The sequence below is a fragment of the Paenibacillus sp. FSL P2-0089 genome (assembly GCF_038595095.1).
In the GTDB taxonomy this organism is placed as follows: Bacteria; Bacillota; Bacilli; order Paenibacillales; family Paenibacillaceae; genus Paenibacillus_AQ; species Paenibacillus_AQ silagei.
In genome coordinates, this window is record NZ_CP152006.1 from 4496452 (window position 1) to 5419197 (window position 922746).

The window sequence follows — 922746 nt, forward strand, 5'->3', positions numbered from 1 at the left end:
ATTGATTTTATCGCCGGCATGGCTCTTCATATAACGCACAGCGCTAATCAGGCAGAGCATCACCTCTTGGCTCAGGCCCAGCTCAATCATCCGGCGCTGGACATACCCCGTGAACTGATGCAGCCAGACTTGCCAGTGCCGCCAGTGCCGGTTGCACTCTGCCGCCAGCGCGAGCTGCTGTGCTTCCTCCGCCGTAAGCAGCAGCCGGCTCCAGCCCCGCAGCAGCTCCAGGCCAAAGTCCACCACTGCCGCAGGGTCCGGCTGCTGCATCGCAACCCCGCTGAGGAACAGATCCCACTCTCTCCGCTCCAGCGTCCAGCGTAGATTCTGCGCCTGTACCAGCGCGGAAGGGACGCCCGTCTCCGGCCGTTGCCGCGCGGCCAGCGCCTGCAGTTCACTATAGTGCAGCCTCGGGAGCGCCTGGCCACCCGCCGCATAGAACAGCGCCTGCCGGGCTGACTGTTCCAGCACCGCAGCGATTCTCTTCAGCGGCTGACCGCGCACCCCCTCCAGCAGCGCCGCTGTCCAGCTTGTCCCAAGCACCGCTCCCAGCTCTCCTCCGATCCGCGCTGCATCCATAGGATACGGCAGCGGAGACAGCCACATCCCCGGCACAGCATGCAGCGTGGAATTCCTCACCAGAGACAGCGCATACAGCTGCTCTTCCTTCAGTTCCGGCGTAAGCGGCACATATAGCAGTGCTTTGTCCTCAGCGATTACTTTTTGCTCTGCCTTTGAAGGGGTGCTCTTGTTTCCGTCCTCCCACCTGATCCGCTCCACCAGTCTGCGGATAATTTCATCGGCATTCTCCGGCTCCAGCAGCGTTTTGACAATGTAATCCACCGCTCCCAGCCGCAGCGCCTCCTGCACATCATCGAATTCATGATGGCAGGTCAGCACCACGCAGCGTACCGCGGGATACCGCAGCCTCACCTCCCGGATCAGCTCGAACCCGGTCATCCCCGGCAGCGACAGATCCACGAACAACAGATCCGTCTCCTGCTCGCGCAGCAGCTCCAGTGCGGCATGCCCGTCTCTGGCCTCTCCGGTAATCACCACCCCGAAGGACGGCCAATCCAGCAGTGAGATGAAACCCTTGCGCACCAGACGCTCATCGTCTACGACAACAGCCTTAATCATCGAAGTCCTCCTTGCTTTTGATAGGAATAATGATGGATACCGGGTTCCGTCTTTCTCACCGCTCTTCGTGAAAGCGTTTCAATATATAGATACAATACCATATTTTGTTTATTCTGAAAATAAAAAGGCATGCACTTCAAGGCTTGAACTCGATGCTTGGTCGTCGCTGTGGTGAACCTCTGACTTCCGGCCGCTGTTGTCCACAGATTTCATGATTCTATACAACATAAAAAGAGCTGCTCACAGGCAGAATATCCGCCTTATAAACAACTCCGCTTGTATTTCTACTTCGCTATTTTAATCCTTCAGGCCTCATCATGCCCAACCACAATTTAAAGACTGATGCTCTACTAGGGCAAGCGACCCGCCCGCCTACCTTCACCTAAAAAGCCGCCCGATTAGCCTCCCGGCCCCTCACTCCCGGCTTGAACCGGAACAATCCGCCCGCCTGCGGCCAGCGTTCCTGCTCTTCTGCACTCATGTATCCGCGTGCCGTAGTGATGTATAGTTCGTCCAAATTCCCGCCGCCGAAGGTACAGGAGGTTACATAATGCGCCGGAACCTCAATTTTCTCCAGCTGCTCGCCTGTATGGGGATTCCACCGTGAGATACAGCCCCCGCGCCAGTGGGCGACCCAGAGCATGCCTTCACTGTCGATCGTCATGCCATCCGGCCAGCCTTCGCCTTCCGCCAACCGGATGACTGTCCGGCGCCCGCTTACCGAGCCGTCTGCCAGCGAATAATCCATTACATCGATCCCCTTGGTCAACGTGTCAATATAATACATGACCCCCAAGCTGTCGTTCCAGGCCAAGCCGTTGGAGATGCCGATCCCAGTCAATACCTGCCGGACCTCACCGGCGGATTCCATTACATACAGGCTGCCCTCTCTTCCCGTAAACCTTCTGTTCATCGAGCCGAACCACAAGCGTCCACGGCTGTCGCATTTGGCATCATTCAGCCGGTTACCGGGAATTCCGGTCTCCACCGCTGCCAACAGCTCCACAGGCTGATGCTCCATATATCTGTAGATCCCGTCCTCCATCGTCAGAATCCAGCCGCCGCGCTCCGCCGGTACGGCTGCACTTACCTTTCGCTCAAAGGAATGAATATCATCCGTCCCCTTGCCAGGGTCATAGAGATGTAATTCATTGCTGTCAACATCCATCCAATACAATCTGCCCTTCCTGTGATCCCAATGGGGACCTTCTCCGAGTGCCGCCTTCGCAGCAACCACGCATTCCATCGTTCCGCTCAACAAAAATCCTCCTCTACTAAATACTCTTTCTATGTACTACTGCTCTTCAGCCTCCAGCCGCCAACCTGACATACACCTGTCCGGTTCGCATGCTATGCTGAATGCAGCACAATCCTATGAACTGAGGTGACCTATATGAAATTCGAATGGAGAAAACAAGACAAAGCCCTATACCTCCCCCCTGCCGAACCGGGGCTGATTCAGGTACCCGCCTTCCCGTATTTCACCCTGCAGGGTGAAGGTAATCCCAACGGCAGCGCATTCGCAGAAGCAGTCGCTGTGCTGTATTCCTTATCCTACACAGTCAAAATGCTGCCGAAAAAAGGCCCCGCACCCGAAGGCTACTACGACTACACCGTCTTCCCGCTGGAAGGAGTATGGGATCTCAGCGAAGCCGGACGCCGCTTAGCCGCTCTTGATAAGAACGAGCTGGTATACACCATAATGATCCGGCAGCCGGATTTCCTGACCCCTCTGCTTGCTGCAGAAGTGCTGGAGCAGGTCAAGCGCAGCAAGCCGCACCCGCTGCTGGACAAGGCCGTCTTCGCCCGCATCGAAGACGGCCTGAGTGTACAAATGCTGCATATCGGCCCCTATGATGATGAACCGCACAGCTTCGCCAGAATGGAGCAATTCTGCTCTGCTCAGGGCCTGCTGCGGGAGTCTCACCTGCACCGCGAAATCTATATCTCGGATGCCCGGCGTGCCCGCCCGGAGAAGCTGCGAACCGTGCTGCGCTTCAAGGCCGCCCGGCAGGATTAACGCTACATTTTCACCGCATTCCTTACCGTTGAGCTCTTGTGCACCTCCAGCAACTCCCGGTACTCCACCGTCTCAATCTCGCAGCCGGGCCCGATCACAACGCTTCCGCCCCGGACGGTCTGCGCCTGCGTATGCTGAAGCTCGATCCGATCTCCTTCGATCAGCCGGGCCGCGAAGCTCATCTTCTTCCCGGGTCTAAGCAACGCGCCGGAACGGCTGCGCTTGATGGAGATGCTGCCGCCGCCGACCGTATCCGCCCTACAGGGGCCGAATAACGTCAGGTCGAGCCTCTCCGCATTTAATAGTCCGCTGACCTCCAGGACTCCGGTAATCTGCACCTGCTCTGCTTCACAATCGCCCGTAACTATGATCCCGCCGGTCAGCTTGATATCCTCAATCCGCAGCCCGCCGCCTGCCGTAAGCTCTCCTTGTCCGCGCAGGCTGGCTGCGTCTACCCGGCCCTTCACCTTGCACTCCCCGGTGATTTTGATATCCTGTACCCGAAGATTTCCTTCAACCGCTACCTCTCCGGTCTGCGCAAGCTTATGGCAGTCCACATCCCCGCTAAAGGTACATTCTCCCGTCACCTTTACATCCTTAAAAACTCCGCCGACAGAGCTTGACGTTCCGAGTATCTTCAGATCATGGCGTTCTACCGCTTCATTCACCGGTCTTCTCCTCCTTTCCCACCTGGGCACCGGGATGTACAGTCAGTCCCGTTCTATACTCCACCCGGCCAATCGAGCAGCCCTGTCCGATAATGACCGTACCGCCCCTCACTACATCTGCACTCGTGTATTCCAGATCTAGCGTATCTCCCTCGATGAGCTTGGCCCGCAGCCCGATTTTGAGCTTGGGGATCATTCCGCCGAGCAGTCTGCCCCAGGCCGCGTTACCTTTTTTGCGGATCACCAGGCTCTCCACGCCAATCTCCCCTGCCTCAGACTGACCCTGTAGCCCGAACTCCATCCGGCCCGCACTCAGCAGGCCCCCCACCGTGAATACCCCTTCACCGGTCAGCTCCTCCAGCTCACAATCGCCCTTCAGCTTCAGCATGCCGTCCATTACACAGCGCTCTCCCCGCAGACTGCCTTCTCCGTTCACTACTCCATTCAGCTTCATTTCACCAACCTGCAGATTGCCCTTCAGATTGAGAGTTCCGTTCATCTCCAGCTCATCGGCCGTGAGGTCACCCTTCTGCTTCATCACGCCGTCACAGCTATAGGTATGTGCGTGGAGCGCTCCGTTCATCTTACTGACACCGTTGATATTAACTTTGTTATATCTGCCTCCGGCAGCTGTGTTGACCCCATCCATCACCAGATCCGGCAGTTCATTCTTCTCCATGGTCCAGCCTCCTGTGGTTTACTGTTCCTTACTCTATAAGCCGTCTTCAGTCAAACGTCTATTCAGTAGTTCCGCCAGATCGGCAGAGCGAAGCCTGCTCACCAGCCGTACCCCCTCTTCGAAGGCCAGCCCCGCTCCCGGCAGTGCCATAATGAAGAAGCTAACCCCCATCTTCCGCAAAAAAAACAGCTCCCACCCCTTCTCCCCGTACCCCGGCGCATGACTCTCCAGCGTCTGATAGAGCCGGTCTGCTTCCTCCCAGCTGAGCTCCCCCTTACTGAGCAGCCAATCTGCCGCAAATACATTAAGAATCTGCTCGAAGCTCAGCGGTAAGCCCTCGGCCTCCGGTCTCCCGAACCGCTCCAGACTACCCGCCGAAACAATGTTACGTTCCTTTAGCTGGGATACAGTTAAGCTGATTCTGTACGAGGATGCCGGCTCTGACAGCTTATCCGCCAATTCATCCAGGGAGAGATCATCCTTCTTCTGTAAAATATGCTGTACCCGCCCCAAAATCCGCGCCCGCGGAAAAAAGGTCTCTTGTCCCGTAAAGGTAGATTTGCGGATGAACCATTCCTCAGGAATCAACTGCTTCCGCTTCCAGCGGTACAACTGCCCGTAAGAGATTCCTGTCTCATCGAGCAGCTCCTTTTTGGAGATTAAATCCTCTTCCATATCACCACTCCTTGCGCTCATCGTAACATAACACTGTTACGTTATAAACTGACAAGCTGCCTAAATCGCTCCCCTCCAGTGCAACAGCGCCTCCTCCTATCCACTCCTTCATAAAAAACAGAGCAGACCCTAGCCCTTACCGGCTTCGGATCTGCCCGCTATACTTCATTCTATGAACGCACAACGCCCTTCTGCCGGGCTTCACGCAGCCATTTCGGGTACTCGTTGAACAGCCGGTCATACAGGTCCTCATCGCTGACCTCGTCCAGATCATCCAGCGCGAAGAAATCGGCATTATCCACATAACGGCCCCGCAGATCGTCAAGCTCACGGAGTACGCCATAATCCGCATTGCCCAGTCCCACAAACTGCCAGAAGATATTATGCTTCGAGCTCTGGATCAGCAGCTTCGATATTTTGGGCGTCTCATAGATGCCCCCGTCGCTGAAGAAGACCACATATACCGGCAGGTCGCCCGGCTCCTCCTTCGTATATTTCTTGATCAGATCCGCCATAACCACCGGCTCATTGTTCCCGATGCCCAGTCCCCCGAACATCTTCGGTCCCGGATAGGTCCGCTTCACATAATCCTCATATCCGTGTTCATTCACGCTTGGCATTCTCTTACTCTTAGTGGCGAAGAACCAGACATCCAGCATTCCGTCATCATCCATCTTGGCAGCCACAGCCAGCACCCGTTCAAAAGCCCGCTGCACGACTCCCTTCGCATATAATTGCGCCATGGAGCCAGATGCATCGAACACCACGGCCACCCTTGCCTTCTCCTGGTCAAGATTCTTCTTGCGCAGTGAAATTCCGACCTGCTGCTTCAGAAGATCAATCTTCGTCAAATTCAGGGCAGGCCGGGGAGCCTCCTCCTGGACTGCTTCCTTAGGAGGTCCGCTGTATGCAGCCGCTGCTTCCGTATGGCCTGACACCGGTTGAGCCTCTGCTCCGCTGCCGTTCTCCGGCGCTTCGTCTTCCACCTCGACCCCGTGCGCTTCCGCCAGCGGCTTAAGTCCGCCATGAAAGCCCCGTCCAACCGCGCGCAGCTTGAAGCCCCCGCCATGGCGGTACAGCTCTGCCAGCACTAGCGAGGTCTCGGCGTTACCGTCCATAATTTCATATACCAGCTCCGTACCCTTCCCCGCCGCGCTGATTCTGCAGCCTCTGACATCGGCGAAGGTTCCGGGACCGTCCAGCGTAGCCGCGAAGACGCATTTATCAATGCCCGAGGCGCTAAGCGCACGCAGATCAATGGCGAATTCCCCGCTGTATTTATCGATAGGATTGAATACGACCGTGTGCTTAGGATCAGCTGGCTGATTATAAAAGATAAAGAAATCATCGGACGGAACCTTCCCGTTCCCGCCCACCATGAAGCAGCTGATATCCAGAATCGCCGGAGAACTGCTGCAGGATATCTTCACGGTTGCCTGGGTGGAAGCCTCGTCCAGCTTCGCATTGGAGCCGCTTACCAGCTTGATTATATTAGGATTCATGAATGCACTCTCCTACTCTCATATGTAATACCAGGATGTACCAGATTCCGCTTCCGCAAAAAGGAGCAGACCATTCCCTGCTAAGGATATGTCTGCTCCTGGTTGATCAAAGATTATGACTCTCCATATACAGCCGTTATCTCAGGCTGTCTGCGGAGTTCTCTGCATATAGAGATGCGATGGCTACAGCCAGAAAAGTCTTATTCTTCAGACTTCTCAGCTTCGGCTGCTTCCTCAGCTGGTGCGGCAGCAGCTTCATCAGCCGGCTCCTCCATCACGAGCGGAGGCGAGATCCGCACGATCAGCGTATCTTCAGGGGTAAGGATCTCCCAGCCTTCATGCTTCGGCAGATCGGACACCAGCAATTGATCACCGATATCGAGGCCGCTGATATCTACTTCGAGGTTTGCTTCCAGCTTGTCCGGCAAGGTCCGGATATCCAGCTCATACAGCTCCACCTGCTGCACGCCGCCGCTCTTGACGCCGATAGGATCACCTGTGAAGTGGAAGGCTACCTTGGTATCCAGATCAGCCTTCATGTCAATCTGCTGCAAGTCTACATGAAGCAGCGTACGGGATAACGGCTGGCGCTGCACTTCCTGAATAACCGCATTCTTCGAGCCGGAGCCCGGGAATTCCACCTTCAGGATGGCACGCGGATTTTTGCCGAGAATATCATTAAGTGTTTTGGCATCTGCTGAGAAGGACTGGGTATCTGAACCTGCACCGTAAACTACAACCGGTACAAAACCTTTGCTGCGCTGGGATGAATTCGATCCGGATCTTTCAGTCAAGCGTACTGTGGTATTCATGATATTTCCTCCTAATAGTTTTTTGAGCGCTACGCCCTTCGTTAAGAAAGCCGGGCAAGTTGCCGGGGGCGGCGTACGCCAAGTAGTGTCAGCATAGCTGCATTAAAAAACAAGACCAATTAGCTCTTATGTCTAATCAGTCTCTTATTAACCATATTTGCCCGCTATGGAATCAGTATAGCACCGGGAAAAGAACAAGTCAAAATAGGGTAAAATTCAAATCCAATCCATATTTATAAATGATTACGCTAAAATCACCTGCTGTAAATGACCTATGGTACCTCTCTTCCCCTTTCTCGCTTTTTGCCGCACAGGGTAGTAAAATAAAACCACTATACCCGAATGGAGTGAAGATACATGGAACAGATTGCTAAGGGAGAAGAACGTTTCTATATCGCTGGTGACGGGAAGGACCTGGCTGAGATTACATACAGAACTGAAGAGAACACAGGGAATCTGGTGATTGACCATACCTTTGTCTCCGAAGATCTGCGCGGCCAGGGGGCTGGAGAGAAGCTCGTGCGGGCGGTCGTTGACCTGGCCCGTGAGCAGAGTGTCAAGATTGTACCGGTGTGCCCGTATGCGGCCCATCAATTCGAGAAGCACGAGGAATACAAGGATGTGCTCAAATAGGAGGAAGAACGTTTGACGAATACAGATACACTGAAACAGATTGAAGAGCTGCAGCAGCGCTGCGAGCAATATGAGGGCATTGCCTTGAAGCTGAACTGGGACATGCTCCGGCATCCAGGAGAAGCAGGCGGTGCGAAATACCTGGTGACCTATGAAAAGGATGTGCTGACCGGATACATCGGCCTGTACGGCATCAGCGGTGATCTGGAAGTATGCGGCATGGTTCGGCCGGGCTACCGCCGCCGGGGGATCTTCAGCGCCCTCTGGAAGCAGGCAGAGACCATCATCCGGCAGGAAAAAGTGAAGACGCTGCTGCTGAACACACCTGCGGCTTCGGCTTCAGGCAATGCCTATCTGAAGACCTTGCCGCTTGCCTTCAGCCATTCGGAGTTTCAGATGAAATGGGATGGTAAGGGCAGCAAGGTTAGAGCCTCAGAGGCCAGCTCGGCCTCAGGCAATGTCATGCTCCGGCCTGCACGTCCGGAGGAGACCCCGCTGCTCATCGCCTTCGACTGCGACGGGTTCCAGATGACCGAAGAGGATGCCGCAGAAATGTATGTGCAGCACGAACAGGAAGGCTCCCAGGAGCATATCATCATTGAGCTCAGCGGCCAGCCCGCCGGCAAAATGCGCCTGTGGTCCGAGGACAACGAAACCTGGATCTACGGATTTGTGGTAGACAAGAAGCTGCGCGGTCTCGGCATCGGCCGGAGTGCCCTGCAGCAGACCATTGAGCGGGAGCAGCGGAATTATAACGGGGTGAACCTGGAGGTTGCGCTGGATAACCCGAATGCGCTGCGGCTCTATGAGAGCTGCGGATTTGTCGTTCAGAGCCAGCAGGATTATTACACCTATCCTTTGAACAGCTAGCATTTGAATAAACAATCCAAAAAGCATCCCCTCACGGTCAAATGACCCTGAAGGAGATGCTTTTTGTATCGTCTCCAATTCCAATTCATCGTCTGCTTCTACATCAGTCCGTAGCCCCGCACCTGGGCTTCATCCCGGTCGCTGCGGCGGTTGCTGCATTTCACGCAGCCTGCTGCCTGTTCCTCCCGTTCCAGGAAGACAGACAGCAGGCGCACATAATCCAGCGATTCCTGCAGGGGCATTCCTGCCCCGTCATATAGCTGCCTGCGGCCATCCAGCAGCGAGTAGATGGCGATCGTCTCCGCCGGCTTCCCGTAAGCCTTATGGCAGAATACATTCGCCATATGCAGAAATCCGGTAATCACCTGCGGGTCAGCATGTACCATGAATTTCTGGATATTCAGACTGCGTCCCGTAAGCTTCGAATTCCAGGCCAGCTGAAAAATCACCGCCAGCTCAATCTCAAGCTCCCGGACAGGAACATGCCACTGTTCGAACCGCATCACCGGAATCTCTCCGGTGTAACTGCCTGCGACAATCCGCATCAGCTCATCAGCCACCGCCTGCTTGACATCCCAGTAATGCATCAGGGAAGGAAAAGCATTGCCCTTCGGCGGCCAGCGGCGCTCCAGCAGAAACTGGACAGGCGTCTCCCGGCGCACCTCGGGCCGCAGACTGTAGTAGTCATTAAGCGTATGTCCGACTGCAAATTGAACCTGTTGTCTCCAGCGGGGAAGTCCGGTAGCGGGAGCTCCGCTGCCGGCCGCCTCGGCCCCGCCCAGCATGATGTGCTCCATGCGGTAATCGTTCAGACGTCTGTACCGGCCAGCTTCAGCATCCGGCTTCGTTCCTGTGAAGTCTCCTGCCGCCGCGCCCATCCTTAAGAGACCGCCGCACAGATCTCGATGAACTGGCGCCCGTAAGTGCGGCAAGCCTCTTTTTCCGCTGCATTCGGACCGTATTCAATCTTCAGGCTGGGCTGCACAATCTCGGCCCCGCGCTCCTTCAGCTTCTCTTCAATCTGATCCACTGCTCCGCAGTAGATCGCATACCCGGTGTCTCCGCTTCCGAAGGCCGCCGCCTTACAGGCGCTGAGATCCAGCTCATCCAGCTCTTCATAGAAATCCAGGAATTCATCCGGCAGCTCGCCGTCTCCCCATGTGTACGCACCCAGCATTACAGCCTCATACGCTTTTATCTCATCCGCATTGCAGTCCATGACCGATTTCAGTACGGCCTCTCCGCCTGCCGCGCGTATTCCTTCCACGATCAATTCAGCGATTTCCTCCGTATTGCCAGTCAAGCTGGCATATGCCACTAGCACTTTAGCCATGACTTTTATCCTCCCAGGGTCCAAATGAAATGTATTCTCTATAATCCGGTCCCTTAAGCAGACCGCATCTTACTTACCTTAATACTGTGTTAATCTCATTCTATTTGATAATGATTATCATTGTCAATATTAAAAAAGCGATCCTTCTCTTATCCTGGCCACCCTTGCCGCATAATACAAGCAGCGCCAGTCCAGGACATAACTGCTGCCCGGAGCTGACGCTGCTTAGTATTACTATTATCATATGATGTGTGGAACGATTAATATCCGCCTTCCAGCAAGGTAATTGCGTTGCCGTCGGGATCACGGAAATTCATCTCTTTACCGCCGTACTCCATGGTTGCAGGAGGCTGGCAATCCAGTCCTTTCGCCTTCAGCTGCTCATACGTTTCGTCCAGACTGCCGCAGGAGAATACCAGATTAACGGTGCCGGTGGTAAGGTTCTCCCACTTGTCTGCGTTCCATATAATGATGCCGGGCTGGCTGGCGTCTATCGCAATTTTGGCCCCGCCAGCTTCTCCATAGCCCTCGAATGGAACCGGAATGCCCAGTACCTCCGAATAGAATGCTACCAGAGCTACGGGGTCTTTACTGTACAGGTTGATGCCGTCAAAAGCTGTAATCATAATGATATCCTTCCCTTCATTGCTTGTATTGTGATCGGGCTGGTGTCAGCCGTTCTATCCTCATTGTACTTCTGCCTGAATAGCTTGTATTGCAAAAAAACGACATCAGCGCCGGGCATGACTCAGCGCATCCAGCGGAGTTCTGCCTGCGAACTTCTTGAAATTGTTGATCAAATGCGACTGGTGGCTGTACCCGTAGGTGAACACCATATCCTGCATTACGCCCTTGGTCTGGGAGGAACGGTACAGGTCACGCCAGACATTCTGGAAACGGATAAGATCGGCCACCTTTTTGGGCGGAAGGCCGATATGCTCCCGGAACAGCCGTTCAAGCTGGCGGCTGCTTAAGCCCGAGCTGCTCTCCAGCGCCCCTGCCGTCATGATCCCACGTGCTGTAAGCAGCCTGTGGACCGCGTTCATCATCCCGTCACTGCTGCGGTTTCCCCGCTCCAATCTCCGCAAAAGGAATGCTTCAGCAGCAGCGATGCGCTCAGTCATTGTGCGGATATGCTGGAGCCTGTCTCCCAGCTCCTTACGGAAGGTTCTGAAATAATACTCTACCGGAACATGAACATTCAATACCTCCGTCAGCGGCTCGTCTGCGAACAAATGAACGGACCAGAAATGAAACCGGATGGCGAAACGCTCTGTCGTAACAGGTTGTGCTGCTTGTCCTGCCTCAAACGGAGTGTCGTTAATCCCGCAAAAAATCCCGCCGGACTCCCCTGTCCGCTCATCCCATTCCCATATGATGTCCATGCAGCTATCAGGTATGATAGTCTCCGTCTGCTGCGGCAGCCGGGGCTGTGCTCCTGATCCCCAGTAGCAGCGGATATACGGCTGAAGCAGCCTGCCCGGCAGATACTCGCCGCCCCCGGCCGGATTGGCCGTTATCGGATGATACAGCGCCGAAAGATTATACATCCCAGTGCAGCCTCCTTCCTTTGCTGTAACCTTGTATTCAGATCATACACAATCCCTGTACGAAGTGCCAGAACACCTGCTTTTCGATTGGCCAAGCCCCCTGCTTACTGAATGATTATGTTGCAAAATGATCTGCCCTGCTTTTCCTGGTAATATTATACGCCTCTTGCTTGTTGGCTACACTGGGAATAGTCGCTGCTTTGCAACCATTTTGTTTGTAGCTGCAGGCTTAAATGTTGTACAATAAAGGCTAAATGACTTTTTGAAGGATGGATTAATAATGTATCTAGCCAGTGATTGGAAAGACTATGAAGTGATCGATACCGGGGGCGGGGAGAAGCTCGAACGCTGGGGCGATATTATCCTGCGCCGGCCGGACCCGCAGATCATCTGGCCGCTGGCCAGCGAGAGCGCCAAATGGCGGGATGTACACGGACATTATCACCGCAGCTCCGCCGGTGGCGGGCAGTGGGAGATGAAGAAGACGATACCGGAGGACTGGAAAATCAGCTACGGCAAGCTGAAGTTCCACCTCCGTCCAACGAACTTCAAGCACACCGGGCTGTTCCCGGAGCAGGCGGCCAACTGGCGCTGGATGATGGACAAGATCGCAGCGGCTAACCGGCCGATCTCCGTCCTCAACCTGTTCGCTTATACCGGCGGAGCCACTGTTGCGGCAGCAAGTGCCGGAGCCTCCGTCGTGCATGTCGATGCAGCCAAGGGGATGGTTCAATGGGCCAAGGAGAATGTAGCCCTGTCCGGTCTTGCCGACAAGCCGCTCCGCTTCATTACCGATGATGTATTCAAGTTCGTCCAGCGCGAACAGCGCCGCGGCAGCAAATATGATGCTATTATTATGGACCCGCCGTCCTACGGAAGAGGGCCGGGCGGAGAAATGTGGAAGCTCGAATCCAGTCTTTATCCGTTCTTGGAGAGCTGCATGGAGATTATGAGCGACCGTCCGTTATTCATGCTGATTAACTCCTACACGACCGGCATCTCGCCAACCGTACTGCGCAACATGCTGTCAATGACGATGGGCAAGCGCTATGGCGGCAAGCTGAATTCCGGTGAGATCGGCTTGCCGATTACAGCCTCCGGCATGAATCTGCCTTGCGGGATTCTGGGCCGCTGGGAGGCGTAAGCCATGACCGGAACGAATAACGGCGCAGCAGGAGAATCCGGCAGCAGCCCCTCCCGGTTCGAGATTCTATATGAGGACAACCATCTGCTCGGCATTGTGAAGCCTGTGAACATTCCCGTTCAAGAGGATGCTACAGGCGACCCGGATCTGCTGACCCTGCTGAAGGAAGATGTGAAGGAACGCTACGCGAAGCCGGGCAACGTCTTCATGGGCCTGGTTCACCGGCTGGACCGGCCTGTAGGCGGTGCGATGATCTTTGCCAAGACCTCGAAGGCAGCCTCCCGGCTATCCGAGAGTGTGCGCACCCACGCCTTCCAGAAGGTCTATCTGACAGTGGTGCATGGTCAGCTTCCGGGCGCAGAGGCCCGGCTGGAGCATACGCTGCTGAAGGACCCTAAGAGCAATACCGTCCAGGCCGTCCGGGAGGGAACGCCAGGCGGCAAGCAAGCCATCCTTGATTATACCGTGATTGGTACGGCAGAAGGCTATTCGCTGGTGAGGATTGACCTGCTGACCGGCCGCTCCCACCAGATCCGCGTTCAGCTCAGCGATGTTGGATGTCCGCTATATGGAGATCAGAAGTACGGCGCGGCCGTGAACAGACCGGGACAGCAGATTGCCTTATGGTCTGCACTCACCCGGTTCCCGCATCCGGTGACCAAGGAAGAAGTCGAGCTGCTCTCCCTGCCTCCCCGTTCCTATCCCTGGAATCTTTGGACTCCGCAAATGCAAAAGCAGGCTATCCTTTAACGGACAGCCTGCTTTTTTGCATGATCATATAGGTTCTCAGTAGGTGCTTATACGGACTGTACCGAAGCTGCGTCATCCACGGCCGGGGCAACCGCCATCTTGCCCATGAGGTAGAGCAGCAGCTGCTGATTATGGGAGGAAATGGGGTCCAGCGCTTCTGCAAAAAAATCACTGCGGACCTTCAGTCCGCGCAGCGTCTCCCGCTGGCCTGTCTCGGTGATGCTCACCCAGACAATTCTGCGGTCTGAGGCATCGCGTTCACGGACAATCAGATTATGCTTCTCCATCCGGTCAAGCAGCATCGTTACGGCCGCCGGGCTGGTGGCCAGATGAGGGGCCAAATCAGAAGGCTTCATCGCATCACGCTCCTGCAGTAATTCCAGTACGGTAAGCTGGGCATCAGTCAGTGTAGGGGCAAGCTTGCTGTCCATATGTAGCTTATAGTCCTTTAATATCTTATGCCAGATTTTACTGAATTCAGTGGAGTGCACACTTATTCCTTCCTTTCCTGCGGATCTCTATAAGGTATATTTACTTTTTCGCCAGAAAAATTCCAAATCCTTCAAGGCCAAAAAATAAAATCATATCTGCAACTATTCCCCCCAAATTAAAAGCGCGGGCAGCCTGTTACTCCTGAGCTGCCCGCGCCGTTCCATGCGGTATTATATTTTACTTGACTGCCTGAAAAAGAATGGCGATCTCGTCCTTCTTCTCGACAGCAACCAGCTGCTTGCCTGTAGAACGGCGTTCAGCAATCGGTGCCGATTCGGAAGAGAAGGAATGTACCGCGCCGCTCTGGGTGATGGCGGTCACCTCCAGCGGCTCCTTGCAATAGAATGCGCCTGCCAGCCTGCTGCCGTTCGGGCGGACACGCTTGCCTTCCTTGAACTCGAAGGTTGGCATCCCTTTGCCTCCGCGGCTCTGTGAAGGATAATCCACCATCAGGGAGCGCTTGGCATAACCGATGTCAGATATCGCCAGGATCTCACCTTCATCCTCGCTGACCCAGAAGCAGGAGACCACCTCATCTCCTTCACGGAGCTGAATTCCCCTAACTCCTGTGGCCACCCGGCCCATAGGATTCACTTCATTCTCACGGAAACGGATGCTCATGCCCTCACGGGTAATCAGCACGATGTCCTTGTCACCCCTGCTGTGCGCCACTGTAATGATCTCATCGCCTTCGGCCACCTTACAGGCGGCAACGGCTCCGGAACGGCTTGTAGAGTACTCCTTGAGCTCGGTACGCTTCACCTGCCCCTTGCGGGTGATGAAGACCAGACTGGCCAGCGGGTCCTCCAGGTTGCCGACCGGCAGTACACTGACGACACTGTCTCCCTTATTCAGTCCGATCACGTTGACGATGGCCGTCCCCGAATCTTTCCATTTGAATTCTGGAATCTGGTGCACGGGAAGCAGGAAGTATTGACCCTTGCGGGTGAATACGAGCAGGCTCTCCCGGGTATTCAGATCCAGCAGCTTGACGATATGATCGCCATCCTTGACGCCTGAAGAGTGGCGCTCCCCGCCCGAACGGGTGAAGGACAGCATGCCGGTCCGCTTGATATAGCCGTCCGCAGAGAGCGCAACCAGCACATCCTCCGCATTGACCAGAACCTCCATGTTAACCTTAAGCTCCTCTACCTCTCCCTGAATCAGGGAACGGCGGTCGATTCCGTATTTGTCACGGATCTCCAGCAGCTCCTTGCGGATAACGGTAATCAGCTTCTTGTCGCTGTCCAGAATCCCCTGGAGCACAGCAATCCGGGCCAGCATCTCATCCAGCTCCTTCTGCAGCGAATGAATCTCCAGATTGGTGAGACGGTAGAGCTGCAAGGTGAGGATAGAATCAGCCTGTCTTTCGCTGAAGCCGAACATCCATACCAGATTATTCTGGGCATCCTGGCGGTTCTTCGATGCCTTGATGGCAGCGATCACTTCGTCCAGAATATTCAGCGCCTTGACCAGTCCCTCTAAGACATGGGCACGGTCCTCCGCCCGTTCCAGATCGAACCGGGTACGGTGAGTGACCACTTCGCGCTGATGGGCAATGTAAGCTTCAAGGATCGCTTTGAGCCCCAGCTGCTGCGGAGCCTTGTTAACGATGGCTACCATGTTGAAGTTGTAGGTGACTTGGAGATCGGTTTTTTTGAGCAGATAGGCTAAGACGCCTTGTGCATCTGCCTCCTTCTTCAGCTCCACCACGATGCGCAGGCCCTCACGGCCGCTCTCATCGCGGACCTCGGCGATCCCTTCAATTTTTTTCTCCAGACGGATGTTCTCCATGGAGGTCACCAGGCGTGACTTCACGATCTGGAAAGGCACCTCGGTGATCACGATCTGCTGCTTCCCGCCGCGCAGATTCTCAATCTCCGTCTTGGAACGTAGATAGATACGGCCTTTGCCGCTGCGGTAAGCATCCATAATGCCGTCTCCGCCCATAATGGTTCCGCCTGTCGGGAAGTCCGGCCCCTTGATGAAGGTCATGATATCCTCAAGCGCAATGTCCGGCTTCTGCATGACCGCGATGCAGGCGTCGATGACTTCCCGCAGGTTATGCGGTGGAATCTCCGTGGCGAATCCGGCCGAAATCCCGCTCGTCCCGTTCACCAGCAGATTCGGATAACGGGAGGGAACAACCACCGGCTCCTTGGCCGTATTATCGAAGTTGTCCTTGAACAGTACGGTGCGCTTCTCAATATCGCGCATCATCTCCATGGCAATCGGAGACAGACGCGCTTCTGTGTAACGCATCGCCGCTGCCGGGTCATCATCCATGGAACCCCAGTTGCCGTGTCCGTCTACCAGCACATGCCCCATCTTCCACGGCTGTGCCATCCGCACCATCCCGTCGTAGATCGAGGAGTCCCCGTGGGGATGGTAGTTACCCATGACATCACCGACGGTTTTGGCTGACTTGCGGTATGGCTTATCCGGCGTATTGCCGGAATCGTACATGGCATACAGAATCCGGCGCTGCACGGGCTTCAGCCCGTCGCGCACATCGGGGATCGCCCGGTCCTGAATGATATATTTGGAATACCGGCCAAACCGGTCACCCACGACCTCTTCCAGAAAAGCCGGCAAAAATTGCTCTGATAAACTGCTCATATCCTCTTCACCTTCTGTTCCTCATTCTGTCCGCGTTTTTAAAGCTTGATGATCTGACCGCTGCGCTCTTGCGTTATTGAATTCAAAAACCAAACAATATTTTGATAACAGGTAAGATCGTAACTGCGGTGATTTTGGACTTCCGGCCGCTGTTGTATTTAGATTTCTGATTCATAGGCCTAGCGGATGAAATCTAAATACAAAGGCGGACGCTGACGCTCCTACAGTTCCAAAATCCCCTCCGTTACTTTCCCTTGTATCAGTTTATCAAAACATAGTTCACAATCCATTGAATTCAAGAACCAGCCGCTATCGCTTAAACCGATCATCAAAAAATTAAAAACAGCGGAAGGTATCGTCACTTCCCACTACTACTTACGATCTTTGTTACTCCACGATCTCCGTGAAGTCGACGTTCTCGACAATCCAGCGCTTACGCGGGTCGACCTTATCGCCCATCAGCGTGGAGACGCGGCGCTCCGCCTTGGCGGCATCCTCGATCTGCACCTGAAGCAGCGTACGCGAATCGGGATTCATCGTAGTCTCCCACAGCTGGTCCGGGTTCATCTCACCCAGTCCCTTGTACCGCTGCAGCTCGAAATTCTTCCCGAATTCCTTCAGATAATTCTGCAATTCCTCATCGCTCCAGGCATAGCGGACCGTCTCCAGCTTGCCCGATTTACGTGTCAGCTTATACAGCGGCGGCTGGGCGATATAGACCTTGCCGGCATCGATCAGAGGCTTCATGTAGCGGTAGAAGAAGGTCAGCAGCAGCACCTGGATATGTGCGCCGTCCGTATCGGCATCGGTCATAATGATGATTTTGGAATAATTGCTGTCCTCCACGGCAAAATCAGGCCCGATTCCCGCACCGATTGCTGAAATGATCGCCTTGTATTCGTCATTCTTCAGGATATCAAGCAGCTTGGCCTTCTCGGGGTTCATCGGCTTGCCCTTCAGCGGCAGGATCGCCTGAATCTTGGAATCCCGGCCTTGCTTCGCGGAGCCACCGGCTGAATCGCCCTCGACGATGAAGATCTCGGTACGTGTAACGTCCTTGGACTGTGCAGGTGACAGCTTGCCGCCCAGGTTCGAGCTCTCACTGCGCTTCTTGCCGCTGCGGATCTCATCACGGGCCTTGCGGGCCGCTTCACGGGCCTTGGAGGCCTGGATCGATTTTTTCAGCAGACTCTGTGCAACTTGGGGATTCTCTTCCAGGAACCGCGCCATCCGCTCGGAGACGATGAAGTCCACGGCACTGCGGGCAGATGCGCTTCCGAGCTGATCCTTCGTCTGTCCGACAAACTCCACATCCGACATCTTGATACTGATGACCGCCATCATGCCTTCGCGCAGATCATTGCCCTCCAGATTCTTATCCTTCTCCTTGAGCAGCTGCGTGCGGCGGGCGTAATCATTCAGTACACGGGTATAGGCTGTCTTGAAGCCTGTCTCGTGTGTTCCCCCGCTGCGGGTAGGAATGGAGTTGACAAAAGAAGCGATCGTCTCCGTATACCCCGCATTATACTGCAGCGCGATTTCCACCTCAATCTCGTCCTTCTCGGAGCTGAAATGGATTACATCGTGCAGTACATCCTTGCCTTCGTTCAGGAATTGCACGAACTGGCTGGCGCCGCCTTCGTAGAAGAATTCATCCTGACGCCCGCTGCGCTCGTCGCTCAGATTGATTCTAAGCCCGGAATTCAGGAAGGCGATCTCCTGTACCCGTTCTGCAAGCGTATCATAGTTGAATGAAATGCCCGCAGCGAAGACGCGAACATCCGGCTTGAAGGTAATCTTCGAACCGGTCTTATTCGTATTCCCCAGTATCTCAAGACCGGTCACTGGCTCACCGACATGTTCTTTTCCGCTTTTGTCGACCCAGTATTCAAAGCGCTGACGGTGAATCTTGCCCTCGCGGTAAATCTCCACTTCCAGCCACTCGGACAACGCATTGGTTACTGAAGCCCCGACCCCGTGCAGGCCGCCCGACTTCTTGTAGCCGGAGCCGCCGAATTTGCCGCCTGCATGCAGTATAGTGAATACCACCTGCGGCGTTGGGACTCCTGTCTTGTGCATTCCGGTCGGTATTCCGCGTCCGTTGTCAATAACGGTCACCGATCCGTCTTTACGCAGTGTAATATCAATCTTCGAGCAAAACTTGGCCAAATGCTCATCTACGGCATTATCTACTATTTCCCATACTAAATGGTGCAGACCCGAGGAACTCGTACTGCCAATATACATGCCGGGCCGTTTGCGGACCGCAACCAGACCTTCGAGCACCTGAATGTCGTCAGCATCGTATCCAGTCCGGCCTGCTTCGCCGTTCTTAGAGACTTTTGCAAACATATCGATCTGTTCGAGCATTCATGCTCCTCCTTCACTTGTCTTCCTGTCTCTCTAAAAATGCAAACAAACGTTTTCGTTCACTTTGTACATTCTAATTCAAAATATCCCGTTTCGTAAAGACGGCGAATGAAATGATTACGGCCGCAAGTCCCCAAATGCCCAGAACCGCCATCGAAAAGCCTAGTGTCATGCCCTCTATCGGCGCGGGAGTGCCCGCTAAATAAGTCGTCAGCTCCATATTGACCATAAATAAATATTTGGCCGCCGTCCAGGCGGAGGCCATATTCGTCAGGATCGTTCCGGCAATCAGCGCTGCCATCATCACTACAATGCTCGCAGCCGTACTGCGGACCAGCACCGACACCATGAAGGCCAGCAGGGCCACCACGATGCTGACATACCAGATCAACCCGCCCTGCATCAGCAGATACTTCCACTGCTCCACGGCATGAACCTTCGTCATATCCACAGTATCACCGTTTAGCTGGAAGCCTGTAAAGACTGGAACATTGAACCCCTTATAGCCAAAAGCCAGCCCAGATATCAGATAGCTGATTACGAATACGGACAGGACAATCAGCGAGACGAACATCAGCAGCGCTACCATTTTGCTGAACAGTACCTTCCAGCGTCTGACCGGGCGGGTCAGCAGCATTTTGATCGTGCCTGTCGTCCGCTCCCCGGAGACCAGGTCGGAGGCAACCGCCATGATCAGCAGCGGAATGAACAGGGAGACGGAATTATTGACAAACTCCCGGGTGAACGTTACTCCGCTCGGCTCGTTCGGATTCACATCATGGTCCAGATAATACTGCAATTGCTGGAGAAAAATCCGCCGGTACGACTTCCATTCCTCCGGAATCCGGTCGCTGCCGAGCGAATTCTGGTTATCGGTAATCTGCTGCTGGATCTCCAGCCTCCAGTCAGAGTTAAATTTGTCACGGCTGCGCTCGGCTATGCGCATTTGCGCATAGGTAAACATTGGCACCAGCACAAGCAGGATGAGCAGGATGACATAGAAACGTTTCTTTTTAATAATCTTCAGGCACTCATTTCGGATGAGCGGCAGCAGGTTAGTCAATGGCTTCACCTTCCGTTAGCTTCAAGAATAGCTGTTCCAGTGTAGGGTTGATTTTATGCACAGCCCGGACTTCCACCTCTTGTGCAACCAGCACGGCAACAATCTCCGGGATCAGCTCCTCGTCCATCGCCGTAACGAGGGAATTCACGCCCATGCCTGCGATGACCGAGTCATCCAGGGTAACCTCGTCCAGATGAAGCAGCGCGATATCCGGCCGCCCGGCCATGATGTCTCTTGCCCGCTGAAGCGGCTCCAGCTCCCACAGGACATAAGGCGAGTTACGGGCAACCAGCTCGTCTACAGCGCCAACAGCGAGTACACGGCCTTTGCTGATAATGGCTACCCTGTCGCACAGCAGCTGAATTTCGCTCAGCAGATGACTGGACACAAAGACCGCCAGCCCTTCGTCTGCCAGCTTACGGATGAATTCGCGCAGCTCCTTGATCCCCTTGGGGTCCAGGCCGTTGGTCGGCTCATCGAGAATCAGCAGCCGGGGACGGCCGAGCAGAGCTTGGGCAATACCGAGCCGCTGGCGCATCCCCAGCGAATACGTGCTGACTTTATCCTGGATGCGCTGATCGAGCCGCACAATTTCAACGACCTCGGCAATCCGCTGCGCGTCTACTCCGGGCTGCATGCGGGCGAAATGCTGCAGGTTCTCCCAGCCCGTCAGATATGTGTAGACCTCGGGATTCTCGACAATAGAGCCGACGTATTGCAGCGCTTTTTCCGGATTCCGGTTCATATTATAGCCGCAGACGGTAATCGTCCCTTCGCTCGGGCGGATCAGGTCCACCAGCATGCGGATGGTTGTGGTTTTGCCTGCTCCGTTCGGACCGAGAAAGCCAAAGATTTCGCCTTTTTTCACATCAAACGTGACATCATTTATAATCCATTTGCGGCCGATTTTTTTACGGACTCCCCGGGCGGACAGAACGACTTCTTCCCCCGGTGCCTCATGAATGGTTCTCGCCATCTTATACAGCTCCTTGCCACAGTCATTTCTGTTCAAAAAAAATCATCCGATTCAACGAACCGCTTGTACAATGCGCTCGCTCATCCGCTGATAACCGTCCCCGTTCGGGTGAAAATGATCATTTGACAGATATTTCGCCAAATGACGGTCAAACAGGTCAAAGGTCGGGACCAGTGTCATGTTCTGATGCCTGTTGATCATATCCATCGCCGCATTATTCCACGCTGTTACCGCCTGATTGCCGGGAATTAGCAGCCCCTCGATATCTCCAAAGGGATTATACAGTCCGATGTAATAGACTTGGGCCTGCGGATTCACTTCTGCAACTGTATCCAGTATGCTGCCCAGCCGTTTGGCGGCCCCAGGCAGAGCGGAGAGAAGCGATTCCGGGGTCAGATCACCTGCAGACGCGGTTGGAACCGGAGTAGTGCCTTCTACCTTGTTATTGGCAGGGGCTTCTGTGCTCTGAGGTACCGCTTGCTCCGAAGGCTTCGCAGAGGCGGCTGCTTGTCCGCTGCTCCCGCCTGTGCCCAGAATATCCGAGCCCCGGAACAGGTCGTTCCCGCCGATGGAGATCAGGATGACATTCGCCTGACGCAGCGCGTACTGTACCCCTTCCTCCTGAAGCTTGCTCTGTAAAGCAGCTGTGGTCAAGCCGTTAATGCCCATATTGCCCAGCAGCTCTGCCTTTCCTCCATTGGCCGACAAGGCATCCACGGTCCGTTTAACGAACCCTTGCCCGGAGTTGTCACCGGTCCCTTTGGCCAAAGAATCGCCAAGCGCCAGGATCTTGTATTCGTCATCTGCCGCAGCTGTCGGTGCAGCCGTCTCCTGCGGAAGGGAGGAGAGGAACTGCTCCCCCTTCGGGTTCAGGATATCGCCCACTGCATACACAAATCCTGTAATCAAAAGTAAAGTTGCCAGGATGGACACCAGGCTTACTGTCCTCCAGGTCCATTTGGAATCCTTCAAAGCTATCCCTCCATCTGCCGTACTCTTCTGCCTCTTCCATCATTCACAACATTATTAACTATGTAGATAAACATAATTCTTCTTTGCACAATTTGCAAACCGTAGGGGGGTTTAGGTGGGGGCGCGGCTGCGGGGATTTTGGACTTACGGCCGCTGTTGTCTCCAAATTTATTGAATGAACCGTTATACGGTTAAAATTCGGAGACAAAGGCGGACGCATTCGCTCCTACAGTTCCAAAATCCCCTCCGCCGCTTCACACCTAAACGGTGGAAGCAGTAAGGGCGGCACGATGGCGCTGCGCTGATCGTGCAAGACCGCGGACTGCGGCACGATAGCGCTGCGCTAATCGTATCAAGACCAATATTACTTTAATATCCTAAAAACATAAAAACGCCCCCGGCAATGCCGGAGGGCGGAGTTAACGTAACTTTATTTACCGATGAATTCCTGGACCCAGTAATTATTATCGAAGCCAACACCGATATAGTTGAAATTCGCGCTCAGGATGTTAGCCTTGTGACCCGGGCTGTTCATCCAAGCCGTCATAACTTCCTGAGGGGTCTTCTGGCCCATAGCGATATTCTCACCAGCCGCCTTATACGTAATGCCGAACGCCGACATCATATCGAAAGGTGATCCGTAGGTCGGAGAAGTGTGTGAGAAATAGTTGTTCGAGCGCATGTCCGCAGCCTTCGCCGCAGCCACTTTGTTCAGGCTGTCCAGTGCGGAGACAGGGGCTAGTCCAGCTGCAGCGCGCTCTTTGTTCACCAGTGCGACTACTTGCTGTGTGTAGCTGGAGGCATTATTGCCAACTGCAGGAACCGCAGATGGGGCAGGGGTTACCACAGGTTTTGCAGTGGCAACGGGGGCCGGGGTTGGCTTAGCAGTTGCTGCCGGGGCCGCTGTAGCCACTGGTGCTGCTGTTGCAACCGGCTTAGCCGGAGCTACCGGCTGTGCTGCCGGGGCAGCTGCAGCTGGCGTTGTGTATACAAAGGTTTTAGTGACAGTGTACGTATTGCCACCCAGTACAAAGGTCTTCGAATTGTTCTGTGTGAAATAGTCCATGAGCTGTGCGAAATTCATATCTGATCCGGCTGCCGCAGGGGCACCGGCTGCTGCTGCGTTTGCTTGTAATGGAAGAGAAATGCCAAGCGCCATAACAGCGGCTACGCTTCCACCTATCATTCTTCTCAAAGTCTTGCTTTTCATTCTGCCATCTCCTTAATCTTCGTTGTGGTGTATCATGGGGACAAGGGTGTCTGTCTACATATGTTACAAAGTTGTAATCTGTTCCTAGGTCATTGTAACACAAAACTATCAGCTGTGCGCTTCTAAATTCTGTCATTTTATAGATAGAAAAGGCTTGTACCCTCCAGCAGCGGCAAAAGAAAACAGCATTGCCGTCCTTTTCAGGACGGCTGTGTCTATCCTATATATCGGCGATTCTATCGCTTAATTTAATGAAAGGACTGCCAGAACTCCCCTTCGGTCGAGATCAGGCCCATAATCTCAGCATACGGAATGCGGAAGGTTGGAAATCCTGCGGCGTACGGAGCAATCTCATAAGGTGCAAAATACAGGTACAGCGCCTCCGCATCCACATAAAAGGGCTGATCGGCTGTAATGCCTTTATACGTGTCAGGGAAAACATAGGAATACTGCGGATCATTCGCAATCTGCTTGCCGACAATATCACTGAGCTTCTGCACGTATTTGCTGCCGGGCTTGAACAGATCGCTGAGCGTGTAGAACTTGCCGGTGCGCAGGTTGATATGCTCATAGATCCGCGTAGGCATGCCGTGCGCAGCGCCGAACGGAAAATGATAACCGCTAAGCTCCAGCACCAGCAGATTCTTGCGGAAGAAGGATACGGCGAAATCTCCCGTATAGCTGAAATCCTGCGTGCCTCCCCCCGTCCCCGCCCCGTATGGGAGCGACAGGCCCCGCAGCTTGTCATTCACTGCCTTCGAGACCTCAGCAACCGCGATCCCTTCCACGACCGGATAATAGACCAGATAATCCCGGTTAGGCTTGTATTTCTTCTCCAGCACAGAGTATGGCGGTCTGAGCGGAATGACCCCGTTTTGCCGCCAGACCTGCTTGCCTTTACGGTCATAATAGGAGGTGCGCAGATCAATATCCGCGCGGATCAGGCTGCCGCTGAAGGACAGTGATCCTGAGCCTGCGATGACCGGGGGCTGGGCGGCTTTTTTCCCGCTGGTGTCAATAAAATACGTATCCTTCGCATCATACACCGACGCGAGTCCCTGCTGATAATTGTTCACGCCCAGCAGCGGGTGGGTGCTGAGAATTCTTCCAGTCAGCGCATCGGCGATGACATATCTGGAGCCTCTGTAAGGCTGATCCGCATACAGCGGGGTCCCAAGCGCCACACGGTTCTCTCCCAGCTGCTGCACCTCATAATAGACGGCGGGAATGATCATTTTCCCCTGCTTGTCGATCAGACCGTAGGCGTTGCCATAATCAGCGGCTGTGTTAATCACCGCCCGGCCCTCCGAAAACGGCAGAGCTGCCGTATACTGCGGCTGGATAGCAATCGTGCCGTCCGTGTGCAGATAACCGTATTTTCCATTCTCCGTCGCCTGAAAGGCCAGCAGCCCATCCCCCGGATACCCGACAAAAGGATGTTTGTACGTATGCAGCACCACGCCATGGAGATCAATCAGTGCATATTCCCCTTCGGTTATTTTGACCAGTGCAGTCCCGTTTGAGAAATCCCCGGCGTCCAGATAGACGGCTGGCAACACCTCTTTGCCCTGGGCATCCAGGTAGCCATACAGCGAGTTCCCCCCGGTAGTATTCTGCTTGGAGAACAGCGCACGGCCTTCGTGCAGCGAATTCAGATAGTCATAGCGCGCGGACGTCACCTCTTTGCCTTTTTCATCAATAAAAGTGTAGCCCTTCGCATCCGACACCACGGCCCGCCCCTCGGAAAAAGGACTAATAAAATTATAGACCGGTTTGACCCGCTCCCGCCCGGAGCTGTCAATCAGACCACTGACATTCCCCCGCTGCACCACCGCCAGGCCATTCTCCTGAAACTCCTCCGCATAATCATATCTCGGCTCAATCACAATCCGGCCGTCGTTGTTGATATACCCCCACAGCGTCCCGTCCTTAAGTTTAAAAGGAGCCGGATGCAGCAGCGCTGCCCGCAGGCCTCCCCCGTCATCCGGGAGCACAATGAGCGCCTCCAGGGGCTTTTTGGAGTAGTCTACACGGTATAAGCCCGCCTCTGCCGGGATAGTCACGAACAGCTCCTCTTCCGCCCGGATGAAATCCTCCTCCTGCTGCGGAATACACTCATTCCAGCCGATACCGTCCCACCGCCATACCTCTGTCTGAATCAAACCGTTGTCGTTCCCTTTTCCCAGCTCGTTCAGCTTAATCCTCAGCATGTTGTCGTTCTCCTTTACAAAGGCTTTTGCCTATAGACTATGAGAGTGAGGGGGAAAGGGTGTGTCTGTGTCTAGGAACGGCGGCTGGAGTTGAGGACTGAGGGATTTTAGGGATTAAAAATTACAAAGGCGATGCCGTAACTGCGGTGAGTTTTGGACTTCCGGCCGCTGTTGTCTCCCGATTTCCTGATTTAAACCGCTAATCGCGGTAGAAATCGGGAGACAAAGGCGGACGCTGCCGCTCCTCCAGTTCCAAAATCACCTCCGTTACTTCTGCCTTTCTGTTGGTTTAAACACAAACACACCCTTTTGGAGGGTGTGTGCCGGGTGAACAAGGGCTGCTGTGCCTGCCCTTGTAAGATGAGAATAATCCTTCTGCCGGGCGGGCAAAAGTTTAATAAAACTTTGTAAAGGATAGAGACATAAAACACTATTCATAAAATTGGTTAAATAAGTAAATTCGCATACGTATCACACCTAACCGCTGGCCTGACTGCTAACCTCTTGCCACTCGCTGTCCGCTGGCTGATTGTTAACTCCTTCCCCCTACTGTCTGCTATCTGACTGCTAACTACTTGCCTCCCGCTGCCTGCTGTTTGATTGCTAACTGCTTGTCTCCCACTGCCTGCTACCTGATTGCTAACTACTTGCCACTTGCCACCTCTCGCTCCTGCCGCCCACTCCCTGCTATCTGCGCCTCTGGAACAGAATAAAACTATTAATTAGTCACTATTAGCAGCGAAATCCTGCCCAAAATGTAACATTCGGCTACGTATATCGACTTTAAACTAACATTGTTGTATGAAAGGCAGCATTTGTCCGCCCGCAAGCCAATTAGAAGAGGAAATGTTGTAATTCGTGCAGCAACTATCCCCAGTTCCCCTGTTTCAGCCAGCCGGAATTGCAATTATTGCAACATTTCACGATCATGTGATATCAGGAGCGGAAGGGAATTGGGAAACGAAGGAGGGGTAGCATCCGGAAGCCCCAAATCCGGCAGGCACGTGTAATCAGGTGATTTGGAGCAACGCTGCGACAAATCCGGGCAAGCCAAAAAGCGTTTGCGATATACCGCAAACGCTCTTTGCCTGCCTTCCCCACCCTTGGTGAGGTGATAGGAGTACCGGAGGGGATGTGAGATTGGAGGTGCGTAAGCACCCGATGAGTTCTTGAATTCAATCGTAATGGAATTTGAACTATGAACTGATCCCCGGGTAGAAGGAAAGTGGCGGAGGGGATTTTGGAACTGGAGGAGCGGTAGCGTCCGCCTTTGTCTGCGGATTTCAACCGCTAATAAGCGGTATGAATCAAGAAATCTGCAGACAACAGCGGCTGGAAGTCCAAAACTCACCGCAGTCACGATCATACCTTCCACCCAAGATGCTCAGTTCAGTTCAAATTAAATGAACACTTGAATTCAATAACTTAGGAGCGACAGCGGCCGGAAGTCCAAACTCCCCGCAGATACGACTAATCACCGAACCCAAGCCTATTTTTTCGATGAATATTTCCGCATATCAAACGATACCGCAGCGATGATGATCAGGCCTTTGATGATCAGCTGGTAGTAAGGGCTGATGCCGATGAAGGTCAGGCCGTAGTTGATCAGGGTGAAGATGATAACGCCGACCAGGACGCCTGGAACGGTACCAATCCCGCCGGTAGTGGATACGCCGCCGACGACGCAAGCTGCGATAGCGTCAAGCTCGTACATGTTACCGTAGTTGTTGGTAGCGCCGCCTGTTCTTGCAGCTTCAAGCACACCGGCAAGACCGTACAGGGCACCAGCGATGGCGTAGATGTAAATCAGGTTCTTGGAGACATTGATCCCGGATACCTTGGCTGCCTGCATGTTGCCGCCGATGGCGTACATGTTCTTACCCAGCTTGGTTTTGTTGAACAGCACCCAGACTATGGCTGCAACTCCGAGGGCTATAAGTACGATGTACGGGATGGAATATTGGCCGCTGCCGATGAAGCCGGAGCCGATGTTGGTGAAGTCAGGACGCAGACCGCCGATCGGCTGGGACTGGTTAGGGTCCATATCGAAGTACAGGGAGTTCAGACCGTATACGATCAGCATCGTGCCCAGAGTGGCGATAAACGGCGGAACGTTCAGCTTGGAGACGATAATCCCGTTGACGAGCCCGCAGAGCAGACCGGCCACAATGGCGATCAGAATCGGCAGCCAGACCTGCACCTGTGGCAGATCGGGGAAGAAGCGGCGGGAGTAGTCGGGAATCTGCAGCATGGAAGCTGAGATGACAGCAGTGAAGCCGACCACCCGGCCTGCCGACAAGTCGGTCCCGGCGGTGATCAGGATAAAGGCCACCCCGAGCGCAATAATAACGCGTGTGGAGGACTGGATCAGTACATCCCGCAAGGTGTTGATCGACATGAAGCTTGGCTCGTATATGATGATCCCCATAATCAGCAGGATCAGTACGATGTAGATTGCGTTTTGAGTCACGAAGGACTGCGCTCTTTTAATAGTCATAATTGTGTTCCTCCTTAATTGTTACGCGAAGTTTAAGCATTCGCCGTCCTGTGAGTGCAGCTCCTGATTAATGCTGAGCAGCGAGTCGCATTACTTCGGTTTCTGTAGCCTGCGCACCTTCTAATATCCCAGTAAGCCGTCCTTCGGACATCACCATGACACGGTCAGACATCCCCAGCAGCTCAGGCATTTCCGAGGAGATCATGATGATACTCTTCCCCTGCTTCGCCAGGTCGGCAATGATTGTATAGATCTCGAACTTCGCACCGACGTCAATTCCGCGTGTCGGCTCATCGAGCAGCAGCACCTCAGGCTCAGTGAGCAGCCATCTGGCCAGCAGCACCTTTTGCTGATTCCCGCCGGATAGATTCATAATCTGCGTCTTGGTCGTTGGCGTTTTGGTGCGCAGCTTTTCAATCATTTTATCGACTTCAACCTTCTTCTTGCGGCCGTTCAGCAGCAGATAAGGCGTCTTGTAGCGGTCAAGGTTGGCAATGGCGCCGTTCTCATGCACAGACAGCACCGGGAAAATCCCCGTAACGCGTCGCTCCTCGGTCAGCAGGGCCAGGCCGTGTTTTTTGGCATCCTGCGGAGAGTTAATCTTCACCTTCTTGCCGTCAATCGAGATGGAGCCGGATTTTACTGCACGCAGTCCAAACAGCGCTTCTATAACCTCGGTTCGCTGTGCGCCGACCAGACCGCCGATACCCAGAATCTCCCCGCGTCTCAATTCGAAAGACACATCCTTGAAGGATCTGGGCTCGGGTGAGGTCAGACCTTCTACCTTCATGAACACCTTGCCTGGAACATTAGTACGCTCCGGGAAACGGTTCGTCAGATCACGCCCGACCATCTTGGAGATAATCAGGTCCGTGGTCAGTTCGGCCGAGGGCCAGGTGCCGATCTTTTTACCATCACGCATAATCGTCACTTCATCGGAAATCTCCAGGATTTCTTCCATTTTGTGAGATATATAGATAATAGCTACGCCTCTTTTTTGCAGGTCCCGGATGATCCGGAACAGATGCTCCACTTCCACGCTGGTTAAGGACGAGGTTGGCTCATCCATGACAATCACGCGGGAGTGAAAAGAGACCGCCTTCGCAATTTCGATGGATTGGATTTTGGATACAGACAGCTTGCCCACCAGTGTTTCGGGATTCAGGTCGATATCCAGATCTTTGAATAAGTTTTCAGTGTCGGTGAACATTTTTTTGTGGTCAATGAACTGCAGCGGCCCAATGCCTTTGGTCGGAAAACGTCCCAGCCAGATGTTCTCCATCACGCTGCGGAAAGGTACAGGGTGCAGCTCCTGATGGATCATCGAGATGCCGTGCTTCAATGCTTCGCTCGAACTCGTGATGGAGGCCTTCTGGCCATCCAGGAAGATCTCACCGGCATCCGGTGAATAGATTCCAAAGAGACATTTCATCAGTGTGGACTTGCCTGCCCCGTTCTCGCCCATAAGTGCATGAACCGAGCCCGGACGAACCTTAATGCTGACTCCATCCAGCGCCTTCACGCCGGGAAATTCTTTGGTAATGCCGTTCATTTCCAGCAAAAACTCCGTATTTGCCATGTTGTTACGCCCCCTACGCTTTTTGTCTTTTTCCATGAGAGGCGCAGCGGTTCCATCCTGCTCCCTACCCGTAAGGAATTCCGGAGAGCGCATTGCAGCGCCCTCCGGGACTGGTATCTATGGTACGTATCTGTATCTGTAGCCTTGCACCTGTTAACGGATTACTTGGCGTCTGCTACGTTGTCTTTGGTAATCTTTTTGTAGGAGATCCATACAAACTGGTTGTCTGTGATGTCGAAGCCTACGTTCTCTTTGGTTGGCGTTTCGCCTTTGGCCAGCAGAGCGGCCAGGGTGATCGCTGCTTTACCTTGGTTGTTGGCATCGTTCAGTACGGTACCGAGCATCGTTCCATCCTGCAAAGCTTGAACCGCAGGAGCTGTTGCATCCACGCCTACAACCGGCATGTATTTGTCGCCGCTGAAGTAGCCTTGAGCCTTCAGGGCTTCGATCGCGCCGAGTGCCATATCATCGTTGTTGGCCAGTACGGCTTCAATCTTGTCGCCATGGGAGCCGAGGAAGGCGGCCATTTTCTCCTGGCCTTTTACACGATCCCACATGGCGGTATCTTCAGCCAGCTTCTCCACCTTGATGCCTGCATCTTCAATTGCCTGGATGGAATATGTGGTGCGAAGTTCTGCATCCTGATGTCCCGGTTCGCCCTTCAGCATGACATATTGCAGCACGCCGTCGCCGTTCTTGTCCGCTTCAGGGTGTGCCTTCCAGTAGTCCACGATCAGCTGGCCGGACATGGTGCCGGACTCTTCAGCTTTCGCACCTACATAGTAGACTTTATCCCATTTCTTCATATCTTCCGGCAGCGGCTCGCGGTTCAGGAAGACCACCGGAATGTTCGCTGTCTTGGCTTTGTCAATGATGACGCCCGCAGCGGTGCGGTCTACCGGGTTGATCAGCATGCCGTTATATTTCTTGGTGATGAACAGATCCACCTTATCGTTCTGTGTAGGCTGGGAATTCTGGCTGTCTACGATATCAACAGTGGCAATGCCCTTGGCAGCAGCATCGATGGCGTTGCGGACACCCGTCATGAACGTGTCGTCGAATTTGTAGATCGCTACGCCGACCTTCGGAGTCTCAGCCGAGCCCGAATTCGCCGTGTTAGGCGCAGTTCCTGTGTTAGCAGGGTCAGCCGCCTTGTTATTGTTGCCGCCACAGCCTGCGAGAGCAGCACCCAGCAATGCACTTGCAAGTAGAACGGAAGTGATTTTTTTCATGTCTAATTGACCTCCTGAGGATATTTCTTTATTTGGGATGATCCCGGTGTGTCCCGGGTACATCCTTATTATGCCCTACGTGAAAACGGTTGCGAATATAAAATCCTACTCATTTCCATGAAAATTCTACTATCAATATCCATTGAACTAATGGTTTTTGGGATTAACCGTGACTCCAGAGAAGTTTTGGACTTCCGGCCGCTGTTGTCTCCAGATTTCTTGATTTATCCCGTTTTTAACGGTTGAAATCCGCAGACAAAGGCGGTCGCTACCGCTCCTCCAGTTCCAAAATTCCCCTCCGCCACTTTTCCTTTAACTTAAGTTTTTGTTCAATCTATATAGATCTTAAATTTCTGCTACCGGACAAACGGGAACAGCAGCTTCTGATTCTCAGGCCACAGCATATTTTCCAGATCGATGAGCTTGGTGCCGGTGTCCACACGTTCGGGAATATCCATGCCTTCGAGCGCCTCCACGGCATATTTTACCGCCAGATACCCGTTGCTGAACGGATTCTGAATGACGGTCGCCTGCACCGTGCCATCCTGAAGCGACTCCATCATGGAGGGCGAGCTGTCAAAAGCAATCATTTTCACACTATCCCTCTTAAGACCCTGAATCACCCTGGCCGCGCCTTGTGAAGCAATTTCATTCAGGGTGGCAATACCGCGCAGATTGGGATACTTGTTCAGCATCTCCCGGGTCAGATTTTCGGCGTCGGAGGTGCTGGAGGAGGTGTAGGCGATCTGTACGACCTTAACGTTAGGAAAGCGGGCGGCATAATTCAAAAAACCCTTTTCCCGCTCATCTGCATCCCGCGCACCATAGTCGATGCTGCCAGTCTTGCCGGAGTCCGGGGTAAGCGACGAATTGGTGAAGTTAATAATCCCGATCTCGCCATAGCCCTGGAGCAGTTGAATCAGCCGCTCGGCGGACTTCTGTCCGGCTTCGTAGCCGTTCGACCCCACGTAAGTCCGAACCTTGGCCGAGCCAACCTCCGCATCGACGGAGATCACCGGAATTCTGGAATACGCCGCCTGGTCCACGACCTGCGCCAGTCCCATATAGCTGCTGGCCGCGAGTATAATCACATCCGCCTTCTCCTGGATGGAATCCTCTACCATGACGACCTGCTCCTCAATATCACTCTCCGAATCCGGCGCCTTGAACGTCAGATTGACATTGAATTCCTTCGCCGCAGCCTCTGCTCCGAGCTTCAGGGTGTTCCAGTAATCCCCTTTGTTCATCTTGACAATCAGGTGGATATTCCGCGTCTTGCTGGTGCTGATATAGGCTGGCGAGGCATTGAAACAAGAGGACACAGAGATCCACAGCACTCCGCACAGCAGCACGGTGAGCCATACACGCAGGCTTTTCACAGGTTCGTCTCCTCCTTCTGCTCATCCATAGCCTCTCCCGCCGGGCGGGCCGGGAACACAATCGTAACAACCGTCCCCTCTTCCAGCTCACTCTGAAAAGCAAGCCCGTACTCCCGCCCGTAATACAGGCCGATCCGTTCGTGCACATTCCGGACACCGACCCCTGATCCGCTGGTGCTTTTGACGCTTCCGCTTAGAATGCCATTCACCGTCTCCTTGGACATCCCGAGGCCGTTGTCGCTGACCCTGATGATGATTAGCCCGTCCTGAAGCCCGGCGGTGATCGAGATCAGCCCCTCGTCCGGCATCATTTCGATCCCGTGATAGAGCGCGTTCTCCACGATAGGCTGCAGAATCAGCTTAATCGTCTGGCACTCTAGGACCTCTTCCTGCGCCGTGATCTCATAACGGAATTTATTCCTGAAGCGGAAGCTCTGAATCACCAGGTAATGGCGGATATGGTCCAGCTCTTCCTGGATGGTGATAATATTCTTGCCTTTGCTGAGGCTGATGCGGAAGAATCTGGAGAGCGACTGGATCATGGTGACGACTTCATCCGTTTTGCCGCGTTCTGCCAGCCGGATGACCGAATTCAGCGTATTGTACAGAAAATGCGGGTTGATCTGCGATTGCAGCACCTCAAGCTCACCCTTGCGCTTCGTCTCCTGCTCATAAATGATCTGCTCCATCAGCTGTCGGATACGCTGGAGCATCATGTTAAAGCGCCTCGACAGCTGCTCTACCTCATAGGCTCCGCTAACGTTAATCGGCGTATTCAGATCCCCCTCCGCCACCTGCTTCACGGTACGCTCCAGCTTGCGGATCGGGCTGGCAATCAGCCAGGACAGGAAGACCGACACCGCAATGACGCAGACCAGAACAACACCAAGAAACCACGCCAGGAACTGGTTCAGATCCCGCTTGGTGGTGACAATCTCATCGTAATAGGCGACCCCTACAATCTTCCAGCCGGTCTGCGCCAGCGTGCGTACGGTAATAAAGCGCTTCTCCCCGGTCGATTCGTCCAGATAGCTGCGGTAGGCGTATTCCAGCACCGGCTCCACATTCTCATACTTCAGCCCGGCGTAGATGAGCTGCTGCTGCGGATGATAGACGATATTGCCGAGCGGGTCGAGGATGTAGGCATAGCCTCTTTTGCCCAGCTTGACCTGCTTACTAAGTTCGTCAATCGTTCTGAAGTTGAAGTCCAGCAGCAGCACACCGGTTCTCAGCTCCCCGTTCTCCCTGTATTGAATCAGCTTGGAGATGGAGACCACCCACGTATACCTGCCCTTGAACAAATTCTGGATATGCGGTGCGGAATAGGAGATCTCCGAGGTACGCTTGGCTGTGGTGAACCAGCTCTGGCTCTCAAGCCCTGTGTTCATGCGCATCGTCTGCCCCGGCGTCCCTACGACATACTGCCCCTGCGGTGTAAAAACAGCCACAGACACCAGATCCTCGCGGCTGCTCATCAGTGTATCCATCCGTTCATAGAGCAGCGGGGAATCGATGGAGGGCGTAGAGGTAATCTGCTTCTCGGCGGTCGCAAAAATACTGCCCATCCCCTTCACATACAGCTCCAGGTTATAGTTCACCTGCTCGATGATCTGCTGCATGTTGAGATTGGCATTCTCCTCCGCCGTGTTGGCGAACTTGCCGTACAGCATCACACTGACGATCACGGCCACCGCCGCAGTCACCGCCATGAACGTCAGCGTGATAATCAGCTGAATACTCCGCAGCTTCGAGGACAGGCGCAGCCTGCCGCTCTTGCGGGACCCCGGCCGCAGCGGGAAAAAATAACCCCTCGGCTTGTTCATGGCTATTCTCCCCGCGCGCTGTTCTTATACTCTTTGGGGGATTGTCCGTATTTCTTGCGGAAGCAGAAGCTGAAATAGTTCGGGTCGGCAAAACCGATCCGCTCGGCGATTTCGAATGCCTTCAGCTCGGTGGAACGCAACAACTCCTTCGCGGCCTCCAGCCGGATCTGCAGCAGATAGCTGACGAAGGTCATCTTCATTTCTTTTTTGAAAATGCTGCTGAAATAGCCTGTGCTGATATGCAGATGCTGGCACACCCTGCCGATGGATATATCGGATTCTTCATAGTGGCTGCGGATATATTCCTTAGCCTGGTCAATGAGCTGCTTGTAGCTCGACTGGCGCTCCGAAGCGATGGAATCCATCAGCCGGCTGCATACGGTAATAATCCACTGCCGGGCTTCTTCCAGGTTGTTGAATTTATTCATATCGCTAAGCGAGGTCAGGCCGGGTCCGATAAAATCATTCGTTCCGCTCCCAGATTCCTTCGCCACCCGCAGAATGGAGGTAATGATCTCCAGCAGGAAAATCTGATAATCCTGCGCCGAGACCTGCTCCGTATCCAGTCCCCGGAACAGCTCGTCCACTACTTCCCGTAGCTCCTGAATGGTGCCCAGCTTGATCGTACGGATCAGCGACTGCTGGGTCAGCTCATCATAGTCCAGCATCCGGCTGGACCGCGATTCCACATCCTCAATCCAGATGACCCGGTTGTTGCCGAGGATCAGCCGGTAATCAAGCGCTTGCAGCGCATCCCCGAAGGAATGGAACAGCATGGACGGTGCCTTGCAGACGGTTCCGGCCCCGGCGGTTACGGTAAACTTCAGGAAGCGCTGCACATTCTGGCAGATCTCTTCGAGAATGGCGAAGGTTCTGGCGGTAATGTCGCTCTCCTCCGGGCTCTGGCTGACCGAGAGCAGCACAACATCATCCCGGTGGATGAATACCTTGCCGAAGCCATGCTTCTGGCAGATCTCCTCCGCGATGTTCAGCACAGCATAGAGCTGGAGATTACGGTCGCCGGTATCCCGCAGGGACACGGGCCGCTGAGCTTGAACGGCGGTAGAATGGTCCGGGCGGATATAATCGATGCTGATCACGGAGGACTGGAAGCATTCACCGGTGAGGGGGATGCCGTACTCTGTGCTTTTCTCAGCGATCTCTGCGGAACGCAGGCGGCGGGACACCAGGGTAGAGAGGAACTGCTCGCGCAGAACGGGCAGGCTCTTGCGGTAATGCTCGCTCAGCACGAACACATTCTCCTTCTCGGCGATCTCGGTCTCGATCGTGGCGCGAACCTTCAGCAGAACATCAATCAGCTCCTGGGACGAGAAGGGCTTCAGGATATATTCATCAATCTGCAGCTTAATCGCCTTCTGGGCGTATTCGAATTCATCATAGCCGGTCAGAATGATAATCTTCGTATTCGGATGGCGGCTGCGTATCCATTCTGCAAGCTGCAGGCCATTCATAAAGGGCATCTGAATATCAGTAACGACCACATCCGGCAGCAGCCGGTCGATCGCATCCGCCGCCTCCCGCCCGTTCTCAGCCTGCTCAACGACCTCGAAGCCGTACTGCTCCCAGTCAATCTGGGCGATAATGCCTTCTCTTACATCTTCCTCGTCTTCGGCGAGTATTAATTTGTACATGCTTCATCCCTCTTCGGCATAGAATATGGAGGTTCACAGAACTATAATAGCTGATTCAAATGGCCCGATCTATGTTTAAAATAGAGAAGGCTGCGGGTCTTGGGAGACACTTTAGTGGATGATAGAGTGACAACTGTAGTGAATAGGAGCAATTTACTATATAGCGTTGCCTGATATAACGCAAGCGGAAATTATGTACATAGGTTAGAGGCATTTAAGATTAGGGACACTCAAGATTAGAACTCAAAGCTTGGTCGTCGCTGCGGTGAACATTTGGCCCTCCCGCCGCTGCCCGGTTTGGATTTCTTGATTTTAACCGCTACTCGCGGTAGAAATCCAAACGCAGCTTTTCTTACGATGCGAGCTTTCCTTCGTAAAGCTTTCAGGCGGACGCTATCGCTCCTCCAGTTCCTAATTTCCCCTCCGCTTCTTTAAGTGCTAATTTATATAAACAACAAGTGGATTTTGTATACTTAATTTGATTATTTTAACCAATTAGGCTATTTTAAGTGGATAAATTACATTTATTTCTGCGTATTTACTCATAATGCGGGGATTATGGACGATTAGATGTACTTTTTCCAACTGCTAGTTTGGACACGGGAATTTCGGGCGAAATAGATGCTCTTTTTCCACTAAATTCCGGGGGTAGCCTCGGGGAGAAGGCGGAGCGGGGAGCATTCCCGACAAGCTGCGGCGGGGTTGGCGCGCTATCTCCAAAAAAAACCATCCCGATTACGCCGGGATGGGGATGTTCGGTTACACGTATAGGATTATAGCAGGGTTTTATTGAAGCGGTAGCCTGTTGTCTTTTCAAAGCCGATATGGCGGTAAAACGCATGTGCAGGTGCACGTTCAACGCGATTGCCGCTCCGCAGGAACAGCTGGCAGCAGCCCTGATGGCGTGCCCATTCTTCCGCTGCAGCTACGAGTCTTTTGCCAAGGCCTTGTCCTCTAAGCTCCTCTGCTACGATCAGCGCGGTAATCTCCGTAATACAATCGGCATGCTTGTAGTAGGACTTCACCTGCCGTAAACCGATCATTCCCACAACTTCGTTATTGAGCTCTGCGACGAGTGTGCAGTGGAACGGATCATGCTCCATGCCTTCCATTCTCTCTTTCATCACGCTAAGCGTTGTCGGATAGCCGAATTCACGCAAAAGGGCTGTCACTCTCTCCAGATCATTCATGCCGCATTTGCGAATTTGCAGTACCTGCTCCTGAGTACTACTGTTCATCCTTGTATACCTCCACTTGTAGCTTAGACGCAGCCTGCTTGGCCGTCATCCGCGCGATTTCAATATCTTCCGCTGAACTGAGTGTTACTGCCATCCGCCGTCCCGGGCGGATCTCCGGCTTGCCGAATATCCGGACCTGCGTGCGGGGAAGGGCCAGCGCTTCTTTAATCCCGGTCACCGCAAAAGCTTGTCCGGCTCCATCAGTCTTCAGGGTGGCCGAAGCTCCCGGTGACAACAAACGTACCGCTTCCAGCGGAAATCCAAGAATGGCTCTGACATGCAGAGCAAATTCCGACAAATCCTGCGTAATCATTGTAACCATACCTGTGTCATGCGGCCGGGGGGACACTTCACTGAACAGAACCCCATCCGCGGTGAGGAATAATTCTACTCCAAAAATTCCATAACCGCCAAGCTGATCGGTAACCTTCCGGGCGATGGCCTCAGCCTCTTCCAGCTGCGCCCCGCTCATCTGATGCGGTTGCCAGGACTCTACATAATCGCCATCCTGCTGAATGTGGCCGATCGGCGGACAGAATACGGTTCCGCTAACCGAGCGGACGGTAAGCAGTGTGATCTCGCTCTCAAACGTAACAAAAGCCTCTACGATGACGCGTGTTCCCTTCGCACGAGCGCCTTCGAGCGCCGTATTCCAGCAGCCTTCCGCATCCTCAGGTGTTCTGCACACGCTCTGGCCTTTGCCGGAAGAGCTCATGATCGGCTTAATGACACAGGGCGTTCCCAGCTCCGACACTGCCTGGCGTAGTTCGTCCAGACTGTCAGCGAATCGGTAGGCTGCTGTAGGTAGGCCCAGCTCTTCTGCCGCCAGACGGCGGATGCCTTCGCGGTCCATGGTCAGCCGTGCAGCACGGGCAGTAGGAACAACCAGGAATCCTTCTTCCTCCAGCTCCACCAGCGCTCCGGTAGCAATGGCTTCAATCTCCGGTACAATCAAATCGGGCTTCTCTGCACGGATAAGCTGTTTCAGTGCCTCTGCATCCAGCATGTCCAGTACATAAGAGCGGTGGGCGACGCCCATCGCGGGTGCCGCTTCATAACGATCCACAGCTACGGTCTCTACGCCAAGGCGCTGAGCTTCGATAATGACTTCCTTACCCAGTTCACCGCTGCCGAGCAGCAGCAGCTTTTTACTCCGGGCTGATAAAGGAGCTCCCCACATTGTCGACTCCAACCTCTTTTCGCAAATTTGTCTGCTGACTTCTCTGTTTCTGTAAAATGTCGCAGTTTGATTGTAAATTTTCAGTCTTCTTTATTTTCATCCATCATCCACCAGATTGCAAGCATTCTTCGACATTTTCCTACAAACTTCACAGATGGCTGTTCAACAGACTTGTGAAAACGGTTTTACTGTCCCTTTTAGGGGGCAGCACCATTTCATTGAGAAATACAAGGATATGTTATCAAGTGCATGGAACAAATTCATCCTAACGGATGAATGGGATTACCTGCGCTCCGGCACAATGTATGCTGTTTTTCACATACATTTGAGCCACGCGCCTGCTTAAGAGCACAATGTATGCTGTTTTTCACATACATTTGAGCCATGCGCCTGCTTAAGAGCACAATGTATGCTGTTTTTCACATACATTTGGGCCACGCGCCTGCTTGAGAGCACAATGTATGCTGTTTTTCACATACATTCCGCCTTTAGGTGAAGTCAGATACACTGCTGCTCCTCACGGCGAGTCTTCAGCCACATTCAGCCACAAAGTCACTCTACGCATCATTCAAAAACTCCTAACCACAAATTTACGCACACCTTGGCCACAACAGGAGGAAACTATAGTTCTTATACAACGACGAAAGCCTGCTCCTGAAGCCTCAATGCTTCTGCGATCTGGCCCCAATGCTGCGCACCATCACCCCCTTTCAGCAGCGCCGACATGGCTGCCTCCTGTTCGGACAGGCCTTCACGCAGCTGATCTGCAGCCTGGGATAAGGCGGCTGCTGCTGCATCGGTATAGAATGTCAACAGAGAGTCCTCCTGTCCTTGCGCCGCCGCAGCCACCGCTTCTTTGAACCACGGCTCGGCAGCCGCGCGGATCTCTGCCCGGCCCGGCCCCTCAAAGAAGTGGCGCGGAGATTTGAAGCGGCCCCACAGTCCGGCCCAGTCCAGCGGAGCCAGTACGCAGTCCAGCTTCGCCGGTGCCGGCCAGCGCTCATCCGGATTCTCCAGCAGCTTCAGCTCCTGATCCGGTATTGACAACTCGGCTGCCGCCGCTGTAGCCGCCTGGGTCACAAATCTGCGCCCTGCCGACTCCAGCCGCAGGGTCGTTGCCCACAGCTCCTGCTCCAGTTCACGCAGAATACTGCGCTCCAGCTCCCGCCCGCAGGCGATGAAGATGTCCTTCAGGTTCCCTCCGTCTTCCCGGAGAATGGAGGGATGGAAGGACTCCTGGAAGGAACGCCCGAAGGAAAAGGCAATCCGCTGCCGGACATGATAGAGCAGCTCCGCACCTTCTCGGCGCAGGTCCCGGAGCGGGCGGTCTTCCTTAGCAAGTGCGGCCAGCCGCAGATTCGCCGCTTCCCGGCGCTGGCGGAACTGCTTCATTCCTTCCTCCTGCTGGTCTGCCTCCATCAGCGCAAGGCGTTGCCATTCTTCCGCGCGCCCACGCACCGAGCTTAGGCTGTCCCTGGCTGCTGCCAGAGACAGTCCCGGCAGTTCATCACCAGCGAACGCGGAGAGTGCGGCTTCAAAGCTGCCGAATCCCGAGGCCTCGTAGGCTTCCGCCGCTCCGCTTGACTTACCCTCCAGCGCAAGCAGGCTGGACACGCTGTAGATCCGCGGCGAGGTCAAGCCTCCGGCCCGCAGATTTTGCGCCACATGCTGCTTCACCTCTTCAAGCTCCGCCTCGTCCGCTGCGAGGTCTGCGGCGTTGATGATGAAGAACATTTTGTCAAGCGCGAAGCTGTCTTTGATTCTACCCAGCTGGGCAAGCAGGCTGCGGTCAGCCTTGGAAAAGGCGTGGTTATAATAAGTCACGAAGCAGATGGCATCGGCGTTCTTCATGTAGCCGAAAGTTACACCAGTGTGCCGGGCATGTAAGGAATCCGCACCCGGCGTGTCCACTAGTACAATACCGCTCCGTGTCAGCGGACTGTCATAATACAGATCTGTGCTCTGCACGAAGCAGGCGCGCTTCTCGTCTGCGACCAGGCTGCGGTATTCCGCCAGACTGACCGTCCGCTCTGTTCCGAGCAGCGGACGGGACTCCTCCCATCCGGCGGCAGCTGCCCGCAGGAAGCCGGCATGCGGCAGCGCGGACGGATGGAGCCCGCCGGTCTGCAGCCGGGCCACGGCTGCGGTCCACGAGTCGTGCTGCGGCGTCGGCAGTTGCAGCACGCTGAAGGAATGGAGGATGTCCTCCCAGACCTCCTCCGCCCGCTTCATGGTGATGGCCGCCGTCCCGTGGGCGAAGCCGCCCTCCGGCGCCAGAATCCGCCCGACGGCAGCCGTTGCCGGATGCGGTGACACGGGCAGCACCTCTTCGCCCAGCAGGGCGTTGGCGAAGGAGGATTTGCCGGCGCTGAACGCTCCGAACAGCGCCATCGTGAAGCGGCCGCCGGCGAGATCCTCCGCCCGCGCCGCCAGGCTGCGCGCAGCCGAGGCCATGGCCGGCTCGCTCCGCAGCACCCCGGCCGCCGCGTGCAGCGCCGCAGCGGCCTGCGTCAGCCGGCGGCGCCCGCCCGCCGGCGTTGCCGTTCCCGCCGCCCAGGCCGGGGCGGCGCCGGGAATTTCCGCCGCTGCCACGCGCGGCGGCGTTTCCGGGCTGGCGGCGCTGAGCGCGCCAGCCGCCAAGGGCGGCACCCCCGGCAGCGCGCCGGGGGTGAGGGTGCGGCGCGGCGGCAGCAGCGCCGCAAGGGCGTCCGCGCGGGCGGCAGCCGCGCGGTCCAGGGCGGCCAGCGCGGCGTGGGCCGCAGCCTGCCGCCGCAGGGCAGCTTCGCGGCGCGCAAGCTCCGCGCGCCGCTCCTCCACAAGCGGCGGCAGCGCATCCAGCAGCGGCTCGCCGAAGGCCAGGACCGCGCGGCGGAACTGCGCCTTAATCTCTGCCGCAAGCGTGCGGCAGAAATTAAGCAGCGCCTCGCCCGAAGCCCCGGTCCCCGGCTTCACCTGATCCGCCAGCCACTGCTGGCTCACCGCCGGGAAAGCCTGCTTCAGCAGAGGCTCCGCCTCCTCCTGCCACAGCTCCAGGCCTTCCGCCCATTCGCGCACGAGCTGGAGAGTGTGCCACTCCAGCTGGGCAGTGATCTCTCTCTGCTGAAGGCTGTGCCAGTGCAGCAGCCGCGCTCCCTGCTCCTTCTCCCGCTTCGCAGCGGTGAAGAACAGGCCGCGCCGGAAGCCCGGCTGGAGGCTCTCGATGTATGCGCCCGCCGCGTCCCGCAGGTCGGCCGGCATCAGATTCGTATTGCCGAGCAAGGCATCCAGCCTGCTGCGCAGCTCAAGCCGCGCCTCTTCAGGCAGCTCCTCCAGCGATGCTTCCTCGTGCATCGTTGCCCGGATCTCTGCTTCCACAGCTTCCGCTGCTGAACCGCCTGCTTCTTCCAGCAGCACAGCCCGCTCCTCCTCCTGCTGCTCACGATAATCCGCCAGGACAGCATCCGCCGTATGATGCATGGAGCGGGACAAGCTGTACTCCAGCAGCCCCTGCCGCTGCTCCAGCAGACCGGAGATCACCGCCAACAGATCCTTCCACTGATTCAGCGGATGCTCCTCCACCTTAAGCGAAGTGAATAACAGTCCCGCGGAATGAATCCCCCATTCCCGGAAAGCGCTTTCCACTTGCTGCCGGTATTCCTCCAGCGGAATTTCCTGCTCCCTGTGCTTATCGATCTGATTGATGATCAGGTACAGCGGCTTGCCCCAGTCGCTAAGGCTTTTGGCAAACGCCAGATTATTCTCCGACTGTACATGATTGTAATCCATCACATAGAACACCGCATCCGCCAGATGCAGCGCCGAGCGGGTCGCCGCCTGATGGCCCTCGTCTGTCGAATCTACGCCGGGAGTATCCATCAGCACCCCGTGATTACCCAACACCGGGACATCCTCCCACACCTCTATCGCTGAATATTCAGTTCCCTGGCGGCAGTAATCCTGAAGCCGGTCAGGCGTAGTCTTGATCACGCCGGTATTCCCTCCGGTGCTTCCGTCCACCGGATGAAGCAGCACCTGCGGTGCTCCGCTGCGGATCGATACAATATTGGCGCTGGTTGGAACCGGACCCGAAGGCAGCACGGCCTTACCGCAGAGCTTGTTAATCATGCTCGACTTCCCCGCCGAGAAATGTCCGCAGAATGCGAGTGTCAGCTCATCTGCCTGCTCCTTGACCTTTAGATCCGCTACGATCTGCGCACTCTTCTGTTCTCCCCATTGCCTCAGCCGCTCCTCAAGCAGCCTAAGCGCTGACGACCCCGCTGTAACCTGCTTCACTCTTTCCCGTTCTGCTCCCACAACATCCCCGCCTCCGCTGCGATCTATAGCTTCTTTCATTATTATTACATTTGTATGATTTATCTCACTGCAAGAATAGAACAATTATATTTTATCATCAGATCGTCACAAATCAAATGTCCACATTTACAAAATCAGCTATAAACCTTCACGAAAAACAAGATTTCGCAGATGGCATTCAATCTCGCCCGTAACTCCTGCTTTTATGGGTTCGCAAAATAACCCCACAAAGTGGGGCTTTAGCGTAGGTGATGACTCAGGTACTTTGCGGGGACCCCAAAACATATACATTCTCATCTGTCAAAAAAAGAGGCTGCCCCGTCAGCCACTTGATGGCTATGGGACAACCTCTCTAATCAACTTCAACCAAATTAAGCTGTTTCCAGCACGGGAAGCAGGATTTCAAAGACTTTGCCGTGCTGCAGAATGGTCAGGCCACGGGATTTGTCTTTCATTACGACAACCTCTGGCTTCGCGGACATACGCTCCAGGTAGAACTCAGGCACATCGCCGGAATGGCTGATTGTGATGCCTTCCACTTCCTGCTCTTCGTTCTCTTCCATCGGGCTGTCCACAACGCGGTCAAAAATATCAGAGAACGCTTCAAAATTATCAGTATATACAGAAATGCACTTCATCTCTATCCCATCCTCTTCTTCTCTAATTCTTGGTTAGCTTTCGTATGATCCTTAGCTTTCCTGATTACAGCAGTTTTCATACGTTTTTTGCCCTCCCGGCATACATCCAGCAGCGGGCAGATCTGGCACCCGGGATTCTGAGCCTTACAGTGGTATCGCCCGAAAAAGATCAGCCGGTGGTGCGTCAGCGTCCATTCGTCACGCGGCACCGCCTTCATCAGCTTCTTCTCCACTTCCAGCACGGAATCTTTCCAGCCCGCAAGTGCGAGCCGTTTGGCTACCCGTTCCACATGAGTATCCACGGCAATCGCCGGAACGCCAAACGCATTGGAGACGACCACATTGGCAGTCTTGCGTCCGACACCAGGCAGGGTTACCAGCAAATCATGGGCCTGCGGCACTTCACCCCCGTACTGCTCAATCAGGATTGCGCAGAGGTTCTGAATATGCTTGGCCTTGTTGCGGAATAGACCAATCCGCCGGATATCCAGCTCCAGCTCTTCCAGCGGCACTGAGATATAGTCGATCGGAGCCTTGTACTTCTGAAACAGGTCCTCGGTCACCTTGTTCACTGTTGCATCCGTACATTGAGCTGAGAGCAGCACGGCTATAGTAAGCTCAAAAGCGTTGCTGTGATTCAGCTCACAATGTGCATCAGGGAACATGCCTCCGATAGTGTCCAGGATGTGGCGGACCTCTGCAGCTTTCATAGCGTCCCCTCCACGGAGCAGGTATGACTGCAAGTTCTCTTACAGCATATCTTCTCAAATCTGAAGAAATATAAGCAAAGATACATTATATCGTATACTTTCATAGCGTTCAAGCGAACACCCTGCTGCCCTTATATTTCAAAAAAAACGCCTTGATCCAAGGCAAAACCAAGGATCAAGACGGTGTTTCACACGGAAAATCACCAAAACGATTATTGTTTCACAATTTCTACAACCTTGCCGTTGTTGAAATACATTATAATATTATCATTTTCTTTGAGAGATTGCACGGATAAAGTCGTGTCACCTTGATGAATATATACATTTGGGGCAAGACCAAACGTATAATTCTCAGTCAGCGTGGCGCGTTTGGTCAATATTTCATTCGTTGCGCTCTCATAACGGGCGAACGTCCGGTTCAACTGACTGAACACGGAGATGATCACTACACCGCTGGCATCCTTACGCACCAATACCCGGTCTGCTGTGGTAAGTCCGCTTAGAGCGTTCGTTGCAACACCGTCCCGGAGGATTCTCACCCCGCTGCCCGCAGTGAAAGGCTGGGAGGCTCCCGTATAATCCTTCACGGTGAACGTACCTGCTGCGGCATCCACTGCCGTTACCTGTCCGGCAACCTGTTTAACCGTCTGCAGGGACAGCGGTGTGGAACCGTCGAAGCTGAGATTCACGAAATCTCCGGCCTTCAGCTCAGTCAGCGCGATCTTCTGGCCTGCTTCGTTGGTAAGCGGCACATTCGCCAGGTTCAGCTCGCTGCTGTTGCTGCCATCCTCAAGCTTCACGGTCATTTTATTAGTGCCCGCATTGATGGTAGCAATCTCGAACTGGGACGACCCGTTCACACGCAGCACAGAGATGAGCTCCTGATTGCTGGCAAGCACTGCCGTTACCGGCACATTGAGCGGAACATCGGTGATGACTGCCCCGCTTTTGCCAAACATTTCAATGGCCTGCGGATAAGACATCGTCAGCAATTGTCCGTTGCCCAGCTTGAACACAATCGTTCTGGCCGAAGTATTGATAGCCGTCAGGGTGCCGGAATATTTGGTCGTCAAATCAACAGACATTGCACGCTCATTAATGGAGGTCACATCAATCTTGCGGTTCTCCACCAGTCTGGACCCCATCGTGGTCAGCGAAGTGGTAAGCAGTCCGCCGTACGACATCTTTGTTTTCTCATCCATTTTGACCACATGAGCCTTGCCGTTATTGTCCGTGAAGGTCAGGTACTGGGTCTTAGTGTTATAATCCACAACGGTAGCAGCCGTGTACTGTTCAATCTGACGGCTCAGCACCTCAATCTTGGTCACCTGATCATTGCTGTTCAGCGTAAGCTGCACATTGTCTCCGCCTGTTTTGTCAGCAATCAGGTCAGCCATCACCGGACTTACGGCGTTCGGAATCACAATGGCCGGATTAGTAGCAAGAAGATTAACCTCACGGGTGCCATCGCTCTTCTGATAGACAATCGTTGAATCTGTCAGCTCATAGATGAAGCCCTTCACTATGCGTTCCACTCCCGAGGTTACTTCCACGGAACGGATCGCATTATCCTTGATGGTATACGAGACAGCAGCACCGGCTTTCAGCTCTGCGGGCTGAATAATAGAGCTCTGGGAGCTGAACAGCGTAGTCCCTTCTTCCCATTTGAAGGTTTCAACTGTGCCGTCGGCATTCTTGAATGTAATGCTCTTGGCAGCAGTGTCAACGCTTTGAACCGTGCCTTTAGCCGTCTTGTTCACAATACCTGAAGTGACCTGCACCTTCACAACCTTGCGGGAACCGGTGAAGGTTTCACGCAGCAGCGTAAGCTTGCTGCCGGCGGTAATCGAAGCAGGCTGAATAACGGCTCCATTCACATCCAGGAAAGCCGTGCCTGAATCGTAGGGATACTGATCATATCCGTTCGCGGAATCGACCCAGATGATACCCGGCGTATGCTTGGTGAATACACCTTCCGCCTGCTCAACCTGAACTGCCGGGTCTGTCAGCTCTACATATGCTGCGCTATAAGTAGCTCCAATTACAGTTACTTTCGTATAGGGCTGGATCTCGTTCAATGTGATGCGATTCTCGGAGGTACTGGTGTAGTAGGCGGTATTGGCATTCAGAGTGAATTCCAGCGTATTGCCGTTAGTGTACAATCCCAGCTTGCCGTCTTTGAGAGCACTTATTGTTCCTTTGAACGTATTGTCGTATTCCAGGCTATTATGCGCTTCAGCACGGCTGAAGAAGGTAGCCAGCTGTGCACGGGTCACAGCGCCTTGCGGATCGAAGCGGTTGCCGGTTAGCCCGTTAGCCAGTCCCAGCTCCACCGCTGTGTTAATATAGCCGCGTTTGTTCGCGGACACTTTGGCATCATCAGCAAAGCCTGTCGGCCGGCCCGCAGCCGCAGAAGCGGATGCACTCTGGCCAAGCGCACGGATCAGCAGCTCAGCGACCCATTCACGGCTGGCCTTTCGCTCGCCCCACGAGCTTTTTAGATTATCTGCAGCCATCTCCGTGGTCTTATCCAGCAGTCCTTGCTGGAAGGCCAGGATTACATATGGCTTATAATAGTTCGTAACAAGGAAATCATTAGGCAGCGCAACTTCGGTACTGGTGTTCACATTTCCCTGCAGCTTCATGAAGCGTAGCGCCATCAGCACCGCTTCCTGCTGGGTCACAGAATCGCCAGGACGGAACAGGCCGTTATTGCCGACCACAATTCCCTGGGTTGCCAGCTTATAGATATGCTTTTCGGCCCAGAAGCCCGTCTTGACATCACTGAAGATCCCTGAACCAGTTGCAGCCGTCTGCGAAGTCGCTGCAGCAACGGTTGCTCCGGTTGAAGCGTTGTCGGCAAAGGCAGCGCCTGCCCCGCCAAGCACCATCGCACCGGCCAGAACGGCAGATACCGCTTTTACAGAATAAGATTGAACCGTACGCTTTAATCGTTTTGGACCGGACAATTCGATATTCCCCTCTCTATGGCTTATCTGGATTTCTATGTTGTTAATTTCGTTAGCCATCCGGCTTATTCCTGCCAAATAGCCTACAATCCGTTGTTCTCGCGGGTGATGGGATGCACAAGATCCACATGCCCCATCAGACTCTCCACCTGTTCTCCGTCTACTAGCACATCGATATTCTTCACTTCATCGAACTGGAAGAACATCTTGGACAATGCGTCGATCGCCAGAGCCTCGCCGCCTGCGCCAAGCTGTGCCTCATCCGGCTTATGAATATCCATCACAATCTGTCCATTGGAGAACTCAAGTGATTTCAGTTCAATCTTGTTCCACAGCGGAATCTGGTCAGCATTATCGCTCTTCTGGAGTGTTTTGAAGGCTTCCTTATATTTCTCCTCCGCATTCTTGAAGGTGATGGAGACATCAACAGGAACCAAGTCGTTCTGTTGCAGGTCTGTATAATACGTCTTGATCTTAAGGCTCTGCTTCTCAGGCACTGACGGTGCCTCCGTAGCCGCCGGAGTGACCGTTGCTGCAGGCTCAGGCGTGCTTGTAGCTGCCGGTGTGGCAGCGGGACTAGCGGTACTGTCATTCCCGGCATTGTTTCCTTCAGCGCCGCTGGATACCGAGGTTGAATCCTGACCGGACGCATCGGCCGGTGCAGCAGTAGGTTTGTCGCCGCAGCCCGAAATTACGAGAAGCAGCAGCGCAGCGATCCCTGCATATGTCAATTTCTTGTTCATTTGATTAACCCCCTCAGATGAATATGGGCAGGAGGGACCGCAAAGTCCTTTTGACCGCAATATAGGGTCTTTATCCGACTCTGCGGCCCCTGCTGCCGCCTGTTGTTATTGAATCCCGAGATACTCTTTAATTCCGCTGACCATCGATGCGGCTACATTGTTCTGCAATGCTTCAGTGAACAGCAGAGCCTCGTCTTTCTTATTGCTGAGATAGCCCACCTCAAGCAGTACCGCAGGCATCTTCGTCTCGCGTATCACATGGAAGTTGCCGTAACGCACTCCCCTGTTGCTAAGCCCGGTCGCCTGCACAAGATACTTGTGCATCACATTGGCCAGAGCCTTGCTCGCGTCCCGCTGATAGTAGGTCTCCGTTCCGCTCGCAGCCGCTGATCCGCTGCTGTTGGCATGAACGGATATGAACAAATCTGCACCGAGGTTATTGGCGATTGCCGCCCTTTCCTTCAGTTCCAGGAAGGTATCATCGCTGCGCGTCAGCACCACGTCAATCTTGTTCTCCTGCCTTAGCAGCGCAGCCGCCTTCAGAATCACAGCCAGGTTGAAATTCTTCTCATATTTGCCGGTAACGCCTACAGCCCCTGAATCCTTCGCGCCATGTCCGGCATCGAGCACAACCAGCTTACGCCCGCTGTTGCCGGGCTGCGTTGAAGTGTCGCCTGGAGCCTGTGCGTTCAAATCAATGACAATGAGCTTGGAGGAATCTCCCGATACCTCTACGCTATAATTTTTGGGGGTATTAAGATCAATTACAAATCGGACAGTATAAGGATTAGTGCTATACAGCGAATAGCGGATACCGGAGACATCCGGATAATCCGTAACTGTCAGGTTCCCGTTCAGGTCAGGATCAAGTATTTGTCCTGTTCCGAATATATCCGAGAACGTGGCATTCGGCAGATCGACGATGATTCGGTCCGGTCCGCTGATCTTAGAGACCTTAGGCTCGGCATTGCCGTCTATGGCAATCGTGAACCGGTTCTCATTGAAGCTGATGCCGTTGATCATGCTCAGGCTGCTTGAGGGTTCTCCCGGCGGCACTACAACCGTCCCTCCGTCCCCATTACTTTGTTCCGGGTCAATGTTAGGCTCGGAAACCGGCGGGGTAATAAGATCTACAACCTTCTTCGTGTTATCCCATTTGACCGTAAGTCCGAACTGCTCACCAATGAACCGGATCGGTACGAGCGTCGTGCCGTTCCGCAGGAGAGGGGCCGTTGACATAATTACCGTCTTGCCATCGACGGATGCCGCAGTCTGATCCACGATCAGCTGAATGGCCTTTCCCTGCTGTTCAATCTTGATGGTCTTGCTTGTCTGATTCCAATCCACCTTGTATCCAAGGTTCTCAGCGATCATTCTTAGCGGCACCATGATGGAGTTATTTACATTTTCCACCGGAACGTCTTGTCCTGCATTCAGTTCCTGGCCATCCAGGAAGATCTTGTTCTGGCCAGCAGCGGCTTGTCCATGCCCTGGCAGCACCACAACAAAGAGCAGCAGCAACAGCATAAAAGCAAATTTCTTCATTCTTCACCTCTAAGACTCTAGTATTCCGCCCCCAATCGAGCGTTCTTGATGGCATGCCAACTGACAACCTTCGACATAGTGTAGACGCCTTTAGAACTTAAAAGTTGCGAATAAATCCCAACCAAAGTGGAAATGTCTGTGTATTCCCTATAGTTAAAAGGTATGTAGTGCGGTTTCAGACAACTCCGCTTATGCAGTGTTACAAACCAAGATATTCCTTAATTCCAGCTACGATTTCGCGGGCCAGATTATTCTGCAGTTGTTCACTATACAGGCCTGCTTCATCCCCAGCATTGGTCAGATACCCCGCCTCCAGCAGAATCGCAGGCATCCGGGTCTCCCGGGTGACATGCAGACTCTTCGAGCGGACGCCGTTGTCTTTGAAGCCGGTTCCCGCTACCAGATGCTTTTGCATAATCTCGGCAAGCGGCAGGCTCTCACTGCGGCTATAGTACGTCTCACTTCCGTTAACTTTGCTCCGGTTAGGATAGGATACATCCAGTGAATTCGCATGAAGGGATACGAACAACGTAGCATTCGCCGCTTGGGCAATCTTCACACGATCCTGAAGACCCAATGTAATATCCGATGTACGGGTGTAGACGACATCAGCCCAGCCTTCCTGCGTCAGAATAGCTCCGGCTTTCAGGATGACCGCGAGATTGAAGGTCTTTTCCAGCTTGCCTGTAAGGCTAACCGCACCCGATTGCTTTCCCCCGTGTCCGGCATCAAGCGCAATAACCGGTCTTCCGGTGAATCCCGGATTCACGGGTGCCCCCGTTTCGCTGCCCGTTACATTCAGATCGATTGTGACTAGTCCTGTACTCTCATCTGTACTTACCTGATAATTCTGGTAGCCCGTAGTCTGGATTACGAACCTGACCGTCGGGGGATTCGTACTGAATAATGCATAACGTATTTCAGTTACAAGCGGGTAGCCGCTCACATCCAGCTTGCCCTGCGGACTTCCTCCAGTAGATACGCCCGGGAAGCTCCCGCTGAAATCAGGGGCAAATGCCGCTCCGGCAAAATCCACTACGATCCGGTCGGGTCCGGTAACTCTCGTAACCGTAGCCTTGGCTCCTCCGGCAGCGGCTACAATCAGCCGGTTCTCGCTAAATACCGCCCCTTTCACTACAGGGGATGTAGCTGGCGGAGTCGGAGCAACTATAACACTTCCGTCCAATTCCTCCAGAGTCTCTGTGCCGCTCTGAGGCGGAGTGGTTGGTGACGGGGACTGAACTGCCCCTGGAGCCGCTTCGGTTGTTTCTGATGGAGCTGGGGTGGCTGACGGCAGCGGATCTGAAGCGACTGGCGCTGTCTCCGTTATTCCTCCGCTCAAGTACACCGTCTTATCCGTATTGTCCCACCCGACGCTAAGACCGAATTGCTCACTGACAAAGCGGATAGGCACCAGTACCGTCCCGCCGTTCTGCTTAGGCGCAGCATTGAGCGTTAGGTTCACTCCATCGGCTTGTGCGGTGGTACTGCCGACTGCAAGCTGTACGGATTTGCCGTCCTGCTGGACAGTTACCTTGCGGCTGCTCTGTTCCCACAGCACTTCGAAGCCCAGATTCTCCACCACTACACGGATCGGAATCATAACGCTTCCATTCACGTTCTCGAGGATTACCCCCTTAGGCAGTGCAAGCTCCTTGCTGTCCATCACGATCTTACCGGGGGTTGTTCCGGCTGCCGCAGCTTTGTGGCCGGCGAATGACAGGAGGAGCAGTGGCAGCAGCAGTAGAAGCAACACCCGTTGTCCGGCTTTCTTCATCCTTTCCTCTCCTTTGGTCCATTGATAGATTTGCAGATAAGATTAAGACGACAATAATCCCCAAAAGTTGCCTTCGCAGGCAATAATATCTCGATTATAGCAAAAAAACTTCTATTTCCGACACCCGGAAATAGAAGTTTTGTGTAAATACTAAGAATAAATATGCTTCAGCCGTTAACTTAACTTAGCTCTTAGGCAAAAAGCTTGGCTGCATGACGCTCTTCATAAGCAGCAATCTCATCGGCATGCTGAAGTGTCAGGCCGATATCATCCAGCCCCTGCAGCAGGAACTGGCGGCGGTGCTCATCCAGCTCAAAGGTGATGGCCAGACCATAATCATCACTCAGCTTGTTGTTCTCCAGATCCACTGTAAGCGTGTAGCCCTCATGCTCTGCCGTGCGGCTGAAGAGATCGTCTACTTGGGCCTCTGAGAGCTTGATCGGCAGAATGCCGTTCTTGAAGCAGTTGTTATAGAAAATGTCGGCATAGGATGGCGCTATGACCACTCTGAACCCGTAATCCATGATGGCCCAAGGCGCATGCTCCCGGGAGGAGCCGCAGCCGAAATTCGCGCGGGAAATCAGCACAGAGGCTCCCTCATAACGCGGTTTGTTCATCTCAAATGCCGGATTGTCATTCCCTGCTTCATCAAAACGCCATTCGTAGAATAGGAATTGGCCAAAGCCTGTGCGCTCGATCCGTTTCAGGAACTGCTTGGGGATAATCGCGTCCGTATCTACATTAACCCGGTCTACCGGGGCTACAATTCCTGTTAACTTCTTGAATTCTTCCATTGCTGAATCCTCCTGCTCTCTCAATTATTCTATGAGTTGACGGCTTCCGTCTTGTAGTTCCAGTCACGCACATCCGTGAAGCGTCCTTTGATGGCTGCCGCAGCCGCCATGGCAGGAGAGACCAGATGCGTGCGTCCTCCGCGTCCCTGTCGTCCTTCGAAGTTACGGTTAGAAGTAGAAGCGCAGCGCTGGCCCGGCTGCAGAACATCCGGATTCATCGCCAGGCACATACTGCAGCCGGCTTCACGCCATTCAAATCCAGCTTCGGTGAACACTTTGTCCAGACCCTCCTTCTCGGCCTGCATCTTCACGCGCCCGGAGCCTGGCACAACAATAGCTGTAACTTTGTCAGATACCTTATAGCCTTTGGCTACTTCAGCCGCAGCCCGCAGATCCTCAATCCGGCCGTTGGTGCAGGAGCCGATGAAGACATAATCAATTCCGATCTCGGAGATCGGTGTACCGGGAGCCAGATCCATATATTCAAGCGCCTTCTCGGCTGCTTTGCGTTCATTCTCGGTAGTGAAATCAGCAGGGTTCGGTACGGTGGAGTTGATATCCGTTCCCATACCAGGGCTAGTTCCCCAGGTAACCTGCGGGATAAGTGTTTCTACATCGAATTCGACCACAGTATCATACTGGGCGCCTTCGTCACTAACAAGGCCCTTCCAGGTCTCAACGGCGGCATCGTACGCTTCACCCTGCGGCACATATTGACGTCCGCGCAGATAGTTGAAGGTTGTCTCATCCGGTGCGATCAGGCCCGCTCTTGCTCCGCCTTCAATCGACATGTTACAGACGGTCATGCGCTCTTCCATCGACAGCTCACGGATAGCTTCGCCGGTATATTCGATAACATAGCCAGTTGCAAAGTCCGTTCCGTATTTGGCAATTACGCCGAGAATCATGTCTTTGGCAGTCACACCCGGATTACGTTTGCCGGTGAAGCGCACTTCCATGGTCTTGGCCTTGGATTGCTGCAGACACTGGGTGGCAAGCACATGCTCCACTTCGCTGGTGCCGATCCCGAACGCCAGTGCACCGAAGGCTCCGTGTGTGGAGGTATGGCTGTCCCCGCAGACAATCGTCTTGCCGGGATGGGTCAGGCCAATCTCAGGTCCCATGACGTGAACGACACCTTGGTCAATATCATTCAGGTCAAACAATCTTACGCCGAAATCACGGCAGTTCTGCGAGAGCGTATCAATCTGCTGCTTGGAGATCGGATCGGTAATATTGTAACGGTCCTTGGTAGGCACGTTATGATCCATTGTCGCAAAGGTAAGTCCCGGACGGCGGACTTTACGGCCGCTCAGACGCAGCCCTTCAAACGCCTGCGGAGAAGTAACCTCATGAACGAGATGCAAATCGATATAAATAATGCTCGGCTTGCCTTCTTCCTGATGAATAACGTGATTATCCCAAATCTTCTCAAACATTGTCTTGTTGCCCATGAATTTCACCTCATAATAGTAGAATCGTTCCTATGAAGAGAGCGTGGAGTCTCTCTTGAATGTTCTAAATATAACATCACCACGTTTATAATTCCAAGATATGATTTCTATAGCGCTGATAGGCTGTACCTATGAGACACAAGATTTTAACAAAAGGCTCTTGCAGGATTTCACTTCCTAATATTCATACCCTCACTAACCTTCTGAAGGAACTTGTCCAGCACCAGAGACCTTTTCCGCCTGCTTAAGGGAAGCAAGGTTCCATCATCAAGACGAATTTCAATATCATCAACCGAAAAAATATATTGAATATTTACTATACAAGTTCTATGTATATCAACAAAACCCTGCTCGCTATATTGCGCTATTAAATCTATAAATTTAAATCCGTGCAATAAGTAGGTTCTCCTTTTGGTATGTAAATAGCTTTTCCTGTTTACACTTCCAAAAAACATTATATCATTTAAGGGAACTTTGATTAACGCTCTTTTATCGCCTGTGATGGTAACTTTAAAAACTTGAAGTTGCGGGTTATCATCTTTTATAGCAGTTACCACACGATCTATTATTAAAAATAATCTTTCGTTCATGAGTCTTTTAGGTAAAAAACCGCTTATATCATACTGGAAGGTATTTAAAACCTCTTGTTCGGAAGAAGTAACAAATACCAGCTTGAATTTTTTATCGAAAAGGCGCAGTTTTCTCGCCACTTCTTTCCCATCCATTACCGGCAAGTCTAACTCCAAAAAAATGATATCGTAATACGAATGATATTGCTCAAAATCATCAATTAGTTTTTTACCATTTGTATAAGTGTAGATGGTTGTATTGACTTTTAGCCTTTTGAATATTCTTTTTGCTTCAGATACAATGCTATTCAAAAATTTAACATCATCATCACAAAATGCAACATTTAGCATTCAACCACTACCCTTCATTATTTTTGTGGCATTAAATTTGGTTCGAGTCGAATCTATTATTCTTCATCCATCTGCCATTCTTACCATATTTTCCTTATAATAATAGCATAAAATCAGAATCAACATTGGTCAAGATACTAGTCATAATTAAAGATTCTTAAGGAGGTTTTTTAGATTGAAGAGTAAAATTTTGCTCATTGATGATGAAAAAGGAATTATCTCTATTCTGAAGAATTACTTTGAGTCATCAGGTTATCAGGTATATTCAGCTCTTAGCGGAAATGAAGCACTTGAAAGAGTCCATTGTCAGCCCGATATTATCCTGCTTGATATCAATATGCCAGACATCGATGGTATTACAGTTTGTCAGCGAATTCGCAAGTATATTTCCTGTCCAATCCTTTTTCTAACGGCTAGAGTTGAAAGTAACGATAAAATTATCGGTTTTCGCGCAGGAGCAGATGACTATATCCTCAAGCCCTTTGATATTGATGAATTGGGGGCAAGAGTAGAAGCCCATTTACGTCGCGAAAATCGTATGCATAAGCAATCTATAATCCGTTTTTTTGGAGATCTTACCGTAAATTATTCTAACAGGGAAGTTTCTGTCTCCAGTTTTGTTGTACCACTGTCAAAGAGAGAATTTGAAATTGTAGAACTGCTTTCTATGAATGCCGGGCAAGTTTTTGACCGCGACCACATTTATGAAGCCATTTGGGGAACTGACGGAGAAGGAAGCAGCGATACGATTATGGAACATATTCGTAAAGTTCGTGCGAAACTCGCGGTATTTACTCAGAAAAGCTACATTGATACGGTATGGGGGGTAGGCTATAAATGGAACGGATAAACCATATGAGTTTAAAAAAAGCATTCTTTTTTCTATCGGCCATATTTTTACTTATCGCTTTGCTCCTGAGCGTCATATCAATTTGGGGGATCAGCGAAATTTCCAGGCATTATGGGCCGTCTATTGAATTAAAGATGGATGGCAATGATGTCAGAGCCACACCAGTGCCCCCAGAACCTGCTTACCCGGCATGGTATCACATTTTTAGCATCCTGCAATTTGCGCTTCCCACTCTATATGTACTAACAGGATTATTTTTAGCTGATTGGCTTTTTTATAGGATTAAGCTTAAAATGCCCCTGGCCGCTCTGCAAAATGGAGCCCGGCAAATTATGCACAACAACCTGGACTTCTCGATTGTATCTTCTGCAAGTGATGAGCTTGGACAGCTCTGTGACGCATTTGAAACGATGCGATGTGAGCTTCTGAAAAACAACAGGGAACTGTGGCGGCAAACTGAGGAGCGAAAGAGGTTAAATGCTGCTTTTTCTCATGACTTGCGGAATCCCGTAACCGTAATCAAAGGCTCGGTAAAGCTGCTTAAAATGGGAATAACAAGTGGAAAACAAACAAAAGAAGAGATCGGTGATACACTTTCATTACTTGAAGAGTATTCCGGCAGGATTGAAGCTTTTATAGAAACGATGAGCAGTGCCCAGAGATTAGAGGAAATGCAATGCAATTTAAAACAGGTTCAGTGGTCGGCTCTAATCCAAGAGCTTTCGGTAAGTCTGACGATATTACGTAAAGACAAGAAGCTTAATCTGCATGATAATAACGCCAACAAAAACGAGTGGATTTGGGTTGATCGGTCCATTGTTTATAATGTGGCAGAAAATCTCGTTTCGAATGCCGTCCGGTACGCCCGTAAGCAAATTAGTGTTGCTGTCACCTGCGATGATTCCAGTATGCTTCTTACTGTTCAGGATGATAGTGAAGGCTATTCTCAAAATATGTTATCCCGCGGTACAGAACCGTTTTTACGCGGAGATCATCCTTCTGGGGATTCAGGGCATTTTGGGATGGGACTGTACATTTGCCGGCTGCTCTGTGAAAAACACGGAGGCACCCTAGCCTTACAAAATACAGAAAATGGTGCAATGGCAACGGCTTCATTTAATATTTTGAAATCTTGAGCATTTTTTGAGATTTATATTCTACACTCTCCTTATCAATTGAAAAGGAGAGTTGTGTATGTATATTGAGGCAAAAGACCTTTCAAAACTTTATGGCAACGGCGAAAACAGTGTCATTGCCCTTAATCATGTTAATTTAGAAATTGCGCCTGGAGATTTCATTTCCTTTATGGGGCCTTCGGGTAGCGGGAAGAGCACATTGCTTCATCTGTTAAGCGGTCTGGACAAACCTTCATCCGGCAGTGTTATCTACGATGAGAAAGATATCTACCTCACCAGTGACAAGGAGCTTTCCGCTTTTCGTCGCCAGAAAATCGGATTTATTTTTCAACAATTCAACCTCTTACCTGTCCTGACCGCAAGGGAAAATATTATCATGCCTCTGCTGTTGGACAAACGCCAGGTGGATGAGGCTTATCTTAAAGACCTAACAGATATGCTTGGAATCAAAAGTCGAATGACCCACTTGCCCAGCGAACTCTCTGGTGGCCAGCAGCAACGTGTCGCCATTGCCCGAGCACTAATTGCAAAACCTGACATTGTCTTTGCTGACGAACCCACGGGAAACTTAGATAGTAAAAGCGGCAACGAGGTTATGAGTTTACTCTATGATATTTGGCGTACGATGCGCAAAACCCTTGTGGTTATTACCCATGACAACCAGATCGCACGCATGGCGGAACGACAATTTGTTATTGTAGACGGCCTCCTTTCGGAGGTGGCGGCGAAATGAAATCCTATCGTTCTCTTGTATGGAAAGAGTTGAATAACCAAAAGATCACTTCCGTCTTAATTTTAATTGCAATTATTCTATCTACAATTATGACTACGGTTATCGGCCAATCCCTTGGTATATTAAGTGCTTTGCGTCAACAGCAGGCTGCAGCACTTAATGGCAACCGTTATGTTACTTTTCATCAACTTACACAAGAGCAAAAAGAGAAGCTTAACTTCGATAATAGATTGTCGTTCTCAGGTAGCTTTATGAATATCGGCACCTCAGTAATACCGAATACTAAACTTTCTATTTGGCTTCGTGAATATGAAGATGATACACTTTCAGTCTACCCATCCATAACACAACTTTCATCCGGACGCTTACCTCAGTCACCCCATGAAGTTGCCTTACCACAAGATGCATTAAATCTATTGAATTTTTCCGGCAAACTTGGAGACCACATTACATTGCCGATCCGTATCTCGCTTATACGGGACGATCAGGCTCCCTTTGAATATAAGACTACCTTCACTTTAACCGGCATTTTAAAAAGTAATTACTTAGGGTATGTATCCGGCGGTGTTAACGGTATTGCCGGTCAAGGAACAGCGGAACAGCTGCTGCCGAAAAAATACCAACTGTACTCCACAGATGTTCGTATGATAAACAAAAATCACTTCCAGAACACGGTTGATGATATCGCCGCTCAATTTGCTCTGCCTGAATATTGCATTCAGTACAACGACATCCTTCTAGCAGCAGTGGGTATTGATTACACCCATAAGAGCGATGACTCAGACAATGGTTCCGGTTTTCCCTTTATGGCCGTTGCAAGCGTTCTCGTTGGTACTCTTGTTCTTTTAGCCTCCGGTCTTGTTATTTATAACATTTTGAAAATCTCTGTAACGAAACGCATCCGCGAATACGGTACATTACGCGCTCTTGGTGCGGAACGCAGTAAACTATATATATTAGTATCGCTACAGCTTGCCCTACTCTGTGGAATAGGTGTTCCTGCAGGGATCACTTTTGGCATATTGTTTGCCAAAGGAATTACCATCTCCGCAACCAGCCTCTTGTCTCCGGACCTGTTTCTAACAAGTTCATCGGAAGAATTAGCCCTGTTGATAGCCAAAAATAGTTCCGGGAAAATACTTCCTCTGCTCATCAGTACAGTAATTACATTATTGTTTGCATATCTTGCAGCATTCCCTGCCGCAAGATATGCGGCAAAGGTTTCTCCGACGCTCGCAATGTCAGGTCCGTCAATACGGGTTGGACGAAAAAATCGAAAGGCTCGGCGTATACGTTCCTTCGAAGCCTTCTACGCAAGAATGAATATGAAGCGAAATAAAGGCAGAACGACAATTACTATCTTATCATTATTTATGAGTATAACGGTATTTATAGCATTACAGAGTTTTTCCACATTATTGGATACGAGCACTGCCGTACAAAAAATGCATATTGGTGATTACTCCATTACCAATAAGACAACTGGTTTTTCTCCAGAAGTGGTGAAGGAACTCAAATCCTTAGCAGATATAACTTCCGTTTCCACCTTGAAATATAGCCTGTATACACAGGATAGCAAGGGGCAGATGCCAATTTCCACATCTTTTTCACTACAGCCAGGCGAGGCGCTGCATATTATTGGTGTTGATGAAGATCGGTTAAAAATGATCGCACCAGCACTTACCCAACCGGAACTCCAGGATTTAAAAGCAGGAAAAGCCTGTATTATCAAAAATCCCATCGCCATAAATTATGGAGATACCCGATTAAGCAGTACCTTAATTTCCGTAGGCGATAATATATCTGTCAATAACTTGACGTTACAAGTTCTGCATGAAAGCAGTAATTCAATCACACTGGATAATGACGGATTTGTAAACGGGGTTCAAATCATTGTATATGATACGATCTACGATCAGATTACAGAAACAATCAATTATTCGGAGTTGTATCCTGTCTTGTCACCCAACGCTGATAAGGAAAATGTTGAGAAAGTTATTACTCAAATAAGTGAACAAGCTGGAGGGGGCCAATGGCTTTCTTATCAAGATACAGATACACAGCTTGCAGAAAGCTATCAGCAGATCAAATGGTTAGCATGGGGATTGATTCTGTTTATCGGGCTTATAGGAATTCTAAATATAATTAATACCGTGTACACAAATATTCATACCCGTATTACTGAAATCGGGGTTCAGCGAGCGATAGGCATGAGCATTTCAAGCTTATACAAGACCTTCCTTTGGGAAGGCGCCTATTACGGAATTATCGCAGCTATCGCCGGTTCTATAGCAGGGTATTCATGTTCAATCTTTGTAAGTGCTGCTAAAACAGACACCATAGAGCTTATCCCCGTTCCATTTCTCCCCATTATGGGAGCTGCATTTATTTCTATTGTGGTTTGCTTAACCGCAACATGTATTCCACTCCGCAAAATCGCAGACATGAGTATTGTGGATTCCATAGAGACCGTTCAATAGCGGATGAACAACTTCAAAAATACATCAGCAGAAATACTCCTGATGTATTTTTTTATTCGTCATTCATTTCTTTAGTATGTTCAATAAATTTGGTTAATGTGCTTATTGAACTAAAAACTCTATAATCAACACCATTATAATTAATGCTGACACCTGTAATCGCTTCTATTTCTTTTAAAATCTCAAAAAAATCATTTGGATACAATAAATCAATTAATTTAGTGCTCGCTAGTTGCTCTGCGGTAATATCTCTATCTCTTTTCTTAAAATATGAGAACAATATTTCTTTTATTTCGTTATTTAGTTTGCTTTGGCCTAGAACTTCAACCGAATCGAAATTTAGTGTATTAGCACCAATAACATCGTTTGTTTTCCATAGTTTTCTTTCGGCAAATGTTTGCAATAATACTTCCAGTTCCTCGTATTTCAAATCAGGTTTCTTGATTAATATATTCAATACTATACCTGTAACAGTTGCGGTAGCCTTACTCGTTCCGCCAAACATTTTATATGAATCACTTATACTCTTTACTAAATTAGGCGTTTTATTAGCGATACATTGGATCACCTTGCTTTTATTGTACCAATAATCACTGTTCCCCTGAAGTATAGCACCATTTATACCGATTGCTCCATCGCATGCAGCTGGATAACCCAAATAACCTTGATTAGGTGCTGAAGATATTATGATCTTACCCTCACTCTTGAGTTTATGTATAATTGGTTGTAGCCTTGATCTGCTTTTTTTCTTAATTGTAGTTAAGCTAAGATTAATTGTCCGAATATTAAGTTTACGCGTATACTCCAAGGCTTCTATTAAGGTATCAAGTGAACTCTCCATATTTTGATTTAATGCTTTAATCGCAAAAATATTGGGCTGCGCTTCACACATTTGCGCTATTATATTCGCACATTGAGTACCATGACCATTATCGTCTTCGAAATCGCTATCTTCATCAGTCAAACCCATACCACCGATAACATTTCCAATGGAGTTCTCTTGAACTATTCCCGTATCAATAATGATTACATCAGGATTCATTTTTGATCTCCCTATAGTTGCATATAATAAGTATGGGTAGTGATTTTAATCACTACCCATTATATAAAAATAGACTAGGAATGCTGAAATGGTTTTTTTAAGTAAATTTACCTACTTGTTCACATTAAAATGCGCAAGTAATTTTACAGCTGAATGTAACAGAGCAACCTGCTGGGTTAGAGGCACTTTTTCCAGACCAATCGGCACAATCATCTTTACAACCTTGCCCTTTTACTTCTAATGCATTAATTTTGTCCGCAATTTTTTTAATCTTTAAACTCATAATAAGTCCTCCTTCTTCGCATTCCTAGCTACTTCTATCTCTAAACTGATTTTAAAAAACTATAATTGGCATTTTCAAAAGCACATATTGTTGCTGAAGGACACAATCCGTCATCAGTTAATAATTCATTGAGGTATCGGCATCTTACAGTAAGACAACTGCTATAATTATTGCACCCTTCACATTCCATCATGTTGCAGTCATTAATTCTTGAGATATCTGCTAAGTAATCATTATTAATTCCTCCTAGATGTACTGAACCGATTTTATATTTAGTATCTCCTACAACATAGGAACACGGATAAATCTCTCCGGTTGGGTCAATGTGAATACTGCTATAACCGCCAGAACACTTATTTTTCTTGAAAATATTATTTTCTAAGATTGGAATTTCCACATTTTTTTCATCTAACCTATTCCTTAAATAATATTCTTTCAACAAACCAAGCTGATCTAAATAAGCATCTATATGTTTCTCATCCCAACTCTTATCGAAATAGTCAGGGATACAGACAATCACTAAGAATCCCAATTCTATCAAATGTTTAATACTTTCAAATAAATGAGAAACTGTTTGAGCACCAAATGTAACTCTAGCCCTAATATTCTTCCTTTTTTCCAATGTCATATTAACCTTATTTATAATTGCATCATAAGAACCTGTACCATTTGAGAATAGCCTTGTTTGATCGTGAACCTTTTTATCGCCATCAATACTTATTGAAAAATCGTAATTCATATTTTCCGCCAAGAATTCAATCTTCTTTTTGTCAAGTAACACTGCATTTGTTGTAATACCAAACATAACTATTTTTTTATATGTGGCGAATAATAATTTCAGTCGTTCAGTAATGTATGTTATTAGGTCATAATTTAATAATGGCTCCCCTCCATGGAATTGTATAATTAATGGATCCTCTGACCAATTATCATTAGTACTATAGTTCTCTTGGATAAAATTAATTATTTGATCCGCAGTATTGCGATCCATATCTATTTCCTTTTTGTCGTTTCCTTCATAACAATAGCTGCATCTCAGGTTGCATGCTTTAGTTACCCAAATTCCTATTAACATTGCTCAATCCTCCCATACAATCCTTTGGAAGTTACGTTTCAGTTCTGGACAAACACTTTCATAAAAACCATCATTGCTCTCTATAAGATCTAAGTAATGCAAGCAATTCCAGCAAAATAAATTAACATCACAATCTTTACACTTTTCATGTTTATCAGGCTGTAAATACTCCCAATTTTGATATCCATCATATTTTTTAAATTCACCACTCCCCAGAAAACTGCTTAAATCTTCTATCTCCAATATATTGCCTACATAATATTTATCTCTCTCCAATAAACCGCAAGGATATATCTGTCCTTTACTATTTATATAAATCTCTTTAAATAACCCCCCACAGAGACAAATATGAACATCATCAATGTCAAGATTCATCATTCTTATTTCTTCAATTTGAACTTCTTTTTCTTTAGGCTGCAATGAATCTTTATTATCTTTTCCTCTTCCAATTGGGCTAAAAGCCCTTGCAATGCCACGGGTTCCTAATTCTTTATTTAATTCCTCAAATTGATTGCGTAATACATAGTTCTCCTTAGTCAAGACCATTGATAATGAAATTTTATCGAAATGGTGATTTTTTAATAATTCAACCGAATGCAAGACCTTGTTAAAAACTCCTTTTCCACGTATTGTTGAACATGTGTCTTCATTAACACCATCAATACTAAAATCTATTGCTGATACATGCGCCACTAGTTGTTTCACATTTTCACTATTAATTAATGTCCCATTCGTCATTACTCTGATTTCACCATCGTAAATATCATTCAGGTGAGATAGAATCTCAAAAAAATCCTTCCTAATTAAAGGTTCTCCACCCGTTAAGCAAATACTCTTGGGTTTTGATTTAACCACTTTATTCAAAACCGTTTTTAGAACATCCGTGTCCAACGGATCGCTCAAATTTGTTAAGTCAGAATCCACGCAGCAATGTTTGCATCTGAGATTACATCTGTTGGTAATTGCTATATCAACACTGAAATTTTTATCGAACAGTAACATCTCTTCCGTATCGGCCAGCAAATTTTCTTTGTACAAAAGTTGCAACAGCTCGAAGAAGTATTCCTTATCTTCCTGGTCTTCAAACGCTTCAATCAGTTCATTAGTCGTTGCGCTTTCCTGCATGGCAAGTTTAAGTATTTCATAACATTCCTGACTCATTTTCATCCATTTTCCATTCCTTCGATTCCCTAAAATCACTTTGTTTCCATGAGTCAAAACTTTAGTAAACTGACCTAACATAATATTCCTGTTCATTTTCTTGTTCCTCCGCTAGCATTATTTTTCTATCACATATATTTAAGATTTGCTCTCTATGTGTAATAATTAATGCTGTTTTTCCTTCTAGTTTTCTTCTAATCACATTGCAGATTACCTTTTCTGCTTCAATGTCCATAGCTGAAGTGGGTTCATCTAACAAGTATATAGATTTATTCTGAAGGAAGAGGCGTATTAACGCTATCTTTTGTACTTGTCCACCCGAAAGATTTAATGAATTTTCTTTAATCATTGTATCGAGCCCATCAGGAAAATCCTTTATTGCTAAGCAAAATTCCTTCATCGTCTCAATAATCTCATGATCACTATAGCGATTTTTAGTATCCAGAACATCCCTTAAAGAACCGCTTAATATAAATTCACTTTGTAATAAGCAACCGACTTGATGATGCAGATAATCCGTTTGGTAATCTCCAATAATCACTTCATCTATTAGAATTTCCCCTTTTTGAGGTACACAGAGCTTCGTAAAGAGTTTCATTAAGGTTGTCTTCCCGCATCCATTTTTGCCTACGATTCCTACTACTTCACCCGGTTGGACCTCCAATGATAACCCTTTCAATATTTGATTGGATTCTTCATAGCTAAAATCAATTCTATTCACACTAATCTTGCCTGATAGATCGAGGTCAGGGGTGTAATTTCCTTCTTGAATAACCTCTTTATTATCCAAAACTTCAAATATCCGTCTAAAAATAGGAATGTTTTTTTTGAAAGATATATACTCACTACCAATCGAATTTATTGGGCCAAACATTCTTTGTACATAAATGATTAAACTGAATAAAACACCTACTGTCATCGTCCCTGATAATACTCTTTGCGCCCCCATGAGCAGCACTACAAAAATAATGATTACGCTATAACTTGAAACAATACTAAACAACACAGTAATCATTCTTAATTGTTTTATTGCTTTTTCTACTACAGACCGGTTCTTCTTGCAGTAACCACAATAAGCACGTTTTACTTCACCTGCCATTTCAATATGATTCACATTATTTAGTATTTCATTTGTATAGGATGAGAAATCTGCAATTTCTTCTCTTAATGGCACCACATATGCTTCAATTTTTTTACCGTATTTTTTTTGAATTAAAGCAAATGAAAAAGTAAGCAATATTAAAATGATTCCAATAGTTTTATCTATGTAGATTAAATATGCGGAAATGCCTACTGCAATTAATGTATTGGATAAAATTCCGCTTATTGATTTTGTGAAAAGGCTTTCTATTGATGAGATGTCTTCTTCTAAAACTGTAAACATGTCTCCAACCTTATGCTTGCTCCAAAAAGCTACATTGGTATTCATTAATTTTTCAAAAACCATTTCTTTTATTTCAGAAACAAAGCGTTGTGAAAATTTATAGAAGCTAACTTGATATAAATATTGGAAAGCAACCATCGTACATCCTACAATCAGCATAGTAATAGTGTAATTGGCAATATCTCCAATGTTCCTATTGCTTATTCCTAAGTCAACTATTTTACTTATGTAACTTGGAAATATAATTGACGAAACACTATAAATTAAAACAAATATTATGCATTTTATTTGTTGAAGTGTAAAATCCAAATATCTGAGTCGACTAGAACCGTTTAAGTACTGTAAGCACTTTATCCAGTAATACATTTAGTTTTATCCCTTCGATTTGTGTATTATTTTACTTTTTTAACATTATTATTATCTATAAGACAATCATTTTCTTTCAATACACTCATAATAAACATAAATGTAGAAATATGCCATATTCCTCGACCGAATGGTGCTTTTCTCTCACCCAATGGTTGGTTATGCCAAATTTAAATCATTTCCCCAATATGACAGCTACTGCAACCCTTGTAAAAACCGATGTAATCAGACCGATTTATAGGATATACTTATAAGAAAGCGGATTACTATTGATGGTACCTAACCTGTAAGGAGGTTTGAAATGGAACTGCGTCAACTGCAATATGTCCTGCAAATTGCGGCTGAGCGTAATTTTTCCCGGGCAGCAGACAAGCTGCATATCGCTCAGCCTTCACTCAGCCAGCAACTCTCCAAACTGGAAAAAGAACTGGGTGTCCTTCTTTTCCAGCGCAATACCAGTTCAGTTGAGCTGACTCATGCCGGTAAGAAATTCGTCGAGCAGGCTCAGACCATCATTGATGCCGTAGAACTGCTGCGCCAGGAGATGTCGGATATATCCCAGCTGCGCACCGGACGGGTTGTGGTTGGCAGCATGCCGATCACCGGTGCGCATCTGCTGCCGCATGTGCTGCCTGCCTTCAAACGCAAATACCCCGAGATTGAAATCACGCTGCTGGAGGACTCCTCCATGAATCTTGAGAAGCTGACAGCCAGCGGCCAGACAGATCTCAGCCTGCTATCCCTACCACTGGAGATTCCGACTCTAGCTCATGAGGTTCTTGGAGAGGAACGGATCGACCTGGCAGTCCCGCCTGAGCATCCGCTGGCGGCGCGGATGCTGCTGGGTACACGAACTTCGCTGACCGAGCTTAAGGATGAACCGTTCATCGTGCTCAAAGAAGGACAGGGCTTCCGCAAAATGACGGTGGAGCTATGCCGTGGAGCCGGATTTGAGCCGCGGATTGTCTTCGAGAGCAACAATATGGAGACCGTCCAATCGCTTGTAGCCACCGGAATGGGCGTAACGCTCGTGCCACATTTCATTGCACGGGCACCGCGGAGTGAATTCGTGCCTGTCTACCTGCCTTTGGCTGAACCGGTACCCAGCCGTACTCTGGTTGTCGCTTACCGGCGCGGACGCTATTTGTCCCGTGCTGCGGAAGCTTTCATTGAAACCTTCCAGACAACGGTCGCCGGACTGGCAGGCGAATAAGCCGGCGGAAACAAATGCCCATCCAGCTCTTATCATGAGGCCGGATGGGCATTTGCTATATTTTGGCAGAAGCAATTATTTATTTGCGCAAATTATACTGCGTGATCATACGGTTCTGGTCATCGGGCATACGGGTAGTACTCTCGTCAACCGGTCCTTCTGTGCGGGAATCTCCGGCTTTTTCCTCGACAAATTCTCGGATCGCTTTGTTTTGAAATTCGGCGGCTTCTTTGGAATTCTGATTCTGTTCCTGTCGGACATTAGTCTTCTTACTCAATTCAATCCACCTCCTGGTAACTGATTATAAATACTTTACCCGTTCCCCTGAAGGACAACCAGGAAATCCGCTCCCTGCCCCAGCAGAAAAATATTCGTCCGGAGCTCTTTGCAAACCCTGCTTCCGCATGGTATTCTAAATGACAAATAGTGAAACGTGCTGACGGGACCAGTAAGAATGGACGTATATTCGTGTGCAGAGAGTAAATTCCTGAAGGCTGGGAGAATTTACCGCGAAGGTCATTCTGAATCCTACCCCTGAGCGGCCTGCCCTGCAGGACGGATACTCCCGTTATGAGAATGAAGTCGGATGAACCCTCATCAATGAAGGTGGTACCGCGGAAGTTAATCAAGCTTTCGTCCTTTGCTAAGTCTAAGGATGGGGGCTTTTTGTCATTTCCGGGTGTTACAGGCATTTCAATTCGAGAGGAAAGTGAAAGACAATGACGTCAAGAATTGTGGTCAAAATCGGCAGCAGCTCACTCACAGGTCCCGAAGGCGGCCTTAATCGTGAGGCGGTCGCCTTCTTCGCCGCCGAGATTGCAGCGCTCCGCAAGGACGGCTGTGAAGTGCTGCTGGTCACCTCCGGGGCGGTCGCAGCCGGCTTCCGGGGCATCGGCTATGCTTCCCGCCCAAGGCTGCTGCATGAGAAGCAGGCGGCGGCGGCGGTAGGACAGGTTATGCTGATGCAGGCTTATCAGGAGGCCTTCGCAGGCCACGGTATACCCACTGCTCAGATTCTCCTGACCCGTACGGACTTCTGCAGCCGCCGGGCCATGAACAACGCCATGATGACGGTTGAAGAATTGCTCCGCCAAGGCGCCGTGCCCGTGTTCAACGAGAACGATACTGTATCGGTGGATGAGCTGAAGTTCGGTGACAACGATACCTTATCGGCGCTGGTTGCCAATCTGCTGAAGGCCTCACACCTGCTGGTGCTGACCGATATGGACGGCGTCTACAGCGGCGATCCCCGCAAGCACCCGGATGCTGTGCGGTATGAGCATATAGAAGAGATTACGCCTGAGATCTATGCCATTGCAGGCGGTGCGGGCTCAAGCGTGGGCACCGGCGGCATGCGCTCCAAGATCGACGCGGCCAAGATCGCCACGCGGGGCGGCGTTCCGGTCTTCGTGGGCCAGGTTAAGGAGCCAGGGGATTTATCACAGGCCGCAGCCGGGACGGGCAAGGGCACTTATTTTGCCACCACACTCTCCTCTCTGCCGGTCAAAAAACAGTGGCTGGGCTTCATGTCTACCCCGCTCGGATCACTGTATGTCGATGACGGTGCTGTTGAAGCGCTGCTCCACGGGGGCCATAGCCTGCTGCCGGTCGGGGTTAGACGGATTGAGGGAAGCTTCCATTCAGGGGATGTCGTCGAAGTGCTAGGCCCGGATGCGAAGCTGCTTGGGCGGGGCATCGTCAATTATGATGATAGCCAGCTCCGCAGCATTCAGGGGCTTCCGAGCCGCGAGATTGTGCCCAAGCTCGGTGAAGTGCACCGGCTGGAGGTGATCCACCGGGACGAATGGATCACACTGCGTTAATCTTGCAAATCCTATTGTATATCCATATGCCAACATAATTTTTTTGAGGAGGAATTGCCATGAGTGAAGTGGTTAACAAGACAACGCTAGCCAAAGCAACCACAGGGGTACTCGCAAGCCTGACTACCGCCCAGAAGAATGAAGCCCTGCTGGTGATGGCTGCCGCCCTGCGTGCCGAAGCTGATTACATTATTGCCGCTAACGCCGAAGACCTGGAGCGCGGCCGGTTGAACGGGACACCGGAGTCGATGCTCGACCGGCTGGCCTTGGATGCGGGACGGATTGACAGCATAGCCGAAGGCTTGCAGCAGATTGCCGTTCTGCCTGATCCGGTTGGAGACAATCTGGAGACGATCGAACGGCCAAACGGCCTGCACATTGAGAAGGTACGGGTTCCGCTTGGAGTCATCGGCATTATCTATGAAGCACGCCCCAACGTCACCGTTGACGCTGCTGGACTGTGCCTTAAGACCGGCAATGCCGTGGTGCTGCGCGGCGGCTCCTCCGCCCTCTCCTCCAACCGTGCCATCGCCGAGGTGCTGCACCGCGCACTTGCAGGTACCGCCCTTCCGCCGGATGCCTTGCAGCTGATCGAAGATCCTAACCGTTCCTCCGTGGATGAAATGCTGAAGCTGAACGGACTGCTGGATGTCATCATCCCGCGCGGAGGAAGCTCTCTGATTCAGAATGTGGTTCTGAACGCCACCGTACCGGTTATTGAAACAGGAGCAGGCATATGTCATACTTATCTGGATGCAAGTGCCAATCCGGAAATGGCCCGGCGTATTAGCGTGAATGCGAAGGCCCAGCGGCCTTCGGTCTGCAATTCAATGGAGACACTGCTGGTTCACCGTGCTTACGCCGAAGAACACCTCGCCGCACTTGCCGAAGCCTTCCGCGAGGCCCGTGTGGAGCTGCGCGGCTGCCAGGATACCGTTGCTCTTATCCCTTGGGCTGTGCCTGCCACACCAGAGGACTTCGCTACAGAATACAACGATTATATTCTAAATATTCGTATCGTTGACACGCTGGAAGAGGCTCTCGGACATATCGCGGAATTCGGCACCAAGCATTCCGAATGTATTGTAACTGAAGACGCGGCGAATGCTGCACGCTTCCTGCAGGAGATTGACGCTGCAGCGGTATATCACAATGCATCTACCCGGTTCACGGACGGCTTTGAGTTCGGCTTCGGTGCCGAGATCGGCATCAGCACCCAGAAGCTCCATGCCCGCGGGCCAATGGGACTGCCTGCATTGACTTCAAGCAAATATATGATTCACGGCTCCGGCCAAATCAGGGGTTAACTCACTCAACTTATAGGGGGACTGCCAGCCATGTGCCAGCAACCAGCAATTCCGCTCATCAATCATAATATCGTTTTTTACGGCGCAGGCTCGATGGCTGAGGCCATTGTGCGGGGATTGATCGCCCGTAATGTAGTGGAATCGGGCCGAATTATTATGCTGAACCGCAGCAGCAGCGAGCGCCTGGCTGAGCTCCGCAGCCGTTACGGCGTGCTTGGCTATAATGCTCCCGAGTCCAAGCTCGAGGCTCTGCGCTCTGCGCCGGTCATCGTTCTAGCCATGAAGCCCAAAGACGCTGCGGAAGCGCTCCGTTCACTGGGACCGCTGCTGTCGCCGGATCAGCTCGTCATCTCCGTCATTGCCGGGCTGACCATCCGTACGATGCAAGGCTTACTGGGTAATCCGCAGCCTGTGGTCCGCACCATGCCGAACACCTCTAGCTCCATCGGCCTTGGTGCTACCGGGATTGCCTTCTCCAAGGAGGTTGGCGAAGACAGCCGCCGTACAGCGCTTAACATCTTCGAAGCGATCGGCCTGACGGCGGTCATTGACGAAGAACGGATGGAGACCTTAACAGGGATCTCCGGCAGCGGACCGGCTTACATCTATTACATGATGGAAGCGATGATCGCTGCCGGTATCCGCGGAGGGCTGCCGCTTGCGCAGAGCCGTGAGCTGACCGTCCAGACCGTGCTTGGCGCAGCCCGGATGGTGCAGCAGACCGGTGAAGAGCCTGCCGCCCTGCGCAAAAAGGTCACCTCGCCGAATGGATCTACCCAGGCGGCCATTGAAGTACTGGAGCGCGGCGATTTCTTCGAGACCGTCATTTCCGCCGTCAACCGCTGTGCGGAACGTTCCCGCGAGATGGGCTCGGCTCTGGAGCAGGAGCTGCACTAATTTTTCGGCCTAGTTATTGATATTCTTCCTACAACATAACAGCCCGCAGTTCCTTCCATGTGAAGGAATTGCGGGCTGTTCGCGGGTTGTGAGGCATAATCCCGCCAGCTTCAAGTGCATTTATGCCCTTCATTTTGCTCAATAATCCACTTTTGCTCAAATCAAGTGCATTTATGCCCCTCACCCCCGCTCCCCGCCCACTCTCGGCCAACTCATTAGCAACAAAAGTAAAAAAAGTGCCCCTTAAGCCACATACATGACTTAAGGGACACCTTAACCGGCCGGGACTTGCCCAGGACCGGCGTATATCACTAACTCGCTCCGCTCATCTGCCTCCGCCCCGGAATTTCTGGGAATAGGCTTTGACATCCTGGGCATTCTTCACCCGGTTGCGGGCCCATTCCAGCAGAATGCGGTCAATGTAACGGAAATGAACCTTTCCTGCAAAGACCGACTCCTTCAGCGCGAGCAGAATCAGCTCCTCGGGATAGCGGTCTTCATCCACCCAACCGGAAATAGATTCACATTCCATGGGGGACAGCGGACGTCCGAATTCCTTCTCGAAAATGCTGAACAGACTCCGTCCGTCTTCTGACTCCTTGTCAACCGGCACAGCCGGGCGGCCATAGCCGCCGTCCGGTGCGGTAGCCCCGGAGTGATGAGCCACTGCCCGGGCCCCCGGCTCCCGCCCGCTCTGGCCGGGCTTCTCCTGGGCATTCTCCCGCGAGAGTTCTGCCAGATAAGCTCCCAGCTTCGCGTACAGGCCGGAGAAGTTATAGCGCTCATAATGGATGTCCCTCAGCTCGTCGTTTTCTCCGTCGATGCTGATGAACCCCTCCTTCATGAGCTTCTGCAGCTCTCCGGCAATCACCGGAATACTGCGCCCGGTTACTGCCTGCAGCTCCTCCAGGGAAGGGAAATCAATCCCCTCTACCTGTCTGAAGGAGAGCAGGTGAATCAGCAGCATGGATTCACTGCCGGTCAGATTCAGCTTCCGGTAATATTTCAGGAGTGCATAAGGAATGACGGCCATTCCGTTCTCCAGGCCGAAGGCTACGCCCTCGCCCCAGGTATTCCAACCTTTTCCGTCCATACTTAAGCCCCCTTTCCCTATTCTTTAAGGGTAAAGACGGTACAGTGTACGAGGGAAGGCAATCGTCTCACGAACATGGTCCAGACCGCAGATCCAGGCTACTGTACGCTCCAGCCCCAGACCGAAGCCGGAGTGTGGAACCGTGCCGTAGGTGCGCAGATCCATGTACCATTTGTAGGTGTCCATCGACAGGTTATGTTCCTTGAAGCGGGCTTCCAGCAGCGCCGGATCATCAATACGCTGTGATCCGCCGATGATCTCGCCGTAGCCTTCAGGAGCGATCATATCCGCACACAGCACCACTTCCGGACGATCAGGATGCGGCTTCATATAGAAAGCCTTGAAGGAAGCCGGATAGTGGGTAATGAAGACCGGTCTGTCGCTCATCTCGGCAATCGCCGTTTCATGAGGAGCCCCGAAATCATCGCCCCAGGCAATTTCGTAGCCTTTTTCGTTCAGGAACTTAATCGCATCGTCATAGCTGATACGCGGGAATGGTGCTTTGATGTTCTCAAGCTTCGAGACATCGCGGCCCACTGCTTCCAGCTCGGCGCGGCAATTCGTAAGCACGGACTGCACGACAAAGCTGATGAAATCCTCCTGCACGCATAAGCTCTCTTCATGATCGGTGAAGGCCATTTCCGGCTCAATCATCCAGAACTCGATCAGGTGGCGGCGGGTCTTGGATTTCTCTGCACGGAAGGTAGGGCCGAACGAATAGACGCGTCCCAGCGCCATGGCTGCGGCTTCCATATACAGCTGCCCGCTTTGGGTCAGATAGGCGTCTTCATCAAAATACTTGGTGTGGAACAGGTTGGTCGTGCCTTCTGCTGACGTTGGGGTCAGAATCGGCGGGTCCACCTTCGTGAAGCCGCGCTCATTGAAGAACTGCTGAACCGCGCGGATAATCTCCGCACGAATGACCATGACCGCCCGCTGCTTGGAGGAACGCAGCCAGAGATGACGGTGATCCATCAGGAAATCGACGCCATGCTCCTTGGGTGTAATCGGGTAATTCTCGGTAATATGCAAGACTTCGATTCCTGTAACCGTCATTTCAAAGCCTGACTGGCTGCGGGGCTCCTCGCGGATAATTCCGGTCACGTACAGCGAGCTTTCCTGGGTGAGGCTCTTGGCATCATCCCAGACCTGCTCAGGGACTTCCGATTTCACCACAACCCCCTGGATATAACCGGTACCGTCGCGAAGCTGCAGGAACTGAATTTTACCGCTGGAGCGCTTATTGTTGACCCAACATCCGATGACAACACTCTCTCCAACATGCTCATTCACGTTCTTGATTACACTCTTGTTAGCCATGCCTGTAATCTCTCCTCTAATTTAGCTGTTAATTCCTTGCACAATACGATAGGTATCACGTGCAATCACCAGCTCTTCGTTCGTTGGAACCACAAGTACCTGTACCTTGGAGCTTGCAGTAGAGATACGGCGCGGATCGCCCGAACGAGCCTTGTTGGCTTCAGCGTCCAGCTCAATACCCAGATAGGACAGGTTGCGCAGGACCTTCTCGCGAAGCAACGACGCATTCTCCCCTACACCGGCAGTGAAGACGATAACGTCTGCACCGTTAAGTGCTGCGGTGTAAGCCCCGATGTATTTGCGGAGACGGTATTCGTACATTTCGAAGGCCAGCGAAGCATTCGGCTCGCCCTTCTCGTATCCTTCGATAATTTCCCGCATGTCACTGCTGATCCCGGAGATCGCCAGCATACCGCTGTGCTTATTAAGCATAGAGTTGACTTCACCATGAGTCAATTCTTCCTTGTTCATGACGTAAGGAACAATAGCAGGGTCGATGTCACCGCTGCGTGTACCCATCATCAGACCTTCAAGCGGAGTCATCCCCATCGAAGTATCTACAGAGATACCGCCATCTATAGCCGTGAGGCTGGCACCGTTACCGATGTGGCAGGTAATGATCTTCAGCTCTTCCAGCGGACGTCCGACAAACTCAGCCGCAGCCTTGCTTACATAATCATGGGAAGTCCCATGGAAGCCGTAACGGCGGATCTTGTATTTGCTGTACAGTACTCTTGGAATAGCGTACAAATATGCTTTCTCAGGCATTGTGGAATGGAAGGCCGTGTCGAAAATAACGGTCTGCGGCACACCCGGCATATTGCTCTCAGCAGCCAGAATACCAAGCAGCGCGGCAGGGTTATGCAGCGGAGCCAGGTCGAACAGACGGCGGATTTCGGACTTGGCTTCCGTAGTAACAAGTGCGGATTCCTTAAAGCTCTCTCCTCCGTGTACTACGCGGTGGCCTACAGCATTAATCTCGTTAATGGATGCAATGACTCCGTGTTCCTTGTCAGTCAGATTCGCCAGAACCTTGCGGATCGCTGTAGTGTGCTCCAGAATTTCGCTAACCTCGGTAACTTCCTGTTTGCCGGTTGGTTTGTGGGTCAGAATGGAGGAATCCATACCGATACGCTCAACCAGACCTTTGGCAAGTACGGATTCATCCGTCATGTCATAGAGCTGATATTTCAAAGAAGAACTGCCTGCGTTAATTACTAATACTTTCATATCCGGTCACCATCCTTGTCATACTTGAAGAAGCCTTCGCCCGATTTCGCACCCAGTTGTCCTGCACGCACCATCTTCTTGAGAATGGTCGAAGGACGGTACTTGAGCTCGCCGTATTCACGGAACATGTTCTCCAGTGCGGCAAGAACGGAATCCAGACCGAAGCGGTCTGCCATTTCAAGCGGCCCGTTCTGGAACTGGTAGCCGATGCGCATAGCGTCATCAATATCTTCAGGAGAGGCAACCCCTTCCTGGAGCACATGCATAGCCTCGTTAATGAACAGGCAAATGAGGCGTGAAGATACAAATCCGGGGGATTCGTAGATCATAACGCCTTTTTTCTCAACAATCTCATCGACAAAGGCTTTGGTATCTTCAAATGTGCTGTCCGAGGTTTTCAGACCGCGCACGATTTCAACCAGATCCACTTTACCTACAGGGTGTATGAAGTGCATGCCGATAACGCGTTCCGGATACATTGTAGAGCTTGCAAGCTCAGTCAAGCTAAGCGTTGACGTATTGCTGGCAAGAATAATGTGGCTCGGACACACCTGATCGAGCTGATTGAATACCTTTTGCTTAGCTTCCAGATCTTCAACGATGGTCTCAATGACCATATCGCAGGAGCTCAGTTCAGCGAAGTGTGTAACCTTCTGGATACGGGCCAGGATGAGCTTCTTCTCCGCCTGGGTAATCGCCCATTTCTCCAGCTGCTTGTCGAGACTGGTCTCGATCATTTCGTAGGAGTAGTTCAGCCGTTCTGCAGTTTTTTCCACCAGCATGACATCCAGGCCTTTGGCTGCCAGCATTTCAGCAATCCCTTGTCCCATTGTGCCTCCGCCGATGACACCGATCTTCTTAAAATTCATGTAAAAGTCTCCATCCTTTCAGGTATCTATACTTCTGTATTGTACCTTGTCTGTCGAAAAAAATAAGTAGCCCGACATATAATGATATCTTAGCATGTCTGAAAAGTAAAAAAAAATAACCGGCATAAAGAATTATGCCGGTAAAAGGACACTGTCACGAAATTGACAACGAAATTGCTCTCCGGAGAGGACTTCTTCCTTCATTAAAATGTCAAGGGAGTAATCAAATATATTTCTCTGCTTGTCCAGCAGGTCATTTGTGCGGATCATAAGATCATCCAGTATTTTACTGTTTTCCTTCATTAATTCTTCGGTGGTAACCATTTGCAGATTCGCAATACCCAGCGAAGTGAGCCCTGACTTCATCATGGTCTCCACGATATTCAGTGCCTGATCGAAGTCTCCACGGGAACCGGTACTGCGTCCGCCGTAATACATCTCTTCGGCAGCCGCTCCTCCAAGAGCAATCATGATCTGGTTCTCCAGGTAATCCTTCGTGTACAGATACTGCTCGGTCTGCGGATTATGCCGGACATACCCTAGAGCCTGACCGCGCGGGGTCAGTGTGACCTGGCTAACGCTTCCGGGACGCAGCAGTTCAGCCATAATAGCATGTCCAAGCTCATGGATCGCTACCCGCTTCTTCTCTTCATGGTTGGTCTCACGGTCGGTCTTCTCACCCATCATGACCTTGTCGATCGCCATCGACAGATGACGCTGCTCTACCAGGGTCAGATTCTCGCGCATCATGTAGATCGCGGCTTCGTTCATCACGCTCTCCAGCTGAGCACCCGAGAAGCCGTAAGCTTCTTCGGCGATTTTATCCAGATCCACGGTATCATGCAGCGGCTTGTTCTTGGCATGCAGGTCGAGAATCGACTTGCGGCCCTTCTTGTCAGGCATATCCACCTGAATATGGCGGTCAAAACGCCCCGGGCGCAGCAGCGCAGAATCAAGCATCTCCTTGCGGTTCGTTGCGGCTACCAGCAGGATGCGCGGGGTATCGTTGTTATAAATTCCGTCCATCTCCGTCAGCAGCTGATTGAGGGTCTGATCATATTCGCGCTGTTGTCCGCCTTCGCGCTTCCCGCCGATGACGTCGATTTCATCAATGAAAATAATGGCGCTTTGCTTATTCTCCTTGAGTGCGCGTGTGCGGGCATCCTTGAACAAATCGCGTACGCGTCCCGCACCCACACCGACATACATCTCAACGAATTCACTACCCGAGGCAGCTACAAACACGGAGCCCGTATAATGCGCCGCAGCCTTGGCCATCAGCGTCTTTCCTGTTCCAGGAGGACCTGTAAGCAGAATCCCCTTGAGCGGGCGAATCCCGAACTTGCTGATTTCTTCATGCCGGATCAGGAAGTCCAGCGCTTCACGCAGCTCCTGCTTGGCATTGTCCTGTCCGCCGATCTCTTCAAAGGTCAGCTTGGAGGGGCCGTTCTTCTTACGCTTCTTATCTGCACCTGCATTGACGGTCAGACCGCCGCGGGCATGGGCAATGAACAGGAGCGCGGCCACCATACCCATCGCTATGATTACAGGGAAGATATTAATCCCCACAAAAGCCATAAAAATCAGCATGACCGGAATGAATCCAGCTACAACCTCTTTCCAGTACTTAGGCATTGTTCCACACTCCCATCTTGGCTGCTGCACGCGGCAGAATGATAAATTTGCTCTCTGTGCCGTTGCTCAGGCTTACATATACATTATTGTCGTCAATCTCTGTGGTAGCTGTAACCCCGCTGTACTTGCTCTCCTGCTCCTTCAATCCGTCCAGCTTGGCTGGTATCAATGTATACTTCCGGCTCTCCATCGCTTCTGCTACAGAGAACATCGCTTTATCCCAATACTCATCCAGCAGTTCACTCGGCTTCTGTTCCACATCCAGCTTCAGGGTCCGTCCGTCAATAGCAGTGCTGCCTTCTCTTGATACATACTGCACCAGTTCACGTAATTTCGTGCCCGGCTGCAAATCCAGTTTCAAAGTGACCTCATTGCGTTTAATAGTAATATGGGAATCCTTCACTCCCTCGTAGGATGATACCAGCTTCTGCAGCGGCTCCTGCACCGCGAATGTACGGTAAGAATACCAGCCACCAAACAATAATGCAGCAGACAGCAGAGACGTTAGCAGTACAGGCACAAGACGAAGTTTCAAGAAACGTCCTCCTCTCAATAATGACCGAGCATAACTCTATAATAAAGACCAGCCAGCGTGTCTAGCGCCCATCCGAGACTGACATGCTCTTAAGCATGTCTTAGTACAAGTAGTAGTATATCATAGGTGTATATACGATTTTACATAAAGTTGTGAATATATTTAAAATTTTTGATACTAATTTCTGGATGTTTCAATAGATAATCATTTTAGACCGGCCAACTGTTACTCCAGATTACGCTTGATTTCAGCCATCATATATTCTGCAAAATCAGTTAATTCGCGCGGTTCATAGCCTTCGGCGACTGCCGCACCGCAATATTCCTTCAGACACTGTCTAAGCAAGCCGTGATAGACTTCCGGCAACTGCTGCAGCCCCCACTCCCTGGTGATTTCTTAATATGCAAAATCCGCCGCCAGATCAGCATCCTCAAAGCCGCCGCACACATAATTCTCATCAGTTCTGTACCGCTCTAAATGCGCTTCCGAATGACGATCAGCAGATCAATTTCGCTTTAATCATCCAAATGTGCTAAAATTTCCTATTTCATCTTCCTCGACATATATGTAGGTTAGCGCTAGCAGACGAGGTATACACTCCGTATATCAATTGATGTATCTCAAACTTTTCAACATGATGGATAAAAAAACGGAGGAACAGATAATCTGTCCCCCCGTTTTTATTCTGCCGCTCACCGCTTAGCTTAACGGTTCGGCAGGCTGTACCCCTCACCGATGGCGCTGCCATCCTTGAAGCGGTAGAAGTTGTAATAGAATCGCCCGTCTTTTTTGTAAAATAGCTGCCAGGCATATTCCCCGTTGTATACACCGGGCAGCAGCCGTTCGATCGTAATATCCGGCAGCTGGGCGGCTATGATTCCGCGCATTTTCTCTTCTGAGGTGCCATTGCTCAGTTCCTCAGCATACAGGTCGTTGTCGCCTCCGGCAGGCTTGCCCTCCAAGGTGAAACGGACCCACACCATCAGCTCGGTCCCTGCTTCATTTTTACCGGTCAGCACCCAATAGATCTCATTCTCATTCCAGACAGATTTCTGAGCCTTGGTTACCTCTGTTAGTCCGGCACGCGCCCGGGCCAGCTCCTTGGCCTCACTCCGCTCGTTCCACTGGTCCTTCATAATGTAGGCATAGAACTGGCTTAGTCCGAACAGAAGGAGCAGCACCACGGTAATCCCCAGCCAGATCCATTTTCTCCTCTTCTTCTTCACCACGCTGCTTCCTTTCCCGTTCCCCTGAATTACCGTTTAAGCAGGCTCTCGAACGTCTCCTGTGCTTTGCGGCGGATGGCTTCTTCATCAAGTGTCAGGCATTGTCCATGCTTCACAACCTGCTGGCCGTTCACCCATACATGCTCCACATCCTTGGCACTTGCCGAATATACGGCATGGGAGAGCAGATCGGTATGCGGCAGCAGATGAGGCTGGTCAATATCAAGTGCGATGAAGTCGGCCTTCATTCCTGCTGCAAGCCGGCCTACCCCGCTTAGGAAAATAGACTGAGCCCCATACTCCGTAGCCATCAGAAGCGCCTCAGGAGCCGGTACCGCTGTAGGATCACCGCTTACACCCTTGTGGATCAGAGCCGCCAGCCTCATCTCTTCGAACATATCCAGATTATTGTTACTTGCCGCTCCGTCTGTACCCAGGGAAACCTTAACCCCGGCTCGCAGCAGCTCAGGAACACGCGCAACACCACTCGCCAGCTTAAGGTTACTGCCGGGGTTATGCGACACGCCAACGTTATAGCGGGCCAGAATCCCAATCTCTTCATCATTCAGATGAACCCCGTGGGCAATGAGCGAAGGACGGGTGAACATCCCGAGCTTCTCCAGATGCGCGACCGGACGCAGGCCGTAGTCGGCCACGTTCTGTTCCACTTCATGGCGCGTCTCGGACATATGGGTGTGCATTGGCAGGTCCAGATCATGGGCAGCCTGCACAAACTTCATGAAAAACTCTGGAGGACAGGTGTACGGGGCGTGCGGTGAGAGCATGGACGTAATTCTGCCGTCAGCCTTGCCGTGCCAGTTACGGGCAAAAGCAATCGCCTCAGCGAGCTTCGCTTGCTGTACCTCTTCCGGGCACAGCCCAATTACGCCGCGCATTAACACCGCACGAATACCGGACTGCTCGGTCACTTCCGCTACCCGGTCCATATGATCATACATATCGAGGAAGGTGGTTGTGCCGCCCTTCAGCATCTCCAGCACGGACAACGAGGTTCCCCAATATACATCATCACCAGTGAATTTCTCTTCCATCGGCCACATCTTCTCCTGCAGCCAAGTCTGAAGCACCATATCGTCGCCGTACCCGCGCAGCAGTGACATTGCAGTATGACCATGGGTATTGACCAGACCAGGCATGAACAGCAGACGGCTGCCGTCTACGACCTGTGCGCCATCCTCCACTACCGGCTCAGCTTCACCTATGTAAGTAATCAAATCATTCTCCAGGGTCATGTACCCGCTCAGTACCGGCTTGTCACTGCCCGGAACCAGGAAGTGCCCATTCTTGATTATCGTGATCTTACTGCTCATCTTCAGCCTCATCCTTTCCATCATGCAGATAATAGGCCAAGCTCTGCAGATCTGTGGTGAAATCTGCGGCATGAATCCGGATATTGGCAGGCGTCTTGAGAATAACCGGTGCGAAGTTCAGAATCGCCTCGATACCGGAATCGACAAGAATATCAGCTACGTTCTGGGCTTCGCTGTCGGGCACGGTAATAATCCCGATCCGGATGCCCTGCGAGCGGATTGTACTGCTTAGCTCCTCCATCGGCTGCACAACCAGCGAGTTGATCTGCTGGCCCACCTTCGGCGGGTAGGCATCGAAGATGGCAGTAATCTTCATCGTATCCTTCAAGTAAGCGTTGTAGTTAGACAAGGCATGACCGAGATTACCGGCTCCAACCAGTGCAACATTAATTTGCTGGTCAAGCTTCAGGATATGGCGGATCTTCTCAATCAGATAAGATACATCATAGCCGATGCCTTTTCTGCCAAAATCACCGAAATAAGCCAAATCCTTGCGGATCTGGGCGGGATTCAGATCAAGCTTCTGGCCCAGCTCCTGAGAAGAGACTGTGGAGATTTCACGTTTTTGGAGATCGTTCAGGAAACGCAGGTACACTGGGAGCCTGCGCACGACGGCCTCCGATATTTTATCCGATTTCATGTATTCTCCTCCTTAAAAGTTTTGTTAGCCTACACTTCATTCCGTACAATTATAGCAACCGTGCCCCGCCGCCTGCCGGAGTGGCAGGACAGGCGGGAACGGATCTTCAGGATAATCATGACTTATTAATAATAGCAATAGCAGATGAATTAGGAAACCCCGCCGTCATCCAGCCATTCGGCAATTCTCGGGACCATCTGCTCGGTGAGCATATGCTCCATCTTGGGACCGGGGAGCGAGTACAGGAAGTACTTTCCGTAATGCGATTCAATGACTCTGGTATCGTACACAATTACGATGCCCCGGTCCTGCGCCGTGCGGACCAGCCGCCCGAAGCCCTGCTTGAAGCGGATGACAGCCTGCGGCACGGACAGCTTCATGAACGGATTCTTCTTCTGTGCCTGAAGCAGCTCTGACTTCGCTTCTGCCAGCGGGTGATTCGGCGGCTGGAACGGCAGTCTGACAATCGCCAGGCAGGTCAATGCTTCTCCCGGGATATCCACCCCTTCCCAGAAGCTGCTGGTACCCAGCAAGACCGAAGCCGGGCTGTCCTGGAAGCGGCGGATCAGCTTGCTCCGGCTGCCGCCTTCCACACCTTGTCCGAGCACCGCGATATCCTGTGAGGCAAGTGCCTCCTTCAGCGGTTCATACACCTGACGCAGCATCTTGTAGGAGGTGAACAGCACCAGCATCCGTCCCCGTGTAGTTACAGCTGTCTCGGCAAGGGAGTGCACGAGGGTGTCCACAAAGCGGGCATCCCCAATACTCCCCTTGACGCTCGGGAAGTCCCGGGGGATGACCAGGAGAGCCTGCTCACGATACTTGAATGGCGACGGAAGCAGTGCAGTCATCAGACGCCGCTGCTCTGCAGCCTCGCCAAGCCCCAGGTTATCAATCATGAACTGGAAGGATTTATCCACGGATAAGGTGGCCGAGGTCAGGATAATGCTCTTCTTCTTATCGAAGAACAGCTCCCTGAGCTGGGTGCTGACATCTACAGGAACAGCATACATTTGCAGCGACTTGCCCTTATAATTACCGCTTCCCTCCAGCCAATACACGATATTCTCATCGTTCAGACTCATGAAGAAGCGGATCTGCTCTCTAATGGATGCCAGATCCTTGAATAACCCGCCGATATCGGTCACAAGACTGTCTGAGGAGGATTGGCTGTCCGTGTCTCGCATCTCACTGAGCATTTTGTCGCCCTTGCGGATGATATCGCTCAGACTGAGGTTCAGTGTATTCTCAAGGGCAGCCAGCTCCTCCCAATCCTTCGGCTTCTTGCCCGGCTGCAGGCGTGCCACCAGCTGGCCTGCTTCACCGGCCCCGGCATCGCTGCGCTCAGGCAGCAGGCTGAAGAGCCGGTCGCTGAGCGCATCCCAGGACTCCTTCACCGTCAGCAGATCGGGATAGATCCGGTCGATCACGCCGCTCCATTCGGAAGCCTGCTCACTGCCCGAAGACTGCAGACTCTGGCGGAGGGCAGGCAGCTGCCCGCTCCGGCTATCCTTATAGAGTCGGGTGAGGGTATGGGCGAATGTGAAATATTTCATCTGCATGCCAAGATGCTTGCCGGCAATATCCTCCAGATGATGGGCTTCATCAATTACAAGATGGTCGTAAGCCGGAAGAAGCTGATGCCCGGCTTTGACATCTGCGAACAGCTTGGAGTGATTGGTGACTACCACATCGGAGATCCCGGCTTCATGCTTGGCCCGGTGGTAATAGCATTTGCGGAACCAGGGACAGGCGCGTCCCAGGCAGGAGTCAGTATCACTGGCTACAGTCTCCCAGAAATCGCCGCCCCGTCCGCTTAAGTTAAGCTCCTCATCATCGCCGGTCGTCGTCTGAGTCAGCCAAACGAGCATTTGCGCAGCGGTGAGCGCTTCTTCCCTTGGACTCGTAAAGTCCTTTTTGTTCATTCGATGTTCGAACTTGCGCAGACACAAATAGTGCCCTCTTCCCTTAAAGATGGAGGCCTTGAACGGGAACGGCACAACGCTGGTTAAGAGCGGAATATCCCGCTCCCGCAGCTGGTCCTGAAGGTTAATGGTATGCGTGCTGACCATCACCTTCTGATCACTTTTCACACTATGGTAGATGGCCGGAAGCAGATAACCCAGCGATTTACCGGTGCCTGTTCCCGCTTCAATCAGCAGATGCTTGTCCTGCTCAAGCGCTGTAATGACCTCATGGATCATCAGCTCCTGGGCTTCTCGGCTCTCATACTGGGGAAGAACAGCCTTCAGCCGCTTGGTTACCTCATCCATATATTCTTCAAAGGTAATATTATCCAGAGGATTGACGCTTCCTTCTTCCCGTGGCGTAGCCAGCTCTGCCCAGTCCCCCACAGCCAGCGCTAGCTGGCGGTAGAAGCTCAGCTCACCTTCCGGCTGAAAGGTCTCCATCTCCCGCTCCCGCAGCAGCCCGTCGAAATACCAGGCCAGATCACTGTCTTCGTCCGCGAACAGCTCATTCAGCCGCTGAATCGTCAGCAGCGGCAGACTCTGCAGCTCTTCCAGACATTTGAGCAGCACAATAGCCGTGGCAAGCGCATCACTGTCCGCCTGATGGGGACGTTCATGCGTAATGCCGAAGTGGCTGCTTACCGCGCCAAGCTGATAGGTGCTCAGCGAAGGAAAGCATATTTTGAGAAAATCGATCGTATCCAGAATCCGCCCCTGAAACGGCAGGTAGCCGCAGCGGTCCAGCGCATTCTGCAAAAAATGAAAATCAAACGCGACATTGTGTCCGACGAGGACTACATCATCCAGCAGCGGTACCAGCTCCATCATCATCTCATCGAGCTCCGGCGCATCCTGTACATCGCTGTCTGTAATTCCGGTCAGGCCCGTAATAAAAGGAGGAATTGGCGCTCCGGGCTTGACATAGGAACCATACACCCGGGAGATCGTCCCGTCTTCTTCTATAATGGCAAGGCCAACCTGGATGATCTCTCCCACAGATTGGGTTCCCGTAGTTTCAAAATCAAGCACGGCAAATTTCATTATAAGTTCTATTCCCTTTCACTTGAGACTCTTTATCAGCATAACAGAAGTTACGAAAAAAGGCGATGCACACCCCGGGAAGTGGGGCGCATCGCCTAAAGAAACCGAGGATAAATTATAAAAGCGAAACCAGCTGATGGCCAAACTCCAGCTTCCCGCCCCGTCTGCGGCACACCTCCAGATTCACGTTCGGCTCCGGCAGATCAGGATCATGCAGCAGCGACAGGCTGAACAGCTCACTGGCTTCATTGAAGCGTTCCTGGGAAGCCCGGATACAGCCCAGCGCATTATAGATCATCGCCTTCAGCTTCACCTCACGGATCAGGCCCAGCATGTGATTCAGATGTCCCCAGGCGGTATCTCCTTCTCCCTCCTGCAGATAAGCCATGGCCAGATACAGGCGGGCAGCGAGGCTGTCCGGGTACTGTGCCGTAACCTCCCTGAACTGTTCAATGCACTTGCGGTACATCAGCAGCTTATAATAGCCCTGGCCCCTGACAAAAGCATCCATCCCAAGCTCAGGGGCCTCCTCTTCCGGCAGCTCCTCCGGCTGAACCTGAAAATCCGCCTGTTCCCGGAACTCGCTTAGCTTCTCGGCGAAGACCAGCCATTCGTCCATTACATTATCACTGATGCGGTGGAGCATATTATACTTGGATAAAAGATCGCTTCGGCGGGCACCCTCCGCAGTAGGATAGTCGGCTTTGATCTCCTGGAGCATCTTGTTCATCTCAGCAAATAAATGTTGAAACACCGGACATCCCACCCTTACTGATAATGAAGTCAGCTTAAGCTTGCCTTACTTCATTATCAGCAAGTACAGGGGTCTTCATCCCTGCCATTGATTACATGGCTCAAAGCTCAGAATTCAGGCAATCGTCGCGTGAATCTCATGATCCGCCAGCTTCACCGGCTTGTTTCCCGCATCAACGAACACTACAGTCGGCTTGTGCGCCGCCAGCTCCTCGGAGGACATGACAGCGTAGGATATAATAATCACTGTATCGCCAGGCTGTACCAGACGCGCCGCTGCCCCGTTCAGACAAATGACGCCGCTGCCGCGCGGACCTGGAATGACATAAGTCTCCAGACGGGAACCGTTATTATTGTCCACGATCTGCACCTTCTCGTTCTCCAGCAGGTCTGCGGCTTCCATCAGATCTTCATCAATGGTAATGCTGCCCACATAATTGAGATTGGCTTCAGTGACCGTTGCCCGGTGGATTTTGGATTTCATCATATGTCTAAACAAGAGCGTGTGCCTCCTTAGGAATAAATACATTATTATCAATCAGACGGGTTCTGCCGAACTTCACAGCCAGAGCCATTATAACCTCTCCGCCCGCATCCGTCAGCCTGCTGCCGCCTTCCAGCTCTTCCAGATCAGGGAAGGTTAGAATCTCCGCATAATCAATGACCGCAAGCGGCGATTCAGAAATGACCGAGACCAGCAGAGCCCGTGCTTCATCTACGGTACGAATGCTGCCCTCTTCCATAGCCTGGCGCACCTCGCGCAGGGAACGAGACAATACCAGCGCCTGTCTGCGCTCCTCGCTGCTCAGATAGACATTGCGGGAGCTAAGCGCCAGCCCGTCTTCCTCGCGCACAATAGGACAGGCGATAATGTCCACGTTCATGTTAAGGTCAGACACCATCCGGCGGAGAACCGCTACCTGTTGGGCATCCTTCAGTCCGAAGAAGGCGTAATCCGGCTGCACGATATGAAACAGCTTGCTGACCACAGTAGTTACTCCGTCAAAATGTCCCGGACGCGAAGCGCCGCAGAGCTGCGACGTAAGCGAGGAGACCGATACGCCTGTACGGATCGGCTGCGGATACATCTCTTCTACACTTGGTATGAACACCAGGTCCGCACCTTCACGTTCAGCCAGCGCCAGATCACGCTGCTCATCCCGCGGATAGGAAGCAAAATCCTCATTCGGGCCAAATTGCAGCGGATTGACAAAAATACTCATCACCACCGTGCCGCTCTTCTCCCCTGCCTTACGCAGCAGACTGGCATGTCCTTCATGCAAATATCCCATGGTAGGCACAAAACCAACAGGGCCATGGCCCCCTTGACGCATATATTCGAGCGCTTCGCGAAGTTCAGCAATCGTTCGGATCACTCTCATTTTATTTCACTCCTTTGCCGGCATTGCCGTATAAAGATTCCAAAACGGTCTCATCCGCGCGAAACACATGCTCTTCCGCAGGGAACGAGCGGTCCTTCACTTCCTGTACGTAGCTGGTGATGCCTTCACGGATCAGGGAGCCTACATCGGCGTAGGTTTTGACGAACTTTTTCTCCCGGTAAGGTGAGGCATACCGCAGGACATCATGGAAAACCAGAACCTGTCCGTCACAGTAACGCCCGGCACCGATGCCGATGGTCGGTATGCTGACAGCCTTGGAGATGGCTTCTGCCACTTCCTCCGTGACCAGCTCCAGTACAATACCGAATGCCCCGGCTGCTTCCAGTGCCTTCGCTTCGTCCATCAGCCGCTGCGCATCCTTGGCATCCTTCCCCTGAATTCGGTAGCCGCCGATCATATTGACCGACTGCGGAGTCAGGCCGATATGGCCGAGCACCGGAACTCCGGCTGCTACTACAGCCGACACTGCGGAGCAGATCTCAAGACCGCCTTCCATTTTGACCGCATGGGCCTGGCCTTCCTGCATCAGTCTTCGCACACCGCGCAAGGTCTCATCCACGCTTCCGTGGTAGGTCATGAACGGCATATCAGCCACTATAAAAGTATTAGGCGCCCCGCGCTTCACCGACCGGGTATGGTAGACCATATCCTCTATGGTAACCGGCAGCGTGGTGTCATAACCAAGCACGACATTTCCCAGGGAATCACCGACCAGAATCAGGTCGATTCCGGCTTCTTCCGCCAGCAAGGCTGAAGGGTAGTCATACGCGGTCAGCATGCTCAGGGGCACCCCGTCCGTTTTCATTTTTTTCATTTTGATAATATTCAGTGCGTGTTTGTCTGCCATGTCGCTCTCATTCCCCTTTTCCATAAAATACGCGGTATCCGCGCAAACAAAAAAACCCTTTAGCATGGTCCGCTAAAAAGGTCCGAAGGGCAAAAAAGAGTCACTCGCGATCGTCCCTTCTGTCTCGGTCCTTACGGCTCAGAGCAGAATCCAACGTAACCGTTACATCCAGTTATGAAGGTACATCCGGTAAATAGGTGTCCTATTAAAGATACAATTGCGTGAGTACAGCTCGCCATGCGATGCCGCCTCATGAGGACAGTATACCAAAAAAACACAAAAATAAACACCTTAAAATATGACATGGCCGCTCCCGTGGTCGTGAGGAGCGGCCTTGTTGACAATTTTCGAACTATATAAATTGCAAAATAATTTCAGAATGTGATGGTTGTGACTCCAGAGAAGTTTTGGGCTTCCGGCCGCTGTTGTCCCCAGATTCCCTGATTTAAACCGCTGTTCGCGGTAGAAATCCGGTGACTAGCTTATGCTTACGATGCGAGCTTTCCTACGGAAAGCTTTCAGGCGGACGCTACCGCTCCTACAGCTCCAAAATTCCCCTCCGCCACTTTTCCCTATCTGTTTAAACATTCTAAAATCCTCTAAAATGCGGCAGTTCCAGCCACCTAGTAGTTCATCAGATCTATACGTATGAGAAATACTTTAACTAATGGCTTGCTGAGGGTTTACCTCACCCTGATTAAGGTGCACGGAGTAGTCTTAGTTGTAATTTGTACAACTAAATCGCCGGATGTGCTGCCGAATCTCTGTTTAGTTGTATTTCCTGCAATTAAAATGCCTCTATTTCTGGATTTTCGCCAATCCGAGCAAATTTAGTTGTACAGACTACAATTAGAAGAGGAAGTCTACCCGTTCCACTGTTTTTAGTTGTACAGAATACACTTATCCCTATTTTTTCGCTACGAACGTAGCTTCATCCCTTTATGGAATGAAATCACTTGTTCAATTCTGATGGTCTACTAGATCATTTCAATTTCTCCGGACAGTACGCTCACTACCTCACCCGATTCGTTACGCAGCAGCAGCCCGCCGTTATCGCTCAGTCCGACAGCAGTGGCTTCGGTGCGGCCTTGGGGAGTATTCACGTATACCTGACGCCCCAGTGTCACCGACATGGACTCCCACAGCTCCTTCACGGGCTGGAAGCCTTGCTCCATATATACATGATACAAATATTCGAGTTCCTCCAGCACGGCTTCCGCAAGCCTCTTGCGGTCTACAGGAATGCCCCCGCCTTCGATCAGCAGCGATGTACCAATTCCCCGTAGCTCCTCCGGGTAGTCTTCCTCCGTCAGATTGGCAGCAATGCCGATACCGGCGATGCAATAATGCAGTCCGCCTTCGCGAAGCGAGGATTCCAGCAGGATTCCGCAGATTTTGCGGCCGCCGGCCAGCAGGTCATTCGGCCACTTGATGCCGGCCGGCACTCCGGTAACCTCACGGATGGCTGTGCATACAGCCACTCCGGCCAGCAGCGTCAGCTGCGGAGTCAAGGCCAGCGGCAGAGCTGGACGAAGCACCAGGCTCATCCAGATTCCTTTGCCGTGGGGGGAGTGCCATTTACGGCCCATCCGCCCGCGCCCGCCGGTCTGCGCTTCGGCCATGACCGTTGTTCCCTCCGGGGCGCCGTCCTCGGCGAGTAGTTTGGCTTCCTCCTGTGTGGAACCGACAGTATCCAGCCGCTGAATGCCTTTGGCCCAGCCGGGAACGAACGCCTCCCGCTTCAACACACCGGAATGCTGCGCATGACCGCTATTCATCTCTATCCATCCTTTGCGCTGCTTGCAGCAGTAATTGGTTGTCATTGGCAAGGTCACCTGCCGCGACAGCCAGAAGAAGCTGGTTCAGCAATACGCCCAGCCACGGGCCGGGACGCTTCTCCAGCGCCGCTGTCACCTCATGGCCGCTCACCGCCAGCTCAGCGAGCGTACGGATCGGCATCTCTGCGGTCCAGGACCGCAGGAGTCTGGTGGTTACAGGGGGGATTGAGCTTGCCATTGTAGGCGCGTCAGGGACGCCTGCCGATCTGGCGGGTGCGCCAGCATCTCTGGCAGGGGCGTCCTCCGCCGTGGCGGGTGCGCCAGCATCTGCGGCAGGGACGTCCTCCGTCGTGGCGGGTGCGACCGCGGCAGTGGCAGAGACGCCTGCGGCCGGGCCGCGCGCACCTGCGCCAACAGCGGACGCGGCGTCAGGCCCCGCCGCCTCAAGCAGCGTCAGCCACCCTTCGGCGGCTGACTGGCCATGGCCCAGCACGGCGGCGATCCACCGCCGCCGCAGCCGCTCCCCGGCGCCGGAAGCCTCCGGCCGCGCCGAGGACAATGCCGCGTCCCATGCTTCGCGGACGCGGAGCACGGCGACGATGCCAGTGCGCGTCGCCCCCGGGAACGTCCATGCCCGCAGGAGCTCATCGGCGCACTGCGCCGACGATCCCAGGGCATGCAGCAGGAGCGCCCAGCGCAGGCGGGCGCTCTCCAGGTTCCCGAGACCGGCGAGGCGGGCGGCGGCAGCCGCCAGGTCCCGGCCGGTCCAGGGGAACGGCGCTTTGCCGCGCGGCAGCAGGCCGCTGCGCAGCAGGAGCCCCAACCCGCGCTGCGGGTGCGGGCCTTCCAGGATGCGCTCCACCTCGGCGCGCACCCGCTCCACAGCAATATGCGCCAGCTTGTCACGCTGGCGCAGCAGACCGCGCCAGGTATTCTTCGCAATCGCGAAATCCAGCACGGAAGCAAAACGTACGCAGCGCAGCATCCGCAGCGCATCCTCCTCGAAGCGTTCCTCCGCTTCGCCTACACAGCGGATCACGCGGAGCTTGAGATCCCGCTCCCCCCCGAAAGGGTCAATCCGCCCGCCGTCAAGGCCGCAGCAGATGGCGTTGATCGTGAAGTCACGGCGGCGGAGATCCTCCCGCACATCCCTGACGAATACGACATGCTCCGGACGCCGGTGATCGGCATAGCCGCTCTCCGTCCGGTAGGTCGTAACTTCCAGGCTGTAGCCCTCCTGCAGCACAGTGATCGTGCCATGCGCCAGTCCGGTAGGGACGCAGCGCGGAAACAGGGACATCACCTCCTCCGGCAGTGCGGAGGTAGTGATGTCTATATCATGCACCGGACGGCCCAGCAGCTCATCGCGCAGGCAGCCGCCGACGAAATAAGCTTCATGGCCGCCTGCCACTAGGCCTGCAACAACTGTCCCGGCGGCTTCAGCCATACCGGGTGGTGCCATTCTCCATTCCATATCGTACTCCTTACCCCAGAATCGGGTCTAATCCGGATACCTTGCGCCCGAGCACACGGTAATAAATATCTTCATATTGATTGGTGATCATATCTCTGCTGAAATCATTGCAGGACCGCTCCAGGCATGCGCGCCGGAAGCTCTCAGCCATCGCCTCATCCGAGAGCAGCCGGACGGCATATTCTGCCATCGATTCCGTATCGCCGACTGGCGCAAGGAATCCGGTCTTGCCATGCTGAATCAGCTCCGGAATCCCACCGGCCTGCGAGCCAATGGTCGGAACGCCGCAGGCCATCGCTTCCAGGGCGACCAGCCCGAAGCTCTCCTTCTCAGAAGGCAGCAGCAGCAGGTCCGCCAGCGAGATCACCTGGGCAATCTCGTCCTGCTTACCCAGGAAACGGACATGATCGTCGAGGCCCATCTCGCTGATCTTGGCTTGAATCTTAGGCAGGTCAGGGCCTTCGCCGACCAGCAGCAGCTTGGAAGGCACCTGCCGGTTCACCTTGGCGAACACATCCACCACATCACTCACCCGCTTGACCGGGCGGAAATTGCTGATATGCATCAGAATCTTCTCATCCGGGGCCGCGAAGTCGCCGCGCAGATCCGTTACATCCCGGGGATAATAGACACGCTTATCTACGAAATTATAAGTCAGATCAATTTCACGCGTAATATCAAGCGCCTTGCGGGTCTCCTTGATCAGATCACGGGAGACTGCGGTCACCGCATCACTCTCGTTAATGCCCAGCCGGATCAGATCCTTCAGGGATTCATCCTGGCCCAACACTGTAATATCCGTACCATGCAGCGTGGTAACCACTTTGATATCATTACCAAGGATCTGCTTGGCCAGAAAAGCACATACCGCATGCGGAACTGCATAATGCACATGGAACAGGTCCAGATTTTGCATTTTGGCTACCTGCGCCATCTTGGTCGCCAGCGCCAGATCATATGGCGGATAGCGGAATACATAATAATCGTTAACCTCTACCTCATGGTAAAAGATATTTTTCTGAAACGTTCCCAGCCGAAACGGGATGCTGTGTGTGATAAAGTGAACCTCATGGCCTTTTTCAGCCAATAGTTTGCCCAGTTCAGTTGCCACCACGCCCGAGCCGCCTAGAGAAGGATAACAAGTGATGCCTATCTTTAGCCGCTCCATAGCTCCGCCCCTTCAATTTTAACTTAAGTCTATTACTTCAAGTAACGATATGAATTAATTATAGTTGTTTTCCGGGCGTTGTCGAGTGGCAACCTCTATTTGCGGGCAGCATCGAACAAATCTACGGTATACGGAACCTTGCCGACGAACCCTTCGGCATAAGGAATGAGCCTCCGCTGACCGAGCAGCATGTCTCTGGAACGGACGCGTTCGATATACCCTTCCGTCAATGGCGTTGCAACGGCATCTTCACCCGGAGCGAGTCCAAATTGGGAACGGTAGCAGGACAATGCCTGCTCCTTCAGCGGATACTGCGCAGTCACATCTACGATTAGATCCGTCCGTCCAAGATCATTAATAAAGTAGAAATATAATTCAGGCTCGGGGATAGCGGGCTTGTCCGGCATATATTTGCGCAGCTTGGCATTAAATACCGCTTCCTCCACCAGCTTACTGCAGGCAATATGATCAGGATGGCGGTCTTCCCAGTAAGGGGCAAAAACCATAGACGGGGCATAGCGGCGGATTTCCGCTGTTACTGCCGCCAAATGGCCCTCTGTCATAGACAGGCCACGGTCAGGCAGCCCCAGATTCGTCCGCACCGCAGCGCCCAGCACTGCGGCAGCCTGCTGTGCTTCCTGTTCCCGCAGCTCCACCGTGCCGTTCGAGGACATCTCTGCCCGGGTCAGATCGCACATTCCTACCTTGAAGCCGGCAGCAGTATGCTTGGCAATTGTCCCTGCCATGCCGATCTCGGCATCATCTGCATGCGCGCCGAATACCAGAATGTCAAGCTTCATGACTCGTCCACACCCGGCTTGTATTTATGTACCAGCTCACGCCAGCCGAAATCTCCCCGGTCAATAGCCTTCACCAGAATTTCTGCTGTAGCAATATTCGTAGCCACCGGAATCCCGTACACATCGCACAGACGTAGCAGCGCTGTAATATCCGGTTCATGCGGCTGGGCCATCAGCGGGTCACGCAGGAAAATAATTAAATCTAGCTCATCCGTAGCCACCATCGAGCCGATCTGCTGGTCGCCGCCAAGCGGCCCCGACATGTAACGGTGAATGGAGAGCTTGGTCACTTCCATGATACGCTGGCCCGTGGTTCCGGTGGAGAATAATTTATGCCCTTCAAAAACATGCTCATAAGCAGTTACGAAATTAACCATTTCATCTTTTTTGCGGTCATGTGCGATAAAAGCAATTTTCAACATTCTGTTTCTCTCCCCGTCTATTCTATAAAATGCTCAAAGCCGTAAATCAAGCCGGTATAGCCCATCACCTTTTGAATCCCGAGCTTGACTCCAGGCATATAACCCGCGCGCTCATAAGAGTCATGACGGATCTTGAGCGACTGTCCGAACCCGCCGAATACAACCTCCTCCTGGGCAAAAACACCCGGAAGACGCACGCTGTGAATACGGAAGCCGTTATAATACCCGCCGCGTGAGCCTTCAATAATCTCTTCTTCCTCCGGATGTCCCTGGCGGAGCTCCTGCCGCGCCTCAGAGATCATCTCTGCCGTCTTAATCGCTGTTCCTGACGGAGCATCCAGCTTCTGGTCTCCATGATATTCGATAATTTCGAGATGAGGGAAATACTTTGCGGCCTGGGCAGCAAATTTCATCAGCAGAATCGCACCGATGGAGAAGTTAGGCGCAATCAGTCCGCCGATTCCCTGCTCCTGGCATTGCTTGTCCAGCCCGGCGATCTGCTCCGGCGTGAAGCCGGTGGTACCGATAACCGGACGGACGCCGTATTTGACCGCCAGCGCAGTATTGCTATATGCAGAGTGTGGAAGCGTAAAATCAACCATTACATCCGCCTCTGTATCTGCAAGCGCAGTCTCTAGATCCGGAGTCACAAGTACACCGCAATCCTCAAGGCCAACCAGCCGTCCGGCATCTCTGCCATGTGCAGAGCGGTCAACCGCTGCTGCCAGCTCGAGTTCATCATCCTGCAATACCAGCTTCACAACCTCTTTGCCCATTCTGCCTCCGGCTCCGGAAACAATAATCCTGATCTTGTCACTCAAATGAATTCTCCCCGCTTTCCCTGGCTCTGTTATTATTGTATATAGTGTTGCAGCGATTTCTGCAGATCCTTCATCAGCAGACGCAGTCCGCTGTCATCCGGGTGCAGCGACATAACTTCTTTCAATACCGCAATCGCCTGCAGATGTTCATTCATCCGGCTGTGCGCAATTGCCAGCCATACATAAGCATCCCCGTAGAGAGGGTCAAGCGATACAGCTTCCTTAAGCAGCGTAATCGGATGGTACGGATTCACACTGTCCGCTGCGTCATCCTCCAGCAGCCGCTTTGCTTCCTGCACAAGCTTAAGAGCCTGCAGATGCTGAAGATGCAGCTGATACTCCGGTTTGGTTCCATCCAGTCTGCGTGCGGCTACAGCATGTTCAAGCGCTTTGTCCAGCATGCCGCTGCGGGCATAGGTAATAGCGCAGCGGTATCTGACTTCCGCATCATCGGGACTTGCGGCAATGGCCGCCTCGAACAAGGTGATGGCCTCAGCAAAGTCACTGCGGAGTATTGAGCGGTAGGCCGCTTTTACATAATCATTATGGTCCATATCCTCACCATCCTTACGGCTAAATCCCGTTCGTTTGGTACAGCATATGTAGCATAGGCCTAATCGGTGTTTTTGGGCGTCCAGCGCCCGGCATCACGTGTATTGAATTTGTGCATAACCTTATTATGAGCCTCAGTTAAGTCGATACCGAGTGAATTGGCGAAACAAACGGTAATGAAGAGAATGTCGCCCAGCTCCAGCTCAATCGAATTATCAGCTTCATCCGCTTTTTTCGGCTTCTCGCCGAATTGATGGTTGACTTCGCGCGCCAGCTCCCCGACTTCCTCGGACATCCGGGCCAGCATCGACAGCGGACTGAAGTAGCCTTCTTTAAACTGTGAGATATAGGCATCTACCTCACGCTGAATGTCACCAAGACTTTTATCCATAAATTGCCCTTTCACCCCCGTGTGTTCTTGCCTTCTGTTTGCCCCTATGTTATCGTAAAGACGTTTTGAAGACAAATCTTTTTTGCAATGCCGCCTGGAGCTTGTGTGCTCTCCGGGGGGATCATTACATATAAATTGCCCATTTAGAGGCGTAGGCGAGGGATGTTATGAGTTCAACCATTAAAATCAGCACAGTCAGCAAAACAGTGGCCCCCATCATGCTGGGCACGGCCATCTACGCATTCGGACTCCTGTATTTCATTATTCCCAACCAGCTGATGGAGGGCGGAGTTACCGGGATTACCATCCTGCTCAATTACGCCTTTAACATCCCTATCTTCTTAACCACACTGCTGCTGAACCTTCCGCTCTTTCTGCTCGGCTGGAAGGTGCTCGGGGCGAATCAGATCGTCTATACCGGACTCGGCATCGGCTCCCTGTCTTTTTTCCTCTGGTTATTTGAACGGATGATTAAGGCAGGCTGGATTGTAACGTTCAGTACAGAGCATGATTTTATTCTTGCTTCATTATATGCAGGGGTAACCCTTGGTCTGGGCTTGGGGATTGTCTTCCGCTTCGGGGGCACCACCGGGGGTGTAGATATTGTGGCACGGATACTCGGACGCAAGTTCGGCTGGAGCATGGGACAGATTATTCTGGCCGTGGATATCATCATTATCGGGGCTTCCCTGCTCTACATTCCCCGCGAAAAAATACTGTATACGCTCGTGGCAGTCTTCATCGCCTCACGCGTCATTGATTTCATCCAGGAAGGAGCCTACGCCGCCAAAGCCTTCACCATCATCAGCGACGAGGCTCCGCAGATTGCCGAGCTGATCACCGTAGAAATGGATCGCGGCGTTACCTTAATCCCGGCGATCGGCGCTTATTCCAAGCAGGCGAAGCATATGGTCTATTGCGTGGTCTCCAGACAGGAGATCCGCCGGCTAAGCCTGCTGGTGAAGTCGGTGGATCCTAAAGCCTTCGTCATTATCAGTGAGGTTCACGACGTTCACGGGGAAGGCTTCCGGGAGACCTGAACTATACACACATAAGGGCGGACCCCACAAGCCGGCAATGGCTGCTTGTGGGGTCCGCCCTCTTTGTATCCTCTGTTGCCGCCGCTCAAGCCTACACGGGTTTTAGATTCTGCTTCTGGCCGCGGTACTTACGGTAAGCCGTATACACGAGCACCGTAAGGATGAACGCGCCTGCCAGCAGGGCCCAGCCCCCGTATTGCTGCGGAGCCAGCGGCAGAGACAGGACCGGCTCGCTGCGGTCCTTGCCGAACATCACTCTTGCTGCATCCTGCCCATAGGATACAATCTCCAGCAGGCGGGCCCGTTCCACGGGCTGCTCCGAGCCTGCCACCCCTCCTGCGTAAGACATCCAGGAATCAAAGGTGCTCACCGCCTCAGCAGGCCGGGAGATGATCACCGCAGGCCGGATATTCGCATACCGGCTCTGAAGTCTTGCCAGGGCCGCTGTCCAGCTCTTCAGATCATTCGCGGCAGCGCTTTGCTCCATATCGTTCAGATCCTCACGGACCAGCTTATAGTACTGCAGCCACATGGGCTGGCGGGGGTGATTCAGGCTGTTAGCGGCAAGCCGCAGCTTCGCCGCTGCCGCTTCCCATCTCTCCGGGGACGGCTGGGCCGCAGCCAGTGCCGACTTCATGTCCAGGATCACAGAGGATAGTGCATTGACCCCCTCCACTGAGGTCATCCCTTCAAAGGACGAAGAGATGAAGATCTGCGAGACCTCCTCTGCCTCCTGGCGGGCCTTCAGCACATCGCCTTCAAGCACATAGCCGTATAGAGCTTCTGCAGCCTGCTCCAGCCGCTGTGCTCCGCTTCTGGCCGTGAGAGCAGCGGGATCACTGGGTACACTTCCGGCTGCTTCTATGTAAGCCGTACTTCCCTGGTCTGCAGCAGCATCCCCTGCTTCAGCCTGAACGCGGCCTCCGCTGATACCGGCCAGCAGCCAGCACAGCAGAATTCCTGACAGTATGAATACTTTTCTGCGCGGCATAAGACATCCCTCCCACCTTAATGTATGGCGGAAGGACAAGAGTTAGAACAGAGGCTCAGTGCTTCATGGCAGTGCTGTCCGGTAGTGCCGGACGCCTTGTCCGGCCGCAGAACAGCCAGGCAGCAGCCGTACTGAACAGTGTAAGCCCCATGGTGAGGTACTGAACAGCGATAAGATCATCATCAAGCACAGAAGGCAGCCATGGATACACGCCTTGTGAATAATCCACTATATCATTAGCGAATGTCCACGCAAGCGCCACAGGCAGCATTCTCCGGAAGGTGAAGAACCGGGCATAGATCAGAGCTTCCACAGCCATTCCGGTATGGGAGATCATCAGCATCCAGTCCTTCCAGGTGATGGAATCTCCCTGATAACCGCCGGCCACAATGATGCTGACCGCCCATATTCCGTACTTCACAGAGGTTAGGACTGCCAGCGCTTCAATCAGCTCACGTATCAGCGTCCCTGCAAGCCCTCTTGGCGGATACAGCAGCAGCAGTAATGCAGCCGTGAAAAACAGACTGGCCGTAGGGCTGTCAGGAACGAACGGCAGTAGCCAGAGCGGTTCAGTCTGCGCCGTGAACGTGAGCTGGTTGCCATACCACATATATCCGTAGACCGTTCCGAGCAGATTCACGATAAACAGCAGCCATATTATTCTCCGGTCCCTAAATAATTTCTCAAACCAATGACCCGGCATACAAACTACTTCCCCCCGACTGTAGCAGCTTCATTTCAATACAACACTGATTTCATTACAACTCTTATGACATAACAAAGACCTGAGCGCATACACGATCAGGTCCTGCGTTACTGTTATTTTACTGTCCGCTTTTTTGTTTGGCAAGCCAGCCGGCCAGCTCATCGATATCCTGCTCGGTCAGCCCTGCTCCCATAGCCGTCTCCACCATTGGCGGCATCTGACCCTTACCTTCTTTTATAATAGTAAGAATCGCCGCCTTATCATGCTTATCGCCTACACCCCGAAGCGAAGGAAAACTGCCGGAGCCCTTCATATCTACCGCATGGCAGGTTATACAGGTTGCTTGCTTATAGAGTGCCATCGCCGGATCATCCTTGTCCACAATGGCAATATCCTTCGGCTTGACGGCACTTGTGGTTGGCAAGCCCGCCGCCCTGTTCTCGGCCGCTTTCTCCTCGCGCTGTACATCCTCTGGAATCTGGCCGGTTTCAGCCATCTCATGCTTGTATTCTGTCCAGGCTGTGTTGGTCAAATAGACGATTGCTGCGAGGGACAGGAACATCAGCGAGGACGCAATCGGTCTGCGGTAGAACCGCCGCTCGGGGCCGGTATCTAGGAAAGGCGCCAGCAGCAGCGCCCCGAAGGCCACCCCAGTCACACCAAGCGTTCCCAGCACGATATAGTCACCTGATGCATAAGGAAGCTTCAAATACTGATAGAGGAAGAGAAAATACCAGTCGGGAATCGGAATTACCGTTGCTGCCGGATTGGCAGGGAACCCTAGCGGAGCCGGCTCTGAGATGGTCAGAACCAGAATTCCCACCAACACCACTACACCAACCATCCATTCCTTGAGCAGAAAGTTAGGGATAAAGGCTTCCGATTTGCCCGGATACGCCGTATAATCCGGCGGGGTAATGAATCCGTTTCCTCTGCGGACCCGGGAATCCCCGACGAATATCACCTTCTCTTTGGAGTCGTCTCCGTGTGCCATGACCGTGCCTCCTATACGTTATTTTACAGCGGACCGGATATGCCTTGTCTGCGGATCATAATGAAGTGCCCGACAAGCAGTATAAGCAGAACCGCCGGGAGGAAGAATACATGTAAGGCGAAGAACCGGGTCAGCGTCTCGGCGCCGGCAATACTGCCGCCCTGCATCAGCTCCTTGAGCACCGGTCCCATGAACGGAACCGAATTGGCGATCTCGAGCGTAACCTTGGTGGCGAAGTACGCCTTATTGTCCCATGGAAGCAGGTAACCGGTAAGTCCCAGTCCCAGCATGACAAAGAAAATCAGCATCCCCACTACCCAGTTCATCTCGCGCGGAGCCTTATACGAACCGGTGAAGAACACACGCATCGTATGAAGGAACATCATGACAATGACGAGACTCGCGCCCCAGTGGTGCATGCCGCGGACGATTTTACCGAAGGCGACCTTGGTCTGCAGATATTCTACGCTGGCGTAGGCATTAATGATATCCGGGACATAATACATGGTCAGAAACATTCCTGAGAGTATCTGGATTACAGTGATGAAGAAGGTTAGTCCGCCGAAGCAGTACACAAAGGCTGAAAAGTGGTGTGCGGGATTGACATGCTCGGGGACCTCGTGGTCGGCAACATCTCTCCAGATCGGTGTAATATCCAGACGTTCGTCAATCCAGTTATATACGTTTTTGAACACGCCGTTCACGCCTCCTTCGCCGAAACAGTATTAGGGACGATTTCACCGAGATATACCCAGCCTCCGTCAATCTTGGTGGTGTACTGGTCCAGGGGCTTGGCAGCCACGGCCAGTTGCCGGCCCTGCTTCGTATAGCGGGCGCCATGGCAAGGGCAATGATATTCATCAGGATGCGCCTTGTTATTATTCCAGCCTACGGTGCAGCCCAGATGCTTGCAGATCGGTGAAAGCGCATAAATATCTCCGTTCGCGTCTTTACGAATCCACGCCGTAAGCATCGCTGTACTGGCATACCATCCGTCCTGCTGCGGAAGCTCGAAGGTGAACTCCTGGGGCTCTTCGGTAATTTTGGACGCTTCCGCTACCTTGATGAATTCTCCCTCGCCTTTTTTCTGCAGAATCGGATCTACAGCAAACCGGACCATCGGCAGGATAACTCCGGCACCCATAAAGGCGGTAGCCCCTCCTAGTGTGTAGGTCAAAAACTGTCTGCGTGACATCTCGTTTCGGCTGGGCGGTTCTTGCGGAAGTGATTCTTCTTCTTCATTAAGGCTGCTCATACTGTATGTAACCCCCTTTTCAAAATGTGAGAAGGCACCTGCAGAGTTGTTGCATAGGTTTTTTAGGTAAAAATTCCGTTTTCAATGAAAAATATCACAGTTCATATAAGTTCATCCTAATCATAGCTTAGGGTCTAAAACCCGTCAAGAATATTGTCTAAATTGTGACAGGCGTTTAAGGTGCTTTTTTGATAAATTGTTGATTTTCCGTCACATTTAACTCATTTTCCATTCTCCCATAGGGCCTGGATTTCACTCAGCACATACACGCTTACCGAGGCTCTGGAATCGGCCGCTATCTCAGGCAGGCAAAGGAGTAAATCGCTTTCAAATATCTCCTCCCTGCGCAGCCCCTCATTGGCAGACATCACGATGGCGTACTGGAAGCCGCTGGATTTGACTTTTCGGCAAAGCTCATTCATCAGTGCTGTCATTCCAGGCCCTGCATACTGTACCGCCGGATAAGTCACGACCCGCCCTTTGTACGGTTGCTCGGCCAATTCCAGGAAATCACGCTGCCGTTCAAGTAACTTAACTGTCTCAGGCGGAGTCTCCGTGCCTTGAAGTCCGCTGTACGGAATGATGCAGGTATCATAGTATTGTCCATCGGTCTCCCAGGCTCTACTGTCAAAATCACTGAATTTCATAGATTCGCCCCCTCTAGCCGCATCCCGCAGCATGCATTTAACTTTAAAAGCATCATAAACAAGTGTATACGGCTTGGCAATCCTTAATTTTGAGAAAAAAAAGAAATGCGCCAGGCGCATTTCCTATGCCAAACTTTTCAGTTCTTCAGTCAGATTCCGGAAAGCCGCCTCATCACCAGCAGCCAGCGCCGTGTCGATCTTCCGGTACAACATGTCGGTACGACGCTTTCTTAACGCTTCATCCCACACCATTTCCGCAGCCAGCCCCAGCATCACTTCATAAGTAGCCTTCATTTTGTCCATTCGATACACCTCCGCTGTTTAAGAAATTCCGTATTCCAATGCTTTTTTCACATAGCTTTCACTTGTGCGTGCCATCCTCAGCAGATCCTGCTCAGTCAATTCACGGACCACTTTGGCCGGTATGCCCAAGGAGAGCGTATACGGAGGAATGATGGTATTCTCGGTTACAAGGGAGCCGGCTCCTACTAAAGCATATTCACCAATCTCTGCTCCGTTCAGTACAATTGCACCCATTCCGATTAATGTGCCCTTGCCTATCCGGCAGCCATGGATGATTGCTGAATGCCCGACCGAGATGTCATCCTCCAGCATCAGCGGCAATCCGTCCGCCACATGGCCGACCACACCGTCCTGAATATTGCAGCGCTCCCCGATGATCACCGGCGCCAGGTCACCGCGAAGTACGGCGTTGAACCAGACACTGGATTGTTTGCTTATTCTTACATCGCCAACGAGCTTAGCGCCTTCCGCCACATAGACTGTCTCGTCAAGCTGCGGTATGTAACTCCCATAGGCAATCCGCATCTCTCTCCTCCTTACCTGAGCAGATGCTTCGGCACAGCCGCCTCACATCCCCAGGGTGTCATCATGACCACTGTTCCTGCGGGTTCCTCACCAAGCTTAAGCATGCCCAGATGCAGCATCATCCGCAAGATTCGCTGTTCGAGAATGGAAGCGGCATCATCGTAATAAAAGGGCTTGATCAGCCAGCCGATTCCTTCTGACAGCGAGGCTGTGGTCACCCATCTGCCGGCACTTAGACTAATCCAGTAGACCAGCGAAGGCAAATTGGGAATAGCCCCTTTATACAGTCTTAACCAAAAGGAGAATAACTGCATCAGCTTTTCCGATTTCCCCTCCGCCAGAAAATGCCCGCCTGCCGCTGTAAGCTGCAGCCTGTAGCCCTCCTCGGAGATCCAGCGGCGGTGGCGGGCATAATCGTACAGCAGGGCAAATCTCGGCGGATAATGCTCACAAGCCCTGCCGTAGCCGAACCTCCAGCCGCCCTTGCCGAGTAAAGGCTCTGCAATCTGCAGCGCATTCATCACTCCCTGCTGATTGCGCTTATAGAGCGCGCCTTCCTGGTTCAGCTCAGGCTCATTCTCCTTCACATACCGCAGGAACAGCAGCAGATCTCCGGCCAGCAAATCCCCCTCCCCCCTGTACACCGCCGGCTCCGGGCCCGGAACAATCCGCTCCTGCAAATGCTGGCCCATCTGCTCACGGAAGCGCTTCTTCAGATCCAGCGGCACCTGGAACAAATACCGGCTCTGCTGGGAAGCTCCGCTGAACAGCCAGCCGCTATTCTTAAGCCGGCTGACCAGCTCGCGGTAGTCACCGCTTTTGCCGGGCGGGGCATCGAAGGAAGCCTGCCTGGCTGCAGCCAGCAGATCCTCCAGGCTGAAGTGGCTGCGTTCATCGAAGAGCAGGCTGTTCAGCAAACGCAGCTCCCCCGGAGAACTCCCCTTAATATGGGACTCCATGAACTCCCGGCTGCCCAAGGTGATCAATATACTCTGAATCAAATCATGTTTGGAATTCCGTTTGCATTCACACTGATAGCGTCCCGCAATGGCGGTCAGCTGACCAATGTCTGCATAAGTGAGCATATCCGCCAGATTCATCTCTCATCGCCTCACTGTTTTACTACCATTATGGGAAATACAGCCCTTTTTATTCCTTTCGCCGCAAAAAAAAATAACCCGAAGGGTCGGGTTAATGCTGTTTTTGTAAAATATGACGGGTACAGTTGTACAATAAAGGATTCCATTCCTGCTCGTTCTTCTCCAGAATCGTGAGCGAGAGATTGCCGAGCCGTTCCGAATATTTGTCTTTGTAGAGTGCGGTGTAGAGCTGTGCAAGGAATCCTCCATGGGAGATGACCAGGACATTCTTACCCGGGAACCGGGCCGTAATATCCTCCAGGAACGCAAGCCCCCGGACCTGAAGTGCCTCATCACTCTCCTGTCCCAGAGACAGCAGCTTCCAATCCTTGCCCCACTTGGCTTCACGGGCTTCGGCTGTCATGCCCTCCACCTGGCCGTAGGCACGCTCACGGATACGGTCATCCGGCTCAAGTAAAGGAATGCCCAGCTTGGCCGCTACGATCTTGCCGGTCTCTGCTGCACGGGACAGACTGCTGGTAATACAATAGTCCCAGTGATAAGGCTCCTGCAGCAGCCGGTCACCCAGCATCTCAGCCTGCCGCCTGCCTTCATCATTCAGCGGAATATCACTTTGTCCCTGAATTTTACCTACTGCATTCCAATCCGTCAGCCCATGGCGTATTAAGCCGATCAGCATCGCCTATCACCGTTCCCTTCCCTATTTATGTTTGCTTAATAATGTAACACGAATGAAAACAAATGTCTTCTTTTTTAGAACAAGTAGAAAACACATACATTCTTGTATTCAAATCAAAAACCCTCTTCTCCATGCTCGGGAAGGGGGTTCTCATTGTCTGCGGTACCGGTTCAGACGGACCAGCAGGAATATGGATAATCCGACGCCCAGCGTCGACAATACCATCCAGTACTGCGGATGTGCAGGGCCCATATTGGCCACCAGCGGCTCAATAATCCCGCCCTCAGACTCCACCGGATATGAAGATGACCAGTCCAGGGTTAAGCCTGCCACACCTGTCTCGACGATCCCGCTCTGTGCCGCCGTCGTATTCGAGGGGGTCTTGAACACGGTGAAATATAAGAAGCTTGAGATAAACACGGCTAAAAAACAGGCAATCCAGAGGCTTAAGCGATGCCGGAATACTGCAGAACTCCCCGCAGACTTCCCGTCACCGGGCATAAGCCAGGGGCTCTCCAGATAGATCCGCTCCATAACCTTACTGTTAATCGCTTCTGCCCGCTCATCGCTGACATCGAATCTTGTATCCTGCATAAGCTCACTGGTCTCCTGCCACAGCGCCCATTCGGCACTGCAGTAGGAGCAGGTTGCGATATGTCTCTCAAGGCTAATCCGCCTGGGATCTGTGGGGGGAGCGTCCCACAAGTGTGGAATGGAATCCTGCGCTTCCCTGCAATTCATAGGCCTTACACCCTCTCAGCCTGCTCTTCAAATTCAGGCTCATAGAAATAGGATTCGAGCTGGAGCTTCACACTGCTCCTTGCCCGGAACAGCAGTGACTTCACTGAGCTGACGCTCTGATCCAGAATCACGGCAATTTCCTGATAATCCATCTGATCATATTCACGCAGAATCAGCGCGGAGCGCTGCTTCTCCGGGAGATTGTTAATCGCTTCGCGAACGAGCTCCATCCGTTCCTTGCGCAGTGCTGCCTGTTCCGGGGCAACATCAAGCGGTGCCACAGGTGTATAGCCGCTCTCTTCAAGCGACACATTCCCGGCACGGTTCTTGCGAAGCTCACTGAGCACTGTATTGCGGGCAATGGTGTACAGCCATGTGGAGAAAGAAGCATCCACTTCCCGGAAGGAATGAAGACTCCGGAAGGCTTTGTAGAAGGTCTCTGAACAGAGGTCTTCGGCAATCAGCTCCATATGGGAGTTCTTCAGCATGTGGTACACAAAAGCCAATATTTTGCGTTGATATCGTCGCATGAGTTCCGAATATAATTCTGTATCGCCTTGCTTGATTAGCTGGATCAACTGGGAATCCGTCATGGTGAGTCGGCCCTCCTCGCCCTTGCACGTGTAATCCCGTCCGGTCCGTATCTACTTATACCGGGCAGGTAACAAAAAGTTGCGGCATACCTTCATTTTTTGCAGCACAAAAATCCAATCTTCCTATGTATATTCAACTTACCGTTATTTAAGGCTTCCAACCTTCAATTCCTTTTGTAAGACAGAAGAATGGCAGCATTCTCCTTACAGGACAACACAGCCCGTCTCCACTTGTTCAGCAAGCGGTTACCTATACTTGGAAGGAATCTATAAACATACTTAACCCAGTATAGCATAGTTTCTAACGGGAGGAAATTAATAGACTTTGAGAGACGGGCAGACAGTCCGATGAAAGCGGTCTTATTTTCTTTAAATAAAGTGTTGACAAAATGTAAACGGATACATATAATAAAAGTACAGTATGGTTTCTCTCCACTCCTATCCAAACACTACACGGTTCCAAGAAATTGTGAACTGTAACCGCTTATTATGTAAGCGGTCTTTTTTTTGTCCATTTTTACGAACATTTGGGTATTTACTGGCCGCTTGTTTACTGCCGCAGCCGGAGCGCCACCTGATAGCAGTAATTGGATTTCCTACAGTTATTTAGGATATGTTATTCTTTTTCGGCACAATAGTTGGACAAACAACACTTATTTCCTCGCCTCTCCCACAGCATGGCGGAAACTAGCAATATTAGTTGCTGTTTTTCCACTTGCTTCCTGATATCCGGCAACTATTGCTGAATTAAGTTACGTTTCTCCACTTACTTCCTGGAGGAAGCTGTTAATTTCAAAAAATAAGAGCCGGGGCATCCGTCCCCGGCTCTTATTTTGCTTTCTACATATATTTTACATATATACGGTATAATCATTCTCCTGCAGCAGAATTCTGGCCCGCTCCATATCGTTCTCCTGGCGGAAGGACAAGCGCATGATCCCGGGAACATCCTCGCGGCTCTCAATAATCTGCACGTTGCTAAGGTTGATGCCCTGGTCGCCCAGCTCCGTAGCAATCCGGCCGATAATGCCGGGGTGATCGGGAACATCAATATGCAGATCGAACAGCGGAGTGATCATGCCCTTGCGCCGCTCAGGAAGCTGGCTGCGGAATTGATTCGCCTCCTGGAAGGCCGACTCGATCCCTGCGCCATCCCCGCTCTCCAGCAGATGGATGAACGAGGACACCTCATCGTTCCAATCCTTCAGCAGCCGCAGCATCACAGAGCGGTTATTCAGCAGAATATCGCGCCAGATGATCGGATCGCTCGAAGCAATGCGGGTAATATCACGGAAGCCCCCCGCAGCCAGCGTGCTGTACAACGAGTCCGAATGATCGTATGCATGAATCTGATTGACCAGGGCTACCGCAATAATATGCGGCAGATGGCTGATCGCTCCAACAATCTCATCGTGGCGCTCCGGATCAAGCCGGACTATCTGCGCTCTCGTATGCAGCAGGAGCGACTCCAGAGCCTGGTAGGCAGCTTCCGGCACGCCAGGCGGAGGTGTAAGCACGTAATACGCATTCTCAAACAGTAAAGAGGAGGCTGCCTCTACGCCTGAACGCTCCGATCCGGCCATAGGATGGCCTCCGATGAAATGTACACCGGGAATATCCAGTGTAAGGGCACACGCGGCAATGCTGGCCTTGGTGCTGCCAACATCCGTAATAATGCAGCCCGGCTTCAGCGGCAGCTTGCTTAACCGCTGAAGATAGTCCTCAAGCATGCCTACCGGCACACACAGAAAAATATAATCCGCATCCAGTGCAGCTTCCTCAAGTGATAATGTAGCCTGATCAACCACACCTCTGCTCACATATTTAGCAGCAGATTCAGGGCGGTGGGCATGGCCTACAACGGTCAGACCCTCCTTGCCTTTGAAGCAAAGGGCCAGTGAGCCGCCGATCAGGCCGACACCGAAAATTGCTATTTTTGTCGTCATGTTCTTAGTACTACCTGCCTTCTGTGGTATCGTCAATCCAGCTGCTGAGCCCTCACGGTTATGCGCGAACTTCCTGCTCCTTCAGCGCCTGCTCCAGGGCAGCTACGAAGGCTGTGTTCTGCTCGGCGGAGCCGATGGTCACCCGCAGGTAGGTCGGATACCGGTGGAAGCCTGTTCTGACGATGATTCCCTGACGCAGCAGCGTATCGAAGACTTCAGCAGCCGGCTTGCGTACATCCACCATAATGAAGTTCCCGTGAGCCGGGAACGACGTAAGCCCGAGACGCGCGAATTCCGCCTCAAGCTGCACAATCCCTGCACTGTTAAGCGCACGGCACTGCTGCACATATTCCTGATCGGAGAGTGCTGCCACCGCCGCCACCTGAGCCAGGCGGGTCGTATTGAACGGCTCGCGCACCTGATTAATCAGGGAGATTACCTGGCTGCTGGCCACACCATAGCCGATACGGAGCGCCGCAAGACCATAGATCTTGGAGAAGGTACGAAGGACTACCAGATTAGGGTATTTGTCGATCAGCTTAATGCCGTCGGTGTAGCTGAGATCCGTTACATATTCGTAATAGGCTTCATCCAGGACTACCATCACGCTGGCAGGTACTGCATCCAGGAACGAAATCAAGGCGTCCTCGGGCACAATGGTACCGGTTGGATTGTTGGGATTACAGATCCAGATGATCTTGGTCCGGTCTGTAATCTTCGCCAGCATTGCATCCAGATCATGCGTTCCGTCTTTAAGCGGGACTTCTATAGTTATAGCCCCTTCGATATCCGCATTGCTCTTATATACGGAGAAGGTCTGATCGGCCATAATCGTCTCGTCACCGGGCAGGAAGAAGGCACGGGCAATCAGAGCAATAATCTCATCAGATCCGCATCCGAAAATAATACGCTCACCCGCCACGCCCAGATGCTTAGCCAGCGTCGCTGTCAGCTCAGCGGCAGAGCCGTCCGGGTATAAAAAGAGATTATCCAGCTCCGCTACAATAGCGGCCTTCGCACTTGGTGCAGCCCCGTAAGGGTTCTCGTTGGATGCCAGCTTAATGACTTCGCTTAAGCCCAGCTCCTTCTTGACTTCTTCAATCGGCTTCCCCGGCTTGTAGACAGGAAGGTCAACGATATTCGGTTTTGGATTCATGGGTGATCCTCGCTCTCCAATTATTAATTAGGTCTTAATTGTGCCACAAATTCACGAATTTGCAACAGTCCGGCGCTTCTCGTCTGCGGCTGGGACAGCAGGGGAATAACCTCCTCCACCTTGCGGACAATGGCGCTTCCGACTACTACACCATCACAGATCTTCGCAAAACGGGATACCTGTTCTCCAGTGGAGATCCCGAATCCTACAGCAACAGGCAGGTCCGTAGACCGGCGGACGGACGCAATGAACTCATCTACTCCGTTGTGGAAGCTTGAGCGCTCCCCGGTTACCCCGAGCGAGGATACGCAATAGACGAAGCCGCTCGCGCCGGATACGATCCGGGCAATCCGTTCGCTGGAGGTCGGAGCCACGAGCGGAATAAGATTCACTCCGGCGGCACGGCTGCGTGCACGCAGGTCCTCCGATTCCTCCACCGGCACGTCAGGGATGATCAGCCCGCTGATCTCATGGGCATTCAGCTCCGCAAAAAACGTATCCAGCCCCAGCTGCATCACCGGATTGTAATACGTGAACAGGATGAACGGCAGTTCACTGCCTGCCTGCCGGGCCTTTAGCGCCGTCTCCATGCAGGTGCGCAGATGAACCTTGCTGCGCAGCGCTCTTGCAGACGCCCGCTGGATGACCGGACCGTCGGCCAGCGGATCGGAGTAAGGAACGCCCAGCTCCAGAATATCCGCTCCCGCTGCCTCCAGCTCGGCAATAATATCCAGCGTCGTCTCAAGATCAGGATCGCCTACGGTTAAGAACGGAATAAGGGCAGTACGGCCTTCCGCCTTCAGCCGGTTAAACGTCAGGTCCATCCGGTTCGTCGTTTCGGTTGTCATTGCTGCTCCGCCCCTTCCGTATAAGCCATAATGGATTCCACATCTTTGTCGCCGCGTCCTGACAGGCAGATCACCACAATATCATCCTTGGTCAGCGTCTTGCCAAGCTTCACCACATGGGCAATGGCATGAGCCGATTCCAGGGCAGGAATAATTCCTTCCGTCACGCAGAGCAACTTCAGCGCATCCAGTGCTTCCGCATCCGTCACCGGCACATACTGGGCACGGTGAATGTCCTTGAGATAGGAATGCTCAGGCCCCACGCCCGGATAATCGAGTCCGGCCGATATGGAATGGGCCTCGATGACCTGTCCATGCTCATCCTGCAGCAGATAGCTCAGCGAGCCCTGGAATACGCCATGGCTTCCCTTGCTCATGGTTGCTGCATGGAACGGAGTGTCTACGCCTTTACCGGCGGCTTCAACACCAATCATCGCCACCTGCTCATCCTCCATGAACGGGTAGAACATGCCGATAGCATTGCTGCCTCCGCCTACTGCGGCAACCAGCAAATCCGGCAGACGCCCTTCCGCCTCCAGAATCTGGCGGCGGGTCTCATCCCCGATAATCCGCTGGAAGTTGCGGACCATCATCGGATACGGATGGGGACCAACCGCAGAGCCAAGCACATAGAACGTATCTTCCACATTGCTCACCCAGTAGCGGAGCGCCTCATTCCCGGCATCCTTCAGCGTTCTGGAGCCGGAGGTCACCGGAATAACCTCTGCCCCGAGCAGCTTCATGCGGAAGACATTCAGCGCCTGGCGGCGGGTATCCTCTTCACCCATGAACACCTTGCATTCCATACCGAGCAAGGCGGCTACCGTAGCTGTCGCTACTCCATGCTGGCCTGCGCCGGTTTCGGCAATCACCTTGGTTTTACCCATCATTTTGGCCAGGATGCCTTGTCCGATAGCGTTGTTGATCTTGTGGGCGCCTGTATGATTGAGGTCCTCCCGCTTCAGATAGATCTTGGCCTCGCCAAGCTCCTTGCTTAGCCGCTCTGCATAATATAGCGGGGTCTCGCGGCCCGAATACTGCTTGAGCAGATAATCTATTTCCTCCTGAAAGGCCGGGTCTGCCGAGAATTTATTGTAAGCCTCTTCCAGCTCGATCAGTGCAGTCATCAAGGTCTCAGGAACGAAGCGGCCTCCAAAAGAACCAAAACGTCCATTTTTGTCCGGTACTTGTATCATGATTGCTTCACCCTTTCTACGAAAGCTGTCATTTTGGCAATGTCCTTACTGCCGTTACTCTCAACTCCGCTGGAGACATCCACGCCATAAGGAGTGTAGCCGTCCAGCAGCTCGTTCACATTGTCCGGATGCAAGCCTCCGGCTATAAATAAAGGCAGCGCATGCTTCGCCGCCGCTTGCTGGTATAAGGGAATCTGCTCCCAATCAAATGTACGGCCCGTACCGCCGCGCTCCTGCGGATCATAGGTGTCCAGCAGCAGAGCATCAATGGTGCCCGCATAGCTGTCCAGCAGAGGCTGAACCTCATCCCCTGCTTCAGGATTACGTCCGGCTACCGAAAGGGCCTTCCAGACCTTAACCTGGGGAAAAGCCGCCTTGACCTCCGCACAGAACTGTGGACTCTCTTGTCCATGAAGCTGCACAACATCCAGCGGTACAGTTCTCAGCAGCTCTGCCAGCTCGGAAAGGCCGGGGTTAACGAATACGCCCACCGGTCGGGGCGCAGGCTCAGACTTCCAGTTGCCCAGCTCTGCAATCAGCTCCGTAGCCGTTTGCGTTGTAACCCTCCGGCGGCTGGGCGCAAACACCAGACCCACATAATCGAGCGGCAAACTATTCATAGATTTTAGCACTTCAACGCCCTGAAGTCCACAGATTTTTACGAGGGGTTCAGTCACGATGCACACGATCCTTCCCGGCAGGAAGCGGACCGAGCAGCTGATTGACCGCCTGCTCTACATCCGGCTGGCGCATCAGGTATTCTCCGACCAGCACACCGGTTGCCCGTGTCTTGCGGAGATACGCAATATCCTCCGGCCCTGTAATCCCGCTCTCGCTGATTACCGGAAGACCGGCGGGCAGCAAGGCTGCCAGCTCCTCCGTAGCGGAGAGTGAGGTTTCGAACGTCTTGAGATTCCGGTTATTGATGCCCAGCAGAACCCCGGGATGTTCAGCCTTACCAGTAGACAATACCGTCTCCAGTTCAGTGCGGTCATGGACCTCAATCAGGATATCGAGTCCAAGCGCGGCAGCGGAGTCGGTGAACCCTGCGAGCTGCTGCGGGGTCAGAATGGCCGCAATCAGCAGAATCGCATCCGCGCCAAGCAGGCGGGCCTCGTAGATCTGCTTCTCATCGATAATGAAGTCCTTGCGCAGCAGCGGAAGCTTCACCGCCTCTCTTACCTGCTGCAGATACACGCCGCTGCCCTGAAAATAATCCTTGTCCGTCAGCACGGACAGGCAATCGGCTCCTGCCGCTTCATAGCCCCGGGCAATCGTCACCGGATCAAAATCGGCCCGGATCAGCCCCTTGGACGGCGAGGCCTTCTTCACCTCGGCGATCAGCCCCATCTCCCGGTTCCGGCGTTCAGTCAGAGCGCTGCGGAAGCCTCTGGTAGCAGGCAATGCGGCAATGGAGCGCTCCGCCGCGGCGAGCGAGAATTGCTGGCTTAACGCTTCTACCTCTTTCACTTTCGTGGCAACAATCCGGTCAAGATACATAATCAAGCTCCTTTGTCATCGCTTTTAACTGTTCCAGCTTGCGCAGGGCCGCCCCTGAATCCACAACCTCTCTGGCACGGTCCACGCCTTCCTTAAGTGTATCCGCCAGACCGGCGACATAGATGCAGGCCCCGGCATTCGCCAGTACGATATCACGGTACGGATTGATATTACCCTCCAGTACTGTAGTGATAATCGCCGCATTCTCAGCAGCATCGCCGCCCATGACGTCCTCCAGCGGATGCTGGCTGAGGCCAAGCTCCTGCGGTGTAATTTCGTAAGTGGTGACTATGCCCTGCTTCAGCTCGGAGACCTGCGTCGGTGCCGAGATGCTGATCTCATCCAGGCCGTCCAGGCTGCTCACAATCATCGCCCGCTTGGAGCCGAGCTCACCCAGGACCATGGCAACCGTCTCTGTCTTATTGCGGTCATAAATGCCCATCAGCTGCCGGTCTGCTCCGGCCGGATTGGTCAGCGGGCCCAGCATATTGAAGACCGTCCGCACACCCAGCTCACGGCGGGGAGCAGCGGCATGCTTCATGGACGGATGATAGATTTGAGCGAACAGGAAGCAGATGCCGATACTGTCCAGACATTGCCGCGCCTGCTCTGCATTCAGATGAATATTGACGCCGAGCGCTTCCAGCACATCTGCACTGCCCGCTCTCCCGGACGCCGAACGGTTGCCATGCTTCGCCACTCTTACAGAAGCAGCGGAAGAGATGATCGCCGAAGCTGTGGAGATATTGAATTTATGAATACCGGAGCCGCCCGTGCCGCAGGTGTCCAGCAGCTGGCTCCGCTCGGTAAGCACCTGTGTGCCGAAACCGCGCATCGCCTCTGCGAAGCCGGTGATTTCTTCGACGGTCTCGCCTTTGATCCGCAGCGCGGTCAACAGCGATCCGATTTGTGCGGGTGAAGCTGCACCTTCCATAATCGTGCCCATAATCTCGCGGGCCTGTGTACGGGTAAGATCCTTTCCCTCGATTAAACCGGCAATTCCTGATTGTAGTAACTGGCTTGCGTCCATAGTTCATGTCCTCCTAAAATTTTTAAGTTTTATGGAGCATTCTCTGCTCTTCTGATCTCGTCTCTGCTAATTCCCGGTTCACGGGGTATATTCATACATATAATCCTGGTTAATGACCTGCTTCTCCTTCATTTCAGCGGGGAACATCGCTTCCGCCATTCGGATTGCTTTCAGCATTCCCTTGGCCTTGTTCACTGTCTCCTCATATTCCTTCTCCGGCACAGAATCCCAGACGATTCCTGCTCCGGCCTGCACATAAGCGCGGCCTTTGCGGAAGATAATCGTACGGATCGTGATGCAGGAATCCATATTCCCGGAGAAGCCGAGATATCCGATCGCTCCGGCATAAGCCCCGCGGGCTTCCCGCTCCAGCTCGGCAATAATCTCCATCGCCCGCAGCTTCGGCGCTCCTGATACCGTACCTGCCGGAAGGCAGGAGAGGAAGGCATCGAAGAAATCCTTATCCTCTGCCAGCGTTCCGGTCACATTCGAGACCAGATGCATGACATGCGAGTATTTCTCAATCTCCATGAATGTATTGCATTTCACGCTGCCGAATTTCGAGACCCGGCCCAGATCATTGCGGCCCAGGTCTACAAGCATCAGATGCTCAGCACGTTCCTTCTCGTCCTCCATCAGCTCTGCGGCGAGCTGATGATCCTCTGCCGCGCTCGCTCCGCGCGGCCGGGTTCCGGCAATCGGCCGGGTCTCCACCCGTCCGCCGTCCACCTTGACCAGCGCTTCCGGCGAGGTGCCGACGATGATCTCCTCATCCATTTTGAGATAATACATATAAGGGGATGGGTTCAGAATGCGCAGCATCCGGTACACATGCAGCGGAGAGACCTCGGTCTCGATATGCATCCGCTGTGACAGCACCACCTGGAAGATATCTCCGGCACGGATGTATTCTTTGGCCTGCTCTACGTTACTTATATACTGTTCCTTGGTGAGATTCGAGTGAATCTCACCCAGCTCGATATCCTGCGGAATGCTGCGGCGGTTGACGTTCTCCTTCGGGCCTTCCTTTTGCAGCTCCTCTGCCAGACTCACTAAGCGATTGCTCAGTTCCTCGTAGCCCGCCCGGATATCCGAATCCGTATCTCCATCCTTGATATGAAGATTACCCACCAGCAGGATCTGCTGCTTCACATGATCGAAGACGATAATGCGGTCACAGAACATAAAGCGGATGTCATCCATATTCAGGTCATCTACCGCATGAGCGGACAGCTTCTCATAATACTGCAGCAGATCATAGCCGAAGAATCCGATGGCTCCGCCCGTAAACGGCGGCATACCGTCCAGCTTGGGACTACGGTAGGAACGGAGCAGCGCTTTGAGCTCCTCGACAGGTTTGCCGGACAGCTGTTTTTTCTCGCCGCCGACCTCCACCTGGATCTTCCCCTTTTTGCCGGAGATCATCAGGAACGGATCACTGCCGATAAAAGAATAACGCGCCCATTGAATGCCGCCCTCTACACTCTCCAGCAAAAATGCGCGATCCTGCTCTGCAAACCGCTGGAACAGCCGGATCGGCGTTTCCATATCAGCCAGCAATCTTGTTACAACCGGGATCAGATTGTATTCGCGCGACAGCGACACCACTTCTTCAATGCTCGGATTCGTCACTTGGGTAACCTCCTAGGGGATAACGGATATTGTCCGAAATACAGAAAAACCTCTACCGGAGTAGAGGTTTGTTGATAGTCAGTATGTGAATTAGCGCCTCGGACCGGCATGAACCCAATCGAATGCTAGAGATTCCTCCATGGATACAGGAATAGCGCAGATGCAACTCATCCTAAGTTACGGCTATACAGGTATACCAAAAAAGAACACTGACAATCAAGGGTCTGCTCTGCAATAGGTCCTACACTCAGCTCAACTATACTCTACTCAACTCATTCTAAACTCTGCTTTACTCGGCTAACTTCACTATACATGATGACGGTAGTCATTGACAACCCCGCGGGCTATAATTTATTACTTGCTCTGTGAGAGATCCGGGCGAAGCCGCTGGGCTTCATTCAGATACACATGACGGATATCGCGCTGGGATTTGTCGGTGTTCACCTGCACCATCAGGCGGATGCAATTCGGCAGGCTGCCCTTCACAGGGATCTCCACGGAACACATCAGCGGAACCATCTCCCAGCCTTCAATCTCACGGATCGCCCGTGCCGGGAAGGTTGCATCCAGATCAGCAGTCATCGTAATCCACACACTGCAGATATCCTCTGCGATCACATCATTGCGCTCCACAATTTCCCTCAGCAGGATCACCGTTTCACGTAAAATTTCCGTCTCTTCATTCTGGGTTACGGTCGTTGCACCGCGTATGCCCCGGTTCACCATGGGCTCCCCTCCTTCTTAAGCTGGGCTATGACTTCTGAGACATCGCTTGCCTGCACATCACTGATGATACTTACTTCACCAATGGCCTCCGGCACGATAAAAGTCATTCGGCCTTCCTTGAATTTCTTGTCATGCATCATCGCTTCCATCAGTTCTTCCCCGCTGTATTGCGAAGGAAGCCGGGTAGGCAGCGACAAGGCGGTGAGCATGGACACTGTGTCCTCGTAGATCTGTCTGTCCCGGCCCAGCTTCGCTGCGAGCAGAGCAGATCCGGCCATCCCGATCGCAATCGCCTCTCCATGCAGGAAGGTACCATAGCCGCCGACAGCTTCAATGGCATGTCCGATGGTATGCCCCAGATTCAGAATCGCACGCTGTCCGTGCTCGCGTTCATCACCGCCGATGACCTCCGCCTTGATGGCACAGCCGCGTTCCAGCGCATATCCCAGCGCCTCGGGGTCCAGTGCCAGCAGCTTGTCTGCATGCCCTTGGCACCAGTAAGCGAACTCACGGTCCAGAATCAGCCCGTGCTTGACCACCTCAGCCAGGCCTGAAGCGACCTGCCGGGGTGGAAGCGTAGCTAAGGTGTCCAGATCATATAACACCATAGATGGCTGATAAAAGGCGCCCAGCATATTCTTGGCCAGCGGATGGTTAACGGCCACCTTGCCGCCTACACTGCTGTCATGGGCGAGTATGGTCGTTGGAATCTGCATGAACCCGATTCCCCGCATATAAGATGCAGCAACGAAGCCGGCCAGATCGCCAACGACTCCCCCGCCAAGCGCCAGCACGGCTGAGCTGCGGTCCAGACCTCCTTGAATCGCTGTGGTAATGACTTCTTCATAGACGGCTAGTGACTTCGAAGCTTCACCCGCCTGAATGACATGGCTGACCACCGTATATCCGCTGCTGCGGAGGGAAGTCTCCACCTGCTCCAGATAACGCGGCGCTACTTCGGTATCACTGACCACCAGCAGCGGGCTGCGCTGCGCGAATCCGGCTTCGGTGCAGCGTTCGCCGATACTCTGCAGCAGACCGCTGCCGATATAAATCGGATAAGAACGTTCCCCTAAGTCAACAGTAATGCTGCGCATCTTAGTAGCTCTCCAGCTGAGCCAGGTAATTATTGTAGTTCGCGCGGATCTCTTCCAGAGAGTCACCGCCGAATTTATCCAGGAACGCCTTGGCAATCTCCCAGGCTACTACACTCTCCAGTACGACACAAGCTGCCGGAACGGCACAGGCGTCTGAGCGCTCCACCTGGGCTGTGAACGGCTCCTTTGTGTCGATATCCACACTCTGCAGCGGTTTGTACAACGTCGGGATCGGCTTCATTACCCCTCTGACGACCACCGGCATTCCATTGGTCATTCCGCCTTCGAACCCGCCCAGCCGGTTGCTCGCCCGGAAGTAACCCTGTGAGGCTTCATACATAATCTCATCATGGACCTTTGAGCCGCGCAGCTTCCCGGCTTCGAAGCCGATCCCGATCTCCACGCCCTTGAAGGCATTGATCGACATCACGGCTCCGGCGATGGCACCATCCAGCTTGCGGTCGGACTGTACATAACTGCCAAGGCCAATAGGCAGACCTTCGACAATACATTCCACAATCCCGCCAATGGAGTCGCCTTCTTCCTTGATCTTGTCTATGTAAGCCTCCATCTTCTGCTCCGTCTCCTTGTCCACTACCCGCACAGAGGATTCTTCAGTCCGGGCAATCAGCTCATCGATAGGCAGATCGTTAGCCGGTGCTTCAATCTCTCCGATCCGGACGACTTGTCCGGCAATCTTCACTCCGAAGGCTGCAAGCAGCTGACGGGCTACTCCGCCTACGGCTACTCTTGCTGCCGTCTCACGGGCGCTGGAGCGCTCGAGCACGTTACGCAGATCGGTATGATTATACTTAAGTCCGCCGTTCAGGTCCGCATGACCGGGACGCGGACGGTTCACCCGGCGCTTCTCTTCATCACTGCCCGGAATTGGCTCAATGTTCATAATGTTCTTCCAGTGTGTCCAGTCCTTGTTCTCCACAATGAGCGCTACAGGAGCTCCGGTAGTATAGCCGTGGCGTACACCGCCGGCAATCTGGGCAGTATCCTTCTCAATCTGCATCCGGCGTCCGCGGCCGTAGCCCTTCTGTCTCCGGTGCAGCTGGAAATTAAGCTCTTCAAAGTCAAGTGTCAAATTACTGGGCAATCCCTCAATAATGGCTGTAAGCTGGGGGCCGTGCGTCTCCCCCGCTGTTAAATAGCGTAAACTCATGCTGCGTTCCCCCTTCACACTTTTGGACTGTAAACCGCTAAAATGTTAAATGTCTTTGCTTATTATAGTATAGGCTCTCCGCTTTGACAAGAAAGCAATAGCCCGGCCCGCTGCTTATATTTGAACAAAACAAGCGCCGCTCCTGCTCTTTCGAGTAGAAGCGGCGCTGCTGTGCTCCCCCGTTCAGGAGCCTGTCTCCAGACTCTCGCTGCCTGGTACCGGAAGGCGGCCGCCGGTTCTGCCCTCTTCCGCAGTAAGCAGGCTCTGGAGCTGCAGCTCCTCGATGCCGAGAATCTGCCCGCATTCGCGGACGGTGAGGAATCCCCGCCGGTAGGCGGTGATGACCTTGCTTTTGTCCATCTGGGTTAACGACCTTTCACTTGGCGTTAGGTTTCTTCCTACTTCCCAGTATCACTGAAAAGCGCCTAAAGTATACCCTGCACCAAGGGAGACTCCACCAGACTACGACTATTTCTTGCGGTAAAAGAAGGTTTCGGTCGACTCGAAGCCATACTGCGCCGGTGTGAAGATCTGCTCCGTGCTGCCCACGAACAGATAGCCCCCGGGCCGCAGACTGGCCGAGAATTTGTGATACAGCTTATTCTTGGCTTCTTCGGTGAAGTAGATCATGACATTGCGGCAGATAATCAGATCGAAGCCTTCGTCGAATTTATCCAGCAGCAGATTCTGCTTGCGGAAATCGATATTCTTCTTCAGTCCTTCACTGACCTTGAAGACCGGGCCTTCCGGTGTAAAATACCGGTCTGCCACATCTTTAGGCACATCCTTCAAGGAGCGCTCCAGATAGATCCCCTGCTTCGCTTTGGCCAGCGCCCCGTCATCAATATCTGTAGCCAGAATGCCGGTCTGGGCCAGAATATTCTTGTCCGAGAGAATCATCGCCAGCGTATAAGGCTCTTCTCCCGTTGAACAGGCGGCACTCCATAGCTTCAGTCTGCGGCCGGAGCGCTGAAGATCCGGCAGAATCACATCCCTCAGCACTTCCCAGCGGTTCGGATTCCGCCAGAATTCGGAGACATTGATGGTCATGCGGTCCAGGAACTCATAGAACAGAGCCTTGTCCTTCATCATTGCCGCATAGAACTCGTTAAAGGTATTGTAGCCGTTCTTCATACGGAGCGTCGTCAGACGCCGCTTCATCTGTGCTTCCTTATACTGCGCAAGGTCAATGCCTGTGCTTTGTTTGATATTATGAATAAATCCGGTGTAATCAGGGTCCGGGGTTAATGAGGATTCTTCACGTTCAGCCATAATAATCTCCTGTCTCCTGCCCGGATGCTTACATCCAGGCCGCGATGTCTTTATGATACTGTGCCAGCTCATCCGGAGCGAAGAAATTGGCGATCTCACGTGCTGCACTGTCCGGTGAGTCCGATCCGTGGATCAGATTAAGCGGAGTATGGCTGGCATAATCCCCGCGGATGGTGCCCGGCAGGGCCTCACCGACTTTGGTTTTGCCGATCAGGAGACGGGATAATGCGATGACATCATCGCCTTCCCACACCATGGCGAACACAGGGCCGGAGGTAATGAAGCTTACCAGCTCCGGGAAAAAATCCTTGCCGTCATGCTCCGCATAATGCTTCTTGGCCTGCTCCTCAGTAACGGTAATCAGCTTGGCAGCGACCAGCTTGAATCCCTTGTCTTCCAGGCGGGCGACGATGCGTCCGATTAGTCCGCGCTGTACACCATCCGGTTTGATCATCAGATACGTTTGTTCCATAGAGTCACTCTCCAATTTCCCTTATTCTAAATGAATGGGCTGTTTATGGTCTGATATTATCAGAAACCCCGGCATCTGTGAACGTAAATTTGCAGATAATTTCTTATATTTTCAATAAGCCCGGCCTGTTACGAAAAAGGCGATATCGCGCAAATTGCGCTTGGTCCGGTTGCTTGGCAGCTGCTCCAGCGCATCCAGCGCCTTGGCGATATAGCGGGAAGCCAGCTCCTCCGCACGGGAAATCCCGTCGCCGGAGAGAATCAGATCAATAGCGCGTCCGACCCCTCTGTTCCCTTCACGAATCGCTTCAAGCTCTTCCAGCAGGCGGCCGCGGAGCCGCTCATCCTGCAGACTGTAGATGACAGGCAGAGTGATATTCCCCTGCCGCATATCGCTTCCGGGCGGCTTGCCAATTTGCTTCTCCGTTCCGGAGAGATCGAGCAGATCATCACGGATTTGAAACGCCATCCCAACGTTATATCCGTAATTGTAGAGGAGCCTGGCAGTACCCGGCTCCGCATCTGCAGCCAGAGCGCCAAGCTGACAGCTGACGGCAATCAGCAGCGCTGTCTTACGGCGGATTCTCCGCAGATAATGGCGCACGCTCTGTCCGCTGTTGAAGAAGTCGCGGATCTGCTCCATCTCTCCGATGGACATCTCTACCATGGCTTTGGAGAGAATCTGATGAATCAGGGGATTTTTCAGCCCTGAAGTCATCACGAGTGCCTTGGCATAAATATAGTCGCCGGTGTACATGGCGATCTTGTCGCCCCATTTCGCCTTGACGGTAGGCTCTCCCCGCCGGAGCTCCGCATCGTCAATGACATCATCGTGGACCAGTGAGGCGCTGTGAATCAGCTCCAGCGGAATCGCGACGCGCTTCAGCTTATCGAGATCATAGGTCCCGAATTTGCCGCCCATCAGAACGAATACCGGCCGGAGCCGCTTGCCCCCAGCTCTCAGCAGATGCAGCGAGGTCTCGCTCAGCAGGTCATCATCCCCCTGGACACTGCGGTACAGCTCTTTCTCAATCTGATCCATATCTTTGTTCAGCAAGCCGAATATTTGCAGTCGCTTCATTCTTTCACCCGTGTCAGCAGATTGTGGCTCCAAAGCTCCATCTTCACTTCCTGCGGCAGCAGGCCCATTTCATAGGCATAGCGGAAATAGAGGTTCAGACCTTCCTGCTGCCTTTCCCCAAAGTCATAACATAAATTACGGAAGTAATCTCTCCAATAGGAGGCCGTGCCCCCGATCGTGCAGCAGGCTTCGTGAATTACCGGTCCCAGCTCATTCAGGCCGCGTCTCTTGCTCCGCTCGAAGGCTTCAGCAATCTCGGCAATGGCCTCAGGATTCAGGGCTGCAGCCCTGCGGTTGACCGCCCACACAGCAAAGGTCATACTGTGGCCCGTCCATTCCTTCCACAACTCGCCCAGATCCGTTACTTCATAGCCCTGATCCTGCCAGGAGGCGCGGATGGCATGGTCTCCGATCAGGAGCCCGGCATCCGCCTGCTGCATCATAGTGTTCAGATCGGGATCGCTGCTAATGTACTCCGGACTAGTGCCTAAGGCCTTGTGCATCAGGATCTTCAGCAGATTGACCGAGGTAGCCGAAGTATTCGTCACGGCTATCGTTCCGCTGCCAAGCTGCTGTAACGGCTTTTTGGAGAAAAGAAATATTGACCTCACCGGACCGTCCGCGCTGACGGACAGACCGGGCAGCAGCAGCAGCCGGTCGCTGGCCGCTGCATAAGCAAAGGAGGATAAAGCCCCAACATGAATATCTCCTGCTGCCATGCCCCGGTTAAGCACAGCAGGCACCTCACTCACCATTTCAGCAGGAAAGCTTAAAGAAGAGGGATCGAAATAATGATAGACCGGCCATGAATTGGTATAGCTGATTTTGCCGATGACGGTGTGTTCCAGGTCTGTCACCCTTCATCCCCCCATCTGCGAAATAAAGTATGCTCAATCCCGAAGCTGTCGAGCACCTTGCCCACCATGAAATTGACCAGATCATCCATGGTGGCAGGACCGTAATAGAACGCCGGCATTGCCGGAATCAGCTTGACGCCCATCCGCGACAGCTTCAGCATATTCTCCAGGTGAATCGCATGCAGCGGTGTCTCCCGGGGCACCAGAACGAGCGGACGGCCCTCCTTCAGCATGACATCCGCTGCCCGTGTCATCAGATTGTCCGAGCTGCCATGTGCTACAGCAGACAGTGTTCCCATCGAGCAGGGCATAATAATCATCCCCTCTGTCCGGTAGGAGCCACTGGCAATCGAAGCGCCTATATCCTGTACCGGGTGATACAGAAGAGAACCGGGATAGCTGCCGAACTGCTCATACAGCAGTCCTTCCCGGTCAGTTACGGCATAACCCAGCTCCTCCTTGAAGACACGCCAGCCTGCATTACTGACAACCAGATGTACTGTATAACCGAGGGACAGCAGGGTCTCTGTCAGCCGGATGCCGTAGATCGCCCCGCTCGCACCGGTAATGCCAACCACGAAGTTCTTAGGCTTAAGTTCGGTCATTTGTAGAACTGCACCACCAGGTCAATCAGAGTAAAGGAAAAGACCACAATGCTAAGTACACCGTTCATGGTGAAGAAGGCGGTCTGCAGCTTGCTTAGATCACCCGGAGACACAATGTAGTGCTCATAGAACAGAATAATATAAGCAATCACCATGCCGGCCACATACCACCAGCTCAGTTCCGTGATGAACAAGAGAGAGATGAAGCCCAGGGCTGTCAGCAGATGAAAGACCTTGGCAATCCCCAGCGCACGGGCCACCCCGAAGCGCACCGGAATCGAATACAGTCCTTCCTTGCGGTCGAAGTCCACATCCTGGCAGGAGTAGATGATATCAAAGCCTGCTGTCCAGAATACGATCGTGAAATAGAAGATCATAGCAGTCAAGTCCACTGTTCCTGTAACCGCAACCCAGCCGCCGAGAGGCGCAAGGGCAATGGTGAGCCCGAGAATCAGGTGACAGGCCCAGGTGAAGCGTTTGGTGAAGGAATAGAGGACCAGCAGAAAAACAGCAATCGGCAGCAGCTTCGCTGACAGCGGATTGAGCTTGAAGGCTGCCCAGAACAGCAAAAAGAACGAGAACGCGATGAACAGCGTTACCTCTCCAACCTTCAGTAATCCTGCCGGAATGGCTCTGCCCGCTGTCCGCGGATTCTTCGCATCACTGATCCGGTCGATCAGCCGGTTAAGCCCCATAGCCGCGCTGCGTGCGCCGAACATAGCAACAACCACCCATCCGATCTGGCTCCAGGAGGGCAGTTCCCCAAACATAACTACTGAACCCAGCAAGGCCCCCATAAAGGCAAAAGGTAAAGCAAAAACCGTGTGTTCGAATTTAATCATTTGTAGAAAAATACCGATTTTCTTAAACATTACAGTTCTCCTTGAGTCCAAGATGTAACGCCGCGATGCCACCGTTCAAGGGGAACGATTCCACTTTTGTAAGACCGGTATCCCGGAAGATCTCCTCTAATTGCTTCCTGTCCGGGAAGAGTGCCAGTGATTCAGGAAGCCATTTATATTGCTCATACCGCTTGGCGAACAGCCTGCCGAGCAGAGGAAGCACACGCTGGAAATAAAAATAATAAATACCTTTGAACGGCTGCTTCATCGGCTTCGACAGCTCCAGGCAGACCACCATACCGCCGGGCTTCACCACGCGCTTCATCTCATTCAGCACCTGTACGGGATCAGGCACATTACGAAGTCCAAAGCCAATCGTGGCGTAATCGAAGGAATTATCACCGAACGGCAGCTCCATCGCATTCCCTTGAATCAGGGAGATGCGGTCCTGCAATCCGCGCGCTTCCACCTTACGCCGTCCCACCTCCAGCATGCCTGCGCTGAAGTCCAGTCCCATGACATTTCCGGTCTCGCTCGCATCCGCGAGGGCAATGCTCCAATCACAGGTACCGCAGCACAGGTCTACTGCCGAGTCCCCGCGCTTCATGCCCATCTTGCGCATGGTGAACTTCCGCCAGGCCTTATGACGCCGGAAGCTCAGAATATCATTCATCAGATCATACTTGCCGGCAATGCTCTCAAATACCGAATGGACAAACTGCTCCTTCGGCTTGTCGCCCTGCCCACCTGTTACGGTAACTTTATCTACTGTCATTCTCTAACCCTCCACGGCAGCTTGTCCGGAAATTTTCATTTGCAGAAGCAGGCGGTCCAGTGCAGCTCTAAGCTGACCCGCCAGATCCTCGTCCCTGATCCCCTGCAATAACGACTGAATGGACGCGAGCGAGCTATGCAGCTTGTCCGTCAGCAGCGTATCGCATTTGCATCTCAGCTTCAGCTTCTGCCAATCCTTGGGGTCCAGAGTCTGCCCCTTAAGCTGCTGACGCTCCTCTTCGGTCGCCGACTCCATCACCTTCCAGTAAGCATAGCCCTCCAGCGCACTTGCCGGAGCTGTCCCCCGGCGCAATTCCAGGGCTGCTGTCTCACACTGGCTGAATTCGGCGAGCAGCTTCTGCCAGATATCTCTAAGGGACTCTTCAATCATCGGTGTAAAAGAAAGAAACAGCCGCATATTGAGCTGTACCGTGTGCTTCAAGTATTGTTCGGCCGGGACAAGCGTTCCGCTCATCTTGCCGTAAAGATTGGCCTTCATCACATTGAAATCAGCGATAGCTGCGCTGAGTGTGCCAACCATTTCAACCTGACCGTGTCTCGCGAGCAGATGGTAGAACCAGCTGCTGAAATAATCACCGGCCAGAACCTTCAGCTGGCGGGTGCGCATCATATCGCCGCCGGGCTCTTCATGATTCCGGTCAATGCTCTCATGGGTATCCAGTCCAAGCTGGACGAGTCCGGTCACCAGGGTGAACAGCTCTGCCTGCTGGAATTCTGCCCCCCGGCCCCTGCTGAGAAAAATATATAACAAATGACCCCGCCCGTCTGAGAACGGCGGCAGTTCCGTATGCCGCTGAATCATATCGTAGTCGGTGTAGGGTTTAGCCAGTTGCGGTATGCGGTACGGTTTCATTTTAGCCTCCGAAGCCATTGACGTTTGTCAAACTCATTGTTCACAATCTTGTCTATTATATCACATGTTTTTTTGTCACGCACGGGTGAAGCCTTCTAGTTTCAATTACCCGGTTCAGGGATAAATGAACTGCTTTTTCCACAGCTCGCTTTCGCTAATGCGGAAGCCGTTCTTCAGCGAATCGGGAAGAGGCGAATTGCCTGCGTTCTCCAGCGCCTCCTGCAGCAGGGGGCTCCACTCGCTGCGGCGGATATCACCGGCAAGGAGCAGGCGGCGGGTATCCAGCCACCTATCCTCTGCCACCACACGCAGCAGCAGCTGGTCTACGTTCGAAGTCTCCTGAATCGCGAACCCGATAGCCAGAGCCATGTTGCGGTACAGCTCCTGCGGTTCGTGGGCATCACCGTTCACCTTGAGATCCATAGACAATACCCCGTTCTCCCAGCCTGCCTTGTCAATCATCAGACTGAAGGGGATCTCACTGAGCGCATCTACCAGATTGTCATTCTCCAGTACCAGGCCATCCGGGCCTATCGTCTGTACTGCGCTATAGTTACTCTGGGCAGTTATAACGTTGCCGGCCAGTTGCGGCAGCAGCATGGTAGTAGCTGCACTAAGCAGCAACGCCGTTCCGATCAGCCAGCTCCGGTTCATAACATGCCTCCCTACTCATAGTTTCCGCTGCTATGCAGGATTATACGGCACCGCAGAGCGGCCCATATCTAGTTATATTTTGAAAAAAAGCAGGCTATGCCTGCTTTTCAGCTTTCACTCTCTAATTGTCCGTGTTTGCTCCAGATTTCAGCCTTGCCGCGGATTTTCATTGCTGAGGTGTGATCGGTGAATTGGGCAATGAGCACCTCGCCTTTGTCCAGCTTCTCCGTATGGTGAAACCGTGTGTCCAGCCCTCTGGTCAGCCCGATGACCTGAACACCGTTCTCCTTGGCCTTGACTACGATATAGTCGCTGCCGGACGGTGCAGGATTCACTTCATTCTTCTTCTCAGTCATTGTAATCCTCCTCAAAGTTTATGAGCCTCTCTCAAAAACAAATGCCGCCCTGGAAGGCGGCATCGTTGGTATTCAAGGACTATGGGGCAGATATGTAGAAATCTTTATTTGATTCCGTCTTTCAGCGCTTTACCGGGTTTGAAAGCCGGTACTTTGCTTGAAGGAATTTCGATTTCTTCACCAGTCTGCGGGTTGCGGCCTTTACGTGCGGAACGTTCGCGCACTTCAAAGTTTCCGAAGCCAACCAGTTGAACCTTATCGCCGCTTTGCAGTGCACCTGTGATAGCTTCAAAAACAGCATCTACCGCTTTCGTAGCGTCTTTTTTGGGAAGTTCAGTTGCTTCTGTAACTACGTTGATCAAATCTGATTTATTCATGTCTTCTCACCTCCCTGGTTAAAAGTTCCGGTATCATACACTCTTTCCGTTTCAACGTAAAATATACGTGATAATCCCGTTTAATGCTAGAAACTGGCACCTCTCTTCTAGAAGCGCAACAAACTTATAGTAATACAGCCCAACCATAATATCAAGGCGTTCCTCAAAAAAGGAGCAGAAAGTAGCAGGTTTCCCTTCATTCCGCTGCAATTGCGCAGTCTATTACTACCAGTTATGCCGTAAAAGCGGAAGCTTTCCAGGGAGAATTCCCCTTTTTCACTCTAGCAGCGAAAGGGCCCGGAAAGAGCAAAAGAGCGGGAAAAGCTCCCGCTCCAAAGGACAAGCCTATTTCATTTAGAGGATGATGGCGATCAGGCCGCCTGAACCTTCGTTGATAATCCGGCCCAGCGTTTCCTGCAGCTTGTAGCGGGCATTGTCCGGCATCATCGCGATCTTGCCCTGAATGCCCTCACGGACTATGGAATGCAGGGACCGGCCGAAGATATCGGATTCCCAGATTTTGATCGGGTCATTCTCAAAGTCCTGCATCAGGTAGCGCACCAGCTCTTCACTCTGCTTCTCTGTACCGATAATCGGCGAGAACTCCGACTCGACATCCACCCGGATCATATGGATCGACGGCGCCGTAGCCTTCAGCCGGACTCCGAAGCGGGAGCCTTGGCGGATCAGCTCAGGCTCATCCAGCGCCATCTCGGCCAGAGAAGGTGCGGCGATGCCATACCCCGTGGTCTTAACCATTTCCAGCGCTTCCGAGAAGCGGTCATATTCGCGCTTGGCGTGGGAGAAGTCCTGCATCAGCTGGAGCAGGTGATCCTTGCCGCGAATCTCGACCCCGACTACCTCCATCAGCACCTGATCATACAACTCTTCGGGAGCGTAGAGGTCAATCTCGGCTACCCCCTGGCCCATGTTCATGCCGCTGAGGCCTGCCCGGTCGATGAAATCATATTCGGTAAACTGGGAGACCAGGCGGTCCACATCGCGCAGACGACGGATATCCTTCACGGTATCACGGACAGAATTCTCATAGCTGCTGCGCAGCCAGTGATTCTCGCCCAGCACCATCACCCAGCTCGGTAGGTTAACATTAACTTCATGTACAGGGAATTCATACAGTACTTCGCGCAGGACACCAGTCACATCGTCCTCGGTCATATTCGCAGCGCTGAGCGTCATCACCGGAATATCATATTTGAGGGCAAGCTCACTGCGGAGCTGCTGGACTTCCTCACTGCGCGGCCGGGTGGAGTTGATGACCAGCACGAACGGCTTGCCGACCTCCTTCAGCTCTGCGATCACGCGCTCTTCGGAATCGACATACGAGCTCCGTGGAATCTCGGCAATCGTACCGTCGGTAGTCACTACCACACCCAGAGTCGAGTGCTCCTGAATGACCTTGCGTGTCCCGATTTCAGCCGCTTCCTGGAAAGGAATCGGTTCCTCGAACCATGGGGTCGAGATCATCCGCGGACCATTCTCATCCTCATACCCTTTTGCGCCTTCCACTGCATAGCCTACACAATCGACCAGCCGGACGTTAACCTCCAGGCCTTCGGCCACCTTAATCTGCACCGCATTGTTGGGTACGAATTTAGGCTCGGTAGTCATAATAGTTTTGCCTGCCGCACTTTGCGGCAGCTCATCGACCGCTCTTACCCGGTCTGCTTCACTCGTGATGTTCGGCAGAACAATCGTTTCCATGAAGCGCTTGATGAATGTCGATTTCCCCGTGCGAACCGCGCCGACGACGCCAAGATAAATGTCTCCGCCGGTACGCTCGGCAATGTCCTTGAAAATATCCACTTTTTCCAAAAGAGATCCCCTCCTCATATTACTCCGAAGAAAAAATGCCTGAAGAGCATCGACTTCGCGTTCCGCCGGCAAACTGACCCTTGCAGGACAACCACCGGACTAAGCTTTGCCCGCCCGAAGCCTAGCTTACTTGCCTGAGGCGAAGCAAGGTTGCCCCGCGCTAAACTCCGAATGCTCGGACATGCATTTGGACTAGTATCATCATATGTATCCGTAACGGATTTATGACCAGCGTCCGCGCATTTTTGCATCTGAAATTTCGTATACCCGCTCTAGCTCGCCACTGCGTCAAGACACCCGGAAGTCTTCTCATCAAGTCTATGAGGGCGGCTTGCGGCCTAGAACTACTATCCATTCTGAGACTCCTCATACAAAAAAGCAGCAACCCCCGCTCTCGGAGAACTGCTGCCTTAATTTAAAATAGTATATTGCTATTCCTGCGGAGCCTGCGGGACGGGACGGCCATCCACCCACAGATAAGGGAGAGACTTGACGGGGACATAATAGGAGGCCTGCGTAAGCTCCAGACGCAGGTCACGGTCTGCCGCCGGACTGCTGCCATTCTTATCAATGGCAGAGAAGATATCCGCACCGTAATCAACATAGACTGCCCCGCTGCGATCCATCAGGAGCCCGAGCGGCTGGCCCGAATATACGCTGCTTAGCTTGATTGTCCCTGTCCCTGCCCGTTTGGCATCGATAGATACAAGGCCCGGATACAGCTCCTCCCCTGCCGGAAGCTTCCCGCCGTGCGCAGACTTATAGAGGTTCACCTTGCGCTGGATATCGTTAACTTTCTGCACGGTCACCAGGTCCATTAATTTGACCTGTGGGTCCGTCTCCTCATCCAGCACCAGAAAATGGGCGCTCCCGCCCTTCTCGAACGCTGCTGCCGGGATCTCGTCCAGGTACCCTTCCTGCTGCAGCTTATTCAGGTCAATCACGAATTTCTCGTATCTGGGCGTGTCCTGATCGCTGGTCAAGATCGGCAGCAGCCCCTTCTGCTCCTGATAATCATCGACCGCCGCCTGCACCCGCTTCACACTCTCGCGGTAACTGCTGCCGGGCTGCTGCTGCTCCCGGGGATACATGCAGCCGGTTAGAGACAAGATCAGCAGGACAAGCAGCGGCAGCAGCATCGCAGACCTGTGCCGGCTCTGCCGGAGCTTCACCAGATGCATGGACTCCACTCGTAGGGCTCCTCTCTGTTCGTTTAGGGTTGCATTTGCGCCGGGAGTAACCATCACCATAAGTCCTCCGATTCGCCACGTCGCGCCGCTTCCAGTCTGCGGCGTACAGCCGCCTTCAGCGGGTCCTCGGGAATATGCACTTGGACGTCGCCCCATACAGCGGCCTGACAGGCCAGGCGGACGCCTTCATCCAGCAGGCTGCCAAGCTTGCGCTTCTCCGCCTCCGCAGGAGGTCTGAGTCCCACGGCATCCGTACGCTCTACGGACACTTTGCACATCATGCATCCCGCCTTGCCCCCGCAGCGGGTAGGCAGGACGATTCCGGCTTTGCGCACAGCCTCCAGCAGCGTAACACCATGCTTGACAGAAGCTGTGCGTTGTTCCGGAAGGAAAGTGACCGTTATTTGCGATTTCGCATTCATCTTACAGCCTCCTTCCTTGGAATCAGGTTATATACGTATAGATTCGGATATCCCCAGCAGCTCGTCCAGCCTAGACTGCAGGCCGTCGGCTTCCAGATGATTCTCCTCAATGAGCTGCTCCAGAAGCGGCAGATGACCGACTACATCCTGTTTCATCAGCTCCGCAATCGCCCGGCAGCGTTCTTCCCTGCCGCGCAGCAGATTGAAGATCAGCTCATGGACAAGCGGCATCAGGGCCAGGCGGCCGCTCCCTTCGAATGTACATTCCGGGGCATAGGACTGCAGCTTGCTGATATCCACTGCATATTGCCCGGAGCCGCTGCCGATCCTGAATCCGCCCACCAGCTCAACCTTCACCTCCCCGATGAAGTAGAGCCCGCGCAGAGAGTAACAGCCTCCGCTATAATCCTCCTCCGGTGCGCAGACAGTGTATCTCAGCAGTGCCCGATGAAGCTGCGCGGTATCCTCCAAATCACAATAGAGGTCAATATCGCGCGGAGCAGCACTCAGCTGAACCCCGTGCAGCAGCAGACCGCAGCTTCCCCCCAGCAGCCACACCGGCGGCTTACCCGGCCCGATCACATCCAGCTCCCGCGCTATGCTGCCCAGTGCCGTCTCCAGCACATAAGGAATTCCTGAACCGGCCATCAAACTACACACGCCCCATTCCTGTAAAATCAACTAACGATTCTGTCAGAAACACGTCTGCCTGAGTATAATGTAAATGCTTACATAATTGAAGCGGCCCCGCCCAGAACTCCGATCAGCAGGATGACAAAAGCAATGACCGATAAAACAGCTCTTAGCAGTCCCTTCGTCTTGCTGCGTGCAAAAGTAATCAAAAAAACGGATAAGCCCATAATCAGTACCGCAATCAGAGACAGCCACATTTTTGTCATCGGGTCCATAGGTCATGCGCCTCCATTTCACTTTTCCCGGATTGCGACTATTATAGCGTGAAATCCGTCATTTTTTAAGTATTAATTTACAGATTAGCCCCTGCCGATGGAAAAAAGGGCATCAACCACGGAATCAGCTTACCTTCCGGAGTTATGCCCAGTCTGAAAAAGAGCCATCCCGGCAGGAATGGCTTACTTCACGGATATGCTATTTTTTCAGCATCATTTTCATTAAAGACTCCATCGTACCGGAACCGGCGCCGCCTTTTTTAACAGCATTGACGATCTCCTGCACTGTAGCCTCGCTGACCGGCACTTTAGCCATAGCTGATACCTGTTTAATTAACTGGCGGAGCTGGGCTTCATTCTGTGTGGTGCCCGGCTTAACCGTACCGGCCAGCTTTTTGATGGCACCTTCCGAAATGTTTTTGCCCGTCTTCTTGTTGATGGCGTTCAAAGCATCCTTGGAAAAATCTCTGCTCACTGTTCATCCCTCCTCCGTCAATCCCCATTAACAACATATGAGATATTCCGGCAAAAGGTGAACGTGATCAGGAATGCCACTGCTCCCAGGTCTCCTGGGAGATGGCCTCCATCTCCGTCTTACGGTCACGGCCCATCAGGGCTTCCACCGCATTACGCGGTGTTCTGCCCTTGAACAGCACATGATAAATCTGGTCGGTGATGGGCATCTGTACGCCCAGCTTCAGCGAGATCGCATAAGCCACCTCCGTCGTCCGGATGCCTTCGACAACCATCCCCATCGAGTCCAGCACCTCATTCAGCGGCTGGCCCTGGCCCAGCATGGAGCCGGCGCGCCAGTTGCGGCTGTGCTGGCTTGTTGCCGTTACGACCAGGTCACCAAGTCCGGCAAGGCCGGAGAAGGTTAAGGGATTCGCACCCATCTCTACCCCGACCCGGGAGATCTCGGCCAGGCCGCGGGTAAGCAGTGCCGCCTTCGCATTATCCCCGAACCCCAGCCCGTCGGACAGCCCCGCACCCAGCGCGATAATATTCTTCAGTGCACCAGCCAGCTCTACCCCTAGCTGATCCCTGTTGGTATACACACGGAAGTCGTTGTTAATGAACAGCCCCTGCGCCGCCTTGGCACGGCTCTCATCCGGCGAAGCCACGACGACCGTGGTCGGACAGAGCCGTACCACTTCTTCAGCATGGCTCGGCCCGGAGAGCACCACAATATCGCCTTCGCTGCAGCCCAGCTCTTCCGAGATCACTGTGGACATCCGCTTCATGGTCTCGGTCTCGAAGCCCTTGGTGGCGTGAATGCAGAGCATATCTTCCTTCCAGAACGGCTTAAGGCTATGCGCCACCTGGCGCATTCCGGAAGAAGGCGCCACAATGACTACCGCCTTCGAACCGGAGACGGCAGTCTCCATGTCCGTGGTGGCAATAATATTTCCAGGGAGCTCAATCCCCGGCAGGAAATGATGATTCGTATGTGCTTCGTTAATCTCGGCAGCCTGCTCAGGCTTTCGCGTCCACAGATAAACCTCCGAGTGGTTAGCCGCCAGCACAGTAGCCAGCGCAGTTCCCCAACTGCCCGCGACCAGCACGGTTACTTTATCAGACAACGCGATTCCCCTCCTTGGCTTTGGAGCCGATTTTGTTCTCACGGCCCTGTGAGATCTTCACGATGTTGCTGCGGTGACGCCAGAAGGCGAACACTACGATGACCAGGCTTCCCCATAGCTCCGGGGTCGTATGCTCCGTGAACAGCAGACACACTGGAGTCAGAGCCACAAAGATCAGCGAGCCCAGCGAGACATACCGTGTAAGTATAATAGCGAGAATGGCAATCGCCCCGGCAATCAGTGCAGGCCAGAATACCAGTGTAGCCATCACTCCAATCGTCGTTGCAATCCCTTTTCCCCCGCGAAAGTGAAAATAGACCGGCCAGTTATGCCCGATGATGGCAGCCAGTCCGCAGACCACTGCGACCCAGCTTCCCCATCCCCCGGCCCATGTGCCAAGCCAGACTGCGGCAATTCCCTTCAGTACGTCCAGAAACAGCACCAGTATGGCCGGTCCCTTCCCCATCACACGCAGTGTATTGGTCGCTCCCGCATTGCCGCTTCCATATTGGCGGATATCAATCCCCTTAAGCAGCCGGGCGAGCAGTACACTGAAGCTGATGGAGCCAAGCAGATAGCTTATAACGATAACCAGAAGTTCAAACGCCACTACTCTTCTCCCCTAACCTTCGTTCTCGGATTTGCGCCGTGTAAAGAGGCGGATCGGTGTACCCTCGAAATTGAACGCTGCACGCAGCTTGTTCTCCAGGTAACGTTCGTAGGAGAAGTGCATCAGCGAAGGATCATTGACGAATACCACGATGGTCGGCGGCTTCGTTGCCACCTGGGTGACATAGTTAATGCGCAGACGGCGGCCTTTGTCCGTAGGCGGAGGATTAATCGCCACGGCATCCGATACCACATCATTCACCAGATGGGTGGTAATCCGCAGGGCGTGCTGTTGGGCGACATGCTGCACGACAGGCAGCAGCTTCTGCAGACGCTGTTTCGTAAGCGCAGACAGAAATACCACCGGCGCATAGCTCATGAACAGGAAGTGATCGCGGATGTTGCGTTCGAAGTTCTGCATCGTCTTGTCGTCTTTCTCAATGGCATCCCATTTGTTGACAACAAAGACCGAAGCCTTGCCCGCATCATGGGCATACCCGGCAATATGCTTGTCCTGGTCGATGATGCCTTCTTCCCCGTTGATTACAACGAGTACAACATCAGCACGCTCAATCGCCTTCATGGCTCTCATTACACTGTATTTTTCCGTGTTCTCATAGACCTTGCCGCGTTTGCGCATGCCCGCTGTATCGATCAGCACATAACGCTGGCCATCCCGTTCGAACGGCGTATCAATCGCATCGCGTGTAGTCCCCGCAATATCACTGACAATAACGCGTTCTTCGCCCAGAATTGCATTAACCAGTGAGGATTTACCCACATTCGGACGTCCGATCAAGGCTACACGGATGACATCTTCATCATATTCCTCATCCACTTTATCCGGAAGACGTTCAACAACCGCGTCCAGCAGATCGCCGATTCCGGTTCCGTGACTTCCTGAAATGCCGATCGGATCACCGATTCCAAGGGTGTAAAATTCATAAATATCTTCGGTGCGCTTCATGTTATCCACTTTGTTGATAGCCAGAACGATCGGCTTGCCGGAACGGAACAGAATCTGCGCCACTTCCTCATCCGAACTCGTGAGTCCGCTCTTCGCCTCGCACATGAAGACGATCACATCCGCTTCCTCAATCGCCAGCTCCGCCTGAACGCGGATGGATTTCAGAATAGCGTCTTCTCCGTCAATCTCAATCCCGCCAGTATCAATGACACTGAAGGATTTGCCGTTCCAGTCGGAGACTCCATATATCCGGTCACGTGTAATCCCCGGTTTATCTTCTACGATGGCCAGTCTATCGCCAATCAGCCGGTTAAAGATCGTCGACTTTCCGACGTTAGGCCTGCCGACAATGGCCACTACGGGTCTTGCCATATTCATTCCTCCTGTCTTCCTTACGTTACTCATCATAGCAAAAAACATTCCAATTGGCTAACCGTCTTACCCATGTATTGCCGCTATCCTGTATGCCCTGGAACAGACAATCGGCGAACCCTCTGATCGAGGGCTCGCCGATTACTTTACCCGTTATGATGAGATAACAAAGGGATTAGTTGTTACCCTTGAATTTGTCCAACTTGTCGCCGAAACGTTCAGCCAGTGTGAAGCTGAGGCCTTCGTTGCTGAGCGATACGTTAGGATTGTTCAGCACTTCCTTAGGCGCTCTGTCTCTGCTGTTGCTGCGTTCTGGTCTGGCCGAAGGAGCCGGAGCTTCTTCAGTTTCCTTGATGCTCAGGCTGACGCGCTTCTCGGATGGGTTGAAGTCAAGCACTTTCACTTGTACTTCCTGTCCTTCCTTGAGCACTTCATGCGGAGTGCCAATGTGCTTGTGGGAGATCTGGGAGATATGCACAAGGCCTTCAACGCCTGGCAGCAGTTCAACGAATGCGCCGAAGTTCACAAGGCGCTTAACTTCGCCTGTAACTACATCGCCGATGTTGATCTTGCCTGCTGCGGAATCCCAAGGACCCGGAGCTGCTGCTTTGATGCTGAGGCTGATTTTGCCCTTTTCAGGATCAACCTTAAGTACTTTCACGCGAACCTTGTCGCCTTCGGATACAACATCGGATGGCTTCTCTACGTGGTTCCAAGCAATCTCGGATACGTGAACCAGTCCGTCTACACCGCCAACATCAACGAATGCGCCGAATTGAGTCAGGCGTTGAACCGTACCTTCGATGATTTGGCCTTCAGACAGCTCAGCCATAATCTTCTGCTTGTTAGCTTCGAATTCTTCCTCCAGAACTTCTTTGGCGGAGAGAATTACCTTGCTGTTCTCACGGTCAAGCTCTTTCACTTTGACACGCAGTGTGCGGCCCTTGTAGTCGCTGAAATCTTCAACGAAGTGACGCTCAACCATGGAAGCCGGGATGAAGCCGCGTGCGCCAACGTCAGCCACAAGGCCGCCTTTGACAACATCAGCTACAGTAACTTCGAAGGATTCCTGGGAAGCGAAATACTTCTCCAGATCTTCCCATGATTTCTCGCTGTCGATGGCACGCTTGGAAAGCACCAGGCTCTCCTTGTTGTCGTTGATGCTGACAACCTTGCATTCCACTTCCTGGCCGACTTCTACCGCTGCTGCGGCATTGTCCAGCTGAACGGAAGACAATTCGCGAATAGGAATAACGCCGTCGTATTTATATCCAATGCTTACATAAGCTTGGTTATCTTCAATTTTGACGATTGTTCCTTTCACGGTATCGCCTTTTTTCAGAGAAATGATTTCCAGACCTTCCTGGCTTGTCACTTCTTCTTCATTGCTGGCAACAACTTCTGCAGATTCGGTAACAGCGGATTCTACAGTTTCTGCCTTATCTACGGTCTCGTTATTCTCAACGTTATCCGCAGCTTCTTGATTCTTGATTTCTTCAGACATGTGATTACCCTCCTCGATTCAAAACCCCATTTATTTAAACCCGCGTAGAGCAGGGTTCAAAACAATCATTGCTTCGTTAAACCATTTCATTTTGTTGATTAGTATGTTCCAAAAAATAGCGGTTATGCTGTAATTTATAAGCTATTCACAGAAACAGAAGATTGACTCCCGGACTTACCGCGAACTGGGCTTGCCGGTACTGATCATTTCATGGATGCGTCCCATAATAACATCGGTTACAGCGTCCAGAGAATCACTTCCCGCACCTTCAAATGCGCTGAGGTCTATGGGCGCCCCATATACAACAGTCATCCGGCGGAACGGCTTGTAGGACCCGATAATGGCTGCCGGTACAACGGCTGCGCCGCTGCGGAGCGCGAAGCTTGCCGCACCCTTCTTGGCTGAACCTGAATCGGAGTTCCGCGTTCCTTCCGGGAAGATGCCCATCACATGTCCGCTGCGAAGCGTATTGAGGGACGTCTTAATGGATTCTTTGCTTACGCCGCCACGCTTGACAGGAAATGCGCCCAAATGCTTAATGAGCCAGCCCAGCACCGGAACATTGAACAATTCCGCCTTGGCCATATATCTTACCTGTCGCTTCAGCTTAATGCCGATCGTCATGGGATCAAGCAGGCTGATGTGATTCGCGCAGAGCAGGACTCCACCTTCCTTCGGCACATTCTCTCTTCCCACAATCTTGAGCGGGAACAGTATGGCATAAATCATACGAAGCAAGGCCACGCAAAATGCATAAATCATAGATGATTTCTCTCCCCGTTAACATAGGTTCTGCAGTGGGAGACGATGGCTTCCACGGCCTGAAGGATATCCATATGCGTCGTATCCAGAAGAATAGCATCCTCTGCACGGCACAGCGGTGAAATCTCCCGGCCTTCATCAAGCCGGTCCCGCGCTGCAATATCATGTTCAAGCTGCTGGAGAGTCACTGTTTCCGTATCCTTCAGTTCCTTGTAACGACGGAGAGCACGCTCCTCCACACTTGCCGTCATGAAAATCTTCACTTCGGCATCCGGCAGTACGGTTGTACCGATATCCCGGCCATCCATCACGACTCCCTTGCGGAGCGCCATCTGACGCTGCAAGTGACTCAGTCTGGATCTAACACCCTCAATCTTCGAATACTGCGACACCTGGCCGCTGACCTGAAGACTGCGGATATGCGGGGTCATGTCTTCCCCATTAATCAGCACTTTCTGCACATCTTTCTCAGGCAGAAGCTCAATCGCCATATTCTGGACCTTCCGGTCCACCAGCTCATGATTCTCTGCAGCTATGCCTTCACGAAGCATATACCAGGTGATTGCCCGGTACATGGCACCCGTGTCTACATAAATGTAAGACAGCTCCCGTGCTACCAATCGGGCTACAGTGCTCTTGCCTGCCCCGGCAGGTCCGTCGATGGCGACGTTAATTCGGTCGTTAGTATGTGTATCCTGCCTGTCCAACGGGGCATTCCTCCTCAAACACTCTTCCGCAGAAATACGCATATCGACATATCTCTCTTGGAACTTGCTGATATTCTCAAGAAAAAAGCAGGCATTGCCTGCGACTTATAAAATTATACCACAGTTTGAACCCCAGTGCAAAATGACATTGAGGTTTTTTAGGGAGAAAAAAGCTGATTCAGGGCCCTCTTGAAGATTCCTGCACAAGGAATCAGCGGTTGCGGAAATCGAATTGGCGTTCAAAGCAGTACCGGATAATTTTTTGCCGCTCCGAATCGGAAATGGCCGAGAATTTAACCATGACCAGATTCCGTCCGGTCTCCAGCGGTTTGATCCGTACAATCTCGCCTTCGAAATTAACATGCTCCGTGCTTCCGTTGCGGTAGGAGACGAGCAGCCAGCAGGCCAGCTTGTCGGCCACCTCTAATGTAATTTTGGCATCGCTTAAGAATGATGTCCCGCCGCCGCCGATATCCTCGGTGCGCACCAGAAACCGGCTGCCCAGGGCATCCTTCACGGCCAGCTCCAGCTCGGCATTGACGCGGAAGAAGCTGCGGCGCTGAATTTTGAAGATGGACTCCGCCGCAGGCTTGCGCAGCCGGACCATCCGGATGACATCTTCCTTGAAGCCGAGTACATGAGTATTGAAGTAATTTTTGATGCCGCCCTCTGTGAGAAAATAGACCGACAGCTCGTCACCGATAAACAGCTTCTTAAGCCGGCCGTTACTCTCCTGCATGGGGATTTCTATCAGGATGCTCTCGTCCTCCATATCAGCAATCCTTGCCCGGTACTGGATCTCAGACTCTGCCGCATCGCTGGATGCGACCTGGAGGTATAGATATTCATTGATTTTGGGATACAAACCTGTCACCGCCGCTTGAGTTAGTAATAAATGCTAAACCGATTATAGCATGCCCTCTTGAGGCAGGTCAGAAATATTATTAGGCGTTGAACACCAACAGCCGCAACCGGCGTGCAACCTATATTTTCAGCATCAAAAAAAAGACGCCCTCCGTTTCCGGAAATGCGCCTTCTTTATAGAGCCGGTTTTAGCTGTCCCCATGGAAAGTCCGGCTATTTATCCTGTGCCCCCGAAGAGGTGCGCACCTGCTCCACCGCTTCCTCATTGCCGTCATCGGCGTTCAGATAAATCCTGAACTGTGAGCCGTTGATTTTGCCGCCGAATTCATACGTCAGCAGCTCCACCGCATCTTCATTCTCGATCCAGGCCAGCCGGTTATAGAGCTCCTTGAACTCCGGGTTAAGCATCGCTCTGGCTTCCGCCAGGGACAGCTTCGGCTTCGGCAGCACACGCTTCTCCTTATGCTCATTCACATAGTCGCTTGCCTGAAACCCTATGGCTTCCCCCGTATCCAGCCCGACACGAACCGTCATTTTCTCGGGATAGATAAGAACGCCGTCCTGGCTGCTGACAAAGGTCAGATTGCCCAGATTATCGTACCGGTCCGCACTGACTGCGGTCATGCCGGGATAGCCCTTCTTCTCCAGGAACTTACCCGCCTTCTCCACAGCCTGCTTAATGGATACTTTGGCCGGCCCTACCTCGCGGTTGTCGTTGTAAGAGATCAGCAGTCCGCCTTCCGCCGTGAAGTCCATCGAGACCGGCTCCTTATGGTCACTGGAAGTCACAGTGGCAGTATAAGAAGCCCACTCCGTTCCCTTCCCATTCTCCTGAATCTTCACCTGTGCCTTCCCGCCCAGCTCGGCGAACTTCATCGCCTTGCCCTTGATCTGGTCAGCGGTAACCGGCTTGCCGCCCAGCTTTTTCACCGACCGCTTATCATAGATACTTGCAACCGAAGGGCCGTAGTCCAGCTCCGGGTATGCCGCCACGCGTTTATCCACGGTTTTGAATCCGTCGATGATCGTGTTGTCTTCGGCCTTCTGCTCTGTAGCCAGTGCAGTCTCTACATCCATCCAGCGCAGCTTTTTGCCGATGACCTTGTCCTGAACCTTCTGCAGGTCCTTGGAGATTTCAGCCGAATTCTGGTAGAGCGTCTTCAGATTCGCCATTTCCCCCTCTGTCAGCGGCTTCTTCGTGAAGTCACGCACCGCAGCCTTGTAGGAGAAATTAGAGATCTTAGAGAGGAACTCCTCCGTCTCACTGAACGGCAGCAGCGTCAGCGGCAGCTGATTGATCTCGTTCTGCGCCTCGCTGGTAATCCGCCATACATTGACCAATCCCTTGCGGTGCATTCCATTAGAGGTAGTGTTCACCGCAAGCGTATTGCCCAGCTCGCCGTGAAGCCGCTCCACATGGAAGGAGAGATCATGGAACGCGCGCTGATACTGGTTCTCCGCTTTGATCAGAATCGAATTCTTCTCCTGATTCTCCTGATACCCCCAGACGAGCGCTCCAAGCAGCAAGAGTGCAGTAAGCGGGAACATTATGGCACTTAATCTTTTGTACATAGGTCCGCATAGCTCCTTTCAGTAGCTTATTGCCGTTAGTTTGACAATAACTGAGAAGTCTTATGCACTTTTTCAAGAATCCGGTCTTCAGGCCCGTTCCTCAATCTCAAAGCCGCTTACACAGCTGCACAGACATTGCTTGAAGCCGGTCTGGACAACACCCTGCTCCTTGTTCCCTCTTAATATGTAGGTTTCGCCGCACTGCTTGCAGACAATCCGAACTTTTACTCGCAAAAAAAGACACCTCTCTCTCCTTTCTGGAATTCCTCGCCTTAAGGAACTGCCCTGTAGGATTAAGTGTGTCCATCTCGATTATAGGTTAACCTCTTCCTCACGCTTCAAAAAGCGAAACGGGGAACGGCTGTTGGCCCGCGCTACCTTCCCCATGCCTCTGTACCATAAAACTGCCATCAGGGGCACGATAAACCAGATCCAGTAGTTAGCTGTCGTCGCGAGCAGAAAATCATAGATTCCATGCCACAGCCAGGGCAGAAGCAATGAAATCAGCAGAATCTTACGGGTCTTGACCCCGCCGGAGAACTTGGCTCTGCCCATATGGTAGCCCATAATCACTCCGAACATGGCATGTCCGGAGACTGGAAGCAGCGCCCTTAGAATCATGGTGCCGATTGAAGCATTGCTGTACCACGCATACATTACATTCTCTATTGTTGCGAAGCCGAGCGAAATCGCTACGGCATATAGTATTCCATCATAGGGCTCGTCAAATTCGGTATGATTGTAAATCATATGGTACAGCACAAACCACTTCAGGGCCTCTTCCACCCCGGCTGAGATCAGAAAGGAATCCACATAAGGACCGCCGTCCAGCCCCAGCACAAGTCCCCTCTGGATAATCATCACCGGCAGCACGATCATCAGGCCAAGCAGGAACACCTTAAGCACCATATGGAGCGGTTCCTGATCATACTTGTCTTTCAGATAGAAAAAAGTCAGCAGCGCAAGTCCCGGTGCAACTGCTGACGAAATGACCGATAACAAAAGCACCGAATAGCCTCCCTTGCGCTAATACCTAATCTCTGCTGAAGCCGTTATGGCCGGACTGGTACCTTCCCACTATCTCTTATTCCTGGCGTTTGAAATGATTGCACAGCGTCTGAATCGCATTCTCCGCCATAACCGTCTTGCCGTATTCGGCCAGAACAGCCTGAGTTACCGGAGAGGAATCTCCGAATTCAGCGAGCACGCCTACCAGCCCTGACAGTGCAGCCTCTTCAAATTCCTTCGGATCGAAGTAGAGGTACCATTTATCATTATAAGAATACAGTTGTCCTTGAGAAGTAATATTGCCGATGAGCACATGAGCCGCTTCCACCAGAACCTCGAAATCGCGGAATGCATATACAATGGAGTCGCTTTGTTCAAGAGTAACTTCCATTTCATAAATCTCTTCAGGCAATTCATCTTCCCCGGCCCCACCGTACTGATGGTGATCATATTTCCCCCGGGTCACAATAACGACCATGCCTTGCGCGGGCAATGCGAACACTTCCACGGCAAGCGGACCCGTAGCGTCAAAACCAAGCTCGCTGTACGCCTGATCCATCATTTCCGTAAAGAGGTCGTGCACCTTGGGAACCTCCTGCCACATGTCTTCCTTCTGGATGCCCCGCTCGCTCAGGTCGTCAAAAGTGAGGAAAATCCGTATCTTATCTTGACTTAATCGCTCTATTCTCATGACAGGATCCTCCTTTTGCAAGCTCATTTAATATTAATGTATGATGAGTCCCGAGTAATGAGCCAAAAATGGTTACTATGTATGTATGTTATCATTTTGAAGCTACAAATGCACGTAAATAAATATAGATTCAGCCCAATTTGCTGCCCATTATATGTAAAGCCATATTAAAAAAGAATCACTTCAGCGATGCCGGCATCGCCAAAATGATTCTGCAGCGGTTAAATCCGGTTACAAACCCGGTATGGCGGTATGAGTATCTTTGAGAATCTGCTCGACTTCATGCTTCACATCAGGGTTGCTGCGGATGAAATCCTTCAGCATGTTCAGATTTGATTCTTTGGACTTTAACGGGGAATCCTCTTTATGATCGCCACCGCCGGATACATGTGAGCCGGAGTGTTCATGGCTGCTGCCCGCTGCCGTGCTGCCGAAGCCGGTCATGGCCATTCCCATAATTTTGTCCTTGGCCTTGTCACCCGCATTATAGGAAGAACCATTCGAGTGAAGTAAGGCAGACATCATGGCACTACGTTTTTTGGACATAATCATACTGGCGGCTGCACCAATCAGCACCCCGCACAGAAATGACGAAGTATTCATATCTCCAACCTCCTTGTATGGTAAAATCATGCTTAGTGTTCGCGGAAAGGTAGCCGCTCATACAGCCAAACAACAAGAAAGCGAGATGAAAAAAGTGGGTAAAGCAACAATAACGCTGCTTTTGGCGGCTTGTCTGCTGTCAGCTTGCAGCAACAGTGGAAATACAGGCAGCCAGGCGGCGGAGAAGACGCCACAGCCTGCGGCAGCAACAGAGGCGGCAGAGACAGCCGCATCTCCTGCACCTGAGGTAACAGCATCAGCTGCACCTGAGGCAACTGCATCACCGGAGGCCACGCCTGCGGCAGCCAGCGATGCGCAGGTGCCGCTGCTGTATCATATGAACAAGAATTATGACATTGTCCCGAACGATCCGGCCACGAATAAGAAGGTAGTCCTGCTGACCTTCGACGACGGGCCGAAGGAAGCGGAATTAATCAATCCGCTGATGGATACACTGGACAAGCACAAGGCCAAAGCGATCTTCTTCGTCAACGGGTACCGGGTGAAGGAGCATCCCGAGCTGCTGGAGCTGATCCACAAGCGGGGCGGCGTACTCGGCAACCATAGCTGGGATCACATCGTGCTGAAGGATAAGCCGGAAGCCGAAGTGAAGAAGCAGATTGAGGATGTTCAAAGAATCGTCAAGGAAATCACCGGTGAGACCCCTCACTTCTTCCGTCCGCCGCACGGTGCCGGCGGTGATGTAGGCAAAAAAATCGCCGCTGCAAACGGCATGCTCTATATGACCTGGTCCAATGGCTCCCTTGACTGGGAGATGAAGGCCAAGGATGCAGGAAAAACGGAGAAGCTGATCAAGAATGTAACCGATCAGCTGCATTCCGGCAGCAATATCCTGATGCATGAGCTGCCTTGGACGGTAGAGGCACTTGACACTCTGCTGACTACGCTTGAGGGCAAGGGCTACAGCTTTGTAGATCCGCGCAGCATTGAGCTGAAGATGCGTTAAGATCTGAATGAACAAGCAAAACCGGCTGCCCCGTTAGGAGGGCAGCCGGTTTTTTGTCATGCTTATGGGTTCATGACATTGAATCTCTGCGATCCGGAATGCTGCTGTCCGCAGCGCAGGGTCAGCACATGCATCTCGGCCGGACTGCGCCAGCGCAGCGGCAGATGCGCCGTACCGAACCCCCGGCTGATCAGCATCTTCAGCGGCGGGAGACCCGCATTATAGCTCCGGGGGATCTCATACATCCCCGCATTATATTGGCGGTAGAACTCATCGGTATGCCGGTTCCCGATCAGGGGCAGTACAACCTGGCCTCCATGGGTATGCCCGGCCAGAATCAGGTCAGCCGGAATCTCCTGCTGCCGGGACAGCCAGAGCGGATCATGCACGAGGATGATCCGGAAGGCTTCCGCATCCGCCACAGCTGGCAGAGGCCCGTAGGCCTTCTTGCCGCCTTGCCGCGGGAAATCCACCCCGGTCAGAATAAACTGTGCGCCGTCCCGCTCAATGACGCAGTTCTCATCCACCAGCAGCCTGGCTCCGCTTCCCCGGATGATGTTATCCACCAGATTGATGTTCGCCCTGTAATCATGATTCCCATGTACGGCATATACAGGCGCAACCGAAGCGGCCAGAGTCATATTGTTCAACAGGCGTTCTATGGGAGCGCCCTTCTCCGTCATATCACCGCCCAGGAAGACAGCGTCCACCTTCCCCCGCAGCGGGGTCAGCATCTCCTCCGGCAGACGGCGGCGGTGAATATCCGTAATGAGCAGTATCCGGAAGCCGTCGAACGCGGCAGGAAGCCGCTCCAGTACAATATCCTGATGATTCAACCGTTTTTTGAAGGCAGCAGCAACCATAAGGAGACCCATCCCCCCTGCTACCCCAAGACTCACACCTAATAGAATCAGGAGCACCGCAGTCAACTCCATAGGCTGCCCAGATCCGGCGCCCCGTTAATTCCCCACCACAGGAGGAAGCCCAGCAGCATCAGAAATACAACAATCAGCGAATTGATGAACATTTTGCTGAACCGGATTCTCTCTGACGGATAGCTCTCCGCACGCGAAGGAGTCTGCTCCCCTTCCTGCTGTGCCGCCTCACGCTCCGGCCTCCCGGAGGCCCTGCGCCCGGATAAGCGCTCCTTTCTGGACAGGGTCCCTGCCACCGGTACCGGACTTCCCGCACGCTCTTCTGCTGCCCCGGAAGCCGGCTGACGCTTGCCCGCTCTGGCCGGAGGATGTTGTTCTCTCTTCTGCTGTTTCTGGCGGGACCTTACCCGGCTTAATTGTTCTGTCATGATACCCTCCTGTAACGAATAACCATACCGGAGAACAAATCTATTAGGAAATGGCACAATATAGGTGCCCACAGACTGCCCGAATGGATGTAGATAAGTCCAAGACCATAGCTGCTGAGGAAGACCCAGCCCGTTGGAATCCAGTGCCGCAGATAACGGACATGAATAACGGCAAACAGTATACTCGTCCAGTACGGCCCGAGAGAATGCTGGATCGCTCCGCGGAAGAGCAGCTCCTCACACACCGCAACCACCGCCGAAATGACCACAATATGCCACAGCGGCCTTTTGCCGAACAGCAGTTCATTAATCCCCCCGTCATCCATGCTGTCTTCAGGAACAATATGGGTCAGCAGGAAGTCAACAGCAAGCATAATAACTGCAAGGCCAAGGCCCCAGTACACGAAATGTACACTATCCGGAAAATTTAATATGTGAATAGGATTTCTTTTCTGTAATAATATCCATATCAAACCGATAAATAAGGTAAGGCCCTGAGTAATGTACAGATTAATGAGTAACAGCTTGTCTGTTAACTGCTGTGGATCGGCCTTTTTAATTTTGATGTCACCCAATTTGAATTTTTTCATTATAACCTGCCTGTTCTATAAATGTTTTTACATAAGTTAATTTACCTATACGAAGGAGCACTTAATCATGAACAGCCGTACCTCCCGCACTCAAATGATGTACACACTAGGGTTTTTGTTTTTTCTAATATCCGCATTCGCTTCATTTTTCACGGGAGTCAAGGTTGGAGCTGACAAGACAGAGGCCAAGTATTCACAGCTGAAGGACCACCCGAGCGCCCAGGAATTCTCCGGCTCCTACCAGCAGCAGGATCTTGTCACCTTTTATCATAACGTATTTTTGCCTTACCGGGAATTCAAGCGCAATTGGAACGAACAGGTGGGCGTTCTTGCCCGCAGCACGGATGCACGCCAGAATGCGGCAACACTGAAGAATCTGAGTATTCTCGCGGACAAGCAGTATGATAAGGTAACCCAGGATTCGCTCTTCACCAATTCGCCGATGCTCTATGAATCCCAGCTCAATATTCTTAAGAGTCTCACACTCTTCTCCCAAGCCTCCAGTAAGGTGACTGCGGGAGCTTCCGGCGCCGAAGCCGCAAAAGTGCTGAGAAGCGACAACTTCACAACCAGTGCCGTGAGATTCGGGCTGCTCGCCCAGAAGAACTTCTATGATTCCATGCTGAAATGGGGGTCGAAGACCCACCCGTCCATTCCGCAGCAGTCCAGTGAGCTGAAGACACTCTCTTTCATTCAGTGGAAAAAAATGCCGCTCTTGCTCAAGAATGCTTCCATCGCCAATATCATGCTCAACCGCGGCATCTACGCCGGATATGATCCGCAGGATATCACTGCCAAGATTGATGACATGATCTATTCCGGGACCGCCAGCTCGCTGAAGCTGAATGATATCCAGTCCTCCGTCACCCTGCTCATCTCCACCGGTGCGGTGCAGGAGCAGGACTTCATCAAGTGGCGGGAACAATATTACGGTAAAGAGATCATGCCGCAGCTCCCTTTCTTCTACGAGTAGGACCAGTTATTGCATCATAACGAAATTTACGGTCCACTTCAAGGCGGACTCGCGCAGAAGAATCCTATTGACACACTTGGCATCACCATGTTACATTATGACAAATTAATCAAGAAAAACCGATGATGGAACAAAGATTACTTGCAGTCTTCAGAGAGCCGGTGGGTGGTGAGAACCGGTGGCGGACATTAATCTTTAGCGCTCCTGAGATATTGTATTGAACACAAGAGTAGATACAATCGGATCACTCCGTTACCAGTGTGGCCTTTGCAGGCCAATGAGGCTGCTTCTTAACCGTCGCAGTGAATTAGGGTGGTACCACGAGAACTCTCGTCCCTTACTACGGCAGTAGTATGGGGGTTGGGAGTTTTTTTATTGCCATCTACCCGTGAATCCGGTACTTCTGCATGCTGTTTCTTTTGTGCGACAGCGCGTTACCCCGTTGTCAAGCTGCTTATTACGCTCTTGTAAGTTCTGGTACTGCGGATTGCCTTACCCGGTGATCCTTGGCATATACAATAGCTTTCCCATTTGAAGGAGGACAAGAGACCATGTTTAAAGTATTAGTATCGGATCCGATCAGCGATTTGGGCATTCAGCAATTGATGGACGCAAGCGATGTGACTGTAGACAAGAAAACAGGACTAAGTGAAGATGAGCTAGTTGCAATCATTGGCGAATATGACGGCTTACTCGTTCGCAGCCAGACTACCGTGACGGACAAAATTATCGCCGCCGGTACTAATCTCAAGGTTATCGGCCGGGCCGGAGTCGGCGTGGACAACATCAAGCTGGAGTCCGCCACGCAGCGCGGTGTAGTCGTTATCAATGCTCCGGACGGCAATACCATTACGACCTGTGAACATGCTTTTGCCATGATGATGGCCTTGGCCCGTCATATTCCTCAAGCCTACGCGAAGACGATTTCCGGCGTATGGGACAGAAAAACCTTCCTCGGCGTAGAGCTGCGCGGCAAGACACTGGGCGTACTCGGCATGGGCCGGATCGGCAGCGAGGTGGCCAAGCGCGCCAAAGCCTTCGGCATGAGCATCCTGGCCTATGACCCGTTCCTGACAGCTGACCGTGCAGAGAAAATGGAAGTGAAGCTGGCTTCGGTAGACGACATTGTGCGCGGTGCAGACTTCATCACCGTTCACACACCGCTCACCCCGGAGACCCGCCACATGATCTCCCGTCCGCAATTCGAAGTGATGAAAAAAGGCATGCGCATCATCAACTGTGCCCGCGGCGGTGTCATCGATGAAATGGCGCTGGTAGAAGCGATTGACAGCGGTATTGTAGCCGGTGCTGCGTTCGACGTCTTCGAGAAGGAGCCGCCTGAAGCAGACCACCCGTTCCTTACACATCCGAAGATTATCGTGACTCCGCATCTGGGCGCTTCGACGATTGAAGCCCAGGAGAACGTAGCCATCGATGTATCCGAGCAGGTCCTTCATATCCTGCGCAACGAACCGTTCATCAACGCGGTGAACATTCCGCCGGTTGCACCTAGCGTGATGAACAAGCTGCAGCCGTACTTCACCCTCGGCGAGAAGCTGGGCAGCTTCGCTACGCAGATTACGGACGGAGCGATCCGCGAGATCCATGTGGAATATGCCGGTGATCTCTCGGATGTGGATACCCAGCCGCTTACCCGCTATGTCGTCAAAGGTGTGCTCACCCGCCACTTTGCCGGAGATGTGAACATCGTCAACTCGATGCATCTGGCGAAGACCCGTGATGTGAATGTAGTGGTGACCAAGGCTTCCAAAACCAAAGGCTTCACCAACCTCATCACGGTAACACTCAAGGCTGAGCATGATGAAGAGCGTCTGGTCGCCGGTACCCTGCTGCAGGGCTATGGCGAACGGATTGTTAAGGTCAACAAGTTCCCGGTCGATATTGCTCCGGAAGGCCATCAGGTTGTGATCTCGCATAATGACAAGCCGGGTATTATCGGACTCGTCGGCACCCTGCTTGGCGAGAACGGCGTCAATATCGCATCCATGCAGGTTGGCCGTACGATCATCGGCGGAGCTGCCATTATGCTACTGACCGTTGATAAGGGTGTGCCGAAGGAGGTCCTGGTGAAGCTGGCCGGACTGCCGGAGATCAACACCGCTGAGGAGATCATTCTGCTCTAATTCTTATTTCTTCACAATAAAACACTCTTCGGGAGTGCAGGCCCCAGGCCGCGCACTTCCAAAGAGTGTTTTTGCGTTATACTATGAAATCCGGTAGGCTGGCACCTGCCGGCCATCGGTGTCCGTAAAGCCATATTTCCGTGCCAGGTCCCCTACCTTCTGGGGAGTGCCAGTCATGGATATCACTTCAGGATCAGCAGCAAGCGCTGCAACTGCCCGTCCGATATAAGCGGTTGATTCAGTGGTCTGAAGCCCCTCCTCCTCCTGCCAGTGCTCCTCATCTGTGCCGAAGCTGTCCAGGACCAGCTCGGTCCGCATCCAGCCGGGAGAGACGGGAATCACCGCGATGCCATCCGCAGCCACCTCTAGGGATAATCCGTAGGCCATGCGCACCAGTGCATTTTTGGACAGATCATAATAGAAGTTCCCCGTGTACTTGTACTCGTCCCAGAAGGTTGTATGGACGATTAATTTACCCGCCCCCGCTCCTTCCCTGCGCATCAGGGGTACAGCATAATAATTAGTCATTAGCTGCGCCCTCACACCCGCAGTGAACATATGATCCCAATGCTGCACCGGCTGCTCCCAGAACGGTTCATTCTCGATAGGGAGAGTATTGCCGCCCCAGACGTTATTGACCAGAATATCCAGTCTGCCCTGCTCAGCGCTAATCTGCCGGATTACGGCCTCTGTCTCGCTGTCATTGGTATGATCACAGCGGATCACGGCTCCGTCCCCGCCTAAGCGGCGGATCTCAGCCAGCACCCCTTCAAGCGTTCTTGCCTGTCCCTCCTGCGGCATACCGGCATTCCTGCCCGTAATGTATACATAGACACCAGCCTTCGCCAGCTCCAGTGCAATGCCTCTGCCCGCTCCCCTGCTCCCGCCTGTTACCAATGCCACTTTCCCTTGCAGATTTGTCATTTGATCCGCTCCCTTTCATCTATCATGCCCGGATTAGATGATCATTTGCGCTAATCCGTACTCTTGTCTAATATATACCTTATACATGACAACCATTGACATATATAAATAATACATTCAAGGGAGGTTGCAGAATGAGAGCGGATCGCCTGATCACTATCGTTCAACTCTTACAGAGCCGCGGGAAAATCAGCTCCAAAGAGCTGGCGCAAACGCTGGAGGTATCCGAACGTACAATCTTCCGGGATATGGAGGCACTAAGCTTCTCCGGCATCCCCGTGCTGGCGGAGCGCGGCCGGGAAGGCGGCTGGAAGCTGGCTGAAGGCTACCGGAATTCCCTGACCGGAATGAACACCAAGGAGATTGCCGCGCTGCTGGTGCCCGCTGATCCGGCGATTCTGCACGCTCTGGGCATTCAGGAGGAGTTCTCCTCGGCCGCCCGCAAGCTGCAGGCCGTCGCTACCCGGCAGCCAGTCACCCCCTTCAGCTTCCTCAGCCAGCGGATTCACATCGACGGAGCCGGGTGGCATCCCTCCGGGGAGACCTATCCCTGCCTATCCGCTTTGCAGGGAGCCTTATGGGAGAACCGCAAGGTGAGCATCACCTATCTGCGCGGGGAGGACGCCGCCGAGCGGCTGGTTGCACCGCTGGGGCTGGTAGTCAAGCGCGGCGTCTGGTACTTGGTCGCGGGGCATGACAGCGAGCTGCGGACCTACAGGGTCTCCAGAATCACTGAGGCCAAAGTCACAGATGAGTCTTTTGAGCAGCCGGAGGATTTCCACCTGTCTGAGTACTGGGAGACCTCCACCGCCGCATTCAAGTCTGCCTTGCCCAGGTACCCCTCCAGCCTTCTTGTAAGAGAGCAAACGATGAAGGAGCTGCAGAAGGAGCGATACGTCGCCCTGTTGCACCAGGAGCCTGCTGAGGCCCCGGGCTGGATCAGGGCCGAGGCCGAGTTCAACACGCCGGAGTCTGCGTGCCGGATCATCCTGTCCCTGGGTCAGGGTATCAAGGTGACGGCACCGCCTGAGCTTGCGGATACGGTTGCTGCGGCTCTGCGTGAAGCGGCAGCATTATACGATTTTTAATAATAGACCAAATGCACTAGTATCCCCTATAATATTACAATACACATTATTATTTATAGGGGGACTTTACATTATGGACTGGATGAACAAGCTGCCGTTGAAACAAAAAATCGTCACCGGATGTTACCTGGTTGCCGCTTTATTCGCTGTCCCTGTCTTAATCACGCTAATCCTCATGGACAGGCTGTTCATCGGCATTATTCTTGTCGCCGTCCTGGCAGCGCTGACTTACCCGCTTGCGCGCTTCATTGAGAGAACGCTTACATCTTCATTTGAGGATATCTCCAATGTGACGCACACGATTGCCAAAGGCGACTTCACCAGCCGTGCCGATGAGAATGGCTCCATGGGCGACATCAGCCGCTCCTTCAACACCATGATTGACAAGCTCAAAAAAATCCTCACCGATGCCTCACAGATTACCCGTCAGGTTATGGACGCCAGCCGCGGGATTGAAGACAAGAATCAGAACCTGAAGTTTGTCATGGCGCAGGTGGCCTCCTCCTCCAATGAACTGGCCCTCGGTGCTAACGAAATCTCGGTGGATATCGCTGATATGACCGAATCGATCAAGGATATCGAAATCAAAGTCTCCAATTATACGAATTCCACCAAGGAAATGAATAAAAGGTCTGTACATACGCTGGAATTGGTAGAACAGGGACGGCAATCGGTGGATACCCAAGCCGAAGGCATGCGCAAGAACATCCAGGCTACCCAGAAGGTGGCGGATACTATCGAAGCCCTATCGCATAACGCACGAGGCATTACGATGATTACCAAGACGATTACCGAAATTGCTGAACAGACCAATCTGCTGTCGCTCAATGCTTCTATTGAAGCCGCCCGTGCAGGCGAGCATGGCCGCGGGTTCGCCGTTGTTGCCCAGGAGGTCCGCAAGCTGGCCGAGGAATCCACCGCTTCAACCAAAGAGGTGTTCGGTCTGGTACGCAGCATCGAAGCGGATATCAAGCAGGCTATCGATAACATCGCCATCAATGAAGAGGTAGTCCAGGTGCAGAATGAGATGATTACGGAGACAGCCAACATTTTTGCTCAAATTGTGCATAGTGTCCAATACATAACCGAGCAGATTGCCTCCTTTTCCGCAGAGAGTGACCTTATGCTGGAGAGCGCGCTCAAGATCTCCGGGGCGATCGAGAATATCTCAGCCATCACCCAGGAGACCGCCGCAGGGACGGAAGAGGTATCCGCAGCGATGAACGAACAGATTCATGCTCTTCAATCCGTAGCTGAGGAGACAGAGAAGATGACCTCCGCGGTCTTCAACCTGCAAAAAACAATTCATATTTTCAAATTTTAACCTCAGCACAAAGAGACACGCCTGCGGAATTTTCTGCGGGAGGTGTCTCTTTTTTTGGGCAAAACAAAGATTGTTATGTAATATTCACAAATTGTTGAAATTGTGCATAAGGGTAAAAAACGTGCTTTGCACTTCTTTACTATAGTCGTTCTATTGTCATGGCTTGTCTATAAGCTAATATCTCACATCACTATTACTTAAGTCCTATCACCGAAATATGTAATGCTGTATATCTAGTGAATTCTTAATGTTTTGCAGTAAATCAGGAATGTAATGAGGCTTTGTGCTCACTTCCCACATTAATCAACCTAAACGGCCATTTGCATTTTAAGACTTTAGTCTTCCAGGGACAACCATTTTCAAAAGTTTGAAAATCCAAATATTTAGCCATTTCCACTCCTGAATATTCGTCAAATTCCGAGTTTCTTCTCACAGGGGTTATTGACAAAAGCGGAGCAAGGAATATATTGTAAAGGAAAATTCTCCACAAATTCATTTATAACCGCATACCGGCAAAATTCACCGAAAGGGAATGACGCAAAGCCATGGATCTACAGTCTCATTTCTGAAGTGGGATCATGACAGCCAGGTTGCTGAAAAACTGTGAACGCCTTAGGTTTCGCGTTTGATTATGGTGATTCGTGCAACAGACCTGTGCTCCAATGGTGAGTACAGGTTTTCTATTGCTGACGTATACAAATAACAACTTGCGGGGTGGATGTTCTGAAGACAGTTGCAGATTATATGGCGGAAGCATTACACGATCTGGGAGTCACTCATTCTTTTGGAATCATAGGCAAGTCTATTTGCCCCATCGCTTTGAAAATGGTTGACTACGGTATAGAGTTCATCCCCGGCCGGCACGAATCCAGCTCCGGCTTCGCCGCCGGCGGTTATGCTCTGAAGACCGGCAGTCTCGGGGTAGCCTTCGGCACCTCCGGTCCGGGGGGAACGAATCTGCTCACCGCAGCAGCGCATGCCAAGGCCAATAATCTTCCCGTCCTCTTCATCACCGGACATCAGTCCATCAAGGAGCTGGGCATTCCCCAATGTCAGGATTCCACTTCCTACCTGGCTGATTTGGCGGATATGTTCCGGCCGGCCACCCTCTTCAGCAAGCTCGTTGAACGCGGCGATCACTTCAGCACGATTTTCAACCATGCCCTATCCATCGCCCTCGGTGACCAAAAAGGTCCGGTCCATCTCTGCATTCCGTTTGATGTGCAGACAGAGCGGCTCGCGGAATGCCGGATTGTTCTGCCGGAACGCGAGGGACTAGTCAGTTATCAGAACTATGACCGGGTCATCTCGGCGATTAATCAATCCGCTAGGCCGCTGATCATTGCCGGTAAAGGCGTCAACCGCTCAGGTGCCCATCAGGAACTGGTTCAGCTGGCCGAAACCTTCAACATTCCTGTAGTCACCTCTCCAGGCGGCAAAGGTGCAATAGCTCATGATCACCCGCTCTACCACGGTCCTGTCGGCGTTGGCGGCTCCTCGCACGGCGATGAATTGCTGAACAACAGCGACCTGTTCATTGTTCTGGGCTCCCGCCTGAGCGACATGACCATCTGCAACCTGAAGCCGGAGAATCATCCGCCGCAGCTGATCCAGTTCGATGTAGATCCAACCTTTGTCGGCAAAATACTGTCCTCATCCACCATCGCTGTCGGCGGGGACTTAAGGGACAACCTGGCACTGTATCTTCAGAAGCTGGACCCCTCTACGGTCACCAAGCATGAAATCACAATCTCCAATGCTTACAATGACGAGTTGCCCGTGCTGGCGGGGCTCTCTCTGGCTTCGGTAATGAGCACGATGAGCGACTTGATTCCTTACAACAGCAGCGTGTTTGTAGATGACGGCAGCCACGGGTTCAATGCTGTGAAATGGTTCAATGTCCGCAGGCCCGGCAGCTTCATATTCGATGCCTACTTTGCTTGCATGGGCAATTCAATTGGCATGGCGATCGGCGCCAAGACGGCTTCTCCCGGAGAGACTGTCTTCTGCATTACCGGTGACGGCTGTTTTATGATGCTCGGAACTGAAATAAACACAGCCGTTTGCAAGGACATTCCGGTGATTTTCATTGTGGTGAACAATAAGCAGCTGGATATGGCGCTTAAGGGTATGGAGAAAACGACTGGCCGGATTGACGGTACGATCTTCGAGGTTCCGATGGATGCCGTGAAATTCGCCGAATCGCTGGGTGCAGCCGGCTTCCGCTGCGAGACGCAGGAGGAGTTCGCTGCCGCAATCCAAGAAACTGTGGCACTTAACAAGGCAGCTGTAATTGAGCTGCTGACTGACCGTGATGAAATGCCTCCTACGGCCCACCGCACGCTGGATCTTACGTAAGGAAGCCGTATCCGCACACCTTTTCTAACCTACTATCAGGAGGACATATCGTGAACAAGAACATGAACAGCGGACTCGATCATTTCACTGATCTCTCAGGAGATTATGGGGCCAAGGCCCTGGCTCCGATCAAAGAGCATTTTCCGGAATTAGCCGAATATATCATGGGCAATGCCTATGGCGATATTTTTCAGCGGACCACGATTGGCTCTGACTGGAAGGAGATCGCGGTGATCTCGTCGCTGATTACGATGGGACAATATGAACAGCTGGGGGTTCATTATGTAATGGCGCTCCGCGTTGGCATGACCGTCGAGCAGATCAAGGGCGTGCTGCTGCATCTGACCCCTTGCGTCGGTGCCCCCCGGGTGATTTCGGCCTTTAATGTGCTGCTGGATACTCTGGAGGAAATCAAAGAAAAATCTTCATAAATCTACAAATTTCGACTTTTGATTGCACGTTTCAGTATGATCTGGTTATAATGAAGGCAAAATATCCCAAATCGAATTGCGGTTTTGTCGAATATAGTCGCAGGAATAACGTTTTGGAGGTATTGGAAATTACACTTAGGGAGAGATCAACATGGGACAATTTATTTTGAAGACAGATACTGCGAAGAAAGTAATCAATATTGAGCTGGAGGGAACCTTCTCTAACGAGGACGGGCTCAAATCTATACAGGCTTACCAGCAGACTATTAACCCGATCAGCCCTGCTGAATATGCACTAGAGATCGACTGCCGCAAGCTGAATGTAACCGCTCCTGATGTTGTACCGCTGCTTGAAGGCTGCTTCATCATGTTCAAGGCTGATGGCTTCCAGAAAGTGAGTCTTACCCTGGAAAATAACCCGATCCTCAAAATGCAGCTGGCACGCCTGGGCCGCAAAGCAGGACTTGAGAATCTGGAGATCACTTCAACCGTACAAGCTTAATAAATACAATTTAAACCTAAATCAGCCGCTTGAAACGCACAGGTTCATTCATTAAACCGGCTGCTAATGCTGGAAGAGAGTTTTGTAAGAAGCAGATTCGTGAGAAGTATAGCTAACAAAACTTTAGGAGGTCTGTACTATGGCGGGGATTCGCATTAAGGACATTGATATCTACCATCCAGACAAAAGAATCGGCAATGACTTTTTCATTCAGCATTTTGATGACAAAGGTATTGATATCCGTGGACTGCTGGCTACTCTGGGCCGTGAAAACCGCTACAGCATCGACAGCCCGGATGAGAATTCCCTGACAATGGCTTTTGAAGCCGCAAGTAATGTTCTGGAGAAGACCGGTCTTACCGGCCCTGACATTGACCTGATCGCTTATGCAAGCCAAACCCCTGAATATATATTTCCTACGAACTCATTGATGATTCACCGCCTGATTAACGGAGCTTCGCATACCATCTGTATTGACAGCAATGCCAACTGTGCCGGAATGACCGCCTCGGTTGAGCAGGTCAGCCGCCAGATGATGGCGAACCCGAGAATCCGCCGCGCCCTGGTCATCGGCTCCGATTACGTGGCACCGCATGCGGACAAGAATGATCCGGTATATTACGCGAACTTCGGTGATGCCGCTGCCGCTGTTATTCTGGAGCGCGATGAGCATTCGGTCGGCTTCATTGACTCTATCTACCAGACAGACACCTGTGTGTACGGCAACTCTCTGTTCCCGGCAGAAGGCCTGGCTAAGCTCGGACGCACCGGTGTTGCCGCAGGAGAGTTCAATGTGAAGTTCATTCCATTCGATGATTCCATCTGTGTGGATGCCGCTTCCGAATCAATCAACACTCTGCTGAGCAACAACGGGATTGCCCCTGAATCGGTCAAGGCTGCCTGCTTCTCACAGCTGTCTCTTCCGAACATCCAGGCCGTCTCCGGCAAAACCGGTATTAACCCTGAGGCCGCAGTCTACATAGGCGATGAGTTCGGCTATACCTCGACCAGCAGCCCGTTCATTGCCCTTCACAGAGCCGTCACTACCGGGCAGCTTGAACGCGGAGACAAGGTCCTGTTCTGGACCGTGGGCGCCGGATGGCAGAATGTCGCATTTGTAATGGAGTACTAATCTTACTGTTCATTCTGTTCCAGAGTAAAAAACGGCCCGCAGCAGAGTTTCTGCCTGCGGGCCGTTTCTGTTCTTAATGCCTCTACTCCGCTCTAAAGTCTGCCTTCGTGCTTGCCCTCATGCTTCTCCCAGCCCATCGTGCGCGACACAGCATCCTGCCAGGCACCGTATCTGCGTTCCCGCTCCTCCGGCTCCATCTGCGGCGAGAAGACCTTCTCGGCCGTATTGAAGCTCTCTAGCTGCTCACGGGTCCATACCCCGGAGGTAAGTCCGGCTAGCAGCGCAGCGCCAAGTGCTGTAGTCTCCGCGTAGGTTGTACGTGTCACTTCGCTGCCCAGAATATCGGCCTGGAACTGCATCAGCAGATTGTTGCGCACCGCACCGCCGTCTACCCTCAGGCCGGTGAGCGGCATGCCGGCATCCTTCTGCATTGCGTCGATGACATCGCGGGACTGGAAGGCCAGTGATTCCAGCGTCGCCCGTACCAGATGTGCGGAGGTGGTGCCACGCGTCAAGCCGAATATGGCGCCCCGCGCATACATATCCCAGTAAGGCGCACCCAGGCCGGTAAAGGCTGGCACTACCACAACCCCCTCACTCTCGTCCACCTCGCTGGCCTTCTCTTCCGAGTCGGCGGGCGCGACAATTAGCCCCAGCCCCTCCTGCAGCCACTGCACAGCCGCTCCAGCCACGAAGACACTGCCTTCCAGTGCATAATAGAGCTCATCCCCCATGCCCCAGGCTACCGTAGTCAATAGGCCATGACTGGATGCCACAGCTTCAGTGCCTGTATTCATGAGAATGAAGCAGCCTGTCCCATAGGTGTTCTTAGCACTGCCTGCCTCCAGGCAGGTATGACCAAACAGCGCTGCCTGCTGATCCCCCAGCACCGACCGGATAGGAATCTCCAGACCGAACCACTGCTGGTCACAGACACCGAAATCTCCGCCCGACATCCTCACCTCCGGCAGAATGGACGGCGGAATACGCAGCGTGTCTATCAGCTCTTCATCCCACTGGCGCTCATGCAGGTTATACATCATCGTTCTTGAAGCATTAGTAACGTCTGTAGCGTGTACCGCACCCCCGGTCAGCTTCCAGATCAGCCAGGTGTCTATCGTTCCCGCCAGGAGCTCTCCCTTGCCCGTACGCTCTCTTGCTCCCGGTACATGATCCAGAATCCATGCCAGCTTGGTCGCCGAGAAATACGCGTCGATGACAAGCCCCGTCTTGTCCGCAATGACTCCGGCCATCCCCTGCGATTTCAGCTCCTCACATTGGTCTGCTGTCCGCCGGTCCTGCCAGACAATTGCCGGATAGATCGGTTCGCCTGTAATTTTATCCCAGATAAGTGCAGTCTCCCGCTGGTTGGTAATCCCGATTGCCGTGATGTGATTAGCCGGTACAGAGCTTGCTGCAATGGCATCTCTGGCTGCGGCAAGCTGGCTCTCCCAGATCTGCTCCGGGTCATGCTCCACCCAGCCTGGGCGGGGAAAGGATTGCTTGATCTCATATTGCCCCTGCGAAATCACTTCCGCCTCTGTATCAAAGAGAATTGCCCGTGAGCTGGTAGTACCTTGGTCCAAGGATAAGATCATAATGCCCAGCCTCCTGCAAGCCTTAGCTTGAATATATGTTTCACGATGAACAATATTAATGTGGTGATTTCAACAAAAAGCACCTCTGCTCTCAGAGGCGCTGTCATGCATGGTCTTGGTTTACTGTTTTTCGACAGGAAGCCGCAGGGTAAATGTGGTGCCTTCTCCCAGCTTGCTGGAGGCATAAATGCTGCCGTGATGCGATTCGACGATATTCTTCACAATAGCAAGACCAAGCCCGGTACCGCCCGTCTCCCCGCGCAGGCGGGCTTTATCCGCTTTGTAGAAGCGTTCGAAGATAAACGGCAGATCCTCGGGGTTAATGCCGGCCCCCTGGTCTCTGATCGCGATCTCCACCAGACTCCTGCCCTCCAGTACTACTGTGCCTGCCAGAATAGAGATTCTCCGGTCCGCCGGAGTGTGCCGGAAGGCATTATCCAGCAGATTGGTCAGCACCTGCTCCAGCTTGTCTTCATCGGCTGCCCCCAGCAGCAGTTCCTGTTCAGGCTTCTTAAGCTCCAGCATGATATCCCGCTCCTTGGCTCTGACGGAGAACTTGCGGTATACCCGCTCCAGCAATTCTCCCACATCCACCCTGGCCTTCAGCATATCCGTATGTCCTGCTTCCATGCGTGCCAGGTCCAGCAGATCCTTCACCAGACGGCCCATACGCAAGGATTCATCATGAATGACCTGAACCAGCTCACTGCTCTCCTCCGGAGAGGAAGCCATTCCGTCTAGTAGTGCTTCACTGTAGCCCTGCATCATGGATAGCGGGGTGCGGATCTCATGGGATACATTGGCCACGAAATCACGCCGCATCTTCTCCAGACGTACCTCTTCGGTCACATCCCGCAGAACGGCAACAGCTCCGCGCAGATGATCTTCGGAATAGAGCGGTGCCATGTGCACCGACCATACCCCCTGCCGGACATGGACATTGGAGCGTTGATCGCCCCCGCCCTCAAGGGTGCTGAAGAACAGCGGGCGAAGCGGCGGCGGCACCTCACTGGAAGCGGCGGCCTTCGGAAGTAAGCCGTTATCCTCTTCTTCCTCCCAGGCAAGATCACTCCAGGTTTCGAGGAGGGTCTGGCCATGCGGATTGGTGAGGATGATCCGGCCTTCGATATCGAAAGTGATTACCGCATCGCTCATGCTGCGCAGAACACTGGATAAATGCCCTTTTTCATTATTCAGACTGCGTATATTCTCTTCCAGCTCTTCCGCCATGTGGTTAAACGATGTGGCGAGCTGGCCGATCTCATCGCTTGTGACCAGGGTCAGTCTTGTTCCATACTCGCCGCGGCGGATGTCATTCGCTGCCTCAATAACCTGCTGCATCGGCTGGGTGATCTTCGTGAACAGGAACAGTGCAAAGAAGGTGGTCAGAGAGAACCCTATCATGCATGTATACATGAACAAGCGCTTGATTGCACCGGAATTGGTGAAATTACTGTCGATGTAAGGCAGCAGGAACAGCCCGAGTGTAATGAGCACGACAGCAACCAGAAAGATGATCGTGATCCACAGCTTACCGACAAGGCTTCTCCAGAAGTTCACTTATTTAGGCACCTCTAGCTTATAGCCTACTCCCCATACCGTTGTAATCATCGCTGCCGATTCCGGGGATACCTTATTCAGTTTTTCACGCAGACGCTTGACATGGGTATCCACGGTGCGCAGATCTCCGAAGAACTCATAATTCCATACATCCTTCAGCAGCTCCTCACGTGAGAACACCTTGTCCGGTGAGATGGCCAGATAATGCAGCAGCTCGTATTCCTTGGGCGTCAGACTTACCTCTTGGCCCCCTGCGCTTACGCGGTGTGCATCATGCTCAATAATCAGGAACGGGAACACGATATTGTTGCTTGAATTACTCTCTTTGGACAAAAATGCCGTTGCGGAAGAACGGCGCATGATCGCCTTGACCCGGTAGATCACCTCGCGCGGACTGAACGGCTTGACGACATAATCGTCTGCCCCCATCTCAAAGCCCTGCACCCGGTTAATCTCCTCACCCTTAGCGGTAAGCATCAGGACCGGTGTGGACTTCACCCCTCTTAGCCGGGTCAGCACTTCAATCCCGTCAATACCCGGCAGCATCACATCCAGCAGAATCAGACCGTAGTCATTGGCGGTTGCTTTGCGCAGGGCGATTTCCCCGTCCTCCGCCTCATCAATCTCGTAGCCTTCTTTTTCAAGATACATTTTGAGCAGGCGGCGGATACGTTCTTCGTCATCCACCACCAGAATTCTATTCAAGTGCTCAGCCATTTACACAACAACCCCTTCATCAATTACAGTAGAACGTCACCCTGGATCATACGCATGCCCGAAAGAAGCCTGAGCTTATCAGTCCGTTCCCGCATATGAATGAAGTCCGGCGATAACCAGGTTAACGCCGACCAGGGTAAACATTACGATTAGAAAGCCGAGTACAGCGAGCCAAGCGGATTTGCGTCCCTGCCAGCCGCGGGCCAGCCGCAAATGGAGATACGCACTGTAGAACAGCCAGGTGACGAGAGCCCAGACTTCCTTGGGGTCCCACCCCCAAAATCTGCCCCAAGCCACCTCGGCCCATATCATTGCAAAAATCAAAGCCCCCAGTGTGAAAATCGGAAACCCGATGGCGATCGCCCTGTAGGTAATCTCATCCAGGTCATTCTCGTCAATTCCATCAAGTACCGGATGAAGAGCCTTCCCTAGCGGCTTACGCACGGCCAGCCGAAGAAGCCCGTACAGGAGCAGTCCGGACAGCAGTGACCAGATCACAGTGTTGAACTTGCGCCCTGCATTGACGCCATTCATCCAGGATGGTGCTTGAAACAAAGGCTTCTGAAGCCCAAGAAACGGCTGGAAGCTCTCAATTTCGCTATGGTACGGTGCCACAATCGGCGGCATTTTATAACTCACTTTCTCTATTGTACTATCTTCCTGCCCGGGGCTGTCAATCGTAACGTTCGAACGGACAAAAACAGATTCATAGCCCGCGCCGCGGAAGGCAAATACAGATCCAAGAAACCCAATTATAACAATGATCGAGAACAGAGTAAATTCGACCAGCCGCTGCTGCTTGCGGTCACTGCGTTCCTTGCTGTCAAATTTCACTGTCCGCAGCAGATACATCAGCCCGGCGGCAAAGCCAACCGCGAAGAAGGATTCCCCGAGGGCAGCAAGCGTGACATGAATATTCAGATAGATCGATTTGAGCGAAGGAATGAGCGGCTGCACTTCCTGCGGAAATACTGCTGCATAGGCCATCACAACAATGGAGATTGGAACCGCGAATACCCCAAGAATCATCTTGCGGTAAATGGCGAAGATCACCGTAAAAGCCACCATCACCATCATCGATAGGAAAGTCATGAACTCATACATGTTACTTACCGGAATATGACCGGCCCCCATCCAGCGGGTAATGAAGTACGCCAGATGGCAGAGCAGCCCGAGTGAGGAGGTGATAAAAGCAATCCGGCCCCACCGTGCAGTATGCTCCTCCGGCTTCCTGCCCGACCATTTGCGGCCCATAATAGCAATGGTGAACAACATGAAGGCACCGCTGTATAAGAAAAATGCGGCTATAAAGACGTCACTGCTGAAATCGAGCAAGTTCATGCCATGCCTCCTCCGTTGTCCAATGATTTGTCATCGACTGTCATGTCTATCTGCTCCAGAATAGAAACGAGCTCACGGCGGAAGCCGAACCAGTTCTTGTTCGTGTGGCCTCCAAGCACCAGCTGTCCATCCTCAACGATCAGCCAGATGCGTCTGTGCTGCCAGTAGAAGCCGAGAATCAGCCCCAGCATGACAATACCCGCACCAATCCAGACGAACGGCATGGCCCGGTCCACACGTATATTGAGATAGGTGGTGGATTCCGAGAAATCCACATCCGTCATACTGCCCACCTCAAGCTCCAGAAACCGTGTGCCGCCTCCAAGCTTGTCGTTGATGGCCTCCTGCTGGAAGCGCTCCTTGTCCACCTGCTTCGGGAAATAGAAATATTGCTGCCCCTCTGCCGGCAGATCCGGACCACGGATCAGGAAGAGAAACGCCGGAGCGTTCGGATAAGGGGAGGTGGAGACCGGACGGCCTTCCTCATTCAATCCGAAATCCATATACTTCTCCTTCAGTTCAAGCGTGTACGGTCCGGCCTTGAAGCTGCGCTGCGGATTCTTCATATCCAGTCTGAACTTGCCGTAGCTCTCGCCGGTTGAAGCATTGACCAGATCAGGCTGCACGGAACGCAGCACAGGCGTAAGGTCATAGTCAAACTGATACGCTTTCATTCCTTGGTAGCTTAGAGGAGAATTCACCTGAATGTCGTGTCTGGCCACTTCCGCAAGCTGAGGCTCCTTGGAGGGATCGCTGCAGTCTGCCGTACATTCATATAGAACCGCCTTCGTCTCATAGAGCTTAGGGAGAACCTTCTTGCCCCGGAATTCCTCGGGCATCTCTTCTTCACTATAGAATTCTACCGTGAATTTCTCGTTCTTCAGGTACATGCTGGTGTCCGGTATCTTTACTGTCTCTCCCTGCGGGAAGGCAAGATGCTGATCCATATTCAGACCCGGCAGTCCCCTGGCAAGCACAGCAAGCAAAAATATAATCAGGCCGATATGTATTACATAAGGTCCCCAGCGGCTGAAACGGTGTTTCTCGGCCAGTAAAGCGCCGCCCTCCGTCCGCACGCGGTATCCTTTCTTCTTAAGCGGCTGAACGATCCGTGCCACCCATTCCTCCGGCTCCCCCTCCACCTCTGTATTCAGCGTAAGCTTTTGACGGGTAAGGAACTGGCGGTGCTTGCGGATCTTCTGCCGGGTTAGTGCCTTGTAGAGCGGAAGCACGCGGTCCAGGCTGCAGATGACCAGAGAAGCTCCAATCATGACCAGCAAGGTCACGAACCACCAGGATTCATAGGTATGCGAAAGGCCGAGTCTATAATATATATTCCCGGCTGTTCCATACGTTTGTTCATAATAGGTTGAAGCGTCAATATTTAAGAAGGTGCTTTCTTGCGGAAATATCGTACCGAGCATCGCACCCAGCAGCGTCAGCACAATCAGGTAGATGGCTATTTTGACGGAGGAAAAAAAGTTCCAGACCTTGTCGATCACTCCCGGGCTTACCCGCTGTGAACGGCGGGCCACCCCATCGTAGCGCATCTCCAGGTTCCCCGAAGCGTTCTCTTCCTTCTCATCCAGCGGCTTGCCGCAGGCTTCACAGAGAACCGTTCCTACAGGATTCTGGTGACCGCATTCGCATTTGGTGTTGCTGATCAGCGGCTCATGCTTACTCATGGTCCCACCAGCTTCCCGATTTGCTCGTCAAGCGAGTTCAGATCCAACTGGCCGATATGAATGCTGTCCACCCTGCCCTTCGTATTAATGAAGAAGGTAGTGGGCAGCGGGGAGACCCCGTAGCTGCGGACCGCGTCGCGTCCCTTATCCATCACAACCGGAAAATCAATATCCACGAGCTTCACGAAATTGTCCACCGTCATCTGATCCTCGCCCACATTCACGCCCAAGACCACGACACCCTGGTCCTTCCATTTCTCCCACTGTGCCTGGAGGGCAGGCATTTCCTTCACGCATGGTGCGCACCAGGATCCCCAGAAGTTCAGTACAACCGACTTCCCTCTGAATTCCTCCAGCGTATGGGTCGCACCGTCCAGCCCAAGCAATTCAAAATTTGGCGCTTTCCCGCCTTCTTGAGGCTTGCCGTCTCCCCCGAACACAGAGGAGCTGATGGCATAACCCCCAAGCAGAACAATTAGAAATAGTATCACGATTTGGATTGGCTTCCTGGCTTTGCCCATACAGGGGTACCCCCTTCTGTGACGCAACTCATTACTTTAGTTGTAAGGTGTGAACATCCTATGAACATTATAACGAATATTGTCACAGTTTTAGGAGGGGAAATTGTGAACTTTATGTGTCTTTGCGTGTCTGATTATCCCGAAGCATTCCCGCTTTGGCAATTTGCTGCAGATGATTGATCTCATCCTTGGTCAAATGGCGGTAAGAGCCGCGCTTGAGATTCTGGAGCAGGATATCCCCGAAGGAAATCCGCTTCAGACGGATAACCGGATGCGACACCGCCTCGAACATCCGCCGGACCTGGCGGTTCCGGCCTTCATGGATGGTGATGCTGATTACCGCTTCTTTATTGGCTTCATCAATATCCTTGTATTCGACTTCCGCTGGAGCGGTCATGCCGTCTTCCAGCTTAATGCCTGCTTTCAGCTTGTCCAGCGCTGTACCATGCGGCACACCCTTGACCGTAGCCAGATACGTCTTCGGCACATGATGCTTCGGATGCGTGAGCAGGTTGGCAAACTCACCGTCATTCGTCAGCAGCAGCAGCCCTTCCGTATCGTAGTCCAAGCGGCCTACAGGGTATACGCGCTCTGTGATTCCTTTCAGGTAATCCGTTACTACCTTGCGGCCCTTGTCATCCGAGGCGCTTGTAATTACACCTTTGGGCTTGTTGAACATAATATAGATTTTATTCTCGCCCCGGATCAGTCTGCCCGAGACTTTAATAATATCGGTTGCGGGGTCCGCCTTTGTGCCAAGCGTAGTTACGAGTTCCCCGTTGACTTCCACTTTACCGGCCAAAATCATTTCTTCACACTTGCGTCTGGACGCAACACCTGCTTGCGCCAATATTTTCTGTAATCTTTCCATTTTCGACTACTCACCTCAGGTTAATGATAACCATCAGAGGCATAAATCACAAGATCATTCCACGGAAAAAATGCGCCGGGGCAAGTTTCACTATGCGGCTCCACCGTAAGCGGCGACATTTCATAGCGCCCGGACAGCTCCAGTATCAGCTTCCCCGCCGCAAACAGCTGCTGCTGGCACTCCGGAAGCTGTGGCAGCTGCTCCGCTTCCCCATAGTTGCCCTCGAGGCAAATATGAATATGCTCCGGGTCTGTCAGCAGCGGCGCCGCATAGACCGAGCCGTTCAGTCCGACCCAGAAGTCGAATCCTTTGCCGTTAATAGACGGACAGCGGGAATGATGCAGAATAAAGCCTTTGTAGTCCACCCTTTGTCGTCCTCCCTCCGTATTGCTGAAATAGCATATGAAGTGGGGGGGCGGGCGGTGAGGACTGTTTGTTAAAATGTTTGGGGAGCGGGGCCGAAGAGAATAAAAGCGTTGACTAATCGTAACTCCGGGGAATGTTTGGACTTCCGGCCGCTGTTAAAGTTGGATTTCCTTGATCTGACTGCCCTGCGGCAGTAGAAATCCAACTTTAAAGGCGGACGCTAGCGCTCCTACAGTTCCAAAATTCCTCTCCGTTACTCCATCAACGCAGGGGCAAACCTAATAAAAAACAGTCCTCACCTCCCGCGAGGGGGTGAGGACTGTAGGGAAGCGGCAAGCGGCTGCGGGGCAGCGCTTGGGGACCACCACACCACCACCACCGGCTGCGGGGCAGTGCGTGGGAATAAGTACTACCTTCTGAGCCCGCCTTGGTTTCTGGCGGCCTGTCCGGATAATCAGGTGCAGTTATACCCTTCTTTTGCTCTTTCCTGAAAGCAAACAATTGGATAAACGTATCTTAATTTATGCGATTTGGGGAAATTAGCTGAAGCAAGTGGAATTAGGGCATTTAATTTGTTTAATTTCACTACTTTGGCGAGAATACGTTTAATTAAGCAGCATTTTTCCAACTGTTGTCTCCATGATGCTTATTCGTCTAGCAGCAGGCGGAGGAAATCCACCTATCCACCTACCCACCCACCCATCCATCCACTTATCCATCTACCTTCTGCTCCTGCCCCGCTACCCGAACACCAGCAGACAAACGGCAATGGCAGCAATGAAGCCGACGACGTCCGAGAACAGGCCCACCTTCAAGGCATAGCGGCCGTTACGGATGCCTACAGCGCCGAAATAGACAGTCAGCACATACAGAGTGGTGTCTGTGCTGCCCTGTATAGTAGAAGCGATCATACCGATGAGAGAGTCCGGGCCGTGGACGCGGATCAGGTCTGTAGTATAGGCGAGTGATCCAGTGCCCGTCAGCGGGCGCAGGAGACCGAGTGGAAGCACCTCTGACGGAATACCCAGTCCCTCCATCAGAGGGCTTACAAAGCCCATCAGGAAGTCCAGCGCACCGGACGCGCGGAACACACTGATCGCCACCAGCATGCCGACCAGATGGGGGATAATGGCAATGGCGGTACCGAAGCCGTCCTTCGCCCCCTCCACGAAAGATTCATAGACTGGAACCTTGCGCGTGAAGGCATACAGCGGAATAAAGGTAACCATGACCGGAATCGCCCAGGCAGAGATCAGACTGATCAGTTGTAACACGGACGGTCACCCTTTCACCGAAGAATGTGGGAGCGCCCCGCTCCCGTTTGCCGGGCCGGTACCGGCGTTCAGGACCGGCGGCGGTCCGGGCGGCCTGCGGAGCAGGGTGAGGCGGCGGAACAGCCTGTCCGCAGCAATCGCCGCCAGGGTAGCCACTGCCGTCGCCGCCAGGGTGGTCCCGACGATGGCCGCCGGGTCCGCCGATCCGTAATTCAGCCGGATCGCGATCAGAGTCGCCGGAATTAGAGTGATGCTGGCAGTGTTCAGCGCAAGCAGCGTACACATGGCCGGCGTTGCGGTCTCCTTATCCGGGTTCAGCGTCTGCAGCTCCTGCATCGCCTTGATGCCCATCGGAGTGGCCGCATTCCCAAGACCCAGCAGGTTGGCGCTCATATTGGAGAGAATGTAGCCGATCGCGGGATGCCCTTTGGGCACATCCGGGAACAGAAAGGAGACTACGGGACCCAGCACTTTGGAGATTTTTTTCAGCAGGTCGGCATCCTCCGCAATCCGCATAATGCCCAGCCAGAACACCAGCACACTGATCAGCCCGAAGCTGACGGTCACCCCGCTCTTCGCGCCATCGAATACGGCGGCCGTGAACTCGTTCATCCGTCCGTTAACTGCCGCAAAGCCAAATCCGATCAGGATCATTCCGAGCCAGATTCCATTTAACATACCTACCCCTCCCCCGGTTCATTCTGAATACTGTTTGTCTATCTACCCGTTATTCCCCCGTGCGGAACAACGCCCGCAGCGCACTGCCGAAGGCCTGCAGCCAGTTGCCCGCCGGATAGGCGGAGGCACTCGCAGCGTTATATTTTTTCTCATACGGTGAGGTCTCCGGCGGGAGCTGGCCAGGCGTGTACACCGGTACCCGCCCGATCTCCTTATCTCCCAGCTGCAAAATAATCACACCCCTGAGCCCGAAGTTAACATCGCCCTCACTCCCGTTGGCATTCGCGCTTGCCCTGCCCGCACCTGCACTTACACTGGAGCCTGCAGCTGTACTCCCCGTTCCCGCAGCATTGCCACCCGCAGAGGCCTGCGGAGCTGCACTAAGCACCAGCTTGTTGACGAGCCTTGCTTCCTCCCCCTGACCAAGCGGATATGCGAAGGCCTTGCCGGTCACCAGACTGTAGCCTTTGACGGCCTCGCCCCGCCCGACCAGCGTCTTCAGAGGATAATGGTTGAAGCCGAAGTCCAGCAGTGAGGCATGGTCGTTCCAGTCATTGCCGTCGTTCAGCGTAACCGCCACGAGTTGCTGCCCGTCCCTTGTAGCGGAGCTAACCAGGCAGCGCAGCGCTTTTTTGGTATACCCCGTCTTCACCCCGTCCGCTCCTTCGTAGAGGCGCAGCATCTTATTTTTGTTGCTCCATTTATAGTCCCATTTCTCATAGGGATTGTCCGCCGTCTTCTCTTTGGTAGCTACGATCTCCTTGAATACCGGGTTATGCATCGCATATGCGGTCAATACGGCCAGATCATTCGCGCTGGAAAAGTGGCCTTCTGCATCTAATCCATGCGGATTGGCAAAATGCGTATTTTTCAAATTCAGCTCTTGTGCCTTGGCGTTCATCAGGTAGACGAACCCCTGCTCCGAACCGCCGACATGCTCGGCAATTGCAGTTGCCGCATCGTTGCCGGAGCGCAGCATCAGCCCGTACAGCATATCCTTCAGCGTCATCTCCTCGCCCAGCTTCAGGTACAGGGAGGAGCCCTCCTTGGCAAAAGCATTTTTGCCGACCTTGACCTTCGACGTTATGTCGCCGTTCTCTATCGCCACAAGGGCGGTCATAATTTTGGTCAGACTGGCAATCAGCATCGGCTCATCTCCGCGGCTGCTGTACAGAATTCTTCCGGATGTCACATCAATCAGCGCCGCCGCCCTCGCATGCGTGGAGATCGAAAGGTTCTCCGCCCGGACAGCGGACAGCGGCACCAGCGCAAGCAGCAGCACACACAAAAGTAAGGACAGCATAGATTTTCGGGTTAGTGTCTTCATGTTCATCCTCCGGCTTCTTATCCGTTCCTTACGCAACGGTTCATCAGTCTTGCCTGGTTGTACAAGTGTATGCGGGGCATGAGGCAGGTATGTCCTATCCTCCAGCATCCGGCAAAAAAGGGATACCACCCGCTAAGGTGATATCCCTGCTAATTTGTCATTTCCCTGTATCCTAATGTGTTGACGAATGGTCAGACGAGCCGGTCCCGGTCTCCACAACGGTTTTGGTTACCTTGGAGCCGGGAATATCTGAAGCTTCGGGAACCATACCGGGCTGGAACATATTCTGAATTTTGTCGAGTAGATTAGGCGTGGCATCAATAATTTTCTCGAACAGATGGGTCTGATTATCCAGCGGCACAATATGTACCCCTTCTCTGCCAACGACCAGAAAAGCGATTGGACGAATAGACACGCCGCCCCCGCTGCCGCCCCCGAAGGGTAGCATTTTGACACCGGACCCGCTGCTGTTCACACCCGGACCATCATCCTCCACCCTGAAATCACTGCCGCCGGCTGCGAAGCCGAACGTCACCTTGCTGATCGGCAGAATGACGGTGCCATCGGGCGTTTCAACCGGATCTCCTACAATTGTATTTACATCAACCATGCCTTTAATATTTTCCATTGCGGTCTGCATGAGACCTTGAATCGGATGATCTGACATTGTTTGTCTCCTCCTCGTGTGTATATAAATGTACCTGCAGTATTTATCTTGCCCACTATAGATTGGAGTATGTAGATTATTTAGGAACGTTCACGGCTGAGCAATCTCTTCCACCGGCCCAGACCGCCTTCCACCTTCGACACACGCCGCAGCAGGAGAAGCCCCGCATAGAGCGCATATCCGGCGGACAGCTTGCCGCTACAGACGGCTTCCGTTGCAAAAGACGGCTGATCCCGGAAGACAGGTGCAACGAATATTCCCGGCTTATGCACCAGTCTGACCATACGGGAGAGCACGCCGATCATCGTCCACTTCAGTCCCCATAAGGCCCCCACCGCCGTGGCGGTCGTCGCAGCCTCTCCCAGTGAGAAGTCCGTGGACCAGTCCAGCTTGGTGATCTGAATATGGGACAGGGTGTCTTTAATCCATTTTTTCAGACCGCGGGTGGCATGTAACGCAGTGCGTATATCCTTTAGCCATTGCGTCACAGATTCTTTATCGACCTGCCCTTCCTGCTCGCTATCCAGCTTCACTGGTGCGATTCCGCTTTTCTCCACCTTGAGCTTAATACCTTGTTCAAGGCTCTGGAAGACCAGCGCAGGCACCTCATAATGAAATTTAACGAGGCCATATACAGCTTTGATGTCGAATTCGATGCGGTCATCCTTACCGAGCCTGCGGACACGCAAGTGAAAATGAATCGATGACGCCAAAACCAGCAGGAACAGCAGAACTACGAGCAGCAGCAGGATTAAGGGTATTGCCAGCCATAACGTCACACGGTTAACCTCCAAGCAGACTTTAGAATAATAAACATGGAGCCTCTGGATTAGTATGGCAATTACGGCTGGATAACATTCGGTGATTTCGCAAACTTCTCCATTTTTCACAAGTGGAAACGGATTTGCCGTCCTTTTAAAGGACGGTACCGTTTCAGCGAGAAATAGAAGGATACTTTATCGTGTGCAACATATAAAGTCTTATATTTTGAAAAAATGCCGCTGCCCCCGAAGGGACAACGGCATTTCAAGAACAGCGGCAATCCGCTGCGGTTATTCTACCTCATCGAAGGTCATCTGGCTGTCCAGCTTGCTGAACAGCAGCTGGGTCTCCTCTTCCAGGCCCTCCGAGGTATCGAAGCTCGACGGCTCCGGCAGCTCCTTCAGGCTGGCCAGCCCGAAGCTGTCCAGGAAGGACTTGGTCGTTCCATACAGAATCGGACGCCCGACAGCCTCCGCCCGGCCCACCTCGTGGATCAGATCCTTGTTGCCCAGCGTGTGGATGGCCCGTTCGGATTTGACACCCCGGATCTCCTCAATCTCCACTCTCGTGATCGGCTGGCGGTAAGCCACAATGGCAAGTGTCTCCAGCGCCGCCTGGGACAGGGACGACCTGGAGGGCGAATACGCCAGACGTTCAAAATACTGAGCATGCTCCGGGAGTGTCGCCAGCCGGTAATTCCCGGCAATCTGGACCACCTGAAGGCCACGGCTCTGCGAGTGGTAATCCTCTCTTAAGTCATCCAGCGCTCTTGTAGCCAGATCAGGCCGCTGCTCGGTAATCTCGGCAATCTGCCGGACCGACAGACCTTCATCCCCTGAGAGAAACAGCAGGCCTTCAATAATCGATTTCAGCGTGTTGTAGTCCACTGACATCCTCTCCTCCTCTCCACTCCATAACAATATCCTCAAATAATTTCTCCTGATAGCAGTAAATGGCCTTCATCTTCATCAGCTCCAGGATGGCCAGGAAGGTGGTCACAATCTCATGCCGGTCCATCTCCTCATGCAGCAGGGCAGAGAAGCGCAATCTGCCGCCGATCCCCTTGCGCTGGAGCGCTTCGGATACATCACGGATGCGGTCTTTTACCGAAATCTCATCTCTGGTGATCCGCTGGTACGAGGTGCGCCGGGCAGCCTTGCTTAGCGCCTTGCGGAACGCTGCGATCAGATCGGCGGTATGCAGGCCCTTCAGTGTATTATCCGTCTGCGCAGGGACGAAGGGGCCCAGATCCTCAGGCTCTTTCGTAAAAATCAGGCTGCGCTCGCTCTCCATATCCAGCAGCTGCACCGCGATGCTCTTGAACTTACGGTATTCAATCAGGCGCTGCACCAGCTCCGCGCGCGGATCATAGCCGTCATCCTCATAATAATCGAAATCCTCGATTTCAATGACGGGCGGCTTCGGCAGCAGCATTTTGCTCTTAATCGACAGTAGAGTGGCCGCCATCACCAGAAATTCACTGGTGATATCCAGCTCCAGCTCCTTCATTCCCTGTAGGAATTCCATATACTGCTCGGTGATCTCGCTGACCGGAATGTCCTGGATGTCGATTTCCGCCTTGTCAATCAGATGCAAGAGCAGATCGAGCGGACCTTCGAACGTCTCCAGCTTGTACAATACAGTCACGCGGTTTCCTCCAGCCCAAAAAAAGTAAAGTGCAGCGCCGCAAGGACGCTACACAAGTAGAAAGATCTATTTTCATGCTTTCTTCTCATACCTATAAATAAGCACGATTTACGCTCTTTCGTCAAGAGGTGTATTATTTGAACATCTTATTCAGGTTAGCCATTTCGATCGCGGCAGTCGCTGCATCCCAGCCTTTATTGCCGGCCTTGGTTCCTGAGCGCTCAATAGCCTGTTCAATATTCTCCGTCGTAACCACACCAAAAATAGTCGGAACACCCGTCTTAAGATTAATCGCCGCCACACCTTTGGCCACCTCGTTGCACACATAATCATAGTGTGTTGTAGATCCGCGAATGACTGTACCCAGCGTGATAACGGCGTCATATTTGCCGCTTTCGGCCATTTTTTGGGCAATCAGCGGAATTTCGAATACGCCCGGTACCCAGGCGACATCCACTTCATCATCGGCAACCCCATGGCGCTTGAAGGCATCGAGTGCCCCGGAGAGCAGCTTGCTGGTAATGAACTCATTGAAACGTCCTACGACAACCCCATATTTCAAGCCCTCAGATACTAAATGTCCTTCAAAATAATTCGGCATACTACTCATCAACCCTTCGTGTATAGGATAGGTAATCTATGATTAAATTTTGGTATTCTCATTCTGTTCAATCTTGTCAAAATTCAGCAGATGCCCAAGCTTCGCCTGCTTCGTATGAAGATAATTGGTATTGTCCTTGTTCTCCGGCATCTGGATCGCTACGCGCTCCACCACCTCAAGGCCATAGCCTTCCAGCCCCTTGATCTTGCGCGGGTTGTTGGTCAGCAGCCGGATCTGGCGGATGCCGAGATCCTTAAGAATCTGTGCCCCGATGCCATAATCCCGCAGATCCGCCGCGAAGCCCAGCTTCAGGTTGGCATCCACAGTATCCAGCCCTTCTTCCTGCAGCTTGTAGGCGCGCAGCTTGTTGATCAGGCCAATGCCCCGGCCCTCCTGGCGCATATAGAGGAGTACACCTCTGCCGGCTTCTTCAATCTGGCGCAGCGCCGCTTCGAACTGCGGACCGCAGTCGCAGCGGTGCGAATGGAACACATCGCCGGTCAGGCACTCGGAATGCACACGTACGAGTACCGGCTCATCCCCGGAGATATCGCCTTTAACCAGGGCAACGTGCTCCTTGTCGTCCACCTCATTCGTATAGGCAATGGTCTGGAAATCACCGAAATCCGTCGGCAGATTCACTGCTACCTCACGGGTAACCAGATGCTCCTTCTCGTTACGGTAGTGAATGAGGTCCTTGATGCTGATCAGCTTAAGGTCATGCTTCTTAGCGATCTCAATCAGGTCAGGCAGGCGGGCCATCGTACCGTCCACCTTCACCACTTCACAGATGACACCTGCCGGATAAGCCCCGCACATGCGGGCCAGATCAACAGCAGCCTCCGTGTGCCCGGAACGCCGCAGGACTCCGCCTTTTTTGGCGATCAGCGGGAACATATGCCCCGGTCTGCGGAAGTCGGCCGGCTTCGCCTTCGGGTCTAGCATGGCCTTAATCGTCTGGGAGCGTTCACCGGCCGAGATGCCGGTCGTCGTATCCGCGTAGTCAATAGATACCGTGAACGCCGTACCATGATTATCGGTATTCTGGGACACCATCGGATGCAGGTCCAGCTCCTCTGCACGCTCTGCCGTAATCGGTACGCAGACCAGGCCGCGTCCTTCAGTAATCATGAAGTTAATCACTTCCGGGGTAGCCCGTTCCGCCAGAGCGACGAAGTCTCCTTCATTCTCACGGTCTTCATCATCTACAACGATAACGACCTTACCGCGCATTAAGTCGTAGATCGCATCTTCAATCGGGTCTAGAACACTGTCCTTATCAGCTTGCTGGCTCATATTACCGTCCTCCTAATGGCTATACGCTTGCCTGACGGCTTGCCGTATGCCTGATCTATAGATTATACGAACCCGTTGGCCGCCAAAAAATCATGGCTGATCTTCGAGCTTCCCCCATCATCTTCATTGCCCGCACGCGAACCGTAATGGAGCAGATGGTCCACGTATTTACCGAGCACATCACATTCGATATTCACCCGGTCTCCCGCCCGCTTGTGGGCCAGCACCGTCTCTCCCAGCGTGTGCGGGATAATCGATACGGTGAAGGTATCGGCTTCCGTCCTCACAACCGTAAGGCTGATGCCGTCTATCGTAATGGAGCCTTTGGGAATGATGAATTTGAACAGGGATTTGCGGTCCGGGGCAATCTCGAACACCACTGCATTCTGATCGCGCCTGACGCTGCGGATCTCAGCGGTTCCATCCACATGCCCCTGGACAATATGCCCTCCGAAGCGTCCGCCGGCAGCCATGGCGCGTTCCAGATTCATTTTGGACCCGGTGCGCAGCTCCTTGAGCGTACTGTTGCGGTAAGTCTCAGGCATGACGTCAACGGTGAAATGATGGTCGCCGAGTGAGGTTGCCGTGAGACAGACTCCATTGACCGCCACACTGTCGCCAATCTTCAGATCTCCCATAATGAGCGAGGCGCCGATATTCAGCACCATCATCTCCCCGCCGCTGGTGACGCTGCGCAGAACTCCCACCTCTTCAATTAAGCCGGTAAACATACCATCCCTCCTTCCTGAATATTCGGTTACTGCTGAGGAACCGGGGTGCCGCTGATACACACATTATCCCCGAGCAATTCCACTTCCAATCCTTCAAGCTGGATGGCATCACGCATCAGCTCCACACCCCCGAAGTCGAAGGTACCCGCTGCTTGCGCGCCGCCGCCGACAATCTTCGGAGCGAAGAAGAGAACCACCCGGTCAACCAGTCCCTCTGCAAGCATCGCCCCATTCAGCGTTCCGCCGCCTTCCAGCAGAATGGACCCAATCTCCATTGCACCGAGCGCAGCCATAGCCGCCTGCAGATCCACACGCGGACCGCTGCCCGCAGCAATCACCTCTAACCCTGCAGCCAGCAGCGCTGCTCTGCGGTCAGGATCGGCTGCCTCTGTCGTCACAACCACCGTAGGCGCGAGTCCGTCCTTGACCACAGCGCTGTCCAGCGGAAGGCGCAGCGAGGAGTCAATGATAATCCGCACCGGATTCCGCCCGGGTACATTCAGTCTAGTCGTCAGCGAAGGGTTATCGGCAATCACCGTATTCACCCCGACCATAATCCCCTGATGGCGATGACGCAGGGTATGTACGATCTCCCGTGCCTCAGCATTCGAGATCCACTTGCTGTCTCCGGTCCGGGTGGCGATTTTGCCGTCCAGTGTGCTGGCGCTCTTCAAGGTTACGAACGGCTGCTTCGTCAAAATATACTTGATGAACTTCTCGTTCAGCCGCAGCGCCCGGCCCCGCAGCAGACCTACTTCAACATCAATCCCTTGCTCGCGCAGCATCGCAATTCCCCGGCCTGCCACCTGAGGGTTGGGATCCTCACAGGCGACAACCACCCTGGCCACGCCTTCATCGATCAGACGCTGGCTGCAAGGAGGCGTAATGCCGTAATGACTGCAAGGCTCCAACGTAACATAGGCTGTACTCCCTTGCGCTTTACCGGCTGCCATATTGAGCGCATGCACCTCGGCGTGTCCGGTTCCGCGCTGCAGATGGGTTCCAATCCCGATCATGGCGCCGTCCTTCACAACTACGCAGCCGACCACAGGATTAATTCCCGTCTGGCCCTGTGCCCGCTCCGCCATATCCAGCGCAAGGGACATGTAAAACTCATCGTTCATCTTATCCATGTCTTGCCTCCTATCCCAAGGCTGTAGTCTTTATGTGTACCAAACTATAAACAGAAAAACCCGTCTCAATCTCCAGGAGGAGTTCAAGACGGGATATACGAGAGGTGATCGCAGCAAAGAAAATATGCGTAAATAAACGCCGGACCTCCGGCATTGTGAAAGTTCGCACATAAGTTCCGAAAACACTGCTGCTCGGCCGCCTGTTGCAAGCGCGGCGCGTGAATCTCTCCTTCTTCCATCCAGACTATACTGTCGGTCCCGGAATTACACCGGGTCCACCGTCCGTATCTATATCATACGAAGCGGGTAGCGGACTAAGCACCGGAACCAGCTATATTCAGCCAGATCCGTCAACATCACCGCCGGTAGGGAATCACACCCTGCCCTGAAGGATTGATCTATTCAGTTCAATACCAAGTTACGCCTACAACAAAATTATCACTTCACTGCGGGAAATGCAAGTGTGCTTCGGAAATTTACTATATTTATGTAACTTAATTCCCTTATACACCCGTCTCACGCTGCTTGTCCGCTCTCAGCAGATCGCGGATTTCCGTCAGCAGGACCACATCCGGTGCCGGAGCAGGTGTCTCCACAACCTCAACTTTGACGGTCTCCTTACGTCTGAACCGGGTACTCAGCTTCACCACCATGAAGATGGAGAAGGAAATAATGAAGAAGTCGACCACGGTCTGCAGAAACATACCGTATTTCACCTCAGCGTCTCCCGTTCCGAAGCTAAGCTCCTTCAGATCAATCCCTCCGCTAATCAGACCGATAAGCGGCATAATGATGTCTCCCACCAGCGAGGTAACAATTTTGCCGAATGCCGCTCCAATGATTACGGCAACCGCCAGATCAAGTACATTCCCTTTCATGGCGAAGCTTTTGAATTCCTTCCACATGACGAACCATCCCTCCGAAACTTTGAATTTGAAATTATTATAGCATTTATAGCAACCTGCAGGCAGAAAAATGTATAAACGGTATATAGTTTGCGATACAGCCGCTATATATTCCAAAAAGGTACGGGAACGCTGAGCGTCCCCGTACCTGCTGTACCCTTATTCTGCTGCTCTAATTCTGCCTAGTCCTGCTTGCGTGTTCTGCGGAATACCCGGCTGAGGATGAAGCCGCCCAGAATCAGGGCTGCACCCGTCAGGTAGATCGGCAGCGGGCTGCTCTCGCCGGTCTGCGGCAGTCTGCCGCTGCCGTCGTTTGTACCCGAGACCGTCCCTTGCGGAACCGGATCGTCTTCAACATCTACTTCCGGATTGCCCAGCGGGATATTATCGTCGATTGGCGTCACCACTTCAGGTGCTGCCGGTCCCGGAGTCACAGTTGCTGCCGGAGCCGAGGGCTGCGGAGTTCCCGGCAAGCCTGGTCCTGCAGGAATCTGCGGATCATCGATAATGACTCCCGGTTCGAATGTACCGGCAGGTGTGGGAACCGGAGTAAATACCGGACCTCCAGTAGGTGATGTCGGAACAGGTGTAGCCTCTGGCCCCGTAGAATCTGTAGGCACTGGCGATGGAACTGTAGTCGGAACTGTAGTCTCTACAGGTCTCTCAGTCGGCACAGGAGTTACAGTCGGTGTCGGTGTTACTGTCGGCGTTGGCTGCTCCGCCAGCTTATTATACAAGGTAAGATTCAGCACGGCCGATGAGCCGATTGTCACCGGATGCTCGGTGGAATCAAGCACATAGCCCTGCGGTGCTATTGTTTCAATCAGTACATAACTGCCCAGCCACAGGTTGTTGAACGCCGCGATGCCTGCTGCATCAGTGGTGCGGGTATTCACTAGCACCCGGTCATTTCCGTTCAGACGGTATAGCTCATAGGTAGCTCCCGCCAGCGGTTTTGCAACATTGCCTGCTTCCAGCTTGAAGACATTAAGCGTCCCTCTGACGCCGCTGCCTGTTCCCGAACCGCTGGACACTCCTACGATAATCTCCTTGGTCGTCTCCTTGGTGATAAGCTTGACGTTATTGCCGCTGAAGCTCACAGAGTTAACCAGCTTATCGCCAGTGTTCGCAACGATCAGCGACTGATATTCCAGCACATAAGCGGAATGGATGTCACCAGGGAAGCTTAAGACGAAGGATTGTCTGCCCTGTGCATCGGCGCTGATAGTTAAGGTGTAATCGGTATCCTTCACCAGCGGAGGGCCGCTCTTCGTGACCTCTCCGTTCACGGCCGTAACCGTACGGTAGAGCTGGAAGCTGTCCGGCAGCAGGATCTGATTCGTGCTTGGCACATCGGTGATCACGGCATCTTTTACATGGGACTGGGTCCGGTTGATCGCAATGGTCCAGTTCAGCTTATCTCCGTTCTGCGCGCCGTCCTTGAACACATATTCATCCCCGTGCGGGATATCTACGCTGGCCTTCAGATCCTTCGATACCTTCTTCGTGCCATCCAGCAGGTTCGCTGTATTGGCTACCTTGGTTCCAATTAGCTGTCCGGCCAGACTGGTCTTGAACACGATATAATAAGGCGAATTAATGGCTTTGTCAAAATCAACTCTCAGCTCATTGCCGCTTCCCACGCTATAGCTGAACTCAGTACCGTCCACCTCAGCGCCAGGACTATGCGTTCCATCCTTGGCAATATTCATCTTGTATACCTTAAGTGAGCCAGGTACAAGGGACTGACCATCACCCAGTATATCCGTTACTACAGGATCAGCAATGGATTTGCTGTTGTAATTAACACCTACGGTCCAGGTCAGCTCTTTGGCAGAAGCATCATACGTTCCTGACTTGAACCCGTTGTTCTTCACCTCGGAATTAGGAATGAACTTCCCGCTGGCTTCAGTCCACTGTGGCTTGTTCTGGCTGTCCTTCCAGTCAATCCGGGCCACGTTGATGAAATCATTCGTATTGCCGGTAAGCCAGTCATTGCTGAATTCCGTCTGATAACTAATGGTATAAGTGCCTGTAACCGGTGCGTTGAACTCCACCTGGAAGCCTTTATTAGGCTGTGCCGGTGAATTCACAATCAGGGTATAAGCCGATGGAGGGATCACTGTGCCGGAAAGAGTACGGACCACCAGTGAACCTGAGATGTACTTCTGTCCTCCCTGCGGGAAGCTGTCGGTAACCACTACTTCGTTCATTGGATAATTGTCACCGTTGAACGTGATTTTCCAGTCTGTCGTGTGTTTGTTGTAATCCACCCCGGACAGATTCTTATAGATAATAATAGGCCGGATCAGTTGAGTAGCGTTGCTGCTATAGGTACTGTCAGAGACAGTGTTGGTAATCTTCGTATCGCCAAACACACGGTCTGCGGCTTTGGTCGTATATTCGATCAGATAAGCTGATTTCACTGTATTCTTGAACTCCAGTCTGAATCCGTTGCCGGATTCGCCGCTAACAGGCGTTACTGTGTAATTACTGCCTGCATTCAGTGCCGTGCCCTTAGCAGCTTCTCCGGCTGCATTCAGCGTAACCGGATAGATCCGCACCGAGTTCTCCAGGAGCACCTGGGAGCTGTTGAACACATCCGTCAACACCGCGTTCTCCGGGGAGATCGTCCGGTTATTGTAGTTGTATTCGATAGCCCAGTTAATGGTCTGAGTGCCCCAGTCATAACGGACGACTTTTTTGTTAAGGCTGCCGCCTCGTTCAATGACTACTGTATCCGATGCGCTTACCGGATCACGGCCGTCCCCTGTGAAGGTTGCCTGGTTGGTGAAGCTGGACAAGTTATCACTCACTACCTGCGTGGTATAAGCGATACGGTATGCCCCTGTAATCACAGAGTCCGTGAACTGAAGCTTCAGCGTCCCGCCGGAGACACCGGCAGTATATTTGCTGCTGTCTACCAGCTGGCCTTGCGTAACTGTGCCGTCAAGCTGAACATTCAGCTGGTAGACGGCAAGTGTAACCGTGCTGTCCAGTGCCAGCCCGGCAGGAATCGGGTCGGTCACAGCAGCGCCGCTTACCGGCTCCAGTCTTTTGTTCACATCGACGGTCCAGTCAATATGATCCGCGTTGAAGCCGCTGGAGATTCCCTTCTTGGTAATCGTCGAGCCTACAGTGGGCTTGAACGATACCGTAACCGTTTGGACTCCGCCGTTCACCGGGAACAGAATCTGCTGGACGGTGCTGCCGCTGATCACTTTTTTATCAAATTGGGTATTAATACGTAAGGTCCCCTGCACATTGGCATGACTCTCGATGTAATCATTGAAGGTCATCACCACCTGATGGGTAGCCTGGCTGACCGTGAATGTGCCTACCGTCCCATCGTCCGATTCCAGTCCGCCCTGAATGTCATTGAAGAGCTGGAACTGCTCGGGAAGCTGGAAAGCAAAAGTGTCTCCCTGGCTATAGCCGTGGCCGTTAGGAAGCGACCAGGTATAGTCCAGCCTCACGGTGGAATCCACATCATACACACTGCCTGTCACCGTCTGTCCATCCGGACCATATACCGCCATGGATACGCTCGTAATAATGTCCCGGTCCTGTTCAATGGCCGCCGCTGTAGCCTGCCGGGTGAAGCCCAGCCCTGAGACCAATTGCACAAATAACATGACCAGGACTACTGCCAGGCTTGTTCTTTTTTTCACCATTTCCCATAAGCCCCCGTTCTTTCGATTGAATGATTTGAAGCATACCTGCAAACAAAGATGGCTGCTGAACGCACCGGTAAGGACACACTCCACCTGAAGTTTCGTTATGTATACGGGCTAAGAGTCCATCTTATGTAAATAAACTAGTAAACCTGACTTTTCTGCCCACTACAGACGATATATACTTATATCACCTAAGAGTAGAACTTTAGAATCAGAAATGGTTAAAATTAAAGAAATTATTAGGCAACCCTTACTTCAGGATTCAAGGAGAGATTTCAAGTGAACCGAACTTTATTCTGGGAGCGTGCCCGTGACAGCGATTTCGTCATGCTATCCGCCTCTCATCTCGTTGCCCTGTCTGTCATTGCGCTATGCTGCCTGGCGCTCTTTGGGGCCCGCTTCGCCCTGCGCATCCGGTCCGGCCTGCGGTTAGGCGTACGCCTGCTGCTGATCCTGCTGCTGGCTGCTTCTGAGGGAGGCCTGCATGTCTGGTATCTGTCCCATGACAGCTGGAGCCGAAGCTCCTCCCTGCCGCTGGAACTATGCGGAATTACCCTGCTCCTGTCGGTCGTGATGCTGCTCACGCGCAGCAGACTGCTGTACAGCTTTCTATATTTTGCCGGAATCGGCGGTGCATTCATTGCCCTGCTTACCCCTAATCTGGTCTATCCGTTTCCGCATTTCCGCTTCCTGCTGTTCTTCATCGCCCACGGGTCGATCATACTTGCATCCCTGTACATGACCTGGGTCGAAGGGTATAAGCCCAATTGGCGCTCGCTGTTTTTCACCATGCTCTGCCTGAACCTTGTCGCCGCGTGCGTCTACGCCGCCAATGTCCTGCTGGACTCCAACTATATGTTCCTGATGCACAAGCCCAGCACGTTCTCGGTACTGGACTATTTCGGCCCTTATCCTTACTATCTGCTGGTTGAAGAAGCCTTCGCCTTCGTCATCTTCCTCCTGATGTTCCTGATTTTCTTCAAGCTGCCGGAGCTGTACACCGCCCGCCGTGCCGCAGCCCGCGGGAAACTTGGCAGGTAAACGGAGGGGATGGATTCAGGGGCACTTGTGCTCCTCATTCCGGCTAAGCGCCGACTTTCTGCGGATTCAGGGGCACATTAGTTGGAATAACGTATCTTGTTTCGGATGATTTGGAGCTTTCGAGGAAATTAATTGGATAAACGTCATTTAATTTCGTGTATTCACTCCACTCTGTTCGATTTGCAGCATTTTAAGTGCTGTTTTTCCAACTGTTTCCTGACAAGTTTTCCTCAGCTCCTGAGCAAGTGGAGGAAATCCAACTGCTATTCGTACAATTCTCCGTACGGCAAAAAGCACCCGGCTGGATACCCAGCCGGGTGCTTCGGCGATGCCTTAGGAAGAGGAGAACCTCCCCCTATAGCGTCAATGGAGTACTTGTATTAAGCTTCTACAATTTCAACGGTGGTCATCTTGTCGCGGCCTTTGAAAGCGTCAACCAGATCCATGCCTTCAACCACTTTACCGAATACTGTGTGTACTCCGTCAAGGTGCGGCTGTGGAGCGTAAGCGATATAGAACTGGCTTCCGCCTGTGTTCTTGCCGGCATGGGCCATAGCCAGGGAGCCGCGCTCGTGCTTGTTCGGGTTGATCTCGCAGTTGATGGTGTAGCCAGGACCGCCGGTGCCTGTTCCGTTCGGGCAGCCGCCTTGTGCTACGAAGCCTGGAATCACGCGGTGGAACAACAATCCGTTGTAGAAGCCGTCTTTTGCCAGCTTCTCAAAGTTTGCTACTGTATTAGGCGCATCCTGATCGAACAAGTCGATCAGCACAACGCCGCCGTTTTCGAGTGTAATTTTCGCTTGCTTAGCCATATGTAAATGACCCCTTTCGAAATGACAAATGTAGAACACGTTTATTAGTTTACTATGAAACGGAGCACAAAGCAAAGCAAGCGGGATGTCTTCCCGCCTGCCGCTATAGCACAACCCTATAGTCTTCTTATTTCGTAACGGCTTGTTTGGCAATCCGTGCAGGCACAATATCATTGGCAACAATGTCCTGATGGGACTCGCGGCGTACAACCAGATCGCTCTGCCCGTTCTGCACGAACACCACCGCCGGACGGCGGATACGGTTGTAGTTGCTGGCCATGGAGTAATTGTAGGCGCCTGTGCAGGCCACAGCCAGAAGATCGCCGCTCTCCACCTTAGGCAGCTCAACGTCCCAGATCAGCATATCGCCGCTCTCACAGCATTTGCCGGCGATGGATACCTTCTCCACGTTAGGCTCAGTCGCACGGCTTGCCAACAGCGCTTCGTACTTGGATTCATACAGGGCCGGACGCGGATTATCGGTCATGCCGCCGTCAACAGCTACATATTTGCGCACTCCCGGAATTTCCTTGCTGGTTCCAACCGTGTACAGAGTCGTTCCGGCATCCCCTACGATACTGCGGCCCGGCTCTACCCAGATCTGCGGCAGCGAATCGTTAATGCCAGCGAAGTGGGTCTTCACTGCATCTGTGATGGCTGCGACATATTCGGACACCTGCAGCGGCGTATCGCCGTCCACATAACGGATTCCAAAGCCTCCACCCAGGTTGACTACAGGGAAGGAGATTCCCAGCTCTTCCTTGACGGTACGGGTGAACTCGGCAATACGTTCAACGGCAAGCTGGAAGCCCTCGGTCTCAAAAATCTGCGACCCGATATGCGAATGCACGCCGAGCAGGTTCAGATTAGCCAGGCTGTCAGCCAGACTGACCGCTTCACGGGCCGAGCCGTTGCCGATATCAAAGCCGAATTTGGAGTCGGTCTGTCCTGTCGATGCGTAGGCATGATGGGCATGGGCTTCCACTCCAGGCGTAACGCGCAGCAGAATATTAACAGTCACTTCTCTGCGGGCGGCAATGGACTGAAGCAGACGGAGCTCCACCAGATTATCGGCGACAAAGCAGCCAATCCCTGCATCGATCGCCATCTCAATCTCATCCGGTGTCTTATTATTGCCGTGGAAATGAATGCGTTCCGCCGGGAAACCGGCTTGCAGCGCAGTATACAGCTCTCCATCGGAGACCACGTCCAGCGACAGGCCTTCCTCATCCGCAAGCCGGCACATCGCCATTGTCGAGAACGCCTTGCTGGCATAAGCCACCTGGAACCCGAGACCGGAAGCTGTGAACGCCTCCATATACTCGCGGCAGCGGCGGCGGACCAATTGCTCGTCCACTATATATAGCGGTGTCCCATACTCCGCCTTCAATTCGGTTACATCACATCCGCCGATCTCCAAATGCCCTGCATCATTGATTCGGCTCGTCCCGTGTAAAAACATTGCGCAGTCCTCCAATTTCTGTGGAATCATCCGTTCCACCCTGTCTAGTATATGATTTGGGGCCCCGATGCGTTCCTGAAACAGATGCTCAGAATACAGATCCGGCTTATTGCGGGGCTGTTCAGTATATTCAGTATAACAGACAGAGGGAACACCATTGAATGGACTTTTTTGCAGTTGATTTGTATTTTCCTACGACTTGCGCGGGGCATCCTTATGCTCAGGCATCCGGGTGCTATCTCTTGTTTTGTTGAAGGATGGCCTTGTTTTGGAGCTGAGCACCGGCTGACGCAGGAGGATCTCCGCCATGGCTTTTGCATTAAATGGTATAAACGGCCACATGTAAGGAGAGTTATACGAACGGTGCGTGGTCAGCAGCACCACCAGCAGCGTCGTCCCGATCATGAAGCCGGGGATGCCGTAAGCAGCCACCGCCAGCAGCAGCGCAAGCCGGACAATCCGGTTGGCCAGCCCCAGCTCGTAGCTCGGCGTTGCAAACATCCCTATAGAGGCCACCGCCATATAGAGCACCACTTCATTGACAAACAGCCCGGTCTGTACGGCGATATCACCCACCAGAATGGCAGCGATCAGCCCCATCGCGGAGCCGAGCGGCGTCGGTGTATGCACTGCAGCCATCCGCAGCAGGTCTACCCCCAGCTCAACGATCAGGAACTGGGCAATGAGCGGGAGATTGGCTGATTTTTGCGGACCGATGAAATCAAGCATGCCGGGCTTCAGCTCCGGATGGAGAACCATCAGCATCCATAGCGGAAGCAGGAACATCGATGCAAAGATCCCGATGAAGCGGACCCAGCGGAGATAGGTTCCCATAAAAGGCGTCTGGCGGTTCTCTTCCGCATGCTGGCACAGATCAAAAAACGTCGTCGGCAGCACCATGACACTCGGAGAAGTATCGACAAACACAACCACCCGGCCCTCCAGCAGATGGGAAGCGACAATATCCGGCCGTTCCGAATAACGGACCAGCGGATAGGGGTTCCAGCCGCCGCCGACAATCGCTTCCTCCAGCTGCTTGTCCGCCAGGGGAATGCCGTCGAGATTGACGCTTTTCAGCTTGTCCGTAACGGCCTGCACCTGGGTCTTATCCACGATATCATCGATGTAAGCTAAGCAGACATCTGTCCGGGTCCGCCGTCCAATCTGATGCATCTCCAGCTTCAGCCCAGGGTCGCGGATACGTCTTCTAACCAGAGCCACGTTGCTTAGCAGCGTCTCTGTGAAGCCGTCCCGCGATCCGCGGACCACCCGCTCAATCGACGGCTCATCCGGGCTGCGGGAAGGATACGAACGGGTATCCATGATGATAACCTGCGATTCCCCTTCAATGAAGAACGCGCTCATGCCGGCTAACACTTTGTTGATGCTCTCGCTGAACAGCTCGCCTTTTTCCACCTGGACATGGGGAATATATTCACTCATGAAGCTGGCGAGTACATCTGTCGATACATTTTCGGGGGTCAGATACGTCAGGCGCTTCAGAATTTCATCGATAATCGTATCCTTGGCGAAGCCGCTGATGCAGAGCAGCGCCGCACTTTTCCCGCCGAAGGACATTTCCCTGAACACAATATCGAAGGAGGAGCCCAGCCCAAGTACCTCGGTCAGTGTATTCTTCGCATCAGCCAGGGATTGCGGGATCTTGTCGTTGCCTTGCCAATAAGTAATCGACTGCTCCAGGGAGTCAGAGCGTTCATTGTCACGTTTTTGCTGCAGAGGGTCATTGGACTTGCTTGCAGAATCCGCTCCCTGACCGGCTTTGGCCTTCTTAGGGGCGGACTTCTTAAGGGCAGACTGCTTGGGGGCAGACTGCTCCGGCTGCTGGGGCTGACCAGCTTCCTGACCGTCCTCCTGATCCTCAGGCTCTTCATCATCTCCAAATAATCTGGCAAAAAAGCCTTTATGGCTCTTATCCTGCGTCTGAGCCCCCAACTCGTCCGAGGTTTCCATATCCTGAGACTGGCCTCTGCCGTCTTCATGGGCTCCCTGTCCCGCTCCGGAATCCGCAGCTGAATGATCCGTTCCTGAATGATCTGTCCCTGCCTGTGCAGCTCCGGTCTGCCCGGGTGCACCCGCACCTTCGGAATCTGCTGATTCCGGGCCTGCAAAACCGGCGGAGGCAGAATCTTCTGCACCTTGTATTCCCTGCTGCGAATCGTCTGCTGCCTGGTCTCCCGTACCGGATTCCGCAGATGCTTCCTCCGGCCCGGCATCGTCGCCGAACAGACTGCTGAAGAACCCTTTGATTCCTCCGCCGGACGATTCCTGACCGTCTCCGTTCTCGGAGGCGGGATCATCGCCGGGACTGGCCTCATTATCTGTAGCCGCAGCATCTTTCCCGCCGACAGCCCCGCCATCTCCAGATGCAGCGTTCTTACCGCTGCTATCCTCACCTTCTCCAGTTGCTGCGTTCTTACCGCCGCTATCCTCACCTTCTCCAGTTACTGCGTTCTTGCCGCCACCAGTATCCCCGCCACTATTTGACGGAGCAGCATCCAGGCCCGACGGGCTCTCCTGCCCGCCCTCAATCGGGCGCGTCACCGCGCCCAGCTCCGCTGATGCCTCCAGCTCCTTTCCTATGTCGCTCTGGGATGCAGCCGGTTGCTCTTTTTGCTCCGGCGGCTTCTGCCCCGTCACCGCGCCCAGCTCCGCTGACGCCTCCAGCTCCTGTCCTATGCCGCTCTGGGACGCAGCCGGTTGCTCTTCCTGCTCCGGCGCCTTTTTCTCCGGCGATTTCTGCTGCGCAGAACGGTCCTTCTTTTGATCCGTCTCTATCTGATCACCGCTGTGAATATACCTCACTCCCCAGCCCCCTTTACTGTTGATATACAAAAAAGTCGAACAACGACCCCGCTACCTTGCCGCATACCATCGCCATTAAGAGACCAAGCAGCAGATGGGTCATATGCAGACGTTTAGCCAGGATTGGCAGGACATTCAGCACCTCCGTCAGAGCCGCCGCCAGCATGCCGATAAATATGCCGTTGAACAGGCCGACCCCCAGCTCAATCAGCGGGCCGGCCGCCATTTTCCAGTTCCAGAAATCGCTCACCGTCCCCAGCAGGGAACCGCCGACCATCGCTCCCTCATACCAGTGAACCTTGTCATAGGAGGAGGTAAGCTGCGCCAGCCGGGGGATGAGGTCCAGCACTACGAATAGCGCAATCACCCCGCCGCCCACTGCGATTCCCCCGGCAATCCCAAGCAGCAGATGAAGTCCGAGTGACATTGGTGCGGTCATGTGCTCCCCTCCCGGCTGCCGGGCGCCTCGTCCCTGCGGCGTTTCATTTTGCGGTACTCCTCGTTGATTACATATTGATCGATATTCTTCTGATACAGAAACATTTCCACCTCAAGAGGGGTAGGCTCCTCGTTCCATTTCTTTTTGAACAAATGATTGAAAAAAATCACCATCCCAAACCCGATGCCCAGCGAATAGGCGATCTGAAACAGATAAGGATGCTCGTCCTTGTGGCCGGTCAGCATCTCCACAATCCGGATCTGTACCTCCAGCATGCTGACATCGGCATGGAAATTCATAATCGTCAGCGCCGAGCCGAAGAACAGCAGCAGCCAGACCAGCACGAACAGGGCTATAGAAGGTTTAGCAGCCGTAGACGGACCTTCAATCTGGACAATGGTGCGGCCTTCGCCAATCGGCTGAATCTCCGCATCGGGGTACACATCCTGAATCCGGGGAATGACGGTCAGCAGATCAATCAGGATCAGATTGCCGTCACTCTCCTTCGGCTGAAGCACAAGCAGTGTATAGAGCGGCTCCCGCCACTGCGGATCAGTGATCAGATAAGCGACATCGCGCAGCAGCACCCCCTTGCCCTTGGGCACCGTCACCCGGTTCTTAAGCTGGATATATATGCATGTAGCCGGGGAATCAGTGTTCATCTGCGGGCCTCCTTAAGCTCAGGTGTGATGCGGTCCTACGGCAAGAATAAGGGTAGTATGGGAAAAAAGGCTTATTTTTACTCTTCTCCTCCGCAATTCATCGTGACTTACGCAGGACCACCGAAACTTTTCCTGCCTCAGGGCCGTCTATAGTTACAGTTATTTACACAGAAGGGATGGAAGTTCATATGAGACAAGCATTGCACCACTCCTTACGGATGGTTCTCTCTGCATCGATGCTTCTGGCATTCGCTGCGCCGCTCACAGCACATGCAGCCGAGAAGATCGAGGTATACGATTCCTATACCAGCAAGAGCAGCAACGTCCAGCTGTATTCGGTGAGTCAATTGGACGGGAACCAGTTCATCAATGCTGTCATTGCCCGGCAGCCGGATGGGACATATAGTAAATGGCCGGAGGCTTTTCCACATTTCCGGAAGAGTGACAGCGGGAACTTGCAATTGACGGGGATGGATGATCCGGAGCAAGCCTATGTCTATGATACGCAGAGCCAGTCCATTATGCGCAAAAGCGAATACGCCCTCTCTCCTGATGGCCGCTGGGGTGTTCTGGAGCGTTCCCGTTATGAACGGCAGCCGGACGGCTATATCGCGAAATTCGGTGATCAGTATTTGAAAAATACGGCGACTGGCAAAGTATCTGTCTATTATGCTACTCAGCGGTACTACAATGCCCGGTGGATTAACCAGCATACGCTGCTTGAGAGCGGATATAATGAGGCTGCCAGGCAGAATGTGATCAGTACGTACGATCCGTCCACCGGGAAGCGGCAGGAGCTGCTGAGGGGGACCTTGAACAACTGGAACTTGTCGAAGGGACTGCTGCAATATGTCAAAAACGAGCCCAAACGCCTCCCATGGATCTATAATCTGAAGGACGGATCGTCACGGCTGGTCAAGGATGCCCGCGAGCTTGAAGCCTTGTTCCCTGCTGCTCCATCTTCAAGACCGGAAGTCACATTCCCTAAGGGGATGCTGCTGAAAGAGCTGCCTGTCACGGAGATGCCGATCACCTTAGCCTATGAACACAACCTGAATCTGGACGGAAAAAGTGTGGATGTATCCACCATATTCACTAAGGGCGGACAAGAGTGGATACCGGTGAAGCCGCTTGCAGCGGCCCTCGGCTGGAAGATCGAAGTCATGAACATTAGCGCAACAGGCGACCCTTCCGCTGCTTACATCTTTAAAATTACAAACGGTAGCAATCACGCGGTCCTCACCCCTGTGAACAGCTTCAATTCGGCAAGCAGACTGTATATCGCACCAGCGCAGCTTAAGGAGCTTGGGTACAAAAGCATTAAGGTCACTCCATATGTGAAATAAAATCACTCCAGCGGCGGCCCCCCTGCCCCGAGTCTGCCTATACAACAAAGAGGATGTTCCCGGACGGCGCGGCCGTGTAGGAACATCCTCTCTGTATGTTACGCCAGGTCCTGGGGTATGTCCCCTCAGACTGTAGCGCTATGAAGTTAATTCTATTTGGCCGGCTGCAGCTGATCCCTCTGCTGACTGGAGATGAAGAACAGCGCCGTCCAGATCAGCGCGAAGCCGACAATCTGCGGCAAGGTTACAAGCTGCTGATAGACCACCCAGTTAATCAGAATACCGGTCATCGGGAAGCTGAGTTCGGCCAGGGTTGCTACCGAAGCTTTGGTCGTATTCAGTCCCTTGTAGTAGAGCAGCATGCTGAGCAGTCCGGGCAGCAGCGCCTGCAGCAGCAGGTTAATGGCAACTGCCGCCGAGCCGCTGACTCCGCCGCTCATCTGCCACGGGGCGCCTTCCATACTTGTAATTACGAACAGCAACGGGAGCGCCAGAATGAAGCGCAGTGAGGTTACTGTCTCATATTTCATTGAGCCCAGCAGATAACGGCCCATGACTGTAGAGCCGCCCCACAAAGCAGCAGCGCCCAGCGCCATCAGGCTTCCTATGCCCATGAAGCTGTTCACATGGCCGAAGGGAATCGTCCAGCCGAAGGTCAGCAGGTACGTCCCGGCCAGCGCAACAATAAGCAGCGGTGCGAAATTGCGCGGCAGGCGTTCTTTTAGAATAACAGCGGCAAGACCAATGGCGAACAAGGGCTGAAGCTTCTGGAGCAGCAGCACGGCATTGAAGTCTCCGTTGGATAAGGCCTTGGTGAACAAAATGGTCGCTACGGCTGAGCCGCCCCACGATACCACGAGCAGCGCTGCGGCCTGGCGCAGACGGACACCCTTCAGCTCTGCGCGATTGCGCCACATTACCGGAGCGGCAACCAGGAAGAGCACAACATGCTCAAGCAGTACAATCTGGGACGAAGTCAGGGATTTCAGCAGGATAATGCGGAACAGCGGGTCAACTCCCCATAAGGCCGCCCCCAGAACCACCAGCCAGAATCCGCTGCGCACCGGTGCGGTACGCACGCCTTGGGATGAAGCAGATACATTACTCATCTTTCATTCTCCTTGTCGATACAAACCCTCGATAGAGACCAAAAACCCCCGTGAGTCCTGAGAACAGGACAAACATCGGGGGCGTTATCAATAAAGACATACGGAATAGACCCGCCTGCCTTTATCTTATGATCCTCTCCCATCCGGACTTTACCGTCGGCTCTGGATTGTCACCAGATCAGTCGCTTCCTCTTGTGATAGAGTAACGAGTCGCGGGCTTAGTTCTCACGAACATCACCGCCGGTCAGGAATTTCACCTTACCCCGAGAATCTTGTATTCTGTTATTATTTTCACAATCCCAGAATACCTCTGATTATTCATTTCGTCCAGCTTTTTATGAAAATAATCATTATATTTCATTAAATAATCATTAAAACAATCATTCTGCCAAGCAAATCTGCGTACCGTATCCAGGTTCTGGTTCGTTTGGCAGAAACGGCGGCTTGCGATACACTATAGTATGAGCATTAATCATACCCATTATAGAGATTTTATTTGGAGGTCATCATGAAAAGAAGCTTTCCGACCAATCTGCTGTATTCCATCCTAGCTCTGGCCGGCCTTGCCATCCTCGGCTTTATGGCTTATGTTGTCGCCGCTTTTACAGGAGGGATGCTCTTCTATGGTCCGCTGGCCCTCGTCGTCGCTTCAGGGCTGGCTGTACTCTCCGTGTTCAGCATCTTTGGCCTGTTCAGCAGGAAGGTACGGCGGATGATCCTGGCCGCTTTTGCCGGAATCTGTGTGCTGACAGCCGCAGGCCATGAGATCAGACAAGCGTATGTGAACAGCCTTGCGGAAGTGAGGGAGCCGGAGGTCGAGCTGTTTGACTATGCCCCCTTTGAGGCGAATACCAAAGCTGCTTCCCTCGATCACAAGGCGTCCTATCAGCTTACGGAGCAATTGCCTCGTCTGGATGGTGCAACTGCGCTGTATCCGCTGTATTCCGCTTTTGCCCAGGCCGTGTATCCGCAAGGTAACTATACTCCCTACATTGAGAAGGACGGGACAGATTTCGTTGTGTGTACCAGCACCTCCGAGGCCTACAAGCGGCTCATTACGGGACAGGCCGATATCATCTTTGCTGCAGCCCCTTCGGCCGCCCAGACTAAGGAGGCGAAGCTGGCAGGCCGGGAGCTGAAGCTCACTCCGATCGGGCGCGAAGCGTTCGTCTTCTTCGTCAACAAGCGCAATCCGGTGGACAGCTTAACGGTAGAGCAGATTAAGGATATCTATTCCGGCACCGTCACGAACTGGAAGGAGGTTGGCGGCAAGAAGGCGTCTATCCGTGCTTTTCAGCGGGAAGAGAACAGCGGCAGCCAGACCAAGCTGCAAAAAATCATGGAGGACCGCCAGCTGATGGCTCCCCCGAAGGAGAATGTCGCGGATGTGATGAGCGGGATTATCAGCCTGACCGCCAGCTACCGCAACTTCAATAACGCGATCGGCTTCAGCTTTCTGTTCTACGCCTCACAGATGAATGCCAGCGATGAGATCAAGCTGCTGGCTATCGATCAGGTGCCACCCTCCAAGGAGACCATCCGCAGCGGCGAATACCCGCTCGCCGTGGAATTCTATGCCGTAACGGCCGGCAGCACCAACCCGAACATTGAGCCCTTCCTGGACTGGATTCTGTCCGCCGAGGGCCAGGAACTGGTGGAGAAGACTGGGTATACTCCGGTAAAATAAGCAGAACACCAGCATCCTTACGGTGTAAGGGGATGCTGGTGCCTGGGCCTCATCGCTATCTGATGGCATACATTCACCCGCACACCCCCGCGCTTGCCCATTGTATTCGGTTTTCCGCATACATTGGGCCCGCACGCGCTCAGCCATCACATTCTGTTCGGTTTTTCGCCTACATCCGGCCCTCACACAGGCAGCAGCCCTCCCGGAGGTCTTCCTCCGGCGAGGGCTGCATTTGTAAACTTATCCCGTATAATACTCGAAAATCCGTCTGCGCTTCTCCCCGTCCGGGTCGTTCACCACGCCCGAGGATTGGTCAAATATCATGGTTGCCCGCGTCTGCGGTGTGTACTGCGGCCAATCCAGTCCCGGCGCTGCCGGATCTCCACCATGGGCGAAGGCTGTCCAGGCGGTCTGCATTGCCTCCGCCACTGCCTCCATGTCTGGCGTCACGTTCAGGCCATACTGCTTCAGCAGCGGGAGATTGTTGAAGACATATAGAATCTCCGCTCCGTGAATGGCCTTCTCCAGCAGCGGATGCCCGGGCACCGTCCAGTCGAATCGGTACATCCAGACGGGGGCATGTCCCTGCTGCTTCTCCGCGAACGAAATCGAGCTGGCCCAAAAGAACAGGTCGGTCAGCACCTCCGCCTGTCCTTCCCAGGTATGGCTGTAATCCGAGGTCAGCTCGGAGAGGTCGTCTACTCCCATCAGCTGCTCCAGCGCTTTGAGCGATTGCTCGAAATTATCGGCCTTCTGCCCCTCGCGGAAGAACAGATTGCCTTCGTGCAGATTCGTTCCGATCAGCACGGGAATGCCGCTGGCGGCTCCAGCCGCAATGGCCTGTACCGGCTCAACCGGCAGGGTTCCCGGCTCAACGACCGGCTGGAAGAACATATTCATCGAGTCTCCGGACAGCTTGTACGCCATCCGGCCTGCGGCTTCCATAATCTCTCCGGCCGGGAGCTTATGCAACAGCTGTGTGTCGCTGCCGGGCTGAAGACCCAGCTCGGCCAGCAATGCGGCGGCAATCTGCCCGCCCTGCTCCCCATTCAGCGTCTGCGCCGCCCCGCTCTCCATAATAGCCCGGGCGAACAGTCCCTTCGCCGCAGGCATCGCCAGCAGCGCGGCAATGCTCATGCTTCCTGCCGATTCACCGAAGACCGTGACGCGCGCCGGATCACCGCCGAATGCAGCGATATTCTGCTGCACCCATTCCAGGGCAGCAATCTGATCCAGGAGCCCCAGGTTACTGCCCAGCCCTCCGCCCAGCGGAGACAGATGCAGGAACCCGAGCGGACCCAGCCGGTAATTCACGGTAACCACCACGACGTTCCCGGAGACAGCCAGTTTGCTGCCCTCGAACATCGGCTGGCTGCCTGCGCCGGTAACGAAGGTGCCGCCGTGAATCCACATCATTACCGGCAGCGCCCCGGTCTCCTCCGCTACCGCCGGGGACCAGACATTCAGATATAGACAATCTTCATCGTAGACCGGGGTGGTCCCACCGAACCGCGTCCCGCTGGTGCTGACCGGCTGCAGGCTGACCGGTCCGAACTTGATGGCCTCCCGTACGCCGCTCCAGGACTCCGGCGGCTGCGGTGCCCGGAAGCGCAGCTCTCCGAGCGGCGGGGCAGCGAACGGGATGCCGCGCCACACGTTCACGCCGTTCCCCGCTTCTCCCTTCAGTTGCCCATAAGCTGTATTCACCAGTTGTCCTGACATTGCACTCATTCCTTTTCGCTTTATTCCTCAGTCTTTTCTTCAATGACTCTGTAGAGCCCGGAGCGGAAGCGGAACCACTGGAAGATATGGGTCATTACCACTTTAAGCACGGCGTAGCCCGGAACCGCCAGTATGATACCGAGTACACCGAACATTTTTCCGGCAAAAATAATCACAAAAATAATCGTAATCGGGTGAATCCTCAGCGATTTCCCCATAATCTGCGGCGAGATGAACTTCCCTTCGATCAGTTGAACCGCGGTCCAGACAATGACCATCTTCAGCAGCATAAACGGTGAGGTAACCATCGCCACGATCAGCGCAGGGGTAATCGCAATGGCCGGCCCCAGATAAGGAACTACAGCCGTACAAGCGGCAACGATCGCCAGAACCAGCGAATACTCCAGCCCGATAATCAGGTACCCGATATAGAGCAGTGCTCCGATGCAACAGCTGACAATAATCTGGCCGCGGATATACGATGCGATCTGGTTATTCATCTCCTGCATAACCATCCGGGACTGCGGCCGCAGTGCGGTAGGGATGAGTCTCATGAGATAGTCGGGCAATCTTTTGCCGTCGCGCAGGAGATAAAAGAGAATGAATGGCGTAGTCACTACAGCCAGCACAATTTCGGTCAGTGTTCCAACGAAGCTGCCTACGCCGCTGACGGCATTATTCAGGAAGGTTGTGGCCCAGGTCGTCACCTTGCTAGTGATATCACTAAGGTCCGTGCCTACGCTCGACTGAATCTTATTGAACAGTTCACTGCCGGTAAGCTGGAGGAATTCCTCCTGGATCTGCTCACTGTAGACGGGGAAGTTATCAATCAGGCCCATAAGCTGGGTGCGGATGATCGGGATGACCATAAGCAGAACCAGGGTAATGATCCCCATGATGATCAGATACAGAATGACAATGCCATACGCCCGCTTCACCCGGCTTCTCTTCTCCAGACGGTCCACCAGCGGATTCAACAGATAATAGGCGATCCCTGAGAGCAGCAGCGGCGTTGCCACCGTATGCAGAAGCACAGACAGCGGCTTGAACACAAACGGAATCTTTGAGAATACGAGTATCGTTAAGCCCACCAGCAGCGCAATCAGCAGACCCACCACAAACTTGTTGTTCAGAAAAAACTTCTTGAATTTATCCGGCCATACCTGCCGTCTATCCATATCCTGCCGCCCCCTAGCTGCAACTCTTACCTGTTAAGTGTGATTATTTGCACTATGTATAAGCATAGTAACCCTGTGGCTGCAAGTCAAATCAGGGACAATCAACGCAAATAGCAGCCATTGTTAATATCAAAGGTGGCTCCTGTATAAGCTCTGGCTCTGCTGCTCAGCATAAAAATCACCGTATCGGCAACATCCTCCGCCAGCAGCGGCTCAGGATTTAACTGGTGTTCCCGGTATTCCTGCTGCCTCCAAGCGGGGATATGTCCCATCATCGGGGTGTCCGCCATGGTCGGAGCCACTGCATTCACGCGGATCAAAGGGGCAAAATTCATTGCGCAGCTCTTGGTCAAGCCAAGAATAGCAGCCTTCGTTAGACCGTATACTGCATCGGAGCTGCCTTCCTGGCCGGAGACTGATGACATGTTGACGATGACGCCCTTTTGCTTCTGCTCCAGCAGCATGCGTCCGAAGGCCTGGGAGAAGTAGACATACCCTTTGATATTGATATCCATCACCCGGTTGATCTCCTCCGGTGTATAATCCAGCAGGCTGCGGCCCAGATAGATCCCTGCATTGTTGACCAGCCCGCTCACATCGGCATGCTCTTGCTGAAGGGCTGAGAAGAAGTGCTCCACCCCGCTGTAATCGGCGACATCCAGCCGGTAAGTGTAGAGCTTATCCGAAGCGGTTTCGTGCTTCAACTCCTCCAGACGGGGACCATCCAGGTCACAACCAATGACCTCAGCTCCCGCCTCCAGACTATGTCTGACAATGGCCTTACCAATACCTGAAGCAGCACCGGTCACTATTATTTTCATTCCTTGCAGCATCCTTTGACATTCCTCCTTGTAATAGACTTAATAATTACAACCTTACTGAAAGCGCAAATCAACAATGCTTCCGGTCCGCTTGAAGCCCACCGACTGATAGACCTTATTGGAATCGGGATTCGCCGCATCGGCGTAGAGCATGGGCGTCACGCCCTTACTGAGCAGTTCGGCACACAGGGCAGCTACAGCCGCACTCGCATACCCGTGCTTGCGGAACTCACGCGGAGTGAACACTTCATTAATCCGCGCTTGCCTGGCAGACTGATGGGCCAGATTAACCATGGACACCGGCTGTTCCCGGTCAATCCATAGACGGAGCTTGCCCGACTCCGTAACCGCTGCGGCATAGTCCAGATGATCCTCTGCTGCACTCTCCGTACCGAAGCAATCCTGCACGAATCCGGCTAAATACCCCGCGATGAGCGGGATATCACCTGGCCCCGCCTGCTGCAGCCTGCCGCTGACACCATGCGGCAGCTGCACCTCCGGGCAGTGATAGGCCTCCATCATCATCCGGACCTGATAAGACTTGCCGGTAAGCTTGCCGTACGCATCGGCGAACAGCCTCCCCGTCTCCAGCGTTCCGTTAACCCCCGGCAATTCGCGGTCCTCCAGCATTTCCGCCAGCTCCCGGACAAGGGAACGGCGCCTCTCTTCAGCCAGCTCCGGTGATAACCACAACCACGAGTTACGCCCGGCGGCATGGGCGAAGATGAGATCATTCTCCTCTGTCCTGAGCCGCAGGGCTTCCTCGTTCTCGACAATCAAATGGATGAGATTATATTCCACCTCTTCCTGCATGAACTGCCCTGTGTGCAGCACATCATCCCCCGGCCCGAAGCCTACGAACATCCCGCTTCCCCCTCTTAGACTTTTCTATCTATTGTAATGCTCCCCTTGGAAAAAATAAACAGCCCTTAGCCGGAGAATTCCAGCGGCGGACTGCACTAATCGCTATACTATCATTTCTTCTTCTTACCTTTGGCACCCTTGGGGGTAGCGGCCTTGAAGCCTTCTTCATACGTATAGAGCAGATTCTCTTCGAGCTGTTCTCCCTTCAGCACCTTGCGCACCAGGCTTTTAGCAGATTTAGGGGTGACATCCCTGTACCATACGCCTTCCGGGTAAGAGATCACGACACAGGCATCCGAGCATCTTCCGTTGCAGCGGGTTACTGTTGTATGTATCAGCGCATCTGCCCCTTGCTTCGTAATCTCATCCTCAATCGCTTCCGCTACCTCTTCACCCTTATGCTTCTTGCAGTCACTTCCGTTACAGATCAGCAAATGGCTGACCGTTCCTTGCAGATTCCAGGTTGTCATGGCCTTCTTCGCCCCCTCTAATACAACTATACCCTGCTTGTCTCTGACCCTAAACTTTACCTTCCTATTCGAGGATCGTCAATAGCAGGAAAGACTGTTATACTATTACTGAGAATGATTATCATCCAAGAAAAGAGTGACTTGTAACATGCAGACGCGAAATGCCGGCAGTTCATTGCCTACTCCTCATAGCTTTTATATTCCGGTACATGTAACGGCACTGGATCAAGCCTCCTTTAACCGGGAAAATCCCATTCCCCCCTTCACCTCATTCCTGGTAGTAGTCACCGGCGGAAGCGGAGTCATCGGGCTAAATGGAGAACGTATCCGTCTATCCGGCGGTCATATTGTGTGCAGCGACAGTCCGGTGGATATCAGGCTGCCCCGCAGCCATAAGCTGCAGGGTGTGTGGATCGAATACGCGGTGATCTCCGGCAACAGGCGGCCCTTCAGCCCGCTGAACCATGATCTGCCGGTCCGAAGCTGCCCTCCCCATGTAAGCACGCTTGCTGTGCAGCTTCTTAGCAGCTGGAACCAGCCGGAGCAGCGCACGCCATTTGCCTTACAAGCTCTGTTCACAGAGCTGCTCACTGAGCTGCACAATAGTGCTGCTGAGTACAAAGAACCGCAGGCTCAGTGGATTGACCGTGTACTACATCATATAGAGTCTAATTATAATGAAGATTTGACGAGAGAACAGGCTGCCGGACTTGCCGGAGTCACCCCGGAGCATTTCTCCCGTGCCTTCCGCAGATTCACCGGGCAGACCTTCAATCAATATATAACGCTGCTGCGCATTCGTAAGGCCCAGCAGCGTATCCTTACAGGAGCCCCGAATCTGAGTACGCTGGCGCTTGAGGTTGGTTATAGCGAAGGAACCTATTTGAGCCGCAAATTCAAGCAGGTTGTAGGAATTTCGCCTTCAGCCTATCACCGTAAGAGCAAATCCGTAGTCTCGCTGAACTTCAATCATACGGCCAGCCTCCATGCGCTCGAAGTCGTTCCCCGGCTGGGAGTCTATTCGTCCTGGATGGAGAGCATGCAGCCCGTTCCCTCCAGGAAGCTGCTGGATGAAGGAATCGGCTCCGCAGGTCTATACGAACGTCTGTCGTCAGCCCGGCCGGATGTCATTATCAGCTACTCCCTGCCTGACAAGAGCAAGCAGCTCCTGTCCGTCGCACCGGTAATTGAGATTCCCTTCATGCAAATGGACTGGCGGGAGCAATTCCGGCTGATTGCCGAGGTGACTGGGCGTCAGCCTCAGGCTGAGGCCTGGCTAAGCCTCTATGACTGGCATTGTTACCAGGCTAATCAGCTGCTGGACCGGCGGATCGGTGACCGTGGAACCGCCATAGTCCTGGAGCTTGGCGCAGAGACGTCCTACTGCTTCAGCAGCAGCTACGGGCGCGGGACGCAGATTCTGTATCATGATCTTGGCTTCCGCCCGCCGCTTGGCCTCGTTGCCGAGGGACTGCTGGATAAGGGCTATCTGGAGATTGCCTTCCATAACATCGCCCGCTACCCCGCTGACCATATCTTCATTACCTCAAGCAGGGAGGCTGCTGAAGCACTGGAGCCGCTGCAGAGCTTTCTTCACCCAGTACAGCAACATTATATCGGTGACTCTTCAGGCGGAAGAATCTATTACCTGAATCAGCCTGGCATGTTCTACGGGTTCGACCCGCTCTCCTCCGAGGCTCAGCTGAAGGTCCTGGTGCAGGCGCTGACATCATAAATTTACATAGCCGGACATCACATTCAGCCATAGTCTAATCATAGCAAACTCTGTAAAGTGTTATTGAGAATGATAATCGTTCTACATTAAGGAGGCTGCATCTTGAAAATCCCGTATTTACGTTCTCGCCGCATTCACCCGAAGGCTTGGATGGTCCTGTCTCTGCTTCTGGCATTGACTCTTATCGCCTCGGCTTGTGGAAACAACACTTCTAATAGCAGCAATGGTGCTGCTTCAGCTAAGGCTACCGGAACACCCGCTTCCTCCACTCAGCCGGAGAAGGCTGCTGCAACCGCAGCTCCCGCCTTCCATACTGTGACAACTGTGAATGGAGATATTGAGGTGCCGGCAGCACCGCAGCGGATTGTTGCCGAGGAATATCTGGGCAGCTTGATTGCCCTGGATACGATTCCGGTCGGTGCGCCTGGGCTTACACTGGAGAATATGTACTTCAAAGAATTCCTCACAGGAGTCGCCGACACCGGCACATACGGTAAAATGTCACCGGAGAATATCATCGCGCTGAATCCCGACTTGATTATCTCCGGCAATGCAGACAGCTATGCGGCGCTCAGCCAGATTGCCCCAACGGTCATTGTGCCATATGGCGATTTGAAGAATGCGCATGAAGAGCTGACCTATTTCGGCAAGCTGCTGGGCAAGGAGCAGGAAGCAGCAGCCTGGCTGGCTGATTACGATAAGCGTATTGCTGACGCCAAGGCCCGTGTGGATGCAGCCATTCCTGCCGGGGCCACCTTCAGTATTCTGGAGCATGCAGACAAGTCCACCTGGGTCTATGGGGATAACTTCGGACGCGGAGGACAGCCCATCTATCAGGCGTTGGGGCGCAAGCCGTCCACTGGAGTGGCTGCTGAAATTATGGAGAAACAGTGGGCTGAATTATCCGCTGAGACCCTGGGCAAGTATGCGGGTGATTATCTCGTCATTACCGACAATACCTGGACTGCTCAAGACTTCCAGGCAGACCCGATCTGGGGCAGCCTGCCGGCAGTCAAGAACGGGAAGATCTACGTATGGAAAGAAGATCGCTCCTGGTACTATGATCCGATTGCCGTTCTGGCCCAGACGGAGGAGCTGGCCGATTGGCTGACCGGAGTACAACAATAATGGAGTCATGAATAAGCTGCCTGGAGCCTTGAATGGCTTCCGGCAGCTTTTGGCGTTTACCCTATCCATTACTCGGAGATAATATCTGTAGCCCGCCGCCACCGGAACCGGTGAATTATTCTTGCGGTGCACAAGGAGACCTCCATGAAGATTATCAGTATCTATGTCCTGTTAGCTGTTCTTACGCTTACGTTAATAGTCATCATTGATGTGATGTCCGGCATCAGCCTGCGTGCATCCATTCATTCGCTCTCGACCATCTTTGCTACAACCACACTACAGGAAGCCATATGTATCACAATCTTCCTGCTTCTCCCGTTCGTTCAGGTAGCCGTCCATGTCTCTAAGAAGCGTCAATCCCGCCGGAAACCGTCTTAATTCTTCTAACGGTACAATCCGAACTTGCGCCGGACAAGATGAATCAGCAGCAGCAGGATTGGAATCACCGCACAGAATACCGGCAGAATCGTCTGCAGAAAAGTCTTCCCGTCATTCATATGCTCCGAATAATTCTGCGCGCTGACAAAAGAGCTGAACAGCATAATCACGCCTGCCGGAATAACCAGCCTGCTTGTATCATTTACCTTGAAAAGATCGTTGGCAATCGCAACAGCAGCATAACAGTAAACGGTCAGCTTAAAGAACGCCCCGATAATCAGTGTAAGCATAACAAGGGCATCCAGCCGTTGAATGAAATTGGCCATGTTCACAAGGGTAATGGTTGTAAACATGGGAAAGGCGGTACGGCTGTACAGGTTCTCGCCAAGCACAGACATTTCGATTGCATGCGTGAAGCTGAGCAGACAGGCGCTGACAATGATTGCTGCGATTCCGGTCTTCTTAATTTTCAGGGATTTATTGAAGTGGGGCAGAATGGTAGTGAAGCACATCAGTTCGCCGAACGGAAAGATCAGGATGTTGGGATAGGCTGATTTCAAGGCTTGCTTGTAATCATTCATATGAAGCGGAAACAGATTCTTATACTCCACCAGCCCGGCTGAGATTACAGCAATAATACAAATGCACCCCATAATGATCACGATCCACAGGACAATCTCGGCAGTCCTCGCGAACACTTCTATCCCTTTGCTCAGGATATACATCACTGCAATAATCATGATTGAATTAATGATCAGAATCGGGGTTTTGTCATAGGAGGCCGAGATCAGCAGATCACCCGCTTCCCGCAGATTTCTGGAGCCGTTATAGAGAAGCACCGGCAGGAACAGCAGACTTACCGGCCAGCCCAGCCATGGCCCGAGAATAGAACGCGTATACCCGCTTATGATCTGGTTCGGGAATTGGAGATAGAGATGTGCGAACACCAGATACAGCACAATGCCCCCGGGAAGGGCAATCAGAATGGCGAGCCAGACTGCATGTCCGCTCTCCAGGCCAATAGGTACAAGCACGGCGGTTCCCAGCTCAAACAGAATGATCAAGGCAAGCAGTTGATTGGGGCCGATCATTTCTTTTTTCATAAACATCAATCACCTGATTTCTGCGGTTAAGCCAATTATTTACCTTCGGGGATATAAGGTTTCAGACTCATGCCTGTACTGCGGATGTAAGCCTTGATCTTGAGGTCCAGCTTCCCCTCCGCGAAGATCCGGCCCCAGTCCCCGTCCAGCGCCGCCCATTCCTGCGGATTCGTCCGCTTCAGCTCATTGCCGAAATTGAAAATATCGCTCTCCAGCTGTTGTCCCTTATGAAAAGCCTGCATCACTTCAGTCCTCGTTTTCTTCTCCAGCTCTTGTTCAAGCTTCATGATCTCTTCCCGCTTGCTGAGATCCACGAAGCTGTCCGTTTCATTGACGCTCCCCTCCTCTGCAATCGTCACATGAAAGACCGGAAGACCATCCTCAATCGCGGTCTTTACCTCCGTTCTGGAGTAGATGATATTGACGGCAACGGATTCTTTTTTATCATCTGCATCAATATCCAGCACTGTTTCTTCTATCTGGTTAAGCAGCCACTCGGTTCCCCTTGCTTCGGAGTCCTTCATCCAATAGAGCAGCTTACCCTGCCTGAAGACCCCAAGCCCGCTCATCACCGTCTCGGTCAGGGTCTCAGACCCCTCCAGATTGCTTTTCTTCTTCCCTTCCTCAGCATCTCCATTGATCTTCACCGCATTGATCGTCAGATCGCCTTCTCCTGTAATGCCGTGAATGACATCGAAGACACTGATCGGCCGGTTCTCCCCCCAGACACTGGAGGTATTCTGCGCTTTTTTGACCAGCCCCAGAGCCGGCAGACTTTCTACAGGAGTCAGCAGCTTCAAGACAGAGGCGGCATCGCTGCCACGGGCAACCAGTATTTCTGAATTGAGCCGCAGCTCATGGGACCGCTCGAAGATGTCGAAGATATCGTTAATCCCATCCCGCGCCAAGGGCTCTCCAAGCACAATAAGCTGGGTATGGGCAAAAAAAAGCTGGCGGGTCACATGCTTTGACGCCCGCCGCAACGCGCCGAACATCGTTTTGTCTGTGGCTGACACCACCACTACAGCAGGCTTGCCGCTCCCGGGAGAGGTACTCGTCGATGTGGAAGACGGATTGACCAATTGAAAGGTGACCCGGTATTCATCGGTCTCCGGAACAAGATCCATCCCTATACCGCTGACAACGGCCAGCTCGTTCAATTCCCGGCTGTTCCAGCAGCCGCCAAGCGGCAGGACCAGCACCGCTATAGCGATCAGACGCAGCAGTCCCTTACCGTTCATCGGCTTTCCTCCCGGCGGCCCTTTTCCCTGCGGGAGAGGCTGAAGAGCGGTTGCTGTTGTTGACGAGCCGCTTTCTAAGCCTCGTGAAGCTCTGGGGAGAGCGGATGAAGGTATCCTTCAGATTTCCCGGAACAAAGGGACCGATGGGCGTCATGTAAGGAACACCGAGTGAGCGCAGACTGCACAGATGGGCAATCAGCATAATAGTAAATATAGCGATGCCATACAGCCCCATAAATGCGGCAATCGCCATGATGATGAACCGCAGCATGCGGATGGAGAGCGCCATGTTGAAGGCAGGTGTAGCAAAGCTGGAGATTCCTGTGAGCGAGACCACGATTACCATCGCCGGCGAGACGATCCCTGCCTGAACCGCCGCTGTCCCAAGCACCAGACCGCCGATGATGGATACGGTCTGGCCGATCGGCGAAGGCATGCGGACCCCTGCTTCCCGGATAATCTCGAAGGTAACCTCCATCAGAACCGCTTCTACAAAGGCAGGGAACGGCACCCCCTCCCGCTGTGACGCCAGATTGATCAGCAGCGGGGTCGGAATCATCTCCTGATGGAAGTTCAGCGCCGCGACGAAGATCGCCGGACCATACATTGAAATGACCAGGCACACAAAGCGGAGCATCCGGATCAGCGAGGAGATATCATACCGCTGATAATAATCCTCGACCGTATGAAAGAACATGAAGAAGGTAGTCGGGGCAATCAGCACAAACGGAGTACCGTCTACGAAGATGGCAATCCGTCCATCAAGCAGATTGCCCGCGACACTATCCGGGCGCTCTGTATTGAACATCGTGGGGAACGGGGAATATTTATTGTCCTCCACGATCTGCTCAATATATCCCGACTCCAGAATCATATCGACCTTAATCTCCTGAAGCTTATCCTTGAATGCCTGAATCGTCTCTTCGTCGGCAATGCCGCGGATATACATAATCGTGATATCGGTGTGGGTCACATCGCCCAGCTTCATGGTTTCGGTCCAGAGGTCCGGGTTCTTGATGATTTTGCGGACCAGGGCAATATTCGTGCTGATGGTCTCCGTGAAGCTTTCTTTGGAGCCGCGGATGGCGACCTGGGTGCCCGCCTCAGTAACCGCGCGGGACTCCCCGCCGCAGGTGCTTCCACTGATGCCTCCCCCCACTCCGTTCACCAGAATAACCGTATCGCCCGAGAGCAACGCCTCCAGCAGTCCGTTAATATCTGTAACCAGCTTCTCCTTGCCGATACTAAGGGCATTCTCTTTAATATAGCTGTAGACTTCCTCCGGGGTTACCGCAAGCCGCGCACGGTCATTCAGAGCTTGAAAGGACATCACATGCGAGATGTAGTCATCGACCATCACTCTGTCGGTAATGCCGGCGATATATATTGCAGCCACACGGGCTGTTCTATTAATTAATTCATAGATGCGTATAACCAGATCGGGACTGTTCCCGAGCCTTGCTTGAATGGTACTGATGTTGTCTTCCAGCTTAGGGGAGACCGGCGAATTTATATTCTCCATATCCGCACCTCCTGGCTCTTACTATTCGCCCGCTATCCTTTTTTTATACAGCATATGGAATATGTAAAAGCAGAACAAGCTGCCCCCGGTACGGAATAATCCGTGTAAGGGACAGCATGTGCAGATACAGCTTATGGTATAGCGCCGGTACACCGGCTGATATCTCTGAAGGAGGAATGCTAGTGGTTATCTACTACGCCAAGCGCCTTGTTCTTCTCCTTGAACCGGTCATTATGGGAGGAGACGTAGGCCACCTTCTCAGCGGTAGGGTCCATGTACAGCTTCGCGCTGTTCAGGGCAAGCACCGCATCAGTGAACGTTCCGGCAATGAGCCGTACCTTACTCTCATGATCCACGAAATCTCCGGCAGCGAAGATACCCGGCAGATTGGTCTCCAGCTTACCACTGACGTTCGCACACCATTCTCCCATATCCAGTCCCCAGTCCTTGAGCGGACCGAAGTCGCTTCTCAGCCCGTGGTTGACAATGACGGCATCGACCTCAAGCTGCTCATGCTCTCCGGTCTGAATATGGCAGACGGTCACCTGATCGATCTGCTCTCCGTCACTGCTGTGCAGCTGGCTTACCGCACAAGGCACGCGCACATCCACCGAGGAGGCCTTCATCCGGGCAATATTCTTCTCATGCCCGCCGAACTGCTCCCGGCGGTGTACCACAGTTACACTGGCGGCAATCCCCTCCAGCTCATTCGCCCAGTCCACTGCGGAATCTCCGCCGCCCGAGATCAGCACCCGCTTGCCGCGGAAGGGCTCCAGCTCCTGTACCGTGTAGTGCAGATTCGTCACCTCATAGCGGTCCGCGCCTTCAATCTCCAGCTTCGCCATCTGCAGAATACCGTATCCGATGGTAAGTATGACGGTACGGGTCCAGTGCTGCTCGCCTGTGGCTGAGGTCAGGATATACGTTCCGTCCTCCTGGCGGGCCTGGTGAACAATCTGCTGTCCGAATACAAGGGTAGGATCGAAGGTGCGCGCCTGCTCTGCCAGCTGATCAATTAACTGGCGGCAGAGAATAGGTGTTACTCCTCCCACATCCCAGATCATCTTCTCAGGATAGATCAGCATTCTGCCGCCCAGCTCATCCTTCGCTTCAATCAGCTTAGTCTTCAGATCCCTCATTCCACTATAGAACGCTGTATACATACCTGCGGGGCCGCCGCCAATAATCGTCACATCGTATAATTCCATTGCTTCATTCATTGATATCCCTCCAAGGTCTGGTTGTATTTAAGATTTGGTACGGGCCAGAAGATACAGAAAGTATGGAGCACCGATGACAGCTACCACAATGCCGGTAGGAATCTCGGACGGCTGCAGAATCCGCCGTCCTATTGTATCGGCTGTAATGACAAGCAGCGCGCCGATCAGCGCAGAGGCGGGCAGCATCAGCTGATGCTTCGGTCCGACCAGCCGCCGCGCCAGATGCGGGCCGACCAGCCCGACGAAGCCGATGCCTCCGCTGACCGCTACGCTGGAAGCCGCAAGGCCGACCGCTGCTGCCAGCAGACGGAACTGCTCTCTGCTCACATTAGCACCGAGTCCTGTCGCTGTCTGCTCGCCCAGATTAAGTACATTCATCACCCGTGCCTTGTAGATGACATAAGGCAGGAGAATCACGATCCAGGGCAGCAGGGATAAGACAAACTTCCAGCTTGTGCCCCAGATGCTGCCCGCCAGCCACGTGGCAACGAACTGATACTTGTCCGGGTCGAGGCGAAGCGTCAGCACGATCATCGCCGCGCTCATGCCTGCCGCCACTGCGACCCCGGTAAGCAGCAGCCGGATCGGCGCAATGCCCTGATGCCGCTTGTATGCGAGGCTGTAGATCAGAGCAGCAGTACAGGCCGCCCCGGCAAAGGCAACCACAGGCAACAGATAGACCGGTGCCGCCGAGGTCGTCGGATAGAAAGAGATCAGCAGCATAACCATCAGTCCGGCCCCGGCATTAATGCCGAGAATACCCGGATCGGCCAGATCATTGCGGAAGACCCCCTGCATCACTGCGCCGGATACGGCAAGTGCGGTACCAATTAACAGAGAAATGACAATCCGCGGCAAACGGAACTGGAACAGAATCAGCTCCTGCTTCTCCGTCCCCTTGCCGACCAGCGTATCCAGCAGTTCAAGCGGAGTAAGTCTTATGTATCCTGTATTCATACTTATAATGAACATTATCACAATCAGAACGGCCAGCACGCCGATCACCCTCAGGCCATACTTACGCCTTGCATCTTCTGAAGAAATTCTCTTATGGCTCTGCATCTTTACAGCTCCCTTCTTTCTTTTCGGGCCAGATACAGGAAGAACGGTACCCCAATCAGGGCTATAATCGCACCCACCGGCGTTTCATGCGGCGGATTGATCATCCGTGCCGTCAGATCGCCCCCGACCACCAGCAGCGCACCCAGCACCGCAGAGCAGGGAATAATCCAGCGGTAATCCACACCCACCATATAGCGCGTCAGATGGGGGATGATCAGGCCGACGAACCCAACAGCTCCCACTACAGCTACCGAGGCTCCGGCTAGAATCAGGACAATTAGCGTACCAGCTAATTTCACCAGTCCTGTACGCTGCCCCAGCCCCTTGGCAATATCCTCACCCAGGCTGAGCATCGTAATCGAACGGGACAGCACGATGGCTCCCAGGATAGCCGCTATCACCCATGGGGACATGATCTGCAGCTGGAACCATTTCGTTCCTGCCAGACCACCGGCATACCAGAAGGCGAGATCTTGTCCGATGCGGAAATAAAGGGCGATGCCTTCGCTTAGCGCAGAGAGCAGCGCACTGAGAGCAGCACCTGCCAATACGAGCCTGGCCGGGGTTAGTCCGCCCTTCGCCAGCGAGCCTACACCGTAGACAATTCCCGCTCCGGCTCCGGCGCCAACGAAGGAATAGAGAATGAGATACATGAACGGCAATCCCGGAAAAAATGCAAAGCAGACAGCCAGCGCAAAGCCTGCTCCAGAGTTAATGCCCATCAGTCCCGAATCCGCCAGCGGATTGCGGGTCATCCCTTGCATAATAGCCCCTGCCACAGCGAGGCTGGCTCCCACCATTACGCCGCCCAGCACACGCGGCAGCCTAAGCTCGCGGATGATCTGATGCTCGGTAAGTTCGGGATTGAAATGAAAGACTGCGGTCCATACGACCGACAGCTTAATATCTGCGGCCCCGAACGATACGGAAATAGCGATACCCAGCGCCAGCGCAATCAAACCGCCAATAAGAATTAATGTTGCCGCCCAGGGACGGGACCGCAGCTTCAGCCGCTTTGCCTTCTGATCCAGCCCGCTCCCGGACACTGCCTGTTGATTCATGAATGTCACCTGTTTCTTTGAAATTGATTCTCATTATCATTATAATATTGTAAAGGAACAGGTCAAGGTTTGGCAATGGACAAAATAAAAATAAGAAAACCGCCTTCGTTGAAAAGGCGGTTTATTGCTATCGGCCGTAACGAAATAATGAGCCTAATCCGACAGTGCCCGCATGATGTTGGATTTCGCCTCTGCCGCAATCGCTTCATTCCCGTCATCGACCGCTTGCATTAAGATCAGCATGGGGATGTATACCGCCATCAGCCGCGCCAGCAGCTTCGTCTCCTCGTCCGCTCCTCCGTACGTTTCGAAAAACACACCGCGGGCGTAAGGTGGTAAAAAGCTGTAAGCAACGCTCAAATCGCAAGCCGGATGGCCTACGCTCAGATCGCCCCAATCAATGATGCCGGAGACAATCCCGTTCTCATTCACAAGCATATTTTTGAAATGAAGATCGCCATGCAGGAGTGCATTCACCGCCTCGACACGGTCCTTTTGCAGACTGTTAATATACGCTTCGATCACACCGGACTCCTCCGGCGACAAGTGTTCAACCAGCTTCGATAGAAAGCCCTCCAATTTCACTTTGCGTGATGCTATGTCCGTCAAGCTTCGATGATCTTGCTGAACTCCGCACTTCAGCGCCGCCTGCACCGGGAACTCATGCAATCTCCGCAAAAATGCCGCCAGCGTCTCTGCCGATAAAGCCCGGCGTTCTTCCGTCAAACCGATTGGGAAATCTCCTGGCACGTGGGCATAGCCAAGAAATGGTGCCGGATATTCGTCACTTGCTTCGCCATAAAACAACGGTTTCGGATAGGGGATGGTCACATATGCCTCCAGCTTCGGCAGCAGCTTCCCTTCCATACGAATCGCGCCAACGGCAAACGTTCTTCTTGGAAACCGGAACACGTACTCGTCACCGATGAGAAAAACCGTATTGTCCCAGCCCCAGCCCAATCGCTTCACTTGCTTCGATGACAACTGAGGGAATTGTCTTCCGATCAGCGTCCGCGCCTGCTCTTCGTTAACCTCCCACTCCGCATCCCATACATTCGTTCCTCCCATGAATTGTCTGCCTCCTCGTTCCTTACTTTACTTATCCGAATACGTCCACGCCCAAGTACGTGAGTTCTGCTCTTGAATTTCATCAATAGCTCAACAAATTTTAACACAGCCATATTTTTAAAAACAGCCTATCCTCCCGGTTCCATCCTGTTAGAGATGTAGCTGGAGTATAGGCTGTCAGATTGGCTGTTAGTTGAGTTTTATACATTCTGAAGCGTACCGCCGAATATTTTGCGGATGTACCCTTGCAGCTTGCCGATATGCGGCACGAAGAGGCTTTTGTCATACACATAATTGGATTGGGTTACCAGCTGTGAATAGAGCAGGAAGAGGATGGCCGCGAGCTCCCGGTCAATCTGCCGCTCATGCTCCATCAGAGCATACGTCTCATCCAGCGCCACATAGAGCTGAAGCAGAGCCGCCTCATTAATGATCTTACGGCGCAGCGGTACAAGAATATCTGTAGCAATAGCATCAATCCGCAGAATAACAGCCGCCAGTCTCTCGTTCACACTATTCTCCTCCTGCAATGACTGAATGGTTAAGCGCTTGCTTATTACCATCCTATGTCTGCCGGACCCCAGGCATGCCTGGGCAGCGGAATCAGCTACCTCGTGTAATCCTCGTATTCGTCTCTAGACCATTTTCGAGAGTACCGTTCCCGCCAGCAGCTCCCCAAGTGTCTTATCCAGCGGCAGCGGCTTGTTGCCCAGGCAGGTGCGGAGCGCGGTCAGCAGTACTCGGACATCATATTTGCTCGGATGGACGGGAATCACTTCTTTTTCCAGCTTCAAAAGCTCATATACAGCCATCATCGCGGAACGGACCGAATACTCCACCGTGAACACGCAGTCGTCCGGGACTTCGGCGAACTGGCCAAGGAAGGCCAGATTCACACTGCCCTGCGGCACGACCTGCGGACGGTCACCAAGAGCGCGCGGCATGAACTGTGCAGTAATATAAGGCATCATACAAGGGATGACGTTAGTGGTATGCTCCAGAATCTTGGGAATACGGTCAACAAGTCCCATATGGTAGCACAGTTCCTCCAGCAGCTCGCGTCCGGTGCAGTCGCTCATTTTTTTCTTGATATAGTCGCCTTCGGCATCCGGGAACAGGCCATACGCCCACAGTACCTTCACATTATCCGGCTGGTTGATGAAGTGAGGCTGCTTCGGTGCGGTCCAGGACATCATCCAGCTGGAGTCTTTGATCGTAACTACACCGCCCATGCCGGGAGCATCACCCGTCAGTTCCAGCAGATAAGGGAATACAATCTCATCATCGGTAAAAGTCATTGTGAACGACAGCCATTTGGACTTGTCGATATCCCCGCAGAACACTTCAGGGCGGCCGAAATCCGGGGATTTGGCAGCAAGCTTCTCCCAGAGGCTCCAGCACCCGCGTTCAGTAACGGACCGGTTCAGCACCGCCGGGTGGTCCAGATCGCCAAGGGTAGAATTCTCTGTCATTGAGCCGTTCGTGACCATGACCAGATCCAAGCGTGTCACCGGAATCGTCTTCGGGGAACCATTAACCTGCACCTGAATCGCGGTTATAACCTTCTCATCACCGTTGATACTAAGCTCCAGATCCGTAACCTCATGCCCTTTGTCAAAATGAACGCCCTCACGCTCCAGCCATTTCATCAGCGGCAGGATCAGCGAGTCGAACTGGTTGTATTCGGTGTGCAAAATTCCTTTCAGCTGGTTCATCCCCGAGATCAGGTGCATGAACCGCTCCATATAACGCTTGACCTCCACCACACTATGCCAATTCTCGAAGGCGAACATGGAGCGCCAGAAATACCAGAAATTCGTCTCCAGAAAGCTCGGGTCAAAAAACTGCTCAATCGTCACCGTGCCCAGTCTCTCTTCGGTAGCCAGCGTCAGCTTGCCTAATTGCAGCGCATGTGCGGTAGAGAGTCCAAGCGATGAGAAATCGGCGGGGGTGCCTTGCTTTTCGACCAGACGGCAATGCGATTCAATCGGTTCAGCCAGGTTCAGCTCCCGGAATTCATCCAGCACTGTCCGGTCCGGATTGGTCAGGGAAGGGATGAAGCCGAACAGCTCCATGAAGCACTCGAAGTGCTCTTCAATCTCGCGTCCGCCCCGGGCGCTGTAACCGTCCTTGGCATTGCCCGCCCCGTCCATGGAACCGCCGTATACAGATGATTGCTCCAGAATATGAATATTCCGGCCGGGCATATGCCCGTCACGGATCAGAAATGCCGCCGCCGACAGGGAGCCGATCCCTCCTCCGACGAGATATGCCTTGCGTGAAGCGATGCCTTCCTGTACCTGCGGATGAATTCTTTGATATGTACCCATGTGTCCTCTTCCTTCCTTGATCAGGGGATAAGTGCCTGCTAACTGCCTTCACTATAACCGCCGTGAACCAGGGATTCTATGGACAGCCGGACGCAACTGTCTAGGGATTACACATCCGCCCGATATTGTGTCATGACTTCACCGGATGAACTGCAGACTGATAATGCTCAAGCCCCCGGGCAATGCATCCGTCCATAATCCGTGATACCTTGTCCACCACTCCGGCCGGATCTGTATTCGCCCCGGCTCTGAGCCAGTGGATCACCTGTTCAAGGATGGCCAGCGTGTAGAAATCGGCTATATCGAGTCTGGCCTGCATTCTCACAGGCTCCGGAATCTGCTCCTGTCCCGGCCACGCCTGCCCGTCCAGCTCCTCCACTACGCTGATCATGACGCGGTAAATTACCCCGTACAGGAATTGCTCCAGATGCTCGCGTCCCAGCGAATGGAAGGTATTCAGACAGATGGTTTTGTTATTTACGGTGTAACGCAGGACGCTTAAGAATCCTTGCTTCCAGCCCGCCCAGCAGCAGTATTGGTCCAGTCCTTCAATCACTTCTGACTTGTAGATCCAGCCGAGCAGCTCATAGATATCCTGAAAATGATTATAAAACGTATGGCGGGTCACCCCGCAATCCGCTGTGAGCTGCTGGATCGTTATTTTGTTCAGCGGCCTTGTGAGCATAAGCTTCTTCAGCGACCGGGCTAACGCGTTCTTCGTTAAGAGTGAACTCGACATCTCTTCCTCCTGAACTCTTGGATTTGATATTCCAATTATAACCAATTAGGAGTTAGTTTTCATCCCGTCTGCTCGCAGCTCTTGTTACTCCCGCTCCCCCAGCTTGACAGCATAGGTCTTGTATCCTGCTTCGCTAATCTCAAGGCAGTTCAACTGCTCCCCGTACACGCAGCCGCCGTCGATGCCAATTTTGTCGCCCAGCGGACTGAACCAGACTCCTGCGCCGTCCTGCAGATCTACCGTAGAGGTATGGCCGAAGACGACCGTCTTCTCCGTAGCAGTAACAGGATGATTGTAGAAAGGCTCCCGAATCCAGATAAAATCATACTCCCGCTGGGTCCGCCAGTCGGCAAGGGAAGGATCAATGCCCGCATGAACGAACAGATGGGTCTCCGTCTCATAGTAGTAGGGCAGCGAACCCAGGAAATCCAGATGCTCCTTATACTCCGTAGCCATGAACCTCTTCATCTCCGTATAATCCCTCCACCCTGAATCCGGGTGCAGCAGCACCGAATCCCGGCCTCCGCAATAGCTCAGCAGGGTGTGGAAGCCCCCATTCGTAATCCAGTGGGTATCCCGCTTATCATCCTCTCCCGCCAGCGCATCACAGGCCATCTGATCATGGTTGCCCCGCAGCACAATAACCCCCTCTGCTTCAGCAAGCCGCTTCACCTGCTCCACGACCGCTCTGCTGTCCGGCCCTCTGTCTACATAATCGCCCAGCAGGATCAATTGATCCCTGGAGGGGTTATACTCCGCCCGGCGGAGCAGCAGGCTGAATTCCTCTATACAGCCATGAATGTCACTGATCACTAATGTTCTGATGCCGCTCTCCTCCTTCTTCACTTGTAACTGTCTTGACCTGGAGTATTCATTATACTATATAGGCATAAAAAAGAGGTTCACCCGCCAAGCGTTCAGCTTAGCAGGGAAACCTCCTGGTTACATTCTATTCCATCCGCGCGGATGGCGGGTGCTGTACCGGCCGTTCCGCAGCACGGTCCCAGCGCCAGGGGGCGTCATCCCCCTCCAGATGCAGGCCGCCGTACCATTCATCGATACTTTGCAGCTGTAGCCGGTCAGCTGCTCCGGCCAACACCTGCTCTCCCCATGCAGTCAGCGTAACGCTGCGATTCAGGAATTCCGGTACTTCCCTGTAATCTGTTAGCTCTGCTACACCATCGATCTCAAGCAGAGGTTTCGTCCCGGCCGTCAGTGTGCGCAGGATCTTCCAATATTCCGTATCGCCCATGCCAAGCCGGTGCAGCTCATCCGTCACCTGCCGGAACAGCTTAAGCGGCGTGTCCATTCCATTAGCCACGGCTTGAAGGGTGGTCTGTTCGACGATCCCGAGACCATTCTCTACGGAAGGCAGACGGGAGAGATGGGCCATGAAGGCGTCATAGGCAAAAGCAAGTGCGCCCCCTGCCAGCTCCTCCCGCTTCGCCGCAAGCAGGTCCGCGAGCTTCCGGGGATCGGAAGCGGCGTAAGCCTCCCACAGCAGGCTTCCCAGCTGCAGCTCCTTGCGGCCGATAGTCCGCCAGGTTCCCGGCAGGGTACTCAGCTGAGCTTCCGTCAGCTGTCCCAGACCATGGAACAGCTCTATCCCGGGGAATTCTCCGATGCAGAGCAGGCTTAGCTTGGTTTTGCCCAGCTTTTGCCCATTGAACCAATGCAGTAGATAGGCCAGCATACTCTGGTCGAACAGATCATGCTCGAACCACAGCACCACCTCATCATACTGACGGAATCCGCTGATCCTCTGCTCCTGCTCCGCACAGCCCGCCACATATTCAGCTGCCGGAATGCCCATCGTGGCCTGCAGCACCTCAGCCCGCAGCAGCCGCTTCTGCTCTGCCGCCGGATCTATGAATATCGGTCCCGCCGAATAGATCTCTCTCCACACCAGCACCTCCCCCTGGACAATCCCCTGCTTCAGCTTGTCTCCCACCGTGTCACCATTCACAATATGCAGCATTCGCTGTCCTCCCTCATGTAACAAATGAAATGCAGCCGCCAGATCGACAACAGGCAATGCCCCCTTCAGCTTGCGTCTGCCGTCATACAGCCTTTTCTTCAGCGTAGCAACGGAAAGGTCCAGATACACGGAAATCTCCTGAAGCGAGTACCCGTAGAAGTAGAACAATTGCAGTGGTACCCGCAGCTTGGCAGACAATTCCGACACTGACCTGTGGAGCACCTGCGTCCATTCTCTATGTTCGGCAATCTCCGCAACCCCTGGAGAAGAGCCCGCGACATGCACCGCCGCCTCCAGAGGCAGCAGGGCTTGACGCTTACGCCGCAGCAGCCGGTGACACTGCCTGACCACAATGGTTTTGAACCATCCCGGAAACGCCGCAGGCTCCTGCAGGCTGGCAAGGTTCATATACGCCTCCAGCAAGGCTTCCTGTACCGCATCTTCCGCGAGCTGCACATCCCCGAGCATATCGTAGGCTACTACGTAAGCCATCCCCCGCACATGCCCGCTAAGCTCCCGGAAGGCTTCGGCATCGCCCTTCTGCGCTTGTTCAATCCAATGCAGCATACGTCTGCAAACCTCATTTCTGTATTTTTATCGTGTTCTAATGATAAGTGCCGGTCCGGGAGGAAAAGGTTACAAAGAGGGTGCAGAATGTATTGACCAGTATTATATTTATATTTTGTTAAATTAAATTTGCAATGATTATATTTATTTAAATCAATTTCAAATGATATGTGTTACTATTATTTCATTTAGCCAAGCTCGGAGGCCAAAACTGTTGCCCGGAGGATATTAAGTGATACCCAAGGCCTATATCAGCGAAGACAATACACTTTCAGGAGGCTTAATATTGAACCATACACCGGGCAAGCTTTTTCTCTCTACACTAATGATAGTAACTGCACTATATTCTTCTGCCGGAACAGCTTTTGGCGCAGCAGTTCCTCAATTAACTGGAATCACAGGCCACTGGGCACAGAATGAAGTTACCGACTGGGTTGACAAAGGGCTCATTCAGGGATACGCCGATGGCAGCTTCAAACCGGACAATAGTCTGAAAAGATCAGAGTTCATGGCGCTCATCAACCGTGCCTTCGGATTCACCGAGACGGCACCTGTTGCCTATAAGGATCTCTCTACAAGCAACTGGGCCTACACCGAGGTTGCCAAAGCCGTGAAAGCCGGATATATCAGCGGATATTCAGATGGTACCATCGGTACCGGCAAGACGATCAGCAGACAGGAAGCCGCAGTGATCATCAACCGGTTATTGAAGCTGGATGCCGCGCAGACCGGCGCTCTTTTCAGCGATTCCAAGGATATTGCCGCCTGGGCAGTGAATTCGGTAAATGCCGTAGCCGCAGCAGGAATCATGAAAGGGTATTCCGATGATAACAGCTTCAAGCCCGGCAGGGAAATTACCCGTGCGGAAGCAGTAGTATCCTTAACACGGACCAAAGCTATTGAGGAGGCTCCGGCCAATACTCCTGGAAATGTTGGAGGCACCCCTTCAGCAACCATCTCTCCAGCAGCTAGTCCAACTGCCACACCAACTGCTACACCTACGCCTGTCCGGAGCACCTATGTCCCTTCCGATCCAACGGCTACGCCTACAGCTACACCAGTACCTACAGATATACCAACACCTACACCTACACCTGCAACTACGCCGACGCCTACAGTCACACCTACTCCTACGCCGACACCTACTCCTGATCCGGGTGATACGTCAGCCCCTATACTCACAAGTGTGACCCTTGGAGCGGTGACTGTAGGAGACAATGTATATGGAACAAGCAACGAAGCGGGTTATTTGTATCTGGTCCCTTCCACAGTAGTCGTAACTACAACAGATCTGGAAGCTTCCATTCATGCTGCTCTGGGTAAAAAGCTGGCGGTAACCGCCTCCGTCTATTCCCCGCTGAACACGCAGGGTCTGCCAGCCGGTCATTATGTTGTGTATGCTGTAGATGGCTCCGGCAATATCTCGGCCCCTTCCAGCACGATTGAGGTTAAAGCGATTGAGCTGACTATAGGGTTTCCCGCCTCCTTGACGGAGTCCAAAACCTATGACGGCACTGCCTCAGCAGCAGTAACCGGGGGCTCGCTGTCCGGTGTATTGGCCGGAGACACAGTTAATGTTCATGCCTCTGCTTCCTACAGCAGCTCGGCGCTTGGGGTGAACAAGACTATAACCGTTACCTACACATTAAGCGGAGCCCAGGCAGCCAGCTATATCGCACCCGCTCCCTATATCGTGAATACGGGCAGCATCGCACTCCATCCATTAACCATCGAAGCTCCGAATTTGACCTTGGCGAAGTTCAAGGACGGAACCACGGCAGCGGCGGTGACTCCCGGACAGCTTATTGGGGTAGTTCCCGGGGAAAATGTCACTGTGAGCGCCGTTGCCAACTATGACACATCATCCATTGGGACGAACAAGACCATAACTGTAGTCTATACACTTAGCGGAGCAGATGCGGGCAACTATATTGCACCTGTGAGCTACATCACCACCAATGGCGAGATTGACCGGGATCAGATCACACGCTCCAGAGTCTATGACGGAACGACTGCGGCAGCGGTAACCGTTGGTGCGGTAACCGGTATTATCGACGGGGATGATGTGACTGTGCATGCAGCCGGAACCTATGACACTCCTAACGTGGGAGTGAACAAAATCATCACCATCTCCTACACCTTAACAGGAGCAGATGCAGGTAACTATTATCCACCTGTTAGCTATACCATTAACACAGGTATTATCACTGCCTTGCAGTTGGACATTACAGCACCAGTGATCACAGAATCCAAGACCTACGATGGAAATACATCGGTCCAGATCACCCCGGGTACTCTGACCGGAGTCATTCCTGGCGATGATGTTACAGTCAGTGCAACAGCAACCTACAACGATGCTGCTGTCGGCAGCGGCAAACTTATCACCGTGGTCTACACCTTATCCGGCGACGATGCTGGTAACTATGCGGCACCGGGAAATTATATGATTTCCACGGGTGTGATTGTAGCACCTTAAGAAGATATCTCTGAACACAGGGTATGAATAAAAGCGTCCCGCGAGCCGTGAACCGGCTGGCCTGGGGCGCTTTTGTTGTGGTTGGGGTTGGTTAGAGTAGGCTACAAGTCAGCAATAAATTCGGGCGGAATATAGTCCGCGAGCCAGATATTATGATTTCCGTGGTAGAACTTGATTCCTTCCTGTGCGGCCCGCCCGGCATCGATGGTTAAAATCACAGGACTTGAGTCCTTGCGCCCTCCCACCAGCTTGGCTGTAGCCGTATCCACCGAGAAATGAACATACTGCCTCTTCATCGGTTTCAGTCCTTCGTGCAGAATCGTCTCCACCCATTGCCTGGCTGTACCGTGGTACAGAATAGGGGGCGGCGTTTCAGCCTGCTTGATTATTTTTTGCGGGACCGAGTGACCATATAGCGCCCTTATTCTGCCCTCCGCAAGCTCATGCCGCTGCTTATCCGATGCTGCGATCATTTTGTCCAGATCCTCTGCACCGACTGTGTCCCACTTCTTGTCCTGATGCAGCGAGTGGAGCAGCTGTTCAATATCCACCCACCCCTGTTCATCCAATTCCAGTTCATATTCCCACGGCGCGTGACGCAGGGCGTAGGAGACCTCTTTGCTGAGCTTCGCATAATCCATTGAGTTTAGCCCTCCATAGTCATTTTGCATTGTTGTTAGTATTCAAAATCATCGATTGTTACGAGTTTAGCCTAGTTTAGCATATATGAAGCTTCCGGTATAACCATGCGCTAGACCATGGGCGTGCTCCATCGGTGGGGTCTATCGGTGGGGCTCCATCGGCCACGGAATTGGACTGACATTCCGCTATTTCTGCTAATCCGGCGGATATGCGAAGTGCGCGGACTCAGAATCCGCTAAGTGACCAGATTCCACTACATCAGGGGCCGAAAAGACAAGATAACGGAATCTGAGTCCGTTTCAGGCTCAAAAAGAGACGATTCGGCCAAATAAGGGAATCTGAGTCCGGTTAATAAAATAATCGGCAGTGGGGTGCATGGTCACTTTGAGCGCACGCAAAAAGCCGCCCCTCTAGGGGGCGGCCCCCTTGCACCCGTCACTTTACATCACATACTTAACTCTTGCTAAGCACCACAGCTAACCCGACTGCTGTATCGAACTTACTGAGCTGCGGCAGTATCAGCCGAGACGCGCTGTAACTTCCACCGCTACTGCGCAATCTGCTCGCGGATGTTCGCGAGGATCTTCTTCTCCAGCCTCGACACCTGCACCTGCGAGATGCCGAGGCGGCTGGCGACTTCCGACTGGGTCTGATCGCGGTAATAGCGCAGATACACGATCAGACGCTCGCGCTCGGTTAGCGCACCGATGGCCTCGTTCAAGGCCAGCTTGTCGAACCAGCGCTCCTGCGACTCGTCGGCGATCTGGTCGATCAGCGTGATCGGATCGCCGTCGTTCTCGAAGACGGTCTCGTGGATCGAAGTCGGCGGCTTGTTGGCTTCCTGGGCGAAGACGATTTCTTCGGGCGTGACGCCCAGCGCTTCGGCCACTTCACCGATGGTCGGGAGGCGGTCGAGCGTTTTGGACATCTCATCCTTCATCTTGCGCACCTTGTTGGCCATCTCCTTCAGCGAGCGGCTGACCTTGAGCGTGCCGTCATCGCGGAGGAACCGCTGGATCTCGCCGATAATCATCGGTACCGCATAGGTGGAGAACTTGACCTCATAGCTGAGGTCGAATTTATCAACGGACTTCAGCAGTCCGATACAGCCGATCTGGAACAAATCATCCGGTTCATATCCGCGGTTCATAAACCGCTGCACCACCGACCAGACGAGGCGGATATTGCAGTTGACCAGCGTGTCGCGGGCCGTATGGTCCCCGGCTTGACTGAGCGCGATTAGACGTTTGACCTCCGCATCGTCCAAATAGGTCGGCGGAGCTTTTTTTGATTCTGCATCCATGGCTCCAACCCCTAATTGTATAAAGCTTTTTTCGAGACGATGGTTTTCTTCATGGAGATTGAGGTTCCGCGTCCCGGTTCGCTGATAACCTCGAATTCATCCATGAAATTCTCCATAATGGTGAAGCCCATACCTGACCGCTCCAGCTCCGGCTTCGAGGTATACAGCGGCTGCTGGGCCAGCTCCAGATCCTCAATGCCCCGGCCCTTATCCTCAATCGTCAGATGCACGGTCTCATTCTCAAGGGAAGCGGATATGCTGACAACACCTGCGGGATCACTGTCATAACCGTGAATAATACAATTGGTGACAGCCTCCGAGACTACCGTCTTCAAGTCATTCAGCTCCTCCATCGTCGGGTCGAGCCGGGAGACAAAGGCAGCCACTACCACACGCGCGAACGATTCATTCTCCGACAGCGCAGCAAACTGGACACTCATGAAGTTACGAGCTTCGCTACTAGTCATAACGCGACCTCCAAATCCGAGAGTGCAGCGCTCTCGTCGTCATATAGGGGCATGATTTTGAACAGGCCCGACATTTCCAGCAGGCGCTTCACAGGCGCTGTGGCATCGCAGACTGCCATTTTGCCGCCCTTACTGCGGATCAGCTTGTACCGCCCCAGAATCACTCCGAGACCCGAGCTGTCCATGAACTGCAGCTCCTTCAGACTCAGGATCAGATGCTCCACCTGGCCCCGCATAATCGCTTCATCCATATCCATACGTACATAATCGGCTGCGTGATGGTCCAGTTCCCCGGACAACCGGACAATCAGCACACCCCGGTGATGCTCCATCTCCACATGAGAATTCATGCTTGCCACTCTCCTCTTCGTTGCTTGGACAACCGCCCTGTAACTATTTCTTTCCCCTACAAGGACAAGGTTTCTACACCGCAATTGAGGATTCCTGCCTCACGACAAAACTAGAAGAAAACCCCTAAGAACTTACACAAAGCCCCTGGTTCAATCTACAAAATGCAAGAAATTAATCATTCGTAAACATAGCGCCCGTTGCCCGCTTGAACAGCTTCCACCAGCCCGCCTTGGCTACCGTTTCGCCTGCCTTCAATTCGTATTCCTTCAATACATCGTTCCCCTGGTAGACTACCAGCTTGCCGACCGTCTGGCCTTCGGCCACCGGAGCCTTCACCTGCTCATTCAGCACCAGCTCATGGCGGATACCCTCCTGGGTTACTCCTTTGCGGAGCAGGACACTATAGTCTTCCTTCGCCACCAGCGGGAGCTGCGACTTCACGCCCTTCTCAATCCTCACCGTGCCGATGGTGTCGCCTTCCTTGTGAATCGTATGCAGTTTATATTGGGAAAAGAGGTAGTCGAACATCGCCGAGACCTCGCTGTTGCGGGTCTTGGTGTTTGGCTCGCCCAGCACCACCGCTACAGCGCGCAGGCCGTCTCTGGCCGCCGTCGCCGACAGGCAGAATTTCGCTTCGGACGTATATCCCGTCTTCAGCCCGTCAGCGCCCGTGTAGAACCGCACCAGCTTGTTGGTGTTCACCAGCCAGAACGGCTTGGTGGAATCCTTGCGCAGGTAATCCTGATAAGAGCCGGTGTATTTGATAATCTGCTCATGCTTCAGCAGTTCCCGGCTAATGACGGCAATATCATGCGCGGAGGAATAATGATTCGCAGCCGGCAGGCCGTTGCAGTTGGCGAAATGAGTATCCTTCAGGCCCAGGTCCTGCGCCTTCTGGTTCATGAGATCGACGAAGGCGCTCTCCGAGCCGGCGATTTTCTCCGCCATAGCTACGGAAGCATCATTGCCGGAGGCCATCGCGATACCCTTCAGCATATCGTCAACCGTCATTTCCTCACCCGGCTCCAGAAAAATCTGTGAACCGCCCATCGATGCCGCATACTCGCTGGTCCGCACCTTGTCGGTCAGCTGCAGTTTGCCCTCATCCAGCGCCTCCACCGTCAGCAGCATGGTCATAATCTTGGTAATACTGGCCGGCGGAAGTTTATCATGGCTGTTCTTCTCATAGATGACCGTGCCCGTGCTGGCATCCATCAGAATGGCAGAACGCGCCCCTGGCGCAAGCGTAGCAGCCGCCCCTCCGGCATTGCCGGAATTTGCGGTGCCTTTGGCTTTTTCCTCGGCCCAGGCTCCGGTAGCGCCTCCCAGAACCGATACAGCAATGCACAGCACAAGCGTTACATAACGAATTTTCCTCACAATGGTTCCCCTCCTGAACTTAACCTTCATTTCACAGGTACTGTGTTCCAGTTTCGTCAGAAAGGCAGGAAATTATTCCATTTCACGCACAAAAAAAAGAGCCTCCCCCGGTATCTTCACAGATACTTGAGAAAGCCCCTTTCCGGTACTGCTATGAATAACTTAGCCGCCGATAGCCAAAGCGCTGAAAATAACAGGTCCCACCACTGTGGCAACGGAGCCGACATCCTGGTTCTCTACAATCAGCTGATAGTTCTGGACACCGGCCGGGACGTTGATATCTACCATATGCAGCGAGATAATACCATCGTCATTGAAATTCTCCTCCAGCTCTACCAGTGCATAGAAGATTTCGGTACCTGCCCGCCAGATGCGGACCAGCACATTGGGCGTATCCAGAGTAACATCCACGCCGATGGTGGCTTTCAGTTCCACCTTATTGGGGAAATGTCCTGGAACTGCGGGATCGATATACACCGATGTTCCTGCAATCTGTATACCAGCCGGAGAAATAGGAACAGGGATGGAGACCCCGTTAGTAATAGGTGTAACTACGGATGCGTTATAATCCAAAAGTGTTTTGGCCATGCGTTATCACTCCTTTTCATATTCTACTAAAGTATATGAAAGATATGAAAAAGAGCTTGTGCATTTCTATTACTAGTCCACCTATTTATTAACGTGCGTTGCTATAATTCACTGCCGGACGGCTGCCGCCCTTATGCCCGAGATACAGTCTGGACAATAGAGGAGAACGCACCGCCCAATTGGCGGCCAGCAGCGGCACCCCCACTCCGATCAGCGTAAAGGGCAACAGCCCGTAATCCGTCCCGAGGAGATATTTGAGCCCGTAATTCAAAGGCAAATGCAGGTACATGATCGCAATGGAGTTACGTCCCAGGCTGCCCATCCAGTCCAGCGGAACAAGCTTCGAGAGACGGTACACAGCGGCGCAAATAGTCAATGAGATAAGCAGCGGCACGGCCAGATCGAGCAGCAGCGAAGTATACTCCTTGTATTTCATATTCAGGCTGTATTGAAGGACACCGGTCCGCTCCAGCAGCAGCACAAGAGCACATAACGGAAGCAGCACCGGCAGCGCCGAATAGCGGCGGATGAGCGCAGGGATCACCTGTTTGCCGTAGAATCCGATCGCATAATAAGTAATGGCGAGCAGGGACACATCTGCATTCCAGGGAAGATTGAAGTTCCTGAGCGCGGTCAGGGAGATGAGATGTGACAGGAGATAAGCAGAAGCGATCAGGAGAAATTGCGTGCGGCGGGAATAACGGACAATGTATCCGAAGAGCAGCTGTGTGAACAGCAGGCAGGTGATGAACCAGAACACCCCGTAAGGGCCCGTGAGCGACAATCCCCCGTAGAGCAGTCTCGCTACATTCTCGGCGAACCCTCGTATACTGAAGTTGAACAGCAGCAGCACGGAAGCAATCAGGAGTCCGTAGGCAAAATAGGGAGTCATCAGCCCCTTGGTCCGTTTGACCGCCCAGCCCAAATACCGCCCGGGTTCAACCGGCTTAAATACAAGTCCGCTAAGCATGAAGAACAAAGGCATCCGGAACCAGGACAGATAATGATTCGCTGCCGCATCGCCGGAGTGGCCCATTACTACAAAAATAATACTGAATCCCTTGGCGGCATCAATCCATAATTGTCGTGGTTTGTTCACGTTATCCTCCCATCTCCTCCCAAATCAGTTTTAATTTAATACAATTATAGAAGGGTTTATTTTTCTTTTCAAATTTCAATGAAATATTTCAGCGTTATTTCTGAAAGAATATTCACTTAACAACGGAGCAAACTCTGCAAAAATAAGTCATTCTGCCTAGACGGGGGACGTTGTCCCATCCGGTTAATAAATAGGGCTAAAGTCCGGCAGTGTTGCCGGTGACGTAGCGGGCAGGATAAGCGTCTGGTATGGTGCGGGGAAGTAGGAGGCGGGAGGCCGAATGTGGTCGGTTTTCCGATTACATTGGACCCACGCAACTCCGCAGCGCCGAATGTGGTCGGTTTTCCGATTACATTGGACCCACGCAACTCCGCAGCTCCGAATGTGGTCGGTTTTCCGATTACATTGGACCCACGCAACTCCGCAGCGCCGAATGTGGTCGGTTTTCCGATTACATTGGACCCACGCAACTCCGCAGCGCCGAATGTGGTCGGTTTTCCGATTACATTGGACCCACGCAACTCCGCAGCTCCGAATGTGGTCGGTTTTCCGATTACATTGGACCCACGCACCTCCGTAGCGCCGAATGTGGTCGGTTTTCCGATTACATTGGACCCACGCAACTCGGCAGCGCCGAATGTGGTCGGTTTTCCGATTACATTGGACCCACGCAACTCGGCAGCGCCGAATGTGATCGGTTTTCCGATTACATTGGACCCACGCAACTCCGCAGCGCCGAATGTGGTCGGTTTTCCGATTACATTCGGTGCGACCCCCTTATCCCGGAGTCCTCCGTATAAAATCAGCACTTGTCGTAGATATGCTCTTTATTTCGCTTTTTCTCTCGGCCAGAAGAAGCGGGAGCGGTCTTCTAGGGTCAAGACCCATTCCGCAAAGGTAGCTGGCGGCATGTTCCGAAGGCTTGTATGCATTCTGCGATTGTTGTAGAAGTCCATGTACCGGTCCACGGCTTCATAGGCCTCTTCGAACGTCTCGAAGGCCTCTTTGCGGAACAAATCCCGATCGATATTACTGTGGAACGATTCAATAAAAGCATTTAAATCCGGCGTTCGAGGCGGAATGCGTTCATGGGTCATTTCCCAGCTTTCACACATGTCGCCAAACAGATGGCTGACGAACTGTGGACCATTGTCGGTGCGGATCACCGGGCGTGCGCTGTCAGGGGCGCAGTGTTGCTCCATGGCGCGTCCCAGCGTCTGGCAGGCGTGCTTGGCTTCACACGACGATCCGCGGTGGTAGCCGACGATGACACGGGTAAAGACATCGATAATACTCAGGACAAAGAAATGCCTGCCCTGGCCCGCCACGTAACCGTACTTAATGTCCATCTGCCAGAGCTGACCCGCCCCTGTAATGACCCGGTTCTCCGGCAGCTTCCGAGGATGCTTAAAACGCTTGTGACGCTGCGGCTGTAGGATATCCAGCGCCTGACACAGCCGGTAGCTTTTCTTGTGATTGAGCCTCAGCCCGTGCTGGTTCCACAAGCACTTGGCCAGCAGTTTGTACCCGTACACGTGCTCCTCTCCAGCGATTAATTCCAGCAGCCATTCCTGGATTTCCTCGTCGCTAATCTTCTCTCCAGACTCGGTCAGGGAATAGCCGGGTACGGGTCTTCCGCGCCCCTGGGGTACGGCCTGTACATCCTGCTTCTTGCGTTTCTTACGGTCGTAATACGTAGACTCTGCTAGCCCCACGAGACGTAGTACCAACGCTGCGGTATTCCCCTGCTTAATGAACATGTCGGCTACCTCGATTTTTTCGGATAAGCAGGGGTTGGCTTTTTTAGCAGTTCACGCAGAATCTCGATCTCTAACTCCTTTTCGCCGAGGATCTTGACGGCCTTCTCGTATTTCTGCTCCACGTCCAGGAGGCGCTTCAGTTCCTCCACCTGCTCCTGGGGATACGGATGATCTTGTTCCCCATGGGCCTCTCGGTAGTCCCTCACCCACTGATTCACCGTCGATGGGGTCACCCCATACTTGCGGGCAACCACCGCTGCCTTAATGCCAGACAACACCTCTTGCGCTGCCTTCTCTCTTGTTCCTGTTAAGTGTCCCATACCGTTCATCCTCCTCCTATATCTAGTCTACATTTTTGTGGGGGAGGACTCCAACTTCTTTAGGGGGCTGTGGAGCATTGGACCCACGCAACTCCGCAGCTCCGAATGTGGTCGGTTTTCCGATTACATTGGACCCACGCAACTCCGCAGCTCCGAATGTGGTCGGTTTTCCGATTACATTGGACCCACGCAACTCGGCAGCGCCGAATGTGGTCGGTTTTCCGATTACATTTGGACCACGCGCTTTCACGCCGCCAATTGTAATCGGTTTTTCAATTTGGGCAGATTTAGTTGTACTGGAGGCGCTGATTAATGAGTACCAGGAGTGTTGATTGGAAGGTGGGGAGCGCTGAGTACTTAGTGCCGGCAGTGTTAGGCTGGTGGAGTGTAGTTAGCCCGGAATTGCGCGGTTAGTGCGTTAGAATGGCGTGGTATCAGTAGCCTGGCAGACAGCGCAAGAGCCACCCGCTGCCGGATGGCCCCTCCTCACACTGCACATATACTTAATACAAATGACAGGCCACCTGATGGCCTGAGTCCAGCTCCCGCAGCACCGGCGCTTCCGACTTGCAGCGGTCCATCGCATGCGGACAGCGGGGGTGGAAGGCACAGCCTGTGGGCGGAGTCTCAGGGTTCGGAACATCCCCCGTCAGGACGATGCGCTGCTTTTTCAGGCCCGGATTCGGTACCGGAACGGCAGACATCAGCGCCTGGGTATACGGATGCAGCGGCTTCGCGAAGAGTGCCTTCGTCGGCGCCAGCTCGACAATCCGCCCCAGATACATGACGGCCACCCGGTCGCTGATGAACTTCACAACCGACAGGTCATGCGAGATAAACATATAAGTCAGGCCGTATTGCTCCTGCAGATCCTGCATCAGATTCAGCACCTGGGCCTGGATGGAGACATCCAGTGCCGATACCGGCTCATCGCAGACAATGAACTTCGGATTCAGCGCAAGCGCACGGGCAATCCCGATCCGCTGCCGCTGGCCCCCGGAGAATTCATGGGGAAAACGGTGGGCCTGATAGGGGGACAGACCCACCACCTCCATCAGTTGCTCGACCCTGCTCTTCAGCTCGCCGGCGGGAGCCGATCCGTGGGTACGGAGCGGTTCCTCCAGAATGCGCTGGACGGTCCAGCGGGGGTCGAGCGATGCGTAAGGGTCCTGGAAGACCATTTGCATGTCGGTACGGAACTTGCGTAGCTGCTCGGTATTCAGGCTGCGCACATCGGTGCCGCCGAACATAATCTCGCCTTCAGTCGGCTCAATCAGCCGCAGAATGGCCCGTCCGGTGGTCGATTTCCCGCAGCCGGATTCTCCGACCACTGCCAGCGTCTCTCCCTGCTCTACGGATAAGGTTATGCCGTCAACGGCTTTGACTGCACCAACCTGCTTAGAGAAGAAGCCCTTGCGGATCGGATAATGCTTCTTCAGATTGCGCACTTCCAGTAATGTGGTCATAGAACCCCCTCCTGCTGCAGGATACAGCGGCATGTGTGGCCCGGCTGCACCTCAAGCAGCTCCGGGAGCTGCTCCCGGCAGCGGTCCACCGCTACCGGACAGCGCGGTGCGAACCGGCAGCCGGGCGGCAGGCTGGCCGGATTCGGCACCTGGCCCGGTATCGAGCTGAGGCGGTCCTCATCCCCTGCCAGCTGAGGCAGGGAAGCCAGCAGCCCTTGAGTATACGGATGCAGCGGCTGGCTATACAGGGTAGCCACATCTGTCTCCTCGACAATCTGACCCGCGTACATGATGACGACCCGGTCACACATCTCGGCAACGACCCCCAGATCATGCGTGATCATCAGGATTGACATGCCCTCGTTCTTTTGCAGATCCCGCATCAGATCAAGGATCTGCGCCTGAATTGTCACATCCAGCGCTGTCGTCGGCTCATCGGCTATGAGCAGCTGAGGATTGCAGACCATCGCCATTGCAATCATCACCCGCTGCCGCATCCCGCCGGAGAGCTGATGGGCATACTGCTGGGCAATCTTTTCCGGCCGGGGAATCCCTACCTTGCGCAGCATCTCCACCGCCCGCTCAGCCGCCTCCTTCTTGCTCAGCTTCAGATGGTAACGGGCGGATTCGGAGATCTGGCGGCCGATCTTGAACACCGGATTCAGCGAGGTCATCGGCTCCTGAAAAATCATCGCAATCCGGTTCCCCCGGATATTCCGCACCTCATTCATCGACATCTCCAGCATATCCTTGCCCTCGAAGCGGATCTGGCCGGAAGCAATCCGGCTGATCCGTTTGGGCAAGAGCTGCATGATTGAGAGTGAGGTAATGCTTTTGCCGCAGCCCGATTCGCCTACAATGCCCAGTGTCTCTCCCTTGCGCACTGACAGACTGATGCCGTCCACCGCACGGATTGTACCCGCCGCTGTCTGAAATTCGGTGCATAGCCCTGATACTTCCAGCAGTTCTGTCATGATTGCCCCTCCCTCCAGTACCCCACAAAGTGAAGTATTTGCTTCGATGATTAGTCAGGTACTTTGCGGGGACCCCAAAAAACTCCCTACAAAATATCCTTTTAAATACTATTTCTCTTCTTCTACACCCAGATATTTCAGCGCCGTTAAAGCATACACCTTCGCACACTGGATAATCTGCCAGACAGGAGCTTTCTCGTTGAAATTATGAATGGTGGACAGCTCGGCCGGGCCGTATTGCAGAACGGGAATGTTATGAGTGCGGAAATGGCGCGCGTCGCTAGAGGCCCATTGCAGCACACCGTAGGCTTCTTCCCCGCTCACCTCACAGATACTCTCAACCAGGTCCTTGACCACCGGCTCCTCATTGGAGGTCCAATTGGCATTGCCCTGGAAGCCGAAGCCCTTGACCTCGGATTCAATGCCGGCTTCAAGCAGCAGGGAGCGGGCACGGTCCAGCACATCCCGGTAGTCTACCCCGAATGGTACGCGGGAATCGACCTGAATGGTGCAGCGGTCCGCCACCACATTCACCTTGGTTCCGCCCTGGATCGTTCCGATGTTGACCGTCACATGGTCGAATACCTGGTAGGCAAGTGAATCTCTTTCTTCGCTGCCTTTCACATACTCCTGCGAGATGCGAATGATCTCCTGGACCTCCTCAGGCACTTCAACCTTAATGTCCCAAAGCCGCTGTAAGGCTTCAATCCCTTTGGCGGCCTTTACAATAGCACTGTCTCCAACCACTGGCGACAGGCTGCCGTGACCCGGTGTGCCTTCGACGGTGAATTCAAACCAGCAGCTGCCCTTTTGCCCGATGGTCGGGTTCAGCGGGCCGGAAGGCTCGGCAATCACAGCAGCGGTTCCGGTAATCAGGCCGCGCTCCAGCACCCAGGGAACCCCGAGATGACCGCCAGTCTCTTCATCTGGCACGATCAGCAGGGAGAGATCTCCTTTTAGCGGAACGCCCAGCTTCGACAGCAGTGCAGTGACGTAGATTAACCCGGCCAGGCCTGCTTTCATATCCGAAGCGCCTCTGCCCAGCAGATAGCCGTCCACGATATCGCCGCAGAACGGATCGAAATCCCAGCGCGAGCGGTCTCCCGCCGGAACGACATCGGTATGTCCGCAGTAAATCAGCTTTTTGCCGGTGCGCTCCTCCGCGCCTGCACCCAGTGTGGACACCAGATTGAACATGGTTTCGGTGGCCGGATAGATCGCCGTATCGATCCCGGCTTCTTTCAGATAACCAATAATATAAGCGCTGATCTCCCGTGAATCGCCCGGCGGATTCTCCGAAGGGTAACGGATCAGCTGAGAGCAGAGCGCAAGCAGTTCCTCCTGCCCGGCATCAATGGCCTCCAGCACCTTGCTTTTCCAGTCTGTCATGGGTTACGAATTCTCCTTTGTGTTCCAGGCTGCACGCCTTGCGGCTGGCAGGAGGAACTGTGAATTTGTGACAAAGAAGAGGGACAAGGCCTAAGGCCTGCCCGCTCTCTTTTAGCCAAACCTGCTTATTCTGTAATCGACAGCGGATAGAAGCGGATGACTTCGTCTGGATAGAAGGCGTAGCCGCTGATCTTGTTGCTCATGCCCACAATGCGGTTGTATTCGTAGAGATACGCCCAAGGTGCTTCTGTCGTGATGATCTCCTGAGCCTGCTTGTAGAGCTCTGTGCGCTTCGCCGTATCTGTCTCCAGGTTCGCCTGCTCCCACAGCTTGTCTACTTCAGCATTCTGGTAGTTGATGTAGTTGGAAGAGCCCTTGCCGTACAGCAGGAAGCCGAGGTGATAGCCGGGATCATTGACGAAGGAAGTCCATTTGGAGATATAAGAGGTCAGATTATTGGTCTTCTGCTGCTCCAGGAACTGGGCGCGGGCCAGCTTGTTGATCTTCATGTTGACTCCGATTTTGGCCAGCTCAGCCTGGATCAGGACCGCATCATCTTCCCAGTCATCGAAGCCGGAGCCCAGCGTGAAGTCGAAGTCAAAGCCCTTCTCATAGCCTGCTTCCTTCAGCAGCGCCTTGGCCTTGTCCAGATTGTACTCATACACATAGCCTGCATCGGTGAAGCCCGGCGTGTTGCTGGCTACTGCACTCTTCATCTGCTTGGCCTGGCCGTACATCACCCCGCTCAGCAGCTGATCGTAGGGAATCGCATAGTTGATCGCCTGACGGACTTTTACATTGTCGAACGGCTTGACTTTGTTGTTCATGGCGAAGAACAGAATCCGGTTACTTGCATTGGAAGCGACAGTCAGCGCCGAATTGCTCTCCAGGGTGGATACATCCTTCGGAGGAATCTCAATCGCCATGTCTACATCGCCCTTACCCAGCAGCAGCACGCGGTTCGAAGCTTCCTTGGTGAACTTCAGGGTTACCTTGCCGAGGCTTGGCGCACCCTGCCAGTAGCTGTCATTAGCTGTGAAAACAGCTTCGGTAGCCGGGTCCCACTTCGTAAGCTTGAACGGGCCGGAACCGGCGGCATTCGTCTTCAGGTAGTCTGCACCCTGTGCTTCTACCGTCTTCTGGTCCACGATGGAGAAGGTGTACATCGCCAGAATCTGCAGGAAATTATGATTGGCATTAGTCAGAGTAACTTCAACGGTCGAAGCGTCTTTTACCGTCACTGATTTAATTGAAGCCATGCCGTAGAGGAAGCTGCCGGAGCTGGACTTCGCCACACGTTCAAAAGAGTACGCTACCGCCTCGGCATCCACCGGATTGCCGCTCTGGAAGCTCACGCCGGATTTCAGCTTGAACGTATACACAGTGTTGTCAGCATTCACTTCCCAGCTCTCTGCGAGCATGGGCTTGATGTCTTCGGTATTGGCGATGCTGGCGCCATTCTCGGTCTTGATGCCGTAGGTGACCAGCTGATCATAAGCGGCCAGCACAAGCGTATCGGAGGTCAGATCATTGGCTTCCGCCGGGTCGAGCGTGGTGCCGCCCTCGGAATAGGCCACCGTAAGGTTCTTTTTGACCGGGGCTGCTGTTGCTGCAGTATCCGTTCCTGCCGAAGTGGCAGCAGGGGTCTGCGGATTGGCGCTGCTGGCGCATCCGGCAAGCATGATTGAAAAAGCGACGAGTGTGGACAACAGTTTAACTTTTTTCATCGATAATTCCTCCCTTTTCTATATCCTGCCTGCATAACAACTACTTGTGCTGCTGATGATTGTCTGCCGCTTGCGCTCCAGCTGACGTTAATCTATCTATTTCTATCGGGACGGGCGGCCTTGGGGGATTCCCCTGCTCGCCTCATTTCCCCGAACGCAACCGCGGGTCAAGCACATCCCGGAAGCCGTCTCCGAGGAGATTGAAGCCTAAGATGGAGGTGGCAATGCCGAGGCCTGGAAAAGTAACCAGCCACCATTGCCCGGAAATGATATATTCCCGGCCTTCGGAGATCATCGCGCCCCATTCGGCAATCGGGGGTCTGACCCCCAGCCCCAGGAAGCTGAGACTGGACGCGGTCAGGATGGCGAAGCCCATCCCGAGCGTAGCTTGCACCATTAGCGGCGCCAGGGCATTCGGCAGAATGTGCCGGTACAGAATGACTCTATCCTTCACACCAATGGCCCGGCTGGCTTCGATATACTCCTTCTCCCGCAGCGAGACCGTCTGGCCGAACATCAGCCGGGCGAATTCGGGGATGCCGACAATGCCGACGGCGATCATTGCGCTGCTGAGTCCGGCGCCGATCGAGGCGGCAATCGCCATCGACAATACCAGTGACGGGAAGGACAACAATACGTCCATGACCCGCATGATGATGGTTCCGGTCCGGCCGCCGTAGTAAGCGGCAATCCCGCCCAGCGGCATCCCGATCACGAAGGAGATCGAGACCGCGATCAGGCCGGTCCAGATGCTGATCCGTGCGCCGTACAGCACCCGGCTGAGGATATCCCGGCCGAAGTTGTCGGTTCCGAACCAGTGGCTGCCGGAGGGCGGCTGCAGCTTATTCGCCATATCTGTGACGAACGGATCATGCGGAGCCAGCCAGGGGGCAAAAATGGCTACCACGGTCCAGATCAGGATGAAGGTCAGCCCGATGGCCGCCAGGCGGTTGTGCAGCAGCAGGGATAATAGGGTCCGGGGCTTGGCCGGTGCGGGCTTCGCCGGGCTGCCCTGTGCTGAATGTGCTGCAGTGCTCACAAGCAATCTCCTCCTCTCACACAAGCTGTTCTATTCATAACGGATTCTCGGGTCAATGAACCCGTAGATCAGGTCGACCGCCAGGTTAATTCCGCAGTAGAGCACGGCACTGACCAGGGTGAACGCCTGGATCGGCGCGTAATCCGCTGCCAGTATGGAGTCGGTGACATAGCCGCCGATTCCCGGCCAGGAGAAGATCGTCTCCGTGATGACCGCGCCGCCCATCAGGAAGCCGAACTGGAGTCCGAGCACCGTTAGCGTGGGAATCAGCGCATTAACCAGTGCGTGCTTGTAGATGACGGCCGATTCCCGCAGCCCCTTGGCCCGGGCGGTGCGGACGAAGTCCTGATCGACCACCTCCAGCATGCTGGAGCGGGTCATCCGGGCGATGATCGCCATCGTACCGGTACTGAGGCAGATCGCCGGGAGCACGAGATGCGCGAGGCTGCTTTTAAGTGCAGCAGTGTCGCCGGAGAGTATACTGTCCAGCACGTACAGCCCGGTGATATGCACCGGCGGGTTAAGATCCCCGCTGATCCGGCCCATCGGTGCCGGTGCCCAGCCCAGAATGGAGTAGAAGATATAGATGAACATCAGTCCGAGCCAGAAGATCGGCACACAAGCACCTATCAGGGAAAATACACGCGAGATGTGATCCAGCAGCGATTCCTTACGGGTAGCGGCCACAATGCCTACCGGAATGGCGATTAGAATTGCAATCAGGATGCTGGCCAGGGTCAGCTCAATCGTAGCCGGGAAGCGCGAAGCCAGGTCACTGGCGACCGAATGTCCGGTGTGATAGGCATAGCCGATATCGCCTTGCAGCAGTTGCCCGATATAAGCGAAGAACTGGATATACAGCGGCTTGTCCAGCCCCATATCCTGGCGGATCTTGTTCACAATCTCCTCCGGAGCCTGCTCTCCGGCCAGCATAATCGCAGGATCGCCCGGCAGGACTCTCGACAGAATGAAGGTGATGACGATAATGCCGAGCAAGGCTGGAATCATCTGCACAAGTCTTTTTAATGTATAAGCAAACAATGAATCAACCCCCTTACGACTTCGACTGCTGTGCCTCTGTGACGGAATTCCGCTCTCATGTCAGGTAATACGTGTATGCTGTGTCTTATTAAAGTGTTGAGCTAATTCTACATAGAATTTCACAGCCCCTCTACGTCCCGTTCAGCTAAAAAAATGCACAACCGTTTGTCGATTGTGCACTATCAAGGACTATGAATGTTAGATTTACTCACACGACATTCCAGAAATCTTCCAAAGCGCCCTATTTTTCCTGGAGGTAATAGTAAATCAGGCACAAATGGCAGACGAACTGTTCGCGCGGATCATTCAGATCGAAGCCAGTGATATCCCGAATCCGCTCCAGCCGGTATTTGACGGAGTTGCGGTGGATATAAAGGCTGTTCGCCGTCTCAATCAGACTGCCCCGGCACTCCAGATAATGATAGAAGGTCAGCAGCATATTGCTGTCATGCTCCTGGTCATATTGCAGCAGCTTGCCCAGCTTGCGCTCGAACAGCTTCTCGAACCCCGGACCGCCCAGCCCCTCCAGCAGATGATAGACCTCCATCTCTTCGTAGCGGGTAATCCCGCCGGGGCCTTGTCCGAGTCTTCTGGAGATGGACAGCGCTTTGCGCGCCTCGTTATAGCTGGTGTGGATGTCCCAGAGATATTCCGAGGTGCCGATACCGCAGCGGTAACTGCTTAAGCCTTCTGCCTTGTCCTGCAGCCAGCCGCTCAGCGTCTTCTCCCACGGCTCCTCCGCGTCACCGCCCGGCGTGAACCTGCGCCCCTCCTGCGTAGGCAGGAACAGCACCGCCCGGCTCGAACGGTACTCGGCGTGCGGCGTGACGCCGCGCTTCTTCGCCTCCCGCTCCAGCAGCCGGTTCACCGTATCCTCGCTCGGCGCCGTCTCCCCTTCGATGACGGCCACCTCCCACTTGTGCTCCGGGTTCATCCCGAGCTGGCGGGCCCGCCGCTGCACCTCATGCCTCGACGGCAGCGGCGGGGTCAGCAGCTCATCGATGAAGTTGCCGCGCAGACGGAATTCCGTATCCTCGGCTACCTTACGCCGCATTATTTCAAGGGCAAACACAAGCCGGGCTTGCTCGATGCCCACCTCCTCCATATCATCCAGCCGCTCCTTGTCGACGAGCAGCCGGGCAACCGTCCGGCGGTCCACATGGATGTTCCAGCTAAGCGGAGAGTCGCTCTGCGCCCAGTCATAGTCTGCCGGGGAGGATACGATAATTTTCCGCTCCGTATCCACGAGTGCTACCGGGGCCTTCAGGAACTCGGCCACGCTGTCGCTGACCGCCTGAATGCCGCTGTTCTCCAGCACCATGGTGGTCAGCGTGCGGTAGACCTCCTCCGCCCGGCGCAGCAGCATCGCCTGCCGTCCCAGCAGCAGCTCCATCACCGGCTGGGTGATATCCGTGTACGGAATCTCGGGCGGGATCTCCACAATCGGCAGACCGCAGGCATTGCTGGCCTCGATGGCCCCCTGGGGGATCTCCTTCAGGAAGCGGGCCGGCTTGATCGCCAGCGCCGCTGCGCCCAGATTATCAAGCGTATAGATCACCTCAGTCAGCAGCGAAGGATCATGGCGGATCGAATAGGCTGTCGTCAGCAGCATCACCCCTTCGCTGATCCAGCCCTTCAGATCCGGAACCTCCATAATATCCACGAACCGGACCACCCGGTCCAGCCCTTGCTCCCCGCTGATGACCTTCGCTTTCCCAAGAACCGAGAGCTCCATTAGCTCCCGCAGCGTAATTCCTCGTGTATTCACCCTTCCGCCTCCCTCTGCTGTCTTCAGTATTTCATGATTTTTCCTGAAATATGCCAATATACCATGACAATGCCGCCAGCCGACTTTTTGCGTTCCCGCTAGTTTATCAGAGATTCCCGCCGAGCCACAGGAAAATCATATCCAGTTGGCGATATTTTCGGATTTGTACGGGGGATGCTTGCTGGGCGGTGGTGAGGGAGCTGGTTGTAGGGAGAGGTGGAATGGGGGGAAGTTAAGGGAGTGGGACAATTCAATGGGATCTATCAGCTTGCAGTAAAATCAGTTACACTAGTGCTCCTTCTCCACCTCATTCTCACCTTTTGCCCGTATAGCCTGAATTCAGGTGCACTTATGCACCTCATTTTCACCTTTTGCCCGCTTACGCTGAATTCAGGTGCACTAATGCACTTCGCCCCCTCGTTCCCTCGTTCAGTCGTATAGACCACTCCCATTCGAATCTTGAAGGTCTTCACCTCTATTCCCCTAACAACAAACAAGCGTCCCCCGGGCCTGAGCCAGGAGGAACGCTTTAAGGAAATCATAGCTATTAGTTTGCCGCACCTTAGTTTTCACGCATTAGTTTTCACGCATTACTTGCCACACATCGCCTACACACGTAGTCTGCCCCACACCTACAGGAACGGCGAATTTCAGCAAACTGCAATACCACCCAAGACAAGGCTTTGCTACGAGCGATGCACCTCTCCCGCAGCAGAAGCTCCCGTACCAGAGGCTGACGCAGCGGCAGCGGCACCAAGGCAGAGTATGGGATCGAACGCCCGAATGCCGAGCTGTTCTTCCAGCTCCGCCGCCAGTCCGATGGTCGCGAAGCCGGTGCAGGCCAGCACCAAGACTTCAGCACCGCGTTCTACGAGCCGGGCGGCCCCCGCCAGCGCGCCTGCCCGTCCGGCGGGTGTGTTCAGATCCAGCGTGGTCGTCACGCCGTCGGGGCGGTCCATGCCAATGTAAGCCCCGCCGAGAATACCGCGGATGAGCGGCGGCACCTCTTCCAGAATCGTCAGCACGCCCACCCGGTTGCTGTAAGCCATAGCCATATGGGCCGCGCAGGAGCCCGCTCCCAGCACAGGAACATTCACCACTGCCCTGGCTTCCAAGAGTGCCGGATCGGCAGCACAGCTGATGCCGATAGCCGTGCATCCCTGCTGCTCCAGTTCCCCGGCAAGCCTTATAATCTTCGGAATGGATTCCGCCTCAGTCTGCGCATCATACACACCCCGGGGCTGATCCGGGATGCAGCGGCTCATCACCGGCAGACCATACCGCCGCTCAATTAAATCTCCATGTAACTGGATTGCAGAGTTCTCCTGCAATGTAATGACACGTATGATTCCAAGCATCCTATCTCCTCCTGACCGCCTTGATTTAGATGCTGCAAAAGCATAACCAGCCACCCTATTTCAGCCGTAAACAGCAATAGCAGCCGGAAATCCAAAGGTTCACTACAGTGGCGATTGCACCCACCGTCCAAATCTGTGGTGCGGCTTATTTAACCTTGCAATCAGCAGCTTCCATTCTGCTTACAGCAGCTCCCCAGCTTGCATAATCAGCTTGTCGTCGATATACACATCCGGCTTCATGACCACAGCATCAATATGCACGCCAGCCGCAACGACCCCGCCAAACGTATTATTGCTGCCAAAAGCAACATGGATCGTCCCGTACACCTTCTCATCTTCCAGCACCACGCCTGTAATCCGGGCCTTGTTATTGGTCCCGATGCCGAATTCGCCCAGCAGCCGGCCATCGCCATCGCCAAGCATGTCCAGCAGCTTGCCGCCATGCTCCCCGCCGGCATGGATCAGCCGTCCATCTTCCACGGTCAGCACCATCGGGCCATCCAGTGCGCCAATCCCTGCTACCGAGCCATCCACCTTAATCTGGCCGGTAGCTGTACCTTCCAGCGGTGCAATATAAGCTTCACCTGAGGGCAGATTGCCTGATTCGCCCGGATTGAGGTATAGCCCGGTGCTGAGAATGCCATCCCGGCCGTCAATAGAGAAACTAAGAACCATCCCTTCCTTCTCCACACGCACCCGGCTGCCCGCAGACAAGAGCGCAGCGACCTGCTCGGTCAGCGCCTTCACCTGCCCATAATCCGCAGTGATCGCGCCGTGGCTGAACATATCATCGGTGATCCCCGGCATGGTCGCTACCCGGGTTCCTGCTGCGGCTGCCTGCTTGCGTGCTGCTGTATGTGTCATCGAATGGGTCGTGATGCATACAGCCACATCCGCCTTAGCCATAGCTTCGGCAACCGGGGCTGGAGGCTCCTCCCCCGATCTGCTCCGCGCCTGCATGACCAGCAGCATCGATTCCGCTCCCAGCCTTTTGCCCGCCTCATAGACCGACTCGGCCAGATCACGCTTATCATCGTCGGCTACTACAGCCAGCAGTTCTCCGCTGACAAGCCCGAGACAATCCTTAAGAACATTCATGCTAATTCTAATTCTTGCTTCACTCATCTTCATTTCCTCCCGAATTACACCATTTCTGCTACCAGCTTGCCCATCAGGGCATTGGACAGCACGGCGGGCACTCCTGCGGAGGCCGCCCACTGTCTATGCTGCTCCACATATCCCATACAGTCAAGCACTAACACATCCGCATGACCGCTCAGACGCTCTGCTGCGGCGCGAAAATCCGCTTCCGTACCCGTATAAGGTGAAGCCGCAGCGAACGGCAGCCGGGCTCCGGCGCCTGCGAATTTCTCAATCATTGCGTCCTCCTGCTCCGGCAGAGGGCCAATCAGTCCCAGACGGCGCCCGTCCAGCATCGCCTGCACGACTGGAGGAATGATCCGGTCCGGCTCAATCAGATGGGCAGCAGACGTATGCAGTCCCGGAAAAACTCCCGTACACGCCAGCAGGATCGTCCGAATCCCAGCGGCTTCCATAGCATCAATCTTCCCTTGGAGAACGGACTGTATCCGCTCCCGTGAGATTACCGCAGCGGACCCGTCCGCCATGCGGGTGGTCAGCACATACTCTCCCGGCCCTGGACTGTAGAATTCACGCACCTGTTCAGCCGTGAACCCGTCCAGCACCCCGGACTGAACCAGTCCCGCCTTGCCTTCCAGATATTTCTCAATGATGGGCGCGACATCCTGCCTGGGTGCTTGCCCAATCGTAATCAGCCCGATATTCTTCATTCTTGTCCCTCCAGACGCTATGGGTTACAGCCAAGCTGTTGTGCTAATAGAGCAGGCGCTGAAGGAAGCTCAGCGCCTGACTGTAATCGTACATCTGTTATCCTGTTATTGAGAAGTGACTGCCGGTTTACCAAGCGTCTGCAGTACGCTCATGGAGCCGTACAGCTCAGTAATTTTGGCAAACTCTGCTTCGTTGTAGAAAGAGCATGTTCCCTGCGTTACTTCCTTGGCCGTCTCGATAGCAAAACGCACCGCCTGAGCAATATCCACCTCATGGCTGGCACCAGTACCGCAGCCCGGAACCATAGATTGGGCAGTAATCGCGAGACCCACCACCGGAGCAGAGGTAGCTACCGCAGGCTGAAGAATGGAATTGATATGATACAGCCCGTTGCCGTAAGGGGTAATATCCTGAGTCGTCACCGGAAAAGTAACCGGATACTGTCCTGTCGTCATCTCCTTGATCCGCAGCAAATCTTCGCTGACCCGCAGAATATAGCCTTCTTTGACCGTCGGCGAGATGGCGATCCCTTTGTGGTTAACCACACGGTTGCCTTTGGTCGTATCAATCGATAGAACCGCTTCCATCTCCGGCAGCACTTCATGCTCATTCATCTGCAGAATATCTACAGGGGAATCCATGAAATCCACCGGCTCGTGCGGCAGGGTTGGAGCATCCGGGCAAATATGGGTGGTCACCAGCACATCTCCCAGCAGCACATCCCCTTTGGTCTGCATGTCTGCCAGCTTCAGCGCAGAAGCAATCGCCGCTACCGCACCGTCTGCATCAGAGACCAGGCCAATCCGGCTCGGGCGCGCCCCGATCCCCCCTAGTCTGCCGACAATGCCGAACGTTGGTGCAGATCCGCCGCCAAGCTTGCCTTCGCTGCCCGGGATCGTGATTTTGACGAATTCTGTGCTGCCCTTCTCCCCTTCCACCTTCTGAATCTCAACCTTAACCGCAGGATATTCTGCGAATAACTGCTTGACCTGCTTACCGTTAACATAAGCGCTGTCCAGTGCGTTCAAGACTGTAATCGTTTGATGAAGTGCCATTCTAATTCCTCCCCGGATGCATGCTCATGTTTGTCATGTTTGCATTTATACTATCTCATCTCGCAAAATGTCCACAATGTACCGCCCTGCCAAACTGGAACAGCATTTCTTGTCCTTTGCAGATAAACCTTACGCGCAGAGTACACTCTTACGGCTTACCGCTAATGAATAAAGGTTAATTCTCCCAAGCAGCGAAATATAACAGGGTAATGGTGCTTATTTTCAGACAGGAGGTGCTTCATAGGATGAAGCCTGCACATCAGATTAATAAGGACAAGCTGGTCCAGATTATCAGTGAAGAGGCCCGGCGGACGGGGTTCTCAGGGGTCGTACAAGTGACGGAACGGGAGCATGTCCTTGCAGCCGCAGCTTTTGGGATAGCTAATATCGGGGACGTACGGCTCAACCAGGCCCACACCCGCTTCGCCATTGCTTCCGGCAGCAAACTATTTACCGCCATTGCGGTCTGCCAGCTCGCAGAGCAGGGTTTGTTTTCTTTTGACGCCAAAATACTGGACATCCTGCCGAAGCAGGAATTCCCATTGTTCGATCCAGCGATCACCGTGCATCAGCTATTGACTCACAGCTCGGGCATACCGGATTACTTCGATGAAGAAGAGATGGAGGATTTCGCGGCACTGTGGAAGGAGACCCCGATGTACACGCTGAGGCGGCCTGGAGATTTCCTCCCGCTGTTCGCCGGACTTCCTATGAAATTCGTCCCAGGCGGGCGTTTTCACTATAACAATGCAGGATATATCATGCTTGCTATGCTCGTAGAAGCCGTCAGCGGGCAACCGTTCACGGAATATGTAGAACAGTATATTTTTCTGCCTTGCGGGATGAAGGATTCCGGTTACTTCGCGCTTGATGCGCTTCCGGCCCACACCGCTCAGGGATACATCGACAACAGCAATGGGAAAAAGACCAGCAACATCTACTCCATTCCGGTGGTCGGAGGCGGGGACGGAGGGGCATTTGTTACGGCGGCGGATATGCATAAGCTGTGGAGCGGCTTGCTTGAACACAAGCTGTTACAGGCAGAGATCACGGCTCTGCTGCTGACACCGCATATTTATGAGCGAAAGGACAGCTATTACGGTTATGGCGTGTGGATACAAGTCGGCCCCAGCGAGAAGGTGCTAAAGTACCACATTATGGGCTACGATCCCGGGATCAGCTTCCACTCCGCATACTATCCCGAACGCGGCATGACCATTACTGCTCTCTGCAACAAGAGCAACGGGGCTTATATGATGATGTCTGCCGTGGAGGGCTATCTGCCGGTGGGGTAGCGGTATGTTCCGTTTAGCAGTTACGGAGTATGATTCAATTGTCCTCAGATGCATTTATAGCCTTAGCTCAGTTTCTGGGCTAAGGCTATTTTACTTTTAATCTGCTGGGTGGAGCGGAATTAGGGAGTGAAAGTAATAATATTGAGATTTCGATTGATAACTGTTGCTGAGGTTATATTGCTATCCGTGGTAACAATTGCACGAACTTGGTAGGATATAGAAGCAGTAGCCGGAGCTGTATCAACATAAGTGTCCGCAATCGGAAAACGTTGCGTTCCCGATGCATTTCCGCTACGGTTAAGTGTTCTGGTAGAGATCAAAGTAGCAGAGCGGTAGATACGAAGTTCAGCAACAAGTGACCAGTTAGACGAAGTGATCGCTTCTAATGATATAGCGTAATCTATTTTCAGCTGCTGAGAGATCACTTCGTTCTGAGTCACCGAAACAACAATGACTTCTGTGTTCAATGGCGGATAGACCGCTATCGAGCCTGCAGTATTGGAAAATGCCAGAGTAGGTGTACCCGTAGCTCCGGTAGCACCTGTTGTCCCTGTGACTCCTGTTGTTCCTGTTACACCAGTTGCTCCTGTGACTCCCGTTGTTCCTGTTACACCTGTCGCTCCGGTTGCTCCTGTAGCTCCCGTTACACCTGTCGCTCCTGTTACTCCGGTTGCTCCTGTGATTCCCGTTGTTCCTGTTACACCTGTCGCTCCGGTTGCTCCTGTAGCACCAGTGACTCCCGTTGCGCCTGTAGCTCCTGTTACTCCGGTTACTCCCGTTGCCCCGGTGATTCCCGTAGCTCCCGTTACACCTGTGGTCCCAGTCTCCCCCGTTGTCCCCGTAATTCCAGTCGCTCCAGTTACTCCCGTTGCCCCGGTGATTCCTGTTGTTCCTGTTGTTCCTGTTACACCTGTCGCTCCGGTTGCTCCTGTCACTCCCGTTACACCTGTGGTCCCGGTCTCCCCCGTTGCCCCCGTAATTCCAGTCGCTCCCGTTCCTCCCGTTGCTCCTGTGATTCCCGTTGTTCCTGTTACACCTGTCGCTCCTGTTACTCCGGTTGCTCCAGTGATTCCTGTTGTTCCTGTTACACCTGTCGCTCCGGTAGCTCCTGTAGCTCCAGTGACTCCTGTTGCGCCTGTAGCTCCTGTTACTCCGGTTACTCCTGTCACTCCCGTTATACCTGTGGTTCCGGCCTCTCCCGTCACCCCCGTAATTCCTGTCGCCCCGGTGATTCCCGTTCCTCCCGTAACTCCAGTTGCCCCGGTGGCTCCCGTTGCGCCTGTAGCTCCTGTTACTCCGGTTACTCCTGTCACTCCCGTTATACCTGTGGTTCCGGTCTCTCCCGTCACCCCCGTAATTCCAGTCGCTCCCGTTCCTCCCGTTGCCCCGGTGATTCCCGTTGTTCCTGTTACACCTGTCGCTCCGGTAGCTCCAGTGGCTCCCGTTGCGCCTGTAGCTCCTGTTAATCCGGTTACTCCCGTTATACCTGTGGTTCCAGTCTCTCCCGTCGCCCCCGTAATTCCTGTCGCCCCGGTGACTCCCGTTCCTCCCGTAACGCCTGTCGGCCCCGTCACTCCTGTTACACCACTCACTCCCGTGGCACCTGTCACGCCCGTTACGCCAGTCGCCCCGGTGACTCCCGTTCCTCCCGTCACGCCTGTCGGCCCCGTCACTCCTGTTCCACCACTCACTCCCGTGGCACCTGTCACGCCCGTAACTCCAGTTGCCCCGGTGGCTCCCGTTGCTCCCGTAACGCCTGTCGGCCCCGTCACTCCTGTTACACCACTCACTCCCGTGGCACCTGTCACGCCCGTTACGCCAGTCGCCCCTGTGGCTCCAGTTACACCAGTCGCTCCCGTTACTCCAGTCACGCCAACGGCTCCAGAATAACCTAATAATTCTGCTGAGACTAGGCGATGAGGCGTAGTTAGCTGTCCTGAGCTTCCTTTTCCCCATACGGATATATCTGTATTTTCTACAGCTCCGCCAGTGATTGTAAATACAAACTCAAAGGAATTAAGATTACTATAATAATTCTTTGAAAACACCGTATTCGGCAGAATCTCATCCTGACTCAAGATAAATAATGCTCTGGTCCCACTGAGATTGTATCCCTGTGTTAAGACAACTGCGGTTTGAGTTGTACTTTCATTGACGATGATTATAGTCGTTGATACCGTTGGTCTAGAGCCGTTAACAGCGTTATTCTCAATAGGCCCTGTATTCCATACCGCCATTACCCGCCCTCCTTATCTAGATTGAACTACACATTCATCCAGAACCTATCGGCTCCTTCTATATGAATCCGGTAATAAAATAGTATGTAGTCTATCCTATTCATGCTAATTCCAACTGCGTATGCCGTTGACCCTAGTAACCAGATTTTTAGTTCAATTCGTACCAGGGTTCAGGCTATGTATAAAGGAGTTACTATGTATGTAGGGAACAGACGAAGGGGTAAGCCGGATCGCTTCAAAAAAAACAAGCCGTACGCCAGCAATCTGCTGATTCGTACGGCTTGTTTGTATAAACGTAGATTCCAAAGTGTACTCCGGTCCGGCTAGTAACGCGTTACCCCATCCTTGGTCACCAGCGCAAAAACCAGCGGCTGCGGCGGAACCGGCTGGGCGGAGATGCGGTAAGCCTCCAGCACTTTGGCTTCGGCCTCCTGCACCTTGCTCTCGCTGGCATCGTTCACATGCAGCACTGCCAGCGTATCGCCTGCGGCCACCGCGTCGCCGACCTTCAGCGAGAGCTGAATGCCGACCGCCAGATCGATCACGGACTCCTTCGTCTCGCGTCCGGCACCAAGCAGCATCGCAGCCACACCGATCTCTTCAGCCTGGATGCTCTCCACATAGCCTGCGGTCGCAGCCTTCACTTCAATGAATCTGCGGGCAGCGGGCAAGGTGTCAGGAGAATCAATCTGTGAGGCATCGCCGCCCTGGGCCGACACCATCTGCTTGAACTTATCCAGCGCACTGCCGTCCTCGATATGGGACAGCAGCATGGAACGTGCTTCTTCTTCGTCCTTTGCCTTGCCGCCAAGTACGAGCATCTGGCTGCCCAGGATCAGGCAGACCTCTTGCAGATCCTTCGGCCCGTGGCCGTTCAATGTCTCGATGCCCTCCTTGATCTCCAGGGCATTGCCGATGCCGAAGCCCAGCGGCTGGTCCATATCGCTGATGACCGCAACCGTGTTGCGGCCAAGGTGAGTGCCGATATCTACCATCGCCTGGGCGAGCGCAATGGAATCCTCCAGCGTCTTCATGAACGCGCCGCTGCCGGTCTTCACATCCAGCACGATGGCGTCCGCGCCTGCGGCAATCTTCTTGCTCATGACGGAGCTGGCAATCAGCGGGATCGATTCCACCGTGGCTGTCACATCACGCAGGGCATACAGCTTCTTGTCCGCCGGCGTGATGTTGCCGGACTGGCCGATCACCGCCGCGCCAATCTCGCCCACCTGGGCGAAGAACCGTTCCCGGTCCATTTCCACCGAGAATCCCGTAATCGACTCCAGCTTATCCAGCGTGCCTCCGGTGTGGCCGAGACCGCGCCCGGACATTTTGGCTACCGGAACTCCGGCAGCCGCGACCAGCGGTGCCAGCACAACTGTCGTCTTGTCGCCCACGCCTCCGGTAGAATGCTTGTCCACCTTGATGCCCGCAATCGGGCTAAGGTCTACCTGGTCGCCGGACATCGCCATCTCCAGGGTCAGGTCGCCGGTCTCGCGAGCGTTCATTCCGCGGAAATACACAGCCATCGCCCAGGCGGAAATCTGGTAATCCGGGATCTCTCCCTTGCTGTAGCCTTGAATCAGAAATGCTATTTCTTCGCGGCTAAGCTCACCGCCGTCTCTTTTCTTCTGAATAAGATCAACAGCACGCATTAGATCTGTACCTCACGGACGAAGGAGCGCACCAGTCCGATGAATTTTGGCTTGGTCAGGTTCGCCACTTTTACCACCTGCTCATGGGTGAGCGGCTCCAGCTCATCGCCAATCGCCATATCGGTGATACAGGTAATGCCGAGCACACGCAGCTTGCTGTGACTGGCCACGATAACCTCCGGCACGGTGGACATTCCCACGGCATCGCCGCCGAGATAGGCCAGCATTTTCAGCTCAGCCGGGGTCTCATAAGTAGGGCCGCTGATGCCGGCATATACGCCTTCCTGCAGGACAAGCGCTTCACCGTCCACACCTGTAACTCCGCCTGCAAGCTTTTTCGCAAGCTGGATATATTCAGGGTCATAGGCACTGGACATATCAGGGAATCTTACGCCCAGCTCCGGATCATTCGGTCCGATCAGCGGGTTGTCTCCGGTCATATTGAGGTGGTCGGTAATCAGCATCAGGTCGCCTGCCTTGAACGCTCTGTTCATCCCCCCGCCAGCGTTGGTAATGACAAGGGTGCCGATGCCCAGCTTAGCCATTACATAGACCGGAAGAACTACCTTGCGCATCTCATAACCTTCATAGTAGTGAAAACGGCCCTGCATGATCATAACATCCTTGCCTTCCAGCTTACCGATCACGAATCTTCCGGCATGGCCTTCTACCGTTGAATGGGGGAAATGCGGAATTTCTTCATAAGGCAGGTAGACTGCATCTTCGATCTGATCGCCCAGGTCGCCAAGACCTGAACCCAGAATAAGGCCGATTGCCGGTGTATAACCGCCGAATTTGGATTGAATATATGCAGCGGCTTCCTGAACCTGGGTACCGTATGGGACTGTTGTTGGTGTTGTCATAGGTTGATCCTCCCGGATATGAATTGTGTATAGAATAACGCGTATGTGAAGCAGTACCTACATCTTGGGAATAAAAGCAAGCACAAGCTTCAGGAACTGCTCGCGCACACGCTCAGCGGTCTCCATCACCTCTGCATGATTCAGCGGCTGTGGAAGAATACCGGCTGCCATGTTGGTGATGCAGGAAATACCCAGCACTTCAATCCCGGCATGGCGGGCAACGATGGTCTCGGATACGGTGGACATGCCTACGGCATCTGCTCCCTGGCGGCGCAGCATCACGATCTCAGCAGGTGTCTCATAGTTCGGTCCGAGCAGACCCGCATATACGCCTTCCTTGAACTCAAAATTCAGTGCGGCAGCAGCTTCCTTGGCAGCTGCAATCAGACGCGGGCTGTAAGCCGAGGACATATCCGGGAACCGTACGCCCAGCGCATTGTCATTCGGTCCGCTCAGCGGATTGCGGCCTGTAAGATTCAGATGATCCGTGATCAGCATGAGATCACCCGGTGTGTATTCCGTGTTGACGCCACCGGCTGCGTTGGTGACCAGCAGGCTGGTTACGCCCAGCTCCTTCATTACCCGTACCGGGAAGGCTGTAACCTCAGGGCCGTAGCCTTCATACATGTGGAAGCGGCCCTTCATCATGACCACGCGGCGGCCTTCGATCATGCCGATCAGCAGCTCGCCTTCATGTCCTTCTACCGTGGACACCGGGAAATGAGGAATCTCATGATAAGGAATAACGACTTCATCTGTGATCAGATCCGCCAGAATGCCTAGGCCGGAGCCCAGGATCAGCCCGATTTCAGGGGCGACGGTGCATTTATCTTTGATATATACGGCGGCTTCTTGAATTTTGCTTGAGGTTATAGTAGTCATGGGTTACACTCCTTCTTTTTTTCAAAAATCCAGTTCAAGCTGTGGTGTGATTACTGTAATTCAGACAAAAAGCTTGTCCCGTACTGCGGAGCCTTCGCCCCGAAGTTATCGGCGATTGTCGCGGCCACATCCGAGAAGGTCTGGCGGATGCCGAGGCTGCCTGGTGTCTTGAATCTTGGGCTGTAGACCAGGAGCGGCACATATTCGCGCGTATGATCTGTTCCTGCATGAACCGGGTCATTGCCATGGTCTGCGGAGATAATCAGCAGATCATCCTCACCGAGCGTACTGAGCAGTTCAGGCAGCGCCTGATCGAACACCTCCAGCGCACGGCCGTAGCCTTCCGGATCACGGCGGTGGCCGTAGAGGGAATCGAAGTCCACCAGATTGGTGAACAGGAATCCGTCGAACGGTTTGCGCAGCTCGTCAATGGTGATCTGGATGCCGTGTTCATTGCTTTTGGTCGGATAGGTTGCGGTTACCCCTTCACCGGTAAAAATATCATTGATCTTACCCACAGCAATCACATCCTTGCCGATATCCTCCAGCGCATTCATCACCGTAGGCTCCGGCGGCTTCACCGCATAGTCATGGCGGTTAGGTGTACGCACAAAATTCCCCGGCTCGCCGACATAAGGGCGGGCAATCACACGGCCTACGGAGAACTCGGGAGCCATCGTCAGCTCACGGGCGATCCGACAGGCGCTGTACAGCTCCTCCAGAGGAATAATATCTTCATGTGCCGCAAGCTGGAACACGCTGTCCGCCGAGGTATAGACAATCCATGCCCCCGTCTTCATCTGTTCCTCGCCATATTCCACAAGAATCTCCGTGCCGGAGGCCGGCTTGTTGCCGATGACCTTGCGTCCGGTAGCCGCTTCGAATTTCTCGATCAGCTCCGCAGGGAAGCCATCAAAGTAGGTGTTAAAAGGAACCTCGATCTTCAGCCCCATCAGCTCCCAGTGGCCGGTCATCGTGTCCTTGCCTACAGATACCTCCTGCATTTTGCCGTAGTAGCCTGTAGGGGCGGTTACCGGTTCAAGCGGTGGCAGCGGTGCGATATTCGCCAGCCCGAGCTGCTGCAGATTCGGAAGCTTAAGACCCGGAACCCGTTCCAGAATATGGCCCAGCGTATGGGAGCCTGTATCTCCGAAATTAGCGGCATCCGGCGCTTCACCGATACCTACACTGTCCAGAACAATAAATCCGATGCGTTTAAATGAGGACATTGCCGTCTTCACTCCTTTTATAGTTTGCCTAATCTTGTCGTCTGCTCTAAGCATGAAGAAACTCCGGGAGAACCTCTCCCGGGAGCGATTTCTTCAGTATGATTCCATCATAACTTTCTTACTCACAAAAAGCATCTTTTCGGCCCAATCCGATCCGCCCGCCCGTATTCCTAAGGTCCCTCATCCCTGCACAACCGGCTATTTCGCCCGGGGATGATGATTCTCGTAGACCTCCTTCATATTCTTGCGGGCAATTCCGCTGTATATCTGAGTGGTCGAACTATCGGAATGGCCCAGCATCTGCTGCACAGAGCGCAGGTCCGCCCCGCCTTCAAGCAGATGCGCAGCAAAGGAGTGGCGCAGAGTATGCGGTGTGATGTCCTGCTCAATCTGAGCTTCACGCGCGTATTTTTTGATGATTTTCCAAAAGCCCTGACGGGTCAGCCGTCCGCCCAGACTATTCAGGAATAGCGCAGGCTCCTCCCGGCTCGCACGCAGCAGCTTGTCCCGCATCCCTGAGGTATAACGGGCTACGCAATCAGCCGCAATCACGCCGATCGGGACCACACGCTCCTTGCCGGAGGCGCCGCTGCAGCGTGCGAACCGCAAGGATGTGTTCACATCCTCCACATTCAGCGAGATCAGCTCCGTCACACGGATACCCGTCGCATACAGCAGCTCCAGCATAGCCTTATCGCGCATCCCCTGGGGAACAGCTTCATCCGGAGCCGCCAGCAGACGCTCGATCTCCTCAATGCTGAGAATGATCGGCGGCTTGTGACTCGGCTTCATGGCTTCCATATCCAGCGTAGGATCTTGGACAATAAGCCGTTCCTTTAGCAAAAAATGAAAATAGGCGCGCAGCGATACCGTATTCCGGTTCACCGTGGCTGCTGCCTTCCCTGCTCCGCGCAGGGCACCCAAATAGAGCATAATATGCGTTCTTCTAATCTCTTCGGCCGCGTCCAGGCCCCGCTCTTCCGTAAACTCCAGAAACTGCGAAATATCCCGTCCATAGGATTCCAGCGTACTAGGAGACAATCCTTTGTCCCCGGACAAATACTGCATAAACGGCTGTAAGTATGACTTCATCAATTCACGCTCCTGTCAGACTCAGGCTGCTTCATGCGGCTTCGCAGCGGGTTGAGATCCAGCAGCCGGAACAGCGTTGTTCCATGACATGCTATAGATTGATTCGACATACTTCTCCCTTAATCCTGCAATCCGTCCCGTTACTCCCCGTACCAGTAAAAAAGGCGCAGGCGATCCCCTGCACTTATCCCCTGTTCACCGTACTGGACATCCTGAAACGCCCGGACGGCGGTGCCTTCCGGAATCTCAACATTGCGGGCCGGACTGATCCATGCGCTGACCCAGCTCAAAACATAATACAGCACACAGCTTACCGCCACAAGCATCGTCATGAAATACAGCCGGCGCACCGTGCGGGGCAGAGAAATAATCATCCAGGCAGCCTCCTCAAAATGATATCAGCGTCTGCATCAGCATTCTGCATATGATCCCCTTCTGCTGCGCTTGGGTAAGCGCACGCAAGTGCGGAGAGTAGAAAGAATGCGGGCAGAACTCGTCCTTCACTTTATGCGCCGGAGGGCCATGTTATGTATGTTGGAGGACAAATTAGCCTGAGGTTAGTTAATCTACCTGCTGGCTGGGATGGCGGCATCCGGGTTAATGCTCATATAGCCTACATCTGCTGAATTCAGGGGCACTTGTGCTCTTCATTTACTCTACTTCAACTACCCGTCCAGCTCAATTTCAGCGAATTCAATGGGATATATCCCTTTCATTTCCCCGACCAGCCCACTTTCAGCGAATTTAATGGGATTTATCCCTTTAATCTCCCCGTCCAGCACATCTTTCAGCGGATTTAATGGGATTTATCCCTTTCATTCCCTCATTCAGCACACTTTTCAGCGGATTTAATGGGATTTATCCCTTTCGTCCCCCCGCTACAGCCCACTATCCTTGCTCTCCCGGCAATCAAAAAGCTCCCCTCCAGCCATTCAGCCGGGGGAGAGCTTGCGCGGTCATTCCTCATTTGAAGATGAACTTAGGAAATCCGCAATGAAGCATTCTTAAGTCCACATTCTATATACGCTTATTCTGGAGTATTGTCCTCTGCCGGGTTCTTATCCTTGCAGCGGTGGCATATTCCGTGAAAATCAAGTCTATGATCAACCACCGTGAAGTTGTATTCCTGTTCCAGCCGGTCTTCCAGCGGTCCGAGCCAATCCTCACGAATCTCATCCATACTTCCGCACTGCACACAAATCAAATGATGGTGATGATGCTTCGCCGTATCCGTACGCAGATCATAGCGGGCCACACCGTCTCCGAAATTGATTTTCTCCACGACATGAAGCTCGCTAAGCAGTTCCAGGGTACGATACACGGTGGCAAGACCGATCTCGGGCGCCTTTTCTTTTACAAGCATAAATACATCTTCCGCACTTAAATGATCATCCTCGTTCTCCAGGAGAACTCTTAAGGTCGCTTCCCGTTGAGGTGTAAGCTTGTATCCTTGGGATTGTAGTTGTTGCTTAATCTTGTCTATTCGGGCTTCCATTGTCTGCCTCCCCCTTGGAAAATTACCACACCGGGCTTCAAGCCACTTCTTCCATTATAGGGGGATTTCCTTTGAGAAGTCAAACGGTTTTAGCATCTCGATCGGGCTGGCCCGCACATTCACAGATCCTCCATATTTGAAAATTCTTCCTCACCCGGCCGACACCAGAAGCGGCGTCACCCAGCGCATCATCACCGGCGTCACCCAAGCCTCGAAGCCAGAGACCCCCATCACCAGCAGCGCCATCCCCAGCGAGAGCAGCGTATACATCATGAACGGATGAGTCACCTGCGTGCGGCGCTGCTGTCCCAGTACCCGGCTGCGGATCATTAGCAGGGAGAAACCGAGGGCAGCCGCGCTGCATACCAGCAGCACCGGAATCAGCACCAGATTATGCGGAGCGACGGAGACCAGGGCGAACAGCATACCGTGCCAGGAATATTGACTGACGAGAGTGCCGACGGTGAAGCCGATCAGCACGCCTTTGAGAAAATCCAGAATCAGAATGCCCGGAAGTCCGATCACGGACAAGCCGAGCACCCAGATCAGGCCGACCCACTTCAGATGAAAAGCGGCGATGCTCCAGTATGAATCCTGCGCGGCAGGCAGTCCCTGCTGATCGACCGTCACGAAGAAATTGCTTAAGTAATCTCCCAGCTCCTGCTGCTGATCCAGCGTAAGCGCAGTGACGATAAGCGCTCCGAAGACCACCCCGACCAGAAATAATACCGCGACAAAAATATAAAGAGGCGTCTGTTCCTTCACCATCAGCTTTAGACTGCGCACCCTGACATTCCCCTTTCCGGTCACATGTTACACCATATGAGGGAATGTCCTGATCTATGACTTGTCCTTAGTTCTTGAGCACCTTGCCATAGGTGCCTCCGCCACCCGAGGAGAGCACGAGCTGTCCTGTACGGGCCAGCACGATCAGCCCTGCCAGCTCTGCCCCCGCTACAGCGGCAAGCTCGGCTGCCGCAGCCCGGTGCAGAATGTTCATCTCTGTGCCAAAAGCCTCCAGCAGCAGGTTCAGCTTACGCTTGCCGAGGCCGGGAATGAACTCCAGCGGCACCTGATAATGATACGGAGGCCGGTAATCCGGAACCTGCGGCAGCGAACGGTCGGCAATATGCAGAATACGGTCCAGCACACCCTGGACCAGCTTCGGACTGCCGCAATACGGGCAGCGCTCCGAGGTGCTGTAGGCTTCATCGATGATGCTGCCGCAGCCGCCGCAGTAGGTCCGGTGATATTTGCCCAGCCGGGGATTCAGCCCGAAGTTGGCACTGACCCGGCGTCCTTCCGAGCGCCGGAGCGCCAGCTTCAGCTCCTCGAAGGAGGGCTCGCGCATCTCGATGACATTGTACTCGCGGCCGATTTTGCCGAGGGAATGGGCATCGGAATTGGTCAGGAAGCTGTAACGGTCAAGCTCCGAGATATATCCTGCCATCTCTGAATCCGCACTGAGACCCAGCTCCACGGCTGCGATGCGGTCCAGATCGAATAACTCCGCCATCCGCTCGGCCGCGCAGCCATAGAGCCCCTTGTGAGGCGTGAAAATATGGGCCGGGATCAGCAGCCCGCCCCGCCCGGTAATCTCGTCCTGAAGCACCCTTGAAGGGGCGTACAGGCGCTGTGAGCTGAGACTCACATTACGCATATGGGCGCTCATCCAGGTGCTGAAATCCTCCATCGTTCCAAGGTCCGGCATGAAGGCCAGGACATGGCACTCCCGCCGCCCGGGCTCACGGATCTCAATCTCGGTTCCCAGCAGGATCGTTGTCCCCCGGTATGCAATTCCGCCGCCTGCGGCTATCGTCATTTCACCGGAATCCAGCGCGGTATGAATATCACGCAGCACGCCCGGTGAGTGGCTGTCGATAATGCCGATCAGGCCAATCCCCTTGCGCTCCGCCGCTTCCCGGGCAATCCCGGCGAAGGTCAGATCACGGCTGCCGCTGATTTTGACCGCCTGGCCCTCCGAAGTCCGTCCGATATGCACATGCAGATCGCAGTAGACGCTGCTGAGCTCCTCCGCTAGTGCCATTGGCCTGTCAGCGTGTAAAGATGCCAGGCATAGACCGCCATCATCGTCTTGGCATCGGCAATACGTCCGTCCGCAATGTACTGGTAGGCTTCCTCCAGCGTCAGCTCGGAGACCTCCAGGAACTCATCCTCATCCAGTGCCATCTCGCCCGGCTGGGCATCCTCGGTCACATAGAGGTGAATGATCTCGTCGGCGAAGCCGGGCGAGGTGTAGAACGACTTCAGCAGCTTCAGTCCCCCGCTATGAAAGCCGGTCTCCTCCTGAAGCTCACGGCCCGCAGCCGCCAGCGGATCTTCTCCCTGATCCAGCTTCCCTGCCGGAATCTCCACCTCGGTACGGTGCATCGGCTGACGGTACTGCTCTACGACAAGCATTTTACCCTGATTCAGGGCCAGCACGGCTACAGCTCCAGGGTGCTTCACGACCTCGCGGGTTGCGGTGTTGCCGTCAGGAAGCCTTACGGTATCCACCTGAAGCGAAATAATGTGGCCTGCAAAAATCGGCTTCGTTGACAATGTTTCTTCATCCAATGCGGGGTTGCGGTTTATTTCATCTTTTTTCATAGATTTGTGGTCTCCTTTGGCATCGTTATGCATAGGGTGTATTATAGCAAACTTAAGAAGAAAGAAGGAATGCAGGCATGAATAACATCCTTGTCCAAGCAAGCTCATCCGCAGTTACAATGGTAGGTAAACCGGAACAGATTATGGCCGTAATGGCCGGGTGGATGAAGCAATACGGGCGCGATATGCCCCTGGCTTACATCCTGCTGCTCCAGGCAGATTCGCGGATCAAAGCTTCTAAGGCTGGATAATGCCGCTTCGTTCTTCCGGTCAGCGTCTATGATATTCCAGGGTATAAGAAGGAGCTGTCTCCCGGATCATCCCGGAAGCAGCTCCTTTAATGTTATTCTTAAGCGGCAGCAGACCGTCTCAGCAAAAGCCTTGCCCTGGCCGGTCCCTGCACAGCCTCTTATTCGGCTTAGCCCTTCTGGCTCTCGGCCACAATGGCTACAACCAGGCTGGCCACCTTGACGATGTCTGCGGCCTTGATCCGCTCCTTCGTGGTGTGGATATCCTCGTAGCCAACCGCCAGATTCACAACCGGAACGTTCAGACCGTTGAACACATTGGCATCACTGCCGCCGCCGGAGGCGAACAGCCGGGTAGTCAGGCCCAGCGAAGTGATCGCCCGGTCAGCCAATTGAACAACCGAATCATTTCCATTAAAGCTGAACGCCGGATAGATAATTTCGCTGCGGAATTCACTCTGCGCGCCGTGGTCGCGTGCGGTAGTCTCCAGCGCCTCCCGCATGGAGGCAATCTGCAGTTCAACCTTCTCCTGCACAATACTGCGGGCCTCCGCATCCAGCTGCACATGATCGCAGACCACATTCGTCGGTCCGCCGCCGGCGAACTTGCCGATATTCGCTGTCGTCTCGTTATCGATCCGTCCAAGCTTCATCGCCGAGATCGCTTTGCTCGCTACCTGAATGGCGCTGATGCCATCCTCCGGGTTCACGCCTGCATGGGCGGACTTGCCGAAGATCTGCATCGTTACCTTCGCTTGTGCCGGTGCTGCAATCGCGATGGCTCCCACTTCTCCGTTGGAATCCAGCGCGAAGCCCATGTCTGCATCCAGATATGCCGGGTCCATCGCACGTGCGCCCATCAGCCCGGACTCTTCGCCTGCCGTAATGACGAACTGAATCTGGCCGTGCGGCAGCTTCTGCTCCTGAATGACCCGGATTGCTTCGAACAGGGCAGCCAGTCCCGCTTTGTCATCCGCTCCAAGAATGGTGCTGCCATCACTTCGAATCCAGCCGTCTTCCCCCAGGGCAGGCTTGATCTTCTGGCCGGGCACCACGGTATCCATATGGCAGGTGAACAGCAGCTTCGGCGCGCTCACTCCGCTGTCCGCAGGCCAGGTGACGAACAGGTTGCCGGCTCCGTGCCCCGTTCTCTCCTGCGAATCGTCCTCCACCGCAGTCAGCCCCAGGCTGCTGAACTTCTCCTTGAGCACATCGGCAATCTGCCGTTCATTCCGGGTCTCACTGTCAATCTGGACAAGCTCCATGAACTCATGGATCAATCGGTCTTCTGATATCATATGGACTTCCCTCTCTTTCTCAGATACGTTACAATGGTTGTACTGCGTTCAATTGTGGGCTTATGCTCATAACTTAAACTAATCTCAAAGGAGTCACTCATGCAACGACAAAAATGGTTTCGCATTATCATCTACATCATGCTGTTCGCTATGATCGCCTCTACGGTGCTGTTCGTCATCGAACCGTTTATGGCCGGTTAATCATGCTTAGCGCTAATTAACAGCGTCCGGTTCCCCGGGCGCTGTTTGGCTATACGGAAACTGCTCCAGGAAATAAGGCACCAGCTCTTCAGCAACCGTCCCGATGTCAAAAGCGCGCCCTGTGCATTCCTCAAGCGAGGTCACTCCGTATTCCGCAATACCGCAAGGGATAATGCCTGTGAAGCCGCTTTGCCCGATCCCGGCCGATACGTTGAAGGCGAAGCCATGACTGGTGACAAACCCCCGGCGGAATTTACACTTATTGAACTTTACGCCGATTGCACAGATTTTCTCATCACCGACCCACACCCCGGTATACCCCTGCTTGCGGGTTCCCGTAATGCCATAGGCCTCCAGATACGCTATAATCACCGACTCCAGCTTGCGCAGATAGCCGTGCAGATCAACCTTGCCGTTCTCGCCCAGCTTCAAAAGCGGGTACCCGACCAGCTGGCCGGGCCCATGATATGTAATATCTCCCCCGCGGTCAATCTCAAACAGCGCAATGCCCTGCTGCCTGAGCTGTTCCCCGCTGAGGAGCAGATGCTCCGGATGATTCTGCGAACCGATGGTGTATGTGGGCGGATGCTGCAAAAGAATCAGCTGCTCGGAAGCAGTGCCCGCGTCAATCGCATGCACCGCTTCCTTTTGCAGCTCCCAGGCCGCCCCGTACTCCATCACCGGAAGAATGGTAACTGTAAGTTTGCTTAGGTTCAGGTTCTCCATCATCATAAGTTCCCCCTTTGCTTCTCATTCTCCCTGTCCCAGGGGTCCGCAGCCGCCTTACTTAGTAGAGCTTCGTCTCAGGGGTGTAGCCTTCCACATTATCCTTCACGCGCTGCAGGAACCGTCCGCTGATGACTCCGTCCAGAATCCGGTGATCGAGCGACAGGCAGATATTAGCCATCGAACGTACGGCAATCATATCATTGATGACGACAGGCTTTTTGACAATGGATTCAAAAGTCAGAATTGCCGCCTGCGGATAGTTGATAATCGGGTAAGACAGAATCGAACCGAACGAGCCGGTGTTGTTCACCGTGAACGTGCCGCCCTGCATATCGTCCAGGCGCAGCTTGCCCTCCCGTGTCTTGAGTGCCAGTTCGTCGATCTCGCGGGCCAGCCCGGCGACATTCTTCTGATCGGCTTTTTTGATGACCGGCGTCATCACGGAATCCTCTGTGCCTACGGCCAGCGAGATGTTGATGTCGCGTTTGACGATGATTTTGTCAACGGCCCAGACGGAGTTCATGATCGGGTAATCCTTGATCGCACTGACCACAGCCTTCATCAGAAAAGCGAGATAGGTCAGGTTAATGCCCTCTTTGCGCTTGAACTCATCCTTCAGCTTGTTGCGCAGCACCACCAGATTGGTCACATCGACCTCGATCATCGTCCAGGCATGCGGGATCTCTGAGACGCTCTGGCGCATTCTTGTAGCGATCGTATTACGAATCGGCGTAACATCGATCAGATATTCCGAGCTGCTGCCCCGTCCGCCTTCGATCTCAATCGTCGGAATCTTCGGTGATTCGCTAAGGTGCAGGCCGGAGTTACGGACCTGCTGATGCTCATCATGTACCGGCTGGAACACAGGCTGCAGCGCAGCGGGTGCAGGAGCGGCGTCAGGTACAGGCGCAGCTGCAGGGGCTGCTGCGGGTGCCGGCGGCTGAACGGAGGCGCCGTTCTCCAGGAACGTGAGCACATCCTTGCGTGTGATACGTCCGCCCAGGCCGGTGCCCGGCACGGCCGCCAGGTTGATGCCGTGCTCGGCGGCCAGCGTCTGCACAGCCGGAGAGTAACGGGCCCGCATTGGAGCTGCGGCGTCATAAGCCGCAGCGGGCATGGGCGGCCGCGCGGCGGCGTGGGCCGCCTGCGGGGCGTTGCCGGATGCCGCAGACGGGGCAGCGGCAGGTGCAGTGGCGTCGCCGGAAGCTGCCGGTGACGGGGCCGCAGCGGCTGGCGCAGCGGAGCCAGCCACTGCGATGCGGGCGATGATCTCGCCGACGCTGACCGTCTGGCCCTCTTCGGCCAGCAGCTCGGCCATGGTGCCGTCTACCGTTGCAGGCAGCTCCGCGTTCACCTTATCCGTGATCAGCTCGCAGATCGGCTCATATTGCTCTATCGAATCACCCGGCTGCTTCAGCCACTTCCCGATAGTCGCTGACACCAGCGATTCAGCCAGCTGCGGCATAATTACATCCGTCAGCGTTGTATTGTCAGACATAATGTCACTCCTTAATGTTTTGTAAGCGTGGACTTCTTGAATTTGCTTCGTACAAAACTGCTTCGGAAGCATAGGCTTAGTTTTGTAAGCGTGGACTTCTTGAATTTGCTTCGTACAAAACTGGCTTCGGAAGCCAGCCATGAAATCCTGCACTTAATACAACATTCGCTCATACAAATCTGCCCAAAATCAAAAATGTTGCTCAAAACGCAGCAATTCTCTTCATTCGGGCGGCTGAGCGGACATATTGTTGTATTTCGTGCAGCAATCTTCCCAATTCACTGTATATTTCATATCCAAGTTGCACTTTCTGCAACATTCTTGCTCGGGTCCCGGTCGCGGTGTCCGGGGAGGATGAATTATTGAACTTAATACTGCGCCAGACGCAGCATCTCAGCCTTGACCTTGTCCTTGCTGAGCAGGAAGAATTTCTCCATCGGCGGTGAGATCGGCATCGCCGGGACATCGGGTCCGCACAGGCGGAAGATTGGGGCATCAAGGTCGAACAGACAATGCTCGGCGATGATCGCCGCCACTTCAGCGCCGATGCCTCCGGTCTTGTTGTCCTCATGGACAATCAGCACCTTGCCGGTCTGCCGGACAGCGGCAATAATCGCTTCCCGGTCAAGCGGTTGGAGCGTGCGCAGATCCAGGATATGCGTGGTGACGCCATGCTCCTTCTCCAGCTCCTCCGCTGCCTGCATCGCAAAATGCAGCGGCAGGCTATACCCGATCACCGTAATATCGCTGCCTTCACGCAGCAGATTCGCTTCACCAATCGGCACCGTGTAGTCGCCTTCCGGCACATCGCCCTTGATCAGCTTGTAGCATTTCTTGTTCTCGAAGAACAGCACCGGATCAGGATCACGGACAGCGGCCTTGAGCAGTCCCTTCGCATCTGCAGCCGAATAAGGAGCCACAATCTTAAGCCCCGGCGTGCCGAAGAAGATCGACTCCGGGCACTGCGAATGGTACAGCCCGCCGAAGATGCCGCCGCCGATCGGCGCACGGATGACGACTGGACAGTTCCAGTCATTATTGGAACGGTAGCGGATTTTGGCTGCTTCGCTAATAATCTGGTTGGTTGCGGGCAGCATGAAATCCGAGTATTGCATCTCGGCAATCGGCTTCATGCCGTACATCGCAGCGCCGATGGCCACCCCTGCAATAGCAGATTCCGCAAGCGGCGTATCCAGTACCCGTTCTGCGCCGAACTGCTCCTGCAAGCCTTTGGTCGTTGTGAAGACGCCGCCCTTCACGCCGACATCCTCACCCAGCACGAACACCGACTCGTCACGTTCCATCTCTTCCTTCATTGCCAGCCGGATTGCATCGATATATTCCATCATCGCCATGGCTTAAGCGCCCCCCTTCAGGCCGGATTCATCGTAGACATGCAGCAGCGTATCTTCCGGTTTCGGGAACGGCGCATTCTCCGCGTAGGTTATAGCCTCTTTCAGTTCAAGATTATATTCGGCAGCCAGATCACGCTCCTGCTCGTCACTCCATAGACCGAGTCCGGTCAGATAAGTGCGGAACGCGGCGATGCCGTCTTTTTTCCAGTTCTCATCCACTTCCTCCTGGGTCCGGTAAGCCAGATCATTGTCCGAAGTGGAGTGCGGTGACAAGCGGTACATCATCGCTTCAATCAAGGTCGGGCCTTCACCGGCAAGCGCACGTTCCCGGGCCTCCTTCACCACACGGTAGACCTCCAGCGGATCATTGCCGTCCACCCGGATGCCGGGGAAGCCGTAGCCGAGCGCACGGTCGCTGACCTTGCCGCCAAGCTGCTTGTGAGCAGGAATCGAGATCGCATACTGATTGTTCTGGCAAAAAATAATCATAGGCAGCTTATTCACACCGGCAAAGTTACACGCTTCATGGAAATCCCCCTGGTTGCTGGAGCCTTCCCCGAAGGTAACGAAGGAGACGAACTTCTTCTTCTGCATCTTCGCCGCCAGCGCGAAGCCTGCCGCATGCGGAACCTGGGTCGTGACCGGGCTTGAGCCCGTTACAATCCGCAGGCGCTTGCTGCCGAAGTGGCCCGGCATCTGCCGGCCGCCGCTGTTGGGATCTTCCGCCTTGGCGAAGACGGAGAGCATCAGCTCGCGCGTGGTCATTCCGACAGAGAGGACAAACGCATAGTCCCGGTAATAGGGCAGGAAATAGTCATTCTCCCGGTCCAGTGCAAATGCCGCCGCGACCTGTGCCGCCTCCTGCCCGATGCCGGATACATGGAAATTGATCTTGCCCGCACGCTGCAGCAGCAGACTGCGCTCATCATATTTCCGTCCGAGCTGCATGAATCTGTACATATCGATAACCTGGCCGTCTGTGAGTCCAAGCTGCTTATGTCTGTTAACGGTGTCTACAGTACCTTGGGATTCCATATAAGAGGTACCTCCTAAAAAGTATTGCCGGCGCTCAGCTTCCAGCCCCGCTATCTCTAACAGGTTCAGGATGCGTCCGCCAGGCGGGTTGACCCTAATACTAAATATATATATGCCCTGATCCTATCACCAGGTACTAAATCCATTATAATCTTTTTCGCGGCAAAAAGAAAAGCCAAAATCCCTCCGCCAAGGCAGGGCTCTGGAACCGAACAAATATAGCCGGTATGGAGCGATATCAGCGCATTACGCGCGTTCAGCTCCCTCCGGCCTTCTTGTTAAGCTCTCTATCGCACGCTAGAATCCGATTGCTCTTCCATCCACCGCCAGCATCGCCTCGCCCAGCACCTCCGACAGTGTCGGATGAGCATGTACAGCCTCCCCGACCTCCCAAGGTGTAGCATCCAGGATCTGGGCCAGCGCCGCTTCGCCGATCAGATCGGTCACATGCGGGCCGATCATCTGCACGCCGAGGATATCCCCGTTCTTCGCGTCAGCCACCACCTTCACGAAGCCGTCCTTCATGCCGTAGACAATGGCTTTGCCGATGGCGGAGAACGGGAATTTGCCGGTCACCGTCTCACGGCCGAGCTCCTTCGCTTCCTTCTCTGTGTAACCGACGCTTGCCACTTCCGGCCGTGTATAGACACAGCGGGGAACCAGATGAGTCTCATAAGGATGGAGCGCTTCGCCCGCCAGATGGTTGACCGCACGGATGCCTTCATGGCTGGCGGCGTGAGCCAGCTGCAGTCCGCCGATACAATCGCCAATCGCATAGATATGCGGCTCACCCGTCTGCATATTGGCATTTACCGCAATGACACCTGTATCGAAGCGGATATCTGTGTTTTCCAGTCCGAGATTCTCGATGTTCGCCACGCGTCCCACGGATACGAGCAGCTTATCAGCCGACAGACTCTGGCTCTGCTCCCCCTTGCGGGCTTCAATCGTAATCCCTGTCTCCGACACTGTGCAGGTCTCGGCATCCACCGTTGTTCCGGTGAGCACCCGGACTCCGCGTTTCTTCAGCAGACGCAGCAGCTCGCGGGCCACCTCTTCATCCTCCTGCGGCAACAGCTGCCCGGCTGCCTCGACGACAGTCACCTGCACTTCGAAATCAGCCAGCATGGATGCCCACTCCACTCCGATTACCCCGCCGCCCACAATAATAATCGAGGCCGGTAGCTCCTCAAGCGTAAGCGCCTCTTCACTGCTCAGAATCACCTTGCCGTCAGGCACTAGGCCAGGCAGAATGCGCGGACGCGAGCCGGTAGCGATGATGAGATTCGTGGAGACCACGGTCTCCATCTCGCCATTCTCCAGTTCTACAGCTACAGCACCGCTTCGCGGGGAGAAGATCGAAGGCCCGATGATCCGGCCTTTGCCCTTTAGCACCTGAATCTTGTGCTTGCGCATCAGATACTGCACCCCCTGATGTAGCTGCTCTACTACCGCTTCCTTGCGCTGCTGCACTTTGGGGAACACCAGCTTGGTGCCCGTAGTCTCTATACCGTAGCTTTCGCTCTCGTTGATTTCAGCCAATACCTCTGCACTGCGCAGCAGTGATTTGCTGGGAATACAGCCGCGGTGCAGGCAGGTTCCGCCCAGCTTGTCCATTTCAATAACGACAACGGATTTGCCCAGCTGCGCAGCGCGGATCGCTGCCACATAACCGCCGGTGCCTCCCCCAAGTATCGCCACATCACAGGTCATTGTCATGATATGTATCCTCCAGTCATTCCTCTTGAATTCAGTTCAATCTATTATATTGTACTCTCTTTCGGGAGTAATTCAAAACTTATAAACGTCATGTATTCATGGACTTTTGCAGGTTAAAGCGTTATCATATGGGTGAATTCAAACGGCTGCGAAGAGGAGCGACTGTGATGAAACTGCTGATTTCACGCTTCATTGCCATCCTTATTCTGGTGATCCCCGGCCTCCTGGCGATGACGGGCTTCCTGATGATGAAAGATGATCTGTTCAACTATTTCGCGATGCATGGAGACGACTCGGTCGTTCCGGTGTTCGCGTGGCTGCATTTCGGCGGCGGCCTGCTTTTATTCTTGGCGGGCATGACCTTCCTCGGCGGTTGGATTCTGGCCCGTGACCGCAAAAAAAACTACGTTGGCCCCCGCTTCCGGGAGAAGCAGCAAGCACAGCAGCCCCCTTCCTCCGAAGCCCGCTCCTAATTATATTCCATTGAAACAGGGGATGCCTCAAGCCATGAACGAACCGGCTGCTGAGGCATCCCCTTGTTAGTAGCTATCGAACTTTTAACTGGAGGACTCCCGATCCACGCCAGACACCGCGTGAACAGCACGCTGTACTCTGTGAGAGTGCGCTACGAGTCTATCGTTCAAGCATTACGTGCCTGTTACTCAAGTGCTAAGTGCATTTTGTACAACTAAAATGCTCGGATCAGGCCCATTGTGAGGTTTAGCTGCACTTCGTACACTTATAAATCTCTACATTGCGTTTAAAGACTAATGTGCCTGATCTTAGTTGTACGGAATACATCTATGCCAGCTTATTCGTTAATCCGCAGCATTATAGCTGCACGAAATACAACTATCCGCGAGATAAGAGATACGGTTCACAGGTATGTGATACGATATTAGAGCTTACGAACAGCACAATTGCACAATGTACAACAGAAAAGGGTAATCTCCAGCAGAATTCAGAAGCTATTGCACTTCGTACAGTAGAATTCGAACAACCCCCACTTTTCTGCTCAAATCAGCAAAATCTAATGTACCAAATACAGTAGAATACCATTTTCCACTCAAAAATCAGATTTCTACTGCACAAAATACAGTTACCTTACCAATTCCACCGCCGTAGCCTCTACGTACAGCCTTCAACGCAAGTGTGAGCATTAGCGTGAGCATCAGCATTAGCGTGAGCATCAGCGCCAGCATCAGCGTTACACTTCCCGTGCTTCACCCTCACCATGCCTCACTCATGCCTCAACCATCTCTCATCCTTACTCCCCGGCCGCGTCCTTACTTCCCCGCACCAGCTGACTATAGAGGCCGCCCTGCCGGAGCAGCTCCTCATGCGAACCCTGCTGAAGCAGGCGTCCGCCCTCAAGCACCAGGATGCGGTCGGCTGCGCGGATCGTGCCCAGCCGGTGGGCGATCACGAAGCTGGTCCGGCCGCGCATCAGCGCCTGGAGCCCTTCCTGAATTTTGATCTCGGTCACCGTATCGATGCTGCTCGTCGCCTCATCCAGCACCAGCATAGACGGATTCGCCAAAATTGCCCGGGCAATAGCCAAGAGCTGCTTCTGTCCCTGGCTGATACCGCTGCCGTCCACAGACAGCATCCGGTCGTAGCCGTCCTGGAGTCTCATGATGAAGGCATGGGCATTGGCCAGCTTCGCAGCCTCCTCCACCTCTTCATCGGTTGCATCCAGCCGGCCGTAGCGGATATTATCGCGGATCGTACCTTTGAACAGGAAGGAGTCCTGGAGGACGAAGGCCATATGGCTGCGCAGACTCTCACGGGTGACCGTTGACAGCTCCCGCCCGTCCAGCGTAATGCTGCCCCGGCTCGGATCGTAGAAGCGGGACAGCAGGCCGATTAGCGTCGTTTTGCCAGCACCGGTAGGTCCGACCAGCGCAATCATCTCACCGGGCTTCGCTTCAAATGAAATATCCTGCAGCGTATCTGCCCCCCCATCATAGGAGAAGGAGACCTCCGAGAACTTCACAGCGCCCTCAACATGCGCAAGCTTCACCGCCGCGCCCTCATCCCGGGCCTCGGTCTCTTCATCCAACACCTCGAAGACGCGCTCCGCACCGGCGATCGCCGACAGCAGCGTGTTCCATTGGTTCGCCAGATCATTCAGCGGCCGGGTGAACTGGCGGGCATATTCGGCAAAAGCGATAATAATCCCCACCGTCACCAGCCCGCGGATTGCAAGCAGCCCCCCGACTCCGGCCACGATGGCAAAGCTCAGATTGTTCAGACCATTCATCAGCTTAGGAATGAAGCCCGAAATCGATTGCGCCCAATACCCCGACAGCATAATCCGTGTATTGCGCTCTCTGAAGCCGGTAATTACCCGCTCCTCCTGCGAGAAGGCTTTGATAATCCGCTGTCCAGACAAGGTCTCTTCGATGAACCCGTTCAGCTCACCCATATTCCGCTGCCGCTCCTTGAACAGCGGGCCGGTCCGCCGGGTGATCCAGCGCATCCCCAGCATCATCAGCGGCACCACAATGAAGGTTAGCAGCGTCAAGAGCGGACTGAGCCATAGCATTACGCCAACCGTTCCCACCAGCGTCAGGATACTGGAAAAAATCTGAATCGCCGAGCTGTTCAGCGTCGAGCTGATATTCTCGATATCATTGGTCAGACGGCTCATAATCTCTCCCTGCTGCCTGCGGTTGAAGAAGGAGATCGGCAGGCGGTGCAGGTGTGAGAACAGATCCGTCCGCATCCGGTAGACCGTCTCCTGGGCCACTTCGATCATCCAGACATTTTGCAGCCAGGAGACCAGGGAATTCAGCAGGTAGACGAGCGCCAGCACCAGCAGGAAGAGGCCCCACGTTCTTCCGCCCTCCCCGCCCAGATAGTCGTCCACTGCCCGGCTGATCAGGTAGGGTCCAAGGAGCGACAAAGCTGAGCTTAGTAGAACCATGAACAGCACCAGTAGCAGCTTTGTCCGGCGTTCAGCGAGATAAGTCCATATACGTCCTAATGTGCCAGACCAGTTCTTGGCCTTCGCCTTCGGCTTCCGGCTGCCCATCGCCCCGAAGACCTTGGCTTCACCGTGGCCTACTTCCAGCTTCGGATAGCGGAACGGCTCAATGAGTGCTTTGAACATGCTGCCCCTCCCCTGTCTGCGATTGATAGATTTTGCGGTACAGCGCGGACTCATCCATTAGTTCGGAATGGGTCCCCTGCGCAATGAGCCGGCCTTCGTCCAGCAGCAGAATTAGATCCGCCGAAGCAGTGGAGCTAATTTTCTGTGTGATCAGGAAGGTCGTGCAGGACAACTTCTTCAGCTCTGCCAGCAAAAGCCCCTCCGTCACCGCATCAAGCGCACTGGTGCTGTCATCCAGAATCAGGATCGCCGGTCTGCGCACCAGCGCCCGTGCAATGCTCAGACGCTGCTTCTGCCCGCCCGACAGATTAACTCCGCGTTGCCCAAGGGCAGTATCGTAGCCCTGCGGCAGCCCGGCAACTGTGTCATGAATCTGCGCTGCCGCTGCTGCCTGCTCAATCTCTGCCTGACTCGCCGCTGCATTTCCCCAGGCTATATTCTCCCGGATCGAGCCGGTGAATAGCAGCACCTCCTGAGGTACATAGCCAATCGAGCCCCGTAAGGTCTGCATATCCATCTCCGTATGCTTCTGTCCGTCCACCAGGATGCTCCCGCTGCCGCATTCATACAGCCTGGGAATCAGCGTTACCAGAGAGGATTTGCCTGAGCCGGTCGCGCCCATAATCGCCACGCGTTCCCCCGGCTGCACCGTGAAGGAGATATCGTCAAGCACCTTAATATCACTGTCGGGATAGCTGAAGCTGACCCGCTGGAATTCCACCTTGCCTTGAACAGCTGACGCAAGACCTTTTCCAGAAGTCATACCCAGCTCGCCCGGGCCATCGCTTGCCGCCATCACTTCAGTGACCCGTCCCGAAGACGCCCGTGCGCGGGAGAAGCTGACCATAATCCAGGATAGCGCTGACAGCGCTCCCATCGTCCGCAGCGAGTAGTTAATGACAGCAACTGTCTGCCCCAGCGTCGCATCCCCTGTAGAGATCTCTATCCGCCCAAACCATAACACGGCCAGAATACCGGCGTTGACGATGATCATAATGAACGGGGTTGAGGTCTCGGTAAGCCGCAGCGCAGCAATAGTCGATCTCATCAGCTCTCCGCTGAACGTTGCGAACCGCCCGATCTCATGGCCCATCCGCACAAATACACGAATCAGCCGGATACCGGTCAAATTCTCCTGAATCACACCATTCACGCCGTCGAGCCGGCTCTGCACATTGCGGAACAGCTCGGACGCTCTGCGCATCAGCCAGATCATGAAAATCACCAAAAACGGCAGCGTCACGGTCAGCAGCAGCCCCAGCTTGATATGTACCACAAGCGCCATAATCACGCTTCCAATCACAACCAGCGGAATACGGGTCATGAACCGTAGCCCCATGAATATCGTATCCTGAATTTGTGTTACATCCCCGGTAAGGCGGGTGATCAGAGATGAGGTAGGGAAGCGGCTAAAAATATCGTAAGAGAACGACTGTACCTTTTCATACAGCTTGTCACGCAGGTCGAATGCGAACCCCTGACTGACATGCGACGCAAAAAAGGAGCTGAGTATTCCCGCCAGAAACGCCACAGCGGCACTCCCTACCAGTACACCGCCCCACAGCCAGACGACAGCCGTGTCCTGTTGCCGGATACCGTCATCAATGATTTTGGAGATCAGCAGCGGCTGCGACAGCTCCACGGCCAGCTCAATCAGCATCATGACCAGCGCGGCAATAGCGGCGACCCGGTATTTTTTAAGAAAAGTCAACATTAGCTTCATCGAAGATACCCCATTTGCTTATTCGTAGAGCGCATCCCGCAGGCGGGTAGACATGGCAGAGCCTTGTCCCGACTTCAAAATGACCCGGCGCAGTGCCTTGTTGCTGCGGTTCAGCTCGGTGAGCTCGGCCAGCATGTCTTCCAGTAAATTCTCCGTATCGGGGATGAGCTCCCCCTTCTCCCGCAGCGCATTAATCCGTTCCTTATATTGCTCCAATTTCTCTGTCACCTGACTAACTTCCCTTCTGTTCACTATATTCTCCTGCTGAAGACACAATTGCGTTCATTATAGCACATCCCGGGCGGAAGCAATGTTTGCACTGGCTACTCCGGCCCCGAGTATGATACTCTAGAAAGGTCGATTTTTGGGTCGTGTTGCAGATTAGCTCAACAGTGAAAGGATAGATGGACGTGGCACAATTATTTTTCAGGTATGGAGCTATGAACAGCGGCAAATCCATTGAGATTCTCAAGGTTGCACATAATTATGAAGAGCAGGGCAAGTCGGTGCTCCTCTTCACACCTTCCATTGATAACCGGGATGAAGTGGGATACATCTCCTCCCGGATCGGACTGCGCAAGCAGGCTATTCCTATCGACGAGCAGACCGATATCTACAGCATTGTCAGCTGCAGTCTGCCGAAGCCGCACTGTGTACTGATAGACGAGTGCCAATTCCTGAGCAAGGACTGCATCCTGCAGCTGGTGCGTATTGTGGATGAGCTTGACATTCCGGTGATGGCCTTCGGCCTCAAAAATGATTTCCAGAACAATCTGTTCGAAGGCAGCAAATATATGCTGATCTACGCCGACAAGATCGAAGAAATGAAGACCATCTGCTGGTTCTGCGCACGGAAAGCCACCATGGCGCTGCGGGTCGAGAACGGCAAGCCGGTATACAGCGGCAAACAGATCCAGATCGGCGGCAATGAAGCCTATTACCCGGTCTGCCGTAAATGCCACAAGAATCCTCCATTGTAAAATACCCTAAAACAGAACATTAAAACGCACTCCAGCCCTCAACAGGCCAGAATGCGTTTTTTTGTGTTCCAGTCTATTGAACCGCTTGAAGCGCCCTGTGCTCATCCTCCTTGCGGACGAACAGATCATGCTGGATCGTAGCCTTCCCGCCGAAGTCAGCACGCCGTGTGGTCTCTCTCATTCCGCCATTAATCCGGGAACGGTGCGGGATGCCAGCTGCTGCAAGGCGGCTTTTGACCCGGAGATATTGTCCCTGATCGAACGTGGTGTACACTAATGTGCGCTCCCTCGGGACGAAGACATGCCAGATACCTCTAAGCAAGCCCACATGCGTCTCCTCCCTTTAGTTCAGATAACGTTCATGAAGAACCCGCAGATGATGCCGTTCATGTCCGATGATCAGAGCAATCTGCGCTCTAACCGACATCGCAATGCCATTGGAGCTGCCTGTACGGGTATAATCATTATCCACCAGACTGTCTACCAGCGCCAGGGTGGACTCCCGGACGATCCGGTAATGCGCAATCATCTCTTGCAGCGTGAAGCGGTCGAACGCCCCGGCAGCCGCATAATCATTCTCTTCATAGCCCGGCAGCGGCGCCTGTTCTCCCCTCGCAAAACAAAGCAAGCGGTAAGACATAATGCGGTCATTATCCGTCAGATGCCCTAGCATTTCCTTGATACTCCACTTCCCGGGGGCATAGCGGTAGGCCCCTTGCTCCTCTGTCAGCCCGCCGAGCAGAGCCAGTACCTCCTGAGTCTGCTCTCTTAGAATAACGCCCAGTGCTCCTTCCGGCGGCACCAGTGTAATATATCTGGACTGAAATTCGGTATACTCTCCTTGCGCAGGACGCTGATTCATGGTAAAAACCCCTCTCCAAACCAATTTTCAAGAAATATTTGCCGGATTGTGTCAAAACCTGTTGTTGTATCTTAGCCTATTATGTATAATATCACCAGGATTACAGATTTGTTAATCTATTTCCCGGGAGTGTAAGCATGCTGGATTTTGTGCTTTATATGGTGTTTTCAGTTTTAGAGAGTTCTGCCTTATTCTATCTGGCATTTAAAATTTTCAAACTCGACATTTATCCAAAAGAAATTGTGTTTGCAGGCTTAATTATGGCATTCATTTCTTACACCCTTCGTAATAATTATGGGCTCTCTAAAATAGACGTTTTTCTCCAGTATACTTTAACTTTCCTATTTATTTGGCTTTTGTTCAGGATTCATATATTTTTTGCTGTTATTGTAACAGGCGTTGCTTATCAAGCATATATGTTAATTCAATCAGTTCTATATTTATTTATAAATAGTACCGGTATATATGAACTGAAATTCCCTTCCATATCTATAGGGATATATATTTTGCAGATTTTAACTTCTGCAGGAGCATTCATTGTTGCTTACAATATAGGCGTAAAAAGAAAAGGCTTTGATTTCATTCCTGATAAACCTGAGGGAAGAGTTACAATTAGCAAAAGTGATAAAATATTATTTGCTTTGTGTATCCCTTCTGTTCTTGTAGTAATACTGATGCTTTACCTTATTGAATATTTACCTCACTTTTTCTTTGTTATACCTTTATTTTATGGTTTTCTATTATTTGGATATCTCTATTTATCAAGTCAAAAAAATCGTGGTGGAATATATTGAACACTCTTGCTTTTAAAATTTCGACGGCTATTAAGAACGCAAATCCAGAAGAAACAGGTTCTATCGAGGTCTTGCAATACTCTCTCAATATTATTCTAAATACTTTTCTTATTATTACCTGTTCTTTATTTTTCGGCTGGTTGCTGAACAATACAGCAGCTACGCTATTGTTTTTCGCAAGCTTCTCCGTACTAAGAATTTTTTCTGGCGGATTTCATTTAAGAACAGCTACTGCATGCAATATAGTGACCACCCTGCTTTGTGTGCTTACCCCTTACTTTTTTATTTTAACGGGCTCTTTTCTTCTGATGGCTTTCAACATGATTAGCTTTATTATAATGTGCTTTTTTGCCCCTAATCCAGATAAAAATGCCCGAATTCCATATCATTGGTTTCCTCATTTAAAAGTTATCTCTATTTTTCTAGTAGCATGTAATTTTTTTATTGGCTCATCGGTTTTAGGACTGGCTTTTTTTGTTCAATCATTAACCGTATTACCCTGGAAAAGGAGGTTGAAATTATGAAAGCCATGACAGCTAAATACGTTTCAAAAGCGTTAGAATCTTCCGCACGCTTCTTTGTTTCCGTTATGAAGATTAGTCTGCACAGCCCTGAAGCTCCTCAAGAACTGCGTAAGTAATCATACAAGGATGGGGAATACATGCGTGTTCTACTAAATGACGGTTCTTCCCGCGATATCCTGGAAGAAGATATATTGTATTTCTCTAATTATAAAAATACAATATTCGTCCATACGAAAGAAGGCGAATTTGTTTTCCCCACCACTCTTTCCGATCTCTTATCAGCTTATAGGGATGAAGGGTTCGAACGGCTAGATCGCAGTAATGTAGTGAGTCTAAGCAACATTGAAGCTTATGATTCGGAGCGTAAGATCGTTCTGTTTAATCAAGGAAAACAGTTTGCCCATGTATCGGAGTCCAACGAATCCAGAATTAAGAAATACTTGACTAATCGCGAATTCGATGATTAATTCACCGTAGAATGTAAAGAGAGCAGCGATCCTTTTTATAGGTTCGCTGCTTTTTTGTAGTCATATATGGCTAATAAAAACAAAATCAATCATTATCACATATTATCCAACTTATGTAAAGTAAAATTCAGAGGGCGAATGACAGCAGACGGATTATATTCCAGATGGTACCATTTACATAGAAGCATTTCATTAATATCTTAATTATCTTTTCCACTACTCTCAACCATGATGGAGGAATACAATGGATACTTACTTTCATCCTTCTCCGCGCCCCTCATCACTTGAGCTATTGTCTAACGAACAATTAATGAACATCTACGAATTGGCGCTGGAAGCCAAGGCTTCACCGGATTTTATCCAGATTATCAGGAATGTTCTCACCACGCGGAATCTTTCAGGTACCCAACATCATTAGAATGCGAAGCTCTCCACCCATAGGATATACCTCCACAGATGCCAAAAAACCATCCTCCACAATGTGCGGGGATGGTTTTTGGTGAGCAACAAGCTTACGCCTACTCGATGATTTCGGTCTTGAACACATTCTCCAGCTTCCCGCCGAGCCGCTTCTTGAGGGGAACCTTGATATCGCGTCCCAGCTCCTTGAAGAAGGTCTCGGCATCACATTTGACGTTCTGGGCCATAGCAATGACAGTTCCATCGGCAACGATATTCTGATTCACTTCAAGCGGCACATCTACTTCAATATCGTATTTTTTGGTCAGTGTCTTGATGTATCTTGCAAAAATCTCCAACAGCTCTTCGTTGTTGAAATTCTCGATAGCCGCTTTCCCTTTGCTGGTGAACTTCATATTGATTCTCATGATTCTTATCCCCTTTTCTGTCTAACCATTTGTAGTTTGTTTATGGATCAAGATGAATAGATGGCTGCAAGAAAGGGCAACATTATTCATTTTGCAAGCACGCTAAGCCGGGCCCTTCTTTACTTGTACACGCCCTTGATCTGTTGTACTTTGAACTGGGTGAATTCCTTCAAGGCCTGAATGACCTGATCCTGTTCCTCTTCCTTCAGCTCGAAGATACCTTCACGCAGCCATTCTCCGAATAAGTATGCCTGACGCCCTTGGCGCGGCTGCCTGCGGAGACTGTCCAGACTTCCCTCGAATATATCGTTAAGCACATCGGTCAGGTTGTACTTCTCGATCTTCTCTATAACCATTCCTGCCCCATATTCCGTCTCATAAACGATGACCTCGTCAGAATCAAAGGAAACATATGACGTTTCTTTGTCTTCCTTCGCCCGGAATTCCTTCAGCTTGTTGAACGCCGTCTCGTAAATGTAGTCCTGGGACTGATTATGCTTAGGCAGCTTGTAGCCCTGCTTCAGCGTCTTGATGTACTCAATATCAGGCATATAGTCGGCCAAATGATACATCCGGTTCTTGAGATCCCCTCCGAGTGCTTCAATGATCTTATCCAGGTTATCCTTAAGCGGGATACTCTCTCCCCGTTCAATCTTGCTGAGCTGTGAATAACTGATGCCGCTCTTCTCTTCCAGCCCCCTGAGGGTTAACCCCCGGGCCTTCCTGAAGTGCCGGATGAAATTCCCCAGCTCATCGGGGTAATTATCGAAATCGTTCATAAGAGCCACCTCTACCTATATCATAACACAAGACAACAATTTGTGTTTCATAATAACAATTGTTTGTGTAAATTCTTTAGGCGAGAAGCGTAAAACCCTCCATATCCCCTTAATATATGGGGTTAATTCCCATAAATGAGAACCATTCTAATCCGTTTTCCTTATTCTCTCAAATAGACCCCAATCTTATCCGATATAACCTAATGTAAACTTAATACCACAACTGGAGGAATGTTCATGTCTTACACAATGGAAGTCAATCTTGCAAAAAACCAGGTGATCGTCAGAGCCTACGGCCTGACTGAGAGTGACGTACCCGCCTACATAGCAGATTTTGAAAATGCTCTGAAGCAGCTGAAGCCAGGCTTTACCGGAGTAACTGATGTGACCGGTTCCCCAACCGTGCTCTCTCCTGAAGTAGCCGCAATGCTCGCTCCCACCGGTGACCGCGCGGTAGAAGCAGGAGTAGGCGGCTGGGTATACGTTGCAGACTCCCCGGTCTGGAAAATGCAAATGAAAAGACTGTTCGGCAAATTCGCCGTGCATTATCCTACATATCAAGAAGCCGATGCTTACCTGAGCAGTCTGGGCAACCAGTCCGTTAATTAAGGTATATGAAATATAAGCTTATATTTATAACAAAACCGACCAAGCAATGGCTTGGTCGGTTTCTTTTACATAACAGTAGCAGCCATTCCGGTAACTAGCGCCTATAGATTCACCACATGTAATGACCCAGGTGCTTTTTGTTATTCCTTAATACCCCGGTCAAGGACGCCGCACACAATATAATATAGAGTCCCAGGAAAAGCGGCATGGACAGGACCGCCTTACGCTCAACAATCCCCATTCCAATAAAAGTCATCCCTAATATGAGATAGGGCAGGACCATCCCTCTTTGAAAAGAGGCCCGCTCCTCCTTACTCAAACTATCCCTAACGGATTGCCGAAGGAACACATCAAGTCCAAAAAAGTGACAAGCCGCTTGTGTGAGCATCCAGATCCCTAAAAGAATCTGCGCTATGATTTCTCCCACCTCCTTTGCTTATCCCTTCATTATAAACTAAAAAAAGCCACTCCATGAAGGAGTGACTTGATTTACTACCTATTTGTCGTACAGTCTAATGAATGGCTAAGTATCTTTATTGCCTTCGTTGCAATGTATGTATGCGCTTGTAACTGGTGTTTTCAGACTCACACGCAAGTCATGATCCAGACGCGGCTGTTAATCAATGGGGACTGTCTCGGGCTCATCCTAAACGAGAGAACATACAAGAACAACACTCTAACGGGTAAGGATGTGGGTACCTTCCTTTCATGACGGGTGCTCCCGCCTATCTGTCTCCAATTCTGAGAGTTTTTTCTCACCGACCGCTTGTATGGAGCCTGATTGTTGCACATTTTGCAGGATTACACTTAAAAATATTAATGGCCACGGTGCATTGTTGCATTATTTGCAGTAATTCCGTTGTTTAGAGCAAGTTAGCGCTGGCTTTGTTGCATTTCATGCAGGATTTCAGCATCGGTCGATTCTATTGGGCAACATTGCTGCACTTCTTGCAGGATTTCTCTACAATGTTACGGGCTGTGAAGCATTAGGCCCATACATCATCGCAGCAGTATAAATTGTATTCGGTTTTTCGCATACAAACTACTTGGGTGTAGTAAAACAAAATACCACTTGCTATTGGGGAATACAATTTCCCATTAGCAAGTGGTATTTATTATTATGCTATTCCGGTATTTTTAGGCTCTAGACTACTTAACCCTTCACATATCCAGCCCCTAACCCTTTCAAGACACCTTATGCTCAATGCGCAGCTTATCCGCTACCATGGCAATAAATTCCGAGTTAGTTGGCTTGGATTTGGAGATATTAATGGTATAGCCGAACAGGTGGGAGATGCTGTCGATGTTGCCACGGGTCCAGGCGACTTCAATCGCATGGCGGATGGCGCGTTCTACACGGGAAGGCGTGGTCTTGAATTTCTCGGCTATAGCCGGATACAGCGTCTTGGTGATGGCACCAAGGATCTCAATGTTGTTATAGACCATGGTGATGGCTTCACGCAGGTACTGATAGCCTTTGATATGCGCAGGGACGCCGATTTCATGAATGATTGAGGTAATATTCGCATCCAGGTTCTTGCCCTTGGACAGCGGAACCACATTACTGGAAGATCTGGAAGAAGAATAGCCGGACATGCTTCCGGAAGTGCTCATACTGCCCTGCGTGCCAACCAGCTGGCGCACACGGTTCGCCAGAACCTCCATGTCAAACGGTTTCAGAATATAATAAGAGGCGCCAAGCTGAACGGCTCTCTGCGTAATATTCTCCTGGCCAAAAGCGGTCAGCATAATGATCTTGGGCTGCGGGTTCAGATCCATATCACGCAGGCGTTCCAGCACGCCGAGGCCGTCCAGATGCGGCATAATGATATCAAGAATAAGGACATCAGGGATCTTACGTGCTCCGCTGAGCATCTGTAGTACCTCTTCCCCATTATAGGCAATGCCTGTTACGGTCATATCTTCTTGTTCAGTAATGTACTCGGCGAGCAAGTTCGTGAACTCCCTGTTATCATCGGCCAACAACACTTCAATATTCTGCACTGGCTACTTCCTCCTTATATATCTGCTATTCAGAAAATAATGATCATCTTCTCTCCCTATAACTTTCGACATCAGGTTTGAATATCCTTCTGTCGAAAATTATTTTTCTTTATTTTTTTTCGGTGTTGATTTATAATTAAATATTTTGTTTCACGTTTCGAGGATAATCGCTGCCCTTCGACAAAAAAATCTTAAGGCTAAACCGCCTTAAGATTGTATTGAGGCTCCTGATCCTGTTGAACCACACCGGAGTCCCTGAGCATCCACTCAATGAAGCAGCCATACCCTGACTTGGGATCATTGACGAACACATGGGTCACTGCACCGATTAGACGGCCGTTCTGGACAATCGGGCTGCCGCTCATTCCCTGGACAATCCCTCCGGTCTTATCAAGCAGACGCGGGTCGGTGATGCGCAGCACCATACCCTTAGTAGCAGGGGTCTGCTGACGGGCCACATGGATGATCTCTACGTTGAAGCGTTCGACCTGCTGACCATCGACAACGGTAAGAATTTGCGCCGGTCCTTCCTTCACTTCAGTGCTCATGGCCACCGGAATCGGCTCCTGATATAGGCTGTGCTCAGGATTACGGGTCATTTTACCGAATATTCCGAAATCCGTGTTGCTCTCCACATTCCCGAGAACCTGGCTTTCCTTCAGAAAATGGGCCCGTTTCTCCCCAGGATCGCCATCCTGGCTCTTGGAGATTGAAGTGACGCTGGACTGCACGATATGGCCGCTGCCGACCACAATCGGCGTACCTGTGTTCATGTCGGTGATGACATGCCCAAGGGCCCCGTACACACCCTGCTTCGGGGCGTAGAAAGTGAGGGTCCCTACACCTGCTGCGGAATCCCGGATGTAGAGCCCGAGCCGCCACACCTTGTCTGTGCGGTCATAAGCGGGCTTTAGCTGAGCTGTGTGCTCTTTACCGCCGCGTTTGTAGACGATGCTTAAGGAATCATTGCTCCGGCCGGCTTGCTCGACCAGCCTTGCTACCTTCGATACCTCGTCCAGCTTCACCCCGTTAATGGAGATCATCAGATCGCCGGGCAGGATGCCGCTGTTCTCGCCTGGTGAAATCTTGGACTGCTCCGATACTTCAATCAGATGATGACCTACCACCAGCACGCCTGCCGACTTCACCTTCACGCCAATCGTCTGACCTCCGGGGATGACCTTAAGTTCACTCTCGGTTCCCTGTACCGCCCTAAGCGGCTGATGTTCAAGCGGTGCTGCGTGGATCTGTGAGGGTCCCGTTATGCCTGATAAACTGAGAAAGAAGGCAAATAAAAGGCCGGGCATTAACTTCCTGAGGTTAGGCTTCAATGGCTGTCACACTCCCTTTTGCTTCTTTCGCTTGACGAAAAAGGTGGTCGCCAATTGCGTACCTATAAGATAACCTTGCCCTCAGGCTTTTATTACTGTCAATCATTGTCCCGCTTAGCTTGCAGCTGCCTTGCTGGCCTCGGCCAGACCCAGCATCTCCTGCGCGTGATGCAATGTTTTTTCGGTAATTTCCACACCGCCCAGCATTCGGGCCAGCTCCATTACGCGGCCTTCGGCCGAGAGCGAGTCCACCTCAGTCATCGTGCGTCCGTCTTCGACTTTTTTGGCAATCAGATATTGATGATCTGCCATACAGGCCACCTGCGGCAGGTGGGTAATGGAGAATACCTGGCAGGTGGAGGACAGCTTATACAGCTTGTCCGCGATGGACTGGGCCGCCCGTCCGCTGACCCCGGTATCCACCTCATCGAAGATAAGGACAGGAATCGCATCATGCCGCGCAAAAATACTCTTCATCGCCAGCATGATCCGTGACAGCTCTCCGCCTGAGGCGATCTTGCCCAGCGGACGCAGCGGCTCGCCGGGATTCGGGGAGATCATGAATTCAGCACTGTCGATCCCCTGCCGGGTCAGACGGTACCGCCGTCCCTGATACTCCATACCGCGCGGATCTTCTAGCGTCTCCATCTTCACCTGGAGGGAGGTCCGCTCCATCTGCAGATCCTTCAACTCCCCTTCGACCTGTGAAGCAAGCTCAGTTGCGCACTGCCGCCGCGCTCCGCTCAGCGCTTCAGCTGACTCCATTAAGATATGAAGCAGGCCATCGCGTTTGGCCGTTAATTTCTCAATATATTCGTCCTTATTCTCCAGAAGATCCGTCTCCCGCTCAATCTGCTGATAATACTCCAGAATCTGCTCCACGCTATCCCCGTATTTGCGCTGCAGTCCGGTGATCAGATCCAGCCGGTTCTCAATATCCTCCAGCCGTGCCGGATTGAATTCGATCTCTTCACGGTAGTCGCGCAGCTGAAACGCCGCATCCTCCAGCTGGTAATAAGCCGACTGCAATTGCTCGAAGACTGCCCGCAGACCCTTCTCGTCATACCGCACCGCATCTTCAAGCCTGGAGATTACATTGCCAATGGACTCCAGCCCTTGCCTGTCATACAGCAGCTCGTATGCGCCGGATACTGAATCCATCATTTTCTCACTGTGGGATAGTTTTACCCGTTCTTCGGCAAGTAATTCATCTTCTCCCGGTTTTAGTCCCGCAGCAGAAATTTCCTCCAGCTGAAAACGGTACAAATCCAGCATCTGATACGCCTTTTGGCTGGATTCCTGAAGTTCCCGGAGTTCTTTTTCCACTTTAGCGAAGGCTGTATATTTATCCTGATAATCCGCTTTGAGCGGTCCGATTACCGCCTCCCCATAGGTATCCAGCAGACCCAAGTGACGTTCAGCCTTCAAAAGGTTCTGATGCTCATGCTGTCCATGAATATTGACCAGCTGCTCCCCGATTTCGCGCAGCATGCTCAGATTGACCATCTGGCCGTTCACGCGCGAAGTACTCTTGCCCTGGGAGGTGATTTCCCGGCGGATGACCAGATGCTCCTCACGTTCTGCCCCGATGCCCAGCCGCTCCAGCGTATCCCAGACCGGGTGACTTCCCGGCAGGCTGAAAAGCGCTTCCATTTCGGCCTTCTCACACCCATACCGGATGGAGTCAGCGGAACCGCGTCCCCCGGCAATGAGTGCGAGCGCGTCGATGATAATTGATTTTCCGGCACCGGTCTCCCCTGTAAGGACATGGAACCCCGGATAAAAATGCACATCCACCGCCTCAACCACGGCCAGATTGCGTATAGACAATGTCTCTAACACGAATACAGCACCTCCGACATGATGATTGCCTGTCTGCCCGTAAGCAGAACTACGATATATAGCCCATAATTTGTGAAATAACGTCCTTGCTGTCCTCCGGCTGGCGGCAGATTATCAGAATAGTGTCGTCTCCTGAGATCGTACCCATAATTTGCGGCCAGTCGATATTATCGATCAGCGCAGCCACGGAATTGGCCGTTCCCGGCAGACATTTCATCACCACAAGATTCGCGGAATAGTCGATTTGTACAAAGTTGTCCACCAGCACCCGCTTCAGCTTCTGGGTCGGGTTGTAACGCTGGTCGGTGGGCAGGGAATACTTGTAACGCCCGTCATCCATCGGAACCTTGATCAGCAGCAGTTCCTTGATATCACGGGATACGGTAGCCTGTGTAACTTGAAAACCCGATTCACGCAGTGCCTCCACCAGATCATCCTGGGTTTCGATTTCCTTTTGCGAGATAATCTCTCTAATCTTGATATGCCTGTGTCCCTTCATTGTTGCCTCCCGTATTTATATAGTGCTTAACTGGATTCTCCGTCGTCCTTGCCGAAATTAATTACATGAATGTTGGAATTCACCGTATCCACATAGAGTACCCCGCTACAATCCGGGTAGATCAGCAGATAGGGGAGGATATGGTCCCGGAGTCCACTGCCGGTGAATTCAAGCTCCTTGCGGGGGCGGGACAGGATGACCAGATAATAATGCTCCTCATTCCTGGTCGCTACATAATCAATGAACAGCCTGCTGTACATCGGTGCCCCATTCACCTGAAAAGACAGCGGAATCTTCAGCTTACCGCCAATGACCTCATATCCCGCATCCTCCAGCAGAGCGATGGACGGATGGGACTGAATGACCTTGTTGATCGGCACCCGGTCCTTCATGAAGGAACCCGGAGACCCCTGCAGCCAGATATAGATTCTATAAAGGATAAAGATTGCCGCCGCCAGTCCCATAAGTGCCACTACAGCCTTGTCCGAGCTCGCCACTCCCATCACCTCGGTGAATCTATTCGCGCGAGGGCGGGCGAAATCCTGCTTCGGTCTGACAATCTGCCGTTAATTTCCGGTTCGGGGAGACCTGTAATTTCTTATATTGGCAGCAAAAGAAACTCATCTCTTAGATGAGTTTCCATGGCCCGCAGCGCTGAAGGTTGCATTCGCTTCCTTAATAACCGAGTCGGCAAGCGCGGCGAAATTATTCGGCTGTGCTTCAGCCGCAGAAGTCTGCTGCACTGAAGGCTGCTCCGCAGCCTCAGCAGGCAGCAGCTTCCAGTGTGCCAGAAATTCAATATTACCTTCCCCGCCGGTAATGGGGGAATACGTCAGTCCTGCAAGCGTGTAGCCCAGTTCGGCTGCCATGGACAGTACGTTTATCAGCACCTCCCGGTGAACAGCAGGTTCGCGCACAACTCCAGACTTGCCCACCTTCTCGCGCCCGGCTTCGAACTGCGGCTTAATCAGCGCAGCGATATCAGCAGGACGGTTCAGCAGCGCCATAAGCGGCGGCAGGATGATCTTCAGTGAAATGAAGGAGACATCGATACTTGCAAAGTCAGGTACCGGTCCCTTCAAATCGGGCGGGGTCATGTAACGGAAGTTGGTCTGCTCCATTACGGTTACCCGTTCATCATTACGCAGGCTCCAGTCGAGCTGGTTATGTCCCACATCAATCGCGTACACATGAGCCGCTCCGTTCTGAAGTGCACAATCGGTGAAGCCTCCTGTTGAGGAGCCGATATCCAGCATATTACGGCCGGTCAGCTCGATGCCGAACTGCCGCAAGGCCTTCTCCAGCTTCAAGCCGCCGCGGCTGACATAGGGGTGCAGTGCTCCCTTGACTCTTAGAATAGAGCTGCGCAGCACTTTCATCCCCGGCTTTTCTATCCGTTCTTCGTTCGCAAGCACAAGCCCCGCCATAATGGCAGCCTTGGCCTTCTCCCGGCTGTCGTAGAAGCCTTGCTCCACTAACAGCACATCAATTCGTTCCTTAGGGTGTTCCATGTTCATCTCCCGATCACTTCGGTCCGCCTTCCGCCCCTGCTCTTACGAGGTGGAAGTTGACTTATAGGTATAAGTGCTAAGACCCTTCATTGACTTTATACGTGCGCACACGGCTTCAACGGTAAGGCCGGTTTCCTGGCGTTGCTCCTTAATCGATCCATGCTCGACGAAAATATCCGGCACGCCCATCAGGTGGACATGCGTATCATATATCTCATGCTCTGCAAAGAACTCCAGCACCGCACTGCCAAGGCTGCCGGCCTGGCTCGCTTCTTCCAGCACCACCATCCCCGTTCCGGCATGTGCCAGATCAAGCAGCATGGTGTTATCCAGCGGCTTCAGGAAGCGCGCATTCACCACACCGACCTGAATCCCTTCACGCTTCAGCACTTCTGCCGCCTCTTCAGCAACCTGAACCATCGGGCCGCAGGCAAGCACGGCGTAATCCTCACCAGGACGCAGACGTTCCCAGGTGCCGATAGGCAGACTGTGCAGCTCAGCATCCATAGCCACACCCGTGCCGTTAATCCGCGGATAACGGTAAGCAATCGGTCCTTCATTATAGTCCAGCGCCGTCTTCATCATGTGGCGCAGCTCATTCTCATCCTTCGGCATCATAAGCACCATGTTCGGGATATGACGCATAAAAGCGATATCGTACACGCCCTGATGGGTCTCCCCGTCCGCGCCGACGAAGCCCGCACGGTCGATGGCGAACATAACATTGGCATTATGGCGGCAAATGTCATGAACGATCTGATCATAGGCACGCTGCATGAAGGTGGAATAGACGGCAAATACCGGCTTCATGCCTTCCATAGCCAAGGCCGCACATAATGTGGCGGCATGCTGCTCCGCAATCCCGACATCAATCATCCGGTCCGGGAATTCCTTGGCGAACGGGAAAAGTCCCGAGCCGCCCGGCATCGCCGGTGTTACGGCAATCAGCCGCTTGTCCTGATGCCCCAGCTCAATTAACGTCTGTCCGAAGACTTCCGTGTACATCGGATTGCCGACCGCTTGAAGCACCTGGCCAGATTCGATTTTGTAGGGGGAAATGCCGTGCCATTTATAGGAATCGACTTCCGCCGGTTTGTAGCCCTTGCCTTTGGTGGTAAGCACATGCACCAGCACAGGCCCAGATACATTATCCGCCTGATGGAAGGTGTCGATCATCTTCTCCAGATCATGACCGTCCACGGGTCCCAGATAGGTAAATCCGAGTTCTTCAAACAGAACACCGGGCACCAGCATGTTCTTCAGGCCATCCTTCACATTCTGCGCAGTCTTCGCCAGACGTCCGCCGATGGCCGGAATTTTCTTCAGCAGGCCTTCGACCTCGTCCTTGGCCCGCAGATAATGACGGTCTGAACGAATCTTGCTTAGATAGTTATGCATTGCCCCTACATTCGGAGCAATCGACATTTCATTATCATTAAGGATGACCATCAGCTTGCGGCCCTCATGTCCAATATGGTTCAAGGCTTCAAAAGCCATACCGCCGGTAAGGGCACCGTCGCCGATCACGGCAATTACCTTATTGTCTCCGCCCTTCAAATCACGGGCCATCGCCATACCCATGGCTGCGGACAAAGAGGTACTGCTGTGTCCGGCTTCCCAGACATCATGCTCGCTCTCTGTACGCTTGACGAAGCCGCATAATCCGCCGTGCTTGCGCAGTGAATCGAACCGGTCCTGGCGGCCGGTTAATATTTTGTGGACATACGCCTGATGCCCTACGTCATAAATCATTTTGTCCCGTGGACTGTCATAACAGTAATGCAGGGCCAGTGTAAGCTCCACGACGCCCAGATTGGATGCGAGATGCCCCCCTGTTACAGACAGCTTCTCGATCAGAAACTGGCGGATCTCCTCCGCAAGTGCAGCCAGTTCCCCGACTGATAGAGATTTAAGTTGCTGAGGATCATTTATTTGTGGAAGCAGCACGAGTATTCCCCGCTTTCCTAGATGTTGTAAAATATAAACCCCATTATAACACAAACGAAACGGCTGTCGAAACACAGCCGTTTGCGAAACTTCATTTAGTGATCGCGTGACATCAAATAATCGGCAATTTCCAGCAGCCGGGAAGGGTCCTGGAACCCACCCTCAAGGATCGCATGACGCGCTGCTGCGGTCAATTCCTTGACCTCCGCGCGCGAAGCTTCCAGCCCGATGAAATACGGATAGGTTACTTTTTGCTGCTTGATATCACTGCCGGTTTTTTTGCCCAGCTTGCTCTCATCGCCGATGAGGTCCAGAATATCATCCTGAATCTGGAAGGCCAGGCCAATCTGTGTGCCGAAGCGGCGCAGGGCTTCCAGCTGCTGCTCATTCGCACCGGCGATTCTGCCGCCCGCAAGCAAGGAGAAGATCATCAGATCGCCGGTCTTGTGCAGATGAATGTACTGAAGCTGCTGCAGATCGGTCATTCCCTGCTCGCCTTCCATATCAGCTACCTGACCGCCGACCATACCGCGCGGGCCGGCCATCTCGGCCAGATCCTCCACGATGGACAACACGCGCTCTGCCGGAACCCCATGCTTACGGGAGGCTTGTACCACACTGTAGAACGCATGGGTCAGCAGCGAATCCCCGGCCAGAATGGCCATCGCTTCCCCAAAGACCTTATGGTTCGTCAGCTTGCCGCGCCGGTAATCATCATTATCCATCGCCGGCAGATCGTCATGAATCAGAGAATAGGTATGCACCATTTCAATCGCTGCTGCTACAGGCAGCGCAGCTTCACGGCTGCCGCCCAGCGCCTCGCAGGCAGCGGTGACCAGCAGCGGCCGCAGGCGCTTACCACCAGCTTGCAGTGAGTATTCCATCGACTCTCTTAGGACCCGGGGGACGTCCCACTGCTCCGGTACAACTCCGCTGAGAGCAGCGGCAACCCAGCGGCTAACGTCTGCTATATATTCCTCCAGCGGTTCGCGGCCCTGCGCCGCTGCCGAACCGCCCGATGGCTCAAGCTCAGAATGACTCATCGCTATCGCCTTCCAGCCGGTTGCCGAATGGCTTCTTGCGAAGTTCGCCATCCTCCACAGTGATCATTTCAATCTTGCGTTCCACTTGCTCCAGCTTACTGCCGCATAGCTGCGAGAGCTTCATTCCCTGCTGGAATAAATCAATCGCCTTCTCCAGGGGAACGTCACCGTGTTCAAGCTCACGCACGATACCCTCCAGGCGCTCCATGGCTCCCTCAAAATCCAGTTCAGCTTCCTTCGCCATTCGCTTTGCCATCCTCCTTCATTCCCCATACTTGGCAGTTTAGTTGTCCGTCATTAAGCTTTATGTTGACCACATCGCCAAGCTCTACTTCCTTCAGCGATTTGATTAAATGCTGCTCTTTCTCGTCATACACAAGGCTGTAGCCCCGTGACATGACCTTAAGCGGGCTGAGCGCATCCAGATGGCGCAGCTCTGCCCCGAACCGCGCGCGCTTATCTGCAAGGCGCGCCTGCATGGCCGCCGTCAGCTCACGGGTGAGGCCATCCGTGCGCCGGCGGGCAGCGCTGACGCTGCTAAGCGGATGGAAGCGCTGCAGGCTCTGGTGCAGCAGCGCGCTGCGCCCCTGCGCGCGGCTGTGCCTTGCCTCTGCTGCGCGGAGCAGGGCCGCGCGCAGCATATCCAGCCGCTGCGCGTGCTGGGCCAGCTGCCGGCGGGGGCCGGCCAGCGCCAGCGAGCGCTGCAGCGCAGCGAGGCGTTCGCCGCCGCGCTGTGAGCGGCGCAGCAGCCCTTGGCGCAGCCGCTGCCGGGCCATGCGCAGCTGCCCGGCCAGCTCGGCTGCGCTCGGCACAGCGAGCTCCGCCGCTGCCGTAGGGGTGGCCGCCCGGAGATCGGCGGCGAAATCGGCGATCGTGAAGTCGGTCTCGTGGCCAACGGCCGAGATGACCGGAATCCCGGAGGCCGCAATCGCCCGGGCAACGGCCTCTTCATTGAAGGCCCACAGCTCCTCCAGGGAGCCGCCGCCGCGCCCGACGATCAGCACATCGGCCTCTCCCATGGCATTCAGGTTCTGTATGGCCTGTACAATGGACGGTCCAGCCCCCTTTCCCTGCACTAGTACAGGGTGGAGTACAATCGCAACCTGCGGGTAGCGCCGCTGCAGGGTGATGATGATATCCCTCACAGCCGCTCCTGTCGGGGAGGTCACAACCCCGATGCAGCGCGGGAATTGCGGCAGCGGACGCTTGCGCTCCGCTGCGAACAGGCCTTCCTTCTCCAGCTTGCTCTTCAGCTGCTCGTAAGCCAGATACAGGCTGCCGATTCCGTCAGGCTGCATATGTGTTGCATAGAACTGGTATTGCCCGTCCCGTTCATATACAGTCACATTTCCCCTGGCGATTACCTTCGTGCCTTCCTTCGGCACGAACGGCAGCCGCGAGTTATGCGAAGCGAACATGATGGCTTTGATCCGGCTGCTCTCATCCTTCAGCGTGAAGTACATATGCCCGCTTCCGTGATGGGTGAAATTCGAGATTTCACCGCGAATCCATACGTCGGACAGCAGCACATCCGAATCCAGCTTCATACGGATATATTTGTTAAGCTCCTTGATGGAGTAGATCTGCCGCTCTGCCGCCATAAGTCCGGCCTACTTCAGGCCGCGGCGGCGTTTGGCCGCGATCAGCGTGTTGCTCATCAGCATGGTGATGGTCATCGGTCCAACTCCGCCCGGCACAGGCGTAATGAACCCGGCCACTTCCCGGGCACTCTCATAATCGACATCGCCGGCAAGCTTGCCGGTATCCAGACGGTTCATGCCAACATCAATCACAATCGCACCCGGCTTCACGAACGAAGCATCGATGAAGTTGGCCCGTCCAATCGCTACCACCAGGATATCGGCCTGGCGGCTAAGCTCAGCCATATTCGCTGTGCGCGAGTGGCACATCGTTACTGTGGCATTCTCCCGCTGTAACAGCAGGGATACAGGCTTGCCGACAATATTACTGCGGCCGATCACTACCGCATGCTTGCCGGAAATGTCCGTACCGGTCCGCTTGATTAGTTCAATAACCCCGGCAGGTGTACAGGGAAGCAGACTGTCGTCCCCGATGACGAGGTTCCCCACATTGACCGGGTGGAAGCCGTCCACATCCTTCTCTACCGAGATGGCGTCAATCACAGCCTTCTCTTCAATATGCTTCGGAAGCGGCAGCTGAACGAGGATGCCGTCAATATCGCTGCGGCCGTTCAGGTCCGCCACCAGTGCCAGCAGCTCCTGCTGGGTGGTAGCGGCATCCAGCCGGTGCACCTCGGAATGGAAGCCCAGTTCAATACAAGACTTCTCCTTGTTGCGCACATAGACCTGGGAAGCCGGATCTTCACCGACCAGAACGACAGCCAGACCCGGCTTCACGCCGCGCTCCGCTAAGTCTGCAACCTCCCGGGCAATCCCGATCCGAATGTCGTCCGATACCTGTTTACCGCTGATAATCGCTGCTGTCATGTAAGTCTCTCCCCTATTGTCTATTGAAGGCTTATAAGCCTGTTACTGCCGCATGCTGCTCAACCTGAATCGAATCTGAAGCTGAACTACAGCTCAGCTCTAAGCGTGTCCACATCCTGAATCATTTTGCCGAGAACACCGTTTACGAATTTACCGGAATCCTCTGTGCCGAAATGCTTGGCCAGATCAATCGCCTCATTGACAGACACCTTGGCCGGCACATCGCTGGCGAAGATCATCTCGAAGGTAGCCAGACGCAGAATCTGACGGTCTACACGTGACAAGCGGCTCATCTGCCAGCCCTTAAGATAATGCTCCAGCATATCGTCAATCGCCATTTTGTGCTCCCACACGCCGTTGACATGCGTAACTACATAAGCCTTCAGTTCGATCTCATCCGTAATGACACGCTCGGTTTCGTTCTCATCCGCCGCTTCTTCAATCAGCATGTCAACCGCTTCGGTAACCTCTACATCGTTCATTTCCATCTGGTACAGGCTTTGTACAATAATTTCTCTCGCTAAACGTCTCTTCATGTGTTCCTCCTACGAACTAACCTCTTGTTTTGGTGTTACAGATTACAACGATTATAACCGGACCAGCTTCTATACTACATTTCCTCACATAAACAGCCGCATAGGCTGATATAGGAGCATTTATACCCTTAATTTTCTCAAAAAGCCCACTCCGGGCAATTTATATTGCCTTTTCAGCAAAAAACCGCGCAGCCTTTCTTCCGCAGGTCAGCAACTCAAAGTAACGGGTTCCAGGCTTCCGGGAGAAAGACTATCGCGGTTCATTTGAAGGGACGCCAGCGTCCGGACAGCCGCTCTGCGATCTCCTGCCATTGAAACAGGGGACCCTGCGCGGTATCCTTTCGTTTGCCGAACGTATATCCGATGAACACTACCAGTGCAAAGAACAGCATATCCCAAAAACCGCTAATCAGATAAATCAATCCGAGAAAGACACCGAAGGCAACTCCGGTAATTCTACCCCCGTGACTTTCCCATACTTCTCTCCAGGACATAAGGGAAACTCACCTCTATTCCACTCGACTTTTGAAGCTTGGTGCCTGTGTGAGGTTAGCAATGTATACAGACACATCTGCAACCGGAATTCCGGTTGTCTCCTGTACGAAATCATGTACCTGGCGCTGTACATCCGTAGTAAGCAGCGGCAGTGAATGCTCACCGTCGACGACCGCCCGGATCATAATCTCAAGACCCGCCTGTGAGACACGGATGCGCGATTTCAGGTCGCGGATGCCCTTCACTTTGCCCGCAGCCTTCAGACTCAGGTTCTCAATGGTCTCCATTGAGATCTGAATATCCCCATACTCTGTACGCTGATCCACAGACGGCAGGGAAGCGCGGTCACGGCGCAGGGAGATGTAGAAGAAGCGGATGCTCAGCAGGAACAGAATGACCGCCACCGAGATCGCAGCGATATAGACCGCCGGTCCGTCCGAAATCTCATACTTGTCCGGAATGACACCGCTTAAGAGGAGGATGGCAGTTACAGATAGTATTCCAATGCTTAAGCTGTACAGGAACAGCAGAAGCCTGTCCAGAATTTTGGCCACGAGTCTCACAACCTCCTTAAATTAAGGTAAACCCTCGACGCACTGTCGGGGGTTTATGGAAGAACTGAACCCTTACTTCACGCGGATAACCGCATCCGTGTCCTCGCTCTTGTCAATGCTTGTATTGCTTTTGAACTGCACATCATGGATATGCACGTTCACTTCCACAACGGTCAGACCGGTCATGGTTTCGATGGAACGCTTAACATTGCGCTGAATTTCAGCAGCCACTTCCGGAAGACGGTAGCCGTATTCGATAATTACGGACACATCCACCGCAGCCTCGCGCTGTCCAACCTCAACCTTAACCCCTTTGGACAGGTTCTTGCGTCCGAGAAGCTCCACGATTCCGCCGGCGAAACCGCCGCTCATTCCGGCCACACCTTTCACCTCAACGGTTGCCAAACCGGCGATAACCTCGATCACCTCTGGAGCGATCTGGATTTCACCGATTTCCGTACGTTCAAATTCTGTCGGCAATGTACTCATTTGGACTTCACACCTTTCCAGCAAAAAAGTTGTAGGGGCACTTCAAGCGGGCAGTACGCCTCTTATTAAACATACTATATCATTTGACGAACTTTATGACAAACCATGAGAAGCCGTCCTAAACTTCATACTCCTCAAGGAACTTGATATCGAAGTTCCCGTCCAAAAACACCGGATGCTCCAGCAGTCTCTGGTGGAATGAAATGGTGGTATGTATGCCCTCCACCGCAAATTCAGCCAGTGCACGCTTCATCTTGGCTACAGCCTCTTCCCGGGTCGGTGCCCAGACGATCAGCTTGGCAATCATGGAGTCATAAAAAGGTGAAATGGTATAGCCCGGATACGCCGCGCTGTCGACCCGCACCCCAAATCCGCCCGGTGGCAGATAGAAGCCGATTTTGCCCGGAGACGGCATGAAATTACGCTCAGGGTCCTCGGCATTAATGCGGCATTCAATCGACCAGCCGTTGATCACAATATCCTCCTGGGTGAAGGAGAGGGGATTACCTTCCGCTACTGAGATCATTTCCTTAATGAGATCGACACCGGTGACCATCTCCGTTACCGGATGCTCCACCTGAATCCGTGTATTCATCTCCATGAAATAGAAATGTCCGTCAGGACCCAGCAGGAATTCCAGAGTACCCGCCCCCGAGTAATTAACCGCCAGTGCAGCCCGTACCGCCGCTTGGCCCATCGCATCGCGGACCTCCGGGGTAAGTACCGAGCAAGGCGCTTCTTCGATCAGCTTCTGGCGGCGGCGCTGCACAGAGCAGTCACGCTCGCCCAAGTGGACGACGTTGCCGTGATTATCGGCGATGATCTGAATCTCCACATGCTTCATGCCGGTCAGGAATTTCTCCAAATAGACTCCGGCGTTGCCGAAATTCTTCTGCGCTTCCTGCTGGGCAGCGGTAATCTGCTTCACCAGTGACTCTTCATCCTCGGCGATGCGGATGCCCTTGCCTCCGCCGCCTGCCGTAGCTTTGACGATAAGGGGGTACCCGATATCACGGCCGAGCATCACTGCTTCCTCTAAGTCACCGACAATCCCGTCCGAGCCCGGAATAATCGGAACTCCGGCCAGCTTCATCGTTTCTTTGGCAACAGCCTTGTCGCCCATCCGGGTAATCGCATCCGGAGACGGGCCGATGAAGGTAATGTTACAGGATTCACAGATCTCGGCGAAATCCGCGTTCTCGGCCAGGAAGCCATAGCCGGGGTGAATAGCATCGCATTCCGTCAGCGTGGCAACGCTCATAATATTAGTAAAGTTCAGATAGCTGTCCTTGGCGGGCATCGGTCCGATACAGTACGCCTCATCCGCAAGACGTACATGCAGGGAATCGCGGTCCGGCTCCGAATAGACAGCCACGGTGGCAATACCCAGCTCGCGGCAGGCCCGGATAATGCGGACCGCAATCTCGCCGCGGTTGGCAATCAACACTTTTTGAATGTTCATGCGTTTCCTCCCAAAGTTTAGCGAAGCTTGAAAGCTCCTCTTCATTCTCGCGGCAATTATTCCGCTCTCACCAGAAACAGCGGCTGACCGTATTCCACCAGTTGGCCGTTCTCAACCAGGACAGAGACAATCTCGCCCTTCACTTCGGCTTCCAGCTCATTCATCAGCTTCATCGCTTCAATGATGCAGACCGTAGATTTCTCATTCACCCGGTCTCCGACATTAACAAAGGAAGGCGTCTCCGGTGAAGCGGCACTATAGAAGGTCCCAACCATCGGCGAGACGATTTTATGTAATGCGCCTTCAGCGGAGGTTGCGGGCTGCTGCGCCGCAGCAGGAACTTCACTAACAGCCTGAGGGGCAATAATCTGCGGACTTTGCGGCTGCGGGGCTGGCGTAAAGGGGTAGGTATAAGGAGCCGCCTGAATTACTGTTCCTTCAGCTTCAGAGCGATCCGGTTTACGGATAGCCAGCTTCATACCTTCGCTTTCAATCTCCAGCTCGTGCACGGAGGAAGTCTGGTCCAGCAATTGAATCAATTCCTTAATCTCGCTTAACTTGAACATTGGGTAGTTCACTCCTTCAGCTTTCTCTCGAAGCCATTTTGGGACGCTGGCTGAGCAGGGTACGATATCCGTTCTGACAAGCATACCCGTAACGCGGGTCTGCCCTGTAATTCTCTTGAATCGCTACCTTGTGTAACCGCTGCCTGCGTAATCTTCTTTTTCTATGCATCGATAACTTTATGTATTATATCACAAACGCTAGAAATGGAAAGAGCCTGGGACGCGCCCGGGCTCTTTCGGCATTTTATTCTATTTTCCCTGATTTTATTCAGCCGGCTTACTGCTCCGAGACGTATTGGACCTTAATCTTGTCCTGGGTAACGCTCAGTTCCTTCATTACAAAATCCACGATACCGACCGCCTGCTTCACATCCAGCTTATCGCTAAGCACCACGATCGTGTAGGCGTCACCGGCTTCTTCTTTCACAATGGCCTCACCGTATTTTTGTTGAAGCTTCTCTTCAATCCCGGTGATCTTGGACTCTTTCTCTTCCAGCTTGCTGAGCTGCTCCTGGGCTGCTGCATTCTCAGCCGGTGTCTTATCCATATCGTTAATCAGCGCCAGCAGATCATTGTGATCCTTCAGGTTCTTCTGTTCGCGTTCGTACAGGTAGTTCGTGAACAGGCTGCTCGCCGATACGCTCTGCGAAGCCACTTCATCCAGAATCGCCTCGTCGTCCTTCGCCGGAGTCTTGTCTACAGCGGCTGACGTATCCTTGCTGTCTTTGCTGTCCTTGGTATCCTTGGTGTCCTTATTTTCCTTGGTATCCTTGCTGCCAGCCGTATCCTTACCTTTATCAGCTGTAGTAGTGGCCGCCTTGTCCGTTGCAGCAGTTGTATCCTTGGCAGTGTTACTGCTGTCAGCAACCACACTGCTGTCATCTATCACGGCCGGAGTCGTGCTGTCATCCGTTGCCACTGTCGATGCCGCTTCATCCTTGGTGGTCTTGCTGCTGTCATCCACGGTTCCTACTGCAATTCCTTTGTCCGTGCTGACCTCTTTGATGACAAGTCCGCTGTCCAGCGTAGTCGCAGTTCCGCCGCCCGTTCCGTCTTTTATAGTGTCCACCTGGATGCTGCCTGCAGTTTCTTTGGGGATGGGAGCCCCCGTATCTTCCGTGAACAGATAATATGCAGAGAGCACTACCATCAAACTGAGCATAGAAACCAGCCAAATCGTTTGTCTTTTGCCCTTCATTGTTTATACCTCCTATAATTTTGTTGCCAGCCCTCTTGTCGTCTGTGCCCGTGTGTATCGTACAAGCCTCTTCTGTTAAAGCATATGCCGGGGTTGCCGGAGACATGCCTATTCCTGCTTGCGCGGGACAACAGAAATCCGGTAGACCGGTACGTTAAGCCCTTTTTCAACCGCCTGCTCAATCAGACTGCGCACGACCTTGTTCTCTGCCCCTTTGGCGACCACCAGCACTCCCCTTACCTGAGGCTTCACCCGCTTGGTGATGATCGGAGCCTCATTCCCTGACTGGCTGTAAGTGACGATCTGGCCGTCCCTGGTGTACTGGGTGGTATGGCGTTTACCGCCGCTGGCATCTGTTTCTTCACTTTGCTGCTGCGAGTCGTTCATATTGCGCTGCACGATAATCTCCTCTGTGGAATCTACGGTGACCATGATATCCACAGTACCGACCCCCACGATTTTCTCCAGAATCTCCTTCGTGCGGTTCTCCATCGCCAGTTCGATGCTGTCAAAAGAATTCGCGCTCCCGGTCTCCTGCTGCAGGACTGTCTGCGAGGTCCCGCTGTCCGGCGGTTCACGCCCTGTGTTCTCGTTGTCCAGCTTCTTCACATTCACGAAGGAGTTGAACAGCATAATTGCAACACCCAGCAGGCCGATAATGATTAGCCATCGGAAGGTGTGGCTGCGCTTCGGGCTGCCGTTGCCGCCTCCGGCCCACTGCTCCAGCTTTTTCAGCCAATTGCCCATTGATTTCCCTCCTTCAATTATGATTTCACGGTACCGCCCCCGCTGCTTTGCACCTTGATCAAAGCGGGGTCCAGGTTCCAGTTCTTCTCCAGCAGCTGGATAATTGTTCCGGCTTCTTCCGCCTGGGTCTCCTGCACTCCCTCAGTGCCGCTCCCGGAAGAGGAGGACGCCGGAGCCGAACCACCACCTGAGGATGACGCTTCCTGCGCTTCACCATCTCCCCCGCTGCCTTCCAGGCTGACCTGGACCGGCTCCACAGGGTTAATCTGTATCGGCCCGGCTGACGGGAGGGATGATGCGCCCCCACCCTGGACAGCGCCTCCAGAGGCGCTCTGCTCCGGCGGAAGCGCTACTGTGACCGAGGAGATCAGCGGCACCTCCTCGCCGAGCGGCGCATTTGGATTCGGGCCCATGGCCAGGGCCACCGTTACCTTCACCCCGCCGAGCCCGGTGCTCCCGGCAATTTGGTCGCGCATCTGGCCGGCGATTTCCTCGGCAGCCAGCTTCAGGCTCTGGTCGCGGGCTCCGGCAGCCAGCATCCGCCCGTCCGCCAGAATCTTGTCCAGCGAATCCGGTGCACCCTCCGCTCTGTTCAGCAGCCCCCCGCTTCTTTCCTGCTGCTGCATCGCCACGGTCAGCTCCTTGCTGGCATCCCCTTTCAGCAGAGAGATTATCGGGCTTAGCATTGTCAGCAGAACCAGCAGGCTGAGCACCAGTCTGGCGTAGCGTTCCATGGATTTGCTGGGCAGCAGCATCTCCACGAATGCAGCCATCAGCACGACGAGAATCAGCTCATGGAGCCAACTGCTGAGCCAGGACATGGCGCACCTCCTTGTCATTTCGTTCTAGCGCATCATTACGGTCACATTGCCCGCAGTCAGCATAATGGTTACTGCCAGGAAGAACATCAGCGAGACGGCGGCCAGCGCCGCGAAGACATAAATCATGCTTTTGCCGATCGTCTGCAGGCAGGTCACAATCGGTGTCTCGCCCAGCGGCTGCATGACAGCGGCGGCCAGATTGTAGATCAGGGCGAGGATCAGAATTTTGATTGCCGGGAACGCACACAGGAAGAGGATAATGATCACTCCCGACAGCCCGATGGCGTTCTTCACCAGCAGTGAGGCCGAGATGACCGTGTCGGTGGCATCCGCGAACATTTTACCGATCACCGGCACGAAATTCCCTGTAATATATTTGGCCGCGCGTATGGTCACTCCGTCTGTAACCGAGCTGGTAATCCCCCGGACGGAGATCACGCCGAGGAACACCGTCAGCAGCACCCCGAGCAGCCCGGCCCCGATATTGCGCAGCAGATTCGCCAGATGGGTCAGCTTGTATTTCTCCGACATGGCGCTCACCAGATGCAGCACCGCCGAGAAGAACAGCAGCGGGAAGACCAGCGTATGAATCAGCGTGCCTACGGTATGGATCATGAATACGATCAGCGGATGGGTCACCGACACCGTGACGATATTGCCCATTGAGGCCAGCAGCGCGAACAGCAGCGGAATCATAGCCATCATGAAGTCGATCATCCGGTCGATGGCATCCTTGGCATAGCCGATAGCGACATTGAAGCTGTTAACGGCGATGACCAGCACCACCATGTAGCAGAGCATATAAGCAATCTTGCTGACAGATTTCCGTTCAAAAGCGGTCTGAAGCGTCTCCAGAATCATACTCAGCACACTGATCATCACAATCGTGACCAGCAGCTTGCCGTTGTATAGCACCTCATGCCACATGAAGTTCATCAGGCCGGACAATACGCTTTTGAAGCTTAAGCCCTTATCTCCCGGCAGCAGCATATCCATCAAGGAAGGTGTCCGTCCCTCCGGGAAAAATCCCCCGTAATCCTTCATCAGCTGGTCCCAGTAAGACTCGACTTTGTCTTTTGGCAGATGCTCCACCTGCCCTTTCACCCACTGGTCAACAGGAGATGCCAGACCTCCGCTGCCGCCTGTAGCCGGAGCTGAAGGAACAGGGGACCCGCTTGCAGTACTTGCCACACTTCCCGCGCTTGCAGCATTCGCAACACTTGCCGCACTTGCCGTGCTTCCACACAGCAGAAGCAGCTGGAGCACCAGCAACAGGGCTGGCAGAAGCAGGAGCGCCTTTCCCCCTTTTGGCGGCCGAAAAATACTATGCTCCTGCATTCCCCTCACCTCCGCTCTACTCCAACTTGTCCGGCATGTCCGCTGTATCAGGCTGGCAGCAGCTTCATGACCGTTTCAATAATAATGCTGATAATCGGAACAGCCAGCACCATGATCAGCACCTTGCCGGCCAGCTCAATCTTGGAAGCAATCGATTCCTGCCCGGCATCCCTCACGATCTGCGCCCCGAATTCCGCAATATAGGAGATGCCGATGATTTTGAACACCGTTTTGATGTGGATCATTTCCATCCCGGAGGACTCCGCCACCCGCTCCAGCGTACCGAGAATCGTTCCGATCTTGCCGATCAGGAACAGGAAGATCAGGATGCCGGCCGCAGTGGTCAGCAGGAAGGCGAATACCGGCTTTTGTTCCTTCAGGACGAGGATAAGGACCGTCGCCAAGATGCCGATTCCCACAATCTGAATGATTTCCATAACCTCAGCCTATTGAAAAAGAAAAATCGTTTTGATTTCCTGCAGCAGCCCATCCAGCATCCGGATGACCATGAACAGGACGATGATAAAGCCGACAATCGTTACCCAGTGGGCGATATCCTCTTTGCCCATCTGCTTAAGCACCGTATGGATCATGGCGATAATGATGCCGATGCCGGCAATCTGAAAGATCGCGTTGACTTCAATATTCATTCCTGGCACCTCGCTAAAAGATCAAAATGACGATCAATGCTCCAAGCAGCAGACCCAGGCTTTTACTCACCTTCTCATACTTGCCCTGATCTTCTCTGGCCGCTGTCTCCTCCTGCTTCAATTGCTGTAAAGCCAGTGCAATATGCGTGCTCTGATTCGGACGGTCACTGGTTCCGAGCGTGCAGCTTAGCTGCCGGATGATCTCCTTCTCCGTGCCCCGCAGCGATGCGCTGCTCCAGTGGGCTTCCATCGCCCGCCGGATGGCCTCTTCCGCACTGTAGTTATACGGCGGGTTCATCTCCTCCGCCGCCGTAAGGAAGAAGGCCCGCAGCGGCTCCTTTGTCTGCATTCCAATCCGGCGCAGCGCCTCCGGCAGCGGCGTGTAGCCGTACTGGATCTCGGTCTCTAGCCGCTGGAGCGCTGCAATCAAGGCCCGGATATGTCTCGGCCGGTCGGCATACTGGGCCGCCCGCTTGAAGCCGGCCAGGGTTCCCGCCAGCACGATCATTACCGCGCCAAGCAGCTTAAGCATGGCGGTCACCCCCTGACACCGGCTGCTGCTCCGGCGAGACCAGCAGCAGACCCCGCTTCTGGGCGTCCAGAATGCGGAAGGACAAGCCAGAGGCTCCGCGGTGCAGTATCACATACCGCTCGAACATCCGGTGCTCCAGCAGCCCGCCAAGTCCGGGCCGCCGGGCAAGCTCGGACACTTCCTTGCCGTGCGCAGAAGCAACCACCGAGATCCCGGCGTGCAGCGCCTCGGTCACCGCCTCTGCGTCCTCCATGCGGCCGATTTCATCGGCGATCAGCACATCGGGCGACAAGGAGCGGATCATCATCATCATGCCCTCCGCCTTGGGGCAGCCGTCCAGAATGTCCGTGCGCGGCCCGACATCGAAGGCCGGAATTCCCCGGCGGCTGCCTGCGATCTCAGAGCGTTCGTCGACGATGCCGACCTTCAGCCCCGGCCGGCTGCCTTCCCGGCCGCCGCTTGTACCTGCCGACAGCTGCCTGGCCAGATCGCGCAGCAGCGTGGTCTTGCCATGCTGCGGCGGGGACAGAATCAGCGTATGCATCACACGCTGCCGCCCCCGGTCCAGCAGATACGGCAGTACGCCGTCGGCGATGCCGTGCACCTCACGGGCAATCCGCACGTTGAAGCCGGTAATATCACGCAGATGCTCCACGCCGCCCCCGCTCAGCACCGTCCGGCCGCAGAGACCGATCCGGTGTCCGCCGGGAATCGTGATGAAGCCCTTGCGCAGCTCCTCTTCCATCGTATAGAGGGAATGATTGCTGATGAGGTCCAGCAGCCGGTGCGTATCCTCCCGGTCCGGCCGGTAAGCCTCGCCGGGAAGCTGGGTCAGGGTGCCGCCGGCACCGATGAAATGATACTTGCCGGAATAGTTGATCTCTAGCGGCCGTCCCTCACGGACGCGAATCTCCTCCACCTTGTCCAGGAGCGCAGCGGGGAGGCCGCCGAGCAGCGCTCTTACTTTTTCGGGAAACAACAAAAGCCAGTCATTTGCCATACCAGGTACCCCCAAGCTGTCCTCTACTAAATAGCTTTATCTCATATTTATGCTTGTACTTATGCTTTATGCCTATCATCTATCATTTCTTGAGAATCCCGAATAAGAGAATAGCCACCCCGCAGCCAATCCAGCCGAGCTTCCCCCAGGACAGCTGCTCAGCCATCCCTGTAAGGCCCACAGCCGTGGTCAGAATGAGAATCGTAGGGCCGACAAGCGCCAGTCCCGAATTGACAGCCAGTGCCTTATCCACCTGATTCAGCTTCAGCATAATCAAAGCCGCCGCAATTTCTACACTGCCAGACAGCAGCCGCAGGGCCGACATCCAGCTTACATACTTGTCCAAATATCCCATCTCCCTTTTCCAAATCTATGGGCCCGCCCGCCATTTCACTGCAAATCAAACAAGCTGTTATCCATGGATATGCGGAAGGGGGTGACTTTAGACAAGAAGAAATGGGGATACTAGCACAGATTTCAGGAGGTGTGAAAGATATCATAGTGCCGCCCTCCATAAAAAAATATCATCGGTATGATAAAATTAATTTTTCCGCATCCAAAGATAACTGAGCAAAGAAGGGGATCACAATCATGCAAGTTCGTAATTTCGTAGTACCGCTTGTATCAGGAACGATAGGCAGACAGGTAAAAGAGGTAGCTATTATTGTATTTTCAGCCTTTCTGGTAGCAGCCGGGCTCCGCCTGTTCCTGATTCCGCATCAGCTGCTCAGCGGCGGTGTAGCCGGGACAGCTTCCATCATCGGGTATTTGACCCATCCAAAGTATATTTCGTTGTATTATTTCGCCATCAATCTCCCGATCCTGATCTGGGGCTTCGTCGCCGTGGGCAAAAAGTACATCTGCTATAGCATGCTGTCTGTACTCTCCACCACCTGGTTCCTGAACGTGATCCCTGTGGTGAAGCTTACCAAGGACCCGATTCTGGCCAGTATCTTCGGCGGGGTGATTATTGCGGGAGGGGTTGGCTTCTCTCTGCGGGCGGGAGGATCTTCCGGGGGCTTCGACATTCTCGGCTCCATCATCACCCGCAAGCGGGATATTCCCATGGGGACGGTGCTGTTCGTAATGGACGGTCTCGTCATTCTGTGTCTGGGCTTCTTCAAAAGCTGGGATTCCGCGCTGTACGCGATGCTCTGTATCTTCGTCAAAAGCCGGGTGGTGGACATGATCCACATCCGCCATATCAAGCTGACCTGCTTCATCGTCACGAAGGAGCGCGAGAAAATGCTGAACCGGCTGACCAGTCTGCCGCACGGCATCACGGTTGTGAACGCCGAGGGCGGATACAGTCACGAAGGCAATACGATGCTGATGACCGTAACCACCCGCTATGAGCTGGCAGATCTGCGCAAGACGATTCTGGAGACCGATCCGAAATCCTTCGTTAACGTGCTGGAGACCGTGGAGATTATGGGCAGGTTCCGGCGGCTAAGCTAAGCAGGAGCGAGCTTGCTGCCGCCCGCCGGAGCGTCAGGCAAGTAACATATTTTGCGGCAAAAGAAAAGAGTGCTGTTCTCCGCTTTTGCGGGTAACAGCACTCTTTTTAACTTAAGATTAAGGGAGCGGTTGTTCACTGTGTCTTTATCTTATACATAAACCGCTTTACGACGCTTACGTCGGTACAGATCCGGCTCATTTAGCTTATCGTCAGTATAATGTATTCGGTTTTTGACATACATTCAGCCCGCCTAGCCTGTCGCAGGCCTAATGTATTCGGTTTTTGACATACATTCGGCCGTTTAGCCTGTCGTAGGCATAATGTATTCGGTTTTTGACATACATTCGGCCGTCTAGCCTGTCGTAGGCGTACTGTATTCGGTTTTTGACATACATTCGGCCGTCTAGCCTGTCGTAGGCGTAATGTATTCGGTTTTTGACATACATTCGGACCGCCTAGCCTTTTTCGGGCATGTACAGGACTTTCCCTAATCCGAAGAGGACTCCCCAGCCGCCATACGCCGAACAGGGATGCCCGCCAGCCTTCCGGCTGAAGAACATCCGCGATGTATTGTTGTAACTAACTATCCAGCGGCTTAGCGGCGGTCCTGTGGACCTCCAACGAAGGCTTGCTCTTGTGTATCCAGGTTATAGGCGGTATGCAGCGCCTGGATGATCTGCTGCAGGTTGCCGGATTCAATCACACAGGATACCTTGATCTCGGAAGTGCTCACCATCTTGATGCTCACGCCTTCATTCGAGATCACCTCGAACATTTTGGCGGCAACCCCCGGGTGGCTGACCATCCCGGCGCCGACAATCGACACCTTGACCAGACTGTCCTCGGAAGTCACTTCACGGTAAGGCAATACGCTGTGCAGCCCTTCGATGACCTCTTTGGCCTTCACAAGATCTCCAAGCGCTACAGTGAAGGAGAAGTCAGCCGTCTTGTTCTGCACTCCGCTCTGCACGATAATATCGACATCCACACCTTCATCGGCCAGCTTGCCGAATACCTGGGCGAGTACCCCCGGCACATCTGGAACTCCCAGAATACTGATCCGGGCCACATTTTTATCATAGGCAATTCCGCTAACTACTACACCTTGCTCCATGCTTGCTTCCTCCTTCACCACAGTACCTTCATTATGGTTAAAGCTTGATCTTACGACCAGCTTCACTTGATATCGTTTGGCATATTCCACGGCACGCGGATGCAGTACGGCTGCCCCGAGATTCGCCAGCTCCAGCATCTCGTCATAGGAGATTTCCTTCAGCTTGCGCGCCGTCTTCACAATCCGCGGGTCAGTAGAGTAGATTCCGTCTACATCGGTATAAATCTCGCAGACATCCGCCTTGATGGCTGCAGCCAGCGCAACCGCTGTCGTATCTGAGCCTCCTCGGCCCAGCGTAGTGATCTCGCCATCCAGCGTCATGCCCTGGAAGCCAGCTACAATCACAATCTGCTCCCGCTCCAGCGACTCCAGCACCCGGCGCGGAACAATCTCACTGATCCGTGCCCGGCCGTGGGTCTCATCGGTGCGGAACCCGGCCTGCCAGCCTGTATAGGATACGGCATTCCGGCCGATCCCGTGAAGCGCGATCGACAGAAGCGCTACGGAGATCTGCTCCCCTGTAGTCATCAGCATATCCATCTCGCGTGCGGGGGGCTGACCGTTCAGCTGATTCGCCTGATCGATCAGATCATCTGTGGTATCTCCCATAGCGGAGACCACCACAACGCAGCGATGTCCTTCATCCTGCTTGGCTGCGATCCGCCCGGCGACCCGCTTCATACGTTCAATGTCGCCGACGGAGCTGCCCCCGAATTTCATGACATAAAGTGACAAAGTTCCATTCACTCCCTATTTCGCTCTAAAGTAGCTTAAATTTTGGTTAATGCTTTAACACAGTATAATACGAAAATCATAACATGCGTTAATGGTTTCACAAAATAAAATGCCCATTTTTGATGAACCCGGCCTTAACCCCGAACCCGCACGGCCGGAATCAGGTGCACTAATGCTCCTCATTCGCTCATCCAGCCCGCTTCGGCCCAATTCAGGGGCACTAGTGCACCTAATTACTCTCATCCAGCCCGCTCCGGCCCAATTCAGGGGCACTAATGCTCCTCATTCGCTCGTCCAGTCCGCTCCGGCCCAATTCAGGGGCACTAATGCTCCTCATTCGCTCATCCAGCCCGCTCCGGCCCAATTCAGGGGCACTAATGCTCCTCATTCGCTCGTCCAGTCCGTTTCGGCCCAATTCAGGTGCACTAATGCTCCTCATTCGCTCATCCAGCCCGTTTCGGCCCAATTCAGGTGCACTAATGCTCCTCATTCGCTCATCCAGCCCGCTTCGGCTCAATTCTGATGCACTAGTGCACCTCATTACTCTTTCACTCCACATTCCGCCCCACCGGAGACGTCCGTCAGAGGGTTTTATCCCTTTGTTTCCCATTATGCCGTACGCTTTCTGCAAATCTAAGGAATTTATCCCTTTAATCCCCCCGTTCAGCTAACATTCCGCTGAATCAGAGGGATTTATCCCTTTCAACATTTTCATCCCCTTTCCCTTCACTTCTTCCTTCTCTCCCAGCCTGACACAGCAAAAAGACCTCCGCCGCATCAAGCGGGGAGGTCCTCAAGTTACATCTGAAATCCAAAAAGGCTCTACGCGCGGGAGATATATTTACCTTCGCGGGTATCGACCAGAAGAACATCTCCTTCATTGATGAACAGCGGTACCTGGACCGTATGACCGGTCTCCAGAACAGCGGCTTTGGTCGCGCCTTGAGCCGTGTTGCCCTTCACGCCCGGTTCGGTCTCAGTTACCTTCAGCTCTACGCTGGTCGGCAGGTTGATCCCGAGGATTTCGCCCTGGTAGCTGACGATATTCACGGTCATGTTCTCTCTGAGGAAGTTAAGCTCCCATTCAAGCTGCTTGGCTGTCAATTCGAACTGGTCATAAGTCTCGTTGTCCATAAACACATGTTCAGAGCCGCTTGCATACAGGTACTGTACGCCACGGTTCTCGATGATGGCGCGGCCAATGGTTTCACCGGCACGGAACGTGCGCTCAACCGTATTGCCGTTACGCAGGTTCTTCAGCTTGGAGCGGACGAAGGCTGCGCCTTTACCCGGCTTCACGTGCTGGAAATCTAGGACGGTGAAGATGTCCCCTTCTACTTCTACGGTCAGGCCTGTCTTAAAATCGTTAACTGAAATCACAAAAAATCCCTCCTGGAATCCATAAATGAACTGAATGATAGTGTCTTACAGTACCAAATAATCCTTCGATGAATGTGTCAGCAGCATGATGCCGCTCTCGGTAATGACAATATCATCTTCAATCCGTACGCCGCCAAGGCCCGAGAGATAGATTCCCGGTTCTACAGTGACAACCATCCCCGGCTGGATGACTTCATCTGCCAGCTTGGACAAGCGCGGCCATTCATGTACTTCCATCCCGAGACCATGGCCTGTGCTGTGGCCGAAGTATTCACCATACCCGTAGCGGGTGATGATATCTCGGGCCAGGGCATCACATTCACGGCCGGTCATGCCGGGCTTGATATGCGCCAGCGTATGAAGCTGCGCTTCAAGCACAATATCGTAGATCTCCTTCAGCTTAGGGTCCGGTGATCCCAGAGCAATCGTGCGGGTCACATCGGAGCAGTAACCGTCCAGGAGCGCGCCGAAATCGAAAGTGACGAATTCGTTGTTCCCGATAACCTTGCTGCTCGCTACACCATGCGGCATAGCTGAACGCTCACCGGAAGCGACGATTGTATCGAACGAAGACGAAGTTGCACCATGCGTACGCATGTAGAATTCCATTTCCAGATCGACATCGCGTTCCGTCATGCCCGGCTTGATCACATTCAGGATATGACTGAAGGTGGCGTCTGCCAGATCGGCAGCCCGCTGCATCACAGCCAGCTCTTCCTCGTCCTTGAACATGCGCAGGTTCTCAACAGCCTTCGATACCGGTACCATGGCTGCCGGGGCAAGAGCCTCCGCATAAGCGGTGTACGCACTGAAGGTCACATCATCCTGCTCGAAGCCGACACGGACTTGTCCGCCCTTCGGCAGCAGTTCCCGCACGGTGTCAATGAATTTCGAGTCATGCTGTACCACCTTGAGGCCATTCACCTGTTCCGAGGCCTGTGTCATATACCGGAAGTCCGTCAGCAGATAACTGTCATCACCGGTAACCAGTACGTACCCGGAGGAGCCGGTGAACCCACTCAAATAGCGGCGGTTATATCCGTTGGTAATTAACATCGCATCCAGTCCCAGTTCCTGCAGAACCTTACGCAGCTTGGAGACGCGCTTGTTGCCCATTTTCATTCTCCTCTCGAAATAGCCACATTGTATTTTACCATAGCGGCAGGCCAACTGAGAAGTTTTTTCGAAGGGCCTAGGCCAGCTTCGTCTGCTGTTCGCGTTTGCGTTCATCCGTATACTCGATTGCCGCTGTATATCCGATGAATAATCCCCAGAGCAGGAAGAGACAGAATTCGCTGATCACCGTGTCCCACGGCAGCTTGAACGGCGGCTGGAGCAGGAATAAGCGCGAGCAAGCCAGGAACAGGACCGACCACCACAGCACCCCGTATATCATCCCAGGCCAAGGTCCGTTAAGCTTCCGGAGAATAAACACGTAGATCAGGGAAGCTAATACGGAGAGTACAATGAAGCATAAATATCCGAGCAGATGCCCGGCAGGGGTCAGCAGAAATTCATGCTTGAAAAAAGGCTCCGCCAAAAATCCCGGAATGACCTTAGTGAAGTGCAGAACATACATCAGCCAGTGCAATCCTCCCCAGATTAAACCGGCGAAATAACCCAGTTCAATGGAGAAATAAAAAGGATTCGTCTGGACACTCTTAGGCTTGCTTGAAGAACTCATAGAGCTCCCTCTCTTTCGGTATGGGGTTAATCCGGTTTCCACTCCGCTCTCTACAGCTAGTATGTACAGCTAACGGCAATCCAACTAGTAATGTGTTTAAAAATTAGTTACAATGTATTATATAAATCATATCAATATACGGGAAGGTGAATTGGTTGTCCCAGGAAACTCCCAGTTACGGCGGCCAAGCCGTCATCGAAGGCGTCATGTTCGGCGGCAAGCATGTCAACGTAACAGCCGTAAGACGAAAGAATCAGGAGATTACATTTTTGGAGGTGCCGAAGAGCGATAAGAGCTGGGTCCTTAAACTGCGCAAGATTCCGCTGCTTCGCGGCATTGTCAGTATTATAGATTCCAGCGCCAAAGGCTCGAAGCATCTGAACTATTCGGCAGAATCCTATGCCGAGGATGAGACGGAGCCGGAAGAGCTTGCCAAGCAGCAGGCGAAGAACAAGAAGAAGGACGAAGGCTGGAGCCTCGGAATGATCTTCGGCGTAGCTATAATGGGGATTCTGTCTTTCCTGTTCGGTAAGCTGATTTTCACGCTGGTCCCGGTATTCGTAGAAGATTTTTTGTTCAAAAATGTATTTGACAACTATATTCTGCACAACCTTGTGGAAGGCGGCATCAAGCTGATTCTCCTGCTCGTCTATCTCTGGGCGATCTCGCAGACGCCAGTGATCAAGCGGCTCTTCCAATATCACGGAGCTGAGCACAAGGTCATCAGCGCCTTTGAAGCCGGTGAAGAGCTGACCGTAGCGAACGTACAGAAATACAGCCGTCTGCATTACCGCTGCGGAAGCAGCTTCATGATGCTGACGATTATCCTTGGTGTAATTATCTACTCGGTCGTCCCGTGGGATTCCCTGATGGAACGGGTGCTTCAGCGTATCGTTCTTTTACCGGTGGTCATCGGAATCTCGTTCGAGGTACTGAAGGGCACGAATGCGGTAAGAGATATTCCCGGCCTTAAGTATCTGGGATACCCGGGCCTGTGGCTGCAGCTGTTGACTACCAAGGAACCTAAGGACGATATGGTAGAGGTGTCGATCGCTTCCTTCAACCGGATGCGGGAGCTGGACGCTGCAATTGAAGCAAAAGGATATTCGGAGGCAAGTGTGTCAGGCGGCATTTTGGATCCTGCGAAAGGATGATTAGCCAATGATCAGACATGCTTTGATATTTTGGATTACGACAGCTCTTGCCGTATGGGGCCTGGTGCTGGATATTATGGCACGCGGCCTGGCGGCCCTGTCCTTCTTCATCTTCCCCCTGATTCTGCTGGGACTGTTGTATTACGCCTACAAGATAGCCCCCGGCAGAATGGGAGGCGGACCCGGACGTCCGCGCACTAAGGTTAAGCCTTCGGCCAAGACGATGTCCAAGGTTGCCGGCATTCGCAAGACCACTGGCTCACAGGGCAAGCGCAAAAGCTATCCCTTCCAGGTCATCGAAGGCAGTAAGGGTAAGAATGACGATCAGTTGCCCAAATATCACTGAATACTGAATGTAACGAAGCAGAGCTGCAAAAGGCATCCCCACGTGATTTCATCACGTGGGGATGCCTTTTTTCTGGTAAGATAAAAATTTATATGTTGTGGTTTAGTTACCGTCTTGGACCTGCGGCCTGAAGGGGTGCCCTCCTGGTGTAGGACGGCGGTGCCGGACGATAGTTAGCGAAGAACTCCTCTCCGGCTGCGATGCCCGCCGTATACAAGGCGTCCGTCTGTGCCTGTGTGATATGAAACTCGGTAGTGGAGATGCCCAGCGTAGGAATTTTGACTGTACGAACGAATTTATCCGTCTCAATATACCGTTCATCATGCGCGGAGAGCATCGTCTCCACCATCGCCTCCAGCATGCTGAACGGACCCGTAATATGATGCGGCTGCGGAGCTGCCTTCCCAATCAGCTGATAGCCTATGGTTGGTGTCCTGCGCAACGGTGAGAGGAAGCCGTCCTTCTTCTCATCAAACAGCCAGAGCGGAAAATTACTCAGCACTCCCCCGTCCACCATATAGACCAGCTGCCCGCTGAACGATTTCCCCCGGGCCGCCTCTCCGGCCAGCCGCAGGATCACCGGATCGAAGAAATACGGAATGCTGCAGCTCATCCGCACCGCCTTGGCAACTTCGAAGCTGTCAGGCTCGATCCCGTACAGCACCAGATCATCTGGCAGCACCACAATCCGCCCGTTGGTGATATCTGATGTAATCACCCGCAGCTTGCCGCGCGGCAGATCCCGGAACGTAACAACCCCCTGCTCCAGCAGCAGATTGCGTATCCACGCTTCCAGCGCCTGGCCTGAGTACAGCCCCTTCTTGAGCAGCACACGCAAGGCCGGCCCAACGAAGGCGGTGTTGTAGAGCGCTCCCCGCTTCAAAAAGGAGGTGAACGGTGTCCGCCGGATAATCCGGCTCATGGTCTCTCCGCTGTACCCCGCTGCCAGCAGCGAGGCAATGATCGAACCGGAAGAGGTTCCTGCTACCCGCCCGAAGGTACGGCCCGCGCGTTCCGTCGCCTCCACCGCACCTGCCAGGGCAATTCCTTTGACTCCCCCGCCTTCAAATACCGCGTTAATCTCCATACATGGCAAACCCCCGTTCCATAGAATGTATTGTTATCTATGAGCACGGGGGACTATTCATGACTTAACTCTTGAAATAGAAGCTGAGCAGACTGGCTAGCCCGTACGGGTCACGGACTACAATATCATTCGCCCGGAACAGGATGCTGCCAGCCACCTCATCGTATTTCTCATTATATTTGAGCTGGTTGATAATCTGATCTCCGCTCTGCCATTCCGCAGTCTGCTTGGTATCCCCTACCTTGTAGGAGGCAAGACCGATATACAGCTTAACCTTCGTTCCCTTAACCTCGTTCACCCACCAGTCCACCAGCTTATCATAACGGGCGGCGCTGAAGGAGAGGCTCCAATAGACCTGCGGGGCAACATAATCGATCCAGCCGCTCTGAATCCAGGTGCGCACATCCGCATACATGTCATCATAGGCTGACACCCCTGCTGTAGTATCTGAGCCGGTGCTGTCCGCTTTTTTGTTGCGCCATACCCCGAACGGGCTGACCCCGTAAGATACGGACGGCTTCGCTGCATGAATCTCCTGCCCCAGCTGACGGATGAACTGGTTGATATTATCCCGCCGCCAGTTGCCTTTGCTGCTAATCCCTTGTGTATTGAAGGTCTTGAAGGCCGTATCATCGGCAAAAGCTACATTGGACGGATAGAAATAATCATCCAGATGTACCCCGTCGATATCATACCCTCTGACCACCTCCATCACCGTGTCAATAATATGCTGCCGAGCTTCCGGAATTCCCGGGTTTATGTACAGCTTGTTCTCCGCCTTGACGATCCAGTCCGGATGAAGCTTGGCTACATGGTTAGGGGCAAGGCCTCTTATTGTGGCATCTGTAGCGTCTGTCGTAGCCCGGAACGGATTGAACCAGGCGTGCAGCTGCATTCCCCGGCTGTGGGCACTGCTAACCATATAGGCCAGCGGGTCGTAGCCGGGCTCCTTACCCTGAGTCCCGCTAAGCACCTTGGACCAGGGCACGATCTGAGAAGGATAAAGTGCATCTCCAGACGGTCTGACCTGGACGAATACACTATTGAATCCGGCCGCCTTCAGCTTGTCCAGCAGGCTGTCGAACTCCTTTTTCTGCTTGTCGGGATTGCCTGCCGAAGACGTTGAGGGCCAATCCAGATTATACACGGTGGATACCCAGGCGCCCTTCATCGCCTTACTGGTCTTGGCACCAGGAATGGAAGGTACGGTTGGTGACGGTACCGTTGGTATTGGCACAGATGGCGTAGGTACAGTTGGTGTAGGCACTGACGGAACTGTCGGCGTCACAGGTGTAGAAGGGCCGCCGATCTCCATGCCGGAATATAAGGAGATATGCTTCGTAGCCTGATCCCAGAGTACTTGAAGCCCAAGCTGCTCGCTTACAAACCGCAGCGGCACCATGACCCGGCCCTGTGTGATCTGGACAGAAGTATCCAGACGGACGGCTGTACCGTTAACGATAGCACTTGTTTTGCCGCTGGTCAGCTGCAGTACATTATTATCCTTGCTTATGGTTGCTGTCTTACTGGCCTGATCCCATTTCACACCGGCCCCCAGTCCCTGGCTAATCACTCCAGCCGGCACCATCGTAACATTAGTACGTGTAATATACGGCGGCACATCCGGGTTCAGCGTCTCCCCATCCAGTTCAATGGTGATTTGCACAGAAGCTGCGCGCACACCCGGCGTCCATACAGGCAGACATAGCATAATCACGAGCAGTCCTACGATCCATTTACGGTAATTCATAATTCCTCCCAGGTCTTGAAGTTGTATAGACAAAAAAATAGCCCTCTCGTCCTTGGGTCAGGGAGAAGGCCGTTCTTTTGTAAACGGAATCCTTCCTTAGTGAAAAAGGAACGGTATCCGTTTTGACGTAAAAAAACTGGAAAGGTTGCGCTAATCAAACAAAAAAAGCCACGTTTATGAATCGCTGGCTATCTCATGGTGAATATCGTACAAGGTCTGCACACGCGCTTCATCCCGGCGGAAATACTCCACCAGCGTTTCGATCCGGGTGATGGAATCCCAGCTCAAGTGATGCTCAATGCCTTCAACATCCTTATAAATATGCTCTTGCTGTACCCCAATAATCCCGAGGAACTCCTCCAGCAGCTGATGGCGGTCCACAAGACGTTTCCCCACTTTTTTTCCTTTGCTTGTTAGGACAAGCCCACGATATTTCTCATAGATGAGATATTCGTCCTTATCCAGTTTTTGGATCATCTTGGTCACAGAGGAGGGATGGACTTCCAGCCCCTCGGCAATATCCGAGACCCGCGCATAACCCTTCTCGTCGATGAGCTTATATATGCGCTCCAAATAATCCTCCATGCTGGGTGTTGGCATTCTAGCTTACCTCTTTTCTATAATGAGCGTAACGGTGGGACCGGGCCTTGCTCTAACAATGATACATGCTTCTGCCGCTCCTTGGCAAGTCCTGCCGGTCATCCGCTTCCCCGCTTAGTGATGTTTACCATGATTCCATTCGCCTGCGGATTGGCACAATAACGGTATCCTCATCCCTAAGGAGCGTGAAATTATGAGCATAGTCACACCCGAACGCCCTCCTGCTAAAAGAACGCGCAAGCCTACCGGCCTGTTCATCCCAGAGCTTGTCTTCTTTGAACCTGATGCGCTGAATTATCCCAAAGGGGAGCGGATTATGGAATGGGTCAAGTCCCGCAATATTCCCTACCGCATGACCACCTCGCATAACCGGATTACCAATCTGCCGGGCGAGACAGAAGTCGAGCAATACAAAATCGCCAAACGGACACTTGTGGTCGGCTTGCGCAAGACGCTCACTTTTGACCAGTCGAAGCCATCGGCTGATTATGCGATTCCGATTGCCACCGGGTGCATGGGCCACTGCCATTATTGTTACCTGCAGACTACGCTTGGAGCGAAGCCCTACATCCGTGTCTATGTCAACACCGGGGACATCATCGATGCCGCCAAAAAATACATCACCGAGCGTTCCCCGGAAATCACAACGTTCGAAGCGGCCTGTACCTCAGATCCGCTCGGCCTTGAGCATATTACCGGCTCGCTGACGGAACTGATCGAATTCATGGCGGAGGAGCCGCTCGGGCGCCTGCGCTTCGTGACCAAATACCAGCATGTCGAGCCGCTGCTTAAGCTGAAGCATAACGGTCATACCCGTGTGCGTTTCAGCGTGAATGCCGACTATGTGATCAAGAACTTCGAGCCGGCCACCTCACGCTTCGAGGAACGGATTGAGGCCGCCGGACAGATCGCCCGTGCCGGGTATCCGCTGGGCTTCATCATTGCCCCTATTATCTGGCATGACGGCTGGGAAGACGGCTACAGCGAGCTATTAGAGAAGCTGGCGCATGCCCTGCCGCCGGGGATTGGCCAAGGGCTGACCTTTGAAATGATCCAGCACCGCTTCACCAAGACGGCCAAGACCGTCATCGAGAAGCGTTATCCGAAGTCGAAGCTGGAGATGGACATCGAGAAGCGCAAGAAGAAATGGGGCAAATGGGGACAGAACAAATATGTCTACCCGGACGAACAACAAACCGCCCTGCGCGAATTCATCACAGAGCGGATTTTTGAACATTTTCCGGAAGCGGCTATTGATTATTTCACTTAAGCTTAGAAAATTAGCCAGCGCGGCGTGATGCCCTGCAGCCAAATCGTAATGCGGAACATCTGGTCGGTGAACAGCAGGATGCCCATGAATACCATCAGCCCGCCGCCCAGCTTCATCAGCAGGTTGGAGTATTTCAGGATCTTGCGCGCCCCGCCCAGGAAAAAGGCCAGTCCGAAGAACGGCAGTGCAAAGCCGATACTATATGCCGTAATCATCGTGAACCACGTTCCCGGATCACTGGCCGACAGCGCGATAATGGCTGTTAGAATCGGGCCGATACAGGGCGACCAGCCTGCTGAGAACCCGATGCCGAAGATGAAAGAGCCCAGGTACCCGGCAGGCTTCCATCTCAGCTCCAGCTTGCGTTCCCGGAGCAGGAACTGCGGCTGGAATACCCCCAACAGGAAGAGCCCCATGACAATAATAAGGATCGCCGATAATTGACGGATCAGATCCCGCTGGCCGTTGAAGAATTCACCGAACAAGCCGGCTCCAAAACCAAGCGTATAGAACACTGCCGAAAAGCCCAGAATGAACGCCAGCGTATGCGAGAGGGTCCGGAGACGGACCTCTTTGCTGTTGCTGCCGCTCTTCAGCTCCTGCACCGATAAGCCAGTAATATAAGATAGATAAGAAGGATAGAGCGGCAGGCAGCAAGGCGATATGAATGACGCCACTCCGGCGGCAAAAGCGATTCCTGCATTCAGGTTGGACACGGGCGCATCTCCTTCCATAGTCGGGGTCACTCGGGTCACTTCATGTAGCAGCAGTACAGATACAGTTATGTAGTTGGTGCTAAGGGCGGCCGGTTATACGCTTGTTTGTTAGGCTGGCAGCCCTTTTTTGCCGATGAGAGTTAGGGTCAATAGTGCAATTAACAGCAGAACAATCGTTGCTCCAGGAGCCAGATTCCATACTCCAGCAATGACCAGTCCGCCAATAACGGCAATCTCGGCAATCGCCACGGACAGAATAACCGAAGACTTGAAGCTCCGTGACAGCAGCAAACTAATGGCCACAGGAATGGTCAACAGTGCAGAGACCAGCAGCGAGCCGACAATCTTGATCGCCGTACTGATTACCAGAGCCGTTAACACCGTAATCAGCATATTGAGCAGCTTCACCGGAAGTCCGCTGACACTGGCCGCGTCCTCCTCGAAGCTGAGCAGGAAGAATTCCTTGAAAAATAAGGTTACGACGACCACAACGGCAATCGTTACGATTCCCACCACGATAAGATCAGTAGTATTGAGCGTATAGATGCTGCCGAACAGATAGCTCATTACATCTGCATTATACCCTTTGCCCAGGGTGAAAAAAAGGGAGGCCAGCGCTACACCGCCCGACATGATGATGGCAATGGACAGCTCGGCGTAGCTTTTGTAGGCTTTGCGCAGCTTCTCAATCGCAAATGAGGCCACAACCGCAAAGACCAGCCCCGCCCCGAGCGGATAAAAACCCGTCAGAAAGCCCAGCGCTACCCCGGCAATCGTAACATGCGCCAGCGTATCTCCGATCATAGACAGACGCCGCAGCACCAGAAAAACGCCGATCAGCGGCGCCGTAATGCCAATCATCAGCCCGCCGGCCAGCGCCCGCTGGAAAAAATCACTATACAGGATTTCCAAGATGTATATCTCCTTTACAATTATAAAACCTTTTAGGGTAAAAGCTTTATCGAAACCTTTTTCGAAACTTTTTCGATAACCTTTTTCGATCCCTCCTAAACCCTCCCTTCCCGAAGGGAGGGCCCCAAGGGCTCTGCCCTCTGGACACCCGCTAAGTGCAATTGGCGTGAGAGGACCGATTTGCGGCGCTTAGAGACGTTTGCGGAAGGATCGCTTTGCCTCCCTTCGGGATACGCTTCACAGCAGGCGGGATCAACTTACATTACAATACTTTTCCCCATATATTTGACCTACTGGCCTTATCATGCCACTCTACTATTTTATTTCCATAAATACAGTAAGGATGAAGCTGCGTTCGCAGCGAATAATCAGAGATAAGTGTAGTCTGTGCAACTAAAAACAGTAAAACGGAAGGCTTTCCTCTTCTAATTGTATTCTGTACAACTATATTTGCCCGGATGGCCGAAAATCCAGGTACGAAGGCATTTTAATTGTACGAAATACATCAAAACAGAGATTTGGCGGCGCATCTGACGATTTAGTTGTACGAATTGCAATTAACCCACCCTTTCCCCCTTATCTGGGCACGGCAAACCCTCAGCAAGCGGGATTTAAAAGTAATCCTCACACGTTTAAAACTGATTGCAGAATGTACAACAGAACTATCACTTTTGAGCGTATAATCAGATTCTGTTGTATTTCGTACAATTGATATTGGCAGAAAGGCTGGAAAAAGGTCCATTTCAAAAAATCTAATGTACAAACTGCAACAGAAGAGCAAAAAGGGCAGAAATTCGTGCAATCTACTGTACAAAGTACAATAGGCTGCGGTTCGAGCAGTTAAAACGTTAAATGATCAGGGTAACTATCCTCTTATCAGCCAATCTCAACGATCAGGACAACGTATGCTGCAGGTTATCGACAGCGCAGTCCTGCACATCATGCGAGTGGCGGCAGTAGAAGTTGATTTTACCGTTCTTCTGGACCGGCTCGCTGCCCAGGTAGTTCTTCATCATGTCGATATCATGCGAGACCATCAGGAAGGTCATATGATGATGGGCATGCATGTGCATGATCAGCTCGAAGAATCCGGCCTGGGTCTCGGCGTCAATGCCGACGGTAGGCTCATCCAGAATCAGCAGATCCGGGTGGTTGATCAGCGCACGGGCCAGGAAGACACGCTGCTGCTGGCCGCCGGACAGCTGGCCGACTCTTTTCTCGGCAATATCCTGAATCCGCATCACTTCAAGCGCATCCTCACACTGCCGGTGCTGGGCCTTCGAGACCCGCCGGATCAGATTCTTGTTGTTATACAGGCCGGACAATACGACCTCACGGACAGTGGCCGGAAACAGCGGGTTGAACGCATTCTTCTGCGGAACATAGCCGATCCGCTCCCAGTCCTTGAACCTCCGCACCGGCTGGCCGAATAATTTGATTTCCCCGCTGGTGGCAGGCAGCAGGCCGACGATCATCTTAAGCAGCGTAGTCTTGCCCGCACCGTTAGAACCGAGGATACCGAGGAAATCACGTTCTTTTACCGTATAATTCAGATTCGAGATGACCTTCTGTTCCCCGTAGGAGAAGGACAAATCCTGTATTTCGATCATATGCTGATGGCAGTCCAGGGATACCGGTTGCATGTGAAGTACCGCCTTTCACTTATACTTTCCTTATTATTGTAAGGCCAGAATGAGATTTTGCAAATTTTTCTCCATTAAGGTGAAATAATTGTCCCCGTTCTTCTGCTGGGCCTCGGTCAGCCCTTCTACCGGATTCAGCACCATCGTGGATACACCGGTCTCACTTGCCAGTGTCTTAGCCAGCTTATCAGATACAAGCTCCTCGAAGAAAATATAACGGATGCCCTCTGCCTTAACCAGCGCCGCCAGCTTCACCAGATCCTGCCCGCGCGGCTCAGCGTCCGGCGACAGCCCCATTATGGCATGCTGTGACAGTCCATAATCACGCGCCAGATACGAGAATGCCTGATGAGATACGACAATCTCCTTGCCCGGCAGCTTGCCCAGCTCTTCGGTGAACTTCAGATCCAGCGCGCTCAGGCGGTCCGCCAGCTTCTGGTAGCGCTCCTCATAGGCTTCAGTATGCGCAGGATCAACGGATTGAAGACTATCCTTGATATTCTTGGCCATTACAAGCGCCGACTTCGGGCTTACCCAGGTATGCGGGTCCGTGTGCAGGCTGTCGCCATGCCCGTCTGCTTCAGCCTCTTCACCTTCATGGCCGTGATCATGCCCATCGTCTTCATCCGTTGTAATCAGTTTCACCCCTTGGCTAACCTCTACAGCCTTAGTTTTACTGTCACGGTCAAGGCTCTTGAGGAAATTAGGTACCCAGCCCTCCAGCCCGGCTCCGTTATAGAGAAACAGCTGCGCCTTGGAGGTAGCGATGATATCCTGGCTGCGCGGGGTCCAGTCATGCGGCTCTACCCCTACAGGAAGCAGGTTGATAACATTGGCATCTTCGCCGCCGATTTCGGCAGTGAATTCATATATAGGATAAAAAGTAGTTATAACGTTCACTTTTCCTTCCACAATGCTTCCGTTGCTCTTCGGTCCGCATGCGGCCAGCGACAGCGTAAGCAACAGGACAGCGGCGAGCAGCAGCCCTTTTTGCAAACTTTTTGTAACCATTTCTCTATCGACCCCTTAAATCGTAAAATTTACTATCAGAATTATAATAGTAATCGTTACGATAAGTCAACTCCGATCTGCATTTCGTAGTCTGCAAGCTGCCTTCTACCCGGTTATCTTGGAGCAAAAAGAAGCAATCCCCGCTGCCTGTGGCCTGCGGAGATTGCTGTACGGTCATTATGCGGATGCTCTTGGCATCCTTATTTCACAATCGCTCCGTTCGGCATGCTGTCCGGTACGGTAGCAATGGTCAGCTGCTCGCCCTTGGAGGCGGCCAGGATCATGCCCTGCGACAGCTCACCGCGCAGCTTCACCGGCTTCAGGTTCACAATGCAGATCACCTTGCGGCCCACCAGCTCCTCCGGTGTGTAGAACTTTGCAATGCCGGATACCACTTGGCGCTGCTCATAACCAAGATCCAGCTGCAGCTTCAGCAGCTTATCCGCTTTCTTCACCGGCTCGCAGGCGATGACCTGGGCGACGCGCAGCTCTGCTTTGGCGAAATCGTCGATGCCGATTTCTTCCTTATGCTCCTCTTCCTCCGGATCGGCTGCCGCCGCCTCCGGAGTCACAGCAGCCGCTGCCGGCGCCGCCTCTGCAGCGGCCGGCTTCCCGGCTCCCATCGCTTCGGCGATGTACGCTACTTCCTGCGCCACATCCAGGCGCGGGAAGATCGGGTCGCCCTTCACCAGCTTAGTACCTGCTGGAATCAGGCCGAACGTTCTGCCGCTCTCCCAGGTGGTCAGCTCGCCCGGCTGAATGCCCAGCTGCTCCCAGATCTTCGCCGGAGCGCCAGTCAGGAACGGCTGGAGCAGGATGGACGCGGTGCGCAGTCCCTCGACCAGATGTCTCATCACCGAAGCCAGCTCTCCGCTGCGGCTCTCTTCCTTCGCGAGTACCCATGGCTGGGTCTCGTCAATGTATTTATTCGTCCGGCTGATCAACGCGCCGATCGCAGTCAGAGCTACGGAGAATTCCATCTTCTCCATCGCTTCTTCCACCTTGGCGTAAGTGCTCTGCACCATTGCCTCAAGCTCACCGTCAAATGCGGTAACCTGCCCGGCATAAGCCGGAAGCTCGCCGCCGAAATATTTCTCCACCATCGCCCCCGTCCGGTTCAGCAGGTTACCGAGATCATTGGCCAGATCGTAGTTAATCCGGTCCACGAAGCTCTCCGGCGTGAAGGTTCCGTCCGAGCCGAAGGGAACCTCGCGCAGCAGATAATAGCGCAGGGCATCCAGACCGTAGCGGTCAATCAGCGTCACCGGATCAACCACATTGCCCTTGGATTTGGACATCTTGCCGTCCTTCATCAACAGCCAGCCATGTGCGAATACCTTCTTCGGTAGCGGTTCGCCGAGTGCCATCAGAATAATCGGCCAGTAGATCGTATGGAAGCGGACAATTTCCTTCCCGACGATGTGTACATCTGCAGGCCAGTACTTGTCATACAGGCTGCGGTCCTCCGAGCCATAGCCAAGGGCCGTAATGTAGTTAGTAAGGGCATCGATCCACACATAGACTACATGCTTCTCGTCGCCTTTCACCTTAACGCCCCAGTCAAAAGTCGTACGGGATACAGCCAGATCCTCCAGACCCGGCTTGATGAAGTTGTTAATCATCTCGTTCTTACGGGATTCCGGCAGGATAAACTCCGGGTTCTCTTCGTAGAACTTCAGCAGGCGGTCAGCATACTTGCTCATGCGGAAGAAGTAGCTCTCCTCCTTGACCAGCTCCACCGGATGACCGCTGTCCGGACTTTTTCCTCCGGTAATCTTGCCGTCAGCATCTCGTTCAATATCCACCAGCTGGGTCTCGGTGTAGAAGGTCTCATCCGAAATACAGTACCAGCCTTCGTACTCCCCTTTGTAGATATCCCCCTGCTTCAGCAGGCGGTCAAAAATATCCGCAACCACCTTCTTATGGCGCTCCTCCGTGGTACGGATGAAATCATCATTCGAGATGTCCAGCTTCTTCCACAGATCCTTAATGCCGACTACAATCCCGTCCACGAACTCCTGAGGGGTCTTTCCGGCCTTGCCGGCCTTCTCTTCAATCTTCTGCCCATGCTCGTCCGTTCCGGTCAGATAGCGCACCTCATAGCCGCGCAGCCGCTTGTAGCGGGCCATCGCATCACCGGCTACCGTAGAATACGCATGCCCGATATGCAGCTTGTCGCTCGGATAATAGATCGGTGTTGTCAGATAAAAGGTTTTGTTCTCACTCATTACTTCATCATCCCTTCGTTATCCCTAATCGTCCATTTCACACAAAAAACTCCCGCCCCTCTATGGGGCGAGAGTAAACTCACGCGATACCACCCAACATTCCCCGGCTCCTCACAGAGCGCAGGCTTCGTCAGTTCCTTAACGGAACTGTCCATTAACGCTGGAACACGCCGTGCGCTTACGCAGGCCCCGGCTTCAGGCCTTCCGCTCGAACACAGTTCCTCCCGGACCATATTCAATCTGGCGTCCCATACCGGCTCCCAGCAGCCCCGGCTCTCTGTAATGGTGTCCACATCTACTTATCCGTTCCTCGGAATATCACTTATTATTCAAAATATACCCATCCCGGCGGCCTGTGTCAAGTCGTATGCAGCGGCTTGTCCCCGGATGGCTGCTCTTTGCGCGGCGGCACCGGGTCAAGGCCTCCCGGATGGAAAGGATGACAGCGGGCGATCCGCCTGGCAGCGAGCCAAGAACCCTTCAGCGGCCCATGGACCTCAATCGCTTCCAGCGCGTAAGCCGAACAGGTCGGGTAGAACCGGCAGGTAGCAGGCTTGAGCGGTGAAATGAACTTGCGGTAGACCCGGATAGGAGCCTGTACCGTTCTTCGTAGGTTAGCCATATTCAGCGTCCCTCTTTGCTACGTGCGGCCCCTGCCGGCTCTTCTTCTCTTCCCTGCTCACAATCCTTGCAGTAGCCGAAGACCTCGAATTTATGCTTGACCACCCGGAACTGATCCGGCGGATCGGTTAGATTCATCGGGCAGAATTGAATCGGGTACGTCTTCATACACTGCAGACAAATCATATGGTGATGATGGTGATCCTGACTGCAGCTTGCCTTGAATTTGACGCCTTCTTCAAATACAATCTGCTCCAGTACCCCCAGCTCCTCCATAACGCGCAGGTTACGGTAGACTGTATCGAAGCTCAGCCCGCTATACTTGCGGCCCATATGCTCATATACATCCTTCGCAGACAAATATCCCGTATTCTCGCCGAATAATTTGGCAAGCGTCTTGCGCTGATCGGTGATTCGCAGCCCCTGCCCCGACATGGCTTCCAGGATTTGATCTGTCGACAGCATTCGCTCATCTCCCATAACATTAGATCGTTTGTGTTGCACTCTCTTTATAATGCCCCAAAAGCACTGCCCCGTCAATAAAAGCGCCTGTTGCCTCCCCGCATCCAGATACTTGCGGCACAATACAAAACGGCAGCCGCCCCCTCAGGAGCGCTGCCGTTTGTATTGTAGAGAAATTATTTTTTCGCCGGAAGCGGCGTGAAGACAAAGTTCACAGGCAGGTTACTGCCGGAGGCGACGGAGAACACAATCTCCACACGCCCTTCATATTCTCCGGTGCGGTAGATGACAGCATTCGTGTCTGAGGATAAGCCTAATACGCCCTTATTGGGCAGGTTCACCATTGTACCGTTTACGATCAACGGCCCCAGATAAGGACCCCCGCGCGGATTGAAGGTGATCAGCGTGTTTGCTGCAACACGATCCAATACGATTTTGTACAGTACCCCGAAGTTACCGGCGTTAGAAACATACGTTCCATTCATTGGATCAAGGCCGTCCAGGTTTTTGTCCATTTTATTGTCGCCCAGAAGCAGCTTGCTTTGCGTGGTACCCACCAGATCGGTCACGTTCATGACGCGGGTAGAATCGGGGAATGTTCCCCGGGTATGCACGCCGTCAATGTCAAGAATCGGCAGATAAGGCAGCTCGGCGACAGGATCTTTGCTCTGCTCCACCATAACTACATTATACTGAATCGGCAGATCACTGAACAGGTCTGCGCTCAGCGACATTACGTCTTTGGGCTTCATGGCGATTTTGTTCAGGTCTGTCATAATCGGAAGACTTTGCCCAGGCTGCAGGGTAATTTGCGATTGGGCCAAGCCGGTAACCATGGAATTGAAGTATTTCTCCATCGATACTTTTCCAGTATATTCCGGTGAGGTCACCGGTCCGGCAATTCCTAAATATTGGATGTTAATAGTTGTCGGATACAGGTTGTTATTCGTTGCAATCACATAGAGCTTCTGTCTGGTAGCCATATTGTTCATATGATGCACCAGGAAGCGCGTATTGCCCACTGAACTCTCCCGGTACAGTACACCTTCCGTCTGAACGGTCTCCGGGCTGTTACTGCGGATCAGGGTGTAGCTTTCGGACGACAACGTATACGGCAGGTTAGGGAGCGCCGGAATCATCCCGCCGTCCATACTGATGATATCCCCCGGAATGGTGAACAGCTTCGTTACTTCATCCTGTGTATACAGTTGTTCATTGGTGATTGTAATCATCTTCTCAAAAGTACTGCTAAGACCGTGCTTGTCCGTAACCGTCAGCTGAATGGACAGCGGTCCCGGGGTGAAGTACGCCAGGGAACGATTGTTCCAGGTTGCGGTCAGCTCTTCATTCTCAGGATCATAGCTGGTATCGGTCAGGACTACCGGCTCACCCATTTTGTATTCTTCTTTATCTGTTGTGAATTGGGCTACTGGCGGCTGATTAGGCTGCAGTACCTGAATAGTTACTGGATAAGGGTCACTCCACATGTTGTTGGCATCCCGTACCGAATACATAACCGTATAGAAGCCCGGCTGATCATAGATATCCTGCTTGTTGTCGCTCCAACGCTCTTCAACAATCGGCGTACCGTTCGGGGAAGAGCTGTAGGTAACATAATTCACAGTAGTCTCGCCGGCATAGATTTCTTTGGGCTGAACTGTGAAGGAGGCAGTCGGCTTCGTATTCAGCGTAAGAATAACCCGCTTCTGCACATTGTCCACGGTATAAGGAATATTAAGTGCATAGGTAATGGACGTTAACGGAATCATGAAGGTGCCTTTGAACTGGTAAGCCGGTCCCTTCATAGTGAACTTGGTACCATTGACGGTATAGATTTTGCTGTCGGTCTTGAACCGCATAATGCTGGTACCCTTGGTCACAATGACCTCTTTGGTTTTGGCGTCATAGGTAAAGGCAACGCCGACCATTTCCACCATTGCGCGGATCGATACGTAGGAGACGCCGTTCTTGACTGCCATCGGCTGATTGGCGGTGTAAGGCGTTCCGTTTCTGAACATCTTGTTGCTGTTCATCATCAGAATAAGCTGGCCTGCCCCTGCAGCAGAAGTAGTAGTCATGCTTGGGGTTACAGGCGTATCCGTTAACGGAGTAGCCGTAGGCATAACGGCATCAGTCGGCACAGTACCGTCCACAGGAGCAGCTGTTGCGCCTGGAACCTCAGTAGCAGCCGGAGCTGGAGTCTCTGTTATTGCTGGAATACCTTGAACCGGTGATGCTGTAGGAACAGGTGTTGGTGTGGGTACCACTGTACCTGCAGGCGGTTCAGTCATTAACGGAGACAACGGGTCTGTTGACTCAGGCTGAAGCTGTGTTTCAGAAGTATCCACCGCTGCGGCAACATGGCCTGTTACGGTTTGTGTGCTGACTGGAGCTGCAAAAGCCGGAACGGCTGCTGCTAATTGTGATACAGCTAATACTGTTACCAAGAACATTTTCCTAAAATTCATTGTACGACTCCTTCTGCTCCCATTGTAGTGTATAAGGCAGTATATTCAATGCTTTCTGTCCACCTTATAATCCCCGCAAAAACGCAACCGCCCTCTTCAGGACGTCAGCATATTTTGCCACGTTCATTTTACAAAACATAGTATTAGACGCAAGCAACGGAGAAAAGTTTCATTCTTTGTAAAGAAAGATCTATATAAATCCAATTATCTCCATTATTAATGGGTGCCCCCACCTGTCACCAGAAGAGTATAATAGTAGCAGACTTCATGTGAAAGGAGTATTTAAGCTGAAATGAATCCATTTGAAGGGTTATACAAACTTATCGACGCCCGCTGTGTTAATCCGGCTGGATCTGAATCTGAAATACATAAGTCAGACAGGCATACCCTCCTCATAGGAATTAAAGGCAGCGGCGAAGTTGAAGCTAAAGGCTATTGCTCTGAATTCGGTTCTTGCGATGTACTGCTGCTGCTCCCTGATACACCGTGGCGCTTGTTAGTGAAGGAGAAGCACTCTCTGGAATACTGCTGTTTTACCTTTGATGTGTATACTATGGACGGACAGCATACGCTTCAGCGCGGAGAACTGGAGGCCGATATTTTCCCGCCTGCCCATTGGTCTGAAGCGTTAGCTAAGACTGACCTGATCTGCTCTTGCTGGCAGGGCAGCAGCTGGGAAAGAATGGAGTCATCTATCCGTTTTCAGGAATTGCTGCTTCAGTTATGGAGACCAGACAGTTCGGAGACTAAGCATCGCACTCCCTCAACTGCAATAATTGACCAGTCCAAAGCCTATATAGACAGTCATTTCGGGCAGCCCATGACCAGAGAAAAGCTTGCCGAAATGACAGGAATGAGCGTCGCCCATTATTCCCGGCTGTTCAAAAAACAGGTGGGCCGGAGCCCGATGGAATATCTGAATTCTGTCCGCATTCGTCATGCGGGTGATTTGTTGCTCCACTCTGAAATGACGCTCCGTGACACAGCGCACCGTGTAGGCTATCAGGATGAGTTCTATTTCAGCCGTAAATTCAAATCAGCCATTGGCATTTCACCATCTGTATATGTTAAAAAACACCGTATGTCCACTCGAATTGCCTCCATGGCCCATCCCTATACCTCTCATTTGCTGGCATTAGGTTTAACGCCTTATGCGGCATTGATTAATAATTCACGCGGATCTGCCTATAGCTTGAATAACGTTATCAGCTTGGGGCATGATCAGCCCGACCTCGGCAGACTGGCAAATGCCCGGCCGGAGCTGATTATCAGCTTCGAACATTCAGATTATGCGGAACCGGACAAAGCAGGCTTGTTCCCCCATATTGCCCCAACGTGTACCGTACCATTTGAAGGGGATTGGCGTGAGCATCTCCGGATAATTGCGAGAGCGGTGAACCGTCTGGAGATCGCCCGGCAGTGGCTTGAGGCGTACGAAGAGCTGGCTGAGAGTCTTCGGCTCAGTGTCAGAGAAAAGCTGGAGGACGAAAAAGTTGCTGTGGCGCAATATGAGAACGGGTGCTTCCGCCTGTTCGGCAACCGTAACTTGGGTACCGTGCTGTATAAAGATCTGCAGCTTGAGAGACCCCGGCAATTACTGAATGTAGAGCATTCCATTCTTCTTACTCCAGATCAGCTTTCGGAATGCAGCATTGACCATCTGATTCTGTTTACATCGGGTAACTCCGCACAGCGTGATTTGATCCATCGTTCGCTAGCTTCACAAGAAGCATGGAGGGAGTTAAATGCCGTACGAAAAGGAAACGTCTACGAGGCCGCTGATTCAAGTCTCTATTCCTGTTACACCTCGATGGCCCACGATTTATTTCTGCGCCGTTCAAGCGATTTGCTCCTGAGCCATATGTCCAGGCGATGAGCATTTTTGTCCATGGCACCCACCTATGCCACTCCTTATAATTAAATTGTGATAATGATTATCAAAATCAATTGCGAAAGGTGTGTGGCTTGTGTTTCCTTGTACTCGAAAATTCAAACACAAATTTAGCCGTGGAGTCATCGGCCTGCTTGGAGTAATAATGCTGGGGCTAGTCGTTGGATGCAGCAACAGCGGGAATAATGGAGGTTCGGCGGTTGCCGGTTCCACCTCTCCAGTACCTGCCAAGACGGCTGAAAATACGGATACCCGTATCATCTCAACCATTAAGGGAGATATAGAAATTCCGGCACATCCGAAAAAGGTTGCGGGCATGCTTTATGTTTTTGCTGACCATCTGCTGGCACTTGGAATTGAACCTCATGCAATGGTTACATACAACGATTTGGGATTCCCCCAATACCTGTCAGACCAAATGAAGGATACTATCGTTATTGGCTCAGGAGAAGCACCTAACTTGGAAGCACTGCTCGAAGCGGAGCCGGATCTCATTCTTGCTTCTAAGACACTGAACGAAGCGAACTATGAGCAGCTATCTAGGATTGCGCCAACGATACTTTTCGACAATGAAAATGAAGATGATTGGACCCGATTCCGGCAAACGGCAGAAATCTTCGGAAAAGAAACTGTGGCTGATCAGGTCCACGCCGATTATGAATCAAAGATAGCTGCGGTAAGGAACGAATTGGCTGCCACTGCTGCCACTGAGACTGTCGCCTATATGCGAATACAGGACAAGCAATTGCAGCTGATTCAACCGGGAGATAATTTTACGCTCTTCGGCCCTCTGGGACTAACTCCCGCTTCCACAGAAGGTATAGATTTCAAGGACTCATGGAATGTAGCCATCTCCGAAGAAGTACTTCCCGAGCTGAATCCTGACCGTATGTTCATCATTCTTCGCCCAGGTGACAGTAATCAGACGGCTCTGGATAATATTATGAGCACTTCAATCTGGGCCAACCTTACAGCTGTCAAGAACAAACATGTGTATATCGGTGATGCAAATCTGTGGTTTGCCGGCTATGGCCCAATCGGACTAAGCAAGGTTATCGATGAAATCTCGAATGCCTACCTGCCGGAATCGTGAGGGACGAGCCATGACTCCCACTCCTGACAGCCTGCTCATACGAACGATACGCGACAGAAGAACCATACAGGAATTTAATGGAATGCCCATTGCCCGGAGCACACTGCTCAACTTGCTGGACAATGCGGTATGGGCACCTTTTCATTCCAAAAAAGAGCCTTGGCGATTCATCCTGTTCACAGGGGAGGGCCGGACAATATTTGCCGACGCTGTTCTGAAGACACGCCCGAAAGCATTCGTTCAACAATTCGGTGCACAGATACATGATACGTATTGCAGGCGGATTCCGGTCCACCTCATCGTGATCATGCATAGCACCCTTCCTCCAAAAGCCTGGGAGGAGGCCCTGGCAGCAACTGCCGCTCTGATTCAGAACATTCAGCTGCTGGCCTGGGAACAAGGAATCGGCGTGGTATGGAAGACCACTGCTTTTAATGAAGATTCCTCATTTCGGTCAGCAGCAGGTGTAACTCCTAACGAGAAAATCGTTGGCACCTTGCATATGGGATATTTCGATCCCGAAGACAAGCCTGCTCCAAAACCGCGTACTGCTGCTGTAGACTTGCTGACAGTTATAGAAGGCAATCATTCGGATAATTGTTGACAAGAGATCGTAGTCGGTTCCTGCTTTAAAAAAAACAGAGGGCTGTCCCGCAAGGCCATTTCACGGCTTTGCGGGACAACCCTAATTACTGGAAAAGCAGACTTACTGTGCTTCAGCCGTCCTGAATTTGCTGCGGTATTCCTTGGGGGTCATTCCCGTCTGCTTCAAGAACACTTTGGTGAAATAACGGCGTTCCTGATAACCGACGCCCGAGCTGATGGCCGTGATGCTCTTATCACTGCTGGCGAGCATAAATTTGGCAGCTTCAATCCGCTGCTGGGTGACATATTCCACGAAGGTCACCCCGAAGCGGTTCTTGAACAGCAGGCAGAAATAACTGCTGCTGATGCCAATCGTATTCGCCACCTCATCAATGCCGAGATCCGCATGAAGGCGCTCCGTAATGAACTGTGCGGCCTGGTTCATCAGCTGCTCCGCTGTTTTTTTGGCAGGCTCATCAGCCACAGGCACTTCCTGAAACAACGGGATGCTGTTGTACAACTTATCCTTATACTGCCTACTGCGAATCCGCGAACCGATCTCCCGCACCTTGTCGCCAAGCTCCCCGTAATGAATCGGCTTGCAGATATACTCCTTCACACCCAGCCGTATGGCTTCACGCGCATAATCGAATTCCTGGTAGCCGCTGAGCAGCAGCACCTCACTCGTAAGCCCCATCTCCCGCAGCTTGCCGATAAATGTCAGCCCATCCATGACCGGCATTCGGATATCACAGAGCACCAGATCGGGCGGACAGTCCTCGGCTATGCGCAGCGCCTCCATCCCGCTGCGGGCCATCCCCGCAACCTCCATCCCCATGTCCTGCCAGGGCAGCACAGTGTTGAGATTGCTCAGAATAGGCGCTTCATCGTCAACCAATAATACTTTTAGCATAATGGCCTTCCCCCTGCCCGTATTTCGGAATGACGCACTGGATGATCGTTCCTTCCCCAGGACTTGCACATATGAAAATCCCATATCTGTCGCCGTATTCGATCCGTATCCGGTCCGCAACACTTCGTACCCCTAGCCCTCGCCGCTCCAGATGAATGCCCTGCCCAGGCTTGCCTTCCGGCTGCTGCTCTGCCGCGTCATTCACCATGTATTGAAACATCGATAGCTGAGACGGGGTCATCCCGATTCCGTTATCCTGTATCCGCAGCACCAGATTGCCTTGGGTCTCCCACACCTTGACACTCACGAGACCCTTATACCCGATCCCCTCAAAACCATGCTGAATGCTGTTTTCCACCAGCGGCTGGAGCGTAAGCTTCAGAATCCCGCAGCCCATCAGCTCTGGCGGAATTTCAAGCTCATAATCGAACAGATCCTCGAACCGGAACTTCTGGATATCCAGATAATTGCGCAGATGCTTAACCTCTTCCTCCAGCGTAATTTCATCCCTGTCCTGAATGCTGATCCGCAGAATACTCGCCAGCCGGTAGACCATCTCACTGACCTTGCGGCCTTCATTCTGCACAGCCAGCACATTGATTGATTCCAGGGTATTGAATAGAAAATGCGGCTTGATCTGGGCCTGCAGCACACGCATTTCCGCCTGATTCTTGCGCTGCTGCTCCACATGAACCCGGCTGAACAATGTATTGATTTTGTCCATCAGATCATTGAAGCCTCTGGCCAGCAGCGTCATTTCGTCGTTGCCCTTCTCCTCGACACGGGTAGTAAGGTCACCGTCCTCCACCCGGCGCATGAAGCGCACGATCACAGCAATCCCGCCTGTAATCCGGTTCATGAAGAACAGATTGAAGATGACAGCACCCAGGAGGCACAGGAACATCACTACGACGAACCAGCGGGCAAACACCGTCACCTCATGAGACAAAGTATCCCAAGAAGTGATGGAGACCAGACTCCAGGGATACTCCTTGAGATGGTAGACCGACAGAATGCTTTTCTCGCCGCCGAACTGCGTCTTGAAGCTCTGAAAGCCGGGCTTAAACGTAATCTCCTTCGTGGTGAAGCCGCGGAAATCCTGCCCGTCCAGCTGCCTGTCCGGGTCCAGCAGAATCATACCGTCATCGTTAACCAGCATGAAAGACACCTTCTGGTCGGTGCCGCCAATCTTAAGATTGCGAAAAATCGACTCGAACTCCCAGTTCTTGATCTGCACCACCAGAATGCCGATATTCTGAAAGAAGCTAAGCTCCTTAATCAGCCGGATTTGCGTAAATACAGCCTCCGTCCCGGTCAGCTCAGGGTACTCATGCGGGGCCAGCCATTTCGGAACCCCGTTCAGCTTCATGACCTCCTGGTACAGCTCGCTGCCTTTGAACTTATCATAGGGCAAGGTGCGGAAGTTCTCCTTGTTGAAGACCGAGACGATCTCTGAGCTGCCTTTACCGTTGAAATTATACAGGAAAGCATAGCTGATTGACGGATGATTATAGAGCAGACTGCGGAAATTGCGCTGGCTGGCATTCAGGCTGAGCTGCTCGGCATCGGTTAAATCCTGCTTGGAGGGATCATCCGCACTGAGCGCCATATGAAAGACCGAGGTGGCAATTCCGTTGTCAGTCACATTGTCCATATCCTTGAACACATTAGAAATGCTGTAGCTGATCGCTTTGAGCGAATATTCGGACTGCTGGCTGTATTTCTTCTCAATGGAATTATAAGTCACGAAGAACATAATCATGCCAAGAATAAACAGCGGAATGATAATCAGGCCTAAGAATGCCGTAAACAATTTGTAGCGCAGATTCATCGGCTGTTGCTCCTGACATGATTGATATTATCCTTTTACACTGCCTGCGGTGACGCCTTCAATAATCTTCTCTTGCAGAACCGCATAAATCACTATAACAGGAACCACACTGTAGACAATCCCCGCCGACATCTGTGCGTAATTCATCTGATACTGATCGCGGAACTGGACCATCCCCACCGGGAGCGTACGCAGCTCGTCATTGGAGAGAAAATAGTTGGCCAGCAGGAACTCATTCCAATTTCCCAGGAAATTAACAATGAATACCGTAACCATCGCCGGAACTGTCAAAGGTACAATAATTCTAGCAAATATACCCGGGGCCTTCAAGCCATCCATGACCGCCGCTTCTTCAATTTCACTGGGCAGCGAACGCATGAAGGCCGCCAGAATAATGATCGTGAACGGAATCGCATTGGCAATGTAAGGAATAATGAGCGCCCAGTGGGTATTGAGAATATGCAGCTTGCGGACAATCGTATAGATGGGCAGCATCAGCGCATTATTCGGAATCAGCATCCCGATCAGGACCAGCGAGAAGAGAATGCCGTTCCACTTCCCCTGACGCATCCGCGTGACCGCGAAGGCGAACATAGACGCCAGCAGAATAGACACTACAGAGGCCAGAACCGAAATATATAAGCTATTGAAAAAATAAGTGCTGATCTTGGCATTTACCCACGCTTCCACATAGTTGGACCATTCGAAGCTCTTCGGAATGCCGAAGGGGTTGAGGGCAATCGCATTATTATCCTTCTTTACCGAAGAGAAAAGGACAAAGAGGAACGGAAACAGCACAATCACCAGATACCCCAGCAGGGCGATGTGCGGCAGACTTTTTTTCAGCGGGCGCGGCATCAGTATTCAATCCTTTCCGTACGGCGGGCAAACACCAGCTGGTAGAGGGCGGTTACCACGAGTGTGAACAAGAAGATCAGAACAGCGATCGTATTGCCGTACCCGTATTTGAAGTTGGTAATCGCATACTTAATCATATAGGTGGCCATCACCTCGGTTGAACCCGCAGGACCGCCCTTGGTCATAACAATGACGATATCGGCAGCCTTCATCGCTCCGGCAATGGAGAGCATAATCACCACCGAGATGATCGGTACGATCAGCGGCAGAGTGATGCGTGTAGCCCGCTGGAACCCTGTAGCGCCATCGATGGCCGCTGCTTCATCCAGCTCACCGGGAATGGAGAGAATCGCCGCCAGTACCATTACAATGTAGAATCCGGTCCACTGCCAGGCGTTCGTAATCAGAATTGACAGCATGGCGAAGCGCTCATCCGACAGCCAGTAGACCGGCTCAATGCCGACAAGGCCAAGCACTTTGTTGAATAAGCCAATATTCGGCTCATAGATGAAGCCCCAGAGAATCCCGATAACCGCGGTAGACATAATGGATGGCATGAATACCGCCGTCTTGTACAGTCCCTTCAGCTTCTTCACATTCGCAATCAGTAAGGAGAAGAACACAATCAGCGGCACCTGTATGCCTACGGAGAAGAGAATGAACCACCCGTTATTTTTCACAGAAATCCAGAAGCGTTCATCTCCCAGCGCTTTCTTGAAGTTATCCACTCCGGCGTATTTGACCGTCTCGGATACACCGTTCCAGCTGGTGAAGCTATAGTAGATGGAGCTGAAGATGGGATAGATGAAGAACATTACGAACAGCACCAGTGCCGGAATAACGAACAGAATGAACACCAGAGGATTTCTCAGTGCCTTATTCATAGCTACCTCCATATTGCTTTCTTTTGAAAAATGCACCCTGGAGCAAGCACCAGGGCACATACAGTTCACCGTCTCTTATTCCACCGCTGCATTAGCCTCTTCCTGTATCTTCTGAAGCGCTTCGCCCATCTTCTCAGGAGTCGTCTGCCCGCCGATCAGGCTCTGAATCTGGATATTACTGATTTCAGTGGTGACATCCGCCTGCACCAGTGAGTCAAAGGCCGGGAAGGAGGACTGGGAGCTGTTCAATACCGCGACAATCTCACTCATCAGATCATCCGTAATGTTCTTGTTCAGCACAGCCTGATCGATCTTCATGGCTGGCAGGACTCCGTCCTCTACCAGACCGCGCAGCTGCATCTCTTCATTGAACATATTCTTAATGAAGGATTTCACTGCTGCAAGCTGCCGCTCATCTTCACCCGCCGAAGCGGAGAAGCCATAACCATTGTTCACATCGCGCATCAGCGCCGTCTGATCCCCCACTCCGCCTTCAACAGCCGGAATATTGAAGAAGCCGACCTTGCCGATTAGACCTTCGCCGGATTGGCCGGCTTTGAACACGGAAGACTTCCAGGTCCCGTCATACATCAGGATGGCTTCACCGCTGGTGAACTGGGTCGTATATTCAGCATATTCGAAGCCCAGCTCTCCCTTCTTGAAGTAGCCTTTATCCACCCATTCCTTATATTTCGCCAAGCCCTTGATAACATTCGGATCATTCCACTTCGCTTCACCGGTAGCGAACTTCGCGGTCACATCCGGTCCGGCATAACGGGACCAGAGATGGTTGGCCAGCATCAGCGGTACCCAGCCTGCTTTGGAGGCACCGGCCATCGGCACTTTACCATCTGCTTTAATATCAGCCAGTTGCTTCTCCAGTTCGGCGAAGGTTGTCGGAGCCTTCCAGCCCTTGCTGGTATAGTATTCTTTATTATAGAAGAACCCCTCTCCGGAGCCGCCGATCGGCAGACCGTAAATCTTACCTTCATAGGTGAACGGGTCCAGATTAGAGAATTTGTCTTTGATGCCTAATTCATCAAGGATCGGGGTCAGGTCCAGCAGCTTGCCTTCTTTGGCATAGATCTTGGAGTCCGGGCTGCCGAACAGGTCGAAGATCTCCGGAGGGTTACCGGCCGCCATTTCACCGCGCAGCTTCTCCTTACGGTTCACATCCGAATCTACTCCATCAAGCTTGAAGGTCAGTCCAGGCACATCCGCCTGCACCTTGCCCACCACATCCTCCAGAATAGCCAGTCGTTTCTGTTTGTCCGCTCCAACCTGGGTATGACGGATCGTCATTTCAAAAGGCTCAGCATTAGCCGGTTCTTCCGTTGCGGCAGCATTGGTAGCAGCAGCCTCATTCGTTGCAGCAGGCTCTGTCGTCGGAGACGCATTATTCTTGTTGCCTCCACAGCCAGCCAGCAGCGCCGAGCTAACGAACATCAGGGACAACAGCAGTGTTAGACTTTTTCTCATTACGGGTGACCCTCCCTATTTCATGATTTCCCTTACAACTCTAATTATAGAAAATCACATTTGTAATCGTAAGGTTAAGATTTATCTTCAATAGGGATAAAATCCTCTAATGGAAGCGGATTCAGTCAGGTTTCCTGACATAGAAAAAAGCGAAACTCCTCTGAATAGAAGCTCCGCTTTCGAAATTATTATATGCAATTAGACCAATGCGGTCTGCATACGGCCTTCTTCAATCAGCCGGTACGCACGCTGCACTTCTTCATCGGAAGGTGACTCTACCCCTTCAAGCTCATAGGGACGGCCAAGCTCCTTCCATTTGTAGATGCCCATTACGTGATAAGGCAGGATTTCGAACTTCTCTACTCCATTAAGTGTGCCAATGAACCGTCCAAGATTCTGTAGATCCTCTTCCTTGTTGTGAATGCCTGGAACATAGACATGGCGAATCCACATTTTACGGTTATTATCGGATAACCAGCGGGCCAGCTTCAAGGTACGGTCGTTGGACTTACCGGTCAGCTTGATATGCGCTTCATCATCAATATGCTTCAGGTCCAAGAGCACCAAGTCAGTAACATCCAGCAGGTCGCTGATTTTCGATCCATCATTATAGCCGTTGGTATCAAGCGTGGTATGCAGATTCCAGCGTTTCTTCACCTCGGTGAACAGTTGCTTCACGAAATGCGCCTGGAGGGTTGGTTCACCGCCGGATACGGTCAGGCCGCCGCCGGACGTTTTATAATAATTCAGGTAAGGCTCAATTTCCGCCAGTACTTCCTCGACGGTCATTTCCTTGCCTTCATTGAGTTCCCATGTATCCGGGTTGTGGCAGTATTGACACTTGAGCAGGCAGCCCTGCATAAAAAGCACGAAGCGGATACCCGGGCCATCCACCGTTCCAAACGTCTCCAAAGAGTGGATATGTCCTTTAAGCATGAGATGTCATCCTTTCGAAAAAAACTTAAAATTTTAACCACTTTCAGACAAGAGTGTACCGCCCTCTTGCAAGGGCGGCAGCTCTTTGATTGATTTCAGTTCTTGTAGAACAAGAATGCTTCTTACATGGAATCGTGGAATGTACGGTTGATAACATCCATCTGTTGTTCACGGGTCAGCTTGATGAAGTTAACAGCATAGCCGGATACGCGAATCGTCAACTGTGGATAGTTCTCCGGATGATCCATAGCATCGAGCAGCTGTTCACGGTTAAATACGTTAACGTTCAAGTGCTGAGCGTTATTGTGGAAATATCCGTCCATCATGAAGACCAGGTTGGACTTACGGGAATCTTCGTCTTTACCCAGCGCCTTAGGAACGATGGAGAAGGTATTCGAGATACCATCCTGTGCATCGGAGTAAGGAAGTTTGGCAACAGAGTTCAGGGATGCCAGTGCGCCCTTCTTGTCGCGTCCGTGCATTGGGTTAGCACCAGGAGCGAATGGTTCGCCTTTTTTACGTCCGTCAGGAGTAGTACCAGTCTTTTTACCATAGACAACGTTCGAAGTGATAGTCAGTACCGATTGAGTCGGCACAGCATCACGATACGTTTTGTTTTTGCGGATCATCGACATGAAGGTTTCAACCAGCTCAACAGCAATGCCGTCAACAGCGTCGTCGTTGTTACCGTAGCAAGGGAATTCACCCTCAGTTTCAAAGTCGATAGCAATGCCTTCTTCGTTGCGGATTGGCTTAACCTTAGCGTATTTGATTGCGCTCAGGGAGTCAGCAGCAACGGACAGTCCGGCAATACCGCAAGCCATAGTACGCAGAATGTCGCGGTCATGCAGCGCCATTTCGATACGTTCGTAGGAATATTTGTCATGCATATAGTGAATGATGTTCAGCGTATTGACATAAGTCTTAGCCAGCCATTCCATCATTGGTTTGAAGCGTTTCATTACTTCATCATAATCCAGGTATTCAGAAGTGATAGCAGGATATTCAGGACCTACCTGAGCACCGGATTTCTCATCTTTACCGCCATTGATCGCATACAGCAGAGCCTTAGCCAGGTTGGCACGGGCACCGAAGAACTGCATTTGCTTACCGATACGCATTGGGGATACGCAGCAGGCAATCGCATAATCTTCACCCCAGTATGGACGCATTACATCATCGTTCTCATATTGGATAGCGCTGGTCTCAATAGATACCTTAGCACAATATTTTTTGAAGCCTTCCGGAAGCTTCTCGGACCACAGTACAGTCAGGTTTGGTTCTGGAGCAGGTCCCAGATTGTACAGGGTATGCAGGAAGCGGAAGCTGTTCTTGGTTACGCGGGTTGTGCCGTCTTCAGCCATACCACCGATGGATTCTGTAACCCAAGTTGGGTCGCCGGAGAACAGGTCGTTATAGTCAGGCGTACGCAGGAATTTCACGATACGCAGCTTCATTACGAAATGGTCAACGATTTCTTGAGCTTGCTCTTCTGTCAGAGTACCTTCTTCAACGTCGCGTTGAACATAGATATCAAGGAAGGAAGATACGCGTCCAAGGGACATTGCCGCACCATTCTGTTCTTTAACAGCTGCCAGATAACCGAAGTATACCCATTGTGTAGCTTCTTTGAAGTTCGTAGCCGGTTTGGAAATATCCATACCATGAGCTGCAGCCATTTGTTTCAGTTCGCCAAGAGCACGCATTTGCTCGGACAGCTCTTCACGCAGACGGATAACATCTTCTGTCATGGAGTCAACTTCAAGCTCAGCCAGTTGCTGCTTCTTGTCTTTAATCAGGAAATCAATACCATACAGAGCAATACGGCGATAGTCGCCGATGATACGTCCGCGGCCATAAGCATCAGGAAGACCTGTGATTACGCCCGATTTACGCACAGCTCTCATATCTGGTGTATATGCATCAAATACGCCTTGGTTATGCGTTTTGCGGATGTTCGTGAACATGTCAACGATATTCTGCGGAAGCTCGAAGCCGTATGCCTTAGTAGCATCGATCATCATCTTGATACCGCCGAACGGCTGAATGGAACGTCTGAAAGGCGCGTCAGTCTGAACGCCGACAATCTGTTCCTTGTCCTTGTCAATGTAGCCAGGAGCGTGGGAAGTGATGGTGGAGACAGTATCGAGGGATACATCCCATACGCCGCCTCTTTCTCTTTCTTCCTTGCTCAGCTGGGAGATAATCTTCCACAGTTCAGTTGTATTGCTGGTAGGTCCAACCAGGAAATCTTCAGTTCCTTCATAAGGCTTGATGTTCTTGGCAATAAAGTTGTTAACGTCAACTTTCTTGGCCCAGACACCTTTTGTGAAATTTCTCCAACCCGATTTTGCTTCTAATACTTCTTTTTCAATCACCGACATGCTAAATCCCTCCATTTATATTTATTATATTTGTAGAGATCGCGGGCTTGAAGGTTAATCCCGTGTCTCGTGATCCCGAGGCTAATAGTTGTTATAAAATTCACAATCACATCTTCATAACGGGGATCGTTGTCTATATAAACATTTTAGTTTATTTTCTGAAAAAGGACTGTGACAAATATCACTCTTTCGGTGATATTTGTCACTTCCATCCAGTCCCATATTAACCTTTAACCTTATTCTTTGCCAGGCAACCGTTAAGTTAGTTATCGAATTTGCCGTAGAATGCGTTGCGGTATACATCAGCAAGCTCGTAGACCAGCGGCATTTTAGGATTGGCAGTAGTACATTGGTCTTCAAATGCACGGTCAGCCAGATAGTCTACACGGGATTCGAAGTCCTTAGGATCGAAACCAAGAGCCGAGAAGGATTCTTCGATACCGAGTTTTTTGTTCATGTCGCGGATTGCATTGATCAGGCTGGTTACGCCTTCTTCGGTAGTGCGTGCAGGCAATCCCAGAATACGGGCGATTTCTGCGTACCGTTCGTCAGCTACAAAGTGCGAATATTTAGGGAACGAAGCGAACTTCGTAGGTTTCTTGGCATTGTAACGGATAACATGCGGCATCAGGATCGCATTGGTACGGCCGTGTGCGGTGTGATACTGTCCGCCCCATTTGTGTGCCAAGCTGTGGTTAATCCCCAGGAATGCGTTGGCAAAGGCCATACCGGCAAGCGTCGAAGCATTGTGCATTTTCTCACGGGCCAGCTTGTCACCTTGCAGTGCGGATTTCTCCAGCCACTGGAACACCAGTTGGATGGCTTTGATTGCCAGACCATCGGTATAGTCACTGGCCATTACAGATACATAAGCTTCGATAGCATGTGTCAATACGTCCATTCCTGTATCGGCAACTGCAGTCTTAGGCAAGCTGTAGACAAACTCAGGGTCAATAATTGCTACGTCTGGAGTCAGCTCATAGTCAGCGAGCGGATACTTGGTATTATTGCCTGTTGTCTTGTCTGTGATAACTGCGAACGATGTTACTTCAGAACCTGTACCCGACGTGGTTGGAATGGCAACGAATTTCGCTTTGTTGCCGAGCTTAGGGAATTTGTATACCCGTTTGCGGATATCCATGAACTTCTGTTTCAGGCCGTTGAAGTCTGCATCCGGATGTTCGTAGAACAGCCACATGCCCTTGGCAGCATCCATTGGGGAACCACCGCCGAGTGCGATGATGCAGTCCGGCTGGAATCTGTTCATCATAGCTGTACCTTTTTCTACAGTAGTAGTCGATGGATCCGGTTCAACTTCCGAGAACACTTCGATCGCTACAGGAGTCTGGCGCTGACGCAGATAGTGCTCAACTCTTTCAACATACCCCAGTTTAACCATTACAGGGTCAGTGATGATAGCAACGCGTGTGATATCAGGCATTTTGGCCAGGTACTGAGTGGCTCCCTTTTCGAAGTAAATCTTGTCAGGCACTTTAAACCATTGCATATTCACGGTACGACGATTCACCCTTTTCACGTTGATCAGATTGATTGCAGTGACGTTCTGCGATACCGAGTTGCGTCCGTAAGATCCGCAGCCCAGTGTCAATGAAGGGATATTAGTGTTGTAAATGTCGCCGATTGCGCCGTGAGTCGATGGCGAGTTGACGAGAATACGTCCGGTCTGCAAACGGTTGGAGAACTTCATGATTACTTCTTCGTTGTTGGAATGGATAGCCGAGCTGTGGCCCATGCCGCCAAATTCAACGATTTGAGCTGCGCGCTCGATACCCTGGTCAGCATTCTTCACTTTGTAGCAAGCCAGAACCGGGCTCAGCTTCTCAGCGGACAATGGATATTTAGTACCTACACCTTCAAGCTCAGCTACCAGGATCTTCGTTCCGGCAGGAACCTGAATGCCGCACATTTCAGCGATCTTCACAGCGGATTGGCCAACGATAGCCGGGTTAACTGCACATTTCTCTACGTTCATTGCGCCGCTGGTCAGCTTAGCTGCTTCTTCTTTGTTCACAAAGTAACAGCCGTTTGCAATCATTTTCTTTTTCACTTGATCGAAGATGGCTTCTTCAATGATAACTGCCTGCTCGGAAGCACAGATCATACCATTATCAAAAGTCTTCGACAGGATAAGGTCTGTTACAGCCTGATCAATATCAGCACTCTTCTCGATGAAAGCAGGCACGTTACCAGGACCTACGCCGAGTGCCGGTTTGCCGCAGCTGTAAGCTGCCTTGACCATTGCCGATCCGCCGGTTGCCAGAATCAGTGCAACGTCCGGATTGTTCATCAGTGCGTTTGTTTTGTCCATCGTAGGAAGCTCAATCCATTGGATGAAGTTCTCAGGTGCGCCTGCTGCTACGCCTGCATCATGCAGAATTTTGGCTGCTGCCGCACTGCACTCTTGCGCTGACGGGTGGAAACCGAATATAATAGGGTTACGTGTCTTAGCGGAAATCAAAGCTTTAAACATCGTGGTGGATGTTGGATTGGTTACCGGTGTGATACCCATAATGATTCCGACTGGTTCAGCAATCTTCTGGAAGCTGTCATAAGCGTTATCCTCAATAACGCCTACAGTCTTGTCGTACTTAATACCGTGCCAGATATATTCAGTGGAGAAGATGTTCTTTGTAATTTTGTCTTCGTATACTCCGCGTCCTGTTTCTTCAACAGCCAGTTTTGCCAGGTACATATGCTTGTCGAGTCCGGCCAGCGCCATTGCATGAACGATTGTGTTTGTCTGCTCTTGATCCAGGCCCATGAACGCTTCGTGGGCTTTCTTTGCTTTATCCACCAAAACCTGAATATACTCTTCAGCGGTGGTTTGTTTCACTTGGGCGGCGACTTCGTTTTTAACTGCCATCTCCCTCGTCCTCCTGTCAATTTTTAGGTTGTTTCTTTCTATACATTTATCTTAGCACATCCTTTTCACCTTGTATAGTGAAATCTTTCACAAAGTTTAAAGTTTTTTTTGAGTTGTTTTCAAAGCGCTTTCATTCGATCGTTTACCGGTATTTTTTCCACATTATATGTAATATTTAATTAATATTTGTCTATTCTGCGAACGCAATACGATAGTCTGCAGCGTTGATGGCCCATCTTGCCTTGCAATGCCGGTTGGGCTTCGGGAATTTTGCTCATGAATGCCAAGCCTCCACTTCGGTTCATCCGTCGCTCTTCTACAGACTCACTCTGACGGTGAATATAAATATAAATCTCTGCCAAGTGGAAACGGCTTTGCCGTCCTTTTAAAGGACGGTAAATTACCCTGCGGGTGAACGATGCTAATGCCTCTCTCACCCGCCGCTTTTAAGGAGCAGTAATGGTAATGTTGCAGTTTTTGCAGGATTTCTCTATAACTTTTACGGGTTGCAAGTACAATGTTGCATTATTTGCACAAATTTCGGTGTTTAGAGCACGTTAGCGCTGAATTTGTTGCAGTTCGTGCAGGATTTCAGCATAGAACGCTTCTTTGGGGCAGTAATGTTGCACTTTTGGCAGGATTCCTCTTAAAATGTTATTGGCATAATTTCCTGAAAGGAAAAAAAAGAGACAGCATCTCTGCTGCCCCCCTTATTCATCTCTTCCCCTAAGTCTAGAAAGAGACATCCCAGGCTACTCCACCTTAATGGTATCGAAAAATTTCTTCTGTACGGTTGCGGCTGCTGCATCAAGCTGGGCCTTCGAGTCCGTGCCTTCCTTGGCGAACAGCTCCTGAATGACATTGGACATGGTTGCATAGTAGTCCTGGGTATTGTACTGCGCCTCAGGCTTGCCGTCGAGCAGAGCCATAATATCTGTATTGTATTGATATACAATATCAGAGTATTTGTCATACACTGCTTTGGTCTTCTTGCCGAAGTCGGAATCGGCAGCATAGTAATCCAGAAGCGGCGGAATGAAGTATTTGCCGTCCGCCTTGCGCTGCTGCAGAATGGCATCGAGCGCATCCAGGCCTTTATCCGAGAAATAGTCGAAGGTAATATAACGGAAGGCCATCTCCTGCTCATCCTTGCTGGCATTAGGGTTGATGACCAGATAGTCGCCGCCGAGAACACCGGTATGCTTGCCGCCCTTCTCAGCCGCAGGCATTGGATAGGTCAGCACATCCTCCGGTTTGAAGCCTCCCTGATTGAGCGCCTGTTCAATGACGCCATCGGAGCCGGCCATTACCATCGCGGTACGGCCCTGCTGGAAGGCACCTACAGCATCGCCCCAGCCGAGCGCCCAATCCTGGGGAACCGCTTTGGCTTCCCATCTCAGCTTTTTATAGAAGTCCAGCGCTTTAACACCAGCTTCGGAATTGAAGGTGGCCACCACCTTTCCGCCCTCAATCTTCTGAATCTCCCCGCCTGCTTCGAACAGGAAGTTGGTCCAGTTCCAGCCGGCTTCGTTGCCTTTGCCCATCGGGGCAATCCCGGAGATACCTTTCTTGGGATCAGCCACTCCTTTGGCTGTGTTCAGCATGTCGTCCCAGGTCCAATCCATTGGAGGTACGGCTACACCTTTGTCATCCAGCATCTTCTTGTTGATCATTGTTGTAGTGACGTAACCCTTTTGTGTAACCCCATACACCTTGCCGTCAATGATGAACTGGTTCTGCAGCACAGGATTGATCTGATCCTTGAACTCATAGTTATTCCACAGATCGGTGATGTCGGCTACCCAGCCCTTCTCAATCAGGAATTTAGCTTCGGTGGCATACGTGTTGAAGAAGGTCGGCGCTTCATTCGCTGCCATCTTCACCCCGATCTCGCTTACATTATACTGCCAGTCGTCCTTGACGATCTCCACGTTCGGATAGACTTCCTGGAACCGCTTGATTTTGTCATCCTCCTGCGCTCTCACCTCGGTCAGGTCCGGCGTAGGATAGTGGATTTTGATTGTCACCTTTTTCTGGGTGATATCGTCAGCCGGTGCTGCAGACGGAGTGGCTGACTCTTCCGCCGCCTGGGTCGCTGCTGGTGCAGGTGTCGCTTCTCCCCCGTCAGCCGCCGGCTTGTTGCCGTTATTATTGCCGCCGCAAGCAGACAATAAGGTCCCCGTGACCAGGAGACAGGCGAATACGCTGGAAACTTTACGCATGGTAACTCCCCTTTTCCATATCATAATGAGCTTACAAATTCATCTTAAAAGAGAAACCGTTTACAAACGAGGTGTATTTATATTCCCTTCATGTGCAGGAGTACGATCTCTACCGGACCTCATCCTTCCTGCTCAGCCTTTGACCGCAGACAATGAAACTCCGCGCATAATGAACTTCTGGAAGACCAGGAATACCAGGATCGGCGGCAGAGAGACAATGAACAGAATTGCGAATTTGATGTTCGTATTCAGCGCTTTTACATTGATAACGTACTTATAGATAGCGGTAGCGAGCGTATACTTCTCCTCACTGTGCATGACCAGCGACGGCCAGAACCAGTCATTCCAGGCTGTGGAGAAGATGAAGATCGCCAGTGTTGCAAAAATAGGAATCGACAGCGGCACCGCGATGGTGAAGAAGCTTCTCGGCTCCGAGGCCCCGTCCATCCGCGCGGCTTCCAGAATCTCAGGATGAATCCCGTCGAAGAAATTCTTAAGCAGCAGGAAGAAGAACGTGTTCGCGCCTGCCGGCAGCCAGAAGGCCGCATATTGATTGAGCAGGCCCAGCTCCTTCAGATTGACAAAGTTCGGAATCATATAGCTCGTAGCCGGAATGAACAGTGTCATCAGGAAGAAGAAATAGAAGGCCTTGCGGTAAGGCACATTCATCCGTGAGATACTGAAGGACGCGAGTCCCAGTACAATTAGCGTGGCGACCATATTCCCTGCAAAAATATACAGGGTGTTCCGCAGAAACATAGCCAGATCGATATAATCCAGCGCATCCTTCAGATTACCGAAATGCCATTCCTGCGGAAAAAAATGCGGCGGAAAGGAATTGACCTCGATATTCGACTTTAGCCCGTTGAACATCGTCATGAGGATGGGATACAGCATGCTGAATATCATCAGGACAATGAACAGCACCATAATTCCGTAGACCACCCTGTTGCTGGTCTTTTTCAGGTCATGCTCCGAGAGAATACCTCTGTCTGCGCTCTTCATCCTAGTTGTCCTCCTTGTTAAGCTTGAACTGAAGAATGCCCAAACCGCCCAGAACAACAAACATCAGCATCCCCAGCGCAGTCGCCGTACCATAATCCAGTCTGGTAAAAGCATACTTCACAATAAGCAGCGCATACGTCAGGGTAGCATTGTTCGGCCCCCCGTCCAGCAAGGCCAGCTGTGACTGGTAGCCCTGAGAGGTGGCAATCACCTGAAGAATCAGCATCAGCAGAATCAGATTGCGCAGCGAAGGCAGTGTGATGTGGCGGATACGGGCCCAGACTCCGGCTCCGTCAATCTCGGCGGCTTCATACCAGTCCCGGGGAATACTAAGCACCGCAGCAAGATAGATCAGCATCCCCGAGCCGAACTGCTGCCAGGTCTCCATGAAGACCAGCGAGATCATCGACCACCGGGTATCGGTCAGGAAGGCGATCTGCTCCGCTCCGGTGCTGCCGATTACCGCATTTATCGGTCCAACGGGATCATACAGCCAACGCCACAGCCCGTATAGGACTACAGCAGGCATGACATATGGCAAATACGCAGCAACGCGCACGAATCCGCCGAATTTCCGCAGCTCGGAGATGGCAATGGCAAAGGCAATCGGAACCCAGAAGCCGATCACCAGGCAGAGCAGCATATAGTATAAGGTGTTTTTGACAGCAATCAGTACATCGGGGTCAGTAAGTGCCCTGGCATAATTGTCCAGGCCGACGAAGGTATTCCCTTTGACGAAATCAACGGTGTAGAAGCTGTACAGGAACCCTTTGAAGATAGGCACCCACATAAACATAATGAAGATAATCAATGCGGGGACAAGAAACATCACGCCCCAATAATTCTTTTTCCAGCGGTTCTGCTTGTACGGCTTGCTCTCCAGCTCCGCTGGAAGGTGATCATGTAACGCAGCAGACTGATTCATTCCGGCTCCCTCATTCCTGTGGTCTTTCAGCACTTTATGGGAAAGCGCCTCCTGTCTTCATTGTAGGAAATGAGGGAGAGACTTAACATGTCTATATCTATGGCAATCGTAAGCGTTCTTACTTCTTCAGTTCGCTGGGGCTGAGCCCAAAGTATTTTTTGAAAATTTTGCTAAAATGCTCCGGCGACTCGTACCCCACCCGCTCCGCAATCTCATACCGGCGCAGATCGGTGTTCAGAATCATCTCCCGGCTGTCCTCCATCCGCAGCTTAATGACATATTCCCAGAGGTTATAGCCTGTATTCTTCTTGAACAGATAGCTCAGGTAATTAGGGCTGACATGATTCTTCTTCGCTACTTCATGGATCGTCAGACCCTTCTGGGCGTAATTCCCGTCAATGTATTCCTTCGCCTTCTGCACGATCAGATTGCTATGCGTATGCAGCTCCTCGGGTGACGGATCAGCAGCATAGTTGTTCCAGTTGAAATCCCCATAATAGAACACATAATGATCGGCATGCTCGTTGTTCCAGAGGATCGCCTTCGAGGCCTGCCGGTTCAGCACATCCATGAAGCTCAGCCCCTTCAGAATCTGGCTGATGCCGATGACAGCCCGGAGCTGCAAATAGCGGTTAATATTGTAATGGAGGCTGCGGCCCAGCACCTCCAGCCGGCTCAGCTGGCCGGTGGATGGCTCCTCATAGCTCTGCTCATCCCACTGGATGATGACCGTAATCTCCTGGTCCGGCGAATAGAAGGCAGTGGAATTCCACTCCTGATCCAGCAGCTCCTTGGCAATATTCAAGGCAGCGTAACGCAGCAGGGTATGATCGCGGGTAGTGTACCTCTGTTCAGGCCGGTCTTGTGGCAGGGGAAGCTTGATTTTGATCACCGCAAAAAACGGCCCCTGCAGCTTCAGCTCATCCAGCTTGCGCCGCTTCTCCTCTGCCCCCAGCACCGCCGCAGTCTCCGTAAGCAGGCTGTTCAGCAGCTCGCTGTACTCGGGAAGCGGCTCCTCCAGGCGGAAGCGGTCTGCATTCCCATCCATATAAGTGGCCAGCTCCGGCGACGGTCTATTCATCTTCAGGACGACACTGCGTACCGAATCCAGGAACTGCTCACTGTTCAGCGGTTTGATCAGATAGTCTCTCGCCCCCAGCCGGACGGCCATCTGGGCATACTGAAAGGTCTCATGCGCAGAGATAACGATCGTCTGCATCCAGGGCCTGGTCATTTTGGCATGCTGCATCAGTTCGATCCCGCTCATAGCCCCCATCTGGATATCGGTCACAAGCAGATCAATCTCCTCCATACGGATACAATCCAGTGCCTCATACCCGCTGCCTGCCGTATAGATATGGTCAATATCCAGCCCGGAAGCAGCCAGCAGACTGCTCAGTCCTTTGCAAATGAGCGGCTCATCATCAACAACCAGTATATTGAACACCGTATTCTCTCCTCTACTCTATAGTCTCTGACTTCGGAAGGATCACACTAACTATCGTGCCTCCGCGCTCGCGCGGTCCATAGCTGATCCCGTAATCCCCGCCGAAGTGCAGTTGCACACGCTGATGGATATTGCGGATACCGTAGCCGTTCACCGGGTTCGGGCTGTCGTCATTGAGAATCTGCTCGATAGCCTTATAATCGACCTGCTTATAGCCGTTATCCTCAATGGTAATCCGAATCCGGCCATCCTCCAGCATAGAGGTAATGATGATTTCACCGTCCTCCTCCATATGCTTAACCCCGTGGATAATGGCATTCTCGATCAGGGGCTGAAGGGTGATCTTGGGAATCAGATTCCTGGTGGTCCCGGGAGCAATATTCCAGATAACGGCGAACACATAATCATGCCGGTGCTGCTGGAGCTTGATGTAGGCACCGGCATGCTCAAGCTCCTCTTCGAGCGTGATCAGCTCCCGGCCCCGGCTTAAGCTGATCTTCATCAGCTTGGATAATTCCTTGATCATTTCCGCGGATTCCACGTTGCCTTCGAGCGAGCTTTTCCAATAAATACTCTCCAGAGTGTTGTACAGCAGATGCGGGTTGATCTGCTGATAGAGCAGCTGCAGCTGCGATTCCTTCTGCTTCAGCTCCATCTGGTATTTGTACATAATCAGGCTGTTGAGCCTGCGGGCCATATCATACGTGGCGTTAATTAGAACACTGACCTCATCGTTGCTTCCTCTGCGGGGAGTCTCGGGCACACGGTTGCCCGGCTCATACTTGCGCACAAAAAAAGCCAGCTTCTGCAAAGGGGTCATCAGCGAACGCCAGAAGTAGGTAATGATGATCAATCCGAACAGCGCATAGGCCACTGTTATGTATTGAATGACGCGTTTCATTTCGTTTTGCTGCTGGAGCAGGGATTTGACGGGTACCTTGTAGACCAGCTTTTGCTCAAAGGCATGATTGTTGTTCACCACATAGATGAAGTCATCAGTGATAATATCCTCGGTTCCCTCCGGATCTCCCGCCTCCGAGCCGTCCGGCAGAACGATCACCTCTCCGGTTGAATTCGTGGTGGAGGCCAGCACACGGTTGCTCATGTCCGTCAGATAGATTTCCCCGTCCGGCAGTGAGATGGACCTTAGCGATTCACCGATCTTTGATTCCATCTTGGTCACCACCAGCACGCCGAGCGTTCCTTCCCCGCGGTAAATATTATTGACAGCCCTGACATACGTAAGCGTCTTCAGATCTTCGGCCTGCGGACTCAGCTTCTCGGTGAACATCAGGGTACCGCGGCCTTTCTGCTGCACCACCTGTTCGAACCAGTACGGCCGTTCCTCCTTGGAGAAAAAATAAACCCCCGCCTTCTTCACCTGCGGAAAATTGGGAGCGAAAAAGTAGTAGTTATCTGGATCATATACGTACAGCGAGTAGTAAATGCCGTCCCCCCGCTCCGCTCCCTGCGAATAGCTGCCGAGCAGCTTCTCGATGGTCTCATAACGTTCCACACGCTCCAGCACCGTATCATTCCCGCTCATATTGAGCTGCTGCAGGACCGGATTCTGGATGACGGTGGTCGTTATTTTGTTCACTGTATCGATGTCTCTGTTAATAATGGCGAAATTCTGCTTGTTCAGCTCCACATAGGCATTGGTCACATGGTGCTTCAGAATCTCCTCTGCCTTGTAGTTGCCGTAGCTGTTCAGAATCAGAATAGGCGTAATCATAATCAGGAACAGCAGAATCAACTGCTGCTTGACACTGAGCCTGACAATGGGTTTTACAAGCGTGGACAACATCTGGATTCACCTCCAGTTTTAATAATATAACAAACGTATAAGCGCTTACACAGGTTTATTTCAAAGTTCTTTATGTCCATTTGTATGGAGTTTCTCACCCAAGTAAAAACCAGCCCTCACACGAACATCCCGCGTTGGACTGGTTTTATAGTGCTTCATCCTGAGCACATTGAGCCGGACGGCTTATGCTAGCTGTAATTCTTCCTCTACTGTTCTCAAAAAAGCAAGCACAGCAGCAATCATCTGCTCCAGCCCCTGTTGTTCAATCGGAAAATGACCTGCACCCTCTAAAATCACAGATTCTTTTCTGCTTTTTAGATGGTCATAAAATGGTCTGCTGAAATGGTAAGGAGTCATAGGATCTAATTGAGGATGAACGAGTAATACCGGACAAAGGTCAAAATGCTGAGGTTTTAGGACCGGTTTCATATTTAGAAAGGTTCTTAATAAGCGTAAAGGGATTTTTGTGCCTGCCGCATGAGGATCATTCATAATGAGTCTGGTCAGTTCAGCGTTGTTCGTGATCCATTTCATCCGGGATACTTTATTCACAGAGATCTGCAGGGTATCTGTTAGGGCAGGGAATTGATTCATACACCATCCGCCTAACCGGCTAATGAGTTTGTTAGGAGCTAGCTGATCTCGAACCTTCACCTCACTCGTATCCACAAATGTCGTTGCAATCAACCCTTTGACCTGCTTACTTTGTACTGCGGTGTGATAAGCCAACATGCCGCCAATACTGGAGCCCAGCAAAATAACAGGCTTGCCGTCCCGTTTCAGCTCCTGTTCGATCAGTTCATTCAGGATGTCAATCCAGAGTTGATAATCCAATGATTCCCCTGAATCGGTATAGCTTAGACCATAGGGAGGCAGATCCGGAGAGACGACTTCATAACCATAGGTTTGCAGCATGCGCGCATAAGGCGCGAGCAATCTTCCATTGCCGCCAGCTCCATGAATGAAAATGATTTTTAAAGGTGCGTCAGGAGCTGGCATACGGTCCAGATGAATATGGGCATTATTCCAGATCATCCATTCCTCAGTTGGCATATGTTCCGCATCGATCTGCATTTCCTTAGAAAAAAATTTTTGATATTGTTTCCAATAAGTCACCGATTGGTTATAGGATGAACCCGAACCCTTGTTCATGAATATGTAGTTCCTTTCCACGCTTCCTCGCTTAGGGGACAGGAATTTCTTTTTCCATAATAAAATCATCCATAACAAATCCATTGCCGATATCCGCCATTTGTCCCCGTAGGGTCCGGAAGCCTTTTTTCTTATATACTGCAATACTGGATTCGTTATCACGATTGACTGTCAGCCAGATATGAGTCAGATTACGGTCCTGACACAGCTTCTCCAGGAAGGCCAACGCTTGGCTGGCATAGCTGCGCCCCCTGTACTCCTTACTGATATAAAACTTACTCAAAAAGAGCTTCCCTTCCTCTTCTCTGGCCGACATATATCCGGCTGTGGAGCCTTCGCCGTTATGGATCAAGTAATATTCGTAGCCCTGATGATGGATCTGATCCGTTATCGCGGGAACCGATTGGAACTTTCCAATCATGTAATCAATCTGCGCAATGGTAATAATAGAGGCATAATGTTCATGCCATATTTCTGCTGCCAACCGGGCAACCTCAGCAGTTTCTTCCGCTGTATTCACTTGTGGAAATCTAAGCTCCATAATATGTACCTGCCTTTCCTGAGTCTCTCGTATCACGCTATCCGTAGAATATTATAAATTAATATAGAAGCATAGTCACCTGGAGCGGTTATCTAAAGGTCTCTAACCCTGCAAAAAAAGAACGTCCTGCTGCCGGCCGGCAGCGTGGGACGCTCTTCATCTCAGCTGATGTATCACCGTCCCCTTGGACGCGGGCATAGATACAGAAGTTCACGCTCTCGTATATCCGTTCAATTGCAGCCACGAGGCACAGGCATCCGTCCAGGTCTTGGTGTGCAGCTCTTCAGGGGCTAAGCCCAGACCGTGTACGCCATGCGCATAGATATGCAGATCGAATGGAACCTTATGACGGCTAAGACCTGCGGCGAACAGCAGGCTGTTCTCCACCGGGACATAATCATCGTCCGAGGTATGCCAGAGGAACGTTGGCGGCGTGTCCGGGGTTACCTGGAACTCGCTGCTGAGCTTAAGCGACAGCTCCGCATCAGGAATGGCTCCCAGCAGATTCTCCTTCGAGCCTTGATGTGTGACCCCTTCGGTCATCGAGATAACCGGGTAGCATAGAATGAGGCAGTCAGGACGGCTGGACAGCCGCTCCAATGGCTCCGGGTGATCAGGATTGCCCAGATCATAAGATACCCCGGCGGTAGAAGCGAGATGTCCGCCCGCCGAGAAGCCCAGAATGCCGAGACGGTCCGGGTCAATGCCGAATTCGTCCGCGCGGAAGCGGATCGTACGCAGCGCCCGTTGCGCATCCAGCAGCGCACTTGGGTATTGGTAAGGCGCAACACGGTAACGCAGCACGAATGCTGAGATTCCGAGTGTATTCAGCCACTCCGCAACCGGACCGCCTTCATGGTCGGCACGCATCGCGTACCCGCCTCCCGGACAGACCAGAACAGCGGCATTCCCTTTGCCTTCAACTAAATAAGGTGTGATCGCAGGCTGATCCTCTTCACTGGCTCCTAGCGCTCCAGGCGCACCTTCAGGCCATAGCAACAACGTTTCCATCATCATCCCTCAAGCTTTCCTTCTATAATAGAATAGATAATAGAGGAAAAAAGTTCCTCAAGAGCCATTCTATCAAGCCCTTACAATTCATGCAATCCGGATATCACCAGATCCGCTGCCTTCAGCACTTCAGGCTTCCCGATACCGACCACCTGCATTCCTGCCGCCTTGCCGGCGGCTACTCCGGCCTCGGCATCCTCGAATACCACACAGTCCTGCGGCTGCAGCCCCAGCTCCCGGCAGGCAGACTGGAACACCTCAGGGTCCGGCTTCGCCCGCGAGACCTTGTTGCCGTCTACCACCGTATCGAACAGCCCCGCGATATTCAGCTTCTCCAGTATGAATTCCGCATTCTTACTCGCAGAGCCAAGGGCAATAGCCACGCCGCGTGCTCTGAGCGCATTCAGATAGGCTCTGACTCCGGGCAGCAGCTCTGATTCATCCAGACCTGAGATATATTCTACATAAAGGCGGTTCTTCTTCTCCGCCATCGCCAGCTTCTCTGCTTCGCTGTATTCAAGGCCGCCAATCTCTAGAAGAATATCCAGGGATCTCATCCGGCTGACGCCCTTGAGCCGCTCATTGTCCTGTTCGGTGAACGGGAAGCCCAGCTCCCCGGCGAGCGAGCGCCAGGCCAGATAGTGATACTTGGCCGTGTCTACAATCACGCCATCCAGATCGAAGATAGCGCCCTTCATATGCTCCAGCATCATGGTCATGCTCCTCTCTGATTGGACTCATACGCTAACTCCAGGATCGTACCGGGAGGGCACGGCACCGCCTCATCGCCGAACCCGGCGAAGCTTACCGCTTCGCTGTTGCCCGGCGCTGCCGTAACCGTGATCTCTTCGCGGCCGATCCGCAGCCGGAAGCTGCCTCCGCGCAGGATTACCGGCAGCTCAATGGAACTCCAGGTCTCCGGCAGAGACGGCTTAAGGGTGACGGTCTGGCCATCAAACCGCACACCCGCGAAGCCAAGAACCGCAGCCATCCACGCGCCACCGTTCGCCGCCGGATGCGTCCCGCCAATATAGAGGTCTCCGACATACTGCTTCGATTCACCGGTTAGATCTACGGTGGCAGTGCGCATGAAATACGGATATCCCCAATCCGGCAAGCCGATATCCGCTGCAGCCAGCGCATAGATACACGCGCTGAGGCTGGAGCCATGCTCGGTTCGCGGCTCATAGAATTTCCAGTTGGCCTGCTTCACTTCCCTGCTGAATCTGTCCCGGAACAGATGAAGCATGAGCACCACATCGGCCTGCTTCAGGATTCTTGTGGTTGTTGCCAGCCCGTTGCCTCCGCCCCAGTACTCATTCGGGTGAATGACCCGTGCCTTCAGCTCAGCCAGAGACACATCCTCCAGTTGCAGATAATGGTCGAATTGTTCAATCACCAGCGTATCCGGGTCCGGCTGCGGAACATAGAGCTGTGCCAGCATTGCTGTGAACTCATCCAGGAACGGCCCGTCTGCATACGATTCAGCAAGACCGTTATACACAGCCGGATATTTGTCCTGCAACCTTTTTGCTGTCTGCAAGGCAATCTTCAGTGTCTCCTGAACCATGGCGCTCGTAAATGCGTTATTATTCACCCGCTCATGATATTCATCCGGGCCGGTAACATCCAGCAGCTCATAACGCCGCTTTACAAGATTATAGTAAGCATAGGAATAGAAGAAACACGCACATTCCCAGATCACCTCCGCCCCGCCGTCCGCCAGAATGCTGTCATCTCCCGTGAAGGTCACGTATTGCCAGAGTCCGTGCACGACATCTGCACTGATATGAATCTGCTTATCCCGGAAATAGGTCCGCATGGGGCGCCCGGTAAATACATCGTTCACATTGAACAGAGTGCAGGCATCGTCCCCGGAGTCCTGACTCTCCCATGCGTAGAAGGCGCCTAAATATCCGTATTCCTCCGCCTTCCGCCGTGCTCCGTCCAGCGTGTGGATGCGGTACATCATCAGATTGCGGGCAATCCCAGGATCACTGTGCAGGAAAAAGGGCAGCATGAACATCTCCGTATCCCAGAATACGGCCCCCTTATAGACCTGCCCGGACAAGCCGCGCGCCGGAATCGAGACCTTCTCCGACTTCGTCGGTGCAATGATCAGCAGCTGATACATACTGTACCGCAGCGCGAACTGCGCCTCCACATCGCCTTCAATGATACAATCGCTGCGTGACCATCGCTCCGCCCACTTGCGCCGGTGAGCCTCCAGCAGGCCGGGATACCCTGTAGCGGCGGCCTCCTGGACGGCCCGCACCGCCTGCTCATCAGGGCTGCCTTCCGCAGGAGCGCCTTCTATATCCAGGCCCGTGTACACGGCTGCATATTTGCACCATGTATGAGTCTCACCTGCCTTGGCTTCTATAGAAATATGGCGCAGCGCGGTTCCTCCATCCAGCTCGATAACAGCGTCAACCCGCTTCGCCTGTTCAGCGGTACCGAACACTATAAGCTCCGCCACCGCCACCGGCAGCCCCAGCTCCCCGGTAACTGCTGTTGACAGCAGCACCCCGCCGTGCGAGCGGCTCTGTTGCTCCAGCAGATGGGGGCCGTTGATATCCCACACTGCGGCATCGATTCCTGTAGTAATCTCTATCCGGCAGTCGGCGGTGCAGTGAAGGGTCCATCTGGCAGCCAGCAGATGGAGCTGATCCATGCTGACGAACCGCTCGGCGGTCAGGGTCAGCTTCCCGCCTCCCGGGATGCTGAACGTTGTCTCCCGCCGGTGGATAGCTGAGCGGAGATCCAGGCTCTGTGTATGGGCCAGCGGTTCGGTATCCAGCATACTAAGTTTGCAGCCGTTGGTGCTGACTACCGTATACAGCCCGTTCGGTGCGTTCACCGGCTCACGCCATTTGTCGCCCGCCCGGTCATACACTCCGGCCAATGTAACCGCCGCAAGCTGCTCCTTCCCGAACTCCTCAAGGACTCCCCGGAAGCCCATATAGCCATTGCCGGTCATAAATTTGTTGCCGTTCGCCGTAATCCGCCCAGGCTCGAAGCTGCGCTCACTTACCGTCCAGTCCATTACACAGTCATCCCTTCAGCGAGAGGAAGCTCGATTCCTGCTTCATCTACGGTCACCCGCTGATCATAGATCAGCACCTCTGTGCTTCCGCCATTGACTGCTCTGAAGGAAACCGACTCTGCATTTACCGTAATACCCAGCAGTACGCCCCTGCACATCACCTGGAAGCTGTAAGCGGTCCACTTCTGCGGCAGCACCGGCCGGAAGGACAGACAATCTCCATCCGAGCGCATCCCCCCGAAGCCGTAGACGATGTTCATCCACGCTGCGGCGATCGATGTGGTGTGCAGCCCTTCCCAGGTATTGCGGTTATAGTTGTCCAGATCCAGGCGCGTGGCGAACTCGAAGAACCGGTACGCTTCCTCCGATTTGCCCAGCTCACTGGCCAGAATCGAGTGAATCGACGGCGAGAGTGAGGACTCGTGAATACATCTCGGTTCATAATATTCATAATTCGCCAGCTTGGTCTCGCAGGAGAACTGCCCGTTGTACAGGAACATGAACATCAGCACATCCGGCTGCTTGATCATATCGTAACGGTACAGGCGGTCATACGACCAATTCGAGTACAGCGGGAATTCTGCAACCGGAATCGAATGAATGTCGATATGCGGCATATCAAAAAATCCGTCATGCTCCTCGTAGATGCCGCTGCCGGGATCGAACGGGATTTTCATATGGACACGCTTGTGGTCCCAGTCAGCCAATTCCTCCTCGCGGAGTGCAGTAACCGCTATAACCGCCGCATATTCTTCAGGCGCCTCCGCCTTCATGAGGGCTACTGTTTCGAGCGTATATTCGAATAACTTCTGAGCCAACAGATTGATGTAGCAGTTATTGTTAACCATCAGCTGGAATTCATCCGGCCCCATCACGCCGAAATATCCGTATTCTCCGGTGCGTTGACCCCACTGGCCGCGGGATGCGTAGAAACGGCTGATCTGAATCAGCATTTCGGCGCCTTTGCTGTAGAGAAATTCCAGGTCCCCGGTGTTCTTCACATAATGCCAGATGCCGTAGGCGACTGCTGTCCCGACATGAAGCTGCAGATTGGAATGCTGCCACAGGTCACAGCTCTCTGTCCCGTCAATCGTGGCAATCGGATAGAATGCGCCCGCGCAATCCACATCCTTCCCGCGCTGGAGCGCTTGAGGCAGCGTCTTGTAGCGGAATTCCAGCAGACTGCGGGCCGCCTTCGGGTTATTGAACAGATAGAACGGCAGACAGTAGGACTCGGTATCCCAGAAGGCAAGCCCCCGGTAAGCTTCGCCGGTTAACCCTTTGGCACCGATGTTATACCCGGGATGGTCCCCGTGATATGTCTGATACAGCTGAAAAATACAAAAACGGATGCCCTGCTGATTCTCCGGGTCGCCCTCAATCCGGATATCGCTGGTTGCCCAGATGCTGCTCCAATAGGAGGCTTGGTCAGCAACCACCTCTTCCTCCTCCAGCCGGTCCGCCGCTGCTGCAAGCTCCATGCCTTTTGTCCAGAGATGGTCTGTAACTGGGGCAGCATCCGTGCCTGTCACATTGACCACAAGCTTCGTGAAGGAAGCAGGCTCCCCTTCAGCCAGCATAAGTGAGAATTGCCGCCCGATATACCGGTTATCTTCCACAAGCTCCGTATGCAGCGCCTGTGAAGACTTCAGGATAAAGCCCGAGAACAGCTGATTTCCGGTTGTCAGCGTACGGGCCATAATGGCAGTTATTGCTCCTTCCCCGCCGCGCTGCTGCTCTTTCCACATACTCTGGCCGTGTTCCTCATGAACCATGCCGAAGTCAAGGCCAGTACAAATATCTACCTTACCCGTGAAATTAAGCGCGGTGAAGCTAATCTGCTGCAGTCCCAGATGAGACAGAGTCATGCTGACCAGGCGTGTGAAGCAGAGCTTCAGCTTTTTCCCGTCCGCCAGCAGCCAGATGAACTCCCGTGTATAGGTCCCCGTCTGGAAATCCAGTCTGCGGGTATACGCCTCTATGCGGGAGTGCGCCAGATCCAGGGTTTCACCGTCCACCGAGATCCGGGTATGCAGCCAGTCCACGGCATTAACCATGTAGCGCAGCGACCGGATAATGCCTTTATAATGATTGCCAACCTCCATTTGCTCATTCAGCCCGTTGAAATAGCTCCCCGGCAAGGAATCGCCGCTGTAGCCCTCGTCCGCATACCCCCGTACCCCCATATACTCATTGCCCAGTGAAAAAATAGATTCCGAAGTCCGGTTGCGTTCCGGATCAAAGCCTTCCTCAATAATTGCCCAGGGATCGACCTTCAGATAGGGATCTGCTACTTTTGCCATAATTGAAACTCTCCTTCGCTAAGTGAGGCTTGGTCCGCTCCTCCGCTCACACAGCGGAAACAACAGACACTTTAGTTCCAGAGTATCGCTAAGCCCGCCCGTGACCAAGGTCCGCCTGTAAGCGAGTTATGTGCATTTGTACGGATCATATGGAATACGGACGACAAACGCAAAAAAGCCGCCCCCTCTGCATCTATCCAGAACAGGTGGCAACTGATATAATATCCTTTGAATCATGTAAAGAAGCCTATCATGCGCTCAAAAACATAAGCTTTCTCACACAAATGAAGTGAAATTTATCACAATGTTAAAAATTCGACACTTTTATACGAAAATACTTACCCATAAAGAGGAATTTCAAGGTATAATTAATTTAAAATTTACTGAAAAACTGAGGGAATAAAGGGGATGTCGATTATGATAAAGGAACATTATAATGTTATCGAAGCCCGCGGCAATACAAACTGTTTCTCCGAGCAGAACTTTAACCGCCTGTTGGTCACCATGAAGGAACGTGTTGTCCCTGAAGGATCACACCTGTTCTGGGAAGGCGATTTCTCGGATAAACTGTTTTATATCAAGCGTGGACGTGTGAAATTGACCAAATCTACAGACGAAGGCAAGGAACTGATTCTGTATATGTATCAGGCTGGCGATATGGTGGGTCAGGCTGACCCGTTCTTCAGCACGAAGCATAGCTTCACTGCCGAAGTCATTGAAGAGAGTGAAGTTGGCGTAATCGAGCAGAAGGATCTGGAGATTCTGATCTGCCAGCACTGCGACTTCGCCATCGACTTCATGAAATGGATGGGCATTCATCACCGTCTCACCCAGACGAAATTCCGCGATCTGATGATGTACGGCAAACCGGGCGCACTCTGCTCCACACTGATCCGTCTTGGCAACACCTATGGCGAGAAGACAGGCGACAGCATTCTGATCAACAAAAAAATCACGCATACAGATCTGTCCAACATGATCGGCGCTACCCGTGAGAGCGTCAACCGGATGCTTAGTGATCTGCGCAAAAAAGATGCGGTGGAGTATGAGAATGGCATGATCGTCATCAAGGATCTGGCGATGCTTCAGGAAATCTGCCACTGCGAATTATGTCCCAATGAAATTTGCCGAATTTAATTTCCTATCAATAATACCCTCTATTCACCTCATTGAAACATATCTGACCCAAAAAATTTAATAGAGTGGTCATGACGCCCTTACCGGCGTCTTTTTTTCTGCCCATTTCCCCTTATCAGTAAGCTATACCGACACGGGATCTTATGAAATCGCTAGTATCAATCTGACTATAGGTGAATTCCGCTGTATCCGCTACAGATATTTCAGTACCGCCGCCGGGCAGAATGTCTTGTCTCACACGATAGGTTCCCAAGCGTTCTCCGTTCAACAGAGCGGTTGGGCACACAATGGTCCATTTCAGAGTCGATCGCTCCAACAAGCGATAGGCTTGTTCATGTTCTTCTGCAGCACGGGTTGACCTGCGTTTAGATTCGCTGGATTGGTAACGCAGGAGTTCAGGCGAAAGCTCACTTTGGAGAATACCCGCAGTTCCTACGGTTATAATACGCTCTATCCCTTCCTCATACATGGCTCCGATGATAAAAGGCATACTGTCTGTAAGCGTGGTTGTCCCATCGGTGTTCAATGCACTAATCACTATATCATTCCCCTGCACTGCCCGGGCGATATCTTCTTGATTAAGAACATTACCTTGGAGGATCGTCAGGTTGGCATGGAGAGGCTGAACCTTCTCCGGGTTACGGACCAGCACTGTAACATGATGTCCATCCTGAAGAGCATGGGTAACAATGTGGCTCCCCACCCGGCCGGTGGCACCTAGAATCAATATATTCATATGAAAATAACCTCCTGGTAAGAATTATCCCTATTATAGCAGGGATAGAGCGGCAAAAAAGCCCCGCAGCCATCTAACCGCTGCGGGGCCATCCTATTCAGCTTGCTTTCTTCGTCTGAGGAGGAGCTGATACTTTACGCGGAGTCCGTACTGGCGAGATTAGCCAGTAAGCCATTCCGACAAAGACACCGCCGCCGATGATATTGCCAAGCGTAACAGGAATCATATTGTGGAACCAGCCGGCGATGCTCACTGTCTCTGGATGATTCGGCAGCAGCACGGCTACGCTCAGGAGCGTCATGTTCGCTACACTGTGTTCATAGCCGCTCGCGATGAAGGCGAACAGACACCACCAGATCAGGACCAGCTTCGCCGCTTCACTCTTGGCGCGGGAGGACATCCACAGTGCCAGGCAGACCAGCCAGTTACAGAGAATGCCGCGGAAGAACAGCTCCGAGAACGGAAGGCTCATCTTTTTGGCGGCGGCTGCGAAGATCAGATGCTCGGCAGGCGCTGCCTTGAAGAGGCCCGATCCCTGAATCAGCAGCGCCAGCACCACTGCACCAGCTACATTGCCGAGGAATACCAGGACCCAGTTCTTCACCGTGTCCCAGACTGTAGTTCTCCCGGCAAGTGTGCTTACCGTGAAGAACATATTATTACCTGTAAACAGCTCTGAGCCTGCGAATACAACCAAGGTCAAGGCAATCCCGAAGGATGCTCCCATAATCAGCGGCTGGAACGGTGACTTAATCGCTGCCAGCGGTGCCCCCAGTGAGAAGATCAGAATAATACCAATCCCCACATATGCTCCTGCCAGGAGGGCCGCCAAAAAATATTTGGGCAGGCTCTCATTCATTTTGTCGCGTTTCCCTACGGCTGTCTCAACGATATTCTCTACGCTCTGCGTAAACATATCCGCACCTGCTCTTCCTTTAATTTAGGGTTGTTACTGCCGCAGGCAGAGTGACCTTAACAACTCCGCCCTCTACTGTAACCGGATAGACTTCTGCCTGCCCCCGGTCCGGTGCCTGAACCTCTCCGGTACGAAGGTCGATCTTCCAGTCATGCAGCGGATCATATAAATAATAGCCTGATACGATGCCTTCCGCGAGCGGACCGCCCTTCGGGTGGGGGCTGTGGTTGCGGACCGCATAGACTGCGCCGTCCGATGTGCGGAATATGGCTAATTCCACCTCTCCTGCATGAACTACCCGGCCGATCTGCAGCATGAAATCTTCCACTGCACCTATCGTATATTCCCGATTGCTCCGTTCCATTATGCTCTCTCCCTCTCCCTTTAGACTATACCTGTGTCTCTTCGAACAGCGCAGTACGGGTGTTTTTGTCATCCAGCATTTTCCGCCAAGGATCACTCACCTGGGCCAGGGCAAAGTCAATACGTGCCGCCAGCTCTTTACGGTTGTCGTCATTCCCCATAACCACAGTCTGGATATGCTCAAGACCCATGCGCTCTACCCATTCGGAGGTTCTCTCCAGGTAATTACCGGTCTCACGGTAGTACTGGATAACAGCGGAGCAGACCTCAACCAGCTCCTCGTCGGTCTTCACCTTGCAGAAGGCATCTGCGATGCGCGGCTTAATCCCGCCGTTCCCGCCGATGAACACTTCCCAGCCGCCGTCATTGCCGACAATCCCGATGTCCTTCGTGCAGGATTCTGCACAGTTGCGCGGGCAGCCGTTAACCGCCATTTTGAACTTGGCCGGCATATCCAGCCGTTCGTACTTGCGTTCCAGCATAGCGCCCATGCCCATGGAATCCTGTGTACCGAAGCGGCAGAACTGCGAACCCACGCAAGTTTTTACCGTACGCAGCGACTTCGCATAACCATAGCCGGACGGCATATCCAGCTCCTCCCACACCTTAGGTACATCTTCTTTTTTGACACCGATCAGGTCAAGACGTTGTCCGCCCGTTACCTTCACAACCTTCACATCATACTTCAGGGACACATCGGCAATCCGCTTCAAATCCTCAGGAGTGGTCACCCCGCCATACATCCGCGGTATAACTGTATAAGTTCCGTCCTTCTGAATATTGGCGCTCATCCGTTCATTGACGAACCGGGATTCCTTCTCGTCCTCGTGTGTGTCAGGATAGATCATCCCCAGATAATAGTTCACTGCAGGGCGGCATTTCGAACAGCCTTCTGCCTGTTTCCATTCCAGGACATGCATGACTTCCTTGGTGGTCCGGAGGCCTTTAGCCGTAATCTCGGCTACGATCTCATCCCGGCTAAGCGAGGTGCAGCTGCAAATCCCCTGCTTGGCACTCTGCTGGAAGCTGTCTCCGAGAACGAATTGCAGAATCTGCTCCACCACCGGCTTACAGCCGCCGCAGGAGCGGGTTGCCCCCGTGCAGGCTTTGATCTCATCCACCGTAGTGAAGCCGTTCTCCGTAACAGCATCCACAATCGCTTTTTTGGTTACGCCGTTGCAGCCGCAGACGATTTCTTCATCGGCCATCGCTTCAACGGACATGCCCTTCTTGGCTCCGCCTCCGCCGCAGCAGCTTGTGCCCATAACCTCATCATAGATTTCATTAGTCATCTCTGTGCTGTTTTTCACAAGCTTCTGCAGGTTGGCAGATTCCGTTACATCACCGAACAAGACGGCACCGACAATTACATTATCCTTAAGCAAAATCTTCTTGTAGGTTCGCTTCCATTCATCCTTGGCAGAAATGACGGTATGCTCCGGCGTTTCGGTGAATTCACCAGCGGAGAATACATCTACCCCGGAAATTTTGAGCTTGGTTGCTACAACTGAACCTTCATAGCCTGGAGTCTGAACACCGGACAGATGCTTGGCGAGAACCATGCCCTGCTCGAATAACGGTGCGACGAGTCCGTAACAGGTTCCTCGGTGCTCTGTACATTCGCCAACAGAATACACATCTGCCATAGAAGTCTGCATATAATCGTCAACTACGATCCCGCGGTTAACGGTGATTCCGCTGTCCTTGGCAAGCTGGACATTCGGCTTGATTCCAACAGCCATCACTACAAACTCTGCGGGCAGTTCACTGCCGTCACTGAAGCGCAGACCGGTCACCCGTTCTTCGCCGGTCAGTTCGACCGTCTGCTTGCCCATGGCGAATTTCACACCTTGACGCGTAAGCTCTGCCTGTAGCATGGAAGAAGCGGTACGGTCCAGCTGACGCTCCATCAGATCCTCCAGCAGATGCACAACGGTAACCTCCATGCCCAGATTGACCAAGCCCTTCGCAGCTTCAAGACCTAGCAATCCTCCGCCGATTACAGCCGCCGTGCGGTACTGCTTCGCTGCTGCCAGCATCGCATCACAGTCCGCGATATCGCGGAAGCCGACTACCCCATCCTTGGTGCTGCCGGGTACGGGGAGAATGAAAGAATTCGAGCCTGTGGCAATAATTGCTTTATCGTAAGGAACCGCCAGTCCATTATCGGTCAATATGAGTTTGTTCTGTTCATCGATCCGGGTAACCGTCGTGCCGGTATGCAGTGTAATATGATTATCTTCATACCACCCGAGATCGTTGAGAATGATGTCTTCAATTGTTTTGCTGCCTTCAAGTACATAGGACAACATAATCCGGTTATAGTTGGGATGCGGCTCACTGCCGAAGACAGTAATATCATAAGCGCCGCCCAGCTTCAGAATCTGCTCAATAGTGCCTACTCCCGCCATGCCATTCCCAATCAGCACTAACTTTTCTCTTTCCGCTGCCACTGGTAGACCCTCCTTCAGAAACTCTGATTTCTTCAATAACTTTACCTGATAGAGAAATTATACTGTCCCCAATTCCATGACAAGTGTGACCACAGTCACACGGTATGTGAATTTTTTCACACAAGTGGAGATGACTTCTCCTGTCCAAAAAAAACGGATACCCATGCAGTTTCGCACAGATATCCATTCATTTGATACACGATCTCACTCCTATAATTCATTCACTTATTTCAGTACCAGAGAGATCTCCAGCTTGTCCTGCGGACTGAGCTTCATGTCCACTCCATTACCGAGCAGACCTTTATCGTTGACCTTCAGTCTCCATTCCTCGCTGCTGAGCGGTGTATAATCCATAACAGTAAGCACCGTCCGGTTATCCTCGGCAAGCCGGACCATACCGCTGTTCTTGAGCAGTCCCTTGACGGACATATCCTGCATAAAAGAAAGCACATGCGAATGTGTCAGCTCCGGCTGCTCGCTCCCCCCGTTCACCGTGATGATGACAGGCTGAAACATCTTTCCGGTTCCGGCAGGCCCTGCTGACATCGTAATGGCCGAACCCGGTTCCAGCGTCGTATTCAGCTCTTGAACCTTCTTGCCGTTCACCTGAACCTCCCAGCTCATATCCGGACCCAGGGAGACCTTATTCACCTCAAGAATACTAGTTCCATCCGCTGAAAATGTAACAACGCCGCTCTTTCTGAACAGCTCTATTATTGAATTCCCAGGCACGTAAGCTTCGTTAAGCAATCTGGCCGAGCTTCCGGCCATTTCACTGTCACCCACCTTGACTGAAAAGGTTAATCCTTGGCCTCCGTTACTGCTGCCGCCATTCTCTGATCCCAAGCCACAACCGCTTGCCGCGGCCAGCAAGAGAAGGCACAGCATGAAGCGCATCCATTTCGTGGACATCCCACGGCACCGCCTTCATATGTATTTTCCCAGACTCTTTAAGGATAACGCATAGAGGAAGGGTTCTCAAATCATTTCTGCCGGAAGAAAAAGTAAAAAGCCCCCGAAGGGACTTCTAACTTGCAGCAGGTCCTATTGATACCGCAGGAACAAAATGTTGTTCTCCAGATGTACATGTTCGAAAGTCATGCCTTCCAGTTCTTCAAGGCGGGCATAGGTCAGGCGATAAGTCGTGCAGGCATGTGCGGGCGGTGTGTAGTCATTAGTTACTCTGCGAAGCTCGCGCAGGATCTCTCCGGCCCCGTCATGCTCAGCTTCCAAATTATGCAGCAGTCCGCGCAGCTCCGCAAGTCCTTCTTCGGTTGGGTTCTGATTGTAGGCCAGCATCTTAGGGAATTCGCTCTCTTCTTCCTTCGCTGTATGCTGCAGCAGCTCTTCACGCAGCATATTGAACAGACGGTGCATCTCTCCGAGGTGCGGTGAATCCTCACCGTGAACGCGGAACACCTTGGTTACATTTTGACTGATTAGCGGAAGCTCTTCACGCAGGTAACGGTGATGCTTGTTCACAATATAATCCACCAGCTCCTCTGACGAAGCCTCGTTCCAGGCGGTATCCTCTTCCAGAACCGGGTGCTGCTCTTGCAGCTTGTTCAGCTCCTGAACCATTGCTGCCGGGTCAAGACCCTTCTCGGCAGCGGCTTCAGCCAGCGGCTTGGCACCTCCGCAGCAGAAATCGATCCGTTGTGCCTTGAAATAATCTGCTGCTTTGGGGAACTGCAGGACAATATCTCTGACCATTGCTGCCGGGGTGAACCCGGGATGAATTGTTGTATCGTTTAATTGATTGGACGCCATGTTGGCCCCTCCTCAGGTTAGATGTAGGTTTGTGCTTCTTTTCACTTCTACACCTTATCACTGGCCTTAGGCGGAACTTGTGATTGTACGCACTGAATATAACAAATTTTAATGAACGCGAACTTTTTGTTTTTAATGTTAAATATACTAGACATTTTGTTTTATATATTTTACAATATGCGTGAGGTGAGGGAATGGGGAAGAATCTGAGGCTCAAAGCCTCCAGAGCGGCAAAAGACATGTCGCAAAAGCAGCTGGCGGATGCCGTGGGGGTCACAAGACAGACAATTATCGCGATTGAGAATGGTGATTACAACCCCACCCTGAGGTTGTGTATTGACATTTGTGTAACCCTTGGGAAGACGCTGGATCAATTATTTTGGGAGGGAACGAAGGATGAGCAGAACGAACCTGGATGAGAGACAATTGCAGCAGCGGCACAAGGCGGGGAATCAGGCATTTCTTTTGATGGCATTCTTATTGCTGGCAGACATGGCGCTGCAAAACTACGGAATGAAGTGGCTGGAATATCCGCTTAGTAATTACGCAATTTTCATGCTGGGTGTGGGTTCCTATCTCGTACGGCTGATCTGGAGCGGTGCATATGTGGGACCGGGCGGAGCACAGGGCGGAGCAAAAGGGAAAAACGTTCTAGGTGCACTGCTGGCGATCGTGGTGGCAGCCTGCATCCTTATTGTTACTTTCGTGAATCCAGCCGCCCAATTAGCAGCAAACAGCGGTGCGAACGGGAAGGTGATTCTGATCATTTCCGTTACAGCAGGACTGGTCATCTTAAGCACCGTGTACTTGATCCGGCGGAGGAATAACCGGGCGGAGTAGAGTGGCTTGTACTGCTGTGAGTGACTAGAAGTACAAATAAAGGAGGAGCGGAGCGATCGCCTTTGTGTTTGGATTTCTACCGCGAAGAGCGGTTTGTATCAGGAAATCCAAACACAATAGCGGCCGGAAGTCCAAATGTTCACCGCAGCGACGACCTGGCTTCAAGTTCAACTCTTTTTTCGAGCTTCACCTTTTCTATCGAACCGTCGCCTGCATGTAAGTCCGCTTGCCCTGCGCATCCTTCAGGTAGGGGCCAAGTCCGGCGAACCGCGAATGATCCACATATACACCCGTCATCCATCTGCCTTCGGTCAGGCCGCCGTTCCACTGCAGCACCAGGTCGGGGGCAGAGATCCATTCCTGATACACTCTGATGTTCTTATCCTTATATTCTTTGGCCGGTTTGTTCAATTCGCTTAGCGGTGCCGGGGTAAGGTAGGTGGGCACGAAATATACAGAGATCAGCTCCATATCCTCCTCACTCAGAAAAGCCTCCTCCCCCAAGTAAGGCTGGAGCAGCCGGGTATTCTCATACATGGACCATATCACAGCTTGAAGTACCATGCTCTGGCTAATTCCATTATGAAAAGTAAAACGGCGCTGAGCATTTGAGCCACTCCCTCCCTTAGCCGTTACCGGCTCCAGGCAATGCCGTTCACAACCGATACATTTCCAGCCGGACGGGCCTTGAATCCATTTCTGAAACACGCTCCCGCTGTCATTATCCCCTTTATATAGAGAAGAAATGATCTCATACGGCACACCGATCCACGCATCCCACAGAGAATCCGGGAGATAGCTATGAAGCATGAACAACACCTTGTCATAGATCAGCTGTACTTTAATCGAAGCAGTCTCCAGTTCGGCGACATCCTTTTTTCCATAGGTTATTTCCCGGGAAAACAAGGTGATGGTCATGGTCCTCGCCTCCTAAAAGTTGTGTGAGCCCTCCGCTTCCTTCCATCAGCATCGTCCAAAACACATCCCGTAAGCATCCGCCTACCGCATAACCCTGGGCTTTTCCTACTTTTGTTAACGCTTCCACACATCCGTAATATTTAGTATGTTCTATTATATTACACAGGTAGGGCCTAAGTGCAAGGTTTATTTGGGCAAAATTTGCATAAACAAGCGGAACCGGCATTGCCGTCCTTATAAAGGACGGTACCGTTTCAGCGAGAAATAGAAGGATAAGTTATCGTGTGAAACCTATAAATTCTTATATTTCAAGCAGAACAGCATATGAAAAGCCCCTTACCCGGATACCCGGCAAGAGGCTGTCATCAAAAATATATTACGGTACTGCTACTCCACCCAGCTCTCGGCCCAGGACTGGATTTGCTGCATGACCGGCTCAAGCGCACGGCCCTTCACTGTTAATTCATACTCAATGCGCACCGGTGTCTCCGGGTACACATGACGTACCAGAATGCCCTCGCATTCCAGATCCTTCATGCGCTCGGACAGCATCTTATCGCTCATTGACGGAATCAGTCCGGAAATATCCTTGAACCGCTTGGGGCCGCTCATCAAGGTCTGAATAATGAGTCCGTTCCAACGCTTGCCCAGAAACGAAAAAGCCGTCTCAAATCTCGGGCACATCGTCAATTGATGTTCTTCCATGGTTATCACCTCTCACTTATGAAGCTTACAATTAGTTAGTATATATAATTTTACCACATTTATTCTGGAATGAACATCGTTTGCCAAAAAAAAGTTCATTAACCCCTATTATTATATTTACGCTCTCAATCCTTGGTGTCTTCTGCCTTGCGTCTTAGCTGGATGGCCTCTGTAACCACATAGGCAAGATCATCGTTACTGTACAGGGAGAGTACGCCCAGCACCGTATCATCGGAGATGAACCCGGCCTCATCCGCGGATACCGTCAGGGCCAGCGCATTGGCCAGCGCCTGATTGCCCTCCTGCTGCGGATAAGCCTGCAGATACAGGGCATGCGGGTCCAGCTTATTATTCACACACCACTGGGCAAATACAAGAATCATCATTTCCTCGTCCCGCTTGTAGCTCTCGATAATCCTCTCTTCCATCGACTTGTTGTCATAATCCTCCATGTTGTTCTCCTCTCTGCTGCGATGCTGACCGCTCAGCGGCTTAATCTTGCTGCTAATTCATGGCTCGGCAATACGGCCGAAGCGGAAATACTGCATTGCTCCGGTGTCGCTATATTACTGAGATAATGGCTGACCGCTCCGCTGAAGCCTCTTCGCTCCAGCACGGTATCCCAGCTGCCGAAGTTCTGCGTGCGCGGCAACGAGCCCTGCTCATATAATATAACCCGTTCCATGTCTGTCACCTCAACCGACCTGCCATGGCCGTGCAGCTCCAGCTTCTCCAGATCGGCCCCTGCATCCCGGACCATGCTGTAATGGCCGGTGGTCCCGTTCTCCCAGCCCAGCATTCCCGAGGCGTGCAGAAGCCGCCCCTCCGCATCCGCCCTCAGGCTGGTGTGCAGCAGCTCATAATCCCCGCCTGACAGCCAGAGCAGCAGATCCAGCATATGAATCAGGTCATCATGGATCGTCTCATGGCTGTTACCCTGCTGCAGCTTCGTCCGGTGTTTGACTGCGGTGGATTGGCTGATGCCTCCGGCCTTATGCAGCCAGGATTTGGCGGCGGCATACATCGGGGCATAGCGGCGGTTGAAGCCCACTCCCAACAGCAGCCCCTTGTTCTCAGCAAGCTCTGCCATCCGGCGGGATTCCTCCAGATCATAGGATAGCGGCTTGTCCACATACACGGACACCCCATGCTCCAGGCAAGAGGTCACCAGCTCATAATGCGTAGTTGTAGGACTATGTATGAACACAGCATCCAGATCCCAGGACAGAAGCTCTGTAAGCTCGGTTGTGCCCCGCTGAAGGCGATACGCCTGGACTGCCCGCTCGACCGTAGCAGAGGAATGGCTGAGCACTCCCACCACCTCGGCCTGATCATGCCGGGAGAGCAGCGGCAAATAGACTTTACGGGCAATATCGCCTATGCCGATCATTGCCACTCTTTTGCGGACAGGTAGTTTCATTAACAGCATCTCCCTTACATATTGGGGGAATTTCAATTCCCTTATAGATGTATTATACCGTGACATGCTGCGGGAACAATGATCTTTGCTTCAATAATTGCTTTAATTGCTTTTTTTTCAGTATGATGAAATGGATGGAGTGAAGAAGGGGCATAGTATAATGAGAAAATGGCTAACGGTTATTCTGTATGTTTCGTGCATAATCCTCGCGTTTATCTACAGGTATGAACTCCTGGCCTGGCTTAGAGAGAATCATCCTTTGTATTTGTCCATGCTCGCCGCCACAGTGCTGGCCTTATTTCCGGTCCTGCCCTACAAGCTGATTATCGGATTGTTCGGGTATGCCTATGGAAGCTTCGCAGGAGCGTTAATCTGCTGGAGCGCTACCACAATCGCGGCAGCCCTTGTCTATGGAGTCGTTGCATCCATGTTCCGGAGCAAATCTATGGCCTATCTAAGCAGTATTTCGGCGCTGGACAGATTTGTGTCTGCTGTGCAGCAGCGTCCCTTTGCATCCGTAGTGATTGCCCGGCTGGCACCGTTCATTCCGCAGATGGCTGTGAATATCTACGCCGGTGCCGCCGGACTGCCTTTCTGGAGCTATCTTGGAGCCACCGCACTTGGCAAAATTCCCGGCATCGCCCTCTACGCCTTCCTCGGAGGACAGATGTTCCAGCATCCGCGAAGTGCAGCTGTAGCTATAATCGTGTATATTGCCGTACTGGCTGTAGCTGGATTATCCATGCGCCGCCGTCCTTCTGCGGGCCGCTGACGCTTCAAGAATTTCCGGTATGCTGGCAGTAAGCCTCTATTTGATTTATAATTAAATTGTGATCTATTTAATTGCATTCTACAGATGGAGGGATAACAATGAGTGAATTTCAAGCTGATTCTATAAATGTCAAGACCGAGCAAGCCACCTTCGCCGGTGGATGCTTCTGGTGTATGGTATCCCCTTTTGAAGAGCTTCCGGGCATTGTCAAGATTATCTCCGGTTATACAGGCGGACATACCGTGAATCCGACCTACGAGGAAGTATGCTCGGAAACCACCGGACATGTTGAGGCGGTGCAGATTACGTTCAATCCGGATATTTTCCCATATAGCAAGCTGCTTGAGCTGTTCTGGCAGCAGATTGACCCCACCGATGCCGGAGGGCAATTCCATGACCGTGGCACTTCTTATGGAACGGCAATCTTCACCCATTCGGAGGAGCAGCGCCAGCAGGCAGAGGCTTCTAAGGCGGCCCTTCAAGCCAGCGGACGATTCTCCGCTCCCATTGTGACGCCTATTCTTCCTGCTAAGCCCTTCTACCCGGCCGAAGAATATCATCAGGGCTATCATCACAAGAATCCAGCCCATTACAAGCGTTACCGTAAGGGTTCAGGCCGGGAAGCATTCATCGAAGCTCACTGGACGCATAAGGAGGACCCGCAGAGCCTGAAGGAGCGCCTGACTCCGCTTCAATATGAAGTAACGCAGAACAGCGCTACGGAATCTCCATTCCGCAACGAATTCTGGGATCACCACGGAGACGGGATCTATGTGGATATTGTCTCCGGGGAGCCACTGTTCAGCTCAGAGGACAAGTTCGATTCCGGCTGCGGCTGGCCGAGCTTCACGCGTCCGATCCGGGACTATGTGGTCAAGGAGAAAACCGACCTCAGCCACCTGATGGTCCGCACTGAGGTACGCAGCAAGACAGCGGATTCCCACTTGGGCCATGTATTCAATGACGGCCCTGGAGCGAACGGACTGCGGTACTGTATCAACTCGGCAGCTCTGCGCTTTGTTCCCAAAGAGGACCTGGAGAAGAAAGGCTATGGCGAGTACCGTGTGCTCTTCCAGCATGCTTAAGGCTGGAACTGGACACCCCGTTTTCTCTGCTCCTCTAATGGACAGCTTTAAGCGATAGCTTTGTATATTGCTTAACTTACCTGCGCGCAAGCAAAATGTATGCTGTTTTTCGCATACATTGGGGCCACACGCCTTCGCGCCAGTACAATGTGTGCTGTTTTTCGCATACATTCGGGGCACACGCCTTCGTATCAGCAAATGTATGTTGTTTTCCGCATACATTCGGGCCACACGCCTTCGTATCAGCAAATGTATGCTGTTTTCCGCATACATTGGAGCCCCATGCCCGCACATCAGCAAATGTATGTTGTTTTCCGCATACATTCGGGCACATACTTTATCCACAACAGAAAAAAATCATAATTTCCTGAACAAAACTAAGCCTCCAGCCCGGATTCACGGGTAGGGAGGCTTTATTCTTTACATAAATGATCCTATGTTTATTCGTACAGCCCGCTCTACTTGTTCTGCTTATCTGAATTCTCCTCTTCCGGTGCGGCCGGTACTACAGGTGCCGCTTCAGGATGAGGCTGCGATTCCCGGCCCGGCAGACGGTTGCCGCCCAACCGCACTTGTTCAGGATGTGCAGGTTGCCGACGCTTGAAGCTTTTCCGTAACCAGAGCACCAGCGCAACCACCACTCCAGCTACCAGCAGGACGGGGAGAGCAGCCGCCAGTACAACAACAAGCCACTGGAACATCACAGACAACGCCTTCATGCTGCTCTTGAGCGCTTCCGAAGCCCGTTCACCCAGCGGCCCCTCGGAATTAGTCTGTGTAAGGGTAAGACTCTTCTCCGTCTGGTAGAGGCGAAGCTCCACTGTAGAGAACGATACGTTCTGATCGATATACCGCATTCTGCCCTTGATCTGTTCGATTTGCTCCTGAATTTCCCCAAGCTGGTTGGCGAACTGGACGAGATCGGCCGGTTTGGTTGCTTTTTTCATAAAATCAATATACTGCGCCTCCATCATCTGCTTCGCCTTCAGGCGTGACTCCAGGTCCACATATTCCTCCGACACATCCTGCCCCTGGATGCTTCTCTGGAGCTTCTCATGTTTAATCTTCTCCAGATTGTTCAGGAACGGAGAGAAGCCCGCCGCAGGCACTTTTAGGATAAAGGTTCCACCCTGTTCATATTCAGACATATTCTCTGAGAATTCAATAATGTAGCCCCCGGCCAGAGTAACCATGTTCCGCACTTCAGTCTGCGCTGCCCCGTAGTCGGTTACCTCCATATTGAGGTTCGCCTTGTAGATCAGCTTCTTGTTCAGCCCTGCTACCACATCGGTGCCGGTGAATCCGGCAGAAGCATCTGCCCCTTGCTCAGCCCCCGCCCCAGGGACTGCTGAATTTCCGCCGCCGCCCTTCACTGCAGCCTGATCATTGACAGCCATCGCCGTGTTAGCTAGACTATCCTCCTTGACCTCCACCGCAGCAGGCGCGCTCTCCGCTGAACCGTCTGATGCTGCTTGATTACTGAACGTGCTTTCTGAATTCGCTGCCGAATCTGAATTGTTACTCGACGCGCCGCATCCCGTCAGAACCACGGCTACAACCACTAGATACAATAAGTAATGCAGACCCCATTTTCGCATGCTCATTCCTCCACAAAGTGTAATTGTATACTGCTTCCGGTGCTTCAGCTTCCGCGGCGAAAGGCCGTTATCTGTATCGGTCCGTTCCGCGCTTATCCCTCTTGACGTTCCAAAAGCTGGAAGGTTGCAGTCATTTACGGAAAATAACAAATAAGACCATTCAGTCATGAATAGCCGAGTGGGGTCCTGTTTGCGTATTGCCTCTTTATTTGTTACAATTACGATGATAAAACGGCAAAAAAACACCAAAAACCCTATTCACATTGAATTGAATAAGGTTATGGCGCTATTCGGACAAGCTCCACCTTGCCCGGGCAGCTTTAATTCATTTCTTGCCGATTTATGATGCCTACTACTACAAGAGGAGGTGAACCCTCATGGCAAAAGACGTATTGTGCGCAGTTAATTCTTGCACCTACTGGGCTGAAGAGAACAAATGCAACGCTGAGTCCATCTTCGTTGCTTACCACAGCTCCAAGCAGCCTACACAATCTGAGGAAACAGATTGCAAAACCTTTGAAAGCAAATAATGAATCTTTACAGAATATGAAGGAGCCCTCCACAGGTTCCTTCTTTCTTTTCTCATTCTATCAAGAATGAGAATTATTATCAAGTGTTTCCTGCAAAAAACAAACCACTGCAAGCCGGAGATTATACTCTCCCGCTTGCAGTGGTTTTGTTGTGCAAATCTAAGCAACTTAGGCGGAACAGTGCCGTCTGTTAACGGGTCACTGCGCCATGCTGCTCTCTCACCAAGACAGCGGCCTTCACCATGTTGCGCAGTGCGCCTGTGGTCTCTTCCCAGCCCCGTGTCTTCAGTCCGCAGTCGGGATTAATCCAGAACTGCTGGACATCCAGCACGCGCAGCGCACGTTCGATGGCTGAAGTCATCTCCTCTACCACCGGCACGCGCGGACTGTGAATATCATACACACCCAGTCCAATCCCCTTGTCGTATTCCTGCTCCTCGAAGCTGACGATTAGCTCACCATGGCTGCGCGAGGTCTCAATGGAGATGACATCCGCATCCATCGCCGAGATCGAACCAATCATGTCGTTAAATTCACTGTAGCACATATGCGTATGCACCTGCGTGGTGTCCTTGACATGGTTCGTGGCGGTCCGGAAGGATTTCACCGCCCAGTTGAGGTAATACTCATGATCTCTCGCCTTCAGCGGCAGGCCCTCGCGGATCGCCGGCTCATCGACCTGGATCATCTCGATACCAGCCTCCTCGAGTGCGGATACTTCATGACGCAGGGCGAGGGCGATTTGTCCGGCCACCGCCTCCCGGCTGAGGTCATCGCGGACAAAGGACCAGTTCAGGATCGTAACCGGTCCGGTCAGCATTCCCTTAACAGGCAGCTTCGTCAGTGACTGGGCATATACGCTCTCCTTGACGGTCATCGGCTCGATAAAAGCAACATCGGCATAGATTACCGGCGGCTTCACGCAGCGTGATCCGTAGGACTGAACCCAGCCGCCTGCGGTGAACAGATAGCCGGCCAGCTTCTCCCCGAAGAATTCCACCATATCCGTACGCTCGAACTCTCCGTGTACCAGCACATCCAGACCTAGCTCCTCCTGAAGCGTAATCGCTTCAGCGATCTGCCGCTTGATGAACAAGTCATAACGCTCCTGGTTCCAGACTCCCTTGCGCCATTTCAGACGGGCCTGGCGGACTTCAGCCGTCTGCGGGAAGCTGCCGATGGTCGTGGTCGGCAGCAGCGGCAGACGCCACTTCTCCTGCTGAACCTTCACACGCTCGGCGAACGGAAGGCTGCGGCGGTCCGGCAGCTGGGCAAGGGCACGCACCTGCTCGGCTACATCCTCACGCCCGCGCTCCGGCAGGGCACGGAATACAGCCAGCACCTCACGGCTGCGCTCCAGCTCGGCGGCATAACGCTCTCTTCCCTCGTTCGCGGCTGCCGCAATGAGAACCAGCTCGGCCAGCTTCTCATTGGCAAACGCCAAGGCATTCTTGACCGCAGCCTTCAGCTTGACCTCGCCCTCAACCGTTACAGGCACATGCAACAGACTTGACGCTGGCTGGAGAATTAACTGCTCCTGAGGCACATAGGTCAGCAGCTTCGCTACCAGCTCCAGCTTGGCATCGGTATCGGCGCGCCAGATGTTGCGTCCGTCAAGGATACCGGCTCCGAGTGTCTTATCCTGCGGCCACCCGAGGCGTGCAACCGACTCCAGATTCTTGCCGCCGTCATGGACGAAGTCAAGACCCAGACCCTGCACAGGCAGCGCCAGCAATGCTTCAAGCGGCTCCGCAGCTTCGAAGTACGTCTGCAGCATCAGGTTCAGTCCTGGTACGGCAGCAGCAATCTCACTGTAAATGTTCTGGAGCAGTGCGGTATCCTCAGCCGTTAAGCCGGTAACAATCGCCGGTTCATCGATCTGTACCCAGGCCACTCCTTCTGCCTGCAGCTCCTGCAGCAGTTGTACGTACAACGGGAGGAAGCGTGCGGCAACGGCGGCGATGTCTGCTGCCGGGAAGCCCTTGGACAACTTCAGGAAGGTATACAGTCCGACTATAACGGGCTTGCCCTCAATGCCTGCCCGCTCCTTGGCGAAGCGGTAGGCAGCCAGCGGTTTATTCGCTGTCAATACCGGAGTCAGGCTGCCGATCTCAGGCACAATGTAATGGTAATTCGTATTGAACCATTTCGTCATCTCGCAGGCCGGGGCCTCTGCATTGCCGCGCGCCATTGCAAAATACAGATCAAGCGGAATCTCTCCGCCCTTATATCCGTAACGCGCCGGTACGATCCCGAACATAGCGGCGGTATCCAGCACATGGTCATAGAAGGTGAAATCGCCCACCGGAATCAGATCAATTCCGGCCTGCTGCTGGGTCTGCAAATGCTGAAGCTGAATATCCTCCATCTGCGAGCGGAAGCTCTGCTCATCGATTTTCCCGGCCCAATAAGCCTCCAATAATTTCTTCCATTCACGGTTCTTGCCGATTCTCGGATAACCGAGGCTGCTTGTCTTGATTCCTTTACTCATAGGTGTCCACTCCTCTGTATAATTGTCTGCCCTCATGTCTGCAAGCCTTAATCTGATGCCATCTTACTGCACGCCTTCCGCGCCCTGCAACAGATTCCACGCAATCCGGCTATACAGATTCCCTATAGCAAAACGCCAAAAAAAGCTGCACCCCCATGAAGGAGGAGCAGCTTAGACTCTGAGACCCGGCGAAATCAGAACCAGATCAGATAGACCACACCGGCAAGCACAATCCGGTAGATTGCGAAGGGCAACAGCTTGATCCGGTTAATCAGCTTCAGGAAGAAACGCATCGATACCAGTGCGAATACGAAGGCGCTGATGAACCCGGCAATGAAGAACGGCAAGGCATCCAGCGTAAAATACTGCCAGTTCTTCAGCAGTGAAATCAGGCTCGCCCCGGCCATAATTGGCACCGCCATGATGAAGGTGAAATCGGCTGCCGCACGGTGGCTCATGCCCAGCAGAACCCCGCCGGATATCGTCGAGCCGGACCGCGAGAAGCCCGGCCACAGGGAGATACATTGGATCAATCCGACTGATAGCGCCTGCCTATATGTAATTTGATCCACACTCTCAGTCCGGGCATTCGCAGGCGCAAAACGGTCGGCACAAATCATGAATAACGCACCAACCACAAGTCCAATCAGCACAGTAAAGGTAGAGAACAGATGCTCATCGATGTAATCCTCCAGCAGAAATCCGAAGATTCCGGCCGGTAGCAGTCCGACAAGGATATGCGTCAGCTTCAGCCGCCCTTCCGCCGGAGCCTGCCGCTGCCCTTCCGGCACTACGGCCAAGTCCTTGCGGCTGAGCTTCCCGAGGCCCAGCAGGTCAATGAACCGGTTACGGAAAATAATGACGACCGCAAGAATGGAGCCTAATTGAATCACTACCTTGAAGGAGTTGGCCGTGTACTTCCCCAGGAACTCCTGCGATTTAAGCCACATATCATCTACGATGATCATATGGCCTGTCGAGGATACCGGAGCGAATTCGGTCAGCCCTTCCACAATTCCCAGAATGATTGCTTTGACAATGGTCAGCAGCTCCATGGCGATCCCCCTTTATTGTTTTCAATATAATAATTGTAAACTCGCACAGCTATTTCTGAAACTTACAGCTCGCTTGCAGTATGGAAAATTTTAATCATAACGCTGACTTGACAGGCAGATACCAACAGCATATATTTATATGCATGCGCATGCATTTATTGTTTATCCATCCCATGTAGAACGAAGGAGCGAAATTCATGACGAAAGATCTGTTCACCCCCTATGAGTATAAAAGCTTAAAACTGAAGAACCGGGTGGTAATGCCGCCCATGTGCCAATATTCAGTTACCAATAAGGATGGCATCGCTAACGACTGGCATTACAACCACTATGTAAGCCGCGCTGTCGGCGGCACCGGACTGATCATTGTCGAGATGGCTGATGTGGACCCGGACGGCCGGATTACCGATTATGATCTGGGCGTCTGGTCTGATGAGCAGATTCCTGCGCTGGCGCGGATTGTGGAAGCCAGTCATGCCCATGGAGCCAAAATCGGAATTCAGGTGGCCCATGCCGGACGCAAGGCGGAGGATGCCAAGGTTCCTGTCTCTTCTTCCGCAATTCCTTTTGACGGCAAGTCCAAGACTCCTCATGCCCTGACAACAGAAGAAGTTAAAGACATGGTACAGAAATTCAAACGGGGCGTAGAGCGTGCGGTCCAGGCCGGGTTCGACACTATTGAGCTGCACGGCGCCCACGGCTATCTGATTCACCAGTTCCACTCGCCGCTGACCAACCAGCGGACTGATGAATACGGACAAGATCTGACCTTGTTCGGCCGGGAGGTTATCGCTGCCGCCAAGAGCGTGATGCCTGAGGATATGCCACTGATCATGCGGATTTCCGCCAGAGAATATGTGAAAGGCGGCTACGGCCTCCAAGAGGGTCTGGAGATCAGCAGAGCCTATAAGGAAGCCGGGGCCGATATTTTCCATATCAGTTCAGGTGGTGAAGGAGCCGTTGACGCAGAGAATGGACCGGGCAACCATGCAGCCTATCAGTTACCGCTGGCAAGAACCATCCGCCAGGAGCTGAACGTGCCTGTGATTGCTGTTGGCCGGTTGGATGAAGCGGTTCTTGCCAACGCCGTCATTAGCAATGAAGAAGCTGACTTGGTAGCGGTGGGCCGGGGAATGCTCCGTAATCCTTACTGGACGCTGGAAGCCGGTGTGACTCTGCGCAAAGACGCAGATATACCTAAGCAGTACGCATTAGGATTCCCGCGTTAAGGACAATTCGTCAGCAGCTTGCCTATGGTGATGGTATACTGTATAACAACTACTATTCATTAGAGGTATACACCGGGAGGATGAAGACATGACTAACCCCCCTTCAAATGATCTGATTAACAGCTGGTTATCGCTCTCTCTGATACAGATGAAGGTGGCCGCAGTCCTTGAAGCGAAGCTGACCGAGAACTATGAGCTATCGCTTAAGGAATTCTATGTATTGCTGTTTCTGTCCGAAGCCCCTGAGCAAAAGCTGAAGCTCCAGCAGCTGGAATCGATGGTCGGGCTTAGCCAGAGTGCTGTGTCCCGGCTGGTCAGCCGCTTCGAAGCCAAGGGCTGCGGAGCGCTGGAGCGCAAGTCCTGCGAGGCAGACCGCAGAAGCATCTATACGTCCCTGACTGCCATTGGGCAGGACAAGGTTGACCGGGCGAAGCAGACCGTTCATGAAGTGCTGCAGGAAGCCTTTCCTGTAGACGACACGCAGCTGCTGCTGGAGCAGCTTATCCAGCTGAAGCAATCCTAGACCCGGGCAGCTGCCTGCCGGGTGAACCCGCCGTCCCTCCCGAGGGGCGGCGGGTTTTTGCCTGAACCTCCCTCTCCCCCTGAGCATACACCATACTATTAAGAAATTAAGAATAGCGGGGTGCAGCATATGTTATTCACAGCTATGCAGCTGGTTGGCGGTCTTATTCTCTCTGTAGGCTGGATTCCGCAGATTGTGCAGATCATCAGGACCCGTTCGGTTGCAGATCTCAGTCTGAAAGCTTACCTGCTGATGCTGCTGGGCATCCTTCTTATGGAGGCTTATGCGGTTAATCTGGCGGCGCAGGGGGTCGGACTTGCTTTTCTGATCACCAATTCCCTGTCGCTGGCGGTCGTAACAACGGTCGTCCTGCTGATTATCCGCTACCGTTCCCAAGGGCAACAATGAATTCTGTAGGCTGCACCTCCGTCCCATCTGCGTTATACTTTCTGTAATAAAAGGATGTGGGAGGTTCAATGAATGAAGCAAAATAAGTATGACGACGCGGTTTTTTTTGCGAATTACAGCCAGATGCCCCGCTCTACGGGCGGACTGGAGGCTGCCGGAGAATGGGAGGTCTTCCGTACTCTGCTGCCTGATCTGGCGGGCCAGCGGGTGCTTGATCTGGGGTGCGGGTTCGGCTGGCACTGCCGGTATGCCCGGGAGCAGGGGGCGGCTTCCGTCGTAGGCATAGATCTCTCCGCCAATATGCTGGAGCGTGCCCGTACGATGACAGACGACCCGAAGATTGAGTATCTCCAGCTCGCCATTGAGGATGCCGCATTCGGGGCAGAGCAATTTGATACCGTGATCAGCTCGCTGGCGATCCACTATATTGAAGATTTCGGCAGTCTCTGCCGCCAGGTCCGGCATTGCCTGAAGCCCGGGGGAGCCTTCGTCTTCTCTGTAGAGCATCCGATCTTCACCGCGCTCGCCGCGCAGGATTGGCATTACAGCCCGGACGGGGAGAAGCTGCATTGGCCCGTGGACAACTACCATGTGGAAGGGCTAAGGCTGGCTGATTTTCTCGAACACGAGGTTGCAAAATACCACCGGACCACCGCCACCTACCTAGGTACGCTGCTCGATTCCGGCTTCGTCCTGAAGCAGCTATCTTAGCTGCAGCCGACCCCTGAGATGCTGGAGAAGAATCCGGCCTGGCAGGAGGAGACGCGGCGTCCGATGTTCCTGCTGCTGTCGGCGGTGAAGCAGTAACAGACAGAACTCATTTCTAAAAACCACAAAAAAAAGACCAGCCGGACGGTAGTCCGCTGACCTTTTATCATCCCCGTGGTTCACGGAGTTCACATTGCATTATTCACATTCACTGTACCTTCCTGAGTCTTGGCAAGTGCGGACGGAATCTTAGGTGCCTGAACCAGCTTCCGTCTGCCCAGAGAGGTTGTAAAAGTGATTACATAACCGGCTACAACTACAGCCATCACAGTGTACAGGGTTTCTCTTAACGGCATATAGAAGAGGGAAAAAGCCAGAACGATTACATCCATCAGGATAAATACGGTTCCTACCTTAATACCTTTCCATTCACTGATCAGCACGGACAAAATATCGTCCCCGCCGCTCGCCCCGCCGCCCAGCAGGACCATTCCTGCGCCCAGACCTGTCAATACCCCGGACAACAGCGCCGCAACCGGCAAGTTATCCTGCAGGTCAATAACCCAGCCGGAATAGCGTTCCATCAGCCCGTAGAATACCGTGAAGGCCACTACGGAGATGAAGGTGTTCACTACGAATGATTTTCCTTTGAAAATGATTGCGATGATGAGTACCGGAATGTCCAAAATCAGGATGCTAAGTGATGGTGAAATCCCCAGTACATACTTGCCGAGCAGCGACAATCCTACGAATCCGCCTTCGGTCAAGTGGTTCTGATAATTAATGTGATAATACGTAAATGCAAGCAATAGTGTTCCGGTCAAAATAATAGCTAACCGGAGCGGCAAACTCATGCCACTGTCTTGTTTCCTCATTACTCGGTCTCCCCTTATCGTATATGGCGGCTAGACGTTCGTGCCAGCCTCTACGGGGGGTTATACCGGAGGAGGTGTTGCTCCTTCGCATACAATACTCCCTTCCCTTCGCAGAAGCGGCTTCGTCAATGAACAACGGTTCGCGCACATTCTACAGGGAAGCTAAGTATAAGACAGATCATAACGTTTCCAAATCGTCCTTTGGGGAATCGTCCTTCGGGGACACATGGTATCCTGATCCTTTCTTTAGTTTGATATGTTCTGAATAGATTATACCACGCGGAGGGGCCACTCTAAACAGTTTCCATTAAAAATAAGCAATCAGCCCGGATTCCGCAGCAGACGGTTGACGGTCTCGCGGCGGACGCCGATCAATTGTCCGATCTCTTCCTGTGTCAGCAGATCTGTGAGCTGTGCGCCATGAGAATATTCGGTCAGCCAGCGGGTCAGCAGGGCCATCCGCTCCCCCGGCGTTCCAACGGTGAGATGATCGAGCCTTGTCTGCATGAACCGCACCTTCTCCTGAAGCAACAGGGCGATCTCCATCACCTTCTCAGGCTTCTCCCTCAGCTCCCGGTACCATTCTGCAGCCGGAATCAGCTCGACCTCACTTTTCATCATCGCCACTGCGGTTCCATGCGCCTCCTTCGGCGAAATGAGGGAATGATGCGGAACAGTCTCACCCGGATATAACAGGTTGAACAGTACCATGTTCCCGTTCTCATGCAGTCTCGTGACCTTGAACAGTCCGCTCTTCACCTTGAACAGGTTCTGGCCGCCGTCTCCCTGGCGGAATAAGACCTCACCTCTGTGCAGAATCATTTCGCATTCTCCTTTGCCTTCTCTGTATATATATTTTTAATTATACCGAAATAAGACACTAAAATGGAGGGGCAAGCGTAAAACAGCCATTTTCCAAGAGTTCAACGGTAAAGAAACCGCCTGGGGTAGAGAATGGTCTCTACTCCCAGGCGGTTTCAGGTATAGGCAAAATACGTTATTTCGCTTCTATCGGCTTCTTCCACAGTCCGAGTGTCAGCCCGGAAATCACGGAGCCGATCAGCACAGCCAGCAGGAACAATGCCGCATTGTTAGAGAGGAAGGCTACGAACACACCGCCATGCGGTGCGGGAACATTGAGGTTCCACAACTGGGTAAGTCCGCCGGCTACGGCAGAGCCCAGAATACAGGAGGTGAGCACCCGCAGCGGATCAGCCGCAGCGAACGGAATGGCCCCTTCGGTGATGAACGACAAGCCCAGCACATAGTTGGTTACACCGGATTTGCGTTCGGTCTCCGTGAATTTATTTTTGAAGAACGAGGTTGCCAGGGCAATCGCCAGCGGAGGCACCATCCCTCCGGCCATCACTGCTGCCATCATCATTCCGTTTGTATTGCCGCTGGACGTAAACACGCCGATGGCAAAGGTGTAGGCTGCCTTGTTGAATGGACCGCCCATATCAATGGCCATCATCCCGCCAAGCACCAAGCCCAGCAGAATCTTGTTGCCGGTACCCAGATTGTTAAGCGCATCGGTCAGTCCTCCGTTAATCCAGCTGAATAACGGATCGAACAGGAAGAACATAACCGCGCCGGTAATTAGCAAGCTGAATACGGGATAGAGCAGAATCGGCTTCAGACCGTCCAGTGTGCGCGGCAGGCCAGAGAAGGCTTTGCGGAGCATTACCACTACATAACCAGCCAGGAACCCGGCAGCCAGACCGCCGAGGAAGCCAGAATTGGAGTTAAGGGCCATCAGACCGCCGACCATACCCGGCATCAGCGCAGGCCGGTCACCGATGCTCATCGCGATAAATCCGGCAAGGATCGGAATCAGGAAGTGGAAGGCTCCGTCACCGCCGCCGATGCTCTGCAGCAGCTTGACCAGCGCATTGTCGGGACTGGCCACCTGTTCAATCAGGAAGGAGATCGCCAGCAGAATGCCTCCGCCGACTACGAACGGCAGCATATGTGAGATGCCGTTCATCAGGTCTTTGTAGATTTTGCTTCCAATAGAACCGGACTTCACAGGTGCTGAGCCTTCTTCATTGCGTCCAGAGCCGCGGTAGATAGGTGCATCTCCTGCAACTGCGATCCGGATCAGCTCCTCTGACTTGCGGATACCGTCGCTAACCGGACGCTGAAGCACAGGCTTGCCGCTGAAGCGCTCCATCTCCACGTTCTTGTCGGCGGCAACAATGACCCCGCTGGCCCGGGCGATCTCGTCTGCGGTCAGCACATTCTGCGCACCCTCCGAGCCGTTCGTTTCGACACGGATATTGACCCCCATCTCCTTAGCCTTCTTCTTGAGGGCATCCTCTGCCATGTAGGTATGGGCAATACCTGTAGGACACGCTGTTACAGCAACAACGAAGCTCTGTGAATCCGGGTTCCCGGTAATGATTCGTGCCGGTTCAGCTTGCGGTGCGGCTACCTTAGAAGCAGCCTTCACTGCCGCTGCTGTGGCTTCCGCTTCTGCCTGGGCTTCAGCCTCCGCTTGCTTGGCATCGAATAAGGCGGACACCTCGGCAGGGGTCTTGGCACTCATGATTTGTTCGATGAATTCGCTTTCAATGAGTAACCTGGACAGTGCAGCGAGTGTCCGCAGGTGCATATTTCCAGCTCCGTCCGGCGCCGCGATCATGAAGAATAGGTGGGCCGGCGCTTCATCCAGGGAGGCAAAATCAATTCCGGCGCTGCTCTTCGCAAATACTACTGTTGCCTCCTTGACAGCCTTGGTCTTGGCATGAGGCATAGCAATGCCTCCGCCGATGCCTGTGCTGGACTGGGCTTCACGCTCCAGAATCTTCTCCTTGAACAGCTTCGCATCCGTGATGCGTCCGCTGGCCGCGAGACTGGCAATCAGCTCGTCAATGGCTCCTTCCTTCGTTGTAGCCTGCAGCTCCATAATCATCGTTTCCTGTATCATCAAATCTGTAATTTTCATCAATTCTCAACTCCCCGAATGTACTTGAACCTGTTAACCTCTGTTATTCATAGCTGAGATATGGCAATAAGCGGACGAAGCTCTTCAATTAATGCCCGGTCTGCCAGATCATCGGAGAACGCTGTGGCACTTCCTGATGCCACACCGGCACGGAATGCTTCCAGCACATTCCCTGTCAGCGACAAGGTGCCCACGAATCCGGCAATCATCGAATCTCCCGCACCTACTGAATTCCTAACCTGGCCCTTAGGAGCGCTGGCATGGTAGACTTCTTGCCCTGTAATGAACAATGCGCCTTCGCCAGCCATGGAGACCAGTACATGCTTGGCCCCGCCCGTAAGCAGCTTGCGTCCGTAAGTGATAATCTCCTCCCGGGTGCTGATCTGAACTCCGAACAGCTCTGCCAGCTCATGGTGATTCGGCTTGACCAGCAGCGGTCTCTGGGATAAGGCGTCCTGCAAGGCCTGCCCGGTCGTATCAATAACGAACTCCGCACCCTTCTGCTTGATTACTGCAATCAGTTTGCTGTAGAAATCTCCGCCCAGCGAAGGTGGCGTGCTGCCTGACAGAATCACTATGTCACCCGGCTTCAGGGCTTCCAGCTTGTGCAGCAGCGAAGCCGTCTCGGTCTCCGTAATGACAGGACCGGCCCCGTTAATCTCCGTCTCCTGGCCTGCTTTAAGCTTAATATTGATCCGGGTATCGTCCGCAATATGAACGAAGTCGCCGGATATCCCTTCCTGGCCCAGCCAGGTGTCAATGTAGCCGCCGGTGAATCCGCCAAGAAATCCGGTGGCCGTATTCTCCACACCGAGCTGCTTCAGAACACGGGATACGTTAATTCCCTTCCCTCCAGGCAGCTTCATATCGCGCTTCATCCTGTTGAGTCCGCCTAGTGTTAGCTCTTCTACCTCCACGATATAATCGACGGAAGGATTGAGTGTCACCGTATAGATCATCATTCATCCCTCATTTATAATGTTTGTCTTCCCATCCCATCACACCAGTGTATAATCCACATCCAGCTTCTCAAGCTGCCTACGGAAGCTATCCGGAATCCCCGTATCCAAAATGCAGTGGTCCATCTCCTGCAGATCTGCGACCTTACAGAAGGAGATCTGCCCAATTTTGCTGTGGTCGGCCAGCAGGATCGTCTGCTTCGCTACCGCGATCATTTTGCGCTTGGTGGCCGCTTCCAGCATATTCGGCGTCGTAATCCCTTCGCGGATATCCAGCCCGTTGGTGCCGAGGAAGGCCTTATCTACCCGAACCATATCCAGCGAGCGTTCGGTCATCGGTCCGACAAAAGCCATGGTGTCCGGCCTTAGCATCCCGCCTGTAATAGACACCTCAATATGGCGGCAGTCCTTCAGCTCGTTCAGCGCCATGATTGAGTTGGTAATGACCTTGAGATTGCGGAACGATTTCAGCGCCCGGGCAATCTGCAGGGTGGTGGTACCTCCGTCAAGGAGAATGGCATCACCATCTTCAATCATCTCCACAGCCTTCCCGGCAATCCGCAGCTTCTCTTCTAGGAACCGGTCTTCCTTGTCAGGAACCGCCGCTTCAAAGTTCACACTCTGCAGGGACACCGCCCCGCCATGCGTACGCTTCAGCAGCCGCGCCTCCTCCAGCTCCTTGAGGTCCCTGCGGATGGTGGATTCAGAGACGGACAGCTCCTGGCCCAGCTCCTGAACCGAAGCTCTTGTATGCTTCTCGACAAACAGCAGAATCATCCGTTTGCGTTCTTCTTCAAACATGCAGCTCACTCCTTAGGATGTGCAGCTACCCGCTGCCGGATTCCTATATATACAGTAACTACTGAATTGAAAGATAAGATGATACGATGACTGGATTCAAATCACTTGTGACTGATGTTGATCATTTGTGCTCATTTATGATTGTAACAGCGTTTTCATGAACTGTAAAGAGGCTTTCTCTGCTTATTTTTCGCCATAAAATCATGAGTTTAACCCTAACTTTCCAGCCGGATACACTATTGCTGTAAGAATTGGCGTATGCTCTGCTCATTTATGCTCATTTCAGCCTCGTAACTATATCATCCGGTGCGGCAAATTACCTCCCGATTGCCCATTTCACAATGGCAGCGAGCGACATATTTATATTACATATGGGGAAAAGCGGGTGAACAGGAGATGGCCTATTACAATAACAACGGATATGGCAGCGCGGGCGGTAACGGCGGTAATGGCAGTAGCAGCGGCATTAACGGCCACGGAGGGGGCGGCAGTGACGGCCCAGTAGAAACCGAGGAGCTCAGTGCAGAGGATTATGCGATTATTGCCGCCGGCTTCGGCGTACTCGGGGAACTGTTTGCTTTTTTCTCTCTGGTAAAAGCCAAGCAGGTGACCAAGGAAACAGGCGGACAGGTAGGTGCCGGCATCGACCCGGTGCTGTTCGTACAGAACCGCAAAAAAAAAGCAGCCAGACGAAAGTCCCGCCGGCTGCGTTGATCCCTTATATTTTCCGAACCCATCGCTTACTTCAAAGGTATGACCTCATGCTTCGCAAATATGACCTGCACCTTCTCCCTCAGCTCCTCTTCGGGCAGAAGGACAATGACAATAATATGCTCCAGATCAGCATGCTCCGCATACGCCTCCGCGTCATCTTGCGGAATCCCCATTCCGATCAGGCTGACCGCTAGGCCGTCTGTCTCCAGATCCGCCCCCGCGAGCTTGCGGGCTGCCGGACCTGCTGCGACCGCAGAATCCGCGACCATATCCAGGCCTACCCCAAGCCCGCGGGCTGTACCGTACAAGCCATTATTCCCCTGCCCCGTCTCCACATCTCCAATCGCGGCATCCTTGCTGATGATCTCCAGCGTGTTCTTCTGCTTCGTGACAGCAGAGATATGCTTCGCCTTGATCCCATTCTTCTTCAATTCTTCGATCGCCAGCACCGCATCACTCCGGTGTCCAAAAATCCCCAATACCAATGTTGGCATGCGGCATCCCTCCTCTTACAGCTACTGCAATATTACCACTCTGCTACTGCGATATTACCACTCTGCCTGTGGCTTGAATCCCGCATGTGGCGGCGGCTCCCGGTCAGGTCTGAATCAATCTCTTCTAATTGGGTTATAAAGATACGTATACATAAACATAACTTAAGAGATAGGGGGGGGCTGCTGTGCTTCAAAGCAAGTATTTTCGGACCTGCCTGGCCATTATCGCCTTTTTGACGATTCTGTACCTGGGCTCGAAGGTCATTTTTCTGTTCACACCGCTGGTATCTATCATTCAACTGCTGCTCGTACCCATGATGCTGTCGGGCTTTATGTATTATCTTCTGCGGCCGATTGTCAACTATCTGGGGACCAAAAATGTTAACCGCGGGCTGTCCGTCCTGCTGATTTATCTTGTGTTTACCGGACTGTTCGTCTTATTCTGGGTGCTGGTCTGGCCTACACTGCGCGAGCAAATCCAGAACTTCATTGACAATACGCCTTATCTGGTCGAGGGTATTCAGAATCAGTTCAACAAGCTCCAGAATGATCCGTCGTTCTCCCGCTTCTTCAAGGGTGACACGGATGTGACCACACGCCTGACGGAGTATGTGAACAGTGCCATTAACTGGGTGACCAATTCGATGTCCAATCTGATCACAGTGATCTCCAGTATTGTCGTGGTTATCGCTACCCTGCCGATCATTCTCTATTACATGCTGAAGGACGGGCACAAGCTGTCACCGATTCTTCAGGGCCTGATTCCGAGAAAGTACCGCAAGGAAGGCCAGGAGATGTTCAAGGATATTGACTCTGCACTCAGCGGCTTCATCGTTACACGTGTCCTGCTTAATGTGGTGCTGGGCATCTTGCTATACATCGGATTTTTGCTGATCGGCCTGCCTTATTCTCTGCTGCTCGCCGTGATCTCCATCCCGCTGAATTTCATTCCCTATGTGGGCTCGCTGCTGGCGGCGGTTCCGGTTGTTATCGTGGGGTTCATAGAATCGCCTTCTATGGCTATCTGGTCAGCGGTCGTCATTCTGATCGCGCAGCAGATTCAGGATAACGTGCTGTCACCGGTCATCTATGGCAAGTCGCTGGATGTTCACCCGTTGACAACAGTGCTGCTTGTACTTGTGGGGGGCGACTTCTATGGACTGATCGGCGTCCTCATTGCGCTTCCGGTCTATATGATTATCAAAATCATCTTCCTGCGCATATACGAGATCATTATCGCTGAACGGGTGGATCAACCCGTACCCGAGCCAAGTGCTCCGCCGGGGATTGAGATTGAGATCGTCAAGGACGATAAGGTATAGTAAAACAACCCCACAAAGCGGGGCTTTAGCGTAGGTGATAACTCAGGTACTTTGCGGGGGCTCCAAAACATATAAATTCTTATCTTTTAATAAAAAGCCCTCCGGCGCTGATGATCTCCGCGCCGGAGGGCTTTTCAATGTACACGCTTGAATGTATCCAGAGTTTAGCCCCGCAGCGAGCGGACCACGAAAGTGTGGTTGCCCTTAGGCAGGTTCTGCCCGCCATGCAGCGTCACGGAGCCTTTGGTATGTGCGATGATCGTCGCATTGAATGCCACCAGCTGGTCCCCTTTCCAGACAGTAACCGCTGATTTGAAATAGACGGCATTATCAAACTGCAGACGTTCTCTCATGATATATCCGACCGAATGGAGAACCGGGGGCAAAGCCCTCTCTTTGGGAGCCAGAGCTTTGATGTACACAATATCGCGGAAAGGGACGGCAATCTCCTGATGCCCGATGACGGCTACCGAAGCTGCAAGATCCCATCTACGCAGAACGCCTTTCATGATCGTATATGGCTGCTCGCCGCAGTACATAATGACCGGTCTGCCAACCCAATGCTTCATGGCTCCACGCCCTTCCCTGTGCCTGAACTACTTATACCTTCGGTATGGACCAGTCTATGCCCTTAAGCCCATGCTGCTCCAGATACTGGTTGGCCTGAGAGAACGGGCGGCTGCCGAGAAATCCGCGGTGTGCAGAGAACGGGCTCGGATGCGGAGACTGGATCACCTTATGCCTGCTGCGGTCAACTACCGCGCCCTTGAGCTGGGCATGACTGCCCCACAGGATGAACACCATCGGTTCTGTACGCTCGTTCAGCTTCTCCATAATAGCATCCGTGAAGGTCTCCCAGCCCAGCCCCTTATGCGAATTCGGCTGGCCCTCGCGTACTGTCAGGACGGCATTGAGCATCAGCACGCCCTCTTCCGCCCAGTGCAGCAGCGATCCGTGGCCCGGCACCTCTATACCGAGATCACTGTGCAGCTCAGCGTAGATATTGCGCAGCGACGGCGGAATCCTTACACCCGGCTCTACCGAGAAGCTAAGGCCATGGGCCTGTCCTGCGCCGTGATAGGGGTCCTGTCCGAGAATCACTACCCGGGTCTTGCTGTAAGGCGTCAGCTTCAGCGCCGAGAACAGCTTGTCCTTCGGGGGATAGACTGTATACTGCTTGTACTCGCGTGCCAGGGCATAGCGCAATTCCTCAAAGTAAGGCTTCTGCGTCTCTTCCTGCAGCACTTCATCCCAATCATTGCCAAACATTCGGTTCTCCTCCCAATTACCCTGCTATTAGTATTGTTTCATTACCTGTTATTAACCAGAATAACAGGAACTTATTTGCGGCCATAGTCCGCCTTGATCTCGCCCCATGACTTCGTCTGCCATTTCAGCACCTTGTTGTCATAAGTATGGCTGCGCAGCCAGCTCTCCGCCCGGTCAATCAGCTGCCAGATCTCCTCTGTAGAGGCATCCCGGGGCAAGGTCGTGGCCACCTTTTTCTGCTTGACCCATTTCATTGCATTGACAGAATCACTATAGACCGTCTTGCTGCTGCCTTCCTGCTTAAGATGAGCCAGCGCATGCACAATCGCCAGGAACTCTCCAAGGTTATTAGTCCCTTTGCGGATCGGACCGCAGGAGAAAATCACATCCCCGGTCTGGGTATCTACGCCTTTGTATTCGACCGGTCCGGGATTCCCCCGGGTGCCTACATCCACGGAGATACTGTCATAATCAATCTCCTCAGATGTCTCCACGCCGGCACTCCGGCTCCAGGACTTGCCTGATTTGCTTGTGCCGGACGCCCCTGAAGCTGCAGCACCGGTTCCCCAGTTGCCCTTCCAGCCTGCCTTGAAGGCTGTCTCAGCCGCCGACTTGCTCTCATAAGACTTATATTTCGCTCCGGTATAATGATCCGTCTGCGCCTGGCATTCCGCCCATGTATTGTAGACCCCGGGCTGCTTGCCTTCCCATACAACGTAGTATTTCTGCTTAGCCATTCCTGTTGCTCCCTCCTGCCGATGTAACCTTATCCAGAAATCTATTGTAATGCATACCGCGTTCATATTGAAGCCTGAACACACTTACACGCCTGCTGCCAGCACGAATATATATTGGATAATTACCGGCAGGCGCGTTCATACTAATACGGCAGCTTAGTCCAGCACAGCCAGCGTAGTATCAATAATGGTCTGGAGCTTGCCCGTATCCTGCGTTGCCTTGACCATAACCCGCAGTCCAACCAAGGCATTGTGCAGATAAGCTGCAAGCGCGGGAGCCGCATGCCGGGAGGAGAGTTCTCCGGTCTCCTGTCCATGCAGGATCAGCTGTTCCATTAATCTCTCGGTATTCAACAAAGCCTCATTGGCCCGCTCAGCAGCTTCCGGATCATGATTGGACAGCTCCACTGCCGTATTCACCAGCATACAGCCCTTCGGCTCCGCTTCACTTCTGTGAATTGTGGCTTCGAATAATAGGCGGATGGCTGCCTTGGCAGAGGTGAAGCCCTCGATCCGGCTCTCCAGCCGGGAGCTTTGAAGGGATGCAAAGCGCTCCAGCGCTTTTATATATAAGGTATGCTTGTCTCCAAAGGTGTCATACATGCTTCGCTTGTGAATTCCCATACCGGTTACAAGGTCCTGCATGGAGGTCTTCTCATAGCCCTGCTGCCAGAAAATCGTCATTGCCTTGAGCAATACATCATCAATGTCAAACTCTTTGCTTCGCGCCATGATCATGCTCCTTTCGCGGTCTATTTTACCATTTATAGAACGATCGGTAAATATTATTGTAGCAGTGTTAACTAAATCACATTAATTCCGCACCAATCATTCTATATTAATTTCAAGGAAAATACCATCAGCATTACACACCTAAAGGAGGTTAACACAATGAGAAAGTTCGCAGTAATACTGGCGGCATTCACCCTGACCCTGCTTATCGGATGCGGCAACGCAAACAAAGATGCAGGCAACACGGGCACAGCAGCGAACACGGGCAATACGGTGGCTACCGCTGCCCCGGATGCAGTCACTTCAGCTTCGGTAGTCGATAACGGGGAAGCCTTCAAGAAGGCGATCAGCAAGGACGGCACCTGGATTGCAGCTACGCTGAAGGACCTGAGCTTCTCCGAGGAGCTTGTGCTCGACGGACAATTCATCCATAAGGAAGAGCCTGCCCGCAAAATCGCGCTCTATACCCAGGATGCCGATCACAACATCACGAACTCCTTCAAGCTCACCGCGCCCAAATTAACGATCCGTAGCGAGAATGCCCGGATTCAGGGAGGGACCTTTGTGGGTGATGTCTATGTAGAGGCTAACGGCTTCGCCGTCGTGAATGCCACCATTGAAGGTAATGTCTATTTCTCCGATGACAAATATCAGGCTACCTATTCCGCAGCAGACCAGGGTAAGGTAACCGGCGTCACCGAAGTGAAAAAATAATGCGGCAGGGTGCGGGGTGTTCCTCTTCGGGCAAGCGGCCGGGGAGAATACCCCTTTTTCTTGTTGTCGCCCGCGAAAAGAGGTGCTGGCCTAATGAAATTCATCCGTAAGTATGCTATCCTTCCCCTTCTGCTCCTGATGCTCTCCTCCTGCGGCGGACAGGATGTAGCGGAGCCGGAGCCACAATACCGGATTCAGTCCGGCCATGATCTGAAGATTCTGACAACGAGTGACACCCATTATTTAGCGCAGGAGCTAAGGGATCTCGGACCTGCCTTCCAGCAGTTTCTGGCTGCCGGTGACGGCAAGCAGCTCGGCTACAGCAAGGAAATGCTGGAGGCGCTGGGCTATGATATCGGAATCCGCAAGCCGGATGTGGTGATTATCAGCGGGGATCTCAGCAACAACGGGGAAGAAGCCAGCCATAAGGAGCTGGCCGGACATCTGAAGCGCATCGAGCAAGACACCGGAACCCGGATCTATGTGATCCCGGGCAATCATGATATCCGGAATCCCTGGGCCCGGAGCTTCCGCGATAAGCGCCAATACGCCACAGATTCCGTGAGCGCCAAGGCATTCCGCCAAATCTATGGCAGCTTCGGTTATGATGAGGCCCTGCTGAGAGACGAAGATTCGCTCAGCTATCTGGCTGCCCCTTCAGAGGAGCTATGGCTGCTCATGCTGGATACTGCACAGTACGGAGACAATAAAGCGCTGGGCCATCCCCAGCTGGAGGGCCGGGTCAGTGACCGGACCCTGGAATGGATCGCCGCCTGCGGTGCGAAGGCCGCTGCCGCAGGCGCGCAGCTCGTGACGGTCATGCATCACAGCCTGCTGAATCACAGTGAATTCATTCAGGAGGGCTTCACTGTAGAGGACCATGCCAAGGTTACAGATGCCTTGATGCAGAGCGGTGTACGGACGGTTCTCAGCGGGCATATACACATTCAGGACATCAGTGAATATAGCCATGACGGGGAGCGTATCTATGACATCGCCAGCAGTGCTTTATCTGTTTTTCCCCATCAATATGGACTCTTAACCTATTCCTCCGCCCGTCAGACTCTGGATTACAGCACACAGCGATTAGGGATGGAGCAATGGGCAGCAGCCACCGGCAATACCGATCCGAATCTGCTGGGCTTCAGGGCCTACAGTGAAGCCAATTTCCGCAAGCGGTCTATGGCCCGGAGTTATTCCCGTCTGGCTGAAGATCCCGCTTACGCCAGTTATACGGAGGCTGAGCTGAAGCAAATGGCTGACGTTGTCGGAAGGCTGAACGAGAATTACTTCGCAGGCTCTGCCAGTACGGGCAATGCCGCCGTGACCGCCACAGCAGGCTACCGGCTCTGGCAGGACGCCCCGGCAAGCGGAACGAGAAGCTATGTTCTGGAGATGGCCTCACAGCAGCCGAAGAACAATCATGAACTGCATGTCCAGCTTCCTCAGCGATGATGTTTGAAAAACTGGAAACAGGTGTAAAATAGACAAGTATGCTTACACCTACTGCTAAGGAGATGATGATCACCATGTTCACACGTATGGATGAGATTATGATAGAAATCCCGGACGTCGAGAAACCAGATCCTAATGCTGCAGCAGCCGTACAAGAGCTGCTCGGAGGCAAATTCGGTGAAATGTCAACACTCAATAACTACTTGTACCAGTCCTTCAACTTCCGCTCCAAGGACAAGCTGAAGCCCTTCTACGACCTGGTAATGAGCATTACCGCCGAAGAGCTGGGCCATGTTGAGCTGGTCTCCCACGCCGTGAACAAATGTCTAAGAGGTTCCACGGCTTATAAGAAACCGGATTCCACACCGCTTGCGGATGTCAAAGACGCACGGCTGTCTTATCATTTCCTGGCGGGCGCACAGGGGGCCATGCCGTTCGATTCGATGGGCAATCCATGGACCGGAGCCAATGTGTTCAACAGCGGTAATCTGGTGGAGGACCTGCTTCATAACTTCTTCCTGGAGTGCGGGGCCAGAACCCATAAAATGAAGGTCTACGAAATGACCGACCACCCTGCAGCCCGGGCGGTAGTCGGCTTCCTGCTTGTCCGTGGAGGTGTTCACGTGGTCGCTTACGCCAAGGCGCTGGAGATTGCCACAGGCGTCAATGTTACCAAGCTGGTGCCCATTCCTTCCTTGGACAACAAAGCTTTCAATGAAGCCAGAAAGTACGAGGAAAAAGGCGTTCATACGAAGCTGTACACCTGGAGCGATAAGGATTTCAGCTCCATTGACCAGATCTGGAAGGGTACTCATCCCGAGGACGGGCTTCCGCTTGAGGTTATTCAGGGCGTACCGGAAGGCTTCCCTATCCCCGAGGCCCCGGAAGTGAAGGAAGAATTCGCACCGGGCATCTCTGCCGAGGAATTCAAGGAGATTGCCAAACGGCTGAAAATGGCCGGGAATATTCATGACTAGCAGCCAGAGCCAAGCCTAGCGGATAATAGCACCCATAGAGAAGCGGATGTCCCGGAAGCCATGAACTGGCTGCCGGGACATCCGCTTTATTTGGGTATGGATACTTCTAAGATCTCTGCCTTATAACTCCGGCTCAAGCAGCAGTGAGGTATCGGCAACAGCCCGCCCATTCACAAGCAGCACAAGGGTATGCTCTCCGGGATAGTGCTTCCGTGTAGTCAGGTTGGCCCAGCGGTGGGTCCTTGTACCGGAGAGTCTGGTGCCGCCGGGCACGGTTTTGTCGGATAACAGAAACAGCTTGCGCGAGGTCTTGCCGCCGGCCTTGACGAAGTTGATTCCGTATTCAATGCGGATGCGCACCGGACCGCCCTCCCGGATCGTCAGAGTGTATTGCAGCTCACAGTGCTCCCCAATCCGCAGCTCGGCCGGTTCGGCCGTTAGGACAGCCGAGCTGACCAGCGGGGTGCCGCTCTCCTCCGGGGCATATCCGAACAGCTCCATGATCTCAGGGTCCGCCTTGCGGATCAGAGAGCGGCAGCCATGCCGCACAATCCAGTTCGTATTTACATTACTGCCCAGCCAGCGGCGGGCGGTAGCTATCACGATATCAGGGTGATCCTTCGCGATATCGTTCAGGTTGTTGGCTACACTTTTGCGTACATAGAGTGACGGGTCAGCCTTCAGCTTCTCCAGCAGCGGCAATAGCGGAGACGGATCGCGCTTGAACATCGGCAATGCCTGGCCCCAGGGCAGGCGGGGACGGCTGCCCTCGCTGGCGAGCCGCCGCACATGCTCCCCCGGATGCTCCGCCCAGACCAGCATTTGAGCCATCATCCGCTGCGGGTCACGAAGCAGGAACGGCCTGACGGCAAATTCCGCCGAGGACTTCGGGGTGAACCGCTCCAGCGCCTCCATCGACAGCTCCCAGTGCTCCTCACCTCCGCCATACACCTCTACGAAATCCGGGAAAATCAGATACGGGAAGCCGACACAGTCCTTATCTATCGCATACAATATCTTCAGCGCTTCCTCATAGTCCGGGGGCAGGCAGCTGCCCAGTGTCTCTGTAATCCTCCGCATCCGTGCCTTCAGCTCCAGCTCCTCCCACGGCTCCCTCATCGCCTCAGCCATGAAACGGCCTAGCTCGAACGAACCGTAGACGGCTTTAATCTTCATTCCCAGGCTATGCAGGAATTCTTGGTTGTACATTGCTTTCAGGGGTTCGGCCATTCTTGAATTCCTCCTGCTGATGTAATTGGATTCTCTTATAATGAGAGCATACCATACGAACCGGACATCCCTGTGTCAACTTTCGGCTGGATATATATATACACCAAGTATAGCCTATGTTCAAATCCGGCAGCCTGTCGTACAATAAGATTTAAGTTTTTTCGCTGACAATGAACTTATTTGATGAAAGGACTGGGACTTTTGCCACAGACACTTGTTAAAAACATTGATTTTTTCGTAGCCGCACTGTCACAGACCTTCGTATCCGCCCTCCAGCTTGACCCTGACGGAATGTACTCCCAGGTAGGCAGCGGAGTCGTTGACAAATTCTCTGATGAGTATGTCCGGCTGAAAAGATTCGACGGCACCACCTCGCATTACGCCCGCGATATTACGAAATTCCAGCATAACCATGCCTGAGAAGGCTTCGGGGTCTCTTCATCAAAGGAGAAACAGCGCTCGCCTGTGATCCTCCCTCCCCTCTTCAAACGCAGACCCTGGCCCCTGATCCGGGTCTGTTTTTGCGTTCACTTTTCACAAAATATTAACGTGTGCATTCCAATAAACTATTGACTTGACGCTGCTGGAGAACTAAACTGAAATCGTTAACAATTCCATGTACCCGGGGAGAACCTATGATTACCATCAAAGATATTGCCCGTGTTGCCGGTGTGTCCCATACTACTGTATCGAGGGCGCTGAACGGCAACCCGCTGATCAAGAAGGCCACCCGGGATAAGATTGAACGGATTGCCGCCGAAATGAATTATGTGCCGAATTACAGTGCCAAGAGCCTGGTCACCAAAAGATCGTTCATCATCGGCCTGTTCTTCTCCAGTATTGAGCAGGGGACTTCCTCAAGCTTCCTGGTGGATGCCATCAAGGGCATTACGCACAGTCTCGATGAGAACTATAATCTGACGGTGAACGGGATCGACGGTGTGCAGCATTTCAGCAATATTCAGCCGCAGCGCTTCGACGGCATTCTGGTCATGAGCCAGAGCGATGAAGACAATGCCTTCATCTATCATGTGAAGAAGACCGGCATTCCGCTAGTGGTGCTGAACCGCCAGCTGGAGGACCCCGGCATCATGAACGTGGTCGCCAATGACCGCGAAGGCGTCAAGGAAGCGATTGATTATGCTGTGCAGCAGGGTCACCGCAAGCTGGCTATTATTGAAGGCAAGCCCGGCTTCAAGTCCTCAAGCGAACGGAAGCAGGGCTTCCTGGACAGTCTGATTGCAGGCCGGCTTCCACTGAATCCTGATTATTTTGCCCCGGGAGATTACAGCATTGAGAGCGGATATGCGGCGATGAGCAAGCTGCTTAGCCTGGAGGACCGGCCTACGGCTGTGTTCTGCTCCAATGATGATATGGCGATTGGCGCCATGAATGCCTGCTATGCCCACAAGGTGCAGGTGCCGGAGCAGATCTCACTGATCGGCTTCGATGATATGATGTTCGCCCGCTATACGAATCCTGCCCTGACCACAGTCCGCAAGCCGATTGCCGAGATCAGTGAGCTGGGCATTACCATGCTGATCCAGCTGCTTCAGCAGCCGGAGACCCCGCCGCAGCAGCTGTTCGTTAAGACTTCGCTGGTGGTAAGGGATACGGTTGCAGGAGTATAACTCTATTTCAACCCACCCGCTATTTTCTGCAGATACGGAGCCTTCCTGGACAAAAGAAGGAATTCCGGATCTTGCTTAAAATAAAATGTTAACGTGTGCAATTTATCACTGTATTCTAAAGGAGATCATGACCACTATGACAAACCGTTTATCCAGAAGCACTCACCCGGGGCTAACCCTCCATCCGGAACGGATGATTCAGTTCGGCGAAGGCAACTTCATGCGTGCGTTCGTAGACTGGCAGCTGCAGCAAATGAACAATCAGGGGCTGTTCAACGGAAGCGCTGTCCTCATTCAGCCCATTGCGCAAGGACCCGGAGGCGTAGCTGATCTGATGGCCGCTCAAGACAACCTCTACACCGTGCTGCTTAATGGCATCATGGACAACGAGACCGTCAATTCCCGCGAAATTATCAGCTCGGTCAGCCGGGTGATTAACCCATACATGGATTATGAAGCTTATCTCGCGCTCGCCGAGAATGATGATCTGGAGTTCATTACCTCCAATACTACCGAAGCCGGCATTGCCTATCTTCCAGGCGACCGCGCAGACGATGCTCCCCCTAAGAGCTTCCCGGGCAAGCTGACAGCGCTGCTCCACCGCCGCTTCGAGCTGGGCAAGAAAGGCTTCGTCATTATCCCCTGCGAGCTGATTGACCGCAACGGCGAGAAATTACAGGAGATTGTAGAACGTTATGCGGCTGACTGGAAGCTTGGTGCTGAATTCCTGCAATGGCTGAAGTCCGAGAACACCTTCTGCTGCAGTCTGGTGGACCGGATTGTCCCTGGTTATCCGCGTGACCAGGCTGCCGCCCTCGAAGCTGAGCTCGGCTATCTTGATAACGTAATGGTAACCGCAGAGCCGTTCCTCTTCTGGGTCATTGAAGGACCGGAGTCTCTGGCAGAGCGCCTGCCGCTGGCTAAGGCCGGACTGAATGTCGTGGTGACACCGGATATGACGCCTTACCGCGAACGCAAGGTTCATCTGCTGAACGGACCGCATACCGCTATGGTCCCTCTGGGCCTGCTCGCCGGTCTTGAGACGGTTGAAGACGTCATGAATGACGGTACCTTCTCCCGCTTCGTGAAGCAGTTGATTGAAGAGGAGCTGATCCCTATGCTGGATCTGCCTGCCGGGCAGCTATTGTCATACGCCGATGCCGTACAGGAGCGCTTCCGCAATCCGTTCATCCGCCATGAGCTGACCTCCATCTCGCTCAACAGCATTTCCAAATTCAAGGCCCGCCTGCTCCCGGTTCTGCTTCGCTACCAGCAGGAACGCGGCCAGCTTCCGGAGCGGATGACCCTCGCCTTCGCCGCCCTGCTGCTCAGCTACCGGGGCGACCGTATTCGCCGGCAGGACGGCGCAGAGGTACTGGCAGTGTTCGATCAGGCCTGGAGCCAGCCGGCCAGCTTCGTGAACACCATTCTTGGCGACAGCAGCCTGTGGGGACAGGATCTTACCCTGCTGCCGGGACTGGCTGATGCGATAGCCGCCCATTTGCATCAGCTGGAGCATGAAGATTCCCGCGCAGCATTACAGGAACTCGTCGGCTGAACCGGCGAGTTTGCACGAAGAAGTTCAGAGAAGCGCAGCTTACAAACTTTTAGGAGGGCCAACATGAAAAACTTAATGAAAATGAACCCGAGAGATACGGTAGCTGTAGCCTTACGGCCGATTGCTGCCGGAGAAGAACTCACGATAGACGGACTAACGCTTCAGGCCGCCCAGGAGATTCCGCAGGGGCATAAGATTGCCCTGACCGGTTTCAGCAGCGGAGACATCATTACCAAATACGGTTCCCCGATCGGCCATGCCACGGCTCCGATTGCCGCAGGCGACTGGATTCATACGCATAACATCAAAACCAATCTGTCCGGGGAGGAAGAATACGAGTATGTGCCTGATGTCCATCCGGTGATTTATCCGCGCCGTGATTTGACCTTCCAGGGGTACCGGCGGAGTAACGGCAAGGTGGGCATCCGTAATGATCTGTTCATTATTCCGACCGTGGGCTGTGTGAACGGCGTTGCCGAGCAGATGCTTCAGGAGTTCAAGGCCGAGCATCCCGATCTTGGCGGATTCGACAACCTGACCGTGCTGAAGCATCCTTACGGCTGCTCCCAGCTGGGCGATGATCACCGCATGACCCGCAGCATTCTGCTCGATGCCGTTAATCATCCCAATGCAGGCGGTGTACTCGTCTTCGGCCTTGGCTGCGAGAACAATATCGTCTCCGAGTTCCGCAGCATGCTGGGCGATTATGACGGGTCCCGGGTTAAGTTCCTGGTGGCCCAGGAGGTAGGCAATGAGCTGGAAGCCGGTCTTGTGCTGCTGGAGGAGCTGTATGAAGCCGCTGCGAACGACGTTCGTGAGCCGGTTCCGCTCAGTGAGCTGAACATCGGGCTGAAATGCGGTGGCTCGGACGGATTCTCCGGCATTACGGCCAACCCGCTGCTGGGCGCATTCTCCGACTTCATCATCTCTCAGGGCGGAACCTCGGTGCTGACAGAGGTGCCGGAAATGTTCGGTGCGGAGAAGGTGCTGATGGCCCGCGCTGAGAGCAAGGAGGTCTATGATGATATCGTCTCGCTGATCAATAACTTCAAGCAGTATTTCCTCTCTTACGGCGAGCCAGTCTATGAGAATCCGTCTCCGGGCAACAAGGCCGGCGGCATCAGCACACTGGAGGACAAATCGCTCGGCTGCACCCAGAAGGCCGGTTCGTCGCCGGTGGTGGATGTATTGCAGTATGGCGTGAAGCTGCGCAAAAAAGGGCTGAGCCTCTTACAGGCTCCCGGCAACGATCTGGTCGCTGCGTCTGCGCTTGCCGCTTCCGACTGCCAGCTCGTGCTGTTCACCACCGGCCGCGGCACGCCTTTCGGCAGCTTTGTGCCTACGGTTAAGATAGCAACGAACAACGACCTTTTTGCCAAAAAAGGCCACTGGATGGACTTCAACGCAGGCCCCCTGCTGGAAACGCCGATGGCCGATGTGCTGGAGGAATTCATCACGTATATCATTGATGTCGCCAGCGGCCAAAAAACACGGAACGAGCAGAATGAAGTGCGTGAGCTGGCTATTTTCAAAACAGGCGTTACCTTGTAGAACTTATTCCAATCCATTCAAAGGGAGATCCTACTCATGTTCCTAAACGAGGACTTCATGTTGTCCGGCGAAACAGCACGGCTACTCTTTCATAATCACGCCAAAACCATGCCCATTATCGATTACCATTGCCATCTGGACCCGCGCGAAATCTATGAGGACCAGCCCTTTGAGAATCTGACCGCAGCCTGGCTGTACGGCGATCATTACAAATGGCGGCTGATGCGTGCGAACGGCGTTCCTGAATCGCATATTACCGGCGACGCCTCTGATTATGATAAATTTCTGGCCTGGGCCCGTACACTGCCTAAGGCAGTAGGCAACCCTCTGTATAGCTGGACGCATCTGGAGCTCCGCCGTTTCTTCGGTGTAGAGGAGCTGCTGAATGAAGCCACGGCGCCGGCCATCTGGGAGAAGGTCAACCGCAAGCTGGCTGAACCGGGCTTCACCCGGCGCGGCCTGATCCGCAGCAGCGGTGTCAAGGTGATCTGCACCACCGATGATCCGGCAGATTCCCTGGAGTATCACAAGCTGCTGCAGGGGAGTGAGACCGCCTTCCAGGTGTTCCCGACCTTCCGTCCTGACAAGGCGCTGAACATCGATGCCGAAGGCTTCGCCGCCTGGACCCTTAAGCTGGAGTCGGCCTCCGGCCTGCCGGTCAAGAGCTATGCCGGGTTGCTGGATGCCCTGCGTAACCGGGTTGCCTTCTTCCACGAGCAGGGCTGCCGCCTGTCGGACCATGCGCTGGATATCCTGCGTTACGAAGCAGGTGCGCCTGAGATCGTTGAAGCTATATTCGCCAAAAGAATGCAGGGTGCTGTGCTGTCACCGGAGGAAATCACCCGCTACCGCACAGAGCTGCTGACCGCGCTGATCGGTTTCTATCATGACAAGGGCTGGACCATGCAGCTTCACCTGCATGCTTACCGCAACAATAACACGCCGATGTTCCAGCGATTGGGACCGGATACCGGCTATGACGGCATCAACGATCTGCCGCTGACCACAGCGCTGTCGCAGCTGCTTGACCGGGCCGAGAGCGGCAGCGGCCTGCCGAAGACGATCCTCTACTCGCTGAATCCCGGCGACTACCCTGCCCTGCTGGCTCTGCTGGGCTGCTACCAGAAGGACACCCCCGGCAAGCTCCAGCTTGGCTCCGGCTGGTGGTACAACGATACGCGCAGCGGCATGCGCCAGCAGCTGACCCTGCTGGCTGAGAACAGCCTGCTCGGCAACTTCGTCGGCATGCTGACCGATTCGCGCAGCTTCCTGTCGTATACCCGGCATGAATATTTCCGCCGGGTCCTGTGCGGGCTGCTCGGTGAACTCGCCGAACGCGGGGAAGCGCCGGATGACCTAGAAGTTCTGGGGGCTATGGTCCGGGATATCTCCTACAATAACGCAGCCGGATATTTCGGCTTCCAGACTGCCGGCAGCGAAGCCGGAGTCACCGTCTAGATGGAGGCATGCTGAAGATGCCGACTATCTATATCGCCGGAGACTCTACCGCCGCCCAGAAGGGCGGCGGGGAATGGCCAATGGCCGGATGGGGCGAGTACCTGCAGCAGTATGTCAGCCGGAAGGTGCAGATTGAGAACCGGGCCATCAACGGACGGAGCACACGCTCCTTCCTGGCAGAGGGCAGACTGGCAGACATGGAGCGGGATTTCCTCCCCGGAGACTTTCTCCTGATCCAGTTCGGCCATAATGACCAGAAGCTGGAGGACCCTCTCCGTTACACGGAGCCGCATACCGAATACCGCCGGAATCTGAAGATATTCATTGATTCCGCCCGCAGCCGGGGCAGCTTCCCTGTACTGCTGACTTCCGTGAGCCGCCGCCGCTTCACTACGGACGGGGAACCAGACCCGCAGGCTGTCGGACTCTATCCGCAGGTTATGCGGGAGGTTGCAGGGGAGACCGGAACACCTCTGCTTGATATTTTTGCCGCCTCCCAGCAGCTCTACCGCAGACTGGGAGTGGAAGCATCGGCCGGGCTGTTCATGCACCTGCCGCCGGGCGCACGCCCCAACTACCCGGACGGCATTACCGATGACACGCATTTCTGCAGCTCCGGGGCGCAGCAGATCGCAGCGCTGGTAGCCGAAGCGCTCGCACAGTGCGCGGAGCTGAAGCTGCTGCATCCGTATCTGCGTGCGGGTGTAGCTGGGGGTCGGCAGGCGAGGTAGCCGAAACGCTAGCGCAGTCCGCGAAGCTGAAACTACTGCACCCGTATCTGCGGGTGTAGCTGTGGGAAGCAGACAAGTGTGTAGTTTGGATTAGGTTATGCATGAGCCTGTGGAGCATTGCAAACATAGCGCACATTATTCGCCATCCTTACATGTTGCTTCAATCCTCAGACAGTATGATCGGGCCGCCTGTGACCACTTTTGGACATAGGCGGCCTTTTTAGTGGCGCTCCATGCGAACTCTTATATCTGAATACAAAGGAGTCTAACCCTATGACCGTTCCATTTCACCTGGGCGTCCGTGCCCATGACTTCAAGCGTTGTCCGCTGCCGCAATTAATAGATAAGCTGAAGGAGCATGGCTTCCCGGCGATTCAGTTAGCGCTGCATAAGTCTTTTCCGGAGAGTGTGGCTGAGCTTGGCGCACTAAGTCCGGGTGCTGCTGCGTACTATGGCGATGCCTTCAGACAAGCAGGTATCAAGATTGCTGTCCTTGGCTGTTATGTGAACATTATTGATGCTGACCCTGCCAAGCGCGCGCAGGCGCTGAGCGACTTCAACACTCATCTGCGGCTGGCCCGAGACTTCGGCGCGAGTCTGGTCGGTACGGAGACCGGCAGTGTAAGTCAGGGGTATACACCGGATAACTTCACGGAGGAGGCTTTTGAACAAGTGGTTGACTCCGTCAGTGCCATGGTTGCTGAGGCCCAACGGTTCGGAGTAACTGTGGGCATCGAGGCAGGCGTCAACCACCCGCTCTACACGGTTCCGTTAGCCCGGCGTCTGCTGGATACCGTGGCGTCCAATAACCTGCAAATTATACTGGATGCCGCGAATCTGATGACCCCGGAGAATTACCTTCAGCAGGAGCAGATTGTGGCAGAAGCGCTGGAGCTCCTCGGAGACCGGATCGCGGTTCTGCATCTGAAGGATTTCACAGTCAAGAACGGCACCATCGACATCGTTCCTGCCGGACAAGGGATGCTGAACTTCGCCCCGCTGCTCCGCTACATGAAATATAAGCGCCCGCATATCCAGGGCCTGCTGGAGAGCACTCCAGAGGAACATCTCAAGGCCAGCGCGCAATTCCTGCGGAGAATTTATAACGAGGTTTAACAAAAGTACTCTGCAGATGGATGTTGGGTACTTGATGAGGGTAATCTTGCACAAACTGCAGCTTCTCCCCCAACATATACACTTATAACTAGAATTGTTGTACAAAAGGCAGGAATCCTCCTCTAACTAAGCATCCTGGCCTGCACATTCCTGCATTTCCTGCAACAATCCTCTGGCAAGCCCCGGTTTCGGGGTAGCCAAGTTGCATAACTTGCAACATTTGAGTTATTTGAGGGTATTTGCTCTAAACGAGCGCTCCACTAAGCAGCGCGCTTAAACAGCGCGCTCTAGGTATAGCAATAAGACCGCCCATAGTTAACCGGGCGGTCCGTTGCTTGGTGCCGCTATTCCCCGGCCTCGGGGGAAATCACACCTTTTTTGAGTATAATATTCCCGTAGAGCGCCTCTTCCCCTGTAATTAGAATGGCGTAGCTGTGCTTGGAGCGGTCATAGAAGTCGAAACGCTCTTCATACTCCACCTGCACCGCAGGATCATGCCGGGTGAGAATCTCCTTGTACGTGTCCCATATCACAGGGACTGTGGGGTCTCCCTCCACTACAGCCATGAAGGCCGCCTGAGCCGGAGCATAATGATCCAGCGGTAGCAGCTCCAGGATGGCGTCAAGCAGCCGGGGGATACCGATCCCGTCAGCCCGCAGCACCCGGGAATGCAGCGCATGTCCCGGATAATTGGCATCCGCCAGCACCAGCTCATCCCCGTGGCCCATCTCCATCAGGGTGCGGACGAGCTCGGGGGAGAGCAGTTTAGGTATTTTTTTGAGCATAATTATATCTCCTCTCGGCTTCATTACATCCCGTAAAATGATCTCAGCGCCACCAGCTCCTCAATCCGGTGCGGCGGCAGCTCACGCTCTCCCCCGATCATGCGGGTCAGGAAGGTCAGCTTCGCCGTATACTCAAGCCGCTCCATGTTCATATAAGCAGCCATTACATCCTTGCCCCAGGTCAGGGCCCCGTGGCTCTCCAGCAGCACTGCGGTCTTCTTGCCCAGGAAGGGAGTCAGCGAATCCGGGATCTCTTCGGTCGAAGGCGTCCCGTATACCGCCAGTGGAATGTCCCCCATGGCAATGACGGATTCCGGCATCATCATTTTGTCCAGAGCTTCACCCTTGATGGCAAAAGCGGTAGCATACGGCGGATGCGCATGAACCACCCCGCCCATCTCCGGCAGCTCGTTGTAGATCTTCAGGTGCATCTTCACTTCCGTGGACGGCCGGTAGCCCTCCGCTGCATCCAGGATCTCTCCCTGCAGATTGACTTTGACCAGCATATGCGGCTGCAGATAGCCTTTGCTGACTCCTGTGGGCGAAGTAATGACCTCCGTGGCCGACAGGCGGGCGGAGATATTGCCGTCATTGGCCGCGATGAAATCCTTGTTGAACAGATTCCGGCCGATATCGCAGATTAGACGCCGTAGTTCTTCTTCATGATTATTCATAATTGCCCCCTTGATTGCTGCTTGATTGCTGTATGATTGCTGTATGAAGCTTGTCAGTTCTGATGTATTAAAGACGGCTGATACCGGAGCGTTGAGCAGGACCGGGCTGCCACCCTGCGGACCTCTGCGGGATCGACAGCACCGAGCGCCGTCAATTGCACCAAAAGGTTACCGATCGCGCTCGCTTCTACCGGTCCGGCAATAACCTCTTTGCCGGTGGCATCCGCCGTCAGCTGGCACAGCAGCTTGTTCTGAATGCCGCCGCCGACCATGTGAATGCAGCGCACCGGATGGCCGGTTAGCGCCTCCAGCTCTCGGATCGTATCCGCGTACGACCGGGCCAAGCTCTCCAGAATCGAGCGGATGATCTCCGCCCGGGTCTGCGGCACCGGCTGCCCGGTGCGGATGCAGTAGGATTCAATCCGCAGCGGCATATCGCCCGGTGTGCTGAAGAGCGGATCATTCGGGTCCAGCATGGCGATGCACGCCTTGGACCGGTCCAGCTGCCCGGCCAGCTCGGCGGCTTCCTGATGGCTGAGCCGTTCCCCCGCTTCAGCCCAGCACCGCTGGGTCTCCTGGAGCAGCCAGAGGCCGGTGATATTCTTCAGCAGCCGGTTGGTGCCGCCGAAGCCGCTCTCGTTAGTGAAGCCGCTGGCCCGGGCGGCATCGCTTAATATGGGCTCCGCCGTCTCCAGGCCGACCAGCGACCAGGTTCCGCAGCTGATGAATGCAGCGGACGGCAGCGTGGGGCTGAGTCCGGCGGGCCGGTCAGGTCCGGCGGAGCTTGGATCTGGGGAGCTAAGATCGGCGTTGCTAGGATCAGCGCTGCCAGGGCCGACACAGCTAGCATCGGTGCAGTTAGAGTCGAATCCGCCGTAAGGAATGGACGCCACGGCGGAAGCCGTATCATGCGAGGCTCCAGCGATGATCTGGAGCGGGCCGCTGCCCAGCTCTTCCTGGAGTGCGGGCCGGAGCTCCCCCAGCACCGTGCCTGCCGGAACCAGCCGGGGCACAAGCGTCACCGGCAGCCCCAGCCTGCGCAGCACTTCGGCTGCAGGCGCTGTGGACTGCGGATTCAGCAGGCCGCTGGTGCTCCAGATGGTCTGCTCGGCCACGGCCACACCGCTGAGCATATAATTGAACAGATCCGGCATCAGCAGCAGCTGTCTGGCGGTTGTCCGCAGCTCCGGCTTCGCCATAAGATCGGCAAACAATTGATACACCGTATTAATCGGGCTGGACTGGTTGCCCGTCAGCTTGAATTGCTCTGCCGGAGGCAGCGCAGCCTCTAGTACTGAAGCGAAGTCCGCCGCCCGCTGATCCCTGTAATGATGCGGAGCGTCCAGCAGCCCGCCCTGCTCATCCAGCAGGCCGTAGTCGACTCCCCAGGTATCCACGCTCAGAGAGCGCAGAGGGCCATACTTTGCCGCAGCCGCTGCAATCCCTTGCTTGAGCTCCTCAAGCAGCCGCTGCACATCCCAGTGCAAATGTCCGTTGACCTCTACCGGTCCGTTAGGGAAGCGGTGAATCTCCTCCACCGTCACCTTTCCGTCCCTGTAGCTTCCCAGCATCACTCTGCCGGAGCTGGCTCCCAGGTCGATGGCCAGCAGCCGGATTCCTTGGTTACCGGTTACCTCCATAACTTGCGTCTTCGCCTCTGTCATCTTCCCACCTCTTCACGTGGAGGATTAGTAGAGCGGGCCAAAGTTGCGGCAGGCTCTGTAATCGGCACTCTCCAGATTCTCTGTGCCGAACAGCGACCAGACGCGCGGGCGGAAAATCCGCGTTTCTTCCACGTTATGCATACTGACCGGAATCCGCAGGATCGAGGCCAGCGTAATGAGCTCTGCGCCAATATGTCCGTAGCTGATCGCCCCGTGATTGGCACCCCAATTGTTCATCACATCGTAGACAGACTGGAACGAGCCCTTGCCGGTCAGCTTCGGAGCGAACCAAGTTGTCGGCCAGGTAGGGTCTGTGCGCTGGTCGAGCGTTTCATGAACCTCTCCCGGCAGCTCAACAGTATAGCCCTCTACCAGCTGGAGCACAGGTCCCAGACCCTTGACCAGATTGAGCCGGGCCATGGTGACCGGCATGCCGCCCCGGGTCAGGTAGTCCGTGGAGAAGCCGCCTCCCCGGAAATATTCCTGGGAAGCCGGGCGGAACTGGGTCTGTGCGATACAGGCAGCTGCCTCTTCATCCGTGATGTCCCAGAACGGCTTGATCGCCGGCTTGCCGTCAATGCTCTGCTCGCCGGTGCCGTCCAGCGCTGCCGAGCCCGAATTAATCAGATGCAGCAGACCGCCTGCCGCCGCTCCCGCAAGGTCATACCCGGTCACTCGCTTCACGGCAGCCGGACTCCAGAAGGTGCGCACATCGGCAAAGATCTGCGCCGTATTCGTCAGCAGATAATTGAACAGCATCGTTACCCCGTTCAGGCTGTCATTCTCGGTGGCGACGATATAAGGTGCCCGTCTGCCGTTCCAGTCGAACGAGGAGTTCAGAATCGTCTCCATGAAGTCGCCGTTCGGGAAATGGTCGGTCCATTGCCGCTGGCCCTGGAAGCCGCCCAGCAGGGCATTGTGACCACCCGCTTCTTCTTCGAAGCCAAGCTTTGCAAGCTGCGGATTGCCGGTCATGAGATCACGGGCAATCAGCGTCATTTTGACAACCGTCTCCCACTGCTCTTCCTTAACCTCTTCACTGAGCTGCAGATGCTGCGGGTTATTATCCGCCCCCACACGGCAGTTGTCCTTCACCCAGGCCAGCGCCCGCGCGAACTCCTCGGGATCATAGATCCCTTCCTCAAATCTGCGTACAAATTCAGACATATCGATATATTCATTGCGCATGCCGAGATATTCCTGGAAGAACTGCTCGTTGACGATGGAACCGGCAATCCCCATAGACACGGAGCCCATCGACAGATAGGACTTCCCCTTCATCAGAGCAGCAGCCAGCGCGGACTTCGCGAATTGCAGCAGCTTCACCTGAACATCCGCCGGGATCTCCTCGCTGCTGGATTCCTGGACATCCTCTCCGTAGATGCCGAAGGCCGGAATGCCTTTTTGCGCATAAGCAGACAGAACTGCCGCCAGATATACCGCCCCGGGGCGCTCCGTTCCGTTGAAACCCCATACCGCATGCGGAATTGTCGCATCCATGTCCATCGTTTCCGATCCATAGCACCAGCACGGGGTGACTGTAATGGATACGCCTACACCTGCACCCGCGAACTTCTGCGCCGCCGCAGCAGCCTCCTTCACGCCGCCAATCGTAGAATCGGCAATGATACACTCCACCTGTGAACCATCCGGATACCTTACATTCTCCTGCAAAAATGCCGCCACGCGCTGCGCCATGCCCATCGTCTGCGCCTCCAGCGATTCGCGCACCCCGCGTCTTCTGCCGTCAATTGTCGGCCGGATTCCAATCTTCGGATATTTTGCTGTCACTGCTGTTCCTCCCCGGATCATTAGTTAATGGTATGAGAACATTACACTGGAGCTATAGCTCCGATTAGTAAGCGCTACCAAATACAGCCTCTGCGGTCTGCACCCTCTTGTCTTTCGCCGCAGGCTTTCCATTTCCTCTACATCATAGAATCACTCACCTGCAAAGTCAACACTATTCCACACATTAATTTTGGTTGTTATGTGGTTTTGTGTGATATAATGACGTTAAACTGTGGAATCCTCTGTGATTGCGGGATTTATGTTAGGCAGCAGATTATAGTAAACTGTATACAACTACATAACGTAAGGGTGGGCATAATATGAAGGCTTTTGAACGGCGGGATCTGGTCATTAATGAGCTCTACAGGCATAAGAAGGTTCACGTTGCGGATCTGGCGCAGAAATTCGGTGTATCGGAGGAGACGATCCGGCGCGATCTCGACCGGCTGGACAAGGAGGGCATTGCCAAGAAGAATTACGGCGGGGCGATTCTGAACGTCCACACCAACGAGGACCCTTCCTACTCGCACAGGCATCAGGTCAACATTGAAGCGAAGCGGATGATTGCGGCAAGGTTGCTGGAGCTGATTAATGACGGGGACAGTGTGATGACGGACACCAGCACAACGGCTTTTGAAGGCTTGCGGAGAATCGTCGAGGACAAAAAAAATCTGACCATCATCACCAATTCCCTGGCGGTATTGTCAGAATTCCAGCATTCCGGGCAAAAGCTCATCTCCACGGGGGGCCTGCTCGGGCCGGAGACCAGCTCTTTCGTAGGGCCTACGGCCTCGCAGACCATCCTGAAATATAATGTGGATGTGGCTATTTTCAGCTGCAAGGCACTCTCCATGAACGGCGGACTCTGTGATTCCAACGAGGCGGAGACCGAGCTTAAGGTGCTGATGCAGCAGCAGGCGAGCAAGGTGGTCCTGCTGGCTGACCATTCCAAGTTCGACCGGATCGCCTTCATCCGGCTGTTCAGCTTCGACAAGGTCGATTATATCGTCACCGATCAGCGGCCGTCTGAGGAATGGATGGAGTTCCTTGCCAAGTATCAGATCTCCCTGCTCTATCCTGCGGATTCACAATAAGTCTTAATGCTCACGCTTAAAAGCCTGCGCCGACACGTACACGAACCGTTCCGCTCTGGCCATCATATGGAACTTCTGCTCCGGGAAGTGGCGGTACAGGTAATCCACGAAATAGCCCGGATTCTCGGTGTTGCCGGCGAACAGGTCATAATGCAGCGGAACCACGGTCTCAAAGCCTGAGGTTGCCGCAAATTCCGCCGCTTCCCGGTAATTCATATTGCCGACGATATTGCGGCTTCCCCGGTAATAGTCGCGTCCGTTAATCGGCAGCAGCGCCAGATCGATCTTGCGGCTACCTACCTCCTCAATCAGCTCAGGGAACAGCACGGTGTCCCCGGCATGATAGAGCGTCACCCCGTTCAGCTCCAGAATGTAGCCGACATACTTGGGATTGCCCTGTTCATCGCAGTCCAGCTGTTCGTGCGCCGCTGCAACGGGAATGACCTTCAGCCCGCTTGCAGGCTCTGCTTCACCGGGAGGCAAGGCAGCGGTCAGCTGCTCCTTGCCGATGCCCAGCTCCTGCAGACGCTCCAGGCAGACCGCCGGAGCCATGAACTGCGCCTGCGGATTCAGCCCGGCAAGCACGGGCAGGGCCTCCTCATCCAGATGATCCGAATGGTCGTGGGTAATCAGGCAGACCTCCATATTCTTAATATCTGCCGGTGCAACCGGCGGCGGGAAGCTGCGGTCCGGATTCGGTGATACATACGGGTCAATATATACGGTTACATCTGCGCCCTTGACAATAACGCTGGCTTGTCCGAGAAACCAGACCGCCAGGCAGCCGTAAGGCACCTCTGTGCTGCGGATTTCTTCGATTAATTCTGGTCCTGCTAATGGCATAGCGGGTTGCTCCCTTCCTCTTCTATCGCTCATTCATCATAGCTGGCTGTTTCATCCCTGTTTAGTTTATACCCGCGAGAAGACAAATGGAAGCGCTTGTGATAATCCCTGCTTGTTACCAATGCCATTTCATGGGTACAATTATTAGATAGTCTACTTCTATAATGGACAGATAAAGGACAGGTGAAATGAATGCAGAATTACGGATTCGCAAGAGTCGCCGCCGCTTCCCCGGAACTCCGGGTGGCCGACTGCGTATTCAATGCAGACCAGATAATTGAAGCCATCAATACAGCCAGCACCCAGGAGGTGGAGTACCTGGTACTCCCGGAGCTGTGCATCACCGGCTACAGCTGTGCGGACCTGTTCCTCCAGCCCCGGCTGCTGGAATCCGCGATGCAGGCGCTGCTGCGGATTACAGCCGCAACGGCAGAGCACCGGATGATTGTCATTGCCGGTCTGCCGGTCTCCATCAAGAGCAGGCTGTTTAACTGTGCCGCTGTCCTCCAGCAGGGCCGGATTCTCGGGATTGTGGTCAAGACCTGCATTCCCGGCTACAGCGAATTCTATGAGCCGCGCTGGTTCGCCGGAGCCGAGGAGCTGGAGGTGACCGAGCTGCGGATCGGCGGATCGGCGGTGCCGGTGGGCAATGATCTGATTTTTGCCTGTGAGAGTGACGGGAACCTGTCGTTCGGTGTGGAGATCTGCGAGGATCTCTGGGTGCCGGTGCCGCCAAGCAGCCTGCTGGCCCAGGCCGGGGCCACGCTGCTGTTCAACCCGTCGGCCAGCAACGAGCTGGTCGGCAAGGCTGATTACCGCCGCCAGCTGGTCGGCAGTCAGTCTGCCTCCTGTGTGGCCGGTTATGTCTATGCCAGCTGTAATACCGGCGAGTCGACAACAGACGTTGTCTTCGGCGGACATTCGCTGATCGCGGAGAACGGCCAGCTGCTGGCCGAATCGGAACGCTTCACCCACGAGAGCCGGATGATTACCGCCGACATTGACCTGCCGCGGATGCAGTATTCCCGCACCGTGATGGGAACGTTCCGGGCCGGCAAGGGCGGACGCAATTACCGCGAGATTCTCTACGCTGCGCCGCTCAGCAGCAGCACCCGGCGGGAGCTGAAACGAAGCGTAGGCGTCAACCCGTTCGTGCCGGGCAATCCGCTCCAGCGGGACGAACGCTGCCAGGAGATTCTCTCGATCCAGACCTCCGGTCTGATGAAGCGCATCCGCCACATCGGCACCAAGCAGGCTGTGATCGGCATCTCCGGCGGCCTCGACTCTACGCTTGCGCTGCTGGTTGCCGTGCGGGCTATGGAGCTGCTCGGGCGTCCGGCCAGTGATGTGCTGGCGGTCACAATGCCGGGCTTCGGCACGACCAGCCGCACGTACGACAACGCGGTAGGCTTGATCAAGGCACTCGGCGCCTCGATGAAGGTCGTTGACATCAAGGCGGCCTGCCTCCAGCATTTCGCGGACATCGGCCACGACCCCGAGGTGCATGACCTGACATACGAGAACGTACAAGCCCGCGAGCGTACCCAGATTCTGATGGACCTCGCCAACAAGAACGGCGGGATTGTCATCGGCACGGGCGACCTGTCCGAGCTGGCGCTGGGCTGGTGTACCTATAACGGCGACCATATGTCGATGTACAGCGTGAATTCGGGCATTCCGAAGACGCTGATCCAGTATGTTGTCGCCTGGTATGCAGACCACGAAGCACACGAGACGGTGAGCAAGTATCTCTACAGCATTATCGAGACCGGAATCAGCCCGGAGCTGCTGCCACCTTCGGCAACCGGAGAGATTGTCCAGCTGACCGAGAATATTCTGGGCCCTTACATTGTGCATGACTTCTTCCTGTATTACATGCTGCGTACAGGCGCTTCTCCCGGCAAAATGCTCTATCTCGCCCAGCACGCCTTCGGCGAAGCCTATCCTAAGGAGCAGCTAACCGCCTGGCTGAAGGTGTTCGTCACCCGCTTCTTCACCCAGCAGTTCAAGCGCTCCTGCCTGCCGGACGGACCGAAGGTCGGTACGGTCAGCCTCTCGCCGCGCGGCGACTGGCGCATGCCAAGCGATGCTTCCGCCGCGCTCTGGCTGCAGGAAATCGAAGAACTGTAGCTCCTGGCCGCAGCAGCATGGCCTAAGGCAAAGAGGCGTCCCCCATCATCGCAGGATGATCAGGGACGCCTCTTTTGTCAGCAATCTGCTTCACTCGTACCGATTATCAAGAATCAAGACTTCATCGCTGCCGAACGGAGTCTGAATCGTTACCGTCTCTCCCGGGCACGCCAGAATCAGCCCTCTGCCCATGGGCGACCAGAGTGAGATGCAGAATTCATCCAGCTCGGCTTCACCGGGGATGACAATCCGGTACGGCTCATCAAGCGTCTCCTGGCCGATCCGCAGCGACACCCGGGACCCGACCAGCACCATAGAACGCTCTAGCGCATCGTTGTCACCGGACAGAATCCGCTCCACCGTCTCCTGATAACGCTTGATCATCGCCTGTACCTCTGCCCGCTCAGCCGGGGACTCCCATGTTCCCCTGTCCAGAATGGAGAATTTATGCTCATCGAGATAGACCAGCTGCTGCACCAGCTCCTCGCGTAAGGAAACTGTTCTGAGACTATGGCTCATAGTAGATTTCACCTACCTTCTTCATCAGGTCATGCTCGAAAATACGCTTGTTCCTGCTCATAGCCCTCAGTCCTCCCATATAAGAAAATAGATCCCGCGCAGGGACCTATTCTCTATGATAGCATCTTTCCCGGGAAAGACAATCTCATGTGCAGGGGATGGCGCGCTCCGGTTCAACGCTTCACAGAATCGGCAGATTTCCCGGACGTTCCGGCAACGGCCCGGCTGTACATATTCAGGTCCTGCAGCTTGATCAGCACCTTGCCGAACCGTCCGCCTTGGCGGACAACGACTTGCTGCTGCGGGTATGCCGTGTGCAGATAATCCGTAACTGCCTTGCGGGTAGCCTCTCCCCCATCCAGATGATGCAGCGGCAGCATCTCCATCACCTCTGCGGCTGCTGCCTCCAGTGATAGCTCCTTGCTTTTCGCTTCGCGGGTAATGATCGTCTCATAGGAATAGCCCTTCAAATATAATAATTGAGTCAGATAAGCCATATCCGAGGACTCTGCATGAACCTCCCGGCCCGTCAGCAGCGGCAATACTTCATTCATCAGGCTATGCTCCTGCACACCTGCCGAGGTGCTGATATAACAGTATTTCCGGGCACAGCTGATCACCTTCTCCGTGCTCTCCCAGTCGAAGACCGCAGGACACATGGACACGAAGACCAGATCGAAGGCATTCAGCCAGCCCCGCGCGGCAATGTCGATATTCTCGAATGCTTCATGCACCAGCTCCACCTGTCCCGTAGCCGCTCCGGCCGTGTTCTTCAGGAACAGCTCCGCCAAGGGAACATTAGGCTCTACTGCTGTAACCTTGGCCCCCCGCTCGATAAAAGGAACCGTGAACCCGCCCGAAGCCGCCCCCACATCGAGAACAGTCAACCCGTTAAAATCCACACCCTGGCCTTCCATCCAGCCGATAATCCGCTCACTCCGGTCCCGCCCGGCACTGCTGAATACCTCTTCATTGAACACCTGCGCTTTATGATCGAAGCTCGTGTGCGGGTTCATGCCCATCGCCTTGAACTTGTTGGCCATTGCCTTGGGATCTTCCTTCCAGGCCTTCTCCCATACGCTTGCATCGAATAATCCGTTATTCATTACTAATTCATCCTCTCCTGAGTGTCTTGATTGTCTTAACTGCAATACAATTACACAGACTTAAAAGATTTTGAATATCTATAATACCCGCTAAGTTGCAACGGCTATACCGCCCCTGAAGGGACGGTATCCGTTGCAGCGGGAAATAGCAGCACACAGTTTGACGCAGCAAGATGCCATAGCTTAATGCATGGACAGCATTTTCCCGGCAAGCTCGGACATCATTTTGTTACGCAAATAGTCTTCCATCTGCCCTTCGGCCTTGACCATCTCCTGCTGAATCAGACACTCGCTGGGATGGTCCAGGGCGCAGTCAAACAGCGACGCTGTGCCTTCAATGGCATGGATGATATCCAGGAACGAGATTTCGTTCCCCTTGCGCCGCAGACGATACCCGCCATTCGCACCGGATGCAGACTCGATAAGCCCGGCCTTGACCAGCTTGGTCAGAATCTTGGATAAATACGTTGGCGATACATTCTGCCGCTCGGCAAGCTGCTGCACGCCCATCGGCTTATCGGGAGTGTGCGCCACCAGGAACAGCATCGTGTGCAGGGCGTAGTTCGTTGCTTTGGAGTACTTCATGTCTTATTCCACCTTACCTATGGACTATGTCCGCAATTACAGACTTCATTTGTCTATGATAGCCCTTATGCAGGGAGATTGCAAGCACCGGGAGGGGGGATGGGGAAAGATAACAAGTGGGTACGGATTTGTTGTCCTTTAGACAGCCCGCTTACGTCCGCCTCGGCGCATTGTGTTCGGTTTTTCGCCTACATCCAGCCCACGCGCCGCAAAAAAAAACAGAGCCCCGTACTCCCGAGGGCTCTGCATCGCAGCATTATCAATGGCTGAAATAGCCCGTCTACACGCCACTTACTTCCGCAAAGGGTACTGGAATCTGTATTCCCCCGAGCCAAGTGTAACCTTCACCACCTGTGCCAGCTGCTCAGCGGAATGAATGCCTGGGACCTGCTCAAGCGGCTGCCCGGCCGCCATTCCTGTCTCCGACACTTCGGCCAGCAAGGCGTCCGGCAACAGCACCGTAGCTGAGGTATTCGGGGGAATCACGGCGATCAGCCCGATTGTCCCGGAATCTATCGTCCATTCGGAGCGGATCGTCCCGTACATGGATTCCAGACTGGCGGCAGCCGAGGTCAGTCCGCCTCCCGGATGCGGCTGGATCAGGAACTGCTTATAGCCCGGCCCTTCCTCTGTCTGCTCGATCCCGGCCACATGGCGGTACAGGAAATCCCCTACCGCCCCGTAAGCATAGTGATTGAAGGAATTCATCTCCTTGCTCCAGAAGCTGCCATCCTCCTTAATCCCGTCCCAGTGCTCCCAGATCGTAGTTGCGCCTTGTGTAATCTGATACAGCCAGGATGGATAGTCCATCTGGAGCAGCAGCTTGTAGGCAGCCTCGTAATGTCCCGCATCCGCCAGCACCAGATTTAAGTATGGTGTGCCGACGAAGCCTGTCGTAAGGTGATACCCGCTCGCTTCCAGCAGCTGGACAAGTCTCGCAACCGTGCGGTCCTTTGCACTTCCTTCCACCAGTCCGAACATTAGCGCCAGCACACAGGCTGTTTGGGTAGCTGGACCTTCCTCCCCCGCTGGTATGATATACGCTTGGTTGAACGCATCCTTGACCCGGCTATGAAGCTGCGAGTATTCCTCTACATCTTCTGCCCGGCCCAGCACCTTCGCCGTCTTCTCCATCAGCTGGACCGAATAGGCATAGAAGGCTGTTGCGATATAATTTCTGTCCGTAGCACCCACATGACTGTCCGGCTTGGAATCCAGCCCCAGCCAGTCACCGAAATGGTTGCCGGTATTCCACAGGAACTCCTCCGTCCCCTGGCGGCGGATATACTCCACCCAGCCCTGCATGCTGCTGTACTGCTGCTCCAGAATCCGCTTATCCCCATAACACTGGTAGATCGTCCACGGACAGATTACCGCCGCATCGCCCCAGGCCGCAGAGGAATGCGAATTCTCATCCAGCACATGCGGAATCACGTACGGGACACCGCCGTCCTCCCGCTGATCCGCAGACAGGTCTTTGAGCCATTTGCTGAAAAAGGGCGCCACATTCATCAGATACGCCGAGGTGCGGATGAACATCTGCGCGTCCCCGGTCCACCCTAACCGTTCGTCACGCTGCGGGCAGTCGGTCGGCACATCGACGAAATTGCCCTTTTGCCCCCAGAGAATGTTGTGCTGGAGCTGGTTCAGCAGTGCATTGGAGCAAATGAAGGTGCCAGTCGGCTCCATATCCGAATGCAGCACCACGCCTGTGAAGTCCTGCAGATTCAGCGGGTCCGGGAAGCCGATTAGCTGCACATACCGGAAGCCCTGGAAGGTAAAACGCGGCTGGAAGCTCTCCCTGCCTCCGCCACGGGCGATATAAGTAACGGTCTGCCTGGCCGTCCGGAGGTTGTCGGTATACACATTGCCCCCCTGGTCCAGCACCTCGAAATGCCGCAGCTGATACTCCTGACCCGCCGCGCCATCTACGGTGAACCGCAGCCAGCCGACCATATTCTGGCCCATATCGAGCACCGTCTCCCCTGCCGGGGTGCGGATGAGAGCAACAGGTGCCAATTCCTGGATCGCCCGGACCGGATCATTCTCCTGGGCGAGCAAAATATTCTTGGCATACGGAAGAATCTCCGGCGGTGTCCACAACGTGTCGTCATACCCCGGCAAGCTGAAGCCGTGCTGCGCCAGGCGGGCGTCATAGGTTTCCCCGTGATACAGCTCCGACATCAGCAGCGGGCCGGGCAACACCTTCCACTGCGGGCCGCTCCCTATGATATGCTCCGTGCCGTCCTCATAAGTGAGATGAAGCTGCAACAGCAGCGCTGTGCGGCTGCCATAGATATGCTTCCTGTGCTCCCAGCCGAGATTCCCTTTGTACCAGCCGTTCCCAAGCCAGGCACCAGCCGAATTGTCCCCAAGGGTAAGCAGCGGGGTCACATCATACGTCTGGTATTGCAAGCGATGGCTGTAACTGGTCCAACCAGGATTGAGATAAGTGTCTCCGACCCGCGCTCCGTTCAGCTCCAGCTCATACAGCCCGAGACTGGTCACATAGATCCGGGCCCGGGCGAGCGGCCGGTCCACCTGGAAGTTCCCGCGTAGCAGCGGGCTTTGCTCTGCGTCTTCCGCAAGGCAGGCCAGCGGAGCCGTAATCCATTCAGCGGTCCACTCCTCCGGCGAGAGCAGCCCCATCTCCCACCAGGCTGCTTCGGACCATTCCGTGGGACGATTGTGCTGATCCCATATTTTCACCCGGTAATAATAACGCGTCCTGGACTGCAGCTCCAGCCCCTTCAGCTCGATATGGAGAGATTCACCGGACTCCACTCTGCCCGAATCCCACCATACGCTCCCGAAGTCCGCCGCGCCTGCCACCTGTAATTGATATGCCTGCTGCCTTACATCCCGCTCATCCGCACTCACCTGCCAGCTGATTCTTGGATTACGGATATCCAGCCCCAGCGGATTCTCCTTATACTCCACTCGCGGTTTTTGGATAGCTATCATTGAATACACCTCACCTTTTATAGGATTAATCCTGTATACCTGTATATATGATGCGCTTTCTATTACAATTATAGGATTCCGCTTGGTTTGCATGACCTGCAATATGGACATTTCACCGGGGTAAAAAGGACTTTATGCCATCTGGAGGAGGGAACTGATGGATTCGGCCAACCATACGCTAAAAGGGGAGTATTTCTTCCGGGGCAATCTCCTGTTATATGTGAACCGCGCTACCGAGACCTATGATCTTCCGCTTCACTCCCATGACTTCATGGAGCTGACCTTCGTGGCCGAGGGCAAAGGCTTTCATTATATCGGCCAGAAGGCTCACCCGACCGGCAAGGGCCAGCTGCACTTCATTCCTGTCGGCGTGTCCCATGTCTTCCGTCCGTCTTCACCCAGCTCTCTGCGCGAGCCGCTCGTCGTGTACAATTGTTTGTTTAAGCCGGAGCTGCTGGACCGTCTTGCCTGCGTGATTCAAGACCCGCCGATTGCCTCCTACCTGGAGCAGATCAGAGAACAACGGCTGCCTTCCTTCTCCCTGACGGATCTGAATGGTTCCATAGAGAACCTGTTTCTGGCGCTTCACCGTGAGCTTCACCTGCCGCAGAGCGGCTCGGACAGCTATTTGCTGACCCTGTTCATTCAGCTTCTGATCAGTATCTACAGGCTGGAGCATGATGAGATTCAGTTTCCGTTGGGCAAGCAGACGCAATTTTTGCAGATTCTGAATTATGTCCACCTGAACTATGTGCAGGAGATTACCCTGACGCATCTCTCACGCAGCTTCGACTGGAGTGAACGGCATCTTCAGCGGCTATTCAAGGCGCATACCGGGCAGACCTTCTACCGGTACCTGCAGAACGTCCGGATTCAGAAAAGCTGTCTGCTGCTGGTCCAGCAGCCCAATTCGCCCGTTCACCTCATTGCAGAGCAGGTAGGCTACCGCGATCCGTCAACGTTCAATCTGGTGTTCAAGCGGATTATCGGTACCACACCGGGGATCTACCGGCAAACACCGGGAAGGAAACAGATGGAAGCGGTGAACCCGGAGGAACAACTTTAACGCGGAATCATTGATGTTATCAGGAAATAGTGTTAGGCTATCAACGGTAAACTCCATTCCAGCTACACAGAAAGGTAGTCCTATGATTAAAGTTCAACACCTGTCCTTCTCCTTCCCGCAAAAAGAGCTCTACACTGACATTTCGTTTACGCTCGAAGAGGCGCAGCATTGCGCTTTTATCGGAACCAGCGGCAGCGGAAAAAGCACCCTGATCGATATTCTCATCGACCGGAACAGATATTTGTTCGACGGTACAATAGAGATGGAGCCTGATTGCAGCATCGGGTATGTGAGCCAGTTCGCCAAGCCTGACCAGTCTCTAGACACCACCGTGTTTGAATATATAGCCGGACCTTTCATTAAGCTACAGGAGGAAATACAGCTCATCTGCACTGAGATGGAGACCTCGGCGGATATTGAGCCGCTGCTGGAGAAGTATCAACTGGCTCTGGACGCTTTTGAGGCTTTGGGCGGAGATGATTACGAGAGTCTTATTCATAAAAAGCTGAATCTGGCAGACCTCATGAAGCGCAGGGATCTCAAGGTATCCGAGCTGAGCGGCGGGGAATTCAAGCTTGTTCAGGTAATGAAGGAAATGCTGAACCGCCCCGACTTCCTGATTATGGATGAGCCGGATGTCTTCCTGGACTTCGAGAACCTGAATGCGCTCCGGCAGCTGATTAACGCTCATAAGGGAATTCTGCTGGTGGTTACGCACAACCGTTATCTGCTTAACCATTGTTTTAACAAAATCATTCACCTGGAGAATAAGGAGCTCCAAGAGTTTGACGGCCGCTACCTGGAATACAACCTCTCCCTCCTTCAGACCAAAATAGAGCTGCAGGAGCTGGCCCTCGCTGAACAGGAAGAGATTGAGCGCAACGATGTGATCATCGACAACCTCCGGGCGATCGCCACGTATAATTCAGAAGCCTCCAGAGGGAGAGCGCTGAAAGCGAGAGTGAAGTTCCAGGAAAGACTGGAGGCCCGCAGAATCAAAGCGCCGTTCGTGGACATTAAGCAGCCGCAGATTCATTTGGGGATGGTGCATGAGCCGCAGGACACTGACACTCCTGTAGTGACAGTCCAGGATTACCGGGCGGCCTTCGATGAGCTGCTGCTGGACAAGGTTAGCTTCGAGCTGAATGCTGGTGATAAAGTCGCCCTGATCGGTCCGAACGGTACCGGCAAAACAACCCTGCTGCGCGATATTGCGCGGGGCCAACACGACTCTATAACCCTCAGCCCGGAGGCTGCGGTAGCTTATCTGTCCCAGCTTCAAGGCGAAGTGCTGAACGATTCCAACACCCTGCTGGAAGAATTCATCGAGGCCGGGATGGCTACGTATGATGAGATCCGCTCCCATCTGGCAGGCTACGGCTTTGAAGGCGAGATCGTGAACCAGAGAATAGCAGCCCTGTCCGGCGGCGAAAAGAATTTGTTACAGCTGGCCAAGGTGTCTGCCCTGAAGGCCAATGTCCTGCTGCTAGACGAGCCGACTAGCCATCTGGACACCTACACGCAAATCGCGCTGGACCAAGCCATCCAGGAGTACAAGGGCGCGATTCTCATGATCTCCCATGACTTCTATTCCGTAGTCAACGGGATGGACTATGTGCTGATCATTGACGATAAGACGGTCCGCAAGATGACGATCAAGAAATTCAAGAAGATGATCTATGCCCGGCATTTCGATAAAGATTATCTGGAGCTGGAGCAGAAGAAGAAAGCAGCCGAGACCCGGGTAGAACTGGCGCTGAAGGATAATAATTTTGAGCTTGCCAAGAGTCTGGTAGTCGAGCTGGAAGAACTGATTAAGCTGATGTAAGCAGACAAGAACAGTTATATGTTCAAAAAAAGGCCGCCAATTTCGGCAGGGTGTGTGAAAACTCTCCTGCCGAAATGGCGGCCTTATTGATGTGCATTACCCTGCCTGGACGGGCAGATCAGACGCAAGAATCAGGCAAAAGCCACATGAACCGTATGGATCTCATAAGGCTTGAAATCAAGCCGGATCGCAGGCCCCTCTACTGCCTCAGTATCCAGCGGGCGTTCCATCATATCACACACCTGCCAAGAGGCGGCGGAATAATCGCTGCTGACATTCGCAGTGCAGCGTGTTCCGGTGAACTCATGCAGCCGGACGATACAGCCGCTGCCGTCTTCGGCCAGCTTCACAGCATCGATCGCAATGTTCGGGGCATCGCAGATGATCAGGGATTTGCCGGCTCCGGCAGTGTAGGCTCCTTCGACGGCCAGCAGCGGCTGGTTCAGCGCCCATGCTTCCTGCACCGTGCCCGCAGCCACCCAATCCCCTTCATGCGGAAGCAGCGCATACGTGAAGTTATGCTCGCCCTGATCCGCCAGCCGGTCAGGGCTGGTTGCCGATTTGATCAGCGACAGCCGCATCGTATGATCCTTGATGTCATAGCCGTATTTGCAGTCATTCAGCAGGCTGACCCCGTAGCCCCGCTCCGACAGATCGGCCCACTGATGGCCCACGCTCTCGAACCGCGCGTAATCCCAGCTTGTATTCCAGTGAGTCGGCCGCTTCACATTGCCGAACTGGATATCATAGGTCGCTTCCGTAGCCCTCACGGCAACCGGGAAGGCCGCCTTCAGCAACTGGTGCTGCTCATGCCAGTCTACATAGGTCTCGAAATCAATCCGCGCGCTTCCGGCATAGACCTTGACCTTCTGGACAATGGAGGAATCCATATAACTCCAGGCGAATTCCAGCACCGCCTGGAGCGGGCCGCATTCGGTCAGCTTGACGGAGCGCAGATTGGTGATGACCTGCATTTTCTCCTGGTAGAAGAGGTCGATATCCCACGCATCAAACATCTTCGGCTTATCCTCGAACACTTGGAGTACATTGCCGCATTCGCCCGGTGCCAGCACCTCGCGTGCCGCGCCGCGGTCGAAGATCCGGCTTAGCTGTCCAGATGCATTCCACTCCAGAATATAATAAGGAGTCGTTAGTGTGGAATCCTGCCAGTGGAAAGGAACGGTAGGTTCCGGCTGAGCGGCTTCGGAACCGCCAGGCTCAGCGGCCACAATCACTGCGCTCCCCATTGCCGGGACCGCCGGCGTCTCCACCAGCCACTTCCCGCCGGAGCGCTGTGCAATAAGCCGGTTACCTTCAGCATCTGTCCAGACAGCATTCTCTGCATCATGAGGCACAGTTGCCAGCCGGGGAGCGGTGAAGAATGCGCTGTTAAACAGCGTATATTCTGTCTGCACCGGGGCTTCCGCCGGAGGGAGGTCAGCTTGCGCCGCAAGCGAACCCTCGGCAGACGCAGACGCGGGACCGACAAGCCCCTCCACAGCCGCTGTCCGCGCCGCTAGGCCAAGCTGCTCTGCTTCGGCATATTCCACCCGGGAATCCTGGTACACCTCATGAATGGAGGAGCCGGGAATAATATCGTGGAACTGGTTGCGCAGAATGATCTGCCAGCCTTCCAGGAGCGCGTCCGCAGGATACTGGCCGAATCCGCCGCTCTCCGCCGCCCAGAGCATCTGCAGCCATTCCGCTTCGCGGTATAGCAGCTCCAGCTTGCGGTTCATTTTTTTATTATAGGCCTGGCTGGTATAAGTTCCCCGGTGGTACTCCAGATATAGCTCCCCGTCCCAGGTATGCACATACTCCTCCGTAGCATCTATCGTCTCATGGAGACGCTCGAAGTACTCCGCTGCCCGGCCCGTCTTCACCTGCGGAAGACCCGGCATCGTATCCAGCCGCCGCCGCATCTCCAGCATCTCGCGGTTAACACCGCCGCCCCCGTCCCCGTAACCATAGGACAACAGCAGCTCACGGTTCAGGTTCTTGTCCCGGTACTGTTCCCAGATGCCCTGCACAGAGAAAGGCTCGATCAGGCCGTTATAGGTGTAATACCAGGCCCCCGAATCCGGTCCCTCGGGTGTGGTGATGAAGTGGGTCAGCACCTCACTGCCGTCAATCCCCCTCCACTGGAAGGTATCATGCGGCATCCGGTTGTACTGGCTCCAGCTGATCTTGGTGGTCATGAAGGTATCAATGCCTGACTTGCGCAGAATCTGCGGCAGCGCCCAGCTATACCCGAACACATCCGGCAGCCACAGGTATTTGCAGTCCACCCCGAACTCCTCACGGAAAAACTTTGTCCCGTACAGAATCTGCCGCACCAGCGACTCACCGCTCGTCAGATTGCAGTCCGCTTCCAGCCACATTGCCCCTCCGGCTTCCCAGCGGCCTTCCTCTACACGCTCTTTGATCTCACTGTAAATTTCCGGGTAATCCTGCTTGATATAGGCATAGAGCTGAGGCTGGGTCTGCAAAAAAATGTACTCCGGGAACTCCTTCATCAGCCGCAGTACGGTGGAGAAGGAGCGGGCCGCTTTCTCCCGGGTGTGGGTAAGCCGCCACAGCCAGGCCACATCGATGTGTGTATGGCCGATGGCGGTTACCGTTACGGGATGCTCCTGCTCCAGCCGGGACAGGTCTGCGAGCAGGCTTGACTCGGCCCCCTGAACTGAGGCATAGAACTCCGCGCTTCCGGGTCTGGACCAGTCCAGCTTGTTAAAGGCCTTGTTCAAGGCGGTTAGCAGCTCATGCTTCTGAATCTGGCTGTCTTGTAGCTGCTTGATCGTACCCAGCGCAGCCCGGCCGGTATAATAGAGATTGTCAGTGGACTCATCCAGATAGGCCAGCTCCGCCCGCTTGATCTTGTGCTCCTGCGGGATGAGCTGCCCGTCGCCGTTCAGGCCCGACCATAAGCGGAAGGTGAAATTCAGCTCCCGCCCGGCCGCGCCGTCTTCCAGAAATACCTCCTGATGGTTGGAGTCCACCCCCTGATAAGGCTTCCCGTCCAGGTACAGCAGCGATTCGAACCCGCTGTTATTGCCCCCGCCGGTACGTCCGAAATCGAACAGCCCGACAACACGTTTCCCCCGCCATTCGGCTGGAACGGTTACCTTGCGGTGCAGCCACAGATAAGCATCATAGCCGGTCCAATGCTCCCCTGTCCGCAGCTTCCTGTCACCATCAAGAACAGGCGGATAGGCACCATTAGCCCCCTCCAGATCCTCAGTAACCTGCCACTCCTCAAGCATAATCCCCTCACGGTACCTGTAACTCTCCAGCTCTCTCAACCGCGCCCCAAGCTTCTCTTCTGTCCAGAACATTAACATTCTCCTCTCATGTTATAACACGTGTTATTAAGCAGGCAAAAGTAGTGGGCGGGCTGAGATCAGGTGCACTTATGCTCCTCATTCGCTCACCCAGCCCACTTTCGGCTAATTCAGGGGCACTAATGCTCCTCATTCGCTCTCCCAGCCCACATTCGGCTAATTCAGGGGCACTAATGCTCCTCATTCGCTCTCCCAGCTCACTTTCGACAAATTCAGGGGCACTTGTGCTCCTCATTCACTCACCCAGCCCACTTTCGGTAAATTCAGGTGCACTTGTGCTCCTCATTCACTCACCCAGCCCACTTTCGGTAAATTCAGGTGCATTTGTGCCCTCATTGGCCCGCCTAGCTCACTTTCGACAAATTCAGGGGCACTTGTGCTCCTAATTGGCCCGCCTAGCCCACTTCAAGTAACTCATCCAACCCACTTCCAGCCAACTCAGAGGGATCTATCCCTCTGGATTGCCGCATCGAGTCTATCCGGCACACTATACACTGCCAACCGGACTATCTCTACTACCATTAGCATCCTACGCACTTTAGCTCCACTACCCAGAATCTAACCGCTTTAGCTCCGCTTCCACCAGCAGCTACGCGCTTTCCCCCGCCCTCAACACAGCCGGGAGCCAGATTTTCTCGGCCTGCCCTGCTGCACTCCCTCCGCTCATCTGTACGAGCAGGCAGCGGACGGCTTCCTCTCCCATACTCACATAGGGGATCTCTACGCAGCTTAAGGAGGGCAGGCTGAGCCGGTCGCCTTGAATCGTGTTGTCTGCTGCCATAATACGCAGGTCTTCACCGATCCTCAGGCCCAGCTTATGAGCAGCCCGGTACAAGTCAGGGATCGCGCTCGACCAGTTAACCAGGAGGGGCGCAGACGGCTGACCGCTGACCGCCGCAAGCCTCTGGAGACAATCTGCCCACGCGCCGCCATGCTCCTCCAAACGAACGATTACCGGCTCCATCTCGCGCGATGTACACCAGCTTGTGTAGGCCTCCCGGCGGTTCCGCTCCGCCCAGTTATCCGCCTCCCCCTCGTGGTACACCTCGGCGTAGACCGGCCCCGGCTGCTGTGCCGTGCTTTCCCGCATCAAATAATTCATTGCGGTCTCCACACTACCTGAATAATCAGCAAGTACAGACTGTACTCCTGGCACTTCCGCATACCCTTCCACGGAGACGTAGGGGACTCCGGCAGCGCTGACACGGGAGGCCCATTCCTCGTCCCGGTAGCTGGTGTGGTCCAGAGTGACAATACCGTCGATCTTCCGTTGGTGATACAATTCCAGCAGCTCGGCTCTGCCGCCCGCATTCCCCTTGGGGCGCGGGGAACAGAGCAGGATGTGATACCCGCCCAGCTCACACTCCCGCTGCATTCCTTCCAGCAGCCGGATGAACAGCGGATGACGCGTATCTCCGTAAGCGGCCAGCGTCATGCTTCTTCCTGTCTTCATGCTGCGCGCACCCGCGTCCACATGATAATTCAGCTCACGGATGGCTTCCAGCACAGCCTCGCGCGTATCGGCTCCAACGCCAATGCCGGGCGTATCGTTCAGCACCGCAGAGACTACACTGCGCGACACGCCAGCCCTTTTGGCTACATCGAAGCTGGTCACTCTTTTTTTGCTCATACTAATTAGCACCTCAAGGGAAGTATAACACGTGTTATAAAACAATGTATAGCGTCTTAATCATCATACCCATCCGCCCCAAAAAGCCCCGCAGCCCATAATCAACATCATTCATGGCACGGGGCAATTTATTTATTTCTGCAGTTCCTGGTCCTTTTGCTTCAGCAGGTCGGCGTATTCTTCCTTGTACTGCTCCAGCTTCTGCTTGAGCTCGGCATTGCCGGGACTCGTCTTCAGCAGGCTGCTGGTGGTCAGGATGTTAGTTACCACGGAATCAATCTTCTCGTCAATAATATCAATTTTGCTCTTGGCCGCAGTCAAAGCAGGATCTGGCGTAGTCACCGGCACTGGACCAACTAGCGAGCTTCTCTCGTCGGACAACGGAGGAGCGGCTTGTCCCTTATCATCCAGGCTAATCGTTTTGCCCTTCACTGTCACTTTGAACCCGGCCAATTCACCAATCGCCCGTACGGGCGCGTAGCTCTTGCCATCAATCACAATGGCCGGATCTGCCAGCTTTTTTCCATACACATTTACCGTATACTCCGCCTGAATGGCCTTTCCTACCAGTGTTGCAGAAGCACCCAGCGCCTGCGCACCCACCATCAGTATCGCTCCGGCAATGACGCCGGCAGCAATCTTTTTCATAAGAAATTCACTCCCTGTATAAGACTATGACTATTATTCTAGCATTTTATAGCGCCGGGTGCTTCCCTTCAGCTGTAAATTGGCTTTCAGTTATTTTTTCCCAATGAGAAAAGAGTTCTGATTGTCCCCTAATTACCTCGGATCAGACCAACTTAGAGATTGACAACACGGCTATTCCTCTCTATCATAGTTAAATGATAATGATTATCATCTTCATTTAACTACATACCTTCTAAAGGAGCATAGCACATGCCAAGCCTCAAAAAATTAGTACTCCCGTTAACCCTGCTTCTCTTCACCTTGATCCTGGCCTCCTGTGGCCAACCGGATAACTCAGCTGCGACAGCTCCGGCAGCAGCCGCCACACGTCAGGCAACCGTAGCGCCTGAGGCCAGCCCGGCGGCTGTCACGGAAGCGGCTGCTGCAACACGGAAGTACACAGATTACAAAAAAAGAGAGGTTGAAATCCCAACTGATCCGCAGCACATTGTCTATGTCGGCAGTAATCCGGGTGACCTGCTGGCGCTGGGGATTAAGCCTGCGGGAGCTTCGCTAAGCGTCATCGGCACTCAGGTGGCTTACCCCGATCTGCTCGAAGGGATTGAGGACATCGGGTATCCGTTCTCTGCTGAGAAGATTCTGGCCTTGTCCCCGGACCTGATTATCTTCGACGACTGGGATGAGACCGGGATTGAAGCGTTAAGCAAAATCGCACCGACCGTGGTCGTGGGACTGGACGGCACCTTCCCGACGGAGGAGCGTGTCCGGCAGCTCGCTGACTTGTTCGGCCGCACGGAAGCTGCTGACCGCTGGTTCAACGATTACCAGGCGAAGGTTGCCTCCGTGAAGAAGCAGCTCAATCTAACTGAAGGTGATACAGCTACCTCCCTGCTGGTGCTTGGCTCCGAGCTGTACATTATGGGCGGCAAAGGGCTGAACGAAACCCTGTACGGACAGCTTGGCTTCAAACCGGCTGAAGGCGTACAGAAGCTGGTCGATGCCGGCGAACGGTTCGTAACCATCTCTGACGAGGTGCTGCCACAGTATATTGGAAAGCATATGTTCCTCCTTACCGACACCAGCAGCAAGACGGCTGCAAGACAGAGCGCGCTGATGGACAGCGGCTTATGGAAAGCGATCCCTGCCGTCAAGGAAGGCCGTGTATACACCTTCGACAGCAAATATAACTTCGATGACCCGATTACCCTCGACCGGCTGCTGGATGAGATCGTTGAGATTTTTGGCAGCAAGGGTAAAGAGTAAAAAGGTAAACAGTAATTAGAAATTAATCGCGCTGGCGAATTGTATTCGGTTTATAGCATACAATTCGCCACGTACCTTCGGGAGTACCCATTGTATTCGGTTTTCCGAATACATTCCGCCCGTGCGATAATCGCTTACAACTCATCGCAAAAAAGACTTAGGCTGCCCGGGAAAATCCCTGCAGCCTAAGTCTTCGTCTAGCCTATACTTCTACTCCCGCTTACCTGCCCGCCCTCACCGAAACCGCACCCTTCGCGGCGATATCAAGGGTCAATAATTTTTCCCCCTCCATCCGCACAGCCACGGTCTCCGGGGTCTCTCCGTCGTTGAACAGGACGACTGCGATGGACCCGTCGCGGTTGCGGAAGGCCACGGAACGCACGGGCTCATGGCTGGCGGCAGACTCCAGGCGCAATGCCCCGGGGCGGATCACCTTGCTGAAATGTGCCAGTGCATAGTAGTCCAGAGTGTACGTCAGCTCCCGGGTCTGCTGGTTGACCGTCACTACCCCGCGGCAGGTGCTCTCCCCGAAGCCGGGCACCGTAGGGCCGTTCAGTTCATCCAAGGCCATATTCCATAGCACGAACGATTTGCTGTGATTCCGCAGAATCTCAATTCCCGTGCGCATCACATTGGAGAAGGCCTGCTCGAACGGGGGAATCCATTCCCCGCCGGAGCCTTCGGTGAAATGGACCTCATGATCCGGGTAGGCCGCCTGCACCTCCGACTGCGCGGACGCCGCGCCGCCGTACCAGTGCCAGGCTACGCCGTCCACCTCTGCCCCGGCTTCCTCCAGAACAGACAGCGGATAATCCGGCCGGTCCCAGTTATGGTCATAGCAGAAGATTTTGGCGGCCAGCCCGTGCTGCCTGAACGCAGGCTTCAGATAGTCCCGGATGAACTCCCGCTGCTCCTCCGGCAGCATCAGCATACTGGGGTAATGCTGCGGCTCATAGAGCGGCTCGTTCTGCACAGTGACAGCATAGATAGGTAAGCTATGAGCGGCATAGGCCTGAATATAGCGAACAAAATAATCCGCATAGACTCCGTAATGCTCCGGCTTCAGCCGCCCGGCGATCATCAAGCCGCTGGTCTTCATCCAGCCCGGCGCACTCCAGGGGGAGGCCATCAGCTTCAGCTCAGGATTAAGCCTGAGTGCCTCCTGCACCAAAGGAATGATGTCTGCTTCATCGTGGGCGATGGAGAATCCGGCCAACTCCGGATCACTCCCGCCTTCAGGCAGATCATTATAGCTGTAGACCGTTCTGGCATAATCCGATGCGCCCATGGGATTACGCAGGAAGGACAAGCCGATCCCCGCCTGCGGATCGAACAGCTTGCGCATTACCTCCGTCCGCTGCTCTGCACCCAGCACCTGATGGATCAGGTAGGCGGCCGAGTCGGTGAAGGAAGCCCCGAAGCCATCCATCTCCTGATAGGTCTTACTCGCATCAATGTCTACGGTGACCGTAACTGCATCATCAGAAATCTGCGGCAGCTGTGCTGCGGACTGCTCTATAAACAGCTCGTTCTCTCCGCTGGACTGGTATATGATCATTTCCCGCATGTGTTATCCCTCCATCTTCTTATATAAAAGGGCCCAAAACGGGCCCTCCCTTGCGCCTTGCCTACTAAATGCCCAGCTTTTCCTTATTGGCCTTCATCTTCTCGCTGCGGACCTCTACGATTTTGCTCCAGTTGTTCTTGTCCAGGAAGGTCTTATGCTCCGCCAGAATGCTGTCAAAGGTTGCCTCATCCTTGGCCCGGATCATGCTGACCAGCGTGGTGTTCCAGTTCGTATTAATGGCCGTCTGGCCGCGGGCCTCCGCCGTCCCCTGATCGGGGTTAATATTCTCCAGGATGAAATGCGGCTTCAGCTTGCCTTTACCCCATTCCTGCATCTGCTTGATCGACTCGGGGAAGGCGTCCTTGCTCAGCGCTTTGTGGCGGTCATGTCCGAAGAACATGAATTCGCCCATTCGGTAGTCCTTCTTGAACTTATCCGCATTATTAAGCTGCAGGTCCTTCACTTCCGGCAGCAGCTCAACCGTACCGTCGGGATTGGATTTATAAGTTACACCTTCAATCCCGTAGTTCATCAGCTTCTGTCCTTCTTCGCTCAGCAGATACGTGAAAATCTGAATCGCTTTGGCCGGGTCCTTGCAATTCTTGGTGATGTAATTAATCATCCAGCCGGTAATCCCGGATTGATTGAGGGTCGGCTGATGCCCTACGGTGCTCTGCGGCCCGTCAACAGCCATATACTCCTTGCCGGGATTGGCACTCATGAAAATCTGCAAATTGCCGCCCTGCTGTGGAGTACCGTCAAGCAGCATGGCCGCATATTTGCCGGACTTCACCTTTTCCTCAAAGCCGGTTCCGTCATCTGCGAAGCTGTCATCACTGATCGCCCCGTCCCGGTACACGGCATTCAGCGTCCGCAGCCAGGTCAGATAATCCTCATCCAGATTGCGGTTGTAGAACTTGCCGTCCTCCGTCTCCAGCGGAACGCCGATGAAATCCTGCAGCGCATCCCCGAGCGAACCGGTCCCTTCCCCGATAGCATTGAACCCGAAGGGAATCATATCCGGGAATTTGCTCTTAATCTCATTCATTGTCTTCTGGAAGGCCTCCGGGGTCCCGAAGTCAGGGCTGCCCAGCGCTTCATACACATCCTTGCGGATGACAAAAGCCGTCTTCGCCGGAATATTACCGCTGTCATAATCCGCCTGTGTATTGGAATAGTTCGGATAACCGTAGGTTTTGCCGTCCTTCAGCTGAAACCAGTTCAGCGTGTCGGCAGCGGCCACCTTGTTGAAATACGGGTCATACTTCTCCGCCAGCTCATTGAGCGGAAGCGCCCAGGTGGAGGCCTTTTGCACAACCGGGGAATTGGAGTCGAAGATCGTCAGCAGATCCGGCATATCGCCGCCCGCGAAGAACGTATTCAGCTTCGTATCGTCCCCGGTAATGAACTTGATGTTGATGTTCAGATCCTCTTTGATCTTCTTGGTGACTACATCCTTGCCGAAGTCCGTATTCCACCAGTCTGCGTTCACATACCAGGTTAAGTCCGTAGTCTCGCTCTTCTTATCCAGCTGCCAGGCCGGAGTCTCCGGGTCTACCGTATACCGGTTGTCCAGGGACACCTCAACCGCCTTGGTGGAGCCGCCGCCCGAGCTGCAGCCTGCCGCCACCAGCATAGCCGCCATCAGGAGCAGCGCGGATTTTAGCGTTTTTGTGCCGAGAACCTTAGTCATCTTGATCATCTTCTTGACCTCCTATAATGTAGTGAACCTCTTCTACTCCTTGACTGCCCCCAGCATCATGCCCGAGATGAAGTACCGCTGAAGAATGGGATACATCGCAACAATCGGCAGTGTGGTAATGACGATGGTGGCCAGCTGAACTCCTTTGGTGGTGGTCTCAATGACGACGGAGCCTCCGATATTCTGCATGGACTGGGTCTGCGACTGCACAATAATCTCATACAGCTTCATCTGCAGCGGGTAGAGCGCCTGATCAGTAATGTACAGCTTCGTGGTCATGAAGTCGTTCCATTGTCCCACCCCATTGAACAGGGCGATGGTGGCCATCGCGGGCATGGACAGCGGAATGAAGATTTTGAGGAAAATATGCCAGTCGCCTGCGCCGTCAATCTTGGCCGACTCCTCCAGCGAATCCGGCACGTTCCGGAAAAAGTTCATCAGAATCACCACATCGTAATAACTGAATAATGCGGGGATAATGTAGACCCAGAAGCTGTTCAGCAGCCCGAGCGATTTGATAAGCAGATACGTCGGAATCATTCCGCCGGAGAAAAACATCGTGATGACGCCCATCGCCACATACAGCTTGCGGCCGCGGATGTATCTTTTGCTGAGACCGTAGCCGATCATTGCGCAAAAGAACACGTGGGTGATCACCCCGAGAAACGTCTTGGCGACCGAGACAATGAAGGATTGACCGATCGTGCTGTCATTGAAGACCGCCCGGTAATTCTCCAGCGAGAATTCTTTGGACCAGAAGATGAATCCGCCCTCGGCAAGCGCCCTGCCCGAACTAAGGGAGGAGATAATTACGTTCCATAGGGGAACGAGGATAATAACCATGAAGCAGACCAACAGCACCTTATTCACCGCATCAAAGATCCGGCTGTCGAGATCTTCCCGTATGACCTTCCGATTCACTCTAACGCCCCCTCTACAACACGGATTGATTATCGTTCAATTTACTGGTGACCTTGTTGGCCATAAGCAGCAGGATTACCGACACAATGGAGACACCGAGACCGACAGCCGTAGCATAAGAGAAATCGCCCTGCGTCATCCCCATGCGGTAGACATAAGAGTTGATAACCTCTGCTTTCTCCCGGTTCTGCGAGTTCATCAAGACCAGCGTCTGATCCAGATTCGAGCCGAGTAGGCCGCTTACCGTCAAAATCAGATTCAGGCTGATGATCGCCTTCATGTTCGGAAGGGTGATATTCCAGATCTGACGCAGCCGGCCGGCTCCATCAATCCGGGCCGCTTCGTAGTAGGTGGGGTCAATCTTGGCCATAATTGCCAGATACAGAATGGTGCCCCAGCCGGCTTCCTTCCAGATATCGGACAACGTGGCAATCCACCAGTACTTGCCTGCATCCAGCAGGATGTTGGAAGGCTTCGAGATCAGCCCGAGATTCAGCAGCAGCTCATTGAACAGCCCCGAGGTGGAGAACCAGGTGATCAGCATCCCGCCCAGGACGATCCACGACAGGAAATGCGGCAGATAGGAGATCGTTTGGACGAATTTTTTGAAGCGGCCCATGTTCAGCTCATAGATCATAATGGCCAGAATAATCGGAATGATGAACCCGATCCCAAGCTTCAGGAAGCTGATGCCCAGCGTATTGACGACCGCATCCCAGAAATATTCGTCCGACAGAATAATCCTGAAGTTGTCCAGACCCACCCAGGGTGCAGTAGACAGGGTATCAATTACCGTGTAATTCTTGAAGGCAATCGTCAGCCCGTAGATCGGTATGTAGCAGAAAATAATCATAAAAATAATGCCCGGCAGCACCATCGACTGAATCTCCCACTGCCTCTTGTAATCGGTTACAAATTCTTTGATCCGCTGCCCCATGGGCTTCTTGGCGGACGGCGGAACAGCTGGCGGGATGGAAGCTGATGCAGTAGATGCTGATGGTTTATTCATGATCTTGTCCCCCTCTCCATTGAGATATCCTGATGGTGCTCACATTGGTGCTCAAAGCAATAAAAACGTTTTTATTTTGGCGCAAAAAATCCCCCTCCTGTAAAATCAGTTTCACCCGCTGCCCTCTATCTGCGGTCCTTCCGCTCCAGCTTCACATGACTTGAGCCTCTTACGACAAGCTCGCCCTGCAGCTTCTGTGCTGCGCCCTGCTCCTTGTCTTGAATCATGCGGACCAGATGATCAATCGCCAGCATGCCCTGTCTTGCAATCTGATTCCTTACCGTCGTAAGCGGTGGCGAATAATAAGGGGCGATATCAATATCATCGAAGCCCATCACGCTGACATCCTGCGGCACTTCATAACCGTAGCTCTTGAGCGCTTGAATACAGCCCATTGCACTGATATCATTGCCGGCCAGGAAGGCGTCAGGGACGCTCGCGGGATGCAGACGGAGATAAGACTTCACGGCATTATAGGTGCTGTCCTCCTCAAAATACCCCTGAAGGATAAAATCCTCCTCCACCGGAAGCTGGTATTCACGCAGCGCCGCCAGATAGCCTTCCTTCCGCTGCACACTGTCGAACATCGTATCCACGCCGGAGATATAGGCAATCCGCTTATGCCCCAGGCTGATTAAATACTTCGTAGCCTCATAGCCTGATTCATAGGAATCAAAGATAATGCTGCCCATCCCTTCATCCTCCAGCACCCGGTCCAGAAACACCGCCTTGATCTTGTCTTTCTTCATAGCGGCAATGTCCTGCTCGTCGATGCCCAGCTCCTCATAGATAATGACACCATCCACCCGCCGTCCGAGGATATTGCTCATAATGACTTGTTTGTCCTTGGTGACGAATACATTCAGGCCATAGCCCAGGCGGTCGCATTGACGGGACATGGATTCAACCAGCTTGTAGAAGTATGGACCGGATACACTTGTTGTGAAAAAACCCAGCATCTTCGTGGTCCCTGATTTCAGCAGCTTACCGTTCAGATTCGGCACGTAATTCAGGCGCTGGGCCACCTTCAGAATATGGGCTTTGGTCTCCGGGCTCAGCACATCCACATCATTCAGGGCGTTAGAGACCGTGGAGATGGAGACTCCGGCTTCCCGTGCGACATCTTTGATCGTTATCTTAGCCATATCAATGTTCCTTTTTGATAAAAACGTTTTTATTGACTATAAAGTAACATGAAACCGCTTTAAATACAACACTTTTTCTCATTAGCTATATTCAGCCGCCTTTTCTGCTCATTATTGCCCGCCGGACGCAAGCATAAGCTGGTTCAGCATACAATAACTTCTATGTATTTGAATTTATCTTATTTTACTATAAGACAGCGGGATTTAGCTATGCCGGAGTAAGATTACACATCACAGCCTTATGCCGAAGAAAGGCCTTGCACAGCTTGGCAGGCCTTCCTTTGGCATATCGTATTATTTGGTCAAGCCCAAACGCCGGTACCGCATTACTCTGCGGTACATGGATTTATCCTTCAGCTGATTAAAAATATAGGGATCGGGATTCATATTCACTTCAATGATCCACGGCTTCAGTGAGTGGTCTAGTCCGACATCTACACCGAATTGCCGGTGGTGCGGATAAGTCTTTTTCAGTTGCCGCGCTATGCGTGTGCCCAGCCGGTTCATTTCCCCCTTAAGCTGCACAAGCTGCTGCGCAGACAGATGGGTGGAGAGCAAATGCTCCACTGCGGTCGGTTTGCCGCCGCTGTGGTAATTGGTCACAATTTTGCGCGGATGCCCCAGCCGCCCGATAATCCCCGTAGCTTCCCATACGCCCTTGGGACTGAGCTGCACCATTACCCGGATATCGAAACGGCGCCCGTGATGCTTCAGCAGGTGGATACCTTTTTGCAGCAGATAGCTCCTCTTCCCGATTCTTGTCGCCAGACTGTGATGAAAAGCCTCAAACGTAGCGAAACGGCGCACGGTCTCCTCATACTGATACATATATCCCTGCCGGTCCTTCCGCTCCGCGCGGATCACCCCCATGCCATATGTTCCCCGTTCCGGCTTGATATAGATCATTCCATAGCCGTGCATCATCTGCTCCAGATTACGCCTGTTAAATCTCCGGGTATCGGGGATGAACCCCTTAATGGTCTCGTTCTTAAGCAGCAGTTGTGTCTTATACCATTTGCTCAGTCCTGAATGAATTGGTTTGGCTGTCACTTATGCACTCTCCTGTCCGGGCTGGGAGCCAACGCTCCGTTTTAACATAAAATTACATATTCACTGCATCCTATGCCGCCGGAGGTGCCGTGGAATATATCATTTGCCCCGTATAGAAAGATTAACTTGTGCAGGATAATTGCCCTCTCCATAGCAGCTCAGCAGGCATACGCTAGTGAAGACGATCAAATGTCAATATATGTATGGAGATGAATCTATGTCCCTTGCTGCTGTAAGTGTAACCTCAAGCGCTCCACCGATCGACGTCCTGATTCCTGCTATCGAAAAGGATCTCGCCACCCTCCCTTATGTGATTGATAGTCTTCGCCGTTATGTCCAGCACTCTATCAGCAATATCTACATTGTCTCGCCGGAGAATAGTAGAATCAGACAGCTGTGCTCCCGGAAAGCTTGCGTCTTTGTCAATGAAACCACCGTCCTCCCATTCACCAAAAAAGCGATCCGCTATTCCTCTTCCCGCTGGAACCGGTCAGGCTGGCTGTATCAGCAGCTGCTAAAGATGAACGGGGATCAGGTGTGCCGTGAGAAGTATTTCCTGGTCATTGATGCAGATACGGTGCTCATCCGTCCCCATCGCTTCCGTACCGGCGGGAAAAGCATCTTCTATTGCCGCAACTGGAGCCAGCCGGAGTATTTCCGCACCTACCGTAAGCTGCTCGGTGCCCCTGCGCCTTCACCCAAGTCGTTCGTGACCCACTACATGCTGTTTGAGTCCGCAAAGCTGGCCAGTCTCAAACGAAAAATTGCAGCCCGCCACGGCATGTCCTGGCACGCGGCTATTCTGCACTCGATCAACAAGAAGCGGCAGTTCGGCTTCTCCGAATTCGAGACTTATGCCAACTACGTATACAGCGCAAACCGCACCTCTGTGCTGCTCAAGAATGCCAATAATAAAGCGCTGAAGACCCCGGCGGGCTCGCTGACTGAGGCGCAAATCCGGAAGTACGCCGGGACTTACCGTTCGCTCTCCTTCCACCAGCGCAAGGGATACTCCACTCCGGGCAAGCCTTAAGGAGGCAAGAAACGTGATGCATACTATTCTTCTGTGCGGCGGCTCCGGCCAGCGGCTGTGGCCTCTGTCCGGCAGCATCCGCTCCAAGATGTTCCTGCAGCTGCTGCCTGCACCGGGCGGGGGCACAGAATCCATGATCGGGCGGGTATGCCGTCAGCTCAGTCAGGCCGGACTGGATAAATCCCTGTTGCTCGTGGCCCATCAGGAGCAGGTAGCCCTCACGCAGCGGTATACCGGAAGCAATTATCCGGTAATCGGAGAGCCGTGCAAGCGCGGTACCTTTACTGCTGCCGCGTTCGGCGCGCTGCACTTGCTTGCCACCGGAAAGGCACAGCCGGAGGACATCATCTGTATCGCTCCGGCAGACATGTATGCGGATGATGATTTCTTCCGCCAGTTCCATCGATTCGAGGCACTTCTGCCCGATTCTGGGGCCGAACTCCTCCTGCTTGGAACGAGGCCTTCCTATCCCTCAGAGCAATACGGCTATATCGTCCCGGCACAGGAGGACGATGGCGGGTATGCTCCGGTATTATCTTTTGCAGAGAAGCCGGATAAAGTTAAAGCCCTGGAGTTGATGCAGGAGAAGGCTTTATGGAATTGCGGGGTATTCACTTCGCGGCTGAGCTTCCTGCTTGAGCATCTGGAGAGGCTGGGGCTGCCGGTGGAATTTGCAGCATTGACCGCACTATATCCAGAGCTCCCGGTGCGCAGCTTCGACAAGGAAGTGGCAGAACGCAACACCAAGGCTGTTGTCGTAAGGCATGAGGGGGAATGGTCCGACCTGGGAAGCTGGGATACGCTGACAGCCCGGCTGCCATCGCAGGTTATTGGAGTAGGCGGGCTATGGGGAGAATGCGGAGACAGTCACCTTATTAACGAGCTGGAGGTGCCGCTGCATGTCATTGGGGTCTCCGGTATAGTCGCCATAGCCGGTCCCGAAGGCATCCTGATCGCAGATAAGAAGGACGCTAACACCATCAAGGATATTCTGGCGGAGAATTCAGTAACGGAGCCGAGGTATGGTGAAACAGGCTGGGGCAGCTATACCGTGCTGGACCGGGAATCAGACGGCTCCCGGATTGTCCTTACGGCAATGCTTACCCTGTTGCCGGGCCATAGCATACCTGAGATGACCTGTGATCATTGTGCCAAGTCCTGGATGATTGTGTCCGGCCACGGAGAGGTATGGTTGGATAGGTGCGCAGCTGAAGCAGCGGCAGGCGGAAGTTATACAATAGCCCGGGGGCAACGACATGCGGTCAGAGCTTTCAGTGCAATGAAGCTGATCGAGGTACGGACTGTCGAAGGAGGAGACGACGGGCGGGTGTACGGCTGCTGATATGAAGCCCCAGGGCTTCTTCGCAGATCCCGCCGCCACAGGCAAAAGGAATATCGCAAACGCCAGAATAGCTGGCCGTTTACGATATCCCTTATTAGTGGTGAAGGCTGTTGCCCACTATGTTAGGAGCAGGAGTTCTGCGGACGGATCACTGTATTGCGCAGATTCTAGACGGACGGCGGCAGGAACTGGAACCATTTGAAGTCAAACCGGCTGCCCGGCAGGAACAGGAAGGTAACCGTCCCGCTGCCGCTGACCGGCGGCTCCAGGGTGAATTCACGCTCAATGTAGCTGCCGCTTCCGGCGAATTCTATCAGTTGCTTCGTTTCGCCGCCGGAACCGCTGAACAGGATCTGCAGTGTATTGTTCGCAAGCGCTGAGCGTCCGCAGATTACCACCCGTGAGCCTTCCGCTCCGCCGAAGTCCATTCCGGCAAATATAAGCGACACATTGTTGCCGATTCCCTCGACGGCATCTTCAGTTAGGGTGAAGGTATCCCCGTAGACCGCAGTGTTGGCCAGGGCATTCAGACGCTCGAACGCCTTAGGCTTACGGACAAAGTAGAAGCCCTTCAGATGAATCTTCTTGCGCAGCACGAAGGACAGAGAGGTGATACCCGTCAGCCGTCTGGGAAGCGTATAACGTTCTTCCTGATATACATTCCAGCGGGATGGCTTCTGGTAAGTCATGGTGGTGAGCCGCTCGGCACCAGGCTGCCCGGGCACGCCTTCCCATATCTCAATCGGGAATTCCTGATCATCAAGCGAGAAGATTGGCAGAATAATCTCATCAGCCCCATACTCCCCGAAGTCAATCCGTTCGAAGCAGATCCGGCTCTCCCCTTCGCGGGCAGTGGCAACACCCCGTTCATTGCCATTGGTCAGATTCCGGCTGTGGCTGCTGCTGAACCCGGAGGAGACAAATTCATACGGATTCAGATAAGCTTGACCAAAGCCTGTCAGCCTGAATTCCATTTGTGAATAGAGCCGTATTCCGTCAGCGCCATTGGCTGTTCCGCAGCGGATATATACATCTCCGTCACCGAGAGCCGTAATGACCGCCTCATGCCCATCCGTCTCCATGGCAGCAATATTGGCATCAATCCCGGCAGCGTTCGTAAGCCGCCACTCGACATCCTGCCAGGAGGCACCCTGTGGATGAAGCTTGACGCGGACGGGAAGCGACGGCTGCTCCGGTGTCAGAACATTGCCTTCGGGACAGATAATCTCCAGCTTGCGGACCGGGATCTCTCCATCCCGTCCACTCTCCGGATATCCGGATGCCGCATCTGCCTCCAGCGGATTGTGCGCATAGAGATACAGCTCATCCCCGGCAGCCGTTCCCGGTGCCGGCAGCACCGATTGCAGCGTAAGCTCGGCGGAAGCTAGTCCCTCCGAAGCTGCCCGCAGCGTAATTGTTCCAGCCTCCAGTGTACCGGCAATCACTGCCAGCAGCTTACCGCTGAACAACCGGCGGCTGACGCCTTTGTAGGAATCATAGTCCGTGCTGTCCCCGTTATCCAGACCGATCAGCCGTCCGGGGCCTTCAATACGGAGACGGACCCGGTTATTGGCATTCGCTACCGGACGCCCCTCCTGATCCAGGGTGCTGATCGTTACAAAGATAAGATCCGTACCGTCTGCCGTAATTATCTGTTTGTCGGGAGTAAGGACAATCGACGCTGCATCTCCGAAAGAGGAAATCTGATCTGTGGCAATAACCTCCCCCTGCTCATCATAAGCTACAGCCCGCAGAACACCTTCCGCATAAGGCAGCTGCCATTCTCCAAGCAGCTTATGCCCGTGAACATGATCAATCTCCACAATGCCCTGCGGGATTTCATTCACGAACAGCTCGATGCGCGGAGCATTGGAGCAGACACGCACATCAATCAGCTGACCCTGAGAGAAGTCCCAGTACGGGAAGATATGAACCATCGGATGTGTACGGTAATCCGTCCATTCCGCCTGATAAATATAATAGGAGTCTTTAGGGAAGCCTGCGGTATCCAGCTGCCCGAAATACGAATTCTTGGTGTGATACGGGGTAGGCTCCCCGATATAGTCAAAGCCGGTCCAGAGAAACTGCCCCAGCGAGAAGGCGGCATCCCGGTCTGCGGTGATGCAGGCCTCCGTGCTCTTGGCTCCCCAGCTGGTAGAGCTGTTCCCGAGGGAGGAGCACTGCTGGTCATCATCGGCCAGCACGGACTGGGCCAGCGGGAAATGGTAGACTCCCCGGCTCTGTACGGTCGAGCAGGTCTCGCTGCCGTAGATGATCCAGTCCGGATGCTCACGGTGATGCTGCTCATAATATTTCTCCGCATAATTGTAGCCCGCCACCTTAACGATATCGGCGCATTTCTGCGCATTCTCCCAGGGCATATAGTTCGAGCCGATGGTGACGAACGCATTGCGCCGCGGATCATGGATCAGCACCTCAGCCTGCAGCTCGCGGGTAAGCTCCTGGCCCCGGCTGTCCGCATGGGTATCATAAATCTCGTTGCCGATGCTCCACATCAGCAGGCTTGGACGGTTCCGGTCACGCCGCACCCAGCTGGCCACATCGCGCTTCCACCACTGCGGGTAGAAGCGTGCGTAATCATAAGGCGTTTTGCTGCGCTCCCACATGTCGAAGGCTTCTGATACGATCAGCAGCCCCATTTCATCGGCCATCTCCATGAGCTCTGTCGCCGGCATATTATGCGCGGTACGGATGGCGTTAACCCCCATTTCCTGCAGCAGGACGAGCTGGCGGCGCAGCGCCGCCTTGTTCACAGCAGCCCCCAGAGCGCCCAGGTCGTGATGCTGGCAGACTCCGTTTATTTTGACATGACGGCCGTTGAGGAAGAGGCCCTTGTCACTGTCCAGCTCCAGGGTCCGGAAGCCGAACCTCTCCTTCTCCACTTCAATCACTTCATCCTCAGCCAGCAGTTCGGTTTGCAGAGTGTAGAGATGGGGACTGGAAATATCCCATAGCAAGGGCTGGTCAACAGTCAGGCGGCTCAGGCAGTGTACGGTCCTCCCGGCCTGCATAGGCACCTCCGTGATGTGCCCGGTAATTACCGCTCCTTGCGCATCCAGAATGCTGTGCCGCAGCTTCAGCTTCGTTCCCTGTGCCGCAGCTTCGTCTGCGATACGCAGCTCCACATCGACATCCACCGTCCAGGTATCACCTTCCGCTGCTCTGGCTGCAATATAGATCCCGTCAGCGGCAATATGCGTCTTCGGTGTCGTCTTCAGCCAGACCGGACGGTAGATTCCAGCCCCGGAGTACCAGCGGGAATTGGGAGATTCGTGGATCACACGCATATATATTTCATTCTCTCCCTCTATCAGGTACGGGGTAATATCGAATTCAAAGGTAGAATATCCGTATTTCCACTCCCCCGCCTCCTGCCCGTTCACGTATAATGTGGAGTTCATATACACTCCTTCAAAACGCAGGGAAACGAGCTCATGGGCAGGCACTTTATCGAACTTAAGGCTGGTGCGGTACCAGCCCTCTCCGTTCTCATAGAGATTATGAGTATCATAGATCAGCCAGTCATGCGGCAGCGTAACCGGCATCCATTCCTTATCTGCGGCTACCTTGGCGAGCTCCGAATAAAGCGGTTGCTTGCTGAATTGCCACCCCTTGCTGAGTTTCCTTTTTAGACTCATTGCTGCACTTCCCCCTTAATAGTCCTACCCCTTTAATGCCCCTACCATCACGCCTTTAACAAAATACTTCTGCAGGAACGGATACAGCACCAGGATTGGGGCTGTACTCACGATAATTGCTGCATACTTCAGCGTCTCGGTCACATCCCGGCTATGGAGCAGTGTTGTGGTGCCCAGCATGCTGGCATTATCGTTCTCAAGAATGATATTTCTGACCACAAGCTGGATCGGGAACAGGCTCTGGTCCCGCAGGAAGATCATCGCGTTAAACCAACTGTTCCAGTGGCCTACGCCATAATACAGGATCAGCACAGCGACAACTGGCATAGACAGCGGAATGAAGATGCGGAACAGGATCGTGAAGTGACCTGCACCGTCCAGGAAAGCGGACTCCTCCAGCTCCCTCGGAATCGCCATGAAATAAGTGCGCATGATGATTAGGTTAAACGTACTAACTGCCGTAGGCAGAATCAGCGCCCAGAGGCTGTCGAGCAGGCCATAGGATTTCACGATCAGATAGAAAGGCACCAGTCCCCCTTGGAAAAACATGGTGAATACAATGAAAAACATGATCGGCTTTTGCAGCATGACCCCTTCCCGTGACAGGAAATAAGCGCCCAGGGAGGTAAGCGTCATGTTAATGCCAAGTCCCACCACCAGGATGAACAGTGTATTTTTGAAGCCGGTCAGAATGACTGGGTTGTTAAGCACCGCCTTGTAAGCTGCCAGCGAGAAGCCTTGCGGCCAGAGCAGAATGCCATCGAAGGAGATCAGGCGGTTCCCGTCACTTAACGAGGAGAACAAAATATACAGCATAGGATAAAGTGTCAGAATAATCATAAGCACCATAATAATCGAATTGCAAATATCAAAGATTCGTTCACCGAGCGATGCTTTAATCATAGTTGTCCCCCCTTACCAAAGACTGTTTTTACTTGCACGTTTACTGAAAGAGTTAGCGAGCAGCAGAATGGTGAAATTGATGACGGAGTTGAACAGACCTACCGCCGCACTGTAGCTGTAGCTGAATTCCAGAATCCCTTTACGGTAAACAAAAGTGGATATGACATCAGCCGTCTCGTAAATACTGGCGCTGTATAACAGAATGATTTTCTCAAATCCGACATTCATAATATTTCCGAGTGCCAGGATCAGCATAATCATAATCGTAGGCAGAATGCCGGGCAGGGTAACGTGGCGGATCTGTTGAACCTTGGTCGCTCCGTCGATTTTGGCAGCCTCATACTGCTGCTGGTCAATGCCGGTGATGGCTGCCAGATAGATGATTGTTCCCCAGCCGATTTGCTGCCAGATCTCACTGATTATGTAGATGGGGCGGAAGGACTCGGGCTGTTGCAGAAATGAGATCCGGGTGCCGCCAAAATAGGCAATGACATCGTTAATCAAACCATCCGATAAGGTGAAGTAGCGCACAATTCCCGCCACAACTACTAGTGTAATAAAATGCGGCATGTAGGTAATAGTCTGAGTGATCCGGCGGAAAAGCGGGCTTTTCAATTCATTTAGCAGCAAGGCCAGAATGATCGGTGCCGGAAATCCGATGAGCAGATTGAAGAAGCTTAACAGAACGGTGTTCTTAATTACGCGGAAAAAGTAAATACTCGAAAAAAAAGCTTCAAAGTGCTTGAACCCCACCCATTCACTGCCCCATATTCCTTGGGAAGGCACAAATTGCTTGAAGGCAATAATCGTTCCGTAAAGCGGAACATAGTGGAACAAAACATAATACAGGATGACAGGCAGCATCATCAGATACAGCCATTTATTGCGCAGTAAGTCTTTTCCCAGTCTGGTTTTCAGCATATTTCCCTCTCCTTTGCTGCAATGTTTAACGCAGGGACTGCCCGTATCTGTTCTCTGTAGCAGCCCCTGCCGTTATAAGTTTAGTTAGCGGTTCAAATAACGTTCGTAGGCCGCTTGTTGAATTTCCAGTGCGCGCTCGATGCCCAGATCCTTCATTTGCTGAACAGCTTGATCGTATTTATCAACAGATTCGGTACCCAGGATGATCTTAATCTCCGTTTCTTTCACAAAGGCGTTGATATCGTTCATAATACTGCTCATTTCATCCGCTTCTTCGGCAGTTGGTGTTACCGGAGGAAGCAGGTGGCTCTCATGATTGGTCTGTTTCCAAATGCCGATGGATTCAGTAGTTGCCGGATATTTTGCCGGCAGGTTGTTGTCCTGCTGAATCATCGGGAAGTTGGTACCGTGAGAATATTTGGACATGACCTGATCACTGCCGAGGCCCTCCGGATTCTTAACTACAAGATCGGTATATACGGGCTTTCCGTCTTTGAGCGTGTAAGTAGTGCCTTCAACCCCATAGGTATTCAGCATTCTGCCTTCTTCGGTAAAAGCATAATCCAGCCAGCGCATGGCAGCTTCGACATTCTTGGTGGTGGCAGAGATGGCCGCCGAGCTTGTCCCCGCATAGGCATTATCCAGCTGTCCGAACTCCGGAAGTCCACCTTTGACAGCAGACGGGTATGGAGCGGCTACGAAGTCAGCCTTCGGATCAGTTTGCTGTACGGCTGAATTATATTTCTCAATATAGTACTGCCAGCCAATCGTTGCACCGCTTACATTTGAAGTCATTTTTTTATCGACTGTAGCTGCATCAATAGAGGCGAAATCCTTGTCGATCAGCCCTTCTTTGTACCACTGGCTCATCGTAGTCAGGTAATCCTTGTAGCCCGGCTCCAGATAGCCGTACACTACTTTTCCATCATTGACATAGAAGTTCCCCATCACGCCGAAGGCTCCGGCGAATCCGCCTGTTCGTTCACCCAAAAACATCGTGCGAAAGGTTACAGGGGAGGCAGCATTCTTTTTCTCTTTAAAAGCAGTCAATACGGTGTGCCACTCTTCAATCGTTTCCGGGATGCTGAGATTCAGCTCTTTCAGCCAATCCTGACGGATAATCGGCCCGCCATAGACACGTCCGGCTTCCGAGCGGATGAACGGGAAGGCATAGTAGGTGCCGTCATCCGTTTTGATCATTTTGTCAATTTCCGGGTGCTCCTGGAGGGTCTTTTTCAGGTTAGGCGCGTATTGCTCAATCAGATCATTAAGCTTCAGAATATATCCCTGCTCTACAGCCTTGTCAGGACCGCCCGGATATTGCAGCCATGTATTCAGGAAGATATCCGGCAGTTCACCTGATGCCAGCAGCAGACTGAACTTCTGATCAGTCATGGGTGTTCCGCCCAGCTGTTTGATGATGATTCCTGTGCGTTTCTCGTATTCGTCATCGACCGGCAGACGTTCCGGCGTGCCTCCCAGCTGTTCGTTCATATAAGTCAGCTCTATTCCGCCCGTCATCGGATAAGTGAAATCTGCAGCGGCTTCATTTGAAGCAGGGGCGTTCCCTGCAGATGTGTTTGGAGCGCTCTCATTGTTCACATTCCTGGAACTGCTGCAGCCTGAAGCCAGCAATGTGAGACCTAACAAAACGACAACCGGTTTGTGAAGCTTGTTCGTTCCAAATAATTTCATCGCTAATTCGACCTCCGTTATATGTTTAGTTAACGACTTGATGCCTCTACAATGTAAGCTGAATCTTGTATACAAACAATATTCAAAATGCGGAATCCATTGTTAAAAACGCAAAAGAGGATAGAATCAGCCTGCTTCTATCCTCCTGTAGAGAAATTGGGTATCCGGTTTGTTTATTGCAGAGTTTTGAACCTCCCAGGTGTGATGCCTTCATATTTTTTGAATACCCGGATGAACGCACTGCTGCTGGAGAAGCCCACACGGGAAGAAACCTCCTCAATGGTGACTCCTTCCTGAAGCAATTTTTTGGCCTCGGCAGTACGAACCTGACTGATGTAATCATGCAGCCCCTGACCCGTCTGTTCCTTGAACAACCGGGACACATATTGCGGAGTGATGCCGAAGTTGGCACCAATCATGGACACACTAAGATTGATATCCGCATAATGATTCTGCACATAGGCAGATACCTCGTCTCCGATTCCCGAATTTGAGACCAGTGCAAGCTTCTCCGTGGCTTTGCTGCAAGCCATTTGGATCAGCTCTGTCAGCTCATGACGAAAATCTGCGCGGGTGGAGCAGGCCAAGAGCCTTTTCATCGGACGCCATTCCTCCCATAGCTTCGAGCGCTTCGTTTCATGCGGGACAGCCTTCATAATGGAGCTGGTTAAATCAATCATGGCATATCTCACAAGCTCTATGGACGCCTGGGAACCGAAGAAGCGGGCCAGAATCTCATCTGCCATCACCGCAGCCTTCTCAAATTCACCGCTTTTGACCAGATTAATAAATACAACTTCATCATTGATTGTCAGATAATAATCCGTCTCCTGTGGTTCAATATCCCCATACCAGATTGATATATTCTCTTCCAGCACCAGCCGGTATTCCTGAGCCTCCAACGCCTGCAGATATCCCTGATGCAACCTGCCCATCCCATGAAGCAGCCCGCTGCCAGCCATCGCAATCTGCAGACCGTATTTCTGCTGAATGAAATCCAGGGTTTGGCCCAGCGCCTCTTCAATATCCTCCTTCCAGTTGCCGGAGCGGCCGGTGTTAATATTCATCACCGCCGCCAGCATACCGTCCATTTCGGTGAAGCTCAGGCCGTGATTCGGACCTGTGAAATCCATAATGATATTGGACACGATGAAATTGGAAAGGCTTGTCGACGGACTGCCTTCTCCGTTGGCCTGAATGTAGAATAGAAGTACCGCAAAATCCTCCGAATCCCACTGGAAGTGATGGACTCTCGCCGCTTCCTCCAGTGATAATCCATCTTCCACCTGCCCTTTGAGCAGCCTTGATAAGTAGTAGGTCTGCAACACACGCAGCTGCCTGAATTGCTGGCTGTTAATGTCATCCCTCTCCCGAATAGTAGCCAAGGCGCTCTCCCGGATGAATGAGAATTCATCCAGCACCCGCTGTGTCTGCTCATCTGTGGAGGGAGAGAACATATTAACCAGCTCGCGGACAGGATTATAATTCTTGCGGGCAAAGTAGGAGATGACCACCGTCCCGATCAAAAAGCTGATAAATAGTCCCAGCAGGTTCAAATTGCGGATATGCCGCGCTTTTTCCCAAAATACGCTTGAAGGAAACACACTGATATATTTCCACTTGGTGTTATCGGAATCGATGAAGGATACCATATTCTCCGTACCGGCGATATCCTGGAACGAAGTGCCTGCTGTCTCATCCCCAGCCCGGGCGTCCGGCACAGCTAGCTGCGGAGCAGCTTCGTTATTCTGAAATAAAATCTGATTATGATCATCGGCAATGTAGACCTCGCCGTTATTCACCCAGTCCACATTCTGCAGCATGCTCTGAATCTTGCTGCCGTTCAGCGGCAGAACCAGCATCCCCTTTAGTCCATTGTCAGCAACGCTGCTGGTGAACGGCTTCATCATTACAACCTTATTCTCCCAGCGCCTAAATTTGATAAACGGCATGGGGGCCTCGCTAATGTCACTCTCACCGTTCAGCTGCGCCAGCCATTCTTCATAGGTCAAGCCGATCATCGTGCTGTTCATCGCATAAAAGTCTTCACTGTCTGTATACGTCTCATCCGTCAGCACCCTGTCCAGACTGCTAGAATACAGATAGATTCCATCAATGAAATCATTGGCGGATTTGTACTTGCTCAGTTCCTGCCGGGTTTGATAGATCTGAAAGGCCCCTGCTCCCTCAGTCTCAGGTGTAAGTGTTAAGTATTTATTCACACTGCTATGAATGGATAATTGCATGGCCAGCTTCTCAGCCTGATTAATCTCGCTGTCTACTGTATTCTGCATCTGCTTAAGCATGGCGCTGCCTGCACGTTCAATCTCATACTCAACAATCTGTTTTGTCTGCAGATAGATGATAGCGCTAACAATAAGCGGGATAAGCATGATCACAGAATAGGAGACGATCCATTTAAAGGCTATACTCTTACTGAACCTAAAGCGCTTGTAATTCATCTGCTGTGCTCCCTTACTGTTGCTTATCTGGATTCTGGATGGATCGGACTTCACCTTCGTTACTTTGCCTTTTTTGTGAAGTTTTCAAGTTCACCTCATATAGAATTCCACTATATGATAGTTGAGCCCGGCGGGCAATCCGCAATATGAAACACATCGACAATTTGTAAACAAGACCGCTGTAGTGCGCAATCCGGCCGAACAATCCAGTTGAACACTAAAAACCCCTTTGCCGGCAGAAGACCTGAAGGGACAGCCATTGTCCCTTGGTCTTACACCTTCAAAGAGGTTTCTCCAGTTATACAATCTGAAATACGGGCTGCTCCTGAATGTAATGCACCGGCACATCCGGGAACTGCCGGGCCAGCCGCGCCGCCAGCAGCTTCATTCCCGGCGCTTCGCTCTCGGCATGGCCGAGCATGATGAGTGCCCTGTCCTTGCCCTGCCGGACCGCATCGCGGATATACTCAGGCACCTCCCATTCGGGCCCTTCACCGGCGATGACCAGATCAAGCGACTCCTGCTCATACATCGGGATGACCGAATGGCCATTCCCCCGGTAACCGACCAGTACCCCCACTCTGGAGCAGGTGGCGGAGAGGTTCCCGGCAACGCGGACATAAGGGATATTCAACTTCTGCTTCAGATACTCTGCAACCCCGGAAACGGTCATCTCAGGAATGGAGAGGATCGACACCTCGGGCAGATGCCGCTCCACATAGGCTTCCCATTCCAGCTCCTGCAGCAGTCCTTCCACGATCCCGTCCAGCGCATAGCGGTGTATCGTGTCATGGAAGCGGTAGATGCCTACCCCGCTGCTTGAAATCAGTGCAGACTTCTCCTGGTAGACGGAATCCTGCTCCAGCGCGCTACCGTGACCTTGGTGGCTATAAAATACACCTTCATGCGTGATCACCAGGTTGGCGCCAAGCCGGGCCGCCTGCTCCACTACATATTGTGAAGCGGCGAAGGCAGTCACGATTCCCTGCACTTCTGTTCCCGCAGCGTCCGGCTCAAGCTTATCCACCGTATTCACGGGCAGCTGTATCCCTGCGGCTAAATGCTCCATCACATCACTGAACGTCAGTGCCATGAGATCTTCTCCTCCTTGTTGTTACCTATAACTTAATAGATAGTCCGTCCCAATGCATCTGCAATCCCGCTCTTGCGGAAGAAATACGTATTAATCTGGTCGCGCCATTCCTTGGCATGAGCCGCCTGCCCCTTAAGGCGTTCCTCCACCTGAGTGTACAGGCCTTCTGCGATGCTGCCCTTCAGTCCGCCCCATGCGTCCAGCAGCCCCTCGGCACGCTCTGCACCTTCGAAATGCGTATCGTAAATATGCTGGATCACGGTTTTGCCGGAATGCAGCACATGAGTGTACGGCACATGATGGAAGAACAGCAGCAGCTCATCCGGGCATTCCTCCAGGGAATCATAACGTACGGCGTTGCTGCCCATATACTGGGCGCTGTACCCTGTGCCTGTCGCCACGGTCCGGTCTACCCCGATGCCCTGATGATCGGCATAGTGGTAGGTGCCCCACATTGAATATTCATAGCCGTCCACATTCGGGCCGTAGTGATGCTCGGGATTGATCATCCAGCCTACGCCAAGCGGCGATGTATAAGACTCATAGATCTCCCAGGAGTCCAGCAAAATCCGGCTGATCACTCCGGCAACCGCTGTGTCCGTGCCGAATGTCAAGGCGATCCATTCGGCCGCAATCTCCACCGCACTCAGCTCAGGATTCCAGGCCAGCCGGCCGAAGCCGTAGAGATTCGCCTGAGCCAGCAGATGGCCGGTCCAGTTCTTGTCATTGCCCACATTGGATACCGCCGCAATCCCGCTCAGGCGGTTGCCCCACAGCGATCCGTCAACGATCCGCTTAACAGGGGCCGGACCGCCCTTGGCCTGCGTATCGAATTCCATAATCTCCTTCCACTGCGGAACGAGATAGCAGACATGGCGCTGCTGTCCGGTATATTCCTGGGCAATCTGGAATTCAATCACATGGTTCGTCCGTTCCAGGGCACCGAAGAGCGGAGATACCGGCTCTCTGACCTGGAAATCCATCGGGCCGTTCTTGATCTGCAGAATGACGTTATCATGGAACTGGCCGTCCAGCGGCTTGAAATGATCATAAGCCGCTCTGGCCCGGTCCGTCTTGCGGTCACGCCAGTCCTGCTTGCAGTTGTATACAAAGCAGCGCCAAATAACAATACCGCCGTAAGGCTCCAGGGCTTCCGCCAGCATGTTGGCCCCGTCTGCATGGTTCCGTCCGTAAGTGAACGGGCCGGGACGGTTCTCCGAATCGGCCTTGACCACGAAGCCGCCGAAATCGGGAATAGCAGCATAGATGTCGGCTGCTCTCGACTTCCACCATTCCCGCACCCCTGCATCCAGCGGATCTGCCGTACCCACTTCCCCTTCATGCATAGGTCCGGCAAAGTTCACGCACAGGAACAGCCGGATGCCATAGATGCGGAAGATATCCGCGATTCGCGCCACCTCCGGCAGATAAGTAGAGATAAACAGCGTCTCCAGCGCATGAACGTTCACGTTGTTGATCGCTATAGCGTTAATGCCGGCGGTAGACATCAGCCGCGCATAGTCTGTAATTCTGTCCATATCCTTCGTGAACTGGTTATTCTCATACAGGAAGGATCTGCCGGAATAGCCGCGCTCCACACTGCCGTCGAAATTATCCCAGTGATTGATCATCCGCAGCGAATTCACAGGATTCACTATTTCATCCAGATTCTCAATGTCCTTGCCGCTGGCAATCAGGCGCAAGAGATGGAAGACGCCGTATAACACACCTGCCTGGGAGGAAGCCCCTACAGCGATGCATTTAAGGGACTGGCTGGTTCGGATGGCGAACCCTTCTGCTCCTACAGCTTGGACGGTCTTGTCCTCGAACAAGCCCTGGATCAGCGGATGATCACCCGTGAAGGTGCCGAAGGCCACACCGAAATCTTCCGGCTGCGGCTTGGAGACAGCCTCAAGGTCCAATAGCGAGGCAATGCCTCTTGTCCATTCCTGAAGTGCAGCCTGGATGGTCTCCCCGCCTTCTGTAACGGATACTGCTCCGCACCATTTCGCATATTGCTTATATAGGGGGCCTTGTTGAAGCTTAGGATAGCTTAACCACGCATTGTATCCGCTGTCATATTGTGCAGCATACTCATTCCCGGATTGTTGTCTCATGTCCATATCTCCTCTGCATACATCTTGTATACTAGATTTCATTCAGGTTCATCCTACCACGCAGCCGCAGCCCCGGAACATTGTCAAATCACGCTAATATTTACCCAAATCAAGCAGAATCCTGTATACTAATAACAAGTGTACATCCCTATCAAGAGAACGCAAAGTATCAGGGGGCGATCCTATTGGTTGCAGCTTTTGAACCGCCGGTCCCGGGGCAAAGCCTTAGTGAAACTATCATCCCGGATGTGAAAACCACGCTCAACCTGTTCGGCATGCATCTGCGCAAGGTGAGCGGGGAATGGGATTATCCGCAGCACGCCCATCCCCAATATGAATTCAATTATGTGCTTGAAGGAGAGCAGTTGCTCACCGTCAACAACCACAGCTACCTTCAGCGCGCCGGGGATCTGGTCCTCTTGAGGCCGGGCGACATCCACTCCAGCCGCAGCGGAAACGGCGGGGCCTTCACCTATTTCTGCATCCATTTCGATATTGATGACAAGCTGTTCATTTCACTTCTCAGCCGGTTGAATCATGTATTATTCACCTCAGAGAGCAATGTTGCCCACAGATTAGGACCGCTCCTCAGCAGGCTGGTGGAGATTTCCACCTCCGGCTCCGGCAGCATCACGATCTCCCAGCGCATGAGGCTGCAGTCTGCCGTCTTCGAGCTGTTCGCCCAGCTCTGGGAGGTCTTCTCCCTGGAGGCTGACAATTCCTCCCCGGGCACTTATGAGCGGATCGAGCTGGCCCACCAGATCCGCAGCCGTCTCCAGGGTCTGGTCTATCAGCAGTTCAAGCAGGAGGTGCCCTATGACAGCCATTATGGCGTTGACGACATCGCCGCTGAGCTGGGGATCAGCCCCTCGCACTGCTACCGGGTCTTCCGCCAGGTATTCGGCCTCTCCCCCCGAGTCTACCTGTCTGAGCAGATGCTGCATGAAGCCAAGGTACTGCTGGATGACCACAGCCTGAGCGTCAGCCAGATCTCCGGCTTGCTCGGCTACCGCGATATCGCCCATTTCAGCAGACAGTTCAAGCGCTGGAGCGGCCAGTCGCCGCGGGAATACCGCGAGAGCAGGAGCTAGGCAGAGCGCGGAGCCTGTACAGCTGTATATCAAGTAGAAGCGGCTTCGCCGTCCTTTTAAAGGACGGTACCGTTTCAGCGAGAAATAGAAGGATAAGTTATCGTGTGCAACCTATAAGTTCTTATATTTTTAGTAAAAGCCTGCCTTCATCGTTGATGAGGGCGGGCTTTTTGCGCTATTGCGGGCGGTGCTTGATGAAGGCCAGCCCTATTTTTTGATATATGTGGCGAAATGCTCCTGGAGGTTCTTGGAGTCGATATCCGCCCGCAGATGGTGGTGCAGCAGCTCGTCGATCCCGGCGGTGTCCCCCTGCACGATATAATCCAGCAGCTGCTGGTGCTCCTGCCGGATGGCGGCCAGCTTCTCATCCTTCAGCATGTGCAGCTTCCGGTAGCGGATATAGTGCACATTGAACTGCTGGAGCACACCCCACAGGAATTCGCGCCCGGCCAGGCCGAACATGGTGCGGTGGAACTGGTCATCAAGCTGCAGGAACACCTCTGCTCCCTCCGCCTGCTCAATACACTTCTGCTGCTGCGCAAGGTTGTCCCTCAGCTCATGCAGCCCTTTTAGCGGGATATTCCCGGCCAGCGATTTCATAATCTCCTTCTCCAGCACATTGCGCAGGTAGATAATCTGTTCCACGGACTCCAGGTCTATGAAGGATACGAGATTGCCTTTTTTGGGATAAATATCGACGTATTGCTCCAGGGACAGCTGCTTCAGCACATCACGGATCGGCGTCCGCGACAGCTGGAAGCGCTCGGACAGAGCCGTCTCACTGATCATCGCCCCCGGCTTCAGCTCAAGGGAGAGAATCTCCTGCTTGAGGTAGGCCATTATTTCTTTTTTGGAAGTCATGGAATAGACCAACTTTCTGTTCGGGATTGTTCTTCCCCCCATTATATAGAAAAGGGATATGAATTTCATTGACAAAGATGAACGCATATTCTATGATCATTACGAATCCTATCTTGTATACAAGATTATGCCACATGTAACGCTGATTCTGTAAGGTCAATTGTCACAAGGCTTCGAATGGTTATCATTTGTATTTATGCTTATCTTACTTAAGGAGGAAAATGATAATGAATATGACTTGGAGATGGTACGGCGAGGGCAATGACAACATCACTCTTGACCACATCCGTCAAATCCCGGGCGTTATGGGCATCGTCTGGTCACTGCACCACAAGGTGGCCGGTGAGGTCTGGGAGATGGAAGACATCCAGAAGGTTGCCGATCAGATCACAGCCAAGGGCTTCAGTACAGCGGTTGTTGAAAGCGTCAACGTTCATGATGATATCAAAATCGGACTGCCGTCCCGCGACAAATACATTGACATCTATATCGATACCATCCGCAAGCTCGCCAAGGTTGGCGTCAAGGTCATCTGCTACAACTTCATGCCGGTGTTCGACTGGACCCGTACCGAGCTGTACAAGGAGCTGCCGGACGGCTCGAACGCCCTCTTTTATGAAAAGGCTGCCATTACTGATAATCCGCGCGAGATGGTAGACCGCATCCTGAAGGGTGCCGGACAATTCACGATGCCTGGCTGGGAGCCGGAGCGGCTGGCCAAGCTGGATGAGCTGTTCGCGGCCTATGCTGACGTTACCGAAGATAAGCTGTTCGACAACCTGAAATATTTCCTGGAGCGCATCATTCCGGTGTGTGAAGAAGTGGATATCCGCATGGCGATTCACCCGGATGATCCGGCCTGGCCGATCTTCGGACTGCCGCGCATTATCCGCAGCCGCGATACGATCCGCCGCTTCCTGGACATGGTGGACAGCCCGTATAACGGCCTGACCTTCTGTACCGGATCGCTTGGAACGAACCCGGATAACGATCTTCCGGCGATGATCCGCGAGTTCCACGACCGGATTTATTTTGCCCATATCCGTAATGTGAAGGTGTTCGAGAACGGCGACTTCATTGAGGTATCCCACCGGGGCCGTGATGGCAGCGTAGATGTTGCGGAGGTTGTTAAGGCGTATCATGAGAGCGGCTTCACCGGTTATGTGCGTCCGGACCATGGCAGACATCTCTGGGGCGAGGAAAAGAACTGCCGTCCGGGGTATGGCCTCTACGACAGAGCGATGGGCATCATGTATCTGCTCGGCGTATGGGACAGCCTGGAGAATGTCAAGGGGGCCAAGTAAATGCTGAGTCTGAGCAGAAGCAGCATCGCGGACCGTGAAGCCTGGGAAGCCGCAGGGGTAGAGCTGCCGCAGTTCGATTTCGCAGCGGTAGCGCAGAATACGTTAGAGAAGCCGGAGTGGGTTCACTTCGGGGCGGGGAATATTTTCAGAGGCTTCGTGGCGAATGCGCACCAGAAGCTGCTGGACAGCGGCAAGGCCAATACCGGCATCATCGCCGCCGAGACCTTCGACTTCGAGATGATTGACAAGGTCTATAAGCCTTACGATAATCTGACCCTGCTGGTGCTGATGAATGCAGCCGGCGACTTCCAGAAGCGGATCGTCAGCAGCATTGTCGAAGGCATCACCGCAGATAAGACGAGGGAAGCGGACTACAGCCGCCTGACTGAGATTTTCGAGAATCCCAGTCTGCAGATGGCGAGCTTCACGATTACGGAGAAGGGATATTCGCTGACCGGTCCTGATGGGCAGTATCTTGGCATTGTGCAGAAGGACATTGCCGGCGGACCGGAGCATCCGGTTCATGCGATGAGCATCGTGGCTTCCTTCGCCTACAAGCGTTACCTGAAGGGCCAGTACCCGATGACCTTCGTCAGCATGGACAATTGCTCGCATAACGGCGACAAGCTGAAGAACGGCATGGTTACCATCGCCAAGGAATGGGCTGCCAAAGGTCTTGTAGAGGAAGGGTTCGTGGCTTACCTGGAGGATGAGCAGAAGATCACCTTCCCGCTGTCCATGATCGACAAAATCACCCCGCGCCCGTCCGAATCCGTCCAGGCAGCATTGCTGGAACAGGGAATCGGCGGCATGGATGTGATCGTCACCTCTAAGAACACGTACACTGCTCCCTTCGTTAACGCGGAGATCAGCGAGTATCTGGTCATTGAGGATAAGTTCACCAACGGGCGTCCGGCACTTGAAGAAGCCGGTATTATCTTCACGGACCGCGACACGGTTAATAACGTGGAGACGATGAAGGTAACCACCTGCCTCAACCCGCTGCATACGGCGCTGGCGGTAACCGGCTGTCTGCTCGGCTACACGCTCATTGCCGATGAGATGAAGGACGCCACGCTTCGCAAGCTCGTGGAGACCATCGGCTACAAGGAAGGCCTGCCGGTTGTGGTTGATCCCGGCATCCTGAGTCCGAAGCAATTCCTGGACGAGGTGCTGCAGGAACGGTTCGCCAACCCGTTCATCCCTGACACTCCGCAACGGATCGCCACCGATACTTCACAGAAGGTCGGCATCCGCTTCGGCGAGACGATCAAGTCGTACATCCGGCGTGAGGAGCTTGACCCGGCCCAGTTAACGGCCATCCCGCTGGCAATTGCCGCCTGGTGCCGGTATCTGCTGGGCGTGAACGATGAAGGCGCTGCGTTCACGCTCAGTTCCGACCCTCTGCTGGAATCGCTGCAAGCGCGGCTTGCAGGAATTACGCTGGGCGCGGATGCTGCGAAGGCCGCTGGCGTGCGCGCGGTGCTGGAGGACCAGGCCATCTTCGGCGTGGACCTGTACGCCGCCGGACTCGGCGGGACGATCGAGGGCATGTTCACCGAGATGCTGGCTGGTCCGGGCGCGGTAAGGGCTACGCTGGAGAAGTATACCGCCTGAGGACGGGCGGATGTGCGTCGAATATAAGTAGAAAGACCAGGCCCTCCTTAAACAAGGAGGGCCTGGTTATTTTGTATAGTGAGCATTATAAGGGTGGCCGGTGCGGGGAAGTTAGAGTTTAAACCAATATGGTCAGCTAAGAGTTGCGTTCTGCTGCACAAATTACACTAGACTGTGGAGTTAGCCAACTTTCCCGGGATTCAGGGGCACTTGTGCTCTTCATTTACTCAGTTGGCGCGCTTCTGGAGAAATTAGTGGGATTTATCCCTTTCATTTCCTCCGCTCGGCCGATTTTGGCGGATTTAATGGGATTTATCCTTCTCATTTCCTCCTGCCGCCCATTTTCGGTGAATTTAATGGGATTTATCCCTTTAAATTGTTCATTCCACTAGTTTCCCTTTCAGCCTTAGTCTCATGGGAGCGTCATTTTCGATGCTACAGCTACGGGCCGCCCTACTCCTGCTCCAGATACTCAAAGTAATCAAAATCCGCCGGATGCAGCGTGCCGCTGAGGTCCTGGGCACACATGCCGATGAAGGTACCGGTAAAGCGGATGTAGGCCGGGAAATCATCGGACAGGTGATAGATTTCCAGAGCCGGGCCGATCTTCTCCCAGGAGGATTCACCAACGCTGTAATAGAACTGGGCGAATTCGCCGTCGATGATGACCTTAAGTGCTACACTTACTCCGGCTGGCAGCGGGACTTCAGGCGTCAGGGTATCTTCATAGACCCCGTCCTTGGAGCGGATGAGTCCCAGGGTTCGGCCACCGAGGACTTCATCGTGCGTGATCCGCAGATAGAGGTAATCCTTCGTGTCGTAATAGACGATCAGGCCGGCCATCTGCTGGAAATGCTCCGGCTCGAAGTCCACCGAAGTCTCGGCGCTGCAGCGGAAGGCCTGCTGGCGCAGGGCGACCAGGCTCTGGCGGTGCATGGAGCTCATCGACTCCCTGCCCTTCAGGCGCAGATAGCCCGGACGCTCCTGAAGCGAGAGCCAGGATTCATCAGCCGGCACGCGGAGCGTGCTCCAGCGGACATCCAGCTGCGGAGCCTCGAAGTCGTCACGCGGAGCGGCTGGAGCAAAAGGGTGCGCCGGAAGATTCGGTCCCTCCACCGTCAGCGATGGAGCGTTCCCGCCCCCGGACAGGGCCAGCCAGCCGTCTTCTGTAAATGTGGCACGCTGAATCGCCGTCTCCCGGCCCAGGTTGCAGTACTTGTCCTTGACTGGACGGCCGCACAGATGGACCATGTACCATTCACCGGTCTGTGTCTCTACTAGGCTGGCATGGCCTGCTTTTTGCAGCGCCAGTTCAGGGTTGCCTGCCGAGGTCAGCAGCGGATTAACCGGAGCGGTCTCATAGGGACCTTCAATCTGCTTTGCGCGGGCTACGGTCACCGCATGATCATACTGCGTACCGCCCTCAGCCGTAATCAGATAATACCAGCCGTCCTTCCGGTATAGGTGCGGACCTTCGGTCAGCGCCAGCTCCGTTCCCTTGTAGATGTTAGTAGCCGGTCCGACCAGGCGCTGCTCTTCCACCGAATATTCCTGGAGCACAATACCGGCGAAGCTGTTGCGGCCAGTGCGGTGATCCCACAGCATATTGACCAGCCATTTGCGCCCGTCTTCATCATGGAACAGTGAAGGGTCGAAGCCGCTGCTGTTCAGGTACACAGGCTCAGACCAGGGGCCTTCGATGTTCTCGGCCGTCACCAGATAGTTCGGCGTATCCTTGAAGGCACCCTGGCGGCTTTTGACATCGGTATAGATCAGATAAAAGAGTCCATTGTCGTACGTGAGGCAAGGTGCCCAGATACCGCCGGAATCGGGGTCCCCCTCCATATTGAGCTGCGAGCTGCGGGTCAGCGCATAGGTCAGCGGCCGCCAGTTCACCAGATCGCGCGAATGATGAATCCGCACGCCGGGGAACCATTCAAAGGTTGAAGTAGCAATGTAGTAGTCATCTCCAGCCCGGCAGATCGACGGGTCCGGATGAAATCCGCGCAGAATCGGATTATGAATCAGATTTCGGCTCATAGTTTCTCCTCCAATGCTTGCCGTCCTGCTTCCAGTAAGGCAATGATTTTGTCAGTGTCGTAAATGCAGCCCTTCCAGGTTCCGCCGCTGGCCGCCTGCAAAGCAGCCCACAGCCGGGTGTCCTCCGGCAGACCCGGGTCTACCGCCAGGCCCGGATGCGGCGTCCGCGAAGCCAGAATCAGCGTTCCCGCTTCCTTGGTCAGCGGCTCATCTCCTTCGCCGACCAGATTCACGCTTCCTTCCAGACTCACGGTATCAATGCGCACTTCCACCCAGTCATTATCGCGCAGCTTGCCGAGCGGGCCGCCTGCCAGCGCTTCCGGCCCCATATGGCCGATGCAGGCACCGGTGGATACGCCGGAGAAGCGGGCATCCGTGATCAGGGTGACATATTTGCCGTAAGGCAGATGCTTGAGCGCCGAGGTGAGCTGATAAGTCTCCTCCATCCCCGTTCCACTCGGTCCGCGGCCGATAACGGCCAGAATATCCCCCGCCTGAACCATACCCAGCTTGATGCTGCGGATGGCGGCTCTCTCGGTGGTGAACACCTTCACTCGTCCGGTATGGCGATAGACGCCCTCACTGTCGAGAACGGCAGGGTCAATGGCTGCCGATTTGATGACTGCACCTTCCGGGCAGAGATTCCCGACCGGGAATGTCATGGTGGACGCCATGCCCTGGCGCTTGGCCTCCTCCGGGCTCATGATCACAGAATCCGGGTCTACGCCGTCCGCTTCCAGCAGCCGCTGGCGCAGCTCCGTCCGGCGCTCTGAGCTCTCCCACCAATCCAGATTCTCGCCCAGTGTCCGCCCGGTCACCGTCAGCACGGACTCGTCAATCAGTCCCAGCTTGCGCAGATGGAGCATCACCTCAGGAACGCCCCCTGCCAGGAACACCCGAATTGTCGGATGCGGTACCGGACCATTCGGCAGTACGCTGACGAGGCGCGGAACCATCCGGTTCACCCGGTTCCAGTCCTCGACGGTCGGAATCTTCAGCCCGGCGGCATGGGCGATGGCCGGCAGATGCAGCAGCAGATTCGTGGAGCCGCCGAAGGCAGCGTGCAGCACCATCGCATTCTGGATCGACTGATCTGTCAGAATGTCGCTCATAACGATTCCGTTCTGATCCAGATGCTGAAGGGCCCGGGCCGACTGGCGGCCGATATTCTTCCAAATCGGCTGGCCCGAAGGGGATAGTGCCGAGTGCGGCAGCGCCATGCCCAGCGCCTCTGCGATCACCTGGGCGGTCGCGGCGGTGCCGAGGAATTGACAGCCGCCGCCCGGCGTCGCGCAGGCCCGGCAGCCGAGATCCGCCGCTTCTTCGAGGGACAACTCTCCGTTACTATACCGTGCCCCGATGCTCTGTACCTTACCTGCGTCTTCCCCCTCCACCGGCGGAAGGGTTACGCCGCCGGGGACGATAACTCCCGGCAGCTTATGCATACCGGCAAGAGCCAGCAGCATGGCGGGCAGGCCTTTGTCGCAGGTAGCTACGCCAAGCACACCCTTGCGGGTAGGGAGTGAACGAATCAGCCGCCGCAGCACGATGGCCGCATCATTGCGGTAAGGCAGGGAATCGAACATGCCTGTGGTTCCCTGGGAACGGCCGTCACAGGGATCGCTGACATAACCGGCGAACGGAATCCCCTCATTCGCGGTAAGCTCCTCCGCAATCTCTTCCATCATCACGCCAATCTCCCAGTGACCGGTATGGTATCCGAGCGCCAGCGGAGTGCCGTCCTCACGCCGGATGCCGCCCATCGTTCCGAGAATCAGGTACTGGGGCCGGTTCAGCAGCAACGGATTCCAGCCCATCCCGGCATTCTGTGTCATGCCAAAAATCTCTCCGCTCGGCGCATTCCGCAGCACCTCCCCGGTGATCGGCAGCTGGCCTGCCGGACCTTCCGCAGCGGTATGTACCGGAACAGCTTCAATGATGTCTTCCTTCATAATCTCTTGTACGGTCAATTTCATATGAATCCCTTCTCTCCTCAGAATGAATGTGCCCAGATGTCTATGACAGTGAGAGCTTCCCCGCCAGCGCCTTCACCTCACGCAGCGCAATCTCCCGCTTCGCATCGAATGCGTGCTGAAGCATCGAGGTGCTCACCGCAGCAACCGCCCTTCCTGAGGCATCCAGAACCGGCGCTGACACGCAGCTGATGCCTTGAATGATCTCCTCCTGATCCAGCGCATAACCGGTCTTGCGGATCGCAGCCAGTGCTGCGGTGAACTCAGCCCAATCCGTCAGCGTATGTGAGGTGACTGCGGATAAGCTTTTGCCGGAATAACGCCGTTCCAGCTCTCCCTCCGGCAGCAGCGCCAGCATCATCTTGCCCATCGCGGTCGCATGTGCCGGAAACCTCATCCCGGGGCTGGACTCCAGCCTTACCAGGGATTGCCCCTCCTGCTTGGCCAGATAAATAATCTCATCGCGGTCCAGCACCGACAGCTGAAAGGTCTCCCCCACCGCTCCGACACTCTGCACCGACTCTGCCAGAAACCGCTCTACCAGATTCATATTCTGCTTAAGCGAATCATTGTAAACGGTATTATAGTAGGAGATCCCGGCACCAAGCACATACCTCTCGCCCGCATCCTTCACCACCCACTGCAGAGTCTCCATTGTGCGCAGCAGCGAGAACATTGAGCTTTTGTTAATGCCGGTCTCCTCGCAGAGATCTGTCATTTTGAGTGCTCCGGGCTGTCTTGAGATAGCCTTAAGAATCAGATCTGCCCGTTCCAATGCCGGAACCCAGTACTTCTGGTCCACACCTTCATTCCCCTCTCATAAATCCATTGATTAAGCCTTTCAAGTTCACTATAATAATTATATGTTTATAATACCAAACCAGGAGGCAAAAATAAAATGAAACTTAGCCACCCGAATGCAGGTGTCATTCCTCCCGTTCCGACCATTCTGGATTCCGCCGGAAAATTCGACCGTGACGGAATGAAGCTGCTGATCGACAGCCTGATCGCCAAAGGGGTTCACGGTCTGTTTTTCCTTGGAACGGCCGGAGAATTCACCCTGTTCACCGCAGAGCAGCGTGAGGAGATCGCAGAGCTATGCCTGGAGTATACGAATGGCCGTCTTCCGGCTTGGATCGGCACCGGCAGCAATACCGTTGCTGAGACCCTCCGGCTCTCCCGGCATGCCGCTGAGCATGGAGCTACCGGCATCGTCATTATGAATCCGTATTACTACAAGCTGAACGGGGAAGCCCTGTTCGCGCATTATGCCGCTGTGCTGGAAGCGGTCGATGTACCGCTCATGCTGTACAACTTCCCGGCCATGACCGGCCAGGATCTGACTCCGGCCTTCGTGGCCCGTCTGGCCGCACATTATCCGAATGTACTCGGCATCAAGGATACCGTGGATCAGCTTAGCCATATCCGCCAGATGATCATGCAGGTTAAGGCGGTTAGTCCGGACTTCTCCGTCTTTTGCGGCTTCGACGAATATTTGCTGCCCACGCTGGCTGCCGGAGGTGACGGAGCGATCGCTGCCAGTGCGAACTTTGCTCCAGAGCTGATGCTCGGCGTGTATGACAGCTTCAAGCAGGGGGACTTAGCCGGAGTACTGTCCTTCCAGCAGCGGCTGATCGAGATTCCGGCGCTGTATGCCATCGATGACCCGTTCATCGCTTCGATCAAGGAAGCCGTCCGCTTGTCCGGCGTGCCGGTATCCACCTTCAGTCTGGCTTCGCCTGGGATATGGAGTGCGGAGCATGAGGAGAAGCTGAAGCTGATTTTCAGCCGGGCGGGTATTGCCCAAGGGTAAGCGAAATTTATAGCACATACTCATCCATTCTTATTTTTCACAATCACCCCTTCTATTAAGGTCAGCCCGTATTGGGGCTGGCTTTTTTTGGTGCTGGGCGGTGCTTTGTGCTTTTCCTAATGCGGCTGCTTCTTGTACACGGTTCCTTGTAAGGTGCCTAGTGAGGCTTCTTGCAAGGCTCTTAGTGAGGTTCCTCCTTTCTTCGCAGTGAAGGTAGGGCTATAATTTTGTTCAGATGCACAATGCGTGATTTAGAGGCAATATAGGCGGTTACCCGCTCAAGACGAGGAGGGAGTTCCAGTGTTTCAGCTATCGGAGAAGCAGGCGCAGGAGATTGTAGACAAGATGATGATGGACATCCCCTATAACATCAACATCATGAATCATGAGGGGATCATCATCGGCAGCGGATATAAGGCAAGGGTCGGCACCGTTCATCAGGGGGCTGTCGAGGCGCTGTCCACCGGGCAGAGGGTCGAAGTCATGGAGGACGGGCGATATGAGAAAAAGGGCACCAACGAACCGATTGTCATCGGCAATACCCGCGTAGGTGTAATCGGAATCTCCGGCAGCCCGGAAGAGGTCCGGCCCTTCTGCAATATCGTAAGAACCACGGTATTGCTGCTCATTGAACAAAGAAACACACTCGAGCATCTGGCCAGCGAAGCCAGTCGCAAGAAGGCTCTGCTGGAGATGCTCCTTGACCATCAGGGAGCATATTCCCAGAAGCTGCGGAAAGAAGCCGCAGCCTATCAGGTCGATCTTCTGCTGAAGACCACCGTGCTGTATCTCAAGCATGTGCAGCCGGAGCTGGATGAGGCGAAGCTTCTGTTCCTTCACCCGTCCTTCCAGCTCGACGGGGATACATGGGTAATCCTAGTCCAGAACCGGCCGGACTGCAGCCGATTAATTGCGGAGCTGATGCATAATCAGCCGCAGCTCCTGCTGGCCTCGGGCAGGCTGGAGTCCAGCATCGCGGAGGGCTACCGTCAGGCCAAAGCTGCCCTGGGTGTTCTTCTAGCGCTCCGCCCTGCTGTGCAATCGATCCGCTACGAGGATGCGGAATTCCTGGTGAAGCTCAGTCAGGCGAAGCTGTCAGACAAGCCCGGAACGGTGATCAAGCTGGAGGATACCGCCGATCTGCTGGAGACGCTCCGCAGCTTCATCAATCACAATTGCAGCGTCTCGCAGACGGCTGAGCAGTTGAACATCCACCGCAATACGCTGCAATACCGCCTAAAGCGGATCGAGAGCATCACCGGCAAGGACCCGAGGAACCTGCTGCAGCTCTTCGAGCTTACGCATGAGCTGCTGGCGCTGTATAAGTAGATACTATAAAAGAAGCACTTGCGATTAGAACCCAAAGCCTGGTCGTCGCTGCGGTGAACATTTGGACTTCCGGCCGCTCTTGTGTTTGGATTTCCTGATTTTAACCGCTCCTCGCGGTAGAAATCCAAACACAAAGGCGGTCGCTAACGCTCCTCCAGTTGCAAATTTCCCCTCCGCTTCTTTTTGCTTTTTGTTAATTTCTTAAGTGCTTCTTCTATAAGCTAAATTTCAGCACGATCATAGGTGGATTAAGTACATCTAATTTCCGGCTGAATGACAAGCTGGGGAGTTTAATTGGAAAAAAGGCATTTAGTTCAGCCCAGCCCCCCACCGAACGCAGGTTTCCGGGTGAACAAATGTACTTTTTCCATCTAAAATACCCCAATGTACGGATTAGCGAGAATTAAATGCCCTTTTTCCACTTCTTTCATCCATATGGCCGATGCAGCTATTAGGCAGCCTTCAGCCGCTCAACCACAAAACAGTGGCCCCGGGGAAATTTTATTCCCGGGGCCACTGTTCTCACATTCTATTCGGCCAGCTTCAGCAGCCTGGCGATATTCTCGCAGGTCCGCTCGACATTGGCGGGGCCGTCAGCCAGCAGCTTCTCCAGGCTCGAAGCGCCGGGAACGATGCCGAAGACGGCGTCGATCCCTTCGGCGTAGAGCGTCTCGATTCCCTCGCCGATATAACCGGCCAGGGCGATGACTTTTTTGCCGCTGGCTTTGGCGGTGCGGGCTACGCCGTACGGCGTTTTGCCGAATTTGGTCTGGAAGTCAATCCCGCCTTCTCCGGTGAAGACGAAGTCCGCCTGCTCCAGCTTCTGCTGAAGCCCTGTGTATTCAATCACGATCTCGATTCCCTTCTGCAGCGTGGCCTGCGTAAAGATCATCAGACCCGCGCCCAATCCCCCCGCTGCACCGGCTCCGGGAAGGTCGCGGACATCCTTGTGAAGCTGCTGCTTCACCACCGCCGCATAATGGGCCAGATTGGCGTCAAGCTGCTGCACCATGTCAGGCGTGGCCCCTTTTTGCGGACCGAATACGGCTGAAGCCCCCTGCTCCCCGCAGAGCGGATTGGTCACATCGCAGGCAACGATGAGCTGAACCTGCTGCAGTCTCGCATCTAGCCCGCTAACATCTACACTCGCCAGCCGTCCCAGGCTGCCGCCGCCGCGCGGAAGTAAGTCCCCCGCTTCATCCAGGAATCGGGCGCCAAGCGCCTCCGCCATTCCGGCACCCCCGTCATTGGTGGCGCTGCCGCCGATGCCGATGATGATTTTGCGGATACCACGGTTCAGACATTCCAGAATCAGCTCGCCCGTGCCATAGGTAGTGGTGATCAGCGGATTCCGCTCTGCCTTGTCCACCCGCTGAATGCCGCTGGCCGAAGCCATCTCGATTGCCGCCGTCTGGCCGTCACCGAGAATGCCGAATTGTGCCGTCACCGGCTGTCCCAGCGGTCCTGCAACTTCCAGATAATGAATCTCTCCGCCGGATGCGTCGACAAGGGACTGTACGGTCCCCTCCCCGCCGTCCGCCATCGGAACATGGATATAGGTTGCTTCAGGGTATATTTTGCGGAGTCCGGCCTCCATCGCTGTACATACTTCCTTCGCAGTCATGCTCTCCTTGAAGGAATCCGGCGCCAGTACAAAGGTTCTCTCTCTCATGTCCACACCTCATCTATTATATTGATCTTAGAGTAAAAATCCGTAAACCAGCGTAGCCACAATCGTCATTGTACCGCCAACTATGGCCTCATACGGGATGAGTCCCATGCGCTGCTTGATCGACATTTTCATACTGTCCGCTGTGACATGGAAGTAAGTGCCCTGCGGCAGCGAGTCGATGACCGTAGCTCCGGTATGAACCATCACAGCAGCAGCCAGCGGAGCCGTGCCCATATTCAGAATGGCCTGCCCGAAGGAGCCGGTAGCAACAATAACACCTGTGGATGTTGAAGCGGTAGCCGCAGCCATCAATATCCCTGAGATCGGTGCCAGGAACGTCCCGGAAATCCCGGACAGCTCAATCAGATGCACCACCTGGGCGGACAGATCGGAAGCGGAGATCAGACCGGCGATGCCGCCTGCTCCGATCAGGATCAGGATGGTTGCAGTCATTTTGCTAAGGCCGGAGGATGTGTATTGCAGCACCTTGTTGCCTTGTCCCATCGCCAGCATCCCGATAATCCCCGCCAGCGGCAGAATATAGAGCGCATCCACCTTAAGCTTGGTTAACGCTTCGATCCCGGAGATGGAGCCGATCGGGTTAATCATGAGCAGGACGATAGCCACGAGCGGAGCCACAATCGCTCTGCTAAGCGGCGGGTAAGCGGCCGTATTCGCGTTGTCTGCACCGTTTGCAGCTTCTGCCGTGGTAACCATGACGCCTTTTTTCTTCAGCAGGGTGGCTAAGATAACGGTTACAATTAATCCGCAGATTGCCGGGATCACACCTGCCAGCATGACATTGCTCAGATCAAGATCAAAGCCGCGCGCAGCAGCAATCGTATTCGGATTCGGTGAGATAATGTTACCTGCCTTCCCCCCGCCCGACAAGGCCAGCAGCAGCGCCAGCTTCGAGATCTCCATTTTGTTGCCTACAGATAAAGCAATTGGAGCCACAATCAGCACCGCTACCGGGATGAATACGCCCATTGCCGTAATGACCATAGTTGCCAGCGCGAGGGCCAGAATGGCCTTGCTTCCGCCGAACTTTCGGACAATAGCCTGGGCTATGGCTTCAGCCGCACCCGACTCCATCATCACACCAGCGAGCACACCGGCGGCCAGCACCCGCAGCACCGTGCCCATTACACTTTGTGTACCGCTTACAAGAACACTTACGGTCTGTTGGAGATTGGCTCCGCCGATCAGCGCCCCTACAATGGCACCCAGGAACAGAGCGTAGACCGGATTCAATTTTCTAAGGATCAGAATGATGGCAATTGCCAGTCCTGCAAGCGCTCCATACCAACCAATGATTAATCCTTCCATTTCAAATATCCCCCTAACAACTTGTTGAACACGCTCTCATTATAAGGTCTGGGGGGAGGAAAAGAATATTGATGAACGGACGAAATGCATTGTGCAAGTGACCAACGGAATAGGGGGTATATCTCAATTTTGGAATAGGTGCTCTGCAAAGAAATACGAACGGTTCTCTTTAATGATGTCATCAACCGTATCCTGATAGAAGTCAGCAAACCCACTTTCAACTTCCCTGCCGAGCTCCTGGTGCTGGCCATCTCCTGCCCTCTTCTCCTCCAACTGTCCTAATATCATCATTATATTTCATTACTTCCCTCATCATAAGGCTTCAAAGTTCAGTCAGGGTTGCAGGATTTTTGGTATATTGCGTATTGCGAGGGACAAAAAAAGCCAACTATGGCTAAAGGACCGTAGTTGACTTGATACACCTATTTCGTCAATTTTTCTTTGACATAAGAATGATCAAGTAAATTAAGCAGGCTCGGGGTTAAATACTTTACCTGGTATTGATTCAAATCGCTATTGATAATTAACTGACCATTCTGTTTTCTAATAAGTTGATCTGAACCATCTTCTAAAAACAAGAGGTTCCCAACATACTGTTTTAATATCTTCCCTATAAACTTAAGCAAAATTTCTAATCCTTGATCAAGGGTGTTTCCAAATAATTGAACTCTAATGCAAATATTCACATCTATTTGATAATGATTTCTTACAAAATTAATATCAGAAATATCCACTAGTTCAAGAGCTAAAGCAAAGTATTCAGTTCCAATAACTATTTCTTCTTCATCATTGTGAACTGACACCTCTTCTTTTAAATCTGTACATATTATTTCTCTAATAACTTCTGACAATGATTCAACATTCAAATCAGATTCTAAAAACAATTCAAAGTTCATGCATATCTATCCCCCATATATCCGCGTGATTTTCCCATCAACAATAATTAATAACTCTTGCAAGTTTTTCAGATCTCCGTTTGGATTAGCTTTCCTTATAATTTTCCCAGTGATCTCAGTTATTTTTTCTGAAGTGAACCCATCTAGATTAAGTACAATTCTCTCTGCCTGTGATTTTGTCTTTGTTCTAATATTTCTTAAAATATTGTCCACATTTGTATCCATTGTTGGTGCGTAACAGTCAAACACTTCACCTTCAATTAAATAATCTGGATTTGATGATTCTTTTACTCCATATCCATTTCCACCATTCACTTCATCTAGAATTTCAATATCATATCCCTGTTCTGCAAAGTTATCTGCTGTTTCGTGCTCTTTCTTAAGACCATGTGAATCACCTTTAGTATAATTCCCTTTAGGTTTTCCGCCTGCCGGCAAAGAAGGCTCAGTCAGTTTAACCTTCCTCGCCCCACCCTCCAAACCATCCATATACCGCTGCTGCACCGGCGTCTTCGGCAAGGCTGATGTATCGGGGATCTCTCCTATCTTGAAAACAAACCCTTCCGGCGTCTGCCCCAGCGGACTCATAGTCGGGAGCTTTTGCCTGATCCCTTGCAGGGCCTCCTTCGCTGCTTGGGTGACGGCTTCTTCTACCTCGCCCAATACTTTTCCTACTTTGCCAGCCTTCGTGACTTGTAGTCCAGGAACCAGGATGGAAGCGACCGAGCCCAGCATTTTCGCCTTCTCTTCGGGTGTACCTTCGTCAAACTGATGATACGTCATCTTTGCCGCTTCCACCAGCACTTCGGGATGGTCAATCAGATATTTCGCTTGATTCTTCATTTCTGTGGTGGTTTTGACCGGGTCTACCACTAGCTTGAAGGCAAAGGTTGCCGTATCCGCTACGCCCATCACGACCTCTTTCACCAATCCTTCGGTAAAAGCCAGCACTACATCTCCCGACTGACGGACCTTGCTCTCCCATTTCGTGAGGCCGTACGTGTTATCCAGCCACCCCAGATAACTGGTGTACATGGGGGTGAGATATTCATTCGGCACATAGACTTTCGCCTGATAAAAGTCCCAGGTGGTCTCATTTTCCTTGTTGTCTGCGGTAATTGGCGTGCCGTCCGGCAGCGTGAGCGGCGGCCCGTTCAACCGCCGCTCTGCTTCGATCTGCTCTTGAACCTGCTTAAGAGCCGCTGCGATCTGAATTTCCTGCCGCTTCGCCGCAAGCTGACTCCGCGCATACGCTCCGGCAGCGGTTTTCTCCATCGCCAGCCGCAGGAGCAGTAAATATTCTTCGTTATGTAGTAAGGGAACCTTGTCCGCTGTAATCGACGGATCATACTCGCAGGCTGTAACCGCTGGTTGTCTGTAGTGGGCGCTTAATTCCTTACCGGCTTCATAGTAGATCTTGGCTACGCCTAGAGAAGCCAGCTTCTGCCGGGCCTCTTCGGCCTTCGTATGAACAGCCTCCATCTGGGCTTGATTGCCGAACGCCTGATACACTTTGAAGGCCATCTGTGCCTTGGCGATCTGATTCCGCGCCGCGAAGATATCGTTCAGCTTACTTTGTGCAGCGATACTTTCTACGGTCAAGAGGCCGGAGGTCTGAATGACATTCCGGAGCTGCTGCACCACCGGGTCCCTGCTGAGTTCATCTTTTCCCGATAGAGCGGCAATCGAAGTGATGAGGTTCGTCGCACTTCGCTGCACAAATTCGGGGATGGAGACCCGTCCGGTGGCTGATTGCAGCCCCAAGCTGCCGAAGGCAGCGAGCAAAAGATTAAACTGCCTCGTCAGCTTGTCCGCCTGCCGCTTATTCTCTTCCTGCAAGTCCGAGACGCCTCTCAGGGCGACCCGGATAATATCCTCTAATTTCTCCGCTTCTACGGTTAATTCATTGATCAGGACCTGGGCCTTGATCATATGATCGCCCATCGGAATCCCGCCCCAGCCGCTGGACTGGCCCTTCAATTGAAGATATAGCCGATTGGTGTCCTGACTCACTTGGCCGATCTTCGTTTGCAGGCGCCTGACTTCATCTTCGTTAAATACTAGCTTTGTTGATGCCATCTTCACCCTCCCTTCGTACACCATACTTACCTGTAAGTTATGTACACAAATTCATAGAATCATGGACTTGCAACTTCTTGCAAATATACGAAGTTCTAAGATGATTCATTAAATTGCTTGAAAGATACTTTTTCTAGTATTGATCAAAGGGTCTATTTATGATTACGTTACCATCCTAGAAGAAGTCATAGAGCAAAATGTATGCGATAAACCAAACACAATTTGCTTCCACAAAGGGACTCGAACAATGTATGCCAAAAACAGCATACATTGTGCCGGTGCGCAGGTGTGTGGCCCGTATGTATGTGGAAAACAGCATACATTTGCTTGCACACAGGCGCTCGGGCCGAATGTATGACAAAAACAGCATACATTCGGTTCTGGTGCGCAGGTGTGGCCCGTATGTATGTGGAAAACAGCATACATTTGCTTGCGCACAGGCGCTCGGGCCGAATGTATGCCAAAAACAGCATACATCTGCTAGCGCACAGGCGCTCGATCCGAATGTATGCCAAATACAGCACACATTGTACCGGTGCGCAGGTACATAGGCCAAATGTATGCGATAAACCGAACACAATAGATGGTCCTGCGTACTTCTTCAGAATGGAGTTCCAGTATTCCATCTAAGTATTCAATATTTATCCAATATTGATGTTCAGATCCCTTTATTATCGGAATTCGGAGGCGTAAAGTTTATCAAAAAAATATTTTCATGACATATATTGGCTAACGATTTCGCGCTATACTCTATTGTAAGCGTTATTATAAATGTGCTAACGGGAGGGGATTTCATTCGTGTATACCCGTATCATCACCTTCATGAACAACCTGAAGCTCAGGACCAAGCTCTTCCTCTCTTTCGGCAGCGTCGTCCTGATTCCGGTGCTCATTGTGGGGGTGTTCCTGACCAGTGAATTGCGGAATATGGCGATGAACAATGCGCTGAAGCAGATTACGGCGAATGTCGACCGTGTGAAAAAACGGACCAGTGAGATGCTGAACGTTCCGGTGGATATCGTCTACCGCCTGTCCAATGACAGCCGGCTGGAGGAGGCTGCGAATCACCGGTACGAATCAGTCTATGATGTGGTGCAGGCCTATTGGGATTATCCCGACTTCCGGGATTTCGTCCGCCTGTACAAAGAAATCTCCAGCATCCGGCTGTATATCGACAACCCGACGGTGCTTAACAACTGGGAATTCCTCCAGGCTGATGCCGCAGTTACCCGGGAGCCCTGGTACCAGCTCGCCCTCGCCCAGAAGGGACTCGCGTTCTGGAGTTATATCCCCGACAGCCGCAACGGCCAGTATTATCTCAGCCTGATCCGCAAGGTGGACTTCCTCAAGCAGCGCACAACCGGTGTGCTGGTCGTGAATGTCAATTCGGATCAGCTCAGCAGCATCCTGAAGCAGGAGACCTTCGAGACCTTTATCGTCGATGAGAACGATCATATTGTCGCCTCCAACCGGGCAGGTACCCTCGGCAAGTCGCTGCACGAAATCAACCTGAAGCCGCTGTCCACCCTTGCCGGGCACGGGCCTGCGGATATCACGATCGACGGTCAGTCCTTCAAAATGCTGATCGACGATTGGCATCCTGTGGGCAGCCTGAACAGCCTGCGGATCATCTCTATTTTCTCCGTAGAGAGTATTGTAAGTGAGCCTAACCGGATTATTTCCCTGGCTTCTTCCGTCATTATCTCCTCCCTATTCCTTGCAATCATCCTAATCTACTACTTCTCCCGCCTGCTCACCGGACGCATGCTGCATCTCAGCAAGCATATCTCCAAGGTTGCCTCCGGCAATCTGGAAGCCAGGCTCGTGATCGACGGCAAAGATGAGATCGGCCAGCTGGCCCGGCAGTTCAACCACATGGTCCGCAATGTCAACGAGCTGATGAGCGAGGTGCAGGAGTCCAACCAGCAGAAGAATGCTATCCTGCTGAAGCAGAATGAGATCAAATTCAAAATGATGGCCAGCCAGATCAACCCCCATTTCCTGTTCAATGCCCTGGAGTCGATCCGGATGAAGGCCCACACCCGCGGCCAGACCGATATTGCACAGGTCGTCCGGCTGCTGGGCAAGATGATGCGCAAGAATCTGGAGGTCGGCGGGGGCAGAATTACCCTGCAAAGTGAGCTGGAGACCGTAAACTGTTACCTGGTCATCCAGAAATTCCGCTACAATGACCGGCTCGCCTACGAGCTGTATGTTGATCCGGCAGCGAATACCTTAAAAATTCCGCCGCTTATTATTCAGCCGCTGGTGGAGAATTGTGTCATACACGGCCTGGAGGACCGGATGGACGGCGGAATGGTCCGGGTGGATATCCGGGTGGAGGATGCCCTGCTTAAGGTTCAGGTCTCCGATAACGGAACCGGAATCCCGCCGGCCCGGCTCGCAGAGCTGCGGCAGATGCTGGACAATAACGATGACTATGAGACCCACAGTATCGGAATGCGTAACATCCATCTGCGGCTGAAGCTGACCTACGGCCCGGAATGCGGCCTGGTTCTGTCCAGCCAGAGCGGATACGGCACACAGATCAGCTTCGCCATCCCTATAAGGAGTGATTCCTATGTATAGTGTGTTAATTGTTGATGATGAATTGTCTATCCGCGAAGGGCTTGTTACTCTGTTGGATTGGGAGAGTCTGGGCTACCGGGTAGTGGATACAGCTGCCAACGCGGTTGAAGCCAGGCATAAGGCTATGCTGTATTCTCCGGACCTGATGATTGTCGATATCCGTATGCCCGGGAAGGACGGGCTGGAGCTGATCGGCGAGCTGCGGGAGGATCATGAGGAGCTGCATATTCTCATCCTGAGCGGCTATGCCGACTTCAGCTATGCCAAGCGTGCACTGTCTTACAATATCGATAACTATCTGCTTAAGCCAGTCGATGAAGAGGAATTGCAGCTGTATCTTACGGGCCTATCCACCGTACTGAATGCGCGGCTGACGCACCGCAAGAATCATGAGGCTGTTAAGGTCTGGAGCCGGGAGATGCTGGTTCAGTCCCTGCTGATGGAGAGCAGTCTGCATCCCGCCCCGGCGCTGATGGAGTCGGCGCTGGAAGCAGGGCTGCTCTGGGATGCCTACCAGATCGTGCTGATCCGGCTGCTGCTCCAGGATCATGCGGACAACGGACCTTCCAGCAGCGTCAAGTCCCGGCTGACGTCAAGCTTCGAGGACAATAGCCGGGGCATCGTATTCGCGCTTGATTCTTATCTCGGGGTGCTGCTTCAGCCCTCTTATCAGAAGGAGCTGGTAAGCAAACGGATGGCCCGGCAGATCCGTGAGGCCGCTGCCGCTGAAGGACTGGAGTGCATCATCACCGCCGGGGATATGGTGGACAGTCTGGCGGAGCTGCAGCTCTCCCATCAGTCGGCGCTGGCGCGGATGAAGGATCACTTCTTCTATGATGAGCCGGGGATGATCGGCCCGGATTCGCTCAAGCTGAAGCAGGGGCTGCCTGCGAACCCCCAGGATACGGAGAGCAGGCTCGCCCCTGTGATGGACCGGCTCTATTTCGCCATGGATACCGGCAATCTCAGCGTAATCTCTGACCTGATCCAGGAAGCAGGGGACCTTATGGCTGCTGCGGGATTATCCGAGATGGCGGTGAAATCCTACTATGTCCGGGCCGTTACTACTATGTCCGGCAAGCTCTCCGTTCATTATAAGGAGCTTAGCGCTGCGCAGAGCCTGATGGAGGAGCAGATTCAGCAGATCTACAGGCATACCTCCCTCCCCCAGCTCCAGCGTTATATCTCAGGTCTGCTGGAGGAATACGCTGGCGGGATTATACGCGACGATATGGATGTCCTGATGAAACGGATGGTCGATCTGATCCACCGGCACTATGACGAGAATCTGAAGCTGGAGACGCTGGCCGATGTGTTCACCTATAGCAGTGCCTATCTGGGTAAGCTGTTCAAGAACACCATGGGCTGCTCCTTCAACACTTATCTGGATACGATCCGCATTGAGAAGGCCAAGGAGCTGCTGGATCAAGGCTGCAAAATCCATCAGGCTGCCAGCAGTGTCGGCTTCAGCGATGTCGATTATTTCCGCGAGAAATTCAAAAAAATCGCAGGCATCTCCCCTTCCGCTTACCGGAGAAAGGAGCCGGAGAATGTTTTTTCAGAAAGCGCTTACGAAAAAGACTGATTTTCCCCTGTTTTTACACTCAAATCTTCGGGTGTTTCCCGTCCTGGCGGCAGATTATGATAAAGCTATATCGAAGGAGGGACATAAATGAAAGCGATTACCACCACGATGAAGCCGGAGCCGAAGAAATCTGCTGCAAGCTTCTGGGGGAAATTCCGGCAGCAGAAATACCTCTATATGATGGCTGTTCCTTTTGTCCTCTGGGCCTTTGTCTTCAGCTATCTTCCGTTATGGGGGTGGATGATGGCCTTCCAGAAGTATAAGCCGGGCAAATCCTTTTTCGAGCAAAAATGGGTCGGCCTCCAGTACTTCCGGGAGCTGTTCCAGGATGAGCAATTCTTCAACGCCCTGCGCAATACGCTGGCCATGAGTATTATGGGACTGCTGGCAGGCTTTATCATTCCGATTATCTTCGCTATTCTGCTGAATGAGGTACGGCTGCAGGTGCTGAAGCGCTTCGTTCAGACGGTGTCGTATCTGCCTCACTTTGTGTCCTGGGTGGTTGCCGCCGGGATCATTACCAAGATGCTCTCCACGGACAACGGCGCAGTCAATGACCTGCTGATGGGTCTTCATATCATCAGTGAGCCGATCCAGTTCATGGCGAAGGGCAATCTGTTCTGGGGCATTGTTACCGCCTCGGATGTCTGGAAGGAGACGGGCTGGAATACGATTATCTATCTCGCCGCCATCTCAGGCATCGGGCCGGAGCTGTACGAAGCAGCCAGGGTGGACGGAGCCAGCCGGCTCCAGCAGGTGCGTCATATTACTTTTCCGGGCATCCGGGGTACCATCGTGATCCTGCTAATCATGTCCATCGGCCATCTGATCAGCATCGGGTTCGAGAAGCAGTTCCTGCTCGGCAACAATCTGGTGCGTGACTACTCGCAGACTCTCGACCTGTATGCCCTGAATTACGGGCTGGGGATGGGACGGTTCTCCTTCGGGACGGCGATTAATATTTTCAATTCCGTGGTGAGTGTAATTCTGCTCTTTACGGCCAACGGCATCTTCAAAAAAATAACCAAGGAAAGCATCATATAGGAGGCCCTGCTCATGATTAAAAAACTGGCTGCGGCATCCTGGTCGGACCGCATCTTCGATTTGGTTGTTTATCTGGCGATTACGGTCGTAACTGTTGCTACGCTGTACCCTTTTCTGAACGTGCTGGCGATCTCCTTCAATGACTCGACGGACAGCATCAAGGGCGGGATTACGATCTACCCCCGGATGTTCACCTTCAAGAATTATGAGACGATCTTCGCCTTCTCCGGACTGATTACCGGGTTCAAAATTTCGGTGCTGCGGACGATTATCGGGACCCTGCTCGGACTGGTCAGTGCCTCCATGCTGGCCTTCACCTTAAGCCGGGTGGACTTCCAGGCCCGCAAGTTCGTCTCTACCTTCCTGGCGCTGACGATGTACGTATCGGGAGGTCTGATCCCCTTTTACATTCTGATTAAAGATCTGCATATGATGGGTACCTTCGGCGTGTATGTTCTACCCGGTCTGGTGAGCGCCTTCAATGTGTTCGTGATCCGCTCCTTCATCGACGGGCTACCGTACGCTCTTCAGGAATCTGCCAAGCTGGACGGAGCCAATGACTTCACCATCTACTGGCGTGTTATTCTGCCTCTGACCAAGCCAGCCTTGGCAACCATCGCCCTGTTCCTGGCCGTCGGCCAGTGGAATGCGTGGATTGACACCTATTTGTATAATGGCTCGAAGGACTCGCTGACCACCCTGCAGTTCGAGCTGATGAAGGTCATTCAGAGCACCACGACCAACGCGGATAATTTCCGCGGACGCAATATGACAGAGGTCATGGCCCAGATCTCCCCGGAATCGGTCAAAATGGCAATCACCATTGTCGTCACCGTTCCCATTCTGATTGTCTATCCGTTCCTGCAGCGCTATTTCGTCAAAGGCATGACGCTGGGTTCGGTCAAAAGCTAATCGGCTTAAGCGGTATCTTCAGGCTGAGGCCTGTGAATACAATATGATTCTACCAGACAAAGGGAGGGTTTCAATTCATGACAAGAAAGACGGCGAAACCGGTTGTGGCGCTGATGGTGCTGACCTTGCTGCTCAGTGTGCTGGCAGGCTGCGGCGGGGGCAATAATAACGGCAACAAGAATACGGCTGAGAATACCGGGGCCAAGGCCACGAACAGCGGCAATGCCACGGCAACAGCTGAGGCTACGGCGGCGGCTGAGGACCTAAGTCCCCTGACACTATCCTTCTTCGCGGAAGACCCCAATCCGAACTGGAACAATATGAAGGATGAGGTCAGTACCGTCATTACGCAAAAGACGGGCGTCACCCTCGATGCCGAATTCGCTGTCGGTGATCCGCAGCAGAAGATTGCCCTCATTGCAGCGGGCGGGGATTATCCCGACATTATCTCGGCTAAAGGCGACATCGGCAAGCTGGTGGATGCCGGCGCGGTCCTTGATCTGACCGATCTGATCGATAAGCATGCCCCTAACATTAAGCGCGTACTCGGCGATAATCTGGCCCGCGCCAAGTACACGAATGAAGACCAGTCGATCTACGCTATCCCAACTTGGGCAGCAGTGGATGAGAAGAAATTCGTAGCGGGCGGCGGCTTCGAGCTGCAACACCGGGTATTGAAGGAAGCCGGGTATCCGGAGATCCGCACGGTGAAGGATTATGAGAACGTAATCAAAGCCTATCTGGAGAAGCACCCTACGGATGAGAACGGCAACAAAAACATCGGCGTCTCCCTCAACGCGGATGACTGGCATATGTACATTTCCGTCACCAACCCTGCGGTAGCTACGACCGGCGGCTCCGATGACGGTGAATATTACATCGATCAGGAGACTCATGAAGCGATCTACCACTTCCGCCGCCCGGAAGAGAAGGAGTATTTCCGCTGGCTGAACCACATGAACGATATCGGCCTGCTTGATAAGGAGAGCTTCGTGCAGAAATACGACCAGTACAAAGCCAAAGTAGCGACTGGACGCGTGCTTGGCCTAATTGACCAGGACTGGGACTACAATGACGCACAGCAGGCGCTCAAAGCCGCCGGCAAATTCGATCAGACTTACGGACACTATCCGGTCACTCTGACGGATGAATACAAGGAAACCAGCTTCTGGCCTACCGGCTTCATGGGCGGCTACGGCATCTCCATCTCCACTACTAACCCCGATCCGGTGCGGACGATCAAGTTCCTGGATTACCTGGCCTCCGATGAAGGTCAGATCCTGAACAACTGGGGTGTTGAAGGCAAGCACTATAAAGTGGAGAACGGCAAACGCGTAGTTCCGCAGGAAGTCCAGGACCGCATCAACAACGACAACACCGCCTTCACGAAGGAAACGGGCATTGGCTTCTACTGGAACATGATGGTTCACTACGGTGACGGTGCCAAGGATTCTACGGGCAACTACTACACCAAGAACTTCCCTGAGCAGCTGGTTCTGGGCTATAGCGATGTTGAGAAAGAGACGCTGGCAGCCTACAAAGCTACGACCTGGAAGGACCTGTTCCCGAAAGAAGAGGAATTCAAGGAGAAAGCCTACGGCGCAGCCTGGAACATTTCCATTCCCGGTGAGGATGAAGTCTCCATTCTGGGCAATAAAATGAAGGATATTACGTGGAAACGCATCCCGCAGGCCATTCTGGCCAAACCGGCGGAATTCGATAAAATCTGGGATGATTACATGGCCGATCTGGAAAAAGCCGGCGTTAAGAAAATGGAAGCTGGCTATACGAAGTACGTGCAGGACCGTGTGGAGCTGTGGACCAGCAAATAAACAATTCAGATAGCTTGAGCTAAAATGCACAGATCAAAGGAGTAGTCGCCACTGCGGAGATTTTGGACTTCCGGCCGCTGTTGTTTCCAGATTCGCTGATTAAGACCGCTGGTTGCGGTAGAAATCCGGAAACAAAGGCGGACGCTAACGCTCCTACAGTTCCAAAATCTCCTCCGTCGCTCCCTCCTTTATCTGAAGTTTTATAGTTCAACCTATATTTCAGTGCAGAAGGACACCCGTGCGGGAAATAGCACGGGTGTTGTTTGCTGTGTTAGGATGCTGCAGGCGCTGGAACGATCGCAACTGCATTTTGTACAACAGAATGCTATAAAAAGGGCTTCGAAATAGAATCTATTGTATCCAGTACAATTGAATGTTGAAAAAAGGCCATTTTCCACCCAAAACACAACATTCTACTGTATGAAATACAATAGACTCTCATTTTACGGTCAGCTATGCCTTTTCTATTGCAGGAAATACAATCTAGCTATGCAGCTCGTGGTAAGTTTTGTTAATCATTTCGGTGTATATGGAAGGCGGGTATTCCTTCACCTGATCGTAGGCAAATTGGGACAGCCGCAGTGCTTCCTCCTTCATGCCCCGGCGCATACAGATCTGTGCGCGGTAAGCATAAGCTGTCAGCAGGTTGGCGCGGTCAAGCGGGTGGTAGACCTGATCACCCGGCTCGGCTTTGGACAGGCTGATCAGCGCTTCATCGTCCTGGCCGAGATGATACCTTGCGATGCCGGACATGAGCTGGACGCTGGATGCGTAATGTTCATCCTCCTGCGGATACCGCTCCGCCAGCGCAAGAACCTTGCTGTACTCTCCCTTAGCTACCGCAAGTCTGATCTCTCCGATCACCACCAGCTTCAGTGAATCCTCAGATTCGGTGAATTCTGCGAATGCTCTGGCCTTTTTCATGGCCTGCTCTGCCGCCAAGGTCTCTCCTTCGGTCAGCGCCAGGATACCGAGCACCCGGTACAGATGATCCGTCATATAGTAGATTCCCTCTTCCCGTGAAACCTGCAGTGCCGCCAATGCAGCTTCACGGCTTCCCGCATAATCCCCCAGGGCAGACAGACTAATACTCTCGGCATAATGAAGATCGATTTCAAAGATAAAATCATTTCCCACCTTGTTATCCTCATACTCCTTGCGGACCCGCCGGATCAGCTCCAGCCCGTCCGCGTATCTGTTCTGTGCGAAATTCAGGGCATAGGAAATATACTGCACCTTCGCCCGTTCCACGAATAAGCCGAAGCGTTCATAGATCAGTGCTGCCCGTTCCAGCTCCGCTTCCCCGCCTCCGGCTCCCGTATAGAAAAGGGAACTTACATAGAACTCCAGCAGACGCGCAGCATCAATCGTCATCGGAAGCGTACGCTCCGTGAGCGGCTGAAGCCGCTGGATGACCTCCCTGTAATTCTTCGCCTTGAACTCAGCCTCCATCTCCCGGACAAGCGGAGCAAGCTCCGCCTCCTCCTCGCCTTCGAGGAAGTAGCCCGGATCAACTCCCAGCCTGCCGGCCAGAACCTGCAAGCTGTTCATCGAGGGCAAGGCGCGTCCATTCTCGATTTGACTCAGCATGCTCTTGGTCATATGGTCTCCGGCAAGGTCCGTCTGCGTAAGCCCCTTAGCCTTGCGCAATTGCTTGACTTTCTCTCCGATGGTTTGTTTGGTGGTCATCTGCTTGCCAACTTTCCAGGTAGCTTTTCTTTTCAGTATAGCTTACCTATACCCTAAGAGAAAGCTGGAAATACGCTAAAGTTAAATTATATTAAACTTTTTGTTGTATTCTTCAACTTTTACTCATACAATAAGTTTAATTAAACTTAACTTTTTTGATCAAAGGGAGTGCTATTATGTCTCAAATAACATCCGCAGCCCATGATAAGGCAGCGACTAACCGTAACATATTTCTCTTCTTCAGCAGCAAGCTGGTCTCTGTTCTCGGCTCCAGTATGTACACCTTCGTAGCTGGTCTGTTCATTCTGAATGAGACTGGGTCAGGGAGCAGCTTCGCCGTTACACTGCTGTGCGGGCTGCTGCCCGGTATCCTGCTGGCCCCCTTCGCCGGTGTGCTCGCCGACAGAGTTAACCGCCGCAGGCTGCTGATCGGCTCGGACCTGGCCAGTGCCCTGATTATGTCCCTGGCCTTTCTATTCGTCTCGCTGGAGGGAATGTCCCTATGGACTATCTATCTGTCGCTCATTCTATTATCTATCTGCTCTACCTTCTATAGTATCTCAGTCTCCTCCTCGATGATGATGCTTGTAGACAGCGGCTCCGTCCAGCGGGCCGGATCACTGAATCAGATTGCCGGATCGGCTGGGCACCTGCTGGCTCCGATTCTCGCCGGTCTTCTGTATGCCTTCCTTCCCCTTCAGGATTTCATGCTGCTGAACGCGGCAGGCTTCACCGTTTCGACCGTGATGGGCTGCATGCTGAGATACAAGCCGATTCCACGGCTTCATGCTGCCCTTGAACCTGCCGAAGCCGCTGGCCCCCAGCCGCTCCGCGAACGTCTGGGCACTGCTGTTAACGGGGTACGCACGAATCTGAAGGAAGGCTTCGCTTATGTGATCCGCCGTCCGGTCCTCCGCTCCCTGATGGGGATTGTGTTCTGGATTAATTTCTTCGTCGTCGCCCTGAATGTTGTGCTGCCCTACGTTGCAGTACAGACACTCGGACTCTCCTCGAAGCAATATGGAGTCCTCGAAGCGATGCTGGCGGCAGGCGTACTGCTGATGTCGCTGCTGCTTGCTATACTTCCCCAGAGCAAGAGTCCGGTGAGGCCGATCCTCGGAGGCTTAAGCGCGCTGGGAGTGTTATTCCTCGCACTGGCGGTTCCGCTGCTGCTGCATTTCACTCCGAAGGCCACCTTCCTTCTCTTCCTGCCGCTGCTCCTGCTTGTCGGTATCATGATTATGGTCATCAATATTCCGATCCAGGTATATCTGCAGCAGACCACCGAGGAGGAGTATCGTGGACGCGTATTCGGGCTGGTGGAGGGCATCGCCGGTTCCATCGCTCCGCTCGGAATGCTGCTCTATGGAGTCCTCCTCGACCGGATTCCCGGCTCGTTCATTCTGCTCGTCTCCGGTGCAGCTATTCTGGCGGTCACGCTGGCCGGACAGAGAGGCCTTGTCCGCAGCAGTGCCGCTGATCAACAGGCCGCTCAGGGGAAGACAGAGCAGGCGGGGGCCTGAATGTCTGAATTGACCATAGCTGGCAAGCTGTCCAATTGATACGCTTAACGCAGCAGAATCTAATCAAGGAGGCGGAACGTTATATGTACGCGCACCACAGGCAGACGCTGGAGAAGCTGGCGGAGAAGCTGGAGCAAGACCCTGCTTGTCTGGCGGCAATCACCAGCGGATCTGTAGCCAAGGGAACCGCCAGCGAGTCCTCGGATGTGGATGTTCATCTGGTCTTCACCGATGAAGCCTATGCGGAATATGAGCAGAACGGCAGGCTCTCCTACGTGGACCGGGAAGTCAGCACCTATGAAGGCGGATATGCCGATATCAAGGTGATCAACCGCCGGTTTCTGGAGCTTGCCGCCCGGCGCGGCAATGAGCCGACGAGGTATGCTTTTACCGGTGCAGAGGTATTATTCTCCAGAATCCCGGAGCTGAATGAGCTCGTGGCCCGGATTCCCGTCTATCCCGAGGAGAACCGCGAGCGTAATTTGCGGGAATTCTGCGCCCAGATCTACCTGTACGGGCTGTATTTCGCCAAGGAAGCGGGCCAAAAAAATGACGCCTACCTGCTCGCTCATACGGCGGTCCAACTGGTGTTTTTTAGCGGACGGATGATTCTGGCGTATAACCGCCTGCTTTTTCCAAGCCCTAAAGGTCTGCTGGATGCTGTCGATGCTGCGGAAGCCCAGCCGAAGAATTTCCGTACACTGGCAACAGAGCTGCTGCAATCGCCCAGTGCACATAAGAGTGTGCGCTTCGCCGCGAAGATGCTGACTTTCTATAATCATGGCTTGTCCTTCGAGCAGGCACTCGGGATCTATGTGCTGAACAACGAGCGTGCCTGGATGGAGCAGCCTCCTTCCTTACAGGACCGCTAGTGTAGACAGACATTCATATTCGGCATACTTACTGGAACCTCCAGCGGAATAGTGGAACAGCAAAAAGCGTCCCCCACAAAGGGAGTCGCTGTTTGCTGTTGCTGGAAGCAGCTGCTGTCAATGGTCTCACTCTGCTAGCACAATCGCTATAGTGGAAGCACCTCAGAGACCCGGCGCCGCTGTGCCTCAGCCATGATCTGGGCTTGCAGCTGCACCCGTTCCCAGGTAGCACTCAGGCCCTCGGCCTGCTGCCCGCTCATGATCGCTGCAAAAGCCTCCAGCTGGCCCACATAATAGTTCAGCGGTTCGAATTCGCATAGGGTGGTACGGTTGTCCGGCAGATCATGCCGGATTTTGAGCTTATAGAACCCCTTGATCGGCCGGAAGAAATCGGGGACCGTCAGCACGGTATGGTCGAAATACAGGATATGCGAGGCCCGGAATGGCAGCTCAAAGGAAGTGAGACACTCGGCCCTCAGCCCGTTCTTGTATTGCAACGCCGCCTGAAAGGTCCAATCGCAGCCATCCGGCCCGTCAAAGGCCGACTGCGCCAGGATCTCCTCCGGCTGTAGACCAGCAAGGGTCTGCACGAACTGCAACCAATAGCAGCCAAGATCGGCAAAAGCACCTCCGCCCTTCCCCCTGACACTCCGGTAATTGCCGGCATGCCTGTTCTTGGCAGGAACGGAGATTCGGGTGCTGATCCTGCGCAGCGCGCCGAATTCGCCCGAATCGACGATGCCCTTCAGCGCCTGCTGCCAGGGGTGACAGGCAATCATCAGCCCCTCGGTGAGCTTCGGGGCTGCAGGGTTGTCCTTCGCCAGCCTTAACTGTTCCGCTTCTTCAGGATGGAGACAGATCGGCTTTTCCACCAAGACATGCTTGCCCGCATTCAAGGCCCGGATCGCCCACTGCGCATGAAGCTCATTGCTGAGCGCAATATATATTCCATCCAGATCGTCCAGCTCCAGCAACTCGTCCAGACTAGCCGCCACATAGGGAATTTGGTACGCCTCAGCCATGGCCTCCGCTTTCGCCAAGGTACGGTTGGCAATCGCCGTGATCTTCACCTTGTCCACTATCCGTGCCGGCTCCAGCATCGCTGGAACCGCAATACTCGAGGCGCCCAGAATGCCGAGCTTATAGCTTGGCTCCTCTACCACACTGCTCATATCTGAGCCAGCGCAGCGTAGGTGTTCAAGTACAGCACATTACATTTGGAGCAGGCCGGAGACAAGCCTTCATCCATAATCCGCCGCAGCCGGTCGTAGCGGGCAGAATTCCATATTTCGGTGAGCGAGTATTCATTCACATTGCCAATCGCCAGCTCGCCAAAAAATTTACAGGCACTCACCATCCCGTTCGGGGCAATATCCACCCGGGTACTGAGCGCCAGACATTTCGACGTACTGCGGGATTTCATCGGCTTGCCGGCCACGAAATCCTCAATCTCATCAAAGTCCAGCCCCGGCTGATAACGGATTCGGGTATTATTCCAGGTATTGCTGTTAATCCGGCGCAGGTCTTCCGTCAGTCTGCTGATATTCTCCGGCTTGATATGGTATTTGAACGCATGCCAGCTGCTCCGGTGATCCGGTGGAAGCTCGGCCAGCCACTGGAAGTGTTCATCGTAGAAGCGGTCCATCGCAAAACTGGTGTCTTCCGAGATATACCATGGGAAGCAGAGCAGGACCAGATCGACGCCTTTTTGTTCAAAAAATTCCACCAGCTCGTACAACCGGCCGATCATATTGTCATTAATCACGTTGTGCACAGAGATCCGGCCGCGGAAGCGGCCCTGCTTGCGCAGCTCCAGCAAACGGTCAACGGCGTCGATGACCTTCTGGAACGAATTTTTGCCGCGCAGGAAATCATGCTCCTCCTGGAACCCCTCGATCGGGATCAGCAGCTCCAGATTGTCCGAGATTGCACACAGTTCCTCCTCGAACTTAGGGATCATATAGGCATTGGTACAGATCGTAGTATCGCGGGGATGCTCCTTAAGAAGGTCCAGAATCTCCTTGGCCTGCCGGTGAAACAGCGGCTCCCCTCCCCATAAATACAGGCGGGACTGCGCTTCGTCCGTCTCCTCCAGCAGCCTCTGGATCATTCCCAGATCCATATCCAGGTTCTGCTCTGCGGTATCCATATCATGATGGTAGCCGGATTCATTCCACTGGTAGCAATGCTTGCAGCGGAGATTGCAGCGGTTGGTCAGCTTGAGGGACATAATCTCCGGCATCACTGTCTTGAAGCCGGGATCATGCTTGCGTTCCCTGTGCGGGACCACCACATTCTTGATCGTACGTTTCAATGCCTCAAAGGACTGCTCGTCCAGACTCACTCTGCTGGTTGGCTGCATTAGCTTCTCCCTCCTGCTGTGGATAATTGTTCAGCATAGCTTGCCGCATAGTCCGGGTATTGACCTCTAGCGGCTCTGAGATTATTCGCCAGCTTGCGAAGTACATCATCATCATATCCTGACTCGGCCCACTCCCCGTAGGTGATACCGTAACCAAGCCCGACCCACAGATCACTGTTGATCTTCTCATGCGGGCCGAAGGGGTCGAGCAGCACCAGCGGTGTGCCCGAAGCCAGGGAATCTATCAAAGCGCCGCCGCCCGGCTTGCTGATGACTGCGGACGCCTGCCGGATGACTCCGTACATCCCCTCCCCGTAGCTCTGGCAGGGCGTGAAACGCTCTGTCCGGTTACCGGTTACTTCTGCAAACGGCGGGAAGGTATACTGCCCGCTGTCGTCCTTCGTCCAGGTCCGCCACTGCGGATCATTCATATAATAACGTCTGCCGCGGACAGGCCCGCCGATCTCCTCAATGCTGTAAGCGGCAATATCCAGCTCGTACCCCGCCGACTCCAGCGCGTCAAATTTCTCGCGGAAGGTGCCGATTCCCCAGCCGCCCCCATGAACGACCAGCCGCCCGTTCCTCGCCGCAGCAGGCAGTGCTTCCCCAGATCCGGCATCGATGCTGCACAGAATCTCTTGCTTCCCGGGATCATACATACTTACTTCATGGTAGCCTTCTGCGTAAGCCGGATTCAGCTTGCGCAGATTCTTCCACGATGGCGACAGGTCAGCGTCAATATACAGCAGGTCAGCATACACGCTTACCCCCGCCAGCTCACGGTACTGGTCCATAACATGCACCCAATGCCCGGACAAGACGATGAAGTGCTGCCGTTCCTCCTGCTTCCATTGCTGCAGCAAATGCTCAACGGCTGCGGGATCAAGGCTGCTTCTTATATCGGACGGTATTTTCTGAGAAGTCAGGGCTACGGCGAAGCTCTGCTGGTATGCCCTGCGGCTGTTGTCTGTCTGCTCCTTTTTGTGGTCAGGCATTAAGGCCTCAAACACCTCAACCTCTGCCTGAAGGCCCATCGCTGTGAACTTCCGTTCCAGCAGCAGACCAGGGACATAGAAGCCCAGGCCAAAGCCTGAGCATAGAATCGTCACGGTGTTATTCATTGGGGGGTTCCTTTCTTTATCGCAGGATAGTATAGCCTGTGCGCATGAGAGACTCATCCAGCGTACGGATGAGGCTCTGCTTGCTGTCTTCACTCCGGTAAGTCAAGGCTGCATACAGCTTGCCCTTCGTGGAACCGGCAGCACGGGAAGGGTCCAGCGGCTGGAGCGCGCTAGAGGTCAAGGGCATCACACCTTCACCTGCCCCCAGCGAGAATAAAATCCCCGTCTCCTCCATCCGCTCCAGCAGCTCCTCATAATGAACCTTGCCCATAGCCGCCAGCGGTACCTGTATCAGGCATGTGTGCATGTCCTCCTGCTTAAACCGGCGGTCCACATAATGCTTGATCAGACTCATCGACTTGCGGGCATTGATCTCTACCAGAGGCGCCAGGCTTCCGTCACGCAGCAGCATGGAATCAACACACACCTCACCGTAATATCCGTCAGCGTGCAGCTCCCGGCCTATGCTGTGCATGGTCTCCCAGTAGCCTTCCTTGTCCAGCTTCTCCAGCAGAGACGGCTGCGGGGAGCGGGATTCTCCGAAGGCGAAGCCCTGGTTCACCAGCTGCTGGGCAGACAAAAGGGTGACCCGGCCTTCCGGATCAATCTGAAACTGGCAGGAGAAGTCTGTCTCCCGGTCCAGCAGAGGCTCAAGGACAAACCGGATTCTTTTCCCCTGATTGCGGCTCGATTCCAGATGCCCGGCCATCCGGCGCAGCATACGCTCTGAATCCACCAGCTGATTCCCTTTACCGGATACCCCATACTCATCCTTGATCAGGAAAGCCCCCTTCTCCAGCAGTGCTTGTCCCGATTGCAGCAGCTCCTCCAGACTGTCGACCACTACCGCAATATTCGGCAGCCCCAGCCGGTCCCGCATCGCTGTAGAATAGCTCTTGGTATTCACCGCCCGTACAATCTCTTCATCAGGCAACGTAGGCAAAAGCTTGTACCGGCTAACCGCCTCCTGTATCCCGGGAAGCACGGCGAAGGGCTCCAGCAGCGCTCCTTCAGGTATTAAGCAGTCCGGTTCCTGCCCGGCGTCCATCCGGCCCAGCAGTTCAAATATATTCAGCGCCGCCTGTGCGGGAACAGACTCCACTGCCTCCAGGCGGAGCGCATCCATATTGGTGCTGAATGCATAACCGAGCGATTGCAGATAGTCATATTGTGCCCGGTTCATCCCCTGGCGGGTTAAGAGCACATCGCCGCTCCCGCAGAAGACAAACAGCATTTCATCCATCGCCTGCACGATAGCCAGCGCCTTCGCATCGGGAATGGCCGGCAAGGAGGCCAGATCCTCCTCCCGCCAGTACCGCTCCGACTCCAGGCTGCCGCAGTGCACAGCATTCCTCATCATACGGCAAGCCCGGCGACATAAGCGGAGAACCGGTCCACTGATTTCAGATGCTCCAGATCAAAGGTGTCGAAATCTACCTCTATATTGAATTCATCCTCGACTCTCAGAATAAAATTAATGATCTGCAGGGAGTCAAGTGCGGCGTCCAGGGTCAGGTCAGAAGCTCCGCTGAGCGTCTGAAGCAAACCTGGTTCCTCCTTGATTTCGGCAATAATCTCAATGACTTTCTGCTGCATGTGTCTACCCCTTTCAGGTTGCGGAATTGGAATGAATAGCATGAATATACCAAATTTTAAGTTGTTAATATATGGTTGAATGCGCCAAAATATTGAGATATACTAGGGTGGATTCCAGTCATCCAACATAAGGAAGCAGGAAACGGAGGTTTGTTTATGGAAGCTTTTCCGGTATTTACGGGGGATTATTTATTCGACTCCTCTTCACCCGTACAAATGCTCCTGACTCAAAATACGGTCACTTCCGTACGTCATCAGCACGATTTCGTAGAGCTGGCCTACGTGGTTCAAGGGACAGGCATTCATCTGGCAGGTAAGGATAAAATGCAGGTGGTGCAGGGGGATGTTCTAGTGATTCCGCCGGGGATATCCCATGTCTTTCATCCGCAGGATCTGAGCGGTACCGAGCCGCTGCTGATCCTGAATTGTATGCTCAGGCCCGGGCTTGACAGTGTGCTCAGAGAGCTGCCGGGTCCCTTATCCGAAGAGGCCCGCTTGCCGCTGCTTAAGCTTCTGGAGGTGCGGCAATGGTTTGGATACAGGGAGAAGAATAAGGAAATCCTCTTCCTGCTCGGGCGGCTACAGGGGATGCTGAACTCTGGCCCGCTTATGGATGAGCAGCGGCTATACCCGCCGCTACTGGAGCTGGCCAAACTGATTATGCCCGCAGCAGACACTCCCTTCGCCGAACGCCCGGGACCGCAGTATGACCCGCTGCATGATGTCCTCCTATATATGATCAGTAACTATAGTGAGCGGATCACGCTGAATGAGGTGAGCCGCCAGCTTGCGGTGAGCTCCCGCCAGTTCCAGCGGCTGCTTAAGAATAAGACCGGCAGGTCCTACATCCAGATCTTCCAGGAGATCCGGATGAAATACAGCTGTATCCTGCTCCTGTTCACGAAGCTTGGCGTCCAGTCCGTGGCCCTTGAGGTCGGCATTTACGACATGAAATACTTCTACCGGCTCTTCCGCGAATTCAGCGGCATGACTCCCGCTTCTTATCGCGACCGGCTGCACAGCCACTTCTGCTCGGCGAAGGAGATGATGAGCAGTGTTGAACATTGCTCCTGTTAAAAGTACCCACTACCCTAAGCTGCGCAGCTGTATTGATGATTGCATCCAGTCTGTAGCACAGTGGCAGGGACTGGACAGCAAAGGCATGTACGGCGATGCCTGGCAGATGTTCCTGGATGAGCCGCAAGCCCCGGACCAGCCTTTGATTGAACGGATACGGCTGCCCCGGATCAATACCGGCTATCTGTCCGCGTATCATGGCCTTACCTTCAGTTATATAGAACGGACTGAACCGGCAATGGATAGAAGCTACATGCTTGACCTGCTGGAGAATCAGCTGTCCTCAGGCATGCCGGTTCTGGTTGGCTTCGATTCCTATGACTGTCCCTGGTGTGTAGCCTACCGCAGGCTGCATACGAGCCATGCCTGTCTTGCCGTGGGCCTGGACAGGGAGAAGAGTCTGATCTATCTAACGGATGCTTACTATGGCAGGGATCTTGAAGTGATAGATTTCAGCATCCTTGAAGGGGCCTGTCATTTCTATGCTTTATTCGGGCAGTGCGAAGTCTCACGTTCCTGCTCAGATTGGAAGACGATCCTTCAAGAGGTGCTTACCAGCCCAGCCCAACAGATTCGGCCGGATCAAGTGGGCGTCCAGCTCAGGGCGTATGCCCAGGCCTATCTGGAAATAGGGATACAGCCTGATAACTCACCCGAAGCCAGTTCGGCCTTCAAAATCTATGCCAACGCCTTGCCGATCAGCCGAATCCGGTTCAGCCAATTCCTGCAGCTGCTGGAGCGCGAAGGCCCGGCGCCTGCTCTCTCCCGGGCGGCTGAAGGCTACCGTCAGGCAGGCGAGCAGTGGGATCTGATCAATCAGTTCATGATTAAGGGGATGTGCTCGGGCAACAAGCTCGCCGCGCGGGTGAAGCTTCATAGGAATATGTGTGAGATCATCCGCCTGGAAGAACAGCTTCTGGAGGAACTGGTAGATTTGGCTATGACTACGCAGCCTAGCAGATAGCTCCTCTACCATACAAAACAAATAGAGCAGCGGCCCCCAACCGGGAACCGCTGCTCTGCTCTTGTTAATCTAACTATACTGCTACTTGCGCACCGAGAGGACGAACCGCTCCAGCGCGCTTATATCCGTAATGCTCTGATTGCAGCCCTGATTATCCAAACATACGTACTGGCCCACGGAAGCAAAATTATCTGCCGCCGCCAGCTCCGGCTTGGTCTTGACGGTCAGGAAGGCAAGCTCCTGCTGCCGGTTGCAGAACAGGCAGTAGCCCTTCTTATGCATCGGCAGCATCCGGCCTTCCACACCAATGAACTGCCCTTCATGCGGATAGACGATGAACAGCTTGTTCGTGGCGATGTCCGCCCAGGCCAGATACGTGACATAACGGAAATCAAAGGACTGCAGGTCAGGCAGCTTCATCTTTTTATTCTTGGGAAACAGCTTCTGAATCTGCTTCAGCGTAATCGGCGGAAACGGCTCCAGATAAGGCTCCAGCCCGCTGGTATACTGCTGGAAGTCCTCGGCCTTCTCGAAGGTGGAGATTGCCCGCAGCATCTGCTCCTGCTCGGCGGTCAGTGAAGCGAAGGCCCCCGTCACGTTGAGCTCGGCGCTGTATCTTACGGTCTCCAGGACACGGCGGTCCGCTACCGAACGCAGTGTTTTCAGCACAAAATCCGCTTGTTTCTTAATATAATTATATTGATGGTTTCTAATAAATGTTGGTTTCACAGCTCTTCAGCCCCTTATTATTATTGATTACAGCAATAAGGTGCAGAGCCTGCGATTAGAAACGATAATATCTGTTTGGGCGATCAAGATTGTCCTGCCGCACCCCACGCAAAGTATCGCCCCGGATCAGGCTCTGCATGAGGACTCCCTAGCTAATGAGCAATTCGTTGCCATCCGTGTAACCCCCTATCAACTAACCTGCCAAAATTATAGCAGGAAATTACGGTCGGAACAATTCCAATTGTTATAGGTGTGCACAGCAGATGCCCTGGGATGACGGCGGATGGTGGAGCCGGTTTTTACTGTTTATTCTATAGCAAAAGGGTATTAAAAGATTCCGCATCCAGCTCCAGCTTGTAATGCGTGCCGTCATTCGAGAGGGTAACCGTCCGCGATTCCTTGAACGGATTGGCAATGACGAGGACCCGGCTGCCCTCCGGCGTCTCGAAGGCGACTGCATTGCCGGTCCATTTGCCCTTGAGTCCGATTCTGCTGGAGCCGGGACCCACGAAATGGGCGAAATGCTTCATGACATAGAACTCAGGATTGTTCACTGCCTTGACGCCTCCAGGGTCTACAGTAATCATGGAGTTCTGTTCCCATCCCCACGTACTGCGCCCCTTAGGCAGCAACACCATATTCCAGTAGATATACGCGTTCACGCCGTTAGTGAAATAATGCTGATACAGATTAAATACGTATTTGGCATAAAACCAGGTGTTCTCCCCGTCCCCGCATTCGTTCTCCGTCTGCATATAACGCAGTTCAGGATAGGCCTGTACCGTACGCTGGATGCCGTATTTGCCTGCCCACTGGTAGCCGACTCCCTTCACATACTTGTAAGCTTCAGGATCACTTAATACTGTATGGGCATAGGCATCGAAGCTGCTGTCCTTCTTCTTCATCCACTCGTCCCAAGGCTCCGGCGCGTTGATCGTGCCCAGCCAGATCTCCGTAGCAAGTCCATGCTGTTCAAAAGCCGGCCCCAGATAATCCCGGATGAATTCCAGCAGTTGCCCGCCGGTCCATACGCAGGAAGGGAATTTCTGATCGGCCACCACTTCGTTCTGAACATGTACCTGATGAATGGTAATTCCCTCTTCAGCATAAGCCTGGACGAACTTCACAAAGTAGAGCGCATAGGCCTCCAGAATATCCTTCTCCCAGCGCAAGCTGCCGTAATTGTAGACGCGCGGGAATTTCATCCACGTTGGCGGACTCCAGGGGGAAGCGAATAATTTCAGCTCCGGGTTCAGCTTGAGAGCCTCGCGGATATAGGGGATCAGATACTTGCGGTCCCGCTCGATGGAGAAATGCTCCATGGCGTAATCGCTGTCGGTCTCATTCAGGCTGTACCATTCCAGGGCATAGTCGCTGGCCCCGATCGGCAGGCGGCAAATGCTGAACCGCTGATCCCCTTCCGGGTGAAACAGCGAATGCAGCACAGCGCTTCTGTCCTCGTCTGCGAGGAGATTGAGCGCCTCGAACCCCAGCTCGTTGAAGCATCCGCCGAACCCTTCGATATTCTGATGCAATTGTCCGGTGAACGCCAGATCCACTGCTTCGGCAGTGGTGGCTTCCAGGGGATGGGATACCCAAGGCTCATTTTCTGTACTCGATATCCATACTTGTCCTGTCACGTCCACGCTTATGCCTCCTAATGCTGTAGATGTTTATTATATAAAACACACTTAAGGTTTGGACTGGGAGCTTGGTCGTCACTACGGTGAACATTTGGCCCTCCGGCCGCTGTTGTGTTTGGATTTCCTGATTAGAACCGCTGTTAGCGGTAGAAATTCAAACACAAAGGCGGACGCTATCGCTCCTACAGTTCCAAATTTCCCCTCCGTTCCTTTTCGCTCTTCATTAAGTTCTCCAGTGTTATGTTTATTTAATAATCATAACGCCCCAAGCACCAAGCGTAAGTTCCTCATCCTGTATCACCGGATTGCCGGACAGCAGTTCCGTTCCGGCTTCGTACGGATATTTAAAGCTGAGCGGCTGGGCTGAGTAGTTGTAGTAGTAACGGATGGTCTGGCCCTGGCGGTTCACGCCGGACTTCACGATGAGCGGGAACGACAGCTGCTGGTCTGCTCCCCATAACCCGGCCAGCTGGAGCGTATCACGCAGGATCTCCGCAAGTGCGGCAGGTCCGGTCATACAACCGATGTAGGTGGCTGTTCCTTCGCCGAAGGTATTCCGGGTGACGGCAGCATATTCGCCCCACTGGGGATGATCGTAGCTGGCCAGCACCTCCGCTGAACCGGGAACGATCATCTCCATCCAGGTGCGGACGGTGTGAACGCCTGCTTCCGATCCCTCAGGGAACAGCTTGCCGGTAAGTCCCGTAACCGCATTCGGCGTGGCAAAATGACTGTAAGCAATCCCGCAGGCCTCATGTATGATCCCTGGCTGTGCCGTATGACGAACCTTCACCTGTTCATCGGTGAATCCGCTCTTGAAGGAATAGACCACATGGCCGCCGCTGTGAACGTAGTCATTCAATTGCTGAAGCGCCTCATCCGAGACAGCGTATAACGCAGGAACCACAACCAGCTCATACTCACTGAGGCGCGGGCTGCCCGGCTGGATGAAATCGCAGGCGATGTTCATTTTATAGAGTTCATCGTACATCCAGCGGACCACATCGTTATAGATCAATCCTCCCGGCAGCTTGAACCATTCGATCGCCGACAGCGCTTCATTGCTGACCATAACGGCCACCTTACTGGTCTTCTTCAGTCCGATTAACTGGTCGCTTAACCGCTTGAAGTCCGCGCCGATAGTCATAGCTTCCTTATACACCGGGTTAGGCAGGAAGTCATGGCTGAGCAGCCCCTTCCAGTAGGTCTCGAAGGAGTTATGAATCGAATGCCAATGCCAGTAAGCGACCATCGAAGCCCCTGAGCCCAGATGGCTGAATGCCAGCTGCCGCAGCTGTCCCGGATATGGCGTCCACTCCGGGAACGCTTGCGCCTGCGTCTCCAGCACGAAGTAATTATCCTGCTTCAGCGAGCGGATCAGATCTCCCCCGAAGGCAATCTCGGCACCGGTCAGCTGGTCCTGGGACGGATGATAAATATCTGTACCGGCAATGTCAAAAGGCTGCGAAGCCGCAAAGTGGTCTACCGAAGGCTGAACACCGAAGGAATAGCCCCGCCACTCGAAATCGAAGTTATGCGTGGTGAACTGCCCCGGCTGCTTATACTCATTCACAATTCCGACCTGCCACGCCAGGAACTCATTCACCAGCCCCCGCTGGAACCGGGCAAATTCCGCACCCAGGCTGCCATTGATCGTCCCCACCATAGACGGGAAGTCCTCCCAGCTGTCGATCCGGTTACTCCAATAATCCAGACCGAACTGGTGGTTGATGGCTTCGAGCGTCCCGTAGGTCTCCCTCATGTACTTGACGAACCTAAGCTGGACGTTCGGTCCGGCCGTCTCATAATGCTTGGTCTCATTATCGATCTGGTAGCCGATCACCGCCGGATGCTTATGTACCACAGCCATCAGCTTGCGGATGATCCGCTCCGAGTAGAACAGATACGCCGGACTGGTGATATCCATAATCTGTCTGGCTCCATATTTGCCTTCCCCGTTCACGGTGACCGCCAGCACCTCCGGGTGCTCCTTGACCATCCAGGCCGGAACCGCATAGGTAGGTGTTCCTACAATGACATGAATTCCGGCCTCATGCATCGCATCCAGCACTCTACGTACAGAGGAGAAGTCGAATACCCCATTCTGCGGCTCATGTGTGCTCCAGGTCGATTCGGCAATCCGGACGGTATTAATGCCCGCATCCTTCATCATTTGGATGTCCTGCGTAAGACGGTCATAAGGCATGTATTCATCATAATAAGCAACGCCGTATAACAAGTGATCCATTATAGTCCTCCTGAAAGTTTTGATAGCATATACATCCTGAATTCTCTTCGCAAAACTGGCTTCGGAAGCATACTCTTAGAGTTTTGATAGCATACGCTTAGAGTTTGGTCCGCTTTAAGATCAGCCTTTTACCGCGCCCGCTGTCACGCCCTTGGTAATCTGTTCGTTGAAGATGGCGTAGATGACAATGGCAGGGATCGAGGTCAGCACCATGACCGCAAATTGTGAGCCGTAGTCTGAGGAATACTGGCCGGCGAAGTTCATAACCGAGAACGGCAGCGTCTTCAGCGCATCCTTACTCAGGAAGGTTGATGCCATAATGAATTCATTCCAGCAGTTCAGGAATGTTGTGACGATGACCGTAACCAGTGCAGGCGCGGTAAGCGGTGCAATGATCTGGAAGACAATCCGGTAAATATTCGCGCCGTCTACTACAGCGGACTCTTCCATGGCCCGCGGAATGCTCCGCATGAAGCCGGTCAGAATGAAGGTCCCCAGTGGTACAGACACTGCGGTGTATGGCAGGATCAGCCCGAGATAGGAATTCGTCAAGCCCAGCGCCTTGAAGATGGCAAAGTTAGGCAACAGGGTCGCATGAATCGGAATCATAATCCCCAGCAGGATAATGGTGAAGAAGACTGAGCGCAGCTTCCACTGCATCCGGGTAAAGGCATAGCCGAGCGTAAGGGACAGAATCACCGTTAACAGAATGGTTACGGAGGTAACGAAGGCGCTGTTAATGAAGTAGCGCAGGAATTTGCCGTCCACCCAGGCATTGATATAGTTCTGCCACTGGGGATCGCTCGGCCATTTCAGGACGCTGGAGGAGTAGAATTCATTGCTGCTGAGGAATGAGAAATCTACCAGCCAGATGAGCGGGAACAGCTGAACCAGGGCGACGATCAGGAAGAACACCCATAGTATGGTTTTTGTGCTTTTTGTCATGGTGATTCCTCCTTAGAATTCCGTCGCATCACTGCGGGTCAGTTTGTTGCTGAGATAGGTGGCAAGCAGGCAGACAATAATGAACAGAATCGAGATGGCGTTGGCATAACCATATTGGCTGGCCGAGAACGCCTTGTTATAGAGATACACGGCCAAGAATTGGGTGGAATCGCCGGGACCGCCGTTAGTGGTCAGGAACACGGTCTCCATCTGTTTCAAGGCGGTAATCATAGCCAAAGTAATCTGCACCGTAATAACCGGTGACAGCAGCGGAACGGTAATCCGCCAGTGCAATCGGAAGCCGGAGGCTCCGTCCAGTGAAGCGGCTTCATACATATCATCGGGAATGCCTTTGAGTCCTGCATAATAGAACAGCAGTCCCCAGCCGAAGCCGGCCCAGATCAGGATGAATAACATGGAGACGAGCGCAGTGCTGCTGTCCCCCAGCCAAGCATGCTTAAGGAAGCCGAGTCCCAGGGAATCCAGCATTTTGTTGAAGGCGCCGAAAGTCGGGTCAAGCAGGGATAACCACATTTTTGAAATAACGACTACAGAAATGACACATGGGATGAAGAAAATCGTTCTGAACCACTTCTCTGCCTTACCGCCTAGGCGGTCCAGCATAATGGCAAAAAAGATGGCAATCGGATGTTGGATCAGGATAAAGCCCAAACCGAGCAGTACGGCATTTCTAAGTGCCAGCCAGAACCTGGAATCGTGAAACAGCAGCTCTGTATAGTTGGCGAATCCGATGAATGCCGAGGGTGTTCCCGGAGACAAAGTGTCTCTGAACGAGTAATATGCGCTGAGCACAATTGGCACAAGAAAGGTCAGGGCGAACAGAAGAATCCCCGGAAAGACGAACAGAAAGATTGCCATTTTGTTGTTAAATACTTTTTGCATGGAACTCCAACTCCATCCTTAAGATTAGAGAGGGGCAAGAATGCTTCCCGCCCCGTCTCCTTTCATTCTCTATAGTGGTGATCTGTTATTGTGTTTCCGCAGCCTTTTGAAGATCGGCCAGCAGCTGTTCAGGTGTTGACCCGCCAGCGAAGAACTTGCCGAAGGCATTCTGTGCATCATCCTTGAACTTAGGTGTACCGGAGTCAAGGGCGATAGAACCCGCTGTGCTGGTAGCCCCGGTCAGAACTTCAGTCAGTTGCTTCTGCAGCTCGCTCTCTTTGCCGGTAAGCTCATATTTCTGTGCCGGTACAGCCGCTCCGGTATCCCATACAATCTTGGCCCATTGATCGGCAGACATCATATAATCGAAGAACTTCTTGGCTTCTTCAGGATGCTTCGAGCTGCTCACCAGTGAATATCCTCCGCCGTTCCAGGCCAAAAGATCGGTGTCCTTGCCTTTGCCGCCTTCGACAACCGGGAATTTCAGTACATTCACATTGTTGCGGAAGTCTTCCGGCAGCTTGTCATTCGTTGCCATCCCTGCTTCCCAGGAGCCCATATACCACATAGCAGCCCGGCCTTGCGTGAACAGGTTCTGGGAAGCGCCGTAGTCCGCTGTCATGAAAGATTCCTGGAACAGCTTGGTGTCTCTGGCTTCTGCCAGCAGCTTAGCCGCAGCTAGGAAGTTCTCATCACCAGTGAAATTCTTCTTCTTCGCTACCGCATCCAGCATCAGGTTCTGATCGCCGGTGAGGCGTACGACAAGATCCTGGAAGAAGGCCGCGAAGCTCCACAGGTCCTTACCGTTCATCGACATCGGCTCAATGCCTTTGGCGCGGAACTGCTTGCCCGCTTCCAGCAATTCGGCGTAGGTGGTAGGAATCTTGATGCCGTTGTCATCGAACAGCTTTTTGTTATAATAGATCACTTCATAGTCACTGTTGCGGGGCAAGCCGTAGAGCTTGTCGTTAAAGGTGAATGATTTGTAGACGCCCGGCAGGAATTTGTAGGTGTCCCCTTCGTATTCTGCAGGGTTCAGCTCTTTCACATAGCCGGCTTGTACCAGCGTATTCAGCTCTGCTCCGCCGTGAACCATTGTCACATCCAGCGCTTCGTTGGAGGCCATATACGCCTTCAGCTTGTTTTTGAATGGCTCCTCGGCGAGGGTCTCGATATCGATCTTGACATTGGGGTTCGCTTTGATATAGTTGTCGATTACCATTTGCTCTGCCAGCCCCTGGCCGGATTTACGGTCGGGAAGGTTTGAGAACAGACGCAGCGTTACTTCCTTGTCCGCAGAGCCGGTTGTACCGCCGTTCGTGCTGCTGCCTGCATTATTGTTCTTGTCATTGCCGCCTCCGCATGCGCTAAGCACCGAGACTGCCGCAAGGGCCGTAACCAGCAGTATATTACGTGTGGATTTTGAATTCATAACCATGTCATTTCCCCCTAATTGTTATTGATCGTGGGTTGCTTTCTTTGTTTCTGAACACATCGTACCAGAGCACTAGAGTCAGGGTCAGTAGAGAAAAAGAGAGTAATGTTGAAAATTGTCGACTTCGCTTGTCAACTCCCTTGTGTATATTCGGCATTGCGCATAAGATAAAAATCAAAAAGGTTAGTGATCCTGTGCTGCGCTACTACTTGAATATGAACCTGCGATACAAGATAACGATTCTGATCTTCCTGCTGATCACCGGGGTGGCCTGCACACTGGGCGCATACTCCTATAAGATCTCCAAGCAGCAGATTATCAATAAGGTGAGCAATTCCAACCAGAGTGTGCTCAAGCAGATCGACAGTAATCTCGCCCGTATGCAAAAGACGTTAGCCGACTGGGTCACGGTATTCAGCCTCGCTCCAGTCGTTCAGGACACTCTGAGGAGCAATACCCCGGATTCGGCGAAGATCGAGAACCAGCTCTATAACGGACCCACCGCGTCGATCATGAACCAGATGCTGGTGACCGGAAGCTTCGACTATCTGGCTCTGTACGGCAGCTTGTCCGAGCCGCTGTTTCAGGTTGCCACCGATGACAGCAGCGGTGCGTATAGTTTGAGCAAAATTACCTCAAATGATACTTATAAACAGACCGTTGCCTTAAACGGTGCCTCCTACTGGTTCCCGCTGACAGAAGAGAACAATGTATTCATTCAGAGTAACCGAAATGACAAGCTCGGCATGACCCGGATTATCCGCGATATTGTGAACGGGAACCGGATCGGCTTTGTGTTCGTCGGCATTAATCTGGAGACCATCCGCAGAACCTATCTGACGAATCTGTATGACAAGGATCACGGCATCCTCATTCTGAGTGAACAGGGCACACAGCTGCTGTCGGCAGGCAAAGAGACCTATAGTCCCGAAGCTATAGACTTCGTAATGAAGCAGGCCAAAGCCGGCATACTATCCGGCAACACCATCGTCAGCCTGGAAGGCAAGGATACGCTACTGAATTACAACATCAACGAAGATGGCTGGATCACCCTGTACAGTGTTCCGCTCCGTTCGCTGACCCAAGAGCTTAATTCCATCAAATCAGCAGTGCTCGTGATGGTATTAGCCAGCCTGGTGCTTAGTATTCCCCTGCTGATGTTCTTCTCCTCCTTCCTGACCGCGCCGATCAAGACGCTGCTGCTGTCGATGCGGCGCTTCCAGAACGGGCAGTTCGAGGAGAAGGTGGAGATCAAATATTGGGATGAGATCGGCCAGCTGAGCCGGGGCTACAATAATATGGTCGGCAACATCAAGGCGCTGGTGGACGATGCCTATCTGCTGAAGCTGAAGGAGCAGGAAGCGGAGCTGAAGGCTCTGCAATCGCAGATCAACCCCCATTTTCTGTACAATATGCTCGACACGATCTTCTGGGAGGCGGAGGCGGCAGGGCAGGACAAGATCAGCGAGATGGTGATCAACCTCTCCCGGCTGTTCCGGTTAAGTCTGAATCAGGGCAAGAGCTTCACCAGCGTAGCCAAGGAAAAAGAGCTGATTGAGCTGTATCTGTCGCTCCAGAAGATGCGGTTCCAGGAATCGCTCGAGTATGTGATCGACATTCCTGAGGAGCTGTACGCCTATGTCATCCTGAAGCTCAGCCTGCAGCCGTTCATTGAGAACGCGCTGATCCACGGCATTGAACGCAAGCGCGGCGGCGGACGGGTAAGCATCAGCGGACAACGCCGCGGAGAGAAGCTGATCTTCGTGATTGAGGATAACGGGAGCGGCATGAGCGAGGAGACGCTGCAAAAGATTCTCACCATGCCTGATGAGACGGATGTCTACACGGCCCGGGATGTCGGTGGCTATGCGGTGCAGAATGTCCAGGCACGGCTGAAGCATTTTTATAAAGGTGACTATGCCTTGAACTATTCCAGTGTCCCCGGAGAAGGCACGCGTGTGGAGATCGTAGTTCCGGTGATTGTAACTGACATGCAAGAATAGACGAAGCCAGAGCGAATAAATAATACGAATACAGATTGGAGGGGATGTCCCTTGTATAATATGATTATTGTGGATGATGAGGAGCGGGCGCGGGTAGGCATAAAGACCCTGATTGACTGGCATTCGCACGGCATCCATATTGCAGGCGAAGCCAGAGACGGTCTTGAGGCACTTGAACTCCTGGATAGCTATGCCGTCGATATCATGCTAACAGATATCCGGATGCCGCAAATGGACGGCCTGGAGTTAATCAAGGTTGTCTCCGAGAAATACCCCAGCGTCAAATCGGTCATTATGAGCGGATACGATGATTTCGCCTATGCCCAGCAAGCCATAAGATCCGGGGTCAGTAACTATCTGCTGAAGCCGAGCCGCCGGCAGGAGATTCTGAGCACGGTTCTGGCCATCACGGAGCAGATTCAATCGGAGAAGCTGGAGATTACCACGCTTGAGCATCTGCGGCAAGGGTTCCGGGAGAGTCTGCCCCTGCTGAAGGAGAAGACGTTAAGCCAGCTCATCCTCACTGAGAGTCCCGCGTATTCCCGGCTGCTGGCTAATCTGAAGATGAACCAGCTGGTTTTCCCCTATTTGCTGTACGGCATCATTCTGCTGCGGATTGACAATTTCCAGCTGCTGCATGAGAAGTATATGCATGAGGATACGGAGCTGCTGAAGTACGGGCTGAAGAATATCTGCGAGGAGTCGCTGCCGGAGACTGTGCTCTGCGTTGCCTTCGAGCATCAGGACGATATTGTGCTAATTCTCAATATGGACGAGCTGCCGGATCAGGAGGAATTAAGCGGTTATATCCGGATTATTCAGGAGAATATCGCCAGCTTCCTGAAGTTCACCGTATCCGCCGGGATCGGAAGTATTGACAAGAATATTGAGCATCTGCGCCACTCGTTCGTGGAAGCCTGCCAGGCCCTGAATACAACCAACTACACCGGCATCGCAAAAATCGTGGAGTACAGTGGCGAATTCGATGCCGAGTCCTCTCAATCCTCCTATCCCCTGCATGAGGAGCAGGAGGTGCTGAAGGCGGTACGCGGCGGCTCTTCCGGGGATATTGCCGATAAGCTGACGCTGTTCAATGTTGCCCTGCAGCCCGAGACGGTGTCCAGGGACCAGGTGATCAAGTCGAGCTTCGCGCTGTTCTTCGCGCTCTATAAATTATGCATCGAGAACAATGTCAACGTGAACAAGGTGTTCGGGCAGAATCTGACCGAGCTGATCCATGTCCTGTCCCGCTCCAGTCTGGATAATCTTTTTCAGTCTCTGCTGGAGACGGCCCAGCGGGTCAGTGAGCATCTGACGTCCAAGAAGAACAGCAACAAGCTGCTCGAAGCGGCCAAGAGCTATATCGGCGAGCACTTCATGAAGGATATCAACCGCGAGATCGTCGCCAGAGAGATCTATATTACCCCGGGATATTTAAGCCTGCTGTTCAAGCAGCAGCTTAAGATCAGCTTCATCGATTATCTGCATAAGGTCCGTATTGAACATGCCTGCCAGCTATTCAAAGATCCCGGAATGCGGATCGAGGATATCGCGCTGCAGTCCGGGTATAATGATACGAAATATTTCTATCAGGTGTTCAAAAAGTATAAAGGACTCACGCCCAATCAGTTCCGCAGCAATACGGAGTAAACGCATCCTGAAGGTTTGCCGTGTCCCGATTAAGGTACCATCGATAAGCGCTAGCCAAATGTGTTCGGTTTTCCGCATACATTTGGTCCATGAGCATAGAAGGCCAGCAGCCTTTCCAACCGGAGAGACTGCTGGCCTTCTTGCATGATGACGCTAAGAAGCCGATGCTGAACTATTAACCAGACTACTGCGCTATTTACCAGAATGCTGTCCTATTGCACCGGAATGCTAATCTCTGTTCCGCCAGAGGTGAGCACTGTAATACGATCTCCGGCGAATTTGACCTTAAGCAAGACTTCAGGGGTCTGCTCCAGAACCAGGCCGGGGGTGCCTCCCCCATCCACTGGCGGGTTCGCCGAAGGATCGCCATATACCGCAGAAGCCAGCCAATGCACCCCAGGCTCAAGCGAAGCGGTCAGGGTAGGCAGCACTGTCCGGGGACGAAGCAGGTTCGTATTCGCATTGGGCCAGATCAGCTCGGCCTTCGAGTAGCCTGTCAGCCCCTTGATGCCGCACGTACCCCATGCTGTAGCTGCCGCTGCGCCGATTCCGCTGAGCTGCTGTGTAGGCTCCGCTTCCTGGCCCAGCGCGAATCCGCCCTCGGCGGCATCCAGCGCCCGCCCTGTCTCCAGCCGGTGAATGCGGATATGCCAGGGCAGGCCCGCGATGATCCAGGTCCGTACCTCGACGTCAGCCCATGGCTTCCAGACCGACCGCAGGACGTTGTCCGTAATCTCTGATTCCAGATTCCGGCGCCGTACCCGGTAGAGGTTATCTCCTCTTTCGCTTAGCGCAAGCATAGAATCATAGGCGCCCTGTGACAATCCCCATTCCGAACGGGGAACGCTGAACCCGAAGCCTGTAGAATAGACGAATTTCTCGTATTTGGCTGAGGTATGCGTATGCTCATTGGTAGATAGATGCCCGCTGTTGAAGGCGGCCACATGACCGGAAGCCGGCTCGCGCACCAGGACGAGATGCGGCGGATGTTGCACACTCACCGCCGGAAGCTCCGGCAGCGGCAGCTCTGGTTCGCTCCAGAATGGATGCTCTTCGCCGAGAGCGAGCGGCAGGAAGGTCTTCAGCGCCCAGTAGGGCGAACCGGGAGCATTATAATTCTCTGCCATGACCAGATTCGGATACATGTATCCGATGGTCAGCACACCGGCTGCATCGAAGATGGGCTGGCGGAACCACCAGCGCAGGTTGCGCAGGACGATGCCTTTGACCACACCGGCAGAGAAGCCCTCCACCTCTGCATAAGCCAGGGCGCTCCAGAATGCAGACTGGGCGAACCGGTAGGCCAGACTGCGGCCGTAGGGAAGCGCAGCGCCATCCGGGGCGAACCAGCCTATAAATTCAGCGGCAAACAGCCGGGCGCGTTCCTTGAACAGCCGGGAACGCTCCGGGTCCTCCCGTTCCATCAGCTTCGCATACAGCAGCGAATAGTAATGGATGGCGAAGGGCCCATAATAATCGCAGTGTCCGCCAACACCGTCACTGTACCAGCCTTCACCCAGATAAAACGCATCCATCCGTGCCAGATTTCTCTCCAGCTGCACCGCATCATAGGGCCGCCCTACCTTACGGAAGCCCACATTCACCAGTACATTGAAGAACAGCCAGTTACAGTCGTAACAGGGATGGGAATTGATCTGGTTCAACCAATTATAGAGATGCTCCTGCTCCTGCGGAGCAAGCGGGGACCAGATGTGCTCCGGGATTGCTGCAAGCGCAAAGCCGAAGGCAGCCATCTCCACCAGCCGCTGGTCAAAGTCCCGTACATCGCCCCAATATTCCTCATGGGACGGATCGGTGCCGTGCCGGATGCCATCCAGCACAGTGGGCCATAGCTCATTGTTCCCGCCTCCGGCAAGCAGCGGAATCAGTCCCCAGAGTACCCGGGAGAAGCCCTCCATTCCGGCGGTGGCTGACGGATAACTTGCTCCGGTAATCCCAATCTCAAGTCTGGCGCAGCCTCTGCTATAGAGCGGCCGAAGCGGCTCTGTGAGCTGGTCAAGGGCAGCCAGCAGGTCGTCCCGGGTCTTCAGCGGATTGCTCTGAATCGCCAGATTGCCCGTCCCCGAATCGCCTGTTCCCGGATTTTCAACCAGCGGAGTCCTCTTATTGTTCGTCATTATCATACTCCCCCTACTCCCAATAGAACGGGCCTGCTCCCTTGATCCGGGCCAGTGACTCGACATAGAAGAAATCCCCGTAGATCAGCGGCACATCAATGTTCCGGTCCTCAGGATAGTTGCTGGTGCCGTGAAGAAGCAGCCCCTGTTCGCCGGGATGGTCCCAAGTTCCGTAATTACGGTAGAGAGATTCCGTAATTCTAAGCGCCCCGTTCCGGTAGATATAAGCCTCTGATTCTTCCACCAGCCCGGCCAGCAGCAGCAGACCGCTTGCCGCGCAGGAACCGGCTGAAGTATCACGGATCTCCCCGACATCGCCGGGAGCGCGGAAATCCCAATGCGGCACCTGATCCTCCGGCAGCCGGGTCAGGAAGAAATGCGCAACCTGCTTGGACGCATGCAGGTAGCTCAGCTTGCCGGTATGATGATAGGCCAGCGCCAGTCCGTAGAGCGCCCAAGCCGCCCCGCGCGACCAGGCCGATTCCGGCGCATAGCCCTGTCCGCCCAGCTTCTCTACCACTTCGCCCGTCTCCGGGTTGAAGTTGACAATATGATAGACGGAGCCGTCCGGCCGGATGAAATGCTCCAGCACCGTATCCATATGCGCCTCCGCGATATGCCGGTAACGCGGGTCTCCGGTGACTTCGGAGGCCCAGAACAGCAGGCTGGTGTTCATGCTGCAGTCAATAATGGCGACCCCGCTGTTGTCCTCGCCTTCTCTCCAGGGATTCCAGGCCCGGATATAGCGGCCCTTCAGGTTGAAGCGGGCGGCAAGATAGTTGGCGGCCTTCAGCCCGCGGACCCGTGATTCTTCACTGCCCGTCAGCTTGTAATTGGCGACGCTGGTCAGCAGCCACATGAAGCCAAGGTCATGATCCAGCTTCACGTAGCCGTCCAGCACCTCATCCAGCCGCTCTTCGCAGCGCTCGGCTACTGCCTTCAGGCTCTCATCGCCGCTCTCGGCATAGAGCTGCCAGAGCATGCCCGGCCAGAAGCCGGCGGTCCACCAGCTTGGTACCTCCAGGACATATTTGCCGCCTTGACTGGCATGCGGGAATTCGGCTCCGATGCTGATACTGTTCGTTCTCGTCTTCTCCAGTGCCTTACTCCAAGCCTCATCTACCCAAGCCTGATCTATGGTTCTGTTCATTTGAATCCCGCCTTTGTGTGAATGATATAGCCGTGCAGTGCGTCTTACATAAATTCAAAAGTAAACACCAATACGCCATCTGCTCCGGGCTGGAGAACCTGGAAGTCCAGAGTATGCCACACCGTGTCCTGGCCATAGTGATCCTGGTACACATGTGCGGTAATCTCCGGCCGGACGATCTGCGGATCGTAGATCACCTGAACGCCGTGGCCTTCGGCACCCGGTAGCAGTACTCGCCCTGTACCCGTCAACTCCGGTCTGCGCCACGTTACGAACCGTTCCGTCCAGCTTGCCGGAGTTCCGTCATACCGGTAAGTATCTGTCAGCTCCAGACGAGGCATTTCCTCCTTATGCCAGACCAGCGAACGGACCAAGGATTGCAGTCCGGCTACCGGGTACGCCCGGGCCAGCTCCAGCGTCAGCTCATCCTTCGCCGCCGCTGCCGATGCATGCAGCACCGTTGCCTGGAACTCCCGTCCTGCCCCCTGGTACTGGCCGTCAATAATCGGCACGCTGTGGCCCTGCGACCCGTTGCAGTCATAGCCGTAACGGCCGGCACCGAAATAGTCCGCCGTGTACTCTCCGCTGCCCAGATCAGCCGCGAAGATCTCCCCCCGGCCGCTCAGAATGAATTGGCCCAGGTCATTATGGTTATGCGGCTCGTCGTTGTGGCCGCCCTTGGCCGCGAAGCCGAAGGCGCCCGCCCCAGAGACATGCCGCGATACGAGCCAAGCGGCATCGGGCAGATAGCTGCTGCCAGCCTCCCATGACTCATTCTCCTCCCCGGCTCTTGTCCAGATCAGATTGCGCAGAGCCGGTGCGAAGCGGCTGCAGTGATCCTCCGTGAACGGGGCGCGCAGCGCAGACGGCGGGCGCAGGACATCCGGATAGACGTCCGCCAGATAATGAGAGAGTCCCATATGCACCCGCACCCGGGGCACTGAATCGGAGAAATTGGCGACATAGCTGCCGTCAATGAAGCATTGCTGCTGGAAGCGGGCGATCTGTGCCACCTTTTCCTGCTTGAACCAATCCAGCCTGCCTCCGCTTCTTGCACGGAGCAGATCGCTGTAATAAGTGAAATAGCCGAACCCGTAATTCCAATAGCCCAGCCCCTCCTGGCAGGCCCCGTCTGCCCCGAAGCCCTGCAGATAATAATTCATGCTGCTCTCTGTCTTCAGCAAGATTTCCGCCAGCATGTCCTTGTCCTTCACAAGGAGCAGTGCAGCCGCACCCACAGAGCCCGCACAGACCGCCGCCCAATTGTGAGTGGAGGTCTCCCAGAAATAAGGGCCATGCGCAAGGAACGGCTGGAAGATTCTATTCTCCACCTCACTGCGTATCCGGGAACGGAGCAGCAGCGGGAGACGCTCCCCGACCAGCAGCAGACATTCACTTAAAGTAAAGCCTGTCTCGGCGGAGAACAGATCGATATGGCGGTTGATCTCAGCAGCCTCATGCTTCTCAGGAAGATGGGCGGGAACGCACCATGTGTACTCATCGCAGATCGCCCATAGAATATCTGTCAGTTGCTCCAGAGCTGCTGCGTTCTCCGGCTCCAGCAGACTTAGGAACACATACGTATTCAGCCTTCTTCTCCGTTCAAAATAAGGCCGCTCATACTCCAGTCTCGACCCCGTCTGCCGGAAAAGGGTAAACAGACTGTACGTCAGCAGCGGTATAGGCTGCCCTTCCAGCCTCCGTGCCTCTGCACGAATCTCACTGAGACTGGCTTGTAAGACTTGAGAAGATCCCGCATCACTCCAAAAAGCGGCCGAATCCCCTTGCGGATAATATAAGCTGAGATCTGCCGGCTTCATGTTCTCTGCGATTGCCTTAAGTTCCTGTATGTTCATGCCTAAGCTCCCTCTCCTGTTCAGTCTGTCTGCATCCCTTATTCCAAAGCATGGTCCCGCATCACATTCTCGCCGTCCGCGATTCTCCGTGCCGTCCATTTCATATCCTCGCCCGACCAGAAGGGATCAGCAGGAAGTAAGCCCAGCGGCAGGAAAACAGCGGCGCACAGATACAGACTGCCTGTATTAATGTAGCTCTCGGCCAGCTCCGGCTGATAGCCGTAGATCCCCGGCTGCAGCCAGCCGTTCTCATCCAGCGTGTCCGGGTATTGCATAATCCGGTTAATGACTGCGGTCAAGGCGCAGCGCACCTGGGCCGGAGGCAGCGAGTTTTCCAGGAAATGCTGGAGCGCCGCCTGCGACAGCAGCTGAAATGCCCCGAACCGGTAGACAATCGAACGCCCGAGGAACGGATACGTTCCATCAGGGGCGATACTGCGCTCCAGCACGGATGCATATCTCTGCGCCCGCTGCAGGACCAAGGGTCTAAGCCGGGCATACTCCTCATTCTCCTGTTCGAAAAGGGTAACCACATCCAACAGCATCGGCTGAATGACAAAGCTGTTGTAATAATCCCAGTGGAAGTCCTTCCCGTCCCCGTAGACTCCGTCACCCTTGTACCAGTCCATGAACATGTGGACCGCATAACCCACGCGCATCCGGTCATACTCCGGATCGCCCAGCAGGTATAACGCTGCTTCCACCATCGCACTGAACAGCAGCCAGTTGCTGCCGCTGGGGGCGGTCCGCCGCGTCTGCTTAAGCGCCGTAATCAGATTGCCTTTAACCCGTGTACTAAGCCGGGCTGTAACCGCTTTCGGTGCACGCACCAGAGCATGGGCCAGAAATGCCGCATCGACCAGCGGCTGGCCTTCGGTCTTGAATTCCATATAGTCAGGCGATTGTGGATCGACCGCCGCATCAATCGCTTCCAGCATCAGCCCGGCATAACGGGCTCTTAAGCGCTCCTCTTCACCCTCCAGTCCCTGAAGCTCCAGCCAGGGAGCCATTCCGCAGGCCAGCCGTGCAAAAGCCTCCAGATGCGCAAACTGACTGCGCCCGCTATGAAACTCCGCAGGTAACTGTTCTTTCAGTTTCCGCGCAGAGAGCGCCTCCAGGACCGGCGTTCCAATCCGCAGCATCGTATCCAGCCAGTATTTACGCTGTTCTATCCCACTCATCCCTAGTTCCACCCTCTCAGGTATTCTTCTTCTCTAGTGTATTGTGGTATTATAGCAATGTCTTTGCGAATAATGATGATTTATTGCGTATATTGTGATCAACAAGAAAGGGGCAGTAACGATGAAGCATGCCCGGTATTATGAATCGTTCGACGGCGATATTCTGGCCGGTATCGGCAATTCCCCGATCTCGCCGACGCGAGATTTCCATATCCATGACCACTATGAAATCTTCCTGTTCCTCGGCGGCAGCGTGAACGGCTTCGTGGACCAGTACAGCTATCCGCTGGTGCGCGGCGACGTCCTGTTATTCAACAATCATGAGATTCATAAAATCATCAACCGCTCCCCCGAGCCTTATGAGCGGCTGACCATTCATTTCAAAGCACCGCTGGTTTATCCGTTCTGTACGTCGACCACGAATCTGCTGGCTTGCTTCCAGAACCGCCAGCCCGGGGAGAATAACTTGGCCCGGATGGAGGAGCCGCTGCTCTCAGAATATACCGCCCTCTCCTCACAGCTGATTACAGCCCTGGAGCGCAAGCAGTACGGCAGCGAGGTGCTGGCCCTGACGTATCTGATTCAGATTCTGGTGCTGGTCAACGAGCTGTACAGCCGCACCCGTGCCGTAGTGCCTAGCATCATATCTTCCCATATTCAATCTGCCATGAGTTATATCGACAACCACCTGCACCTGAATCTATCGCTGGGGCATATCGCCGGGGAGCTGAATCTGGATAAATATTATCTCAGCCATCTGTTCAAGCAGCAGACCGGAGGCACCATCTACCGTTATGTGCTGCTTAAAAAGATCGCGTTATCCAAGCAGCTCCTGTCCGCCGGCAACTCCGTGTCCGATACCTGCTACCTGTCCGGCTTCAATGATTATGCCAATTTCATCCGCACCTTCAAGAACATCACGGGCATTCCTCCAGGAAAATACGGCAAATAAAAACGGCACCGCCTATCCGCAGCGCTGCCGTAAAATGAACGATATAACTCGAAGCTTGGTCGTCACTGCGGCGAACATTTGGACTTCCGGCCGCTGCCCAATTTGGATTCCCTGATTAAAACCGCTCTTCGCGGTAGAAATCCAAATACAAAGGCGGTCGCTAACGCTCCTACAGTTCCAAATTCCCCCTCCGATTCTTTTTGCTTTTTGTTAGTTACCCCCGTTCCCCTCCCCTATACTCTGTAGGACTTACACCCATATATTCCTTGAACACCTTAGAGAAATAATGCTGGTCTGCAAAAGCCAGCGCCTCCGACAGCTCCTTCACCTTCAGCTCCGGCTTGGCTGCGATCAGCCGGCAGGCTTCAGTAATCTTAAGCTGCATGTAGTAATGCACAAAGGTCCGCTGCGAATGCCGCTTGAAGATCCGGCTGACATAGGACGGGCTGACATGAAACTGAAGCGCCACCTCTGTGATAGAGAGCTGGGAGTAGAGATGCTGCTGCAAATATTGCTCCAATTGCCGGAACAGCTCCTCGCTGCTCTTGGGCCGCGGCTGCCCGGGGGATACCAATCCCTCCGGCAATCCCTTCCTGCTGCCCCCCTGCTCCTCCAGATGGGCGACCAGCCGCTGCATCACCTCAGCCAGCTGTTCCCGCTCCACCGGCTTCAGCAGATAGTCGAATACCTGAAGGTTTAGCGCTTTGCGCGTATACTCGAAGTCGCTGTAGCCGCTGATCAGCACCGCCTTGAGCGCCGGATTCACCTGCCGGCACTGCCCGATCAGCGCCAGCCCGTCCAGCTTGGGCATGCGGATATCGGTCAGCAGGATATCCACCGGGTTGGCCTTGATGTACTCCAGTGCATCCAGTCCGTTCGACGCGGTGAAGGCAATCTGCACAGGCAGCTCCGTGGAGCGCATCAAAGCTTCGATATTCCGCAGAATCGGCTTGCTGTCCTCGGCAATGATAGCGGTATACATAGCGGTCCCTCCCCGGTTCTAGTAGAAGTCTTTACTCATAGATGCGATAATTTGGACCGTAGCGCCCTTTTCCCCGTCTAAGTGGTTGTAAATATTGAAGAATAGCCGGTTCCTGTACATCAGCTTCAGCCGGTTCACCGTATTCACAATCCCCATGTTGCCAATTCCCGTAGTATGATGCTGAAGTTCATAGACCCCTGAATCCGAGCTCTCAATGTTGTCCAGAATGTCCCTGATCCGGCCCGGCGCGAAGCCTTCCCCGTTATCCCGGATTTCGATGGCCCACAGGCCGTTATATACCTTCACCCGCACATCAATCCTCCAAGGAGGGTCCGTATTCTTAAAAGCATGCTCGATACAATTCTCCACGAATGGCTGAATCACCAGCCGGGGCAGCTCAATCCGCTCAAGCGCACCGTCCCCGTCAATCTCCCAATCCAGGTCGTCCTCGAAATTATGCTGAATCAGCGACAAATAGTGCCGGGTATGCTTCAGCTCCTCGGTCAAAGTGACATGCTGGTAAGGCGAAGATACAATATAGCGCAGGCTGTCCGAGAGATGCTTGCACATCTCAGTCACTACGCTATTCTTCCCTTCCTGGGCGGCAATACTGATCAGATACAGCACATTATGAATAAAATGCGGGGCGATCTGAGCCTGCAAGGCAGAATTCCGCGACTTCACTTCTTCGTGCAGCGCAAGCTTTTCCCGTTCTATGGATTCCTGTAACCGTTCCAGCAGTTCCTGAAAAGCGCTATTCAGTTGAATCAGCTCATTGTTGTGGGTATGGGGGCCCGCCTTCATATTCAAGTTGCTGTAGTTCATCCGCAGAATCTGGCTGCGCAGCTTGCGGATCGGAAGCAGCAGGTTCCGGGTCGAGAAGTAAATGAAGATGAACGAGAACAGAATCAGCGCGGTGATCAGCAGAATAGAGATATATTTCACCGAATTGACCGGGCCCAGCACCACATTCCTGGGGTTCACCACGTAGGTAGTCCAGCCCGTCTCAGCAGAGCGGTGATACGCCACATAGTTCTGGCCGCTGCTCAGATAGATTCCGTTAGCTGCTGTAGATTCAGAGGGAGACGCTGCGAATTCGGGGACCTTCTCCCCTTCACGTAGTGCCGGAGAGCTGGAGACCAGCCGCTGGTCCTGATCCATAATATAGACCTTGCCGCCCGCCAGTCCCGCAGCAGATCTGTTCAAGTACCGCTGGTCCAGTTGCACCGCCAGATAGCCGAACACCTGACCATTCTGGTTCCTGATCGCCCGCACAAAAGAGATGGCATCCGCCCCCTGCCGGTACAGCGCGTAACCGCTTGCATTCCAGGTCGGCAGGTTGCTGCTCTCTTCCAGAAACGGCCTGAGCGAAGCCGGGCTATCTGCGTATCCGATATAAGAGGCCACACGTTCCCCTGTCAGATCATAGATCATCATATCCTCAATGTTCAGACTCGGCCCCAGGGCCTGGAACATGATGTCTTTCAGCCTGCGGCTTCGGGTCAGCCCTTCAAGGGTAAGTTGTGAATAATCACTGGCAGACAGGAGCGTGAACACCTCTTTGTTCGACAGAATCCGCTGAGAGAGCTGGTTCTGGTTATTGATATACAGGTTCAGCTGATCGCTAACCTGGGCAGCAGCCAGCTTCATTTCGTTCTCCGTCTTGTCCTTGAGCGGCTGGATCACCATATAATTCACGTAGACCAGGAAGCAGCCCAGCACAATCAGCAGGAGCAGCATGAAGGTGAAGAAGAATTTCGTTTGCAGACTGGCCTGAACCCTGCCTCCGCGCAATTTCTGAACAATAGTAGCCAAGCCGAGCCCCCCTGAACCTTAGGATCTGCCTACTTTACAACCAATCGGGCGAATTGACAAGCCGTCCCGGAGTTCAGAATATTACACAGAAAGAGTCAAGTACAAACATGTACCTTGCGCAGTCCTCATTCTATAATCAAAAATGTAAACGGATTCAATCCACAGAAAATTCACTATTGGGGGCGATCACATGAATAGCAAACTGAAAAAAATCGCAACAGGCGTACTGGCCGGTGTAATGACCTTAACGCTGGCGGCATGCGGGTCTGACAATTCAGGCTCCGGCAATGCTTCGGCTACCAACAGCGGCGGAAACGGAAACAGCGGTAGTGGCAGCAGCGGCGGCAAAAAGGTAACCATCGAGCTGGCCATCTCCAAAAGCTCGCAGGATTCGGCGTTTGTAGCCCAGGATGTGCTGGATGAATTCGAGCAGAAAACCAATATCAAGGTCAATCTTCAGCTGCTTCCGGCGGAGCAGACGGCCACCGTACTTCAGACCAAGCTGGCCGTTGACGAGGTGCCTGACCTGATTCAATACAATCTCGCCAGTGCCACCACCGATCTTAACCTGGAGCGGAACTTCGAGATTCTCGACAACGAGCCTTGGGTGAGCCGGCTGCTGAACAAGGACGTACTCTCCGCTTATGGCCATGTCTACAGCTTCCATTACAGCCAGGATACAGGCATGCAGGGAGTGGTCTACAACAAGGATATCTTCAAGGAGCTGGGGCTGAGCATTCCGAATACCTACGAGGAGTTCCTGGCGGTGTGTGAGAAAATCAAGGCCAGCGGCGTTACACCGGTCTTCATGCCGTTCAAGGATAACTGGGCGGCGAATATCTGGCCGGCTGCTGCTTTTGCCGACTGGGCGGCTAAGAATGAACCTTCCCTGTTCGATGACATCAATGCCGGCCGCAAGAAGTGGTCCGATGTTCCCGAGTTCGCCACCTTCCTGGAGCAGCAGTATGAGGTCTACAAGAAAGGCTATACCAACACCGACATTCTCAGCGACAGCTACGATATGGCGGTAGGCAAATTCCTGAACAAGGAAACGGCGATGATGTTCATGGGCGACTGGCTGATTGTGAACGTGGCCGAGAAAGACCCGAATGTGCATCTGGGCCTGTTCGCCATCCCGTCCTCTGAAGACGCAAGTCTTGGCGCAAGCCCGCTGGGCGGCCAGTTGTTCATTCCGAAGAAAGCCAAGCATATGGCGGAAGCGAAGCAGTTCCTGGAGTTCCTTGCCAGCAAGGAGGTCGCCCAGAAGATGGTGGACAGCCAAGGCTCCGTCTCCAACTTCAGCGATGTCACTACACCGAAGCTGCCGGATTACAAGCAGGAGATTGTCGATCAATACATCACACCTAAGAAGACTACACTGACCACCGATGCTTATATGATCGTAGACCGCAGCGAGCTGTACCGTCTGCTTCAGGATGAATTTGCCGGCGGCCTGGACGCCAAGGGCGTACTCAAAGCTTGGGATGAGAAATTCAGCCAGCTGATGAAGGACAAAGGCATAGAAGGCTTTTAATTAGAGCGGATAACCATTACAACAGGCAGAATAAAGTCCGTCCGGGCTTTGTTCTGTCCCTGGCTATATAGGAGTGTGAAGAGATGAAAGTATCCAAGAGACTATACTCGTATTACCTGATCTGGCCTGCGCTATTGATCTATTCTGTCTTTTTCGTATTGCCCGCGCTTACAGGACTCTTCTATTCCTTCACCGACTGGCGGCTGGACCGGGAGAATATCCAGTTTATCGGCTGGGACAACTTTGAGCGTATCTTCACCGACAGAACCCTGCTGCTCGCCATTAAGAATACGGCCATCTTCGCCGTGGTCACCGTTATAGGCAAGAACCTGCTCGGGATCGCGCTGGCAGTCGGCTTGAACATGAAGCTAAAATCCAAAAATCTGCTGCGGGCTATTTTTTACTCTCCGTCGATCCTAAGCGTTTTGGTTATTAGCATTGTGTTCACGCCCATGCTGCGCTCCGACGGAACGATTAACCGTATCTTCGAAGCTGTGGGGCTGCCTTCGCTGAGCCAGGCCTGGCTGACCAATCCGGCCCTTGTCATCTGGACCGTAGCCTTTGTGTCCATCTGGCAGCATACCGGCTTCCAAATGGCGATCTACCTGGCCGGACTCCAGTCGATCTCCAAAGAGTATTATGAAGCCGCCACCATTGACGGCGCCGGTTCCTGGCGGAGCTTCCGCAGCATCACGATTCCACTGCTGCTCCCTGCGATCAACATCAATCTGATGCTGACGCTGATTGGCGGCCTCAAGGTATTCTCCGAGGTATTCGTCCTTACTGGCGGGGGACCGGGCAACGCCTCCCAGGTGGTAGGTACGATCATCCTGCGCTCGTTCGGAGAGGGAAGCTGGGGGCTGGGCACAGCCGTCAACACCCTGCTGTTCGCTGCCGTAACAATCATTGCCATTCCCCTGCTGATCTTCATGCGGCGTAAGGAGGTATCGGAATAATGAGCTTTTCACGTAAAATGGCCTGGCGCAACTATGTAGTCGAAGGGCTGCTGATCCTGGCCTCCCTGCTGATTATCCTGCCGCTGCTGATTATGCTGTTCGGAAGCTTCATGACCAGCGCCGAGGTGCTGAAGTTCTCCCTGCGGCTCCCGGAGAAGTGGAACTTCTCCAACTATACGACGGTCTTCCGTGAAGGGGGACTGGGACGGGCGTTCCTGAACGGGATGCTGATTACCGGCGTCTCTTCTATTCTGAATATCTTCACCTCGTCGGCGGCCTCCTTCATTCTCGTGCGCCGGGAGACCAAATGGTCGAATTTCCTGTACATGTTCTTCTTCATGGGCCTGATTGCGCCGATGTCCACGATTACAACGATCCGCGTCGTACAGTGGATGGGCTTCTATGGCAGCATCACCAGCGTCATCCTGATCTATGCTTCGCTCAACACAGCGTTCAGCGTGTTCCTGTACAGCGGATTCATCCGGTCTATTCCGAAGGCGCTGGATGAGGTAGCTTTCCTGGAGGGGGCGAATACATTCGATGTGTTCTTCCGAATCGTCACCCCGCTGATCGTCCCGGTGAACGCCACCGTAGCGATTATGGTCTTCATGTCTGTCTGGAACGACATTACCATTCCGCTCTATTTCCTGACAGACAGCTCAGACTGGACGATGCCGCTCTCGGTATACAATTTCTACGGCAAATACAGCCGGGACTGGAATTTGATTTTCGCCGATCTGGTGCTGACCTCGCTGCCGGTGCTGATCCTGTACATTTTCTGCCAAAAGTACATTGTTAGCGGACTTACGGCGGGAGCGGTGAAGGGATAATGAAGGTGTGGAGAATAGGTTCTGTCAACCTGTGATGTAAAAGGAGCTATCCCGACAGCCATTGAAATAGTTGCTTGGGACGGCTCCTTTTTAGTGAAATTCACGTAAGCACTTCCCCCTGAATTGCTCGCTCTCTTTGAAAGGCTTCTGCTTCATCAGAAAATAGTTTATAATAAATCCCTCGTTTAACAATTAATTGTTGGTGTGTTCCGCATTCTACTACCTGACCTTCATTTAATACAATAATCCTATTCGCATATAAGACAGATGTATATCTATGCGATATGTATACACCTATCTTTCCTTCTATATAATTTTGGAATTGCAGAAATACTTGTTTTTCTGATTCCGGATCAAGAAAAGAGCTTGGTTCATCCATAATATAAAGATCAGCATCTTTAAAGAAAGCTCTGGATATGGCTATTTTTTGCCATTGCCCACCAGAAATTTGAACCCCTCCTTCAAAGTTCCTTCCTAGCTGTTGATCTATTTGATTGGGGAAACTTTTAATTAGTTCATCTGCACCAGTAAGTTGGGCTGAATTCCATATTTCAGAGGTACTATCCATCTTTTCGAGGTCACCAAAACCAATATTTTCTCTAACAGTAAAATCAAATTGGATAAAATCCTGAAATATAACACCAATTTTTTTGTATAATGTATCTTTACTGTAATTATGTATGGATATTGAATTAATTAATATTTCACCTGTAAAATCATCATATAAGCCTGTCATTAATTTAATTATCGTTGATTTCCCCGATCCGTTTCTTCCAACAAATGCAACAGAGTCATTTGTTTGTATTTTGAAATTGAGGTCTTTTAGCGCGTAAACTGTTTGACCAGGATAAATAAAGGAAACATTTATAAACTCTATACTTTCTATTTGATCCATTTTAACGAAACTCTGCTTTAACAGCGTATTTTCATAACTTTTTTGACTTTTATTTAGAAATGAGAATAATTCATCCAAGTATAAATTATTTTCGCACAAGGAAATTAATCCTTGAGAGATAGCATTAATATTCTGGTTTGTAAGCAATACTGCTTGTACCAAACCATATATACTACCTAAGAGTAGACTCTCTTGAAATGACACATATACAATAATATAAAGAACTATCGAGATAAAAAGAGTACTAATTAATTGAAAGAATAGATATAAAACTGTTCGTCTTTTTGATAGGTCTTTATCCTCCTTATAAAATCTATTAAAAATATCTTTGTACCTAATACTTAAATAGTCATTTAAGCGATATAGTTTAATTTCTTTGAATGCCTTATCATTCGTTAACAAAAAATTAATATAACTTGCTTTCCTTTGCAAAGGAGATCTTTTTCTTTTTGAAATATATTGAATTTGTGCGAACTTCAATAACGAATAGAATGAAAATAAAGGTGACACAAGAAGAATAATCACTAACCACCACTTGAAATTTAGTATAATAACAATACTAGAAATCAGAGTAATAATTGAGCTTATAAGATTTATTAATAACTTATATACTTGGATGGGCCGGTCTATCGAATCTTGCATAACTCTTCTTAGCTGATTATGAATTTCAGGATCTTCATAATCACGTAGCATAAAATCAGAGGTTTTTGTTACTATTGAAACTTGCAAGTGGTTTATTAATAATAGCTGGTATAACTTTTCAAAGTGTTCAAGAATAGACGTAACAAAGAGACTACAAATCAGAACAAAAATCAAAGGCAGAATAGGGTATATCATCACGTTGAATGATCGCTCTTCGATTTTCATCACTAAAAATTGAATGGAAAAAAGATTTATTATTGGTAAAAAACCTTTAATTATATAACAAAAAATAATTAATGAAAAATAACTTCTTTTTGCCCTCCATAATAATTTCCCAAGTTCCGGCCAGTACCGAAATGATGCAAATATAGTTTTGATATTGATCCCATCCATCTTACCCTCCAAAGCTTTACCTTCTCCCATTATTTCGCGCTAAATCAATCGTTAATGGTAAGTTTTTGACGACGACTTTCCGTATAGATATTCATTGGGTTTTCTTCAAGTGTTTTTTTGATCATTTGATGTTTCAAGAGATTAATATTATCCTTTGAAGTACCCGTATCATTAGTTAATATGTAATCTATCCATTTGCTTACCCAGTCAAATCCATAATTAAAATCTAGCAGTTTGTTAGAATATATGTTAATGATCAGTTGGTCACCATTCTTCATCATGACTTTTGGTTCTACAGAGGATACAGCATAACGTTGAGTAATTTCTAAAGAGTAGCGCTTTGGAGCTATATGAAGCCCATCAGCTATATTGTATAAATAATCTATAACAACACCGAACTTCTCAGCCCTATCCCTACTCATTCCTTTGTAATGGACCTGTGTTGTTCCAATTTTTATAATTTTAAATTCATTACTTTCAAGCCGCTTATCATGCGTATATTCATAGATACGTATGCCACTAAATAGACACAACGCAATTCCAACGGTTAACCACGTAATCAGACTTTTCTTCCCACCTCCTCGACGATACGAAAATATAGTTGCCATTCCATAAAACAATAGAACCGCAGCAAAAATCGAAATAATATTCCTAAAGTTTATTAGGTAGGGATTGTAAATATTAAGCACTGGAGATACATATCTGAATTTTTCGTGTAGAGTCCATGGAATTAATCCAATGGTTAAATATAAAGTAATCAGAATCAGTATTCCTAAACCATGCTTGCGGATTACTTCACCTACCAAAAGACCTGATACAACAGCAAAAAGGCCGGAAAAAAGGGCAATAAGCCCAATATTAAAGTCTGGAACATCCCCAAACCAGATACGTAATGTGCCCCATATTATTATTATCACAGGTGAAGTTATGATTACTGCTACAATTCCTTGATTAAAAATTTTACGGTTGGTAGAGATTATTGACAAAAATACAAATTGCTCTGCTTGATATCTTTTGCTTAAATTAGCCGCCTGCAGTGCAAACAAAGCAATAAATAATAAATCCAGGCTAATTTTCAAAATCAAATCTTCATTCATTTGAAAATTAAAATATACTATTACCATTAAAGAAAACAGGTATATTCCTGTATTGGCCTTGCCAAAGAAAAGAAGCAACCAAAATCGTATTAGATTTAAGTTCATAATCTCCCCCTTGCTTTCCACAGACGATTGCTAAAATACATTAGAATTAATGCAATACACAATATAAAAGTTCTTCCTACAAAAAAAGACGAGTCAAAAAAATGACTGGTAATCCAATCCGGGTTAAACCATATCGAAAAGGCCGGAGAATTCACTGACATCCCTATAACAAGAAAAATAATATTAAATATATTTACGTATACCTGTTTTTTTAATAATAAGCTCAAAAGAGCAGCAATTTGAACAGATATACCAATTGTCGTAAACGAGGTGTAAATTAACGGAAGTATTAAATCAAAAAAGTTGACTCCATAAAATAACACATGACCTCCGAGAATAAGGATTAAGCAACTGGATTGTGCCAGAAAGATAATCCCCCACAAAACACAAACTTTACATACAAGATATAGGTAGTTTGAATGCAATTTAGGAATGATGGTTGAATAGATCATCGCTTGCTTATCATCGTCATAAAGAAAAGAATATAGAATTGGCATTGCTAAAATACAGAAAAATAATTGTCCGTGCAACAAGAATACCCACATTTCTTTATCCTTTGAACCCGTAGATAAATACAGAAACATAGGTATCAAAAAAGTGATCAGGAAAACCAAAATGTTATATAATAAATTTTTCTTTAACAACAGTATTTCAAATCGAACTAAAACTTTCACCTCCCTCACTCTATTAAGGCCCCCTCTCATTATCAGATATATACAGATAAGCATCTTCCAGGTTTGGAGTCTCTAGTGTATATTCCCCATATTTTTCCGGAGGACTGTTATCTAGCAAACGAACTTGCATTAACCCCCTTTTCCTAACAACAGATATGATCCGGCTTTCATTACTTAATTGTTGCAACTGCCCTTTATCCACTTCAACTAACCATATTTTCCCTTCCACTTTATGGATAGCCTCATCAACACTCCCATTATAAAGACAGCTTCCTTTCTTTAAAATAAGTACATTGTCACAGGTGCTTGAGATATCCGGTACAATATGCGTAGATAACAATACAATGCGATCTTCCGAAAAACTGTGAAGCAAGTTTCTAAAAGCAATTCGCTCCTTTGGATCAAGCCCCACCGTAGGTTCATCAATAATTAACAACTGGGGAAGGTTTAACATAGCTTGAGCGATACCAAATCGTTGTTTCATACCGCCTGAAAGTTGCTTGATTTTTTTATGAGCATGTTCTTCAAGACCCACTTCAACTAGTCTTTGTGAAATTTCTTCCTGTATTCTTCGTTGACCTATTAACCCCTTTAAAGCAGCAAAATAATTCATGGACTCAGTGATTGTTGCATCAGGGAAAAAATCAAAATTTTGTGGAAGATATCCTAACATGGCACGAATTGCATCAGGCTCTTTTCTTAGCGAATATCCAAACATACTTACATCGCCCTCGTTAAACCCTAGCAGTGTTGCTAGAATTTTCATTAAGGTAGTTTTACCAGCCCCATTATCACCAAGCAAACCAAAAATCCCCTTATTAATTTGAAAACTTAACTGATTAATGACTTGATTACTGCCGTATTTTTTACTCAATGCTTCCACTTCAACTGACAATCATTTCTTCCTCCTTTATCATCTTGTTATTAAACAATTTATCTTTATCCTCCTCGTCCAACCTCAAGTATAATCTGATGCAATCATTTATTGCACTTCTAGTAAACTCACAGGAAATTTCTAGCGGATCTTCTATAGCTCCAGTGTTCTTTAAATTTTCATGTGGGCAATCTCCACCACATAAGTTAATTGCCCAACATTCCTTACACTTTGTTCTTTCTTCTAGACTAAATTCCTTTAATATTTCCTTCTCCCTAAGGCGGGAAACTCCTTTATTCACATTTCCCAGAGAATATTTTTTTTCACTAACAAATCTTTGACATGGATACAAATCTCCATGAACATCAACAGCTAGCATATGGGAAGCAGCCCCACAATAATAATGCCGTTTGGAAGATGAATGAACCCTTCTTAGATATTTGTATATATTTGAGATTTCCCGAGCCTTCTTATACTCCTTACTATGTATTAAAGTCTCAAAATAATTTACCAGTTTGGTGAATTCAAGTGAGTAATCCTCATAATCCTTAACATTAAGCATCTGAACTGCAGGATACATAGCAACATTTCGAAATCCAATTTCATTTAAATGTTTTAATGTATAGGTAATATCGAGTTGAACCGGGGAGACAGTAGCTCTCGCTGAGATCATTCCATTCTTTCTTAATTTCTCAGTCCTATTAAGAATAAGATCATAGCTGCCTTCTTTATTCTGAAAATAGCGGTTAAAATCATGAGTTTTCTGATCTCCATCCAGACTCACTTGTATTGCTACCTGATGCTCCATTAAATAGTCAACAACGTCTTTAGTAAGCAAGGTTCCATTTGTGGTCATACTATACCTTACTCTTTTCCCTGTTTGTTTTTCTTTGCTTTGGACATAAGGAATGATATCCTGAATGAGTTTATAATTAAGTAATGGCTCTCCACCGAAAAAACAAATGCTTAGTTCTTCCTCCAAAGCTTGATCAAATAAAAAATCTATAGCTTGGGTAGCTGTATCCATGTCCATCCTGCCACGGTCATTGTATTCTCCATTAACACCATAACAATAAGAACATCTCAGATTACATTCTTGAACCAGCATAAGAATCAGAGAAGAGACCCCGTTCGTCTCTTTTATACAAGCACAGGAATCTGTATTAATGTCATCCACTGAATCTTGCACACGTAAAACTCCTGCTTTCTCTAGCGTAGTAAGTAATTCACTTAACTCTTCCATGCTATATTTATTTTTTAGAAGTTGGTAAAGTTCTTCAATAGTTTTCCCGTCACTGTTGCAAATATCTACTATTGTGTCATCGACTTGAAATATCCCGCTATTCTCAACATTATATAGATATAAATTATCTTGCTCTTCAAAAAATTTCACAGCTTTAATTGTTATTGGACTATTAAACATTAATAACTTCACTTCCTTCTCAAAATATTAGAAAGCCTAAGAATTGCTTCTTAGACTTTCTTTTGTTTATAGATGAAAATTCAATCAATCCCCATCATTACGAATACACCAACCACTCTCGTTGTGTCCACAAGTAAAGTCAAAAGCATCACAGTCTACGCATTTGTCTCTTGCATCGCATGTTATGCAAAACATAGGTGACACACTACCACTTGCAACGACATTAACAGGTTTAAACATCCGACTACCTCCTATATTTTGGAATTATGTAATACTTAGTTAGTTTAGCTCGTTCATTCGCTTTTATCTACATATAAACAGGATTTTTTTGAATATTTTGTTAATGTTTTTAAATTAAAGTATTTTTTTAACTAATAGAGATCATGTTCGGCTTGGTTATTATCAAACGGAATGCATGGACGTAGCGGTTGGTCTCCAACTCCCCCACATTGCGGGAAGGAGAAAAGGCTCCGGCATTCGCTGCATCTGCATCTGTTAACGGAATCTACCTGAGCAGCAGCCTGAGCCGTCCCTGTTCGAGGACATTAATGCCGGCCGCAAAAAAGTGGTCCGATGTTCCCGAGTTCGCCACCTTCCTGGAGCAAACAGTATGAGGTCTACAAGAAAGACTACACCACGACATTCTCAGCGACAGCTACGATATGGCAGTAGGCAAATTCCTGAATCAAGGAAACGGCGATGATGTTCATGGGCGACTGGCTGATTGTGAACGCGGCCGAGAAGGACCGAATATGCATCTAGGCCTGATTGCGCCGATGTCCACGATTACAACGATCCGCGTTGTGCAGTGGATGGGCTTCTACGGCAGCATCACTAGCGTCATCCTGATCTATGCTTCGCTCAACACCGCGTTCAGCGTATTTCTCTACAGTGGGTTTATCCGCTCTATTCCGAAGGCGCTGGATGAGGTGGCTTTCCTGGAGGGTGCAAATATGTTCGATGTGTTCTTCCGGATCGTGACTCCGCTGATTGTCCCGGTCAACGCCACCGTAGCGATTATGGTGTTCATGTCCGTCTGGAACGACATTACCATTCCGCTCTATTTACTGACCGACAGCTCAGACTGGACGATGCCGCTCTCGGTATACAATTTCTACGGTAAGTATAGCCGGGACTGGAACCTGATCTTCGCGGATCTGGTATTAACCTCCCTTCCCGTGCTAATCCTGTATATCTTCTGCCAAAAGTACATTGTTAGCGGACTTACGGCGGGAGCGGTGAAGGGGTAATCTCTGCCCTTTTTGTGGCTTTCTAGGACTTTGGATCATTCAGGCCGGAGCATTCAGACATAACATACAGCAGACAACCTGATGAGGCATCCGGAAATAACCGGCGCGCCTGCCCATCCGGTTGTCCGTACGCCGGGCCCGGCGAGTCCACTAACCAGAAAGACATGAAAGGGGTTTTCATTCGTGAATACGAATATGGCAAACCGCAGAAGAAATCTAGCATCAAATATTAATCCTTACGTGTTTGCGAGTTATGAACTTACCTACTATTTTGGCTATGTCGCTGTCATTGATCCTGTATACAATAAGGTCATCAAACGGATTCCAGTAGGCCTTAACCCTGGTCCTATGTGCCTGAATTCAAGTGAGGATAAGCTTTACGTAGTAAATACGGGCCAGGATTCGGTCACTATCATTGATGCGTATACCTTTGACATTATCAAAACCGTTCACATTGGCTCTTCGTCCACCTATAGCGCTCCTGTTGCTATCTTCGCTGCTCCTAACGTGAACAAAGTCTATGTAGCCCATTCGGTTGACAAGGCCGTTACAATTATTGACTCCGTCACAGATACGGTTATTAAGCAAGTGGATTTGCCTAGCGGAAGCGGATACCCTTTTGCCTTTGCCGGTAAGGTGAACAGTCTCTTTGTCTTTGTTGCATGTAAGTCTAAAGATAATGATAAAGGCAATGTTGTCGCCATTGCTGTTGACGATGACACCGCCCATCCAGTTGGGGATGATATTGAGCTTGAATTTGACGGGATCCACAACCCCTTGACCGTGTACCCAGGCGGAGTGGAGCTAGTCACACTTGGGCCGACTGGCATGTTGACTCATTTTGAACCACTTACAATTGGTCCCTCCAAAACTTCAAGTCTGCTGGACAATACGGTATCCGGGATCTATCTGGATAATGATATGTTATTTTGCACCTCGCGAGAAGATAGAGCCTATCTGAAAAAATTCAACAACTTGTTTATTGACCAGCAAGGAAACATTACCCATGATCATTTCACAGAGATTTCTAGCTACAAGGGCCAGGATAAAATCCTTGCTTCAAGTAATCAAAGTACTATTTGCATCACCATTCAACCCACCACTTTCCCGACAGGTGGTCTGCAAATTTACGATGTAAACGCTGCTAGCTCACGGTTTGTTCCGCTCCCTTATGTCGGTGATTTAGCACTTGTCGATGACATCATTGCCTATGTAGGACAACTGACTTCGATTCAACCGATTGATTTGGGAAATCCAAGTAATCCCATTCCTGCTATTCCGATTGGCCAAACCTCCACTGACCGCATCAATGTCAAGAATATTATTTCCGGTTATAATAATTATTCCTAATGCATATTTAGGATAACAATCGAGCTGTCGCTTCAAGTCGAAAATGGACTTGGGGGCAGCTCTTTTTTCTATCTTACTGGACATTAGGACTATTCGGGCCGGAGCATTCAGACATAACATACAGCAGACAACCTGATGGGGCATCCGGACAAAAACCGGCGCGCCTACCCATCCGGTTGTCTGTCCGCCGGGCCCGGCGAGTCCATGAGCCAGAAGTACATGAAAGGGTTTTATCAAAACGGTTCACATTGGCGGTCCCTCTACCAATAGCGCTCCTGTTGCTATCTTCGCTGCTTCTAGCGTGAACAAAGTCTATGTAGCCCATTCTGGTGACAGGGTCGTGACAATCATTGACTCCGTCACGGATGAGGTTATTAAGCAAGTAGATATGGTTCCAGCCGGAAGTGGCTACCCGTTTGCCTTTGCGAGTCATAAGAATGCCCCCTATGTCTTTGTTGCATGCAAGTCTAAAGACTTATTTTGGAATCCATGAAGTTTATCAGTCCAAAACACTGAGTCTGTTGGATAATACGGTATCCGGGGTCTATCTGGACAACGGATTCTTATTTTGCATCTCCCAAGAAAATAAAACCTATCTGAAACAATTTAAAAACCTGCGAATTGACTCTAAGGGAAACCTTACCTTTGATCAATTCACAGAAATCTCCAGTTTCAAAGGCCAGGATAAAATCCGTACTTCAAGTAATCAAAATTATATTGGCGTCACCATACAGCCCACTAATTCTCATACAGGTGGTCTGCAAATCTACGATGTAAACGCTGCTAGCTCACGATTTGTTCCGCTCTCCCTTGTAGGTGATTTAGCGTTTGCCGGTGACACCATGGCCTATGTAGGAGATATGATGGCGATTATTCCGATTGATGTGGCAAGGGCAACAGCCCTCCCTGGTATACTGATTGGCATAAACTTCATGGATCTCCTCACTGTCAAAAATATTATTTCCGGTTATAGCTATCAATCCTAATAAATATCTTAGGCCCGGCGAGTCCATTAGATAGAGCTGCATGAAAGGAGATTTTATCTATGAATATGAATCGAACAGCAAACCGTAACAGGAATACACGGAGCGGCCTTTCTTATGTCTATGTGTCTTATGTAAGTCTTAATAATAATGGATATGTCGCTGTTATTGATCCCACTACCGATCAGGTCGTCCGACGGTTTTCGGCAGGCTATAATCCTACCGCTATGTGCTTGAATCCCTCTGGAGATAAGCTTTACGTGGCGGATGGCCTTGCGAATATGGTCTATGTCTATAGTACAGATACCTTTAACCTTATAGGTTCAGTTCCAATTAACGACAAACCTGTTGCTATCTTCGTAGAGCCTAGCGGCAAATATGGCTATGTAGCCAACTATGGATATCCCTGCCTGACGGTTTTTGATGCCATTACTCTTAGTTTAATTGGAACTTTTTATTTTCCAGACATGGCTTACGCCTTTGCGTGCAATGAGAATAGCCCTTACGTCTACACTGCCCTCAAGAGTATTGTTAGTACAAGAGCATATTATTCTGCTTTTGCCATTAGTATTTTGAATATTAATGAATCTAATACGTGGATTGACCCAGGAAGACCGGACCCTTTCCCTGACTCGACCTACAACCCCTTGACCGTTCACCCGAATGGACACACACTGGTCAGGTTTGAAAATGAAACCCTTTATTTTCTTGATCCTGATAATGATCAGGGTCCTATAGTTGCAGCAGCACCGACTAGTTCGCTGGACAATACGGTATCCGGGATTTATCTGGACAACGGCTTGTTATTCTGCACGATGCGAGAAGAAAGGAACTTTTTGAAATTATTCAAGAACCTGGATATCGATGTGAATTCGAAAATCACCTATGATGATTACAAAGAAATCCCCAGTTACAAAGGTCAGGATAAAATTCGCACTTCGCTTACGCAAAAGTATATTGGCGTCACCATTCAAGCCATGGATCACCCGACGGGCGGGCTGCAAATCTACGATGTAGACCGTGGCACTTCCCGGTTTGTTGAGCTTACTTCCATTGGCGATCTTGCATTCTTCTCAGACACCAAAGCTTATGTGGGAGGATCTACCTCGGTTCAACCCATTGATCTGACCAGTGCAAGACCTCTAAATCCGATTACCATTGGGACAACGTACTTCAAAGTGAAGAATGTTATTTCCGGTTATAGCAATCAAACCTAAGGGTCATGTACGTTAACGTGGAGTTGTCTCTTCAAGTCGAAACTGACTAGAGGACAGCTCTTTTTTTGCCAGAAATGCATTGTTAGCGGACTTACGGCGGGAGGGGTGAAGAGGTAATCTCTGCCCTTTTTGTGGCTTTATTGGACAAATGGATTATTCGGGCCGGAGCATCCGGACATAACATACAGCAGACAACCTGATGCGGCATCCGGACAAAAACGGCGCGCCTGCCCATCCGGTTGTCTGTCCGCCGGGCCCGGCGAGTCCATTACCCTGAAACACATGAAAGGAGAGTTCATTCATGAATATGACTAAGGCAAATTACAGCAGGGATCTGTCATCAGTTCATCCTTATGTGTATGCGAGTTATGAAGTTGGCTTTGATTTCGGATATGTCGCTGTCATCGATCCTGTACAAGATAGGATCATCGAACGGATTAGGGTGGGCAGCGAGCCTGGTCCCATGTGCATGGACCCCTCGGAGAAAAAGCTGTACGTCATTAATACCCGTGAAGATTCAGTCAGCATCATTGATCTTGATACCTTTAAGGTTCTCAATACCGTTCACATTGGCAATCCGTTCGTCAAGTTCTATCCTAATTCTATCTTCGCTGCTCCTAAGGGTAACAAAATATATGTAGCCCAATCAGATCCGGGCATTACCATTATTGACTTCCTCACAGATGAGGTTATTAAGGATGTGCAACTGGCAGGAGGGATTAATTGGCCTTTCGCCTTTGCTGGAAATGAGAACAGCTCCTTTGTCTATGCTGCCTGCCGGAGTAATGATGTTATCGCCATTTCCATTGACGACGATACCGTTCATCCCTATACAGACGGAATGGAGCTTACCTTTGACGGGAGCCGCAATCCCTTGGCCGTTCATCCCGATGGACACACCCAAGTCACGTTTGGACCTGCCGGTATGCTTACCTATTTTGACGATGATTCTATTGGGTACTCCAGTACGTCAAGTCTGCTGGACAATACGGTATCCGGGGTCTACACGGACGACAAAAGATTATTCTGCACCATGCGCGAAGACAAAAACTATCTGAAAGTAATCGGTAATCTGGCCATTGATAAGAATGGAATCGTCACCCATAAGAGTTTTGCGGATTTTCCCAGCTACAAAGGGCAGGATAAAATCCGTCTTTCACGTACGCAAGCTTATCTTGGCGTTACCGTTCAACCTACGGATTCCCCATTAGGCGGTGTGCAAATCATTGACTTACATGAAGGCTATAACCATTTGGTTGAACTTCCTTATGTCGGCGATATGGCGTTCTTCGATGATACCAAGATCTATGTGGGAGAAGGGACCTCCATTCGTCCAATTGATGTGGCAACCGCAACGGCGCTGCCTGCTATCGTGCTTGGGGTCGTCACGGATCGCCTCAAAGTCAATAATATTATTTCCGGTTATAGTAATCAATCCTTACAGTAAACAATTATACGGGTCATTAACCTAACTTACGGCAGACAACCGGCTGTGGCATCTGGATACAATCTGGCGCGCCTGCCCACCCTGATCGTCGGTCCGCCGGGCCCGGCGAGTCCACTAGAAGTGCCACAAGAAAGGAGATTTATCTATGAATCCGAACAAGGCAAACAACAGGAATTTACCCTCAGGTGACCCTTACGTCTATGTGACTTATGAAATTGACTATGCATTTGGATATGTCGCTGTTATTGATCCTGTAGAAGATAAGGTTATCAAGCGGATTCCAGTAGGCATCAACCCTGGTCCTATGTGCATGGATCCTGCAGAGAAGAAGCTTTACGTCCTTAATACCCGCTCGAGTTCAGTCACCATCATTGATACGGATACCTTTAACATTATCAAAACCGTTCGTGTTGGTACTGTTGGCAGCAGGGTTACCAATCCTGTTGCTATCTTCGCTGCTCCTTACGGTAACAAAGTCTATGTTGCCAATTCCGGAGATCATAACGTTACGATTATTGATACCAACACGGATACAGTTATAACCAATGTGGACGTCGGCCAAGGCAGACCTTTCGCCTTCGCGGGCAATGAGAATAGCGACTTTGTCTATCTTGCCTGCAAGGTTGCCGATAAAAAAGATTATGTAATCGCCATTACCATTGACGATGACAACTTTACCCGGTACAATTTGGGATTTGAACTTACCTTAGACGAGACCCGCAACCCCTTAACTGTTCACCCGGATGGACACACGCAAATCACCCTTGGAACGATTGGCATGATTACCTATTTTGGAGATGATGAGATTGGCTTGCCTAACTCGTTAAGCTTGCTGGACAATACGGTATCCGGCGTCTATCTGGACAACCAATTGTTATTCTGCACCACGCAAGGAGAAAGAGCTTATCTGAAGCGATTTACTAATTTGGACATTGATTGGGAGAATCACATCACCTATGATAATTTCAGAGATATCCCCAGCTACAAAGGTCAGGATAAAATTCGTGTGTCGCGTACGCAAGGCTATGTTGGCATCACCATTCAGCCCACTACTCTCCCAACCGGTGGCCTACAAATCTATAATGTAAACAGTGCCAGTTCCTGGCTTGTTCCTCTCTATTATGTCGGCGACCTGGCGTTCTTCTCAGACACCAAGGCTTATGTGGGGGAAGCAAATGCGATCCGTCCGATTGATCTGGCAACCGCTACGGCCCTGCCCGCTATCCCGATTGGGTTCCCAAACGACACTCGTATCACCGTCAAGAATATTATTTCCGGTTATAGCAATCAATCCTTATAGCGGATTAATCGACAGTAGGTACAACTTTCAAGCAACCGCTACCCACTTTCGGCGGATTCGGAGGGATTTATCCCTTTCATTTCAGTATGTATACGCAGAGCAGCGGTTCCCCAATACTGGAGAACCGCTGCTCTGTTTGACTTGTATAGTTAGTATGGAGTTAAGCCGGTAACTTAGAGATGCAGCTTATACACCCAGCTTACCTATGCCCCAACAGATTAGCGATGACTTGCGCACTCTCGGCACGGGTCATGGTCTCCTGCGGCGCGAATTGCTGGTTGCCGCGTCCTTGGATCAGGCCGGCCTGTTCAGCGGTAACGGCAGCGTTCTTCGCCCAATCCCGAATCCGGGAATAGTCACTGAACGAGCTTCCGGCTGAATCTCCTGTCTGGCTTCCCGGGAGGGTGGCGTACGCCCGCACGATCATGACCGCCATCTCCTCGCGGGTAATGCGTTCATTAGGAGCGAAGGCATCCTTACTACGTCCGAGCACGATGCCCGCTTCATGCACTGCCGCCACGGCTTCAGCGTACCAGGACTTGGCATCCACATCGGCAAATGCGGATGGGCTTGCCGACTTAAGGCCGAGCGCACGTGTAATCATCGCGGCGAATTGCGCCCTTGTGACTTCTCCTTGCGGCTGGAACTCGGTGCTGGAAATCCCTTCGATGATATGCTTTGCAGCCATAGACTTAATAACACCGCTGGCCCAGCTATTGCCGCTGACATCCGAGAATGTCTTGTCATACTCCAGCACCGCATACTGGCTGAAATGCTGCACACCAGCGGTAAGTTTACCGTCTGTCAGCGTGCCGCCCATGTATTCCACGGCACCGCTGGCAGCAATATAGTAGACGCCGAGTAAGCTGCGGTTAGCATTAGGATCAACCGTGAAGGTAATCGTCAGCGGCTGGTTAAACGTTGTGACCGGTACGGCAGTGCCATCCGCAGCCACAGCCTCCAGGCTGAAGCGGATTACATCGCTTGCCGCCAATAACCGGACGGACCCGTTAACCGCCGGGTTGTTCATCAGCTGCTCCGCAGTTGCTCTCGCTGTCTTCACGGCAGAGAGTCTGATTGCCGTTCCCTCCGGCTGTCCTCCAGCTCCGACGGCCTTCTCCCGGATGCTCTTCAGCACTTCCGGGCTCAGCTCAACGGCAACTGTGTTCCAGGCAAAACGCAGGGTATTTTCTCCAGTCATTCCGGCTAAACCCGCTGGAAGCAGCACGGATTCTGTAGCATCTGTAAGGTGAACGGTTATAGCTCCGCCAGCCAGTGCCGGGAAATCAGCCGATGTAAGAACCTTCTCCGTCTGCGGTGAAGGGGACGGTGCTGCAGTTGGCGAAGGCGTTACGGCCGGTGCCGCTGTCCATACCGGCGCCGCTGTAGGAGCCGGTGTTGCTGTCGGAGCGGGAGTTGGCGTCGGGGTTGGAATTACTTCCGGCGGCAGCTCCGCTTCTTTTACAGTGACCGTTCTTGTCACTTCAGCAGCCGTATTGCCCGCTGTATCCGTCACATTATAATGATACACATAGCTGCCTGCTGCTGAAGTATCCAGCGTCAACACGGTCTCCCCATCCTGCGTAATCGTTGCAACGATACGGTCTGTAATATCGCCGTCCCGGTCATCTGCTGCTGTAGCTCCGGCATCCGTATAGTCTGCACCCTGCTCCAATTCAACGGATGCTTCACCAAGCAAGGTAATTACAGGCTTCGTTACATCCGGGTCCAGCGCAACCACTACCCGTCTTGTCACCTCAGCAGCCGGATTGCCCGCCGTATCACTGACATTATAATGGAAGGTATAGATATCGACCTTGGATGTATCCAGTTCAGTCAAGCCATACACTTCGCTGGTCACCGTTGTCGTAATACGGTCAGTGATATCCCCGTCCTGATCATCATTGGCGGTAGCTCCCGCATCGGTATATTCCGCTCCGACCAGTAGATTAACTGTCGTCTCACCATTCAGGGTAATCACCGGCGGAACCCTATCCGGTACCGGCAGCGTAATCGTTCCGCTGGCAGCACCCTCTGCCGATGCTTCTCCCTTGCTTAAGGTTACCGAGAAAGTGAAGCTGCCCTCTGTATCCTCCGTTGCTCCCCGGAATGCAGACAAGGTAATGTCCCCCAGGGTAACCCCTGTGCCCTTGAAGCCCGGCAATCCGCCGATGGTCTGCGCCAGCCAAGTCCGTACAGCCTCTTCATTTCCCGCTGTCTCCTTCTTCACGCTGTACTCAGCACCTTCAAGAATGCTCTTCGCCTCAGAGACAGCCTGCTCATTCTCCACACTGGTCTTATCTCTGGCTACAGCCAGATAGCTGATCAGAGCCGCCTGACTGAACGTATTGTTCACCGAATATTTCACCGTACCGCTGACCGGCAGCGTAAAATCATGCTGAACCATGACCCCATTCGGGCCAGCAACCAGGCCGGTCTTAACGGTCTCATTCACGGTCTTGCCCTCAGCATCCAAATAGCTGAGTGTAATATCCATGGTCCGGCTGGCATTGTTCCACCAGTCCAGATGGTAGGAAGTAATCGTGTATGGGCCCGCAGAGAGCGGCAGATTGTAGACGAGCGGCGTATTCTTCGTATTCGAGTTGTATACCCCTGTCTGGGCCTTATCGGTAATGACTACAGCACCGCCCAGCCCCTTAGGGTTATAGTTCGCCCCCGTGTTGGTATGTCCCCATACCGTGTCATCTGCCGACAGCTGGTCTGCTTTGTTATTCAGCAAGCCCTCGCCTGCAAAATTCTTAATCGTCGTAAATGGCGGGGTGTCGCCGTCCGCCGAGACTCCAGGATCCAGGAAGTACACAAGCCCTTGTGGCACTACCTCCACATAAGCTGTGGTCTTCAAGCTTCCATAGGTGCCGGTTACAGCCACCCTTTCATAAGGAGTATTGAAGCTGACCGCTTCGAGATTCCACTTCACGGCCACCAGTAATTTCGTGCCGTCTGCACGTGTGGCTTCCACCTTGGCGGGAAGCTCCGGCAGCTGTCCTGCATAGGTTGCCATATCCGCAATAGCGGCAAGCTCTCTCACATCTCCCGTAGTCAGCAGATTGCGGGCGAAGGTCAGGCGGGCTTCAAGCTGCTCAGCTCCTTCCTGATCCAATCTGTACAGAACCGGATCACTTAGTGCTGCCTGGGCTACGCCCAGTGCATGAACGAAGATATTCCAGTCCTTCTCGGGGAAAGTATCCTCCCTGCTGATCTCCAGCGCAGCACTCACCGCCTGCTGAAGTCCCGCTCTATCCGGGCTGCCCGCTCCTTCCCCGCCGATGACCGCTACGGAATCCACGGCCAAGGTTCCGCTCAGCACCTTGATCTGGACAGTATGCTCACCGTATTTCAGCCCGCGCAGCGTGAAGGTCTGATACAGCTCCCTCGCTGCGGAAGCAGCACCTGAGACCACTTCAAGTTCGCCGTCCACTACAGCTTCCAGCTTGGCTGAGCCGTCATTCGGTCCCAGAATATCAAGTCCCGTGCCGGTAAAAGTATACTTCAGCACCGCACCAGCCCCTTGGCTGGTAGAGAGGGACCGCTGATACACATACATGCCTTTGCCATTCTCATGGGCCCAGGCACCCTCGTATGCCAGCTTCGCCCCAGGTGACTGCGCCAGATCAAACATTTCCAGATTATCCAGCTGCTCTGAATAATAAGGCGTATAACCCTCCACCTTCTCCACCTTCAGATTGTCGAAGCGGACATGGTAGAAGCCGCTCGCGAGCTGCACGCGTCCGGAGAGCTTCGGATTCGGATCGGTATAGGAGGCAAGCTCAACCTGATCCAAATAAGCAGTCACCGTGTCACCGGCCACCTGAATGGCAATGTTATGCCACGCGTCATGTGCGGTATCAAATCCGTCAATCTTCACGCCGCCGGAGCCGGTGGCCGCATTGCCGCTGGCGACCACGGTGCCGCTGGACAGCAGCTGCCATCCACCATCGAACCAGAACTTGAGCGCATAAGGGGTGCCGTTAATCGTCTGCGGCCCGCCTTGATATCTGGCTCCAACCGCTGCGTAATTGTTCCCTCCATAAGTGCTGTTCTGTTCAAAAGACACATCGGCACTCGCCTTGTAATTGGTCCAGCGGTAATCCCCGATTACTGTGACCGGATCACCGCCATTCCAGGCGCCGCCTACTCCGGTGGTCGTCTGGTCCAGCTGCTGCCGCAGGACGTAGTTATCCGTGCCGTCAACCAGATACCCCTCGAATGCGCCGTTAAGGTCCTGGGTATAGCGCGGAATTACACTATACGAACCGCCGCGTGAGCCTACATAGCTCTCTACGCCTGTAATTGTACCGCCTTCTCCGATAACGGGAACGGTTCTGTCCCCATAATTGAAGTCATCCGCATACAGGATCTGATCCTCCGTATTCTGTACGAACCCGGTTGCATCGGTGTCAAGCACCGTACGTTCTCCTTCAACCGGAAGCGGCGTAACGAACTCTTCATCCGTGCGGTTATCCAGTGTGGTTACGGTTACAATCGAGAACGGCTTCACACGTATGGTATATAGGCCGCTGCCATCGGCATGGGCATCACCAAGAGGCTTCATATAATTGCTGTTAAAAGCCTGACCTTTGTCCGCCGCGCGGGTCTCCCACACCTCCAGGGAAGGATTTCCGGTATAGCCCATGTTCACGGCCTGGAGCTTGTAGATCTTCTCATACTGGCTGTCATTGATGATTACAGTCGAGAAATCCTGCTTGTCAGGAGCGGCAAGCGTCATATAACTCGGAGTGCCGTTGCGTCCGCTGACCGGATTCGTGCCCGTTGCCCCGGTGTAGCTGGCCTCAGGAACGGCTCTCCAGATGCCAGCCGTATTGTCTTCATTCTCCCAGCCGGTCTTGGCGAATCCGTTAAAATGCTTCAGAATGACCAGCCCCGCGTCATAATGAATGAAGCCCGACCACGGGTCACGCGCACTGAGCAGCTCTTTGAAGGAGTATTGTCCACCTTCATAGAAGGACCCAATCGCCGGCTGATAGATGAAATGCGTCCGCCGGGAATTCACGAAGCCCTTGATAATGGTATTGCCCATCTCCAGCGGCCCGCCGGTGCCGCCAATTCCTGTACCTGCCTCTGACGGGTCCTTCATATTATTATTAGGACGGAAGGCCGAGTTGCTGAAGGTGGCCTGTGCCTCACTGTTCCAGATTTCCTTGTCGAACTCATCGGCAAGCCGTTTGAAATTTCCTTTGCTGTCATCATCGGTATTGTAATGGAATCCGGCAGCAGCTACCGCCTCACGCAGCGACAAATCGTTCACCATGGCATCCCCGAAGGAGCCGATGCCGACCTCGTCGGAAATCACCAGCTGGATACTGTGGTACAGCTCTTTCTCCTGATCGTTTTTGAAATCTTCAGTATCATTCTTGACCCTCTCGCCATAGTGCTTCGTCCAGGCCAGATCCGGCGCGTGCTCATTGATATGGGGATTCACATAATCCACCATATAGCCGTATTCGCGGTATGCGGCCAGAATGGTCTTTTTGTACCAGGTATAAATCTTGTCGTTATTGTTAGCCCAGGCTGGAGCATTCCAGCGCAGGAAGCTCACCTTGACCGCCGGATTGACGGCCTTGGCATCCGCCGCAAGCTGGAAGCCGGGATGCCGGGCCACATTGGCCTCTTCATCCTCCGTACGCATCGTTGAAGGGTCAGGACCGGTAGAGTTATTGCGGTCATTGCCCATTTCAATCTTGACATGGTCGATCAGCGGGCGATCACCGCCGAACAGAATCTTCAGCATTTGGGCATAGGCCTCTGGCTGCTCAGACTTATAGTCCATTAGCAGGGCACTGGTGCTGTTGCCGCTGAGTACGCCGAAGCCCTTGAAGGTCAGTCCGTTGACATTATCCTGCCGGATATCGTTCCCATCGAGCAGAATCTTGGTTGTAGAAGCTGCGGTCTGACGGGCGTCATCCATCTCTTGCTTGATCGCGCCCCTGGCAACAGCGAACCAGCTAAGAATCGGCTTCTCCCCGGAGACATAAGCATAGGTCAGCGTCATCGGACTGCTGGTGTCAATATCTGCGGCAATGGTAAATTCACCGGAAATAAACTTCGTACTATTCGTGTTGAACTGAGCAAACGGGATCGTCTTGGTCTCCCCGCTGCTATTCTGGTATTCCAGCCGGGGCTGAATGACCCGGTCTCGGCTGCCGTACCAATCATAGAAACCGCTGCTAAGCGTATAGGTTCCAGACTGAAGCGCTTTCAATTTATAGATAATATCGTTGCTGGCAGGGTCTGCACGCAGCCCGACAACCCATAGGCTTGGATCAGCGGCAGGATCGGTAAGATTACCGTTCTTGGAATTTTTCACTTTATGAATGGAATCATCGAATCCCCAGTCTGTGGTACCGGCGACATACCTCTGGTCCGGTGACGGGTTAAGCAGCTCACTGCCGGTCAGTGTTCTGACTGCTTCGTATAGAGGTGAAGCAGAAGGACCATTGCCAAAAGAATCGCCCCCTCTGCCGCTGTCCACAAAGTAGACCAGCGGACTGCTGGCTGGCGGAACCACCTCCACACTGGCAACCACCGGTCCGCCGTTCGCGGTTCCGGTAACTGCCACCGTATCATACGGTACATCGAAGGTATCTTCGCCGATGTTCCAGTTCACCGCCGCAGCCTGACCTGCAATCTCGATGCTTGCCGGAAGTGTCGTACCTGCGGTAGTCTTGGTGCCCATATAAGCCGCAGCATAGACCGTATCGACGACAGCCGCCGACGCCGACGGCAGACCGAGGGCAGGGAACATCCCGGCTACGAGTGTAGCGGACATCAGCACGGAGAATAGCCTTTTCTTAACGCGGTTCTTTCTGTTCATTCATTAATCCTCCTCTTCCTCACTTAAGTAAGCGCATTCATCATGTCGTTAGAAGAATGATTGACTTGGACAGACCTTCGTCTAAATTCACAATGCGGATATACAAATACCTGGCAGACTGCGAAAAGCTGCAACTGCCAGGCGGATACTCTACTCACCTCAATCCTCGATTGGGACTGGATAGGATATTTTTATTACCTAAAAGTGGTTTACACTGCATAAGAAGCACTAAAGAAATTAACAAAAAGCAAAAGAAGCGGAGGGGAAATTTGGAACTGTAGGAGCGGTAGCGACCGCCTTTGTCACCGGATTTCACCCGCGAACAGCGGTTTAAATCAAGAAATCTGGTGACAACAGCGGCCGGAAGTCCAAATGTTCACCGCAGCGACGATGCAGCTTCAAGTTCAAAACTTAAGTGCGTCTTATATAGTAAAAATCTGACTCCACTACCCCTTAATCCCCGAAGCAGCAACGCCCTGCACGAAGTACTTCTGAAGCGCCAGGAAGACAATCACTACCGGAATAATCGACACCACACTCGCCGCCATAATCAGGCCATACTCCGCAGAATACTGTGAGATGAACATCCGCAGACCGATCTGAATGGTCTTGAGCTTCGTATCGGTCAGATAGATCATTGGCCCGAGGAAGTCATTCCAGGTAGCGACGAAGGTGAAGATGGTCAGCGTGGAGAGCGCGGGCTTGGACAGCGGAAGCATGATTCTTGCCCAAATTCCGTATTCGCTGAGTCCGTCAATCCGGGCCGCTTCACATAATTCATCCGGCACCCCCTGATAGAACTGGCGCATCATGAACACACCGAAGGCCGAGAAGGCTTGCAGCAGAATGATTGCCAGGTGGGTATTGTTCAGTCCCATGTAGCGCATCAGAATGAACTGCGGCACCATATAGGCCTGCCAAGGAATCGCGATCGTGGCGATGTAGCCCAGGAAAATCACATTTTTACCTCTGAAATGCAGCTTCGAGAAGGCATACGCCGCGAAGCTGGAAGTCAGCAGCTGCAGGATCGTAACGATAATGGATAATTTCGCTGTATTGTAGATGAAGCGTCCGAGCGGAATCCGGGTCCAGATATCCTGGAAATTCTCCCAGCGCGGATTCGCCGGAATCCATTGCATCGGGAAGGAGAAGACATCCTTGTTCAGCTTGAGCGATGACGACAGCATCCAGATATACGGCACCAGCATTGCCAGCACGGTCAGAATTAACAGGGCATATACAAGCACCATTAAGCTGATTTTAAGTCCTTTACTTTTACCAACCATATCTTATAGATCCCCCTATTGTCCGTATTTCTTCTCGCCGCGGAACTGGACGATGGTAATGCCGAGTACCAGCAAGAAGAGCACAATCGCCATGGCACTGGCATATCCGTAATCCAGCGAGCGGAACGCCGTGTTGTAGATCTGATAGACCATGACCCGTGTAGCATTATTGAGCTGGTTATCCGCGCCCGCGAACAGGTTGATGAAGATATCGTAGACCTTGAACGAGTTGATGACCAGAATCATCAGGACAAAGAAGGTGGTTGGTGCCAGCTGTGGCACAGTCACGTTGCGGAATCTTCTCCACGGGCCTGCCCCGTCCAGCTCAGCCGCTTCATACAGCTCTGGATTAATGCCCTGGAGACCGGCCAGATAGATGACCATGTAGTAGCCCATATTTTTCCACACGGTGAAAAGCACTACAGTAAACATCGCCCACTGCTTATCCGCCGCCCAGCGGGGCAGGTCCTCCAGCGGAATGCCGGTAATCAAGTGCAGGATGTTGTTCACCGGACCCATGGTCGGGCTGAAGATGAAGTTCCATACCGCCGCAACCGCTACCAGCGAAGCCACATATGGGAAGAAGAAGACCGTTCTCATGAAATTACGGCCCATAATCTTTTGATTGAGCAGAATCGCCAGGGCCAGCGCTACGATCATGGTCAGCGGCACGACTCCGACGGTGTAGACAATCGTGTTCCACAAGGCTTTGTGGAAGGTGGTATCCGAGATCAGCCGGGAGAAGTTGTCCAGCCCGATGAACTTCATCGGATTGGCCCCGTCCCATTTCACAAAGGCCAGAATAAAGGCAAAAATCATCGGTACCAGGGTGAACAGGGCAAATCCGATAAAGTTCGGCGCAATAAAGCTATACGCGACCAGGTTATCCCGGAGTCCGCGCGACAACCGGCTTTTTGGGCTCTTATTTGTACGCAATATGGTTTCGTTCTGCATTCGTTCTCCTCCAAACCTTATATAACATCCCCGCAAAGTGGGAATTACATCGATACCTGTTAATGTGAGTGCTGTGATGTCCTCTATTTATATGGAAGGCGGGCCTTCGCCCGCCCTTCCTTCAGGACACTAACATTACAGGTTCACATTAATTGTTCAAAAGCTGGCCTACGCGGTCATTCATATCCTTCAAGCCTTCGTCAATCGTAGCGTTCTTGGTCATGATGTTGTCATGCGCTTCATTCAGAATAACCTCAATGTCCGCACTCTTCTCATGAATCGGCATTTCCAGGTAAGTCTGAACGGTATTCAGTGCAGCCTTGCTGTTCTCATCTGCCGGGAAGCCGTCGATAGAGGTGATGGAATTGATCACTTCATCATTCTTGATCGCAGGAATCGTACCGGTGGAAGCAATAACCTTGGCGCCTTCTGCCCCGGTTACGAAGTTCATGAAGTCAAGCGCTGCTTCTTTGTGTTTGGACTTCTGGTTTACAGCCAGAGAAGTAATCGTTCCCAGAGTTGTACCGGCTTCAACGCCGTCAGGATGAGGGTATTTCACGATGCCCCATTCCGCAGATTGGGATTCGCCGCTCTTCACCTTCTCAATCTGGGTGGCAATGAACCAGCTGCCCATGTTCATCATCGCTACGGAGTTGTTGTAGAATACGCCGGAGTAATGCGTGCTGGAGGTCTTCAGAGTCGCGTAATCCATAACGATACCGTCTTCCTGCTCCTTCAGAATCCGCTCATAGGTAGGCTTCAGGAAGTCATAGTTGCCGCCGACCACGGTGTTCTTGCCGTCCAGAATGCCGAATAGTTGAACCGCGCTCCGCCAAGTGTGGTAGTGGGCACCGTATACTTTTTCCGAGCCGCTGCCGGAGGTCATCTTGCGGGCCAGCTCATCATATTGGTCGAAGGTCATATCATTAGTCGGATAATCTACACCAGCTTTGTCGAACAAGGCTTTGTTGTAGTAGATCAGCCAGAAGTCACTGCGGAACGGAAGCGCATACACCTCGCCGTTCACTTCAATCTGCTCAACCGTACCGCCGTATACGGAAGGATCGATCGATTTGTCACCCATGTAGGTCTTCAGCGGCTCCAGGTGGTTCTGCTTCACCAGGTTCGAGTAGCCCGGAATGTCTTTGATCGTCAGGACATCCAGATCCGCCCCGCCCGAGAGCTGTGTGCTGAGCATGGTCATATAGTCGGTGGAGCCAAGATCGACATATTCAATGGTTACGTTAGGATGTGCAGCCTTGTAAGCATCGATCAGCGGCTTGTAGTATGCAGTTGCTTCCCAGTCCCACAGCGCCCATTTCAGTGTTACCGGCTCCTGGCTTGGTTCGGAGGAAGCGGTTGCAGCGTTGCCCGAAGCAGGTGCGGCAGTGGCAGCAGCGTCTTTCGTATTGTTATTGCCGGAGCATCCGGCCAGCATGCTCACGGAGAGCGCGGTGGCAAGGGTCATGCCGTAGAATCTTTTCAAGTTCATTCGATTATCCCCTTTATCTTCTGATAATATTTCAGCAGCCGGCATCTGTTGCTCCGGCCTTAGTTCAAATTGTAAGCCTTTTCAGACCCGATGGGGATGCAAAATTAAACACAGTTCATTCACTATTCTGTGCTCTTCTCCGCACGTCCTGCCCCAAACCTGTAATTTCTTATCCGAAACCTGTAAAATTCTCAGCTTCTCCCCCTGGCTCTATAATGAAACGCAGGAATATGCTATGGTAGTTGAAAACGCTTTAAATATCCTCACCTATATAAGACGCACTTAAGAGTTTAACTTGAAGCTTCATCGTCACTGCGGTGAACATTTGGACTTCCGGCCGCTGTTGTCCCCAGATTTCTTGATTTAAACCGCTAATCGCGGTAGAAATCCGGTGACAAAGGCGGTCGCTATCGCTCCTCCAGTTCCAAATTTCCCCTCCGCTTCTTTTGCTTTTTTGTTTATTTCTTTAGTGCCTCTTATATATCCTAAAGGAGTGTTCACCACGGTACGTAAATCTACTATTAAAAGCCGCATTATTCTGCTCATGACCGCCTTTGCGCTGCTGATTGCCTCGCTGCTGTCTTGGTTCAGCTACGAACTGATTACGTATTACCAGCGCAAAACAACGATCCAGGCGACGGAATTCAACCTCCAGCTCGTCTCCCATATTATCGAACAGGATCTGATTAATCTGACTACGCTGGCGATGACCAGCAGCACCAACTCGTCCACGAACACCCTGCTTACCGAATATTTCGGTTCGGCGGAGGCCAGCCCCAAGCAGGCGCTGAATGTCTTCAATGCGATGCAGGACGATGTGCGGATCAACCGCTCCTATAGCTATGTACGCCGCCTGATTGCCACAGATAACAGCGGAAAGTTCCTGCAGGTGGAGAATTTCGGCACCTCCATTCCGCTTACGATCCATAATATCGGTCAAGTCACCGGTCTGACGAATGAGGCCGAAGAGCAATGGGACCGCGTCATTAAGGACCCGCTCTCCAATTCCTACGGTATTCCCTTCGTGTTCCCTATTTATGGCCGGGGGGCTACCCGGGTGGGCACCGTCTATCTGCTCGCGAATACCTCCGTCATTACGGACAAACTGAAGGGCTATGCCCTGCCGGAGCACTCCCGGCTGCTGCTTACGCTCGGCGATCATCATTATCAGCTTAACGGAGATCAGGTCAAAGCCATTGAAGAGCCGTATGAGCCGGTAGCCTATACCAGTGACAAGCCTGTCGGCCCCGATACCGAGCTGTCCATGGTGAAAATGCAAGATGATGGGGAAAGCCATATCGTGGTATCGTATCCGGTACGCAGCGGTGTCATGCTCTCGCAGACCTTATCCAGCGACCAGTTCGCGCCCCGGAGCAATATCTGGATTCTCGTCCTGCTCGGCGTCTGTCTGCTCGTGCTTGTCTTAAGCGCGATCATTACGCTGTATTTGACCCGCACGATCAGCCTTCCAGTCGAGAAGCTGAAGAAGCGTATGGACAAGATTGCCCAGGGCAACTTCCTGCTGGACTCGGGTATTGAATGGAACAGCGAGCTGGGCGATGTTGGCCGGGGCATTAACCGCCTGTCCCAGGATATCGTAGCCCTCATGGACAGCCGGCTCGCGGACGAGAAGCAGCAGCAGGAGCTGGAATACCGGATGCTCCAGAACCAGATTAATCCGCATTTCCTCTACAATACCCTGAACTCGATCAAATGGATGGCTACGATCCAGAACGCCACCGGTATTGCAGAGATGACGACCTCCCTATCCCGGCTGCTCCGCAGCATCGCCAAGGACAACCGGCGGCTGATGCCGCTGAAGGATGAGCTGAGCTTGCTGGATGATTATTTCCTGATTCAGAAATACCGCTATGGTAGCACGGTTACCATGGTTACAGAGATTGAAGAGGAAGCTCTGCTTGGCGGGCTTATCCCCCGCTTCACACTCCAGCCCTTGGTCGAGAATGCGATCTTCCACGGCATCGAGCCCAAGGGCCGAGGCGACATTGTTGTCCGGGTCACGAAGAGCGGATTCACGGATCTGCTCATCACGATCGAGGACAACGGGGTCGGGATGACGGCGGAGCAGATTGCCACCATTCTAACCGTTCCCGGTGACGAGGCTAAGGGAATGCTGGAGAATATCGGGCTGCGCAGTGTGAACGAACGGCTGCAGCTCGCTTTTGGCAGAGAGTACGGCTTGTCCATTGAGAGCGAGCCCGGCCGCTATACCTTAATGAAGCTGCTGCTCCCCTTCCGGCAGAAAGAATAGCTAAGAATCCCCCACAAAGTGAGGCCTTAGCTTCGATGAGTACTCAGGTACTTTGCAGGGACCCCAAAACAATAGCATACCGAGCAAGGATGTGATGAGCTTGATCAAATTATTAATCGCAGATGATGAAGCCCTGGTCTGCATCGGACTCCAGTCCATGCTGAAATGGGAGCAATATAACATTGAGATTGTCGGCATCGCCCACAACGGCGCACAGGAGGAAGAAATGATCGACACCCTCCGCCCGGACATTGTAATCAGTGATATCAAAATGCCGATCAAAAGCGGCCTCGAGGTCGCCGGCTCGGTCCGCCGCAAGTACGGGCGGCTTCCGCTGTTCATCATGCTGACCAGCTACGAGGAATTCCAGTATGCGCGCGGAGCGATTGAGATCCAGGCCACTGATTACCTGGTGAAGCTGGAGCTGACCCCGGAGGCGCTGGCCGAATCGATCCGCCGGGCCACCAGTATCCTGGAGGAGTACCAGACCATGGAGAGCTATCCGAAGCTGGTCCATCGCGGCAATCTCCAGGCCCAGCGGGATAAATTCTTCATCCGGCTGTTAAGCGGCCTGTTCGAGAACAAGAACCAGTATCTGCTGCAAAAGGAGGATTTGGAGGTGGACCTCTCCGCGCCGGCTTATCTGGTCTGTACCTGCCGCATTCTCGGGCCGGACACCGTCCCGCCGCGCGGGGATAAGCTGGTGGCCTTATGCTCAAGCACCGTGCAGATGGCAAAGGATACACTGGCCTCCAGAAGCGCCTGCTACGTCACCAGCCTGGATCTGCGCAACTTCGCGCTGACCCTGCCTGTGCCGGGCCCGGACCCGCAGCTCTGGATGCAAGACATCCAGAAGCTGCTGGCGGACATGGCCTCCGTACTGCATAATTACTTCAATGTGACCATTATCGGGGCGATCGGCTTCGCGGTGGAAGATCCGTTTTTGCTGCAGGGGAGCTATCTCGCCGCCCGGAAGGCGCTGCCCGCCGCTGTGAAGGAGCGCTCCTTCGTCTTCTTCACGGAAGGCGAAGCCCTCCTGCAGGAGCACCTGCTGTTTGATTTCTCGGAATCGCGGCTGGAGATCCGCAGAGCTTTTGAAGAAATGGATACCCGCGCCCTGCACAGCATCATCTCCCGGATGATCGAGATCTTCGACGGACGGGCCGATCTGCTCGTTCCCGCCACCGATGCCGCCTGCAACATTCTATATATGGCGACCTCCCTGCTCGCGGACGGGGAGAACATGGTGGAGCAGATCTTCGAGCAGGAGCCGGAGGGCTACCGGGCGATCTATCAGATGCATACGATTGAAGAGATTACCGGCTGGCTCGTCCAGTTCCGGGACGGCTGTGTCCGGATGCTCGCCACCCGCAGACAGAGCTATAAGGAGCAGGTGGTGAAGAATGTCCAGGAGTATATCAAAAGAAATCTCGGTACCAAGCTGTCGCTTAATCAAGTCGCGGATGTGTTCAACTTCAGCCCCAACTATCTGAGCCACCTGTTCTCCAAGGTCGCCGGGGTGAACTATGTTGAGTATATCACAGAGACCAAAATCACCGCCGCCAAGGAAATGATGGTCCGCGGCGAAGGCCGGATCTACGAAATCTCTCAGAAGCTGGGCTATGAGAGCGCCTTCTATTTCAGCAAGGTGTTCAAAAAGGTCACCGGGCTCTCTCCCCGGGATTATATACAGCAGATTGAAGGGAATGCGGGAGGGGAACACACATGATATACCTATGAAGCGTGTGCGGATCTGATTGTGGGACATTTATTTGGTGAGCGTACTGTAGAATGATATGGATGAGATGGCGTAATAATGCGGAAAAGTAGACAGGGCTGCCGGTATAGGCAGCCTCTTTTTTATTTGCGTACAAACGGAATCATGAGCTGAGGCCTAGCTGTTTCCGAAGAGCAAGAGCCGAACAACAAAGTAAGACTTGCTGTAACCTTGGTACGAACTCCTCCTAGGCTTTTTTGGCATCCAGCGGACTCAGATGACGCTATCACGCGAAAAAACCAACTTTTCTTGTGTTTCCGGACTCAGGAGCGCTTATGTTGCCATTTGCAGCTATAAATGAGGAGTAACGGGTTAGTTAACGCCCTCTGAGTCCGCCTGGCCTGCCTAATGGTGTAATTTGGCGCTGATAAGGTCTTTCCAGTCCGCGAGGATGTTGGGGCGGGGCACCCCCTCCCTAATGTAAGCGCTCCTCAAAATCTGCTTGAAAGAACTCTAAAGAGATGATAGGATGAAGACGAATATTTAGTAAATTTATTAACTAAAAAGGCGTGAGCAGCTTGGCAACGATTAAAGACATCGCCCGCGAGGCCGGCGTATCGGCCGCAACCGTATCAAGAGTACTAAATAATGACCTGTCTCTGGCGGTCAGTGAGGAGACGCGCAGCCGGGTGTTCGCTGTGGCCGGGCAGCTTGGCTACAAGCCCTCACGGGTACGGCAGCTGAAGCGGGAGAACGAGCTGGGCAGCAAGACCGTCACGCTTCTGCTCTGGTGTACAGCCGAAGAGGAACGGGACGACCCTTATTACGGCTCGATCCGGCGCGGCGTGGAGCTGCGCTGTGAGGAGCTGGGCATCCGGCTCGGCCAGACGCTGCGCGGACACAGCACGCCAGCCCCGCTCCGGCCCACAGGTGACGGGCTTATTGTAGTTGGCGGAAGCTTCCAGCCGGGAGAGCTTGCGAAGCTGCACCCGGATACAAGCACCACCGTACTGGTCGACCATTATTCGGAGCGCCCGGAATATGACTCCGTGCGGACACATTTCCGGCAGGCTGTCGATCAGGCGCTGGGCCATCTGCTGGAGCTCGGTCACCGCGAGATCGCCTTCATCGGAGGCGGCAGCGAGGAGGAGCGCCGCAGGCATCATTACACCCGGATTATGCAGAGCCAGGGTTGCTATGATCCGGCGCTGATCCGCACGGGAAGCTGGACCAGTGCTGACGGCTACCGGATGATGAGCGAGCTGCTGTTAGGTTCCAAGCGCCCTACGGCCTGCTTCGCTGCAAGTGATCCGCTGGCAGTAGGCGCTCTGCGCGCCCTGCATGATCACGGGATACAGGTGCCTGCCGGGATGGCTGTCGTCGGCTTCGATGATATCGAGATGGCGGCCTATGTTCAGCCTCCGCTGACAACGGTCCGCGCCTATCCCGAGCAGATGGGCAAAGCTGCGGTTCAACTGCTCGCCGAGCGGTTCGAAGGACGCGAAGCCCCTTCGCATTCGATGATCGGCACGAAGCTGATAGTCCGGGAGACCAGCGGCGGGACAGCGGATTAACCGCAGCCCGGCTACCCAGCAATAGTTGTTTTGCCTGTTCCAAGGGTTCCGCAGGAGCAGCACTCAAGTTGGTCCAGATCATCGAACCTTATACCATCACACAAGGAGTGTTATGATCATGAACATTTTTGCAGACGAATCACGAGGATTGTTCCACCTTCAGTCCAAAGATACCAGCTACATTATCCAACTGATTGAAGGTTATCCTGCCCATGTCTACTGGGGAGCGAGGCTTCGCCATGACAGCAGCCTGAACGGAGTGCTTGAGCTGCGCGAACGTGCCTCCTTCTCGCCAACCCCGGTGCTAACGCGGCCTTCGCTCTCTCTGGATGCCCTGCCTCAGGAGTATCCGCAGTATGGAACGAGCGACTTCCGGCGGCCGGCCTATCAGGTTCAGCTAGCGGACGGCACGCGGATCTCTGAACTCAAATATGCAGGATATACCATTACACCAGGCAAGCCGGCACTCGAAGGACTGCCTGCCGTGTATGCGGAGAATGAAGCAGAAGCACAGACACTGGAGCTTACCCTGAAAGATGACTACGCTGGTCTAACGGTTAGACTGCTCTACACCGTATTCGCCGATCATAACGCGATTACCCGTTCCGTCCGCTTCGAGCATAACGGCGAAGCCCCGCTCCGGCTGGAGCAGGCGCTTAGCGCATCCGTCGATTTCGCCGATTCCTCTTACGATACGCTGCATCTGAGCGGCGCATGGGCCAGAGAGCGCCATGTGCAGCGCCGTCCGCTTACTCCGGGTGCTGCCTTGTCACTGGAGAGCCGCCGCGGCTCAAGCAGCCACCAGACCAATCCGTTCATTGCGCTGCTACGTCACGGCGCAGATGAAGACCAGGGGGATGTCTACGGCTTCAGCCTCGTCTACAGCGGCAGCTTCGCCGCCACTGCTGAGGTTGAGCAGTTCGGACAGACCCGTGTAAGCATCGGGATTAATCCGTTCGACTTCTCCTGGCTGCTGGAGCCGGGCCAATCCTTCCAGACCCCGGAGGCCGTGCTCGTCTATTCCGGTGAAGGTCTCGGCGGAATGTCGCGTACCTATCACCGGCTGTACCGGACCCGGCTCTGCCGCGGTGTTCACCGTGATCAGGCCCGGCCGATTCTGGTCAACAACTGGGAGGCGACTTACTTCGACTTCGATGCGGACAAAATCGCAACCATCGCCAAAGCAGCAGGCCCGCTCGGCATTGAGCTATTCGTCCTTGACGACGGCTGGTTCGGCAGACGCGACAAGGATAACAGCTCACTCGGCGACTGGTTCGAGGACCGCCGCAAGCTGCCTGAAGGTCTGGCGGATCTGGCCGGCCGGGTCAACAAGGAAGGCGTACAGTTCGGTCTATGGGTGGAGCCGGAGATGGTCTCGCCGGACAGTGAGCTGTACCGCAAGCACCCGGACTGGTGCCTACATGCCGCAGGACGCCGCCGCACGGAAGGCCGCAACCAGCTCATCCTGGACCTCTCCCGTCCGGAAGTCTGCGACTATCTGTATGAGACCTTAAGCGCCGTATTTTCCAGTGCCCCGATCCGCTATATCAAGTGGGACATGAACCGTAATATGACCGAGATAGCTTCTGCCAAAGCCAGCCCTGAGCGGCAAAAAGAAACCGCCCACCGCTATATGCTGGGGCTGTACAATTTGCTGGAGCGCCTGACCTCGCGCTTCCCGGACATTCTGTTCGAGAGCTGCTCCGGCGGCGGCGGCCGGTTCGATCCGGGAATCCTGTTCTATATGCCGCAGACCTGGACCAGTGACAACACCGATGCGGTAGAACGCCTGGCGATTCAGTACGGCACCAGTATTGTCTATCCAGCCAGCAGCATGGGCGCACATGTGTCTGATGTTCCGAACCATCAGGTAGACCGCATCACCACCCTAGCTACACGCGGGGATGTGGCGATGAGCGGCAACTTCGGTTATGAGCTGGACCTCACAAAGTTCACCGAAGCGGAGAAGGACCTGGCTACCCGGCAGATTGCCCAGTACAAGGAGATCCGCACACTGGTGCAGCAAGGGGATATGTACCGCCTGCTGAGTCCGTTCGAGGGTAGTGGCGACACCGCCTGGATGTTCGTCAGCGAGGACAAGACCGAAGCCTTCGTCGCTTATTTCCGCGTGCTGGCCATACCGAATCCTCCGATCTCGCGCCTTACGCTCAAAGGACTCAATCCCGAGCTGGATTATGTCATTGAGACGGGGGCAAAAGGCAGCAACGGGCATGTCCACGGCGGCGCAGAAGCCTCTGCACCTGCAGATGGCGTCAGCTCCGCTCCATTCCAGCCCGCCTTTGACGGCACAGCGCTGGGCGGTGACCGCCTGATGCGTATCGGTCTTGTGGTCTCCGACCTGCGCGGGGATTACGCCAGCTGCACCTATCGCCTGAGAGCGGTGCAGCGCTGATCTACAGCTTCAGACATGCCATAGGCGTCAGCCTCCTTTTGGAGATTGACGCCTGTTTTTTTGTGGAGAGATGCAGTCAGGAAGGGGCTTGCTGCCGTTTCATTAACTACTTACTGCCTCCCCTACTCCTCTTCTACTCCTGTCCATGCTCATGATCCCGGCCAAGTAACCCGCTGAGCGCCTCAGTCACGTTCATGCCGGTAAGTGTCTGGGTCAGCTCTGGAACCTGGGCCATGATTTTGGCGATATCACCCGTAATCTTGTTCACGCCTGAGGAAGCCCCGTCCTGGGAGATGACGGTGATCTTATCTACCTTGGCCAGCGGGGAGGCGATTTTCTCAGCCAGCTCGGGCAGGATTTTCAGGAATTCCACAGTCAACGCGGCTTGCGTGAACTGCTTATAGGCTTCCGCTTTCTTCTGCAATGCCCCCGCTTCCGCCGCTCCGGCGAGCTGGACGATCTCCGCATTCGCCTTCCCTTTTGCCAATTCCGCCTCCGCTGTTGCCAGTCCGCGCTTGGTCGTCGTAGCGGCTTCGGCTTCCGCCTCCAGAATCTGCCGCTGCTTGGCGGCTTCCGCTCTCATAATTGTCGCCTGATTCTCCGCCTGGGCCGGCTTGATCACTGTCGCCTCCAGCTCCCGCTGTCTCAGCTCCACCTCAATCTCCCGGACCGTCCGGTTGGCCTCGGCCTCCATCTGTGTGATTTTGACCTGTTCGGTAACCAGCGACTGCTTGATCTTATTCTGCTGCAATTCGTACGCCAGATCCGCCTGTGCCTTCTTCACCTCGGTCTCCAGCTTGAAGTCCGCCTGCTTAATGTTCAGCTCCTTCTCGAACAGCGATTCCTTCGCACGGGCAGCGGTTCCTGCTTCAATCGTCGCCTGATGCGCATTGGCTTTGGCAATGGAGGATTCCTTCTCCGCCTCGGCCTGCTTGATCTGAATATCGCGTTCGGCTTCAGCCTTGGCGATGCTGGCATCACGGCGAATCCGCTCAATCTCAGGCACCCCCATATTGTCGATGTACCCTTTGTCGTCGGTAATTTTCTTGATGGTGAAGCTGACGACCTCCAGCCCCATCTTGTCGAGATCCTCTGAGCAGGTCTCCCGCATCTTGCTGTTGATTTCGTCTGGGGTCTTGAGTATAGATTCTACACTGAGCTGCCCGATCAAGCCGCGCAGATGGCCTTCCACCGAATGCAGAATAATCGTCTCGCGGTCTTCCTCCGGCCGGTCAATGAACTGCTCGCTGGCTGTGAGAATAGCGGTTGGATCGCTTTTGATCTTAATCTGGGCGACCGCCTCCAGGTTCAGCTTGATGCCCTGGCGGGAAAACATGGCCTGCGCCGGGATCACATCGAAGCTCATCAGCATCATGGAGATGGTTTTATTGTTCTGGAAGCCGGGGATGACGAATGTCCCTCCGCCCTGAACCACTCTTTTGCCGCCGAGACCGTATACGATCATGGCCTGATTGGGCGGAACCTTTTTATACGCGGTCACAATACTGGTTAACGCCAGCAGAATCACAACAACAATAGCTCCGGTTACATATAAAATTAACATTTGCTCCGACACTCCCCGTTAGTTTTGTTCCATTTCCCTCTCGAACAAAGTGACCGCTGCGATCCCCTTATCCGTCTTCACAATAATCACCCGATCGCCCCGCAATAGCGACTGACCGGATTCGGCCCGCACGCCGATGGAGCGCATGGTCCCGTGCAGCACATACTTCATCTCTCCCACGGCCCCATCCGCTGCGGCGATGCTGATATAGCCGAGCTGGCCTGCCGGATCATAATCGAGTTCACTCATACTGCTGTCATACCGGGTCATCACCCGGGCCAGTACCGTGTAGAGCAGGATGCCCGGCAGCAGGGCGATCAAGGTACAGACCAGTACCACGGTGAGCAGCTGCATCCCGCTGTACTTGACAAGCATATACCCCGTGCCGCCCCAGACGGTGACAAACACCATCAGCGGAAGAATCGGGAGAAAGCCCGGCCCCCCAGCATCCCCTCCCCCTACATGCAGGTGGCCTACCAGACCGTGCCCATGAATGCTGCCGCTTAGGATAAGCACGAGGCCAACCCAGAAGCAGACGATAAATACAGTAGCGATGGGAACCCCTCCTTTCAATGTAATATGGCTATAAGAAAACTGACTGTAGTGGCGATGCGGAAACTGACTAATGTGGTACATAAAAAGACTATTGCGGCATATAAATGACTAATCAGTGTTGTTATAAGATTAAATTGTGCTTCCACCTGTCACTATTGCCCCTAATTTCCACTTTAGGCTGCTTGGTTGTGTATGGCAGAGGCGCAATTGGATTCAAGGGCACTTGTGCTCTTCATTTCTGCATCCAGCCCATTTTCAGGGCATTCAGTGGGATTAATCCCCTTCCCTACACAGCAAAAAGACCACAGCAGCAGCAGGGCTCTCCGTGGTCGGTTACTCGATCATGGCGCTCATCCTCTCTCTTCGAGGCTTACGGGGTTAGCTGACGGATTCGGGCAGCGAGATTGCCCTACCTCACCAGAGCCATAGTAGCACACTGGCAAGGATTCACCCCGGGTACTCAGCAGCCTATCCTTAAGCCACCTGCACCAGTTGGTTCCCCCGTTCCCGTTACGGAATTCAGCCATTTCAAGAACAGTGTCATTTCATTCGGTTGTTGATTGAATCTTACGCCTGCAGCCATTTAATGTAAAACCTCACGGATGACAAAAGAAGTCAATAATGCTGTCCCTTCGTGAATGAAGGCGCATTCTTCAGCTCTACTCTTATCCGCCCGGGGATTTGCTCGCGCTATCGTCTGTTTACACCCATGTTACTCTTCCTCTCACGTACTGCTCATTTGCTCACCTAATCCCCTCCCACTCTCATACTCACTTATTCCCCTACTCTTACTCCCACACTAACTCTCACTTACCTACTCACTCATCTACTCACTCATCTACTCACTTACTCACTTACTCTCCTTCACTTACTCCCACTCTAGCTCTCACTCCTCATTTACTCACTTACTTCCCACTCCCTTCCCCACGCCCTCCTAACTTAATCTCCTCCCCCCACCTTTCTTTCTCAGTCCATTACTCCAAATTTAAAATATTCACATTTCCGTCACTCGATGCTCATTGTGCAATCTTTCCCTTTGAGCAATAATAGAACCTATAGATTCTATAGAGCTTATAGATTTCAGGGAAAGGAGGAACATTTACTTTTGAATTCCAAACTGAATCTGCGGGACAAAAAAAAAGAAGCCACCGCCTATGCCTTAGCCGTAGCGGCCTTCGAGCTTGCGCTTGAGCATGGCATGGATGGCTTCATTGTGGATGATGTTGTTCAGAAGGCTGGATATTCCCGGCGGACTTTTGCGAATTACTTCTCCTGTAAGGAGGAGGCAGTCGCCGCCTATTTCATTGGCATTATTGCTGTCCAAGAGAAAGAGAATAACCCGCTGGCTGCTCTGCCGTCGGATGCTACACCGCTCGATGCCCTGTACAATCTGCTGAAGCTGCAATTCACCTCGGAGTTCCTGCATAAGCTGCGGCAGTTCGTCTCCCTGGCTAATCAATATCCGTCCCTGGAGCCTTACATTCTCAATGTCTTCCGGCATTTGCAGATCACCGCCCAGGAGACACTGGAGCAGTTCACCCGTGGACGGTATGCCGATGGATATACCCACCTGCTGGTAGGTGCCGTCTATGGGGCCTTCGTGCCTATCCTGGACGGACGGCTGAACGTCATGCTGCCGGGTGAGCAGCAGAGCGGGGACTCCGGGGCTATGCCGTTTGAACAATACCTGAATTCCATGTTTGCTTATTTACGCAACGGCTTCTAAATTCACAGATAAAGAGGAGAAACCACTACATGTCTACTTTTCTATACCGCTTAGGTAAATCGGCTTATGCTAAGCCCTGGGCCTTCATTGCAGTCTGGATCATTGTACTCGGAGTTGTAGGCACCCTGATTGGAGTCAACGGCATTCAATCCAGCTCCGAGATGAAAATTGAAGGCACAGAGTCGCAAAAGGTGCTGGATAAGCTGACAAAAGAGCTGCCCGCTGCGGCCGGAGGCCAGGCTAGTATCGCCTTCACTGTACCGGACGGGGAGCGTCTTGATACGCCTGAGCGTACAGCGCTGCTTCTAAAAGCTATTAATGATGTATACAACATGGAATATGTCATCAACCCTGCCGAACTGGCAGCACAAGCAGCGGCCGCCGCTGCCGGTCAAGCTGCCGCTGATCCTTCCGCCGCTGCCGGTCAAGCTGCCGCTGATCCTTCCGCTGCCACTGGTCAAGCCGCTGCCGATCCTTCTGCCGCTGCTGGTCAAGCCGCTGCTGCTCAGGCAGCACCGTTCGGTCCGCTGATTGTTGACGGCGCTCCGGTTCCCGGCGTGATGCTGTCGGCTAACGGCAGCATTGCCCTGTTCCAGTTCCAGTTCACGGTTCAGCAGACATCTCTGCCATCGGAGGTGCCGGACAACATCATCGATACCGTGACCAAAGTTGAACAGTCCGGTTCAGGCATTACCGCGATTCCAAGCGACTCGCTCAAAAGCATGCCGGCCATCGGCTCCACGGAAGCGATCGGCGTAGCCGTTGCTGCCATCGTATTGTTCATGACGCTGGGCTCAGTCGTTGCCGCCGGGCTGCCGCTGCTGACCGCACTTCTCGGAGTAGGCATTAGCGTCGGAGGTGCGTTTGCCCTCGGCAGCCTGATCCAGATGAACGATATTACACCGGTTCTTGCCGTGATGATTGGTCTCGCCGTGGGGATCGACTACTCGCTGTTCATTGTGAACCGCCAGCGCCGTCTGATCCTGGATGAGAAATTAAGCGCAGCCGAAGCAGCCAGCCGTGCACTGGGCACCGCAGGCAGCGCGGTATTCTTCGCCGGTCTGACCGTTATTATCGCCTTATGCGGCATGCTCGTCATCGGCATCGGCTTCTTGTCTACTATGGCCCTAGTTGCTGCGGCCAGCGTTCTGATCAATGTCCTGTTGGCCTTGTCCCTGCTGCCTGCGCTGCTCGGCCTGGTCGGTGAACGGATCGTAACCGCCAAAGCCCGGACCAAGCACAGCACCGCTGCCAAAAAAGCGCAGCACAGCTTCTCGCACCGCTGGGCAAATGCCACGGTGAAATACCGCTGGGCCATCATTGTGCTGGTGGTGCTGGTGCTTGGCACAGCCGCCATTCCAGTGACCAAGATGGAGCTGGGTATTCCATCCGGCGCCTCGGCGAACCTGGATACTCCGGCCCGTCAGAGCTATGATGTCATCTCCAAAGGGTTCGGTGAAGGCTTCAACGGCCCGCTGCTGCTGGTTGCTGAGACAAAGAATCCGTCTGAGAAGATCTCCATGCCGATCCTGGGCAAGCTGGTTCAGGAGCTGCAAATGCACGATAATGTGACCCTGGTCTCTCCGCTCGGTGTCAGTCCCACCGGCGATATCGCCATTATCAGCCTGATTCCGAAGACAGGGCCCACAGATACCGCAACCAGAGACCTGGTACAGGAGCTGCGTGATCCAGCGTCCAGCCTGACCACCGGCAACAATATTAATCTTGGCGTGACCGGCTTCACCGCCATCAATATTGATATGTCCTCGAAGCTGTCCGATGCCTTCCCTATATACATCGGGATCATCGTTATCCTGTCGCTGATCATTCTGCTCTTGGTATTCCGGTCCATTATCGTACCTATCAAAGCAACCGTCGGCTTCGTGTTAAGTATTATTGCCACCTTCGGCGTAACCACCGCCGTCTATCAATGGGGCTGGCTGCATTCGCTGTTCGGCTTCGATACCGGCGGACCGCTGCTAAGCTTCATGCCGATCCTGGTCACCGGTATTCTGTACGGACTCGCCATGGATTATCAAGTCTTCCTGGTCAGCTCCATGCGTGAAGCTTATGTCCACGGCCGCCATGGCAAGGACAGTGTTATTCACGGCTATGATCTGGCCAGCCGGGTCGTACTGGCCGCAGGTGTGATCATGGTGTCCGTCTTCGCCGGCTTCATCTTCGCCCCTGATGCGATGATTAAGCAGATCGGCTTCGCGCTGGCCTTCGGCATCCTGATCGATGCCTTCATCATCCGGATGACGCTTGTTCCGGCCGTCATGGCCGTCTTCGGCGACAAAGCCTGGTGGCTGCCGAAATGGCTGGACCGCCTGCTGCCGAATCTCGATGTCGAAGGCGATAAGCTGATCGCCAAGCTGAATGCCGAGAGCGGACACAAGCACTAAACTCGCCACACACAAAGCGGAGACCTGGCTTCGATGAATAGTCAGGTACTTTGCGGGACTCCAAGACATGTACATCTCCCCGGAATAACGGACGGCACTCCCGCCGTTCTCCATGTACAAATAGAGCCTGCGGCATCGTCCGCAGGCTCTATTTTGATATAATGGCTATAATTGAATTCAAATACTAAGGAGGAGTACCCATGAACATTATAGAACTGGATCTTGCTCAGAACCAGCAGGAAATCTCCCGCTTACTGGAGGAACACAGCCGCCGCATGGACAGCAGCATTCCGCCCTATCAGCGCGAGGTGATCTCCCTGGCGGCCTATGAGAACGGCGTCTTCATCGGCGGCGTTACCGGGGATATGGTCTGGAATATTCTGAATGTGCACTTGCTGGCTGTGGATCCCGGGTACAGGGGGCATGGACTCGGCAAGGCCCTGCTGGAAGAGCTGGAGCACAGAGCCAGGCAACGCGGCTGTAAGGTAAGCGAGTTGACCACGATGAGCTGGCAGGCGCCGTTTTTTTATCAGAAGCAGGGGTATGAGATCTTCGGCGAGATCAAAGATTGTCCGCATGAAGGGCAGAGCAAATATTATCTCCAGAAAAACCTGAAGCCCGGTTCCCCCTCCTAACGAGGTCCCGGCGCTTCGCGCCATCCCGTTCAAGCCACACTGAAAATCACGTGCTTCCCGCCCGCCAGCGCCTTCCCGTAGAAGTCCAGCAGGCCTGCAAATTCAACCTTCAAAGCTGCCCTCAGCTCCTCCGCTACACCATCCGTCTTCAATTGATCGAAGTCCACCTGCTGCATCGCCGCAATAATGTCCTCCAATTCATCCTGCTCGGTGCACGCGAAGAACCCGTCCTCCTCTTCCACCTCAAACACATGAACCCCGACAACAGCTTCACTTAACGGATCGCCTTCGATAGGTTCACTGGCCGAGACTCCAGTTAGCGCGAGATGCAGCTCCTCCCACAGCTTGTCGATATCGTAATATTCACTTCCGCCTTCAATCAGCTTCTCCAGCGTATTCATCAGCTCTGAACCGTCCATCTCCATCATGCGCTCCAGTGTATCCTCATCCACCATGACATATTGACCCAGCATACCCATTTGTCATTCCTCCCTCAATAAAATACAGCTGCCCGCGCTCCACTCTCCTTACAGAATAGGCGACAACAGCCGGGAAATCCCCTCTTTCAGCTTGATCACCAGCGAGCGCTGCGCATAACGTTCAACGGTCAGCTCAGAGCACAGTCTGACATCGTTCAGGAAAATATCCTGGAGCTGTTCGGCAATCGCCCGGTCATACACAATGGCATTCACCTCGAAGTTCAGCCGGAAGCTGCGCGAATCGATATTCATCGTTCCGACAGAAGCAACCTCTCCGTCAGCGACAATCGTTTTGGCGTGCAGGAAGCCATTCTCGTAGAGCAGGATTTTGGCCCCGTAATTCAGCAGATCTCCGGCATACGCCCAGGTGGCCCAATACACGAACGGATGGTCAGGCTTGTTAGGGATCATGATCTGCAGATCCACTCCGGAGAGCAGGGCGATTTTGCAGGCGTCCATGAAGCTGGTGTCCGGTATGAAGTACGGGGTCTGGATGTACACACTTTTTTTAGCCGATAAAATAAGCTTGATGTACATATTCTTCAGATGCTCGGTGGACGAATTGGGGCCGCTTGTAATAATCTGCACCGGGCTTGTCCCTGTATGGGGCTCCATGTTGAAGACGAATTCCCCGTAATCCCCGCGCTCATGCATCCCCGCCTGATGCCAGTCCAGGATGAATCTGCCTTGGATATGGCTGACTGCATTTCCGGTAATCCGGAGATGAGTGTCACGCCAGTAGCCGAACTTCGGAACCTGCCCCAGATATTCATCCCCCACATTGAACCCGCCGATATAGGCGATGCTTCCGTCAATAATACACAGCTTGCGGTGATTCCTGTTGTTGATCCGGAAGTTCAGCGGCTTGAGCAGGGACGGGAAGAACACTTCAACCTCGCCCCCTGCTGCACGTAATTCTCTGAAAAAATGCCGTGAAATCCGCTTCGAGCCGACTTCATCATATAACAGCCGCACCTTCACGCCTTCCATGGCCTTCACGATCAGCATATCCCTCAGCTCCCGGCCCAGACGGTCCGGCTGAATGATATAATACTGAATGTTGATCTCTGCGCGGGCAGAGCGGATATCCTCGAATAACGCGGCGAACTTCTGATGGCCGTCACTGTAAATAACAATCTCATTATCGCTGGATAACAGGCCGTGCGACGAACGGATATTCATGTTGATGAGCTGGGCATAGTTCGTCAGCAGCTGCGACCTGTCATCCGCCCCTTCCGCGAAGGCTGCCAGCTGCTTGTCGGCTTCGGCCTGGACATATTCCTGCTCTTCGATGAAGAGCTTGTAGAAATTCTTCTTTTTGAGATTGCGTCCGAAAAAGATATACAAGACAAATCCCAGAATCGGGATGAAAAACAGTACCATCAGCCAGGCCCAGGTATATCCAGCCTCCCTGCGCTCAATGAACAGAAAGCCCAGTGCCAGAATGATGTTAATGAGGGTGACGACTGTGGTTAGACTTGCAAATTCCATGCTCTTTCCCCTTTTCTCTCTGTCTCGCTCTGATGCCTAAAAGTCCTCCAGCACCTTGGACCTGTCGCCATGGATCCTGTCCAGATGCTCCTCTCCCCAGTAGCATAACAGGTCCAGCGCGGGCTTCAGCCCCCAGCCGTAGGCCGTCAGCTCATACTCCACTCTGGGAGGAATCTCCTGGTAGATGGTCCGTGAGATAATCTCATCGTTCTCCAGCCCTCTTAGCTGGGCAGTCAGCACTTTCTGGGTTAAGCCCGGAATGAGCCGCAGCAGCTCGGAGGTTCGCTTCTGTCCGGTCATAAGATGGTAGATAATCAGCGGCTTCCACTTGCCGCCCATCACTTCCAGCGCCGCCTCTACGCCTACTTTGTACTTTTTGGGAACGCTATCGCCATTCTGTTCAGTCATTGCTTCTGCCTCCATTATGTAGGGTACCTCAATGTTCCTATGGAACATACACCTTCCTATAGAACAGCAAAGTGCGTCCTTCCGGATTATTTTATTCCTGTTTATAATAGCATCAGCCAAGGAACATGGCTACAAACCTGCTATTAAGAAAGGTAGTGAAGATACAAGCATGAGCGTATTAATCGTCGTATCACACCCAAGACAAGATTCCCTGACCTTCCAGGTCGCCCGCCGTTTCGCAGAGGGATTGAGCCAGGCCGGCCATGATTATGAGATATTGGATTTGCATGGGATAGGATTTGACCCTGTTCTACAGGGGAGAGAGGAACTCAATATGACCGCAGGTGAACAGGAACAGCCCTATTCTCCTGAATTAGAGCGGGAAATGGAGCGGTTGCGGCAGCATGACGGCCTGGCATTTGTTTTTCCGCTGTGGTGGTGGCATCTGCCGGCCATGCTGAAGGGGTATATCGACCGGGTGCTGAACAACAGGGTTGCCTACGGCACAAGTAATCTGCATGATTATCGTGCGCTATGGCTGGCTCTGGCAGGCGTATCGGAGGAGCAGGTGAAGAAACGTAATTATGATGAGGCCACCACGCGTCTGCTGAACGTAGGAATTGCCGATTACTGCGGAATCACAGACTCCAAGGTTGAGTTCTTTTACGAGACCCTGGATTCGCCGCCCCCGCATTATGAAGCGCTTCTGGAACAGGCCTATCAGGCGGGATTACATTATGGCAAGGGGGAGAACTGACACATCACAGGAATGAGGGAAATCACAGCATCACATCAAATTCATTCACATAAACTGCATTGCCAGTCACTTCTATAGTGTTGCCGTTGTCCGACACTGACACTCTGACTCTGCCGTCCCTGCCGATCTCAAGGCCCTGCTCAATTAGCAGCTCGAAGGAGGGTGCTTGTCCGCCGATATGCCTGGAATAATAAGCCCCCATCACCCCGGAGGCGGTGCCAGTCACCGGGTCCTCGGTGGTCCCAGAGAACGGGGAGGAGAAATGGCGGGCGTGCATATGCGCCTCAGGATCATACGTCTCCAGACAGAACGGGTGAATGGACGAGCGGGGCATCTCCTTCAGCACCTCGGGAAACCGCTTGTTGTCCGGCACCATCCGGGTGAAGGCGTCAAGGCTTGTGACCGGGACCAGTAAGGTCCACGTTCCGGTGCTGCCGTACATGGTCGGCAGGGTCTGATCAATATCACCGGGTTCAAGGCCGATCGAGCGGGCCAGGTCCTCAAGCGATCCGTTAAAGGGTTGAAACTGGGGACTGGCCTGTCTCATCGTCATATAGAGGCTGTCGTGATCTTCTGTGAAACGGACGGGCAAGACTCCTGCTTTGGTCTCGATGGTCAGCTCGCTGGCGTCTCCAAGCAGACCCTTGGTCTTCATGGCATATAACAACGCCATGGTCCCGTGGCCGCAGAGATTAATCTCATGCCCCGGGGTAAAATAGCGGATTCTGAGATCCGCCAGGTTGGATTTTAACGGAAACGCCGTCTCATTGAAACCCACCTTCGCTGTGACCTCCTGCATTTGCTGCTCCGTGAGCCCCTCGCCGTTCAGGACAACTCCTGCCGGATTCCCCTTGTTCGGAATGCTGCTGAACGCATCGTAATGATAGACTTTGATGTTCTGCACACCTGCACCGCCTGTCTTTTTTGAGTAATATGATAGCATAAATGTATATAAAATGAATTTAAGATATTTAGGCATCATGATATGTTCGGTTTTCCGCATACATTCAGTCCATGGACGCCGCGCGTGCCCAATGTGGTCGGTTTTTCGACTATATTGGGACCACGTACCCTCGCACTGCCCATTGTGTTCGCTTTTCCCAATTCACGCAAAAAAACAGCAACGGACAAGTCCCTGTGAAGCGGACGGTATCCGTTGCTGCAATCATAGAAAGCAATACTATTGTCTACTAAGCTATTTATTCAGCCATCTACTCACCCGCATCTTGCTTCCCCAACCAGGCTAACTCCGCCATCGCCCGCAGCGGGCCGCGGAGGCCTGCGGCCACTTCCGCTTCGGTCTGCGCCTCCGGCTTGTCACTCCAGATGGAGAAGGTAGTGCCGATGAGTTCGCGCGGATAAGCTCCGGTATACTCCTGCTTGGCTTCTCCGGTACGGGCCGGGAACAGGCCGGGATGCCAGGAGGCGCGGATTTTCTCGCCTGTCGGATACTTATAGCCCGCATTTTCGCCCAGCACGTAGTACAAGTAGCCATCGTTGTAGTTAATCACCTGATGTCCCTTGGCGAGAATGTCTTCCACCGGGGCCATCATCGGATGCCACTTCGTCCAATACGTGATTTGAATGGACGGCTTGGGCGCGACCCGCTGGGTCTGATCCGCACGATAGAGGCCATCATTCCAGGCACGGACCGTCCAGCCTCTCGATTCCAGATGCTCAGCAACCTCGTTAAGGTAATCAATATAAGTGTCCACGCCCGTGCCGCCGCTGATGTTCAGCACATTCCGGGCATACTCCGCGAGCTGCGGATACTTATCGAACTCCGCGAAGTTAATGAATTCATCCCCGCCGATATGAAAATAGCGGCTGCCCGCAAATAACTCCGCATATTCGTCAATCAAATCCAGCACGAACCGGCGGGCGGCCGGATTCGTAATATCCAGGGCCCCAGGAGCCGGAGTTCCCGCTGAATCCTTGAGCAGCCACTCGGGATGCGTGCGGAGAGCCTGCCCCAGATGTCCCGGCGAATCCAGTGAAGGAATGATATCCACATGATAACGCTGTGCCTCAAGGATAATCGCCTTCATCTCCTGCTTGGTTAAAGCTTGCTCCGACACCACCTCAGGATGGCTCTCACTCATCAGCCGGAAGCCTTCGTTCTCGGAGAAATGCAGCTGCAGCGTATTCAGCCGCAGCCGGGACATCTCTCTGATCCGCTCCAGAAGCCAATCTTCGCTGTAGAATTTGCGGCCGATATCGATATGCAGCGCACGCTCTCGAATGACAGGCTCATCGGCAATGGTTCCGTAAGGTACGGAGCCGTCATCCGCCAGCTTCTGCAACAGCGTCCGCAGACCATACATCACTGCCCGTTCACTTGATGCGGTGATCTTCGCATAAGTCCCGATGTCAATGACGTAAGCTTCCTTGCTGTCCAGGTCTCCCGCAGCTTCATGATCCGTCAGTTCAATGACGATATCACCCGAAGCGGGTGTCTCCGTTTCCCCATGAACAATAGTCATGATCTGGTCAGCGGGTGTCAGAATGCCCGAGTATTCACCCAGCACAATAAAGGCTGTTTCGTTCAGAACACGGTTATTATCCGATCTGGCATTGTCTACAATCCGGGTTTTGGACCCGGCAGACAGCCGCCATGGCTCCCCGGATGCCGCTGCAATCTGCTGCTGTACACTGGTGAGCGGGCAGGTATCGGAGACGTTCTGATCTAATGGTTCATCCATATTCATATCCATACTCTTCTCACCTCTTCCTTCTTCGCGTGGATCAGCGCAGCCGGAGGCCGACCGTGGTAATCTCATGTCCGCCAAGCGGAAGCTTGAGCGAAGCGGCTTCTTCTGGCTGAAGCTCTTCACCTTCTGCTTCCAGTACATTCGAAGTATAGAAGGCGGTAACCGACAGCACAGATTCCAGTTCCAGCTCGCAAGGCTGTTCCGTAAGGTTGAACCAGCGGAGCAGCACATCGCCGCGCTCTTTGTTCAGCTTCATGGAAGAGAAAGCAGCGGTTCCGCCGTTCCAGCGGACGGCCGAATACACGGAAGGAATCGTTCCCGCGTGAACCTCTGCCTGCGCGCAGGTCCAAGGAATCTGGAACTGGTAAGCAGCCGCAGCGGCACCGGAGGTTACCGCATCCCCGCTATGCGGCAGGAGCAGCATGTCTGCGGTCTGTTCACCCAGGCACTGGGCTTCCGGCGTAGGGAACCAGCCCCAGTCGCCCATCTCGCCTACACTGCGGAGCAGCGTAACGGCAATGGTATTGCGGCCATCCCGCAGAATCTCGTATTCGTGTAATCCGAGGTTCGCAACCGTGAGGCCTGCATTCTCTCCAGCAACATCCACGAAGCACTGCTGATGCTGCGCATTGCTGGGATTCTGCCATTCCGGCGCCGGCTCGTTCGGACGTTCCGCCAGCTCGAACATCGAATCTACGCGGTGCGAGGCTGCGGACAGATCCGCCGGGAACAGCATCCGCAGGCGGTGATCCTTAGCGGTATTACTAATGAAACTCTTCACTTCCAGCCCTTTGCCGCTGCGCTCCAGTCTCAAGACCGTCCGCAGCTTAAGGGTTACTGTAGCGGCACTGCGCTGAGCCTGCCGCTCCGGGTAATAGACCAGCGCCCGCTGTTCTTCTTCCAGCAGGGCATCGGCCGAAGCCGGAATCTCCCATTCATGGGTGATTTCGATGGAAGCCCGGTATGGCGTATCTTCAATAACAGCGATATCCGCGTTAAGGCCCAGAGTCGTCAGCGGCACTTCGCCCGCAGGCGCTCTGTACATATATTCATTCCCGATGTCACCGGTATTCTCGTAGACACCAAGGTCACGATAGATCTTGCCGCTAGGCTTATGCTCCAGTGTGAAGGAGCCGTCAGCCATAACCTCGACGCGCAGCGTGTCGTTCTCCAGCACACGTCCGCCGCGAACCAGCGATGAGGCTTCTTGAGCGGAAGCCGCCCCAACAGGGCGGACCCAGGCATAGGTGCGCAGTCCCAGGGCAGGCACATCCGCCGCCTCGAAGGTCAGACGCACCTTGCGGCAGCTATAAGGCTGGCGGAACCGGTCATCCGGCAGATCATAGCCAAAGGACAGGCCAAGATCCTCCACCGTACAAGGAACCGGCTGGCCTTGTGCATCGACCAGGACCCGTCCGGCCAGGTCCACAGCCTTCATAAGCCGGGCATTCTCTTCCAGCGGCAGTCCTTCGCGCAGATACTGGCGGGCCGCATCCAGCTCTATGGTCACCGTACCGGTGCGGCTCCAGCCGCTGGTATTGGTTACAATGAGCGGAAGTGCCTCTTCGCCGTAAGCGGCGAAGCCGGAGGTGTCCACCGCTGCGGTGATCGCCTGCATACTATCCGCCACGATGCCCTCAGCCGTGTGATAGCTTTTGTCGAAGCGGGTGACCATCTCGCGGTGTACCTCATCCACGCTGCAGCCGCAGATGGAATCATGCGGATGGTTCTGCAGCAGCGTCTTCCACGCATAATCCAGCAGATGATGCGGATACTCCCCGCCGTGCAGCTTAGCGATAACGGCCAGCGGCTCGGCCACCTTTTCCAGCATGGCCTGCCCCCGTTGGTTCAGTTGCTTCAGATATACCCGGGCGGAAGCGGTATTGACCAGCGTGCCCCAGCCGTCCGTGCGCTGGCTGCGCAGCTCGCCCTTCACCGTGGACAGACTGCGGCCAGCCAGTGAAGCTTCCACTGCCTTGATATAGTCCGGGAAGTTCGAGTGAACGAAGTTGACCTCCGGGTGCAGCTTCTCCGCCGTGCGGATCGCCTCCGGAAGGTCGGTCTGCAGCGGCTGGTGATCGCAGCCGTTCATGAACAGCAGCTGATCGGTCGCCGCATACTGCCGGGCATCGCCCAGCTTGCGCTCCCAGTAGCGGCGTGCCTCATCAAGCTCGACGGGAACCTCATTCCCGTTAGAATACCAGTTGGCGAACAGGATGCCCAGCACCTGCGAGCCGTCCGGCCCTTCCCAGACCAGCTCCGAGAACGAGGATTCATAGCCGTCATCGGAGACCATATTGTTGAAGCCCGTAGGCTTCACTCCGCGCCCGAAAAAGGCGTTAGTGATGCCGGCCTGCTGCATAAGCTGCGGAATCTGTCCGGTCAGGCCGAAGGTGTCCGGGAAATAACCGATTTTGGACACTTCCCCATAGACTGCCGCATCCTGATGTCCTAGCTGTAAGTTACGTACATTGGCTTCCGGACTGGTGAGATAAGCATCCTGCAGAATGTACCAAGGTCCGATAAATATCCGTCCCTCACGGATATGCCGCGTGAGCCGCTCCCGGTTCTCCGGACGGACCTGGAGATAATCCTCGATGATAATCGTCTGGCCGTCGAAGAAAAAGCTGCGGAAATCCGGGTTCTGCTCCAGCGTGTCCAGCAATGTGTCCACCAGTTGAATCAGCCGGATATGATGGCGCTCATAAGGCAGATACCATTCCCGGTCCCAATGCGTATGCGAGATAATATGTGCCGTCTGTTTAGTAGTCATAACCTGTTACCCCTCAATCTCCAGCGGATATTCATCCATATAGCTGATCAGTTCATCCACGGTCGTGAAGGCCAGTCCTGTCACTGTATCCGCACAGCCGTAGTAGATGGCAATCCGTCCGGTAGCCGCATCAGTCAATGCCGCGCAAGGGAACGTCACGTTCGGCACATCGCCGACACATTCATACAGCTCTTCCGGGCCGAGGATATAGTTGCGCGAGCGGGCTTTTACCTTCCAAGGCTGATCCAGATCCAGCAGCGCGACACCCATGCGGTAGACGAATCCGTTGCAGGTATTGATAACGCCGTGATAGATCAGCAGCCAGCCCTTGTCGGTTTCAATCGGAATCGGTCCGGGACCAATCTTTTTGGACTGCCAAGCAGAAGCGTCACCGTCAACCGTACCCATCACATAGCGGTGCTTGCCCCAGAAGGTCAGGTCAGGACTCTCACTGTAAAAAATATCGCCAAACGGCGTATGCCCGGTATCGCTCGGACGGCTGAGCATCGCATAATTGCCGCCGATTTTGCGCGGGAGCAGCACTCCGTTGCGGTTATACGGCAGGAAGGCATTCTCCAGCTGATGGAAGGTTTTGAAATCGAATGTGTACGCCAGTCCAATCGTTGGGCCATGGTAGCCGTTGCACCAAGAGACATAATAACGGTCGTCAATCTTGCAGACACGCGGATCATAGCGGTACTCGCGCTTGGTGATCTCTTCATCGCCCTCAAATACGATCGGCTCATGGTTGATCTTCCAGTTCACACCGTCTTCACTGAAGCCCGCGAAGATATCCATGCTGACCGACCGCGAATCACAGCGGAACACACCAGCGAAGCCGCCCTCGAAGGGAATGACCGCCGAGTTGAACACACTGTTCGAGTTCGGAATGGCGTTGCGCGGAATGATCGGGTTGGCGGAATATCTCCATACCGGGGAATTCGTGCCCTCAGGCTTCTCCTGCCAAGGGATGTTAGGTAGTGCTTCTCCAATAATTGTACTCATGATCTGGTCTCCTTTATCTGTGAAAAAATAGTATATTACCAGGACCGCCTCTTACGTGCCGGACCGTATGTTTAGAGAATGTCTTCCTTCAGCGCCCGCAAAATCAGCTGCGAGAACAAGCTGTTCGACCAGGCGAACCACTTGCGGGTGAACACAGCCGGATCGTCGGCGTGGAAGCCTTCATGCATATAGCCAGTATCGGCGTCAGTAGCTTCCAGCATGGCGATAACTGCCAGCCGCTCTTCCTTGCTGTCTGCCGTGATGCCCTGCATCGACAGCGCCATATGCCAGATGTAGCCCGGAGGGGTATGCGGACTGCCAATTCCCTTGGCGGCCTTGCCCTCGAAGTAGAACGGATTCTCGCTGCTCAGAGCGAACCGTCTCGTATTCTGATAGACCGGATCGTCATTGTTCAGATAGCCCAGGTACGGAATGGACATCAGGCCCGGTGTTCCGGCGTCATCCATCAGGCTATAGTTACCGTATCCGTCTGTCTCGTATGCGTAGATTGGCCCGAATTCCGGGTGGCGGTAGATGCCGTACAGCTTGATGCCGTGATCGACCTCCTGCTCCAGCTCCTTCAGCTCGGCTAGGAAATCCAAGTCCCGGAAGACCCACTCGGCGAAATCCTGCATCTGCCGCAGCGCCACCACAGCGAACATATTCCCCGGAATGTTGTAATGGAAGTCGCAGGCGTCATCGCTGGAGCGGAAGCCGGACCAGATCATGCCGGTGTAATTGACAGGCATCCCCAGGCCGCCGTTACGGATGGAATCCTCCATAATCCCGTTGTTCCGGGTGAAACGGTACGGTGACTGCTCGGCATGATGCTGCTCGCGCTTGAACAGGTCGGTGATGACGCGGAGCATTTTTTTGAAATCAGAGGTAAAGAAATCGGTCTGCTTCGTCTCTTCCCAGTAAGCATGGGCCAGCCGGATCACGAAGCACAGCGAGTCGATCTCGAATTTGCGCTCCCACACCCACGGCGACATCTCGGTCACATCGGCGGCATTCCAGTGCCAGTCATTGGCCGATTCATTGAACGCGTTGGCGTAAGGATCGATCAGTACATACTCCGTATGGCGCTTGATCAGCCCGCCGATAATCCGCTGCAGATCAGCATCTTCCGCGGCAAAAGGCACATAATGAATGACCTGCTCCACTGAATCGCGCAGCCAGCAGGCGGGGATGTCCCCCGTAATCACAAAGGTGGTGCCGTCATCAAGCAGCTTGGTGGTCGTCTCCAGTGTATTCGGGAAGCAGTTGCGGAACAGCCGTTGCAGCTTGGGCCGGTGGGCCAGCTTCGCTTCGGCGTCGGCCAGCACGGCCTGAATGGATGACGGCAGCGTAAGCTCCGGCATCTCGATGCGGGGAAGTCTGAATTGTTCCAAGGTAGTAGTCTCCTTCTTGCTTGATCTATTGGTATAGCTGAACTTAGGAAATTAACTTGAAGCTTCTCATCACATATGTTTTGGAATTGGCCGTGACTCCAGAGAAGTTTTGGACTTCCGGCCGCTGTTGTCTGCAGATTTCTTGATTTTTTCCGTTTTTAACGGTTGAAATCCGCAGACAAAGGCGGACGCTATCGCTCCTACAGTTCCAAAATTCCCCTACGCCACTTTTCCTTAACTTAAATCTCAAGTTCAATCTATATAGTTGTGTACCTCTATTCAGCATGAATAATCTTAATCGTCTTAATCTCGAACGGATGGAAGTCTATCGTCAACACGCCGTCTTCATCCGGCAAAAGCTCGGTCTCTTCCTCCAGTGCATTGGACAGATAGATAGCAGAGTGCGGCAGCGGCCAGCTGATCCGCACGGTCTCGCGTCCACCGGCAGATTCATATAGCCGCAGGATGCTGCCGCTTCCGTCTTCCGCCAGCTTGACCGTGTCCAACACTACCTGCTTCCCTTCGTAGGGAAGGAAGGAGCCAGTGGACGGATGCTGTCCCTCACTTGCCTCGCAGGCCACAGCATACGAAGCATGGTTCAGCTCAGCGGCCTTGCGCTGGGTATGCGCTGCGCGCCAGTCCCCGGTATGCGGGTAGAGCGAATAGGTGAATTCATGCTCTCCCTGATCGGCCGAATGATCCGGCCAGCGCGGAGCGCGCAGCAGGGACAGACGGATGGTGCTGCCCTGCGTATCATAGCCGTATTTGCAGTCGTTCAGCAGGCTTACGCCGTAATCATGCTCTGACACATCGGCATAGCGGTGTCCGCAGACCTCGTACTGTGCCTGCTCCCAGCTGGTGTTGCGGTGCGTGGTCCGCTCCAGTGCGCCGAACGGAATCTCATACGTGGCCTTGCTGGTCACTACATCAATCGGGAAGCCAACCTTCAGCAGCTTGTGGGCTTCGTGCCACTGGACCTTCGTCTTGAAGTCGATTCGCTTATCGGCGTGATACAGAATCAGCTCCTGCTGGATTTCCGATTGGCCGAGGCTCCAGCGGAAGAACAGTACATCGCAGACAGGACCTGTGGACAGCAGCCGCTTCTCCAGCAGTACCGCTGCTCCGGCGGGCTGCTCTTCATAACGGCTGTCGATATCCCAGGCATCCCAGAGAATCGGACGGTCATGGAAGAAATGCAGCCGGTTCAGCGCTTCGCCGGACTTCACAATCTCACGCCCGGCTTCCTTGTCGTACAAGCTGATGATCTCGCCCAGCTCATTGAACTGGAGCCGGTAGTAGCCGGTCTCCAAGCGATCCTCGAACGTAGCGGAGTTCGCGGCAGAAATTGAGTTATTGCCTGCATCAGATGCATCTGCCCCCGGCTGTTCCTCTTCCCGCAGCCATACGGTTGCATACCCGAATGCCGGAACCTCCGGCACCCGCACACGCAGCACTGCCCGCTTTCCTGCTGTAGTCAGCTCTGCCGGAAGCCGTGTTCCGTTCCGGTCATAGACGGCGACATTGGCAGGCTCCACTTTAGAGGAAAGCTCAAGCTGGGCCACCATATCCCGGGTCCAGCCCAGTCCGTTCAGGATGACATAAGGCTGTCCCTCTCCACGTGTATCAATATCCGCTACGGCAGCCTCCATAACGGACTTCAAGGTACTCTCCCCAAGGACAAAGATGTTCTTGTATTCCTTCTCCGAAGTCTCATAGACCTCGGGAATCGATGAGCCTGGAATAATATCATGGAACTGGTTCAGCAGAATCAGCTTCCAGCCTTCATGCAGAGCCTCACCTACCTCTTCCCGCCGCTGCGGTGTCAGCTGGTGTCCAGCCAGAGTCTGCCATAGCTCCGCTTCCCGGTACAGAATCTCGGCCTTGCGGTTATTGCGCTTGTTCCGCGCATGGGTCGTATAGGTTCCCCGGTGCAGCTCCAGATACAGATCACCCTGCCAGACCGGCAGCTCCGGTGCTGCCTGCTCGATGCCTGCGAAGAAATCCGCCGCCGTGCTGTAGCCGGAGGCAGGCTGACCCACCATCAGCTCCGAGCGCGACAGGTATTCCAGCATCTCCCGCGTCACGCCGCCGCCGCCGTCTCCGTGTCCGTAGAGCAGCATTTGCTCGCTGTGAACGGCTTTTTGGCGATAGGACTGCCAGTGCTCGTGGATATCCTTCGGCAGCGTATTCTCATTCACGCCATGGTTCATATATGATAATAGTGCTGTCCCGTCAATTCCGACCCAGTGGAACAGGTCATACGGGAACAGGTTGGTATCATTCCAGCCCAGCTTCGTGGTCATGAAGTAACGGACCTTGCCGTGCTTCAGGATCTGCGGCAGGGAGGCGCAATAGCCGAAGGTGTCCGGCAGCCATTCAATCTCGGACTGCTGTCCGAATTCCTCCTGGTAGAAGCGCTGCCCGTACAGCATCTGCCGCATCAGCGATTCCCCGCTCGGAATATTCAGATCCGGCTCGACCCACATGCCGCCGACTAGCTCCCAGCGGCCTTCCTGAATCCGCGCCTTCACCTTCGCGTACAGCTCAGGATCATTGTCCTTCAGATAAGCGAACAGCTGCGGCTGGCTCTGGGCATAGCGGTATTCCGGATACTCCTCCATCAGGGCATGTACCGTCGAGAAGGTCCGGCTGGTCTTGCGCACCGTCTCCCGGGTAGGCCATAACCAGGCGATGTCGATATGCGACTGCCCGATCATATGAATGAAGCCCTCGCTGTTGCCGCCGATGGCCTGCACCTTCGCGGCCAGCTCCTGCTCAATCTTCTCTATCTCCTTGCCAGACTGCGAAACGTCAGGCCCCAAATTCACATATGCATCCATCGCCTGATGCAGCACCTCCTGCATGCGGACGCGCCGGAAGTCCTGCTCCGGCAGCAGCAGCATTGAATCCCGGATGACGGTTACTGTGTACATCAGCGACTGCACCGGCAGGTTCACTCTGACAAGCGCTGCGGTAATGGACCGGACCGGCGGCTGAATGACCGCTTGTTTATTGAGCGGATCATCCGGCTCAGGGATCGGATCATAGAGCTCAATCTCAATCTCCGGGTGTCTGCCGCCCGTCTCGGGGTTCAGGGAAGCATAGGTATGATTGCGGTCAATCCCCTGCCGCGAGGCTCCGTTCACACGCAGCAGCCCTTCGCCGCCGGAGTGGAAGATCAGCCCGGTGTCCGCATCGGTCCAATCCGCCGGGATATCGAGAGTAGTGCGGAAGTAATAGGTGGTACCTTGCACGCTCGGAAACAATCCGAACGATTCGCTGCCCGAATAAGGCTGTGCTTCGTCATAGTGGCCCGGCTGCCGGTAGATAGTGGAGAAGACCTTCCAGTCATCAAGCACCCGGTATTCCAGCCACTGCTTCTGTGAGCATTCCCGAATGAACCGGTTAATCCGTTCGATGTTTATCTGCTCCATCTTTAGTCCTCCGTAACCGTAAGATCTATATTCAGCGTATCGTTCACATTCCTGCCGACCCCGATGCGGAAGCTTCCCGGCTCAACCACCAGCTTATAATCCGGCCCGATATAGTTCAGATGCTCTGCACTCAGCGTGAAGGTCACCTTCTGCTTCTCGCCCGGCTCCAGCACGATCTTGCGGAATCCCTTAAGCTCCTTAGCCGGTCTCGTCACCTTGCTGACCAGATCGGAAATATATAGCTGCACGACCTCCGCACCACTGCGGGAGCCTGTATTCTCTACTTCCACTGTAACCTCAGCCGTTCCGTCTGCTGTGATCACTGCCGGCTCTACCTGGAGTCCGCTATAGCTGAATTCTGTGTAACTGAGTCCGAAGCCGAACGGATAACGCGGCTGCGAATTCCCTTCCAGATAGCGCACTCCCCGGGAACGTTTGCCTAAGTAATACACTGGCAGCTGTCCTACATCCTCAGGGAGGGACAGGGTCAGCCGGCCGGACGGATTGACATCGCCGAACAGAATGTCGGCAATGGCGTGGCCGCCTTCCTGCCCCGGATACCAGGCTTCCAGAATGGCATCCGCCTGCTCATCGATCCACGGCTCGGCAATGGGACGGCCGTTGATGTATACGACGACTACCGGCTTGCCAAGCGCCTTCAGCTCCTTCATCAGCTCCAGCTGAACACCGGACAGATGAAGCGACATCCGGTCGATGCCTTCGCCGCAGTCCATATCGCTAAGCGCATTCTCTGTGACCTTCGAGGCTCCGGTCCGCAGATCGATGCTGCCTTCCCCGAAGTCACGGGCACTCGACCCGCCCAGGGCCAGCACAATGATATCCGCATCGGCTGCTACCTCACGCGCAAGCTCGAAGCCCTCGGTGGAGCTGTCTTTGATCCGGCAGCCCGGCGCATAAGCTACACGCTCCGGCTGCGCGGCAAGCTTGGCCCGTATCCCGGCCAGCACCGTAGTTACCCGATCACGCGGCTGCGGCGAGGTGTAATCGCCGAGCTGATTGTAGCCAATATCGGCGTTCGGCCCGATTACCGCAACCTTTCCATGGGCCGCAGACAAGGGAAGCACTCCGTTATTCTTCAGCAGCACAATTCCCTCCGCCGCCACGCTGCGCGCCAGCTCCGCATGCTCCGTACTTCCGATGACCTGCTCTGCCAAATCGGGATCGGCATACGGCTGTTCAAACAGGCCCAGCCGGAACTTCAGCTCCAGCACACGCGCCGCCGCCTGGTCCACCAGCTTCTCATCCAGCCGCCCGGAGCGTAGCGCCGTAAGCAGATATCCGCCAAACATCACGCCGGACATCTCCATATCAATCCCGGCGGTGAGTGCCTGTACGGCTGCATCCTCCCCGCTGTCCGCTGTATCATGACCCGAGGCCAGCATATCGATCGCGCCGCAATCGGTAATCACCATGCCCTCGAAGCCCCATTCACCGCGCAGAATCTCTTCCAACAGCTCCCGGTTCGTGGTACAAGGCACGCCGTCAATCTCGTTATAAGCCGGCATGATGGAGACCGCACCGGCTTCCACCGCTTTGCGGAACGGGTACATATCGACTTCCAGCAGCTCCCGCTTGCCGATATGTGCCGGACCGGCATTCCGGCCGCCCTCCGAGCTGCCATAGGCTACGAAGTGCTTGAGGGTTGCCCCCACACTGGACGCGCTGTCAAGCCGGTCGCCCTGTAGTCCTTCCACAGACGCTACGGCATATTCGCCGATGAGATACGGATCTTCCCCGAAGCATTCCTCGGTCCGGCCCCAGCGCGGATCACGCACCACATCCAGCACAGGGGAATACGTCACGGCTCCGCCTTGAGCACGGGTCTCCCGCGCGACCGCCCGGGACATCTCCCGGTAGAGGTCCACATTCCAGGTGCTGCCGATCAGCAGCGGAACGGGAAATACCGTGGCCCCGATGGCCATATGCCCATGCGAGCATTCCTCGCCGATCAAGAGCGGAATGCCTAGCCTGGAATGCTCCAGCGCATAACGCTGAATCGCATTAACAGCCTCCGCTCCGGCCCGTGCATCCAGCCCGCTCTCCAGCGTAACCCCTGTCCAGGGATCGGCACGCAGGGTTCCGTATAATGCGCCGACACCGCCTTCGCGGATCTGGCGCTTGAAGTCTTCTGTCAATTCTATCTTTCCATCTGTATGATTATAGGTCTGCCACCCGAACAGCTGCACCAGCTGGCCGACCTTCTCTTCCGGCGTCATCAGCCCGAGCAGATGCTTCGTCCGCTCCTTGACGGGCTGTGTACGGTCTCTATATAACATCCTGGCTCCACCCTCTCTCCTTTGATCTTAATCTATATATCCCTACTCCTTAACCGCCCCGACCGTAAGACCCTGAATGAAATAACGCTGGAAGAACGGATACGCGAAAATAATCGGTCCGGTTGCCAGCACCACCATCGCCATACGCGAGGTATCCTGCGGCATGTTGCGGAGGGCCTCCAGGCTTAATGAACTGTTCTGCGAATTCTGAAGAATGAACTGCATACTGGTCTCAATGCGCATCAGCATGGACTGCAGCGGCACCAGATTCGGATTATCAATATAGAGCAGGGCATTGAACCAGTCGTTCCAGTACCCGAGCGTGCTGAACAGCCCGATCGTAGCGAGGCCCGGCAAGGACAGCGGCAGCACGATTTTCAGGAAGGTGCGGAACTCTCCGGCGCCGTCGATTTTGGCCGATTCGATCAGCGCATCCGGCACACTGGTAATATAGAAGGTACGCAGAATCATAATGTAAAAAGCATTCACCGCCAGCGGCAGCACCAGCGCCCAAATGCTGTCCTTCAAGCCCAGCATCTGTGTCACGACAATATAGGTCGGAACCAGCCCGCCGTTAAACAGCATGGTGAAGAAGGAAAAGAACGCGAAGAAATTGCGGTATTTGAAGCTTTTACGTGAAATGGCATACGCATAAAGTGAAATAATCAGCAGGCTGACAATTGTACCAATGACCGTTACCGCAATGGTCACTCCGTAAGAACGGAGCAGCGTGTCCCCTGAGCTAAATACATATTTGTAGGCTTCCAGACTCCATTTGGCCGGAATTAACCGGTAGCCGTCCCGCGCAAGCGCCCCTTCGTCCGTGAACGAGATGAGGACCACGAACAGGAACGGGAAGATACACAGGATGGCAAAGCCTCCGGCGATACAGTTGAAGATGGTATTGAGCACCGGCGACAGCCGATGGAAATCGCGCGATTTCGCAGCATTAGCAGACATTTGGATGACCTCACTTTCCTTCATTTTCCCTAGAATAATGCACTGTCCTTATCGAATTTGCGCACGATGTAATTAGAGGTAAGAACCAGCACGAACCCGACCACTGATTGATACAAGCCCGCAGCCGTACTCATTCCGATCTCGCCGGTAGTCTTAAGTCCACGGTATACATAAGTATCGATGACGTTAGTCACACTGTAGAGCGTCCCCGAATCTCTCGGCACCTGATAGAACAACCCGAAGTCGGCATAGAAAATCTTCCCGATCGCAAGCAGCGTCATAATGATAATGATCGGCTTCAGCATCGGCAGCGTGATACTGCGGATCTGCTGGAGCTTGCTGGCTCCGTCGATCATCGCCGCTTCGTAGAGGGACTTGTCTATGCCCATAATTGCGGCGAGATAGACCACGCTGTTATAGCCGACGGCCTTCCAGAGGAATACGAATATAATAATGAACGGCCAGTATTTCGATTCCGAGTACCAGGAGATATTGCTGCCGAACATGGCATTAAGCAGCCCCCGCTCCGAGCTAAGGAAGCTGAACGCGAAGTATCCCACAACAACCCAGGACAGAAAATACGGCAGGAACATGCCTGTCTGATAGAACTTGGCTAGTTTTTTATTGGCAATCTCGGACAGCACCACCGCCATCAGCACGGACAGAATCAGGCCCAGGCCAATGAAGGCTATATTATATAAAAGGGTATTGCGTGTGATCAGATAGGCATCATTGGTGCTGAACAGAAACTTGAAATTATCCCAGCCGACCCACTTGCTGTTGATGATGCTGGCCCAGAAGCCATCCCGGCTGAAGCGGTACTCCTTAAATGCAATGACCGTACCCACCATCGGCAGGTAAGAGAAGAATAAAAACCACAGTGTGCCCGGCAGAACCATAAACAGCAGCACTTTATTTCTTAATACATCTTTGGCGGACTTTCCTATTTTCCCCATACTTCTAGTTCCTCCTATGCCGGAAAATTCTTATATTTACAAAAAAGATCGGGCCAAGTCTAATCACCCGCCCGATCCTCTAATAGAATGCTACTTATTATTCGCTGCTTTCCAGGCGTCGATCTGCGTTTGAGCTTCGGCAATAATTTTATCCAGACCGGCTGCTTTGAGTTTCTCGTTAGCCTTGGTCAGGTACTCTTCCGAATCTACAGATCCGGTCATCAGAGGTGCCCAGAATTCTTCCTTCACGTTCTGAACAGCGGCGATTTCATTCGTCACCTTGGACGTATCGAAGTTGAAGCCGAGCAGCGGAGCATTGATACCGGCATCGTTGAACTTTTTGAACTCTTCCCATTTGTTCTCAGGGTCGCCTTCGTTCAGATAGTTGATCATGATGTTACCTAGGGAGAACGTAGGCATGTCGTAGTTCTTCGCATCCGGGAGGTTCTTGATCATGTTGTCGCTGATCTTCTCGTAATGTACGCCCTCGATCCCGGAGTCGATCATGTTGCGCAGCTTAGGGTCAGTGTTCAGCAGGTTCAGGAATTCCATCGCTTTCTCAGGGTACTCGGAGTTAGCCGAGATCGCCTGCATGGAGCCCATTACCGACCAGTTATAGATATAAGGCTGACTGGCTGGTGTCGATACTACCGGATACCCATAGCTTGCAGACCACAGGTTGTCGGCCATCGGCTGGGTGGATGCACGGTCAGTGAACCATTTGCCGGCTTTGTACAAATCATCTACCGATGAGGTAGTCGCTACTTCAGGGGAGATGTAACCCGCCTGGTAGAATTTGCGGACGGTCTTAAGCGCTTCCTTAATCTCAGGTGTTTCCAGGATGTTGACCACTTTGTAGTCCTTGGTGTCCATATAGACAGCCATCGGCATCTTCTCGATCACATAGTCAAAAGGCATAATCGGCATGAAGTCCTTCACCATCGCGTAAGGAGTGACTCCAGGCTCGTTTTCCTTAATCGTTTTGAGCAGCGGCTCAAGATCGGCCATCGTCTTCACGCTGGTCAAATCCAGCTTGTATTTGTCGAGCAGCTCTTTATTGAAGCGGAACACCTCTTGAGCCGGAAGCTCTTTGTTGGCCGGTATCGCATAGTTGTGGCCGTCTACCTTGGAGCCTTCCAGGAAGGCCGGATCAATAGTATCCACAATGCCCTTGCCCTGATTCTTCAGCAGATCATCGAGCTGCAGGAAGGCGCCCTTACGTGCATTCTGCACATAATCGAAGGCCCAGGACGAGGTGAACAGGATATCCATAGGCTCACCGGAAGCCGCCATAACCTGCATTTTTTGCGTGTAGTCCCCGAAGTCGAGCATTTTGATATCGAGTGTGGCGTTGATTTTTTCAAGTGTGTATTTATTGACTTCTGTGAGGACCTTGTCCATATCCTTCTGCGGCGGCCCGATCGTATACCAGATCAGTTCCACTGGCTTTTCGGTAGTCTCCGAGGCTTTGTTGCCGCCCGAAGCTGCTTCCCCGCCTGCATTGTTCTTACTGTTTCCCCCGCACGCCGTTAGCGCCAGTGAAACGGTTAAAAGCGTTGTCAACAACAAGGAGAAGTGTTTCTTTTTCTTACTCATTTGCCGTACCCCCTTTTAATTAGCTGTCCGGAAAATTCAGGCCTGCCGGGCATTTCCGGCTGCTGGTTTCCTTGGGCTATAACTTAACTTTATAAGATGAAAGCAGTTTCAAATAGAAGAGAAACTATATATTTTCAGGTATGAAATAAAGAAAAATAACTCCGTACCTAACATATAATTTCTTTTCTTTTCAAAAAGAGCCGCCTTCAAAGGAGCCCCTTGAACTCTGTCGGGGAGATCCCGACATATTTCTTGAACTGCTTGTAGAAGTATCCCATTTCCCAGTATCCCACGCTTCTTGCGATTTCATGCACCTTCAGGTTCGTCGTGCGAAGCTGTTCCTTGGCCTTATCGATCCGGTAGCGGTTCATATATTCCGCAAAGGATTCGCCGGTAGTCTTGTGAAACAGCTGTCCCAGATACACCGGATGAATGTTGAACATGAAGCCCAGCTTCTTCAGCGACAGATCCTCACTGTACGATTTCGCGATATAATTCAGCACCTGATTCACCACCGGGCTCTTCAGCTCCCGGTCCAGCATCCCAATGATGCCAGCCGAGGTCTGCCGGAGCGCAGCGGACAGTGCGGGCAGCGAATTCGCCCGGCGGATCGCCGTCAAGCCCTCGGCAATAGACTCACGCTCCGTTTCACTGCGGATATCCTTGATCAGCACCCGGAAGAACAGAATCCATTCCAGCGAGATCTCCTCCAGCATCGCTGGCGTTAACCCTTCCATACTCGGGGCCGCAAAATATAGCTCCAGCTGCTCCGACAGCCCGGCCACATTCTTGGACATAATGAGCTTGGCGTAATCGCTCCAGTCCTCAGGCAGGACCGATTGCAGATCCTCCTTCCGGTCCCTCAGCTGCTCATAATAGATAATGCTGCGCTCCGGGTGAATCTCCAGGAACTCCTGTGCCTGCTTCGCCTGCTCGTAGCTTGCGGGAGCGGCGTCTACCCCGTAGACAGGCGAGCCCACTGCTGCGCGCAGTTTCTCACCGCCGGTGCATAAGCCTGCAATCTCCTCCAGCATGAACGCCATCTCCTCCGCTCCGGCGGAGGCTTCTTCATAGTTATGTATCAGCACCAGATCATTGTCCGAATCCCAGAACATGAAGAACGAAGTCTCTGCCTCTGCCTCTGCCAGATCGGATACCCTCTTCCTGAAGGTATCCGTTGCCGGCTCGACCTGTAGCAGGGCAACCTGCACATAACGGCTTGTGAGCGGCAGGCCGATCAGATTCAGCCGTTCGGAGCGCTCCTGCGGATCAATCTGCCCCCGCAGCCAGCGCAGAAGCACATTATCCTTCAATACGGAATTCGTATATTCCCACCACTGCATATCCAGCCTGAAGACGTTCAGCTTCTCCACAATCGTCTCCAGCGTCTGCTGGAATTCCTCCAGATTAATCGGCTTCAGCAGATAGTTCTCGATCCCGAGCGACAGACCTTCCTTCACATACATGAATTCATCGAAGCCGCTCAGCACCACCACCTTCAGATCCGGGCGGAATTCCCGGACGGCGCGGATCAGCTCAAGGCCGGTCATCACCGGCATGGAGATATCGGTAATCAGAATATCAGCGGGAATCTCCCGCAGCTGCTCCAGCGCCTCCTGCCCGTTCTCCGCCTGCCCCGCAATCGTGAGGCCCAGCTCCTCCCAGTCCAATATATCCTGCAGGCCGCTAAGAATGAACGGCTCATCATCCACAATAAACACCTTATACATCTGCGTTCTCCTCCTTCGGCGGGTATGGAAAAGTAATCGTAACCACTGTTCCGCTGCCCTCTTCACTCTCTAGCTCTACGCCGTAAGACTTGCCGTACATCAGTCTCAGCCGCTCATGAATACTGCGCAGCCCGAACGACTCGGACCCGGACAATTCGCCGTGATCCTCCAGCACCTCGCGGAGCCGGGCCAGCCGCTCCTCCGCGATCCCTTTGCCGTTATCCGTAACAACCGCGCGGATATTCTCCGGCTCTGCTGTGATCACAATACGGATCACATTATCAGTCTGACCTGTCCGCATGCCGTGCAGAACATAGTTCTCAATGACCGGCTGCAGCGACATTTTGAGCACAGGAAGCTCTTCCAGCTCTGGACTGCATTCGATGGTGTATGCGAACCTGTCCTTATAGCGGATACGGAATAATTCCAGGTACAGACGGCAGGCCTCCAGCTCATCCTTGAACGTATATTTCTGCTTCGGACGGACATACGACTTGAACAGCATGGACAGGCTGTAGATCATTTCCCCCACATCCTTCGCCCCGCTCGAAATCGCCCGCATCCGGATAACCTCTAATGTATTATACAGAAAATGCGGATTCACCCTGGCTTCCAGCGTAGCGATCTCCGTATGCTTCTGTTTGATTTCCGCCTTATAGACCTGGTCGATATACTGGTTCAGTTCATCCAGCATGCTGTTGAAGCTTTTGGCAATCTGGCCTAATTCATCTTCCTTACCGTCCACAATCCGGGTGTTCAGATCCCCGTTCTTGACTTTGCGGGTGAAGCGGATAATGCGGTGGGTCCGTTTGGCAAAATTAGAAATGAACATCGCCGGCAGCAGCACGGCAAACAGAATACAGACGAGTGCGATGGACACAATGGTGCTCCGCGCACTGCTGTAGGTCTCGGCCAGCTCCTGCTTAGAGATCAGGCTGATCACCGTATACCCCGCCTGACTCTGCGTCAGACTCGTGACAACCATTCCCTCTATCGTAAACTCCTCGCCAGCGTTAATCTCTTGCAGCTTCGGCAGCTTCCGGCCGTACCCCTTACCTGATGAATCGAAGATGACTTCATTCTGGGCCGAGAGCACGAGGATATCGCCTTTGAAATCCTGCTTATAGTTATTCATGGCCTGCCAGATCGCCTCGGAGTCGAAGTAGACCAGCAGTTGGCCGATATTGAGCAGTGAGGACTTATTGTTGATCGGCAGCTTCACCGAGAACAGCGGGGCTGTCGGCATCCCTATACTGTTCAGCACCCAGATATTCGGAATAGAGACGACACTCTCCTCACCCAGAACCATCGAATCGGGGACGAAGGAATGCGCCGCATTGGTCGAGATTCGCTCGAACTGCCTGCGGTTGTCGTAATAATACATGACCTGCTGGTTGGCGCTGTACAGGATCAGGCTGCGGATATCGGGATCATCGTCAATCTTGTTCTGGAAATACTGGATGGCGTTCGAGGTGGACTGTTCTCCCAACAGAAAGCGGTCCAGCCGGTGCTCGATATAATCGCTTAACGGATTCTCCAGCAAGAATGTCGTATTACTGGCCAGACTTGCGTCCCTGTACACATCACGGAGCATATCCTGAACAGACTGATATTTGTTCTCCACATAATTGCTGACGCTCTCCATACTCTTGCGCTGGATATCCATCTGACGCTGCACCGCCGAATCCGAGATTAACAGCAGCACCAGATAAGAGAAGGCGATAATGGTGGCTATGAAGATACAGGACACGATCAGCGTGAAGCGCAGGAACATATTGTCTTTAAAATACTTGCGGTACAGCGAAAGGCTTCGCATCATTCACCTCCTAACATAGTTGATAGCCTTGCAGGCGCGGCTAGCCGGGATACACAAGAAGCGCTCCCCCCTGCTAATTTTGCCAGAGGGTGAGCGCTTTGTGTATGTTGTGCAGAATGGGCGGTACTTATTCCTACCCGCGCCTTACGGCGTTGGTTGGCCTTTGAGGTATACAGGCTGCGACTTATTACCGCTGTAATCCTCCATGACCACTGTAACTACTGCTGCGGTAGAGGTGAAGCTCAGCGCAGCCTTAGTCGTGCGGCCGCGGATGATCATCGGCTTCATGCCCGCAGCACCGGACAGATAGGTGACCGGGAACGACCGGTTCTGGCCGTCTTCCTTAATGTACATATACCGCCAGTCCCGGGTGCTTGGCATCGGCAGGTTCAGCGTATTTCCGTTCCAGGACCAGTTCTCTGCATAAGGCTCGGACACCTTGTCGGTGAACGTTCCGTTATAGGTTATTTTATCGGTATTTCCGGCTTGAACGGTAACCGTATACTCATCTCCGTTCACCGGCATATTCTGGAACAAGGCTGAGGTTGCCCCCTGCGGCACGGTCAATTCCTTCGATACCGGCTGCGGCGTGGTAGTCCAGTTCACCGACTTCACTGTTACCTTGATACTTCCCTGGGCTGCGGCGGGATTCGTCCACTTTACCAGGAAGTCTCCATTCGCAGCGGATTCGGCAGTCACCTTGGATACCGCAGCATTCAGGTCGAAGGACAGCGTGGCCGGATCGCCCTCAAGCCCGTCTGCGCCTACAGCCGCCACCTTCAACACGCCGGATTTGGCCGGAAGCTTCTTGATATAGAAGGTCTCATCATACTTCCCGCCCACATAGATATCATTCACGTATACATTGTATTGCTTCACCTTGGAGTAATCGGTGTCCATGCTCCACTTCACGATCATCTCATCTGTGCCGGACAGCGCCTGGGCAATGGAAAGACCAGTAGGAGCGGATGGCTTGACTGCCGAGCCGTCATGAATCCGCAGTTGGCCGATGTTCATCTGGTAATTGGCTGCTTGTGTGGCTCCAGGGGTGAACACCAGGCCGAAGGCCGCGATCTCCCGGCCGGCATAAGCACCAAGATTAAGCTCGGCTGTGGTCCAGCCCGTGGTATGCTTCCCGCTATTTGCAACAGGAACCTTCACTACCTGGGCAGGCTGGTCACGGAAGATCAGTCCGGCACTCAGGACAGAGCCATCATCGGCAGACGGCTTGTTGTAGACGATGGACAGCTTAGAACCAGCTTGTACGGCAAGATCGCTCTTATAGAGACGCAGGAAGTTCTCGCTGTTCAGATTCCCGCTCACTGCCAGCGAGCTTCCGCCGTTGTAACCGCCAAGTTGCTGGTAATTCATACGCGAATTGGCAGTCTGGTCATAACCCGGACCATAATCGAAGTCCACGTTCAGGCGGTTGCCTGTAGTATCCTGCCACCATTGCCAGGTGACCGGAACATCCTGAAGGCTCATATTGGACCACTCAGCTGCGCTGGACACCGCTCCATCCTTGTAATAGGAGAGGCCGTGGCCGGTATTGAAGCTGGTATAGAAGTTGGCATCCTTCACTACCGAGCGCTCGGCAATGACCGAAGCGATCCCCGGCCAGTAGCGGTTATCGGCATACACATCGGCCACCGTATTATTGGAAGACACGGCTGTATTCTTCGGATTTACCCGTGGTCCTGACCACCATAGCTGCTCGCGCAGGTTCGTCATCCATTGGTATTTGTTATCCGTGCGGTTCGAGACCGGCCAGGACTGATTCATATCCTCATCCAGACCAGCATGGACAAAATCCGCGCCCAGTGTCGCCAGGCTGGTCCGTGGAATTCCCCCGGCCAGCTTGCTGCTCAAGGCTGAGCCTTGCACACTCTTGAAGCGGTCGCGCCCGGCTTCCAGCCCCGCGAAGCCGGTCTCAAAGAGATTGTAGCTCGTCCCCTGGGCCGCATTGAAGGTATTCAAGTAATTCGCCGCCGAGGTAATCTGCGAGCTGCCCATACCGTAATCGAAGAAAAACGAATTCGACACCGGCTTGTTGGCCGCTTTATCGTAGAGCATGGAGATATTATTGTTATTGAAGGTTCTGGCGAAGACATTGGCTCCCGTGGCTGTATTCAGGGAATCGTACCACTGCACATACAGCCCGCCATCCTGTAGCGCTTTCATAAAAGCAATATAATCGGGAATATCCGCTGTCGCCACATTCGGATTCTGCTCCTCCTGATTCAGGAAGTACCCGTCATATCCGAAGTATTGGGCCATTTCAATCATTTTCTCAGCTACCGGGAACTTCCCGGCTGCATCCTTGACGATCATCTGCTTATAGGTCTGCTGCCCCCGGTCATTGTTCGAGAAGAACACTCCGGCCAGCGACATAACCCCATTCTTATGCGCGGCATCGGTATATGTCGGATTCGGAATGTTCAGCATACCGAACTCGAACCATTTCTGCTGCCAGTCGGACTGGGCCAGATCGTCGTAATATTCCGGCGGTGTATACGCTGTCGCTGTTCCGTGCCAGTAGGAATAATAGTCAATGTACTGCCAGAAGTTGAAGTGGTACTGGGCGAACTTGTTGGTGTACGGGGCATTCTCGATAAAAGCATTGCCATAATCGCCCGCAACATTCATCATCTGCACCGCCGGATTCAGCGCCGGATTGGCTTGAGTCTGCTGGAAAGGTGCAATCCGCTGCTGCAACGGCACCCTGGAGCGCAGCAGCGCCGCGTCCTGATCTCTCTGCGGACTCCAGTCCGCAATGTGCTGGCTGGTATAGCCGTGTACGCTGGGCTGATTCGCACCGTGTGCGCTTTCACCTTTGAACGGCCAGGTGTCTCCGGCCATGGCTGTCTGCGGCAGTAGGGTCACCAGCAGCGCTGTACCTAATACCGCTGAAGTCAGCTTACGAATTCTGTGTGTCCGGGATGTAGCTACCATTGTTCACTCTCCTCATTCTTCAGATTGATGAGAACGCATTCATAATAACTGGATGAATCTTCCTTCTGGGTAATGGTTATCAAAGTTACTATATAGCAGCACCTGCGAGGACTAATAGAAGCTAAATTAAAGATTCGCTGGTCAAATTAAAGAAAAGTTGTATTTGGTTTTTCGACTACAATCCGCCCGCGCGTCTCCGTCGCCGCCATTGTATTCGGTTTTTCGCACACATCCGACCCACTCGCACCCGCACCTGTCCAATGTGTTCGCTTTTTCGTATACATTCAGCCCGAGCGCCCCGCACCAGCACATTGTGTTCGGTATTTCGCCTACATCTGCCTCACTCGCACCCTTGCCACGCCAAAAAGCAGCCCCTCTAGGAGCTGCTTCATGGTTACCTCATATGTTACTTGCCTTCATTAATTTATCCGCCAGCTTACTCCGCATCCGGATAAGGATTGATACTCTGGATCGTGCCGTCTTCGTTGTATTTCAGCTCGGTGTATTTCACGCAGCGCTTGTGGTTGACGCCTTCCGACAGGGAGCTGTCGTGATAGAACAGATACCATTTGTCTTCCACTTGAACAATGGAGTGGTGAGTCGTCCAGCCGATGACCGGGGACAGAATCTCACCCTTGAACGTGAACGGTCCCATCGGGTTCTTGCCGATTGCATACACGAGCTTATGCGTGGTTCCTGTAGAGTAGGACAGGTAGTAATCGCCGTTATATTTGTGCATCCACGGGCCTTCAAAATATCTGCGCTCTTCATCCCCGGCCAGAATCGGATTCCCGTCTTCATCGACAATCGAGATCTCGGCTGGCTTGCCCTGGAAGGATAGCATGTCATCGCTAAGCAGCGCAACTTGCGGTCCAAGCGCCGGCTGGTCGGCAGCCGGTCCTTCCGCATCCGGCACGAAGCTGCCGGTCTGCCATTTCTCCAGCTGGCCGCCCCAGAGTCCGCCGAAGTAGATATACGCCTGGTTGTCGTCATCTACCAGCACGGCCGGGTCAATACTGAAGCTGCCTTCCATATAATTCGGCTGCGGGGAGAACGGGCCTGCGGGAGACTCCGACGTTGCTACACCAAGACGGAAGATGCCGTCATGGTCGCGGGCCGGGAAGAACAGATAGTAGGAGTTGTTCTTATATGCGGCATCTGGAGCCCAGAGCTGCTTGGAGGCCCATGGAATATCTCTCACATGCAGCGCTTCGCCGTGATCGACCACCGGAGAATCGAAGCTGTCCATCGAGAGAACATGGTAGTCTTCCATTTTATACTGGTCGCCGTTATCATTGCTCGGCTCGTCATGATCTAGATCGTGGGAAGGATAGATATAGATTTTGCCTTCATAGACATGGGCGGACGGGTCCGCTGTATAGATGTGAGTTACGATCGGTTGGTTAGGCTTAGGGGGTTGTTGCTGATTCATAAGGCATCTCCTTTGATATTGGAATAATAGAATCCTTCATAGTAAGCAGGGCTGGCATTCTCTGTACCGTTGCCCGAGGCATGTACGCCGAGGCAGACACCGGTGAAGCCGCCGTTGACCTCCGGGGACAGGACCGATACATGAACCGTCTCCGGGACTTCATGCCAGGACACCCCATCTGCCGAATAGGAGCAGTGGTAGGAATGGCCGTCGCAGCGGAGGCGAAGCTGAACGGCACCTTCACCGTTTACCTCATACTGGTGAACCTGCCGCTCCTCACCGTTCTTCACTACAAGCTCCATCACCCGGCGGCCGCTGCGGCAAGTAAGTCCCCAGAAAAGATATCCACGGTTGTTAAGCCGCGCAGCCAGTCCGGCATGCTCGCCTTCGGTCACCGGCGTGAAGTCAAGGCTGACGCCCAGCGCCATCCGGTGATGCTGCTGGCGGAGGCACGCGAACACGGCGGGCGCTTCATCGTCCAGCGTGTAGGCATTCCCGCGCACGGTCAAACTGCCTTCGCGCTCGGTCCAGGAATACCGTTCCGCTTCATAAGCGCGGAGGAAGGCCCACTCCGGCCCGAAGCCGTCCTCTGGCGTAAAGCGCCGCACCTGTTCCTCCAGGCTGGACTCGTCCGCGGCTACAACGGTGCCTTCATTATTGTCAATCATCGGCCAGCCGTCCTCCGTCCAGGTGACCGGAGCTAGGAAGGTCTCCCGGCCCAGCGGGGAATACCGGCCTTCCACGGGACGCATGCCCAGGAAGACCGCCCACCACTGACCGGATGTATCCTCCACGAGATCGGCATGTCCAAGGCATTGTACCGGGTGGTCCTTCAGTCCCCGGTGGGTCAGGATAGGCTCCGGCTTGTCCTCGAACGGGCCGTAAGGACTGCTGCTGCGGGCAATAATCTCCCGGTGATCACCCGCCGTGCCGCCGGAGGCGGTCATCAGGTAGTAGACGCCCTTGATCTTGTACAGATGCGGGCCTTCGACCCACGGGCCGTCATCTCCGCTCCAGATGTTGACCGGCTCCGACAGCACTTCGCCGGACAACGGATCAATCTCATACTGGATAATATGCGACTCATAGCCTGCACCGTTCTGCACCGTAACATAGGCACGCCCGTCATCATCGAAGAACAGGGAAGGATCAATGCCCCCGTGCGGCAGCAGAATCGGATCAGACCAGGGACCCTCGGGCTTGTCCGCAGTCACATAGAAATTGCCGATGCCTCTGACATCTGTAGTAATCATGTAGAAACGCCCGGCATGATAGCGGATGGTGGCCGCGTAGATACCGGACGAGCTCTTGGTCGTCCGCAGATCCAGCTGGGACTGGCGGGTCAGCACATGCCCTATCGGGGTCCAGTCGATCAGGTCCCTGCTATGGAAGATAGGCACACCCGGAAAATATTCAAAGGTACTGTTAATCAGATAGAAATCTTCATTCACACGGACCACACTGGGGTCCGGATAATACCCGGCAATTACGGGATTCCGCACATTCATGGAATGCATCATACCCTCCTCTGGAATGAAAGCAAGCGTTTACAATCGCTAGTGTTATTTTACAAGCCCGAATTGAACTTTCCTATGCGCAGACTAAAGAACTTCCCCCGAAAAAATGTGCAATTTCCGCCTACAACTGATTGTACTGGAAAAACACACCGGTTGCTCGCCATTTTGCTTGAGTTAATGGTCATTTTTTGCGGAGTTTAACACCTACCCTGTAGTGGTCTCAAAAGTTAACAAAAGCCGTCCCCCAACCATAATCTGGCTTGAGGGACGACCCTGATCTTGCTTATACAATGGTTATGTGATGCTTATACTTACGGATTAATCAGATTCGATTGAATCAGTAATCTTCGGATGGCAGCCGACGCCTCGGCGCGGGTAATATTCTCGTTCGGCGCAAGACGCTGTTCGTCTCTGCCCAGAATAATACCAGCTGCCAGATTCTGCTTCACATTAGCAATCGCCCATTTGGCTACGGAAGCGGAATCAGCGAAGGACCTCAGCAGTTGCTGAGTCTGCTCTTCGCTGCGCGAAGACTTCAGTTCTGTGATGCTCAAGGCTCTGCTGACAATTGCCATGGCCTCCTGTCTGGAGATATTGTTGTCCGGTCTGAAGGTTCCGTCCGGATAACCGGTGATCAGGCCGTTCTCGATGGCAACCTGAAGCTCCAGCCCGTACCATCCGCCTGCGGAGACATCGCTGAACGTAACAGGCTGCTCCCCATGGGTGACAATGCCGAGCGCTCTTGCCAGCATGGCAGTGAATTCAGCCCGTGTGATCGCCCGCTGCGGTTCAAAGACCGCTTCCTTCGTGCCGCTTACCACCAGTCTTGAGCCCATGTCATTGACATCCGGCTTACCCCAGTGATTCGCTACATCCGGGAATTCCAGCGGATTCCAGATTAAGCCGAATTCTCCGCTCTCCAGGCTGTTGATCGTAGCGTAGTAACGTCCGTCTTTAACGGTTACATATGTCGGCTGATGATAGATTGAACCATCCCGGTATAATACGCCAGTGGTAATCTTCATATCTGCCGGTACTTCAAGCGTGTACTTCGCCCAGCCGTGGCTGGTTACCTGTACCGTCTGTCCCTGATACTTCGCCTTAATAGAGAAGTTCACCAGAGTGTTACCAGGCTGTACCTTCTGCTTCGCGGCCGCAAGCTTGAAGGCTTCCAGGCTGTCAGAAGAGGATGCCGCCAGCTCAGCTGTGATGACAATACCACCCAGATTGTCATTCTTCAGTCCAAACTGCTTGCTGAGCGCTGCCAGATCGATAGCAGCTGCGTCAAGCTTAATCGTGCCCAGCTTCGACTCGATCACAATTTCACTGCCCTTATTCTGCAATTCCTTCACTTGATCTGCGGTCAGCTCTACACTGGCCGAAGGAACTGTCTCGCCTTTTACCCCAGGGACAGTTGCAGGTGCAGTTGTAGGTGCGGGTTCAGTTTCTTTAACAGGCTCCGCAGCCTTATCTGTAATCCGTACAATCTGGAAGGTACTGAATTTGTTAATCTGAATCTCCAGCGCTACAGGCTCGCCGCCCCGATTATACACAATTTCTGGCGTGTAGATTGTAATCTCGCCATCGCTGTGTTCAACGTACACCCGCAAGCTGTCCAGGAAGGCGTCGCGCACCCCGGAGCTTTGCAGCGGAATCTGATCCGCGAACTCTGACAACGGAAGCTGAATCCGCGTATTGATCTTGTCATAGTTAGTCTCAATCTCCCGTGGTGACCCAAGATTCTGAAGTGTCTTGTCACTGGCCAGTGCCAGCTTGGAAGAACCGTTCAGGATCGCGTTGCTCTGGACGTTCGCCTTCGCCTGCGGGTCCTTCACCGGTACAATCCGGAAATACAGGTCGGTAGCACTCGCATCAAGCTGTGCCAGGCTGGCTGCATCCAGATGGATCGAGCCGAGTGCAGTTACAATATCCAGTGAAGCCTTGCGCCCGGCAAGAATCGAAACGGCCGTTGATGGAATTTCAACTGCAATTTCATCCGCGCGCGCAGACAGATCATCCACATGGGTGATGGTTACACTCCGGTTGGCTGTATCCGGGTCATTCGGGTTCACGCCTTCCACAAGGTTATACACTTCATTCTCATCAATCACAATGGTGTCAATCTTCGTTCCGTTAGACAGGTTCGTTCTTAGAATGGTCACGCCCTGCTCCAGCGGCTTGCCGTCATTAGAGGTAGACAGTCCGGCTGTTCTGGACGTTGCTTCACGAACGGCACCTTCCTTGACTACGCCTTTCGCCTTCACAATCAGCAGGTATTGCTTCACTGCACTCTTACCGTTCCGGGTAAAGGTAGCGGTCAGAATAACATTCGTATCCTGGACCGGAGGAGTTACATTTCCCTTGGCCTGGTCCGCATCCTGCTGGACGGCGATTACCGGAGTTTCACTGGAGGTCCAGGTGATCTTGGTGTCATATTTGCCGGTCTGCAGCAATACGAAGGCTTCGGTGACACTCTCCCACGTATCACCAGGCGCGAAAGTGGCCGCCGTGTTGATTCCCGTACTTCTTGCCGCTTCCTCTGCCGCTTCCTGGTCACTGAGCTTTTTTACAACAATTGTAAAGGTTTTGACCAGTATCTCGCCCGGACGGTCAGGGTCTGCCAGCTTCACAGTAAGTTCTACCGTCACATCCTGTTCATCCGGTCCCGGTCTCTTAATCCGCCCAGTGTTCGTGAGCACCTCCGGTCTACTCGAAGTCCAGGTCAGGACAGAGCCGGTGTCACCGGTCTTAGGCAAGAATAGATTACGGGTTACAGACTCCTCTGAATCTCCAGGAGCATAACCGATCTTGACATTCACTTCATCCTGAGGAAGATCGACCGTAGCCGTTCCTTTGACCGTAATATAGAAGTCCTGCTCCCGGAAGAAGCCTTCCTTGGCCACACGAGCTGTCAATCTTACCACCGTATCCTTCAGCGGACGCTGAACCTCACCGGTGCTGCTGACAATATCGCTGCGGTGGCTCGTCCATACGACCTCAGAGTCATAGTAGCCCTTCGAGATCAACTCAACATCCTGCGTTACACTCTTGGCCGAATCTTGCCCTTTGTAGCCAATTCTCAGCAATTTCATCGCTTCATCAAGCTGTTCATCGATGCTCTCACGCTTGGCCTTAACAGTCACTACGAACTCTTTCTGATAAGTCACACTGCCCTTGGTCACCGTTGCTGTCAGGGTAACCTTCTGGTCTCCATCTGCATAAGCGGGGCGCTTCACAACACCGTCTGGAGTAATAACTGATTCCTGGGAGGAGGTCCAGGTGATCGTGCTGCCGCTGGTGCTTTCGGTAATCAAGTCAAGATCCGTCAGGACCTGCTCCTGCTCCTCGTTATCTTCCCGAATCATGTCCCAGTCCAGCTTGGCCAAGGTCTCATTTACAGATTCTTCGTCTGTCATTGGACGCTTGATGACCGTAAGCACGAATTCTTTGGTCAGCACGCTGTCTCCCTTACGGATGACCGCTGTTAAGGTTACCGTCCGGTCCCCCTTTGAAAAGGAGGGTGGTGTTACCGTTCCGTCAGTGGCAATCACCTCTTCATCCGAAGAGCTCCAGGTGATCGTGCTGCCATTCGTCCCATTCTCCGGCAAATACACCGCAGAGGTTACCGATTCCTGCTTCACATTCTCCTCGCAGATCGTATTCCAGGTAAGCAGGTAAGTATCTTCGGTTACCGATTGTTTGTCGGTGCCGGCCTGCTTTTTGACAATCAGCTCGAAGGTCTTGGTCAGCTCGGATGTCCCGTTCTTCAGCACTGCTGTCAATGTAACCGGCTGATCTCCTGTCTCGAACGGAGGTCTTGTCACGGTGCCGTCTGTGGCAACGACCGTTCCATTGGTGGAGGTCCAGGTAATCGTGCTACTGTTAGCTCCTTTTAGAGGTAAATCTAGTCCGCTTAGCACAGAGCTTTGCAGGGTATTGTCCTTACGGATCAATTCCCAGGTTAAGGCATCCATATCACGCTTCACCAATGCGCCCGCACCCGGTAACTGCAGGTCAACGTTATTGGAGGTCACAGGCTTAACCCAGTCTACAATAATAGAAGGATCAACTGTGACTGAAGCAAAGGCAGAAGCCTCGTACTTTCCAGCCGCCTGACCGGTGAAATGAATCTCAAGTACCGTGCCGCTAACCCGCACCACGCTGAAGCTTAAGCCTTCAGGCATATTATTAACACTTACGCCGCCTTCGACCTCTTCTGTAAATACGCCGTTACGCAGGGTAACCGTTAGCGTCTCTGCCGCTGAGCCGTCACCCGCATCGTGGATTACATCAGGAGACGCGGCAATCACTGCCGGAGGAGAGCGGAACAGAATAGCGAAGGTTCCTGACGGAATGCCTGCTAGCGTAACCGCTGCCCGGTTCACACTGTCAGCAGTCTTATGGCTGGCAGCCTGGCCGGTAATGGCCACCGTAATCTGGTTCGGAGAATCCACGGTAATCTTGCCCGGCGTAAGGCCCGGCGGCCAATTCACCGCTTCGATGGCATCCATAACCGACTCATCGAAAGAACCGTTCTTCAGTTCAAGAACAAGCACATCCCCGATCGTGCCATCATTCAGATCCGATTCATAGAGCTGCGGTGTCTTGACCACCAGATAAGGCTCTTTGTCCAAGAAATCGAATTTGAAGGTGTTCGTGCTTAAGTCCGCCGGGCTTCCGGCAAGCTTGCCGGAAGCTACGGTTACATAAGCTCCGTAGACATCGCTGGTCACCGTAGCTGCACCGGTGAACTGAAGCGTGAGCTCTGTGTCGGATACTCTTGTCACGCTAGTGCCAAGACCGGCTGGCAGACCATGCACCTGCACATCGGCTGCATCAATCGTTTCATTGAATTTGCCGCCAGTAATCGTCACGCCAAGCGTCTCAGTGATTTCACCCGAGCCATAGACCGCTTCGGATACAATCCCTTTATTCAGGCTAAGCGCCGCAGGATCTCTGAACGTTACACTGAAGGTCTTGGTCGTCAGGCCGGAGGAGATCCCCCGCAGATTCTCCTTATCGACGGTAACGGACAGGTTCTTTGTTGTCGCATCCTTGCCGTGATTAACCGCTGAACCGGTCAGCGTGAAGTTAAGCTCGGTATCACTAAGCCGGGTGACGGCGAAATCGAGTCCGTCCGGCAGATTGTTGATACGGATATGGCTTGGATCAATAGAATCAGCAAGGGTCGCACCGACTATTTTCACCTTCTGGTTGCCGGTAACGGTTCCATCATTCGCCTTGGCTTCCACCAGCTCGGTGCTGGCACCTTCATCCAGCTCAATGTCAGAGATGACTTCACTGAAATCCCTCTCATCGAGACTCGTATAATAGGTGAATTTCTTGCTTGCGTTCGGAGCCAGCGCACCAGAATCCCAGGTCATGGTAATCCCTGCATCAGCCTTGACTTCCACGTTCTTCGCCTTCGGACTGTTGTAAGCTTCCAGCGCATAAGGGTTAGTATTGGTAAACCCGAAGACGGAAGCCTTCGCCCGTGGATCACTGGAATAGAAGAAGATTGGGGCTCTTGAATTAAAGGCCTTGTACAGCGGATCATTATCAGCAATAGTACTCGCCTTCACGACTGCAGCACGATCTTCCTCAATGGTGTGGGTCACAATATTAGAGGTGACATATGCCCCTCCTTGATCCACCGTATTATCCGGGTCCATTGAGCGCATATACCGCGCCCCGTCCCAATTCTTATCTGTAAGATTGGTAATAGTCACATCATTGCGGTAGAATTTCTGGTTCTCCCCAAAGCTGATCACCTGCTTAATCTCCATAGTGTCAGTCCATGTAGATACCGTAGTCGCACTCAGAATTCCTTTATCCGTCTGCGAGGTATTTACAACGGTGGTCGGCATATCCATCGAGTGCATCTGCGCTGAATTGGACTTCGCATATGTATTTCCGCCGATCTGGTATCCTACCGCGAACCGTTCTTCAGGGGTTCCCGGCAAATAATAATCGACTGGCAGATCTTTGCCTGTTCCATATCCGTCATGATCCGCACTCATTCCCAGATAAGGTCTGGAATTCGTTCCACGGAAATTAGCGGGCTTACTGCCCATCGTACCGAAATTCCCCCAGTTGCTTATCCCCAGTTCAATGAATTTGCCTCCCAGGAAAAGCTCTGTTCCGCCTTCCCCGCCATAGGCAGCCCTTGCTCCCCAATCTGCTGAATCTGCATGTACAGCCAGGGGCGCTGGAAACATAGACAGGATCATTGTGGGCACCATTAGCAGTGCGAGCAGCTTCTTACGCTTCATTGTCTCACTCCATTCTTCATCATTGAAATGCAAGCCTATCCCTAATAAAAGCAAATCATTCTCACAAAATTCTCACAAATAATCGAAAATTGTCGACAATTCCTACAAAAAGTCATAAAAAAGAAGCAGAACGCACGTTTATACGTGAACGCCCTGCCTTATGGTGCTTCATATTCAGCTATTTCAGGAATGCTCCCTCGCCTGCCTGTGCCTGACCGTTCACCGCCTAACCCTTCTGGCAAAATCCACAAACTGAAATTTGTCCAGCCGGTGCCGGGACTCGGTATATTGAAACAGCACGGTATTCTCAAGATACACATAGTTGCGCACTACGACAATATGCGTATATTGCTTCAGGTCCAGCAGGCGCTGATCCTCCCCGGTTGAGGGCTCAACAGAAATCAGCTTTTTGGCATAACTGATCTTAAGACCCAGCTCAGACTCCAGGTATTCATAAATAGAGCCTTCTGCAATCTCCTTGCTCAGAAATGGGACGATATCTGAGCGGAAATAGTCTTTGTCCAGAATAATCCGTTCGGCTTCAATCTCTCTGGCGCGGATCACCTTCCACACCTGAGTCTCTTCGGCGATATGCAGTTGTCTGGCCAGCAGGGAGCCTGCCGGCTCCAGGACCGTCTCCTCTACCAGTGTCCGCGAGGTAACCCCGAGCGTCCCGGACATTTCCTGAAATGAAATCAGCCCGGTCACAGGAAAATCCATCCGCGTCATATCCAGCACGAACGAGCCTTTGCCTTTGATTTTGTTAATGTAGCCCTCACGGAACAGGAGATTCAGCGCCTTGCGCACCGTCTCCCGCGAAGTCTGGTAAGCCTCCGCCAGCTCACTCTCGGAGGGCAGCTTGGTTCCGGGCGCAAGCTGGCCGGAATGAATACGGTTGCTATATTCCGTATAGATCTGCAAAAATATATTCTCTCTCATCGATCATCACCGCCCTATATTGTAACACGCCCTGGCTGCAGGACAGAGTTTATAATTCTATAATTGTAGAAAACAGCCCCGCAGGGCTGTCCTCCATTCCTTATATTGTATGCCTGATCCGCTCAGCTCAACCCTTCAGATGAACCGTCAGAATACTTGTCTGCTTCGCCGTTGCCGGTCCGGTCTTCTCCTCAATCCGCTCCACCATATCCTGCCCTGCGGGGATAATGATTGGAGTGATTAATGGATATCCTGCGGCGCGGATGGCCTCCATATCGAATTCCAGCAAAAGCTCGCCAGCCTTCACTTTATCGCCGATATTGGCACGTGTGGTGAAGCCGCTGCCCTTCAGCGACACGGTGTTGATCCCGACATGGATCAGCACCTGGACTCCGCTGGCATGCTCCAGAATCAGCGCATGCTTGCTCTTAATCACATGTGCCACTGTAGCATCAAACGGAGCATACACCTTACCCTCGGCGGGTTCAATGGCAATCCCTTCACCCATCTGCTTCTCGGCAAATGCAGGATCAGGAACCTGCTCCAGCGGCACTGCCGTTCCGCTGAGCGGCGAGGCCAGCTCCAGAATATTCACCGGCTCCTGCGAGCCTTGAACGGAGCTGCGGCTGTTCAGTTCCCCGCTTTTGGACGCAGGCTTAGCATCCGTCAGATCTGTTGCCTCTGACGGGCTTTTCGCTGCACGCTGCACAACTGCCCGGCCATACAGCACCGTGGCAACAAACGGCACAATCAGTACGATCGCCATCCCGATGAAGAATACGCCCCACTGGTTAGGGAAGATCGACAGGAAGCCGGGAACTCCCCCTACACCAATGGAAGTGGCCCGGACCTGATTCACGGTCAGCAGCACTCCGGCCATCGCGGAGCCGATCATCCCGAAGATGAACGGGTAACGGTAGCGGATATTTACCCCGAAGATCGCCGGCTCGGTGACTCCAAGGAAAGCCGAGACGGAGGAGGTAACAGCCAGCCCCTTCGTCTTCTGTTCTCTAATCACGAACATCATAGCCAGTGCGGCCGCACCCTGGGCAATGTTGGAGAGCGCCAGCATCGGCCAGAGGAACGTGCCTCCTTCGCTGCCGATTAGCTGAACATCCACGGCCAGGAAGGTGTGATGCATGCCCGTAATGACCAGCAGCGAATAGAATCCGCCGTAGATTAAGCCGCCGAGGATGGCGAAATGATCGAAAACATAGATCAGTCCGGAGGTAATGGCATTCGCAATGCCGAACGTAACCGGTCCGATGATGGTGAAGGCCAGGAACCCTGTAATCAGCAGAGTCACGGGTGCGACCACGAGCAATTTGATCGAATCATGAACCCGCTTATCCAGGAATTTCTCAATACTGGCAAGAATATAGGCCGATACCAGGACCGGCAGGACCTGCCCCTGATAACCGATCCGCTCCAGATGCCAGCCGAACAGATTCCAGGTTGGAACCGTCCCTTCCGTAGAAGCGTTAGCATAGCTGTAAGCACTTAATAAGTCTGGATGAACCAGAATCAGACCCAGCACAATCCCGAGCAGCGGACTGCCCCCGAAGCGGGTCACGGCCGCCCAGCCGATCAGAGCCGGCAAGAAGGTAAACGCCGTGCTGGCAATCGTATTGATGATCGCCGCAATATCCTTCCACTGCGGATAGACATCCACCAGTGACTGGCTGAAGAAGATCCCCGGGCCGGTCAGCAGGTTATTGATCCCCAGCAACAGACCCGCAGTTACGATGGCCGGAAGAATGGGAATAAAAATATCGGCCAGCGTCTTGATCGCCCGCTGAAGCGGGTTCTGCTTGCGGGCAGCGGCTGATTTCACCTCATCCTTGGAGGAGCGGGAGCCGCCGGTCAGCTGAATCATCTCATCATAGACTTTATCTACCGTTCCCGGTCCGATAACAATCTGGAATTGTCCCTGGGAAGAAAATTGTCCCTTCACAAGGTCGTTGCGGTCCAGCGCCGCCGAATCCACCTTGCTCTCGTCATAGAGTGAGAACCTCAGCCGGGTAACACAATGCGTTGCAACCTCAATATTTTCCTTGCCTCCAACCGCCCGGACGATATCTTCAACATTTTTGCGGTCTATAGCCATATTGTCACTCCTCGCGTAGTTGATAAATGCTTACCAGTTGTTGCTTCTCTTAGCGGGCGTTGCTTCTATATTTAAGTACATTTCTTTAGGTCCAGCTTCCTTTAGTTCCGGCTGATCAGCCACAGGTATGAAGCATACGGACTAAGCTGAAGCTCTTGAGTCAGTGAGGGATGCTCATCCGTATTGGCAAGCAGAAGCCTGTCCTTCCCGGCTACATTTAAGTCCGCCCAGTGCTCCTCCGGGAACCGGAAGCGGACATCCTTGCCGCTGAAGTTCGAGATCACCACCAGCGCCTCGCCGTCCCCCATCCGTGCATAAGCAAACACCTCGGGATGTGCTTCGTCCAGTCTGCGGTAGATGCCGTCGGTGAAGACCGCATGCGCCTTGCGCAGAGCGATCAGCTTGCGGTAGTGATGGAAGATCGAATCCGGCCGCTCCCGCTCCTTCTGCACATTGATGTCCGGGTACCGCTCATCCACTTTTAGCCAAGGAGTTCCGGTGGTGAAGCCTGCATTCGCGCTTGTATCCCACTGCATCGGCGTACGGGAGTTGTCCCTTGAACGTTCTTGCAGGATAGCGAGAGCCTCCCCGGGGCTTACCCCCTGCTCACACAGAATCCGGTACATATTCAGCGACTCGATATCGCGGAATTCTTCAATACCCCGCCACTTGGGATTCGGCATCCCGATCTCTTCTCCCTGATAGACATACGGCGTGCCTTGAAGTCCATGCAGGGTGGTTGCCAGCAGCTTGGCGCTCTCCTCGCGGTACTTGTCATCGTCTGTGAACCGGGAGAGGGCGCGCGGCTGATCATGGTTATTGAAAAATAATGCGTTCCAGCCCCCGCCCTGCTGCATCCCGGTCTGCCACTCCGAGAACAGCCGTTTCAGCGCCTCGAAATCATAAGGCATCAGCTCCCATTTCCGGCCGTTTGGATAATCCACCTTCAGATGGTGGAAGTTGAACGTCATTGAGAATTCCCGCCGCTCAGGATTGGAGTAACGGATGCAATGTTCAAGTGTTGTAGAGGACATCTCACCGACCGTAACCAGCTCATGCGGGCCAAACACCTTATCGTACATCGCCCGGATGTATTCGTGGACCCGTGGACCGTCTGTATAGTACTTCCGCCCGTCTCCGGGCGGCACACTTCCGTCATCATCCGGGAAGCGCTGGTCCTTGGAGATCAGGTTAATCACATCCATGCGGAAGCCGTCCACACCCTTGCGGGCCCAGAACAGCATCATCTGGTTCACCGCGCTGCGGACCTGAGGGTTCTCCCAGTTCAAATCCGCCTGCGTCTTGTCAAAAAGAGTAAGATAATATTGGCCTGACGCCTCATCGAATTGCCAGGCGGGACCGCCGAATTTCGACTGCCAATTGTTCGGTACTCCCCCGCCTGGCGCCGGGTCTTTCCAGATATAATAATCGCGGTACGGATTATCCCTGCTGGAGATCGCCTGCTTGAACCACTCATGCTCTGTTGAGGTATGGTTCACTACGATATCCATCATCAGCTTCATTCCACGCCGGTGCAGCTCCGCTACCAGCTCGTCGAAGTCCTCCATCGTGCCGAATTCCGGGTTGATCCGCTCATAATCCGCTACATCGTAACCGTTATCATGGCCGGGCGAGACATAGACCGGCTGCAGCCAGACAATATCAATCCCCAGCTCCTGCAAATAATCCAGCTTCTCCGTCAGGCCTCTTATATCTCCTGTTCCGCTACCTGTCGTATCCTTGAAGCTCTTCGGATACACCTGATACACGGTGGACCGCCGCCACCATTCCGAATGCCGGGCTTGACTCAAAGTTAGCACCTCCATGTAGAATTTCTGTGTTGTCCTCAGCAAAAATCGCTTTATGGTCATTCATTACACTTGTATATACAAGATCAAACACCTCACACAGTGTAAACCTGTATATACAAGTTGTCAATATGTGCTGGCCTAGTAGATGATTTAACGGGTAATTTAGTAGTTGGAGTAGTAAATGGGTAGTGGGTAGATAGTCGGTAGATAGTCGGTGGGTGGGTGGGTGGGTGGGTAGGGTAGTTGATAGATAGTGGGTGCCGGGAAGCTCGCGGGTATAAGCAGTAGGTGGAAATTGTACATTTAAATTCCGTCAAATAGGCTTCGGAGGGCATTTAATTGGATAAACAGCATCTACTATGTTCCATTTCCCTGCCTCTGGACATTTCAGGCAGAATTAAATGTACTTTTTCCACTCGTTTTCCTACTTTTGTGATTCTGCGTTAAAGCAAGTGCCCTTTTTCCACTTGCTTCAAGCAGCAGCAACGGAGCGATGGCGCGACGAGGTGTACAGCAGTTTGCCCTTCCCCTTCTCCATTCGTCTACTTCTGGCGGCATTCGGCATAATGAGGAGCACTAGTGCTCCTCATTAGCATATTTAGCACGCGTCAGGTGAGATCGGGTGCACTCTCATAATTTCCCTAACAATAAAAAAACAGCGCCCCTCCCCGAATACCGGAGACAGGAACGCTGCCTATTACTAGTCCTCTTTACCTCACTGTACCTCTTTATACCTCTTTGAATCTCTCTGTATCTCTCTCTTACTATTAATTATTCCAAATATCCCTTAATCAGTCCCGGAGCCAGCGGCTTCGGCTGGTCGCAGGTGGTGGTCAGCTCCGCGTAGCGCTTAGTGTCTGAGCTGGTGTGGAAGGCGTGCATCATCTCCAGCACATGATTCGCCAGCTCGCCGTTCGCACGCGGAGTCTCTCCGGTCTCGATGCAGCGCGCCATATCCGCTACGCCGATGCCCCGGCTGTTCCCCTCATAGCTATGAACCACCGGAATTTCTTTGAACTCTGAGCTATGCGCTGGACGTAGGAGGATCGGGCCGCCGAAGGTGTTCGGATCCGGCACAATCAGGGTGCCCAGCGAGCCGTAGATCTCGATACGCGGCAACGTGCTGTGCCAGACATCGAAGCTGGTAATCATCGTTGCAACTGCTCCGCTGGCGAACTGGATCGTTCCGGCCACATGCGTAGGGACTTCAACCTCTACAACCTTGCCGAACTTCTTCTCACTGGTGATCGTCCGGGTAGGGAAAGAGGTCTTGGTCATGCCGCATACCGTAGTCGCCGGGCCCAGCAAGGATACCAGAGCCGTCAGATAATACGGCCCCATATCGAACATCGGGCCGCCGCCGGCCTGATAGTAGAATTCAGGGTCCGGGTGCCAGCTCTCATGACCATGGCAGAGCATGAAGGCCGTTGCCGCCACCGGCTCGCCGATATATCCGTCTGCAATCAGCTTGGCGCAGGTTTGCAGACCGCCTCCGAGGAAGGTGTCAGGAGCACAGCCGATGAACAGATTCTTTTCTTTTGCCAATGCGACCAGCTCGGTTCCGTTCTCAAGCGACAACGACAGCGGCTTCTCCACATAGACATGCTTGCCTGCGAGCAGCGCCTGCTTACACACCTCGAAGTGATAATTTGGCGTCGTCAGATTCACAACAATCTCAATCTCATCCGAAGCCAGCAGCTCCGCTGTTGTCCAGACATTCGGCACTCCGTACTGCTCTGCCGCCTGCTGCGCCCGCTCCAGATTCAGATCCGAACAGGCGTAGACCTCCGTATTCTTGAAGGTACCCGTCAAATTCTCAAAATAAATGCCGCTGATATTCCCGCAGCCAACAATCCCAATTTTAACTTTACGCACGCTGTATCCCACCTTGTCCTTCGTTTATTTAGCTGCCCACAAGAAGCCCCGGCGCATCAGTTCCTTGGCCTCCGGGATATCGAACACATCCGCATGATGTCCAAGCGCGTTATAGAATACCTTGCCCTGGCCCCATTTCTTCGTATAGACCACCGGCATCGTGATGACACCATTGGCCGAATGCTCGCCTTCACTCATGACAAAAGTAGTGGTAGCCAGTACATTCACTGCTGGATCGACATGCAGATAATACTGCTCAGACTTCACCATGAAGTCCTGCATGCCTTCTACAATAGGGCTGGAGCCGGATTTCACGATATTCACTTCATAATCCACCCCATCATTGAAGGGATGCGCCACCCATTGCGATCCGGTCAGAAATTGCCATTCCGTATTGGTCCGGAAGGAGTCGCACATCCCGCCGTGACAGCCAGCGATGCCTACGCCGGAAGCCACAGCCGCAACAACCGCCGAACACTGCTCCCCCTTGATTTCGCCCATGGTCCACACCGGTACAATCAGGTTCAGCGCCTTAAGCGCCTCCACATCATTGAAGCTGTCTAGCGTATCCGAGACTTCAACCTCGAAGCCTTCACTCGTAAGGATATCTGCAAAAAGAGCCCCTACCTCATTCGGTTCATGCCCGTCCCATCCACCTTTTACAATCAATGCCTTCTTTGCCATATCAACCTCTCCTTTTTGTCCTATTTATCCAAGTTTGGGTTATAGATTGATTCAGATCAGGTCTTCCTGAAGAAATTGTAATCCATTACGAGCCTTCTTGCTCGTCATTTTGCTTGTGGGAATGGTCATTTTTTGCTAAATTTAAGGTTGCATGATGCTGTTAGCAGCAAAATATTGAAACCGCTTCCTGACCATCGGCCGGGAATGTGGAGAACAGGAGTAAGCATGCGAGCTTTTCACGAGAACAGAACCTATCAATCCGCGTTTCCCTTCACGGCTTTTGTGAGTCACAATATAGATTTCCTGGCTCATTGGCATAACGATCTGGAGATTGTCTATGTGCTGGAGGGCTCCATCCGCATGGGGATCAACTCGGAGACGCGGCTCTTGAACTCCGGGGATCTGGCTGTATGCAGCAGCGGGGATATTCATTATTATGACAGCAAGAACAGCCAGTCCAAGCTGCTGATGATTATTTTCAATCCTTCGCTGATCGGGTTCCCCGCCGGCTGGCCGCTTAATATGCGGCTGACCTCCCCTTTTCTGGAGCAGCATCCGTCCGGCCCGGACGAAGCACGAATTCGCGGCCGCCTGCCCGCGATCATGCAGGAGCTGCTGCAGGAGCATCTTCAGAAGCCTCCACATCACGAGCAGCTGATGACCGGGCTGCTGCACGAGCTGTGTGCCCTGATTCTGCGGCAGCTGCCGCTGGATATCGTTAATCCCCACAAGGATAAGCGGCGCATTACGAACATGAAGATCATGCAGGAGGTGCTGGAATACCTGGACGTCCATTACATGCACCCCATCACGCTGGCCGACGCTGCCCGCCACGCTAACATGAGTCTGTTCTATTTCTCCCGCTTCTTCAAAAGCATCTCAGGCATGAGCTACGTCGCCTACCTGAATAGCATCCGCGTCAACCAGGCGGAGCGGCTGCTGCTTAATACGGACAAAAGTATCCTGGATATCGCGCTGGAATGCGGCTTCACCAATATCCGCACCTTCAACCGTGTGTTCAAGCAGGTCAAGCTGCGCACACCGAGCGAGCTGCGGTAGCTTGAAATATGCTAAAGAAAAAGTAACAGCCTGCACAGGAGAGTATCCTTGCGGGTTTTTTGCGGTTATATGGGGCTTCCTAAGTCCACACCAAACCAGTAAGTCTGAATATTACTATATTAATCATTAAGTGTGCTGCTGATGGAACGAAATTCAATTATACGGACAGGAAGTGATCAAGCAATGGCCTTTTTATCAACAGGACCGATCGAAAATAACCCGGTTAGCGGAGTGAGGCCTACTCAGCAGGTTACTGTTAAAATCGATAATCGCAGCGTGAGCTCGGCGTTCTCTGTATCTATTCAGGGGTATTATCTGAATGCGGGAACAAGGGTCTTGTACGTTAGCGAAGTTGTCCAGCTTGCAGCAAATCAAGTCATTACGAAGAATTATTATGCTGATTTTAATGGTTTTGAATTTATATTTGTTACATCTGATAGTGTGACTGAGTTGAGCAATGTCGTTCAAATTTCGGTGTGGGGCAAGAGTAGTACTGGTCAACTGGTCACCGCTCACCGCTTAGTATCTGAAGAACTGCTTGGAGAACATAACGGTGGAGGGACCACGGGGCCAACCGGAGTGACCGGACCTACCGGTCCAGGGGGAGGGGCTACGGGGCCAGCCGGAGTGACCGGACCTACGGGGCCTGGGGGAGGGGCAACGGGGCCAGCCGGAGTGACCGGACCTACCGGTCCAGGGGGAGGGACCACGGGGCCAACCGGAGTGACCGGACCTACCGGTCCAGGGGGAGGGGCCACGGGGCCAACCGGAGTGACCGGACCTACTGGTCCAGGGGGAGGAACCACGGGGCCAACCGGAGTGACCGGACCTACCGGTCCAGGGGGAGGGGCCACGGGGCCAACCGGAGTGACCGGACCTACTGGTCCAGGAGAAGGGGCAACAGGGCCGACCGGAGTCACCGGAGTCACCGGAGTCACTGGGGCTACCGGCCTTACCGGAGTCACCGGAGTCACCGGAGTCACTGGGGCTACCGGCCTTACCGGAGTCACCGGAAGCACCGGATTCACTGGGGCTACCGGCCTTACCGGCGCTACTGGCCTCACTGGGGCTACTGGAATCACAGGGCCGAATATATTGGCCACTCATGGACGATTTGTTCCGGTCAATAACACAGCAGTAACTAATGGCGTCCCGGTTAATATCCCGTTCAATACGGTATTTGCTCAGGGGATTACCCTTGGAGGTACCGGCGGTAACCAAAGTATAGTGATACCAGAAACAGGCATTTATTTTGTTGCCTACAACATTCGATTGTTTATTAGTGATACCTCTGCAAGTGCCGATATTATAACTGTTATACCTACTTTGAACGGTGCAATTACCCCCTTCCCCTCCTATCTGTATAAAGCTGCTGGAGGAACTACAGGCTCTGGCGGCCTGGCCCTGGCGGCCAGTGGTCTGATAAATGTAACTACGGCCAACACAGAGCTTATTTTCCCAGTCACGGCACAAGGGATTACGGGGTTAAACTTGCAAATCACAGGACAATCTGACACTTACAGTAATGTAAGCATATTTAGAATCTCTTAAATGTAGGGCTAAAAAATGAGCAAAGGCGGTTCAACCGGTCCAATTCCTCCAAATGCTCGTACACCGCAGGAAAGTTATCATCCCCTGCCTGTGCGGGCTTTCTTTATGTAGGGAGATTGAACAAGTAACCCTTGCCCTTTCACCGTAAAATAACTACAATACACGTATTCCAACACGCAATCTTCCAGGAGGCAATTTACCTTGAAAGCTCAGTCCCGCAACTCTGCAAGCAAACGCAATACCGTTTATATCATGCAACTTGTCACTATCTTCCTGGGCTTTGTCGTCTTTGGCATCTCGGAGAATATTAAAGGGCCCGCCATCCCGCGGATTCAGCTCGCCTTCAATCTGAATGAGGGGCAGCTCGGCACCCTGCTCTCGCTTAATGCGCTTGGCTATCTGATCGCCTGCTCGTTCACGGCTATTCTTGTCCGCAAATGGGGAATTAAGGCCGTTACTGTTATTTCGTTCGCCTCCATGGTCCTCTCAGGGGTGCTGATTTTCCTGTCGCACAGCTATCCAATGTTCGCCTCCTCCTACTTCCTGATGTATATCGGGAACGGGATGCTGGAGATCGGGCTGGCAATTCTGGGAGCACGGATTTTCGTCAAAAACACGGGAATGATGATGAACCTATCCCACTTCTTCTATGGCCTAAGCTCAACTGTAGCGCCGCTGCTGGCAACCGGGGTGATGTCGCTGAGTGTATTCGGTCATACGCTGGACTGGCGGGGGATGTATCTGGTCATGCTATCGCTCTGCCTGCTGCCGATTCTGTCGGCGCTGCGCAGCACGTTTCCCGGGGATGATCTGCCGAATGAGGACCGCACCTCCTTCCGTACCCTGACGCGCGATCCCGCGCTCTGGATGATGGTGATGATTCTGTCCTTCGGCGTGGTCTCAGAGCTGGCTGTGGGCGGCTGGCTGGTTAACTTTCTGGAAAAAGCCTACGCCTGGGATACCGTCCGCGCTTCCGGCTTACTGTCAGCCTTCTTCCTGCTATTCTCCCTGGGACGGCTCTTGCTGGGTGCACTGACAGACCGGATCGGCTTCGTGCTCTCGCTGATTATCTTCTCCTGCTTCTCGGCCATCTGCACCTTCGCCGCCCTGGCCGGCGGGGAGCGACTCGCCTTTCTGTTCGCCCTATCCGGGGCCGGGATCGCTATTATCTATCCTACCGTGATGGCTTTTATTGCCCGCCGTTACCCGAACGGAAGCGATACGGCTATTACCTTTGTGGTCACCCTAATGGGCCTCGGGAGCGTCATCGGCAACTATATTATCGGCTGGGTCATTGAGACCGTCAAAGGGATATACGGCAGCACTACCGAACTTGGCCTGCTCCGCGGTCTCCAGGCGGGGTACGGGTTCATCGGGCTGTGCGCAGCCGTCTGCTCCATATCGGGAATTGTGCTGTATGTGTATCTGAAGCGGCGGCGGGAATTGATCTGAGGGTTGTGAACAGCAAGAGCAGCGTCTCCCCGGCTACTGGAGGACCGCTGCTCTTGCTGCGTGTTGCTGCTTATAGATACTTTTTCAGATTATCAAGAACCACGGAGTACCCGTTCCCATACATATGAACTCCGTCCATCGTATACTCTTCCTTCAGATTCCCTTCAGCGTCCGTAAGTCCCTCATTCACATTAATGAACTCATACCCGTGCTTCCCGGCTAATTGTTCCACCGCGCTGTTCGCTTCCAATAAAGCCGCATTGGTTCTCGTTCTGAAGTAGTTCTCCCGCATCTCCTCATCCATTCCGGGGAACTCGGCCTTGGCATTCACCGGATAATACGCCATGACATACACCTTGCACTCCGGCAGCCTCTCTCTAATTCGGGTCAGAATCTCATTGTAATTCGCAAGCAGCTTCTCCAGCTTATACTCCCCGTCCGCTGAGCTGATGTCGTTGGTGCCGATATTAATGAACAGCTTCGAAGGCGCAAGCGCAAGCACGCATACCTCCAGCACTTCAAGCAATTCCCGGGTTACATAGCCTGCAATCCCGCGGTTATAGATCACCGTCTGCTTCTCCAGCGTCTGCTGTAATTCATTCACCGGAAAAAACTCCATCAGCGAGGAGCCCGCCAGAACGGTCTGCCCTTTTAGCGCCAAGGTATTCAGAATGCTGTACTTCTTCACCTTCTCTTCTTTCTCTCTCTGCCACTGAATCTCCATCATCTCGTCAAATTCTTCCTGGGTCATTCTATTCTCCTCCGCTTCTATTGCTCTATTATTCTACCATTGTTATCCTTTATCTCTCAGCTTGCAACCCTTGCCCAATTGTGTCGGAATTATGGAAATTGATATCCATGTAAGGTTTATGTTCTATGCACACGTGTTCTGAATAGGTTAGATATCGGGTGCAGTCAGAGGTGCACATCTGGCTGGAATGCCCGCAAGGGACCGGTGCGCCGGATCTCAATTCTACAGTTGAAGGGCGGAATGTTTTTGAAAAAGGTAGTTGGCTTGCTCCTGTCGGTTGCATTGTTGTCTTCGTTCTATGTTGCCAGTCCCCCCGAGGTATCAGCCGCATCGCCAATTGTGGTAAATTCGACGATTGTAGTGAAGGCCGGTGAGACGTATAACGGCAATGGCCAGACGTTCGTCGCCAATCCGAGCACGCTCGGAGACGGCAGCCAGGCAGAGAATCAGAAGCCCATCTTCCGGCTGGAAAAGAATGCTACACTCAAAAATGTAATTATCGGCGCTCCCGGCGCAGACGGGGTGCACTGTTACGGCAACGCTACCATCTCCAACGTAACCTGGCAGGATGTCGGCGAGGATGCCCTGACCCTGAAGGCCTCCGGCACCGTCAATATTACAGGCGGAGGTGCGTACAAAGCCTACGATAAAGTGTTTCAGGCGAACGCTGCGGGCACCATCAACATTAAGAATTTCAGAGCCGATGATATCGGCAAGCTGGCCCGCCAGAACGGCGGCACCTCCTATACGGTGAACTTCACACTGGACAACTCGGACATTTCGAACGTCAAGGATTCCATCTTCCGCACAGACAGCAGCAGCAGCGCAGCCCGGATTACCAATACCCGCTACCGCAATGTGCCCACCCTATTCAAGGGCTTTGCCTCGGGCAAGACCAGCCAATCGGGCAACACGCAATATTGAGATAAAATAAAGTCAGGGCAGCTAGTGTGAATCCACCCGTCTGATGCCCGCAACATACCGCCGTTAACAGTAACCGCCTTCATTTCCGGCTCTTCCGGGATGGAGGCGATTTCAGTATATACGGAGGATAAGCACACATGAACACAAGCATACACGGCGAGGCGGGATTAGATTTATTTTGGACACATCTGCCTCTATGAACTCTATCGACATAAGCTCACATGATATGCTATTATGATAGCCTGATAACGTATTAACGAACTAAAGCAGGCAGATGCGGCACGCAATCTACTAGGAGGATTAGAGAAATGAAGAAGCAAGGATTATGGATACTATTATTAATGGCGCTGGCTGTTGCTGTGCTGTCCGGCTGCTCCAGTTCAGGGAATAAGGACGGTAAGCTGGTGATCGGCATAGACGACAAGTTCGCCCCGATGGGCTTCCGGGATGATGACAATGAGCTTGTCGGCTTCGATATTGACTATGCGCGAGCGGCTGTCAAGAAGATGGGCAAGGAGGTTACCTTCCAGCCGATTGACTGGTCCGCCAAGGAATCCGAGCTGAACAGCGGCCGGATTGATATGATCTGGAACGGATACACCATCACGGACGAGCGCAAGGAGAAGGTGCTGTTCACCAAGCCTTATCTGGAGAATAGCCAGGTGGTAGTCGTGCTGGCGGGTTCATCGCTGTCTGCGCTTAAGGATCTGGCCGGCAAAGAAGTCGGATTGCAAAGCCTCTCCTCTGCCGCCGATGCCCTGGATGCCAGTCCGATCAAAGCCGAGCTTAAGGACGTGTCCGAATACCCCGACAATGTCCTGGCTCTGACAGACCTCAAGTCCGGCCGTGTGGATGGGGTAGTTATTGATGAGGTTGTCGCCAGATATTACATAGCCAAGGAGCCGGATACGTATAAGCTGATGGAAGAATCACTGGCTCCTGAGCAATATGGTATTGGAATCAAGAAGGGCAATGATGAACTGCTGACAGAGCTGCAGAAGGCGCTGGATGAGCTGAACAGTGACGGAACCGCCGCTGAGATCTCAACCAAGTGGTTCGGAGAGAACAAGGTATTGAACTAGATGCTATCGTTTAGGAGCCGGTTAAGCCATGGATATCGATTATATTATTAGAATTTCCGGACCGATGCTTGAAGGCGCCCGGACCACAGTGCTGCTGTTCCTGATTGTGATCGTGCTGTCCATTCCGCTCGGGATGGTGGTCACTCTGATGGCCAAAAGCACGCTAAAGCCGCTGGCCTGGATCGCACACGCTTATATTTACGTCATGCGCGGAACGCCGCTCTTGCTGCAATTGTTCTTCTTCTGCTTCGGCCTGCCGCAGATTCCCGTGATCGGGGAATATCTCGTTATGGACCGCTTTGTAGCGGCCAGCCTGGGCTTTATTCTCAATTACGGCGCTTATTTCGCCGAGATCTTCCGGGGCGGGCTGCTCTCGATCGATAAAGGCCAGCATGAGGCGGCCAAGGTTCTGGGCTTAAGCCGGTGGCAGACGCTGCGCAAGGTGATTCTCGCCCAGATGTTCCGAGTGGCGCTGCCTGCGGTCGCCAATGAATCCATTACGCTGGTTAAGGATACCGCTCTGCTGTATGCCGTGGCGGTGCCTGAGCTGCTGAATTTCGCCAAGACGGCGGTGAACCGTGATTTTACCGTCACTCCTTTTGTCGTTGCGGGCGTTATTTATCTGCTGATGACACTGGTGCTGACCTTGTTCTTCAAGCTGCTGGAGAAACGTTTCAAATTTGAGTAGAAGGGCTGTTTGGCTATGAGTAGCATGATTGAAGTACGTCAATTGAAGAAAGACTTCGGCAGCCTCAGTGTGCTGAACCAGATAAGCTTTGACGTGAAGCCCGGCGAAGTCGTTGCGGTGATCGGGCCCTCGGGCTCCGGCAAAAGCACCATGCTGCGCAGTCTCGTACATCTGGAGGAGGTCACCGGAGGCAGCATCTCGATCTGCGGGAAAGTGCTTGTTGAGGATGGACGCTACGCCAGTACGGCGAATATTAGAGACATCACCTCAAGTATGGGGATGGTGTTCCAGCATTTTAATCTTTTTCCGCATCTCAGTGTGCGGGACAACCTGGAGCTTGCCCCGCGCACGCTGAAGCGGGAGAGTGTGCAGCAGATTACGGCCAAGAGCCGGGAGCTGCTCTCGAAGGTAGGCCTGGCTGACAAAGCAGACGTCTATCCCTCCACACTGTCGGGCGGGCAGAAGCAGCGGGTCGCCATCGCCAGAGCGATGATGCTCAGCCCGGACATTCTCCTGTTCGACGAACCAACCTCGGCGCTTGATCCCGAATTGACCGGCGAGGTGCTGCGTGTCATCCGCCAGCTCGCCGAGGAGAACATGACGATGATGATCGTCACCCATGAGATGAGCTTCGCCCGCGATGTCGCCGACCGCGTCTTCTTCATGGACAACGGGGACATTGCCGAATCCGGCACACCGGAGGAGATCTTCGGCAGCCCGAAGCTGGAGCGGACGCGGACGTTTTTGATGCGGGAGTAGGTATAGTGGATACTTATAAGTTTAAGAAAACATCGAAGTAGCTGATTACATTACAAACGAATATAACAAAACAAACACACCGGAAATCATGTTATGGATTGATTTCCGGTGTGTTTGTTTTAATCTATATACCTAATCTGATAGTGGGACGAGGATCAAGCTAAGCTCAGAACGCAGCAGAGGAAGCAAGTGGATTTAGTCCATCTAATTTTGCGCTACAGACACACTTTCCAAGATTAGTTGGATAAAGAACACTTGTTGGAGCCGACTTTAGGCGAATCCTTATATATTGGAATATTAGATGTACTTTTTCCAACTGCTTCCCTGTAACAGTCCACTCCACGTGAAATAAGTGCCTATTTTCCACCTCTCACCCAAATCTTCCATTACTCTGCCCCAACCTCACCCTTGTTCACTCTCACTTCATCCAAGCTCACCCTTGCTTCGTCCAACCTCGCAATTTCTATGGACCCCCTACGCGCTAATCGGTCCTTAATCTGCCTTTTTCAATTCCGTTTACTCCCCCGCATCCGCAGGCGGCGCCGTGTCCCCGGGCATCGGCTCTACCGGTCCCATCGGCGCTGCCGGCTCCTCATCCCAGCGCCTGCGGATGAACAGCTGATACAGCTTGACGATGATGATCTTGAGCATCATGTAGACCGGAATAATAACCAGGATGCCGATGATTCCGCCGAAATCGCCGCCGGCCAGGACGAGAATGATGGTGGTCAGCGGGTGGATATCCATACTTTTGCCGAAGATATAAGGGGCCACCAGGTTATCCTGAATCTGCTGCGCAACGAGCACGACCACAATCGACCAGACCGCCGTAGACGGGGACTCAATCAGACCGATGATGAAGATTGGCACGGTAGACAGAATGGCTCCGATAAAAGGGATAAAGTTCATCAGCACCGCCACCAGCGTCAGCAGCAGTGCATACGGCAGGCCGATGAACAGGAACCCGATGTACATGAGCACGCCGAGCGCCAGATTGACCAGCACTCTGCCGACGATGAAGCTGCCCATCACGTTATCAATCTCGGCAACCACCCCCGCGCCTTCCTCGTGATAGCGTCTCGGGAAGAAGCTCACGAGCTTATCGCCGAACTTCCCACCCTCCTTCAGCATGTAGAACAGCAGGATCGGGAAGGTGAACAGCACAATTGCAAAATTAGAGACAAAGGAGAACAGCCCGGACACATAGCCCGTTGCCAGCGAGAAGCCTGTATTCAAATAGCCCATCAATTGGCTGGACAGGTTCATATTCTCGGGAATCAGTCCCGACAGCAGCTCAGTGTTCTCCAGCTTACTTAGCTGCTCCCCCACTGCTCTCAGCACACCCGGCATATTGTTGACCAGGTTCAGCAGCTGACTTTGCAGCGATGGCCAGACGCCTACCGTGAAGCCCAGCAGCAGAACAGCAATGACCAGATAGACCAGCAGGATCGCCAGCGTCCGCTTCAATTTGCGCGAGGACAGGAAGTCGATCAGGGGCCGAAGCAGATAATAGAAGAATACGGCCAGCATTAACGGCACCATCACAACATTGAACAACGAGATAACAGGGGTAAAAATAAAGTCTACCAGTGAGCCGACATAGATAATGCCCAGCACCAGCAGCACGGCAATACACACGCGGATAAACAAATTCAATTTGGCCATAGTGGGCTCCCGTTCCGTTATTTTGAACAGCGTTTCTTGTTCACTTAAATATAGCCGGGGTTTCTTAATTCAGACTAAACCAAGTCTAAAGATAAGCTAAAGATTTGGTCTCCAGGCCGGAATACGGCTATGTTTAATTTCGTCATGAAACGGCTCTGAGATAGACGGGTATGATTTGCCGAAAAGAAAGCTGCCGTCCGCGCGGTTAGCCGATAGTTTCGACCACATTGCCTTCCTGGTCTTTGATGTAGGTCTTGCGGATCTGCACCTTCAACTCCTTGGCGGCAGACAGCCGGAGCTCCCCTTCCTTAGGCTGGAGCTTCTCTTCCAATTCCAGGACCACCTCTTCCGTCAAGCCGATGCGGACACAATCCTCGTTGACCACAGTCCCGTTAACGGGTTTCAACTCCAGCATCACCTGCAGCTTCTTGCTGGTCAGCGTCAGCGGCTTCCCCTTCAGCAGACGGCCGCGCAGCAGCTTGGCTATAGTCGGTGCCTGCCGTGCGCCTATGGTCAGGACAGCAGGTGCTGCACTGAACAGGCGGCTTGTACCCGGCTCATAATCCAGTTCATCCACATACAGAATGCCCGTCTGGGAACCGTCACGGTCGATACCCTGACGCACCGCTTCCTGAATGGCCGGAAGCCGGAGCAGCGAATCCCGGGCAAGATCGGTGATGTAGAGAGGGAGCACCTCCTGACTGGCCTCCAGGAAGGCGTTGGTATTCCAGGACATCATCGCTTCCAGCTCATCCGCTGTGATTCCTACCATCTGCAAGAATTCTACACGGCCGTTCGGCGTCTCCACAGCCGGAAGCTCCGGGTCATCGGTGAACGCCAGCGCTGTCAGCTGAGTATCCGCCCCCAGGCAAATCGGGCCATTGGCATCCAGGTGATGGCCGGAAGCAAAGATATTTCCGCTGGAGAATACATATCTGGCCATGTTCTGCAGCAGATTGATCGCCCAGGCTGGAGGATCCTGCTCGCCTGCACTACGCGCCAGACGGAAGGTCAGCTCGAAGCCGTAGCCGCTGTATTCAAGGTCTTCAGACTCCTTCTCGAACAGCTCGGTGAAGCCGAAGGTTACGAAATGCCAATGCGGATAAGGCTGCTCGGCAGCATAAGCGCTGATTCCGTTCAGCGGGTCATTGCCTCCCAGGCTATACGGCAGCATTGCCGCATAATGCTTCGGCTCCTGTTGCCCGTACAGTCTCTTCATCTGATCTTCAATGGCATCCCAGCCGATAGCTTCCACTTCTTGCTCACTCATCTTGTTCCCTCCAGGTTCATATTTATGTACAGCCGGAATTCCCATATCCGGCCCAGAATCTCCCGTTCATTACCCCAATTCCATCATCACAAACCCTAAACCATATAAATTCCGCAAAAAACGGCAAGCTCATCTGACGAGCTTGCCGTTTGGTGTATCTTCATTAATATAGGTATCAGTTAATGCCGACCAGCAGGTCCTTGCGGGCTACGCCGCTCTTAGCTGCCGCTTCAGCTACAGCCATGCGGATTCTCTCTACTACACGCGGATCGAAGGCGTCCGGGATGATATATTTCTCATGCAGCTCAGACGGGTCAATCACTGAGGAGATCGCCTCTGCTGCCGCCAGCTTCATATCTTCATTGATATCCGTAGCTTCACAATCCAGCGCGCCTCTGAATATCCCCGGGAAGCACAGCACATTGTTAATCTGGTTCGGATAGTCGGAACGGCCGGTCGCCATGACTCTTACATGCGGCGCAGCAATGGCAGGATCAATCTCCGGCATCGGGTTCGCCATGGCGAACACAATCGGGTCTGTGGCCATGTTCAGCACATCTTCCAGCTTCAGCACGTCCGGTGCAGAGACTCCGATGAAGACATCTGCGCCTTTGATCACATCGGACAGACTTCCGGTTTCAAGATAAGGGTTCGTAATCCGGGCGTAATCGCTCCAGTGGCTGCGTTCATAATCCGCCAGCCGGTTAATCGCGCCCTCCCGGTCCACGCCGATCAGGTTGACCGCTCCGGCATGCAGCAGCATTTTGGAGACGGAGATGCCGGCTGCACCTATGCCATTGACTACGATTTTGACATCCTTAATATCCTTGCCGCATACCTTGAGCGCATTCAGCAGTCCGGCTGTCACGACAATTGCCGTACCATGCTGATCATCATGGAAGACGGGAATGTCCAGCTCGGCTCTTAGTCTGGCTTCAATCTCGAAGCAGCGCGGAGAGGAGATGTCCTCCAGGTTAATGCCGCCGAACGTCGGGGCAAGCGCTTTTACAATCGCAATAATCTCTTCGGTATTCTTGGTGTCCAGGCATATCGGCACGGCGTCGACGTCTGCGAATTGCTTGAATAGCGCCGCTTTGCCCTCCATGACCGGCATGGCCGCCTTCGGCCCGATATCGCCAAGACCAAGTACAGCCGTACCATCGGATATGACAGCTACGGTATTCTTCTTCGTGGTTAGCTCGTAAGCCTGGGACTGATCGTCGGCAATCGCCTGACAGACCTTCGCCACACCCGGCGTGTAGACTTTGGACAGGTCGTCTTTGCACAGAATCGGATGCTTCAGAGTAGTTTCGAGCTTACCGCCTTTATGCAGCAGCATAATTTCTTCTAATAGTTCCATGAATAACTCCTCCATTCAACTGGTTAACCGTTTGCTTGCATCTATTCTCAGATCTTACTATATATAGCGGATATACCTGCATCCGGAACCGTACCAGACCCGTATGCAGGCCCGTCAACTCTGCATTTCATATACTCCCTTAGTCATTCTCCGCGATAATTATCGGATTGGCAAGATAAAAGCTGACACCTGAAAATTGTCCACGATTTAGACACGATTGGATGCGATTTCATGTGATTCAGACGTCTCTTCTACGGATTGAGTCCCCTGATCAGCCGCCCCAGACGGAGATGAGCAGCGTGGCTACAACTACTGTAATCGCTCCGCCGATACGGGTGGAGATCTGTGCGAACGGCATCAGCTCCATGCGTCCCGAGGCAGACAGAATGGCTACATCGCCTGTTCCGCCAAGGCCGCCGCGGCAGCCGGTAACAATGGCCGCTTCAACCGGATACATATTGACCCATTTGCCGGTAAAATAGCCGGTGATCGTCATCGCCACGATAACGGTAGCGCAGACAATAATATAAGGAAGCGAGATCAGGGCGGCGACATCCTTCAGCGGAATGTACAGCATACCGAGGCCGACCATAAGCGGCCAGGTCAAAGTGCCGGAGACCAGCTTGTAGAGCTGATATGCGCCCTGCTCGATTTTGGACGGGAGCAGCTTGGAAATCTTCAATAAGGCCGCTGCGAAGATCATCAGAATCGGACCCGGAATGCCGACAAACGGCGACAGCAGATGTCCGGTGATGAACAATCCGCAGGCGAACAGCAGGCCCGCGCCCATCAGCAGGAAGTCCGGCTTCACGCTGTCATACGTGCTGCCCGCCAGCTTCTGGCCGTCCTTCGATTTCACCAGGACACCGTTCCCGGTGATGGACGGATTTTTGTCAGCCATCCGCTTGAGCAGTCCCGCTCCGATAATCGCAAACACGTTGCCGATCACCGCCGCCGGAATCATCTGGGCCACATAGGAGCCGGATTCCCCGCCGAGGATCTGCGAGAACGCGATGGACAGCGGGAGAATCCCTTCACCGACGCCGCCGCCGATAATCGGAACGATGATGTAGAACAACGTCCGGTGTGCGCTATAACCGAGCAGCATCCCTACACCCAGGCCCGCAGCCACTGCGGCGAGGGTTCCGGCCATCATCGGAATGAAGATGCGGATGAAGCCGTTAATCAGCGTGGTCCGGTTCATCCCGGTAATACTTCCGGCTACCAGAATCGAGATGTACAGGTAGAGGAAGTTCGATGTCTTCATCAGCGTGTTGACCGATTCGAGCACCGAAGGATCAAGCACATTCCAGAATACCAGGAAGGATGGGATCATTAGTGAGAGGATCGCGGGACCGCCGATATTCTTGAGAATCGGAAGCTTGAAGCCCAGATCACTGAGCAGCACCCCCAGTACAATAATTACTGCAAAGCCGCCGATCATGTCGTTGGGCAGTTCACCAAGCACAGAAGCCGCAAAAATAATGAGTGCAAATAGCACATACAATGGGAGCGGAATAACGCCTACCTTTAAGTGCAGAACCTTCTGGACGAAACCCTGTTCTCCTTGCTTCAGTACAACAGGCTGCTGTTCCGGTACCGAAAGCGGGGGTTGAATTGCTTTTTGCATGTTAACCTTACCTCCTTAACTCTTTTACAAATTCATCATAGCTGCTTTGAAAGCGCTTTTGTTTTTATGAAAGTAATAAAGGGGTTTTGTAAATTATTAAAGTAAGCGCTATCAGGAATGGGCTGGGAACGGGGGATTTATCCCTTTCATTTCAGCTCCCAGCCCACTTCCAATGTCTGCGCAACACAAAAAGCCCCGCCGCAGGTTGCGCGGCAGGAGCTCCAGGATTAGTTAGTTATACTCAAATATACTTAGTAATCAATCCCTTGCCGTTCGGAGCGAGCCGGTATTTCTGCACCGGACGGCCGATGCTGCCGTAGACGAGGTCCATCTCCAGCACGCCCATCTCCGTCAGCCCGACCAGGTATTTGCCGGTGGAGACCCGGGAGATTCCGGATACAGCCGAAATGTCCTCCGCCGAGAATAAGTCACAGCCGCAGGCCTCGACGGCCCGCCAGATCGTCTGCAGGGTCTGACGGGTGAAGCCCTTCGCCAGTTCCTGCGAGGTCGTCCGTTCCTGCTTGAACCGGGACAGCCTGTCCAGCTCCGATTGGTTCAGCCGGTCCTGGCTGCGGAACAGCCGGTTCTGCTCCCGGTACCCGTTCAGTGCGGCCCGGAGCCTGGAGAACTCGAAAGGCTTGATCAGATAATCCACCGCTCCGTTCTGGAGCGCTTCGCGGATGCTCTCCTTGTCGCTCGCCGCCGAGATGACGATCACATCAATCTTAATGCCCCTGTGCCGGATCTCGGCCAGCAGCTCCAGCCCGTTGCTGTCCTTCATGTAAATATCCAGCAGAATCAGGTCATACGGCTGCTCCTCCAGCCGCTCCAGCGCTTCGGAGGCAGAGCTGGCCCAGCCCTGGGCACGGAAGCCCTCTACCTGCTCCAAATAAAACTTGTTCATCTCCGATACCATCGGGTCATCTTCAACGATCAGTACTTTTATCATAATTGGGTCTCAACCCTCTTCATCAGTTATCCACACTCTTCATAGTTAATCATCAGTCTTCATCTGGTTATCATCATGCTTCGCAAGATAAGGCAACCGTATAGTAAAATCGGTTCCTTGATCCGCCCGGCTCTGGTAGTCAATCGTCCCGCCCAGCTTGGCTACACTCCGCTTCACCAGATACAGCCCGACGCCCCGGTCTTTGCCTTTGGTCGAGTAGCCCTGTTCATACAGATGATTCCCATCCTCCGCAGAGATGCCGGGGCCGTTGTCGCTAATCTTCAGGGTAAGCAGATTGTCCTTATGGCAGAATCCGATCTCTATCAGCTTATTGTCCGCCCCTTGCAAGGCCTCTAGCGCATTGTCCAGCAGATTGCCGAATATCGTGACCAGCTCCCGTGCGGTCTCATGATCCGCAGCTTCCGGCAGCACACCGTCGTCCAGAATAACCAGCCGCACATCGGCCTCTCTGATTCTGCTCAGCTTGCCCAGCAGGAAGCCGACCATCACCGGGTCTTTGACCTGTCTGACCACGGAGTCCGCCTCCGTCCGGATGTTCTGCACAATATCGGTCAGATATTCTTCCAGCCGGTCGTATCTGCGCATCGTATTCAGCCCCATAATGACATGCAGCTTGTTCATGAATTCATGGGTCTGGGCACGCAGTGCTTCTGCATACAGGGAGATTCCTGAGAGTCGCTCCATCAAAATACTGATTTCGGTCTTGTCCCGGAACGTGGCTATGGCCCCCTCAATCACTCCGTTCACCTTGACCGGAACCACATTCACCAGCAGCGTAATACCGCTCTGCTCCACTTCCTTATCCTGCAAGGCTTCCCCGGTCTCCAGCACCTTCTCCATCCGCAGCAGCGGCCAGAACTGCCCAGCCTGCCTGCCTACCGGTTCCTGGTTCAAGCCGACACTGCCCATCAGTCTGCGGGCCTCGGCATTCACCAGGGTAATCCGCGAGTCCTTGTCGACGGCCAGAATCCCTTCTTTGGTCGATTGCAGCATGGCGCTGCGCTCCTCCAGCAATTTGGCAATCTCGCCCGGCTCCATGCCGAACATCATCCGCTTGAATTTACGGGCGAGCAGGATGGCACCGAATATCCCCATCAGCCCGCCGACCAGGATGCCCGAGTAGATAATCCAGCGGTTCTGCTGAACGGCGGAACGGACGCTGCCAAGCGATATGCCTACCGCTACTGCTCCAACCTGCTTGCCGTCAGAGGCGAAGATCGGTGAGAACGCTCTCACTGAATAACCGAGCGAGCCTTCAGCCACGGATATGGTCTCCTTGCCATGCAGTGCATCGGTCTCATCCCCGCCCATGAAATGCTTGCCGATCAGGGCCGGATCAGGATGGGAACGGCGAATGCCTCCCATATCCATCACCACCACGAATTGAACGTCATTAATGGCGCTGATATCGGTTGCATAACGCTGGATGCTGCCGGAATCGGATTCTGCAAGCAGCCCGTCAACCACCCCCGGCGTGCGGGAGACCGTCCGGGCAATAGTGATGGCCTTGTTCTCCAGAGAAGCCCGGGCTTCTTCGGAGAATCTCATGCCGAACATCACATACACAATCAGCAGCACCAGCACGACGATCAGGCAGATCATCAGGGTGATGGTGGTCTGAAGGCGTAATCTTTTTGTACCAATTCTCACATTGCTCCACCTTCAGGAAATTTTTCTCGATTATAACGCAAAAGCCTTCAAAGCGCGACAGTCACAATTCAAAGTAAATTCTGCTAGGATTCCGCAATCACGGACTGGTTGCGTCCTCTGCTCTTCGCCAGATACAAGGCCTGATCCGCCTTCACAAGCAGTCCCGTAAGATCGGCGGCATGGGAAGGGTAGTGGGCAATCCCCTGTGAAATCGTAAGCTTCGCTGCAATCGGCCCCTGGCTCCGCTCAACCGCAAGACGGATTCGCTCAGCAGCGCTGAAGGCTTCAGCAGGCGTGGTCCGGGCCAGCAGAATAACGAATTCTTCCCCGCCGTAGCGGTAACAGATATCATCCGGCCGAAGTGAAGTCACGATGACCCGGACGACATGCTTCAGAACTTCATCGCCCAGATTATGGCCGTACGTGTCATTGACCAGCTTGAACTTATCTATATCCAGCAGCACCAGTGAAAAGGGAACACCAGAGCTCATCCGCTGGCTGATCGTATGCTCCAGGGACCTGCGGTTCATCAGACCGGTAAGCACATCCGTTTCGGCTTCATGGGTCAACTGCTCAGTCTGCTGCTGAATATTGGCCAGGGCAAGCGACACTCCGTCTGTCAGTAAGTAAGCCTCCCGGCTCCAATACCGCTTCGCTTCCTGCAATTCTATCTGTTCCTTGCCCATTTTGCTCACGACATCTGCCAGATAGACGAAGGGGCGCGCAAACTTGCGTGCCAGCAGAATAACGCCCAGCAGCAGGATGATGAACGGCAAGGAGGTATACCCGATCAGGATACGAATATGTCCCATCAGCTCCTGATGAATGTGGCCAATCGGGGAGACGACCACAATCCCCCAGCCATTGGCAGGCACACTGGAATAACCGGCCAGCATCTCGATGCCCCGGGTGCTCGTCACCCGCTGTTCTCCGCTTTGCTTATTCATCAGCTGCTGCACAACCTCATTCCTGCTGACATCTGTGCCGATCCGCGCCTTATCCGGGTGATACACCAGATGGCCTTCGGAGTCCACAATATAATAATAAGACCCCGAGTCATCCTCCTGTACATTGTCAAAAATCTCAGACAGAACGTTATTCTCCTGAAGGTAGATGGTGCCGCTAAGCATTCCGGCGTACGTACCCGCAGCATCGAAGATGGGCTGGCTCAAAAATACAATTAACCGCTTGGTATTGGCAGTCAGGTATGGAGAAGAGGTATACGGCTTGCGGAGCGCTAATGCTTCCTTGCTATTCTCTGAGGTGATGTGCTTGCCTGTAGTCCCTATGCTGGCAGGTGAGACATGGCGGACGAATCCGCTGGCGTCGACCACGGTGATGGAATTGAAGAAATTGCTGCTGCTGCGCATCAGATCCAGAGAATCATTCACTTGTTGAACCGGCATAGCTTCTATGTCAGACAGCCTTGCAGCGTTGTATTCCAGACTCCCCCACATAGACTGAAATAATGAATCCATGGTCCTCGACATACGGTCAGCATTGATGTAATTCAGATGAAGCGTAGTCTCCATTAAGGAACGCTTCTTGGACTCATAAGAACCTAGCAGAAGAATACTCGAAGTTAGGAGAACCACCAGTGTCACCAGACCTGTGAGCAACGTGGTGAGACTCAGCTTTTTACTTTGACTAACCATACTCTTTAACCCTTTAGACAAAACTGCAATCCTCCTTGGAGCAAGAAACGCAAAGATACACCCATCATACAGCAAATATTGATAATGTTCGACAGCGGATTTACGGCAGTACAGGCGGTGGATATCTCTCGGACATAGCAGAATAAGCCCGCACAAGCGAGGCTCATCTTCAAGCGATAAATCAGGTTCAGGTTAAGATCAGGTTCAGCCTACGCCTGCAAAATCTCATCCACCCGTTCCTTGGCACCCTCCCAGGAGGTCATCAGCGGAAAAGAGTATTGCTCACGTGCTCTCAGGTTCCACGGATGTGGGATGCAGAGCACCTTCTTCCCTGCCTGAACGGCGGGCAGCAGATTATGCGGGCCGTCATCAATCAGCAGGTCGTAGCCGATCAGATGCTTCCGCTTGCAGGTGAAGAAATTGTCGGCCGGGATATACGGCATATGCTTTTGCAGCCAGTTCCATTTCTCCAGCACCGTCTTCGGTACAGCGGCCGTTACAATAATAACATCATAGGCGTTGTGCAGCTTCTCCATCTCTTCCACCACATATTCGTCGAACAGCTCCAGTTCCTCGTACAGGCCGGGTCGGCCGAAGAACAGGTCCATGGTGCTGTCCGGGTGGCGCAGATGGTCCGTGTTCCAATCCATCATATCTTCGTAGCGAAGCGGATGTGTAGGAAACTCAATGTTATTGTGGTATATCGCACGCTTCACGAGATGGCAGATGGTATCATCCATATCGACGGCGATGATCGGTTTGCGCATTGAATCTCCTCCATGTACATTTTCATTCATTTTCATTTATTATAGGCAACCGGGGAATAGGTGTCCAGGCATCCGCCAGACTGAACATAAAAAAGCACATGCCTCCTTCACCGGGGCATATGCTTTGCTGCCTATTCCTACCCGCTCATTCCCCTTTATCTGCGCGACCGTCCCTTGACCAGGTTGACCACGAACAGAACTGCCGCTACAAAGAGCAGAAGATGAATCAGATTGCCCATTACATGAAAAATAAAACCAAACAGCCACGCCACAATAATCAATCCGATTAATCCCCACAGCATAAGCTTACCGCCTTTCTCTTCCGAAGTTATTTGTCTGTATTTTACCCTTGTCGAGGAAGATTCAAACGGGTGATCAACAGAACGGAGCTTGCTTGAATAGCGGACAGGCTGCTATACTATTTTAAATAATACAATTGTATTAAAAAGGAGAGTCATTAGCCAACGTGAAAAATCCAGTCCCTGTCAAGCGTCCAGGCTCCCGCAAATTGCGGAGCAGGCTGTTCAAGATCATATTAATCCTTGTATCTGCATTTGTTCTTATCGCAGGGTCGGGCTTCCTGTATGAAGCCATTGCTTCCAGCTCCGCCCGTAAAGGCTATCCTGCACCAGGTCAACTGGTGGATGCCGGAGGCTATAACCTCCACATTCGCCAGTTAGGAGCGGGAGCACCCGCTATCATTCTGGAAGCAGGCAGCGGCGAAACCAGCCTGTCGTGGAGAGATATCCCTGAACAGTTAGCTGCACATGCCACCGTGGTCACTTACGACCGTGCCGGGTATGCCTGGAGCGAGCAGGCGGATACGGAACGCTCAGGCGCCAATATTGTGAACGAGCTGCACACCGCCCTTAAGAATGCAGACGTTCCCGGCCCGTACCTGATGGTCGGCCATTCCCTTGGCGGCATGTACGCCCGGCTGTTCACGCAGACGTACCCGGAGGAAGTGACCGGGCTGGTGCTTATTGATGCCAGACCCGAGAATGACGATCGCGAGACGAAGCCGATTCTGGCCGCCGAGAAGTTTGCCGGCAACCCCAGTGCCTCCCTGCTGAGCCTGCTCAAGCGCTCCGGTGCGCTTCGGCTGTTCCAGAATCAGCTCCTGGAAGGCCTGGTTGCCGAGCAAGACCGCGGGGAATTCATTAACGTCATATCCACGCCAAGCTATTTTGCCGCCAAGGAGCAGGAAGCCTCCCTGGCCAGCTCAACCGAGGATGCAATCCGTGGACAGAGCTTCGGCTCGCTTCCGGTCAAGGTGATCGCCCGGGGCTTGCCCCAGGATTACGCATCCTTCGGGGTTTCCGAAGAAGCGGGCCGACAGCTCGAAGCTATCTTGCAGGAGGGCCAGCGTAACATGCTGAAGCTCTCTTCCAATAGTGAGCTTATTGTCGCCGAGAAGAGCGGGCATATGGTCATTCATGACCAGCCGGAGCTGGTCGTCCAGACCATCCGCAGGATGCTCGCCGCAGGGAAGTGACCTTGATTGAAGCAAATTGTATTCAGCAGGATAATTCATGCTGTATTCATTAAGGATACAGCGGCTTGATTACATTCCAGTTAGCGTGCATGTGCAAGGTTACCGGGGAGCAGCCCTTGGGCATCAGAACGCCAAGTCCATAGCTATGCTCGAATTGTAATGCATAGTACTGCATCTGTAGATCTTCCCAGTAGCGGTATACGCCGAAGTCGTCTTGCATAGCCGCAATATCATGGAACAGAATAACGCCGTTATCCGCCAGCTTCGGCAGCCATGACTCATAATCATGCTTGACCGCCTCATAAGTATGAAGACCGTCAATATGCAAAAGGTCAATGCTTCGGTCTGCAAATTGAAGCAATGCCTCGTCGAAGGTCATGCGCAGCAGATGGGAGATCCCGGGGTAATAGGTGGCCGACGAGGATAGCACAGATTGATAACAGGATTCATCGTACAATCCCGAATGCTGGTCGCCTAGCCACGTATCGACTGCATAACATTCCGTTGCAAGCCCATGATCCTTGACGGCCTGGCAGAAGGCGAAGTGAGAAGCTCCATAATAAGTTCCTAACTCCACCACCCGATTCGGCTGCATATGACAGACCAAGTCGTAGCCGAATCTGCGATGCCCTTCCCAAGCGGTATTCAGATGTATCCCCCGCTCATCCGTCTCAAACACAGGTCTGCTGCTGTTCCATCCATTCACATAGGTGCCCTCCTAAAATCTCTGTCGGCTCTTGCTATGGTAATTTCATATATAAGTTAGTCTATTCAGAGAGATACGGATTTGATTAAAGCTGATCCGCTAAATCCGTGAATTCCGCTCGCTTCCCGGCCGGAGCAAAAGTGTATTATTTTCACAGGATTGCGGGAAAGCCGGCATTCGTATGTAAAAGAGCAAATAAGGCGCACCCCGCTTGGGTCGCCCCTTATTTGCTGTATATAGCTTTCCTACCGGGCACGCTGGCGCAAAGGACTTCCTTTCTTCGCCAACGAATTCCGCTCTGTCCGGCCTTCTCCTTCGGAATCCTCCTTGCTGGGTCTTACCGCGAAGAAGCTCAACAGCCCGCCGACGGCCCCTACGCCCGCCATGGTGAAGAACAAGGTCCAGTGTCCCCGGTTCATCAAGAGGGACACCACCGGCGGGCCCAGCGCGACCCCGATGAATCTCATGCTGCTGTAGAGGGAAGTAATCGTGCCCCGGTTCTCCTTCTCAATGCCTTCGGTAATCAGCGCATCCATGCAGGGCAGGACCACCCCGATCCCGATTCCGCTTAGACTCAGGAACCCGACCATGTAATAGATGTTCTCATTGAAGCCGGTAATCAGCGTGGCAGCCGTCAGTAAGGCCATGCCGCCGAAGCCGAGCCATTTCATGAGCAGCTTGTTTTTGCCGATGATCTTACCGCTTCCGTAAGAGGCCAGACATAGCAAAGCAAGCGGAATGGCCAGTACAAAGCCTTTGTAGGCCCCGTGCAGGTTATATCTCAATTCGAGGATCTCAGATAGATAGAACAGTACCCCGAAGGTGGCGAACATGCAGATGCCGCCGATAGCGAAGATCGCGTACAGCCAGCGGCCCTTCTCATGCAATACGCTCTTAATACCGTCCAGGAATTCCTTCAAGCTGGACTTCTCCGCTTCCTCCTCCGCCTCGGGCTTCTTAACGAGGAAGATCACAAGAATACAAGAGATCAGACATAGCACAGGAATGGCGATAAACGGCGCATACCATAGCAGTGTCCCCAGATAAGCACCCAGGATTGGGCTTACCACTTTTCCGAAGGTATTGGAGGTCTCAATAATTCCGAGCCCTTTGCTCACCTCCTTCTCATCCTTGAACAGATCACCCACGAAGGGAATGACGATGGGAAAAGCGCCTGCGGCACCGATCCCTTGGACGAAACGTCCGGCAAGAATGATCCAGTAAGCCGTCACTCCTGTGAAGAACCAGGCAGCGGCCACACATCCGGCACCGCCCAGGGCGGCCAGGATCAGGCTGGGCAGAATCACTTTTTTGCGCCCTAAGCGGTCCGATAAATAGCCGGCGACCGGGATCATTAGGATGGCGATCAGGCCATAGACCGTGATGATCATACTGACCCCAAAAGCGCTCACCCCCAGCTCCTTCGAGATCTGGGGCAGAATCGGCAACAGCATCGAATTGCCCAGTGTCATAATCAGCGGGATGGAGGCGAGCGCGATTAGCGCCCCTTTTGAACTCTTTTCCCCTTGGGATTCTTTTGACACCTTCATGGACGAACCACCTTCTTTTATATTCGCATCCTGCTTATTGTCGGTCTAACGGCTGTATTTATACCCCTTGGGACCTGCCTTTAATCATCAGATACCAGCTGTAGCACAACGAACAGGCCAGTACATACGATATGGACGTCCAGCCCAGGTTCCAGCCGTGATCATACCTCACTTTGCCGCTGATGACCAAACAGAACTCAAACAAGGTTTTGCCGCACGTAAAGAGCAGGATCAGCAGCAGCGGATTCAGGGATGTCCTCCTCACCGTATAGATGAGCAGACAGGAGATCACCGGAAATACCCCCAGATTATATGGAAGATACGAAATAACTCCAGGCCCGGTCGGGGTGATACTCCACCACTTCATGTGGTACCCGATCTCATCGAATGCAAAGGCGATTACACTGGCAATCGGTGCGATATGAAGGATGACTACGCTGTCTTTTCTGAGAAAATAACTGCCGATACACCAGGGAATGATACAGCCGATGATCACATTAATAAGCATAAGCTTCTATTCCTCCACCCTGACTTCACATCTGCTTATTATGGCATGACAGTCAGCCTTTTATCCGTGTAAACAAATTCACAACCTCGCACTGTAATATCTCCGTTTCCTGCGGGACATGCTACTCCATGTTCAAATCCAACCGTAAAGGAGCTTACCTATGACAGGAATTCTAGGCGGCAACCCCAAGGAAGAGCCGATGCATTATGGAGAGATCTTTACCCTGTGGGAGACCTCAATGGCAGCAAAGGGTGCTTTATCCGGCTACAGAGCTCATATGTATCACGCCGGGGACAGCGACCTGAAAAAAATTCTGGCCGCCATGATCGACCAGGCGGAGCTGGAAATCAGCGAATGCGACTCGCTGCTTGCAGAGCAGGGCATTGCTGCTGCTCCGGCACTCCCGAACCGGCCTGAAGCGAGACTGGAGGATATTCCGGTGGGCGCACGGTTCACGGACCCTGAGATTGCAGCCATGGTTGCAGCCACTCTGGCGGTTGGGATGGTAGCGTGCAGCCAGGCAATGGGGCAGTCCATCCGTGAGGATATCGGCGCATTGTTCGCCAAATATCATCTCACCAAGGCGGCCATCGGCCTGAAGAACCTGCATCTGCTGAAGAAAAAAGGCTGGCTGGTTCCCCCGCCGCTGCTGGTCAAGAGACCTGAAACGGTCCACGCGTAACGCAGCAGCTCCAGCATCTGTAAAGCAAGAGGCCCGCGATTCTTCGCGGGCCTTCTTCAGGTCTGGTTGTCCTATTCTCCCATCCAGTGGAATAAGCTATCTATATAGAATAAAGGAGGAGGACAACATTAACATATTCATAGGTTATATGGTGCTGGGGTTATCCCTGTCAGCTCCCATCGGCCCCATTAATGCCGCCCAATTGGACAAGGGGCTGCGCGGAGGCTTCCTGCCGGCCTGGGTGGTGGGTCTCGGGGCCATCAGCGCCGATATTATCTACATGCTGCTGGTCTATCTGGGGATGATCCATCTGCTGGATGCCCCGTTCGTCAAGGCCTTCCTGTGGCTGTTCGGCTTCTTCGTGCTGGTCTATACCGGTATTGAAAGCATCATGCACTCGGGGAAGATCACGGCAGCAGAAACGAGGGGCAGCGGGATCTCCCTATCCAAATCCTTCGTGTCGGGATTCCTCATGTCGCTGTTCAATCCGCTGTCCATTCTGTTCTGGCTGGGCATCTACGGCTCAATCTTAGCCAAGGCGGTTAATGAATACCCGATGCAGCAGCTCCTGATCTACAGCGGGGCTATTGTCCTCGGAATACTGCTCTGGGATATGACGATGGCCGCTGCCTCCAGCATGTTCCGCAAATTCCTGACTCAGCGGGTACTGAAAGCCATCTCCGTATTGTCCGGCCTGTCGCTGGTCGGCTTCGGCTTCTACTTCGGGATTCAGGCGGCCCGGCTGCTGTTCTTTCATTAGATTTTGTTCTTCCGCAGCCGGATGCCCTTAATCCGGAAGCCCGGCCCTCCGGGCAATGAATGGAAGCTTCCTGTATCCGCTTCGGAGCGCTGCTCCTTGTCTGCTGCCTCGTGCCCGTGCTTGCTCCGGTAATGCTGGAGTATCCAGTCGCTTAGCCCAATCAGAGCTACAATCAAAAGGCTGATATAGAAGCCCGGGCGGCTAAGCTTATGGAACAGCGTGCCGCTGACCGCAGCCAGAATCAGCACCAGCCCGCTCCAGCGCTTCACTCCGCTAAGCACGCCCCGCTTCAGCAGCTTGCCCGAGGAGAGCAGGATGAACGCCCAGTTATAGAGAATCATCAGCCCGGCGGCGGTGGTGACGTATTCATAGACTTTGCCCGGCAGCAATAAGGCCATAATTACCGTACCCGTCAGACCGCCCGCGATCAGGCACAGCGCCAGCAGCGGATACTTGTCCTTCCACTTCCTGGAGAACACCTTGGGCGCATCCCCCTCCTGGGCCAGCGTAAGCATCATCGAGGTAATCGCATACAGCGACGCAGTCATCGTTGAGAAGCCGGCAATGATCAGCACGCCGTTAAACAGATGGGGCACGAAGGCCAGATGGTCGCTGCGCAGAGCCAGAACAAACGGACTTTCCTTCGGGTTAAAGGCGCTAAGCGGCACCATAATCACCGCCAGTCCAATGGACAAGATGTATACCGTTCCCAGCCCCAGCAGCATCACCTTCCCCGCCTTCGGCGCTTCCTCCGGCTTCTGGAGCCGGTAAGACATAATCCCCAGCACCTCAATCCCGCCATAGGCATAGAAGGCGAAGATGAAGGCGGACCATAACCCGATGCCCCCTGACGGGAACAATGCCTTATAGCTCATTGGCACCTTCGGAGTGAACTTGCCACCGCCAATCCAGCCTGCCAGAAGCAGGGCCGCAATCACCAGGAACATAAGAATAGCCGCCACCTTGATGACGGCCAGCACGTTCTCCACCCGGTCGAAGCCTTTGTTGCCGAAGAATACAATCCCCAGAGCGACCACCGCATACCCGGCTGCAAATATCCACATCGGCACGCCTGGGAACCAGAACCGCGAGAAGATCGACAACGCCGTAAGCTGGCTGCCCATAATCAGCAGCTCCGAGAACCAGTATAACCAGCCGCTGCCGAACCCCGCCCAGTCCCCGAAGGCCTGCTTGGCATAAGAGCGGAAGGAGCCTTGCTCCGGCTGCGCCGCGGTCATCCGGGCTAGAGCATCGAAGACCGCATAGGTTCCCGCCGCCGCGAGCAGGTACACCAGCAGCACCGCCGGACCGCCCATCGAGATCGCCAGCCCCGAGCCGAGGAAATACCCGGTCCCGATCGTCCCCGCAATGCCGAGCAGGCTGAGCTGCCACCACTTCAGTTTCTTCTCATTGCCCGTTGATTCAGAAGTCTGCTTCATGAATTCCGTCCTTATCGTGTTCAGAATTAGAGAGGTCTCTAAGAATTCTATAATTCCCTAAGGGCGGGAATTCATGAATTTAATTTCGGGACAGATGCCTGTAACCGGTCTGTATGCTCTGAAGTGAGGTGTAACGGGGCAGGTAGCCTATTTGGGTGGCACTATGGTTAAGTGAATAATAGTTATTCTTGGAGCCGGTTATCGAGTTATAGGAAGAGTTATCTTCTATTTCATACCTAAGCCCGTAGTGATCTGCAAAGTAATCCAGAATCTCAAACTTCGCCGCAGGATTCAGTGAAAACACATCATATACCTCATTTCCTGCCTCTTCCCTCATACACAGCTTGATAAGCTGGATCAAATCCTCGGGATGCACATAGTCCCTAACGATGTTGTCCGGTGAGGTGTGCAGTATCTCTCCCTTTCTAAGGTGGTGAATAATATCCGTCAGCAAATAACGGGAGTTCAAATCAATGAACGCGCTAAAAATACCGAAGACCCTTAAGTCCACAATGCGGTGCTGGCTCAGACTTCTGTGTTTGGCCTCCATGTTCAGCTTGGTAATCCCATAAAATTCCTGAGCGGACAGATGGTTGGGATCAAGCTTAAGCCATTTCCCGTCCGTAGCAGGCTGATCAAATTCAGACCCGTATACCGCCCCACTGCTCAGATTGATGTATATAGCAGCCGGATTCTTGTGCAGATAGTCCAGAATCAGATTGTCGTATTGCTCAGTAATCTGAAAGACCTGGAACGGATGTTGAACCAGGTTCTGCGGATCTCCGATTCCCACCCCGTTAATAATCACATCATAGTCCGCCGCATGTGCAAATTCATTGTATTCACAGAGCCGGGCACGCTCCTGAAGCTGGTTCTCCGCCAGGAAAAGGGCCATTCTCTCCCTGGACCGTGAGAATAAATACAATTCATATTCCTGCGCCGCTGCAAGACCGAGAATCAGGTTCTTGGCGATATGACCCGTGGCTCCTAGAATGGCAATAGTCTTACGCTTATTGTTTATCATGGCCGCATCACCGAGATCTCCCGCAGCTTCAGCAGACCATCCTCATAATAATCTTCATTCGCATAATAGTCCGTGTAATACTGCTCAAGGTTAGACACATCACTGGCAAATCTATTTCTAACAATTGTTCCGTACAATGGTAGAATCACATTGTAGAAGCGTTTCTTTTTTTCCTCTTGAATGGTCTCACTCTTCAAGGTACGGCCTTCATAATGGTGTAATGCATCCAGGAAATGTTTAATACATACCTCACCTACGTTGTATCCCTCCGGAATTATTCCTGCGTAAAGATAAAAATTACGATTGATAATGCAAAACTTAGGATCAAGAATTAGAATTTCATAGAACCAGTAGATTTGATTAATACTTGTATAAGCATATTTGCTTTTATCCTCAATTTGATCCCACACGGATTTTTTCATAGTATTCATAGAAATTTGCATTGCATTATTACTCGTATGAGCCAGGAATAAGTCACCGCCCTCTAAAGTATAAACCCGGTTATCAGGATGAAATGGCATCGTATGAATCAGCGCGCAATCCAAATGCTCCAGAAGAATTCCGATGAAATCAATCAGCGCTCCATCCAGCCAGTAATCATCGTCTCCCTGTAGTTTAATGAAGCTGCCATTAGCCAGCGTACTGACATAAGCGATGTTCAAGTCGCCACCGATATTCTGTTCATTGCGGCTGTAACGAAAACTGGAGAATAGGTTAGTGTATACACGGCCTACCTCCTGTGTATTATCTGGCGATGCATTATCTGACACCACTACTTCAACTAGATCCTCATCGGAGACCTGATTATAGATGGATTGCAGATTATTGCCAAGATGATGTACGCGATTGTAGGTCGGAATCACGATCGACAGCAGTGGATGTTCTGTGCGGCGGGCAAGTGCGGACTCTCTCTCCGTATCACTGTTCACTTTAACCCACTCCAGTAACTCAGGAACGAATACTTGTGTAACAACAGCCGGATTACCCGAGACTCTGCAAAAGCTTGGAACATGATCCACAACAACACTGTTAGGCTCAATAATACTGAATTTCCCGATCTTGACCGGTCCGTCAATTACAGCGTGTGCACCGATTACGCTTCCATCGCCCACTATCAGTTCCCCGCTGGTTTTAAGAACATCTGTCGCTTGTGCCCAGCCTGGATAACCTGGTCTGACTGAAGCCGCTACAGAGTCCGTCAAGCTGACATAAGGCCCAATCATCACATTCCGGCCTATATGGACTTTATGGCTGCACTGCACATGCAAACCTGTCTCTAACCGGCTCCCATCCCTGATTGTAAGTTGGGGAGTATTGCCCGAAGCCGGTTCATGAATGTTCCAGTAATACCCGCCTTGCACCGTGACATTTCTACCTATTGAAACGCTGGATGGATTCGATATGTAACCCGTCTCCTTCAGAAGTGATGGTGGATTGTTCAAGAGAATAGCCCCTTTTTCATTAAGACATTTACATATACGTTATTCACTAACTGCACAAGTTATGAGTCCATCTGAACCGTCAGGTCCAGGAGAAAATCCGGATGAAGTGAATCTTATGGACCTATTCCCGCAAAATCCGCATATAAATAGGCTTATCAAGTCAAGTGAAGCCGGCATGCTATGGGTATGGCTGTGTTTCAGGAAGGAGGAAGCATAAATGAGAATGAGGGTTGCGGATTATATCACGCACTCTTTATATGATGAAGGCGGGGAGACCGTATTCCTGGTCACCGGGGGAATGATTATGCATCTGACCGATGCGCTCTACCAGCATGGCAAGCAGGAATATGTCTGCTGTCACCACGAGCAGGCTGCCGCAATGGCCGCTGAGGCTTACGGAAGGATGACCGGCAAGCTTGGCGTCGCTTACGTTACCGCAGGGCCTGGAGCGCTGAATACCATTACAGGCATAACCGGAGCTTATGTCGATTCTTCCCCAATGATTGTAGTTGGTGGGAATTCCAAGGTTGCGCTTGCCCAGGTGAAAGGACCGCGGCAATTCGCTCTGCAAGGCTTCGATTCTCTGGATATTTTTCGCCAGATTACCAAATATGCTGTCAGGCTGGAGGACCTCTCACAAGTCCGTTATGAAGTGGAGAAATGCATCTATCTCGCCAAGAACGGCCGGGTAGGTCCGGTCTATCTGGAGGTGCCGGTGGATCTGCAAGGCGCAGCCTTTGACCCGGATGACTTCCCGGGATTCACAGAACCAATAGCCAAGGTACACGAGATCACAGATGCTGAGCTTGATCAGGTTCTTGCTGCGCTGAAGCGCAGCAAGCGGCCTTGTCTGCTGGCAGGTGCAGGCGTCCGGCATGGAGATGCGGTAGAAGCGCTGCATGCATTCGCGGAAGCTACCGGCATTCCCGTACTGACCTCCCGTCTGGGAATGGACCTGATGGATCATGATCATCCCCTGTTTGTCGGCCGTCCCGGTACATACGGTGACCGGCCAGCGAATTTTACGGTACAGAATTGTGATCTTCTGCTAACCGTGGGCTGCCGGCTTGGGATCGGGCTGGTCGGTTATGATTTTGCCGACTTTGCCAAGAATGCCTTCAAAATCCATGTGGATATTGATGCCAGGGAATTGAATAAGCCCTCGGTTATTCCTGACATTCCGGTGCAGGGAGAAGCCCGCAATTTCTTCATAAGGCTCACTGCGTTATGGGACGGAGAAGCCTCTTATACCGGGTGGGTCCGGCAGACACAATACTGGAAGCAGCGTTACCCTGTTGACTTGCCTGAATATGACGATGACAGCAGCGGCATCAATTCCTACCGCTTCATGACCCGGTTCTCAGAGCTCGCACCAGAGGATGCCCTCTTCGTAGTTGACACCGGCTCCTGCTTCCATGTCCATGCCCAGGCCTTCAAAGTCAAAGCCGGGCAACGGCATATCATCACAGGCGGATTATCCACTATGGGTTATACGCCCGGTGCCATAGGTGCATCGGTAGCCGCTGGCCGAAGAGAGGTCTTCTGTATTACAGGTGACGGATCGTTTCAGATGAATCTGCAGGAATTGCAGACCATCCGTCATCATCGGCTGCCTGTGAAGTTCATTCTGATCAATAATGGCGGTTATCTGCTGATCCGCCATACCCAGTCCAACTTCATGGGCGGGCGTTATCTGGGGGAAGGACCGGATTCCGGGGTAAGCTTCGTTCCATTCGAGCGGCTTGCCGAGACGTTTGACTTAGGCTATCTGAGAATCTCACAGCTTGACCACCTGGATGATCAGCTTAACGAGCTGTTCCGCCACCCGGGGCCGATGATCTGTGAGATTATGACACCAACCGATCAACTGCTCATTCCGCGTGTATCCTCCCGTCAGCTGGAGGATGGAACGATGATATCTACAGCTTACGATGATATGTTCCCTTTTCTGCCGAGGGATGAATACCAATCTAATTGCTTGGAGTGACTGCCATGCGCACGAATCAGCTGAACGTTGCCATTCTGGGAAGCGGCAATATCGGGACAGACCTGCTTATCAAAGTTCTGCGCTCCGAGTCCTTGACATGTTCCCTCTTCTCAGGGAGAAACCCGGATTCCAGAGGACTTCAGCTTGCCAGGGAGCTTGGCGTACAGGTATCCGACAGAGGCATCAATGCCATTCTGGACAATCCCGGATGCTGCGACATTGTTATCGATGCTACCTCTGCCGCCGCCCACATCCGTCATTATCCCTTGCTGAAGGAACTGGGCAAGTTCGTGATCGATATGACACCCTCGCAGCTAGGGACAACGTGTATCCCGGCTGTGAATCTGCAGGAATGTCTGGACAGTAACGATGTAAATATGATCACCTGCGGCGGCCAGGCTTCCGTGCCGCTAGCCTATGCTATTGCCCAGTCCCAAAAGGAGTTATCGTATATAGAGGTTGTATCAAGCATCGCCTCTCTGAGCGCAGGACCTGCCACAAGAATTAACCTGGATGAATATATTGGAGCTACTGAGGATGCTCTCCGCAGCTATACCGGCTGCAGGCGGGCCAAGGCCATCCTTAATCTGAACCCTGCCATTCCCAGTATAGATATGCAGACTACACTCTTCGCCGTTGTTCCTGAACCAGATATGGATAGTCTTAGCAAGGCAGTAGAGGAAATGGTCACCCGAATTCAACACTATGTCCCAGGCTATCAGATTATTGTACCTCCGGTCATTGAGAACGGCAGAATCGCCATGATGGTCAAGGTCCAGGGACTTGGCGACTTCCTTCCCACCTATGCCGGAAATCTGGATATTATTAATTGCGCGGCGATCGCCCTGGCAGAAGAATATGCCAGACGCTCGCTTATTGTGTGCAAAGGAGAATGATCATGCTCCCACTTATCATTAGCGACCCTACGCTTAGGGACGGCTCCCATGCTGTGAAGCATCAGTTGACCCGGGAGAATCTGGATCTTTATTCCCGGATGGCAGAGAAGGCAGGGCTAGCAGTGCTGGAGGTCGGACATGGCAACGGCCTCGGTGCCTCCTCTCTTCAGCTTGGTGAAAGTCTGCTGTCTGATGAAGAGATGCTGTCCATCTGCAGAAGCAATCTCCGGCACACGCTGTTATCGATCCATGTCATTCCAGGGTTCGCTACAATTAACCGCGATCTGCGGGCTGCCCTGGATCTGGGAGTCGATATCGTGCGTGTCGCCTCCCATTGCACAGAGGCAGATCTGACAAAACGCCATATCGAATATGTGCGCGGACAGAACCGGACCGCTTACGGTGTTCTTATGATGTCTCATATGGCTCCCGCTGAGGTGCTGAGCATCGAAGCTCTTAAGATGCAGAGCTACGGAGCACAAGCCGTCATTCTGATGGATTCGGCAGGTGCTTATCTGCCCAAGGATGTCACCGGAAAGATTCAGTATTTGCGCAGCATCCTTGACATCCCTGTGGGCTTCCATGCTCATAACAATCTGGGCCTGGCAATCGGCAACTCACTGGCTGCCGCCGAGGCGGGAGCCTCCATCCTTGACGGCACAGCACGCGGTTTCGGCGCCGGGGCCGGCAATGCGCAGCTGGAGGTGCTGGTTGGAGCGCTTCATCAATCCGGCTGGGACACAGGAATTGAGCTCTATGCGCTGCTTGAGCTGGCAGAGCAAGCAGAGAGTGCCTTCGCCAAAGCGCCCAAACTCGGCAGCATGAGTATCGTAAGCGGTATGGCCGGTGTGTTCTCCGGCTTCGTGAAGCCGGTGGAACGGATTGCCAAGGAGTACAATGTTGATCCCAAGGCGGTCATGGTCGAGCTTGGACGCCGGAAGGTCGTGGCCGGTCAGGAGGATCTGATTCTTGAGGCAGCGCTGACCTTAGCGCGACATGACTTCCCTTGAGCTTCAATAAATACAATAAAGCAGGCAGTTGTAACCCACGGCTGCCTGCTTCTGCATTACTCTGACCTGCCCCGTCTTTCTTCCAGCACCTTCTGCAATTCGCTTCTTTGGCCAAGCAAGACCTGATTACCCGGCAGGTAAGCCAAGGCCTGCTCATTATGCTGCCAGGCCTGCTTCCATTCTCTTGCAGCGGCGCAGCAGCGGCTGACCAAGACATGAGGTAGCCAGGTATAATAAGCTTGGGAGACAGGACGGTTCCCCGGTCCTGCTGTCTGCCGGGCGATCGCCTGGAGATACCAGTAGATTGCACTCTCCCACTCTCTGCGCTCCTCGAAGAATCCGGCGACACCGCAGCAGACATCCGCCTGGGGTAGCCCGTAGCTGAAGGAGCGGAAGAGGCTATTCAGCCTGAGCCCCGCTTCCCCCAGCTCCCGGTAACATTCGGACAGCCGCAGACAAGCTGTAATCCGTTCATCTTTGCAGCCGTTTGGTTCCTTCAGCAACTCTTCATAGGAAGTCGCCGCAGCTTGATAGTCCCGTGTCTCGAAGCATTCATTCGCATAGTGAAAGAGCAGCCTTCCTTCAGCCTTGCCTTCCTCAGCGATCCAGCGCTTCAGAATCTGCAGGTTGCGTTCCGTATGAACAGCGGATGGACGATGGTCCATGTAAATATCCGTGTTCATGGAAGCGCCTGCTCCAATATCCAGTTCCTCGTGGACACGCCCATGCCACTGGAAATGCTGCCCGCTTCTGACAATCCGGGGACGATATTCCGAATGGACCACTACTAAAGCGGAACCCGCTTGGGAGGGCTGTGGAAATAGCCGGCTTCCCATCAAGATCACCTCTACACCGGCTTGTTCCTCCTTCAGTTGCCGTTTCAAGCGGGCCAGTTTCTCCGCTTCAGGTGCGGCCAGAAGCTCATCGGCATCCATCCAGAACACGTAAGGCATCGTCGCCTGTTCAAAGGAATAGTTGCGGGCCGCTGCGAAATCCTCATCCCACGGATAAGTGAACACCTTCTCTGTATACCAGCCTGCCACAGTGACAGTCCTGTCCGTCGATCCCGTATCCACAATAATGATCTCATCCATCAGGTCTCTGACCGAGTCCAGACAACGTCCTAACACAGCTTCTTCGTTCTTCACAATCATACACAGACTGAACAGACCTTCCTGTTCTGCTTCCATCTCCCCGCCTCCTGAGAATGATTCGATATACAAAAATATAAAAAAGAAACCATCCCGCAAAGGATGGCCCTTAAGCTCGCTGCAAAATAAAGCAGGTTCCTTTCAGGATCAGGTTAATCTGTGAACAGACCATACAACACCTGGATCTGTAGCACCTAAATCCAAATTAAGCGCCAATCCATCTGGCTGATAGATGAGGCTGATCACATCATTTGCCGCAAGCTCCACTTCACCTGCTAAGGTAACAGTACCGCTTCTAAGAAGTGTTCTAAGGGTTAAAGTTCCGGCGACAGCCACATCCAGTACCGGTAATAATCCGGTGACCAGATCTATAGCTGGAGCTGGCGTAGTTTTTTGGACCACTAATGACGGATTCACATCTGCACCTAACGCTGTGGTGACCGCAGCATCAAAAGCAAAGTTAATTGTAGCTTCAATAGAGTACCTACCTGCTTCTGGAACGGTGTATTCACCCAAAACTGCATCGAATGCCGCATTGCCGTAATACGGCGACGTTTCTTCCCAGCCAACAAACGTGGCCGTGGTGCCTGTCACCAAGGTTGGCAGAAATACCGAGAAGCCTTCACCTGCTAATACAGGACCAGTCGTTCCTGTGACTCCTGTCATTCCTGTAAGCCCTGTAGCTCCCGTTTCCCCGGTAAGACCCGTGACTCCGGTGGCTCCTGTGGCTCCCGTTTCCCCGGTAAGACCCGTGACTCCGGTAGCTCCTGTGGCTCCCGTTTCCCCAGTAAGACCCGTGACTCCGGTAGCTCCTGTAAGACCTGTGTCTCCCCGAGCTCCTCCTCCGGGCCCTGTGGTTCCTTGGGGGCCTTGGAATCCTGTAGTTCCTGTAGGTCCAGGTTCTCCTGTTGTTCCTGTAGGTCCTGAGGCTCCTGTGGCTCCTGTGGCTCCTGATTCTCCCCCCCCTTGCCCGGTAGGTCCTGTAGGTCCTGCTGGTCCAGCTTCTCCTGGCGCCCCTGGTAATCCTGCCGGGCCTCTCTCTCCTGCCGGGCCTGTTGCTCCCGCCGGACCTGTGGCTCCGCCGCCACTACCACCTCTGTCTGCCCCTAACAATTCTTCCGATACTAAACGGTGTGCCGTTACCAATTGACCCGCTGCGTTCTTGCCCCATAGCGAGATCTGCACCGGCTCAACTTCCTCCGATGAATTCGGTGATGTAATAAATGTGAATTCATAAGCATTGACGTCGGCATAGTAATTCTTCGTGATTACCTGGTTCGCTGCAACATTGAGTAATTCGCTTACGTACATCACTCTCGTTCCGCCGGTCAATTGATAACCCTGAATGGTTAATGAGTACGCAGAAGCCTCGCTGCGGTTATCAATTTTGACTGTAACCTGCTGAGTAGGTCTCACTCCGTTCACAGGATTATTCTCAATAGGTCCTGTTGATAAAAAAGCCATTACATGGTCACATCCTTACAGATTTGGATTTCATTCCAGTATGCGCAGGGAATAATGCTCAACGGACAACCCCGGTCAGCAGCATACTTAATGATTAATATAGTAGTATTCAAGTGTACAGGTTTGGTGTGGACTTAGTGGATGAACTCATCAGAATGGGCTTCATCACCATCCACCAATTCTCCTCTGCTCTGTGAATACCAATATATGCTCCAAGTCCAGAATGTGTCCGTCAGTCAAGCTGGAACATTCTCTTCTGCGCTGTTCATGAATCTCAGCTACCCTCAACAAGAGATTCTTCTGCTATGCTGGACAAGTATTGTCCGTAGGTCAGCTTACGCAGCGGCCGGGCTAGCTCCAGCAGTTGCTCTCTGGTGATGTAGCCTTTATTGAAGGCAATCTCTTCGATGCAGGCCACGTAGAGCCCTTGCCGCTTCTGGACGGTCTCGACCAGATTAGCGGCCTCCAGCAGCGAATCCGGCGTTCCGGTATCCAGCCAAGCCATCCCCCGGCCGAACACCTCCACATTGAGTTGCCCTCTGTTTAAATATTCCTGGTTAACATCCGTAATCTCGATTTCACCGCGCCGCGAAGGCTTAATGTGTCTTGCAATCTCCACGACCTGCCGGTCATAGAAGTACAAGCCCGGCACTGCATAATGAGAACGGGGATACAGCGGCTTCTCTTCCAGTGCAACCACTCGACCCATGTTATCAAATTCCACAACGCCGTAGGCGGAAGGATCCTGCACATGGCAGCCGAAGATCGTGGCACCTTCCCGCCGCCGGACGGTTCTCTCCAGAATAGAGCTGAAGCTCTGTCCATAGAAAATGTTATCCCCCAGAATCATACACACATGATCCGCACCAATGAATTCCTCCCCGATCAGGAATGCCTCTGCAAGCCCCCGCGGCTGTTCCTGCACCGCATATTGAAAGGATAGTCCGAGCTGTTCGCCGGTGCCCAGAAGGTCCTGGAATAATCGGACATCTCTTCCGGTCGAGATGATCAGAATCTCCCGGATGCCTGCCAGCATCAAGACAGATAGCGGATAGTAAATCATAGGTTTGTCGTACACCGGAAGGATCTGCTTGGAGATCGACTTCGTTAACGGATGCAGCCTCGTCCCCGAGCCGCCCGCCAGAATAATTCCTTTCATCTATCCACGCTCCCCAATTCTTAACATTTCTCCCCTTGTCCCCTTGTTATGGAGTGAAGATCAACACCTTGGTTTCCGGAACCGTATGGGTTGATCTTCATTTATGTTATTGAATTTGGACTACACTTCTATTTGCTCTGTGTCTTGTAATGTCCGCTAGAGAAACTGTAATATAGCGGTACGAGAGAAGGATCACTGTCCGGATTATAATTAATGGTCCGAATTGAGAAATCCGCCATGCTAATTATATAAATGTTCTCCCACCCGATATTAACTAGATATTGGCTATCGCCAGTGAAATTCAGTGCACCGAGTTTGAAGATATCTGTCATTGGAATAGTCTGTGTCGTCTGATTGCTGGTTGATATCAGCTTGAGCTCCTGGGTTCCCTGTACACACACCCATCGTTCATCCGGTGACAGAATGATCGTATACTGATTGATAGGCCCCCGCAAACTGTTTAATAAGTTACCATTAATGTCGATACGGCTAACATTCAATGGGATATGGTTGTCAGGAGTTTCCCCATTGTCCATGATATAGGCTTCGCCGGATTTTAACTGACGAATCCCCCACGTGCTGTTATGACCAGCTGCAGGCTTTAAGCCGGTGTTACTGAAATTTCCAATCTCTGCGTAGACGTATAAAGTGTTCTTCATGGACGGTGTCAGCCGCACTTCCATACTGTCAGGCGTAACCACGAGTGGATTGGAGTAAGCCGTTCTTTCCAATGCGACCGAATAAGCTCCAAAAATATTCTCGGTAAGCGTTCCCGTTGCAATCTCATACGCATGAACCGCCGGATTATACTGACCCCCAACGAGTAAGAAAAAAGCATAACGGCTGTCAGGAGACACCGCAGAGTATTGTACAACGGATGTCGTGGAGAAGGTATCAATAATACTTCCATTGGCCAGATCAAAGACAATCGTCTGCACATTTCCAGTCGATATTCCAGTCGATATAAAAAGATGGCGCTGATCAGGGGTTAATAGCAGATCTAATACTTGCGCACCCAGGTTTAAATCCACTGTCCAATCGAGGGCGCGGGATTGAATATTGAACCGGTACAATTTATCTACAACCGCATAGTAAATGTACTTGTCGTCTCCTGAGGCGGCATAAGCTACTTGCCCTAAGAGAAAGTTGATACTAGGATCCACAGGGATTATTTGAATGGTAGCCGACCGGGCATCCAGGATTCCAACCCCACCATCCTTCAGAAAATAAGCCGTTGCCTCGCTGACGACGTAAGGTGTCCCGCTGCCCATTACCTCTGCCGCCAGATACCGGTTCTCCATAATCAGAGAGAGCGCACTCGGAATATTTAAGTCAATTTGCACTTGAACAGAATAGACTCCCGGTCCGGCTTCGGGGATATGCGTCAGGCTGAACGGGAATTGCACACTGGCTCTTTTGCCGGGATCAGCTTCACCGCTGCCATAGCCTTGGACGATGGACCTGAATTCAAATGAGCGGATCACTGCATTATTGTAGAGAACATTGATTGAAAGAGGAATTCGAACAGCTTCTGCCAGCGGGAGATAGGAGACGCGGAGATCCCCTTGTAGTTGTACGCGTTGTCCGGCCTTCGTCTGCAATGTATCCAGGGTGAGAACCGTTTGTAGCTCAGAGGTCAATACCTGTGAATCAGCACGATATTGATATAAGGGAGAGGGCACGGATTCGCCTGTCGCTCCGGTTGCACCGGAAGAACCTGCCGGTCCCGTCGGGCCTTTGCTGCCGGTACCTGTCGGTCCAAGTGCGCCCCGCAGACCTTCCACCCCTTGTGAGCCTTGCGGTCCTTTGACACTATACCCTGTAGTCCCTGTTACGGCTATTCCGGTTGCACCGGTAGGACCAATTCCTGTGAGCCCTGTCATCCCGGTCAGACCAGTCGGACCGTAACCTGCTGTGCCTGTGAAGCTTGCGGGAAGCCCAGGTTCGCCTGTATCTCCTGTCGGACCGGTCACTCCGTACCCTGTTGCCCCTGTCACGCCCTTATTGCCGTAATCACCGCCGCCGCCCCTCGTACCTTGGGTGCCAGTCGTTCCAGTCGGGCCGGTCGGACCGGTATGCCCCGTGGCGGCTCTAACGGCATGAACAGAAGCTATCCCTGCAACGGCTCTGCCTATAGAAGGATCTGCCTTGACGTTAATATAGCTGACGACCCGGGCTCGTATAGTGTACGCATACGTTCCCGGATTCGCCGAATGGTTGACCGTAACTTGTAAGGTTCTGGTAGTCTCTCCCGTTCCGGTATGGGACAGCGTGACCAGTTGAGTCTGCAGTACACTGCCGGAGAGCATCGTTTCCAGCTCAATCCGCAGCAAGGATGGACCGGAAGTCACTGCCTGGAAGATAACAGGAATCTGGAACGTTACATGCGCCTTAGGCTGCGCTGCAACAATGTCAAGTGTCTCTGCCAGGTGAATAGCCGGTCCCGGTGTTCCCAGAGGGAGAGTGGTTAGATTCGACATCACTTCACCGCCTTTGATATTCTCTGCAACATCAGATGCTGTCAGGTATTACCGTTGAAGATAAGGTGCATTGATTAATATAGACATCCCTTTGATCTTGTTCCTCACCAACAACCAATATGGATAACGACAGGGTCGTTGCCGGGCCATCATACATAACGTAAAATGGTAAAACCTGTGCAGTTCGAAATAAATCCGTTTGTTTCTGCCAATAATCTGTATACATATACAATGTGTTCTGGGCAGTATCCGTAAGTGTAATTGTCATTTCCAATCCATTATTCTCTATAATTGAGTTACTCCAATATTCGATTTCTACCATCCCCTCTATTTGGCAACGGCTGCTTCCAGGATTCACCGGGAGAGATGCAATCAAGAAAGGCTCATTATAATTCACTGTGATGGAGGGACTGCTTCTTGTGTAAGTTAATGTTGGAATAAAAACTTCATTCGCTCCCGCTCCTGTAGGCCCTCTGGCACCTTCTGGCCCAGGATCTCCCTGCTCACTGCCTGCCCCGGGCGGACCCGTGAAGCCTGTAGGCCCAGTTCCACCGTCTGGCCCAGTGTCACCTGTTATTCCAGGACCGGTGGCTCCGACAGCCCCCATCCCTGTAACTCCTGTTGCTCCTGTGACTCCTATTCCGGTGGCACCGGTGGCTCCGGTAGGTCCATTGAGTGCTCCCATATAGGTTGTTGCCCCTGTGGGTCCTGTAGGACCTGTCAGGCCGGTCGGGCCTGTAAGCGAGACGCCATCCTCGCCCATTCTCCCCTCGCCACCAGATAGACCGGTACGTCCGGTTAGACCAGTGGGTCCTGTTGGGCCTGGAGGACCTATCGGACCGTTGAATATAACAGGCCCTGGTCCCGTCTGGACTAGAGGGGAGCCGACCCGAATATCCGAGGCGATGTTCTGAACATGCAGCAGTTTCATTCTCAGTTCGTATTGGTGAATACCTGCAGACAGTTCATCGGTGAATCTGACGGTGGCTTCAGTCTGAACAAGGCCAGCGGCCAAGGCTGTTGATTCTATCGATACACCCCGAGTTTCAGCAAGTGCATTAGCTCTCCATAGTTCAACATTTAAATGCAAATGATAATAACCAGGGGACCGTATATCCAGAAGCATTGGAATCGACAACTGCACTTGCGCAGATGCATACGGCTGTTCCACATCCGTCCGGATATCCGTAAGCACAAGCTCATTGCCGCTCTCAAGAGGAAGCGACGAATAGATGTCCATGTATATTCAACTCCTTTATTACTCAGATGCTGTTCTTCTGTACGATTCTTGAACAGATAGTTCAGTTCCCTCTTAGGAATACCTTCGCAGTTGCATTAAAGGATTCATAGCTGATAGTTGTGTTTGGAGTTATCGTACTAGCTGTAGCCGACAATGTGTAGCTGTGAAGACCTAATGGCGGATGATCATCAATGGCATAGAAGAACAGCGATTGTTCGGAAGGAATGGAATTAGATGATGGATCATTCGAATAATTATAGAACAACATCCAATTAAACAAAGCGCCTTCAGGAAGGTTGACTCCATCACGTTGTATCACATAAACAATATTATTGCTGTATTCGTAATCCGGGGGATTCCCGTAGCTGATCTGTAGAGTGCCAGCTACAACTACACATTGATCAGTCGAGGTAACCAGTACTGGCGGAAGTTGGCCTACAAGCTCACTCTCTTCTGGACTGCTCGACAGCAGAGCATCACTCACAACTACCGGCAATGCACGGCTGGGTCCGGTTACACCTGTGGGGCCAGTTGTCCCTGTATTACCGGTAAATCCTGAACCTGGACCTGTGTACCCGGTCTCCCCCCTTGCTCCGGTCGTTCCTGTCGGGCCCTGCAGTCCATACCCGGTCATACCCGTGGCTCCGATTCCTGTCATTCCGGTTGGACCGGCAGGTCCCACCCCGGTAGTTCCCGTAGGGCCCGTTGGTCCGGTTACGCTTCCCGATCCGGTTGCCACAACCACGCCCGTAGCTCCAGTGGGTCCCTTAGGTCCCTTCGTTCCCTTGATCCCAGGGCCGGTTGTACCGGTCGGACCGGTGCTCCCGGTCGGACCGTTAGGCCCACGTGTACCACGTGGACCTTGCGTACCCGTTGGTCCGGTCGGACCGATGTCATCCTCGTCAGCCGCGACTCCTTGTACAGAGACTGTAGGGAGGCCGGCCAGCGGATTCGCCGCAATATTCTGTGAAGACAGAACCCTCAGCTCCACTTCAAAGGATTGCTCCCATTGACCAAAGCTCCCTGTAATACTTGCATTCACATCCGCAATTAGCGCTTCCCCTGCGTTGCCGCTGCCGATATAAGGCTCGGTCAGAGTCTGAAGCATCGTTCCATCTTTCAGAACAGACAGCCCGACGATTAGGTGATAATTCCCGGTCTCCGCCGGCTTGAACGACAGAGGCACACTGAAATCAATTTGGAACGAGGGATGACTCTCTTCCAGCAATACCGGACTTGCCAGCCGGATTGCCGGTCCCGGACTTCCCAGTTGCACCGGAATTAATGATGACATGTGAACACAACCCTTCTGTCACTTTATAATTCGCCTTGTCCGCTTGATGTGAAAACAGATTAATCCCCGTAGTTTCAGAAACCACAGGGATTGACCTAAGCATAACTTGTGCAGCGCGCGTAACCTCGCTTTATTTACTCTGCGTTTTGTAAGCTCCGCTGGAGAGGGTGTAGTTCAGCGGCCGATTAGCTGGTTCTGGCGGAAGGCCAAAGGTTCGGATTGAACGATCCTCTAAGCTTATCGTGTAAATATTTTGAGTCCCTATAACAACTAGAAAACTACTGTCTCTTGTGAAGTTGACTCCTCCCCGGAAGGTTTGATCCGTTATTGCGGGGAATGAACTTCCTGCTAAAGTATTAGAATCAAGTACAGAGAGACCATATGCGCTTTGGATGCAAACAAACTGCTGATCCGGTGATAGAACCAGCGAGTATAATGGAACTCCAAATTGTACCAACAAATAATCTCCACTGGGTCTAAGAAGGTTGACATTAGCATACTGCACCGAATTATTTGGATCTACCCCGTTATCTATGGTTATACAATTTCCGTTATTTAACTGCACAATGCCCCATGACCCGTTACCGGATGTAGTTCTGAGACCCTTGTTATTGAAGTTACCAACCTCCGCGTGAGCATAAAAGACTTGTGCCAGACCTGGAGTAAACCTCACCTCGGTACTGTCAGGTGATACTACCAGCGGGTTGGAGTAGCCTGGATATAACTGAGGCTGAATAGGATACAATCCATTGAAGATATTCCGCTCCAGTGTTCCCAGGGCAATGTTGTAGGCATGAACCTCACCCGTATAGATATAGAAGAAGGCATAGCGGCTGTCTGGAGAAGCGGCGGAGAAGAGAACATTCGATTCCAGCGTCAGCGTTCGGACGGTAACACTGTTCACCAGATCATACACCTGCACCTGGGGACTGGCTTCATCCGAGATGAACAGATATCTCTGGTCAGGCGTAAGCAGCAGATCTGTTGCCTGCATATCCTGATTCAGATCGATTCCCCAGTTCACCACTTGGGCCTTTGTGTCGAACTGGTATAACCTGTCTTGTACCGCATAGTAAATGTCATCACCTGTTGAAGCGGCATAAGCTGCATTCGCGTTGAACTGGATATTGGGATCCATCGGAACCGATTGGGTGGGACCAACCAATGCATTGATGGTTTGCACCCCGCCCGCAGCCAGGAAATAAGCGTAACTGTTCGGGGAGGAGATGGTGCCGACATCGACTGCCTCTGCCACAAGATACCGGTTCTCCGCCGTCAGCGTCACATTATCCTGTGGATTAGAGTTCTGCGACAAAAATACAGTATATGTTCCTGTACCGGGTTCGGGGGCATGCGTCAGGCTAAAAGGAATCTGTACGCTGGCCCGTTGTCCGGGATCAGGCATATCGCTCCCATAGCCCTGGACTATTGTCTGAAAGTTAAACGAGTGGAAGAAGGAATTGATAGAAAAGTTATATGCAAAGCCAATAGTAACAGAAATTCTTGTAGCTACTGAGAGCGGGAGATACGTGATTCGGACATTACCCTGTAATAGAACGCGTTGTCCGGCCATAGTCTGCACGTTCGAGGTTAGAAAAACTCGCGGAGAATCAGTCAACACCATCGGATCAGTACGATATTGATATTGGGCAGGAGACAGCGGTTCGCCGGTTGAGCCGGTTGCACCAGTAGCGCCGGCTGGCCCTCTTGGGCCTGGACCCATCGTCCCTGTTGGTCCCGGCGCTCCTTGCAGACCTTCCTTCCCTGGTGCACCCTGCGTCCCCTTCACACTCGTACCTGTCGCACCTGTCACCGCATTACCGGTTGCACCTGTCGGACCTACTACGGTCAAGCCCGTCGCCCCTGTTGGACCAGTGGGCCCAGTGCCGATTCCGCCAGTGACGCTTGCGGGAGGGCCTGGTTCACCTGTATCTCCTGTCGGACCGGTCGCTCCATATCCTGTAGCTCCTGTCACGCCCTTGTTACCGTAACCGCCGCCGTCTCCCCTTTGGCCTTGGGTGCCGGTCGTTCCAGTAGGGCCGGTCGGACCGGTAATTCCTGTAGCAGCCCGAATTGCCTGAACAGAAGCTATCCCTGCAACAGCTCTGCCTATATAAGGATCGGCCTTGATGTTAATATAACTGACTACCCGAGCTCGTATAGTGTAGGCATACGTTCCCGGATAAGCCGGGTGGTTGACTGTAACTTGTATTGTTCTTGCAGTCTCCTCAGTTCCATTATTGGACAGCGTGACTAATTGAGTCTGCAGCACACTGCCGGAGAGCATCGTCTCCAGTTCAATCCGCAGCAGGGATTCGCCTGGAGAGCTGCTCTGGAAGATAACAGGGATATGAAAGGTCACATGCGCCTGAGGCTGAACTGCAGTGATTTCGAGCGTCTCTGCCAGGTGAATAGCCGGGCCCGGCGCTCCCAAAGGGAGAGTTGTTAGATTCGACATAATTTCACCGCCTTAGATATATTACGTAATGCTAGTTATTCGGAATTACCGTGGAAGTTAAGACAGCTGGAAGAATCACGATAATTAATCGTTCTTGATCATCACCGGTAATTACTTCAGTTAGCGTCAATGTAGTCGGTGGCCCGTCATACATAACGGTAAATGGAAATGTCTGAGCGAATTCAACATATTCAGGACCTTGTTTCTGCCAATAATCAGTATACTGATACAATGTATTTCCAACAGAATCAGTAAGTGTGATGGTTAACCGTATGCCAGAATTTAATCGAGGAGATGGTTTCCAAAACCATAAGCCTACAATCCCCTCTATTTGGCATCGTCCACTTCCAGGATCCACCTGGAGAGATGCAAGCAGTTCGGGCTTATTAATATACCCTACATCCCCTGGTGAAACTTTGTAAGTCAATATTGGAATAGATGCTCCATCCGCTAAGGTTCCTGTATGTCCCCTGGCACCTTGGGGTCCAGTTCCCCCCGTTTCGTTACCTGATCCGGGCGGACCGTTGAAGCCTGTGAGTCCTGTCGGACCATCTGGTCCGGTATCGCCAGTAATTGCTGTACCCGTTGCTCCGGCACTTCCCACACCCGTAGGTCCGGTTGCCCCTGTAACCCCTGTTCCGGTTGCTCCGGTTACACCGGTGGGTCCGGCAAAGTTTCCTACATAGCCGGTTGTCCCTGATGGACCCGTTGCTCCGGTTAGCCCGGTCGGGCCTGTAAGCGAGACGCCATCCTCTCCCATTCTCCCGGCGCCCCCAGATAGACCGGTACGTCCGGTTAGACCAGTGGGTCCTGTTGGACCTTGGGGACCTATAGGACCGTTGAATATGACGGGTCCCGGACCGGTCTGTAACCGGGGGGAGCCCACCCGGATATCCGAAGCGATATTCTGATAATGGAGCAGCTTCATTCTTAGCTCGTATTGATGAATGCCTGCGGGCAGTACATCATTGAATCTGACCGTTGATTCTGTCTGAACCAGTCCGGCAGACAGTGCTGTGGATTCTATGAATACATCACGTATCTCAACAAGAGCGTTAGCCCTCCATAGTTCAACATTTAGGTGCAGATGATAATAACCGGGGGACAGAATATCCAGCAGCAATGGAATCGACAACTGTAATTCCGCAGATGCATACGGCTGCTCCAAGTCTGCACGGATATCCGTGAGCACCAGCACATTGCCGGCTCCAAGGGGAAGCGACGAATAGATGTTCATGCATGTTTCAACTCCTTTATGTCTCAGTTGCCTCTTTGGAATACCTTTGCAGATGCATTGAAGGATCTATAGCTGATTGTTGTATTGTCAGACACATCATAGATATGAACGCGCAACGTATAGTTGTGAAGACCCGGGGGCGGATTCTCATCAATCGCATAGAAGGACAGTAATTCTTCAGAAGGATCGTAATTAGATGCCGGATTAATTGAATAATTGAATATTTTTGACCAAAAAAAGAAACCGTTAGTATCAAGTTCCTGACCATCTCGACGCACTTCATATAGAAGATTGTTATTGTAATGGTGATTAGAGGGATTCCCGTACATTATCTGAAGAGTACCCGATATGACTACACATTGATCTGTCGAATTGATCTGTACCGCCGAAAGTTGCCCCACAATTTCACTTTCGATGGGACTGCTCGACAGCAGAATATTGCTCACAACGAGTGGTAACGCCCGGCCTGGTCCGGTTACACCTGTGGGTCCTGTCGTCCCCGTGTCTCCAGTAATACTGGATCCGGGCCCCGGATTCCCGGTCATGCCAGTGCGTCCGGTCATTCCTGCCGGTCCAGGCACCCCATATCCGGTCATACCGGTGGCTCCAATTCCTGTCGCTCCCGTTGGCCCGGTTACTCCTATCCCGGCAAGACCTGTTGCGCCTGTAGCTCCGGTTCCGCTCCCCTCTCCCGTTGCCACCACTACACCCGTAGCCCCTGTGGGTCCCTTTGGTCCCTTCGTTCCCATGATGCCAGGGCCGGTTATCCCGATCGGACCGGTGGTGCCCGTTGGACCTTTCGTACCTTTCGTACCATAGGGACCTTGTGAACCGGTTGGTCCCGTCGGACCGAATTCATCAGCATCAGCCGCGGATCCTTGTACTGAGACTGCTGGAAGACCAACCAGCGGATTCGCCGCAATATTCTGTGAAGACAGAATACGCAGCTCCAGTTCAAAGGACTGCACGCCTTGCCCGAAGCTCCCCTTAATACTTGCATTCAGATCAGCAACCAGCGCTTCTCCGGCGTTGCTGTTGCCGATATAGGGTTCAGTAAGGCTATGGATGATATTTCCGTCTTTCAGAACAGATAACCCGATGATCAGGTGATAATTGCCGGACACTTCCGGCTTGAACGACAGAGGTACACTGAAATCAATTTGGAAGTAGGGATGACTCTCTTCCAGCAATACCGGACTTGACAGCCTGATTGCCGGTCCCGGACTTCCCAGTTGCACCGGAATTAATGATGACATGTAGACACAACCCTTCTTTCACTTTCATATTTGCTTGCCATTTGCGAACGGCAGAACTATTCAATCAACACCCCCAATACCAGTTTATGCTGCCTATAGATTGTCCAAGTCCATGCTATGCAGAATATTCATGGACCTCTCTGGTCCGGCAGCACATAGTATTCTATGCCGCTGAAGCCATGGGGTCTGGATTATTCGGCCACCAGCTCTAAAAAGGCGGATTCATTAGTCAATTATTAATATCCACACGCAGAAAAGCGCCAGAATTCAATTCTGGCGCATCTCGCTATAAAAAGATCATTTAATTAATCCTGATCAATTGGATGTTGGCATAGAAAGTGCCCTCACCTATAACGTCATTAGTATTATTAACTAACGCCACACCTTGTTCGGCTGTTGTCCCTATGATACCGGCTCCCGCTACGGTTGCAATTGCCGTATTGTTTAGTGTTGAGGATGCTATAGAACCAGTAACACCTTCTATTAGAGCTCCAGACGTCAGATCTACGGTCCACAATTGAAATTCCATGGTGTCCAGGCTATTATTCTGAGCATTGACATAGTATTGGACCAGGACTGTAGAATCAGCAGGCAAAGTAAAAAACTGATTTGTATCATTTATAGTAATAGCACCGCTTTCCGGTCCGGTTACGCTCCAGGTCACCATTTCATCAAACCCAACTTGAAACTCAGTAGAGATCGCAGAGAAGAAATCTGCGAAGAAGGCAAGACCCGTTAAGCCGGTCATCCCGGTCATGCCAGTCAGCCCGGTTAAGCCGGTTACACCGGTCAGCCCAGTTTCACCTGTTAAGCCGGTTAGCCCTGTAGCACCCGTTATGCCGGTGGCACCCGTTATACCGGTTACGCCAGTCTCTCCGGTTAAGCCTGTCAGTCCAGTCAGCCCGGTTAAGCCTGTGGCCCCCGTCTCCCCGGTTAGCCCCGTTAAGCCGGTTACTCCGGTTAGCCCGGTTAACCCCGTAGCTCCGGTTAGTCCAGTCTCTCCTGTCGGCCCCGTTAAGCCAGTCACTCCGGTCAATCCCGTCAGCCCCGTGGCTCCTGTCTCTCCCGTTTGACCAGTTATTCCTGCGGGACCTTGGATACCCTGAATGCCCTGCTCTCCTTGAGGTCCTGGAGGCCCGCCCGGATTCCCCGTAGCCCCCGTTGCACCCGTAGGCCCTACCATTATTGAAGCGTTCAGCACCGTCTCCAGCTTGTTGGTAAGAATGAATTCCTTCTTCACAATATCCCGCATCATATTTCTTACACTGTCGTTCATAGCCAGCACATCGCCAATGGTCGCTTCAGGAGCTGTAACTCCGGGTAAGGTACCCAGGATATATTGCAGCTTCTCTCCTTCGGCATTGATAATGTGGCTGAGTCCCAATTCTTCCATCGCAATGGAGGACAGCAGCAGGTTAACGGCATCATCCCTAGCAATGCTTATGGTTGGGGTGATGTTAGGCAGATTCGCCTGAGACATATGATCAACTCCTCTAGGTTAGTGGGCTTAGAACAATTTAAGAATAGATATCGAGGCATTAACATCTGTAATTGTACCGGCGCCGCTATTAATCATAACTAATGTATTCACTGCTTCACCAGTAACGGTGGGGAAAATACTCCCGCCCACTATAAGATTAGAAGTGGCAGCGACAGCTGTATGATACGATATTGCTTCGCTAGCTGGAAGGGTAGCCCCATTGAGCGTAAGGGCAACGCTAAAATTCTCCCCTGTCGGAGTAGAAGCATTAGCTGAATAATGAACGTAGTAGGTTGCCGGTTCCAAAACGCCTAGAACATCGTTATTTTGCAGATTGAAACCACCTATACTACGGCTGATATTGGAACCAGTGGAATAAGCATCGGCATCAAAGACTATTGGACCTCTTGGACCTATTGGACCTCCTGAAGTAAGGGTGGACAACCACCGGTCAATAGGCGGCTCACCTGTTCCTCCGGTTACTCCGGTCAAGCCGGTTACTCCTGTAACTCCTGTTAGACCCGTTAGGCCAGTAGCCCCCGTCTCTCCCGTTAGCCCCGTAACGCCAGTTACTCCCGTTACTCCTGTTAGTCCCGTGAGTCCGGTAGCTCCCGTCTCTCCGCTTTGCCCTGTTACGCCAGTCTCGCCTGTTTCTCCTGTCAGACCCGTTAACCCGATAGCCCCGGACTCCCCAGTGAGGCCAGTTGCCCCGGTCAATGCGGTCAATCCAGTGGCCCCAGTTATACCTGTAGCCCCTGTTGCCCCTGAAGGTCCCTCTATGCCTGGGAAGCCGCTAACTCCCGTGGTACCGCTCGGGCCATCGTCTCCAGTCTCTCCTATTTCGCCTTGCAGACCTCTTGGACCGATCGGACCCTCGTCTGGTCCTGTTACGCCTGTGGCTCCGATCCCGCCATAATCAACCGGTGCTGCAAGCAGACTCTCTAACTGGCTGGTCTGCAGCCAGGCGCTTTTCACCGTTTCCCCCAGCATACTACGGATACTATCAGTGATGTCCTGAAGATTGGAGATGTTCACCACCGGGGCAGTAACTCCAGGAAGAGTGCCGAGCGCGTACTGCATCTTCTCCCCTTCTGCATTAATTACATGGCTAAGTCCTAACTCTTCCATGGCGATGGCTGCCATCATCATGTTGATGGCATCGCTCCGGGTGAGTGTAATGGTTGGTGTAATGTTAGGCAGATTAGCTTGAGACAAATTAATCCTCTCCTTTCTGGTTTAGAATAGTCCATCATATGCCGCTCTGTACGATTGGTTCGGCAATTCGTCCAGGCTATGTAAGAAAAAACTGATATGTGTTACAGTTCTTATTATGTGAGAAAAGACCAGCCCAAATCAGGCTGGTCTTCATGAGAAACAAATTTAATAATTACAATCAAGGAAAATTCAGCTCAACTGAATTATAGTGACCTTGGCAGGGAAGAAGCCATAATAAACTCCATCCATATCAACAGTTAAAGCAGTCCCTTCATATACAAGCGCAAGTTGAATTGTTACTGGTTCATCCGCTTCTAAAATATAGGTTCCATTAAGATTAGAAGGCAGAGTGTTTATTGGAGCGGTAACTATTGATGTAGATTCTGGTGAACCATTATTAATCAATTCCAGACCTGCTGGTCTTGTATCAGAAGATAGGATGATGGCTTGATACATGATCAAATAATTTCCGGCTTCTACTACAAACTCATTAGTATCAGTAATTCCTGGCCCTATAGAAGTACCATTGCTGGATGTATAAACGATACTAAAGTGTGGAATAGGGAAATGATCACTTGTTGCCACCGTATTTCCCTCTGTGAGAACAAACTGGGCGTAATTCTGGGACAGAGCACCAGTCGGACCTACAAGACCAATACCCGTTGGTCCAGTCGCTCCCGTTAATCCAGTGACGCCAGTCGCTCCTGTTGCCCCTGTGAGACCTGTTGCTCCTGTCTCACCCGTAAGACCCGTTGCACCAGTTTCTCCCGTCAGGCCTGTTGTTCCTGTTGCTCCCGTTAACCCAGTGACGCCAGTCGATCCTGTTACCCCTGTGAGACCCGTTGCTCCGGTATCTCCAGTGAGTCCTGTTGCTCCCGTTGCCCCTGTTAATCCTGTAATCCCTGTTAAACCAGTGTTACCATCCTCACCTTTTGAACCTGGGCCTCCATTTATTCCGTCTTTACCTGCTTTCCCTGTTGTGCCCGTCACTCCCGTCATACCTGTTGGACCTGTTGGACCAGTCAGACCTGTTTGACCCGTCGCACCTGTTTCAACAACACTTAATCCAGTAACTCCTGTTGGACCAGTCACACCTGTAACTCCAGTGGCTCCAGTTTCACCAGTAAACCCTGTCGCTCCCGTTTCTCCGGTAAGCCCAGTCGCTCCAGTCACTCCTGTAAGCCCCGTTGCTCCGGTCTCTCCCGTCAGCCCAGTTGCACCAGTCTCACCTGTGAGCCCTGTCGCTCCAGTCTCTCCGGTCAGCCCTGTCGCTCCGGTCTCACCTGTAAGCCCCGTTGCTCCGGTCTCTCCGGTCAGCCCTGTCGCACCAGTCAGCCCCGTTGCTCCTGTTTCCCCGGTAAGCCCCGTTGCTCCCGTTTCTCCCGTAAGCCCCGTTGCTCCCGTTTCTCCCGTGAGCCCCGTTGCTCCCGTTTCTCCGGTCAGCCCCGTTGCTCCCGTTTCTCCCGTGAGCCCTGTCGCCCCCGTTTCTCCTGTAAGCCCTGTCGCTCCAGTCTCTCCCGTCAGCCCCGTCGCTCCAGTCTCTCCGGTCAGCCCCGTCGCTCCAGTCTCACCAGTCAGTCCTGTCGCTCCAGTCTCTCCCGTCAGCCCCGTCGCTCCAGTCTCTCCGGTCAGCCCCGTCGCTCCAGTCTCACCAGTCAGTCCTGTCGCCCCAGTCTCTCCTGTGAGCCCCGTCGCCCCGGTTTCTCCTGTAAGCCCTGTTGCTCCAGTCTCTCCCGTAAGACCTGTTGCACCCGTTTCACCTGTGAGCCCTGTTGCTCCTGTCTCTCCTGTAAGCCCCGTTGCTCCGGTCTCTCCCGTCAGCCCAGTTGCACCAGTCTCACCTGTGAGCCCTGTCGCTCCAGTCTCTCCGGTCAGCCCTGTCGCTCCCGTTGCTCCGGTCAGCCCAGTCGCTCCAGTCTCACCTGTGAGCCCTGTCGCTCCAGTCTCTCCTGTAAGCCCAGTCTCACCAGTCAGCCCTGTCGCCCCGGTTTCTCCGGTAAGCCCTGTCGCTCCAGTCTCTCCGGTCAGCCCTGTCGCACCAGTCTCGCCAGTCAGCCCCGTTGCTCCGGTCTCGCCCGTGAGTCCTGTCGCTCCCGTTTCTCCTGTGAGCCCTGTCGCTCCAGTCTCTCCGGTCAGCCCCGTCGCACCAGTCTCACCAGTCAGCCCTGTCGCCCCGGTCTCTCCCGTGAGCCCCGTTGCTCCGGTCTCTCCCGTCAGCCCTGTCGCACCAGTCTCGCCAGTCAGCCCCGTCGCACCAGTCAGCCCCGTCGCTCCGGTCTCTCCCGTCAGCCCTGTCGCACCAGTCTCGCCAGTCAGCCCCGTTGCTCCGGTCTCTCCCGTCAGCCCTGTCGCCCCGGTCTCTCCCGTAAGACCCGTTGCTCCGGTTTCTCCCGTAAGCCCTGTTGCACCAGTCTCACCTGTAAGCCCAGTTGCTCCGGTCTCTCCCGTCAGCCCTGTCGCCCCGGTCTCTCCCGTAAGACCCGTTGCTCCGGTTTCTCCCGTCAGCCCTGTCGCACCAGTCTCGCCAGTCAGCCCCGTCGCACCAGTCAGCCCCGTCGCTCCGGTCTCTCCCGTCAGCCCTGTCGCACCAGTCTCGCCAGTCAGCCCCGTTGCTCCGGTCTCTCCCGTCAGCCCTGTCGCCCCGGTCTCTCCCGTAAGACCCGTTGCTCCGGTTTCTCCCGTAAGCCCTGTTGCACCAGTCTCACCTGTAAGCCCAGTTGCTCCGGTCTCTCCCGTCAGCCCTGTCGCCCCGGTCTCTCCCGTAAGACCCGTTGCTCCGGTTTCTCCCGTCAGCCCCGTCGCTCCAGTCAGTCCTGTCGCACCAGTCTCACCTGTAAGCCCCGTTGCTCCCGTTTCTCCGGTAAGCCCTGTCGCTCCAGTCAGTCCTGTTGCTCCCGTTTCACCTGTGAGCCCTGTTGCTCCCGTTTCACCTGTGAGCCCTGTTGCTCCCGTTTCTCCCGTAAGCCCCGTTGCTCCAGTCTCACCCGTAAGCCCCGTCGCTCCAGTCTCGCCAGTCAGCCCCGTTGCTCCGGTCTCTCCCATCAGCCCCGTTGCTCCGGTCTCACCCGTGAGCCCAGTCGCTCCAGTCTCTCCGGTCAGCCCTGTTGCTCCCGTTTCACCTGTGAGCCCTGTTGCTCCGGTTTCTCCCGTAAGCCCCGTCGCTCCAGTCTCTCCCGTAAGCCCCGTTGCTCCAGTCTCACCCGTAAGCCCCGTCGCTCCAGTCTCACCCGTAAGCCCCGTCGCTCCAGTCTCGCCAGTCAGCCCCGTCGCACCAGTCTCTCCGGTGAGCCCCGTCGCTCCAGTCTCTCCCGTAAGCCCTGTTGCACCAGTCTCTCCTGTAAGCCCTGTTGCTCCGGTCTCTCCTGTAAGCCCTGTTGCACCAGTCTCTCCCGTAAGACCCGTTGCTCCGGTTTCTCCAGTCAGCCCCGTCGCTCCGGTCTCACCAGTCAGCCCCGTTGCTCCGGTCTCTCCCGTCAGCCCTGTCGCTCCAGTCTCTCCTGTAAGCCCCGTCGCTCCCGTTTCTCCCGTCAGCCCTGTCGCCCCAGTCTCACCTGTAAGCCCTGTCGCTCCCGTTTCTCCGGTCAGCCCTGTCGCTCCAGTCTCACCTGTAAGCCCAGTTGCTCCGGTCTCTCCTGTAAGCCCTGTTGCACCAGTCTCTCCTGTAAGCCCCGTTGCACCAGTCTCTCCTGTAAGCCCAGTTGCTCCGGTCTCTCCCGTCAACCCTGTCGCACCAGTCTCGCCAGTCAGCCCTGTCGCCCCGGTCTCTCCCGTCAGCCCCGTTGCTCCGGTTTCTCCCGTGAGTCCTGTCGCTCCGGTCTCTCCAGTCAGCCCCGTCGCTCCGGTCTCTCCCGTCAGCCCCGTTGCTCCGGTTTCTCCCGTGAGTCCTGTCGCTCCCGTTTCTCCTGTGAGCCCTGTCGCCCCGGTCTCTCCCGTCAGCCCCGTTGCTCCGGTCTCTCCCGTGAGTCCTGTCGCTCCCGTTTCTCCTGTGAGCCCTGTTGCACCAGTCTCTCCCGTGAGTCCTGTCGCTCCAGTCTCTCCTGTGAGCCCTGTCGCTCCCGTTTCTCCGGTAAGCCCTGTCGCTCCAGTCAGTCCTGTCGCACCAGTCTCACCTGTAAGCCCCGTTGCTCCAGTCTCACCAGTCAGCCCTGTTGCACCAGTCTCACCTGTAAGCCCCGTTGCTCCCGTTTCTCCGGTAAGCCCTGTCGCTCCAGTCAGTCCTGTTGCTCCCGTTTCACCTGTGAGCCCTGTTGCTCCCGTTTCACCTGTGAGCCCTGTTGCTCCCGTTTCTCCCGTAAGCCCCGTTGCTCCAGTCTCTCCCGTAAGCCCCGTCGCTCCAGTCTCGCCAGTCAGCCCCGTTGCTCCGGTCTCTCCCGTGAGCCCCGTCGCTCCCGTTTCTCCCGTAAGCCCTGTCGCTCCAGTCAGTCCTGTTGCTCCCGTTTCACCTGTGAGCCCTGTTGCACCAGTCTCACCAGTCAGCCCCGTTGCACCAGTCTCACCAGTCAGCCCTGTTGCTCCCGTTTCTCCCGTAAGCCCCGTTGCTCCAGTCTCTCCCGTGAGCCCCGTCGCCCCGGTTTCTCCCGTGAGCCCCGTTGCACCAGTCTCACCAGTCAGCCCCGTCGCCCCGGTCTCTCCCGTCAGCCCCGTTGCTCCGGTCTCTCCCGTGAGTCCTGTCGCTCCCGTTTCTCCTGTGAGCCCTGTCGCTCCAGTCTCTCCGGTCAGCCCCGTCGCACCAGTCTCACCAGTCAGCCCTGTCGCCCCGGTCTCTCCCGTCAGCCCTGTCGCTCCAGTCAGTCCTGTTGCTCCCGTTTCACCTGTGAGCCCTGTTGCACCAGTCTCACCAGTCAGCCCCGTTGCACCAGTCTCACCAGTCAGCCCTGTTGTCGTTTCTCCCGTAAGCCCCGTTGCTCCAGTCTCTCTGAGCCCCGTCGCTCCAGTCTCTCCCGTGAGCCCCGTCGCTCCGGTAAGCCCTCCCGTAAGCCCTGTTGCACCAGTCTCACCAGTCAGCCCCGTTGCACCAGTCTCACCTGTAAGCCCTGTTGCTCCGGTTTCTCCCGTAAGCCCCGTGCACCAGTCTCACCAGTCAGCCCCGTTGCACCAGTCTGCTCCAGTCTCTCCCGTGAGCCCCGTCGCTCCCGTCTCCCGTAAGCCCTGTTGCACCAGTCTCACCAGTCAGCCCCGTTGCTCTCCCTGTAAGCCCTGTTGCTCCGGTTTCTCCCGTAAGCCCCGTTGCTCCAGTCTCTCCCGTGAGCCCCGTCGCTCCAGTAAGCCCTGTTGCACCTCACCAGTCAGCCCCGTTGCACCAGTCTCACCAGTCAGCCCCGTTGCACCAGTCTCACCTGTAAGCCCTGTTGCTCCGGTTTCTCCCGTAAGCCCCGTTGCTCCAGTCTCTCCCGTGAGCCCCGTCCCGTTTCTCCGGTAAGCCCTGTCGCTCCAGTCAGTCCTGTTGCTCCCGTTTCACCTGTGAGCCCTGTTGCTCCCGTTTCTCCCGTAAGCCCCGTCGCTCCAGTCAGTCCTGTTGCTCCCGTTTCACCTGTGAGCCCTGTTGCACCAGTCTCACCAGTCAGCCCCGTTGCACCAGTCTCACCAGTCAGCCCTGTTGCTCCCGTTTCTCCCGTAAGCCCCGTTGCTCCAGTCTCTCCCGTAAGCCCCGTCGCTCCAGTCTCGCCCGTGAGTCCTGTCGCTCCCGTTTCTCCGGTAAGCCCTGTCGCTCCGGTCTCTCCCGTCAGCCCTGTTGCTCCCGTTTCTCCCGTAAGCCCCGTTGCTCCAGTCTCACCCGTAAGCCCCGTCGCACCAGTCTCTCCTGTGAGCCCTGTCGCTCCCGTTTCTCCGGTAAGCCCCGTCGCACCAGTCTCACCCGTGAGCCCTGTCGCACCAGTCTCACCTGTAAGCCCCGTTGCTCCAGTCTCACCAGTCAGCCCTGTTGCACCAGTCTCACCTGTAAGCCCCGTTGCTCCCGTTTCTCCGGTAAGCCCTGTCGCTCCAGTCAGTCCTGTTGCTCCCGTTTCACCTGTGAGCCCTGTTGCTCCCGTTTCACCTGTGAGCCCTGTTGCTCCCGTTTCTCCCGTAAGCCCCGTTGCTCCAGTCTCTCCCGTAAGCCCCGTCGCTCCAGTCTCGCCAGTCAGCCCCGTTGCTCCGGTCTCTCCCGTGAGCCCCGTCGCACCAGTCTCACCAGTCAGCCCTGTCGCCCCGGTCTCTCCCGTCAGCCCCGTTGCTCCAGTCTCGCCCGTGAGTCCTGTCGCTCCCGTTTCTCCCGTAAGCCCCGTCGCACCAGTCTCACCAGTTAGCCCTGTCGCTCCGGTCTCTCCAGTCAGCCCTGTCGCTCCCGTTTCTCCCGTAAGCCCCGTTGCTCCAGTCTCACCCGTAAGCCCCGTCGCTCCCGTTTCTCCGGTCAGCCCTGTTGCTCCAGTCTCTCCCGTGAGCCCGGTTGCTCCAGTCTCACCCGTGAGCCCTGTTGCTCCAGTCTCTCCCGTCAGCCCCGTCGCTCCGGTCTCTCCCGTCAGCCCCGTTGCTCCAGTCTCTCCCGTGAGTCCTGTCGCTCCCGTTTCTCCTGTGAGCCCTGTTGCACCAGTCTCGCCAGTCAGCCCCGTTGCTCCGGTCTCGCCCGTGAGCCCCGTCGCTCCCGTTTCTCCTGTCAGCCCTGTTGCTCCAGTCTCTCCCGTGAGCCCCGTTGCTCCAGTCTCACCCGTGAGCCCCGTCGCTCCCGTTTCTCCGGTCAGCCCCGTCGCACCAGTCTCGCCAGTCAGCCCCGTCGCTCCAGTCTCTCCCGTCAGCCCCGTTGCACCAGTCTCACCTGTAAGCCCCGTCGCCCCAGTCTCACCAGTCAGCCCTGTCGCTCCGGTCTCTCCCGTCAACCCCGTCGCCCCGGTCTCGCCCGTCAGCCCCGTCGCTCCGGTCTCTCCCGACAGCCCCGTCGCTCCAGTCTCTCCTGTGAGCCCCGTCGCTCCAGTCTCGCCAGTCAGCCCCGTCGCACCAGTCTCTCCGGTGAGCCCTGTCGCTCCGGTCTCGCCCGTGAGCCCTGTCGCTCCGGTCTCGCCCGTGAGTCCTGTCGCTCCCGTTTCTCCCGTAAGCCCCGTCGCTCCAGTCTCGCCAGTCAGCCCCGTCGCACCAGTCTCTCCGGTGAGCCCTGTCGCTCCGGTCTCGCCCGTGAGCCCTGTCGCTCCGGTCTCGCCCGTGAGTCCTGTCGCTCCCGTTTCTCCCGTAAGCCCCGTTGCTCCAGTCTCACCCGTAAGCCCCGTTGCTCCGGTCTCGCCAGTCAGCCCCGTCGCTCCGGTCTCGCCAGTCAGCCCCGTCGCTCCGGTCTCTCCCGTCAGCCCTGTCGCACCAGTCTCTCCCGTCAGCCCTGTCGCACCAGTCTCGCCAGTCAGCCCCGTCGCACCAGTCTCGCCAGTCAGCCCCGTCGCTCCGGTCTCTCCAGTCAGCCCTGTCGCCCCGGTCTCGCCAGTCAGCCCTGTCGCCCCGGTTTCTCCAGTCAGCCCTGTCGCTCCGGTCTCGCCAGTCAGCCCTGTCGCTCCGGTCTCGCCAGTCAGCCCTGTCGCCCCGGTTTCTCCCGTGAGCCCCGTTGCACCAGTCTCTCCCGTAAGCCCCGTTGCTCCGGTCTCGCCAGTCAGCCCCGTCGCTCCAGTCTCTCCCGTAAGTCCCGTCGCTCCAGTCTCACCAGTCAGCCCCGTTGCTCCCGTTTCTCCCGTCAGCCCCGTTGCTCCAGTCTCTCCCGTGAGCCCCGTTGCTCCGGTCTCTCCCGTCAGCCCTGTCGCTCCGGTCTCTCCCGTCAGCCCCGTTGCTCCGGTCTCTCCCGTGAGTCCTGTCGCTCCGGTCTCTCCCGTGAGTCCTGTCGCTCCGGTCTCTCCCGTCAGTCCTGTCGCTCCGGTCTCTCCCGTCAGTCCTGTCGCACCGGTCTCGCCAGTCAGCCCCGTCGCTCCAGTCTCTCCCGTCAGCCCCGTCGCCCCGGTCTCACCTGTAAGACCTGTTGAACCAGTCTCACCCGTAAGACCTGTCGCTCCAGTCTCTCCTGTGAGTCCAGTACGACCGGTTTGCCCTGTGAAGCCTGTCGATCCAACGCTACCTCTTGTACCTTGACTTCCGCTCCTGCCAAGAGGCCCTGTGGTGCCTGTTGGTCCGGTTGGTCCTGTTACTCCGGTTGGTCCTGTAGCCATTAGTTGTCAACTCCTCGCTGTCATGAATTTCCAATGATATAATAAAATACTCTTAACCTTATTTCTAACTCCCAAGATAGTAAGAAACGGGTACACACCCTTAGATAAGGATGGTATCCGTTTCAAATTTTATTTACTTGAGAGGAAAGTACATTCCGCAATTACATTAAGGCCAAAATAGTCACAGAAGCAGCTACAAAACCATTCGGAGAATTAATAATATCCGTTGATATTCTTGTACCAGCTTCAACGAGTACTACCTGCATATTTTTAGGTCCGTCTAAAGCATCTATAATTACCACCGCAGACACCGGAGTAACGGGTCTGTTACTTCCTGGAACCTCAGCTCCTGAATAAAATACATGAAATGAATCAATACTGCCATCCAATGAAATCGCAATGCCAGGTGACACAGTACTCGTATATTGAACAGAAGCTTGAATTGAGACATGATACATATGCCCTCCAGGCAATGCAAAAGTATCGCCGCCCTGTAACCCGATTGATTCTGCAGGATCAGTTACTAACGCATTAAAAAATCCAATGGGAGTATTAGCGGTACTCGCAACAGTGTACCCATTAACTACATATGTTCCAAAAATAGAAGTGATTGAACCTGTAATCCCGGTCATCCCCGTTTGTCCTGTAACTCCAGTTAACCCGGTTAATCCCGTAACTCCAGTAAAACCGGTTAATCCCGTTAATCCCGTGTTTCCTGCTCCCGTTGCTCCAGTCATTCCCGTGTTCCCTGCTCCCGTTGCTCCAGTCATTCCCGTGTTCCCTGCTCCCGTTGCTCCGGTCATTCCCGTGTTCCCTGCTCCCGTTGCTCCGGTCATTCCCGTGTTCCCTGCCCCCGTTGCTCCGGTCATCCCCGTTAATCCCGTATTCCCTGCTCCCGTTGCTCCGGTCATCCCCGTTAATCCCGTATTTCCTGCCCCCGTCGCTCCGGTCATCCCCGTTAATCCCGTATTTCCTGCCCCCGTTGCTCCGGTCATCCCCGTTAATCCCGTATTTCCTGCCCCCGTCGCTCCGGTCATCCCCGTTAATCCCGTATTTCCTGCCCCCGTTGCTCCGGTCATCCCCGTGTTCCCTGCTCCCGTTGCTCCGGTATGACCCGTCACTCCAGTTACTCCGGTGCTTCCATCGCTACCTTTTGAACCAGGGCCTCCATTTATTCCACCCTTACCATCTTTCCCCGTAGTCCCTGTTGGTCCTGTTGGTCCTGTAACTCCTATAGGCATAATCTGTAATCCCCTTTCAAATTTCTTGGTTTAAATATCCGTTCCTTCTTGAAGGCTGTCTGTTCTTAAGTATAATAGTACTACTCCGGCTGACATCTCCAGGTAATGCTATAAGCTCTCCAATGACCGGATTGCAGCCAAGAACAGCCTCCCGTACCGCAAGACGATTCCTCTCTACCACCCAGTGTTCCTGTTCTACTTCACCAGCCTGCAAGCATAGATTAAGAGAGAACATGGAATACGGACTGGCTTGTGAAGTCTTCATTGCAGATAGCGCTTCCCTCTCCTCTTCCCTCACTTCTTCGTAGGGATTCAGCCATAGTACGTGGGAAGAGGTAAGGAGCCCTTCCAATCTTCCCCATAGCTGTGACTGTTCTTCCTCGGAGGGGAGAGGAAGAACATGTGCATTCAGTACACTGGCAAGCTTATCAGCGTCTGCGCCTATTCCACCGTCGAGCACGATCCATTGATCGGCGAACGGCTGCCACTTGGCTGCCCATTCCCGCAGAGCAGAGAACGGACCATCTCCCTTGCAGAGCATTACGATTACTGACCAGGCATTAGCAGGAGTCGTATTACAACGAAGGGAATTTTTCCGATGAGAAGGTACAGAGAAGCTGCGCACACCCGAAGGAACCTCTTCCACCGCTTGCAGATCATCTTCCAGATGAGCTAGCTTCTCCGCCGCTTCCTTGAATGAGGGGGAGTACTCCAGCGCTCTGCGGTACCAGACTCTGGATTCACCAGACATACCCCTTAGCTCATAACAGTTCCCGATATAATAACAGGGGTAAAAGGTTCCCGCACCCTTGAGAACCATATAATGAAGAGCATTCTCTCCAAGCGTCAGACAATGCTCGAAAGCGGAGATCGCAGCCTCTACCTGGTCGGTATGCATAAGAATGCAGCCCTTATACAGATGCAGGTCCACATAATCCGGGTAGAGACTGATGGCCTTGTCAATGCCGGGCCAGCCTTCCCTGAAGCTGCCCCTCGCCAACAGACAGCCATACTTGAGCTTGTAAAAAAGCGAGGGCGGCAATCTTCTCTGCCCCAGCGAAGCGGCAATGGCCTGATTAACCTGCTCGAAGGCAAGTGCATACTTCCCCACCCGCTGATACTCACTTGCTATATGATAAAGACTCCACGGATCGGGGTTCGGATTGTCTGTTACAGCTTCCTGCAGCAGCTTCAAATTGCGTTCATGTTTCGATTTAAGAGTAGTCACGGACTGGAGATATCCATAATGAAATAGCCGGACTGGAAGCTGGAACGGAGTGCTGGTATCCTCCCGGGTATAGGTGTCGGGCCAGCTCAATTGTTCATGAATGCCTCCAGTGAAATGAACCCCCTCTCCGTTACGGAACAAGCGGCACTGAGCCAGCCGGTAAGCTTCATCCGCCTGAGGCCGGAACAGACCATTGAAATGGATCGTTTCCACAGAGGCCAGTTTGTGTTCCTGAAGAGTGCTCACCATTCGAAGCTTCAGCGCATCATTCACAGCGAGCTCTTCGTCGGCATCCATCCATAGTATCCATTCCCCTGTTGCATGAATGAGGCTATAATTGCGGGCTTCCCCGAAGCTCTCCTTCCAGGGAAATTGAAGAATGGTTGCGCCGAAGCCGCGGGCAATGTCCATCGTCCTGTCACGGGAGCCCGTATCCACAATAATGATCTCATCTACCCCTGCGCGTACGCTTGACAGACAGCGTGCAATCCAGGGCTCTTCATCCTTGACGATCATGCACAGGGAGATTAGTGGGACGGTCGCCCTCGCTGTGTTCTGCCATAACGGGACTGCCTCCTTCCATAATGGATTTACCGGACTATGCGGACGAATCCGGTCAGGTGATACACATTGATTGACATCACCTCTTAACCTTATGACGGTTTCTGCCCGCATAGAACATTGTCGGATAAAGTCGGACAATCTAAATATGAAATCCTTGGGCGTTACCGGCATCAATCGCCGGGAATGTATTCCTTCCGTTTTTCCTGGTCCGATGCTGGAAGCAAATGCTTCAGATGATCTGCTGCATCTTTACGGGCAACCAGAATGCCCCCGGGACCCGCCGCTACGATCACATCATCCAGCCCGACAAGTATGACCGGAATATCCAGCTCGTTGACAATCTGGCAATTCAAGGAGTCCGCACTGATGTGGCCCCATCCCAGAACGGAGGAGGCCAATTCTTCAGAGAGCGTGTTCCAGGTCCCCAAGTCCTTCCATCCGTCGTGATAGGGCACACAGATCAGACGGTTGTTGCCTTCCAACACCTCAACATCGAAGCTGCTCTTGGGAAGGCGGTGGTATTGCCTCTGCAGCTCTGCATAATCCCTTGGGAAGCCTGCTGCTTCCAGCCGGTTGAGCTGATCGCATAACCGAAAAGCGAAGATGCCGCAATTCCACATCGCCTGCTGCTCTAGCAGTGCCTCTGCCGCCTGCCTGTCTGGCTTCTCCACGAAGCAATCGACATGCACATAGGCCGGATTCTCCTGCTTCCCTGCTGAAGAGACAGCGGATAGGACTGGAACAATGTAACCATATTTCCCTGACGGGCCTTCTGGCCTCGCACCAAGCAAAGCAATTTCCGCACCGGAGTGGCGCAGCGCCTCATCCAGTTCTGTCAGCTTGAAGAAGAATTCGTCGCTCACGTAAGCATCTACCGGCAGCACAATAACCGTCTCCTCGGGTGATATCTTCTCCACCGAGTATAGATAGGCTGAGGCAAGACTGACTGCAGGAAAGGTATCCCTGCGCCGCGGTTCAATAATGACCTTCGGAGCTGTGCGAAGTTGCTTGCGGATCAATGTCTCTTGTCCGCTTGACGTTGCAATATAGACTTCATGGCCGAGGCCTGCAGCCGACAACTGCCGCCAGATCCGCTGAAGCATGGACTCGCGCCCGCCTCCCGGAGCAGGCAGCACCTGAAGGAACTGCTTGCTCCGGATACTGCTGGAGAGCGGCCATAAGCGTGTGCCGGAACCACCAGATAGAAGCACTAGCTTCATGGTTCATTCCTCCTTCCCCTACTGGAAGTCGTCTGCAGTCAGATTGACTGCGCTGAACTGCTCTTCTGTATCCCAAAAGGTCAGCATTCCGTACTTTTTGCGGTTATCCAGGTATTGAGGAATTCCCGCCTTTCTCAAACCGTCGCTCATAATGACATATTCGTAGCGGTTGGTGCCGTCACCGTACCGGACATGCTCCAGAATGTCACGGCGCATCACATAGGTGCAATGGATGACGTCAACCTGCACAAGACCTTTCACGCTCTGATATAAGTAATAGAAATACAAGTCGTTGCTCTTGAAGTAACCATCTTCATCCACCATATTATGATAGTTGGAATATAGACTTAACGGAGCCTCAGCCACAGTAAGCAGTGGCCCGACCACCGGCAGATTCGTAGAGAGCAGGCTCTCCAGCGTATCCGGGGCAATGAAATTATCGCAATCTGCTACAAAATAATGGGTATTTCTCGATTTAGCCCATTCAATTGACTCTTGGCGCAGCCTGCCGATTACTCTTAAGCGTTCATAAGTCCATTCATGCGGAGCATAGTCCTGTACAGGCTCTTCCACATCACTGGTATCCAAATGCACCTCATGGTATCTCTCGCCCACCCGTTCGACCCATTCTCTAAGGATCTCTTCAGTCCGGTCATTGTTGTTGTTGGTCCGAATGTACAGTTTGATCCTTGAGGCAGGATACGTCTGCCGCTCTATAAGTTCCAGATAGAGCGGCAGTACATGCGCCTTGTCCTTAGCTAATATAGCAACCGTTACCAGATCTTGTTCCATGATTGCCCTCCTGTTAAAATATTCTTCACCTTCTTATATTTCTATTGCCTGGACGCGGCAGTCTCTCGGTCTGCAGCAGTTAACCGGGTGCTGATGGTAGCATGGCTGACGATACCAAAGAATGGACTCTGCCTTGGCTGCTCAATATCCTCTGGATAGAGCTTGCCGCTATCCTGTCTGATCATATAGCGGGCACCTTCCGCACAGCGGAGGGAGACCACTTGATATTGGTGAAAGAGGGACAGCTTAAGACCAATGAATCTCCGGCGCTCATCTGCAGTGAGCACATCACCCTCCTGCAGCCAGAGAATGTAAGGCTCCGTTGCCATATGGACGATCCATTCCCGCAACATCCGCATGTCCAGCTCCCCCTTCACAGTGTAGACCTGCCGTGTATAGCGGGCAGCGGTTTGCGCGATGCGTTCATTGCCGGAAGGGTCCACGACAATTATTTGTTCTGTTACCTCTGCAAACGAAGCGAGTGTCTCTTCCAGTGCGGCTTCATTGCCGGATGCAATAATTCCCACGCATACGCGCACGGGTGGACTATAGATCAGGCTGTGAATATCCGCACCCCATTTCTGAAAAGCCTTCTTCTTGTTCTGCTGCAAAAGCGTTTGAAGATCGAAAGAAGAGGTCTGCCCCATACTGGCATGGCCGATATGGTGGATGAATGAATCCTCCGCAATCAGGAGCTTATACCCATGCTGGATCGCCCGCAGGCACAGGTCGTCATCCTCGTAATTCCCCAGACCGTATCGTTCATCGAACCAGCCAATCTCATCCAGAACACTGCGCTTGACCAACAGACAGAAGCCGATCAGGCGGCGGACCTCCTGTACCTGCCCACGCTTTGCTTCACAGTACTCTGCCGCGAATGTCTCCATATCCTTAAGTTCACTGTAAGTCACCGGAATACGCTGATGTCCGCTGATATAATTCGTAACAGGTCCTGACATGCCGACCGCACTGTCACTGTTCAATGCATGGAGCATGGGAGCCAGCCACCCTGGGGGAACAACAGTATCATTGTTAATGAACAGAACTGCTTCGCCTTCTGACGCTTCTCCCCCTTGATTGCAGCCTTTGGCAAATCCCAGGTTCTCCTTGTTCTCAATCAGCTTCAGTTCAGGATAATGACTGTTCAGGAATGGCACGGTTTCGTCACTTGAGCCATTGTCAACAATAATAATCTCATGTTCTTCGGGAGTATTTCGCTTGATGCTCTCCAGACATTGAACTGTTAAAGACAACTGATTAAGGGTAAGAATGATAATGCTCGTCTTCACTGGAACAACTCCTTTTGTTCTTTTTGTACAGGGCAATTAAACTCTACATGCTTGCCTCCGAGCAGGTTCGTATAATAATCGCGGTTGTATATCGCACTGGGATTTGACGGATAGTGTGCGAAAGAAACCTCATTGCAATAGTCAGCGTATTGGTGGTCTCCCAGTTTATCGTAGCAGACACAGAGCTGCAGATTCGGGAGCCATGTACCGGCGGAATAAGCCTCCGTTCCCGGTTCACTGACCTTAGGGAGGGACGCTGCCATCTTGAACCAGTACACCGCCTGTTCATATTGTTGTAATTCCATGAAATAAAAGCCTATCTTACAGCAGGTTTCCGGACGCGGGAGATCATAGTCGAAAGTACGGCACATGGATAGCAGTTGCTCCTGTTTTTGCCCCAGCGCCGCATGGCTGTCCGCCAACCTCAAGCATGCCTGAATATTATCCTCGACCCAGCCTTCACCTTCTGACAAGAAGCGCTCATAGTTCTCCAGCGCCTCATGGTAGTAGCCATGATCGTATAGCTCATTAGAGTAATAGATCCGGTCTCTGGCGGTAAACGGCTTGCCCATGGCTATCATTTTGCGGAAGATATCAAGGTTACGCTGCGTATATTCCTTGTCTTTCTTATGCGTAACGCATACGTCGCTCTCAAGCACAGGCGGGGTGACTTCAATATATTCATGAACAGCCCCGGTCCACCTGAACCCGCAATCGCGTCTGATCAGACGGTTGCGTCTGAAGCTGTAGAGCGATTTCCCATGTTCATCCGTTATGAGAATATAAGACATAGATACCGCATGATATTCGGAAGTCATTGTAGCCTTCAGAGTCTTGAACCGCTCCCGGTCGATCTCCTCAATGACATCATCTGCATCCAGCCACATGATATACTCACAGGTCGCTTGGGCGAATGCATAATTGCGGGCGGCTGCGAAATCATCGATCCACTCAAAATCATAGATTGTGGCGCCATATACGGCCGCAATCTCTTTGGTACGGTCTGTTGAGCCGGTGTCCACGATGACGATCTCATCCATAATATCCGCGACCGATGACAGGCATCGTCCCAGGCTCTTCTCTTCATTGCGTACAATCATACACAAGCTGATCGTCGGCAAGTCTTCTCCTCCTTCTTGCAGATTCTGAATATCCGGACTTACCGGATTTCTCGTATATGTATATGCCGGCCCTGACGGATCATTCGGCCGGATTTGCCTGCATGAATTCCATTCCGGTTCATAAGCTAGTACAGACACCCCTGCAATGATCTTCTCACCCCAATTGAAGGAGGAGCATATGCATACGATTTCCCCCTCGCTCTACTATCGTTTATATCGTTACGGCACAGGCTCCAGGATTGCCTCGGACGGTGTGTTATCGTTACCAGAACAGACGGCAATCGGTACTAGTGTCCTGGTGCGTGAGGGTTACCGTTGGGATATCCCCTCTCCCGCCAAGAATGGCTCACCCCGTATCGTGATCGGGGACCGTTGTGAATGCAGCCGGTTCCTGACGATCACGGCAACAGGTAGAGTAGAATTGAAGGCCGATGTGATCACAGGTCCGCATGTGTATATTAATGACGCCAGGCAAGATTGGGAGAAGGGAGGTAACCCTTCTGACACGTTAATAATCGGTGAAGGCTCATGGATCGGAGCACACTCCTCTATTCTGGGCCCTGTGAAGATTGGCAAAGGCTGTGTAGTCGGTGCAGGCAGCGTAGTTCTTCGGGATGTGCCGGATTACTGTGTTGTTGCCGGCAACCCTGCTGAATTCCGCCGCATCTATGAGCCGTCTAGCGGAGAGTGGATCAGGGTAGATAGCGAGGCGGAGGCTCGTAGGGTATTGGACCGCAGAAGCAGGGAACCTCTGCTATCCATTTGCATACCCGTACGTAAACAGGCTGTAGAGCTAAGACGCTGTCTGGAGTCAATTTATGCTCAGGTGGATGATGATGGATTAATCGAGGTCTGCGTCCTGGACGACGCTTCGTCCGAGGAGACCGCAGAGGTGGGGCACCACTATGGGCAACTGTACCGCAGCTTCCGGTATCACAGCGACCCAGATCTTGCAGCAGGAGGTTCTCTTGCAAGTCAGGCTGCGGATAGGGGGCACGGGAAATTCATTATGCTGCATGAGCCGGGAGACTCCTTCATGCCTAACTCTCTTCTTCCTTTTCTGAACGTGCTGCATACCCATCCTGACTGTGCGATCATCCTGATTCAGCCCGTGTTCATCCGCAGCACTCCACAGCCTGAACAGCTGAAGGGACTATCTGAATTTGTCAGGCTTACAGCGTCCTCCTCGTCCCCTCCTCTCCCTGTTGTTCTGAACCGAAAGGATTGGGAGCGTACTGCCGATTCTGTACAAGCCACAAATTTTCTGGACCCATGGGTATCCCGGCAACATGCATTATTGCAATTGAATCCGCAGTTCTGCCTGTGCCGGTATACCATGACCGAAGCCGGGCGGCACATCGGATCAGCTCCGTAATTACGGCTATTGCCAAAAAAAAATGATCTTTGACCATTAACCGAATATATATAGACAATGAACAGGCAGAGATCTTAAGGCGTAAACTTCGGGTCCATGAAGTCCGGTAAATGACAGGGATGCCTGGTACTGAGGACAAAGGAGAGGATGTCAGCGACATGGATGAACGTAAAATTTGTTTTATCATGTGTGTGAATAATGAGGAATTAGCGGAACGCAGCCAGAAAAATCTTAAGCAATTACTCAAACCGGATGGATTCACCGTAGATCTGCAAATCGTCAGGAATGCCTCCGGCCTGGCAGCGGGGTACGATCAGGCCATGCGCCAGTCAGATGCCAAGTATAAGGTGTATATTCATCAGGATGTCCATATCCTGAATCCCCAATTTCTTGAAGACATCGTCCGGCTGTTCTCCCGTTATCCGTCACTCGGCATGTTAGGAACCGTCGGCGCTAAGACGCTTCCGTCTTCCGGTATATGGCAGGACGCATCACAGAAGTTCGGTAAAGTGATTGATAGCTATACAGGCGCACTTCAGCCTCTTGAATTGATGCAGCCGGTGGATGAATATGAAGCGGTGGAGACGCTCAGCGGACTGCTGATGGCAACACAGTACGACCTCCCCTGGCGCAAGGATTTGTTCACCGGCTCACACTTCTATGACGCTTCACACTGTCAGGAATTCATCAGCAGCGGCTATGAAGTAGGTGTTCCCAAGCAGCTTCTGCCCTGGTGTCTGCATAACTGCGGTATCCCGGACCGAAGCACTGCTATGGAGAAGGCCCGGCACATTTTCCTTGAATATTACGGCTATGGCAAACACCATGGCCAGCACCGGTTCCACCGGCTCGGCAGCGGCTGCAGCATTCATCCATCCTGCGAATTGTCAGGTACGGCCGGAATTGCTCTGGGCAATGAAGTCAAGCTGCAGGCAGATTGTTCTCTTTCGCTCCCCTATAATAATATTGTCAGCGAACCGCGTATCCAGATTGGTGCAGGAAGCGAGATCGGACGCCGGTGCAGCCTGTCGGCAGTCAACCGGTTAATTATTGGCGCCCAGGTCGCCATATCACCTAATGTGCATATATCCGATCACAATCCTGCTTATGAGAATATTCATCTCCCCGTCATGAAGCAGGGGGTGACTTCCTGGAGCCATACCGTAACCATCGGTGCTGGGAGCTGGATTGGCGCCAACACCGTTATAGCCGGGGAGGTATCCATCGGTAAGGGCTGTGTCATAGGCGCGGGGTCAGTCGTTGTATCCGGCACGGTAATTCCTGACTACTGCGTAGCTGCGGGTACACCTGCCAGAGTAATCAAGCAATTTGATCCCGACTCCAGGAAGTGGCTGAAGACTAACGGATTGCCCAGCGAGGAAGCTGAGCGTCACGCAATAGAGACTGTTCCGCAACCGCTTATAAGTATTTGTATCCCTGCCTATAACTGCGAACAAGAGCTCGACCTTTGCCTGAAGAGTATTTACAGTCAGAATGCCAGACAGGAAGATTTCGAAATCATCGTATCAGATGATGGCTCCACAGATCACACGGAAGAGCTGGTGCGGAAGTATCAGGCCAGCTATCCTAACCTTCACTACTACCGCAATGAACTTAATGAAGGAACTGACCGCAATACCCTGAAATGTGCAGGCTATGCCAAGGGCGAATTCATCAAGCTTCACGGCGGCGATGATTACTGGCTCCCCGGCTCCGTCGAAGCCTTGTATAACCTGATCGAACAGAACCGGAACTGTAGCCTGCTCTTCCTAGATATCCTTAGTAACACCGGAGTGATGAACCGGGGCTCGGGGATCAGCAAGTATGTTGAGCAGGTCTCGATCTATAGTACATTTCTGTCGGGAATCATTATGCGCAGGAAGGAATTCGAACAGATTGCCACGCCTGAGCTTTTCATCGATTCGAATCTTATCCAGGTCTATCTGGAGCTCTCTATTCTAGAGATTTCTCCGGATTATTGTGTGTATCACCGCAAGCTGCTGACCAGCAGCGACAAGATTGCAGGAGGTTACAGCTTCGCACGGACATTCATTCAATCATACCTTGGGATTCTTCATTACTTCCTGGATAACGGATTGGATGCAGCCGTATTGGCAGCCGAGAAGAAGCAAATCTCCCATACCTTCTTGCTCTGGTGGTACAACTACATGCTGGAGAAGAATCTTCAGCAGTTGCAGCCCGAAGATTTCCCGCAGATTTTTGTTGCAGCTTACCAGGATGAATCCTATTATCCAGAACTGCATGAACGGCTGCACAAGATTCAGGTTAAGCATCTAAATATCTGAGGCTACATAGCCGCCGGGCAGGCCGCAGCAGCAGGCTTGTCCGGTCCATTATAAGGAGGCATCAGTGCATGGAAGGTATCAGCCCGGAATTTCAACAACGCTTCAGTACCTTCGGACCCGGCAGTCTGATTGTGCTTAAGACCGATATCAACTGTCCGGAGAAAGTCGCTATCGGTCGCAATGTGCTTATTCAGGAGAATAGCTGGTTCACGGTAGTTCATCCCGGTAAGGAAGAACCGCCGGCCATTTCGATCGGAGACGGCTGCAGCTGCAGCCGCAATCTGATCATTACCGCTGCGAACAGCGTGACTCTGGAAGATAATGTCATCGTCGGGCCAGATGTCTATATTGCCGACACTAACCATCAGTACCGCCAGATCGGCATTCCCATTCGCGACCAGTGGATCACCACTGCCAGCCATCAGGTGAGGATCGGTGCAGGCAGCGAGCTTGGTGCCCACTGCGTCGTTGTGGGTAACGTAACGATTGGCAAGGGCTGCCGGGTTACACCTAACAGTGTGGTAACCCGGGATTTGCCGGATTACTGCATCGCGGCGGGCAATCCCGCCAGAGTGGTGAATGCCTATGATCCCGAAGCGGGAGTATGGCAGCTGCCCGGCGAGGGCTGATGTTGATCGTAGAATAAAAAGCACCTTATAGGGAGTACTTCAGGTTGGACGAGATTCTGATCCCCTGATAGTCAACGGACGGCTGGCTATTCATAGATTGCGTACTCTTCGGCTGCTGCCGTTCCACCGACTTCTTCGGCTGCTGCCGTTCCGCCGTCTTCTTCGGCTGCTGCCGCTCCGACGCTTTCTTCGGCTGCTGCCACTCCGCTGCCTTCTTTGGCTGCTGCCACTCCGCTGCCTTCTTCGGCTGCTGCGGCTCCACTACCCTCTTTGGCTGCTGCGGCTGGATAGCAGGCTTCAGCTGTTGCCGCTGCTGCCGCTTGCGTTCGCTGGCTGCGCGCACTCCTACTGTCCGTCCTCGCTTCTTATGGGACGTCCGCTTGCGCGTGGCCTGCGCGGAGCGCCGCTGGATGAACCGGACGGACTTACCCGTATTATAGAGATATTTGCCCCCGGATACATAGGCATCTGCAGGACGGATTGTCTGCTTGATAACGGTGGATACCTGCTCCCGATGCTCCGGTTCTTGCCTCTCAGCCTCCCGGCCTGTGGACTGAGCTCGTTCAAGCAGCCGTTCTGTCTCGCGCATGAACAGCGCCAGCTCGTCATCCGCATTGACCGAGAGCCGCAGACAAGCCTGCTTCAGCTGCTCCATCTGTCCCATTGTTTTATGAATCGCCTCTACCAATAGCTCATCCTCCGATTTCCGGGCTTCAGCCTTCATACCCATTTACCTCTCGCACCAGCCGTCTGCTGGTTTCCAGCGTCCGGCAGATCATGGCCTGATGCTGGGCCAGGGCCGTGATGATTCTGGCCACCGCCTCCTGCAGGGCGTCAAGCCCCCCCATCTCTAATTCTTCTTCCCAGCCGTATTCATCATCATACATATATTCCAGCTTGCGGATTTCAACCGCGATCAGAGCCGAGACCGCTTCTTCCTCCAGCGCCGCAGCCAGAATAATCGCTTTGATCAACCGTTCCCGCTGTAGCATCGCTTCATCCCCCCCGCTGCCTGCTTTGATTTAGTTACTGTTATATATATGTGCTTTTGACTTGTCCCTATCACCATTTGTCCCAGGTATATCGGATTTGGCGGATTTCAGAGAATAACAGGAATAGGACAATCTGTGCCTGAAGTATACATAGCTATGACTAGATAATTAAGCGCAAAGCAACCTTTCACGTTTTGGAGGAGATCTGCATGTCAATGCCCCACATCCCCAATATAACTCCCGATATCTCGCTTACGCGGGAGGAAAGCATCTCTCTCCTGCTCACCTCTATCGCAATCAACGAGATGTCTTTGTCTCACATTATCAACGCAGAAGCAGAAGCGATGCAGGCCTTCGTGCTGTCTAATCCCGGAAATATGAACTTTGTCAACATGATCCAGTTGAATAATACAACCGCCAGATTGCTCGAAGAGATTACCAAGGGCCAGTGGCTTAGTCTCAGCAAGATGGACCGGATTCTGCGTTTGCTGAGTGACTCTGGTGCCTTGTCGGCGCGATTGCTGGAAGAAGAACTAACTACTGAAATTGAGGAAGATGAAGAATAGCGGGCAACCGTCATTCTTTCTCGCGGCTAGAAATGGACAAGCCCTGATCATGAAGGGAGCCGCTCGCAGAATTATCCCAAGTTTGTGCAGCCTATTGAACCTTCCAGTGATTGAGATGATCCGCAATCCGGATCAGCTCATTGGCCAGGGAGGAGAGCGAGGCCACAAGCTGCTGCTGTCTGTCCGGCTCCGGGGCCTCGTCCATACGGTTTTCCGTTCGCTCTGGTACGGGAAGCTCTTGTTCACTTTTACTGTACATCGGGAATCCCTCCTCGATCAGCAGGCGCACAATGGTGCTTAGATGGTAGCGTTCCATGCGCAGCTCACTGATCCTTTTTAGCAGTTTCAAAGTTTCATAGGGATAGAGTGTCTGATCTCCTTGCCGGGTCCCCGGTACGAAGTAAGAGAAATATTCCAGCCATCTCTTCACTGTGGTCGGAGGCAATTTCGATAAATTAATGATTTCCAGTTGGGTGTAATGGCGTACCATAACATCACTCCTTTATTTTAGGTGGACTTATTTACTTTAATGGTATTCATGTGCCTCGCAATAAATGTGTAAAAATACCTATTTATCTAATTATCGTCCCGCAAAATAAATAGACAGGCCCGTTCCGGAGAACGTTGCCTGTCTATTATGCTGCCTTGGAAGCAGCAGATTACCTGCTTAAGAGACTTTAAATAATTCGCTGAAGGAATCACCCAGGAGTTCTTTATAATATTTCCGGTTATGCAGCATACTTGGGTGTGTAGGATAATAGAATAGTGCTGTCTCATTATGATAATTAGCCTTCATGTACTGACCCAGGCGGTCATAGCATACGCACAATTGCAGATGTGGCACCCAGGTGGTAGAGGTCATATCCTGAAGTCCCAGGGTAGATCTTCGCGGCAGCGTAATCGCCTGTTCGAACCAGTAGATCGCCCGCCCGAACTCTCCAGCTTCTACGAATTCACTTCCCAGGCGGCAGCAGAATTCGGAACGGGGGATATCATAGTTCAGGGTACGATACAGCGCGCTCATTTTCCCGGACTTGTTGTTCAGATGCCCGTGGCATTCCGCCATCTTCAGGCAGGCCTGATAGTTATCCTCAACCCAGCCCTGGCCGGTCTGCAGGAACTTCTCGTAATATTCCAGCGCTTCTTCATGGATCGCATGATCTCGGAGCTCGTTCGCGAAGTAGTAGAGATCACGCGGCGAGAACTCCTCGCCCTTGGCCAGACGCCCACGGTAGATTCGCAGGTTGCGGTCCGTATGAACCTTATCCTTCTTATGAGTAATACAGACATCGCTATCTATGGTATTGCCGGCAACCGCCAAATACTCATGCACCGGTCCGATCCACTGGAAGCCGCAGTCCCGGCGGACCAGCCGGTTGCGTCTCAGGCTTGAGGTTACTTTACCCTCGCTGTCGAAGGCCAGATTGTAGGGCATAGTCACAGACTGGTACTGCGGAGATAATGTCTCCTTCAGCTTTTTGAAGCGCACCCGGTCGATTTCCTCAATGGTATCATCTGCATCCAGCCACAGAATATAATCCTTAGTCGCCTTGCTGAAGGCTTCGTTGCGTGCTGCCGCGAAATCGTCAATCCATTCAAAATCATAAATCACTGCACCATATTCCGCAGCAATCTCCTTAGTCCGGTCCGTGGAGCCTGTGTCGACAATGACGATTTCGTCCGCAATATCCTTCACACCATCCAGGCACCGGCCCAGGCCGTTCTCTTCATCGCGCACAATCATACATAGACTGATAGTAATCATTAGTGCCCTCCTATAGGTTCTGTGTCATATATTCGCGAATCTGCTGCTCGCTGATGTTCCGCATATCCTGCCCTGCATCCAGCGCTCTCTGCCATTCCACCGTCTTCTGCAGAGCCTGCTCAACACTCCAGCGGGAGCGCCAGCCCAGCAGGCGGCGGGCCTTGGTGCTGTCAAGCTGCAGTTCACCAGCCTCATGCAGCCCCGAGATACCAGCGATATCAATACCCGCTCCCTCTCCCCAGAGCGCTGCGAGCCGGACGGCCACCTTCTCGACACTGTGAACGCTCTGCTCCTCAGGGCCGAAATTCCAGGCGGCAGCATACTCCGCCCCCTCCTGCACCAGCTTCTCGGCCAGCAGCAGATAGCCGCTAAGCGGCTCAAGCACATGCTGCCAGGGTCGCGTCGCCGCCGGGCTGCGCAGCAGCGGCCTCAAGCCAGCGGCGAATGACCGCAGGCAGTCCGGCACCAGCCGGTCCTGGGAATCATCGCCGCCCCCGATGACATTCCCCGCCCTGGCGGTAGCGACAGCCACGCCATGCTCGGCATAACGCGCCGGTTGGAAGTAGCTGTTGCGGTAAGCCTGCGTCACGAGCTCGGAACACGCCTTGCTGGAAGAGTAAGGGTCATAGCCGCCCAGCGGATCGGTCTCGCGGTAACCCCAGATCCATTCACGGTTGTCATAGCACTTATCCGTCGTAACGTTAACGACTGCTTTGACAGGGATCCCGGAATCAACCGAGCTTGCGACCGCCTCCAGCAGATTCACTGTTCCCATCACATTCACCTCGAAGGTATCGGCCGGGAACTGGTAAGAGGTGCGGACCAGCGGCTGGGCAGCCAGATGGAATACCACCTCCGGGGCCGCTTCCCGCAGCGCTGCATCCAGGCGCTGCCGGTTCCGTACATCCCCCCAGACCGTATGGACCTCAGGCGCAGCTCCGATCAGCGGGAAGAGCTTATACTCATCCCGGTCCCAGGCATAACCGCTGACGCTTGCGCCCAGCATCGTCAGCCACCGGGTGAGCCAGCTTCCCTTGAAGCCGGTGTGTCCGGTTACGAAGACACGCCGCCCCTTCCAGAATCTCGCCGCTGTCAGTTCGTTCTCATCCACAGGAGTCCTCCCTCCCGCCACAGCTCCTCCAGATAACGCTTGTCGCGGAGTGTATCCATCGGCTGCCAGAACCCGTGATGCTTGTAAGCCCTTAGCTCATCCCGCGCTGCCAGCTCCCGGAGCGGCTCCTGCTCCCAGACGGTGCTGTCACTTTCGATTAGAGAGAATACCTCGGGCTCTAGTACGAAGAAGCCGCCGTTCACCCATCCTTCGTCCCCTTTGGGCTTCTCTACGAATCCGGTTACCTTGGTATCCTCTGCTAGGTCCAGCGCACCGAAACGGCCCGACGGCTGAACAGCAGTCACAGTCGCCAGCTTCCCGTGAGAGCGATGGAAGTCCAGTAACTGCTGTATATTAATATCCGCAACACCATCCCCATAGGTCAGCATGAACGGTTCATTTCCGATGTATTTCTGGACTTGCCGGATTCTTCCGCCAGTCATCGCTTCTTTGCCTGTGTCCGCGAGCGTTACCTTCCAGTTTCGCAGCTGACGGTTATGGCGGGTGATCTGGTTGCCATTACCGAAATCGAAAGAAATATCCGAGCTCTGGAGATAGAAGTCGGAGAAATATTGTTTAATGACATGCCCCAAATATCCCAGGCAAATGACAAAATCATCGAAGCCGTAAGCAGCATAATTCTCCATAATATGCACCAGCAGCGGCTTGTCGCCGATCTCAATCATCGGCTTGGGCTTCACATCGGTCTCTTCACTGATCCGGGTCCCGTAGCCCCCGGCCAGAATGACTACCTTCATCTTGTTACCTCCTTACCTTTCAGCAAGCCCAGCAATACCTCGGCAGTATAATCGAGCATCTCTGTCGAAAGTCCCGGATAGATTCCCACCCAGAACGTATCGTTCATGATCCTGTCCGTCTGAATGAGCGGCGCGGCGACACGGTGCGCCACACCGGAGTAGGCAGGCTGCTTGAGCAGATTCCCGGCGAACAAGAGCCGGGTGCCAACCCGCGCCTTCTCCAGCCTGCGCACGATTTCATTGCGCGTGAGGGGCGCATCCTCCCTCACGGTCAGCGGGAAGCCGAACCAGCTCGGATCACTGCGCGGCGTCGCCTGTGGAAGAATAAGCCATTCCTCCGCAGGCTTCAGCGCTGCCTTCATATAGTTAAAGTTACGTCTGCGTGCAGCATGGAACCCTTCCAGCTTCTCCAGTTGGGAGACTCCGATGGCGGCCTGCATATCTGTAGCCTTCAGATTGTAGCCAATGTGGCTATACGTATATTTGTGGTCGTATCCGGCAGGCAGGTCTCCCTTAGTCCAGTCAAACCGCTTGCCGCAGGTATTGTCGGTTCCCGGCTGGCACCAGCAGTCCCTGCCCCAGTCACGGAGCGATTCGACAATTTTTTTGAGCCTGGCACCGGAGGTGAGTACCGCACCGCCCTCGCCCATGGTCAAATGATGGGCAGGGAAGAAGCTGACCGTGGCCAGATCGCCGAAGGAACCGGCCGGCCGGCCTTCATACAGTGATCCCACAGCATCGCAGGTATCCTCAATCAGCCACAGTCCATGCCGGTCCGTGAATGCCTTAACACTGGCCAGATCGAAGGGATTGCCCAGTGTGTGCGCCAGCATGACCGCTTTGGTACGGGGGCTGAGCGCGGCGTCCAGCTGAGCTGTATTTATATTGTAGGTGGGCAGCTCAACATCGACGAATACTGGAATAAGTCCATGCTGTATCAGCGGATTGACCGTGGTCGGAAATCCGGCGGCAACGGTGATCACCTCATCACCCGGCCGCAGCCGGCGTTCGCCGAGCAGCGGCGAGGTAAGTGCTGCGACAGCAAGCAGATTCGCGCTCGAACCCGAGTTAACCAGCAGGGTATGCTTTCTCTCCATAATCTGGGAGAACCTGCGCTCGAATTCGCCAGTATACCTGCCCGCTGTCAGGTGGAAATCAAGTGAAGCATCCACCAGACTCATCAATTCTTCGCCATCGAACACCTTGCCGCTTACCGGCACGTAATCGCGTCCAGGTACGAAGGACCGGCCGGGCCAACGAATGTCGTAATATTCTCCTGTCAGCTTCAGAATTTGCTCACGTAAGGTTGCAGCTTCTGTGGGCAAAAGCTCCCCTCCTTTAACTAATGGTTTTCATTTAGTGGTTTTGTCGGACTTGGTACATCATTTATATGCAGACCGGAGGTTAAATACGATTAGAATTAACTGGAATTTTAATTCCATTTTTGTTCAGTTCTTGTCTATGAGGGTTCTCTATAATGGGCTTGACTTGAAACGATACCGTTATGGAGGGATGCATACATGGGAAGACTCAGAGCCATCAATGAAAGAAAATGTACGAAAGAGGACTGCAACAGAAGACACTATGCGAAAGGGCTGTGCAAGCAGCACTATTGGCCTGCCTGGAAAGCAGGACAAAAGAACGAGTCTGATTCTGACATAAACCGCCAGGATCATTCACAGAAGCCCCTCCGGATTGTCACAGAATTTATTTAATTTTTTTAGAGGTTCTGCCTTTGCTTTGTCGAATTCTTACTGAATGATGAATAAAAATTCCAAATATTACATGAAGCATCTGACGTTAATCGTGATATATATGACTCTGTTATTGGGGATGCAAAGGGCGTGGCAGCAGATTTTTGCCTTGCCGGAGCAGCCCAGTGCGGATGCAGGCGTGCTTGATTTACGCGGCTGGACCTTCAAGGATGCCCATTCGCTTGTCCTCGACGGGACATGGGAATTTTATCCGAACCGTCTGGTCAGCGAAAGCGATATCCGCTCAGGCGCCGCCGGAGCCGCTGTCCCTGTAGAGGTACCCGGCAACTGGAAGGATTCCCTGTCCGGTTCCTCTCTGGGCTATGGCACATTTGCCCTCCGCATTCTGGTCGATCAGCCGCTGGATGAACCCTATAGCTTCTGGGCCCAGCAGATCCAGGCTTCTTCCCGGATTGAGATTAACGGCCGCCCCCTTCAGGCTATGGGTCAACCCGCAGCGCGCAAGGAGCTGTACCATCCCATGGCCATTCCCTATGCCGTTCACTATCTCCCCCCGGAAGGGACGAAGGACATGCTTGTCCTGATCCAGACTGCCAATTATGAGCATGGGGAGAAGGCAGGCATTTCCTATTCCATCCGTTTCGGCGCCCAGTCTATGGTTCAGAAGGAGCGCTGGTACTCTACCTCTTTTCAGTTAGCTACGATCATCATCCTTCTTCTGCACGCGCTGTATGTCTGTATTCTGTACCTGCTTGACAAAGAACACCCGTCTCTGCTCTTATTTGCGCTTATGTTGATCATCATAGCCGTCTCCATCGCAGCGGATAATGACGTCCTGCTGTTCCTTGTGCTGCCGCTGAACTATACCTGGGGAATCAAGGTCAAGCTGCTGTCTTATGTATGGATGGTCTTTTTCATGCTGCTGCTTACCTACAAATTCTACAGTGCCCAGGCAGTCAGCCGGGCCTTCAAGGTGTACAGCTTGCTTCTTCTGCTCTATACACTTTGCCTTTGCTTCCTTCCGATTCATATCGTTCTGTCCAATGCCACTATTTATTTCAGCCTCCTGTATATGATCCCCCCCTGCTGGATGTTTGTGCTATTCGGAATTATGGTCTATAAGCAAAAAAAAGACGTCGGGTTCCTTACCTTCATCGGCTCCTCGATTCTATCCGGGGTGATTTGGGGAACCACGGTGAATAGTTACCGGAAGAATCTTCCGTTCTACTCCATAGATATCCTGGCTGCTATCGCCGGTTTCTCTGCCTATGCCCTGAAGCAGTATATCCGGCGGTCCAATGAGAACAGGCAGCTCTATGAACAGCTGCTGCAAGCGGACAAGCAGAAGGACCGGTTCCTGATGAATACCTCGCATGAGTTGCGGACACCGCTGCACGGCATGATGAGCATTGCCCAGTCGGAATACGACAAGAAGCGGGCAGCCTCCCCGGATGAAGAAGCCGGAGACCTGGAGCTGCTGGTACGCATCGGACGGCAAATGTCACAGCTGCTGGATGATCTGCTGGATCTCACCCTGCTGCGGGAGAACCGGATGGTCCTTCATCCGGTGCCGTTATCTGTCTATACTACAGCGGCAGGAGTTGCGGATATGCTCCGTTACTTAACGGACGGCAAGAACCTGACGCTTCATGTAAGCGTATCCGCTTCGCTGCCGCGTGTATGGGCCGATGAGAAGCGGCTGATCCAGATTCTCTTCAACCTGATACATAATGCCGTGAAATGGACCGAGCAGGGAAGTATCCTTGTGACTGCCGAAGAAGCGGACGGGAAGCTGCTGATCAGCGTGGCTGACACAGGTGCGGGGATGGAGGAAGAAGCGCTCGCGCGTATCTTCCTTCCTTATGAACAGGCAGGCGGACAGGACCGTGGTGGCCTGGGTCTGGGCCTCGGCATTACCCGGCAGCTGGTGGAGCTGCACGGGGGAAGGCTGACCGTGGAGTCCAGGCTTGGGGAAGGCTCGGTCTTCCGCTTCACCCTGCAGCTGGCTGACGAAGCCTTTTTCACGGATGAGCAGTTCGGCAGGATGGAAGCAGTGGAAGCGCCGGGCGCTGCATACACCGGCCGGAGTGTCCATGTGCGCAATAAGGACGAAGAGCCATTCCTTGCGGGAGTGCCTCCGTCCCCCTCCGGCTTGGATACGGAGGGAGCCGAACTGAAGATACTGGCTGTTGACGATGACCCGGTTAATCTCCGGGTGCTCGCGACCATTTTGCATGAGGATATCTATCAGTTGACCTCTGTGTTAAGCGGGGAGGAAGCCCTGATCCGGCTGGAGGAGGAATCATGGGATCTGCTGATTACCGATGTGATGATGCCCGGCATGTCCGGCTATGAGCTTACCCGCCGGGTAAGGGAGCGTTATCCGGTGTCAGAGTTACCGGTGCTGCTGCTGACGGCACGTGCTATGCGTGAGGAGATCTACTACGGATTTCAGCAGGGGGCTAATGATTATGTGACTAAGCCGGTAGACAGCCTGGAATTGAAATACCGGGTTACCGGGCTGGCGCGGCTGAAGCAGACCGTCGCTCACAGCCTGCGGCTGGAGATGGCTTACCTCCAGGCGCAGATCCGCCCTCATTTCCTGTTCAATGCCCTGAACTCCATCGCCACGCTCAGTACCATTGATCTCTGCCAGATGCAGCAGCTGATTGAGGCCTTCTCCTCCTACCTGCGCTCAAGCTTCGACCTGATGAATACCGGTACACTGATTCATTTGAAGCAGGAGCTATCGTTAGTGGAGGCCTATTTATATATTGAGAAGGTGCGGTTCGGCGAACGGCTGGAGGTCAAGTGGGAACGGAATTATACCGGACTGCTGCGGGTTCCCCCGCTGATCTTGCAGCCGCTGGTAGAGAATGCTGTCCGTCACGGGCTGCTCAGTCTTATAGAGGGAGGCCTACTTACTATCCGCATTGAAGAGGAGGAGGAGCATGTCCGGCTTGCGGTGCAAGACAATGGCAGAGGCATGGAGCAGGCGCACATTAACCGCCTGCTGATGAAGCATAAAGACAAGAGCTCCGGTATCGGGATATGGAATACGAACCGGAGGCTGATTGAACGCTACGGGCAAGGCTTGTCCATTCAGAGCCGTCCCGGCTTTGGAACCACCGTCTCCTTTATGATTCCACTCCGGCGTATCGAGTGAACCATTCTCCATCCGCTATATCCTGTACAAGGAGGTGCTACAATGCTTAGGGTAGTGCTGATCGATGATGAACGACTCGCCCTGATTCAGCTGGAATCGACGCTCAGGGCGCTGGGATCGACCATTGTAACGGCAACCTATACCAACCCCCAGCTGGCTATGAGCGAAGCGGCCGGCTGGGAGGCAGATATTATCTTTCTTGATATTGATATGCCGGGGCTGAACGGCATGGAGGCTGCGAAGCAGCTGGAGGAGAGCTGTCCCGGCTCAGCCATTGTATTCGTCTCCGCCCATAACAGCTTCGCGCTGGAAGCCTTCGAGGTCAGCGCGCAGGATTATCTGCTCAAGCCGGTCTCCAGGGAACGGCTGAGCCGGACCCTCCAGCGAATCAGGAGCCGGAAGATCAACCAGCTTCACACGGACAAGCCGGACTCGCTGCTGATCCGCTGCTTCAATGCCATCCAGTTCGAACGGGGAGGTGTTCCTATCCGGGATTTCCGCTGGCGGACTTCCAAAGCCCAGGAGCTGTTCGCCTTCCTGCTGTATCATCATGACCGGATTGTCGTCAAGGACAAGCTGGTCGAGCTGCTCTGGCCCGAGGCATCATTCAAGCGTGCCTCCACTCATCTGTATACGGCCATCTACCAGATCAGGCAATCGCTGAAACGGGCCGACATCGGCCTTGTGATCAGCAATGCGAGCGTAGGCGAGGGGTATATGCTGGAGAGCGGCGACGCGCAGATCGATGCGGTGCTGTGGGAGGAAGGTGTCGTCTCCCTGGACCCGGTGGATGATTATAACGCCGCGGAGCATGAGGAGCTACTGAAACTCTATACCGGCGATTACCTGGGGGATTATGAGTATCTGTGGGCCGAGAGTGAACGGCAGCGGCTGAGGAACCTCTCCCTGCAGCATGCCACAGAGCTGGCTGACTATTATACCGTCAAGGATAATATCACCAAGGCGGTCAACACCTATCAGCGGATTGTGGAGCTGCATCCCTACCACGAGCCAGGTTACCTGGCACTCATGGAATTCTATAACCGGCTGGGCGAGCTGAGCTTCGTACAGGAGCAATATGAGAAGCTCCGCAGCCTGCTCTGGCGGGACCTGAAGCTCACTCCATCCGCCAAGGTCGAGCGCTGGTATGCCAACTGGAAGCGTCTATATACTTGATTCCGTGCCGGAACTTCGGCGATTACAGAATCCATACAAAAACGGTATGCCGCCCCCCGGTCAGGGGTTAGGCATACCGTTTCTTGTTGCACCCGCAGCTTCCATTATAGCGGCAGGACCTGCGCATGCGCGCTGTCCCGTCCTTTCAGTGAAAAGCTGCAGGACATGCGAATCCGCTGACATCACCGGTGACACTAATTCTTGTGCAGTAGCTACCCATGCCAGTCGGACCCTCACTTTTTCAATGTACCCGTTATGGGGAACTTAAAACGCTCTGGCGCAAGATTTAGAAATTCATGTAGACCACCGTATAATCGGGAAAACCCTCCATCCATTTCACAATCGTCTTCGGCAGCTTGCTGGTGCCAGGAACATTCGTATAGAACCGCACGAAGGTCTCGGGAATCTCCTCTGAATCAGAGGCTTCATCCGAATCGAGCGCAGCTGCCCAGAAATGCCCCTGCTTATCAAACATGATGATGGCTTCCGTAAGGGTGAACAGCCCTCTCACGCCGCCCTCTACCACCTTTGCCCCCTTGCCGTCCAGATCCTTCGGTTCATCCAGCAGCTGCATACTGTACAGGAACAAATCATAATCTTCTCCTACCAGCTTACGGAAGGCTTTATCATCTGCGGCCGTCTTGAAGACACCGGTATCCCGCAGCGTGTAGACGGTCTCTTGCGGGTCTCTTGTATAGTGGCCGGTGTAGGTTACATTCGCCCCGGCAGAATACACCGGCGAAGGGCTGGTGACATACAGATTGCCATTCAGCAGATAGAAAAAGACTACGGAACCGTCCTCTTCCTTGTAGACAGCCATCCGTTTGCGGACTACTGCCGATTCTTCATACAGCTGGCCGGAATGGGCGCCATCGTAAGCATCCAACGAGAAGATCAGCTTATCACTCTTCACATTGCTGAATTCAACATAAGATCCGAAGAAGGGCGAATAAGTCTCCATATACCACTCTCCGCTCCAGTCCGCTGCTGCCGGCACCTTGGCGCTGGCTGCGGCGGCAGCCGTCAAAGCTTCTACCGGCAGCTGGCGGGTGCCGTCCGGGTTGCTCCATACTCCGGCGAAGCCGGTGCCGGGAATCCACCAGCCTTCGAAATGGCCTGTTTCCTTGCCCTTCGCATCGTATTCATACATATTCGCGTATTTGCCGCTGACTGTACCAGTGAGTCTGATTGTCTTCTTGTATTTATCATAATAATAACTTCCGGTCAGCTTCCCGCCGCTCTCCACCTTAATGGACATATGAATCGGCAGATTTCCGTTGATCGCGCCGGTCAGCGGCACCAGCCCGTTCGTGGCCAGACTCTGGGCGGGTGAAGCGGCAGCGGCCACCGTCCCGGCCGGTGCAGCCTTCGCCTCGGCGGGAGCAGCCTTTGCCCCCGGCGGCACCAGAATGGCAGGCAGCAGCAGCGCGGCCGCCAGCAGGGTACTGATTTTACGGATAATTCTCACTATAACCCCTCCCTTTCGCAACCATCTATAACAGCTACGTTACACTGTATGCCATCAATTACCCTTTTACAAGCAGGTAGAAAATAGCCCCGCTATATTAATTGCACTTATAATTTCACCACTCACAGGCTGAGGACAATCGAATGTTGAATAAAGGCCAGTTTTCATCCAGAACACAACATTCCACTTGTATGAAATACAATAGAATCCCATTTTGCGGTCAGTTATGCATTTTCTATTGCAGGAAATACAATCAACTACTTAAATTTATGAGTAGAAGTCAGCTACGGGTGCGGTATCAGCCTAATGTTAGCTCAACATTCATGCCCAGCCCTTAACACCCCTGAGGTTCATTCTTACAGTTTTAAAGCTGATGTTGTACCATCAATACCTGGGATTCTCACCTTTTAACGAAATTTATTTTCAGAAGTTACATTACCAACCTTAGGGTAATTCTATATATACCAAAATTCATGTAGGAGATGATCCGTATGTCAGAACACAATTCGGTAAGCCGGGAGCAGGACGAATCTATAATTAAGCTCAGCTTCGAGCCGGATGGGCTGCTGCCGAACAATCCGCAGCTTCCCGCCGTGCTATATAAAGGGGTGCTCCGGGACCACCCGGAAGACACCGAACTGATCTTCAATAACAACGGCTGGCTGAATAGCTGGGTGAACGGCGTCTTCCCCTATCACCACTATCACAGCAACGCGCATGAGGTGCTGGGGGTGATCTCCGGCAGTGCCAAGCTCCAGCTTGGCGGAGATGCGGGATACACAGCCAACGTGGAAGCCGGTGACGTTGTGGTGCTGCCTGCCGGGACGGCACACAAGAAGCTCACGGCCACGCCTGACTTCCGTATTGCAGGCGCATATCCCGGCGGCATGGACTATAACACCCGCCAGGCGGGCGCGGACGACTTCGCGGCGGCGCTCCCCGAGATCCGTGAAGTCCCGCTGCCGGAGCGTGATCCCGTATACGGCGAAGCAGGGCCGCTGTTGCGGCTGTGGAAGTGACAACTGTTCCTGGGGCTTACGCTCAAACAGCGGAGCATGCTGAACGACCCGTGTAAAAGCTTAGCGTTCACAGCGATTGGAACAACGTTCCATTTGCGTAGCGTCCATCCAAGCAAACACGTTCATCCTTCTCCACACCAAGGATTCGCTTTTGCAGTCCAGGGATTAACTTATGCGTTTGGCCCCCTGATCTGCTCATTCCCCTGGACAATACTATATAATGTTGTGTACAAATATCTGCTTAGGCATTGAGCCGGAAGTGAAAGGGGGCCTTTGGATGTATCGGGTAGCGATATGTGAGGATGAAGAACAGCAGCGGGAGCGGGTGAAGAGGATTCTGGTCGGGTTATCCGTCAAGACGGATACCGAATTTGAAATCGAGCTGTTTTCTTCGGGAGAAGACCTAATCTCCCACTATGAACGGGGCGGATCCCCCTTCCATATCCTGATTCTGGATGTGGAGATGGGCGGCATGAACGGGATTATGGCGGCGCGCCGCTTGAGAAGCCAGAAGCATTTTGACGAACAGATCATATTCCTGACCAGCTATCCAGAATATATGGTGGAGAGCTTCGACGTGATTACCTTCCAGTATCTGATCAAGCCGGTCGCCCCGCAGCTCCTGGAGGAGAAGATCCTTAAGCTGTGTGATTACTTCCAGGCCCAGGATAAGAAATTCATGGTCATCAAGTCCGGGTATGAGGAGGTCGTCTTGCGGCATGATGATATTATCGGGATTGAGGCGGCCAAGAGTCTAACGGTCAAGAGCAAACTGCATGTGATTACCACCACGGGAATCTATGAGACCAGAGGAATTATTGCCGAGTACGCTTCAGCCTTACGGGACAGCCATTTTCTGCATATCCACCGTTCGATTATTATCAACCTGCTGCATGTCCACAAGTTCGCGGGCGGCTCCGTGCTGATGTCGGGCGGGCAGGAGTTCCCCATCGGACGGTCCAAAATCAAAGAGGTTAAGGACTTCTACACCAAATTCATGATCATGAAGGGTAGCTCGTATGACTCACTATAATCTGACCCTTATCGTCTGTGTGCTGCTGGTGATGTGTTTTCAGACCCAGTTCTTCTTCGCCTCGGTATTTGACAAAGCTGTCAGGAAGCCCAACCGGATCATATACTTCCTGATCTACGGGGTACTCTGCTTCCTCTACCTGGTCACCCCGCTGTCCCCTCTATTCTCCTCCGGCGTAGCTTTGCTGATGATCTTCAGTATGGCGCAAGCCTATAAGGTGGAGGTGAAGACCCAGGCGATCTTTTCCCTGCTGTACGCTGTGCTGATGACAGTGGTCAGCTTTATCTCGCTGTATATTTTCTCAATGATAGATTCGGTGGACTATACCAGCATGAACTCGGGTGCGGGGATTGACCGGTCGGCCTTCATCAAGGGGCTGATCCTTAGCTGCATTATTATGTTCCCGGTGATTCAGATCATCCGGCTGATCTCCAAGCGGCGAAGCGTCTCCCTGCCCTACCGGTATTATGTGATGTTCCTGCTCGTCCCGCTCATCAGCACCTATCAGATCAATGTCCTCACCGAAGACTCGAAGAAGGATATCTATTATTTCATTGCGATTCTCGGCTTCCTGTTCCTGAATGTGATGATCGTCTATATCTTCGATACCATTACCGACAAGTTCCAGTTCATGCATGAGAACGCCCAGCTCCAGCACCAGATGAACTATCAGGACGCCAACTATGAGAAGACGGTCCACAGCTTCAAGTCGATCAAAAGAATTATCCACGACACCCATCAGCAGTTCCTCTACATTGAAGAGTGTATCCGGCGGGATGATCCGGCGGCGGCTCTCGAACATATCAAGCTTACGCTGAATAAAGTGGAGGATGCCTACCAGCGGGTCAACACCGGCCATCTGGCGGTGGATGCGCTGGTCACGAACACGCTGAATATCGGACAAGCGAATGGCATCCGCATTGATACCCGGCTCAAGCTGCTGCCTGGTGAGCTTCACATCGACCGTTATGACCTGTGCGTTGTGCTGGGCAACATGCTGGATAATGCCATTGAGGCCTCCAAAAAAGTACGGCTCGCCGAGGACCGCTACATTCTGATCCAGATGCACTCTAGTGAATCCGCGCTGTTCATCCGCATCCTGAATCATACCGCCCCGGAGACTGCCCCCTTGCAGAGCCGGAAGCCGGACCCTGAATACCACGGCATCGGCCTGACCAATATCTCCAGAATCTGCGAGAAGTACGGCGGGAATATGACAATTGAAGCCGGGCATCGGGAATTCAACAATATGGTGGTCCTCCCCTTCACGCGCGAAGCTTCTTTATAAAATGCACTAAACATTAAGTTTCGCCGTCACTGCGGTGAACATTTGGACTTCCGGCCGCTGTTGTATTTTGATTTCCTGATTGGACCGCTCTTAGCGGTAGAAATCCAAATACAAAGGCGGTCGCTACCGCTCCTTCAGTTCCAAATTTCCCCTCCGCTTCTTTCACTTTTTGTTACCGTTTTTTGTGCCTTTTAATCTAAATTTCTACGTTAAGGGATCGTTATTAACGTTTCAGGGTTATTCGGGCCACGCTCCTCTCTTCTGCCTGTATGATAACTTCAGGAAGATTATCTAAGAGACACAAGAGGAGGAGTTCAAGATGAACAAGTTAACTTCAGTCGTACTGACGGCCATGCTGGTGATCCCCGCAGCCCAGGCGTCTGCGCAGGAGAAGGAGAGCCCAGTGCAGGAAACGGCCCGCCTGCTGGGCTCGAAGATCGTATCCGACTACGGGGTAAGCGGCATGCAGTATGCTATCAGGGATCAAGGTAAAATTACGGTGTCCGGCGGCTTCGGTCTGTCCGATAAGGCAGCCGGGACTCCCGTCACGAAGGATACCATGTTCGGCATCGGCTCTGTCAGCAAAATGCATGTCTCCGCAGCCACAATGATGCTTGCCGAAGATAAGGTGATTGACATCGATCAGCCGCTGACTACGTATCTGCCGCAGTTCAAGATGGCCGATGAGCGCTACAAGAAGATCACGCCGCGCATGTTAATGAACCATTCCTCGGGCCTGTACGGCAGCCACTACGGGAACAGCATTCTGATGGACGATAGCGACACTCAGAATCACGATGAACTGCTGACAAGGCTTCAGTCCGAACGGCTGAAATCCGATCCGGGAGCCTATTCCGTATACTGCAATGACGGCTTTCAACTGCTGGAACTGATGATTGAGCAGGTAACCGGCAGCAGCTATACAGAGTTCCTGGACCAGCATATGAGCAGCCCGCTGAAGTTAAGCTCTACCAAAACGCCGCTGGATACCTTTAACCGGCAACAGCTTGCCAAAACCTACTTCCCTGGACTAACGCAGGCATTGCCCAGCGAGAACGCCAATATCCTCGGAGCAGGCGGCCTCTATTCCACAGCCGAAGATCTGACCACATTCGCCGAGATGCTGAACGGGAAGCACCCGGACATTCTGTCGGAAGCCTCCGCCGAAGCGATGCGTAAGCCGGAATATAAGAATGGACTCTGGGTACCCGAGGAGACCAACTCTTTCAATTACGGTCTGGGCTGGGATGCCGTAGATCTGGCACCATTCGGTGATTACGGAATCAAGGCCTTATCCAAAGGCGGAGATACCATCATGTATCACGCTGACCTGATTACCCTGCCGGAATCCGATATATCCATCGCAGTGCTCTCGTCGGGGGGAAGCTCCATCTATAACACCATTTTTGCCTCCAATGTGCTGCTGGCCTACCTGAAGGACACCGGGAAGATTAATAAGATTCTGCCGGACGCCACCTTCACTCCTCCAGTCAAAGCGGCGATGCCTGCCGAGTTGGAAGCCTATTCTGGATTATACGGGACTGTCGGCGCAACCACTGCCATAGCCATTAAGGACGGAGCGCTCAACCTGCCTGAGCTGGAGGGCGGACTCATTCCAGCGCAGAAGTATATTTATACCGGCAAGGGACAGTTCACAAGCCCGGACGGCAGTGCAGCCGTGAGCTTCGATCAGCAGAAGAACGGCAAGACTTATCTGAAGCTGAACACCCACTTGACTATCCCCGGTGTCGGTCAAATGCTGATGGTCACTTACGAGTACCAGAAGCTGGACGCTAATCCGCTGAATGCTTCTACGAAGCAGGCCTGGGCGCAGAGAGACGGGAAGCATTATTACGCTGTGGATGAGAAAATCAATTCCTTTTTCTACCTCTCCCCTTCCATCTTGACGAAGACTATTGAGGTTGAACAAGGCTACGCCACCGGGACGCGGATTGTGGACGAGAACACCGCCGTCAATGCGGCTGAAATCCCGGTCATGAACGGCAGAGACGCCTTCGATCTGACCTTCTCCAAGCAGAACGGTGCAGAATATCTAACCATCGACGGCAATGCGTATATCAGCGGCGATGCGGTGAAGCCGATCTACGGAGGCCCGGCTTCAACCAGCACCGTTCCTGCGGGCGGCCAGAGCGTATGGTTCAAGATTGACAAGAAAGCTGCCGGCAAAACCATGACCGTGACAGCTCCTCCAAGCGGCGGATTCGTTGTATATGATGCCGACGGGATGATCGTAAGCCACTCCAGAGTGAGCAAAGATCCTTCAGTCCGGTTGCCGCAGGGCGGAATGGCCGTCTTCGGCGGGCAGGCGGGCGATGTGTTTAAGATTGAGCTGAAATAACGCTTTCATATTTTCATCCAAAATTTCTCCCTTCTCCCAAACTTGCTTAATGGTATATAGGTGTGTTTTAATGTTATCAAATTGAATAATACTCTTATCCAGAGTTCGGTGGAGGGCTTCGCCCGATGATACCGCTGTGACCGGCATGCTATAAGCAGAACGGGCACAGCACTAGAGGCATCCCGGATGCCTTGCAAAGATGAGAGGGTGCTGACAGTTGATGAGACTGCCCCCTTTAATTAGGGGGCTTTTTGTTTGAGAAGGGAGAGAAATGCATGACAGAATGGATCACGGAATTTATACTCTTTTTCAAAGATTTGTCGTATGCCGGAATAGTCATCGCCTTGTCGTTTGAATTCGTACCTGCCGAAATCGTGCTGCCACTTGCCGGATATTGGGTATATCTGGGGGACATGAAGCTCATTCTTACGATTCTTGCCGGTACTGTTGGAGGCACCTTCGGCCCTCTTACGCTCTATGCCCTTGGTAGGTTTGGCGGCAGACCTGCGATTGCTAAGTACGGGAAGTATTTTTTCATCCGTCCGCATCACCTGGAGGCCTCCGACCGTTTCTTTGATAAATACGGCAGCGGTGTAGCCTTCTACGGGCGCTTCATCCCCGGTGTGAGAACGCTGATCTCCATCCCTTGCGGGATTGCCAAAATGAATGTGTTCAAATTCAGTCTGTACACCTTCCTTGCCATGCTTCCGATCACTTCGATCTATGTCTATCTGGGCTACAAGCTGGGCTCGCAATGGGAGCATGTGGACGAAATCGTCAAGCCTTACATTCTTCCGGCGGCAACCCTGTTCCTGCTCGGCTTCGGGTTGTACGTCTTTTCCAAGCGGCTAAGAAGAAGACAGGCTTAACGAAATTGCAGTTTATATTCAGGAGGAACTCATGGAGAATTGGTTCGATTGGCTAAAATACTTATTGTTAGGGCTCGTACAGGGAGTGACGGAACCGATCCCCGTCTCTTCCAGCGGGCATTTGATCATCGTACAACGTCTGCTTGGCATGGAACAGAACGGGCTATCTTTTGAAATCTTAACGAATACGGCATCCTTGATTGCCATCTGCTTCATCTTCCGCAAAGACATCCTGGATCTGATTACAGGCTTCTTCCGTTACCTGAAGACGCGCGAACCCAAGTACCGGTCAGAGTTCATGTTCTGCATCTACATTATAATCGGTACGATTCCCGCAGCCGTGGCCGCCGTATTCTTCAAGGATACGATCGAACGCGTCTTCACCTCTGTACATACCGTATCCATCAGCTTACTTATTACCGGGGTAGCCCTCTGGCTGATCCGCAACCTGCGCGGCCAGAAAAGAGACGGCAATCTCACTGTGAGAGACGCCATCATCGTCGGGTTGGCTCAGGCGGTGGCGCTGATTCCCGGCATCAGCCGTTCCGGTTCTACTGTGATTGCCTCCATTGCCGTCGGCATGAAGCAGGAGACCGCTTTGAAGTTCTCGTTCATGCTCTACATCCCGATCAGCATCGGGGGACTAATCCTGGGTGCATCCGATATCGTGCATGACCCTAACCGCTCCGCGCTGGCGATGCCCTACCTGATCGCTTTCCTCACCACGCTCGTCGCAACCTACTATGCCATGAGATGGTTCATCGGCATTATGGCGAAGGGGAATCTGATTTACTTTTCGTACTACTGCTTCGTGGTGGGTACGCTACTGCTGATCTTCCTGTAACAGAAACGGATGCCCTTACTATTCACTCCAAGGCAACAGACGGGGATGCTCGTCAAGGATGGATTGATATTGCTCCTTCCAGCCGTACTTGCCATCCGGGTCCAGTTGCATATAACGTATATACTTTTCCAGCCGAAATTCCTGCTTCGACCAACCGAGATGCTTAATCCGCAGGTTGCTCAATTGATGAGGCAATTCCCAAATATTCTCTGGCAACCGCCCGGAGTGTTGCGGTAGATCATTCCAGAGATAGGTAAAGTCTTGGCGGTAGCGGACCAGGAACGGCCGGTATCTCAGGTGGGCCCGCCAGTACTTATCCTCGCGGTAATGGTTGTCATCCCAGAAATCGTAGAGGCGGAAGCAGAATAAGTCGCAGTCTTCCGTTCTCAGCAGGGAGTCCACTTCTTCGGCAAAACCGGATTCAAACATCTCATCCCCGTCCAGATTAAGAATCCATTCCGGTCCGGTCTCAACCACCGCTTCCCACTGCTGCTTGCGCAGCTCGGATTCTTTGTTGAAGCGGGAGACCGGATTATGAATCAACTTAAGCGGAATTCCCCCAAGAACCTCCTTAACTAATTCTGCTGTCCCATCTGTGCTGCCATCATCGATAATAACGGCCTCGTCGATATATTTGCGGTGCTCTTCCAGAATCTGCCGCAGGAACCTTGAGGCTTCATTCTTAACGATCATCGTGAGAGTCAGCTTGGGTCGGCGTTGTGCCGCTGCCGGGGTGGTGGCATGCGCCGCATCAGCCGCTTGCAGCTTAATCAGATTAGCTTCTTCGCTCCGCTCCAGCTCTTCATCATTCCGTTTCCCGTCATGCTCGCTTGGCTCCGTCCCAGGAGTTGCTGTTGACTGCCGTACGAACTCCTCCACTTTGTCAAGATCACTGTCTCTATAGAGATGTAGTGCCGGATAGTGGGTATCGACGAAAAGAGGAATATCAAGTGCTGCTGCACGGATACAGAAATGACGATCCTCTCCCCAATAGGAGAGATTTCGGACCTTCTTGTAACTGACACCGGACTTAATGGCCTGTGTGCTGATCAGAGTGCAGGCCCCAAGTCCGCCGACTTCATAGATTCCCGGTTGTCTCATCTTAAGCAGAAAAGCATGCAGGCGGCGCTTGATCTCCTCAGGTGAAAGCTTTTCTCCCGGCAACGCTTCCCATTGGTTGTATTCGTCATGCATCCACACCTGCGGCTGTTCCAGCTTGCCCGGCTGCCACTGGGTCCAGAACACTTCAGCGATAATGTCCTTGCCTGAACTGATCAGCTGTTCCAGCGTACTTGGATGAAGAATAAGATCAGAATCAACCAGAAACAGATAATCATAGCCGAAAGCTTCCGCACGCCGGATCATCTGATTTTTGAACTCGGCCACCTTCCAGACAAGGCTGATACGCCAGGCATGAGCATTGTCATCGCGTATATAGTCATCATGGTAACCAGAGGATTCCAGGAAGACTGTTCTCCCGCTTTGGGCGAACTGCTGCAGAAGTTCACTGGAAGCTGTATCCCCATTATCATCAATCAGATAGTAATGCAGCTCAATATTGTTAAGGTTGAGCCGCTGCAGCGACTTCAGAAAATGCTCCAGAATCTCCGGTTTCTGATGGATCGGGCTGCCAAGCAGCACTCGTTTTATCTTCTGATTCATATGAGCCCACTCCAGAGTAAAGTCATCATTAATACAACACTCCTTAGATTTGAACAAAAGTGATATAGCATAGTATATTAAGAGTAGTATCCAGATAAGCCTATTTTCCTGAAATAACAATCTTAGGACCAGCCGGGTAAATCGACAAACACCCCTTAGAACGAATTTGTTCTAAGGGGTGTTTGCTAGTGGGGATCTATTGTTGTCCCATCAGTATCTTCGCATAAGGCGAATCGATCGGGATCATGATGACCGGCTCATTCTTCAGCGTGGTCACATAACTCTGCAGCGTGCGGTAAAAGCTATAGAACTGGGGAGATTTTCCATAGGCCAAGTTATAGATCTTGGCGGCTTCTCCTTCACCTTCGGCGATGATCTTCTTGGAGTCGGCTTCGGCCTGGGCCATCAGCTCTCTGGAGGCGCGGTCCGCCTTGGAGGTGATCTTCCTGGACTCCTCATCCCCTTCGGACAGATAACGCGCAGCAATGGACTGGCGGTCCGAGATCATCCGGTTGTACACACTCTGCTTGTTCTCTTCCGGCAGGTCGGTACGCTTGATCCGTACGTCAATGACTTCTATGCCGTAGTTATCACGGGTCAACGCAGCTACTACGTCCTTAGTAATCTCATCATTAATATTGCCCCGTCCGGTGTCCTCACTAATAATATTCTCATAATTGACCTCCGACAGCTTGCGGCGTACCGAGTTATATACCGCTTCATCAATACGCTGCACCCCGCCGCTTACCGATTGAACGGTTCTCAGAAACTGTGAGGCGTTGGTAATTCTCCAGACGGTATAATTATCGACCACAATCGGCTTCTGGTCCTTGGTCAGAATGCTGGTCGGCGAGCTCTCGTACGTCATCTGATACTTGGGAAGCTCCGAGACATTCTCGACAAAAGGAAGCTTGAACTTCAGCCCCGGCTCCTCCACCGCACGCATCGCTTCACCGAAACGGAGAACGACCTTATATTCCCCTTCCTTCACAATATACATAGAGCCGGCCAGCAAAATAATCAGGACGATAGATGATATCAATAGGATAATCGGGTTTCTTTTCACTTGGCATCTCCTCCTTGCGGTGCGGCTGAAGGTGCCGGATTCACAGCGGCAGGAGCAGAGGGGCTATCCTTGGTGCTGCGCATCAGCTCATTCAGCGGCAGATAGTTCACAGTGTCACTGTTCGAGTTCGTAATGAATATTTTGGCGTTAGGCAGGATCGTCTCCAGTGTCTCCAGGACCAGCCGGCTCTCGGTGACGCTCTGATTATTGGCATATTCGGCAAAAATCGCATTGAAACGCGCCACATCCCCCTGCGCATTCAGGATACGTGACTTCTTCTCGCCTTCGGCACGCTCCAGCAGGGCCTGTGCTTCACCGCGCGCCTTTGGAATGATATCGTTCTCATACTTCTTGGCGTTGTTGATCTTCGTATTCTTCTCTTCACGGGCGTTCGTCACCTCGCGGAAGGCTTCCTCCACCTGGCCGCTTGGCGGCTCAATATCCTGGAACTTGATATCGATGATCTGAATGCCGGTGTTGTATTTCTTCTGCAGATCCACCAGCAGCACGCGGACCTTATCCTGAATCACCGTCTTCCCGTCGGTAATCGCATAATCCAGCTTCTCGGAACCAATGACCGCACGGATCGAGGAGCTGGCCGAGTTACGCAGGAATTTGTCCGGGTCATCAATGTTATACAGGTAATCACGGATATTGCTGATTTTCCACTGGACTACAGCATCGGCAGAGACAATGTTCTCGTCACCTGTAATCATCATAGCTTCATCATCTACCGGGACAGCCCCGTCAGCCTCCTGGCGGTATCCGATATGAATCCGCTGGGTCAGCTCGGCAGGCACAGTAATGACATCCTGGATGGGATAAGGCCATTTGAAATGGAGTCCGGCCGAGCTCTCATTCGTATACTTGCCGAAGGTCAGAATTGCTGCACGTTCCTGCTCCTGCACCGTATAAAATGAGGTGGCGCCGATATACAGCAATACAGCCGCAGCGGCTACCCCCACCCCTATCCTTTTGTACATGCCCGGCTTCAACTTCGGCAGCTTGAACCCTGGGATATTATCGCCATTCTGGTTCATGAAATTCAAGATGCATCGCTCCTTTTGGCGTATTTTAGTCGTATTAAAGGTATATATACGGATTCAAAAGAAAAAAGTCGCAAAAATTACAACTTTAATGAAGGTAGCTGAATATTGCTACGTTTCTCTCGGATTTGGCTGGTTATTTTTCATTGCAACTTCATTGACGAACGCGCCTTCATAGGGCAACCGGGCAATCGTGGAATTGTGTTCGGTTTTTCGCATACATGGAAGTCCAAATGTTCACCGCAGTGACGACGAAGCTTCAAGTTCAATACTTAAGAAGTGGGTTTTACCCAAATGTCAATTCAAACAATGGGGCACGGTACAGGTGGAGACTAAACCTCCATCTACAGCAGTTGGAAAAATGTATCTTAATTTGTCGCTTACCGAGGAATGTGCCAGAACAAGTGGATAAACAGCATCTACTGGAGCCCGTTTTGGCTACTTTGGGTGAAAGGACAACAATTAAGTGCTGTTTATCCATCTGCTGTTCTAGCAGCGGCCGTTCGTCCATCAGCAAGTGTAGAGAATCCAACTACTTCCGATTTCCGTAACATCCGGTTTGTTCAGATCATCCTCCGGGGAAGTCCTTACACTTCTTCACCACAAAACCCCGGGAAAGCGCAAGCTCGCGCTCTCTCCGGGGTTTTGACTGTGAACTACTCTAATTAAATACTCGATTTATTACGGAAATAATTCTGAAGGAATTCCTTGGCGCGCTCGGACTTCGGATGATTGAACACCTCGTCCGGCGTCCCCTCCTCGACGATTTTACCTTTGTCCAAGAACAGCACCTTGTTGGCCACCTCATACACAAAGCTCATCTCATGGGACACGAGAATCATCGTCTGACCGGTAGACGCGGTCTTCTTGATCGTCTGCAGCACCTCGCCCACCAGCTCAGGGTCAAGCGCTGAGGTAGGCTCGTCCAGCAGCAGCAGCTTCGGATTCATCGCCAGCGCGCGGGCAATGCCTACCCGCTGCTGCTGGCCGCCAGACAGATGCTTCGGATAATAATGAGCACGCTCAGCAAGACCTACCTGCTCTAGCTGTTTCTGTGCAATCTGCGCGGCCTCGCGGTCGTTCATCCGCTTCACAATCTTCAGGCCTTCCTTCACATTATCCAGTGCCGTCCGATGCTGGAACAGATTGAACTGCTGGAAGACCATCGCTGTCTGCTTCCGCAGCTCCAGCCGCTGCTTGTTCGTGATCGTGCTGAAATCGACCTTGAAGCCTTCGAGATCCAGCATTCCCTGATCTGCCTGCTCCAGGCAGTTGAGCGAACGCAGGAAGGTGGACTTACCCGCACCGGACGAACCGATGATGGCTACAACATCTCCCTTGTTAATCTCGACGGAGAGATCGTCCAGAATCAGATTACCGTGAAATGACTTGGATAAATTGCTTACCTTTATCATCAGATCTCTCTCCTTCCCCAAGAGAACCAGCCGCGGTTCATGGCCCCGGCAGCGGAGTCCGGAATGGAGAATCTTTTCTCCAGGAATCTCAGAATCTGCTCAATCAGAATTGTCATGATCCAGTAGATGATCGCCAATGCGAGATACACCTCGAAGAACCGGAAGTTGCTGCCGGAGATAATTTTCCCCTTAGCCGTCATTTCGATTACACCTGCTACGAAGGCTAGGGAGGTTCCCTTGAGCAATCCGATCAATGCATTGCCCAGCGGCGGAATCGCCACCACCAGCGCCTGCGGAACGATGACTCTTCTGAGCACCTGAAGATACGTCATCCCCAGGGATTCAGCGGCCTCGATCTGGCCCTTGTTCACCGACTGCAGCGCAGCGCGGATCGTCTCCGAGTTGTACGCCGCTTCATTGAACGCGAAGGTGACCAGCACGAAGATCATCGCCGGAATGGCATTGATATTATAATCCGTCCCGTACTGCTGATTAATGAATTTTAATAACAACGGAATTCCGTTATAGGTCAGGTACAGCTGCACAATGATCGGCGTTCCACGGATGAACGAGATGAAGACTGTGACCAGCTGGCTTAACACGGGAATTCGGCGCATACGGATAATGGCAAATAACAGCGCAAACACAAGGCCGACGATCATCGAGATGACCGTAATCTGCAGACTCACAGGAAGGACCTCTAACAGGCGAGGAATCGCTGAGAACACCGCGTTGATATCAAAAATCTCTCCCATACCGATTGACTTCCTTCCACGTTCAATTTACAGGGCGACAGCCTAACACGGTCTCACGATTAACCGTCTGCCCTCATAGATAATTTCAGTATGATACCGTTCGTTGCTTACCGCATTCAACCGCTCCACCAGGGAGGCCGCTGCTTCATCGGATGCCAATACAGGCAAGCCACGCTTGGTCACTGTCTCATGGGTAAGCCTGAGATCAATCGGAATCAGCTCATAGCTGAACCGCTTGTCCTCCACACTCAGATCAAACATGACCAGGAAGTTCTCCGAGAACTTGCGGTCGCTGTAGAAGCCCTGCCAGTTCCCTTCGCTATCCTTGGTTCTGTTCTTGTGCAGGGTAGAAGGAGCTTCATTCTCGGCATATCCGTAGGCGGTGAACATCTCTGGAGATACAATTGACTCCCCTGCCTCGAACTCCATGAACAGACTGCCTATGTTATAAAAAATAGGTTGGCCCTTGTACAGCTCCACCCCTCTGGTGAAGTGGGCGCCATGTCCGAAGACACAGCTCGCTCCGGCATCCACCGCCCCCCGTGCGAAGGTCTCAATGAACTCTGCGGGATAATCGGAGTACCAGTTCTCATTCTCCCCTTCATGCGTGTGCAAGCTGACAAAAACATAGTCACTGCGCTCCGCGGCATCCTGGATGCTGCGGTAGATTTCCTGCTGATCCAGCTCATGCGCTGCTGTCTTGACGCGGGACTGTTCACCCTTCTCGAAGGTTAAATAGCCTTCAAAAAATGAACCGAATTCATAGTAATTCTCCGATTTGCTCTTGAAGGTCTCAATCCGCTTGCCTTCCTCCATGCTGGAAGCGATGCCGATGCGTTCACTGATCTCCTTCAAGGTGCTGAAGTCCTGATCATTCACGACATAGGTCCGCGACCAGCGGAGCGGGTTAACGCCCGGACGGGCGGGCACGCCGTTCCCCGGATTCGAAGCAGCGAACACCTCGCTTCTCGTCACATCGATAGTGATGATGGCAATCCGACCATCTGCCGTATCGACGAACACCGGCTTGCGCGCTTCATGCAGGCTCATCCCCACCCCAAGCGGGGTCAGACCACGGGCTTCTGCCTCTTCGATCGTATCCACAAGACCCTGGGTCCCGTAGTCCCCCGTATGATTATTCGCAAAGCTCACATAACGGATATTGAGCTTCCCGAATTCGTCCAGCGCCTTGGGGCGCACACTGGTCTGGTAGCCGCGGCCTGCCGCCGGAGCGGTATTCAGGCGCGGGGTCACGAACTCTGCATTGGTAAAAGCTTCATCGGCCCCTTGCAGCAATGCCAGCAGCTCCGGGTCCATCGTCTTATCTAAATTACTGCTGGAGAACAATGCATCTCCCGAGACTAGAAATTTCATGCGATCACCTTCCTTCGGTTACTCCATTAGCTCTTTCTTAGGCAAATAGTCGCCGCCAAGCTGCTCTTGGCTAATCTTCAGCAGGGTGCCGTCTGCATACATTTCCTTGATTCTCTTGTTAACGGTATCCAGCAGGGTGCTGTCTGCAGACTTGGAGAGCAGGATATAAGATCCTGGATCACTATTCTCTGTAGAGAACGCAACGACCTTCAGATTGGTGAAGCCATGCTCCTTGATGGCCTTCTCGGCAGAGACACGGGAAATGATGCGCACATCGTATTTGCCGGCTTCAATGCCTTCGAACTGCTTCACGAAATTCTCGTCAGTGTAGATAATCTCTGCTTTGGCATCCGCGTTCGCTTCATTATAATTCTCCAGCAGTGTGGCACCGGAGTTACCTACTTCTGTTACGGCTTTATAGCCCTTCAGGTCTTCTACCGCCTTAAGGGTATTATCGTCCTTGCGGACTACGAATACATTCGCATTCTCAATAATCGGGAGTGAGAAATTGTACTTGCCGCGTCTCTCGGGGTTGGAGCTGAAATTGTTCGCCCCCAGCTGGAAACGTCCATTGTCCAGACCGGTCAGAATCCCTTCGAATTCAATCGCTTGAACCTCTAGCTTATATTCCGGAAGGTCTTTGAAGATCGCCTTCATTACTTCCACATCGTAACCTGTCAACTGCCCGTCCTTCTCGTAGCTAAAAGGGTTACTGACCCCGCTCGTAGCAGCAATAATGGTCTTCGTACCTGCTCCAGCACCATTTGTCTCAGCTGAGCCTGCGTTATTCTTATTTCCATTACCGCAGCCTGCAAGGACCAACCCGAGCAACACAATCAGAACGCCTGGCACAAATTTCTTCTTCATTATAACTTCCCCCTCATCTAGTAAAAGCTCTCTCTCGTTGTCCTATGATGTCCAACTTATCATAGTCATTTAGTCTGGAATTATTATGTCACGGGGTATACACTGTGTCAAGGTGAACGGCCAAAGGATTGACGAATGTTGGCGAAAGAAGTCGATTGATGGCTGGGGTGTGCTTGGTTGGTTACCTAATATAGGTATCCCCCCAGCTGCTGGGGAGTATTCCCCTGGCTGCTAAGAAGACCGCACCACTCTCTTCCGGCGCGCCGGAACCTTGACGCCCTGCTCCAGCAGCTTGCCCCAGTTGCCGGGATTGGTCAGGTCCGGGATGCGCTGCTCCAGAATAGCCTGATATTGAAGGGCCTTCTCTTCCAGATGGGCAACGCGCTGCTTGGCTTCTTCCAGCTGAAGGAGTGCGGCTTCCCTGTATTCCATCATCATGGCAAAGCGCTGCGCAATGGTCGAATCCCCTTCGAGACAGAGATCGACATAGGTTTTGATGCTTTCAATGGGGAGGCCGGTCTGCTTGAGGCACCTAATCCCGTACAGCCAGTTGATCGATTCGTCGTCGAACATCCGGATGTTGTTTTTGTTCCGCTGAATACTTGGCACCAGCCCTTTATCCGTATAGAAACGTACAGCATGTTCAGTAAGTCCCGTCATGGAAGCCGCTTCTTTGACTGTATACATGTTAATCCTCCTTAAAAAAAGATAATTTAGCTCCGATATCTTCACGGAAACAACTGACTATCTGGAAAATCCACAATGTCCAGCAAATCCGGTATTTTTCAGTATACTCATCATACTTTAGGAACCGGCCCCATATGAATTAGAAGACAGAGCAGCGGGTACGAATCCAGATTTGAAGTATGGAAGGAGAATCAGCCTTGGCCTTATACATTCCGCTTGAATTCTCTGAGCGATTTGCGCATTTCGGAAGCAACACCTTTGTTCAGCAGGGAGGCATATTTGAGTCTCCAGAGCTAATTTCTATAGGAAACAACGTCTCTATTCAAGCTCCATATGCTATCCAGCCGAAAGATGTGAATCACGGAATTTCTGGCGATAGTCCAGTTATCTCTATAGGAGACGGTTGTCAAATCAACAGAAGTGTCCAGATCACAGCTCACCCCAGGATTATCTTAGAGCCAAATGTTCTGATCCATTCCAACGTTCTAATGGAAGGGGATATTACCATTGGAGAAGGCTCCTGGATCGGAGCAAACTGCCGCCTATCCGGGAATATACGTATTGGAGCTGGGAGCGTAGTTAAGGCAAACAGCATGGTTTTGGACAATGTTCCCGACTATTGCGTGGTTTCAGGTAATCCCGCATCAATTGTGCAGATTTATGAGACTTCCTCCGGGAGCTGGGTGGATGTGTCTGCTCATGATCAGGCCCAGGCTATTCTTACTGCCCGAAGCCGCCTCCCCCTGTTATCAATCTGTATCCCAACTTACAACCGCGCGCCTTATCTTGACGCTTGCCTCCAGTCGATTTATGCTCAGATCGGAAATAATGAGCTGATCGAAGTGGTAGTATCCGATAACGCCTCCACAGATGCCACGCCAGCGATCATAGACAAGTATATGGCCCTGTACTCCAATATGAAGTCAGTACGCAATGACACAAACATTGGCGGAGATTCTAATATTCTTCATGTATTACAGCTGGGGAGAGGGAAATTTGTAAAAATGCAAGGCGATGATGATTATTTTCTGCCCGGCAAGCTTATGCCACTGCTTCATGTACTGCACAGCCATCCGGAATGTGGAGTCTTCCATATTAGTCTAATTAACGGAAATAGGCCTCCCCGCCTGGACTCCGGCATGAGTAATTTCCTGGCCGCAACCACCCTTTATGCGGCTTTTATCAGTTCTGTTGTTCTAAGACGTGAGGATTTGGAGAAGATCGAGAACCCGGCGCTATTCATGACCTCTAAATTCAATCAGTTATATCTTCAATATTCTATATTAAAGGATAACCCGAACTTCTGCATCATGTACGATAGTATCTTCGGTTATGGCGGTGCTTACAATCCTAAATACAGTTTTGCTGAAGTTTTTTTTAACGGGTATCCGTCTATCCTTAGCCATTTCTTGGGCACTGGTTTGACTGCTGAAGAAATTTCCAGAGAGAAAAAACAAACATTTTATCACTATACCATTCCATGGTTTCGGAATAATAAGGCAACTGTGACTACTGATGAGTTTGAAGAGATCTACAAAAAATACTATCAAGATGAACCCTATTATGAGGATGGCCTTGCCATCATGAAAGCAATACGCCAATCCTAATTTAGGAAGGAAGTTAATGGGTTATGTCGCACTCTTTAGAGCCTAAACCAGTTTCTAGTTTCTTTTACTGTGGCAAAAGCACAGATATCTCTCCCATCGGACAATTTCATCATCCCGAGTTCGTTCTCATTGGCGACAGGGTAACAATCAAAGATGATTACTGCATACAGTCCACATTACAAGATTCTTTGCCTGTACCCAAAATTATTATAGGAGATGATTGCAGATGTGAGCAAGGACTCACTCTTCAAGCCCTAAACCGTATTGAAATCAAGCCTCGTGTCACTATTGGCAGTAAAGTTAGTATATCAGACGCAAGGCATGAGTATCGTCAGGTAGGATTGCCGGTCTTAGCACAAGGATGGATGGACAGCACTGGAGAAGTTATCATCGGAGAAGGCACACAAATAGGTGATGGAACTGTTATTGCAGGTAATATCCGAATAGGCAAGCACTGTGTAATCCAGCCTGGAAGTGTTGTTGAGCAAGATCTTCCGGATTACTGTGTGGCAGGCGGATCCCCGGCACAAATTCTGCAGCAGGAGACGGCTAAGCTCCAACCGCGAACTGCGGGCTTGAGTTCCGGCACACCGGAATCTACTCCGCTTCTCTCCATTTGCATTCCGACTTATAACCGCGCAATCTACCTTGATCTCTGTCTTTCTTGCATATTCAGTCAATTACAGAACGATAGCCGGGTAGAAGTAATTGTCTGTGACAATGCCTCCACCGACGCTACTCCACAAGTGATTGCACGTTATGCCAGCCGTTATCCTAGCCTCAAATCCTTCAGAAACAGCACGAACATAGGGGGCGACCGCAATATATATCTTGTAGCCCAACTGGCAAGGGGCAAGTTTATAAAATGGCAGGGTGATGATGATTATTTTGTGGAGGATTCAATCCCTTCTCTACTTGATGTCATCCATGATCATATGCAGTGCGGAATTATATATTTGAATGTGCATAACCATGATGGCCAGGTTTATACTGCAGAAGGTGCACCCGCCTATCTTCGAACCTCAGGTATTATGTGTACCTTTATTTCCGGCATCATTCTACGAAGGGAAGATTTTGAACAAATTGAAAAGCCCTTCCGTTATATCGATTTATCGCTAAATCAAGCTTATATGCAGTACGAAATTTTAACCAGAAACCCTAGCTTTTGCGTGGTGAACCGGAGAATGTTTAATTTTTCCGGAAATCCTCCTTCAGGATACAATCTCGGGGAAGTCGTCTTCCGTAGTTATCAGACTATTTTGCATCATTTCATTGGTAAAGGATTAAGCGAGGTAGATGTGCAGCAAGAGAAACTAGCTGCTCTCTACAATTACATTCTCCCTTGGTACACAGGAATCATGCGTGATCACGCCCCTGTTTTTACCGATGACTTTGAGGACCTCTTTAGAGAATTTTATGGAGAAGAGTCCTATTTCGAAGATGTCCTGCTGCGAATTGCAAGTATAAAAGCTCTGGCACAAAGCTAAGGAGGGATTTAGTATGCATAAACCGGACACACTTCAGGCAAACCATCAGCCAGATTCACAGGAATCTCAGATGTCCAATTTAATGAATTATGCCAACTTTCTATATAACCAGAAAAATTATGAGAACGCCGCTGTGTTCTATGAAAAGTTTCTTTTGGAAGCAAAGACGTTGAATGAAGAAACCTATGAGGCCTATGGTAGACTCTCGGATTGTTACATTGCTGCTGGGGATATAAATAAAGCCTTGTTAGCAGCATTCCAATCCTTTGCTTATGGAATTCCCCATCCCGTGATCTGTTACAAAATCGGCACTGCATTCATGCAGAAAAGCCAATTGAATATGGCTATTTTCTGGTTTGATATGGCTACCCAAGAAACCATTGCACATGAACACATAAACTATGATGCCTCTTTTGCCAACTGGCTCCCCCATTTACAATTATGTGTCTGTTATGAATCATCAGGCGAACACGAGAAGGCCTTTCACCATCATAAAATAGCCCAAAAATATAATCCCGATCATCCAAGTATAGTATACAATCAAAAGTATTTTGAATCTTTGTTCCGCAGAATCGAAGCTCCCTCTTCGAAGGCTCATCCCGAGGCTGAAGTAGTGGGGGGAAACGACACAAATTCCATAGATATCAACTCCGAAATACTGAATACTGAACAAAACGATGTAATTTTCACAGGAGAACGGGTTGTCATTAACGATGCCGTCAAAAAGAATCACGGAGATGTGCTGGAAGAACATTTGAACAGATACAAATTAGCCCAAAAGTTTGTCAAGGATAAAAGGGTGCTGGATGCTGCCTGTGGGGCAGGGTATGGGAGTAAAATGCTGCAGGTGGCCGGTGCAAGTCATATTCTTGGCGTAGATATCGATGAAGCCAGCTTATCTAATGCGCGCAAAACATATGGTCATGATCAGATTGATTATGCTTACGGAAATGTCAACAAGCTTGAACTTGAAGACAATAGCTTTGATGTCGTTGTTTCCTTTGAGACCATTGAGCACATCGATGATGGCAGTGTATGGATTAAAGAATCCGCCAGACTTCTCAAGGATGACGGAATCTTTATTGTCTCTACACCTAACCGCAGCATAGCGAACCCTGCTGGCTACTTCGTGGAACAGCCAAGAAATCATTATCACAAATATGAATATACGATTACTGAGCTTGTGGGGGAGTTACTGAAAGAATATGATATCCTGGAGTTGTACGGTCAAACCTTCGTCTCCGATTATTCAGCCTTCCAAGCCCAAGTTGTCAGAAATGCGAGAGCAATGCCTCCTACAACCACGCCTTATGACAATCCCGTCATTAACGGATACGAGCTAATGGATCTCGGAAGAGTTAAGGATATGAATCCTTTGTATGTGGTGGTCGTGTGCAGAAAAAAACGCCCCGTTTCCTTAGAATAGACAGATTAAAGATGGGCACAAATACAGGACCGGCCACTGGGGCTGGTCCTGTATTTGTTTTTGTATTTATTTGATGATGTTACTGCTCCCTGAAAAATATAATAACCCCTGCTTGACTTCGTGTTACACGAAGGCGTTAGGCTCATAATATAGCAAATCGGCAGCAAGGGGAATCCCCGCTGGGTGCCTGCTGTCCGGGATTACTTTCCGAGACGCCTAGCCGTTTGCCATTACACTAAAGAGACTTTAGGAGGACAAGTCCATGCAGACTGTAACCTTGAATAATGGAGTGAAAATGCCGATCCTCGGCTTCGGAGTCTACCAGATTCCCGATGCTGAAGAATGTGAGACTGCGGTGTATGAAGCACTGACGGCAGGCTACCGCCTAATCGATACCGCTGCTGGATATCTGAATGAAGAGGCGGTAGGCCGGGCCATCAAGCGCAGCGGCGTACCGCGCGAAGAATTGTTCATCACCACCAAGCTCTGGATTCAGGATGCCGGGTACGACAGTGCCAAGCTCGCGTTCGCCAAGTCCCTCAAGAAGCTGGGACTGGACTACCTGGATCTGTACCTTATTCACCAGCCGTTTGGGGATTATTACGGGGCATGGCGGGCGATGGAAGAACTATATCACGAAGGCAAAATCAGAGCCATCGGAGTAAGCAACTTCCTCCCTGACCGCCTGATGGACCTCATCGTTCACAATAAGATTGTGCCCGCTGTCAATCAGGTGGAGACACATCCGTTCCTTCAGCAGACGGATAACGCTGCTTTTATGAAGGAACAAGGTGTCCAGATTCAGTCCTGGGGACCGTTCGCAGAGGGACGCAACAACTTGTTCAGCAACGGAGTGCTGTCCGAAATTGCCGGTAAGTACAATAAATCCGTTGCGCAAGATGTGCTGCGCTGGCTGGTTCAGCGCGATATTGTGGTGATTCCGAAGTCCGTGCGTAGAGAGCGGATCGCCGAGAACTTCGATATTTTTGATTTTGAGCTGAGTGCAGAGGATATGGCTCAAATTGCTACGCTCGACACGGGCGAGAGCCTGTTCTTCTCCCACCGGGACCCGGAAATCGCCAAGCGGCTGGGGAACTGGAAGGTTGATCTATAAGCCTGTACCAGGCTGGTAATTGACAATATCTTTGCCACTCTTTGATAAGAATGATAATACCTCAGCAGAGGCCCATGCACTAGTTGCATGGGCCTTGTACAGTTTCATACAGACAGGTCAGCAGATACGGCTCTTTACCCTCTCCTGAGCCGGAACACGGAAAGCCTCCTTTACTTATGGATTCCGCACGAATCTCACCGCATCGGCAGCGACATACCCGGTCGTTCCACTGTTACGGATGGTTACACTCCCAGAGGTTCCTGCCGTGAAGGAGTAGGTGCCGATCAGATTCCAGACTCCGCCATTCGTGGTCTGATCTATATTCAGCGTTGCCGTCCCTCCGGAATGAACGACTTCAACGGGAATCGCAGTCGCCCGGTTGATATGCTGCGGCCACATCATATAGACGCTGTAGGTGGCGGTGACGGGCAAGTCTGGTGTGAAGGTCACACTTTTGCTGCCTTTGCCGCTGTTGTCATCATGCAGATAGTTGACACCGTACCGGTCAGTCTGCACCGCAGCGGTCTTCCAGCCTCCCGTTTTCAGCACTCCTGTAGTGTCATTATTGTCTACAATAACCTCTTCACCAGGCAGGGTCGGCGGCGTGCCGCTGCCCAGGTCAAAGGAAGCCTTGAACGTCTTGCCCTTGGCCGCGCTGACATTCACCGTTAATCGGATGGTCGGGCTGAGCTGCGTTACAGTAACCCCGGAGTCGGCTGTATACCCGCTTGCTGAACGGTCCAGCTCCACTTCAATCACGCCGGTGCCTGCCTGTGTCGGATCGCTGACAGACAGCTCCAAGGTATCCTCTGTTTCTCTGGTCATGGCTGACGCTTTCTTGTTAACGGTAATCAGATCGGTGGAGCTTACCCCATCCTCCCAGAAATTCGCTCCGATAATGCCGAGCTTCGTTTCTTTTACCGCCTGGACACTGGATGAATTCGCAAGCACTTCAATGTCTGGAGCAGCAGCATAAGCGGCTACTTGAGCGGCTGTCTTGCCCGGCAGCAGGACATATTGATATTCGCTGTTACTCGGATTGACACCATGATCCAGCCATAAGGTCATATAATTGCGGGTGATCGGCGTGGAAGGTGTGACCGGACGGGGGTTGATCTGCTTCCAGTTTCCTGTTCTGGCTTCTCTCTTAGCGGCAAGCGATACCGTCTGCGGAAAATAATACCCCGTATCCGCACCGGCGGTGCTTCCCGACAAATGAGCCCACTCCACCTGATCCAGGGTCGATGCCCCGCCCAAAGTGGCAGGCTGCACTTCACCGTTCACAGTTAGTGTATTGCTGCCCGCCGTGTTCAGCTTCCGGTTCTCGACGATAGTCTCCACAGCTATATTATCTGTGCTGATGATTCCCGCACCGAGAGCAATCACTTCGTCATCGAACATAAACCAGGATTTCTTGGCTCCAAGCGTACGGCCTGCGTACTGCAAATCCATACCCGAGCTTCCATATAGATTCTGCATATCGGTGCCGCCGGTCCACTGCCTGGTGCTGGTGTGGCTGCCGGAAGAGGTCTGGGACAGCACCGTTGTTCCCGGAAGGCGGTAATTATCTACGGTCGGCCAGTAGTCACCGCTGTATTGACCAAGATCATTGTTGTATAAGCTGGTCATTCCGGCAGAGGTATACCAGGCTTTGGCGTTCTCGCTGTTAATCGCTTCATAGCTGCTGATCCGGCTGGAATACATCGCAAGCCCGAAGCTATAGCCCGGCCTGTGCTGAACGGCCCGATCCATCGCTGCGAACTGCTGATAACTCAGAAGCTCAGCCGCCGGCTCAATCAACGGGTCCCCGGTTATAGTCTTGGCCTGAACGATAGCGGGTACGGGGGCATCAGCATAGAAGGACTTGAACGTATCCGATAGAATCCAGCCCTTAAGCATCCTTTTAAAATCGGCTGATGGAGCGGGCGGTGCGATCTTGGACAGCAGCAGAATACCTTGCATCACCCGGTGTCCCGCTTCATGGTCCTGACTGTAATATCTGGAGATTTCCCGACCGCGCACCATATCCATCATGGCGCCCTTGTACATCACCGGCTGATACGAGTTGTACACCCATTCCCATACATTGGACTGTTTGGGATCGGTCACCTGCCAGGTGGAGCCGTGAAGCATCACCATCAGATCACTGACAGCCAGCAGCAGGTCAATGCCATAACCTCCGGTGTAGGGGATGTTGTTATGCTGAATGAATGAACCATCCCGGTAGAAGCCGTCTCCGCTGAGCGTATAATTGAAAACAGAGGATAGTCCGTCGCGGGCTGCGGCGATCTTGCTCCCGTCTTTGACCAGGATGCCCCGCTCGCCCACCACCATCGCCTTCCAGGTGCGGTTAGCTCCTGTCAAAGTAACGGCGGGCGAGAAGCGCTCCACGGCTGTCATATAATTCTTAACCTGAGCCGGACTTAAAGAGTCATACATCAGCACCGTTATATCGTTAAGCTGCAAGGGAATGCCAATTTGCCAATCCCACCAGTTGCTTGTTCCGCTAGCGGTTGGCGTTACCCCCTCATGGTATCTGGTGGCGTACATATAATCGAGGGCAGCCACGATATCGCTCCCGAGCTGACTATTCTCATGCAGCGCCGTGCCGGTAGTGGCATACGCGAGCGCCATCATCTTCAGCCGTTCATAGGTCACCCGGATATGAATCGAATTCCCGATGCCCGGATTATCGCTCCACAGATAGGTGCGGGCGGGCGAGGTATTCATTGTCTGCCAATAGCCGCTGGCTTCATTCCCCAGCTTGGTAAGGGCTGCGGCAATATCAGCATCCGCCGTATTCAGGGAGGGCCCTCCTGTAAGCATTACCTTCCGGTTCTCCCGCATCCCGTCGAATTCATCCGCAGCACGGGCACGTTCGGCTACTCCTCCCAAGCCGCTGACCAGCAGCAGTAGCACTAACGCCATCAAACCGCTTTTCATGAGTAACCTTCTCGTTAACGTTCCTCTCATTAGCAACCTTCTCATCCATAATCCCCCTTGTCGCCGTATTCAACCTTTTCACGTACAGATAGTCTGGCTTTCCATCACACGCAAGCTTGCTGTTGCTGCGCTCATGTTGCGGCTCCCCTTCATACAAGCTTGCTTCTCTGCACCAATGTTCCAGCATTCCCCACTCATAAATTTGTTCCTTGTGAAGCGCTTTCATTTAATAGTATAGATAGAGCCCGGTAGTGAAAGAAACTACGTGTATTCGAGAAAAGGTATGACATTTCGAGCATTCCAGCAAAAATGCTCCACATGCACGCACGCCGCCCACTTTTGACGGATTGAGGTATACTTTTGCTCCTCACTCACGCCTGCCGCACACTTTAGGTCTACTCAAAGGGATTATCCCTCTGAATCTCCGAAAAAAGCCGCAAAACCTTGCGGCCTGCGGCGTGCAGCTTGCGACATACCTCCTACAGCTTGGGGTTACGGGTTACTCCTTGCGCTTTGCAGCCCGCGGGTTACAGCCTGCGGCTTACCAGCTTAGTACATTTCATAACTAAGCTGGTCGGCCAGCTCACCTTCATGGTCAAATGCTGCATAGATGCAGAGTTGACCAGCCGGTGTATCCCCGGCATCGTAGCCGATACGGAAGGAGTGGTCTTCGGCAAACGTCAAGTCGGCCAGTACCAGCTCATTCACATCTTCATCAGGATGAGTGTCCGCAATTAGCTGCAATACCCGGTCAAGCAGCCCCTCCAGCCCGGCCCACACCTTTTGAATCTGTGAAGTCAAGCCTCTCATTGCGACCTTGGTGGGAACTTCCGCTGTAACGGCAAGCTCACTCCCCCTGATTTGAAGCTGCGCCTTATAACAGGTAAAGGTAGTATCATATTGAAAAATCCCTACTCCCTCTACCCTATGGTCCGGCTGCGTAATGAGGTTATTGGCAACATCCAGTTGTACAAGCTGCGAATGAAGACTCGTATCCAGTACCGTAAGTTTGTTCTCAGAGCAATACAGTTCGGTCAACTGCAGATTGTGACTGAGGTCCAGACTCGTGAGATGATTATTGAAGCATCGCAGACTCGTAAGTGAAGGATTGCCACTGGTGTCCAGACGGGTTAAATGATTATGGTTACAGCGGATTTCCGTCAGCTCTGTACAGCTTGCCATATCTAGCTCAATGATATAGTTGCTGCCGCAATCGACCCGCTCCAGCGCAGTATTGTCACCAAGCTTCAATTCATGCAGCGAGTTATAACTGCAATTCAGTACCTTGAGCCGGGGATTGCTGCTTAACTCTAAGTTGGACAACATATTCTCATGACACTCCAGCGTCTCCAGCGCATGATTCTGGCTAAGGTCCAGAGTACGGATATGATTCCTGCTACAGTCCAGTTCCTTCAACAGCCGATTAGGCTGAGTATTCAGCTCAATCAGCCGGTTGCTCCGGCAGTTCACAGTAACGAGTTCCGCATTCTGGTTAAGGTTAAGCACGGTTAACTCATTATACGAACAATCCAGCTCCTGAAGCGCCGTAAATTGTTCGATCCCCTGTAGACTTGAGAACTTGCAGCCCTCAAGCTTCAGCGTAGTCACCGTGTCAAGATCGCTCCTGAAGACGGATTCACGGCCACCGCAGAAGTGATCCCTTACGAACTGCAGGAAACGTTCATCTGCGAAATCATCGGTAATTGAAATCTGCATGGTACTCCCCCTCTAAAATCATTGGGATTATTCTACCATACTCCGCAGAGTCATTCACTTGAAGTGCATTTTCATAGATTCGCCTTAGGTTCCAAGCTCCACCTGGAACGAGGCGCCCCCGGCACCGTCAGGGTCGAACACCAGTCTAACCTTTCTGGGGTTTCCAGGGGCCCCGGTGTCTCCAGAATCACTAGGTTCACCTGAATCACCTGCGTCACTTGGGTCACTTGGGTCACTTGGGTCACCCGGGCCACTTAGTTCACCAGATTCACCAAGGTCAACCATTATCCGGTCTGACTTGTTGATCACCCTGGAAACAGGCCGATCCACTTCAATCTCCACTTCGATTGGACGGCGCTGCAGTTGTGTCGGATCAGCTATAGCTAGACTCCAGCCTGCCGGATTCCTACGCAGCACAATAGAGGCTTGACCACTGCAAGCAATCCCCCCGCTTCTATACCAGCCCGGCTGCCAGAAATGCACGGCGAATAGCCCCAATCCGGTATCTTCCACCGCATGCACCCGTTCATTCAATTCCACAATCCGTATACTTGGAGCCCCAGCGAAGCCAGCCGTCTCTTCTTCACTCCAGCCAGGCAACAGCACGTAGGCATAGGTATCTCCCTGTGGCGCTGCTCTATGATCGAACCACAACGTCTGGTATAACCGTTCTACTCTCTCAGAGGAACCGGCATCGTTGATTGCCTTCCAGCTCCCTTTCCGGGCCTCGCGCAAGGCACGGACGCAGCAGCGTTCAGGCAAATAAATCCCCACCTCCGCGCCCCCGGTACTTCCCGCCATATGAATCCACTTAGGCTGAATGGTATCTGTGAGTCCCAGCGTCCGGCAAATCTCTGTTCCGTCTGCTGTAATCGTATGGTCTCCTGCCGGGTTCCATTTCCGGTTGTCTATAATCGTTTCCACTCTGGCAGAAGTACAGCTCTTAATATCCGAACCTAAGGCAACAATACGGTTACCGAACAAAAACCAGCTTTTGAGCGCGGTCAGTCCATCGGCTTCGTTAACGACATCCTGAAGCTCCATCGCAATGGCGCCATATTGGTTATGAAGCACAGCCCCGCCAACATAAGCCTTAGTGCTTAAGCGGCCTTGCCCGGCTCCATCCTCCTGCAATGTCTTCGTTACCGTGGTTCCAGGCAGGCGGTATGGATCAACGGTCGGCCAGTAGGCATCCGCATATTGCCCCAAGTCACTATTGTACAGGTGGCTCATTCCATACGCTGTATACCAGCCCTTCAGATGCTCCCTGTTGATAGATTCATAGGTGAAGGTCCGGCTGGAGAACATACTGATCGAGTAGGCAAAACCCGGACCTTGCAGCACCACCCTGTCCATATGGGCAAACAGCTTGCAGCAACTCGCTTCCGGAGCGGGCTGCACAAGTTCATCGTCCAGCAGCGCTCCAGCCTCAGCTGCGGTATCCGGCGGAGCTTCGGCGATATACGATTTATACGTTTCTGCCAACACCCACCCTTTCACTCTGGAGAGTAGCCGTACCTGATCCGCATACCCCAGTATGCGCGAGAAGCGCAGGCAGGAGGTGATGACGGAGTGTCCGCTCTCATGATTCTGCGAATCCTCCCGCGAGACTTCCCTGCCGCTCACCATATCCAGCATAGAACCCCTGAACATAAGCGGGACAAAGGAACGCTCAATCCACTGGGCTGTCAGATCCCGGGCTTCATCAGGCAATTCCCAGGGGGTACCGTGCAGCCATACCATCAGGCGGACCACATCATGCAGCAGTGAAACCCCATATCCCCCGGTGTAGGCATACTTGTCATGCTGAATAAAGGAGCCGTCTTCATAGAAGCCGTCCCCTTCACTGGCATTCCTGAACAGCGGAAGCAGCGCATTCCGGGCTGCAAGGAGCTTCTGCCAGTCGCCCCGGATAACGGCCGTCAGGGCAGCCGCCGTAGATTTCCAAACCAGATTCGCTCCCGTTGAAGGCGGAGCCTGAGCCACGAACCACTGCGCATGAAACGCCGGATCGCCCACATATTTGTCTACGGGAAGAAGCAGAGACTCTATGAACTCCTTATCCAGCAGTTCCTCCATGAGCAGAAGGGTCTCCACCAGAGCGATTGGCACGCCAATCTCCCAATACCACCAGTTGCCATAGGGCTTACAGGTTTCGTTGTATCTATGTTCAGACAGCCATTCTAATCCATAAATGATCCTTAGCCTTAATGAATAGTCCATATAATAGGTACATTTGGGAGACTTCAGCGCGATGGCCATCTCCTTCAAACGGAGAATGATCTGAAATACATCCATTGCATTCTCCTGATACGAGATATCCGCCCACAGCAGCTCCTGATGATAAAGCATCTTATCCCGGGCATCGCGGACCCGCTTCAGCGATTCCGGACGAAGCGTATCTCCCACGAGATATTGCAGCCATATGTTTTTTAAGCTCTGCATGGACATTCTCTCCTTGAGCCTACTGCCCTACCTTGACAGTTGTTTGCCTTGCTCCCGCTCCGCGAGCGGAGAAGGTGGAATAAGGCTTCCCCACTCCCCGGGTTTAGCGCCCAGCTCCAGAAGAAGCGTGCCTCCTCCGGCGATTTCTTCATGGCGGACCCAGGCGCGGTTCAGCTCCTGTCCGTTCAGCGAAGCAGACAGAATATACCTTTTGCCGGACCCGCTGCCTTCTCCTATAGTCTCAATCGTCAGAGGAACCGGGTTCTCCTTCGCTCCCAAGAGCAGGGTCGTCCTATTGAACAATGGAGGAACAAGAAAATAAATATCTTGACCCATCAAAGGGTACAAACCCATAGCAGAACAAATGAAGAAGGCACTCTGGCAGCCCATATCCTCGTTATCCCCCAATCCGTCACGTTCAGCCCGGAAGTATTGATCCAGGCATTCCCGTACCCGGTCAGCCGCCCGGTCCGGCCTGCCCGCATAGATATATAGATAAGGAATATGCAGCATCGTTTCCTTGGAGTTATAGAAGCCCCCGTCAAAAAAATAATCTAAATGACGGACAAAGGCCTCCGCTCCCCCATGCCGTTCAACAAGTCCATGAAAATCATGCTGGGTGCTGAACGACCATTGCAGACTGGTGCCCTCGTAGAAATACGGATCATTCCATGAATCCGGCAGACAGGATTCCGGGTCAAATGACGTTACCCATTCCCCGCCGGACAGCCGGGGCGCAAAACACTTCAGATCCTCGCGCCACAGATTCCATAGCTTCTCCGAGCTTGTATAATAGTCCTCTGCCGTCTCCTCCTGCCCAAGCTCCTCGGCCAGACGGCCGATGCACCAGTCCTGATAAGCATATTCCATATGGCGTGACACACAGTTCTTCTTCACATCCGTGGACAAGTAGCCTAAGGAATGGTAATCCTGCAGATGACGGCCATAGAGCCAGGTATCCGGGGACTGCACCTCATTATTCTTACGCATCTGCTTGAGGGCCTTCGCGTAGTCGATGCCCTCAAGCTTCTTCAGCGCCGCTTCACAGAACAGAATATCGGCAGAGCTTCCGCCTTGAATCATGGCGCTATGCCCCATGATCCAGGCGTCCGGCAGCCAGCCGGTATGGTCCGCGATGTCCAGCAGACAATTCAGGATATCCGCTTCAAGCTGCGGGTCGAGCAGTGTAATCAACGAATTGGCATTCCGCACACTGTCCCAGAGCGCGTACAGGTCGGTATAATGCCGGACCCCTGATTCCCAGGCGAAGTTCTCATCATCTACTCCGAGGTCACTCGGCATACAGAACAGACGGGTCATCAGGGTATAGAACAGCCGGGTATGCTCCACGCTGCCCCCTTTCACTGTGACCCGGCTGAGCTTATCCTCCCAGATGTCGCTGGCCGCCTGGCGGATGTCATCGAATCCGGCGGACGCTTCCCGGTCTACACTGGCCCTGGCCTTGCCGACACTAACATATGAGATGCCAGTCTTCGCCACCAGGACTCTGCAATCGCCGAAGCTAAGGGAAGCCTTGCAGTTCGCGCCATCTACAGACGGCCCTTGGCGTACTCCGCCTGCATCCATCAGCATATGGCTCTGTATTGGCTGATCGAAGCGGATATAGAAGTACACGGAATAAGGGAATTCGTGTCCCCAGCCCCCGCGCAGGTCGCAGCGGCCTGCCAGCTCATATTCGGACAGAACTTCAATATATCCCCCGGTCGATACTCCGGTGGTCTTCCCCGGTTCATCCCCGCCCACCTGAATGACCGCTCCGGCATCAATCAGCAGACCCGCCAATTCATTCCCCGGATAGGTGTAACGGTGGACTCCGGTCCGCATCGTGCTGGTCAATTCAGCCTGGATGGCGGCAGGCAGCAGCTTCACGCTGTAATATCCGGCTTCGGCATGTTCATCCCCCTTCTCATAAGGGTCCAACTGAAACCTCGGCATTCCGGTATAGGGGGTGAAGCCGACATTGCCATAACGCCCGCCGCCCCCGGTTCCGCTGACATGCGTATGACTGAACCGGATAATCGGCCGCGAGCTGTCGTAACCGTGGGATAGCTGCGGCGGCAGGGTATCCGGTCCAAGCCTTACGATACTGTTCGGCAGATAAGGCCCGCACAGGCAGTTATTCTCCCCGTCCACGCCGATGAACGGATCGACATGGTCCACTCTTCTTTTACTCAAATCAGGTCCTCCTTCCTTGCCATGAATCTGTTCCCTCTACCAAAAGATTTCATTCTCGCCCTTGAGCTTCAGCAAGGCTTCCAGGAAGAAATAGTCGCCGTAAATGATCGGCACCTCGACTTCGGCACCAGCCGGGAAGCTGCCGGTTCCCTTGGTAATGAGCGCCTCTTCCGCCGGATCTTCCGGCGCGTAGTGGCGGAACAGCGATTCTGTAATGGCACTTCCGAGCTTCCGGTACCGGTCGGCTTCTTCGCCCTCCAGCAGGTAAGCTATCTCCAGCATTCCGCTGGCCGCGCAGGCAGCAGCCGTTGAATCTTTGGCCCATAGCTGATCGGTAGGCGCGCGGAAATCCCAGGGAGGCACCAGATCCTCCGGCAGCGCAGCAACGAAGTAATCCGCTGCCGCTCTAGCGGCATTCATGAACCGGATATCACCTGTATACCGGTACCCGATCGCGAATCCGTAGATCGCCCAGGCCGATCCGCGCGACCAGGCGGAATCCGGACTATACCCTTGTCCGCCCAGCGCCTCAATCCGCTCTCCCGTCTCGGGATCGAAGCGGACGATATGATGCACCGAGCCGTCCTCCCGGATGAATTCCCGCAGCGCCATCTCCGAATGGGCGACAGCGATGTGACGATACCGCGGGTCCTGTAGTTCCCCGCTGGCCCAGTACAGCAGTCCAAGGTTCATCATGCAGTCGATGATCGCCAGACCTTCACTGCCTTCATGCAGCCAGGCACGGATGAAATTCCCCTTGAGATTGAACCGGCTGGCCAGATGACTGGCAGCGATCAGTCCTCTTCTCCGGGACAGCCTGTTACCGGTGAGCTTGTAATCAGCAACCGCTGACAGACTCCAGAGGAAGCCGTTATCGTGGTGGAGCTGTTCATACTCCTGAAGCGGCACATCCAGCTGCTCCTCACAGCTCTCGGCAATGCGCCGGTATTCCTCATCGCCTGTGGCCCGGTAAGCCAGCCACAGAATGCCCGGCCAGAATCCGTTGGTCCAGCAATCCGGGTCACGCGCATCATATTGTCCTCCGTAGGTGGCATTGGGGAAGGTGGCTCCGATCCGGCTCCGTGTACGGCTTAATTTGTGCTGGGCATAGTCCCAGGCTTCGTTGATCCAAGTCTCCATAACTTCTAGGTCTTCCTTTCTCGTCTACAAATTAGAGGGCAGGACGTCCGGAAATAACGGACCTCCTGCCATCCTCGCACTGTCAGTTATTGCGCTGCTTTCCAGGCATCAATCTGGGTCTGCAGTTCGGTCTTGACCTTCTCAATGCCAGCCTTCTTCAACTTCTCATTGCGTTCCGCAAGCATTTTGGCAGGGTCAGGAATAGCACCCGTGCTTGCGGCCCGGTATTCACCGATGACCGAGGTAAGCTGGGTAATCTCGTTCTTCACCGGCGATTCGTCGAAGACGAAGCCTAACAATGGAGAGCGTTTGGCCTCATCATTGAATTGCTTCCAGCTTGTATACAGATCATCCGGCTGGCCCGGCTTCAGATAATTGATCAGCTGATTGCCGACCACCCAGAACAGGGCAGAGCTGCCATACCCGGAATCGGCAATCGGCTCGATCCGGTTCTCGCTGATCTTCTTGTAATGGGTGCCTTCGATGCCGTTAACGAACAGGTTCACAGCATACGGATCAGTATGCAGCGCATTCAAGACCATCATAGCCCGCTCAGGGTCCTTGGAGGTGCGGGAGATGGAGAACATGGATCCGGCCGCAAGATCCGTAGTGACGATAGGCTCCTCAATTACCTTGGACACGAAATCATATTTATTGTCCGAGGCGATTTTCAACTCAATATCCGCGCCCGGCTTCCAGACCGCCTGCTGCATCCAGATCTTGCCCTGCTTGCGCAAGTCGCCGATCTCCGTCGTTGTAGTCGCCGCATCGCTGTTGATGTAACCCTTCTCGTAATAACTGCGGTTCAGCTCATACTCCGCTTGGGCAATGGAGGAAATCTCCGGATCAATGACTGACTTAATCTGGATGTTATCTGTATTTGTGTAGTCATAGAGGAATAAAGGAATCTTGTTGGGCGTCGGTCCGATGGCGCGGAAGTTCGAACGGGTCTCATACATCATCCCTTCGCCCGACTCCTTAATGAAATCCAGGATCAGCCCCGGCTCCTTCTCCTTCAGCAGCTTGAACCAGGGTTCAAAGTCTGACATTGTCTTAATATCCTCAATCGGAATATTATATTTGTCGATGATATCCTTGCGGTACGTGTAAGCCTTGCCTTGGGTAATCTCTTTGTTGGTTGGAATGCCGTACAGCTTTCCTTTGTAGCGCGGAGCCTCCAGATAGATCGGATTCAGGTTCTCCGAGATGCCCTGCCCGTATTTGGCCAGCAGATCATCCAGATCGAGGAATGCGCCCTTGGCCACATTGCCGAAGAAATTAAGCCAGGAAGCGGTAAATACAAGGTCCATCGGTTCTCCGGCATTGAGCATCAGCTCGGTCTTCTGCTTGTATTCGCTGGAGGCAATCGGCTGAAGATCCACGGTGGCATTGAATTTCTCTTTGAAATATTCACTCAGCTTAGCTTCGACCAGTGCGTCATCCCGCTGCGGCGCCCCAAAGTAGATGATGGATACCTCGTATGGCTTCAGTGCTTCCGCACCACCGGCAGGCTCCGCACTGCTCGTGCTATTCGTAGCGGCCGCGCCGCTTGAAGCTGAAGGTTCGGCAGAACCCCCGTTGTTACCGCCTGAGCACGCTTGCAAGGATAACGCCAGAACCAGAAGAATCGCCGTGAATAGCGGTCTGCGCCCTTTTAACTTTGTCATATTAACCCTCCCCTAGATGATTATGCTTCTATATAGAACGGCAGGCAGCCTGTGCTGATGCCGGTTCCACCACGCTTTAGCCTTTTACTGCCCCGACCGTCAGGCCTTTGACAAAATACTTCTGAAAGAACGGATACGCAATTAGAATGGGTCCCATCCCGATCACCGCCATCGCCATCTGCAGGGATTCGTTCGGAAGATTCTTCATCATATTGGGATTCTGGGCAGCCAGCTCCACATTATTGCGCAGGTACTGCACATCGTTGAGGACACGCATCATCAGATACTGCAGCGGATACTTATCCTCGCTGGTGATATACAGCAGCGCATTGAACCAGTCGTTCCAATAGCCGATGGTACTGAACAGGGCCATGGTCGCCAGGACCGGCAACGAGAGTGGCAAAACGATCCGCAGGAAGATTCTCAGCTCCCCCGCACCGTCAATTCTGGCCGATTCGATCACCGCAGGATGAATGGTCGTCTGGAAGAAGGTCCGCATAATAATGACGTTGAACGGCACAATCAGCATGGGCAGAATCAGCGCCATATACGAATCCTTGATATGCAGCGCTTGTGTATAGATCAGATATCTGCTGACCATTCCTCCATTGAACAGCATCGTGAAGAACAGGAAGAAGGTAAACACATTACGGAACGGATAATCCGCACGCGAGATGGGATAAGCATACATTGCCATAAGCAGCACGCTAAGCGCTGTACCTGCAATAGTGATGGTGATACTCACGCGATATCCCGACACAATCGTCATCCAGTCCTTGAAGATCGACTCATAGGCAATGAAGGACCACTTATTCGGAATGAAGCTGTACCCCTGAGTCAGAATGGACTGCCCGTCTGTGAAGGAGACAATGATCACAAGCAGAACAGGCAAAAAGCAAAGGAGTGAGAGGATCACAAAGGCCAGATTTAAAAGTACATTTGACAATGCGGAGTTTCCGCCGATCGAGCTGCTGGTGTCATTCGCCATGATGATTCTCCTTTGATTAGAATAGTGCCTGTTCCCGGTCAATCCGTCTGACCATACTGTTGGTGGCAATGACCATAATGAAGCCCACCACCGATTGGACCAGCGCCGTTGCTGAGGACATTCCGATATCATTCAATTGCATCAGGGCGCGGTAGACATACGTATCCACGGTATCTGTTACCGGATACAGCGCTCCCGAATTCATGGGCACCTGGAAGAACAGTCCGAAGTCAGAGCTGAAGATGCTGCCCATGGACAGAATCGTCATAATAATGATGACCGGCCGGATAAAAGGGAGCGTGATATGCGTAATCTGCTTCCACTTGGAAGCCCCGTCAATCAGCGCCGCCTCGTAATATTCCGGATCGATTCCGGCAATCGCCGCGATATAGATCACTGCGCCGAAGCCCGCATGCTTCCAGGCGTTGACAAACACCAGAATGTAAGGCCAATATTCCTTCTCCGAGTACCAGAAGACAGGGTCTTGTCCGAAGGCCTTAAGCACTGTGGCATTGATGAAGCCGTGATCCGGCTGCAGGAAAGCGTATACGAGATAACTCACCACCACCATGGACAGGAAGTGCGGCAGGATGATGAAGCTCTGGTACACCTTCGCCAGCAGCCGCCGCCGGATCTCATTGATGGCTACCGCAATCGATACCGACAGCACCAGGTTCATAATCATGAAGGTCAAGCTGTACAGAAGTGTGTTTCTTACAATTCTCCACATATCCCCCGAGGAGAACAGGAACTGGAAATTATCAAAGCCTACCCAGGGACTGCCCCAAATCCCGTCCAGATAATTCACATTCTTGAAGGCAATAAAGATGCCGAACATCGGCAGATAGCTGTGCGCCAGCAGGACAAGCACCGCTGGCAGCAGCATCAGTGTCAGCGCCTTGTACTTCCACATGGCATGGATAAAGCTTGAGAATCCGGTGGTTCTACTCATGTCCATTACTCCTTTCATGGACTAATTATAGAACCATCCTGCCACCGCTTCGATGATGGATTCCCGTAAAAATGTGATCTTTTATCACTCAGTTGCCGGCAGGTTCGGTCTTCGTCCGGCGCAGCGGCAAGGTAATGATCGCCCGTGTCCACCCCACCCCGGTTCGCTCATAGGTTAATCCGTAGGCCTCGCCGTAATGGAGCTGGATACGCTGGTGCACGTTGCGGATGCCGTAGCCTCTTGCACTATGCTCTTCCCGCAGGATGGCGGCAAGCTCCTCCAGATCTACCGGCAGATGCCCGTTGTCCTCGACGATGAAGCGGAGTGTTCCTTCCGCTTGAACAGCAGATACCCGGATTTCTCCTTCTCCGTCCATCCCGCGTACGCCGTGAAGAATGGCATTCTCGATCAGCGGCTGGATAATGACCTTGGGCGTCTCATAGTCCCTCAAGGTATCATCAATCTGCCAACAGACCTCAAAGGTACCCGGATAACGTTTGGTTTGCAGCCGGGTGTACGCCTGGGCATGCTCCAGTTCTTCCCCGGCCGTAATCATGGTCCGGCCCCGGCTAAGTCCGATGCGCAGCAGCATGGACAAGTCCCTGACCATCTCTCCCACCTCGCCGTTTCCGCTATCCAGCGCATACCAGTAAATCGAGTCCAGGGTATTGTACAGATAATGGGGGGTAATCTGGGATTGGAGCATCAGCAGCTCATATTCCTTCTGCTTCAGCTTCATCCCGTAATTTTCTTCAATCGAATGATCCAGCCTGCGGGTCATTTTCACGAATGATCCCTGCAGAATGCCGAATTCATCATGCCGGAGCGGCTCCTCGGATAACGGCAGCTTGATGCCGGGCTCATAAATTTTCATCACAGAGACGAGCTTCACGACCGGCTTGACGACAAGTCTTACCAGATAGAGAACAAACATCAGGACAAAAGCCAGAAAAACAAAGGAGATGAGCACCAGCAGCTTTTGAAACCAGACTTGCTTGCCGGTAATGGATGCCAGCGGGATTTTGTACAGTAACCGGGTGTGGAATCTGGAGCTGTCCGAATACGCATAGAGCCACTCCTCCCCGCCTTCCTGGGCGAAGGTATAGCCGTAAGCGGCGTCCGGTTCGGTGTTCTTGCCGATCTCGGCCGCAGAAATGCTGCCTGACCCGGTGGACATCAGCAGCTCCCCGTTATCATTGAATAAGAAGGCGCCGGCCGCAGCAGGCAGCTCCACCGAGACCATATCCCGGGTCAGCATCACCTCAACCTTATGGACGACCAGCAGCCCGATCACCTCGTTATAATTCCGGGGGTTCAGAATACTGCGCATGAAGGAGACCGTCCGCTCGCCCGTCGCTGAAGGAATGACGCGCAGCGCCCCTGCGCCGCTGACATCCATCTGCTTGACCATCACGTCCGGCAATCCGCTGTTCACCTGGTCCAGATATTTGAATCCTTTGGTCTTGTGGGACAGATCGAACGGTGTATCCCTGCGCTCAATGTTCTTCATATATATCGCATATTCCGTGCCGCCGGTAGACCAGCTCTCCAGAATATTGTCAGCCTGCTGGATTTCATTCAGGGTATCAATTCCCGTCCAGAAGCTGTACCCTGCCGGATTGCTAAAAAAATGATTATCCAGCAGCGTGATCGTCCGGTCATTGATCGCCGATATCGTTTTGTCCAGCGTGACATGATTCTGCTTCACCAGCTGCAGGGTGGTACTGCCGACCTCTTCCTTGATCGTGTGAAGCGCCACATACGCTGAAATCCAGCCCACCACCAGGAACGGGAGCACGATGCAGAGCAGGAAGGCGAGGATGACTTTATGTTTGAGCTTGAGTTTAAGTTTGAGTTTAGGCTTCAGCCCGGTCCCCTCCTCTGGCCTGTTTGCGGAATTCTGCCGGAGTGAGGCCCAGCACCCGCTTGAACATCCGGCTGAAGTGCTCCGGCGATTCATACCCTACCGCATACGCAACCTCATACCGCTTCTTGTCCGTAGCCATCATAAGGCGCTTGGCCTCTTCCATCCGCAGGGCGGTCACATAGTCCCAGAGGTTGGTTTTCATCTCGCGTTTGAAAATATAACCCAGATGCGCCGCGCTGAAATGGACCTCCTCGGAAATATCCTGGATCTTCAGCGCCGGATTCCGGTAATGGTTCTGGATGTAGCTTGTAATCCGTGAGATTACACTCGGGTCTCCGTCCCGGTCATGCGGTGGTTGCTGGTGCGCCGAATCCGGCTGCTGCCCTCTGCTCAGCTGCTCATGCATGGCGATGTCGCCATAATAGAACACCTTTTGCCCGGGATGAACACTGCTCCGCCCGGCAGCCGTATCCGCTTCTTCCAGCAGTCCGGGAAGTGTAGAGACCCCCCCGCCAAGTGTGCTGAGTCCGATAATGGCCTCCGCATTCAAATGCTGCTTCAGATTCATGGCGATCATCTGCCCGATCATCTGGATCTGCGAGTGCACTCTAACCTGGGGATCACCCATATCCTCAGCGGATAACTGGATGATGCTGATGATCGAATGGCCGAAGCCGTTGAAGGTGATGCCATCCCATTCGGACAACGTTTCGTTCATAATATTGAGAGCCGCATATTTCAGCAGCTTGCGGTCATGCAGCGTAACCTGCTGGCGGCTGAATCCGGCCTGGCTGTAATCTATACGGATGGAGATCACTCCGAAATAGGGCCCTTGCAGCAGGCCGCCCAATTCGCCGGTGATCTCTTCAATATCCTGCGGCGTCAGATTCCGCTCGGTGACCAGCTCCATCAGCCACTCCTCGCGCCGGGAATGCTCCCGGATGTGATGGTGCTCCGCCTGCGGGCTTCTCTCAGGAAGCTCCTTCTGGGTTAACGCTTTGCGCACCACCCGCAGCAGCTCCGTCCGCTCCACCGGCTTCACCAGATAATCCTTGGCTCCCAGCCGGAGCGATTTTTTGGCGAAATCAAACTTCTCATGGGCTGAAATGACGATCACCGGAACATTCCACTGCTCCATATAGATATTCTCCATTAATTCAATTCCACTCATCCGGCCCATCTGGATATCGGTCAGCACCAGATCGAAATGGTCCATCCGTAAGTAGTCAATCGCTTCAAAGCCATTGATGGCCGTCTCCACCTCCGTGATGTTCAACTCCGAAGTGAGCAGGAAGTTTCGGATCCCCGCACTCACTCTCGGCTCATCATCCACAACGAGAATTTTATACATGATGTCCCCCTCTTTCGATTGCCAATTCATCGCCAGGCAGCTTCAGGTGCTTCTGTGTACCACAGTACACTTGCAATAAATAAGCGTAGATGATCTATTTCCGCTTTTCTGTGATCTATTTCCGCATATTGTGCCGCCAGCTTCTATTCGTCCCCCGTTTCATGGATATAGCTCCTTTACCCCCCTAGTATAGATCACATATTTCCTGTAATTCATCATGGATTAGTGATAGTAACTCTTTTATGCTACCTTTGCAAGCGTTTTCATATAAAAGAAAGGAGAGCAGGGTTAACGATATTCCATTATGAGGAGGTTCTACGATGTTCATCCGAAGTCCATTCCCCCAGAGATTTAACAAGTTCGTATCTGTAAGCCTCAGTCTGTTGTTAATTCTATGCAGTGTTGCTCTGTCTCCCCGGCCTGCCGCCGCTGCTGTGGCCCCCTTGCCGGGTCCCGCTCACCCTCTCTTATATGATAATTTCGCCGGCGGAGGCGTGTTCAAGCAGAACTGGACCAACTGGTTCAATCAGAGCGGCGGCAGCGGAACCTTCAGCAAGACCACACAAGGCACCCGCACCATTGGCAAATTCACGCAAACCCCAAGCTCCTCCTCCTCCTGGGCCAAGTTTCAGCCGATGAACGAGACCTTCGACCTCTCCGGCTACCGTTATATGAATCTGTCCCTGAACAATGCAGGGTATGCCCAGTCCCTCATTCGTGTCGTGATCAGCGACGGGATTACCAATTACAATCTGACCGGAGGGTATGTTCCGGCCACGGCTGCCTGGACCGATCTGCAGTTCGATCTGGATGCCTTGTCGCCCAAGATTCAGAAGAAGAAGGTGAAGCTGGAAATCTGGCTGCGACAAGGCGGCGGGACTTACGGGGAGATGCTGGTCGATGATATTGTGTTCACTACAGCATCCACCGGGTCCGCTCCCCAGCTAAGTCCGGCAGGGATGACAGCCAATACGGACGGCAGCTACAACCAGAACACTAATTTCACCTTCGAAGCCACATATACCGACCCGGATAATGAGGCTCCTTTTGCCGTCCAGGTCATCATTGATGACACCGCCTATGCCATGCGTGAGTCCGATCCGGCAGATGTAACTTATACGGATGGAAAAAAATACAGCTTCATGACGAAGCTCCCGGCAGGCGCTCATACCTACTATTTCCGCACCACCGATACGACCTCGGATGAAGTCGCTACCAGTGTCCAGGCGCTGAGTGTTGTCCAGGTCTCCTCCGTAATTGATATTGCTGTGAGTCAGGCCGGATATAGCGCAGGTGATATCAAGAACGCGAAATTCATCTCGGACACCACGGTCACAGATGCCACTTATGAAATACTGGATGGAACTAACGTAGTCTACTCCGGCACGATGACCTATGAGGGTCTGCACTGGAACAAGCATGTCTACGCTATCGGCTTCACCCCGCTCACAGCTTCCGGGAACAATTATAGAGTACGGAGCAATCAGGTGTATTCTTATCCTTTTGAGATCGCTCCGAACCTGTGGGATCAATATAAGGATGAGATGACCGCCTTCTACCGGCTGCTGCGCGCCTCGGTCGCGACCAGCGATGCTTATCCTGCGGGGTACAGCAGTGTAGCGCCTTCAGCCAAGCTCTACCACGGGGCAGGCCATCTGGATGATGCGCAGTCTGCGGACGGCCTGACTCATTATGATCTGACCGGCAGCTGGTATGACGCTGGAGATTACGGCAAATACGGCGGCAACCAGTGGGTCGGCGCGGAGATCGCCCTGGCCTATATCCGTTATGCTGACCATAACAGTGTAAAGTATGATAACGACAGCAACGGGATTCCTGACCTGGTGGACGAATCCGTCTTCGGCAGTGAATATCTGATCAAGTTCGCGGATCAGCTCGGCGGAGAGATGTACAATCTCAGGAATAACGCCTCATTCGTCCATCCTGAGAAATCCACCGACAATGTCTCCGGCACCGCCGATGACCGCAAGCTGACGGACCTGAGTGTCGGCGGCTCGGCCAAGTCAGCAGGTACGCTTGCCGCCACCGCACGCGCGATCCGTACAGCGATTGACGAAGGAGATATCGCATCCGCTCAACTTGCAGAGCTAACGGAATTCGCTGAACAATGTGAGAGCGCGGCGGTAATCTTTTATGAATATGTGGTTGCCCATCCTGACGGACCTATCGGCTCTTATTCCACGAGAGGCGGGATTCCCAATTCCAAGCTGCTGGCGGATGTTGAGCTCTACCTGCTGACCGGCGAAGCCAAATACAAGAATGCTGCCACCGCTACAATTAGCGCACTGACCCTGGGCGACATCTCCTCCACTAACTACTGGGATATGAGTCCGATGTCCATGGCTGAGTTCTATCCGGTTGCCGATGCCGCCACACAATCTCATATTCATAGCCTGCTGAAGGGGCAAGCGGATTACTTCCTCTCCATGACCGATGATACCCCGTACGGGGTGCTGAACCAGTTCAAAAACTTCGGGGTGAACGAGCCTCATGCCTCTTACCTGGGCGATCTGCTGCGGTACTATGAATTATTCGGTGATCCGGCAGCGCTGCAAGGGGTGCTGAAGGGGATGTACTGGGTGTTCGGAGAGAATCCGTGGAATATCAGCTGGGTCTCCGGCATCGGCACCCATCATGTGATGTTCCCGCATACCCGCTACAATGAGGAATCCAATACGCCGGGAGACACCGGGATTATTCTTCCGGGAGCGATGGTCAGCGGGCCTAATATGAAGGACCCCAAGAACAAGAGCAGCATAAGCCCGTGGTATCAGGACCGCTCCCTCTACCTGGATGATACGAACCAGTGGCGGTATAACGAGTTCAGCATCAGCATTCAGGCCGGATTACTCTACACTGTTATGGGCTTGAGCGCTACTCCGGGAACAGGTGCGGATGTTGCCTCTGTGCCGCCGGCCCTGCCGGTCCTCTCGCCTGTGATTGGAGAATGGGTGCGCGGCAATGTAACGGTATTCGCGCGTGCGGGCGAGGAGCTGAGTCAGGTCGAATATGCGGCTACCGGCTTGCCCTATCAGCCGATGACGGTCTCCGGTAACGTGTATTCCACAGTGAGTGGCGCGGTCTACGCTGCGGTCATTGATGAGAGCCAATCCTTGCCTTACACGAATAAAAGAGTCGATGTCCGCGCCAAAGACCCATCCGGCGGGTACACCTACAGCTCCACACATTACACTGTAGCTCCGGCGCTGCCGGACCCTTCCACTCCGCTGCTCTATGATGATTTCGGAGGCGGCGGCTTCTGGGGAGGTTCAGCGGCCAATACCACCTGGGTCAACTGGTATAATCAGAACGGCGGCACGGGAACATTCACCAAGCTTACCGCAGACGGGCGTACCACCGGCCAGTTCAGCCAGACCCCGGCCAGTGTGAACTCTGCGGCGAAGTTCCAGCCGTGGAACGATGTGGTCGATCTCAGCGGCTATCAATATCTGAATATCAGCCTGAAGAATCCGGCCTCGCCTGATCTCAGGACCCGGATTGAACTTAATGACGGCAAACGAACGTACAACCTGACTGGAGGATGGATCGAGGTTCCGTCCGACTGGACAGACCTGCAATTCAATCTCAATGCCCTAACGCCTGCCATCGATAAACGGACGCTCAAGATGTCCATCTGGCTGAAACAAAACACCGTCACTCCAGGCCAAATGCTGGTTGACGAGATTAAAGCGACCAACAAAATCAGCGGAAGCGCACCCACTCTGACCGCAGGCGGTGTAAATCACACTACCGGCACCACACAGACGGATTATACCTTCACTGTAACTTATAAGGATGCGGACAATCAGGCACCGTTCGCTATGGAGCTGATTCTGGATGGCGTCGTCCGCACCATGCAGCCTGCCAATCCGAATGACAATAATTATGTGGACGGCCGAATCTACCAATATACCACCAAGCTGCCCCCGGGCCAGCATTCCTACTATTTCCACACCACCGACACCTTCACCGATGCAGTAAGCACCGGGGTGCAGAGTGGTCCTGAGATTAGTGAAGGACAGTAGGAGTTGCGGGGTTCCGCGGAATTAGCCGAGAGCTGTAGGATTAGCGATGAGTACAGATTTAGCGAAGAGCCATAAGGATATCCCACGCTTCAGCGGGAGAAAATATGCGAGTTTGAAGGCAGAATAGAGAACGGGTATACTACTGTCATGCACAGCGGTACAGTCTGATAGCATAATTACCAGAGTGCACCGCTGTAACATCAGGGCTGTCGCAGCTATGAACCCGCAGACTGCTGGCAGGATGTCGGAGATTGGGACGACAGCGGATGAATGGAGGGAGTTCTACGATGGGCGATGAAGATATCATGTGGCTGACTGTTGATGATCCGCTGGCGAAGTCTGTTGTGCAGGCAATTCGTACAGGCGATGTGCCGGGGTTGACTCAATTACTTGCCGGAAACCCGGGGCTGGCTACAGCCCGAATTGCCGGGACTGAAGAGGGACGTGCAAGTAATGAAGGGACCGGCAGCGGGGAGACTAGCGATGCAGGAACCAGCAGCGTGGATCCTGACAATGCTAATAGCGGAGACGCTGGGGCAAACAGTGAGAACACTGGCGGCGGCACTGATCGCGGGATGTCCCGCACGCTCCTGCATATTGCTACCGACTGGCCGGGGCATTATCCCAACAATGCAGCGGTGGTTACCGCGCTGATTGAGGCAGGCGCTGAAGTGAATGCGCAGTTCAGCGGGGCGCACCGCGAGACGCCGCTGCACTGGGCGGCAAGCTGCGATGACATCGAGGTGCTCGACCTCCTGCTTGATGCCGGGGCCGACATCGAGGCCTCCGGCGCAGTCATCGCGGGCGGCACACCGCTGGACGATGCGGTGGCGTTCTCCCAGTGGAAGGCAGCGCACCGGCTGGTAGAGCGCGGGGCTAAGCCAGCGCTATGGCATGCGGCTGCACTGGGGCTGCTTGGCCTGATGGAGGCCCATTTCGCCGGTGAGTTGCTCTCCCGGCGTTATCCCTGGGGAGCTAGTGCTGCTTCAGCACCGGACGAGGTAACCGTTGCTTTCTGGTGTGCCTGCCACGGCGGACAGCGCGCCGCTGCCGAATACCTGCTCGCCCGGGGAGCCGATCTGACCTGGCGCTCAGCATGGGATGGCCTCACTCCCCTGGACGCCGCTCTGCGCAGCAACGCCGCTGAACTGTTGGAGTGGCTGCAAAGTCTGGGGGCCGAATCGGCACAACACTAGGTAACCTGGAATGAACTGATGGCCCCGGCCTTGTCTGAGAAGATAGGGCCGGGGCTATTTTGGGTGCACTTTTGCTCCTCATTTCCGCTCGCCGCCCACTTTCAGCCGATTCAGGTGCACTTCTGCTCCTCATTTCCATTTGCCGCCCACTTTCAGCCGATTCAAGTGCACTTCTGCGCCGACTTCCGCAGGATCAGAGGGATTCGTGGATATTACAATCTCTTTAACAACGAAACAGGACCGGCCCATTAGCCGGTCCCATTAATATGCAAGCTTCCCGCAGGTCAGCTTCATCCCAAGACTCCAGCCTACTAATGCTGTAGCCTGCTGCTATCCGCAGCGATTATTTGCCCGCTTCCGCAGGCTTCTCCTTCAGTCCGGCGACGATCTGATCGATCGGGTTCGTGAACAGCGCATACAAGATCGCTGCGTTCTCCTTCTTGCTCAGCGCGGCTCTGGACTTGTAATCCATAGCGCCCTTGGCATCCGGCTTGAAGTCCGGTCCGTACAGGCCCAGGGCGACGGCCATTTTCACTGCGGGAACTGCCCATTTATCGGTGTTTCCGGCCAGCTTCACCTTCTGGAACAGCTTATCCGGGTACTGCGCAGTGTACATTCTCCAGATCATGACTGCCGCCTCCTGACGCGAGATGACCCGGTCCGGCTGGAACTCTCCGCTAGCCGTTCCTTCAATCATTCCCAGCTCAACAGCCTGCTGGATGTAAGCGGCATCGGGATGGCCCTGCAGATCCGGGAAGGCCAGCTTCTCAGTAGTGCTTCCTTTGAGCCCGCTGCTCTCCATCATCAGTCGCACATACTGGGCGCGCGTAACGCCTGCCTCAGGCTGGAAGCTCAGCGTGGCATCATTCGTCAGATACCCCAGCGACTGGAGCATCTGCACCGGAGTGGCATAAGGATGGCTCGCGGGAACGTCGGCATAACCAACGCCGTCCGGCCCCTTCTGGGCATAACTGAACGGATTGAGGTAAGGCTCCTTCATATACGCGCTTTGTCCGTCTGCTTTCATGGCGAAGCCCGTTAATTTGCCGGTCAGCTCATCCTTGAACAGATTATCATCTATCTGGATCAGCTTGCGGGAACCCAGGAAAGCATCATTAATCGTTAGCGCACCATTCTGCACAGACACTGTAGACACCAGACTCTTGATACGGAGATCCGCATAGTAGCCGGTGAATGCCCTCAGTGCATCAGCGCTCATCGGCTTGTAAGCATCCAGCTTCACCGGTGCGGCATATTGCGGGAAGAATGTCTGGATAAAGGCCGGGTAGAACAGCTCACGCAGTGTACTTTGCTGATTATAGCCAATGAACACCCCGGTATTCTGCTCGGGAATAAGAAACATATAAGAGCTGAATCCAATCAAATCACCGGCCTTGGTGATAATCTTGGGGCTGCTGCCGGCTCCGGGAAGCTGTATAGGCGCCTCGAAACCATAGGTAGTATTCGGCAGCAAGGGATGGATAGCAGAACGGTATTCCTCCATCGATTGTACAGTGTCCGCCTTCAGAATGCGGTTATTGTCAACCGCTCCCCCGTTCAGAAAAGCCGTCATGAACTTGGCAACATCATCGCCGGTGGACAACATGCCGCCATGCGGCATCACAGTTGGCGTCACGTTGTAGAGATCGACCTCTTTGCCCGTAGCGTCATAGGCAGTAGCAAGATTGTCCTTCAGCTTACCTTCCAGCAGGAAGCCGCTTGAATCCATCTTCAGCGGGGCGAAGACATGCTTCTCCATATACTGCTCATAAGGCATCCCGCTGGCTTTTTCCACCACCAGACCGAGCAGCAACGAAGCGAAGTTATCATACATGTAAGAGGTGCCCGGCTTACGCACCACAGGCGGCATATGCTTCACCACGTAATCCTCAATCGACACCTTGGTGGTGAAATCCTGGTTGATATCCTCCGGCAGCGGGTCCTGGATACGGAAGCCGGTGGTGTGAGTCAGCAGATCCCCCACAGTTACCGGAACCCCGAAGGGGTTGTCGAAGGCCATCGGACCGGTATAAGTCTGGAAATCCGCTTTCAAATCGAGCTTCCCCTGCTCCACGAGCTGCATGGCAGCAGTGGCGGTGAAGGTTTTGGAGACGGAGGCCAGGCGGAAGACTGTTTTGTCAGGGTCTACCTTACTTTTGGCAGCCTTATCCGCGAATCCGAAGCCTTCTTCGATAACCGTCTTGCCATCCTTCACCACCACAACAACCGCACCGGATAGCTGCGCTTTCACCGCATCCGAACTGAAGAATTGCTTGAGGAAGGCCGCAGCATTCTCTGTTGTCAGCGGCTTGGCCGCTGCAGTGGCAGCTGCCGGAGCGGTAGAAGCAGGGGGAACGGCGGCGGCCTGAACAGCCGGAGCCGTAAGTGTCAGAACCAGTGCAGCCGAAAGCATGGTCCTCGTCCAAAAGGCAGAGCGGCGGCGCAACAATGATAATTTCATTCAATTCACTCCATTTCCATAGAATAACACGCACAGTGATAATACGTCTTATCCTGGAAATAGGTTCATTTAAATCGCAGCACCTCTTCCATCTTCTTCAGCTTTCTGTAGATTACCGACCGGTCAACGTTTAGGCGCTTGGCCGCCTCCGTCCCGTTCCCGGCACAATCCTGCAGCACTTTTTTGATATAATGGCCCTCCGCGACAGCAGTGAAATCCTTCAGACTTGCGAGCTGATGCTTATTCTTCTCAATGAAGTGGTCGAGAGAGAACCAGTCGCCAATCTGCTCCTCTTCCTGTATGCTCTGGCCCACATGCTCGGTCACCACCAGCCGCTCGATGTAATTCCTTAATTCTCTAACATTCCCATGCCAGGGCTGGTTCAGCATCTTATCGAATTCTTCGGCACTCAGCACATATTTCTTGCCGTACATCTCATTGAAGCTGGTGATGAAGCTGGAGATTAACCCTACCAGGTCCAGCTTCCGGTTGCGCAGCGGCGGAATATGAATCGGAATCACATTAATCCGGTAATACAGATCTTCGCGGAACAGCCCTTTTTTGACCAGGCTCCAGAGATCCCGGTTGGTAGCTGCAATCACGCGGCAATGGACCGCAATATTGGTAATGCCGCCCACGCGTCTCACTTCATTATTCTCAAGCACCCGCAATAATTTGGCCTGCATCTCCATCGGCAGATCTGCAATCTCATCGAGGAAAAGCACCCCGCCGTTCGCGATCTCAATCATGCCCGCCTTGACCTCGGTCTGCCCTTCTAGGACGCCCTTCTCGTATCCGAACAGTTCATATTCGAACAAGGATGGAGCAATCGCGGCACAGTTAATGGCAATGAAGGGGCCCTTCCACTTCTCGCTCTTCATATGAATGTACTTGGCGATCACCTCTTTGCCCGTGCCGGATTCGCCGTAGATTAGCACCTTGCTGTCGTAAGAGGCAATCTGGTTGCAGACCTTGATAATCTGCTTCATCGCCAGACTCTCAGCCACGATGCCCTTCTTCTTCTCTGCCGCCATACCGCCTAGCTGCTTATGGATCTGCTGGGCCACAGGCACATTCGCTTCATAATAGTTCTGCTCCTGGCTGAATTCATTGGAGGTGGTAACGACCAGTTGTACCTCCCCGTCCTTGTCCAGAATGGGAATGGCCGACGAGAACACATGGAAGCCTCTGGAGGTATTGACGGTCCTGGAGACCTTCTGCTTGGTCGCAATCGCCTCCATTGTGATGGAATTGTTGTAATAACCCGCCTTCACCAGATCCTGGACGTTCGCCTTGAGCAGCTCCTCCAGATGGATACCAATGGTTAGCGCGGTAAATTCATTGGAGATTAAGATATTCCCGTTCTGATCGGTAACAAATAACGTAGACGGATATTCTTCCACGAGTTCTTCGAAAGCGGGTTTACCTGTATTTTTATTTTTTTTGGTCACCTTCATCAGTCCTAACCCATGAGATTAACGCTTACATTCCACCTAGACAAAAAGCCAAACCGCATCATTATATAAATGATACCATTTGGCTAATGGTTAGCAAAACCTTAATTAGGCATGTGCTACAGCTTCAAAGGTTACTTTGCCCATCTTGTCCATGACTTCCTGCGCCTCAGCGAACATGGTGGTGATCATCTCTTCCACGGTGGTAATCTTGTTGACCATCCCGCAGATCTGTCCGGCCATCACGGAGCCGGTATCGGTATCTCCTTCAAATACGGCTCTGCGCAGCGAGCCCAGGCTTAAGCTCTCCAGCTCCTCACGCGATGCCTTCTCATTCTCCATTCTGAGGAATTCGGCAATCATGCTGTTCTTAATGCTTCTTACCGGACCGCCGAGGCTGCGGCCAGTTACGGTTGTGCTGGTATCATCGGCGTTGATGACTGCCAGCTTGAAGTTCTCATGTGTCGGGCATTCCACGGTCGCGAGGAACCGGGTTCCCACCTGAACACCCTGTGCTCCGAGGGCAAAAGCAGCGGCAATCCCGCGTCCATCGGCAATTCCGCCGGCCCCGATTACCGGAATGGATACCGCACTGGCGACTTGCGGCAGCAGAGCCATGGTTGTAGTCTCACCTACATGTCCGCCCGCTTCGGTTCCCTCGGCTACAATCGCATCCACACCGAGCGCTTCCATTTTCTTGGCGATTTTGACCGAAGGGACGACCGGAATCACGATAATGCCATGTTCCTTCAGAATCGGCATATAAGGAGCTGGTGTGCCTGCGCCTGTGGTTACAATCTTCACGCCTTCTTCAATAATAACCTGGATCAGCTCAGGGATATTGTTCATCATCAGCATCAGATTAACGGCAAACGGCTTGTCGGTGCTTGCTTTGGCCTTGCGGATCTCGTCACGGAGCCGGTCGGCGGTGAATCCACCAGAACCGATAATGCCCAGCCCTCCTGCGTTGGATACAGCGCCTACCAGTGGAGACACAGCAATCTGAGCCATACCGCCCTGGAAAATCGGATATTTAATTCCTAACAGTTGTGTAATCGACATTATAATGACCTCCATATATTAATTAATGTTGTTTATTTGAACTTCCAGACTTCCTTAAGCCGCCTTAGCCACTTCCGGCTCGGGCTTCTGCTTCTCCATAGCTTTGTAGACGAAGGTTAAGGCGAAGCCGACCAGGGAGATGACCAGCGCGATGTAAAAGGCATTCGTGAAGTTGCCGTCATTGGCTGCCGCTACACTGCCGGCAATTCTCGGTCCGAAGAATGCGGCTCCCGAGTAGCCGATGAAGGTGACCCCGTAGTTCACACCGTAATATTTCATTCCGAATTTCTCACCGACAATGGACGGGAAGATGCCCATTGTTCCGCCGAAGCATAAGCCGATCCCGGCAATCGCGACAGCGAATCCGGCCACGGAAGTCGTTAGAGCAATTGTGAGCATCATAGCCGAAATGACGAGATAAATCATCAGCAGGCAGTTCACCCGGCCGATTCTATCGGACACTGCGCCCCAGAACACCCGGCCCAGGCAGTTGCTCAGTGAGTACAAGCTGACGTAGAGCGCTGCGGCGGCTGCGGTTAAGCCGAACATTTTTTGACCGATTACCGATGCATTTGCGGTTACCATCATACCAGACAGGGCACCGATCAGGAACAGGCAGGCAATCACATAGAATAGCGGCTTCTTGATCATCTCGTTCCATGGTACATTCACTGCAGCCTTAGCTGCTCCGGTTACCGGAGGGGTCCATCCTTCAGGAGCATAACCGGCCGGGGCAGGTCGGACAAGCAAGCCAAGCCCTAGAATAATCACCAGGAAAGCAACACCGAGTGTAATTAAGGCAGACTGTACACCATTGCCGGTGATCAGCGCATTAGCGATAGGAGCGATAGCGATGGTGCCGCCGCCATATCCGGCTGTAACGATACCCGCTGCCAGACCTCTTTTATCCGGAAAGAGCTTCACGCTGTTGCCAATGGTCGAGGAATACACGATTCCCTGGCCAATCCCGGTAATGACGCCATAAGTGATATACAGCATCCAAGGTGCAGTAGCCAGACCCGAGAGAATGAATCCAATCCCGAACATCGCACCGCCGATAAAGACTGCCTTCTTGGCCCCCCCTTTATCCACCAGCTTACCGCCTAGGATCATCGGAATCGGGGAAATCGCTGCATTAATGGTAAAAGCAATCATAATATCCGGCATGCTCACGCTGAAAACCTTCGTTAATGGCAGTGCGAAAATACTGAAAGCATAAATGGCGCCTACACAGATATTAATGATCGTTGATGCAATCAAGATCCTCCAGCGGTTCAACTGTACGTTCATGGTATCATCCCTCTTTTAGTTGGTTTATAAGTTCAGCTTACGGTACTTACATTAACTACACTTCCTGCAGCACCCGGTTCTTATCGGCGATAATCGACTTCAGCATGCCCCAGTTCTCCTGGAACATGGCCGCGTCCATCTCCTTCAGGTCGGGTGAAATGACCGGCTTGAAGTCCATCTGATCCAGAATCTCTGTCTGCAGGTCGATGCCTGGCGCGATTTCGGTTAAAGTCATTTTACCGTTCAGCAGTTCAAAGACGGCGCGTTCCGTAACATACACAACCGGCTGATTTACCTTGGCGGCATAGGATCCGCTGAAGGTGATCTGCTGTACCTTTGAGATGAATTTCTTGGCTTTGCCCTCTTGAATGATGTGCAGCTTGCCGTTCTCTACCTTAATCTGCAGCCCGCCCGCTGTAAAAGTACCCGCGAACACCAGCTTCTTCGCCGCCTGAGAGATGTTGATGAATCCGCCGCAGCCCGCTACGCGTGTACCGAATTTGCTGACATTTACGTTCCCGTATTCGTCGGTCTGCGCCAGGCCAAGCACAGAGAGGTCAATACCACCGCCGTCATAGAAGTCAAACTGGGCATCATGATCTACAATCGCCTCGGAGTTGTACGCATGACCGAAGTCCTTCAGCCCTGCGGGAACCCCGCCGATCGAGCCTGCCTCTGTGGTCAGAATCAGCTGGTCGTCCACGCCCTCTTCAGCAGCAATGTTCGCTACATTCACCGGGATGCCGACTCCGAGATTCAGGATGGTATTCGGCTGAAGCTCTACGGCTGTGCGGCGGGAGATGATTTTGCGTTCATCCAGCGGCAAGACTTCAATCGAATCCACAGGCACTTTGACATGACCGGAGAACGCCGGATTATACTGCGTATTCTCGGTCTGATAATGATTCTCTGGGGTGGACACGACGAGGTAATCTACCAGAATGCCCGGAACCTTCACATCCTTGGGATTCAAGGTGCCGTTCTTAGCCACCGTCTCTACCTGGGCGATCACTATACCGCCGGAATTGCGGACGGCCTGGGCGATCGGCAGAACCTCCATGTGCAGGCCTTCTTTTTCCAGCGTCAGGTTGCCGTTCTCGTCCGCTACGGTTCCACGGATCAGGGCGATCTGAATCGGGAAGGTCTTGTAGAACAGCCACTCTTCACCTTCAAGTTCAATCACCTTCACAATGTCCTCCTTGGTAGACGGGGACATCTTGCCGCCCTCCACGCGGGGATCGACGAAGGTCTCCATACCCACCTTGGTAATCACACCCGGGCGCTTGGCGGCAATCTCGCGGTAGAGCTGGGTAATCACACCCTGAGGCAAGTTGTAGGCTTCGCATTTATCCTCTTCAATCAACTTGGCCAATCCCGGGGAAGCGATCGCGATACCGCCAATCCAGCGTTTGATGAGGCCTTCATGGCCCAGGTGGCTCATGCCCTTGTCGCGGCGGTTGCCGACGGCACTGGCGTGCATCACCGTCAGATTCTTCGGGTGTCCGTTCTGTACGAAGCGCTCTTCAATGGCGATCCCCATCTCTTCTGCCCAGCAGGATAATCCAAATCCGCTTGCCGCTACCGTGTCTCCGTCCTTGATGAGTTCCGCTGCTTTGGCGGCTGAAATTACTTTTGTCATTTCATCTGCTCCTCTTTATGTGAATTATTTCACTACAGTTGTTAAAAAAAATAATGGCCCTTTTGTGTGTCTCCTAATTGCTGCTCTATGCGTCTCGTTTTACTTGTGAAAGTTTTCTCAAGGTCATCGTAATACAGAAAAAAGGACCGGTCAATAGCTCCAAAAAGCCTTGAATTCAAGGTATTTTTCTGTTGTTTTTTTGCGACTAGCTTGTTTGAACTCAAAGCTTGGTCGTCGCTGCAGTGAACATTTGGACTTCCGGCCGCTGTTGTCACCAGATTTCTTGATTTTTACCGCTAATAGCGGTTGAAATCCGGTGACTGCTTATGCTTCCGAAGCTAGCTTTCCTACGGAAAGCTTTCAGGCGGACGCTACCGCTCCTCCAGTTCCAAATTTCCCCTCCGCTTCTTTTTGCTTTTCGTTAATTTCTTTAGTGCTTCATCTGTATTCCCGCGGGGCCTGCGAGTCGCAAAAAAACCACACTTTTTTTCTCCAGCCGGGTTGGCTGGGTATGAAATCAAGCGTTCCATGACATATCCTGCCCGGCGGATCAGACAAAGTGTTGGAGATGAGACTTCAAGACATTTTAGCGCGGCCAAAAAAAATAAAATATTTTTGTTACGGGGGGTGCATTGCAGATTTGCAACAGCGGATTAGGGCAAAACCGGTTCAAAAAAGAGTGGAGAGGTTGTACTCTATCGCTTATATATGTTATATTCTGGACAATTTTAGTTAGAGGGGGAACGCTGTCATGACGCATTCCGTCAAACAGGCGATTGTTCAGGGAGAAACGTCGCTCGGGATTGAGTTCGGGTCCACGCGAATCAAGGCTGTGCTGATCGATCACCATTTTGAAACGATCGCCTCCGGCACCTATGAATGGGAGAATCAATTCACTAAGGGTTATTGGACTTACGATCTCAGGGAAGTAGTTCAAGGTCTGCAAGCAGCCTACCAGCAATTACAGCAAGCGGTTCAGCAGACCTATGGCGTCACTCTGCAAACCGTCGGCTCCATCGGCTGCTCGGCCATGATGCAGGGTTATATTGCGCTGGATCGGGCGGGAGAGCTGCTCGTTCCATTCCGTACCTGGCGCAATGCTACCACAAGCGCTGCTGCTGCGGAGCTAAGCGGGACATTCCAGTTCAAAATTCCAGAGCGCTGGAGTATCGCCCACTTGTATCAGGCTATTTTGAACGGTGAAGAGCATGTGGCCAGAATAGATTATCTTACGACGCTATCGGGTTACGTTCACTTGCTGCTGACGGGCCGCAGGGCTATCGGGATCGGGGATGCCTCCGGGATGTTCCCCATCGATGAAGCAACGAAGCAGTACAATGAAGATATGGTGAAGCAGTTCACCACTCTAACTGCCGGCAGGGGTTATCCTTGGAAGCTGCAAGATATCCTGCCTACAGTATATACGGCCGGTATGAACGCAGGAAATCTCAGTGAAGCAGGTGCCCGGCTGATCGACCCGTCAGGCCGTTTGCAGGCCGGTATTCCGCTATGCCCGCCGGAGGGCGATGCCGGAACAGGTATGGTGGCTACAGGTAGTGTTAGGAAACGAACTGGCAATATTTCCGTAGGGACGTCGGTCTTTGCTATGTTTGTGCTGGAGCAGAATCTAAGTGCGGTCCACCCTGAGATTGATATCGTGAATACACCGGAAGGCAGCCCGGTTGCTATGGTTCTTGCCAACAACTGCTCCAGCGATCTGAATGCCTGGATCGGCTTGTTCCGTGAATTTCATGAAGCCATGGGGCTGAAGCCCGACATGAACCAGTTGTTCAGCGTCCTGCTGAGCCAGGCGCTGGAAGCGGATGCGGATGGCGGCGGCTTGTTGAGCTACGGCTACTATTCAGGCGAGAATATCACCGGCTTTGCCCAAGGGCGTCCGCTGTTCGTCCGTTCGCCGCAGAGCCGCTTCACGCTGGCTAACTTCATGAGAGTTCATCTGTATAGCGCTTTCGCTGCGTTAAGACTCGGAATGGAGATTCTGACCGGGCAGGAACGGGTAACGATTGACCGTATTTCAGCGCACGGCGGATTGTTCCGCACCCCGCAGGTCGGCCAGCGGATCTGTGCCGCTGCACTGAATGTTCCGGTCTCAGTCTTGTCTACGGCTGGTGAAGGCGGAGCATGGGGAATAGCCATTCTGGCCTCTTATATGATACATAAGGAGCCGAACGAGAGCCTGGCGGATTACTTGAGCTCTAAGGTGTTCTGTAACATGGAAGGACAGGAGGTAGCACCTGACCCTACTGATGTGGACGGCTTTGCTCTCTATATGGAGCGTTACACCAAGGGGCTGCCCATCGAGCAGGCGGCGATAGATCATTTACTGGAGAACCGGAAGAGAGGAGAACTCGGATGAAAATAGATATGGGCAGGCTTACGGTATTGCTTACCTCCCTGCTGCTGATAGCTTCCGCCCCTTCCGCCTATGCTGAAGCGCCAGATGCCAAGCTACTCCTGAAGCAGAAGTTCCCGGGAGAAACGGTACGTATGCTGAAGACCGCAGACCTGAATAACGATCAGAAGCCGGAGAGCTTCCTGCTCACGGAGTCGGGCAATTTGTATCTGGTGAACTCCAAAGGTGTAGTAGTCCTAATTGATAAGAAGCTTGTGGAGTATGAAGAAGATGAAGCGGATATGCAGATTTTCGCCGTCTCTCCCACGGAGAAGCAGCTGGCGGTTACCGTAGATTATCTGCCCTCGAATACCCAGGTCTCCGTCTACCGTCTGAACTATGGAACCCTCACCAAGAAGCTTCAATTCATGGGGGATCAGGGGGCCGAGATTGATAAGAAAGGACGCCTGCATCAATATTGGAAGGACTTCAAGGATGAGGGTGGCGGCTGGGACCTGGCCGAGGGGATCTTCACCTGGGATGCCCAGGCAGGTAAGTACAGAGCTACGGGCAATTACGTCTTGCAGTAGTATAAAAGACAGCCATCCTCCCGTAGCGGGGGATGGCTGCCTTTGATTTATGCCAGGCTTGCGGCATATCAGGGCTGGGGCTGGGCTAGGCCCAGGCCGAGCATCATTTGCATTTGACTCTGCGGGATCTGCCCAGCGGACTGAGAGGCGCTTATTCTGCCCAAAAGCCGCTTTTTACGCAGGTTACGGACTCCATGGCCCTTATTGGTGGTAATACCACCGATTAATATCACTTAGTGGACGAATAAGCGCATCTCAGTCCGATAGGCGGTGTAAAGTAGGCTTTTCCTCAAAATAAGGGCTCTCCAGTCCGTTAGAAGCAGGCCGGAGGGGTCCGGGGGCCACCCGGGGTCAGAATCATTTCACGGAACGATTGTAACTCGCTCCATCCTCACCTCACAAATACACGAACGGCTCCCTCGCATCCACGAATGTAACCGGAACCCCGTCCACCAGCGGCGCCAGCCACTCAGCCATATACTTCATGCCCCATTCCTCGGAGCGCTCGTGACCGATCACGATCATCGCCTTGTTCATGCCCAGCATTGCGGCATCATTGATGTAAGCACATAAGGTCCACTCGGTAATGTCGCCGCAGACCATCACATCCAGACCCTTCTCCTGCATCAGCTCCATCGGCATCTGCTCCCGGCCCAGGCCCAGACTGCCGCCGCCGACAAGGATGCCGATACGGGAGCAGGGCGCTTCCGCGTTGCCGACGATCTGAATCACCTTCATCCCCAGCCGCTGCTTCAGGAAGCCTGCCAACTCACTGACTGTGGTCTCCTCGATCAGATACCCCCAGGCGTCCTTGTCATCCAGCTTCTTATCCGCCCAATCCAGCTCCTTCAGCAATCCGTCATAGATCCGGTCCGTATCCGCCAGATGCATATGGTCATGGAAGCGCCAGATCGTAATGCCGTGCTCCTCGATCAGCTTTTTTTTCGCCAGATATACCGGGTCCTGCTGCAGCCAGTCCAGCGTATCATTGCCGGTATAGTAGGTCGGCTCATGGGTGATAATCAAGTTGGCTCCAGCAGCAATAGCTTCCTTGATGACCTCCACCGTCGCCATGAACGTAGTGACGATCCCTGTGACCTCCATCTCTTCACTGCCGCCCGCCAGCACATCACAGGTCTGCTCCAGCCTCCGTCCCCCGCAGCAATCGAGCAGAATCCGGTCAATGACCTCTTGCACTTTCATACGCTCATCTCCTATCATATTTAGCCTTTGACAGCTCCGATAACCACGCCGCGGGTCAAGTACTTCTGCATGAACGGCAGGACGAACAGCACCGGCACAATGCCCAGCACCGCCATCGCCATCCGCACCGCTGTACTTGGCAGCGATACCGTGTCGGCTCCGAGTACATTCCCGGCTTGGCCGGAATTGAGGAACTGGATGTTGCTCATGAGCTGCATCAGCAGATTCTGAATACCGTACAATTGCGGCTTAGATACAAAATATAACGCATTGATCCAGTCATTCCAATAGGCCAGGCCCATAAACATCCCGACGGTTGCCATGACCGGCATGGACAGCGGAAGCATGATGCGGAAGAAGGTCCGCAGCTCCGAGGCACCGTCGATCTGAGCGGCTTCGATAATCTCCAGCGGCACATTATTCTTGAAGTAGTTACGGACCAGCAGGACGTTGAACCCGTTCGCCAGCAGGTTGGGCAGGATCAGCGCCCACAGCGTATTTTTGATATGGAAGTACTGGGTCCACATGATGTATGAAGGCACAATCCCCCCGCTGAACAGCATGGTGAAGAAGACGACAAACGCCAGCGTATTATGATACTTGAAATCAGACCGGGACATCGGATAAGCAAGCATGCTTGTTATCAGCAGTCCAATCGCGGTTCCCAGGATCGTCACCAGAAAAGAAACGCCATAGGCTCTAATGAAAATGTACGCCGAGGACTTAATATACCGGTACGCGTCTAGACTTAGATGCTCCGGGAAAAAGCTGTACCCGTTGCGGATCAGGGTTGTCTCATTGGTGAATGAAGCGATCACAATCAGCAGGAAGGGCAAAAAAGCAAAAACCGTCAGCAGGATCATCACGACCGCAGAAAACACCGTAAACGTTCGTTCTCCTCTTGTTTGGATCATCCGAATTTCCTCCTAGAACAAAGCGTTTTCTGGATTGACCTTCTTGACGATGGCATTGACCGTAAGCACAAGGGCAAAGCCGACCAGCGACTGATACAGACCGGCGGCTGCCGACATTCCAATATCATTGAGCTGCATCAAGGCGCGGTAGACATACGTATCAATCGTCTGGGTAGTGCTGTATAGCGCACCAGAGTTCATTGGAACCTGATAGAACAGGCCGAAGTCAGAGTTGAAAATCCGGCCCATCGACATCAGCACCAGCACAATAATGGTCGGCTTCAGCAGCGGCAGAGTAATCATGCGGATCTGCTTGAGCTTCCCGGCACCGTCGATTTTGGCCGACTCATAGATGCTCTTGTCAATGCCGGCAATCGAGGCAAAATAGACAATTGAGCCGTAGCCTGCCGTCTTCCAGATCTGAATGAGGACCAGCAGGTACGGCCAATATTTCGCCTCCGAATACCAGTTGATCTCCGGTATCCCCAGCGGCCGCAGAATCGAATGATTGACGAACCCGCTGTCGGCGTTCAGAAAGGCGAAGACGAGCAGCGAAAGCACGATCATCGAGATCAGGTTCGGCAGAATCAGCCCGGTCATGAACAGCTTCGAGTACAGCTTGTTCAGCAGCTCCGACATCAGAATGGCAATGATGATTGAAACTACGGTTCCCAGCGCGATAAACGTCAGATTGTACAGCAGGGTGTTGCGGGTCATAATCCAGGCATCACTGGTCTGGAACAGAAAGGTGAAGTTCTTGAAGCCGATCCAGTCGCTGCCGAAGATGCCTTTGGCATAATTGACATCCTTGAACGCGATGAACACCCCGAACATGGGGAAGTAGCTGTTAATGAGAAAATACAGCAGTCCCGGACCCGCGAGAATTAATAAAGGAAGTGTTTTTTTGAGTGGCTTGGATTTAGGTTTGGCAGTCATGCCGGATTCACCTCCATTGCCGGGGGCAGAGCCTCCATTAGCGGCTCTACCCTCAGCAGGCTTATTCAAATTATTGTTTTTGCGCGGCAAGCCATTGATCCAGTTGTTGCTGCTTGCTGTCTATAATGTCCTGTGCACCCGCATCCTTCAGCGCACTGTTGAATTTCGCAATAATGCTCTCAGGATCTACCGATCCGCTGACCAGTGCCGGCAGGAATTGATTCACTACGTTGTTCACAGCACTCATCTGCGTCTTCACTTGACCCTGGTCGAAGATAAAGCCGAAATACGGCGATCTTTCGGTATCCTTATTCTCCTTCAGCTTCAGTTCAACATCCGACCAGTTGATTCCCTCCATCTGATACTGGAGTGACTCGGAGCCAACAATCCCTGAGCTAAGCATGGCTGTATAAGGCACCGTATTGGCGTCCATGCCTTCCGGGAATTTCACATGATGCTCATCTACCTTGATGTAATCCTCCCCTTCAATTCCGAACAGAATGGTGTTGATCAGCTCTTTGTCGGTGTAGAGCAGGTTCAGGAACTTCACAGCGGCTTCCGTCTCCTTCGAGGTACTGGAGACCATCCAGGTCACCGAGTTCACGGCGCTTGTATCGAAGTAGAACGGGGCGATGCGCTTGGTCTCAATGTTTTTGCCGACCTGTGCACTCAGCTGCTTGCCAACCTCCATGCCGCTGTAGCCGCCCAGGAAGGAGAAGCCACGCCCCGAGGAGACCATCTCCATCGCTGTAATCGTAGTGGTTGCGGTATCCTTCTGCAGATACCCGGCCTCGAACCAGTCTCTCATCATCTGAATTCCGTTCTTGAAGACATCCGATTCGTAGAAGTTAACGACCTTCCCGTTATCACCGATCACGACACCGACTCCGGTGGTATCGGTCAGGTAATCCACCTTGCTCGCACCCTTCATCCAGTTCACAAGTCCGGTATCCGTCGGATTCACATTAATCGGGCCAAACGGAACTACATCCGGCAGCTTCTGCTTCACTGCGCCGAACACCGCAGGCAGATCCTCTATCGATTGGATGGAGTCTGCTGCTACGCCCGCCTCTGCGAGCATATCCGCGTTGTAGATGATATTGGTCGGCAGCGCCATCCCTTTATTCACAGGAATGCCGTAGATATGTCCGTCCATCGTGGTGGTTTTGAGAATATCCGGCCCGAAATCCTTGTCCAGAATGGCTGTCAGCTCTTTGCCGTGTTCGGTAAGCTGCTCTTCGAGCGGAGCCACCTGGCTCTTGGATACATAGTTGGAGAATTGTCCGAGGGTGGTGAAGACATCCATTTTCTCCCCGCTCTGGAGCGCGAGATTGACCTTCTGGGCATAATCTGCCGGGCCGAAGAGTCGGAAGTCCACCTTCACCCCGATTTTCGCGGTAGTAATGGCATTGATGGCCTCGGTCACCTTGCTGAGATCATCGGGAATCCGGTTGAAGGAGGGCAGTGCGAATACAATCTCAGCCACCTTGGCCTTCGCTTCCGTATCCACGGAATTCTTGGACGATGTATTGGAATTGCCGCCGCAGGCGGAGAGCAGTGAACCGCAGATTACCATGGACAGCAGCAGTGAACCTAACCCCTTTTTCTTCATTATCATCATGCCTCCTGTTCTGTATTTACACTCTCATTGTACCGGTCCTGGAGGGCGGCAGGCTTTCAATAATACGGGCTGTTTTTATAAAAAACCGCACTGGACGGGTGGCGAGGATTCTCGGCTCTGCATAGCTAATTAGCCCCCTGGGGGACGACGGCAGAACGCTGGGCCTTGGCAAACAAACAGGTGGAAAAACGTATTTTAATTTTTCTATTTTTCCCAACGCCACCCCAACAAATGGAAAAACGGCATCTAATATTAGCATTTTCTCTACTTTGCCGGAATTGTGTCTAATTAAGTGTTGTTTATCCAGCTATTCCTCCGCCAGCGTTCACCCCTTCAGCAACAGATGTATAAAATCCAACTAAATTCTGCGCAGGAGTAACCTTAAGCCTCCTAGATCCCTTAACTCAGTTTCCAGCACCCTCAGCCAGTCAACCAGCCGGATGCCGCGCACCATAAATAAGATTCCTGCCTACGCAGCAAGAAGCCCCGCCTCCGGTAGGAGATGCGGAGCTTCCTAATGGTCATCATTGTCACTATAAGGCGGATTTGTGCCTCAAGCGGTAGGCTGCCGGGGTTTCGCCTGTCCATTTTTTGAACACAGTGGAGAAATAGGAGAGGGTATCGAAGCCGGTATCCATGGCAATCTCCCCGATGCTCGCCGTGCTCTCCACCAGCCTCTGCTTCGCCGCTCTGATCCGGCAGTCATTCAGGTACTCCTTCACGCTCTGGCCGGTCCCGTGCTTGAACACCTTGGCCAGATAATCCGCGGTCAGATATACGCTTGCGGCAACATCCTCCCGGCTGAGGTCCTGGGTATAGTGCTCCTGAATGAACCGTTTGGCCCGCTCGACCACCCCTTCGGACTGCAGCACTTCCTTAATGGAATCCAGCGTCTTGTCTGTCAGCGCCTGCGCCCATTTCATGAAGTCGAACACGCTGCTCTCGGCATCCTGGGCCAATTGCTGGCTGAGCTCGCCCTCGAAGAGGCGGTGGGCTTGAATGTGGTGCCGCGCGAGCAGCGTATAGACCACCTGAAGCAGGTCCTCTCGTATCGAATGGAGCGTTGCCGCATCCAGCTTGTTCAGACTCGTCAGCAGCTCCAGTTCTTTCTTGAGCCGGTTCACAATCTGCGCCTTCTCCTTCTGGACGAACAGCAGGGTGAACAGCTCCGTATCCAGGGTGAAGCGCTCGGTCAGATCTACCTGGAAGGGCTTATTCGGCAAATGCAGCTTCCCCCGGAAAATAATGTTCGCTTCGTCCGCCTGCTCCAGCTCCGTCTTAAGCTGCGCCAGGCGGGAGATCGCCGCAGGCTCACTGAAGTAACAGGTAGCCGTACATTTCAGATACTGTCTGGACAGCCGGATGATCTCTCCGGCGCTCACCTCCAGCTCCTGCATATCCGCCGGACTCTCCACAATGATCGCATTGTAGAATACTTTATCGACCTGATAGGCAATCATCCGGCCGCTGCCCACCCGGCTGCTGAGAATTTCAGAGACCAGGTTCGAGAGGGCATAATGGAAGATGCTCTCATCCCATTCCCGTTCAATCTGAGAGCGGGGAACACTTACCAGCAGCAGCCTGTATTCTGCATGCACCGGAATGGACAGCTCCCGCTTCTGCACCTCACTCTGGATCAGCTGTGGCCGGGGAGAGATTGTCGCCGTCAGCACATCGCTCCAGAAGCTGCGTTCTATCAGATCCTGGTTCTTCAGCCACGCATGGCCCAGCTTGCTGTATTCGCCTAACATAATTTTGTTCTTCAGCGTATCCATAGACTTGCGCAGCGCCGCTTCCAGCTCCTGCTTGTCCAGCGGCTTGACCAGATACGAGTCTGCGTCATATGAGATCGCCTGGGAGGCGAAGGTGAAGCTCTCATGACAGGTCAGGAAGATGAATCCGCCCTCATATTGACGGTCTCTGGCCCACTTGATCAACTCAATGCCCGAGCCGCGCGGCATTTCAATATCGCAAATCATCAGATCCGGCTCGCCGTGCTCGAAGAGTTGCTTCGCATCCTGTATATTATGAGCGGTTAGCACTTCCGTAATTCCGAATTCCTCCCAATTCACAATACCGCGCAACGCTTCAATTGTAGGAATATCATCGTCAATCAGCATACAACGCATATTATCCTCCCTCTAAGCCGGGCTGGCCCCATTCGAGTGGCTTCACAGGAATCCATAGCTCAACTCTCGCACCTGTAGTCTCGATATTCGACAGCTTAAGCAGATCTTCCCGTTTGTAGAGCAGTCTGAGAGTCTTGCGGATATTGGCAATGCCCACTCTGCCTCCGTCCTCCCCTGCCTCTTCGCGCTCCGGCTGATCCAGCCATTCAGAAGCGAAGCCCGCCCCGTTATCTTCAATGACAATGCTGACAAATGGACTATCGTCCCGCAGCTCCATCCGCACCCTAATGAAAATAGACAGCAGCTCCTGAACGAACATAGCATGCTTGAACGTATTCTCCACAAAGGTCTGAATCATGAATTGGGGAACCGGCACCTGCCGCGCTTCCTCCTGCATCTCGATCATGAAAAAAATCTGCTCAGGATAACGGATCTCCTGCATCCGGATATAATTCTCAGTGTGCCGGATCTCCTCCTCCATCGTCACTTCCATCAGCCCTCCTCTGAACATATACCGGAGATGCTCGGAGAGGCAGTGGATCAGGCGGCGGATCTCCTCGTTTTTATTCTGATAGGTTAGACTGGTGATCGTTGAGATCGCATTCAGGAAAAAATGGGGCCGGATCTGCATCTGCAGATACTTGATCTCGGCGCGGCTGATTTCGATCTGTTCTTCATAGGACTGAATCTTCAGATCCTTGATCTCACTGACCATGGACTCCAGCGCATGGAACAGCTTCAGGAATTCCAGGGAATACGGGGTATTCTGCGGAATCTGGTATTCCAGCTGCCCCTGCTCGACCGCCTTCGCCGCCTTCACCAGCTCCAGAATCGGCCTCAGCACATCTCTCGTCAGGAATCTCAGCACCAGCGGCACCACGATGACCGAGAGAACCGCCAGCAGGGCGATCCCCCACTGAATCAGCTTCAGGCCCGAGAACAGACTGCCCTTGGCAACCATTTGAGTCATCTGCCCGAACTCGCCGATCGGTTCAGATACAATCAGGTAATCCCGCTGATACTGCCTGCTTAAGCTCTCAAGCGTCGTATCCTCTTCATTAAGAGAGATATTATTCGCTGCCAGAATCATTCCCTCCGAGTCACTCAGCACATAACGGTTCTTATCATTGCCTCCCCTATCAACCATAGCCAGCAGCGTGTCCGCTTTCACCAGCGTTCCGAAGCTGACTCCTGAATAAGTAATGTATTTGAACAAGTAGGACTCGCCGCGGATCTGGAAGACCTTCCATACCCCGCTATGTTCTGCCGGAGCCGTACTGAATTTATGCATATTGATAAAATCCACCAGAGCCAGCTTATCCTCCGATTGAATCCGGCGGTTGAACTGCTCCAGCACCAGCTCATCCGAGAGCCTGATGAACATGCCGTCGCTCGAATTATCGCCTGCTATTTTTGCCTGCAGGCTATTCTTGAGCTGCTGGACCTTGAAATACCGGCTGTTCTCATCCATCCCCGCCGAATTCACCGCAGTATCCACGTTATGGTCGAACACCTCAATGAGGTCCTTGGAGAAATTGTTGAAGTTATTATGAATATTGGCCTGATAGAGGGCCAGTGTATTACGCGAGCTGGTCAGTGCATTGCTCCGCACCACCTCCAGGGAGTAGATGTTACTCAGAACAAGGATGGACAGCAGGATCGCAAGAATCACTGTCATCTGCAACGCAAATTTGAACACGATACTGTTGGTTCGGATCATCCCCGCCTCTTCCTTTCCCCGGAATTCAGCACGCCCCTGAGCCGATACCTTCTTAGGCCGGACCCAGGGGCGTATAAGTATGCAATTTGCTGTTCTAGTTGTTATATTGATTATGATTAAAAGTTTCTCTTTTTGGGGATGGCCGTGACTCCGGAGAAGTTTTGGACTTCCGGCCGCTGTTGTATACAGATTTCTTAATTATTACCTCTGATCGAGGTGGAAATCCGTATACAAAGGCGGACGCTACCGCTCCTACAGTTCCAAAATTCCCCTCCGCCACTTTTCCCTGTCTGTTTTTATAAAGTTAATCAATAAAGTTAGTTAGCCGCCCAGTCCAGCGCAGCTTCAATATGCTTATCCCAGTACGCCCAGTTATGGTCGCCAGGGCCTTCTTCATAGTAATGGGCGGCCTGCTCGCCTTCCAGGAACTGATGGAACCGGCGGTTCACATCCAGCAGCATATCCTCGGTTCCGCATGCCATATACAGCTCCGGCAGGGCAAGTCCCTGCGCCTTCACATCACGCACCAGCTGCTCAGGGTCTTTGTCGCTGCCAAGCAGCCTACTCAGATCGCCGAAGACGCTGGCATAGTAGGAATAACTGGCAATTCCGTCTTTATAGTCTGGGGAAATATTGGCAACTCTATACGGAATTAAGGCCGAGGATAAGGCGATGATCCGGCCGAAGCGCTCCGCGTATTTCAGGCCGTTGCGGATTGCCCCGTAGCCGCCCATGGATAAGCCGCCGATCCAGGTATCCTCTCTGGCTGCTGATAGCGGGAACAGCTTGCGGGTGAAGTCTACCAGCTCTCTGCCGATATACTCACCGTAGTATTCTTCTCTTAGCTCATCATTGACATAGAAGCGGTTCTCCCCGGCCGGCATGAATACTGCCACCTGGTGCCTGTCTGCCAGCTCCCTGATCCTGGAGAAGTTCAGCCAGTCGTTCTGGCTGCCGGAGAAGCCGTGCAGCAAATAGAGCGATCTCAAGGGCTGGCCCGACCAGGCAGGCAATCCCCAGCCCTCCGGCAGATCCACCGGCAATATGGCCTGGATCGTGACCTCCCGCTTCAGACTTGCCGAGAACAGGCTGATTTGCATTGTAGCCATCATCATTCCCCCTTAACGAATTAGAATCAGACCCAGTATACCGCTTCTTGTCCCTGCTGATCTATATATTCGATAACAGTCTTATAATTCTGCAGGTTAATATGCAGCCGGCAATATGCTGTTCCCTGCTCCCACATCAGCCTGATTTCATCCGCCTCTGCCTCTAGCACCCGGAAGGTTCCATGGAAGGCGCTATACTCATTGCGGAAGCGGATTAGCTTCATCAGCCGCTGCACGACCTCCCGCTCACTCTCCGCTGCAATCTCCTCCAGCGTATAGTTATGGCGGTTAATCTCCCGGCCTTCCCCCGTCAGGGCGACCTGCTCCAGATCATTGCGGCCAGCCAGCAAGCCTACATAATAGACCTGCGGAATACCCGGTACGAAGAATTGAATCGCCCTTGCTGCCAGGTACGCATCGTCATCCTCATTCAGTGCGCTGTAATAGGTGCAGCGGATCTGATGGACATCGAAGCCATCCGGGGCCTTATGCTCCTCGGACAGAATCAGGCTCAGGTTCGCTCCGCGCTCCACGCAGAGATCCACCAGCTCCCGGGCTTCCTTGGTATCGATCAGATCATCCAGGTCGGGCTTCACCGGAACACCGTCATGACAGTCCAGCATCGTGAACTGCTTAGGCGAACGGGTCCGCAGATAGTCGTACAGCGCCGTATTGGATCTGCCGGTAAGCGCCTCAAGCACGCGGTAAGGCAGAATGAAATCATAGATCCAGCAGCCGTATTCCGATAGCTTAGTCTGGATACTGTGATGCGCATGTACCTCCGGCAGCAGCTCTATGTCCAGCGAATCCGCCATCTCCTTAATCCAGTCCAGGAATTCATAGATCTCCGGCTCCACATAGAAACAACTGGTGCCCAGCTTCTTGATCACGTACCCGACCGCATCCAACCTGACAATCTTGACATTCTGCTCTTTGAAGTTCAGGAAGAACTGCCGCAGCAGGTCGCGGGTGAGCGGAGAATGGATATCCAGATCAATCTGCTCGGAAGGATCGGTTTTGCCAAAAGTGGTCCAGACCTTCTCTTCCACCCCTCCGGAGGTAGTGAACGTAGAATAAGGCAGCGGCCGCCGCAGGAACATCTTCTCGATATCCGCACGCGCAGGCTCGCCATTCTCCCAGATCTTGTCCAGGGTGATGAACAGATCCGCATATTCCGAAGCCCGGCCATGCTCCAGGAAGTCCTGGAAATACGGCGATTGCCTGGAGATATGATTGACCATCAGATCCACCAGCACATCGAATTCTTCCCCGATGCTGCGGATGTCCTCCCAGCTGCCGAATTCCGGCTCGATCTCCAGATACGTCAGCGGCGCAAAGCCGCGGTCCCCCGAAGAAGGAAAGGGCGGAAGGATGTGAATCCCCCCGGCAAACAGCCCGGCGAAGGGACCGCGCAGCACCTGATGGAGCTGCTTCAGGTCTCCGCCCAGGGAATCGGGATAGGTAATTAACTGTACTTGATTCTTCAGTGTCATCTTAAGAAGCCTCCTACAGGTTGAATTGTTGCTTAATGACCGCAAGCGCAGGCAGATCGACTACCGCACCGGTGAATTTCAGTTTGTACGCGCTGACAGCAGATCCAAGCTCCAGCGCTTCTGTGAGCGTATATCCTTTGATAATAGCTGTATAGAATCCGGACCAGAAGGCATCTCCTGCTCCCGTCGTATCTTCAATCTGCGTCGCCTTGGTCGCAAAGGACATCGTTTCGCTGCCGGTGGAGACGAGTGCCCCGTCCTTGCCCAGCGTCAGAATGACCAGCTTCGCACCAAGCGCAAGGAATCTGGCGATCTGCTCCTCCGGCGTGCCGGGACCGAACAGACGCTCAGCGTCATCCTCGGAAGGCTTGATGATATCCACCTTCGGGATGATGCTTTTGACATAGGCTACCCCGTCCTCTCCCTTCTGCCAGATCGAGGGATGATAGTTGGGATCGAAGCCGATCAGCACCTTATGCTTCCGCGCCGTCTGGATCACCCGCTCCACCGCCCTACGGGATGGGGTCCTGGAGATCGGCCAGCAGGAGAAGTGGACAATTCTGGAATGAATCAAGGCTTGCTCCAGCGCCTCATTGTACTCCAGCCGGTAATCCGCCGCACGGTAAAAGATCGGAACCGGCGTAGACTGACTCTTGGTAATCACCACCATACTGGTAGAATCATCGACCTGCTGGATGCCGCTTGTCGCCATTCCGGCGCTCTGCAGCCGGTTGATCAGATAGTTGCCCAGGCTATCCCTGCCCACCGCCGAAGCCACATGCGACCGGATGCCCAGCTTCCCCGCATTAATGGCAATATTTGAAGGCGATCCGCCAAAATAACGGGTATATCCATCACCTACCGTATCCTCGCCGTATTCATTGGAGATCATATCCACGAGCAGCTCGCCCACTGTTAACACATCGTTCGCCTTATCTTCAAATGGTATTGTCTCTCCGAGTTTAAACACCCGCACTCCCCCTTGGTACTCCAGTATCCTTGTGTCATATCCATTCTATGGTCTCTGTGTACACAATACTTTCAAAAACCCGTCCTCTTTTTACAATTTAAGAGTTCAAGGCTCTTGCCAGGGCATGGATGTATCCCTCTCTGGCTCTGCGGCTGACTTCGGCTGCAGGGACAACATGCTCGAAGCCATGATAGCCCCCCGGGTAGAGATGAAATTCCACTTCTACACCGGCCTGTGCCAGCCGTGCCACGTAATCAATCGTCTCATCTCGGAACTGGTCGAGCTGACCGACGCAGATATAGGCGGGCGGAAGTCCCGCCAGTTGATCCGCACGGCCGGGTGCCGCATACGGGGAGGTGTCTGCGCCCCCGGCAGGACCGCCCAGGTACATCTCCCATGCCACCAGATTATTAGCCCGGTTCCACACCGCAGGGTGCGTGAACTCATAACTCGAAGGTGTAATGTTGCGGTCATCCAGCATCGGATACAGCGGAAGCTGGAAGCAGAGGGCAGGACCGCCCTTGTCTCTCGCCATCAGGGCCAGAGCCGCTGCCAGACCGCCGCCTGCACTCGCTCCGCCCACGGCAATCCGGGCCAAATCGATGCTCAGCCCATTATTGATATCGGCCAGCCACACAAGTGCTGCATAAGAGTCCTCAATGGCTGCCGGGTACGGATGCTCCGGGGCAAGGCGGTAATCGGGCGACACGACTACACAGTTGGCCGCGAGGACGAAGCTCTCGCATAACGCATCGTCACCGCTCGGCTGGCCCAGAATATAGCCGCCGCCATGGGTCCAGAGCAGGGCAGGCAGCTTATGTTCACTTCGCTGAGCCGGTTCATAAATTCTGATCCGAACCGGCCCGGAGCCGGCAATCAGAACCCGTTCCGTAATGCGGACGCAGTCCGACGGTTCAGTAGGCGGCGGAACCATATTCCGGGCTGCGGCCAGATCCTCCGGCAAATACAGCGGCGGCAGGCCAGCGATCCCTTCCCGTAAATCCGGGGCTACGCGGTAAATGAAATCCATATATATTTCCTCCATATCGTTCGAATGTGAATGAATCCTGCGTGCTTCAAGTGGTCCCCTTCTCCGATAACCGGACGGGAAGAATCGTCTCCAGCGGAACCGGCTCGCCGGCAATCTGCTGAAGCAGATATTGAACAGCCAGCTCGCCCATCTTCTTGATCGGCTGGACGATAGTAGTCAGATCCTCCGCCTCCAAGGCAGCAATTCCGTCATAGCCTACGACCTTGACTTGACCGGGCACGGCTCTGCCCAGCCTTCTGCACTGCTTCAGCACCTGTAGCGCCAGCATATCGCTGCTCGCGAATACGCCGTCCAGCTCAGGGCGTTCCTCAAAAAGACTGCTGACCAGCTTCTCGTAATCCTTATACTTAAATCCGTTCAGATCAGTTTGCCGGACGGTATATTCCACATCTTGCCTCTTGACCTGCTCCAGGAAGGCGTCATGCCTTTGCTTGGCCAGCAGATTGAGGCGCAGATTCCCGCTGAGATAGGCGATACTCCGGCATTTTTTGCGCAGCAGCAGCCTGGTGGCCAGCACTCCCCCCTGATAGTTATCCGAGGCAATGAACGGAATCGACTTAGAGATCTGCCGGTCCAGCGACACCAGCGGCAGGCTGATTGACTTGTAATCGTTCACGCTCATCGTATGGCTGCCCATGATAATGCCGTCAACCCGGCTGGCCCGCAGCAGATCGATGTATTCTTTCTCTTTTTTCTTATGATGCAGGGAATTGCACAGCATAAGCTTATAGCCTTGTTCATAGGCATAGGCCTCAATATGCTTGGTTACCTCTCCGAAGAACGGATGGGAGATATCCGGCAGAATCAGGCCGATAATATTGGACTTCTTGCGCAGCAAGGAGCGTGCCACCTCACTCGGATGGTAATTCAGCTCCTCCATGGCATCGTTCACCTTTTGCTTCAGACTCTCACTGAGGTATCCCCGGTTATTCAGCACACGGGAGACGGTAGTGACGGAGACGCCGACCTTCTCGGCAACATCTTTGATGGTTACAGCCATCCGTACCTCCTGACCCGGGTCAGCCTTCTTCCTCTGTTCAGCAGAACAAGGCAAGGTTCTATGTTAACCGGTTGATATAATAGGGCAGCAGCAGCTTCAAAACTGTAAGAATGGTTTAATTGCAATCTGTACAGCTAAATCGCCGGATATACTGGCGAATCTCAGTTTAGCTGTATTTCGTGCAATTAAGATACCTCTATACCTGGATTTTCGCCCATTCCAGCAAATTTAGTTGTATGAAATACAGTTAGGGAAGGAATACCTTCCTTTTCACTTTTTTTAGTTGCACCGAATACACTTATCTCTGATTATGCGAAAAACTGAACCTAATAAGTTAGGTGGTTTCCTCTTAATGATCCAATCCATAAATTTAAACCTGACGCTCTACTAAGGCAGACACTGGCAGGGAAGCTGCCAGTCCTGAGTATCAGGTCGTGCCGCGCTCCACAGCCGTTACCGGGAACGTGTTCACCATCGCCACCGCCTGGCCCTCGATCTGCCGGACCGCCAGCTCCATAATGGCTTCGCTCATCTCCTGAATCGGCTGCCGGACAGTGCTTAGACGCGGTGAGATCATGGAGGCGAGCTGCACATCATCATAGCCCACAATGCGCATGGCTGAAGGAATCTCCTTGCCGAGCAGGTTGCAGGCATGAATGACCTCGGCGGCAATCACATCACTGCTGGCAAATACGCCGTCGATCTCAGGATGCTCCTGGAGGTAGGCGGCAATGGCGGTGTCCCCTCCGGTATAGCTCCCCTCATTGACCTCGAGCTGCAAGTACAGCGGCGCAAGCCCGGCGCGCTTCAGCTCTTCTTCGTACCCCTGCCTTCTCAGGCCGGCCAGCATGAAGTGATGCTGGGGACCGTCGATCCCCCGCTGGATATAGACCGTGTGCCGGCAGCCCTGGCCGGTTAATAACCGGGCAGCCAGCCGGCCGCCCTCCAGATTATCCGAGGTGACCACGGGGATATCCTCCGAGATTACACGGTCGAAGGAGACGATTGGCAGGTCCAGGTGAAGATAATGCTGCACATCCAGCACGGCACTGCCCATGATGATGGCGTCAACCTGATTTTTTTTGAGCATCTCGATATAATCCACTTCCTTGGAGACGTTGCGGTTGGAATTGCAGAGCAGCAGCTTGTAGCCCTTAAGGTCTGCGTAATATTCGAGATAGGCGGTCAGCTCGGCAAAAAAAGGATGGGAAATCGCCGGGATGATCAGCCCGATCATATTGGATTTTTTGCGGAACAGGGCCCGGGCCATTTCATTCGGCTGATAGTTCATTTCCTTCATCACCCGGTAGACCTTCTCCTTCGTCTTGTCACTGATATACCCTCTATTGTTAAGGACTCTGGACACTGTATTCACAGAAAGTCCTGCCTGCTTCGCAACATCCTTCAGATTCGCCATAGAAACCACCTTGCTTTTTAGTTCCAATTATAGATGAATTTCGCATGGATTTCAGCTATTGAAGCGTAATCGTCACTGCGGTGTACATTGGGACTTCCCCGCTCCCCCTTACTTCAGCGCCCCTTCTGTGATCCCTTTGATGATCTGTTTTTGCAGGAACAGGTAGATGATCAGCACGGGAATGATCGTCATAATCAGCCCGGCCATCAGCGGCGCATAGTCCACAGAATAGGAGGAGAAGAAGGTATACGTGGACAGCGGCAGTGTCTTCTGATCCGGTGACAGCAGCACCAGGCTGGGCAGAAGATAGTCATTCCAGATCCAGAGCACATCGAGTACCAGCAGGGTGACGAACACCGGCTTCAGCAAGGGCAGCACAATACTGAAAAACGTCCGCAGCGTACTGCTCCCTTCGATAAACGCCGATTCTTCCAGCTCATAAGGAATCCCTTTGATAAAGCCGTGGAACGTGAAGACGCCAAACGGCACTCCGAAGCCGAGATACATGAACAAAAGCGTTAGCTTGGTATTCAGCAGCCCCATATTTCCGTACAGCATGACCATTGGAATCATCAGCACCTGGAAGGGCAGAGCCATGGAGGCCAGCATGAGGAAGAAGAGGATGGAATTCACCTTCCATTTGTAACGGACGAATAAGTACCCGGTCATCGCCGAGAAAATAATAATGATAGTAACGGAAATCCCCGTAATGATCAGCGAGTTCATGAACCCCTGCATAAAGTCCATATTGTCAAAAGCGCTGGCATAGTTCTTGAAATTAATCGTTGTCGGCAGCGACAGCGGGCTCTCGAAGAATTGCTGGGTGGTCTTGAAGGAGTTCATAATAATCAGCAGGAACGGTGTTAAAAAGGCCAACAGCAGCAGGTACAGGAATCCTGTCCGCAGGCCCGGGAGGATACGCCGGTTAGCATTCATTAAGATTCCACCTCCAGCTTCTTCAGCAGATAGGATTGCGTCAGGGCGATAATCGCGACGACAGCGAACAGAACGACTGCCTCTGCCTGGCCGACACCGTATTGATTGGACAGGAAGGCTTTTTGCACGATATGGTAGGTGGCCAGCTCCGTTGAATTGAACGGTCCGCCCTTGGTTAACGCTAGGTTGATGTCATACGTTAAGAAGGATCGGGACAGGGAGATGAAAATACAGATGACGATCGCAGGAACCGTCAGCGGCAGGATGATTCTACGGATCACTGAAGTCCGCCCCGCTCCGTCAATGCTCGCCGCCTCCAGTACATCATTCGGAACGCCTGTGAAGCCCGCGATATAAATGATCATCAGATACCCGACCAGCTGCCAGGCGGTCGCAATGATCAGCGCCCAGAATGCCGTCCCCGTATTCGTCAGCCATGAGGTCTGAAACAGCTCCCAGCCGTATTTAGCGCCAAGGTAAGGCAGCACCTGTGAGAAAAGCGTCTGCCACAGGTAGCCGAGTACGATCCCGCCGACCAGATTGGGTGTGAAGAACCCTGTCCGCAGCCATTGTTCCCCTCTCCCGCCTCTCGTCAGGGCGAGTGCGATGAAGAAAGCGAACACATTGGCAATCACCACAGTGAAGAAGACATACTTCAGGGTGAACCACAGCTGCTGAAGGAACACCTTATCCCTGAACACCTCCAGATAATTCGTGAAGCCGATCAGGCTGCTGTCGCCTGTCCGGACATCCCAGTTCGTGAAGGTCAAATATAAGCCGACGATGAACGGTATGATCACAACGGCGGCAAAAGCGAAGATAGAGGGACCTCCGAAGACCAGAAACGTCCCCGCATTCTTCAGTGATAGCTTTTTGTTCATAGTGCTGCCCCCTTTCCTCTTAACAGGCTGAACTGGAGAATATCCCGGTTCAGCCTGTTCTTTTAGCACAAACGAAGAAATTCTCTATTTCCCTGCATACGATTTCCAGTAATCCTGAACCTCCTGCGCCAGCCCCTGGCGGTCGATATTGCCTACCAGATACTTCTGCATCGCAGCTCCGGTCTTGGCCCAGTAATCCTGCGGCAGGTAATTGATGACACCGATGTTGATAATCTTCCCTTGCTTCACGTATTCGCTGACGGCGTTAGACATAACGTTCGTGCTCTTCGCCTTAAGATCCTTGTACGGCATGGACAGCCCCATATCGGTAATAATGGCCTTTTGTCCGTCCTCACTGCTGACCATCCATTCGATGAACGCTTTGGCGGCTTCCTGCTGCTCCGGCGTAGACTTCGAATCATCAATGGCAAACAGCTTAGGCTCGCTGTAGGCGACTTGCGCGTTGCCGAAATCCTCCGGGTTATTGCTCACAGGCAGCGGCAGAATACCGAAGTCGGCATCGCGGCCTTCCAGTGTTCCGATAACCGCCCAGCTCCAGTCTCCCATGAAGTAGAAGGCGGCAGCTCCCTTGGCGAAATCCGCGCTGTCACGGTTATAATCGGCAACGAGCGGGTCGCTCTTACGTGCGTTGTATTTTTTCAGCAGATCGAAGGTATCCATCAGTCCGGTGAACTGCGGATTCTCCGTCAGCTGAACCTGCCCGTTCTTCAGCTCCTCCACGAACTTCCGGTTGTCCTCCACCTTCTGCGACTGCAGGGAATAGGTCAATCCCAGATAGTGGGCGCCGAGCGACCAGTCTGCCCCGTGAAGCATGACGGGTGCTTTGCCAGCCGCTTCAATCTTCTTGAAGACCGCTTCCAGATCATCACGGGTCTTCACCGATGCTGGATCAAAGGCACCGCCGATACCCTCTTCTACTGCACGCTTGTTGTACAGCAGACCGTAGCCTTGGGCAGTCCAGGGAATACCCAGGAATTGTCCGTCCAGCAACGCGCCGTCGATAGCTCCCGGATTGGTCAGCGCTTCATACTTCGCCTTCTCCGGCTCTAAATCCAGAAAATCATCCTTATATTGAAGTATGGTGCCTGCATCCAGATTCACGATGGTCGCCGGATTGCCGGAGGCCAGCAGGGATTGGAACTTCTCAAGCTGCGCGCCGCCGATCGGCGTAGGAATCAGTTCAATCGTCACCTGCGGATTCTGCTCATGATACTTCTTGAACAGCTCCTCGAATACAGTATTGACTTCTGCAGAAGTATTGAAGAAAGTTAGCTTAACGTCCTTGGAGGCTTGCTCTGTTTGTGTTCCCCCATTCCCCTTGTCTTCCTTGACAGCACTGTTCGTTGAATTCCCCTTGGAACAGCCTGCGAGTAATCCGGTGACCACCGTCAGAGCGATAGCGAAGCTTGCAGCTTTTCTCAATTTCAACTGAAATCCCCCCATACTTATGATTTTTTTGAATGCGCATACATTTCGGATGCAATTTTATGATAACCGGTTAACATATTTATGTCAATCGGTTATCATATTTAAATTTTAGCTAAAAAAAGGCCCCAGCCCAAATGAGCCGAAGCCTGTAATATTACGGGACAAGACCACGCATCCCCCTACAACTTCCCCCGGTAATCCTGCGGAGTCATGCCGAATTGCTCCTTGAACACTTTGATGAAATATTGGCTATTTGCGTAGCCTAGCTGCTCAGAGATCTCATAGATCTTCAGGTCGGAGTTGCGGAGGCTGGCTACGGCCTGCTCCATCTTCCTATTCAGGATATACTCGCTGATGCTGATCCCGCTGACCTGCTTGAACAGTCTGGAGACATATGCCGGATGAAGCGAGACCGCGTCCGCAACGAATTGCTGGCTGGCCTCTGCCAGATTAGACGCGATACAGCTCTGCATCTCCTTGACGATGCCCATCCGGTTATTCTGTGTATCCCGTTCGAGCTTGCCCTGCAGGGTATCCACCAGCGCCTCACCCCAGCTGACCAGTTGGGACACGGAACGGAAGAGGGTCTTATCCAGCAGCTCCCGCCCGACCAGATCGGAGAGCAGGCTATGATTCTTATGGGCAATATAGTGAAAGGAGCCGAGAATCATAGTACGGATCTCCTCAATATATTCTTCGTTATACGACGGCAGGTTGTTGCTGAATTCTCTCAACTGCTGCAGCCGTTCCTTATACCCCTGCCACTGGCCGGTCTCCAGCAGATGCATCAGTGTCGGGGAAGCATATAAGTCCTTGAGCGGCTGGACCGGCGAGCTCTTCTGCTTGTCCGTCAAGGAGATGAAATAGCCCTGGTCATTGCCCACTTGCTGTCTTAACGCCGACTGGGAATCCTCATACATGGCGCGGATATCCAGCGGGAATTCCCCCGGGTAGGACAGAATAACCGAGATTCCGCCATTCAGATATTCATTCACACTGCTGTGCAGCTGATGGGTATTATGGGTTAGCTGCTTGAGAATCTTGTCCGGGTCAACCGCCCCCGCTTCACTGCTCTTCACAATAAACACCAGGTTCTCGTAAGCATCCCGGCCATGCCACAGCTCGAAGCCCGGGCCCAGCAGCTCGCAGGCAATGTTCGTCACCGCGTATTCAAAGAGCAATTGGCTGTCCGGCCCGAAGTTCGTGAAATGCTCCTCCAGACGGATCAGAATCAGGAAGACCCGGTCGTTCAGCTGAAAATCAATCTGATATCCGCTAAGCTTGTCCTTCAGCCGTTCCTGCGGATAGGATTTGCCCTGAATCAGCTCGGCCAGCAGCTTATCCTTCAGCGCCGGGAGATGCTCCCGGAAGGCCAGCATCGCCTGCTCATAAGATGCCGTCCGGTCGATTTCCTTCTTAATCGTCTTAATCGTGCTCTCCAGAGCAGCACGCAGCTTCTGGTGATCCAGCGGCTTAACAAGATACTCTGCCACCCCATACTGAAGGGCTTCCCTGGCATATTCGAACTCGGCGTAGCCGGTTAGCAGAATACACTTGATTCTCCGGTGGGTCTTCCGCACCTGCTTCACCAGCTCCAGCCCGCTCATCCCGGGCATGGCGATATCCGTAATGACTATATCAACCGGGTATTGCCCGATCATCTGTATGGCCTGGGCGCCGGAGTAGGCTTTATATACTTTTTCAATCCCGAAGTCCTGCCATGGAAAAGCAAGCTCCAGATCATCTACGACATATTGTTCATCATCTACCAGCAGAATTTGCAGAATGAGCTTCTCCCTCCTTTTCAATCCGAATCCGGTAACAGGTGCCTTCGGACAGCACGGAGTCTACGGATAACCCGGAGTCCTTGCCAAAATACAATCGCAGCCGCTGATTCACATTCCTTAGCCCCGTTCCGAGCTGTTCATTGCTGATAATATTATCCTCGATATGGCGGCGGACCGCACCGAGCCGTTCCTCCGTCATGCCGATTCCGTTATCCTTCACGGTAATCAGAAGATACGAATCATCTTCCTCGGCGGCAACCGAGATGATGCCGGGCCTCAGGCCCGGTTCAATGCCATGCTTAATGCAGTTCTCCACGAGCGGCTGCAGAATCATCCTTGGCAACCGGTATCTGCCTGCCTCCGCCGTGACACCGAATTCGAAGGTGATCTCTCTTTTGCGCAGATGGACCATGTGCAGATAATGCTCGACGAAATCCAGTTCATCCTGGAGCGTAGAATCCAGCTGTTCAATCTTATGAATGTACCGGCAGTAGGAAGCCAGATGCAGCGTCATCGCGGTGACCGCATGATAATCTTCGATGCTTGCTTTGCTCTGAATGAAATTCAGGCAGTTATAGAGAAAATGCGGATTAATCTGCGCCTGATACTGCTTCAGCTTCGCTTCCTTCACTTCAAGCTCGCCCAGCAGAACCTGCTCGATCAGTGTCTGGGTATTCTCCGCCATCCGGTTAAAGGAATTGCCCAGCACCTTGAACTCATTGACCTGCAGATCGACGGCACGGCTGGAAAAGTCGCCCCGGTCGAACCGGTCGATCGCCTTGCGCAGCATAATCACCGGCTTCTGCACCTGACGGCGAAGAAGCAGCGTGTAGAACATAATACCCACCAGCACCACCAGTACCGCATAGAGGAACAGCCGGTTATTGCGGTTAATCGGTTCGATATACTGGCGCTTGGGATAGGCGTCTATGAAATACAAATCCAGCATGTCCGACTTCATATAGTTAATCAGATACTCTGCACGATTCTCTGTAGCGGAGATGGTTCCCCTGTTCCCGTTAATCCCAGGACTGATCGACTCTAACAGCTCCTGCGGAAATGCTGCCCCCGGCTGAATAAAGGCCCGCTCAGAGGCATCGTACAGCAGCGGCATACCGGAGACATACTGATCCATCATTTTCACCAGATTATCCAGCGAAATCCTGACTTCAATTAACAGCGAGCTGATATGACTGCGCATGATGTTGGAGTAATATCCCTTGCCTTCCTTATCCATGTGCAGCACCCAGCGGTTCCGCGCCTGCTCCGGAGGGCTGAAGGTGCTGAAGGAGAAGGAGGAATCAGAGGATACCGTCTCTTTCTCATCCTCATAGTACAGAATAACCGTATTCTTCCAGGAGGTAGAGGCGGTGTTCAGGGCGAGCTTATCGATGATAGTCAGCTTCATCTCATATTTGGAATATTGATCACCGAACTTCAGAATATAAGGATATCCACGCACAGACTGGTCCTGTGACAAAGTAATGGTATTTGTCAGCACCTGTTCAAATTGCGTGGATAGCTGGGAGGTCATGAATTCAACCTCGTACATTTTATTTTTTCTCAGCTCATTCTGAATGTCCTTCACGTTCAGCCGGTAGATGAGCCAAAACGCACCTACGATGATCAGCAGCATCAGCATCAGAACAAACGACAGCCACTGAAAGATAGACAGACGATATTTCACATTGCCCTCCTCCAAATGAAAGGACGGCCTGGGGGCCGCCCTGATTCTCCGTATCTTTACTTCGATAGAGATTGATACCATTCATTGACCTCTGTGGTCACTTTATCGCCGCCTGTAGTTTTCCATTTCTCTACAAAGGTATCGAATTCGTCTACCGGCGCTTTGTCATAAATAATTTTGTTCAGAATTTCCTTCTCCAGCTTCTCCAGCATATCTCCACGGGAGAGCTGAGTTTCAGTAGGCGTACCTGTGAACATCTCAGGCATTACACTGTCCTTCTGATCGACGATGATTTTGGCTGCTAAGATCTGCTCAGGAATACGCTCGGACAGATTCTTCTCATACTGGTTAGCAGGCTCAGCGCCGCCGGCCAGCTTAGCCAGTGTATTCATCATCAGGTTAGGAATAATGGCTCCATCGTAAGTAAGGGTATAACGGATCGCATCCACCCAGCCGCCTGGAATCTTATCTGTATCCTGCTCTTTCAGGACGGTTCCGTCTTCAGCGATATCATAATCGTAGCCTTTGGCGAAGCCGTTCACGAAGGTTGTGCTGTCCGGGTTGGCCCAGTTATCAAACAGATAGTTCTGGTAGACGAAGAATGCGTCTTTATGCTCCATATCCTTGTTGATCAATACAGCACCGGAGGCGATCTTCGTGCCATGTCTGCCTACCTTGCCATCCGGGCCTGCCGGAAGCGGATAAGCCTTATGCACTGCACCTGGAACGTTCTTCTGCAGATCCGGCAGCGGCCAGCCTGTCATCCAGTAAGGGCCGACAATGATACCGGCTTTGCCTGCTGTAAAAGCTTCTGTTGCTTTGTTCTCATCATACAGACCGGATTCGGAGGAGATATAGCCTTCTTTCATCCATTTCTGCATCGTTGCCAGGCCTTCCTTCATCTCCGGCTGAACAGAGCCGTAAGCGAGCTGGTTGTCCGCCGTCTTGTTCCACTGATTAGGCATGGCGCCGAACATCCCGAAGACCCATCCGGCTTCCGACATCCATGTGTTCAGATTGTTTTTGAAGCCTACAGCCAGTCCCGTTGTATCCTTCTTGCCGTTGCCGTCAGGGTCCTGGTTCGTGAACGCATCGAGCACGGTTTCCAGCTCAGCCAGATTCGTCGGAGCCTTAAGGTTCAGCTTCTTCAGCCAATCCTCACGGATATACATAACCGGGTCATTATTATAAGCGTTTTCCAGAATCGGGATCCCCATCCGCTTGCCGTCTCTCATGTAGGGATTCCATACGGTTGGCTCTTCGGCCATCGCTTTTTTGTAGATATCGGAAGCATATTTGTCGAACAATTCGCCCGCATCGGTGAACTGGCCGCTGTCAATCAGATCAGAGATCAGGGAAGGGCTTCCACGGAACGAGATGATGTCCGGCATTTTTTCACCTGAGGTCAGCATCAGGCGCAGCTTGGTTTCATAGGCGTTGTTCTGGTCACTTACGGTCCAGAGATACTTGATATCAATACCCAGCGTATCCTTGGCCCATTTGGTGTGCACGTTATTTTCAATATTTTCGCCATTCTTGAATTTCAGGCTGCTTGCGATGGGAAATACGGTTGAGATGGTTACCGGTTCTGTATATTTGCCATTCTCAAAGGGAGCCGAATACATAGCGTCTTCGCTTGCCGCCGGCTTGTTGTCCCCTTCCGCCTTCTTGTTGTCAGCATTTCCGCCGCATCCGGCCAGCAAGCTGCCCAGCATGACTGTGGATAACACTGCCGCCGCAGAGAATTTCATTTTCTTTATCATTTAATCTTGCACCCCTTTAATTAAAATTTAATCATATTAATTATATGAGTCAATCTTTTTCAGCTTTCAGCGCGTGCATCACCCCCTTTAATAGGAAGGACGGCTATTCCTTAACCGCCCCGAGGACAATTCCCTTCACGAAGAAACGCTGCAGGAATGGGTACACGATGAGGATCGGTGCCATCCCGATGAAGATCTGAGCGGCTTTGACCGTTCTTTGCGAGATATTCTCCAGATCCTCCGGCCGTACAGTCACCTTACTGAAGTCCTGCTGGACAATGACTGACTGCAGGAAGGTCGCCAGCGGATAGTTGCGGTGATCCGTCATATACAGCAGGCCGTCGAACCAGGAGTTCCAGTGACCGACAATCGTGAACAGCGACAGTGTAGCAATAGCCGGCATGGATACCGGGAGATACACACTGAACAGTGTTCTGAAATGACCTGCGCCGTCGATGAAGGCGGCTTCTTCCATTTCTTTGGGCACGGCCCGGAAGAAGTTAAGCAACAGAATGATATTCCAGACCGAGACGGCTCCCGGCAGAATCAGCACCCATAAGGAGTTCATCAGGTGCAGCTTCTGAATCAGAATGTACATTGGCACCAGACCGCCGCTGAACAGCATGGTGAAGACCAGCAGCCAGATATACATGTTCCGGCGTCTGAACCGGGCGTTCTCTTTGGACAGCGCATAGGCAGCCAGAATGACTACCCCCATGCTGAACAGCGTTCCCAGCACCGTGCGCTGCAGCGTCACCCAGATGGACCGGGTGAAATTCTCATTGGCTACGGTCTTGGTGTAGGCGTCCACTGTGAAATCTACCGGCCACAGACCCACCAGATTGGCATTGGCTGCCGATTTCCCGCTGAACGATACAGCAAGAACGTGAATCAGAGGGACAACACACATAATTGAAACTGCGATCATCAGGATATAGTTGAACACGGTGAAAATGCGGTAAGGTTTTGTTTTATGATACATGCCCTATTAGCCTCCATTCTAGAAAATACGGTAGTTAGCAAATTTATACGAAAGGCGGTAAGCTGTTACGATCAAGACAAAGCTGACAACGGATTTGAACAATCCGACCGCTGTGGAGAAGCTGAACTTACCGTCAACAATTCCTAGTCTGTAGACAAATGTATCGATGATGTCCCCTTTATCGAAGACAAGCGCGTTATACAGGTTAAAGATCTGGTCAAAGCCTCCGTTAAGCACGTTACCCAGCGCCAGTGTTCCTACCACGATGGTAATCGGCAGCATGGCCGGCATCGTAATCGACCATGTCTGCTGCCAGCGTCCTGCTCCGTCTACCTCAGCCGCTTCATAGAGTGCCGGGTTAATTCCCGCCAGGGAGGCCAGGAAGACGATAGTGTTGAAGCCGAACTCTTTCCAGACATCACTCACTACAACGACAAACCGGAACCAGTTCCCGTCACCCAGGAAGAAAATCGGCTGGATGCCGAATACACTGACCAGCACCTGGTTGATCAGGCCGCCGTCTCTGGCGAGCAGGTCGGAGAGAATACCGCCCAGGATCACCCATGACAGGAAGTGGGGCATATAGACAATGGTTTGTACCATTTTTTTGAATGCCATCTTGCGGATCTCATTCAGCAGCAGTGCGAACAAGAAAGGAACGATCAGGTTGGCGATCATTTTCAGACCGGCAATAATCAGTGTGTTCCAGATGATCTGAACGTTCTCGGGAATACTGAACAGATATTCAAAATGCTCCAGCCCCACCCACTTGGAGGCGCTAAAGCCTAAGCCCGGCTTGTAATTCTTGAAGGCAATCGCAAGGCCCGTCATTGGAATATAGGCGAAGATCACGGTTAGGATCAAAGCCGGCAGAACCATCAGATCGAGACTAAGGTTCTTGGTCCATTTCGATTTTTTTCGGGGACTCCCCGCATTGACATCCAGTTTCTCGCCTTTTACGCTGGCTGGCGTAACCATGTTTTTCATGCTTCTGCTCCCCTTTGCTGGTCAACGTGTATCCGTTTACTTTGTTTATAAATTAATCATACCTAGCCGGACATGACAGATACATGATAAATACAAAGCATTGATAACAAAATGATAACCACAACAGTTTTGGACGTAGCATTACGGTAGCACTTGGGTGGACGCTCCGCGAACGGACCGTTGTTACAATCGCTGTGGTCTCCAGATTTTATTTATTTCCCTTAGCGGTGAAAATCCGGAGACCAAGGCGACCGCTGCCGCTTTTCCACAATCGTTCCGTCCTCTCCGCTGTTTAAGCGGGGGCAAGGTTACTACAAAAGGACAATCCGTTACGGACATGACATCGTGGATTGTAGCTTAGAATAGGTTCAAACAACTTCAAACAGCAATGAGAAACTTCGGCAACTGTGAGGTACCCCGGCAACATCGAGTACCTTCCAGTTGTACCGCCGTCCAAACGATGGTTGCACAGCCTACTACAGAATTAGTTGGACAAATGTATCTTAATTTAGCCGGTTTGGAGCTTTTGAGGAAATTAGGTGGATTTATGCTATATATTTTTGTGAATTTCTTCTTTTTGCTCCGACCCCGGCGTAACAAGTGCCTTTTTTCCACCTATTGTCTGGCCGGGTCTCTTCCGCGCGCGAACAAGTGCCTAAAATCCAACTATTTCCTGACGTGAAAGCCGGACTACGCGGGCAATGCAGATAAAACAGTCGCCCAATGCAGACATTGCAGACATGTTACTCCCATCACAAAAAGCAGCGGCCCCCCTTACCTGGGAGAACCGCTGCTCGAATCAATGCTATAGACTTGCGGACACTACTCTACTAATTGAGGCTGATTATCCGGTATACTACCACGGCAGCCTGCTCCTTGGTCATCTGGGCCTTCGGCAGGAAGTTGCCGTTCTGTGCGCCTTGGATGACTCCGGCAGCCCGCAGCTTCTCTATTGCGCCCGCAGCTTCCGCGCTCAGCTGATTCAGATCCTTGAAGCTGTGAACAGCAGCAGAATCGCCCTTCAGCATGATTTGCTCTAGCTGGACGAGCCGGTTCAGCATGACCGCCATTTCCTGACGGCTGAGTGTAGCGATAGGACTGTAGAGCCCATCTGCTCTACCTTTTACAATACCTAAGGCTCCTGCAATATTAATAGCCTCGGCATATGGGGAATCCGTACTGACATCCTTGAAGCCTGGAGCGGCTGTTGCAGCTTGAAGGTCAAAAGCATCGACCAGCAGCTGGGCAAACTCCGCACGGTTCATCAATACCCCGGTCTCATAGGAAGCCTCTGCTCCCAGAGGAAGTATTCCTTTTGCAGCCAGAGCTTCAACACTCTCGGCAGCCCATTTGCTGCCCTTATGATCCGGCAGCTTCACCGTGGCAGCTGCATATTGTCCAAGCTCCTGGGCCTTGAAGGAGACATAGCCTGAAGCCGGATCATACTTACGATCCTTCACAACTGTAAGCTTGCCATTCTCCAGCACCCGGTATACCGCAAGCTGGTGCGCCCGTTCGCCTGACTTAAGTTCATAAGGAAGCAACAGGGTAAGCGCAGCTGCGTCAACCGCTGTAATCTTGGCTCCATGGATAGTGAGCGAGAAGTCCAGTACAGCCGCTCCATTCAAGCGGGCCTTCACCGATGCCGGCCATCCGTCCTGGGCCACACGCTTCACTTGAAGCTGTAGAACATCTCCTGCCTGTGTATCCTGCAATTTCAGCAGCTGGGTGTTCAGGCTCAGAACCGCCCCGAAGCCGCTCTCAATCTGAATCTCCTTAATCTTCGGCTGTGCGGCCAGACTCTGAAGCGGAAGCACGAGCTGTAGCATTTCGGCTCCTGCTGCAGGTTTAACGGCGATCTTCAGAATGCCGCTGTCCAGCGACTGAAGCACCGCCTGGCGGACGGCCTCAGGCATGAGATTCACATGCAGGATTCCTGCCTTATCCGGGGAAGCTTGAACAGTCAGCTTACCGTCTGCGAAGACCGCTGCTGGAGCAGGTGCCTGGGACGATGGAGCAGAGCCAGACGATGGGGACGAGGATGTACCTTCAGTTCCCGCTTGCGGTCCCTCTGCTGGTGCCACAAAGGTCAAGATCCCGAAATTCGAGGTATCCCGCCAGGTATCCTCTCCCCTGTCATTCCACTTACTCGTACTGCGGGTGCCGTCGCCCCGATCATCATTGATCTGCAGGTCAAGCCCGATGGAGCTTCCCGCCGCCCCCTTGATCGTGCCGAAATTAATCCTGGCTTCCACGCGGTACCCGGTGTCCGTATGGACTACCGCGCTGGTCAATCTGCTGTCCGAGGCGCCTCCGCCAAAGGACGCCACATTATTGATATTGATCCGGTATTGACCATCATCCCCCTCGTAATAAGGGGTTCTGTTGAAATTCTCATCGATGAAGATTTCCACGGAGTCCTGGTCCCATGGATTCGCGGCATCCGCCTTCAGTAAGGCGTCCTTCACATCAACGATCAGGTAGAGGCTGTCCTCCGACCACATTGATCTGGCTTCTGCGGTGGTGCTGTAAGGCGCGGCAGATATTTTCACCTGAAAAGGCTCCGCCTTCTCCCATTCCGTATCCATCTGCCCGTCAATCTGAACTTGACCCTTCGGCGCTTCCGCCGAATTAGGCATTGTAGAGAGCCGGAGAACCCCGTAATGGCTGGTATCCGTATCCTGGGAGCTGCTTCTGTCATTCCAGTAGGCAGGAACAGAACCCGGAACACCGGCGTCACTGACACGGATATCGAAGCCAAGCTCCTTGCCTGAGGAGCCTTTGAGCGTTACGAGCGGGATTTGGGCTTCAATGGTGTAACCGCCCTCACGTTCTGTGCTGGTGAAGCTGATCCCTGCTGTCCCGGATCCCGAACGCGGCAAGCTGATCTTGCGATCATCCGGCTGATAAGCCGTAGTCTTCCCATTGTTCTCATCCAGGAAAAGCTCAACCTTGTCTTCCGCGTTCCGACTAGCATCGGTAACGTCTGCCTTCACATACAGATTGTTCGTATCCCACAGCGTATGAACCTTGGCAGTTACTGTACTGCCCTGTTCCAGCGGAATCCCTGCTGTTTTGCTCCACAGGGCTTTCCCGGCTGCGCCTGTCTGAGGCGTACCCTCAAGCGCTATAGCTACATTATGGATGTCCGGCAGCTTGGAGGGATCAGCCGCTCCCCAGAAAGCAGGCTTCGCCTTCAGCTGCTCATCGAATAACATGGCATGGTTATTGTAGCTTTTCTCATCCTGCACGCCCCAGATGGAGACTGAGGAGATCGTGTCCTTGTATTTCTTGTATAGCTCAAACAGATCATTATAGCGCTTGCCCTGCCGTGCAGCGATATCCGCCGGCAGCGGGGAGGACGGGCTAATGCCCGAATCGACATCCAGCTCGGTGATCTGAATATCCAGCCCCAGCTGGGAGAACTGCTGAATGGTCTTCTCGATCTCCGGAATGGACGGTGAGTACAGGCCATGGTGAGACTGGAGGCCCACGCCGTCAATCAGATTCTTCGCCTTGAGCGTCTTCAGCAGCTTGTAGATATGCTCACGCTTTTCGGGAACCTCGGTGTAATAGTCATTGTAATAGAGCTTCGCTTCCGGGTCGGCCGCACGTGCGAATTCGAACGCCTTCTCGATATAATCCGGGCCGATCAGGGTATACCAAGGCGTGATTCTCATGCCGTCCGGACCGCCGCCATTGTCGGCAATCGCTTCGTTCACTACATCCCAGGCATAGATTTTGCCCTTATAGCGGTGCATAACGGTCTCAATATAATTCTGCAGACGCTCAAGCAGCAGCTCCCGGCTGGCCGGCTGGCCGTCAGGACCCGTGAACATCCACTCCGCAGCATCGATGTGCCAGAGCAGTGCGTGTCCGCGAAGTCCCATCCCGTTTGCCTGGGTAAAATTCACATATTTATCCGCACCGTCGAACACATAAGTGCCCTCGGAAGGAGCAAGGAATTTGGGCTTCATTTCATAGGTGGCTGTGATGCTGTTGAAATGCTTTTTCAGCAGCTCTCCGTAGACCCCTTCCATCTGCCAGGAATACGCTGCGGCTCCGATGGCGAAGTCGTCAGCGTAGATGTCTTTTAACGACGGAATATCCTGTTCAATGCTCAGCTCTGTAGCAGGCTGGGCGGTTACATCATCCACATAGAAGGATAAGGTATCGACGGTATCCTCTGTAATATAAGGCGTCTCCACGAACAGGTTCAGCTCGGACGGCTGGTCGCTGTACTGGAAATTCCCCTTCAGCAGATGCCATTGATCCCACTCATCAGCCTTAATGCTAACCTTATCAATCGCATTCCAGCTCTCGGAGCCAGCCTTCTTATACACTGTCATTTGCAGGCTTTTGTCTGCCTCCGGCTTCTCCTTCAGGCGGACATACAGCGAGAACTGGTAGCTCTTGCCCGGCCGCAGATGCTCCTTCACACTCAGGCTTGGCCCGTAGAAGCTGCGCTCCCTTCCCTCTACCAGCATACTGTGAGTTCCGGTATTAGCCGTATCCTGACTCACCGACAACGATTCCGGGCCAATCCGGTTCTTCCAGCCCTGAAGCGTTCCGTCTTCAAAATCCGTACGCAGCCCTTCCTCCCCCTCCGGGACGTCAACCGCAGCGGCAGTGATCTTGATATCGTCCACGTAGAATGCGGTCCCTGCTGCGGCTTCTGCATAAATCTCCGTGAAGCCTACCTTATCGCCTGTAATATAAGTACCTTCCAGATAAGTCCATTCATCCGACCACTGCGTTCCGTTAAATTCTGCTACAGGCTTCCAATCCTCGACTTTGCCGATTTTGGTATGTACCGTGAATTTGACCGGCGCCGGAGATTTCACCCACGCTCCCACGGTGTAGGCTGTATTCGGAGCCATATGATCAGTCAGCACGTGATTGGGGCCCTCCCAATCCTTGGTTCGTCCATCCACATACAGACTGTAGGAGCCTCCATGATAGACTTCCTTCGTTACCGTAAGCTGTTCGTCGCCTTTCTTGGTCCATCCCTGTGTGGTGCCATCCTCATAGTCCGAAGCGAGAACAACGGTAGGTCCTTCCTCAACCGCCGCATAAGCCGGTGTGCGCATCGGCAGCACCGAGGCTGCCAGGACGACCAGCGCCAGCGTGAGGCTCATTATTCGTTTAGGCTTGAGCATCTGTACCCTCCTTGGATTCATCATAATAGAGCGTTTACATAATGGATTATAGCCGATTGGAAATCGTTTACAAATAACAATTTGATAGGATTGATAACAAAATAATAAGCGGGGCTGGGGAAATTAGCGGTTTTCCGCATACACCCGGCTCCCCCTCGCATGCACCAGCACGCTGCACCCATTGTGTTTGGTTTTTCGCCTATATCTGGTCCACGCGCCTCCCCACTAACCAATGTGTTCGGTTTTTCGCATACATCCGGCCCGCGCGCCTACTCAAACAACGCAAAAACAGCACACTCCACAATCTGAAGCGTGCTGTAATTTGCATAACTATTATTCACTCTGCCTTATCTGCTAAGCATACCGTACACTTACACGTTCCCCCGCCTGCAGCTCAATACTCACCAGACCGTCCGAATCCGGCTCCACCAATAGGCTGTCTTCTCCGCGCGTGACCTCCAGAGGGCTTTCTGCCAGAACCCGGCAGACTCCACCAAGATGAGCGGTAACCTCCGCTTGTCCGAGAACGCCAGCGCTCCAGGTCAGGTTCACTTCATAGCCGCCGCGTGCCCGCAGCCCCTTCACTCTTCCTTCGCTCCAGCTTGAAGGCAGGGCGGGCAGAAGCTCCAGATAACCCTGGTGGGATTGCAGCAGCATCTCGGCAATTCCGGCTGTAGCTGCGAAGTTCCCGTCAATCTGGAACGGCGGATGCGCGTCGAACAGGTTCGGATAGACACCGCCGCGTTCATTGTTAACGGCCTCCGGCTGAACCAGCGTCAGCAGGTTCGTGATCAGCTGCTTGGCGCGGTCACCCTGTCTGAATCTGGCCCATAGTCCGATTTTCCAGCCCAGGCTCCAGCCAGTTCCGCCGTCTCCGCGAATCTCAAGCGAGGTTCTGGCTGCTTCATACAGCTCAGGAACTAACTTCTCCGTGATCGATCTGCCCGGGTAGACCCCGACCAGATGGGAGACATGGCGGTGATGCACATCCTCATCCTCCACATCTGCCGACCATTCCTGAAGCCGGCCGCCTGCACCTACCTGCAACGGCAGCAGCCGCGCGCGGGCAGTCTCCAGCTCAGCTGCAAATTCGCCGTCCAGTCCAAGCAATCCGGCAGCAAGGCTGCAGTTCGTGAACAGCTCCGCGATCAGTGACAGATCCATGGTTGCTGCTTCGCTGACGGCATACTTCTTATCGCCGTCTACGATTTTGTGCTCAGGAGAAGTGGATGGTGAGGTAATCAGGTACCCGTCCGGGTTCTCGATCAGCCAATCCAGGCAGAACAAGGCCGCTTCCTTCATTACCGGATAGGCGGTCTCCCGCAGATAGGACAGATCGCCGCTGAAGGCATAGTGCTCCCACAGATGCTGGGTAAGCCATACCCCGCCCATCGCCCAGGATGCCCAGACCGGATCTCCGTCGCCGTAGCCGCCAACGGGAGCCGACTGCGCCCAGAGATCGGCGTTATGATGGGCTACCCAGCCGCGTGCGCCATAGTTAATCCGGGCCGTCTCGCTGCCGTTGACCGCCAGCCTCCGGGTATAGTCAATCAGCGGCTGGTGCAGCTCGGACAGATTGCAGACCTCTGCCGGCCAATAATTCATCTCCGCATTGATATTCAGCGTGTAATTGCTGCTCCACGGCGCCCGGGTATCCTGATTCCAGATGCCCTGGAGGTTCGCCGGCTGTGTGCCGGGGCGGGAGCTGGCAATCAGCAGATAACGGCCATAATGGAACAGAAGCTCTACCAGCCCCGGATCATTGCTGCCGTAGGCGGCAATTCTCTGATCCGTCGACATGCCCTCTGGGGCGAGGCTCTCTCCCAGATGCAGCTCTACCCGGTCAAAAAGCTCCCGGTGGTCGTCAATATGACGGCCCAGCAGCCCGGCATAAGGCTCATTAGTGATACGCTGTACCGTTTGCGCAGTCTGCTGCCGCACATCGTAATCCGCCTTCACTGTGCCCGATTCCGCATCGAACGAGGTCGCCGCACTGAAGTATAGAACCGCTTCCGTTGCGCCGGTAACTTGGATACCGTCAGCAGTAGCTTCCAGGCGGCCTCCAGTCTGGACCGCAGCCAGACGGCCGTGGAACTCCAGACTCCGGGGGGACTCTCCACCGTAACGGACCGGCTGATCGACTTCGTAATAATTCGGTGCCACATATTCAGGAGCATGTCCGGTAATCGTGTAGTGCTCCCCGTCTGCTTCCGAACGGTGGCGGAGCGGACTGTCCAGCTTCGCCCGGAAGCTGAGCCGGTGCTCCTCACTGGCCGTTAAACGGACAATGATCGCCTGGTCCGGGTGAGAGGCGAAGACCTCCCGGGTATAGCGGACACCGCCGATTACATAGGAGACGGTACCAACACCCGTGGACAAGTCCAGCTTCCGGCTATATTCCCCGTCTATGGTCTGCCCATGCTCCATCGTAAGCAGCAGATCCCCGAACGGCAGGTAGGACTGGGCGTAGGGGCCCATCATTTTTTTGCATAGCTGATCCGCTTCTTCATTCCTGCCTTCTGCAATCAGCGCCCTGACCTCAGGGAGAACCTCGCGGGCCTCCGGATTATTCCAGTCTGTCTTGTACCCGGACCACAGTGTGTCCTCATTCAGCGCCAGACGTTCCTTCTCGATGCCGCCAAAAATCATAGCCCCCAGCCGTCCGTTCCCGACTGGAAGCGCCTCCACCCAATAAGTGGCGGGGGTATTAAATGAAATATCCATTGCGCAGCTTACCTCCATACACCGTAATTTCTAATCTGGCTGAACCCTTAAGTCCTGATAAATCCTGATAACCCTTTCATTATATAGGCATCTGTCAGGAAAGACGAATCCGCAGGCTATATTCCAGAGGAGTGATGAGTGTTACGATGACTTTCTGGCAGCCTTCGGGATAGCTCATCCCGCGGATATCGGCCAGGTGATGCTCATGACAGCCCTGCTCAAGCTCCATCCAGTCCTCCCCTGCGCTATAGCGGAGTGTTCCGGCGGTCCAGAAGGAAGCCTCGCTCATCCCCGGCACCGGCGTCAGCGCGGAGCCCTCAAGTCTGCCCTCGCTGCCGAAGAGCAGGACGATCTGGGTCAGCACATCTGCCGGAGACGGCGCTGAGAAATGCAGATCCCAGCCAGCTTCCCACTCGCTTACCTTCACGCAGACACTGCTCGTCTGGTCATGGGTAAGCTGGCGCTCTCCATGAGGCAGCAGATACCACGGGCTGCAAGGCAAGCCGGTCCGGGATGGCAGCTTGTCCGCCGGAATGGTGCCGTAATAGCCCTTTCCGGCTACAGACTCCAGACGATAGCCGCCCGAAATCTCCGTCAGCGTATCCATCGTAATCAGTCCAGGCTCGAAGCTTGAAGCCAGTTGAACCCCAAGCAGCATTGCCCGGCCATGCCGCAGCGAGAACAGCGAGGAAGCCTCGGTCATCACGCTTACACTGGTCTCTCCGCTGCGCACACGGGCAACCGGAGCGCCGAATTCCGTATGCTGCTTGCTGTGGCGGACAGGCCCGCCGTAGCCGTCCTGACCGATTCTGCCCATCAGCTCCTGACGATTAAACGTGCCATTGATCACCTTGCGGTAGCTGTCCGGCAATTCTCCCGGCGAGACTGAAGCCGCCTGCATCTGCGGATAGAGCAGGAACCCCAGCATAATCTGATTGGGCAGCGAACCCGGATGGATAACCGAGCGGCCTGCCAGCTCCGCGAGAGCAGCGAATTCCGGGTCGCGGTCATGCTCAGCCATCAGCTGGTAGCACAGATAATAGTCAGCCAGCGAGTAGACGCTGCCGAAATCCTGCCGCCCCGAGTAATCGGTGACCACCTCACCATCCGGGTGAACCAGGTATTTCATCATCCGCAGATTTTGGCGGACCGGCTCCAGCAGCTCAGGACGTTTCAGATCCTGCGCGGCGTAATAGAGCATAATGTCACTGACCGTATTGTAAATTCCGTTACTCCGCTCCGTCCATTCGCCGTCCGGCGTAATGTCCATCCCCTCCTGAAGCCATTCCCCGGCTCTTGCCTGTAACTCCTCCAGGGCAAATATCCGGTACAAAGACCCCAGCGCGGCAGTCAGCACCCAGCGGTGATTGGGGGTATGTACACCCCCGGTCAGCATCGCCGGAATCGTCCGCACAAGGAAGGCTCGAATCTGATCCGTCACCGGCTGCAGCGGCGGCCAGCTCTGCCGCTCCAGCAGCGTGAGGATATTGGCTAATCCGACCACGACGAACGCCGTATCCGGCGGGGAATGATAATTCGTCCAGCCCGGCGAGATCGTGCCGTCCTCATGCTGGAAGCGCAGCATGAATGCCATCCCCTCATGCAGCTGCTCCAGGAGGACCAGATCCCGGTAGTACCGGGACTGCGGATTCACCAGGGCTGCCGCCCATGCCGCCAGATACTGGGCCGTGCCGGTATGATTCGGCCAGGCTACACCGCTCAGCGGATCACGCACGCCCCCGAAGTACCGGCTCTCCCGCTCACTGATCTGCAGCTCCATGGATTCCTCTGTCCATTTGTCATTAATGTCCGTTATCTTCTTGAACATCTGCTCGACTCCCCTATCTGCCAGCCCTGTTAGGGCGTGATTTATACTGAACCTGCACCCGCACCAGCCAATACAGTACCAGTCAATAGCCTCAGCCCTTCACCGCCCCGGTCATTACCCCCGAGACGAAGTATCTTTGCAGCCATGGATAGACGAGCAGAATAGGCACTGTGGCGAACATTACAGTAGCCGCCTTCAGACTCTCCGGCACAACCGTGCTGACCGCGTTCCCCTCCATTCTCATCAGATCGGATACCTGGCTGTTCTGGATCATATGATAGAGCTTAAGCTGGAGCGGATACAGCTCCGGCTTCGTGATATACATCAGCGTATCCTGAAATCCGTTCCATCTGCCGACGGCATAGAACAGGCTTAGGGTAGCAAGCACCGGCATGGATAACGGCAGAATGATACGGATCAGCGTCCCGAACTGGCTGCTGCCGTCAATCTCAGCAGATTCCTTGAGCGCGTCAGGAATACCGGCCAGAAAAGAAATCAGGATAATCATATAGAAGGGGCTAATAAGTCCAGGGAGAACCAGCGCCCAGATCGTATTGAGCAAATGCAGCTCCCGTGTCAGAATATACTCTGGAATAATACCGCCGCTGAAGAACATGGTGACGACAATGAGGAACATGAAGATTTTACGGCCCTTCAGATCCTTCTTCGACAGGGCATAGCCCGCCGCAACCGTCATCATCATGCACAGCGCTGTGAACAGCACCGTCAGGAATATCGTGAAGCCCAGCGAGCGGATCATCGCGGCATCACTGAACACTTTTTTATACGCCTCAATATTGAAGTCCATAGGGAACAGAGTGACTCTGCCCGAAGCAATCGGGACCGTTCCGCTGAAGGAGACCGCGAGAATATGCACGAACGGAATCAGACATGCCAGCACCGATAAGGTTAAGCAGATCACAATCCATGTATCAAACGCCTTGTTAGCTGCTCTTTCATTCATAATGTACACTCCCGATCAAAGGTTGATTAGAGGATGCTCTCGTCTGTAAGCTTCTTGGAAATATAGTTCGCCACCAGCAGGAACAGAAGTCCGACCACCGCCTGGAACAATCCAACCACCGTAGCCAGCGTATACTGCCCCGATTCCAGACCGATCCGGTAGACAAAGGTACTCAGCACATCCGAGTATTCCATAACCGCAAGGTTACCGATCACGAACGGCCGCTCGAAGCCAATCGAGATCATGTTGCCCAGATTAATGATCAGCAGCGTAACAATCGTCGGCTTGATCCCCGGAATCGTAATATGCAGAATGCGCTTGATTCTTCCGGCCCCATCGACCTCCGCCGCTTCGAACAGCTCTTTATTGATGCCCGCGAGTGCCGCCAGATAGAGGATCGTCCCCCAGCCAGCACTCTGCCAGACACCGGTCAGCAGGTACGTGATCAGCCAATAATTTTTGTCAGAGAGAAAAGGAATGGCATCCAGCCCCAGGCTCGTTAACAGGTTGTTAATCATCCCGGACTGCTGGCCAAAGAGCTGGTACACAATCCCGCCGATGATTACCCAGGAAATAAAATGCGGAATATACAGAATCGTCTGAGACAGCTTCTTGAACCAGACCACCTTCAGCTCAAATAGCATAATGGCAATAATCAAGGGGGCGGGAAAAGAAACGATCAAATCCAGAAAGTTCAGCATCAACGTGTTGCGTAAGGTTATATAAAAGTCCTGATTCGCAAATACCTCGCGGAATCCGTCAAGACCAATCCATTCACTGCCACCAATGCCTTTGAAGAAGTTGAAGTCCTTGAACGCAATCTGTACACCATACATTGGACCGTATTTGAAAATAATAAAGAACAGCATGGGTAAGACCAGCAATGCGTACATCTGCCAATTTCTGCGGAAATAACGGGTGTATCCCACAACGATTCCTCCTCCACTGTGCCCCTGAGGCTGTAAGGGGAAGCAGTCAAGACCGGCAGCCCTGCCGCTCCCCTCCCTCACGGACCTCGAATTCAATTATTTCTGCTCGCTGTAGGCTGCCTTGCGTTCATCCAGAATGGCCTGTCCGCCGCTCGACATGTAGTCCTTCAGCATACTCTCATAGGTGACTTCGAATTCACCAGGGGAGACCATTGTAGCTTTCACCATTAGCTGCTTGATTTTATCGCTAAGTGTCGTGCCGTATTTGCTCTCGGCCTCAATCGGACGGCTGGTGAACACCGGCTCAATCGGGTTAGTGGTGGAAATATTCAGTGATTTCGCGATGATATCCTGATACTGGGTGCGGAAGCTCTTCACGAAGGCCTCATTATTCTTCTCCTGGCTCTCAAAAATCCGTCCGTTCGCAATAATCCCGATATCCCCGCCGCCAGACAGCTTGTTCGAGGATTCGACAGACAGATCCGGAATGGAGACCGGCACGCCGTCTTCCAGCGTATAATGCTCGCCTTCAATCCCGTTCTGGATATATTGCAGATGACCATCTGCAGACATCCAGTCCAGATACTTCATAGCTTCCACCGCATGCTTACTGGACTTCGGAATCATGATATACATCCCGTTCGGAGCAGATACCGGCTTGGCCGTCTTCCCCTCGCTGTTCGTGAACGGATCAATGGCGCTCAGCACAGCCTTCGGGTTATTCTTCGTCAGAACATCATAAGTACCGTCAGGGTAGAAGATCGCATCGTTATCATCGCTGAATGCGCCCACAAGCCCGTTCCCGATATTCTGTGTAAGGGTCTCTTTATTCTCATCCAGGGCAAAGTCCTTGCTGATCAGCCCTTCGTTATACAGCTTGTTCATATATTGAATGGCATCCTTGAATCCGGGCAGCAGAATCGGGTAGTCCCGGGAGCTGAGATTCTGCGTAAGCTCGAAGCGCTCCTGCTCAGTAACCGGCTTGATGAAGGACCAGACCAGCGAATCATACTGCGCCGCTGCAATCGTCATGCCCAGAGGAATCACCTTGCCGCCGGTTTCACCCGGATCTTTGGTCTTGAAGGCGGTCAGTGTATTATATAGCTCCTCAGAGGTAGCCGGAACGGGAAGCCCCAGCTTATCTAGCCAATCCTGACGGATGAAGGAAGCATATTTACCTATCGTAGAGCGTTTGGCGGGAATGCTATACTGGACGCCATCGTATTGACCGTAGCGCAAAGTATCCTCGCCAAGGAACTTGGTCAGGTTCTGTCCGTGTTCTTGCAGCAGCGGAGTCAGATCCGTCAGCCCGCCTTGCTCGGCATATTTGTTGAAGGTCCCGGAATCATAGGTGAAGACGATATCAGGAACATCGGTTCCGCTGGCCATCAGGACATTAAGCTTAGTCACTTCTTCCGAGCGGGGGATAGGGACGAATTCCACATTAATATTGTTAGCCTTGCCGAAGTTCTCTTTAACATAATTGGTGAGGAAATTATCGGATGCCGTAACACCGGCCGGCGCATTGCCACGGTCAAAAATTTCGATCTTCAAGCTGCCGGCTGGTGCTGCACCGTTGCCGCTTGCTTCACTGGAATCTTTAGACGAGCATGCAGACAATACCATGGATGACATAAGAACCGCTGAGAGACCGAGAGCCAACTTTCTTTTACCGTTATCATTTGTCATATTTCCTGTCACCTATCCCTTTCGATTTCTAATTTCAATCAGCCTATTGTCTCTGTATAATGCTTACGGCCTGACCATGTGATGAATTATTACATCGTTTGCGGAATTCGACAATATACATGTTTCCTATTGAATTTTCATGAAAAAACCAATAAAATTGCAGCTTTTTTCATTCTGAATATACAATAATCGCAGGAATGCTTCACGAAAATTGTATCCATAAACCTAAATACCTAACTCATATATAACTAATTATGTTATGTATTTACTACCCATTACACCAAACCTCCCACAATAATCAAAAAAAGCGCAAACCCGGAATCTGCTGAAGCCGGATTTACGCAATGCTTATTCATCTTTATGGAGCTTCAATTTGCGGTAATCTCCCGGGGTCATACCCGTAATTCGCTTGAAGACCCGTCCGAAGGTAATGGAATTAGCATATCCAATCTGCAGGGCAATATCCTGTATGCTCTCAGAAGTCGTATCCAGCAGTTCCTTGGCCTTCATCAGCCGCAGCTCTGCGAGAAAGTCCACGAACTTCATATTGAATTCTTCCTTGAACAGGTAGCTGGCGTATTTCGCAGAGATCTGGAACCGTTCGCTCAGATGATTCAAGGACAGATCAGGATTCGCATAATGCTCTTCGATATAATGCTTAACCTCGGTAATCATCACCCGGTGGCTCTTCAACTCATTGACCGACACATAGACATGGTAGGTTTCATTCAGCCAGCCGGTCAGCAGCTCCCGGATCTCTTCAAGATTGGTGCTGCCCCGGATGCGTTCCCGCAGACCGCCGCTCCATGCTGCCGCGAGCTGACGGTCCAGCGTCTCCGCTATCCCCTTAAGCTCCTGCTCCAGCGCCTGGAGCAGCACTTCCAGAAGCATATAGATCTCTTCGTCCTTCAGGCGGTCCTTGCGGAAGGAATCGAAGATTTCGTCCAGCCGGATTCGCCAGTTCTCGCCAGACAGGCGGAATTCACGGACAAGCTGGGTGAAGCTTCCGAAGTATTTATAGCTCTGCAATCCGGAATCGTCCTGCTGATCCATTTGGACTGCAGCAATATCTGTTCCCAGAGCCAGCCTGTGACTCAGCACCTCAGCCGCAGCCGCGTAAGAATTCCGGATCTCCCGCCAGTCCCGGACGACCGTACCCACTCCGAAGGTCAGAGATACCCGCAGATTATCCATAATCCAGCGGTGGCAGTCTCTTGCCAGCTCCAGCATACTATCACTGTCATCCTTCACCGGCTGGAACCGGAGGCCAATAATAATCCCCAGCCGCTCCCCGCTGATCCATTCGGCCCAGGCCTGAAGCTGCTTATCTGCCATCAGATCCCCCAGCACATTGGTTAAGGCGAATTTCAGCAGGTTCTGATCCTGAGCAGGCAGCGCATGCCAGTCCTTCTCCCGGTTCAGCTCGGCTGTGAATACAACGAACGCTTCGAACTCCCTGGTGCCCTCGAAAGGGTCCAGCGTCTCCAGCCGCTCTGCCGCATCCTCCAGCCTCTGCCCGCTGAGGAAATCCAGGAATAGCTCCCGGCGCTGAATAACCAGATTCTCATAACGTTCCCGCTCATAGTCGGTAGTGATCTGCACCAGCCGGTCCAGCGCGTTATGCATCAGGGCCAGCTCATCGGAAGCTACGCCAGGAGCGGCGTCCTGGGCCGCAGGCTGAAGTCCTTGAATCCGCACCATCAGTTGATGGATGGGCCGGTAATTCCGCCGGGTGATGTAGATGATATACACTACGCCCAGCGCAATCGTCAGCAGCCCGAGAATGAACCAGACGTAGGAGATCACCGAGATCCAATCGAATAAGCGCCCGGCCCGGAGTCCGCTCTCGAAGGTCCAGCCCAGATTCTTCGCCTCGACCTTCGAGAGCGTTCTGTTATTCTCGCCGTCTGCGGCCGGAGCAGAATCATAGATCGGTGTCCCCAAGACATCCTTGATCCGCAGGAAGGACAGTTCTCCACTCGTCAAGCTGTCCACTAGACGCTCTACGCGGTACACACTGACATTAATAACAATATAACCGTCGGAGCCCCAAGGAATCGGCAGCCTGCTGGCCAGGCTGATCACCGGCCGCAAGTCCTTAGAGTTCCTGGGCTGAACCATCCGTACAGCGCTCCACCCCTGTTGCTGCTTATTCTTATTCGCAGAGAGCTGCTGCAAATATTCCGCCTCCAGCCCCTGGCCCTGCCCCGGATTCACGTATCCGCTCTGGCCCAGCATCAGCTTGTCCTTGTTACGGTAGACATAGATTGAATCAATCAGGCTGAAGCGTTCGGATAGACGGTTCATACTTTGCACAATTTCATACGAGCTGCCTGCCGGTGAGTCCGTGCCGGGCGCATCCAGGAAGTCATTATAGGAATAGTTATTTCCGATCTCCTGCAGCACCCCCAGCTCTATCTCATTCAAGGTCCGCTCCACCGTATCCGCCACATAGCTGGTGGATACGTAGTTAGCCTTCTCCGTCTCGCTGCGGGACAGCTCCGTAATGACCATGAAGGCCAGGAAGATTAGAACAGTGACTACAAGCAGGAAGACAGGGAAGTATGAGAATAGCATCCGACTATACCAACTGCGCTTCATAGAGCTTCCCCCTTCTTCTTATTCAGACTGCTGCTTACTTGAAATTGAGCTTACCTTGTACAGCAGCAATGCGCCGAGCGCGGCGCTGACCGTACAGGAGAAATACATCAGTCCCGGTCCGCCGGTCTCCAGCAGATACCCGTTCAGCAGATTCCCGGCAATGCCACCAAGACCGACAAACACCATATTGAACAGACTTTGTCCTGTGGCTTGCAGCTCTTTACCCGTAATGGAGGCCACATATTCTACGGCTGCAATGTAGAAGAAACCAAAAGACATGCCGTGCAGCGTCTGGACACCTATCATAACACCGGGAACAGGAATGAGCCATTGGATCGCCCAGCGGAGCATGTAGACAACGGAGGCCAGCATCAATGTTTTCTCATAGCCGTACTTCTTCAGGACTCTTGCGGCCACGAGCATTGCCGGAACACTGGTAATGGAAGCAATCATCAGGGCGATGCCTGACCACGCGAAGCTCCCGCCCGCCATCTGGAAGGTCAGCACAAAGAAGGAGTTGAAGGCCGTAAGCGTCTGGTTCACCAGAAAACAACCGGCGAGAAATAGCAGAAAGACCCGGTTACCCAGCAACTGCCTGATTCCGCTGGTGAACGTTACATGCTGCGCCCGCCGCTCCACATTCACGGGAATGGTCATCACGAGGATAAGAGCAAGCAGGTTGAAGAGCAGGAAGGGAATCCACAGCTCGGTGACCCCCATCCAGTTCAGATACAGTCCGCCGAAGTACCCTCCCAGCGCCGTGCCGATACTCCCGAACAGCCGGATGGTCCCGAACGAGGTGCCTGCGGCTGAAGCTGCATTCACTGCATAAGCGTCGGCAATCGGCGTCTGGGTGCTCTGAAAAATCGTATACAAGCTGTATACCAGCACAATGACGACAAGCCATTTTACATTGTAGAGATAGACTATGGTGCCGGGAACAATCAGGGTAAGCATCAGTACCAGTCTTGTTCGTTGATAGCGGTCCACCAGAATTCCCCATAACGGCTGAAACAGAATCGCCAGCAAGGTGCCGAATGCCATCATAATTCCAATCCGCTGGCTCGTCATGCCCTGATGAACCAGAAGAGAGGTGACATACGGGTTGAAGCTGCCCCCGGCCAGACCTGTGAACAGATACAGACCGCGCATCTTCAGCAGGACCTCGCTCTCCTTGCTGCCTACAGAGAATCTCATTATACTTGTTCCGCGTCTCATATTCATAGCCTCAATTCTGCCCGGTTCCTGCGCTCAGCCTGCTTCGGGCCGCCGCCGCAGCACCTATCGCTCCCGCCTGATTGCCGAGCACCGCCTGCCGGACAGTTAAGGATTGCTCAGGAGTATAACGGCTGATCCGCGCTGCAACCTCCTGCACATAGCCCGGGTTCTTCTCCACAACACCACCGCCGAGAATGACCAGCTCCAGATCCAGCGTAATCGCTATATTCTTGACCGCCGCCGCCATCTGTTCATACGCATGATCCAGCAGCGCCAGTGCCGTCTCATCCTGCTGCTGCGCGGCTGCAAATACATGCTCCGCCCGGACCGCATCGCCCTGCGCCAGCTCCCGGATCAATGAACTGCTGTTATTCCCGTGCAGCCTGGCGGCCGCCTTCGCCCCGATTCCCGTGCCGGATACCTCCATCTCAAACGGGCCGAACTCACTGTACTCCGGATCGGCAGCAGCATGAACCGCTCCCGGCTCAACGATGAGATAGCCAATCTCACCCGCAGCGAAGCTGGCTCCCCGGTAGAGCTGGCCGTTCAGGAACAAGGCGCTGCCCACACCAGTACCGACCGTGATCATAATGAAATGCTCAGATCCGGCAGCCGATCCTGCTGCATACTCGCCCATAGCTGCCATATTCACATCATTATCCAGCACCACCAGTCCGGGATAATGAGCGGCAATTACCGGACGGATATCCATGGTTGCGGGCCAATTGAGCGCCGGTGCGCTGGTCAGTGTGCCGGTACGTTCATTCATGACTCCAGGGAACCCGATGCCCACTCCCTTCAGAGAAGCGAGCGTAGTGCCGTTACGCTTGCAGAATTGCTCCAGTTCGGCGAATAACCAGCGGAAGAACACCTCCGGCTCCCGGCTCAGCTGCGTCTCCACCTTGTACTGTTCAAGCACCGTTCCTTCTTTATCTGTGAGGCATAGCAGTGTCTTGGTACCGCCCACATCAATTCCGGCAGTTAACATATTCATCTAGGATTCCCCCGTCATTCTATAAAATATAAGCTTATGCTCCTTATGCCCGCATCTCACGAAAAGCCAACTGGACCGCGGTCTGCACCGCTCCAAGAACCACATCCTTGTCCCCGTGGCTGGAAGCAGCCAGCCGGGGCTTCCGTTGAAGCCCGCCCAGCCTGGCTTCCAGCCTATCAAGCAGGATCTCTCCATGGCTGCCCAGTTCGCCTCCAAGGACCACAGTCGCTGGAGCCATCACTGTACAAATGCTGCTCACCGCCTCTGCGAGCAGATTGCAATAGGCTTCGATAATAGCCAGTGCAAGAGGCTCGCCTCTGCGCACTGCATCCCATATCTGTGCTGCCGTTCCTCCAGGTGTAGACAGCAGATGCGCTGTATCACCTGCGCCGGTATATTCTTTTGCCATCCGGTTGGCTAGTTGCCTTAATCCGTCTGTAGACAACACATCCTCCAGCCTGCCTGAGCTCAGCATCAGATTGGCTAGTTCGCCTGCACCGCCGCCAAGCCCCCGGTAGATCTCCCCATGAATAATGAGACCGCCCCCGGTTCCTGCGCCGATGGAGAAGTACAGCAGAGAGCCGCTTGCCGCCATCCCCGAAGAGGTATACTCTGCCAGAGCGGCGAGGTTGACATCGTTCTCCGTCACGACAGGCACGGGGATCAGCCGGGCCAGATTAGCCCTCGCGAGCACCGCTTCACACCCGCGCAGCGGGGCAACAAGGTCAGACACGCTTCCATCTGCCGGGTCCACCACGCCTGGAATGCCGAAGGCCGCCGCCCGCAGCTTCTCCCGGGAGATCCCGGAATCCGCAAGCAGTCCCTCTATGCTCTGAACCAGGAAGTCTTGACACACCGTCTCTGTCAGCCCGCCCTCCGGCATAGCCAGCTGCTTGTAATAGCAGATCTCTCCGCCCATATCCGCAAGTGCTATCCGCAGACTGCTTCCCCCGACCTCGGCCCCTAGGGTATAGAAGCATTTCGGGTTGAATTCCACTAGTGTTGCCTTGCGGCCCTGGGTGTTCTCCGCTCTGCCGGTCTCTCTGACCAGTCCGCGTTCTATAAGATGAGCAATGGCCGAGGATACCGTAGGCTTGCTTAAGCCGGTATACCGGCTAAGATCCGCTCTGGATTGCGGTCCGCCGCCGATGATCCGGTCCAGAATCAGAAATTCATTCAGATTGCGCATGACCTTGGGGGTCCCGGCCGTTTGAATTCTCACGATTCATACTCCGTTCTATATATAGTTAATTAAGTTTACTAACTTAATGTATAGTCTAATATACAGTCTTTCGGGCGATTTATCCAGCCCCTCTTTCCTCATCTCCCCCTCTCCCAAAACACGAAAATTCCCGATCCTCCTGCGGATCGGGAATGAGTGCCGGGCTAATTCAGCATTTTCTCCATATGCAGCACTTTGTGGAAGCCGGCCTGAGCGGAGAACAAGCGGGTATTCTGTACCTTGAAGGTCCGGAAGCCCACCCGCTCATACAGCTTCTTCGCCAGCGGATTCGTATCGACAACCTCCAGCATCACCTTACTGCGGTCCGCCTCCCGGGACCACGCGAAGACGGCCTCCAGCAGCCGGGTTCCGACGCCCAGCCCTCTGGCCTGCTCGGACACTACAAGCGGATCGATATGCACTGCATTAGAGGGGGTATTGCCATTGAGCAGGCGGTAGAAGCCATAAGCTGCGTAACGCCAAGCGCCGCCGAGCACACCGAAGGTCTGTCTGAGCGAACGGTAGCTCAGCATCATGAAGAAGCCATCGCCTGTCTCCAGACCGGCAAAGCCTACGACCCTTCCCTCATACACCGCGTACAGGGCGTTGTCATAACGCAGGCAGCGGCTCAGCACCTCCACAATATCCTGCTCTTCACGGGAGAAGATCCATATTCCACTGAATTTCAAGGTGAAAGCCTGATAGTATAGCCTGGCGACCTCACGTTTCTGTTCTTCATCCAAGCGGTCTACGATCTCTACTTGCAGTGTTGACATACAGGTTCCTCCTTATTGTTCCACTCCAGATTCTATCCACCTTAGGGAACCAGCCCGCTTCACGGTTACCTGCTGTCCCCTTGCCCTGTTCTGCCAAAGCCTTGGAGGACTGTATTTACCAGAAGCTTCGGAGCGTCATTCTTCGCCAGATTCCCCTTCTGGATCTCCTGCCAGGCAACGAACAACAGATTATACATGACCGTGATGATCCAGTGGGCGGGCATTCCGGTATTCAGCAGACCGCGTGCCTGCCAGCCCTCCACCGCTTCACGCAGCGGCTGCTTGATCCGTGCTTCCTCGGCTACAATATGCGGATTCTCGTCCACTGAGGCTGCAGAGCTGAGAAAAGACACCTTGCCGCCCAAAGGAATCAGCACCTCGAACACTTCCGTCAGGAACGGGAGCATATCATGCTCCTCTGCGGTAACTCCCCCGAGCGCTTCTTCCACCAGCCCGATCGCATTCAGCGCCAGCGCATCCAGCAGCAGCTCCCTGGTAGAGAAATACCGGTGCAGCGTCGCAATACCGATCCCTGCGTGATCCGCGATCTCCTGCAGCGTAGCCGTCGGCTTCATCGCCAGCAGCTCCGTCGATGCATCCAGAATGGCCTTCCGTTTGGTATCTTTAACACTGGTTTTCATGAATATAGGCCTGCCTCTGCTGTAGGATGAGTGATATTTCAGTTAACATAATGATACTTTAATTATTATAATGAGATGTTTATCTATCATTTAAGTTTATTTTATACCGGGAGGTGGGTGGTGTCAAACCTCCAATGCACGTTGGCGAAGGGTTAACTGTATTTCATGCAACTAAACTGAACAATGCAGGCTCTATGTTGCGGTTTAATTGCATTTGGTACATCTATTTATAAGTAAATGATCTAAAAGTCTGCTTTCGCCTCATTTTAATTGTACAGAATGCAGTTAACTCAGCTTACTTTTAGATGTACGGAATACAATTAAACTCACTCCTACAAAAAGAAGGGAAGACGGCAACCTACCGTCTCCCCCATATTCCTTATATTTAATCTTGCGATCCTCAGCTCACCTAACCTATTCCACCCCACACTCCATCCGCAGCACATGGAACGACTTGGGCTCAAGCGTATAGACCATGGAGTTCGCGGTCTCAAGCGGCACACGCTTAGGCGCGATGTTGCGCGGAGCCTCAATAGAGTTCACTTCCGCTTCCTGTCCCTGCATGACATACGCCTCGCCGATTCCGGTCAAGGACAGTGCTGTCTCCAGCTCCACCTGAACGGTACGGTCCTGCGTGTTCACCAGCTTCACGTACAGGACTTGCTGCCTCTCATCATAAGAGACCGTGTAAGGAATCTCCTCCTGATTATGCACCGTCTGCAGCACCTTCGTTCCCATCAGCGTACTGTACAGTTGCTGCACATAATAGCTTGGCGTACCGTAGCTGCTCTCTCCGTCGAACCAGATCATGTCCGGCGACCACTGGGCGTATCCGAGTCTGGCGAACAGCGGAGCATAGGAGGCCAGCACGACGATGTCGGCATTGCGCTCCAGGCCTGTCAGGAATGCAGCTTCTGCCAGCGCAGCGCCCCAGCTGTTGAAGTGCGGCGCATTCATCCCGTTGCCATAGTGACCCGCATATTCTCCAGCGAACACCTTGATCTCCCTCGGATACTCATCATAGAAATGCACATTCTCGCACAGCCATTCCGGCTTCACATAATAATGCTCATCGATAGCGTAGACGAAGTTCGGATTACCCTCGGCCCGCTTACGGTAATACTCCCACGCCCGGGTATAGTTGTCCGAGCTGACATCCGGCCCCGCAGACCCGATTAGCTGCACAGACGGGTACGATGCATGAATCGCCTGCTCGAACAGATCGTACCGGGTGAAAAAGTCCGCATGCTCCGTCTCCCACTGCTCATTGCCGATTCCAATCATCTCCAGACCGAATGGCTCTGGGTGACCCATCTCACTCCGCAAGTGGCCCCACGGTGAATCCACCGGTCCGTTGGCGAATTCCAGCAAGTCCAGCGCATCCTGGATATACTCCTGGAAATCTTCATCATGTACGCCCACATGCTCAGTAGACTGGAACTGACAGGCCAGCCCGACATTCAGCACCGGAATCGGCCGCGCCCCCAGGTATTCACACAGCAGAAAATACTCATAGAAACCAATCCCCAGGCTCTGATTATAGTGGCTGTACTCGCTCGTGTACTGATTCTCTTCATGATTGCCGTGCAGCGCCCAGCGGCTGCTGTTATTCTTGCGCTGCTCGGCGGCGCCCACACTCCGCTTCCATTGGTAGCGGTTCTCCAGGTTATAGCCCTCAACAATACACCCTCCGGGGAACCGCAGGAAGCCTGGCTTCATCTCCTCCAGCAGCCCGACCAGATCCCGGCGGAACAGACCCAGCACCGCGTCGGAGGGAATCATGGAGACGAAGTCGAAGCAGACCGTACCCGGAGCATCCAGCCGGATGACGAAATCCCCATACGACACAGGCTCATTGCAGCTAAGCTGCGCTGTATAGCGTGTCCACTCTTCCCCTACCGCTGTCGCGATGACAGCCTGCGCCATAACCGTACTATTTTGCTCAACCGAAACTTCAATGCCGCCTGCATAACCCTCCGCTCTGGCATAGAAGGATACCTCATACGATAGTCCCTGCTTCAGAGAGACTCCATCATAGGCCTTATTGGTAAAAGCGTTCTGCATCTTCCCGGCGGTAAACGCCAGGTAATGAGGATTCACCTCATTCTGCGGATGCTCCATCTCAATCTTCAGCGTGGCCCCGCTGGCCTCTGCAGGATATGCCGTCCAGCCGTAGAGGCCGTTATAGCTCTCGCTGTAGCTCCCCCTGTCGCCCTGCGCCTTCATGAACTCAAAGGAACGGTTCTCAATCATCTCGGCATGCAGCCCGCCGTCCAGACCATAGTTGATATCCTCGAAGAACAGCCCAATCATCCCCTTGTATATCGATACAGCGGGCTTATCTGTAATTTGTAGTTTCATTTATTTCCCCTCCGCCACTTTCCCTTGTCTGTATTTCTTCCAGTTCTCTCTATCCACGCCTACAAATAAGAAATAATCTCAGACGTAATGCTGCTGTCGTAACGGTCGGAGATGCCGAAGTCCATCTTTTTATAGGTCCATGCGGCCCGGCCGATCTTGTATTGCTCGAACACTCCATGTACATCCTTATACCAGTTCACCACGCTCTGCGATGGCGCTTGCTCAATGACACCATATTCTCCGCAGTACAGATACACGTTCCGCTCTGCTGCAACATCGATGGCGTTCTGGATCAGACTGGTCATGTATGCCGGACCCATCTCGTGGATACCTTCTACATGAAGCCCCGAGCCAAAAGCGCCAATGGCCGCCGAAGTGCTACGGTAGTTCTCCAGGTCACCCGGATAGTCCATGCTGCTCTTTGGCATCTGCTCCACCCAAGCCGCACGCTGGTGTGTGAACAGGAACGGCTCATAGAAGTGGAAGGTGTACACGATATTCTCATCAAAAGGCTGATCCAGCAGCGCCAGCGTATGGACGCTGTTCCACTGGATACCTCCGACAACGATTTTGGTCTCCGGCGCATGCTTGCGGATCTCCGCAATCGTCCGGTGGGCCAGCGCATTCCAGCGGCTGCTGTCCTTCTCCACAATCTCATTCAACAATTCAAAAGCCACAGTATCTTTATAGCCGGCATACCGGCTGGCAATCGCCTTCCACAGATTCAGGAACCGTTCCTGGAGCGCCGGGTCATCGAACAGGGAATTCTCGGCCACGCTATTGAAGGAGAAGCCCGGCGTCTTATGCAGATCAATAATGAGATTCAGCCCATTAGCAGCACACCAGCGGATACAGTTGTCGATATGCTTGAACCCGGCGTAAGCCTCTGCATTCCCTGTATCCTCTATCACTTCATAATCCACCGGCAGCCGGACATGGTCCAGGCCCCAGGAAGCAATGGTCTCGATATCCTTCTCCGTAATGAAGCTCTCATAATGGGCATGCTGATACGGACACTGGGACAGCCAGCCTCCGAGATTCACCCCTCTTGAATAACCCGTCCACTCTTTCATCACGATCATCCTCTCCGGCCTCAGCCTTCATTGTAAGCTCTTACTTCTACCTGTCTTAAGCATAGATAAACCCTGGCCGCAGAACAATTACACATCGTGCGTAAGTACTAACATATTGTGCAATCTCCCTTTGCAAGGCAGCCTGTTTGCTTTTACAATAGATCTATCTGCTATGCGGGAGGCTCCTATGAACATACACAATATCGGCTACAACCACAGCCATGACGCGGACTTCATCATTAACCGGCCCCAGGGCTCGGGCGACCATATGCTATTGCTGCTGAAGACCCCGGCCATCTTCACTTTGGAGGGAGAGAGCCGGGTTACAGGGCCGGACTCCTTCATTCTATACAGCGAGCACACCCCTCAGCTCTACCGGGCTTACGGTTCACAGTTTACCAATGACTGGTTCCATTTCCGGCTGGATAACCTGGACGATGAAGCGCTGCTGGAGCGGCTGGCGATCCCCAGGGATGAAGTCATCCCGATTGGCGACCTGAACGAGCTGTCGATCATCATTAACCATTTGTGCTATGAGGTGTATTCCGAGAACCCGCATAAGAACGAGACCATCGAATTATATCTGCGCTTATTCTTCATTAAGCTGAGCAACCGGATTCATTCTACCCAGAAGGAAGTCGGCAACACGCACTTCAACAAGATGTCCGTCATCCGCACCAAAATTTTCAACCAGCCCTTCCTGAACTGGACCATCGATGGGCTGTCCCACGAGTTGACCATGAGCCGCTCCTGCTTCCAGCACCTGTATAAAGATTACTTCGGCGTAAGCCCGATGGCCGACGTTATTGCCAGCCGGATCGAACATGCCAAATACCTGCTCACCACCACAGACATCTCCATCAAAAAAATCGCCGAAATGAGCGGCTACGCCAGCGAGATCCACTTCATGCGCCAGTTCAAGCAGCAGTTGGGCCAGACGCCCACCCAGTACAGGGAGCACAAAATAAAGCCAGACCGCTGATAAACAGTCTGGCTTTATTTTTAGTGATATTCCAAGAACTCAAGACGATTCCCAAAAGGGTCGTTTACATAGAAGCGCTTAACGCCTTCATCCGCCCTCGCTTCATCATTCGTGACTTGAATGTTATTCTGCAGCAGGTACTCACACAACTCATTCAAGTGCTGTACATGAAATGCCGGATGCGCTTTGGTTGCGGGAACAAAATCCCGTTGCACCCCGATATGTACTTGATGCGTCCCACATTGGAACCAAACCCCGCCACGCTTTTGCAGCAATTCCGGTTTGGGAATCTCCGTCCAGCCTAACAACCCATTGAAGAATCTCCGGGCCTCCGCTTCACAGCCTTCCGGGGCTGCCAGTTGTACATGGTCTAGACCATAAAAATTGTAAGCCATACCTCTTCCTCCTCAAAAGTTTCATCTAATGAAACTTAATTTCATAATATAATTCTATATTATAGTAATTCGCAATATAAATCTATAAAAAACAGCCCCCTCTAAGGCGGACTGCTTCATAACTTAAAGCTTATAGATAGCAGAAGTATAGCGCACAGATAATTTAAATCTTATACAAAGTAACTTCATAGTCTGCAAAAACCTTCCCGATCATCTCCTCCACCACACTCCACTCCCCGTTCGCCAGCCCGCAGCCAATGTTGTAAGGGAGAGCGACAGACAGCCCCTTGGCCTGCGCTTCGGTCTTCAGTGTGGTTAGCGCTTGCTCCAGCGCAGCATAATCGGTATACCGGATTTTGCTTCTTCCATAGTTAAGCTGGCCGAACAGATTCGCCGTGTACTTCGCGCCCGTCTGCACCAGCTGGCAGTGTCCAAGCAACCCGTCAGGCGTGTACTGGTCACAGTATTTTTTATACTCAGGATATAAGCTCGGATAGCGGTCCCGCAGAATCTTCGCAATCCCCGACCCCATCACCCCCTGACAATTCACCTGGTGCCCTAGAATATCTTCACTGGCCTCTAATAGATCGCCGTTTACGATTTGGATGGTCATGGTTCTCTCCTTTTTGTTGTGACTTTGGTGTTTGGTTACCTTTTATAATCCCATCATGTCCTGGAGCTTGTCCGCTGTCTCCAGTACAAACTCATCTAGTTCCGCTTCCTTCATATAAACTGGTTCGTAATCTATCGGCACTTCAGTGTTGCAATAAAAGTGAATGATATTCTGTATTTGTTTAAAGGTCTGGCCTTCAGGAAAGAACGGTAAGTATTCAGGATATTGCTGAATATGTTGCACGTCGGTCCAAAACACATGATCGCCATGCAGCTTCAAATATTTGAAGTCCAGCCAGTACCAGTCCCGCTTCACCAGCTGATTGTATTCGGGAGTACCTTTTACGGCTTGATGTTCCGGCTCCTCCTGCTTAACCCTGGTCAACTTGATCCATTCGACATCCGTTATAAGATGACAGTAATACCCCCAATAGTAGGAGCCTACACTAGAAGTAAGATCAACATCCTTTAATGCATACTGCTCCCGGAACAGCTCAGGCTGAATCCCCTGTCCGCCCTTAAAGTGGGTAACACTCTTAGGTATACGCTGAAAGGGAGAAAGATTCCCCTCCTCATCAACGATCCCACAATCCGGGCCAATATTTCCTACCAGAAAATCAACCTTGGATACCGGAACCCCCGCCTTCATTAAGGCTTCAGCTATTCTAAAATGAGTAACCCACGTAGCCATGTAACATTCCTCCTGAGACTAACTATACTCCTGTAGTACACACTTTACCTACACATACCACTTCCTCTGCGCCTCATACATCGTCCGGTACTCACCCTCTATGCTCATTAGCTGCTCATGCGTGCCGTCCTGCACGATCCTTCCGTCCTTCATCACGAGGATTCGGTCCGCGAGCTTCACAGAGCCTAACCGGTGGGAGACGAGGATTGCGGTTTTATCCCGGCACAGGGCGGCGAAGTCGTTATACAGACGGGTCTCCTCCAGGGGATCTATGGCCGCTGTAGGTTCATCCAAGATCATATAATCGCTGTCCCGGAACAATCCGCGCGCAATCGCTACACGCTGCCACTGGCCGCCGGATAGATCCGTGCCCCCGAACTCGCGTCCCAGCATCGTATCTAGCCCTCTCTTAACCCCTTCACCGGATAAAAGCACCCCGGCCTCCTCGCACACGGATACTACTGCGGCATCATCTGCTGGTTTGTAATATTGGCTGATCCGCACATTCTCCCGTAAAGTCCCATTATACTTGCGATAATGTTGAAAAACAGCCGACGTTCGCTCATAGCTAGTCCGCGAAGCCTCCACGTTCCCGTACCATACTTCCCCTTCCGTAGGCGGGTATAATCCCATAATGATGCGGCACAGCGTGGTCTTCCCGCTTCCATTCTCGCCTACAATCGCCAGCGTCTGCTTGTTCGGAATGATCAGGTCAATCTCCTCCACCGCATTTCGGGTCGCCAGCGGATAGCGGAACCGGACAGCTTTTAGCTCAATATCACTATCTGCGGTCCTTGGCAGGTTATTAGTCGCATGAACAGGTTCGTCGATGAAATCCAGAAAATTCTCAACAGACCCGATATTCTCCGTAGCCCAGGCGATTCTCTCGGTGATCAGCTTGTTCATGAACCGGTACAGACTGCCAATCGAAGCCAGCACCGCCGCAAAAGCTCCAATCGAAATCTCCTGCTTCATCACAGACACAAACAGCATATACACAATCAGGCCGTAGCCCATAACCGTCACTATATTCAGAATGAGCTGCACGAGATGCTTGCGTACCTGCGTCCGAAGTACAATAGCGTTCAACCGTTGCAGGGCAGAGGTATACAGATTCTCGAAAAATGCAGTAGCCCCCAGCAACCGGGTCTCTGAGAGATACGCTTTGTCCGTCAAGCACCGTTCATAGTAGTCACTTTCCCGCCGGATCGGGGCAGATGCCGCCTCCAGATTCTTGAATGCTGACATCAGCACCCATTGAGAGAGCATCACCGGAACGAATACGACGACAATACTTAGCGCAAGCACTGGCTTGAGCGTGAACAGATACCACCCGATGAACACGAAATAAGTCGTATAGTAGAACAGAATGTCCAGTAAGGTCGTCCCGATCCAGATCAGCTTGCCGCTCCCGTTCACAGCCTTGTGGATATAATCCAGCCGCTTCGTGTCCTCGAATTCAGAGACCTGTAACGAATCTACTCTCTTAAAAATCATCAGATTCAGGTGCTTGCCCACGCTTAGCCCGTAAATCTCCTCATAACAGTTCCCTAGTCCATCCATGACATGATAGAACAGATACACAAGCGCCAGAATGCCCAAGGAAAAGAGAATCATTTTGAAGTCTATTCGATCTGTAGCATAAGCAGCAGCCGCATCCAGAAACCTCTGCATAAATAACACCTGAAGCACCCAGGAGACCGCCTGGAGCAAGGCAATGCCGATATACGTATAAGACATCCCGGGATTCACCTGGAATAAAAGCCGCAGGCATCTGACCCCGTTCCTCAGGAACCACTGCCCCTGTATTCTATCCATGCTGCACCTTACTCTCTGCCTCATACCACGACTTCTGGCTGGCGAACATCTTCCGGTATATCCCGTCCGGCTGTTCCAGCAATTGCTCATGGGAGCCCTGCTCCGCAATCCGCCCGCTACGCACCACCAGGATCTCATCCGAGATTCTCGCAGCGCCCAGCCTGTGGGTGATGTATATGGTGAACCGGGCTGCGCGGATGCTGCTGAACATTTCATATAGTCTGCTCTCTTCTATCGGGTCCAGGGCAGCCGTAGGCTCGTCCATGATATGGATGGCAGAATTAGAATACAACAGTCTGGCTATCGCCAACCGTTGCCACTGTCCGCCGGAGAGGTCCAGGCTGTTCTTTTGGATTTTGCCAACATAAGTATTGAGACCGGATTCCAGCCCCTGGACCATCTCACCCAGATTCATCTTGCTTATACTGTGACTGATTCGCTCTTCATCCTTCTTCAAGATATTCCCCAACCGGACATTATCCTGGATCGTCAGCGCGTACCTGGCGTAATTCTGGAAGACCACTACGATGATGCTTTTCAGCTCCGGATAGCTGTACTCCCGCAGATTCTTATGATTAATGAATATTTCGCCCTCGTAGTTATCGTACATCCCCGTGAGCAGTTTGATCAGGGTGGACTTACCGGCCCCGTTCTCCCCGACAATGGCATAGCTCTTCCCGCTAAACATGGTGAACGAGCATTGATTCAATATGTATCTCTCCGTATCCGGGTAGCGGAAGCTCACCTGCCTGAATTCCAGCGATTGAAAGACGAAGCCGCCCAACTCCACAGGTAGAGCAGCAGCATCCTTCTTCTCACTGAGTCCGGCAAAAACAGAGAAGTCCTGCAGATACTCCTTCATCCGCGCATGCTCCTGCATCGTCTCGGCTAACTGCCAGGACATCCTCTGCACGAGACTGAAGATCGCGGTCACCAGCGAGATGTACAGGCCAATCGTTAGCTCACCCAAGTGCAGTGCAGGTAACAGCAAGGCCACTATAATGATGCCGATCAGCAGGGCGATGATCGAGCCGCTTTTCAGATGAATGAAGCTTCGGATCTGTATCTTCTTCTCCACCGCGTACGTCTGATCATACAGCTTGTCGTACCGGTCCCTGAGCGCCGGACTATACCCGAATAAACTGCGCTCCTCCGCATCCTCCCGGCTGGTCAAAATATTGGCTATATCCGCACTCCTCCTCCGTATCCGCTGCGCATCCATCCCCAGCACATAATTCGCCTTGCCCGTCTTCATGGCGATATAGAACAAAGGCACCGCAACCAGCACAATCACAATCCCCGTAATGAACGTGGACGACATAACAATCACAAGCAGCGAAGCGGTTCCGATCAGCAGATTCAGTCCACTCATCATATTGTTGAACCCGCCCATGAAATGACCCACCGGATCTCCGCACACCCTATGGATTAACTCCGAGGTCTCCTTATTCTCAATATGCTGGTACGCAAGCCGCGCCTGCTTCAGCACCATCTCCCGCTTTAGCCGCACATTCAGCCGATTGCGCCCCGTCAGCTCAACCAGCTGCATCAGGCTGGGAAGCAGATGAGTGACGATCACATAACCCATAATCAGCGCAAGCGGCCTATAGATGAACGAATACTCCGCCCGGCCATTCACAATATCGGTCGCCGTATTAATGAAATAAGCCATCACCAGCGTCTGATAAGCAGGCATCAGAGCATCCACCAGCATATACCCCACCGCCGCCACCGTCTGCACCGGAATCACCCGAAGCGGAATCCCGATCAGATCGAATACTGTATATTTTCTTGAAGTAAGCATGTGATCTCCTTGTTGGAATGAATGATATTAGGGACGAATCACAATAGGAAAACTCGCAAAGCGTGCCCTAATTCATAGTATCATTTCCATACGGGAGGAATAACCTGTCAGATTATAGGGGTTAGTCTTTCAAACTAATGCAAAGAGCTGCCGGGAATCTCCCGACAGCCTAAGTACTCACTCCCTCCTCCATCTACAACGTAGAATAATAGAGAAGATTAAGGCCATTATACACAATATGCACCACGACTCCCGGCCAGATGGAGCCTGTCTTGCGGAACAGGTATGCCACCAGAACGCCGACCATGAATGCGTCTAACAGGATCACGGTGAATCCATGAACCACGCCGAAGATTGCAGCGCTGCCTACGATTCCGGCCCATGGGCCATAACGGTTCAGGGCATTGGCAATGACGCCGCGGAAGACAAATTCCTCGCTGAGCGGCGTGAGGATGGCCCCGGTGATAATCAGAATGAAGAGCGAGAGCGGACCGCCTTGCGCTGCTGTCTGGAAGTCTGCCTGGGTGTTGATCTCGGTAATAAAGTGATAATAGATCCCTTCGATCACAAAACATCCCCCGAACGCGGCAATCCCGATGACGACCGCCACCAGCAGCCATTTCCGCTCCGTCCTCCGAAACCCGAAAGCACGTAAATTGCGAATCCGCAGGGCGTAGGCTGCAAACAGAGCCAGGAAGCCAATCAGACCATTGCCCGCCCCACCGATATTAATACGCAAGATGGCTTGCTCATCAGGAATTTGAAGCATCCAGACACCAAGGAATACGACGCCGATCATATAGAGGGACAGTGCAGTTAGAATCTCCGGCCAGCCGGGCCGGGTGTGAGTCATTTCAGACATGGAAGGGCTGCTCATTGCCATTCCCCCAGATCGTGACCATTTATACACATACTATTTTCCTCCTACTCTTCTCATCGAAGCTCTATTGTGCTGCTCAGACCTATCCTACCAACCCCGCCGGAACGGAACTTAAACGAAACGCTGAATTTTGGCTTAATTTTGTCCCCGCTGTTTAGGTTCTGTTAAGATAACTATGCTATTTTGAACTAGGGTGACAAAATGCCAAATCTATCCGCGATTAAAATCGCGATCATTGACGACGAACCTTCGATCATCACCATGCTGCAAATGGTGCTTCGCCGCGAAGGTTTTCAACAACTATATGGGGCTTCCACTTGTGCTGAAGCTATCAGCCTGGTGCAACGCGTGGTCCCCGATATCGTCCTGCTCGACATCATGCTTCCCGACGGCAGTGGGCTGGAGCTCTGCTCCAAGATCCGCGAATACGGGAATCCTTATATCCTGTTCCTGACAGCCAAGGCCACTGATCTCGATATTCTACGAGGCTTCGCCATGGGCGGGGATGATTATATCACCAAGCCCTTCAACCCCCTGGAGGTGGCCGCAAGAATTCAAGCGCGCATACGCCGGTTGGAGCCGGAAGTCCTGGCGTCCGCTGCTGCGAAGGTTCCCGATGCAGGAATTTACCGGTTCGGCCGTTTCACCGTTAACGAGGCGGAGGGTGAGTTGACTGTAGAGGGACAGCCTATTCCTTGCCCTGCACAGGTCTTCCAGCTATTACTGCACTTCTGCCGGCATCCCGGAATCGTCTTCTCCAAAACCCAGCTCTACGACAAGGTATGGGGCATCAACGGCCAGGGCGATGATTCGACCGTGATGGTGCATATCCGCCGCATCCGGGAGCGGATCGAAATCGATCCCGGCGACCCGAAGCTGCTGCTTACGGTACGCGGACTCGGCTACAAGCTGGTGAAGGAGCCGGGGGATCGATGAAAATCCAGCAGCGCATGGCCTTCCATTTCACGTATCAGTTGATTTTCTATGCTCTAGCGATTGTGACCCTTGCCTTGGCTGCCTGCATCATGTTATTCCAGAACATGACCAGCAATGAGATCCGCCGGAACTTTCCGGTTGGCGTCCTGGAGCAGATTGCCCAAGAAGCCCAGTACAAAGACGGGAAGCTTCACATCTTCTCCCAGTGGAACAAGCTTATTGAGGAGAAAGAGATGTGGCTGCAGGTAGTTAGTGCCGAAGGAGAGGTCGTCTACAGTATCAATACAACTCCCTACCCTGCACTCCCTGCCTCCTACTCCACTGCTCAATTGCTCAATATCCAGGAGACACGGCGACTGGGAGCTTATGCTGTGCAGACACAACTGAACTTCTCGTTTCAGGACCCGCTTCTATATGTACTCGGCTATCCAACCCCTGACCTGGACCAGCTCACGGCGTGGTTCAACGCTTACGGACAGCAAGGAAGGATAAGAAGTGAAGCCGTTCCCCTCTTGGAACAGCAGCTTCGGGAGACTGGCAGTTATCTGCAAGTGATTGATTCTGAGAGTAACACCGTACAAGGCATTGGTGATCAGACGTATGCACCAAAAGCATATCGGCCCCTGGACATTCTCGCCATCCAGCAATCTCCAGACAACTATGACGCGGGGATTGCGGCCCACCGGGACGAGCTGAGCGGAATGACCTGGATCGTCTACACGCCCCATGCAGCAGGACTCCCCCTGAAGCATCCTGTATTGGAAAATGTAACGCCGAGACTCATCTGGACTGCCGTGCTGATCCTGATCCTCGCGCTGTCGGTCTCCATCTGGCATGGCTACCGCTTCGGGCGGCCCCTGATTCTGTTCGCAGGCTGGTTCGAACGGATGGGCCAGGGCCAGTACGATGAGGTGCTGACCGCCAAGGACAAGCGCAAGGTCTTCCGCCGTAATGGCACTATGCGAACCCGCAACAGGCTCTATCAGGAAGTGATTCAAGCCTTTTATCAGATGACTCATCAATTGGCGCAAATCGAGAGGGACCGCAAGAGGCTGGAGAAGGAGCAAGCGGAGTGGATGTCAGGGATCTCCCATGATCTGCGCACACCCCTGGCCACGATTCAAGGCTACGGGTATATGCTGGAGAAGCTGCCTGAGCAATGGAGCCAAGAGGAAATGCGGATCATGGGCGCGACCATCCGGGAAAAAGGGGATTACATGCTGGAGCTGATCTCCGACTTCTCCCTGATCCATCAGCTTAAGCAGAGCGATTCCATCATGGTGCGCCGGGAGACAGATCTGACAGAATTGGTGCGCCGCTCCGTATTAAAGTACGTCAATGACGCCACTATGTCTGAGTATCTATTTCAGTACACCGGGGAAGAGAATTCCCTGCTCATACAGGCAGACGTAACCTGGTTACAGCGGCTGATGGACAATCTGCTGTCCAATGCCGTCAAGCATAATCCGCCCGGCACAACTATTACCGTCACTCTTGCCCGCGTCAACGATAAAGCTTGCATTCGGGTACTCGATAATGGAAAAGGGATGGACGAGGAAACACTGCATCATCTATTCAACCGCTACTACCGCGGAACCAACACCGAGGAATCCACCGACGGCTCCGGCCTCGGCATGAGCATCGCCAAGACCATCGTGGAGGCACACGGCGGGGAAATTAAGGTACATTCGACAATCGGGCAGGGCACGGAGTTTGAGATTGTTTTGCCATGCTAAAATAAGGGCACCAGTTCTAATGAACTGGTGCCCTTATTCCCGTTAAGGCTGAATACTAACCTTGGTCGCGTACCACTTCCCGGATTTTAATTTCAGCGTTAACTGAACAGGTTCTTTGAATGCAAAATTATTATCTTCATATTTCTGAGTTACATATACCTTTGAACCTGCGAAGAAGTGCAGCGGCAATACAAAGCCGATATGATGAGAGCTTGAATGATACTCAAAAGCATCAGATGTCATCCCGCGTTCAACAGGATTTATTTTGCTGTATACTGAAGGACTCATGTAGATCATATCAGCGTCCTTCTTCATCGCTTCTTCTAATATGATTTTGGTATCATGCGATATCCATGCCCCAAACGCGATGTAGGCAATAACAAATAGAAGAATGAATGAAAGGAGTAGGTTTCTCTTATTCATGGGTACCTCCGTTTAAAAATACTGATGTTGAAAGATTCAGAAAACAATTCCATCCTTCTGTAGAGTATACTCTGTAGATATACCAGTTTATATCTTTTATTGTTGAACACAAAGTACTTTAACAATGAAGGAGATGAGCAAGTGGATAGTATTCTAGAGAGCCTGTATCACGGCAACTTGCATCCCGATGAAAATATCATACCCGATGCCCCACAGTACTCCATTTTAAGAAAAAGAACATATGACATCATAGAGGTTTGGAAGAAGCGGCTTTCAGCGGAAGAATTCGACGAATTAGAAGCGCTGTTAGACTTGTATGGCCAAACTCATGGCATGGAGTTGGCGGCTAGTTTCAAGCATGGATTTCGCTTGGGAGCGGGGATTATGGTGGAGGTATTATCGGGGGAGGGGGCCTGCTGGCAGGTTGAGTGCATTTCCAGACAAAGCTAAGAGTAGTTAACAGGATATTGGTCCCAGAATCCGATGCATTTATAGTCACATTTCCATTTTAAAGCCATCCCTGTTTCCTCACACTTTTATATTCATTTAAATCCTGCTTCTCCTTATCAGATCTATGATCTAGCTAAAAATCCAGCCATAGAACATGACTGGATTTTTATTTTATTGTAATTGATTAATTTATGTGGGCCTTTGGTTGCCACAGGCCACCAATCCGCATCACTTACAACTGTCATTGTAATTTCCCCTTTATAGGATGCTCCTGGACCTCCAATAGAACCAGGCGTCAGTCTGTGACCTACATGAACACCTCTAGGAATTCTATACATACCGTTATCTTCAATGTAAGCGTGTATATCTGCCCCTCCTTTGGTGTTATGGTCGGCATCAATATGTGTGTTGAAATCCACTACTACTGTACCATTTGGAGCCTTCAGATCTTCCCCATAGTTTTTTCCGCCAGTGCCTGGATCACGATGGAAATCCCAACTTGCAGTTGCTTCGTGAAGCTTACTTTGATCAAAATCAGATTTATCCGGGAAGCCTGGAACTTTATCACTCACTTCAATCAACCTCCTTAGTTAAATGCAAATGTAGTATTAATTCTAAAATGTGAATTTATTCACAACTTATCGAGGAGTTATTTCAAAAAAAGAAAATCACAGGAAAGATAGCCCGCTTTTCTTGCAAGAAAGCTAACCTAACCTGACCTTCTGTCATAATTCTCATCTGAATTACAACATTGTTCGACTACTGCTTTTGTTAACCTTGGGGTCCATGACCGAATCCCGAGTACCTCAATTTCCGCTGTGTTCGTTGCCTGACTTTATCCGGATATATAATTTCTATTGTTTGACCGGTTCTCATCCTCATGACCGATATTCTTCAAATCCAAAAAAGAACATTTGTTTGCATTTAAATCAAACAAATGCTCTCTAAATAATCCTGATTATATGCGTTAACTCCCATAATTATGTACTTTTAATGTCTTCAATCTATATATCCCAAATATAAGAATTAATGTTTAGACGAATTACATTTTTCGTCTTAGGATAGTCAAGCAACATTACAACATTAATACATATTTTTCAATGAAAGGAGAAAAGAAACTATCAAGTTGTCGGATACATAAATGGTTATAGAAATAACTTATGAAAAACATTATGTGAGGAGATTAATATGAAAAAAATCATTATGTTCTTAACAATATTCATGTGCTTTGTAGCAACTACTGCATTTGCTTCTCCGTCAATTACTGGTTTACAATTTGATGGAACAGTATACAGTGGCACCACTACTGTTCGCAATTACGACACTAATGAGCTCATTGCATCTGAGCCTATTAATGCAAGTTCAATCAAGCTACAAGGTGCAGGAGGATCATACACTGGTAGTGACGGTTCTCCTAATGTAGTTAATGTAAGTATTATTACTGATTCTGGGACTTATCCTATAGGTACCGTGGGATACAATAATGTAATATCAGTGGGTTCGTATCAAAATATCAATAAAATAATATTAACTGGTACTAATAGAGCAAGTTCTGTTAATGTCTTCATAACTATAACGCCGGCGGAAACATCAACGCCAACGCCTACACCAACGGCCACACCGACACCAACACCAACGGTAGCACCAGAACCTACATCAAACCCTACTCCAACACCAGCATTGAAACCAACTCTTGATGTAAATATTGCTCCAGAAAAAATCGGTTTAGGCAAGGAGTTCACTGCAGATATATCACTAAAAAACGTGAAGGATATTTATGCTGAAGATTTTGAAGTGAAGTATGACAAGGAGCATTTAGAGTATCTCGGATTTGAAGAGATAAATGGTTATAAAGTATACAATAAACCCATAGATCAAAACGGCGCCGTCCGCTTTGTAGTAGCCAGTCAAGGCGAAGAATACGGCATAAACAAAGACACAGTTGTCGTAAAGCTCAAGTTTAAGGCCAAATCCAAAGGCACAGCCATTATCGATGCAACTAAAGCGAGGATTGCGGATACCGAAGAGGAATATGACTTGGAGAGAGATAACTGCCTGGAAGACAGTGTCATCATTGAGGCAACGGACGTCAACAAGTCAGGTACTTACACCCTTGTTGACCTTGCAATTGATGCCAGATACTTCAAGTATTTCGCCCCCGATGTTGATCCGGTAAAGTATAATGCTCAGCAAGCCGGTGATGAATATGTGAATGATGATGACCTGCTATTTATTGTTGATCAGCTTTTGAATAATCCGGATTACTTACCTAATACCTAAAGAACGCTAACAAAATGTATATGAGGGGTGTAATAATTGAGAAAGTTAAAACTATTGTTAGCTTTAGTGTTAATGTTTGCTGCTTTGCCTGTACAAGGTGTTTTTGCAAGTGTTGGTCCAGGTACGGTATATATTGATTTTGGTAGTAATGGACAAGATATAGCTAATTTTAAATTCACCGGTACAGGTACTGGAACAGATCTTAAATTTTTTGATATTAATGGGAAGCTATTTTTCGGTACTCCAGTTGGTTCGCCCGTGCCTTTAAGTGGTAGTTTTATAAATGCGCATTCGATATATGTTATGCGATACATGCAAGTAACACTTAATGCAGGAGCTACTCTTACAAATGTGTCGTGGACTAGCTCAACAGGAAGCACTGGAAACACTACGAACATTTCGACTACCAACCCCCTTCTAGACCCATCGCCGACACCAACGGCAACACCGACAGCTACGCCTGAACCAACAGTTTCTCCTACACCTAGTCCTTCACCGACAGCTACTCCGGAGCCTACTGCAACAGTAACACCAACGCCTTCAGCAACGCCGGTGCTGACTGCAACGCCAAAGCCAACTACGACACCAGAACAACCATCAAGTGACCGAGCGCTGCTTACAGTTACGTTTATCAACGGCACCGAAAAGGAATACGACCTTCCATTCGCTGAAGTTGAAGCATTCGTAAACTGGTATGATGCCCGTGATGCAGGCAGAGGCCCAGGCTCGTTTGCAATTGATAAGCACACGAATAACAAAGGCCCTTTCAAAAAACGTAAAGATTATGTAGTTTTCGACAAAATCCTAACCTTTGAAGTAAGTGAGTATACAACAACCTAATAAGTAGTCCCAACACTTACCTCCTCTATCCAAAGTAGCCAAGAGCTATAATTGGATAGAGGAGTTTTTTGTTTGAACACGCCATTTAATGATTATCATAAAGGCATCTATGTTTGGAGGTGGATAACATGTGTGGACGCTTTACAATCACAATAACCCTGGAAGAGATACTATCCCATTACCTAATAGATGATAGCAAAACAGCTACCCTTCAGCCAAACTATAATGTCGCACCTATGCATAACATCCCAGCAGTGATCGCGACTAACGATGGCAAACGTCTTGAGGAGCTTCGTTGGGGGCTTGTACCTTTCTGGGCCAAGGATGACGAGGTCGGCAGCAAGATGATTAATGCTCGAGCTGAGACCGTTGCGCAGAAGCCTGCTTTCAAACGTTTGTTGAAGTCCAAACGCTGCATCATACCAGCGGATGGATTTTACGAGTGGAAAAAGGACGGTTCCACCAAACAGCCCTACCGAATTTTAATGAGTGATGGCAACATATTCTCCTTTGCCGGATTGTATGACACATGGGAAGATCCGGAAGGCAAGAAAATCAGCACATGTACCATCATCACCACAACCCCAAACAGTTTGATGGCAGATATACATGACCGTATGCCAGTGATCCTCTGGTCGGAGGATGAAGCCGATTGGCTGGAGAGAGATAATGACGATATCGAATCCTTATTAAAGCTGCTGAGGCCATATGATGCCTCAAAAATACGGGTTTATAAAGTCCCTTCGGCTGAAGGTAATGTGCGAAATAACTCTGAAGAATTACTTGAGGATATCGGATAAAAACAAGCCCGCCGGGCATGTGCCTGACGGGTTATTTTAAGTAGGCTCTGAATTCAAATCAATCTCGTCTGAACCAGCTTCCGGCGATCTTAATCAGGGTATTATATAAGCAATAAAGTAATGTCTTTTAGGTTCTATTCAATTTTTTCAGCAAACTCAGTAATTGGCAAACTCCCGTAAATACCAATTCGTTTAATTTGGTAATTCCCTTCAGAATCATTAGTACTAATATATTTACCATTATCAGTTGTAACCGCATATAAGTAGCCAGTATTTTTTATGGTATCAATAACATTTGAATTGTACCCACCTACTGGATATGCCATTACGTTGACAGGCTTATTCGTTATCGAAAATATTTTTTGTGCTGATGTCGTATACTCCAGACCTTCATCTACATCTGTTCTTCGAAGATCGATATGGTTGTAAGTATGACTTTGAAAAGAAATAATCCCGCTATCACTCATATTTTTCATTTGACTAACAGATAAATAATTAACATTTGGATTATCAATATACGAGCCAATCATAAAAATTGTAGCTTTTGGATTGAAAGAACTCGTTTGCATTCCTTGTAATATTTGATATGCCTGCATATTATTTGCGTAACCATCATCAAGCGTTATAATGATGGGCTTCTCATAATTTTTATAGTTAGCAATTTGATCAAAAGTTAACATGGTATATCCATTATCTTTAAGGTACTGCATCTGTTTTTCGAAATCCGTTGCCGATACAGCCCCAGTACTGGGATCACCAATTTCATGGTACATCAAGACAGGAACCTGTTTTGCTAACATATTAATCTTAACTTGACCAAGTAAAATTGAAGTTCCATCCACTAACTCACCATAAACAATTACATGATAAATTCCATCTCGATTGCTGAAGTCTGAAATATTGACCGTTGAATTCCAACGATTATTTACATTATCATATGTCATATCGTACCACTTAGAATTATCTATTCCATCATCATCTTTCCAAACAGCAAAATAAGCGCTTGTTAAATTAGGGTTAATCTTATACGCATATACAGGAAATGAATTCCCATTAATAGTTTCGTTGCTAGAAGTTGCAGGGTTTACATTAACTTTCGTATTTGAAATGAGATTGTTTGATCCATCTTCATTAGTCTTAAATATATTAATTTGATATTCACCCATTTTATAATCAAAATTTTGTATATCAATATTATCTACATACTGACCACTGGAATCTTTTGTCATCCCAAACCATTTCGCTGTATTTATTCCATCTTCAGTTCTCCAGACAGCATAAAATACCCCTTGAACATTTGGGAAATTTCTCGCATATAGGTCGAAATTAGATTTATATGTATTTGTTTCACTAGTCCTGACATCTAAATAATTAACCTTAAGCTCGCCGAGAAAATACTCTGCTTTCACGCTCGTTTGTCCTGGATAATTCGCGATTCCATTTTGATAAACAGTTATTGTGTATTCACCTGTGGCGTTAGAAAAATCGTTAAAATATACTTTTGAAGACCAGCGATACACATTACTACTATCTTTTTGCATTGAGTACCACTTTGCCGAATTTGACCCTTCCGAGGTTTTATAAACAGCAAAATAAGGACCAGTATCAATAGAATTATCCGCTTTATGCCACCCCATATACCATATATCACTCGCCGATACTTCAAAATAATCTTTTGTTGTATTGGTACTATCAACAACTAATTTTCCATTGCTAGTAATAGTATTAACTTGAGCCTGTGCTGAAAATGAAAATATACTCATACAAAACGTTAGTAATAAAAATGACAAGCATATTCTTTTTGTCATATTAAGATTCCTCCCACAAGTTAAGAAAACAGATTCAGCAAATACAGATGTAACTATCATTATATTTGTAATGGAACATTATGTATATGTAGGTAAGGAAAATTTTCCTTAATGCAAAAAAACACCCTGCCATTACTGACAGGATTAAATATGAGAAAAGTTATTCTGCTGAATATTCATCCACGCTGAACGTGAGGATCTTATCAAAGATTACATAATCTTTACGGGCGCTAAAGGGTCCTTTATTATTGTTATGTTTGTTGATCGCGTACTTGGCTGGCCCTGTTCCAGTATCTCTTGCATCATACCAATTCAAGAAAGCACTGACCTCTTCAGCCGAAAGATCATATTCTTTATCAAGACCAGTTGTTAGTGTAATAGTAAGTATAGCTCGTTCTCCTGAAGGTTCTGGATCGGGATGATTAACCTTTTGCGGGGTAGCCGATGCTTCATTTGAATTCAGACTTTCACTATTTCCATCCGTTGCTGTTACTACGTAATAATAAGTCATACCATTGATAACAGTATTATCCGTGTATGAGTTACCTGTAACATTGGAAGCGATTGAAGTGTATGGTCCTCCTGTATCGGTAGCACGCTTTACATTGTAACCAGTTGCACCTGTAACAGGTGACCATGTGAGATCAACCATCTTATTTTTCCCTACTGCAACTAGATCTAATGGAGCCTCTTGTTTAGAGCCGATTAACTCCATCTCACCTACCATAATACAATAGCTGTTATTTCCAATATTATTGATCAATTGGACTCTCCAATATCTGAAACTACCAGTAGGTTTCCATACAAATTCTTGAATAGTATCAATTCCTATTGCGGTACCTGAGTATTGTGTTTCCCAGTTCGAATTATCATTTGAGGCTTGCACAACAAAATCCTTCAAATCATATGCGTATTCGTATGATATATCAGCCTTATACTTCAACTTTGAAATGGATTGTTCCTTACCGAAATCAACAGCTATCCATTCGTTTTTTATCGTATTAGTAGAGAATCCAGCATTATTTTCGATCCAAACATTATCAAATGCTTTCTCAGGGCCAAAGTTCCGGGTATCGCCCGGTCTATTCCAAACACTACTTGCTGAAAACGCAGAATTTGGTAACCCATCCGTTAAATCTACTTCTCCAGCAGCATCAGCAAACGCATGATTTTGAAATACAAACATTGATAGTACCAAAGTGAAAGATATTACCGTCTTGATCATTACACTTTTCCAACGTTTCAAAAAATCCATCTCCTTTAATATGTATGCATCAAGCCTACACCATATTAAGGCGAACAAACAGTCTGTTTCTCTACAGAAATTTACAATAAACTTAAGAGTTATTGAGGTAAATTGTGGAATTGAACAAGAGATCAACCAACAAAAATGCACGAATTTAGTACATTGGTAAATTTGAAAGGAGTTATGATGGCAATTATTCCAGAACTAAAGGATGTTCATGTTTTTGCTGAAGGAGATGTGACCGGAGATTTTTGCGTATCCTTAGTTTTAGACATTGGTCCTGCAGATTTAACTGGTGCTGATCAATTCTATGCTACAATTGGGACTGCTCAAGGGATCGCGGATTTTCTAAGTACCAGACCATTTATAATTTGTAGAGGATTTGTGGTAGTTCCTGAATTCAACTTAAAAGCCATTAAAGATTGTATTCAAGTTAGTATTTTGGAATGTGCTAAGGATGACTGGGAACAAACTGCATTGTCAATTAACAGGCTTTTTCCTTGGGAATATGATGAAATGAAGAACTACAAACATTTTTCGCAAAATTAATAAAACCAAAAGTACCCGTGAGCCTTTATATTTAATGCTCATTTTAAAATGCATAGTATTATCCCTCTTATTCTGATAGACTATTTTTGCTAATTATTATCAGAATAAGGGGCTGTTCATCATGATGTTATTTATTTGGGGATTTATTGTAGTGCTCGTTATTGGTATTATTTTTGGAGCAAAAAAAGGAATTAAACAAGGGAATGAGCTAAAAGAACAAACCAAAAGCATCGGAGCGTTACAGGGGGTATTCGCAGAACATGTGGAGGGACTTGGCATTGGAAGTGTCGAGTGCAAAATTTTTAGATTTTCTGATCGTGTGCTTATTGATTCAGGCAGACAAAGATTTGAAATATATCTGGCGCAATTCAGAGCCGCTGAAGTTAAAAGTGAGCAAGAATTGATCGATAAAAGCAAAAGCGTTGTGGGTCGTGCAATGATTGGAACGCTTCTTGTACCTGGGTTAGGAACAATTGTCGGTGGAATGTCCGGAATAGGAAATAAAAAGAAAACTAGTCACTATATGATATTTAACTTTATAGATGCTCATGGTGAGTTGTCAGCTGTAACTTTTCAAGACACTTTTGCATTTGGTATGAAGGACTTCTGCCAAGGCTTAAATCATTCTCTGCCGACCGGCGAGTCCAGTGTCGTAAGACTGTAACCCATAGCCCGCCGACCAGTTAAGGTTGACGGGCTTCGGCCTATACTTTCGGACTGAACGCCCGGCCCTACTTTCAATCCACCACCAACACCCGCGGCGAAGCACTCTGAATAGACTTAGATGCCGCCCAACACCCCAATCCTGCGGCAATGACACTCAGGGGAATCATCGCAGTGATGCCTCCCCCGTTCATAATCAGCGGAACTTTAACAATCCCGTAATCCGACAGGATAACGTTCAGCAGTGGTGGCAGGCCTAATAAGCCTAAAGGTATACCTACCAAAGCTCCGATCCCCGATACGACCAGGATTCCGGTGGTTTCCGATAGACGGATCTGGCGGGAGGTCATGCCGATGGACTTGTAGATGCCGTAGGTGCGGCTCTCTTTCTTCATATTAATCCGGCAGATACTGTAGATGATTACGAACGTAATGATGATGAATAACAGCGCCATAACGGATACTGGCAGCACGATGATTTTGACCGCTTGGGAGAATACCTCATCCACCAGCGAAGCCTGACTGGCGATTCCGATTACACTGCCGTACCGCTCTTGCAATTCATTCACGAATGAATCGGTTGAAGTCCCCTCATGCAGATTCATGAAAGTGGTGTTCATCGCACTTCCATAGCCCGGATTACTATTTCTGATGACGTCGGCGGTAATCCGCCCCGAATTAGACATGTTCGCGATTGCCTGGTAGATCCCGGTGACGGTCAGCGTATGTTTTTCCCCTTCAATATAAATATCCGTTGTATCGCCTGCTTGGATACCTAGCGTTCTGGCAACATTCACACCAACCGAGATTTCATTGGCAGACACAGGGTTCTGTCCCTCCACATTCACATAGCCTATTTCATCATAGCTCCCATCCGCCACCGTCAGTAAGATCCCCATCGTATCCTGCTTCATGGCAGCCTCATCCTTCTGGGGAACCGGCACAACCGCATTGGCATCCCCGTACCGCGAGTAATTCTTCACCCTTGGATCAGAGAGGACTTCTTCTTGCAGCTGTTCAAAAGTCATTTTAGCCGGATTATCGATTCTTATGGACAGATCCGCCGAGTCATACCCCCACTTGGCAATGGTGCCATGGATGGAAGCAATACTGTATACGAACAGGAATCCAAAGACAAGTACAGCGGTGGACAACGTCGAGATCAGTACAATCAGCAGCGAGCCCCGGATATTCTTGGTGACGCTTCTTAGCCCGATAATCATCGAGGTGGGAAGAATACCTAGCTGCAGGAGCTTTCTTGTCCATGTTCCCTTGCCCCCGGATTGGTGGGAGTACTCCTTCTCGGACATGCCGTAACGAACGGCTTGGGCCGGCTCCACATGACGTGCCTTATTTGCGAACAGCAGGGCCGAGAGGAGAATAACCACAACGACAGCCGCGCCAGTCCACAGGCCTGTACTTGAGAATAAATCGTTCATCCCTGCTGATCCTGTACTGAGATAAGCCATGGAACTGGCAACAATGGTGCCGGAGAGAAGATTGCTGACCAGAATCCCCGGAATGACCGATACGAGCGCCAGGAAGGTGTATTGCGCAACATAAGCCATAATGACTTTGCGGGACGATAATCCGACAGATTTAATAATCCCGATTGTTCGATAGTTAGAGAGGATGGCATCGGCAATCGTGAATCCCAAGGTGTATAAGGCCACACAGACCATGACGGCAGCCAGAAAAATCATCACGAAGCTGATCACCTGATTCGCAATCATATAATAGGAAGACAAGCTCTCGAAGTCTTTAACGGACTCCAGATAAGGGGTCCCGAGAGACTGCTCGAATCTATCCCAGTAGGCCCTATGTTGGCTGTAATCCTCAAACCGTAGTCCGGTCATATACTTATCTTCGCCCGGCAAAAGGGTCATATGCTTAGTATAATCCTCATGATTCAGCCAGATTCTCCCGCTCGTCGCAAATGGCGAACAGTAGGAAATATCCACGACGACGGCCGCAACCTTTAGCCGTATGACACCTTCATCCGTCTTGAATTCAACCGAATCCCCTACATGGATATCATTAGAATACGCCAGCGAGGTGGGAATCCAGGCCGTTCCTGCTTCCGGTGTGCTCTGTTCTTCCCCTTCGACGAACTGCAGCCGGTCCACGGGAAAAGGCCCTTCGGGCGCATCCATCATGAACAAGTCCACATTCGGGATCTCTTCTCCAGCGTGCGACATACTGGACAGATAGCGGTAGCGCATCAGATCGGAGACCGTTACCCCTGACTGCTCCTCCCACCATGTATGTACCTGAACCGGATCATGGATGCCATTCTCCAGCTGCAATATTTGATGCGCGCCACGGGACTGGTCATGCATACTCTCATACATCCGGTTGGTGTTGTTCAGAACGGATATGGCCGTTGAGAGGAGCAGGGCTGCCAGCATGATGATGATCGCAATGAAGCTGTTTTGCACTTTTTTATGCTTCAGGTTCGTCCAGCATAGCTTCCATACCGCATACATCCGCTACCTCTCCTTCCCTGACATGAACATGAAAATTTGGTTTTCTCTCGCTTTCAATTGTTCCGGTGCATATTTGCCTAGCTCCAGAATCCCATCGATCGTGCCGTCTTTGACCAGGATTAGCCGGTCCGCCCTACATGCAGCGTGTATATCATGCGTCACCATAACAATGGATTGAGCATTCTGGTTCATCCCTGTCAAAAGATCCAGAATCACTGCACCCTGCTCTTGGCTTAATGCCCCTGTAGGCTCATCCGCAAAAATCACTTCCGGCGAATTGATCAACGCTCTGGCAATCGCCGCTCTCTGCTGTTGTCCTCCAGATACCTGGGACGGCAGGCGTCCGGCTTGAGCCCCGATTTCCATCTTGTGCAGCAGGCTTAATGCCTGCTCGTTCACCTCACTTTTGCTGCGGCCAGCCACGTACCCCGGGAAAGCCACATTCTCCAGCAAAGTGAAATCAGGAACCAGATTGATCGATTGATACACATAGCCGATTTTGTTGGACCGGAAATCCGTAAGTTCCTTCTCTGTGTATGCATCGATTCGCTCTCCCTTGAACATCACTTCTCCGGAAGTGATCCCGTCCAGACCGCTGAGGAGGTAGAGCAACGTAGATTTCCCCGAGCCTGAGCTGCCCATAATCACCGTAAAGTCACCTTGGTATACTTCGAGATTAATGCTTTTGGCGGCGAGAAATTGTTCATGGCCTGAGGAGTAAACTTTGCATAGATCAACAGTCTTGATTAAGACTTCTTTCCTGGGATTCTGTGTTATCACACAAGGCCGCCTCCTAAAATCAATCATATTCTTCTTCCTGCTCTTCGCCTAAATACTGTTACTGTTCGATCCTAAGATTGCCAGTGTCAGAGATAAGCTTGACAAGTGGCCCTCCCTCACCGATATAACCATCCTTATAACCCGGAAGCGTCACCTGAACGGTTCCAGAATCCGCAGAGAATTGAGTACGGAGCGCCTGAGGCGCTTCTGCTGTCTGGATGGTAATGTCTCCACTGTCCGAGGTGGCATGGATATCTTGACTAATGCGCTCAATCGAGGCGGTGATTTTCCCCGTATCTGTCTCAGCATGGATAATCCCCTCCTCTATATCCAGCTTGATAGCCCCTGAGTCGCTTACCACCCGGTATTCCTTCGCCAGGACGGGGCCGACATCTATTTTTCCGGAGTCCGTTACCACCTGCAGCTGGTCTAGCCGGGTCTCAGGAATCCCTACCGTGAGCTTAAGCTCCGTATAGATGTCAAAAAAGCGGTACCGGTTGTCTTGAAGCACCTTAATCCGGGTCTGCCCCTGATCCTGAGTAATGTCCAGCTTGTAATCCTTCATTAATGCCTTGGTCGTCTTCCCGCCTAAGGTTGCCTTGATCTCATCTCCCTGAATGGGAACCACATCAATCGTTCCAATCTCTGTCTGAAGAAGAACGCTGGTGGTCTGGTCCATCCGCACAGGTTGTTCAACCGATAGCTCATACAAATTAAATGGTGAATTGCCTAACAGATACAGCACTGCATTTCCAATGACTCCGGCAGCAATCAGGAGCAGAGCAAGTCTGGTTACGTTCCGGGATCTATTTTTCAAAAGAGGTCACATCCTTCTTAATAACTGTCAGATTATACTTCAGGTACCGGATCACAAGATGGTAATACAGCCGGGTGAGCTTTAGTGTTCCAAGGGCTACTAGCAGTCCCACACCAACCAGGCCCAGCATCAGGAAGATGCTATTGATAGACAACGCCACCGACTGATACTGAAGAATTAACAGAACCGGAGAAATAAGCAGGCAAATGGCAAAGACGAACACCCCGGCAATCACAGTCAAAGAGGTGATAAAAGGCAGCAGAACGATAACTAAGTTGAACAATCCTAAGCTCACCGTTGCCATAACCGCTCTCGTAACGCTTAAGAGCGTTGGGGATTTGTCCGCTCTCTCAATTTGCGACTGGGTCAGTAGTTCACGGGCGATCAACCGGGGGTGGCCCAGCTTGGAGATCACCTCTGCTTCTGACCGCCCGCTTAATTGGGCACACTCGAAATGCTCCCTGAATTCCCCCATAAGTTCAGCACATTCCTCAGGAGGAAGCAGCTTCAGATACCGTGCCAACTCACCCAGATAGGCCTCTTTATTCACTCCGATCCACCCCCAATAATCTCCTGCACTCCTATGGCAAAAGCATTCCACTCCTCTATCATCCCGTTCATGACTCTCCTTCCCTCATCGGTAATCTTATAGTACTTCCGGGGCGGCCCCTCGCCCGATTCAGATAAATAGGTGGAAAATAACCCTTCCGTAGCCAGTCTTCTTAATAACGGATAGATCGTGCCCTCCGCTATGGCGAATTTCTGCGAGATCTGCTCCACCAGCTCATATCCGTAACGGTCCTTCTGCGATGTTAAAACAAGAACACAAAGCTCCAGCACACCCTTCTTGAACTGAACATTCAATACTTATCACCACGCTTTATTTAGTACTGTGTAATACACAGTAGTTACTAATACAAAGATTACCATCCACTACTGTTTAATGCAAGGTAGTTGGAGGTAATAGTTATGATTGCGTTCATATCCATTCTCATCATTTATCTCTCGTTACAATTAGGCTTAATTCATTATGAATTTTTTAAGCTATGGGCATATGCCGTGATGGATATAGGTTATAGTCCATAGACTGTTGACGAGATAGTATTTGAGGAGGTTTACCCATGGAAACGAATTATCAACAAGTTGCCTGGAATTGTATGAATAAATATGTTGGTATTACTACAAGCGATGGTCAGTCTCACGACGGGTTTGTTGCTCATATCGATCAGAACTATGTTACACTTGCCATTCCCAGCAATGAAATGGTGGGCCAGATGAACGGAATGCCTGCTAACGCAACAACCTACAGACAATTCGGATACTATCCGGGTTTCTACCCGCGCCGCCGCTTTTATCCAAGACCGATCCCCTTTGGTGCCATTACAGCTTTGTACTTGCTTCCATTTTTTATTTAATAATGATTAGGGAATTCGTTATTGCATGGGCATCCGCCCAGTTCTTTATGTGGGCATTAGCATAGGATGATGTATAACCATTCGGGAGGTAACAAAGTGCTGAATAATCAAATATATCCAATGCAGCAACAAATGCCGCAAGCAATCATGGTCTATCCTATTGATCCCTATGTAGTAGAAACCTTAATGTCTGTAAAAGGTAAACAGGTGGTGCTCGAAACCACTCGCGGTGGGATTAGCGGCTGCTTAGTGGAAGTTAAGCCAGACCACGTTGTATTGGATACCAGGGGCCGGAAGTTTTTCGTACGAATCTGCGAGATTGTCTGGATTATGCCAGAATAGATTTTTGTGAGGGAGCTACGATATTAGAGATCCCCTCAGTGTTACCCTAGCTGGGCGCTGGGCGAGGAAGGCAGCCGACTTGTGATCAGACATGCGCTTGAGGCAGGAATCAACTTCTTCGATACCGCTAATTTGTATTCGCACGGTACCAGCGAGGAAAGTGTCAGCAGGGCGTCTCCACAATGAGAACTTGGCAGTTCGCCAAGGCCCTGCATCTCCAGAAACAGAACGGTTGGACCCGCTTCATCTCCATGCAACACAACTACAACTTAATCGCCCGCGAAGAAGAGAACGAGATGATCCCGCTCTGTGCCGACGAAGGGATACAGACCATCGTCTTCAGTCCGCTGTCTCGTGGGGTCCTGGCCCGGCCTTGGGGTACAAAAACTGCCCGCATGGCCGCAACCGTTGGGCATGAGGTAGCGATTCCAAGTGGGGGGAAGTGAATTGAACGGAGCAAGAGGCCCATGCGGGGTTGCATGGGCCTCTTACTCTGGTGTCTTTAATTAGGGGTCCTGACCCTTGAAGACCGTCCGATTACATTTAAGAAGCTTGCGTCGCATACAATCGTGCATAAATGCCGCCGCTACGCAGCAGTTCCTCATGCGTACCCATCTCGGCAATCTCTGTGCCCTCCAGCACGACGATCTGGTCGGCATGACGGACCGTCGATAGGCGATGGGCAATCACCAGTGTTGTGCGATCCTTCGATATTTCGTCCAGCGCCTGCTGGATCTCTTGCTCGGTCTTGGTATCCAGCGCCGATGTCGCTTCATCCAGAATGAGGATCGGTGCATTGCGCAGAATCGCCCGTGCGATCGAAATCCGCTGCTTCTGCCCTCCGGACAGTCTCACACCGCGTTCACCAATCACCGTATCGTAGCCTTGCTCCATCTGTGCTATGAAATCATGCGCTTTCGCCGCCTTCGCTGCGGCCATCACATCTTTCCCGGTCGCGTCTGCCCATCCATAAGCGATATTGTCATACACCGTGCCGTCAAACAGGAAGGTATCCTGCAGCACCATTGAGATATTGTCACGCAGGCTGGAGAGGGTTACATCCCGAATGTCGATGCCATCCACTTGAATTGAACCAGTCTGCGGGTCGTAGAACCGGTTAACGAGACTGGCTAATGTCGTCTTTCCTACACCGGTTGTACCTACAAGCGCCACCGTCTTTCCAGGCTCAATAGTCAGGTTCAGCCCTTCTAGTACAGGAGCACCATCCGGATATACGAATGTGACATTCTGAAAGGATATCTGTCCTTGTATACGCGGCAAATGGACTGCATTTCGCTTCTCCTGTATGTCTTCCTCCTCTTCCAGCACATCATATACCCGTTTAAGACCAGCGGCAGCTCGCCCGGACATTTCCACTAAGCCGGAAAAGGACTTTACCGGTTGATAAAACATACCCAGGTAGGCGATGAATCCGATGATATCAGCAATACTTACCTCGCCTGTTGCCATCAATCTGCCGCCTAGTATCACGACAAGCACGGTGCCCAGCGCGGTCACAAATGCCAACAACGGTACAGAGGTCTCATAGAACAGACTGGCACGCAAATAGGTCTTCGTATGTTTCATAGCCAGACGGGAAACGTTGCCCCGCTCCTCCTCCTGCCGATTGAAAATTTGGATTTCCTTCATGCCCGACAAGTTCTCCTGCACCTTGCCAGCAATCTCTCCCCGCGCCTTGGAATTCTCTCCCCATAGCGGTGACAAGCGTTTGCTTTGCCATATCGTGATCGCAAGCAGCAACGGAATTGTGATCAGACTGATCAGTGCCAGCTTCACATTGATCGTCAAGAGCAGGATGCCTACTCCGATAAAGGTAAGCCCGTTGATGATAAAGTCAGGAATGGCATGGGCAATGTAAATTTCCGCTTCCATCGCATCATTCACAACGCGCCCGGTCAAGTCACCCGTCCGGCTTCGATGGAAATAGCGCAAGCTCATTTGCTGATACTTGCTATATAATCTTGTTCTTAAATCTGCCACATAGTGAAGTGCCGCATAATGGTTCATATAGCCGGCCAGTGATGTTCCGATGGCTTGCAGACAGGTGGCTCCAAGCAGCAACAGACCAATCTTCAGCGCTTCCGCGGCAAACCGGCTGCTGCCTTCGGTCGCCAATTGTGTCAACGAGCGGAGTGCCCAAGGCAAATAAAACCCGGCAATCGTGGCCATCACGATACCGGCAAATCCAATGCCTAACTGCAGCCAGTATTTCCGTGCGCCCATCAGGACACGCCATGCGGTTCTCATGTGGCAATCGACTCCTTCTGTTCCTTAGCTTGCAGGAATCCTTGATCTGCTGCTTGGTCTCTACGCTTATCACGCAATAGCTCGTACGTCACATACACCGGCCGCCCTGTTCGCGGTTCCAGCATAATCTCGGCATCAATAGCGAACACCTCACGCAGCGTCTGCACCGTCATTACACGCTCTGGCGAGCCATGCTCCACCACCTGGCCCTCACGAATCGCCACCATATAGTCGGAGAAGCGCGCTGCCAGATTCAGGTCATGCAGCACCATCACAATCGTCACCTGCTGACTGCGATTCAGTTCATAGAGCAGTTCCAGCACTTCGAGCTGATGCGCCAGGTCCAGATAAGTGGTGGGTTCATCCAGCAGGATCAGATCGGTCTGCTGGGTGAGCGCCATCGCAATCCATACGCGCTGACGCTGACCGCCGGAGAGCGTATCGACCTCACGATGCTCAAACGCTGTAAGCTGTGTAACCGATAGCGCCCAGGTGACTACTTGCTTATCCTCTTTGGAGAGCTTGCCGAAACCCCGTTGATGAGGAAAACGCCCATAGGCGACTAATTGGCCGACCGTCAAGCCGCTCGGTGCGGTTGGCGTCTGCGGCAGAATCGCCATCTGCTTGGCGACTTCCTTGGTGGACAGTGTGCGGATATCGGCACCATTCAGATAGACCGTACCATTATTCGGCTTGAGCAGCCGGCCGACTGCCTTGAGTACGGTTGATTTGCCGCATCCATTGGGACCAATAATCGAGGTGATCTGTCCACGCGGAATCTGCAAATCCAGTTCTTTGACGATAAGTGTGTCATTATAGGCAATATCAATTTGCTCTGCTGTAATACTTTCCATGACGTCCTCCTAATTGGCCTTCGCTAGTAAATAAAGAAAGTACGGAACACTGATGACCGTAATGACGATTCCCGTCGGCACATCTCCCCCCAGGTTAACCGTGCGCGTAATCGTGTCAGCCAGCACCACGACTAATCCGCCGGTCAGGCTGGCAGCCGGAATGAGTAATTTGTGATCGGGCCCGACCAGTTTCCTTGCCATATGCGGAGCGATCAAGCCAACGAAGAAGAAGCTTCCGCCAACAGCCACACTGCCAGAGGATAAAGCAACAGCAGCGATCGACAACCCCAAAAACTGCCGCTTCACGGAAAGTCCCAGCCCTTCTGCCGTCTGATAGCCCAGATGGAGGGTGTTCAGCATCCGGGACTTGTAGAAAATATAACCGATTAAAATCAAGACCCATGGTGCCAGTACGGCAATATAGCGCCAATCAGCGCCCCACAAGCTCCCCGCCAGCCAATTTAGCATGAAGTCCATCTGCGAATCGTCCAGCTTGAGTGTCAGGAAGGTGGTCAGCGCCCCATACCCGCTTCCGAGTGCGACCCCGGTTAAGATCAGACCGATTGGCGAGAGGTTTCGCCCACGGTGATACGATAATAAGAAGATCAATCCCGCCGCCAGCAGGCCGCCAACAAAGGCCAGCAGCGGCAGGGCAATGAAGGAACTTTTTCCTGCCGATGCGATGAATACTACGAAGAACAGGACAAACAAACCCGATCCTGAACTAATCCCCAGTGTCCCCGGACTAGCCATGTCATTGCGCAGCAAACTCTGCATCACGACCCCAGCCGCACCCATTCCCAGACCTACCAAGATCGACAGTACGATTCGTGGCATCCGAAAATCGAACAGGATCAGATTTTGCTTACCGGTGCCGTTACCCAGGAGAACGTTCAGCACTTCCAGCGGTGAAAGATTCATCTTACCGGAATTCATGCTAATGACAGCAAACATAAGGATGAGCACCATAAGCACTACATTGACGAGGATACCCCGTTGCACCGTATAACGCTGCTTGATCATTCGAATTCCCTCCTTTGCCTGCGGGCCAGGAAGAGAAAGTACGGCACACCAATGATCGAAAAAATAATGCCAATCGGTGTTTCGAACGGCCTATTGATCAAACGGCCAGCCAGATCGGCCGATACGGTCAGCAACGCACCATATAGCGCAGCAGCCGGAATAATGTACCTGTAGTCGACACCGACCATGTATCGTACAATATGCGGGGTAATCAGACCCACAAAACCGATTGGGCCAACCACGACAACAGCCAATCCAGTCAGCACGAGCACGGTAATTGTCGACAGCCCCTTGACCAGTCCGCTGCGGATACCGAGTCCACTTGCCACATCATCCCCCAGACTAAGCAGTGTAACAGAAGGAGCCAGCGCCAACGCCAGCAGTACACCACCAACAAATAGAGGGGAGATAATCAGTAATTCCTCCCACTTGGCCCCGGCTGTACTGCCTGCGGTCCAGAATGCCAAGGCCCGGCCCAGGTTGTAATTGATCGCCAAATACTGACTGAGTGCTCCAAACAGCATGGAGATGGACAGCCCTGCCAGCACCAGCCGCTGAGGTGTCATCCCGCGCTTGCCCAGTGACGCGATGAAGTACGTGATCCCGGTCGCGAGCGCTGCTCCCAGACAAGCAAACAGCATCATCTGCCCATACGAATACCCCGGCAGAAAGGCCAGGCATAGCGCAATCGCGAATGCTGCCCCGGAGCTGATCCCCATCAGCCCGGAGTCGGCCAGCGGATTGCGGGTTGTCCCCTGCATGATCGCACCACAAACCGCAAGGCTACATCCGACGATCAGATCGGCTACGGTACGCGGAAGACGTAGGGTTTGAATAATTTGATGTTCAGTGAGCGTTGGATCAAATCGGAAAATAGCCTCCCATGCAGTCGCTAACCTCATGTCAGCGGCACCAAAGCTAATCGACGCCGCTGACATGAGAACCGTTAATCCAAGCCCTACCACCATGTACATGGTGAAGTTCACCAACCCGCGGCGATTTTGTTCAGGCTTGTTTTTCATCGTATTTCCAGATCCCCTTATTTAGCTAATGCCAGCAGTTGATTGACAATATGATCAATTAATGCACTGGAAGTCATTATATCCGTGGACCAAGATAGAGATGAACCTACCGTTACGATCCGATTATGCTGCACAGCGGGTAGTGATTTCCAAACCGCATGATCAGCAGGAACTTCTGTATCTCCTAAGGCGATCAAATAATCTCCCATGTAAGCGGGCAAGACCTCCATTGAGATCTGTCCCCAATATTTATCTGCATCAATAATATCAGTTTGAACCTTTGACGGTGCCTTCATTTGAAGCTGATTATACATAAGCTCGCCAACCGCATGCTTGGCTCCAGCGATGGAGTTCGTTTTATCACCGAATTCTCCCATCGTAATCGTCACTTCTGCAAGGCCGGCATTCTTAAGGGATAGCTTCGCTTCTTCGATTTTGTTAGCATAAGCACTCAAAACAGCCTCAGCCTCTTTCGGCTTATTCAGAACATTGCCAATAAAATGGATACGCTCTTCTGTAGTCATATCACCATAAGGGACATAAATGGTCGGGGCAATTTTGGATAAATCCTCATAATTCTCTTCGCCCCATGCTAATATGATCAGATCAGGCTCAAGAGTCATGACATCTTCCGGCTCCATCTTTATGTTAATTGAATCTTTAATCTCGGTAGAATACACCGCCTCTGTCTCGCCCTTTGTCGCTCTCGCCACACCATGAGGAGTGACACCCAAAGCTACCACATCACCAACCAGATAATCGACTACAACACGCTGAGGGTTGCTAGGCACCTCAACATCACCCTTTACTGTAGATATCGTTCTGGTCTGCGAGACTGCTTCTGAAGCCTTCGTCTCCTGTACTTCCGGTTGTGTCGTCTGCCCGGTCTCCGCAGACGGATTCACCGTTCCCCTATTATTCGCTGGCGTCCCCGACGTACATGCCGTCAGCAACAGCATCAGGCTCATCGCCGCCACAAAGATCATTTCTTTACTTCGTACTTGTCCAAACATGCTTGATTCCCCATCTCTATAAGACTTGACTAGACTCGCCAGTTCCCTCTCATTGTAATGAAGATGAGAATCATTATCAATACCATCAACCTGCATGGATGGTGCGTTTATTTTCCGGTAATCACTCGGCGTCATCTTGTAATACTTCTTAAACATCCGAAACAGGTTCTTCTCATCAGCAAATCCAGATCCTGTTGCTATCTCTTTAATGGTTGCCTCTGTATACTTCAAGTCATGACAGGCAGCTTCAATCCTCCTCTGAATGAGGTACTCCTGTAAGCTCATCCCTTCCTTCTTTTTGAACAACCGCGTTAATTGCCCGCCACTGATCCCAAACATAGCGGCAATATCCTGGAACATAATCGGCTCCCGGTAATGTTTATCTAGATATATTTTGGCAGAACTGGCTGGAAAGGGCTGGAGATAGCGAATCTCGCCCCCCTCAAAATCTCTGTACACCCTATGGATCAATTGATATAGAAAACTCTTGGCCTGAAGCTGATCCATCGCCTTGCCGCGGTTCCAGTCATTCAACATTTGTTGAAACCAATCGAGCAGCAAAATGGGATTACTTGGTGTATAACCAAACTGTTGAACAAATGGATTGACTTGCTCCAGTAATTGCAGCAGGTGCTTCTTGTGGAAAAGAGGGGATTCCGCTTTATAAAAGACCATAAAGGTCTTCACACTCTCCCTTTTAGGCCAAATACTGAGCAAGCTCCCCTTCCCGCCATGAACTAGACCGAAGCGTTCCATTCCAAATGTGGTTTCATTCAGTTGAATTTGCGCTTCCCCTCCACAGGCATAGATAAACATGCTGCTAGGCATTTTATACTGCTCCAAAGGGTAGGCGGACGCTATATTCTGAAAGCGTACATCTATTAATGTAATGATTGAACGTGTCCAAATGCGGGCCATCGTATCGATCATCTCTGATGTAAATATCTGTCTAGCTTCTGCTTCTTCTTGCATCAATCCGCGCTCCCTCATCTCACTTTTCCCAATTTATATACCGATCCTAAAATGATTTTGATTATCATTATCATAATACTCAAGGTAAGTATATCATCATTAAGTGACATTGGGGGAGCAGACAACGGACGTTATGCTTTGGATTCCAAAGCATCTCAGGTAGCTCTGGCGAATTGTCACAAAAGAAATATCCATTTTGTCTACAAATATCCAAATGTTTAAATTGATCGTAATTTGTATTACTGGTAATGTTTGGAGAGAAAGGAGGACATTCTGTTTGATTTTTGTAAGCGCTTAACTAAATAATGAATGAAATGAAGGAGGATTACTCGAATGCAAGTGAATGAATGGAAAAGAGCTAAAACACCCTTTATTCTGTTTCTGTCCCTTCTGTTGATTGTCCTGTCCTATGGAGGATCTGGCTCCAGGAGCTATGCCGCTCCGCTCAGTCTCCTTAACGGGATTCAGTTCAAGGATACTTCAGGCAATCCGGTTAATGCGCATGGCGGTGGAATGATCAAGTCTGGCAGCTATTATTATTGGGTTGGGGAGAACCGGGATGGAACGAACTATGTATCACTTTACCGTTCAACAGACCTGAAGAACTGGGAATTCCGCGCGAATATACTATCCAAGAGCAGCGCCTCAGAGCTTGCAACCGCCAATATCGAACGCCCCAAGCTTCTTTATAATGCGGCAACCGGAAAATATGTGCTATGGGCGCATAAAGAAAACGGGGTAGATTACGGAGAAGCAAAAGTCGCTGTTGCCTCAGCCTCCAATATCGAAGGTCCGTATACGTATCAAGGCAGCTTCAGGCCTCTTGAATACGATTCCCGTGATATGACGGTATATAACGATAACGGCACCGCTTATCTGATATCAGCCACAAGGGTGAATGCCGATCTTAACATTTATCGTCTGACACCGGATTTTCTGGGCGTGGAATCACTGGTCCAGACCCTGTGGGCAGGCTCATACCGTGAAGCTCCTGCTATGTTCAAGCGGGGCTCTACCTACTTCCTGATCACTTCCGGCGCAACAGGCTGGACTCCTAACCAGCAGAAATACGCAACCGCTTCCAGCATAAGCGGAACCTGGAGCGCCCTCTCCAATGTCGGAGATTCACGCGCTTCCGAGTCACAAGCCGCCTATATCATTCCTGTTGAGGGTAGCTCATCCACGTCCTATCTATATATGGGTGACCGCTGGGCCGGAGCCTGGGAGCGTCCCGCCAATGAATCCAAATACGTATGGCTGCCGTTGACATTCCCTTCATCGACCACCCTCTCCATGTCATGGTACCCGCAGCTTAACATCGACAGTGCAGCAGGAACGGTCGCAGGAACTCCATTCACGGTAGACAGCAGCCTCACGTATGAGCTGATTAACCGCAAAAGCGAAAAGGCTTTGAACATTAGAGCGAGTGCAACAGCAAATGGTGCAGATGCCGAACAATGGACCGATACTAACTTACCGAGTGAACGTTGGACGCTGATCGACGCTGGCGACGGGTACTATAAGCTTAAGAATACCAACAGCGGATTGATTCTTGGCCCTGAGAATGGCACTACGACCGATGGAACAGTCATCGAACAGTGGTCAGACGGGGGTTGGACCAGCCAGCATTGGCAGCTGATAGATGCGGGCGGCGGCTTCTTCAAGCTGAAGAACCGCGCTACCGGCAAATTGATTGACGTCTCCTCCGGCGCACTCACCGACGGTGCCAATGTGATTCAATGGAGTGACAACAACGGCTTGAATCAACAATGGCAAATCGTCGTGGCCAATTAATAAATGGTACTGCTTCCTTCTCCAGCGTTGTGGTCACTATGATTGATCGCGTAGTAGCGTTCACGGAGCGTCCATTCAAGTCCACACGTTGATCTTTCTCAAAAAAAGGAGGCGTCACAGAAGCCATTACATGGCTTTTGGGACAGCCTCTTCTTTTGGAAAAGCCTTCTGTGGACTCGCTGTTACTGCTTTATCTTTTTGCTCTGCTCCAGAAATTTCTGTTTGCGCCCAGAGATCAGGCTGGCGGCTAACCCAAAGCCGTAGACTACCGCTCCGAATCCATAAGCTACACCGTAGCCACCGAGATGATCAATCATCCACCCTGTCATTCCCGGACCCAGCATTTGACCTACCGCATAGAATATTGAGATAAAACCGATGGCAGTTGGAACATACCGGGGATTGACTTGTTTCGCAGCCTTCAGCTGAATTAATGTAACCAGACCACCGATACTGGAGCCCCAAAGTACTGATGATAAGACGAACCCCGGAATACTGTGATTCAGAAGCGGGATGATATCCCCTGCCGCCGCGCAAGCCCAAACCAGTATAAACATCCGGTTTACACCAAATCGGTCGGACAGACTGCCCCAGACAGGGCCGCCTGCAATGCTGAAGATGCCAGCTATGGCGTACACCAGACCGGCAGCGCGGTCCGAAATCCCTTCAGCCAGCATGAAACCAGATTGATATAGATTGGGGACAAGATATGCTATACCCACTAGAAAATAGAGTACAGCCACCTGCATCAATGCTTTATTTTTTAACCACTTCGGTTTGTCTGTCTCCTTCACGCTCCCTACAATCTCGGGGTTTCTCAGGATCAATAAAGCCGCGATCAGCACAACAAGTGAGATGATACCGAACCCTAACCAGACCGCACGCCAGCCTAGAACGGGGAATTGAGCGATTAGTAAGGGTACTAAAAATCCGCTTAACAGCATCCCGATACCTGCACCACTTAGCAACATCCCGAGGACGATTCCCTTCTTGTCCGGGAACTGGCCCAGCATGAGGGACATGAGCGGAGTGAATACCAGTGCACTGCCCCCTCCGGCCAGGAACATGAACAGAGCCACCCAAATGAACGAATATGATCCGGAAAGGCCAAACATGCTGATGACAACAGCACCGCCTCCTGCCATAAGAACAGCTTTGCTACCCCAGCGGACAGCGAGTATACCCGATAACCCGACCGAAGCCAGGTAGCCTAGAAACATGAACGTGCCAAGCATCCCTCCCTGTGAAATTGACAATCCGAGTCCGGCCTGCATATAAGGCAACACTAGCCCATAGGCCATTCGCGCAAACCCTGTCGTGGTCACAATCATCAACATCCCGGTCAGTACAAACGGCCAGAAAGATGGGAGAGGGGCTGAATTGAAATTGGAATCAGAACTGTATTTCGAGCGCACCTAGGCACTCTCCCTTCTGTGAAAATATGAAAATAATTATTACTATAGTAAGGTTTTTCTGACGGCACCCTCTACCCCAAGGTGGATTAAAATCCCCGTTTCACGGAATCCATGAGATTCTCTGTAATTTAACCATCCGATTTCATGAAAAAGCCCTTCAGTAGGTTCTGAAGGGCTTTTTCTGTACCTGGCAAGTTCAGTTGCTTGTGAAGAGAGAGAGTTAACCGGTAAATTGACAGTCCGTTCTAAATAAAAGTCTGTCATTACCATATTATATCCGGGAAGAATTTTCACGTAGTAATGCGCTGGGATTTACTCCGAATTTCTTGCGGAACGCCTCGGCAAAATGGCTTGGATTCGAGTAGCCCACTGCGCAAGACACTTCAGTGACGTTGGACTTGCCGGCTTGAAGTAGCTTTAAAGCCTGCTCCATCCTCTTCTCTCGCAGGTATCCAAAGATGGTGTTGCCATACATTTCCTTGAAGCCCACCTTGAGCTTGTAATCATTCAAACCGACCATACGCGACAGCTGCAACAATGATGGAGGATTATCCATCTGCTCCAGGATTATTCGGCGCGCTTCGCCAACGCGCAACTGGGTCTCTTGGGTAAGCCCTATCCGTTCCTCTTTTCCTTCAAGAAAAGTGCGGAGCGCCAGTTCCAGGAGTTCTAACACCGTATACTCCAGCTCAATATTATTCATCGTTCCATCTCTTAGGCTTGCTGCAATGTGATGAAGCGAAGCACTGGCGGAGGCTGGCGGCTTCTCCTGAAGCAACCGATACGACTTTCCTCCAAGAAGGCTGTTAAAATCAGCCTTTTGCACTCCCCCGATGGAGGTCATAAAATGATGAAACACGCCGACAGACATCCCGATTCCCAACATTCGAAAGGATTGTGCTTGGCCTAGCTCCAATCTCGCTTCCGGGGTATTAATCAGTTGCAAACTCCAATTGGCAGGCATGAACTCCTCACGAGCGCCAGGTACACTTATCTCCCTGCTACCCTCATAACAATACCCAAACTCTACCATTGGCGCGAGTGAATCTAGGCGTATATCATGGTTATGGTTCAGCTTATAGTCTGACATAACCATCTCCAACTCAGAGCGTGGGTACAACCGAAGAACCTGTCCTATTCCAGTCGTAGGATGGAGCATATAGCTTGAACTTCCGGCTTGATGACCTCCTTCAAGCTTGTCAAAGAAATGATTGAAATTATATTGAATCGAATTGTTCATAATTAAGCACTCCATGTGTTCTCTATATGATAATCATTCTCATTGTAATGAATAATTATCATTTTGTCGAACGTTGAGGAGTTACTGGAATCTCTACTTTCCTTTGGCATCATGGACCGTCCGGGTAGCAATGCTTATTGACGTACTACTGCGTTAAGCTGCACAAGCAGCATGGACAACGTCTCTTCCGTAAGTTCTCCACCTGTAAACGGAATTAATGCCCTCAGAGGCATATACTTCATTGAGGCCTGTATCATCTCCCTAGAAATGGCGTCAGAGGATGCACTTTCGGCACTCTGTGGAGCCAATCCTTGAAGTTGGTCCAAGACTGCTAACGTCTTCGGATTCGAAAGCAATTCACCAAGGGCAGTATTCCGGTCATATGTCGGCACGATCTCCTCTGAAGTGGATACCACATGGAGCTTCGTCTGCAACGAGATGTCCCGCGAAGAGGAGCCTATTAGAATATCGAATTCTCCGCTCTCCACATGCCACGCTGTACGTTCAACACTGTAGTAGGCAAAACTGCGCTTGTCCAAGGTAAACGAAACGGTTGTTTCTTCTCCCGGTTCAAGAGCTACTTTGGCGAAGCCTTTAAGCTCTTTCTCAGGGCGGCTAACCTCAGACTCACAGTCATGAACGTACAACTGCACCACTTCCTTGCCAAAGATAGAACCCGTGTTTTTCACATTTATGGTGACGGTGAGCGTTTCGGTATCCTTAATTTCCGTCTGGCTCACTGTTAAGCCGGAGTATGCAAACCGGGTATAGCTTAAGCCGTAACCGAAAGGAAATAAAGGTTCAATATCCTTCATGTCATAATAGCGATAACCGACATACACCCCTTCCCGGTATTCGACACGGTCTCCATCGCCAGGGAAGAATAAATAGGACGGATTATGCTTCAATGATTGCGGGAAGGTCTCCGCCAGTTTGCCGCTCGGGTTGACATCTCCAAACAGCAGGTCAGCGATGGCTCCACCAGCTCCCTGACCACCCAAATAACCTTCCAGAACAGCCTTCACCTCACCCAACCACGGCATGAGAATAGGTGCTCCGTTGCATAGAACCACCACCACGTTAGGCTGAACTGCAGCAATGGCAGAAATAATCTCCTGCTGATTGACCGGTATATCCAAATGCGAACGGTCATATCCCTCTGATTCATAGCGGTCTGGCAAACCTACTACTAGTACGGCCACATCTGCAGCTTCTGCAGCCTTCACTGCTTCATCCAGCATAGACGGGTTCGTATCATCTGAGCCCTGATCGTAACCCTGCTTAAAAGAGATCGAAGCTTCAGACCCTGCGGATATCGAAATTTGTTCATAAATACTGTCCAACTGTGTCGGTCTGATATGAGAGCTGCCGCCACCTTGATATCTCACCTTCGTAGCCAGATCACCGATAACCGCAATCCGGCTACTTTTTCTCAACGGGAGAACTTGATCCTCATTCTTGAGCAAGACCATTGATTCTCCCGCAACCCTTCTCGCCAGCTTATGATGGGCTGTCCGATCATAACTAGTACCCTCACGCCTGGAATCGGCTGCTTTAAAGATGACATTCAAGAGCCTTTCCACAGCCAGATCAAGCTTCTCTTCTGATAATTCTCCTTGATTTACAGCTTTTATAATTTGCTTAGGTCCTTCGCCGTTAGAAGAAGGCATCTCCAGCTCCATACCGGCTACAACACTTGGCACAATTTCACTAACCGCAGCCCAATCGGAGACCACGATGCCTTCATGTCCCCATTCTTCTTTCAGAATCGTGGTCAGCAAGGTTTCATTTTGGGAGGCATACGTTCCGTTGACCTTGTTATAAGAGGACATCACCGTCCAGGGCTGAGATTGCTTTACCGCCTTTTCAAAACCGGTCAGATAAATTTCTCTTAATGTACGATCGTCGACAATGGCATCTGTTGTCATCCGCCGATGCTCCTGATTATTGACGGCAAAATGCTTCAGGGATGTGCCTACTCCCTGGCCTTGCACTCCTGCAATGTGTGCTGCAGCCAGTTCTCCCGTCAGGTAAGGGTCCTCCGAGAAATATTCGAAATTACGTCCGCAGAGTGGGGAACGCTTGATATTGACGGCAGGTCCAAGGACGACCGCTATATCTTCAGCCTGTGCTTCCTTGCCGATGGCTTCACCTACACTCTGTACCAGATCACGATTCCAGGAGCTCGCCAGACCAGCAGCGGAAGGGAAGCAGGTAGACGGCACACTCTCATTAAGTCCCAGATGATCCGGTTCTCCCGCCTGCTTGCGGAGACCATGCGGACCGTCGGTTAATGTAATAGATGGAATGCCCAATCGGTCTACGGCTTTTGTTGACCAGAAGTTGGACCCGGAGCACAGCTCCGCTTTTTCGGTTAAGGTCATGTTACTTACTATCTTTCGAATATCACGTTCCACTAGTCTCTTCACTCCTCAATAGTTAGTTAGGATTTTGTCCGGAATATATGATGGATTTGCTGATAATTTTGGCATTTAATTAATTTCTGAACCAGATTAGCATCATCCACTACTCGAACGAGAAGATCATACATAGTAGTCAAATCACCTGCCTCGCCATCTTTTGCGATACACAGCAAACAGATGAATTGTACAGGCTTTGATCCCCAGTTTACTGGCTTTTGCAGTGTACAGATTGCCCAAAAAGTATGTTCAGTTTGAGGTAAAATAGGATGTGGGATAGCTACGCTATTCCCAAATGAAGTTGGTGTCACCTCTTCTCTCTGCACAACAAGATCATAAAAATCCGGTCCAACCAGCCCCTTGAGCTGTAACTGATCACAAAGGAAATGTAAAACCTCTTCGCGGGAATTGAAATCACAGGATATAAATGTTAAATCTTCCTGTAGATACTCCATATCGTTGTCAGAAACACCTGTAATAGCCTGTTCAATCCTCATTAAATCACTATTTCCAAGCAGTGAATTAACAATAATGACCGGAACAGAGATATCAAGAGCTATGGGAACCGTACTGATAATCAAATCAATGTTATCCAGATCCGTGTGAGCCAGCTTATAATATCCGACCGTGTCGACAATATCCAGCCGAACTCCAAATTGAATACGCAATTTATGAAATAATAATCTGGCACTGCCCACACCAGAACTACACACGATGATACAGCGCTTCGGTGGATAAGATTCCCTCCTGCGTTCCATAGCCGCTCCAATGTGCAATGCCAGGTAACCGATCTCATTCTCAGAAACATGACGCCCCATCTTCTGTTGAATAACCATTCCAGCGATTACTCCACCTTGAAATGCTAATGGGTAGGTCGATTGGATGGATTCCAGCATTGGATTACGCAAGCTCATTCCATAGCGAATTCTATTAAGAGCAGGCCGAAGGTGTAGACACAGACTCTTCAGCAGTTCTGGATCACCGCTTATGCCAAGCTTAAGCTTGGACTCGATAGCCTTCATAATATCCATTGCATATTGATAGGTATCTTTATCCACCCAACGAGTAATCTCCCGTTCATCCGTTCCCACTGCGGATAACAGTTTGGTACCAAGCAGATGCATTGTGATATACGTTATCTCAGTCTCTGGAAATTTTAGAGACAATAACTTTTCAATGTCAGTAACGATGGTTCTGGCAGCCTCGTATTCCTGCTTTTGTTCCATGAAATGATGCTCACCCGGTAATTCAATGATATTATGATCATTTTTAATCCGTTGACAAGCAATGGCAATATGAATAATCAGGTTGTTGAGTCCGGTGTCCGACAATTCCACACCGTAGTTCTGTACGTGCTTTGTGACCGAAGATCGAATGACGGTAAGATCATGTTCTAGAAATGAGAACAAATTAACGTACATAGAATCGGAATGACTGTTCTCGCGGTCAAATAAAAGTTCAGACATTCCAAACCTTATTTTCATTTCATCACCGCGTATTCTTAGCCCGTGATGAGGTTTTGCTTCAACCGTAATATGATAAAGTTCAAGCTTCCTTTTAACCTCCTTGAGGTCATTCTGCAAGGTGGATTTGCTAACATACATCATATCTGCCAATTCTTCCGAGCGAATGTACCCATTAGCAGTAAACATCAGATGTATAATTTTGTTAACTCTGTTATCTGGATTTGCATAATTAACGGGCTTCTCATCCCGAAGTTGACCTGCCAACCATTCGCGAAACAGCGAATCATCTTGAATTCGGAGCTGATACCCTATCCCGTGGACTGGCTCAACCTCTGCGCCATGTTGTTTCAAAATACGGTTTAGGGAATGGATATCGCTCCGGGTAGTCCTGGAAGTAACATTATTTCTTTCCGCTAAAAACTTAGCATTAAGCGGAGCATCCGCAGCTAGCAGTAGTCGGAGGATCGTCGTTTGCCGTGCATCCATAACTATCCCTCCTTGCAACATATTATCTTGCCTCACTCTTCCCTTAGCCTACCCCGGTTTTACAATTATCGGACTGGGCGGCATTGTAAAAAAGTAGTGGATCTCTCCTAACTAGAGGCCCACTACTTGATTAAACAATTAAAGTATTTCTCCATTGGATTCAATCACTTGTTTATACCACTCGAAGCTTTTCTTTTTAAATCTCGCCATTGTACCTTGTCCTTGATTATCTTTGTCCACATAGATAAATCCATAACGTTTCTTCATTTCACCCGATGAGGCACTTACAAGATCGATAGGTCCCCATGTCGTATATCCAAGCAGTTCAACTCCATCTGCGATGGCTTCTCTCATTTCCACAATATGCTTGCGTAAATAATCAATTCTATAATCGTCGTTGATTACATTACCTTCTTCTACTTCATCTACTGCACCCAAGCCATTTTCAACAATGAACAGCGGCTTTTGGTAACGGTCATATAAGGTGTTCATTAAAATTCTCAGGCCCTTTGGATCGACCTGCCATCCCCAATCCGAAGATTCCAAATAAGGGTTTTTAACAGCTTGGAGTACGAGATTACCATCAGCTCGATCCAAATCTTCCTTAGATGTGGTAATGACCAAGCTCATATAATAACTGAAGCCGATGAAGTCAACGGTTCCTTCCGACAGTATGCCTAAATCATCCGATTCCATTCTAAGGCTCACATTATTTTCTTTATACGTACGATTCATGTAACTCGGATAATATCCTCTGGCTTGAACGTCACTGTAGAACAGTGAAGCTCTATCGAATTTCATGGATTCAAAGACATCGTCGGGATTGCAGGTGTAGGGATAAGACACCATTCCTGCCAACATGCCTCCGATTTTAGCATCAGGAATAATTTCATGACAAGCCTTAACCGCAAGCGCGCTGGCAACCAGCTGATGATGCGCGGCCTGTGCCTTAGTCTGTTCCTTATGCTCCCCTTCTGCATAAATGATTCCTGCACCGGCAAAAGGAGCATGTGCTATTACATTGATTTCGTTGAAGGTGATCCAATACTTCACCTTTTTTCCATACCTTCTGAATAAGACTTTGGCATACTTTTCGTAGTAGCCTATAATTGCCCTGTCTCTCCAGCCTCCATATTTGTCAACCAAGCTGAGCGGCATCTCATAATGTGAAATGGTTACAATCGGTTCAATGTTGTACTTTAAGATTTCATCAAATACATCATCATAAAACTTCAGGCCTTCCTCATTAGGCTCGCTCTCATCACCGTTCGGGAAAATTCTTGACCAGGCTACTGACATTCGGAAGCACTTAAAGCCCATCTCAGCAAACAAGGCAATATCCTCTTTATATCGGTGATAGAAATCAATAGCTTCATGATAGGGATATATGTTTCCTTCAACAACGGACAGTTTTTCCGGAATTTTGCCCATAATACCATTCTCCAGGACATCTGCTGTCGACAAGCCTTTCCCGCCTATATTATAGGCACCTTCCGTCTGATTGGCCGATATTGCTCCTCCCCAGAGAAAGTGTTCAGGAAATTTGTTTTTTTCGTTCATTGCAAACACCTCTAACTTCCATTTATTTCTTGTAATCTTCGATTAGCTTTAATGCAAAATCCAAAACCTTCTCACCGTTCATCATGCCATAATCCATAGTGGGGATTACCGCAACAGGTATTCCTACAGAATCACATAGCTTCTTAGAACTTGCTAATTTGAAGCCTATTTGCGGACCTAATAACGCTACGTCCATGTTCTCTAATTGTTTGGACATCTGGCCTTCCGACATCGCTTCAATATTAACTTCCAATCCTTTAGTCGCTGCCGCTGCTCTCATTTTGGTAACCAGCATGCTTGTTGACATCCCTGCCGAGCAAAATAACTTAATAGTTGTCATTAGAACTCTCCTTAATATTTGATAACAATATTGTCCAATAATCCCGAAGGCTGAATTTCTTCACCGTAAGAAAAGTAATCCCTAAGCTGCTTATCCAACGTATTCGTTACATCCACGCATATTGTATTCATTCCTGATTTAAGAATATTGTGGGCTTCAAAATGATAAGGTGGACAGATCCTGGTGCCAATAAATGTGCCGTTTATAGTGACATCAGCTACTTCAAACACTCTTCCCAAGTCCAGGATGGCTGCGTTAATATCTTGATCCAATTGGACTTCAGTTTCATATCTGAATGTTCCCGAGAATTTAGGCAAGTACTTGGTTAATGATAAATTCTCCAGCTGCTCCATGGTGAACGCTTCTCTAAAATCAGGATATTCCTGAGCATTTGCAATACTTACCTTATAGGGTGAGTCAACTACCTTCACTTTATGACCAATTATAACTTCTGTACCTACAATACTTGCATCAATCTCTCCCAACACATAGACAAATGATTCGTATGGAGACAATACAAGCGGGAAGCTCTTGCCGTCATACTCCACTTTGGTGATCTTATTATTAAGAACATCAAATTTGTATATGGGCTTATCCGATTCAATCTTAATTGAGGTCTGAATCATATTCAACGGATCCTCATTAAAGAACATTAAATACTCTCCGTCCTCATGGGCAAAAGAAGCAAATCTCAAATAGGGTTCGGAAGTTGCCACCTCAATATGGTGTAACTGATTGGCTTTCATGTAATGAGACAGCTCATCCAGTTTTACTACTTCCACATGAGACATTTGATTGAGTAAATCTGTATTGCTGCTATTAAATAGTTTGCTAGGCAATGCATCTATGCAGATAATTCTCAGATGAGAATTTGCGGAAGCAATAATGAATTGAGCCAATTCCTCACTGATACATTCACAATAAGGGAGGATTAAGCACTGGTACTCATAGCCATTCACATGCAGATAGTTATCTAATACGGTAAGAAAGCTATCCTTGAATGTAAAGACATCATTAGGTAAAATATGAAAGTCAATCTGCTGCTGGGTCAGTACCCTTGCCGGTTTTTGCGTCAGCATGAAGTCTCCAGTCCATTCAGCCTCCGCATGATATAGAATGGCCGCAGTCGGTTTTCCTTTCGTTCCACTGAAGAGTGTGCTCATTTTATTGACATATTTCATTAAATCACCGAAATACCTGAATTGAGGATCATTTCCATTGGCATAGAAGTGTGGAGGGCAATCCATATCAGGAAATCCTTTCAGTGAGAAGGCATGTGGAACAAAATAACTCACTCCGCGGATTAAGAAATGATCCACGATCCACTTCATCATCTTCACGCCCTCGTACCAGCCGTAAGCGCCAAATACTTCTGCCATCGTTCTGCCTTTCTTCTTGGGATCAATTGCCCCTAGAGATGAGGCCATCTTCACTAAGGCATAATGGAAGAACTCGCTGTCCCACGTACCTCTGAATGTAGGATGTTCACCAGAATCCATTCCAGGAATCAGTTGATTCAGCACAACATCGACGCCCGCCATATCCTGCCCCGCCATCGCTCTGAACAGATGCCCGGCACCCACACCAAGTCTGGCATTGGAATCACGGTCTTCAATAACATGGCCCACATACTCAACATTGCGTTCCCTGCACCAATTCCCCAAGTTATCACTAAAGCACTCTTTGTACAGTGTGGTACAGATATCCATAAAGACATGTCTGACTTCAGGACTGCATGTTTCGTCATACCATAGAGAGGATAACTGCAGCAGGTAATCCTTACCCAATCTTAATTGCAACATTTCTTTAACCTGCCTGCTCCAGGGAAGCGGCATTAATTTACCAATCCTGCTGTCATTCCGTACTCCTTTTTCATTCATAAATCCAGGCTCATCCGAGAAGAATCCCGCAATTGTTCTCCCGAATTCTTCTTTATACCGTTGGTAGTGTGGCTCATATACCGCTTCAATTAATACATCGCAGGATTCTTTGTCCACCATATTAATATAATCCGGATTATAATCCACTTTCCTGGACTCATAGAGTAGATATACTTTCCATGAACCTGCGGGAATATTAAAGTAAATTATCTCATCATCGATTTGATCCTTCAGATCAATGATTTTATCGTCTTGCTTGGCGTAAACAGCGATTAATCGGGCAGTGGGATCGAATATATTGGCTGTCATAACCCCGATGCTATCCTTGGGTCCAAAGACTTCGACAACCCGGTGTGTCAAGAGTGTTTTTAGCCTGTCGGGATACTTCTCCTTAACCAGACCATTCGCATAGCCTGTCGGGAAGTGTGAGTCATCCAGTATCCAAATCTTCATATTCAACCGTTTGGCTTCTCTAATGATAATATCCAGATCAGCCCACCATCTGTCACCCATAAAATCCGGATGAGGTCTTGATTCCAGACACACCGCACCAATATGGCTGTCATGAATTTTTTGCATGTAATCCACTAGTACTTCTTCTGACTCTCCATGCATCCAAAAAAATGGGAAAATAAAATTTTCGAATTTATTAGCATAAATATCGCCTATTTTATTCATTTCCCCACCTCCCTCCACTTATCATCACTCACATGTAGACCTTATTGAGCTGCCATCTCAGCAGCGGATTCTTCTTCAACAGCTTTTTTATCCATTATTCTAAAGAACGGATAGTATATGACCAATGACAGCAGGACTCCGAACACCTGGTACAACCCTAACCTCCAGCCTCCATTAAAGAAGCCTTGAAGCACTAATGGTGTGCCCATGGGCGCCCCGATTCCATTCGAAATTGGCAATATTCCGATCGTAACTAAAATGTATGCCAGCCCGATTAACAATACAGGAGTAAATACAAATGGAATAAACAGTAACGGGTTCAACATTACAGGAAGCCCGAAGATTACTGGTTCATTTATATTAAAGAGAGAAGGAATGAGCGCCATTTTGCCAAATACTTTATATTGCTTTGATTTAGCTTTAAAGGTCAGCCAAATCACTAAACCAATAGTTGAACCGGCACCACCGATAGTAGCCACTGCACTTACCCAGGTAAGGGTTACAATATTGGGCAAATCTGAATTTGCCACACCTGCAGCAACGCCAACCAGATTCTCGGCATCAAGTGCCGACCAGATTGGAATAACCACTGACATAACTGCCATGCCATGCACCCCGAAGAACCAGCACAACCCAATCAATACATACACCAGCAATGCAGCCCAGATACTGGAGCCAAGACCTGTAAGAGGAGTTTGAATCAATTTATAAATGATTTGATGCATGTCCCCAAAGCTGGTTAATGAAATCAGATAAGAAATAACTCCAAAAAGAGTGCCAATAAAAATACCCGGGATAATGCTTACGAAGGATTTGGATACAAATTCCGGAACCCCTTCAGGCATTTTAATCGTTATATTCCGATCAATAATGAACACATACAATTTGGAAACTACAATAGCAACGATCATTGAAGTGAATAAGCCCTTTGGCCCTATCCAATCAAACGGCAAATTCGTAATTGCCATGTAGCCCTCTCCTGTAACTGTCAATGGAGTAACGATAAAAAAACACATGAGGCTGATTGCACCCGCAGAGAATCCATCTTTATCTTCATTTGAGACATAGGAATAAGCAATGGAAAATGCTGCATATAACCCCAGCATATTTGTTGTAACGTTGAGCAGAGTGTTAAATACTCCTTTTAAATTAGAAGACACTAAAAAGTTCTGATAAGCATCGAATGGCAAACTGCTCAATATCGTTGAAAAAGCACCCATCATCATGATTACCATCAAACCCATAAGACCTTTAGAAACCGATTGCAAAGCTTTGTTCGAAGATAATTTCGCTGCAAGAGGAACGACCATTTTCTGTAATATCCCTAAAAATCCGTTCATACCTGACCCCCCATTAAAATGTGTAGGGAGCCTCTAGCTGTCGCTTAAGGCTAGCCCCGATTGATCCTGACTATCTATTTCTTGTTAACCTCATACAATTCAATAAATTCTGCAGCCAGATCTTTAACAGTCATAGCATTCATCAGATGGTCCTGGGCATGGATCATTAGAATCGTGATCTCCTGCTTACTTCCCCCTGCTTCCTCCTGAATTAGACCCGTTTGAATTTTATGAGCCATTCGCAAAACATCCGAAGCTTCCTGGAGCATTTTTTTTGCCGCAACAAAATCATTAGTTTTCGCCACTTGAATCGCTTCCATCGCTTTACTTCTAGCTTCTCCAGAATTGGCAATCAGCGTCATAATCTTCTCCACGTATTCCATTCCATCACCTCTGCGTTTTTTCTCTCTTATCTGTCTTGCTGTCCTTGTTACAAGGTAAGTATAATTTGATATCGCTTTCAATTGAACCCATTCTTTTTCACCTACCTGGGGGAAAAAGAATGGCATTGCTTTGATTCCCCGTTTGCAACTATGCGTACCACAACAAAGCCAGAGAAGGCATCATCTCCATTCCAATACTCATGGATATAATAGAACTTGACCTAGCTAAGCAACACACTCTATCAAATCCGCCATCAATGAAAAACGTTATTCTTTATAGAGTATACAACGTGGATTTAGCCAGTATAGATAACTTATGGTTGAACACAAAGCACTTTATAAATGAAGGAGATTTGGAAGGAGCGATTTTCAGAGGAGGCATCTATATTCAAATATGGGTTTCGCTTGGGAGCAGGCATCATGGTAGAGGTGTTAACCGGGGAAGAAGTGCTAGCCAATGAATTGAGTATCTTTCCTGACAAAACTCAGTAAATAACAGGATAAATCCTGTGCACTAAATAAGTGTTCTACATATACTTTTGAAAGTAATCCAAATAAAAAAACCTTGATTTCTCAAGGTTTTCATTCTAGTGCCGAGGACGGGGGTCGAACCCGTACGAAGGTCACCCTTCGCAGGATTTTAAGTCCTGTGCGTCTGCCTGTTCCGCCACCCCGGCATGTTATGATGCGCGAACTAACGCGACAAGAAATATAATATCATGTATCCGGGGGATACGCAATTCCTTTTTTTAATATTGCTGCAGACGCAGCAAACAGCCCGCTCAGCCGAGACTGACGCGGGCCTTTTGCTCGTCTTACCGAATCGGATCTGATCAGATCCGTTCTGCCCTGCGCTGCTCAGACTAGTGGCGGTCACGCTCACCGGTTCTGCTGCGCATGCCGGCCAGACCTAGGAGGCCGACGAGACCGAGCCAGCCCCAGTTGGAGCCGTTTCGGGTGTTGCTTGTGGTGGTTGTGCTCTGTGCCCGGTAGCGGCCCGTTGTGTTATTGTTGGACAGCGGGGAGACGGAGCTGTTGTCGCCGGTACGGATTTTGTCCTTCATGATGGATTCGGTCTTGTGCATCGAATCTCTGGTCTCATTCATCATGGTATTGCCCCGGCTGTCCATCATACGGTCATCCAGATTGCCCATATTTCCCATGTTGCCCATTCGGCCGTCAGTCGTTGTGCTGTGCATGCCCGGAGCGGTTGTGCTCATAACGCCCGGAGTCGTAGTTGTCATACCGCCCGGCGCTGCTGCGGAGATGTCACCTGCTCCGAGCAGACTCATGGACAGGACCGTACCGCAGGCAAGACTTGTAATCAGCTTGTTCAAAATGTTGTGCCCCCTTCATGGATGTGGTTACTCGCTGATAATTTCCCCATCCGGGACAGCATCTATGCAGAGAAGTTATTCCTTCACAATGTTCACGGTCTTGCTGGACGCATTATACGTGACCTTGGCTCCAAGTGCTTCCGCAATCGCACGTACAGGCGCATAGGTTACCGCATCGTCCATGACGCCGGTCGTCAGCTTCTTTCCATTGAGCGTAATATTTACCGGGATATCCTTGTTCACCTCTGGCTCACCTCCGGTTATATAGCTTAGTGCGGCTGCACTCTGCTGGGCAGTCGGCCGTCTGCCTGCCTTCAGGTCCTGGATGCTAAGGCCGAAGCTCATCTGCAGATGAGCGTAATCCTTGAAGGAGGTCCAGTCCCCGCCCCATTCGAACCCCAGCTTCTTCCCCTCCTGCACCACCTCTTGCCAGTCTGCCACCTTGTCGCCATCCCCGTCACGTTTCATATCCCAGGACACATTCCTGCCATCCGGCAGGAGCAGCGCAAAGTCTATTGCCAGTCCGTAATTATGGTAGCTGTCGCCTCCTCGGGCATTGGTTACAATGTCGCCCTTCTTGGTTCTCCCTTGAGCATATAGCTCATTCTGCTGCGCTATCGTGCGCATGCCCTGCGTAATGAGGATCTGCACCCCCCGGTTATAGCTCCGTCTAATCAGCTCGTTCGCCCCGGCCAGTACGGCCGGATGCAGCTTCGCCAGCCTTGCGGCCGACTTCTGCTTGACCTGCTCTAAAGTAAGCATCTACTCACCCCCTGGTATAGTAAATGCCCGCTTAGGCCGGATTGCTTGCACCAATGACCGTTTTTTTCACAAAATGAGCTGTGCAGCGTCCTATCTCCCCGGATGAACTGTGCGCCTACAGGCCAGAATAAGAATGCAGACCGCAAGTCAGGTCATTCTAACGGAAAGGGGGATGAACATGGAGATACACAGCGACAGCTACAGAATAGCCCCGCTTAGCGATCAGGAGGATGTGGTGGAGGTAATCCGCCAGGCGGAATCGGAGATTGCCCGGATGACCGGGAACCCGGAGGTCACGCTGATTGCCTATGAGAAGACAGATGGACACCGCAGCAAGTAAATGAAGCGTGCCGTGCTGATCCCAGGCAAAGAGGTTACCTTTTAGACAATATAAGCCTCCACAATGTCATCTACAAGCAGCCACTTCCATTCCTCCGCCCACTGCAGCTTGAATTCACGCGAGTGGGTGTGAATGGAGGTCACGAACCCGCTCAGCTTCACCTGCTCCTGAGGACCATACAGCACCAGCGTTACCCGCACATGACTCCGCAGCGATAAGGCCAGCGTATGCTCAATCTCCTCCAGCTTCTGCTCATCCAGCACCGGCCTCAGGCTATGCCAGGTCTCCCGTTCGTCCCTCCTGATCCCGCCCTTATGCTCCGTCAACATGATTCGGTTGCTCTCCCGCAGACCGCCCGCTTCAAGCTTCTTGCCCATTGCTATTCCCCCACTCGTTGTTAATTACCCGGACTACATCATCTTTCCGCCCATAAACCGAACGTATGTTTGTATTATATCCGCGATTCAGCTTGTTAGGCAAGCAGAAATTAATGTCAGAGCAAGGACGCAGAAGGAGGGCTTTAGCTGATTATAATAAAGGGTTGAAATAGCACCACACCTGCATGAAAACAGCCATCCCGTGGTTCTAGTTGTTTCGCTAATTTAATGCCATCATTAGGGGAACGGGGTAGAAAGGACGGAGATGATATTTATGATTAGAGCTGCAAATGTGGAGGATCGAGAGGGTATTTCCAGACTATTGACGCAATTAGGTTACCCGGATACCGGGCTTTATATGAAAGAGAATATAGAAAGACTTCTTGCTGACCCTAATGAGGAGTTAATGGTCTATGAAGCGGAAGGATGTGTTATCGCCTGTCTTTCCCTGCATTATATCCCGCAACTGGGCATGAGAGGAGATATCGCCTCCATTAGTTATCTGGTTGTGGATTCCTCAGTTAGAAGTAAGGGAATTGGACAGGAATTAGTGGAATCCGCTTCAGCTTCCGCCACCCGAAGAGGATGTGCCAGTATCCAGGTTCATTGTCATGCCAGAAGAATAGAGGCTCATACATTTTATGAAAGACAAGGTTTCAGGGAGGCCCCTAAGTACTTCTCAAAAAGATTGGGCCAATAATTCAATCCACAGCAAAAAGACGCCTACAGTAATGCTGTACAGCGTCTTCATCTGAATCCTTTGGCGTATAACAAGTCTTGTCTCTGCTTATTTCACTGACGAAGTCCCAGCGCTTCCAGCACCCGGTTCCTGCTTGGCATCTGTGCCTGCATCTGATACGGTTCCTGGTACGGCTTGCTCCTTATCAATCAGTCCGGCGGCTTCTCTGGCTTCATTCAGCTTGGAGATGCCATAGAGCATCGCTACGTCCGCCTGCTCATTCATCGTGTTGAATTCCTCAGCGGTCACATCGGGCGATACTGCGCCCTTGGAAGCCTTCTCCTTGATCTGATAGGCACTCTGGAAAGCGATCACCGAATCTCTAAGCAGCTTCTCGATCGTATCCGGCAGGCCACCCGCAATCTTGATATCGTTCACATGATCTGCAAGCTGAGATGCGGTATCCTGGAAGCTGTCCACAGCCTTCTCGAATTCTTTGTCTGTCGCTTGTCCGGTGGAATAAGAGGTTAGCGTGGTGTTGAAGTTCTCTAGCGAGGATTTGCCCATTTCGTCGAATTTCGACATTTCATTGTAAAAGTTCTGTACCGTCTCCTGTACCTCCTCCGGGGACGCCGGTTCAGCACTGTTATTGCCGCAGGCACTGAGTATCATGACGGCCACTAGCAGTCCTGCAAGTAAAGCTTGTCTCATAGTTAAGATCCCTCCACTTAACAGAATAATATCGATTTTTGTTAAGTGCAAATGAAATTAATGTAAAATTCGGCGCAATGAAACATATGTCAGCAGTTAAGCGTATTCATAGGGAGAAACGGCGGTCCATAACCCGTTGATGACTGGCAATTCCTGTTATACTATAATGAATTTATCTGTTCAAGGAGAGGAAGATTATTATGGCTTATTGCACAGCATGTGGTGCGGAATACAAGGAAGGTGCCAAATTCTGCGGGGAATGCGGAGCAGGTACAGAAGAGGTCGGTTCTCCGGCAGCAGCACGCCGTCCGGCGGCTGGCCATAGCTCCGGTCCCGAAAAAGAATTATGGCAGGGCAAGCCTGCCGGCATCTCCGACCGTCTCAAGGGGTTGATAGGACTGAATACCACCAAGTATACGATTACGTCCCAGCGGATTATGGTGAAGAGCGGACTGATCGGCAAGGATGTCGAAGAAATCGAGCTGTTGCGGGTCAATGATTTCTCTGTCACCCAGTCGGTTATGCAGCGTATGCTGGGCATCGGGACGCTGATCATTTTGTCGGATGATGCTTCATCTCCACAGCTCCCCTTCTATAGAATCCGTAAGGTTCAAGCTGTCAAGGATATCCTGCGCCAAGCCGTCCGTGACGAGAAAATCGCCAACAACATCAGCTACCGCGAGCATATCTGACGCTTCGTTACACTTGGTTATGGAAGGTAGAGGGCTCCTGCCGGAATTACGCCTTTGGCCTGGCTGGGGCTCTCCCACATCAGTACCGCCCGCGCATCCCCCTGGTTCTCATAGTACTCCACCTTCAGCTCATGCAGCTTCCCTGCAATCAGACTCACTGTGCCTTGCCGCTCCTGCCCGCTCTGCTTAATCCAGCTGTCAATAACCAGCTTCCCGTCAATCCATACCCGGATTCCGTCATCTGAATACGAATAGATCGTGTAGGTCTCACTGTAGGCAGCGCTTATTTGGCCGCTCCAGCGTACGGAGAACAGATCTGCGTGAACGGCCGGATCAGGCGCCGCCTGCCTCCAGGCGAAGTTAATATTGGCATCTGTCCGGGTGAGGGCAGGCGTGCCGCTAAGCGTAATATTGTTATAATACTGCCCATAGAGGCCCGGCTTGGGGAGTACCCCTCCTGAAGAAGCATACGCCGCCGCCTTGGCCGAATAATCATCTCTGGAGAACACGGCACTATTCTTCATAAAAGCTTGAATTACTGCATCCTTATTGCGCTCGTACAGCATCTTGCCCCAGGTCATCTGATAGCTCCATTTGTTCTGCGTGCCTGCCAGCACAGCTGGCGGAGGAAGCTCCCCGTTCTCGCCGATGGCGATCAGCTTGCCGCGCCCCAGATCCCAGAGCGTATCATGATGGCTTACCTTGTAATCCCCCTCGAAAATATCCGCTGCCAGCACATCCACTCTGCCGCTGCCCGGATAATACTTCGCCGGCTCCTCACTATTCTTGTTCTTGGCATTCGGACTCCACACCCACAGCAGATTGTGCAGCTGATGATAGACGGTGTACCGCTGGAACATGATCTCCCAGAGGGTGACGAAGGAGGACTTCTGCCCCCACCAGAACCAGCCGCCGTTCATCTCGTGGTAAGGTCTCCAGAGTACGGGGACACCGGCGTCATTGAGCTTTTTCAGGAAAACAGCTACCTTATCGAGCTCCGCAATCATTGCCGTATACTCTGGCGTTCCCGGTGTGATGTACTTGCTGAAATTAGCTTCGCTGAGGCTCATGGAGACATTCGTCCAGGCTGGAGCGCTGCCCGGCAGGTTGGCATGATAGGTCATCGCTACGATGCCCCCGGCCTTGTGCCAACGGATCGCACTGTCGGTTACGCCCTGCCGCTGGCTGCTGATGAGCTTCTCCGTCTGGTTGCTGATCGGTCCCATCTCATAGCCGTGCAGTCCGGCATAGCTGCCAGCCGTATTCTTAAGCTTGTTGTTGATATCATCCGGGCTCTCCAGGTAATCATGCTGACCGCTGATCATTCCCTGGCCCTGCAGCCAGTACAGCGTCTCCAGCAGCTTCCGTGCAGGCGCCCCCAACTCCGCGTCAGCGGGAACCATCTGTATTTTGCGAAAAGCCGCTTGCCACTGCACATCACCTATCAGACGTGAGGCTGAATCCAGCAGGTCCCTGAGGTTGCGCTGTTCCACATTTTCCACCATCCTTTTCCTTGTGTTTGTACATATTATGACGAATTGTGGAACTTCAGCACGGCAAATGCACAGAATTCGGACTGTCGCAATCCGGTATTCTTACGCTATACTATTCAGGGCACAGGCATTATACCCATACCCACTTACAAAGGAGCAGATATGAAAGCCAAAAAGTCCATCATCAGTCTCATCATTATCGCCCTGCTCAGTCTTGCCGCCTACCTGCTGGAGGAGAACGGGCAATGGCTGCCGCAGACCCCTTCTGCGAATCCTTCGGAGGTCGTGAAGCTGAAGTTCCCGGCAGACCGCTACCCGGAGACCGCGAGGCACATCCAGAAGGCCATCCGTAAGGGAGAGTCGGCCATCTGCACGATCAACCGCAAGGAGGCGGAGGAGAACCGCAAGGCGTCTCTGAAGGGAGTCCCCACGAAGAAAGGCTATGACCGGGATGAATGGCCGATGGCCATGTGTGATGAAGGCGGAGCCGGGGCGCATATTGAGTACATAACACCCAGTGATAACCGCGGAGCGGGAAGCTGGGTCGGCAATCAGCTGGAGGCGTTCGCAGACGGTACGCGTGTGGAGTTTATTTTCAAATAGGCCGGCCTGTGGGGGATGTTGTTCAATTTCACTGCGATAAAGCGTAGAATGAAATGGGATAATATAACTTAGATGGAGAGCCGGAAGTGTTCTATATCTGTTATCGGGGCAAACGGCTGTACGGCCCTATGTCCGAAGCTGAAGCCTTACAGGAATGGTTCGCGCTTGCAGGAACAGTCAAGGAGCTCTATATTATTGAAACCGATGCAGCTACAGGCAGAATCAAACGCCAGATCGGGCCAACGGTCCGTGCTCATAAGAAGAAAAAGAAATAGCCCTATCCGGCACAGGCCGGACAGGGCTACACTGGCTATAGGCGGTTCTAGAACAAACAGGCTTTAGTGATGATAACCAGCAGAATGAACAGAACCAGAATGGCACCTGTCGAAGTCCAAGGGCTTACTACCGGAACGATTGGAGGTCCCTGATTCACTCCACCTACGTTATTTCCACAACCGCAACCATACTCTGCTCCCATAATTAATTCCTCCTCTTGAATATTGAATACAGCACAGAATATGTGGAATTCCGCCCCGTTGCATGGGCCAATTGGCAAAGAAATGCCTTTCACCTAACGGACAGGCGTCCAGTAGTCGATATAGAGTATGAAGCAATAGCTTAACAACAAATGAAGGGAGGAATGCCGGATGGATATTGCTGCATTATCCGTAGTGATGAGCCAGTCATCCTTACAGCAGGCCGCAGGGCTGCAGGTGATGAGCCTTGCCAAGGAGCAGGCGCAGAGCAGCGCCCAGGATATGGTTCAGATGCTGAGTCAGGCCACGCACCCCACCTTGGGAAAAACACTTGATATTCGGGCGTAATTCCTTTATGCTTACATACATAGGAACACCCGTTCCATATTTCAGCCGTTGAAGAGTACGCGCTGAACTGCTGCTTAGCCCTTAAGGGCTTTTCTTTTGGCCAATAACACGAACATACGATCTTATATATGGGGTGATGGATTATGCAAGGCTATTATCAGATGACCGCTTTGGAGAGATGGACAGAGGATCTATACCAGCGCATTGGCGTCCGCAAGCCGGCCGATATCTCCATTGATTACATAGCGAAGCAGCTCAATATCTGGGTACACTATCTGGATGTCAGAAGCAAGGCGATTGAGGCTGCGGCCGGAATGTACAGTATGTTCATCGACAACCGCCTCCCTCCCGAGCTGCAGCGGCTGGAATTCCTCCACGAGCTCTGTCATCTGCTGCGGCATGCCGGCAAGTCTACGCTTATGCCCGGAGTGTTCACGCAGGCGCAGAGAGATGAATCCGACCGGTTCATTCTGTATGCCTCCATGCCCTATAGTATGATCTCCGCGAATACGCTGCCCGAGCTTCGTGAGGATGCCGTTGCCGAGCTGGCTGTAGCGTTCCAGGTTCCCGTTCCCCTCGCGCTGCAGCGGATCGACCAGATCCAGAGACGGATTTTCCAGGGGCAATTAATGGCTGTTATGGAACGTAACGAAGACAGAAATATCATCCACAGACATATTCGCTAAGCGCTGCGGGGATAATACGCTATAGACCCGGAGGGCGGAGATTCCCCTCTATAACAGGGTTAGATTCTACTGTAAAGGGGATCAAGATTAACGTGGAAGCCTTGAAAGTCATTCAATTATTGCTGACTCACCCTGAATATAGCGTGGATGCCGTTCATCCTGAAATTCCGGATTTTGTGGGTATCGAGACGATTGAAGTGGACCACGTTACCCAGACCTTCTCCATCCTGCTACAGGAGCCTAAGGAATACGGCTGAAAGCAGGATTTTACAGTATAACAATTACATAGAACAGCCCCGCTAACACGAACCGGTACAGCGCGAACCACTCCAGGCGGAGCCGCTTGATCAGCTTGATGAACGTGACTACAGCAATCATGGCTACGAGGAAGGACGTCACGAATCCGATCAGCATCAGGGTCAGCGTATCTGTACTGAGTAGATCCCTGCTGTCATACAGGTCCAGGAGGCTTGCTCCGAACATCACCGGCACGGAGATCAGGAAGGTGAAGTCCGCAGCGGCTTTCTGGCTGGTTCCCAGCAGCAGACCGCCTGAGATCGTCGAACCGGATCTGGAGAACCCGGGCCACAGTGCCAGACACTGGAACAGCCCGATGCCGAAGGCTTGCTTGTAGTCTATCCCGTCTACCGTCTCCGACGTTACGGATCTCCTGCTGCGTGCAGCGAGGATCATCAATAGGCCACCGGCAATCAGACCAATTAAGACCGGCTTGGGGCCGAATAACTGGCTCTTGATCGTGTCTTTGAAGAGCAGATACACCACTAGTGCCGGAACCATAGCCAGCAGCATGTGGATGGCGTTCAACCCCTTGCTCTTGGAGAAGTCCAGCTTCAGCATATTCATCCCGATGTTCACATACTTCTTCCAATACAGCAGCAGCACGGCCATTACCGCACCTAGCTGGATCACGATTTTGAAGGTAACCGCAGCCTCCCCCTCGAACTCCAGCAAATCCCCTGCCAGGATAAGGTGCCCGGTAGACGAGACCGGCAAGAATTCAGTCAACCCCTCAATAATCCCTAATATAATTGCTTTGATAGCTTCAGTCACTGGTGAATAGCCCCTTTCGGAAGTGAATCAATATATTTCCAGTATAAGAGGCTAAGATGGAATTCCCCATCGAATGAGCTAACAATATGGGAGTTGGTGTGACAACAATGTCACGTGGTTTATTGTGATCACAAAAAAGCCACCAAGCTACTGGTGGCAAAATTTCATTATGCTCTATTCGTAAAATAGCCGCTATGCTAATTGTGTAATAACAAGATGTGCTGAAACGGGTCTTGTTCCTCCCGCAAGAGGAGTAATCGTAAGTGCAGCGGCATTTCCGGCAGGATTGCGAACGGTTAGAATACTGTTAATGACCGTTGTTTGCACGATCGCCATTTCTACGATTTGTGAGGTACCTGTTGCCCGCCCAACTACGGTATAAGCGAGATCTGCACCATTTAAAGTCAAGATTAGTTGTCCGGCTTCGGTCACGCTAACCTGAAACAGCACCTGATACGTCCCAATGGCCGCTAAATTAAAAGAACTCGGCCCGATCCGGGTAATCGTTGTCCCGCTGGTAGGGCCATCTTGAGGAAAGCTTACATCTGTGCCCGGCGCTACCGTTGCTGCATTATCAGGAGGCATCAGAGCAAAGAAATCAGCAAATCCTAATACTCCTCCCGCCGTTCCTGTTGCCCCAGTTGCCCCGGTTGCTCCTGTTGCCCCGGTTGCTCCTGCAGCTCCTGCGGCTCCGGCTGGCCCAGTGGCTCCTGTGGCTCCCGCCGGCCCTGCAGCTCCTGCCGCTCCGGCCGGCCCAGTAGCTCCGGCAATGCCTTGCGGCCCAATCGCTCCCGCCGGACCAGGTTCACCCTGCGGGCCCTGGGGACCTATGAGGCCCTGTGCTCCCGGAATTCCCTGCGCCCCTTGAGGGCCAACGGGCCCCGCTGCTCCCTGGGGGCCTATCGCTCCGGATGGCCCGGGCACACCTTGGGGGCCTTGGGGCCCTGGAGGGCCACCGGCAGGTCCTTGAGGACCTGCTGTTCCCTGGGGGCCTCTTGCCCCCGGGATTCCCGGTATGCCTGGGGAGCCCTGTGCTCCTTGGGGCCCTGTGGGACCAATGACGGTAGGAGTAGTGACATTGACTTCAGGCGGTGGACAGGTTACTTTAACCACCTTTTTAATCACTTTTTTAACAACTTTCCGATGTTCTTTTCTTTTTCTTTTTGAAGGAACAAGGGTGACGATTTTTTTAGGATGACATTTTTTATCGTCTGGACAACTCAATACGGACACCTCCCTAATAAGATAGTGTAGTGTACGCATCCCATCCGATTTAGAAATGGACGAACAACTAGTTTTTACTAGTCAGCCACCTAATTCCAAAAAAACGGGCGTTAGCCATAGTAGTTACGCCCTTGAATACATCACAAAGTCCCACACCAAATTTTATTATTTTTCGTATTTTAGGATTGGACAACTGATACTTCCCTGTCAGATCCGAATTTCTAATTCGGGTCTGTTTTTTGGTTATTCTCCTTCAAACTCATGCTACATCAATTAAGCTGACGTTATAAAAGATGTGCAACTTCAGATGCACAATTCACGTAAAACTGATAAAGGAGTTGGTAAAAATGGTTGTCTTTGCTATTCTATTTGTACTGATTGCAATCCTGAATATCTTCTTCCCGGCCATGGGCTGGTATATGCGTTATGGTTGGATGGTAAAGGGCGATTCCGAACCAAGTGAGGCTTATCTCATGATGAGCAGAATAAGCAGCGTTATTGTACTTATAATCTTTTTCTTGTTCTTCTTACCTTCGATGTTTGGTTAGGGATAACAATAAAACAGGAGCTGCTGGCGCTTCCCTGCCAACCACTCCTGTTTTTATTTTCTTTTAAAGCTTTTCGCCCTGTTAAGGAATAGCAATGAGCGCATGGGGAAGGCCAGACGATTGACGGTACATTAATATTTTCAAGGGTTCCGTGGATAACTATAAAATAATGTATGGGAAAGGTAAAATAATGAAAAATACTACTAAATCGTTTGTTTACATATGTTGGTTCGGGGCGCTTGCTATAAATATTCGGTTGTTAATAAGATCATTTTCAAACAATGAGCCTGTATTCTCTAATATAGTAGGTGTTGCTTTATTGGTAATTGCTATTATTAGCTTACATTTCAGTGAGAAAGCTAAAGAACAAAAGAATGGAAGTAACAAGTAATAAAATTAAACCCTAAGAAATCAGAACATATTTATTGAGTATTTGAAAAAGCTATAAAATAAAACTCGCCGGGCTTAATGCCAGACGGATTTATTATTTGTACAGGCTCAATCATGGTAAAACTTCTATAATATATTTGTTACCATGGAATACAGCAGCCGATGCATATTAAAAACCCCCTTGCTAGGCAAGGGGGTTAAGTGAAGTGGGCCCTACAGGACTCGAACCTGTGACCAATCGGTTATGAGCCGACCGCTCTAACCAACTGAGCTAAGGGCCCGGACTAGGATATCCGTATTATACAAGTGCTGTCCGGTGTAATAAGGTAATTGCGGGGGCAGGATTTGAACCTGCGGCCTTCGGGTTATGAGCCCGACGAGCTACCGGGCTGCTCCACCCCGCGTCAGTTAATAATTATTTAAACAGCGACAATAGATAATATACAATATAGCCATGGATAAAGTCAAGGATGATTTTGGTTTTTCTGGCTAAGGCAGAAAACGAACTCCATAACGGCCCTTGCGCGAACGGTATATTTCGACAAAACGCGGATCATGATACCCATAGATCCAGCCGTCCTGCTCCAGTCTTTTGGCAAGGCAGCCCGCTTGAAATCTGGTCCTGAACAACTTGGCAAAATAGATCCAATTCATGATACCCTCTTCTCCTTCATCGCAATAATATATGTCCCGGTGCTATTTATCATGCCCAGTTTTGCAAGAAAATTAGAGGATTGCTCAGCGGAGCGGATGGCAATTTCTGCCCGTATGCTTAGGTATCTGGTTGAAGGATAATGCTGGGATGGAGCAGATTACTGGGGGTATGGAGTAGAACAAATGAGTTGAGAACAGGGCGGTGGGCAATGTAGCGAATGTGGTGAGAGTAGCGGTCACATTCCGCAGTGGAACAAGTCCATGGTGAGAATTTAGTTAATAACGCTCGGATATTGGAGTATGCAGCTAATTGGGGGCTGTGGAGATAATGAGCCGTTGAGGGAAACAGTTGGATTTTATACACTTGCTTGGGAGGAAATCGCCTCTTCAAAGGAAATAAGTGGATTTAGGTCATCTAATTCTAGGGGTATCTGCGTTACTATCCATATCGGGCCTGAACAAGTGTATTTTTTCCAACTAAAGTCTCCAGAAGTGTGCTGAGCCATTGAATAGATGCTGTTTTTCCACTTCTTTTCCCTAAGAGCCCAAAAACTAATTAAAGCATTAAAAAAGAAGCCCCATCCCCCTGCAAAGGGGACAAAGCTTCTTCTATGCATTCTATACGCTCTACGCTCTACGCTCTACGTTTACGCTTTATGTTTACGCTCTACGTACTCTTTACGTACCCTCTACTCATTTCCTGCGCCTTCTCCTAGCCCCTACACGCCGAAGGCGGCAGGGTCCTTGCGCCAGGATTGCAGCAGCGTTACATCGCTCTCAGCAATCTTGCCTTGAGCCAGCGCTACATCGATGAGCGTGCTGTAGTTGGACAGGCTCTGGAGCGGAAGCTCCGCCGCAGCGAAGGCTTCTACGGCACGGTCAAGCTCGTAGCTGAAGATGGCCAGGACGGCCAGCGGGAGCCCGCCTGCTTCCTGTACGGCCTGCGCGGCTTTGATGGAGCTGCCGCCAGTGGAGATCAGGTCCTCGATCACGACCACCTTCTGGCCGGGCTTGATGAGTCCTTCGATCTGGTTCTGCTTGCCGTGGCCCTTGGCCTTGTCCCGGATGTAAGCCATCGGCAGACCGAGCTTATCGGCCACCCAGGCCGCGTGCGGAATACCGGCGGTTGCTGTCCCGGCAATCACCTCGGCGTCCGGGTAGCTGGTTCTGATCAGCTCTGCGAAGGCCTCCGCAATGTAGTTGCGGACATCCGGGAAGGCCATGGTCAGACGGTTATCGCAGTAGATCGGTGATTTGATGCCGGAGGTCCAGGTGAACGGCTCCTGCGGGCGCAGGGCTACGGCTCCGATCTCCAGCAAATGACTGGCGACCTGTTCACTTCGATTCTCTAATATGCTCATGCTTGGCTCATCTCCTCAATAATATTCAGTGCTGCTGCTCGCGGATCTGCCGCTGCTGTAATCGGCCGGCCTACTACCAGGTAGTGGCTGCCTTGGCGGATAGCCTGCCTCGGAGTCATGACCCGGGACTGGTCGTCCAGCGAGGCACCAGCTGGCCGGATACCCGGGGTTACGGTGCGGAACTCCGGTCCGCACGCTTCGGCAATCACCAGGGATTCCTGCGGCGATGCTACGACTCCATGCAGGCCTGCTTCCGCTGCAAGCTTGGCATAACGCACCACCGCATCCGTCACTGGTCCGGCTATGCCGATTTCCCGGTTCATCACTTCCTGGCTGGTGCTGGTAAGCTGGGTTACTGCAATGATCAGCGGCATGTGCAACGAGGGCTTCAGGCTGACCGCCTGGGCCGCTCCTTCCACAGCAGCAGCCATCATGGCAGCTCCTCCGGCGGCATGTACGTTGAACATATCAACGCCAAGCAGAGTCAAGCTCTCTGCCCCGCCCTTTACGGTGTTGGGGATATCGTGCATTTTAACATCGAGGAATACCGAATATCCGCGCTCCTTCAGTTCCCGGATGAAATCAGGTCCGGCTGCATAGAACAGCTGCATTCCCACCTTTATATAACAGGGAATGCCTTCGAGCTGTTCGATCAGCGCCCGCGCCTGGTCTGCATTCGGATAATCCAAGGCGACCATCAGGCGTCCGGCCATTTCATTACGCTTCTCTACCTGTCCGATGTTCTCATGTTCATGCTGCTGTGCTGCTGAAGTCTGCTCCACAAAGTCAACCCTCTCTCATTGTTATCTGGCAACATTCCAGGTCCCGGGCATAGGGGAACGGTCTGCGCTAACGCAAACCGTTCCTGTAGCAGCCTGTTACAGCTGCCTCACCCTCTATCTTATTGTCCGACAAAAGCAGGCATCGACTGGGACGAGAAGTTAATCGTCTGCAGCATTCTCAGCAGCGCCGTTACCGTATCGAGCGAGGTCATACATACGACGCCGTTCTCTACCGCTTCACGGCGGATGCGGAATCCGTCACGTTCAGGCGTTTTGCCCTTGGTCAGTGTATTGAAGACGAAGTTCGCTTGACCGCCGCGGATCAGATCGAGGATGGTCGGCTCGCCTTCATCCAGCTTGTTAACGTTCATCACGTTCAGCCCGGCCTGCTCCAGCGCAGCTGCTGTACCGCCGGTGGCGATGATTTTATAGCCCATGGCATGGAAGCCCTTCATCAGCTCAACCGCTTCAGCCTTGTCTTTGTCGGCTACAGTTACAATGATTGCCCCGGTAGCCGGGATCTTCATGCCTGCGCCGATCAGACCCTTGTAAAGCGCCTTGGCATACAGCTTATCGCGGCCCATGACCTCACCGGTGGATTTCATCTCCGGTCCGAGCGTAGGCTCGACTCTGCGCAGCTTGGCAAAAGAGAACACCGGCACTTTGACCGACACATAATCGCTCTCCGGCCACAGGCCTTCGGTGTACCCGTCTTCCTTCAGCTTGCCGCCAAGAATGATCTTGGTCGCCAGGTTCGCCATCGGAATACCGGTCACCTTGCTCAGGAACGGAACCGTACGCGAGGAGCGCGGATTCACTTCAATGACATAGACCTCGTTCTGATAAATGACGAACTGGATGTTCACCAGCCCGATGGTCTTGAGCTCTTTGGCAATCTTGATCGTGATCTCGGCAATCTTCTGCTTCAGACCTTCATCCAGATATTGCGGCGGGTAGACAGCGATGGAGTCGCCGGAGTGAACCCCTGCGCGTTCCACATGCTCCATGATGCCCGGAATGACAACCGTCTCTCCGTCGCAGATAGCGTCCACTTCCACTTCCTTGCCAAGCATGTAACGGTCGATCAGCACCGGATGCTCCGGATTCACTTTTACCGCTTCAACCATGTAGCTCAGCAGCTCTGTGTCGTTGTAGACAATCTCCATGGCGCGTCCGCCCAGGACATACGATGGTCGAACCAGCACCGGATAGCCCAGCGCCTGCGCCGTTTCGACAGCCTCATCAATATTGATTACGGTCTTGCCTTTAGGTTGTGCGATATCCAGACGGGCCAGCAGCGCTTCGAACTTCTTGCGGTTCTCAGCTTCGTCGATGCTCTCAAGGCTGGTACCCAGAATGTTCACGCCCGCAGCAGCAAGCGGTGCAGCCAGGTTAATCGCGGTCTGTCCGCCGAACTGTACGATGACTCCGATCGGATTCTCCTGGGCAATCACGTTCATGACATCCTCGAAGAACAGCGGCTCAAAGTACAGGCGGTCCGAGGTATTGAAATCCGTCGATACGGTCTCTGGATTGTTATTGATAATTACAGCTTCGTAGCCAGCCTTCTGTATGGCCCATACCGCATGTACCGTAGAGTAGTCGAACTCAATTCCTTGGCCGATACGGATCGGACCGGAGCCGAGTACAATGACCTTCTGCTTATCGGAATGAATGACCTCATTTTCGGTCTCATAGGTGGAGTAATAGTATGGCGTTGAAGCCTCAAATTCTGCGGCGCAGGTATCGACCATTTTAAAGACTGGAACCAGCCCTTGCTGCAGACGCAGCACACGCACTTCCGCCTCCTTGGTGAATGCCCCGCCGGGACGGCCTTCAGCACGGATTTCGGCAATCGCCCGGTCTGTGAAGCCCTTACGCTTGGCCTGATACAGTATGTCAGCAGACAGTGTCTCTTCGGCACGGATCTCGTCCTCGAAGCTCACGAGCCCTTCGATCTTGGAGAGGAACCACCAGTCCACATTCGTAATATCCTGAATCTCCTGTAGCTCATAGCCGCGGCGGAAGGCTTCCGCGATCAGGAACAGGCGCTCATCATCCGGCTTGGCAAGTCTATAGCGCAGCACACTCTCTTCAAGCAGCTCCGCTCCCGGCAAGCGGAAACGGTGGACACCAATCTCCAGCGAGCGGATGGCCTTGTGAATCGACTCTTCAAAGGTACGGCCGATCGCCATCACTTCACCGGTCGCTTTCATCTGTGTACCCAGCTTGCGGTTCGCCGAGATGAACTTGTCGAACGGCCAGCGCGGGATTTTGCTGACGATATAGTCCAGTGTAGGCTCGAAGCAGGCGTAGGTCTGTCCGGTCACCGGATTGACGATTTCGTCCAGCGTGTAGCCGAGTGCGATCTTCGCGGCCATCTTGGCAATCGGATAACCGGTCGCTTTCGACGCCAGCGCCGAGGAGCGGCTGACACGCGGATTCACTTCGATCACATAATACTGGTAGCTCTGCGGGTCCAGGGCGAACTGGACGTTACAGCCGCCTTCAATATTCAGCGCGCGGATAATCTTCAGGGAAGCACTCCGCAGCATCTGATATTCACGGTCAGACAGCGTCTGGCTCGGGGCCACTACGATACTGTCGCCCGTATGTACGCCCACCGGATCAAAGTTCTCCATGTTGCAGACCACGATACAGTTGTCGTTCGCATCACGCATAACCTCATATTCGACTTCCTTCATGCCGGCGATGCTCTTCTCGACCAGACACTGGCCGATCGGGCTGTAACGGATACCAGCCTTGACGGTCTCACGCAGCTCTTCTTCGTTGTCGCAGATTCCGCCCCCTGTTCCGCCCAGCGTGTAGGCAGGACGGACGATCAGCGGATAGCCGATTCCTGCGGCGAAGCCCAGAGCTTCTTCCACACTGGTAATAATCGCACTTTCCGGCACCGGCTGATCCAGCTCGCGCATCAGCTCGCGGAACAAATCGCGGTCCTCCGCTTTCTCGATGGATTCAAGCTGTGTACCCAGCAGCTTCACTTTCTCTTGCTCTAGGACTCCGGCACGGGCCAGCTCTACAGCCATGTTCAGGCCGGTCTGTCCGCCGAGTGTCGGCAGCAGCCCGTCCGGACGCTCCTGACGGATAATGCCAGTCACGAATTCCAGCGTAATCGGCTCGATGTATACTTTGTCAGCCATATTGGTATCGGTCATAATCGTCGCCGGGTTGCTGTTGATCAGTACGACCTCGACACCTTCTTCTTTAAGGGCCTGGCAGGCCTGAGTGCCTGCATAGTCGAATTCGGCAGCTTGACCAATAACGATCGGGCCGGAGCCGATAACCAGAATTTTTTTGAGTTTGTTGTTCTTAGGCATGTTATAGAGCTCCTTTCACGGCTTCAAGCTGGGGTGCGGATGATTTCGGTGCCGTGATTCTGGCATTCGCTGCAAGCTGCGCCTGACGCGATCCGGCCGGCCGCTGTGCCTTGTGGTCTGCGATCAGCTGCAGGAAGCGGTCGAACAGATAACTGCTGTCAAGCGGTCCCGGCGCCGCTTCCGGATGGTACTGCACCGAAAAAGCGGGGTAACGGGTATGCTTCAGTCCTTCAACGGTCTTGTCATTGTTATTGATATGGGTAACTTCCAGGTCTGTGCTGGCAATGGATTCCTCATTCACTGTGTACCCATGATTCTGGGAGGTGATGAAGCAGCGTCCGCTCTCCAGCTCTTTCACCGGATGGTTCCCGCCGCGATGGCCGAACTTGAGCTTCTCAGTGTCGGCGCCGCAGGCCAGGGCGAACAGCTGGTGTCCCAGGCAGATGCCGAAGATCGGGTATTCGCCGAGCAGCTCGGAGATTGTCTGTACCGCATAAGGCACATCCTTCGGGTCTCCAGGGCCATTCGAGAGCTGAATGCCGTCAGGGTTCAGGCGGCGGATCTCGTCTGCGGTGACATCATGAGGGACAACCACCACATCACAGCCGCGGTTGTTCAGCTCGCGCAGAATACCGGTCTTCGCGCCGTAATCGACCAGCACGATGCGTTCTTTGGTGCCCGGGCTGCTGTAGGCTGCTGTAGTTGAGGTACGTGCAACCTGATTGCGCAGCTCTTCAATGGTCGTGTCACCCATCATCTCCATCAATTCTTCCACACGCTTGTTCGAAGTGGTGAGGATTGCCTTCATGGTGCCATAGTGGCGGATAATGCGGGTAAGCATACGGGTATCAATCTCGCTGATGCCGGGAATGTCATATTCCTTCAGCAGATCGTCTACACTGTATTCAGCACGCCAGTTGCTGGGTACGGATTCGTGACGCCGCACCACAAAGCCGTGTACAAAAGGGCGAACGGACTCGAAGTCATCACGGGTAATACCGTAATTCCCGATCAGCGGATACGTCATGGTGACGATCTGCCCACAGTACGAAGGGTCCGATAGTACCTCCTGATAGCCTGTAATTCCTGTGTTAAAAACAACCTCGCCCGTCTTCTCGCCTTCCGCGCCAAATGCGGTGCCTGTAAACAGTGTTCCGTCCTGAAGCAGCAATCTCGCCTGCATGCCTTCCACTCCTTCTTGTTTCTGTAGTCTGATTCTTATGTCACAGCCATGCAGCCGGGCTGCATGGGCTACTGCTTACTTCTGTTAAGCCTCACTCCATACGGCTCTGCCGTCTACCCAGGTCTTCACCGGCCAGCCCTTAAGCTTCCATCCGGTAAAAGGTGTATTGCGACCCTTGCTCGCAAACGTGGCCGGGTCTACTTCCTTCTCTTCATTCAAGTCAATCAGGGTCAGATCGGCAGGCGCCCCAACGGTAAGGCTGCCTGTATTCAGTCTGAACACCCGGGCCGGATCAGCGGTCATCCGCTGCACCAGCAGGGACAGATCCCATTTGCCTGTGGCCACAAAAGCGGTATACAGCAGCGGGAAGGCCGTCTCAAAGCCGACGATGCCAAACGGTGCAAGCTGCATGCCTTTGGCTTTCTCTTCCTCGCTGTGCGGGGCATGGTCGGTCACGATGATATCCAGCGTGCCGTCCAGCAGCCCTTCGATGCAGGCCTCAACGTCACGGCGCGAGCGCAGCGGCGGGTTCATTTTCCAATTGGCGTCCATGCCCGGAATATCCTCCTCCGAGAGCAGCAGATGATGCGGGCACACCTCGGCGGTCACCTTAATGCCGATTTGCTTCGCCTGGCGGATCAGCCGGACCGATTGCTCGGTGCTGACATGGCACACATGATAGTGAACACCGGTTGCTTCAGACAGCAGAATGTCACGGCCTACATGAATGGCTTCCGACTCGTTCGGAATTCCCTTCAGGCCATGCTTGTCGGCAAAAGTGCCTTCGGCTACCGGCGCTCCTTCCACCAGAGAGTTATCCTCACAGTGGGCAATCACCGGCATATCCAGTCCCTTCGCCAGCTTCATCGCATCCTTCATCATCTGCGCGCTCTGTACGCCTACGCCGTCATCGGTGAAGCCGATCGCTCCCGCTTCCTTCAGTGCCGCAAAATCCGTCAGCTCGCGTCCCAGCTCATTCTTGGTAATGGCCGCATAAGGCAGCACCTTCACAAGCCCCGCTTCACGTGCCTTGTCCTTCACGAGCTGTACGATCTCTGCACTGTCAGTTACCGGGCGTGTGTTCGGCATGCAGGCAATCGTTGTGAATCCGCCTTTGGCTGCCGAACGTGCACCGGTCTCAATCGTTTCCTTATGCTCGAACCCCGGTTCACGTAAGTGCACATGCATATCGATCAGTCCCGGAATCAGCAGCTTACCTTCCGCTTCAACGATCTCTCCGGCTTCTTCTACCGCCTCGGCGGCATCCTGAATCTTCGAGATAACTCCGTCCTGCACAACAATATGCTTGCGCTCCAGCACGCCTTTTTCGTTCAGTACACTGGCATTTTTGATGATCACGGTTAGGATTCTCCTTTGTGCCTTCCGGCCGCAGCCGTAAGCTCTGTAGTTATTATATAATAAAAATTCATCTTTGTGTATATTTATTAATACGCTTATGTGAGGTTTTTTTCTGCTACTGCAGCGCCCGCTCCATGACAGCCATCCGTACCGGCACTCCGTTCGCCATCTGCGGGAAAATCCGTGACTGGCTGCTCTCCACCACCGCATCGTCGATCTCCACATTGCGGTTGACCGGCGCCGGGTGCATGATGATCGTTGCCGGGTCCAGCCTCGATGCCCGTTCCTCAGTCAGCCCGAAGTGCTCCCGGTACTGCTCGGCCGATAAAATTATGCCCGAAGCATGCCGCTCCAGCTGCACTCTCAGCATCATGACCACATCCGCTTTCAGCGCTTCTTCCATAGACACATATGGAGCGTAGGCCGCAAGCTCAGGAGCCTGCATATTTGCCGGTGCGCAGAACTGCACGCTTGCCCCCATTTTAGTGAGTGCCCAGAGATTGGACCGCGCTACCCGGCTGTGCATAATATCCCCGATAATCGAGACCTTCAGGCCCTTCAGTCCGCCAAAATGCTTGCGCATCGTGTACAGGTCCAGCAGCGCTTGCGTCGGATGCTCGTTGTTGCCGTCCCCGGCATTGATGAGCGGAACGCCTACCTTCTCGGCAAGCTGCTGCAGTACCCCGGCTGGCTTCAGCCGGACCACTCCGGCATCGATGCCCATCGACTCTAGTGTGCGCACTGTGTCGTAGATGGACTCGCCCTTCTCGACACTGGAGGCCGCAGCCGTGAAGTTCAGTACTTGCACACCCAGGCGTTTCTCGGCCATTTCGAAGGAAAAGCGGGTTCTCGTACTATTCTCGAAGAACATATTGGCAACAAAATGGGCTCTCAGCACCGGCGTGAGCTTCTCGCTCTGATTATCCCAGTAGGCTGTTCTGTCTAACAGCTGGTTAATCTCCGACTCCGCCAGCTCCTTCATCCCCAGCAGACTGCGTTCCTTCACCTTAGTTGCCGTCATCATTGTTATCGTTCCTCCCGGTTTGAAATAATGTACACCTCGTCCTTGCCGTCATATTCGCTCAGGGACACTTCAATCTGCTCATGCCTGGAGGTAGGTACGTTCTTGCCGATGTAGTCGGGGCGGATCGGCAGCTCCCGGTGGCCGCGGTCAGCCAGTACAGCCAGCTGGATCATCCGGGGCCGTCCGCAATCCATCAGCGCATCCATTGCCGCGCGGATCGTTCTTCCGGTGTACAGTACATCGTCGAACAGGATCACTTTCTTGTCCCGGGTGCCGCTGGTGCCGGCAGGCAGGATCAGGTTGCTGTTGACAACTGCCTTGTCCATCGCTTCCCGGTTGTCCCCGCCGCCTTCGCGGTCATCGCGGTAATGGGTAATGTCCAGCTCCCCGTATGGGATGTCCACGCCCTCGATTTCCTTAATGCGCTCCGCGATCCGCTGAGCCAGGTAGATCCCCCTGGTCCGGATGCCGACCAGCAGGCAATTCTCGATACCCTTGTTTTTCTCCAAAATCTCATGTGCAATGCGTGACAGTGCCCGGCGAATCGCCGTTTCGTCCATAATGACATTTTTTTCAGTAACCATCCTCTTTGCCATCCCCCTGCTTGATCGCCTGTTCAAGTTCCCCGGATAAACTAAAAAACTCCTTGCCCAAAGCAGGCAAGGAGTGAAATCCGCAGATTCAAAAAGATGGCGTGTCCGCGCGCATAAAAAGACCCTCCGTACTCCTACGGATTTCTTCTTTCATGACGCGAACCTCGATTCACGTTACCTTGCCAGCCTCACGGGACTGAATTAAAGGCGCTATTCAACTATAGGGAATTATGACAGATGGACGGGGGGATGTCAAATTATATTCGGAAAAGTGGGTGAAGTGCAGGGGTGGTAGGGAAAAGACATTTGAGTGAGGAACACAGACATTTAGGTGAAGGGCGCGGCTGCGGTGATTTTGGACTTTCGGTCGCTGTTGTCTCCAGATTTCTTGATTTAGACCGCTTCTCGCGGTGGAAATCCGGAGACAAAGGCGAACGCTATCGCTCCTGCAGTTCCAAAATCCCCTCCGCCGCTTCCACCTAAACGGTGCAAGGGACAAGGACTTGCCATCCCCCTTGGGGGAGGGGCAGGCAGTGGGGGCACTATGGCGTTGCGATGATAGTACTTCGTAACAACTCCAAATACGAAGTGCGAAACCTCCCCTCCAACCTTTGGATAATTTTGTTCCTGCGCTCCCTCTGCTATGATGAAGCTGGAGGCGAATACAATCATGAACATGGAGTTTGTTACTATAGAAGAATGGGATGAAGCGTGGTGGGGGCGGATGGAGCAGATCTACCATGAGGCTTTTCCGAGCGGGGCTAAGACTAAGGGGATACTGCGCAGTACGCTGAACCGGGGCATTGGTTACTTACATGCGGGGATGCATAAAGGGGTTGTGGTCGCGATGGCTGTTACTGGCGTTGTGGGACAAGCTGCAGACAAGATCCTGATTATCGATTACCTGGCGGTGGATAAGGCATTGCGCGGAGAGGGAACGGGGACCTGGATGCTGGAGCAGATCAAAGCTTGGGCTGTGCAGGAACACGGCATCCGGGGAATCATCATTGAGGCGGAATCCGGGACTACGGAGTCGCACAAGGAACGCATTCATTTCTGGGAGCGGAACGGGTTCGTCCTGACCTCTTATGTGCATCAATATCGAATGGTACCGGAGCCTTATCAGGCCATGATGCTGCAACTGGGTGAACCGGGGAATGTGCCGGATGACGGCGAAGCGCTGTTTCGGTACATTAATGCTTTCCATCGGGTTGCTTACCGGAAAGGGTAGGCTGCACTGATGCTTTACTGATGCTCTAATGTTGCACATTATGCAGGAATTCTTCCGCTTAACTAAGCTGCTGGGCCAATTGTTGCAGTTTTTGCAGGATTCATGCCAAAGATTCATCATCACCGAATGGAATGTTGTAAAAAGTGCAGGATTTGCGTGTCCGGGCTTGGTCTGAGCGGTGCGAGGTTGCAATTTGTGCAACAAATTGGGGCGGGTGGCCGGGCCAGGCCGTGCAATCACCATAGTAAATAGACGGTGACACATAAAAGCCGCCGCAGATTTCTCCGCAGCGGCTTCCCATTCAAACCAAACTTAAAATTCAAATTCAACGTCGCTCAGACGTCTTTGGATTTCGGAGATGACACGCTTCTCCTCTTCCTCACCCTTGGCCACGAAGGTCACGGAGAAACGCACGAACGCGCCGGCATCATCCCAAGGCACGGTGGAGATGAGCTTCTCGCGGATCAGGAACTGCGAGAAATCCTCGCCGGATTCGAAGCGGCGTCCGCCCTTGACGCCCTTAGGTGCGGCTACATACAGGAAGAAGGAGCCCTTCGGCTTCTCGGCCTTGAAGCCCAGGCTGTTCAGCGCATCCACCAGCATGTTGTGGCGGCGGGAGTATTTGGCGGCAATCGCTTCGGTAATCTCAGGATGAGATAGGCCATAAGCGGCAGCTTTTTGAATCGCGATGAACTGGCCGGAATCATTGTTGTCCTTCACATCACTGAACGCCTTCACGATCAGCGGGTTGCCGGCCACGAAGCCGATTCTCCAGCCGGTCATGTTGTAGGACTTGGACAGGGAGTGCAGCTCAACGCCAACATCCTTGGCACCAGGCACGGACAGGAAGCTCAGAGGCTTCACGCCGTCATACGTTAGTGCAGCATAAGGTGCGTCATGGATGACAACTACATCATATTTTTTGGCCCAGGCCACTACTTCGCTGAAGAATTCAGGGGTGGCGCTTGCTCCGGTAGGGTTGTTCGGATAATTGAGGTAGAGCAGCTTCGCCTTGCGGGCTACCTCTTCAGGAATGGAGCTCAGGTCAGGCAGGAAGTTGTTCTCCTTCTTCAGCTCCACAGAATAGACTTGTCCTCCCAGATACTTGGTATGGGTGCCCAGCACCGGATAGCCCGGAATGGTCATGATTGTGATGTCGCCCGGATTAATGAATACGGATGGCAGCATAGCCAGCGCAGGCTTCGAGCCGATGGAATGCACGATTTCTGTTACAGGGTCAATTCCGTCCACCTGAAAAACTTCCTTAAGATAGACAGCCGCAGCCGCCTTAAATTCAGGAATACCGTTATCGGAGTAACCGCGGTTCTCTTCCTTAGCCGCTTCCAGCGCAAGTCTGGACACGATACCTTCATCTGCCATTTCGTCCGGCTCACCGACGCCCATGTCGATCAGTTCAATGTTCGGAAAATCCTGCTTCGCCGAAGCTTTGGCGCGTTTGATTTTCTCAAATTTGTAGATGGAGGTGTCCTTGCCGTATCCTTCGCCGCCGATGCGGTCTGCAAAATTCGTCTGAATGAATGTCGCCTGATATTGTTCAATGCTCATAATCTTCTATTCATCTCCTGGGCCTATATTGTGAAGCTATGCTCTTAATATGACGCAAATCCGGCCTGTGTACCATGGATTTATAATCTATTGATTTGTACTTATCTGCTGCGCAGCGTAAATAGAAGCTCTTCCATATCCGCCGGAATCGGTGCGCTGAACTCCTTGTACTCGCCTGTAGAAGGATGTACAAAACCGAGTACCGCTGCATGAAGGGCTTGTCCGTTCATAGTAGTTCCCTTGCTGCGCCCGTAGACCGGATCACCCACCAGCGGATGGCCGATGAATTTCATGTGAACACGGATCTGGTGCGTGCGTCCAGTCTCAAGCTGAAGCTCCAGCAGTGTGCAGTCACCGAACCGCTCCAGCACGGTAAAATGCGTCACGGAGCGCTTGCTGTTCTTCTCGGTTACGGTATACAGCTTGCGGTCATGCGGATCACGGCCGATTGGAGCATCTACGGTTCCCTTGTCATGAGACAGATTGCCGTGCACCACTGCGATATAGCGGCGGGTCACGCTGTGCTCCTTAAGCTGGGCGGACAGCGAAGCATGACTGGCGTCATTTTTGGCTGCCATAATCAGACCAGAGGTATCCTTGTCGATCCGGTGTACAATGCCTGGACGAATCTCGCCGTTAATACCGGACAGATCCTTGCAATGATACATCAGCGCATTGACCAGAGTGCCGGAAGGATGCCCTACTGCCGGATGCACAACCATGCCGCGCTCCTTGTTCACCACAATCACATCACTGTCTTCATAAGCCACTTCAATTGGGATATCCTGTGCGATCAGGTCCGTAACCTCGGGTTCCGGCACCGTAACGGTTACCTTATCGCCTTCATTCAGCTTGTAGTTCGCTTTGACCGGCGAGCCGTTCACCACAACATGGCCGCTGCCGATCCATAGCTGAACCTGGGAGCGCGAGATCTCGTCTTCCAAGGCCTCTGTAACGTATTTATCAATCCGCTCCCGCGCATTGCCCTCGGCAACGATCCATTCTGTGACGTCTCTTTCTTCCTCGAGGGCGCCTGAATCCGCCAGCTCTGTGACGTCTTTGTTCAAATCATTCATTCCCTTCTTTGACTTCCTGTGATTCCTTCACCTCGGTGACTTCCTGTTCGCCCTTCACTTCCAGCAGCGTGTCCAGAATAATCAGGCCCACCCCGACCACGATACAGGAATCGGCCACGTTGAAGATCGGGAACGTATAGCTTCCGAAATTGAACATGAGGAAATCCACAACCTCACCGTTAAGAATCCGGTCCAGGAAGTTGCCGATCGCTCCGCCAAGGACAAGCGCCAGTGCAGTAGGCAGCAGCTTGCGGGTCTTGCGGGCCTTGTTCAGGTACCAGACGATTCCGCATACAACGATTACTGTAATCACAATGAAGAACCACTGCTGCCCCTCCAGAATTCCGAAGGCGGCTCCACGATTGCGGTGTGACGTAATAATGAAGAAATCCTTGATTACCGGAATTTGCTCTGCGAGCTCCAGCCGGGTGGCAATCAGATATTTGGTACCCTGGTCAATCAGAAATACAATTAGCGCAATCAGAAAGTACACCACAGAAGTTGTCACTCCGTTCTTATTTTTCCCGCGGCTACGCGGTACGAATACTGTATAAAGACTTGTATATTGTAGCACAGGCCTCAAGAACCCGTCTATTGCCTGACCAGGTAAGCCGGTTAAGGCAGGGCACTATTTGCCATCGCTAAAAAAGGGCCCCGGAGGCCAAGCTATCCGTACAAGCGGAACCGGCTTTGCCATCCTTTTAAAGGACGGTACCGTTTCAGCGATTAGCTACCGAAAGGAGCTCACAGCAATGAGCCATCTGACACCACAGCAGCTCTCCGGGCTGCGTACTGCTCTCCTGCAGCAGCAGGAGGATATCAAGCACAGGCTAAGCAATAGCGGACAATACGGACTGCAGGAGGCTATGCGGGACAACACCGGCGAGCTGTCCGAAATCGATAACCATCCCGGCGATGCCGCCACAGAGCTGTATAATCGTTCCATGGATATCTCTCTGCTGGAGCGCGATGAGCATGAGCTGGACGATATTGAATCCGCCCTGCGGGCGATGGACGAAGGAACCTACGGCATCTGCATCGCCAGCGGCGAACCGATCCCCTACGAGCGCCTGGCCGCCCTTCCCTCCACCCGCTACACGAAAGAGCATGCTCCCCGTCAGAGTGCTCCGTTCACCCGTCCGGCCGAGGAAGAGCTGCTGTCTCCGCCGTTTGGCCGCACCAGCCTCGATGAGCGGGACGGCCAGAACGGCTTCGATGGCGAGGATGCCTGGCAGATCGTGGAGAGCTGGGGCAACTCGGATTCACCGGCCATGGCAGAAGGGAACAACATCGGCTCCTACAATGATATGGAGATCGAAGCGGATGAAACCGAGGGCTTCGTGGAGCCCTGGGAGAATTTCGTGGCCACCGACATTTCGGGCAATCATCTGATGATTATTAAGGGCAACAGCTACCGTCATTACATGGACGACGAGGAAGGCGACTACCTGCTGGACCCGACTCGAAAAGAACGGAAATAGATCAGCTGGCACAGCAAATGAGCACAAACCATGCCCAGCTAATGTTGCTTGGCAATGGTTAGGAATGATCCGAAGAGAGAGCTGGAGAGGCTTAATTGCACTTTATACAACTAAAACATCTGATTCATACGTGATATCCCGTTTAGTTGCATTCCGTCCATTTAAAAAGCCTTGTACTCTAAGTTCGGGCCTCTTTAGGCAAATTTAGTTGTACAGATTACAGTTATCCGTTTAAAACAGGCTATTTTGCTGCATTTAGGTGTACATTCTACAACTATCCCTGTGCTTGTTTTGGAACCCTGTTCCAATTTCTACTAATCGCAAGGCCCCACCATTGTGGGGTTATTTCAGGTTCAGCCGCACTCAGAACGTCTTCAGCTCCAGCTGATGCTGGACAATCCGCACAATGTCCGCGATATAGTCGCCGATGATCGGCAGATTCAGCGCACCCAGCACCTGAAGCACATAAATAATCGTCGCTGCAAAAAAAGTGAACCCGAGCGCAATCCCCAGCCCCCTGGCCGTTCCGGAGAGAATGTTCAGCCAGATCAGCCGGAACGGGGAATGCAGCAGCTCGGTAAATTCCGAGATTCGTGACTTCTCCATCTGTTGAGCCAGACTCGTGGTCATCCGGTACAAGGCGTTCAGCTTCTCTTCCGGGGGAAGATCGGGCGGATCGACGGCTGCTGTGACAGTCACTGTAGGCTTAGGATCGGAAGAAGCGGCTGGCTGACTTTTCTCAGGATATTCTGCGCCCGGATCTGTCTTGCCCGATGGTTGGCCTGCTCCAGAATGCATGGGCTGCTGCTCATGCTGTGCTTCCTCCCTGTTATTCCCTCTGTCCGTGGTTCTGATCGAAATTCTTCCCGGCCCGTCCGGCTGCTTCGGCTGCTCCGCAGGAATCTTCCCGTTGTTCCATCCGCCCATGCCCCTGCACCTCCTGTTGTCTGTAAGCCGCAAAACAAACGAGCCCGGTCAAAGAGAATTCTCTCTTCAAGCACAGGGCTCGTCATTTGCATCTAACCCGTGGAAACTTTTCCTTTGCGGCTAGTATATGCCATACATGGACAAGTAATGCAGGAAATGCGCGGCCGCTCTGGAGTTAAGCGCCGATATGAATACCGATGCTCTTGCCGCCGGCATCCACGGTCTCATAGGTATACTCTCCGTCAAAATCAACCGTAGTCACCAGTACATTCTCACGCAGCACATGCTCGAATGCGGTCACCGCCGCCTTCAGCTCGTCATCGACATGCAGGGTCAGCGCAACCCGCTTGTCGATCGGCAGATCCAGACGTTTGCGGTAATCCTGCACCGCACGTACGACTTCGCGTACCCAGCCTTCCTGTACCAGCTCCGGCGTGATTTCCGTGTTCAAGGCCACTGTCAGTCCATAGCCGGAAGCGGAGGCAAAGCCTGGTTTGGCCTGCTTCTCAACCAGCAGCTCCTCGGACGTAATCTGCAGCTCTTCTCCGTCCGGTGACACAATGGCGATAACGCCTTCTTGCACTGCTTTGCGGGTAGCGTCACTGTCCATCGCTTTGAGGAAGCCCTGCAGGAAGCCAACGCTCTTGCCGTATTTCTTGCCTGCCACCTTCAGGTTCAGCTTCAGGGTGAAGTCTACGAAGCCGCTGTCGCTGTGCTCGATGACGATATTCTTGACGTTGATCTCTTCTTTGATCAGCTCTTCATAATCCGCCACGTTGAAGTCGTCCGGAGTGGAGGCAATCAGCTCGGACAACGGCTGGCGGGTCTTGATGCCGCTCTCGTTGCGGACGTTACGGGCCAGCTCGACGATGCCGCGGGCATACTCCATATCTTTTTCTAGAGCAAGGTCGATCAGGTTCTCATCCGCTGCCGGATAGTCTGCCAGATGCACACTCTCTCCGCCGCCCAGGTTCGTGAAGATATCCTCGGACAGCATCGGGGTGAATGGAGCCATCAGCTTGGCCGTTGTCAGCAGGACATGCGTTAAGGTGCGGTAAGCATCCAGCTTCTCTTCGCCCAGCCCGCTGCCCCAGAACCGGTCACGGGAACGGCGGATGTACCAGTTGCTCAGCTCATCCACGAAGTTCTCAATGGCCTTGGAGGTGTTCACGAAATCATTCACAGCAAGCCCCTTATCCACCAGCACGATCAGGCTGTTCAGGCGGGATAGAATCCAGCGGTCGAGCTTATGCTCAGACACCTTGAACGGGTGATCCGCAGGATCATAGCCGTCGATTCCGGCATACAGCGTAAGGAAGGCATGCGTGTTCACCAGAGTGTCCACTACCTTGGACTTCGTCTCCCCGACCAGACTGCGCGAGAACCGCTTGTTGTTCCACGGCGCACTGTCAGACAGAATGGCCCAGCGGAAGGCATCCGTGCCGTATTCGTTCATGATCTCCCAAGGGTCGATGACATTGCCTTTGGATTTGGACATCTTCTGGCCGTTCTCATCGAAAATATGGCCGTGGGCGATAACCGCCTTGTACGGCGCCTTGCCTGTGAACAGGGTCGATACTGCCAGCAGGCTGTAGAACCAGCCGCGCGTCTGGTCGATCCCTTCGCAGATCATATCTGCCGGATACTGGTCCTCGAACTGGTCTTGATTCTCGAACGGGTAATGACTCTGGGCGAACGGCATCGAGCCGCTGTCGAACCAGACGTCGATCACTTCCGGGGTACGGACCATGACGCCGCCTTCGCTGAACGGGCTGCGCAGCTGGATATTATCCACATACGGCTTATGCAGCTCGATATCCTCAGCGACCTCGCCGATGGCCATCGCTCTCAGCTCGGCGATGCTGTGCGGTGCAAATTCCTTGCCGGTATCCTGGCAGACCCATACGTTAAGTGGTGTACCCCAGTAGCGGTTACGGCTGATATTCCAGTCCACCAGCTCCTCCAGGAACTTGCCGAAGCGGCCTTCGCGCACATGGTCCGGGTACCAGTCCACACTGTTATTGTTGGCAATCAGCTGATCCTTGATCGCAGTCGTCTGGATGAACCAGCTGTCTGTTGCATAATAGAGCAGCGGGGTGTCGCAGCGCCAGCAGAACGGATAGCTGTGCTCGTATTTCTCTTTGTGGTAGAGCAGTCCGCGTTCAGACAGCACCTTCACGATATCAAGGTCACAGTCCTTCACGAACCGTCCGGCAAAATCACTCACTACATCCGTGTATTTCCCGGAAGCATCCACTACATTCACGAAGCTGATCCCATTCTCGCGGCAGCTCTTATAGTCGTCTTCCCCGTGAGCCGGAGCCATATGTACGATCCCGGTACCGCTGGAGTCCGTTACAAAAGAGGCTCCGACAATCACATTATGCTTCTCTGCCTTGATATAACCGAACGGCGGTGTGTAGCTCTGGCCGATAAAGTCAGCGCCTGTGTGTGTAGACAGGATGGTGTACTCGCCCTTCAATACTTCGTCCACCAGATTCTTAGCCAGTACATACACGCCGTCTTCCTGCTGCGCACGCACATATTCCATAGCCGGATTCATCGCCAGCGCCATGTGCGCCGGAAGCGTCCAAGGCGTAGTCGTCCAGGCCAGCACATAGTCGCCGCTGCCGTCCAGCTTGAACTTGGCGGTGGCACTCAGATCCTTAACGGTCTTATACCCCTGGGCTACTTCATGGGAGCTGAGGGTCGTCTGGCAGCTCGGGCAGTACGGGCTAACGCGGTGACCCCGGTACATCAGGCCTTTCTCATGAACCGTAGCCAGGATGTTCCACACACTCTCAATATACGTATTGTCCAGCGTTACATACGGATGATCCAGATCTGTCCAGTAGCCGATCGCTTCCGTGAACTCGCGCCACTGCTTCTCATAGCCGAATACACTTTCCTTACATTCCTTGATGAACTTCTCCACACCATATTCTTCGATATCCTGCTTGCCGGAGATGCCGAGCTTCTTCTGCACCCCGAGCTCTACCGGCAGGCCGTGCGTATCCCAGCCCGCTTTGCGGATGACGCGGAAGCCCTTCATGGTCTGGTAGCGGCCGATAAAATCCTTGATGACCCGGCCCAGCACGTGCCCGATATGCGGCACCCCGTTCGCGGTCGGCGGCCCTTCATAGAACACATAGTTCGGGCGTCCCTCGCGGTTCTCCATCGAGCGGCGGAATGTGTCCTCCTCACTCCACTTTTTCAAGATCCGGACATCTCTGGCCCGGGCTTTTTCTTTGACGTCTACCTTATGCATGATGGTCAATCCCTTCGTTTAGTCTTAAACTGTATCGGATTACATCCGAGCCTTCTTCTTCTTAAAAGATTTTAATGATTTTTAAAAAATTTTCGATCCCTCCCAAACCCTCCCTTCGCCAAGGGAGGGCCCCAAGGGCGCTGCCCTCTGGACACCCGAAATAAGTGCATCGTGCGAGGAGCAGTGTCAGTGGACGGGAAGGATTACTTCGGCGGGGTCCTCGGCCCTTCTTAGGCTGCCCTGACGGGTACGCCTGAGGGGCCTTAACCGCGCTAATGCAGCATGAATCTTTAACCCAGGCCCACTGAAGGTTGGATGAAAAGAAGCTACACCAACCGAGTAGGTCAGTCCTAGCGGACCGCAGAGCCGTTATATTCAAGAAAACAGCACTTTTGGCGAGCTAACGGACCCAGTCGACCTTATTGTCCTGCTAAGAACCATCTAGAAGCGAATTTTCCGGTAATAAGGGCTGTGGGGTCCTTTACTTGCCCTAATAGTAGCTTTCTTCCAGAATAAGGGCTCCTCAGTCCGTTACACCGTCCGCGCTGTGCCTGGGGTTCTTGCCGGGGGCTCTTGGCCCATTGCTCGGGGCGCTGTTGAGGCCCCGCAGGCGTACCCGATAGGGCAGCCTAAGAAGAGCCGGTCCTACGCCGAAGTAATCCCTTCCCGTCCGCCAACCCCTCTCCCCGCACGGAGCACTTGTTGCGGGTGTCCACCACACAAATAAACGCCGCCCCGCCCCCAAAGGGGCGAGACAGCGCTCGCGATACCACCCTAATTTGTACTGCACGCACATCCTAAGGGTGTGGATTCAGTACAATCTCAGTCCGCAGGCAATAGACAACCTTGCGGGTCCGGGATAACGTCCGGCAGACGGCGGAGCCTACGCACGTATACACGCTTCAGCTTAGCTTCTAGGGGAGGATCTTCGGGTAAGGCGTGAACGATCGGCTCGCAGCAATCACCGACTCTCTGGAGAACGTTACCTTATCGTACTTGTCCCGTCATCGAATTTGGATTCAATGGATACAGATATGTTCTAGTTATAGACGTTTTCTCCCCAATTGTCAAGGCGGATTACAACAGCAGGTCCCAGCTCAGCGGGGTGCCGACGGGCAGATCGGTTCTGAGGCGTTTGCCGAGAAGAAGATCATAGTATTTGGGCCCAAGGCCGTAGCCGGGGCGGATGACTTTGATGTTATCCGCAGTGAGCAGGTCTCCGGCCTTGATGTCCTTGGAGGTATAAACAGATCGTCTGAATTGCAGGGATTTCTCTTCTTCGGGGGTGGGACCGATGGAGATACCCCCGAGTGCCCTCCAGGCCGTATCCGTCTCCCGGACCAGGGAAGCGAATTCTGCCGGCTCCAGGGAGAATGCAGCATCCACGCCGCCTTCCGCACGGTTCAGGGTGAAATGCTTTTCGATCACCGTACTGCCCAGCGCCACGCTTGCCACAGCGGCCCCTACGCCCAGGGTATGGTCGGACAGGCCCACCTGAGCACGGAAGATGTCGCGCAGATACGGAATGGTATTGAGGTTGGTATTCCCGGGCGAAGCCGGATAGCTGCTGGTGCATTTGAGCAGGATATATTCCCGGCAGCCGGCTTCGGTAATGGTGTGGACAGCCTGTTCAATATCGCCAAGCGAGGCCATCCCGGTGGAGATAATCATCGGCTTTCCTTTGGAGGCCACCTTCCGCAATAAGGGAATATCATTATTTTCGAAGGAAGCAATCTTGTAGCAGTCGACACCGAGGGTCTCCAGGAATTCGAGCGAGGACTCATCGAACGGGGTGCTGAACGGAATCATCCCGAGCGCCCTGCACGAAGCAAAGATAGGCTCATGCCACTCCCATGGCGTATACGCCTCAGCATACAACTCATACAGCGATTTCCCCTTCCACAGTCCATTCGAATCCCCAATCATGAAATCCTTATTCTGCAGATTAAGCGTCATGGTGTCCGGCGTATAGGTCTGGATTTTGAACGCATGTGCGCCAGCCCGGGCGGCGGCCTTAACGATGTCGAGCGCGCGGTCCAGGGACTTATTATGATTACCGGACATCTCCGCGATGACAAAAGGCGGATGCCCGCTGCCGATGGTGCGGTTACCGATCCTGATTTCCTTCATGGCCTGTCGTTGCCTCCTCTGTCAGCCGTAGACTGTGCTTCTCCCATTGCTCCCGGAACAGGGCCATCAAGACCACATCCACAGGCTGATGATTTCTGATCCGTTGCCTGCCTAGCCTGCCTTCCTCTATGAAGCCTAGCTTGCGGTGATAGGACAAGCTCCGCTGATTGAAATCCAGGATTTGCGCGCACACCTTATTTAGCTGCTCTACCTGGAAAATATGCTCCAGCGCCAAAATTCCCATCATGGTACCGGAGCCGGGGGGACAGCTCTTGTCCCCTATATAAAAGCCCCATTCACAGGTCTTGTGGACCCTGTCAATCTGTGAGAACTGCACGAAGCCTGCCGGTGTGTCCAGATAGTAACAGATTCGGACCACCCGGCTGGTATCCTCCTCTATAGCATGCATCCAGTTAAGATGCTCTTCCAGCGCAATGATCCCGTCATGATTCATATAAGGCCTGATGTGATCGGCATTGCGCCATTCCCATATGAGCCGGCTATGCTCTTGGCCCAGCTTCTCAAGCCTGTAGTCCCTTAGGTCTGCCATAGTCCCCTCCCATAATCCTGTCTATGACCTCATTCCATTTATCCTCGCCCATCAGGCGGAGCGCCTGCTCAGACATGGCCCGTACCTTGGACGGGTCGGCCAGCATAGCCTTAAGCCCCTGCTCAATGGCTTGAGCGGTCACCTCATTACTCTTCCCCAGGCAAAGTGCAGCCCCCTGCGCATGAACCAAGGCCGTGATCTCCCGCTGATTATCCGCCGTAATAATACACAGTGAAGGCAGGCCCAGGTAACAGCGCTCCCAGGTCGTACTTCCGCCTGCTCCGATGGAGAGGTCTGCCTTCTGCATCAAGTCTGCCATGTAATCAATCTGACAATGGAAGCTGGCCTGTGGCATCGAGTCACATAACGCTGCGATGTCATCCTTGCGGCAGTTCATTCCGCCTGCTACGACATCCAGCTGCAGGTTAGCGAAGGCGGGACTTTGCAGGGCCTGTAAGGCTTTGAGGGTCTCACCCGTAGGATCTGTGCCGCCAAAAAACACCAGAACCCGGTTTATGCCTCCGTCCCGTTCAGCCAGCCCCAGCTTAGCCGCGCGGAATTCCGGCCGCAGCAGCGTATAGCAGGTGCCTGTCAATTTCATGCAGTAGGCGGGAAGCAGCCCCTGGTAGCGGTCCCGGGCAGCGGATGGATTGGGGTCCAGCAGCAGATCACACTCATGCGGGCGGTCCGCCAAATCGTCGATGGCCACGATCTTCTTCGCTTTCCCCTGTACCCATGCTTCCCACCGCTTATCAATCCCGTAATGGTCAACAATGAGGCAATCTATAGGAGCAGCTCCCTCCAGCCGCTGAACTGTCTGCAAGGCATCGGTCCGCCAATCCACCTGAAGCCAGAATGCGGCGTACGACGGATCATCCGGCGGCGGCAGCAGCTCCACCGCATAGCCCTGGCCTCTGATATAGTCAGCCAGATTCCCCGGCAGCTCACGGCAAATGAACGTGATCTGCCCGCCTCTGGCGGCGAGCCCGCCTGCAAGTGTCAGGCAGCGCATGATATGGCCCGTGCCCATAGAATACGAGGAATCGGCCCGGATCCATATATTCATTGGATTAGCTGCTGTGCTTACCATGCGGTCCAGCCTCCGTCAACAGAGATATTCTCACCTGTAACATAGCTTGAAGCGGCAGAAGCCAGGAATACCATCACTCCCTTTAGATCTTCAGGAGTGCCGATCCTGCCCAGCGGATTCTTCCTTTCCAGCTGCCGGATGAACTGCGGGTCGGCTTGAACCGCTGCATTTGGAAAAGGCCCAGGCGATACCGTATTCGCTCTGATTCCATGCTGCCCGAAGTGGCAGGCAATGTAACGGGTAAACTGGCCAATCGCCGCTTTACCGGCCCCGTAATTGGCGGGATTATCCATCCCGCTGTCTCCGTAGACCTCCGGGTTCGGCGAGACCAGCCCATACATCGAGGAGACGTTAATGATGGAGCCTCCTTTTTGTTCAACCATATAGGGCAGGACGGACTTGACACATCTGAAGGTTCCGTTGATCGTCCCGTCCAGCCCGGCCAGCCACTGTTCTTCACTCATGACGGCCAGCTTGGCGGCTGAGCTGAACGCGGCATTATTCACCAGGATATCGATGCTTCCGGCCGCTTCGGCGATGCTCTGAATACATTCTCTGACTGATGCTTCATCCCGGATATCCATTGCCTTGCCGAAGCAGGCTGCTCCGGTGGTGCGGGCGATCGCCTCAGCGGTCTCCTTGCAGCGCTGACCACTTGAGCTTACCAGATAGACTGACGCGCCAGCCTCAGCCAGCCCCTCTGCTATAGCTGTGCCCAGATAACCAGCCCCTCCGGTCACAACCGCTGTCCGGCCTTGCAGATTGAATAATTCTTGAAGAGTACGCATCCGGTTACTTCCACCTCCTGGGGTCAATGATCTCTACAGGAATATCCGTAAAGGATTCACCAAGCTTCTGCCTCACTCCCCGGCTTAGAGGGGGCAACGCCATCATCCGCAGGTTCTCCTGCACCTGTTCCACCTTCTCGCAACCAATCACCAGCCCGGATATCCCCGGAAGATCCCTCACATAGAGGAAGCACAGCTCTTTAACCGGTATCCCGGTTTCCTCGCTGTACCTGACTAATCGTAACAACGGCTGCTCCGCTTGCTTCAGCCCCGCTGGAAGCTGCTCCGGTGCCATCAGCAGCAGGCCTTGCAGATAGACACTGCGGACGAAGATTTCTGTGCCCTTCCGGGCGAGCCGCTCCAGCATTCCATTCGTTATCCATCTCTGGTCCAGCACATTCAGCGGAATTTGAATGCTGTCCAGGTCTTCCTCGCGCATAAAATTCGCAATATCCTCCGCATCATACACGGATACGCCGATTCTGCGGATCAGCTGCTGCTGCTTCAGCTCCTGCAGTATTCGCAGAATTTCGCCGCCCTGGTAAGTCAGATCGAGCGGATCATGCAAGAGACAGACATCCAGCGCAGAGCACTTCAGCCGGTTCAGGGAAGAGCGGACGGAAGAGGTGACGAACCTCCTCCGCGCTTCCTCCGTGTGCAGTCCTAACCGCTGGACGGAAGGGAGCTTCGTCACAATCTGCGGCCGGCTCTGCGGATCTGCATCTTCCAGGCAATCTCCGATGATAGACTCGCTGTCCCCGTATCCCGGTGCGGTATCCAAATAACCGATCCCCGAGGAGAGGGCATATTGGAGCAGCTCATTCCTCTGTTGCCCAGAGAAATTGACAGCTGTATTCGCAATCCCGTAATTTCCGCCTAACTGGGCTGTACCCAGCACAAGCCTGGCTTTATTCATCATCTTCCGTAGCCTCGCTAACGTTATGGTCTCTTCTTCAGGGTGGTTGCTTCATTCAGCTCCTTGACCAGCTCCGTATCATCCCGCCATTTCACCTGAATGCCCCTGTTGCGCTCAGCCATCTCAGGGTGGCCCTGCAGGAATGCCTTCAATTCTTCGAAGTACAGCGGTCTTGCCCCCACATCCAGCGCCTGGTAGATCGCCTTGAACAGCTCCAGATCCTGAAGCTCATCCATGGTTAACCGCCACTCGGGATGCACCCACTCCGCAGGAAGGTCCACAGCATTAAGGTTGAAGAGATTTGGATTGTTGAAAAAGTAAAAGGACAAATACTCCGCATGCGTAAGCGGATTTGAATAGTGCAGCAGCCTTCTCAGCGCTTCAACGGTAAAAACATCCCCGACCGTCCCCATGGTCGACTCCTTGGCGTAGGTGAAGTCTGCACCGCTTGCCAGATGCCGGTCGATCAGAAGCTGAAGCATCTCCGGGGAAATAGCCGGATTGTCGCCGGTCACACGGACCACGATATCCGCCTGGGCCGCTTCTGCCACGCTCAGCATTCTTGCAGCCACATTGTCCGGGTCTCCGGTTACTATCTTCACCTGATGGTTCAGGGTGAACGCCGTAAGCGGCTGGTCATCCGGCAGATCCGAGGTGGCCAGAACCACCTCATAGCCGCCCGGAACGGCCAGACAATTCATCAGGCATCTCTCGATGGCTGGAATGCCGTGAATCTCGCGCAGCGCCTTGCGGCGGAGCCTGGTAGATTTCAATCTACAGATGACGGCGATGCAGATTTTGGGTGTTTTTACCTTCCCGGGCGTGATGGGTGTGTTCGCTGGTATTGCTGCCGTTGCAATCATAGGGAATTGCACCGAAGCATTGCGCGCCATGAGGGCATCTGGCATAGAGGAACGCTTATAGCATATATTCGCAGGCGTGATCATTTCACCCGGGCGCAGCTCCGTACGGGAGACGATCTTCAGAGAGGAATCCTCCAGGTACCTTCTTTCCGATTCCTTAATTTCGAGACTGCCCTGTACACACTCTGCCCGGCGCAGCTTATCCACCATCCGCCCGAATTCCTCCGGCGTAAGCGCCGAATAATAGTCAATGCCCTTCTCCGCACGGTTCAGGGTGATATGCTTCTCAATGACACTGGCCCCCAGCAGATAGGCATAGACCGGAAGATCGACCGCCATTTCATGATCAGCATCCTCATGGTCCGCGAAGCCCACCTCCAGCTGATAGGTTTGCTTAATATGGGCGATCCTGCTCAGATTGGAATCCTCCGTCCGGGTCGGATAGCCCTGGAAGCCGTGCATCAGCACGATGGGACCTTTGAAATGACCCCGGATGTAGGCTAATTGGGAATCCATCTCTTCCTCCAGCCAGCCGCTTACACCGATAAGTAAGGGCTTATCGAACCTGTGCAGGGCTTCTATCAAGGGGAGCGACTGTAAGACGGTTGTGGGTAATTTCAAGCCGTCTACCTGCGATTCAAGCTCCGCGAGAAGCCCGACACCCCATTCGTCATAGACATCTATCCATACCTCCAGCCCCGCAGCCTTGGCAAGCTGTACCGCTTCCGCCCATTGCTGCTTGCCGATGAACAAATTGATATACGTCTGATAATGGATGAAATCCGGCACCGCTAGGCTGTCGTAATGGAACCATTGAAATTTCACTCCGTCTGCACCGCTGCGTGCGGCTGCGAGGATCAGCTCCCGCAGCCGGCCGGGGTCGCCCATATGGGCATTGGCAATCTCGGCAATCACTTTTGCCTTGGCCACATTAATCACTCCCTTCTCTATTTTCACTTGGAGTAGTGGCGGATCACCTTCTTGACCGCGGCGACCACATCCATCACATCTTCGGGGTCCATGCCCGCATATAACGGCAGCGTAATGAATTCCTCGTAGCAGCTTTCAGCAACCGGACAGATTCCCTTGCGGAACCCCAAGCTTTCGTAGTACGGATGGAGATAGGCGGGGATGTAGTGGACGTTCACTCCGATGTTCTCCTTTTGCAGCGCCTGAAAGACCGTCTTGCGGGTGGCCTTCAGCTTCGATAGCTGAAGTCTGACAATGAACAGGTGCCAGCTCGACTCCGCCTCCGGAAGCTGATGCGGCAGAATAAGCTCTTCAGTCCCGCTCAACTCTTGCAGATACAAGGCTGCAAGCTGCTTGCGCTTCTCAATGAAGCTTCCGATTCTGCGCAGCTGGGAGATACCGAGTGAGGTCTGGATATCTGTAATCCGGTAGTTGTACCCGAGGAATTGCATCTCATAATACCAGGGTCCGTGGTTCTCCCTTAACTTGCGCTCATCCCTGGTGATCCCGTGGGTGCGGAACTGCAGCAGCTTCTCATAATACACCGGGTTATTGGTCGTAATCATTCCGCCTTCTCCCGTTGTTATATGCTTTACAGGATGGAAGCTGAACATGGTCATGTCCCCGATAGCCCCAATGCTTGTATTCTTATATCTTGCACCAAGCGCATGGGCGGCATCTTCGATCACGATCAGATTATGCTCCCGGGCAATCTGCAGAATCTCATCAAGCTGCGCCGGCTGGCCGGTGAAGTGGACCGGGATAATCGCTTTCGTCCGCGCGGTAATGCTCTCCCTGATCCGCTGCGGATCAAGGTTATACGTCCGCGGATCGATATCGGCGAATACCGGTACGCCCCCCTGATACAGCACACAGTTCGCCGTGGCGGCAAACGTCATCGGGGTTGTAATCACCTCATCCCCTTCACCGATCCCTGCGGCATAACAAGCTCCATGCAACGCTGCTGTTCCGCTGGAGAAAGCCACCGCATGTTTCGCCCCTGTAAACGCTGCGATCTCTGCTTCGAATTGCTCAATGGCCGGCCCGCTGGTCAAGTAATCACTTTGCAGCACCTTGACCACGGACTCAATATCCTCGTCATCGATCATCTGTCTCCCATACGGCAAGTAGTGGGCACGTACAGGCTTCCCGCCGTCAATGGCCAGTTTGCTTTTTCTCATGACTGGTTCGGCTCCTTTCGGTGAAAGGTCTCAAGAATCCACTGCTCTGTCCGCCGGATGCCCTCTTGAATGGTAACCTTAGGCGTCCAGGACAATTGCTTCTCCGCCTTGTTGTAATTGCATAACAGCTTCTGGATCTCACTCTGCGGGTGAATATGCGGAACGTGATGGATGGGGGCCTGCCCGTCTGCAATAAGCTCGGCCAATTGATTAACGGTGATATCCTCACCCGTGCCTGCATTGACAATTTCTCCATGCAGCTTATCGCTGTAGCCCGCCTCCACCACGAAATCTGCACAGTCCCCCACGTATAATAGATCCCGTGATTGGGTGCCGTCTCCGTAGATATTCAGCGGCTCGCCTTTTAATTTGCTGTGAATGAAGATCGCCACGACGCCGCCTTCGCCCCCGGTTTTCTGATAGGGACCATAGGTGTTGAACGGTCTTACAACGACCACCGGCAGATCATAAGCGTAGAAATAGGACAGGACCATATTCTCCGCTGCAATCTTGGCACCGGCGTAAGGCGAGGCTGGCTTGATGGGGGATTGCTCGTCAATTCCCTGCTCATCATTGGCTCTGGCATAGACCATGCAGGTACTCATGAAGACCATCTTCACCTGCTGCTTGCGGCATTCCTCGAGCAGATAGAAGGTGGCCAGCGTATCATTATTGAACGTGGTTTCAGGATCATCAATGCTGTCTTGCACGTTTATGCTTGCCGCCAGGTGGTAGCACAGGTCGAAGGAGGTCTCGCGGAAAAGCTCCTTCAAGGCTGCTCTGTCCTTGAGGTCCATGATCTGCACCTTCTGCAAATGCTCGTTATCCTCATACTTTTTCAGATTATCCAGGGATGAGTTCGCCAGATTATCGATCACCCAGACACTTTGTCCATCCTTTAACAAACGTCCAACGACCCATCTGCCGATGAACCCTGTACCTCCGGTTACGAGTATATTCATAGTAGCCTCCACTAGATTAGTTTTTGTTCCAATGCCAGCTTCCTTACCTGCTCCTTGGTCAGCGGGATCTCTCCTTCGGAGCTGTAGGTGCCCGGCTTCGGCCTGCTTGCTTCCCGGTAGGACTGCGGTGCAGCATAGGGGGAAGGGACAATGTATACATCCTTTAATTCATAAGCGGTTAAGGATTCCTCGTGGGTCATCAGCTCTTCGTACCTCTTCTCACCCGGCTTCAGGCCAATCTCCAGAATGTTCACCGCAGACGGGCGGGTCCCGTATTTCTTCTGCGCCTCTTCGCCTACAACTTCAGCCAGATCCTTCAGCCTGATCACCGGCATCTTCAGAATAAAAGTCTCACCACCCTTCGCCAGCTGCAGGGACTGAACGGTGAGCCGGGTCGCCTGCTCCAGCGTCATCATGAATCTGGTCATCGACAGATCTGTTACGGTGATCGCTCTGCCTTCTCTCGCCTGCTTCACAAACAAGGGAATGACAGACCCTCTGGAGCCCATCACATTCCCGAACCGCACAGTGCAGAACACCGTTTGGCCAGGGGCTCCCGAGGTGACAGCAGAGGAAATCAGCTTCTCAGCAGACAGCTTGGTGGCCCCGTAGTTGTTGGTCGGCGAAATGGCCTTATCTGTGCTTGTAAAAACGACCTTGCGTACCTTCTGCTGCTTCGCTGCCTGAATCACGTTATGAGTGCCGATAATATTCGTAAGTACAGCCTCGAACGGGTTATATTCACAGAAGGATACATGCTTCATAGCTGCGGTATGGAACACATAATCTATCCCCTCCATCGCAGCCAGCACACGGTCATAATTACGAACATCGCCAATCAGGTAGCGCAGCCTTGGATTTCCGTTCAGTTCATTCTGCAGCTCAAATTGTTTATATTCATCTCTGCTGAGAATCCGGATGACTTCAGGCTCCTGCTCTGCGATAAGCTTCACAATGCTTTTCCCGATGGTGCCGGTTCCGCCAATGACCAGAATTTTCTTGTTCCGGAAGAACATCTCCTCCTCCCCCCTGTTCATAGCTTGGGTCTTCCCTGGATCAGGCGGTCCATTAATTCGGCAAGTCTCCGGCCGGATTGCTCAATCTGATAGGATTGCTGCAAGAACTTATCCTTCACAGCCTTGTAGTTTACTTTCTCTTTATTGCTGGAGAAATAATGGGCCACCATTCGGGTCAGATCAGCCGGCTCTTTTTGAATATAGGGATCAAGAGCATCATAGTAATCATATTCACGGTTAGCCTGAATGAATTTGTAGACAAATACGGGTTTATCGAACAAAAGGCCTTCGAGGGCAACCGTGGAGAGGGTGGCGATCACAGCGTCCGATTTCATAATCAGCTCACGGGTATCAGCCTTTCGGTCGGTAACCACATGAACATTGCTATATTCTTCTTCATACTCGGTATACAGCGAGATCAGCTTCTTGGACAGCTCCCAGGGATGGGGCTTAATAATCAACTGGAATTGCGGATGTGAGGCCAACTGGGTAAGCAGGGTGCGGATCTTGTATTCATCGAGCGTTGGTCCGGTAGCGATTAGTAAGGTGACTTTATGAGGGTCAAGCTGGTAGGTCTCCCGGAACGAATCTTTGGGGGTATGCTGTGCCGTAAAGATATCATCATAACGAGGGTGGCCGGTGATCACAATTCGCTCCGCTTCAAGCCCTCTTCTCGTATACCAGTCGTGTTCGTATTGCCCATAGATTCCAACATGACTGGAGAAAACAGGGATAAACGCCTCTTCCCCCATCAGTATTCCGTGCTGCAGACATACGCTGGGAATCCCCTTAATCCCTGCAACGACGGCAAGTGTCCGGCTGGCAACATCTTCTGTCGTACCTACCATTACAGCGGCTACCGGCAGGTCATTGTAGAGATTAAACACCATTTCAATGGTGTCTACAATGGTAGGGATCCGGCTTAGGAAGGTCTGGGTGAAGAATTCATTGCTGAACGCAGGATGTCCTTCGGCCTTAGCGAAGAGGTCTGCCGCCCGCTGGACCAGCTCTTCCGCCGCAGCTTTGGTGTCCTGCTTGTAGCCCAGGCTGTATACATTGGGGATGCCAAATAGCTCATCCGCTCTGGAGCGGGATAGAATCATGGCCGAATCTCCGCTGAAATGCTCGCTGATCGTTTGCTCCGACATTCTGATATAGTCCAGATTAATCAGTATTTTGCCCTTCAGATTGGACTTCACAGACTGATAGAGCGGCGCAACCATCGTTTCAAAAAAAGGCTGAATCTGATCCTGTTCATGAATGCCGGAATGCTCCAGCTTCAGCTTAAAATCACTGCTTCCCATCTCGCTTCTAAGCTCATCATTGATTTGCTGATAGAAGTTCGTCATCAGGGCCAGAGGGATACTCCTGTACTTCAGCTCCTGTGCAGCATGGATAAATTCACTGTAGAGCGACCAGTAATTGGACAGATAGATAGACAATCCGTTTCCTCCTTCTTCATGCACCGGTTTTGGCAGCTTTTTTATTTCTTCTGCTGCACTAATTTCAGCTCTTCTCTCAGCTCCTTGCAGGTTCGCTGCGGGGGAAGCATCTGGATGAACTGGCTCTTCTCCTGGTGCTGCAATTGAAAGTGAATGGACAGCTCGGTGATATAGTTATCATCCAGAACCTCATCCACCGGGTAGAAGTCCCAGAACTGGTTGAGCCGCCAGAAGAAACGGCCGTCGCCAATTCTATAGAACTCCGGATTCTCATCCCAGTAGGACCCGAACTTGTCATGAATGACAGGAAGAATGGAGCTTCTGTGCAGGATGGAGCAATGATCGATGACGCAAGGGGCCACCGAAACGATTTTTTTGGCCGGTCTTAACTGGCTGCGGGTCACTTCATTGTGTTCATTCAAGTAGTTGACCAGCGATGCAGAGTAGGCAATCATGACCTCGGGGTTCTCCTCCAGATAGTCCACCATCTGCTCAAGTCTAGTATTTCTGTAACAGTTGTCATCCGTAGCATAGGAAATATACTCTCCCTTTGCTTGATACAGGGCTTGATTAATCAGCGCGGAATATCTGACCTTCTCCACTCTCTGTGCCAGTGTCTGAATGTTGCTCTGAATGAAGTGGATGCGCTTATCCTTCAGATAGGGCTCAATCACTTTGAGAGTTTCTTCATTCGAGTTATCGTCCATCAGGTAGAATTCAAAATCTGTAAGCGTCTGATTCAGAATGGATTCAATGGACTTTGCGACATATGCGGCCTTATTGTAGCTGGTCATAATGATCGTAACTTTTGGCAATCGAATACCTCCCTCGCTGTTTACTTGCTATCATATGTATCCTTCTTCGAAACGGTATAGGTTAGAAGACTAAATTTTCAAATGGAGGACAGAATGCTCCTTTGAATCTATGGGCAACCTGAATAAACGCCTAACAGAATAACTGTAAGGCGTCAATTAGGTCCGGTAAATCCGTCTATCAAGCTTGCACGTTCATTAACAAATCATGCACCCGGTGTTCAAAAGTATGGGCGGCCAGCACCTGCTGCCTCGCTGCTTCAGCGATCCGCTTGCGCTCATCGTCATGTGCCATATAGTAATGGATCTTCTGCAGTAAATCATGCTTATCCTGATACGAAACCACCTGTTTTCCTTCCTCAAATTGATGACGGAGCCCGCTTCTATAGTCTGTAAGCTGAAACGCTTCACAGCTGGCCGCGTCGAAAGTGCGGTTGTTGATGCTTGTTGCGATGATCCCCGCCCGGTTCCGGTTGTACTTCTCAGCGGAGGGCCGGTGGATATTCAGCACAATCTTAGCGCCATTATAATAATTCACGGCTGTTTCGGGCTTCACCCAGGCGTTCACCAGCTCTATAGTCTGGCCGGGCTGCTTCACCCATTCATTGTAATACCTGCCCCACCCTCTCCCCACAATTTGAATCCGGTAATCGGCTCTCTGGAGTAAGAATTCGATAAGCTCTATGCGGTTACTGTAGGGTACACCTACTAAACAAATATCACTTTCATACTCTTCAGAGACCTCTGAGGGATGAAACAGGCAGGGATCTGTGCCCAGTGGCAGATGATTGACATGGGGATGACCAAGCTGTCTGTACTGTTCCAATGCGGCTTGATCGATGGTGAAGATGTAATCAAAATAAGGGATGAGCGAAACGGTCCAATCCATATAATAAGGGTCTTCGGTCAGCCATATCGCTGACTTCCCTTTGGTTTGTTGTATGAATTCCAGTACAAGCGTTGTGATTTTGAGGCCGGCCAGAACCAGAATCAGATCCGGCTGCAGGGACTGCTGCTTAAGCTTTAGCGCATCCAAGCCACTCTTTAGCGTGAAAGATTCACAACGATGGCCGGCCTTCGAAAAGGCTTCTATTATACTCTGCTCAAAAAAGTAATAGACGGCCCGGAAACCTGAGGTAATAAATAGAATATTCAAATATATTCCTCCCTTATAAACTCCCAATTTTCCAAAGAATAGGATGTCGCCCCAAGCATAATATCCATGAAAACCATATGATGTGATTATGATCAAATTGGAGGTGAAAATATGGCGCAAACATTAGTTGAATATGCAAGAAGTTTCCATACCAATCTAAGCACCGGAGTTATTATGATTCCAGTCCCTGCCACACCAACTCTGATATTAGAATTCGGTATGGCAATTCCTCCTGCTCCAAGCAATTATGTAGAACTCACTACTACCGTTGGCTGGGAGGTAACGAACGTATTTGCTACTCCGCCCGATCAGCCCAAGCTCCTGCTTGAAGTCCTTGTGGATGGCATCCTGGTCGGCAGTGCCCAGCAATCCTCCATCTCGAACGATGAAGACGAACCACTGCGGATGACCACCATGTTCCAGACCATTCTTACCGATCTGCCCGAAGGATATTATGCGATTCAGGTATTTGCTACTAACCTGGAGGATCTTCAAGGAGATATCACCTTAAGAGGCCCTATCCTCATCACCGGAAAGGTAATCGCCACTGTATAAAGGCTATACAAAAAAACTCCTTGGTAGAAGTCTTATTTGCACTAAAGCAAACAAGATTAACTTCTACTAAGGAGTTTTTGTATGCATCTGAGCGGTTACCTGCTCAGAGCGCGTTCTCACTAACCTCACGACTCTCCAGCGCATTCCAGTCATCCTGGGACAGCAGCTCCAGCTGGGCTTCCAGCAGCGTCCGGAACCGGGTACGGTAGATCGAAGCCTGCTTGCGCAGCTCCTCGGTCTCGATCGCCACCTTGCGGGATTTGGACAACGCTTCGTTGATAATCCGGTCGGCGTTCTTCTCCGCTTCCTTGAGGATCAGCTGGGATTCCTTCTTGGAGTTGTTTTTCACATCATCCGCAGCCTCCTGGGCTACAAGAATGGTCTTGGACAGACTTTCTTCAATATTCACGAAATGATCCAGGCGTTCCTGAAGGGTTAATAACTGGTTGTGCAGTTCCTTGTTCTCCCGGATCACACTCTCGTAATCCTTAATCACCTGATCCAGAAATTCATTGACCTCATCTTCGTCATAACCGCGGATTCTCCGGGAGAATTCCTTGTTATGTATATCGAGCGGTGTTAATGGCATGCTGTGCACCTCCTAGAAATTTCGGTGAAGATTATAGATGAAAGACAATTACCGGCGCACGGCCTGCTAAATGTCCATATTTCCCTGAAGTTATCAATTTCGACAAGCACAGCTGTAATCCTGCAAAGACTTCAGACAAATTTGCCTACCAAAATCCGGTAACGGCCCTTCTTCGTCAAGCTGCCGATCTCCAGCACCTTGAACCGTCCGAAGCCCTGGATCGAGACCATGTCCCCGTCCTTCAGCGAACAGGACGGATCTTCCTCGACCTTCCAATTCACCCGGACGCGCCCGGCCTTGATCGGGGCCAGAATCTTGCTCCGGCTGAGCCGCGTGACATCCGCTGCAATCCCGTCAAGCCGGAGGGAAGCCACTGTGAACTCCATCGTCTCCAGCTTGACTTCACTGCTGCGCAGACCCGATAACGGCAGGATCTCGGTACTGACATTAATCCGGTGTACACCGGTCAAATGGATGGACAGGTAATCCGCGATGTCAGCAGCCACCACTACATGACAGCCGTCTTCCAGCACATGAATATCACCGATCTTGCCTCTTTTGATGCCAAGTCCCAGGATTGCTCCCATATAATCCCCATGCTCCAGCGAGAGAAATTTCTGTTCGCCGGAGGTGATATTCAGCACGCTTAATTCCATATCCTCATCTGTGAGGTCACGATAATCCGGAGCCACCAGCCCCCGCTTCCGTTCGGCATCCGAAGAACCGCCCTCCCAACGCACAATCACATCGGGATGGCGGTTCACCAGACTCTGCAGAATATAGGCCTGACGGGGGTCCAGGAATTCGGTCAGCTTCGTCTCATGATACTCTCCGGCATTCGTAACCCACTCCCAGGCCTTGTCCACAAACGGCTTCTCATCCGGGTGGAAATGCCCGTAGATTTCATTCTTCATCGGATTAGCCGAAGACCGAGGCTACGATAGAGTGAAGCCCGACTGCGGCAAAGCGCAGCATGATAATCGCGACAATCGGGGAAATATCCAGCGTTCCAAATAGCGGAGGAATAATCCTCCGGAACGGTGCCAGATACGGCTCCACCAGCTTGCCCAGCAGCTCACCGATAAAGTTTTCACGCAGATTCGGCAGCCAGGACATCAGAATGTATACGAGGATCATATAATAGTAAATCTGAAATAGGATGTCTATAATTGAAGATATTTCATTCAAACCCTGCTCACCTCATTCGATTGTAGTCTTGCTCGTCACCCAGGATCTCGGTAATGGAGCCTTGAATCTCCACGGTGTCCGGTGTGCACATAAATATATTGCCCCCAATTTTGGATATTCCTCCACCCAGAGCATAAACAGTTCCGCTGAGAAAATCGATAATCCGCATCGCCTGGTCATTGCGCACCCGCTGCAGGTTAATTACTACCGTGCGGTGTGAACGCAGATGGTCGGCAATCTCCTGCGCCTCATCATACGAACGCGGCTCGTAGAGCACAACCTTCACATTTTTTTGGGAATGAATGCTGACGACGTTGGCCCTCTGATTCTTGCGTGTTTCTACAGGGGCGGGTTCGTATTCATCCTCATCACGGGAGATTTGCTCCCGTTCCACAATCTCCTCTTCCTCCTGCAAGCCCAAGAAACTCATAAATCGGTTCATCACGCCCATCATTCTCCCTCCTCATGACCTACTAATACCGTTCCCAGGCGTACCCGGGTGGCTCCTTCCTGTATCGCCACTTCAAAGTCATTCGACATGCCCATCGACAGCTCTTCTATTGGCTCAGGTGTCAAGCCCAGGAGATTCAGGCGGTCACGCAGCTCGCGGAGTCCGCGGAATACCGGCCGGGTCGCCTCGGGGTCTTCCTCGTGAGGGGCCATCGTCATCAGGCCGATGACCTTCACCCGGTCAAGCGGGGCGATCTCCCTCAGGAAGTCCTCCACCGCTTCCGGCGCCAGGCCGAACTTGGTATCCTCGCCTGAAATATTCACCTGCAGGAACACTTTCACATCAAGTCCTGCAGCTTCCGCCTTCTTATGCAGCTCCCTGGCCAGCGACAGCCGATCCAGAGAGTGAATATATTGAAATTTACCGATAACGTCCTTCACTTTATTCGTCTGCAAATGCCCGATAAAGTGCCAGATTCCCTTATGTCCAAGCGCATTCCATTTCGGCTCCGCATCCTGCCAGCGGCTCTCGGCGATCTCCTCAAGACCTGCCTCCAGCACAGCGGCAACCGTATTCAGCGATACGTATTTCGTTACCGCAATCAGCTTCACTTCACTGGAATCCCGGCCGCTGGCCGCGCAGGCCCGTGCGACACGTTCCCGGGTAGTGGCTATTCTTTCTTGTAGCGAGGCCAAAATGTCAACTCTCCTTTATTCCGATCCAGCTCGTCATTCTCCCAGTGACCCCGTTTTCCTTCCGGTACGAAAAGAACAGATCACTGTTACAGCTTGTACACCAAGTTGTACATTCGATATGAGTCGGCAATATTCCTGCTTTTATCATAATGCGTTGATTCAATTCTTTCAAGTTCAGCATCATTTTGCTGCTGTCTGTCTCCGATGGTCTATATACAGCCCGTGCGCCTTCCGCCGCATCCGGCAGGTTCAGCCTGGCCTCCAGCCGGCGGACAGGGTCCATCACGTAATCATCCACCTCATAGCAGCAGTCTCCGATGGAAGGCCCTATAGCGGCCTGTATGTCCTCTGGACGGGTCCCGTACGTCTGTCCCATGCGCTCCACCATCGCCGCCGCGATTTCCGCCACGGTCCCCTTCCAGCCTGCATGCGCCAGCCCTACCACGTGGTTCAGCGGATCATGGAAGAACAGCGGCACACAATCAGCGTAAAAAGAAGTCAGCAGCACCCCGGGCACATTCGTCAGCAGCCCGTCAGTGGCCTGAAAGGCAGAGGCCCGGTCCAGGCTGCCCCGGCCGCGTTCCTGTTCTGTAATGACTGCGATCTCTTTGCCGTGGGTCTGTTCCCCGCAGGTCCAGTCGGCCAGCCGGAATCCCAGACTCGCAGCCAGCAGGCTGCGGTTAGCCAGCACATCCGCCGGATCATCGCCTACATGAAAAGCACAATTGAAGCTGTCATAGGGCTTCGTTCCGCTCCCGCCTGCTCTGCCGGTGAAGCCTGCAGTAATGCTCCTATACGGCTCACGCCACGGCTCCAGATGCAGCAGCATGGGCGCTGTACCATTTTGCATAAACGGTTCCATCTCTTCACCTCCGCTTAAGTGTACCACACTCCACCCCACAAACTCAGCCCACACCGTCCATTTCTCAACCCACCCTATGACTATACCCATATCCGCAGAAAAAAGACGCACCTCATTAATAAGTGCGCCGTTCACTGCGGTCCGGCCGATCCAGGTACATCATCTCGCGGTCTTCCTGTCCCTGCGGTATGCGGGGCTCCTCCAGCTTCACGAGCACGACATCCGCACCGATCTTCACGATATTCCGCCACGGAATCACCAGATCGGCGCCGCCGCCGAACAGCCCCATGAATCTGGTGTACCCCGGGACAATCACAGCGTCAATGACGCCTCTACGCAAATCCAGCTCCAGATCGCTGATCTGGCCCAGCCGTTTACCGTCAACAATATTGATTACATCTTTGGTTTGAAAATCGGAGATTTTCATCTTTTTACCTGAAGCTGACGTTTCCTCAATCATCCTGCCACCCCTGTACATTCAGACCTATAGCTTAAGTATATGTCCTTAGGGCTTGGCCGCATGACTGTATTCCAGAGCCTTAGCGCCCCGGACATATAAAAGGATATTCCGGCTAGCCGCTAGTTGCCGCTATCCGGAATATCCTCCGCTCATTTATAGATTGTGGTCAGGACTTTACATGCTTTTGCATTTGCTGGATCGCTGATTTCTCCAGCCGTGAGACCTGGGCCTGTGAGATGCCAATCTCGTCGGCGACCTCCATCTGGGTCTTGCCTTCGAAGAAGCGCATCGACAGAATGCGTTTCTCCCGCTGCCCCAGCCGCTGCATGGCCTCCCGGAGTGCAATCTCCTCAATCCACGAGACATCCTTATTCTTGTCGTCACTGATCTGATCCATCACATAGATCGGGTCCCCGCCGTCATGATAGATCGGCTCGAACAGGGATACCGGGTCCTGAATCGCATCAAGGGCGAAGACAACATCCTCCTTCGGAACGCCGAGCGCTTCAGATATTTCGAAGATCGTCGGCTCCCGCGAATTCTGGTTCGTCAGGCTGTCACGCACCTGCAGCGCCTTATAGGCAATGTCGCGCAGGGAGCGGGATACCCGGATCGGGTTGTTATCCCGCAAGTAGCGGCGGATCTCTCCGATGATCATCGGCACCGCATAGGTGGAGAACTTGACATTCTGCGATAAATCGAAATTATCGATGGCTTTCATGAGTCCGATGCAGCCTACCTGAAACAAATCATCCACGAACTCTCCACGATTATTGAACCTTTGAATCACACTTAGCACAAGCCTGAGGTTGCCATTTACCAATTTCTCTCTGGCGGATCGCTCGCCCTGCTGCTGCAGCGAAGTGAACAATGCCCGCATTTCCACGTTCGTGAGAACAGGCAGCTTGGCGGTGTCCACACCGCAAATCTCGACTTTATTTCGGGTCATGATGATTAACCTCCCAAGGAGAAACATTACTGTACATTATCTCCCCGGTCCGGCATTTTATTCCTCAGCTTTCATCACTTACACCATCTTGTTGAACTCCTTGCGCAGCCGCTTGATAATTCGTTTCTCCAGGCGCGAAATATAAGATTGGGAGATGCCCAGCAGATCGGCCACATCCTTTTGCGTTTTTTCCTCGCCGCCCCTTAGTCCGAACCGCAGCTCCATAATCAGCCGTTCCCGCTCGCTAAGCTTCTCCAGCGCCTTCTGCAGCAGCTTACGGTCCACCTGCTCTTCGATGTTCCGGTAGATGGTATCGTTCTCCGTGCCCAGCACATCCGAGAGCAGCAGCTCGTTGCCGTCCCAGTCAATATTCAGCGGTTCATCAAAAGAAACCTCGCTTCTGGTCTTACTGTTGCGCCGCAGATACATCAGAATCTCATTCTCGATGCAGCGCGAGGCGTAGGTGGCCAGCTTGATTTTTTTCTCCGGATCAAAGGTGTTGACCGCCTTAATGAGTCCAATCGCGCCAATAGATACCAGATCCTCGATGTTAATGCCGGTGTTCTCGAATTTCCGGGCGATGTAGACCACCAGCCGCAGGTTGCGCTCAATCAGCATGGCCCGGACGGCCGCATCCCCGCTGGAGAGCCGCTGGAGCAGAAATTCCTCCTCCTCGCGTGTCAGCGGCGGCGGCAGCGCTTCACTTCCCCCGATATAATAAATCTCCTGGCTCTTCAGACCGAGCAGAAACAGCATGCGGTAATACTGCAGTTGCAGCACAAGCTTGAATTTGACCATTATTGTTCCTCCTATAGGTTACTTAGCCCATCACCTTGTCAGCCGGTGCTTCTGGAGCACTCTCTTTATGGGTCAGGTCAGGATGTATGACCGCCCGGTACGCGCCGTCTCCCGACAGTGTCCCGCCATCCAGCCCGATGAGTACCCTTGTGCTGCAAAAGGTATCACCGCCAAGCTCTATCCTCACCTTATCCGGCTTCAGCGCGAGCATGAAGGATGCCCCGCGGTTGACGCCTCTGTACGGCACCAGCCGCACTCTGTCCTGCCAGGCGAACGACTGCCCGTCCGTTTCCAGTACAAGTGTATCTGCACCCGTCTGGGTCAGCCTCCCTTTCCAGGAAGCCGGCAAATGGCCCTCCCACAGCGAGGCTTCCATCACCATCACCGGAATCCTCGTCAGCGGATCGCTGAGCCGGTTCCCGGTATCCAGCAGTCCGGGGCAGGTAACCGACACTCCGTCGATCTCCACTGTCACTTCCCCGATATAGGAATCCAGCTGCTCTCTGTGCCGGCGGGAGGACTGGATCAGCTTGAAGAGCAGCAGTACCAGCGGAAGCAGGGCAAGCACGAACCAGAACCCGATCTTCAGCCGGTAAGCTTGGCCTCCCGATGAGGTGAAGATCATGCCCTTCCAGAGGTCACCAGAGCTTTGCAGCAGATAATGAACGCCTATGATCCCTCCCGCCGCCGCAAAATTAATGATATAAAACGCCCCAAATGCCCGAAGATAGCTTTGCAGACTTCTAAATCCAAAGGCTATCCAGATCATCAAAACCGATAAACCGAATTTGACGAGAAAGGTATACAGAAAGGACAGCTCCGGTACGAACATCATGACGACATAGAGTGCACCCGCCAGCGCTGAGAGAGTCAGGCGCCACCAGGATACCTTGTGCTTCACCAGCCAGCTTGTCAGCCACAGCAGGACTCCGTCGATCAGCAGATTGGCGGCAAAAATCAAGTCAATATACACAACCATCGCTCTCACCTGCCTGCAAGCGGATATCTATCCGGAGGCCGGGGTGCAGGCTCTCTTTTTAGACGATAAGATTAGTATAGAAACTCCCGCATCCAAAGTCTGTCTAAACATGGGGGGCGTTCTTGCAGTTTTTTTGTCGAGTTATGGGCCTTGAGAGGAACATCAGCACACAAGTGGAAACGGCTTTGCCGTCCTTTAAAAGGACGGTACCGTTTCAGCGAGAAATAGAAGGATAATGTATAGCGTGGAACATATAAATTCTTATATTTCAACAAAAGCCAACCCTAAGCGGCTGGCTTCATGCGTATCGTATTTAATTGTTGATAGATTTCAACTCTTCTTCGGAGAGTCCGGTTGCCTTCTGCACTGAAGCACGATCCATTCCCATAGACAGGAGATTCTTTGCTATTACCCGTTTGGCTTCTAGCTCACCTGCCGCCGTACCCTTGGCGAAGCCTTCCCTAAGCGCACCATCCCGCTGCGAGGCTTCGTCCATCAGAAACTTCTGGCGGTCCTCATATTTACGACGGGCCTCCGAGTCCTGGCTCAGAAATTCCAGCGTCTCCATCGCCTTCTTCAAGGCTGGCTCGTTCATTTGCAGCACCTCCCAATCAGAGTAGTCAATCCCTTTTAGAAATAACAGCCAGTTCACAAGGCCGCCCTCGCCGGGTATAAGCGGCTGGTTCAACTTGGGCAGCTCCAGGAAATGAATCTCGATATCGTCTGTCAGCGGCGCTCCGCTGCTGTCCTCCCGCAAATGAAATACACTGTGTGTATGCTCATTAGGCAGCACCTTGTAATTCAGAATGTTGATCGTCACGCACTTCTTGAGATCAATATATTTGCCGTTGACCTGAAGCTGGCCGGCATACCGTTTGCTCCAATAATACAACGTGCGTTTCTCAATATCATATTTGTTGAAAAGCTGCATCTCGATGTTGATTAGCTTGCCGTCAACCGTCTTCGCCCATATATCAAATATCGCCTGCTTATCCAGCGGATCATCCTTATCCGTATAAGGATTAAGCAGCACTACTTCCTCCAGCGGAAGATCGCCCGCATCCAAGAATATCCGGTTCAGAAAAGCGAGCAGTACATCCTTGTTGCCCTCGCTTGCAAATATCCGCTTAAATACAAAATCCACCCGGGGGTCCAGCATTTCCATGGTATCGTCTCCCGTTAACGTTATTATACAGCCTGAAAAGCAAAAAAACACCATACCCCGCAGTTCAAAGCTGCGTGATACGGTGCTTCCGTAACAGTCAAAGCTATAATCGCTATTAATGGCTCTTAATCATTATTGCCGCGTGTCCGGTTGCGCAGGAAGGTCGGAATATCCAGCTGATCAGAGCTTGTCTGATTCCCGAATGGACGAAGATTCTCACTCTTGCTCTTATTATCAGCAGATGGTTCGCTGTTTGCCGCAGGACGGCGTACAGGAGCTATGGGAGAAGGCTTGTGTTCAAAACCGGTCGCAATAACCGTAACCTTGATCTCGTCCTTCATGCTCTCTTCGATAATGGCACCGAAGATCATATTCACTTCAGGGTCCGAAGCAGAGGTAACAATCTCGGCGGCTTCATTCACTTCGTACAGGGAGAGGTTAGAGCCGCCTGTAATATTCATAATGACGCCGCGCGCACCTTCGATGGAGGTTTCAAGCAGCGGGCTCATAATCGCCTTGCGGGCCGCCTCAGATGCCCGGTTCTCGCCGGTGGCAATCCCGATGCCCATAAGCGCTGAACCGCGCTCCGTCATAATCGTCTTTACATCGGCAAAGTCAAGGTTGATCAGGCCGGGAACCTGAATAAGGTCGGAGATGCCTTGTACCGCCTGACGGAGTACATTGTCCGCTTCACGGAAGGCTTCGAGCATTGGAGTCTTCTTATCCACAATTTCCAGGAGGCGGTCATTCGGAATCACAATCAGCGTATCAACCTTTTCCTTGAGCGCTTCGATTCCAAGCTCTGCCTGGTTGGCACGTTTTCTGCCTTCAAAAGTGAACGGGCGGGTCACGACGCCTACCGTCAATGCTCCGCATTCTCTGGCGATTTCGGCAATGACAGGCGCTGCGCCTGTTCCGGTACCGCCGCCCATGCCTGCGGTAACGAAGACCATATCCGCGCCCTTCAGCGTATTCGAGATCAGATCGCGGGATTCCTCTGCCGCCTTCTTGCCGACCTCAGGATTCGCTCCTGCGCCAAGTCCGCGGGTCAATTTATCTCCGATTTGTAATTTATGCTCCGATTTGGCCATATGCAGCGCTTGGGCGTCTGTATTAACCGTGATGAACTCAACACCCTGAACGCCATTTTCAATCATCCGGTTCACAGCGTTGCTTCCGCCGCCGCCGACGCCGATGACTTTTATTTGCGCCAAACTCTCCATTTCAAAATCAAATTCCAACATATTGTTTCCATCTCCCCCTCGAGTAGTGCTTGGATGGCCAGTCCAAGTATATCTGGATTACACTTATATGAACTCGCTAAACATATTCTTTAGTCGTTCCACCAGACCCGGCTTCTTGGAAGAATCCTGAACCGGCGCTGCGCTCTGCTTGCTGCGGTTAACGGTCTTCTTGTTGGCACTTCCCCCGCTGCTCCGTCCGCGGTAGTTACGTACCACATTATGAAGAATGCCTACGCCGCCGGTGAAGCCGGGGTCGCGTACTCCAATATAATCCGGAACAGCGATCCGTACGGAGGCTGCCAGCTCGTTCTGGGCTACCTTAAGCACCCCAGGCATCGATACTGTGCCACCCGTAAGTATATAACCTCCCGGGAGCTCCGTATAACCAAGCCGCTTCACTTCCTGGCGGATCAGGTGGAAGATTTCCTGGACTCTCGGCTCGATAATCGCAGCCAGATCTTCCTGGTTGAATTCCTTCTCTACATTGCTGCCGATACGCAGGACCTTGAAGACGACCTCCGAAGCGGCATCGTCGATCCAGGCACAGCCGTATTTCAGCTTGACCTTCTCGGCCTGGTCGGTAAGTGTCCGAAGTCCATACGCAATATCATTGGTTATGAATTCTCCTCCGATCGGAATCGTGGAGGTTGCACTAAGGGAACCTTCTTCATATACGGCTATCGTGGCTTGTCCGGCACCTATATCCACCAGTACAGCACCCATCGATTTCTCATCTTTGGAGAGCGCTAATCCGCCAGCCCCGAGAGACATAAGGACAAGATCTTTAACCTTCAGACCTGATTTCTCCACGCAGCGGAGCAGATTATGTATGGGGGTCTTGGCACCGGTAATGATCGTGGCCTCCACTTCCAGGCGGACGCCAATCATTCCGCGCGGGTCCTGAATGCCTTCTAGGCCGTCGACGATATACTGCTTGGCGACAACATCAATGACCTCGCGTTCCGGCGGGAGTGCAATAACCTCCGCTGCCTTGATTACGCGGTCGATGTCATCTTCGCCGATCTCACGGTCCTCATTCTGAACGGCAACTACGCCGTGGCTGGATTGCAGGCCGATATGATTGCCGGATATGCCGACATACACCTCGGATATTTGAATACCGACCATTTGCTCCGCATGCTCTACGGCACTCCTGATCGATTGCACAGTCTGATCGATGTCTACAATCGCACCCTTGCGTATCCCTTCCGAATCAGCAGATCCAACGCCAATAATATTGAAGGTTCCACTAGTAACTTCCCCGATTATTGCCCGAACTTTGGATGTACCGATGTCCAAACTAACAATGATGTCATTGTTGCTCAAGCCCTATGGCACCTCCTGTTATAATCATAATAAACATGTCTTTGATCCCGGTCGCGGGAAACATCTCTGTACATATTCAACATCCCTAATCCTTTCCCTCTTTTTTCAACAAATTTTTTGAGAGGAATAATATGACAAGGTATTCACGTGCAGGCAGATGCTCTCCGCTTAGCGGGATCAGCACCTGACATTCAAATAAGAAAAACAAGAGAACAGCGGCTATATCCTGGATTGCATCTCAAAAAATCCGCAGAAAAAAGAGGGATATTGCTTATTACCCGTAAAACAGATTGTAGCATTTATTCCGCTCTATTAGTAGGGACTATTTACTCTTGTGCATCTGCGTCTTCTCCGGTGTCCCCAGCTTCAGAATGGAAGGGAACATAGGAATCAGCCTCCAGCATTTTGATCAGTCCCGGCTCCTCCGTCTGAATCACCTGATTCAAATAGCCTACTTTATCCTTCAGCAGTGAAATGGCCGTTATGACCTCAAAGCGTGAACGTGTGTAGAGCTTGATCCGGTCAGGAAAAGATAACGTCGGAGAAGGTACAATCTCCGATATATCACTGGTCAGCTCATTCGGAATGCCGGCCAGCGCCTGGCACAGCTTGGTCTTATAAGGATCGTCAGCCTTCCAGTTAGTCAATATCGGCTTCTCTACAGCAATTCCGGTATCCGTCACAGAGACGGCGGCTCCGCTTGACAGAATAGCCTCCAGCACGCCTGCCTGGTCCAGTTCATAAGCAACCGCCGGGTACTCCTTCACAGTGATCGTAACCACACCGGGGAACTTCTTGCTGACCTGCGCCTCCTGAACCGTATTCAGCTTCTCCAGTGCCTCCCCCACGGAATCTCCGGAGACTGCGAAGAACTGTCCTCCGATCTTCAGGCCGCTTGCAGCCAGCAGCTGCTCACGGGACGTATATTTATCCCCCTGCATTTCAATGGCTGTAATCTTGCTGATCGACGAACGGAAGAAGATTACAGCCAGCAGCGCAGTAAACAGCAGTGCCAGGATGATGATGATTTTACGGTTTTTTCTCTTGCTAGGCTTGTCCTCTTTCAAAAGAGGTATTCGCGTTTTTGGCATTCTCATATCTCCGTAATAAGGCCCTGTCTCCTTCCTCACGGCTACGCCGAAGGAGACAGGGAGCTTTAATTGGCCAAATCCAGCGGGTCAGGCACCGGCACCTTGCGGCTAATGCGCGCCCCCAGCTTTTGAAACAATAATTCGATGCCGTCATATCCCCGGTCAATATGATGCGCCTGCTCTACAATAGTCGTTCCCTGAGCAGCCAGCCCGGCGATTACAAGGGCTGCTCCTGCCCGCAGGTCAGTAGCCTCAACCGTTGCCCCATACAACCTCTTAACGCCGCGTATGAATGCCCTGTTCAGATCAATGGAGATATCGGCTCCCATCCGGGCCATCTCCTCCACATGCTTGAAGCGCCCTTCGAACACCGTTTCTTTAATCACACTGAATCCTTCCGCCAGGGACAATAGAACCATAACCTGAGACTGCAGGTCCGTAGGAAAGGACGGATACGGAGAGGTAACAATTCGCTCAACCGCACGGGGACGTCCCATACAGCTGATATTAATTATATCATTGCACACTGTAATTTGAACACCGGCGCGCCTCAGGATGTGGATCAGGGAGGTCAAATGTCCTGCATTGGTGTGTGTCAGCGTCACATTGCCCCGCGTGGCGGCGGCGGCGATCATCACGGTTCCGGCAACAATCCGGTCGGGGATCACCTCATAGCTGCAGGCATGGAGCTTGCGGACACCCTGAATGGTGATCGTATCCGTCCCTGCGCCGATAATCTGTGCCCCCATCGCATTGAGGAAGTTCTGCAGGTCCTGGATTTCCGGCTCTCTCGCTGCCCCGGAGACGGTGGTCGTGCCCTCGGCCATGGCGGCGGCCATCATGATATTCTCCGTGGCGCCCACGCTGGGATAATCCAGATGGATATCACAGCCTCTCAAGCTAGCAGCCCGGCAGCAGATCCGGCCGCCCGTCTCCTCAATCTCTGCCCCGAGCAGCTTCAGGCCCTGCAGGTGGAGGTCGATCTTGCGCTCCCCGATGGCACAGCCCCCCGGCTGATAGATCGTCACTTCCCCGAACTTGGCCAAAAGCGGGCCCATCAGGAATATGGAGGATCTCATCTGCCGCATCAGGTCCTCCGGAACATGAGAGGTCAGGAGAAAGGACGTATCGACGGTGACCGTCTCCTCTTCATGTACTGTCCTGCAGCCCAGCCGCTGCAGAATATGCAGCATCGTTTCGATGTCCAGCAGCTTCGGCACATTATGCAGTGAGTGAACTCCTTCGGCCAGCAGGCTGGCTGCCAGAATCGGCAGTGCCGCATTTTTTGCTCCATGGATACGTATGGTGCCTGACAGGGGGTTTCCGCCCTCAATCACCAATTTGTCCAATGTATCACCTCCGAGATTACCGCTCACCCACCGTAAGCACTTCCTGCACCCCGGTCCTGCAGAATCGGCCGGAACGAACTCCGTTTCCGAATCTCAGACATCAAGAAGCGCTCTGGGTGATTGTCACGATTATAGGATCATCCTATGTTCGGAGCTCCGTGTGTGTGACAATGTCAGCCCGGATTCTAGCGTCCCCGTCCTGCAGCCAGCCTGCGGAGCTCGCTGACAACCAGGGAGGCGGAATCTCTTTTACCGAGGCGTCTAGAGGCCTCCGACATGCTGTGACGCAGCGTATCCGCTCCGATGATCTTCTGAACCGCTGTGAACAGTGCCTCGCCGCTTAAGTCCTTCTCCAGCAGTACCACTGCCGCACCTTCACCTTCCAGCGCTCTGGCGTTGGCTTCCTGATGATTGTTCGTTACATTGGGAGACGGAATGAGGACAGAGGGTATGCCAAGCGCGGTAATCTCTGCGAGAAAAGAGGCGCCTGCCCGGTTCACGATCAGGGAAGTGCAGGCCAGCACCTCAGGCATATTGTGAATGTAAGGGAGGACATGCAGCCAGTTCGGAATACCGCCCAGCTGCTCGCGTACTGCTTTGCGGGTATCCTCGAAGTAAGACTCTCCGGTGACATACACATAGTGAACACCATTACCCTTACCCACAAAGGGTGCCATTTCAATCATGGCACGGTTAATCGCCTTGGCTCCCCCGCTTCCTCCCACAACCAGTACCACCGTGCTTCCTTCGGGGATACCGAGTGAAGCGAAGCCGCGTTGCGGATTAGCCGTCATGACCGTAGTGGCCCGGGGATTGCCTGTATAGATTACATTCTTGGCCCCGGGAAAAGCCGGCTCTGTGCCTTCAAAGCTCACCGCGACCGTGCTGGCATACCGGCTGAGAAAGCGGTTGGTCAGTCCCGGAATCGCGTTCTGTTCATGGATCAGCGTCGGGATGCCTAGCCGGGAGGCTGCATACACCACAGGTCCGCAGACATAACCCCCGGTGCCGACAACCACATCAGGCTTGAACTCGCGCAACATAGCTTTGGAGGCTTTTACCCCCTTCAGGAACCGCATGACCGTCTTCACATTATCCATCGACAGCTTGCGGCGGAAGCCTGTAATATCAATGGACTGGAAAGGCAGATTCTCCTGGGGAACCAGCTTGCTCTCCAGACCTCGCTTGCCTCCTATATACAGGAAGACAGAATCCGCATCTTCGGATTCCAGTTGTCTGGCTACGGCTACGGCAGGATAGATATGTCCTCCTGTGCCGCCGCCGCTAAGTACAATACGCATGTCTTTCACCTCGCATAACGGGATAAATTAAGCAGAATGCCAAGAGCTGTGAGCATCAGGGTGAGCGATGAGCCGCCATAGCTGATGAGCGGAAGCGTGATGCCGGTTACCGGAATCAGGCCGATTACCACACCGATGTTGATGACGACCTGAACCGCCACCATACAGACGATGCCTACGGCAAGATAGCTGCCGAAGCGGTCCGGCAGGCTCATGGCTACCTTCATTCCGCGCCAGATCAGCAGCAGGAACAGCAGCAGCACAGCCAGCCCTCCGATGAATCCCAGCTCCTCGGCCAATATGGAGAAAATAAAATCAGTCTGCGGCTCCGGGACATAGCTGTATTTTTGCCGGCTCATCCCGAAGCCCAGTCCGCCCAGCCCGCCGGGACCCACGGCGTAGAGCGACTGGATAATCTGATAACCGGCGCCCAGCGGATCGGACCAGGGGTCCAGGAAAGCAGTGATCCGCTGCAGCCGGTACGGCGCAGCGGCAATGAGCCCGGCGAACCCGGCCAGCCCCAGCGCGCCGAGGGAGAGCAGATGCTTCATCCGCGCCCCGGCTGTGAAGACCATCATCAGGGCCGCGCCGAACATGACCGTGCCTGTACCAAGATCCGGCTGAAGCATAATCAGCGCGAACGCCGAGCCGATCAGTGCAAGCGGCGGAAGCAGCCCGCGCATGAAGCTGGAGATGTCATACTCCTCGGTTCCGAGCCACTTGGCCAGGAAGAGGATCATCCCCATCTTCATGAATTCCGAGGGCTGAATCCCGAAGGAGCTGATCCCGAGCCAGCTGCGCGCGCCGCCGCGCACTACGCCGATGCCGGGAATCAGCACCAGCACCAGCAGGGCGAAACACACGATCAATAGCGGCCGGGCGAATCTCTTCAGCACCAGGTAATCGGTGTTCGCCGTAATGAACATCGCGATGAGGCCCAGGCCTGCGAACAGCATCTGTCTTTTGACAAAATAAAACGAATCGCCATAATTGCGGAAGCCCAGAACGGACCCGGCACTGTATACCATTACCATACCGATAGCCAGTAAAGCCAGTATCGGAAGCAGCAGCCAGATATCGGGCGCATGACGGGATTTGTTCATCAGGAGCACACCTCTTGCATCCGTAGTAGGGGCTTATCCACCCCCCTACTTAAAGGTTATGCACCGCCTCTTTAAAAATACGCCCGCGCTCCTCATAGGAGGTAAACATATCCCAGCTGGCACAGGCAGGGGACAGGAGAACTACATCCCCAGCTTCCGCCAAGGCGGAAGCCTCCCGCACAGCCTGCTCCAGCACGGCAGCGGCACTCTCCCCATTATCGACGGAGATGACCGTCTTTACTCCTGCCAGCCGGGCTACAGCCGCCAGCTTGTCCCGGGTCTGCCCAAGCGTCACCAGGGCTTTGACATTCTCTCCGAGGACAGGCAGCAGCTCCATATAATCCGAGCCGCGGTCCAGGCCCCCGGCAATCAGAATGACCGGCTTCCGGAAGGAGGTCAGCGCCATGGAGGTAGCTTTGGAATTGGTAGCCTTGGAATTGTTATAATAGGCGGCCCCTGCCTTGTCTGTTACATACTCCAGCCTGTGCTCCACCCCGCGGAAGGAAGCCAGCACCGGACCCAGCACCGCCGGGTCCGCTCCTGCGGCAATAGCAATGCCGCAGGCAGCCAGCGCATTCCCCACATTGAAACGGCCGGGAAGTCCGATAGAATCGACATCGGCTATTTCGGTCTCGCTCTCCGTGTAATCGCGGTAGATAATGACCCGCTTCAGCTCGTCTGCCGTATCCGCCACGTAGGACGGGCGGACGAAGATGCCCTGCACCAGCTCCTCGTTCATGGAGAAGGGCAGAATGCCCGCCTTCAGATAGGGCACCAGCTCGCGGCAGACCGGATCATCCCAGTTCAGCACAGCGGTGTCCTCCGGTCCCTGATTGGCGAACAGCTTGGATTTGGAGGCTACATAATCCTCCATGCCTCCATGGTAGTCCAGGTGGGTCTCAGCGACATTCAGCAAGGCAGCAATCTTGGGCCGGAACGCTTCCGTGCCCTTCAGCTGGAAGCTGCTTAGCTCGACCACCATCCAGTTGTCCGCGTCAGCCTCCTGTGCGGCCTGAGAGAGCGGCGTTCCTATGTTCCCGGCCACAATGGGGCGCATCCCTGCTGCCTCCAGCATATGACCCACCCAGGTCGTTGTAGTGGTCTTGCCGTTGGAACCGGTGATGCCGATCATCGGGGCAGCGCAGAGATGATAAGCTACCTCTACCTCGGTCACCACCTCAATTCCCAGCTCCAGCGCCTGCTGCACCGGAGCGACCGAATAAGGAATCCCCGGATTCTTCACAACCAGCTGAACACCCTCATGGATCAGGCTCTCCGGATGCCCGCCGCATAGAACAGAAATTCCCAAAGATTCCAGTTCGGAAGCTTCGGGACTCTGATCTCTTTCCTTTTTATCATTGACCGTCACCACAGCGCCGTGTTCGTGCAGCACCTTGGCCACCTGGACGCCGCTTTTGGCGAGCCCCAGGACGACCACCTCTTGACCACGGTACAGATCCGGATGTTTCATTCGTTACAACCCCTTGATGAGATATAGTCCAGCTGCCGCCAGCACGAGGCCCACCGCCCAGAAGGAGACGACTACACGCCACTCCGACCAGCCGCCCAGCTCAAAGTGATGATGGATCGGGCTCATTCTGAATACCCGTTTGCCGCGCGTCTTAAACGAAGCGACCTGAATAATTACGGACAGCATTTCAACCACGAAGACTCCGCCAATCACCACAAAGAGCAGCTCGGTCTTGGTGACAATAGCAATCGCGCCAATCGCCCCGCCGATCCCGAAGGAGCCGAAATCGCCCATGAACACCTTGGCAGGATGGGCATTGAATACGAGAAAGCCAAGCACTGCGCCAATCATCGCAGCGGCACAGACACCAGCGGCAATCGAGGTTGCCTGCATCGCTACCACCGCGAAGGCAGCGAGCGCAATTGCGCTTACGCCTGATAACAGACCATCCACACCGTCCGTGAAGTTAACGGCATTCGTGACCGCCATCATCATGAGCACAATGAACGGATAATAGAACCAGGGGCCCCAGTCGAAGCTGAAGGAGGTTCCCGGAACGCTGATATTCGTACTATGTCCGGCCGAGATCAGCAGGACGCTGAGCACGACGCCGACCAGCAGCTGGCCCAGCAGCTTCTGGCGCGCCGTAAGGCCGAGGGAGCGCTTGAACACAATTTTGATATAATCATCCAGGAATCCAATGAGTCCATAACCCAGTGTAGCGGCCAGCAGTACATAGAAATCCGAATTAATGACCGAGAATTTCAGAAAAGACAGCGTGAACGCGACCATGATAATTACGCCGCCCATGGTAGGGGTTCCCGCCTTTTTCAGATGGGTCTGGGGCCCGTCGTCACGAACCTGCTGTCCCAGCTTAAGCCGGCGCAGCAGCGGTATGATCAGCGGAGCGGCTATGACCGCAAGGATAAAGGACACAGCAATAGTCAGCAGAAGTAATTGATAATCCATGGGTACACCCCTCCTTTAGTTAGCATTCGCTTCAGAATGTTCTTTCAAGCGGTGAAGCACTTCTTCCAGCCGCATCCCTCTGGATGCTTTGAACAACACAACATCATCATTGCCGCACATCGCAGTCAAGGCATTGATCAAGGCTTCTTTATCTGTAAAAGCATAGATATGCCCGGCCTCGAACCGCTCCGAGGCCGCCGCCGCAAGCTGCGCCGACAGCGGCCCGAAGGTGAATACATCATCCGTCAGCTCCGGGTCGAGATAGCTGCCGATCTGCCGGTGGAACTGAAGCTCCTCCGGCCCGAGTTCCAGCATGTCCCCCAGCACCGCGATTCTGCGGCCGCTGCATTTCATGGACTGCAGCACATCAATCGCCGCTCTCATGGACGTAGGGCTGGCATTATAGGCATCATTCAAGAGCACCAGCCCGCTTGCCGCCTGAATAACCTCAATCCGCATACCGGTCAGCTTGAGGCCGCTTAGTCCTTCTGCCATATTCTCATCGGTCACCTTATAATGACGCGCCACTGCAAGCGCAGCGAGCGCATTAATTACATTATGCTGCCCCGGCAGCGGAAGGGTGAAGGCCCGCTCCCCATGCTGCAGCGAGGTGAAGGTCATTCCCCCGCTGTGCGTCATCAGGCCGGTGGGATAATCATCATTGTCATCCGACTGCCCGAAGCGGAAGGTTAGCAGCCTTTCAGGCGTGCGGAAGCCTGGCTCTGCCAGAACCTCGGCAAGCAGCGGCTCATCCCCGTTATAGATCAGCAGCCCGCCCGGCTGAAGTCCGTCCACAATCTCCAGCTTAGCTCTGGCAATCTCCTTGCGGGAGCCAAGCTGAAGCAGATGGGATTCGCCGACATTGGTAATTACCGCTACGTCAGGAGAAGCGAGCAGAGACAGCAGGGCGATCTCTCCCCGTGAGCTCATGCCCATCTCCAGCACAGCGATTTCAACATCGCTGTCCATGGAGAGAATCGTAAGCGGCAGGCCGATATGATTGTTGAAGTTCCCTTGGGTCTTGTGTACCTTGTACTGCACTTCCAGCAATGCCGTAATCATATCCTTGGTCGTCGTCTTGCCGTTGCTTCCCGTTACGGCAACCACCTGGGGGGCCACCTCGGCCAAATAGGCGGAGGACAGCTTCTGCAGTGCCGCTAAAGTGTCCTCTACCAGAATAACCCCGCCGCCTGCGGGTGCAGGCCCCTTGTCCCTCTGCCAGAGGGTAGCGGCAGCTCCTGCCGCCAGCGAAGCGGCCGCATAATGATGGCCGTCGAAGTTCTCTCCAACGAGCGGAACGAACAGGCAGTCCTGCGATATTTTGCGCGAGTCGGTCACGACTCCCTTAATCTCTATATCCTTAGCTTCGGACGAGGACAGCTCTCCTCCGCACATTTCCGCGACGTTATGCAATGTTCTAATAATCAATAGCTTCGGCCCCTTATCACTTCTTTGGCAACGATGCGGTCATCGAAATCATGAACGACTCCCTTGATCAGCTGATAGGTCTCATGACCTTTCCCCGCAATCAATACTACATCGCCGGGGCTTGCCATTTCAATAGCTTTTGTGATGGCTTCCCTCCGGTCCGGAATCATCTCATAGCGCTCACGCGCCACGCCATCCTCACGCAGGCCCGCCTCAATATCAGCCAGAATCTGCAGCGGGTCCTCCGTCCGCGGGTTGTCGGAGGTGACCAGCACATGGTCGCTGTATTTCGCAGCTATTTTGCCCATGAGCGGCCGTTTGGTCGTATCACGGTCCCCGCCACAGCCGAAGACAGTAAGCACCTTGCCCGCAGCGAATTCACATACCGCCTTCAGCACATTCTCCAGACCGTCCGGCGTATGCGCATAATCAACGATCACCGCGAAATCCTGGCCGGCATCCACCGATTCGACACGGCCGTCCACGCCGGCAACCGACTCCAGACTGGCCTTGATGTCCGCAAGCGGCACATCCTCCAGCAGCGCAGCCGTAATAGCCGCAAGCGCATTATAGACGTTGAACTTGCCGACCATGCGAAGCGAAATATCCGTCTCACCCTTAAACGTCTCCACGTGGAAAAAAGTTCCTTTGGCGGTGATCGATATTTGCGAGGCCCGGACATTGGCAGCCTTGTCGATACCATATGTAATGACCTCCGCTGCGGTCTGGGCGGCAAAATAGGCGCTGGCTTCATCGTCGGCATTCAGCACGGCATACTTGCGTTCTTCCTTCCACGGGGAGATCACATTGCCAAGCCGCGAGAAGAACAAGCCCTTCACTGCACGATACTCCTCCATCGTATGGTGGTAATCCAGGTGATCCTGGGTCAGATTCGTAAAGATCGCGGTGCGGTAGTCAGTCCCTTTCACCCGGCCCTGCTGGAGTGCATGGGAGGATACTTCCATTACACAGCACTGCACGCCCTTAAGCGCCATATGATTCAGGCTGCGCTGAAGCTCCAGCGACTCCTGTGTCGTACCGGACATCGGATAGCTCTGACCGTCATACCGCATCTGGATGGTACCGATCAGGCCGGTCTTCACCCCATGATCCTGCATGATCCGTTCAATCAGATACGTAGTCGTGGTCTTGCCGTTGGTACCGGTGATGCCGATCAGCTTCATCCGGCTGCTCGGTGAACCGAAGAAGGCATTGGACAGCACAGACATGGCATACCGGCAGTCATCCACCACGATCTGCGGCAGGTCAATGTCCAGCTTCCGTTCGCAGACCAGGGCAGCCGCGCCCTTGGCAGCAGCCTGAGGTGCGTAATCATGTCCGTCCACTGTATGTCCGGGCAGACAGATGAACAGATCGCCCGGACCCACCTTGCGTGAATCGGCCTGCAAATCTGATATTTCTATGTCTCCGTCCCCGTATAGACGGGAAGCAGCCAGACAAGAAGAGAGTTCTTTAATTAACATACCTATCCCTCACTCTGCATTTGTACTTGTAAGTTTTTCAGTATGGGATTACCGTGACTCCAGAGAAGTTTTGGGCTTCCGGCCGCTGTTGTCCCCAGATTTCTCTTAATCAAACCGCTGCTTGCGGTAGAAATCCGGTGACAGCTAATGCTTCCGATGCGAGCTTTCCTGCGGAAAGCTTTCAGGCGGACGCTACCGCTCCTACAGCTCCAAAATTCCCTTCCGCCACTTTTCCCTGTCTGTATATTTTCAAGTTCAATTTTTTTAAATCATTATATAACAAATTTCAGGGTTCACTTGACGTACCCATGTAAATCCGGATCGTAGAGCCCTGCTGCACTCTTGCCCCCGCCTTCGGAGCCTGATTGATCACGGTATTGCCGGTGCCGGAACGGACCAGCATGAAATTCATGTTCAGATCCTCATAAATATCCTGAACAGTTGCCCCTGTAAGATCAGGGACCGTCACTATCGGGGTCTCGCCGTATTTATAGGTTCTTGGCAGCTGATCCTTACGCTCTGGAACCTTCAGATACAGAAGAGAATCCTCAAGAATATTCTGGACAATCGGAGCGGCTACTACACCCCCGAACTGAATTCCCTTCGGGTTATCGACTGCCGTATAGACCACGATCTGCGGATCATCCGCCGGAGCGAAGCCGATAAAGGAAACGATATGCTCCGTTGGAGAATACCGGCCGTTGATTACTTTCTGTGCTGTCCCTGTTTTGCCGCCCACACGGTAGCCGTCAATAAATGCCGGTCGGCCTGTGCCTTTGGCAACCACGCTCTCAAGGGCAGCCCGCACTTTCTTCGAGGTCTCCTCCGAGATCACCTGCCGCACTTCCTCCGGCTCTGTCTCGGAGACAACGTTCCCTGTATCCGGGTTAATCCAGGCCTTGGCCACATGCGGAGTATACAGCTTGCCGCCGTTGATGGCTGCCGATACCGCAGCAATCTGCTGGATTGGCGTGACGGATACCCCCTGGCCGAATGCAGTAGTCGCCAGCTCCACCGGGCCCACCTGGGCCGGCTTGAACAGAATTCCGTTCGCTTCACCGTTCAAATCAATGCCCGTCTTGCTCCCGAAGCCGAAATCCCGGATGTACTTGAACAGCGTATCCTTACCCAGACGCTGTCCCAAGGCTACAAATCCCGGGTTGCAGGAGTTCTCGACCACTTCAAGGAAGGTCTGGCTTCCGTGTCCGCCCTTCTTCCAGCAGCGCAGCTTAGCTCCGCCAACCTCAATGTAGCCCGGATCAAAAAAATGCTCATGCTGCAGATCCACCTTCCCCTCCTGCAAGGCCGCAGCCAGCGTGATGATCTTGAAGGTGGAACCCGGCTCATACGTCATCCAGATCGGAAGATTCCGGTTATATACTTCGGCATCGTATTCCTGGTAAGCCCCCGGCTCATACCCCGGCCGGCTGGCCATCGCCAGAATCTCGCCATTGCGGGGGTCCATGGCAATAGACCAGGCCCCCTGCGCCTGATATTTCACCATGGCCTGATCCAGCTCGCGTTCCATAATAGATTGAATCTGCTTGTCGATAGTCAGCTGCAGGCTAAGTCCATCCTGCGGCTCGGTGTACTTCTCGGAGGACCCGGGCATCAGCCGGCCTCCCGCATCGGAGAGATAGGAGATATTGCCCGCGCTCCCCTGAAGCAGCTTATCATAGATGCTCTCAATTCCGGTAATCCCCTGATTGTCAATTCCGGTGAAGCCCAGAATATGTGCGGCCAGATCCCCGAAGGGATAATACCGTTTGTTATCCTCAGCGACAACGATGCCCGGCAGCTGCAAATTACGGATGCTCGCGGCAAGCTCCATCGTAATTTTGCGGCCGCCGGGCTGCAGTTTCACTGAGGCCTTCTTTTGGGTCAGCAGCTGAACCAGCTTCTCCTCGGTCATGCCGAGCAGCGGAGCCAGCTGCTTCGCGGTCTGTTCCTTCTCCTTCACCTGTACAGGAATGGCATAAATCGTAGGTGAGCTGATGTTGTAAGCCAGCGCCACCCCCTCCCTGTCCAGGATCTCGCCGCGCTTGGCGGTGAAGGGGATGTTCCGCCGCCATAAATCCTCGGCCCTCTCGCTCAGCTTCTCACCCTGGGTTAATTGTACATAGGCAAGACGCACAGCCAGCGCGCCGAACAACACGGCCAGTCCCAGCAGCGTCCACAGCATTCTCCGCCGGCTAACGACTTTCGATACCTTCATTGTGTTCTCCCCGCTTTCACTCATAGACATGATCTCTTACCTTCATGACTATTCGGGACAAACAGGGGTTAGAACAAGCCTATATGGGTGTTATTCTGCAGCTTCTTCTTTCTCTGCATCGCCCGCTAAGGCAACAGGAATATTCTCGCCATATTCATTGAGAGGGCTAAGCTTCAGCGCTACCTGCGTTTTTCCCTTATTCTTGGCCTGGCTCTGTTCTGTGACATAGCCTTCTCCCTCAACGGAGATTCCCACCTTCAGCAGGTTCAGAATCTCCAGGGCATCGCGCAGAGACTGGCCGCGCAGATCAGGAAGCGTCACATTCTCTCCCTGCTCGCTTAACAGATAGATCCGCTGCCCGGCGGTCAGGGCGGTGCCTTTCTCAGGGTACTGACTGACCACATTTGCCCCTTGACCTACAGCTTCAAAATCAAAGCCCTGATTAATGAGCAGTTGTCTCGCTGCCTTCACCGTCTTGCCGGTCAGATCCGGCGCTTTGCGCTGGACAACAGCTTCGGCCTTCACCGTCTTCTTGTCAGCAGGGCTAGTGACATCTCCCGCTTTGGGCACGCCCATATAAGGAAGCGCCTGGGAGACGATATCCTTGAAGACCGGACCCGCCGCAGCACCACCGCCGGCCGCATCGGCAGGTTCGTCAATAATGACGAAGACTGCGATCTTAGGGTCATTGGCTGGTGCATAACCGAGGAAGGAGGAGCGAACCTTATCGCGGTCATACCCGCCCTTACCATCCGGCTTAATCGCCGTACCTGTCTTACCTGCTACCCGGTATCCCTCAATGTAGGCATGCCGGCCGGTTCCGTGCTGCTGATCTGCCACTACCTGCTCCAGATAGCTGCCCGTCTCCCTTGCACTTGCTTCGGAGAGCACCTGCCGCACAACCTCCGGTTGGGTGACCGTGGTCTTGCCGGTGTTCGGATCGGTAACCTCCTTCACCACATGCGGCACCAGCAGCTTGCCGCCGTTCGCAATCGCAGCGACGGCTGTGAGCTGTTGAATCGGAGTCACCAGCAGCTTACCGTGTCCATAGGCAAGCGTCGCATTCTCTACCGCCCTGTTCGGATCAGGGTTGACAATACCCTTAACCTCTCCCGGGAGGTCAATGCCTGTCTTTTCCGTGAACCCGAAATCCGTGATATACTGCAGCAGCTTCTCCTTGCCCAGCATCTCATAACCGAGCTTGACGAACGCAACGTTACTCGACCGCTTAACTCCTTCGAGGAAACTAATGGTTCCGTAACCGGCTCTGTTCATATCATAGATAGGCTTGCTGTATCCCTTAATTCGGACGGAACCAGACTTGAAGCTGGCATTCGGATTGAACAGCTTCTCCTGCACGGCACCCGCCAGCGGTACAATCTTGAACGTTGAACCCGGCTCGAATCTCGTCATAATAGCATGGTTAAAGAAGCCGGCCGCATCCTGATTCAGATCATAATACTCATTCGGGTTAAAGGTCGGCATATTCGCCAGACCCAGAATTTCCATCGTCTTCGGGTCGGCCGCAATAACACTGATCGACTTCGGCTTATACTCCGCATACGCCTTTTTCATAGCCTCTTCAATGTAGAACTGAATCGTGCTGTCAATCGTCAGCTTGTAGTTGCTTCCATTCACCACAGGCTGGAACGTATCCTTCGAATCGGGCAGCTTGATGCCCCTGCCGTCACTCTGGTAATTCAGCTGGCCGTCCGTACCGGAGAGCTGTTTGTTCAGGAGCTTTTCCAGTCCCATCATCGCTTTGCCGTCCCTGTCGGTATATCCCAGAATATGTGCAGCGAGCGAACCCTTCGGATAATAGCGCTTCTGCTCCCGGACGAGTCCGACTCCGGTCTCCAGCGTATCATGCTCCTTCTTGAGCTTCTCAACGAAAGCCGTCACTTTATCCTTCATTTCTTCATCGATTTTCCAGCCTTCATTACGGATCTCACGGTTCTTCAGGTATTTCCCGTCTTTATCCTTGGCCTCCACCAGCTTCTTCAGCTCATCCACCGGTTTGTTCAGCAGCTCATGCAGGCCCTGAATCACCTCTTCGCCGATTTTTTTCTCGGCAATGACCTCAGGGTTAACCACCACCGTGTAGGCCGGCACATCGCTGGCCAGAACACTGCCGTTACGGTCTTCGATCACCCCGCGGACAGCCTTGATGGTTGAAGTATGAGCCCACTGCTTAGCTGCGGTCTCCTGCCACTCCTTGCCTTGCAGAACCTGGATCCAGAATACTCTGGCGACTAAAACAAGAAAAAAGAGGGTAATACACCCTCCTATAAACAGCGTGCGAAGTTTGATTCTCTTAACCATAAGGTACCTCACAACCTCTATTATTGCGATTGCCGTTCATCGCTATTTTTTACCGGCTTTGTCAGTAGCCTGGCTGCTAAGCGGAACATAGATAGTAGATTCCTCAGAAGGGACCACAAAGCCCATTTCCTTCGCCCGCGGGACGATTGTCTGCTCCAGCGTCTGCTTCTCCATCTGATAGGTGGCAATTTGTTTTTTATTCTTAGCGATTTCGCTGTCCAACTTCTGGGCCTGCATATTCAAATCGTAAATATGGACGTAACGCCAGATCAGGGAGGCTGCTACCAGAATAAAGGCTCCCAGCGTCAGCATGTACAAAAGCTTCTCTTGCAGCGGCAGCACTCTGCGCCTGGTGACAACTTTCGTTTTCTCACGGTACAGCGGGTTTGCCTCTTCTTTTCTCTTTGGTTGAACTGCTAAATTTCCGCGGGTATAAGCCATCTCTGATTCTCCTTTATCGTCATCTACAATTTCTCTGCGATACGCAGCTTGGCTGAACGGGCACGCGAGTTAAGCTCCAGCTCTTCTTCCCCCGGCACAATTGGCTTGCGGTTAATTAGCTTCAGGGTGCCTTCGGCACCACATACACAGTACGGCAGGTCAGGCGGACAAGTACAACGGCTTAGATAGCTGCTGAAGATCTGCTTGCAGATCCGGTCCTCCAGCGAGTGAAAGGTAATAACGGACACCCTGCCCTCAGGCGCCAGGCAACGTACAGCCGCATGCAGCCCTTCCTCAAAAGCACCCAGCTCGTCATTGACGGCAATCCGCAGCCCCTGAAAGCTACGCTTGGCCGGATGTCCTCCGGTCCTTCTTGCCGCCGCAGGAATGCCTTCCTTAATCAGCTCGGCCAGCTCTCCGGTGCTCTCCACCGGGCGTTCTTCCCTGCGCTCTACAATCTTCCGGGCAATCCGCCGTGAGAATTTCTCTTCTCCATACTGGAAAAGCACCCTGGCGATTTCCTGCTCACTCCAGGTGTTGACGATATCCGCCGCGCTCAGCTGCGCCGACTGGTCCATCCGCATATCCAGCGGGGCGTCATGGTTGTAGCTGAAGCCCCGTTCCCCTTCATCAAACTGCGGAGAGGATACCCCCAGATCAAAGAGAATCCCGTCTACTTGGGGAACTCCGTCCTTTTGCGGAACAAACGGCAGTCCCTTCAGCACCTGCTCCAGATCGCGGAAGTTGGTCTTGACGGTCACCACCTTGTCGCCGTATCCGGACAATCTCTCCTTCGCGTTGTTCAGTGCCCAGTCATCCTGATCCAGACAGATCAGCCGTCCCCCGCCGCTAAGCTTAGATGCGATAAGGGCGCTGTGCCCGGCTCCCCCGAGCGTACAATCTACATATAGGCCATCCTTCTTGATGTGCAGCCCTTCTGTCGCTTCTTCTTTTAGTACCGTGATGTGGTGAAACAAGCTGCATCCCTCCAAGGCAGTAATTCGAAATGTAATGTTTTATAGATCAAAATTGAAATCCACCAGTTTCTCGGCGATTTCGTTGAACGATTCCTCTGACTGTTCGAAGTACTGCTCCCATAGCTCCTTGTTCCAGATCTCCACCCGGTTCGAAACGCCCAGAATAACACAGTCCTTGTCCAGCTTGGCATATTGCCGCAGATTCCCCGGCAGATTCACCCTGCCTTGCTTGTCCCATACACACTCAGTCGCTCCCGAGAAAAAAAAGCGGCTAAAGGCACGGGCATCCGATTTCATCAGTGAAAGGCTTTTAAGCTTTTGCTCCATGATTCCCCATTCTTCCATGGGATAAACAAACAGGCAGGAGTCCAGGCCGCGGGTCGCCACGAAGGAGGTTCCGAGCATGTCACGGAATTTGGCCGGAATAATGATCCGTCCTTTATCGTCAATGGTATGCTGGTATTCCCCCATGAACATGATCTTTCCCCACCTCTACATCCCGAGTCCCCACTTTGCCCCACTTTTCACCACCTAAGCATAATAGATTCGCCATTAAAAATCAAAAACCTTCTTCCGAAGCAAGGTAATTTTTTCTTGTTTGTCAAGAGGCTATTCCTGCATCCCCTGCGGACACGCAAAAGCCCGGGCCAATGTGATTGGCTCCGGGCTCGTGCAGATCCATATCCTTAGTCGTTCAGATTCCAGCTGTCCAGATACTCGACTTGCGCCTGTGTCAGGCTGTCGATGGATATCCCCAGACTTTCCAGCTTGTAACGCGCTACCTGCTCATCCAGCTCATAGGGAACATTCTCCACTTTGACACCAATGCTCTTATAATTGTCATTCACATATTTAAGGGACAATGCCTGAAGTGCGAAGGTGGTATCCATAATCTCTGCCGGATGACCATCGGCTGCGCCAAGGTTCACCAGACGTCCTTCGGCCAGGAGGTACAGCTTGCGTCCGTCCTTCAGCTGATACTCTTCGATATTCTTGCGCACCGTCCGCTGCGACAGGGAGCGCTCGGCCAGCTCCGGCTTGTTGACCTCCACATCGAAATGTCCGGCATTGCAGAGAATCGCGCCATCCTTCATCACATCATAATGCTCACCACGGATCACATAACGGTTACCTGTGACTGTAACGAAGAAATCACCGAGCTTCGCAGCTTCCAGCATCGGCATGACATGGAATCCGTCCATGTGGGCTTCTACCGCCTTGATCGCATCCACTTCCGTTACAATCACATTCGCTCCAAGACCCTTGGCCCGCATTGCTACACCTTTACCGCACCAGCCGTAGCCCACCACAACCACGGTCTTGCCGGCCACAATCAGGTTGGTGGTGCGGACGATACCGTCCCATGCCGACTGTCCTGTGCCGTAACGGTTATCGAACAAATATTTGCAATAAGCGTCATTTACCGCCACCATCGGGAATTTCAGCATGCCCTGCTTCTGCAGCGCCTTCAGGCGGATAATACCGGTCGTTGTCTCCTCAGCTCCCCCGCGGATATTCTCCATCAGGTCGGGGCGCTCGGAGTGCAGCAGGGTGGCGAAATCGCCCCCGTCATCAATAATCAGATCCGGCTTACTCTCCAGCGCCTTGATGTTCAGTGCCTTGAACTCTTCCGGAGAAGGATTGTACTTGGCAAATACGGTAATGCCATCCTCAACGAGTGCAGCACACACATCGTCCTGGGTAGATAACGGGTTGGAGCCTGTAATCGTTACCTCAGCGCCACCAGCCTGCACTACCTTGGCCAGATAAGCGGTCTTGGCTTCCAGGTGAAGGGTGATCGATACCTTGAGCCCCTTGAACGGCTGCTCGGCTTCGAACTGCTCACGGATACGGTTCAGTACCGGCATATGCTGGCGAACCCAGTCGATTTTGAGATGCCCCTCGGGTGCAAGCGACATATCGGCAACAATACTATTTTGCTTGGATAATGAACTCATGGTAGGACCCCCTAGAATAATTTGCTTACATATAAATAATACGGTGTGTTCCGCTGTAGTCAGCAGGCACAGCCATCAATTCCTCCAGCCATTCCAGCCCGTACCGGTTCAGATAATACATCATATTATAGACACGCTCCTGAAGCTTACCCAGCGGCATTAGCGATAGCTCGATCCGTTCCCACTGGCGAAGTGCAGCCTCATTCTGCTTCTCCATCGCATCCAGAGCTTTGCCCTGCAGGAAGGAGATCTGGTCGATAATCTTATCCTTGTTATTGCCACCCAGCCTCAGCAGACCTGCCTGAATGCTGCCAAGCTGCTCGATCAGCGGCTCATACATCCCGGAGAAGGCCGTCTTGATCTCTTCAAATTTGTCTTCGAGCTTCAGCTCATCCTGAGCGTTCAGCCACGCTTTGCGTTTATCATCCAGACCCGTCTGCACATCCGTGAAGGACAAGCCGTATTTATCCATATGCTTGCGAAGCGTTCCCTCAATCACTGTAAAAGACATGCGCGGAATAATCAGCGGCATCTGTCCGTCCAGCACCCTGAAGGCTTGATGCGGAATGGCCCAGTAAGCCATTTCCCCTTGTCCAAGCACCGTAGCGAGTACAGGAAGTACATAATCCTGCATCAGCGGACGGGTTAACACATTGTTGCTGAACCGTTCGGGATGGCTCTCCAGCAGCTCCAGCAGCTCAGAACGCGAGAACGAGACCGTAGCCTTCCGGTCTGCGAACCGTCCCTCTACCTTATGGAGCAGAAGCCTTGCACCTTCATGAATATAGAAAAGATTCGCATTGCCGGGCGTCACATCGGCCTGCAGCTCATATCCGCTGGCCGTAATCCGTTCAGCTGCGGCAAGATAAGCTGCCTCCAGCTCGTCATTGCGCTCAATCATTGATGCGAACATGGGCGCTTCCAGCCTGCGCAGGGCAGGATCGGCCGAATCCAGCAGAATCAGTCCGAATTTGCCGAACAAAGATCCCATCAGCTTGGCAAACGCCTCCGTCATATTCCCGGCGGCCGTGGATGCAGCCGTAACCAGCTCCATCAGCTGCGGTTTGAATTCACTGTCCTGCAATAAGCCGTCCAGCTGCGTAACCGCCTGAAGCCAGCTCTCGGTATCTACCTGGATCTCGCTGACCGAGGACCGGGGACCTTCGCCTTTATCCAGCTTAATGCGGGTAATTTCGCCTGTCCGGTTCAGCACATACGTATGATTGACCTCATCCCAGTCATGATCCTCACCCGCAATCCAGAACAGCGGAACGACCGGCCGGCCAAGCTGGGCCGCTGCCTCCTTGGCTGCCTGAATCGTAGTAATGGCCTTATAGACCACGAATAGAGGGCCTGTGAACAAACCGCTCTGCTGGCCGCCTGTCACTACCAGGGTATCCGGCTGTTCCAGCAATTCTATCGAGCGGAGGACGGCTTCATGGGTATTGTGTTTCCCGTTGTAGCTGCGCAGGTACGACACAACCTCTGCACGGTCTGCCCGCAAGCTTCCTGTACGATCAAGCCACACTGCGCGTTCAGCCCGGCTCTCCGGGCTGCGGAAGTCCCCGCCATACAAATGTCCTACTGTTTCGTATTGATGTATATAGTCACTGGCGAGCGCAGATCCGCCCGGCAGTGGTTCCGGTACAACATTCATCGATAATGGCCTCCTTGTTCTGCAATAACCCGCTGCTATATGTAATTCATAAATCGGTAAACCCTTTATGATTGTATCCAAAGTTGGGTGCGGCGTCAAAGTAATATACGCCATCCTTATGAAGGATATCCGTAAATCGAAAGAATAGGCGAGAGCTGAATGCTCCCGCCTACGTTCTACTTGCCCTTTTAAGTTTAGGCAAATTGCTTGGCTACGAAATGTCCCTTGGACACTTCAACCAGTTCATAATCGCTGTCATTTGTTTTCTCGCCGGCCGCATAAATCGGGCTGCCCAGCTCATCATGCAGATGAATGCGTTTTTTGTTCGCTTCAACCTCTGGGTCTGGAACCGGAATCGCCGAGAGCAGAGATTTGGTATATGGATGGATCGGATTAGCATACAATTCTTCGCTTTCCGCCAGCTCTACCATTTTGCCCAGGTACATAACGGCCACACGGTCACTGATATGCTTAACCATGGACAAGTCATGCGCGATGAAGAGATAAGTAAGTCCAAGACGATCCTGCAGCTCCTTGAGCAGGTTAACGACCTGCGCCTGGATGGACACGTCGAGTGCCGAGATCGGCTCGTCACAGACGATGAACTTAGGGTTCACGGCGAGCGAACGGGCAATCCCGATACGTTGGCGTTGTCCGCCGGAGAATTCATGCGGATAACGGGTGGCATGGTCATGGTTAAGTCCAACCATATCGAGCAGCTCTTCAATCCGCTTCTTGCGTTCCTGCCGGCTTCCGGCCAGATTGTGAATATCCAGTGCTTCACCGATGATATCAGACACCGTGAACCGCGGGTTAAGCGAGGCATACGGGTCCTGGAAAATCATTTGCATATCACGGCGCATAGCCTTCATCTTGCCGCCGGACAATTTGTAGATATCTGTACCATTGTATTTCACGCTTCCCGCAGTCGGTTCATACAAGCGGAGAACTGTGCGGCCGGCAGTAGTCTTGCCGCAGCCGGACTCCCCTACCATCCCCAGGGTTTCGCCTTCACGGATCGAGAAGCTAATATTATCAACTGCCTTAAGAACTCTTCCTTTGCCCACATTGAAATATTTCTTAAGACCTTCTACTTCAATCAGATTCTTGCTCAGATTCTTACTCAAACGAACTGCACCTCCTTGGCCATCGAATGCAGATTCCAGCAGCGCGCTATAAGCGTATCACTGAACTCTGTGATGCCGGGATCAATCAACTCCTTCACAGGAGGCACTGCTTCGCTGCAGTACGCTGTGAACGGATAACCGACCGGCGGCTTAATCAGATCCGGGGAAGCTGAAGTGATCGGAATCACCTGCTCGCCCTTCTTCGGGTCTTGTGCTGCCATGCCGCACAAGACCCTTGGTGTATTACGATAACCGTCCCGGCAACTACGCCGGGGTTCAGTGTATTCAGGATGATGGAGATCCCAAGCGAATTGCTGCACTTCGCCGGAGAATTCGTGGGGATATTGGTTAAAGCGAGCCTACGCTTTCATAATGCCTACTAGCTTCAGCATTTCAACAGCTTAATGATTCGCTTCGGCCGCTAGCATATTCTGATGTTAATCAAAACTTCGGTTATCTGATTGCCCACTTGGATCATTGGGTTCAAAGAAGTCATCGGGTCTTGAAATATCATGCCAATATCTTTGCCGCATGGGTTCCACCATTGTTAATATCTATTTCTTCAGCTTAGGATCAAGCGCATCACGCAGGCCGTCACCAAAAATATTAAAGGAAAGCATCGTTAAACTGATAAGAATCGCAGGGAACAGGAAACGCCACGGATAGTAAAGCCAGCCGGTCAGCGAGTCATTGATCATCGAACCGAGTGAAGCTACCGGGGCCTGTACACCAAGACCGAGGAAGCTCAGGAACGCTTCGGCAAAGATGGCATTCGGCACGGACAGCGTAATCGTTACAATAATCGGTCCTACAGCATTCGGCAAAAGATGCTTGAACAGCAGACGCTTGGACCCTGCACCCATCGAACGCGAAGCCAATACGAACTCACGGTTCTTCAGCTGCATAATCTCCCCGCGCACAATCCAGGACATCGTAATCCAGCCCGTTATCGTCAGCGCCAGGATAATGGTACCAAGGCTTGGTTCAAGTACGACCAGCAGCAGGATAACTACCAGCAGGTATGGAATGGAGTACAGAATTTCAGAGATCTTATTCATGATATTGTCTACACGGCCACCGAAGTAACCCATGATTCCGCCGTAGATGACCCCAATGAAAAGGTCAATGGCAGCAGCGGCAAGGCCGACAATCAGTGAGATTCGTGCGCCGTACCAGGTACGGACAAAGATATCGCGTCCCAGATCATCTGTACCGAACCAGTGGTCGGATGATGGGGGCTTATTCGTGTTGAGCAAATCGTTAGAGTAGTAATTGAACTTTGAGAAGAACGGCGCAATTATTGCAGCCAGTACAATCAGTCCAAGAACCCCCAGAGCTGTCATTGCCATTTTATTCTGGCGCAGACGTTCCCAGGAATCCCGCCAGGCGGACAGACTTTCGCGCTGAATGACTTCAGCCTGCCGTTCATCAACTCCGACCTTACGGAAATCTTCCGGTTTCAGGTTCGCATCCTGCGATACCAAGTTTTTATCAGAAGCCACTCGTTAGCCCTCCTTTCCGCCAGATAGTTTGATACGCGGATCTATAAACACATAAGCAATGTCAGTGATAAACCGCGCTACCATAAGCAGTACACCATAGAAGATGGTAATCCCCATAATAACGGTATAATCACGGACGCCAATCGCTTCGACAAATTGCTTGCCGATCCCGCCGACACCGAAGATCTGCTCAATAACGACCGAACCGGTTACGATGTTAGCCGTCATAGGTCCCATATAGGTTACCACCGGCAGAATTCCGTTACGCAGCACGTGGCGGCTCAAGATGGCTGCCCAGCTTAGGCCTTTCGCCTTAGCTGTCTTGATGTAATCTGCATGCAGGACCTCCAGCATACTGGAGCGCGTCAGCCTCGCTATGAAGGCTATAGGCTGCGCCGATAACGCGGTTACAGGCAAGACATAATACATCGGCCCTTTGAACCCGGAGACCGGGAACATATGAAATTTGTAGGCGAACACATACTGCAGCAGCGAGGCGACTACAAAGCTCGGAACCGCAATCCCCAGCACCGCCAGCACCATTGCTGCACTGTCAATAAACTTGCGGTGATAGAGTGCCGCCATCATGCCGAGGAAGACTCCGACAATAACAGACACAAGAATTGCGATAAGCCCCAGCTTCAGAGACGCCGAGAATGTCTGACCGATCAGATGTGTTACATCCTGATTCAGACGCTTCATGGATACACCCAGATCGCCCTGGGCGATTTCACCCAAATACTTAAAATATTGATGATAGAGCGGCTTGTCCAATCCATATTGCTCGTATAAACGCGCTTTTATTTCTGGTGGAATCTTCTTTTCAGAAGTAAACGGGTCCCCCGGAATAGCTTTCATCAGAAAAAAGGTCGCTGAAATCAGCACAAACAGCGAGACAAGCATATAGAAAAACTTATTGGCAATATAACGAACCATCCCCATCAACACCTCCTTTGACTTTTTTTAAGACACATAATTAGATTTTATGAAAAAAATGGCCATTTGTCTAATTTCTTATTTTGTAAGTTCGTGAAATGTTTAACAAAATGCCCGAAATGCAAAAAAAAGGGATATATATGGAATTCCACATATATATCCCGAAGTGTAAAGCTCCCTTCAGACTATCACTATTCAGTTATATAAGCTGAAGGTTCTGTCATTCTTAGTGCTCGAGCAGGTAAGCGCGAGTGAAGTCAATTGCACCGCTGAAGTCAAGAGTTACACCTTTGAGGTACTCTTTAGTCAGGGAGTTGTTGGTGTAGTAGTAGAACGGAATCAGGATCATGTCATCCTGAATGATCATTTTCTCAGCCTTAGCAAACAATTCTTGGCGTTTTGCCAGATCAGAGCTTGTTTTGGCTTCTTGGATCAGCTTATCGTACTCAGGGTTAGCATAACCAGTATCATTGTTACCGCCGCCTGTTACCCACATATCCAGGAAGGTCATTGGATCATTGTAATCCGCAGTCCAGCCGGCACGTGCGATCTGGTAGTTCAGGTTCTGACGGTTGTCGATGAATACTGCCCACTCCTGGTTCACCGTGTTAACAGTGATATCCAGAGCTTTTTTCCACATATCAGCTACAGCCAAAGCAATTTTCTTGTGGCCTTCACTTGTGTTGTAAGACAATTCAACCGGTGGCAGTGCAGTCAGGCCTTCTTCAGCAAGACCTTCTGCCAGCAATTTTTTAGCTTCTTCTGTATCTTCTTTGAAGTAATCGTCTTTAACTGCAGTACGGTATTCACCGTCAGCGCCCGCGATACCTGGAGGTACATACCCGAATGCCGGAAGTTGTCCGCCCTGTGCTACGTTGTCAATCAGCGATTGACGGTTAACAGTCATAGCCAATGCTTTACGGATTTTAACGTTATTGAACGGTTTTTCGGTGATGTTGAATTCATAGTAGTAGGTACTTGCGATACCTTTTCTCTGGAATTCGTTAGGAAGCTCTTTCTGTACGATTGGCACCTGTTCTTGCGGGATTTCACCGTGAGGTGCACCAGCGCGGTCAAGCTCGCCGTTCTTGTAGCTCAAGAGTTCAGTTGCTCCACTGTTAACCAGGGAGAAGTCGATTTTAGCCAGCTTGATGTTGGCAGCATCCCAGTATTTATCGTTCTTGCTTACTTGCAGGGATTGGCCGGTAGTCCACTCAGTCAGTGTGAACGCGCCGTTAGTGATCATAGTGTCTTTGCTTGTAGCCCATTTAGCATTACCCTCAACGGATTTGTGTACAGGGTAATAAGTATAGAAGGACAGAAGTCCAAGGAAGTAAGGAGTTGGAGCTTTCAGCGTAACTTCAAGAGTTTTCGCATCTACAGCTTTTACGCCCACTTGACTGAAATCTGTAATTTTCTTTCCATAATATTCTTCAGCGTTCTTCAGGTAGTACAATTGATAAGCGTAAGGTGCAGTAGGATCTGTGTTAGGGTCGAGCACGATTTTCCATGCGCGAACGAAGTCAGCAGCCTCTACAGGGTCACCGTTGCTCCACTGCGCATCACGCAGGTGGAACGTATATACCAGTCCGTCAGCGGAAATATCCCACTTCTCGGCAATACCTGGCTCAGCTTGGCCAGTTTCATCATTCATGCGGGTCAAGCCTTCATACATTGTCTTCAGGACGGTGTTGGCTTGGCTGTCCTGAGCTTGTGCAGGGTTAAACGTAGGTGGTTCTGCAGTCAGGTTGACTCTAAGTGTCTGGTCAGCAGCCAGCTTCTCGTCACCTGTTGTTCCTGTGTTCGTGCTGCCCTCTGGTGCAGTCGTCGCCGCTGCATTGGTGCCGCTGTTCGCATTGTTCTTGTTTCCGCCGCAGCCAGCAAGCACTGTGCCGATCACCAGAACTATTGCAATCATGAGCAATAGACTTTTACTCTTCTTCATCTAGCAGTTCCCCCTAAATAGAATGTGGTATATGGTTTATGATTATACAACCAGTGGTCAAAAAAATCTAGAGCAATATTTTCTGAAAACGAGTTTTTTTTAATTCTTTAAAATTTTGTGACGTTGACGCTTCACCGGAGCAATGGAACGTTACATCGCTTGTGATATGTATTGAATGAGGCCTACCACCATAAATAATACGTAACCTACGCCCAGGAAAAAGAAAGAAAGCCGCCACACAGCACGAAGTAACCGTTTTCCGTCCACCCCTCCTTTGAGGCGGTTTTGCGCGCCGCCAATCAGTCCGGCGGATATTAATACAATAAGTAGTATAAGAAAGAATCCAAAGGTTGAGTCAAAAATAATATTAAACAGTCCCGAAACTGACAGCAATAAAAATAAAGTAGTTACGTCCATCGCCAGCATCATCGTTTTCCTCTTATCATGCCTCAGCCCGATTCCTGCGAAATACACAATCAAAAAAGGAACAATCGGAATAACGCTTAACACGCCGAACGAATTCCGGAGAAATTCCAAACAGCCTCACCCCTCCCTCACAGTCATGCCTTCTACCAGTCCGCAGATCCAGCGGTGCAGCGGAGCCTGAACGCCCTGCCGCAGCCCCATATCTACAATGCTTCCGTTAATCCAGCGGATTTCCGTCTCCCTTGCAGCAAGTACATCAGCAAGCATCGATGATGTATTGCCCGAGGTCGCGCGGCACACTTCAAGAATGGCCTCCCAGGCACCGTGCTCCAGGGAAATCCCGCAGGCCTCTAATATCCCGGCTGCCTCTGTATACAGTTCCTTCATAAGCTGTACACGTGCAGCGGAGGCCAGTAATTCGCCGTTCCGGACCCGCCAAATGGCGGTTAGAGGATTAATGACAGCATTGATCAGAAGCTTCCGGTAAATGATGGTATCCACTTCTTTCGACAGAGAAGCGTGAAATCCTGCTGAGGCAAGAGCTTCTATGAAACTAATTATCGCCGCAGGCTCAGATGCCTGCCGGTCAGTTTCATGAATATTTATAGGAGAGCTGCTCTTCCCTATACATATTTCCCCTTTGCCGGCATGAATAACCTCTGTTAATGTTTTCCTCTTTGCCGCCTCTGTCGTTACAGCCGCCCAGATGGATGATTGCGGCAGCAGCCCCCTGAGCAATTCCAGATGTCCGCAGCCGTTCTGAAAGCCTATGATTACAAGCTCTCTGTCTCTGAGCGGCAGGAGAATCTCAGGCAGAGCCTCATGAAGCACCTTCTGCTTGACCGTTAACAGCGTAACCTCCCCGGGCTCGGCGAGCTGACGCTGTGTATATTCTTCTACCGGTGCAGCGGAGAAACTCCCGCCTGGAAGCTGTGTTGCCTCCCTGCCATCTTCATAGCTGACAGTCAGCCCCCGTTCGGATAGTGCCCTGCTCTGCTCTTCCCCCCTGCACCATATCCGTACTTCAGCCCCACCGGCGATCAGCCGCCCTGCAAGCAGCAGCCCCAGTGACCCCGCACCTATCACATCTATTCTCACTAACCCTGCCCCCTGCCATGCTAAGCACCAATAATTTTCCTAATTATATCCTGCTTGTCTCTGCAAAAGCAAAACAAAAAGCCCTGCTAATCCGTTGCTGTTACGCACTCGGACGCAGGGCTTGCTACATAAATCTTCTATTCAATCCGTTCCAGGTTTCCGTTCGCATCCATTTTGAATCGGGGCTTCTCTTCATCCTCTTCATTAAGAAAAGCCAGCCTGCGGGCACGGTCCATAATCTGGATCAGTGCCTTGTAATCATCATTGACCACACGGTAATCGCTCTGGGCAAGATTAACCTCTCTGGATAAGCGTTCATTCTCCACTCTCAGCTCTGAAAGCTCTTCTTCCTTCTCCCGCAGATCGCGCTCCAGCATCTTAAGCTGTCTTCCAGCCTCCTGAAACGTTCCTTTCCATTGCCGCAAAAAGCGGATGACGGCATCGATGGACAAGCTGTTCTCGCTTAATCCTTCGCTGCGGCTGTAGTCTTCCTCAATGTCACCAAGAATCAGTCCGGCTACCTGCGCCCCGCGCGAAGCAGGCTGTTTTTTCAGATAGCTCCGTTTCTGGCGCTGGCCTTTAGCAATACCGATGGCATCCTCGTAGCTTTTGCGCACGCAGCTGTTCCAGCGGAAACCGCAGGCAGCCGACGTTCTGCCGATTTTTTCACCCACCTCTTCAAAAGCAGCAAGCTGTGTGCTGCCCTCGCGGATATGACGCAGCGTTATTTCTGCCAATATCAGATCATCTTCTGCACTCCAAGCATCCTGTCTAACGGCTGTCATAAAGCCTAACCCTCCTAACAACATCATGAAATAACCATCTTCAGAACCGGCAGCTCCGCCGGGTAGTGAATAGGGATAAAAGCTGCTTACTCCATTTCTATGCCTCTATTAGAGTTCATAGAATCTATTTGATACTAATTTGTATTGCCAATTTGTCTGCACCTCATACTACCTTTGCTATAAATTCTCTTTTTCGAAACAAAAGGCTTGTGTCAATAATAAAAATCATATTTTTTATGAAATTTTGTATTTTTTTCAATGAATTCGTTTACAGTGTTTTGGAGAGCCGTTATAATAAAGTTAAAGCAGCTGTTAGCCGGATTCATATTGGAAGGGGGACCCTCTCTTGGACCGCATGTTTCGCGTATTGGGATTTTTTACACTTACCATCGGACTTATGGCTTTTGCCGGCAATCTCACGGAAATGGCCCTGTTATTCTTTTTGCAAACCGCTTTTTTTGTGATTTTGGGGTACATGAAGTTTACGGAAAAGACCTACATCCTGCTCTTTTGGGGGTATATGATCCTGACGTTTACGGGCTTCAGCTATTGGACGATATTTGAGATGGAATTGCCGCTCTAACGCATATATATAGAAATGAACGGATATGGCTTCTTGCTTTAAGGGAGCATTTCCGTTCTTTTTGTTTGCAAAATTGTAGTTCGGGGAGACGCAAAACAGGGTATGATATTTTAACAGGCTGAAACATATTAATAGTACATACCTGTCTAACTCTGTTCAAGGTGGTGGTGCAAGTGTTATCCCGTAATACGGTTCGCCGGTTATTCGCAGCAATATTGATCCTCACCTGCATCGCTATGTCGCCGGCTTCTCCGGTCTATCTGTCCGCCGGTTCCGGCTCCGCTTCAGGAGTCAGCGCTCCGCCGCCCTCTATGCCGGATGACGAAGAGACCCGCAAGCTGCTGGAGCAGACGCTGTCCTCTGCAGAGCTTGAACGTGAGATTGCCCGGATTACTGCAGAGCAACAGACGCTGGAGCACAAAGCCGCTGAGCTGGAGGAGCAAGCTGCTGCCAAACAGAGTAATATCGCGGACCAGCAGGAACGGGCAGGTGCTGTTGTGCGGGCCTATTATATGGGGGAACGGGATGGACTTCTTACCGCATTCCTCTCCGCCAAAAGCATCAGCAGGCTAATCGCTCTATTCGATTATTATGAGATTATTATGGGGCAAGACCGGAAGACGCTCACAGAATATGAGACGCAGTACAAGGATTTGAAAAGCACACTCACGGCCGCCCGGCGCAGCAGTCAGGAGCTGGCAGAGCTCAAAACGGCGCTCGAAGAGCAGCAGAAGCGTGTGCTTGCCTTAGATAAGGAGATTGCAGGCGGGATTCAGGCCAGTACAGATCCTCAGAGTATGGAGCGGCTGCTGGAGGAGTTCAGTAAATATTGGGAGAATATCGGACTGCATGAGGTGAGGAAGTATTTCAAAGCGCTGGCTTCTGCGATGAAGCAGCTGCCGGAGTTCGTTCAGAGCCGGGATGGCGTGCTGGTGCGCAAGGGGATGACCTATAATCTGGCCCTGTCCGAAAAGGATCTGAATGAGTTCCTGGTAACCCAGAACCCGCTGTTTCAGGATTTCCGGTTTGCGTTCAAGGACAATTCAGTCTCGGCAACGGGTAAAAGCGGGGGCTTGTCGCTGTCGCTGACCGGCCGCTATACCATACAGCAGGAGCCTGTCAACGGCTTGATGTTCCATGTTGATCATGTGGTATTCAATGGCCTGGAGCTGCCGGATACCACCCGCCAGGCTCTGGAGGAAGAATTCGATCTCGGCTTCTATCCGGCGAAGATTGTCTCCTTCCTGCAGGCCACCGAGGTCTCAAGCTCGGACGGCATCCTGCATGTGAAGCTGTCCCTCTCATTCTAAAGGAGGCTGTACCACCGCTTCATAAGCGGCGGCATTCAGCTTGCCTGTTAACAAACCAAGCGCCGCCTCCGCCTTCCGGCTCCACTCTGCCTCAGAGCCGGGACCGGGGGTGTTATCCTCTGCAAGGAACCATCCGGCTTCCATTGGCAGCTTCCCAATCTTGGGCTGAGCGGAGCGGTACAGCTCATCCAGTGCCGGCAGACGATCCGTGTTCTCCAGCCATTCCAGCTGGGCCTTGCTTGAAGTCACGTAGGCGAGCCATTTGACCGCTGCTTCCGGACTGCCGGATTGTGCAGGAAGGGCAAAAAAGCGGCTGTGAATAACCTCGTAGCTCGGTATCCCCTCCTGCTTCTTCGGCATCTGCACCGCCAGCGTCGAATTCCCGTGCTTCTCCCACTCCGAGAGCGGCACAGCCGCCACCGCAAGCTTCCCATCCTGCAGCAGCTCCCAGATCTCCTTATTGAACCGGCTGGTCAGATACAAATAGCTGCGCGCCGCTTCTGTCCACTGAGCCTGCTCAAGGCTGGCGGAGCGCAAACTGCTGCCCATGCTATGCAGCACGGCGGCATATCCGTACGGATTCTGCGTATCCATAGCCAGCAGATAACGTTTCTTCTCCGGGTCCTCCTTCAGCCGGCCTAGCAGCATATTCCACTGCTCCAGGCTTGCGGGCACCTCCGCAAAACCCATTCCGGCGAGCCGCTCCGGCGAATAGACAAGGACATAGGGATCGATATCCAGCGGCACTCCCCAGTTATATCCGTTCCACTGCATCTGCGGAATCAGCATCGTAAGCGGCGTGCTCCCGGGAACACTTTGGTAGATATCTACAGGCAGCAAATAGCCCCGGGTCGCCAGATCATAAATGCTGTGGCCGTCCAGCATCACGATATCCGGGCTTGTCCCAATGGTTAGTTCATCACGCACCTGTGCTCCCCCGTCTTCCGCCTCTACATTCTTAAGGATCACGCTGACTCCGCTGGATAAAGCGTACTCTTTGCTAATCTGCTCCAATACGCTGAACTCCTCCGTACTGAGTGAGACGCGGATCTGGAGGCTTTCGATTTCTCCTGCTTCCCCTGAAGGAGGACGCTCTGATTGGTCCAGCGGCTGTCTGGGCGGATAGCTTCCATGATCCGTATTCAGCTCCATGCTGGGTGACAGGCTTGTCAGGGCCAGCAGCAGAACTGCAAACAGCAGCCAGTAATTTTTGCGTTTCAGCACATGCGCTCTCTCCTTCAGCGTTTCTTATTCCTCATTTTAGCAGAGATGCAGGCGCTTGTCTTGGGTTGTGAAACCGTTCTCTTTATATAGAAGGAAACGGCGGGATTGTTCAATGCAGCCAAAACCCAGGTGCGCAAGACGCTGCGTGTGCGGATTATTCTTCCGATCGCTGTTAAAGCCCGATTTCATATTCAATAAGGGATTAGAGGTTGAAATCGGTCTTTAAAGGCGAACGCTACGCTTCTCCAGAACAATTCCGCTCCCTCCGCTGATCGCACCTATTAACTGCACAAAAACTCTCCCGCTGCTTCCGGGGGCGGGCAGGCAAAAAGCCGGGAGTGGTGATCTCCCGGCTCTGATTGTACTTACTCACCGGCTGATTGCCGGTTGAATAGCGGCTTTTGCCCGCTGAGTTGTGAACTGCAGCAATGATAAACAGCTGCATGAGACATTTGCGAGGGCTACAGCAGATCGGCAGCCAGCTGGGCCAGATGCGAACGCTCACCCTTCTCAAGGGTAATATGTCCGCTAATGCCCTGCTGCTTGAACTTCTCAACGATATAACTGAGGCCGTTGCTCGCCGCATCCAGATAAGGGTGGTCAATCTGCTCGGGGTCACCCATCAGGATCACCTTACTGCCCTCGCCGGCCCGGGAGACAATCGTCTTCACTTCGTGGCGGGACAGGTTCTGCGCCTCATCAATGATAATGAACTGCGACGGGATGGAGCGGCCGCGGATATAAGTCAGCGCCTCAACCTGGATACTTCCCAGACCCATCAATATTTTATCGATATCCCCTGCCTTCTTGGTGTCGAACAGGAATTCGAGGTTATCATAAATCGGCTGCATCCATGGACGGAGCTTCTCATCCTTCTCTCCCGGCAGATAGCCGATATCCTTACCCATCGGAACCACCGGGCGGGCAATCAGCAGCTTCTTGTATTTGTGTTCATCCTCTACCTTGAACAATCCGGCCGCTAACGCCAGCAGCGTCTTACCTGTTCCCGCTTTGCCGGTAATGGTCACCAGCGGAATATCATCATTTAGCAGAAGCTCAAGCGCCATCCGCTGCTGCGCATTCCGGGCGCTAATGCCCCATACCGCGTCATTGCCCAGATAGAGCGGCTCCAGGCGGGAAGCATCGCTGTTGACCTTCAGCAGCGCTGATTTGCCGCTGCCGATCTCATCCTTCAGAATGACGAATTCATGCGGATACAGCGGATAGGAAAGCGCCAGCTGCTTCGTGGGCAGGAACCGGTGACTGTAATATTCATCAATCAGTGAAGGATGGGCCATCAGCGACTGGCAGCCGGAGTAGAGCTCATTCAGATCGCCGGTGCGGTCAGACAAATAATCCTCCGGCGTTATACCAAGCACATCCGCTTTGATGCGGACAAGAACATCTTTACTTACAAGTACCACAGGACTCGGGTCAGCCTTCTCATTCTCCTCATGGAGATAATTGAGCGCTACAGCGAGTATCCGGTTGTCATTGGAGACTTCGCCGAACATCTCCTGTACCTTGACGAAGCTGCGGTGGTTAAGCTCCACCTTCAGCGTGCCTCCGTGGTCCAGTACCACCCCGCTGTGCAGGTGGCCCAGCTCCCGGAGTCCGTCTAACAGACGCGATACGGTGCGGGCGTTGCGGCCGATTTCATCGGCATTACGCTTCTTGGAGTCGATTTCTTCCAGGACTACAGCAGGAATGACCACCTCATTCGCCTTGAAAGCAAAAATCGAATTGGGGTCGTGCAACAGCACGTTAGTGTCCAGTACGAATATCTTTTTCATGTTATCCCCTCCACAGCGCCTGGTTTGATTGATCATACATAACTCTTTTCAGCAAGGGCAAGATAAGGTAAATCACTAATTCTCAGGCTGAAAGGAGTACGCACATATGAGAAAATCAATGTGTCTGTTGCTGGTACTGCTGCTGCTGACAAGCTGCGGTATCGCTAATAAAGAGACATCACCCTCTCCTCAGGATAAACAATCAGCTGGCACTTTAAACAGCCAGGGGAACCGCGGAGTGCGGACTTTGTCGGAAGATGGTACAGCCGTACAGGAGCCCACCCCAGATTCGGGACAACCTTCAGCAGGCAAGCGCGACAGCGATGTGGCACTCAAGGATCATTTTGAACAATTAGCGCGAAGAGTCCCAGGTGTAGAAGGCGTCCACTGTGTCGTCATGAACAACCTTGCCGTGGTCGGCATTGATGTGGACGGCGCCCTTACCCGTTCGCGAGTCGGAAGCGTGAAATACTCGGTAGCTGAAGCGATCCGCAAGGACCCGAGGGGCGTAAGAGTCCTGGTGACTGCCGACATGGACCTCAGCAGCAGGCTGGCCGAGATGGGCAAGCATATCTCCAAGGGCAACCCGGTCTCGGGCTTCGCCTCCGAGATGGCCGATATTATCGGCCGGATCATTCCGCAGCTGCCGGAGGATATTGAGCCGCAAGGCAATACCCGGTAGGAGCTAATTTCAAAAAAAGCCTAGTGATAGCACACTAGGCTTTTTGCATGGCGGCAAACACTTGTCCGTCCAGCTTCTCGGCCGCACGTGCATCGTATACCTTCGCATATTTCGGAGCAGATTCCAGGTGCGCACCATAGAACAGTGCATTGCGGACCGCTTCAATCTCAATATCAAAACAGCACATCTTAAACGGAACATCCGGCAGCGGGTCCAGCCGAACCGCAGCATGACCGTTAACGGCATGCACCGTCCCTTCGCCAAACACAGTAATCGTTACCCTCGGGTTAACCTTCATGTTGTTCACCAGTCTGGAGCGGTGGTCCACAGCCAGCCGGACAATGGAAGGGCTCACAGCATAGATCCAGGAGATTGCAGTCGACGTAGGTCCGCCGGATTCTGCATCCACAGTGTTAAGAAGAACAAACGTCTCCGATTGCAGCATAGCTAGCAGAGTTTCATTGAGCTGAGCAACGGCTTCAGACATAGTTACAGGCCCCCTATGCGGCAAGAATACATTCAATTTATTATATTATAGCACAGGACGAAACTTGCATTCAATTTACAGATTGTACCCTGCCTGCTGTTCAGGGCTGACCTGAGACCACTGCAGCGGACTCTCCGGATATCCGGTCCTGAAGGCTTTTCTTGGCTGCGTCCAGCTCCTTATCGTTAATATATACATAGGGGCTGCGCCAGGTTCCTGTTACCGGTACATATTCGACATTCTCCTTGGAAATATCCCAATACGTAGCGATCAGGCTCTTAATCTGCGCATTCTCAATATCGCTCTCCAGATTATCGTCCACCGCATCCAGCACCCGGCCGATTTTGAGAACACCGCCCAGCGACTGCATCTGAGAGATTAATGAAGTCAGTACCTCGTTCTGGCGCTTATTGCGTTCAAAATCATCCGAAGGCTTCGTCGCCGGCTTGCAGTTGGACTTGCGGTAACGCACATAATCCAGCGCTTTATCTCCGTTTAGCTTGGCTTCGCCTTTTTTAAGATTAATATTGGTGCCGTCCACACTGTCCGTGTAACACATATTGGCACTAATATTAACGTCTACGCCGCCGAACTCATCCACAATATCCCGGAAGCCCTGGAAATCCAGTACGGTTGCGTAATCGACCTTAATGTCCAGATATTTGCCCATCATCTTCTTCATCTCATCCTCGGCCAGAGTCCCGGAGGTCTTCTCCTTGCTCTTGAAGCGGGAGTAAAAGGCATTGATCTTCGTCTTCTTGTATCCGCCAAGCTCGACATATGTATCACGGGGTAATGAGACCACCGTAGCCGATTTGGTCTCCGGGTTCAAGGCCGCGACCATGATCACATCCGTCAGGTTGGACGGGTGCTTCGGACGGTTGTCCGTTCCAAGCAGCAGCATCGTCAGCGGCTTCTCCGAGGCGGATTGTCCGGCCGCAACCGGCTGGTCCACGCCGAATCCTCCGTGGTCCACCTTCCAGTACAAATATCCTGCGTAACCCAATGCTGCTATAACAGCAATCAGGAGAATGATGAGCAGCACCCTCATCAGCCGGGCGAAGAATCCGCGCTTTTTCGGTTTCCGCGCTTTTTTCTTTGCAGTTGTAGCTGAAGCAGCAGACCTCGGCTGCTGCCGGTTAGTAGTGGTGCTTCCTTGCTGGCTGTTCCTTCTGGGTGGCAAATTGCCCTCGCTTGTATTCATAATCCTTTTAGTTCCTTTTCATTCAACTGGAGTTGAAGTAGATAACTTCGTAATAACTTAGACGAGCCCTATCATCAAAAGTTGCGCCTACTGCCGTTTTGCAGCCGCTGCAGCCTTCCGCTTCTGCCGGGCCTCGACCAGGTAGCGGACCCGCACAAGCAGCATCAGCCCGACCGCTACCAGCAGGCACTGGATGATCGGCAGCTTGTCATGCTGGAAGATAAGAAGCATGCCTGAGCCTGCCGCCATCATCACATACAGTACGATCTCTTTGCCGATCGGCAGCTTCTGATTGACGCGGAATACTCGGTTATACACATAAGTGAGTAAGATAAAAATGACAATGTAAGCGATAACTGGATGCTCAGCGAACCAGCTTTGCATAGCCCGTCACTCCTCCCGGATCATAAGTTACGCTTACATTATATCACCCGCAGCCATTTTATACTGCTATTAATCCCTGCAATTTGAAAGATCCACGCCTGTAAAATGAGAAAAGCCGCCGGAATAATCCGGCGGCTTCATTGTTATCAGCTTACGCTTGGCTGGCTTGCGCCGCCTTACGCTGCTTCTCTACACGCTCGCGCTCGCCCTTATTCAGGATCTTTTTGCGCAGACGTACAGATTTAGGAGTGATCTCACAATATTCATCATCATTCAAGTATTCAAGCGCGCCTTCCAAAGAGAAGGTACGTGGAGTCTTCATTTTTACAGTATCATCTTTGCCTGAGGTACGCATGTTGGTAAGTGCTTTTTCTTTACAAATGTTAACGATAATATCGTTATCACGGGTATGCTCGCCAACAATCATACCTTCATAAATTTCTGTACCTGCATCCAGGAAAAGAATACCACGATCCTCAACACCCACGATTCCGTATTGGGTTGTTGTACCACTTTCACTTGCTACAAGCACACCCTGATGACGTCCGCCAACTTGGCCGCCAACCAGTGGAGCATAGCTGTCGAAGGCATGGTTCATTACACCGTAGCCGCGTGTCAGCGTCAGGAAATGTGTGTTATAGCCGATCAGGCCGCGTGCCGGAATCAGGAATTCCAGACGGACTTGGCCGGTACCGTGGTTGATCATGTTGACCATCTCGGCTTTACGGCTGCCCAGACTTTCCATAACGGAGCCCATGCTTTCTTCCGGAATGTCAATCATAAGGCGCTCAAGCGGCTCGGATCTGACACCATCGATGTCTTTAATAATTACTTGCGGTTTAGACACTTGCATCTCATAACCTTCACGGCGCATATTCTCGATCAGAATACCAAGGTGAAGCTCACCGCGTCCAGAAACGATAAATGCATCAGGACTGTCTGTTTCATCTACACGCAAGCTCACATCCGTTTCCAGTTCTTTGAACAGACGCTCACGAAGCTTACGGGAAGTTACCCATTTACCTTCTTTACCGGCAAAAGGACTGTTATTCACAAGGAAAGTCATTTGCATCGTTGGCTCGTCAATCTTAAGAACAGGCAATGCTTCAGGGTGCTGCGGATCAGCAATCGTCTCACCGATGTTGATATCCTTGATACCGGCAATAGCCACGATGTCGCCTGCGCCGGCCTCTTCTGTCTCCACACGCTTCAGACCCTGGAAGCCGAACAGCTTCTCGATACGGGCAGTCTTGCTCTTGCCGTCACGCATAATGACTGTAACGGACTGGCCTTGCTTGATTACACCGCGGTTCACGCGGCCAATGGCGATACGGCCCAGGTATTCGTTGTAGTCCATCAGTGTTACCAGGAACTGCAGCGGTTCTTCAACCTTCTCAGTTGGAGCCGGGATATGCTCAACGATGGTTTCATAAAGTGAAAGCATAGTCTCATCCTGCTTCTCAGCATTCATGCTCGATGTGCCATTAAGCGCAGAAGCATAGACTACAGGGAATTCAAGCTGATCGTCACTGGCTTCAAGCTCAATGAACAAGTCCAGCACTTCATCAATAACTTCCTTCGGACGTGCAGCCGGACGGTCAATCTTGTTCACGACTACGATTGGGGTCAGGTGCTGTTCCAGCGCCTTGCGGAGTACGAATTTGGTCTGCGGCATGCAGCCTTCATAAGCGTCAACAACGAGCAGTACGCCGTCAACCATCTTCATGATCCGTTCTACTTCGCCGCCGAAGTCAGCGTGTCCAGGTGTATCTACGATGTTAATCAGGAACTCTTTATAAGTGATTGCTGTATTTTTAGCTAGGATTGTAATTCCACGTTCCCGTTCGATATCGTTAGAGTCCATGGCGCGTTCTTGAACGTGCTCGTGCGCGCTGAAAATCCCGGACTGCTGGAGAAGCTGATCGACGAGTGTTGTTTTACCATGGTCAACGTGGGCAATGATCGCAATGTTACGGATATCTTTTCTTGAATGCATGATTTGTATCCAAATCCTCTCATTTATCAAATTAAAACTGTTTAAATTCTTAGCATGTCACGGCAGTCTCACAAAAGAAGCGCCAGGCAGAAAGCCGACGCTCCAACATTCCTTAATTTTATAGTGAAAGTACTATGAAAAGCAAGTCTTTTTCTGAAAAAAAACGTTGCCAAGTCCGCTTAAATTTTCTAATTTTGCCTCATGTCCGGCTCAGCGGTCTTGAATTGTCCTATCAGGGCGTGTAGACGATCTGTTCTACCAGCCACCGTTCCACTTCTTACGGCTTCCCGGTCTGCCTCTTCCCAGCATCAGCCACAGTCCCGCAGCAACCAGCACAGCGCCGAGCAGATAGAGCGCACCAGTACCCAGCAGGGTGAAGATAACCAGCACTACACTAAGCAATCCAAGGATCACAGCGGCTGTAGTTAACCCTCCGGTTCTGCCTGAAGCATATAGCGAATATTCGTACAGTCCCACTGCGATCCCCAGCAGAAGAACAGGCCATAAGTATCTCATGAGGTCCCAGCCCCAGGTATTGCATAAGCCGAAGAGCAAGCCATACACCGATAGTATGCCCGCAGGAATGAGTACAGATGCAGAAGCGCGGCGGGTGAAAAAGAGCACATGCAGGAACAGGCCCGGAACCAGAATGATGAGCGGCCATAAGGCCCGTCCCAGAAAACCGAACACCCCCAGCTTGCCCAGCAGAATCACGAGCCCGGCGGCGGCGATGAACACACCCAGTTTCATGTCATTTTTGGAAGACATCTTTCACCTATCCCTTCAAAATTTCGTGTCTTTTCACCGGTCGGTGCCCCTTCAGCAGGCAAATCCGGCGACAGGTTTTCCTTTATTTTATCTGATATACACATAAAACACCATCATTCTTCACACATCCCGGCGGGGCATTCTCGAAAAAAAAAGAAATAAGGCTGCACCAAAGCCTTCCAGCTTTTGGTACAGCCTTATTATTGCCGGTTATCAGCCTGCGGATACTTTCCTGTGCTTCAGCATGCCCGTGATAACCACAATAATGCCCAGCAGCATTGGCAGTATGGTATGAAGCGTCGGCAGCAGGAACGAAATCACCGGGCCGAATTTGGCATCCTGCAGCAGCATGTTCCCGGCGGTATACGCCAGAATATAGGCACCGATGAAGATCAGCACCGGGAAGCGGTGCAGCCAGCCCACGATGATGCCGCTCCCCCAGACGACAATCGGAATGCTGATCGCAATCCCGATCACAATCAGTGCCAGATCCCCTTTGGCCAGCCCGGCAATCGCCAGTACATTATCCAGGCTCATGATGAAGTCCGCCAGCAGGATGGTGCGTACGGATTTCCATACGCTAGGGCTTCCCTCAATTCTCAGCTCTTCCTCGTCCTCGAGCAGCAGCTTGAAGGAAATCCAGAGCAGCAGCATGGCCCCTCCGGCTTCAATATACGGAATCTTGAGCAGCAGCACTGCGGCGAAGGTCAGGATACAGCGCAGCGCGACTGCTCCAGCGGCCCCCCACCAGACTGCCAGCTTCCTGTGCTTCTCCGGCAGATTCTTGCTGGCCATCGCAATGACCATGGCATTGTCTCCGCTGAGCACCAGATTAATCATTAGAATTTCACCAAGCAGCAATAATGAATCCATCCACCTCAGCCTCCCTGAACTCCATGTATCTACATGTATGCCGGGGGGCGACAAGCTATGCTTCTTGTCCCGCTATTTTAGAAACTGCGCATGTACGGCCGGATTGCAGCGTATATCTATAGTCTCCGGCCGGAATGGCCGCAAGGGGAATGCAAGCCACCAAACCTATAGGAGTGACCCGGGATGAATACATCCGCTGCGGATTTCATATTATCTCTGCTGAATATCGTGTTCCTTGATCTTATTCTGGCGGGCGACAATGCCATCGTCATCGGCCTGGCCGCGCGGAACCTGCAAGGACAACGGCAGAAGCAGGCAATTCTTCTTGGCACAGGCGGAGCGGTAATCTTGCGGATCATCGCCACGATTCTTGTGGTGTGGCTGCTAAAGATTCCATGGCTGCTGGCAATCGGCGGGCTGCTGCTGATCCTTATTGCTTATAAGCTGCTGTCCGGCGGCAGTGCAGAGACGGATATTCAGGCCGGCGGAACGCTGTGGGCGGCTGTTAGGACAATTATTATAGCCGACGCAGCCATGGGACTGGACAACGTCATTGCTGTTGCCGGTGCAGCGAATCATAATATTACGCTGGTCGTACTGGGACTACTGATCAGTGTGCCTATTGTGGTCTGGGGAAGTACCCTGTTTATCCGGTTGATCAACAGATATCCATGGATTATCTATCTCGGGTCAGGCGTACTCGGCTTCACAGCCTCCAGCATGATTTTCGGCGAGAAGGTCATTGCCCCGTACCTCAAGTCACATCCGCTGCTGCATGTTCTGTTCATCGCCGCAGTCATTGCCGGTATTCTGGCTGCGGGACACTGGAAGCGCCGCCGGACACAACTCGCTGTTCAGAACCATTCTTCCTGAAGGCCTGCCTGCGCCGGTACCAAGTCCTCCGGCTTCTCGTTGCCATAAGGTGTAATGAGTACGGTCTCGGTTCCGGCAACCGCCGTATCGAGTAAGGCCTGATAGCCCGGCAGCGTCGCTTCAATCTTGTCTACAATCCGCAGATTCGGATTCGTCGTCGGTGATTTGGGCACGAACAGTGTACAGCAATCCTCGTATGGCAGGATGGACAAGTCATACGTACCGATGGTCTTGGAGAGCTCCACAATCTCACTCTTGTCCATCATCACCAGCGGACGCAGCAGCGGGAGAGCCGTTGCACGCCCGATCACATTCATACTTGGCAGGGTCTGGCTGGCCACCTGGCCCAGACTATCGCCGGTAATCAGCGCAAGCGCCCCCTCCTTCTCCGCAAGGGCGGTAGCAATCCGCAGCATAGCCCGGCGCATGAGTGTAATAATCAGATTATCCTGCCCGATTCCGGTAAAAGAGGTCTGCACCTCCGTAAACGGAACCAGATGCAGCTTGATCACACCAGCATAACGTGACAAGATACGGGTCAAATCTACAACCTTCTGGCGGGCAAGCTCGCTCGTATAAGGATAGCTGTAAAAGTGGACGCACTCTACCTCCAGCCCCCTGCGCATGGATGACCAGCCCGCAACCGGACTGTCGATCCCGCCGGAGAGCAGCAGCATAGCCTTGCCGTTCGTTCCCAGCGGGAAGCCGCCGACTCCGGCAATATTCTCACAGAAAATAAGAGTATGACCTTCCCGAATCTCAATCTTCAGCTCCAGATCGGGAGATCTCACATCTACCAGCAGCCCCGGATAACCCTGGAGCAGCGGTGTAGCTATAAGCTTATTCATCTCTATAGAGCCGTAAGGGAAGCCCTTCCACACCCGGCGAGCGCTAACCTTGAAGCTGGTTCCCGCCGCTGGAGCAATAAGGTGGAGGAAGGTCCGGCTGGCCGCAAGAATATCGCCGAATTCCGGCCGGGAGACCTTCACCGGGCTAATCGAGGCGATCCCGAATACTTTTACGAGCGCCTCTGTTAATTCTCCTGCCGGTTCACCGTTCAATTCGACGTAGATCCGCCCGAATTCCCGGGTCAGCTTCACGTTCGGATACGGCTTCACCATCTCCTTCACATGCCGCAGTACGGTCTTCTCGAACCGGCTGCGGTTCTTCCCTTTCAGAATGAACTCCCCGAAGCGCAGCAGGAGCATATCGGCATAGTCCATGCTGCTTCCGTATCCGGCATTCTGTGCTCCGCTACCTGTCTCAGTTGTTGTCATTGGTTATTTCATGCCTCCTTCTGCAATCTTCAAGGATTGGACGGCTGCCAGCAGCGCCTGCTCCAGCCTGCTCACATCCTGTTGCGTGTGACTGTCTCCCAGGCTGATCCGTATGCCGCCAAGCGCAGCAGCGGTATCCCTGCCCATGGACAGCAGAATCCGGCTCGGCTCGGCCAGTCGTGAGGAACAGGCGGAGCGTGTGGCGACCGCCATCCCGAGCTCCTCCAGCCTGCGGGCCAGAACCTCCCCCTTCATGCCGGGGTAAGAGAAGTGGACAATATGCGGCGCCCCGTCCTCCATGCTGTTCAGTACAAGCTCCGGTATCCCTGCTATATAATTCTCCAGCTGCGCCTTGAGCGGACGAATCCGGGCGCTGAAGGCCTCCCGCTGTTCTCCGCTCATCCGCATGGCCTTGGCTGAAGCTACAATATTCGGCACATTCTCTGTCCCGGCGCGCTTGCCCTGTTCCTGGAAACCGCCAGTCAACAAGGGAAACAGCGTGACGCCTTCTCTGACATAGAGAATTCCCGTCCCGCGCGGCCCGCGTAATTTATGCGCGGACAGGCTGTACAGATCTGCCTGCCAGTCCTTCAGTGGAGCCTCAAGCTTCCCGTAGCCCTGCACGCCGTCTACATGGAAGAGTGTCCGGCGGTTCACCGCCTTGACCAGTTGTCCTATCTCACGCAGCGGCTGTACCGTGCCGATCTCATTATTCACATGCATCACACTGACCAGCACCGTATCCGGCCGGACCGCAGCGGCAATCCTTGAGGGTTCGACCACCCCCTGAGGGTCAGGGGCTACGAAGGTAACCTCCCAGCCCAGCTTCTGCAGCTGAAGACAGCTCTCGTAGACCGAAGGATGCTCCAGCTCCGTGGTCACAATATGCCGCCCTCTGCTCTGATACTGCAGCGCAGCTCCTTTGACCGCCAGATTGTTGCTCTCGGTAGCACCCGAGGTGAATATAATTTCCTGCGGCAACACATCAAGCGCAGCTGCGCACACCTCACGCGCACGCTTGATCAGCTTGTCCGCCTCTTCTCCCGCCCGGTGCAGGGAAGAGGGGTTGGCGAAGTGCTTCCTCATCACCTGCTCCAGCGTCTGCACAACCTCCTCATAGGGAGGGGCAGCAGCGGCATAATCCCAATACAGCATATATCTGCGTTCTCCTTTGTTGATCAGAATTCATAACTGCTTATATGTTGCAAAAAGGATCAAACGGCCTGCCTCCCAAAAGAAGCAGGGGGCAGATTCCGTTTGATCCTTATATTATACCGCGAATTGCGCGCGGGCGCGTTCTATTTTGGCAATGTAGGCCTGTGTCTCCTTCGGAAGCTCGGAGAGATTCGCCATAAGCTCAGCATCGCTGCTGACTCCAAGCTTGTTCACCCGGCCCGGTCCGGCATTATAGGCGGCCAGCGCCATCTTCTCCTGTCCGTCATACCGCTTAAGCTGGTACGAGAGGTATCGTACGCCGCCGTCAATGCTCTGAGCAGGATCGAAGGGATCGGAGACACCCAGTCCGTTAGCCGTTCCGTCCATTAACTGCATCAGTCCCTTGGCACCAGCAGAAGATACAACATTCGGATTGAAGGAGGATTCCGTATCAATAACCGCCTTGATCAGATCAACCGGAACGCCATATTTCGCGCTGGCAGTCTGAATCAGCTGTTCATAATCCGTCGGCACGGTCTGCGTTATTTCCCCGGAAATGCCGCTATTCGCCTCTGCTGCTTCCCCAAGCTGCTGCCACAGCAGATTATCCAACGAAGAGCTACCTGCAAGAGCAACGTATGTGCTTTTATTGCTGCTGTCAGTGGCTTGAGACGTCCCGGCTGCCTGCTGAAGCATTGCAGTGAACGCCGCTGCCGAGGCACCGGTCACTCCGGGGTTCGATTTGGTATCCTCACGCTTCATGCTTGAGCTTCTCAGGTCTACCCATTTCAACTGACCGCTTGGCGCAGCGGCATTGATTGACATGCATTCATTCCCTCTTTCACGCGAAGTCTTATATTTGAACTTTACTATTTATTCACAGCAATTACTATATGCCTAAGCGAAAAAACAGACCTCAGACCTGCATAGTTAGGTCTGATAGCCTGTTTTGAAAATCGGATGTGCAGATTCAGCCGGCGCTAACGGGCAAAAGGAATTAAGACAAAATAGCTTAAAGTGGATACAATCCCCAGCCCCATCGACCAGGCCCCGGCTGATTTTTGTCCTCTGGCATACGCATAATACCCCAGAACAGCGGCAATCGGCCCCAATATAATGGACCAGATGAATAAGGATACTACACCGAAGCCCAGGCCGATATAGCCAATACTCCTGTCCTCTCCCTCTCTTACACGGACTGATGTCCGCTGAGCTTCGCCGCTCCGTTCCATAGTGTTCTGAAGCTGCGAGGGGAGCGGACTGAGCTCGGCGGCATACTCCTCATTGTGGCTTCGGTCCCGGCGGGGGTAATCGACTCTGCTGCGCGGGCGCAGGATAACCTTTCGGCGGGCGGAACGGTCCACTTTGGGTTCATCATTCGGATTATCCATAAGGGCCTCCTTCTCAGGCGTTCGGCTTGAACGTCAGACAACAGGTTGCGGACGAGGTTCCGGCATGATCATGATGATTACCCGCCGTCACCTCCTCTGCGTATTCCTCCATGTAACGGCTGCCTGCATGCTGATCGATCTCAATGACAATTTCCTCGGCACGGCACAGGTTCTGTTCTCCCCAAAAATGACAGTTGCTTACACTACACTTCACAAGCGGTTTAGCGTTTGTCATAATGATCACCTCGTCATGTATTATGCCCGCTGGTGAAATCGGCTATGCGGCTGAAGGCTGCTCACCTGAACACACAAGTGGAAACGGCTTTGCTGTCCTTTTAAAGGACGGTACCGTTTCGGCGAGAAATTGATTTATTTATTGCGTGAAACACATAAATGCTTATATTTACAAAAAAAAGACCGCCCCAACCAGCCATATCGGCAGTTGGGACAGTCTTTTACAGATATAAGATGATAGACCGGACAATGGATTACACCTGATTCTGCATCCGCTTCTCTGTCAAATAATCATTCTCATAATAAGTCAGATCATCACGCAATTCTTCATAGACCTTGGTGATCTCCATAATGATATCGCGTGCCGGACGCACAGGCTTCTTACGGAAACGGATCGCATCCTGCCCGGTATAGGCGTAACGTCCATCCTCCGAATAACTCTCATTCTTAGGATAGAAGAAGTTATTAACTCCTAGATGATATACATTATATAGCGCTTTTTGCGCGAAAGGTTCATCGAAGGTAGCACGGCGCAATGCAAGCCCAAGCTTCTCATAAGACATTTCCGAGAACACCAGCAGATGGCGGAGATCGGACAGGAACCCCCGATAGAAATGCAGCGTTTCTTCATCCTCTTCGGTAACAAGCTGCGGAAGCGCATGCTCATTCAGGAACAGTTCCATTTTGTCGATAACGGATTTAAGCTTCTCTCTCGTTGATTCACACAATTTCTGCACACTTACTGCTGACATGGCGGTTGCTCCCCCTTATTGTTCCTTGCATTAGTAGTTGTTAATGACACTTAGACATTGCAGTTGTACTCTCTTGATAGTATCACAAAATCTCCTAAGCCTCCACCGTACGGATACCGGAAAAGAATCCTTCTTCTAAAAAGAAAAGTACAAGCCCCGGAAGGCGCTTTCTTTTTGATATTAACATAAAACCAAGGACGGCGGTAGCCTTTTCGTAAGATGAATAAAACCAGCTTCAGCTCCGAACCCTAACAGGTATATGAAACGACAAGGAAGGAGCGGAAATCATGTCACGTAAAAATCTAACCGTCGCCGGTATAGTCACTGCCGCGCTGACCGTACTGCTGCTCACCTTCGCCCTGCGGCCGGAAGGCAGCGGCGGCACCCTTCGGAAAGCGTCTGTGCCTAATCCCTCTCAGGAAAAAGTGATCAAGAAAACCACCCTTGTGCAGGATGTAGCGACCACTGACAAGCTGAACCGAGTCGATGTGCACAGACATCTGAGCACCCTGCTGGCCGATATGCATCATGCTTCCCCTGAAGCTATCTCAGCTTATGCCGAGAGCCTTCAGCAGGGGCACGGGCATATTACCATGCTGATGATGGTTGATTTCAACACCCGTAAGACAACCACCTTCAAATCTTCACTGCCGGAAGGAACCGACCAGGAGAATAAGCAGCTGCTTCATTATCTGAACACCGCCAAAGCTGCGATTAAAGGCCACCAATCCTATGAATCCCCCTCGTTCATCATCGGCGACAAAAAGTATTATTTCGTAGCCCAGCGAAACCGGGAGGGACAAGTGGCTGTCATCGCTCTGATTAACCAAAAGATTCTGGACCGCGTTGCGCTGCATCAGCTGAAGAATCTGCGGCTCATTCCGTACCCGAAGGAAGGCAAGTACCGGATAGAATCCGTCCATGCCGATACCTTGAAGGACATCACGGTCAAGACTGGACATGACAATGAAAATGCCAGCCATTACTACGAGAATGAGATCGTCGTCCGCTTCCCGAACGGACATCCCACGGCCGCACAGCTTCAGACCATTGCCGCCGATATCCGCTGCAAGGAGCCGCGCAAGCTGGGGTATGCTTATATTTTCCGGTCAGACAAGATGAGTTACTCCCAGCTCAAGACTTACTTCGCCAATAAGTGGCATCCGCTGTACGCAGAGCCTCACTATATGTACTTAACCAATGATACGGTCAGTGAAAATACGGGAGCTAATGTGATTACCCCTAACGACCTGCTCTTCTCAACTTACCAGTGGAATCTGCCGGCGATTGAAACCCCGCAGGGCTGGAATCTGTCCAAGGGCAGCAAGGAGATCGTAATCGCCGTTGTGGATACCGGTGTTCAAGCGAACCACCCGGATCTGAAGGGGCAGCTGCTCAAGGGCTACAATGCGATTACCAGCGGCAGCACGCCGGATGACGATGTTGGACATGGCACTCATGTGGCCGGCATCATTGGAGCGTTAACCAATAATGAAGAAGGGGTCGCCGGCATCAGCTGGTATAACAAGATCCTTCCGGTAAAAGCGCTGGATAATTCAGGGGCGGGCACCACCTATTCGGTGGCCGAAGGCATTATCTGGGCGGCAGATCAGGGGGCTAAGGTGATTAATCTCAGCCTGGGCAACTATGCCGACTCGCAGTTTCTGCATGATGCGATTAAGTATGCCTATGACCGGGATGTAGTGATTGTCTCCGCTTCCGGCAATGACAATACGGAGCGGCCGGGATATCCCGCAGCCTATGAAGAGGTGATTGCAGTTGCCGCAACGAATGCGGCGGGAGAGCGTGCTTCCTTCTCCAATTACGGGGATTACATCGATGTGGCTGCACCCGGGGAGAGCATTGCCAGCACCTATCCCGATAATCAGTATGCGGCGTTATCCGGCACCTCGATGGCCAGTCCCCATGTAGCGGCGCTGGCCGGACTGGTGCGCTCCTTGAACCCTGCGCTGACGAACAAGGAAGTGACCGCGCTCTTGACCTCTAATGCCATCGATCTGGGCACCGCCGGCCATGATAAGTATTACGGCTGGGGCCAGGTGGATATCTACCGTACCCTGCAGGCGGCAGGAGGAGGCCAGGTTCCGCTCCAGCTGTTCCCGCAGCAGGTCGGCAAACAGCTCGATTCTATACAATAAGCTGCGGCCGTTAGCGGTTAAGAGCGCAGATGCCGTTCCAGCAGCAGCAGGAACCGGCGGAGTCCGCGCTCCATCCCCTCCTGCGTCAGCTGCGAATAGCTCAGCCGGATATGCCTGGAGGGGATATCCCCGGCATAGCAGACATCGCCCGGCAGGAAGGAGATCCCTTCCTGCTCGGCCAGAGCATGCAACTGCTCAATCCCGGGGGATTCTGGCAGCTGCAGCCACAGATTCAGTCCGCCCCCCGGCAGCTGCCAGGTTACCCCGACCGGAGCATTCTGCTTCAGCAGCCTCGCTGCCGCCTCCTGGCGGGCACGCAGCGCTGAACGCAGCTTCGCTACGTACTCGTCATACTGGCGCTCGATGAAGGGCAGCACTGCCCGCTGGGTTAGCAGCGGACTGCCCAGATCACTGGCCGACTTGGCGGCGATCAGCCGGGAGAGAATATTGCCCTCAGCGGCGACACAGGCGATCCGGCAGCCGGGGGCAAGGACTTTGCTGAAGCTCTTCATGTAGACTACATGCCCGGCGGTATCCAGCGATTTAATGGACGCCGGGGGCGGCTGATGGAAATACAGGTCACTGAACGGATCATCCTCCACAATGAGACAGCGGTAGCTGCGAGCAAGCTCCAGCAGACGCTGTCTTCTTGGCATGCTCATCGTGACCCCGCTCGGATTCTGGAAGGTCGGATTGGTATAGATGAGCTTAGGCGGCCTCCGGTCACACATCGCTGTAAGCCGGTCCACGCGCATGCCGTCCCCGTCCATCGGAACGAAGATCATCTCAGCCCCCCGCCCGGCAAAAACATCAATCGCCCCCGTATAGCTGGGCGCCTCCAGATACACCGTATCCCCCGGACCGACAAAGGTCCGGGCGACCAGATCGATCCCCTGCTGTGCACCGCTGGTGATCATCAAATCATCCGCGCCCAGCTGGATTCCCCGGTTCTGCAGGTGCCTGCGCATCACCTCGCGCAGCTCCGGGTCACCCTGGAAATTACCATAGGTGGCCATCAGCTCAGGCTGCTCCTTCACAAGTGCAGCCATGGTCGTGCCAATCGGCCCGAGCGGAAGCAGGCTGCTGTGAATGGAGGCCAGATGAAAGGGATAGTCCACCTCAGAATAATCGAAGTTACGCCAGAGCTGGGCCCGTGGCAGATAGTCATCATAACCGTCCTGCCACCTTGCTTCTGCCCCTTGCCTGCTCCGGTCCCGTTCTGCCACATAGCAGCCCTTCCCCTGGCTGCACAGAATATGTCCGCGCAGCTCCAGGTCAGCATAAGCCTTGCTTACCGTTACCTGGCTTACCTTCAAGGAGGAAGACAGACCTCTAACGGACGGCAGCCGCGTGCCCGGCTGGAGCAGTCCCGAGGTGATCCGCTGCGCGATCGTCTCACTGATCTGCCGGGGCAGCGATTTGTCACCGCTGCGGAGTAAATCAATATGCATGGTCCGTCTCCTCCCAACTGTTATATTTATCGCTTTACTGTTATACCGCTATACCGTTATGATACTACAAAATTCAGAATAGCAGGGAGCATGAATATGAAGATCAACTATGCGGATATGACGAACCATCTGGGGTCCTCCGCAGTCCGCAATATCCTTAAGATCACACAGGGTAAGGACATCATCTCGCTTGCTGGCGGGCTGCCTGCCGAAGAACTGTTTCCGGCAGAAGCGATCCGGGAAGCTTACAGCCGAGTTCTGAGCGGCGACAGTTCTGCGCTGCAATACGGACTGACAGAAGGCTATCTTCCGCTGCGTGAACAGCTTGCCGCCAGACTGGGGCAACAGGGCATCCCTGTCTCCTCCGATGAAATGATCCTCACTACCGGCTCCCAGCAGGCCATAGATCTGCTCTGCAGAATTCTGCTTGATCCGGGAGACACCGTACTTGTAGAGGCACCGACCTATCTCGCCGCCTTGCAGGTACTGGGTTCTTACCGAGCAGACATCCAGGTTGTAAAGAGCGATGAGGAAGGGATGCTGCCGGAGCATCTCGAAGAGCAGCTTCGCACACACCGGCCTAAGCTCCTCTATGCCGTTCCCACCTTCAATAACCCTTCGGGCGCAACCTGGAGCAGGGCACGCCGTGAACAAGTGGTGGAGCTATGCCGGAAATACGGTGTGCTGATGCTGGAGGATAATCCTTACGGAGAGATTAGATTCGATGAATCCCTGCAAGCGTATCCGCCTACCCTCGCAGCCATCGACAGGAATCTGGGCGGGGATACCTGCGTAGTCTATACAGGTACTTTCTCCAAGATCGTAGCTCCGGGACTGCGGACAGGCTGGATCGCTGGTCCCGCCGGGCTGATCAGGATGATCGCCAGAGCCAAGCAAGCCGCCGATCTGCACTCCAGCACCATCGATCAGCGCGCCCTGCATGAGCTGCTGCTGTCCTTCGACCTTGAAGCCCATATCCGGCTGGTCTCCCAGGAATACAAGTCACGATTGCAGCTGCTATCAGCAGAGTTGGCTTCACAGAACTGGCAGGATACATCCTTCCTGGAGCCGCGCGGCGGCATGTTCCTGTGGCTAAGCCTGCCTGCCCGGATACATACCGCCGAGCTGCTGCCGCTTGCTGTGGAGCAAGGGGTTGCCTTCGTTCCGGGGGAAGTCTTCTATTCGGAGCAGCCCATGAAGAACACGATGCGCCTGAATTTCACCCATACCCGGCCGGAGCTGCTGCCGCTCGCGGTGCAGCGATTGACCACCGCGCTGTCCCGGTATGAGGAACGCCTGCTTCCTCTGTAACTCCATCCGCCCGCAGCAATTGAAGTACCCATCCTCTCGTTCAATGCTCCGGGTAACCCAACATTTTCTCAAGAAAAGGCGGCCCCCATCAGGAGGCCGCCGTCTTATTGTTCATATAGTGTGATTAGTGCAAAGTCTTGTTAAAGTTGTCAGTTAGGAAAGTTTGCCGTAAGCCGGGTTCTGTGCTCGTTGTGGTTCAGCCGGGAACTACCCTCCCACCATAAGCGACAATCATCTATCTAGGCCATACATTACTGCACAGCTCCAGCGACCAACCTAGACACGCCTCAGGCGAAGGCTGCGGCTTCCGTGAAGAAGACGCTGCGTCTCATTAGGTCTTGCTCCAGATGGGGTTTACCAGGAACGAAGTCACCAGCGTTCCTCGGGGTCTCTTACACCTCGGTTCCATCCTTGCCTGTGCCGCCCGAAAGCGGCCATCGGCGGTCCATTTCTGTGGCACTATCCTTCAGCTCGCGCCGACTGGACGTTATCCAGCACCCTGCCTTGTGGAGCCCGGACTTTCCTCCCGCATACGCTCTCACGCATACCGGCGATTGTCTGTCAAACTTTCCGAAACAACATTGTATATTATACAGATATGCCGCCCAGCGCACAAGTGTAAATAATAATAGCCTACAGGAATGTAAAAGGCTCGGTATCCGGCTGCGAGGCATGCACCGCCGTGCCGTACTTATGCTCCGTCAGCTTGCCGGCCAGAAACTCCGCTACCTTCACCTTCATGATCTTCTCCGCATTATGGCCCGGATCGATCAGGGCGATTCCCGCGAGGTGCGCATCCTGTGCGGTATGGTAATCGATATCGCCGGTCACCAGCACATCCGCTCCCTTAAAGATAGCACTGCTGTAGTACTTGGCACCGGACCCGCCCATGACTGCCGCCTTGCGGACCTTGCGGTCCAGATCTCCAACTACCCGCACGCTCTCCACATCCAGCCCGCGTTTGACCGTATCAATGAACTCACCAAGCGTTGTTGGCTCCTTAAGCTTCCCTACTCTTCCAAGTCCAAGGCTGCGTCCCTTGAGGTCCATGGAATACAGATCATAAGCCACCTCTTCATACGGATGAGCCTTCAGCATGGCCTGTACCACCTTGTTACGGATCGTATGCGGCACAATCGTCTCGATACGGACCTCCTCAGCCCGCTCCAGCTTGCCAGGCGTGCCGAGATACGGGTCCGTGCCCTCCTGCGGAATGAAGGTGCCATAGCCTTCGATATTGAAGCTGCAATGGCTGTAATTGCCGATCCAGCCCGCTCCGGCGTTCAGGATGGCATCCAGCACCTTCTGGTGATGATCCTTCGGCACGAATACAACCAGCTTGGACAGCTGCTCGGTATGAATATCCTTGATCGGTGCACCGTTCTCAATGCCCAGCGCCTCGGCCATCCAGTCGTTCATTCCGCCTTCGGCCACATCCAGATTCGTATGGCTGATATACACGGCAATGTCGTTTTTGATCAGCTTCTCATATAAGCGGCCTGCCGGGGTATCCGTCAGAATCCCTTTGATTGGCCGGAAAATCACCGCATGATGGGCAATAATCAGATTACAGCCCTTGGCAATCGCTTCGTCCACAATGCTCTCATTAACATCCAGCGCCACCAGCACCCCGGTGATTTCCTTCTGGAGACTGCCGACCTGAAGCCCGACATTATCCCATTCCTCAGCCAGATGCTTCGGAGCAAGCTGCTCCATGTATCCAATTACGGTCTGTCCTTTGGCAAACATTCCAGCACCTCCGCAATCCGTTTAATCTGAAGCTTGATTCTGCTGCGCTTCTCCTCAGCTGCCTCCAGCTCCGAACGTGCGAGCGAGGCCAGAATGCTCTCCAGCTTGGAGATTTCACCCTGCCATTTGGCAGCGAATACTTCATTCGGTGCTTGCAGCAGCAGCGGTCCCATCTCCAGCAGCAGCGCCTGATCAAGGGCTACCTTTCCTCCGGTAAGCAGACGTCCGCTGTACAGCTCTTCATTCGTCCCCGCCGCTTCAGCGCCCTCTGGGACAGCGGTCAGGATCTCATAGATTTTGCCGTCTTCCTCCAAAATATGCTCCGAGACCAGCACCCAGCTGTTAGCCAGCAGCCAGCGGCGCAGAATATCTTCGCCTACATTGGGCTGCAGCGCGAGCGTATTCACCCCGGCCAGCTTGCCGAGCTTCTGCCCGCGGTCCAGAATCGCCGCGATCAGTGAGCCGCCCATCCCGGCAATGGTAATGCAGTCCGTTTCCCCCGGCTCCAGCACCTCCAGCCCGTCTCCGCGCCGCACAGCGATCTTTGCACCGAGTCCTGCTTCCGCAACACCACGACGCGCCGCTTCATAGGGTCCCGGATTTACTTCTCCGGCAATAGCTGAAGGCACCCGGCCGCTCTTCACAGCGGCAACAGGCAGCAGGGCATGATCTGAGCCGATATCGGCAAGTCTGCTGCCCGCAGGGACCTGCTCCAGCAGCAGCTGAAGCCGGTCAGATAATTTTACGTTGTTCATGAGGCCACCCACGTTATCCATTTTTTTCTGAAGAGGAACAGCAGCGCAAGGCCCACTGCAATCTTCAGTATTAATATCAGCGAGGTCCATTCCGGGAATCCCGCTCTGAGCCATAGCGCATCCACCTCCGGCATCAGCCAGAGGGCAGCACCCGCCCCCAGGTACACCCCAGAGACCCCGCTAACCTTGTGATACATCAACCAGCTCATCCAGATCATAAGCACACACAGCGGAAGCCAGAGCAGCTCCAGCTCCAGAAGAGAGGCATCCGGCCGGACATGTCCGAAGAATCCTGCATAGAGCAGAGCCCAGAAGGCATATCCGCAGAAATGAAGCAGTCCGATGCGCAGAAAAAAACCAAGCACACACCACAGCAGCCCGCAGGCCGCAATCAGCAGCGGTGTCCAAAAATCAGCATCCAGCTGATGCAGCTCAATCAGCCACAGTCCGAATCCCAGCGTTAAAATGCTGCCGATTCCCGCCAGCATCAGACTGATTGTCTTGTTGCGGTTCAGGTAAATCGCTGAATATCCATAACAAATAATTAGGACGCTGAGCGCTGTAGCAAGTTGCAAAGGCCAGGGAAAAACGCTAAAATAAAGACTAATCAAGAAAATCAAGGAAATAATGCCAAAACCAAACAGCCAAATTTTGATGCTTCCCTGCTGGAGATTCCGTAACGATACCGGATTGCTGTCCTTCACCTCTGCCTGATCATCATACAGGTTAGTCAGGAAGTCACAATATTGCTCGGGCAACAGCTTGCTTCTTCTCCAGTATTGAATTTCTCTTAATATAGTATCACGTTTCTCCAGGTTCAACCGGCATCCCTCTTTCCAGAACTTTCCTTCACTTTCATTACAAGCTCCCGCACACGGCGGGGCTCAAGCATTGGTGAATCGCCTTGACAACATAATAGGACCTCCTGCCACCGTGCAGCAGAAGGTCCCGGTTGTAAGGTCTATTCGAGGAAATCCTTCAGCCGCTTACTGCGGCTGGGGTGACGCAGCTTACGAAGCGCTTTGGCTTCGATCTGGCGAATCCGCTCGCGGGTTACGCCGAACACCTTGCCCACTTCCTCAAGTGTTCTCGTCCGTCCGTCATCCAGTCCGAAGCGCAGGCGAAGCACATTCTCTTCACGCTCAGTCAGCGTGTCCAGCACATCCTCCAGCTGTTCCTTCAGCAGCTCATATGCCGCTGCATCCGCAGGCGCCAGCGCCTCCTGGTCCTCAATGAAATCTCCCAGATGCGAATCATCTTCCTCACCAATCGGTGTCTCCAAGGATACCG

The 922746-nt window shown here is 52.8% G+C and carries 769 protein-coding genes, 3 tRNA genes, 1 other RNA gene, 4 pseudogenes, 4 riboswitches and 2 other annotated features (2 of these 783 cut by a window edge); of the genes and pseudogenes, 175 read left to right on the plus strand and 602 right to left on the minus strand.

The window, feature by feature from the left end:
- Both NST69_RS18840 and NST69_RS18845 read right to left on the minus strand, forming a co-directional pair.
- Positions 1-1140 carry the 5' portion of a response regulator gene (locus tag NST69_RS18840; RefSeq protein WP_342546859.1) on the minus strand. The gene continues 300 nt to the left of window position 1, outside the view, so only the first 1140 of its 1440 coding nucleotides appear in the window; it begins with the start codon at positions 1138-1140; its stop codon lies off the left edge, out of view.
- A 382-nt stretch (positions 1141-1522) separates the two neighbouring features.
- Positions 1523-2398, minus strand: coding sequence for an SMP-30/gluconolactonase/LRE family protein (locus tag NST69_RS18845; RefSeq protein WP_342546861.1), 876 nt, complete (start codon positions 2396-2398; stop codon positions 1523-1525).
- A 135-nt stretch (positions 2399-2533) separates the two neighbouring features.
- Between NST69_RS18845 and NST69_RS18850 the strand changes: the two genes are divergently transcribed.
- Entirely contained in the window at positions 2534-3160 is a 627-nt protein-coding gene (locus NST69_RS18850) for a GyrI-like domain-containing protein (RefSeq protein WP_339257533.1), read from the plus strand.
- A 2-nt stretch (positions 3161-3162) separates the two neighbouring features.
- Here NST69_RS18850 and NST69_RS18855 read toward each other — a convergent pair whose 3' ends face one another.
- The 5 genes from NST69_RS18855 to NST69_RS18875 all read right to left on the minus strand — a co-directional run bounded on the left by NST69_RS18855 (position 3163) and on the right by NST69_RS18875 (position 7496).
- Positions 3163-3828, minus strand: coding sequence for a hypothetical protein (locus NST69_RS18855; protein WP_036732991.1), 666 nt, complete (start codon positions 3826-3828; stop codon positions 3163-3165).
- Positions 3821-4507, minus strand: coding sequence for a hypothetical protein (locus NST69_RS18860; RefSeq protein WP_036732988.1), 687 nt, complete (start codon positions 4505-4507; stop codon positions 3821-3823). Before NST69_RS18860 ends, NST69_RS18855 begins: the two co-directional genes overlap by 8 nt.
- Before the next feature lie 33 nt (positions 4508-4540).
- A complete protein-coding gene (locus NST69_RS18865; protein ID WP_036732985.1) occupies positions 4541-5182 on the minus strand; it encodes a DUF4004 family protein in 642 nt (213 codons plus the stop codon).
- A gap of 170 nt (positions 5183-5352) precedes the next feature.
- A complete protein-coding gene (locus tag NST69_RS18870) occupies positions 5353-6684 on the minus strand; it encodes a VWA domain-containing protein (protein WP_342546866.1) in 1332 nt (443 codons plus the stop codon).
- A gap of 200 nt (positions 6685-6884) precedes the next feature.
- Positions 6885-7496 carry a 50S ribosomal protein L25 gene (locus NST69_RS18875; protein ID WP_036732979.1) on the minus strand — a complete coding sequence of 204 codons (612 nt, stop codon included), beginning with the start codon at positions 7494-7496 and terminating at the stop codon, positions 6885-6887.
- Positions 7497-7853: 357 nt separating this feature from the next.
- Between NST69_RS18875 and NST69_RS18880 the strand changes: the two genes are divergently transcribed.
- Positions 7854-8129: a GNAT family N-acetyltransferase gene (locus tag NST69_RS18880; protein WP_339249234.1), complete on the plus strand. Its 276-nt coding sequence runs from the start codon at positions 7854-7856 to the stop codon at positions 8127-8129.
- 12 nt (positions 8130-8141) lie between these two features.
- The gene (locus NST69_RS18885) at positions 8142-8999 is read left to right on the plus strand and encodes a GNAT family N-acetyltransferase (RefSeq protein ID WP_342546870.1); all 858 of its coding nucleotides are present in this window, start codon (positions 8142-8144) and stop codon (positions 8997-8999) included.
- A gap of 98 nt (positions 9000-9097) precedes the next feature.
- Here the strand turns inward: NST69_RS18885 and NST69_RS18890 are convergent, their stop codons facing one another.
- The 4 genes from NST69_RS18890 to NST69_RS18905 all read right to left on the minus strand — a co-directional run bounded on the left by NST69_RS18890 (position 9098) and on the right by NST69_RS18905 (position 11882).
- Entirely contained in the window at positions 9098-9877 is a 780-nt protein-coding gene (locus NST69_RS18890) for a hypothetical protein (RefSeq protein ID WP_342546872.1), read from the minus strand.
- A 2-nt stretch (positions 9878-9879) separates the two neighbouring features.
- Positions 9880-10332: a flavodoxin gene (locus NST69_RS18895; protein WP_036732971.1), complete on the minus strand. Its 453-nt coding sequence runs from the start codon at positions 10330-10332 to the stop codon at positions 9880-9882.
- A 260-nt stretch (positions 10333-10592) separates the two neighbouring features.
- Positions 10593-10958 carry a VOC family protein gene (locus NST69_RS18900; RefSeq protein WP_036732967.1) on the minus strand — a complete coding sequence of 122 codons (366 nt, stop codon included), beginning with the start codon at positions 10956-10958 and terminating at the stop codon, positions 10593-10595.
- 105 nt (positions 10959-11063) lie between these two features.
- Positions 11064-11882: a helix-turn-helix domain-containing protein gene (locus NST69_RS18905; RefSeq protein ID WP_339249237.1), complete on the minus strand. Its 819-nt coding sequence runs from the start codon at positions 11880-11882 to the stop codon at positions 11064-11066.
- Between the two features lie 280 nt (positions 11883-12162).
- Here NST69_RS18905 and NST69_RS18910 point away from each other — a divergent pair, with 280 nt between their 5' ends.
- Positions 12163-13026, plus strand: coding sequence for a class I SAM-dependent methyltransferase (locus tag NST69_RS18910; protein WP_036732961.1), 864 nt, complete (start codon positions 12163-12165; stop codon positions 13024-13026).
- Positions 13027-13029: 3 nt separating this feature from the next.
- On the plus strand, positions 13030-13776 hold the full coding sequence (locus NST69_RS18915) for an RluA family pseudouridine synthase (RefSeq protein ID WP_036732959.1): 747 nt from the start codon (positions 13030-13032) through the stop codon (positions 13774-13776).
- A 47-nt stretch (positions 13777-13823) separates the two neighbouring features.
- Here NST69_RS18915 and NST69_RS18920 read toward each other — a convergent pair whose 3' ends face one another.
- From NST69_RS18920 to NST69_RS19045, 26 genes are all read right to left on the minus strand, one after another.
- On the minus strand, positions 13824-14267 hold the full coding sequence (locus NST69_RS18920) for a MarR family transcriptional regulator (protein WP_036732955.1): 444 nt from the start codon (positions 14265-14267) through the stop codon (positions 13824-13826).
- Positions 14268-14445: 178 nt separating this feature from the next.
- Entirely contained in the window at positions 14446-16887 is a 2442-nt protein-coding gene (gene gyrA / locus NST69_RS18925; RefSeq protein ID WP_342546878.1) for a DNA gyrase subunit A, read from the minus strand.
- Between the two features lie 387 nt (positions 16888-17274).
- A complete protein-coding gene (gene parE / locus NST69_RS18930) occupies positions 17275-19257 on the minus strand; it encodes a DNA topoisomerase IV subunit B (RefSeq protein WP_036732950.1) in 1983 nt (660 codons plus the stop codon).
- Between the two features lie 73 nt (positions 19258-19330).
- A complete protein-coding gene (locus NST69_RS18935; protein ID WP_036732948.1) occupies positions 19331-20320 on the minus strand; it encodes an ABC transporter permease in 990 nt (329 codons plus the stop codon).
- Positions 20313-21296: an ABC transporter ATP-binding protein gene (locus NST69_RS18940; RefSeq protein WP_339249239.1), complete on the minus strand. Its 984-nt coding sequence runs from the start codon at positions 21294-21296 to the stop codon at positions 20313-20315. Before NST69_RS18940 ends, NST69_RS18935 begins: the two co-directional genes overlap by 8 nt.
- Positions 21297-21347: 51 nt before the next feature.
- Positions 21348-22268 carry a GDSL-type esterase/lipase family protein gene (locus NST69_RS18945; protein WP_339249240.1) on the minus strand — a complete coding sequence of 307 codons (921 nt, stop codon included), beginning with the start codon at positions 22266-22268 and terminating at the stop codon, positions 21348-21350.
- 430 nt (positions 22269-22698) lie between these two features.
- The gene (locus tag NST69_RS18950; protein ID WP_051478722.1) at positions 22699-23478 is read right to left on the minus strand and encodes a CAP domain-containing protein; all 780 of its coding nucleotides are present in this window, start codon (positions 23476-23478) and stop codon (positions 22699-22701) included.
- A gap of 248 nt (positions 23479-23726) precedes the next feature.
- Positions 23727-25688: a WG repeat-containing protein gene (locus tag NST69_RS18955; protein WP_339249241.1), complete on the minus strand. Its 1962-nt coding sequence runs from the start codon at positions 25686-25688 to the stop codon at positions 23727-23729.
- Between the two features lie 1489 nt (positions 25689-27177).
- Positions 27178-28185: a galactose/methyl galactoside ABC transporter permease MglC gene (mglC, locus tag NST69_RS18960; protein WP_209869871.1), complete on the minus strand. Its 1008-nt coding sequence runs from the start codon at positions 28183-28185 to the stop codon at positions 27178-27180.
- 67 nt (positions 28186-28252) lie between these two features.
- Positions 28253-29764: a sugar ABC transporter ATP-binding protein gene (locus NST69_RS18965; RefSeq protein WP_342546883.1), complete on the minus strand. Its 1512-nt coding sequence runs from the start codon at positions 29762-29764 to the stop codon at positions 28253-28255.
- A gap of 161 nt (positions 29765-29925) precedes the next feature.
- Positions 29926-30996 carry a galactose ABC transporter substrate-binding protein gene (locus NST69_RS18970; RefSeq protein WP_209869877.1) on the minus strand — a complete coding sequence of 357 codons (1071 nt, stop codon included), beginning with the start codon at positions 30994-30996 and terminating at the stop codon, positions 29926-29928.
- 356 nt (positions 30997-31352) lie between these two features.
- Entirely contained in the window at positions 31353-32375 is a 1023-nt protein-coding gene (locus NST69_RS18975; protein ID WP_036732931.1) for a substrate-binding domain-containing protein, read from the minus strand.
- The gene (locus NST69_RS18980) at positions 32372-34198 is read right to left on the minus strand and encodes a sensor histidine kinase (protein ID WP_342546886.1); all 1827 of its coding nucleotides are present in this window, start codon (positions 34196-34198) and stop codon (positions 32372-32374) included. Before NST69_RS18980 ends, NST69_RS18975 begins: the two co-directional genes overlap by 4 nt.
- A gap of 2 nt (positions 34199-34200) precedes the next feature.
- On the minus strand, positions 34201-35850 hold the full coding sequence (locus NST69_RS18985) for a response regulator (RefSeq protein WP_036732927.1): 1650 nt from the start codon (positions 35848-35850) through the stop codon (positions 34201-34203).
- Positions 35851-36623: 773 nt separating this feature from the next.
- Positions 36624-37088, minus strand: a complete 465-nt coding sequence (locus NST69_RS18990) for a GNAT family N-acetyltransferase (protein WP_036732923.1) — start codon at positions 37086-37088, stop codon at positions 36624-36626.
- On the minus strand, positions 37078-38268 hold the full coding sequence (purT, locus tag NST69_RS18995; protein WP_340979708.1) for a formate-dependent phosphoribosylglycinamide formyltransferase: 1191 nt from the start codon (positions 38266-38268) through the stop codon (positions 37078-37080). The genes NST69_RS18990 and purT overlap by 11 nt, the downstream gene beginning before the upstream one ends.
- 630 nt (positions 38269-38898) lie before the next feature.
- The gene (locus tag NST69_RS19000; protein WP_342546888.1) at positions 38899-42561 is read right to left on the minus strand and encodes a dynamin family protein; all 3663 of its coding nucleotides are present in this window, start codon (positions 42559-42561) and stop codon (positions 38899-38901) included.
- A 371-nt stretch (positions 42562-42932) separates the two neighbouring features.
- A complete protein-coding gene (locus tag NST69_RS19005) occupies positions 42933-43199 on the minus strand; it encodes a hypothetical protein (protein ID WP_036697991.1) in 267 nt (88 codons plus the stop codon).
- A 2-nt stretch (positions 43200-43201) separates the two neighbouring features.
- The gene (gene nth, locus NST69_RS19010; RefSeq protein ID WP_036697993.1) at positions 43202-43909 is read right to left on the minus strand and encodes an endonuclease III; all 708 of its coding nucleotides are present in this window, start codon (positions 43907-43909) and stop codon (positions 43202-43204) included.
- A 212-nt stretch (positions 43910-44121) separates the two neighbouring features.
- Entirely contained in the window at positions 44122-46938 is a 2817-nt protein-coding gene (locus tag NST69_RS19015) for an S-layer homology domain-containing protein (protein WP_342546891.1), read from the minus strand.
- 23 nt (positions 46939-46961) lie between these two features.
- Positions 46962-47621 carry a GerMN domain-containing protein gene (locus NST69_RS19020; protein ID WP_339310343.1) on the minus strand — a complete coding sequence of 220 codons (660 nt, stop codon included), beginning with the start codon at positions 47619-47621 and terminating at the stop codon, positions 46962-46964.
- 105 nt (positions 47622-47726) lie between these two features.
- Entirely contained in the window at positions 47727-49166 is a 1440-nt protein-coding gene (locus tag NST69_RS19025; RefSeq protein ID WP_036727191.1) for an N-acetylmuramoyl-L-alanine amidase family protein, read from the minus strand.
- Positions 49167-49365: 199 nt separating this feature from the next.
- Entirely contained in the window at positions 49366-50943 is a 1578-nt protein-coding gene (locus NST69_RS19030; protein ID WP_209869898.1) for an N-acetylmuramoyl-L-alanine amidase, read from the minus strand.
- 191 nt (positions 50944-51134) lie between these two features.
- Positions 51135-51737, minus strand: coding sequence for a 3-isopropylmalate dehydratase small subunit (gene leuD / locus NST69_RS19035; protein WP_209869901.1), 603 nt, complete (start codon positions 51735-51737; stop codon positions 51135-51137).
- Between the two features lie 29 nt (positions 51738-51766).
- On the minus strand, positions 51767-53191 hold the full coding sequence (gene leuC / locus NST69_RS19040; RefSeq protein WP_036727197.1) for a 3-isopropylmalate dehydratase large subunit: 1425 nt from the start codon (positions 53189-53191) through the stop codon (positions 51767-51769).
- Between the two features lie 170 nt (positions 53192-53361).
- Entirely contained in the window at positions 53362-54111 is a 750-nt protein-coding gene (locus NST69_RS19045) for a LytTR family DNA-binding domain-containing protein (RefSeq protein WP_209869904.1), read from the minus strand.
- Between the two features lie 175 nt (positions 54112-54286).
- Between NST69_RS19045 and NST69_RS19050 the strand changes: the two genes are divergently transcribed.
- Genes NST69_RS19050 through NST69_RS19065 form a run of 4 tightly spaced genes read left to right on the plus strand, consistent with a single transcriptional unit; the run spans position 54287 to position 59310 of the window.
- Complete coding sequence (locus tag NST69_RS19050; protein ID WP_339310346.1) at positions 54287-54961, plus strand: response regulator transcription factor; 675 nt, start codon at positions 54287-54289, stop codon at positions 54959-54961.
- Positions 54949-56097: a HAMP domain-containing sensor histidine kinase gene (locus NST69_RS19055; protein WP_051478161.1), complete on the plus strand. Its 1149-nt coding sequence runs from the start codon at positions 54949-54951 to the stop codon at positions 56095-56097. The genes NST69_RS19050 and NST69_RS19055 overlap by 13 nt, the downstream gene beginning before the upstream one ends.
- A gap of 52 nt (positions 56098-56149) precedes the next feature.
- Complete coding sequence (locus tag NST69_RS19060) at positions 56150-56830, plus strand: ABC transporter ATP-binding protein (RefSeq protein WP_200869566.1); 681 nt, start codon at positions 56150-56152, stop codon at positions 56828-56830.
- Entirely contained in the window at positions 56827-59310 is a 2484-nt protein-coding gene (locus tag NST69_RS19065) for an ABC transporter permease (protein ID WP_036727205.1), read from the plus strand. Before NST69_RS19060 ends, NST69_RS19065 begins: the two co-directional genes overlap by 4 nt.
- A 52-nt stretch (positions 59311-59362) precedes the next feature.
- On the opposite strand, the gene NST69_RS19070 is transcribed toward NST69_RS19065, so the two are convergent.
- The 5 genes from NST69_RS19070 to NST69_RS19090 form a co-directional block, all read right to left on the minus strand.
- Positions 59363-60352, minus strand: coding sequence for a S8 family serine peptidase (locus NST69_RS19070; protein ID WP_209869910.1), 990 nt, complete (start codon positions 60350-60352; stop codon positions 59363-59365).
- Between the two features lie 124 nt (positions 60353-60476).
- Positions 60477-60635: a hypothetical protein gene (locus tag NST69_RS19075; protein WP_179090430.1), complete on the minus strand. Its 159-nt coding sequence runs from the start codon at positions 60633-60635 to the stop codon at positions 60477-60479.
- Positions 60636-60675: 40 nt separating this feature from the next.
- Entirely contained in the window at positions 60676-61710 is a 1035-nt protein-coding gene (locus NST69_RS19080; RefSeq protein ID WP_209869913.1) for a radical SAM protein, read from the minus strand.
- A gap of 3 nt (positions 61711-61713) precedes the next feature.
- On the minus strand, positions 61714-62967 hold the full coding sequence (locus tag NST69_RS19085) for a radical SAM protein (RefSeq protein ID WP_339249256.1): 1254 nt from the start codon (positions 62965-62967) through the stop codon (positions 61714-61716).
- Positions 62933-64621 carry an ABC transporter ATP-binding protein gene (locus NST69_RS19090; RefSeq protein WP_339249258.1) on the minus strand — a complete coding sequence of 563 codons (1689 nt, stop codon included), beginning with the start codon at positions 64619-64621 and terminating at the stop codon, positions 62933-62935. Before NST69_RS19090 ends, NST69_RS19085 begins: the two co-directional genes overlap by 35 nt.
- Before the next feature lie 301 nt (positions 64622-64922).
- Here NST69_RS19090 and NST69_RS19095 point away from each other — a divergent pair, with 301 nt between their 5' ends.
- Complete coding sequence (locus tag NST69_RS19095) at positions 64923-65834, plus strand: LysR family transcriptional regulator (RefSeq protein ID WP_036727207.1); 912 nt, start codon at positions 64923-64925, stop codon at positions 65832-65834.
- Between the two features lie 79 nt (positions 65835-65913).
- Here NST69_RS19095 and NST69_RS19100 read toward each other — a convergent pair whose 3' ends face one another.
- A complete protein-coding gene (locus NST69_RS19100) occupies positions 65914-66111 on the minus strand; it encodes a hypothetical protein (protein ID WP_036727208.1) in 198 nt (65 codons plus the stop codon).
- A gap of 442 nt (positions 66112-66553) precedes the next feature.
- Between NST69_RS19100 and proB the strand changes: the two genes are divergently transcribed.
- From proB to proC, 3 genes are read left to right on the plus strand one after another with little or no spacing between them, the layout of a single operon-like run.
- Positions 66554-67657, plus strand: a complete 1104-nt coding sequence (gene proB, locus NST69_RS19105; protein ID WP_036727210.1) for a glutamate 5-kinase — start codon at positions 66554-66556, stop codon at positions 67655-67657.
- Positions 67658-67716: 59 nt separating this feature from the next.
- Positions 67717-68964 carry a glutamate-5-semialdehyde dehydrogenase gene (locus NST69_RS19110; RefSeq protein ID WP_036727212.1) on the plus strand — a complete coding sequence of 416 codons (1248 nt, stop codon included), beginning with the start codon at positions 67717-67719 and terminating at the stop codon, positions 68962-68964.
- A 30-nt stretch (positions 68965-68994) separates the two neighbouring features.
- On the plus strand, positions 68995-69861 hold the full coding sequence (proC, locus tag NST69_RS19115) for a pyrroline-5-carboxylate reductase (protein WP_342546901.1): 867 nt from the start codon (positions 68995-68997) through the stop codon (positions 69859-69861).
- A gap of 325 nt (positions 69862-70186) precedes the next feature.
- On the opposite strand, the gene NST69_RS19120 is transcribed toward proC, so the two are convergent.
- From NST69_RS19120 to NST69_RS19230, 23 genes are all read right to left on the minus strand, one after another.
- Positions 70187-70954 (minus strand): DnaD domain-containing protein, encoded by a 768-nt coding sequence (locus NST69_RS19120; RefSeq protein ID WP_340979716.1) that lies wholly within the window; start codon positions 70952-70954, stop codon positions 70187-70189.
- Positions 70955-70978: 24 nt separating this feature from the next.
- The gene (asnS, locus tag NST69_RS19125) at positions 70979-72274 is read right to left on the minus strand and encodes an asparagine--tRNA ligase (RefSeq protein ID WP_036727219.1); all 1296 of its coding nucleotides are present in this window, start codon (positions 72272-72274) and stop codon (positions 70979-70981) included.
- 21 nt (positions 72275-72295) lie between these two features.
- A complete protein-coding gene (locus NST69_RS19130) occupies positions 72296-73504 on the minus strand; it encodes an acetate kinase (protein ID WP_342546902.1) in 1209 nt (402 codons plus the stop codon).
- Complete coding sequence (locus NST69_RS19135) at positions 73501-74373, minus strand: 3-hydroxyacyl-CoA dehydrogenase NAD-binding domain-containing protein (protein WP_036698052.1); 873 nt, start codon at positions 74371-74373, stop codon at positions 73501-73503. The genes NST69_RS19130 and NST69_RS19135 overlap by 4 nt, the downstream gene beginning before the upstream one ends.
- 132 nt (positions 74374-74505) lie before the next feature.
- Positions 74506-76008, minus strand: a complete 1503-nt coding sequence (locus tag NST69_RS19140) for an AAA family ATPase (protein ID WP_342546905.1) — start codon at positions 76006-76008, stop codon at positions 74506-74508.
- Positions 76001-76543, minus strand: coding sequence for a hypothetical protein (locus NST69_RS19145; RefSeq protein WP_036727226.1), 543 nt, complete (start codon positions 76541-76543; stop codon positions 76001-76003). The genes NST69_RS19140 and NST69_RS19145 overlap by 8 nt, the downstream gene beginning before the upstream one ends.
- Positions 76544-76768: 225 nt before the next feature.
- The gene (locus tag NST69_RS19150; protein WP_342550194.1) at positions 76769-76936 is read right to left on the minus strand and encodes an aminoglycoside adenylyltransferase domain-containing protein; all 168 of its coding nucleotides are present in this window, start codon (positions 76934-76936) and stop codon (positions 76769-76771) included.
- A 311-nt stretch (positions 76937-77247) separates the two neighbouring features.
- Entirely contained in the window at positions 77248-77769 is a 522-nt protein-coding gene (locus tag NST69_RS19155) for a DUF5590 domain-containing protein (protein ID WP_076079203.1), read from the minus strand.
- Positions 77770-77798: 29 nt separating this feature from the next.
- A complete protein-coding gene (locus NST69_RS19160) occupies positions 77799-79100 on the minus strand; it encodes an amidohydrolase (RefSeq protein WP_342546908.1) in 1302 nt (433 codons plus the stop codon).
- Entirely contained in the window at positions 79090-79740 is a 651-nt protein-coding gene (locus tag NST69_RS19165) for a redox-sensing transcriptional repressor Rex (RefSeq protein WP_036698060.1), read from the minus strand. Before NST69_RS19165 ends, NST69_RS19160 begins: the two co-directional genes overlap by 11 nt.
- Positions 79741-79889: 149 nt before the next feature.
- Positions 79890-82751, minus strand: coding sequence for an ATP-dependent DNA helicase DinG (dinG, locus tag NST69_RS19170; RefSeq protein WP_342546909.1), 2862 nt, complete (start codon positions 82749-82751; stop codon positions 79890-79892).
- Positions 82752-82866: 115 nt separating this feature from the next.
- Positions 82867-83505 carry a hypothetical protein gene (locus NST69_RS19175; protein WP_036727236.1) on the minus strand — a complete coding sequence of 213 codons (639 nt, stop codon included), beginning with the start codon at positions 83503-83505 and terminating at the stop codon, positions 82867-82869.
- Positions 83506-83619: 114 nt separating this feature from the next.
- Positions 83620-84003, minus strand: coding sequence for an aspartate 1-decarboxylase (panD, locus tag NST69_RS19180; protein WP_036727238.1), 384 nt, complete (start codon positions 84001-84003; stop codon positions 83620-83622).
- Positions 83996-84886, minus strand: a complete 891-nt coding sequence (panC, locus tag NST69_RS19185; protein ID WP_342546910.1) for a pantoate--beta-alanine ligase — start codon at positions 84884-84886, stop codon at positions 83996-83998. Before panC ends, panD begins: the two co-directional genes overlap by 8 nt.
- A gap of 1 nt (position 84887) precedes the next feature.
- Positions 84888-85754 carry a 3-methyl-2-oxobutanoate hydroxymethyltransferase gene (gene panB / locus NST69_RS19190; RefSeq protein WP_342546912.1) on the minus strand — a complete coding sequence of 289 codons (867 nt, stop codon included), beginning with the start codon at positions 85752-85754 and terminating at the stop codon, positions 84888-84890.
- A 977-nt stretch (positions 85755-86731) separates the two neighbouring features.
- Positions 86732-87532, minus strand: a complete 801-nt coding sequence (locus NST69_RS19195; protein ID WP_342546913.1) for a biotin--[acetyl-CoA-carboxylase] ligase — start codon at positions 87530-87532, stop codon at positions 86732-86734.
- Complete coding sequence (locus NST69_RS19200) at positions 87525-89006, minus strand: CCA tRNA nucleotidyltransferase (RefSeq protein WP_342546915.1); 1482 nt, start codon at positions 89004-89006, stop codon at positions 87525-87527. Before NST69_RS19200 ends, NST69_RS19195 begins: the two co-directional genes overlap by 8 nt.
- A gap of 10 nt (positions 89007-89016) precedes the next feature.
- Positions 89017-90174: an N-acetyl-alpha-D-glucosaminyl L-malate synthase BshA gene (gene bshA, locus NST69_RS19205; protein WP_036727254.1), complete on the minus strand. Its 1158-nt coding sequence runs from the start codon at positions 90172-90174 to the stop codon at positions 89017-89019.
- A 95-nt stretch (positions 90175-90269) separates the two neighbouring features.
- Positions 90270-90974: a bacillithiol biosynthesis deacetylase BshB1 gene (bshB1, locus tag NST69_RS19210; protein WP_342546917.1), complete on the minus strand. Its 705-nt coding sequence runs from the start codon at positions 90972-90974 to the stop codon at positions 90270-90272.
- Positions 90971-91396, minus strand: a complete 426-nt coding sequence (gene mgsA / locus NST69_RS19215; RefSeq protein ID WP_036727258.1) for a methylglyoxal synthase — start codon at positions 91394-91396, stop codon at positions 90971-90973. Before mgsA ends, bshB1 begins: the two co-directional genes overlap by 4 nt.
- A gap of 17 nt (positions 91397-91413) precedes the next feature.
- Positions 91414-92217, minus strand: coding sequence for a 4-hydroxy-tetrahydrodipicolinate reductase (gene dapB / locus NST69_RS19220; RefSeq protein ID WP_036727259.1), 804 nt, complete (start codon positions 92215-92217; stop codon positions 91414-91416).
- 32 nt (positions 92218-92249) lie between these two features.
- Positions 92250-92771, minus strand: a complete 522-nt coding sequence (locus tag NST69_RS19225) for a tetratricopeptide repeat protein (RefSeq protein WP_036727261.1) — start codon at positions 92769-92771, stop codon at positions 92250-92252.
- 59 nt (positions 92772-92830) lie between these two features.
- Positions 92831-93160, minus strand: a complete 330-nt coding sequence (locus tag NST69_RS19230; RefSeq protein ID WP_036698080.1) for a nucleotide pyrophosphohydrolase — start codon at positions 93158-93160, stop codon at positions 92831-92833.
- Positions 93161-93327: 167 nt separating this feature from the next.
- On the opposite strand from NST69_RS19230, the gene NST69_RS19235 reads away from it, so the two are divergent.
- A complete protein-coding gene (locus NST69_RS19235; protein WP_200869567.1) occupies positions 93328-94200 on the plus strand; it encodes a YitT family protein in 873 nt (290 codons plus the stop codon).
- Positions 94201-94291: 91 nt separating this feature from the next.
- On the opposite strand, the gene NST69_RS19240 is transcribed toward NST69_RS19235, so the two are convergent.
- From NST69_RS19240 to NST69_RS19500, 53 genes are all read right to left on the minus strand, one after another.
- Positions 94292-95191, minus strand: a complete 900-nt coding sequence (locus NST69_RS19240; protein WP_051478163.1) for a sporulation protein YpjB — start codon at positions 95189-95191, stop codon at positions 94292-94294.
- A gap of 55 nt (positions 95192-95246) precedes the next feature.
- Positions 95247-95894, minus strand: a complete 648-nt coding sequence (locus NST69_RS19245) for a DUF1405 domain-containing protein (protein WP_209869957.1) — start codon at positions 95892-95894, stop codon at positions 95247-95249.
- 121 nt (positions 95895-96015) lie between these two features.
- Positions 96016-96891: a menaquinol-cytochrome c reductase cytochrome b/c subunit gene (locus NST69_RS19250; protein ID WP_036727265.1), complete on the minus strand. Its 876-nt coding sequence runs from the start codon at positions 96889-96891 to the stop codon at positions 96016-96018.
- 23 nt (positions 96892-96914) lie between these two features.
- Positions 96915-97586 (minus strand): cytochrome b6, encoded by a 672-nt coding sequence (locus NST69_RS19255; protein ID WP_036727267.1) that lies wholly within the window; start codon positions 97584-97586, stop codon positions 96915-96917.
- A gap of 5 nt (positions 97587-97591) precedes the next feature.
- On the minus strand, positions 97592-98146 hold the full coding sequence (locus NST69_RS19260; protein WP_036727269.1) for a ubiquinol-cytochrome c reductase iron-sulfur subunit: 555 nt from the start codon (positions 98144-98146) through the stop codon (positions 97592-97594).
- 221 nt (positions 98147-98367) lie between these two features.
- Positions 98368-98793: a DUF2487 family protein gene (locus tag NST69_RS19265; RefSeq protein ID WP_342546921.1), complete on the minus strand. Its 426-nt coding sequence runs from the start codon at positions 98791-98793 to the stop codon at positions 98368-98370.
- Positions 98794-98916: 123 nt separating this feature from the next.
- Entirely contained in the window at positions 98917-99096 is a 180-nt protein-coding gene (locus tag NST69_RS19270) for an IDEAL domain-containing protein (RefSeq protein ID WP_036698090.1), read from the minus strand.
- 18 nt (positions 99097-99114) lie between these two features.
- On the minus strand, positions 99115-99621 hold the full coding sequence (locus NST69_RS19275) for a gamma carbonic anhydrase family protein (RefSeq protein ID WP_342546922.1): 507 nt from the start codon (positions 99619-99621) through the stop codon (positions 99115-99117).
- An 11-nt stretch (positions 99622-99632) separates the two neighbouring features.
- Complete coding sequence (locus tag NST69_RS19280) at positions 99633-100721, minus strand: hypothetical protein (protein WP_036727274.1); 1089 nt, start codon at positions 100719-100721, stop codon at positions 99633-99635.
- A gap of 91 nt (positions 100722-100812) precedes the next feature.
- Positions 100813-101400, minus strand: a complete 588-nt coding sequence (locus NST69_RS19285) for a histidine phosphatase family protein (protein ID WP_339310367.1) — start codon at positions 101398-101400, stop codon at positions 100813-100815.
- 150 nt (positions 101401-101550) lie between these two features.
- The gene (locus tag NST69_RS19290) at positions 101551-101994 is read right to left on the minus strand and encodes an anti-sigma factor (RefSeq protein WP_245367978.1); all 444 of its coding nucleotides are present in this window, start codon (positions 101992-101994) and stop codon (positions 101551-101553) included.
- Positions 101995-102146: 152 nt separating this feature from the next.
- Entirely contained in the window at positions 102147-102734 is a 588-nt protein-coding gene (locus NST69_RS19295) for a sigma-70 family RNA polymerase sigma factor (RefSeq protein WP_036727278.1), read from the minus strand.
- Positions 102735-103585: 851 nt separating this feature from the next.
- On the minus strand, positions 103586-104680 hold the full coding sequence (locus tag NST69_RS19300) for a prephenate dehydrogenase (protein WP_342546923.1): 1095 nt from the start codon (positions 104678-104680) through the stop codon (positions 103586-103588).
- Between the two features lie 58 nt (positions 104681-104738).
- Complete coding sequence (hisC, locus tag NST69_RS19305) at positions 104739-105836, minus strand: histidinol-phosphate transaminase (protein WP_342546925.1); 1098 nt, start codon at positions 105834-105836, stop codon at positions 104739-104741.
- Positions 105837-105859: 23 nt separating this feature from the next.
- Positions 105860-106684: a tryptophan synthase subunit alpha gene (gene trpA / locus NST69_RS19310; protein WP_342546926.1), complete on the minus strand. Its 825-nt coding sequence runs from the start codon at positions 106682-106684 to the stop codon at positions 105860-105862.
- Entirely contained in the window at positions 106681-107880 is a 1200-nt protein-coding gene (gene trpB / locus NST69_RS19315; RefSeq protein WP_076079183.1) for a tryptophan synthase subunit beta, read from the minus strand. Before trpB ends, trpA begins: the two co-directional genes overlap by 4 nt.
- Entirely contained in the window at positions 107877-108557 is a 681-nt protein-coding gene (locus tag NST69_RS19320) for a phosphoribosylanthranilate isomerase (protein WP_342546927.1), read from the minus strand. The genes trpB and NST69_RS19320 overlap by 4 nt, the downstream gene beginning before the upstream one ends.
- On the minus strand, positions 108550-109380 hold the full coding sequence (gene trpC, locus NST69_RS19325) for an indole-3-glycerol phosphate synthase TrpC (RefSeq protein WP_342546929.1): 831 nt from the start codon (positions 109378-109380) through the stop codon (positions 108550-108552). The genes NST69_RS19320 and trpC overlap by 8 nt, the downstream gene beginning before the upstream one ends.
- Positions 109370-110410 carry an anthranilate phosphoribosyltransferase gene (gene trpD / locus NST69_RS19330; RefSeq protein ID WP_342546931.1) on the minus strand — a complete coding sequence of 347 codons (1041 nt, stop codon included), beginning with the start codon at positions 110408-110410 and terminating at the stop codon, positions 109370-109372. Before trpD ends, trpC begins: the two co-directional genes overlap by 11 nt.
- A 78-nt stretch (positions 110411-110488) precedes the next feature.
- On the minus strand, positions 110489-112042 hold the full coding sequence (gene trpE / locus NST69_RS19335) for an anthranilate synthase component I (protein WP_340951660.1): 1554 nt from the start codon (positions 112040-112042) through the stop codon (positions 110489-110491).
- 354 nt (positions 112043-112396) lie between these two features.
- Positions 112397-112768, minus strand: coding sequence for a chorismate mutase (aroH, locus tag NST69_RS19340; RefSeq protein WP_076079179.1), 372 nt, complete (start codon positions 112766-112768; stop codon positions 112397-112399).
- Positions 112762-113865, minus strand: a complete 1104-nt coding sequence (aroB, locus tag NST69_RS19345; protein ID WP_340979732.1) for a 3-dehydroquinate synthase — start codon at positions 113863-113865, stop codon at positions 112762-112764. Before aroB ends, aroH begins: the two co-directional genes overlap by 7 nt.
- A gap of 1 nt (position 113866) precedes the next feature.
- Positions 113867-115036 (minus strand): chorismate synthase, encoded by a 1170-nt coding sequence (aroC, locus tag NST69_RS19350; protein ID WP_342546934.1) that lies wholly within the window; start codon positions 115034-115036, stop codon positions 113867-113869.
- Positions 115037-115219: 183 nt separating this feature from the next.
- Positions 115220-115396: a hypothetical protein gene (locus NST69_RS19355; protein WP_342546936.1), complete on the minus strand. Its 177-nt coding sequence runs from the start codon at positions 115394-115396 to the stop codon at positions 115220-115222.
- Positions 115397-115504: 108 nt separating this feature from the next.
- A complete protein-coding gene (locus tag NST69_RS19360) occupies positions 115505-116308 on the minus strand; it encodes a protein-glutamate O-methyltransferase CheR (RefSeq protein WP_036727302.1) in 804 nt (267 codons plus the stop codon).
- Positions 116309-116336: 28 nt separating this feature from the next.
- A complete protein-coding gene (gene ndk / locus NST69_RS19365; protein WP_036727303.1) occupies positions 116337-116780 on the minus strand; it encodes a nucleoside-diphosphate kinase in 444 nt (147 codons plus the stop codon).
- 111 nt (positions 116781-116891) lie between these two features.
- A complete protein-coding gene (locus NST69_RS19370; RefSeq protein WP_076079176.1) occupies positions 116892-117860 on the minus strand; it encodes a polyprenyl synthetase family protein in 969 nt (322 codons plus the stop codon).
- Entirely contained in the window at positions 117857-118717 is an 861-nt protein-coding gene (locus NST69_RS19375) for a menaquinone biosynthesis protein (RefSeq protein ID WP_209870000.1), read from the minus strand. Before NST69_RS19375 ends, NST69_RS19370 begins: the two co-directional genes overlap by 4 nt.
- Positions 118714-119322, minus strand: a complete 609-nt coding sequence (locus tag NST69_RS19380) for a flavin prenyltransferase UbiX (RefSeq protein ID WP_342546939.1) — start codon at positions 119320-119322, stop codon at positions 118714-118716. Before NST69_RS19380 ends, NST69_RS19375 begins: the two co-directional genes overlap by 4 nt.
- The gene (locus tag NST69_RS19385) at positions 119319-120194 is read right to left on the minus strand and encodes a UbiA-like polyprenyltransferase (RefSeq protein WP_036727311.1); all 876 of its coding nucleotides are present in this window, start codon (positions 120192-120194) and stop codon (positions 119319-119321) included. Before NST69_RS19385 ends, NST69_RS19380 begins: the two co-directional genes overlap by 4 nt.
- Entirely contained in the window at positions 120187-120939 is a 753-nt protein-coding gene (locus NST69_RS19390) for a demethylmenaquinone methyltransferase (protein WP_036727313.1), read from the minus strand. The genes NST69_RS19385 and NST69_RS19390 overlap by 8 nt, the downstream gene beginning before the upstream one ends.
- 3 nt (positions 120940-120942) lie before the next feature.
- On the minus strand, positions 120943-121812 hold the full coding sequence (locus NST69_RS19395) for a heptaprenyl diphosphate synthase component 1 (protein WP_342546940.1): 870 nt from the start codon (positions 121810-121812) through the stop codon (positions 120943-120945).
- Between the two features lie 114 nt (positions 121813-121926).
- Positions 121927-122466: a hypothetical protein gene (locus NST69_RS19400; protein WP_340951656.1), complete on the minus strand. Its 540-nt coding sequence runs from the start codon at positions 122464-122466 to the stop codon at positions 121927-121929.
- A 107-nt stretch (positions 122467-122573) separates the two neighbouring features.
- Positions 122574-122822 (minus strand): trp RNA-binding attenuation protein MtrB, encoded by a 249-nt coding sequence (gene mtrB / locus NST69_RS19405; protein WP_051478165.1) that lies wholly within the window; start codon positions 122820-122822, stop codon positions 122574-122576.
- Positions 122823-122926: 104 nt separating this feature from the next.
- Positions 122927-123199 carry an HU family DNA-binding protein gene (locus tag NST69_RS19410; RefSeq protein ID WP_019909963.1) on the minus strand — a complete coding sequence of 91 codons (273 nt, stop codon included), beginning with the start codon at positions 123197-123199 and terminating at the stop codon, positions 122927-122929.
- A gap of 354 nt (positions 123200-123553) precedes the next feature.
- Positions 123554-125032 (minus strand): stage IV sporulation protein A, encoded by a 1479-nt coding sequence (gene spoIVA / locus NST69_RS19415; RefSeq protein WP_036727319.1) that lies wholly within the window; start codon positions 125030-125032, stop codon positions 123554-123556.
- A 431-nt stretch (positions 125033-125463) separates the two neighbouring features.
- Positions 125464-126213, minus strand: a complete 750-nt coding sequence (locus NST69_RS19420; RefSeq protein WP_342550195.1) for a DUF3939 domain-containing protein — start codon at positions 126211-126213, stop codon at positions 125464-125466.
- Between the two features lie 62 nt (positions 126214-126275).
- Positions 126276-126644, minus strand: coding sequence for a 2Fe-2S iron-sulfur cluster-binding protein (locus NST69_RS19425; protein WP_342546951.1), 369 nt, complete (start codon positions 126642-126644; stop codon positions 126276-126278).
- 27 nt (positions 126645-126671) lie between these two features.
- Entirely contained in the window at positions 126672-127292 is a 621-nt protein-coding gene (locus NST69_RS19430) for a hypothetical protein (protein WP_342546953.1), read from the minus strand.
- Between the two features lie 80 nt (positions 127293-127372).
- Positions 127373-127552 carry a DUF2768 family protein gene (locus NST69_RS19435; RefSeq protein ID WP_036698144.1) on the minus strand — a complete coding sequence of 60 codons (180 nt, stop codon included), beginning with the start codon at positions 127550-127552 and terminating at the stop codon, positions 127373-127375.
- A 199-nt stretch (positions 127553-127751) separates the two neighbouring features.
- Positions 127752-128027, minus strand: coding sequence for a stage VI sporulation protein F (locus NST69_RS19440; protein WP_036698146.1), 276 nt, complete (start codon positions 128025-128027; stop codon positions 127752-127754).
- Positions 128028-128094: 67 nt separating this feature from the next.
- Positions 128095-129135, minus strand: coding sequence for an NAD(P)H-dependent glycerol-3-phosphate dehydrogenase (locus tag NST69_RS19445; protein WP_076079168.1), 1041 nt, complete (start codon positions 129133-129135; stop codon positions 128095-128097).
- Complete coding sequence (plsY, locus tag NST69_RS19450; RefSeq protein ID WP_036727324.1) at positions 129128-129745, minus strand: glycerol-3-phosphate 1-O-acyltransferase PlsY; 618 nt, start codon at positions 129743-129745, stop codon at positions 129128-129130. The genes NST69_RS19445 and plsY overlap by 8 nt, the downstream gene beginning before the upstream one ends.
- Before the next feature lie 12 nt (positions 129746-129757).
- Positions 129758-131083, minus strand: a complete 1326-nt coding sequence (der, locus tag NST69_RS19455) for a ribosome biogenesis GTPase Der (protein ID WP_036727327.1) — start codon at positions 131081-131083, stop codon at positions 129758-129760.
- Positions 131084-131258: 175 nt separating this feature from the next.
- Positions 131259-132587, minus strand: a complete 1329-nt coding sequence (rpsA, locus tag NST69_RS19460; protein ID WP_076079166.1) for a 30S ribosomal protein S1 — start codon at positions 132585-132587, stop codon at positions 131259-131261.
- 174 nt (positions 132588-132761) lie between these two features.
- The gene (locus tag NST69_RS19465; RefSeq protein ID WP_342546957.1) at positions 132762-133349 is read right to left on the minus strand and encodes a lysophospholipid acyltransferase family protein; all 588 of its coding nucleotides are present in this window, start codon (positions 133347-133349) and stop codon (positions 132762-132764) included.
- Positions 133346-134056 carry a (d)CMP kinase gene (gene cmk, locus NST69_RS19470; RefSeq protein ID WP_036727330.1) on the minus strand — a complete coding sequence of 237 codons (711 nt, stop codon included), beginning with the start codon at positions 134054-134056 and terminating at the stop codon, positions 133346-133348. The genes NST69_RS19465 and cmk overlap by 4 nt, the downstream gene beginning before the upstream one ends.
- A 211-nt stretch (positions 134057-134267) precedes the next feature.
- Complete coding sequence (locus NST69_RS19475) at positions 134268-134921, minus strand: flagellar brake domain-containing protein (protein ID WP_209870023.1); 654 nt, start codon at positions 134919-134921, stop codon at positions 134268-134270.
- A 212-nt stretch (positions 134922-135133) separates the two neighbouring features.
- The gene (gene ypeB / locus NST69_RS19480) at positions 135134-136492 is read right to left on the minus strand and encodes a germination protein YpeB (RefSeq protein WP_342546958.1); all 1359 of its coding nucleotides are present in this window, start codon (positions 136490-136492) and stop codon (positions 135134-135136) included.
- Positions 136493-136579: 87 nt separating this feature from the next.
- Positions 136580-136726, minus strand: a complete 147-nt coding sequence (locus tag NST69_RS19485; RefSeq protein ID WP_179090427.1) for a hypothetical protein — start codon at positions 136724-136726, stop codon at positions 136580-136582.
- 78 nt (positions 136727-136804) lie between these two features.
- Positions 136805-137500, minus strand: a complete 696-nt coding sequence (prsW, locus tag NST69_RS19490) for a glutamic-type intramembrane protease PrsW (protein WP_036727336.1) — start codon at positions 137498-137500, stop codon at positions 136805-136807.
- Positions 137501-137576: 76 nt separating this feature from the next.
- Positions 137577-138191, minus strand: a complete 615-nt coding sequence (locus NST69_RS19495) for a genetic competence negative regulator (RefSeq protein ID WP_036698160.1) — start codon at positions 138189-138191, stop codon at positions 137577-137579.
- A gap of 231 nt (positions 138192-138422) precedes the next feature.
- Positions 138423-138794, minus strand: coding sequence for a hypothetical protein (locus NST69_RS19500; RefSeq protein ID WP_076079163.1), 372 nt, complete (start codon positions 138792-138794; stop codon positions 138423-138425).
- 85 nt (positions 138795-138879) lie between these two features.
- Here NST69_RS19500 and NST69_RS19505 point away from each other — a divergent pair, with 85 nt between their 5' ends.
- Positions 138880-139761: a polysaccharide deacetylase family protein gene (locus NST69_RS19505; protein ID WP_235191947.1), complete on the plus strand. Its 882-nt coding sequence runs from the start codon at positions 138880-138882 to the stop codon at positions 139759-139761.
- 62 nt (positions 139762-139823) lie between these two features.
- Here the strand turns inward: NST69_RS19505 and NST69_RS19510 are convergent, their stop codons facing one another.
- The 3 genes from NST69_RS19510 to NST69_RS19520 are packed head-to-tail and all read right to left on the minus strand — an operon-like array spanning position 139824 to position 141654.
- Complete coding sequence (locus tag NST69_RS19510) at positions 139824-140696, minus strand: metallophosphoesterase (RefSeq protein WP_342546959.1); 873 nt, start codon at positions 140694-140696, stop codon at positions 139824-139826.
- On the minus strand, positions 140687-141064 hold the full coding sequence (locus NST69_RS19515; protein ID WP_340951639.1) for a hypothetical protein: 378 nt from the start codon (positions 141062-141064) through the stop codon (positions 140687-140689). Before NST69_RS19515 ends, NST69_RS19510 begins: the two co-directional genes overlap by 10 nt.
- On the minus strand, positions 141061-141654 hold the full coding sequence (locus tag NST69_RS19520) for a type II CAAX endopeptidase family protein (RefSeq protein WP_036698166.1): 594 nt from the start codon (positions 141652-141654) through the stop codon (positions 141061-141063). The genes NST69_RS19515 and NST69_RS19520 overlap by 4 nt, the downstream gene beginning before the upstream one ends.
- A gap of 67 nt (positions 141655-141721) precedes the next feature.
- On the opposite strand from NST69_RS19520, the gene NST69_RS19525 reads away from it, so the two are divergent.
- Positions 141722-142627 carry a hypothetical protein gene (locus tag NST69_RS19525; RefSeq protein WP_340951637.1) on the plus strand — a complete coding sequence of 302 codons (906 nt, stop codon included), beginning with the start codon at positions 141722-141724 and terminating at the stop codon, positions 142625-142627.
- A 113-nt stretch (positions 142628-142740) separates the two neighbouring features.
- Positions 142741-142968: a binding site (T-box leader), on the plus strand.
- Positions 142969-143178: 210 nt separating this feature from the next.
- Positions 143179-144771, plus strand: a complete 1593-nt coding sequence (gene serA / locus NST69_RS19530) for a phosphoglycerate dehydrogenase (protein WP_036727344.1) — start codon at positions 143179-143181, stop codon at positions 144769-144771.
- A gap of 81 nt (positions 144772-144852) precedes the next feature.
- On the opposite strand, the gene NST69_RS19535 is transcribed toward serA, so the two are convergent.
- Positions 144853-145695, minus strand: a complete 843-nt coding sequence (locus NST69_RS19535; protein WP_340951635.1) for an SDR family NAD(P)-dependent oxidoreductase — start codon at positions 145693-145695, stop codon at positions 144853-144855.
- 134 nt (positions 145696-145829) lie between these two features.
- On the opposite strand from NST69_RS19535, the gene NST69_RS19540 reads away from it, so the two are divergent.
- From NST69_RS19540 to NST69_RS19565, 6 genes are all read left to right on the plus strand, one after another.
- Entirely contained in the window at positions 145830-146783 is a 954-nt protein-coding gene (locus tag NST69_RS19540; RefSeq protein ID WP_340951632.1) for a YafY family protein, read from the plus strand.
- A gap of 73 nt (positions 146784-146856) precedes the next feature.
- Complete coding sequence (locus NST69_RS19545) at positions 146857-148107, plus strand: methyl-accepting chemotaxis protein (RefSeq protein ID WP_340951629.1); 1251 nt, start codon at positions 146857-146859, stop codon at positions 148105-148107.
- 501 nt (positions 148108-148608) lie between these two features.
- A riboswitch (cyclic di-GMP riboswitch) is annotated at positions 148609-148705 on the plus strand.
- A 116-nt stretch (positions 148706-148821) separates the two neighbouring features.
- Positions 148822-150465, plus strand: coding sequence for a thiamine pyrophosphate-binding protein (locus tag NST69_RS19550; RefSeq protein ID WP_342546960.1), 1644 nt, complete (start codon positions 148822-148824; stop codon positions 150463-150465).
- A gap of 50 nt (positions 150466-150515) precedes the next feature.
- The gene (locus tag NST69_RS19555; RefSeq protein WP_051478169.1) at positions 150516-150896 is read left to right on the plus strand and encodes a carboxymuconolactone decarboxylase family protein; all 381 of its coding nucleotides are present in this window, start codon (positions 150516-150518) and stop codon (positions 150894-150896) included.
- A 151-nt stretch (positions 150897-151047) separates the two neighbouring features.
- Positions 151048-151398 (plus strand): hypothetical protein, encoded by a 351-nt coding sequence (locus tag NST69_RS19560; RefSeq protein ID WP_036727352.1) that lies wholly within the window; start codon positions 151048-151050, stop codon positions 151396-151398.
- Positions 151399-151537: 139 nt separating this feature from the next.
- Positions 151538-152530, plus strand: coding sequence for a 3-oxoacyl-[acyl-carrier-protein] synthase III C-terminal domain-containing protein (locus NST69_RS19565; protein ID WP_036727354.1), 993 nt, complete (start codon positions 151538-151540; stop codon positions 152528-152530).
- A gap of 92 nt (positions 152531-152622) precedes the next feature.
- Here NST69_RS19565 and glpK read toward each other — a convergent pair whose 3' ends face one another.
- The 21 genes from glpK to NST69_RS19670 form a co-directional block, all read right to left on the minus strand.
- The gene (glpK, locus tag NST69_RS19570) at positions 152623-154128 is read right to left on the minus strand and encodes a glycerol kinase GlpK (protein WP_340979740.1); all 1506 of its coding nucleotides are present in this window, start codon (positions 154126-154128) and stop codon (positions 152623-152625) included.
- Positions 154129-154248: 120 nt separating this feature from the next.
- Positions 154249-155688, minus strand: a complete 1440-nt coding sequence (locus NST69_RS19575; protein WP_340979741.1) for an ATP-binding protein — start codon at positions 155686-155688, stop codon at positions 154249-154251.
- The gene (locus NST69_RS19580) at positions 155689-156405 is read right to left on the minus strand and encodes a response regulator transcription factor (protein WP_036727360.1); all 717 of its coding nucleotides are present in this window, start codon (positions 156403-156405) and stop codon (positions 155689-155691) included.
- Between the two features lie 78 nt (positions 156406-156483).
- Complete coding sequence (gene ccsA / locus NST69_RS19585; protein WP_036727362.1) at positions 156484-157746, minus strand: cytochrome c biogenesis protein CcsA; 1263 nt, start codon at positions 157744-157746, stop codon at positions 156484-156486.
- The gene (locus NST69_RS19590; protein ID WP_036727364.1) at positions 157743-159431 is read right to left on the minus strand and encodes a cytochrome c biogenesis protein ResB; all 1689 of its coding nucleotides are present in this window, start codon (positions 159429-159431) and stop codon (positions 157743-157745) included. Before NST69_RS19590 ends, ccsA begins: the two co-directional genes overlap by 4 nt.
- Entirely contained in the window at positions 159428-159952 is a 525-nt protein-coding gene (resA, locus tag NST69_RS19595) for a thiol-disulfide oxidoreductase ResA (RefSeq protein ID WP_076079154.1), read from the minus strand. Before resA ends, NST69_RS19590 begins: the two co-directional genes overlap by 4 nt.
- Before the next feature lie 112 nt (positions 159953-160064).
- Complete coding sequence (locus NST69_RS19600; RefSeq protein WP_036727368.1) at positions 160065-160823, minus strand: pseudouridine synthase; 759 nt, start codon at positions 160821-160823, stop codon at positions 160065-160067.
- Positions 160824-160843: 20 nt separating this feature from the next.
- Complete coding sequence (locus NST69_RS19605; protein ID WP_340979743.1) at positions 160844-161188, minus strand: N-acetylmuramoyl-L-alanine amidase; 345 nt, start codon at positions 161186-161188, stop codon at positions 160844-160846.
- Between the two features lie 741 nt (positions 161189-161929).
- Positions 161930-162463, minus strand: coding sequence for a spore maturation protein (locus NST69_RS19610; RefSeq protein WP_036727371.1), 534 nt, complete (start codon positions 162461-162463; stop codon positions 161930-161932).
- 6 nt (positions 162464-162469) lie between these two features.
- Positions 162470-163141, minus strand: a complete 672-nt coding sequence (locus tag NST69_RS19615; protein ID WP_036727373.1) for a nucleoside recognition domain-containing protein — start codon at positions 163139-163141, stop codon at positions 162470-162472.
- Positions 163142-163190: 49 nt separating this feature from the next.
- The gene (locus tag NST69_RS19620) at positions 163191-164474 is read right to left on the minus strand and encodes a D-alanyl-D-alanine carboxypeptidase family protein (RefSeq protein WP_339310410.1); all 1284 of its coding nucleotides are present in this window, start codon (positions 164472-164474) and stop codon (positions 163191-163193) included.
- Between the two features lie 166 nt (positions 164475-164640).
- Positions 164641-165135 (minus strand): GerW family sporulation protein, encoded by a 495-nt coding sequence (ytfJ, locus tag NST69_RS19625; protein WP_036727374.1) that lies wholly within the window; start codon positions 165133-165135, stop codon positions 164641-164643.
- An 80-nt stretch (positions 165136-165215) separates the two neighbouring features.
- Positions 165216-165914 carry a DUF2953 domain-containing protein gene (locus tag NST69_RS19630; RefSeq protein ID WP_340951617.1) on the minus strand — a complete coding sequence of 233 codons (699 nt, stop codon included), beginning with the start codon at positions 165912-165914 and terminating at the stop codon, positions 165216-165218.
- A gap of 273 nt (positions 165915-166187) precedes the next feature.
- Positions 166188-166784 carry an SMC-Scp complex subunit ScpB gene (gene scpB / locus NST69_RS19635; RefSeq protein WP_036727407.1) on the minus strand — a complete coding sequence of 199 codons (597 nt, stop codon included), beginning with the start codon at positions 166782-166784 and terminating at the stop codon, positions 166188-166190.
- Complete coding sequence (locus NST69_RS19640) at positions 166753-167544, minus strand: segregation/condensation protein A (RefSeq protein WP_340951615.1); 792 nt, start codon at positions 167542-167544, stop codon at positions 166753-166755. Before NST69_RS19640 ends, scpB begins: the two co-directional genes overlap by 32 nt.
- A 133-nt stretch (positions 167545-167677) precedes the next feature.
- A complete protein-coding gene (gene ribE, locus NST69_RS19645; RefSeq protein WP_209870069.1) occupies positions 167678-168145 on the minus strand; it encodes a 6,7-dimethyl-8-ribityllumazine synthase in 468 nt (155 codons plus the stop codon).
- Between the two features lie 42 nt (positions 168146-168187).
- Positions 168188-169441: a bifunctional 3,4-dihydroxy-2-butanone-4-phosphate synthase/GTP cyclohydrolase II gene (locus tag NST69_RS19650; RefSeq protein WP_209870071.1), complete on the minus strand. Its 1254-nt coding sequence runs from the start codon at positions 169439-169441 to the stop codon at positions 168188-168190.
- Positions 169442-169503: 62 nt separating this feature from the next.
- A complete protein-coding gene (gene ribE, locus NST69_RS19655; RefSeq protein ID WP_340951613.1) occupies positions 169504-170172 on the minus strand; it encodes a riboflavin synthase in 669 nt (222 codons plus the stop codon).
- A 26-nt stretch (positions 170173-170198) separates the two neighbouring features.
- Positions 170199-171305: a bifunctional diaminohydroxyphosphoribosylaminopyrimidine deaminase/5-amino-6-(5-phosphoribosylamino)uracil reductase RibD gene (gene ribD, locus NST69_RS19660; RefSeq protein ID WP_340951610.1), complete on the minus strand. Its 1107-nt coding sequence runs from the start codon at positions 171303-171305 to the stop codon at positions 170199-170201.
- A 223-nt stretch (positions 171306-171528) separates the two neighbouring features.
- Positions 171529-171702, minus strand: a riboswitch (FMN riboswitch).
- 106 nt (positions 171703-171808) lie between these two features.
- Positions 171809-172210 (minus strand): large conductance mechanosensitive channel protein MscL, encoded by a 402-nt coding sequence (gene mscL / locus NST69_RS19665; protein WP_340951608.1) that lies wholly within the window; start codon positions 172208-172210, stop codon positions 171809-171811.
- Positions 172211-172392: 182 nt separating this feature from the next.
- Positions 172393-175884, minus strand: a complete 3492-nt coding sequence (locus NST69_RS19670) for a collagen binding domain-containing protein (protein WP_342546961.1) — start codon at positions 175882-175884, stop codon at positions 172393-172395.
- Positions 175885-176166: 282 nt separating this feature from the next.
- Here NST69_RS19670 and NST69_RS19675 point away from each other — a divergent pair, with 282 nt between their 5' ends.
- On the plus strand, positions 176167-176928 hold the full coding sequence (locus NST69_RS19675) for a TIGR02206 family membrane protein (RefSeq protein ID WP_340951606.1): 762 nt from the start codon (positions 176167-176169) through the stop codon (positions 176926-176928).
- Positions 176929-177308: 380 nt separating this feature from the next.
- On the opposite strand, the gene NST69_RS19680 is transcribed toward NST69_RS19675, so the two are convergent.
- The 5 genes and pseudogenes from NST69_RS19680 to NST69_RS19700 form a co-directional block, all read right to left on the minus strand.
- A complete protein-coding gene (locus NST69_RS19680) occupies positions 177309-177740 on the minus strand; it encodes a peptidylprolyl isomerase (RefSeq protein ID WP_036727386.1) in 432 nt (143 codons plus the stop codon).
- Between the two features lie 127 nt (positions 177741-177867).
- Positions 177868-179202 (minus strand): diaminopimelate decarboxylase, encoded by a 1335-nt coding sequence (gene lysA / locus NST69_RS19685; protein ID WP_209870088.1) that lies wholly within the window; start codon positions 179200-179202, stop codon positions 177868-177870.
- 192 nt (positions 179203-179394) lie between these two features.
- Positions 179395-180939: pseudogene (locus NST69_RS19690) on the minus strand (spore germination protein); the annotation flags it as partial.
- Positions 180940-182038: 1099 nt separating this feature from the next.
- Positions 182039-182464, minus strand: coding sequence for a stage V sporulation protein AB (locus NST69_RS19695; RefSeq protein ID WP_340951603.1), 426 nt, complete (start codon positions 182462-182464; stop codon positions 182039-182041).
- Positions 182461-183126 (minus strand): stage V sporulation protein AA, encoded by a 666-nt coding sequence (locus tag NST69_RS19700; RefSeq protein WP_340951600.1) that lies wholly within the window; start codon positions 183124-183126, stop codon positions 182461-182463. Before NST69_RS19700 ends, NST69_RS19695 begins: the two co-directional genes overlap by 4 nt.
- Positions 183127-183314: 188 nt before the next feature.
- On the opposite strand from NST69_RS19700, the gene NST69_RS19705 reads away from it, so the two are divergent.
- Entirely contained in the window at positions 183315-184472 is a 1158-nt protein-coding gene (locus NST69_RS19705) for a hypothetical protein (RefSeq protein WP_340951597.1), read from the plus strand.
- A 152-nt stretch (positions 184473-184624) separates the two neighbouring features.
- Here the strand turns inward: NST69_RS19705 and NST69_RS19710 are convergent, their stop codons facing one another.
- Positions 184625-185581, minus strand: a complete 957-nt coding sequence (locus NST69_RS19710; protein WP_340951594.1) for a DMT family transporter — start codon at positions 185579-185581, stop codon at positions 184625-184627.
- A 127-nt stretch (positions 185582-185708) separates the two neighbouring features.
- Positions 185709-185856: riboswitch (FMN riboswitch) on the minus strand.
- A gap of 233 nt (positions 185857-186089) precedes the next feature.
- On the opposite strand from NST69_RS19710, the gene NST69_RS19715 reads away from it, so the two are divergent.
- Positions 186090-187268 carry a substrate-binding domain-containing protein gene (locus NST69_RS19715; protein WP_340951592.1) on the plus strand — a complete coding sequence of 393 codons (1179 nt, stop codon included), beginning with the start codon at positions 186090-186092 and terminating at the stop codon, positions 187266-187268.
- Positions 187269-187508: 240 nt separating this feature from the next.
- Here the strand turns inward: NST69_RS19715 and NST69_RS19720 are convergent, their stop codons facing one another.
- From NST69_RS19720 to NST69_RS19740, 5 genes are all read right to left on the minus strand, one after another.
- Entirely contained in the window at positions 187509-188990 is a 1482-nt protein-coding gene (locus tag NST69_RS19720; protein WP_340951590.1) for a carboxylesterase/lipase family protein, read from the minus strand.
- A 20-nt stretch (positions 188991-189010) separates the two neighbouring features.
- Positions 189011-190168, minus strand: coding sequence for an AI-2E family transporter (locus tag NST69_RS19725; protein ID WP_340951588.1), 1158 nt, complete (start codon positions 190166-190168; stop codon positions 189011-189013).
- A 101-nt stretch (positions 190169-190269) separates the two neighbouring features.
- Positions 190270-191001 carry an SDR family oxidoreductase gene (locus NST69_RS19730; RefSeq protein ID WP_340951586.1) on the minus strand — a complete coding sequence of 244 codons (732 nt, stop codon included), beginning with the start codon at positions 190999-191001 and terminating at the stop codon, positions 190270-190272.
- Between the two features lie 42 nt (positions 191002-191043).
- Positions 191044-191853 (minus strand): GNAT family N-acetyltransferase, encoded by an 810-nt coding sequence (locus NST69_RS19735; protein WP_340951584.1) that lies wholly within the window; start codon positions 191851-191853, stop codon positions 191044-191046.
- Positions 191854-191963: 110 nt separating this feature from the next.
- A complete protein-coding gene (locus NST69_RS19740) occupies positions 191964-192323 on the minus strand; it encodes a (2Fe-2S) ferredoxin domain-containing protein (protein ID WP_036727434.1) in 360 nt (119 codons plus the stop codon).
- A gap of 148 nt (positions 192324-192471) precedes the next feature.
- Here NST69_RS19740 and NST69_RS19745 point away from each other — a divergent pair, with 148 nt between their 5' ends.
- From NST69_RS19745 to NST69_RS19755, 3 genes are all read left to right on the plus strand, one after another.
- Positions 192472-194058, plus strand: a complete 1587-nt coding sequence (locus tag NST69_RS19745; protein ID WP_340951581.1) for an AraC family transcriptional regulator — start codon at positions 192472-192474, stop codon at positions 194056-194058.
- 108 nt (positions 194059-194166) lie between these two features.
- Complete coding sequence (locus NST69_RS19750) at positions 194167-195186, plus strand: ABC transporter substrate-binding protein (protein ID WP_340958027.1); 1020 nt, start codon at positions 194167-194169, stop codon at positions 195184-195186.
- 144 nt (positions 195187-195330) lie between these two features.
- Complete coding sequence (locus tag NST69_RS19755; protein ID WP_209870112.1) at positions 195331-195564, plus strand: hypothetical protein; 234 nt, start codon at positions 195331-195333, stop codon at positions 195562-195564.
- 5 nt (positions 195565-195569) lie between these two features.
- Here NST69_RS19755 and NST69_RS19760 read toward each other — a convergent pair whose 3' ends face one another.
- The 12 genes from NST69_RS19760 to NST69_RS19815 all read right to left on the minus strand — a co-directional run bounded on the left by NST69_RS19760 (position 195570) and on the right by NST69_RS19815 (position 209455).
- Positions 195570-196667, minus strand: coding sequence for a GerAB/ArcD/ProY family transporter (locus NST69_RS19760; protein WP_340951578.1), 1098 nt, complete (start codon positions 196665-196667; stop codon positions 195570-195572).
- A gap of 35 nt (positions 196668-196702) precedes the next feature.
- Positions 196703-197908, minus strand: a complete 1206-nt coding sequence (locus tag NST69_RS19765) for a Ger(x)C family spore germination protein (protein WP_339249428.1) — start codon at positions 197906-197908, stop codon at positions 196703-196705.
- Complete coding sequence (locus tag NST69_RS19770; protein ID WP_340951576.1) at positions 197898-199430, minus strand: spore germination protein; 1533 nt, start codon at positions 199428-199430, stop codon at positions 197898-197900. Before NST69_RS19770 ends, NST69_RS19765 begins: the two co-directional genes overlap by 11 nt.
- Positions 199431-199609: 179 nt before the next feature.
- The gene (locus tag NST69_RS19775) at positions 199610-200650 is read right to left on the minus strand and encodes an NAD(P)/FAD-dependent oxidoreductase (protein ID WP_036727441.1); all 1041 of its coding nucleotides are present in this window, start codon (positions 200648-200650) and stop codon (positions 199610-199612) included.
- A gap of 27 nt (positions 200651-200677) precedes the next feature.
- A complete protein-coding gene (locus NST69_RS19780; RefSeq protein WP_340951574.1) occupies positions 200678-201712 on the minus strand; it encodes an iron ABC transporter permease in 1035 nt (344 codons plus the stop codon).
- 2 nt (positions 201713-201714) lie between these two features.
- Positions 201715-202773, minus strand: coding sequence for an iron ABC transporter permease (locus NST69_RS19785; RefSeq protein ID WP_340951571.1), 1059 nt, complete (start codon positions 202771-202773; stop codon positions 201715-201717).
- 153 nt (positions 202774-202926) lie between these two features.
- The gene (locus tag NST69_RS19790) at positions 202927-203841 is read right to left on the minus strand and encodes a phosphotransferase (protein WP_340951569.1); all 915 of its coding nucleotides are present in this window, start codon (positions 203839-203841) and stop codon (positions 202927-202929) included.
- Between the two features lie 200 nt (positions 203842-204041).
- Complete coding sequence (locus tag NST69_RS19795) at positions 204042-204353, minus strand: hypothetical protein (protein WP_340951567.1); 312 nt, start codon at positions 204351-204353, stop codon at positions 204042-204044.
- A gap of 123 nt (positions 204354-204476) precedes the next feature.
- A complete protein-coding gene (locus NST69_RS19800; RefSeq protein ID WP_340951564.1) occupies positions 204477-206171 on the minus strand; it encodes an oleate hydratase in 1695 nt (564 codons plus the stop codon).
- Positions 206172-206301: 130 nt separating this feature from the next.
- Positions 206302-206910 (minus strand): TetR/AcrR family transcriptional regulator C-terminal domain-containing protein, encoded by a 609-nt coding sequence (locus NST69_RS19805; protein WP_209870132.1) that lies wholly within the window; start codon positions 206908-206910, stop codon positions 206302-206304.
- Positions 206911-206994: 84 nt separating this feature from the next.
- Positions 206995-207756 (minus strand): metallophosphoesterase family protein, encoded by a 762-nt coding sequence (locus NST69_RS19810; RefSeq protein ID WP_340951562.1) that lies wholly within the window; start codon positions 207754-207756, stop codon positions 206995-206997.
- A gap of 103 nt (positions 207757-207859) precedes the next feature.
- Positions 207860-209455, minus strand: coding sequence for a sigma-70 family RNA polymerase sigma factor (locus tag NST69_RS19815; protein ID WP_340951560.1), 1596 nt, complete (start codon positions 209453-209455; stop codon positions 207860-207862).
- Between the two features lie 286 nt (positions 209456-209741).
- On the opposite strand from NST69_RS19815, the gene NST69_RS19820 reads away from it, so the two are divergent.
- Positions 209742-211931: a YDG domain-containing protein gene (locus NST69_RS19820; RefSeq protein WP_340951558.1), complete on the plus strand. Its 2190-nt coding sequence runs from the start codon at positions 209742-209744 to the stop codon at positions 211929-211931.
- A 101-nt stretch (positions 211932-212032) separates the two neighbouring features.
- On the opposite strand, the gene NST69_RS19825 is transcribed toward NST69_RS19820, so the two are convergent.
- From NST69_RS19825 to NST69_RS19920, 20 genes are all read right to left on the minus strand, one after another.
- The gene (locus tag NST69_RS19825) at positions 212033-212572 is read right to left on the minus strand and encodes an RNA 2'-phosphotransferase (RefSeq protein ID WP_340951555.1); all 540 of its coding nucleotides are present in this window, start codon (positions 212570-212572) and stop codon (positions 212033-212035) included.
- A gap of 548 nt (positions 212573-213120) precedes the next feature.
- Positions 213121-213876, minus strand: a complete 756-nt coding sequence (gene sigF, locus NST69_RS19830) for an RNA polymerase sporulation sigma factor SigF (protein WP_036727459.1) — start codon at positions 213874-213876, stop codon at positions 213121-213123.
- A gap of 11 nt (positions 213877-213887) precedes the next feature.
- Positions 213888-214343 (minus strand): anti-sigma F factor, encoded by a 456-nt coding sequence (gene spoIIAB, locus NST69_RS19835; RefSeq protein WP_036727460.1) that lies wholly within the window; start codon positions 214341-214343, stop codon positions 213888-213890.
- Entirely contained in the window at positions 214340-214693 is a 354-nt protein-coding gene (gene spoIIAA, locus NST69_RS19840; protein WP_036727462.1) for an anti-sigma F factor antagonist, read from the minus strand. The genes spoIIAB and spoIIAA overlap by 4 nt, the downstream gene beginning before the upstream one ends.
- A 172-nt stretch (positions 214694-214865) precedes the next feature.
- Positions 214866-216074: a D-alanyl-D-alanine carboxypeptidase family protein gene (locus NST69_RS19845; protein ID WP_339310443.1), complete on the minus strand. Its 1209-nt coding sequence runs from the start codon at positions 216072-216074 to the stop codon at positions 214866-214868.
- A 162-nt stretch (positions 216075-216236) separates the two neighbouring features.
- Positions 216237-216662, minus strand: a complete 426-nt coding sequence (locus NST69_RS19850) for a hypothetical protein (protein WP_209870143.1) — start codon at positions 216660-216662, stop codon at positions 216237-216239.
- Between the two features lie 88 nt (positions 216663-216750).
- Complete coding sequence (locus tag NST69_RS19855) at positions 216751-217761, minus strand: acyltransferase family protein (protein ID WP_209870146.1); 1011 nt, start codon at positions 217759-217761, stop codon at positions 216751-216753.
- A gap of 827 nt (positions 217762-218588) precedes the next feature.
- The gene (locus NST69_RS19860; protein WP_340957263.1) at positions 218589-219521 is read right to left on the minus strand and encodes an IS3 family transposase; all 933 of its coding nucleotides are present in this window, start codon (positions 219519-219521) and stop codon (positions 218589-218591) included.
- Between the two features lie 5 nt (positions 219522-219526).
- The gene (locus tag NST69_RS19865; RefSeq protein ID WP_339313306.1) at positions 219527-219841 is read right to left on the minus strand and encodes a helix-turn-helix domain-containing protein; all 315 of its coding nucleotides are present in this window, start codon (positions 219839-219841) and stop codon (positions 219527-219529) included.
- Between the two features lie 503 nt (positions 219842-220344).
- The gene (locus NST69_RS19870; RefSeq protein WP_036727466.1) at positions 220345-221307 is read right to left on the minus strand and encodes a dipeptide ABC transporter ATP-binding protein; all 963 of its coding nucleotides are present in this window, start codon (positions 221305-221307) and stop codon (positions 220345-220347) included.
- A complete protein-coding gene (locus NST69_RS19875; protein ID WP_036727467.1) occupies positions 221304-222281 on the minus strand; it encodes an ABC transporter ATP-binding protein in 978 nt (325 codons plus the stop codon). The genes NST69_RS19870 and NST69_RS19875 overlap by 4 nt, the downstream gene beginning before the upstream one ends.
- Positions 222282-222389: 108 nt before the next feature.
- Positions 222390-223670, minus strand: a complete 1281-nt coding sequence (locus tag NST69_RS19880) for an ArgE/DapE family deacylase (RefSeq protein ID WP_036727469.1) — start codon at positions 223668-223670, stop codon at positions 222390-222392.
- A gap of 125 nt (positions 223671-223795) precedes the next feature.
- Positions 223796-225397: an ABC transporter substrate-binding protein gene (locus NST69_RS19885; RefSeq protein ID WP_036727471.1), complete on the minus strand. Its 1602-nt coding sequence runs from the start codon at positions 225395-225397 to the stop codon at positions 223796-223798.
- Between the two features lie 142 nt (positions 225398-225539).
- Entirely contained in the window at positions 225540-226361 is an 822-nt protein-coding gene (locus NST69_RS19890) for an ABC transporter permease (protein ID WP_342550196.1), read from the minus strand.
- Between the two features lie 105 nt (positions 226362-226466).
- Positions 226467-227477: an ABC transporter permease gene (locus NST69_RS19895; protein WP_209984238.1), complete on the minus strand. Its 1011-nt coding sequence runs from the start codon at positions 227475-227477 to the stop codon at positions 226467-226469.
- A 241-nt stretch (positions 227478-227718) separates the two neighbouring features.
- Positions 227719-229245: a PucR family transcriptional regulator ligand-binding domain-containing protein gene (locus NST69_RS19900; RefSeq protein WP_342546962.1), complete on the minus strand. Its 1527-nt coding sequence runs from the start codon at positions 229243-229245 to the stop codon at positions 227719-227721.
- A 686-nt stretch (positions 229246-229931) separates the two neighbouring features.
- The gene (locus NST69_RS19905; RefSeq protein WP_051478607.1) at positions 229932-230603 is read right to left on the minus strand and encodes an aspartate/glutamate racemase family protein; all 672 of its coding nucleotides are present in this window, start codon (positions 230601-230603) and stop codon (positions 229932-229934) included.
- Between the two features lie 180 nt (positions 230604-230783).
- Positions 230784-231728, minus strand: a complete 945-nt coding sequence (locus NST69_RS19910; RefSeq protein WP_342546963.1) for an aminopeptidase — start codon at positions 231726-231728, stop codon at positions 230784-230786.
- Between the two features lie 17 nt (positions 231729-231745).
- Positions 231746-232414 carry an AroM family protein gene (locus NST69_RS19915; protein ID WP_036732039.1) on the minus strand — a complete coding sequence of 223 codons (669 nt, stop codon included), beginning with the start codon at positions 232412-232414 and terminating at the stop codon, positions 231746-231748.
- Positions 232415-232519: 105 nt separating this feature from the next.
- Entirely contained in the window at positions 232520-233470 is a 951-nt protein-coding gene (locus NST69_RS19920) for a DUF1177 domain-containing protein (protein ID WP_076086874.1), read from the minus strand.
- Between the two features lie 245 nt (positions 233471-233715).
- Here NST69_RS19920 and NST69_RS19925 point away from each other — a divergent pair, with 245 nt between their 5' ends.
- Positions 233716-234765 (plus strand): serine hydrolase, encoded by a 1050-nt coding sequence (locus tag NST69_RS19925; protein WP_342546964.1) that lies wholly within the window; start codon positions 233716-233718, stop codon positions 234763-234765.
- Positions 234766-234884: 119 nt separating this feature from the next.
- On the opposite strand, the gene NST69_RS19930 is transcribed toward NST69_RS19925, so the two are convergent.
- The 11 genes from NST69_RS19930 to NST69_RS19980 all read right to left on the minus strand — a co-directional run bounded on the left by NST69_RS19930 (position 234885) and on the right by NST69_RS19980 (position 246828).
- Positions 234885-237002, minus strand: coding sequence for a collagen-like protein (locus tag NST69_RS19930; RefSeq protein WP_342546965.1), 2118 nt, complete (start codon positions 237000-237002; stop codon positions 234885-234887).
- A 323-nt stretch (positions 237003-237325) separates the two neighbouring features.
- Entirely contained in the window at positions 237326-238657 is a 1332-nt protein-coding gene (locus NST69_RS19935) for a pyrimidine-nucleoside phosphorylase (RefSeq protein WP_342546966.1), read from the minus strand.
- Complete coding sequence (locus NST69_RS19940; RefSeq protein WP_342546967.1) at positions 238657-239520, minus strand: purine-nucleoside phosphorylase; 864 nt, start codon at positions 239518-239520, stop codon at positions 238657-238659. The genes NST69_RS19935 and NST69_RS19940 overlap by 1 nt, the downstream gene beginning before the upstream one ends.
- Positions 239521-239577: 57 nt before the next feature.
- Entirely contained in the window at positions 239578-240402 is an 825-nt protein-coding gene (locus NST69_RS19945; protein ID WP_036732029.1) for a purine-nucleoside phosphorylase, read from the minus strand.
- A gap of 50 nt (positions 240403-240452) precedes the next feature.
- Complete coding sequence (gene deoB / locus NST69_RS19950) at positions 240453-241631, minus strand: phosphopentomutase (RefSeq protein WP_342546968.1); 1179 nt, start codon at positions 241629-241631, stop codon at positions 240453-240455.
- Positions 241632-241829: 198 nt separating this feature from the next.
- On the minus strand, positions 241830-242723 hold the full coding sequence (xerD, locus tag NST69_RS19955; protein WP_342546969.1) for a site-specific tyrosine recombinase XerD: 894 nt from the start codon (positions 242721-242723) through the stop codon (positions 241830-241832).
- 140 nt (positions 242724-242863) lie between these two features.
- Entirely contained in the window at positions 242864-243097 is a 234-nt protein-coding gene (locus NST69_RS19960) for a DUF4227 family protein (RefSeq protein ID WP_076086452.1), read from the minus strand.
- Between the two features lie 653 nt (positions 243098-243750).
- Positions 243751-244218 (minus strand): Fur family transcriptional regulator, encoded by a 468-nt coding sequence (locus tag NST69_RS19965; RefSeq protein ID WP_340951518.1) that lies wholly within the window; start codon positions 244216-244218, stop codon positions 243751-243753.
- A 150-nt stretch (positions 244219-244368) separates the two neighbouring features.
- Positions 244369-245004 (minus strand): stage II sporulation protein M, encoded by a 636-nt coding sequence (spoIIM, locus tag NST69_RS19970; RefSeq protein ID WP_340951517.1) that lies wholly within the window; start codon positions 245002-245004, stop codon positions 244369-244371.
- A gap of 67 nt (positions 245005-245071) precedes the next feature.
- On the minus strand, positions 245072-246265 hold the full coding sequence (locus NST69_RS19975; protein WP_342546970.1) for an endonuclease Q family protein: 1194 nt from the start codon (positions 246263-246265) through the stop codon (positions 245072-245074).
- Entirely contained in the window at positions 246256-246828 is a 573-nt protein-coding gene (locus NST69_RS19980) for an NUDIX hydrolase (protein ID WP_209871107.1), read from the minus strand. Before NST69_RS19980 ends, NST69_RS19975 begins: the two co-directional genes overlap by 10 nt.
- Positions 246829-246905: 77 nt before the next feature.
- Between NST69_RS19980 and NST69_RS19985 the strand changes: the two genes are divergently transcribed.
- The gene (locus tag NST69_RS19985; protein ID WP_209871109.1) at positions 246906-247079 is read left to right on the plus strand and encodes a hypothetical protein; all 174 of its coding nucleotides are present in this window, start codon (positions 246906-246908) and stop codon (positions 247077-247079) included.
- Positions 247080-247246: 167 nt separating this feature from the next.
- Here the strand turns inward: NST69_RS19985 and NST69_RS19990 are convergent, their stop codons facing one another.
- Positions 247247-248374, minus strand: a complete 1128-nt coding sequence (locus NST69_RS19990; RefSeq protein WP_340951510.1) for a M20/M25/M40 family metallo-hydrolase — start codon at positions 248372-248374, stop codon at positions 247247-247249.
- Positions 248375-248473: 99 nt separating this feature from the next.
- On the opposite strand from NST69_RS19990, the gene prli42 reads away from it, so the two are divergent.
- A complete protein-coding gene (gene prli42 / locus NST69_RS19995; protein ID WP_155991680.1) occupies positions 248474-248575 on the plus strand; it encodes a stressosome-associated protein Prli42 in 102 nt (33 codons plus the stop codon).
- A gap of 12 nt (positions 248576-248587) precedes the next feature.
- Here prli42 and lipB read toward each other — a convergent pair whose 3' ends face one another.
- The 5 genes from lipB to lpdA form a co-directional block, all read right to left on the minus strand.
- Positions 248588-249301 (minus strand): lipoyl(octanoyl) transferase LipB, encoded by a 714-nt coding sequence (lipB, locus tag NST69_RS20000; protein ID WP_051478634.1) that lies wholly within the window; start codon positions 249299-249301, stop codon positions 248588-248590.
- Positions 249302-249362: 61 nt separating this feature from the next.
- Entirely contained in the window at positions 249363-250802 is a 1440-nt protein-coding gene (locus NST69_RS20005; RefSeq protein ID WP_340951508.1) for a dihydrolipoamide acetyltransferase family protein, read from the minus strand.
- 368 nt (positions 250803-251170) lie between these two features.
- On the minus strand, positions 251171-252157 hold the full coding sequence (locus NST69_RS20010) for an alpha-ketoacid dehydrogenase subunit beta (protein WP_340951506.1): 987 nt from the start codon (positions 252155-252157) through the stop codon (positions 251171-251173).
- Between the two features lie 3 nt (positions 252158-252160).
- Entirely contained in the window at positions 252161-253192 is a 1032-nt protein-coding gene (locus NST69_RS20015; protein WP_036731999.1) for a thiamine pyrophosphate-dependent dehydrogenase E1 component subunit alpha, read from the minus strand.
- A 297-nt stretch (positions 253193-253489) separates the two neighbouring features.
- Positions 253490-254911 carry a dihydrolipoyl dehydrogenase gene (gene lpdA / locus NST69_RS20020; RefSeq protein WP_340951503.1) on the minus strand — a complete coding sequence of 474 codons (1422 nt, stop codon included), beginning with the start codon at positions 254909-254911 and terminating at the stop codon, positions 253490-253492.
- Between the two features lie 167 nt (positions 254912-255078).
- Here lpdA and NST69_RS20025 point away from each other — a divergent pair, with 167 nt between their 5' ends.
- Complete coding sequence (locus NST69_RS20025) at positions 255079-255384, plus strand: DUF2627 domain-containing protein (protein ID WP_342546971.1); 306 nt, start codon at positions 255079-255081, stop codon at positions 255382-255384.
- 794 nt (positions 255385-256178) lie between these two features.
- Here the strand turns inward: NST69_RS20025 and NST69_RS20030 are convergent.
- The 3 genes from NST69_RS20030 to NST69_RS20040 are packed head-to-tail and all read right to left on the minus strand — an operon-like array spanning position 256179 to position 259977.
- Positions 256179-258026: an ABC transporter ATP-binding protein gene (locus tag NST69_RS20030; protein WP_036731990.1), complete on the minus strand. Its 1848-nt coding sequence runs from the start codon at positions 258024-258026 to the stop codon at positions 256179-256181.
- The gene (locus NST69_RS20035; protein WP_342546972.1) at positions 258007-259749 is read right to left on the minus strand and encodes an ABC transporter ATP-binding protein; all 1743 of its coding nucleotides are present in this window, start codon (positions 259747-259749) and stop codon (positions 258007-258009) included. The genes NST69_RS20030 and NST69_RS20035 overlap by 20 nt, the downstream gene beginning before the upstream one ends.
- Positions 259750-259767: 18 nt before the next feature.
- On the minus strand, positions 259768-259977 hold the full coding sequence (locus tag NST69_RS20040; protein WP_209871124.1) for a hypothetical protein: 210 nt from the start codon (positions 259975-259977) through the stop codon (positions 259768-259770).
- Between the two features lie 182 nt (positions 259978-260159).
- Between NST69_RS20040 and NST69_RS20045 the strand changes: the two genes are divergently transcribed.
- A complete protein-coding gene (locus NST69_RS20045) occupies positions 260160-260729 on the plus strand; it encodes a thymidine kinase (RefSeq protein ID WP_340951493.1) in 570 nt (189 codons plus the stop codon).
- Positions 260730-260802: 73 nt separating this feature from the next.
- Here NST69_RS20045 and NST69_RS20050 read toward each other — a convergent pair whose 3' ends face one another.
- Both NST69_RS20050 and NST69_RS20055 read right to left on the minus strand, forming a co-directional pair.
- Positions 260803-261057 (minus strand): hypothetical protein, encoded by a 255-nt coding sequence (locus NST69_RS20050; RefSeq protein WP_340951491.1) that lies wholly within the window; start codon positions 261055-261057, stop codon positions 260803-260805.
- A gap of 15 nt (positions 261058-261072) precedes the next feature.
- Entirely contained in the window at positions 261073-261591 is a 519-nt protein-coding gene (locus tag NST69_RS20055; RefSeq protein WP_340951488.1) for a DinB family protein, read from the minus strand.
- 137 nt (positions 261592-261728) lie between these two features.
- Between NST69_RS20055 and NST69_RS20060 the strand changes: the two genes are divergently transcribed.
- The 4 genes from NST69_RS20060 (at position 261729) to NST69_RS20075 (ending at position 263794) form a co-directional block, all read left to right on the plus strand.
- Positions 261729-262385: a hypothetical protein gene (locus NST69_RS20060; protein ID WP_339249505.1), complete on the plus strand. Its 657-nt coding sequence runs from the start codon at positions 261729-261731 to the stop codon at positions 262383-262385.
- A complete protein-coding gene (locus NST69_RS20065; protein WP_340951486.1) occupies positions 262382-262909 on the plus strand; it encodes an accessory gene regulator B family protein in 528 nt (175 codons plus the stop codon). The genes NST69_RS20060 and NST69_RS20065 overlap by 4 nt, the downstream gene beginning before the upstream one ends.
- Before the next feature lie 137 nt (positions 262910-263046).
- Complete coding sequence (locus NST69_RS20070; protein ID WP_339249509.1) at positions 263047-263376, plus strand: LytTR family DNA-binding domain-containing protein; 330 nt, start codon at positions 263047-263049, stop codon at positions 263374-263376.
- Between the two features lie 244 nt (positions 263377-263620).
- The gene (locus tag NST69_RS20075; RefSeq protein WP_081751395.1) at positions 263621-263794 is read left to right on the plus strand and encodes a sporulation histidine kinase inhibitor Sda; all 174 of its coding nucleotides are present in this window, start codon (positions 263621-263623) and stop codon (positions 263792-263794) included.
- 100 nt (positions 263795-263894) lie between these two features.
- Here the strand turns inward: NST69_RS20075 and NST69_RS20080 are convergent, their stop codons facing one another.
- Positions 263895-264203, minus strand: a complete 309-nt coding sequence (locus NST69_RS20080) for a hypothetical protein (RefSeq protein WP_036698353.1) — start codon at positions 264201-264203, stop codon at positions 263895-263897.
- A gap of 119 nt (positions 264204-264322) precedes the next feature.
- A complete protein-coding gene (locus NST69_RS20085) occupies positions 264323-264982 on the minus strand; it encodes a helix-turn-helix transcriptional regulator (RefSeq protein ID WP_036731967.1) in 660 nt (219 codons plus the stop codon).
- A gap of 237 nt (positions 264983-265219) precedes the next feature.
- Between NST69_RS20085 and NST69_RS20090 the strand changes: the two genes are divergently transcribed.
- On the plus strand, positions 265220-265591 hold the full coding sequence (locus tag NST69_RS20090) for a hypothetical protein (protein WP_036731966.1): 372 nt from the start codon (positions 265220-265222) through the stop codon (positions 265589-265591).
- A gap of 1185 nt (positions 265592-266776) precedes the next feature.
- Here the strand turns inward: NST69_RS20090 and spo0A are convergent.
- The 26 genes from spo0A to NST69_RS20220 form a co-directional block, all read right to left on the minus strand.
- On the minus strand, positions 266777-267595 hold the full coding sequence (gene spo0A / locus NST69_RS20095) for a sporulation transcription factor Spo0A (protein ID WP_036731960.1): 819 nt from the start codon (positions 267593-267595) through the stop codon (positions 266777-266779).
- A gap of 197 nt (positions 267596-267792) precedes the next feature.
- Complete coding sequence (spoIVB, locus tag NST69_RS20100; RefSeq protein WP_081751394.1) at positions 267793-268902, minus strand: SpoIVB peptidase; 1110 nt, start codon at positions 268900-268902, stop codon at positions 267793-267795.
- Between the two features lie 138 nt (positions 268903-269040).
- Entirely contained in the window at positions 269041-270768 is a 1728-nt protein-coding gene (recN, locus tag NST69_RS20105) for a DNA repair protein RecN (protein WP_340951479.1), read from the minus strand.
- Positions 270769-270817: 49 nt separating this feature from the next.
- Positions 270818-271267 (minus strand): transcriptional regulator ArgR, encoded by a 450-nt coding sequence (gene argR / locus NST69_RS20110; protein ID WP_036698370.1) that lies wholly within the window; start codon positions 271265-271267, stop codon positions 270818-270820.
- 26 nt (positions 271268-271293) lie between these two features.
- Positions 271294-271764, minus strand: coding sequence for a hypothetical protein (locus NST69_RS20115; protein WP_235192067.1), 471 nt, complete (start codon positions 271762-271764; stop codon positions 271294-271296).
- Between the two features lie 123 nt (positions 271765-271887).
- Positions 271888-272778: a TlyA family RNA methyltransferase gene (locus NST69_RS20120; RefSeq protein ID WP_340979752.1), complete on the minus strand. Its 891-nt coding sequence runs from the start codon at positions 272776-272778 to the stop codon at positions 271888-271890.
- Between the two features lie 42 nt (positions 272779-272820).
- Positions 272821-274725, minus strand: coding sequence for a 1-deoxy-D-xylulose-5-phosphate synthase (dxs, locus tag NST69_RS20125; protein WP_340979753.1), 1905 nt, complete (start codon positions 274723-274725; stop codon positions 272821-272823).
- Positions 274726-274820: 95 nt separating this feature from the next.
- Complete coding sequence (locus NST69_RS20130) at positions 274821-275768, minus strand: polyprenyl synthetase family protein (RefSeq protein ID WP_209871149.1); 948 nt, start codon at positions 275766-275768, stop codon at positions 274821-274823.
- Positions 275755-276012, minus strand: a complete 258-nt coding sequence (gene xseB / locus NST69_RS20135; RefSeq protein ID WP_036731943.1) for an exodeoxyribonuclease VII small subunit — start codon at positions 276010-276012, stop codon at positions 275755-275757. Before xseB ends, NST69_RS20130 begins: the two co-directional genes overlap by 14 nt.
- On the minus strand, positions 275996-277369 hold the full coding sequence (gene xseA, locus NST69_RS20140) for an exodeoxyribonuclease VII large subunit (protein ID WP_340979755.1): 1374 nt from the start codon (positions 277367-277369) through the stop codon (positions 275996-275998). The genes xseB and xseA overlap by 17 nt, the downstream gene beginning before the upstream one ends.
- Before the next feature lie 9 nt (positions 277370-277378).
- On the minus strand, positions 277379-278236 hold the full coding sequence (gene folD / locus NST69_RS20145; protein ID WP_036698383.1) for a bifunctional methylenetetrahydrofolate dehydrogenase/methenyltetrahydrofolate cyclohydrolase FolD: 858 nt from the start codon (positions 278234-278236) through the stop codon (positions 277379-277381).
- Positions 278237-278322: 86 nt separating this feature from the next.
- Positions 278323-278772: a transcription antitermination factor NusB gene (nusB, locus tag NST69_RS20150; protein WP_036698385.1), complete on the minus strand. Its 450-nt coding sequence runs from the start codon at positions 278770-278772 to the stop codon at positions 278323-278325.
- A gap of 260 nt (positions 278773-279032) precedes the next feature.
- The gene (locus NST69_RS20155; RefSeq protein WP_036698387.1) at positions 279033-279266 is read right to left on the minus strand and encodes a DUF2273 domain-containing protein; all 234 of its coding nucleotides are present in this window, start codon (positions 279264-279266) and stop codon (positions 279033-279035) included.
- Positions 279267-279281: 15 nt separating this feature from the next.
- Positions 279282-279821 (minus strand): alkaline shock response membrane anchor protein AmaP, encoded by a 540-nt coding sequence (gene amaP, locus NST69_RS20160; RefSeq protein WP_036698389.1) that lies wholly within the window; start codon positions 279819-279821, stop codon positions 279282-279284.
- Positions 279822-279893: 72 nt separating this feature from the next.
- Positions 279894-280310: an Asp23/Gls24 family envelope stress response protein gene (locus tag NST69_RS20165; protein WP_036698392.1), complete on the minus strand. Its 417-nt coding sequence runs from the start codon at positions 280308-280310 to the stop codon at positions 279894-279896.
- Positions 280311-280428: 118 nt separating this feature from the next.
- Complete coding sequence (accC, locus tag NST69_RS20170) at positions 280429-281772, minus strand: acetyl-CoA carboxylase biotin carboxylase subunit (protein WP_342546973.1); 1344 nt, start codon at positions 281770-281772, stop codon at positions 280429-280431.
- Between the two features lie 56 nt (positions 281773-281828).
- Entirely contained in the window at positions 281829-282338 is a 510-nt protein-coding gene (gene accB / locus NST69_RS20175) for an acetyl-CoA carboxylase biotin carboxyl carrier protein (RefSeq protein ID WP_036698397.1), read from the minus strand.
- Positions 282339-282615: 277 nt separating this feature from the next.
- A complete protein-coding gene (locus tag NST69_RS20180) occupies positions 282616-283536 on the minus strand; it encodes a SpoIIIAH-like family protein (RefSeq protein ID WP_076079901.1) in 921 nt (306 codons plus the stop codon).
- Positions 283537-283644: 108 nt separating this feature from the next.
- Positions 283645-284283: a stage III sporulation protein AG gene (spoIIIAG, locus tag NST69_RS20185; RefSeq protein ID WP_036731930.1), complete on the minus strand. Its 639-nt coding sequence runs from the start codon at positions 284281-284283 to the stop codon at positions 283645-283647.
- A gap of 17 nt (positions 284284-284300) precedes the next feature.
- The gene (gene spoIIIAF / locus NST69_RS20190; protein WP_339249525.1) at positions 284301-285104 is read right to left on the minus strand and encodes a stage III sporulation protein AF; all 804 of its coding nucleotides are present in this window, start codon (positions 285102-285104) and stop codon (positions 284301-284303) included.
- 24 nt (positions 285105-285128) lie between these two features.
- Positions 285129-286442 carry a stage III sporulation protein AE gene (gene spoIIIAE / locus NST69_RS20195; protein ID WP_339249526.1) on the minus strand — a complete coding sequence of 438 codons (1314 nt, stop codon included), beginning with the start codon at positions 286440-286442 and terminating at the stop codon, positions 285129-285131.
- 47 nt (positions 286443-286489) lie between these two features.
- The gene (spoIIIAD, locus tag NST69_RS20200; RefSeq protein ID WP_036698407.1) at positions 286490-286879 is read right to left on the minus strand and encodes a stage III sporulation protein AD; all 390 of its coding nucleotides are present in this window, start codon (positions 286877-286879) and stop codon (positions 286490-286492) included.
- A gap of 9 nt (positions 286880-286888) precedes the next feature.
- Positions 286889-287092, minus strand: coding sequence for a stage III sporulation protein AC (gene spoIIIAC / locus NST69_RS20205; RefSeq protein WP_020426549.1), 204 nt, complete (start codon positions 287090-287092; stop codon positions 286889-286891).
- A gap of 13 nt (positions 287093-287105) precedes the next feature.
- Entirely contained in the window at positions 287106-287624 is a 519-nt protein-coding gene (spoIIIAB, locus tag NST69_RS20210) for a stage III sporulation protein SpoIIIAB (RefSeq protein ID WP_339310478.1), read from the minus strand.
- Entirely contained in the window at positions 287617-288624 is a 1008-nt protein-coding gene (gene spoIIIAA, locus NST69_RS20215) for a stage III sporulation protein AA (RefSeq protein WP_339249531.1), read from the minus strand. Before spoIIIAA ends, spoIIIAB begins: the two co-directional genes overlap by 8 nt.
- Positions 288625-288706: 82 nt before the next feature.
- Positions 288707-288949, minus strand: coding sequence for a YqhV family protein (locus tag NST69_RS20220; protein ID WP_076079974.1), 243 nt, complete (start codon positions 288947-288949; stop codon positions 288707-288709).
- A gap of 266 nt (positions 288950-289215) precedes the next feature.
- On the opposite strand from NST69_RS20220, the gene NST69_RS20225 reads away from it, so the two are divergent.
- Positions 289216-290082, plus strand: a complete 867-nt coding sequence (locus NST69_RS20225) for a YitT family protein (protein WP_209871170.1) — start codon at positions 289216-289218, stop codon at positions 290080-290082.
- 596 nt (positions 290083-290678) lie between these two features.
- Here the strand turns inward: NST69_RS20225 and NST69_RS20230 are convergent.
- The 4 genes from NST69_RS20230 to NST69_RS20245 all read right to left on the minus strand — a co-directional run bounded on the left by NST69_RS20230 (position 290679) and on the right by NST69_RS20245 (position 294996).
- A complete protein-coding gene (locus tag NST69_RS20230; RefSeq protein ID WP_036731918.1) occupies positions 290679-291932 on the minus strand; it encodes an aspartate kinase in 1254 nt (417 codons plus the stop codon).
- Between the two features lie 822 nt (positions 291933-292754).
- Complete coding sequence (efp, locus tag NST69_RS20235) at positions 292755-293312, minus strand: elongation factor P (protein WP_036731916.1); 558 nt, start codon at positions 293310-293312, stop codon at positions 292755-292757.
- Positions 293313-293357: 45 nt separating this feature from the next.
- On the minus strand, positions 293358-294428 hold the full coding sequence (locus NST69_RS20240; RefSeq protein WP_342546974.1) for a Xaa-Pro peptidase family protein: 1071 nt from the start codon (positions 294426-294428) through the stop codon (positions 293358-293360).
- Positions 294429-294504: 76 nt separating this feature from the next.
- The gene (locus NST69_RS20245; protein ID WP_342546975.1) at positions 294505-294996 is read right to left on the minus strand and encodes a YqhR family membrane protein; all 492 of its coding nucleotides are present in this window, start codon (positions 294994-294996) and stop codon (positions 294505-294507) included.
- A gap of 155 nt (positions 294997-295151) precedes the next feature.
- On the opposite strand from NST69_RS20245, the gene NST69_RS20250 reads away from it, so the two are divergent.
- The gene (locus NST69_RS20250) at positions 295152-296150 is read left to right on the plus strand and encodes a DUF1385 domain-containing protein (RefSeq protein WP_036731910.1); all 999 of its coding nucleotides are present in this window, start codon (positions 295152-295154) and stop codon (positions 296148-296150) included.
- Between the two features lie 7 nt (positions 296151-296157).
- The gene (locus NST69_RS20255; RefSeq protein WP_342546976.1) at positions 296158-296496 is read left to right on the plus strand and encodes a hypothetical protein; all 339 of its coding nucleotides are present in this window, start codon (positions 296158-296160) and stop codon (positions 296494-296496) included.
- Positions 296497-296602: 106 nt separating this feature from the next.
- On the opposite strand, the gene NST69_RS20260 is transcribed toward NST69_RS20255, so the two are convergent.
- From NST69_RS20260 to mntR, 3 genes are all read right to left on the minus strand, one after another.
- Positions 296603-297583: a patatin-like phospholipase family protein gene (locus tag NST69_RS20260; RefSeq protein ID WP_342546977.1), complete on the minus strand. Its 981-nt coding sequence runs from the start codon at positions 297581-297583 to the stop codon at positions 296603-296605.
- A gap of 64 nt (positions 297584-297647) precedes the next feature.
- Positions 297648-299333, minus strand: a complete 1686-nt coding sequence (locus NST69_RS20265) for a family 10 glycosylhydrolase (RefSeq protein ID WP_342546978.1) — start codon at positions 299331-299333, stop codon at positions 297648-297650.
- A 174-nt stretch (positions 299334-299507) separates the two neighbouring features.
- A complete protein-coding gene (gene mntR / locus NST69_RS20270; protein ID WP_036698430.1) occupies positions 299508-299933 on the minus strand; it encodes a transcriptional regulator MntR in 426 nt (141 codons plus the stop codon).
- A gap of 199 nt (positions 299934-300132) precedes the next feature.
- On the opposite strand from mntR, the gene splB reads away from it, so the two are divergent.
- Positions 300133-301203, plus strand: a complete 1071-nt coding sequence (splB, locus tag NST69_RS20275; protein ID WP_342550197.1) for a spore photoproduct lyase — start codon at positions 300133-300135, stop codon at positions 301201-301203.
- A gap of 2 nt (positions 301204-301205) precedes the next feature.
- Here splB and NST69_RS20280 read toward each other — a convergent pair whose 3' ends face one another.
- The 8 genes from NST69_RS20280 to NST69_RS20315 form a co-directional block, all read right to left on the minus strand.
- Complete coding sequence (locus NST69_RS20280; protein WP_036698435.1) at positions 301206-301919, minus strand: cytochrome c biogenesis protein CcdA; 714 nt, start codon at positions 301917-301919, stop codon at positions 301206-301208.
- Between the two features lie 108 nt (positions 301920-302027).
- Complete coding sequence (locus NST69_RS20285; protein WP_036731899.1) at positions 302028-302831, minus strand: metal ABC transporter permease; 804 nt, start codon at positions 302829-302831, stop codon at positions 302028-302030.
- 893 nt (positions 302832-303724) lie between these two features.
- A complete protein-coding gene (locus tag NST69_RS20290; RefSeq protein ID WP_036731897.1) occupies positions 303725-304474 on the minus strand; it encodes a metal ABC transporter ATP-binding protein in 750 nt (249 codons plus the stop codon).
- 33 nt (positions 304475-304507) lie between these two features.
- Positions 304508-305485 (minus strand): zinc ABC transporter substrate-binding protein, encoded by a 978-nt coding sequence (locus NST69_RS20295; protein ID WP_342546979.1) that lies wholly within the window; start codon positions 305483-305485, stop codon positions 304508-304510.
- Positions 305486-305685: 200 nt separating this feature from the next.
- The gene (gene metG, locus NST69_RS20300) at positions 305686-307713 is read right to left on the minus strand and encodes a methionine--tRNA ligase (RefSeq protein ID WP_342546980.1); all 2028 of its coding nucleotides are present in this window, start codon (positions 307711-307713) and stop codon (positions 305686-305688) included.
- Between the two features lie 358 nt (positions 307714-308071).
- Positions 308072-308335 (minus strand): membrane protein insertion efficiency factor YidD, encoded by a 264-nt coding sequence (yidD, locus tag NST69_RS20305; RefSeq protein WP_036698448.1) that lies wholly within the window; start codon positions 308333-308335, stop codon positions 308072-308074.
- A 2-nt stretch (positions 308336-308337) separates the two neighbouring features.
- Entirely contained in the window at positions 308338-308799 is a 462-nt protein-coding gene (locus NST69_RS20310) for a Fur family transcriptional regulator (protein WP_036731890.1), read from the minus strand.
- Between the two features lie 173 nt (positions 308800-308972).
- On the minus strand, positions 308973-311264 hold the full coding sequence (locus NST69_RS20315; protein WP_342546981.1) for a stalk domain-containing protein: 2292 nt from the start codon (positions 311262-311264) through the stop codon (positions 308973-308975).
- A 292-nt stretch (positions 311265-311556) separates the two neighbouring features.
- Between NST69_RS20315 and NST69_RS20320 the strand changes: the two genes are divergently transcribed.
- The 3 genes from NST69_RS20320 to NST69_RS20330 all read left to right on the plus strand — a co-directional run bounded on the left by NST69_RS20320 (position 311557) and on the right by NST69_RS20330 (position 314852).
- Entirely contained in the window at positions 311557-313140 is a 1584-nt protein-coding gene (locus tag NST69_RS20320; protein ID WP_339310494.1) for a helix-turn-helix domain-containing protein, read from the plus strand.
- Positions 313141-313300: 160 nt separating this feature from the next.
- Positions 313301-314248, plus strand: coding sequence for an iron-siderophore ABC transporter substrate-binding protein (locus tag NST69_RS20325; RefSeq protein ID WP_051478595.1), 948 nt, complete (start codon positions 313301-313303; stop codon positions 314246-314248).
- A 10-nt stretch (positions 314249-314258) separates the two neighbouring features.
- Positions 314259-314852, plus strand: a complete 594-nt coding sequence (locus NST69_RS20330) for a nitroreductase (RefSeq protein ID WP_342546982.1) — start codon at positions 314259-314261, stop codon at positions 314850-314852.
- 102 nt (positions 314853-314954) lie between these two features.
- Here NST69_RS20330 and NST69_RS20335 read toward each other — a convergent pair whose 3' ends face one another.
- The 19 genes from NST69_RS20335 to NST69_RS20425 all read right to left on the minus strand — a co-directional run bounded on the left by NST69_RS20335 (position 314955) and on the right by NST69_RS20425 (position 342461).
- Complete coding sequence (locus NST69_RS20335) at positions 314955-315746, minus strand: response regulator (protein ID WP_339310497.1); 792 nt, start codon at positions 315744-315746, stop codon at positions 314955-314957.
- The gene (locus NST69_RS20340) at positions 315724-317577 is read right to left on the minus strand and encodes a sensor histidine kinase (protein ID WP_339310498.1); all 1854 of its coding nucleotides are present in this window, start codon (positions 317575-317577) and stop codon (positions 315724-315726) included. Before NST69_RS20340 ends, NST69_RS20335 begins: the two co-directional genes overlap by 23 nt.
- 27 nt (positions 317578-317604) lie before the next feature.
- Complete coding sequence (locus NST69_RS20345) at positions 317605-318435, minus strand: carbohydrate ABC transporter permease (RefSeq protein WP_209871210.1); 831 nt, start codon at positions 318433-318435, stop codon at positions 317605-317607.
- Complete coding sequence (locus tag NST69_RS20350; protein ID WP_036731879.1) at positions 318435-319319, minus strand: sugar ABC transporter permease; 885 nt, start codon at positions 319317-319319, stop codon at positions 318435-318437. Before NST69_RS20350 ends, NST69_RS20345 begins: the two co-directional genes overlap by 1 nt.
- Before the next feature lie 75 nt (positions 319320-319394).
- Positions 319395-320798 carry an extracellular solute-binding protein gene (locus NST69_RS20355; RefSeq protein WP_339310501.1) on the minus strand — a complete coding sequence of 468 codons (1404 nt, stop codon included), beginning with the start codon at positions 320796-320798 and terminating at the stop codon, positions 319395-319397.
- 198 nt (positions 320799-320996) lie between these two features.
- Positions 320997-321734 carry a pyruvate formate-lyase-activating protein gene (gene pflA, locus NST69_RS20360; protein ID WP_036731876.1) on the minus strand — a complete coding sequence of 246 codons (738 nt, stop codon included), beginning with the start codon at positions 321732-321734 and terminating at the stop codon, positions 320997-320999.
- 122 nt (positions 321735-321856) lie between these two features.
- Entirely contained in the window at positions 321857-324118 is a 2262-nt protein-coding gene (gene pflB / locus NST69_RS20365) for a formate C-acetyltransferase (protein ID WP_076079923.1), read from the minus strand.
- 262 nt (positions 324119-324380) lie between these two features.
- Positions 324381-327002, minus strand: coding sequence for a bifunctional acetaldehyde-CoA/alcohol dehydrogenase (gene adhE, locus NST69_RS20370; RefSeq protein WP_342546983.1), 2622 nt, complete (start codon positions 327000-327002; stop codon positions 324381-324383).
- A gap of 752 nt (positions 327003-327754) precedes the next feature.
- The gene (locus tag NST69_RS20375; RefSeq protein WP_339310504.1) at positions 327755-329224 is read right to left on the minus strand and encodes an extracellular solute-binding protein; all 1470 of its coding nucleotides are present in this window, start codon (positions 329222-329224) and stop codon (positions 327755-327757) included.
- A 132-nt stretch (positions 329225-329356) separates the two neighbouring features.
- Positions 329357-330229: a carbohydrate ABC transporter permease gene (locus tag NST69_RS20380; protein WP_209871219.1), complete on the minus strand. Its 873-nt coding sequence runs from the start codon at positions 330227-330229 to the stop codon at positions 329357-329359.
- Position 330230: 1 nt separating this feature from the next.
- Positions 330231-331154, minus strand: coding sequence for a sugar ABC transporter permease (locus NST69_RS20385; RefSeq protein WP_036732150.1), 924 nt, complete (start codon positions 331152-331154; stop codon positions 330231-330233).
- A 118-nt stretch (positions 331155-331272) separates the two neighbouring features.
- Entirely contained in the window at positions 331273-332601 is a 1329-nt protein-coding gene (locus NST69_RS20390) for a response regulator (RefSeq protein WP_342546984.1), read from the minus strand.
- A gap of 13 nt (positions 332602-332614) precedes the next feature.
- The gene (locus NST69_RS20395; protein WP_342546985.1) at positions 332615-334408 is read right to left on the minus strand and encodes a histidine kinase; all 1794 of its coding nucleotides are present in this window, start codon (positions 334406-334408) and stop codon (positions 332615-332617) included.
- Between the two features lie 183 nt (positions 334409-334591).
- Complete coding sequence (locus NST69_RS20400) at positions 334592-335644, minus strand: alpha/beta hydrolase (RefSeq protein ID WP_342546986.1); 1053 nt, start codon at positions 335642-335644, stop codon at positions 334592-334594.
- Positions 335592-336101 carry a GNAT family N-acetyltransferase gene (locus tag NST69_RS20405; RefSeq protein WP_342546987.1) on the minus strand — a complete coding sequence of 170 codons (510 nt, stop codon included), beginning with the start codon at positions 336099-336101 and terminating at the stop codon, positions 335592-335594. Before NST69_RS20405 ends, NST69_RS20400 begins: the two co-directional genes overlap by 53 nt.
- Before the next feature lie 210 nt (positions 336102-336311).
- Positions 336312-337112 carry an alpha/beta hydrolase gene (locus NST69_RS20410; RefSeq protein ID WP_342550198.1) on the minus strand — a complete coding sequence of 267 codons (801 nt, stop codon included), beginning with the start codon at positions 337110-337112 and terminating at the stop codon, positions 336312-336314.
- A gap of 80 nt (positions 337113-337192) precedes the next feature.
- A complete protein-coding gene (gene pgmB / locus NST69_RS20415; protein WP_342550199.1) occupies positions 337193-337822 on the minus strand; it encodes a beta-phosphoglucomutase in 630 nt (209 codons plus the stop codon).
- A gap of 5 nt (positions 337823-337827) precedes the next feature.
- Positions 337828-340158, minus strand: coding sequence for a glycosyl hydrolase family 65 protein (locus NST69_RS20420; protein WP_342546988.1), 2331 nt, complete (start codon positions 340156-340158; stop codon positions 337828-337830).
- Entirely contained in the window at positions 340158-342461 is a 2304-nt protein-coding gene (locus NST69_RS20425) for a glycosyl hydrolase family 65 protein (protein ID WP_342546989.1), read from the minus strand. The genes NST69_RS20420 and NST69_RS20425 overlap by 1 nt, the downstream gene beginning before the upstream one ends.
- Before the next feature lie 420 nt (positions 342462-342881).
- On the opposite strand from NST69_RS20425, the gene NST69_RS20430 reads away from it, so the two are divergent.
- Entirely contained in the window at positions 342882-343598 is a 717-nt protein-coding gene (locus NST69_RS20430; RefSeq protein ID WP_339314919.1) for a Crp/Fnr family transcriptional regulator, read from the plus strand.
- A 115-nt stretch (positions 343599-343713) separates the two neighbouring features.
- On the opposite strand, the gene NST69_RS20435 is transcribed toward NST69_RS20430, so the two are convergent.
- The 6 genes from NST69_RS20435 to ric all read right to left on the minus strand — a co-directional run bounded on the left by NST69_RS20435 (position 343714) and on the right by ric (position 349806).
- Complete coding sequence (locus NST69_RS20435; protein ID WP_342546990.1) at positions 343714-344334, minus strand: SDR family oxidoreductase; 621 nt, start codon at positions 344332-344334, stop codon at positions 343714-343716.
- A 97-nt stretch (positions 344335-344431) separates the two neighbouring features.
- The gene (locus NST69_RS20440) at positions 344432-345250 is read right to left on the minus strand and encodes a formate/nitrite transporter family protein (protein ID WP_340752699.1); all 819 of its coding nucleotides are present in this window, start codon (positions 345248-345250) and stop codon (positions 344432-344434) included.
- A gap of 19 nt (positions 345251-345269) precedes the next feature.
- A complete protein-coding gene (nirD, locus tag NST69_RS20445) occupies positions 345270-345614 on the minus strand; it encodes a nitrite reductase small subunit NirD (protein WP_209871246.1) in 345 nt (114 codons plus the stop codon).
- Between the two features lie 25 nt (positions 345615-345639).
- Positions 345640-348066 carry a nitrite reductase large subunit NirB gene (nirB, locus tag NST69_RS20450; RefSeq protein ID WP_342546991.1) on the minus strand — a complete coding sequence of 809 codons (2427 nt, stop codon included), beginning with the start codon at positions 348064-348066 and terminating at the stop codon, positions 345640-345642.
- Between the two features lie 225 nt (positions 348067-348291).
- A complete protein-coding gene (locus NST69_RS20455; protein ID WP_339310524.1) occupies positions 348292-348978 on the minus strand; it encodes a hypothetical protein in 687 nt (228 codons plus the stop codon).
- 132 nt (positions 348979-349110) lie between these two features.
- Complete coding sequence (ric, locus tag NST69_RS20460) at positions 349111-349806, minus strand: iron-sulfur cluster repair di-iron protein (protein ID WP_342550200.1); 696 nt, start codon at positions 349804-349806, stop codon at positions 349111-349113.
- 224 nt (positions 349807-350030) lie between these two features.
- On the opposite strand from ric, the gene NST69_RS20465 reads away from it, so the two are divergent.
- The gene (locus tag NST69_RS20465; protein ID WP_036698494.1) at positions 350031-350255 is read left to right on the plus strand and encodes a helix-turn-helix transcriptional regulator; all 225 of its coding nucleotides are present in this window, start codon (positions 350031-350033) and stop codon (positions 350253-350255) included.
- Positions 350233-350676: a DUF6773 family protein gene (locus tag NST69_RS20470; protein WP_342546992.1), complete on the plus strand. Its 444-nt coding sequence runs from the start codon at positions 350233-350235 to the stop codon at positions 350674-350676. Before NST69_RS20465 ends, NST69_RS20470 begins: the two co-directional genes overlap by 23 nt.
- A gap of 195 nt (positions 350677-350871) precedes the next feature.
- Here NST69_RS20470 and NST69_RS20475 read toward each other — a convergent pair whose 3' ends face one another.
- From NST69_RS20475 to NST69_RS20490, 4 genes are all read right to left on the minus strand, one after another.
- Positions 350872-351594 (minus strand): hypothetical protein, encoded by a 723-nt coding sequence (locus NST69_RS20475; RefSeq protein ID WP_339249604.1) that lies wholly within the window; start codon positions 351592-351594, stop codon positions 350872-350874.
- Between the two features lie 387 nt (positions 351595-351981).
- Positions 351982-352299 (minus strand): helix-turn-helix domain-containing protein, encoded by a 318-nt coding sequence (locus tag NST69_RS20480; protein ID WP_036698497.1) that lies wholly within the window; start codon positions 352297-352299, stop codon positions 351982-351984.
- 125 nt (positions 352300-352424) lie between these two features.
- Entirely contained in the window at positions 352425-352751 is a 327-nt protein-coding gene (locus NST69_RS20485; protein ID WP_036731838.1) for a hypothetical protein, read from the minus strand.
- Between the two features lie 32 nt (positions 352752-352783).
- Positions 352784-353719 carry a Gfo/Idh/MocA family oxidoreductase gene (locus NST69_RS20490; protein ID WP_036731835.1) on the minus strand — a complete coding sequence of 312 codons (936 nt, stop codon included), beginning with the start codon at positions 353717-353719 and terminating at the stop codon, positions 352784-352786.
- 160 nt (positions 353720-353879) lie between these two features.
- Between NST69_RS20490 and NST69_RS20495 the strand changes: the two genes are divergently transcribed.
- Positions 353880-354491 (plus strand): VTT domain-containing protein, encoded by a 612-nt coding sequence (locus NST69_RS20495; protein ID WP_342546993.1) that lies wholly within the window; start codon positions 353880-353882, stop codon positions 354489-354491.
- Between the two features lie 98 nt (positions 354492-354589).
- A complete protein-coding gene (gene msrA, locus NST69_RS20500) occupies positions 354590-355576 on the plus strand; it encodes a peptide-methionine (S)-S-oxide reductase MsrA (RefSeq protein ID WP_342546994.1) in 987 nt (328 codons plus the stop codon).
- 458 nt (positions 355577-356034) lie between these two features.
- Here the strand turns inward: msrA and NST69_RS20505 are convergent, their stop codons facing one another.
- Positions 356035-357174, minus strand: a complete 1140-nt coding sequence (locus NST69_RS20505) for a DUF4349 domain-containing protein (protein WP_342546995.1) — start codon at positions 357172-357174, stop codon at positions 356035-356037.
- 377 nt (positions 357175-357551) lie between these two features.
- On the opposite strand from NST69_RS20505, the gene NST69_RS20510 reads away from it, so the two are divergent.
- A complete protein-coding gene (locus NST69_RS20510; protein WP_076079942.1) occupies positions 357552-357704 on the plus strand; it encodes a DUF1540 domain-containing protein in 153 nt (50 codons plus the stop codon).
- A 190-nt stretch (positions 357705-357894) separates the two neighbouring features.
- Here NST69_RS20510 and metE read toward each other — a convergent pair whose 3' ends face one another.
- Together metE and NST69_RS20520 are read right to left on the minus strand one after the other, a co-directional pair.
- Positions 357895-360195 carry a 5-methyltetrahydropteroyltriglutamate--homocysteine S-methyltransferase gene (gene metE, locus NST69_RS20515; RefSeq protein WP_342546996.1) on the minus strand — a complete coding sequence of 767 codons (2301 nt, stop codon included), beginning with the start codon at positions 360193-360195 and terminating at the stop codon, positions 357895-357897.
- Between the two features lie 194 nt (positions 360196-360389).
- Positions 360390-361250 carry an undecaprenyl-diphosphate phosphatase gene (locus tag NST69_RS20520; RefSeq protein WP_209871277.1) on the minus strand — a complete coding sequence of 287 codons (861 nt, stop codon included), beginning with the start codon at positions 361248-361250 and terminating at the stop codon, positions 360390-360392.
- A 197-nt stretch (positions 361251-361447) separates the two neighbouring features.
- Between NST69_RS20520 and NST69_RS20525 the strand changes: the two genes are divergently transcribed.
- From NST69_RS20525 to NST69_RS20540, 4 genes and pseudogenes are all read left to right on the plus strand, one after another.
- On the plus strand, positions 361448-362479 hold the full coding sequence (locus tag NST69_RS20525) for an NADH:flavin oxidoreductase/NADH oxidase (protein ID WP_339310534.1): 1032 nt from the start codon (positions 361448-361450) through the stop codon (positions 362477-362479).
- A gap of 88 nt (positions 362480-362567) precedes the next feature.
- Entirely contained in the window at positions 362568-363002 is a 435-nt protein-coding gene (locus NST69_RS20530; protein ID WP_036731817.1) for a MarR family transcriptional regulator, read from the plus strand.
- A gap of 129 nt (positions 363003-363131) precedes the next feature.
- Positions 363132-363410 carry a PQ-loop domain-containing transporter gene (locus NST69_RS20535; protein ID WP_339310537.1) on the plus strand — a complete coding sequence of 93 codons (279 nt, stop codon included), beginning with the start codon at positions 363132-363134 and terminating at the stop codon, positions 363408-363410.
- Between the two features lie 72 nt (positions 363411-363482).
- Positions 363483-364217: pseudogene (locus NST69_RS20540) on the plus strand (class I SAM-dependent methyltransferase).
- Between the two features lie 89 nt (positions 364218-364306).
- On the opposite strand, the gene NST69_RS20545 reads toward NST69_RS20540, so the two are convergent.
- The 5 genes from NST69_RS20545 to NST69_RS20565 form a co-directional block, all read right to left on the minus strand.
- Positions 364307-364993: a YitT family protein gene (locus NST69_RS20545; RefSeq protein WP_036698508.1), complete on the minus strand. Its 687-nt coding sequence runs from the start codon at positions 364991-364993 to the stop codon at positions 364307-364309.
- Positions 364994-365314: 321 nt separating this feature from the next.
- Complete coding sequence (locus tag NST69_RS20550) at positions 365315-365815, minus strand: Crp/Fnr family transcriptional regulator (RefSeq protein ID WP_036731809.1); 501 nt, start codon at positions 365813-365815, stop codon at positions 365315-365317.
- 175 nt (positions 365816-365990) lie between these two features.
- On the minus strand, positions 365991-367940 hold the full coding sequence (locus NST69_RS20555; protein WP_342546997.1) for a fructose-specific PTS transporter subunit EIIC: 1950 nt from the start codon (positions 367938-367940) through the stop codon (positions 365991-365993).
- A 47-nt stretch (positions 367941-367987) separates the two neighbouring features.
- Positions 367988-368899 (minus strand): 1-phosphofructokinase, encoded by a 912-nt coding sequence (gene pfkB, locus NST69_RS20560; protein ID WP_339314923.1) that lies wholly within the window; start codon positions 368897-368899, stop codon positions 367988-367990.
- A 39-nt stretch (positions 368900-368938) separates the two neighbouring features.
- Positions 368939-369700: a DeoR/GlpR family DNA-binding transcription regulator gene (locus NST69_RS20565; RefSeq protein WP_036731798.1), complete on the minus strand. Its 762-nt coding sequence runs from the start codon at positions 369698-369700 to the stop codon at positions 368939-368941.
- 396 nt (positions 369701-370096) lie between these two features.
- Between NST69_RS20565 and NST69_RS20570 the strand changes: the two genes are divergently transcribed.
- Complete coding sequence (locus tag NST69_RS20570; protein ID WP_036731795.1) at positions 370097-370414, plus strand: hypothetical protein; 318 nt, start codon at positions 370097-370099, stop codon at positions 370412-370414.
- Positions 370415-370440: 26 nt separating this feature from the next.
- Here the strand turns inward: NST69_RS20570 and NST69_RS20575 are convergent, their stop codons facing one another.
- Positions 370441-370908: a general stress protein gene (locus tag NST69_RS20575; RefSeq protein WP_036731792.1), complete on the minus strand. Its 468-nt coding sequence runs from the start codon at positions 370906-370908 to the stop codon at positions 370441-370443.
- 185 nt (positions 370909-371093) lie between these two features.
- Between NST69_RS20575 and NST69_RS20580 the strand changes: the two genes are divergently transcribed.
- Positions 371094-372230 carry an AI-2E family transporter gene (locus NST69_RS20580; RefSeq protein ID WP_051478588.1) on the plus strand — a complete coding sequence of 379 codons (1137 nt, stop codon included), beginning with the start codon at positions 371094-371096 and terminating at the stop codon, positions 372228-372230.
- Between the two features lie 164 nt (positions 372231-372394).
- Here the strand turns inward: NST69_RS20580 and NST69_RS20585 are convergent, their stop codons facing one another.
- The 4 genes from NST69_RS20585 to NST69_RS20600 form a co-directional block, all read right to left on the minus strand.
- Entirely contained in the window at positions 372395-372799 is a 405-nt protein-coding gene (locus NST69_RS20585; RefSeq protein ID WP_036731789.1) for a hypothetical protein, read from the minus strand.
- Between the two features lie 31 nt (positions 372800-372830).
- On the minus strand, positions 372831-373499 hold the full coding sequence (gene ung / locus NST69_RS20590; RefSeq protein ID WP_036731786.1) for a uracil-DNA glycosylase: 669 nt from the start codon (positions 373497-373499) through the stop codon (positions 372831-372833).
- 71 nt (positions 373500-373570) lie between these two features.
- A complete protein-coding gene (locus NST69_RS20595) occupies positions 373571-374236 on the minus strand; it encodes a ribonuclease H family protein (protein WP_036731783.1) in 666 nt (221 codons plus the stop codon).
- 156 nt (positions 374237-374392) lie between these two features.
- Positions 374393-374968 carry a TetR/AcrR family transcriptional regulator gene (locus NST69_RS20600; RefSeq protein WP_342546998.1) on the minus strand — a complete coding sequence of 192 codons (576 nt, stop codon included), beginning with the start codon at positions 374966-374968 and terminating at the stop codon, positions 374393-374395.
- 159 nt (positions 374969-375127) lie between these two features.
- Here NST69_RS20600 and NST69_RS20605 point away from each other — a divergent pair, with 159 nt between their 5' ends.
- From NST69_RS20605 to NST69_RS20615, 3 genes are all read left to right on the plus strand, one after another.
- Positions 375128-375682 (plus strand): hypothetical protein, encoded by a 555-nt coding sequence (locus NST69_RS20605; RefSeq protein ID WP_339310545.1) that lies wholly within the window; start codon positions 375128-375130, stop codon positions 375680-375682.
- A gap of 93 nt (positions 375683-375775) precedes the next feature.
- Entirely contained in the window at positions 375776-377137 is a 1362-nt protein-coding gene (locus NST69_RS20610; RefSeq protein WP_339310546.1) for a metallophosphoesterase, read from the plus strand.
- A 74-nt stretch (positions 377138-377211) separates the two neighbouring features.
- Positions 377212-378114 (plus strand): manganese catalase family protein, encoded by a 903-nt coding sequence (locus NST69_RS20615; RefSeq protein ID WP_036731772.1) that lies wholly within the window; start codon positions 377212-377214, stop codon positions 378112-378114.
- Positions 378115-378234: 120 nt separating this feature from the next.
- Here the strand turns inward: NST69_RS20615 and NST69_RS20620 are convergent, their stop codons facing one another.
- The gene (locus NST69_RS20620) at positions 378235-379344 is read right to left on the minus strand and encodes a hypothetical protein (protein WP_342546999.1); all 1110 of its coding nucleotides are present in this window, start codon (positions 379342-379344) and stop codon (positions 378235-378237) included.
- A gap of 201 nt (positions 379345-379545) precedes the next feature.
- Between NST69_RS20620 and NST69_RS20625 the strand changes: the two genes are divergently transcribed.
- The 7 genes from NST69_RS20625 to NST69_RS20655 all read left to right on the plus strand — a co-directional run bounded on the left by NST69_RS20625 (position 379546) and on the right by NST69_RS20655 (position 387389).
- A complete protein-coding gene (locus NST69_RS20625; RefSeq protein ID WP_339310548.1) occupies positions 379546-379764 on the plus strand; it encodes a hypothetical protein in 219 nt (72 codons plus the stop codon).
- A gap of 215 nt (positions 379765-379979) precedes the next feature.
- Positions 379980-380975 (plus strand): LacI family DNA-binding transcriptional regulator, encoded by a 996-nt coding sequence (locus NST69_RS20630; RefSeq protein WP_339310549.1) that lies wholly within the window; start codon positions 379980-379982, stop codon positions 380973-380975.
- Positions 380976-381111: 136 nt separating this feature from the next.
- A complete protein-coding gene (locus tag NST69_RS20635; protein ID WP_342547000.1) occupies positions 381112-382533 on the plus strand; it encodes a tagaturonate reductase in 1422 nt (473 codons plus the stop codon).
- 63 nt (positions 382534-382596) lie between these two features.
- A complete protein-coding gene (locus NST69_RS20640; protein WP_036731758.1) occupies positions 382597-384084 on the plus strand; it encodes an altronate dehydratase family protein in 1488 nt (495 codons plus the stop codon).
- A gap of 36 nt (positions 384085-384120) precedes the next feature.
- Entirely contained in the window at positions 384121-385542 is a 1422-nt protein-coding gene (uxaC, locus tag NST69_RS20645; RefSeq protein ID WP_036731756.1) for a glucuronate isomerase, read from the plus strand.
- Positions 385543-385559: 17 nt separating this feature from the next.
- On the plus strand, positions 385560-386273 hold the full coding sequence (locus NST69_RS20650; protein WP_051478621.1) for a rhamnogalacturonan acetylesterase: 714 nt from the start codon (positions 385560-385562) through the stop codon (positions 386271-386273).
- A 273-nt stretch (positions 386274-386546) separates the two neighbouring features.
- Positions 386547-387389 carry a sugar phosphate isomerase/epimerase gene (locus NST69_RS20655; RefSeq protein ID WP_036731753.1) on the plus strand — a complete coding sequence of 281 codons (843 nt, stop codon included), beginning with the start codon at positions 386547-386549 and terminating at the stop codon, positions 387387-387389.
- A 344-nt stretch (positions 387390-387733) separates the two neighbouring features.
- Here NST69_RS20655 and fucU read toward each other — a convergent pair whose 3' ends face one another.
- The 4 genes from fucU to NST69_RS20675 are packed head-to-tail and all read right to left on the minus strand — an operon-like array spanning position 387734 to position 392303.
- Positions 387734-388174, minus strand: coding sequence for an L-fucose mutarotase (gene fucU / locus NST69_RS20660; protein WP_036698546.1), 441 nt, complete (start codon positions 388172-388174; stop codon positions 387734-387736).
- Between the two features lie 23 nt (positions 388175-388197).
- Positions 388198-388848 carry a class II aldolase/adducin family protein gene (locus NST69_RS20665; protein ID WP_036731751.1) on the minus strand — a complete coding sequence of 217 codons (651 nt, stop codon included), beginning with the start codon at positions 388846-388848 and terminating at the stop codon, positions 388198-388200.
- Between the two features lie 53 nt (positions 388849-388901).
- On the minus strand, positions 388902-390512 hold the full coding sequence (locus NST69_RS20670) for a rhamnulokinase family protein (RefSeq protein ID WP_063830961.1): 1611 nt from the start codon (positions 390510-390512) through the stop codon (positions 388902-388904).
- Positions 390513-390536: 24 nt separating this feature from the next.
- Positions 390537-392303 carry an L-fucose isomerase gene (locus NST69_RS20675; protein WP_342547001.1) on the minus strand — a complete coding sequence of 589 codons (1767 nt, stop codon included), beginning with the start codon at positions 392301-392303 and terminating at the stop codon, positions 390537-390539.
- A 320-nt stretch (positions 392304-392623) separates the two neighbouring features.
- Here NST69_RS20675 and NST69_RS20680 point away from each other — a divergent pair, with 320 nt between their 5' ends.
- Entirely contained in the window at positions 392624-393397 is a 774-nt protein-coding gene (locus NST69_RS20680; protein ID WP_036731747.1) for a DeoR/GlpR family DNA-binding transcription regulator, read from the plus strand.
- A 3-nt stretch (positions 393398-393400) separates the two neighbouring features.
- Here NST69_RS20680 and NST69_RS20685 read toward each other — a convergent pair whose 3' ends face one another.
- Positions 393401-394240 carry an MBL fold metallo-hydrolase gene (locus NST69_RS20685; RefSeq protein ID WP_155991678.1) on the minus strand — a complete coding sequence of 280 codons (840 nt, stop codon included), beginning with the start codon at positions 394238-394240 and terminating at the stop codon, positions 393401-393403.
- A gap of 192 nt (positions 394241-394432) precedes the next feature.
- Between NST69_RS20685 and NST69_RS20690 the strand changes: the two genes are divergently transcribed.
- Positions 394433-396370 carry an NAD(+) synthase gene (locus NST69_RS20690; protein ID WP_036731742.1) on the plus strand — a complete coding sequence of 646 codons (1938 nt, stop codon included), beginning with the start codon at positions 394433-394435 and terminating at the stop codon, positions 396368-396370.
- Positions 396371-396460: 90 nt separating this feature from the next.
- On the opposite strand, the gene NST69_RS20695 is transcribed toward NST69_RS20690, so the two are convergent.
- The 4 genes from NST69_RS20695 to NST69_RS20710 form a co-directional block, all read right to left on the minus strand.
- Complete coding sequence (locus tag NST69_RS20695) at positions 396461-396889, minus strand: GreA/GreB family elongation factor (protein ID WP_036731739.1); 429 nt, start codon at positions 396887-396889, stop codon at positions 396461-396463.
- Positions 396890-397062: 173 nt separating this feature from the next.
- Positions 397063-397995 carry a methyltransferase domain-containing protein gene (locus NST69_RS20700; protein WP_051478586.1) on the minus strand — a complete coding sequence of 311 codons (933 nt, stop codon included), beginning with the start codon at positions 397993-397995 and terminating at the stop codon, positions 397063-397065.
- A gap of 183 nt (positions 397996-398178) precedes the next feature.
- A complete protein-coding gene (locus NST69_RS20705; protein ID WP_036731737.1) occupies positions 398179-398580 on the minus strand; it encodes an RrF2 family transcriptional regulator in 402 nt (133 codons plus the stop codon).
- Between the two features lie 291 nt (positions 398581-398871).
- On the minus strand, positions 398872-401544 hold the full coding sequence (locus NST69_RS20710) for a glycoside hydrolase family 78 protein (RefSeq protein ID WP_036731735.1): 2673 nt from the start codon (positions 401542-401544) through the stop codon (positions 398872-398874).
- A 157-nt stretch (positions 401545-401701) separates the two neighbouring features.
- Here NST69_RS20710 and NST69_RS20715 point away from each other — a divergent pair, with 157 nt between their 5' ends.
- Both NST69_RS20715 and NST69_RS20720 read left to right on the plus strand, forming a co-directional pair.
- Positions 401702-402610, plus strand: coding sequence for an AraC family transcriptional regulator (locus NST69_RS20715; RefSeq protein ID WP_036731732.1), 909 nt, complete (start codon positions 401702-401704; stop codon positions 402608-402610).
- 82 nt (positions 402611-402692) lie between these two features.
- A complete protein-coding gene (locus NST69_RS20720) occupies positions 402693-404438 on the plus strand; it encodes an ATP-binding cassette domain-containing protein (RefSeq protein ID WP_340951348.1) in 1746 nt (581 codons plus the stop codon).
- Positions 404439-404569: 131 nt separating this feature from the next.
- Here the strand turns inward: NST69_RS20720 and NST69_RS20725 are convergent, their stop codons facing one another.
- The 3 genes from NST69_RS20725 to NST69_RS20735 form a co-directional block, all read right to left on the minus strand.
- Positions 404570-407773 (minus strand): alpha-mannosidase, encoded by a 3204-nt coding sequence (locus tag NST69_RS20725; protein ID WP_342547002.1) that lies wholly within the window; start codon positions 407771-407773, stop codon positions 404570-404572.
- Positions 407774-408368: 595 nt separating this feature from the next.
- The gene (locus NST69_RS20730) at positions 408369-409409 is read right to left on the minus strand and encodes a LacI family DNA-binding transcriptional regulator (RefSeq protein ID WP_342547003.1); all 1041 of its coding nucleotides are present in this window, start codon (positions 409407-409409) and stop codon (positions 408369-408371) included.
- Positions 409410-409541: 132 nt separating this feature from the next.
- Positions 409542-410057, minus strand: coding sequence for a hypothetical protein (locus NST69_RS20735; protein ID WP_209871359.1), 516 nt, complete (start codon positions 410055-410057; stop codon positions 409542-409544).
- Between the two features lie 249 nt (positions 410058-410306).
- Between NST69_RS20735 and NST69_RS20740 the strand changes: the two genes are divergently transcribed.
- Complete coding sequence (locus NST69_RS20740; protein ID WP_342547004.1) at positions 410307-411320, plus strand: ABC transporter substrate-binding protein; 1014 nt, start codon at positions 410307-410309, stop codon at positions 411318-411320.
- A gap of 220 nt (positions 411321-411540) precedes the next feature.
- Here the strand turns inward: NST69_RS20740 and NST69_RS20745 are convergent, their stop codons facing one another.
- The 6 genes from NST69_RS20745 to NST69_RS20770 all read right to left on the minus strand — a co-directional run bounded on the left by NST69_RS20745 (position 411541) and on the right by NST69_RS20770 (position 418714).
- On the minus strand, positions 411541-412887 hold the full coding sequence (locus NST69_RS20745; protein ID WP_342547005.1) for a glycoside hydrolase family 30 beta sandwich domain-containing protein: 1347 nt from the start codon (positions 412885-412887) through the stop codon (positions 411541-411543).
- Between the two features lie 64 nt (positions 412888-412951).
- Positions 412952-414589 carry a sugar ABC transporter substrate-binding protein gene (locus tag NST69_RS20750; RefSeq protein WP_342547006.1) on the minus strand — a complete coding sequence of 546 codons (1638 nt, stop codon included), beginning with the start codon at positions 414587-414589 and terminating at the stop codon, positions 412952-412954.
- Positions 414590-414622: 33 nt separating this feature from the next.
- Entirely contained in the window at positions 414623-415510 is an 888-nt protein-coding gene (locus tag NST69_RS20755) for a carbohydrate ABC transporter permease (RefSeq protein ID WP_036731709.1), read from the minus strand.
- 13 nt (positions 415511-415523) lie between these two features.
- The gene (locus tag NST69_RS20760; RefSeq protein WP_342547007.1) at positions 415524-416519 is read right to left on the minus strand and encodes an ABC transporter permease subunit; all 996 of its coding nucleotides are present in this window, start codon (positions 416517-416519) and stop codon (positions 415524-415526) included.
- 125 nt (positions 416520-416644) lie between these two features.
- Positions 416645-417664, minus strand: a complete 1020-nt coding sequence (locus tag NST69_RS20765; protein ID WP_076081199.1) for a LacI family DNA-binding transcriptional regulator — start codon at positions 417662-417664, stop codon at positions 416645-416647.
- A 294-nt stretch (positions 417665-417958) separates the two neighbouring features.
- Positions 417959-418714: a YheC/YheD family protein gene (locus NST69_RS20770; protein ID WP_342547008.1), complete on the minus strand. Its 756-nt coding sequence runs from the start codon at positions 418712-418714 to the stop codon at positions 417959-417961.
- A 217-nt stretch (positions 418715-418931) separates the two neighbouring features.
- On the opposite strand from NST69_RS20770, the gene NST69_RS20775 reads away from it, so the two are divergent.
- On the plus strand, positions 418932-419747 hold the full coding sequence (locus NST69_RS20775; protein WP_036731702.1) for a DUF6492 family protein: 816 nt from the start codon (positions 418932-418934) through the stop codon (positions 419745-419747).
- A gap of 16 nt (positions 419748-419763) precedes the next feature.
- Positions 419764-421089: a sugar phosphate nucleotidyltransferase gene (locus NST69_RS20780; protein WP_342550201.1), complete on the plus strand. Its 1326-nt coding sequence runs from the start codon at positions 419764-419766 to the stop codon at positions 421087-421089.
- 167 nt (positions 421090-421256) lie between these two features.
- On the opposite strand, the gene NST69_RS20785 is transcribed toward NST69_RS20780, so the two are convergent.
- The 7 genes from NST69_RS20785 to NST69_RS20815 all read right to left on the minus strand — a co-directional run bounded on the left by NST69_RS20785 (position 421257) and on the right by NST69_RS20815 (position 433939).
- Positions 421257-424748 (minus strand): sugar-binding domain-containing protein, encoded by a 3492-nt coding sequence (locus NST69_RS20785; protein WP_036731698.1) that lies wholly within the window; start codon positions 424746-424748, stop codon positions 421257-421259.
- 24 nt (positions 424749-424772) lie between these two features.
- Positions 424773-425651 (minus strand): carbohydrate ABC transporter permease, encoded by an 879-nt coding sequence (locus NST69_RS20790; protein WP_339249689.1) that lies wholly within the window; start codon positions 425649-425651, stop codon positions 424773-424775.
- A 12-nt stretch (positions 425652-425663) separates the two neighbouring features.
- Positions 425664-426572 (minus strand): ABC transporter permease subunit, encoded by a 909-nt coding sequence (locus NST69_RS20795; protein WP_036731695.1) that lies wholly within the window; start codon positions 426570-426572, stop codon positions 425664-425666.
- Between the two features lie 84 nt (positions 426573-426656).
- A complete protein-coding gene (locus tag NST69_RS20800) occupies positions 426657-428267 on the minus strand; it encodes an extracellular solute-binding protein (protein ID WP_340951317.1) in 1611 nt (536 codons plus the stop codon).
- A 173-nt stretch (positions 428268-428440) separates the two neighbouring features.
- On the minus strand, positions 428441-430729 hold the full coding sequence (locus NST69_RS20805) for an AraC family transcriptional regulator (RefSeq protein ID WP_340951315.1): 2289 nt from the start codon (positions 430727-430729) through the stop codon (positions 428441-428443).
- 298 nt (positions 430730-431027) lie between these two features.
- On the minus strand, positions 431028-431822 hold the full coding sequence (locus NST69_RS20810) for a Nif3-like dinuclear metal center hexameric protein (protein WP_036731687.1): 795 nt from the start codon (positions 431820-431822) through the stop codon (positions 431028-431030).
- A gap of 32 nt (positions 431823-431854) precedes the next feature.
- Entirely contained in the window at positions 431855-433939 is a 2085-nt protein-coding gene (locus tag NST69_RS20815) for an alpha-glucuronidase family glycosyl hydrolase (RefSeq protein WP_340951311.1), read from the minus strand.
- Between the two features lie 185 nt (positions 433940-434124).
- Between NST69_RS20815 and NST69_RS20820 the strand changes: the two genes are divergently transcribed.
- Positions 434125-435030, plus strand: a complete 906-nt coding sequence (locus tag NST69_RS20820; RefSeq protein ID WP_340951308.1) for an AraC family transcriptional regulator — start codon at positions 434125-434127, stop codon at positions 435028-435030.
- A 207-nt stretch (positions 435031-435237) separates the two neighbouring features.
- Here the strand turns inward: NST69_RS20820 and NST69_RS20825 are convergent, their stop codons facing one another.
- Positions 435238-435891: a GntR family transcriptional regulator gene (locus tag NST69_RS20825; RefSeq protein WP_036731680.1), complete on the minus strand. Its 654-nt coding sequence runs from the start codon at positions 435889-435891 to the stop codon at positions 435238-435240.
- Positions 435892-436118: 227 nt separating this feature from the next.
- Here NST69_RS20825 and uxuA point away from each other — a divergent pair, with 227 nt between their 5' ends.
- Together uxuA and NST69_RS20835 are read left to right on the plus strand one after the other, a co-directional pair.
- Entirely contained in the window at positions 436119-437195 is a 1077-nt protein-coding gene (uxuA, locus tag NST69_RS20830; RefSeq protein ID WP_340951304.1) for a mannonate dehydratase, read from the plus strand.
- Positions 437196-438812 (plus strand): mannitol dehydrogenase family protein, encoded by a 1617-nt coding sequence (locus tag NST69_RS20835; RefSeq protein ID WP_342547009.1) that lies wholly within the window; start codon positions 437196-437198, stop codon positions 438810-438812.
- Positions 438813-439265: 453 nt separating this feature from the next.
- Here the strand turns inward: NST69_RS20835 and NST69_RS20840 are convergent, their stop codons facing one another.
- From NST69_RS20840 to NST69_RS20850, 3 genes are all read right to left on the minus strand, one after another.
- On the minus strand, positions 439266-440852 hold the full coding sequence (locus tag NST69_RS20840) for a glycoside hydrolase family 43 protein (protein WP_342547010.1): 1587 nt from the start codon (positions 440850-440852) through the stop codon (positions 439266-439268).
- Positions 440849-442804: a YjhG/YagF family D-xylonate dehydratase gene (locus NST69_RS20845; RefSeq protein WP_342550202.1), complete on the minus strand. Its 1956-nt coding sequence runs from the start codon at positions 442802-442804 to the stop codon at positions 440849-440851. Before NST69_RS20845 ends, NST69_RS20840 begins: the two co-directional genes overlap by 4 nt.
- Before the next feature lie 64 nt (positions 442805-442868).
- A complete protein-coding gene (locus NST69_RS20850) occupies positions 442869-443627 on the minus strand; it encodes an IclR family transcriptional regulator (protein WP_342547011.1) in 759 nt (252 codons plus the stop codon).
- Positions 443628-443723: 96 nt separating this feature from the next.
- Here NST69_RS20850 and NST69_RS20855 point away from each other — a divergent pair, with 96 nt between their 5' ends.
- The gene (locus NST69_RS20855) at positions 443724-444638 is read left to right on the plus strand and encodes a dihydrodipicolinate synthase family protein (protein WP_342547012.1); all 915 of its coding nucleotides are present in this window, start codon (positions 443724-443726) and stop codon (positions 444636-444638) included.
- Positions 444639-444938: 300 nt separating this feature from the next.
- Positions 444939-445967 carry a sugar diacid recognition domain-containing protein gene (locus tag NST69_RS20860; RefSeq protein ID WP_342547013.1) on the plus strand — a complete coding sequence of 343 codons (1029 nt, stop codon included), beginning with the start codon at positions 444939-444941 and terminating at the stop codon, positions 445965-445967.
- A gap of 529 nt (positions 445968-446496) precedes the next feature.
- Here NST69_RS20860 and NST69_RS20865 read toward each other — a convergent pair.
- The 5 genes from NST69_RS20865 to NST69_RS20885 form a co-directional block, all read right to left on the minus strand.
- On the minus strand, positions 446497-447639 hold the full coding sequence (locus tag NST69_RS20865; RefSeq protein WP_342547014.1) for a glycerate kinase: 1143 nt from the start codon (positions 447637-447639) through the stop codon (positions 446497-446499).
- Positions 447640-447666: 27 nt separating this feature from the next.
- Positions 447667-448968: a Na+/H+ antiporter NhaC family protein gene (locus tag NST69_RS20870; protein ID WP_342547015.1), complete on the minus strand. Its 1302-nt coding sequence runs from the start codon at positions 448966-448968 to the stop codon at positions 447667-447669.
- 123 nt (positions 448969-449091) lie between these two features.
- Positions 449092-449259 (minus strand): hypothetical protein, encoded by a 168-nt coding sequence (locus tag NST69_RS20875; protein ID WP_342547016.1) that lies wholly within the window; start codon positions 449257-449259, stop codon positions 449092-449094.
- A gap of 131 nt (positions 449260-449390) precedes the next feature.
- Complete coding sequence (locus NST69_RS20880; RefSeq protein WP_342547017.1) at positions 449391-449864, minus strand: hypothetical protein; 474 nt, start codon at positions 449862-449864, stop codon at positions 449391-449393.
- Between the two features lie 6 nt (positions 449865-449870).
- Positions 449871-451943: a hypothetical protein gene (locus NST69_RS20885; protein WP_342547018.1), complete on the minus strand. Its 2073-nt coding sequence runs from the start codon at positions 451941-451943 to the stop codon at positions 449871-449873.
- 798 nt (positions 451944-452741) lie between these two features.
- Between NST69_RS20885 and NST69_RS20890 the strand changes: the two genes are divergently transcribed.
- From NST69_RS20890 to NST69_RS20910, 5 genes are all read left to right on the plus strand, one after another.
- Complete coding sequence (locus tag NST69_RS20890) at positions 452742-454532, plus strand: sensor histidine kinase (protein WP_081751385.1); 1791 nt, start codon at positions 452742-452744, stop codon at positions 454530-454532.
- Positions 454525-456117: a response regulator gene (locus tag NST69_RS20895; protein WP_339249729.1), complete on the plus strand. Its 1593-nt coding sequence runs from the start codon at positions 454525-454527 to the stop codon at positions 456115-456117. Before NST69_RS20890 ends, NST69_RS20895 begins: the two co-directional genes overlap by 8 nt.
- Positions 456118-456204: 87 nt before the next feature.
- On the plus strand, positions 456205-457161 hold the full coding sequence (locus NST69_RS20900) for an ABC transporter permease subunit (RefSeq protein ID WP_036731659.1): 957 nt from the start codon (positions 456205-456207) through the stop codon (positions 457159-457161).
- Between the two features lie 12 nt (positions 457162-457173).
- On the plus strand, positions 457174-458073 hold the full coding sequence (locus NST69_RS20905; RefSeq protein ID WP_340979791.1) for a carbohydrate ABC transporter permease: 900 nt from the start codon (positions 457174-457176) through the stop codon (positions 458071-458073).
- Positions 458074-458150: 77 nt separating this feature from the next.
- Entirely contained in the window at positions 458151-459905 is a 1755-nt protein-coding gene (locus NST69_RS20910) for an ABC transporter substrate-binding protein (RefSeq protein ID WP_340979792.1), read from the plus strand.
- A gap of 483 nt (positions 459906-460388) precedes the next feature.
- On the opposite strand, the gene NST69_RS20915 is transcribed toward NST69_RS20910, so the two are convergent.
- A complete protein-coding gene (locus NST69_RS20915) occupies positions 460389-461594 on the minus strand; it encodes a helix-turn-helix transcriptional regulator (protein ID WP_342547019.1) in 1206 nt (401 codons plus the stop codon).
- Between the two features lie 176 nt (positions 461595-461770).
- On the opposite strand from NST69_RS20915, the gene NST69_RS20920 reads away from it, so the two are divergent.
- Both NST69_RS20920 and NST69_RS20925 read left to right on the plus strand, forming a co-directional pair.
- Entirely contained in the window at positions 461771-463117 is a 1347-nt protein-coding gene (locus NST69_RS20920) for an MFS transporter (RefSeq protein ID WP_339249737.1), read from the plus strand.
- 83 nt (positions 463118-463200) lie between these two features.
- A complete protein-coding gene (locus tag NST69_RS20925; RefSeq protein WP_339249739.1) occupies positions 463201-463989 on the plus strand; it encodes a nucleotidyltransferase domain-containing protein in 789 nt (262 codons plus the stop codon).
- Between the two features lie 146 nt (positions 463990-464135).
- Here NST69_RS20925 and NST69_RS20930 read toward each other — a convergent pair whose 3' ends face one another.
- Genes NST69_RS20930 through NST69_RS20950 form a run of 5 tightly spaced genes read right to left on the minus strand, consistent with a single transcriptional unit; the run spans position 464136 to position 469068 of the window.
- On the minus strand, positions 464136-465161 hold the full coding sequence (locus NST69_RS20930; RefSeq protein WP_342547020.1) for a Gfo/Idh/MocA family oxidoreductase: 1026 nt from the start codon (positions 465159-465161) through the stop codon (positions 464136-464138).
- Positions 465158-466351, minus strand: coding sequence for a radical SAM protein (locus NST69_RS20935; RefSeq protein ID WP_342547021.1), 1194 nt, complete (start codon positions 466349-466351; stop codon positions 465158-465160). Before NST69_RS20935 ends, NST69_RS20930 begins: the two co-directional genes overlap by 4 nt.
- The gene (locus NST69_RS20940; RefSeq protein ID WP_342547022.1) at positions 466351-467472 is read right to left on the minus strand and encodes a UDP-glucuronosyltransferase; all 1122 of its coding nucleotides are present in this window, start codon (positions 467470-467472) and stop codon (positions 466351-466353) included. Before NST69_RS20940 ends, NST69_RS20935 begins: the two co-directional genes overlap by 1 nt.
- Positions 467473-467488: 16 nt before the next feature.
- Entirely contained in the window at positions 467489-468832 is a 1344-nt protein-coding gene (locus NST69_RS20945; protein ID WP_342547023.1) for a hypothetical protein, read from the minus strand.
- Positions 468829-469068, minus strand: a complete 240-nt coding sequence (locus tag NST69_RS20950) for an acyl carrier protein (RefSeq protein WP_036731643.1) — start codon at positions 469066-469068, stop codon at positions 468829-468831. Before NST69_RS20950 ends, NST69_RS20945 begins: the two co-directional genes overlap by 4 nt.
- A 156-nt stretch (positions 469069-469224) precedes the next feature.
- Here NST69_RS20950 and NST69_RS20955 point away from each other — a divergent pair, with 156 nt between their 5' ends.
- Both NST69_RS20955 and NST69_RS20960 read left to right on the plus strand, forming a co-directional pair.
- Positions 469225-470145 carry an AraC family transcriptional regulator gene (locus tag NST69_RS20955; RefSeq protein ID WP_342547024.1) on the plus strand — a complete coding sequence of 307 codons (921 nt, stop codon included), beginning with the start codon at positions 469225-469227 and terminating at the stop codon, positions 470143-470145.
- On the plus strand, positions 470123-471109 hold the full coding sequence (locus tag NST69_RS20960; protein WP_342547025.1) for a hypothetical protein: 987 nt from the start codon (positions 470123-470125) through the stop codon (positions 471107-471109). Before NST69_RS20955 ends, NST69_RS20960 begins: the two co-directional genes overlap by 23 nt.
- 81 nt (positions 471110-471190) lie before the next feature.
- Here NST69_RS20960 and NST69_RS20965 read toward each other — a convergent pair whose 3' ends face one another.
- From NST69_RS20965 to NST69_RS20990, 6 genes are all read right to left on the minus strand, one after another.
- A complete protein-coding gene (locus NST69_RS20965; protein WP_036731637.1) occupies positions 471191-471838 on the minus strand; it encodes an elongation factor G-binding protein in 648 nt (215 codons plus the stop codon).
- Between the two features lie 311 nt (positions 471839-472149).
- Positions 472150-473421, minus strand: a complete 1272-nt coding sequence (locus NST69_RS20970) for a glycoside hydrolase family 30 beta sandwich domain-containing protein (RefSeq protein ID WP_342550203.1) — start codon at positions 473419-473421, stop codon at positions 472150-472152.
- 304 nt (positions 473422-473725) lie between these two features.
- Positions 473726-475729 (minus strand): beta-galactosidase, encoded by a 2004-nt coding sequence (locus tag NST69_RS20975; protein ID WP_342547026.1) that lies wholly within the window; start codon positions 475727-475729, stop codon positions 473726-473728.
- A gap of 120 nt (positions 475730-475849) precedes the next feature.
- Positions 475850-476674, minus strand: a complete 825-nt coding sequence (locus NST69_RS20980) for a carbohydrate ABC transporter permease (RefSeq protein ID WP_036731633.1) — start codon at positions 476672-476674, stop codon at positions 475850-475852.
- A 12-nt stretch (positions 476675-476686) separates the two neighbouring features.
- A complete protein-coding gene (locus NST69_RS20985) occupies positions 476687-477577 on the minus strand; it encodes a sugar ABC transporter permease (protein ID WP_036731631.1) in 891 nt (296 codons plus the stop codon).
- An 85-nt stretch (positions 477578-477662) separates the two neighbouring features.
- Positions 477663-479015 carry an extracellular solute-binding protein gene (locus NST69_RS20990; RefSeq protein WP_341167580.1) on the minus strand — a complete coding sequence of 451 codons (1353 nt, stop codon included), beginning with the start codon at positions 479013-479015 and terminating at the stop codon, positions 477663-477665.
- A gap of 191 nt (positions 479016-479206) precedes the next feature.
- Between NST69_RS20990 and NST69_RS20995 the strand changes: the two genes are divergently transcribed.
- Together NST69_RS20995 and NST69_RS21000 are read left to right on the plus strand one after the other, a co-directional pair.
- The gene (locus tag NST69_RS20995; RefSeq protein ID WP_342547027.1) at positions 479207-481015 is read left to right on the plus strand and encodes a sensor histidine kinase; all 1809 of its coding nucleotides are present in this window, start codon (positions 479207-479209) and stop codon (positions 481013-481015) included.
- 60 nt (positions 481016-481075) lie between these two features.
- A complete protein-coding gene (locus NST69_RS21000) occupies positions 481076-482665 on the plus strand; it encodes a response regulator (protein ID WP_342550204.1) in 1590 nt (529 codons plus the stop codon).
- 212 nt (positions 482666-482877) lie between these two features.
- Here NST69_RS21000 and NST69_RS21005 read toward each other — a convergent pair whose 3' ends face one another.
- Genes NST69_RS21005 through NST69_RS21020 form a run of 4 tightly spaced genes read right to left on the minus strand, consistent with a single transcriptional unit; the run spans position 482878 to position 488990 of the window.
- Complete coding sequence (locus NST69_RS21005) at positions 482878-484803, minus strand: DUF2264 domain-containing protein (protein WP_342547028.1); 1926 nt, start codon at positions 484801-484803, stop codon at positions 482878-482880.
- Positions 484804-484816: 13 nt separating this feature from the next.
- Positions 484817-485953, minus strand: a complete 1137-nt coding sequence (locus tag NST69_RS21010; RefSeq protein WP_342547029.1) for a glycoside hydrolase family 88 protein — start codon at positions 485951-485953, stop codon at positions 484817-484819.
- Positions 485954-485997: 44 nt separating this feature from the next.
- Positions 485998-487809, minus strand: a complete 1812-nt coding sequence (locus NST69_RS21015) for a hypothetical protein (RefSeq protein ID WP_342547030.1) — start codon at positions 487807-487809, stop codon at positions 485998-486000.
- A gap of 38 nt (positions 487810-487847) precedes the next feature.
- Positions 487848-488990, minus strand: a complete 1143-nt coding sequence (locus NST69_RS21020; protein ID WP_342547031.1) for a DUF2264 domain-containing protein — start codon at positions 488988-488990, stop codon at positions 487848-487850.
- 121 nt (positions 488991-489111) lie between these two features.
- Here NST69_RS21020 and NST69_RS21025 point away from each other — a divergent pair, with 121 nt between their 5' ends.
- Positions 489112-489942 (plus strand): AraC family transcriptional regulator, encoded by an 831-nt coding sequence (locus NST69_RS21025; protein WP_051478555.1) that lies wholly within the window; start codon positions 489112-489114, stop codon positions 489940-489942.
- Positions 489943-490156: 214 nt separating this feature from the next.
- Here NST69_RS21025 and NST69_RS21030 read toward each other — a convergent pair whose 3' ends face one another.
- Both NST69_RS21030 and NST69_RS21035 read right to left on the minus strand, forming a co-directional pair.
- A complete protein-coding gene (locus NST69_RS21030) occupies positions 490157-490924 on the minus strand; it encodes a response regulator (RefSeq protein ID WP_036731619.1) in 768 nt (255 codons plus the stop codon).
- Positions 490925-490942: 18 nt separating this feature from the next.
- Positions 490943-492739, minus strand: a complete 1797-nt coding sequence (locus NST69_RS21035) for a cache domain-containing protein (RefSeq protein WP_342547032.1) — start codon at positions 492737-492739, stop codon at positions 490943-490945.
- A 190-nt stretch (positions 492740-492929) separates the two neighbouring features.
- Between NST69_RS21035 and NST69_RS21040 the strand changes: the two genes are divergently transcribed.
- The 3 genes from NST69_RS21040 to NST69_RS21050 all read left to right on the plus strand — a co-directional run bounded on the left by NST69_RS21040 (position 492930) and on the right by NST69_RS21050 (position 496059).
- The gene (locus NST69_RS21040) at positions 492930-494273 is read left to right on the plus strand and encodes an ABC transporter substrate-binding protein (RefSeq protein WP_342547033.1); all 1344 of its coding nucleotides are present in this window, start codon (positions 492930-492932) and stop codon (positions 494271-494273) included.
- Between the two features lie 83 nt (positions 494274-494356).
- Complete coding sequence (locus NST69_RS21045) at positions 494357-495229, plus strand: sugar ABC transporter permease (RefSeq protein ID WP_036731615.1); 873 nt, start codon at positions 494357-494359, stop codon at positions 495227-495229.
- Positions 495229-496059: a carbohydrate ABC transporter permease gene (locus tag NST69_RS21050; protein ID WP_342547034.1), complete on the plus strand. Its 831-nt coding sequence runs from the start codon at positions 495229-495231 to the stop codon at positions 496057-496059. The genes NST69_RS21045 and NST69_RS21050 overlap by 1 nt, the downstream gene beginning before the upstream one ends.
- Positions 496060-496159: 100 nt before the next feature.
- Here NST69_RS21050 and NST69_RS21055 read toward each other — a convergent pair whose 3' ends face one another.
- From NST69_RS21055 to NST69_RS21075, 5 genes are all read right to left on the minus strand, one after another.
- On the minus strand, positions 496160-497989 hold the full coding sequence (locus NST69_RS21055) for an ABC transporter ATP-binding protein (protein ID WP_342547035.1): 1830 nt from the start codon (positions 497987-497989) through the stop codon (positions 496160-496162).
- A 44-nt stretch (positions 497990-498033) separates the two neighbouring features.
- Entirely contained in the window at positions 498034-499191 is a 1158-nt protein-coding gene (locus NST69_RS21060) for a hypothetical protein (RefSeq protein ID WP_342547036.1), read from the minus strand.
- Between the two features lie 687 nt (positions 499192-499878).
- Entirely contained in the window at positions 499879-500760 is an 882-nt protein-coding gene (locus NST69_RS21065) for an ATP-binding cassette domain-containing protein (RefSeq protein ID WP_342547037.1), read from the minus strand.
- Complete coding sequence (locus NST69_RS21070) at positions 500750-502162, minus strand: radical SAM protein (protein WP_342547038.1); 1413 nt, start codon at positions 502160-502162, stop codon at positions 500750-500752. The genes NST69_RS21065 and NST69_RS21070 overlap by 11 nt, the downstream gene beginning before the upstream one ends.
- A gap of 629 nt (positions 502163-502791) precedes the next feature.
- Entirely contained in the window at positions 502792-502920 is a 129-nt protein-coding gene (locus NST69_RS21075) for a hypothetical protein (protein ID WP_340993705.1), read from the minus strand.
- Between NST69_RS21075 and NST69_RS21080 the strand changes: the two are divergent.
- The 6 genes and pseudogenes from NST69_RS21080 to NST69_RS21105 form a co-directional block, all read left to right on the plus strand.
- A pseudogene (locus NST69_RS21080) lies at positions 502921-503412 on the plus strand (carbohydrate ABC transporter permease); the annotation flags it as partial. It abuts the gene before it with no gap.
- Between the two features lie 183 nt (positions 503413-503595).
- A complete protein-coding gene (locus NST69_RS21085) occupies positions 503596-504762 on the plus strand; it encodes a hypothetical protein (RefSeq protein ID WP_342547039.1) in 1167 nt (388 codons plus the stop codon).
- 446 nt (positions 504763-505208) lie between these two features.
- A complete protein-coding gene (locus NST69_RS21090; protein WP_342547040.1) occupies positions 505209-505748 on the plus strand; it encodes a hypothetical protein in 540 nt (179 codons plus the stop codon).
- Positions 505749-505807: 59 nt separating this feature from the next.
- Positions 505808-506962 (plus strand): hypothetical protein, encoded by a 1155-nt coding sequence (locus tag NST69_RS21095; protein ID WP_342547041.1) that lies wholly within the window; start codon positions 505808-505810, stop codon positions 506960-506962.
- A 301-nt stretch (positions 506963-507263) separates the two neighbouring features.
- Positions 507264-508409 (plus strand): YncE family protein, encoded by a 1146-nt coding sequence (locus tag NST69_RS21100; RefSeq protein WP_340951250.1) that lies wholly within the window; start codon positions 507264-507266, stop codon positions 508407-508409.
- 145 nt (positions 508410-508554) lie between these two features.
- A complete protein-coding gene (locus NST69_RS21105; RefSeq protein ID WP_036731605.1) occupies positions 508555-509709 on the plus strand; it encodes a beta-propeller fold lactonase family protein in 1155 nt (384 codons plus the stop codon).
- A 199-nt stretch (positions 509710-509908) separates the two neighbouring features.
- Here NST69_RS21105 and NST69_RS21110 read toward each other — a convergent pair whose 3' ends face one another.
- The 4 genes from NST69_RS21110 to NST69_RS21125 all read right to left on the minus strand — a co-directional run bounded on the left by NST69_RS21110 (position 509909) and on the right by NST69_RS21125 (position 520294).
- Complete coding sequence (locus NST69_RS21110; RefSeq protein ID WP_342547042.1) at positions 509909-516562, minus strand: S-layer homology domain-containing protein; 6654 nt, start codon at positions 516560-516562, stop codon at positions 509909-509911.
- A gap of 446 nt (positions 516563-517008) precedes the next feature.
- On the minus strand, positions 517009-517848 hold the full coding sequence (locus NST69_RS21115) for a carbohydrate ABC transporter permease (protein ID WP_051493958.1): 840 nt from the start codon (positions 517846-517848) through the stop codon (positions 517009-517011).
- 15 nt (positions 517849-517863) lie between these two features.
- The gene (locus tag NST69_RS21120) at positions 517864-518802 is read right to left on the minus strand and encodes a sugar ABC transporter permease (protein WP_036731603.1); all 939 of its coding nucleotides are present in this window, start codon (positions 518800-518802) and stop codon (positions 517864-517866) included.
- A gap of 148 nt (positions 518803-518950) precedes the next feature.
- Positions 518951-520294: a sugar ABC transporter substrate-binding protein gene (locus NST69_RS21125; protein WP_076085891.1), complete on the minus strand. Its 1344-nt coding sequence runs from the start codon at positions 520292-520294 to the stop codon at positions 518951-518953.
- Between the two features lie 493 nt (positions 520295-520787).
- On the opposite strand from NST69_RS21125, the gene NST69_RS21130 reads away from it, so the two are divergent.
- The 4 genes from NST69_RS21130 (at position 520788) to NST69_RS21145 (ending at position 528270) form a co-directional block, all read left to right on the plus strand.
- Positions 520788-522566, plus strand: a complete 1779-nt coding sequence (locus NST69_RS21130; RefSeq protein WP_342547043.1) for a sensor histidine kinase — start codon at positions 520788-520790, stop codon at positions 522564-522566.
- A gap of 100 nt (positions 522567-522666) precedes the next feature.
- Entirely contained in the window at positions 522667-524295 is a 1629-nt protein-coding gene (locus tag NST69_RS21135) for a helix-turn-helix domain-containing protein (RefSeq protein ID WP_342547044.1), read from the plus strand.
- A 566-nt stretch (positions 524296-524861) separates the two neighbouring features.
- Positions 524862-525857, plus strand: coding sequence for a substrate-binding domain-containing protein (locus tag NST69_RS21140; RefSeq protein ID WP_342547045.1), 996 nt, complete (start codon positions 524862-524864; stop codon positions 525855-525857).
- Between the two features lie 118 nt (positions 525858-525975).
- Positions 525976-528270, plus strand: a complete 2295-nt coding sequence (locus tag NST69_RS21145; protein WP_342547046.1) for an alpha-galactosidase — start codon at positions 525976-525978, stop codon at positions 528268-528270.
- 133 nt (positions 528271-528403) lie between these two features.
- Here NST69_RS21145 and NST69_RS21150 read toward each other — a convergent pair whose 3' ends face one another.
- Both NST69_RS21150 and NST69_RS21155 read right to left on the minus strand, forming a co-directional pair.
- The gene (locus NST69_RS21150; RefSeq protein ID WP_209871543.1) at positions 528404-529834 is read right to left on the minus strand and encodes an SPFH domain-containing protein; all 1431 of its coding nucleotides are present in this window, start codon (positions 529832-529834) and stop codon (positions 528404-528406) included.
- Positions 529835-529852: 18 nt separating this feature from the next.
- Complete coding sequence (locus tag NST69_RS21155) at positions 529853-530350, minus strand: hypothetical protein (protein ID WP_036731588.1); 498 nt, start codon at positions 530348-530350, stop codon at positions 529853-529855.
- Positions 530351-530741: 391 nt separating this feature from the next.
- Positions 530742-530924: riboswitch (cyclic di-AMP (ydaO/yuaA leader) on the minus strand.
- A 570-nt stretch (positions 530925-531494) separates the two neighbouring features.
- On the opposite strand from NST69_RS21155, the gene NST69_RS21160 reads away from it, so the two are divergent.
- From NST69_RS21160 to NST69_RS21170, 3 genes are all read left to right on the plus strand, one after another.
- Positions 531495-532115, plus strand: a complete 621-nt coding sequence (locus NST69_RS21160; RefSeq protein WP_036731586.1) for a TetR/AcrR family transcriptional regulator — start codon at positions 531495-531497, stop codon at positions 532113-532115.
- A 29-nt stretch (positions 532116-532144) separates the two neighbouring features.
- A complete protein-coding gene (locus NST69_RS21165) occupies positions 532145-534520 on the plus strand; it encodes an MMPL family transporter (RefSeq protein ID WP_036731585.1) in 2376 nt (791 codons plus the stop codon).
- A 200-nt stretch (positions 534521-534720) separates the two neighbouring features.
- Positions 534721-535155 (plus strand): GNAT family N-acetyltransferase, encoded by a 435-nt coding sequence (locus NST69_RS21170; protein ID WP_036731584.1) that lies wholly within the window; start codon positions 534721-534723, stop codon positions 535153-535155.
- Between the two features lie 29 nt (positions 535156-535184).
- On the opposite strand, the gene NST69_RS21175 is transcribed toward NST69_RS21170, so the two are convergent.
- The 3 genes from NST69_RS21175 to NST69_RS21185 are packed head-to-tail and all read right to left on the minus strand — an operon-like array spanning position 535185 to position 537533.
- Positions 535185-535634: a DUF1877 family protein gene (locus tag NST69_RS21175; protein WP_342547047.1), complete on the minus strand. Its 450-nt coding sequence runs from the start codon at positions 535632-535634 to the stop codon at positions 535185-535187.
- Between the two features lie 48 nt (positions 535635-535682).
- On the minus strand, positions 535683-537125 hold the full coding sequence (gene cls, locus NST69_RS21180) for a cardiolipin synthase (protein WP_036731583.1): 1443 nt from the start codon (positions 537123-537125) through the stop codon (positions 535683-535685).
- Positions 537126-537161: 36 nt separating this feature from the next.
- Entirely contained in the window at positions 537162-537533 is a 372-nt protein-coding gene (locus NST69_RS21185; RefSeq protein WP_036731582.1) for a helix-turn-helix domain-containing protein, read from the minus strand.
- 169 nt (positions 537534-537702) lie between these two features.
- Here NST69_RS21185 and NST69_RS21190 point away from each other — a divergent pair, with 169 nt between their 5' ends.
- Positions 537703-538290, plus strand: coding sequence for an NAD(P)H oxidoreductase (locus NST69_RS21190; RefSeq protein ID WP_036731580.1), 588 nt, complete (start codon positions 537703-537705; stop codon positions 538288-538290).
- A 22-nt stretch (positions 538291-538312) separates the two neighbouring features.
- Here NST69_RS21190 and NST69_RS21195 read toward each other — a convergent pair whose 3' ends face one another.
- The 21 genes from NST69_RS21195 to NST69_RS21295 all read right to left on the minus strand — a co-directional run bounded on the left by NST69_RS21195 (position 538313) and on the right by NST69_RS21295 (position 578548).
- The gene (locus tag NST69_RS21195; protein WP_036731578.1) at positions 538313-539194 is read right to left on the minus strand and encodes a PhzF family phenazine biosynthesis protein; all 882 of its coding nucleotides are present in this window, start codon (positions 539192-539194) and stop codon (positions 538313-538315) included.
- Between the two features lie 307 nt (positions 539195-539501).
- Positions 539502-541004: a glycoside hydrolase family 20 protein gene (locus NST69_RS21200; RefSeq protein WP_051478549.1), complete on the minus strand. Its 1503-nt coding sequence runs from the start codon at positions 541002-541004 to the stop codon at positions 539502-539504.
- 31 nt (positions 541005-541035) lie between these two features.
- A complete protein-coding gene (locus NST69_RS21205) occupies positions 541036-543774 on the minus strand; it encodes an alpha-mannosidase (protein WP_036731576.1) in 2739 nt (912 codons plus the stop codon).
- Positions 543775-543780: 6 nt separating this feature from the next.
- A complete protein-coding gene (locus tag NST69_RS21210; RefSeq protein ID WP_036731574.1) occupies positions 543781-544779 on the minus strand; it encodes a glycoside hydrolase family 130 protein in 999 nt (332 codons plus the stop codon).
- A gap of 71 nt (positions 544780-544850) precedes the next feature.
- Positions 544851-546170: a glycoside hydrolase family 125 protein gene (locus NST69_RS21215; protein WP_036731572.1), complete on the minus strand. Its 1320-nt coding sequence runs from the start codon at positions 546168-546170 to the stop codon at positions 544851-544853.
- Between the two features lie 275 nt (positions 546171-546445).
- Positions 546446-549589 carry an alpha-mannosidase gene (locus tag NST69_RS21220; protein WP_342550205.1) on the minus strand — a complete coding sequence of 1048 codons (3144 nt, stop codon included), beginning with the start codon at positions 549587-549589 and terminating at the stop codon, positions 546446-546448.
- Between the two features lie 17 nt (positions 549590-549606).
- The gene (locus NST69_RS21225) at positions 549607-551901 is read right to left on the minus strand and encodes a glycoside hydrolase family 3 N-terminal domain-containing protein (protein ID WP_339310653.1); all 2295 of its coding nucleotides are present in this window, start codon (positions 551899-551901) and stop codon (positions 549607-549609) included.
- A 42-nt stretch (positions 551902-551943) separates the two neighbouring features.
- On the minus strand, positions 551944-552861 hold the full coding sequence (locus NST69_RS21230) for a carbohydrate ABC transporter permease (protein ID WP_036731568.1): 918 nt from the start codon (positions 552859-552861) through the stop codon (positions 551944-551946).
- A 29-nt stretch (positions 552862-552890) separates the two neighbouring features.
- Entirely contained in the window at positions 552891-553817 is a 927-nt protein-coding gene (locus NST69_RS21235; protein WP_036731566.1) for an ABC transporter permease subunit, read from the minus strand.
- 90 nt (positions 553818-553907) lie between these two features.
- A complete protein-coding gene (locus tag NST69_RS21240) occupies positions 553908-555413 on the minus strand; it encodes an ABC transporter substrate-binding protein (RefSeq protein WP_339310655.1) in 1506 nt (501 codons plus the stop codon).
- Positions 555414-555619: 206 nt separating this feature from the next.
- Entirely contained in the window at positions 555620-557143 is a 1524-nt protein-coding gene (locus NST69_RS21245) for a response regulator transcription factor (protein ID WP_342547048.1), read from the minus strand.
- Complete coding sequence (locus NST69_RS21250; protein ID WP_342547049.1) at positions 557136-558962, minus strand: sensor histidine kinase; 1827 nt, start codon at positions 558960-558962, stop codon at positions 557136-557138. Before NST69_RS21250 ends, NST69_RS21245 begins: the two co-directional genes overlap by 8 nt.
- Before the next feature lie 141 nt (positions 558963-559103).
- A complete protein-coding gene (locus tag NST69_RS21255) occupies positions 559104-561911 on the minus strand; it encodes a hypothetical protein (protein WP_339310659.1) in 2808 nt (935 codons plus the stop codon).
- Positions 561912-562347: 436 nt separating this feature from the next.
- Positions 562348-563343 (minus strand): glycoside hydrolase family 43 protein, encoded by a 996-nt coding sequence (locus tag NST69_RS21260; RefSeq protein WP_339310661.1) that lies wholly within the window; start codon positions 563341-563343, stop codon positions 562348-562350.
- Positions 563340-564863: a glycoside hydrolase family 43 protein gene (locus tag NST69_RS21265; protein WP_342547050.1), complete on the minus strand. Its 1524-nt coding sequence runs from the start codon at positions 564861-564863 to the stop codon at positions 563340-563342. Before NST69_RS21265 ends, NST69_RS21260 begins: the two co-directional genes overlap by 4 nt.
- A 308-nt stretch (positions 564864-565171) precedes the next feature.
- A complete protein-coding gene (locus tag NST69_RS21270; RefSeq protein WP_342547051.1) occupies positions 565172-571132 on the minus strand; it encodes an S-layer homology domain-containing protein in 5961 nt (1986 codons plus the stop codon).
- A gap of 219 nt (positions 571133-571351) precedes the next feature.
- The gene (gene treR / locus NST69_RS21275; protein WP_340979807.1) at positions 571352-572071 is read right to left on the minus strand and encodes a trehalose operon repressor; all 720 of its coding nucleotides are present in this window, start codon (positions 572069-572071) and stop codon (positions 571352-571354) included.
- Positions 572072-572198: 127 nt separating this feature from the next.
- A complete protein-coding gene (gene treP, locus NST69_RS21280) occupies positions 572199-574178 on the minus strand; it encodes a PTS system trehalose-specific EIIBC component (protein WP_342547052.1) in 1980 nt (659 codons plus the stop codon).
- 101 nt (positions 574179-574279) lie between these two features.
- Positions 574280-576004, minus strand: a complete 1725-nt coding sequence (gene treC / locus NST69_RS21285) for an alpha,alpha-phosphotrehalase (RefSeq protein ID WP_342547053.1) — start codon at positions 576002-576004, stop codon at positions 574280-574282.
- A gap of 756 nt (positions 576005-576760) precedes the next feature.
- Positions 576761-577864, minus strand: coding sequence for a Gfo/Idh/MocA family oxidoreductase (locus NST69_RS21290; RefSeq protein WP_342547054.1), 1104 nt, complete (start codon positions 577862-577864; stop codon positions 576761-576763).
- Positions 577865-577888: 24 nt separating this feature from the next.
- The gene (locus NST69_RS21295) at positions 577889-578548 is read right to left on the minus strand and encodes a ThuA domain-containing protein (protein ID WP_342547055.1); all 660 of its coding nucleotides are present in this window, start codon (positions 578546-578548) and stop codon (positions 577889-577891) included.
- Between the two features lie 225 nt (positions 578549-578773).
- On the opposite strand from NST69_RS21295, the gene NST69_RS21300 reads away from it, so the two are divergent.
- From NST69_RS21300 to NST69_RS21310, 3 genes are all read left to right on the plus strand, one after another.
- Positions 578774-579607, plus strand: coding sequence for an AraC family transcriptional regulator (locus tag NST69_RS21300; RefSeq protein WP_036731542.1), 834 nt, complete (start codon positions 578774-578776; stop codon positions 579605-579607).
- A gap of 183 nt (positions 579608-579790) precedes the next feature.
- Positions 579791-581158 carry a hypothetical protein gene (locus NST69_RS21305; RefSeq protein ID WP_342547056.1) on the plus strand — a complete coding sequence of 456 codons (1368 nt, stop codon included), beginning with the start codon at positions 579791-579793 and terminating at the stop codon, positions 581156-581158.
- 252 nt (positions 581159-581410) lie between these two features.
- Positions 581411-582610 (plus strand): MFS transporter, encoded by a 1200-nt coding sequence (locus tag NST69_RS21310; RefSeq protein ID WP_342550206.1) that lies wholly within the window; start codon positions 581411-581413, stop codon positions 582608-582610.
- A 70-nt stretch (positions 582611-582680) separates the two neighbouring features.
- Here NST69_RS21310 and NST69_RS21315 read toward each other — a convergent pair whose 3' ends face one another.
- On the minus strand, positions 582681-583361 hold the full coding sequence (locus NST69_RS21315; protein ID WP_342547057.1) for a GDSL-type esterase/lipase family protein: 681 nt from the start codon (positions 583359-583361) through the stop codon (positions 582681-582683).
- Positions 583362-583601: 240 nt separating this feature from the next.
- Between NST69_RS21315 and NST69_RS21320 the strand changes: the two genes are divergently transcribed.
- From NST69_RS21320 to NST69_RS21335, 4 genes are all read left to right on the plus strand, one after another.
- Positions 583602-584285, plus strand: a complete 684-nt coding sequence (locus NST69_RS21320) for a pectate lyase (RefSeq protein WP_036731535.1) — start codon at positions 583602-583604, stop codon at positions 584283-584285.
- Between the two features lie 308 nt (positions 584286-584593).
- Positions 584594-585367: an amino acid ABC transporter substrate-binding protein gene (locus NST69_RS21325; RefSeq protein ID WP_209871631.1), complete on the plus strand. Its 774-nt coding sequence runs from the start codon at positions 584594-584596 to the stop codon at positions 585365-585367.
- 28 nt (positions 585368-585395) lie between these two features.
- Entirely contained in the window at positions 585396-586055 is a 660-nt protein-coding gene (locus NST69_RS21330) for an amino acid ABC transporter permease (protein ID WP_036731532.1), read from the plus strand.
- Positions 586056-586070: 15 nt separating this feature from the next.
- Positions 586071-586814: an amino acid ABC transporter ATP-binding protein gene (locus tag NST69_RS21335; RefSeq protein WP_036731530.1), complete on the plus strand. Its 744-nt coding sequence runs from the start codon at positions 586071-586073 to the stop codon at positions 586812-586814.
- Between the two features lie 516 nt (positions 586815-587330).
- Here the strand turns inward: NST69_RS21335 and NST69_RS21340 are convergent.
- From NST69_RS21340 to NST69_RS21380, 9 genes are all read right to left on the minus strand, one after another.
- Complete coding sequence (locus NST69_RS21340) at positions 587331-588479, minus strand: AI-2E family transporter (RefSeq protein ID WP_081751381.1); 1149 nt, start codon at positions 588477-588479, stop codon at positions 587331-587333.
- Positions 588480-588684: 205 nt separating this feature from the next.
- Entirely contained in the window at positions 588685-589749 is a 1065-nt protein-coding gene (locus tag NST69_RS21345; protein WP_036732071.1) for a suppressor of fused domain protein, read from the minus strand.
- 175 nt (positions 589750-589924) lie between these two features.
- Entirely contained in the window at positions 589925-591109 is a 1185-nt protein-coding gene (locus NST69_RS21350; RefSeq protein ID WP_036731528.1) for a malic enzyme-like NAD(P)-binding protein, read from the minus strand.
- A 271-nt stretch (positions 591110-591380) separates the two neighbouring features.
- On the minus strand, positions 591381-592739 hold the full coding sequence (locus tag NST69_RS21355) for a 2-hydroxycarboxylate transporter family protein (protein WP_342547058.1): 1359 nt from the start codon (positions 592737-592739) through the stop codon (positions 591381-591383).
- A 241-nt stretch (positions 592740-592980) separates the two neighbouring features.
- Positions 592981-593688: a response regulator gene (locus tag NST69_RS21360; protein WP_342547059.1), complete on the minus strand. Its 708-nt coding sequence runs from the start codon at positions 593686-593688 to the stop codon at positions 592981-592983.
- Between the two features lie 45 nt (positions 593689-593733).
- Positions 593734-595359: a DcuS/MalK family sensor histidine kinase gene (dcuS, locus tag NST69_RS21365; RefSeq protein ID WP_342547060.1), complete on the minus strand. Its 1626-nt coding sequence runs from the start codon at positions 595357-595359 to the stop codon at positions 593734-593736.
- 83 nt (positions 595360-595442) lie between these two features.
- Entirely contained in the window at positions 595443-597035 is a 1593-nt protein-coding gene (locus NST69_RS21370; RefSeq protein WP_340951148.1) for a diguanylate cyclase, read from the minus strand.
- A 188-nt stretch (positions 597036-597223) separates the two neighbouring features.
- Positions 597224-597781 carry a 5'-nucleotidase gene (locus NST69_RS21375; protein ID WP_036731518.1) on the minus strand — a complete coding sequence of 186 codons (558 nt, stop codon included), beginning with the start codon at positions 597779-597781 and terminating at the stop codon, positions 597224-597226.
- Positions 597782-597936: 155 nt separating this feature from the next.
- On the minus strand, positions 597937-598083 hold the full coding sequence (locus NST69_RS21380) for a lmo0937 family membrane protein (RefSeq protein ID WP_155991672.1): 147 nt from the start codon (positions 598081-598083) through the stop codon (positions 597937-597939).
- A 164-nt stretch (positions 598084-598247) separates the two neighbouring features.
- Between NST69_RS21380 and NST69_RS21385 the strand changes: the two genes are divergently transcribed.
- Entirely contained in the window at positions 598248-599276 is a 1029-nt protein-coding gene (locus NST69_RS21385; protein WP_342547061.1) for an alpha/beta hydrolase, read from the plus strand.
- Between the two features lie 49 nt (positions 599277-599325).
- Here NST69_RS21385 and NST69_RS21390 read toward each other — a convergent pair whose 3' ends face one another.
- From NST69_RS21390 to NST69_RS21400, 3 genes are all read right to left on the minus strand, one after another.
- Positions 599326-599982, minus strand: coding sequence for a class I SAM-dependent methyltransferase (locus tag NST69_RS21390; RefSeq protein ID WP_036731516.1), 657 nt, complete (start codon positions 599980-599982; stop codon positions 599326-599328).
- 245 nt (positions 599983-600227) lie between these two features.
- The gene (locus NST69_RS21395; RefSeq protein WP_342547062.1) at positions 600228-601532 is read right to left on the minus strand and encodes an MFS transporter; all 1305 of its coding nucleotides are present in this window, start codon (positions 601530-601532) and stop codon (positions 600228-600230) included.
- A gap of 58 nt (positions 601533-601590) precedes the next feature.
- Complete coding sequence (locus NST69_RS21400) at positions 601591-602040, minus strand: CBO0543 family protein (protein ID WP_342547063.1); 450 nt, start codon at positions 602038-602040, stop codon at positions 601591-601593.
- Between the two features lie 160 nt (positions 602041-602200).
- Between NST69_RS21400 and NST69_RS21405 the strand changes: the two genes are divergently transcribed.
- Together NST69_RS21405 and NST69_RS21410 are read left to right on the plus strand one after the other, a co-directional pair.
- A complete protein-coding gene (locus NST69_RS21405) occupies positions 602201-602722 on the plus strand; it encodes a DUF3231 family protein (RefSeq protein WP_340951127.1) in 522 nt (173 codons plus the stop codon).
- Positions 602723-602870: 148 nt separating this feature from the next.
- Entirely contained in the window at positions 602871-603482 is a 612-nt protein-coding gene (locus NST69_RS21410; RefSeq protein WP_342547064.1) for a LysE family transporter, read from the plus strand.
- Here NST69_RS21410 and NST69_RS21415 read toward each other — a convergent pair.
- The 3 genes from NST69_RS21415 to NST69_RS21425 all read right to left on the minus strand — a co-directional run bounded on the left by NST69_RS21415 (position 603479) and on the right by NST69_RS21425 (position 607387).
- Positions 603479-604921 carry an amino acid permease gene (locus NST69_RS21415; RefSeq protein WP_340951123.1) on the minus strand — a complete coding sequence of 481 codons (1443 nt, stop codon included), beginning with the start codon at positions 604919-604921 and terminating at the stop codon, positions 603479-603481. The genes NST69_RS21410 and NST69_RS21415 overlap by 4 nt on opposite strands.
- A gap of 79 nt (positions 604922-605000) precedes the next feature.
- Positions 605001-605945, minus strand: coding sequence for an NAD(P)-dependent oxidoreductase (locus NST69_RS21420; protein ID WP_342547065.1), 945 nt, complete (start codon positions 605943-605945; stop codon positions 605001-605003).
- Entirely contained in the window at positions 605942-607387 is a 1446-nt protein-coding gene (locus NST69_RS21425) for a glycosyltransferase (RefSeq protein ID WP_155991671.1), read from the minus strand. The genes NST69_RS21420 and NST69_RS21425 overlap by 4 nt, the downstream gene beginning before the upstream one ends.
- Before the next feature lie 217 nt (positions 607388-607604).
- Here NST69_RS21425 and NST69_RS21430 point away from each other — a divergent pair, with 217 nt between their 5' ends.
- Genes NST69_RS21430 through dmpG form a run of 3 tightly spaced genes read left to right on the plus strand, consistent with a single transcriptional unit; the run spans position 607605 to position 611280 of the window.
- On the plus strand, positions 607605-609374 hold the full coding sequence (locus NST69_RS21430) for a thiamine pyrophosphate-binding protein (RefSeq protein ID WP_036731504.1): 1770 nt from the start codon (positions 607605-607607) through the stop codon (positions 609372-609374).
- A gap of 5 nt (positions 609375-609379) precedes the next feature.
- A complete protein-coding gene (locus NST69_RS21435; RefSeq protein WP_339249897.1) occupies positions 609380-610270 on the plus strand; it encodes an acetaldehyde dehydrogenase (acetylating) in 891 nt (296 codons plus the stop codon).
- Between the two features lie 2 nt (positions 610271-610272).
- Entirely contained in the window at positions 610273-611280 is a 1008-nt protein-coding gene (dmpG, locus tag NST69_RS21440; RefSeq protein ID WP_036731500.1) for a 4-hydroxy-2-oxovalerate aldolase, read from the plus strand.
- A 56-nt stretch (positions 611281-611336) separates the two neighbouring features.
- Here dmpG and NST69_RS21445 read toward each other — a convergent pair whose 3' ends face one another.
- The 12 genes from NST69_RS21445 to NST69_RS21500 all read right to left on the minus strand — a co-directional run bounded on the left by NST69_RS21445 (position 611337) and on the right by NST69_RS21500 (position 631434).
- Positions 611337-612470, minus strand: coding sequence for a glycosyltransferase family 2 protein (locus NST69_RS21445; RefSeq protein WP_036731498.1), 1134 nt, complete (start codon positions 612468-612470; stop codon positions 611337-611339).
- A gap of 108 nt (positions 612471-612578) precedes the next feature.
- Entirely contained in the window at positions 612579-613895 is a 1317-nt protein-coding gene (locus tag NST69_RS21450) for a YVTN family beta-propeller repeat-containing protein (protein WP_339249900.1), read from the minus strand.
- Positions 613896-614169: 274 nt separating this feature from the next.
- Positions 614170-615054 (minus strand): glucose-1-phosphate thymidylyltransferase RfbA, encoded by an 885-nt coding sequence (gene rfbA, locus NST69_RS21455; protein ID WP_339249902.1) that lies wholly within the window; start codon positions 615052-615054, stop codon positions 614170-614172.
- Between the two features lie 128 nt (positions 615055-615182).
- Positions 615183-617534, minus strand: a complete 2352-nt coding sequence (locus NST69_RS21460; RefSeq protein WP_339310691.1) for a hypothetical protein — start codon at positions 617532-617534, stop codon at positions 615183-615185.
- Between the two features lie 31 nt (positions 617535-617565).
- The gene (locus NST69_RS21465) at positions 617566-618774 is read right to left on the minus strand and encodes a hypothetical protein (protein ID WP_051478535.1); all 1209 of its coding nucleotides are present in this window, start codon (positions 618772-618774) and stop codon (positions 617566-617568) included.
- Positions 618775-618835: 61 nt separating this feature from the next.
- Complete coding sequence (locus NST69_RS21470) at positions 618836-620068, minus strand: hypothetical protein (protein WP_339249906.1); 1233 nt, start codon at positions 620066-620068, stop codon at positions 618836-618838.
- A 130-nt stretch (positions 620069-620198) separates the two neighbouring features.
- On the minus strand, positions 620199-622526 hold the full coding sequence (locus tag NST69_RS21475) for a hypothetical protein (RefSeq protein WP_339249908.1): 2328 nt from the start codon (positions 622524-622526) through the stop codon (positions 620199-620201).
- A gap of 31 nt (positions 622527-622557) precedes the next feature.
- Positions 622558-623763, minus strand: coding sequence for a hypothetical protein (locus tag NST69_RS21480; RefSeq protein ID WP_339249910.1), 1206 nt, complete (start codon positions 623761-623763; stop codon positions 622558-622560).
- A gap of 23 nt (positions 623764-623786) precedes the next feature.
- Positions 623787-625019: a hypothetical protein gene (locus tag NST69_RS21485; protein WP_339249912.1), complete on the minus strand. Its 1233-nt coding sequence runs from the start codon at positions 625017-625019 to the stop codon at positions 623787-623789.
- Positions 625020-625320: 301 nt separating this feature from the next.
- Positions 625321-626499, minus strand: coding sequence for a collagen-like protein (locus NST69_RS21490; protein ID WP_051478527.1), 1179 nt, complete (start codon positions 626497-626499; stop codon positions 625321-625323).
- Between the two features lie 27 nt (positions 626500-626526).
- Positions 626527-627714, minus strand: a complete 1188-nt coding sequence (locus NST69_RS21495) for a hypothetical protein (protein ID WP_339249915.1) — start codon at positions 627712-627714, stop codon at positions 626527-626529.
- A gap of 189 nt (positions 627715-627903) precedes the next feature.
- A complete protein-coding gene (locus tag NST69_RS21500) occupies positions 627904-631434 on the minus strand; it encodes a collagen-like protein (RefSeq protein WP_342547066.1) in 3531 nt (1176 codons plus the stop codon).
- Between the two features lie 3828 nt (positions 631435-635262).
- Here NST69_RS21500 and NST69_RS21505 point away from each other — a divergent pair.
- Complete coding sequence (locus NST69_RS21505) at positions 635263-635787, plus strand: DUF4573 domain-containing protein (protein WP_342550207.1); 525 nt, start codon at positions 635263-635265, stop codon at positions 635785-635787.
- Between the two features lie 238 nt (positions 635788-636025).
- Here NST69_RS21505 and NST69_RS21510 read toward each other — a convergent pair whose 3' ends face one another.
- From NST69_RS21510 to NST69_RS21535, 6 genes are read right to left on the minus strand one after another with little or no spacing between them, the layout of a single operon-like run.
- On the minus strand, positions 636026-637105 hold the full coding sequence (locus NST69_RS21510; RefSeq protein WP_342547067.1) for a hypothetical protein: 1080 nt from the start codon (positions 637103-637105) through the stop codon (positions 636026-636028).
- A gap of 16 nt (positions 637106-637121) precedes the next feature.
- Complete coding sequence (locus tag NST69_RS21515) at positions 637122-639068, minus strand: glycosyltransferase (protein WP_342550208.1); 1947 nt, start codon at positions 639066-639068, stop codon at positions 637122-637124.
- The gene (locus tag NST69_RS21520; RefSeq protein WP_342547068.1) at positions 639068-640117 is read right to left on the minus strand and encodes a sugar phosphate nucleotidyltransferase; all 1050 of its coding nucleotides are present in this window, start codon (positions 640115-640117) and stop codon (positions 639068-639070) included. Before NST69_RS21520 ends, NST69_RS21515 begins: the two co-directional genes overlap by 1 nt.
- A gap of 18 nt (positions 640118-640135) precedes the next feature.
- A complete protein-coding gene (locus tag NST69_RS21525) occupies positions 640136-640909 on the minus strand; it encodes a hypothetical protein (protein ID WP_339249922.1) in 774 nt (257 codons plus the stop codon).
- A gap of 41 nt (positions 640910-640950) precedes the next feature.
- Positions 640951-642198 (minus strand): glycosyltransferase family 2 protein, encoded by a 1248-nt coding sequence (locus NST69_RS21530; protein WP_051477914.1) that lies wholly within the window; start codon positions 642196-642198, stop codon positions 640951-640953.
- On the minus strand, positions 642195-643319 hold the full coding sequence (locus NST69_RS21535) for a glycosyltransferase family 2 protein (RefSeq protein ID WP_342547069.1): 1125 nt from the start codon (positions 643317-643319) through the stop codon (positions 642195-642197). Before NST69_RS21535 ends, NST69_RS21530 begins: the two co-directional genes overlap by 4 nt.
- Positions 643320-643497: 178 nt before the next feature.
- Between NST69_RS21535 and NST69_RS21540 the strand changes: the two genes are divergently transcribed.
- The 3 genes from NST69_RS21540 to NST69_RS21550 all read left to right on the plus strand — a co-directional run bounded on the left by NST69_RS21540 (position 643498) and on the right by NST69_RS21550 (position 647629).
- A complete protein-coding gene (locus NST69_RS21540) occupies positions 643498-644694 on the plus strand; it encodes a glycosyltransferase (RefSeq protein ID WP_342547070.1) in 1197 nt (398 codons plus the stop codon).
- Positions 644695-644852: 158 nt separating this feature from the next.
- Positions 644853-647000, plus strand: coding sequence for a glycosyltransferase (locus NST69_RS21545; RefSeq protein WP_342547071.1), 2148 nt, complete (start codon positions 644853-644855; stop codon positions 646998-647000).
- Positions 647001-647068: 68 nt separating this feature from the next.
- Positions 647069-647629, plus strand: coding sequence for an acyltransferase (locus tag NST69_RS21550; RefSeq protein WP_340951083.1), 561 nt, complete (start codon positions 647069-647071; stop codon positions 647627-647629).
- 25 nt (positions 647630-647654) lie between these two features.
- Here NST69_RS21550 and NST69_RS21555 read toward each other — a convergent pair whose 3' ends face one another.
- Both NST69_RS21555 and NST69_RS21560 read right to left on the minus strand, forming a co-directional pair.
- Positions 647655-648353 (minus strand): hypothetical protein, encoded by a 699-nt coding sequence (locus NST69_RS21555; RefSeq protein ID WP_036723999.1) that lies wholly within the window; start codon positions 648351-648353, stop codon positions 647655-647657.
- On the minus strand, positions 648343-648621 hold the full coding sequence (locus NST69_RS21560; protein ID WP_036724000.1) for a hypothetical protein: 279 nt from the start codon (positions 648619-648621) through the stop codon (positions 648343-648345). Before NST69_RS21560 ends, NST69_RS21555 begins: the two co-directional genes overlap by 11 nt.
- A gap of 209 nt (positions 648622-648830) precedes the next feature.
- Between NST69_RS21560 and NST69_RS21565 the strand changes: the two genes are divergently transcribed.
- Positions 648831-649187 carry a hypothetical protein gene (locus tag NST69_RS21565; protein ID WP_036724002.1) on the plus strand — a complete coding sequence of 119 codons (357 nt, stop codon included), beginning with the start codon at positions 648831-648833 and terminating at the stop codon, positions 649185-649187.
- A gap of 91 nt (positions 649188-649278) precedes the next feature.
- Here the strand turns inward: NST69_RS21565 and NST69_RS21570 are convergent, their stop codons facing one another.
- The 5 genes from NST69_RS21570 to rfbH form a co-directional block, all read right to left on the minus strand.
- Entirely contained in the window at positions 649279-649677 is a 399-nt protein-coding gene (locus NST69_RS21570; RefSeq protein WP_342547072.1) for a MerR family transcriptional regulator, read from the minus strand.
- 177 nt (positions 649678-649854) lie between these two features.
- A complete protein-coding gene (locus NST69_RS21575; protein ID WP_036724005.1) occupies positions 649855-650952 on the minus strand; it encodes a glycosyltransferase family 2 protein in 1098 nt (365 codons plus the stop codon).
- Positions 650953-650962: 10 nt separating this feature from the next.
- A complete protein-coding gene (rfbG, locus tag NST69_RS21580) occupies positions 650963-652063 on the minus strand; it encodes a CDP-glucose 4,6-dehydratase (RefSeq protein ID WP_339249943.1) in 1101 nt (366 codons plus the stop codon).
- Positions 652045-652821, minus strand: a complete 777-nt coding sequence (rfbF, locus tag NST69_RS21585; RefSeq protein WP_342547073.1) for a glucose-1-phosphate cytidylyltransferase — start codon at positions 652819-652821, stop codon at positions 652045-652047. The genes rfbG and rfbF overlap by 19 nt, the downstream gene beginning before the upstream one ends.
- Positions 652818-654146 carry a lipopolysaccharide biosynthesis protein RfbH gene (gene rfbH, locus NST69_RS21590; RefSeq protein WP_342547074.1) on the minus strand — a complete coding sequence of 443 codons (1329 nt, stop codon included), beginning with the start codon at positions 654144-654146 and terminating at the stop codon, positions 652818-652820. The genes rfbF and rfbH overlap by 4 nt, the downstream gene beginning before the upstream one ends.
- Before the next feature lie 433 nt (positions 654147-654579).
- Between rfbH and NST69_RS21595 the strand changes: the two genes are divergently transcribed.
- Together NST69_RS21595 and NST69_RS21600 are read left to right on the plus strand one after the other, a co-directional pair.
- Positions 654580-657702: an ATP-binding protein gene (locus tag NST69_RS21595; protein ID WP_342547075.1), complete on the plus strand. Its 3123-nt coding sequence runs from the start codon at positions 654580-654582 to the stop codon at positions 657700-657702.
- 42 nt (positions 657703-657744) lie between these two features.
- Positions 657745-658878: a response regulator gene (locus NST69_RS21600; protein WP_342547076.1), complete on the plus strand. Its 1134-nt coding sequence runs from the start codon at positions 657745-657747 to the stop codon at positions 658876-658878.
- A gap of 286 nt (positions 658879-659164) precedes the next feature.
- Here the strand turns inward: NST69_RS21600 and NST69_RS21605 are convergent, their stop codons facing one another.
- Positions 659165-660346 (minus strand): hypothetical protein, encoded by a 1182-nt coding sequence (locus NST69_RS21605; protein ID WP_342547077.1) that lies wholly within the window; start codon positions 660344-660346, stop codon positions 659165-659167.
- A gap of 491 nt (positions 660347-660837) precedes the next feature.
- Here NST69_RS21605 and NST69_RS21610 point away from each other — a divergent pair, with 491 nt between their 5' ends.
- The 6 genes from NST69_RS21610 (at position 660838) to NST69_RS21635 (ending at position 667758) form a co-directional block, all read left to right on the plus strand.
- Positions 660838-661365 (plus strand): cupin domain-containing protein, encoded by a 528-nt coding sequence (locus tag NST69_RS21610; RefSeq protein WP_342547078.1) that lies wholly within the window; start codon positions 660838-660840, stop codon positions 661363-661365.
- 277 nt (positions 661366-661642) lie between these two features.
- Positions 661643-662398, plus strand: a complete 756-nt coding sequence (locus NST69_RS21615) for a LytTR family DNA-binding domain-containing protein (RefSeq protein WP_342547079.1) — start codon at positions 661643-661645, stop codon at positions 662396-662398.
- The gene (locus NST69_RS21620; RefSeq protein ID WP_342547080.1) at positions 662385-663686 is read left to right on the plus strand and encodes an ATP-binding protein; all 1302 of its coding nucleotides are present in this window, start codon (positions 662385-662387) and stop codon (positions 663684-663686) included. Before NST69_RS21615 ends, NST69_RS21620 begins: the two co-directional genes overlap by 14 nt.
- 319 nt (positions 663687-664005) lie before the next feature.
- Positions 664006-666045: a serine hydrolase domain-containing protein gene (locus tag NST69_RS21625; protein ID WP_342547081.1), complete on the plus strand. Its 2040-nt coding sequence runs from the start codon at positions 664006-664008 to the stop codon at positions 666043-666045.
- 275 nt (positions 666046-666320) lie between these two features.
- Positions 666321-666914, plus strand: coding sequence for a DedA family protein (locus NST69_RS21630; protein WP_036724017.1), 594 nt, complete (start codon positions 666321-666323; stop codon positions 666912-666914).
- Positions 666915-666945: 31 nt separating this feature from the next.
- On the plus strand, positions 666946-667758 hold the full coding sequence (locus NST69_RS21635; RefSeq protein WP_342547082.1) for an undecaprenyl-diphosphate phosphatase: 813 nt from the start codon (positions 666946-666948) through the stop codon (positions 667756-667758).
- A gap of 18 nt (positions 667759-667776) precedes the next feature.
- Here the strand turns inward: NST69_RS21635 and NST69_RS21640 are convergent, their stop codons facing one another.
- The 8 genes from NST69_RS21640 to NST69_RS21675 form a co-directional block, all read right to left on the minus strand.
- A complete protein-coding gene (locus NST69_RS21640) occupies positions 667777-669420 on the minus strand; it encodes a glycosyltransferase family 2 protein (protein WP_342547083.1) in 1644 nt (547 codons plus the stop codon).
- Between the two features lie 196 nt (positions 669421-669616).
- The gene (locus NST69_RS21645) at positions 669617-670486 is read right to left on the minus strand and encodes a protease modulator HflC (protein ID WP_036699631.1); all 870 of its coding nucleotides are present in this window, start codon (positions 670484-670486) and stop codon (positions 669617-669619) included.
- Positions 670483-671526, minus strand: a complete 1044-nt coding sequence (gene hflK / locus NST69_RS21650) for an FtsH protease activity modulator HflK (protein WP_081751095.1) — start codon at positions 671524-671526, stop codon at positions 670483-670485. Before hflK ends, NST69_RS21645 begins: the two co-directional genes overlap by 4 nt.
- Positions 671527-672197: 671 nt before the next feature.
- Positions 672198-672947 carry an amino acid ABC transporter ATP-binding protein gene (locus NST69_RS21655; RefSeq protein WP_339249971.1) on the minus strand — a complete coding sequence of 250 codons (750 nt, stop codon included), beginning with the start codon at positions 672945-672947 and terminating at the stop codon, positions 672198-672200.
- Positions 672947-673702 carry an amino acid ABC transporter permease gene (locus NST69_RS21660; RefSeq protein ID WP_036724022.1) on the minus strand — a complete coding sequence of 252 codons (756 nt, stop codon included), beginning with the start codon at positions 673700-673702 and terminating at the stop codon, positions 672947-672949. Before NST69_RS21660 ends, NST69_RS21655 begins: the two co-directional genes overlap by 1 nt.
- Positions 673703-673744: 42 nt before the next feature.
- On the minus strand, positions 673745-675076 hold the full coding sequence (locus NST69_RS21665; protein WP_340979828.1) for a CapA family protein: 1332 nt from the start codon (positions 675074-675076) through the stop codon (positions 673745-673747).
- Between the two features lie 18 nt (positions 675077-675094).
- Positions 675095-675943, minus strand: a complete 849-nt coding sequence (locus NST69_RS21670) for a transporter substrate-binding domain-containing protein (protein ID WP_342547084.1) — start codon at positions 675941-675943, stop codon at positions 675095-675097.
- A 231-nt stretch (positions 675944-676174) separates the two neighbouring features.
- Positions 676175-676630, minus strand: coding sequence for a MerR family transcriptional regulator (locus NST69_RS21675; protein WP_342547085.1), 456 nt, complete (start codon positions 676628-676630; stop codon positions 676175-676177).
- A gap of 197 nt (positions 676631-676827) precedes the next feature.
- Between NST69_RS21675 and NST69_RS21680 the strand changes: the two genes are divergently transcribed.
- The 4 genes from NST69_RS21680 to NST69_RS21695 all read left to right on the plus strand — a co-directional run bounded on the left by NST69_RS21680 (position 676828) and on the right by NST69_RS21695 (position 682264).
- The gene (locus tag NST69_RS21680) at positions 676828-678237 is read left to right on the plus strand and encodes a glycosyltransferase (protein WP_342547086.1); all 1410 of its coding nucleotides are present in this window, start codon (positions 676828-676830) and stop codon (positions 678235-678237) included.
- Between the two features lie 23 nt (positions 678238-678260).
- The gene (locus NST69_RS21685; RefSeq protein ID WP_036724030.1) at positions 678261-679724 is read left to right on the plus strand and encodes a glycosyltransferase; all 1464 of its coding nucleotides are present in this window, start codon (positions 678261-678263) and stop codon (positions 679722-679724) included.
- Between the two features lie 13 nt (positions 679725-679737).
- Entirely contained in the window at positions 679738-681150 is a 1413-nt protein-coding gene (locus NST69_RS21690; protein ID WP_342547087.1) for a class I SAM-dependent methyltransferase, read from the plus strand.
- 262 nt (positions 681151-681412) lie between these two features.
- On the plus strand, positions 681413-682264 hold the full coding sequence (locus NST69_RS21695) for an aldo/keto reductase (RefSeq protein ID WP_342547088.1): 852 nt from the start codon (positions 681413-681415) through the stop codon (positions 682262-682264).
- 174 nt (positions 682265-682438) lie between these two features.
- Here NST69_RS21695 and NST69_RS21700 read toward each other — a convergent pair whose 3' ends face one another.
- The 10 genes from NST69_RS21700 to NST69_RS21745 all read right to left on the minus strand — a co-directional run bounded on the left by NST69_RS21700 (position 682439) and on the right by NST69_RS21745 (position 699529).
- Positions 682439-685207, minus strand: coding sequence for a polysaccharide lyase family 8 super-sandwich domain-containing protein (locus NST69_RS21700; RefSeq protein WP_342547089.1), 2769 nt, complete (start codon positions 685205-685207; stop codon positions 682439-682441).
- Positions 685208-685756: 549 nt separating this feature from the next.
- A complete protein-coding gene (locus tag NST69_RS21705) occupies positions 685757-686923 on the minus strand; it encodes a leucine-rich repeat domain-containing protein (RefSeq protein WP_342547090.1) in 1167 nt (388 codons plus the stop codon).
- Between the two features lie 84 nt (positions 686924-687007).
- On the minus strand, positions 687008-689368 hold the full coding sequence (locus NST69_RS21710; RefSeq protein WP_342547091.1) for a polysaccharide lyase 8 family protein: 2361 nt from the start codon (positions 689366-689368) through the stop codon (positions 687008-687010).
- Between the two features lie 27 nt (positions 689369-689395).
- Complete coding sequence (locus NST69_RS21715) at positions 689396-691564, minus strand: GH92 family glycosyl hydrolase (RefSeq protein ID WP_342547092.1); 2169 nt, start codon at positions 691562-691564, stop codon at positions 689396-689398.
- A 36-nt stretch (positions 691565-691600) separates the two neighbouring features.
- Positions 691601-692704 (minus strand): glycoside hydrolase family 88 protein, encoded by a 1104-nt coding sequence (locus tag NST69_RS21720; RefSeq protein ID WP_342547093.1) that lies wholly within the window; start codon positions 692702-692704, stop codon positions 691601-691603.
- 86 nt (positions 692705-692790) lie between these two features.
- Complete coding sequence (locus tag NST69_RS21725) at positions 692791-694371, minus strand: ABC transporter substrate-binding protein (RefSeq protein WP_339310729.1); 1581 nt, start codon at positions 694369-694371, stop codon at positions 692791-692793.
- A gap of 76 nt (positions 694372-694447) precedes the next feature.
- A complete protein-coding gene (locus NST69_RS21730) occupies positions 694448-695359 on the minus strand; it encodes a carbohydrate ABC transporter permease (RefSeq protein ID WP_209877464.1) in 912 nt (303 codons plus the stop codon).
- 16 nt (positions 695360-695375) lie between these two features.
- Positions 695376-696311 (minus strand): ABC transporter permease subunit, encoded by a 936-nt coding sequence (locus tag NST69_RS21735; protein ID WP_200869525.1) that lies wholly within the window; start codon positions 696309-696311, stop codon positions 695376-695378.
- Positions 696312-696399: 88 nt separating this feature from the next.
- Complete coding sequence (locus NST69_RS21740) at positions 696400-698271, minus strand: sensor histidine kinase (RefSeq protein WP_342547094.1); 1872 nt, start codon at positions 698269-698271, stop codon at positions 696400-696402.
- Positions 698168-699529: a response regulator gene (locus NST69_RS21745; protein WP_342547095.1), complete on the minus strand. Its 1362-nt coding sequence runs from the start codon at positions 699527-699529 to the stop codon at positions 698168-698170. Before NST69_RS21745 ends, NST69_RS21740 begins: the two co-directional genes overlap by 104 nt.
- Before the next feature lie 320 nt (positions 699530-699849).
- Here NST69_RS21745 and NST69_RS21750 point away from each other — a divergent pair, with 320 nt between their 5' ends.
- Together NST69_RS21750 and NST69_RS21755 are read left to right on the plus strand one after the other, a co-directional pair.
- Positions 699850-703575: a glycoside hydrolase family 9 protein gene (locus NST69_RS21750; protein WP_342547096.1), complete on the plus strand. Its 3726-nt coding sequence runs from the start codon at positions 699850-699852 to the stop codon at positions 703573-703575.
- A 287-nt stretch (positions 703576-703862) separates the two neighbouring features.
- Complete coding sequence (locus NST69_RS21755; RefSeq protein ID WP_340951034.1) at positions 703863-704771, plus strand: ankyrin repeat domain-containing protein; 909 nt, start codon at positions 703863-703865, stop codon at positions 704769-704771.
- A 343-nt stretch (positions 704772-705114) separates the two neighbouring features.
- Here the strand turns inward: NST69_RS21755 and NST69_RS21760 are convergent, their stop codons facing one another.
- From NST69_RS21760 to NST69_RS21780, 5 genes are all read right to left on the minus strand, one after another.
- A complete protein-coding gene (locus NST69_RS21760; protein WP_342547097.1) occupies positions 705115-707232 on the minus strand; it encodes a serine hydrolase in 2118 nt (705 codons plus the stop codon).
- Between the two features lie 65 nt (positions 707233-707297).
- On the minus strand, positions 707298-708689 hold the full coding sequence (locus NST69_RS21765; RefSeq protein WP_342547098.1) for a sigma 54-interacting transcriptional regulator: 1392 nt from the start codon (positions 708687-708689) through the stop codon (positions 707298-707300).
- Between the two features lie 105 nt (positions 708690-708794).
- The gene (locus NST69_RS21770; RefSeq protein ID WP_036724044.1) at positions 708795-709748 is read right to left on the minus strand and encodes a DUF561 domain-containing protein; all 954 of its coding nucleotides are present in this window, start codon (positions 709746-709748) and stop codon (positions 708795-708797) included.
- A 54-nt stretch (positions 709749-709802) separates the two neighbouring features.
- Complete coding sequence (locus NST69_RS21775) at positions 709803-711038, minus strand: OFA family MFS transporter (protein WP_342547099.1); 1236 nt, start codon at positions 711036-711038, stop codon at positions 709803-709805.
- A gap of 55 nt (positions 711039-711093) precedes the next feature.
- Positions 711094-712677 (minus strand): acyl CoA:acetate/3-ketoacid CoA transferase, encoded by a 1584-nt coding sequence (locus NST69_RS21780; RefSeq protein ID WP_342547100.1) that lies wholly within the window; start codon positions 712675-712677, stop codon positions 711094-711096.
- Between the two features lie 751 nt (positions 712678-713428).
- Between NST69_RS21780 and NST69_RS21785 the strand changes: the two genes are divergently transcribed.
- Positions 713429-715054, plus strand: coding sequence for an FGGY-family carbohydrate kinase (locus tag NST69_RS21785; protein ID WP_036724048.1), 1626 nt, complete (start codon positions 713429-713431; stop codon positions 715052-715054).
- Positions 715051-715620 (plus strand): hypothetical protein, encoded by a 570-nt coding sequence (locus NST69_RS21790; RefSeq protein ID WP_036724049.1) that lies wholly within the window; start codon positions 715051-715053, stop codon positions 715618-715620. The genes NST69_RS21785 and NST69_RS21790 overlap by 4 nt, the downstream gene beginning before the upstream one ends.
- A gap of 396 nt (positions 715621-716016) precedes the next feature.
- On the opposite strand, the gene NST69_RS21795 is transcribed toward NST69_RS21790, so the two are convergent.
- From NST69_RS21795 to NST69_RS21960, 34 genes are all read right to left on the minus strand, one after another.
- Complete coding sequence (locus NST69_RS21795; protein WP_342547101.1) at positions 716017-716823, minus strand: Nif3-like dinuclear metal center hexameric protein; 807 nt, start codon at positions 716821-716823, stop codon at positions 716017-716019.
- A gap of 20 nt (positions 716824-716843) precedes the next feature.
- On the minus strand, positions 716844-717737 hold the full coding sequence (locus NST69_RS21800; protein ID WP_339250017.1) for a carbohydrate ABC transporter permease: 894 nt from the start codon (positions 717735-717737) through the stop codon (positions 716844-716846).
- 12 nt (positions 717738-717749) lie between these two features.
- Positions 717750-718673: an ABC transporter permease subunit gene (locus tag NST69_RS21805; protein ID WP_036724053.1), complete on the minus strand. Its 924-nt coding sequence runs from the start codon at positions 718671-718673 to the stop codon at positions 717750-717752.
- 70 nt (positions 718674-718743) lie between these two features.
- On the minus strand, positions 718744-720285 hold the full coding sequence (locus NST69_RS21810) for an ABC transporter substrate-binding protein (protein WP_235191825.1): 1542 nt from the start codon (positions 720283-720285) through the stop codon (positions 718744-718746).
- Positions 720286-720827: 542 nt separating this feature from the next.
- Positions 720828-722423, minus strand: coding sequence for a helix-turn-helix domain-containing protein (locus NST69_RS21815; protein WP_342547102.1), 1596 nt, complete (start codon positions 722421-722423; stop codon positions 720828-720830).
- A 1-nt stretch (position 722424) separates the two neighbouring features.
- Positions 722425-724143 carry a histidine kinase gene (locus NST69_RS21820; RefSeq protein WP_342547103.1) on the minus strand — a complete coding sequence of 573 codons (1719 nt, stop codon included), beginning with the start codon at positions 724141-724143 and terminating at the stop codon, positions 722425-722427.
- A 317-nt stretch (positions 724144-724460) separates the two neighbouring features.
- On the minus strand, positions 724461-725252 hold the full coding sequence (locus tag NST69_RS21825) for an alpha/beta hydrolase-fold protein (protein ID WP_339310753.1): 792 nt from the start codon (positions 725250-725252) through the stop codon (positions 724461-724463).
- 26 nt (positions 725253-725278) lie between these two features.
- Entirely contained in the window at positions 725279-726745 is a 1467-nt protein-coding gene (gene gtfA / locus NST69_RS21830; protein ID WP_340951007.1) for a sucrose phosphorylase, read from the minus strand.
- A gap of 13 nt (positions 726746-726758) precedes the next feature.
- Positions 726759-727715 carry a sugar kinase gene (locus NST69_RS21835; RefSeq protein WP_342547104.1) on the minus strand — a complete coding sequence of 319 codons (957 nt, stop codon included), beginning with the start codon at positions 727713-727715 and terminating at the stop codon, positions 726759-726761.
- 97 nt (positions 727716-727812) lie between these two features.
- Complete coding sequence (locus NST69_RS21840; protein WP_342547105.1) at positions 727813-728745, minus strand: alpha/beta hydrolase; 933 nt, start codon at positions 728743-728745, stop codon at positions 727813-727815.
- 46 nt (positions 728746-728791) lie between these two features.
- Complete coding sequence (locus NST69_RS21845; protein WP_342547106.1) at positions 728792-729766, minus strand: LacI family DNA-binding transcriptional regulator; 975 nt, start codon at positions 729764-729766, stop codon at positions 728792-728794.
- 427 nt (positions 729767-730193) lie between these two features.
- A complete protein-coding gene (locus tag NST69_RS21850; protein ID WP_036724067.1) occupies positions 730194-731183 on the minus strand; it encodes a LacI family DNA-binding transcriptional regulator in 990 nt (329 codons plus the stop codon).
- A gap of 108 nt (positions 731184-731291) precedes the next feature.
- The gene (locus NST69_RS21855; protein ID WP_209877511.1) at positions 731292-732119 is read right to left on the minus strand and encodes a carbohydrate ABC transporter permease; all 828 of its coding nucleotides are present in this window, start codon (positions 732117-732119) and stop codon (positions 731292-731294) included.
- Positions 732119-733000 carry a sugar ABC transporter permease gene (locus NST69_RS21860; protein WP_036699404.1) on the minus strand — a complete coding sequence of 294 codons (882 nt, stop codon included), beginning with the start codon at positions 732998-733000 and terminating at the stop codon, positions 732119-732121. The genes NST69_RS21855 and NST69_RS21860 overlap by 1 nt, the downstream gene beginning before the upstream one ends.
- A gap of 84 nt (positions 733001-733084) precedes the next feature.
- On the minus strand, positions 733085-734449 hold the full coding sequence (locus tag NST69_RS21865; RefSeq protein ID WP_235191827.1) for an ABC transporter substrate-binding protein: 1365 nt from the start codon (positions 734447-734449) through the stop codon (positions 733085-733087).
- A 179-nt stretch (positions 734450-734628) separates the two neighbouring features.
- The gene (locus NST69_RS21870) at positions 734629-736257 is read right to left on the minus strand and encodes a response regulator (RefSeq protein ID WP_342547107.1); all 1629 of its coding nucleotides are present in this window, start codon (positions 736255-736257) and stop codon (positions 734629-734631) included.
- On the minus strand, positions 736211-737923 hold the full coding sequence (locus NST69_RS21875) for a histidine kinase (protein ID WP_342547108.1): 1713 nt from the start codon (positions 737921-737923) through the stop codon (positions 736211-736213). Before NST69_RS21875 ends, NST69_RS21870 begins: the two co-directional genes overlap by 47 nt.
- 56 nt (positions 737924-737979) lie before the next feature.
- Positions 737980-739686: an extracellular solute-binding protein gene (locus NST69_RS21880; RefSeq protein WP_036724073.1), complete on the minus strand. Its 1707-nt coding sequence runs from the start codon at positions 739684-739686 to the stop codon at positions 737980-737982.
- A gap of 103 nt (positions 739687-739789) precedes the next feature.
- Positions 739790-740668 carry a carbohydrate ABC transporter permease gene (locus NST69_RS21885; protein WP_036724075.1) on the minus strand — a complete coding sequence of 293 codons (879 nt, stop codon included), beginning with the start codon at positions 740666-740668 and terminating at the stop codon, positions 739790-739792.
- Between the two features lie 18 nt (positions 740669-740686).
- Positions 740687-741547 carry an ABC transporter permease subunit gene (locus NST69_RS21890; RefSeq protein WP_235191831.1) on the minus strand — a complete coding sequence of 287 codons (861 nt, stop codon included), beginning with the start codon at positions 741545-741547 and terminating at the stop codon, positions 740687-740689.
- Positions 741548-742485: 938 nt separating this feature from the next.
- On the minus strand, positions 742486-746814 hold the full coding sequence (locus NST69_RS21895; protein WP_342547109.1) for an endo-1,4-beta-xylanase: 4329 nt from the start codon (positions 746812-746814) through the stop codon (positions 742486-742488).
- Between the two features lie 354 nt (positions 746815-747168).
- A complete protein-coding gene (locus tag NST69_RS21900) occupies positions 747169-749538 on the minus strand; it encodes a glycoside hydrolase family 95 protein (RefSeq protein ID WP_342547110.1) in 2370 nt (789 codons plus the stop codon).
- A gap of 94 nt (positions 749539-749632) precedes the next feature.
- Positions 749633-751366, minus strand: a complete 1734-nt coding sequence (locus tag NST69_RS21905) for a hypothetical protein (RefSeq protein WP_342547111.1) — start codon at positions 751364-751366, stop codon at positions 749633-749635.
- 91 nt (positions 751367-751457) lie between these two features.
- Positions 751458-752330, minus strand: a complete 873-nt coding sequence (locus tag NST69_RS21910; protein WP_209877530.1) for a carbohydrate ABC transporter permease — start codon at positions 752328-752330, stop codon at positions 751458-751460.
- Positions 752331-752356: 26 nt separating this feature from the next.
- Positions 752357-753223 carry an ABC transporter permease subunit gene (locus NST69_RS21915; protein ID WP_051477937.1) on the minus strand — a complete coding sequence of 289 codons (867 nt, stop codon included), beginning with the start codon at positions 753221-753223 and terminating at the stop codon, positions 752357-752359.
- 132 nt (positions 753224-753355) lie between these two features.
- The gene (locus NST69_RS21920) at positions 753356-754948 is read right to left on the minus strand and encodes an extracellular solute-binding protein (RefSeq protein WP_342547112.1); all 1593 of its coding nucleotides are present in this window, start codon (positions 754946-754948) and stop codon (positions 753356-753358) included.
- 348 nt (positions 754949-755296) lie between these two features.
- Positions 755297-757549 (minus strand): AraC family transcriptional regulator, encoded by a 2253-nt coding sequence (locus NST69_RS21925; protein ID WP_342547113.1) that lies wholly within the window; start codon positions 757547-757549, stop codon positions 755297-755299.
- An 18-nt stretch (positions 757550-757567) separates the two neighbouring features.
- On the minus strand, positions 757568-758746 hold the full coding sequence (locus tag NST69_RS21930) for an MFS transporter (RefSeq protein WP_340950981.1): 1179 nt from the start codon (positions 758744-758746) through the stop codon (positions 757568-757570).
- A 31-nt stretch (positions 758747-758777) separates the two neighbouring features.
- Complete coding sequence (locus NST69_RS21935) at positions 758778-759761, minus strand: ROK family protein (RefSeq protein ID WP_342547114.1); 984 nt, start codon at positions 759759-759761, stop codon at positions 758778-758780.
- Between the two features lie 43 nt (positions 759762-759804).
- On the minus strand, positions 759805-760983 hold the full coding sequence (locus NST69_RS21940; RefSeq protein ID WP_342547115.1) for an ROK family transcriptional regulator: 1179 nt from the start codon (positions 760981-760983) through the stop codon (positions 759805-759807).
- 164 nt (positions 760984-761147) lie between these two features.
- The gene (locus tag NST69_RS21945) at positions 761148-761759 is read right to left on the minus strand and encodes a GNAT family N-acetyltransferase (RefSeq protein WP_339250062.1); all 612 of its coding nucleotides are present in this window, start codon (positions 761757-761759) and stop codon (positions 761148-761150) included.
- A 65-nt stretch (positions 761760-761824) separates the two neighbouring features.
- Positions 761825-762400 (minus strand): TetR/AcrR family transcriptional regulator, encoded by a 576-nt coding sequence (locus NST69_RS21950; RefSeq protein WP_339250064.1) that lies wholly within the window; start codon positions 762398-762400, stop codon positions 761825-761827.
- Positions 762401-762814: 414 nt separating this feature from the next.
- Positions 762815-764761 carry an alpha-L-arabinofuranosidase C-terminal domain-containing protein gene (locus NST69_RS21955; protein WP_342547116.1) on the minus strand — a complete coding sequence of 649 codons (1947 nt, stop codon included), beginning with the start codon at positions 764759-764761 and terminating at the stop codon, positions 762815-762817.
- Positions 764762-764820: 59 nt separating this feature from the next.
- The gene (locus NST69_RS21960; protein WP_340979846.1) at positions 764821-765834 is read right to left on the minus strand and encodes a cellulase family glycosylhydrolase; all 1014 of its coding nucleotides are present in this window, start codon (positions 765832-765834) and stop codon (positions 764821-764823) included.
- A 187-nt stretch (positions 765835-766021) separates the two neighbouring features.
- On the opposite strand from NST69_RS21960, the gene NST69_RS21965 reads away from it, so the two are divergent.
- Positions 766022-766816 (plus strand): helix-turn-helix transcriptional regulator, encoded by a 795-nt coding sequence (locus tag NST69_RS21965; protein WP_340979847.1) that lies wholly within the window; start codon positions 766022-766024, stop codon positions 766814-766816.
- Between the two features lie 20 nt (positions 766817-766836).
- On the opposite strand, the gene NST69_RS21970 is transcribed toward NST69_RS21965, so the two are convergent.
- The 6 genes from NST69_RS21970 to NST69_RS21995 all read right to left on the minus strand — a co-directional run bounded on the left by NST69_RS21970 (position 766837) and on the right by NST69_RS21995 (position 773013).
- The gene (locus tag NST69_RS21970; RefSeq protein ID WP_339250072.1) at positions 766837-767211 is read right to left on the minus strand and encodes a VOC family protein; all 375 of its coding nucleotides are present in this window, start codon (positions 767209-767211) and stop codon (positions 766837-766839) included.
- Between the two features lie 163 nt (positions 767212-767374).
- Entirely contained in the window at positions 767375-767824 is a 450-nt protein-coding gene (locus NST69_RS21975; protein WP_036724139.1) for a macro domain-containing protein, read from the minus strand.
- Between the two features lie 42 nt (positions 767825-767866).
- The gene (locus NST69_RS21980; RefSeq protein WP_342547117.1) at positions 767867-768514 is read right to left on the minus strand and encodes a hypothetical protein; all 648 of its coding nucleotides are present in this window, start codon (positions 768512-768514) and stop codon (positions 767867-767869) included.
- A 48-nt stretch (positions 768515-768562) separates the two neighbouring features.
- Positions 768563-770332, minus strand: a complete 1770-nt coding sequence (locus tag NST69_RS21985) for an ABC transporter ATP-binding protein (protein ID WP_342547118.1) — start codon at positions 770330-770332, stop codon at positions 768563-768565.
- Positions 770325-772136 (minus strand): ABC transporter ATP-binding protein, encoded by a 1812-nt coding sequence (locus NST69_RS21990; RefSeq protein ID WP_342547119.1) that lies wholly within the window; start codon positions 772134-772136, stop codon positions 770325-770327. Before NST69_RS21990 ends, NST69_RS21985 begins: the two co-directional genes overlap by 8 nt.
- A 193-nt stretch (positions 772137-772329) precedes the next feature.
- On the minus strand, positions 772330-773013 hold the full coding sequence (locus tag NST69_RS21995) for a type II CAAX endopeptidase family protein (protein ID WP_340950960.1): 684 nt from the start codon (positions 773011-773013) through the stop codon (positions 772330-772332).
- Between the two features lie 204 nt (positions 773014-773217).
- On the opposite strand from NST69_RS21995, the gene NST69_RS22000 reads away from it, so the two are divergent.
- Positions 773218-773952 (plus strand): response regulator transcription factor, encoded by a 735-nt coding sequence (locus NST69_RS22000; RefSeq protein ID WP_339250082.1) that lies wholly within the window; start codon positions 773218-773220, stop codon positions 773950-773952.
- A complete protein-coding gene (locus NST69_RS22005) occupies positions 773949-775688 on the plus strand; it encodes a HAMP domain-containing sensor histidine kinase (protein ID WP_339250084.1) in 1740 nt (579 codons plus the stop codon). Before NST69_RS22000 ends, NST69_RS22005 begins: the two co-directional genes overlap by 4 nt.
- Before the next feature lie 42 nt (positions 775689-775730).
- Here NST69_RS22005 and NST69_RS22010 read toward each other — a convergent pair whose 3' ends face one another.
- Positions 775731-776111, minus strand: coding sequence for a hypothetical protein (locus NST69_RS22010; protein WP_339250086.1), 381 nt, complete (start codon positions 776109-776111; stop codon positions 775731-775733).
- Positions 776112-776252: 141 nt separating this feature from the next.
- Here NST69_RS22010 and NST69_RS22015 point away from each other — a divergent pair, with 141 nt between their 5' ends.
- Positions 776253-776561 (plus strand): DUF6809 family protein, encoded by a 309-nt coding sequence (locus NST69_RS22015; protein ID WP_339250088.1) that lies wholly within the window; start codon positions 776253-776255, stop codon positions 776559-776561.
- A 122-nt stretch (positions 776562-776683) separates the two neighbouring features.
- Here NST69_RS22015 and NST69_RS22020 read toward each other — a convergent pair whose 3' ends face one another.
- Positions 776684-777133, minus strand: coding sequence for a hypothetical protein (locus NST69_RS22020; RefSeq protein WP_339250090.1), 450 nt, complete (start codon positions 777131-777133; stop codon positions 776684-776686).
- Between the two features lie 616 nt (positions 777134-777749).
- Between NST69_RS22020 and NST69_RS22025 the strand changes: the two genes are divergently transcribed.
- From NST69_RS22025 to NST69_RS22035, 3 genes are all read left to right on the plus strand, one after another.
- The gene (locus tag NST69_RS22025) at positions 777750-778841 is read left to right on the plus strand and encodes a cohesin domain-containing protein (RefSeq protein ID WP_339250092.1); all 1092 of its coding nucleotides are present in this window, start codon (positions 777750-777752) and stop codon (positions 778839-778841) included.
- A gap of 36 nt (positions 778842-778877) precedes the next feature.
- Positions 778878-779681 carry a hypothetical protein gene (locus NST69_RS22030; protein WP_339250094.1) on the plus strand — a complete coding sequence of 268 codons (804 nt, stop codon included), beginning with the start codon at positions 778878-778880 and terminating at the stop codon, positions 779679-779681.
- 128 nt (positions 779682-779809) lie between these two features.
- The gene (locus NST69_RS22035; protein ID WP_339250095.1) at positions 779810-780481 is read left to right on the plus strand and encodes an SOS response-associated peptidase; all 672 of its coding nucleotides are present in this window, start codon (positions 779810-779812) and stop codon (positions 780479-780481) included.
- A 134-nt stretch (positions 780482-780615) separates the two neighbouring features.
- On the opposite strand, the gene NST69_RS22040 is transcribed toward NST69_RS22035, so the two are convergent.
- Complete coding sequence (locus NST69_RS22040; protein WP_339250096.1) at positions 780616-782289, minus strand: GBS Bsp-like repeat-containing protein; 1674 nt, start codon at positions 782287-782289, stop codon at positions 780616-780618.
- Between the two features lie 160 nt (positions 782290-782449).
- A complete protein-coding gene (locus tag NST69_RS22045; protein ID WP_339250097.1) occupies positions 782450-783535 on the minus strand; it encodes a discoidin domain-containing protein in 1086 nt (361 codons plus the stop codon).
- Positions 783536-783718: 183 nt separating this feature from the next.
- Between NST69_RS22045 and NST69_RS22050 the strand changes: the two genes are divergently transcribed.
- The gene (locus tag NST69_RS22050; RefSeq protein ID WP_339250098.1) at positions 783719-784084 is read left to right on the plus strand and encodes an Imm8 family immunity protein; all 366 of its coding nucleotides are present in this window, start codon (positions 783719-783721) and stop codon (positions 784082-784084) included.
- Between the two features lie 121 nt (positions 784085-784205).
- Positions 784206-784748 (plus strand): hypothetical protein, encoded by a 543-nt coding sequence (locus tag NST69_RS22055; RefSeq protein WP_342547120.1) that lies wholly within the window; start codon positions 784206-784208, stop codon positions 784746-784748.
- 73 nt (positions 784749-784821) lie between these two features.
- Here NST69_RS22055 and NST69_RS22060 read toward each other — a convergent pair whose 3' ends face one another.
- The 5 genes from NST69_RS22060 to NST69_RS22080 are packed head-to-tail and all read right to left on the minus strand — an operon-like array spanning position 784822 to position 789694.
- Entirely contained in the window at positions 784822-787233 is a 2412-nt protein-coding gene (locus NST69_RS22060; protein WP_342547121.1) for an FtsX-like permease family protein, read from the minus strand.
- A gap of 3 nt (positions 787234-787236) precedes the next feature.
- Complete coding sequence (locus NST69_RS22065) at positions 787237-788013, minus strand: ABC transporter ATP-binding protein (RefSeq protein WP_342547122.1); 777 nt, start codon at positions 788011-788013, stop codon at positions 787237-787239.
- A 58-nt stretch (positions 788014-788071) separates the two neighbouring features.
- Positions 788072-788830, minus strand: coding sequence for a DUF4097 family beta strand repeat-containing protein (locus NST69_RS22070; protein WP_342547123.1), 759 nt, complete (start codon positions 788828-788830; stop codon positions 788072-788074).
- Positions 788820-789380 carry a DUF1700 domain-containing protein gene (locus NST69_RS22075; protein WP_342547124.1) on the minus strand — a complete coding sequence of 187 codons (561 nt, stop codon included), beginning with the start codon at positions 789378-789380 and terminating at the stop codon, positions 788820-788822. The genes NST69_RS22070 and NST69_RS22075 overlap by 11 nt, the downstream gene beginning before the upstream one ends.
- Positions 789377-789694, minus strand: a complete 318-nt coding sequence (locus NST69_RS22080; protein ID WP_342547125.1) for a PadR family transcriptional regulator — start codon at positions 789692-789694, stop codon at positions 789377-789379. Before NST69_RS22080 ends, NST69_RS22075 begins: the two co-directional genes overlap by 4 nt.
- Positions 789695-789951: 257 nt before the next feature.
- On the opposite strand from NST69_RS22080, the gene NST69_RS22085 reads away from it, so the two are divergent.
- The 3 genes and pseudogenes from NST69_RS22085 to NST69_RS22095 form a co-directional block, all read left to right on the plus strand.
- Positions 789952-790245, plus strand: coding sequence for a phosphatidylinositol kinase (locus NST69_RS22085; protein WP_342547126.1), 294 nt, complete (start codon positions 789952-789954; stop codon positions 790243-790245).
- 120 nt (positions 790246-790365) lie between these two features.
- A complete protein-coding gene (locus NST69_RS22090; protein ID WP_341170308.1) occupies positions 790366-790587 on the plus strand; it encodes a DUF2642 domain-containing protein in 222 nt (73 codons plus the stop codon).
- Positions 790588-790638: 51 nt separating this feature from the next.
- Positions 790639-790964 (plus strand): annotated as a pseudogene (locus NST69_RS22095) (aldo/keto reductase); the annotation flags it as partial.
- 166 nt (positions 790965-791130) lie between these two features.
- On the opposite strand, the gene NST69_RS22100 reads toward NST69_RS22095, so the two are convergent.
- From NST69_RS22100 to NST69_RS22120, 5 genes are read right to left on the minus strand one after another with little or no spacing between them, the layout of a single operon-like run.
- Positions 791131-792855, minus strand: a complete 1725-nt coding sequence (locus NST69_RS22100; RefSeq protein WP_342547127.1) for an ABC transporter ATP-binding protein — start codon at positions 792853-792855, stop codon at positions 791131-791133.
- Complete coding sequence (locus NST69_RS22105; RefSeq protein WP_342547128.1) at positions 792852-793709, minus strand: ABC transporter ATP-binding protein; 858 nt, start codon at positions 793707-793709, stop codon at positions 792852-792854. Before NST69_RS22105 ends, NST69_RS22100 begins: the two co-directional genes overlap by 4 nt.
- Positions 793710-793718: 9 nt before the next feature.
- On the minus strand, positions 793719-794732 hold the full coding sequence (locus tag NST69_RS22110; protein WP_340752396.1) for an iron ABC transporter permease: 1014 nt from the start codon (positions 794730-794732) through the stop codon (positions 793719-793721).
- Positions 794729-795754, minus strand: a complete 1026-nt coding sequence (locus NST69_RS22115) for an iron ABC transporter permease (protein WP_342547129.1) — start codon at positions 795752-795754, stop codon at positions 794729-794731. The genes NST69_RS22110 and NST69_RS22115 overlap by 4 nt, the downstream gene beginning before the upstream one ends.
- A gap of 17 nt (positions 795755-795771) precedes the next feature.
- Entirely contained in the window at positions 795772-797739 is a 1968-nt protein-coding gene (locus NST69_RS22120) for an AraC family transcriptional regulator (protein ID WP_342547130.1), read from the minus strand.
- Positions 797740-798072: 333 nt separating this feature from the next.
- On the opposite strand from NST69_RS22120, the gene NST69_RS22125 reads away from it, so the two are divergent.
- Positions 798073-799533, plus strand: coding sequence for an RICIN domain-containing protein (locus tag NST69_RS22125; RefSeq protein WP_342547131.1), 1461 nt, complete (start codon positions 798073-798075; stop codon positions 799531-799533).
- A gap of 182 nt (positions 799534-799715) precedes the next feature.
- On the opposite strand, the gene NST69_RS22130 is transcribed toward NST69_RS22125, so the two are convergent.
- The 12 genes from NST69_RS22130 to NST69_RS22185 form a co-directional block, all read right to left on the minus strand.
- Entirely contained in the window at positions 799716-800948 is a 1233-nt protein-coding gene (locus tag NST69_RS22130; protein WP_342547132.1) for a YbfB/YjiJ family MFS transporter, read from the minus strand.
- Positions 800949-801219: 271 nt separating this feature from the next.
- The gene (locus NST69_RS22135) at positions 801220-802188 is read right to left on the minus strand and encodes an AraC family transcriptional regulator (RefSeq protein WP_342547133.1); all 969 of its coding nucleotides are present in this window, start codon (positions 802186-802188) and stop codon (positions 801220-801222) included.
- A 134-nt stretch (positions 802189-802322) separates the two neighbouring features.
- Positions 802323-804605, minus strand: a complete 2283-nt coding sequence (locus NST69_RS22140; protein ID WP_342547134.1) for a glycoside hydrolase family 3 C-terminal domain-containing protein — start codon at positions 804603-804605, stop codon at positions 802323-802325.
- Positions 804606-804631: 26 nt separating this feature from the next.
- Positions 804632-806560 (minus strand): BglG family transcription antiterminator, encoded by a 1929-nt coding sequence (locus NST69_RS22145; protein WP_342547135.1) that lies wholly within the window; start codon positions 806558-806560, stop codon positions 804632-804634.
- A 138-nt stretch (positions 806561-806698) separates the two neighbouring features.
- Positions 806699-808120 (minus strand): 6-phospho-beta-glucosidase, encoded by a 1422-nt coding sequence (locus tag NST69_RS22150; protein ID WP_342547136.1) that lies wholly within the window; start codon positions 808118-808120, stop codon positions 806699-806701.
- Positions 808121-808142: 22 nt separating this feature from the next.
- A complete protein-coding gene (locus NST69_RS22155; RefSeq protein ID WP_076076075.1) occupies positions 808143-808460 on the minus strand; it encodes a PTS sugar transporter subunit IIB in 318 nt (105 codons plus the stop codon).
- 11 nt (positions 808461-808471) lie between these two features.
- A complete protein-coding gene (locus NST69_RS22160) occupies positions 808472-811018 on the minus strand; it encodes a hypothetical protein (RefSeq protein ID WP_342547137.1) in 2547 nt (848 codons plus the stop codon).
- Positions 811019-811059: 41 nt separating this feature from the next.
- Complete coding sequence (locus NST69_RS22165; protein ID WP_342547138.1) at positions 811060-812358, minus strand: PTS transporter subunit EIIC; 1299 nt, start codon at positions 812356-812358, stop codon at positions 811060-811062.
- A gap of 74 nt (positions 812359-812432) precedes the next feature.
- Complete coding sequence (locus NST69_RS22170) at positions 812433-812741, minus strand: PTS lactose/cellobiose transporter subunit IIA (RefSeq protein WP_342550209.1); 309 nt, start codon at positions 812739-812741, stop codon at positions 812433-812435.
- 591 nt (positions 812742-813332) lie between these two features.
- Positions 813333-813418, minus strand: a tRNA-Leu gene (locus tag NST69_RS22175).
- A gap of 186 nt (positions 813419-813604) precedes the next feature.
- The gene (locus NST69_RS22180) at positions 813605-814078 is read right to left on the minus strand and encodes a WGxxGxxG family protein (protein WP_339250144.1); all 474 of its coding nucleotides are present in this window, start codon (positions 814076-814078) and stop codon (positions 813605-813607) included.
- A 75-nt stretch (positions 814079-814153) separates the two neighbouring features.
- Positions 814154-814840, minus strand: coding sequence for a M15 family metallopeptidase (locus tag NST69_RS22185; protein WP_342547139.1), 687 nt, complete (start codon positions 814838-814840; stop codon positions 814154-814156).
- 178 nt (positions 814841-815018) lie between these two features.
- Between NST69_RS22185 and NST69_RS22190 the strand changes: the two genes are divergently transcribed.
- The gene (locus NST69_RS22190; RefSeq protein WP_200869526.1) at positions 815019-815180 is read left to right on the plus strand and encodes a hypothetical protein; all 162 of its coding nucleotides are present in this window, start codon (positions 815019-815021) and stop codon (positions 815178-815180) included.
- Positions 815181-815221: 41 nt separating this feature from the next.
- On the opposite strand, the gene NST69_RS22195 is transcribed toward NST69_RS22190, so the two are convergent.
- Positions 815222-815557, minus strand: coding sequence for a YolD-like family protein (locus NST69_RS22195; protein ID WP_342547140.1), 336 nt, complete (start codon positions 815555-815557; stop codon positions 815222-815224).
- 274 nt (positions 815558-815831) lie between these two features.
- Between NST69_RS22195 and NST69_RS22200 the strand changes: the two genes are divergently transcribed.
- The gene (locus NST69_RS22200; protein WP_342547141.1) at positions 815832-816257 is read left to right on the plus strand and encodes a GNAT family N-acetyltransferase; all 426 of its coding nucleotides are present in this window, start codon (positions 815832-815834) and stop codon (positions 816255-816257) included.
- Between the two features lie 87 nt (positions 816258-816344).
- On the opposite strand, the gene NST69_RS22205 is transcribed toward NST69_RS22200, so the two are convergent.
- Complete coding sequence (locus NST69_RS22205) at positions 816345-816947, minus strand: hypothetical protein (protein ID WP_341167441.1); 603 nt, start codon at positions 816945-816947, stop codon at positions 816345-816347.
- Positions 816948-817147: 200 nt separating this feature from the next.
- Between NST69_RS22205 and NST69_RS22210 the strand changes: the two genes are divergently transcribed.
- Entirely contained in the window at positions 817148-817639 is a 492-nt protein-coding gene (locus NST69_RS22210) for a PH domain-containing protein (RefSeq protein ID WP_341167440.1), read from the plus strand.
- Positions 817640-817656: 17 nt separating this feature from the next.
- Here NST69_RS22210 and NST69_RS22215 read toward each other — a convergent pair whose 3' ends face one another.
- Positions 817657-819132, minus strand: coding sequence for a glycosyl hydrolase (locus tag NST69_RS22215; protein WP_342547142.1), 1476 nt, complete (start codon positions 819130-819132; stop codon positions 817657-817659).
- Between the two features lie 162 nt (positions 819133-819294).
- Here NST69_RS22215 and NST69_RS22220 point away from each other — a divergent pair, with 162 nt between their 5' ends.
- Positions 819295-819735 (plus strand): NucA/NucB deoxyribonuclease domain-containing protein, encoded by a 441-nt coding sequence (locus tag NST69_RS22220; RefSeq protein ID WP_209871837.1) that lies wholly within the window; start codon positions 819295-819297, stop codon positions 819733-819735.
- An 86-nt stretch (positions 819736-819821) separates the two neighbouring features.
- On the plus strand, positions 819822-820010 hold the full coding sequence (locus NST69_RS22225; RefSeq protein ID WP_036724199.1) for a hypothetical protein: 189 nt from the start codon (positions 819822-819824) through the stop codon (positions 820008-820010).
- 47 nt (positions 820011-820057) lie between these two features.
- Here the strand turns inward: NST69_RS22225 and NST69_RS22230 are convergent, their stop codons facing one another.
- Complete coding sequence (locus tag NST69_RS22230) at positions 820058-820213, minus strand: hypothetical protein (protein ID WP_155991357.1); 156 nt, start codon at positions 820211-820213, stop codon at positions 820058-820060.
- Positions 820214-820382: 169 nt separating this feature from the next.
- Here NST69_RS22230 and NST69_RS22235 point away from each other — a divergent pair, with 169 nt between their 5' ends.
- The 3 genes from NST69_RS22235 to NST69_RS22245 all read left to right on the plus strand — a co-directional run bounded on the left by NST69_RS22235 (position 820383) and on the right by NST69_RS22245 (position 821502).
- Positions 820383-820559 carry a YjfB family protein gene (locus tag NST69_RS22235; protein ID WP_076076056.1) on the plus strand — a complete coding sequence of 59 codons (177 nt, stop codon included), beginning with the start codon at positions 820383-820385 and terminating at the stop codon, positions 820557-820559.
- A 143-nt stretch (positions 820560-820702) separates the two neighbouring features.
- A complete protein-coding gene (locus NST69_RS22240) occupies positions 820703-821245 on the plus strand; it encodes an ImmA/IrrE family metallo-endopeptidase (RefSeq protein ID WP_342547143.1) in 543 nt (180 codons plus the stop codon).
- A gap of 92 nt (positions 821246-821337) precedes the next feature.
- Positions 821338-821502 (plus strand): hypothetical protein, encoded by a 165-nt coding sequence (locus NST69_RS22245; protein ID WP_155991360.1) that lies wholly within the window; start codon positions 821338-821340, stop codon positions 821500-821502.
- 10 nt (positions 821503-821512) lie between these two features.
- On the opposite strand, the gene NST69_RS22250 is transcribed toward NST69_RS22245, so the two are convergent.
- Together NST69_RS22250 and NST69_RS22255 are read right to left on the minus strand one after the other, a co-directional pair.
- A complete protein-coding gene (locus tag NST69_RS22250; RefSeq protein ID WP_342547144.1) occupies positions 821513-822316 on the minus strand; it encodes an undecaprenyl-diphosphate phosphatase in 804 nt (267 codons plus the stop codon).
- Between the two features lie 192 nt (positions 822317-822508).
- Positions 822509-823240 carry a collagen-like protein gene (locus NST69_RS22255; protein WP_342547145.1) on the minus strand — a complete coding sequence of 244 codons (732 nt, stop codon included), beginning with the start codon at positions 823238-823240 and terminating at the stop codon, positions 822509-822511.
- A gap of 647 nt (positions 823241-823887) precedes the next feature.
- Between NST69_RS22255 and NST69_RS22260 the strand changes: the two genes are divergently transcribed.
- Positions 823888-824088 (plus strand): DUF6199 family natural product biosynthesis protein, encoded by a 201-nt coding sequence (locus NST69_RS22260; protein ID WP_036724228.1) that lies wholly within the window; start codon positions 823888-823890, stop codon positions 824086-824088.
- Positions 824089-824685: 597 nt separating this feature from the next.
- Here the strand turns inward: NST69_RS22260 and NST69_RS22265 are convergent.
- From NST69_RS22265 to pyrR, 10 genes are all read right to left on the minus strand, one after another.
- Positions 824686-824759, minus strand: a tRNA-Ile gene (locus tag NST69_RS22265).
- 49 nt (positions 824760-824808) lie between these two features.
- Positions 824809-824882, minus strand: a tRNA-Met gene (locus NST69_RS22270).
- 85 nt (positions 824883-824967) lie between these two features.
- The gene (locus tag NST69_RS22275; protein WP_019909365.1) at positions 824968-825132 is read right to left on the minus strand and encodes a hypothetical protein; all 165 of its coding nucleotides are present in this window, start codon (positions 825130-825132) and stop codon (positions 824968-824970) included.
- 719 nt (positions 825133-825851) lie between these two features.
- On the minus strand, positions 825852-826493 hold the full coding sequence (pyrE, locus tag NST69_RS22280) for an orotate phosphoribosyltransferase (protein ID WP_342547146.1): 642 nt from the start codon (positions 826491-826493) through the stop codon (positions 825852-825854).
- Positions 826490-827206, minus strand: coding sequence for an orotidine-5'-phosphate decarboxylase (gene pyrF / locus NST69_RS22285; RefSeq protein ID WP_036724375.1), 717 nt, complete (start codon positions 827204-827206; stop codon positions 826490-826492). The genes pyrE and pyrF overlap by 4 nt, the downstream gene beginning before the upstream one ends.
- A gap of 188 nt (positions 827207-827394) precedes the next feature.
- Positions 827395-830616, minus strand: a complete 3222-nt coding sequence (gene carB, locus NST69_RS22290; RefSeq protein ID WP_036724235.1) for a carbamoyl-phosphate synthase large subunit — start codon at positions 830614-830616, stop codon at positions 827395-827397.
- 1 nt (position 830617) lies between these two features.
- The gene (carA, locus tag NST69_RS22295; RefSeq protein ID WP_051477942.1) at positions 830618-831799 is read right to left on the minus strand and encodes a glutamine-hydrolyzing carbamoyl-phosphate synthase small subunit; all 1182 of its coding nucleotides are present in this window, start codon (positions 831797-831799) and stop codon (positions 830618-830620) included.
- An 84-nt stretch (positions 831800-831883) separates the two neighbouring features.
- Positions 831884-833167 (minus strand): dihydroorotase, encoded by a 1284-nt coding sequence (locus tag NST69_RS22300; protein WP_342550210.1) that lies wholly within the window; start codon positions 833165-833167, stop codon positions 831884-831886.
- 106 nt (positions 833168-833273) lie between these two features.
- Entirely contained in the window at positions 833274-834182 is a 909-nt protein-coding gene (locus NST69_RS22305; protein WP_342547147.1) for an aspartate carbamoyltransferase catalytic subunit, read from the minus strand.
- Between the two features lie 2 nt (positions 834183-834184).
- Positions 834185-834766, minus strand: a complete 582-nt coding sequence (gene pyrR, locus NST69_RS22310; protein ID WP_342547148.1) for a bifunctional pyr operon transcriptional regulator/uracil phosphoribosyltransferase PyrR — start codon at positions 834764-834766, stop codon at positions 834185-834187.
- 679 nt (positions 834767-835445) lie between these two features.
- Here pyrR and NST69_RS22315 point away from each other — a divergent pair.
- The gene (locus tag NST69_RS22315) at positions 835446-836006 is read left to right on the plus strand and encodes a GNAT family N-acetyltransferase (protein WP_342547149.1); all 561 of its coding nucleotides are present in this window, start codon (positions 835446-835448) and stop codon (positions 836004-836006) included.
- Positions 836007-836318: 312 nt separating this feature from the next.
- Here NST69_RS22315 and NST69_RS22320 read toward each other — a convergent pair whose 3' ends face one another.
- From NST69_RS22320 to lspA, 3 genes are all read right to left on the minus strand, one after another.
- Positions 836319-837572 (minus strand): LL-diaminopimelate aminotransferase, encoded by a 1254-nt coding sequence (locus tag NST69_RS22320; RefSeq protein WP_036724241.1) that lies wholly within the window; start codon positions 837570-837572, stop codon positions 836319-836321.
- Positions 837573-837673: 101 nt separating this feature from the next.
- Complete coding sequence (locus tag NST69_RS22325; protein ID WP_342547150.1) at positions 837674-838648, minus strand: RluA family pseudouridine synthase; 975 nt, start codon at positions 838646-838648, stop codon at positions 837674-837676.
- Positions 838641-839144 carry a signal peptidase II gene (gene lspA, locus NST69_RS22330; protein WP_076075971.1) on the minus strand — a complete coding sequence of 168 codons (504 nt, stop codon included), beginning with the start codon at positions 839142-839144 and terminating at the stop codon, positions 838641-838643. Before lspA ends, NST69_RS22325 begins: the two co-directional genes overlap by 8 nt.
- A gap of 256 nt (positions 839145-839400) precedes the next feature.
- Between lspA and NST69_RS22335 the strand changes: the two genes are divergently transcribed.
- Positions 839401-840129 (plus strand): TraR/DksA C4-type zinc finger protein, encoded by a 729-nt coding sequence (locus NST69_RS22335; protein WP_342547151.1) that lies wholly within the window; start codon positions 839401-839403, stop codon positions 840127-840129.
- Between the two features lie 363 nt (positions 840130-840492).
- Here the strand turns inward: NST69_RS22335 and NST69_RS22340 are convergent, their stop codons facing one another.
- The 14 genes from NST69_RS22340 to NST69_RS22405 form a co-directional block, all read right to left on the minus strand.
- Positions 840493-840828, minus strand: coding sequence for a DUF5665 domain-containing protein (locus tag NST69_RS22340; RefSeq protein ID WP_342550211.1), 336 nt, complete (start codon positions 840826-840828; stop codon positions 840493-840495).
- 403 nt (positions 840829-841231) lie between these two features.
- Positions 841232-844324, minus strand: a complete 3093-nt coding sequence (ileS, locus tag NST69_RS22345) for an isoleucine--tRNA ligase (RefSeq protein WP_342547152.1) — start codon at positions 844322-844324, stop codon at positions 841232-841234.
- Positions 844325-845066: 742 nt separating this feature from the next.
- Positions 845067-845341 (minus strand) — a binding site (T-box leader).
- Positions 845342-845401: 60 nt separating this feature from the next.
- A complete protein-coding gene (gene pseI, locus NST69_RS22350) occupies positions 845402-846454 on the minus strand; it encodes a pseudaminic acid synthase (RefSeq protein ID WP_340979893.1) in 1053 nt (350 codons plus the stop codon).
- A complete protein-coding gene (gene pseH / locus NST69_RS22355; RefSeq protein ID WP_339311020.1) occupies positions 846432-847004 on the minus strand; it encodes a UDP-4-amino-4,6-dideoxy-N-acetyl-beta-L-altrosamine N-acetyltransferase in 573 nt (190 codons plus the stop codon). The genes pseI and pseH overlap by 23 nt, the downstream gene beginning before the upstream one ends.
- The gene (gene pseG / locus NST69_RS22360) at positions 846976-848070 is read right to left on the minus strand and encodes a UDP-2,4-diacetamido-2,4,6-trideoxy-beta-L-altropyranose hydrolase (protein WP_340979894.1); all 1095 of its coding nucleotides are present in this window, start codon (positions 848068-848070) and stop codon (positions 846976-846978) included. Before pseG ends, pseH begins: the two co-directional genes overlap by 29 nt.
- A 17-nt stretch (positions 848071-848087) precedes the next feature.
- Entirely contained in the window at positions 848088-848882 is a 795-nt protein-coding gene (locus tag NST69_RS22365) for an SDR family oxidoreductase (protein WP_340979895.1), read from the minus strand.
- 4 nt (positions 848883-848886) lie between these two features.
- A complete protein-coding gene (locus tag NST69_RS22370; protein WP_340979896.1) occupies positions 848887-849801 on the minus strand; it encodes an aldo/keto reductase in 915 nt (304 codons plus the stop codon).
- 20 nt (positions 849802-849821) lie between these two features.
- The gene (locus NST69_RS22375; RefSeq protein WP_342547153.1) at positions 849822-851591 is read right to left on the minus strand and encodes an N-acetylneuraminate synthase family protein; all 1770 of its coding nucleotides are present in this window, start codon (positions 851589-851591) and stop codon (positions 849822-849824) included.
- A 23-nt stretch (positions 851592-851614) separates the two neighbouring features.
- The gene (pseC, locus tag NST69_RS22380) at positions 851615-852811 is read right to left on the minus strand and encodes a UDP-4-amino-4,6-dideoxy-N-acetyl-beta-L-altrosamine transaminase (RefSeq protein ID WP_342547154.1); all 1197 of its coding nucleotides are present in this window, start codon (positions 852809-852811) and stop codon (positions 851615-851617) included.
- Positions 852808-853773: a GDP-mannose 4,6-dehydratase gene (locus NST69_RS22385; RefSeq protein ID WP_340979899.1), complete on the minus strand. Its 966-nt coding sequence runs from the start codon at positions 853771-853773 to the stop codon at positions 852808-852810. Before NST69_RS22385 ends, pseC begins: the two co-directional genes overlap by 4 nt.
- 11 nt (positions 853774-853784) lie before the next feature.
- On the minus strand, positions 853785-854789 hold the full coding sequence (locus NST69_RS22390) for an SDR family NAD(P)-dependent oxidoreductase (RefSeq protein WP_340979900.1): 1005 nt from the start codon (positions 854787-854789) through the stop codon (positions 853785-853787).
- Positions 854790-854806: 17 nt separating this feature from the next.
- A complete protein-coding gene (locus tag NST69_RS22395) occupies positions 854807-856231 on the minus strand; it encodes a CDP-glycerol glycerophosphotransferase family protein (protein ID WP_342547155.1) in 1425 nt (474 codons plus the stop codon).
- 41 nt (positions 856232-856272) lie between these two features.
- Positions 856273-857046 carry a glycosyltransferase family 2 protein gene (locus NST69_RS22400; protein WP_342547156.1) on the minus strand — a complete coding sequence of 258 codons (774 nt, stop codon included), beginning with the start codon at positions 857044-857046 and terminating at the stop codon, positions 856273-856275.
- 178 nt (positions 857047-857224) lie between these two features.
- Entirely contained in the window at positions 857225-858199 is a 975-nt protein-coding gene (locus NST69_RS22405; RefSeq protein ID WP_342547157.1) for a glycosyltransferase, read from the minus strand.
- 111 nt (positions 858200-858310) lie between these two features.
- Here NST69_RS22405 and NST69_RS22410 point away from each other — a divergent pair, with 111 nt between their 5' ends.
- The gene (locus tag NST69_RS22410; protein WP_036724258.1) at positions 858311-858754 is read left to right on the plus strand and encodes a hypothetical protein; all 444 of its coding nucleotides are present in this window, start codon (positions 858311-858313) and stop codon (positions 858752-858754) included.
- A gap of 103 nt (positions 858755-858857) precedes the next feature.
- On the opposite strand, the gene NST69_RS22415 is transcribed toward NST69_RS22410, so the two are convergent.
- The 36 genes from NST69_RS22415 to NST69_RS22590 all read right to left on the minus strand — a co-directional run bounded on the left by NST69_RS22415 (position 858858) and on the right by NST69_RS22590 (position 897045).
- Positions 858858-859343: a DivIVA domain-containing protein gene (locus NST69_RS22415; protein WP_036690176.1), complete on the minus strand. Its 486-nt coding sequence runs from the start codon at positions 859341-859343 to the stop codon at positions 858858-858860.
- Between the two features lie 131 nt (positions 859344-859474).
- Entirely contained in the window at positions 859475-860257 is a 783-nt protein-coding gene (locus tag NST69_RS22420; protein ID WP_342547158.1) for a YlmH/Sll1252 family protein, read from the minus strand.
- 4 nt (positions 860258-860261) lie between these two features.
- Positions 860262-860531, minus strand: coding sequence for a YggT family protein (locus tag NST69_RS22425; protein WP_036724260.1), 270 nt, complete (start codon positions 860529-860531; stop codon positions 860262-860264).
- A 7-nt stretch (positions 860532-860538) separates the two neighbouring features.
- Entirely contained in the window at positions 860539-860982 is a 444-nt protein-coding gene (sepF, locus tag NST69_RS22430; RefSeq protein ID WP_036690181.1) for a cell division protein SepF, read from the minus strand.
- Positions 860982-861677, minus strand: a complete 696-nt coding sequence (locus NST69_RS22435; protein WP_342547159.1) for a YggS family pyridoxal phosphate-dependent enzyme — start codon at positions 861675-861677, stop codon at positions 860982-860984. Before NST69_RS22435 ends, sepF begins: the two co-directional genes overlap by 1 nt.
- Positions 861678-861681: 4 nt before the next feature.
- Positions 861682-862539: a peptidoglycan editing factor PgeF gene (gene pgeF, locus NST69_RS22440; protein ID WP_036724264.1), complete on the minus strand. Its 858-nt coding sequence runs from the start codon at positions 862537-862539 to the stop codon at positions 861682-861684.
- A gap of 115 nt (positions 862540-862654) precedes the next feature.
- Complete coding sequence (locus tag NST69_RS22445) at positions 862655-862999, minus strand: YlmC/YmxH family sporulation protein (RefSeq protein WP_209871931.1); 345 nt, start codon at positions 862997-862999, stop codon at positions 862655-862657.
- Positions 863000-863165: 166 nt separating this feature from the next.
- Positions 863166-863948, minus strand: a complete 783-nt coding sequence (gene sigG / locus NST69_RS22450; protein ID WP_036690188.1) for an RNA polymerase sporulation sigma factor SigG — start codon at positions 863946-863948, stop codon at positions 863166-863168.
- 78 nt (positions 863949-864026) lie between these two features.
- Positions 864027-864749, minus strand: a complete 723-nt coding sequence (sigE, locus tag NST69_RS22455; RefSeq protein ID WP_036690190.1) for an RNA polymerase sporulation sigma factor SigE — start codon at positions 864747-864749, stop codon at positions 864027-864029.
- 19 nt (positions 864750-864768) lie between these two features.
- A complete protein-coding gene (gene spoIIGA / locus NST69_RS22460; RefSeq protein WP_036724267.1) occupies positions 864769-865725 on the minus strand; it encodes a sigma-E processing peptidase SpoIIGA in 957 nt (318 codons plus the stop codon).
- Between the two features lie 313 nt (positions 865726-866038).
- Positions 866039-866890, minus strand: coding sequence for an Rpn family recombination-promoting nuclease/putative transposase (locus tag NST69_RS22465; protein ID WP_342547160.1), 852 nt, complete (start codon positions 866888-866890; stop codon positions 866039-866041).
- 125 nt (positions 866891-867015) lie between these two features.
- Complete coding sequence (ftsZ, locus tag NST69_RS22470; RefSeq protein WP_036724269.1) at positions 867016-868134, minus strand: cell division protein FtsZ; 1119 nt, start codon at positions 868132-868134, stop codon at positions 867016-867018.
- Positions 868135-868197: 63 nt separating this feature from the next.
- A complete protein-coding gene (gene ftsA / locus NST69_RS22475) occupies positions 868198-869460 on the minus strand; it encodes a cell division protein FtsA (RefSeq protein WP_036690197.1) in 1263 nt (420 codons plus the stop codon).
- A 326-nt stretch (positions 869461-869786) separates the two neighbouring features.
- Positions 869787-870551 carry an FtsQ-type POTRA domain-containing protein gene (locus tag NST69_RS22480; RefSeq protein WP_036724271.1) on the minus strand — a complete coding sequence of 255 codons (765 nt, stop codon included), beginning with the start codon at positions 870549-870551 and terminating at the stop codon, positions 869787-869789.
- Between the two features lie 65 nt (positions 870552-870616).
- Entirely contained in the window at positions 870617-871900 is a 1284-nt protein-coding gene (murA, locus tag NST69_RS22485) for a UDP-N-acetylglucosamine 1-carboxyvinyltransferase (protein ID WP_036724272.1), read from the minus strand.
- A 185-nt stretch (positions 871901-872085) separates the two neighbouring features.
- Positions 872086-873201 carry an undecaprenyldiphospho-muramoylpentapeptide beta-N-acetylglucosaminyltransferase gene (murG, locus tag NST69_RS22490; protein WP_036724274.1) on the minus strand — a complete coding sequence of 372 codons (1116 nt, stop codon included), beginning with the start codon at positions 873199-873201 and terminating at the stop codon, positions 872086-872088.
- A gap of 5 nt (positions 873202-873206) precedes the next feature.
- A complete protein-coding gene (gene spoVE / locus NST69_RS22495; RefSeq protein ID WP_342547161.1) occupies positions 873207-874304 on the minus strand; it encodes a stage V sporulation protein E in 1098 nt (365 codons plus the stop codon).
- 49 nt (positions 874305-874353) lie between these two features.
- Positions 874354-875775 (minus strand): UDP-N-acetylmuramoyl-L-alanine--D-glutamate ligase, encoded by a 1422-nt coding sequence (murD, locus tag NST69_RS22500; RefSeq protein ID WP_036724277.1) that lies wholly within the window; start codon positions 875773-875775, stop codon positions 874354-874356.
- A gap of 3 nt (positions 875776-875778) precedes the next feature.
- Complete coding sequence (gene mraY / locus NST69_RS22505; protein ID WP_036724278.1) at positions 875779-876744, minus strand: phospho-N-acetylmuramoyl-pentapeptide-transferase; 966 nt, start codon at positions 876742-876744, stop codon at positions 875779-875781.
- Between the two features lie 15 nt (positions 876745-876759).
- Positions 876760-878172 carry a UDP-N-acetylmuramoyl-tripeptide--D-alanyl-D-alanine ligase gene (gene murF, locus NST69_RS22510; RefSeq protein WP_342547162.1) on the minus strand — a complete coding sequence of 471 codons (1413 nt, stop codon included), beginning with the start codon at positions 878170-878172 and terminating at the stop codon, positions 876760-876762.
- On the minus strand, positions 878169-879656 hold the full coding sequence (locus NST69_RS22515; protein WP_342547163.1) for a UDP-N-acetylmuramoyl-L-alanyl-D-glutamate--2,6-diaminopimelate ligase: 1488 nt from the start codon (positions 879654-879656) through the stop codon (positions 878169-878171). Before NST69_RS22515 ends, murF begins: the two co-directional genes overlap by 4 nt.
- 286 nt (positions 879657-879942) lie before the next feature.
- Positions 879943-881871 (minus strand): stage V sporulation protein D, encoded by a 1929-nt coding sequence (locus NST69_RS22520; protein WP_342547165.1) that lies wholly within the window; start codon positions 881869-881871, stop codon positions 879943-879945.
- Between the two features lie 90 nt (positions 881872-881961).
- Positions 881962-884193, minus strand: coding sequence for a penicillin-binding transpeptidase domain-containing protein (locus tag NST69_RS22525; RefSeq protein WP_342547166.1), 2232 nt, complete (start codon positions 884191-884193; stop codon positions 881962-881964).
- 42 nt (positions 884194-884235) lie between these two features.
- Entirely contained in the window at positions 884236-884634 is a 399-nt protein-coding gene (locus NST69_RS22530) for a hypothetical protein (RefSeq protein ID WP_036724284.1), read from the minus strand.
- A 23-nt stretch (positions 884635-884657) separates the two neighbouring features.
- A complete protein-coding gene (gene rsmH, locus NST69_RS22535; RefSeq protein ID WP_340752294.1) occupies positions 884658-885611 on the minus strand; it encodes a 16S rRNA (cytosine(1402)-N(4))-methyltransferase RsmH in 954 nt (317 codons plus the stop codon).
- A gap of 39 nt (positions 885612-885650) precedes the next feature.
- Positions 885651-886088, minus strand: a complete 438-nt coding sequence (gene mraZ / locus NST69_RS22540) for a division/cell wall cluster transcriptional repressor MraZ (protein ID WP_036724286.1) — start codon at positions 886086-886088, stop codon at positions 885651-885653.
- 209 nt (positions 886089-886297) lie between these two features.
- Positions 886298-887569, minus strand: coding sequence for an adenosylhomocysteinase (locus NST69_RS22545; protein WP_342547167.1), 1272 nt, complete (start codon positions 887567-887569; stop codon positions 886298-886300).
- Positions 887570-887594: 25 nt separating this feature from the next.
- Complete coding sequence (bshC, locus tag NST69_RS22550) at positions 887595-889226, minus strand: bacillithiol biosynthesis cysteine-adding enzyme BshC (RefSeq protein ID WP_342547168.1); 1632 nt, start codon at positions 889224-889226, stop codon at positions 887595-887597.
- A 194-nt stretch (positions 889227-889420) separates the two neighbouring features.
- Positions 889421-890341, minus strand: coding sequence for an ATP-binding cassette domain-containing protein (locus NST69_RS22555; protein ID WP_036724386.1), 921 nt, complete (start codon positions 890339-890341; stop codon positions 889421-889423).
- 8 nt (positions 890342-890349) lie between these two features.
- A complete protein-coding gene (locus NST69_RS22560; RefSeq protein ID WP_051477945.1) occupies positions 890350-890574 on the minus strand; it encodes a hypothetical protein in 225 nt (74 codons plus the stop codon).
- A 333-nt stretch (positions 890575-890907) separates the two neighbouring features.
- A complete protein-coding gene (locus NST69_RS22565; protein WP_036724290.1) occupies positions 890908-891855 on the minus strand; it encodes an ABC transporter permease in 948 nt (315 codons plus the stop codon).
- 3 nt (positions 891856-891858) lie between these two features.
- Positions 891859-892791, minus strand: a complete 933-nt coding sequence (locus NST69_RS22570; protein WP_036724388.1) for an ABC transporter permease — start codon at positions 892789-892791, stop codon at positions 891859-891861.
- Between the two features lie 226 nt (positions 892792-893017).
- The gene (locus NST69_RS22575; protein ID WP_036724292.1) at positions 893018-894736 is read right to left on the minus strand and encodes a peptide ABC transporter substrate-binding protein; all 1719 of its coding nucleotides are present in this window, start codon (positions 894734-894736) and stop codon (positions 893018-893020) included.
- Positions 894737-894886: 150 nt separating this feature from the next.
- Positions 894887-895246, minus strand: coding sequence for a DUF3397 domain-containing protein (locus NST69_RS22580; RefSeq protein ID WP_305954367.1), 360 nt, complete (start codon positions 895244-895246; stop codon positions 894887-894889).
- Between the two features lie 33 nt (positions 895247-895279).
- A complete protein-coding gene (locus NST69_RS22585) occupies positions 895280-896260 on the minus strand; it encodes a ketopantoate reductase family protein (protein WP_036724293.1) in 981 nt (326 codons plus the stop codon).
- A gap of 137 nt (positions 896261-896397) precedes the next feature.
- Entirely contained in the window at positions 896398-897045 is a 648-nt protein-coding gene (locus NST69_RS22590) for an RsfA family transcriptional regulator (protein ID WP_036724294.1), read from the minus strand.
- A gap of 346 nt (positions 897046-897391) precedes the next feature.
- On the opposite strand from NST69_RS22590, the gene NST69_RS22595 reads away from it, so the two are divergent.
- The gene (locus tag NST69_RS22595; protein WP_036724295.1) at positions 897392-897628 is read left to right on the plus strand and encodes a DUF2626 family protein; all 237 of its coding nucleotides are present in this window, start codon (positions 897392-897394) and stop codon (positions 897626-897628) included.
- 173 nt (positions 897629-897801) lie between these two features.
- Positions 897802-898938, plus strand: coding sequence for a hypothetical protein (locus tag NST69_RS22600; RefSeq protein ID WP_036724296.1), 1137 nt, complete (start codon positions 897802-897804; stop codon positions 898936-898938).
- On the opposite strand, the gene NST69_RS22605 is transcribed toward NST69_RS22600, so the two are convergent.
- Both NST69_RS22605 and NST69_RS22610 read right to left on the minus strand, forming a co-directional pair.
- Positions 898930-900162, minus strand: coding sequence for an extracellular solute-binding protein (locus tag NST69_RS22605; RefSeq protein ID WP_342547170.1), 1233 nt, complete (start codon positions 900160-900162; stop codon positions 898930-898932). The two genes, NST69_RS22600 and NST69_RS22605, sit on opposite strands and share 9 nt — an antisense overlap.
- 461 nt (positions 900163-900623) lie before the next feature.
- A complete protein-coding gene (locus NST69_RS22610; RefSeq protein ID WP_036724299.1) occupies positions 900624-901955 on the minus strand; it encodes a PhoH family protein in 1332 nt (443 codons plus the stop codon).
- 106 nt (positions 901956-902061) lie between these two features.
- On the opposite strand from NST69_RS22610, the gene NST69_RS22615 reads away from it, so the two are divergent.
- On the plus strand, positions 902062-902637 hold the full coding sequence (locus tag NST69_RS22615; protein WP_340950836.1) for a YhcN/YlaJ family sporulation lipoprotein: 576 nt from the start codon (positions 902062-902064) through the stop codon (positions 902635-902637).
- A gap of 34 nt (positions 902638-902671) precedes the next feature.
- On the opposite strand, the gene NST69_RS22620 is transcribed toward NST69_RS22615, so the two are convergent.
- The 6 genes from NST69_RS22620 to NST69_RS22645 form a co-directional block, all read right to left on the minus strand.
- Complete coding sequence (locus tag NST69_RS22620) at positions 902672-903124, minus strand: pyridoxamine 5'-phosphate oxidase family protein (protein WP_342547171.1); 453 nt, start codon at positions 903122-903124, stop codon at positions 902672-902674.
- A gap of 100 nt (positions 903125-903224) precedes the next feature.
- Complete coding sequence (locus NST69_RS22625; RefSeq protein WP_342547172.1) at positions 903225-904328, minus strand: LCP family protein; 1104 nt, start codon at positions 904326-904328, stop codon at positions 903225-903227.
- An 87-nt stretch (positions 904329-904415) separates the two neighbouring features.
- Complete coding sequence (locus tag NST69_RS22630) at positions 904416-904712, minus strand: YlaH-like family protein (protein ID WP_036724304.1); 297 nt, start codon at positions 904710-904712, stop codon at positions 904416-904418.
- 151 nt (positions 904713-904863) lie between these two features.
- Complete coding sequence (gene typA / locus NST69_RS22635) at positions 904864-906708, minus strand: translational GTPase TypA (RefSeq protein WP_036724305.1); 1845 nt, start codon at positions 906706-906708, stop codon at positions 904864-904866.
- A gap of 255 nt (positions 906709-906963) precedes the next feature.
- Positions 906964-907476 carry a hypothetical protein gene (locus NST69_RS22640; RefSeq protein ID WP_076075875.1) on the minus strand — a complete coding sequence of 171 codons (513 nt, stop codon included), beginning with the start codon at positions 907474-907476 and terminating at the stop codon, positions 906964-906966.
- A gap of 213 nt (positions 907477-907689) precedes the next feature.
- Positions 907690-908349 carry a TerC family protein gene (locus tag NST69_RS22645; RefSeq protein ID WP_342547173.1) on the minus strand — a complete coding sequence of 220 codons (660 nt, stop codon included), beginning with the start codon at positions 908347-908349 and terminating at the stop codon, positions 907690-907692.
- A 183-nt stretch (positions 908350-908532) separates the two neighbouring features.
- On the opposite strand from NST69_RS22645, the gene NST69_RS22650 reads away from it, so the two are divergent.
- The gene (locus NST69_RS22650) at positions 908533-909222 is read left to right on the plus strand and encodes a TerC family protein (protein ID WP_342547174.1); all 690 of its coding nucleotides are present in this window, start codon (positions 908533-908535) and stop codon (positions 909220-909222) included.
- Here the strand turns inward: NST69_RS22650 and thiI are convergent.
- From thiI to NST69_RS22680, 6 genes are all read right to left on the minus strand, one after another.
- Positions 909204-910445: a tRNA uracil 4-sulfurtransferase ThiI gene (gene thiI / locus NST69_RS22655; protein WP_340980864.1), complete on the minus strand. Its 1242-nt coding sequence runs from the start codon at positions 910443-910445 to the stop codon at positions 909204-909206. The two genes, NST69_RS22650 and thiI, sit on opposite strands and share 19 nt — an antisense overlap.
- Before the next feature lie 57 nt (positions 910446-910502).
- Positions 910503-911654: a cysteine desulfurase family protein gene (locus NST69_RS22660; RefSeq protein WP_342547175.1), complete on the minus strand. Its 1152-nt coding sequence runs from the start codon at positions 911652-911654 to the stop codon at positions 910503-910505.
- Positions 911655-911768: 114 nt separating this feature from the next.
- The gene (locus NST69_RS22665) at positions 911769-912479 is read right to left on the minus strand and encodes a lytic transglycosylase domain-containing protein (RefSeq protein WP_342547176.1); all 711 of its coding nucleotides are present in this window, start codon (positions 912477-912479) and stop codon (positions 911769-911771) included.
- Positions 912480-912634: 155 nt separating this feature from the next.
- Positions 912635-913045: a hypothetical protein gene (locus NST69_RS22670; protein WP_342547177.1), complete on the minus strand. Its 411-nt coding sequence runs from the start codon at positions 913043-913045 to the stop codon at positions 912635-912637.
- 13 nt (positions 913046-913058) lie between these two features.
- Positions 913059-913283: a DUF1540 domain-containing protein gene (locus NST69_RS22675; protein ID WP_342550212.1), complete on the minus strand. Its 225-nt coding sequence runs from the start codon at positions 913281-913283 to the stop codon at positions 913059-913061.
- A 250-nt stretch (positions 913284-913533) separates the two neighbouring features.
- Positions 913534-914031, minus strand: a complete 498-nt coding sequence (locus NST69_RS22680) for a YpuI family protein (RefSeq protein ID WP_036724316.1) — start codon at positions 914029-914031, stop codon at positions 913534-913536.
- Between the two features lie 287 nt (positions 914032-914318).
- Between NST69_RS22680 and NST69_RS22685 the strand changes: the two genes are divergently transcribed.
- On the plus strand, positions 914319-916190 hold the full coding sequence (locus NST69_RS22685; protein ID WP_342547178.1) for a S8 family peptidase: 1872 nt from the start codon (positions 914319-914321) through the stop codon (positions 916188-916190).
- 17 nt (positions 916191-916207) lie between these two features.
- On the opposite strand, the gene NST69_RS22690 is transcribed toward NST69_RS22685, so the two are convergent.
- Positions 916208-917641 (minus strand): PLP-dependent aminotransferase family protein, encoded by a 1434-nt coding sequence (locus NST69_RS22690; protein ID WP_342547179.1) that lies wholly within the window; start codon positions 917639-917641, stop codon positions 916208-916210.
- Positions 917642-917737: 96 nt separating this feature from the next.
- Here NST69_RS22690 and NST69_RS22695 point away from each other — a divergent pair, with 96 nt between their 5' ends.
- The gene (locus tag NST69_RS22695) at positions 917738-918952 is read left to right on the plus strand and encodes a PLP-dependent aminotransferase family protein (protein ID WP_342547180.1); all 1215 of its coding nucleotides are present in this window, start codon (positions 917738-917740) and stop codon (positions 918950-918952) included.
- A 154-nt stretch (positions 918953-919106) separates the two neighbouring features.
- On the opposite strand, the gene rnpB is transcribed toward NST69_RS22695, so the two are convergent.
- The 5 genes from rnpB to rpoD all read right to left on the minus strand — a co-directional run.
- An RNA gene (gene rnpB / locus NST69_RS22700) (RNase P RNA component class A) lies at positions 919107-919522 on the minus strand.
- A 63-nt stretch (positions 919523-919585) separates the two neighbouring features.
- A complete protein-coding gene (locus NST69_RS22705) occupies positions 919586-920701 on the minus strand; it encodes a Nif3-like dinuclear metal center hexameric protein (protein WP_339250251.1) in 1116 nt (371 codons plus the stop codon).
- Complete coding sequence (locus NST69_RS22710; protein ID WP_342547182.1) at positions 920677-921456, minus strand: class I SAM-dependent methyltransferase; 780 nt, start codon at positions 921454-921456, stop codon at positions 920677-920679. The genes NST69_RS22705 and NST69_RS22710 overlap by 25 nt, the downstream gene beginning before the upstream one ends.
- Positions 921453-922277, minus strand: a complete 825-nt coding sequence (locus tag NST69_RS22715) for a hypothetical protein (protein WP_342547183.1) — start codon at positions 922275-922277, stop codon at positions 921453-921455. The genes NST69_RS22710 and NST69_RS22715 overlap by 4 nt, the downstream gene beginning before the upstream one ends.
- Before the next feature lie 140 nt (positions 922278-922417).
- Positions 922418-922746: the final stretch of an RNA polymerase sigma factor RpoD gene (gene rpoD / locus NST69_RS22720; protein WP_036690273.1), read on the minus strand. Its footprint extends 805 nt past the window's final position; the window shows 329 of its 1134 coding nt (coding positions 806-1134); its start codon lies off the right edge, out of view — the gene reads right to left on this strand; its stop codon occupies positions 922418-922420.

What these genes read in the sequence shown, in the direction of transcription:
- NST69_RS20745 (WP_342547005.1), bottom strand. Translation starts at nt 412,887, where the DNA reads ATGCGGGAAATGATCATATACCAGTCCAGCGGAGAGAACGAGCTGTTT.
- spoIIIAC (WP_020426549.1), bottom strand. Translation starts at nt 287,092, where the DNA reads ATGAATATTGAAGTCAACGCGATCTTTCAGATTGCCGGCATCGGCATC.
- NST69_RS20350 (WP_036731879.1), bottom strand. Translation starts at nt 319,319, where the DNA reads ATGAATAAGGCACTGAGAAATCCTCTGGTGTTCATTCTGTTCGTTATT.
- NST69_RS19700 (WP_340951600.1), bottom strand. Translation starts at nt 183,126, where the DNA reads ATGAACACTGATTCCCCGGCTACATGCATATATATCCAGCTTAAGAAC.
- NST69_RS20465 (WP_036698494.1), top strand. Translation starts at nt 350,031, where the DNA reads ATGGGGAAGAATCTGAGGCTCAAAGCCTCCAGAGCGGCAAAAGACATG.
- NST69_RS19760 (WP_340951578.1), bottom strand. Translation starts at nt 196,667, where the DNA reads ATGAAAAAAGAAATGATCGGCCCCAATCAACTGCTTGCCTTGATCATT.
- NST69_RS22190 (WP_200869526.1), top strand. Translation starts at nt 815,019, where the DNA reads ATGGAGATACACAGCGACAGCTACAGAATAGCCCCGCTTAGCGATCAG.
- NST69_RS19815 (WP_340951560.1), bottom strand. Translation starts at nt 209,455, where the DNA reads ATGCTGCATTGGATTGAACAAGCGCAGAAGGGCGATGCCGAAGCCTTC.
- NST69_RS22105 (WP_342547128.1), bottom strand. Translation starts at nt 793,709, where the DNA reads ATGGAAAGTATTACAGCAGAGCAAATTGATATTGCCTATAATGACACA.
- NST69_RS18875 (WP_036732979.1), bottom strand. Translation starts at nt 7,496, where the DNA reads ATGAATACCACAGTACGCTTGACTGAAAGATCCGGATCGAATTCATCC.
- NST69_RS19755 (WP_209870112.1), top strand. Translation starts at nt 195,331, where the DNA reads ATGAAGATTATCAGTATCTATGTCCTGTTAGCTGTTCTTACGCTTACG.
- NST69_RS21560 (WP_036724000.1), bottom strand. Translation starts at nt 648,621, where the DNA reads ATGCTACAGCGGGAACGGTTGATCAAAGCGATTATTCTGGCTGCGGCG.
- NST69_RS21925 (WP_342547113.1), bottom strand. Translation starts at nt 757,549, where the DNA reads ATGAAGCGCAGTTGGTATAGTCGGATGCTATTCTCATACTTCCCTGTC.
- NST69_RS20475 (WP_339249604.1), bottom strand. Translation starts at nt 351,594, where the DNA reads ATGACCATCACCTTGTTTTCCCGGGAAATAACCTATGGAAAAAAGGAT.
- NST69_RS19020 (WP_339310343.1), bottom strand. Translation starts at nt 47,621, where the DNA reads ATGAACAAGAAATTGACATATGCAGGGATCGCTGCGCTGCTGCTTCTC.
- NST69_RS19545 (WP_340951629.1), top strand. Translation starts at nt 146,857, where the DNA reads ATGGACTGGATGAACAAGCTGCCGTTGAAACAAAAAATCGTCACCGGA.
- NST69_RS19730 (WP_340951586.1), bottom strand. Translation starts at nt 191,001, where the DNA reads ATGCTGCAAGGAATGAAAATAATAGTGACCGGTGCTGCTTCAGGTATT.
- NST69_RS19710 (WP_340951594.1), bottom strand. Translation starts at nt 185,581, where the DNA reads ATGAGTAATGTATCTGCTTCATCCCAAGGCGTGCGTACCGCACCGGTG.
- NST69_RS19505 (WP_235191947.1), top strand. Translation starts at nt 138,880, where the DNA reads ATGAAAAAAGTGGGTAAAGCAACAATAACGCTGCTTTTGGCGGCTTGT.
- hisC (WP_342546925.1), bottom strand. Translation starts at nt 105,836, where the DNA reads ATGAATCCAAAACCGAATATCGTTGACCTTCCTGTCTACAAGCCGGGG.
- NST69_RS21710 (WP_342547091.1), bottom strand. Translation starts at nt 689,368, where the DNA reads ATGCAGAGCTTAAAAAACATATGGCTGCAATATCTCGTGGGAGATACG.
- xseB (WP_036731943.1), bottom strand. Translation starts at nt 276,012, where the DNA reads ATGGCGAAGGAAGCTGAACTGGATTTTGAGGGAGCCATGGAGCGCCTG.
- NST69_RS20155 (WP_036698387.1), bottom strand. Translation starts at nt 279,266, where the DNA reads ATGTCCTGGAGAGAAGTATGGGAAAGTCACGGGGGTAGAATTACCGGA.
- NST69_RS18895 (WP_036732971.1), bottom strand. Translation starts at nt 10,332, where the DNA reads ATGGCTAAAGTGCTAGTGGCATATGCCAGCTTGACTGGCAATACGGAG.
- NST69_RS21520 (WP_342547068.1), bottom strand. Translation starts at nt 640,117, where the DNA reads ATGAAGCTAGTGCTTCTATCTGGTGGTTCCGGCACACGCTTATGGCCG.
- NST69_RS18985 (WP_036732927.1), bottom strand. Translation starts at nt 35,850, where the DNA reads ATGTACAAATTAATACTCGCCGAAGACGAGGAAGATGTAAGAGAAGGC.
- mraZ (WP_036724286.1), bottom strand. Translation starts at nt 886,088, where the DNA reads ATGTTCATGGGGGAATACCAGCATACCATTGACGATAAAGGACGGATC.
- NST69_RS21490 (WP_051478527.1), bottom strand. Translation starts at nt 626,499, where the DNA reads ATGTCTCAGGCGAATCTGCCTAACATCACCCCAACCATAAGCATTGCT.
- NST69_RS22125 (WP_342547131.1), top strand. Translation starts at nt 798,073, where the DNA reads ATGCAAGTGAATGAATGGAAAAGAGCTAAAACACCCTTTATTCTGTTT.
- NST69_RS21795 (WP_342547101.1), bottom strand. Translation starts at nt 716,823, where the DNA reads ATGAAAGTGCAAGAGGTCATTGACCGGATTCTGCTCGATTGCTGCGGG.
- uxaC (WP_036731756.1), top strand. Translation starts at nt 384,121, where the DNA reads ATGTTCCTAAACGAGGACTTCATGTTGTCCGGCGAAACAGCACGGCTA.
- NST69_RS20485 (WP_036731838.1), bottom strand. Translation starts at nt 352,751, where the DNA reads ATGGAGGATTATGACAACAAGTCGATGGAAGAGAGGATTATCGAGAGC.
- NST69_RS21950 (WP_339250064.1), bottom strand. Translation starts at nt 762,400, where the DNA reads ATGAAAACCAGTGTTAAAGATACCAAACGGAAGGCCATTCTGGATGCA.
- NST69_RS20875 (WP_342547016.1), bottom strand. Translation starts at nt 449,259, where the DNA reads ATGATGATATTAGGACAGTTGGAGGAGAAGAGGGCAGGAGATGGCCAG.
- NST69_RS20565 (WP_036731798.1), bottom strand. Translation starts at nt 369,700, where the DNA reads ATGTTTGAAGAAGAACGCAAACGGATGATTCTGCTGTTTGTCGAGAAG.
- NST69_RS19495 (WP_036698160.1), bottom strand. Translation starts at nt 138,191, where the DNA reads ATGAGAATAGAGCGATTAAGTCAAGATAAGATACGGATTTTCCTCACT.
- NST69_RS20710 (WP_036731735.1), bottom strand. Translation starts at nt 401,544, where the DNA reads ATGATAGCTATCCAAAAACCGCGAGTGGAGTATAAGGAGAATCCGCTG.
- spoIIIAB (WP_339310478.1), bottom strand. Translation starts at nt 287,624, where the DNA reads ATGCTTAAGCTGCTTGGCGCGGTAATGATCGTGCTGGCGGGAACCCTG.
- NST69_RS21935 (WP_342547114.1), bottom strand. Translation starts at nt 759,761, where the DNA reads ATGAATATGTTAACTGCCGGAATTGATGTGGGCGGTACCAAGACACTG.
- ccsA (WP_036727362.1), bottom strand. Translation starts at nt 157,746, where the DNA reads ATGAACTTGCTCGATTTCAGCAGTGACGTCTTTATAGCCGCATTTTTC.
- NST69_RS21615 (WP_342547079.1), top strand. Translation starts at nt 661,643, where the DNA reads ATGTATCGGGTAGCGATATGTGAGGATGAAGAACAGCAGCGGGAGCGG.
- der (WP_036727327.1), bottom strand. Translation starts at nt 131,083, where the DNA reads ATGGCAAGACCCGTAGTGGCCATTGTCGGCAGGCCTAACGTCGGAAAG.
- NST69_RS22670 (WP_342547177.1), bottom strand. Translation starts at nt 913,045, where the DNA reads ATGGATAATCCGAATGATGAACCCAAAGTGGACCGTTCCGCCCGCCGA.
- NST69_RS20080 (WP_036698353.1), bottom strand. Translation starts at nt 264,203, where the DNA reads ATGAGAATCAATATGAAGTTCACCAGCAAAGGGAAAGCGGCTATCGAG.
- NST69_RS20400 (WP_342546986.1), bottom strand. Translation starts at nt 335,644, where the DNA reads ATGGATTTGTTATGGATGATTTTATTATGGAAAAAGAAATTCCTGTCC.
- NST69_RS20395 (WP_342546985.1), bottom strand. Translation starts at nt 334,408, where the DNA reads ATGTTGTCCACGCTTGTAAAACCCATTGTCAGGCTCAGTGTCAAGCAG.
- NST69_RS20290 (WP_036731897.1), bottom strand. Translation starts at nt 304,474, where the DNA reads ATGCAACCGGTATCCCTGGACTGCCATCAGCATATGATCGAAATACAG.
- NST69_RS19245 (WP_209869957.1), bottom strand. Translation starts at nt 95,894, where the DNA reads ATGCCGGGTCATTGGTTTGAGAAATTATTTAGGGACCGGAGAATAATA.
- NST69_RS20495 (WP_342546993.1), top strand. Translation starts at nt 353,880, where the DNA reads ATGAGAAAATGGCTAACGGTTATTCTGTATGTTTCGTGCATAATCCTC.
- NST69_RS20620 (WP_342546999.1), bottom strand. Translation starts at nt 379,344, where the DNA reads ATGGCCGAACCCCTGAAAGCAATGTACAACCAAGAATTCCTGCATAGC.
- NST69_RS22010 (WP_339250086.1), bottom strand. Translation starts at nt 776,111, where the DNA reads ATGAATAAGAGAAACCTACTCCTTTCATTCATTCTTCTATTTGTTATT.
- NST69_RS20010 (WP_340951506.1), bottom strand. Translation starts at nt 252,157, where the DNA reads ATGGCGATGATGGAATATATCGATGCAATCCGGCTGGCAATGAAGGAA.
- NST69_RS22570 (WP_036724388.1), bottom strand. Translation starts at nt 892,791, where the DNA reads ATGGTTCGTTATATTGCCAATAAGTTTTTCTATATGCTTGTCTCGCTG.
- NST69_RS19435 (WP_036698144.1), bottom strand. Translation starts at nt 127,552, where the DNA reads ATGGACCCGATGACAAAAATGTGGCTGTCTCTGATTGCGGTACTGATT.
- NST69_RS19940 (WP_342546967.1), bottom strand. Translation starts at nt 239,520, where the DNA reads ATGACAACACCAACAACAGTCCCATACGGTACCCAGGTTCAGGAAGCC.
- NST69_RS19580 (WP_036727360.1), bottom strand. Translation starts at nt 156,405, where the DNA reads ATGGCTGAGCACTTGAATAGAATTCTGGTGGTGGATGACGAAGAACGT.
- NST69_RS22170 (WP_342550209.1), bottom strand. Translation starts at nt 812,741, where the DNA reads ATGGAATACGTGGAGAAGATTATGACGCTGATTGCCAATTCTGGAGAA.
- NST69_RS22100 (WP_342547127.1), bottom strand. Translation starts at nt 792,855, where the DNA reads ATGAGAACCGCATGGCGTGTCCTGATGGGCGCACGGAAATACTGGCTG.
- NST69_RS19065 (WP_036727205.1), top strand. Translation starts at nt 56,827, where the DNA reads ATGAAATCCTATCGTTCTCTTGTATGGAAAGAGTTGAATAACCAAAAG.
- NST69_RS21575 (WP_036724005.1), bottom strand. Translation starts at nt 650,952, where the DNA reads ATGATTACTATCAGTCTATGTATGATTGTGCGCGATGAAGAGAACGGC.
- NST69_RS20980 (WP_036731633.1), bottom strand. Translation starts at nt 476,674, where the DNA reads ATGACAAAAAGCACAAAAACCATACTATGGGTGTTCTTCCTGATCGTC.
- NST69_RS21860 (WP_036699404.1), bottom strand. Translation starts at nt 733,000, where the DNA reads ATGAACAAAAAGCTATCACTGAAGAATGCGGGGACGTTTCTGGTCTTC.
- NST69_RS22660 (WP_342547175.1), bottom strand. Translation starts at nt 911,654, where the DNA reads ATGCTGTATTGGGATTATGCCGCTGCTGCCCCTCCCTATGAGGAGGTT.
- sepF (WP_036690181.1), bottom strand. Translation starts at nt 860,982, where the DNA reads ATGGGCGTGATGAACCGATTTATGAGTTTCTTGGGCTTGCAGGAGGAA.
- NST69_RS21740 (WP_342547094.1), bottom strand. Translation starts at nt 698,271, where the DNA reads ATGAATCGCCGGAGCACTTCAGCCGGATGTTCAAGCGGGTGCTGGGCC.
- NST69_RS19670 (WP_342546961.1), bottom strand. Translation starts at nt 175,884, where the DNA reads ATGGTGAAAAAAAGAACAAGCCTGGCAGTAGTCCTGGTCATGTTATTT.
- NST69_RS20975 (WP_342547026.1), bottom strand. Translation starts at nt 475,729, where the DNA reads ATGGATCACTTGTTATACGGCGTTGCTTATTATGATGAATACATGCCT.
- NST69_RS21660 (WP_036724022.1), bottom strand. Translation starts at nt 673,702, where the DNA reads ATGGGAGAGATTTTTGATATCAACGCGGTGTTCTCAGCGATTCCTCGC.
- NST69_RS21960 (WP_340979846.1), bottom strand. Translation starts at nt 765,834, where the DNA reads ATGAAAGAGTGGACGGGTTATTCAAGAGGGGTGAATCTCGGAGGCTGG.
- NST69_RS21780 (WP_342547100.1), bottom strand. Translation starts at nt 712,677, where the DNA reads ATGACAAAAGTAATTTCAGCCGCCAAAGCAGCGGAACTCATCAAGGAC.
- NST69_RS20655 (WP_036731753.1), top strand. Translation starts at nt 386,547, where the DNA reads ATGACCGTTCCATTTCACCTGGGCGTCCGTGCCCATGACTTCAAGCGT.
- pseI (WP_340979893.1), bottom strand. Translation starts at nt 846,454, where the DNA reads ATGAAGGAAATCAGGATCGGTAACCGCACCATCGGCAGCGGGCATCCG.
- trpD (WP_342546931.1), bottom strand. Translation starts at nt 110,410, where the DNA reads ATGGACGCAAGCCAGTTACTACAATCAGGAATTGCCGGTTTAATCGAG.
- NST69_RS21850 (WP_036724067.1), bottom strand. Translation starts at nt 731,183, where the DNA reads ATGGCGAATCTGAAGGATGTTGCGAAGCAGGCAGGACTTTCTGTGAAT.
- NST69_RS21810 (WP_235191825.1), bottom strand. Translation starts at nt 720,285, where the DNA reads ATGAAGAAAAAGGGGTTAGGTTCACTGCTGCTGTCCATGGTAATCTGC.
- NST69_RS20795 (WP_036731695.1), bottom strand. Translation starts at nt 426,572, where the DNA reads ATGCTGAAAACCAGACTGGGAAAAGACTTACTGCGCAATAAATGGCTG.
- hflK (WP_081751095.1), bottom strand. Translation starts at nt 671,526, where the DNA reads ATGAACCAGAATGGCGATAATATCCCAGGGTTCAAGCTGCCGAAGTTG.
- NST69_RS21075 (WP_340993705.1), bottom strand. Translation starts at nt 502,920, where the DNA reads ATGCATATTCGGTCCTTCTCGGCCGCGTTCACAATCAGCCAGTCGCCC.
- spoIIIAD (WP_036698407.1), bottom strand. Translation starts at nt 286,879, where the DNA reads ATGGAAATCATTCAGATTGTGGGAATCGGCATCTTGGCGACGGTCCTT.
- NST69_RS20950 (WP_036731643.1), bottom strand. Translation starts at nt 469,068, where the DNA reads ATGCAGCAGAAAGTCATTGAGATTATTGCCGAAATCAAGGAGGAACCA.
- NST69_RS19985 (WP_209871109.1), top strand. Translation starts at nt 246,906, where the DNA reads ATGAATAACATCCTTGTCCAAGCAAGCTCATCCGCAGTTACAATGGTA.
- NST69_RS22520 (WP_342547165.1), bottom strand. Translation starts at nt 881,871, where the DNA reads ATGAAGGTATCGAAAGTCGTTAGCCGGCGGAGAATGCTGTGGACGCTG.
- NST69_RS21630 (WP_036724017.1), top strand. Translation starts at nt 666,321, where the DNA reads ATGACAGAATGGATCACGGAATTTATACTCTTTTTCAAAGATTTGTCG.
- NST69_RS20630 (WP_339310549.1), top strand. Translation starts at nt 379,980, where the DNA reads ATGATTACCATCAAAGATATTGCCCGTGTTGCCGGTGTGTCCCATACT.
- NST69_RS21025 (WP_051478555.1), top strand. Translation starts at nt 489,112, where the DNA reads ATGAAGCATGCCCGGTATTATGAATCGTTCGACGGCGATATTCTGGCC.
- rfbF (WP_342547073.1), bottom strand. Translation starts at nt 652,821, where the DNA reads ATGAAGGTAGTCATTCTGGCCGGGGGCTACGGGACCCGGATCAGTGAA.
- NST69_RS20295 (WP_342546979.1), bottom strand. Translation starts at nt 305,485, where the DNA reads ATGGTTACAAAAAGTTTGCAAAAAGGGCTGCTGCTCGCCGCTGTCCTG.
- lipB (WP_051478634.1), bottom strand. Translation starts at nt 249,301, where the DNA reads ATGGAGAACCTGAACCTAAGCAAACTTACAGTTACCATTCTTCCGGTG.
- NST69_RS20915 (WP_342547019.1), bottom strand. Translation starts at nt 461,594, where the DNA reads ATGACCACCAAACAAACCATCGGAGAGAAAGTCAAGCAATTGCGCAAG.
- ndk (WP_036727303.1), bottom strand. Translation starts at nt 116,780, where the DNA reads ATGGAACAAACGTATCTGATGATCAAACCGGATGGTGTACAGCGCGGA.
- NST69_RS20685 (WP_155991678.1), bottom strand. Translation starts at nt 394,240, where the DNA reads ATGCCATTAGCAGGACCAGAATTAATCGAAGAAATCCGCAGCACAGAG.
- NST69_RS21340 (WP_081751381.1), bottom strand. Translation starts at nt 588,479, where the DNA reads ATGGCCAAATTGAATTTGTTTATCCGCGTGTGTATTGCCGTGCTGCTG.
- NST69_RS19075 (WP_179090430.1), bottom strand. Translation starts at nt 60,635, where the DNA reads ATGAGTTTAAAGATTAAAAAAATTGCGGACAAAATTAATGCATTAGAA.
- NST69_RS21730 (WP_209877464.1), bottom strand. Translation starts at nt 695,359, where the DNA reads ATGGCGAATGACACCAGCAGCTCGATCGGCGGAAACTCCGCATTGTCA.
- NST69_RS21910 (WP_209877530.1), bottom strand. Translation starts at nt 752,330, where the DNA reads ATGAATGAAAGAGCAGCTAACAAGGCGTTTGATACATGGATTGTGATC.
- NST69_RS22090 (WP_341170308.1), top strand. Translation starts at nt 790,366, where the DNA reads ATGCAGCAACAAATGCCGCAAGCAATCATGGTCTATCCTATTGATCCC.
- ung (WP_036731786.1), bottom strand. Translation starts at nt 373,499, where the DNA reads ATGTTTGGCAATGATTGGGATGAAGTGCTGCAGGAAGAGACGCAGAAG.
- NST69_RS21880 (WP_036724073.1), bottom strand. Translation starts at nt 739,686, where the DNA reads ATGATAAAGAAAATGAAATTCTCTGCGGCGGCAGTGTTATCCACAGTC.
- NST69_RS21685 (WP_036724030.1), top strand. Translation starts at nt 678,261, where the DNA reads ATGTCGCACTCTTTAGAGCCTAAACCAGTTTCTAGTTTCTTTTACTGT.
- folD (WP_036698383.1), bottom strand. Translation starts at nt 278,236, where the DNA reads ATGACAGCAGCGATTATCAGCGGTAAACAGGTATCGGACGACATTCGG.
- NST69_RS21510 (WP_342547067.1), bottom strand. Translation starts at nt 637,105, where the DNA reads ATGCCTATAGGAGTTACAGGACCAACAGGACCAACAGGGACTACGGGG.
- NST69_RS19110 (WP_036727212.1), top strand. Translation starts at nt 67,717, where the DNA reads ATGAGTGAAGTGGTTAACAAGACAACGCTAGCCAAAGCAACCACAGGG.
- NST69_RS21855 (WP_209877511.1), bottom strand. Translation starts at nt 732,119, where the DNA reads ATGAATGCTAACCGGCGTATCCTCCCGGGCCTGCGGACAGGATTCCTG.
- NST69_RS19680 (WP_036727386.1), bottom strand. Translation starts at nt 177,740, where the DNA reads ATGGCTAAGCAAGCGAAAATTACACTCGAAAACGGCGGCGTTGTGCTG.
- treC (WP_342547053.1), bottom strand. Translation starts at nt 576,004, where the DNA reads ATGGAGGTGCTAACTTTGAGTCAAGCCCGGCATTCGGAATGGTGGCGG.
- pgmB (WP_342550199.1), bottom strand. Translation starts at nt 337,822, where the DNA reads ATGCTGGAGCATATGAAGGGCGCTATCTTCGATCTGGATGGCGTGATT.
- NST69_RS21595 (WP_342547075.1), top strand. Translation starts at nt 654,580, where the DNA reads ATGATGAATAAAAATTCCAAATATTACATGAAGCATCTGACGTTAATC.
- NST69_RS19935 (WP_342546966.1), bottom strand. Translation starts at nt 238,657, where the DNA reads ATGCGTGCTGTTGATCTTATTCAGAAGAAAAGAGACGGCGGTGAGCTT.
- NST69_RS21930 (WP_340950981.1), bottom strand. Translation starts at nt 758,746, where the DNA reads ATGAGATTCTCTGTAGGCAGCAAGGAGAGCGAGGTCCTGCTGAAGATG.
- NST69_RS19520 (WP_036698166.1), bottom strand. Translation starts at nt 141,654, where the DNA reads ATGAAAAAATTCAAATTGGGTGACATCAAAATTAAAAAGGCCGATCCA.
- NST69_RS19430 (WP_342546953.1), bottom strand. Translation starts at nt 127,292, where the DNA reads ATGGCCGGTTCAGGAATTCCTTATGTGCTGGAGACGGCACTGGGCAGC.
- NST69_RS22275 (WP_019909365.1), bottom strand. Translation starts at nt 825,132, where the DNA reads ATGAATTGGATCTATTTTGCCAAGTTGTTCAGGACCAGATTTCAAGCG.
- NST69_RS21200 (WP_051478549.1), bottom strand. Translation starts at nt 541,004, where the DNA reads ATGGATATGAATATGGATGAACCATTAGATCAGAACGTCTCCGATACC.
- NST69_RS20315 (WP_342546981.1), bottom strand. Translation starts at nt 311,264, where the DNA reads ATGAATTTTAGGAAAATGTTCTTGGTAACAGTATTAGCTGTATCACAA.
- NST69_RS19560 (WP_036727352.1), top strand. Translation starts at nt 151,048, where the DNA reads ATGGGACAATTTATTTTGAAGACAGATACTGCGAAGAAAGTAATCAAT.
- NST69_RS21755 (WP_340951034.1), top strand. Translation starts at nt 703,863, where the DNA reads ATGGGCGATGAAGATATCATGTGGCTGACTGTTGATGATCCGCTGGCG.
- uxuA (WP_340951304.1), top strand. Translation starts at nt 436,119, where the DNA reads ATGAATATGACTTGGAGATGGTACGGCGAGGGCAATGACAACATCACT.
- NST69_RS20055 (WP_340951488.1), bottom strand. Translation starts at nt 261,591, where the DNA reads ATGAATCAGCGTCCTGCGCAAGGAGAGTATACCGAATTTCAGTCCAGA.
- NST69_RS20805 (WP_340951315.1), bottom strand. Translation starts at nt 430,729, where the DNA reads ATGAATTACAAGCGCTTTAGGTTCAGTAAGAGTATAGCCTTTAAATGG.
- NST69_RS22325 (WP_342547150.1), bottom strand. Translation starts at nt 838,648, where the DNA reads ATGAATGATTTGAACAAAGACGTCACAGAGCTGGCGGATTCAGGCGCC.
- proC (WP_342546901.1), top strand. Translation starts at nt 68,995, where the DNA reads ATGTGCCAGCAACCAGCAATTCCGCTCATCAATCATAATATCGTTTTT.
- NST69_RS20245 (WP_342546975.1), bottom strand. Translation starts at nt 294,996, where the DNA reads ATGAGTTCTTCAAGCAAGCCTAAGAGTGTCCAGACGAATCCTTTTTAT.
- NST69_RS19260 (WP_036727269.1), bottom strand. Translation starts at nt 98,146, where the DNA reads ATGAGCAGCCTTAATGAAGAAGAAGAATCACTTCCGCAAGAACCGCCC.
- panC (WP_342546910.1), bottom strand. Translation starts at nt 84,886, where the DNA reads ATGAGAGTGATCCGAACGATTGCTGAACTTCGCGAAGCGCTCGAATAT.
- NST69_RS19535 (WP_340951635.1), bottom strand. Translation starts at nt 145,695, where the DNA reads ATGACAAATCTGCAAGGGAAAGTGGCATTGGTAACAGGCGGGAGCAGG.
- NST69_RS22415 (WP_036690176.1), bottom strand. Translation starts at nt 859,343, where the DNA reads ATGCCATTAACACCGCTCGATATACATAACAAGGAATTCTCCCGGAGA.
- NST69_RS22060 (WP_342547121.1), bottom strand. Translation starts at nt 787,233, where the DNA reads ATGTATGCGGTATGGAAGCTATGCTGGACGAACCTGAAGCATAAAAAA.
- NST69_RS21050 (WP_342547034.1), top strand. Translation starts at nt 495,229, where the DNA reads ATGAGCTTTTCACGTAAAATGGCCTGGCGCAACTATGTAGTCGAAGGG.
- argR (WP_036698370.1), bottom strand. Translation starts at nt 271,267, where the DNA reads ATGAAGGGACACAGGCATATCAAGATTAGAGAGATTATCTCGCAAAAG.
- NST69_RS21395 (WP_342547062.1), bottom strand. Translation starts at nt 601,532, where the DNA reads ATGAAGGTGTCAAAAGAATCCCAAGGGGAAAAGAGTTCAAAAGGGGCG.
- NST69_RS19540 (WP_340951632.1), top strand. Translation starts at nt 145,830, where the DNA reads ATGAGAGCGGATCGCCTGATCACTATCGTTCAACTCTTACAGAGCCGC.
- NST69_RS21465 (WP_051478535.1), bottom strand. Translation starts at nt 618,774, where the DNA reads ATGGACATCTATTCGTCGCTTCCTCTTGAGAGCGGCAATGAGCTTGTG.
- carB (WP_036724235.1), bottom strand. Translation starts at nt 830,616, where the DNA reads ATGCCTAAGAACAACAAACTCAAAAAAATTCTGGTTATCGGCTCCGGC.
- NST69_RS20535 (WP_339310537.1), top strand. Translation starts at nt 363,132, where the DNA reads ATGTTATTCACAGCTATGCAGCTGGTTGGCGGTCTTATTCTCTCTGTA.
- NST69_RS21540 (WP_342547070.1), top strand. Translation starts at nt 643,498, where the DNA reads ATGCATACGATTTCCCCCTCGCTCTACTATCGTTTATATCGTTACGGC.
- NST69_RS19080 (WP_209869913.1), bottom strand. Translation starts at nt 61,710, where the DNA reads ATGTTAATAGGAATTTGGGTAACTAAAGCATGCAACCTGAGATGCAGC.
- NST69_RS19295 (WP_036727278.1), bottom strand. Translation starts at nt 102,734, where the DNA reads ATGACGGATTCCCAGTTGATCCAGCTAATCAAGCAAGGCGATACAGAA.
- NST69_RS20615 (WP_036731772.1), top strand. Translation starts at nt 377,212, where the DNA reads ATGTTCACACGTATGGATGAGATTATGATAGAAATCCCGGACGTCGAG.
- NST69_RS21120 (WP_036731603.1), bottom strand. Translation starts at nt 518,802, where the DNA reads ATGCAGAACGAAACCATATTGCGTACAAATAAGAGCCCAAAAAGCCGG.
- NST69_RS20455 (WP_339310524.1), bottom strand. Translation starts at nt 348,978, where the DNA reads ATGTCCACGAAATGGATGCGCTTCATGCTGTGCCTTCTCTTGCTGGCC.
- NST69_RS22545 (WP_342547167.1), bottom strand. Translation starts at nt 887,569, where the DNA reads ATGAGTTCATTATCCAAGCAAAATAGTATTGTTGCCGATATGTCGCTT.
- NST69_RS21240 (WP_339310655.1), bottom strand. Translation starts at nt 555,413, where the DNA reads ATGAGTAAGAAAAAGAAACACTTCTCCTTGTTGTTGACAACGCTTTTA.
- NST69_RS19650 (WP_209870071.1), bottom strand. Translation starts at nt 169,441, where the DNA reads ATGAGCCAGCAAGCTGATAAGGACAGTGTTCTAGACCCGATTGAAGAT.
- NST69_RS21380 (WP_155991672.1), bottom strand. Translation starts at nt 598,083, where the DNA reads ATGCTGTGGGGATTAATCGGATTGATTATTGTGGCGTGGCTGTTTGGT.
- NST69_RS22145 (WP_342547135.1), bottom strand. Translation starts at nt 806,560, where the DNA reads ATGGATGCACGGCAAACGACGATCCTCCGACTACTGCTAGCTGCGGAT.
- NST69_RS22025 (WP_339250092.1), top strand. Translation starts at nt 777,750, where the DNA reads ATGAAAAAAATCATTATGTTCTTAACAATATTCATGTGCTTTGTAGCA.
- NST69_RS19015 (WP_342546891.1), bottom strand. Translation starts at nt 46,938, where the DNA reads ATGGCTAACGAAATTAACAACATAGAAATCCAGATAAGCCATAGAGAG.
- NST69_RS20720 (WP_340951348.1), top strand. Translation starts at nt 402,693, where the DNA reads ATGATTAAAGTTCAACACCTGTCCTTCTCCTTCCCGCAAAAAGAGCTC.
- NST69_RS19510 (WP_342546959.1), bottom strand. Translation starts at nt 140,696, where the DNA reads ATGGAGTTGACTGCGGTGCTCCTGATTCTATTAGGTGTGAGTCTTGGG.
- pseH (WP_339311020.1), bottom strand. Translation starts at nt 847,004, where the DNA reads ATGGCAGACCTAAGGGACTACAGGCTTGAGAAGCTGGGCCAAGAGCAT.
- carA (WP_051477942.1), bottom strand. Translation starts at nt 831,799, where the DNA reads ATGCAGGCGAGATTGCTGCTTCAGGACGGAACACTGTTTACAGGCACC.
- NST69_RS22610 (WP_036724299.1), bottom strand. Translation starts at nt 901,955, where the DNA reads ATGAAAAAGATATTCGTACTGGACACTAACGTGCTGTTGCACGACCCC.
- NST69_RS20780 (WP_342550201.1), top strand. Translation starts at nt 419,764, where the DNA reads ATGCATACTATTCTTCTGTGCGGCGGCTCCGGCCAGCGGCTGTGGCCT.
- NST69_RS21670 (WP_342547084.1), bottom strand. Translation starts at nt 675,943, where the DNA reads ATGAAGAAGAAATTTGTGCCAGGCGTTCTGATTGTGTTGCTCGGGTTG.
- NST69_RS21640 (WP_342547083.1), bottom strand. Translation starts at nt 669,420, where the DNA reads ATGAATCAGAAGATAAAACGAGTGCTGCTTGGCAGCCCGATCCATCAG.
- NST69_RS21705 (WP_342547090.1), bottom strand. Translation starts at nt 686,923, where the DNA reads ATGCAGATTTCAATTACCGATGATTTCGCAGATGAACGTTTCCTGCAG.
- NST69_RS19975 (WP_342546970.1), bottom strand. Translation starts at nt 246,265, where the DNA reads ATGGCACTAGCGGAGGAGCTCAGCAGCGTCTACTGCGATCTGCATGTG.
- NST69_RS20505 (WP_342546995.1), bottom strand. Translation starts at nt 357,174, where the DNA reads ATGCGAAAATGGGGTCTGCATTACTTATTGTATCTAGTGGTTGTAGCC.
- NST69_RS22110 (WP_340752396.1), bottom strand. Translation starts at nt 794,732, where the DNA reads ATGATCAAGCAGCGTTATACGGTGCAACGGGGTATCCTCGTCAATGTA.
- NST69_RS22150 (WP_342547136.1), bottom strand. Translation starts at nt 808,120, where the DNA reads ATGAACGAAAAAAACAAATTTCCTGAACACTTTCTCTGGGGAGGAGCA.
- NST69_RS22515 (WP_342547163.1), bottom strand. Translation starts at nt 879,656, where the DNA reads ATGTTAATTAAAGAACTCTCTTCTTGTCTGGCTGCTTCCCGTCTATAC.
- NST69_RS21205 (WP_036731576.1), bottom strand. Translation starts at nt 543,774, where the DNA reads ATGACTACTAAACAGACGGCACATATTATCTCGCATACGCATTGGGAC.
- NST69_RS19290 (WP_245367978.1), bottom strand. Translation starts at nt 101,994, where the DNA reads ATGCAGGATACAAGATTCGATGTCAGCGATGAGCGGGCAGAAGCGATT.
- NST69_RS21405 (WP_340951127.1), top strand. Translation starts at nt 602,201, where the DNA reads ATGACAGGAATTCTAGGCGGCAACCCCAAGGAAGAGCCGATGCATTAT.
- NST69_RS22035 (WP_339250095.1), top strand. Translation starts at nt 779,810, where the DNA reads ATGTGTGGACGCTTTACAATCACAATAACCCTGGAAGAGATACTATCC.
- NST69_RS18890 (WP_342546872.1), bottom strand. Translation starts at nt 9,877, where the DNA reads ATGGGCGCGGCGGCAGGAGACTTCACAGGAACGAAGCCGGATGCTGAA.
- NST69_RS19590 (WP_036727364.1), bottom strand. Translation starts at nt 159,431, where the DNA reads ATGAGTAAGCATGAGCCGCTGATCAGCAACACCAAATGCGAATGCGGT.
- NST69_RS21695 (WP_342547088.1), top strand. Translation starts at nt 681,413, where the DNA reads ATGCAGACTGTAACCTTGAATAATGGAGTGAAAATGCCGATCCTCGGC.
- NST69_RS20355 (WP_339310501.1), bottom strand. Translation starts at nt 320,798, where the DNA reads ATGAGAAAAAGTCTAACACTGCTGTTGTCCCTGATGTTCGTTAGCTCG.
- NST69_RS20005 (WP_340951508.1), bottom strand. Translation starts at nt 250,802, where the DNA reads ATGTCTGACAATACAACGCTGACGGATGTAATTATGCCGCAGCTGGCT.
- NST69_RS20340 (WP_339310498.1), bottom strand. Translation starts at nt 317,577, where the DNA reads ATGAATCTGCGCTACAAATTGTTTACGGCATTCTTAGGCCTGATTATC.
- NST69_RS21030 (WP_036731619.1), bottom strand. Translation starts at nt 490,924, where the DNA reads ATGTATACCGCTATCATTGCCGAGGACAGCAAGCCGATTCTGCGGAAT.
- NST69_RS19160 (WP_342546908.1), bottom strand. Translation starts at nt 79,100, where the DNA reads ATGAGCAGTAAGATCACGATAATCAAGAATGGGCACTTCCTGGTTCCG.
- NST69_RS22320 (WP_036724241.1), bottom strand. Translation starts at nt 837,572, where the DNA reads ATGAGCATTGAACAATATCAGGCGACATTCATTCAGACGAATTTTGCA.
- NST69_RS20520 (WP_209871277.1), bottom strand. Translation starts at nt 361,250, where the DNA reads ATGGAGCTGCTGACCATTGTCAAAGCAATCATTCTGGGAATTGTGGAA.
- NST69_RS22260 (WP_036724228.1), top strand. Translation starts at nt 823,888, where the DNA reads ATGGTTGTCTTTGCTATTCTATTTGTACTGATTGCAATCCTGAATATC.
- NST69_RS20815 (WP_340951311.1), bottom strand. Translation starts at nt 433,939, where the DNA reads ATGAGACAACAATCCGGGAATGAGTATGCTGCACAATATGACAGCGGA.
- ytfJ (WP_036727374.1), bottom strand. Translation starts at nt 165,135, where the DNA reads ATGTCAGATCATCCGATTCAAGGTCTCATGCAGACCGCAATGGAAAAT.
- NST69_RS18965 (WP_342546883.1), bottom strand. Translation starts at nt 29,764, where the DNA reads ATGGCAAATACGGAGTTTTTGCTGGAAATGAACGGCATTACCAAAGAA.
- NST69_RS20855 (WP_342547012.1), top strand. Translation starts at nt 443,724, where the DNA reads ATGAAACTTAGCCACCCGAATGCAGGTGTCATTCCTCCCGTTCCGACC.
- NST69_RS19740 (WP_036727434.1), bottom strand. Translation starts at nt 192,323, where the DNA reads ATGACAACCTGGAATCTGCAAGGAACGGTCAGCCATTTGCTGATCTGT.
- NST69_RS19600 (WP_036727368.1), bottom strand. Translation starts at nt 160,823, where the DNA reads ATGGAAAGATTACAGAAAATATTGGCGCAAGCAGGTGTTGCGTCCAGA.
- NST69_RS22335 (WP_342547151.1), top strand. Translation starts at nt 839,401, where the DNA reads ATGAGCCATCTGACACCACAGCAGCTCTCCGGGCTGCGTACTGCTCTC.
- NST69_RS20705 (WP_036731737.1), bottom strand. Translation starts at nt 398,580, where the DNA reads ATGAAGTACTCCAAAGCAACGAACTACGCCCTGCACACGATGCTGTTC.
- NST69_RS19140 (WP_342546905.1), bottom strand. Translation starts at nt 76,008, where the DNA reads ATGCCTAAGTACTGGAAAGAGGTTGTAGCTGGATTCATTCCGGTCATG.
- NST69_RS22385 (WP_340979899.1), bottom strand. Translation starts at nt 853,773, where the DNA reads ATGAATATACTCGTAACCGGAGGTACAGGGTTCATCGGCAGATGGGTC.
- xseA (WP_340979755.1), bottom strand. Translation starts at nt 277,369, where the DNA reads ATGGCGGCAGAGCGGCAGATCTACTCCATCAAGGAGCTTAACAAATAT.
- NST69_RS21610 (WP_342547078.1), top strand. Translation starts at nt 660,838, where the DNA reads ATGTCAGAACACAATTCGGTAAGCCGGGAGCAGGACGAATCTATAATT.
- spoIIIAE (WP_339249526.1), bottom strand. Translation starts at nt 286,442, where the DNA reads ATGCAGGAGCATAGTATTTTTCGGCCGCCAAAAGGGGGAAAGGCGCTC.
- NST69_RS20420 (WP_342546988.1), bottom strand. Translation starts at nt 340,158, where the DNA reads ATGGACTGGACGGTAAGTGAGCGCAGCTTCGAGCCTGGGCGGATTACG.
- leuD (WP_209869901.1), bottom strand. Translation starts at nt 51,737, where the DNA reads ATGGAAGAATTCAAGAAGTTAACAGGAATTGTAGCCCCGGTAGACCGG.
- NST69_RS19980 (WP_209871107.1), bottom strand. Translation starts at nt 246,828, where the DNA reads ATGAAAAAAGATGAAATAAACCGCAACCCCGCATTGGATGAAGAAACA.
- NST69_RS19165 (WP_036698060.1), bottom strand. Translation starts at nt 79,740, where the DNA reads ATGAAATCGGATAAAATATCGGAGGCCGTCGTGCGCAGGCTCCCAGTG.
- NST69_RS19965 (WP_340951518.1), bottom strand. Translation starts at nt 244,218, where the DNA reads ATGGAAGCCCGAATAGACAAGATTAAGCAACAACTACAATCCCAAGGA.
- NST69_RS19825 (WP_340951555.1), bottom strand. Translation starts at nt 212,572, where the DNA reads ATGGATTATGCGAAGCTCAGCAAAGAGGTCTCCTACGCCCTGCGTCAC.
- NST69_RS20380 (WP_209871219.1), bottom strand. Translation starts at nt 330,229, where the DNA reads ATGAAGAGCGCAGACAGAGGTATTCTCTCGGAGCATGACCTGAAAAAG.
- NST69_RS20930 (WP_342547020.1), bottom strand. Translation starts at nt 465,161, where the DNA reads ATGAGCAGTGTGGTAGAGGAGCCAAGCTATAAGCTCGGCATTCTGGGC.
- NST69_RS21305 (WP_342547056.1), top strand. Translation starts at nt 579,791, where the DNA reads ATGGCCTTTTTATCAACAGGACCGATCGAAAATAACCCGGTTAGCGGA.
- NST69_RS21055 (WP_342547035.1), bottom strand. Translation starts at nt 497,989, where the DNA reads ATGGATGGGATCAATATCAAAACTATATTTGCATCATTTCGGTACTGG.
- NST69_RS19615 (WP_036727373.1), bottom strand. Translation starts at nt 163,141, where the DNA reads ATGTTAAATGGAATCTGGCTCGGAATGATCCTGATCGGATTTGGCTTT.
- NST69_RS20945 (WP_342547023.1), bottom strand. Translation starts at nt 468,832, where the DNA reads ATGATGAGGAATGCTGTGCACTGCGGCAGCCTGGAGTCGGAGCGGTAC.
- NST69_RS20525 (WP_339310534.1), top strand. Translation starts at nt 361,448, where the DNA reads ATGACGAAAGATCTGTTCACCCCCTATGAGTATAAAAGCTTAAAACTG.
- trpA (WP_342546926.1), bottom strand. Translation starts at nt 106,684, where the DNA reads ATGACAACCGAAACGACGAACCGGATGGACCTGACGTTTAACCGGCTG.
- NST69_RS22685 (WP_342547178.1), top strand. Translation starts at nt 914,319, where the DNA reads ATGTCACGTAAAAATCTAACCGTCGCCGGTATAGTCACTGCCGCGCTG.
- NST69_RS22005 (WP_339250084.1), top strand. Translation starts at nt 773,949, where the DNA reads ATGAAAATCCAGCAGCGCATGGCCTTCCATTTCACGTATCAGTTGATT.
- NST69_RS21665 (WP_340979828.1), bottom strand. Translation starts at nt 675,076, where the DNA reads ATGAAATTTCTAGTCTCGGGAGATGCATTGTTCTCCAGCAGTAATTTA.
- NST69_RS18850 (WP_339257533.1), top strand. Translation starts at nt 2,534, where the DNA reads ATGAAATTCGAATGGAGAAAACAAGACAAAGCCCTATACCTCCCCCCT.
- NST69_RS20910 (WP_340979792.1), top strand. Translation starts at nt 458,151, where the DNA reads ATGACAAGAAAGACGGCGAAACCGGTTGTGGCGCTGATGGTGCTGACC.
- NST69_RS19780 (WP_340951574.1), bottom strand. Translation starts at nt 201,712, where the DNA reads ATGCAGAGCCATAAGAGAATTTCTTCAGAAGATGCAAGGCGTAAGTAT.
- NST69_RS20810 (WP_036731687.1), bottom strand. Translation starts at nt 431,822, where the DNA reads ATGGCACTGACGTTCAGTGATGTGATGGAGCATTTAGCCGCAGGGATA.
- NST69_RS19805 (WP_209870132.1), bottom strand. Translation starts at nt 206,910, where the DNA reads ATGTCGAGTTCACTCTTAACGAAGAACGCGTTAGCCCGGTCGCTGAAG.
- NST69_RS21625 (WP_342547081.1), top strand. Translation starts at nt 664,006, where the DNA reads ATGAACAAGTTAACTTCAGTCGTACTGACGGCCATGCTGGTGATCCCC.
- prli42 (WP_155991680.1), top strand. Translation starts at nt 248,474, where the DNA reads ATGCAACGACAAAAATGGTTTCGCATTATCATCTACATCATGCTGTTC.
- NST69_RS22115 (WP_342547129.1), bottom strand. Translation starts at nt 795,754, where the DNA reads ATGAAAAACAAGCCTGAACAAAATCGCCGCGGGTTGGTGAACTTCACC.
- NST69_RS20730 (WP_342547003.1), bottom strand. Translation starts at nt 409,409, where the DNA reads ATGAGCAAAAAAAGAGTGACCAGCTTCGATGTAGCCAAAAGGGCTGGC.
- NST69_RS21015 (WP_342547030.1), bottom strand. Translation starts at nt 487,809, where the DNA reads ATGAACATACAGGAACTTAAGGCAATCGCAGAGAACATGAAGCCGGCA.
- NST69_RS20470 (WP_342546992.1), top strand. Translation starts at nt 350,233, where the DNA reads ATGAGCAGAACGAACCTGGATGAGAGACAATTGCAGCAGCGGCACAAG.
- NST69_RS21110 (WP_342547042.1), bottom strand. Translation starts at nt 516,562, where the DNA reads ATGAACAGAAAGAACCGCGTTAAGAAAAGGCTATTCTCCGTGCTGATG.
- NST69_RS19915 (WP_036732039.1), bottom strand. Translation starts at nt 232,414, where the DNA reads ATGAAGAATATCGGGCTGATTACGATTGGGCAAGCACCCAGGCAGGAT.
- NST69_RS22690 (WP_342547179.1), bottom strand. Translation starts at nt 917,641, where the DNA reads ATGCATATTGATTTACTCCGCAGCGGTGACAAATCGCTGCCCCGGCAG.
- gyrA (WP_342546878.1), bottom strand. Translation starts at nt 16,887, where the DNA reads ATGAGCAGTTTATCAGAGCAATTTTTGCCGGCTTTTCTGGAAGAGGTC.
- NST69_RS19090 (WP_339249258.1), bottom strand. Translation starts at nt 64,621, where the DNA reads ATGTATTACTGGATAAAGTGCTTACAGTACTTAAACGGTTCTAGTCGA.
- NST69_RS18970 (WP_209869877.1), bottom strand. Translation starts at nt 30,996, where the DNA reads ATGAAAAAAATCACTTCCGTTCTACTTGCAAGTGCATTGCTGGGTGCT.
- NST69_RS20785 (WP_036731698.1), bottom strand. Translation starts at nt 424,748, where the DNA reads ATGAGTCTAAAAAGGAAACTCAGCAAGGGGTGGCAATTCAGCAAGCAA.
- NST69_RS21125 (WP_076085891.1), bottom strand. Translation starts at nt 520,294, where the DNA reads ATGAACTTGAAAAGATTCTACGGCATGACCCTTGCCACCGCGCTCTCC.
- NST69_RS21965 (WP_340979847.1), top strand. Translation starts at nt 766,022, where the DNA reads ATGAACATACACAATATCGGCTACAACCACAGCCATGACGCGGACTTC.
- NST69_RS19905 (WP_051478607.1), bottom strand. Translation starts at nt 230,603, where the DNA reads ATGCTTGGAATCATACGTGTCATTACATTGCAGGAGAACTCTGCAATC.
- NST69_RS21655 (WP_339249971.1), bottom strand. Translation starts at nt 672,947, where the DNA reads ATGATAAAGGTAAGCAATTTATCCAAGTCATTTCACGGTAATCTGATT.
- mntR (WP_036698430.1), bottom strand. Translation starts at nt 299,933, where the DNA reads ATGCCAACACCCAGCATGGAGGATTATTTGGAGCGCATATATAAGCTC.
- NST69_RS22710 (WP_342547182.1), bottom strand. Translation starts at nt 921,456, where the DNA reads ATGAACAACGTAAAATTATCTGACCGGCTTCAGCTGCTGCTGGAGCAG.
- mtrB (WP_051478165.1), bottom strand. Translation starts at nt 122,822, where the DNA reads ATGACTGAGAAGAAGAATGAAGTGAATCCTGCACCGTCCGGCAGCGAC.
- accB (WP_036698397.1), bottom strand. Translation starts at nt 282,338, where the DNA reads ATGTTCAAGTTAAGCGAGATTAAGGAATTGATTCAATTGCTGGACCAG.
- NST69_RS21840 (WP_342547105.1), bottom strand. Translation starts at nt 728,745, where the DNA reads ATGGATTTCATTTACCGCGTAGCCCCGGATTTACGGGAAGGGATCGCT.
- murD (WP_036724277.1), bottom strand. Translation starts at nt 875,775, where the DNA reads ATGAAACATCCGGATCTGTACCGTGGTCAAGAGGTGGTCGTCCTGGGG.
- NST69_RS22120 (WP_342547130.1), bottom strand. Translation starts at nt 797,739, where the DNA reads ATGCAAGAAGAAGCAGAAGCTAGACAGATATTTACATCAGAGATGATC.
- NST69_RS22000 (WP_339250082.1), top strand. Translation starts at nt 773,218, where the DNA reads ATGCCAAATCTATCCGCGATTAAAATCGCGATCATTGACGACGAACCT.
- NST69_RS21900 (WP_342547110.1), bottom strand. Translation starts at nt 749,538, where the DNA reads ATGGATATTTCATTTAATACCCCCGCCACTTATTGGGTGGAGGCGCTT.
- NST69_RS19725 (WP_340951588.1), bottom strand. Translation starts at nt 190,168, where the DNA reads ATGGATAGACGGCAGGTATGGCCGGATAAATTCAAGAAGTTTTTTCTG.
- NST69_RS20375 (WP_339310504.1), bottom strand. Translation starts at nt 329,224, where the DNA reads ATGCGTAAAGTTTCCAGCGTATTCGCCTGTCTCCTGGTCACGGGGACC.
- NST69_RS19045 (WP_209869904.1), bottom strand. Translation starts at nt 54,111, where the DNA reads ATGCTAAATGTTGCATTTTGTGATGATGATGTTAAATTTTTGAATAGC.
- sigG (WP_036690188.1), bottom strand. Translation starts at nt 863,948, where the DNA reads ATGACCCGAAATAAAGTCGAGATTTGCGGTGTGGACACCGCCAAGCTG.
- NST69_RS19225 (WP_036727261.1), bottom strand. Translation starts at nt 92,771, where the DNA reads ATGGACCATAATGATTATGTAAAAGCGGCCTACCGCTCAATACTCCGC.
- NST69_RS22620 (WP_342547171.1), bottom strand. Translation starts at nt 903,124, where the DNA reads ATGTCTGAAGCCGTTGCTCAGCTCAATGAAACTCTGCTAGCTATGCTG.
- NST69_RS20690 (WP_036731742.1), top strand. Translation starts at nt 394,433, where the DNA reads ATGCAGAATTACGGATTCGCAAGAGTCGCCGCCGCTTCCCCGGAACTC.
- NST69_RS21445 (WP_036731498.1), bottom strand. Translation starts at nt 612,470, where the DNA reads ATGGAAGCAGAACAGGAAGGTCTGTTCAGTCTGTGTATGATTGTGAAG.
- NST69_RS19695 (WP_340951603.1), bottom strand. Translation starts at nt 182,464, where the DNA reads ATGACCGCACCAATGTCACTCGGACTTCATCTGCTGCTTGGGATTGCC.
- NST69_RS21045 (WP_036731615.1), top strand. Translation starts at nt 494,357, where the DNA reads ATGAAAGTATCCAAGAGACTATACTCGTATTACCTGATCTGGCCTGCG.
- NST69_RS21460 (WP_339310691.1), bottom strand. Translation starts at nt 617,534, where the DNA reads ATGTCGAATCTAACCACTCTCCCTCTGGGAACACCGGGACCGGCTATT.
- lpdA (WP_340951503.1), bottom strand. Translation starts at nt 254,911, where the DNA reads ATGACAATGACCTGTGATGTGGCGATACTTGGGGGAGGCACCGGCGGT.
- NST69_RS19095 (WP_036727207.1), top strand. Translation starts at nt 64,923, where the DNA reads ATGGAACTGCGTCAACTGCAATATGTCCTGCAAATTGCGGCTGAGCGT.
- NST69_RS20435 (WP_342546990.1), bottom strand. Translation starts at nt 344,334, where the DNA reads ATGAATATATTGATTCTAGGTGCCACCGGCCGGGTGGGGAGCCACATT.
- NST69_RS20845 (WP_342550202.1), bottom strand. Translation starts at nt 442,804, where the DNA reads ATGAAGGAAGACATCATTGAAGCTGTTCCGGTACATACCGCTGCGGAA.
- NST69_RS20760 (WP_342547007.1), bottom strand. Translation starts at nt 416,519, where the DNA reads ATGAATAAACCATCAGCATCTACTGCATCAGCTTCCATCCCGCCAGCT.
- NST69_RS21995 (WP_340950960.1), bottom strand. Translation starts at nt 773,013, where the DNA reads ATGAGCAGCCCTTCCATGTCTGAAATGACTCACACCCGGCCCGGCTGG.
- NST69_RS20865 (WP_342547014.1), bottom strand. Translation starts at nt 447,639, where the DNA reads ATGAGAGAGAGAACCTTTGTACTGGCGCCGGATTCCTTCAAGGAGAGC.
- NST69_RS21600 (WP_342547076.1), top strand. Translation starts at nt 657,745, where the DNA reads ATGCTTAGGGTAGTGCTGATCGATGATGAACGACTCGCCCTGATTCAG.
- NST69_RS18955 (WP_339249241.1), bottom strand. Translation starts at nt 25,688, where the DNA reads ATGCTGAGGATTAAGCTGAACGAGCTGGGAAAAGGGAACGACAACGGT.
- NST69_RS21725 (WP_339310729.1), bottom strand. Translation starts at nt 694,371, where the DNA reads ATGACAAAGTTAAAAGGGCGCAGACCGCTATTCACGGCGATTCTTCTG.
- dmpG (WP_036731500.1), top strand. Translation starts at nt 610,273, where the DNA reads ATGCTCCCACTTATCATTAGCGACCCTACGCTTAGGGACGGCTCCCAT.
- NST69_RS22695 (WP_342547180.1), top strand. Translation starts at nt 917,738, where the DNA reads ATGAAGATCAACTATGCGGATATGACGAACCATCTGGGGTCCTCCGCA.
- NST69_RS21990 (WP_342547119.1), bottom strand. Translation starts at nt 772,136, where the DNA reads ATGCTTACTTCAAGAAAATATACAGTATTCGATCTGATCGGGATTCCG.
- NST69_RS19465 (WP_342546957.1), bottom strand. Translation starts at nt 133,349, where the DNA reads ATGATTTATGCATTTTGCGTGGCCTTGCTTCGTATGATTTATGCCATA.
- NST69_RS22445 (WP_209871931.1), bottom strand. Translation starts at nt 862,999, where the DNA reads ATGATTGAGGAAACGTCAGCTTCAGGTAAAAAGATGAAAATCTCCGAT.
- murG (WP_036724274.1), bottom strand. Translation starts at nt 873,201, where the DNA reads ATGCGTATTGTACTTAGCGGCGGCGGCACAGGAGGACATATCTATCCT.
- NST69_RS20585 (WP_036731789.1), bottom strand. Translation starts at nt 372,799, where the DNA reads ATGAAGCATTGGGTTGGCAGACCGGTCATTATGTACTGCGGCGAGCAG.
- NST69_RS21765 (WP_342547098.1), bottom strand. Translation starts at nt 708,689, where the DNA reads ATGAAGGTGACCAAAAAAAATAAAAATACAGGTAAACCCGCTTTCGAA.
- NST69_RS18865 (WP_036732985.1), bottom strand. Translation starts at nt 5,182, where the DNA reads ATGGAAGAGGATTTAATCTCCAAAAAGGAGCTGCTCGATGAGACAGGA.
- NST69_RS21885 (WP_036724075.1), bottom strand. Translation starts at nt 740,668, where the DNA reads ATGTATCATAAAACAAAACCTTACCGCATTTTCACCGTGTTCAACTAT.
- NST69_RS19870 (WP_036727466.1), bottom strand. Translation starts at nt 221,307, where the DNA reads ATGACCACATTACTGGAAGTGCGCAATCTGAAGAAGCATTATCCGATC.
- NST69_RS20790 (WP_339249689.1), bottom strand. Translation starts at nt 425,651, where the DNA reads ATGATTAAAGCATCGCTCGGTGAACGAATCTTTGATATTTGCAATTCG.
- NST69_RS19380 (WP_342546939.1), bottom strand. Translation starts at nt 119,322, where the DNA reads ATGACCGAACTTAAGCCTAAGAACTTCGTGGTTGGCATTACCGGTGCG.
- NST69_RS20530 (WP_036731817.1), top strand. Translation starts at nt 362,568, where the DNA reads ATGACTAACCCCCCTTCAAATGATCTGATTAACAGCTGGTTATCGCTC.
- NST69_RS21480 (WP_339249910.1), bottom strand. Translation starts at nt 623,763, where the DNA reads ATGAACATCTATTCGTCGCTTCCCCTTGGAGCCGGCAATGTGCTGGTG.
- NST69_RS19420 (WP_342550195.1), bottom strand. Translation starts at nt 126,213, where the DNA reads ATGCATCTGGTGAAGCTCCGGCAGAGCCGGCACAGGTCTGCGATGCTG.
- NST69_RS19735 (WP_340951584.1), bottom strand. Translation starts at nt 191,853, where the DNA reads ATGTTCGTAGGCTTCGGGCCGGGGGATGATGTGCTGCACACAGGGCAG.
- metE (WP_342546996.1), bottom strand. Translation starts at nt 360,195, where the DNA reads ATGAGTAAAGGAATCAAGACAAGCAGCCTCGGTTATCCGAGAATCGGC.
- NST69_RS21750 (WP_342547096.1), top strand. Translation starts at nt 699,850, where the DNA reads ATGTTCATCCGAAGTCCATTCCCCCAGAGATTTAACAAGTTCGTATCT.
- NST69_RS18880 (WP_339249234.1), top strand. Translation starts at nt 7,854, where the DNA reads ATGGAACAGATTGCTAAGGGAGAAGAACGTTTCTATATCGCTGGTGAC.
- NST69_RS19885 (WP_036727471.1), bottom strand. Translation starts at nt 225,397, where the DNA reads ATGAAAAAAGTTAAACTGTTGTCCACACTCGTCGCTTTTTCAATCATG.
- leuC (WP_036727197.1), bottom strand. Translation starts at nt 53,191, where the DNA reads ATGGGCAACAAGACAATGTTTGAGAAGATTTGGGATAATCACGTTATT.
- NST69_RS20955 (WP_342547024.1), top strand. Translation starts at nt 469,225, where the DNA reads ATGGAAGCTTTTCCGGTATTTACGGGGGATTATTTATTCGACTCCTCT.
- NST69_RS21805 (WP_036724053.1), bottom strand. Translation starts at nt 718,673, where the DNA reads ATGACTGCCAAACCTAAATCCAAGCCACTCAAAAAAACACTTCCTTTA.
- NST69_RS21165 (WP_036731585.1), top strand. Translation starts at nt 532,145, where the DNA reads ATGTCTACTTTTCTATACCGCTTAGGTAAATCGGCTTATGCTAAGCCC.
- bshA (WP_036727254.1), bottom strand. Translation starts at nt 90,174, where the DNA reads ATGGAGCGGCTAAAGATAGGCATCACTTGTTATCCTTCTCTAGGCGGC.
- NST69_RS22085 (WP_342547126.1), top strand. Translation starts at nt 789,952, where the DNA reads ATGGAAACGAATTATCAACAAGTTGCCTGGAATTGTATGAATAAATAT.
- NST69_RS20030 (WP_036731990.1), bottom strand. Translation starts at nt 258,026, where the DNA reads ATGTTCAAAGCACTCATTGAGCCGTTCCGCTATCCGAAGCTGGAAGTA.
- NST69_RS18905 (WP_339249237.1), bottom strand. Translation starts at nt 11,882, where the DNA reads ATGTATAATCTTTCGGCGCTGTATCATCCGATAACGGCCAATCCGGCC.
- NST69_RS21800 (WP_339250017.1), bottom strand. Translation starts at nt 717,737, where the DNA reads ATGATCCAAACAAGAGGAGAACGAACGTTTACGGTGTTTTCTGCGGTC.
- NST69_RS20935 (WP_342547021.1), bottom strand. Translation starts at nt 466,351, where the DNA reads ATGCAGCCAACCAGCAGAGTGAGTCTGGACGAGCAGTCCTTTGAGGCA.
- NST69_RS20060 (WP_339249505.1), top strand. Translation starts at nt 261,729, where the DNA reads ATGCTGGATTTTGTGCTTTATATGGTGTTTTCAGTTTTAGAGAGTTCT.
- NST69_RS21375 (WP_036731518.1), bottom strand. Translation starts at nt 597,781, where the DNA reads ATGCGCAAACCGATCATCGCCGTCGATATGGATGATACCATCTGCCAT.
- ftsZ (WP_036724269.1), bottom strand. Translation starts at nt 868,134, where the DNA reads ATGTTGGAATTTGATTTTGAAATGGAGAGTTTGGCGCAAATAAAAGTC.
- NST69_RS19960 (WP_076086452.1), bottom strand. Translation starts at nt 243,097, where the DNA reads ATGATTATTTCTCTGCCCCGCACGGTGCGCCGGCTGTATTTCATGACG.
- proB (WP_036727210.1), top strand. Translation starts at nt 66,554, where the DNA reads ATGACGTCAAGAATTGTGGTCAAAATCGGCAGCAGCTCACTCACAGGT.
- NST69_RS18870 (WP_342546866.1), bottom strand. Translation starts at nt 6,684, where the DNA reads ATGAATCCTAATATAATCAAGCTGGTAAGCGGCTCCAATGCGAAGCTG.
- NST69_RS21345 (WP_036732071.1), bottom strand. Translation starts at nt 589,749, where the DNA reads ATGAGTGAGCAAGAAGTGGAAGCTATCGGCTGGGATGCCATTGAAGAT.
- spoIIIAF (WP_339249525.1), bottom strand. Translation starts at nt 285,104, where the DNA reads ATGTCCTGGCTCAGCAGTTGGCTCCATGAGCTGATTCTCGTCGTGCTG.
- NST69_RS21845 (WP_342547106.1), bottom strand. Translation starts at nt 729,766, where the DNA reads ATGGCTGTAACCATCAAAGATGTTGCCGAGAAGGTCGGCGTCTCCGTC.
- NST69_RS20385 (WP_036732150.1), bottom strand. Translation starts at nt 331,154, where the DNA reads ATGAATCAGTCTGCTGCGTTACATGATCACCTTCCAGCGGAGCTGGAG.
- NST69_RS19355 (WP_342546936.1), bottom strand. Translation starts at nt 115,396, where the DNA reads ATGGACAAAAGCAAGGTCATCACCGCCTACCGGCGGGGATTCCTCACC.
- NST69_RS22680 (WP_036724316.1), bottom strand. Translation starts at nt 914,031, where the DNA reads ATGTCAGCAGTAAGTGTGCAGAAATTGTGTGAATCAACGAGAGAGAAG.
- NST69_RS20825 (WP_036731680.1), bottom strand. Translation starts at nt 435,891, where the DNA reads ATGACTTCCAAAAAAGAAATAATGGCCTACCTCAAGCAGGAGATTCTC.
- NST69_RS20775 (WP_036731702.1), top strand. Translation starts at nt 418,932, where the DNA reads ATGTCCCTTGCTGCTGTAAGTGTAACCTCAAGCGCTCCACCGATCGAC.
- NST69_RS20650 (WP_051478621.1), top strand. Translation starts at nt 385,560, where the DNA reads ATGCCGACTATCTATATCGCCGGAGACTCTACCGCCGCCCAGAAGGGC.
- NST69_RS19705 (WP_340951597.1), top strand. Translation starts at nt 183,315, where the DNA reads ATGAGACAAGCATTGCACCACTCCTTACGGATGGTTCTCTCTGCATCG.
- NST69_RS21745 (WP_342547095.1), bottom strand. Translation starts at nt 699,529, where the DNA reads ATGTATAAAATTCTCGTTGTGGATGATGAGCCGAGAGTGAGTGCGGGG.
- NST69_RS20545 (WP_036698508.1), bottom strand. Translation starts at nt 364,993, where the DNA reads ATGAGGAAACAAGACAGTGGCATGAGTTTGCCGCTCCGGTTAGCTATT.
- NST69_RS19785 (WP_340951571.1), bottom strand. Translation starts at nt 202,773, where the DNA reads ATGAATCAACAGGCAGTGTCCGGGAGCGGGCTGGATCAGAAGGCAAAG.
- NST69_RS19410 (WP_019909963.1), bottom strand. Translation starts at nt 123,199, where the DNA reads ATGAATAAATCAGATTTGATCAACGTAGTTACAGAAGCAACTGAACTT.
- pflA (WP_036731876.1), bottom strand. Translation starts at nt 321,734, where the DNA reads ATGCTTAAAGGACATATCCACTCTTTGGAGACGTTTGGAACGGTGGAT.
- NST69_RS19395 (WP_342546940.1), bottom strand. Translation starts at nt 121,812, where the DNA reads ATGAAACCGTACCGCATACCGCAACTGGCTAAACCCTACACCGACTAC.
- NST69_RS21620 (WP_342547080.1), top strand. Translation starts at nt 662,385, where the DNA reads ATGACTCACTATAATCTGACCCTTATCGTCTGTGTGCTGCTGGTGATG.
- NST69_RS20090 (WP_036731966.1), top strand. Translation starts at nt 265,220, where the DNA reads ATGTCTTACACAATGGAAGTCAATCTTGCAAAAAACCAGGTGATCGTC.
- NST69_RS21635 (WP_342547082.1), top strand. Translation starts at nt 666,946, where the DNA reads ATGGAGAATTGGTTCGATTGGCTAAAATACTTATTGTTAGGGCTCGTA.
- NST69_RS20900 (WP_036731659.1), top strand. Translation starts at nt 456,205, where the DNA reads ATGAAAGCGATTACCACCACGATGAAGCCGGAGCCGAAGAAATCTGCT.
- msrA (WP_342546994.1), top strand. Translation starts at nt 354,590, where the DNA reads ATGAGTGAATTTCAAGCTGATTCTATAAATGTCAAGACCGAGCAAGCC.
- NST69_RS21915 (WP_051477937.1), bottom strand. Translation starts at nt 753,223, where the DNA reads ATGTACGCATTGCTGGTCTTACCCATGCTGTTCTTTATTATTTTCAAA.
- pseC (WP_342547154.1), bottom strand. Translation starts at nt 852,811, where the DNA reads ATGAGAAAAAGCAAACTGGCCATTGACGGCGGGAAGCCTGTACGTGCC.
- NST69_RS21335 (WP_036731530.1), top strand. Translation starts at nt 586,071, where the DNA reads ATGAGTAGCATGATTGAAGTACGTCAATTGAAGAAAGACTTCGGCAGC.
- NST69_RS21325 (WP_209871631.1), top strand. Translation starts at nt 584,594, where the DNA reads ATGAAGAAGCAAGGATTATGGATACTATTATTAATGGCGCTGGCTGTT.
- NST69_RS19790 (WP_340951569.1), bottom strand. Translation starts at nt 203,841, where the DNA reads ATGGGAGGAACGAATGTATGGGATGCGGAGTGGGAGGTTAACGAAGAG.
- NST69_RS19945 (WP_036732029.1), bottom strand. Translation starts at nt 240,402, where the DNA reads ATGACTACTATAACCTCAAGCAAAATTCAAGAAGCCGCCGTATATATC.
- NST69_RS20895 (WP_339249729.1), top strand. Translation starts at nt 454,525, where the DNA reads ATGTATAGTGTGTTAATTGTTGATGATGAATTGTCTATCCGCGAAGGG.
- NST69_RS20670 (WP_063830961.1), bottom strand. Translation starts at nt 390,512, where the DNA reads ATGACAGAGGCGAAGACGCAAGTTATGGAGGTAACCGGTAACCAAGGA.
- NST69_RS21255 (WP_339310659.1), bottom strand. Translation starts at nt 561,911, where the DNA reads ATGGTAGCTACATCCCGGACACACAGAATTCGTAAGCTGACTTCAGCG.
- NST69_RS20880 (WP_342547017.1), bottom strand. Translation starts at nt 449,864, where the DNA reads ATGAACTTTGAATTGTTTTTAGAATCTGATTTGAATGTTGAATCATTG.
- NST69_RS19385 (WP_036727311.1), bottom strand. Translation starts at nt 120,194, where the DNA reads ATGTTTAAGAAAATCGGTATTTTTCTACAAATGATTAAATTCGAACAC.
- NST69_RS19990 (WP_340951510.1), bottom strand. Translation starts at nt 248,374, where the DNA reads ATGATATCAGAAGACCGATTGATCCATGAGTTCATGGAGCTTGTCCAG.
- NST69_RS19230 (WP_036698080.1), bottom strand. Translation starts at nt 93,160, where the DNA reads ATGGATAAAAGTCTTGGTGACATTCAGCGTGAGGTAGATGCCTATATC.
- NST69_RS20085 (WP_036731967.1), bottom strand. Translation starts at nt 264,982, where the DNA reads ATGAACGATTTCGATAATTACCCCGATGAGCTGGGGAATTTCATCCGG.
- NST69_RS19280 (WP_036727274.1), bottom strand. Translation starts at nt 100,721, where the DNA reads ATGAATCTGGCGGATATGCTCACTTATGCAGACATTGGTCAGCTGACC.
- NST69_RS21890 (WP_235191831.1), bottom strand. Translation starts at nt 741,547, where the DNA reads ATGGTTCTGCCGGCTTTGATCCTAACCGTGATCTTCGCCTATATTCCA.
- NST69_RS21525 (WP_339249922.1), bottom strand. Translation starts at nt 640,909, where the DNA reads ATGGAACAAGATCTGGTAACGGTTGCTATATTAGCTAAGGACAAGGCG.
- NST69_RS18910 (WP_036732961.1), top strand. Translation starts at nt 12,163, where the DNA reads ATGTATCTAGCCAGTGATTGGAAAGACTATGAAGTGATCGATACCGGG.
- spoIIGA (WP_036724267.1), bottom strand. Translation starts at nt 865,725, where the DNA reads ATGGTTGTGTATATTGACTTGATTTTTGCCGCCAATCTGCTGATCGAC.
- NST69_RS19925 (WP_342546964.1), top strand. Translation starts at nt 233,716, where the DNA reads ATGAAGCCTGCACATCAGATTAATAAGGACAAGCTGGTCCAGATTATC.
- NST69_RS20925 (WP_339249739.1), top strand. Translation starts at nt 463,201, where the DNA reads ATGTACGCGCACCACAGGCAGACGCTGGAGAAGCTGGCGGAGAAGCTG.
- NST69_RS21100 (WP_340951250.1), top strand. Translation starts at nt 507,264, where the DNA reads ATGAATATGACTAAGGCAAATTACAGCAGGGATCTGTCATCAGTTCAT.
- NST69_RS21060 (WP_342547036.1), bottom strand. Translation starts at nt 499,191, where the DNA reads ATGAACTTAAATCTAATACGATTTTGGTTGCTTCTTTTCTTTGGCAAG.
- NST69_RS21430 (WP_036731504.1), top strand. Translation starts at nt 607,605, where the DNA reads ATGAGAATGAGGGTTGCGGATTATATCACGCACTCTTTATATGATGAA.
- NST69_RS20120 (WP_340979752.1), bottom strand. Translation starts at nt 272,778, where the DNA reads ATGGAACACCCTAAGGAACGAATTGATGTGCTGTTAGTGGAGCAAGGC.
- NST69_RS22575 (WP_036724292.1), bottom strand. Translation starts at nt 894,736, where the DNA reads ATGAAGAAGAGTAAAAGTCTATTGCTCATGATTGCAATAGTTCTGGTG.
- NST69_RS22650 (WP_342547174.1), top strand. Translation starts at nt 908,533, where the DNA reads ATGAATACATCCGCTGCGGATTTCATATTATCTCTGCTGAATATCGTG.
- NST69_RS21020 (WP_342547031.1), bottom strand. Translation starts at nt 488,990, where the DNA reads ATGAGTGGGATAGAACAGCGTAAATACTGGCTGGATACGATGCTGCGG.
- NST69_RS21040 (WP_342547033.1), top strand. Translation starts at nt 492,930, where the DNA reads ATGAATAGCAAACTGAAAAAAATCGCAACAGGCGTACTGGCCGGTGTA.
- NST69_RS19240 (WP_051478163.1), bottom strand. Translation starts at nt 95,191, where the DNA reads ATGCCGCGCAGAAAAGTATTCATACTGTCAGGAATTCTGCTGTGCTGG.
- NST69_RS20600 (WP_342546998.1), bottom strand. Translation starts at nt 374,968, where the DNA reads ATGGCGCGAAGCAAAGAGTTTGACATTGATGATGTATTGCTCAAGGCA.
- NST69_RS20715 (WP_036731732.1), top strand. Translation starts at nt 401,702, where the DNA reads ATGGATTCGGCCAACCATACGCTAAAAGGGGAGTATTTCTTCCGGGGC.
- NST69_RS20490 (WP_036731835.1), bottom strand. Translation starts at nt 353,719, where the DNA reads ATGAAACTACCTGTCCGCAAAAGAGTGGCAATGATCGGCATAGGCGAT.
- NST69_RS21260 (WP_339310661.1), bottom strand. Translation starts at nt 563,343, where the DNA reads ATGAATCAGCAACAACCCCCTAAGCCTAACCAACCGATCGTAACTCAC.
- NST69_RS20740 (WP_342547004.1), top strand. Translation starts at nt 410,307, where the DNA reads ATGCCAAGCCTCAAAAAATTAGTACTCCCGTTAACCCTGCTTCTCTTC.
- NST69_RS19025 (WP_036727191.1), bottom strand. Translation starts at nt 49,166, where the DNA reads ATGAAGAAATTTGCTTTTATGCTGTTGCTGCTGCTCTTTGTTGTGGTG.
- NST69_RS19930 (WP_342546965.1), bottom strand. Translation starts at nt 237,002, where the DNA reads ATGGCGGTATGGAATACAGGGCCTATTGAGAATAACGCTGTTAACGGC.
- NST69_RS22705 (WP_339250251.1), bottom strand. Translation starts at nt 920,701, where the DNA reads ATGTTTGCCAAAGGACAGACCGTAATTGGATACATGGAGCAGCTTGCT.
- NST69_RS21090 (WP_342547040.1), top strand. Translation starts at nt 505,209, where the DNA reads ATGTCTTTGTTGCATGCAAGTCTAAAGACTTATTTTGGAATCCATGAA.
- NST69_RS21690 (WP_342547087.1), top strand. Translation starts at nt 679,738, where the DNA reads ATGCATAAACCGGACACACTTCAGGCAAACCATCAGCCAGATTCACAG.
- NST69_RS19515 (WP_340951639.1), bottom strand. Translation starts at nt 141,064, where the DNA reads ATGACAGAACAATTAAGCCGGGTAAGGTCCCGCCAGAAACAGCAGAAG.
- NST69_RS20835 (WP_342547009.1), top strand. Translation starts at nt 437,196, where the DNA reads ATGCTGAGTCTGAGCAGAAGCAGCATCGCGGACCGTGAAGCCTGGGAA.
- NST69_RS22165 (WP_342547138.1), bottom strand. Translation starts at nt 812,358, where the DNA reads ATGAACGGATTTTTAGGGATATTACAGAAAATGGTCGTTCCTCTTGCA.
- NST69_RS21415 (WP_340951123.1), bottom strand. Translation starts at nt 604,921, where the DNA reads ATGAAGCAGACTTCTGAATCAACGGGCAATGAGAAGAAACTGAAGTGG.
- NST69_RS20735 (WP_209871359.1), bottom strand. Translation starts at nt 410,057, where the DNA reads ATGAAAAAGATTGCTGCCGGCGTCATTGCCGGAGCGATACTGATGGTG.
- yidD (WP_036698448.1), bottom strand. Translation starts at nt 308,335, where the DNA reads ATGGCTAACCTACGAAGAACGGTACAGGCTCCTATCCGGGTCTACCGC.
- NST69_RS22155 (WP_076076075.1), bottom strand. Translation starts at nt 808,460, where the DNA reads ATGACAACTATTAAGTTATTTTGCTCGGCAGGGATGTCAACAAGCATG.
- NST69_RS22050 (WP_339250098.1), top strand. Translation starts at nt 783,719, where the DNA reads ATGATGGCAATTATTCCAGAACTAAAGGATGTTCATGTTTTTGCTGAA.
- bshC (WP_342547168.1), bottom strand. Translation starts at nt 889,226, where the DNA reads ATGAATGTTGTACCGGAACCACTGCCGGGCGGATCTGCGCTCGCCAGT.
- NST69_RS20320 (WP_339310494.1), top strand. Translation starts at nt 311,557, where the DNA reads ATGAATCCATTTGAAGGGTTATACAAACTTATCGACGCCCGCTGTGTT.
- NST69_RS20260 (WP_342546977.1), bottom strand. Translation starts at nt 297,583, where the DNA reads ATGGAGATTAACGCGGTATTTGAAGGCGGGGGAGTCAAAGGAATTGCC.
- pfkB (WP_339314923.1), bottom strand. Translation starts at nt 368,899, where the DNA reads ATGATCTATACGGTGACACTCAATCCTTCCGTCGATTATATCGTGGAG.
- NST69_RS21955 (WP_342547116.1), bottom strand. Translation starts at nt 764,761, where the DNA reads ATGAAACTACAAATTACAGATAAGCCCGCTGTATCGATATACAAGGGG.
- NST69_RS19200 (WP_342546915.1), bottom strand. Translation starts at nt 89,006, where the DNA reads ATGGAATGGAGAATGGCACCACCCGGTATGGCTGAAGCCGCCGGGACA.
- NST69_RS22315 (WP_342547149.1), top strand. Translation starts at nt 835,446, where the DNA reads ATGAACATGGAGTTTGTTACTATAGAAGAATGGGATGAAGCGTGGTGG.
- NST69_RS22590 (WP_036724294.1), bottom strand. Translation starts at nt 897,045, where the DNA reads ATGACAGCCGTTAGACAGGATGCTTGGAGTGCAGAAGATGATCTGATA.
- NST69_RS20635 (WP_342547000.1), top strand. Translation starts at nt 381,112, where the DNA reads ATGACAAACCGTTTATCCAGAAGCACTCACCCGGGGCTAACCCTCCAT.
- NST69_RS20035 (WP_342546972.1), bottom strand. Translation starts at nt 259,749, where the DNA reads ATGAAGCTAATGTTGACTTTTCTTAAAAAATACCGGGTCGCCGCTATT.
- glpK (WP_340979740.1), bottom strand. Translation starts at nt 154,128, where the DNA reads ATGATCTTATCCTTGGACCAAGGTACTACCAGCTCACGGGCAATTCTC.
- NST69_RS20840 (WP_342547010.1), bottom strand. Translation starts at nt 440,852, where the DNA reads ATGAGCCGAAATCTGATTCATAATCCGATTCTGCGCGGATTTCATCCG.
- NST69_RS20940 (WP_342547022.1), bottom strand. Translation starts at nt 467,472, where the DNA reads ATGAATAACACCGTGACGATTCTATGCTCAGGCTTTGGCCTGGGCTTC.
- NST69_RS20700 (WP_051478586.1), bottom strand. Translation starts at nt 397,995, where the DNA reads ATGAATAACGGATTATTCGATGCAAGCGTATGGGAGAAGGCCTGGAAG.
- NST69_RS22365 (WP_340979895.1), bottom strand. Translation starts at nt 848,882, where the DNA reads ATGCGTACTCTTCAAGAATTATTCAATCTGCAAGGCCGGACAGCGGTT.
- NST69_RS20325 (WP_051478595.1), top strand. Translation starts at nt 313,301, where the DNA reads ATGCTGGGGCTAGTCGTTGGATGCAGCAACAGCGGGAATAATGGAGGT.
- NST69_RS21565 (WP_036724002.1), top strand. Translation starts at nt 648,831, where the DNA reads ATGTCAATGCCCCACATCCCCAATATAACTCCCGATATCTCGCTTACG.
- NST69_RS22305 (WP_342547147.1), bottom strand. Translation starts at nt 834,182, where the DNA reads ATGATGACGGCAACTAAGGTGAAGGAACGCAGTCTGCTGGGGATGAAG.
- NST69_RS21905 (WP_342547111.1), bottom strand. Translation starts at nt 751,366, where the DNA reads ATGTTCAAGAAGATAACGGACATTAATGACAAATGGACAGAGGAATCC.
- NST69_RS19360 (WP_036727302.1), bottom strand. Translation starts at nt 116,308, where the DNA reads ATGGCTGAACGTGAAGAATCCTCATTAACCCCGGACCCTGATTACACC.
- aroB (WP_340979732.1), bottom strand. Translation starts at nt 113,865, where the DNA reads ATGCGCAGCATTACTGTTGACTTAGGGGAACGTTCTTATCCGATTTAT.
- lysA (WP_209870088.1), bottom strand. Translation starts at nt 179,202, where the DNA reads ATGTTTTTACACGGGACGAGCCGAATCAATGATGCAGGGCATTTGGAG.
- NST69_RS21245 (WP_342547048.1), bottom strand. Translation starts at nt 557,143, where the DNA reads ATGTATAAGGTGTTTATTGTGGATGATGAGCCGTTCATTCTTAGCGGC.
- NST69_RS19565 (WP_036727354.1), top strand. Translation starts at nt 151,538, where the DNA reads ATGGCGGGGATTCGCATTAAGGACATTGATATCTACCATCCAGACAAA.
- NST69_RS21920 (WP_342547112.1), bottom strand. Translation starts at nt 754,948, where the DNA reads ATGACAAATGATAACGGTAAAAGAAAGTTGGCTCTCGGTCTCTCAGCG.
- NST69_RS22410 (WP_036724258.1), top strand. Translation starts at nt 858,311, where the DNA reads ATGGCGCAAACATTAGTTGAATATGCAAGAAGTTTCCATACCAATCTA.
- NST69_RS21315 (WP_342547057.1), bottom strand. Translation starts at nt 583,361, where the DNA reads ATGACCCAGGAAGAATTTGACGAGATGATGGAGATTCAGTGGCAGAGA.
- NST69_RS20225 (WP_209871170.1), top strand. Translation starts at nt 289,216, where the DNA reads ATGCAAGTTCGTAATTTCGTAGTACCGCTTGTATCAGGAACGATAGGC.
- NST69_RS18900 (WP_036732967.1), bottom strand. Translation starts at nt 10,958, where the DNA reads ATGATTACAGCTTTTGACGGCATCAACCTGTACAGTAAAGACCCCGTA.
- NST69_RS19720 (WP_340951590.1), bottom strand. Translation starts at nt 188,990, where the DNA reads ATGTCAGGACAACTGGTGAATACAGCTTATGGGCAACTGAAGGGAGAA.
- aroC (WP_342546934.1), bottom strand. Translation starts at nt 115,036, where the DNA reads ATGAGTTTACGCTATTTAACAGCGGGGGAGACGCACGGCCCCCAGCTT.
- NST69_RS19390 (WP_036727313.1), bottom strand. Translation starts at nt 120,939, where the DNA reads ATGACAGTAGATAAAGTTACCGTAACAGGTGGGCAGGGCGACAAGCCG.
- NST69_RS20510 (WP_076079942.1), top strand. Translation starts at nt 357,552, where the DNA reads ATGGCAAAAGACGTATTGTGCGCAGTTAATTCTTGCACCTACTGGGCT.
- NST69_RS19235 (WP_200869567.1), top strand. Translation starts at nt 93,328, where the DNA reads ATGAGTTCAACCATTAAAATCAGCACAGTCAGCAAAACAGTGGCCCCC.
- rpsA (WP_076079166.1), bottom strand. Translation starts at nt 132,587, where the DNA reads ATGTCTGAAGAAATCAAGAATCAAGAAGCTGCGGATAACGTTGAGAAT.
- NST69_RS21170 (WP_036731584.1), top strand. Translation starts at nt 534,721, where the DNA reads ATGAACATTATAGAACTGGATCTTGCTCAGAACCAGCAGGAAATCTCC.
- NST69_RS21515 (WP_342550208.1), bottom strand. Translation starts at nt 639,068, where the DNA reads ATGCCGGTAACGCCCAAGGATTTCATATTTAGATTGTCCGACTTTATC.
- NST69_RS20410 (WP_342550198.1), bottom strand. Translation starts at nt 337,112, where the DNA reads ATGGAAACGTTGTTGCTATGGCCTGAAGGTGCGCCTGGAGCGCTAGGA.
- NST69_RS20310 (WP_036731890.1), bottom strand. Translation starts at nt 308,799, where the DNA reads ATGCTGTCGACAGATCAAATCCTGGAAGCCATGTCGGGGCAGGGGCTG.
- NST69_RS21570 (WP_342547072.1), bottom strand. Translation starts at nt 649,677, where the DNA reads ATGGTACGCCATTACACCCAACTGGAAATCATTAATTTATCGAAATTG.
- NST69_RS19920 (WP_076086874.1), bottom strand. Translation starts at nt 233,470, where the DNA reads ATGGCACTTCATCAAACGATTACAGTCTTGAACGCACTGGACAGCGCT.
- NST69_RS20605 (WP_339310545.1), top strand. Translation starts at nt 375,128, where the DNA reads ATGAGAAAGTTCGCAGTAATACTGGCGGCATTCACCCTGACCCTGCTT.
- NST69_RS20220 (WP_076079974.1), bottom strand. Translation starts at nt 288,949, where the DNA reads ATGTCGGCCCTGCGGCTGCTGTCTGGCAGTGTAGAAATTGCGGCGGCT.
- NST69_RS21985 (WP_342547118.1), bottom strand. Translation starts at nt 770,332, where the DNA reads ATGGATAGAATACAGGGGCAGTGGTTCCTGAGGAACGGGGTCAGATGC.
- NST69_RS20695 (WP_036731739.1), bottom strand. Translation starts at nt 396,889, where the DNA reads ATGAGCCATAGTCTCAGAACAGTTTCCTTACGCGAGGAGCTGGTGCAG.
- NST69_RS20165 (WP_036698392.1), bottom strand. Translation starts at nt 280,310, where the DNA reads ATGAGTACATTGCCGACAGAATTTGAACGTACGGAAATCGGTGAAATC.
- dinG (WP_342546909.1), bottom strand. Translation starts at nt 82,751, where the DNA reads ATGAAATTTGCCGTGCTTGATTTTGAAACTACGGGAACCCAATCTGTG.
- nusB (WP_036698385.1), bottom strand. Translation starts at nt 278,772, where the DNA reads ATGAAGAGACGTTTAGCGAGAGAAATTATTGTACAAAGCCTGTACCAG.
- NST69_RS19400 (WP_340951656.1), bottom strand. Translation starts at nt 122,466, where the DNA reads ATGAACCGGAGCTGGCTGATCGGAACGGCGTTGCTGCTTAGTGCAGCT.
- NST69_RS22390 (WP_340979900.1), bottom strand. Translation starts at nt 854,789, where the DNA reads ATGTTCTTCCGGAACAAGAAAATTCTGGTCATTGGCGGAACCGGCACC.
- ribE (WP_340951613.1), bottom strand. Translation starts at nt 170,172, where the DNA reads ATGTTTACCGGCTTAATTGAAGAGGTGGGAGTTCTGCGCAGCGTCACC.
- NST69_RS21230 (WP_036731568.1), bottom strand. Translation starts at nt 552,861, where the DNA reads ATGTCTGCTAATGCTGCGAAATCGCGCGATTTCCATCGGCTGTCGCCG.
- NST69_RS21700 (WP_342547089.1), bottom strand. Translation starts at nt 685,207, where the DNA reads ATGAAAAGCGGTTTGATGGCGTTAGTGCTACTGCTGCTGGTCAGCGGC.
- NST69_RS21970 (WP_339250072.1), bottom strand. Translation starts at nt 767,211, where the DNA reads ATGGCTTACAATTTTTATGGTCTAGACCATGTACAACTGGCAGCCCCG.
- NST69_RS22040 (WP_339250096.1), bottom strand. Translation starts at nt 782,289, where the DNA reads ATGACAAAAAGAATATGCTTGTCATTTTTATTACTAACGTTTTGTATG.
- NST69_RS19860 (WP_340957263.1), bottom strand. Translation starts at nt 219,521, where the DNA reads ATGTTCATTAAGCAGGGGAATACCGCAGCGTTGGTACTACGTCTCGTG.
- NST69_RS19370 (WP_076079176.1), bottom strand. Translation starts at nt 117,860, where the DNA reads ATGAAGCGACTGCAAATATTCGGCTTGCTGAACAAAGATATGGATCAG.
- NST69_RS20905 (WP_340979791.1), top strand. Translation starts at nt 457,174, where the DNA reads ATGATTAAAAAACTGGCTGCGGCATCCTGGTCGGACCGCATCTTCGAT.
- NST69_RS20425 (WP_342546989.1), bottom strand. Translation starts at nt 342,461, where the DNA reads ATGGCAAAAGTAGCAGATCCCTATCTGAAGGTCGATCCCTGGGCAATT.
- NST69_RS21250 (WP_342547049.1), bottom strand. Translation starts at nt 558,962, where the DNA reads ATGATGCGAAGCCTTTCGCTGTACCGCAAGTATTTTAAAGACAATATG.
- NST69_RS22370 (WP_340979896.1), bottom strand. Translation starts at nt 849,801, where the DNA reads ATGATGAATAAAGCCAGGCTTGTGCTGGGTACAGCCCAGTTAGGCGGA.
- NST69_RS19850 (WP_209870143.1), bottom strand. Translation starts at nt 216,662, where the DNA reads ATGGCCAAAACACTTTTGGATTATAACGCATCCGTAGTTACACCTATT.
- NST69_RS18860 (WP_036732988.1), bottom strand. Translation starts at nt 4,507, where the DNA reads ATGGAGAAGAATGAACTGCCGGATCTGGTGATGGATGGGGTCAACACA.
- NST69_RS20130 (WP_209871149.1), bottom strand. Translation starts at nt 275,768, where the DNA reads ATGAGTCATTCTGAGCTTGAGCCATCGGGCGGTTCGGCAGCGGCGCAG.
- thiI (WP_340980864.1), bottom strand. Translation starts at nt 910,445, where the DNA reads ATGGACTATGCCGATATGCTCCTGCTGCGCTTCGGGGAGTTCATTCTG.
- cls (WP_036731583.1), bottom strand. Translation starts at nt 537,125, where the DNA reads ATGGAATTTGCAAGTCTAACCACAGTCGTCACCCTCATTAACATCATT.
- NST69_RS22220 (WP_209871837.1), top strand. Translation starts at nt 819,295, where the DNA reads ATGAAAGCCAAAAAGTCCATCATCAGTCTCATCATTATCGCCCTGCTC.
- NST69_RS22205 (WP_341167441.1), bottom strand. Translation starts at nt 816,947, where the DNA reads ATGAGACAAGCTTTACTTGCAGGACTGCTAGTGGCCGTCATGATACTC.
- NST69_RS21175 (WP_342547047.1), bottom strand. Translation starts at nt 535,634, where the DNA reads ATGGGTATGCTGGGTCAATATGTCATGGTGGATGAGGATACACTGGAG.
- NST69_RS22230 (WP_155991357.1), bottom strand. Translation starts at nt 820,213, where the DNA reads ATGGGAGCAGAGTATGGTTGCGGTTGTGGAAATAACGTAGGTGGAGTG.
- spoIIIAA (WP_339249531.1), bottom strand. Translation starts at nt 288,624, where the DNA reads ATGGCAAATGACTGGCTTTTGTTGTTTCCCGAAAAAGTAAGAGCGCTG.
- aroH (WP_076079179.1), bottom strand. Translation starts at nt 112,768, where the DNA reads ATGGTGAACCGGGGCATACGCGGTGCAACGACCGTAACCCAGAATGAA.
- spoIVB (WP_081751394.1), bottom strand. Translation starts at nt 268,902, where the DNA reads ATGCCCGGCCTTTTATTTGCCTTCTTTCTCAGTTTATCAGGCATAACG.
- NST69_RS19910 (WP_342546963.1), bottom strand. Translation starts at nt 231,728, where the DNA reads ATGAGTGAAGCAAGAATTAGAATTAGCATGAATGTTCTTAAGGATTGT.
- NST69_RS22665 (WP_342547176.1), bottom strand. Translation starts at nt 912,479, where the DNA reads ATGTCAATCAATGCCGCTGCGCCAAGCGGTCAGTTGAAATGGGTAGAC.
- NST69_RS22615 (WP_340950836.1), top strand. Translation starts at nt 902,062, where the DNA reads ATGAGAAAATCAATGTGTCTGTTGCTGGTACTGCTGCTGCTGACAAGC.
- NST69_RS20750 (WP_342547006.1), bottom strand. Translation starts at nt 414,589, where the DNA reads ATGATCAAGATGACTAAGGTTCTCGGCACAAAAACGCTAAAATCCGCG.
- mgsA (WP_036727258.1), bottom strand. Translation starts at nt 91,396, where the DNA reads ATGTTGAAAATTGCTTTTATCGCACATGACCGCAAAAAAGATGAAATG.
- NST69_RS22480 (WP_036724271.1), bottom strand. Translation starts at nt 870,551, where the DNA reads ATGCCAAAAACGCGAATACCTCTTTTGAAAGAGGACAAGCCTAGCAAG.
- xerD (WP_342546969.1), bottom strand. Translation starts at nt 242,723, where the DNA reads ATGAAGTCATACTTACAGCCGTTTATGCAGTATTTGTCCGGGGACAAA.
- NST69_RS22645 (WP_342547173.1), bottom strand. Translation starts at nt 908,349, where the DNA reads ATGGATTCATTATTGCTGCTTGGTGAAATTCTAATGATTAATCTGGTG.
- NST69_RS21270 (WP_342547051.1), bottom strand. Translation starts at nt 571,132, where the DNA reads ATGAAGCGTAAGAAGCTGCTCGCACTGCTAATGGTGCCCACAATGATC.
- ypeB (WP_342546958.1), bottom strand. Translation starts at nt 136,492, where the DNA reads ATGTACAAAAGATTAAGTGCCATAATGTTCCCGCTTACTGCACTCTTG.
- NST69_RS22530 (WP_036724284.1), bottom strand. Translation starts at nt 884,634, where the DNA reads ATGGCTTATACCCGCGGAAATTTAGCAGTTCAACCAAAGAGAAAAGAA.
- NST69_RS19030 (WP_209869898.1), bottom strand. Translation starts at nt 50,943, where the DNA reads ATGAAGAAAGCCGGACAACGGGTGTTGCTTCTACTGCTGCTGCCACTG.
- NST69_RS19250 (WP_036727265.1), bottom strand. Translation starts at nt 96,891, where the DNA reads ATGGCACACGGAGACGACTCCAAAGAGAAGGTGATATTCGTCGGGGAT.
- NST69_RS22420 (WP_342547158.1), bottom strand. Translation starts at nt 860,257, where the DNA reads ATGAAGAATGAAATCTACGGGCATTTCCACCCGGATGAGAAGCCGTTT.
- NST69_RS21000 (WP_342550204.1), top strand. Translation starts at nt 481,076, where the DNA reads ATGATTATTGTGGATGATGAGGAGCGGGCGCGGGTAGGCATAAAGACC.
- NST69_RS19880 (WP_036727469.1), bottom strand. Translation starts at nt 223,670, where the DNA reads ATGACAGACTGGAAAAGCAAGGTGCTGGAGGCCATTGATGCCGGGCAG.
- NST69_RS19135 (WP_036698052.1), bottom strand. Translation starts at nt 74,373, where the DNA reads ATGAATTTTAAGAAGATCGGTGTCATCGGCGGAGGCACAATGGGACAA.
- NST69_RS21310 (WP_342550206.1), top strand. Translation starts at nt 581,411, where the DNA reads ATGCAACTTGTCACTATCTTCCTGGGCTTTGTCGTCTTTGGCATCTCG.
- NST69_RS19070 (WP_209869910.1), bottom strand. Translation starts at nt 60,352, where the DNA reads ATGAATCCTGATGTAATCATTATTGATACGGGAATAGTTCAAGAGAAC.
- NST69_RS19865 (WP_339313306.1), bottom strand. Translation starts at nt 219,841, where the DNA reads ATGGGACACTTAACAGGAACAAGAGAGAAGGCAGCGCAAGAGGTGTTG.
- NST69_RS21010 (WP_342547029.1), bottom strand. Translation starts at nt 485,953, where the DNA reads ATGAACAGAACCATAGATCAGGCTTGGGTAGATGAGGCTTGGAGTAAG.
- NST69_RS22200 (WP_342547141.1), top strand. Translation starts at nt 815,832, where the DNA reads ATGATTAGAGCTGCAAATGTGGAGGATCGAGAGGGTATTTCCAGACTA.
- spoIIAB (WP_036727460.1), bottom strand. Translation starts at nt 214,343, where the DNA reads ATGACTAGTAGCGAAGCTCGTAACTTCATGAGTGTCCAGTTTGCTGCG.
- accC (WP_342546973.1), bottom strand. Translation starts at nt 281,772, where the DNA reads ATGAACATTCAAAAAGTGTTGATTGCCAACCGCGGCGAGATTGCGGTC.
- trpC (WP_342546929.1), bottom strand. Translation starts at nt 109,380, where the DNA reads ATGTATCTTGACCGGATTGTTGCCACGAAAGTGAAAGAGGTAGAAGCG.
- NST69_RS21150 (WP_209871543.1), bottom strand. Translation starts at nt 529,834, where the DNA reads ATGTTAATTTTATATGTAACCGGAGCTATTGTTGTTGTGATTCTGCTG.
- NST69_RS21105 (WP_036731605.1), top strand. Translation starts at nt 508,555, where the DNA reads ATGAATCCGAACAAGGCAAACAACAGGAATTTACCCTCAGGTGACCCT.
- NST69_RS20345 (WP_209871210.1), bottom strand. Translation starts at nt 318,435, where the DNA reads ATGCCGCGCCCGCTGAAAAAAAGTCTGCCGCACATCGCCCTGCTGGGG.
- NST69_RS21815 (WP_342547102.1), bottom strand. Translation starts at nt 722,423, where the DNA reads ATGCGTTGTATGCTGATTGACGATGATATTCCTACAATTGAAGCGTTG.
- NST69_RS20640 (WP_036731758.1), top strand. Translation starts at nt 382,597, where the DNA reads ATGAAAAACTTAATGAAAATGAACCCGAGAGATACGGTAGCTGTAGCC.
- mraY (WP_036724278.1), bottom strand. Translation starts at nt 876,744, where the DNA reads ATGGATTATCAATTACTTCTGCTGACTATTGCTGTGTCCTTTATCCTT.
- NST69_RS21295 (WP_342547055.1), bottom strand. Translation starts at nt 578,548, where the DNA reads ATGGCAAAGAAGGCATTGATTGTAAAAGGTGGATGGGACGGGCATGAA.
- NST69_RS21895 (WP_342547109.1), bottom strand. Translation starts at nt 746,814, where the DNA reads ATGCTCAAGCCTAAACGAATAATGAGCCTCACGCTGGCGCTGGTCGTC.
- NST69_RS21420 (WP_342547065.1), bottom strand. Translation starts at nt 605,945, where the DNA reads ATGATAAACAATAAGCGTAAGACTATTGCCATTCTAGGAGCCACGGGT.
- metG (WP_342546980.1), bottom strand. Translation starts at nt 307,713, where the DNA reads ATGAGTGAGAACAAAACCTTTTATCTGACAACACCGATCTATTATCCG.
- NST69_RS19300 (WP_342546923.1), bottom strand. Translation starts at nt 104,680, where the DNA reads ATGACGACAAAAATAGCAATTTTCGGTGTCGGCCTGATCGGCGGCTCA.
- NST69_RS22210 (WP_341167440.1), top strand. Translation starts at nt 817,148, where the DNA reads ATGGCTTATTGCACAGCATGTGGTGCGGAATACAAGGAAGGTGCCAAA.
- NST69_RS19270 (WP_036698090.1), bottom strand. Translation starts at nt 99,096, where the DNA reads ATGGACAAAATGAAGGCTACTTATGAAGTGATGCTGGGGCTGGCTGCG.
- NST69_RS21450 (WP_339249900.1), bottom strand. Translation starts at nt 613,895, where the DNA reads ATGGCTTTTTTATCAACAGGACCTATTGAGAATAATCCTGTGAACGGA.
- NST69_RS20265 (WP_342546978.1), bottom strand. Translation starts at nt 299,333, where the DNA reads ATGAATTACCGTAAATGGATCGTAGGACTGCTCGTGATTATGCTATGT.
- NST69_RS20575 (WP_036731792.1), bottom strand. Translation starts at nt 370,908, where the DNA reads ATGCCAACATTGGTATTGGGGATTTTTGGACACCGGAGTGATGCGGTG.
- spoIIAA (WP_036727462.1), bottom strand. Translation starts at nt 214,693, where the DNA reads ATGAATTCTCATGTGGAGATGGAGCATCACCGGGGTGTGCTGATTGTC.
- spoIIIAG (WP_036731930.1), bottom strand. Translation starts at nt 284,283, where the DNA reads ATGGGCAATTGGCTGAAAAAGCTGGAGCAGTGGGCCGGAGGCGGCAAC.
- purT (WP_340979708.1), bottom strand. Translation starts at nt 38,268, where the DNA reads ATGTGGGGAGCTCCTTTATCAGCCCGGAGTAAAAAGCTGCTGCTGCTC.
- NST69_RS21145 (WP_342547046.1), top strand. Translation starts at nt 525,976, where the DNA reads ATGAACATTTTTGCAGACGAATCACGAGGATTGTTCCACCTTCAGTCC.
- NST69_RS21945 (WP_339250062.1), bottom strand. Translation starts at nt 761,759, where the DNA reads ATGTCAACACTGCAAGTAGAGATCGTAGACCGCTTGGATGAAGAACAG.
- NST69_RS20480 (WP_036698497.1), bottom strand. Translation starts at nt 352,299, where the DNA reads ATGGAAGAACATCAATTGACGATGTGCCCGAGATTTGAGACGGCTTTT.
- NST69_RS20330 (WP_342546982.1), top strand. Translation starts at nt 314,259, where the DNA reads ATGACTCCCACTCCTGACAGCCTGCTCATACGAACGATACGCGACAGA.
- NST69_RS20550 (WP_036731809.1), bottom strand. Translation starts at nt 365,815, where the DNA reads ATGATTCTGCACAGAGGTGAGGTCTTATTCCGCCAGGGAGACGGCGGC.
- NST69_RS21475 (WP_339249908.1), bottom strand. Translation starts at nt 622,526, where the DNA reads ATGTCGAATCTAACAACTCTCCCTTTGGGAGCGCCGGGCCCGGCTATT.
- ribE (WP_209870069.1), bottom strand. Translation starts at nt 168,145, where the DNA reads ATGCCGAATTATTTTGAAGGACATTTAGTATCTGAGGGCTTGAAATAT.
- NST69_RS19195 (WP_342546913.1), bottom strand. Translation starts at nt 87,532, where the DNA reads ATGAATAGCGGTCATGCGCAGCATTCCGGTGTGTTGAAGCGGGAGGCG.
- NST69_RS19055 (WP_051478161.1), top strand. Translation starts at nt 54,949, where the DNA reads ATGGAACGGATAAACCATATGAGTTTAAAAAAAGCATTCTTTTTTCTA.
- NST69_RS20180 (WP_076079901.1), bottom strand. Translation starts at nt 283,536, where the DNA reads ATGAAGGGCAAAAGACAAACGATTTGGCTGGTTTCTATGCTCAGTTTG.
- spoVE (WP_342547161.1), bottom strand. Translation starts at nt 874,304, where the DNA reads ATGAACAAATCCCGTCATGCGCCCGATATCTGGCTGCTGCTTCCGATA.
- NST69_RS21675 (WP_342547085.1), bottom strand. Translation starts at nt 676,630, where the DNA reads ATGTATACAGTCAAAGAAGCGGCTTCCATGACGGGACTTACTGAACAT.
- NST69_RS20025 (WP_342546971.1), top strand. Translation starts at nt 255,079, where the DNA reads ATGAAACTGCTGATTTCACGCTTCATTGCCATCCTTATTCTGGTGATC.
- NST69_RS19500 (WP_076079163.1), bottom strand. Translation starts at nt 138,794, where the DNA reads ATGAATACTTCGTCATTTCTGTGCGGGGTGCTGATTGGTGCAGCCGCC.
- NST69_RS19130 (WP_342546902.1), bottom strand. Translation starts at nt 73,504, where the DNA reads ATGAAAGTATTAGTAATTAACGCAGGCAGTTCTTCTTTGAAATATCAG.
- NST69_RS22135 (WP_342547133.1), bottom strand. Translation starts at nt 802,188, where the DNA reads ATGAACAATTCGATTCAATATAATTTCAATCATTTCTTTGACAAGCTT.
- trpB (WP_076079183.1), bottom strand. Translation starts at nt 107,880, where the DNA reads ATGATACAAGTACCGGACAAAAATGGACGTTTTGGTTCTTTTGGAGGC.
- NST69_RS22185 (WP_342547139.1), bottom strand. Translation starts at nt 814,840, where the DNA reads ATGCTTACTTTAGAGCAGGTCAAGCAGAAGTCGGCCGCAAGGCTGGCG.
- NST69_RS21435 (WP_339249897.1), top strand. Translation starts at nt 609,380, where the DNA reads ATGCGCACGAATCAGCTGAACGTTGCCATTCTGGGAAGCGGCAATATC.
- NST69_RS19525 (WP_340951637.1), top strand. Translation starts at nt 141,722, where the DNA reads ATGAACAGCCGTACCTCCCGCACTCAAATGATGTACACACTAGGGTTT.
- NST69_RS21980 (WP_342547117.1), bottom strand. Translation starts at nt 768,514, where the DNA reads ATGGCTACGTGGGTTACTCATTTTAGAATAGCTGAAGCCTTAATGAAG.
- NST69_RS19745 (WP_340951581.1), top strand. Translation starts at nt 192,472, where the DNA reads ATGCAGACGCGAAATGCCGGCAGTTCATTGCCTACTCCTCATAGCTTT.
- sigF (WP_036727459.1), bottom strand. Translation starts at nt 213,876, where the DNA reads ATGGATGCAGAATCAAAAAAAGCTCCGCCGACCTATTTGGACGATGCG.
- typA (WP_036724305.1), bottom strand. Translation starts at nt 906,708, where the DNA reads ATGCATTCAAGAAAAGATATCCGTAACATTGCGATCATTGCCCACGTT.
- mscL (WP_340951608.1), bottom strand. Translation starts at nt 172,210, where the DNA reads ATGTGGAAGGAATTCAAAAGCTTCGCCATGAAAGGGAATGTACTTGAT.
- NST69_RS20990 (WP_341167580.1), bottom strand. Translation starts at nt 479,015, where the DNA reads ATGGTTATGAATTCAAAATCCACACGTAATATACTGCTGGTTACGGCC.
- NST69_RS22235 (WP_076076056.1), top strand. Translation starts at nt 820,383, where the DNA reads ATGGATATTGCTGCATTATCCGTAGTGATGAGCCAGTCATCCTTACAG.
- NST69_RS21210 (WP_036731574.1), bottom strand. Translation starts at nt 544,779, where the DNA reads ATGAGTACAATTATTGGAGAAGCACTACCTAACATCCCTTGGCAGGAG.
- NST69_RS19005 (WP_036697991.1), bottom strand. Translation starts at nt 43,199, where the DNA reads ATGAAGTGCATTTCTGTATATACTGATAATTTTGAAGCGTTCTCTGAT.
- NST69_RS22560 (WP_051477945.1), bottom strand. Translation starts at nt 890,574, where the DNA reads ATGGCAGCACAAGACCCGAAGAAGGGCGAGCAGGTGATTCCGATCACT.
- NST69_RS21095 (WP_342547041.1), top strand. Translation starts at nt 505,808, where the DNA reads ATGAATATGAATCGAACAGCAAACCGTAACAGGAATACACGGAGCGGC.
- NST69_RS21400 (WP_342547063.1), bottom strand. Translation starts at nt 602,040, where the DNA reads ATGCTTATTAATGTGATCATCGGCTGTATCATTCCCTGGTGTATCGGC.
- nth (WP_036697993.1), bottom strand. Translation starts at nt 43,909, where the DNA reads ATGAAAGCTGCAGAGGTCCGCCACATCCTGGACACTATCGGAGGCATG.
- NST69_RS21190 (WP_036731580.1), top strand. Translation starts at nt 537,703, where the DNA reads ATGAGCGTATTAATCGTCGTATCACACCCAAGACAAGATTCCCTGACC.
- pseG (WP_340979894.1), bottom strand. Translation starts at nt 848,070, where the DNA reads ATGAATATATGGATCCGGGCCGATTCCTCGTATTCTATGGGCACGGGC.
- NST69_RS20765 (WP_076081199.1), bottom strand. Translation starts at nt 417,664, where the DNA reads ATGGCTAAGATAACGATCAAAGATGTCGCACGGGAAGCCGGAGTCTCC.
- NST69_RS21300 (WP_036731542.1), top strand. Translation starts at nt 578,774, where the DNA reads ATGCGAGCTTTTCACGAGAACAGAACCTATCAATCCGCGTTTCCCTTC.
- pgeF (WP_036724264.1), bottom strand. Translation starts at nt 862,539, where the DNA reads ATGGAACCGTTTATGCAAAATGGTACAGCGCCCATGCTGCTGCATCTG.
- NST69_RS20405 (WP_342546987.1), bottom strand. Translation starts at nt 336,101, where the DNA reads ATGGAGCTTAGATTTCCACAAGTGAATACAGCGGAAGAAACTGCTGAG.
- fucU (WP_036698546.1), bottom strand. Translation starts at nt 388,174, where the DNA reads ATGCTCAAAAAAATACCTAAACTGCTCTCCCCCGAGCTCGTCCGCACC.
- NST69_RS19715 (WP_340951592.1), top strand. Translation starts at nt 186,090, where the DNA reads ATGAAAAGAAGCTTTCCGACCAATCTGCTGTATTCCATCCTAGCTCTG.
- nirD (WP_209871246.1), bottom strand. Translation starts at nt 345,614, where the DNA reads ATGGAACGGAGCAATCGGGAATATACGATAGGTGCAGTGGAAGATTTC.
- NST69_RS19800 (WP_340951564.1), bottom strand. Translation starts at nt 206,171, where the DNA reads ATGGGTACATATCAAAGAATTCATCCGCAGGTACAGGAAGGCATCGCT.
- NST69_RS20725 (WP_342547002.1), bottom strand. Translation starts at nt 407,773, where the DNA reads ATGTTCTGGACAGAAGAGAAGCTTGGGGCGCGGTTGAGAGAGCTGGAG.
- NST69_RS21825 (WP_339310753.1), bottom strand. Translation starts at nt 725,252, where the DNA reads ATGGCTACAATGCAAATCAGCCTGTTCTCGGCAAGTCTGAAGCGGGAG.
- NST69_RS22525 (WP_342547166.1), bottom strand. Translation starts at nt 884,193, where the DNA reads ATGGTTAAGAGAATCAAACTTCGCACGCTGTTTATAGGAGGGTGTATT.
- NST69_RS21265 (WP_342547050.1), bottom strand. Translation starts at nt 564,863, where the DNA reads ATGATGCATTCCATGAATGTGCGGAATCCCGTAATTGCCGGGTATTAT.
- NST69_RS19120 (WP_340979716.1), bottom strand. Translation starts at nt 70,954, where the DNA reads ATGGACGGAAAAGGTTGGAATACCTGGGGCGAGGGCGTAGCCTTCGGC.
- NST69_RS20075 (WP_081751395.1), top strand. Translation starts at nt 263,621, where the DNA reads ATGGATACTTACTTTCATCCTTCTCCGCGCCCCTCATCACTTGAGCTA.
- NST69_RS19085 (WP_339249256.1), bottom strand. Translation starts at nt 62,967, where the DNA reads ATGAACAGGAATATTATGTTAGGTCAGTTTACTAAAGTTTTGACTCAT.
- NST69_RS20255 (WP_342546976.1), top strand. Translation starts at nt 296,158, where the DNA reads ATGATCAGACATGCTTTGATATTTTGGATTACGACAGCTCTTGCCGTA.
- NST69_RS21470 (WP_339249906.1), bottom strand. Translation starts at nt 620,068, where the DNA reads ATGTCATCATTAATTCCGGTGCAACTGGGAAGTCCGGGACCGGCAATC.
- NST69_RS19285 (WP_339310367.1), bottom strand. Translation starts at nt 101,400, where the DNA reads ATGCTGATCGGCTTAATACGCCATGGGCTGACGGATTGGAATGCAGTA.
- NST69_RS20610 (WP_339310546.1), top strand. Translation starts at nt 375,776, where the DNA reads ATGAAATTCATCCGTAAGTATGCTATCCTTCCCCTTCTGCTCCTGATG.
- rfbA (WP_339249902.1), bottom strand. Translation starts at nt 615,054, where the DNA reads ATGAAAGGAATTATTCTGGCGGGCGGCTCGGGGACGAGGCTGCATCCG.
- NST69_RS22625 (WP_342547172.1), bottom strand. Translation starts at nt 904,328, where the DNA reads ATGAATACAAGCGAGGGCAATTTGCCACCCAGAAGGAACAGCCAGCAA.
- ileS (WP_342547152.1), bottom strand. Translation starts at nt 844,324, where the DNA reads ATGCATAAGGTAGACGTCAAAGAAAAAGCCCGGGCCAGAGATGTCCGG.
- NST69_RS19765 (WP_339249428.1), bottom strand. Translation starts at nt 197,908, where the DNA reads ATGAACGGTAAGGGACTGCTGCGTCTGATCGCTATAGCGGTGCTGGTC.
- NST69_RS20870 (WP_342547015.1), bottom strand. Translation starts at nt 448,968, where the DNA reads ATGGAAGGATTAATCATTGGTTGGTATGGAGCGCTTGCAGGACTGGCA.
- NST69_RS21785 (WP_036724048.1), top strand. Translation starts at nt 713,429, where the DNA reads ATGACGCATTCCGTCAAACAGGCGATTGTTCAGGGAGAAACGTCGCTC.
- NST69_RS20985 (WP_036731631.1), bottom strand. Translation starts at nt 477,577, where the DNA reads ATGCAAAAAGTATTTAACAACAAAATGGCAATCTTTCTGTTCGTCTTT.
- NST69_RS21235 (WP_036731566.1), bottom strand. Translation starts at nt 553,817, where the DNA reads ATGGGGAAAATAGGAAAGTCCGCCAAAGATGTATTAAGAAATAAAGTG.
- NST69_RS21550 (WP_340951083.1), top strand. Translation starts at nt 647,069, where the DNA reads ATGGAAGGTATCAGCCCGGAATTTCAACAACGCTTCAGTACCTTCGGA.
- NST69_RS20595 (WP_036731783.1), bottom strand. Translation starts at nt 374,236, where the DNA reads ATGGCTAAGCAGAAATACTACGTTGTATGGGAAGGCAAGCAGCCCGGG.
- NST69_RS21115 (WP_051493958.1), bottom strand. Translation starts at nt 517,848, where the DNA reads ATGGTTGGTAAAAGTAAAGGACTTAAAATCAGCTTAATGGTGCTTGTA.
- NST69_RS19275 (WP_342546922.1), bottom strand. Translation starts at nt 99,621, where the DNA reads ATGCGGATTGCCTATGGGAGTTACATACCGCAGCTTGACGAGACAGTC.
- NST69_RS18915 (WP_036732959.1), top strand. Translation starts at nt 13,030, where the DNA reads ATGACCGGAACGAATAACGGCGCAGCAGGAGAATCCGGCAGCAGCCCC.
- NST69_RS21330 (WP_036731532.1), top strand. Translation starts at nt 585,396, where the DNA reads ATGGATATCGATTATATTATTAGAATTTCCGGACCGATGCTTGAAGGC.
- NST69_RS21775 (WP_342547099.1), bottom strand. Translation starts at nt 711,038, where the DNA reads ATGAACGTACAGTTGAACCGCTGGAGGATCTTGATTGCATCAACGATC.
- NST69_RS22630 (WP_036724304.1), bottom strand. Translation starts at nt 904,712, where the DNA reads ATGCAAAGCTGGTTCGCTGAGCATCCAGTTATCGCTTACATTGTCATT.
- NST69_RS20665 (WP_036731751.1), bottom strand. Translation starts at nt 388,848, where the DNA reads ATGAATAATCATGAAGAAGAACTACGGCGTCTAATCTGCGATATCGGC.
- mglC (WP_209869871.1), bottom strand. Translation starts at nt 28,185, where the DNA reads ATGACTATTAAAAGAGCGCAGTCCTTCGTGACTCAAAACGCAATCTAC.
- NST69_RS22640 (WP_076075875.1), bottom strand. Translation starts at nt 907,476, where the DNA reads ATGTCTTCCAAAAATGACATGAAACTGGGTGTGTTCATCGCCGCCGCC.
- NST69_RS21760 (WP_342547097.1), bottom strand. Translation starts at nt 707,232, where the DNA reads ATGAAATTATCATTGTTGCGCCGCCGCTCTGCCTTTTGGACGAGGACC.
- NST69_RS20570 (WP_036731795.1), top strand. Translation starts at nt 370,097, where the DNA reads ATGGCCTATTACAATAACAACGGATATGGCAGCGCGGGCGGTAACGGC.
- pyrR (WP_342547148.1), bottom strand. Translation starts at nt 834,766, where the DNA reads ATGGTTACTGAAAAAAATGTCATTATGGACGAAACGGCGATTCGCCGG.
- NST69_RS18940 (WP_339249239.1), bottom strand. Translation starts at nt 21,296, where the DNA reads ATGGCGAGAACCATTCATGAGGCACCGGGGGAAGAAGTCGTTCTGTCC.
- serA (WP_036727344.1), top strand. Translation starts at nt 143,179, where the DNA reads ATGTTTAAAGTATTAGTATCGGATCCGATCAGCGATTTGGGCATTCAG.
- NST69_RS18950 (WP_051478722.1), bottom strand. Translation starts at nt 23,478, where the DNA reads ATGAAAAGCAAGACTTTGAGAAGAATGATAGGTGGAAGCGTAGCCGCT.
- ribD (WP_340951610.1), bottom strand. Translation starts at nt 171,305, where the DNA reads ATGGATAAGATGAACGATGAGTTTTACATGTCCCTTGCGCTGGATATG.
- parE (WP_036732950.1), bottom strand. Translation starts at nt 19,257, where the DNA reads ATGCTCGAACAGATCGATATGTTTGCAAAAGTCTCTAAGAACGGCGAA.
- NST69_RS20070 (WP_339249509.1), top strand. Translation starts at nt 263,047, where the DNA reads ATGCGTGTTCTACTAAATGACGGTTCTTCCCGCGATATCCTGGAAGAA.
- NST69_RS20920 (WP_339249737.1), top strand. Translation starts at nt 461,771, where the DNA reads ATGTCTCAAATAACATCCGCAGCCCATGATAAGGCAGCGACTAACCGT.
- NST69_RS20240 (WP_342546974.1), bottom strand. Translation starts at nt 294,428, where the DNA reads ATGGGCAACAAGCGCGTCTCCAAGCTGCGTAAGGTTCTGCAGGAACTG.
- NST69_RS21555 (WP_036723999.1), bottom strand. Translation starts at nt 648,353, where the DNA reads ATGAAGGCTGAAGCCCGGAAATCGGAGGATGAGCTATTGGTAGAGGCG.
- NST69_RS21770 (WP_036724044.1), bottom strand. Translation starts at nt 709,748, where the DNA reads ATGTCGATTACACAACTGTTAGGAATTAAATATCCGATTTTCCAGGGC.
- NST69_RS21355 (WP_342547058.1), bottom strand. Translation starts at nt 592,739, where the DNA reads ATGCAAAAAGCAATTCAACCCCCGCTTTCGGTACCGGAACAGCAGCCT.
- NST69_RS21820 (WP_342547103.1), bottom strand. Translation starts at nt 724,143, where the DNA reads ATGATCCGAACCAACAGTATCGTGTTCAAATTTGCGTTGCAGATGACA.
- resA (WP_076079154.1), bottom strand. Translation starts at nt 159,952, where the DNA reads ATGGGCAAAGCCAGGAAGCCAATCCAAATCGTGATACTATTTCTAATT.
- NST69_RS18990 (WP_036732923.1), bottom strand. Translation starts at nt 37,088, where the DNA reads ATGAACAGTAGTACTCAGGAGCAGGTACTGCAAATTCGCAAATGCGGC.
- NST69_RS18980 (WP_342546886.1), bottom strand. Translation starts at nt 34,198, where the DNA reads ATGAACAAGCCGAGGGGTTATTTTTTCCCGCTGCGGCCGGGGTCCCGC.
- NST69_RS22465 (WP_342547160.1), bottom strand. Translation starts at nt 866,890, where the DNA reads ATGGAAATGCTGGACCCCCGGGTGGATTTTGTATTTAAGCGGATATTT.
- NST69_RS19775 (WP_036727441.1), bottom strand. Translation starts at nt 200,650, where the DNA reads ATGAATGAAGCAATGGAATTATACGATGTGACGATTATTGGCGGCGGC.
- NST69_RS21070 (WP_342547038.1), bottom strand. Translation starts at nt 502,162, where the DNA reads ATGTTTAATAGTCCAATAACAATTAAAGCTGTGAAATTTTTTGAAGAG.
- NST69_RS20680 (WP_036731747.1), top strand. Translation starts at nt 392,624, where the DNA reads ATGAAGGCTTTTGAACGGCGGGATCTGGTCATTAATGAGCTCTACAGG.
- NST69_RS21975 (WP_036724139.1), bottom strand. Translation starts at nt 767,824, where the DNA reads ATGACCATCCAAATCGTAAACGGCGATCTATTAGAGGCCAGTGAAGAT.
- NST69_RS21720 (WP_342547093.1), bottom strand. Translation starts at nt 692,704, where the DNA reads ATGGAGACTTGGATCAACGAAGCCTGGGACTATGCCCAGCACAAATTA.
- NST69_RS21790 (WP_036724049.1), top strand. Translation starts at nt 715,051, where the DNA reads ATGAAAATAGATATGGGCAGGCTTACGGTATTGCTTACCTCCCTGCTG.
- NST69_RS22055 (WP_342547120.1), top strand. Translation starts at nt 784,206, where the DNA reads ATGATGTTATTTATTTGGGGATTTATTGTAGTGCTCGTTATTGGTATT.
- treP (WP_342547052.1), bottom strand. Translation starts at nt 574,178, where the DNA reads ATGGCTATAGACCGCAAAAATGTTGAAGATATCGTCCGGGCGGTTGGA.
- panB (WP_342546912.1), bottom strand. Translation starts at nt 85,754, where the DNA reads ATGGCAGACAAACACGCACTGAATATTATCAAAATGAAAAAAATGAAA.
- NST69_RS20885 (WP_342547018.1), bottom strand. Translation starts at nt 451,943, where the DNA reads ATGGCATCAACAAAGCTAGTATTTAACGAAGATGAAGTCAGGCGCCTG.
- NST69_RS22160 (WP_342547137.1), bottom strand. Translation starts at nt 811,018, where the DNA reads ATGAATAAAATAGGCGATATTTATGCTAATAAATTCGAAAATTTTATT.
- NST69_RS20555 (WP_342546997.1), bottom strand. Translation starts at nt 367,940, where the DNA reads ATGAAAATTACAGATTTGATGATACAGGAAACGATGATTATGGAGCTG.
- NST69_RS21225 (WP_339310653.1), bottom strand. Translation starts at nt 551,901, where the DNA reads ATGTTATATAGAGACCGTACACAGCCCGTCAAGGAGCGGACGAAGCAT.
- NST69_RS19425 (WP_342546951.1), bottom strand. Translation starts at nt 126,644, where the DNA reads ATGAATGCGAAATCGCAAATAACGGTCACTTTCCTTCCGGAACAACGC.
- NST69_RS21485 (WP_339249912.1), bottom strand. Translation starts at nt 625,019, where the DNA reads ATGTCATCATTAATTCCGGTGCAACTGGGAAGTCCGGGACCGGCAATC.
- NST69_RS20335 (WP_339310497.1), bottom strand. Translation starts at nt 315,746, where the DNA reads ATGCTAAAAGTATTATTGGTTGACGATGAAGCGCCTATTCTGAGCAAT.
- deoB (WP_342546968.1), bottom strand. Translation starts at nt 241,631, where the DNA reads ATGTCCTCATTTAAACGCATCGGATTTATTGTTCTGGACAGTGTAGGT.
- pflB (WP_076079923.1), bottom strand. Translation starts at nt 324,118, where the DNA reads ATGTCGGTGATTGAAAAAGAAGTATTAGAAGCAAAATCGGGTTGGAGA.
- treR (WP_340979807.1), bottom strand. Translation starts at nt 572,071, where the DNA reads ATGAGAGAGAATATATTTTTGCAGATCTATACGGAATATAGCAACCGT.
- NST69_RS21005 (WP_342547028.1), bottom strand. Translation starts at nt 484,803, where the DNA reads ATGACGAACAATAAGAGGACTCCGCTGGTTGAAAATCCGGGAACAGGC.
- NST69_RS21545 (WP_342547071.1), top strand. Translation starts at nt 644,853, where the DNA reads ATGGATGAACGTAAAATTTGTTTTATCATGTGTGTGAATAATGAGGAA.
- NST69_RS20015 (WP_036731999.1), bottom strand. Translation starts at nt 253,192, where the DNA reads ATGGAATCCCAAGGTACTGTAGACACCGTTAACAGACATAAGCAGCTT.
- NST69_RS19770 (WP_340951576.1), bottom strand. Translation starts at nt 199,430, where the DNA reads ATGGAGAATATAAATTCGCCGGTCTCCCCTAAGCTGGAAGACAACATC.
- NST69_RS19620 (WP_339310410.1), bottom strand. Translation starts at nt 164,474, where the DNA reads ATGAACATGAAGACACTAACCCGAAAATCTATGCTGTCCTTACTTTTG.
- NST69_RS21360 (WP_342547059.1), bottom strand. Translation starts at nt 593,688, where the DNA reads ATGATAAAAGTACTGATCGTTGAAGATGACCCGATGGTATCGGAGATG.
- bshB1 (WP_342546917.1), bottom strand. Translation starts at nt 90,974, where the DNA reads ATGAAGCTTGACATTCTGGTATTCGGCGCGCATGCAGATGATGCCGAG.
- pyrE (WP_342547146.1), bottom strand. Translation starts at nt 826,493, where the DNA reads ATGAGCATATTAGAGAATCGAAGTGAACAGGTCGCCAGTCATTTGCTG.
- NST69_RS21350 (WP_036731528.1), bottom strand. Translation starts at nt 591,109, where the DNA reads ATGGAACTATTAGAAGAAATTATGCTGCTGCATAAAGGCGGTAAGCTC.
- NST69_RS22195 (WP_342547140.1), bottom strand. Translation starts at nt 815,557, where the DNA reads ATGGGCAAGAAGCTTGAAGCGGGCGGTCTGCGGGAGAGCAACCGAATC.
- NST69_RS21320 (WP_036731535.1), top strand. Translation starts at nt 583,602, where the DNA reads ATGTTTTTGAAAAAGGTAGTTGGCTTGCTCCTGTCGGTTGCATTGTTG.
- NST69_RS20800 (WP_340951317.1), bottom strand. Translation starts at nt 428,267, where the DNA reads ATGAAATTATTTGGAACGAACAAGCTTCACAAACCGGTTGTCGTTTTG.
- gtfA (WP_340951007.1), bottom strand. Translation starts at nt 726,745, where the DNA reads ATGACACTGAAGAATCAAGTACAGTTAATTACCTATCCCGATTCCCTG.
- asnS (WP_036727219.1), bottom strand. Translation starts at nt 72,274, where the DNA reads ATGGCTAACAAGAGTGTAATCAAGAACGTGAATGAGCATGTTGGAGAG.
- NST69_RS19265 (WP_342546921.1), bottom strand. Translation starts at nt 98,793, where the DNA reads ATGAAATTCAGTGATTTTGACAGTAGAGCCTGGGAGACCGATGGACAA.
- NST69_RS21410 (WP_342547064.1), top strand. Translation starts at nt 602,871, where the DNA reads ATGGTGCTGGGGTTATCCCTGTCAGCTCCCATCGGCCCCATTAATGCC.
- NST69_RS19875 (WP_036727467.1), bottom strand. Translation starts at nt 222,281, where the DNA reads ATGACAGAACTGCTGGAAGTATCAGGGCTATGCACCGAATTTCAGACA.
- NST69_RS22240 (WP_342547143.1), top strand. Translation starts at nt 820,703, where the DNA reads ATGCAAGGCTATTATCAGATGACCGCTTTGGAGAGATGGACAGAGGAT.
- NST69_RS20440 (WP_340752699.1), bottom strand. Translation starts at nt 345,250, where the DNA reads ATGTTTACGCAGAGCGTAGAGAATATCGTTGAGACAGCCGTAGGGAAA.
- pyrF (WP_036724375.1), bottom strand. Translation starts at nt 827,206, where the DNA reads ATGGCCGGACGCCTGATGGTCGCCTTGGATTATCCGAATGCAGACCAG.
- NST69_RS21185 (WP_036731582.1), bottom strand. Translation starts at nt 537,533, where the DNA reads ATGACTGAACAGAATGGCGATAGCGTTCCCAAAAAGTACAAAGTAGGC.
- NST69_RS21735 (WP_200869525.1), bottom strand. Translation starts at nt 696,311, where the DNA reads ATGAGTAGAACCACCGGATTCTCAAGCTTTATCCATGCCATGTGGAAG.
- adhE (WP_342546983.1), bottom strand. Translation starts at nt 327,002, where the DNA reads ATGGCAGTTAAAAACGAAGTCGCCGCCCAAGTGAAACAAACCACCGCT.